General features: G+C 58.0%; 596 protein-coding genes, 3 tRNA genes, 1 other RNA gene and 1 riboswitch (1 of these 601 running past the window's edge). Of the genes, 292 read left to right on the plus strand and 308 right to left on the minus strand.

Annotated features, from left to right (window positions below):
* The 3 genes in view from TG4357_RS05380 to TG4357_RS05390 are tightly spaced (at most 50 nt apart) and all read right to left on the minus strand, a layout consistent with a single transcriptional unit that may run on beyond the window.
* Positions 1 to 981: the 5' portion of a DUF1036 domain-containing protein gene (locus TG4357_RS05380; protein WP_058261844.1), read on the minus strand. 39 nt of this gene lie to the left of the window's left edge; the window shows 981 of its 1,020 coding nt (coding positions 1–981); the start codon lies at positions 979 to 981; its stop codon lies off the left edge, out of view.
* Between the two features lie 50 nt (positions 982 to 1,031).
* Positions 1,032 to 1,937 carry a DMT family transporter gene (locus tag TG4357_RS05385; protein ID WP_058261845.1) on the minus strand — a complete coding sequence of 302 codons (906 nt, stop codon included), beginning with the start codon at positions 1,935 to 1,937 and terminating at the stop codon, positions 1,032 to 1,034.
* A 48-nt stretch (positions 1,938 to 1,985) separates the two neighbouring features.
* Complete coding sequence (locus tag TG4357_RS05390) at positions 1,986 to 2,579, minus strand: LysE/ArgO family amino acid transporter (protein ID WP_058261846.1); 594 nt, start codon at positions 2,577 to 2,579, stop codon at positions 1,986 to 1,988.
* Positions 2,580 to 2,667: 88 nt separating this feature from the next.
* Between TG4357_RS05390 and TG4357_RS05395 the strand changes: the two genes are divergently transcribed.
* Positions 2,668 to 3,531, plus strand: a complete 864-nt coding sequence (locus TG4357_RS05395; protein ID WP_058261847.1) for a LysR family transcriptional regulator ArgP — start codon at positions 2,668 to 2,670, stop codon at positions 3,529 to 3,531.
* A 583-nt stretch (positions 3,532 to 4,114) separates the two neighbouring features.
* Here the strand turns inward: TG4357_RS05395 and TG4357_RS05400 are convergent.
* The 7 genes from TG4357_RS05400 to mgtE all read right to left on the minus strand — a co-directional run bounded on the left by TG4357_RS05400 (position 4,115) and on the right by mgtE (position 12,874).
* Entirely contained in the window at positions 4,115 to 4,855 is a 741-nt protein-coding gene (locus TG4357_RS05400; RefSeq protein ID WP_058261848.1) for a YebC/PmpR family DNA-binding transcriptional regulator, read from the minus strand.
* Between the two features lie 91 nt (positions 4,856 to 4,946).
* Positions 4,947 to 6,725: an SLC13 family permease gene (locus TG4357_RS05405; RefSeq protein ID WP_058261849.1), complete on the minus strand. Its 1,779-nt coding sequence runs from the start codon at positions 6,723 to 6,725 to the stop codon at positions 4,947 to 4,949.
* A gap of 104 nt (positions 6,726 to 6,829) precedes the next feature.
* The gene (locus tag TG4357_RS05410) at positions 6,830 to 7,642 is read right to left on the minus strand and encodes a TIGR00282 family metallophosphoesterase (RefSeq protein WP_058261850.1); all 813 of its coding nucleotides are present in this window, start codon (positions 7,640 to 7,642) and stop codon (positions 6,830 to 6,832) included.
* A gap of 564 nt (positions 7,643 to 8,206) precedes the next feature.
* The gene (locus tag TG4357_RS05415) at positions 8,207 to 9,529 is read right to left on the minus strand and encodes an aspartate aminotransferase family protein (protein WP_058261851.1); all 1,323 of its coding nucleotides are present in this window, start codon (positions 9,527 to 9,529) and stop codon (positions 8,207 to 8,209) included.
* A 133-nt stretch (positions 9,530 to 9,662) separates the two neighbouring features.
* Entirely contained in the window at positions 9,663 to 10,550 is an 888-nt protein-coding gene (locus TG4357_RS05420; protein ID WP_058261852.1) for a MurR/RpiR family transcriptional regulator, read from the minus strand.
* Between the two features lie 339 nt (positions 10,551 to 10,889).
* Positions 10,890 to 11,447 carry a 5-formyltetrahydrofolate cyclo-ligase gene (locus TG4357_RS05425; protein WP_058261853.1) on the minus strand — a complete coding sequence of 186 codons (558 nt, stop codon included), beginning with the start codon at positions 11,445 to 11,447 and terminating at the stop codon, positions 10,890 to 10,892.
* Positions 11,448 to 11,476: 29 nt separating this feature from the next.
* Positions 11,477 to 12,874 carry a magnesium transporter gene (gene mgtE, locus TG4357_RS05430; protein WP_058261854.1) on the minus strand — a complete coding sequence of 466 codons (1,398 nt, stop codon included), beginning with the start codon at positions 12,872 to 12,874 and terminating at the stop codon, positions 11,477 to 11,479.
* Between the two features lie 119 nt (positions 12,875 to 12,993).
* Here mgtE and guaD point away from each other — a divergent pair, with 119 nt between their 5' ends.
* Positions 12,994 to 14,310: a guanine deaminase gene (gene guaD / locus TG4357_RS05435; RefSeq protein WP_058261855.1), complete on the plus strand. Its 1,317-nt coding sequence runs from the start codon at positions 12,994 to 12,996 to the stop codon at positions 14,308 to 14,310.
* Here guaD and TG4357_RS05440 read toward each other — a convergent pair.
* The 4 genes from TG4357_RS05440 to TG4357_RS05455 form a co-directional block, all read right to left on the minus strand.
* The gene (locus TG4357_RS05440; protein ID WP_058261856.1) at positions 14,274 to 14,741 is read right to left on the minus strand and encodes a CAP domain-containing protein; all 468 of its coding nucleotides are present in this window, start codon (positions 14,739 to 14,741) and stop codon (positions 14,274 to 14,276) included. The two genes, guaD and TG4357_RS05440, sit on opposite strands and share 37 nt — an antisense overlap.
* A gap of 15 nt (positions 14,742 to 14,756) precedes the next feature.
* Positions 14,757 to 16,091 (minus strand): 8-oxoguanine deaminase, encoded by a 1,335-nt coding sequence (locus TG4357_RS05445; protein WP_058261857.1) that lies wholly within the window; start codon positions 16,089 to 16,091, stop codon positions 14,757 to 14,759.
* A gap of 109 nt (positions 16,092 to 16,200) precedes the next feature.
* A complete protein-coding gene (gene hisN, locus TG4357_RS05450) occupies positions 16,201 to 17,007 on the minus strand; it encodes a histidinol-phosphatase (RefSeq protein WP_058261858.1) in 807 nt (268 codons plus the stop codon).
* A 53-nt stretch (positions 17,008 to 17,060) separates the two neighbouring features.
* On the minus strand, positions 17,061 to 17,432 hold the full coding sequence (locus tag TG4357_RS05455; RefSeq protein ID WP_058261859.1) for a helix-turn-helix domain-containing protein: 372 nt from the start codon (positions 17,430 to 17,432) through the stop codon (positions 17,061 to 17,063).
* 268 nt (positions 17,433 to 17,700) lie between these two features.
* Here TG4357_RS05455 and TG4357_RS05460 point away from each other — a divergent pair, with 268 nt between their 5' ends.
* Positions 17,701 to 18,660, plus strand: a complete 960-nt coding sequence (locus tag TG4357_RS05460) for an NADPH:quinone oxidoreductase family protein (RefSeq protein ID WP_058261860.1) — start codon at positions 17,701 to 17,703, stop codon at positions 18,658 to 18,660.
* Here TG4357_RS05460 and TG4357_RS05465 read toward each other — a convergent pair.
* Positions 18,650 to 19,522, minus strand: a complete 873-nt coding sequence (locus TG4357_RS05465; RefSeq protein WP_058261861.1) for a LysR family transcriptional regulator — start codon at positions 19,520 to 19,522, stop codon at positions 18,650 to 18,652. The genes TG4357_RS05460 and TG4357_RS05465 overlap by 11 nt on opposite strands.
* 123 nt (positions 19,523 to 19,645) lie before the next feature.
* Here TG4357_RS05465 and TG4357_RS05470 point away from each other — a divergent pair, with 123 nt between their 5' ends.
* From TG4357_RS05470 to TG4357_RS05480, 3 genes are all read left to right on the plus strand, one after another.
* Positions 19,646 to 19,867 (plus strand): DUF1127 domain-containing protein, encoded by a 222-nt coding sequence (locus tag TG4357_RS05470; RefSeq protein ID WP_074647009.1) that lies wholly within the window; start codon positions 19,646 to 19,648, stop codon positions 19,865 to 19,867.
* Positions 19,868 to 19,981: 114 nt separating this feature from the next.
* The gene (locus tag TG4357_RS05475; protein WP_058261862.1) at positions 19,982 to 20,719 is read left to right on the plus strand and encodes a Bax inhibitor-1/YccA family protein; all 738 of its coding nucleotides are present in this window, start codon (positions 19,982 to 19,984) and stop codon (positions 20,717 to 20,719) included.
* Between the two features lie 173 nt (positions 20,720 to 20,892).
* Positions 20,893 to 21,327 carry a hypothetical protein gene (locus TG4357_RS05480; RefSeq protein ID WP_058261863.1) on the plus strand — a complete coding sequence of 145 codons (435 nt, stop codon included), beginning with the start codon at positions 20,893 to 20,895 and terminating at the stop codon, positions 21,325 to 21,327.
* Between the two features lie 41 nt (positions 21,328 to 21,368).
* Here TG4357_RS05480 and TG4357_RS05485 read toward each other — a convergent pair whose 3' ends face one another.
* The 8 genes from TG4357_RS05485 to TG4357_RS05515 form a co-directional block, all read right to left on the minus strand.
* Positions 21,369 to 22,055, minus strand: a complete 687-nt coding sequence (locus TG4357_RS05485; RefSeq protein ID WP_058261864.1) for a VIT1/CCC1 transporter family protein — start codon at positions 22,053 to 22,055, stop codon at positions 21,369 to 21,371.
* 178 nt (positions 22,056 to 22,233) lie between these two features.
* Complete coding sequence (rpmG, locus tag TG4357_RS05490; RefSeq protein WP_058261865.1) at positions 22,234 to 22,401, minus strand: 50S ribosomal protein L33; 168 nt, start codon at positions 22,399 to 22,401, stop codon at positions 22,234 to 22,236.
* Between the two features lie 199 nt (positions 22,402 to 22,600).
* An RNA gene (gene rnpB, locus TG4357_RS08350) (RNase P RNA component class A) lies at positions 22,601 to 23,002 on the minus strand.
* Positions 23,003 to 23,013: 11 nt separating this feature from the next.
* Positions 23,014 to 23,703 carry an N-acetylmuramoyl-L-alanine amidase gene (locus TG4357_RS05495; protein WP_367889516.1) on the minus strand — a complete coding sequence of 230 codons (690 nt, stop codon included), beginning with the start codon at positions 23,701 to 23,703 and terminating at the stop codon, positions 23,014 to 23,016.
* A complete protein-coding gene (locus TG4357_RS05500; protein WP_058262391.1) occupies positions 23,696 to 24,430 on the minus strand; it encodes a hypothetical protein in 735 nt (244 codons plus the stop codon). Before TG4357_RS05500 ends, TG4357_RS05495 begins: the two co-directional genes overlap by 8 nt.
* A 35-nt stretch (positions 24,431 to 24,465) precedes the next feature.
* Positions 24,466 to 25,953: an Asp-tRNA(Asn)/Glu-tRNA(Gln) amidotransferase subunit GatA gene (gene gatA, locus TG4357_RS05505; protein ID WP_058261866.1), complete on the minus strand. Its 1,488-nt coding sequence runs from the start codon at positions 25,951 to 25,953 to the stop codon at positions 24,466 to 24,468.
* Positions 25,953 to 26,240, minus strand: a complete 288-nt coding sequence (gene gatC, locus TG4357_RS05510; RefSeq protein WP_058261867.1) for an Asp-tRNA(Asn)/Glu-tRNA(Gln) amidotransferase subunit GatC — start codon at positions 26,238 to 26,240, stop codon at positions 25,953 to 25,955. Before gatC ends, gatA begins: the two co-directional genes overlap by 1 nt.
* A 33-nt stretch (positions 26,241 to 26,273) precedes the next feature.
* Positions 26,274 to 26,930, minus strand: a complete 657-nt coding sequence (locus TG4357_RS05515) for a ceramidase domain-containing protein (protein WP_058261868.1) — start codon at positions 26,928 to 26,930, stop codon at positions 26,274 to 26,276.
* Between the two features lie 241 nt (positions 26,931 to 27,171).
* On the opposite strand from TG4357_RS05515, the gene TG4357_RS05520 reads away from it, so the two are divergent.
* Positions 27,172 to 28,077 carry a hypothetical protein gene (locus tag TG4357_RS05520; protein WP_058261869.1) on the plus strand — a complete coding sequence of 302 codons (906 nt, stop codon included), beginning with the start codon at positions 27,172 to 27,174 and terminating at the stop codon, positions 28,075 to 28,077.
* Between the two features lie 84 nt (positions 28,078 to 28,161).
* Here TG4357_RS05520 and TG4357_RS05525 read toward each other — a convergent pair whose 3' ends face one another.
* The 3 genes from TG4357_RS05525 to TG4357_RS05535 are packed head-to-tail and all read right to left on the minus strand — an operon-like array spanning position 28,162 to position 31,932.
* Complete coding sequence (locus TG4357_RS05525; RefSeq protein ID WP_058261870.1) at positions 28,162 to 29,142, minus strand: SUMF1/EgtB/PvdO family nonheme iron enzyme; 981 nt, start codon at positions 29,140 to 29,142, stop codon at positions 28,162 to 28,164.
* A complete protein-coding gene (locus TG4357_RS05530) occupies positions 29,139 to 30,887 on the minus strand; it encodes a hypothetical protein (RefSeq protein WP_058261871.1) in 1,749 nt (582 codons plus the stop codon). The genes TG4357_RS05525 and TG4357_RS05530 overlap by 4 nt, the downstream gene beginning before the upstream one ends.
* A gap of 1 nt (position 30,888) precedes the next feature.
* Positions 30,889 to 31,932, minus strand: a complete 1,044-nt coding sequence (locus TG4357_RS05535; RefSeq protein ID WP_058261872.1) for an NAD-dependent epimerase/dehydratase family protein — start codon at positions 31,930 to 31,932, stop codon at positions 30,889 to 30,891.
* A 208-nt stretch (positions 31,933 to 32,140) separates the two neighbouring features.
* On the opposite strand from TG4357_RS05535, the gene TG4357_RS05540 reads away from it, so the two are divergent.
* The gene (locus TG4357_RS05540; protein WP_058261873.1) at positions 32,141 to 33,508 is read left to right on the plus strand and encodes a UbiA family prenyltransferase; all 1,368 of its coding nucleotides are present in this window, start codon (positions 32,141 to 32,143) and stop codon (positions 33,506 to 33,508) included.
* A gap of 6 nt (positions 33,509 to 33,514) precedes the next feature.
* Here the strand turns inward: TG4357_RS05540 and TG4357_RS05545 are convergent, their stop codons facing one another.
* Positions 33,515 to 33,919: a GtrA family protein gene (locus tag TG4357_RS05545; protein ID WP_306345477.1), complete on the minus strand. Its 405-nt coding sequence runs from the start codon at positions 33,917 to 33,919 to the stop codon at positions 33,515 to 33,517.
* Between the two features lie 139 nt (positions 33,920 to 34,058).
* Between TG4357_RS05545 and TG4357_RS05550 the strand changes: the two genes are divergently transcribed.
* Complete coding sequence (locus TG4357_RS05550) at positions 34,059 to 34,751, plus strand: metal-dependent hydrolase (protein WP_058261875.1); 693 nt, start codon at positions 34,059 to 34,061, stop codon at positions 34,749 to 34,751.
* 9 nt (positions 34,752 to 34,760) lie between these two features.
* On the opposite strand, the gene TG4357_RS05555 is transcribed toward TG4357_RS05550, so the two are convergent.
* A complete protein-coding gene (locus TG4357_RS05555) occupies positions 34,761 to 35,210 on the minus strand; it encodes a nucleoside deaminase (RefSeq protein ID WP_058261876.1) in 450 nt (149 codons plus the stop codon).
* 85 nt (positions 35,211 to 35,295) lie between these two features.
* Between TG4357_RS05555 and TG4357_RS05560 the strand changes: the two genes are divergently transcribed.
* The 8 genes from TG4357_RS05560 (at position 35,296) to TG4357_RS05595 (ending at position 42,683) form a co-directional block, all read left to right on the plus strand.
* Positions 35,296 to 36,321 carry a pseudouridine synthase gene (locus TG4357_RS05560; protein ID WP_058261877.1) on the plus strand — a complete coding sequence of 342 codons (1,026 nt, stop codon included), beginning with the start codon at positions 35,296 to 35,298 and terminating at the stop codon, positions 36,319 to 36,321.
* Between the two features lie 252 nt (positions 36,322 to 36,573).
* A complete protein-coding gene (locus TG4357_RS05565; RefSeq protein WP_058261878.1) occupies positions 36,574 to 37,455 on the plus strand; it encodes a 5-bromo-4-chloroindolyl phosphate hydrolysis family protein in 882 nt (293 codons plus the stop codon).
* 33 nt (positions 37,456 to 37,488) lie between these two features.
* The gene (locus TG4357_RS05570; RefSeq protein WP_058261879.1) at positions 37,489 to 38,688 is read left to right on the plus strand and encodes a toxic anion resistance protein; all 1,200 of its coding nucleotides are present in this window, start codon (positions 37,489 to 37,491) and stop codon (positions 38,686 to 38,688) included.
* 7 nt (positions 38,689 to 38,695) lie between these two features.
* Positions 38,696 to 39,652 carry a DUF2927 domain-containing protein gene (locus TG4357_RS05575; RefSeq protein WP_058261880.1) on the plus strand — a complete coding sequence of 319 codons (957 nt, stop codon included), beginning with the start codon at positions 38,696 to 38,698 and terminating at the stop codon, positions 39,650 to 39,652.
* Between the two features lie 75 nt (positions 39,653 to 39,727).
* Positions 39,728 to 40,858 (plus strand): SPFH domain-containing protein, encoded by a 1,131-nt coding sequence (locus TG4357_RS05580; RefSeq protein WP_058261881.1) that lies wholly within the window; start codon positions 39,728 to 39,730, stop codon positions 40,856 to 40,858.
* A 185-nt stretch (positions 40,859 to 41,043) separates the two neighbouring features.
* On the plus strand, positions 41,044 to 41,514 hold the full coding sequence (locus TG4357_RS05585) for a DUF1178 family protein (RefSeq protein WP_058261882.1): 471 nt from the start codon (positions 41,044 to 41,046) through the stop codon (positions 41,512 to 41,514).
* 21 nt (positions 41,515 to 41,535) lie between these two features.
* A complete protein-coding gene (locus tag TG4357_RS05590; RefSeq protein WP_058261883.1) occupies positions 41,536 to 42,180 on the plus strand; it encodes an SDR family NAD(P)-dependent oxidoreductase in 645 nt (214 codons plus the stop codon).
* Positions 42,177 to 42,683: a P-loop nucleotide/nucleoside kinase family protein gene (locus TG4357_RS05595; RefSeq protein WP_199484627.1), complete on the plus strand. Its 507-nt coding sequence runs from the start codon at positions 42,177 to 42,179 to the stop codon at positions 42,681 to 42,683. Before TG4357_RS05590 ends, TG4357_RS05595 begins: the two co-directional genes overlap by 4 nt.
* A 63-nt stretch (positions 42,684 to 42,746) precedes the next feature.
* Here TG4357_RS05595 and TG4357_RS05600 read toward each other — a convergent pair whose 3' ends face one another.
* Positions 42,747 to 43,283, minus strand: coding sequence for a flavodoxin domain-containing protein (locus tag TG4357_RS05600; RefSeq protein ID WP_058261884.1), 537 nt, complete (start codon positions 43,281 to 43,283; stop codon positions 42,747 to 42,749).
* 274 nt (positions 43,284 to 43,557) lie between these two features.
* Here TG4357_RS05600 and TG4357_RS05605 point away from each other — a divergent pair, with 274 nt between their 5' ends.
* Positions 43,558 to 44,796 carry an aspartate kinase gene (locus TG4357_RS05605; protein WP_058261885.1) on the plus strand — a complete coding sequence of 413 codons (1,239 nt, stop codon included), beginning with the start codon at positions 43,558 to 43,560 and terminating at the stop codon, positions 44,794 to 44,796.
* 68 nt (positions 44,797 to 44,864) lie between these two features.
* Positions 44,865 to 47,108, plus strand: a complete 2,244-nt coding sequence (gene ptsP, locus TG4357_RS05610; protein WP_058261886.1) for a phosphoenolpyruvate--protein phosphotransferase — start codon at positions 44,865 to 44,867, stop codon at positions 47,106 to 47,108.
* A gap of 4 nt (positions 47,109 to 47,112) precedes the next feature.
* Here ptsP and TG4357_RS05615 read toward each other — a convergent pair whose 3' ends face one another.
* The 3 genes from TG4357_RS05615 to TG4357_RS05625 all read right to left on the minus strand — a co-directional run bounded on the left by TG4357_RS05615 (position 47,113) and on the right by TG4357_RS05625 (position 49,661).
* Complete coding sequence (locus TG4357_RS05615; protein WP_058261887.1) at positions 47,113 to 48,273, minus strand: cytochrome P450; 1,161 nt, start codon at positions 48,271 to 48,273, stop codon at positions 47,113 to 47,115.
* A gap of 79 nt (positions 48,274 to 48,352) precedes the next feature.
* A complete protein-coding gene (locus tag TG4357_RS05620) occupies positions 48,353 to 49,120 on the minus strand; it encodes an EcsC family protein (RefSeq protein WP_058261888.1) in 768 nt (255 codons plus the stop codon).
* A gap of 52 nt (positions 49,121 to 49,172) precedes the next feature.
* Positions 49,173 to 49,661: a GNAT family N-acetyltransferase gene (locus tag TG4357_RS05625; protein WP_058261889.1), complete on the minus strand. Its 489-nt coding sequence runs from the start codon at positions 49,659 to 49,661 to the stop codon at positions 49,173 to 49,175.
* 114 nt (positions 49,662 to 49,775) lie between these two features.
* Here TG4357_RS05625 and TG4357_RS05630 point away from each other — a divergent pair, with 114 nt between their 5' ends.
* Positions 49,776 to 50,387 (plus strand): flavin reductase family protein, encoded by a 612-nt coding sequence (locus TG4357_RS05630; RefSeq protein ID WP_058261890.1) that lies wholly within the window; start codon positions 49,776 to 49,778, stop codon positions 50,385 to 50,387.
* A gap of 65 nt (positions 50,388 to 50,452) precedes the next feature.
* Positions 50,453 to 51,322 (plus strand): S-methyl-5'-thioadenosine phosphorylase, encoded by an 870-nt coding sequence (locus tag TG4357_RS05635; RefSeq protein WP_058261891.1) that lies wholly within the window; start codon positions 50,453 to 50,455, stop codon positions 51,320 to 51,322.
* Between the two features lie 21 nt (positions 51,323 to 51,343).
* On the opposite strand, the gene TG4357_RS19665 is transcribed toward TG4357_RS05635, so the two are convergent.
* Positions 51,344 to 51,514 carry a hypothetical protein gene (locus tag TG4357_RS19665; protein WP_168370970.1) on the minus strand — a complete coding sequence of 57 codons (171 nt, stop codon included), beginning with the start codon at positions 51,512 to 51,514 and terminating at the stop codon, positions 51,344 to 51,346.
* A 333-nt stretch (positions 51,515 to 51,847) separates the two neighbouring features.
* On the opposite strand from TG4357_RS19665, the gene TG4357_RS05640 reads away from it, so the two are divergent.
* The 7 genes from TG4357_RS05640 (at position 51,848) to TG4357_RS05670 (ending at position 58,781) form a co-directional block, all read left to right on the plus strand.
* On the plus strand, positions 51,848 to 52,390 hold the full coding sequence (locus tag TG4357_RS05640) for an adenine phosphoribosyltransferase (RefSeq protein WP_058261892.1): 543 nt from the start codon (positions 51,848 to 51,850) through the stop codon (positions 52,388 to 52,390).
* A gap of 105 nt (positions 52,391 to 52,495) precedes the next feature.
* Positions 52,496 to 53,194, plus strand: a complete 699-nt coding sequence (locus TG4357_RS05645) for an SURF1 family protein (RefSeq protein ID WP_058261893.1) — start codon at positions 52,496 to 52,498, stop codon at positions 53,192 to 53,194.
* A complete protein-coding gene (gene thrC / locus TG4357_RS05650; protein WP_058261894.1) occupies positions 53,191 to 54,579 on the plus strand; it encodes a threonine synthase in 1,389 nt (462 codons plus the stop codon). The genes TG4357_RS05645 and thrC overlap by 4 nt, the downstream gene beginning before the upstream one ends.
* Positions 54,576 to 55,838, plus strand: coding sequence for a M16 family metallopeptidase (locus tag TG4357_RS05655; protein WP_058261895.1), 1,263 nt, complete (start codon positions 54,576 to 54,578; stop codon positions 55,836 to 55,838). The genes thrC and TG4357_RS05655 overlap by 4 nt, the downstream gene beginning before the upstream one ends.
* The gene (locus TG4357_RS05660; protein WP_058262393.1) at positions 55,838 to 56,422 is read left to right on the plus strand and encodes a GNAT family N-acetyltransferase; all 585 of its coding nucleotides are present in this window, start codon (positions 55,838 to 55,840) and stop codon (positions 56,420 to 56,422) included. The genes TG4357_RS05655 and TG4357_RS05660 overlap by 1 nt, the downstream gene beginning before the upstream one ends.
* Before the next feature lie 88 nt (positions 56,423 to 56,510).
* Positions 56,511 to 57,326, plus strand: a complete 816-nt coding sequence (locus TG4357_RS05665; RefSeq protein WP_058261896.1) for an MBL fold metallo-hydrolase — start codon at positions 56,511 to 56,513, stop codon at positions 57,324 to 57,326.
* A 39-nt stretch (positions 57,327 to 57,365) separates the two neighbouring features.
* Positions 57,366 to 58,781, plus strand: coding sequence for an FAD-binding oxidoreductase (locus TG4357_RS05670; RefSeq protein WP_058261897.1), 1,416 nt, complete (start codon positions 57,366 to 57,368; stop codon positions 58,779 to 58,781).
* 99 nt (positions 58,782 to 58,880) lie between these two features.
* Here the strand turns inward: TG4357_RS05670 and TG4357_RS05675 are convergent, their stop codons facing one another.
* From TG4357_RS05675 to coxB, 5 genes are all read right to left on the minus strand, one after another.
* A complete protein-coding gene (locus tag TG4357_RS05675) occupies positions 58,881 to 59,681 on the minus strand; it encodes a cytochrome c oxidase subunit 3 (protein WP_058261898.1) in 801 nt (266 codons plus the stop codon).
* Between the two features lie 25 nt (positions 59,682 to 59,706).
* Positions 59,707 to 60,282 carry a cytochrome c oxidase assembly protein gene (locus TG4357_RS05680; protein ID WP_058261899.1) on the minus strand — a complete coding sequence of 192 codons (576 nt, stop codon included), beginning with the start codon at positions 60,280 to 60,282 and terminating at the stop codon, positions 59,707 to 59,709.
* 3 nt (positions 60,283 to 60,285) lie between these two features.
* Positions 60,286 to 60,459 carry a cytochrome c oxidase system small membrane protein gene (locus tag TG4357_RS19670; protein ID WP_168370971.1) on the minus strand — a complete coding sequence of 58 codons (174 nt, stop codon included), beginning with the start codon at positions 60,457 to 60,459 and terminating at the stop codon, positions 60,286 to 60,288.
* Position 60,460: 1 nt separating this feature from the next.
* Positions 60,461 to 61,399: a heme o synthase gene (gene cyoE / locus TG4357_RS05685; RefSeq protein WP_058261900.1), complete on the minus strand. Its 939-nt coding sequence runs from the start codon at positions 61,397 to 61,399 to the stop codon at positions 60,461 to 60,463.
* An 87-nt stretch (positions 61,400 to 61,486) separates the two neighbouring features.
* A complete protein-coding gene (gene coxB, locus TG4357_RS05690; RefSeq protein ID WP_058261901.1) occupies positions 61,487 to 62,335 on the minus strand; it encodes a cytochrome c oxidase subunit II in 849 nt (282 codons plus the stop codon).
* 194 nt (positions 62,336 to 62,529) lie between these two features.
* On the opposite strand from coxB, the gene tldD reads away from it, so the two are divergent.
* Both tldD and dprA read left to right on the plus strand, forming a co-directional pair.
* A complete protein-coding gene (gene tldD / locus TG4357_RS05695; protein ID WP_058261902.1) occupies positions 62,530 to 63,951 on the plus strand; it encodes a metalloprotease TldD in 1,422 nt (473 codons plus the stop codon).
* 94 nt (positions 63,952 to 64,045) lie between these two features.
* A complete protein-coding gene (dprA, locus tag TG4357_RS05700; RefSeq protein WP_058261903.1) occupies positions 64,046 to 65,203 on the plus strand; it encodes a DNA-processing protein DprA in 1,158 nt (385 codons plus the stop codon).
* Between the two features lie 16 nt (positions 65,204 to 65,219).
* Here the strand turns inward: dprA and TG4357_RS05705 are convergent, their stop codons facing one another.
* On the minus strand, positions 65,220 to 65,675 hold the full coding sequence (locus tag TG4357_RS05705) for a hypothetical protein (protein ID WP_058261904.1): 456 nt from the start codon (positions 65,673 to 65,675) through the stop codon (positions 65,220 to 65,222).
* A 151-nt stretch (positions 65,676 to 65,826) separates the two neighbouring features.
* On the opposite strand from TG4357_RS05705, the gene topA reads away from it, so the two are divergent.
* The 3 genes from topA (at position 65,827) to TG4357_RS05720 (ending at position 69,946) form a co-directional block, all read left to right on the plus strand.
* The gene (gene topA, locus TG4357_RS05710) at positions 65,827 to 68,436 is read left to right on the plus strand and encodes a type I DNA topoisomerase (RefSeq protein WP_058261905.1); all 2,610 of its coding nucleotides are present in this window, start codon (positions 65,827 to 65,829) and stop codon (positions 68,434 to 68,436) included.
* 182 nt (positions 68,437 to 68,618) lie between these two features.
* Positions 68,619 to 69,323, plus strand: coding sequence for a CoA transferase subunit A (locus tag TG4357_RS05715; RefSeq protein ID WP_058261906.1), 705 nt, complete (start codon positions 68,619 to 68,621; stop codon positions 69,321 to 69,323).
* Positions 69,323 to 69,946 (plus strand): 3-oxoacid CoA-transferase subunit B, encoded by a 624-nt coding sequence (locus TG4357_RS05720; RefSeq protein ID WP_058261907.1) that lies wholly within the window; start codon positions 69,323 to 69,325, stop codon positions 69,944 to 69,946. The genes TG4357_RS05715 and TG4357_RS05720 overlap by 1 nt, the downstream gene beginning before the upstream one ends.
* Positions 69,947 to 69,977: 31 nt before the next feature.
* Here TG4357_RS05720 and TG4357_RS05725 read toward each other — a convergent pair whose 3' ends face one another.
* Entirely contained in the window at positions 69,978 to 70,793 is an 816-nt protein-coding gene (locus TG4357_RS05725) for a lytic transglycosylase domain-containing protein (protein ID WP_058261908.1), read from the minus strand.
* Between the two features lie 346 nt (positions 70,794 to 71,139).
* On the opposite strand from TG4357_RS05725, the gene TG4357_RS05730 reads away from it, so the two are divergent.
* From TG4357_RS05730 to TG4357_RS05800, 15 genes are all read left to right on the plus strand, one after another.
* Entirely contained in the window at positions 71,140 to 71,334 is a 195-nt protein-coding gene (locus tag TG4357_RS05730; protein ID WP_058261909.1) for a Flp family type IVb pilin, read from the plus strand.
* 242 nt (positions 71,335 to 71,576) lie between these two features.
* Complete coding sequence (locus TG4357_RS05735; RefSeq protein WP_058261910.1) at positions 71,577 to 71,774, plus strand: Flp family type IVb pilin; 198 nt, start codon at positions 71,577 to 71,579, stop codon at positions 71,772 to 71,774.
* A gap of 237 nt (positions 71,775 to 72,011) precedes the next feature.
* On the plus strand, positions 72,012 to 72,212 hold the full coding sequence (locus TG4357_RS05740; protein ID WP_058262394.1) for a Flp family type IVb pilin: 201 nt from the start codon (positions 72,012 to 72,014) through the stop codon (positions 72,210 to 72,212).
* Between the two features lie 171 nt (positions 72,213 to 72,383).
* A complete protein-coding gene (locus tag TG4357_RS05745) occupies positions 72,384 to 72,590 on the plus strand; it encodes a hypothetical protein (RefSeq protein WP_058261911.1) in 207 nt (68 codons plus the stop codon).
* Positions 72,591 to 72,705: 115 nt separating this feature from the next.
* A complete protein-coding gene (gene cpaB, locus TG4357_RS05750; RefSeq protein ID WP_058261912.1) occupies positions 72,706 to 73,572 on the plus strand; it encodes a Flp pilus assembly protein CpaB in 867 nt (288 codons plus the stop codon).
* Positions 73,573 to 73,792: 220 nt separating this feature from the next.
* A complete protein-coding gene (locus TG4357_RS05755) occupies positions 73,793 to 75,208 on the plus strand; it encodes a type II and III secretion system protein family protein (protein WP_175473941.1) in 1,416 nt (471 codons plus the stop codon).
* A gap of 4 nt (positions 75,209 to 75,212) precedes the next feature.
* Positions 75,213 to 75,881, plus strand: a complete 669-nt coding sequence (locus TG4357_RS05760; protein ID WP_058261914.1) for an OmpA family protein — start codon at positions 75,213 to 75,215, stop codon at positions 75,879 to 75,881.
* A 215-nt stretch (positions 75,882 to 76,096) separates the two neighbouring features.
* Positions 76,097 to 77,374, plus strand: a complete 1,278-nt coding sequence (locus tag TG4357_RS05765) for a CpaE/TadZ family protein (protein ID WP_058261915.1) — start codon at positions 76,097 to 76,099, stop codon at positions 77,372 to 77,374.
* A 22-nt stretch (positions 77,375 to 77,396) separates the two neighbouring features.
* Positions 77,397 to 78,848, plus strand: a complete 1,452-nt coding sequence (locus tag TG4357_RS05770; protein ID WP_058261916.1) for a TadA family conjugal transfer-associated ATPase — start codon at positions 77,397 to 77,399, stop codon at positions 78,846 to 78,848.
* Positions 78,849 to 78,853: 5 nt separating this feature from the next.
* Positions 78,854 to 79,822: a type II secretion system F family protein gene (locus TG4357_RS05775; RefSeq protein ID WP_058261917.1), complete on the plus strand. Its 969-nt coding sequence runs from the start codon at positions 78,854 to 78,856 to the stop codon at positions 79,820 to 79,822.
* An 11-nt stretch (positions 79,823 to 79,833) separates the two neighbouring features.
* The gene (locus TG4357_RS05780) at positions 79,834 to 80,790 is read left to right on the plus strand and encodes a type II secretion system F family protein (protein ID WP_058261918.1); all 957 of its coding nucleotides are present in this window, start codon (positions 79,834 to 79,836) and stop codon (positions 80,788 to 80,790) included.
* Between the two features lie 11 nt (positions 80,791 to 80,801).
* Positions 80,802 to 81,362 carry a tetratricopeptide repeat protein gene (locus TG4357_RS05785; protein ID WP_058261919.1) on the plus strand — a complete coding sequence of 187 codons (561 nt, stop codon included), beginning with the start codon at positions 80,802 to 80,804 and terminating at the stop codon, positions 81,360 to 81,362.
* A gap of 30 nt (positions 81,363 to 81,392) precedes the next feature.
* Positions 81,393 to 82,241 (plus strand): tetratricopeptide repeat protein, encoded by an 849-nt coding sequence (locus TG4357_RS05790; RefSeq protein WP_058261920.1) that lies wholly within the window; start codon positions 81,393 to 81,395, stop codon positions 82,239 to 82,241.
* A gap of 7 nt (positions 82,242 to 82,248) precedes the next feature.
* Complete coding sequence (locus TG4357_RS05795) at positions 82,249 to 82,773, plus strand: prepilin peptidase (protein WP_233487433.1); 525 nt, start codon at positions 82,249 to 82,251, stop codon at positions 82,771 to 82,773.
* A gap of 183 nt (positions 82,774 to 82,956) precedes the next feature.
* Positions 82,957 to 84,273 (plus strand): DUF8689 domain-containing protein, encoded by a 1,317-nt coding sequence (locus TG4357_RS05800; RefSeq protein WP_058261921.1) that lies wholly within the window; start codon positions 82,957 to 82,959, stop codon positions 84,271 to 84,273.
* A gap of 50 nt (positions 84,274 to 84,323) precedes the next feature.
* Here the strand turns inward: TG4357_RS05800 and TG4357_RS05805 are convergent, their stop codons facing one another.
* On the minus strand, positions 84,324 to 84,818 hold the full coding sequence (locus tag TG4357_RS05805) for a DUF4405 domain-containing protein (RefSeq protein WP_058261922.1): 495 nt from the start codon (positions 84,816 to 84,818) through the stop codon (positions 84,324 to 84,326).
* 331 nt (positions 84,819 to 85,149) lie between these two features.
* Between TG4357_RS05805 and pdeM the strand changes: the two genes are divergently transcribed.
* Positions 85,150 to 85,815, plus strand: coding sequence for a ligase-associated DNA damage response endonuclease PdeM (pdeM, locus tag TG4357_RS05810; protein ID WP_058261923.1), 666 nt, complete (start codon positions 85,150 to 85,152; stop codon positions 85,813 to 85,815).
* A gap of 1 nt (position 85,816) precedes the next feature.
* Here the strand turns inward: pdeM and TG4357_RS05815 are convergent, their stop codons facing one another.
* Complete coding sequence (locus tag TG4357_RS05815) at positions 85,817 to 86,659, minus strand: LytTR family DNA-binding domain-containing protein (protein ID WP_058261924.1); 843 nt, start codon at positions 86,657 to 86,659, stop codon at positions 85,817 to 85,819.
* A 136-nt stretch (positions 86,660 to 86,795) separates the two neighbouring features.
* Between TG4357_RS05815 and TG4357_RS05820 the strand changes: the two genes are divergently transcribed.
* Positions 86,796 to 87,209, plus strand: coding sequence for a PaaI family thioesterase (locus TG4357_RS05820; protein ID WP_425329308.1), 414 nt, complete (start codon positions 86,796 to 86,798; stop codon positions 87,207 to 87,209).
* A 4-nt stretch (positions 87,210 to 87,213) separates the two neighbouring features.
* Here the strand turns inward: TG4357_RS05820 and folD are convergent, their stop codons facing one another.
* The 3 genes from folD to TG4357_RS05835 form a co-directional block, all read right to left on the minus strand.
* On the minus strand, positions 87,214 to 88,116 hold the full coding sequence (gene folD, locus TG4357_RS05825) for a bifunctional methylenetetrahydrofolate dehydrogenase/methenyltetrahydrofolate cyclohydrolase FolD (RefSeq protein WP_058261926.1): 903 nt from the start codon (positions 88,114 to 88,116) through the stop codon (positions 87,214 to 87,216).
* A 188-nt stretch (positions 88,117 to 88,304) separates the two neighbouring features.
* Positions 88,305 to 89,981, minus strand: a complete 1,677-nt coding sequence (locus TG4357_RS05830; protein WP_058261927.1) for a formate--tetrahydrofolate ligase — start codon at positions 89,979 to 89,981, stop codon at positions 88,305 to 88,307.
* A 143-nt stretch (positions 89,982 to 90,124) separates the two neighbouring features.
* Positions 90,125 to 90,721, minus strand: coding sequence for an MOSC domain-containing protein (locus TG4357_RS05835; protein WP_058261928.1), 597 nt, complete (start codon positions 90,719 to 90,721; stop codon positions 90,125 to 90,127).
* 1 nt (position 90,722) lies between these two features.
* Between TG4357_RS05835 and TG4357_RS19450 the strand changes: the two genes are divergently transcribed.
* Entirely contained in the window at positions 90,723 to 91,031 is a 309-nt protein-coding gene (locus TG4357_RS19450; RefSeq protein ID WP_139193666.1) for a hypothetical protein, read from the plus strand.
* Positions 91,032 to 91,036: 5 nt separating this feature from the next.
* On the opposite strand, the gene ftsH is transcribed toward TG4357_RS19450, so the two are convergent.
* The 14 genes from ftsH to ruvC all read right to left on the minus strand — a co-directional run bounded on the left by ftsH (position 91,037) and on the right by ruvC (position 103,653).
* Entirely contained in the window at positions 91,037 to 92,953 is a 1,917-nt protein-coding gene (gene ftsH, locus TG4357_RS05845; RefSeq protein WP_058261930.1) for an ATP-dependent zinc metalloprotease FtsH, read from the minus strand.
* 80 nt (positions 92,954 to 93,033) lie between these two features.
* Positions 93,034 to 94,281: a tRNA lysidine(34) synthetase TilS gene (gene tilS / locus TG4357_RS05850; protein WP_082644099.1), complete on the minus strand. Its 1,248-nt coding sequence runs from the start codon at positions 94,279 to 94,281 to the stop codon at positions 93,034 to 93,036.
* The gene (locus TG4357_RS05855; protein WP_058261931.1) at positions 94,278 to 95,105 is read right to left on the minus strand and encodes a tetratricopeptide repeat protein; all 828 of its coding nucleotides are present in this window, start codon (positions 95,103 to 95,105) and stop codon (positions 94,278 to 94,280) included. The genes tilS and TG4357_RS05855 overlap by 4 nt, the downstream gene beginning before the upstream one ends.
* A 16-nt stretch (positions 95,106 to 95,121) precedes the next feature.
* On the minus strand, positions 95,122 to 95,628 hold the full coding sequence (gene pal, locus TG4357_RS05860) for a peptidoglycan-associated lipoprotein Pal (protein ID WP_058261932.1): 507 nt from the start codon (positions 95,626 to 95,628) through the stop codon (positions 95,122 to 95,124).
* A gap of 124 nt (positions 95,629 to 95,752) precedes the next feature.
* Positions 95,753 to 97,075, minus strand: coding sequence for a Tol-Pal system beta propeller repeat protein TolB (tolB, locus tag TG4357_RS05865; RefSeq protein WP_058261933.1), 1,323 nt, complete (start codon positions 97,073 to 97,075; stop codon positions 95,753 to 95,755).
* Positions 97,072 to 98,181 (minus strand): cell envelope integrity protein TolA, encoded by a 1,110-nt coding sequence (gene tolA / locus TG4357_RS05870; RefSeq protein ID WP_058261934.1) that lies wholly within the window; start codon positions 98,179 to 98,181, stop codon positions 97,072 to 97,074. The genes tolB and tolA overlap by 4 nt, the downstream gene beginning before the upstream one ends.
* A gap of 7 nt (positions 98,182 to 98,188) precedes the next feature.
* Complete coding sequence (tolR, locus tag TG4357_RS05875) at positions 98,189 to 98,674, minus strand: protein TolR (protein ID WP_058261935.1); 486 nt, start codon at positions 98,672 to 98,674, stop codon at positions 98,189 to 98,191.
* Positions 98,675 to 98,677: 3 nt separating this feature from the next.
* Positions 98,678 to 99,373 carry a protein TolQ gene (tolQ, locus tag TG4357_RS05880; protein ID WP_058261936.1) on the minus strand — a complete coding sequence of 232 codons (696 nt, stop codon included), beginning with the start codon at positions 99,371 to 99,373 and terminating at the stop codon, positions 98,678 to 98,680.
* Positions 99,374 to 99,617: 244 nt separating this feature from the next.
* Entirely contained in the window at positions 99,618 to 100,007 is a 390-nt protein-coding gene (gene ybgC, locus TG4357_RS05885; protein WP_058261937.1) for a tol-pal system-associated acyl-CoA thioesterase, read from the minus strand.
* A 69-nt stretch (positions 100,008 to 100,076) separates the two neighbouring features.
* The gene (gene thpR, locus TG4357_RS05890) at positions 100,077 to 100,643 is read right to left on the minus strand and encodes an RNA 2',3'-cyclic phosphodiesterase (RefSeq protein WP_058261938.1); all 567 of its coding nucleotides are present in this window, start codon (positions 100,641 to 100,643) and stop codon (positions 100,077 to 100,079) included.
* Positions 100,640 to 101,272 carry a hypothetical protein gene (locus TG4357_RS05895; protein WP_058261939.1) on the minus strand — a complete coding sequence of 211 codons (633 nt, stop codon included), beginning with the start codon at positions 101,270 to 101,272 and terminating at the stop codon, positions 100,640 to 100,642. The genes thpR and TG4357_RS05895 overlap by 4 nt, the downstream gene beginning before the upstream one ends.
* Before the next feature lie 132 nt (positions 101,273 to 101,404).
* A complete protein-coding gene (gene ruvB, locus TG4357_RS05900) occupies positions 101,405 to 102,430 on the minus strand; it encodes a Holliday junction branch migration DNA helicase RuvB (RefSeq protein ID WP_058261940.1) in 1,026 nt (341 codons plus the stop codon).
* A 33-nt stretch (positions 102,431 to 102,463) separates the two neighbouring features.
* Positions 102,464 to 103,153, minus strand: a complete 690-nt coding sequence (gene ruvA / locus TG4357_RS05905) for a Holliday junction branch migration protein RuvA (RefSeq protein ID WP_058261941.1) — start codon at positions 103,151 to 103,153, stop codon at positions 102,464 to 102,466.
* Entirely contained in the window at positions 103,150 to 103,653 is a 504-nt protein-coding gene (gene ruvC, locus TG4357_RS05910; protein ID WP_058261942.1) for a crossover junction endodeoxyribonuclease RuvC, read from the minus strand. The genes ruvA and ruvC overlap by 4 nt, the downstream gene beginning before the upstream one ends.
* A gap of 319 nt (positions 103,654 to 103,972) precedes the next feature.
* Here ruvC and TG4357_RS05915 point away from each other — a divergent pair, with 319 nt between their 5' ends.
* Entirely contained in the window at positions 103,973 to 104,203 is a 231-nt protein-coding gene (locus tag TG4357_RS05915) for a DUF1127 domain-containing protein (RefSeq protein ID WP_058261943.1), read from the plus strand.
* A 77-nt stretch (positions 104,204 to 104,280) separates the two neighbouring features.
* Here the strand turns inward: TG4357_RS05915 and TG4357_RS05920 are convergent, their stop codons facing one another.
* The 4 genes from TG4357_RS05920 to TG4357_RS05935 all read right to left on the minus strand — a co-directional run bounded on the left by TG4357_RS05920 (position 104,281) and on the right by TG4357_RS05935 (position 108,257).
* Positions 104,281 to 104,625: a hypothetical protein gene (locus tag TG4357_RS05920; RefSeq protein ID WP_058261944.1), complete on the minus strand. Its 345-nt coding sequence runs from the start codon at positions 104,623 to 104,625 to the stop codon at positions 104,281 to 104,283.
* Between the two features lie 113 nt (positions 104,626 to 104,738).
* Entirely contained in the window at positions 104,739 to 105,605 is an 867-nt protein-coding gene (locus TG4357_RS05925) for a 50S ribosomal protein L11 methyltransferase (protein WP_058261945.1), read from the minus strand.
* Positions 105,606 to 105,662: 57 nt separating this feature from the next.
* Positions 105,663 to 107,018, minus strand: a complete 1,356-nt coding sequence (locus TG4357_RS05930) for an MATE family efflux transporter (protein ID WP_082644078.1) — start codon at positions 107,016 to 107,018, stop codon at positions 105,663 to 105,665.
* Between the two features lie 3 nt (positions 107,019 to 107,021).
* Positions 107,022 to 108,257 (minus strand): MFS transporter, encoded by a 1,236-nt coding sequence (locus TG4357_RS05935; RefSeq protein WP_058262397.1) that lies wholly within the window; start codon positions 108,255 to 108,257, stop codon positions 107,022 to 107,024.
* A 218-nt stretch (positions 108,258 to 108,475) separates the two neighbouring features.
* Here TG4357_RS05935 and TG4357_RS05940 point away from each other — a divergent pair, with 218 nt between their 5' ends.
* Entirely contained in the window at positions 108,476 to 109,003 is a 528-nt protein-coding gene (locus TG4357_RS05940; protein WP_058261946.1) for an NADPH-dependent FMN reductase, read from the plus strand.
* 170 nt (positions 109,004 to 109,173) lie between these two features.
* Complete coding sequence (locus TG4357_RS05945; protein ID WP_058262398.1) at positions 109,174 to 110,085, plus strand: inositol monophosphatase family protein; 912 nt, start codon at positions 109,174 to 109,176, stop codon at positions 110,083 to 110,085.
* Positions 110,086 to 110,234: 149 nt separating this feature from the next.
* Here TG4357_RS05945 and gcvP read toward each other — a convergent pair whose 3' ends face one another.
* From gcvP to TG4357_RS05965, 4 genes are all read right to left on the minus strand, one after another.
* Entirely contained in the window at positions 110,235 to 113,081 is a 2,847-nt protein-coding gene (gene gcvP, locus TG4357_RS05950) for an aminomethyl-transferring glycine dehydrogenase (RefSeq protein WP_058261947.1), read from the minus strand.
* Positions 113,082 to 113,188: 107 nt separating this feature from the next.
* Positions 113,189 to 113,548, minus strand: a complete 360-nt coding sequence (gene gcvH, locus TG4357_RS05955; RefSeq protein WP_058261948.1) for a glycine cleavage system protein GcvH — start codon at positions 113,546 to 113,548, stop codon at positions 113,189 to 113,191.
* 31 nt (positions 113,549 to 113,579) lie between these two features.
* Positions 113,580 to 114,704 (minus strand): glycine cleavage system aminomethyltransferase GcvT, encoded by a 1,125-nt coding sequence (gcvT, locus tag TG4357_RS05960; RefSeq protein WP_058261949.1) that lies wholly within the window; start codon positions 114,702 to 114,704, stop codon positions 113,580 to 113,582.
* Between the two features lie 160 nt (positions 114,705 to 114,864).
* A riboswitch (glycine riboswitch) is annotated at positions 114,865 to 114,952 on the minus strand.
* An 81-nt stretch (positions 114,953 to 115,033) separates the two neighbouring features.
* Positions 115,034 to 115,492 carry an RrF2 family transcriptional regulator gene (locus TG4357_RS05965; protein WP_058261950.1) on the minus strand — a complete coding sequence of 153 codons (459 nt, stop codon included), beginning with the start codon at positions 115,490 to 115,492 and terminating at the stop codon, positions 115,034 to 115,036.
* A gap of 128 nt (positions 115,493 to 115,620) precedes the next feature.
* Between TG4357_RS05965 and TG4357_RS05970 the strand changes: the two genes are divergently transcribed.
* Both TG4357_RS05970 and TG4357_RS05975 read left to right on the plus strand, forming a co-directional pair.
* Complete coding sequence (locus TG4357_RS05970; RefSeq protein ID WP_233487434.1) at positions 115,621 to 116,193, plus strand: gamma-glutamylcyclotransferase family protein; 573 nt, start codon at positions 115,621 to 115,623, stop codon at positions 116,191 to 116,193.
* A 275-nt stretch (positions 116,194 to 116,468) separates the two neighbouring features.
* A complete protein-coding gene (locus TG4357_RS05975) occupies positions 116,469 to 116,915 on the plus strand; it encodes a CBS domain-containing protein (RefSeq protein ID WP_074647039.1) in 447 nt (148 codons plus the stop codon).
* A 166-nt stretch (positions 116,916 to 117,081) separates the two neighbouring features.
* On the opposite strand, the gene gltX is transcribed toward TG4357_RS05975, so the two are convergent.
* Positions 117,082 to 118,404 (minus strand): glutamate--tRNA ligase, encoded by a 1,323-nt coding sequence (gene gltX, locus TG4357_RS05980; RefSeq protein WP_058261953.1) that lies wholly within the window; start codon positions 118,402 to 118,404, stop codon positions 117,082 to 117,084.
* Between the two features lie 170 nt (positions 118,405 to 118,574).
* Here gltX and TG4357_RS05985 point away from each other — a divergent pair, with 170 nt between their 5' ends.
* Positions 118,575 to 119,498 carry an MBL fold metallo-hydrolase gene (locus tag TG4357_RS05985; protein WP_058261954.1) on the plus strand — a complete coding sequence of 308 codons (924 nt, stop codon included), beginning with the start codon at positions 118,575 to 118,577 and terminating at the stop codon, positions 119,496 to 119,498.
* A 278-nt stretch (positions 119,499 to 119,776) separates the two neighbouring features.
* Positions 119,777 to 120,739 (plus strand): 1-phosphofructokinase family hexose kinase, encoded by a 963-nt coding sequence (locus tag TG4357_RS05990; protein WP_058261955.1) that lies wholly within the window; start codon positions 119,777 to 119,779, stop codon positions 120,737 to 120,739.
* Positions 120,740 to 120,874: 135 nt separating this feature from the next.
* On the opposite strand, the gene TG4357_RS05995 is transcribed toward TG4357_RS05990, so the two are convergent.
* On the minus strand, positions 120,875 to 122,539 hold the full coding sequence (locus TG4357_RS05995; RefSeq protein ID WP_058261956.1) for an NAD+ synthase: 1,665 nt from the start codon (positions 122,537 to 122,539) through the stop codon (positions 120,875 to 120,877).
* A 155-nt stretch (positions 122,540 to 122,694) separates the two neighbouring features.
* Between TG4357_RS05995 and TG4357_RS06000 the strand changes: the two genes are divergently transcribed.
* A complete protein-coding gene (locus TG4357_RS06000; RefSeq protein WP_058261957.1) occupies positions 122,695 to 124,155 on the plus strand; it encodes an MORN repeat-containing protein in 1,461 nt (486 codons plus the stop codon).
* On the opposite strand, the gene TG4357_RS06005 is transcribed toward TG4357_RS06000, so the two are convergent.
* The gene (locus tag TG4357_RS06005) at positions 124,152 to 125,612 is read right to left on the minus strand and encodes a hypothetical protein (protein ID WP_058261958.1); all 1,461 of its coding nucleotides are present in this window, start codon (positions 125,610 to 125,612) and stop codon (positions 124,152 to 124,154) included. The two genes, TG4357_RS06000 and TG4357_RS06005, sit on opposite strands and share 4 nt — an antisense overlap.
* A gap of 138 nt (positions 125,613 to 125,750) precedes the next feature.
* Positions 125,751 to 126,782 carry an AraC family transcriptional regulator gene (locus TG4357_RS06010; protein ID WP_158509054.1) on the minus strand — a complete coding sequence of 344 codons (1,032 nt, stop codon included), beginning with the start codon at positions 126,780 to 126,782 and terminating at the stop codon, positions 125,751 to 125,753.
* A 145-nt stretch (positions 126,783 to 126,927) separates the two neighbouring features.
* Between TG4357_RS06010 and TG4357_RS06015 the strand changes: the two genes are divergently transcribed.
* Positions 126,928 to 127,386 (plus strand): (2Fe-2S)-binding protein, encoded by a 459-nt coding sequence (locus TG4357_RS06015; RefSeq protein WP_058262399.1) that lies wholly within the window; start codon positions 126,928 to 126,930, stop codon positions 127,384 to 127,386.
* A gap of 2 nt (positions 127,387 to 127,388) precedes the next feature.
* On the plus strand, positions 127,389 to 129,629 hold the full coding sequence (locus tag TG4357_RS06020) for a xanthine dehydrogenase family protein molybdopterin-binding subunit (protein WP_058261960.1): 2,241 nt from the start codon (positions 127,389 to 127,391) through the stop codon (positions 129,627 to 129,629).
* 38 nt (positions 129,630 to 129,667) lie between these two features.
* Here TG4357_RS06020 and TG4357_RS06025 read toward each other — a convergent pair whose 3' ends face one another.
* The gene (locus TG4357_RS06025; protein ID WP_058261961.1) at positions 129,668 to 130,360 is read right to left on the minus strand and encodes a helix-turn-helix transcriptional regulator; all 693 of its coding nucleotides are present in this window, start codon (positions 130,358 to 130,360) and stop codon (positions 129,668 to 129,670) included.
* Between the two features lie 90 nt (positions 130,361 to 130,450).
* On the opposite strand from TG4357_RS06025, the gene TG4357_RS06030 reads away from it, so the two are divergent.
* A complete protein-coding gene (locus TG4357_RS06030; protein WP_058261962.1) occupies positions 130,451 to 132,058 on the plus strand; it encodes an FAD-dependent monooxygenase in 1,608 nt (535 codons plus the stop codon).
* Positions 132,055 to 132,231: a DUF2783 domain-containing protein gene (locus TG4357_RS19270; protein ID WP_139193665.1), complete on the plus strand. Its 177-nt coding sequence runs from the start codon at positions 132,055 to 132,057 to the stop codon at positions 132,229 to 132,231. Before TG4357_RS06030 ends, TG4357_RS19270 begins: the two co-directional genes overlap by 4 nt.
* Before the next feature lie 68 nt (positions 132,232 to 132,299).
* Here TG4357_RS19270 and TG4357_RS06035 read toward each other — a convergent pair whose 3' ends face one another.
* The 3 genes from TG4357_RS06035 to TG4357_RS06045 all read right to left on the minus strand — a co-directional run bounded on the left by TG4357_RS06035 (position 132,300) and on the right by TG4357_RS06045 (position 135,783).
* Complete coding sequence (locus tag TG4357_RS06035) at positions 132,300 to 133,670, minus strand: aminotransferase class III-fold pyridoxal phosphate-dependent enzyme (RefSeq protein ID WP_058261963.1); 1,371 nt, start codon at positions 133,668 to 133,670, stop codon at positions 132,300 to 132,302.
* A gap of 25 nt (positions 133,671 to 133,695) precedes the next feature.
* Positions 133,696 to 135,171 (minus strand): NAD-dependent succinate-semialdehyde dehydrogenase, encoded by a 1,476-nt coding sequence (locus TG4357_RS06040; RefSeq protein WP_058261964.1) that lies wholly within the window; start codon positions 135,169 to 135,171, stop codon positions 133,696 to 133,698.
* Positions 135,172 to 135,312: 141 nt separating this feature from the next.
* Positions 135,313 to 135,783 (minus strand): Lrp/AsnC family transcriptional regulator, encoded by a 471-nt coding sequence (locus tag TG4357_RS06045; RefSeq protein WP_233487435.1) that lies wholly within the window; start codon positions 135,781 to 135,783, stop codon positions 135,313 to 135,315.
* 182 nt (positions 135,784 to 135,965) lie between these two features.
* Between TG4357_RS06045 and TG4357_RS06050 the strand changes: the two genes are divergently transcribed.
* The 9 genes from TG4357_RS06050 to TG4357_RS06090 all read left to right on the plus strand — a co-directional run bounded on the left by TG4357_RS06050 (position 135,966) and on the right by TG4357_RS06090 (position 144,419).
* Entirely contained in the window at positions 135,966 to 136,457 is a 492-nt protein-coding gene (locus tag TG4357_RS06050) for a hypothetical protein (protein ID WP_058261965.1), read from the plus strand.
* 298 nt (positions 136,458 to 136,755) lie between these two features.
* Positions 136,756 to 137,142, plus strand: coding sequence for a cupin domain-containing protein (locus TG4357_RS06055; RefSeq protein WP_058261966.1), 387 nt, complete (start codon positions 136,756 to 136,758; stop codon positions 137,140 to 137,142).
* 49 nt (positions 137,143 to 137,191) lie between these two features.
* A complete protein-coding gene (locus TG4357_RS06060; RefSeq protein WP_074647038.1) occupies positions 137,192 to 137,836 on the plus strand; it encodes a TetR/AcrR family transcriptional regulator in 645 nt (214 codons plus the stop codon).
* A gap of 161 nt (positions 137,837 to 137,997) precedes the next feature.
* Complete coding sequence (locus TG4357_RS06065) at positions 137,998 to 138,708, plus strand: alpha/beta fold hydrolase (RefSeq protein ID WP_058262402.1); 711 nt, start codon at positions 137,998 to 138,000, stop codon at positions 138,706 to 138,708.
* Between the two features lie 206 nt (positions 138,709 to 138,914).
* On the plus strand, positions 138,915 to 140,177 hold the full coding sequence (locus TG4357_RS06070; protein ID WP_058261967.1) for a SulP family inorganic anion transporter: 1,263 nt from the start codon (positions 138,915 to 138,917) through the stop codon (positions 140,175 to 140,177).
* 170 nt (positions 140,178 to 140,347) lie between these two features.
* Positions 140,348 to 141,553 (plus strand): TCR/Tet family MFS transporter, encoded by a 1,206-nt coding sequence (locus TG4357_RS06075; protein ID WP_058261968.1) that lies wholly within the window; start codon positions 140,348 to 140,350, stop codon positions 141,551 to 141,553.
* A 101-nt stretch (positions 141,554 to 141,654) separates the two neighbouring features.
* The gene (locus TG4357_RS06080; protein ID WP_058261969.1) at positions 141,655 to 142,746 is read left to right on the plus strand and encodes a Zn-dependent alcohol dehydrogenase; all 1,092 of its coding nucleotides are present in this window, start codon (positions 141,655 to 141,657) and stop codon (positions 142,744 to 142,746) included.
* Between the two features lie 33 nt (positions 142,747 to 142,779).
* A complete protein-coding gene (locus TG4357_RS06085; RefSeq protein ID WP_058261970.1) occupies positions 142,780 to 144,012 on the plus strand; it encodes a mandelate racemase/muconate lactonizing enzyme family protein in 1,233 nt (410 codons plus the stop codon).
* Positions 144,013 to 144,107: 95 nt separating this feature from the next.
* Positions 144,108 to 144,419 carry an ArsR/SmtB family transcription factor gene (locus TG4357_RS06090; protein ID WP_058261971.1) on the plus strand — a complete coding sequence of 104 codons (312 nt, stop codon included), beginning with the start codon at positions 144,108 to 144,110 and terminating at the stop codon, positions 144,417 to 144,419.
* Between the two features lie 57 nt (positions 144,420 to 144,476).
* On the opposite strand, the gene TG4357_RS06095 is transcribed toward TG4357_RS06090, so the two are convergent.
* Complete coding sequence (locus TG4357_RS06095; RefSeq protein ID WP_139193664.1) at positions 144,477 to 145,391, minus strand: LysR family transcriptional regulator; 915 nt, start codon at positions 145,389 to 145,391, stop codon at positions 144,477 to 144,479.
* Between the two features lie 108 nt (positions 145,392 to 145,499).
* On the opposite strand from TG4357_RS06095, the gene TG4357_RS06100 reads away from it, so the two are divergent.
* From TG4357_RS06100 to modC, 5 genes are all read left to right on the plus strand, one after another.
* The gene (locus TG4357_RS06100; RefSeq protein WP_058261973.1) at positions 145,500 to 146,690 is read left to right on the plus strand and encodes a cytochrome P450; all 1,191 of its coding nucleotides are present in this window, start codon (positions 145,500 to 145,502) and stop codon (positions 146,688 to 146,690) included.
* Between the two features lie 92 nt (positions 146,691 to 146,782).
* Positions 146,783 to 147,820, plus strand: a complete 1,038-nt coding sequence (locus TG4357_RS06105) for a TRAP transporter substrate-binding protein (RefSeq protein WP_058261974.1) — start codon at positions 146,783 to 146,785, stop codon at positions 147,818 to 147,820.
* 115 nt (positions 147,821 to 147,935) lie between these two features.
* Positions 147,936 to 148,700, plus strand: coding sequence for a molybdate ABC transporter substrate-binding protein (modA, locus tag TG4357_RS06110; protein ID WP_058261975.1), 765 nt, complete (start codon positions 147,936 to 147,938; stop codon positions 148,698 to 148,700).
* 10 nt (positions 148,701 to 148,710) lie between these two features.
* Positions 148,711 to 149,406, plus strand: coding sequence for a molybdate ABC transporter permease subunit (modB, locus tag TG4357_RS06115; protein WP_058261976.1), 696 nt, complete (start codon positions 148,711 to 148,713; stop codon positions 149,404 to 149,406).
* Positions 149,403 to 150,524 (plus strand): molybdenum ABC transporter ATP-binding protein, encoded by a 1,122-nt coding sequence (gene modC / locus TG4357_RS06120; protein WP_058261977.1) that lies wholly within the window; start codon positions 149,403 to 149,405, stop codon positions 150,522 to 150,524. Before modB ends, modC begins: the two co-directional genes overlap by 4 nt.
* Here modC and TG4357_RS06125 read toward each other — a convergent pair.
* Positions 150,491 to 150,967 carry a DUF3237 domain-containing protein gene (locus TG4357_RS06125; RefSeq protein ID WP_233487436.1) on the minus strand — a complete coding sequence of 159 codons (477 nt, stop codon included), beginning with the start codon at positions 150,965 to 150,967 and terminating at the stop codon, positions 150,491 to 150,493. The genes modC and TG4357_RS06125 overlap by 34 nt on opposite strands.
* A 118-nt stretch (positions 150,968 to 151,085) precedes the next feature.
* Here TG4357_RS06125 and TG4357_RS06130 point away from each other — a divergent pair, with 118 nt between their 5' ends.
* Both TG4357_RS06130 and TG4357_RS06135 read left to right on the plus strand, forming a co-directional pair.
* Positions 151,086 to 152,837 carry a feruloyl-CoA synthase gene (locus tag TG4357_RS06130; protein WP_058261979.1) on the plus strand — a complete coding sequence of 584 codons (1,752 nt, stop codon included), beginning with the start codon at positions 151,086 to 151,088 and terminating at the stop codon, positions 152,835 to 152,837.
* Positions 152,838 to 152,947: 110 nt separating this feature from the next.
* Positions 152,948 to 153,766, plus strand: coding sequence for a helix-turn-helix transcriptional regulator (locus tag TG4357_RS06135; protein WP_074647036.1), 819 nt, complete (start codon positions 152,948 to 152,950; stop codon positions 153,764 to 153,766).
* A 109-nt stretch (positions 153,767 to 153,875) separates the two neighbouring features.
* Here the strand turns inward: TG4357_RS06135 and TG4357_RS06140 are convergent, their stop codons facing one another.
* The gene (locus tag TG4357_RS06140) at positions 153,876 to 154,655 is read right to left on the minus strand and encodes an SDR family oxidoreductase (protein ID WP_058261981.1); all 780 of its coding nucleotides are present in this window, start codon (positions 154,653 to 154,655) and stop codon (positions 153,876 to 153,878) included.
* 187 nt (positions 154,656 to 154,842) lie between these two features.
* On the opposite strand from TG4357_RS06140, the gene TG4357_RS06145 reads away from it, so the two are divergent.
* Together TG4357_RS06145 and aroQ are read left to right on the plus strand one after the other, a co-directional pair.
* Positions 154,843 to 155,865: an MBL fold metallo-hydrolase gene (locus TG4357_RS06145; protein WP_058261982.1), complete on the plus strand. Its 1,023-nt coding sequence runs from the start codon at positions 154,843 to 154,845 to the stop codon at positions 155,863 to 155,865.
* Between the two features lie 69 nt (positions 155,866 to 155,934).
* Positions 155,935 to 156,375, plus strand: a complete 441-nt coding sequence (gene aroQ / locus TG4357_RS06150) for a type II 3-dehydroquinate dehydratase (protein ID WP_058261983.1) — start codon at positions 155,935 to 155,937, stop codon at positions 156,373 to 156,375.
* A 49-nt stretch (positions 156,376 to 156,424) separates the two neighbouring features.
* On the opposite strand, the gene pobA is transcribed toward aroQ, so the two are convergent.
* The gene (pobA, locus tag TG4357_RS06155; protein WP_058261984.1) at positions 156,425 to 157,594 is read right to left on the minus strand and encodes a 4-hydroxybenzoate 3-monooxygenase; all 1,170 of its coding nucleotides are present in this window, start codon (positions 157,592 to 157,594) and stop codon (positions 156,425 to 156,427) included.
* A gap of 112 nt (positions 157,595 to 157,706) precedes the next feature.
* Here pobA and TG4357_RS06160 point away from each other — a divergent pair, with 112 nt between their 5' ends.
* Positions 157,707 to 158,582: a helix-turn-helix domain-containing protein gene (locus TG4357_RS06160; protein ID WP_058261985.1), complete on the plus strand. Its 876-nt coding sequence runs from the start codon at positions 157,707 to 157,709 to the stop codon at positions 158,580 to 158,582.
* 2 nt (positions 158,583 to 158,584) lie between these two features.
* On the opposite strand, the gene TG4357_RS06165 is transcribed toward TG4357_RS06160, so the two are convergent.
* Positions 158,585 to 159,535, minus strand: a complete 951-nt coding sequence (locus TG4357_RS06165; protein WP_058261986.1) for a LysR family transcriptional regulator — start codon at positions 159,533 to 159,535, stop codon at positions 158,585 to 158,587.
* Between the two features lie 100 nt (positions 159,536 to 159,635).
* Between TG4357_RS06165 and TG4357_RS06170 the strand changes: the two genes are divergently transcribed.
* Genes TG4357_RS06170 through TG4357_RS06215 form a run of 10 tightly spaced genes read left to right on the plus strand, consistent with a single transcriptional unit; the run spans position 159,636 to position 169,731 of the window.
* The gene (locus TG4357_RS06170) at positions 159,636 to 160,640 is read left to right on the plus strand and encodes a class 1 fructose-bisphosphatase (RefSeq protein WP_058261987.1); all 1,005 of its coding nucleotides are present in this window, start codon (positions 159,636 to 159,638) and stop codon (positions 160,638 to 160,640) included.
* An 11-nt stretch (positions 160,641 to 160,651) separates the two neighbouring features.
* The gene (locus tag TG4357_RS06175) at positions 160,652 to 161,524 is read left to right on the plus strand and encodes a phosphoribulokinase (protein WP_058261988.1); all 873 of its coding nucleotides are present in this window, start codon (positions 160,652 to 160,654) and stop codon (positions 161,522 to 161,524) included.
* 11 nt (positions 161,525 to 161,535) lie between these two features.
* Positions 161,536 to 163,518, plus strand: a complete 1,983-nt coding sequence (tkt, locus tag TG4357_RS06180) for a transketolase (RefSeq protein ID WP_058261989.1) — start codon at positions 161,536 to 161,538, stop codon at positions 163,516 to 163,518.
* A 20-nt stretch (positions 163,519 to 163,538) separates the two neighbouring features.
* Complete coding sequence (gene gap, locus TG4357_RS06185; RefSeq protein WP_058261990.1) at positions 163,539 to 164,543, plus strand: type I glyceraldehyde-3-phosphate dehydrogenase; 1,005 nt, start codon at positions 163,539 to 163,541, stop codon at positions 164,541 to 164,543.
* A 22-nt stretch (positions 164,544 to 164,565) separates the two neighbouring features.
* Positions 164,566 to 165,648: a class II fructose-bisphosphate aldolase gene (fba, locus tag TG4357_RS06190; RefSeq protein WP_058261991.1), complete on the plus strand. Its 1,083-nt coding sequence runs from the start codon at positions 164,566 to 164,568 to the stop codon at positions 165,646 to 165,648.
* Positions 165,649 to 165,664: 16 nt separating this feature from the next.
* Positions 165,665 to 167,053, plus strand: coding sequence for a ribulose-bisphosphate carboxylase (locus TG4357_RS06195; RefSeq protein ID WP_058261992.1), 1,389 nt, complete (start codon positions 165,665 to 165,667; stop codon positions 167,051 to 167,053).
* Between the two features lie 58 nt (positions 167,054 to 167,111).
* Positions 167,112 to 167,807: a ribulose-phosphate 3-epimerase gene (rpe, locus tag TG4357_RS06200; RefSeq protein ID WP_058261993.1), complete on the plus strand. Its 696-nt coding sequence runs from the start codon at positions 167,112 to 167,114 to the stop codon at positions 167,805 to 167,807.
* 21 nt (positions 167,808 to 167,828) lie between these two features.
* Positions 167,829 to 168,383: a thioredoxin family protein gene (locus TG4357_RS06205; protein ID WP_058261994.1), complete on the plus strand. Its 555-nt coding sequence runs from the start codon at positions 167,829 to 167,831 to the stop codon at positions 168,381 to 168,383.
* Positions 168,383 to 169,039 (plus strand): phosphoglycolate phosphatase, encoded by a 657-nt coding sequence (gene gph / locus TG4357_RS06210; RefSeq protein ID WP_058261995.1) that lies wholly within the window; start codon positions 168,383 to 168,385, stop codon positions 169,037 to 169,039. Before TG4357_RS06205 ends, gph begins: the two co-directional genes overlap by 1 nt.
* Entirely contained in the window at positions 169,036 to 169,731 is a 696-nt protein-coding gene (locus TG4357_RS06215; protein ID WP_058261996.1) for an HAD-IA family hydrolase, read from the plus strand. The genes gph and TG4357_RS06215 overlap by 4 nt, the downstream gene beginning before the upstream one ends.
* 71 nt (positions 169,732 to 169,802) lie before the next feature.
* Here the strand turns inward: TG4357_RS06215 and TG4357_RS06220 are convergent, their stop codons facing one another.
* Positions 169,803 to 171,143 (minus strand): aspartate aminotransferase family protein, encoded by a 1,341-nt coding sequence (locus TG4357_RS06220; protein ID WP_058261997.1) that lies wholly within the window; start codon positions 171,141 to 171,143, stop codon positions 169,803 to 169,805.
* A gap of 269 nt (positions 171,144 to 171,412) precedes the next feature.
* Between TG4357_RS06220 and TG4357_RS06225 the strand changes: the two genes are divergently transcribed.
* A complete protein-coding gene (locus tag TG4357_RS06225) occupies positions 171,413 to 173,026 on the plus strand; it encodes a GMC family oxidoreductase (RefSeq protein ID WP_058261998.1) in 1,614 nt (537 codons plus the stop codon).
* 100 nt (positions 173,027 to 173,126) lie between these two features.
* On the opposite strand, the gene TG4357_RS06230 is transcribed toward TG4357_RS06225, so the two are convergent.
* The 6 genes from TG4357_RS06230 to TG4357_RS06255 form a co-directional block, all read right to left on the minus strand.
* A complete protein-coding gene (locus tag TG4357_RS06230) occupies positions 173,127 to 173,423 on the minus strand; it encodes a 50S ribosomal protein L23 (RefSeq protein WP_058261999.1) in 297 nt (98 codons plus the stop codon).
* On the minus strand, positions 173,420 to 174,037 hold the full coding sequence (gene rplD, locus TG4357_RS06235) for a 50S ribosomal protein L4 (protein ID WP_058262000.1): 618 nt from the start codon (positions 174,035 to 174,037) through the stop codon (positions 173,420 to 173,422). Before rplD ends, TG4357_RS06230 begins: the two co-directional genes overlap by 4 nt.
* Complete coding sequence (gene rplC, locus TG4357_RS06240) at positions 174,034 to 174,759, minus strand: 50S ribosomal protein L3 (RefSeq protein WP_058262001.1); 726 nt, start codon at positions 174,757 to 174,759, stop codon at positions 174,034 to 174,036. Before rplC ends, rplD begins: the two co-directional genes overlap by 4 nt.
* A 17-nt stretch (positions 174,760 to 174,776) precedes the next feature.
* Complete coding sequence (rpsJ, locus tag TG4357_RS06245; RefSeq protein WP_058262002.1) at positions 174,777 to 175,091, minus strand: 30S ribosomal protein S10; 315 nt, start codon at positions 175,089 to 175,091, stop codon at positions 174,777 to 174,779.
* Between the two features lie 334 nt (positions 175,092 to 175,425).
* The gene (gene tuf, locus TG4357_RS06250) at positions 175,426 to 176,601 is read right to left on the minus strand and encodes an elongation factor Tu (RefSeq protein WP_058262003.1); all 1,176 of its coding nucleotides are present in this window, start codon (positions 176,599 to 176,601) and stop codon (positions 175,426 to 175,428) included.
* Between the two features lie 147 nt (positions 176,602 to 176,748).
* Positions 176,749 to 177,306, minus strand: coding sequence for a hypothetical protein (locus TG4357_RS06255; RefSeq protein WP_139193700.1), 558 nt, complete (start codon positions 177,304 to 177,306; stop codon positions 176,749 to 176,751).
* 122 nt (positions 177,307 to 177,428) lie between these two features.
* Here TG4357_RS06255 and TG4357_RS06260 point away from each other — a divergent pair, with 122 nt between their 5' ends.
* The gene (locus TG4357_RS06260) at positions 177,429 to 178,796 is read left to right on the plus strand and encodes a cytochrome P450 (protein WP_058262004.1); all 1,368 of its coding nucleotides are present in this window, start codon (positions 177,429 to 177,431) and stop codon (positions 178,794 to 178,796) included.
* Between the two features lie 202 nt (positions 178,797 to 178,998).
* Here the strand turns inward: TG4357_RS06260 and TG4357_RS06265 are convergent, their stop codons facing one another.
* From TG4357_RS06265 to TG4357_RS06275, 4 genes are all read right to left on the minus strand, one after another.
* Complete coding sequence (locus tag TG4357_RS06265) at positions 178,999 to 179,718, minus strand: sulfotransferase family protein (RefSeq protein ID WP_074647245.1); 720 nt, start codon at positions 179,716 to 179,718, stop codon at positions 178,999 to 179,001.
* Positions 179,719 to 179,869: 151 nt separating this feature from the next.
* Positions 179,870 to 180,838, minus strand: coding sequence for a glycosyltransferase family 2 protein (locus tag TG4357_RS06270; RefSeq protein WP_058262006.1), 969 nt, complete (start codon positions 180,836 to 180,838; stop codon positions 179,870 to 179,872).
* Positions 180,839 to 180,892: 54 nt separating this feature from the next.
* Complete coding sequence (locus tag TG4357_RS19455; RefSeq protein ID WP_158509056.1) at positions 180,893 to 181,042, minus strand: hypothetical protein; 150 nt, start codon at positions 181,040 to 181,042, stop codon at positions 180,893 to 180,895.
* Positions 181,043 to 181,202: 160 nt separating this feature from the next.
* On the minus strand, positions 181,203 to 183,545 hold the full coding sequence (locus TG4357_RS06275; RefSeq protein WP_058262007.1) for a DNA topoisomerase IV subunit A: 2,343 nt from the start codon (positions 183,543 to 183,545) through the stop codon (positions 181,203 to 181,205).
* Between the two features lie 191 nt (positions 183,546 to 183,736).
* On the opposite strand from TG4357_RS06275, the gene TG4357_RS06280 reads away from it, so the two are divergent.
* The 4 genes from TG4357_RS06280 (at position 183,737) to TG4357_RS06295 (ending at position 186,049) form a co-directional block, all read left to right on the plus strand.
* On the plus strand, positions 183,737 to 184,279 hold the full coding sequence (locus TG4357_RS06280) for an SH3 domain-containing protein (RefSeq protein ID WP_058262008.1): 543 nt from the start codon (positions 183,737 to 183,739) through the stop codon (positions 184,277 to 184,279).
* A 74-nt stretch (positions 184,280 to 184,353) separates the two neighbouring features.
* Positions 184,354 to 185,184, plus strand: a complete 831-nt coding sequence (locus TG4357_RS06285; protein WP_058262009.1) for an SDR family NAD(P)-dependent oxidoreductase — start codon at positions 184,354 to 184,356, stop codon at positions 185,182 to 185,184.
* Positions 185,185 to 185,268: 84 nt separating this feature from the next.
* Positions 185,269 to 185,472: a twin transmembrane helix small protein gene (locus TG4357_RS06290; protein ID WP_058262010.1), complete on the plus strand. Its 204-nt coding sequence runs from the start codon at positions 185,269 to 185,271 to the stop codon at positions 185,470 to 185,472.
* A 4-nt stretch (positions 185,473 to 185,476) separates the two neighbouring features.
* Positions 185,477 to 186,049, plus strand: coding sequence for a cob(I)yrinic acid a,c-diamide adenosyltransferase (locus TG4357_RS06295; RefSeq protein ID WP_058262011.1), 573 nt, complete (start codon positions 185,477 to 185,479; stop codon positions 186,047 to 186,049).
* 6 nt (positions 186,050 to 186,055) lie between these two features.
* Here the strand turns inward: TG4357_RS06295 and TG4357_RS06300 are convergent, their stop codons facing one another.
* On the minus strand, positions 186,056 to 186,565 hold the full coding sequence (locus TG4357_RS06300) for a GyrI-like domain-containing protein (protein ID WP_058262012.1): 510 nt from the start codon (positions 186,563 to 186,565) through the stop codon (positions 186,056 to 186,058).
* A 221-nt stretch (positions 186,566 to 186,786) separates the two neighbouring features.
* Here TG4357_RS06300 and TG4357_RS06305 point away from each other — a divergent pair, with 221 nt between their 5' ends.
* Both TG4357_RS06305 and TG4357_RS06310 read left to right on the plus strand, forming a co-directional pair.
* The gene (locus tag TG4357_RS06305) at positions 186,787 to 187,545 is read left to right on the plus strand and encodes an electron transfer flavoprotein subunit beta/FixA family protein (RefSeq protein WP_058262013.1); all 759 of its coding nucleotides are present in this window, start codon (positions 186,787 to 186,789) and stop codon (positions 187,543 to 187,545) included.
* Complete coding sequence (locus tag TG4357_RS06310) at positions 187,545 to 188,471, plus strand: electron transfer flavoprotein subunit alpha/FixB family protein (RefSeq protein WP_058262014.1); 927 nt, start codon at positions 187,545 to 187,547, stop codon at positions 188,469 to 188,471. Before TG4357_RS06305 ends, TG4357_RS06310 begins: the two co-directional genes overlap by 1 nt.
* Before the next feature lie 82 nt (positions 188,472 to 188,553).
* On the opposite strand, the gene TG4357_RS06315 is transcribed toward TG4357_RS06310, so the two are convergent.
* The 3 genes from TG4357_RS06315 to TG4357_RS06325 all read right to left on the minus strand — a co-directional run bounded on the left by TG4357_RS06315 (position 188,554) and on the right by TG4357_RS06325 (position 191,356).
* Positions 188,554 to 189,159: a DNA-3-methyladenine glycosylase I gene (locus TG4357_RS06315; protein ID WP_058262015.1), complete on the minus strand. Its 606-nt coding sequence runs from the start codon at positions 189,157 to 189,159 to the stop codon at positions 188,554 to 188,556.
* Positions 189,160 to 189,389: 230 nt separating this feature from the next.
* Positions 189,390 to 191,030, minus strand: coding sequence for a chaperonin GroEL (gene groL / locus TG4357_RS06320; RefSeq protein ID WP_058262016.1), 1,641 nt, complete (start codon positions 191,028 to 191,030; stop codon positions 189,390 to 189,392).
* 38 nt (positions 191,031 to 191,068) lie between these two features.
* Positions 191,069 to 191,356, minus strand: a complete 288-nt coding sequence (locus TG4357_RS06325) for a co-chaperone GroES (RefSeq protein ID WP_058262017.1) — start codon at positions 191,354 to 191,356, stop codon at positions 191,069 to 191,071.
* 300 nt (positions 191,357 to 191,656) lie between these two features.
* On the opposite strand from TG4357_RS06325, the gene TG4357_RS06330 reads away from it, so the two are divergent.
* On the plus strand, positions 191,657 to 192,046 hold the full coding sequence (locus TG4357_RS06330) for a hypothetical protein (RefSeq protein WP_058262018.1): 390 nt from the start codon (positions 191,657 to 191,659) through the stop codon (positions 192,044 to 192,046).
* Here TG4357_RS06330 and TG4357_RS06335 read toward each other — a convergent pair.
* Entirely contained in the window at positions 192,043 to 192,717 is a 675-nt protein-coding gene (locus TG4357_RS06335; protein WP_058262019.1) for a DUF2161 domain-containing phosphodiesterase, read from the minus strand. The two genes, TG4357_RS06330 and TG4357_RS06335, sit on opposite strands and share 4 nt — an antisense overlap.
* A gap of 118 nt (positions 192,718 to 192,835) precedes the next feature.
* On the opposite strand from TG4357_RS06335, the gene TG4357_RS06340 reads away from it, so the two are divergent.
* The 7 genes from TG4357_RS06340 to TG4357_RS06370 all read left to right on the plus strand — a co-directional run bounded on the left by TG4357_RS06340 (position 192,836) and on the right by TG4357_RS06370 (position 199,033).
* Positions 192,836 to 193,846 (plus strand): TraB/GumN family protein, encoded by a 1,011-nt coding sequence (locus TG4357_RS06340; RefSeq protein ID WP_058262020.1) that lies wholly within the window; start codon positions 192,836 to 192,838, stop codon positions 193,844 to 193,846.
* A 66-nt stretch (positions 193,847 to 193,912) separates the two neighbouring features.
* Positions 193,913 to 194,833: a manganese-dependent inorganic pyrophosphatase gene (locus tag TG4357_RS06345; RefSeq protein WP_058262021.1), complete on the plus strand. Its 921-nt coding sequence runs from the start codon at positions 193,913 to 193,915 to the stop codon at positions 194,831 to 194,833.
* A 263-nt stretch (positions 194,834 to 195,096) separates the two neighbouring features.
* Positions 195,097 to 195,972 carry a TIGR01459 family HAD-type hydrolase gene (locus tag TG4357_RS06350; protein ID WP_058262022.1) on the plus strand — a complete coding sequence of 292 codons (876 nt, stop codon included), beginning with the start codon at positions 195,097 to 195,099 and terminating at the stop codon, positions 195,970 to 195,972.
* A 101-nt stretch (positions 195,973 to 196,073) separates the two neighbouring features.
* Entirely contained in the window at positions 196,074 to 196,517 is a 444-nt protein-coding gene (locus TG4357_RS06355; protein WP_058262023.1) for a MaoC family dehydratase, read from the plus strand.
* Positions 196,518 to 196,596: 79 nt separating this feature from the next.
* Complete coding sequence (locus tag TG4357_RS06360; RefSeq protein ID WP_058262024.1) at positions 196,597 to 197,535, plus strand: bifunctional riboflavin kinase/FAD synthetase; 939 nt, start codon at positions 196,597 to 196,599, stop codon at positions 197,533 to 197,535.
* A complete protein-coding gene (locus TG4357_RS06365; protein WP_058262025.1) occupies positions 197,532 to 197,990 on the plus strand; it encodes a YcgN family cysteine cluster protein in 459 nt (152 codons plus the stop codon). The genes TG4357_RS06360 and TG4357_RS06365 overlap by 4 nt, the downstream gene beginning before the upstream one ends.
* Positions 197,990 to 199,033: a threonine aldolase family protein gene (locus TG4357_RS06370; protein ID WP_058262026.1), complete on the plus strand. Its 1,044-nt coding sequence runs from the start codon at positions 197,990 to 197,992 to the stop codon at positions 199,031 to 199,033. Before TG4357_RS06365 ends, TG4357_RS06370 begins: the two co-directional genes overlap by 1 nt.
* Positions 199,034 to 199,035: 2 nt before the next feature.
* On the opposite strand, the gene TG4357_RS06375 is transcribed toward TG4357_RS06370, so the two are convergent.
* Together TG4357_RS06375 and TG4357_RS06380 are read right to left on the minus strand one after the other, a co-directional pair.
* Positions 199,036 to 199,848: an alpha/beta fold hydrolase gene (locus TG4357_RS06375; RefSeq protein WP_058262027.1), complete on the minus strand. Its 813-nt coding sequence runs from the start codon at positions 199,846 to 199,848 to the stop codon at positions 199,036 to 199,038.
* A 3-nt stretch (positions 199,849 to 199,851) separates the two neighbouring features.
* Entirely contained in the window at positions 199,852 to 200,451 is a 600-nt protein-coding gene (locus TG4357_RS06380; RefSeq protein WP_058262028.1) for a 2-hydroxychromene-2-carboxylate isomerase, read from the minus strand.
* Positions 200,452 to 200,555: 104 nt separating this feature from the next.
* Here TG4357_RS06380 and TG4357_RS06385 point away from each other — a divergent pair, with 104 nt between their 5' ends.
* Positions 200,556 to 201,572: a ribose-phosphate pyrophosphokinase gene (locus tag TG4357_RS06385; RefSeq protein WP_058262029.1), complete on the plus strand. Its 1,017-nt coding sequence runs from the start codon at positions 200,556 to 200,558 to the stop codon at positions 201,570 to 201,572.
* A gap of 45 nt (positions 201,573 to 201,617) precedes the next feature.
* Here TG4357_RS06385 and TG4357_RS06390 read toward each other — a convergent pair whose 3' ends face one another.
* The 7 genes from TG4357_RS06390 to TG4357_RS06420 all read right to left on the minus strand — a co-directional run bounded on the left by TG4357_RS06390 (position 201,618) and on the right by TG4357_RS06420 (position 208,076).
* On the minus strand, positions 201,618 to 201,968 hold the full coding sequence (locus TG4357_RS06390; protein WP_058262030.1) for an H-type lectin domain-containing protein: 351 nt from the start codon (positions 201,966 to 201,968) through the stop codon (positions 201,618 to 201,620).
* Between the two features lie 96 nt (positions 201,969 to 202,064).
* Positions 202,065 to 202,502 (minus strand): F0F1 ATP synthase subunit epsilon, encoded by a 438-nt coding sequence (locus tag TG4357_RS06395; protein WP_058262031.1) that lies wholly within the window; start codon positions 202,500 to 202,502, stop codon positions 202,065 to 202,067.
* 11 nt (positions 202,503 to 202,513) lie between these two features.
* A complete protein-coding gene (gene atpD / locus TG4357_RS06400) occupies positions 202,514 to 203,938 on the minus strand; it encodes a F0F1 ATP synthase subunit beta (RefSeq protein WP_058262032.1) in 1,425 nt (474 codons plus the stop codon).
* Positions 203,939 to 203,956: 18 nt separating this feature from the next.
* Positions 203,957 to 204,832: a F0F1 ATP synthase subunit gamma gene (locus TG4357_RS06405; protein WP_058262033.1), complete on the minus strand. Its 876-nt coding sequence runs from the start codon at positions 204,830 to 204,832 to the stop codon at positions 203,957 to 203,959.
* Between the two features lie 15 nt (positions 204,833 to 204,847).
* Complete coding sequence (gene atpA / locus TG4357_RS06410; protein ID WP_058262034.1) at positions 204,848 to 206,386, minus strand: F0F1 ATP synthase subunit alpha; 1,539 nt, start codon at positions 206,384 to 206,386, stop codon at positions 204,848 to 204,850.
* The gene (locus tag TG4357_RS06415) at positions 206,387 to 206,947 is read right to left on the minus strand and encodes a F0F1 ATP synthase subunit delta (protein WP_058262035.1); all 561 of its coding nucleotides are present in this window, start codon (positions 206,945 to 206,947) and stop codon (positions 206,387 to 206,389) included.
* A 382-nt stretch (positions 206,948 to 207,329) separates the two neighbouring features.
* Entirely contained in the window at positions 207,330 to 208,076 is a 747-nt protein-coding gene (locus TG4357_RS06420; RefSeq protein WP_058262036.1) for a methyltransferase domain-containing protein, read from the minus strand.
* A gap of 61 nt (positions 208,077 to 208,137) precedes the next feature.
* Between TG4357_RS06420 and gloB the strand changes: the two genes are divergently transcribed.
* The 3 genes from gloB to TG4357_RS06435 all read left to right on the plus strand — a co-directional run bounded on the left by gloB (position 208,138) and on the right by TG4357_RS06435 (position 212,361).
* Entirely contained in the window at positions 208,138 to 208,905 is a 768-nt protein-coding gene (gene gloB, locus TG4357_RS06425) for a hydroxyacylglutathione hydrolase (RefSeq protein WP_058262037.1), read from the plus strand.
* A gap of 172 nt (positions 208,906 to 209,077) precedes the next feature.
* A complete protein-coding gene (gene clpA, locus TG4357_RS06430) occupies positions 209,078 to 211,408 on the plus strand; it encodes an ATP-dependent Clp protease ATP-binding subunit ClpA (protein WP_058262038.1) in 2,331 nt (776 codons plus the stop codon).
* Entirely contained in the window at positions 211,408 to 212,361 is a 954-nt protein-coding gene (locus tag TG4357_RS06435; protein ID WP_058262039.1) for a M23 family metallopeptidase, read from the plus strand. The genes clpA and TG4357_RS06435 overlap by 1 nt, the downstream gene beginning before the upstream one ends.
* 25 nt (positions 212,362 to 212,386) lie before the next feature.
* Here the strand turns inward: TG4357_RS06435 and TG4357_RS06440 are convergent, their stop codons facing one another.
* The 3 genes from TG4357_RS06440 to TG4357_RS06450 all read right to left on the minus strand — a co-directional run bounded on the left by TG4357_RS06440 (position 212,387) and on the right by TG4357_RS06450 (position 216,043).
* Positions 212,387 to 214,231, minus strand: a complete 1,845-nt coding sequence (locus TG4357_RS06440) for a peptidoglycan -binding protein (protein ID WP_058262040.1) — start codon at positions 214,229 to 214,231, stop codon at positions 212,387 to 212,389.
* A 2-nt stretch (positions 214,232 to 214,233) separates the two neighbouring features.
* Positions 214,234 to 215,445: a hypothetical protein gene (locus TG4357_RS06445; RefSeq protein ID WP_058262041.1), complete on the minus strand. Its 1,212-nt coding sequence runs from the start codon at positions 215,443 to 215,445 to the stop codon at positions 214,234 to 214,236.
* 67 nt (positions 215,446 to 215,512) lie between these two features.
* Positions 215,513 to 216,043, minus strand: a complete 531-nt coding sequence (locus TG4357_RS06450) for a gamma-glutamylcyclotransferase (RefSeq protein WP_058262042.1) — start codon at positions 216,041 to 216,043, stop codon at positions 215,513 to 215,515.
* A gap of 66 nt (positions 216,044 to 216,109) precedes the next feature.
* On the opposite strand from TG4357_RS06450, the gene TG4357_RS06455 reads away from it, so the two are divergent.
* Positions 216,110 to 217,111: a DUF2125 domain-containing protein gene (locus TG4357_RS06455; protein ID WP_233487437.1), complete on the plus strand. Its 1,002-nt coding sequence runs from the start codon at positions 216,110 to 216,112 to the stop codon at positions 217,109 to 217,111.
* Here the strand turns inward: TG4357_RS06455 and TG4357_RS06460 are convergent, their stop codons facing one another.
* From TG4357_RS06460 to TG4357_RS06490, 7 genes are all read right to left on the minus strand, one after another.
* Positions 217,112 to 217,897, minus strand: coding sequence for an extensin-like domain-containing protein (locus TG4357_RS06460; RefSeq protein ID WP_058262044.1), 786 nt, complete (start codon positions 217,895 to 217,897; stop codon positions 217,112 to 217,114).
* The gene (locus TG4357_RS06465) at positions 217,894 to 218,811 is read right to left on the minus strand and encodes a prephenate/arogenate dehydrogenase family protein (RefSeq protein WP_058262045.1); all 918 of its coding nucleotides are present in this window, start codon (positions 218,809 to 218,811) and stop codon (positions 217,894 to 217,896) included. Before TG4357_RS06465 ends, TG4357_RS06460 begins: the two co-directional genes overlap by 4 nt.
* On the minus strand, positions 218,808 to 219,893 hold the full coding sequence (hisC, locus tag TG4357_RS06470; protein ID WP_058262046.1) for a histidinol-phosphate transaminase: 1,086 nt from the start codon (positions 219,891 to 219,893) through the stop codon (positions 218,808 to 218,810). Before hisC ends, TG4357_RS06465 begins: the two co-directional genes overlap by 4 nt.
* A 202-nt stretch (positions 219,894 to 220,095) precedes the next feature.
* Entirely contained in the window at positions 220,096 to 220,716 is a 621-nt protein-coding gene (rpsD, locus tag TG4357_RS06475; RefSeq protein WP_058262047.1) for a 30S ribosomal protein S4, read from the minus strand.
* A gap of 215 nt (positions 220,717 to 220,931) precedes the next feature.
* Positions 220,932 to 221,996, minus strand: a complete 1,065-nt coding sequence (locus tag TG4357_RS06480; protein ID WP_058262048.1) for a Hint domain-containing protein — start codon at positions 221,994 to 221,996, stop codon at positions 220,932 to 220,934.
* Positions 221,997 to 222,138: 142 nt separating this feature from the next.
* Positions 222,139 to 223,053 carry a lipid A-modifier LpxR family protein gene (locus tag TG4357_RS06485; RefSeq protein ID WP_058262049.1) on the minus strand — a complete coding sequence of 305 codons (915 nt, stop codon included), beginning with the start codon at positions 223,051 to 223,053 and terminating at the stop codon, positions 222,139 to 222,141.
* A 185-nt stretch (positions 223,054 to 223,238) separates the two neighbouring features.
* Entirely contained in the window at positions 223,239 to 223,667 is a 429-nt protein-coding gene (locus TG4357_RS06490) for an Lrp/AsnC family transcriptional regulator (protein ID WP_058262050.1), read from the minus strand.
* A gap of 138 nt (positions 223,668 to 223,805) precedes the next feature.
* Here TG4357_RS06490 and rocF point away from each other — a divergent pair, with 138 nt between their 5' ends.
* Together rocF and ocd are read left to right on the plus strand one after the other, a co-directional pair.
* Complete coding sequence (gene rocF, locus TG4357_RS06495) at positions 223,806 to 224,735, plus strand: arginase (protein WP_058262051.1); 930 nt, start codon at positions 223,806 to 223,808, stop codon at positions 224,733 to 224,735.
* Positions 224,732 to 225,775, plus strand: coding sequence for an ornithine cyclodeaminase (gene ocd, locus TG4357_RS06500; RefSeq protein ID WP_058262052.1), 1,044 nt, complete (start codon positions 224,732 to 224,734; stop codon positions 225,773 to 225,775). Before rocF ends, ocd begins: the two co-directional genes overlap by 4 nt.
* On the opposite strand, the gene TG4357_RS06505 is transcribed toward ocd, so the two are convergent.
* Positions 225,759 to 226,421 (minus strand): glycosyltransferase family 29 protein, encoded by a 663-nt coding sequence (locus tag TG4357_RS06505; RefSeq protein ID WP_058262053.1) that lies wholly within the window; start codon positions 226,419 to 226,421, stop codon positions 225,759 to 225,761. The two genes, ocd and TG4357_RS06505, sit on opposite strands and share 17 nt — an antisense overlap.
* A 127-nt stretch (positions 226,422 to 226,548) precedes the next feature.
* Entirely contained in the window at positions 226,549 to 229,956 is a 3,408-nt protein-coding gene (locus TG4357_RS06510; RefSeq protein WP_058262054.1) for an indolepyruvate ferredoxin oxidoreductase family protein, read from the minus strand.
* Positions 229,957 to 230,082: 126 nt separating this feature from the next.
* Between TG4357_RS06510 and TG4357_RS06515 the strand changes: the two genes are divergently transcribed.
* The gene (locus tag TG4357_RS06515) at positions 230,083 to 230,547 is read left to right on the plus strand and encodes an Lrp/AsnC family transcriptional regulator (protein ID WP_058262055.1); all 465 of its coding nucleotides are present in this window, start codon (positions 230,083 to 230,085) and stop codon (positions 230,545 to 230,547) included.
* 16 nt (positions 230,548 to 230,563) lie between these two features.
* Here the strand turns inward: TG4357_RS06515 and TG4357_RS19460 are convergent, their stop codons facing one another.
* The 3 genes from TG4357_RS19460 to amaB are packed head-to-tail and all read right to left on the minus strand — an operon-like array spanning position 230,564 to position 233,545.
* The gene (locus TG4357_RS19460; protein WP_158509057.1) at positions 230,564 to 230,719 is read right to left on the minus strand and encodes a hypothetical protein; all 156 of its coding nucleotides are present in this window, start codon (positions 230,717 to 230,719) and stop codon (positions 230,564 to 230,566) included.
* A gap of 47 nt (positions 230,720 to 230,766) precedes the next feature.
* Positions 230,767 to 232,053 carry an NAD(P)/FAD-dependent oxidoreductase gene (locus tag TG4357_RS06520; RefSeq protein WP_306345481.1) on the minus strand — a complete coding sequence of 429 codons (1,287 nt, stop codon included), beginning with the start codon at positions 232,051 to 232,053 and terminating at the stop codon, positions 230,767 to 230,769.
* Complete coding sequence (amaB, locus tag TG4357_RS06525) at positions 232,043 to 233,545, minus strand: L-piperidine-6-carboxylate dehydrogenase (RefSeq protein ID WP_058262056.1); 1,503 nt, start codon at positions 233,543 to 233,545, stop codon at positions 232,043 to 232,045. The genes TG4357_RS06520 and amaB overlap by 11 nt, the downstream gene beginning before the upstream one ends.
* Positions 233,546 to 233,864: 319 nt before the next feature.
* Here amaB and TG4357_RS06530 point away from each other — a divergent pair, with 319 nt between their 5' ends.
* Positions 233,865 to 234,746: a LysR family transcriptional regulator gene (locus tag TG4357_RS06530; RefSeq protein WP_058262057.1), complete on the plus strand. Its 882-nt coding sequence runs from the start codon at positions 233,865 to 233,867 to the stop codon at positions 234,744 to 234,746.
* 20 nt (positions 234,747 to 234,766) lie between these two features.
* On the opposite strand, the gene TG4357_RS06535 is transcribed toward TG4357_RS06530, so the two are convergent.
* From TG4357_RS06535 to cydD, 7 genes are all read right to left on the minus strand, one after another.
* On the minus strand, positions 234,767 to 235,123 hold the full coding sequence (locus TG4357_RS06535; RefSeq protein WP_058262058.1) for a DUF5368 domain-containing protein: 357 nt from the start codon (positions 235,121 to 235,123) through the stop codon (positions 234,767 to 234,769).
* A 13-nt stretch (positions 235,124 to 235,136) separates the two neighbouring features.
* A complete protein-coding gene (locus TG4357_RS06540; protein WP_058262059.1) occupies positions 235,137 to 236,456 on the minus strand; it encodes an FAD-dependent oxidoreductase in 1,320 nt (439 codons plus the stop codon).
* 242 nt (positions 236,457 to 236,698) lie between these two features.
* Positions 236,699 to 236,836: a cytochrome bd-I oxidase subunit CydX gene (gene cydX / locus TG4357_RS06545; protein WP_058262060.1), complete on the minus strand. Its 138-nt coding sequence runs from the start codon at positions 236,834 to 236,836 to the stop codon at positions 236,699 to 236,701.
* A gap of 11 nt (positions 236,837 to 236,847) precedes the next feature.
* A complete protein-coding gene (cydB, locus tag TG4357_RS06550) occupies positions 236,848 to 238,011 on the minus strand; it encodes a cytochrome d ubiquinol oxidase subunit II (protein WP_058262061.1) in 1,164 nt (387 codons plus the stop codon).
* Between the two features lie 5 nt (positions 238,012 to 238,016).
* On the minus strand, positions 238,017 to 239,624 hold the full coding sequence (locus TG4357_RS06555) for a cytochrome ubiquinol oxidase subunit I (protein WP_058262062.1): 1,608 nt from the start codon (positions 239,622 to 239,624) through the stop codon (positions 238,017 to 238,019).
* A 130-nt stretch (positions 239,625 to 239,754) separates the two neighbouring features.
* On the minus strand, positions 239,755 to 241,404 hold the full coding sequence (gene cydC / locus TG4357_RS06560) for a thiol reductant ABC exporter subunit CydC (RefSeq protein ID WP_233487438.1): 1,650 nt from the start codon (positions 241,402 to 241,404) through the stop codon (positions 239,755 to 239,757).
* Between the two features lie 8 nt (positions 241,405 to 241,412).
* On the minus strand, positions 241,413 to 243,065 hold the full coding sequence (cydD, locus tag TG4357_RS06565; protein WP_058262064.1) for a thiol reductant ABC exporter subunit CydD: 1,653 nt from the start codon (positions 243,063 to 243,065) through the stop codon (positions 241,413 to 241,415).
* 122 nt (positions 243,066 to 243,187) lie between these two features.
* On the opposite strand from cydD, the gene TG4357_RS06570 reads away from it, so the two are divergent.
* Complete coding sequence (locus TG4357_RS06570; protein WP_058262065.1) at positions 243,188 to 243,685, plus strand: RrF2 family transcriptional regulator; 498 nt, start codon at positions 243,188 to 243,190, stop codon at positions 243,683 to 243,685.
* A gap of 33 nt (positions 243,686 to 243,718) precedes the next feature.
* Here TG4357_RS06570 and TG4357_RS06575 read toward each other — a convergent pair whose 3' ends face one another.
* Entirely contained in the window at positions 243,719 to 244,402 is a 684-nt protein-coding gene (locus TG4357_RS06575; RefSeq protein WP_058262066.1) for a 3-oxoacid CoA-transferase subunit B, read from the minus strand.
* Entirely contained in the window at positions 244,399 to 245,106 is a 708-nt protein-coding gene (locus tag TG4357_RS06580; RefSeq protein WP_058262067.1) for a 3-oxoacid CoA-transferase subunit A, read from the minus strand. Before TG4357_RS06580 ends, TG4357_RS06575 begins: the two co-directional genes overlap by 4 nt.
* Positions 245,107 to 245,236: 130 nt before the next feature.
* Between TG4357_RS06580 and TG4357_RS06585 the strand changes: the two genes are divergently transcribed.
* On the plus strand, positions 245,237 to 245,992 hold the full coding sequence (locus tag TG4357_RS06585; protein WP_058262405.1) for an IclR family transcriptional regulator domain-containing protein: 756 nt from the start codon (positions 245,237 to 245,239) through the stop codon (positions 245,990 to 245,992).
* Positions 245,993 to 246,002: 10 nt separating this feature from the next.
* Here TG4357_RS06585 and TG4357_RS06590 read toward each other — a convergent pair whose 3' ends face one another.
* The 8 genes from TG4357_RS06590 to TG4357_RS06625 all read right to left on the minus strand — a co-directional run bounded on the left by TG4357_RS06590 (position 246,003) and on the right by TG4357_RS06625 (position 254,581).
* Positions 246,003 to 247,358 carry an aspartate aminotransferase family protein gene (locus TG4357_RS06590; RefSeq protein WP_058262406.1) on the minus strand — a complete coding sequence of 452 codons (1,356 nt, stop codon included), beginning with the start codon at positions 247,356 to 247,358 and terminating at the stop codon, positions 246,003 to 246,005.
* Positions 247,359 to 247,370: 12 nt separating this feature from the next.
* A complete protein-coding gene (locus TG4357_RS06595) occupies positions 247,371 to 248,171 on the minus strand; it encodes an IclR family transcriptional regulator (protein ID WP_058262068.1) in 801 nt (266 codons plus the stop codon).
* A 9-nt stretch (positions 248,172 to 248,180) separates the two neighbouring features.
* Positions 248,181 to 248,900: a type 1 glutamine amidotransferase gene (locus TG4357_RS06600; protein WP_058262407.1), complete on the minus strand. Its 720-nt coding sequence runs from the start codon at positions 248,898 to 248,900 to the stop codon at positions 248,181 to 248,183.
* Position 248,901: 1 nt separating this feature from the next.
* Positions 248,902 to 250,194, minus strand: coding sequence for a type I glutamate--ammonia ligase (locus TG4357_RS06605; RefSeq protein WP_058262069.1), 1,293 nt, complete (start codon positions 250,192 to 250,194; stop codon positions 248,902 to 248,904).
* Between the two features lie 7 nt (positions 250,195 to 250,201).
* Entirely contained in the window at positions 250,202 to 251,458 is a 1,257-nt protein-coding gene (locus TG4357_RS06610) for a cytochrome P450 (RefSeq protein ID WP_058262070.1), read from the minus strand.
* Positions 251,439 to 253,043 (minus strand): tripartite tricarboxylate transporter permease, encoded by a 1,605-nt coding sequence (locus TG4357_RS06615; RefSeq protein ID WP_058262071.1) that lies wholly within the window; start codon positions 253,041 to 253,043, stop codon positions 251,439 to 251,441. The genes TG4357_RS06610 and TG4357_RS06615 overlap by 20 nt, the downstream gene beginning before the upstream one ends.
* Entirely contained in the window at positions 253,043 to 253,576 is a 534-nt protein-coding gene (locus tag TG4357_RS06620) for a tripartite tricarboxylate transporter TctB family protein (protein WP_058262072.1), read from the minus strand. Before TG4357_RS06620 ends, TG4357_RS06615 begins: the two co-directional genes overlap by 1 nt.
* Before the next feature lie 69 nt (positions 253,577 to 253,645).
* Entirely contained in the window at positions 253,646 to 254,581 is a 936-nt protein-coding gene (locus TG4357_RS06625) for a tripartite tricarboxylate transporter substrate-binding protein (RefSeq protein ID WP_058262073.1), read from the minus strand.
* 180 nt (positions 254,582 to 254,761) lie between these two features.
* Between TG4357_RS06625 and TG4357_RS06630 the strand changes: the two genes are divergently transcribed.
* The 6 genes from TG4357_RS06630 (at position 254,762) to TG4357_RS06655 (ending at position 263,449) form a co-directional block, all read left to right on the plus strand.
* A complete protein-coding gene (locus TG4357_RS06630; RefSeq protein ID WP_058262074.1) occupies positions 254,762 to 256,246 on the plus strand; it encodes an aldehyde dehydrogenase in 1,485 nt (494 codons plus the stop codon).
* A gap of 27 nt (positions 256,247 to 256,273) precedes the next feature.
* Entirely contained in the window at positions 256,274 to 257,494 is a 1,221-nt protein-coding gene (locus tag TG4357_RS06635; protein ID WP_058262075.1) for a Tm-1-like ATP-binding domain-containing protein, read from the plus strand.
* 93 nt (positions 257,495 to 257,587) lie between these two features.
* Entirely contained in the window at positions 257,588 to 258,640 is a 1,053-nt protein-coding gene (locus tag TG4357_RS06640; RefSeq protein ID WP_058262076.1) for an efflux RND transporter periplasmic adaptor subunit, read from the plus strand.
* Positions 258,637 to 259,704: an efflux RND transporter periplasmic adaptor subunit gene (locus tag TG4357_RS06645; protein WP_058262077.1), complete on the plus strand. Its 1,068-nt coding sequence runs from the start codon at positions 258,637 to 258,639 to the stop codon at positions 259,702 to 259,704. Before TG4357_RS06640 ends, TG4357_RS06645 begins: the two co-directional genes overlap by 4 nt.
* Positions 259,701 to 262,748 carry an efflux RND transporter permease subunit gene (locus TG4357_RS06650; protein WP_058262078.1) on the plus strand — a complete coding sequence of 1,016 codons (3,048 nt, stop codon included), beginning with the start codon at positions 259,701 to 259,703 and terminating at the stop codon, positions 262,746 to 262,748. Before TG4357_RS06645 ends, TG4357_RS06650 begins: the two co-directional genes overlap by 4 nt.
* Positions 262,745 to 263,449, plus strand: coding sequence for a TetR/AcrR family transcriptional regulator (locus tag TG4357_RS06655; RefSeq protein WP_058262079.1), 705 nt, complete (start codon positions 262,745 to 262,747; stop codon positions 263,447 to 263,449). The genes TG4357_RS06650 and TG4357_RS06655 overlap by 4 nt, the downstream gene beginning before the upstream one ends.
* Before the next feature lie 22 nt (positions 263,450 to 263,471).
* Here TG4357_RS06655 and TG4357_RS06660 read toward each other — a convergent pair whose 3' ends face one another.
* The 9 genes from TG4357_RS06660 to TG4357_RS19970 all read right to left on the minus strand — a co-directional run bounded on the left by TG4357_RS06660 (position 263,472) and on the right by TG4357_RS19970 (position 279,317).
* Positions 263,472 to 266,915 carry an AAA family ATPase gene (locus TG4357_RS06660; protein WP_058262080.1) on the minus strand — a complete coding sequence of 1,148 codons (3,444 nt, stop codon included), beginning with the start codon at positions 266,913 to 266,915 and terminating at the stop codon, positions 263,472 to 263,474.
* A 3-nt stretch (positions 266,916 to 266,918) separates the two neighbouring features.
* Complete coding sequence (locus TG4357_RS06665) at positions 266,919 to 268,163, minus strand: metallophosphoesterase family protein (protein ID WP_058262081.1); 1,245 nt, start codon at positions 268,161 to 268,163, stop codon at positions 266,919 to 266,921.
* 280 nt (positions 268,164 to 268,443) lie between these two features.
* Positions 268,444 to 268,977: a DUF2478 domain-containing protein gene (locus TG4357_RS06670; RefSeq protein WP_058262082.1), complete on the minus strand. Its 534-nt coding sequence runs from the start codon at positions 268,975 to 268,977 to the stop codon at positions 268,444 to 268,446.
* A gap of 131 nt (positions 268,978 to 269,108) precedes the next feature.
* Positions 269,109 to 269,924, minus strand: coding sequence for a peptidylprolyl isomerase (locus TG4357_RS06675; protein WP_058262083.1), 816 nt, complete (start codon positions 269,922 to 269,924; stop codon positions 269,109 to 269,111).
* A gap of 5 nt (positions 269,925 to 269,929) precedes the next feature.
* Positions 269,930 to 270,616 (minus strand): respiratory nitrate reductase subunit gamma, encoded by a 687-nt coding sequence (gene narI / locus TG4357_RS06680; RefSeq protein ID WP_082644083.1) that lies wholly within the window; start codon positions 270,614 to 270,616, stop codon positions 269,930 to 269,932.
* 11 nt (positions 270,617 to 270,627) lie between these two features.
* On the minus strand, positions 270,628 to 271,332 hold the full coding sequence (narJ, locus tag TG4357_RS06685; protein ID WP_058262085.1) for a nitrate reductase molybdenum cofactor assembly chaperone: 705 nt from the start codon (positions 271,330 to 271,332) through the stop codon (positions 270,628 to 270,630).
* A 1-nt stretch (position 271,333) separates the two neighbouring features.
* Positions 271,334 to 272,857 (minus strand): nitrate reductase subunit beta, encoded by a 1,524-nt coding sequence (gene narH / locus TG4357_RS06690; RefSeq protein WP_058262086.1) that lies wholly within the window; start codon positions 272,855 to 272,857, stop codon positions 271,334 to 271,336.
* The gene (locus tag TG4357_RS06695; protein ID WP_058262087.1) at positions 272,854 to 276,582 is read right to left on the minus strand and encodes a nitrate reductase subunit alpha; all 3,729 of its coding nucleotides are present in this window, start codon (positions 276,580 to 276,582) and stop codon (positions 272,854 to 272,856) included. Before TG4357_RS06695 ends, narH begins: the two co-directional genes overlap by 4 nt.
* Positions 276,583 to 276,641: 59 nt before the next feature.
* The gene (locus tag TG4357_RS19970; RefSeq protein ID WP_058262088.1) at positions 276,642 to 279,317 is read right to left on the minus strand and encodes a nitrate/nitrite transporter; all 2,676 of its coding nucleotides are present in this window, start codon (positions 279,315 to 279,317) and stop codon (positions 276,642 to 276,644) included.
* A 258-nt stretch (positions 279,318 to 279,575) separates the two neighbouring features.
* On the opposite strand from TG4357_RS19970, the gene TG4357_RS06705 reads away from it, so the two are divergent.
* On the plus strand, positions 279,576 to 280,274 hold the full coding sequence (locus TG4357_RS06705) for a cyclic nucleotide-binding domain-containing protein (protein ID WP_058262089.1): 699 nt from the start codon (positions 279,576 to 279,578) through the stop codon (positions 280,272 to 280,274).
* 15 nt (positions 280,275 to 280,289) lie between these two features.
* Here the strand turns inward: TG4357_RS06705 and TG4357_RS06710 are convergent, their stop codons facing one another.
* Positions 280,290 to 281,063, minus strand: coding sequence for a helix-turn-helix domain-containing protein (locus TG4357_RS06710; RefSeq protein WP_058262090.1), 774 nt, complete (start codon positions 281,061 to 281,063; stop codon positions 280,290 to 280,292).
* 359 nt (positions 281,064 to 281,422) lie between these two features.
* Here TG4357_RS06710 and TG4357_RS06715 point away from each other — a divergent pair, with 359 nt between their 5' ends.
* The 5 genes from TG4357_RS06715 (at position 281,423) to TG4357_RS06735 (ending at position 287,367) form a co-directional block, all read left to right on the plus strand.
* A complete protein-coding gene (locus TG4357_RS06715; RefSeq protein ID WP_058262091.1) occupies positions 281,423 to 283,114 on the plus strand; it encodes an amidohydrolase in 1,692 nt (563 codons plus the stop codon).
* A 16-nt stretch (positions 283,115 to 283,130) separates the two neighbouring features.
* Positions 283,131 to 284,273 (plus strand): ABC transporter ATP-binding protein, encoded by a 1,143-nt coding sequence (locus TG4357_RS06720; protein WP_058262092.1) that lies wholly within the window; start codon positions 283,131 to 283,133, stop codon positions 284,271 to 284,273.
* Positions 284,274 to 284,283: 10 nt separating this feature from the next.
* Complete coding sequence (locus tag TG4357_RS06725) at positions 284,284 to 285,186, plus strand: ABC transporter permease (protein WP_058262093.1); 903 nt, start codon at positions 284,284 to 284,286, stop codon at positions 285,184 to 285,186.
* Positions 285,183 to 285,995 carry an ABC transporter permease gene (locus TG4357_RS06730; RefSeq protein WP_058262094.1) on the plus strand — a complete coding sequence of 271 codons (813 nt, stop codon included), beginning with the start codon at positions 285,183 to 285,185 and terminating at the stop codon, positions 285,993 to 285,995. The genes TG4357_RS06725 and TG4357_RS06730 overlap by 4 nt, the downstream gene beginning before the upstream one ends.
* A 280-nt stretch (positions 285,996 to 286,275) precedes the next feature.
* Positions 286,276 to 287,367 carry an extracellular solute-binding protein gene (locus tag TG4357_RS06735; RefSeq protein ID WP_058262095.1) on the plus strand — a complete coding sequence of 364 codons (1,092 nt, stop codon included), beginning with the start codon at positions 286,276 to 286,278 and terminating at the stop codon, positions 287,365 to 287,367.
* A 147-nt stretch (positions 287,368 to 287,514) separates the two neighbouring features.
* Here TG4357_RS06735 and TG4357_RS06740 read toward each other — a convergent pair.
* Positions 287,515 to 287,591, minus strand: a tRNA-Arg gene (locus TG4357_RS06740).
* A 94-nt stretch (positions 287,592 to 287,685) separates the two neighbouring features.
* Here TG4357_RS06740 and TG4357_RS06745 point away from each other — a divergent pair.
* Entirely contained in the window at positions 287,686 to 288,711 is a 1,026-nt protein-coding gene (locus tag TG4357_RS06745) for a LacI family DNA-binding transcriptional regulator (RefSeq protein WP_058262096.1), read from the plus strand.
* Here TG4357_RS06745 and TG4357_RS06750 read toward each other — a convergent pair whose 3' ends face one another.
* Positions 288,712 to 289,386: a winged helix-turn-helix domain-containing protein gene (locus tag TG4357_RS06750; protein ID WP_058262097.1), complete on the minus strand. Its 675-nt coding sequence runs from the start codon at positions 289,384 to 289,386 to the stop codon at positions 288,712 to 288,714.
* 1 nt (position 289,387) lies between these two features.
* Positions 289,388 to 289,681: a hypothetical protein gene (locus TG4357_RS06755; RefSeq protein WP_058262408.1), complete on the minus strand. Its 294-nt coding sequence runs from the start codon at positions 289,679 to 289,681 to the stop codon at positions 289,388 to 289,390.
* Between the two features lie 183 nt (positions 289,682 to 289,864).
* On the opposite strand from TG4357_RS06755, the gene TG4357_RS06760 reads away from it, so the two are divergent.
* From TG4357_RS06760 to TG4357_RS06770, 3 genes are all read left to right on the plus strand, one after another.
* Positions 289,865 to 290,359, plus strand: coding sequence for a hypothetical protein (locus TG4357_RS06760; protein WP_058262098.1), 495 nt, complete (start codon positions 289,865 to 289,867; stop codon positions 290,357 to 290,359).
* 69 nt (positions 290,360 to 290,428) lie between these two features.
* Positions 290,429 to 291,046 (plus strand): ribonuclease HII, encoded by a 618-nt coding sequence (gene rnhB, locus TG4357_RS06765; RefSeq protein ID WP_058262099.1) that lies wholly within the window; start codon positions 290,429 to 290,431, stop codon positions 291,044 to 291,046.
* A 105-nt stretch (positions 291,047 to 291,151) separates the two neighbouring features.
* A complete protein-coding gene (locus TG4357_RS06770) occupies positions 291,152 to 292,255 on the plus strand; it encodes a site-specific DNA-methyltransferase (protein WP_074646753.1) in 1,104 nt (367 codons plus the stop codon).
* Between the two features lie 186 nt (positions 292,256 to 292,441).
* Here TG4357_RS06770 and TG4357_RS06775 read toward each other — a convergent pair whose 3' ends face one another.
* Complete coding sequence (locus TG4357_RS06775) at positions 292,442 to 293,578, minus strand: alkane 1-monooxygenase (protein WP_058262100.1); 1,137 nt, start codon at positions 293,576 to 293,578, stop codon at positions 292,442 to 292,444.
* A 39-nt stretch (positions 293,579 to 293,617) separates the two neighbouring features.
* Complete coding sequence (gene mutY, locus TG4357_RS06780; protein WP_074646752.1) at positions 293,618 to 294,694, minus strand: A/G-specific adenine glycosylase; 1,077 nt, start codon at positions 294,692 to 294,694, stop codon at positions 293,618 to 293,620.
* An 81-nt stretch (positions 294,695 to 294,775) separates the two neighbouring features.
* Here mutY and TG4357_RS06785 point away from each other — a divergent pair, with 81 nt between their 5' ends.
* The 3 genes from TG4357_RS06785 to TG4357_RS06795 are packed head-to-tail and all read left to right on the plus strand — an operon-like array spanning position 294,776 to position 297,083.
* Positions 294,776 to 295,288 (plus strand): DUF721 domain-containing protein, encoded by a 513-nt coding sequence (locus TG4357_RS06785; protein WP_058262102.1) that lies wholly within the window; start codon positions 294,776 to 294,778, stop codon positions 295,286 to 295,288.
* A 14-nt stretch (positions 295,289 to 295,302) separates the two neighbouring features.
* Positions 295,303 to 295,959 carry a DsbA family protein gene (locus TG4357_RS06790; protein WP_058262103.1) on the plus strand — a complete coding sequence of 219 codons (657 nt, stop codon included), beginning with the start codon at positions 295,303 to 295,305 and terminating at the stop codon, positions 295,957 to 295,959.
* Positions 295,959 to 297,083, plus strand: a complete 1,125-nt coding sequence (locus TG4357_RS06795) for a CaiB/BaiF CoA transferase family protein (protein WP_058262104.1) — start codon at positions 295,959 to 295,961, stop codon at positions 297,081 to 297,083. The genes TG4357_RS06790 and TG4357_RS06795 overlap by 1 nt, the downstream gene beginning before the upstream one ends.
* Before the next feature lie 72 nt (positions 297,084 to 297,155).
* On the opposite strand, the gene TG4357_RS06800 is transcribed toward TG4357_RS06795, so the two are convergent.
* Positions 297,156 to 297,809, minus strand: coding sequence for a YggS family pyridoxal phosphate-dependent enzyme (locus TG4357_RS06800; protein ID WP_058262105.1), 654 nt, complete (start codon positions 297,807 to 297,809; stop codon positions 297,156 to 297,158).
* Between the two features lie 141 nt (positions 297,810 to 297,950).
* On the opposite strand from TG4357_RS06800, the gene TG4357_RS06805 reads away from it, so the two are divergent.
* The gene (locus TG4357_RS06805; RefSeq protein ID WP_058262106.1) at positions 297,951 to 299,711 is read left to right on the plus strand and encodes a tetratricopeptide repeat-containing sulfotransferase family protein; all 1,761 of its coding nucleotides are present in this window, start codon (positions 297,951 to 297,953) and stop codon (positions 299,709 to 299,711) included.
* A 157-nt stretch (positions 299,712 to 299,868) separates the two neighbouring features.
* On the opposite strand, the gene TG4357_RS06810 is transcribed toward TG4357_RS06805, so the two are convergent.
* Complete coding sequence (locus TG4357_RS06810) at positions 299,869 to 300,741, minus strand: porin (protein ID WP_058262107.1); 873 nt, start codon at positions 300,739 to 300,741, stop codon at positions 299,869 to 299,871.
* Positions 300,742 to 301,031: 290 nt separating this feature from the next.
* On the opposite strand from TG4357_RS06810, the gene TG4357_RS06815 reads away from it, so the two are divergent.
* Positions 301,032 to 301,550 carry a DUF3576 domain-containing protein gene (locus tag TG4357_RS06815; protein WP_058262108.1) on the plus strand — a complete coding sequence of 173 codons (519 nt, stop codon included), beginning with the start codon at positions 301,032 to 301,034 and terminating at the stop codon, positions 301,548 to 301,550.
* Between the two features lie 91 nt (positions 301,551 to 301,641).
* Here the strand turns inward: TG4357_RS06815 and TG4357_RS06820 are convergent, their stop codons facing one another.
* Positions 301,642 to 302,901: a glycosyltransferase family 4 protein gene (locus TG4357_RS06820; RefSeq protein ID WP_058262109.1), complete on the minus strand. Its 1,260-nt coding sequence runs from the start codon at positions 302,899 to 302,901 to the stop codon at positions 301,642 to 301,644.
* 146 nt (positions 302,902 to 303,047) lie between these two features.
* On the opposite strand from TG4357_RS06820, the gene leuS reads away from it, so the two are divergent.
* The 4 genes from leuS (at position 303,048) to TG4357_RS06840 (ending at position 307,766) form a co-directional block, all read left to right on the plus strand.
* The gene (gene leuS / locus TG4357_RS06825; protein ID WP_058262410.1) at positions 303,048 to 305,603 is read left to right on the plus strand and encodes a leucine--tRNA ligase; all 2,556 of its coding nucleotides are present in this window, start codon (positions 303,048 to 303,050) and stop codon (positions 305,601 to 305,603) included.
* Positions 305,590 to 306,084, plus strand: a complete 495-nt coding sequence (gene lptE / locus TG4357_RS06830; protein ID WP_058262110.1) for an LPS assembly lipoprotein LptE — start codon at positions 305,590 to 305,592, stop codon at positions 306,082 to 306,084. The genes leuS and lptE overlap by 14 nt, the downstream gene beginning before the upstream one ends.
* Positions 306,081 to 307,106, plus strand: coding sequence for a DNA polymerase III subunit delta (holA, locus tag TG4357_RS06835; protein WP_058262111.1), 1,026 nt, complete (start codon positions 306,081 to 306,083; stop codon positions 307,104 to 307,106). Before lptE ends, holA begins: the two co-directional genes overlap by 4 nt.
* 72 nt (positions 307,107 to 307,178) lie before the next feature.
* Positions 307,179 to 307,766 (plus strand): glutathione S-transferase family protein, encoded by a 588-nt coding sequence (locus TG4357_RS06840; protein ID WP_058262112.1) that lies wholly within the window; start codon positions 307,179 to 307,181, stop codon positions 307,764 to 307,766.
* 51 nt (positions 307,767 to 307,817) lie between these two features.
* Here the strand turns inward: TG4357_RS06840 and TG4357_RS06845 are convergent, their stop codons facing one another.
* Complete coding sequence (locus TG4357_RS06845) at positions 307,818 to 308,690, minus strand: MurR/RpiR family transcriptional regulator (protein WP_058262113.1); 873 nt, start codon at positions 308,688 to 308,690, stop codon at positions 307,818 to 307,820.
* A gap of 130 nt (positions 308,691 to 308,820) precedes the next feature.
* Here TG4357_RS06845 and TG4357_RS06850 point away from each other — a divergent pair, with 130 nt between their 5' ends.
* The 8 genes from TG4357_RS06850 (at position 308,821) to TG4357_RS06885 (ending at position 318,349) form a co-directional block, all read left to right on the plus strand.
* The gene (locus TG4357_RS06850) at positions 308,821 to 309,609 is read left to right on the plus strand and encodes an N-formylglutamate amidohydrolase (RefSeq protein WP_058262114.1); all 789 of its coding nucleotides are present in this window, start codon (positions 308,821 to 308,823) and stop codon (positions 309,607 to 309,609) included.
* Complete coding sequence (locus tag TG4357_RS06855) at positions 309,597 to 310,193, plus strand: TRAP transporter small permease subunit (protein ID WP_058262115.1); 597 nt, start codon at positions 309,597 to 309,599, stop codon at positions 310,191 to 310,193. The genes TG4357_RS06850 and TG4357_RS06855 overlap by 13 nt, the downstream gene beginning before the upstream one ends.
* Before the next feature lie 3 nt (positions 310,194 to 310,196).
* The gene (locus TG4357_RS06860) at positions 310,197 to 311,519 is read left to right on the plus strand and encodes a TRAP transporter large permease (protein ID WP_058262116.1); all 1,323 of its coding nucleotides are present in this window, start codon (positions 310,197 to 310,199) and stop codon (positions 311,517 to 311,519) included.
* 73 nt (positions 311,520 to 311,592) lie between these two features.
* Positions 311,593 to 312,624, plus strand: coding sequence for a TRAP transporter substrate-binding protein (locus tag TG4357_RS06865; protein WP_058262117.1), 1,032 nt, complete (start codon positions 311,593 to 311,595; stop codon positions 312,622 to 312,624).
* A gap of 83 nt (positions 312,625 to 312,707) precedes the next feature.
* Entirely contained in the window at positions 312,708 to 314,072 is a 1,365-nt protein-coding gene (locus tag TG4357_RS06870; RefSeq protein WP_058262118.1) for a glutamine synthetase family protein, read from the plus strand.
* Between the two features lie 97 nt (positions 314,073 to 314,169).
* Positions 314,170 to 315,552, plus strand: a complete 1,383-nt coding sequence (locus TG4357_RS06875; RefSeq protein WP_058262119.1) for an aldehyde dehydrogenase family protein — start codon at positions 314,170 to 314,172, stop codon at positions 315,550 to 315,552.
* A complete protein-coding gene (locus TG4357_RS06880) occupies positions 315,549 to 316,694 on the plus strand; it encodes an iron-containing alcohol dehydrogenase (protein WP_058262120.1) in 1,146 nt (381 codons plus the stop codon). The genes TG4357_RS06875 and TG4357_RS06880 overlap by 4 nt, the downstream gene beginning before the upstream one ends.
* Positions 316,695 to 317,659: 965 nt before the next feature.
* Entirely contained in the window at positions 317,660 to 318,349 is a 690-nt protein-coding gene (locus TG4357_RS06885) for a sugar transferase (RefSeq protein ID WP_058262411.1), read from the plus strand.
* A gap of 4 nt (positions 318,350 to 318,353) precedes the next feature.
* Here the strand turns inward: TG4357_RS06885 and TG4357_RS06890 are convergent, their stop codons facing one another.
* Entirely contained in the window at positions 318,354 to 319,544 is a 1,191-nt protein-coding gene (locus tag TG4357_RS06890; protein ID WP_058262121.1) for a glycosyltransferase family 4 protein, read from the minus strand.
* A gap of 200 nt (positions 319,545 to 319,744) precedes the next feature.
* On the opposite strand from TG4357_RS06890, the gene TG4357_RS06895 reads away from it, so the two are divergent.
* Genes TG4357_RS06895 through TG4357_RS06905 form a run of 3 tightly spaced genes read left to right on the plus strand, consistent with a single transcriptional unit; the run spans position 319,745 to position 325,280 of the window.
* Complete coding sequence (locus TG4357_RS06895; RefSeq protein ID WP_058262122.1) at positions 319,745 to 321,139, plus strand: O-antigen ligase family protein; 1,395 nt, start codon at positions 319,745 to 319,747, stop codon at positions 321,137 to 321,139.
* A gap of 2 nt (positions 321,140 to 321,141) precedes the next feature.
* Positions 321,142 to 322,482: a glycosyltransferase family 4 protein gene (locus TG4357_RS06900; protein ID WP_058262123.1), complete on the plus strand. Its 1,341-nt coding sequence runs from the start codon at positions 321,142 to 321,144 to the stop codon at positions 322,480 to 322,482.
* Positions 322,479 to 325,280: a calcium-binding protein gene (locus TG4357_RS06905; protein ID WP_058262124.1), complete on the plus strand. Its 2,802-nt coding sequence runs from the start codon at positions 322,479 to 322,481 to the stop codon at positions 325,278 to 325,280. The genes TG4357_RS06900 and TG4357_RS06905 overlap by 4 nt, the downstream gene beginning before the upstream one ends.
* 12 nt (positions 325,281 to 325,292) lie before the next feature.
* Here the strand turns inward: TG4357_RS06905 and epsE are convergent, their stop codons facing one another.
* Positions 325,293 to 326,489: an exopolysaccharide biosynthesis GT4 family glycosyltransferase EpsE gene (gene epsE, locus TG4357_RS06910; RefSeq protein ID WP_058262412.1), complete on the minus strand. Its 1,197-nt coding sequence runs from the start codon at positions 326,487 to 326,489 to the stop codon at positions 325,293 to 325,295.
* A gap of 197 nt (positions 326,490 to 326,686) precedes the next feature.
* Here epsE and TG4357_RS06915 point away from each other — a divergent pair, with 197 nt between their 5' ends.
* The 7 genes from TG4357_RS06915 to TG4357_RS06945 all read left to right on the plus strand — a co-directional run bounded on the left by TG4357_RS06915 (position 326,687) and on the right by TG4357_RS06945 (position 343,433).
* A complete protein-coding gene (locus TG4357_RS06915) occupies positions 326,687 to 327,511 on the plus strand; it encodes a glycosyltransferase family 2 protein (protein WP_058262125.1) in 825 nt (274 codons plus the stop codon).
* A 67-nt stretch (positions 327,512 to 327,578) separates the two neighbouring features.
* On the plus strand, positions 327,579 to 328,898 hold the full coding sequence (locus TG4357_RS06920) for an oligosaccharide flippase family protein (protein ID WP_438695873.1): 1,320 nt from the start codon (positions 327,579 to 327,581) through the stop codon (positions 328,896 to 328,898).
* A 137-nt stretch (positions 328,899 to 329,035) separates the two neighbouring features.
* A complete protein-coding gene (locus tag TG4357_RS06925; RefSeq protein ID WP_058262127.1) occupies positions 329,036 to 335,428 on the plus strand; it encodes a type I polyketide synthase in 6,393 nt (2,130 codons plus the stop codon).
* Between the two features lie 4 nt (positions 335,429 to 335,432).
* Positions 335,433 to 336,464: a glycosyltransferase family 2 protein gene (locus TG4357_RS06930; protein WP_058262128.1), complete on the plus strand. Its 1,032-nt coding sequence runs from the start codon at positions 335,433 to 335,435 to the stop codon at positions 336,462 to 336,464.
* Between the two features lie 4 nt (positions 336,465 to 336,468).
* Complete coding sequence (locus tag TG4357_RS06935; RefSeq protein ID WP_058262129.1) at positions 336,469 to 341,055, plus strand: MupA/Atu3671 family FMN-dependent luciferase-like monooxygenase; 4,587 nt, start codon at positions 336,469 to 336,471, stop codon at positions 341,053 to 341,055.
* Positions 341,052 to 341,720: a 4'-phosphopantetheinyl transferase family protein gene (locus TG4357_RS06940; protein WP_058262130.1), complete on the plus strand. Its 669-nt coding sequence runs from the start codon at positions 341,052 to 341,054 to the stop codon at positions 341,718 to 341,720. Before TG4357_RS06935 ends, TG4357_RS06940 begins: the two co-directional genes overlap by 4 nt.
* 426 nt (positions 341,721 to 342,146) lie before the next feature.
* The gene (locus TG4357_RS06945; protein WP_074646751.1) at positions 342,147 to 343,433 is read left to right on the plus strand and encodes a GumC family protein; all 1,287 of its coding nucleotides are present in this window, start codon (positions 342,147 to 342,149) and stop codon (positions 343,431 to 343,433) included.
* A 95-nt stretch (positions 343,434 to 343,528) separates the two neighbouring features.
* Here the strand turns inward: TG4357_RS06945 and TG4357_RS06950 are convergent, their stop codons facing one another.
* The 4 genes from TG4357_RS06950 to pncA form a co-directional block, all read right to left on the minus strand.
* Positions 343,529 to 344,200, minus strand: coding sequence for an NnrU family protein (locus TG4357_RS06950; protein ID WP_058262132.1), 672 nt, complete (start codon positions 344,198 to 344,200; stop codon positions 343,529 to 343,531).
* A 3-nt stretch (positions 344,201 to 344,203) separates the two neighbouring features.
* On the minus strand, positions 344,204 to 345,496 hold the full coding sequence (gene pncB, locus TG4357_RS06955) for a nicotinate phosphoribosyltransferase (protein ID WP_058262133.1): 1,293 nt from the start codon (positions 345,494 to 345,496) through the stop codon (positions 344,204 to 344,206).
* A 94-nt stretch (positions 345,497 to 345,590) separates the two neighbouring features.
* Complete coding sequence (locus TG4357_RS06960; RefSeq protein WP_058262134.1) at positions 345,591 to 345,923, minus strand: TfoX/Sxy family protein; 333 nt, start codon at positions 345,921 to 345,923, stop codon at positions 345,591 to 345,593.
* Positions 345,923 to 346,519: a bifunctional nicotinamidase/pyrazinamidase gene (gene pncA / locus TG4357_RS06965; protein ID WP_058262135.1), complete on the minus strand. Its 597-nt coding sequence runs from the start codon at positions 346,517 to 346,519 to the stop codon at positions 345,923 to 345,925. Before pncA ends, TG4357_RS06960 begins: the two co-directional genes overlap by 1 nt.
* A 132-nt stretch (positions 346,520 to 346,651) precedes the next feature.
* Here pncA and TG4357_RS06970 point away from each other — a divergent pair, with 132 nt between their 5' ends.
* Complete coding sequence (locus TG4357_RS06970) at positions 346,652 to 347,887, plus strand: Hsp70 family protein (protein ID WP_058262136.1); 1,236 nt, start codon at positions 346,652 to 346,654, stop codon at positions 347,885 to 347,887.
* Positions 347,888 to 347,917: 30 nt separating this feature from the next.
* Complete coding sequence (gene trhO, locus TG4357_RS06975; RefSeq protein WP_058262137.1) at positions 347,918 to 348,832, plus strand: oxygen-dependent tRNA uridine(34) hydroxylase TrhO; 915 nt, start codon at positions 347,918 to 347,920, stop codon at positions 348,830 to 348,832.
* Positions 348,833 to 348,917: 85 nt separating this feature from the next.
* Here the strand turns inward: trhO and TG4357_RS06980 are convergent, their stop codons facing one another.
* The 7 genes from TG4357_RS06980 to TG4357_RS07010 all read right to left on the minus strand — a co-directional run bounded on the left by TG4357_RS06980 (position 348,918) and on the right by TG4357_RS07010 (position 355,337).
* On the minus strand, positions 348,918 to 350,129 hold the full coding sequence (locus tag TG4357_RS06980) for an MFS transporter (protein ID WP_058262138.1): 1,212 nt from the start codon (positions 350,127 to 350,129) through the stop codon (positions 348,918 to 348,920).
* A gap of 101 nt (positions 350,130 to 350,230) precedes the next feature.
* On the minus strand, positions 350,231 to 350,650 hold the full coding sequence (gene arfB / locus TG4357_RS06985; protein WP_058262139.1) for an alternative ribosome rescue aminoacyl-tRNA hydrolase ArfB: 420 nt from the start codon (positions 350,648 to 350,650) through the stop codon (positions 350,231 to 350,233).
* A 250-nt stretch (positions 350,651 to 350,900) separates the two neighbouring features.
* Positions 350,901 to 351,524, minus strand: a complete 624-nt coding sequence (locus tag TG4357_RS06990; protein WP_058262140.1) for a queuosine precursor transporter — start codon at positions 351,522 to 351,524, stop codon at positions 350,901 to 350,903.
* A 65-nt stretch (positions 351,525 to 351,589) separates the two neighbouring features.
* Positions 351,590 to 352,504 (minus strand): esterase-like activity of phytase family protein, encoded by a 915-nt coding sequence (locus tag TG4357_RS06995; protein WP_074646750.1) that lies wholly within the window; start codon positions 352,502 to 352,504, stop codon positions 351,590 to 351,592.
* A complete protein-coding gene (gene mepA, locus TG4357_RS07000) occupies positions 352,477 to 353,415 on the minus strand; it encodes a penicillin-insensitive murein endopeptidase (protein WP_082644086.1) in 939 nt (312 codons plus the stop codon). Before mepA ends, TG4357_RS06995 begins: the two co-directional genes overlap by 28 nt.
* Entirely contained in the window at positions 353,391 to 354,734 is a 1,344-nt protein-coding gene (locus TG4357_RS07005) for an MFS transporter (protein WP_058262141.1), read from the minus strand. Before TG4357_RS07005 ends, mepA begins: the two co-directional genes overlap by 25 nt.
* A 66-nt stretch (positions 354,735 to 354,800) precedes the next feature.
* A complete protein-coding gene (locus TG4357_RS07010; RefSeq protein ID WP_058262142.1) occupies positions 354,801 to 355,337 on the minus strand; it encodes an acyl-CoA thioesterase in 537 nt (178 codons plus the stop codon).
* Positions 355,338 to 355,467: 130 nt separating this feature from the next.
* On the opposite strand from TG4357_RS07010, the gene TG4357_RS07015 reads away from it, so the two are divergent.
* From TG4357_RS07015 to yaaA, 3 genes are all read left to right on the plus strand, one after another.
* Positions 355,468 to 355,752, plus strand: coding sequence for a YggT family protein (locus tag TG4357_RS07015; protein WP_058262143.1), 285 nt, complete (start codon positions 355,468 to 355,470; stop codon positions 355,750 to 355,752).
* Between the two features lie 137 nt (positions 355,753 to 355,889).
* Positions 355,890 to 357,929, plus strand: a complete 2,040-nt coding sequence (gene recQ / locus TG4357_RS07020; protein WP_058262144.1) for a DNA helicase RecQ — start codon at positions 355,890 to 355,892, stop codon at positions 357,927 to 357,929.
* A gap of 33 nt (positions 357,930 to 357,962) precedes the next feature.
* The gene (gene yaaA / locus TG4357_RS07025) at positions 357,963 to 358,739 is read left to right on the plus strand and encodes a peroxide stress protein YaaA (RefSeq protein WP_058262145.1); all 777 of its coding nucleotides are present in this window, start codon (positions 357,963 to 357,965) and stop codon (positions 358,737 to 358,739) included.
* On the opposite strand, the gene TG4357_RS07030 is transcribed toward yaaA, so the two are convergent.
* The gene (locus TG4357_RS07030; protein ID WP_058262146.1) at positions 358,721 to 360,925 is read right to left on the minus strand and encodes a response regulator; all 2,205 of its coding nucleotides are present in this window, start codon (positions 360,923 to 360,925) and stop codon (positions 358,721 to 358,723) included. The genes yaaA and TG4357_RS07030 overlap by 19 nt on opposite strands.
* Before the next feature lie 156 nt (positions 360,926 to 361,081).
* Here TG4357_RS07030 and TG4357_RS07035 point away from each other — a divergent pair, with 156 nt between their 5' ends.
* Entirely contained in the window at positions 361,082 to 366,517 is a 5,436-nt protein-coding gene (locus tag TG4357_RS07035) for an alpha-2-macroglobulin family protein (protein ID WP_058262147.1), read from the plus strand.
* Positions 366,514 to 368,550, plus strand: coding sequence for a penicillin-binding protein 1C (gene pbpC / locus TG4357_RS07040; protein ID WP_058262148.1), 2,037 nt, complete (start codon positions 366,514 to 366,516; stop codon positions 368,548 to 368,550). Before TG4357_RS07035 ends, pbpC begins: the two co-directional genes overlap by 4 nt.
* Positions 368,551 to 368,630: 80 nt before the next feature.
* Here the strand turns inward: pbpC and TG4357_RS07045 are convergent, their stop codons facing one another.
* Both TG4357_RS07045 and TG4357_RS07050 read right to left on the minus strand, forming a co-directional pair.
* Positions 368,631 to 369,806, minus strand: coding sequence for an acetyl-CoA C-acyltransferase family protein (locus TG4357_RS07045; protein WP_058262149.1), 1,176 nt, complete (start codon positions 369,804 to 369,806; stop codon positions 368,631 to 368,633).
* Between the two features lie 96 nt (positions 369,807 to 369,902).
* Positions 369,903 to 370,631 (minus strand): metallophosphoesterase family protein, encoded by a 729-nt coding sequence (locus tag TG4357_RS07050; protein ID WP_058262150.1) that lies wholly within the window; start codon positions 370,629 to 370,631, stop codon positions 369,903 to 369,905.
* A gap of 402 nt (positions 370,632 to 371,033) precedes the next feature.
* Between TG4357_RS07050 and TG4357_RS07055 the strand changes: the two genes are divergently transcribed.
* Positions 371,034 to 371,408: a hypothetical protein gene (locus tag TG4357_RS07055; RefSeq protein ID WP_058262151.1), complete on the plus strand. Its 375-nt coding sequence runs from the start codon at positions 371,034 to 371,036 to the stop codon at positions 371,406 to 371,408.
* Between the two features lie 59 nt (positions 371,409 to 371,467).
* Here TG4357_RS07055 and serA read toward each other — a convergent pair whose 3' ends face one another.
* Both serA and TG4357_RS07065 read right to left on the minus strand, forming a co-directional pair.
* On the minus strand, positions 371,468 to 373,063 hold the full coding sequence (serA, locus tag TG4357_RS07060; RefSeq protein ID WP_058262152.1) for a phosphoglycerate dehydrogenase: 1,596 nt from the start codon (positions 373,061 to 373,063) through the stop codon (positions 371,468 to 371,470).
* A 103-nt stretch (positions 373,064 to 373,166) separates the two neighbouring features.
* On the minus strand, positions 373,167 to 374,312 hold the full coding sequence (locus TG4357_RS07065; protein ID WP_058262153.1) for a phosphoserine transaminase: 1,146 nt from the start codon (positions 374,310 to 374,312) through the stop codon (positions 373,167 to 373,169).
* A 157-nt stretch (positions 374,313 to 374,469) separates the two neighbouring features.
* On the opposite strand from TG4357_RS07065, the gene serB reads away from it, so the two are divergent.
* Together serB and TG4357_RS07075 are read left to right on the plus strand one after the other, a co-directional pair.
* Positions 374,470 to 375,348 carry a phosphoserine phosphatase SerB gene (gene serB / locus TG4357_RS07070; RefSeq protein ID WP_058262154.1) on the plus strand — a complete coding sequence of 293 codons (879 nt, stop codon included), beginning with the start codon at positions 374,470 to 374,472 and terminating at the stop codon, positions 375,346 to 375,348.
* Positions 375,349 to 375,603: 255 nt separating this feature from the next.
* The gene (locus TG4357_RS07075) at positions 375,604 to 375,918 is read left to right on the plus strand and encodes a YciI family protein (RefSeq protein WP_058262155.1); all 315 of its coding nucleotides are present in this window, start codon (positions 375,604 to 375,606) and stop codon (positions 375,916 to 375,918) included.
* A 190-nt stretch (positions 375,919 to 376,108) separates the two neighbouring features.
* On the opposite strand, the gene TG4357_RS07080 is transcribed toward TG4357_RS07075, so the two are convergent.
* Positions 376,109 to 377,398 (minus strand): lytic murein transglycosylase, encoded by a 1,290-nt coding sequence (locus tag TG4357_RS07080; RefSeq protein ID WP_058262156.1) that lies wholly within the window; start codon positions 377,396 to 377,398, stop codon positions 376,109 to 376,111.
* Positions 377,399 to 377,526: 128 nt separating this feature from the next.
* On the opposite strand from TG4357_RS07080, the gene TG4357_RS07085 reads away from it, so the two are divergent.
* Positions 377,527 to 377,946 carry a DUF1801 domain-containing protein gene (locus tag TG4357_RS07085; protein WP_058262157.1) on the plus strand — a complete coding sequence of 140 codons (420 nt, stop codon included), beginning with the start codon at positions 377,527 to 377,529 and terminating at the stop codon, positions 377,944 to 377,946.
* Here the strand turns inward: TG4357_RS07085 and rnr are convergent.
* Both rnr and TG4357_RS07095 read right to left on the minus strand, forming a co-directional pair.
* Entirely contained in the window at positions 377,927 to 380,182 is a 2,256-nt protein-coding gene (rnr, locus tag TG4357_RS07090) for a ribonuclease R (RefSeq protein WP_058262158.1), read from the minus strand. The two genes, TG4357_RS07085 and rnr, sit on opposite strands and share 20 nt — an antisense overlap.
* A gap of 134 nt (positions 380,183 to 380,316) precedes the next feature.
* Positions 380,317 to 380,976: a TetR/AcrR family transcriptional regulator gene (locus TG4357_RS07095; protein WP_058262159.1), complete on the minus strand. Its 660-nt coding sequence runs from the start codon at positions 380,974 to 380,976 to the stop codon at positions 380,317 to 380,319.
* Between the two features lie 132 nt (positions 380,977 to 381,108).
* Here TG4357_RS07095 and TG4357_RS07100 point away from each other — a divergent pair, with 132 nt between their 5' ends.
* Genes TG4357_RS07100 through TG4357_RS07120 form a run of 5 tightly spaced genes read left to right on the plus strand, consistent with a single transcriptional unit; the run spans position 381,109 to position 385,747 of the window.
* On the plus strand, positions 381,109 to 382,167 hold the full coding sequence (locus TG4357_RS07100) for a C4-dicarboxylate TRAP transporter substrate-binding protein (RefSeq protein ID WP_058262160.1): 1,059 nt from the start codon (positions 381,109 to 381,111) through the stop codon (positions 382,165 to 382,167).
* Positions 382,164 to 382,700 carry a TRAP transporter small permease subunit gene (locus tag TG4357_RS07105; protein WP_058262161.1) on the plus strand — a complete coding sequence of 179 codons (537 nt, stop codon included), beginning with the start codon at positions 382,164 to 382,166 and terminating at the stop codon, positions 382,698 to 382,700. Before TG4357_RS07100 ends, TG4357_RS07105 begins: the two co-directional genes overlap by 4 nt.
* On the plus strand, positions 382,700 to 384,001 hold the full coding sequence (locus TG4357_RS07110) for a TRAP transporter large permease (RefSeq protein WP_058262162.1): 1,302 nt from the start codon (positions 382,700 to 382,702) through the stop codon (positions 383,999 to 384,001). Before TG4357_RS07105 ends, TG4357_RS07110 begins: the two co-directional genes overlap by 1 nt.
* A gap of 25 nt (positions 384,002 to 384,026) precedes the next feature.
* Positions 384,027 to 384,812, plus strand: a complete 786-nt coding sequence (locus TG4357_RS07115) for a cyclase family protein (RefSeq protein WP_058262163.1) — start codon at positions 384,027 to 384,029, stop codon at positions 384,810 to 384,812.
* Positions 384,809 to 385,747 carry a fumarylacetoacetate hydrolase family protein gene (locus TG4357_RS07120; protein WP_058262164.1) on the plus strand — a complete coding sequence of 313 codons (939 nt, stop codon included), beginning with the start codon at positions 384,809 to 384,811 and terminating at the stop codon, positions 385,745 to 385,747. The genes TG4357_RS07115 and TG4357_RS07120 overlap by 4 nt, the downstream gene beginning before the upstream one ends.
* A 46-nt stretch (positions 385,748 to 385,793) precedes the next feature.
* Here TG4357_RS07120 and TG4357_RS07125 read toward each other — a convergent pair whose 3' ends face one another.
* The 3 genes from TG4357_RS07125 to dapE are packed head-to-tail and all read right to left on the minus strand — an operon-like array spanning position 385,794 to position 387,969.
* On the minus strand, positions 385,794 to 386,390 hold the full coding sequence (locus TG4357_RS07125; protein WP_058262415.1) for a TIGR04282 family arsenosugar biosynthesis glycosyltransferase: 597 nt from the start codon (positions 386,388 to 386,390) through the stop codon (positions 385,794 to 385,796).
* Positions 386,390 to 386,812, minus strand: a complete 423-nt coding sequence (locus TG4357_RS07130; protein ID WP_058262165.1) for a GNAT family N-acetyltransferase — start codon at positions 386,810 to 386,812, stop codon at positions 386,390 to 386,392. The genes TG4357_RS07125 and TG4357_RS07130 overlap by 1 nt, the downstream gene beginning before the upstream one ends.
* A complete protein-coding gene (gene dapE, locus TG4357_RS07135) occupies positions 386,809 to 387,969 on the minus strand; it encodes a succinyl-diaminopimelate desuccinylase (RefSeq protein ID WP_058262166.1) in 1,161 nt (386 codons plus the stop codon). The genes TG4357_RS07130 and dapE overlap by 4 nt, the downstream gene beginning before the upstream one ends.
* Before the next feature lie 298 nt (positions 387,970 to 388,267).
* Between dapE and TG4357_RS07140 the strand changes: the two genes are divergently transcribed.
* Both TG4357_RS07140 and TG4357_RS07145 read left to right on the plus strand, forming a co-directional pair.
* Entirely contained in the window at positions 388,268 to 389,890 is a 1,623-nt protein-coding gene (locus TG4357_RS07140) for a Hint domain-containing protein (protein WP_058262416.1), read from the plus strand.
* Positions 389,891 to 390,988: a Hint domain-containing protein gene (locus TG4357_RS07145; protein ID WP_058262167.1), complete on the plus strand. Its 1,098-nt coding sequence runs from the start codon at positions 389,891 to 389,893 to the stop codon at positions 390,986 to 390,988.
* A gap of 24 nt (positions 390,989 to 391,012) precedes the next feature.
* On the opposite strand, the gene TG4357_RS07150 is transcribed toward TG4357_RS07145, so the two are convergent.
* Entirely contained in the window at positions 391,013 to 391,354 is a 342-nt protein-coding gene (locus TG4357_RS07150) for a DUF8846 family protein (protein ID WP_058262168.1), read from the minus strand.
* A gap of 228 nt (positions 391,355 to 391,582) precedes the next feature.
* Here TG4357_RS07150 and TG4357_RS07155 point away from each other — a divergent pair, with 228 nt between their 5' ends.
* Positions 391,583 to 392,377: an alpha/beta fold hydrolase gene (locus TG4357_RS07155; protein ID WP_058262169.1), complete on the plus strand. Its 795-nt coding sequence runs from the start codon at positions 391,583 to 391,585 to the stop codon at positions 392,375 to 392,377.
* A 98-nt stretch (positions 392,378 to 392,475) separates the two neighbouring features.
* On the opposite strand, the gene dapD is transcribed toward TG4357_RS07155, so the two are convergent.
* The 3 genes from dapD to TG4357_RS07170 all read right to left on the minus strand — a co-directional run bounded on the left by dapD (position 392,476) and on the right by TG4357_RS07170 (position 394,803).
* On the minus strand, positions 392,476 to 393,303 hold the full coding sequence (dapD, locus tag TG4357_RS07160) for a 2,3,4,5-tetrahydropyridine-2,6-dicarboxylate N-succinyltransferase (protein ID WP_058262170.1): 828 nt from the start codon (positions 393,301 to 393,303) through the stop codon (positions 392,476 to 392,478).
* 180 nt (positions 393,304 to 393,483) lie between these two features.
* Positions 393,484 to 394,065, minus strand: a complete 582-nt coding sequence (locus tag TG4357_RS07165; RefSeq protein WP_058262171.1) for a biotin transporter BioY — start codon at positions 394,063 to 394,065, stop codon at positions 393,484 to 393,486.
* A 114-nt stretch (positions 394,066 to 394,179) separates the two neighbouring features.
* Positions 394,180 to 394,803, minus strand: a complete 624-nt coding sequence (locus TG4357_RS07170) for a GntR family transcriptional regulator (RefSeq protein ID WP_058262172.1) — start codon at positions 394,801 to 394,803, stop codon at positions 394,180 to 394,182.
* A gap of 141 nt (positions 394,804 to 394,944) precedes the next feature.
* Here TG4357_RS07170 and TG4357_RS07175 point away from each other — a divergent pair, with 141 nt between their 5' ends.
* Positions 394,945 to 395,790, plus strand: coding sequence for an LOG family protein (locus TG4357_RS07175; protein ID WP_058262173.1), 846 nt, complete (start codon positions 394,945 to 394,947; stop codon positions 395,788 to 395,790).
* Positions 395,791 to 395,835: 45 nt separating this feature from the next.
* Here TG4357_RS07175 and TG4357_RS07180 read toward each other — a convergent pair whose 3' ends face one another.
* The 3 genes from TG4357_RS07180 to TG4357_RS07190 all read right to left on the minus strand — a co-directional run bounded on the left by TG4357_RS07180 (position 395,836) and on the right by TG4357_RS07190 (position 398,063).
* Positions 395,836 to 396,051: a hypothetical protein gene (locus TG4357_RS07180; protein WP_233487441.1), complete on the minus strand. Its 216-nt coding sequence runs from the start codon at positions 396,049 to 396,051 to the stop codon at positions 395,836 to 395,838.
* A 167-nt stretch (positions 396,052 to 396,218) separates the two neighbouring features.
* Complete coding sequence (rlmN, locus tag TG4357_RS07185; RefSeq protein WP_058262174.1) at positions 396,219 to 397,412, minus strand: dual-specificity RNA methyltransferase RlmN; 1,194 nt, start codon at positions 397,410 to 397,412, stop codon at positions 396,219 to 396,221.
* A gap of 123 nt (positions 397,413 to 397,535) precedes the next feature.
* Positions 397,536 to 398,063 (minus strand): invasion associated locus B family protein, encoded by a 528-nt coding sequence (locus tag TG4357_RS07190; protein WP_139193576.1) that lies wholly within the window; start codon positions 398,061 to 398,063, stop codon positions 397,536 to 397,538.
* Positions 398,064 to 398,239: 176 nt separating this feature from the next.
* Between TG4357_RS07190 and TG4357_RS07195 the strand changes: the two genes are divergently transcribed.
* Positions 398,240 to 399,241 (plus strand): asparaginase, encoded by a 1,002-nt coding sequence (locus TG4357_RS07195; protein WP_058262175.1) that lies wholly within the window; start codon positions 398,240 to 398,242, stop codon positions 399,239 to 399,241.
* Between the two features lie 107 nt (positions 399,242 to 399,348).
* Here TG4357_RS07195 and TG4357_RS07200 read toward each other — a convergent pair whose 3' ends face one another.
* From TG4357_RS07200 to TG4357_RS07230, 7 genes are all read right to left on the minus strand, one after another.
* Entirely contained in the window at positions 399,349 to 399,831 is a 483-nt protein-coding gene (locus TG4357_RS07200) for an RNA pyrophosphohydrolase (RefSeq protein ID WP_058262176.1), read from the minus strand.
* Between the two features lie 146 nt (positions 399,832 to 399,977).
* Positions 399,978 to 401,315, minus strand: coding sequence for a S41 family peptidase (locus tag TG4357_RS07205; RefSeq protein WP_058262177.1), 1,338 nt, complete (start codon positions 401,313 to 401,315; stop codon positions 399,978 to 399,980).
* 3 nt (positions 401,316 to 401,318) lie between these two features.
* The gene (locus tag TG4357_RS07210; protein WP_058262178.1) at positions 401,319 to 402,452 is read right to left on the minus strand and encodes a murein hydrolase activator EnvC family protein; all 1,134 of its coding nucleotides are present in this window, start codon (positions 402,450 to 402,452) and stop codon (positions 401,319 to 401,321) included.
* Complete coding sequence (gpmI, locus tag TG4357_RS07215) at positions 402,449 to 403,966, minus strand: 2,3-bisphosphoglycerate-independent phosphoglycerate mutase (protein ID WP_058262179.1); 1,518 nt, start codon at positions 403,964 to 403,966, stop codon at positions 402,449 to 402,451. The genes TG4357_RS07210 and gpmI overlap by 4 nt, the downstream gene beginning before the upstream one ends.
* A gap of 59 nt (positions 403,967 to 404,025) precedes the next feature.
* Positions 404,026 to 404,496 carry a 23S rRNA (pseudouridine(1915)-N(3))-methyltransferase RlmH gene (rlmH, locus tag TG4357_RS07220; RefSeq protein ID WP_058262180.1) on the minus strand — a complete coding sequence of 157 codons (471 nt, stop codon included), beginning with the start codon at positions 404,494 to 404,496 and terminating at the stop codon, positions 404,026 to 404,028.
* Positions 404,496 to 404,861 (minus strand): ribosome silencing factor, encoded by a 366-nt coding sequence (gene rsfS / locus TG4357_RS07225; RefSeq protein ID WP_058262181.1) that lies wholly within the window; start codon positions 404,859 to 404,861, stop codon positions 404,496 to 404,498. Before rsfS ends, rlmH begins: the two co-directional genes overlap by 1 nt.
* Positions 404,862 to 405,188: 327 nt before the next feature.
* Positions 405,189 to 406,526, minus strand: a complete 1,338-nt coding sequence (locus TG4357_RS07230; protein WP_058262182.1) for a mechanosensitive ion channel family protein — start codon at positions 406,524 to 406,526, stop codon at positions 405,189 to 405,191.
* A gap of 221 nt (positions 406,527 to 406,747) precedes the next feature.
* Here TG4357_RS07230 and leuC point away from each other — a divergent pair, with 221 nt between their 5' ends.
* The 4 genes from leuC to TG4357_RS07250 all read left to right on the plus strand — a co-directional run bounded on the left by leuC (position 406,748) and on the right by TG4357_RS07250 (position 411,065).
* Positions 406,748 to 408,154 carry a 3-isopropylmalate dehydratase large subunit gene (leuC, locus tag TG4357_RS07235; RefSeq protein WP_058262183.1) on the plus strand — a complete coding sequence of 469 codons (1,407 nt, stop codon included), beginning with the start codon at positions 406,748 to 406,750 and terminating at the stop codon, positions 408,152 to 408,154.
* Between the two features lie 82 nt (positions 408,155 to 408,236).
* The gene (leuD, locus tag TG4357_RS07240) at positions 408,237 to 408,842 is read left to right on the plus strand and encodes a 3-isopropylmalate dehydratase small subunit (RefSeq protein ID WP_058262184.1); all 606 of its coding nucleotides are present in this window, start codon (positions 408,237 to 408,239) and stop codon (positions 408,840 to 408,842) included.
* 412 nt (positions 408,843 to 409,254) lie between these two features.
* Positions 409,255 to 410,040, plus strand: a complete 786-nt coding sequence (locus TG4357_RS07245) for a hypothetical protein (protein ID WP_233487442.1) — start codon at positions 409,255 to 409,257, stop codon at positions 410,038 to 410,040.
* Between the two features lie 11 nt (positions 410,041 to 410,051).
* Positions 410,052 to 411,065, plus strand: coding sequence for an endonuclease/exonuclease/phosphatase family protein (locus TG4357_RS07250; protein ID WP_058262186.1), 1,014 nt, complete (start codon positions 410,052 to 410,054; stop codon positions 411,063 to 411,065).
* 25 nt (positions 411,066 to 411,090) lie between these two features.
* Here the strand turns inward: TG4357_RS07250 and TG4357_RS07255 are convergent, their stop codons facing one another.
* Positions 411,091 to 411,990 carry a Rossmann-fold NAD(P)-binding domain-containing protein gene (locus TG4357_RS07255; protein WP_058262187.1) on the minus strand — a complete coding sequence of 300 codons (900 nt, stop codon included), beginning with the start codon at positions 411,988 to 411,990 and terminating at the stop codon, positions 411,091 to 411,093.
* 94 nt (positions 411,991 to 412,084) lie between these two features.
* Here TG4357_RS07255 and TG4357_RS07260 point away from each other — a divergent pair, with 94 nt between their 5' ends.
* Positions 412,085 to 412,978 (plus strand): LysR family transcriptional regulator, encoded by an 894-nt coding sequence (locus TG4357_RS07260; RefSeq protein ID WP_058262188.1) that lies wholly within the window; start codon positions 412,085 to 412,087, stop codon positions 412,976 to 412,978.
* Positions 412,979 to 413,035: 57 nt separating this feature from the next.
* Positions 413,036 to 414,142 (plus strand): 3-isopropylmalate dehydrogenase, encoded by a 1,107-nt coding sequence (gene leuB / locus TG4357_RS07265; protein ID WP_058262189.1) that lies wholly within the window; start codon positions 413,036 to 413,038, stop codon positions 414,140 to 414,142.
* 195 nt (positions 414,143 to 414,337) lie between these two features.
* Here leuB and TG4357_RS07270 read toward each other — a convergent pair whose 3' ends face one another.
* Positions 414,338 to 416,485 carry a hybrid sensor histidine kinase/response regulator gene (locus TG4357_RS07270; protein ID WP_058262190.1) on the minus strand — a complete coding sequence of 716 codons (2,148 nt, stop codon included), beginning with the start codon at positions 416,483 to 416,485 and terminating at the stop codon, positions 414,338 to 414,340.
* 114 nt (positions 416,486 to 416,599) lie between these two features.
* On the minus strand, positions 416,600 to 418,675 hold the full coding sequence (locus TG4357_RS07275; RefSeq protein WP_158509058.1) for an ATP-binding protein: 2,076 nt from the start codon (positions 418,673 to 418,675) through the stop codon (positions 416,600 to 416,602).
* Positions 418,676 to 419,068: 393 nt separating this feature from the next.
* Between TG4357_RS07275 and TG4357_RS07280 the strand changes: the two genes are divergently transcribed.
* The 6 genes from TG4357_RS07280 (at position 419,069) to TG4357_RS07305 (ending at position 426,007) form a co-directional block, all read left to right on the plus strand.
* Positions 419,069 to 419,145 (plus strand) — tRNA-Pro (locus tag TG4357_RS07280).
* Between the two features lie 410 nt (positions 419,146 to 419,555).
* Complete coding sequence (locus TG4357_RS07285; protein ID WP_233487443.1) at positions 419,556 to 420,977, plus strand: ABC transporter substrate-binding protein; 1,422 nt, start codon at positions 419,556 to 419,558, stop codon at positions 420,975 to 420,977.
* Positions 420,978 to 421,030: 53 nt separating this feature from the next.
* Complete coding sequence (locus TG4357_RS07290) at positions 421,031 to 421,948, plus strand: ABC transporter permease (protein WP_058262193.1); 918 nt, start codon at positions 421,031 to 421,033, stop codon at positions 421,946 to 421,948.
* The gene (locus TG4357_RS07295) at positions 421,945 to 422,880 is read left to right on the plus strand and encodes an ABC transporter permease (protein WP_058262194.1); all 936 of its coding nucleotides are present in this window, start codon (positions 421,945 to 421,947) and stop codon (positions 422,878 to 422,880) included. The genes TG4357_RS07290 and TG4357_RS07295 overlap by 4 nt, the downstream gene beginning before the upstream one ends.
* Positions 422,877 to 424,694, plus strand: a complete 1,818-nt coding sequence (locus TG4357_RS07300; protein WP_058262195.1) for an ABC transporter ATP-binding protein — start codon at positions 422,877 to 422,879, stop codon at positions 424,692 to 424,694. The genes TG4357_RS07295 and TG4357_RS07300 overlap by 4 nt, the downstream gene beginning before the upstream one ends.
* Positions 424,691 to 426,007, plus strand: coding sequence for a lyase family protein (locus TG4357_RS07305; RefSeq protein ID WP_058262196.1), 1,317 nt, complete (start codon positions 424,691 to 424,693; stop codon positions 426,005 to 426,007). The genes TG4357_RS07300 and TG4357_RS07305 overlap by 4 nt, the downstream gene beginning before the upstream one ends.
* Here TG4357_RS07305 and TG4357_RS07310 read toward each other — a convergent pair.
* The 4 genes from TG4357_RS07310 to TG4357_RS07325 form a co-directional block, all read right to left on the minus strand.
* Positions 426,004 to 426,933: a LysR family transcriptional regulator gene (locus tag TG4357_RS07310; RefSeq protein ID WP_074646747.1), complete on the minus strand. Its 930-nt coding sequence runs from the start codon at positions 426,931 to 426,933 to the stop codon at positions 426,004 to 426,006. The genes TG4357_RS07305 and TG4357_RS07310 overlap by 4 nt on opposite strands.
* Before the next feature lie 527 nt (positions 426,934 to 427,460).
* Positions 427,461 to 428,609: an alkane 1-monooxygenase gene (locus TG4357_RS07315; protein ID WP_058262198.1), complete on the minus strand. Its 1,149-nt coding sequence runs from the start codon at positions 428,607 to 428,609 to the stop codon at positions 427,461 to 427,463.
* Positions 428,610 to 428,658: 49 nt separating this feature from the next.
* On the minus strand, positions 428,659 to 429,729 hold the full coding sequence (locus tag TG4357_RS07320; RefSeq protein ID WP_058262199.1) for a hypothetical protein: 1,071 nt from the start codon (positions 429,727 to 429,729) through the stop codon (positions 428,659 to 428,661).
* Positions 429,729 to 430,121: a hypothetical protein gene (locus tag TG4357_RS07325; RefSeq protein ID WP_233487444.1), complete on the minus strand. Its 393-nt coding sequence runs from the start codon at positions 430,119 to 430,121 to the stop codon at positions 429,729 to 429,731. Before TG4357_RS07325 ends, TG4357_RS07320 begins: the two co-directional genes overlap by 1 nt.
* A gap of 445 nt (positions 430,122 to 430,566) precedes the next feature.
* Here TG4357_RS07325 and TG4357_RS07335 point away from each other — a divergent pair, with 445 nt between their 5' ends.
* From TG4357_RS07335 to TG4357_RS20020, 4 genes are all read left to right on the plus strand, one after another.
* Positions 430,567 to 431,523 (plus strand): LysR substrate-binding domain-containing protein, encoded by a 957-nt coding sequence (locus tag TG4357_RS07335; RefSeq protein ID WP_058262202.1) that lies wholly within the window; start codon positions 430,567 to 430,569, stop codon positions 431,521 to 431,523.
* A gap of 117 nt (positions 431,524 to 431,640) precedes the next feature.
* Positions 431,641 to 432,951, plus strand: a complete 1,311-nt coding sequence (locus TG4357_RS07340) for a spinster family MFS transporter (RefSeq protein WP_058262203.1) — start codon at positions 431,641 to 431,643, stop codon at positions 432,949 to 432,951.
* Positions 432,952 to 433,298: 347 nt separating this feature from the next.
* Positions 433,299 to 433,517, plus strand: coding sequence for a DUF6500 family protein (locus TG4357_RS07345; protein WP_058262204.1), 219 nt, complete (start codon positions 433,299 to 433,301; stop codon positions 433,515 to 433,517).
* Positions 433,514 to 433,669 (plus strand): integrase core domain-containing protein, encoded by a 156-nt coding sequence (locus TG4357_RS20020; protein ID WP_082644088.1) that lies wholly within the window; start codon positions 433,514 to 433,516, stop codon positions 433,667 to 433,669. Before TG4357_RS07345 ends, TG4357_RS20020 begins: the two co-directional genes overlap by 4 nt.
* A gap of 65 nt (positions 433,670 to 433,734) precedes the next feature.
* Here the strand turns inward: TG4357_RS20020 and TG4357_RS07350 are convergent, their stop codons facing one another.
* From TG4357_RS07350 to TG4357_RS07380, 7 genes are read right to left on the minus strand one after another with little or no spacing between them, the layout of a single operon-like run.
* A complete protein-coding gene (locus tag TG4357_RS07350; RefSeq protein WP_058262205.1) occupies positions 433,735 to 434,001 on the minus strand; it encodes an amphi-Trp domain-containing protein in 267 nt (88 codons plus the stop codon).
* Complete coding sequence (locus tag TG4357_RS07355; RefSeq protein ID WP_233487445.1) at positions 433,998 to 435,356, minus strand: metallophosphoesterase; 1,359 nt, start codon at positions 435,354 to 435,356, stop codon at positions 433,998 to 434,000. The genes TG4357_RS07350 and TG4357_RS07355 overlap by 4 nt, the downstream gene beginning before the upstream one ends.
* An 11-nt stretch (positions 435,357 to 435,367) precedes the next feature.
* Positions 435,368 to 436,066, minus strand: coding sequence for a histidine phosphatase family protein (locus tag TG4357_RS07360; RefSeq protein WP_058262206.1), 699 nt, complete (start codon positions 436,064 to 436,066; stop codon positions 435,368 to 435,370).
* The gene (locus tag TG4357_RS07365) at positions 436,063 to 437,157 is read right to left on the minus strand and encodes an HprK-related kinase B (protein WP_058262207.1); all 1,095 of its coding nucleotides are present in this window, start codon (positions 437,155 to 437,157) and stop codon (positions 436,063 to 436,065) included. The genes TG4357_RS07360 and TG4357_RS07365 overlap by 4 nt, the downstream gene beginning before the upstream one ends.
* The gene (locus tag TG4357_RS07370) at positions 437,154 to 438,035 is read right to left on the minus strand and encodes a GAK system ATP-grasp enzyme (RefSeq protein WP_058262208.1); all 882 of its coding nucleotides are present in this window, start codon (positions 438,033 to 438,035) and stop codon (positions 437,154 to 437,156) included. The genes TG4357_RS07365 and TG4357_RS07370 overlap by 4 nt, the downstream gene beginning before the upstream one ends.
* Positions 438,028 to 439,665 (minus strand): aminoglycoside phosphotransferase family protein, encoded by a 1,638-nt coding sequence (locus tag TG4357_RS07375; protein WP_058262209.1) that lies wholly within the window; start codon positions 439,663 to 439,665, stop codon positions 438,028 to 438,030. Before TG4357_RS07375 ends, TG4357_RS07370 begins: the two co-directional genes overlap by 8 nt.
* A complete protein-coding gene (locus tag TG4357_RS07380) occupies positions 439,658 to 440,119 on the minus strand; it encodes an NUDIX domain-containing protein (RefSeq protein WP_058262210.1) in 462 nt (153 codons plus the stop codon). Before TG4357_RS07380 ends, TG4357_RS07375 begins: the two co-directional genes overlap by 8 nt.
* Before the next feature lie 63 nt (positions 440,120 to 440,182).
* On the opposite strand from TG4357_RS07380, the gene TG4357_RS07385 reads away from it, so the two are divergent.
* Entirely contained in the window at positions 440,183 to 441,370 is a 1,188-nt protein-coding gene (locus TG4357_RS07385) for a GAK system CofD-like protein (RefSeq protein ID WP_058262211.1), read from the plus strand.
* Positions 441,371 to 441,627: 257 nt separating this feature from the next.
* Here the strand turns inward: TG4357_RS07385 and TG4357_RS07390 are convergent, their stop codons facing one another.
* The 6 genes from TG4357_RS07390 to TG4357_RS07415 all read right to left on the minus strand — a co-directional run bounded on the left by TG4357_RS07390 (position 441,628) and on the right by TG4357_RS07415 (position 449,125).
* Positions 441,628 to 442,596 (minus strand): CpsD/CapB family tyrosine-protein kinase, encoded by a 969-nt coding sequence (locus TG4357_RS07390; RefSeq protein WP_058262212.1) that lies wholly within the window; start codon positions 442,594 to 442,596, stop codon positions 441,628 to 441,630.
* A 111-nt stretch (positions 442,597 to 442,707) separates the two neighbouring features.
* On the minus strand, positions 442,708 to 444,801 hold the full coding sequence (locus TG4357_RS07395; protein ID WP_058262213.1) for an NAD-dependent epimerase/dehydratase family protein: 2,094 nt from the start codon (positions 444,799 to 444,801) through the stop codon (positions 442,708 to 442,710).
* An 8-nt stretch (positions 444,802 to 444,809) separates the two neighbouring features.
* The gene (locus TG4357_RS07400) at positions 444,810 to 445,784 is read right to left on the minus strand and encodes a glycosyltransferase family 2 protein (protein ID WP_058262214.1); all 975 of its coding nucleotides are present in this window, start codon (positions 445,782 to 445,784) and stop codon (positions 444,810 to 444,812) included.
* Positions 445,781 to 447,034, minus strand: a complete 1,254-nt coding sequence (locus tag TG4357_RS07405) for a glycosyltransferase family 4 protein (protein WP_058262215.1) — start codon at positions 447,032 to 447,034, stop codon at positions 445,781 to 445,783. Before TG4357_RS07405 ends, TG4357_RS07400 begins: the two co-directional genes overlap by 4 nt.
* Complete coding sequence (locus tag TG4357_RS07410) at positions 447,027 to 447,992, minus strand: NAD-dependent epimerase/dehydratase family protein (RefSeq protein WP_058262216.1); 966 nt, start codon at positions 447,990 to 447,992, stop codon at positions 447,027 to 447,029. The genes TG4357_RS07405 and TG4357_RS07410 overlap by 8 nt, the downstream gene beginning before the upstream one ends.
* Positions 447,980 to 449,125, minus strand: a complete 1,146-nt coding sequence (locus TG4357_RS07415) for a Gfo/Idh/MocA family protein (RefSeq protein WP_058262217.1) — start codon at positions 449,123 to 449,125, stop codon at positions 447,980 to 447,982. The genes TG4357_RS07410 and TG4357_RS07415 overlap by 13 nt, the downstream gene beginning before the upstream one ends.
* A gap of 170 nt (positions 449,126 to 449,295) precedes the next feature.
* On the opposite strand from TG4357_RS07415, the gene TG4357_RS07420 reads away from it, so the two are divergent.
* Positions 449,296 to 450,051: a WecB/TagA/CpsF family glycosyltransferase gene (locus TG4357_RS07420; RefSeq protein WP_058262218.1), complete on the plus strand. Its 756-nt coding sequence runs from the start codon at positions 449,296 to 449,298 to the stop codon at positions 450,049 to 450,051.
* On the opposite strand, the gene TG4357_RS07425 is transcribed toward TG4357_RS07420, so the two are convergent.
* Genes TG4357_RS07425 through TG4357_RS07435 form a run of 3 tightly spaced genes read right to left on the minus strand, consistent with a single transcriptional unit; the run spans position 450,046 to position 454,359 of the window.
* Positions 450,046 to 450,819, minus strand: coding sequence for an SDR family oxidoreductase (locus TG4357_RS07425; protein WP_058262219.1), 774 nt, complete (start codon positions 450,817 to 450,819; stop codon positions 450,046 to 450,048). The two genes, TG4357_RS07420 and TG4357_RS07425, sit on opposite strands and share 6 nt — an antisense overlap.
* Positions 450,806 to 452,386 carry a GMC oxidoreductase gene (locus TG4357_RS07430; protein WP_058262220.1) on the minus strand — a complete coding sequence of 527 codons (1,581 nt, stop codon included), beginning with the start codon at positions 452,384 to 452,386 and terminating at the stop codon, positions 450,806 to 450,808. The genes TG4357_RS07425 and TG4357_RS07430 overlap by 14 nt, the downstream gene beginning before the upstream one ends.
* Positions 452,383 to 454,359, minus strand: coding sequence for an acyltransferase family protein (locus TG4357_RS07435; RefSeq protein WP_058262221.1), 1,977 nt, complete (start codon positions 454,357 to 454,359; stop codon positions 452,383 to 452,385). Before TG4357_RS07435 ends, TG4357_RS07430 begins: the two co-directional genes overlap by 4 nt.
* 257 nt (positions 454,360 to 454,616) lie before the next feature.
* Here TG4357_RS07435 and phnC point away from each other — a divergent pair, with 257 nt between their 5' ends.
* The 5 genes from phnC (at position 454,617) to TG4357_RS07460 (ending at position 459,376) form a co-directional block, all read left to right on the plus strand.
* A complete protein-coding gene (gene phnC / locus TG4357_RS07440; RefSeq protein WP_058262222.1) occupies positions 454,617 to 455,420 on the plus strand; it encodes a phosphonate ABC transporter ATP-binding protein in 804 nt (267 codons plus the stop codon).
* Positions 455,421 to 455,478: 58 nt separating this feature from the next.
* On the plus strand, positions 455,479 to 456,378 hold the full coding sequence (gene phnD, locus TG4357_RS07445; protein WP_058262223.1) for a phosphonate ABC transporter substrate-binding protein: 900 nt from the start codon (positions 455,479 to 455,481) through the stop codon (positions 456,376 to 456,378).
* An 84-nt stretch (positions 456,379 to 456,462) separates the two neighbouring features.
* Positions 456,463 to 457,338 carry a phosphonate ABC transporter, permease protein PhnE gene (gene phnE, locus TG4357_RS07450; RefSeq protein ID WP_058262224.1) on the plus strand — a complete coding sequence of 292 codons (876 nt, stop codon included), beginning with the start codon at positions 456,463 to 456,465 and terminating at the stop codon, positions 457,336 to 457,338.
* 2 nt (positions 457,339 to 457,340) lie between these two features.
* On the plus strand, positions 457,341 to 458,678 hold the full coding sequence (gene phnE, locus TG4357_RS07455) for a phosphonate ABC transporter, permease protein PhnE (RefSeq protein WP_082644089.1): 1,338 nt from the start codon (positions 457,341 to 457,343) through the stop codon (positions 458,676 to 458,678).
* A gap of 83 nt (positions 458,679 to 458,761) precedes the next feature.
* Positions 458,762 to 459,376, plus strand: a complete 615-nt coding sequence (locus tag TG4357_RS07460) for an LbetaH domain-containing protein (RefSeq protein WP_058262225.1) — start codon at positions 458,762 to 458,764, stop codon at positions 459,374 to 459,376.
* Between the two features lie 227 nt (positions 459,377 to 459,603).
* Here TG4357_RS07460 and TG4357_RS07465 read toward each other — a convergent pair whose 3' ends face one another.
* Entirely contained in the window at positions 459,604 to 460,785 is a 1,182-nt protein-coding gene (locus TG4357_RS07465) for an alpha-D-ribose 1-methylphosphonate 5-triphosphate diphosphatase (protein WP_058262226.1), read from the minus strand.
* A 78-nt stretch (positions 460,786 to 460,863) separates the two neighbouring features.
* Positions 460,864 to 461,571 (minus strand): phosphonate metabolism transcriptional regulator PhnF, encoded by a 708-nt coding sequence (gene phnF, locus TG4357_RS07470; protein ID WP_058262227.1) that lies wholly within the window; start codon positions 461,569 to 461,571, stop codon positions 460,864 to 460,866.
* A 104-nt stretch (positions 461,572 to 461,675) separates the two neighbouring features.
* On the opposite strand from phnF, the gene phnG reads away from it, so the two are divergent.
* From phnG to phnN, 7 genes are read left to right on the plus strand one after another with little or no spacing between them, the layout of a single operon-like run.
* A complete protein-coding gene (gene phnG / locus TG4357_RS07475; RefSeq protein ID WP_058262228.1) occupies positions 461,676 to 462,119 on the plus strand; it encodes a phosphonate C-P lyase system protein PhnG in 444 nt (147 codons plus the stop codon).
* A complete protein-coding gene (gene phnH / locus TG4357_RS07480) occupies positions 462,119 to 462,688 on the plus strand; it encodes a phosphonate C-P lyase system protein PhnH (protein ID WP_058262229.1) in 570 nt (189 codons plus the stop codon). The genes phnG and phnH overlap by 1 nt, the downstream gene beginning before the upstream one ends.
* On the plus strand, positions 462,688 to 463,776 hold the full coding sequence (locus tag TG4357_RS07485; protein ID WP_058262230.1) for a carbon-phosphorus lyase complex subunit: 1,089 nt from the start codon (positions 462,688 to 462,690) through the stop codon (positions 463,774 to 463,776). The genes phnH and TG4357_RS07485 overlap by 1 nt, the downstream gene beginning before the upstream one ends.
* Complete coding sequence (locus TG4357_RS07490; RefSeq protein WP_058262231.1) at positions 463,773 to 464,645, plus strand: alpha-D-ribose 1-methylphosphonate 5-phosphate C-P-lyase PhnJ; 873 nt, start codon at positions 463,773 to 463,775, stop codon at positions 464,643 to 464,645. The genes TG4357_RS07485 and TG4357_RS07490 overlap by 4 nt, the downstream gene beginning before the upstream one ends.
* Positions 464,642 to 465,412 carry a phosphonate C-P lyase system protein PhnK gene (gene phnK, locus TG4357_RS07495; protein ID WP_058262232.1) on the plus strand — a complete coding sequence of 257 codons (771 nt, stop codon included), beginning with the start codon at positions 464,642 to 464,644 and terminating at the stop codon, positions 465,410 to 465,412. Before TG4357_RS07490 ends, phnK begins: the two co-directional genes overlap by 4 nt.
* Before the next feature lie 59 nt (positions 465,413 to 465,471).
* Positions 465,472 to 466,155 carry a phosphonate C-P lyase system protein PhnL gene (gene phnL / locus TG4357_RS07500; RefSeq protein ID WP_058262233.1) on the plus strand — a complete coding sequence of 228 codons (684 nt, stop codon included), beginning with the start codon at positions 465,472 to 465,474 and terminating at the stop codon, positions 466,153 to 466,155.
* Positions 466,152 to 466,697: a phosphonate metabolism protein/1,5-bisphosphokinase (PRPP-forming) PhnN gene (gene phnN, locus TG4357_RS07505; RefSeq protein WP_074646745.1), complete on the plus strand. Its 546-nt coding sequence runs from the start codon at positions 466,152 to 466,154 to the stop codon at positions 466,695 to 466,697. The genes phnL and phnN overlap by 4 nt, the downstream gene beginning before the upstream one ends.
* Here the strand turns inward: phnN and TG4357_RS07510 are convergent.
* Positions 466,679 to 467,362 (minus strand): DUF1045 domain-containing protein, encoded by a 684-nt coding sequence (locus TG4357_RS07510; RefSeq protein ID WP_058262235.1) that lies wholly within the window; start codon positions 467,360 to 467,362, stop codon positions 466,679 to 466,681. The genes phnN and TG4357_RS07510 overlap by 19 nt on opposite strands.
* 56 nt (positions 467,363 to 467,418) lie before the next feature.
* Between TG4357_RS07510 and TG4357_RS07515 the strand changes: the two genes are divergently transcribed.
* The gene (locus tag TG4357_RS07515) at positions 467,419 to 468,561 is read left to right on the plus strand and encodes an alpha-D-ribose 1-methylphosphonate 5-triphosphate diphosphatase (RefSeq protein WP_058262236.1); all 1,143 of its coding nucleotides are present in this window, start codon (positions 467,419 to 467,421) and stop codon (positions 468,559 to 468,561) included.
* Between the two features lie 75 nt (positions 468,562 to 468,636).
* Positions 468,637 to 469,500: a phosphotransferase family protein gene (locus TG4357_RS07520; RefSeq protein WP_082644090.1), complete on the plus strand. Its 864-nt coding sequence runs from the start codon at positions 468,637 to 468,639 to the stop codon at positions 469,498 to 469,500.
* 79 nt (positions 469,501 to 469,579) lie between these two features.
* Here the strand turns inward: TG4357_RS07520 and ubiB are convergent, their stop codons facing one another.
* Positions 469,580 to 471,112 (minus strand): 2-polyprenylphenol 6-hydroxylase, encoded by a 1,533-nt coding sequence (gene ubiB, locus TG4357_RS07525; protein ID WP_058262237.1) that lies wholly within the window; start codon positions 471,110 to 471,112, stop codon positions 469,580 to 469,582.
* 1 nt (position 471,113) lies between these two features.
* A complete protein-coding gene (gene ubiE, locus TG4357_RS07530; RefSeq protein WP_058262238.1) occupies positions 471,114 to 471,866 on the minus strand; it encodes a bifunctional demethylmenaquinone methyltransferase/2-methoxy-6-polyprenyl-1,4-benzoquinol methylase UbiE in 753 nt (250 codons plus the stop codon).
* 84 nt (positions 471,867 to 471,950) lie between these two features.
* Here ubiE and mutM point away from each other — a divergent pair, with 84 nt between their 5' ends.
* The 12 genes from mutM (at position 471,951) to TG4357_RS07590 (ending at position 487,255) form a co-directional block, all read left to right on the plus strand.
* Complete coding sequence (mutM, locus tag TG4357_RS07535) at positions 471,951 to 472,802, plus strand: bifunctional DNA-formamidopyrimidine glycosylase/DNA-(apurinic or apyrimidinic site) lyase (RefSeq protein ID WP_058262239.1); 852 nt, start codon at positions 471,951 to 471,953, stop codon at positions 472,800 to 472,802.
* Positions 472,803 to 472,866: 64 nt separating this feature from the next.
* Positions 472,867 to 473,643, plus strand: coding sequence for an enoyl-CoA hydratase (locus tag TG4357_RS07540; RefSeq protein WP_058262240.1), 777 nt, complete (start codon positions 472,867 to 472,869; stop codon positions 473,641 to 473,643).
* Between the two features lie 193 nt (positions 473,644 to 473,836).
* On the plus strand, positions 473,837 to 474,100 hold the full coding sequence (rpsT, locus tag TG4357_RS07545) for a 30S ribosomal protein S20 (RefSeq protein WP_058262241.1): 264 nt from the start codon (positions 473,837 to 473,839) through the stop codon (positions 474,098 to 474,100).
* A 589-nt stretch (positions 474,101 to 474,689) separates the two neighbouring features.
* A complete protein-coding gene (gene dnaA, locus TG4357_RS07550) occupies positions 474,690 to 476,075 on the plus strand; it encodes a chromosomal replication initiator protein DnaA (RefSeq protein WP_058262422.1) in 1,386 nt (461 codons plus the stop codon).
* A gap of 165 nt (positions 476,076 to 476,240) precedes the next feature.
* Positions 476,241 to 477,359 (plus strand): DNA polymerase III subunit beta, encoded by a 1,119-nt coding sequence (dnaN, locus tag TG4357_RS07555; protein ID WP_058262242.1) that lies wholly within the window; start codon positions 476,241 to 476,243, stop codon positions 477,357 to 477,359.
* 62 nt (positions 477,360 to 477,421) lie between these two features.
* Complete coding sequence (gene recF / locus TG4357_RS07560) at positions 477,422 to 478,531, plus strand: DNA replication/repair protein RecF (RefSeq protein WP_058262243.1); 1,110 nt, start codon at positions 477,422 to 477,424, stop codon at positions 478,529 to 478,531.
* Between the two features lie 73 nt (positions 478,532 to 478,604).
* Entirely contained in the window at positions 478,605 to 480,161 is a 1,557-nt protein-coding gene (locus tag TG4357_RS07565; RefSeq protein WP_058262244.1) for a class I adenylate-forming enzyme family protein, read from the plus strand.
* 72 nt (positions 480,162 to 480,233) lie between these two features.
* Entirely contained in the window at positions 480,234 to 481,103 is an 870-nt protein-coding gene (locus TG4357_RS07570) for an NAD-dependent epimerase/dehydratase family protein (RefSeq protein WP_058262245.1), read from the plus strand.
* Entirely contained in the window at positions 481,100 to 481,711 is a 612-nt protein-coding gene (locus TG4357_RS07575; RefSeq protein ID WP_058262246.1) for a sugar transferase, read from the plus strand. Before TG4357_RS07570 ends, TG4357_RS07575 begins: the two co-directional genes overlap by 4 nt.
* Before the next feature lie 178 nt (positions 481,712 to 481,889).
* Entirely contained in the window at positions 481,890 to 483,773 is a 1,884-nt protein-coding gene (locus TG4357_RS07580; protein WP_058262247.1) for a nucleoside-diphosphate sugar epimerase/dehydratase, read from the plus strand.
* A 108-nt stretch (positions 483,774 to 483,881) separates the two neighbouring features.
* On the plus strand, positions 483,882 to 486,299 hold the full coding sequence (gyrB, locus tag TG4357_RS07585) for a DNA topoisomerase (ATP-hydrolyzing) subunit B (RefSeq protein WP_058262248.1): 2,418 nt from the start codon (positions 483,882 to 483,884) through the stop codon (positions 486,297 to 486,299).
* A 611-nt stretch (positions 486,300 to 486,910) separates the two neighbouring features.
* On the plus strand, positions 486,911 to 487,255 hold the full coding sequence (locus tag TG4357_RS07590) for a RidA family protein (protein WP_175473920.1): 345 nt from the start codon (positions 486,911 to 486,913) through the stop codon (positions 487,253 to 487,255).
* A gap of 152 nt (positions 487,256 to 487,407) precedes the next feature.
* Here the strand turns inward: TG4357_RS07590 and TG4357_RS07595 are convergent, their stop codons facing one another.
* From TG4357_RS07595 to TG4357_RS07610, 4 genes are all read right to left on the minus strand, one after another.
* Complete coding sequence (locus TG4357_RS07595) at positions 487,408 to 487,902, minus strand: TSUP family transporter (protein WP_233487446.1); 495 nt, start codon at positions 487,900 to 487,902, stop codon at positions 487,408 to 487,410.
* A gap of 438 nt (positions 487,903 to 488,340) precedes the next feature.
* Positions 488,341 to 488,853 carry an Lrp/AsnC family transcriptional regulator gene (locus TG4357_RS07600; protein WP_082644092.1) on the minus strand — a complete coding sequence of 171 codons (513 nt, stop codon included), beginning with the start codon at positions 488,851 to 488,853 and terminating at the stop codon, positions 488,341 to 488,343.
* Positions 488,850 to 489,710, minus strand: coding sequence for a VOC family protein (locus tag TG4357_RS07605; protein ID WP_058262249.1), 861 nt, complete (start codon positions 489,708 to 489,710; stop codon positions 488,850 to 488,852). The genes TG4357_RS07600 and TG4357_RS07605 overlap by 4 nt, the downstream gene beginning before the upstream one ends.
* A gap of 27 nt (positions 489,711 to 489,737) precedes the next feature.
* Positions 489,738 to 490,448 carry an SDR family oxidoreductase gene (locus TG4357_RS07610; protein WP_058262250.1) on the minus strand — a complete coding sequence of 237 codons (711 nt, stop codon included), beginning with the start codon at positions 490,446 to 490,448 and terminating at the stop codon, positions 489,738 to 489,740.
* Positions 490,449 to 490,640: 192 nt separating this feature from the next.
* On the opposite strand from TG4357_RS07610, the gene TG4357_RS07615 reads away from it, so the two are divergent.
* From TG4357_RS07615 to TG4357_RS07650, 8 genes are all read left to right on the plus strand, one after another.
* Entirely contained in the window at positions 490,641 to 492,236 is a 1,596-nt protein-coding gene (locus TG4357_RS07615) for an ABC transporter substrate-binding protein (RefSeq protein WP_199484629.1), read from the plus strand.
* 80 nt (positions 492,237 to 492,316) lie between these two features.
* The gene (locus tag TG4357_RS07620; protein ID WP_058262251.1) at positions 492,317 to 493,306 is read left to right on the plus strand and encodes an ABC transporter permease; all 990 of its coding nucleotides are present in this window, start codon (positions 492,317 to 492,319) and stop codon (positions 493,304 to 493,306) included.
* Positions 493,303 to 494,178, plus strand: a complete 876-nt coding sequence (locus TG4357_RS07625; RefSeq protein WP_058262252.1) for an ABC transporter permease — start codon at positions 493,303 to 493,305, stop codon at positions 494,176 to 494,178. The genes TG4357_RS07620 and TG4357_RS07625 overlap by 4 nt, the downstream gene beginning before the upstream one ends.
* Positions 494,175 to 495,821: an ABC transporter ATP-binding protein gene (locus tag TG4357_RS07630; protein WP_058262253.1), complete on the plus strand. Its 1,647-nt coding sequence runs from the start codon at positions 494,175 to 494,177 to the stop codon at positions 495,819 to 495,821. Before TG4357_RS07625 ends, TG4357_RS07630 begins: the two co-directional genes overlap by 4 nt.
* A gap of 10 nt (positions 495,822 to 495,831) precedes the next feature.
* The gene (locus TG4357_RS07635) at positions 495,832 to 497,460 is read left to right on the plus strand and encodes an aminotransferase class V-fold PLP-dependent enzyme (protein WP_058262254.1); all 1,629 of its coding nucleotides are present in this window, start codon (positions 495,832 to 495,834) and stop codon (positions 497,458 to 497,460) included.
* Between the two features lies 1 nt (position 497,461).
* On the plus strand, positions 497,462 to 498,760 hold the full coding sequence (locus tag TG4357_RS07640; RefSeq protein WP_058262255.1) for an NAD(P)/FAD-dependent oxidoreductase: 1,299 nt from the start codon (positions 497,462 to 497,464) through the stop codon (positions 498,758 to 498,760).
* Positions 498,757 to 499,251 carry an L-2-amino-thiazoline-4-carboxylic acid hydrolase gene (locus TG4357_RS07645; protein WP_233487447.1) on the plus strand — a complete coding sequence of 165 codons (495 nt, stop codon included), beginning with the start codon at positions 498,757 to 498,759 and terminating at the stop codon, positions 499,249 to 499,251. The genes TG4357_RS07640 and TG4357_RS07645 overlap by 4 nt, the downstream gene beginning before the upstream one ends.
* 4 nt (positions 499,252 to 499,255) lie before the next feature.
* Positions 499,256 to 500,425 (plus strand): M20 aminoacylase family protein, encoded by a 1,170-nt coding sequence (locus tag TG4357_RS07650; protein WP_058262256.1) that lies wholly within the window; start codon positions 499,256 to 499,258, stop codon positions 500,423 to 500,425.
* Positions 500,426 to 500,530: 105 nt separating this feature from the next.
* Here TG4357_RS07650 and TG4357_RS07655 read toward each other — a convergent pair whose 3' ends face one another.
* The 3 genes from TG4357_RS07655 to TG4357_RS07665 are packed head-to-tail and all read right to left on the minus strand — an operon-like array spanning position 500,531 to position 504,418.
* Positions 500,531 to 502,375 carry a hypothetical protein gene (locus TG4357_RS07655; protein ID WP_058262257.1) on the minus strand — a complete coding sequence of 615 codons (1,845 nt, stop codon included), beginning with the start codon at positions 502,373 to 502,375 and terminating at the stop codon, positions 500,531 to 500,533.
* A 13-nt stretch (positions 502,376 to 502,388) separates the two neighbouring features.
* Positions 502,389 to 503,969, minus strand: a complete 1,581-nt coding sequence (locus TG4357_RS07660) for an NAD(P)/FAD-dependent oxidoreductase (protein ID WP_058262258.1) — start codon at positions 503,967 to 503,969, stop codon at positions 502,389 to 502,391.
* A gap of 14 nt (positions 503,970 to 503,983) precedes the next feature.
* On the minus strand, positions 503,984 to 504,418 hold the full coding sequence (locus TG4357_RS07665) for a GtrA family protein (protein WP_058262259.1): 435 nt from the start codon (positions 504,416 to 504,418) through the stop codon (positions 503,984 to 503,986).
* A 296-nt stretch (positions 504,419 to 504,714) separates the two neighbouring features.
* Here TG4357_RS07665 and TG4357_RS07670 point away from each other — a divergent pair, with 296 nt between their 5' ends.
* On the plus strand, positions 504,715 to 505,269 hold the full coding sequence (locus TG4357_RS07670; protein ID WP_058262260.1) for a carboxymuconolactone decarboxylase family protein: 555 nt from the start codon (positions 504,715 to 504,717) through the stop codon (positions 505,267 to 505,269).
* Here the strand turns inward: TG4357_RS07670 and TG4357_RS07675 are convergent, their stop codons facing one another.
* Positions 505,270 to 505,812: a VOC family protein gene (locus TG4357_RS07675; protein WP_058262261.1), complete on the minus strand. Its 543-nt coding sequence runs from the start codon at positions 505,810 to 505,812 to the stop codon at positions 505,270 to 505,272.
* Between the two features lie 595 nt (positions 505,813 to 506,407).
* Positions 506,408 to 506,734 (minus strand): hypothetical protein, encoded by a 327-nt coding sequence (locus TG4357_RS07680; RefSeq protein WP_139193573.1) that lies wholly within the window; start codon positions 506,732 to 506,734, stop codon positions 506,408 to 506,410.
* 458 nt (positions 506,735 to 507,192) lie between these two features.
* On the opposite strand from TG4357_RS07680, the gene TG4357_RS07685 reads away from it, so the two are divergent.
* Positions 507,193 to 507,843 carry a hypothetical protein gene (locus TG4357_RS07685; protein ID WP_058262263.1) on the plus strand — a complete coding sequence of 217 codons (651 nt, stop codon included), beginning with the start codon at positions 507,193 to 507,195 and terminating at the stop codon, positions 507,841 to 507,843.
* Between the two features lie 1,261 nt (positions 507,844 to 509,104).
* Here TG4357_RS07685 and TG4357_RS07695 read toward each other — a convergent pair.
* Positions 509,105 to 509,527 (minus strand): GlcG/HbpS family heme-binding protein, encoded by a 423-nt coding sequence (locus TG4357_RS07695; protein WP_058262265.1) that lies wholly within the window; start codon positions 509,525 to 509,527, stop codon positions 509,105 to 509,107.
* A 2-nt stretch (positions 509,528 to 509,529) separates the two neighbouring features.
* Complete coding sequence (locus TG4357_RS07700) at positions 509,530 to 511,686, minus strand: malate synthase G (protein WP_058262427.1); 2,157 nt, start codon at positions 511,684 to 511,686, stop codon at positions 509,530 to 509,532.
* 117 nt (positions 511,687 to 511,803) lie between these two features.
* On the opposite strand from TG4357_RS07700, the gene TG4357_RS07705 reads away from it, so the two are divergent.
* The 9 genes from TG4357_RS07705 to TG4357_RS07745 all read left to right on the plus strand — a co-directional run bounded on the left by TG4357_RS07705 (position 511,804) and on the right by TG4357_RS07745 (position 518,929).
* Complete coding sequence (locus tag TG4357_RS07705; RefSeq protein ID WP_058262266.1) at positions 511,804 to 512,586, plus strand: IclR family transcriptional regulator; 783 nt, start codon at positions 511,804 to 511,806, stop codon at positions 512,584 to 512,586.
* A gap of 63 nt (positions 512,587 to 512,649) precedes the next feature.
* On the plus strand, positions 512,650 to 513,459 hold the full coding sequence (locus TG4357_RS07710) for an enoyl-CoA hydratase/isomerase family protein (protein WP_074646762.1): 810 nt from the start codon (positions 512,650 to 512,652) through the stop codon (positions 513,457 to 513,459).
* Between the two features lie 236 nt (positions 513,460 to 513,695).
* A complete protein-coding gene (locus tag TG4357_RS07715; RefSeq protein ID WP_058262268.1) occupies positions 513,696 to 514,310 on the plus strand; it encodes a response regulator transcription factor in 615 nt (204 codons plus the stop codon).
* A 791-nt stretch (positions 514,311 to 515,101) separates the two neighbouring features.
* A complete protein-coding gene (locus tag TG4357_RS07720) occupies positions 515,102 to 515,713 on the plus strand; it encodes a ribonuclease D (RefSeq protein ID WP_058262269.1) in 612 nt (203 codons plus the stop codon).
* Between the two features lie 28 nt (positions 515,714 to 515,741).
* The gene (locus TG4357_RS07725) at positions 515,742 to 516,341 is read left to right on the plus strand and encodes an LptA/OstA family protein (RefSeq protein ID WP_058262270.1); all 600 of its coding nucleotides are present in this window, start codon (positions 515,742 to 515,744) and stop codon (positions 516,339 to 516,341) included.
* Positions 516,342 to 516,357: 16 nt separating this feature from the next.
* Entirely contained in the window at positions 516,358 to 516,840 is a 483-nt protein-coding gene (gene lptA, locus TG4357_RS07730) for a lipopolysaccharide transport periplasmic protein LptA (protein ID WP_058262271.1), read from the plus strand.
* A 4-nt stretch (positions 516,841 to 516,844) separates the two neighbouring features.
* On the plus strand, positions 516,845 to 517,603 hold the full coding sequence (gene lptB, locus TG4357_RS07735; protein WP_058262272.1) for an LPS export ABC transporter ATP-binding protein: 759 nt from the start codon (positions 516,845 to 516,847) through the stop codon (positions 517,601 to 517,603).
* A gap of 249 nt (positions 517,604 to 517,852) precedes the next feature.
* Positions 517,853 to 518,419 carry a ribosome hibernation-promoting factor, HPF/YfiA family gene (hpf, locus tag TG4357_RS07740; protein WP_058262273.1) on the plus strand — a complete coding sequence of 189 codons (567 nt, stop codon included), beginning with the start codon at positions 517,853 to 517,855 and terminating at the stop codon, positions 518,417 to 518,419.
* Between the two features lie 45 nt (positions 518,420 to 518,464).
* The gene (locus TG4357_RS07745; protein WP_058262274.1) at positions 518,465 to 518,929 is read left to right on the plus strand and encodes a PTS sugar transporter subunit IIA; all 465 of its coding nucleotides are present in this window, start codon (positions 518,465 to 518,467) and stop codon (positions 518,927 to 518,929) included.
* Here TG4357_RS07745 and TG4357_RS07750 read toward each other — a convergent pair whose 3' ends face one another.
* The 7 genes from TG4357_RS07750 to cysQ all read right to left on the minus strand — a co-directional run bounded on the left by TG4357_RS07750 (position 518,930) and on the right by cysQ (position 527,577).
* Positions 518,930 to 520,354: a hypothetical protein gene (locus TG4357_RS07750; RefSeq protein WP_058262275.1), complete on the minus strand. Its 1,425-nt coding sequence runs from the start codon at positions 520,352 to 520,354 to the stop codon at positions 518,930 to 518,932.
* Between the two features lie 6 nt (positions 520,355 to 520,360).
* Positions 520,361 to 522,061 carry a DUF5927 domain-containing protein gene (locus TG4357_RS07755; protein WP_058262276.1) on the minus strand — a complete coding sequence of 567 codons (1,701 nt, stop codon included), beginning with the start codon at positions 522,059 to 522,061 and terminating at the stop codon, positions 520,361 to 520,363.
* Between the two features lie 10 nt (positions 522,062 to 522,071).
* Complete coding sequence (locus TG4357_RS07760) at positions 522,072 to 523,082, minus strand: glycosyltransferase family 2 protein (protein WP_058262277.1); 1,011 nt, start codon at positions 523,080 to 523,082, stop codon at positions 522,072 to 522,074.
* A 42-nt stretch (positions 523,083 to 523,124) separates the two neighbouring features.
* Positions 523,125 to 524,363, minus strand: a complete 1,239-nt coding sequence (locus TG4357_RS07765; protein WP_058262278.1) for a glycosyltransferase family 4 protein — start codon at positions 524,361 to 524,363, stop codon at positions 523,125 to 523,127.
* A 100-nt stretch (positions 524,364 to 524,463) separates the two neighbouring features.
* Complete coding sequence (gene galU, locus TG4357_RS07770; protein WP_058262279.1) at positions 524,464 to 525,354, minus strand: UTP--glucose-1-phosphate uridylyltransferase GalU; 891 nt, start codon at positions 525,352 to 525,354, stop codon at positions 524,464 to 524,466.
* A 140-nt stretch (positions 525,355 to 525,494) separates the two neighbouring features.
* Positions 525,495 to 526,736, minus strand: coding sequence for a glycosyltransferase family 2 protein (locus TG4357_RS07775; RefSeq protein WP_058262280.1), 1,242 nt, complete (start codon positions 526,734 to 526,736; stop codon positions 525,495 to 525,497).
* 43 nt (positions 526,737 to 526,779) lie between these two features.
* Positions 526,780 to 527,577, minus strand: coding sequence for a 3'(2'),5'-bisphosphate nucleotidase CysQ (gene cysQ / locus TG4357_RS07780; protein WP_058262281.1), 798 nt, complete (start codon positions 527,575 to 527,577; stop codon positions 526,780 to 526,782).
* A gap of 136 nt (positions 527,578 to 527,713) precedes the next feature.
* Here cysQ and TG4357_RS07785 point away from each other — a divergent pair, with 136 nt between their 5' ends.
* Positions 527,714 to 528,535 (plus strand): ABC transporter permease, encoded by an 822-nt coding sequence (locus tag TG4357_RS07785; RefSeq protein ID WP_058262282.1) that lies wholly within the window; start codon positions 527,714 to 527,716, stop codon positions 528,533 to 528,535.
* Positions 528,536 to 528,602: 67 nt separating this feature from the next.
* On the opposite strand, the gene TG4357_RS07790 is transcribed toward TG4357_RS07785, so the two are convergent.
* Positions 528,603 to 529,196, minus strand: coding sequence for an alpha-ketoglutarate-dependent dioxygenase AlkB family protein (locus TG4357_RS07790; RefSeq protein WP_233487448.1), 594 nt, complete (start codon positions 529,194 to 529,196; stop codon positions 528,603 to 528,605).
* A 231-nt stretch (positions 529,197 to 529,427) separates the two neighbouring features.
* On the opposite strand from TG4357_RS07790, the gene dnaK reads away from it, so the two are divergent.
* The 3 genes from dnaK (at position 529,428) to radC (ending at position 533,526) form a co-directional block, all read left to right on the plus strand.
* Positions 529,428 to 531,356, plus strand: coding sequence for a molecular chaperone DnaK (gene dnaK, locus TG4357_RS07795; RefSeq protein WP_058262283.1), 1,929 nt, complete (start codon positions 529,428 to 529,430; stop codon positions 531,354 to 531,356).
* 74 nt (positions 531,357 to 531,430) lie between these two features.
* Positions 531,431 to 532,582, plus strand: coding sequence for a molecular chaperone DnaJ (gene dnaJ, locus TG4357_RS07800; RefSeq protein ID WP_058262284.1), 1,152 nt, complete (start codon positions 531,431 to 531,433; stop codon positions 532,580 to 532,582).
* 182 nt (positions 532,583 to 532,764) lie between these two features.
* Positions 532,765 to 533,526: a RadC family protein gene (gene radC, locus TG4357_RS07805; RefSeq protein WP_058262285.1), complete on the plus strand. Its 762-nt coding sequence runs from the start codon at positions 532,765 to 532,767 to the stop codon at positions 533,524 to 533,526.
* 33 nt (positions 533,527 to 533,559) lie between these two features.
* On the opposite strand, the gene TG4357_RS07810 is transcribed toward radC, so the two are convergent.
* The 3 genes from TG4357_RS07810 to secA all read right to left on the minus strand — a co-directional run bounded on the left by TG4357_RS07810 (position 533,560) and on the right by secA (position 538,916).
* A complete protein-coding gene (locus tag TG4357_RS07810) occupies positions 533,560 to 535,119 on the minus strand; it encodes a phosphate ABC transporter substrate-binding/OmpA family protein (protein ID WP_058262286.1) in 1,560 nt (519 codons plus the stop codon).
* A 22-nt stretch (positions 535,120 to 535,141) separates the two neighbouring features.
* Positions 535,142 to 536,107: a hypothetical protein gene (locus tag TG4357_RS07815; RefSeq protein ID WP_074646740.1), complete on the minus strand. Its 966-nt coding sequence runs from the start codon at positions 536,105 to 536,107 to the stop codon at positions 535,142 to 535,144.
* Between the two features lie 103 nt (positions 536,108 to 536,210).
* Positions 536,211 to 538,916 carry a preprotein translocase subunit SecA gene (gene secA, locus TG4357_RS07820; RefSeq protein WP_058262429.1) on the minus strand — a complete coding sequence of 902 codons (2,706 nt, stop codon included), beginning with the start codon at positions 538,914 to 538,916 and terminating at the stop codon, positions 536,211 to 536,213.
* 177 nt (positions 538,917 to 539,093) lie between these two features.
* Between secA and TG4357_RS07825 the strand changes: the two genes are divergently transcribed.
* From TG4357_RS07825 to TG4357_RS19675, 4 genes are all read left to right on the plus strand, one after another.
* A complete protein-coding gene (locus tag TG4357_RS07825) occupies positions 539,094 to 539,945 on the plus strand; it encodes a peptidylprolyl isomerase (RefSeq protein WP_058262288.1) in 852 nt (283 codons plus the stop codon).
* 3 nt (positions 539,946 to 539,948) lie between these two features.
* On the plus strand, positions 539,949 to 541,193 hold the full coding sequence (gene argJ / locus TG4357_RS07830; RefSeq protein WP_058262289.1) for a bifunctional glutamate N-acetyltransferase/amino-acid acetyltransferase ArgJ: 1,245 nt from the start codon (positions 539,949 to 539,951) through the stop codon (positions 541,191 to 541,193).
* Positions 541,194 to 541,200: 7 nt separating this feature from the next.
* Positions 541,201 to 541,599 carry an 8-oxo-dGTP diphosphatase MutT gene (gene mutT, locus TG4357_RS07835; protein ID WP_058262290.1) on the plus strand — a complete coding sequence of 133 codons (399 nt, stop codon included), beginning with the start codon at positions 541,201 to 541,203 and terminating at the stop codon, positions 541,597 to 541,599.
* 187 nt (positions 541,600 to 541,786) lie between these two features.
* On the plus strand, positions 541,787 to 541,924 hold the full coding sequence (locus tag TG4357_RS19675) for a hypothetical protein (protein ID WP_168370974.1): 138 nt from the start codon (positions 541,787 to 541,789) through the stop codon (positions 541,922 to 541,924).
* Between the two features lie 80 nt (positions 541,925 to 542,004).
* Here TG4357_RS19675 and infB read toward each other — a convergent pair whose 3' ends face one another.
* The 5 genes from infB to pip all read right to left on the minus strand — a co-directional run bounded on the left by infB (position 542,005) and on the right by pip (position 548,600).
* On the minus strand, positions 542,005 to 544,494 hold the full coding sequence (infB, locus tag TG4357_RS07840) for a translation initiation factor IF-2 (protein ID WP_058262430.1): 2,490 nt from the start codon (positions 544,492 to 544,494) through the stop codon (positions 542,005 to 542,007).
* 10 nt (positions 544,495 to 544,504) lie between these two features.
* A complete protein-coding gene (locus TG4357_RS07845) occupies positions 544,505 to 545,125 on the minus strand; it encodes an RNA-binding protein (protein WP_058262291.1) in 621 nt (206 codons plus the stop codon).
* A gap of 22 nt (positions 545,126 to 545,147) precedes the next feature.
* The gene (nusA, locus tag TG4357_RS07850) at positions 545,148 to 546,767 is read right to left on the minus strand and encodes a transcription termination factor NusA (RefSeq protein ID WP_058262292.1); all 1,620 of its coding nucleotides are present in this window, start codon (positions 546,765 to 546,767) and stop codon (positions 545,148 to 545,150) included.
* Between the two features lie 4 nt (positions 546,768 to 546,771).
* Positions 546,772 to 547,362, minus strand: a complete 591-nt coding sequence (rimP, locus tag TG4357_RS07855; protein ID WP_058262293.1) for a ribosome maturation factor RimP — start codon at positions 547,360 to 547,362, stop codon at positions 546,772 to 546,774.
* A gap of 254 nt (positions 547,363 to 547,616) precedes the next feature.
* Positions 547,617 to 548,600: a prolyl aminopeptidase gene (gene pip, locus TG4357_RS07860; protein ID WP_058262294.1), complete on the minus strand. Its 984-nt coding sequence runs from the start codon at positions 548,598 to 548,600 to the stop codon at positions 547,617 to 547,619.
* A 49-nt stretch (positions 548,601 to 548,649) separates the two neighbouring features.
* Between pip and ubiG the strand changes: the two genes are divergently transcribed.
* Complete coding sequence (gene ubiG / locus TG4357_RS07865; protein WP_058262295.1) at positions 548,650 to 549,396, plus strand: bifunctional 2-polyprenyl-6-hydroxyphenol methylase/3-demethylubiquinol 3-O-methyltransferase UbiG; 747 nt, start codon at positions 548,650 to 548,652, stop codon at positions 549,394 to 549,396.
* Positions 549,397 to 549,421: 25 nt separating this feature from the next.
* Here the strand turns inward: ubiG and TG4357_RS07870 are convergent, their stop codons facing one another.
* Genes TG4357_RS07870 through TG4357_RS07885 form a run of 4 tightly spaced genes read right to left on the minus strand, consistent with a single transcriptional unit; the run spans position 549,422 to position 551,724 of the window.
* The gene (locus TG4357_RS07870) at positions 549,422 to 549,862 is read right to left on the minus strand and encodes a MarR family winged helix-turn-helix transcriptional regulator (RefSeq protein WP_058262296.1); all 441 of its coding nucleotides are present in this window, start codon (positions 549,860 to 549,862) and stop codon (positions 549,422 to 549,424) included.
* Complete coding sequence (locus tag TG4357_RS07875) at positions 549,859 to 550,692, minus strand: carbon-nitrogen hydrolase family protein (RefSeq protein WP_058262297.1); 834 nt, start codon at positions 550,690 to 550,692, stop codon at positions 549,859 to 549,861. The genes TG4357_RS07870 and TG4357_RS07875 overlap by 4 nt, the downstream gene beginning before the upstream one ends.
* Positions 550,693 to 550,694: 2 nt before the next feature.
* Positions 550,695 to 550,952 (minus strand): glutaredoxin 3, encoded by a 258-nt coding sequence (gene grxC, locus TG4357_RS07880; RefSeq protein ID WP_058262298.1) that lies wholly within the window; start codon positions 550,950 to 550,952, stop codon positions 550,695 to 550,697.
* A gap of 40 nt (positions 550,953 to 550,992) precedes the next feature.
* Positions 550,993 to 551,724, minus strand: a complete 732-nt coding sequence (locus TG4357_RS07885; RefSeq protein ID WP_058262299.1) for a ComF family protein — start codon at positions 551,722 to 551,724, stop codon at positions 550,993 to 550,995.
* A gap of 14 nt (positions 551,725 to 551,738) precedes the next feature.
* Here TG4357_RS07885 and TG4357_RS07890 point away from each other — a divergent pair, with 14 nt between their 5' ends.
* Together TG4357_RS07890 and hemH are read left to right on the plus strand one after the other, a co-directional pair.
* A complete protein-coding gene (locus TG4357_RS07890) occupies positions 551,739 to 552,554 on the plus strand; it encodes a methyltransferase domain-containing protein (protein ID WP_058262300.1) in 816 nt (271 codons plus the stop codon).
* Positions 552,555 to 552,736: 182 nt separating this feature from the next.
* The gene (gene hemH, locus TG4357_RS07895; protein ID WP_058262301.1) at positions 552,737 to 553,801 is read left to right on the plus strand and encodes a ferrochelatase; all 1,065 of its coding nucleotides are present in this window, start codon (positions 552,737 to 552,739) and stop codon (positions 553,799 to 553,801) included.
* 86 nt (positions 553,802 to 553,887) lie between these two features.
* Here hemH and TG4357_RS07900 read toward each other — a convergent pair whose 3' ends face one another.
* Positions 553,888 to 554,070, minus strand: coding sequence for a hypothetical protein (locus tag TG4357_RS07900; RefSeq protein WP_058262302.1), 183 nt, complete (start codon positions 554,068 to 554,070; stop codon positions 553,888 to 553,890).
* 141 nt (positions 554,071 to 554,211) lie between these two features.
* The gene (locus TG4357_RS07905; protein WP_058262303.1) at positions 554,212 to 554,814 is read right to left on the minus strand and encodes a L,D-transpeptidase; all 603 of its coding nucleotides are present in this window, start codon (positions 554,812 to 554,814) and stop codon (positions 554,212 to 554,214) included.
* 168 nt (positions 554,815 to 554,982) lie between these two features.
* On the opposite strand from TG4357_RS07905, the gene dalA reads away from it, so the two are divergent.
* Positions 554,983 to 555,498, plus strand: coding sequence for a divisome-associated lipoprotein DalA (dalA, locus tag TG4357_RS07910; protein WP_058262304.1), 516 nt, complete (start codon positions 554,983 to 554,985; stop codon positions 555,496 to 555,498).
* Between the two features lie 123 nt (positions 555,499 to 555,621).
* On the opposite strand, the gene TG4357_RS07915 is transcribed toward dalA, so the two are convergent.
* From TG4357_RS07915 to hslO, 6 genes are all read right to left on the minus strand, one after another.
* The gene (locus tag TG4357_RS07915; protein WP_058262305.1) at positions 555,622 to 556,116 is read right to left on the minus strand and encodes a L,D-transpeptidase family protein; all 495 of its coding nucleotides are present in this window, start codon (positions 556,114 to 556,116) and stop codon (positions 555,622 to 555,624) included.
* 74 nt (positions 556,117 to 556,190) lie between these two features.
* Entirely contained in the window at positions 556,191 to 557,414 is a 1,224-nt protein-coding gene (locus TG4357_RS07920; protein ID WP_058262306.1) for a class I SAM-dependent RNA methyltransferase, read from the minus strand.
* A gap of 37 nt (positions 557,415 to 557,451) precedes the next feature.
* Positions 557,452 to 559,305 carry an ABC transporter ATP-binding protein gene (locus tag TG4357_RS07925; protein ID WP_058262307.1) on the minus strand — a complete coding sequence of 618 codons (1,854 nt, stop codon included), beginning with the start codon at positions 559,303 to 559,305 and terminating at the stop codon, positions 557,452 to 557,454.
* Between the two features lie 64 nt (positions 559,306 to 559,369).
* Positions 559,370 to 560,515: a CCA tRNA nucleotidyltransferase gene (locus TG4357_RS07930; protein ID WP_058262308.1), complete on the minus strand. Its 1,146-nt coding sequence runs from the start codon at positions 560,513 to 560,515 to the stop codon at positions 559,370 to 559,372.
* Positions 560,512 to 561,111, minus strand: coding sequence for a CoA pyrophosphatase (locus TG4357_RS07935; protein WP_058262309.1), 600 nt, complete (start codon positions 561,109 to 561,111; stop codon positions 560,512 to 560,514). The genes TG4357_RS07930 and TG4357_RS07935 overlap by 4 nt, the downstream gene beginning before the upstream one ends.
* The gene (gene hslO / locus TG4357_RS07940) at positions 561,101 to 562,096 is read right to left on the minus strand and encodes an Hsp33 family molecular chaperone HslO (protein ID WP_058262310.1); all 996 of its coding nucleotides are present in this window, start codon (positions 562,094 to 562,096) and stop codon (positions 561,101 to 561,103) included. The genes TG4357_RS07935 and hslO overlap by 11 nt, the downstream gene beginning before the upstream one ends.
* Before the next feature lie 76 nt (positions 562,097 to 562,172).
* Between hslO and TG4357_RS07945 the strand changes: the two genes are divergently transcribed.
* The gene (locus TG4357_RS07945; protein ID WP_058262311.1) at positions 562,173 to 562,604 is read left to right on the plus strand and encodes an NUDIX hydrolase; all 432 of its coding nucleotides are present in this window, start codon (positions 562,173 to 562,175) and stop codon (positions 562,602 to 562,604) included.
* Here the strand turns inward: TG4357_RS07945 and TG4357_RS07950 are convergent.
* Positions 562,580 to 563,812 carry a fused response regulator/phosphatase gene (locus tag TG4357_RS07950; RefSeq protein WP_058262312.1) on the minus strand — a complete coding sequence of 411 codons (1,233 nt, stop codon included), beginning with the start codon at positions 563,810 to 563,812 and terminating at the stop codon, positions 562,580 to 562,582. The two genes, TG4357_RS07945 and TG4357_RS07950, sit on opposite strands and share 25 nt — an antisense overlap.
* 200 nt (positions 563,813 to 564,012) lie before the next feature.
* On the opposite strand from TG4357_RS07950, the gene TG4357_RS07955 reads away from it, so the two are divergent.
* Positions 564,013 to 564,345, plus strand: a complete 333-nt coding sequence (locus tag TG4357_RS07955; RefSeq protein ID WP_058262313.1) for an Hpt domain-containing protein — start codon at positions 564,013 to 564,015, stop codon at positions 564,343 to 564,345.
* Positions 564,346 to 564,366: 21 nt separating this feature from the next.
* On the opposite strand, the gene ilvA is transcribed toward TG4357_RS07955, so the two are convergent.
* The gene (gene ilvA / locus TG4357_RS07960) at positions 564,367 to 565,614 is read right to left on the minus strand and encodes a threonine ammonia-lyase IlvA (protein ID WP_058262314.1); all 1,248 of its coding nucleotides are present in this window, start codon (positions 565,612 to 565,614) and stop codon (positions 564,367 to 564,369) included.
* Positions 565,615 to 565,788: 174 nt separating this feature from the next.
* On the opposite strand from ilvA, the gene TG4357_RS07965 reads away from it, so the two are divergent.
* Together TG4357_RS07965 and TG4357_RS07970 are read left to right on the plus strand one after the other, a co-directional pair.
* Positions 565,789 to 567,015 carry an argininosuccinate synthase gene (locus TG4357_RS07965; protein ID WP_058262315.1) on the plus strand — a complete coding sequence of 409 codons (1,227 nt, stop codon included), beginning with the start codon at positions 565,789 to 565,791 and terminating at the stop codon, positions 567,013 to 567,015.
* A gap of 71 nt (positions 567,016 to 567,086) precedes the next feature.
* Positions 567,087 to 567,374: an SCP2 sterol-binding domain-containing protein gene (locus TG4357_RS07970; protein WP_058262316.1), complete on the plus strand. Its 288-nt coding sequence runs from the start codon at positions 567,087 to 567,089 to the stop codon at positions 567,372 to 567,374.
* Positions 567,375 to 567,461: 87 nt separating this feature from the next.
* On the opposite strand, the gene TG4357_RS07975 is transcribed toward TG4357_RS07970, so the two are convergent.
* Entirely contained in the window at positions 567,462 to 568,175 is a 714-nt protein-coding gene (locus tag TG4357_RS07975; RefSeq protein ID WP_058262317.1) for a sulfotransferase-like domain-containing protein, read from the minus strand.
* A gap of 156 nt (positions 568,176 to 568,331) precedes the next feature.
* On the opposite strand from TG4357_RS07975, the gene msrA reads away from it, so the two are divergent.
* The gene (msrA, locus tag TG4357_RS07980; protein ID WP_058262318.1) at positions 568,332 to 568,994 is read left to right on the plus strand and encodes a peptide-methionine (S)-S-oxide reductase MsrA; all 663 of its coding nucleotides are present in this window, start codon (positions 568,332 to 568,334) and stop codon (positions 568,992 to 568,994) included.
* Here msrA and TG4357_RS07985 read toward each other — a convergent pair.
* On the minus strand, positions 568,991 to 569,866 hold the full coding sequence (locus TG4357_RS07985; protein WP_058262319.1) for a ribokinase: 876 nt from the start codon (positions 569,864 to 569,866) through the stop codon (positions 568,991 to 568,993). The two genes, msrA and TG4357_RS07985, sit on opposite strands and share 4 nt — an antisense overlap.
* A gap of 14 nt (positions 569,867 to 569,880) precedes the next feature.
* Positions 569,881 to 572,139, minus strand: coding sequence for an NADP-dependent malic enzyme (locus TG4357_RS07990; protein ID WP_058262320.1), 2,259 nt, complete (start codon positions 572,137 to 572,139; stop codon positions 569,881 to 569,883).
* 153 nt (positions 572,140 to 572,292) lie between these two features.
* Between TG4357_RS07990 and mutS the strand changes: the two genes are divergently transcribed.
* On the plus strand, positions 572,293 to 574,914 hold the full coding sequence (gene mutS, locus TG4357_RS07995) for a DNA mismatch repair protein MutS (RefSeq protein WP_058262321.1): 2,622 nt from the start codon (positions 572,293 to 572,295) through the stop codon (positions 574,912 to 574,914).
* Here mutS and TG4357_RS08000 read toward each other — a convergent pair whose 3' ends face one another.
* Genes TG4357_RS08000 through hrcA form a run of 3 tightly spaced genes read right to left on the minus strand, consistent with a single transcriptional unit; the run spans position 574,915 to position 577,650 of the window.
* Entirely contained in the window at positions 574,915 to 575,961 is a 1,047-nt protein-coding gene (locus TG4357_RS08000) for a TPM domain-containing protein (protein ID WP_058262322.1), read from the minus strand.
* 53 nt (positions 575,962 to 576,014) lie between these two features.
* Positions 576,015 to 576,569: a nucleotide exchange factor GrpE gene (locus TG4357_RS08005; RefSeq protein ID WP_058262323.1), complete on the minus strand. Its 555-nt coding sequence runs from the start codon at positions 576,567 to 576,569 to the stop codon at positions 576,015 to 576,017.
* A 16-nt stretch (positions 576,570 to 576,585) separates the two neighbouring features.
* Positions 576,586 to 577,650 (minus strand): heat-inducible transcriptional repressor HrcA, encoded by a 1,065-nt coding sequence (gene hrcA / locus TG4357_RS08010; RefSeq protein ID WP_058262324.1) that lies wholly within the window; start codon positions 577,648 to 577,650, stop codon positions 576,586 to 576,588.
* Positions 577,651 to 577,761: 111 nt separating this feature from the next.
* On the opposite strand from hrcA, the gene rph reads away from it, so the two are divergent.
* Genes rph through TG4357_RS08030 form a run of 4 tightly spaced genes read left to right on the plus strand, consistent with a single transcriptional unit; the run spans position 577,762 to position 580,585 of the window.
* On the plus strand, positions 577,762 to 578,478 hold the full coding sequence (gene rph / locus TG4357_RS08015; protein ID WP_058262325.1) for a ribonuclease PH: 717 nt from the start codon (positions 577,762 to 577,764) through the stop codon (positions 578,476 to 578,478).
* The gene (gene rdgB, locus TG4357_RS08020) at positions 578,471 to 579,079 is read left to right on the plus strand and encodes an RdgB/HAM1 family non-canonical purine NTP pyrophosphatase (protein WP_058262326.1); all 609 of its coding nucleotides are present in this window, start codon (positions 578,471 to 578,473) and stop codon (positions 579,077 to 579,079) included. The genes rph and rdgB overlap by 8 nt, the downstream gene beginning before the upstream one ends.
* On the plus strand, positions 579,072 to 580,232 hold the full coding sequence (gene hemW, locus TG4357_RS08025; RefSeq protein WP_058262327.1) for a radical SAM family heme chaperone HemW: 1,161 nt from the start codon (positions 579,072 to 579,074) through the stop codon (positions 580,230 to 580,232). Before rdgB ends, hemW begins: the two co-directional genes overlap by 8 nt.
* Complete coding sequence (locus tag TG4357_RS08030; RefSeq protein WP_058262328.1) at positions 580,232 to 580,585, plus strand: YbaN family protein; 354 nt, start codon at positions 580,232 to 580,234, stop codon at positions 580,583 to 580,585. The genes hemW and TG4357_RS08030 overlap by 1 nt, the downstream gene beginning before the upstream one ends.
* Here TG4357_RS08030 and TG4357_RS08035 read toward each other — a convergent pair.
* The 6 genes from TG4357_RS08035 to rho are packed head-to-tail and all read right to left on the minus strand — an operon-like array spanning position 580,575 to position 587,372.
* Positions 580,575 to 581,486, minus strand: coding sequence for a ParB/RepB/Spo0J family partition protein (locus TG4357_RS08035; protein WP_058262329.1), 912 nt, complete (start codon positions 581,484 to 581,486; stop codon positions 580,575 to 580,577). The genes TG4357_RS08030 and TG4357_RS08035 overlap by 11 nt on opposite strands.
* Before the next feature lie 15 nt (positions 581,487 to 581,501).
* Positions 581,502 to 582,314 carry a ParA family protein gene (locus tag TG4357_RS08040; RefSeq protein ID WP_058262330.1) on the minus strand — a complete coding sequence of 271 codons (813 nt, stop codon included), beginning with the start codon at positions 582,312 to 582,314 and terminating at the stop codon, positions 581,502 to 581,504.
* Complete coding sequence (gene rsmG, locus TG4357_RS08045; RefSeq protein WP_306345482.1) at positions 582,307 to 582,915, minus strand: 16S rRNA (guanine(527)-N(7))-methyltransferase RsmG; 609 nt, start codon at positions 582,913 to 582,915, stop codon at positions 582,307 to 582,309. The genes TG4357_RS08040 and rsmG overlap by 8 nt, the downstream gene beginning before the upstream one ends.
* Positions 582,912 to 584,789: a tRNA uridine-5-carboxymethylaminomethyl(34) synthesis enzyme MnmG gene (gene mnmG / locus TG4357_RS08050; RefSeq protein ID WP_058262331.1), complete on the minus strand. Its 1,878-nt coding sequence runs from the start codon at positions 584,787 to 584,789 to the stop codon at positions 582,912 to 582,914. Before mnmG ends, rsmG begins: the two co-directional genes overlap by 4 nt.
* Before the next feature lie 3 nt (positions 584,790 to 584,792).
* Positions 584,793 to 586,079: a tRNA uridine-5-carboxymethylaminomethyl(34) synthesis GTPase MnmE gene (gene mnmE / locus TG4357_RS08055; protein WP_058262332.1), complete on the minus strand. Its 1,287-nt coding sequence runs from the start codon at positions 586,077 to 586,079 to the stop codon at positions 584,793 to 584,795.
* A gap of 21 nt (positions 586,080 to 586,100) precedes the next feature.
* Positions 586,101 to 587,372 carry a transcription termination factor Rho gene (gene rho, locus TG4357_RS08060; RefSeq protein ID WP_058262432.1) on the minus strand — a complete coding sequence of 424 codons (1,272 nt, stop codon included), beginning with the start codon at positions 587,370 to 587,372 and terminating at the stop codon, positions 586,101 to 586,103.
* A 553-nt stretch (positions 587,373 to 587,925) separates the two neighbouring features.
* Between rho and TG4357_RS08065 the strand changes: the two genes are divergently transcribed.
* From TG4357_RS08065 to dnaQ, 4 genes are read left to right on the plus strand one after another with little or no spacing between them, the layout of a single operon-like run.
* Positions 587,926 to 588,525, plus strand: coding sequence for a Maf family protein (locus tag TG4357_RS08065; RefSeq protein WP_058262333.1), 600 nt, complete (start codon positions 587,926 to 587,928; stop codon positions 588,523 to 588,525).
* Positions 588,522 to 589,355, plus strand: coding sequence for a shikimate dehydrogenase (locus TG4357_RS08070; RefSeq protein WP_058262334.1), 834 nt, complete (start codon positions 588,522 to 588,524; stop codon positions 589,353 to 589,355). Before TG4357_RS08065 ends, TG4357_RS08070 begins: the two co-directional genes overlap by 4 nt.
* Entirely contained in the window at positions 589,352 to 589,945 is a 594-nt protein-coding gene (gene coaE, locus TG4357_RS08075) for a dephospho-CoA kinase (protein ID WP_175473918.1), read from the plus strand. Before TG4357_RS08070 ends, coaE begins: the two co-directional genes overlap by 4 nt.
* A complete protein-coding gene (dnaQ, locus tag TG4357_RS08080) occupies positions 589,938 to 590,672 on the plus strand; it encodes a DNA polymerase III subunit epsilon (RefSeq protein ID WP_058262335.1) in 735 nt (244 codons plus the stop codon). The genes coaE and dnaQ overlap by 8 nt, the downstream gene beginning before the upstream one ends.
* Position 590,673: 1 nt before the next feature.
* Here dnaQ and secB read toward each other — a convergent pair whose 3' ends face one another.
* Together secB and TG4357_RS08090 are read right to left on the minus strand one after the other, a co-directional pair.
* Positions 590,674 to 591,162 (minus strand): protein-export chaperone SecB, encoded by a 489-nt coding sequence (secB, locus tag TG4357_RS08085; RefSeq protein ID WP_058262336.1) that lies wholly within the window; start codon positions 591,160 to 591,162, stop codon positions 590,674 to 590,676.
* Between the two features lie 56 nt (positions 591,163 to 591,218).
* Complete coding sequence (locus TG4357_RS08090; RefSeq protein WP_058262337.1) at positions 591,219 to 591,692, minus strand: FxsA family protein; 474 nt, start codon at positions 591,690 to 591,692, stop codon at positions 591,219 to 591,221.
* Between the two features lie 105 nt (positions 591,693 to 591,797).
* On the opposite strand from TG4357_RS08090, the gene TG4357_RS08095 reads away from it, so the two are divergent.
* Genes TG4357_RS08095 through TG4357_RS08105 form a run of 3 tightly spaced genes read left to right on the plus strand, consistent with a single transcriptional unit; the run spans position 591,798 to position 594,060 of the window.
* Complete coding sequence (locus TG4357_RS08095) at positions 591,798 to 592,451, plus strand: Tim44/TimA family putative adaptor protein (protein ID WP_058262338.1); 654 nt, start codon at positions 591,798 to 591,800, stop codon at positions 592,449 to 592,451.
* Complete coding sequence (gene mltA, locus TG4357_RS08100) at positions 592,448 to 593,485, plus strand: murein transglycosylase A (protein ID WP_058262339.1); 1,038 nt, start codon at positions 592,448 to 592,450, stop codon at positions 593,483 to 593,485. The genes TG4357_RS08095 and mltA overlap by 4 nt, the downstream gene beginning before the upstream one ends.
* Positions 593,482 to 594,060, plus strand: coding sequence for a Smr/MutS family protein (locus tag TG4357_RS08105; RefSeq protein ID WP_058262340.1), 579 nt, complete (start codon positions 593,482 to 593,484; stop codon positions 594,058 to 594,060). The genes mltA and TG4357_RS08105 overlap by 4 nt, the downstream gene beginning before the upstream one ends.
* On the opposite strand, the gene TG4357_RS08110 is transcribed toward TG4357_RS08105, so the two are convergent.
* The 4 genes from TG4357_RS08110 to hslV all read right to left on the minus strand — a co-directional run bounded on the left by TG4357_RS08110 (position 594,057) and on the right by hslV (position 598,167).
* Positions 594,057 to 595,157, minus strand: coding sequence for an alpha/beta hydrolase (locus TG4357_RS08110; RefSeq protein WP_074646737.1), 1,101 nt, complete (start codon positions 595,155 to 595,157; stop codon positions 594,057 to 594,059). The two genes, TG4357_RS08105 and TG4357_RS08110, sit on opposite strands and share 4 nt — an antisense overlap.
* A 71-nt stretch (positions 595,158 to 595,228) precedes the next feature.
* Positions 595,229 to 596,536: an ATP-dependent protease ATPase subunit HslU gene (gene hslU, locus TG4357_RS08115; RefSeq protein WP_058262342.1), complete on the minus strand. Its 1,308-nt coding sequence runs from the start codon at positions 596,534 to 596,536 to the stop codon at positions 595,229 to 595,231.
* A gap of 12 nt (positions 596,537 to 596,548) precedes the next feature.
* Positions 596,549 to 597,613, minus strand: a complete 1,065-nt coding sequence (locus TG4357_RS08120) for a hypothetical protein (RefSeq protein ID WP_058262343.1) — start codon at positions 597,611 to 597,613, stop codon at positions 596,549 to 596,551.
* Positions 597,610 to 598,167, minus strand: a complete 558-nt coding sequence (hslV, locus tag TG4357_RS08125) for an ATP-dependent protease subunit HslV (protein WP_058262344.1) — start codon at positions 598,165 to 598,167, stop codon at positions 597,610 to 597,612. Before hslV ends, TG4357_RS08120 begins: the two co-directional genes overlap by 4 nt.
* A gap of 97 nt (positions 598,168 to 598,264) precedes the next feature.
* Here hslV and TG4357_RS08130 point away from each other — a divergent pair, with 97 nt between their 5' ends.
* Entirely contained in the window at positions 598,265 to 599,182 is a 918-nt protein-coding gene (locus TG4357_RS08130) for a hypothetical protein (protein ID WP_058262345.1), read from the plus strand.
* An 86-nt stretch (positions 599,183 to 599,268) separates the two neighbouring features.
* On the opposite strand, the gene trxA is transcribed toward TG4357_RS08130, so the two are convergent.
* The 8 genes from trxA to regB form a co-directional block, all read right to left on the minus strand.
* Positions 599,269 to 599,589, minus strand: a complete 321-nt coding sequence (trxA, locus tag TG4357_RS08135) for a thioredoxin (protein ID WP_058262346.1) — start codon at positions 599,587 to 599,589, stop codon at positions 599,269 to 599,271.
* Between the two features lie 56 nt (positions 599,590 to 599,645).
* Entirely contained in the window at positions 599,646 to 603,026 is a 3,381-nt protein-coding gene (gene addA / locus TG4357_RS08140; RefSeq protein WP_058262347.1) for a double-strand break repair helicase AddA, read from the minus strand.
* The gene (gene addB / locus TG4357_RS08145; protein WP_058262348.1) at positions 603,023 to 605,959 is read right to left on the minus strand and encodes a double-strand break repair protein AddB; all 2,937 of its coding nucleotides are present in this window, start codon (positions 605,957 to 605,959) and stop codon (positions 603,023 to 603,025) included. The genes addA and addB overlap by 4 nt, the downstream gene beginning before the upstream one ends.
* On the minus strand, positions 605,952 to 606,644 hold the full coding sequence (locus TG4357_RS08150) for a nucleotidyltransferase family protein (RefSeq protein WP_058262349.1): 693 nt from the start codon (positions 606,642 to 606,644) through the stop codon (positions 605,952 to 605,954). Before TG4357_RS08150 ends, addB begins: the two co-directional genes overlap by 8 nt.
* Positions 606,620 to 607,627 (minus strand): aminoglycoside phosphotransferase family protein, encoded by a 1,008-nt coding sequence (locus tag TG4357_RS08155; RefSeq protein ID WP_058262350.1) that lies wholly within the window; start codon positions 607,625 to 607,627, stop codon positions 606,620 to 606,622. The genes TG4357_RS08150 and TG4357_RS08155 overlap by 25 nt, the downstream gene beginning before the upstream one ends.
* Positions 607,624 to 608,094 carry a tRNA (adenosine(37)-N6)-threonylcarbamoyltransferase complex ATPase subunit type 1 TsaE gene (gene tsaE / locus TG4357_RS08160; RefSeq protein WP_058262351.1) on the minus strand — a complete coding sequence of 157 codons (471 nt, stop codon included), beginning with the start codon at positions 608,092 to 608,094 and terminating at the stop codon, positions 607,624 to 607,626. The genes TG4357_RS08155 and tsaE overlap by 4 nt, the downstream gene beginning before the upstream one ends.
* Positions 608,095 to 608,134: 40 nt before the next feature.
* Entirely contained in the window at positions 608,135 to 609,676 is a 1,542-nt protein-coding gene (locus TG4357_RS08165) for a PAS-domain containing protein (RefSeq protein WP_058262352.1), read from the minus strand.
* A 67-nt stretch (positions 609,677 to 609,743) separates the two neighbouring features.
* Complete coding sequence (regB, locus tag TG4357_RS08170; protein ID WP_058262353.1) at positions 609,744 to 611,138, minus strand: sensor histidine kinase RegB; 1,395 nt, start codon at positions 611,136 to 611,138, stop codon at positions 609,744 to 609,746.
* Positions 611,139 to 611,229: 91 nt separating this feature from the next.
* On the opposite strand from regB, the gene TG4357_RS08175 reads away from it, so the two are divergent.
* From TG4357_RS08175 to TG4357_RS08185, 3 genes are all read left to right on the plus strand, one after another.
* Positions 611,230 to 611,862 (plus strand): SCO family protein, encoded by a 633-nt coding sequence (locus TG4357_RS08175; RefSeq protein ID WP_058262354.1) that lies wholly within the window; start codon positions 611,230 to 611,232, stop codon positions 611,860 to 611,862.
* A 77-nt stretch (positions 611,863 to 611,939) separates the two neighbouring features.
* Positions 611,940 to 612,491, plus strand: coding sequence for an ActR/PrrA/RegA family redox response regulator transcription factor (locus TG4357_RS08180; protein ID WP_058262355.1), 552 nt, complete (start codon positions 611,940 to 611,942; stop codon positions 612,489 to 612,491).
* 461 nt (positions 612,492 to 612,952) lie between these two features.
* The gene (locus TG4357_RS08185; RefSeq protein WP_058262356.1) at positions 612,953 to 614,470 is read left to right on the plus strand and encodes a calcium-binding protein; all 1,518 of its coding nucleotides are present in this window, start codon (positions 612,953 to 612,955) and stop codon (positions 614,468 to 614,470) included.
* Between the two features lie 167 nt (positions 614,471 to 614,637).
* Here TG4357_RS08185 and TG4357_RS08190 read toward each other — a convergent pair whose 3' ends face one another.
* Positions 614,638 to 615,234 carry an HD domain-containing protein gene (locus tag TG4357_RS08190; protein WP_058262357.1) on the minus strand — a complete coding sequence of 199 codons (597 nt, stop codon included), beginning with the start codon at positions 615,232 to 615,234 and terminating at the stop codon, positions 614,638 to 614,640.
* 184 nt (positions 615,235 to 615,418) lie between these two features.
* On the opposite strand from TG4357_RS08190, the gene ahcY reads away from it, so the two are divergent.
* Positions 615,419 to 616,813, plus strand: a complete 1,395-nt coding sequence (ahcY, locus tag TG4357_RS08195; RefSeq protein ID WP_058262358.1) for an adenosylhomocysteinase — start codon at positions 615,419 to 615,421, stop codon at positions 616,811 to 616,813.
* Positions 616,814 to 617,059: 246 nt separating this feature from the next.
* On the plus strand, positions 617,060 to 617,401 hold the full coding sequence (locus tag TG4357_RS08200) for a DUF2853 family protein (RefSeq protein WP_058262359.1): 342 nt from the start codon (positions 617,060 to 617,062) through the stop codon (positions 617,399 to 617,401).
* Between the two features lie 47 nt (positions 617,402 to 617,448).
* Here TG4357_RS08200 and TG4357_RS08205 read toward each other — a convergent pair whose 3' ends face one another.
* Positions 617,449 to 619,278 (minus strand): nucleoside-diphosphate sugar epimerase/dehydratase, encoded by a 1,830-nt coding sequence (locus TG4357_RS08205; protein WP_233487451.1) that lies wholly within the window; start codon positions 619,276 to 619,278, stop codon positions 617,449 to 617,451.
* A gap of 399 nt (positions 619,279 to 619,677) precedes the next feature.
* On the opposite strand from TG4357_RS08205, the gene glmM reads away from it, so the two are divergent.
* Positions 619,678 to 621,018: a phosphoglucosamine mutase gene (gene glmM / locus TG4357_RS08210; RefSeq protein ID WP_058262361.1), complete on the plus strand. Its 1,341-nt coding sequence runs from the start codon at positions 619,678 to 619,680 to the stop codon at positions 621,016 to 621,018.
* 24 nt (positions 621,019 to 621,042) lie between these two features.
* Here the strand turns inward: glmM and TG4357_RS08215 are convergent, their stop codons facing one another.
* From TG4357_RS08215 to tsaD, 5 genes are all read right to left on the minus strand, one after another.
* Positions 621,043 to 621,438 carry a DUF1761 domain-containing protein gene (locus TG4357_RS08215; RefSeq protein ID WP_058262362.1) on the minus strand — a complete coding sequence of 132 codons (396 nt, stop codon included), beginning with the start codon at positions 621,436 to 621,438 and terminating at the stop codon, positions 621,043 to 621,045.
* 61 nt (positions 621,439 to 621,499) lie between these two features.
* Positions 621,500 to 621,919, minus strand: a complete 420-nt coding sequence (locus TG4357_RS08220) for an EVE domain-containing protein (protein WP_058262363.1) — start codon at positions 621,917 to 621,919, stop codon at positions 621,500 to 621,502.
* Positions 621,919 to 622,188: a YciI family protein gene (locus TG4357_RS08225; RefSeq protein ID WP_058262364.1), complete on the minus strand. Its 270-nt coding sequence runs from the start codon at positions 622,186 to 622,188 to the stop codon at positions 621,919 to 621,921. Before TG4357_RS08225 ends, TG4357_RS08220 begins: the two co-directional genes overlap by 1 nt.
* Positions 622,189 to 623,151, minus strand: a complete 963-nt coding sequence (locus tag TG4357_RS08230) for an NAD(P)H-dependent glycerol-3-phosphate dehydrogenase (protein ID WP_058262365.1) — start codon at positions 623,149 to 623,151, stop codon at positions 622,189 to 622,191.
* Positions 623,148 to 624,245, minus strand: a complete 1,098-nt coding sequence (tsaD, locus tag TG4357_RS08235; RefSeq protein WP_058262366.1) for a tRNA (adenosine(37)-N6)-threonylcarbamoyltransferase complex transferase subunit TsaD — start codon at positions 624,243 to 624,245, stop codon at positions 623,148 to 623,150. The genes TG4357_RS08230 and tsaD overlap by 4 nt, the downstream gene beginning before the upstream one ends.
* A gap of 75 nt (positions 624,246 to 624,320) precedes the next feature.
* Here tsaD and TG4357_RS08240 point away from each other — a divergent pair, with 75 nt between their 5' ends.
* The 6 genes from TG4357_RS08240 to TG4357_RS08265 all read left to right on the plus strand — a co-directional run bounded on the left by TG4357_RS08240 (position 624,321) and on the right by TG4357_RS08265 (position 631,222).
* A complete protein-coding gene (locus TG4357_RS08240; RefSeq protein ID WP_074646759.1) occupies positions 624,321 to 625,037 on the plus strand; it encodes a uroporphyrinogen-III synthase in 717 nt (238 codons plus the stop codon).
* Positions 625,038 to 625,091: 54 nt separating this feature from the next.
* Entirely contained in the window at positions 625,092 to 626,366 is a 1,275-nt protein-coding gene (locus TG4357_RS08245; RefSeq protein WP_139193572.1) for a COG4223 family protein, read from the plus strand.
* A gap of 14 nt (positions 626,367 to 626,380) precedes the next feature.
* A complete protein-coding gene (locus TG4357_RS08250; protein WP_058262369.1) occupies positions 626,381 to 627,889 on the plus strand; it encodes a heme biosynthesis protein HemY in 1,509 nt (502 codons plus the stop codon).
* A 44-nt stretch (positions 627,890 to 627,933) separates the two neighbouring features.
* A tRNA-Thr gene (locus TG4357_RS08255) sits at positions 627,934 to 628,009 on the plus strand.
* Positions 628,010 to 628,298: 289 nt separating this feature from the next.
* Positions 628,299 to 629,231, plus strand: a complete 933-nt coding sequence (locus TG4357_RS08260) for a 3-hydroxyacyl-CoA dehydrogenase NAD-binding domain-containing protein (RefSeq protein ID WP_058262370.1) — start codon at positions 628,299 to 628,301, stop codon at positions 629,229 to 629,231.
* Positions 629,232 to 629,437: 206 nt separating this feature from the next.
* Positions 629,438 to 631,222 (plus strand): SLC13 family permease, encoded by a 1,785-nt coding sequence (locus TG4357_RS08265; RefSeq protein ID WP_438695874.1) that lies wholly within the window; start codon positions 629,438 to 629,440, stop codon positions 631,220 to 631,222.
* A gap of 86 nt (positions 631,223 to 631,308) precedes the next feature.
* Here the strand turns inward: TG4357_RS08265 and TG4357_RS08270 are convergent, their stop codons facing one another.
* Genes TG4357_RS08270 through TG4357_RS08295 form a run of 6 tightly spaced genes read right to left on the minus strand, consistent with a single transcriptional unit; the run spans position 631,309 to position 637,119 of the window.
* A complete protein-coding gene (locus tag TG4357_RS08270; protein WP_058262371.1) occupies positions 631,309 to 631,755 on the minus strand; it encodes a phosphatase domain-containing protein in 447 nt (148 codons plus the stop codon).
* A complete protein-coding gene (locus TG4357_RS08275; protein WP_058262372.1) occupies positions 631,752 to 632,315 on the minus strand; it encodes a histidine phosphatase family protein in 564 nt (187 codons plus the stop codon). The genes TG4357_RS08270 and TG4357_RS08275 overlap by 4 nt, the downstream gene beginning before the upstream one ends.
* On the minus strand, positions 632,303 to 633,388 hold the full coding sequence (locus tag TG4357_RS08280; protein WP_175473917.1) for an MBL fold metallo-hydrolase: 1,086 nt from the start codon (positions 633,386 to 633,388) through the stop codon (positions 632,303 to 632,305). The genes TG4357_RS08275 and TG4357_RS08280 overlap by 13 nt, the downstream gene beginning before the upstream one ends.
* On the minus strand, positions 633,381 to 634,457 hold the full coding sequence (locus tag TG4357_RS08285) for an ABC transporter ATP-binding protein (RefSeq protein ID WP_058262373.1): 1,077 nt from the start codon (positions 634,455 to 634,457) through the stop codon (positions 633,381 to 633,383). The genes TG4357_RS08280 and TG4357_RS08285 overlap by 8 nt, the downstream gene beginning before the upstream one ends.
* Positions 634,445 to 636,151 (minus strand): ABC transporter permease, encoded by a 1,707-nt coding sequence (locus TG4357_RS08290; RefSeq protein ID WP_058262374.1) that lies wholly within the window; start codon positions 636,149 to 636,151, stop codon positions 634,445 to 634,447. The genes TG4357_RS08285 and TG4357_RS08290 overlap by 13 nt, the downstream gene beginning before the upstream one ends.
* Positions 636,148 to 637,119, minus strand: a complete 972-nt coding sequence (locus TG4357_RS08295) for an ABC transporter substrate-binding protein (protein ID WP_058262375.1) — start codon at positions 637,117 to 637,119, stop codon at positions 636,148 to 636,150. The genes TG4357_RS08290 and TG4357_RS08295 overlap by 4 nt, the downstream gene beginning before the upstream one ends.
* A 190-nt stretch (positions 637,120 to 637,309) precedes the next feature.
* On the opposite strand from TG4357_RS08295, the gene TG4357_RS08300 reads away from it, so the two are divergent.
* Positions 637,310 to 638,077 (plus strand): DeoR/GlpR family DNA-binding transcription regulator, encoded by a 768-nt coding sequence (locus tag TG4357_RS08300; RefSeq protein WP_058262376.1) that lies wholly within the window; start codon positions 637,310 to 637,312, stop codon positions 638,075 to 638,077.
* Positions 638,078 to 638,172: 95 nt separating this feature from the next.
* Here the strand turns inward: TG4357_RS08300 and TG4357_RS19040 are convergent, their stop codons facing one another.
* The 6 genes from TG4357_RS19040 to TG4357_RS08330 all read right to left on the minus strand — a co-directional run bounded on the left by TG4357_RS19040 (position 638,173) and on the right by TG4357_RS08330 (position 645,179).
* Positions 638,173 to 640,023 (minus strand): ABC transporter ATP-binding protein, encoded by a 1,851-nt coding sequence (locus TG4357_RS19040; protein WP_074646735.1) that lies wholly within the window; start codon positions 640,021 to 640,023, stop codon positions 638,173 to 638,175.
* 3 nt (positions 640,024 to 640,026) lie between these two features.
* Positions 640,027 to 640,899, minus strand: a complete 873-nt coding sequence (locus TG4357_RS19280; RefSeq protein ID WP_058262377.1) for a metallophosphoesterase family protein — start codon at positions 640,897 to 640,899, stop codon at positions 640,027 to 640,029.
* Between the two features lie 65 nt (positions 640,900 to 640,964).
* A complete protein-coding gene (locus TG4357_RS08315; protein ID WP_058262378.1) occupies positions 640,965 to 642,518 on the minus strand; it encodes an ABC transporter substrate-binding protein in 1,554 nt (517 codons plus the stop codon).
* A 75-nt stretch (positions 642,519 to 642,593) separates the two neighbouring features.
* The gene (locus TG4357_RS08320; protein WP_058262379.1) at positions 642,594 to 643,481 is read right to left on the minus strand and encodes an ABC transporter permease; all 888 of its coding nucleotides are present in this window, start codon (positions 643,479 to 643,481) and stop codon (positions 642,594 to 642,596) included.
* Between the two features lie 4 nt (positions 643,482 to 643,485).
* A complete protein-coding gene (locus TG4357_RS08325; protein ID WP_058262380.1) occupies positions 643,486 to 644,415 on the minus strand; it encodes an ABC transporter permease in 930 nt (309 codons plus the stop codon).
* Positions 644,409 to 645,179 (minus strand): HAD-IIA family hydrolase, encoded by a 771-nt coding sequence (locus tag TG4357_RS08330; protein ID WP_058262436.1) that lies wholly within the window; start codon positions 645,177 to 645,179, stop codon positions 644,409 to 644,411. The genes TG4357_RS08325 and TG4357_RS08330 overlap by 7 nt, the downstream gene beginning before the upstream one ends.
* Before the next feature lie 140 nt (positions 645,180 to 645,319).
* On the opposite strand from TG4357_RS08330, the gene TG4357_RS08335 reads away from it, so the two are divergent.
* From TG4357_RS08335 to TG4357_RS08345, 3 genes are all read left to right on the plus strand, one after another.
* Entirely contained in the window at positions 645,320 to 646,246 is a 927-nt protein-coding gene (locus TG4357_RS08335) for a LysR family transcriptional regulator (protein ID WP_217621230.1), read from the plus strand.
* Between the two features lie 212 nt (positions 646,247 to 646,458).
* Complete coding sequence (argE, locus tag TG4357_RS08340; protein ID WP_074646757.1) at positions 646,459 to 647,619, plus strand: acetylornithine deacetylase; 1,161 nt, start codon at positions 646,459 to 646,461, stop codon at positions 647,617 to 647,619.
* A 212-nt stretch (positions 647,620 to 647,831) separates the two neighbouring features.
* A partial coding sequence (locus TG4357_RS08345; protein WP_144433920.1) for a DUF7933 domain-containing protein occupies positions 647,832 to 653,888 on the plus strand: 6,057 nt, incomplete at its 3' end.

A 653,888-nucleotide genomic window follows, 5' to 3' on the forward strand; every position in this document is an offset into this window, starting at 1 on the left:
ATAAATCAGCTCAAGCCGTGTCGTCGTTGCGGTCGCGATACCATAACACAGCGGTTCGCGGTCTTCGGGGTTGGTTTCGATCAATACCGGGCCGCGGCCCTGCGGGGCGGCATCGCAGCCATCGGCAATCTGCAAAAACAGGTTGCTGAGGAAACTGCCGCCGTGGAATTCCCACATTTCCGAGCCGTGGATTTCAATCTTGTAGGCGGGATCATCGGTCGACACCCATTCGCCCTGCATCGCCGCCCGTAGATTGGCGAAAGGATCGCCCCCCGGAGCGATGGTGACGCTGTCCACCATCACTTCCATCGAGATGTCGCCAAATGACACGATTTCGCCCGAGACATGGAACGCCGCGCCCACGGGTTGATTGTACAGCCGATCCAGCAAATGCCGCGGAGTAGGCCCACCGTAGTAAGCGTAATATTTCCAGCCATTGCCGTGAAAGGCGCAATATTCGGACCCATCATCAACGGTGCAGCCCTGAAAGATCAGCAGATCGGAAAACGTTTCGACATAGGTTCCGCGCCCGTCACCGCTCGGCAATGGGTCTGTTTTTTTTTCGGGGGCCGGCGGCGCGGGTTCATCGACCAGGGTCAGCTTGTACTGCGTCGCGCTTTCGCCGGTGTCGACCTGACGAAAATCGCTGCGGTCAAAACCGCGCGCGGCGCAGTTTTCGTCGCCTTCGATGTTGAACACCTGCGGCGAAGTGCAGAACCAATAATCTTCGCCGTCAAAGGGCACGTCCGCAGCCGTAGCACGGTAATAGTAATAGCGTTGTTCCAGATCGCCGCTGACCACGGTTCCGCAACTGCCGTCGTCGATGTTCCACCATCCGCTTGACACCCATGTGTCGCCGGATTGGTACCCGACCGCAAGGCTGCGGCTGCGCCCGGTTTCGTTGCAGATTTCCAGCCCGGCCTGCGCCGCCCCCGCAACGCCCAGGCCGATTGCAACGGCACTTATCAACACATAGGTCACTGTCTACTCCTTATCCGGTGCCGCAGCATGGCCTGTTTCCAACGGTCGCGTCAAACCTTGGTTGCCAGCGCTGTCGGCGTCACCATCCGCCGCTTCAGCACCGCTTCGCGCCAAGTGATGAATGTGACCGACCCGACGATCACCAGACCCCCGACGATCACCCAGATATCGACGCCTTCGTCAAACACGAAATACCCCAGCAACACCGCCCAGAGAAGTTGCAGGAAGGAAACCGGCTGGGTCACCGCCACGGGGGCCGCCGCAAAGGCCAGCGTCATCGTGTAATGCCCCGCCGTGGCCGCGCTGGCGACGCAAAACAGGATCAAAAGTGCCTCGGCGTCCGGCGTGACCCAGTTCATGATCGCCAGAGGTGCCAGCCCGATCGACACGAAAATCGACAACATCGCCACGACGATGGCCGCGTTCACTTCTTCGGCAAGGATTTTCGCCAACAGGTAGGATGCGCCGAAGACAAGCGCCGTGAACAGCATCGCCAGATGCCCCAAGCCGACTTCGCGGAATCCCGGACGCAGAATGATAAGACCGCCGATGAGCGCCGCGATGATCGCAAGGATCCGCCGTACGGCCAGTCTTTCACCCAGAAACAGCGCCGCCCCCAACGTCACATAGATCGGCGACATGAAATTCATCGCTGTCACGTCTGCGATCGGGATCCGCGCCATCGCAAAGAACCACAGCGCCACCCCCACGGAATGCGCAAAGCCGCGCGCGGCGAACAATTTCCATTGCCGTCCGGTCAGCCCCGATTTCAACAAGGGCCGCAGCAGCGGAATAAAGAAGACAAGCCCCATGACATAGCGCAGGAAGGCGGCTTCGGGGGCCGGGACGCGCGGGCCCAGATGCTTGACCAAGGCGGTCACGCCAACGAACAGGATCCCGGTTACCAGCATCCAGAAGACGCCAACCACCGGTCGCGTGGTTTTTTCTGTACTCATGACAGCATAAGTTCACGATCCCGCAGACCGCTGCAAGCACAGAACAGCCTAAAAAATCAGCGACGCGGCGATTCCCCACATGATTGTGCCCACGATCAGGTCCAAAACCTGCCAGGAGCGCGGTTTTGCGAATAGCGGCGCCAGAAGTCGCGCGCCGTAGCCCAGGCTGAAAAAGAATGCCAAGCTTGCCCCCATAGCGCCAAGGGCAAACCCCAAGCGGTCGTCATATTGCGACGACACCGATCCCAGCAACACCACGGTATCGAGATAGACATGCGGATTGGCCCAAGTGAACAGCAAGCAGGTGACAATCGCCGCCCATAACGACGGCCGGTCCGCTTCGCCGCTTTGCAGCGCCCCCGAACCGGTCCAAGCGGCGGCAAAGGCCTTGATCCCGTACAGGATCAGGAATGCCGCCCCGCCCCAGCGCATCAGCGGTTCAAACCACGGCCATGCACGGGTCAACCCGCCGACCCCCGCGACACCGGCGGCGATCAGGATCGCGTCGCTCAACGCACAGATCAGAACGATCGGCAGAACATGCAGCCGCAACAGCCCCTGCCGCAGCACGAAGGCATTCTGCGCCCCGATGGCAACGATCAGCGACAGGCCCAGCCCGAAACCGGCGATCCACGCATCCATATCCGTTCCTTTCCTTTTTCGGGTTTTGACTAGCGTCGGAATTGAGGATATTCAAATTAAAGAATTACCACTTACATAAGAATTGCTAATGCTGGACTACGATCAGTTGGAAACCTTGGCGGCGGTGCTGCGCAGCGGCAGTTTCGAAGCCGCGGCGGCGCAATTGCATGTGACTCAATCGGCGGTGTCGCAACGCATTCGCCAATTGGAAGAACGGATCGGGTCGCCTTTGGTGTTGCGGGGGCACCCCTGTACCGGAACCGAAACCGGTTTGCGGCTGGCCCGGCATGCCGAAGAAGTGGCTTTGCTGGAAAGTCAGGTCACCGATGCCATACCGCGCCCCGCCGCCCGGATGCGGATTGCCATCAATGCCGACAGTCTGGCAACTTGGGTGTTGCCGGCGCTGGCGGAACATCCGTCGCAATATTTCGATCTGGTGGTGGATGATCAGGATCATTCCGCCGAATGGTTGAAACGGGGGGATGTCAGTGCCGCAGTCACTTCGGTGGCGCAGGCGCCCAAAGGATGCGACAGCGTCAGCCTTGGGCAGTTCCGCTATATCGCCACGGCCAGCCCGGATTTCATCGCCCGCTATTTATCCACAGGGGTGACAGCCGCCAATCTGATGCAGGCACCCATGCTGGTTTTCAACAGTAAAGACAACCTGCAACATACTTGGTTAAAAAGATATTTCAAAGTTATCCACAGACCTAAATCGCATCTAATCCCATCCACGCAAGGGTTTGTGGACGCCGCAGTCTTGGGGATGGGTTGGGGATTAAATCCCGAGGTTCTGGTACGCGATCATCTGCGTTCGGGAGCGTTGCGCCCGCTGCTGCCGGAGGCCGAGCATGATATTCCGCTTTATTGGCAGACCAGTCGGTTAATGGCGCGCGCCTTGGCCCCAGTTACCGCGTCAATCCGTCAGGCAGCCAAGCTAGCCCTGTTTTAGAGGATATATTCAACATATTGTTTTAATTACTGCATTTCACACAATCCACAGAGTTATCCACAGGCAATCTTAAACGTTTTCCACAGACGACCTGCCACTGAAAACAATACACAAAGTTATCCACAGGGCGTTCCGGCGCGTTGATCTATCCACAAACGATCCACAATTTGAAGCAGCCGCCATATCAGCCGGTCCCGGTCTGCCTTGGTCCGAATTTGCCTCACCGGGACGATCTGGGGGTGAATTCTGACCGGCTGCATATGCCCCGAATGATCAGCAAGACCCGTGCGATTTGCCGGCCCTATCTATCCCGGACTGTACGCTGCGATGTGGATAAACGGCCATAACCAGCGCCTGATTGGCCTGAAATCCGCCCCTACCCCCCCTGAAAAGCCGCTTTAGTCAAATCAGACCGCCACAGCGTCATATTGTCGTAATTCGACAATTAATGAAGGCATTTTCGGAAATTCATCACCTCAATAATTGCAAAAAGACAATCAATTCACAGAGCGAACCCGTCCTGTCACCATGCGGAAACGAAAACGGCACCCCTATGGGCGCCGAAATCGAGCTGAGAGGGGCCTCAGAGCTGTTCCATCACCTCGTCAGAGGCTTCGAAATTGGTCGTCACCCGCTGAACGTCATCATCGTCTTCCAGCGCATCGACCAGCTTCATCAGCTTCTGCATCCCTTCAAGGTCCAGTTCGGTGGTGGTGGTTGGCCGCCAGACCAGTTTGGTCGACTCCGATTCACCCAATTCTGCTTCCAGCGCCGTCGACACGTCGTTCAGATCGGTATCGGCACACCAAACGACATGGCCGTCCTCCGAGCTTTCTACGTCTTCTGCACCGGCTTCGATTGCCGCCATCATGACGGTGTCGGCATCGCCAACTTCCGCCGGATAGGTCACTTCGCCCTTGCGTTCGAACATGAACCCCACCGACCCGGTTTCACCAAGGTTGCCGCCGTTCTTGGTGAAGGTGGACCGCACGTTCGATGCTGTGCGGTTACGGTTGTCGGTCATCGCTTCGACGATCACCGCCACGCCGTTGGTGCCATAGCCTTCGTAACGGATTTCTTCGTATTCGTCGCCATCGCCAACCTGCGATTTCTTGATCGCGCGGTCGATCACGTCCTTGGGTACCGAATTCGACTTTGCTTCTTTCACCGCTAGGCGCAAGCGCGGGTTCTTGTCGGGATCGGGGTCGCCCATTTTCGCGGCGACGGTGATTTCTTTCGACAATTTGGAAAACAGCTTGGACCGCGCGGCGTCCTGACGCCCTTTGCGGTGCTGAATATTTGCCCATTTAGAATGGCCGGCCATGATGCCTCCGATCGATTTCTCTTGGTTTGGAGTTCTATAAGTCACCCGGGCGGGGGGCTGCAAGCCTCAGCCGCCCCTAAAATCAGGCGGATCAGAGTGGCCAGAGCAACGGAATCAGCGCCGAGGCCAAAATCCCCATGCTCAGATTGAGCGGAATGCCCACCCGCATGAAATCGGTAAACTTGTACCCGCCGGGCCCGTAGACCAACATATTGGTCTGATACCCGATCGGGGTGGCAAAGCTGCATGATGCCGCCACCATCACGGCCACCACCAAGGGCCGCGGATCGATCCCCATCGCATCGGCCAACCCGATGGCAATCGGCGTCACCACGACCGCAACGGCGTTGTTTGATACCATTTCGGTCAACACCGAAGTCAGCAGGTAAATCACCCAAATCACCACAAACGCGGGCATTCCCGCCAATAACGGCGCAATGGCATTGGCGATCAACGCCACCGCCCCGGTATGATCCAGCGCCGCCCCAATCGCCAGCATGGCAAAGATCAGCGCCAATAACCGCCCGTCGACAAAGGAAAACGCTTCGTCGGAATCGATGCAGCGCGTGACCAGAACCACCCCCACCGCGATCATCGACAACAGCAGGATCGGGGCCACGCCAAACCCGGCAAGCACCACAACCGCCAGCAGCGACACCACCGCCAGCGGTGCGTGACCGCGGCGGAACGCGCGCGCCGAGGGTTGGGTCACATCGACCATATCCATGTCGCGCGCCAACCGGTGAATATCTTCTGGGGCCCCTTCCAGCAGCAGCGTATCACCAACCCGGACCACCAGTTCATCCAACTGCAAGCCGATGTTCTGATTGCGACGATGCACCGCCAACGGATAAACCCCGTACCGGCGGCGCAACCGCATCGATCCCATCGACCGCCCGACCATTTTACACCCCGGGGTGATCAGAACCTCGACGGTCGATGTTTCCACCGCGCCGACCTGATCGAGCCGTTTGAGGCTTTTGTCGCGCTGCAGGCTCAGCAGTTCGGTCATTCGGGTGCGCAACACGACCCGGTCGCCGACCTGCAACGTGACATCCTGCAAATTGCGCCGCAGCGAATGATCGCCACGGATCACATCGATCAGCCGGACGCCTTCGCGCTTGAACAACTGAACGCTCAGCACTTCGCGTCCGATCAGGTTGGATTCGGGCGGGATCACTGCTTCGGTGAAAAACTTCATCTTCGACCGGTCGGTCAACATCGACGCCATCGAGGTCCGCTCGGGCAGCAATTTGCGCCCGAACAGCAACAGGTAAATCATCCCCCAGGCGACCAGAACCAAGGCCAGCGGCGTCACTTCGAATATGCTGAACCCTTCCAGCCCCTGCGCCCGCGCGACCCCGTCGACTAGCAGGTTGGTCGAGGTGCCGATCAGCGTCAGGGTGCCGCCGATAATTGCGGCATAGCTTAATGGAATCAGCAACTTGGACGCGGCCACCCCCATGGTTCGCGCCAATTGCACGAAGACCGGAATCATCACCACGACAACCGGCGTGTTATTCATGATGGCAGATCCCACCACCGCCACTGCCAGCAACATCGCCAGCGCCAGTTTCGGGCTTTTCTGTGCCTGCCGGTCGGCCGCGGCGGTGATCGCATCCAGCGCCCCGGTCCGCACCAACGCGCCCATCACGATGAACATCGCCGCAATGGTCCAAGGTGCCGGGTTCGACAATACCATCAGCGCGGCATCATAGGGCAATAGCCCCAGCGCCAGCAGCACTGCCACCCCGGCAATCGCCACCACTTCGGTCGGCAGGACTTCCTTGGTGAACAGCACGAACATTCCCAGCACCACGCAAAGCGCAACGACGGCCTGGCCGGTTTGGGATAATTCAATCAGCAGCATTCAATCCGCGCGCCTCGGTCATAAACTGGTTCAGTTTTGCCCAGCAAGCGGACGGCAACAAGAGGGATTATCGTCTGGGTGCCGGAACGCCGCAGCGGATCGTGTCAAAGCCCTGCCTGTTGCAACCGTCCACCCTGCCGGATCATCCGGATATCGATGGCTTTGCCGGTGCGGTCATCGGTTTCCACGAAGACGCCGGACAGGGTTGCTTCTTCCAGCGCCGGGGTGAACCGCGATTTCGCCATGCCGGTAACAAAGCGGCGCATCGGTTCAGTTTTTTCCATGCCAATCACGCTGTTGTAATCGCCGCACATGCCCGCATCGGTCAGAAAACCGGTCCCTTTTGGCAAAATCTGGGCATCGCCGGTGGGCACATGGGTATGGGTGCCAACGACAAGGCTGGCGCGGCCATCGCAGAAATGCCCCATGCCCATCTTTTCGCTGGTCGCTTCGCAATGGACATCAACCAGCGCCGCCTGCACCGCGCCGCCCAGAACATGCTGGCGCAGCACCGTATCGATGGCGGAAAACGGATCGTCAAAGGCCCGTTTCATGAACACGTTGCCCAGAACCTGCGTCACCAGGATCTTGCGGCCGCGCCGGTCGCTGAACACCCGGTGGCCACGCCCCGGTGCCCCTTTGGCAAAATTCAACGGCCGCAGGATGCGCGGTTCGGTTTCGATGAATTGCAGCATCTCTTTTTGGTCAAAGGAATGATCGCCCAGCGTCACGCAATCGGCCCCGGCTTCCAGCAGAAGCTTGGCATGCGCGGCACTCAATCCCGCGCCACTGCTGGCGTTTTCGCCATTGACCACAACGAAATCCAACCGCCAGTCGTCGCGCAGACGCGGCAGGTTTTCACTCACGGCGCGCCGGCCCGCGCGCCCCATCACATCGCCTAGAAACAATATTCTCATACCGCTTGCTAGGCTTCCCGGTACGAAGGTTCAAGAGAGAGGCTGCGCGACCTCCTTTCATTGTTACCAAAATACTCCTGCCGGAGGCCAGGTTTTCCGCCTCTGCGGATGCGCAATAACCCTCCCGCGGTTGCTAAAAATGTTTTAATCTCAATGGAATATAGCCCGCCTCACCCGCGCAAGGTTTCGGGATGGTTCGCAGTGGTTTGCCGATACGATTGCAGATATTTTTTCACGCTTTCAAACAGGCCGGCAACGGCCGGGGTGAAAAGCCTGCCCATAGGGAAGTCTGCGGTTGGTGAAGGACCACGGTTCGTCAAACGACCCGATCCACCAGATGCCGGGATTGAATACCGCACCCGTTTTATCCGCAGCCGCAACGGCTCAAAGCAGACGAATCGGGTATCAGCCCCCAGACAAAGGCTCCGGTGCGCTGGAACCGTCAGCGCACCGGGCGATCCTTGCTTGCATGTTGCAACGCAGATCGCGGCTGTCTTGAACGACAAATCCAACCCGACAAACCGTTTCATGCCTCGATCCGGCAATCAGGTTTGGCAAGGCAGATCAGCCCAGAACTTTCGTCACACTGATTGCGACCTTCTCGCTCAGTTCTCCGATATGATCGTCCGTCATGATAAACGGCGGTGCCAACAGGATGTGATCGCCCTTCTGGCCATCGATCGTCCCCGACATCGGATAGCAGATCAGCCCGGCTTCCATCGCGGCTTTCTTGAGCTTCGCAGCGATCTTCTGGCTGGGATCGAACGGTGCCTTAGTTTCGCGGTTCTCGACAAGTTCGATGCCGCGAAACAGACCGCGACCGCGAATATCGCCGACATGGGGATGTTGTCCAAGCAGGCTGCGCAAGGCGTCGTCAAGTTTTTCCCCAAGGGAAGTCACACCCGCGACCAAGCCCCGATCCAGCAGCGCACGCACCACGGCCAATCCCGCCGCAGTCGCCACCGGATGACCGATATAGGTATGACCGTGTTGGAAAAACCCCGATCCACTTGCAATCGCATCATAGATCGCCCCGGAACACAGCATCGCTCCGATCGGTTGATATCCCGCGCCCAGCCCCTTGGCGATACACAGGATATCCGGTGCGACCCCATCGGCTTCGCAAGCATAGAGATACCCGGTCCGGCCCATGCCGCACATGACTTCGTCCAAAATCAGCAACACGCCATAGCGATCACAGATTTCGCGGATGCGCTTGAAATACCCTTCGACTGCGGGCACCGCCCCAAGCGTTGCCCCGACCACGGGTTCAGCGACGAAGGCCATCACGGTATCGGGGCCAAGGCGCAGAATCTCATCTTCCAGTTCCTGCGCGGCACGCTGGCCGTATTCATGGGCGGTTTCTTTTTCTGCCTTGAAACGGTACTCATAGCAGGGGGCGATATGGCTGACATCCAGAAGAAGCGGCCCAAATTGCGCCCGGCGCCATTCGTTGCCGCCGGTGGCCAGTGCCCCCAGCGTGTTGCCGTGATAGCTTTGCCGCCGGGCGATGATCCGGCTTCGCTCTGGCTGGTCGATTTCGACGTAATACTGCCGCGCCAGCTTGAGCGCGGCTTCCACCGCTTCGGACCCACCGGAGACGAAATAAACCCGCGACAAGTCGCCCGGCGCATGCTGGATCAAAAGCTCTGCCAACGCTTCCGCCGGTTCAGACGTGAAGAAACTGGTATGGGCAAAGGCCAGCCGGTCAAGCTGATCTTTGATCGCTGCCGTAACCCCGGCATCCCCATGTCCAAGGCATGAAACCGCAGCCCCACCCGATCCGTCGAAATACCGCTTTCCTTCGGAATCGATCAGGTAGCAACCCTCGCCGCGCACGGCGACAGGAGGGGAGATGCGCGTGTCGCGCGGAAATACGTTACTCATACTCGAGCTCTTTCTTTCAGTTTTGGAGCGTTGTTAAGGAAAGGCGCACTCGGGGTGCGTCAAGGTTGGCCGCAGCCATGATGGCAAGTGTCAAGTTCATTCCGATGGGTCCAGTCGCGTTGATTTTCAGTGTCTATTTTTTTCGTTCTGGGGCCGGCTCCCAATACGCGCCAAGCTGACGCAAACTGTCTTCGCGCCGCTGCATCGTTTCGATTGCTTCATTTCCCTCGGCGGCGGTGATCAACACCATCAGCGCGGTGCCGATCGAATGGGCTGCTATTGTCGATTGAAACGGCGCAGGGCTTTCGTTGCGTGCGATAAAAACATGGTCGGCACACAGGGCCAGCGGCGAAACGGCGCTGTCGGTAATGGACAGAACACACGCCCCGCGATCGGCCGCCTGCGTGGTCAGCGCCACGCTTTCCTGGCTGTAGGGTTCATATCCGACAACGATCAGCGCGTCGTCAGGTCCAATCTCGTCAAGGCTGTTGAAGATGCCTGCGCCGTGATCGGCGACCATGACCCCGTTGTCGCGGATCATGCGGTAGGAATAATACATCAAGTAGGCGACGGGATAGCAACTGCGGCGCCCCAGGAAAAACAGCTTCCGTGCGGCGCGCATCGCCCCGACGGCCGAATCCAGCTGATCGACGTCGATCTTGTCCCAGCTGCGGCGCAGATTGCGTTCATCCTCTTCCAGAAGATCCTGGGTGATGCGGCTGGTCTGGTCCTGTTGACCATAGGTGGCAAGGTTGCGCACGCGGGTGGTCAGCGGCCCTTCGACCCGTTCGCGCAGTTCGGCCTGAAGTTCGTCGCGCAGGCTATTCCAATCGTCATAGCCCAATTTGCGGGCCAGACGCAGCATGGTGGGCGGGGTGACACCGCAGGCCGTTGCAAGCGTTCGCATCGACGATAGGGCGATGTCATCGCTGTTGGCGATCAGATATCGCAACACGCCCTGCATCTTGGGACTGAGGTCCGGAAGCGCTGCCTGCGCCCGACGTTCCAGATCATTCCGCATCAGCAACTCACCTCAAATATTCCATTTGATCCATGCGTAAGGAATTATGTAACATTCATTACATTTTTGAGCAAGTGTTTTCCCAAACGCTAAGCGGTGCCGTGGGAACGCCAGGGGATGCGCGACTGACGGTCCTGAAAGGAAACCTCAGGAACGCAAAATTATCCAATAATATCCGTATAGTTATATGCCTGCGCACCGAAACCAATGCCTGCCCGCTTTCGTACAGCGGGCCGGTCCAGCCACAACGCGGGCACAGCACAGACATGGTTTATTGTCGGCCTGCCGACAGGCAAAGCACGCCAATACGCATGGCGTTTTACGGTATTGGCAGGGCGATCAGATGGACAGAATGCCCCGTTCGGTCACGATCATGTCGAGCGGCTGATCGGTCGGTTCCAGCGGCAGCGCCTCGGTTTCTTGCGCGGCATAGGCAAAGCCAATGGCCAGAACCGGGCCGCTGGCGCGCAAAACTTCTAACGTGCGGTCATAAAACCCGCCGCCATACCCAAGCCGATTGCCCTGCCGGTCAAAGGCGACCAAGGGCACGATCACGATTTCGGGCGTAATGAAATCCTCGACCATCGGGACCTGCGCCCCGAACGGGCCGTCTTTCAACGCGCAATCCGGTTCCCAGCGGGAAAATTTCAACGGTTGGCCTGCTGCTTGAATAACCGGCACCGCCACCGGGCCATATGCGGCGGCTTCGGCCATGGCGGCAAGCGGGCTGATTTCGCTGCGGATCGGCATATAGCCCGACACCGGCACGCCGCGATGGCCGGCGAGGATTTCCGACAGGAAGGACGCGCGCCCGCCCGAACCTGCTTCATGCGCGGCTGCGCGACGGACTAATGCAGCTTCGCGTGCTGCGGTTTTGAATGCGGCAAGATCAGTCATATCAGCTCCTTCAAACACGGCAGGATCGGTCACATCAACACCGAAGCCGCCAGCCCGAGAAAGGCGAAAAATCCGACCACATCGGTCACCGTGGTCACAAACGGTCCCGAGGCAAGCGCCGGATCGATACCGGCGCGGTCCAGCGCCATCGGGATCACGATGCCGCCCAGCGCCGCAGCGATCTGGGTAAACAGCATCGCCAGACCGATCACCAGCGCCAGCATCGGCACCCCGAACCAAAGCGCCACAACCAAGGCCATCGTACCGCCGAAGATCAGCCCGTTCAGCGCCCCGACCGACACTTCACGCAGCACAACGCGCATCGCGTTTTGCGCGGTAAGGTCACGGGTGGCCAGCGCCCGCACCGCCACCGTCATGGTCTGGGTGCCCGCATTGCCCCCCATCGAGGCCACGATCGGCATCAGCACCGCCAGCGCCACCATCTGATTGATGGTTTCGGCAAACATGTCGATCACCAAAGAGGCGAGGATCGCCGTCAAAAGGTTCACGAACAGCCACAGCGCCCGGCCCTTGGCGGCCTCAAAGATGGTATCTGTCAGGCTGGCTTCGTCGCCAACACCGGCAAGACGCAGAATGTCTTCTTCGTGTTCTTCATCCAGAACCGCCATCGCGTCGTCGATGGTGATGACCCCGACCAGCCGGTTGTCTTCATCGACCACGGGGGCGGAAATCAGGTGATACTGGTTGAACGCATAGGCAACGTCGGCTTCGTCTTGCAACACCGGAATGACCTGAAACACGTCTTCCACGATTTCGGTCAACGGTACATTGCGGCGCGAACTCATCAGTTTGCCCAGCGTCACATTGCCAACCGGGTGGATGCGTGGATCGACCAGAACCACGTGATAGAATTGTTCCGGCAGTTCTTCGGCCTTGCGCAGAAAATCGATGGCTTCGCCCACTGTCCAGTGATCCGGCGCGACCACCACTTCGCGCTGCATCAGGCGCCCGGCAGAGGTTTCGGGATAGGCAAGCGCCTGTTCGACCGCGACACGATCGGAATCTTCCAGCGCGTCGAGGATCGCTTCTTGCTGCGGTTCATCAAGGTCTTCGACCAGATCGACCACATCGTCCGAATCCAGTTCCCGCACCGCTTCGGCCAAGACTTCGGGCGACAGGACCCTGATGATTTCTTCGCGCAGACCCTCTTCGAGTTCCGACAGGATGTCACCGTCGAATTCGCGGTCGTACAGCCGTACCAGCCGACGGCGGTCATACGGATTGAGCTGTTCCAAAAGGTCGGCGATGTCGGCCGCGTGCAGCGGTTCCATCAATTCGATCAGCTTGGCCTGATCGTTGGCGTCCACCGAATAGAGAATCGCGGCGATATCGCGGCGGCTGATGCTATAATCGCCCTCGGTCGCGCTGTCGGGTTGCGCTTCGCTGTGATCGAATTCGTCGCTCATGCCGCCCCTTTCGCCTGCTTTTTCTTCTCTTAGCCGAAGCAGCTTCAAGGAAACAGGTGCAGACTGGGAATTTACCGATGTTTTCGCCAAGAATACCATGACCGAGAAAGGAAGGTGCAATCGTGCAGAAAATTTTGCTGATCGGACAGGTTCTGAGCTTTGACGGCACGCCGTTCGAGACCGGCATCGACGCGGCGCGGTATGAACGGCGGGGCGGGGTTTTGATCCGCGACGGCAAGATTGCCGCCACCGGACCAGCCGAGGCCATGCGCCAAGATCACCCAGAGGCCGATATCGTCGATCACGGCGACAAGCTGATTCTGGCCGGGTTCGTCGATGCCCATGCGCATTATCCGCAGACCGGCATCATCGCCAGCTGGGGCAAGCGGCTGATCGATTGGCTCAACAGCTATACCTTCCCCGAAGAAACCCGGTTTTTCGATCCCGCCTATGCGGCGGAAATCTCGGAACGCTATCTTGACCTGACATTGGCGCATGGCACCACCACGGTGGTCAGCTATTGCACCATTCACCCGACCAGCGTCGAGGCGTTTTTCACCGCCGCGCAGGCACGTGGGCAACGGGTGGTGGCGGGCAAGACCTGCATGGACCGCGATACCGCCCCCGACGGGCTGCGCGACAGCGCGCAATCGGCCTATGACGACAGCAAGGCGCTCTTGGAAAAATGGCACGGGGTGGACCGGCTGAGCTATGCGATCACGCCGCGATTTTCCCCCACATCGACGCCGGAGCAGCTCAACGCGCTTGGTGCTTTATGGGGCGAACATCCCGATTGCCTGATGCAGACGCATCTGTCCGAACAGGTCGATGAAATCGCTTGGGTGAAATCGCTTTATCCGCAGGCGCGGGATTATCTGGACACTTACGAAGCGCACGGATTATTGCGCCCCGGCGGGCTTTACGGTCATGCGATCCATCTGGAAGATCGCGAAAAGGATCGGTTGAAGGAGGTCGATGCATCGCTGATCCATTGCCCGACCTCGAACACCTTCATCGGGTCGGGCCTGTTCGATATGGGCGGGTTGATGGCGGCGGGGCACCGGATCGGGCTGGCCACAGATACCGGTGGCGGGTCCAGCTTTTCCATGCTGCGCACGATGGCAGCGGCGTATGAAATCGGCCAGATCCGGCATAATCCGATCCACCCGGCGCAATTGCTGTGGCTGGCCACCGCCGGATCGGCGCGCGCCCTGCGGATGGAGGATAAAATCGGCAATATCGCCCAGGGGATGGAGGCCGATCTGGTGGTTCTGGATCTGGAATCGACCCCCGATATCGCGCAGCGCGCGGCGCGGGCCAACGATATCTGGGAAGCGGTTTTTCCCACCATCATGATGGGCGATGACCGGGCGATTGCGGCGACCTATATCGGCGGGCGTCAGTCGCAGGGACCGGCCAGCGTCAGCACCCAGTAATCCTTGGCTTTACCGATGCCGAAACGGGAATAGCGCCGGTTCAGCATGTTCTTGCGGTGCGGCGGCGATTCCATCCAGGCCGAGATAACCTTGGCGATTGTTTGTTGCCCAAGCGCAATATTTTCCGCCATCGCGGCGCGGCAATACCCGGTCGCCTTGATCCGGTCGGAAAAGCTGCGGCCATCCTGACTGCGATGGTTGAAATAGCCGCGGTTCGCCATGTCTTGGGCGTGGCCGTTCGCGGCTTTGTTCAGCTTGCTATCCGCGTGCAACGGCGGCAGCCCGCGCCGGGCGCGTTCAGCATTCAGCAACGCGACCGCAGATTGCGCGGTACCGGCCCGCGCCTGCCCGCCCTGCCCGGTCAGCATTGCAGGCGCGCCGATGGCCATGCAGGCCGCCAGCGCGACCACGATGATCGTTTTTTTACGCACCTTGCACCCCTTAGGTTACCCCATCAGTTTTGATACTAACCGCTGCTGCGTTGCGATCAATACATCCAAAGGGAGGGTCAGCAGATTACCGCCGCGCACCACTTGGCGCGATTCGACGAACAGGTCGCGGACCTTCATCGGCCCGGCCAGCAACAGCGCCGCCGGGTCCCAGCTACCGGCGCTTTCGATGCTGTTGATATCCCAGATCGCGATATCGGCGCGCTTGCCAACCGCGATCTGACCGCAATCGGGTCGGTTTAGGACCTCTGCCCCGCCGCGGGTGGCAATTTCCAGCGCCTCGCGGGCGCTCATCGCGTCGGCGCCGTTTGCGACCCGCTGCAACAGCATCGACTGGCGGGCTTCGGCGATCAGGTTGCCGCTGTCATTGCTGGCCGATCCGTCAACGCCCAGTGCCACCTTTACGCCAGCATCGCGCATGGCACGCACCGGTGCGATGCCCGACCCGAGCCGACAATTGGAACAAGGGCAATGCGCCACCCCGGTCCGGCTGCGGGCGAACAGATCGATTTCCTGCCGGTCGAGTTTCACGCAATGGGCATGCCAGACGTCATCACCGGTCCACCCCAGATCTTCGGCATATTGCCCCGGCCGACAGCCGAATTTTTCCAGCGAATAGGAAATGTCTTCGTCGTTTTCGGCCAGGTGGGTGTGCAGCATTACGCCCTTGTCGCGGGCCAGCAGCGCCGCGTCGCGCATCAATTCGCGGCTGACCGAAAACGGTGAACAGGGGGCGACACCGACGCGGCACATCGACCCTTCGGTCGCGTCATGGAACCGGTCGATGACCCGGATGCTGTCATTCAAGATGTCTTCTTCGCGTTCGACCAGTGAATCGGGCGGCAAGCCGCCATCGCTTTCGCCAATGCTCATCGCGCCACGGGTTGGATGGAAGCGCAGCCCGATTTCCGCCGCCGCCTCGATCGTGTCGTCCAACCGTGCGCCGTTGGGATAAAGGTAAAGGTGATCCGAACTGAGCGAACAGCCCGACAGGGCCAGTTCCGCCAACCCGATCTGCGCCGAAATCCGCATTTCTTCGGGGCCGAACCGGGACCAGATCGGATATAGTGTCTGCAGCCAGCCAAACAGCAGCGCGTCCTGCCCGCCCGGCACCGCGCGGGTCAGCGTCTGGTAGAGGTGATGATGGGTATTCACCAATCCCGGCGTCACCACGCAACCCTTGGCCAGCACGACCTCGCCGCGGTCCGGCAGGGTGTGGCCGATTGCGGCGATCACCCCGTTTTTCAGATGAATATCCGCGCCATGCAATTCGCGCCGCCCGTCATCCATGGTCAGAATGGTATCGGCGTTTTTGATGGTAAATTCGGTCATGTCAGTCCCCACACACGTGTCCGCCCCTTTCGGTTCCCGTGTGTGGAAATGCGCGACAGAAAGGGGCGAAGGACTCGCGCAGCCGCCCTAAATTGCCAGATCAAGGAAATTATTCAAGCGGCACGCGCGACAGAATTTCCAGCGCTTCGGCATGTTGCTGTTTCGAGGCGGCGGCAACCACCCGGCCGCCATTATGGGCCGGACCGCCCTGCCAATCGGTGACGATTCCACCGGCGGCTTCGATCACCGCGATCGGGGCCTGAATATCGTAATTCGACAGACCCGCTTCGATCACCAGATCGATCTGTCCAGCGGCGACCAGCGCATAAGCGTAGCAATCCATACCATAACGGGTCAGCTTGGCCTGTGCCGCAACCTGTTGAAATCCTGCCATTTCATCAGGGTTTCCCACTTCGGGGAAGGTGGTAAACACGATGGAATCGGACAGCGGCCGGTCGGATCGGGTGGCCAGATCGGCCCCCCCCCGTGGCCCGGTCATCCGGGCGTGGCCAAACCCGCCTTCGAATCGTTCGCCGATATAGGGCTGATCGATAAGGCCATAGATCGGGCCGGTCGAATCAGACACCGCGATCAGCACCCCCCAGGTCGGGGTGCCGCTGAGAAAGGCGCGGGTGCCGTCAATCGGATCAATCACCCAGGTCAATCCGCTGCTGCCAGGGGTCGCGCCGAATTCTTCGCCCACGATGGCATCATCGGGGCGGCGGCCGGCCAGAACCGCACGGATTGCCTGTTCGGCGGCGCGGTCGGCTGCGGTAACAGGATCGAATCCCGCCGCAGCCTTGTTGTCCGCAGTCAAGCCGGGCGACCGGAAAAACGGCAAAATCACCGCCCGCGCGGCATCGGCCAACGCATGAGCAGTGTCGATTACATTTTGAGCATCCAGTTGTTCAGCCATAAGGTCCCCGCCGCGCTGTCTGGGCGCATGGGTACCTCAGGGTCTGATCAAGCTCAAGCCACGTCGGACAGGCAGCGGGCCAGTTCGAACAGGCGTTTTCTCTGATGTTCGGGGATCGCGTAATAGCTGCGCACCAAATCCAATGCTTCCTTGTCCCCGATCAGGTCAGAGGGAAATATATTGGCGGTGTCACCGTCCCCCCCATCCTCTTCAAGACCGGCGAAGAAAAAGCCAACCGCGACATCCAATGCTTCGGCAATATCCCAAAGACGCGATGCGCTGACCCGGTTGGTGCCTGTTTCGTATTTCTGAATTTGCTGAAATTTGATTCCGACCTGTTCGGCCAATTGCTGTTGCGTCATCCCCACCAACCAGCGGCGGTGTCGAATACGTTTACCAACATGCACATCCACAGGGTGTGCCATTGAGCGACTCCTTCATACCATTCCAAGGCACCAAACTCGCCCTCACCCCGGATTGCATCCGGTGTTTCCCCAAGGGTTGTATGGTTCGTTACATATTCAAATAGTACTGAGTTTCATATCTCAATCAAGAATAAACACATCTATTAAGAGAAGTTTTCGGTTGAAAACACAATCTTAAGGATTCGCCCCCTAGCGCGGACAGAATCCAGCAAGACCCTATTTGACTTAGCCTTTTTCGCTTCGCATAACGCAGGCGACGGAGGATAACATGAAAGCCTATTCTATTTCCGAAAACGGAGCGCAGCCAGAAGTTTGCGATCTACCCGATCCGGTTCCCGTAAAAGGCGAAGCTTTGGTAAGAATCAGGGCGTGCGGTCTTAACTTTGCCGACCTGCTTATGATCAAAGGAAAATACCAGGAAACGCCGCAGGCCCCTTTCATCCTTGGGCTGGAAATGGCCGGGGTGGTTGAAGAGCTTGGTCCCGACACCGACGGCCCCGCACCGGGCACCCGGGTAGCGGTCTATAGCGGTCAGGGCGGATTGGCGGAATTGGGTTGCTTCCCGGCCAGCCGGCTGGTGGAAATTCCCGATCGCATGAGCTTCGAAGATGCGGCCGCCTTTCAAATCGCCTATGGCACCAGCCATGTCGCGCTTGACCATCGCGCACAGATGCGCCCCGGCGAAACGCTGTTGGTTCTGGGGGCGGCTGGCGGGGTCGGATTGACCGCGGTGGAAATCGGTAAACTGATGGGGGCCACGGTCATTGCCTGCGCCCGTGGTGCGGACAAGTTGCAAGCGGCCAAGACCGCCGGGGCCGACCACCTGATCGATGCCAAAACCCAAGATATCCGGCAAGAGGTCAAGGCACTTGGCGGCGCCGATGTGGTATATGATCCGGTCGGGGGCGAACAATGGCAAGCGGCGTTCCGCGCCTGCAACCCCGAAGCGCGGCTGATCCCGATCGGTTTCGCCAGTGGCGAGGTGCCGCAAATCCCGGCCAATCACCTGCTGGTCAAGAACCTGACTGTGCTGGGGCTGTATTGGGGCGGTTATCTGAAATTCCGCCCCGATGTGCTGACCGACAGCATGAAAACCCTGTTGGGTTGGTACGATCAGGGGCGGTTGAAACCCCATGTCAGCCATGTTTTACCGCTAGAGCGCGCCGCCGAGGGGCTGGAATTACTGCGGTCGCGGGCCTCGACCGGCAAGGTGGTGATCACGCCCTGACTGGTTCGACCTGTCGCAGAGGCTGGTATCCGGCCCGGATCATGTCCGCCAGCCGCGCGACCGGTTCGCTCAGCCGTTTTCCGGCCGTGTACATGTTGATCAGATAGACCCCGAGATCGGGCAGATCGGTGTTGTCCAGTTCGCTGAGCTGCGGCGGCGCGGTGCCTTCCAGCATTGTACAAACCGCCAGATCGGCGCTGACCGTCGCCTCGATCGTGCGATCGCTGTCGGTATCAACAACCGACGTCCAGGGCACGTTGGCATCGTCCAAGGTTGAAATCAGATCGGACCTGAAAGCACAGACGCGCCCTTGGGCGATGCGCAGTGGCCGCTGTTTCCATACCTGCGCCCCAGGGGCCCCGACCCAGCGCAACGGGATTTCGTTCAGCGTTTCACCATCCCGGTCCAACTTGCCTTCGGTGGTCAAGATCACGTCCAGTTCGCCGCGGTCAAACATTTCCTTCAGCTTGTTGGTATGGCTGGCGTTCAACTGCACCCGCATCCGTGGCATTTCCGCGGCGAACCGCTGCAACACCCGCGGAATCACCGGATAAACGATGTCATGCGGCACCCCGAGATGGATTTCACCGGCATAATCCTTGTGGGTCAGCCGCGCAAAGGCTTCGTCATTCAGATCGACCATCCTGCGCGCATAGCTAAGCAACTGTTCCCCCGCCGCCGTCAGGCTGACACCGCGCCCGGACCGTTCCAGCAGCGCCAGACCCAGCAAATCCTCAAGCCGCTTCAACTGCATTGAAACCGCCGATTGCGTCAAATTGAGGAAGCCCGCCGCGCGAGTCACCCCGCCCAATTCAGCGACCGCAACGAAAGAGCGCAGCGTCGTGATATCCAGATTTCGCATTCATCACACCTTTTGATGTGTTCATTCATAAACATTCGTTTTCCAAATGAACCATACTTCCCCATATGCATCAATAGAAATGATGAAACCCCCTCAATTAATCACAAATGGGAAGGCTACAAAATGTCGATGATGATCAATACCCAAGCAAACCGCCGCCCCGCCAATGGCCGGACCGCATCCTTTTTCACCCGCCTGATGCAGGCCAATGCCCTGATGCGTCAGCGCCACGCGCTGCGGATGCTTGACCAAGCCGCGCTCGACGATATGGGGCTGAGCCGGGCACAGGCCGATGCCGAAGCGCGCCGCCCGATCTGGGACGCGCCCAACGCCTGGCTCAAATAAACGTAAAAAAGCGCGAATCCGCAGCACCGGAAACTTGAAAACGGTCGCAAGGTCACCGATATTCACTATAAGCCCCTCGAATGGGGCAAAACAGTTTACCAATCGGAGGCTTTAATGGCTGAATTCGACACGATCCGGAACGCTGCGGGCACCCGCACGGCCCAGATTGACGCGGGCCTGCGCGCCCATATGAACAAGGTCTATGGCACCATGTCCATCGGCCTGTTGCTGACCTTCGCGGTCGCATGGGCGGTGGGCACGTCGCCCGAATTGCTGGGCATGCTGCGCGATCCGATGACGCTGCGCCCCAATATTCTGGGCTATATCGTCATGTTCGCGCCGCTGATCATGGTCTTTGCCTTCAGCGCGGCGCTGAACCGCCTGTCCGCAGCCGGTGCGCAGACCTTCTTTTATGTCTTCGCGGCGGTGATGGGGCTTAGCCTGAGCTGGATCTTCGTGGCCTTCACCGGCTTCTCGATCGCGCAAGTCTTCCTTGTCACCTCGATTTCCTTCGCGGGCTTGTCGCTTTGGGGCTACACCACGAAGAAGGACATTTCGGGCTGGGGATCGTTCCTGATCATGGGGCTGATCGGTATCATCGTCGCCTCGATCATCAACATTTTCCTTGGGTCGCCGGCGATCAACTTCGCGATTTCCATCATCGGTGTGCTGATCTTTGCCGGTCTGACCGCCTATGACACCCAGAAGATCAAGTCGACCTACCTTCAGCACGCCCATAGCGGCGACAGCGAATGGCTGGGCAAGGCGGCGATCATGGGCGCGTTGAGCCTGTATCTGGACTTCATCAACCTGTTCATGATGCTGCTGCAACTGCTGGGCAACCGCGAATAAGCACCATCGAAGATTAGAATAACGGGCCGCCCTTCGGGGCGGCCTTTTTGTTGCGTGGGGCGTGTTGACTGCTGCGCCCGATGTCATTCGCAAGAAGTTGCACAAGCCCAAAAACAGGTTTCCCTTGCCGCCTAAAATGCAGCATAATTCGCGCGACAGATAGGGAATGACCGATGCAAACCAGCCGCTATGCCTTTGCCGCCGTTTTCAGCGCCGCCGCGACGACCGCTTCAGCCCAACCCGATGCATGGCACCTACTGAACCAGATCGGGATCGAAGAGATCATCACCGACACCAGCTATGAGGTCCGCAAGACCTATCCAGCCGGGTTGGAACAGGGATCGCGGAATTTCGAAATCACCGGCTATGCTGCCCCGATGATCCCGGGCGAAACAGTCCGCGACTTGATCATGGTGTCGGATATGGGGCTATGCCCGCTTTGCGGCGGCTCTGACCATGGTGCCAATCTGCAAATCACCCTGGCCGATCCGATCGCAATGACCGATGACTCTGTGCGCATCACGGTGCGCGGCACCCTGAACCGGATCGACGACCCGGAAACCTGGCAGGCGGTCATTCTGCAAGACGCGCAGATCGTGGCGCGGTAACATCGTAACAGCGGGCCGTGTCGTCGGCCCGTTTCTGCCGCTCAGGTCGCCACGCCGAACAGCAGCCCGACCACGAAGGTCACGGCCATTGCCAGACCGCCCCAGAACAGCACCCTGACAACGCCCGGCCCCTTGGGGGCCCCGCCCAGCCAAGCCCCCAGAGCGCCCAGCAGCGCCAGCGCCAGCATGGTGATCGCGGCAATCACCGGCATACCGATCCCATTGGGCGTGATCACCGCCCCGGCCAAGGGCAGGACACCGCCCAGCGCAAAGGCCAGCGCCGACGCGATGGCCGCTTCCAGCGGGTCGGCACCAGTCATTTCGGTCAGCCCCAGTTCTTCTCGGGCATGGGCATCAAGCGCATCATGTTCGGTCATTTCACGCGCCACCTGCAGCGCCAGACCCGACGACACGCCGCGCGCCCGCAACCCCTCTGACAATTCGTAGAGTTCATATTCCGGGTCTTCTTCCAACGCGATAAGTTCACGCGCCAGATCGGCGGCTTCGGTATCTGATTGCGCCGACACCGACACATATTCCCCCGCCGCCATCGAAAACGCCCCAGCGGTCAGGCCGGCCAGCCCGGTCAGCAACACGCCGGACCGGTCCATCCCTGCGGCCAAGACCCCGACCAGCAGGCTGGCGGTCGAAACGATCCCGTCATTGGCGCCCAGAATAGAGGCACGCAGCCAACTGCTGCGATTGATGTAATGGCCTTCTTTCGGCATCGTCTTCTCCTGCTTCGGCAATGGGATATGCGATTGCAGGGGGCTTGTTGAGGGGAAACTTGAACAATCGTGCTGCGACTTAAAGCGCGGTGCGGTCAAGACCGGGCCACGCACAAAAGAAAAACGCCGCGCGGCTCGGGGCTGCGCGGCGTTCTCAATCGTCAGGTCAGGGAAGATCTTATTTGATCTTGCCTTCCTTGTATTCGACATGCTTGCGCACAACCGGGTCGTATTTACGTACAACCATCTTTTCGGTCATGGTACGGGCGTTCTTCTTGGTCACATAGAAGTGGCCCGTGTCTGCGGTCGAGTTCAGACGGATTTTGATCGTCGTTGGCTTCGCCATTTGTTTATCTCCAGTCTCATTCGAAACGGGTCAGTCGGGCCGCCCGTGGAATCCTTGAAGCCCGCCTTGTAAGGCTTCCGTGCCCCGAGTCAACCGCTATTTGACGTTCCTGGCACGGCGGGCCGAATTCCCCTCGGGTGATGGCAATCCCCCCTGCCCCAAACCCGCTCCGATCATCGTATCACGGCAACGGTATGAAATGCGCGGAGGGCCTGTAAGCCGGATTCTGTCATAGGCGGGTTGCCCCGCCCGAGATGACCATTCCTCTGAACGAACCGTTACCGATCCGCCTATAGCTGCCAACCCGGGCCTCTGGGTCAAGGCAGACCCTGCGGTGATATCCGGCGAACCGGATCATGCCCGCGCGAGGCCCCTATTCGGCATTGCTCCGGGTGGGGCTTGCCGTGCCGGTCCTGTTACCAGTCCCGCGGTGGGCTCTTACCCCACCGTTTCACCCTTACCCCTGCGGACAGGGGCGGTTTGTTTTCTGTGGCGCTTTCCCTGGGGTTGCCCCCGCCGGGCGTTACCCGGCACCCTTACCTTGTGGAGTCCGGACTTTCCTCCCGGGCCTTGCGGCCCAAGCGGCCATCCGTCCCTCCGCGCTCGTGTGATCTAGGCGGTCGGGGTGGATTGGTCAACGGGGAAGCGTGCCGCGAGGTCTGCAATCAAGCCCCGGTCGGTTTCGTCCAGCGGTCCGGTGACACCGGGCCGGAACCGAAGGCGAAAGGCATCCAAGACGGCTTCGGGGCTGAACCGGTCAATGCCATAGCCGAACCGCGCGGCATCGGTGAAGAAATCCCCCGGCTCCGCAGCTTCGGGCCAGATCGACAATCCCTGCCGCGCCAGACGCTGCCAGTCGAAACGCGCACCGGGATCGTATTTGCGATCCGGGGCCATGTCGGAATGGCCGATCACCCGTTCGGGCGGAATAGGCCAGCGCGCCATGATCCGACGCAGCAGTGCCTCCAGCGCCGCCATCTGCGGTTGGGAAAACGGATGCGTGCCCAGATTGGCCAATTCGATCCCGATCGAACGGGAATTGATGTCGCCAACAGCGCCCCATTGCCCGGCCCCCGCATGCCAGGCACGCATATCTTCTTCGACCAGTTGCCAGATTTGGCCGCGTTCACAGATCAGGTAATGCGCCGAAACCTCGGCCAGCGGGTCGCACAGCCGATCCAGCGCCGCCTCGGCGCTGGTCATCGCGGTATAATGCAAAACGATCAGATCGGGGCGCGCGCCATCGCGGCGGGGCCCGAAATTCGGCGAAGGATGCGGGATCGGGTCCGGCCTGTCAGCCACCGCTGACCTTGCGGAACGGGGCCGGATTCCACGAACAGGCATAACCATCCCCATCGGGATCAACACCCAAACGGTCCTTCTGCGGCCCGCCCTTTTGCAGGAATGCAGCCTGCGCCTGATCGGGTGACATGTATTTGGCGCAATTGCGCTTTGCCCGGCCTTCGCTGGCGGCAAAGCGCGAATACATCTGCTGTCCCACCGGGTTCGTGGTCGACAATGCATAATTGACGATATTGGGTCCGGTATTTCCGGGGCGCGTCGGCAGGTCGGTCGGCTGAACGACTTCATATTGCGCCCGGTTCTGTTCGATCTTCTGCGCATCGCTTTCGATGGAGCGCAGGGTCGAAACATCCTCGAAATCGTTTTCCGTGGAAATGCCGCTTGGTCCCAAAGCAACCTGCGGCGCCGGGTTCAACGGGGTCGCATCGATCGGCTGTTCGCCCGAATTCAACGCCGCCGCAGTTGCCGCGGCCAACCGTTCGGCTTCGGTTTCTTCGGTTCCATACGACGTCGCGCTGTTGGTGCTTGTATAGCCGAGTTGTTCTTCGGACACTGCCATCGGGGCTGCCAGCGGTTGCCCTTGACCGGCCAGCGCGACATCGCGCGCGGCCTGCTTTTGCCGTTGATCGGCATAGCTGTCGAAACCGACGCCCGGATTGCTGTCGGGAATCGACGCATCGCAAGCCGCCAGCCCGAGAACTGCCAAAGAACAAAGGATAAACCGCATCGTGAAATCCTGCCCGTTTCTGTTTGCCCGAAGGCTTACCACCATTTACCCGGTTTTGCCACAAAACCAGCGGCCTTTTCCAAGGCATAGGCGGTATTCAGCAAATCGCCTTCTTCCCACGGGCGGCCGATCAGTTGCAGCCCCAGCGGTAGCCCCTGCGCATCCAGCCCGGTGGGAACGCTGATACCCGGCAGACCGGCCAGGTTCACCGTCACGGTAAAGACGTCGTTAAGATACATCTTGACCGGATCGGCATCGGTCATTTCGCCCAGACCAAAAGCCGCCGATGGCGTCGCCGGGGTCAGGATCGCGTCGATCCCGGCAGCAAACACATCGTCGAAATCTTTCTTGATCAACGTACGCACCCGGCGGGCGCGGTTGTAATAGGCGTCATAGAACCCCGCCGACAGCACATAAGTGCCGATCATCACCCGGCGCTGGACCTCGGCGCCGAAGCCTTCGGCGCGGGTTTTTTCATACATTTCGGTAATGCCGTCGCCCGCCTCCAGTTTGGCGCGATGGCCATAGCGCACCCCGTCATAGCGGGCCAGGTTGCTTGATGCTTCGGCGGGGGCGATCACGTAATAGGCAGGCAGCGCGTATTTGGTATGCGGCAGCGAAATATCGACGATCTCGGCGCCGGCATCCTTCAACATGGCGCGGCCATCTTCCCACAGCTTGTCGATCTCGGCGGGAATGCCATCCATATGGTATTCTTTTGGAATACCGATCTTCTTGCCCTTGATGTCGCCGGTCAGCATCGATTCGAAATCCGGCACCGGAATATCGGCAGAGGTGGAATCCTTGGCATCATGCCCGCACATGGTTTCCAGCATGATCGCGGCATCGCGCACTGTCTTGGTCATCGGCCCGGCCTGATCCAGTGACGAGGCAAAGGCAACGACCCCCCAGCGAGAACAGCGGCCATAGGTCGGCTTGATCCCGACGGTGCCGGTGAAGGCGGCCGGTTGGCGGATCGATCCGCCGGTATCGGTGCCGGTCGCCGCCAGACACAGATCGGCCGCAACAGCCGACGCCGATCCACCCGAAGATCCGCCCGGGGTCAGCGCGGTGTCGTCATCGCCGCGCCGCCACGGGTTCACCGCATTGCCATAGCACGAGGTTTCGTTCGACGACCCCATGGCGAATTCATCCATGTTCAGCTTGCCCAGCATCACCGACCCGGCATTGAACAGATTGCCGCTCACGGTCGATTCGTATTCCGGCGTGAAGCCTTCGAGGATGCGGCTGGCGGCCTGACTGGGCACGCCCTTGGTGCAAAACAGATCCTTGATGCCGACCGGCAGGCCGCACATCGAAGGCGCATTACCTTGCGCCAGCCGCGCATCGGCGGCCTTGGCCTGTTGCAGCGCGATCTCGGGGGTCTTGTGTACGAAAGCGTTCAGCGCATCGGCCTTGTCGATGGCAGCAAGGCAAGCTTCGGTCAGCTCGACGCTGGTGACATCCTTGGCGCGCAGCTTGTCGCGGGCTTCGGCGAGGGAGAGTTTGTTCAGATCGGTCATTATTCCACCACCTTCGGAACCGCGAAAAACCCTTCGCGTGCATCCGGCGCATTGGCCAGTATCTTGTCTTGCATGCCGCCATCGGTCACGACGTCTTCGCGCCGTTTCAGACGCATCGGCGTGACCGAGGTCATCGGCTCCACCCCGTCGACATCGACTTCGTTGAGCTGTTCGATGAAGCCCAGGATGGTGTTGAATTCATTGGCCAGCGCCGGCAGCGCATCTTCCTCGACCTTGATCCGGGCAAGCTTGGCCACCTTGGCGGCGGTTTGGGTGTCGATCGACATCTGCAGATCTCCGTTTTCCAGTTGCAACAGCGTTTAGCGCCGTGACGATCCGTCCGCAAGCATATGGCGGCGATAGACTTCGATCATCCAGCCCAGCATCGCGGCATTGAGCAGATGCCAGACGAAATGCGTCCCCATCGGCCAGACCGTGCAAAGCGGCGCGTCGAGGCTGCGAAAGAGGATCGAAAGGGTCAGAAGCGCCACCCCGATACCCAAGCCCTTTGCCGTGGCGGGCGCACGGTGGCGCAGCAGCACCGCGTGGGCCGCGATCAACAGCGGCACCGGCGCATATCCGGCCGAAGATCCCAGCCCCGGCAGCAGTTGGAACAGCGGGACCGTGAGGGCGGCATAGGGAAAGAACAGCAGCGTCGCACCAAAGGACCATCCCGGCGACATGCACCAGAAATCCCGGTGGGCGGCAAAGACATAGATCAGTACGAAAGACAGAATCGGTGCGGTATCGGCCAACCCGGCCCAGACCTGCGCATGGGTGTGAAACAGCCATGACCCGATCCCGATCAGCGCCAGATTGGCGCTCAGCAGCCGCGCCAAGCCCAGCCCCGCCATGCGCGGCCAAAGCACCAAGGCCACCAGCACAAACCCCAGATTGGTCAGCGCATTGACCGGCTCGGACCAGTAATTCGCCCCGGTGCGTTCACAATAGCCATCCACCGCTAGCAGCCAATCCATCGTCCAGCCCCATCATCTTGCTGAAAATTACGCATGTCACAGCGGTGCCGAAAACTCCCCGTCCTGACAAGGGCGCGCCCTTGCAAAATCTGAACCAATCCGGGTTTCAAACCGGGCCGAACCGGGCCCGGTTCGGCGTGAATCTGCAGATTTCCTCAGGTTTCGGCAGGTTCTCGCGCATGGTGTTGCCGGCAACTTGATCCGGGGTCGGGAACCTGAAACCTATGCTGAGATTTTTATAATGGCAGGCGAGTGGCAGGATATGGCAGGCAACGGTTTTGTTGCGCGCAGCACGGGCGCGCTGGTTTCTTTTGCGATCTTTTTCATGGGCGCGACGGTCGCGCAGGCGGCAGTAACCTGCCCACAACCCCTCACCGCAGACATCCCGCAACGCGCCTCGCGCGCGCCCTCGGGCAGCGAAGTCATGTCGCAACTGCAAAAGGTCAGCGGCACCAAGCGCGATCACGAAGTGCTGGGGCAGGTTCTGGCTGGCAATATTCCCTCCTTCCTGCGGCAGCTGAAACCGGTTGAAATCACCGGCACCCGCAAAAATGGCGAAGAGGTCCGCGTCACCCTTTGCGTGATGCCGGAATATCTGGCCGTGGGCGATGACCGCGATTTCGTCCGGGTGCCGATGGGGCTGGCCGCCGCAGCACAGATCGCCAATGAAACCGGCTTCCTGTTGCCGACCACCAAGATGGTCGATGCGATTTACCATCAGGCCCGCGTTCATCTGGCGCCGCGGCCGATGAAACCCACCTCGCAAATGGAATCCACCGCCTATCTGCTGGAACATAATCACACGCTGGACACCCAGCGCGCACAGGAAAGCCGCGACATGGCGCAGCTGACCGCCGGTCAGAAAAAAGACATCGTGCTGACCAACCGGCTGCGGCAGAAACCGGGCCGGGTGGCGATTTATGGCTGGCACCGTCCCAACGGCAAACCGATCCAGCCGCTGAGCACCGTTCACGGCGCGGCCTATGCCGATTACAGCCATGGCGTCCGGCTGATCAGCCGCACCGCCTTCGTCAACGGCAAGGCGGAAGACCTGACCAAGCTGATACAGGACCGCGAACTGTCTTATATCGTCAGCAGCGAAGGCCCGATTTCCGATCCCCAGAACCTGCTGGCGCGGCAGTACTGAACCGCACTTTTTCGGGCAGAAAACAAAAACGCCAAGGGCTCAAAGGCCCTTGGCGTTTTGCGTTTCAGGGCCGCAGATCGTGGTTCAATCGATGGTTTTGCAGCAGCGGAAGCCAAGGTGATAATTTTCGTGGCTGGACGGGCTCATCACCCGCGTCCCATGCCAATACGGCGCACGCCAGCGGCACCAATCGGGATGGGCGCGGTATTTGTCCCAGATGAACCAGCTGCCTTTCATTTCGGTGACGCCCAGCTTGGTGCTGCCGGTGCTGGCCATCTGATCCGGTGCCATCGGCAGGTTCATATGTTCGGCCGCATTGCCATGCAGGTCATAGACCCCCAGCCCGCTGGTGCATTTGGAAAACGCGCCGGTCGGATAGGTGTTCGATCCGCAGCTATTATATCCGCCGCCACCGCAGGAAGCGCTTTTTTCGCTGTTCTGGGCACAGACCCCGCGTTGAAAGGCGGGGCCGTAAGCCCAGCTGGCGCTGGCGGCGTATTTGGAATTGTGGATGCTGCGCATCGCCGCGACGGAACCGGCCCCAAACGGATAATCGGGCGGTTCCAGCGCCCCGGCGCAGGCCCCTTCCCATTCATGCGCATCACAGATCCGCTTGCCGACGGCGGCGCACACCTCGGCGGCTTCCTTGGCCTTGGTCCAGACCACCGGATAGGTACAGGGAATGTTGGGGAATTCGAACATGTCGATACAGGCCTTGGCATCTTCGGGCCGTTCGCGGCGCGGATCGTAAAGCGGTGCCATATATCTGTCGCCGCAAATCCGGGTGTTGCGGGCGCTGTTATACTGGTTCACCCCGCCGGGAATGCGGGCACGGCAATCCTCGGGTGTCATCGGGTGCCGGGTGATCGCCGGATTGCCCTGCCCCATGAAACCCGACGTCGCAAAGATCTGTTTCACCCGCTGCAATTCGGCATCGCTGAGCCGGTGTTCGGATTTCAACTGTTTGAACAAAACCTCGTTGGCCTCTTGCAGGGCACCGGCCCGAGCGGGCGCGGTCAGGCTCAGCAAGGCGGCGAGGATCGCAAAGACAAACCGGGCAGTCATGGCTTGGGTTCCTTCCGGGTCAGGTAAAACAGGTCGCGGTTATCGGCAAACCCGATGAAGCGGGGGATGATGGTGCCGCCACGGGCCTTCTTTTCGATCAGCGACATGCCGGGCACCAGATGTTCGACATGCCGTTTGCCACCCTGCGCCACGTAAAGCGCCAGATAGGTATGTTCGAGCGCGTTCATATCCAGCAGCATGGCGTAATTGCAGCCATAGGCCTGAAACGTGCGCGCCATGGCCGATGGCGTGGCGGTCGAAAAATAGCCGTAAATCAGGTACCGGTGGCCATTTGCCTGCGCCATGCAGGCCCCGGCGCGCAAAGTCCGCAAATCGGCATCGGCCGATCCTGACCAGTTGCCCGGCCCCCATTGGGTCACCCGGTCGCCCGGCACCGGCTGGCCGGTGGCGGGATCGGTCACCACCAAGGGCACACCGTTTTGCCGGGCAAAGGTGATCTTGGGCAGCAGCGCATTATCGCTTTCCTGCCAGGTCTTCATCACGATGGTGCCATCGGTCAGCCGGTACAGCGTCGACAGGTCGGGCTGCAATTTGCTCAGCACCACGCCCTTTTCGATAAATCCGTAATGATGGCCCAGATGGGTACCCGCGTAATCACCGTATTTGAACGCACCATGCTGGCGTTTGAAGCCGCCGGTGAAGGTGGCCACCGCGCGGCTGGCGATGACCGGGTTGACCATGCCCAGCGTGACCAGCGGTTGCGCGGTGCTGATCCCATCCGGCCCGGGCAGGCCGCGCGGACGGACCGAAGAGGGGGGCCGCGAAGACCAACCCAGCGCCGGGTGATCTGTGCCCACCGCATAGCCGATGTCATAAAGCCCAAGATCGAAAGCAACCATATAGCCGGTGGCGCGGGATTCGACCCCGTCCAGCCGGTTGGCGCCGGGGGTGGCAAAAACACCGTCGCTGATCGCGCGCGGCTGAAACGCGCTGGCGAACACCCCTTCCAACCCGTCCACCGGATACCATTGCCCGATGGTCATCCGGCCCGGTTGCGCCCCCTTGAGACCGAAATCAAGCAAGGTGGAAATCACAGTCTGGTCTTCCGGGGCGCCGTTGCCCTGCATCGGGTTAGGGCCGGCATCGACGCCGCCCACCCCGCCGGTGCCCAGCGCATCGCTGGTTTCCAGCTGTGAATCCTTGTAAAAATTGTCACGCACGAAGCGCACGATGGTTTCGCCGCCCCAAACATTGTCGCGCAGAAAATCGGTCGCGGTTTCGATACTGGTCCGCGCCCCCGTCACCCGATTGCGCAAGAACAGCCCCCCGTCACAGATCGGCGCATAGGCCGTTCCGCTTTTGCGCGCGTCGGTCAGCGCCGCCGCACCGTCGGCCCACGGGGTGCAGATCGTTTCGCCCTTGGCGGTGGTGAGGAGAAGCGCCGGGGCAGTGCCCAAGCGCAAGGCAACGCTTTGGCTGTCGGGATCGGGGTTTTCGAGGTGAAATTCGATTGGCTTGCCGTCGGGACCATCGCGCAATTGCAACAGATACCACGCCCCGACCCCGGGATTGAGCGATATCAGCGTGACATGCTGGCCGGTTTCAGCATCCGTTGCCGCCACCGTGTCGCGGAACATCTGCAAATCGATCACGGATTTTGCCGCCACCGCGTCATAGGCTTCGCGTTGCCGGGTCAGCGTATCGGCATCCTGCGCCGCCGCTGCCCCGGCCAAGGCCGCTGCCGCCAATCCCATTGCGATCCGGTTCACCCTCACGCGCACCATCTCAGATCACCCAGCGCAGCATCGCCAGCGCGCCCTTTTTCCATGGCACCCGGTGGGTCACACCGGTTTGCGCCGAAATGCGGTCACGGTTGGACAGATACCATTCGTAATTTCGGATCAATGCTTCTTCATTGGAATGTTCAGGCCGGTATCCCAGCCTGTCCTTGGCCTTGTCGATGCTGACGAAACTGTCCTTGCCGGCGGTTTCGTAAATCCATTTGTACAGCGGCGACAGGTGCAGCGCCTCAAGCGCGCGCAACGTCCAGATCGCGGGGGCGGCGGGAAATCCGATGATACGCTTGCCGAATCCGGCCCGGTCCAGCACCGCCTGAAAGCTTTGCCGCAGGCTGCCGAAGCGTTCCGCGCCAATGTTGAACACATCATTGACCACCGCAGCGTCACCATGGGCACACAGGTAAACCGCCTGATTGAGGTCATCGACATCGAGAAGCTGATACAGGTTATCCCCCGATCCCAGCACCGGGAAACTGTGGCCGTCGGCTGCGAATTCATACAGCAGTTCGAACGCGCCAAGCCGTTCCGGCCCGACAAAGCTTTTGGGCCGCAGCACCGAAACGGTCAGCCCCTTGTCGCGGGCTTCGATGCAGACATGTTCCGCCTGGACCTTGGATTCGCCATAGGGGCCGACCCCGATCATGGCATCGTTTTCGGTCAGCGGATGATGGTCGGGAATACCGTAAACGGCGGTCGAGGAAATATGGATGAACCGGTCGATACCGCGGTCCCGCGCGGCGTCCAGCATGGTTCTTGTGCCGTCGACATTGGTGGAATGGATTTCCTCCGGTTCGGCCAGCGGCAAGGCGGCGGCGCAATGCACCACCACATCAATGCCGTCAAAGGCCGCATCGTGCAGGGACCGGTCGCGGACATCGCCGCGCAACTCCGATATCCGGTCTGCTTCGGGATAGCTGAAAGGCGCGATATCATAGCTGCGCACCTCGTGGCCCCGGTCCAGCAGGTAGCGTACCAGATTGATCCCCATGAAACCGGCACCGCCGGTCACAAGAAAGCGTTTCTTTTCCATACTATGCCTCTTCCGGCCAACGGTCGCCAGCGCCGCCGATCCTATTCGCGTGTTCATTGCATTCCAAGTTGGAACAAAGCCGCCCGGTCGAACATGATCTGCATCAAGGGATACCAGAACCCCGGTTGGTATTCCTTGGGACCGAGGATAACATCAACCAAACTCAGGCCCCCCGGCCCAATATCACAGCTTAACAGGCGCACCCCGAATGGAAATGACCCCTGCTTCCCCGCATCCGCAAAAGGTGCCGCTGATCGTGCATCTGGAAGGGGCCCTGTTGCGGACCGATCTTGGCTATGAAAGCTTCTGGGCCGCTTTGGGCCATGATGTGCCGGGAACGCTGCGGCATCTGGCGGCGGGCGGTGGGGTGCGGTCATTGGCCGGGATCGCCGCCCCGGCGGCTGACTATCTGCCTTTGCACGAAGATATCGTCGATCACGCCCGCGCGGCGGTCGCAGAAGGCCGCGAAGTGCATCTGGTAGCGAGCGCGGATCAGGCGCTGGTCGATGCCGTGGCGGCGCGGCTGGCCCTGCCGGGGCCGCATTTTGGGACCGAACCCGACCGTGACCTGAACGGCGCGGCGTTGGCCGCTTTCCTGTCCTCCCGGTTCGGGACGGGCGGGTTCGATTATATCGGTGGGCCCGATGAAGGCCCTGAAATCCCGGATCAGGCGCGACAACAGCAACCCGTCGATGTCGTCGAAGATGGCTGGACCTGGGCCGCTTTGCTGCGCGAATTGCGGCCACATCAATGGATCAAGAACATCCTGCTGTTCGTGCCATTGCTGGCGGCGCATCGATTTGAAGCGATGCCATTCGCGCAGGCGACGCTGGCTTTTGCGGGGTTCAGCTTGGGTGCGTCCGCGATCTATATCCTGAATGATCTTCTCGATCTGGACGGCGACCGCCACCACCCCGAAAAGCGCAACCGCCCAATCGCATCTGGGGCGTTGCCGATCCCAGTGGCGACCCGCGCCAGCGCGGCTTTGGTGCTGATATCGCTGAGCTTGGCGCTGCTGGTCAGCCCGGCGGTGGCGGCGTTGACCGCGCTATATATGACCGGCAGCCTGAGCTATTCCTTATGGCTGAAAAAATGGCGCTGGCTGGATGTCATCACCTTGGCCTGCCTGTTCCTGCTGCGGCTGCTGACCGGGGCCGTTGCGGTTCAGGTCGCGGTGCCATTGCCATTGCTGGCCTCTGCCTTCGCGGTTTTTTTCGTGCTGGCCTGCGTCAAGCGGATCACCGCGCTGAGCCGCCTGCATATCGATGGCCATTTGCCCCGGCGCGGCTATCGGCCCTCCGATCTGCGTTGGCTTGAATGGGCGTCTTACGTCGTAATTCCGGTGTCGGCAGGGCTATTTCTGTCCTATGTTTTCGGCCCCGAGGCAGCGCTGCTTTACAACTATCAGTCGCTGTTGGCGGTTGTGGCCGTGCCGATGGTGGTCTGGCTGTTTCGCGTGGTCCGACTCAGCCTGCACGGGCTGGAAGATTTCGACCCGCTGCGCTTCGTGCTGCACGACCGTATCGGCATGTCGATCATTCTGGCCGCGCTTATCCTGGTGATGTTGTCCGCCTGACCCGGATCAGCGCGGTCCGGGGACGTTGGAAAACACGAACCTGCGGTCGAGATTGTATTTCACCAGATACCCGATGCTCAGGCCCATCACCGCACCGGTTTCGCGCATTGCGTCGGTTTTCCACACCAACCAGAACGCGGTTTCGCTGCCCCAGAACAGCAATGTCGTGCCGATCCCGGTGAAGGTATACAGCAGGAACTTGCGCCCCTCTTCACCGGCGGGCCGCGCCGCATCGTAGAAAATCCACCGCTTGTCGAGCAGGTATTTGGCGATCAATCCCGATCCCGTCCCCGCGATCATCGCCGGGAAAAACCATGCCGCGTTGATCCAGAACACCCCGCGCTGCGCCGCCAGATTGATCAGCGTCGCCACAATGGCGAAGCCGGCATAACGGATAACAAGCGTCGACATGTTCACGGTCGCGTCCCCCTTGGCATGTCATGAAAGCTGACCGCAGGCTTTGCAAGGGTGAATTCGACACCGCATTGCGCAGGTTGTCAGTCGCGCGGCCCGTGTTAGGTTGACGCCAAACCGATACAGGAGGTGAGATATGAAACTGACATGGTTGGGCCATTCCGGATTCCGCATGGAAATCGCCGATCAGGTGCTGCTGGTCGATCCCTGGCTCAGCGGCAATCCGATGTTTCCCGAAACCAGCCGCGCCGACGCCATTCGCGGCGCGACGGCGATTCTGGTAAGCCACGGCCATGGCGACCATTCCGCCGACGCCTTGGCGATTTCCAGGGAATTGGATATTCCCGTCGTCGGTATCTATGATTTGATGAGCTTCTGGGAAACCAGCGAAGATGCCAAGGTGATCGGCTTCAACAAGGGCGGCACGATCCGTCTGGGCGAGGTCGCGGTCACCATGGTGAATGCGTCTCATTCTTCATCGATTGGCGGCGAAAACGGGCCGGTCTATGCCGGAACCGAATCGGGTTTCATGATCGCCGGGGGTGGCCATGTGATTTATTTCACCGGCGATACCGACGTGATGGCGGATATGAAGATCTTCAACGATCTGCACGCGCCTGATATCGGCATCCTCTGCGCAGGCGGTCATTTCACCATGGATATGAAACGCGCGGCCTATGCGGCGAAAACCTTCTTTGATTTCAAGACGGTGATCCCGTGCCATTACCGCACTTTCCCGATTTTGGAACAATCGGCAGCGGTGCTGGCCGATGCTTTGCCCGGCGTCGACGTTGTGGAACCGCAGGTGATGGACCCAATCACGCTTTGAATGGTCGCCCTACCGGCGCGCAGCAAAGAAATCCTTCAACAGCGCCTCGGATGCCTGCGCGTCGATCCCGTCATAGACTTCGGGCACATGATGGCATTGGCTGTGGCTGAAGATGCGCGGGCCATGCGCCACGCCGCCGCTTTTGGGGTCTGCCGCGCCGTAATACAGCCGTGCGATCCGCGCCGCTGAAAGCGCGGTGGCGCACATCGGGCAAGGTTCCAGCGTCACGTAAAGATCATGCCCCGGCAAGCGTTCGCTGCCTGCGGCGGCGCAACCGGCGCGGATCACCAGAATTTCGGCATGGGCGGTGGGATCGTTCAATTCGCGCGTGCGATTGCCCGCCCGTGCCACCACCGTCCCGTCAGGCGAAACCAGCACCGCGCCGACCGGCACTTCGCCACGACCGGCCGCGGCGCGCGCCTCGTCCAGCGCGATATCCATGAAACTGCGAAAAACCATACCCTTCCTTGCCCCGCGATCGGTGCTTTCGCAATGGCGAATTTTGCGCTAAGCCTCGGCCTTCGCATTCCGAAAAGGTTCGCCCATGTCCGACACGCCCCCCGCAGGAGAACGCATCGCCAAGGTCATCGCCCGCGCCGGGGTGGCCAGCCGGCGCGAAGCCGAGAAGCTGATCGCGGACGGTCGGGTAACGGTGAATGGCAAACAGATCGACAGCCCGGCGCTGAACGTCACCCCAAAGGACAAGGTGGAGGTGAACGGCAAACCGCTTGATGCACCGGAACCGGCGCGCCTTTGGCTGTATCACAAACCGACCGGGTTGGTGACCAGCCACAAGGACGAACAGGGCCGGTCGACGATTTATGACAAACTGCCCGAAGACCTGCCCCGGGTGATGAGCGTCGGACGGCTTGACCTGAATTCCGAAGGTCTGCTGCTGCTGACCAATGACGGGGAACTCAAGCGCAAGCTGGAACTGCCCTCGACCGGCTGGCTGCGCAAATACCGGGTCCGGGTCAAGGGCAACGTGCGGGACGAAATCTTGGAACCGCTGCGTAAGGGGCTCAATGTCGAAGGCGAAAGATTCCAGCCGATGATCGTCAGTTTCGACCGGCAGCAAGGTGCCAATGCCTGGCTGACCGTGGGACTGCGCGAAGGCAAGAACCGCGAAATCCGCCGCGCGATGGAAGCCGTCGGGTTGGTGGTGAACCGGCTGATCCGGGTGTCTTACGGGCCGTTCCAGCTTGGTCAACTGAAACAGGGTGCGGTCGAAGAATTGCGCCGCAAGGTGCTGCGCGATCAATTGGGTCTGGACCCGGCGGAACCGGAACAGCCGCAACACCCCCAGCAACCGCGCGGGCGTGGCCCGCAAATCAAGCGCGGTGGAGCCGAAAAACGAACCGATAGCGGCAAGCCCGGCACAAGCAAAAAGCCCGGCCTGCGTGGTCGGCCCGGTGCGGGCGGCAAACCCGGCGCGGGCGGCAAACCCCGTGCGGGGGACTGGCCCGATGCAGGTGGCCGCCCCGGCGCGGAGCGCGGCAAAAAGCCGGGCCAGCGCAAACCAAACGCCTCAAAGGGCAGGAAACCCGGCGGCGGGTCGCCGAAACGCTAAACCAACGGTCCGGTGCGGACCAAAACCACCGGGCCCGCGCCGGGGCAGATTATTCGCCTGCCCTAGCGTCATCCCGGCGTGACATCTTTGCTGCAATCTTCCCCCTAGCAAATGCGCCCCGCCCCGCTTACCCTTTGCATGACCTGTTCTTTTTTACGCGAGGCGCTGCATGTCTGGCACCGGATTACAAAAACTGGCTTTTATTCTGCTTGTGTTCCTGACGCTCTACGTGACCATCGCAGGTGGCATGTGATGGCCCAACGGTATGGCGGCAAATTCAGCCCCGATGGGAAAAGCACCGATTCCACCACCGCGCCGGGGGCCTATCGCGACGCAAAACGCACCCGCGCCGGGGGCCGGGTCAACCTGCTGTTCCTCACCCCGCTGCCGCTGATCTGGAAAGCCTTCACCTCGGACCCGGTGACGATGGCGCAATATCTGGGCGCGCTTGGCCTGATGATTCTGGCCGCATGGCTGACCCGCGAAGGCCTGTTGGCGCAAGAAAGCTATGAGGCGCGCAAAATCGCCCGGCGTCCGGCCTTGCCGCGCAAAATGATCGGATCGGTCCTGACCGGGCTGGGGTTGGGTTTGGCCGGATTCACCGGCTTCGGTTTGGTCGAGGCGGGCATTTTCGCCGTTCTCGGCACCGTGCTGCATGGCTTGGCCTTTGGGCTGGACCCGCTGACCGACAAGGGCATGGAAGGCATCGATACCTTTCAAACCGACCGGGTGGCGCGTGCCGTGGAAGAAGCCGAAAAACATCTGGCCGCTATGACCGACGCGATGAAACGCGCCGGCGACCGCGATGCGGCGGCCCGGCTGGACCGGTTTCAGACCGCCGCCCGCGATCTGTTCCGCACCGTCGAGGAAGATCCCCGCGATCTGACCGCAGCGCGCAAATTCATGTCGGTCTATTTAATGGGCGCACGCGACGCGACGGTCAAATTCGCCGATATCTACGGCCGGTCGCGCGATGCGCAGGCCAAGACGGATTACATGGCATTGCTTGACGATCTTGAGCAAAACTTCGCCGCCCGCACAGAAAAAATGTTGCTGGATGACCGCAGCGATCTGAATATCGAGATCGAAGTCTTGCGGGACCGGCTGAAACGAGAAGGCATTCGAGCGGAGTAGCCGCTAAATGCATTGGTATCGAAGGGGAAACCTATGTCTCAAACCATTCAGCAGAAAGCCGCAGCCGATCTGGCTATGGTGGAAGAAGTCACTGCCGTTATCCTGCCGGAACCGGTAAAGGCCGAAGCGGTCGTCGCTTTGGACGCAGCAGACGCGCCGTTGGGGGCGGAAATCCGGTCCCGGATGGACGAATTGGATATGTCGGATACCAATTCCATCGTGTCGTTCGGTTCGGGCGCACAGGCCGAATTGCAGGAAATCAGCCAAGCGATGCTAAGCGATGTGCGCAACAAGGATGTCGGCCCCGCCGGTGACAGCCTGCGCGACATCGTCACCACGATTCGCGGGTTTTCGATCAGCGAACTGGATGTACGGCGCAAGCGCAGCTTTTGGGAAAAGCTGCTGGGCCGGGCCGCACCTTTCGCCAAATTCACCGCCCGCTTTGAAACCGTGCAGGGCCAGATCGATCAGATCACCGACAACCTGCTGAAACACGAACATATCCTGCTCAAAGATATCAAATCGCTGGATATGCTGTATGAAAAGACCTTGGCTTTTTACGACGAACTGGCGCTGTATATCGCAGCAGGCGAAGCCAAGCTGAAAGACCTCGATGAAACTGCGATCCCGGCCAAGGAAGCCGAGGTTCAGGCCGCCCCCGAAAACGATCAGGTGATGGCAGCACAGGAACTGCGCGACATGCGCGCGGCGCGCGACGATCTGGAACGCCGGGTGCATGATCTGAAACTGACCCGTCAGGTCACCATGCAATCGCTGCCCTCGATCCGGTTGGTGCAGGAAAACGACAAATCGCTGGTCACCAAGATCAATTCGACCTTGGTGAACACCGTGCCGCTGTGGGAAACTCAACTGGCCCAGGCGCTGACCATTCAGCGCAGCTCCGAAGCCGCCGCCGCAGTGCGCGAAGCCAATGACCTGACCAATGAATTGCTGACCTCTAACGCGGCCAATCTGCGCGAAAGCAACAAGATGATCCGCGAAGAAATGGAACGCGGCGTGTTTGACATCGAAGCGGTGAAGCAGGCCAATGCCGATCTGGTCGCCACCATCAATGAAAGCCTGGCGATTGCGGACGAAGGCAAGGCGCGCCGCGCCGCCGCAGAGGACGAGTTGAAGAAAATGGAAGCAGAATTGCGCGACACGCTGGCATCGGCTAAGGCCCGCAAAACCGGGTTGGGCGACACTGCGGGCACTGCCGTGCCGTCAAGTTAAGATCGGAATGCCATTGCGACGCAAAATCGGACTGACCCTTGCCGGTGGCTTGTGCCTGCTGGCCGCCGCCTGCACCCCTTTGGGGGGGCCGCGGTCAAGCCTGCCGCCACAGGCCCGCCCGGCGGGTCTGGCCCGGCCCGATCCTGCGGATGCTTCGGGCCGCAGCCGCGAATTGGCGGCCTATTTCAGCAAGGTGCAGGCCGATCTTCTGGCGCAGGGGCTGCTGCGAACCGATGGTGGCGGACCGGACACGCCGTTTACCGCCACCGATCTGGCCCGCAATTTCGAAACCATCGCGTTTTACGACGAATACGAACGCGGCGCCGGGCTGCGCAATGCTCATAGCGGGCCGGGTTTTCTGCGCCGCTGGAGCATCCCTGTCCGGTTTGGTGTCGAATTCGGGGCCTCGGTGCCGCAGGCACAGCGTGTTTCCGACCGGTCCAATGTTCAGGTCTATGCCGCCCGGTTGTCCCGGGTCACCGGTCATCCGGTATCGGTGATGGGCAGCAAGGCCAATTTCCACGTGTTATTCATGGGCGAAGACGACCGCGCCCAGATGCTGACCCGGGTGCAACAGATCGTGCCCAATATCAATCCTGCCTCGATGCAGATTCTGCGCGATATCCCGCGTTCGATCCATTGTCTGGTGATCGCGTTTTCGGCCACCGGAAATGACAGCGATTACCGTCAGGCAATCGCGCTGGTACGGGCCGAACATCCCGATCTGCTGCGCAAATCCTGCATTCACGAAGAACTGGCGCAGGGGCTGGGCCTGGCCAATGACAGTCCCCATGCGCGGCCGTCGATTTTCAACGATGACGACGAATTCGCGTTGCTGACCACGCATGACGAAATGCTGCTGAAAATACTCTACGATCCGCGCCTGCGCCCCGGCATGACGCTGCGCCAGGCCCGGCCGATCATCCGCCAGATCGCAGAGGACCTGACCGGCGGCAGAAGCTGAACAAACAGGCCCACAGGGTCTAGAAACGATTTTGCAGGCGGCTATAGTCGCCCTGCGCGCATGAAGGAGGTTTCCATGGGCATTTTCGATTTTCTCACCGGCGAATTCATCGATGTCATTCACTGGGTCGACGATACCCGCGACACGATGGTGTGGCGGTTTGCACGCGAAGGGCACGAAATCAAATACGGTGCCAAGCTGACCGTGCGCGAAGGTCAGGCGGCGGTATTCGTCCACGAAGGCCAGTTGGCCGATGTGTTCACCCCCGGCCTTTACATGCTGGAAACCAACAACATGCCGATCCTGACGACGTTGCAGCATTGGGATCACGGGTTCCAGTCGCCGTTCAAGTCGGAAATCTATTTCGTCAACACCACCCGGTTCAACGACCTGAAATGGGGCACCAAGAACCCGATCATCTGCCGTGACCCGGAATTCGGCCCGGTGCGGATTCGCGCCTTTGGCACCTATTCGGCGCGGGTCACCGACCCGGCCCGGTTCCTGACCGAAATCGTTGGCACCGATGGTGAATTCACCATGGATGAAATCAGCTATCAGATCCGCAACATCATCGTGCAGGAATTTTCCCGCGTGGTGGCGTCCTCGGGCATTCCGGTGCTGGACATGGCCGCCAATACCGCCGATCTGGGCAAGCTGATCGCGGCGGAAATCAGCGGCACGTTGGCCGAATACGGCCTGACGATGCCCGAACTTTATATCGAAAATATCAGCCTGCCACCGGCGGTTGAAGACGCGCTGGACAAGCGGACCTCGATGGGGTTGGCGGGCGATCTGGGCAAATTCACCCAATATTCCGCTGCCGAAGCCATGACTGCTGCGGCGCAAAACCCCGGTTCCAACATGGGTGCCGGGCTGGGCATGGGAATGGGCATGGCGATGGCACAGCAGATGGCGGGCCAGGGCCCTTGGGGACCACGCCCACAAACCGCAGCACCGCAACCTGCCCCGCAAGCCATTATCGCCCCACCGCCGCCGCCGGTCGAACATGTCTGGCATATCGCCGAAAATGGCGAAACCAAGGGGCCGTTTTCCAAGGCATCGATGGGTCGGATGGCCAGCGCGGGCGATCTCACCCGCGACAGCTATGTCTGGACCGCCGGGCAGGACGGCTGGAAAAAAGCCGCTGACGTGATCGAGTTGGCGCAGCTTTTCACCATCTTGCCGCCGCCGCCACCCGGCGCGTAAAACCGCGCCCGTCGGGTGACCAAAGACCGGCCCTATTGCCGGTTTCCCGGGGCAGTTGGCACGGGATATGAACCGCTGTTGCGGGTGGGCGATGTCACGCAGCCCGCAACAGCGAACCGGAACCGGGATTGAACTGACACGACTTCCTGCTATTTAATACAGTGCCGGAGGCATGGAAAAACTTCATGATTCAATATTCATTGAAATGCGCACAAGAACACCGGTTCGACAGCTGGTTCCAATCGGCCGAAGCCTTTGACAAGCTTAAATCTGCCGGGATGATCACTTGTGCCGTCTGCGGCTCGAGCGATGTGGAAAAAGCCATCATGGCCCCACGCGTCCGCCCCAGCCGCAATAGCCCAAGCGCCCAGCCTGATGCCCCTTCCGCCCCCGCGCCCGACGCCACCCCTGGTCCCAGCCTCAGCGCACCAGCCAGCCCGGCCGAACAAGCGCTTGCCGAAATGAAGCGCAAGATCGAACAGAATTCCGAATATGTCGGCAACAAGTTCGTCCGCGAAGCCCGCGCCATGCATAGCGGCGACGCGCCGGAACGGGCGATCTATGGCGAAGCGCGGGTCGACGAAGCCAAACAGCTGATCGATGACGGGGTGCCGGTGATCCCGTTGAATTTCGTTCCCGGTCGCAAAACAAACTGACCCCAGCCAAGAGGTGCTAAAATGCATATTGTAATCACCGGTGCCAACCGGGGAATCGGGAACAGCCTGTATCGCGGCTATCAAGATCGCGGCGACGATGTGACCGGCACCGCGCGGTCCGGCGACGGCTTCGTGCCGCTTGACGTGACCCAGCCGGATCAATTCGCCCCTCTGGCAAAGGCGCTGGATGGCAAACCGGTGGATTTGCTGATCTGCAATGCCGGGGTTTATCTGGACAAGGGCCAATCACTGGCCGATGGCTATCCGCCGGACATGTGGGCCAAAAGCTTTGCCACGAATGTCACCGGCGTGTTTCTGACGGTCCAGTCCCTGCTGCCCAATCTTCAGGCCAGCAATAGTGCCAAGATCGCGATCATTTCGTCGCAGATGGCGTCGCAGACCCGCGCACCGGGGGGCAGCTATATCTACCGTGCCTCCAAAGCGGCGGCACTGAACCTTGGCCGCAACTTGGCCGTGGATCTGAAAGGGTTCGATATTGCCGTGGGCATCTATCATCCGGGTTGGGTGCAGACCGATATGGGCGGGCAATCGGCCGATATCACGGTCGATCAGGCCGCAGGCGGCCTGATGGCACGGTTTGATGAACTGGGCCCCGACAGCAGCGGGTGTTTTCGCACTTGGGATGGTCAGGACCACGCGTTTTGAACCCAAGCCTGATCACCTTCGCGGGGCTTCCCGGTACCGGCAAAAGCACCATCGCCCGGCATCTGGCCCCGCGCCTGCCTGCGGTGTGGCTGAGGATCGACGTGATCGAACAATGTCTGCGCGAAACCCAACCCGAACGTGATGACCTGGGCGCGGATGGCTATAAAATCGCCGCCGCCGTCGCCGAAAGCAACTTGGTCGCCGGCCACTACGTGATCGCCGACAGCGTCAATCCTGTTGCGCTGACCCGCGACATCTGGAGCGCCATCGCAGCTGCCGCCGAAGTGCCGCAACTGCGTGTGGAAGTCGTCTGTTCGGATGATGACAAACACCGCCACCGGGTGCAGAACCGCCGCCCCGATATCACCGGGTTGGACCTCCCCGATTGGCAAGGCGTGCTGAGCCGTGAATATCATCCCTGGGCCGAGGCCGATTTGCGGATCGACACCGCGCAATTGTCGCCCGACCAAGCGGTAGAGGCGATTGTCGCAGCGCTGGAATAATGTCCCGGCGCAAAGCGGCCACAGGCGGACAGAATTCAGCCCAAAGAACAGGTCTCGCTGGTCCTATTGATCGGCTGCGGCCAACCAATCATCGACCAGCGCCGCAAGTGCAGGCCAGTCGGTGTATTCCTTATCGGCGTCCAGATCGGCCCCCGGGTCCTTGGCGGCAAGAATACGGCGCATGATGTAGCGCCGGAATACGTCATATTGCGACGGTTTATAGGCTCCTGCGATCTGTTCGACCCGGCCCGGATGCCATCCTGTCGCCGCACAGAAATCGGCTTCGATGTGATCCAGATCCCGCCATTCCTCGGCGTCATGCCCCGCAGCGGCAAGCGACACAGACAGAAACAGCGTCGGCAGGGTGCGCAGGTTTTCGGCCTCTTGGGACAGGAAATCCACCAACGCCCGCGGATAATGCCCGGCATGGATCGGCGCGGCGATGATCATCCGGTCGAAGCGGCTGAAATCCGTACCAACCGCGTCGGATACCGGCAACAGTTCGACCGACTGTCCGGAATCGGCGATACGATCCATGATCGTGCGCGCGATCTTGCGTGTCTGCCCTTCGCTGGACGCATAGACGATCAGTAGTTTCATGGCCTTCCCCCTGATATTGCATCACGTTTCTGCGACTGATGGGACCGTACGAATCGGCATCGACGCTCTCCGCCTGCCCGGCCCCTGATATGCGTTAAAACAGCCACACCGTCCTTGATGCCGGTCAATGTAGACAGAAAACGACTGGCGGAATTGTTCCTTCATTTCGCAATCAAATCGCAGCCCCCGGTCTCCCCTGCCCTGCGCTAATTCCCTTGCCCTCGACCCGGCCTTTCACTAAACCCGCCCCGATTATAGGGACCAAGGACCGACCATGCCCGTTCTCGTGATGAAATTCGGCGGCACCTCCGTCGCCACGCTCGACCGGATCAAACGCGCCGCCAAACGGGTGGGGCTGGAAGTGGCCAAGGGCTATGACGTGATCGTCATCGTTTCGGCCATGTCCGGAAAAACCAACGAACTGGTCGGCTGGGTCAACGAAACCTCGCCGCTTTACGATGCGCGCGAATACGATGCGGTGGTCAGTTCCGGCGAAAACGTCACCGCCGGACTGATGGCGCTGACCTTGCAGGAAATGGGCGTGCCTGCGCGCAGCTGGCAGGGCTGGCAGGTGCCGGTGAAAACCACTGCGGCCCATGCCAATGCCCGGATCGAAGACATCCCGCCGGAAAACATTTCCAGCAAATTTGCCGAAGGCATGAAGGTTGCCGTTGTCGCCGGATTTCAGGGTATCAGCCCCGAAGGCCGGATCACCACGTTGGGCCGGGGCGGATCGGACACCACCGCCGTGGCCTTTGCCGCCGCGTTCGATGCGGACCGCTGTGACATCTACACCGATGTGGATGGCGTTTATACCACCGACCCGCGGATCAGTCAGAAGGCCCGCAAACTGCATAAGATTTCCTTTGAAGAAATGCTCGAACTGGCTTCGCTTGGTGCGAAGGTCCTGCAAACCCGTTCGGTCGAATTGGCAATGCGCTACAAGGTCAAACTGCGCGTGCTCAGTTCGTTCGAAGAACCGTCAGACGAAGCAGGGACGCTTGTCTGCGACGAGGAAGACACTATGGAAAACCGCCCAGTATCCGGAATCGCCTATTCGCGTGACGAAGCCAAGATGACCCTCATCTCGGTCGCTGACCGTCCCGGCATCGCCGCCGCAATTTTCGGACCATTGTCCGAAGCGGGGGTGAACGTGGATATGATCATTCAGAACATTTCCGAAGAAGGTCGTACCGACATGACCTTTTCGTGCCCGATCGATCAGGTGCTTCGGGCGCAAAAGGCGCTCAACGGTGCCAAGGAAAAAGGCGATATCAATTTCCACGATTTGATCGCCGATACCGATGTCTGCAAGGTCTCGGCGGTCGGAATCGGGATGCGGTCGCAATCCGGCGTTGCCGCCAAAATGTTCAAGACACTCTCGGATGAGGGCATCAACATAAAGGTGATTGCAACTTCCGAGATAAAAATTTCCGTCCTGATTGATCGGAAATACTTGGAACTTGCCGTCCAGTCGCTGCATGATGCGTTTGAACTGGAAAAAACGGCCTGAAACGATACGCTTGCCCGATGGGCCAGTGTTCTTTGCGAACGGCCGATACCAAAACGGGTTAATCGTGCATGACCGACGGGACCGAAAGCGAAAGCCGCAAACTGCTGCGCCGGCTGCGTAATGCGATGGCCGGCGACAGCGCCGGTCAGGCGCGGCTGGATGAAATCACCCATCTGATCGCCGATTCCATGGGCACCGAAGTGTGTTCGGTCTACCTGTTCCGCGATTCTGAAACGCTGGAACTTTGCGCCACCGAAGGTCTGAAACCCGAAGCCGTCCACCAAACCCGGATGCGCATGGGCGAAGGTCTGGTCGGTCGGGTCGCCAAAGCCGGGGCCGTGGTCAACGCCGCCGATGCGCCGTCGGCCAAGGGGTTCCGCTATATGCCGGAAACCGGCGAAGAACTCTATTCCTCCTTCCTTGGCGTGCCGATCCAGCGGCTGGGCGAAAAACTGGGCGTGTTGGTGGTGCAGTCGAAACAGGCGCGCGAATTTTCCGCCGACGAAGTCTATGCACTGGAAGTCGTCGCCATGGTTCTGGCCGAAATGACCGAACTGGGCGCCTTCACCGGCGAAGGGGCCGCCCTTTCGGCACGCCACCAGCAGCCGGTTCTGATCCGGGGCACCTCGGGACAGGAAGGTGCTGCCGAAGGTCATGTCTGGCTGCACGAACCGCGCGTGGTGGTGACCAACCCGATCGCCGAAGATCCGCATAAGGAACTCACCCGCCTGCACGAAGCGGTGGATACACTACGAATCAGCGTCGATCAGATGCTGGCCGGGGCATCCGGCGGAGATGCCGAACAGGTTCAGGTGCTTGAAGCCTACCGCATGTTCGCCAATTCCAAGGGCTGGATGCTGCGGATGCAAGAAGACATCAGCCGCGGGCTGTCTGCCGAAGCGGCGGTGGAAAAAGAACAATCAACCGCACGGGCGCGGTTAAGTCAGGTCAACGATGCCTATCTGCGCGACCGGCTGCACGATCTGGACGACCTGTCGAACCGGCTGTTGCGCATCCTGACCGGGCAAGGTTCCGATACCGGTGCGGAATTGCCACCCGATCCGATTCTGATCGCCCGCAATATCGGCCCGGCTGAACTGCTGGATTATGGCCGATCGCTGAAGGGGATCGTGCTGGAAGAAGGGTCGGTCGGATCGCATGCGGCCATCGTGGCGCGGGCGCTGGCAATTCCGTTGGTGATTCATGCCGGACGGATCATCACCGAGGCGCTCAATGGCAACCATATCATGGTCGATGGCGATCAGGGCGTCGTGCATCTGCGCCCCGATGATACCGTCGTCGCCGCGTTTCGCGATAAAATCGCGATGCAGGCCAAGGCACAGGAACGCTACGCCTCGATCCGGGAAAAACCCGCCACCACCAAATGCGGCAAAACGATCTCTTTGTTGATGAATGCCGGGTTGATGGCCGATCTGCCTTCCTTGCAGGATTCCGGTGCCGAAGGCGTCGGGCTGTTTCGCACCGAACTGCAATTCCTGGTGCGCAACAAGATGCCGAAACGGTCGGAACTGTCGGCGATCTATTCGCGGGTGCTGGACGCCGCCCAAGACAAGCGGGTGGTGTTTCGCACGCTCGATATCGGGTCGGACAAGGTGCTGCCCTATATGAAGCCGAATGACGAACCCAACCCGGCGCTTGGCTGGCGTGCCATCCGGGTTGGTCTGGACAAGCCGGGTGTGCTGAGAATGCAGTTGCAGGCGTTGCTGCGGGCCTCCAAGGGTCGTCCGATGTCGATCATGTTCCCCTTTGTCGCGCAATATGAAGAATTCAAAGCCGCGAAATGGGAAATGGAAAAGGCGCTGGAACGCGAACGCATTCTTGGTCATTCGGTCCCCGAACATCTTGAAGTCGGGGCGATGCTGGAAACGCCCTCACTGGCCTTTGCACCGGATCAATTCTATCAAGACGTCGATTTCCTGTCGATTGGCGGCAATGACCTGAAACAGTTCTTTTTTGCCGCCGACCGCGAAAATGAACGGGTGCGCCGACGCTACGATACCCTGAATGTCAGTTTCTTGACATTCCTCGAAGGCATCGTGAAACGCTGCGCCGCGTCGAACACCGCGCTCAGCTTTTGCGGTGAAGATGCCGGTCGCCCGGTCGAAGCGGCCTGTCTGGCGGCAATGGGGATACGCAGCTTGTCGATGCGCCCGGCTTCTATCGGTCCGGTCAAGAACATCCTGCGCGGCATCGATCTGGACGGGCTGCGCCAGGTGATCGAAACTGCCAGCCTGAACGGCGATCAGTCGGTACGCCCGGCAGTGATGGATTATCTGCGTAAACAGTCCTGATCGATTACCGCAACCGAACCGGCACCGATAGCGGCCCGCGGAAAGCCCAGCCGCCAAACGGTGCGTCGCCCACCAGCGCAATATCCGTGAAGCGCTCGAACAGCATCGGCAAAGCAACTTCGGCAATCAAACAGCGTGATGCCCAGGCCCCGGCACAGAAATGCGGCCCGGCACCAAAGGAAATCGCCGGGGCGATATCCTGCGATGGGTCGAAAATATCGGGGCGGGCAAACACGGTTTCATCGCGGTTTCCCGACCCGAACATGAAAAACAGCCGATCCTCGGCCTTCAGCGCGATCCCGTTCAGGTCATGATCCCGCGCAATGCGGCGCGGCGACATGCCGATCGGGCTGATCCAGCGGGCGTATTCTTCGAACACCTGCAACCAACTGATATCCCCCGCCCGCGCGGCCCGCAACCATTGCGGATGGGTCAACAGCGCCCAAGCGGCCCCGGCGATGGCGTCGCGTGGTTCGTTCTGACCACCCGAAATCGCCAGTTTCACATTGGCGCGCATCTGCGCCTCGTCCAGTCCCGCCTGCGTCTGAACCGCGATCAGGGATAGATCGGGATCGGAGCGCAGCGCCCCCATCCGTTCGCTGATATGGCGGTCGATCGAGGCGGTGCAATCGTCGCAATGGGCCGTTACCGCCGGGTCGCCCGCGTAATTGGAACAGCCATCGATCATGCCTTGGCTGACCCGGTCCATTTCGCGCCAATCCATATTGGTCAGCCCGGTGATCGATTTCAGCGCCTCGGCGCTGACCTCCATCGCGAAATCCTTGACCAGATCGGCCCGATCCTGCCCCGCCAGACGATCCAACGCCCGCGCGGTGGCCGCTTCGAATTGGGCTTTCCAGACATTTTTCACCGTCTTCGGCGATACGGTGGGGAAAATCGCGCGGCGTTCGTGCATGTGATCGTCGCCATCCTTGCGCATCATGTTCTGCCCCATCAGCACGGTCATCAGACCCTGCGGCTGATCCGACGAAAACACATCGACGTTTTTTTCATTCACAAAGATGTCGTCGCGCCGGGTGATCAGCGTGGCCCCCAACTGTGGCACGAAACAAACCGGCGTTTGCGCCCGCATCCGCGCCAGATCCGGATAGGGGTCGGCCCAGAACGTGGCGGGATCGATATCGTAAACTGGTGCATTAGACATACGGCTTCCTCCCAGCCGAAAGAGTGGAACAGGCGTTCGGCAAGGTCCAGCGTTTTGGCCCGCAATCGCCTTTGCAGCGCTAGCTTTCGGAAACGCGCGGGGTCACCCGCTGCCGCAGTTGATCCACCAGTTGATCCTGCGCCGTGTCGGCTTCGATTGCCAAACGGCGCAGCCGGAAATGCACATGCGCCATGTCCTGATAATAGCTGGTATAGGCGTAATTCGTTGCCGCCCCCGCCATTGCCCCGAGAACCGGCACCGCCTGCGCTGCCAGTTTCTGCCCCAGAACATTGGCCAGACGCGGTGCGATCTTGGCGATCAAGGCTTGCAAGCTGGCACCGCGCAACGTCATCCGCGACGTCAGAAACGCCAGATCGGCCCCATCATCATGATCCAGCGGCCCGGCCGAGGCAAACACCCGGATACAATCGAATTGCACGTTTTCCGCCGCCGGATCGAACCCCTGCTCTGCTGCCACGCCCTGGATCGACCGCAGCAGGATGGTGGTGGTGACCGGCAATTCGGCCATTGCCGAGGGCAGACCGCCAAACCCGCCCGCCGCGCCCATCGCGGTTGTCACGGTCGTGTTCAACCACCCCGGCTGATCTCCGATCACCCCGCGCGAACGATGCGCCGCCTTCATCGCCAGACCCAGCGCGGTTTCGGTCGCCCCGTCGAGATTGCCGCGAATGCTTTCGGGCAGCCGGTCCAGCAATTGATCGGCCTGACCGCCGATCATGTTCAGCACCTGAATACCCAAGCCCCCGGCCTTGCGATAGCGCAGGGCCAATTGGTCCAATTCCGCCTCTAAATCAACGATTTCTGTCGCAGCGTTTTCGATCAGCATGATTGAACCTTTTGTTCAGCCTAGCCTAAAAATGGCTATTCCGGCTGAGGTTTCAAGCGTCAATGCGGGTAACGTCACCACTCACGCCGTCCCATGCCCCCTCAGACACCGCATAGCCCAATACCCGGTCGGGGTTGGTCGGCGGCGGCATGATCACATTGTTCAGCCTGCTGAACCCGAACCGGGTGTAATAAGGCGCATCGCCCACCAGCATCACCCGGTCCCGACCTTCGGCCCGACCGCGTTCCAGCCCCGACTGGATCAGCAAACCGCCCAATCCTTCGCCCTGCCGTGTCGGATGCACCGCCACCGGTCCCAGCAACAGGGCGGGCTGTCCGCCCACCCGCACCGGCCAGAACCGGATCGCCCCCGCCAATATCCCATCCGCGTCGCGCGCAACCAGCGACATCGACCTGACCGGATCGACGCCATCGCGCAGACGATAGGACGACAACGCGGTTCGGCCGGGGGCAAAGCACAGGTCGTAAAGCGCCTCGACTTCCCACCAATCATCTGCTGTTTCAGGGTTCAGCGTATACAAAGCCGCCTCGATATTGCCTATTGGGATTTGACTTTCGGGTGGAAACGCCACTAGCACGGCGCTAGGCCTGACACAAACCACAAAGGGCAGTCGCAGACAGGAGGCGAAGGGCAGTTGTTTTACGAACCCAAAGACGGACATGGATTGCCGCACAATCCCTTCAACGCCATCGTCACGCCGCGACCGATCGGCTGGATTTCCAGCCGCAGCGCGGACGGCCATGACAATCTGGCGCCCTATTCCTTTTTCAACGCGATTGCCTATGTGCCGCCGCAGGTGATGTTCTGTTCGACCGGCACCAAGCCGGATCAGGATGGCACCAAGGACAGCGTCGCCAATATCCGCGAAACCGGCGTGTTCGCGGTGAATGTGGTGTCTTACGCCCTGCGCGATGCGATGAATGCCAGTTCCGCTTCGTTGGCCGCTGTGGATGATGAATTCGCCCATGCCGGGCTAACCAAGGCCGACTGCAACACCATCCCGTGTTCTTATGTGGTCGACGCCCCGGCGGTGCTGGAATGCAAATTGCGCCAGATTATTGAACTGGACGGCGAAGCCAACCGGATGGTGATCGGCGAAGTGACCGGCATACATATGCGCGACGATTGCCTGAAAGACGGTGTTTTCGACGTCACCACGTTTCAGCCGCTGGCGCGGTTGGGGTATCGGGATTATTCCGTCGTCAAAGACCTGTTTGCCCTGTCGCGCCCCGACGACAACGGCTGAGATGACTTGTCCCCGCGCTGTGGGTGCGTAATCTGGCACCGCCACAACAGGAGAAGTCAGGAACCATGAACACTTATATCGGCGTCATCGGCGGATCAGGTATCTATGATATCGAAGGATTGGAAAACGCCGAATGGGTCAGCGTGTCCGGCCCTTGGGGGGCCCCGTCGGATCAGATCCTGACCGGCAACCTTGACGGCGTGAACATGGCGTTCCTGCCCCGCCACGGCCGCGGCCATGTCCATTCGCCTTCCACCGTGCCCTACCGCGCCAATATCGACGCACTGAAACGGCTGGGCGTGACGGACGTGATCAGCGTGTCGGCCTGTGGGTCGTTTCGCGAAGACAGGGCGCCGGGCGATTTCGTGATCGTGGATCAATTCATCGACCGCACCTTCGCGCGCGACAAAAGCTTCTTCGGCGCGGGATGCGTCGCCCATGTCAGCGTCGCCCACCCGACCTGCCCGCGCCTGTCCGACGCCTGTTATACCGCCGCCAAGGACGCCGGGATCACCGTGCATAAGGGCGGCACCTATCTGGCGATGGAGGGACCGCAGTTTTCGTCGCTGGCGGAATCGAAGCTGTACCGGGAAAACTGGGGCTGTGACGTGATCGGCATGACCAACATGCCCGAAGCGAAATTGGCCCGCGAAGCCGAACTTTGCTATGCCTCTGTTGCAATGATCACCGATTACGACAGCTGGCACCCGCATCATGGCGAAGTCGATATTTCCGACATCATCGCCACCCTGACCGGCAATGCCGACAAGGGCCGGGATCTGGTCAAACGGCTGCCGGTGCTGCTGGGTACGGATCGTGCCCCTTGCCCGCACGGCTGCGATCGGGCGCTCGATTACGCCATCCTGACCGCGCCAGACGCGCGCGACCCGGCGATGGTCGCGAAACTGGATGCGGTGGCGGGTCGGGTGTTGTAACCGGCCCCTGATCCGGGCGTCTTATTCGCGATGTTCGCTCATGAAGTGCCGGATAAACCGGCGGATTTCACGCGCGGCGCTGGTATCCATCTCCTTGCACAATTCGACAAAGTCGTCCCGTTCGTCCTTATCCAGACGCAAAACCAACTGACTGTCTTTCTTGCTGGATTTCTTTGCATCTTTCTTCGGCACGCGTGATCCTCGTTCGTGCTTGAAATTTTCGCATATACACTGTATATACATAATACAGCAACTCGCTGCACAAATACTAATTGCGGCATTACAGGCGAAAAGGAAAGATAAAATGAACCTTCTTTCAGCAAAAAGCATGCTTGTGCGCGACCGCATGGATTGGCGCAAACCGCATGTCCCTTGGTTGTCGAACAAATTCTACCGGTTTTTCTCGAATGACCGCTGAATAGGCATCGCCGCCGCCCTTCGGGGCGGCGTTTATCTATCTGGCCCTTGAAACCCTGATCCAGCCTTGCGAAACCTGCAGGGAAATCCGTTTCAAGGAAGAACGCCATGGGTCAGGCCCCCAAAACCGTCAAAGATTACATTCGCACCATCGTTGATTTCCCGCATGAAGGGATCATGTTCCGCGATGTCACCACGCTTTTCGCCGATCCGCGCGGGTTCCGCATGTGCGTCGACCAATTGCTGCATCCCTATACCGGACAGCGCATCGACAAGGTGGTCGGGTTGGAAGCGCGCGGTTTCATCCTTGGCGGCGCGGTGGCGCATCAGCTGGGCACCGGTTTTGTGCCGATCCGCAAGAAAGGCAAGCTGCCCCACACCACGATCAGCCAAGAATACCAGTTGGAATATGGCGAAGCGATCGTTGAAATCCACGATGACGCGATCGAGCCGGGGGAAACCATCCTTCTGGTCGATGACCTGCTGGCCACCGGTGGCACCGCCGAGGCCGGGATCAAGCTGATCGAACGGCTGGGTGGTCAGATCGTCGGCTGCGCCTTTGTTGTCGATCTGCCCGAACTGGGGGGGCGCGACCGGCTGCAGGGGCTGGGCTTCGACATTCATGCGCTATGCGCGTTCGACGGGCTGTAATGCCTCCATGGTCTTTCCGGTTGAAAAACCGGCCACAACAGGCAAGAAAGCAAAGCGCGTCATAGTCATGCGCCCTTTGTCTTCGTCGATGACCAGAAAGAACCGATGCGCCGATTGATATTCCCTTTGTTCTTTGGATTGCTTGGGGCTGCCGTGCTGATCGCATTGGGCAGTTGGCAGGTCCAGCGGCTGCATTGGAAACAGGGTGTTCTGGCCGAAATCGAAGCCCGTATTCACGCCGATCCGGTCGCCCTGCCCGCCGACCCCGATCCGGTCCGGGACCGGTTCCTGCCGGTCACGGTCACCGGCACGATAACCCCGCCGACGCTACGGGTGCTGGTCAGCCAGAAAACCGTCGGGGCCGGCTATCGGCTGATCGACGCGCTGGAAACCGCACAAGGCCGCCGCATCCTGGTGGATCGCGGCTTTGTTGGGCTGGAAATCGACCCCTCCGCCCCCCCTGCTGGCGTTGTCACCGTCACCGGCAATCTGCACTGGCCCGATGAACGCGACGGCTTCACCCCGGAAAATGACCGCGCCGCGAATATCTGGTTCGCCCGCGACCTCGGGATCATGGCGCAAGACCTGAACACCGAACCGGTTCTGCTGATCGCGCGCAACACGTCGTTCGACGATGCACCGGTATCGCCGCTGCCGGTCGGCACCGACGGCATCCCTAACGATCATTTCGAATATGCCGTTACATGGTATGGGCTAGCCGCCGTTTGGTTGGCGATGCTTGGCCTGTTCCTGTGGCGCATCTATAAATCTACACGCAACCCGCACGAAGGGACCAAGCCGTGAAATATATCTCGACCCGTGGCAAAGCGCCCGTTCTGAATTTCGAACAAGCCATGATGACCGGGCTGGCCCGCGATGGCGGGCTGTACCTGCCCGAAACCATCCCGACGCTCAGCCCCGATGACATCGCGGCACTGGCCGGGCTGAGCTATGAAGAAACCGCGTTTCGCATCATGAAGCCCTTCATCGGGGACTGTTTCACCGATGACGAATTCCGCGACATCATCGCCAAGGCCTATGCCGGGTTCGGCCATGCCGCGCGCGCGCCTCTGGTGCAGCTGGACAGCAACCATTTCCTGCTGGAACTGTTCCACGGTCCCACCCTTGCGTTCAAGGATTTCGCGATGCAGCTGATCGGTCAGCTGTTTCAGGCGTCGCTGAAACGGTCGGGCGGGCATGTGACCATCGCGGGCGCCACCAGCGGCGACACCGGATCGGCGGCGATCGAAGCCTTCAAGGGGCTGGAAGCGGTCGACGTTTTCATCCTGTTCCCGCATGGCCGGGTGTCCGAAGTCCAGCGGCGGCAAATGACCACCCCCGCCGAAAGCAACGTGCATGCTTTGGCGATGGATGGGCATTTCGACGATTGTCAGGCCCGCGTGAAGGACATGTTCAACGATTTCGACTTCCGCGACGGGGTGCATCTGGCCGGGGTCAATTCGATCAACTTCGCCCGGGTTCTGGCGCAGGTGGTGTATTACTTCAGCTCCGCCGTCAGCCTTGGCGCGCCGCAACGCAAGGTCAGCTTCACCGTCCCCACCGGCAATTTCGGCGACATCTTCGCGGGCTATATCGCCAAGCGGATGGGCCTGCCGATCGACCGGCTGGTGGTCGCCACCAACCAGAACGACATCCTGCATCGCTGCCTGAGCAGCGGCGACTACCGCCCCGATGGGGTGGTGCCCTCGATCAGCCCGTCGATGGACATTCAGGTCAGTTCGAATTTCGAACGCGCACTGTTTTACGCCTATGATCAAGACGGCGCAGCGGTGGCGCAACTGATGGAAGAACTCAGCGCGGGCGGCTTCACCGTCAGCCAAGGCGCGTTGCAGGCGCTACGCGAAGTCTTCGACAGCGGCCATTGTTCCGAAGCCGAAACCAGCGCCACCATCCGCACGTTGTTCGACACCACCGGCGAATTGCTGTGTCCGCATTCGGCCGTCGGCGTCAAGGTGGCCAATGAACTGCGCGACGCGGATGTGCCGATGATCACCCTGGCCACCGCGCACCCGGCCAAATTCCCCGCAGCGGTCGAAGCCGCAAGCGGTCAACACCCGGACTTGCCGACCCGCATGGCCGACCTGTATGACCGTTCGGAACGGGTCAGCCGGATCGCCAATGATCTGGGTGCCATCGAGGATTTGATCAAGGATCGCATTGCCAAGTGACAGTAGAGCTTCATACCCTTTCCAACGGGTTCCGGATCGTTTCCGAAAACATGCCCGGCCTGCAATCGGCCTCTATCGGCATCTGGGTGCTGGCCGGCGGTCGGCATGAACGGCTGGAACAGAATGGCATCGCGCATTTTCTGGAACATATGGCCTTCAAGGGCACCAAGACCCGAACCGCGCTACAGATTGCCGAAACCATCGAAGATGTCGGCGGCTACATGAACGCCTATACGTCGCGCGAAGTAACGGCCTATTACGCCCGCGTATTGCAGGCCGATGTGCCGCTGGCGCTGGATGTGCTGGCCGATATCGTGCTGAACCCGATCTTCGAACACCGCGAAATCGAAATCGAACGCGGCGTGATCTTGCAGGAAATCGGTCAGGCGCTCGATACGCCGGACGATGTGATCTTCGACTGGCTGCAGGAACAGGCCTATCCCGGTCAGGCGCTGGGCCGCACCATTCTGGGCCCGGCGGAAAAGGTCAGCAGCTTTACCCGCGAAGATCTGGCCCGCTTCGTGGCCGAACAATACGGCCCCGGTCAGATGATCCTGTCGGCAGCCGGTGCCGTCGATCACGACGCGCTGGTGCGTGAGGCCGAAAAACTGTTCGGTCACCTGTCGCCGCTGATCACCACAACCCATGACAGCGCCAGCTTCCAGGGCGGTGAATTCCGCAAGGTCAAACCATTGGAACAGGCGCATTTCGCGCTGGCCTTCGAAAGCCCCGATTACGGCAGCGATCAAATCCATGCTGCACAGGTTTACGCCAATGCGCTGGGTGGCGGCATGTCGAGCCGCCTGTTCCAGGAAATCCGTGAAAAACGCGGGCTTTGCTACAGTATTTTCGCCCAGGCGGGGGCCTATGTCGATACCGGCATGATGACCATCTATGCTGGTACTTCTGCCGATCAGCTGGATGAATTGGCAACCGTCACGCTGGACGAAATGAAACGCGCCGCCGAAGACATGACCGAAGAAGAAATTGCCCGCGCCCGGGTGCAGATGAAGGCCGGTCTTCTGATGGGGCTGGAAAGCCCGTCGAACCGCGCCGAACGGCTGGCCCGGATGGTGCAGATCTGGGGCCGGGTGCCAGATGTCGAAGAAGTCGTCGCCAAGATCGACAATGTCAGCCTGAAAGACGTCAGCGCCTTTGCCGAAACCATGGCGGTCAGCGCGCCCGCCGCTTTGGCGCTTTACGGCCCGGTCGAACACGCGCCCTCATTGGCGACGCTGCAACAAAGGCGTGCAGCATGATGCTGAGGCCCAAACGACAGGTCCGGATCGAAACCGAACGCCTGACGTTGCGGCCGCCGATACATGCCGATTTTCGGCCCTGGACCGGTTTGCGCCGTAGCAGCCGGGCCTTTCTGAAACCCTGGGAACCGTCCTGGGCGAACGATCACCTGGGCCGCAAAGCCTTTGCCAACCGGGTCTATTGGGCCAATCGCGCGGTCAAGAACGACACCGCGTTGCCGTTGTTCATGTTCCGCCGCGACGGTGAAGAATTGGTCGGTGCAATCACGTTGGACCATATCCGCCGCGGCCCGGCCCAGTCGGGCACGCTGGGCTATTGGGTTGGTGAAGCGCATGCCCGGCAGGGCTATATGCGCGAAGCGATCGACGCGCTGGTCTATCACGCCTTTCACCGCATGGATCTGAGCCGGATCGAAGCGGCCTGCCTGCCAGAAAACAAACCGTCGCGCGATCTGCTGGAAAAATGCGGTTTCAAATACGAAGGCGTGGCGCAAAGCTATCTGGAAATCGACGGGCGCTGGCGCACCCATGTTCTGTATGCCTGTATCCGGCTGGACCGGCGCGGACGAACCGAACCGATCTGATCGCGGCAACGGCCGCGTTTGAACAATCCGGCCGTGACAAATATCAAAACCGTTCTATCTTTCCTCCCCAGGAAAGAGGACCGCGCCCGTGATCAGACTCAGCATCGCTCTTGTCGCCCTGTTGCTGGCCCATGCCGCCCCGGCCCAGACCCGCAAACCCAGCCATTGCATCGCCATCGCCGATGCGGCGCCGGGCCTGTCTTATCTGCACAAGGCGTCGTTCCGCGACCCGTTGCCCGACTATACCGTCAGGATCAGCTACCTCGCCCATGCGTCCTTCCTGATCCAATCGCCCGGCGGGATCGGAGCCGTGACCGATTACACCGGCTTCATCGGCAATGTCGATTACATCCCCGATGCGGTTACCATGAACCATGCCCACGATACCCATTGGACCGCCGCCCCTGACCCGGCCATCGCGCATGTGCTGCGCGGCTGGGGTGCGGAACATGGCAAAGGCATCGATCATCATCTCGACCTTGGCGACATGATGATCCGCAACGTGTCCACCGATATCCGGTCCTTTGGCGGGATCGAAGCCAAGGGCAATTCGATCTTCGTGTTCGAAGTGGCGGGGCTGTGTATCGGCCATCTGGGCCATCTGCATCACGAACCGGATGCGGCGCAATACGCCGCGCTTGGGCGGCTCGACGTGGTGATGGCCCCGGTTGATGGCGGCATGACGCTGGACCTTCCAACGATGATCAGGGTGTTGCAACGGCTGAAATCTTCGGTGGTGATCCCGATGCACTGGTTCGGCGACGGCACGCTGTCGGCGTTCCTGCGTGGCATCGGCAGTGATTTTGCCATTCAGCAGGTCGAAGACAACACGCTGACCCTGTCGCTGCGGACCCTGCCGCGCAACCCGACCGTGATGGTGTTACAACCGCGCTACCTGCGCTGAGGGCTGGACGGGACGGCCGATCCTGCTAATCCTGTGGTCATGAACCTGAACCCAGTCACCCCCGCCTTCCTTGAAACGCTGCAAAGCGTCCTGCCCGACCGTTGCCTGCGCCCTGCCGATCCGCGTTATCTGGAAGAACCGCGCGGCCGCTGGAAGGGACAGGCCGGGGCGATCGTGGCCCCGGACAGCACGGAACAGGTCGCGGCCGTGCTTAAGGCTGCGAACGCGGCCCGGGTGCCGGTTGTGCCCTATGGCGGCGGTACCGGGCTTGTCGGCGGTCAGATCATGGCGGACGGCCCTGCGCCGCTGCTGCTGTCGCTGGAACGGATGACCAAGATCCGCGCGCTTTACCCCGAAGAAAACGTCATGGTCGCAGACGCCGGGGCGATCTTGCAGGATATCCACGAGGCGGCATTGGCCGCCGACCGGCTGTTTCCGATGTCGATCGCGGCCAAGGGTTCGGCGCGGATCGGGGGGTGTCTGGCCACCAATGCCGGCGGCGTCAACGTGCTGCGCTATGGCAATACCCGCGATCTGGCCCTCGGGTTGGAAGCGGTGCTGCCCGATGGCCGGATCTGGAACGGGCTGACCCGGCTGCGCAAGGACAATACCGGCTACGACCTGCGCGACCTGCTGATCGGGTCCGAAGGCACGCTTGGCGTGATCACCGCCGCCGCGCTGAAACTGGCGCCACGGCCCGCCGGTGAAGGCACCGCGCTGATCGTGGTCGACAGCCCGGCCGCCGCGCTGACGCTGCTGTCGCTGGCCCGCGATCACATGGGCGAAGGCGTGTCCGCATTCGAACTGATCCACGGCACCGGGTTGGAATTCCTGGCCGAAAAGCTGCCGCAACTGCGACAACCCTTTGCCGAAGCCCCCGAATGGATGGTGCTGATCGATGTCGGGCTGGCGCGCGGCATCGATCCGGCCACGGCGCTGGAAAACCTGTTCGTCGCCGGGCTGGAGGCGGGTCTGGTCTCCGACGGGCTGATCGCGCAATCGCAGCAGCAGCGGCAGGATTTCTGGGAAATCCGCGAACAGATCCCCGAAGCCAACCGCCTAGTCGGGTCGATCAGTTCGCATGACATTTCCCTGCCGCTCAGCACAATCGCCGATTTCATCACCAAAGGCGGCGACATCCTGCGCCGGATGGGGGATTTTCGGATCAACTGTTTCGGCCATCTGGGCGACGGCAACCTGCATTACAACGTCTTCCCCGCCAAGGGCCGGCAGAAATCCGACTACCTTGATCAACGCGACGCGGTGCAGCGCGCGGTGCATGATCTGGTCGATGAATTCGACGGATCGTTCAGCGCCGAACATGGCGTTGGTCGGTTGAAAGTGGCGGATCTGGAACGCTATGGCGATCCGGTCAAGCTACAGATGATGCGGTCGATCAAAACCGCGTTCGATCCCAATGGCATCCTCAATCCGGGCGCGGTTCTGCGCGCCTGACGCTTTCATCTAGGCAAAAATACTCCGGGCCCGTCTTTGCCGAAAATGAAAAAACCCGCGCCGAAGCGCGGGTTTCAAAACTTTCGAAGATCCTGACGGTCAGCCGCCCCAGATGTAAACGGCGGCGAACAGGAACAGCCACACGACGTCAACAAAGTGCCAATACCAAGCGGCAGCTTCGAACCCGACATGGGCCTCGGGGGTGAAATCCCCTTTTATTGCGCGCAGTAAACAGATCGCTAGGAAAATGGTTCCGACCACCACGTGGAAACCGTGGAACCCGGTCGCCATGAAGAAGTTGGCGCCATAAATATTGCCCGAGAACCCAAAGGCCGCGTGGCTGTATTCATATATCTGGAAAACGGTGAACAACGCGCCCAGCAGAACCGCGATCAGCAGACCGTTGATCATGTCCTTGCGGTTGTTTTCATGCGCGATCGCGTGGTGCGCCCAAGTGGCCGCAGCCCCCGAACACAGCAGGATCAGCGTGTTGATCAGCGGCAGATGCCACGGATCGAAAGTTTCGATCCCGACCGGCGGCCAAACACCGTCAACAGCGGGCGATTGCGGCCCCATCGGGTACATGGCGTGCTTGAAGAAGCTCCAGAACCACGCTGCGAAGAACATGACTTCGGACATGATGAACAGCATGAAGCCATAGCGCAGGCCGATCTTCACCACCGGGGTGTGATCGCCGGTATTGCCTTCTTTGACAACTTCCGACCACCAGGCAAACATCACGTAAAGAACACCGGCGAACCCGGCCAGAAGCATCCAAGGGCCATGATCGTGGAAGTACAGCACTGCTCCGAAAAGCATTACGAACCCGGCCACTGCACCCATCAGGGGATACAGAGAGGGGGGCAAAATATGATAGTCGTGGTTTTTCTCGTGCGCCATTGCGTTTCCCTCGTTGGAAGGTTTTTTAGTTTAGGTTGCTGTCACTACCCGTGGAAAGCGAAGCTTGCTTCTCAGGCAGATCGATTTCGTAGAAGGTATAGGACAAGGTGATCTGGTGAACGAATTTCGCTTCGCGATCGTTCACGATTTCCGGGTCGACAAAGAAACTGACCGGCATATTGACCCGTTCGCCGGGTTGCAGCACCTGCTCGGTGAAGCAAAAGCAGTCGATCTTGTCGAAATATCCGCCCGCCGAATAGGGCGCGACGTTATAAGACGCCTGCCCCGCTACGGCGTGGTCGGTCGGGTTATAGGCCTCGAAGAAGGCCAGACCGGTTTCGCCGATGCGCAGCGTCATTTCCCGCTGCACCGGTTTGAATTCCCACGGCATGTCGCGATCTTTTGAAGCATCGAACCGTATCGTGATGGTCTGATCCAGAATCGTGTCCGATCCGGCATCGGCGACATTGGTGGTGCCGCCAAAACCGGTGACCCGGCAGAACCAGTTGTAAAACGGCACCGATGCCCAAGCCAACGCCCCCATGGTCAGGACCACACCGACCAGCATCACCACGGTTTTGCTTTTTTTATCCATCGCCATGGCTCAGTTTTTCCCCTGCTGTTGTTGCAGGAAAGCCGGTTCCAGACCGCCACGGGTGACCTTGACCACGGTCAGACCGAAAACGATGGCAACGAAGCCCACCAGGACCAGACCAACGCCCAGATTGCGGCCAATCCGGCGCTTGTGCAGCTCGTGTTCGACTTTTTCGAACCCCATTCTACCAGCCTCCCAGCCCATAAGGTTTCAGTGTCGCTTCGACCAGAATCGCCCCGAAATGCAGAAACAGATAGATCAGCGACAATCCGAAAAAGCTTTTTTCCGAACGGTATTTATCCGCGCTGGCCGCGTCTTCGTCACGGCGCCAGATCTTCACCGCGCCAAACAGGAACAGCGCGTTCAACACCACCGAAACGGTCATATAGATCGGACCCCCGATCGAGGTCAGCCCGGCACCGATCGCCAGCGGTGCCAGCAAGATGGTATAGACAAGGATATGCTTGCGCGTGGACCGGCGACCATGGGTCACGGTCAACATCGGCACACCCGCCTTTTCGTAATCCGAATTCATGAACAGCGCCAAGGCCCAGAAATGCGGCGGCGTCCACATGAAGACCAGCAGGAACATCAACACCGATTCAAGGCTGACACCACCAGTGGCAACCGCCCAGCCGATCATCGGCGGGAACGCCCCGGCAGCGCCGCCAATCACGATGTTCTGCGGCGTCCAGCGTTTCAACCACATGGTATAAACCACCGCGTAGAAGAAGATGGTAAAGGCCAAAAGCCCCGCCGCCACAAAATTCGTCGCCAGACCCAGCATGATCACCGCAAAGGCCGACAGGGTGATGCCGATGGCCAGCGCGTCTTGCGGCGCGACCTTGCCCGACGGGATCGGTCGCGACGCGGTGCGTTTCATCACCTCGTCGATATCGGCATCCCACCACATGTTCAGCGCGCCCGAAGCCCCGCCGCCCACGGCGATGAACAACACGGCGCAAAAGGCGATGAACGGATGCACGTCGACCGGTGCGGCCAACAGCCCGACAAGCGCGGTAAACACCACAAGCGACATCACCCGCGGTTTCAGCAGGGCGAAATAATCGCCGAAACCCGCTTCGCCGGTCTGGGTCTGTGTATTCAGGCTTGCGTCGCTCATCTTGTGCCTTCCAAAACCGCACGGACCCGCGCGGCGCTTCGGTGGGAAAGGGTGGCCGCCCCTGAAACGGGGCGATCAGCCGCTGACTTAGTTGGCCGAGGCCAGCTTGACGCCCGGCAAGGTGGACATGTCGCCGGCATATTCGTCGACCGCGCCTGTCAGCCATTCATCATAGGCTTCCTGCGACACCACCTTGACGGTGATCGGCATATAGGCGTGATCCTTGCCGCACAGTTCCGAACACTGGCCGAAATAGATGCCTTCGCGTTCTGCCTTGAACCACAACTGGGCGATCCGACCCGGAACAGCATCCTGTTTCACACCAAAGGCCGGGATGGTCCAAGAATGGATCACGTCGGCACCGGTCACGTCCATGACGACGACCTTGTTGATCGGCACCACGACCTGCGTGTCGGTGGCCAGCAGATATTCATCGTCGGCATAACCGTACTCGGCCAAATCTTCGCGTTCCAGCTTGAAGCTTTCGAAGCCGAATTCGTGGTCGGTATATTCATAGCCCCAATACCACTGGTATCCGGTGACCTTGATGTGAATGTCGCCTTGGGGAATTTCCTGCTGCTTGAACAGAACCGGCAGCGAAAACGCGCCGATGACCACCAGAATCAAGATCGGCACGATGGTCCAGGCGATTTCCACTGGCGAATTATGGGTGAACGTCGCCGGGGTCGGATTTGATTTGCGGTTGAACCGCACGACCACGACAAGGATCAGCCCGATCACGAACAGGCAGATGGCGGTGGTGATGTACAAAAGCAAACCGTCCAGCGACTGCAGGTCGCGGGCCAGTTCTGTGGCAGCCGGCTGAAAGCCCAGCGCGCCGGAAACGGGTTTGCCGACGGTTTCGACATCCTGGGCAAGGGCCGGTGCCGCGATGGCGGTTGCTGCTGCGGCCGTGAGGCTAGAGATAAGTCGCATATGTCACCCTGATCGGTTGCGGTGTATTCTTCGGTTTTCTGCGGGGTCCCGACCTTTTGAGGTGGAATCCCATTGTTTTGTCGTCGCTAGAAATCATATTCTGTCATACAGAACAACAATTCCGATTGCGGCAAACGGACGCTTTTTTGATTTAGATCAAATCCGGGCTGCTGGAAAGACAGGAAAAAACAAACATGAGCGATATGCCTTTTCGCCCCTTCGAGCAGACGCTGGATCAAAATCATGCCCTTGGCCTGCTGCGCGACGCGACCGCCGGCGCCGAAGATGGCGAACTTTTTCTGGAACGCCGCCGGGCCGAAGCACTGGTTTTCGACGATGGCCGGGTGCGCAATGCGTCTTACGATGCGTCAGAAGGGTTCGGGTTGCGGGCGGTCAAGGGCGAAGTGACCGGCTATGCCCATTCCACCGAAATTTCCCAAGCCGCGCTGAAACGGGCCAGCGCCACCGCGCGACTGGCGGTGGGGGATGGCGGCGGCGTTCTGGCCGACCCGCCGCAAGCCACCAACAGGCGGCTTTATACCGATGATGACCCGATCGCCGGGGCGTCGTTTCCGGTCAAGATCGAAACCTTGCGGGAAATCGATGCCTTTTCGCGCGAGCTTGATTCGCGGGTCGTGCAGGTATCGGCCACCATCGCGGCCTCGCTGCAGGAAATCGAAATCCTGCGCCCCGACGGCACCCATCTGCGCGATGTGCGACCGATGACCCGGGTCAATGTCAGCGTCATCGTGGAACAGGATGGCCGCCGCGAAACCGGCACCGCCGGTGGCGGCGGGCGCGTCGGGTTGACCGGGCTTCTGGATCCCGCCGATTGGCAGGCCAAGGCGCGCGAAGCGTTGCGAATCGCCTTGGTTAACCTTGATGCAGAACCGGCCCCGGCCGGGGTTATGGATGTGGTGTTGGGGCCGGGCTGGCCCGGTATCTTGCTGCACGAAGCCATCGGGCACGGGCTGGAAGGCGATTTCAACCGCAAGGGATCAAGCGCCTTTGCCGGGCTGATGGGGCAGCAGGTCGCCGCCAAGGGGGTGACGGTTCTGGATGACGGCACCATCCCCGACCGGCGCGGATCGATCAGTTTTGACGACGAAGGCACCCCATCGGGGAAAAACGTGCTGATCGAAGACGGTATCTTGGTCGGCTACATGCAGGACCGGCAAAACGCCCGACTGATGGGGGTGAAACCCACCGGCAACGGACGGCGTGAATCCTATGCCCATGCACCGATGCCACGGATGACCAACACCTATATGATGGGCGGCGACGCGCGGCCCGAAGATATCGTCGCGGAGCTGAAGGACGGCATTTACGCGGTCGGGTTCGGCGGCGGTCAGGTTGACATCACCAACGGCAAATTCGTGTTTTCCTGCACCGAAGCGTATCGGGTTCAGAACGGCAAGGTCGGCGCGCCGGTACGGGGTGCGACCCTGATCGGTGACGGCGCCAATGCGCTGAAACGGATCCGGGCGCTTGGCAATGACATGGCGCTGGACCCCGGTATGGGCAATTGCGGCAAGGCCGGGCAATGGGTGCCGGTCGGCGTGGGCCAGCCCACAGTGATGATCGGCGGTCTGACCGTCGGCGGTTCAGCGGCCTGACGCCAAAGGCACGCCGTCGCGAATCCACAGAACGCTTTACCGCACATTAACCACCCGTGCGGTAAAGCTGGGTCCGTAACATGGCGGACCCAGCATGACCGACCCCAAAATGACGGCCCCTTCCCCCGAACCGATACGCCCCCCGCAAACGGATGAGGACCGGCTAAGCTGGATCAGGCTGTTGCGGTCGCCCCGGGTCGGGGTATCGACCTTCTATCGGCTGATGGGGGAACACGTATCGGCCCGCGCCGCGTTGCAGGCGCTGCCCGAGGTGGCCCGGGCCGCCGGTGTCGACACGTATACCCCCTGCCCCGATTCCGTGGCGCAGGCGGAATTGCAGGCGGCCCGCCATTGCGGTGCCAGCATGATCTGCATCGGCTCTCCCGATTATCCCGCCGCATTGGCCGAAATCCCGGATGCACCGCCGTTTTTCTGGGTGATCGGGCGGCAGGATGTGCTGTTGCAGCCGATGATCGCTTTGGTGGGGGCGCGCAATGCGTCGTCTCTGGGCACCCGCATGGCGCGCGGATTGGCCAAGGATCTGGCCGCGCAGGGGTATATCATCGTATCGGGCATGGCCCGCGGCGTCGATGCCGCCGCGCATCACGCCAGCCTGCAAACCGGCACCGTGGCGGTGATGGCGGGCGGCGCGGATGTGCTTTACCCGTCCGAAAACACCACCCTGGGGCAGGACATTGCGAAAACCGGGGCGCGGATTTCCGAACGCGCTTTCGGGCTCAACCCGCGACCGCGCGATTTTCCCCGCCGCAACCGGATCATTTCCGGGCTGGCCCAAGCGGTGGTGATTGTCGAAGCTGCAGCGAAATCGGGCAGCCTGATCACCGCCCGCAATGCGCTCGATCAGGGCCGCGACGTGCTGGCCGTGCCCGGCCATCCGTTCGATGCCCGCACCGGTGGCTGCAACATGCTGATCCGGGACGGGGCGCGGCTGATCCGCAATGCCGAGGACGTGATCGAAGCCTTGCCGCCCCGTTCTGCCCCGGCCAAACAGGCCCCGGCAGATCAGGTTGACTTGCCATTGGCCGAGCCCGATCGGCGCAAACCCGATCTGAAAAAGGTGGCGGACTTGCACCGGCAAATCCTGAACCGCCTTAGCCCGTCGCCATTGGCCGAGGATCAGTTGATCCGTGACCTGCACGCGCCGCCGCAAACCATCATGCCAGTACTGACCGATCTGGAACTCGAAGGCCGGATCAAACGACACCCCGGCGGCTTGCTGGCGCTGTCGTGATCAGGCTGGCTCCGCCTCAACCGCCACAATATTCCGGTATCACGTCACGCCAGGTGTCACAGAATGGCCACCCGGCCCACCAGGCATCGGTTCCGCCGATGGAAAACTCCACCACCACCCACATGTTTCCCGACTTGACGAAAATGGCTTCCATATGGACCCCGTCAGTGTCGTCCGGATAATAATCGCCACGCTGCGCCATCGGGGTCGTCGCCGGGTCGATCGCACCGCCGCCGGGACGCTGCGGCATCACCATGGCAAAGGCCACATCGCCCGACACGCGTAATTCATCCACGACGAATTGCACCGGCTTACCCAACTGCCACCAGGCATGTGGCCGCAGCGCGTCCATCAGGTCCTGGCGCAGGGCGGTGCCGCGCTGTGGTTCATACCAATCGCCCGCCGTCGCCGCCGATCCCCCGGTCAGGCCCAGCGCCAGAACCACGGCCAGAATGGTGTTTGATACCTTCATCGACTATCCTTTCACGCGTGCCGTGTCGTGGCGCGGCAAATTCCCCACGAAAGGGTGCCGTTTATGTGGCGGATTGACAATCCCCACCTGCTGCGCCCATTTTGCGCCGCCTATAGTGCCCGCCGTATTTTTCGAAAGGTTGTCCTTACCAATGCCCGTTGTCGTCGTAGAATCCCCAGCCAAAGCCAAAACCATCAACAAGTATCTGGGGTCCGATTACACGGTTCTGGCATCTTACGGGCATGTCCGCGATCTACCGCCCAAGGATGGGTCGGTCGACACCGAACATGAATTCGACATGACATGGGAAATCGGGGCCGATTCCCGCAAACATGTCAAAGCAATCGCGGACGCCTTGAAAGACGACAACGAACTGATCCTCGCGACCGACCCCGACCGCGAAGGTGAAGCCATCAGCTGGCATCTGGAAGAAGCGCTGCGCAAACGCCGCGCCATCAAGAAGGACACGCCGGTATCGCGCGTGGTGTTCAATGCGATCACCAAATCCGCCGTTACCGAAGCAATGCAAAACCCGCGTCAGGTCGATAACGATCTGGTCCATGCCTATCTGGCACGCCGGGCGCTGGATTATCTGGTCGGCTTCAACCTCAGCCCGGTCTTGTGGCGCAAACTGCCCGGCGCGCGGTCTGCCGGTCGGGTGCAATCGGTCTGCCTGCGGCTGATCGTTGAACGCGAAATGGAAATCGAAGCGTTCAATGCCCGCGAATACTGGTCGGTCAAGGCGATTCTGGCCACCCCAAGGGGTCAGGAATACGAAGCCCGCCTGACCGTTCTGGCCGGTGACAAGCTCGACAAATACAGCATCGAAAACGAAACTCAGGCTGAATTGGCAGTTCAGGCGATCAACAGCCGCGACCTGACCGTTCAATCGGTCGAAGCCAAACCCGGCAGCCGCAACCCGTCGGCCCCGTTCATGACTTCGACCCTGCAACAAGAAGCCAGCCGCAAATTCGGCATGGGTGCGCGGCAATGCATGAATGCCGCTCAACGGCTCTACGAAGCCGGGTACATCACCTATATGCGGACCGATGGTATCGACATGGCGCCCGAAGCGGTCACCGCCGCGCGCGCCGAAATCGAAACCCGCTATGGCAAGGACTACGTGCCCTCCAGCCCGCGCATTTATAAGAACAAGGCCAAGAACGCCCAGGAAGCGCATGAATGTATCCGCCCGACGGACATGTCGCGCGATCCCGGCCAGTTGGCCAAGCTGGAAACCGATCAACGCCGGCTTTACGATCTGGTGTGGAAACGCACGATTTCGTGCCAGATGGAAGCCGCGCGGCTGGAACGCACCACCGTCGATATCGGCAGCAATGACGGCCAGATCGTGATGCGCGCCACCGGTCAGGTGGTTCTGTTTGACGGCTTCTTGCGGGTCTATGAAGAAGGCCGCGACGATGTGGTTGTGGACGAAGACGACAATCGCCTGCCGCAGATTTCCCAGGGCGAAAAGGCCGACAAGCGCACGATCAGCCCGGAACAGCATTTCACCCAGCCGCCGCCGCGCTATACCGAAGCGACCTTGGTCAAGAAGATGGAAGAACTGGGCATCGGCCGGCCGTCGACCTATGCCAGCGTGATCACCACGATTCAGGACCGCGAATATGTCCGCAAGGATAAAAACCGTCTGTTCCCCGAAGACAAAGGCCGAATCGTCACGATCTTCTTGCTGAATTTCTTCCGCAAATATGTCGGCTATGATTTCACCGCCCAGTTGGAAGAACAGCTTGACGACGTGTCGGCAGGCGAACGCGATTACAAGGATGTTCTGGCGCGGTTCTGGCGCGATTTTTCCGCCGCGATTTCCGAAACGTCCGAATTGCGGATCACCGAAGTTCTGGATGTGCTGGACGACGCGCTGGCCCCACAACTGTACCCGCCGCGCGAAGACGGCACCGACCCGCGCATCTGCCCGAAATGCGGCGAAGGCAAGCTGCACCTGAAAACCTCGCGCACCGGCGGCTTTGTCGGCTGCGGCAATTATCCCGAATGCACCTATACCCGGCCCATCGCGGGCGAAGGCGCAGATGGCGACGAACGGCTTCTGGGCATGGATGGCGAAGACGAAATCCACCTCAAAGCAGGCCGATTCGGCCCCTATGTGCAACGCGGCGAACCGACCCCGGAAAACAAGAAGCCGCCGCGCGCCTCCTTGCCCAAAGGGTGGTCCAAGGATGATATGGATCTGGAAAAGGCGCTGACCCTGCTCAGCCTGCCGCGCGAAATCGGGATGCATCCCGAAGGCGGGGAAATCAAATCCAATTTCGGACGCTTCGGCCCCTATATCATGCACCAACTGCCGGATGACGCCAAACCGGTCTATGCCAATCTCAAAGACCCGAATGACGTGTTCGAAATCGGCATGAACCGGGCGGTCGAACTGTTGGCTGAAAAGCGCGCCAACGGTCCGGGACGCGGTCGCGGCGCGGCGGTAAAACCGCTCAAGGAACTGGGCGAACATCCCGATGGTGGTGCGATCAACGTGATGGAGGGCCGTTACGGGCCTTACGTCAAATGGGAAAAGGTGAACGCCACCCTGCCCAAGGATGTCGACCCCAAGGATGTGACGCTGGAAACGGCAGTCGAACTGGTCAACGAAAAGGCCGCCAAGAAAAAACCGGCCAAGAAGGCGGCGGCCAAAAAGGCCCCAGCCAAGAAAGCCGCCACCAAAAAGACCACGGCGAAGAAACCGGCGGCCAAGAAAACCGCAGCCAAGAAAGAAGACCCCTCGGGCTAGTCACCGCATCAAGCCGCCGCACCGAATGCGCGGCGGGCGTATTACTACGTATTGGCTCTGCCCACATGGTTTCGCTACAAGCGGACAGCGCGTTCGCGGCGGGCTGTTGCGCGGGGGGTCTTCATTGACAGCCGCCTTTGCCCGCTGCACTCATGGCGTGAAGATCTTTGAGGGAGACATCGATGAAAAAAGTCTACGCAAACGCTGCCGAGGCGCTGGACGGGCTGCTGTTCGACGGCATGCAGATCGCCGCTGGCGGTTTCGGCCTCTGCGGCATTCCCGAGTTGCTGATCGCGGCGATCCGCGACGCCGGGACCAAGGATCTGACCGTCGCGTCCAACAATGCCGGTGTCGATGACTTCGGTCTGGGCGTTTTGCTGCAAAGCAAGCAGGTCAAGAAGATGATGTCGTCCTATGTGGGCGAAAACGCCGAATTCATGCGTCAGTACCTGTCGGGTGAACTTGAACTGGAATTCAACCCGCAAGGCACCCTGGCCGAACGGATGCGCGCCGGTGGCGCGGGCATTCCCGGTTTCTACACCAAGACCGGCGTCGGCACCGTGATTGCCGAGGGCAAGGAACACAAGGATTTCAACGGCGAAACCTATATCCTTGAGGAAGGCATCTTTGCCGATCTGGCGATCGTCAAAGCATGGAAGGCCGACTCCACCGGCAACCTGATTTTCCGCAAGACCGCCCGCAACTTCAACCCGCCGGCGGCAATGTGCGGCAAGGTCTGCGTCGTCGAGGTCGAAGAAATCGTCGAACCCGGTGATCTGGACCCCGATAAAATCCACCTGCCCGGCGTCTATGTCCACCGCATCATCAAGGGCGAACACGAAAAGCGCATCGAACAGCGAACTGTTCGGAAACGGGAGGAAGCATAATGCCCTGGGATCGCAATCAAATGGCCGAACGGGCCGCGCAGGAACTCGAAGACGGCATGTATGTGAACCTCGGCATCGGCATCCCGACGCTGGTGGCGAATTATGTCGGCGACAAGGACATCACCCTGCAATCGGAAAACGGCATGCTGGGCATGGGTCCGTTTCCCTTCGAGGGCGAAGAAGATCCCGACCTGATCAATGCGGGCAAACAGACCATCACCGAACTGCGCCGCACGTCCTATTTCGACAGCGCCACCAGCTTCGGCATGATCCGGGGCGGTAAAATCGCCGCGGCGATTCTCGGCGCGATGGAAGTCAGCGAAAAAGGCGATCTGGCCAACTGGATGATCCCCGGCAAGTTGGTCAAGGGCATGGGCGGCGCGATGGATCTGGTTGCGGGCGTTGGCCGTGTGGTGGTGGTCATGGACCACACCAACAAACATGGCGACAGCAAGGTTCTGAAGGAATGCACCCTGCCGCTGACCGGCAAGGGCGTCGTGGATCGGATCATCACCAATTTCGGCGTTCTGGACGTGACCCATAAGGGCCTGCACATCGTCGAACTGGCCCCCGGCGTCAGCCGCGAAGACATGATAGCGGCGACCGAAGCGACCATCGTTTGACGAAATTGCGCCCGGCTTCACCGCCGGGCGTTCAATTCGCCGTCACAAAGACACAGCCGTCTGAAATCAGCAGCGGCGGCGTTTTACACAATCCACGCGCCACCGAATAAGCGGCCAGAACCTTGGGCACGTAATCGCGGGTTTCGGCATAGGGCGGCACCCCGCCATGATCGCGCACCGCGCCTTCGCCGGCATTATAGGCCGCCAGCGCAAGAATCGGATCGCCGTCGAATTCGCCCAGCAACCAATCCAAGTACGCCACGCCCCCGCGGATGTTTTCCCCCGCATTCAGGCTGTCATCGACCCCGAATCGTTCCGCTGTCGCCGGGATCAACTGCATCAGCCCTTCCGCCCCGGCGCTGCTGATCGCATCCGCCCGACCGGCGGATTCCACCGAAATCACCGCCAGAACCAAGGCTGGCGACACCTTGGTGCCGATCGTGTTGAGCAACATCGCCGCCCCTTGGGCACGAACGATGGGCAACATGTCGTTCAACCGCGGCGCCGTCACCGCCTGCCCTTTGGGTGGTTTACCCAGCGCTGCCAGCGCCGTTTCCAACCGGTCGGCATTGCCTTGTGCGGCATCGGGCGACACGGTTTCCCAGAACCAACCAAACCGACCCGCGACCGGTTTGGCTTCAACCGGCACATTGGCGACGACCGGCTTTTTCAACGCGGCCTGCTGTTCAGCCGGATCGATCTGCACCGTGATCCGTTTCTGCCCCGGCTTGGGCGGTGAGATGCGTTTGAAGGTAAAGTCGGGAAACGGCGCCGGGGCTTCTGCCCGCACCGATACGCTTGCCAGCATCACACTGACCGTCAACGATATAAGGACGCCGGGTTTCATGGCTGCCCTGCTCTGCCTCATTATTATTGCCTGACAGTATCGCAGAAAACCAAGGCGTGAGCCAGATTTCTTGGCAAAAGCGCCCCAATCGCCCTTTTTTTTGCCATATTCTTGTGAATTCGAGGGAAGAAGCACAGGTAAAATCAATATTTTTACATTTATTTTCAATGATTTATATCTATTAGATTAAAATTATCAAATTGCTTACTTTAAATTGTATTTTCGCCAAATTGCCGCCCCATTCAAAGGTCTAAATACAGTCATACCACGACGGGGACAGGCAGTGAGAGAGCCGACACGTTACCGCCGCGGGCAACCTGAGACATACATTCACTGGAGAGAAACCATGATCAACTTCATCAAGAACTTCCGCAAAGACGAAGACGGCGCCGTAACTGTTGACTGGGTCGTGCTGACCGCAGCCGTTGTTGGCCTGGGCATCGCAGCCGTGACCACCGTTTCGGGTGGCATCGACACCGCAGCCACCACGCTGACAACCGACCTGGGCACCAGCATGACTTCGGCGGCTGGCGTCAACTAATTCCGGCCTGACTTCGGTCAGACCAAAGGGCCGCGCCTGATATCAGGCGCGGCCCTTTTTTTCATTCTGCGGAACCGTCCCGAAAGAACCGTGAAAACGTCGTTAACAAATCCTTTTCACGCCCAATTCTCGCCCCATTCAAAGGTCTAAATACAGTCATACCACGACGGGGACAGGCAGTGAGAGAGCCGACACGGTCCCGCTGCGGACAACCTGAGACACATATTCACTGGAGAGAAACCATGATCAACTTCATCAAGAACTTCCGCAAAGACGAAGACGGCGCTGTAACGGTTGACTGGGTCGTGCTGACCGCAGCAGTTGTTGGCCTGGGCATCGCAGCCGTGACCACCGTGCGCGGCGGCATCGACACCGCAGCCACCACGCTGACAACCGACCTGGGCGCCAGCATGACTTCGGCGGCGGCTGTCGGCGACTAATTGCGGCCTGACTTCGGTCAGACCACAGGTCGCGCCTGATATCTGGCGCGGCCAACCCTGAAATGCGCAAGCGACCGGGTTTCATGAAAGGATCAGGAAATGGTCCTGAACAAAACCTTTTCGCGCCGCAATCCTGCCCCATTCCGACGCCCTAATGCTGCCTACACCGCGACAGCACACGGCAAAAACAAGGTGGAATCGCCACCGTCGGGGCCGGAAACGTCGCTTTTCAGGAGAATGACCATGATCACCTTCATCAAGAAATTCCGCCAGGACGAAGACGGCGCCGTCACGGTTGACTGGGTCGTGTTGACCGCCGCCGTTGTTGGCCTGGGCATTGCCGCCGTTGCCACCGTTTCCAATGGCATCGACACCGCGAGCAATACGCTGGTCAACGATCTGACCACGGACATGAGCACCGCAACGTCGACCAACTAGCCCGGCCCGGCCGGGTCCCATCGCAGACCGCACCCTTATCGGTTCGGCGCTGTGTGATCATCAGGGCCGCGTTACCCACAGTTCGCAATATGCGGCTGAAAAAATCAGGCGCCTCCCCCTGTGATTGTCTGAGTGTTTCGTTTTTCAAACGAGTTTTTGGGGGATTCGCCCATGTTGCATCAGATCAAATCCAAAATTCATCGCTATTCGATGAAGGAATGCGGCGCAGTGACCATCGAATGGGTTGTCCTGACCGCCGCCATTGTGGGCATCGCCATTGCCGCCACCATTCCGGTTTTTTCCGGCACCGAAAGTGTCGCGGAAACGGCAAGCAGTTCGATGCAAACCGCGATGACAGAAGCAGGTGCAACCAACTGAATACCCGGTTGTTGACGCCCCGGCTCCATCATTTCGCCGTAATTACCGACTATTTTAAGGTCATCGAAAATTTACGTCCGATCCAGATCGGTCGACAAAAGAGAAAGGATAAGCCATGCGTGCAATATTCGGATTGGTCCTGATCGTCGGGCTGGGTCTTGCTGGTTTCGCCGTCTATATGGCGAATAATTACATTTCGGGTTTCGAAGCCGAGCTGGCCCGCGCCAAAAGCGCCCAGACCAGCACTGTTGAACTTGTGGAAGTCGCGGTTGCCAACCGGGCCCTCGCCTATGGCGAAACGCTGACTCCCAAGGATGCGCGGCTGGTGAAATTCCCGGTTCAGGCGCTGCCCGAAGGTGTGTTTTCCACCGCGGCGGACCTGTTTCCCAACCCTGAAAACCCGCAACAACGCCGCGTCGTGCTGCGCCAGATCGAAAAGAACGAAGCCATCCTTGCGGTCAAGATCACCAAACCGGGCGAAGAGGCCGGCCTGACATCACGGTTGGATCGCGGCATGCGGGCCTTTGCCATTGAAGTGGATGTCGCCAGCGGCGTGTCCGGTTTCCTGCGTCCGGGCGATCGTGTCGATGTTTATTGGACCGGCGAAAGCCGCACCGGTGGCCCCAATGACCGGCGCGAATTCACCAAGCTGATCGAAAGCTCGGTCAGCCTGATTGCGGTCGACCAGAGTTCCACCAACGAAACCGCGACCGCCTCCATCGCCCGCACCGTGACGGTCGCGGCGACACCGAACCAGGTCGCCGCACTGGCGCAGGCGCAATCGACCGGGAGGCTATCGCTTTCGCTGGTCGGTGCCGAAGATGACACCATCGCCGCCGCGATCGAAGTGGATCAACGCGATCTGCTGGGCATCATCGAAGAAGCCCCGGTCGAACGGATCGAAGTGAAAGAACAGGTCTGCACCATCCGAACCCGTCGTGGTGCCGAAGTGGTCGAAATTCCGATCCCCTGCACCAACTAAGCGCAATCACGGCCATAAATATGGGGCGGTCGCATCTGCGGCTGCCCCGTTGCATTTCAGCCGCAGCCAGACCCGAAATCCCTCCAAACCGGATGAAAATCGGACGTGAACCTATTGATTCTTGCAAAAATTCAGAAATTCGCGCAGTCTGCCCGATATAAACGGGCATCAGACCCGGCATTGAGGCGTGATCGAAAAGGCAGGTCACATGAAAAACCGAATGATATTCAAGGCCGCGCTTGTTGGTCTGACAGTCGCTTTGGGCACCACTCAGGTGCCGCAGACGGCCATGGCCCAGAACCTGCGCGTGGTTAAAAACGGCGCATCTTCCAGTCTGAAGGTGCCGATGAGCCGTGCCGTGGTGGTGGAAAGCGAATCCCCCTTCGCCGAACTGTCGATCGCCAATCCAGCGATTGCCGATATTTCGTCATTGTCGGACCGGTCGATCTATGTGCTGGGCAAATCGCCGGGCACCACCACCCTGACATTGCTTGATGCGCAGGGCAGTCTGATTGCCAATGTCGATGTGGTTGTCGCCGCCGATGTGACCGAATTCAAGGAACGGCTGCGCCAGATCCTGCCAGGTGAAAAAATCGAGGTGCGCACCGCCAATGACGGTATCGTGCTGTCGGGCACCGTGTCCTCTGCCGCGAAACTGGCAAGCGCGCTCAGCCTGGCCGAACGCTATGCGCCCGAACGGGTGTCCAACCTGATGAAAGTGGGCGGTGTTCAGCAGGTCATGCTGAAAGTCCGCTTTGCAGAAATGCAGCGTAACGTGTCCAAATCGCTTAGTTCGTCGCTGTCGCTGAACGGCAATAGCGGTGGGTTGACCATGAACGGCGGGTCGAACACCACCAACACGTCGGGCGGTGTTGCCACCGCACTTGGCGGCAACATCCCGTCGGTGAACGAAAATAACGGTGCCATGCTGTTCGGCTTCGGCGTTGGATCTGTCGAAGTCGGGGTTTTACTAGAAGCCCTTGAAAGCAAGGGCGTTGTCCGGACGCTGGCCGAACCGAACCTGACCGCCTTGTCGGGTCAGGAAGCCAAGTTTCTGGCCGGTGGCGAATACCCGGTCCCGGTCAGTCAGGATAACGGCGCAATTACGGTCGATTTCAAACCCTTCGGTGTGGAACTGAATTTCGTGCCCCGCGTGGTCGATGGCGACCTGATTAATCTGGAACTGAAGGCGGCGGTGTCCGCGCTCGATTCCTCGAACGGCTATTCCACCGATGCCTTCACCATCGACGCTTTCCGCCGCCGCGAAACCTCGACCACTGTGGAAATGCGCGACGGTGAAAGCTTTGCCATTGCCGGATTGCTGCAGGACGATTTCGTCGACCTGAACAGTCAGGTTCCTTGGCTGGGCGACATCCCGATCCTTGGCGCGTTGTTCCGCAGCGCCGAATACCAGCGGTCACAGTCCGAATTGGTGATCATCGTGACCGCCCATCTGGTGACCCCGACCCGGGGCGAAGCCTTGGCGCTGCCGACCGACCGGATCAAACCGCCGTCGGAAAAGGACCTGTTCCTCTTTGGCCGGGTGTCACGCGACGGATCGCGCAAACTGAAAGGCGCGGCTGGCGAAGTCGCCCGTCAGGATTTCAGCGGCTCTTACGGCTATGTGATGGAGTGATCGAATGAAGACCGCTTTTCTCAAGATCGCTTTGCTGGGCAGCGTCGCCTTGATCGCCGGATGCGAAAACACCGACGGGTATTCCACCTTCACCGGCGAAGCAGGTGCCTTGGTGGCAGGTGGCGATTTCGGCAATGCCACCCTGAACAATAGTCAAATTCAGTCGGGTGAAAAAACCTTTGTCAGCAATCTGGCCCACCGGTTTGCCGAAGAAGTGCCCACAACCATCAATTTCGAATTCAATTCGGCCCGGATCGATGCGCAATCCGCTGCGGTTCTACGGCAACAGGCTGATTGGATTCGCCAATTCCCCGAAGTCCGGTTCAAGGTTTACGGCCATACCGACGCGGTTGGCAGTGCCAGCTATAACTATGGCTTGGGCAAACGTCGCGCCAATGCGGTGGTGCGGGTTCTGTCGCAATACGGCATCAGCCGGTCGCGGTTGGAAGCGGTGGTATCGCAGGGCGAAACCCAGCCGTTGATCATGACCGAAAACCGCGAACGTCAAAACCGGCGCACTGTGACCGAAGTCACCGGCTTTGTCCGCCGTCATCCCACGGTCATGGATGGCCGATATGCGCAAATCATCTATCGCGATTATGTCGAAAGCGCCGTTGTCCCCACCACGCTGACCGGAATCGAAAACAGCGTGACCGCCGGTAGCACGGAATAAGAACAATGCGGCGATCCGGGCGAGGATCGTCCGGAAATACCGCACAATTTCGATAGTTTGGCCCTAATCTCGCCCAGATTCCCCGCGATCTTAACCTCATACGGAGTAGTGCGTCTGGCATCAGCCAGATGCGGCGCTCGCGGGATGAGGTAACGGGGCACGTAAAAACCCGACCTTGCATTGCCCGCAGCGTTCGAGCTGAAGGACAAGAGGCAATGACGAGTAGCGACAATCCAACGGCAGAAGCCAGCCCGATCCTGGCCTGCACGATAAGTCGGGACGTTCAGAACTTCGATTTGTTGATCGAAGACATGGAAGCGGTGATGGGCGAAGCCTGGGGTGACCTGGGATTTGCCGATGCGCTTGCCTTTTTTCAGCAACCAGATGCCAGTTCCCTGGAATTCGTCGCCATTGCCATCGACCGCAATGACGAAGACAATCTGGTCCTGCTCGGCGATATCATTTCGTCGGCCAAGCGGCTGGGCATCAAGATCATCCTGATCGCCGAAGAAGTCACCCCAGCGGCGCTGCATCAATTGCTGCGTCAGGGGGCCGATGAATTCGTCCCCTACCCGCTGCCGGAAAACGAATTGCAGGCCGCAATCGAACGGTTGCGCGCCCCCGCTCCGATGCCCGAAACACCCGATGGCGCCGCAGAGGACGCGGATGAAAGCGATACCGAATCCATTTCCCGCACCCTGAAATCGGCGCATGATCGCGAAGGCGTGGTCATCGCCGTCCATGCCTTGGCTGGCGGCACCGGGGCAACGACCCTGGTGACAAATCTGGGATGGGAACTGATCGCCGGCGTCAAGAAAAAGGAAACGCCGCCACGGGTTTGCATCATTGATCTGGATCTGCAATTTGGTTCGGTTTCGACCTATCTCGACCTGCCCCGCCGTGATGCGGTTTATGAATTGCTGTCCGACACCGAAGCCTTGGATGACGATTTGTTCACCCAGGCCTTGATGTCCTACAAAGACAAGCTTCACGTGCTGACCGCGCCCAAGGAAATGCTTCCGCTGGATCTGGTCGGATCAGAAGACATTCTGCGAATCATCACCATCGCGCGGCGTCATTTCGACTATGTCCTCATCGATGTGCCCAGAACTCTGGTGCAGTGGTCCGAAACCGTGCTGAACGCCGCACATGTCTATTTCGCCATGCTGGAACTGGACATGCGCTCGGCGCAGAACGCCTTGCGGCTCAAGCGGGCGTTGCAATCCGAAGACCTGCCGTTTGAAAAACTGCGCTTCGTGTTGAACCGGGCCCCGAAATTTACCGATCTAAGCGGCAAATCACGGGTCAAGCGGATGGCGGACAGTCTTGATATTTCGATCGACCTGCAAATGCCCGATGGCGGCAAACAGGTGACACAGGCCGGGGATCACGGCACGCCCTTGGCCGAAAGCGCAGCCAAGAATCCGTTGCGCAAGGAAATCGCCAAACTGGCCGCTTCGCTTCACGAACTCGGCCAGTCAGAGGCGGATTAATTTAAATTAGGGGGACCACGCGATGTTTTCACGATACAAAAAAAACGACAGCGGCAAAGCCGCCGCACAGACCACTGCAAAAGTAGTGGAACTGCCCAAGGCAACGGAACCCCGTCTCGCCGCCGCGAAACCTGTCAGCATCCGCAAACCGGCCCAGAAGGCCGCAGCGCAATCGGTCCCGCAGGACAAGGAACGCAAACGCAAGGAACGGTTGTCGGAAATCAAGCTGGAACTGCACCGCGCCTTGCTGGACAATCTCAACCTGTCCGCGCTGGAAACGGCCACCGAAACCGATCTGCGGTCTGAAATCAGCTCGATCTCTGCCGAAGTTCTGGAAGAAAAAGGCATCGTTCTGAACCGCGAAGACCGGACCCAGCTGTTTCAGGAACTTTATGATGAAGTCACCGGGTTAGGCCCGCTGGAAACCCTGCTGAAAGACGACAGCGTCAACGATATTCTGGTCAACGGGCCTAAGCGGATCTTCGTGGAACGCGATGGCAAGCTGGAACTGAGCGACATTACCTTCAAAGATGAAAAGCACCTGTTGCGGATCATCGATAAAATCGTGTCGGCGGTGGGACGTCGGGTCGACGAATCGAATCCTTATGTCGATGCCCGCCTGGCCGACGGGTCGCGGTTCAACGCGATGGTTGGCCCGATCGCGGTCGACGGGTCGCTGGTGTCGATCCGGAAATTCAAAAAAGACAAGCTGGGCATTGACGAACTGGTTGGGTTCGGCGCCTTTTCCGAAGAAATGGCCGCCTATCTTCAGGCTGCCGTCGCCACCCGGTTGAACATCATCGTGTCGGGCGGGACCGGGTCGGGGAAAACCACCACGTTGAATGCCCTGTCTGGTTTCATCGACAATTCCGAACGTATCCTGACCATCGAAGACACCGCCGAATTGCAACTGCAACAGGTTCATGTCGGCCGAATGGAAAGCCGCCCGCCCAATGTCGAAGGCAAAGGCGAAGTCAGCCCGCGCGACTGTCTGAAAAACGCGCTGCGGATGCGGCCGGATCGGATCATCGTCGGCGAAACCCGTGGCGAAGAAGTGATCGACATGCTGCAGGCGATGAATACCGGCCATGACGGGTCGATGACCACGATCCACGCCAACAATCCGCGCGATGGGCTCAGCCGATTGGAAAACATGATCGCCATGTCCGGCGTTGAAATGCCGCTCAAGGCGGTGCGCAGTCAGATTTCCTCGGCGGTAAACCTGATCGTTCAGGCGTCGCGGCTTCAGGACGGCAGCCGCCGGATGACCTCGATCACCGAAATCACCGGCATGGAAGGCGATGTGATCTCGATGCAGGAAGTGTTCCGCTTTCAACGCGTCGGCCTGACCCCGGAAAACAAGATCATCGGTCACTTCACCGCGACCGGTGTGCGCAGCCACTATTCGGAACGGTTCCGTTTGTGGGGCTACGACCTGCCCGCCGAAATTTTTGAACCTGTCGCTGCGGAGTAACGCTGATGTCGATTCCCATTCAACCGCTTATCTACGGTCTGATCTTTGTCGGTGTTCTGGTCATCGTCGAAGGGATCTATTTGACCGTTTTCGGACGCTCGATCAGCCTCAACAGCCGGGTCAACCGCCGGCTCGACATGCTGGAAAAGGGCGGCAACCGCACCGAGGTGATGGAAAAACTCCGCAAGGAGATGGGCCAGCATATGCAATGGCGCACCATCCCGGTCTATTCGGTTCTGGCCGCCAAGGCACAAAAGGCGGCGATTGCCTTTTCCCCCCCCCAACTGCTGATGATCATGGCCGGACTGTCGGCGATGGCCTTCGTGGGGCTGACCGTAGGCACCCAGACCGGCTTGCCGATCCGCGCCGGGGCGTCGGTGGCAATGGGGGTCGGCGGCGTGTTCATATGGATTTCCAGCAAGGCCAAGAAGCGCCTGTCGATGATCGAAGAACAACTGCCCGATGCCATCGAATTGATGGTGCGGTCGTTGCGGGTCGGCCATCCGTTCAGTTCCGCCATTCAGATCGTCGCCCGCGAAGTGGCCGATCCGCTGGCCACCGAATTCGGTATGATCGCGGACGAAGCCCAATATGGCCGCGATGTCGGCGAGGCGCTCAAAGACATGGCCGAACGGTTGGAAATGCAGGATCTGCGCTTTCTCGCCGTGGCGGTGACGATTCAGCAGCAATCGGGCGGTAACCTGGCCGAAATTCTGGCTGGTCTGGCCAAGGTGATCCGTGCCCGGTTCCGCCTGTTCCGCCGGGTCAAAGCGATCACCGCCGAAGCGCAATGGTCGGGCAAATTCCTGTCGGGCTTCCCGCTCATGGCGTTGGTCGGCATCAACCTGACCGATCCGCATTATTACGATGACGTTCTGGATCACCCGATGTTCATCCCCGCCTGTGTTGGGGTGGGCGTGTTCCTGGTGGCGAACATGTTCGTGATGCGGATGCTGGTGAACATCAAGGTCTGAGGAGAACTGCTATGGATATCGTCACTTCAATTTTCGGCGCATCTGCCAGCGGGGCCGGACCATTGCTGTTGGCAGGGTTTCTGGGCATCGCCCTGATCCTGATCACGCTGCCATTCCTGTTCAAATCGCGCGAAGATCCTCTCGACAAGTTGAAAAAGGATGCCCACCGGGATGATCCCATTCGCGGCAGGCCGCTGCGCACCGCCAAAAGCGGTCAGAAGCTGGAAAAATATTCCACCTTTCTGGAACCGCAGGATGAAGAAGAATATTCCAACATCCGGATGAAACTGACCCAGGCCGGATACCAGTCGAAAGAGGCCGTGCTGATCTATCACTTCAGCCAATTCGCGCTGGGGATCGGGCTGCTGGTCGTGGGTGTGGTATATTACCTGCTGTTCAAATCTGGCGGCGAAACCGATCCGACCAAGATGATGATGTATATTCTTGGCCCCGGTATCGCTGGCTACATGGCACCGAAATACTGGGTCACGCGCCGGCAACAGGCGCGCAAGGACGAAATCACCGACGGGTTTCCCGATGCGCTCGACATGATGCTGGTCTGCGTCGAAGCGGGGCAATCGATGGATCAGTCGATCATCCGCGTCGCCGGGGAAATCCGCGCCTCCTATCCGGCGCTGGCCGATGAATTCGCGATCGTGTCGCAGCAGGTCAAGGCGGGCAAAGATAAAGCCAACGTTCTGGCCGATATGGCCGAACGCTGTGGCGTGCAGGATGTGTCCAGCTTCGTGACCGTGATGGTGCAATCGCAGACCTTCGGCACCTCGATCGCCGAAGCGCTCAGGGTATATGCCGGGGAAATGCGTGACAAACGCGTCATGCGGGCGGAAGAGAAAGCAAATAAGTTGCCTACCAAGATGACCCTTGCCACAATGATGCTGACCGTGCCGCCGTTGTTGATCATTCTGGTCGCGCCGTCGGTGATCGGGATCACGGCCTTGGGTAAATGAGCAGATAACACATGAAACGCATTCGCACCGGGCTTGGACTGGTTGCACTCATCGCTCTGGCCGCCTGTTCAACAGGCGGCCTTGGCGCGTCTGACGAAGTCTATGCGCCGGGCATCGCGCCGCGCGGGCAGGCGATTGACGGGCTGGTTGTCGGTCAACGCCTGATGCAGGCGGGGGAATACGAATTGGCGCTCGATGCCTATTCCCGCGCCGCGCTGGACCACGGCATGACCGTCGATGTGCTGTCCGGGATCGGCACCGCCAATCTGGGGCTGGGCCGTCTGGGTCAATCCGAACGCCAGTTGCGGCAGGCGGTTGCGACCGATCAGGCCATCCCGGAAGTCTGGAACAATCTGGGCGTTGTGCTGATGGAGCGGGGCAAACTGGCCGAGGCGACACAGGTCTTCAAAAAGGCCTATGCGCTCGACAATGGCGAAAGTGACTCAATTCGCGATAATTTGCGCTTGGCACTCGCAAAATTCGAAAATCCAGATTATGATGACGTGTTAGAACAAGAATATAAATTGGTACAGCGCGGCAGCGGCAGCTATGTCCTGCGCCGGATACCATGACATGGCAAGAGCAGTACAAGGACGCAAAACATGCGCCATCCCCTTCTTGTGACTCTGGGTCTGACGGCCGCGTTGGGCCTGTCCGCCTGCGAAGAGATCCGTGGTAAAAATCAGGTCGACCGCGCGATGAGCGCGGTAAACGCGGTGGACGAAAACAATCTCAGCGACATCATGCTGACGGTGGCGGATGCCGATGAAGCGGTGAATTACTTCAAACGTGCCGCCGCCGACAATCCCGACCGGATGGATCTGCAACGCGGGTTGGCAAAATCGCTAGTCCGGGCCGGGCGCGCAACCGAAGCCGTGCCAGTCTGGCGCAAGGTCACAAAATCGACCGAGGCGACCAATGACGACCGCGTCGATCTGGCCGATGCGTTGATCCGCACCGGCCAATGGGACGATGCCGATGCCGCGCTGGATGCGATCCCACCGACCTTTGAATCCTTCAAACGCTACCGGCTCGAAGCTATGGTCGCCGACAGCAACAAGGAATGGAAAAAGGCCGACAGTTTCTATGAAACCGCCATCGGCCTGACCACCCGCCCCGCCAGTGTGCTGAACAACTGGGGCTATTCCAAACTGACCCGGGGCGATTATTCCGAAGCCGAACGCTTGTTTGGCGAAGCGGTCCGCAACGACCCGGCGCTGTTTACTGCCAAGAACAACATCGTTCTGGCCCGCGGTGCACAGCGCAATTATTCCCTGCCGGTGATCCCGATGGATCAGGTCGAACGCGCCCAGCTATTGCATACACTGGGTCTGAGCGCTGTAAAACAAGGCGATGTCGAAACCGCCAAAGGTCTGTTGCGCGAAGCGATCGACACCCATCCGCAACATTTCGAAGCCGCAGTGCGCAGCCTGCGGGCGCTGGAAAGCTGACGCCCCGGTGTCCGTGATTTCCACCATCGCCCCGACCCTGCAGCTACCGCAATCGGTGGCGCTGTGGCTGTTTGTGGTCAGCCTGCCCGCCTGCCTGTGGTCGGCCTGGAGCGACCTGCGGATCATGAAAATCCCCAACAAGGCGGTGATGTTGCTCACCATTGCCTTTGTGGTGGCCGCGCCTTTTCTGATGTCGCTACAACAGGTCGGATGGCAATTGCTGCAACTGGTCATCCTGTTGCTGATCGGCATGGTGATGAACGGTGCCGGACTGATCGGCGCGGGGGATGCGAAGTTCACCGCCGCCGCAGCGCCTTATATCATGCTGGGCGATTGGAAACTGGTGGTGATGTTGTTCGCCACGGTGACGCTGGCTTCCGTCGCTACCCACCGTCTGGCCGGTCTGACCCCGCTGCGCAACCTGGCCCCCGACTGGGAAAGCTGGACTCGCAAGGGCGATTTCCCGATGGGCCTGCCCTTGGGCTTCACCCTGTCGCTCTACCTGCTGATCGGGGCGGTTTACGGCGGCTGACGGCCTGTGCTGCCGCGCCCCTGCCCCGTTGACTCCCGTCTTCCGCCCCCCGGACCCAGCCGATTTATATCAAATCGACCCGATCCCGCGCGGTTTTCTCCCTTTTTTTGCCCTACTCTGCTGCCACTGTCAGGATTGACGCCGTTCACTGGCAACGCATCGATGACAAGAGCAGGACATGATATGAACATGCAGGTTTCCCCCAACGCCGGCGTTACCCCGCCACCGCCGCCCAGCAGCCTTGAGGATATCCGCCTTCCGATCCCGATGATGCGCGATATCCTGTTGAAAACCATGTTCCGCAAAAGCGTCAGCACCGTCGCCGATGCCGCTGCCGCGCTGTGTCTGCCGCGCATGGTGACGCAGGAACTGATCGATATTGCGCGCGGCCAGAAACTGCTCGAAGCGACCGGCACCCTGAATGCCAATTCCGGCAATGAAATGGGCTATCAACTGACCGATGCGGGCAAGGCGCGGGCGTTGGATGCGCTGGCGCAGTCGGAATATTACGGCGCGATGCCGGTGCCGCTGGATGTCTACCGCCAACAGATCAAGCGCCAGTCGATCCGCGACATTCAAATCACCCGGCAACAACTGGTTCAGGCGATGGGTCATCTGGTCTTGCCCTCTGACCTGTTGTCGAACCTTGGTCCCGCCGTCAGCTCGGGCCGTTCGATCCTGATGTACGGCCCGCCGGGCAATGGTAAATCCTCGATCTCGAACGGCATCCGCGATGCGATGGGCGATAAGATCTATGTCCCCCGCGCGATCGAATATTCCGGCCAGGTGATCACCGTCTACGACCCGATCGTACATTCCAAGGCCGAAGCGATCGAAGACGACCCGCATTCCCTGCGCCGCAAGAAAGGCTTCGACAGCCGCTATGTCCGCTGCGACCGCCCCACCGTGATCACCGGCGGCGAACTGACGCTCGATATGTTGGATTTGAAATACAACCCCACCGCCCGCACCTATCAGGCGCCTTTGCAGCTTAAAGCGACGGGCGGCATTTTCATCGTCGACGACCTTGGCCGCCAATCCGAACCGCCGCAATCGCTGGTCAACCGCTGGATCGTGCCGCTGGAAGAAAACAAAGACATCCTCGCCCTGCAATCGGGCGAAAAATTCGAAGTGCCGTTCGACACGCTGGTGATCTTTTCGACCAACTTCCACCCCAATGAGATTTTCGACCAGGCCGCGCTGCGGCGGATTTTCTACAAGATCAAGATCGACGGGCCGTGCCAGGAAGATTACCTGAAAATCTTTGCCCTCGTGGCCAAGAAGAAGGGCATGCCGCTAGACGAAGACTCCTTGGTGCATTTGTTGCAGAATAAATATCCGACCATCGACAGCATCTATGCCAATTATCAGCCGGTGTTCCTGATCGATCAGATGATTTCAATCTGCGATTTCGAAGGCATCCCCTATCAGATGTCCCCCGACCTGATCGACCGGGCCTGGGCCAACATGTTCGTGCGCGACGAAGTGATCGTGAAGTGACGCCTTAACACCCTGGTTTCGCGTCACTTCCGAACGGTCACGCCGGTTTATTACGCCGGGTCAGCGGCGAAAATGACTTGCAGGATTTCTGCCTGCTTGCCTCGGTCGCCGCCGGAAAGTGCACCAATGGTCTGGCCCGGTGCGGCTTGAATCCCTGCCGCGTTCAACCGCATCAGCCCGGATTCGGCCGTTTCGCCGGTCAATGCGATCACCTTTTCGACCGGCGCACGCCCCATCCCCTGCATCACCGCCGCCACCGGGCTGGCGTTTCCGCCGCCACCAAGAGGAAGAAACGATGCCGCCAGAAGCAGGGCACCTGCTCCGATGATCGCCATCGCCTTGGGCCGTTTGAAATAGGTCTTGAACGCCCGGAAGTTGACTGCCAGATGCAATCCCACCCCCGCCAACAAAGCCCAACTCAACCACTCATGTGCCACCTTGTTAAGCCCGGTATCGAGATGGAAAAACATCAATACGCCGGTCACGCCGGAAATCGTGAAGGCCCCGATGGTCAAAGGTGTCGCAAAGTTACGAAGGGATGCCATGTCAAAACTCCTGATTTGAACGTCATGACTGGTACGCAACACCCATTGCGATCTGTTGCATCCCGCGCGAATATCGGACTTGCGCCTCGGTCATGGACTTCGGCTGCCCTCGTCCCCTCGTATTCCCGAACCGGCAGGCTTAAATAACGGTTATGACATCTTTTTCAGCCCCGCTTGCCCATTGGATCGGTATCAATCGCGCGCGACGTCAGCGAAAAACTGCTGGCAACAGCAACAGCCAGATAGAAGGCTTAATCGGCTCTGGCCAATCCGTTAATTTCAGGCACGATAGCGCTTGCTGGAAACTCTATGAAATGCGAATGAACATAGCATGAACACGTATTCGCTCACCTTGTCAGGCGTCAAACTGGAAGCGATGAAATCGGGTGCGCTATACTGGCCCGACCAACGCTTGCTTTGCGTCTCGGATTTGCATCTGGGCAAATCCGAACGGATCACCCGTTTGGGCGGTGCGATGCTACGCCCCTATGACACCCGCGAAACGCTGGCACAGCTGGAACGCGACCTGCTGGCGACGGCGGCGAATTCGGTGATCTGCATTGGCGCCAGCTTCGACGACAGCGCGTCTTCACGCGGGATCAGCGAATCGGATGTGATGTGGATCACCCGGATGCAGGCGGGTCGCCGCTGGGTCTGGCTTCAGGGCAACCACGATCCCGGCCCTCTGGCCATCGGCGGCACCCATATGGCCGAATTGCCGCTGCCGCCGCTTAGTTTCCGCCATCTTGCCCGGATCGGGGCCAGCGGCGAAATATCGGGGCATTACCACCCCAAGGCGCGGGCGATGGCGCAGGACCAATCGGTCAACCGCCCCAGTTTCCTGATCGACAGCGACCGGATCATCATGCCAGCCTATGGTGCCTTTTCCGGCGGGCTGCAAAGCAGCCACGAAGTATTGACCGGGCTGATGCGCCCCGAAGCGATGGCGATCCTGACCGGACCGACCCTGTTGCCGATACCGATGCCACGCGACTAGATCAGCCGACCGCGATCACCCCCGCCGCGATCAGTTGCGGGCGGAAACTGCGGCTGACCGGCACTTCGGTGCCATTGGTCAGTACCAGGAACAGCTTGCCATCCTTGTTCACATCACTGCGAATGGCTTCGCGGGCGACCCAATGCGATCTATGGGTGTTGAACCCTTCGACCCCGTTCATTTCGGCCACGGCATCGGAAAACCGCATCCGCAAACTATAAAGCGCGGTCTGGGTTTCAACATCAACGAAGTGATCCCGGGCGCTCAGATGCAAGATCGGGGCGCGGATATCATCGGGCAGGCGTTCCAACAGGCGGCAATCCGACGTTGCGGAATTTTGCTGTGGCGGTTCGTCCGTGATCACGTCGCCATCGCCGTCTTTGCCTTCGAAATGCAGGCTGCCGGTTTCTTCTGCTGCAAAATGTGAAAGTTGACTGTTCCGATGCACTCTGCGGAATGCATTCACCATGGTCGCAACAAGGAACACGAACAGGATCATCTGCCAAGCCGGCGGAATGGTCCCTGTCAGGTCGAACGACAGGATAACGGTCAGACCATAGGCAATGGGCGAGAACACCAACGTGAAGCCGAACACATTGAGCGTATCAAACAGAAAACTGTTGTCGTCGCGGACGAAATGGCTAACCCCCACCCGCACCAGATAGGCCACGAAGACCGAACTGCCGCATATCACGAACCAATAGGCCACCCGCGCCCACCATCCGAACACCGAATAGGTTCCAAAGGGTCCCATGATTGCCGCCCCGATGGCCATCAACGACCAGATCGCAACAGGCGGATAGGAAAATGTGTGCCGAAAAGCACGAAAAACAAGAGTATTCATTTGGACACCTGAAACGGGCTAAGAACGCAAAACAATGACTTTCCAGTGGTTTACTGCAATAAACGTCGGCAAGACAACTCCATGTCTTTAGGACGACAGGCAAACCATAGCTTTTAAACATTTCGGGGGGATGGAAATGACGGTCACCGGTAAAATACAGGCAAGTTTCGACGCCCAATCCATGATGAAAACACTCGGCGCCAAGCTTGTTTCGGTGGCAGATGGCCAATGCGAAATCACCGCTCCGCTGCTGCCCGGATCGCTGCAACAGCAGGGGTTTGGCCATGCTGCGCTGACCTTCGCCATCGGCGATACCGCCGCCGGATATGCCGCCTTGTCGGTGATCCCCGAAGACTGCGAAGTGCTGACCTCGGAAATCAAGATCAACTTATTGTCACCGGCCAAAGGCGACCTGCTGATCGCGCGCGGCAAGGTGGTGAAACCGGGACGACGGCTGATCGTGGTGACATCCGATGTCTTCGCCCGCGACGGCGATCAGGAAAAGCTGATCGCGCTGATGCAGGGCACTATGGTGCCGGTGACGATCTGACCGCTCAGGCGGTCAACCCTTCGGGTTCGGCCAACCCATGCGCACGGCTGCACGCGGTGACGGTATTGGCCAGCAGGCAGGCGATGGTCATCGGCCCGACGCCACCGGGCACCGGGGTGATCGCGCCGGCAACTTCGGCGCAGCTGTCAAAATCGCAATCCCCGACCAGCCGGGTTTTGCCTTCGCCCTTTTCCGGTGCATCGATCCGGTTGATGCCCACGTCGATCACGGTTGCGCCGGGTTTGATCCAATCACCGGTCACCATTTGCGGCCGCCCCACGGCGGCAACCACGATATCGGCGCGGCGGCTGACCGCCAGAATATCCTTGGTGCGGCTATGGGCGATGGTCACGGTGCAACTGTCACCCAGCAAAAGCTGCGCCATCGGCTTGCCGACGATATTGGACCGGCCAATCACCACCGCGTTCAGCCCCGACAGCGATCCGAGATGGTCGCGCAGCATCATCAGGCAGCCCAGCGGCGTGCAGGGCACCATCGCCTTTTGCCCGGTAGCCAACAGCCCGACATTGGAAATGTGGAACCCGTCCACATCCTTGGCCGGATCGATGGCATTGATCACCAAAGCTTCGTTCAGATGGCCGGGCAGCGGCAGTTGCACCAAAATGCCATGCACCTCGGGATCGGTATTCAACTGATCGATCAGCGCCAACAGGTCGGCCTCGGACGTGTCGGCTTCCAGCTTGTGTTCATAGGAATTCATTCCCACTTCGACGGTCATCTTGCCCTTGGACCGGACATAGACCTGACTGGCCGGATCTTCACCAACCAGAACAACAGCCAGACCGGGGATGATCCCGTGATCGGCCTTCAACCGCGCCACATGGCCCGCCACCTTGCCCCGTACCGTGGCCGCAAAGGCCTTGCCGTCGATTATCGTCGCCACCATAAGACCGACCTTTCCTGATCCGATACCGGGCAGCGCCGCCCGATCGTTGATTGCGTTTCGGTTGCTGCCCGTGCTCTAGCGCCGGAACGCGGCAAGCACCAGTCCGGCACCGGCAAAAACCGCCCCAAGCGGCGCAGCGCAGGTTTCCGATGCGATCCGGACCGCACCGCAACGGAAACCCGGCACGATCAGAACAGGCCTTCGATTTGACCCGCGTCGTTCAGCATGATCGCCTCGGCGCTGGGGACCCGCGGCAGGCCCGGCATGGTCATGATTTCGCCGCAGATCACCACGACGAAGCCAGCCCCCGCACTCAGACGGACCTCGCGCACCGGCACCGAATGGCCGGTCGGCGCACCGCGCAGGTTGGGATCGGTGGAAAAGCTGTATTGCGTCTTGGCCATGCAGATCGGCAAATGGCCATATCCCGCCTGTTCCCAAGCGTGCAGCTGGTCGCGGATCTTCTGATCGGCCAGCACTTCATCGGCGCGGTAGATCCGCTTGGCGATGGTTTCGACCTTTTCAAACAGCGGCATGTCATCGGGATAAAGCGGTGCAAACTGGCTCAGCCCGCTATCGGCCAATTCAGCCACCCGCGTCGCCAATTCTTCGGTGCCCGCACTGCCCTTTTCCCAATGCTGGCACAGGATCGCTTCGCTACCCTGACTGTCGACGTAATCCTTGACCGCTTGGATCTCGGCCTCGGTATCGGTGACGAAATGGTTGATCGCCACCACCACCGGTACGCCGAAGCTTTTCACATTGGCGATATGTTGGCCCAGATTGGGGCAGCCCAATTCGACCGCCTCAACATTTTCCGCCCCCAAATCGGCCTTGGCAACGCCGCCGTTCATCTTCATCGCCCGCACCGTGGCAACGATCACCACCGCGTCAGGCGCTATCCCGGCCTTGCGGCACTTGATATTCATGAATTTTTCGGCCCCCAGATCGGCTCCGAACCCGGCTTCGGTCACCACGTAATCGGCCAGTTTCAGCGCCGTGGTGGTGGCGATCACCGAATTACAGCCATGGGCGATATTGGCGAACGGCCCGCCATGCACGAAGGCGGGGTTGTTTTCCAGCGTCTGCACCAGATTGGGCTGCATCGCGTCCTTCAAAAGCACGGTCATCGCGCCATCGGCCTTGATGTCGCGGGCATAAATCGGGCTGCGGTCGCGCCGGTAGGCGACAATGATATCGCCCAGTCGTTTTTGCAAATCCTTCAGATCAACGGCCAGGCACAGGATCGCCATGACTTCAGACGCCACGGTAATGTCAAAACCACCCTGACGCGGGAACCCGTTGCTTACGCCGCCAAGACCAACCACGACTTCGCGCAATGCGCGGTCGTTCATGTCCATCACCCGGCGCCAGACGATCCGGCGTTCGTCGATTTCCAGATCGTTGCCCCAATAGATATGGTTGTCGATCATCGCGCTCAGCAGGTTATGGGCGCTGGTGATGGCGTGAAAATCACCGGTAAAATGCAGGTTCATTTCTTCCATCGGCACCACTTGGGCATAGCCGCCGCCCGCCGCGCCGCCCTTCATCCCGAAACACGGACCGAGGCTGGCTTCGCGGATACAGATCGCGGCGGACTTGCCGATCCGGTTCAACCCGTCGCCCAACCCCACGGTGGTGGTGGTCTTGCCCTCGCCTGCAGGTGTCGGGTTGATCGCGGTCACCAGGATCAGCTTGCCATTGTCACGGTCTTTCAGGCCGTTGATAAACGGTTGGCTGATCTTGGCCTTGTCATGACCATAAGGCAGCAAATGTTCCGTACCGATGCCCAGCTTGGCCCCGATGTCCTGAATCGGTTTCTTGTTGGCTTCGCGGGCAATCTCGATATCGGATTTATAGCTCATCACACCCTCCCCGGGCTTGCTGTTCGCATGTCTCTCTTTCGCCTTAGCGCATGCAGCCTCCGGGAAGGAACCGCAAATCCGACCGATCCACGGTCTGAAACGTCGCAGCGAAATCTATTTGCCTTCAATCGGCTCTCAACGCCTTATCCACGCGCCTTGTCCAGATGCGTCCAAGTGGGCTGATCAGGGATGTGCAGGGTCAGGATATCGCCCAGTTGCACCGCCCCTTCGCGTTCCACCCAAGCGGTGACGCCGCGCTTGCCCGCAGCCGCCTGCTTGAACCGCTTGCCCGCCTCTGGCAGGTCTTCGCAAATCACCGGCGCGGGCAAATGGCAGGGCCGGTTTTCCATATCGATCACCAAGCTCGCCCCGGACGGGGCCTGCAACCGCGATGACGGCGGCACATGGGTGAAATCTGGAATGCCTTCGATCACCATCGACGCCCCGACCCAACGGGGATCGAAATCATCCGCACCGATCGTTTCTGCAATCTTGGCCAATTCTTCCGCCGACAGCACCGACAATTGCCGCACATTGCGGATTTGGGTGCCGCGCGGATATTGCGCAATCACCCGGCTGCAAGACCGCCGGGTCACACCGCCATGGGCTTCGCCCGCGATCCCGGCCCAAGTCAGATCGGCCCGTTTCAACGGTTCGGCGCGCAGGCTGTGATCCCGGTCGGGCACATAGCCAAGCCAAGTGATACGAGCAGTGAAATTTGTCGGCTTCAGGGCAGGCATGATGCGCGGGTCTCCGTGGCTTTATGCGGCCACCATGGCGCAACCGGGCGGTTGCCTCAATGGCTTTCGTGTGGCCGCGATCATCCTCTCCTGCCGCTGCCGGTCCCGCGACGTTTCGCGCTGCGACAATGGCGATCAACTGACGGTGCGCAGCACGAAAAGCAACCGCCGGACCGCGAACAGCACGCTGCCATCCGGGCACAGCGCCTGCTGTTATACCGGGGTCAACGCGTTCAGGATCGGTCGCGCAAAGACGGATTTCATGAAGCAATACAAAGAAAAACCCCGCCCAATGGGCGGGGTTTGTTGATCAGATCAAACCGAAGGTTCCGGTTCCATCCCGCCGTCGCCTTTCGGCTTCGACTTGGGCTTGGTCTTGGGAATGGCGGTGACCGATGGGGCGTTGCCTTCATCCGGGGTGTCGTCATCCGATCCGGCATGCGGCGGTTCGCCCTTCATCACCCGTTTGATTTCTTCCCCGGTCAGGGTTTCGTATTCCAGCAACCCTTGTGCCAGACGTTCCCATTCGTCTTTCTTTTCGGTCAGGATACGCAGGGCTTCTTCGTAACCGTCCTGAATGAAGCGTTTCACTTCTTCCTCGACCAATTCCTTGGTATGGGCCGAAACCGAGAACCCGGCGGTGTTACCCGAATAGCCTTCATGCGCTTCGGAATAGTCGATATTGCCGACCTTGTCCGACATGCCCCAGCGCAGCACCATCGCGCGCGCCAGACCCGACGCTTGCTGAATATCGCCAGCCGGACCGTTCGACACTTCGTCTTCACCGTATTTCAGGATCTCGGCTGCCTTACCGGCCATGGTCATCGCCAGCTTCTGTTCGCATTCCGACTTGTGCCAGTTCAGCCGGTCGATTTCCGGCAGCGAAACCACCATGCCCAAGGCACCACCGCGCGGGATGATCGTCGCCTTGTAAACCGGATCGCATTTCGGCAACGTCAGCCCGACAACCGCATGACCGGCTTCGTGATAGGCGGTCTTTTCCTTCTGATCGGGCGTCAGCACCATCGACCGGCGCTCTGCCCCCATCATCACCTTGTCCTTGGCGTTTTCGAAATCTTCCATGGTGACGAAGCGGCGCCCGATCCGGGCGGCCATCAAAGCCGCCTCGTTGACCAGGTTCATCAGGTCCGCACCGGAAAACCCTGGGGTGCCGCGGGCAATGATACGCAGGTCCACGTCCGGCCCCAGCGGGGTTTTGCGGGCATGTACGTTGAGGATCTTTTCGCGACCCTTGATATCGGGATTCGGCACCGTCACCTGACGGTCGAACCGGCCCGGACGCAGCAGCGCAGGGTCCAGAACGTCCTTCCGGTTGGTGGCGGCGATGATGATGACGCCTTCATTGGCCTCGAACCCATCCATTTCCACCAACAATTGGTTCAATGTCTGTTCGCGTTCGTCATTGCCACCGCCATAGCCGGCACCACGGGCCCGGCCCACGGCATCGATTTCATCGATGAAAACGATGCAAGGCGCGTTTTTCTTAGCCTGTTCGAACATGTCACGCACACGGGATGCACCGACACCGACAAACATTTCCACGAAATCGGACCCCGAAATGGTAAAGAACGGCACCCCGGCTTCGCCTGCAATCGCGCGCGCCAGCAGCGTCTTACCGGTACCCGGAGGACCGACCAGCAGCGCCCCTTTGGGGATCTTGCCGCCCAGCCGGGAAAATTTCTGCGGGTTGCGCAGGAATTCAACGATTTCTTCCAGTTCTTCCTTAGCTTCGTCGATACCGGCAACATCGTCAAAGGTGACGCGGCCCTGCTTTTCGGTCAGCAACTTGGCCTTGGATTTACCAAAGCCCATCGCGCCGCCTTTGCCACCGCCCTGCATCCGGTTCATGAAATAGATCCAGACACCGATCAGCAACAGGAATGGCAGCAGGCTCAGGATAAAGGTTTGGAACCCAGACTGTTCCTGGCTTTCGGCTGCAACCGGGATATTTTCCGCGATCAGCATCTGGGTAACTTCCGCGTCATCCGGCTTGATCGTCACATAGTCACGGCCATCGGTGCTGCGGAAACGGATCTTTTCGCCGTCCAGCGTAACCTTGCTGACTTTCTCATCTTCAACCGATTGTACGAAATCGGAATAGCTGATGGTTTGGCTTTGCAGCGTACTGCCCGACCCACTGAACAGATTGAACAGCGCCAGGATCAGCAGAAACAAAACGACCCAGAAGGCGATATTTTTCGCGTTGCCCAAGGAAAATCTCCCAAAATCTCGGATGCTCCTGCAAGTATCACAGGAGGTATCACACTTAAATAGAGATCATGCGCGTATCTTCAATGAGATAAAAGAGGGATAGCGAAATCGTCGCGCTCTGGGCCAAGCTTTGCTTGCCACCCATTCGGCAACCCTGCCAAGGGGGCAGCAATCAATCTGCCGTCACGCCAAACCGCAGGGTCCGCCATGACCGCAGCGGCCGGCCGGCCACTGGCCCGCCAGTCGGAACACTGCGTCAATCCTTCTTCGCCCAAGGCGGCAATCCGGCAGCCATCGCTGTCCGGCCCGGTCAAAATCCACCTGCCATCCCAAGCCGCGCCCGGCGTCGCAGTCAGGCCCTTGATCGCGTCATATTCCCGAAACAGATGCAACCCGCCCTTGCGCGGCATCATCCGGCAGCCCTGCACCGTCGCCCCCTTGCCGTCGCGGATCGCGGCAAGGAAATGCGCAACCTCGGCCCGGCGCGGCGGATACCCGGCCCCGTTCAGCCAGGCCAACGCCTGCACCACGATCCGACGCGCCAATTCCGCCGGCAGGTCCAGAAACGTATCACGCGTCACGATCAAATCGCCCGCAACCCGGTTCACGTTGTCGGATACAAACCGGTGCGCGGCCCAATTCAGCGCCGCGCGGGCCTCGGTCAGGTTTTCCGCCACCTGCGCCATGCGGTCGGCATTCAGCCCGAAATCCGCCAGCATCGGCAAAATCTGGCGCGCTTTGACACGGTCGAATTTAGTGTCTTCATTAGAGGGGTCTTCAATCCAGTCCTGCCCCCGGTCGCGCAGGAAGCGGCGCAGATCGTCGCGCCGCGCCTGCAACAGTGGCCGCACGAACACGGCATCTTGCTGCACGAACCGGTCCGCCATCGCCGCCAACCCGTCCACCCCGGCCCCGCGCGCCATCCGCAGCAACAGGGTTTCGGCCTGATCGTCGCGTGTATGGGCCACCAGAACAGCGCTCAGATCCTGCCGCCGGGCCCAGTCGGCCAACAGCCGATAGCGGGCCTGCCGCGCTTGATCCTGAAGGTTGCCGCGCCCGTCCCATCCGGTCCAGCGCAACAGCGCGTGCCGCAGACCCAACCGCGCCGCCACGGCAGCGACGAACCGGGCTTCTTCGGCGGCTTCGGGGCGCAATCCGTGATCGACCGTTGCGGCGAAGACCGGCCTGCCCGTCGCCTTGGCCCAATCGGCCATCAGCACCATCAAGGCCATCGAATCACCGCCCCCCGACACCGCAACCCCCAATGGGCCATCGGGCAAGGTGACAAGCGTATCGCGCAGGCTTGCCGTGAAATCGGCTTTGGTCACGAACACCCAAGCCGGGCGCGTTCGGCCTCGGCTTCGCTCACCGCCGCAGAGCCGGGGAACCGAACACCAACTTCGCTCAACGTCACGCAGGCTTCGGATTGCTGCCCCAACTGGCCCAAGGCGCGGCCCAGCTTGAACAGGGCATTCGGTGCCTGCGGTCCTTCCGGCGCGGCGCTGAAGGCTTCCAGATAGGCGCGGGCCGATCCGGTTTTTTCCCCCAGGTTATCCATCGCATCGCCACGCGCGATCTGAACTTTCGCGGTCAGCGGGCTACCCGGATAGGCGTCGATGAATTGATCGAGAATCTTTATCGCCTCGGTGCTGTTGCCATCGGCCAGCGCGGCTTCGGCCCGATCAAAATCGGTCGCTTCGCCCACGGCCAATTCCGGTGTATTCGGCTCGCCCTGACGCACCACTGCTGCAGGCGCATTGCCCGCCGACCCGCCCAGTGTGGTGGTTTCGCCCAGCTTGCCGATATCGCAGTTGGTTTCCAATTCGCACAGGCGGAATTCCAGATCACCAACCCGGTTGCCGCCATCGGTGGCAACCCGGTTGATCCGGTATTCCAGTTCCTCGGTCTTCGAAGTCAGCTGCTGCATCTGCGCCTCGATCGCGTCCAGCCGCGCCAAGGCCGATCCGCCACCCCCCGCTCCCGTCGGTGCGCCGGTGGTGCTGAGTTCCCGCTTGAGCTGCTGAATATCGACGTAAAGCACTGACAATTCCTGCCGGATATCGGCCAAGGTCTGACCACGATCCTGCGCCCAACCGACCGGGGCCAATGGCATCATCAACGCAACACAAGCAACAACAGACACAAACCGCATCTAAATCTCCGTTAACTTAGCTCGACATCCCGGCCGAAATGACCGTCACCGCACGCCGGTTCTTGGCATAGCAGGATTCGACCGAACAAATCTCGATCGGGCGTTCCTTGCCATAGCTGACCACTTTAAGACGGCTGGGCGACACCCCGCGCGATACCAGATATTCCTGCACCGTGTTGGCACGACGTGCGCCAAGCGCAAGGTTATATTCGCGCGTGCCCTGTTCGTCGGCATGGCCTTCGATGATCGCGGAAAAATCCCCGTTCGTCGACAACCACTCCGCCTGCCCGTCCAGCGTCAGCTTGGCCGCGTCGCTCAGCGTCGATTGATCGACCGCGAAAAAGATCCGGTCGCCCACCGCTTGCTGGAAATACAGCGGTGACGTCGGATCGTCGACCGACCCGGCCACCCCGGCGGCACCGCCGCCATTCAGATAAACATCATCGCCGAACCGGTCCGGATTGGAACAGGCCGCCACAGCCAGGACCGAAGTGAGTATCAATGCCCGTACCACGAATTTCATTGCTTTTGCCCCGCTCGATTTCGTGTTTCTTTTGCATTCCTTAGCATATTGTCCGCTTGCTGGAAACGCATTGCCGGTTTTCCCGACCCCAATGGCGACTTTGCGCAACTGGGGTCGTCTTTGTTCAATTCTGCAACGGCGACCAGGCCGGATCAGACGCCCCGCCCAGCGTTTTCACCCGCTTCAGGTTGCGCCCGCTGATATCCACCGAATACAGGCTCGCCTGCCCGCCCGCGCCTTGGGTTTCGCGGGTGAACATGATCACCCGGCCATTGGGGGACCATGTCGGCCCTTCGTCAAGAAACGAAGCCGTGAGCAGACGTTCCTCGGACCCGTCGGTGCGCATCACGCCGATATGGAACCGGCCCTTGCTTTGCTTGGTAAAGGCGATCAGGTCGCCGCGCGGCGACCAGACCGGGGTGCCATAGCGGCCCTGCCCGAAACTGATCCGGCGCGGTTCGCCCCCCGTCGCCGACATGATATACATCTGCGGGGTGCCGCTGCGGTCGCTTTCGAACACGATCTGCGATCCGTCCGGGCTGAAGCTGGGCGCGGTTTCAATCGAAGCGGCGCTGGTCAGCCGCTGGGCGCTGCCGGTGCTGACATCCATCCGATAAATATCGGTGTTGCCGCCTTGGGTGACCGAATAAACCACGGTTTGCCCATCCGGCCCAAACCGCGGCGCAAAACTCATCGTGCCGGTTTGATCTTCCAGCACCCGGCGCCGGACGCTGGCCACATCCAGCAGGTAAATCCGCGGGAACCCGGTTTCATAGCTGGTATACAGGATACGGTCGCCGGTGGGCGAAAACCGCGGCGCCAGAACAATCGACCGGCTGTCGGTCAGATATTGCACATTGGCACCGTCGTAATCCATGATCGCCAGCCGCTTCTTGCGGTCATTCTTGGGACCGGTTTCGTTGACATAGACAACCCGGCTGTCGAAATAGCCGCCTTCTCCGGTGATCCGGCTATACACCGCATCGGCCACCTTATGCGCCATCCGCCGCCACCCGTCCTGTGTGCCGGCGAATTGCAACCCGCCGCCCAGTTCCTGACCGGCGAACACGTCATACAGGCGGAACTTGACCACCAGCCGACCGTTCGATTCCAGATTGACCGCCCCGGTGATCAAGGCCTGCGCATTGATCGCTTTCCAGTCCGCGAATTGCACCGGGCTGGAAAAGCTGGAAATCTGGCTGATGAAGGCGCTGTCGGGGATTTGCCGGAACAACCCGGTTCCGGCCAGATCGTCGGCCACCACCTGCGCCAAATCCTGTGCCAACTGCCGCGCGGCGCTGTTTTCGGGTACAAAATCGGGCGCGGCAAAGGGCAACGGTTCGATCACCCCTTCGGTGATTTCGATCCGAAGCGGCGCAGCCTGGGCCGTTATCGGCACGCTGAGCGCCACAACCGCCAACAGGAGGGTCAGAAACTGTTTCATCATTTGATCCTCATTTTCTCCGGATTGAAGGTCATTTCGATCTCGCGCCACTGGTCGTATTTTTCTGATGGCAGTTCGAAACCATTGGCGCCACAGCGGATGATCGCCCGGCGGACAGCCTGAAATGCCTGATTGGCCGATCCCGACGTGCCACCACTGGCGCTGACCATGCGGATGGTTTCGGTCTCCGGCGACCCGTCCGGTTTCATTTTCACCGATACAATTACGACCGTCTTCAACGCATCCGTCGAAAGCGCGCCGGTATTCCAGCATTTTTGCACCGCGACCCGCAGCGCGTCCTTTTCGCCCGAAGTCAGCGGCGGCCCCGAAGGGGTGGCCGGTTTCGGGGACTCGGCCTCGCCTGCGGCCATCGCTTCTGCCAACGCGCCGCGCACCGCATCCTGGGTGCCGGTCGTACTCTCCGCTTCGGGCTGCGCCACCCGTTGAACCGGGCGGGCACGCGGCCGCGCTGAACTGCTCGGGGCGTGGCTGGCACCTTGCTCGGCCTCGGTCACGATCTCGGTAGCGGCTTCTTCCTCGACGGTGCGGTCCTGCTGGTCCTGCTGGGTGTCCGCCGTGCTGTCATCAACCGCTTGGTCTTGCGCGATATCATCGGTTCGGTCTTCCGGGTCCGGTGCGGCCACCGGTTCCGGCGCGACCCGCGGCACTGGCCGCGGTTTCGGGGCCGGGCTGGTGTCCGGCGCGGCACTGACCGGGGCGTCGGTTGGCGGCAGCAGAACCGGGGCGACGTCTTCGATCTCGGTCGGCGGATCCGGCGGCAGCAAAGCGGCCACATCCGGCGCGGTTTCGGGCTCCGGCGGCGGCGCTGTCTGCTCCGGTTCGGCGCTCACCGGGGCGGGGTCCGGGCTTTCGGCCTGCGGTGCGGCCGGTTCAACCGCATCCGGCTCCGGCGGCGTCAGTGCCGCCAGATCCGTTTCCAGACTCGGGCCCGTCGTCGGCACCATCATCGCCTCGAATTCCGCATTGGAAATCACCGACACTTCGGTCACATCGAACGGTTCCGGCGCGGGCTGAAACACCCCGCCGATCAGCGCCCAGCCGATCAGGCCGAAATGCGCAATGCCCGAAATATACTGGCCGGTATTCATGCCCGCCTCAGTTCTCTGCCCCGTCCGACGTCCCGTTCAACGCAGGCCCGCCGGTATCGGTCACCAAACCGATATTGCTGAAACCCGCGCGGTTCAGCGCGCCCATGACCTGCACCACTTCTTCATACGCCACCGCCCCGTCGGCGCGCAGGAACACCCGGTCGCCCTGACGTTCGGCCGCGATCGCACGCAGCCGGTTGATCAACTCGCCGCGCGGCACCTCGGTTTTCTGGATCATCACGACGCCTTGCGCGGTGATCGTCACGGCCAGCGGTTCTTCCTGTTCGCCGGGCAACGCATTGGCCGCCGTTTTCGGCAATTCGACCGGCACGCCCACCGTCATCAGCGGGGCCGCGACCATGAAGATGATCAACAAGACCAGCATGACATCGACAAACGGCGTCACGTTGATTTCCGACATCGGCTTGGCACCACCGCGACGGTGCCGCCGCCGGCGGCCGCCACCTGATTTCTGCATCACGCCCGCGCCCATGACCTAAAGGTCCAACTGGCGGCTGAGGATGGTGGAAAATTCGTCGGCAAACGCTTCGTATCCGGCGATGATCCGGTCGGCATCGGCGGACAGTTTGTTATAAAAAACCACCGCCGGGATCGCCGCCAGCAGGCCCAGCCCGGTGGCCAGCAACGCCTCGGCGATGCCCGGGGCCACCACCGCCAGGTTGGTATTCTGCTGTTCCGCGATATTGATAAAGGCGTGCATAATGCCCCAGACGGTGCCGAACAGCCCGACAAATGGCGCGGTCGATCCGACCGTCGCCAGAATGGGCAACCCGTTTTGCAACCCTTCGGCCTCTTTGGCAATCGCCACGTCCATGCTGCGGTCGATCCGCGCCTGCGCCCCGGCGATCAGCCCGCCATCGTCGCGATGCGACCTCCGCCATTCGATCATGCCAGCGGCGAATATCTTTTCCGAATGCCCCTTGGGATCGGCCCCGATCTGTTCGAACAACGCGTCCAGCGGTTCGCCGGACCAGAAATTCCGGTCGAACCGGGCCGCTTCACGGCGGGCCTTCCGATAGGTGATCAGTTTCTGAATGATGGTTGACCAAGACCAGAAAGAGGCCACGATCAGCAGGATCATCACCAGTTTCACGGTCAGCGTGGCGCGCGCGAATAATGCCCACAAGGAGAAATCGATCTCCTGCACCAGGGCGAGAGTTTCTGTTTCCATATGCCTGCTCTGCTCTTGTTGGCCCCATTTTATCGGGCCTTTATTACCCGCAAAGCTAGCCGATCCTTAAGGGGAAACCAACAGAATTGGCGTCATATCGCCAAGAATTGAGCGGAATATCGCAGGCGGGCACGTGAATCGCGTTCCCAAGCCGGATGTTTCGACCCCGGCGGTCGGTTTGGGGGCCACAATGCGCAGCAAGCACCGCGTTTTTCAGCATCGGCGCGGGCCGGGCTCCTGTGGACTAATGCACCATCTGACGAACCGTTGCGGGCATCCGGCTCGGATGGCCGGTTTCGGTCATCACCACAACGGTCACGATGGCATGGAACAAAACATCCTCGTCCCGCTTGACCCGCTGTTCCAGAATCCAGCGCACCCCGGTCAACTGCACCGTCTCGGTTTCCACCACCAACAGATCGTCCAGTTTCGCCGAAGCCAGATAATCCGCCTCGATCCGGCGCACCACGAAAACCAACCCGTCCTGATCCTTCATTGCGCGCTGATCGATGCCCAATTCGCGCACCCATTCGCTGCGCGCGCGCTCGATATAGCGCAGGTAATTGGCATAATAGACGATCCCCGCCATGTCGGTGTCTTCATAATAGACGCGAATGGTCAATTCGTGGGTCATTTTGGGCGGGTCTCCGGGGTTGTTTCGACGCACCCTAACAGCCCGACCCCGCCGCGCAAGTCATTGCGCTCACCCTGCGACAATCAGCGGATAGGTCGCCAGCGCCTCGTAAACCGGTCCGCCTTCGCGCAGATGCGATTGATAGAGCGAAAACGAAATCGCTTCGCCACCGTCCAGCGCATGATCGCCCCGCGCGGCCATATAGGCGGCGATCCGGTCCCGCGCTTCTGGCGACATCGCGCCGGCAAACCGCATCAGCGTCACATGCGGCTTGAACCGCCGGCGCGGCAAATCGATCCCGGCCATCCGCGCCGCCTGCGCCACCTTTTCCTGCAACGCGGTCAGTTCCGGCACCTTTTCGACCCGCGCGGCCACCAGATTGGACCGCCGGCCACCAAACAGGTCCAACCCCTTCACCGTCAACCGCACCGGCACCATCCGAATGGCCGACAACATATCATGCAACGCATCGACGACCGGCGCCGACTGGCCATCCAGAAACGCCAACGTGACATGCATGTTTTCTTCGGGCACTTCGCGCCCGACGCCCAGACCGTCCTGCACCTCCATCAACGCCTCGCGCAACGCCTCCGGCAGGTCCAGCGCCACGAATAGCCGCAGATCGCCACGGCTCATGACGCGGTGGTTTGCGCCTGAATCCGCGCAAACAGCCGCAGCGCGTGGCTGGCATCCTGCGCCACCGCTGGCAATACCGGATCATAGGCCGCCCGCACCACCCCGGCGATATCGGGGCGCAACACGGTGACACCTCCCGCCACCGCCAAGGGCGACGCTGTCGCAAACGCCCGCTCTGACCATTGCAGCATCACCATCACCACCTGTGACAGTGCCAAGGTTTCGGCGGGCATCTCGCTCAATTGTTCATCCATCCGAACAAACGCAAACGCCGCCTGAATCGCGCCCTGATCGTCAAACCGGAACGCCCGGTACTGGTTCGCCCCCGCCGCGTTCAGCCGCGCCACCAGCGCCGCCAGATCGGGGATCAGCTTGTCCAGATCGGGAACCTCCAACAATTCGTCCCAATCGCGGAAGAAAAAGAACATCATGTTCGACCCAAGCTCGGGATCGGTTTCGGCCATATCATGACCGGCCAGCGCCGCCACCGCCTCAATCGCGCCCTTGACGATTTTCAGCGTCGCGTCATCGACGCCAAAAACGATCGGCGCGACCGGGCGGCCCCAGCGTGCAAAAGCGTATTGCCCGTCGGCGCGGGTGAACAGGGTTTCGATCTCTTGCGGTGTCATACAGGTTCCTTCAGGTATTTGCCCCATTTTCCCTCAAACCCGGCACCAAGGTCCACCCCCTGCGGATCGCTCCGCCCTGCCTTTCACTGTTCTCAAAATACGCGAATCCCGGCGCTGACAACCCAAACCGTCTTAGTCGAACAACGCGCTCTGTCCCGGTTGCTGCGGCGCATTCAATCCCAGATGCCGCCACGCTTTCGCCGCCAGCATCCGCCCCCTTGGGGTGCGCTGGATCAATCCTTGCTGCAACAGGAACGGCTCGATCACCTCTTCCAGCGCATCGCGGCTTTCGCTCAACGCCGCCGACAGCGTTTCAATCCCCACCGGCCCCCCGGCGTAATTTTCCGCGATCAGGCTCAGATAGCGCCGGTCGGCCCCGTCCAACCCCAGATGATCCACCCCCAGCCGGGTCAGCGCGTGATCGGCAATCTGCTGCGTCACCCGGCCATCGCCCTCGACCACGGCGAAATCGACCACCCGGCGCAACAGCCGCCCGGCGATCCGCGGCGTGCCGCGCGCCCGCCGGGCGATTTCAAGCGCCCCATCGGGCGACGCTGGCGCACCCAACAATCGGGCATTGCGGGTGACGATCTCGTTCAGTTCCTCGACGGTGTAGAATTGCAACCGGGTCGGGATTCCGAACCGGTCTCGCAACGGCGTGGTCAACAGGCCCAGCCGCGTGGTCGCCCCGACCAGCGTGAAGGGTTGCAATTCGATCCGCACGGTACGCGCGGCGGGACCTTCGCCGATTACCAGATCCAGTTCGTAATCTTCCAGCGCCGGATACAGCACTTCCTCGACCGCCGGGTTCAGCCGGTGAATTTCGTCGATGAACAACACGTCGCGCTCTTCCAGATTGGTCAGGATCGCGGCCAGATCGCCCGCCTTGGCCAGTACCGGACCCGAGGTCATGCGGAAATTCACCCCCAGTTCGCGCGCCATGATCTGCGCCAGCGTGGTCTTGCCCAATCCGGGGGGACCGTGAAACAGGGTGTGATCCATCGCTTCGCCGCGCTGGCGTGCCGATTGGATGAACACTTTCAGATTGGCGCGCGCTTCGGCCTGACCGATGAAATCGTCCAAGACCTGCGGCCGCAACGCGCGGTCGTTATCCTCGGCCAACCGTTCGGGGCGCAGGGTGCTGTCGGGTTCGGTCATGTACGGTCACCACGGGCAAGTTGCTGCATCCCCCTACCCTTTCGGTGCCAGTAGCTTCAAGGCCGCGCGGATCAGGTCAGACGTATCCGCTTCGGGGGCATCCTGTGCCGCCTGCGCCACCGCCCCGGCCGCTTCCGACGGGGCATAGCCCAGATTGCCCAGCGCCGACAGCGCCTCCGATTGCGCCACCGCGCTGGTCTGCGGCTTGGGCTGTGGCGCGGCGACCGGGGCGGGGCGCGACGCGGCGATTTCCTCGATCACCTCATCGGTCGACGGGGTCGCCTGCAATGTCGCCCCCAGCGACCCGGCCATCGCCATCACCGCCGGGGCCTTGTCCTTCAATTCGATGATCACCCGCTGCGCGGTCTTCGGCCCAACGCCCTTGGCCGCCTTGATCGCTGCCATATCGCCCAGCGCGATCGCCCGGCTGACGCCATCGGCCCCCAGCGCCCCCAGAATTGCCAGCGATGCCTTGGCGCCGATCCCCTGCACGCTCATCAACAACCGGTGCCATTCCTTTTCCACCAGCGTTGGAAACCCGAACAACTGCATCAGGTCTTCACGCACCAGAAGATCGGTATAAAGCGCCACCGCCTCGCCCGGTCCTGGCAAAGCGGCCAGAGTCCGGTCCGAACAATACACGATATAGCCCACCCCGCGCACATCGATCAGAACATGATCTTCGCCGCGATAATCAATCCGCCCGGACACCTTGCCAATCATGCCCGCACCCTTCTTTCCTGCATCATCGCCCCCGGAGCGCGGATGTAATGTGCGTGACAGATCGCAATCGCCAAGGCGTCGGCGGCGTCCGGACCGGCGATTTCTGCCCCCGGCAGCTGCATCTTGACCATATGTTCGACCTGTTGCTTGGCGGCATGGCCGACGCCGACCACGGTTTTCTTGACCTTGTTGGGGGCATATTCGCCCACACTCAGCCCCGCCTGCGCAGGCACCAGCAACGCAATCCCGCGCGCCTGGCCCAGTTTCAGCGTCCCAACCGCATCCTTGTTGACAAAAGTCTGCTCCACCGCGGCGGTATCGGGGCTGAATTGCCCGACCACATCGCTCAACTGCCGGTAAAGCGACAGCAATCGCATGGCAAGATCGGCCCCTTCGGAATGGCAAACGCCGTTTGCCACATGGCTGAGTCGACTGCCTTCGGCATCGATCACGCCCCATCCGAGATTGCGCAAGCCGGGATCAATCCCCAAAACCCGCATCCCTGCCCCCTGCTCTGTTGCTTTTTTGATGCACTAGCACGAAACAGGAACAAACGCCAAGAAGAAAGCGTCGGGATCACAAAATGTGCACTTTTCGGGCAACTTTTGGAAAACGGGTCGGATTCCGGCATCGCAAGGTCTGGAAACGACACCGCCCAGCCGCCGAAATGTCTTATTTTTATATGTCAAACCCATGACAAACCGCCATGCATAAAGCGCATAGGAACTATGCAACATCACCCCGTTGCGCGGTTAAATTGGGCACTCTAAATGCCGTTTAAGATAATCGAACGTAACCCAATTAATCGAGGAACCTGATATGGCTGTCTATGACAACACATCTACCCAGTATCAGGCTGGCGCTTTGGCCAGCCATATTTCGCGCGGCGGTCTGCTTTTCGCGAACACTTTGTTTGCGGTACGCGATGCGATCGCATCGTGGAACAACGCCCGCGTGACCCGGATCGAACTGTCCAAACTGACGGACCGTGAACTGGATGATATCGGCCTGTGCCGTGGCGACATCGATCAGGTTGCCAAGAAATTCTGATCCGGCAACTTCGCCAACGTAAAAGACCGCGCTGAACCCAGCGCGGTCTTTTTGATTTCGACGGCAGTTTGCAGACGTTATTTCAAATACGGCCGCAGCCTGATCGCCAGGAATTCGGACACCGGATCCGCTGCCATCACGACGGCCCCGGCCTGTTCGGCCAGCCCCCCGCGTTGCAGGCTTTCCACCCGGTCCTGATAAATTCCAAACCCCAGATGCGCCATCAGTATCGCCTTGAAGCCAACGAAGCCCAGAACAAGCAATAGAATGCCGCGCAAAGGCAAGGATCGGCGCATGCGCCGTGGCTTGGTGACAATCAAACCGTCGCGCCCCACCACCGTGACGTAACCGCGCTTCATGCGCGCACGCTTGCGGTCGATCCGGCTCAGCCGTTTGTCGAACTCTCTGAATGTATCGGCCATAGCAGCCTCCACTGGTTGAGCCCCCACTCAACAATGATAATTAAGTATTGCTGAAATGTGGCGGAAATGGGGCAAATGCCTCAATTTAGGCTAAAACCGCCCCTAATGCGCCGTTATTTGCCCAAGGTCAGGGTGGTCCATTCACCAATCTCTTCGCGATGAACAAGATTGATGCCGGATCGTGCATAAACCTCGATCACATCATCAGCCTGTTCGTTCAGAATCCCCGAAAGAATCGCATAACCACCGGTTTGCAAATTCGATGCCATGTCGGGGGCCAGATCGATCAACGGCGCTTTGAGGATATTGGCAAAGACCAGGTCGAAAGGTGCCGCAGCCGTCAGGTCGGGATTGTCGAACCCGGCGGCGACCACGCATTTGACCCGGCCATCCAGCCCGTTCACCGTGACATTGGCGTTGGCCACGTCCACCGCAACCGGATCGATATCCCCGGCCAGCACGGGATTGGGCCAAATCCGCGCCGCGCCCATCGCCAAAACGGCGGTGCCACAGCCGATATCCGCCACGTTTTTCCCGGTGAACCCATCCCGGTCCAGCCGATCCAGCGCCCGCAGGCAGCCTTGGGTGGTGCCATGATGGCCAGTACCAAAGGCCATCGCGGCCTCGATCAACAGCGGTTCGCACCCGTCGGGCACCTTGTCGGCGTCATGGCTGCCATAGACAAAGAACCGCCCGGCTTCGACCGGGGCCAGTTCGCGTTTGACCTTGGCCACCCAATCGGTTTCCGGCAATTCGGAAATCACGAACGGTTTCGCCCCGAATGCCGCCGCCAGAACCGCCAATCCGGCCTGATCGGGCGCTTCGATGAAATAGCCGCCGACTTCCCACAACCCCGATCCGTCTTCGATCTCGAACACGCCGATCCCGGTCGGTTCCGGGTTCAGCCGCTCCATCGCGTCGCCCAGCGCTTCGGCGGGCTCTTTTCCGGGCAAGGTGGTGAGGGCGGTAAAGGTGGTCATGGCTGAACTCCGGCATCTATCTGCTGGCTCAGCGCCTAAGCGCGCGGCGGTCCGGGGTCAAGTCTTTGCGCGTTTCGGCGCTTCGATCCCGCGCCCGGCCCGGACATAGCGCCAGCCAACAAAGGCGGCGGCGATGCCGACAACGCTATTGGCCACGGCCTGTGCCATTACCACGCCGCTAGACCCCCAGAGGATCCCCATCCCCAGCGCCAGCGGCGCCATCAAAAGCCCGTCACGGATCCAGTTGCTGACCGTGGCCCAGATCGGGCGGCCCAGATTGTTGAACGCGGCATTCGACACGAACAGCGCCCCGGTGAACACGAATGACCCCGCAGCGTAATGCGAAAACACCTGCACGATATGCGCGCCTTCCGGGCTCAACCCGAAACCGGCCGCGATCTGATCGGCAAAGAAGGCCATCAACGCCCATGTCACCCCGGTATAAAGGGCGCAGAATTTCAACGCGTCGACATAGGCCCCGGCGACCCGGTCGCGCAATCCGGCCCCGGCATTCTGTCCGATGATGCCGCCAATCGCGCCAGACAGCGCAAAGATACCGCCAAACCCCAGAATGGTCAGCCGCGACACGACGCCAAACCCCGCCACCGCGCTGTCGCCATGTTCCGCCATCGCCCGGATCAACACCCAGTTTCCGAACGGCGTCGACAATTGCGTCGCCACCGCGGGCAGCGCAATTGCCAGATAGGGTTTGAGGAAAGCCACCATGTCCCACTGCCGCGGCTTGGCCAGCATCCTATGCGTGACCCCCAGCCAATACAGCCCGATCAGCGCCATCATGCCGCGCGACAGGACGATCACCAATGCCGCCCCTTCGACCCCCATATCCAGCCCCAGGATCAACAGCGGATCAAGAAACACCGCCACCGCCCCGCCGGTGACCGTCACCAGCATCGACCGCCACGCATCACCCGCCGCCCGCAACACCGCCGACGCGCACATCCCCGCCGCGATCAACGGCAACGACGGCAGCGAAATCGCAAGGAAGCTGACCGCCACTTCCAGCGTTTCCCCTTCGGCTCCGGTCCAGATCAGGATCTCGCGGCGAAAGAAGAAAACCAAAACCGCGATCAACGCCTGAATCGCGGTGGCATAAATCAACACGACCGACGCAATCCGCCGCGCCCGCGCCCCTTTGCCCATCCCCAGCGACCGGCTGACCAAGGCCACCCCGCCGATCATCATCCCGATTGCCACCGACACGACGAAGAACTGGATCGTCGACGCGAACCCGACAGCCGAAATCAGGATTTCATCGCCCAGGCGACTGACCCAGAACAGGGTCAGGAAATCGACCAGGAACATGAAGCTCAGCCCCATCGCGCCGGTCATCGTCATCACCACCACGTGCCGCATCGTCGACCCGGTGGTAAATTTCGCAATCGGATGTGCCATGTCTTATTCTGCCGGGGCCGGAAGGAACCGGCTGAACAAGGTTTCGTTGCCCGGTTCGGGATGACGCGGGATCATCAGCGACAGCGCAAGCGACGTCGCCGCCATCCCGGCGGCCAGGAAAAACACCGCCCCCGGCGATACCAGCCACAGATAGCCCAGTAGCGCCGGCAGAAACACGGCCGCGATATGGTTGATGGTAAAGGCCACCGCGGCAGTGGGGGCGATATCGCCGGGATCGGCGATTTTCTGGAAATAGGTCTTCAACGCCAGGGCCAAGGCAAAGAACATGTGATCGACCACATACAGGAAAGAGGCCAACATCACCCCCCAGCCGAACCAATAGATCCCGCCATAGGCCAGGAACACCGCCACCAGCCCGCTATATTCGAAGATCAGCGCCCGGCGTTCGCCGAACCGCGCCACGATCTTGCCGAACACCGGGGCCAACCCCATGTTCAGCACCAGATTGATCAGGTAGAGGCTGGTCACTTCATGCACGTCGAACCCGAACCGTTCGACCATCATGAACCCCGCGAAAACGGTGAAAATCTGCCGCCGCGCACCGGCCATGAACTGCAACGCGTAATACAGCCAATAGCGCCGCCGCAGCACGAATTTCTTCACCTGCGGATTGGGCGCTTCGAATTGCGGATAGGCCAGCAGGCAGAAAATCGCGACCACCGCCGTGAACCCGCCCGACAGCATGTAAACGATGTTATAAGTCAGACCCAGAGCGTCCCAACTCAGCACGATCAACACATAGGCCACCAATGTGGCCGCCGATCCGGTCGCCAGCAGCCAGCCCAGCGTTTGCGGCGCGCGATCCTTCGGCAGCCATTGCAATTGCAACGACTGGTTGACCGTTTCGTAATAATGAAACCCGATCGAACTCAGCATGGTGATGGTCAGGATACCGCCCAATGACGGGAACCACGCGGTCATCGCCGTCGCCACCCCCAGCAGGATCAGCGCCACCACACCCAGCACCTGTTCGCGGATCACCATGATCAACGCGATCACCCCGATCGCAAAAAAACCCGGAATTTCCCGCACCGTATGCAGCCAACCGATATCGGAACCGTCGAACTGCGCCACTTCGATGACGAAATTGTTCAGCAAGGCCGACCATGTGGCAAACGCCACCGGCATTGCCATCGCCATCAAAAACAGCAGGCTGATCGGGCGGCGCCAGAACGGCAAATCGTGCGCCTGTGCCAACGGTATCGGGTTTCTGAACATGTTCATGATCCATGCTATAGCGCCGCCTCCGACCCAAAGCGAGATCGAAAGCGCGGTCCGACTGTGCAGCAACGCTCAGACATCCCTGCGCAAAGGCGCTGTCATGCGCACCCTATCCAACCCTGCCGCACCGTAAAAGCCCAAACACCCAGCCAACGAAACCACGGTCGACGCCCGTCGGCGTTGCCCTCGCCTTTGGCCATCGCTAACCATAAGGCATGAACTTTCTCGCGATATCCGGCAGCGCTCGATCTGCATCCACCAACACCGCCTTGTTGCGGGCGCTTTCGGCGGTCGCGCCGCCCGGTCACACCGTCACCGTTTTCAATGGTCTTGCCGACTTGCCGGTCTTTTCTCCGGATTTTGAATCCGCCCCCTTGCCGCAGCCGGTGCAACATTTTGTCAACCTGATCGGCAACAGCGACGGGATCATTATCGCAAGCCCCGAATATGTCCGGGCCATTCCCGGCGGATTGAAAAACGCCATCGACTGGCTGGTGTCCCGTGATGAAATCATCACCAAACCCATTGCTCTTGCCCATGCATCGCATCGCGGCGACGACATGCTTGGCCAGCTTCGTCTGGTGCTGTCCACGGTCAGCACAGGCTTTACCGAAGACATCTTCCTGCGCTGTGATCTGATGAAGCAATCGCCACAGGATATTGCGCGCCATTTTGAAACCAAGGCGGTGCGCAATAGCGCCGAAACCTTCCTGACAGATTTCACCGCATTCTGCCGCCCCTAAACCCATCCTTCCGCTTTGGCCGGAAATCGGGAATACTGTCTGTGCAAGATCAGGAGTTTGGCAACTTCTGGTTCACAGCCCTGCAATAGGCCGCACCCCTGACCGCTTGCGATTCGGGGGGGCAGATGGCACCCATGCTGCAACAGCAACATCAGCCCGGAACCGATACAATGACCAATCTGAATTCGCTTCCCCTGCCCGTCACCTCTCTTAGCCAGGCCCAGCAGAAAAGCCTGGTCAATATCGTCCGCCGCGCCGCCAAGACCGAAATCCTGCCACGGTTTCGCAATCTCAGCGCCGGACAGATCAGCACCAAATCAGGACCGCACGACCTTGTGACCGAAGCCGATACCGAAGCGGAAAAGATGATCGCGCGCGGGATTTTGCGGATGTTCCCCAATGCGATGGTGATCGGCGAAGAAGCCGCGCACGCCCATCCGCATTTGCGTGACGACGCGGCAAAGGCCGAACTGGCCTTCATCATCGACCCGGTCGACGGGACCTGGAATTTCGCCCACGGCTTGCCGGTCTTCGGCGTGATCCTTGCCGCCACCCGCTTTGGCCGTCCGATTTTCGGGATGCTCTATGACGCGCTGATGGATGACTGGATCACCGCCGACAGCGAAACCGGTGCCACCATGTTCGGTGCAATCGGGCCGCATCGGCGGATGCGCACCGCCAAGGGCGGCGCCTTGGGCGACCTGTCGGGCTATCTGCATTTTTATCTGATGGACAAGGACGTACAGCCGAAACTGGCCGAAACACTGCCCGATTTCGGCCGCACCGGTGCGTTGCGCTGTTCGTGCCACGAATACCGGATGCTGGCCCAGGGCAGCGTCGATTTCTGCCTGTCGGGGGTGCTGAACCCGTGGGATCACGCGGCGGGCGTGCTGATCTGCGAACGCGCCGGCGGGCATGTGCGGATGCTGGACGGGCGCGCCTATGACATCTCGATCACCGACGGCTACCTGCTGGCCGCCGCCAACGAAGAGGTGTGGACCACGGTGGCCGACCGTCTGAGTTTCCTGAAAGACAGCCCAAGCGAACTCGACACACCCGCGCAGCCCCTCCCAACGCCGTAGGCCGGGCTTCAGCCCGGCAATCCGACATCCGCCGTACCATGCCGGGCTGAAACCCGGCCTATGGCATGTCGATATGGCCGTTTCCCGAAAATTCGGACCCCACCGCCACCTGTCCAACAAAAAGCCCCGCCAAAGCGGGGCTTTTCCGTTTACTCTGCCGCCTCGGCATAGTCTTCCATCGGCGGGCAGGTACAGACCAGATGACGGTCGCCATAGGCGTTGTCGACCCGGTTCACCGGTGGCCAGTATTTGTCGACCCGGAACGCCCCGGCCGGATAACAGCCCTGTTCGCGGCTATAGGGCCGGTCCCAGTCCCCGACCAGATCCTCGACCGTGTGAGGCGCGTTTTTCAGCGGGTTGTTTTCGGCATCGATGCGGCCGTCTTCGACAGCGCGGATTTCATCGCGGATCGACATCATCGCATCGCAGAACCGGTCCAGTTCCGCCTTGGTTTCCGATTCCGTCGGTTCGATCATCAACGTCCCGGCCACCGGCCAGCTCATCGTCGGCGCATGGAACCCGTTATCCATCAGCCGCTTGGCGATATCATCCACCGTGATCCCGGCGCTATCGGCATAAGGGCGGGTGTCCAGAATACATTCATGCGCCACCCGGCCGGTCGGCCCTTTGTACAGCACGTCAAAGGCCCCTTCCAACCGCTTGGCAATGTAATTGGCCGACAGGATCGCCACCCGGGTCGCCTGGGTCAATCCGTCGCCGCCCATCATCAAACAATAGGCCCAACTGATCGCCAGAATAGACGCCGACCCGAACGGCGCCCCCGCAACCGGCCCCTGTTCGCCGCCGGTCTGGGGATGGCCCGGCAGATGCGGCACCAGATGCGATTTCACCCCGATCGGCCCCACGCCGGGACCGCCACCGCCATGCGGGATGGCAAAGGTCTTGTGCAGGTTCAAATGGCTGACATCGCCGCCCAGATCACCGGGCCGCGACAGACCCACCATCGCGTTCATATTGGCCCCGTCGATATAGACCTGACCGCCATGTTCATGGGTGATATCGCAGACTTCCTTCACGGTTTCCTCGAACACCCCATGGGTCGACGGATAGGTGATCATGCAGCCGGCCAGATCATCACGATGCAGCGCCGCCTTTTCCAGGAAATCGTTCAGATCGATATCGCCGTTTTCCTTCGATTTGACCGGCACAACCTTCCAGCCGACCATATGGGCGCTGGCCGGGTTGGTGCCGTGGGCACTGGTCGGGATCAGGCAGACATTGCGGTGCCCCTGCCCATTGGCCCGGTGATAGGCGGAAATCGTCAGCAACCCGGCATATTCACCCTGCGCCCCCGAATTGGGCTGCATCGAAAACGCGTCATAGCCGGTGATATCGCACAGTTTGGAACTCAGATCGCCGATCATTTCGTGATAGCCCGCAGCTTGATCGGCAGGCACGAAAGGATGAATGTCGCTGAATTCGGGCCAACTGATCGGGTCCATTTCGGCCGCCGCGTTCAGCTTCATCGTGCACGATCCCAGCGGGATCATCGCCCGGTCCAGCGCCAGATCGCGGTCGGCCAAGCGTCGCATATAGCGCATCATCTCGGTTTCCGCCCGGTTCATGTGGAAAATCTTGTGTTGCAGGATTTCCGTTTCTCGCAACGCATGATCGGGCAACCGCCAATCGCCCGCCCGGTCATCGGCCCGCTCGATGCCAAAGGCCCGCCAAACCGCTTCGATGGTTTCCGGCACCACCGCTTCATCCAATGAAATCCCGACCCGGGTCTTGCCCACCGGGCGCAGGTTCACGCCTTCATCAACAGCCGATTTCAACACCGCCTGCTGCAATGGCCCGACCTCGACCGTGATGGTGTCAAAGAAATTTTCCGGCTCGATCTTGAAACCGGCCTCTTCCAGCCCCTGCACCAAACGCACCGCCTTGCGGTGGATGCGCTGCGCGATGGCCTGCAACCCTTTGGGCCCATGAAACACCGCATACATCGATGCCATCACCGCCAACAACGCCTGCGCGGTACAGACATTCGACGTCGCCTTTTCGCGGCGGATATGCTGTTCGCGGGTCTGCAACGCCAACCGGTAAGCGCGGTTGCCACGCGCATCGACCGACACGCCGACGATCCGGCCCGGCATCGCCCGCTTGAACCCGTCGCGGCAGGCCATATAGGCCGCGTGCGGCCCACCATAGCCCAAGGGCACGCCGAAGCGCTGGGTCGATCCGACTGCGATATCGGCGCCCATCGCGCCCGGTTCCTTCAACAAGACCAAGGCCATCGGATCGGCAATGACGATCCCCACCGCCTTGGCCGCGTGCAGCGCGGTCATCTGGTCGGTGAAATCGCGCACATGGCCATAGGTGCCGGGATACTGGAACACCGCACCGAACACCTTGTCGGCCTCCATCGCCTCGGGGGCTCCGACGATCACCTCGATCCCCAACGGCGCGGCGCGGGTCTGCATCACCGCGATGTTCTGCGGGTGGCAGTTTTCATCGACGAAAAACGCCTTGGCCTTCGATTTCGCCACCCGTTGCGCCATGGTCATCGCTTCGGCCGCCGCTGTCGCCTCGTCCAGCAGCGACGCGTTGGCCACCTCCAGTCCGGTCAGATCGCTGACCATGGTCTGATAATTCAACAACGCTTCCAGCCGGCCTTGCGAAATTTCCGGCTGATACGGCGTATAGGCGGTGTACCAAGCGGGATTTTCCAGGATGTTGCGCTGGATCGCCGGCGGCGTCACCGTGCCGTGATAGCCCATGCCGATCAGGCTGTTGAGAACCTTGTTCTTGCCCGCCACTTCGCGCATCCGCCGCAGCATCTGGCGTTCCGACAACGCCCGCCCGAATCCCAGCGGCACTTCGGCCCGGATCGCCCGGGGAACGGTCTGATCGATCAACGCGTCAAGATCGCGTACACCGACCACCTGCAACATCGCCGCCATTTCCTCTGGCGACGGGCCGATATGACGGCGGTTGGCAAAATCGTAAGGCAAATAATCGGTTGGCTCGAACGGCATCCCGGTGCTCCTCGTTTCGGCGCGTTTGCATTTCATCTTGGCGGCAAATACCCCCGCCGGGGGCTGGGTCTGCGCACCCCTCCACGGGGGGCGCAGACTGATCACGCTTAATCGACCAGCGCGTTATAGGCGTCTTCGTCCAGATAATCGTTGATCACCGAAACATCATCGACCTTCAGCTTGAAAAACCACGCCTCGCCCAGCGGGTCTTCGTTCACCTTGCCCGGTTCGTCGACGATCGCATCGTTGACCTCGACGATCTCGCCATCGATCGGGGCGGCGATATCGCTGGCCGCCTTGACGCTTTCGATCACCACGATTTCATCACCCTTGGCGACCATCGTGCCCACCTCGGGCAGTTCCACGAACACCACATCGCCCAGCGACGTGCTGGCATGTTCGGTGATGCCGACGACGATCAGATCGTCCTCGACCCGCAGCCATTCATGATCTTCGGTATATTTCATAGGCCGGTTCCTTTTCCCTGTAAGCCTGATCTTATCTTTTGAAACGCGCCGGTACGAAGGGCAGCGCCACCACCTCGACAGGCAGCCGCTTGCCGCGCACCTCGCCATAGATAACCGTACCGGGGGCCGCGAATGCAATGGGAACATAGCCCATCGCGACCGGTCCCTCGACCGTCGGGCCAAAACCGCCCGACGTGATGCAGCCGATCGGCGTTTCGCGGTCTGCTTCGGCAAAAAGCGAAACCCCTTCGCGCATCGGTGCCCGGCCTTGCGGTTTCAGCCCGACGCGGGCGCGCTCGGCACCGTTATGCAATTCCGACAAGATCCGGTCGGCCCCTGGAAAACCGCCTTCGCGGGCGCCGTCCGACCGGCGGATTTTCTGGATCGCCCAGGTCAACCCCGCCTCGACCGGGCTGGTGCCAGTGTCGATGTCATGGCCATACAGGCACAGCCCGGCTTCCAGCCGCAGGCTGTCGCGCGCGCCCAGCCCGATCGGCAGCACCCGATCATCGGCCAGCAGCTTGCGCGCCAGCGCCTCGGCGGCGTCGACCGGCACCGAAATTTCAAACCCGTCTTCACCGGTATAGCCCGACCGCGAAATCCACGCTTCGGCACCGCCCAGATCGACCGTGGCCACATCCATGAATTTCATCTCTGCCACGGCGGGGTTCAGCGCCGCCAAAACCGCTTCGGCCTCGGGGCCCTGCAACGCCAGCAACGCGCGATCCTCGATCACCTGCAACGTCACATTAGCGGGCAGATGCGCGCGCAGATGGGCGATATCGGCTTCCTTGCAGGCGGCATTGACCACCATGAAAATGTGATCGCCGCGATTGGCAAACATCAGATCGTCCAGAATGCCGCCCTGTTCATTGGTGAAAAAGCCATAGCGCTGGCGGCTTTCGCCCAATCCCGCCGCATTGACCGGCACCAGCGATTCCAGCGCCAGCGCCGCGGCTTCATAATCACTGCCACGCAAAATCACCTGTCCCATATGGCTGACATCGAACAGCCCGGCATGGCTACGGCAATGCAGGTGTTCTTTCATCACCCCGGCGGGGTATTGCACCGGCATGTCATAACCCGCGAACGGCACCATCTTGCCGCCCAGTTCGCGGTGCAACCCGTCCAATGGCAGGGATTTCAAATCGCTCATAGCCGCTCCGATCCTTGGTTAACCGGTGTGGCAATACAAACCCCGTCCGGCATCAATCCGACGCGGCCATCAGGCCACGTTCTTCGATGCCCCCTCTGTCCCTTTGCCTGAGATCGCTATCCCTTCGGCGGACGCATCTCTGCGCCTCTCTCCAGAGTGTTTCACCCGATCGGTCCCTTGGGCCTGAGAGTTTCCGGGGGCGGTTGCTCCTTCGGCACCGGCTAAGCCGGTTCTCCCGATCGATAACTCGTGATTAGCCGAGTCGCCTTCATTCGGCAAGAGGTCGTTTATCGCCCCCTTCGCCAGACATCTTAGAGATGAAAAACGACCTACGTGTCACTCTTTTGACCGCAGGAAAAGGACTTCATGATGTGCAATAGCGGCAGATTGTCGCAGACAAGCGCATCCAACGTAATTGCGTCAAGATGCCGGTAAAACGCCTCCGCCGCATCGACCAACGCGAGTTTCAGGCGACAGGCTTCAACCAAAGGGCATGTATTGTCGGCATCGGCAAAGCATTCGGCCAGCGGCACCGGCCCCTCCAGAACCCGGAACACTTCACCGATCCAGATGTCTTTGGCGTCGCGCGCTAGGGTGATACCGCCATTGCGGCCGCGTTGCGTATGCAGATATCCAAGCTGCCCCATCTGATTGATGACCTGTGCCAGATGGTTTTCCGACGCATTGCAGCGTTCAGCGATTTCCGATTTGGTCACCAACCTTTCGGAATGGGCCGCACAGTACATCAAGATTCTGATCGCGATATTGGTCCGCTTGGTAACACGCAAAGCTTGGCTCCCCCCAACAATGTCTGCATAATTATGATCATATCATGTTCGATAGGCTTGGATATTGATAAATCGCCAAAGGGTTTAATTGCATTTTGGATATATGTTTCTTCGGATACGGTTCTCTGGTGAACCGTCAAACACATGACTATGGCGAAGCACACCCTGCGCGGGTATTTGGATGGCGTCGCACCTGGCGTCATACGGCGTTGCGCCCGGTCGCGTTTCTGACTGCGGTTCCCGATCCGGTCACCCGGATCGACGGTTTGATTGCTGCGGTGCCGAACGGGGACTGGCGGGCGCTGGATGCACGCGAACACGCCTATGACCGGGTCGATCTGACCGATCTCGAAGATCACCCGCTGCCGTTCACCCCCAAGGTGGCGATCTATTCCATTCCTGCCGGCAAACATGGGGCCCCCACGATGGCGCATCCCATTTTGCTCAGCTATCTCGACGTGGTGGTTCAGGGGTATCATCAGGAATTCGGCACCGAAGGCGTGACCCGGTTTTTTCAGACCACCGATGGCTGGGACGCCCCGATCCTGGACGACCGCACACAACCGCTTTATCCGCGGCATCAAACGCTGGCGCGGTCGGAAACCCGGTTGGTCGACCGGATGCTCGACGATGTCGGTGCCCGGCTGGTGCCGCTGACCCGATCCCAGTCCGAAGCGATTCACAAACCCAACGGCAGCTGAAAAGCCACCTTGGGGTTGACCCAATGGCCCTGTTTTCACGACCAAATGACACGATTAAGCCATGTTCTTGCCCTTCAAAAGGCGACATTCCCCGCCTTTTGCCACCCCGCCCCATACCTATTGTCAGGTCAATCCCACCGCCCCGGTACCGTTATAGTATCTGAGACATCAGCCTTTGGCCTGAACGCCAAGATGCTCGCTAAACGAAACGAAGCGAAAGGGACGACCCGATGCCTGACCTGGCAAAACTGGAACGTGCCCTGAGTGGGGGAAGCATGAACAAACCTAAAACAATGGCACAAATCATCCGCAAACGCCGATTCCATTTTGTATCGCCCGACGAAACGGCGCGCAAAGCCTGCAAGGTGATGAATAACCGCAAATTGGGGGCCGTTCCCGTCGTCGATGCGGACAACAATCTGCTGGGCATGATCAGCGAACGCGATATCGTGCGCCGCTGCATCGGTGAACGCCGCCGCACCGCGCTTACCCCGATCAGCGAAGTGATGACGCAAAACCCGGTTTTTGGCGACCCCGACGATACTGTGATCATCGCCATGGCCAAGATGATGCAGAACCATATCCGCCATCTTCCAATTGTGAAAGACGGCAAGGTGCTGGGCTGCATTTCGATCCGCGAAGTGATCAATGAACTCAGCTATATGGCGATGAAAAACCTAGGGATGGTCGAAACCGGGTTGAAAGAACTGGAAACCGCCTAAGCACCGCCTTCCCTCCCGCCGATTTTCGAGTTCGGTTTTGGTGTGGCGATGTGTGGCCCTAGCCCCCGTTACGGTCGCGCTTTCGCAGTTCGCCAGCGCCGAAGAAAGGAAAGCCCCGTATCCTCCCAGGGATGCGGGGCTTCTCCCTGTGACGCGGTCCCCCGGTTCAGCCGCGGGCGCGCACCACTTGCAATAACGGCATCACGCTGGCCATGTCCGGGCCGTGACCCTGCCCGGTCAGCGCCTTGCGCAGCGGCATGAACAACCCCTTGCCCTTGCGCCCGGTCGCGGCCTTGACCTGCGCCGTCCACTTGCCCCAGGTGTCACCATCAAACGGTCCCTCGGGCAGCAGCGTCATCGCCTGGGCGATAAAGTCGCGGTCCTCGTCCTCGATCACCGGTTCGGCCCCGTCACGGAACAACGCCCACCAGCTTTGCAAATCGGCGCGGACGGTGATGTTGTCCTTGCACACCGCCCAAAACGCTTCGGCCAAATCGGCCGGCACGCCCAGCGCCGCGATTTCGTCTTTCATCGCCGCGAACGGCAGCGATTGCAGATGATGCGCGGTCAGCGGGAACAGATCCTTTTCGTCGAACTTGGTCGGGGCCGCGCCGAACCGTTTAATATCAAACCCCGCGATCAATTCCTCCATCGAGCTGCGCAATTCGATCGGGTCGGACGATCCCAGCCGCGCCATCATGCTCAGCAGCGCCATCGGCTCCACCCCCTGTGCGCGCAGGTCCTTGATCGACAAAGCCCCCAACCGTTTCGACAGCGCTTCACCCTGCGGCCCGGTCAACAAAGAATGATGCGCGAATTCCGGCACCGTGCCGCCCAGCGCCCGGATGATCTGAATCTGGGTGCCGGTATTGGTCACGTGATCCGATCCGCGCACCACGTGGGTCACGCCCATTTCGGTGTCATCGACCACCGACGCGATGGTGTACAGAACCTGACCATCGGCCCGGATCAGCACCGGGTCCGACACGCTGGCCGCGTCGATGGAAATATCGCCCAGGATACCATCCTTCCATTCGATCCGTTCATGATCCAGCCGGAACCGCCAATAGCCACCCCGTTCGGCCCGCAACGCATCTTTTTCCGCCTCTGACAGTTCCAGCGCGGCACGGTCATAGACCGGCGGTTTGCCCATGTTCAGCTGTTTCTTGCGCTTCAGGTCCAACTCGACCGGACTTTCGAAACATTCATAGAACCGGCCCATGTCACGCAACCGATCCGCCGCTTCGGCATAGCGGTCCAACCGCGCCGATTGCTGTTCGATCCGGTCCCAGGTGATGCCCAGCCATTCCAGATCCCGCTGAATCTGGTCGATATATTCCTGCTTCGACCGCTCGGCATCGGTATCGTCGATCCGCAGGATGAAGGTGCCGCCGGATTTGCGGGCAATCAGGTAATTCATCAGCGCGGTGCGCAGGTTTCCGACATGGATAAAGCCGGTCGGCGACGGGGCGAAACGGGTCGTGGTCATGCATGATCTCCTGTTGCCGGACCCCATGTCACAGCTCCAGGGATTTGTCCAGAATGTGCCCGCGACACAGCGCCAAACGCCGACCGGTCACATAATCGTGAAAATCGCGCTCCACGGCATAATTCACGCTATAGTTCCAAGCAACAACAACACCCAACGGGAGTCTCCAAATGACCACATCACGCCTGACCCGCCGCGCCATGTTGGCCGGAACCGCCTCGCTGCCGCTTGCCGCCACTTTGGCAAACCCTTTGAATGCCGCCGCCGCCATGCTGGGGGCCGCGCCATCCCGGTTCAACCGCTTCACCCTCGGCGGGTTCGAAGTCACCACCCTGCTCGCCGGCACCCGCACCGTGCCCGACCCGCAAAAAACTTTCGGTATGAATGTCAGCGCACAGGAATTTGCAGACGTTTCCGCCGCCAACATGATTCCGGCCGACAAGACGCAATTCTTCTTCACCCCGACCGTGGTCAATACCGGGACTGAACTGATCCTGTTCGACACCGGGCTGAACCCGGCCGGCATCACCGAAGCATTGAACGCAGCGGGCTACAGCCCGGATCAGATCGACAAGGTGGTGATCACCCATATGCATGGCGACCATATCGGCGGGCTGCGGGGCGATACCGGCGATACGTTCGCCAATGCCAGCTATGTCACCGGCACGATGGAATTCGACGCTTGGGCCAAGATGGAAAACGAAGGGTTCGAAGCCAAGGTGCGACCGCTGGCCGACCGGATGACCATGCTCGACGATGGCGGCAGCGTTGCAAGCGGCATCACCGCGATGGCGGCTTTCGGCCATACCCCGGGGCACATGGCCTACCGTCTGGAAAGCGACGGCAAACAGCTGCTGCTGGCGGTCGATTTCGCCAACCACTATGTCTGGTCGCTGGCCTATCCCGATTGGGAGGTCCGCTTTGACAGCGACAAGGCGATGGCGGCAATCACCCGGCGCAAAATCCTCTCCATGCTCGCCGCCGACAAGATCCCCTTCGTCGGCTATCACATGCCGTTCCCGGGGCTTGGCTATGTCGAACCGCGCGCAGACGGCTACAAATACGTCGCAGCAAGTTATCAACACATGCTCTAGGCTGTGGACAAGATTGTGGGCGGCCCATCTGCCGCCCACAAAACAATGCGGCCCAAACGATCCACAACGACGCGCGCCGGATTGGCCGAACCGGGGATCGCCAACAAAACATCCACAGCCACTTTCGCATGTTTCCCATTGAAAATAAATTATTTTATTCCCTTTTCCACACCCGCCCCTCGCGCCAAAGACATCCTTAGCGGCACGATGATACAATCACGACTTGGCAGCCCGGGGTCCCCGGTGCCATGTTGCGCAGGATGGCAAAGGGGCAACGGATGCGGGACATTCTGACAATCACGCTGAATCCGGCGGTGGATATGTCCACCACGACAGACCGGGTCAGCGCCGGCCCCAAACTGCGTTGCGACGCCCCCCGGACCGATCCCGGTGGCGGCGGCATCAACGTGTCACGGGCGGTGCTGACGCTGGGCGGGCACAGCCGGGCGCTGGTGGCGTTGGGCGGACCGCGCGGTGAAACCCTGCTCAGCCTGCTGCATGATGAAGGCATCGCGGTGCTGCCTTTCGCCGCCCCCGGCGACACCAGGCTCAGCCTTGCGGTGACCGACAGGACCACCAAGGAACAATACCGCTTCGTGCTGCCGGGACCGGCCTGGGGCAAAAAACGGCTGAACGGCCTGTTGCAACTGGCCGCCAGAACGACCCCGGCCGATGGCTATGTCGTGCTCAGCGGCAGCCAACCGCCCGGCGCGATCGACCACTTCCCCGCATTGCTGGCCGAAGCGCTGACACCGCGCAACGCACATCTGATCGCCGATATCTCCGGTCCCGCGCTGCAAACCCTGTGCGATGGCACCGGCCCGCCAGTGGCGGCGCTGCGCATGGACCGGGACGAATCCGAACGGATCGCCGGGCAGCCGCTGCCGACCGTCGCAGACAGCGCCGCCTTCGCCCAATCGCTGCTGCGACGCGGCGTGGCTGATCTGGTGGTTGCCGGTCGTGGTGCCGACGGCTCGGTTCTGGCCATGACCGGGGACAGCTTTCACGCCGCCCCTCCCCCGGTTCCGGTGGTCAGCAAAATCGGCGCCGGCGACAGTTTCGTCGGGGCCTTCACGCTGGCGCTGGCCCGTGGCCTTTCCCCGCAAGAGGCGCTGCGCCACGGCACCGCAGCGGCCTCTGCGGCGGTCATGACCGAAGCCACCGAACTGTGCCGCCGCGCCGATGCGGACCGCCTGCTCGGCCAATGCGCGTTGCACCGCCTGCCGGACGGGTCCGGCTGATCCCCGTCCCTGCCCTTCTTCTGTTGGCTAAATATCCCGGGGGTGGCGCGCCCTGCGCGCCGGGGGCAGCGCCCCCAACCGCTTCGCCGCAAGGCGAAGCTGATCACGTGCGCCCGGAACGGGCGCGCCTTCAGGTCACGCCCCGGTCGGATCGCGCCAGCGGTTGACGACCGGATAGCGCCGGTCCATCCAGAAAGCACGCGGGCTCAGCCGGGTGCCCGGCGCGGACTGGAACCGCTTGTATTCGCTGATATAAAGCAAATGTTCCACATGTTTAACCACAGCCCGGTCATAGCCCGCACGCACGCAATCCTCGACCGATGCTTCGGCATCGACCAGCAACATCAGGATCGCATCCAACACCTCATAGGGCGGCAGGCTGTCTTCGTCCTTCTGATCGGGGCGCAATTCGGCGCTCGGCGGTTTGTCGATGATCGACACCGGGATCACCGGGCCCGCCGGCCCCTTCATCCAATCGCGGTGATTGTCATTGCGCCAGCGGCAGGTGGCAAAGACCCGGGTCTTGTACATGTCCTTGATCGGGTTATAGCCGCCGTTCATGTCGCCATAGATGGTGGCATAGCCGACCGCGACCTCGGATTTATTGCCGGTGGTCAACAACATCTCGCCGAACTTGTTCGACAGCGCCATCAACAACAACCCGCGCAGCCGCGACTGGATGTTTTCCTCGGTGACATCCGCGTCCCGACCGGCAAACAGCGGTGCCAAAGTGTTGCTGATCGCGTCGCGGCCTTCGGAAATCGGCACGAAATCATAGTGACAGCCCAGATTTTCTGCCATCGCCTTGGCATCGTCCAGCGATCCTTGCGACGTATATTCCGACGGCAACATCACGCAGCGCACGTTTTGTGGTCCCAAAGCATCGGCAGCGATGGTGGCCACGATGGCGCTGTCGATCCCGCCCGACAGGCCCAGCAACACCTTGCCGAACCCGGTCTTGCGACAATAATCGCGCAAGGTTTCCACCATGGCGCGGTAATCTTGTTCCATATCGTCGGGGATATGGGCCCGGGCACCGGGCTCGATCCGCCACCCGGCTTCGCCCCGGATCAGATCGACATGGGAAATGCCTTCGTCGAACAACGGCATCTGCAACGCCAGTTCGCCACCCGGATTCAACGCGAAAGTGCCGCCATCGAAGACCAGATCGTCCTGGCCACCGGCCAGATTGAGGTAAATCAACGGCAACCCGGTTTCGACCACCCGCGCCACCATCAGGTTCTGCCGCAGTTCCAGCTTGCCCCGAAAATAGGGCGACCCATTCGGCACCAGCAGGAATTCCGCCCCGGTTTCGGCCAGGGTTTCGGCCACGTCTTCATGCCAGGCATCTTCGCAGATCGGGCTGCCGATGCGCACCCCAGCCACCGAATACGGCCCGGCCAGCGGCCCGCTATCATACAGACGCACCTCGTCGAACACGGTTTCATTGGGCAGGTGGTGTTTCAACACCCGGTGAACCACCGCGCCACCGCTGAGAATGAAATAGGCGTTATACAGCTTGCCGTCGTCCACCCAAGGCCCGCCGATGCCAATCGCAGGCCCGTCGGCACAGGCCGTGGCCAGCGCGTCGATCTCGGCGATGGCGGCCCGGTGAAAGGCTGGTTTCATCACCAGGTCCTGGGTGTTGTAGCCGGTGATAAACATTTCAGGAAACGCCACCATGTCGGCGCCCGCCGCCCGCGCCTGTTCCCAGGTCGCACGCGCTTGGGCGGCATTGCCGGACAAATCCCCGACCGTCGGATTGAGCTGCGCTACTGTCAGGCGAAATTTATCTGCCAATGTTTTGTTCCCTCATGGCCTGCCCTTCCGATTTATCAGATCAGCAGGCGAGGGAAAGCCGATTTGCGCCAAAACACATTGTCACCCCTCGGGCTGTCCTCTAGTTTCCCCCTTGTTTCAGCATGGAACCGCAACAGCAGCGTCGGGAATACCACATGACGAAAAAGCAGATCGTTTTTGCACTCCTTCTTGGCACCGCAACACTGGTGGCGGGCATCGGACAGGCGCAGGACAGTCAGGTCCTGACCAAGCAATATGACGATGGCGGCGTCTACGAAGGCACGTTCCGCAACGGGCTGCAACATGGCGAAGGCACTTACCGGCTGCCCAATGGCTATGAATATACCGGCGATTGGGTCGATGGCGAAATCAAGGGCAAGGGCGTCGCGCGATTCCCCAACGGATCGGTCTATGAAGGCGCATTCGAAAAGGGCAAACCCCAGGGATTCGGCACTATCGTCTTCACCGATGGCGGCACCTATGAAGGCGACTGGCTGGCGGGCAAAATCACCGGTCAGGGCATCGCCATCTATGCCAATGGCGTGCGCTACGAAGGCGGGTTCTTCAACGCGATGCACCATGGTCGCGGGGTGATGCAATCGCCCGGCGGCTATATCTATGAAGGCGACTGGATCAACGGCGTCAAGGAAGGTCTGGGCAAGATCACATATCCCGATGGCGCCATCTACGAAGGTCAGGTTCAACGCGGTGCTCGCGAAGGTCAGGGCACGCTGACGATGCCGGACGGGCTGATCTATACCGGGCTGTGGAAAGACGGTCAGATCAACGGCAAGGGCAAGCTGACCCAACCCAATGGCGATGTCTACGAAGGTACGCTGGCCGGGGGCCGCCGCGAAGGCGGCGGTCGGGTAACCTATGCCAATGGCGACACCTATATCGGTGATTTCAAGGCCGACAAACGGCACGGCCACGGCGTGTTCACCGGTGCCGACGGCTACCGCTATGACGGCAACTGGACCGCCGGTCAGATCGAAGGCCAAGGCACCGTCACTTATCCCGACGGATCGGTCTATACCGGTCAATTCCGCGATGGGCTGGCCGATGGCGTCGGCAAGATCACCTATCCCGACGGCGCCACCTACGAAGGCGACTGGGCCGCCGGGGTGATCGAAGGTCAGGGCAAGGCCAGCTATCCCAACGGTGTCACCTATGAAGGCGGCTTCGTGAACGCCCGCAATCAGGGCTTCGGCATGATGACCTATGCCGATGGCTATCGCTACGAAGGCGACTGGCAAAACGGCCAACGCCACGGCACCGGCACCGCGACCTATCCCGATGGCACCATCTACGAGGGCGGTTTCGCCGACGGTCAGCGCGATGGCCGCGGCGCACTGACCATGTCCAACGGGTTCCGCTATGACGGCGAATGGAAAGCCGGGGAAATTTCGGGCCGTGGCATCGCCACCTATTCCAACGGCGATGTCTACGAAGGCACCTTCCTGAACGGCAAACGCCAAGGCACCGGCACCATGCGCTATGCCACCGGACAGGAAGCCACCGGCGATTGGCAAAACGGTGCGCTGTCGGCAGCCCCCCCGGCCGCGACCGACACCGACCCCGCAACCGACCCCGAAACGCCTGCCGCCTCGGACTAGGCCCGCGCCCGTCGGATCAACTGCACCACGGCCAGCACCACCACCAGCCCCAGCAGCCAGACCACCCGGGTCTGATAGCGGTCATCGACCCCCGACAAAGTGCCGGTCACCCCGGCATTCAGAACCAGACCCAACAAGATCACGATCATCAGCCCCAGCCCGCCCTGCGCATCGCGCGGATAGCGCGCGATCAACACCAGAAGCAGCGCACAGGCCAGCAGCGCAAGCCCGGTACTGACCTGATAGACCGGGCTTAACCGGGCCGGCTCGAACGCCAATCCTGGCCCGATGCTCAGCAACGGCGCGGGATCGATCAGCGGGGCCGCGATGAACCCGCCCGGATACAGATCGCCGATTTCATCCACCCGCCAGCGGAAAAACTGCCGCACCGCATTCGACAGCCCGTGACCGATCACCGCCACCGGGTCGGCACGCAACACCGCAAGGGTAAACCGCATCTGTTCCCCCGACAGCCGCGCCCGCATTTCCGGGCTGGCGGTTTCATAAACGCCCTGTTGCGGATCGTCCGACCACAGCAGAACATTGCTGTACCATGTGCCCCGGCCCGCGCGCAGTTCGTCCCCCGGCATCCGGTCCAGATAGGCGCAGATCGCAAACGCCTCCGTGGCGCAATTTTCCGTCAGATACTCGAACCCCGGCCCATCCGCGACCAATCGCGCGGTCAGGAAGGGCGGCCGCATCGGGGCCGCGCCGTAGTGGTTTTTAACCATCGCGCTGAACCCGGCCTGCCCGGCGACGCAGATCGCGATAGCCGCCAGCACGGTGGCGATGCCGCGCCTTGGCAGCCGCCCGAAACAGCGCCACGCAACCAGCGCCGACAGCACCAGCAAAACCGCCGCGACCAAGACATGGCTGACATGAAACAACAGCGTCCCGGTCAGCATCACCGCCCAGAACGCCCATTGCCCGCGCCCCATGCGATCGTCGAACAGCATCAGGTTGGCCAGCGCCAAAATTGCCACCCCCGCCGCCAGATCCGGCATCAGGTAATCGGTGTAAAGCGCCAGCGGCGTCAGCAGCGCCAACCCCGCCGCAATGACCGGCCCGAAATCGCTGCGCCCCAACACATTGCGGCAGGTCAGCCCGATCACGCCAAGCACCAACGCCGCCTGTATCAGCACCGGACCGGCCCCATCAGCCAACACCACCCCAATCAGAAGGAACCCGCCAAACCACGGTGATCGGGCCGAAGACACCGACCCGTCACCGCTTGGGTCTTCGGCTATTTCGCCTGTTGTCGCGTCGGGATTTGCGGCCACCGGCATCATGCTGGCCTCGACCAGCGTCGTTTCGATCCCCAACGCCATCTGCAGCCCGGTCGCCGCCCCTTTCAGATAAGGCACGGTATCGGGGAAAACGATCGGCCCGTGAAAAGCAAGCAGCGGCCAAAGCATGAGAATATAAGCCAAAAACCAAAGCAAGCCAGATCGCAGCATCGGCGCGGTCCTTCAAAATGGGCAGGGGCGCAGTGTCGGCCACGCCCTGTAATTCAAATAAAATTGACCCTATTGAGCGAAATTTTTCCTGTCAACGCGGCCGCTGACGGCCCCGCCCCAAACGGCTGCAAATGGCTGTTATTGCATCACTTGCCCGCGCGCCTGCATCGGCGTCATGCCGGTCCAGCCTTGAAACGCCCGGTAAAATGAATTCGGGTCGCGATAGGCCAGCAGGAAAGAAATCTCCTCGACGCTCAGATCCCCTTGCGACAGATAACGCAGCGACAATTCCGACCGGGTCGCATCCAGCACCGACTGGAATGTTTCGCCCTCGGCTTTCAGATATCGTTGCAGGCTGCGTTTGCTGATATTGAGCCGGGCACAGACCGCATCGGCGGACGCATTGCCGCTGGGCAGCAGGTCCAGCAGCGTCGCCCGCACCCGGTTGGCGACCGACGATTCCTCTTGCTGTTCGGCCAATTGCCGGTGCAGGTCGATTTCCAGCATTGCCCAGAAATCGTCGTTCTGCGACAATAGCGGGCGTTCGGCATCTTCGGCGCTCAACACCATCCTGGCAGCATCACCAAGTTGCGCATCCACCCCGAAAAACGCGTTATATGCCTGATCCGACCCAGCTATTTGCGGCATGTGAATGGCGACCGGCACGATATGTTCGGCGGTAAAACGGCGGGCGCATTCCAGAAAATAAACCAATTCGAACGCCGCTACGACCGGCGGCATTACCACCTCCGGGTCGGCCGATGCGATGGTGATCTCGACCTGTCCGCCGCTGCGCCGCACCTGCAACCGAACCGGCGCCACCAAGGGTTTGAACAGCGATAACCGGGTCAGGCCAATTTCGATATTCGGGCTGCATGAAAACGCCAGTATCGCTGCCACATAAGGCGCTTGGGCGAATTGCCGCCCCAGGTTCAACGCCACGTCGTCGTGCTTGGCCTCGTCGAACCCGGCCTGCCAAAGCGCATAGAATTCCCGCGCCGTCACCCCCTTGCCTTCATGGTCAAGAAAATCCGGTGCCAACCCGACCCGCCGCAACAGCCGGGTTTCATCCAGCTTCAGCATGGTGCAGAACTGTCGCATATGCTTGGCGATCGGATAGCGTTTGTTCTGGCGCATCTTCGGGCTGACCTTTCTTCCGACTTCGGGCAAGATTACCCATCTTGCCCGCGCCGATACCATATCACGCCACGGGCTTGTCGCAGTCGGTTATAACAATGGCGCGATATGCGAGTTTTACAATCCATTTGCTGCGCTATCTTGGCAGTAAGGATATATTGCGCCGGGAGGAATGCAGATGAAACTGGTCGTGAACGGAACCGCGCACGAAATCGATGTCGAAACGGACATGCCGCTGCTTTGGGTGCTGCGCGATGAACTCGGGCTGACCGGCACCAAATATGGCTGCGGCGTCGCCGCTTGCGGGGCTTGCACCGTCCATATCGACGGGGTCGCGGTGCGCTCCTGTCAAACCCCGGTGGGCGATGTCGACGGGCCCGTCACCACCATCGAAGGTCTGGGCAATCCCGCCGCGCTGCACGCGGTGCAGGCGGCGTGGGACGAACATCAGGTGGCGCAATGCGGCTATTGCCAGTCGGGCCAGATCATGCAGGCCGCCGACCTGTTGGCGAATACCCCCAATCCGACCGACAGCGATATTGATGACGCGATGTCGGGCAACCTGTGCCGCTGCGGCACCTATCCGCGCATCCGCGCCGCGGTGAAAACCGCCGCCGCCAAATTGCAGGAGGCATAATCATGAGCCGCGCAGGAAAAATTGCCCGCCGCACCTTTCTGATCGGGTCCACCGCCATCGTCGGCGGCGTCGCTTTCGGCGTTTACCGGGTCAAAACCCCCTATGCCAATCCGTTGCAGGACGCTCTTGCCGATGGCGCCGCCAGCTTCAACCCTTGGGTGATGATCGACGCTGACAAGATCACCCTGATCGGTCCCCATGCCGACAAGGGCCAAGGCGTGGCGTCTTCGCAAGCCGCCTTGATCGCGGAAGAAATGGATCTCGATTTCGGCCAGTTTGAAATCAGCTTCGGCACCCCCGACAAGGCCTACTGGAATACCGCCATGGCCGGCGAAGGCGTGCCCTTCATGTCCACCAATGAAAGCTTCACCGCCGAAACCATGCGGGACGTGATGTCGGGCGGGATCAAGCTGCTGGGGATGCAACTGACCGGCGGTTCCAGCACCATCCCCGACAGTTTCGACAAGCTGCGCCGCGCCGGGGCAATGGCGCGCGAAACGCTGAAACTGGCAGCCGCCCAGAAATCCGGCGTGCCCGTGGCACAGTTGAAAACAGCGCAGGGCGCGGTGCAACTGCCCGATGGAACGGACCTGAAATATACCGAACTGGCCGCCATCGCTGCCACGCTGGACCCGGTGCGCGATGCCCACCTGCGCGATCCCGGCCAATGGCGGCTGATCGGCAAACCGATGCACCGGCTCGACATGACCGCCAAGGTCACCGGCACCCAAACCTATGGCATCGATCTGAAGATCGACGGCATGGTCCATGCAGCCGTAAAAATGAACCCGCGTCAGGGCGGCGCGCTTGCGGGCTATGACGCTGCGGCGGCGCAATCCATGCGCGGGGTGCAAAAAGTCCTGCCGATCACCGGCGGTGTCGCGGTGATCGCCGACAACACATGGCGCGCCTTTCAGGCGGCGCAGGCGATCGAATTCGACTGGGGTCCGGCCCCCTATCCCGCCGAACAGGACGATCACTGGACCGAAATCGGCAATTCCTTTACCAAGGATCGTCTCGACAAGACTTGGCGCGATGACGGCGATGTTGAAACCGAACTGGCCAAGGGCAGCGTCGTTGCCGCCGAATACCGGTCGCCCTACGTGGCGCATCAACCGCTGGAACCGCTCAATGCGGTTGTCAAAGTGACCGATGACGCGGTCGATGTCTGGTCCGGCAATCAGATTCCGCGCCAATTGCAACAGATCGTGGCCAAGATCACCGGCCACAAAGCCGCTCAAGTCCGGTTCCACAATCAATTCATCGGCGGCAGTTTCGGTCACCGGCTGGAATTCGAATTCATCAAGCAAGCCACCGAAATCGCCAATCAGATGCGCGGCACGCCGGTCAAACTGACCTATAGCCGGGAAGAAGATTTCGCCCATGACTTCCCCCGCCATATCGCCATGGCGCGCGGCACCGGCACGGTGGCGGATGGCAAAGTGGTGGCAATGGATCTGGATATCGCCTCACCTTCGGTGATGTCGTCGCAAATGGGCCGCGCCGGCCTGCCTGTGCCGGGACCGGATATGCAGATCGTGGCGGGCGCGTGGAACAATCCCTATGCGCTGGCGCATCTGCGGGTGCGTGGCTACCGGGTGCCGGAATTGGCGCCGGTGTCGTCGTGGCGGTCGGTCGGGGCCGCAGGGGCCGGGTTCTTCTTTGACAGTTTCCTTGACGAACTGATCCACCGCGCCGGGGCCGACCCGATGGAAGAACGCATTCGGCTGATGGGGCACGACCTGTCGCGCAGGGTGCTGGAAACGGTGGCCGAAATGTCATCCTGGGGTGGCGAACTGGCCGCCAACAAAGGCCGCGGCGTCGCCTTTGTCGAAAGCTTCGGCGTGCCCACCGCCGAAGTGGTCGAGGTGACAAATACCGAAAACGGCATTCGCATCGACAAGGTCTGGGTCGCCGCCGAAGTCGGTCGGGTGGTCGATCCGGTCAATTTCGAAAATCTGGTGCAGGGCGGCGTGATTTTCGGCCTTGGTCACGCGATGAACAGTCAGATCACCTATGCTGACGGCATGGCCGAACAATCCAACTACTGGGATGCCGAAGCCATGCGGATGGCACAATGCCCCGAAATCTTTGTCAAAGGCTTGGAAAACGGCCCGCATGTACGCGGTATCGGCGAACCCCCGGTTCCACCCGCCGCCCCGGCGCTGGCCAATGCGATCTTCGCCGCCACCGGCCAGCGGTTGCGCGCCTTGCCGTTCAATCAGGGCATTGATTTCGTCTGATCGCGCTTGGGGCAAGCCCGGCCTTGCCCCGGCTTGCCCTACTTGCCGCAGATCGCGAACAATCCCGCCCGTGACGTGATGCCCAGCTTGCCATAGGCGCGTTTGCGATAGGTCACCACGGTCGACGCCGCGACCCCCAGATCGGCGGCGATCAGATCGGCCTTGCGCCCCGACAAGATGCCCAGACAGACCGCGCGTTCCCGGTCGCTCAGCACCGCCAGCGGTTCCGGTGTGTCGCTTTGCGCCGCGCGTTCGAAATGCATCAGCGCCAACCGCCCGGCCAGCCGGGCCAGATCGGGCGCGCATTCGGTCCCGTCACCGGTGTGATACAGGCTGACAAACAGCCGCAGCCGGTCGCCCACCGCCACCATCGTGGTCTTGGCCGCCAATCCCGGCGCATCAAAGAATACCCGCCGGTATTCCGCGCCCATCCGCTGCGCGAAGTCCTCCAGCCGGTACAGCGTGACCGTCCCCGCCGCCGCCTGCCGCAGCGCGGGCAACAGCGGGTCTTGCAAAAACCAACCGTCCAGATAGGTCGCGGCCAATTTCCCCGCCAAGGCCCCATGGCTGAAATGGCGCGACAACAGGCACCGCGCCCGGTCGCCCTCGATGGCGAAAACCATGATCTGATCGACGCCAAGCGTTTCCACGAAATCGGCAAACGCAGGCGCGAAACCGTCGCGTCCCAGCGCGGCAAGGCAGGTGTCGATATGCTGGGCAAGCGCGGTCATGCCTCCGTCATAGCATGTCCTCCCACAAAGAGGACAGACAGCCCCACCTGCGGTTTTGTAAACCACCGCACAGACCACAGGAGAACCCAGATGAGACCCGCCGGACGCGCCGAAACGGATTCGCTTTACTTCGACTACCCGCATTTCGACCCACCCGCTGCGCGGGATCGCTTGACCGACCCGACCCCGGTCGCCATCGTCGGCGCCGGTCCGGTCGGCATGACCGCCGCGCTGGCACTGGCGCGCCAAGGCATCGCCTCGGTCGTGTTCGACGCCAAGGACAGCTTCAACGATGGCAGCCGCGCGATCTGCGTCGCACGCCAATCCTATCACATTCTCGACCGGCTTGGCGCGGTTGCCCCGTTTCTTGAAAAATCGCTGGGCTGGACCACCGGGCGCAGCTTCTACCGTGGCCATCAGATCCTCGAATTCGACATGCCCGACAGCCCGCGCGAAAAATACCGCCCGATGTACAACATCGAACAGCAATATATCGAACAATACCTGTGGGATGCCATCGCGCGCGACCCGCTGATCGATACCCGTTGGCAAAGCGAAGTCACCGGCGTCACAGACACCGAAAACGGCGTGCGGCTAACCGTGCGCGACCCAAAAGGCAGCTATGACATCACCGCCGCTTGGCTGCTGGCCGCCGATGGGGCCCGCAGCACCGTCCGCACCCTGCGCGGGCTGCGCCTGAAGGGCGACAATTTCGAAGGCCGCTATGTCATCGCCGACGTGCAGATGGATCACGACTATCCCACCATCCGCCGCGCCCTGTTCGATCCCGATTGCAGGCGGGGCGGCACCATCCTTGTCCATAAACAGCCCGACAATATCTGGCGGATCGATTATCAACTGCGCGACGGCGAAGACGAAACCGACGCGGTCCGCGAAGAAAACGTGCGCGGATCGGTGGCGGCGGTTCTCGATGAACTCGGCTATACCGGCGATTGGGATCTGGAATGGTGGAGCATCTATTCCGCCAACACGCTGGCTTTGGACGATTACCGCGACGGGCGGATTTTCTTCATCGGCGACAGCGCCCATATCGTGCCGATCTTCGGGGTGCGCGGGCTTAATAACGGCATTGCCGATGCCGACAATATCGCGTGGAAACTGGCCCGTGTGATTCAGGGACAGGCCGGACCGGCGCTGCTGGACAGCTACACACCCGAACGGCGCGGTGCCACGCTTGACGTGTTTGCCAACGCGTCGAAATCGGCGCGGTTCATGACCCCGCCGACCAAGGGTTGGGCGCTGATGCGCGATGCCGCGCTGAACCTCGCGCTGGATCATCCCTTTGCCGGGGAACTGGCCAACCCGCGCCAGATGACCCCCTACAGCTATGCCGACAGCCCGATCGTGTCGCCCGACGATCCGGATTTCGACGGTGGCCCGGTGCCCGGCGCACCGCTGCCCGAAGCCCGCGTCGGTGACGGCTTCCTGTCCGACCGGCTTGGACCCGGCTTCAGCCTGATCGCTTTCGATCCCGATCTCAACGCCGGTCTGGCCGATCTCGACCTGACCCAAGTGCTGCTGCCCCCCGGATCGCAAGCCGCCGAAACGCTGGCCGCCACCGCGACAAGCGCCTATCTGGTGCGGCCCGATGGCCATATCGCCGCCCGCTGGGCCGATGCCACTCCCGCCGCAATCCGCCACGCCTTCGCCCTTTCGACCGCAGGAGAAACCACATGACCCCCGTTGATGTCGAAACCGTCTACGAAGCGCTTGCCGAACAGCTTGACGCGGTCGGGGATAAAACCGACCTGTTCCTCGCCAAGCTGGCGCTGCTTTTGGCGCATGATATCGGCGACGCCGCCCGCGTCTGCACCCGGATTGCCGAAGCGGCCCAAAACCTCGACGCCTGACAGCCCCGCCTGCCCGGCATCGCGGCCCTTGACGGGCTGTCCCCCCGCGAGGGACAGCCCCAGCGCGGCTAGCCCAGAACCTCGGCCACCGCCTCTTTCAGCTTGCCCGCGATTTCATCGGCTTCTTCCCGGCTCAGGCAGAATGGCGGCGCGAATCCAAGGATATCGCCCTCGGGCATGGCGCGCGAAATGATCTTGCGGTTCAGCAGTGCCGCGTTGATCTTGGCCCCCACGGTTTGGGCGGGATCGAAATAGACCCGGTCGGTGCGGTCTTCGACGAATTCGACCGCGCACAGCAACCCTTCGCCGCGCACCTCGCCGACATTGGGGTGATCGCCGACCGCATCCATCAACGCCTGTTTGAAATAGGCCCCGGTGTCGGCCGCGTTCTGCACCAGCTTCAGATCGTCCAGCAGTTTCAGGTTGGCAACCCCCGCCGCCGCCCCGATCGGATGCGCCGAATAGGTCCAACCGTGCCCGATCGCGCCGTTTTCGTCGGTGCCCTGTTCCAGTATTTTCCAAACCTTGTCCGACAGGATCGACCCCGACAGCGGCGCATAGGCCGAAGTCAGCCCCTTGGCGATGGTGATGATGTCGGGCCTGATGCCGCAATGGTCCGACCCGAACATCGACCCCAAGCGACCAAATCCGGTCACCACCTCGTCGGCGATCAGCAAAATATCATGACGGTCCAGAACCGCCTGAATCGCCGTCCAATACCCTTCGGGCGGCGGCACCAACCCGCCAGTGCCCAGCGCCGGTTCACCGATAAACGCGGCGATGGTGTCGGCACCTTCGCGCGCGATCAGTGCCTCCAATTCGGCCACGCAATGGGCAACGAACTGTTCCTCGGTCTGATCAAGGTTGTCACGGCGGAAATAATACGGCGCTTCGGTATGCACCACTTGGGACAGAGGCAGGTCGAATTTGCGATGAAACAGCCCCAGACCGGTCAACGACCCGGTCATCAATCCCGATCCGTGATAGCCGCGCCAGCGCGAAATGATTTTCTTCTTCTCGGGACGGCCCAGGATATTGTTGTAGTACCAGACCAGCTTGATGTTGGTCTCATTGGCATCCGACCCGCTCAACCCGTAATACACCTTGGACATGTTATCCGGTGCCCGGTCGAGGATCATCTTGGCCAGCGTGATCGACGCCTCGGTGCCATGCCCGACATAGGCGTGGTAATAGGCCAATTCCTTGGCTTGCGCGGCAATCGCCTCGGCGATTTCGGGGCGGCCATAACCGACATTGACGCAATACAGCCCGGCAAAGGCATCCAGCAACCGATTGCCGTCGCGGTCCTCGATATGGCAACCCGACCCGCCGGTGATGATCCGCTGCGGCAGGTTCCCGCGGGCGAATTCCGCCAGATGGGTCGAGGGATGAAAGAAGTTTTCGCGGTCCCAGGCGTCCAGTTGATCGTTTTTCAGCATCTTCTTGTCCTTGTCCTTTATCTTCTCACGCCCAGTCGCGGCAGACGTATTTGATCTCCATGAATTCCTCCATTCCGCGCCGCGCCCCTTCGCGGCCCAGACCGGATTGCTTGGTACCGCCGAACGGGATCGGCGCACCGGTGACCTTGGTGCGGTTCACCGCCACCATGCCGTATTGCAGCGCCCGGCTGATCCGGTAGATCCGGCGCGGGTCGTGGCTGTGCAGATAAGCGATCAGCCCGTATTCGGTGTCATTGGCACGCGCCACCACCTCGTCTTCGCTGTCAAACGGCAGGATCGCCGCGACCGGGCCAAAGGTTTCTTCGCGCAGGACCAACGCGTCGTCAGGCACGTCGATCAACACCGTCGGTTGATAAAACAGCGGTCCGGCGGCGTGTATGTCACCGCCACAGCGCAGCGTCGCCCCCTTGGCCAGCGCATCCGCCACATGTTCCTGTTGTTTGGCGATGGCGTTTTCGTTCATCAACGGTCCGATATCGGGATCGTCGATGCCCGCGCCGACCGTCAGCGCCTGCGCCGCCGCCGTGAACCGGGTGCAGAATTCGTCATAGATCGGCCGTTCGACGAAAATCCGGTTCGCCCCCAGACAATCCTGCCCCGAGGTGGCGAACTTGGCCTTGATCGCCTCGGCCACGGCATGATCCAGATCAACCCCCTTGAACACGATGACCGGCGCGTGCCCGCCCAGTTCCAACACCAGCTTCTTCACCGTGTCGGCCGAATTGCGATATAGCAGCCGCCCCACCTCGGTCGATCCGGTGAACGACAACGCCCGCACCCGATGGTCAGCCGTCCACGGCGGCACCACCGTCGGCGCAGACCCGGTCACCACGTTGAACACGCCGGGCGGAACCCCCGCCCGTTCGGCCAGTTCGGCCAAGGCCAGCGCCGAAAACGGCGTTTCGCCCGACGGATGTGCGACCACGCTGCACCCGGCGGCCAGCGCCGCCGCCGCCTTGCGGGTCAGCATCGCCATCGGGAAATTCCACGGCGTGATCAACGCCACCACCCCGACCGGTTCCAGCCACAGCTCGACCTCGGCACTGTGCAGATGACTGGTCACGCCTTCGATATTCGGGCGCTTGGATTCCTCGGCATAGAATTCGACGAAGGACGCGCCATAATCGATTTCACCACGCGCTTCGGACAAAGGCTTGCCCTGTTCGGCCACCATGATCCGCGCCAGGTCTTCCTTATGCGCGACGATCAAGTCGAACCAGCGGCGCAGGATGTCGGACCGTTCCTGCGGCAACATCCCGGACCAGCCCGCAAACGCCGCCTGCGCCGCATCGACCGCCCCGGTGCTTTCCCCCGCAGAAAGTGCGGCGACCTCGCCGATCAGCGCGCCATTGGCCGGGTCGGTCACGCGCAGCACCGCGCCATCCGCCGCGCTGGTCCATTTGCCGCCAACATAGGAAAACGACCGCACAAGCTTGCCATCGTCCACCGCGATTCCGGTCTGCGCTCTATCTTGGATCATTGGCTTACCTCGGTTGAAACAGGGTTTCACAGTCAACCCGAGGGTAAGAGGAACAACGCAGAAAATGTATTTTTTCTGAATGGCCTGATCAGGAAAAACCGCAAGGTTTCCCGGCTTTGGCAGAAGAATTATCTGCGCCGCTCACGGCAATGGATCGGGCGCGTTCTTCACCGTCTTGGTGACGATATATCCGAAATACCGTTCGATCCCGATATCGCGGTCCAAAAAATCGTCCATCAGCCGCTGATAGGCATCCACATCCGACACCACGACCCGCATGATGTAATCAATGCCGCCGCCGGTGGCCCAACAGGCCTGCACCTGCGGCGCGTCCTGAATGGCGGTTTCGAACAGCCGAAAATCGTCGGATTTGTGGCCCATCAAGGTGATTTCGACCAACACCTCCGTCACCGGCGCGATGGCGCGAATATCGACCATCGCGCGATAGCCGGTGATCAGCCCGGCATCTTCCAGTTTCTTCAACCGTTCCCAGCACGGGCTGGGCGACAGGTTCACCCGCTCTGCCAGCTTGGTCTTGGTGATCCGGCCATTGATCTGCAATTCGCGCAGGATCGCGATGTCATAGCGATCGATTTTCATGGCTTTCGACATGGCTCCCCCGGGTTTGCGCAACGGTTCTTGTGCTGGCCTATCCGGTTTGCCGGGGATTTTGAAACAAAACCTTCCGTGTCCGCCTCTGACGGTCCATTCGAATTTTTCTACACCCCGCACCGCAAACATGGCAAAACCGGGGGACAGTCAGTCGCGCGGCACGAAAACGGACCCGAGGGATCATGGAATACTTAGGAACTGAAATCTTCGACTGGATTTCATTGCTGGTCAACGCCACCGGCGCCGGGGCCACGGCGATTTTGGCCTGGCTTGTTTATCATTGGACCAAAAATTCGGAACGAAACGAAGTCACCCGAACGATTCAGAATGATTGGCGCGATTACAATCTGGCCGTGCTGGCGGATCAGGATTTGCAGGATCTTGAAGCAAGCAACCATATCTTCGACGGGCTGACGCCTCCCGAAGTCAAGAAAATGTGCATCTATTTCATCAAGATCAACGTGCCCTATAACATGTGGATCGCCAGTAAGAACAAATTGCTGACCCAGACCGATGTCGACCGCGAAATCGAAAATCAGTCCAAGCTGCTGTTTTCAGACCGGGCGTTCATCCGAAAACACGTGTTCCCGCGCGGGTATGATTCCGATTTCAGCGACCTGTTCAATGCCCGCTGGGCGCAGATGGAAATCGCCGATAAACCCGGCGCGGCTTGATTGCCTGAGCGCAGGATCGCTGAAGAGCTGGCGCAGGGGCACTTGTGGATTGCGACAACAGACTGACATCGCATGACAGCGTCTTGGGAGCGTCGAACCGATCCGCACGGAAACTTGCGCCTCAACATGAAACCAGCCGGGATGCGCAAGAAGCGGGTGTTGCGGTTTCAAGACCGCCAACCATAGTGGAGCGGCCCTGCATCCTGGGGGCGCAATACAGTATCATTGACAAATTCGGCACAGAGCGTACCCTTAATTAGACCGATTGGTCTAATTACTTAAAAAGGGAGGTGCTGTCATGCGCATTGCCAAGGAAAAAGTTGATATCAAGATGCAAATTCCAGGGGCCGTGATCCGTCAACACAAGAATTTCGGGGACGCGACCGGGCTCGGAAAGATCAGCGGCGAATACTTCACCCTGTCTGCGGGGGTAGACACCACGCCACTGTTTCAGGGGTTAGAAGGCAATCTCTGCCAATCGCCGCATTGGGGCTATGTGTTGCAAGGGCAACTGACAACGACCGATGCGGCGGGGGTTCAGGAAACGGTCAGTACCAATGATCTTTTCTACTGGCCTCCCGGCCATAACGTGAAGGTGGACGCAGATGCTGAAATCGTCATGTTCAGCCCACAACACGAGCATAGCAATGTGATCAATCATATGATTGAAATGACCAAGGGCTAGACCGCCTTCGGCATTCAGCCCAGCGACTGCACAACCACAGAAGTGCTCTATGAACGACAAAGCAACACAGGGCACAACGAAAGTTGCGCCAATCCATTCAACCAAACAAAGGTTGATCGACGCTGGGCTTCGGATGCTTCTCAAGCATGGCTATAACGATCTGGGAATTCAGGCTCTGCTGACAGAGACGCGGATTCCAAAAGGATCGTTCTACCATCACTTCAAAGGTAAAGAAGACTTCGCCCTGAAGGTTGTCGACAGCTACATGACGCAGGTTCACGCCGGCCTCGATGCCTGCCTCACCAACCCCGACCGCCCGCCGCTGATGCGGGTCCGGGATTTCTTCGAAAAGACACAGGTCTCCTATCGCGAAGAAGGCTACATGGGATGCCTGCTCGGCGGGCTTGGTCAGGAATTGTCCGGGGTCAGCGAAGTATTTCGGGACAAGATCGCAAAATGTTTCGCCGCGATTGCCAAACGCGTGGCCGGATGCCTTGAAGAAGCGCGAAAACGCCATGACATCCCCGAGGACAGCAATGTGCAGGAAATGGCCGACCTGCTGGTGGATTGCTGGGAAGGGGCCGCTCTGCGCAGCCGCCTTCAGCGAAATCCAACCTCTCTCGACGCGATGCTCGACTTCTACTTTCATGCCGTGTCCTCCGGCCAGCGGCAAAACACCGTGCAAGCGCGATAGCACGGATTGCCCGTCAGGGCCGCCGCACGATCTTCTCCGCCGCTTGCGCCGGGCTGGGGGGATTTGTATCAATACGCGGTACATATTGCACAAATGTCCTTGAACTTCTGTACGCCTGCCCCGCCCCCTACCCGGCGGGTCGGGGGATGAAAGGCGATGAAATGGCGGATTTTCTTTTGGTCCACGGAGCCGGGCACGGGGCGTGGTGTTGGCGCGATGTGATCCCCGAACTGGCGGCTCTGGGTCATCGGGCGCGGGCCATTGACCTGCCGGGGCATGGCGAAGATAACACGCCATATCAACAGGTTACGCTCGATCTCTATGCGGATGCCATTGTTGCGGCGCTGGATCGTCCGATGATCGTGGTCGGCCATTCGATGGGCGGCTACCCGATCACCCTTGCCGCCGACCGTAACCCTTTGAATTTTCTCCAATTAATCTATCTGTGCGCCTATGTTCCACAGCCCGGCCTGTCGCTGGCGGACATGCGCAAGCAGGCCCCCTCGCAACCGCTTCTGCCCGCGATCCGGCGCACCCAAGACCGCCAAGGCTGGACCGTCGATCCCACGAGAATCCGCGATCTGTTCTATCACGATTGCCCCGCCGAAACAGTCGGATATGCCGGGTCAAAACTGTGCATTCAAGCCACGCAACCAACTTCGGTCTCGGTGGAAACCGGGGATAATTATGCAAACATACCAAAGCATTACATCATCTGCACCGATGACCGGACGATCCCTCCGGAGTATCAAAGGGAAATGACAAGGCACTGGCCGCGCCCGGATGTGTCGACCCTGGACAGTGGTCATTCGCCATTCTTTGCCGACCCTGCCGGGTTGGCAAAACGGCTCGATCAGATTGCCCAAGGCTAACCGATGCCGCCGCAAATTTCCCTTGTCAGCGCAAACATCGCTCATTGCCCTTGTCCTGCCGACGCTTTGATGGCAGGACAAGGGTCAAGCCTTACATCTCAGAATGCCTCCGGACCGCGCATTACGCTGTCCGCCCGCACCCTGTCAGCTTCAAAAATATCATGTAAAACGAATGCCTTATGCATTCCTGAGAAAGACGTCAAACGATGAAACCCAAGATCCTCACGACGCTGCAAACCTATAATCGGCAGTTGTTTTTGGCGGATGCATTGGCCGGGGTAACGGTTGCAATGGTCGCGCTGCCGCTCAGCCTCGCCATCGCGATTGCCTCGGGTGCGGATCCGGCCAAGGGTTTGGTCACGGCGATTGTTGCGGGTCTGATCATCTCTGCGCTCGGCGGCAGCCGCGTTCAGATCGGCGGCCCAACCGGCGCCTTCATCGTTGTCGTGTTCGGGGTGATCGTCGAACATGGCTATGACGGGCTTGTCCTGGCCACCTTCATGGCGGGCCTTATTTTGTTGATCGCAGGTGCCCTACATGCCGGTCGGTTGATACAATTGATCCCAGAACCCGTCATCAACGGTTTCACCATCGGGATCGCGATCATCATCGCCACCAGCCAGCTCAAGGACCTGTTTGGATTGACCGCCGAACAGGTCCCGGCAGAGTTTTTCGCAAAGCTGGAAACCCTTTGGGACGTGCGCGACACGGCTTCGCCCGCCGCCCTCGCCATCGGTGTGGCCAGTATGGGTCTGATTGTTGCTCTGCGCCGTATTTTTCCGCGCTTTCCGGGACTTATCGTGGCAATCGCAGCGACATCCGCAGCGGTTGCGGTGATGGGTTTGCCAGTTGATACGATCCATTCGCGTTTCGGCGACCTGCCGCGCACGCTGCCGATGCCCGCCTTGCCCGATGTCAGCATGGATCGGATCGTCGAACTGCTTCCGTCCGCTCTGGTGATTGCCTTTCTTGCCGGGGTTGAATCATTGCTGTCAGCAATGGTGGCAGACCGAATGGTTGCTGGGCATCATCGCCCGAATGCCGAATTGATCGCGCAGGGTGCGGCCAATCTCGGTTCAGCCGTATTCGGTGGATTACCGGCCACCGGAGCGATTGCGCGGACCGCGACAAATGTCGGAGCGGGCGGCAAAACGCCGGTTGCGGGGATCGTTCATGCGCTTACAATATTGCTGGTGATGCTGGTTGCGGCACCGCTGGCGGGTTACATGGCCATGCCCGCGCTTGCCGGTCTGTTGATTTTGACGGCGTGGAACATGAGCGAGGTCCACCGCTGGAAAGGCTATCTCAAAGAGCGCCGTTCGGATCAGTTTCTTTTGATCCTGACCCTTGTTCTAACAGTCGTTGCAGACCTAGCGGTAGCGATCAGCGTCGGGGTCGCGGTCGGACTGGCGATCCGCCTGAGCCGCAGGGATACCCCTCCGTCAGACTGGAGCGAACCCAAACGGTAGGCGCATCGCCGATCCAGAAACCTTCATCAGTCTGAAATTAAATCATTATTTCAGGACATCCCCCGACGTCCTTTGGCAATATCCCCCGCCTGTGCTTTTTTCTTTTCAGCCTGATCGGTGCCGCCTATCTTTGTCTCGGCCCACCAGCCAGATTTCCAGCAGGCGCATTCATGTCGATCAGACTTCCCGTTCTCTTCATCCTCACCACCATCGCGATTGATGCCATCGGGATCGGTTTGATCATGCCGGTGATGCCCGGCCTGATCCGTGAAGTCTGGGGCGGAGACCTGTCACAGGCAGCGATTTGGGGGGGCATCCTGGCGACATCGTTCGCAGTGATGCAATTCCTGTTCGGTCCGCTGCTGGGTCGGGTATCGGACAGCTTCGGGCGCCGTCCGGTATTGTTGGTTTCGTTGATTGTCATGGCAGCCGATTATCTGTTGATGGCGCTGGCCGGAACGATCTGGCTTCTGTTGGTGGGCCGGATTGTCGGCGGTATCACCGCCGCCACCCATTCCACCGCGATGGCCTTTATGGCCGATATTTCCGCCCCCGAAGACAAGGCCCGACGCTTTGGCATGGTCGGCGCGGCTTTCGGGGCGGGATTCGTGCTGGGCCCGGTTCTGGGCGGCCTGTTGGCCGAATACGGCACACGGGCACCGTTCTACCTTGCCGCCGTGTTGGCACTTGGCAATGCGGTGTTCGGCGCTTTGATCCTGCCTGAAACGGTCACCGACAAAACCCGCCGCGTTTTCCACTGGACCGGGTCCAATCCGTTTTCGGCCTTACAGAACCTCGCCCGGTTACCATCGATCCAACCGCTTGTTACTGTGTATTTCTTTTACCAGTTGGCCAATATGGTTTATCCAGCGATCTGGGCCTATTTCACCATTGAACGGTTCGGATGGTCACCGGGAATGATCGGCATTTCACTGATGGCCTATGGCACCGGATTAGCTGTTGTGCAGGGCGCGTTGGTGGCCCCGACAATCCGGATACTGGGCAACCAACGCACGGTGATCCTGGGCCTGGTGATCGAGTTGGCGACTTTGATCGTCCTCACGGCCATCACATCGGGGTTCTGGACGCTGATCCTGATCCCGGTTATTTCGCTGGGGGCTGTGGGTTTGCCGGCGTTACAGGCAATCATTGCGCGCAGCGCTTCGGATGATTCCCAAGGCGAATTGCAGGGTGTTTTGGCCAGCATCACCTCGGTGGCGATGATCATCGGGCCGGTTGTCATGACCCAGATATTTGCGGCGTTCACAACACCCGGGGGGCGCATCTATCTGCCCGGCGCGCCCTTTCTTCTGGCTGCCAGCCTGATGCTGTCAGCACTTTTGCTCTTTGTGCGCTATCCCCGACAGGAAAATTAACGTAGCGTCGCCTTATCTTTCGCATGGTAAAATTAAGTTTCGCACTTGCGGAAAAAACCAACCTTGAGGCACGTTCCTGCACGAGGAAAAGGGGGAATCTCATGTCCAAAGTCAAAGCTGCCGTCTGTCACGAATTCGGAGCACCGATGCAGATCGAAGAGGTCGAGCTACGAGCGCCTGAAACCGGTGAAGTTGAGGTAACGATCGACGCGGTCGCCATTTGCCATTCCGATATATCTTATTGGGAAGGCGGATTCGGTGGCAGCCTGCCCGCAGTCTATGGCCATGAAGGCGCCGGACGGGTGACTGCTGTCGGCAATGCGGTACAGGGGTTCGAAGTCGGCGACAATGTCGCGGTTACCTTGATCCGCGCCTGCGGCCATTGCAACAGCTGCGGCGGAGGCAAGCCGACGATTTGCGAAACGCCCTATGACGGCACCAAGGGACCATTGACCACAACCGATGGCGCACCGGTCTTTCAGGCGCTGGCGACCGGTGCCTTTGCCGAAAAAGTCGTGGTGGATCAGAGCCAGATCGTGAAAATCCCGGCCGATATGGCAAAGGATGTCGCTTCGCTGCTGTCCTGCGGTGTCATCACCGGAGTTGGGGCGGCGGTCAACGCAGCCGCTATCCGGCCCGGTCAAGATGTCGTGGTGATCGGCGCAGGCGGTGTTGGTCTGAATGCCATTCAGGGTGCGAGGATCGCGGGTGCGCGGCGGATCGTAGCCGTCGACATGAACGCGGACAAGCTGGAAGCTGCCAAGGAATTCGGCGCCACTGATGGCGTGCTGGCAAGCGAAGGCAAACCTTGGAACGCGGTCAAGAAACTGTTGGGTCGTGGCGCCGATGTGGTGCTGGTCACCGTCGGGGTTGCTGCCGTCTATGACATGGCTCCGCGCTATATCGGCAATGGCGGCAAGGTGATCATGGTCGGTATGCCGCATTTCGACCAGACGGCAAAATATTCGCCCCTGATCATGGCTGATATCGGTCAAGGGATCATTGGTTCGAAAATGGGCGACGTGGTAATCAAGCGCGACATCCCGTGGATGGTTGACCTGTACCAGCAGGGTCGGCTGAAGCTGGACGAGCTGATTTCCGGTCGTTGGAGCCTTGAACAGATCAACGAAGCGATCGCCGACACCAAAACCGGGGCCGCACGGCGCAACGTGATCATTTTCGATCACGGCTGATCCGGTCTATGGTGCCCCAAAGGGAGGGCCCCCATGCACCTAAGCGATCTTGATATAATCGTGACCGCCCCGCCCGAACCGGGCTGGGGCGGTCGCTATTGGATATTGGTCAAGCTGACCACGTCGAACGGGATCACCGGCTGGGGCGAATGCTATGCCAGTTCGGTCGGACCCGAAGCGATGAAGGCTGTGATCACGGACGTCTTCGAACGCCACATGGCGGGCGAAAATCCCGAAAATATCGAACTGATGTTCCGCCGCGCCTATTCGGCGGGGTTCACGCAGCGCCCGGATCTGACCGTCATGGGGGCGTTTTCGGGGCTGGAAATCGCCTGTTGGGATATCTTGGGCAAGGCGCGGGACCGGCCGGTCTGGGCACTACTGGGGGGACGGGCAAACGAAAGGCTGCGCGCCTATTCCTATCTCTATCCGCTGTCGGATCATGATCTGCCCGGGTTCTGGAATTCGCCAGACCAAGCCGCCGAAAGCGCCATTGATCTGATCGAACGCGGGTATACGGCGGTTAAATTCGATCCCGCCGGCCCCTACACGATCCGCGGCGGTCACATGCCGGCACTGCGCGACATTGCCCGTTCGGTCGAATTTTGCGGGGCGATCCGCGCGGCGGTGGGCGACCACGCGGACCTCTTATTCGGCACCCATGGACAGTTTTCCACCGCCGGGGCAATCCGTTTGGCAAAGGCATTGGAACCTTTTGACCCGCTATGGTTCGAAGAACCGGTGCCGCCCGACAACGTGACACAGATGGCGCAGGTCGCAGCGGCGACTTCGATTCCGGTGGCGACGGGGGAACGGCTATGTACCAAATCAGAATTTGCGCCGGTGTTGCGTCACGGCGCGGCGCGGATCTTACAACCGGCACTTGGTCGGGTCGGTGGCATCTGGGAAGCCAAAAAGATCGCTGCGATGGCCGAGGTTTACAACGCGCAAGTGGCACCGCATCTTTATGCTGGGCCGGTGGAATGGGCGGCCAATATCCATTTCGCGGCGTCGATCCCCAACCTGTTAATGATCGAAACCATCGAAACCCCATTTCACAACGTCTTGATCGGCGGTGCGATCCGGGTTGAGAACGGCTTCGTCACACCGCCCGCCACCCCCGGACTGGGTATCGAGATCGACGAAGCGCTGGCGCGCGCGAACGCCTATTCCGGCAGCAATCTGCACCTAGAAATGCAACAAACCCCTTGCGATTATCAACAAGACAACCAATTTGAAGGAGGAGCCCCGACAACACACCGCTGATCTCGCACTTCGTGAAAAGACGTGCTAAGAAAGGCGGAACATCGAGGAATGATCGAGACGTGAACACGCAGACACCCCCCGCCCCGCCTTCGGAAATGGCCCGCAGCGCCGAAGCGGCTGCCGCCTATCTTAAAACCCTGGCCCATGAAGGTCGGTTAATGATCCTGTGCCATCTGGGATCGGGCGAAAAGTCGGTGGGCGAATTGGAAAGCCTGCTGGAAATCCGTCAGGCGGCCGTCAGCCAGATGCTGGCCCGACTGCGCGAAGAAGGTCTGGTGACGACCCGGCGGGAAGGCAAGACGATTTACTATTCGCTTGCGGATGAAAACACCTATGAGGTGATCAGCCTGCTGTACCGGCTGTTTTGTGGCCCGGCTGATGCCCCCGATGGCAAAATCAGCTGTTGAAGGATGACACCAAGGAGTCGGATCGATGACCGACGACATGGGTTTGTGCCGCTGTCGTTATGGCCGGTCCTGATTCAGTTCGTCCGCGATTTCCCCTAAAATTTTCCGCACCCATTTGTGCATTGCCGAATGATGCGTGCGTGAGGTCCAATAGAGATCAATATCGAAGGGCGCGGGAAACGGGCATTGCCCGAACACCACCTGATCACCATAAGCGCGCGCCGTGCGCAGAGGCACAGTCGCGATAAGATCGGTGCCGATCAGGATATCCGGCAGATTGGCCGGGCTTGGCACTTCCATGATCGAATTCAATACCATCCCGGCCGCAGCGACCTCGACCAGATACCGCGATTGCCAATTGCCGCCATAAGTCACCACCACATGCGGCGCGGCGGCGAATTCGTCCGCCGTCAGCGCCTTGCCCGCCAGCGGATTGTCCAGTGCCATAACGCTGACATAGTGATCCCCTGTCAGGCGCCGCCCGTAAAACCCGCCTTCGGTGATCTGCACCGGTCCGATCAGAAGATCGCTTTCGCCGCGCGCCAACTGTTCCTTGCCCTGCACGGTCGAAGAGATGATATCGAGCTTCAGTCCAGGCGCGTGCTCCCTGAGCCGCCGTACCAGCGGCGGCACCATTGTCACTCTTTCGTAGAAATTGCACGACAGCGTGATCGTCGCCCGGGCATTGGCCGGATCAAAATGGCGCGGTTCGGTCAGGGCGGCGAATTCATCCACCATCCGCCCCGCTGCCGCGACGATTTCCTGGCATCGATCGGTCGCGACGATGCCCGATCCCTGACGCACGAAAAGCGGATCGTTGAACACTTTCCGCAGTCGGTCGATTGCATAGCTGACCGTGGATTGGTTCACTCCCAACGCCTCGGCCGCACGGGTAAAGGACCCATGCGCATGCACCAAACGCAGCACTTTCAGCGCTGCAAAATCCACGGTCATCGGATCAGGCGGTGTCACTTAAATCTCCATCGAATTTATCGATGGAGTATATCAATTTCATCTGATTGTCGAATAGTGCTTCGTCGCCTAGGGTCGCTCTACCGTTGACGTTCTGGGGAGGGAACGATGACCGCCACACTCGACAATCTCGCGCCGATAGACGAATCGATCACGATTCAGCAGCTCACGCTGGATCCCTATCCGATTTACGAGCGGCTGCGCGCCCATGCGCCGGTTTTGCGGGTAAAATCGGTGGGCCGCACCCTGCTGACCAAGGCCGAAGACACCAAGTACGTCAAGGATAACCCAGTCCTGTTCAGTTCGAATGACCCCGCAACCCCGATGGAACGCGCCTTCCGCGCCCATACGCTGATGCGCAAGGACGGCGAAGAACATGCTCGCGAACGCGGCGCGATGGCCCCATCCTTCAGCGCCAAGAACATCACCCAATGCTGGACCCCGATCTACACCGAAATCGCCGAACAGTTCGTCAGCGCCCTGCCGCGCGGCGAAACGGTGGATTTGTTCCCGGTGCTGGCCGGTCCTTATGCGGCGCGCACGCTGACCCGTTTGTTGGGTATCCCTGAAGCCAGCGATGACGACATGCAACGCTGGAGTCAGATCCTAATCGATGGGGCTGGTAATTTCGGCTGGGCGGACGAATTGTTCGCACAATGCGACACGGCCAATGACGAAATGGATGCACTGTTCGCGCAGGCTGTGGAAAAACATGTCAAGGAACCGAACCAATCGGCCCTTTCGGTGATGGTGAATGCCGACGACCCGATCCCGATGTCGCAGATCTATTCCAATGTAAAAATCGCCATCGGTGGCGGTATCAACGAACCGCGCGATGCGCTGCTGACCATCATTTACGGGCTGCTGAGCAATCCCGATCAGTTCGAAGCCTGCAAGACGGATGGGCTGTGGCTGCAAGCCTTCGAAGAAGGTGTGCGCTGGGTCGCGCCGATCCAGGTCTCGTCACGGCTGGTGACTGAAGATACCGAAATCCGTGGCTGCCACATTCCCAAAGGCGACACCGTCATGACCATTCAGGCCTCGGCCAATCACGACGAAGACCTTTATGAGGATGGGCACCTGTACAACATCTTCCGGCCCAAGCAGCAACATCAGGCGTTCGGAAACGGACCACATTTCTGTCAGGGCACCCATGTGGCGCGGCGGATGATTGCCAATATCATGCTGCCGATGCTGTTCGACCGTTTCCCGAACATGACCCTGCCCGATCCGTCCAAGGTCGATTTTTACGGGTTTGGGTTCCGCGGCCCGCGCCATTTGCCAGTGACGTTGAACTAGGCCGACACCGATCAGCGCATTGTTCCTGCATGGCGATGCCGCATTTATTTTCTAACGTGCCGGACGAACCGGCAACATTTTTGGGAGGAAAAATGGAAAAACGTACTCTGCTGAAAACAGCAACCGCTGCGGCGCTGGCCTTGGGCCTGACGTCGGCAGCGGCATTCGCGCAGGACGTCACCTTGACCCTGCATCAGTTTCTGCCGCCGCCCGCGACGGTGCCGAAACACATTTTGAAACCTTGGGCCCAACGCGTTGAAGACCGTACCGGCGGCAAGCTGAAGATCGAACATTACGACGCGATGTCGCTGGGTGGGCGCCCACCGGATCTGATGGATCAGGCGATTGACGGCGTCGCCGATATCATCATGACCGTGGTCGGTTATACCCCCGGACGGTTCCCGCGCACCGAAGTGTTCGAACTGCCTTTCATGATGACCGATCCGGTCGCCACCGCGATGGCGTTTCAGGATATGGTCGAAACCGACCTGCAGGAAAATGAATACAGCGAGGTCAAAGTGCTGGGGGCTTGGGTGCATGGTCCAGGTGTGATCCACACCAAGGACGGCATGTCCAAGCTGGAAGACCTCGCAGGGAAAAAACTGCGCGGTCCGACCCGGGTGATCAACGACCTGTTGGCGGAACTGGGTGCGACCCCGGTCGGGATGCCGCTGCCCGCAATTCCCGAAGCGCTGTCCAAGGGCGTGATCGACGGAACCGTGATCCCGTGGGAAGTGACACCGGCCATCAAGTTGGCGGAACTGGTTCACAATCATTCTGAATTTTCTGGTGACGAAGCGCTGTATACAGCAACCATCGTGATGGTGATGAACCGCGACAAGTATGACAGCCTGCCCGAAGATATTCGGGCTGCCATTGACGCGGAATCGGGCATGGCCTTGTCCAAATTCGCCGCCGAAGTCATGTTTGATTATGACAAGCCGGGCCGCGACATCGCAGAAAGCACGGGCAATACAATCGTCCAGCTGGACGCAGCCGAAGTCGCCCGTTTCAAGCAAAAGGCCCAACCAGTGATCGCCCGTTGGGTTGCCGATCTTGAAGGCAAGGGCATAGATGGAAACGCCCTGATCAAACAGGCCAAAGATCTGATCAAGAAACACGGCGGCTAAGCCCGTCTTCGATTTGATCGAACCGGAACAGCCGCCCTCTGAGGCGGCTGTTCTTATTGCCGCAGCGGTATGATTTCGCTTGCAACTACCTGCGCTATGGTGATTTTTTCTCAGCATGACCAGAAAACTTTCTCTCGCCTTTGCCCTATTCTTGTTTTTTCTGTTTCCTCTGGCCGCCTCGGCCGGGCAGGTCACGGTTTTTGCCGCCGCCAGCATGAAAACAGCGCTGGAAGACGTTGCCGCAGACTGGCAACGACAGAGCGGACACAAGGCTACCCTGTCTTTCGCAGGAAGTTCAGCGCTGGCGCGCCAGATCGAAGCAGGGGCACCCGCCGATCTGTACCTGTCGGCCAACAGCGGTTGGATGGACCGACTAGAAGAACAAGGCTTGCTGCGCTCGGGCAGTCGTAGCGACCTGCTGGGCAATCAGTTGGTGCTTGTCGGTCCGGCCGGAACAGCCCCGCAGCCGCTGGATTCCACTTTGATCGACGCGCTGGAAGGTGGTCATCTGGCGATGGCATTGGTCGAAGCGGTCCCCGCCGGCATCTATGGCAAAGCGGCGCTGGAGTATCTGGGACTGTGGACCGATATCGCGCCGCATGTGGCGCAGGCCGACAACGTGCGCGCCGCACTGGCGCTGGTCGCGATCGGCGAAGCGCCGCTGGGCATCGTCTATGCCACAGATGCACAGGCTGAACCACGCGTTGACGTGGTGGCGGAATTCCCCGCCCCAAGCCACCCGCCGATCACCTACCCGGTTGCGATCCTTACCGATAGCAAAGCAGATACGGTACAAGCCTTCCTAGATTACCTCAAAGGGCCGGTTGCCAAGAAGATTTTCCTGCGCCACGGTTTCACGGAACCGCCGCAGCATAAGTGACCCGCCACAGATGGATTTTCTGAGCCCCGAGGAATGGACCGCCGTCGCGCTGTCGCTACGGGTTGCGATCTGGGCCACGCTGGTGGCGCTGCCCTTGGCGATCTGGGTCGCTTTCCTGCTGGCGCGGCGGGACTTCTGGGGCAAGCAATTGCTGAACGGCATCGTTCATCTACCCTTGATCCTGCCGCCAGTCGTTACCGGTTATCTCTTGTTGCTGACCTTTGGTCGCCGTGCGCCGGTTGGGGCGTGGCTTGCCGATACGCTAGGATTGGTTTTTGCGTTCCGCTGGACCGGTGCGGCGCTGGCAGCGGGGATCATGGGCTTCCCGTTGATGGTGCGGGCGATACGGTTGGCATTGGAAACGGTCGATCCGAAACTGGAACAGGCCGCAGCCACTTTGGGCGCGCCGCGCATCTGGGTGTTCTTGACGGTCACTTTGCCGCTGATCCTGCCGGGGATCATTGCCGGGGCAATACTGGGATTTGCCAAGGCGATGGGGGAATTCGGGGCCACCATCACCTTCGTGTCGAATATCCCCGGCCAGACCCAGACCCTGCCTTCGGCGATCTATGCCTTCTTGCAAGTGCCGGGTGGTGAAGCCTCTGCGCTGCGGTTGGTCGCGGTGTCGGTCGTGATCGCGATGGCGGCGCTGATCGGGTCCGAAACTCTGGCCCGCAGAGCAACGAAACGGGTAATGGGTGCATGAACCTGTCGGTTTCCATACAACACCGTTTCGCAGGCTTCACTCTTGACGCCAGTTTCGAAACGCCCAATGGCGTCACGGCGCTGTTCGGAAGTTCCGGGTCGGGCAAGACCACGCTGGTCAATGCCATTGCTGGCCTGTTGCGCCCCGATCAGGCCCGGGTTCAAATCGGCGACAGACTGCTGTGCGACAGCGACCAAGGGCTTTGCTTGCCGCCGCATAAACGCCGCATCGGGTATGTGTTCCAAGAGGGCCGCTTGTTCCCGCATCTGACGGTCCGGCAGAACCTGCGCTATGGCAGCTGGGTTTCGGGGCGGCAGCGGGATCAGGCCGGGGAAACCCGGGTGGTCGATATGCTGGGCATTGGCGATCTGCTCGACCGTCGCCCCGGCGCATTGTCGGGTGGGGAAAAGCAACGCGTGGCGATTGGTCGGGCCTTGCTGTCGCAACCGCTGCTTTTACTGATGGATGAACCGCTGGCCGCGCTGGACGAAGCGCGCAAGGCGGAAATCCTGCCTTATCTGGAACGGTTGCGGGACGAAACCGATATCCCGATCCTCTATGTCAGCCATTCAGTGGCCGAGGTTGCCCGTCTGGCCACTACCGTTGTCCTGCTGGGCAAAGGCAAGATGCTGAAATGCGGGCCGACCGCTCAGGTGATGTCGGATCCTGCGCTGGCTCCGGCCATCGGGTTGCGTGAAGCCGGGTCGGTTCTAACCGCCACGGTTACAGCGCATCACGCCGATGGTTTGACCGAATTGGCGGCGGCGGGCGGTCAGGTCTTTCTGCCCCGGATCGGTGTCCCAGCGGGCGGGACCGTACGACTGCGTATCCACGCCAATGACGTGATGCTTTCGCTTGGCCGGCCGGGACGGATTTCAGCGCTGAACGTGCTACCGGGCAAAGTTACTTCGATCCGCAGCGGCGGCGGTCCCGGCGCGATGGTGCAGTTGAAAGCGGGCCACGATCAGATCCTTGCCCGCGTCACCAAACGGTCCGCAACCCTGCTGGGACTGGAACCCGGGTCCGAGGTTTTCGCCATTATCAAATCGGTCTCGGTCGCTCAGGCCGACATAGGTGCCCGGAATCAATCGATGGCAAAGAGCGACACCACGACCTGACCATCTTTGCGGGCCCCGGTGCCGACAAACAGGGTTCGGTTGACCCAAGCATAGCGCGGATCGCCGCTTTCCAGCCGGGCATGGGTGCGCATGTAATAAGCGTTCGGTGCGACCTCTTCGCCGCGAGCGATGGCAGCGATAACGTCTTGGGGTCCGTGACGATAGCCGTAATTCCGAATTTCGATTATCGCCCCATCATTGGTTTCGATCGCGTAGCGGGTGTCGAGTTCGGCCACACCATTTGACCAGATCGTTTGCCAGTCGGCCCCGAGATTGAGGATTTTGCCCGTCACGTCCGGGCCTTCAACCCACCCCCCGATAATCGGAATGATCCGTCTTTGACCCGCCTGCCCGGCCCCCATTTCCCGGATCGGGTCGAGATCCACAAAAAGGTCGCAGACATGCCGCAGCTCCGGCTGGGCCATAGTCGGTTGAGCGTTCATTTGAATAGTCCTCCTTGTCAAACGGCTTGCCCGCTTTCACGATTATAGTTATATCCTATATCAATTATGAGGCATGGCGAGTCTGTGGTTCCGCCATTTTCTTTGGGAGGAGAGAAATATGGCAGCAGCAGAGTTTTGGACACCCGAATTCCATGTGGAAAAACGCGATGACGGCACCATCGTGATGGAACATATCGGCCACGCCGAACGGTTGGCCGACACCATTCCGGCGCGACTGAAATACTGGGCCGAAGTCACCCCGGACGCGACCTATCTGGCGCAACGCATCGCGGGTGGCGATTGGCAACGATTAAGCTATGGCGAAGTCTTTGACCGGGTACGGGCATTGGGGGCGGCGTTCCTGGAAATGGGATTGTCGCAGCAGCGGCCGGTGCTGATCCTGTCGGAAAATTCGCTTGATCACGCGCTGGTGGCACTGTCGGCACAATATGTCGGTGTACCTAGCGCCGCCGTTTCCACCGCGTTTTCGCTGGTGTCGGAAACCCATGACAAGCTGACCGGGGCGGCCGAGCTGTTGCAGCCAGGGCTGATCTTCACCTCTGACGGGGCGCGATATGCCAAGGCAATCGACGCCGTCCGCAAACCCGACACCGAAATCGCCGCGACGGTTCCCAGCGGCAGTATGCAGGACATCGCCTCGTTGGCGGGCGATCCCGCCCGAGCCGATGCAGCCTTCACGAAACTGAGCGGTGACATGGTGGCAAAGTACCTGTTCACCTCAGGATCGACCGGCAGCCCCAAGGCAGTGATCAACACCCATGACATGATCGCCCGAAATCAGGACATGGTCGCCGATTGTTTCCGCTTCCTGCGCGCCCATCCCCCCGTTGTGGTCGATTGGGCCCCGTGGAGCCATACCGCCAGCGGCAACAAGGTCTTCAACATGGTGCTGTGCAATGGGGGCAGTTACTATATCGACGAAGGCAAACCGACCCCGAACCTGATCGGGGAAACCCTGCGCAACCTGCACGAAATATCGCCGACTTGGTATTTCAACGTACCTGCCGGGTATGAAATGCTGCTGGAAGAATTCCGCAAGGACCGGGCCTTGGCCGAAAGGTTTTTCGGCAAGCTGGATCTGATGATGTATGCGGGTGCCGGCATGGCCCAGCATATTTGGGATGGGCTGTTGGCAATGGCGCGCGATGTGGCCGGACATGATGTTTTGTTGACCACTGCTCTGGGCGCGACAGAAACCGGTCCCTTCGCGTTGATGTGCACCGAACAACAAGAATCGCCTGGCAATATCGGTGTGCCCGCGCGCGGAATTTCGCTGAAGCTGGTGCCGAACGAAGACAAGCTGGAAGCCCGGCTGAAAAGCCCTTCGATCACCGCAGGGTATTACAAGGACGTAAAAACCACCGCCGAACATTTCGACGAAGAGGGGTTTTACATGCTGGGTGATGCGCTGCGCCCGACCGATCCCGATGACCTGACCAAGGGATTTTTCTTTGACGGGCGGATCGCAGAGAATTTCAAGCTGGCAACCGGGACTTGGGTTGCGGTCGGTGCGTTGCGCACCAAACTGGTCGATCACTTCGAAGGTCTGATCCGCGATGCGGTGATCGTGGGTGAAAACCGCGAAGAGCTGGGCGCGTTGCTATTTCCCGCCGACGGGGTGACGGCGGCCGATCTGTTTCGTTTGCAGGAAAAACTGGATCGTTTCGCTGCTGCCGCTACCGGCAGCTCCAACCGGGTGCGCCGGGCCGTTGTACTGACCAAACCGCCGAGCCTCGACAAGGGTGAAGCCACCGACAAGGGGTCGATCAATCAACGTGCGGTGTTGCGTGAACGGCCCGCCGCGGTGTTTCAGCTTTACGACGGCCCGCACGGGGTCAGTTTCCATTGACGGTGGGTTAAGTAACGTTGCGCCATTTTCCCCGGACCGGCGGAAACCATCGGTCCGGTGAATTGACACCCCCTCCCCCCCGCGCCACGCTTGGGGCAGGAGGAGTGCGAATGATCACCCATCGAAGGACGGGCCAGATGGCCATTGGGCGCGACCGGTTCTTCTATTCCGGTCTGTTGGGAAATTCGGGCAAACCCCGCAGACTGGGCGGCGTCACGATCTATGTCGCGCCAGAAGGCGAACTGGATATCGGGTTTGGCAAATCTGGCCGGTCAGAACGTCGGCAAATCGTGGCACTGGCCCCCTATGAAACCCATCGATTGATATCGCCCTGCGGTGGCATCCTGAATCTCGGATTTGAACCCGAAAGCTTGCGCCCCCAGGATCAAGCCCGGTTGATCGCACATTGCAATGATACCAAAAGCGGCCCGCAACTGGCCCAACGTATCCGCGAAGCTGAAGCGCTACTGTCGGCAAGCGGCAAAGGGGCCGGGTTCACCAGCACGTCTTTCGATCTGCTGTTTCTGGGCGAGACGCTGGCGGAACGCGCGAAAGACCACCGGATCGAAAAGGCACTGAAAACGATCTGCATCGAGATTGAGGATAACGCACTGAGCGCCGACGATCTGGCGGCCGAGGCGGGGTTATCGACGTCCCGTTTCCTGCATCTGTTCAAGGAAAACACCGGCATCGCATTCCGGTCTCTGCGGATGTGGAAACGGGCCAGACGGTTTCTCGACCACGCCAATGGCAACGAAAGCCTGACCGAGGTGGCGTTGGAACTTGGGTATCCCGACAGCAGCCATTTCAGCCATTCGATCCGGCGAACCTATGGGTTGAAACCACGCTCGATCCGGTTGGGAGCGCGCGATCTGAGGGTCTTTGCCGGGGCCGGATATACACTTGGCCCCGACCGGGTGATGCCTTAGCGACCGGACGCGAATGCCGAATGCCGATCGCGGGGCCGATGCCCATACAGTTTGAGACGCCGAAGGATCGCTACAAGCCCGATGGGCGCCGTATTCCAAGGCGTCCCCCTTAGCCTTGCATCATCCTTTGCAACTTTGCCATACCGCCAATCCAGCGATCATAATCGGCCAGCTTTCTGTCCATGTATTCACGCACTTGTTCATGTGGCAGGATCAGGAATTGTTCCGCTTCCAAACCGGCCAGCGCCGACTTCGCCACCGCTGCGGACGTCAACACACCATCGAGCATTTGCGGCCCGCTGCTGATGCCTTTCAGCATGTCGGTATCGACACCTTGCGGGCACAAGATGCTGACCCGGATACCGTCATCACGATGAGTGATGGCCAAATTTTCGGCAAAACCGACCGCCGCGTGTTTGGTGGTGGAATAGACCGCGCTGCCAACCTGACTGAGCAATCCCGCCGCCGATACGGTGTTCAGAAAGGTACCACCCCCACGCGCTTTCATCAGCGGGACCAAAATCCGCGCAGCACGGATATGGGCCATGACATTGACCTCCCACGCCTTCTGCCAGACCTCATCAGCGGCACCGCCGGCATTGCTGAAATCCAGATCGAACCCGGTGGCGATCCCGGCATTGGAACAAAACAGATCGATCGGCCCTTCTTCGGCTTCGACATCAGCGATCAGCTTTGCCATCGCATCGCCATCGGCCACGTCCAGTTGCAAACCGCGCCCGCCAATTTCTGCGGCCACCGCCTTGGCGCCGGCCCCGTCCAGATCGGTCACGACCACATTCGCCCCGGCATTGGCCAGCGCTTCGCACAGCGCCCGGCCGATCCCGTTTGCGCCGCCCGTCACAACCGCCAAAGATCCCTTGATTTGCATGGTCTTGCCTCCTGCTTGTTCCACTTGGCGGAATTGTCTCCTGCAAAGCCGAGGGGCACAAGCCGCAGAACGACTGACGGAACGTCATTTCCAATCAGCCGCTATACGCAAGTCACCCCATAGACTTGCATTATCCTGTCCATCGACCCTATTCCTGCGGGCCGATCAATAAGAAACCGGAGTCCCCTTGTCCCTGCAATTCCCCTTTCCTGCTCTCCCGGCCGCCGGTGAAACGCTTGAAGTCGCGCCCGGCATCCTGTGGGCCCGGCTGAGCCTGCCGTTCCGGTTGAACCATGTGAATATCTATTTCATCGAAGACGATGACGGCTGGGCGATCGTCGACACCGGCATTTCCAACCCCGAAAGTCGCGCCGAATGGCAGGCTTTGATTGATGGCCCGATGGCGGGACGGAAATTCACCCGACTGATCGTCACCCATCACCATCCCGATCATATCGGCAATGCGGGGTGGCTGTGTGAAAAGCTGGACATCCCGATGGCAACCAGCGCCGGGTCTTTCCTGTCCTTTCTCACCCTTTCCAACCCCTCCGCCAAATCAGATTCCGACCCCTACACCCAGTTCTATGCCCGGCACGGCATGCCCTCTGAAGGTGCAAAGCTGGTCAGCACGCTGGGCCATGGTTATCTGCGGATGGTTTCGACCCCGCCGGACAGCTATTTGCGGCTGCATCAAGGAATGGATTTGCGGATCGGCGGACGCAATTTTCAGGTTCTGACCGGCGACGGTCACAGCTTGGAACAAGTGATGTTGTATTCGCCATCGGACAACCTGTTTCTGGCCGCCGATCAGGTGATCGAACGGATCAGCCCCAATATTTCCGTCTTTGCCAGCGAACCCGCCGCCGACCCCTTGGGATTGTACCTGACTTCGCTGGGACAAATCTGCGACACCGTGCCCGAAGACGTATTGGTCCTGTCGGGCCATCACCGCCCGTTTTACGGACTTCATCAGCGTCGCGCCGAACTGGCCGGGCACCATGCCGAACGCTGTGAAGTCATCGCCGAAGCCTGCGGGGCAACTCCTCAAAGCGTCAATGACTTGGTATCCGTCATGTTCAAGGGCAAGCTTGATGCGCATGAAGTCAGCTTTGCCTTCAGCGAAGCGCTGGCGCATGCGAATTACATGGCGGCAAAAGGCGATCTGAACTGGATCGAAGAAGGACACGGGCTGAAACTGATCCGCGCCTGAACCGGCAGGCTTTGCTTGCATTGGCGGGGGCCGGGTGCGAAAAACGCCTATCCATAGGCGGACAAGTGCATGACCAAGACGATCTATATCCTCAACGGCCCCAATCTGAACCTGCTGGGCAAGCGAGAGCCCGAGATTTACGGCGATATCACGCTGGACGATGTCGCGGCGGATTGCACCCATCTGGCGGCCGAACTGGGGCTGGAAATCCAGTTGATGCAATCAAACCACGAAGGGCAAATCGTCGACTGGGTTCATCAGGCGCGCGATCAGGCTGCGGGGATCATCATCAATCCGGCCGCCTATACCCATACATCTGTAGCGATCCTTGATGCGCTCAATACGTTCGAAGGTCCGGTGCTGGAGGTGCATATTTCCAACGTGCACAAGCGCGAAAGCTTCCGCCACCATTCCTATGTATCGCTCCGCGCTGACGGGGTGATCGCGGGCTTCGGCGTCGAAGGATATCAATTGGCGCTGCGCCGGATGGCATCGCTGCTGGCAGACTAGCCGGGCAAGGCTGCAACAGAGACAGTCAGCCCCTGTTGCAGCGTTTTGATCAGAACGGCAGACCGACGTAGTTTTCCGCCATCACCTTCTGAGCGCTTTCATTGCTTTCCAAGAATTCCAGCTCGGCGCGCTGCATCTTGCGGTCAAAGTCGCTCTGCTCGGGATAAAGGTGCAGCATGTTCGACATCCACCAGCTGAACCGTTCCGCCTTCCAGATCCGGGCCAGTGCCTTTTCGGAATAGCTGTCCAACCCTTCGGTATCGCCATCGATGTAGAATTGCGCCATCCCGTGATAAAGGTAAAAGATATCCGATGCGGCGGTGTTCAGCCCCTTGGCCCCGGTCGGCGGCACGATATGGGCCGCATCGCCGCAAAGGAACAGTTTGCCCCAGCGCATCGGTTCGGTCACGAAGGACCGCAGTGGCGCGATGGATTTTTCAATCGATGGGCCGGTGATCAGCTTTTCCGCCGTTTCTTCGGGGATCCGCCGCTTCAGTTCTTCCCAGAAGGCGTCATCGCTCCAATTCTCGGGACTATGGTCCAGCGGGCACTGGATATAATAGCGGCTGAGATTTTCGTTCCGCATCGAACACAGCGCGAAGCCGCGCGTAGAATTGGAATAGATCAGTTCATCATGCACCGGCGGCGTTTCCGACAAAACGCCCAGCCAGCCGAAGGGATAAACCTTTTCATATTCCTTGCGCACGGTTTCGGGGATTGTCTTGCGCGACACGCCGTGGAACCCGTCACAGCCCACCACATAATCACAATCGATCCGCTGTCCATTGCCGTCTACATTGAATTCAACATAGGGCGCGGCACCGTCCGCATCCTGAATAGATACATCATCGACATTATAGATGATCTTGCCGTTTTCTGCCTCGCGGGCCGCGTACAGATCGCGGGTCAGTTCGGTCTGACCATAGACCATGACCGTTGCATTGGCCCGTGCCGCGAAATCGACGCGGAACTGGTGATTGTCATAGGCAATGACGGTGCCGTCATGGATATAACCTTCGCGGTCCATCCGTTCGCCAACACCCGCTTCACGCATCAGCTCGACAAAGCCATGCTCCAACACACCGGCACGGATACGGCCCAGAACATAATCCTTGGTCTTGCGTTCCAACACGACGGATTCAATGCCTTTGCGGTGCAATAGCTGAGACAGCAACAGACCCGACGGACCCGCACCGATGATACATACCTGTGTACGCATAGTTCCTCTCCCACTTAAAAAGTCCCGCAAGTGATATCAGGTCACGCTTTATTCGGAATGGCGCTTTGCCGCAAAGACTGGTACTAATCGAACATTCACCGAAAGGCCTAACATGACCCGGATACCCGCCTATGCGCTTTATGGCGAACAGCAGCTATTGCCGGACCTGCTACATTGCGAACGCATTCTGGACCGGGCCGGGCCGAATGGCTGGACCATTTCCGCGCACCGGCATCCGCATGTGCATCAGCTGTTTTTGATCCGCTGCGGATCGACCATTCTGGACGCCGACGGTGACCGGCGCGAACTGGATGCGCCGGTGGTGATCAATATGCCGCGCTGGACCGTTCACAGTTTTTCCTTTTCGAAAGGCACTGATGGCTATGTCCTGACAGTGCCTAACGCCGAACTGCCGGGCCTTTTCGGTCAAGCAAACGACCTGGCAGAAAGGTTGGAACATTGGGGAGTCCTACCGGCGAATGATGCAATCTGTGCCATGTTCGACAACCTGCATTACGAACATGGCACTGACGATCCGGGGCGTTCGCTGATGTTGAAAGCCTTGGCGAAACAGATCATGGTGCGGGTCGCACGATTGCTTCCCGGGGCGGAACGCGGCGATATTCCGGCACGATACAGTCAGATCATGGCAGGTTTCGAACGGCTGGTGCAGAAACATTTTCGCGACCGTTGGCGGGTCAGCGATTACGCCGATGCCCTGGCGGTCAGCGCAACCCACCTGACCCGAGTGGTTCGCGATCTGACCGGGGCATCAGCGCAGGCCTATGTCGACGCGACGATATTCCGCGAAGCCTGTCGGCAACTGGCCTATACCCGCATCGACATCCGCCAGATCGGTTTCGGTCTGGGATTTGATGATCCGGCCTATTTTTCCCGCATGTTCCGCAGGCGGGTCGGGATGAGCCCGTCGGATTACCGCAGCAAAGTCAATATCGGTGCCCCCGCAGTATTGGGGTCTGACGACTGAATCTAGTGGTCCGAAACCATCTCGGATACCTCTTCAGACCGGATCATGTCAACCGCGTGGTTGCGGATTTCATTCCAAACGGTTTGCATCGCCCCTGTCAGCCGCAAATCCGAACGGTGCAGAACGAACCAATGCCGCATGATCGGCAATCCCCCGGCCCGGATCAGCGCCAGACGACCGGCGCGCAATTCGTCGATGACCGTATGCGCGGACAGCAACGCCACGCCCAACCCGGCGATCACCGACTGCTTGATGGTTTCGTTACTGCCCATTTCGGTAAAGTCATACACCTTGCCCTGACCCAGCCGATCAAGGAACCGCATCGCAAGAATCCGAGTACCGGAGCCTTCTTCGCGCATTATGAAATGCTGGCCTAGGATATCTGCCTTGGACACCTTGCCGGCACCAACCAGCGGATGATCCGGCTTCGCGATCAGAACATGTGGGTGAGGCCCCAGCGGTTCGGCCGTCACGTCGGGCTGACGTGGCGGACGGCCCATCACCGCGATGTCGATGCGTTCGGCCTCCAGCCCTTCGATGATCTCGTTGCGATTGCCGACAATCAGCCGAATCTCGATTTCCGAGTGCATAGCCTTCAACCGGGCGACGATACCGGGGGCGAAATACTTGCCGGTACTGACCACGCCAAGCGCCACTCGCCCTGCGGCGCCACGTCGCACGGCTTCAATATCCTCGGCGGCGCGGCTGAGCGAACCCCAGGCTTTTTCGAAGGCATCGATCAAAATCCGACCTTCCTGTGTAGCGTGAAATTGCCCGGAAACATCCCGGTCCAGAAGCGGCGTTCCAAAATTTTCTTCTAGTATTTTCAATTGGCTATGCACAGCCGGCGAGGACAACGACAGGCTGTCAGCCGCAGCTGCAATTGTGCCATATTCGGCCACAGAAACCAATGCCCGCAGCTGCTTGAAAGTCAGAGCCTTGAGATTTGACATTCAAATTTTCCTAACACAAATTCAAAAAGATTAAATTTTCTTATCCGCAAACATCGCCAACAACAATCCCATCCACTGCTAAAGGAGGGAGGCCTTGGCGATGAGCAAGACATCTTACATCGAAACGGAACATGTGCCCGTGACCCTGCGTCCGATGATCGAAGCGCTGTGCCGGGTCGGATCAAAGCTGAGCCTGCGGATCGCGCGAGGTCCGCTGGAGGAACGTCTTGGGGCCAATCTGGGATCGAATAGCGATGGCGACACCCAGAAAGCGCTGGACGTGATCGCCGACCAAGCCTTTGCCGATGCGCTGCGTGGCACCGGGGTACGACATTACGCATCCGAAGAACGCGAAACGATCGAGGTTCTCGACCCCGACGGAGAGTTCGCCCTTGCGATTGATCCACTAGACGGGTCGTCGAATATCGACGTGAACGTGTCGATTGGCACGATCTTTTCGATCTACCCTGCCGGAGACACCGCCGAGAACAGTTTCCTGCGACCAAGCGATGAACAAATTGCGGCTGGATACCTGATCTATGGGCCACAAACCACGCTGATGATCACCTTTGGCCAAGGCGTGCTTCAATTTGTGCGCGACCCGTTGGACGGGGAATTCAAGTTGGTAGTTGAAACCCTGACCATCCCCGAAGGTGCCCGTGAATTCGCCATCAACGCATCGAATTATCGGCATTGGTCGAAACCGATCCGGGCCTATATCGACGATTGCCTGGCCGGCGTCGAAGGACCGCGCGACAAGAATTTCAATATGCGTTGGGTTGCGTCCCTGGTGGCGGAAACCCATCGTATTCTGACCCGGGGCGGTATCTTTTTGTATCCCTCCGATGACCGCCCCGGGTACGAACAAGGTCGTTTACGCATGGTCTATGAATGCGCTCCCATCGCGATGCTGGTGGAACAGGCGGGCGGCCAAGCAACTTCGGGCTGCGACCGTTTACTGGGCCAGCAGGCCGAAACGCTACACGCCCGCACACCGCTGATTTTCGGGTCAGCAGACAAGGTCAGCCGGGTCTGCGCCTATCATGATCTGCCCGAACACGAAGTGTCCGCCCTGTTTGGCAATCGCGGCTTGTTCCGCGCCTGAGGAATCCCACAATGTCAAAGAAACATCCCATCATTTCGGTGACCGGGTCATCCGGCGCCGGTACCACGACCGTCAAAAGCACCTTTGATCAGATTTTCCGACGCGAAGGTGTCAACGCCGTATCCATCGAAGGTGACGCATTTCACCGATACGACCGCGCCTCAATGAAGGCGGAGCTGGAACGCCGCTACGGCGAGGGCGATGCCACCTTCAGTCATTTTTCCTATGACGCCAATGAATTGACCAAGCTGGAAGACGTGTTTCGCATCTATGGCCAGACCGGCAAAGGCGAAACCCGCCATTATGTCCATGACGAAGACGAAGCCGAACGCTGGGGATCAGCCCCCGGCACTTTCACCAACTGGGCCGCGTTCGAGGATCAATCCGACCTGCTGTTTTATGAAGGGCTGCACGGTGCGGTGGTCAATGACGATGTTAATCTGGCGCAGCATGCTGACCTGAAAATCGGTGTGGTCCCGGTAATCAATCTTGAATGGACCCAGAAGATCCACCGCGACAAGGACAAGCGCGGCTATACCACCGAAGCGGTCACCGACACCATCCTGCGCCGGATGCATGCCTATGTGCATTGTATCTGCCCCCAATTCGTCGAAACGGATGTGAATTTCCAACGTGTGCCGGTGGTCGACACGTCGAACCCGTTCTGTGCCCGCTGGATTCCCACTGCCGACGAAAGCCTGGTGGTGATCCGCTTCAAGAACCCGCGCGGCATCGATTTCCCCTACCTGACCTCGATGATCCAAGGCAGCTGGATGAGCCGCGCCAATTCCATCGTCATTCCCGGCGGCAAGATGGATCTGGCGATGCAACTGATCTTCACCCCGATGATCGAACGGCTGGTCCGTGAATCGAAGCGCGCCTGAGGAGGACCGAGATGAATTTGCAAAGCGACGTATCCGTATCCGAACAGGTCATGGCCAACGCCATCCGTGTGCTGGCGATGGATGCCGTGCAGGCCGCCAATTCCGGCCATCCCGGCGCTCCGATGGGGTTGGCCGATGTCGCCACCGTTCTGTTCAACCGTTTCATGCGGGTTGATCCGGCCAAAGACAAATGGCCTGACCGTGACCGTTTCGTGATGAGCGCCGGGCATGGATCGATGCTGGTCTACGCGATCAATCATCTGCTGGGCTATGACGACATGGACATGGATCAGTTGCGCAACTTCCGCCAGATGGGATACCGCACCGCCGGGCATCCCGAATACGGTCATGCCAAGGGGATTGAAACCACCACCGGCCCGCTGGGTCAGGGGATCGCCACCGCGGTCGGCATGGCCTTGGCCGAACGGATGCAAAATGCCCGTTTCGGCGACGATCTGGTCGACCACTACACTTACGTGATCGCCGGTGACGGCTGCCTGATGGAAGGCATCAGCCACGAAGCGATCGATTTCGCCGGGCACATGAATCTGGGTCGGCTGATCCTGTTCTGGGACGACAACAAGATCACCATCGACGGCTCGACCGAGCTGTCCACTTCGATGGATCAGCAGGCGCGATTCAAAGCGGCGGGCTGGCATGTGCAATCGGTCGACGGCCATCACCATGACGCCATCGCAACCGCCATTGAGGCAGCCCGCACCAATGACAAACCGTCACTGATCGCCTGCCGCACGGTGATCGGCAAAGGCGCCCCCAACAAGGGTGGTAGCCATAAGGTGCACGGCGCACCGTTGGGTGAGGAAGAAATCAAAGCCACTCGCGAAGTGCTGAATTGGCCGCATCCGGCCTTTGAAATCCCGGCAGAAGTGAAATCGGCTTGGGAAGCTATCGCCGAGAAGGGTGCACGGCTGCGCAAGAGCTGGGAGGATCGGCTGGAGGCATCCCCTGCTAGGGACGACTTCGCCAAATCCAACGCCGCGCCGGACAGCGCCGCGGTGGACTCGGCAATGAACGCCTACAAGGCCCGTCTATCAGCAGACCGACCCAAGGTCGCCACCCGAAAGGCCAGCGAAATGGCGCTGGAGGTGGTCAATGCCACCCTGCCCAACATGATCGGCGGATCGGCCGACCTGACCGGGTCGAACAACACCCGCACCAGCGCCATGCGCCCCGTCAGCAGGGATGATTACAGCGGCGACTACATCCATTACGGCATCCGCGAACACGGCATGGCGGCGGCGATGAACGGTATCGCGCTGCATGGCGGCTTCGTGCCCTATGGCGGCACCTTCCTGGTCTTTGCCGATTACTGCCGCCCGGCGATCCGCCTGTCGGCGCTGATGGGGGTGCCGGTCACTTATGTGATGACGCACGATTCGATTGGGTTGGGTGAAGATGGCCCGACCCATCAGCCGGTCGAAACCATCGCGTCGTTGCGCGCCATACCCAATCTGTGCGTGATCCGCCCTGCCGATGCGGTGGAAGCCGCTGAGGCCTGGCAGATCGCTGTTGTGTCGGGGCGGACTCCGACGGTTCTGTGCCTGTCGCGGCAGGGCCTGCCGACCCTGCGAACCGCCCATACGGATGCGAATATGACCGCGCGGGGTGCCTATGTTCTTCGCGAAATGCCGCAACGCGACGTGACCCTGATCGCCACCGGGTCCGAAGTCGAACTGGCGCTGAGCGCCGCCGATATATTAGCCCAAAAGGGCGTGCAGGCTGCGGTGGTATCCGCCCCCAGTTTCGAGCTGTTCAACCAGCAGGATGCTGCTTATCGCGCCCAAGTGCTTGGTGATGCCCCGCGCGTCGGGATCGAAGCCGCCGTGCGCCAAAGCTGGGGTCAGATACTGCGCCCCGAAGACGGGTTCGTGGGCATGGTAGGTTTCGGCGCGTCCGCCCCTGCCCCAACGCTGTTTGAACATTTCGGCATCACGCCGCAAGCCGCCGCCGATACGGCGCTGGCGCTTCTGTGACCGCAAGAGACGAGGACGATATGACTGTCAAAGTAGCCATCAACGGGTTCGGCCGCATCGGAAGATGCACCTTTTCCCACATCGCCACCAGCGGCCGCAACGATATCGAAGTCGTCGCGATCAACGCCACCGGCCCGATTGAAGCCACCGCGCATCTGTTGCGCTACGATTCGGTGCATGGCCGGTTCCCCGGCGACATCCGGATCGAGGGCGACAGCATCGATGTCGGCCACGGTCCGATCAAGGTGTTTTCCACCTATGATCCTTCGGAGCTGGACTGGACGGATGTCGATGTAGTGCTGGAATGCACAGGCAAATTCAATTCCAAGGACCAAGCCCGCGTTCATCAGCAACAAGGGGCCAAATCGGTGTTGATTTCGGCCCCTGCCAAGGGGGTCGACCGGACCGTGGTCTTTGGCGTCAATCACCGCGATCTGCTGCCCAGCGACACGGTAATATCGAACGGGTCCTGCACCACCAATTGTCTGGCCCCGATGGCCAAGATTTTGAACGATGCTATCGGGATTGAGGCGGGCATCATGACCACGGTGCATTCCTATACCGGCGATCAACCGACGTTGGACCGGCGCCATTCCGACCTGTATCGTGCCCGCGCCGCCGCGCTCAGCCTGATCCCCACTTCGACCGGGGCCGCCAAAGCGATCGGCGAGGTGCTGCCGGAACTGAAGGGCAAGCTCGACGGGTCCGCGATCCGGGTGCCGACCCCCAATGTCAGCGCGGTCGACCTGACCTTCCGCCCCGGCAAATTGGTGCACGCCGAGGATATTAACGCGATCATGGCCGAGGCTGCGGCAAACGGAATGCGCGGCATCGTCAGTTATGAAACTGAACCCAAGGTTTCGATCGACTACAATCACGAAACCCATTCCTGCAACTTTGCCAGCGATCAGACCAAGGTCATCGGCGGCCGGTTGGTCCGGGTTCTGGCCTGGTACGACAACGAATGGGGTTTTTCCTGCCGCATGGCCGATAACGCCGCCCACCTGGGCCGGATCATGGCCTGAATCCATCTGAAGGAGCGAAGCAATGGCATTCATCACACTGAGGCAACTTCTGGATCACGCTGCCGAAAATAGTTACGGCGTCCCCGCCTTCAACATCAACAACATGGAACAGGGGCTTGCCATTATGCAGGCGGCGGCCAAGGCCGACGCGCCGGTGATCTTGCAGGCCAGCCGCGGAGCGCGGACCTATGCCGGCGATATCATGCTGCGCCACATGGTGACCGCGCTGGTTGAAATGTTTCCAGATATCCCGGTCTGTTTGCATCAGGATCACGGCAACAACGAAGCCACCTGCCTCAGCGCGATCCGGCATGGGTTCACATCGGTGATGATGGACGGCTCGCTCGAGGCGGACATGAAGACGCCGGCCTCCTACGACTACAATGTCGACATCACCAAACGGGTCAGCGACGCCGCCCATTGGGTCGGTGCCAGCGTAGAGGGCGAGCTGGGGGTTCTGGGCAGCTTGGAAACCGGCGAAGCCGGCGAAGAAGATGGATCGGGCGCGGTCGGCAAGCTGAGCCAGGATCAGCTCTTGACCGATCCCGATCAGGCGGTCGATTTCGTGCTGAAAACCGAATGCGACGCTCTGGCCATCGCCTGTGGCACCAGCCACGGCGCTTACAAGTTCAGCCGCAAACCCACCGGCGACATCCTATCGATGGCCACCATCGCCGCGATCCATGACAAGCTGCCCTACACCCATCTGGTGATGCATGGATCAAGCTCGGTGCCGCAAGAATTGCAAGACATCATCAACGCCCATGGCGGCGAGATGCCGCAAACCTATGGCGTCCCTGTAGAAGAGATCGAAAAGGGCATCCGCATGGGCGTGCGCAAGGTCAATATCGACACCGATTGCCGGATGGCGATGACCGGCCAGTTCCGCAAGATCGTGCAGGAAAAACCGACCGAATTCGATCCGCGCAAATTTCTGGTCCCGGCGATGGACGCGCTGGAAGACCTGTGCCGCGACCGGTTCGAACGCTTCGGCACCGCCGGGCATGCGGCTGCGATCAAACCTATTGCGTTGGATGACATGGCCCGACGTTACGCCGATGGCAGCCTGTCGCCCCAAACCACCCGCTCGCAAGCGGCCGCTTAACCGAGGAGAAGTCTAAATGGATCAATCAAACCGATATGCCCGTCTCGACCTGACCGAAGCCGACCTGATCGCAGGGGGGCGCCATGTGCTGGTCGCCTATCACATGAAACCGAAAGCCGGGTTTGGCGGCTATCTGGAAACCGCCGCGCATTTCGCCGCCGAAAGCTCGACCGGGACCAATGTGGACGTATCTACCACCGACGATTTCACCCGCGGCGTCGATGCCTTGGTCTATGAAATCGATCCGGACAAGGAGTTGATGAAGATCGCTTATCCAGTGGACCTGTTCGACCGCAACATCACCGATGGCCGCGCGATGATCTGTTCCTTTCTGACGCTGGCGATCGGCAATAATCAGGGCATGGGCGACGTGGAATATGCCAAGATGCACGATTTTTATGTGCCGCCCGCCTATCTGCGTCTGTTCGACGGCCCGTCGACCACCATCGCCGACATGTGGCGGGTGTTGGGCCGGCCACATGTAGATGGCGGTTTCGTCGTCGGCACCATCATCAAGCCCAAGCTGGGCCTGCGGCCGCAGCCCTTTGCCGATGCCTGCTATGATTTCTGGCTCGGCGGCGATTTCATCAAGAACGATGAACCCCAAGGCAACCAGATCTTTGCGCCGATGAAGGAAACCATCACGCTGGTCGCCGACGCGATGAAACGGGCACAGGATGTGACCGGTCGAGCCAAGCTATTTTCGGCCAATATCACTGCCGATGATCCGTTCGAAATGATCGCACGGGCGGAATTCATCCTGGAAACCTTCGGCGATAACGCCGATCACGTGGCCTTCTTGGTCGATGGCTACGTCACCGGACCGGCAGCGATCACCACCGCGCGCCGCCAGTTCCCGCGCCAGTATCTGCATTACCACCGCGCCGGCCACGGCGCCGTGACCTCGCCGCAAGCCAAGCGCGGCTACACCGCCTTCGTGCTGTCCAAAATGGCCCGGATGCAGGGCGCGAGCGGCATTCATGTCGGCACTATGGGCTTCGGCAAGATGGAGGGTGAGAACAACGACCGCGCCATCGCCTACATGATCACCGAAGACAGCGCCGACGGGCCTTATTACCATCAGGACTGGCACGGCATGGCACCGACCACGCCAATCATTTCGGGTGGGATGAACGCGCTGCGGATGCCCGGGTTCTTCGAAAACCTTGGCCATTCCAATCTGGTGATGACTGCCGGTGGCGGGGCGTTCGGTCATATCGATGGGGCGGCGTCCGGCGCAATTTCGCTGCGCCAGGCTGAACAATGCTGGAAAGAAGGCGCTGATCCGCTGGAATTTGCGAAGGATCACAAAGAATTCGCCCGCGCCTTCGAAAGCTTCCCCAAGGATGCCGACAAACTCTATCCCAACTGGCGTGGAGCACTGCGGATCAATTCCGCCGCCTGATCCGGTTGGGGCGACACCGCCGCCCCAACCGAACATCCCCCCGCAAGGAGAGACAAACATGAGTTTTGACCGTTCCCTCAAGATCGCGCCGTCGATCCTGTCCGCCGATTTCGCCAATTTCGGCCAAGAGATCGAAGCGATCGAGGCGCAAGGCTGTGACTGGGTGCATGTCGATGTGATGGACGGGCATTTCGTGCCCAACCTGACCTTCGGCCCGCCGCTGTGCAAAGCGATCCGCAAACATATCGACACGGTGATGGACGTGCATCTGATGATTGCGCCGGTCGATCCCTATATCGACGCCTTCGCCGAGGCCGGGGCCGATATCCTGACCGCGCATCTGGAATCCGGGCCCCATATCCACCGCACGCTTCAGGCGATCCGCGGCGCGGGCTGCAAGGCGGGGCTGGCACTGAACCCGGGCACCGGGGTGGAAGACATCGATTACCTTCTGGACATGGTCGATCTGGTCTGCGTGATGACGGTGAACCCCGGTTTCGGCGGGCAGAAGTTCATTCATAGCCAGATCGACAAGGTGAAAAAGCTGCGCGCGATGATTGGTGACCGCCCCGTCCATATCGAAATCGACGGCGGCGTGACGCCTCAAACCGCGCCCTTGTTGGTAGAAGCCGGGGCCGATGTCCTGGTCGCCGGGTCGGCGGTGTTCAAGGGCGGATCGGTGGACAATCCCGCGCCTTACGGCGACAATATGCGGGCGATCCGCGCGGCGACGGAAACCCTGCGCGCCGCCTAATTTGCCCGAAAGGACTCAAACATGGCTGTGACGCCCCCAGTCTGCGACTTTGGCTGGCCCGCTCCTGATTTTTCCCTGCCCGCGACCGACGGAAAGACCTATACACTTTCAGATATCAAGGGCCCCAACGGCACACTGATCATCTTCATGTGCAACCATTGCCCCTATGTGCTGGCCGTGCTGGACCGCATCCTGCGCGACGCGCGCGGGTTGCAGGCGCTTGGCATCGGGGTGGCGGCGATTTCGGCCAACGATGCCGAAGCCTATCCCGCCGACAGTTTCGAAAACATGATCAGGATGGCACAGGCACGTGGGTTTCCATTCCCTTATCTCTATGATGAAAGTCAGGCCGTCGCGCATGCCTATCAAGCCTGCTGCACTCCGGATTTCTTCGGGTTTAATGCTGATCTGGGGCTGCAATATCGCGGACGACTGGATGCGTCGCGCAAATCGACCGGCCCTACCGACTTGCGCCGAGACCTTTATGAAGCGATGAAACAGGTGGTAGAAACCGGCAAGGGGCCTGCCGGACAAATCCCATCAATCGGGTGTTCAATCAAATGGAAGGCCGCATAATGGCAAGGATTGTTTTCGACCTCGATGGTACACTGATCGATAGCGCACCGGATATCCGCAGCATCGCCAACACGATCCTGTTCGAAAGCGGGTTAGAGCCGATTACGCTCGAAGAAACCATCAGCTTCATCGGCAATGGCGCATCGGTCTTCGTTGAAAAGATGCGCGCCGCGCGCGGGGTACCTGAAGACGACCATGCTCGACTGTTGCAAGCGTTTCAGGACCGCTATGACAGCTATTTCGAACTCACCGCGCCGTTCCCTAATGTGCGTGAAGCACTGGCGCATCTGCGCGTTGCCGGGCACCGGCTGGGTCTGTGCACCAACAAACCGATGCATGCAACGCGGGCGGTACTGTCGCACCTGGCGCTGAGCGACCCATGGGATGTGGTCTATGGCGGCGACAGCTTGGACCGGCGCAAACCGGACCCGGCCCCGTTGCTGGCGGCTTTTGCCGAAATGGGAAATGGCCCTTGCCTCTATATCGGCGACAGCGAAGTTGATGCGGAAACCGCAGAACGGGCCGAAGTGCCGTTTCTGCTCTACACCGAAGGGTATCGTAAGACGCCGGTGGATCAATTGACCCATCGGGCGGTTTTTTCTGATTTCGCCGAACTTCCTGAGCTCGTTCAATCTCAATTGGCCGTACAGGCATGACCCTGCGTGCGCTGATCTTCGATGTCGACGGCACGCTTGCCGAAACCGAAGATCTGCACCGGCAGGCGTTCAACGATACATTCGCCTCTGAAGGGTTGACCTGGAACTGGAACCGCGACACCTACCGGGACTTACTGAAGACCACCGGCGGCAAGGAACGGATGCGGGCCCATGCCGACAAGCACAACATCGCTTTTACGGCAGAAGACGCCGCGCAATTGCACGCGATCAAGACCCGGCGCTATGCAGACTTGGTGGACCGGGGCGGGTTGATCCTGCGCCCGGGGATCGCGATGCTGATCATCAAGGCGCAGGCTGTGGGACTGAAACTGGCCGTCGCCACCACCACCAGCCCGCAGAATGTGGACCGGCTGTGCCAAAGCTGCTGGGGCCAGCCGGCAAATCAGATTTTCGACGTTATTGCCGCCGGCGATGAGGTACCACGCAAGAAACCAGCGCCGGACGTCTATCAACTGGCGTTAAACCGGCTGGATCTGTCCGCAGACCAGGCCATAGCGTTCGAAGATACCGCCAACGGGGTGCAATCTGCCCACGCCGCAGGTATTCGCGTCGTGGTCACCCCGTCGATCTATAGCACTGGCGAAGATTTCACCGGCGCCGACTGGATCTTGCCGACGCTTTTACCGGCAAACTGGACGGCTGATTTGGCGAGACTGCTGCCCGCGGCCTGACCCTTCGCTTTCACCGTTCTTAAAATACTCAAAAACGGCGCGACCATTGCTGCGGGCGCGCCGTTCAGTATTCAGAATGACAGGCTTGCAATTGCCTCATCGACAATATCGAACATCTGGTTCACCTGATCTTCGGTGATGATCAGCGGCGGGCAGAACGCCACGCTGTCGCCTAGCGGCCGCAGGATCAGCCCGCGCTCCATACAGGCATTGACCAGCGCCGGCCCGGCCTTCCCCGTCGCATCCCCCTGTGGATGTAGTTCCAGCGCCCCGATCAATCCGATGCCGCGCATTTCTTTTGCCAGATCGTGAGCCGCCAGCCGGTTCAGCCGATCCAGAAACAGCGGTGACATCCGGGCGGCGTTGCCGACCAGATCGTTTTCTTCGATGATTTTCAGGTTTTCCAGCGAAACCGCCGCGCCAACCGGATGGCCGGACCCAGTGAAGCCGTGACCGAACGTACCGATCCGGGCGGTTTCGTCGGCAATCGGTTGATAGGTACGATCATTCATCATCAAAGCCGAGAACGGGATATAAGACGAACTGAGCTGCTTCGACAGCACCATGATGTCGGGTTCGATCCCCATCGTCTGACTGCCGAACATCTGGCCGGTACGACCGAAACCGCAGATCACCTCGTCAGCGATCAGCAGAATATCGTATTTCTTCAGAACGTCCTGAATTGCCTTCCAATACCCTTCGGGGGGAACGATCACGCCCCCCGCACCCATCACCGGTTCGCCGATGAAACCGGCAATGGTGTCGGGGCCTTCAGCCTGAATCAACTCATCGAGTTCGCGGGCCAGACGGGCGACGAAATCGGCCTCGGATTCTCCGTCTTGTGCAAAGGCCGAATAATGCGGGCAGCCGGCATGCATCACCTGCGGGATCGGTAGATCGAAGGACATGTGGTTATAGGGCAGACCGGTCAGGCTTCCGGACGCGACGGTGATACCGTGATAGCCCTTGATCCGGCTGATTATTTTCTTCTTTTCCGGCTTACCCAGTGCGTTCGACCGGTACCACAACAGCTTGACCATGGTATCGTTGGCTTCGGATCCCGAATTGGTGAAATAGACCTTCGACATCGCTACCGGTGCCATCTGGATCAGCTTCTCGGCCAGTTCCGCCGACGGGGTATGAGAGCGTTGCGCGAAGGTATGATAATAAGGCAGTTTGCGCATTTGATCATTGGCGACCTTGGCCAGACGGTCTTCTCCGAACCCTACCGCGACCGACCACAGACCGGACATGCCTTCGATATAACGCTTGCCGGAATTGTCGGTGACATAGATGCCATCGCCTTCTTCGATGATCAGTGGACCTTCCGCTTCCAACACACGGGCGTTGGTATAGCTGTGCATGTGATACGCGGCATCGCGCGCCTCGATCGAGTTGGGTTGTACGGTCATCCTGTTTCCTTCCTGACTGCAATGCCGGCGGGCCTGTCACAGACAGGCCGGCGCTGACGCATTGACCAGAGTTTCACGAAACCAAAAGGACGCGACAAGCCAAATTGCGTCTTTTTGATCAAATTTTGCGACCTCCCTCTATCGGCACCGGTTCCTGCCTGCGCCGGATGCCGTCACGGCAGGAATGACGGAACTGGACAGGACAAGCGGGGTTTGCTGAACTGGGCCGGAAAAAGACCGGCACGGGACCGCCGGACGGGGGGATTGGAATGGAATTCGATTATGTGATCGTCGGCGGCGGATCGGCAGGCAGCGTGTTGGCGGCGCGGCTGAGCGAAGACCCGGCAGTTTCGGTCTGTCTTCTGGAAGCGGGTGGAGACGGCAAAAGCATCCTGATCCGAGCGCCCGGAGCGGCGGTGGCGATGGTGCCCGGTTGGGGCAAGATCAACAACTGGGCCTTCAAGACGGTGCCGCAAGTAGGGTTGAACGGGCGGCGCGGATACCAACCGCGTGGCCGCGCCTTGGGGGGATCATCTTCGATCAACGCCATGCTGTATGTGCGTGGGCAAGCGTCGGATTACGACGGCTGGGCCGATCTGGGATGTGATGGCTGGTCATGGGACGAAGTTCTGCCCTATTTCAAACGCGCCGAAAACAATCAGCGCGGCGCGGATGTGTTGCATGGCGGAGATGGCCCGCTACAGGTATCCGATCAAACCGAACCACGCCCGTTATCGCAGGCCTTTGTCACTGCGGCAGGCGAGATGCAGCATCGGCTCCGGCAGGATTTCAAAAGAGGCGACAACGAAGGGGCCGGGCTGTATCAGGTGACCCAGTTTCACGACGCGGCCAAGCGCGGTGAACGCTGTTCGGCGGCGGCGGGTTATCTGCATCCGGTGCAGCGCCGGGAAAACCTGTCCGTGCTGACCCATGCCCGCGCCACCCGGATCTTGGTTGACGGCAAGCGCGTCACCGGCGTGGCCTGCCGCGTCAAACGAAAGGATCTGACCTTCAAGGCGCGGCGTGAGGTCATCCTGTGCGGCGGCGCGTTCAATTCGCCACACCTGCTGCAACTGTCCGGCATCGGACGACCCGAAGACATTCAACCGCACGGGATCGAAATGGTGCATGACCTGCCCGGCGTCGGGCAGAACCTGCAAGATCATCTGGATTTTACCCTGAACTACAAAACCCGCGACACTGACAATTACGGTATCGGGCTGGCCGGGACGGTGAACCTGACCCGGCACATCCTGCGCTGGCGCAAATCCGGTAGCGGCATGTTTGCCACCCCTTTTGCTGAAGCTGGTGCATTTCTGAAAACCGATCCGGCGTTCGATCGGCCCGATATCCAACTGCATTTCGTTATCGCAATCGTTGACAACCATGCCCGCAAAATCCACTTGGGCTATGGCTATTCCTGCCATGTCTGTGCCTTGCGCCCCTATTCCCGTGGCCGGGTGTTTCTGACCGATGGTAATCCCTTAGGCGATCCGGGCATTGATCCACGCTTTCTGTCCGATCCACGCGATCTGAAAACAATGATCGATGGCGCCAGAATGACTCAAGCAATCATGCAGGCCCCGGCGCTGGCCGGGTATGACGGACGGGAAATCTATGGCGTCCAAAGCGCGATGTCGGATGTTGAATGGGAAGCCCAGATTCGGGCACGGGCCGATACGATCTATCACCCTGTCGGCAGCTGCAAAATGGGCATGGACGATATGGCAGTGGTTGACCCACAGCTGCGTGTCCGAGGCATGGAGGGGCTACGCGTTGTCGATGCGTCAGTCATGCCGACACTGATCGGTGGCAACACCAATGCCCCCACGATCATGATCGCCGAGAAAGCCGCCGACATGATCCGCGCAGAACCCGGGTGACGCGCGTCGCGGGCAGTGCCCCGACAATTATTTACGCCTTAACAAACGAAAAAGGCCCTCGCTTACGCGAGGGCCCTTCTATTGTTCGAAAGGCAACCCGTCAGAGACCGGTGCTTACGTCAATGGTGTTACCCTCTTCGAGAGTGACATAGGCCTTCTTGACGTCCTTGCGCTTGCCCAGGGTGCCCCGGAAACGCTTGGCTTTGCCTTTGGTGATGGTCGTGTTGACCGCCTTCACCTTGACCCCGAACAGAGACTCGACCGCCTCTTTGATTTGGGGTTTGTTGGATCCGATCGCGACCTCAAACACGACAGCACCGTTTTCAGAAGCCATGGTGGCTTTTTCGGTGATGACCGGCTTGCGGATCACGTCATAGAGTTCTGCTTTGGTGGTCATTTCAGACGTGCCTCCAGAGCTTCGACAGCCGCTTTGGTGAGCACCAAGGTGTCACGCTTGAGGATGTCATAGACGTTTGCGCCCATCGACGGCAGGATATCCAGACCTTCGATATTGCGGGCAGCTTGGGCGAAACCTTCATTGACGGTAGCACCGTCGATGATCAGCGCACGCTTCCAGCCGAGGTTCTTAACCTGCTTGGCCAGAGCCGAAGTCTTACCTTCTGCATCCGCGTTTTCGATCACGACCAGTTCACCGGCTTTCGCTTTGGCGGACAGCGCGTGCTTCAGTCCCAGTTTACGGAACTTCTTGGTCAGTTCATGACCGTGGCTGCGCGGGGTCGGGCCCTTGTAGATACCACCTTTACGGAAGATCGGCGCGTTGCGGTCACCGTGGCGTGCGCCGCCGGTGCCCTTCTGGCGATAAATCTTCTTGGTCGAATAGCTGGTTTCCGAGCGGGTCTTCACCTTGTGGGTGCCAGCTTGGGCGTTGTTACGCTGCCAGCGGACCACACGGTGCAGGATGTCGGTGCGGGGTTCCAGACCGAACAGATCTTCGGACAGTTCCACCGAACCGGCTTTGCCGCCGTCCAGGTTGATCACATCAAGTTTCATTCTTCACCCCCTTCGGCAGGAGCTTCCACGGCCGGAGCCTCGGTCGCAGCCGATTTCAGAGCCGCCGGGAACGGAACGTTCTCGGGCAGTTTCTTCTTCACGGCGTCTTTGATGGTGACCCAGCCGCCTTTGGAGCCGGGAACCGCACCTTTGACCATGATCAGACCACGGTCGGCATCGGTTTTCACGACTTCCAAGTTCTGGGTGGTAACACGGGCAGCCCCCATGTGACCGGCCATCTTCTTGCCTTTGAACACCTTGCCCGGGTCCTGACACTGACCGGTCGAACCGTGCGAACGGTGGCTGATCGAAACACCGTGCGTGGCGCGCAGACCGCCAAAGTTGTGGCGTTTCATAGCACCGGCAAAGCCTTTACCGATCGAAGTGCCTGCAACGTCGACTTTCTGACCGGCAACATAATGCTCGGCCGAAATTTCGGCACCGACTTCGATCAGGTTGTCTTCGCTGACACGAAATTCAGCCAGCTTCCGCTTGGGCTCAACCTTGGCCGCAGCAAACACGCCGCGCATGGCTTGGCTGGTCCGCTTGGCTTTGGCCGAACCGGCACCCAGCTGAACAGCAGTATAGCCGTGCTGATCCGCAGTCCGCTGCGAAACAACCTGCAGGTTTTCCAGTTGAAGAACGGTCACAGGGATCTGTTTACCGTCTTCCATGAACAGGCGGGTCATGCCCACCTTCTTAGCGATAACACCAGAGCGCATCTATATACCCTCCGATCTTAAGACTGCAGCTTGATCTCGACGTCCACACCAGCGGCCAGGTCGAGCTTCATCAGCGCGTCCACGGTCTGGGGGGTCGGATCAACGATATCGAGCATACGCTTATGCGTACGGATCTCGAACTGGTCACGGGATTTCTTGTCGATGTGAGGGCCACGCAGAACGGTGAACTTCTCAATCTTGTTCGGCAGGGGAATCGGGCCACGGACTTGAGCGCCGGTGCGCTTTGCCGTGTTGACGATTTCCTGAGTGCTGGCGTCCAGAACCCGGTAATCGAATGCCTTCAGCCGAATACGAATATTTTGGCTTTGCATTTTATCAGCCTTTTTATCAGGCGTTGGAGTTGAGAGGAGGACATGCGCTCATCGCTTACCCTCATCGAACCCAAAAGGCGGGAATCATCCCGCCCTGTTGTCGCAAAAGCGACCTCGCGCCAAATACATCGGGAAACCCAGTGTGGCAAGGGCTAATAAGCTGATTCTGGACGGGTTCGAAAAACTGCCGCGCCAAGCCGGACGCCATCCACCGGAAAAGCCGCGTAGTCCTCCCCCGGATCATGGAAAATTACGCGGCGCAACCACGCCCGCCCGCAAATGACAAAGGGCCACCCAATGGGCGGCCCTTTGCGAATTCTTCCAAGCGAAACGCTTAGGCGATGATCTTCGACACAACACCGGAACCGACCGTACGGCCGCCTTCACGGATGGCGAAACGCAGACCGTCTTCCATCGCGATCGGGGCGATCAGCTCGACGCCGAATTTCAGGTTGTCGCCCGGCATTACCATTTCGGTGCCTTCCGGCAGCGTCACGGTCCCGGTCACGTCGGTGGTCCGGAAATAGAACTGCGGACGGTAATTCGCGAAGAACGGGGTGTGACGGCCGCCTTCGTCCTTGGTCAGGATATAGACCTCGGCTTCGAATTTGGTATGCGGGTTCACCGATCCGGGCTTGCACAGAACCTGACCACGCTCAACCGCTTCACGGTCGATACCGCGCAGCAGCGCGCCGATATTGTCGCCCGCTTCACCGCGATCCAGCAGCTTGCGGAACATTTCAACACCGGTACAGGTGGTGGTCTGAGTGTCTTTGATCCCAACGATTTCGATGGTGTCGCCGACATTGATCACGCCGCGTTCGACACGACCGGTCACAACGGTCCCACGACCCGAGATCGAGAACACGTCTTCGATCGGCATCAGGAACGGCTGATCGATGGCACGCTCGGGCTCGGGGATATAAGCGTCAACAGCCGCCATCAGTTCGCGGATCTTGTTTTCGCCGATTTCCGGGTCGCGGCCTTCCAGCGCGGCCAGGGCCGACCCTGCGATGATCGGAATATCGTCACCCGGGTAGTCGTATTCGTTCAGCAGCTCGCGGACTTCCATTTCCACCAGTTCCAGCAGTTCCTCGTCATCGACCTGGTCGACCTTGTTGAGGAAAACCACCAGCGCCGGGATGCCGACCTGACGGCCCAGCAGGATGTGTTCACGGGTCTGAGGCATCGGGCCGTCAGCCGCGTTCACCACCAGAATGCCGCCATCCATCTGCGCCGCGCCGGTGATCATGTTTTTCACATAGTCGGCGTGGCCGGGGCAATCCACGTGGGCGTAGTGACGGTTTTCCGTCTCGTATTCCACATGCGCGGTCGAGATGGTGATGCCGCGTGCTTTTTCTTCCGGCGCACCATCGATCTGGTCGTAATCCTTGAATTCGCCGAAATACTTGGTGATTGCTGCGGTCAGCGTCGTTTTGCCGTGGTCAACATGGCCGATCGTGCCGATGTTGACGTGCGGTTTGTTACGCTCAAACTTTTCCTTTGCCATCTTTAAAGGCGCCTCGTGGTTTGGGGGCCCCTGCGGCCCGGGTTGATCATCGCGGGCCGTTTATTGGGTTTGGAAAGGAAAATCAAGCGCTGCGTTGCGGTCCCGACCGCTTGCGACGCCCTGTTTTCCAAAGGATTTCACCGCGTTTCAGTCGGCGGTTGCGGTTTCGGGGCGAAACCAACCCGCTTCGGCTTGCATTTTCACCAGGTAATTCTGAATCACCTTGGCCGCGTTACGGCTCAGGTTGCGCATCTGGATTTCCTTCGACTGGGTCAGCCCCGACCCCAGAAGAGTTTCCCCCGACAGCGATTCCAGAATGGTCAATTGCTCCGGTTTTTCCGTCAGCTTGACCCCCTTGGCGTCGTCCCAGACGGTCAGATTGATGATCAACACCGATTTCGGCGACGCCACGATCGGCACCCCCGGCTGGGCCAGAACATAGCCTTCGACCGAGGTGCCGAAATGATACAGCCGTGCCCCGTCATAGCGTCCGAACCGTTCGTCGATGGCCGCGCCCAGCACCGTTTTCCATTCATCTTCGCTGGCGCTGCGCGACAGCGGTCCCTTCACCACCTTGGGGGCCACGACGATATTGTGCCCCAATGAAAAATCGCCCAGATCAACCTTCTCTTTGTCCAGGTCATTGGCGTTGGTGCAGGCGACGACGGCCAACAGCGCGATCAGAGCGGCGAAACGGGACAGCATCGGCAATTCCTTCCAAGGGGCGTTACCGCGCAATAGACCAGCCCGGCCCGCCACGCAATCCACGCGCCGGCAATTGCCGCAGGACTGTTGCCCGCTATATGATCCCTGCAGGAGGTTCCGCCATGTATCCGACCTTGCCGACCCCGGTGCCGATCCCGGTTCATGTGCCGCTGGTGCGTCAGCCCATGGGCATATTGCAAAGCCTCAACGCGGCGCGGCAGAACGTGCTGTCGATCATCCCGCAAATCGCCACCACCCAACCGATGGTCAGCGGCAAGACCGGCAAACGCTGGCATATGGTGATGGACCCCGACGCGATCCGGCGCATTCTGCTCGACCGGCTGGAGGATTATCCCAAATCGCTGGTGACCAAGAACCTGCTGCGCCCGGCGATCGGCGAATCCCTGTTCGTGGCCGAAGGCGCCCATTGGCGCTGGCAACGGCGCGCCGCAGCGCCGGTGTTTTCCCATCGCAACGTGACCAACCTTGGCCCGGTGATGACCGCCAGCGCAGAACGCGCCGCCGAACGGGTGGCGCAAAGCGGCAACCGCGCGATCGACATGGCCGATGAAATGGTCCGCGCCACTTTCGACGTGATCGGTGACGTCACCTTTTCCGACAGTGGCGGCTTTGACCGCGCGGCGGTGCATCGCGCCATCGACGCCTATATCGACGCCGCCGGGCGGGTGTCCCTGTTCGACATCTTTGGCCTGCCCGACTGGATCCCGCGCCCGGCGCGATTGATGTCGGGCGGGATCCTGAAGGAAATGAAATCCATCGCCGACGCGTCAATCGAGGCCCGCCGCCGCGACGGCCATGCCGGCACCCCCGATCTGCTTGATCTGCTGTTGCAAGGCGAAGACCCCGAAACCCACCGCAAGATGAATACCAGCGAATTGCGCGACAATCTGCTGACCTTCATCGTGGCCGGGCATGAAACCACCGCCCTGACCCTGGGCTGGGCGCTGTATCTGGTGGCGTTCGATCCACAGGTGCAGGACCGCGCCCGCGCCGAGGCCCGCACGGTGCTGGGCAGCCGCGCCGCGCGCGCCGAAGACGTGGCGCAGTTGCCCTTCATAAGGATGATCATCGACGAAGCCTTGCGGCTGTATCCGCCCGCCGGGTTGATTTCGCGCACCGCGCTGAAACCCGACCGGCTGGGCGGGCGCGATATCCGCCCCGGCGACACCGTGATCCTACCGATCTATGCGCTGCATCGCAGCCGCCTCTACTGGGACGACCCCGATGCGTTCCGCCCCGACCGGTTCGCCGACCGCAAGGCGATCGCGCGCTATACCTACCTGCCCTTCGGCGATGGCCCGCGGGTCTGCATCGGCGCCAGTTTCGCATTGCACGAAGCGGTGATCATTCTGGCCACCCTGCTGGCCCGGTTCCGATTTACCCCGGTGCCGGGGCGCGATCCGAAACCGGTGATGATCATCACGCTGCGGCCGCAAGGCGGGGTCTGGTTGCAGGCGGAACCGGTCTGAGGGGGCGCTGCCCCCGCCGCGCTTCGCGCGGCCCCCCGGGATATTTGCGAACAGAAGAAGGCAAAATGCTCGATCGCTGTCTCGACCCGATGAAATCCTCGTGGGGTTCTACAGGCCACCGATCGCCACAGGACTGCCACAGGTCCACAGACCGGCATCAGGACGGGGGGGCGCATGCATCTTCGTGATTTCAGGCAGCAGACTACAATATATCCGGGGCCCAGCCATAGCCGAACGCCTCGAAATCGCCTGCGTAGATCTGTTGAACGAGATCGATTTCCGCGCGGCTATAATGCTGACGGACCTTATCCGCAGCCGAGGTCCGGTGCGGCGCAACCAGTTGACCCGCGTATTGCGCGAAACCCAGCCGTTCGGCGACAAGCTGGACATGCGTGTCCAGAAACTCGAACCTGCCGATGAAAGAATATTTCATGGCATGGGGATTGAGCAGGAAATTCTGCGGGGCCCAATGAGGATTGCACTCTGCTTCCGTTTGGTCGCGCACGGCCAGAAGGAAGTCGCGGAATGTGACGTGGCTATCAGGCGAAAAACCCAATTGAGGCAGAAAGCGGGGGCGGGCGATTTCATTTTGAACGAACTTGTCGAGATAGCAAGAAAGCGCGCGGGAATATGGATTGCGTACGAAGCAGAAACGGAATGTGCCGGGATCGTCGAACAGTTTGTTGAATGCTGCTGGATCGGTATACATTGGTTTGAGCGGCGACAATTCTCGATCATGAACATCGTCCGAAAGACGAGACAGATCACCGTCGACCTCGGCAATCTGTAGCATCCGCTTGATGGACGAACAGGCGACCTTGGGCGTTTCCACATACACGTATGAATACCGTGACGAGAAGTTCACCAGATAATTAGCAGGACCATCTGCCACTTTCAGAAGAGATCTGAGAGGATTTTCCATTAAGTTCTTCACTTTCTTGAAGCACTGCGCCTGCATCTGCGACTGGCCGAGCGCAGGTTAAGTCAAGGTTTCTGGATTAGGCGGCACCGTTTTCGAACCTGAAGCCATGAGACGGATCAGCACCGATATGTCCTGCAATTCATCCCCCGGTTCAACTCGATCCTGTTAGGGCTTCGACATCTTCCCAAGACCTCGCGGTCAGCAGCAGCGACCGCAAACTATCGGTATCAAGCTCCCGAAGCGTGGAATTGTATTCCAGATAGGCGATCTTAAGAAGCAGCAAATAACGCAAATACTGCGTCTGGTCCGCCTCGGACATGTCCGAAGCGAGGACCGCTTCGGTATGAAAATGCAGCGTCTTGCCGATTTTCTCGATAAATTCGTACTGATAGCGGCCAAACAGGCCCTCATCGCTCAAGAAAGCCCAAAGCACGTCGTAAACCCGAAAATAGTCGATGATGTGCTTTGCGCCGAAGGTATTGGTGATCGAGGTCTCGCGTATCATGTAGTTATACAGCGGGTCTGGAATGCTCCTGATGCGCTGAGCGAAGTGCAACACGCGTGGTGTCGTCGCCAGGTCCTCGAAGTAAAGATGATTTGGGAAGGTGATATTGTTGTCCGTGAACAGACGGGTCCGCCAAAGCTTGTTCCAGAAAGCCGAAGGCAACAAATCCAGAATGTTGACTTGGCCGTGCTCATTGTAAAATGTTTGCTCCGGTTTCTCGGTTTTTTTCATGAGCGAACCGTCTTCATTCACCAACGCAAAGCCGCAGGACACGATATCTACCGTTTGCCCGTCGGTTGCATCCCACAAGCGTTCAAGCATGGAGGGATCGATATAATCGTCGCTGTCGACACTGGCCAGATAGGGCGCGCGGGCCTCCGAAATCCCGGTGTTTCTCGCCCCTCCCAGACCCAGATTGCGGTCATGGCGGATCAGCCGGATGCGCTTATCCTCGGCGGCAAGCCGTTCAATGATCGCGGCGCTGTTGTCCGGGGAACAATCGTCGATGCACAGGATTTCGATGTCTTCAAAAGTCTGTTCCATCACCGAACGGACACATTTTTCAATGTAGCGTTCCGTTCCGTAAACCGGGATGATCACCGAAATCTTGGGCATTGGTTTCCTATTCAACTAAACGCGGCCGGGCTGTGCGCCGGGGACAGCCGCGATCTACATGGCATCCAATTCATCCGGCACATCAATACCGGCCCGCGTCAGGAATGCAACGAGATCGGCCAAATTATCCTCGGGTCTTAACGGCGCAGCTTTCCCCCGGCCAAGCGGCGGCAATGGGCCGGAAAACACCACGATATCGAGCATGGGTCACTCAGGGGGGGATACCCTTCTCGATGGCCGCTCTGCGGGTGGCGGGGAAACAGGGGCTTCACAGTGCAATATCGCCGCCGGATCAACATCCGGACCACAGGCCGGACCCCAGGCAAACAGGCGCGCACCGAAGGCGCGCCCGTTTCAACAGGGCTTACTTGAACTTGTAACTGCGCGGGAACCCATAGGGCGCTTTCTTGCCCGCGCCCGCACGTTTGCCCAACCAATCGCTCAGATCCGGTTCATGGCGGGTCTTGCCACCGCCCATTTCCCAACTCAGACCGGTCTCCCAGTCGAACGTGGTGATATCCGACAATCCGCCATCCAGTTCCAGCGTGCCCTGACGCCCGCGCGCCATATTGTATTTCTGCAACCGCACGCCCTTGCCACGGGTCATTTCCGGCAATTCTGCCACCGGGAAGACCAGCAATTTACCGTTCTTGCTGACGATCGCCACATGGTCGCCAATGATCGGCCGCACGATTTCGGCCTTCACGTCATCCTTGACGTTCAGCACCTGCTTGCCGGTCCGGGTCTGGGCCAGAACCTCGTCTTCGGTAACCATGAACCCGTTGCCTTCCGTGGACGCGACCAGCAATTTCTGCCCCGGCTTGTGGATGAACAGATCGATGATTTCCGATTCGTTGGGCAGATCGACCATCAACCGCAACGGTTCGCCCATGCCGCGCCCACCGGGCAGGTTCGATGCCTGCATGGTGTAGAAACGGCCATTCGATGCAAACACCAGAAGCCTGTCGGTGGTTTCCGCGTGGAAGATGAACCGCGGCCCGTCGCCATCCTTGAATTTCAACTCGCGGGTCAGATCGATATGGCCGGTCATCGCCCGGATCCATCCCATCTGCGAACACACCACGGTGATCGGTTCGCGGTCGATCATCGCTTCCAGCGGCACCTCTTCGACCACGCCGGCTTCGGCGAATTGTGACCGCCGCGCCCCGCCGGGATACCCCCGGCCGAACTGCTTACGGGTCTCTTTCAATTCTTCGCTGATGCGGCCCCATTGCAAATCTTCGCTATCCAGCAGGCCCAGCAGACCTTCGCGTTCTTCCAGCAATGCGTCGCGTTCGCGGTTCAGTTCGATTTCTTCCAACCGCCGCAACGACCGCAACCGCATGTTCAGGATCGCTTCGGCCTGCACATCGGTCAATTCGCCTTCACCCGTCGCGGGCAGCGGCGAAATATAATCCGCCTCGGACATCGACCGGGTACGTTTCAGCCCCCAGTTTTCCGCCATCAACGCCTCTTTCGGGGCGTCGTCATAACGGATGATGTCGATCACCCGGTCGAGGTTGAGAAAGGCAATGATCAGCCCTTCCAACACTTCCAGACGGTGATCGATCTTGTCCAGCCGATGCTTGGACCGGCGTTGCAACACCTCGCGCCGGTGATCTAGGAAGGCGCGCAGCACGTCCTTCAGCGAACAGACCTTCGGCGTGACCCCGTCGATCAGCACGTTCATGTTCAGCGAAAACCGGATTTCCAGATCCGAACTGCGGAACATCATGTTCATCAGAACATGCGGATCGACGTTTTTCGACCGCGGTTCCAGAATCAGCCGGATATCATCGGCGCTTTCGTCGCGCACATCGGCCAGAATCGGAATCTTCTTGGTCTGGATCAGCTCGGCGATCTTTTCGATCAGCTTGGATTTCTGCACCTGATAGGGGATTTCGGTGACCACCACCTGCCAGGTGCCGCGACCCAGATCCTCGACCTCCCATTTGCAGCGCAGCCGGAACGCCCCGCGCCCGGTTCGGTACGCTTGCGCGATGCTGTCGCGCGGCTCCACGATCACGCCGCCAGTGGGGAAATCGGGCCCCGGCACGTAATTCAGCAAGGTTTCGTCGCGCGCATCTGGCACCTTGATCAGATGCAGGCAGGCACCGATCAGTTCCTCAATATTATGCGGCGGGATATTGGTCGCCATGCCGACCGCGATCCCCGACGATCCATTCGCCAACAGGTTCGGGAACGCTGCCGGCAACACCACCGGTTCGCTCAGCGTGCCGTCATAGTTTTCGCGAAAATCAACGGCGTCTTCGTTCAACCCGTCCAGCAACGCCTCGGCGGCGGCGGTCATCCGCGCTTCGGTGTACCGGCTGGCCGCCGGGTTATCGCCGTCGATATTGCCGAAATTGCCCTGCCCGTCGACCAACGGATAGCGGACGTTGAAATCCTGCGCCAACCGCGCCATCGCGTCGTAAATCGCGGCATCACCATGCGGGTGGTAATTGCCCATCACGTCGCCGGAAATCTTCGCCGATTTGCGGAATCCCCCGTTGGAGGCAAGCCGCAATTCGCGCATCGCATACAGAATGCGCCGATGCACCGGCTTCAGCCCGTCACGCGCATCGGGCAACGCCCGGTGCATGATCGTGCTCAGCGCATAGGTCAGATAGCGTTCACCAATGGCCCGGCGCAGCGGCTCGGACACTTCTTTGGGGTTCATGTTGGGGTCGTCGATCAGATCGCTCATATATGCTGTGTACCTTCGACCTAAGGGCGCGACAAGACCGCGTCGGCGCGATTTTCAACCTGCCACGGCGCGGGACGCGGTCGGGGTATCCGGCGGGGAATGGAATACCCGCATTCCCCCTGCCTGCCCCGCGCGTGTAATATAGGAAGGTATTGAAAAGAATTTTTTATAACCATTACAGGGGCCATAGGATGCAGCATTTTATCGTTCTGACCTTCGTTCTACTTGCTTTGGCATTCTATCAGGCCAGCGGCGGCGCCGACTTCAACCCGAAGGCGGACCGCCTTGTCCGGCTCGCCCAGGCCGAAGCCTCCTCGGCCCGCGCCGCCAGCGAAAGGCGAATCGTCCGCCCCGCCCCGCCTGCCGCCCCGATACCGGACCCGGTGATCGCCCCTGCCCCCGAACCGGCCAGCTTCACCGCCCCGGCCGTGCCGCTGATCCGGGCGGCTCCGGTGGCTGAAAACCCGACCGTGATCGCTGCCGCGCCGCTTCTTCCGGTGCAAGTGATCCAGGCCGAACCGGTCCCCGATTTCCGCGCGGTCAGACCCGCCCGGGTCAACCTGCGCATGGGGCCGGGCAAACAGTACAATGTCCTCCTCAAACTGACCCGCGGCACCGAAGTCCGCGTGCTGCAAGACCCCGGCGAAGGCTGGGTCAAGCTGCGGGTGACCGATACCGGCCGGATTGGCTGGATGGCCGGATCGCTGCTGACCGCCAAAGCCGCCGACGGCTGACCGGTTTATCCGGCTCCGCGATTGCGGTGCAGCGATTTTTTGCGTAATCGGACATAACCCAGTCGGAGGCGCGCGTGCAGAAAACAATCCTGATCACCGGATGTTCCTCGGGCATCGGATACGCCGCCGCGCATGGGCTAAAAGCCCAGGGCTGGCGGGTCTTCGCCTCCTGCCGCCAACAAGCCGATTGCGACCGTCTGGCCACCGAAGGGCTGGAAACCGTGCAGCTGGATTACGCCGACGAAGCCAGCATCGAAACCGCGCTGGCGCAGGTTTTGCAAGCCACCGGCGGCACATTGGACGCGCTTTACAACAACGGCGCCTTCGCCTGCCCGGGTGCCGCCGAAGACCTGCCGCGCGGTGCCTTGCGCGAAATATTCGAAGTCAACCTCTTTGGCATCCACGACCTGACCCGCCGGGTGATCCCGGTGATGCGGGCACAGGGCCATGGCCATATCATCAACTGTTCCTCGATCCTCGGGCTGGTGGTGGCCCCGTGGCGCGCCGCCTACAGTTCGACAAAATTCGCGCTCGAAGCGCTGACCGATACGCTCAGGATCGAAATGCGCGACACCAATATCAAGGTGGTGCTGCTGGAACCGGGGCCGGTCACGTCGCATATCCGCAAAAACGCGATCCCGCATTTCGAAAAATGGATCGACTGGGAAAACAGCCCGCGCGCCGATCAATACCGCGACAGCCTGATCAAGCGGCTTTATGACAGCCGCGCTAAAAAAGACCTGTTCGAATTGCCGCCCGAAGCCGTGACCGCCAAACTGACCCGCATCCTCAACAGCAACAACCCGCGGCCGCGCTACTATGTGACCACCGCCACCCATATCATGGGGGCGCTGCGCCGGGTGCTGCCGTCCCGCGCCCTCGATTGGCTGCTGGCCCGGGGCTGACACTGCCGCGACCAAATAGAGTCTTCGCTTTTTCCCGCCGGACCATTACATCTTGGCACAGCCAAACCCAAAGGAGCCGCCCGAATGAGAGACGATCCACTGTTCTACGTCGTCGCCGCCGCCTGCCTTGGTGTGCTCGTGATCCTGATGATCGGCATCGGCGGTTTCGCCAAGGGCGGCGATTTCAACCGCAAACACGCCAACAAGGTCATGCGCCTGCGGATCGCCGCGCAATTCGTCGCAGTGATGTTGATCCTGCTGTTCGTCTGGCTGCGGCGCGGAGGATAAAACCATGGTCGTTCTGAACAAGATTTACACCCGGACCGGCGACAAGGGCGATACCGCGCTCGGCAATGGCGTGCGGGTGCCGAAACATTCCCCCCGGGTCGCCGCCTATGGCACCGTGGATGAACTGAACGCCACGCTGGGGATGGCGCGGCTGCATGCCAGCGGCGAAACCGATGATGCGCTCAGTCGGATTCAAAACGACCTGTTCGATCTCGGTGCCGATCTGTGCCGCCCGGAAATGGACAAGGACGCCGATGCCGACTACCCGCCGCTGCGGATCGTCGACACCCAGGTCGACCGGCTCGAATCCGAAATCGACGTGATGAACAAAAACCTTGAACCGCTGCGCAGCTTCATCCTGCCGGGCGGATCACCGCTGTCGGCGCATCTGCACCTGTGCCGCACCGTCGCGCGCCGCGCCGAACGGCTGTCGGTGGACTTGGCCGGCACAGAAGACGTCAACGCGGCTGCGGTCAAATATCTCAACCGGCTGTCGGACTGGTTCTTCGTCGCGGCCCGTCTGGCCAACGATCACGGTCGCGCCGATGTGCTTTGGGTGCCCGGCGCCAATCGCTGATCCGGGTCATCGGCGGGGTTTACCTGGCCCCGCCAGCGGCAGCCAGATCTCGAACCTCGGGATTTCCCGGCTGCCGAACGGATAGGATGGATAGCATTCAAGCACCGGCCGGCTGTCCAGCCGAAAACCGCTTTGTGGCAACCAGTCAAGCATCACCGAATCAAACGCTTCGGTCACCTCGATATAGGACCCGGTAAACCGGAACAGCCCATAGCGCCCCCGTTGCAACAGCGTCGAACTGAGCGACGGAGCACTGGTATTGCTATCCTCTGACGCAACCCCGGCAAGATAAGTATACGGCTCGTGATAGGAAAACGGCTGATCAGGGCAAAGCGGCTTGTAAACGCCAAAGGTCGTCGCCCGGATCCCGTTCTTCACCAACCCGGTTTCGGAATGCAGCAGCCACCAAAGTTTCGGAATCGCATCACGCGTTTCCAAACTAAACTCCCCCCCGAAACCGACAATAGTCTGTTCCGGCAGGTCGACGATTTCGGGCGCTGTAATTAAAAAGACCATTTTTGCTCCGTCGCCCCGACTATGCTGTTTTCGTTCAATTTTCCCAGCCCCTTTTGAAAAAAATTCCCTTCATGGCGTTAGATGCTCTAAAAACGCGACGTCGGTTGTCGCTAACGTGTCGATTTTTCCCTGTTTCACAGGCGCGCAAGAATATAACAAAGGGCCGATAGCATTCGGGGGAATCGTTACTCACCCCCCACACCCAGAGGGAGACCACGCCAATGAAGGTACTCGTGCCTGTCAAACGTGTGATCGACTATAACGTGAAAGTCCGTGTCAAAGCGGATGGCAGCGGTGTCGATCTTGCCAATGTCAAAATGTCGATGAACCCGTTCGACGAAATTGCCGTCGAAGAAGCGATCCGCCTGAAAGAGGCCGGCAAGGCGGAAGAAGTCATCGTCGTTTCGATCGGTGTCAAACAGGCGCAGGAAACCCTGCGCACGGCGCTGGCGATGGGGGCGGATCGCGCGATTCTGGTCGTCGCCGCCGATGACGTGCATCAAGACATCGAACCGCTGGCGGTTGCCAAGATCCTCAAAGGGGTGATCGACGCAGAAGCCCCCGGTCTGGTCATCGCCGGCAAACAGGCGATCGACAATGACATGAACGCCACCGGCCAGATGCTGTCGGCGCTCATGGGCTGGTCGCAGGCAACCTTCGCGTCCGAGCTGGACATCGATGGCGACGCCGCCGTGGTCACCCGCGAAGTCGATGGCGGGTTGCAGACCATCAAGGTCAAGCTGCCCGCGATCGTCACCGCCGACCTGCGCCTCAATGAGCCGCGCTATGCGTCGCTGCCCAACATCATGAAAGCCAAGAAAAAGCCGCTGGAAGAAAAAGCCGCCGCCGATTACGGCGTCGATGTTTCCCCGCGTCTGGAAATCGTCAAGACCACCGAACCGGCGGCACGTCAGGCCGGCGAAATGGTCGGATCGGTTGATGATCTTGTCGCGAAACTGAAAGAAAAGGGGCTGGTGTAATGGCTGTTTTGCTGCTTGCTGAAGTCACCGACGGCGCGCTGGCGCTGGATGCAACCGCCAAGGCCGTGACGGCGGCTGCGGCGCTGGGCGATGTGACCGCGCTTTGCGTCGGGTCCTCGGCCGCCGAGGCCGGGGCCGAGGCCGCCAAGATCGACGGCGTTGCCCGCGTTCTGGTCGCCGAAGACGCGTCTTTGGGCCACCGTCTGGCCGAACCCACCGCGGCGCTGATCGTGTCGCTGGCCGGGGATTACAGCCACATCGTGGCCCCCGCGACCACCGACGCCAAGAACATCATGCCGCGCGTCGCGGCGCTGTTGGACGTGATGGTGCTGTCGGATGTGTCCGGCGTTGTCGATGGCGACACGTTTGAACGCCCGGTCTATGCCGGCAACGCGATCCAGACGGTGAAATCGAAGGACGCGCAGAAGGTCATCACCTTCCGCACCTCGACCTTCGACGCGGCCGGGACCGGCGGTTCTGCCGCGGTTGAAACCCTGTCGGTCGGGGCCTCCGAAGGTCTGTCCGAATGGGTCGAAGACAAGGTCGCGGCCTCTGATCGCCCGGAACTGACCTCGGCCAAGATCGTGGTCTCGGGCGGTCGCGGTGTCGGGTCGGAAGACGATTTCAAGATCATCGAAGCGCTGGCCGACAAGCTCGGCGCCGCTGTCGGGGCGTCGCGCGCCGCGGTCGATTCGGGTTTTGCCCCGAACGATTGGCAGGTCGGGCAGACCGGCAAGGTGGTGGCCCCGGATCTTTATATCGCGGTCGGCATTTCCGGCGCGATCCAGCATCTTGCCGGGATGAAGGATTCCAAGGTGATCGTGGCGATCAACAAGGACGAAGAAGCGCCGATCTTTCAGGTTGCCGATTTCGGCCTCGTGGCCGACCTGTTCCAGGCGGTGCCGGAACTGACCGGGAAGCTCTGAGGCGATCTGTAGCGTTTGGCGCTGCAAATCGCACATATCGCATCAAAAAAATGCATGAAGGCCCGCCCCCGGCGGGCCTTTTTCATGGCTTGTCAAAATCGGCACGGGCCCGGTTGGCCTTGTCGCGCATCGCGCAGCCAAGCGCATGGTCATTGATCAATCCCATCGCCTGCATGAAGGCGTAAACCGTTGTCGGACCTACAAATTTCCAGCCCCGTTTTTTCAATTCCTTTGACAAGGCGACAGACGCGGGCGAGGTCGATTGCGTTTGCGGTTCGGGCAGGTCTGCCGGGTCAGGTTCATATCCCCAAACGAACGCCGCGATCGACCCCTCCCCCGCCACCATCTCCTTCGCTCGCCGCGCATTGTTGATCACCGCTTCGATCTTACCCCGGTGCCGCACAATCCCCGCATCCGCCAACAACCGCGCCACATCGCGCTCATCGAATTCCGCTACCTTGTTGAAATTAAACCCGGAAAATGCATTTCGAAAATTTTCTCGCTTGGCCAGAATCGTGCGCCAACTCAGCCCAGACTGGAAGCTTTCCAGACATAATTTTTCAAACAAACGGATATCGTCGGCCACCGGATAGCCCCATTCGTTGTCGTGGTAGGGCAGGAATTCCGCCACATCCCCGCACCATTTGCAGCGCGGCTTGCCATCCGCTCCTTGAATCAGTTCGGTCATGTCACGTCCCCCTTGAGTGTAGCCTAAACAGCAGCAGCGCCGCGCTCAACTCGCAAGCCGAGCAGTTGTGCAGATTGTCGACCCTATGTTGAAAAATATACGTATTTTCAAACAGATAGGTTTTATTTGCAACGGGCGCCGCACGCTCTGAACGACCATCCCGTCCCCGCCGAATCGAAAAGGGGCCGCCCAAAGGCGACCCCTAAATCTTCCAACGTGGAAGGCGTGACTTACATCATGCCGCCCATGCCGCCCATGTCGGGCATGCCAGCAGGGGCGCCGCCATCTTTGGCAGGCTTGTCGGCTACCATCGCTTCGGTGGTGATCAGCAGACCCGCAATCGAAGCCGCATCTTCCAGAGCAGTCCGTGCCACTTTGGCCGGATCGATCACACCGAAAGCGAACATATCGCCATATTCTTCGGTCTGAGCGTTGAACCCGAAGCTGGTGTCGTCCGATTCGCGGACCTTACCGGCCACAACCGCACCATCGACACCGGCATTTTCGGCGATCTGACGCAGCGGCGCTTCGAGAGCCTTACGCACGATCGAGATACCGGCGTTTTGATCGGTATTGGCACCAACCAAACCTTCGAGGGATTTACCAGCCTGAACTAGGGCAACACCGCCACCCACGATCACACCTTCCTGAACGGCTGCGCGGGTTGCGTTCAGAGCATCGTCAACACGATCTTTACGCTCTTTCACTTCAACCTCGGTCATGCCACCAACCTTGATAACGGCAACACCACCGGCCAGCTTGGCCACACGTTCCTGCAGTTTTTCACGGTCGTAATCCGAAGTGGTTTCTTCGATCTGAGTACGGATCTGCGAAACACGGGCTTGGATTTCGGCTTTTTCACCTGCACCGTCGACGATAGTGGTTTCGTCCTTGGTGATCGTGATCTTCTTGGCAGTGCCCAGCATGTCCATGGTCACCGACTCGAGCTTCATGCCCAGATCTTCGCTGATGACTTGACCACCGGTCAGGATCGCGATGTCCTGCAGCATGGCTTTGCGGCGGTCGCCGAAGCCCGGTGCTTTGACGGCTGCGATTTTCAGGCCGCCGCGCAGTTTGTTGACAACCAGAGTCGCCAGCGCTTCGCCTTCAACATCTTCTGCAATGATCAGCAGCGGTTTTTGCGACTGGATCACAGATTCCAGCAGCGGCACCATCGGCTGCAACGACGAAAGTTTCTTTTCGTGCAGCAGAATCATGCAGTCTTCCAGATCCGCGATCATCTTGTCAGGGTTAGTGACAAAATAGGGCGACAGGTACCCACGGTCGAACTGCATACCTTCGACGACAACGGTTTCCGTTTCCAGACCCTTGTTTTCTTCGACGGTGATGACGCCTTCGTTGCCAACCTTCTGCATCGCGTCCGCAATTTGACGACCGATTTCGGTTTCGCCGTTGGCCGAGATGGTGCCAACCTGAGCAACTTCAGACGAATCTTTGACTTCGCGCGCCATTGCGCGGATCGCTTCAACGACTTTGGCAGTGGCCAGATCGATGCCGCGCTTCAGATCCATCGGGTTCAGACCGGCAGCAACCTGCTTGAGGCCTTCTTTGACAATGGCTTGGGCCAGAACGGTGGCGGTGGTGGTACCGTCGCCAGCTTCGTCATTGGTGCGGCTGGCGACTTCTTTCACCATCTGCGCGCCCATGTTTTCGAACTTGTCTTCCAGTTCGATTTCTTTGGCGACCGACACACCATCCTTGGTGATACGGGGGGCGCCGAAGCTTTTGTCCAGAACCACGTTGCGGCCTTTGGGCCCCAGGGTTACTTTGACAGCATCGGCGAGAATGTTGACGCCTTTCAGCATTTTATTGCGGGCATCGGTGTCGAATTTGACGTCCTTAGCAGACATATTGTTTGCTCCTGTTTCTTAAAACTGTGACGCGACGATCAGGCAATAATGCCCATGATGTCGGATTCTTTCATGATCAGCAGCTCTTCACCTTCCAGGGTGATTTCGGTGCCGGACCATTTACCGAACAGGATTTTGTCGCCCTCTTTGACGTCCATGGCGATCCGTTCGCCATCGTCGTCCTTGGCACCAGCGCCAACGGCTACAACCAGGCCTTCTGCCGGTTTTTCCTTGGCGCTTTCGGGGATGATAAGCCCACCTGAGGTTTTCTCGTCGCCTTCAACGCGGCGAACCAGCACGCGGTCATGAAGCGGAGTAAATGCCATTTCTGAGTCTCCTTGGCTCAGGGTTTGTCCCGGGCTCCCTTCTCAATGAAGCAGAGCCGTTAGCACTCACCCTTGTCGAGTGCTAACGGCGCATAGTTAGGAAGAAGAAGAAGCTGAGTCAACTGCTGGCGCCATTAAAAAACCACCACGCCAAACTCAACAAGCAACAAGTTGGCGATCGCCGCAGGGCCGCGCATTACGGAGCACCACTGGCCAGACGTTTAACTCTTTGTTAACCTTTATTAACAAACGCGCCATCGCCAAGGTCGTGATTTACCGGGTTCAAAGGAATGTCATTTGATGGGTGAGCTGGGTTATGCCGCCATATTCTGCTTATTGATCGCCAACGGACAAACCGAGGCAGAGCACGGTTTCTCGGCAGGGTACGACCTGCATAAAATCCGCATCGATTGCGAAACCGAGGACAGTGTCATTGAAGTGGGGCTGGACAAGCGAAGCTCGCTCGACAGCATCCAGCAAGCCCTGTTCGCGGCTTATCTGACCGGGAAAAAACCCGTTGTGATGATTGTGGACACGGACGGCAGGACAGGCGCCTACGAAACCCGGATCGAAGCGGCCGCAAAAATGGCAGGTGTAGAGTTTCTGTCATACCATGCGCAATTCCTTGTCCGCTGGCAAATGACAAGTTGGCTTCGAAGCTACTTACACTCCAAAGGACCGGACAGTTAACGGATCTGGCGTCGCGTGTTCACGATACCTGCCTCACTCAATTGATATATGCCTTTGTCCACCCTTTCGAACCAACCATAGTGATTATCCGCCATGACCCGCGTGGCCCGTTTCACACCGGTCGCCTGCGCCACCATCGCGCCTTTCGACGCGCCGTGTTCGGCCAGGTGGGCGGCACAACGCAGCGCTTCTTGCCGATAGGACGTCACCAATCCGCTGCGCACCGCCCCGCCCTTGTTCGGGTCGCCCTCTCGCCGCTCGAATTCAGCCATCAGGGTGGTCTGCCGTTTCTTCACCTTGCGCGGCTGAAACGGTGCAGGGTCGTGATGGATCTGGACTTCGCCGGTGTCGAAGCCGACCGTGATCACCCCCAGACCCAGCCGCTTGCACAGCCCCAGATTGCCCTTGAACGCCCGATAGCCGTTCCGCCCCTTCCAACGTGGCACCGCGACATAGACCTGATCGGTGATTTTCTGTCGCGCCACAGCCTGCTGTAACAAGGTCAGCGAAAACCCGGTCTTCAACTCGATGATAACCGGCGCTTCACCGTCCCGAACAGCCACCACATCCGCCGCACCGATTTCTGCTTTAACCTCGTAACCGAGGGTTTCAAAAAAGGCTTTGACTGGGCGGTAAAGATCAGTTTCGCGGGGATTGGTCTGAGCTTTCAAGAACCGGTCTCCGATACATCAAAGGTCTGCGTTGTTTATTGGGAAAATCCCTAATCGAGATTAGCCTTGTGACAGTATATCTGTTTGCTAACCTCCCGGAAATTCAAGGAGTGCTCAAGTGTTTCGGTATTTATTGGTGTTGTCTCTTATTCTGTTTGCCCAGCCACTACTGGCCGCGTGCAAAGGAAAATCCGGGTTTTGGTCGCTGCCGGACGAACAACAACGCCAACTGCAGGATAGGGCAAGCCGCGCGCCTTTTTCCGAAGGAATTTTGTGGCAGGTCGAAAAGGACGGCATCACATCCTATCTTGTCGGTACGATGCATCTGTTTGATCCGCGTCATGAAACGATATTACGACGGCTGGAACCTCTGCTGAACCAGACCGTCCAGATCTTTTTGGAAACGACTTCCGATCAAGAAACAGCTTTCCAAAAACGATTGAGCACCGATCCGAAGCTTATTCTGTTGACCGAAGGACCAAGCCTGATCGACCTGTTGGGGCAGGAAAGTTGGGACAAACTGTTGCCAGCCATCAAAGCGCGCGGCCTGCCTGGTTTTATCGCTGCGAAATACCAACCTTGGTTTCTCGGTTTGACCCTGTCGATCCCGGCCTGCGCGATACAGGACTTGAAACTAAAGAAGACGGGGCTTGATCGACTTGTCGAAACGGCGGCCCAGACCCGTGGCACTCTCATCCGTTCGCTCGACGACATGGATGCGTTAATCCGGCTGTTTGCCGAAGATCCGATTGCCAAGCAGGTTGAGGGCCTGAAATGGAGCCTGCAATTCGATTTGACGGCTGCGATGTCGGGCGGCAGCGACCTGACCGATCACTATTTTCGCGAAGAAATTCAATTGGGCTGGGATTTCTTGGTTGATAAAACCGTACGCCAGTATGGCGAACGCCCCGAAGACCGGGAAAAGATCACCACTTTGCTAAATGAAATGATGGAAAAGCTGGTCGAAGGTCGCAACCGGACATGGTTTGAAATCCTGTCTGTGGAGCTTGCCCGAACCCCCACCTTCGTCGCCGTCGGCGCATTGCATCTGCCTGGAGAAAACGGTGTGCTGGCGCTGTTACAACGCGATGGGTTTGAAATCACACGCCTGCCCTTGTCGGACGGGTGACAATCGTTGAAACCCCTTCTATAACGCGCCCAAATTCGACCATTTCCGTGCATGAAGGATTCCATTATGACCATCCAGGTTTTCGGCCACAAATCCCCTGACACAGACTCGACCGGTTCGCCCATCATCTGGGCCTGGTATCTGAACGAAGTCAAAGGCGTTGCCGCTGCCCCGAAATTGCTGGGCGAACCCAACACCGAAGCCGATTTCGTGCTGAAGCGTTGGAAACTGGACAAGCCCGAAATCATCAAAGGCGTTGAAGCAGGTGCGCCAGTGGTCATCGTCGACACCAACAACCCCGCAGAATTGCCCGACTCGATTAACGACGCCGACGTGCTGGCGATCATCGACCACCACAAGCTGGTCGGTGGGCTGGAAACCAAGGGCCCGATTGATATCACCATTCGCCCGCTGGCCTGCACCGCCACCATCATGATCGACCTGATGGGCGATGATGCCGCCAAGATGCCCGACGCAATCAAAGGCGCGGCGCTGAGCTGCATCCTATCGGACACGCTGGAATTCCGGTCACCCACAACCACCGATCACGACCGGGAAGTGGTTGAAAAACTGGCCACCGATCTGGGCATCGATATCACCGCCTATGCCGCTGAAATGTTCGAAGCCAAATCAGACGTGTCTGCGTTTTCAGATGCCGAACTGCTGCGGATGGATTCGAAAGAATACAATGTGGACGGCAAGGAATTCCGCGTTTCGGTTCTGGAAACCACGGCACCCAAAATCGTACTGGACCGCAAAGACAGCCTGATGGCTTCGATGGTCGAGGTCGCCAAGGAAGACGGCGCCGATCAGGTGCTGCTGTTCGTCATCGACATTCTGAACGAAGAAGCCACGCTTCTGGTGCCCAACGATCTGGTCAAATCCGTGGCCGAGAAAAGCTTTGGCGCGACCGTGACCGGCGACACCGTGGTTCTGCCCGGCGTCATGAGCCGGAAAAAACAGATCATCCCGAACCTCAAGGTTTGATCCGCAAGCCGGATTCGTTGCTGGCTTGAACAATACCGGCCGTCGCGGTACGCGGCGGCCGGTATTGTTTTCAAAGGTGTTGCAATCCGGCCAACAGGGCCACCACCAAATCACATACTGCGGCACCGACTGAGTGAATAAAATCTCGCACACACGGTCACAACAGCATATGTCCCGGCGCTTTCCATTTGTTGCTGCAACCGGTTTGAGACGTGATATGCAGGCATCGTCCGATCATTCCTTTGACCGCTGAAAGCTCCCGCATGACCCAAATCATTTCTGCCCTGTCCGACATTTCCGACCGTTACGAGGCGCTGTTCGTCGATCTGTGGGGCTGTGTTCATAATGGCGTCACCGCCTATCCCGAAGCGGTCGCCGCGTTACAATCATACCGCCAAAAGGGTGGCATCGTCGTGCTGGTCACCAATTCGCCGAAACCCCGCGCCGGTGTAGCCGAACAGCTGAATATCTTCGGCGTCCCCGAAGATGCCTATGACAGTATCGCCAGCAGCGGAGACAGCGCCCGGTCGGCGATGTTTCAGGGCGCGGTCGGACAAAAGGTCTATTTCATGGGCGAATGGCAACGGGATGAAGGGTTTTTCGAACCCCTGCAAATCCTTGAAAACCCGATCGACATCGCTCGGGTGCCGCTGACAGAAGCCGAAGGTATCGTCTGTTGCGGCCCTAACGATCCGATGGCCGACCCGGACGTCAACCGCGCCGATTTCCTCTATGCCAAAACCAAGGGGTTGAAGCTGCTTTGCGCCAATCCCGATATCATAGTCGACCGCGGTGACATCCGCGAATGGTGCGCCGGGGCGTTGGCGCGACTGTATAGCGATATGGGGGGTGAAAGCCTTTATTTCGGAAAACCGCATCCACCGATTTATGACCTTGCGCGCCGCCGGTTGGCCGCGCTGAACCCGAATATTCCTGACAGTGCCATTCTGGCCATCGGCGATGGACCCCATACCGACATTCAAGGGGCTATGGGTGAAGATATCGATTCCCTGTTCATTTCCGGCGGGCTGGCGCGCGAAGATACGAAAACGTCGCATCAACCCGACAAAGAAGCGCTAGAAACCTATCTGCAAAGGGAAAACACCAATCCCACCTATACGATCGGCCAACTCCGCTAGATTAAAAAGCACTTGATTTTCTGCGCCTGCAAAGTAATAAAGTTGCAGAAATTCCGCTTGAGGCGGAGAAATATTGCTCACCCGAATAAACGGAGGGTCGAATGTTGGACAATCTGCCACGCGGTACGATCTGTATCGAAGACATCGAAATGGGGATGACGCGTCACCTGCGCAAAGTTGTCACCGATGAAGATATCGAGATGTTCGCCAAGGTATCGACCGACCACAATCCGGTACATCTGGATGACGATTACGCTCGGGATACGATCTTCAGTGGCCGCATCGCTCATGGCATGCTGACCGCAGGGCTGATTTCTGCCGTTATCGGCGAACAGTTGCCCGGCCATGGCACCATCTATATGGGCCAGACGTTGAAATTTCTTGCCCCGGTGCGTCCGGGCGATACCGTCACTGCCGAAGTCGAGGTCGTCGATATCGACCATTCCAAGCGTCGGGTGAAACTGGATTGCCGTTGTCTGGTAGACGGCAAGAAGGTGCTGATGGGTGAAGCCACCGTTTTGGCCCCGTCGCGCAAATTCGACTGACCATCAGCATCAGCAGATGCCGGCATTGCCCGATGTAAGAAGGCTTGCACCTGCCTGTCTGCGGGGCTAACCCTTCGCCATGCGTATCATCCGGGATTACACCTATGTCACCGATGCCGATCGCGGCGCAGCCGCTGCGATCGGGAATTTTGACGGCGTCCATCTGGGCCATCAATCGGTGATCGACATTACCCGCCACGAAGCCGACCAGATCGGCGCGCCGCTGGGCATTATGACGTTCGAACCGCATCCGCGCCAATTCTTCGCCCCCAAAGCCCCAGCCTTCCGATTGATGAGCCGGGAAGCGCGCGCGCACCGGCTGGAAAAGCTGGGCATCGAACGGCTGTATGAACTGAATTTCAACGCGGCATTGTCATCGCTGCCCCCCGAAGATTTCGCCTCTGCCGTGATCTGTAACGGTCTGGGCCTGAAACATGTGGTGGTTGGCGCAGATTTCTGTTTCGGCAAAGGCCGCGCCGGCAGCGTAGAAGACCTGAAACGCTTTGGTTCCCAAATGGGATTTGGCGTCACCATCGCGGAACTGCTGAAAGGAAACGGTATCGAAGTGTCGTCGACCGCGATCCGCAACGCGCTGAGCGAAGGCCGCCCACGCGACGCTGCCGCCATGCTGGGCCATTGGCACCGGATCGAAGGCCACGTGATCGGCGGTGATCAGCGCGGCCGGGAATTGGGATTTCCAACCGCGAACATGTCGATCGATGGTTTGCACCCGCCAAAGTTCGGTGTCTATGCGGTACTGGTCGATGTACTGGCCGGACCACACAAAGGCAGCTATCGCGGCGCGGCCTCGATGGGTGTGCGACCGATGTTCGGAGAAAACAAACCGAACTTGGAAACCTATCTATTCGATTTCAAAGGCGACCTCTATGGCACGCCGCTGTCAATCGGTCTGGTCGACTATCTGCGACCTGAGGAAAAATTCGACAGTCTCGACGCGCTGATCAATCAGATGAACGCGGATTGCGACCGCGCACGCACAATTCTGGGTGCATTATGAGCGCCCCCAAGTTGCGCAAACGGTTCTGGGAAACCGTGCCGCTGGAAAAGATGTCCCACGAAGAATGGGAAGCCTTGTGCGATGGCTGCGGCAAATGCTGTCTGAACAAACTGGAAGACGAAGAAACCGGTGATGTCGCGCTGACCAATGTCGCCTGCCGGTTGCTGGATGACAGCACATGTCGATGCGCCCAATACCCGATCCGCCATCAATTCGTGCCCGAGTGCATTGTTCTGAAACCGCAGAACATGGAACACAACCTGTATTGGATGCCGGAAACCTGTGCCTATAAACTGCTGTGGAACGGTGAGAAACTGCACAAATGGCACCCGCTGATCAGCGGCGACCCCGACAGCGTGCATCTGGCCGGAATTTCCATGCGGGGCCGTACAGTGCCAGAATTCGAAGTGTCCGAAGAAGATTGGGAAGACTATATCATAGAGGAGCCGAGCTAATGTTTTTTGCTTCTGACAATGGTGGACCGGCCCATCCGCAGATCTTGCAAGCAGTGATGCAGGCCAATGACGGTTATCGGTCCGGATACGGAGCGGATGCCGAAATGGATCGAGTACGCGATCAGATCCGCGATCTGTTCGAAGCACCCGATGCGGCAGTTTATCTGGTCCCCACCGGCACCGTGGCCAATGTGCTGACGCTGGCAACCCTGTGCCAGCCGTGGCAGTCGATTTTCTGCTCGCCCGTCGCCCATATCGAAGAAGACGAATGCAATGCACCCGAATTCTACACCGGCGGAGCCAAGCTGGCTCTAGTCGGAGAGGGCGACAAGATGACACCCGAAGCATTGCGCAGTGCGATCTTGGCAAAGGGCGGCAGCGTACACAATGCGCAGCGCGGACCGGTGTCGATCACGCAAGTGACCGAACTGGGCCGGATCTATTCCGTAGACGAAATCGAAGCGTTGTGCAGCGTTGCCAAGGAATTCGATCTGCCGGTACATCTAGATGGCGCGCGTTTTGCCAACGCTCTGGTGCAGCTGAATTGCTCTCCGGCCGAAATGACCTGGAAAGCGGGCGTTGACGCGGTCAGCTTCGGTGGCACGAAAAACGGCTGCATGGGTGTCGAAGCGGTGATCTTCTTTGATCCGAAACATGCCTGGGAATTCGAACTGCGGCGCAAACGGGCTGGGCATCTGTTTTCCAAACACCGCTATCTGTCGGCGCAGATGCTGGGCTATCTTCAGGACGGTCTGTGGTTGCAAACCGCACGGCAGGCAAATGAAAACTGTGCCCGGCTGACCACCGGAATGCGGGCACTGACTGGGGTGGATTTTATTGCCGAACCGCAGGCCAACATGATTTTCGCCAAGATGCCGCGGGCGCTGCACCAGCGCCTGTTCGATGCCGGGGCTTATTATTACATCTTGTCAGGTACGTTGGAAGGCAACGACCCTGAAGAGCCATTGCTGGGCCGGTTTGTCTGTGACTGGTCGATCGGGGCCGATGGTGTCGATCAGTTCCTCGCTGCCGCCCAAGACTGATTTCAGTCGGGCAAGGTTTTCAAAAAGGTGCGGATAAGCGTTGCAACCTGTTTAGGATGGGTAAGCGGGGCCATGTGGCCCGCACCTGGGACAACCGCGAGCTGACTGCCCCGGATTCGTCGTTTCAAACCGGCAGCGACCAACCTGATGTATTCAGGCGTGTTCGCGCCTTCGATCAGCAAGGTTGGGACATCAAGCGCCTCGATGGCACCGCTTGCCAGCAATCCTACCGAATCCTCGACCACCTCGGGCGTTGTTTGTTCAACCACTTTGATCTTTTCTGCCATGTCGGCGCGTTGCGACTCGGGCAGGCTGGCCCAAGGTCGACCACCCCCCCATAGATCGGAAAAGGATTTGGCAGCCGTCATCAAATCACCAGCTTTGAGCGCGAGGTCGTAATCCTTCAATTCTGCGTCATGTCGTTGACGGCTGGAAGGATCGTCGGTGAAAGCCACCGCCAGAAACACCGGTTCTATCAGCACCAGAGACCGGACCAGATCGGGCCGTTCCGTTGCCAGACGCAGCGCAACCGTTGTTCCGAAAGAATGGCCGATCAGATCCGTCGGACCGTCGAGAAGATCCACCGCCATATCCACCGTGGTCCTTTGCAGCGGACCACGGTAGTCCCATTTGCCGCTTTTGCCATGACCGGGGATATCGAACGCGGTCATATGCAACAGGTCTTCCAACTGCGCCGCCATCCCCTTCCACGCCCCGGAATGGCCCAAGGTACAATGAAGCAGCAAAGCTTCGCGCGGGCCCGATCCGAATTCAGTCCAATAGGTCGGAAAACCGCCCTTCACTCCTTCAGGCATGGCTCAAAGATCACCCGCCAGATGCGCGTCCAGATCGTCGAGACGGTCCTGACCCCAGAATTTCTGACCGCTATCGACGATGAAAAAGGGCGACCCGAACACGCCGTCGGCCACTGCCTGTTCCAGATTGGACGCATAGGTTTCCGCCCCGGCCAACAAACCTCGGTCCGCCAATGCGGGATCAAAACCTGCGCGTTGCAGGCAGTCCTTGATCACTGCATCCTCTGCGATGTTCTTTTCTTCGGCCCAGCAGGCAGCGTGAAGCGCATCAACCAACGCGGCTAGATCGCCACCCCCAGCATTTTGGGCAGCAATGATCGCATAAGACGACGGTGCGGCATTTGTCGGCCAATGGGCCGGTTTCATGTTCAGCTTTATTCCCAGCTTACGCGCTTGGCGCGGCAACTCCTGCGCCCGATAATCAACCCTAGAAGGGTGCCGTTCAGGCACCGGAACGCCTCCGGTACGGGTGAAGCCTGAAATGATATCGAAGGGTTTGTAAGTGATGCTGACTGCATGGCGCTTTGCGATCTCGTCCAACCGATCGCCCACAAGATAGGCATAGGGTGAAAGAGTCGAAAAATAGTAATCAATATGCGCCATCCACGTTACTCCCCTACTGCATAGCTTTGCCTGACCGTAGTGAGATGCTAAGCGGTGTCAACAACACGAATCAGTCAACTCGACCAATCTGGGGAACTGTCGGCATGTCCACACTCAACGAACCGAAACTGATTTCTGGGAATGCCAACTTGCCCTTGGCACAGTCTATCGCCCGGCGCATGTCGATCCACCGGGGACGGAAGATAAACCTGTGCGACGCCCGGATCGAACGCTTCAACGATCAGGAAATCTTCGTCGAAGTCTATGAAAATGTCCGCAATGAAGACATGTTCATCATTCAACCGACCTCCTGCCCGGCCAACGACAACCTGATGGAACTCTTGATCATGGCCGACGCGCTGCGCCGATCATCGGCCGCGCGGATCACTGCGGTGATCCCCTATTTCGGTTATGCCCGTCAGGACCGCCGAACCAAGGCGCGCACCCCGATCACGGCCAAACTGGTTGCTAACATGCTGGTCGAAGCGGGGATCGAACGGGTTCTGACGCTGGATCTTCACGCGACGCAGATTCAGGGCTTTTTCGATATTCCGGTCGACAACCTCTATGCCTCACCGATTTTTGCGCTGGATGTTCAGACCCAGTTTGCCGGATCGCTGGACGACGTGATGGTTGTCTCCCCCGATGTCGGCGGTGTGGCCCGCGCCCGCGAATTGGCCAAACGGATCAATGCGCCGCTGTCGATCGTCGACAAACGCCGCGAAAAGCCCGGCGAAGTTGCCGAAATGACGGTGATCGGCAATGTCGAGGGTAAGAAATGTATCATTGTTGACGACATGTGCGACACGGCCGGCACGCTGTGCAAAGGGGCCGAAATCCTGATGGAACATGGCGCAAGCGAAGTACACGCCTATATTTCCCATGGGGTATTGTCGGGACCCGCAGTCGAACGGATCACTAACTCAGTGATGAAATCGCTGGTGATCACGGATTCGATCCAACCAACGCCGGAAGTGCTGGCGACACCGAATATCCGCATTCTGCCGACAGCACCGATGTTTGCACAGGCAATCCTGAACACCTGGAACGGCACCAGTGTATCGTCTCTGTTTGAAACCAACACATTGGAACCGATCTATGAAGGTCAGTTCAAAGTGTGACTTTCGAAACATTGAAAAGATGAGGGTGCCTGATGGCACCCTTTTTTATGGGATATCCCATTCATCATCGTCGCGCAGTTCGCCGATCGCCATCCACGATACACGGATGCGCGCGATCCGGGTGTTGTCCCAAGTGTTGAAAACGATATCGAAATCTTTTTCCGTGATTTCCTGAGCGTAGACATCGCTGCGGATGTTGGTGGAATAATCCACGTCCCATAGCGATACAGAACAGGTCACCGCCGGGGCAGATTTGAACGGTTCGCTGAAGGTTACCTTCTGTCGACGTTCGCGATTTCCCGCACCGGTCCACATTTCGCCGCCATCTTCGAAATCAGTAAACAGGACGACATCGCCCTGATCGATCCCTGTCAAATTCGATCTTATTTTCTTCATGACAGATAATTGCGCCGTGAACTCTGTCAGGGTCAACCGTCAAATGAAAAAGGCCCCAAACTGGGGCCTTTTCTTGTCTCTACAACGATCCCAAACTCAGAGATTTGCTTGGTTCACATCCAGGCCGATATGGGTGCCCATCGCGACCATATCCGACAACAGCTTGGCAGCATCGTCGACCGGACCCGGTTCGTTTTTGAACACTTCTTTCGCCTTGTTCAGCGCATCGGCAGCGGCCTGAACCATGCTGTCGATGTCTTGCTGCGTGACGTCGGCCCGCGGGATGGCGCGTTCAGCCAGGACCGAGATCGAAGCGGCGCTGATTTCAGCAAACCCGCCGGTCACAACATATTCCGCTTCACCTTCCGGGCCGTTGACCCGCAACACGCCGGGGCGCAGGGTGGTGATGGTCGGAGCATGGCCAGCCATCGCCGTCATGTCGCCATCCGCACCCGGGATCTGGACCTGCTCGACCGCGAACGACGCAACGCGCCGTTCGGGGCTAACCAGATCGAATTGCACTGTCTCAGCCATTCAGGGCCTCCTTAGGCTGCTTCAGCAGCCATTTTCTCGGCTTTTGCGATCACTTCATCGATGCCACCAACCATGTAGAAGGCTGCTTCGGGCAGGTGGTCGTATTCACCGGCCACAACGGCTTTGAACGATGAGATCGTGTCTTCCAGCGGCACCTGGACACCGTCCGAACCGGTGAACACTTTCGCCACGTCGAAAGGCTGCGACAAGAAGCGTTCGATCTTACGAGCACGGGCCACAGCCAGTTTGTCGTCTTCGCTCAGTTCGTCCATGCCGAGGATGGCGATGATGTCCTGCAGCGATTTGTAACGCTGAAGCACCTGCTGAACGTCGGTTGCGACTTTGTAGTGTTCTTCACCAATGATCAGCGGATCCAGCAGGCGCGAAGTCGACCCCAGCGGGTCAACCGCCGGATAAATGCCTTTTTCCGAAATCGAACGATCCAGAACGGTCGTTGCATCGAGGTGAGCAAACGAAGTTGCCGGTGCAGGGTCGGTCAAGTCATCCGCAGGCACATACACGGCCTGAACCGACGTGATCGAACCGTTCTTGGTCGACGAGATGCGTTCCTGCATTGCGCCCATGTCGGTTGCCAGCGTCGGCTGATAACCCACGGCCGAAGGAATACGGCCCAGAAGTGCCGACACCTCGGAACCCGCTTGGGTAAAGCGGAAGATGTTATCCACGAAGAACAGAACGTCCGAACCGGTGTCATCACGGAACTGTTCCGCCAGGGTCAGACCCGACAAAGCGATCCGCATACGCGCACCCGGAGGTTCGTTCATCTGACCGTAGACCAGCGCAATTTTCGAGTCGACCAAGTTATCGGGAACGATAACGCCGGATTCGATCATTTCGTGATACAGGTCGTTACCTTCACGGGTCCGTTCGCCAACACCCGCGAACACGGACACGCCCGAGTGCACTTTTGCGATGTTGTTGATCAGTTCCATGATCAGAACGGTTTTACCAACGCCAGCACCACCGAAGAGGCCGATTTTACCGCCTTTGGTGTAAGGGGCCAGTAGGTCGATCACCTTGATGCCTGTCACCAGAATTTCGGTTTCGGTCGACTGTTCTGCAAATGTCGGCGCTTCGCCGTGGATGGCGCGGCGTTCAGTTGCTTCAACCGGACCTTTTTCGTCAACCGGATCGCCGGTCACGTTCATGATCCGACCCAAAGTTGCGGTCCCGACCGGCACCGAAATCGGGCCTTTGGTATCGATCACGGCCTGACCGCGAACCAGACCTTCGGTCGCGTCCATCGCGATGGTACGAACGGTCCCTTCGCCCAAGTGCTGAGCCACTTCCAGAATCAGGGTCTTGCCATTGTTTTCAGTGGTCAATGCGTTCAGGATCGGCGGCAGCTCGTCCCCAAATTGCACGTCCACAACAGCGCCGATCACCTGAGTGATTTTGCCTTCTGCGTTTGCCATTGTTTCGTCTCCGTTCTCTTAGAGCGCCTCAGCGCCCGAGATAATTTCGATAAGCTCGTTGGTGATCACGGCCTGACGCGAGCGGTTATACTCGATCGTCAGTTTGTCGATCATCTCGCCCGCGTTCCGGGTTGCGTTGTCCATAGCGGACATCCGCGCACCTTGTTCAGACGCACCGTTTTCCAGCAGGGCCGCGAAGATCTGCGTTGCCACACCGCGCGGCAGCAGATCAGCCAGAATGGCCTCTTCGTCGGGTTCATAATCATACAGGGTGGTTTCCCCTGCGTCTTCCTCGGCCTCGAACGAGGCCGGAATGACTTGCTGAACGGTCGGGATTTGAGAAATCACCGACTGGAAACGGCTATAGAAAATCGTCGCCACATCAAATTCACCGGCGTCGAAGCGATTGAGAAGATCGCGTGCGATGTCTTGTGCATTGACGTACCCGACCGATTTCACCTCGGCCAGATCAACGTGGCCGATAAACAGATCGCCCAAGTCTCGTTTCAGCTGTTCACGACCTTTTTTGCCAACAGTCAAAATCTTGACCGTCTTGCCTTGGGCAACCAGTTCCTGAGCTTTGCTGCGGGCCGTCTTCACGATCGAGCTGTTAAAGCCACCGCACAGACCGCGTTCGGAGGTCATGACCACCAACAGCTGCACCTGATCCGATCCGGTTCCCGACAGCAGCTTAGGGGCGCTGTCGGAAGATCCAACCGAGGCGGCCAGTCCGGCCATGACGGCATTGAACCGTTCGGTATACGGACGCGAAGCTTCTGCAGCATCCTGCGCGCGGCGAAGCTTCGCCGCGGCAACCATCTGCATGGCCTTGGTGATCTTACGAGTGTTTTTCACACTCCCGATCCGGTTTTTTAGGTCCTTGAGATTCGGCATTGCCTTATCTCCCCCTTATGCGAAGTCAGCGGCGAAATCGTCCAGCGCAGCCTTGATTTTGTCTGCCAGCTCGCCTTTGACCTTCCGGTCATTGTTGGTGATATCTGCCAACAAATCGGCGTTCTTGCCGCGCAGATGCGCCAGCATGCCAGCTTCGAACCGACCGACATCCTTAACGTCGATTTTATCCAGGTAACCGTTGGTGCCTGCGTAAATAACGCAAACGATTTCGGCACTGGTCAGCGGCGAATATTGTGGCTGCTTCATCAGTTCGGTCAGGCGTGCGCCACGATTCAGAAGCTGCTGGGTTGCGGTATCAAGGTCGGACCCGAACTGTGCAAACGCGGCCATTTCGCGGTACTGAGCCAGCGACAGTTTCACCGGACCAGCAACCGAAGACATTGCTTTGGTTTGAGCCGACGATCCAACACGCGACACCGAAAGACCGGTGTTCACAGCAGGGCGGATACCCTGGTAGAACAGTTCGGTTTCCAAGAAGATCTGACCGTCGGTGATCGAAATCACGTTGGTCGGAATAAACGCGGACACGTCGCCGCCTTGGGTTTCGATGATCGGCAACGCGGTCAGGGACCCCGAACCGTAATCTTCGTTCAGCTTTGCCGAACGTTCCAGCAGGCGCGAATGAAGATAGAAAACGTCACCCGGATAAGCTTCACGCCCCGGCGGACGACGCAGCAGCAGCGACATCTGGCGATAGGACACAGCCTGTTTCGACAAGTCATCATAGATGATCAGAGCGTGGCGACCGTTGTCCCGGAAATGTTCGGCCATGGCAGTTGCCGAATAGGGGGCCAAGAACTGCATCGGCGCCGGATCGGACGCGGTAGCAGCCACAACGATCGTGTACTCGATCGCGCCACTTTCTTCGAGCTTCTTCACCAACTGCGCAACGGTCGAACGCTTCTGACCGATTGCAACATAGATGCAGTACAGTTTCTTCGACTCATCATCACCAGCGGCTTCGTTATACGATTTCTGGTTCAAGATGGTGTCGAGAGCGATCGCGGTTTTACCGGTCTGACGGTCGCCAATGATCAATTCGCGTTGGCCACGGCCTACGGGGATCATCGCGTCCACAGATTTCAGGCCGGTCGCCATCGGTTCATGCACGGATTTACGCGGGATAATGCCCGGCGCTTTCACGTCAGCGACAAGGCGCTTGGATGCGTTCAGATCACCTTTGCCATCAATCGGGTTGCCCAGACCATCAACAACGCGGCCCAGAAGTTCGTCACCGGCAGGCACGTCAACGATGGAGTTGGTGCGCTTGACAGTATCGCCTTCCTTGATGTCGCGGTCAGTACCGAAGATCACGACGCCGACATTGTCGCTTTCCAGGTTCAGAGCCATCCCGCGGACACCGCCGGGGAATTCGACCATTTCACCAGCCTGAACATTGTCGAGGCCATAGACGCGGGCAATACCGTCACCGACGGAGAGCACGCGACCAACCTCGGCAACTTCGGCGTCCTGACCGAAGTTTTTGATCTGGTCTTTCAGGATCGCAGAAATCTCTGCAGCTTGGATACCCATTTATCCGACCTCTTTCATTGCATTCTGGAGGGAGCTGAGCTTGGAGCGGATCGAGGTATCGATCATCTTCGAGCCCACTTTAACAACAAGACCGCCGATGAGGCTTTCATCAACGGTCGCATTCAGTTTGACTTCTTTCCCGACGCTGGCGGTCAGGGTTTTGGCCAGCTTATCCGACTGAGCCTTGGTCAACGCTTTGGCGCTGGTAACATCGGCGGTCACTTCACCCTTGTCTTCGGCAATCAGCGCTGCCAGCTGCTGCAACAGCTGCGGCAGAACGAACAGACGACGCTTCTGCGCCATCAGTGCCAGACCGTCCTTCATCACAGGACGCAGGCCCATCTTGTCCGCCACGGCGGTGATGGCCTTTTGTTGATCTTCGCGCGATACCAGCGGCGAGCTGATCAGCCCACGCAAATCGTCGCTTTCCGCCAAAGCGGCGGAAAGATCGGCTACATTAGGTTCGATTTTCGCGAGAGTCTTATTCTCTTTCGCGATCTCGAAGATGGCGGTGGCATAGCGTGCAGCAATGCCTGAGGAGATCGAAGCTGGTTCGGACACGTCCACCCTTCCGACTATTCTGGCCCCGTCTCGGGCCGCTTGGACCCGCCCCGAAGGCGTTTGGATCATTGACCTGCGTCAACGCATCAAAATCGGCGTGGGTGTAGCAGAGCAATCCTCACCTAGCAACCTGCTATAGATTCTTCGTATACAAAAGAATACCACTTATTTTCAAATAGTTAATCTGGGTGCGACCGTTTGCACATCAATTCGGGTGTAAAAAAAGCACTCCTTTTCCACAGCTTTTTCGATTCCCTACCTGCAATGGTGGCAAATCCACCACAAAGCGTTAACGCTATCGGTCATAGCAAGCGCAAGAGTCGGGTCGAACCGGAGTGAACACACGACCTTATCTCCATCCGTTTCAACTGTCTGAAACGATCTAAACCGGCTTCGGTTTCTTTGCCGGCGTGGGCGACAGGATCGACAGCGGCTTGCGCACCGCTTCGCGCAGGCCCGGCCCGCTGGGGGCTTGGACGCGTTTTGACACCTCAACCATGATCACCCCGCCAGACACCACCATCGACAGGGAATGCCCCATCTGTTCCAACATCGCGCCGGTCTTGCGCCAGAACCGACGTTGCGACGGGGGTTGATACAGCGTGGTTTCGTTGCGTTCCGGCATGAAGTGATGCCGCTTCAACTGATTTTCCAACTGGCTTAACGTGTAGGGTCGGCCATATCCGAACGGTGTGCGATCGCTGCGCGACCACAGTCCGGCACGATTGGGGACGATAAACAAGGCTTTGCCCCCCGGCCCGAGCACCCGAAAACATTCGTCGAGCAACGCAGAGGGCTGTTCGCTGGTTTCCAATCCGTGCATCAACACCAGTCTATCGACATGGCCCGTTTCAATCGGCCAGGACACTTCTTCGCACAACACCGACAGGTTTGGCATCCCTGCGGGCCAGGGCATTACCCCTTGCGGGCCAGGCATCAATGCGGTCACCCGCCGGGCATCCTTCAGATAGGGGCGCAACAACGGCACCGCGAAACCGAACCCGACCACGGTCTGCCCATGCGCTTCGGGCCACATCTTCTTGACCTCGTCGCGCACGGTTTTCTGCGCCGCGCGCCCCAAAGTGCTGCGGTAGTAGAAATTGCGCAGGTCTTGAACATCAAGATGCATTGCAGCCGGTTCCCTGATCCGCCACTGTGGGCCTAGAATAACAATCAGTTGAGGAAATGCCATGCCCCTTGAGCTTGTCACCGTCCCCTGTCTTAAGGATAATTACGCTTATCTGGTGCATGACGCGGAAACTGGTGAAACCGCGCTGATCGATGCGCCCGAAGCGGGGGCTATCGCCGCCGTACTGGAAGACAAGGGCTGGACGCTCAGTCATGTGCTGCTGACACATCATCACTGGGACCATATCGATGGGCTGACCGACCTGCTGAAAGATCATCCCGCAAAAGTGATTGGCGCGAAAATCGACGCCCATCGGTTGCCACCACTGGATCGTGCGGTGGTCGAAGGGGACACGCTGATTATCGGCAGCGAAGCGATACAGGTGATCGATGTGTCCGGGCACACGATTGGCCATATCGCGTTCTATTTCCCCGAAAGCAAGTTGGCGTTTACCGCTGACAGCCTGATGGCGCTGGGATGCGGGCGGTTGTTCGAAGGCACCCCGGACCAAATGTTCGACAGCCTGTCGAAACTTGCGACGTTGCCAGCGGACACAATGATCTGTTCCGGTCATGAATACACCCAATCGAACGGGAAATTCGCGCTGACCATTGATCCTGACAATCCTGCGCTTATCTCTCGTATGAGGCAGGTCCAAACGGCACGTGAACAGGGTGAAGCGACCGTTCCCAGCATGTTATCGGAAGAGCTGGCAACAAACCCGTTCCTGCGCTGCAATGATCCCGGCATAAAGGCGTCAGTTGGCATGATCGATGCACAGCCTTCAGCAGTCTTCGCCGAGATCAGAAAGCGTAAGGATAATTTCTGAACACGCGCCCAGCGGATCGGCAAATGTAAGAATTATAAGGTGTCACAGGTAGAAAAGACTTGAAGCCGACAGGATATCGACCAAACTTTAATGTTAACAGGCCATGGTCGACCGGACGTTGTAGTAAACAAGCTTCGGATTTTTCGACCCAATTATTGGAAGGAGCACTGCCGTGCCTTCATTCTCGAATACGCTGGAACAGGCGATCCACGCAGCGCTGGCTTTGGCCAATGCCCGCAAACACGAATTTGCAACGCTGGAACATCTTCTACTCGCTCTGATCGACGAACCCGACGCGTTGCGCGTGCTCAAGGCCTGTTCGGTGGACACCGAAGAACTGCGTGGCACCCTGATCGAATTTGTCGACGACGACCTGTCCAATCTGGTTACCGAAATCGATGGATCCGAAGCGGTCCCCACCGCTGCCTTCCAGCGGGTGATTCAGCGTGCCGCGATTCACGTCCAAAGCTCTGGCCGGACAGAAGTGACCGGAGCCAATGTTCTGGTGGCGATTTTCGCCGAACGCGAATCGAACGCCGCCTATTTCCTGCAAGAACAGGATATGACCCGGTATGACGCGGTGAATTTCATCGCCCATGGCGTGGCCAAGGACCCGTCTTATGGCGAAACCCGCCCGGTCGAAGGATCGGAACCGATGGAAGAAGACATCAACCACGGGACCGCCTCTGAAACCATCGATCCCAAGGAATCCGCGCTTGGCAAATATTGCGTCAATCTGAATGTCAAATCGCAAAAAGGCGACATCGACCCGTTGATCGGCCGCACCCACGAGGTGGAACGCTGTATTCAGGTTCTGTGCCGCCGTCGCAAGAACAACCCGCTGCTGGTTGGTGATCCGGGCGTTGGTAAGACCGCCATCGCCGAAGGGTTGGCGCGCAAGATCGTGGCCGGCGAAACACCCGAGGTTCTGGCCAATACCACCATCTATTCGCTCGACATGGGCGCGCTTCTGGCTGGCACCCGCTATCGCGGTGATTTCGAGGAACGGCTGAAAGCGGTGATGACCGAATTGGAAGAACATCCCGACGCGGTGCTTTTCATCGACGAAATTCACACCGTGATCGGCGCCGGGGCAACGTCGGGCGGCGCGATGGATGCGTCGAACTTGCTGAAGCCCGCGTTGCAGGGCGGCAAGCTGCGCTGCATGGGGTCGACCACTTACAAGGAATTCCGCCAGCATTTCGAAAAAGACCGCGCCCTGTCGCGCCGGTTCCAAAAAATCGATGTGAACGAACCTTCGGTCGAAGATACGGTAAAAATCCTCAAGGGTCTGAAACCTTATTTTGAAGACCATCACGGCATCAAGTTCACCAATGACGCCATCAAGGCGGCGGTGGATTTATCGGCCCGCTATATCAACGACCGCAAACTGCCCGACAAGGCGATTGATGTGATCGACGAAGCCGGGGCGGCACAGCATCTGGTCATCGAATCCAAGCGTCGGAAAACCATTGGCGTCAAGGAAATCGAATCCGTAGTCGCCAAGATCGCCCGCATCCCGCCGAAAAATGTGTCCAAGGATGATGCAGAGGTTCTCAAGGATCTGGAAAAGTCGTTGAAACGCGTCGTTTTTGGTCAGGACACCGCCATCGAAGCGCTGTCTTCGGCCATCAAGCTGGCGCGTGCAGGCCTGCGCGAACCCGAAAAACCGATCGGCAACTACCTGTTCGCGGGGCCGACCGGTGTCGGCAAAACCGAAGTCGCCAAACAGTTGGCCGATACGCTGGGTGTGGAACTGCTGCGCTTCGACATGTCCGAATATATGGAAAAACACGCGGTGTCCCGCCTGATCGGTGCGCCTCCGGGTTATGTCGGCTTTGATCAGGGCGGCATGTTGACCGATGGCATCGATCAGCACCCGCATTGCGTGCTGTTGCTTGACGAGATGGAAAAGGCGCATCCGGATGTCTACAACATCCTGTTGCAGGTGATGGATCACGGCAAACTGACCGATCACAACGGTCGCACGGTGGATTTTCGTAACGTGGTGCTGATCATGACCTCGAACGCGGGTGCCGCCGAACAGGCCAAGGCCGCCATCGGGTTTGGCCGCGACCGCCGGACCGGAGAAGACACCGCCGCGATCGAACGCACCTTCACGCCGGAATTCCGCAATCGTCTGGACGCGGTGATCAGCTTTGCACCGCTGCCCAAGGATGTGATCCTGCAGATCGTTGAAAAGTTTGTGTTGCAGCTTGAGGCCCAGTTGCTGGACCGCAATGTGCATATCGAACTGACCCGGCCTGCCGCCGAATGGCTGGCCGACAAAGGGTACGACGACAAGATGGGGGCCCGACCATTGGGCCGGGTAATTCAAGAATACATCAAGAAGCCGCTGGCCGAAGAGTTGCTCTTTGGTAAGCTGGCCAAGGGGGGCCTGGTCAAGGTCGGCGTGAAAAACGGCGAAATCGATCTGCGTATCGAAGGCCCTGAACGGCAGCGCATTTCCGGTGACAAACCACCCTTGTTGACCGCAGACTGATGAAGCTCTTCGGATTTTTTCTGGGGTTCGCCCTCGCAGCGCAATCCGCTGCGGGGGCGCCGCTTTTTCAATGGCCGGTCGACTGCACCCTTGGCGACAGCTGCTATATCGAAGACTACGTTGATCATGACCCGGCAGCGCACAACATCCGTGACTTTTCCTGCGGCATCAACACACGCGATGCCCACAAGGGCACCGATATCGCACTGCTGAGTTTCGATGAAATTGACGCTGGCATCACCGTTCGCGCCGCCGCTTTTGGTCGGGTCGAACGGATTCGCGACAGCATGGCTGATGACCGATTGATGCGCGGCGTCACCAAGGAAAACGCCTGTGGCAACGCGGTGCTGATGACCCATGGTGATGGCTGGCAAACGTTGTATTGCCACATGAAGCTGAGCTCGGTGTTGGTCAAGCCCGGCGACGTGCTGCAACCCGGTGACGCATTGGGTCAGATCGGCCTGTCGGGGCAGACCAACCATCCGCACCTGCATTTCCAGGTCATCAAAGATGGCAAGATCGTCGATCCGTTTGATGCCGCCACGACGGAAAGCTGCGCCGATCCGGTTGAATCCCTGTGGGACGATCCGGTGGAGTATTATCGCACCGGTCTGGTGACCGCAGGTTTCGCCAACAAGATCCCCTCGATCCAAGAAGTCCAAAGCGGCGCGGTCCGGCTACAATCCAGCGCGGCCGATGACCCGCTGGTCGTCTATTCGCTGTCCGGTGATGCCCAAGCCGGTGATCTGTTGACGATCTGGGCCAACGGTCCGCAGGGCGAAGTGTTCCGAAAGCAAATACCGATGGAAAACCCGCAACGCGCCGTGATGCGCGCGGTGGGCCGCAAAGCCCCTGCCGGTGGATGGCCGCAAGGTGCCTATGTGGGCGAAGCGCAGTTGACCCGCAACGGCACGATCATCGCGCATCGCTTTGCCCATGTGACGGTGGAATGATATCAGCCACCGCGTCAGTACTCGCCTACCTCTCGGTGAGTTTCAATTCGATCCGTCGATTCTGCGCCCGTGCCTCGGGCGTGTCATCGGGATTGACCGGCTGATATTGGCCGAAACCATTAGCGCTTAACCGGTTTGGCGGAATACCAAGGTTTTGCACCATGAACCGCACCACCGACAACGCCCGTGCCTGGCTCAGCTCCCAGTTGTCGGCAAATTCGGCCCCGACCGCGATCGGACGATCATCGGTATGACCATCGACCCGAATGATCCAGTCGATTTCCTTGGGGATATCACCGGCAATTTCGCGCAGGATCGACGCGACATTGGCGATTTCGCCCGCGCCTTCCGGGGAAAGATCCGCGCTGCCCGATGCGAACAGCACCTCTGACGAAAATACGAAACGGTCGCCGACGATCCGAACCCCTTCGCGTTCGCTCAGCAATTCACGCATCCGGCCAAAAAATTCGCTGCGATACTGTTCCAAGTCCTTCTTTTCAGCCGTGAGTTGCTGCCTTTCTTGTTCCAGTCGAAGCCTTTCTGCCTCTTCCAGCAGCCGTCTTTTCCGTTCTTCGGCCGCCGCGCGGGCCAGAGCAGCGTTAAGATCCGAACCTAGATTTTCAATCCGCACATTCGAGGCAGAATCGCGTTCCTTGTAGTCGTCCAGCAAGGCTTGCAGGCTGGACAATTGTGTCCGCATTGCCGCAAGCTGCTGATTCAACAGCGCCTGCTGGCGTTGTGCTTCGGTGGATTGGGCCTTTGCCTGCGACAGCATTTTATTCGCGGCCTCAGCCAGAACCGCCTGCCGCTCTGCTTCGCTCAGACTGTCGCGCGAAGCCTGCTCAGCAGCCAGCTTTGCCGCCAGCGCACGAGCCAGTTCTTGCTGTAATGCGGTTTCATCTTGCTGCATCGCCGCGCGGGTATTGGCGGCTTCCTGTTCGGCGGCTGCCCGGGCCTGACGCGCCAATTCGGCTTGTTCTTCCGCCGTCAGCTTGGCGGCCAGCGCTTCGGTCAGTTTGGCAGTCAAGTCTATACGCGCCGCGTCTGCCGCCGCCAGCAATGTCAGGGTCTCTTCGGCTTTGCGCCGCTGTTCATCGAGCGACAAGGTTATCGCGGTCAGTTCCGCATCGGCATTTTTCAACTTCTCGCGCAAGGCTTCTGCCGCAGCGGCTTCGGTCAGTCGCGCTGTTTCCTCTTCGCTCAGTTCATTTTGCAGCGTTTCGACCCGCGCACTTAACGTCGCATTTGCCGTTTCCACATCTTTGTTCTGAGCCTGAAGGTCAGCAATCAGCGCCGCCAGAGCTTCGCGTTTTGCCGCCGCCAGCCGGGCGGCTTCGGCCCCGGCATCGATCTCGTTGCGAGCCTGCGCCAAAGCCAAGTTCAGCGCTTCGCGTTCATCGATAAGATCGGCCTGTTCCTGTTGCAGCGCCGCGATACTGCCGCGCGCTTCTTCGCGCTGTGCCAACAATGCCGTAACCCGCGCTTCGAAATCGGTGATTTTCAGATTGGCATCTGCCAATGCGGCAGCCTGATTGTCCCGTTCCACGGTCAGGGACGCGATCAAAGCTTCACGCGTCTCCGCTTGCTGACGGGCCGCAGACAGGGTCGCGTCCAATTCACCCACCCGTTCGGTCAATTGCGCACTGCGCCGTTTTTCCAATCCCAACGCGTCAGCCAATGCGGCGATTTCAACCGACAGGGAATCAAGTTCGCTTTCCTGTCCACTGATCGTTTCGCGCAGCACGAATTGCACCACCATGAAGATGGTCAGCACGAACATCAGCACCAGCAGAAGACCGGTCATCGCATCCACGAAACCGGGCCAGATCGAGCTTTGAAAGCGTTGTCCGGTGCGGCGCGAAAGGGCCATGATCAGCCCTCCTTATCCTTGGTCCGAGCGCTGCGCATTTGAGGGTGATCGGCTTCGGCGATGCGATTCTGTGCCACCAACCGGGTCAAAGACGCGATATCCATGCGCAGTTCAGCCATGGTTTCCTGACGTCCGGCGCTGATTTCTTCCAGAATGCGCAGCAACTGCACATCCATTGACCGCAACCGCATCCGGCTTTCCGCATCCAGCCCTTCGCCGCTTCCGCCTTCGCTCATAATCTCGATCAGCCGCTCCTGACCGTCGGCGACACGTTCCAACGCATCATGAACCGGGCGATTTCCGGCCAGACGGTCGGTCAACCGTTCAATCGATCCAGCCAGACTGCCCAGTTTGGCGTCGACTTCGGCCCGACCTGCTTCGGTATGAACGAACAACTGCCGCATCTGATCCATCTGTTCCAGCATATGATCAAGAATTTGCGCGGCGGCAGAAAATTCGCCGCTCCCATCCCCCTCACCGGACGAAAAGGCCACCCGAGTGATCGTCGACAACCATTCCTCAAGTTCCCGGTAAAACCGGTTCTGACCATGACCGGCCAAGAGTTCCAACAACCCAACCACCAAGGACCCGGCCAGACCCAGCAAGGACGATCCGAACGCCACCCCCATACCAGAAAGCTGAGCATCAAGCCCGCTCATCAAGCGGCCGAACGTATCCACACCGCTTTCACCTTCGGCCGGCGCCAGACTGCGGATCGTATCGACCAGCGCGGGCACCGTGGTCGCAAGACCGTAAAACGTCCCCAACAGTCCCAAAAAGATCAACAGGTTGACGATATATCGCGTGATTTCGCGCGCTTCGTCGATCCGTGTCGCCACCGAATCCAGAATTGATCTGGTCGAGGATGAACTGATCTGCATCTGGGAATTGCGACTGCGCAACAACGTGGCCAGCGGCGCAAGCAGGCTTGGCGCGTGGCGGTCTTCTTGCCGGGTTCCGTTCGAAGCGAAGTCTTCGATCCAGCGCACTGAACTAAACAATTGCGCCATCTGCCAGAAACAGGCGATCACGCCGAGCGCGAAAACGAACAGGATGAACCCGTTCAGGTAAGGGTTGGCTTCGAAAACCGGCAAAATCCGTGGCAGGGCGAGAACGACAACAAAGCCGCTCAACGCCAAGACCAGAAGCATCAGCAAAATCTGGCGGACGGGTGGTGAAAATTGCGGCTCGGCCTCGCGGTCCGTCTGTACCATTCGGACAGATCCCGACACTGTTTTAATTACCAGAACCTTATGCTGAAAAGGCTATCAAGCCAAGGTCTTATGCGCGAATTTCCCGAACACGATCCGACAACCAGTCCAAATCTGGATCACGGATTCCCAGTTGGTGCAAATGCGCGGCGGTATTGTACAGATATTCAGCATTCGGACCGCGCCCGCCATGGGCATGGGCAATCACGTGCGCCTGTTGTTCCAACGCCATTCCGCCGCAATATTGACCATGCACCGGATCGACCACATAGGTCACCGCTTCGACACGGCGACCATCGTTCAGATCCACTTGCAACCTTCGTTCCAGATAAGCAGAACTGACCAATTCGCGTTCGCGCAAGTCTTCCAGGACGCGGCTTTCTTCGTCAGGGTGAACCGCCAGCGCCAAGCCGTTGCATTGCAACGCTTCGACTGCGTCTAGCGCCAATACCAGACCGGGTTTTTCTTCGCTGCCGCGATGATGGATCGACCACATGCAGAAACTGCGATGATACCCCGGCAAACGGGCCAGCACGCTTTCAACCGGGTTGAAACCCGGATTCCAAAGGAGTGATCCATAACCGAATACCCACATTGTCATGCCGCTGGTCCTTTCAATCTGCCCCCTGTAAACACCACAGCGAACGATAGGAAAAGGGGCCTGCGCGTGAAACGGTTGTTGATTGTCATCCTGATCGCTGCCGGGCTTTGGTCCGGCTACTGGTTTGTCGGGGCACAAAGAGTCAAATCGGGCTTTGCCGACTGGTTCGAAGCGCGTCGGGGCGAAGCATGGGCAGCGGAATATTCCGCCCTGAGCGTGCAGGGTTTTCCCAACCGGTTCGACACCACCTTCACCGATCTGGAATTGGCCGACCCGGCCACCGGCTGGGCTTGGCAAGTGCCGTTTTTCCAGATCCTCGCACTGAGCTATCAACCGAACCATGTGATCGCGATCTGGCCAGATCAGCAATTGGTTGCTACGCCGACCGATAAATACGACATCAGTAGCGCCAAGATGCAGGCCAGCGTCGTTACCGGCAAAAATTCCAACCAGGCGCTGGATCGCGCCAATCTGGTTGCCGATAGTCTGCAAATCACCCGACGCGACCACGACGCCACCACGATGACCGCGCTTCATCTCGCAGTACGGCGCGACGAAGTTCAGACCGGCCTTTACCGCTTTGCCCTGACGGCCGACGATCTTGCCCCGTCTTCGGCGTTTCGCAAGTTGGTGGATCGCAGCGACCGGCTGCCGCGCACCCTGTCGGCATTCAGCGCCGATATGCAGGTCAGCTTCGACCGGCCATGGGATCTAAGCGCGGTCGAGAACAGTCGCCCGCAACCCCGTCGCATTGATGTTACGCTGGCCGAGGCGAAGTGGGGGGATCTGGAACTGGCGCTGGCAGGCGAATTGGAAATCGACGATCGGGGTCGCCCCAAGGGGCGGTTGACCGTGAAAGCGCGCAACTGGCGTGAAATACTGCAAATAGCAGTGTCATCCGAAACGATATCACAAGGCTTTGCCGATCAGTTGGAAAGCGGCCTTGCCATGATTTCCGGGCTGGCAGGCAATCCCAAAACGCTGGATATCCCGTTGGATTTCCGCCGCGATCTGGTGTTTTTGGGTCCGCTTCCAATCGGCCCGGCACCGCTGCTTAGGCTTCGCTGATCAGCGGCAATAAGATCCGCTGCGATACCGCGCGGTATCGAAATGGAAATGGTTTTTGTGAAAGCGGTCGCTTTCGGGGCCAAGAACTGTGCCAAAGGTTCCGCAGGCGCTTTTGTGCATTTTGCGCAGTATCTTACCGTCTTTACGCTTTTTCCAACCGTCCAGAACGGTAATTTCATCGCCATTCTTCAACACGAAACCGCCGATATCGACGGCGTGGCCCTTGCCATGTTCCGAAATTCTGGCACCCTTTTGATTGTTGCGGGTACGGCAAGAATAGCTGGCAAAGATACGAATCTTTTCCACGCCACCGCCGCGCCGCTTGATGGCGGGTTTCATTCCCTTTTCGACCCACGTCTTCAACGTCTTGGCCGTGGTGCAATCCACCGTCACCGGCTGACTGAGAGCGACATCGGAAACCGAAGTTACCCGAACCGCATCTTGCACACCGCAGCCGGTAATCCGGCCCGGCACATAGCCCACGGGTTCGCCAACCAGATCGGGATCATTACAAACGGTCCCCCGACGTCGATCTTTGCGCGACTGGATTGCTTGGTTGAATCCGGAATCCGACCGCGTTCTGGGACGGAGCCCACGCAGCACCCCGTTGCGATCCGGGGTTTCAACCTGATTCCGCACCCCCAAGACACGAGGGGTGACATCCTGAATGATAGACCGCGCCAGACCGTCCTCCCGGGCAACCGGGCGCAAAGACGTCCCCGGTGCGTTGGCATCGGCTGTGTGTGCCATTGCCAATCCGATCAGAACCGCGAGTATCTTTTTCATTCGTGTACTTTGACCCGTCCGAAATCCGGGGCTTCGGTATCCTGCCCCGCTTCGATAATACCACGGCGGATCGCGCGGGTCCTAGTGAAATAGTCGAACAATTCGTCCCCGTCGCCGATACGGATCGCCCGCTGCAATGCAAAAAGTTCTTCGGTAAAGCGACCGAGGATTTCCAGCGTTGCGTCCTTGTTGGTCATGAACACATCGCGCCACATGGTCGGATCAGAGGCCGCGATCCGGGTGAAATCGCGAAACCCGGCCGCAGAATACTTGATCACTTCCTGATCGGAAACCCGGCTGAGATCGTCGGCCACGCCGACCATGGTATACGCAATCAGGTGGGGGATATGACTGACCACGGCACAGACCAGATCGTGATGTTCGACCTCCATCCGTTCGCAATTGGCCCCCAACGCATGCCAGAAGTGTTCCAGCTTTTGCGTTGCGTCTTCTGGCGCACCATCGGGCACAATCAGGCACCAGCGGTTGTCAAACAGCGTGGCGAACCCCGATTCAGGCCCCGAATGTTCGGTACCGGCCATCGGGTGGGCCCCGACGAAATCCACCTTTTCGGGCAGGTGCGGGCGCACCGCTTCGATCACCGATTTCTTCACCGACCCGACATCGCTGACGGTAGCCCCGGATTTCAGATACGGGGCAATTTCTTCGGCCACCGCCCCCATCGCGCCGACCGGAACACAAAGCACCACCAAGTCGGCGTCCTGAACCGCCTCGATGGCGCTGTCGCAGACCCGGTCGCACAGCCCGATCCTGCGCGCGGTATCGCGGGTTTCCTGTGACCGGGCAAAGCCCGTCACTTCGCCCGCCGCCCCCGCGCGCTTCATTGCCCAGAACATCGAACTGGCGATCAGCCCCAAACCGATCAGCGCAACCCGATCATAGACCTGGGTCATGTCTCCCCCCTTTTGAACTGACCAATCGCATGCGCCACGCGGCGGCAGGACGATTCATCGCCAATGGTGATACGCAGGCAATTCGGCAAACCGTAGCCGGCAACTTTGCGCACGATCAGCCCTTGGGTTTTCAGATAGGCATCGCAGGCATCGGCTTCGTCTTGATCGGCGAACCGCGCCAGAATGAAATTGGTGTGCGACGGATCGGACGCGACACCAAGGTCTTCCAGTGCCGTCGCCAACCAGCGACGCAAACGTTCGTTGTCCGATCGGCATTTTTCGGTAAAACTCGTATCGCGCAGCGCCGCTTCGGCTGCTGCCAATTGTACGGTGGACAGGTTGAACGGCTGCCGTACCCGGTTTAGCACATCGATAATAGTACGCGGCGCATAGCCCCAACCGATCCGAAGCCCGCCAAGCCCGTAAATTTTGGAAAAAGTGCGGGTCATGATCACGTTTTCGCTGCGTTCCACCAGCGACACACCACCGTCATATCCGGCTTCGAATTCCGCATAAGCCCCGTCGAGCACCAGCAAAGCCCCCGCAGGCAGGCCCTTGGCCAGCTGGGCGCAGGCGTCCAGATCGATCATCGTCCCGGTCGGGTTGGCCGGGTTGGCGATGAACACAATCCGGGTCTTGTCGGTGCAGGCCGCCAAGATCGCGTCGATATCCACTACCCGGTTCTGTTCCGCCACCTTCACTGGGGTCGCGCCACAGGCATGGGCCAGGATCGGATACATGGAAAACCCATGTTCGGTATAGATCACCTCATCCCCAGGACCGGCATAGGACTGGGCAATGAATTGCAGCACCTCATCCGATCCAACACCGCAAATGACATTGTCCGGATCGACATCGTGGATTTCACCGATGGCAGCGCGCAGTTGGGCATGATCGGTCGAGGGATAGCGATGCAATTCATAAGACGCACGGCGGGCAGCCGAAGACGCCTCGGGGCTTGGCCCGTACGGATTTTCGTTCGAGCTGAGCTTCACAACATCGGACACGCCTTCGACATGGGCGGCGCCGCCAACATATAGGTCGATTTCCATGATGCCGGGCTGCGGCTTGATCTTGGTCATGTTCCTGACTCCTTCGGCCTTCCATAGCAAAGCCGCTCCGGGCAGGGAAAGATCGAACTGACGCAGAACGTCTGCCCATCTCGGAGCAGTTGCCAATGTGCCATGCCCGCCCTCTTTTCCTGCGAACAAACAAAGAAAAACCCGTCGCACGAAGCTTCGTGCGACGGGTTTTCCGAAATTTGGATATTCCGGTGAAGAACCCTTAGTTCTTCGCGTAGAATTCGACCACCAGATTCGGTTCCATCATCACCGGGTAGGGAACATCGCCCAAGCCCGGGGTGCGCACGAAAGTAGCAACCATTTTGGAATGATCGGCGTCGATGTAATCGGGCACATCGCGCTCGGACAGTTGAACCGCTTCCAACAGAACGGCCAATTGCTTCGACTTTTCACGCACCTCGACCACGTCGCCTTCTTTGACGCGATAGGACGGGATGTTCACCGGCTGACCGTTGACCAGAACGTGACCATGGTTGACGAACTGACGGGCGGCGAAAACAGTCGGCACGAACTTGGCGCGGTAAACAACGGCGTCCAAGCGACGTTCCAGCAGGCCGATCAGGTTTTCACCGGTATCGCCTTTGACACGCTCGGCTTCACCGTAGATGCGGCGGAATTGCTTTTCGGTCAGATCGCCGTAATAGCCCTTCAGCTTCTGCTTGGCGCGCAGCTGGGTACCGAAGTCGGACAGTTTGCCCTTGCGGCGCTGACCGTGCTGGCCGGGGCCGTATTCGCGACGATTGACGGGGGATTTCGGACGACCCCAGATGTTTTCACCCATCCGGCGGTCAATTTTGTACTTGGCAGACGTGCGTTTGGTCACGGCTGATCTCCTTCTTAAGGGCGTCGCCCCGATGGGCGACTATGAAGGGCGTTGTCCTCTTGGCCTTTGGGCCATGACAGGCATCCCCTTGCAGGGGCCACCAACACCAATGAAGTCGCGCTTATACAAGGGTTCGTGGGGGAGTCAAGTAAAGCAATCAAGGATATCAATCCAACGGGCCCAGCAGCGCAAAGTGCGTTACTCTGGGCCGCGCCCTACGCCGCTTCGTACATCAATATCGCCGCTTCCGACTGGCTGAGGTTGCGCCGCGCATAACCGCCATAGGCATGCGGATCCATTTCCAACTCTGGATATCGCGACAGCAGTCGCATCCGGTCGGTGTCCTCCAATGTCGACAGCGCCGCATTGGATGGGTGGAAGCTTTCTGTTTCCACCCCATTGGCCCAAAGCACCTGATGACTGCCCAACAGCAGATGGATATAGGTCACTTCGCGCAGCTGCGTGTCGATCTTGATCAGGTCGCCGTCGATCAGATCTTCGGCCGAGACCAGCACCTCGGGTGTATTAAACAAGGCGCGGGCGACATCGCCGCGCACCAACATGCGGTGGCTTGGCGACACCAGCAATTCTTCGTCCGGCCGCTGCACCCCCAATGCGCCCGCGCGGATACGGATTGGACGCAGCTTCGGCATCGCGAACAGCCGCGCGCCGGTCATGCGACGGCTGCCGATCCAAAGGATTTCCTCGGCCCCGTTATCCTTGGTCTGAACCCGGTCGCCTTCGCGCAGATCCTCGACCCGTTTCGGGCCCTTCGGGGTTTCGATCCGGGTGCCGGGGGTAAAACAGATCACCCCACCGCTGCCGGAACTCATGTGATTGGCTTGCATCGCATCCAGCGTGTGATGCACCACCCACAGATCGCGGTTCGACGGTGGTATCTGCCCCATGAACATCAGTAAGGGCTGGGCACCATCGCCCACTTCAATAATCGTCAGAGTAAACGTGCGCGACCCGTCGGTGACAACGATATTGCTGTCCATCAACGGCTCATCGACCGCGACCGTATCAAGATCGGTCGTGTTCTGTTTTGCTGCCCCCACCAGACGGCGCACCATGCGCGCTGCCCTACGGCGGAGATTGGCTTCTCCGTCCGCCTGATCCAAACGTAGCAGTTCTGTCGGCCCGTCCACCCTCACCGCGTCACCATGCCAAGACCAAGAGGTCCCAACACTAAGCGCATGCACCGGGGCGGCTTCTATGCCGTCTACTTTTGTTTGTGACCAGGAAATGACGAACGTGCCGCTAAAGCCCGTTCCCATGCCTGATACCTGCCTTCAAACTTTTTTTATTGCTAAAATGTTAACAGAGCCGACGGACACTGCAAAGCCCCGACGTGCCTCTTGAGACGCAAAATGTGCAAAATGATCACACTTCGCAGATATTTACCGCGTATCCCTAAAGTCAAAAATTCAGATTAAGGCGCACCGAGCCGATAAATTGACCTTCGCCTTGGCCTTCAAATTCCTCGCCCAGCCAGGTCAACCCGTAAAAACCGCTGCTGTTTTCGCCCTGCCAATGCACCCCGGCACGCAGACGCTGACGGCTGTCGGTCAAGGTATATCCGCGGCTGGCAGGCAGATAAGTGGACTCCGTCACCTTGGCGATATCGCCACCAATGACGAAAGTGTATCCGGGGTCGGATTTTTGCATGGTGCGGTAACGTTGGCCGCTGACCGGATCGCGCACCAACACTTCGGCCCGACCGATCTGGCCAATAGTGATATCGGCTCCGGCGCGCAGCATCGTTTCAACCCCGACCCGGGTTTCCAGAAACGGCCGCAGCGTGGCGACCTGCCCCAGAGCATAATCGCGACCCAATTCCATTACGAATGTAGGATGCACCCCATTGCCGATCTGTCCGGCCAATGTCGCAGTCGAAGCAGTTTCCACTCCCAAAGCGTCATGCAGCGCGCCCTGAAAATCGTCCAGCCCGGTCATTGGACCAGTCAGAACCATATCCATTCCCATCGCGATTTCGGTTTCCTGCCGCTGATAATGGGTGTGCAATCCAAAAGACAAGCTTCCCGCATAGGGGCGATCGCCCGCTGCTGGGGAAACCAGATTGTCGGGACCGATGATTTCGCCATTGATGCGAAATTCCAGCAATTCGCCGAATTTTTCAGGCAAATCTCCGTCCCAGCTGTAGCCATAGATACGGCTGGAAGCGACCGATCCGCTATGCCAACGGTCCTGAGTATCACCAATGAAATCATTCGTGACCAAACGGCCATACCCTAACCGGGTCCGGTCACCGGCAAAAGCCTGAGATGTCAGAAAAAGCAACCCGAGGGCGGCAGCGGTAAAGAAACGGATCATACGATCACCTTAATCTAGCGCCCCCCAGCGTCCTGTCTTGGTAAACGACAGGCGGGGCGAATTCTAGTGCAGCGAAGCCACAATCGAATGATTTCGCAGCTTCTTCTGGAAATGCTGCAAGGACCGTGCCCGGTGCCGTTAACCGGTATGTACTGGATGAACACCGTTTGTCATATCTGGGCAGGCTATTCGATCACGCTGCTCAGAAGCAGGCTGGTTTCGCTGTTGAGCACGCCTTTGACTTCGCGAATTTCGCGCAAAATCCGGTCGAATTGCTGCAGGCTTTCGGCGCGGACTTCAACCACCAGATCCCAAGCCCCATTGGTGGAATGGATCGATGATACTTCCGGGATCGCCCGCAGGGTGCGGATCACCGCGCGCGACATGCTGCCCTGCAGTTCGATCGTGGTGATGGCGCGCACCTGATCTTGCTGGTCGGCATCGGTTTCGATGGTGAATTTCCGGATCCGCCCGTCGGACACCAAAGCATCGATGCGGGTTTTCACCGTGGTTCGCGACACCCCGGCAATATGCGCCAATTCGGTAATCGAAGCGCGCGCATTTTCGCGCAACGCGGCAATCAACCGGCGGTCAGTGGTGGTGAGTTCGGGCATCTGGTCCTCGCAAACTTATCGTTTTGAAAGTTATGCTTTCTATTTGATAAAATGAATAGTCAAATTGATCAATTTATTGCCTGAAACAAGTCAACAAAGTCAGCAAACTTGCGGAAACTGTCAATTACAGGATCTTCAATGACCCACTGTTGCCACCTGATAGGCGCCCCAGTTCAAACCGGCGCATCGCAACCCGGATGCCTGATGGGCCCGGCAGCATTTCGTACCGCTGGCCTGCCTGAAACCCTGCGCCAACTGGGCTGGGACGTGGTCGACCGGGGCAATGTTACCCTGCCCGAAACCGCCGCTATCGACCATGCCAATGGCGCGGTGCATAATCTGGCCGAAATGGTCGGCTGGACCCGGGTTTTGTCACAGGCGGCCTATGACGTGATGACCGCCAGCGACATGCCGATTTTCATGGGTGGCGATCATTCGATGGCGGCGGGCACTGTCAGTGGCGTTTCGCGCTATGCCGCCGAGCAGAATCGCCCGCTTTTCGTGCTTTGGCTGGACGCCCATCCCGATCTGCATACGCTCGACAGCACCGGCAGTGGCAACCTGCATGGCACCCCGGTTGCCTATTTCACCGGTCAATCTGGATTTGACATGTTCCCCCCATTGGCCGCACCGGTCGATCCGGGCAATATCTGCATGATGGGAATTCGATCGGTCGATCCGGCCGAACATGCCCGGATCAAAGAACTCGGCATCACCGTGCATGATATGCGCACCCTTGACGAACGCGGCGTGGCGGCACCGCTGTCCGAATTTCTGGCCCGGGTGGCCGCAGCCAACGGCCTGTTACACGTCAGTCTGGATGTCGATTTCCTCGACCCTGCCATCGCGCCTGCCGTGGGTACCACCGTGCCCGGCGGTGCCACCTTCCGCGAAGCGCATCTGATCATGGAAATGCTGCATGACAGCGGTTTGGTCGGATCGCTCGATTTGGTGGAACTGAATCCTTTCCTCGATGAACGCGGCCGCACGGCGCTGCTGATGACCGATCTGACGGCCAGCCTGTTCGGTCGGCGCGTTCTGGACCGTATGACCCGGAGTTTCGCATGACCCAACCATCGCAAAAGGCACTTGTCCCCTTCGTTTCCGTCGCCAACATGATGGCGCTGGTCAATGCCACCGGCATCGAACCGATGTTGCGCGATCTGGCGGGCTATATCGAGGCCGATTTCAAACGCTGGCCTGAATTTGACAAAACCCCTCGGGTGGCGTCGCATTCTTCCGATGGGGTGATCGAACTGATGCCGACGGCGGATGCCGACAATTACGGCTTCAAATACGTCAACGGCCATCCGAAGAACATGAAAGAGGGCTATCAGACCGTCACCGCCTTTGGCGTTTTGTCGAGCGTGGCCAATGGTTATCCGATCCTATTGACCGAAATGACGGTGCTGACCGCTTTGCGCACCGCCGCAACCTCGGCTCTCGTTGGTAAATACCTCGCCCCCAAAGGGGCGCGGGTGATGGCGATGATCGGCAATGGCGCGCAATGCGAATTTCAGGCGATGGCGTTCAAGGCGATCTGTGGCATCGACACCGTGCGACTGTACGATGTCGACTCCAAGGCCACCGAAAAGGCCGTGCGCAATCTGACGGATAGCGGGCTGACGGTCATAGCCTGCAAGTCTGGCGAAGACGCCATCGAAGGTGCGCAGATCATCACCACCTGCACCGCAGACAAACAGTATGCCACCATCCTGACCGATAACATGATCGGAACGGGGGTGCATATCAACGCCATCGGCGGCGACTGTCCGGGCAAAACTGAACTGCACCGCGATATCCTGCTGCGGTCGGACATTTTCGTGGAATATCCGCCCCAGACCCGGATTGAAGGCGAAATTCAGCAACTAGACCCCGACCACCCGGTCACCGAGCTGTGGCAGGTGATGCGCGGCGAAGCACAAGGCCGCAGCGATCCGCGCCAGATCACGCTGTTCGACAGTGTCGGTTTTGCGATCGAGGATTTCAGCGCCCTGCGATTTGTCCATAACAGGATACAGAACACCGCGTTTTTCGATCAGCTGGACATGCTGGCCGACCCGGATGACCCGCGCGATCTGTTCGGGATGGTCAGGCGCGCGGCTTGATGATCTTCAGCCGCTTGTCTGCCTGCGCCATTTCCATGATCAGGCCGCGTTCAGCGTCGAAATCATGCGGGACGTCCTTTGCCGCGCGGTGACCCGACAGCGACAGGCTACTGAAAAAATCAAACCCGTGCATCCGGATCTGCGTGAACGGCAGGGCGCACAGCGTCGCCGCCGCGATCATGCCCGTGGATGGGCGCGCATCCAGAACCACGATCAAGTCGGCCGAGATCGAAACCGGTGTCAGCACGAAGCCGGGGCATTTGGCCAATCCGTAATCCAACCGCTTGCGTTTACTGCTGGCCCAGAACACACGGGCAGGATCAAGATCGCGTAGCACCTCACGCGGCAACCGGACCGAAGTAAACAACCAATCGGTCCGAGCCCCGTGGCTGATCGTCACCCGCCCCGGGGCGGTGTTCAACCGCACCACGATGTCGGCGGCGTCGATCTGTGCGCCCTGTTCGGTATTGGCCAGTGAGCGGGCATTACCAACCAGTGCCACGGTTTTCCCCTTAGCCTCATCGGCCAGAGCATCGAACGGTAAGGAAAAAGCCGCCAAAACGGCTTCATCGCCGGTTCTTTTAGCCAGTTGAAAACGCATCCAACCGGGGGTCGGTGTGATGATATCAGTCAGATTTTTGGACATGGGATCGTGGAACGCCTGTCGGTGGCCGAACGGATTTCGGGGCAAAGTCCACAGACTTTGCCCGATCTGGTCCCCGAGGGAAAGCCACCATCAACAAAAGCGGCGCTCTCTTTCTACCTTCTGACGCTCAGAACAGTCCGATCTGCGCCACTTTGCGCTGCACCTCTTGCGCGGATTGTTCGCGCACCGGACCATAGCCCCGGATATCCATCGGCGCGGCCAGAACCTCGTTCAGCCGATGCCGCGTATCTTCGGAATAGACCCCGGGTGTGCGGTCCAGAACCGTTTCGAACCAGTTCAGCAAATCGCGATCCAACCGCCGGTCATGACTGCGCCCGAAAGGATCGAATGCGGTGCCGCGCAGACGTTTCATTCGGGCCAGCGTTTTCAAGGCGGGCTTCAACCACGGGCCAAACTGGCGTTTCACCGGACGCCCCCGCGCGTCCTGGGCACTGGGCAGCAAGGGTGGCGCAAAGTGATAGGCGACTTTGTAATCACCTTCGAATTCCCGATCCAGTTGCGCATCGAAGTCCGGCAAGGTCATAAGGCGGGCCACTTCGTATTCATCCTTAAAGGCCATCAACTTGAACAGTGATCGCGCCGCCTGCTCTACCAGATCATCCGGCAAATGTGCGCGCAGCGCCTCGATCCGCGCCGTGTACCGCGCCGCATATCCGGCATCCTGATAGTCGCGCAGGAAATCGGCACGCCGCGCGATTAGCGCCGCTAAGCCCTCTGCAACCTCTTCGTCCTGCTGCATCAACTGCGTCAGCAATGCCGGTTGCGCGGCGTAGATCCGCCCCAGATCAAAGGCCATCGCATTCTTTTCCACCGCAACACCGTTCAGCAATATTGCTTGTTTCATGGCCAATTCCGACACCGGCACCAAGCCCTGCTGCCAAGCTGCCCCCAACAGGATGATATTGGCGAAAACACTGTCTCCCATCAGCTGTTCCGACATCTGGTTGGCATCCATCGCCAAGACGTTTTCCGATCCAACCGTCGCACGCAGCAACGCGTCGCGCTCATCGACCTTCAACTGCGCATCGCGGTGCAACACCAAGTCGCCAGTGGGCATTTCCGCCAGATTAAGAACCGCGCGGGTGCCGTGGCGATAATGCACCGATGCCTTGGGTGAAGATGCCACCACAGCATCGCAGCCGATCAGCGCATCGGCCGATCCTTCTTCGATCCGCACCTGATGGATCGTGTCCGGTGTCGCCCCAAGACGGACATAGCCGATCACGGTGCCGAATTTCTGAGCAAAGCCCGTGAAATCCAGAACGCTTGCACCTTTGCCTTCGATATGCGCGGCCATGGTGATCAATGCGCCGACCGTCACCACCCCGGTGCCGCCAACCCCCGCAACCAACAGATCGAAGGGCGTACCGAGGTCAGGCAAAGTCGGCTGCGGCAAATCCCGCAAATGATCGGCAATATTCAGATCGACAGGTTTGCGCTTGCGCCTTTCAGCCCCTTCGAGAGTGACGAAGCTGGGACAGAACCCGTTCAGACAGGAAAAATCCTTGTTACAGCTCGACAGGTTGATTTTACGTTTGCGGCCAAATTCGGTTTCCTTCGGTTCCACGCTCAGGCAGTTGCTTTCAACCGAACAATCGCCGCAGCCTTCGCAAACCAGATCGTTGATGAAGGCAAAGCGTTTTGGGTCCGCCATCGTGCCGCGCTTGCGGCGGCGGCGCTTTTCGGTGGCGCAAGTCTGTTCATAGATCAGGACACTCGTGCCTTTGATGTCGCGCAGTTCGCGTTGCAAACGGTCCATGTCTTCGCGTGGATGGAAGGTGGTGCCGGGTGGAAAATCGGCATGGTCGAACTTGCCGATATCGTCCGAAGCCAGCGCGATCCGTTCAACCCCTTCGGCACGGCAGGTCTGGGCAATGCCCTGTACCGAAACCGGACCATCGACCGGCTGCCCGCCGGTCATTGCGACCGCATCGTTATACAGGATCTTGTAAGTGATATTGGTTCCCGCCGCGACCGCCTGCCGGATCGCCAGAGAACCGGAATGATACCATGTGCCTTCACCGAGGTTCTGGAAGATATGCCCATTGCCAGTGAATTTCGACGCCGCCACCCAAGGCACACCTTCACCGCCCATCTGGGCATATCCGACCGTGTTGCGATCCATCCAACTGGCCATCACATGACACCCGATACCAGAGGCGGCGATGCTGCCTTCGGGCACCTTGGTTGATGTATTATGCGGGCAGCCAGAACAGAAATAAGGTGTGCGCACCGCGCCCGGCACCTGCAACAGCGGCGGCTTGACCTCGGTCAGTGCGCGGGCCCTTTCGACGAATCCTTCTTCCGGGAAAAACCGGTCCAACCGTTCGGCGACGATCCCGACCAGTTTCAGCGGGCTCAATTCGCCGGTCCAGGGGATCAGCGGGTCGCCCGCCGCGCGGTGTTTACCCACCATCTTTTCCGGCTTGTCACCGGGCCAGTCATAGAAATATTCCTTGAACTGACTTTCGATGATGCCGCGCTTTTCCTCGACGACCAGAACTTCTTTCTTGCCGCGTACAAAAGCCAAGGCATCGCGCCGCGCCAGTGGCCAGACCATGCCGACCTTGTAAATATCGATACCCAACACGCGGCATTTGTCTTCGTCTATGTCCAGCAACCGCAGCGCCTCCATCAGGTCGAGATGCGCCTTGCCCGCCGTCACGATCCCGAATTTCGCATCTGGGATGTCATAGATATGCCGGTCGATCGGATTGGCTTCGACAAAGGCTTCGACCGCTGCCAACTTATGGGCCAGCCGGGTTTCGATTTCCGGGCTGGGCAAATCTGCGGTGCGCACATGCAATCCACCCGGCGGGGCGGTAAATTCGGGCTGCACGAAGGCGCGGTCGGGCTGCAATTCGACCGACTGCCCGCTTTCCACGGTTTCGGAAATCGCCTTGAACCCGACCCAAGTGCCGGAAAACCGCGACAGAGCATAGCCGTATTCGCCGAAGGCCAGGTATTCCGCGACCGAGGCCGGGGCCAATGTCGGCATGAACCACGCCATGAAGGCGACATCGGATTGATGCGGCATCGAAGACGATACGCAGCCGTGATCATCACCCGCCACGACCAACACACCACCCTTGGGCGCCGACCCATAGGCATTGCCGTGCTTCAACGCGTCGCCGGACCGGTCCACACCCGGCCCTTTGCCATACCACATGGAAAAAACGCCATCGACATCACAGGAAGGATTAAGCGATGCCTGTTGCGCCCCCAGAACCGCGGTGGCACCCAGATCTTCGTTCACTGCGGGCAGGAATTCGATCCGATCCTGTTTCAGCTTGTCCCGGCTTCGCCACATTTCCAGATCCAGCCCACCCAACGGCGATCCGCGATAGCCGGACACAAACCCGGCTGTGTCGTGCCCCGCATCGCGGTCCCGTCGCGCCTGGTCGAACAGCACCCGGACCAATGCCTGTGTGCCGGTCAGGAACACCCGCCCGGTATCGCGGTCATAGCGGTCGGACAGCTGATAGGTGTCGAATTTATGGATCGATTGGGTCATGGCAGGAACCTCCTGCCGGGAAATTATCCGACTCAACATGAAAATTTCGGCCAAAATACTGGTTCTATTCAAGCAACTTTGGTAAATATTTTCAATTATCAGCCATTTTCGAATGAAACACCCAACATGACAGACGACACCGATCAAAAGATTCTGCAGCTGTTGAAACAGGACAGTCGCATTTCCAATGCCGATCTGGCCGAACAGGTGGGATTATCCAGCTCGTCTTGCTGGCGACGGGTCCGGGCGCTGGAAGACAGCGGCGCGATCCGCAATTACAGCGTGGTGCTGGATGATGAAAAGATCGGCCTGGGTTTTCAGGTTCTGGTGCACGTTCAGTTGACACGCCATGATCCCGAACAATTGCAGGACTTCATCAGCGCCGTTGGCCGCAAGCAAGAAGTGCGCGATTGTTATGCAACAACCGGACAATCTGATTATCACCTGTTCGTCTGTTGCAGCGATCTGAATGCCTATAACCGGTTTTTGGAAAATTTCCTGTTCCGCCTGCCCGCCGTCGCCAGCGCCCAAAGCAATGTGGTCCTCAGGGCGGTGAAGCATCAGGACAAGGTGGTGAAACCCAAGCGTTAGCATCGTCAGTCGTCCGTTAGTCCAGGATGCCGATGTGATTGATCAAGCGCTCGCCGAACACCAAGGCAGTTTTGACTGGGTTTTCATTCAGGATTGGGCGCACGCTTTCGCTCTTTGATCCAAGATGCAGCAGCACAAACGGTGCCAGATCAGGCGTCGAGATCGGCCGCATCGTTGTAAGCTCCGACCTGACCCCGGCAGAGTTTGTGCTGACAGGTGTTATCGCCCGCCAAAACGTGCCTGAACAGCATGCGCCATAGTCGCGCCAAATTCGTAATAGGCCCCCTTGGCTGCAGTCAGGTTTTCCCTGTGCCGCGCCACCACCGGTGCCGGAAACAGATCGGGCGCGTCGTGCAGGATCGCTTGCGCCGCCAACGTGCCAAACACGGTGCCCGGCGCAATGCCGCGCCCGGAATACCCAAAGATCGAATAGGCCGAAGGGCCAAGCGAAAGCACCTTCATGATATGATCCCCAGTCATCGCGATACGTCCGCTCCAACTCTGTTCGAAGGGCAAATCTGCCAATTCCGGATAAAGCCTGCGCAGTTTGCGACGGGCCCATTGGGCATGGATGCCCCCGCTCGGGCCGTTGCTGTCCCCCATCCCGCCAACGATCAACCGACCTGCCGCATCGCGTCGGAGCGAAAACATCACCAACGCGGTATCCCAGCACCCTTCTTGCCCAGGCAGCACATGAGCAAGCACATCCTGCGGCAAGGGTGCCGTTGCGAATTGGCTAAAATTAACCGGTGCGCAGCGCGGCGTTTTCATTCCCGTGCCCGCTGCCGGATAGGCGTTGGTTGCCACCAACAACCCTGCGGCCCGAATCGTCCGACCCCGCGCAGTAACGACCCAAGCTTCACCTTCGCGCACCACGCTTTGCGCCGGGCTGCCTTCGTACAAGCGCGCACCGGCGGCTTGCGCAGCGCGCGCCAACCCGTGACAATAGGCCAAAGGCTGCACCGTGCCCGCGACGGGGTGAAACAATGCCCCGTGAAAGGCCGCAGACCCGATGCGTTTGCGGGTTTCCTCGGCATCCAGAAGCTCCACATCCATGCCAAACGCGCTTGCCTGCCGATACCGATCCCGCAGGTCATGCATCCCGCGTGGGGCATGAGCCAGATGCAGCGTGCCCTTGTGCGTCGCTTCGCAGGATATACCTTCACGTGCGATGATGTCGAACACCCGACCCGGCGCTTCCGCTAGCGCCGTGATCAGCCGCCGCCCGGCGCTGTCCCCCATCTGGGCCACGATTGTTTCGGGCGGCAACCACAGTCCGGCATTCACCAGCCCCACATTGCGGCCCGATCCGCCAAACCCAATGGTTTGTGCCTCAAGCAACACTACCGACGCGCCCAGGCGCGCGGCTTCCAACGCTGCCGCGCATCCGGTAAATCCGCCTCCGACAATGACCAGATCAGCGCTGATGTCTTCATTCAGAATATCAGCCTCGATCCGGTGGGTCAGGCTGGCCCCCCAAAGCCCGCTTTCTGTTTCAGATATCAAATTTGATTCCTTGTGCCAGCGGCAGTTCGCGCGAATAGTTGATCGTATTGGTTTGTCGACGCATATAGCCTTTCCACGCATCTGACCCACTTTCACGACCACCGCCAGTGTCTTTTTCACCGCCGAACGCGCCGCCGATTTCGGCCCCTGACGGGCCGATATTGACGTTGGCGATACCGCAATCGGACCCCGCTGCGGACAGGAATTCTTCGGTTTCACGCAGATCGGTTGAAAAAATGCAGGACGAAAGACCCTGCGGCACCGCGTTTTGCATCCCGATCGCTTCTGCCAGATCCCGGTATTTCACCACATAAAGGATCGGCGCAAAGGTTTCGTGGTGCATGATCGCGGTCTGCGCGGGCATTTCGACAATGGCAGGATGAACATAAGCCGCATCGCCATGGGTTTCGGTCAGTGCCTTGGCCCCACCATGAACCACTCCGCCCTCGGCTTTGGCTTTATCAAGCGATGTCGTCATCGCCGCGCTTGCGTCCTGATCGATCAGCGGACCGACCAATGTGCCCGCGGCCAATGGATCGCCAATCGGCAACCCCTCATAGGCTTTGATCAGACGCGGGATAAGCGCGTCATAGATATCTTCATGTACGATCAACCGACGCAGCGAGGTGCAACGCTGACCGGCGGTGCCCACGGCCGAAAACACAATCGCGCACAATGCCATTTCCAGATCGGCCGACGGCGCGACGATCATCGCATTGTTGCCCCCCAATTCCAGAATGGTGCGGCCAAGGCGTTTGGACATATCCGCCGCGACGGCGCGCCCCATCGGCACAGACCCCGTCGCTGAAATGATCGCGACCTTGGGATTTGCGGTCAGCGTTTCGCCCAGATCACGTTCCCCGATCAGAACCTGTGTCAGACCATCGGGCGCATCACCGCCGAATGCTTTGCTCACCCGGTCGCAAATCCTTTGCACCGCCAGTGCGGTCAGCGGTGTTTTTTCCGAAGGTTTCCAGATCACCGGATCGCCGCAAACCAAGGCCAGAGCCGCGTTCCAACACCAAGGCGCGACCGGAAAGTTAAACGCGGTGATCACGCCGCAAACCCCCATCGGGTGCCAGGTTTCGCGCATCGCATGGCCGGGCCGTTCCGACGCGATGGTCAGGCCATAAAGCTGCCGAGACAGACCGACGGCGAAATCGCAGATGTCGATCATCTCCTGCACTTCGCCCAGACCTTCTTGCAGGATCTTGCCGCATTCCAGCGTCACAAGCGCGCCCAACGCGTCCTTTTCGCGGCGCAGCTCTTCCCCCAGCAGGCGGACAAATTCACCCCGGCGCGGCGCAGGCACTTTGCGCCAAGCCAGAAAAGCATCATGCGCCTTGGTGATCGCGGCGTTTGCTTCGGCGCGATTATGGGGTTTCAGACGCGCGATTTCAGACCCGTCAACCGGGGTAAAAACAGCAAGCGGCCCGTCGGCGAGGTCAGCTTCAGTCAAGCCGGATGCGGCAATAATATCTGCATGAGTCATGATATTTCCTTACATTACGAAAGCGCGCTGATCTGTTCGCCCCATGGACAAAAGCCACGGGTGGTTTTTCTGGTGCTGTTTGAAAGAAGACTTGTCCGTAAGCCCGCGCCAAACAACAAGGAGTAGCGCCATCGTGGCACCCAAGGTCGCGTTGAAAAGTATCCGAAATTTCCGCCTCAGAAATGAGATGAGATTTGCTAGATTCTAACGCAACATTCATAGGATGCCACCGTGCCACAATTTCATCAACCGTCAGGCTAGCCCTTCAATTGACCTTTGAGAAACGATAAAATCTTCCAAACACTGGAGAATAACTCACATGATTGCGCCACGCCGCTTCCTGCCTTCAATCAATTCTCTATTAGCCCTGGAAGCGGTTGATCGTCTTGGCACCGCCACTGCCGCCGCGCAGGAACTGGCGCTGACCCATTCAGCGGTCAGTCGGCAATTAAAAGTGCTGGAAGAACAAATCGGTGTGTCGATGTTTGTCCGCGACGGCAAAGTCCTGCGACTGACGCCCGCAGGTGAAGCCTATGCTTATTCGGTCCGCAATCTGCTGCAGAATCTCGCGCGGGCCAGCCTGAAACTCAAAGCAACAGGCGGGCGCCGCAGTCTCAATATCGCGATTCTTCCAGCTTTTGGCATGCATTGGCTAACCCCAAGGCTACGCGCGTTTACAAAGCTGTATCCCGACATCCAGATCAATCAAAGCACCCGGTTGACCCAGCTGGATTTCGAACGGGAAAATTTCGATGCCGCGCTACATTTCGGAACTGAAGACTGGATCGGAGTGAATTACCTGCCCCTGGCCAGTGAACGGGTAATTGCGGTCTGCGCACCCGATTTCACAGACCACCTGCCTTTGCCACCCGAACGCCTACGGGATCTGCCGTTGCTGCATCTCGACAGTCGGCCAGGTGCATGGGAAGCGTGGTTCGCCAGCCACGGGTTTGAAGCGGATCAATTACGCGGCATGTTGTTTGATCAGTTCACCACTCTGGCCGAAGCCGCCGCGTTGGGATTTGGCGTGGCACTTCTGCCCGAATTCCTGGCCAGAACCGAACTGTCCCGCGGACGGCTGGTCCCGGCCAGTTCGGGCTATATCGATGTCGAGGGCACCTATTATCTGGTCTGGCCCAAATCCAGTGACACCAGCGATGCCCTGACAAAGCTGATTGATTGGATACAACAATCGCTTTGAAGGGTCGCTGACGCGGATACTCAGCTTTCTTCAGTGTTCGGTCGGAACAAGGACTGAGCGGTATAAACCAGCACCGCAAACCCGACCGCGCCAGCCACAGCAATCCCAAGCAGGACGATCACATCAACCGGCCCGCCAATATTACCAAGTTTGGAATGGGTCATGAAAAGCACGAACCACACCGCCGCAATCGCCCCAATGGGCATCGACAACTGCGCCAGAAGGAATTTACCCCAACTGACATTACGGTCCCGGATCAGCACATAGAGATAGGCCAACGTGATCACCGCCGCGACGATGACCATGGCCCAGAATAGGCCGCGCCCGAAGATTTCTTCGAATACGGCAAGCATTGTATTGACTGTCAGGTCTTTCATTTGGATTCCCTCCTCAGGCGCGACCGCGCAACATGGCGTTATAGGTGGCTTTCAGCGCGACTTCCTTCATCAGCCAACTGATCCACAATTCTTCGAGCGGGGCGATAATGCCGGGGAAAGATGGTGTCAGATTGTTGTTGTAATCGAATTCGATCAGCATTGCGCGACCAACCCGGGTGATCATCGGGCAAGAGGTATAGCCGTTATAGGTTTCGGTCGGCGCAGTGCCCGCGATGGCCGAAACAATACCATCCTCCACGACGGGGACCTGCCATTTCACGCTGGCTGCGGTTTTACCCTTGGGCACGCCCGCCACATCGCCCAATGCCCAGATCGTGTCATAGCGCAGATGCTGCAACGTGGCCTTGTCGCATTCAACCCAACCCTGATCGGTCCACTTGTCGGCCCAGGACAGGCCCGATTGGCGGATGACGTCAGGCGCGCGCTGCGGCGGGATGACGTGGATATAGTCGTAGTCCCGTTCAACATCGCCGTCGGGCGTTGCGAAAGTCGCGGTTTTCTTGCCCGGTTCCATGGCCTTCAACACATGGCTGTAGTCGGGCGTTATCCCGCGATCCCCGAACAGCATCCGGACCTTTTCGGAAACGATCGGCACCCCGAATAGGCTTTGGTTATTGGACATGTAGTGAATGTCCATTTTGGATCGTGTGCCCGCGCTGCGCCCGATATCTTCAAGCAGAAAGGCATGTTTGAGCGGCGCACCAGCGCATTTCATTTCCGTCGCGGGACGGGTGAACAAACCTACACCGCCGGTTTCGGTAAAGGCCTGTGCAGCTTGCCAAGTGGCCGCAGCATATTGCGGCCCGGCATAAAGCGCACCGATCCCGTTCGTGCCGACCAGATCCAGCGAAAATCCTTCGATCGCGTCATGATCCAACGTCAGACCGGGGGCCAGCACCAAGAAATCATACCCAAGGGTTTGACCGCCCGACGTCGAAACCGTGCGGGCTTCGGCATCGATGGCCGCTGCCGCTTCCTGGATCAACGTCACACCCTCGGGCAACCAATCGGTCGTGTTGGAAAGAACGTAATCCGCAGGTTTCAAACCCGCCGCGACCAATGTCAGCCCGGGTTGATAAAGATGCTCTTTGCGCGGGTCGATTAGCGTGATTTCGGCACCGTTCAGGCGCTTGACCAAACGGTTGGCCAAGGCGGTGCCGCCGGCACCTGCCCCTATGATGACGATACGGGCCTTTGTGGCAACCTGCGCCTGCGCGGATTGCGCTGATGCCGTCGCGGCAAGCGCCGCACCGCCGGCCGCGAGGGTCAGAAAGCTCCGCCGCGTCGCGGTTTTGGCTAAAATATGTTTCATGGTTTTTCCTCTCCCACAAAATGAATGCCGGATTTGAACGCACGATCGCAGAATCGGTCGCACAACTTGCAGGGTTTGATCTCAGAATTGCGCCTCAGCTTGGCGCTATCGCCCGGTATCGCCGCAAATCCGAATACTGCGGTCGCGACGTATTAAATCGATCGGCCCCCGATGAGCCGCCCTGTGTGGGCGATAATCGGGAGCCGTCGGAACAGGGGGCGGGACGCTGCCCCCCCGTTGTCTCAGTGTTCGTGCTCACCCACCGGGCAATCCCCTTCGTCTGCGAAACAGGCATCCGCGCGAAGTTCCAGCCACATGGCGTTCAACACGGCGAAAAGGGCGGCCAATGACAGGCCAAGCATCCAGGCAAAATACCACATTTCTTGTCTCCTCAGTAAACCGTATCGTTGTTTTCAGTGACGTCCGCCTCGGTAACCTTACCCCAGAGAACTTTGTAAACCCACGAGGTGTAAGCCAAGATCAGAGGCATGAAGATCAGCGTGACGACCAGCATGATGAACAGTGTCTGGTGTGAGCTCGACGCGTCCCAGACGGTCAGCGAACTATTCGGGTCCACGGTCGAAGGCAGAATGAACGGGAACATTGTCAACCCGACCGAAGCGATGATCCCGGTAATGCCCAGCTTGGACCACAACAAGGTTGACACCTCGCGCCCCGCTTGCAATCCGCGAACCGCCATGGCCGTTCCGACAAACCCCATCACTGGGGCAATCGTGATCCAAGGACGATCAGCATAGCTGGACAACCAGCTTCCGCCGCGCGAAACTTCGCTATAAAGCGGGTTGGACGGTCCGTTCACGGCGACTTCGCTCACAATGGCAAAACCATCGATACCCAGAGCCAACCAAACCCCAGCCAAAGCATAGCCAGCCATCGCGACCAGCCCGGCCTTGATCCCGATACTACGCGCACGCGCCACTACCGGGCCTTCGGTTTTAAGGTTCAACCAAGCTGCACCATGCATCAACAACATCGACAGCGATACCAGCCCAGCCAACAGGGCGAAGGGGTGCAACAGACCGAAAAACTTGCTGGCGAAATTGCCGTCATACATCGGCATCAGGTCTTCGGTCAGATGGAACGGTACACCCAACAACACATTGCCCACAGCCACGCCGAACAACAGCGCCGGAACCGCGCCACTGGTAAAAAGTGCCCAGTCCCATGCAGTGCGCCAACCCGCCCCGTCCCGCTTGGACCGGTAAGTGAAGGCCACCGGGCGGACGATAAGGGCCGCCAAGATAACGAACATCGCTAGATAGAAGCCCGAAAAGCTGACCGCGTAAAGCGGCGGCCAAGCGGCGAAGATGGCCCCACCGCCCAAGATGAACCAGACTTGGTTACCTTCCCAGACCGGTCCGATCGTGTTCAGGACGACGCGACGCTCTACATCGGTTCGGCCCACGAAGGGAAGCAGTGCCCCCACCCCCATATCGAAACCATCGGTCAGGGCGAAGCCGATCAGAAGCACGCCTAACAGGCCCCACCAGATCACGCGCAATATGTCGAAGTCGATCAATTCATACAGGATCATGTCATTTACTCCGCAGGCGTTTTGATTTCGGAAGAGGTAGAATTTTGCAGCCGCGCTTCATGTCGCTGTTGCCATTGGTCTGTCTCGGCGACGTCCTGATACGGACCTTTGCGGATGTATTTCACCATCAGCCCCATCTCGATCACGAACAGGACCGAATAGAAAGTGACGAAGCCCGCCAGCGTGATCACCAGATCGGCAATCGACAGGTGCGAGGCGGAAAGAGCCGTCGGCAACACCCCGTCCACGGTCCAGGGTTGCCGGCCAAACTCTGCCACGAACCAACCCAATTCGGCTGCGATCCACGGCGTGGGAATAATTGCCACCGCCGCATAAAGCGACCAGCGCGGAAACTGCATCTGATAAAAAGAGGCGCGGATAAAGAAGAAGATCATCACCCCGATAAACGAGAAGCCAAGCGCAACCATCAGACGGAATGCCCAGAAAAGCGACGCAACGCCGGGAATGGTATCATCCGCAGCCTGTGCGATCTGGTCATCGGTCGCGTCACGCGGGTCATCGACATAAGGCTTGAGCAGCATGGCAAAGCCCAAGTTTTCAGAATGCGCTTCGAAACGGTCGCGCACCTCTTGCGATACGTTTTCCCGGTCTGCCCGGATGGTCATCAACGCGTCATAAGCAATCAAACCATCCTTGATCTTGACCTCGGCCTCCGCGACCAGATCGTTGATCCCGGGAATTTCCTTGGTCAAACTACGAGTCCCGATCAACCCCATGGCCCACGGGATTTCAATGGCGTAATGGGTTTCGCGTGCTTCCTTATCCGGAAAACCGATCGCAGTGAACGGGGCCGGCGCGTCGTGGGTTTCCCACATCGCTTCAATCGCGGCCAACTTCATTTTCTGAGTGTGGCTCGCCGAATAACCGGATTCATCGCCCAACACGACTACTGACATCGCCGACGCCAACCCGAAGGCAGACGCGACCGCGATCGAACGGCGTGCCAGGTCCTTGTGGCGGCCCTGAAGCAGGTAAAGCGCGGCAACACCCAGAACAAAGATGCTTGCCGTGACATAACCTGCTGACACGGTATGCACGAATTTCGCCTGCGCGACCTCGTTGAAAACCACTTCGAAGAAAGAGGTCATTTCCATCCGCATCGTATCAGGGTTGAATTCGGCTCCGACCGGGTTCTGCATCCAGCCGTTGGCGATCAGAATCCACAGCGCGGAAAAATTCGACCCGATGGCAACCAGCCAGGTCACCACCATATGCTGCACCCTTGTCAGCTTGTCCCACCCGAAGAAAAACAACCCTACGAAGGTCGCTTCGAGGAAGAAGGCCATAAGCCCTTCAATAGCCAGAGGCGCACCGAAGATGTCGCCGACGTAATGGCTGTAATAACTCCAGTTCATGCCGAACTGGAATTCCATCGTGATGCCAGTCGCAACACCGAGAACAAAATTGATCCCGAACAACGTGCCCCAAAACTTGGTCATCTGCCGCCAGATTGGGCGGCCCGTCATGACATAGACTGTTTCCATGATCGCGACGAGCACCGAAAGACCAAGCGTCAGCGGCACGAAGAGAAAGTGATACATCGCCGTCATCGCAAACTGGAGGCGCGATAATTCAACTAGTCCGATCTCCATGGGAGAGCTCCTTGATATGCAATTTAATCCGCATCTTTGATGCAAATTATAGCTTCTTATAATCACAAATCCAGATACGTATTTGATCTGAATCAAAACTTATATTTTTAGTGCACATTAAACGCGCACCTCATTCTATGAGGCGTTCGACGGCCACGACACGATCTGCTGCCGCAATCTCTACCGATCGGTGCGCAGCTAATAGAAACGCGGTTTGCGGCAAAGCCTTGCGCAAACCCGCCATGACTGAAGCCGCAGTCGCAGTATCCAATCCTTCCGTCGGTTCGTCCAGCAACAAAATGGATGGCTTTCTCAACACCGCACGGGCCAGCGACAACCGTCGCGATTCGCCGCCCGACAACCCATCACCGCGAAACCCCAACCGCGCCTCCAACCCACCTTTTTGTTGGACAACCTGATCCAGTGACACAGCGTTTAGCGCCTGCCATAGCATGGCGTCGGTTGCCAGAGGTGCCGCCAAACGCAGGTTTTCCGCGACAGTTCCGGCAATCAGCGCATGACGTTGCGGCACCAGCGTAACCCTTTCTTGCAACGTATCATCGCTCTGACCGTCGATCGACACGCCGCCCAACGTCACCGCCCCGGAAGACGGTGAAAGGCACCCCGCCGCCATCAGCAATATCGTGCTTTTGCCGCTGCCGCTGGCCCCGGTCAAAGCCACCGTTTCGCCCGGGGCGACAGAAAAGCTTAGTGTCGTGAAAACCGGCTGCTGACCTAGGCCCCGACGATACTGCACCCGATCGAACCGCAACTCGGCTGATCCTCCCAACATCGGCATAGGATTGGCGGCAAGTGGTGAATCCTCTGCAATCGATGGCGCAACCCGCCTGGCCGCCTGTATCATGCGGCCTGTTTCTGTCAGGGCGCGCTGCACCGGTGCAACCGCTTCAGCCAAGGCAAGCGCCACAAAAACACCAATCGCGGCTTGGGCCGGAGAAATGGCTTGGCCATGCGCAAGCGTCAACCCAAGCCCAAGCGTTGCCGCTGTCACCGCCGACCCAACCAGGTCGAGCGAAAACCCCGCGCGACGTTCGACCCGGTCAAGCCGGTTTCGCGCCGTCCGATGCCGGTCCTGCGCAATGCCAACATGGTCACGGGTTTTGCTGAGCTGACCGTAAACGGTCAGATCTTCGCGCGCTGCAATCAAATCGATCAGGCGGGTCCGCAAAGCCTGCATCGCGGCTTCGGCCAGACGGGCAGGTTTGTCGGCATAGCGCAGCCCAACGAAAAATACCGCAAGCGGCCCGAACACATACCCCAACACCACCACGGCTGCGATTCCCGGGCTGACCAGAACCCATAGCGCCAATCCCGCCAGAAGGATCGCGCTCATCCCCGCAAGGCCGGGTAAAACCAATCGCAGGGCCAGCCCGTCCAGCGCGTCGATATCCGCCATAACACGATTGAGAAACGTGTTTGCCCGCAGACGTTCAATTGACCGGAAGGGCAATTGCAAGGTTCCTTGCAGCAGCCGGATACGCAGTCCTGACAGCGCCCGCAGCGTTGCATCGTGGCTGGCCAGCCGTTCGCCATAACGGGTCACCGTCCGGCCCAGAGCAAGCAAGCGCACCATGGCCGAGGGACGAAACACGTCAAAAACCGCCCCTGCCCCTGCCAGCCCGGCCGCTGCCGCCGCTGTAATGAACCATCCCGACAGCCCCAACAGCGCAGCACCCATCAGCAACACCAGCACGGACAAGAAAAGTCCGCGCAGGAACGAACGCCTCTCGGCACGCCACATCAACAGCGCTATGTTCATCAACGGCTTCATGGGTCTACCCTTTCCCGATCCGGGGCAATTTCGACCACGTGATCCATCCGTTCGATCAGGCGTGGATCATGAGTGGCCACAATCAACGTACCGCCCTCGGCGGCGTAATCCATCAGACCTGTGATCACCTTTTCGGCCGTGTCCGCATCAAGATCGGCGGTCGGTTCATCTGCCAACAGAACATCCGGCGCCGACTGCAGCGCCCGCGCCAATGTAACCCGCCGGGCTTCGCCACCGGATAGTCCCGCACCGCGATCCCCCAGCAGGGTCAGATCCCCTTTGGGCAACGCCGCGATGACGCCGTTGATACGCGCTCGCATCAGCGTCCCGTCCGTCACCGGTTGCCCGAAACCGATATTGTAGCGCAGCGACTGGCTGAGGAAATGGGGGGCCTGCGGCATCCAGCCCAGCCGCGCGCGCCATCCATCCGCGTTGGCATCGCTCAGCACTTCATCCCCGATCAGAACTTGCCCCTGTTCGGGCCGTGCCAACCCCGCCAGAAGGCGCAAAAGCGATGTCTTGCCAGCACCACTTTTCCCGATGAGCGCGGTGCGCGTCCCCGCCTTTATATCAATATCCGGGTAAATCAGGCGCTGATTTGCCTGACGCAACACCACCCCGCGCAACCCGATCGCAACGGGTCCGGCCCAAGTCGTTGCCGCACCACCATCCCCGATCAATTGCGGACGAGCATCATTGCGCCATGTCTGCATTTCATCCAGCACAGCCTCACCGGCCGCCTTGTCATGCCAAGCGGCGGCCAAATCACGCAACGGCTGAAAATAGTCCGGGGCCAGCAGCAACAGGAATATACCGGCAAACGGATCAAGCCCCTGTCCCCACGTGCCCCAGCCAATTTGCCCCAGCAGCGAAAACCCGACCCAAACTGCGATCATCGCCACACCCAGAGCCGAAAAAAGCTCCAATACTGTTGAAGATAAAAAGGCAATACGCAGCACCGCCATGGTGCGTTCGCGCAACGATTCAGATGCGTGTTCGAAACTTTGCACCACCGGTCCACCGGCACCGATCAAACGCAAATCGTAAAGCGCAGCCAGCCGGTCGACCAATAAATCGCTCAACGCACCAATTTCGACCATCTGACGTTCACTGGCATCCTTTGCCGCCCAGCCGACCAGCGCCATGAAAAGAGGGATCAGCGGGCCCGCCATCAGCAAAACCACCGCACAGGCCCAACTGTACCAAAGCGTGATCAACAAGATGACCACCGGCAACACGGACACCCGCATCCGCGCCGGACGATAGCGCATCAGGTAGGGTCGCAATGCCTCCAGCTTTTCGCCTGCCAGCGCGGCAAGAGCTCCAGGGCCGCCGATGACCGAAGCCCCCGTCGCTGTCGCTTCGCGTTCAACCAATTCACTGCGCAATCGGGTTAGGGTAAATTCGGCGTCTTCTGAAAGTTTGCGCTGCGAAAGCGCAAGAAGGCCCGCGCGCAAAATCGCCAAAACGAAGAAAGCGGCGGCGACCAGAAAAGGAGACGCCTCGCGCCCTTGCAATAGTCCCGCAAGTGCATTGGCGATCAAGGCCGCCTGCAACGGCCAGATCAGCGCCGCCGCCAGCGAAAGCACCGATCCCAGAGACCGCAGCGGGGCCTCGAAATCTTCATCTGCTGAAACGGATTGCGCCATATCGTCCAGTATCCTGTATTTTGCACACGTATTTATCGGGTCATAGGTAATTCCGACTTGATCTACATCAACGAAAACTTGCATTTGTGATACAATATTAAGTGAGACTGGAGGGGGCTGAAATGCGACTGACAACGAGAACAAATCTAGCGGCAAGAGTTTTGATGTTCTGCGCAACTAACCCGGACCGGACGGTACGAACATCCGATATCGCCGAATATTGCAACAGTTCGCCCAACCATGTGGCCCATGTGGTGCAACAATTACAGTCCAAAAACTTCATCGAAACACTGCGCGGCAGATCTGGGGGCTTGCGCTTGGCTAGGTCGCCAAAATCAATTTCAATCGGGGCTGTGTTTCGCCTGTTCGAAACCGGTATCCCTTTCGCGGAATGCTTCGATCAAACAACGAACACCTGCCCGTTGACCAAAAGCTGTAGGCTGCGCGGCTTCATCCAGCGGGCGCTGGATGCCTTTTATCATGAACTCGACATGGTCACACTTGATGATCTGGTGCGCGGCAATTGCGGATTGCAGGAACTGCTGGCGATGAGTGAACGGCTGACGGCGGATTGTAAAACCGGTGCAAACCCCGATCGCCCCCTTGCCAGTTCCGCCTGACCGCCGGCTATGGCAAGCAATGCGCCAGCCTGATTAAAGTGCAGGCGCGATAAGATCCGCGACGGGGCCTTCGTGATACAATTGCGCACCGGTGACGGCCTGCAAATCCTGCACCGAAATTTCGGGCAGTTTTTCCCGCAGCACAAAACGACCCGCGTCGATATCCACCACCGCCAACGAGGTATAGACTCGCGTCACGCAGCCCACACCGGTCAGCGGCAGGCTGCAGCGCTCGACCAGCTTGGGCGCACCCTTTCTGGTGACATGATCGGTCAACACCGCAACCCGCTTGGCCCCATGGACCAGATCCATCGCCCCGCCCACTGCCGGAATACCATCCTTGCCGGTCGACCAATTCGCCAGATCCCCGGACTGTGCGACCTCATAGGCCCCGAGAATCGCCACATCCAGATGCCTTCCACGGACCATGGCAAAGCTGTCGGCATGGTGAAAAATTGCCGATCCGGGACGGATCGTAACCGCCTTCTTGCCTGCGTTGATGCAATCCCAGTCTTCTTCGCCTGCGGCCGGAGCAGGGCCGAAATCCAACAAACCGTTTTCGCTGTGGAATATCGCCTGTCGTCCCTCGGGCTGAAACTGCGCCACCATTTCGGGGAAGCCGATACCAAGATTGACATAAGCGCCATCGGTGATGTCCTGTGCCGCCCGCCAAGCGATTTGCGCGTTGGACAGTTTGATCCGTGCAATATTGGTCATGGGTAAACGGCCTCCGCCCGGTTGAGCACTTCTTCCTGCTGCGGCGTGGCCACTTCGACCACATGATCCACAAAAATCCCCGGCGTGATCACCTGTTCGGGGTCGATGCCGCCCAGATCGACGATTTCGGTCACCTGTGCGATGGTGGTCTTGGAGGCCATGGCCATGATCGGGTTGAAATTTCGCGCTGTCATCCGATAGGTCAGGTTGCCGTGCGGATCGGCGGCTTCCGCCTTGATCAGCGCGAAATCGGCCTTGAGCCAGCGTTCCTGCACATACATCCGCCCGTCGAATTCCGCGACCGGTTTGCCTTTGGCCAGATCGGTGCCATAGCTGGTCGGTGTATAGAAGGCGGGGATACCTGCCCCTCCCGCGCGAATACGCTCGGCCAAAGTCCCCTGCGGCACCAGTTCCAACAGGATCGTACCGGCGCGATACCGTTCGGTGAAAACTTCGGAACTGGGTCCGCGCGGGAAAGAACAGATCAGTTTGTCCACCTGCCCCTGTTCGATCAGCGCGGCAAGGCCAACATGGCCATTGCCGGCATTGTTATTCACCACCGTCAAGCCCTTGGCCCCGTGATCAATCAACGCATGGATCAGTTCGATTGGTGCGCCCGATCCGCCAAAACCGCCGATCATCACCGTGGCGCCGTCCGGAATACCCGACACGGCTTCAGTGACCGATGCCAATCTCTTGTCCATGACATACCCTCCATATTCACCGCACAGGCAGCGCGGTTCTTATCCCATCGGTAAACGAGAAAGGCAAAGCTGGGCCAGATACTTTGTGCGCATCTTGACCTTTGTTCGGTTTGTGCAAACAACTGTGCGCATGGTGAACAAAACCGATACCATCGCTTCTTTCGCAAAGGGGCTGCGTGTGCTGGAAAGTTTCGGAGCCGAACGGTCGCGATTGTCGGTGGCAGACGTCGCTGCGGCGACCGGCCTGGACCGGGCGACGGCGCGGCGCTGCCTGCTGACGCTGCACGCCGAAGGCTATGCGGATTATGATGGCAAATTCTTTACCCTGACACCGCGCACACTGCGGCTGGGAATGGGGGCGCTGGCGGCTTTGCCGTTGCCGCAGGTGGTGCAACCCTGGCTCGACCAATTAACCGAACAGATCGGGCAATCCTGTTCGGTTTCGATACTGGACGGGATGGAAATCGTCTATCTTGCCCGCGCGGCGCAGCGGCGGGTGATGTCCATAGGGCTGATGCCGGGATCGCGGTTGCCCGCGCATTGCACATCGATGGGGCGGGTGTTGCTGGCCGCGTTGGCTGAACCACAGGCGCGGGCCGTGATCGAAGAATCCGATCTTAGCCCGCGCACCGCGTTCAGCCTGACCGATCCGGACGAAATCATGGCCCGCATTACACTGGTGCGGCAGCAGGGGTATGCCCTGATCGATCAAGAAGTCGAAACCGGCCTGCGATCAATCGCGGTGCCGGTGCTGAACGCCCAAGGCGCGGTGGTGGCAGCGCTGAACACGGGCATGGCTGCCACTACGGACAGCGCCGACATGCTGGTGCGCGATTACCTGCCCGCCCTGCAAAAGGTGCAGGCCGGGCTGCGGCGGGTGTTGTGATGGCGCGGCTTTACGAAACCGCCGCGACGCCTTGATCCAAGGCGTTCAGGATCGTGTTCACATGTGCTTCGGACAGGATCAGCGGCGGCGACAGGATCACGTTGTTGCCCGAAATCCGTACCATTGCACCTGCCTCATAGGTTACGTTGTGCAGCGTACCGATGGATTTTTTGTCAATCGGCGCTTTCGTGTCGCGGTCCGCCACCAGTTCCAGCGCGCACATCAACCCATGACCGCCACGAACATCGCCGATCAATTCGTATTTCTCGCCCAGCCGCAGCAAACCGTCGTAAAGCTGTTTGCCCCGAGCGGCGGCGTTATCCTTGACCTGCAGGCGTTCGGTTTCCTTCAGGCAGGCAATCGCGGCGGCAGCCCCAACCGGATGACCGGAATAGGTATAGCCCGACCCGATGGCCGCCTTGCCGGTGCTGTCTTTTTCAAACACTTCAGCCACCGCATCCGAAACCATCACCGCGCCAAAGGGAAAATATCCGTTGGTGATCGCCTTGGCGGTACACATCAGATCCGGCTGCACCCCCCAATGACGCGACCCGGTCCAATCCCCAGTGCGGCCAAAGGCGGTGATCACTTCGTCCGCGATCAACAGGATCCCGTGTTTCGAACAAATTTCGCGCACGCCGGGCATGAAGCTTTCATGCGGCGGGATCACCCCGCCAGCGCCCAGCACCGGTTCCATGATGAAGGCCGCAATGGTGCTCGCCCCCTGAAAGGCGATTTCATCTTCCAGCGCCGAAAGGCAAAGCTGCGCCAGTCGCTCCGGGTCGGTTTCGTTGAACGGGTTCCGATAGGTATAGGGTGCCGGGATATGATAGCAGCCGGGCATAAGCGGTTCATACTGGGTGCGGAAATTGGCGTTACCGTTGACGCTGGCGCCCAAAGTATGCGTGCCGTGATAGCCTTTCTTGAGCGAAAGATATTTCACCCGCCCCGCTTCGCCGCGCACCTTGTGGTATTGCCGCGCCAGACGCAGCGCGATTTCAACGGAATCCGACCCGCCCGAGGTAAAGAAAGCACGGCTAAGCCCTTCGGGTTCAAAGAAGTCCTTCAGCATCTGGCTTAGTTCGATCACCGCGTCGTTCGAAGTGCCGCGGAAGATCGAATAGTAAGGCAGCTTGTCGAGCTGCGCCGCAATAGCCTGTTTCACCGGGGTGCAGGAATATCCCAGATTGACGTTCCACAGACCGCCGACCGCGTCCACCGTGCGTTTGCCGTCCAGGTCGGTGATTTCAACCCCTTCGCCTTCGACGATGATGTCGGGCGGATTGGCGATGCTGTCGCCGGGATGCGCCATCGGGTGCCACAGATTACGGGCGTTATGTTCTTTGAGGAAATTTGCGTCTTTCATATCGGTCACCTTCTATTCGATATGCGTCGGCTTAAAAATTTGCCGGTGGGCATTGGGGAAGTCCGGGTATTGCCCGCCCAGAGAGCGGGTGGCCGCACGTGCGGCCTCGGTTAGCTTGGGCGTGATCCCCCGCATACGGTCGGAACTGGCGCGAACCAACGGCACCGCGACGGCAATTGCCCCGATCACCTGTCCGTTTTCGCCAAACAGCGGCGCGGCCTGCGACGCGACCTCCTGATCGAAGGTGCTGTCAAGCTGGCTGTAACCGGTCCCGCGCACCTCGCTCATCATGCTCTGCAGAATGGTCGGATCGGTGATGGTTTTGCTGGTCAGCGCCTCAAGCGGCTGGCTCAAGAGCTGGTCGCGCAGCGTTTCCGGTGCGAAGGTTAGCACGGCAAGCCCGCTGGACGTGGCGTGCAAAGGCAATGTTTCGGATTCATCGAAATGCACTTGGGTTCCATGCAACCGTGGATCGGCATGAAAAACCGGCGACAACATTTCCTTCTGCAACAGGGATGCATGGGCCAGTTCCCCGACCGTTTCGGCCAGTTCAACCACGATGGGGCGCAGCAGAGAACGCACCGGAAAAGCCGCTTCGCGTACTGCCGACAGCCGCAACAGTGCCGGTCCCAACCGATAAGCGCGGCTCGATGGGTCCTGTTCGAGGAAACCGTTTTCTTCCAGTTCGCTCAGGTGACGGTGTACCGTGGCTTTGTCCCGACCACAGAGCCGCACAAATTCGCCCAGACCGATCTCGGACCGGGTTGAGGAAAACTGGTTCAAAAGCTCCAATGCCTTGGTGATGGTTCCCATGTCTATCCCCTACTCTGCCCGATGCGCCGACGCATAGTCGAAGAAGCGGGCGAGTTCATCGGCAAAAAGGCCGCGATCAGCGGGTTGCGCCAAAGAGGCACGCGCCGAGATGGTAACGGCCTGCCCAACCTCATCGGCATATTCTTCGACCAGGTCAGTGATGAACCCATGGGTCATTTCCGGGTGGTGCTGTACGGTAAAAACCGTTCCGTTCAGTTCAAAACCCGCAACGAGACAGCCTTGCCCTTCGAACAGCACCCGCGCACCTTGGGGCACATCGCCCACCTGTTCACTATGCGAACCGTAAAGCGAAAACCACGGTTCCGGCCCGGACCAAGGGGCCTGCGCCACCCGGCGCAGATCCAGCCGACCATGCGCCCAGCCAAGCGGGTTTGGAATGATCGAAGCGCCCAGCGCCTTGGCAATCATCTGATGCCCGAAACAGGCCCCGAACAATGGTTGCCGGGCAGCGATCATTTCGCGGATAAGATCTTCCAGCTGCAGCATCCACGGCAAACCGGCCAGTACCGAGGCGGGGCTGCCGGTGATCATGACCCCGTCAAACGAAGCGATATCAGAAGGAAATTCATCACGGCAAACCCAGTACGGCACCGTGATCCAGTCCGGCCGCGCCTCTGCAATCAGAGCCGCGAATTTTTCGCCATCATCGGGATGGGCGCGGGCAAAGGCGCTGTCGTCGGTATTGGTGATCAGTGTGGCAATCCGCATGTCAAACAAACCACACATAGAAATCCAACAGCGCGTCGGGTTCCAAATCGCGGGTCTTGCGGAATTCGCGCTCTTTCATGAAGGCATGATTTTCAACCAATTTCGGTCCCACCGCCTGCACCAAAGCGGTGTCGGCCTGCAGATCGCGCACCGCGCCACGCAAGTTGTCGGCCACACCCTGGCGCGCATCGGTCTTGTCGAACCCATCGCCGGTTTCGATCGGTGGCAAGGGCAGCTTGCCTTCGTAACCCAGCCGCGCGGCCTGCAACACGGCGGCGGTGGCCGTATACGGGTTGGCGCTGGCATCGGCCATCCGATGTTCAAGCCGCGCCTTGACCCCGCCTTCGCAGGATACCCGGGTGGTCACCGCCCGATGGTCGCCGCCCCAGTTCTGCCAATAACCGGACAATGATCCGGGTTGCAGTCGCAAATAGGACGTGGCGGTCGGTGCGATCAGACCCGCCAATCCCTTGTGATGATGGACCAGCCCGCCAAGACAGCCGCGGGCGAGATCGTTCAGATGATCCGGTCCGCCCAAGGGACCACTGGCCAGCGCATTCTGGCCGTTGCCATCGGTGAAGGAAAAATTGATATGCATCCCCGACCCACCCATTTCGGAGATCGGTTTCGGCATAAAGGTCAGGATCATACCGTGATCAAGTGCGATTTCGCGCGCCATCAGGCGGAATAACACGATATCGTCCACCGCCTTCAGCGCATCATCGAAAGACAGCGTATATTCGAATTGCGGGCTGTCAAATTCCGCCGTGATCATGTCGAGCCGGAAGCCCAGCTCTTCGGCCTTGCGCCAGATCAGGTCGTTGACCCGCATTGGATCGGAAAACGGCCCGGTCCCATAGACCACGCCGCCGGGAGCGTCATAGGGTCTGAGCCTGCCGCTTTCGTCGCCTTGCAGCGCATAGGCTTCGAGTTCGATACCGACTTTGGGGGTAAGTCCATGCACCTGCCAATCCGCAATGGCTCGTTTCAACGCCCCGCGCGGACAAAGCGGCAACGGTGCGCCGTCAGTGTCATACAGATCGCCCAGAACAACTTTGGTCGCAGGTTCCCAGCTATCGCGGATATCGGCGGCCTGCCAACGCAATTCCATATCCGGCATCCCGTCACGTACCATCGCATGCGGGGCATCCAGCAACAGGTCGCGGTCATAGTGCACGCCAAAGGTGGCACGGGCAAAGCGCGAAGCATCGTCGCCGATCTTGGACCCGGGCAGGTATTTGCCACGCGGGATGGAAAGATGGTCGATGAAAAGGGCACGAAGACGATCTGACATAAAGGCCTCAGTTCAGGGTGACGCGAACGGGAAGGTGTTTGATCCCGTTGACGAAATTTGAGCGGACAAAGGATTCAGGGCCGGTGGGTTCGATGGATTTGATGCGCTTGAGCAGCTCCTGGAACAGCACCCGCACTTCCAGCCGCGCCAGATGCATTCCCAGACACACATGCGGCCCGCCCTGTCCCCATGCCAGTTGACGGTTGGGTTTGCGCGACAGCGTCAGACGATAGGGATCTTCGAACATATCTTCGTCGCGGTTGGCCGAAACGAACCAGTACAACACCTTGTCGCCTTCCTTGATCTGCTTGCCATGCACCTCGACATCGCGCATCGCGGTACGGCGGAAATAGGTCGCAGGCGACGCCCAGCGCACAATTTCGTCCGGGCCGGTGCCCCAAACATCACCCGATTGCAGTTCTTCCAGCAACCCCGGCTGCCGCGCCAGCGCCTGAATGCCCGCCGCGATAGAATAGCGGGTGGTGTCGTTGCCCGCCGCCACCAGCAGGCAGAAGAAATTGCGAAACTCGGTTTCGGAAATGGTTTCGCCGTTTTCATCCGGTTGCATGATCAGGTGCAAAATACCGCTGGTGTCGCCACTGGCGTTCTTCTTTGCCATCAGGTCATGGGCGTATTCATACAGTTCGGCCCCGGCGGGCGAATTGAAAGGCATCAACCGATAAGCATCGGTTTCCAGCTTGTCGGCCACATGGTCGGTGAAATCCGGGTCGGTATTCGCCATCAGCGCATCACCCTTGTCGACCAGCCATGGCAGGTCTTCGTCCGGGGTTCCAAGGATCTGCCCAAGCATCCGCATCGGCAGTTCGCGAGCAATTTCACGGGTGGCGCAGAATTCGCCCTTTTCCAGAGCAGCGTCGAGGATCGGATCGCAAAGATCGCGAATTTGATCTTCGAACCCGGCCACCACCTGCGGCGAAAACGCCTTGGCCACTTTCATGCGGACCTTGCGATGCTCTTGCCCGTCGGTTTCCTGAAAGGTACGCCGAGCCATGTATTCTTCATAGCTCTGGTCTTCCATTCGGATGCCCCTCGCCGAAGAAAAAGTGTCAACGTCGCGGATCATCTTCACGATATCCTCGTGCCGTGTGATCGACCAATAGCCTTTACCCTGATCGAATTCGGACCAATGGCACGGGTCTTCTTGGCGCAACCGCGCGAAGGTGTTGTATGGTGCGCCACCGGCAAAGGCGTCATGCGAACCGAGATCGGCAAAACCGTCGTCTTTAGGAACCCAAATGGTCATAGCTACGCTTCCGTCTTTGTTTCTTGGTACGGGTTTCGAAATGCCGCGTTTTCCGCCCGGCGATGCGCTTGGTGAAATGGACCGAAGCCTTCTTGGCGTTGCTGCGGCGATCCACCGGTGTCCATTCGCGCCAGACCCGCCAGAGGGTCGAACCAAGGACAACCACGATCACGCAGAACAACAGCAAGGCGATTGGCCGGTCGATGAAATCCAGCGGCGTCTTCACCCGATTCATCGACGCCCGCAGTTTGACCTCCATGATACCGCCCAACACCATGCCGAGGACGATCGGCACGATGGGCAGGTTCAACCGTTTCAAAACGAAGCCGATGAGGCCGAACACCGCCGCCACTCCGCAATCCACAGCCGAATTGCGGATCGAATAGACGCCGACGAAGCTCAACAACAAAATACACATGCCAAGGAAACGGTTGGGGATCTTGGTGAGGTAGACAAGCCAGCCAGTCGAGACCAACAAGAACCCCACTACCAGCACATTCAGAATCAACAGGGCGAGGTAAAGCGCGACCACGAAATCCATCTGGAACTGAAACAGTCCCGGCCCCGGCACAACGTTATGAACGTAAAACACCGACAGCATCATCGCGGTCAGCGCTTCGCCCGGAATGCCCAGCGCCAAAAGCGGGATCATCGCTGCGGCAGGCACCGCGTTATTGGCCGTTTCCGAAGCGATCAACCCTTCGGATGACCCGCGCCCAAAGGCCTGTGGCGTTTTCGACAACTTGCGCGCCGACGTGTAAGACATGAACTGCGCCGTGAATTCGCCTACCCCCGGGATCATCCCCATGAGAACACCGAAACCGGCAGAAACCGCAGCCACCCGCGGATGGCGGGCAAGTTCCCGGAAGCCCTGGAAAAGTGACCCGCGAGACTTGGCGATATGCACCTTTTCGTCGTCCATGGTCAGCAGGACAAAAGCCTGGCTCAGCGCGAACAGCCCCAGAACCACCACGATCAGGTCGACGCCGCTGGCCAGCCAGCTTTGTTCAAAGGTAAAGCGGCGTGAATATTTCACCGGTTCCAACCCGACGGTGCTGAGGAAGATACCAAATCCGGTCAGCGCCGCCGCGATCAGCATCTGGCCACGATGCGCGACGATGACAAGAATCACACCAAGAAGCGCCGCAAGGAAGATTTCACGCGACCCGAACATCGGTGCCACCTTGGCCAAAACCGGCGACAACAGGATCAAGCAGACAACCGAAAAAACACCCCCGAAAAAACTGGACGAATAGGCCAGCGACAGAGCCCGCCGCGCTTCGCCCCGCAAGGTCATCGGATAGCCGTCATAAGTGGTCAGCGCATTGACCGCCGTGCCGGGCGTATTGATCAAGATTGCCGGGATCGCGCCGCCATACATGGAGGATCCATAGATCCCCAACAGCACGGTCAGCCCAACAATCGGGTCCATCGAAAAGGTGGCAGGCAACAGGATGGCGATGGCGACCGCCGGACCAACACCGGGGATGGCACCGATTGCTACCCCACCGATGGATCCCGCGATCAGCGCAAGGGCCACATCCCAACGGGCCAGCACTTCCATGGCTGCAAAAAGAATCTCCATCACAGATACAGGATTGCGAAGTTGCGCAATCCCCCGGGAAGAATTTCATAAAGCGCCGCGCCGGGAATCTTTACCCCCAGCAGCCCCTTGAACAGTATGACGGTCACCACCGCGAACAGTGCGGCCAGTCCCAGATAGGTCTTCGACTGATAGCCCAACCGCCATGTCAGCGCACAAGCCAGCACCAGACTCATCGGCAGGAAACCAAGCCACGGCACTGCCACGACATAAACCATGAACCAAAGCGCATATTCCAACGGTTCGACCCAACGGCGAAGTTCCGCCCTGTCAAGTTTGGAAAACCCGCGACGGCGCATGCGCAACAGGTGCAAGGCAAAGCAGATCACCATCACGACGATCGCCACCGCAGGCCAGAAACGCGGTTGCGCGGCGAAGGATTTGGAATTTTCCAGCCAAAGCGTTTGCCCCGGCAGGTTGATCAGCAGCAGCAGCGACAGCAGAAGCGCCGCCACAACGAATCCAAGCTGCCCGGCACTGCGGGTTCTGATCTGAGTGTCGATCTCGTCGGCCATGATACCGTCTTTGTGCTGATTTCGGGAAAAGCAAAAAAGGAGGGACCGCGCGGCCCCTCCTCCGAAGGGTTACTCGAGCGCAGCGCCAACGGTCGCCAGCGTGGCCTTGTCGGCCTCGATCACGGCAGCGCTTTCTTCAGCATTCTGCCAATAGACCAATGCGCCGGTTTCTGCCGCGACCTTCTGTGCGCGTTCGCTTTTCATCGTTTTTTCTGCAACGGTCGCGATCTTGGCACGCACGTCAGCAGGCGTGTCCTTGGTCACGAACAACCCGTTCCACAAAGCAATATTCAGCGTCGGGTCCACCTCACCGATGGTCGGCGTGTCGGGGATCTTGGCAATAGGTTCACCGGTAATCGCGACCAGCACCTTAACCTGATCAAGGCAGGGCAGGATGAGCTGAAGCGTGGTGTTGATCACATCGGCATCACCGGACGCCAATGTGTTGCAGTCCAGCGCATCAAAGGCCGCGTCCGCCGCCCATTCGAAATCCATATTCGCGGCCAGCGCCTTGGTCACCTGCGTCGGGGTCAACACGTCACCGAAATGCCCCAGCACCACATCATTGTCTTTGGCATAGGCGGCCAGCTCTTCCATGCTGGAATAGGGCGCATTACCCGACGTCGCGATGACGAAGGGATAGGTCAGGAAGATGCCGATCGGGTCGAACTTTTCCGGGGCCAGTTCGGGAATCCCGATTTCATGGCCGATCAGCGCCACTGCGGGTACAAAAGACCCGATCGTGTAGCCATCCGCAGGCGCAGTTGCCACATCGATGGCACCGGGGAACGGGCCGCCGCCGCCACCGGGTTTGTTTACCACGGCGGCGGCAATGCCATATTCGTTCTGGAAATCTTCAGCGATCATGCGGGTCAGCACATCTTCCAGATCACCCGGCGGCCATGGAACGATGAAGCTGACGGGTTTTTCAGGGTATTCGGCCAAGGCGGGGCCGGCAAGGCCAAGCGTCAGGGCGGCGATTGTGGCGGTCAGTACGGATTTCATTTCGGACTCCCTGTTAATCGGTTCATTATTTGAACCTGCGGTATTCTTTTTAGCTTTGCTGTGGAGGCGCGACCTGTCAACGATTAATTTGTTAAGGAAGCACCGTTGACAGAAGATTTCCGCCACTGCACAATTTGTGACACTTTAGGTTCATATAGTGAACCGTTTAGGAGGTTTTCAGTGGACATATCCCAAATAGAAACGCTGCGACGCCTGCCGGTTGCCCCGGCCCGCCACGTGATCGACGGGGCGCTGCACGATGCCTCGGATGGGCAGGTGATGCAGGTGGTTTCACCCATCAATGGGCAGTCCCTGACCACCCTGCCACGCGGCACCGACGCCGATGCGCAGGCAGCGATCACCTCCGCCCGTTGCGCCTTTGACGATGGCCGTTGGTCCGAACGCAGCCCCGCCGAACGCAAGAAAGTGCTGCTGAAATGGGCCGACCTGATCGAAGCGCAAGCGCTTGAACTCGCGGTGCTTGGTGTGCGTGAAAACGGCACCGAAATCGCTATGGCGCTGAAGGCCGAACCGCTGTCGGCCGTTGCCACGATCCGCTATTATGCCGAAGCAATAGACAAGCTCTATGGCGAAATCGCCCCCACCGCGCCCGGCACTTTGGGTTTGGTGCACCGCGAACCGGCCGGCGTCGTCGGCGCCATCGTGCCGTGGAATTTCCCACTGATGATCGGCGCTTGGAAACTCGGCCCCGCCTTGGCGGCGGGCTGTTCAGTGGTTCTGAAACCGGCTGAAACTGCATCGCTGACATTGCTGCGCATCGCCGAACTGGCGCTTGACGCGGGATTGCCGCCGGGGGTTTTGAATGTCGTCACTGGTGAAGGCGGGACCGTGGGCGCTGCGATCGCTGAATCTATGGACGTTGACGTTCTGGTCTTTACCGGCTCGGGTGCCACCGGGCGGCGATTACTGGAGGCTTCGGCGCGGTCCAATCTCAAACGGGTCTATCTTGAATTGGGAGGCAAATCGCCCAACGTGGTCTTTGCCGACGCGCCGAACCTCGATGAAGCCGTGAAGGTCACCGCCAATGGCATTTTCCGCAATTCCGGCCAAGTCTGTATCGCAGGCACCCGGCTGTTGGTCGAACGCTCGATTCACGATGTCTTTGTCGAAAAGCTCAAGACCTTTAGCGAAGCCATGACCGTCGGCGATCCGCTCGACCCGGCCACGACCGCAGGGGCGGTGAATTCGCAACGGCAGTTGCAACAAAACCTGGAATTCGTCGCAGAAGCCCGCGCCGCCGGGCGCAAAATTGTCACCGGTGGCACGCAAATCTTGCAAGATACGGGCGGTTACTACATGGCCCCCACCATCGTCACCGGTGTGCAACCGACTGACCGGCTGGCCCAGCACGAGGTCTTCGGGCCGGTTCTGGCGGTGCAGCCATTTGATTCCGAAGACGAAGCCGTCACGCTTGCCAATGGCACCGATTACGGTCTTGCTGCTGCCGTCTGGACGTCGAACCTGTCACGGGCGCACCGCATGGTGCGGCGGATTCGGGCCGGGATCGTTCATGTGAACACCTATGGCGGATCGGATTTGACGGTGCCGCTGGGCGGGGTTGGGCAATCGGGCAACGGGCATGACAAATCGCTGCATGCTTTCGACAAATACCTCGATCTGAAAACCGCTTGGTTCAAACTCTGAAAAATCAGCACAAGAGAGGCAACTCCCATGAGCGACCGCACCATTCTGGTTGTCGGCACCTACGATACCAAGGACGACGAACTGACCTATATCGCCGATGTAATCCGGGGTCAGGGCGGCGGCGTTTTGACCATGGATGTCAGCGTATTGGGGGACCCAAGTACGCCAACGGAGCTGTCCAAACATGACGTGGCCGCCGAGGGCGGGCATACGATTCAACAGGCGATCGATGGCGGCGACGAAAACCTTGCCATGCAGATCATGGCCAAGGGTGCTGCGGAATTGACGCTGCGGCTCTACCGCGAAGGACGTTTCGACGGCGTTCTGGTGTTGGGCGGCACGATGGGCACCGATCTGGCGCTGGATGTCTGTGCCGCGCTGCCCATCGGGGTTCCGAAATATATCGTCTCGACGGTTTCTTTTTCGCCGCTGATCCCGCCCGAACGTCTGCCTGCCGATATCCAGATGATCCTTTGGGCCGGTGGCCTGTTCGGGCTCAATTCGGTTTGCAAGGCGTCGCTGAGTCAGGCGGCGGGCGCGGTTCTGGGCGCTGCCCGTGCGGTGGAAAAGCCCCGTAGCGACCGTCCGCTTATCGGCATGACATCCTTTGGCAAGACCGTGTTGCGCTATATGGTGGCGTTGAAACCAGCCCTTGAAGAACGCGGTTATGAAGTCGCCGTGTTCCACGCCACCGGCATGGGCGGACGGGCCTTTGAAAGCCTCGCCGCCAAAGGGGCCTTTGCCGCCGTGATGGATTTCGCGCCACAGGAAGTGGGCAATCACCTGATGGGGTCATTGATCAGCGCGGGAGCCGACCGGATGACCAATGCGGGACGCGCCGGCATCCCCCAGATCATCGCGCCGGGATGTTATGACCTTGTTGATTTTGTCGGATGGCAAGACGTCCCCACGAAATTGGCAGGCCAAGAGGTGCATGCCCATAACCGCCTGCTGTCTTCCGTTGTGATGACCGCCGATCAGCGCCGCGAAATGGCCCGGACCATGTGTGAAAAACTGGCGCTTGCCACCGCGCCTTGCATTTTGATCCTGCCGATGCTGGGCTGTAACGAATGGGACCGTGCGGGTGGCCCGCTCAGCGATCCCGAAGGGCTGACCGCTTTCATTGATGAGATAAAGACGAACTGCCCCGCGAATGTGCAGCTCATCACTCTGGACGCCCATATCAACGATCCAGCCTTTGCGGACATGGCTTTGACGGTCTTTGACGATCTTTGCCTCGCGAATTAGCGCTTTCGCCCTCGTTCCAGCGACGCCCACTATTTATTGACACTTTTGTCATTTTGACATAATCGCCACTTCGAACTAGCCAGCGAGAGCTTCATGATTCGGAATTCATTTCTTACGGCCATTGCCGTTGCAGTCTTGCCCGTCGCTGCGATGGCAGAAACCGCGCTGCCGGTCGAAATCGTAACAGTACACGCCGCCCCCAACCTCATCGACCACCGGTTTGTCGGCAGGATCGAGGCCGCCAATTCCTTTCCCGGGGCATTTCGTGCAAGCGGGCGCATCACCGAGATCACGGTCGAAACCGGTGATCATGTTCCTGCAGGATCAGTCATCGCACGGCTGGACGCAACACAGGCCACAGCAGCGGTTGCAGGCGCACAAGCCGGGCTCGCTGCGGCAGAGGCTTCTTTGCGCCAGGCCGAGCAAGCGCGCGACCGGGCGCGCAACCTGCTCGACCGGGGGGCAGGAACACAATCGCAGCTCGATGCGGCCGAACAGGCGTTTCTTACCGCCCAGGCCGGTCACAATCAGGCGGCGGCCCGGCTTGAAACGACGATGCAGGCGCTCGAAGATACTATCATCCGCACAAACAACGATCTGATCGTGCTCGACAAGCTTGCCCAATCCGGCGAAATCGTCGGTCCCGGGCAGGAAGTTCTGACGCTTGCCACCGATGGTCGCCTCGAAGCCCTGTTCCTGTCTCCCGACATGGCAGGTCTGGAAGCGATGCGCGGGGTGAAGATCGAACTTCAACACGGGGACGGGCCACCGGTTGAAACCGAAATCACGGAAATATCTCCTGTTTTGACCTCCAGCGGAACTGTTGAAGTCCGAGCCGAAATTCCGCCCGATACCGCCGCTGATTGGACTATAGGAAATACGGTCAAAGGGCATGTCAACGCCGAAACCACACCCGTCCATACCGTACCTTGGACCGCGCTTTCCGCCACCCGCAACGGCCCGGCGGTCTGGACTGTGACCCCCGAAACAATGGCTGTGCATCTGAACCTGATCGTGATCGAAAGCTATGATGACGCTGGCATCGCGGTTTCCGAGGGGTTGTCTGATGGTATGCTTGTAGTCGGGGCCGGGTCGCAGGCGCTGTATGAGGGAAAAATCGTTACCCAGGCAGGAGAAAATCAATGAAACCAGTCATTGTAGCGATGGCCTTTGTCCTGCTTCCCTTGACCGCTCTTGCCGAAGACGCGCCGGCACCGGCAGCAGCATTACCGCGCCCTGTGATATCCGAAATTGTGACGGCCGATCCAGCCCGCGCCCGCAGTTTCCCCGGCGTCCTCGTCGGTGAGAATGTTGCGACTTTGGGTTTCCTAACTGGCGGTCGGATCGCTTCTGTTCCGGTCGCGGCAGGCGACCTCGTCACGAAGGGGGCGACTTTGGCCACGCTTGACGAAGTTACGCTGGAACAGGATCTGGCAACCGCGCGCGCCGCGCTGGACGCCGCCGAAGCCCGGGCAACACTGGCCCAACAACAATTCGAGCGCGTCCAAACCCTGAGCGAGCGCGGCGTGGCAAGCAATGCCGTGCTGGACGATGCGCGCGCCAACCGCGATGCCATGGTCGCAGGGGCAGAAAACACAAGGGCCAGCCTGACCCGGGCAGAAGACGCCGCGCAATACGGCACGTTGACAGCACCGCGTGACGGCATCGTGCTTTCGGTGATGGTCGAACCCGGTGCAACGGTGTCGGCAGGATCTTCGGTCGTTAAACTGGCCGACCCGAAAGGTCGGGAAGCCGTCATCGACGTGCCAGATGCCTTTGCGGCCCTGCTTCCACCCAATGCAGCTTTCAACTTGCGCCGCCATTCAAATGACACCGCAACCACCACGGCCCGATTGTCGGTCACAGAACCCATGACCGACACCAGCCTTGGCACCCGGAGATTGCGCCTCACCCTCGACGATCCGCCCGAGGATTACCGCATCGGCAGCCTGATCGAGGCATCCTATGCCGAAATCGGTGCGCCACTGATGACGCTGCCCCGCGTCGCCATTACCGAAGGCCAAAACGGTCCTGGCGTCTGGCGCGTCGAAGCCCCTGAACGCCGCGTGCATCTGCTCAGCGTCACACTCGGCGCCGAAATCGGCGACCGGGTCATTATCCGCGAAGGCATAGCTGTGGGGGATGAAATCGTTACCCGCGGAGTGCACATCCTGACCGAAAACCAGAACGTGGGGGCGCCTCTGCAATGAAAAGCTTCAACCTTTCAGACTGGGCGCTGAAACACCGCTCGTTCACTTGGTTCCTGATGATCGTATCAATGATTGCAGGGGCCTTCAGCTATGCTTCTATGGGGCGGGAAGAAGACCCCTCTTTCACGATTCCCACTATGGTCGTGGCAGCATCCATGCCAGGGGCCACCGCAGAAGAAATGTTGACCCAGGTCACCGACCGGATCGAACAGAAACTTCAGGAACTCGACGGGCTCGATATCACACGGTCGGTCACCTATCCCGGTCAGACGGTGGTTTATGTCGATCTTGGCGACAGTGTAGCGGGCGAAGAAATTGATGCCCGGTGGTTGCGCGTACGAAATTTGATGTCGGATATCCGCGGGGATTTCCCGCAGGAATTCCAGGGCTTTGCATTCAATGACGATTTCGGTGATGTGTACGGGAATGTCTATGCTTTCACCGCTGACGGTTTTTCTCCCGACGAGGTCAAAACCTATGCTGAACATGTCCGCGATCAAGTTCAGGCTCTGGATGCGGCCGGCAAGGTTGATCTGATCGGCACCCGTGATCGGGTCGTCCATATCGAGTTTTCGACCACGCGCCTTGCCGCATTTGGACTTGATGGACAAAGCGTATTGCAAGCAATCGCCGCACAGAACCAGATCGTGCCGTCTGGATCGATCCAGACCGAAAGGGAACGCATTTTGATCCGCGTCAGCGGCCAGTTCGACGATGTCGACGCTCTGGCCAATGCGCCGCTCAGAATTGGTAGCGTCTTCTTCACGCTGGCGGATGTTGCCAACGTGACTGCGGGCTATGCCGATCCTCCGTCATCGTTGGTGCGGTACAATGGCGAAGAAGCGATCGGGTTGATCGTCGGCATGCGCGAGGGCGAGAACATTCTGACCTTCGGGGAAGATCTGGACAGGCTGATGGAGCGACTGGAAACAGAACTGCCGATCGGCATCGAAATACACAAGATCGCCGATCAGCCCCATGTCGTGGAAGAAAGTGTCAGCCATTTCCTCAAGGCGCTGGCCGAGGCGGTGGTGATCGTGCTCGCGGTCAGTTTTGTTTCCCTTGGTGTGCGGGCGGGTTTTATCGTGTCCCTGACGATCCCGCTGGTGCTGGCGCTGACTTTTGTGGTTCTCGATGCGATGGGGATCACACTGCAGCGAATCTCGCTCGGGGCGCTGATCATCGCGCTCGGGCTGCTTGTTGACGATGCGATGATCACCATCGAAACGATGATCTCGCGGCTTGAACTGGGAGACACCCGCAGAAAAGCGGCGTCGCATGCTTGGACCTCGATTGCCTGGCCGATGCTCAGTGGTACGCTGATCACGGCGGCAGGGTTCATCCCGATCGGGCTGAACGGATCTGCGGCGGGTGAATACACGATTTCGCTGTTCTATGTCATCGGTATATCGCTGCTGATCAGTTGGTTCGTCGCGGTGATGTTCGCGCCCGTCCTCGGCGCGACTTTCCTGCCAAAGGACTGGAAGCACCACGATCCATCCCCCGGACCGTTGCGCCGCGTGTATCACCGGATACTGCGTTTTGCGATGCGCCTGCGCTATCTCACGATCATGCTCACCATCGGTGTTTTCGCTGTCTCTGTGGTCGGGCTTGGCAAAGTCGAACAACAGTTCTTTCCGATTTCGGATCGCCCCGAAATCGTTGTCGACGTTTCGCTGCGCCAAAATGTCAGCTTCTTTGCGACCGATGCCGAAATGGCAAAGTTCGATAACTGGCTTGGCGAGCAGGAAGGCGTCGAATTCTGGACAACCTATATCGGCGACGGGGCGCCACGCTTCGTGCTGACCCTGCAAGGCCCGACTGCCGGGCCGCATGTCGGCCAAGTGGTGATCATGACCACCGGGTCGGAAGCCCGCGACAGGCTGGCTAAGGCGATTGCAGACTATTCCGATCAACGGATCGGCGTCGAATTTTTCGCCAAATTCATCGAACTTGGGCCGCCGGTTGGCAAACCGGTGCAATATCGCATCACCGGCCCCGATACCGACATCCTGCGCGACAGCGGGCGGGATTTGGCAGCGGTTCTGGCCGGGGACGCGCGTCTGCACGCCGTCAGTCTTGACTGGAACGAACCGGTGCGCGTCGTGCGGGTGAATCTTGATCAGGCCCGATTGCGTCAGCTTGGACTGACCCAATCGGACGTGGCAGGTGTCCTCGCCAGTCTGTTCGAGGGGAGCCAAGTCACCCAGTTGCGCAAAGACCGCGATTTGATCGACGTGCTGATGCGCGGCGAAGCTAAGGACCGGACGTCTCTGGCAGCGTTGCAGAACCTGCAATTCGCCAGTGCCCAAGGTGTGCCGATCCCGTTATCGTCGATTGCAACGCTGGAGTGGGTGACAGAACAACCCATCCTTTATCAACGCAACCGCGAACCGGTGATCACGGTCAGCGCCGCGATCCTGACCAAAGATCAGCCTGCCACCATTGTCACAGCGCTGGAAGACGACATTGCTGCATTTCAAGCCAGCCTGCCGCGCGGATACAACGTAGCCGTCGGCGGCACCGTTGCCGAAAGCGCCGACAGTCAGGCACCGATCCTTGCCGCCGTGCCGATCATGGTGTTCATCATTCTGCTGCTGACCATGATGCAGGTGCAAAGCTTCCGCACCATGTTCGTGGTGATGGCAGTGGCACCGCTGGGGTTGATTGGCGTGGTTCCATCGCTGTTGATTTCGGGTGCACCGCTTGGCTTTGTCGCGTTCCTCGGCGTTCTCGCGCTGATCGGCATCCTGATCCGAAATTCGATCATCCTTGCCCAAGCCATTGACGATTTGATCGCCGAAGGCAAAAGCCGCTGGGACGCGGTATTTCTCGCTTCGGATCAACGGGCACGCCCGATCCTGCTGACTGCGGCCGCCGCTTCGCTGGCGCTGATCCCGATTTCGCGGCAGGTGTTCTGGGGGCCGATGGCCTATGCAATGATGGGTGGTATTATCGCTGGAACGTTGATCACTCTCATCTTCGCCCCGGCGCTTTATGTGGCTGTTTACAGGGTCCGGCCAACGGACAAGGACGCTTCATGACCGCCACCGGACCTTGTAACCATCGCACCCGCGTCGGCCAGCAACGCCGCGAACGGACCCGCAGCCGCTTGATCCAAGCCGCCACGCTGGTCTTTGCCGAACGCGGCCCCGAGGCGGCACAGATCGACCACATCATCCAGCAAGCCGGCGTTTCGCGTGGCACGTTCTATAACTATTTCCAATCGACCGACGAATTGTTGATCGAAGCAAAAAACGCGCTTGCCGAGGAAATGGTCATCATGGTCAGCGAAGCCTCCGACCCATCGGCGCCGCATGCCCAACGCCTGGCCGCAGGTCTCAAGGCATTTATCGATCTGGTTCAGGCCCATCCGTTACTGCTGGAATTCATCACCCGCCTTGGCGTGCGCAACTTCGATGACGGGGGCATCATCGTTCCGGCACCATCCGATGACGGGCTGTCGGGTGCCATCAACAAAGACGTGGCTTCAGCGTTATCTTCGCGCATGGCCAGCGATATTCTTCAGGCCTCCACACTCACGACTTTGCTGCGATTGGTGGCGGGCGAACAAATCGACATTCCAGCCTTCGTTTCAACGATGCTGCGCATGCTAGGACATCCGACAGTCGAAGCCGCACAGATCGCCAATTGTCCCTACACGCCGGTTGAGGTGCCCGCTGATAGCCTGATCACCCGAAGCGAAACAGCACGCCGATCCGGAAGGGCATCACAGCCTTCCTAGCCGGCCTGCAACCTTACGCTTTCTAAGCTGGAAGTTCATGAATATTTACTGCGGGGCAGGCCGATCTGGCGATATCGCAGACATGGGCATGATGGGTCAGATAAATAACCTGTCCGACTTCACTCATCTTGGCTAGCAACCCGAACGCTTCGGCGGCACGGTCATCGTCAAAGCTTTCCATGATGTCGTCGGCGACAAATGGCACTGGTCCATTGTTGCGAACAAATTCGTGATATCCCGCGATCCTCAGGGCGAGGTAAAGCTGCGCGCGCGTACCGTCGGACAACTGATCGGCCTGTTTGGAACCACCTTCTGCGGCCAGCGCCACAAGAATTTCACGCGCCCCGTCCGGTTGCGCGGCAAGACCAGAATAGCGCCCGCCTGACATGGTTCGGAAAGCTTCGGAAGCGCGATCCAGCATACCGCTGCGATGGGTATCGCGGTATTGTCTGAGCGCGGCATCGACGGCGAGCAAACCAAGCCGTTTTTGCAGATGGTGCCGCGCCCCGTCTTCCATTTCCAAAAGCAAGGTCTGGCGCTGTTCCTCAAGCCGGGCGACTGCAGCATCACCGCCAACACGATCAAGATCATCTTCGGCCTTGCGAAAGCTGGTATGCGCCTCCTCCTGATTTGATCGCAGGGTTTTCAGATCGGTTCGCAGGCTTTCCGCGTGCGCTTCCAACTCAGCCTCGCTTATCCCTTCCAAACGTTTCAGCGCCTCTTGAATCGTACTGGCCTGCAGTCGGCCGCACAGATCTTCTGCACATTCGTCGCGGGTTTGCCGCAGTTTTTCCCGCTCCCCAGCCCGCGACAACGCTTCGCGCGCCTGCTGCCAAGTCGCCACGCTGAAGAAGTCCGTGAATGCAGCCGTTCTGGTGCGGTGTAGCTTTGCCTCTTGTTCGATTTCTGAATGGGTCTGCCGTGCTGAGGCCAACCGCTTTTGCAGATCCGCACACCGACCCTGGCTTGTCTCGGCACTGTGCAGTCGCTGGGTGATGTGACCCCATGCTTCATGCGGCGGGATGTCGGTCGTCATGCCCAAACGGTCTTTCAATGCGTTGACCGCGTCTCCGAACTGCCCACTATTGGATTTCATTGACGCGATACGGCGGTTCAAATCGGACACGCGGTCGAAATGGCGGCGCAACTGATCCAATTCGTCAAGGATCGCACGCATTTCGGCCACCGTGGCCGGAGCCTCCACCATCCAGGTATCCGCACAGGCTGCGGTCCATTCGGATTGCCATTTGGTCTTGAGTTTGGCGGCATCGGCCAACGCGGTTTCACGCCGCCCCAGTTCCTGCTGGGCGGTTGCATCTGCTTCGCTCAAAGCCTGAAGTTGCGCCGCGCGGTCCAGCAACGACTGTGCGGTTTCAACGATCAAGGCCAAGTCGGTATTTTCATCCGTGGTCCGTCCTGCCTGCGACATGGCTGACACAAGCCCGGACCGCGCGCGATCCAACACGTCTTCACAATATGACACCCGACGCCGCGCTTCATTGCATTTGCGCAAGGCCCCGCAGGCGTCGTCGGCCCGTTTCAGCCAAGTCAGAAATGACCCACTCGTCATATCGGCGGACAGCAATGGCGACACGCCCGACACGATACCGGCAAAGGTTGCCACCAATCCATCATGCAATGCGGCGGCTTCCTTCACCCGGGTTTTAGCCGCATCCACCAACTGCCATGCGCCGGCCAGTGCCTGTTCTGCCTCCAAGACGAATTTCGCCTGTGTCTGTTGATCCGCGACAGAGGCCGCGACCTGATCATCAAGTCGCATCGCCCCCTCGAAACGATCTGCGGTATCGCTGTTCAAATTGGCGCGGTGATGGACCCATTCCGCTTCGCGCTGGGCCCGGACCTTTGCCGCGTCTTCCAAGGTGACAACGGAGGTCGCACTCGTCTGTTGCAGCCGCGCTTCGCGTTGCGCGGCATCTTGTTCGAGCCGTTGCAGCGTTTCGCGTTCCCGCTCTACCTTGCGGTTAGCGTCCTCCACGTCTGCCGCCAGACGCTCAACGCCGGCTCTGTCAGGCAGGGCAAAGTTTGCAACCGCGGTTTCATCTCCAACCCAAGGGGCCAGCGCGGCAAGCCTTTCCTGCCAATCGGCCTCAGCCTCTGCCAGCAGTGCCTGCGCCCGGGCAAGCGATCCAACCGGGTCATCGCGGCGGATACTTTGAACCAGCCCGCCAAGCCCGCCCAAATCGGCCGTGCTGCCACCAGCGTTCTTCAGACGTAGCGCGGTCCGATCTGCTTCGGTTCGGGTGCGGTCCAGTTCTTCGGTTGCAGCGGCGTAACTGGCTGCAATGCCTGAATGCTGTTCGACCAAGCCGCGAAGACGGCCCAACACCGCGACTTCTGGCAACACGGTGGCCGGATCGGCATCGGGTTGCCCCAAACGGGCAAGGCAATCACGTATAGCTTGGCTTTCACCATCCCGTTCTTTCAGCCGCTTGGGCAAATCCTCCTGTGCTGTATCATAGGCGGATTTCAGGTTCCCGACCGCACCTATGCGATCGTGGACTTCAAGTATTTCCGTGTCCTGCGGAATTTTTCCCAGTTCGTCTTCGAGATCTGCAACGGATTTTTTCGTGGTTTCCAGTTTTGTTGCCAACACCGTTTCTTCACGGTCCAGACCCGGCAATTCGGCAAGCCAACCTTCAGGCGGGACGGGCAAATCGCCAATTTCAGCGATTTTCACCTCAATCCGTTCCAGCCGCGAAACAAGCGGTATTGCACCGCCCAACCGTTCGGTTTCATTGAGCGCGGTTTGCGCGGCCTCGGCCTCGTTTCGGGCGTTTTGCCATGTGGTCCGCGCCGCGTCCCGGTCCTTGGCAAGTCGGGCATAATCCGATGCGGCCGTATCCAAGGATTTCATCTGTTCTCCAAGCCTGTCGAATTCGGCCCTGAGGTCGCGCAACCGCCCTTTGCGACCTGTTGCGTTCAAAAATTCCATTGATTCATCGCGTAGCGTGTCGATCTGCGTGGCAAGGTCGGTCAATCCGGCGCTGGCCTGAAACAGCAGCTCTCCTAGATCTCCTTCGCTGGCAAGGATGCTTTCCCCACCTTCGTCCAGCGTGTTCCGGTTGAGCGAAAACATGGCCGCATAGGACTTCCGGTCAAGCCCGCGCAGGCCACTAGTCAACAATGCTTCGCCGATCGGGCCCCCTTGCGCGTCAAGCAGGGAATGGTCGCGCTTCTTGACCCGGATCACGTTTTGCGGTCGACCGTCGATTTCGAGCGCCGCACCAAGCTGCATTGATGTGTACGGATGCAGGAATCCCATCGGGCTGCGCACCGAAATCTGAAACAACAGATCCAGCCAGCCCGACAGAAAGGTCGATTTCCCGGCCTCGTTGGCCCCATAGATCACGTGCAGATCGGGGCCGCCGTCAACTGTTGCACCAAAGGGCAGGCTCAGGTCGGTGAATTTACCGTACCGCGTCAGGTCAAAACAGTTCAGGCGCATCGTTCAACCCTCCGAGTCTTCTAGCCGCGCCAATACGTCCATCGCGCCGCGTTGCATCGTATCATTCAACGTAGTGATGACCTGCTCTTCGTTGTCGCCAATAATCCCGCGCAGTTCACGCGGCAGATGCTTAAGTATCAGGTCCAACTCGGCCTTTACACGGGGATCGTCAGCACGAAGCGGCCCTTCGGTTACAAGTGCTGCCATTTCTCCGACCGCACCGCCCGGTTTGCTACCCTCCCCCGGTTGCAGCGCAATTTCGACCTTATCGATCCAGAGCGACCCGATTTGTTCGGCCACGACCTGCGCCTCGGCACCGAGCAAATCCGCATCTCTGTGTGCCCGCCAAGCCATTTGTGATTTTCCCTCCAGCACCGGGCGAACGATCAGGTGCTCGCCTTCATTGTCCTGACGGGCCGTTTTCAACGCTTGCTTCAGGGCCTCCACAACTTCGCCCCAGTCGGCAGCCATGTTGCAATCAACCGTGATCCGCTCGAACTGGGCGGTGGCCAGATGCCTTTCTTGCAGGCTGACTGCGCCATCGTCATTCACCGAAACCAATGTCACCGATTTTGGTCCTGCTTCTCCAATGTCTCTGCCTTGGGGAATGCCGGGCATCACGACGGTCGTTGCTCCCGGATGAACCGCGCGTTTGTGGATATGTCCCAACGCCCAGTAATCGAAGCCCATCTGCTGCAGTTCAGCCAATGCACAGGGGGCATATGGGTCATGTCCCGACGTGCCGGCCAGACTGGTGTGCAGAAGACCAATATTGAAAGCCCCCGGCACCGGCGGGTGAAATTGGTCCAACAGGCTGTCAGGGGCATGTGGCTGCCGAAACGAAATGCCATGCACGGCAACAGCGTGGCCGTTCCAACTGACCTCTACCACCTCGGCACGATCTGAAAACACCCTGACCGCGTCTGGCAAAACCAGTTCACGGGTGATTTTCGAAGCGGCATCATGATTACCGCGGATCACGAAGGCCAGAATACCCGCCGCGGTCAGTCGCTCCAATTCTTGTGCCAGAAACCGGGCGGTTTTCATCGATGTCTGACCACCGTCATAAAGATCCCCGGCAATCACAAGCGCCTGAACCTGTTCGGCAAGGCACAGATCGACAATACGCGACAGTGTTGTTCTGGTGGCATTGCCGACTATTTCGGCCAGTTCCGCGTCACGCAGCGCCAAAGACTTCAATGGTGAATCAAGATGAATGTCGGCTGTATGAACAAACTTGAATGCCACGGTCCCGCCTCGGAAAAAATGATCTGCTGGCAGAGCGTGGGACTATGAGAACGGTTTGGTCAAGTCGAAAGCTGCATAAAATCAGCCGCATAGCTGTGAAACCATCTGTCACAGCCACCCGCAGAACGCCCCATCTCTGCACCCGTTTTCAAGCAAACACGTGGCTGCATGGGTGGTTCAGCGGTTAAGGATCAGAATTTCCGGCGCATCGCTGTTTAATTCGATCACCGCCATTGTCCGGCAGGTTTAGTGGGAAACGAACTTCAGTCTGCGGGGCACATTATCCCGACAAATTGGCCATCTGCACTGCGGGTCCGCAAGCCATTTCCATCCATGATTTCAACGCGGCCTCTTCCGGCGGCACCACGACGGCTTCACCACCGACAAAATTCATAAAGGCCTCTGCATTTAACTGATTGAGGCCAACCAAAACCGGGATGTCGCACGACAAGGCTTCGGCAATAACGGATCGGAAACCACGGCCTTCGGCTTCGTGTTTTCCGAACTTGTTGACGATCAGGCAATCGGCTCCTTCAAGAAGCGATGCTTCGACCAGACCAACTGCCGTTTCCAATGCGTTCGGGTCCAGCCGACAGCCCTTTGCTGCGTGGCCCAGTTGTTGTGAAATGCGGATAATCGGGCCTTCGGGCAGGACTTTCACATCCATATCGCACGGGCCTTCATTTTCTCTGCCCGTATTGATCTGTACAGTCCCACAGGGTCGACGACCCTGTTTCAACATTGTTTGAGCAAGCTGATAAAGCAGCAGGTCAGTATCACCGCGCCCCGGCGCCATCGTATAAGCAATATTCATGTCACTGACATCCTTGGATTACGAAGGAGGGTTGGCAAGTGCCGAAAACTCTATAGGCAAGCCCTGTCCGACGCTTCTATTTCTAGGGTCGCCAACGATATTGCCCTGCTGCACGTTCGATAGATCCGGTTTCAAGATGGTCTCCGTTCATCGATTGCTTGCAACTCTGCCCCTGATATTTCGGCAGAAGCCACAAGCTGGTCTACGAATGCACGGGCCTTGCAGGCCCAATCGGCTTTTTCCATTGCCTCGGCGATTTTCCCTGCTACGGCATCGAAGGGCAGAACCGCCCCTTGGGCCACCGCATCAAGGCGTATCAGGTGCCAGCCGTGCCGGGTCAGCACGGGTTGCGCCGTGATTTCACCTTCGGCAAGTGTCCCTAAGGCGGCTTCGAATTCCGGCACTGAATCGCCGGGGCTGAGTTGACCAAGCGCACCACCGGATGCTTTCGACCCACAGTCACTGTACCGCTCAGCCAACTGCGCGAAACCTTTGGGATTGGCTAAGGCTTGTGCCACTAAATCCTGTGCCCGTGTAAAAGCAACGGCTTTGTTTTCTGCGTTCGTCGGATCGCAGGTAATCAGGATATGCGACACTTCCCAGAGCGGGGGGGTGCGGAACCGTGACGGGTCGCGGGACCATTCCGCGCGAACCGCAGTTTTGCTGGGGCGATCGACGACAACCACAATGTCCAGCAGCTCACGGATCAAGGCCTCTTCTTCAGTTTCGAACCGACCCGGACCAATTTCGACCGGATCGGGTGTCAGGCCCCGATGTCGCGCCTCTTGCAACAGCAGAATCCTTACGGCCATGGCATTCGCCGCCTTGCGCCAAGCCAGACCGGGCTTGCCTTTTGGGGCGGTGTGGTTCTGCGCCTCGGCAGCGATAGCCGTGCTTGGGACCGTTTCGCCATTTACGATCAAATCGGGGAAAAGCGCTGCATGCATGCCGGTCACTCCGCCGTTTTACGCCGCGAGCGCACCACCTGATACCCCGGACGCCAGAGATACCGAACTGGGGCCGAAATCATGTGGACCAATCGCGTGAAGGGGAAAACAAGGATGATCGTCAGGCCAAGGATCAGGTGAAGCTTGAATATAATAGACACATCCGAGACATAGCTTGCCGCCGCACCGTCAAAGGTAAAAACTCCTTGCGCCCAAGACATGAACTTGACCATCTCATGACCATCCAGATGCCCCAATGAGACAAAGATCGTCCCGATCCCCAGCACCAGTTGCATAAGCAGCATGGCAAGAATTGCGATATCCCAGAAACTTGACGTTTTCCGAATACGCGGGTCGGTCCAGCGACGATGAAACAGCATCGCTCCCCCCGTCAGGGCTATGACGCCGGCAATACCGCCAGCGACAACCGCCAGAATTTGCTTGGCCCCGTGACTGACGCCGATGGCATCAAACACCCAGATCGGCGTCAGCAACCCGACAAAATGGCCCAAGAAGATCACCAGAACCCCGATATGGAACAGAACCGATCCGATCACCAACTGTTTGCGCCGCAACAGTTGGGATGACGAAGATTTCCAGGTGAAGGGATCGCGTTCATAACGCGCAATGGTTCCCATGATCCCGACACCAAGCGCGATATAGGGGTAAATTCCGAAAAAGAAGTTGTTCATGTGATCCTCCATTACTCAGCCGCAGTGCCAGAGGCGCGGTTGACAGGGTCGTCCATACGGGAAAGCATGTCGCGCACCTGCGGACAGCCGGCATTGGGATCGGGGCCAAAGCGGACTTCGCTTTCTTCCCAAACCTCATCAAGCGCTTCGAGATCGTTGGGATCGACATCCGGTTGATCCAACAGTTCTGCCACGGCCTTTTTATCGGCCGTTACCCCGGCCAGTTGCAAAAGGGCGGCGAACACGGCGGCATATTCGCTTTCCCGCCGGACCAGCCGGGCATCGAGAGCTTCGAAAATATGCGCCGCGTCCGCCAAGGTTTCCTGTGCTTCTGCGAAGGGACGCGTCGACAGGAATTCTAACAAGACCGGCAAATGGTCTGGCAATTCCGAGGTTGCGGGTTCGAACCCGCCCGCACGGTAGGTTTCCACCAGAGACACCATTGCACCGCCGCGGTCGCGGCTTTCACCATGGACGTGTTCGAACAGGTTGAGCGACAGCGTTCGCGAACGATCGAAGAGCATGACATAATGCTCTTCGAGGTCATAAATATCACCGCTACGCAGCGCCTCGACCAAAGGTCGAAGCGTCCGGCGCGCAGCTGCGGTGAGCCTGGTATCAGAGGCCAGAACCCCACCGATTTCCGGCATTGCAGACTGCAAATCCCGCGTTGGGTAGCTTAAAATCAGCGACAGCGCTTTCAATGTGCGGTCCATATCAGCGCACCTCCTCGGGCATTTTCAGGGGTTTCTTGGAGCCGCCAAAGAGCGAACCTTTGGACATGCCGGTCGAACAACCGTTGCTGTCGGTAAAGCCGCAGCCTCCGCGCAGATCATAGGCTTCTTCAACCTGTTCACGGTGGGTTGTCGGGATCACGAAACGGTCTTCGTAATCCGCCAGCGCCATGATTTTATACATGTCCTCAATCATGGCCCCATTCAGACCGACGCGTTCGGCGATGCCTTCATCAATAACCCCCTCAACGGTTTTCGACCGCATATAGGCGCGCATCGCCAGCATTCGTTCCAATGCGGTGGCCACCGGCGCTTCATCCCCGGCGGTCAACATATTCGCAAGGTACCGCAATGGAATGCGTAGATTTCGAACATCCGGCATTGCACCGTTCATACCGATTGCACCCGCTTCGGCGGCATTCTGGATCGGACTGAGCGGCGGGATATACCAAACCATTGGCAAGGTCCGGTATTCAGGATGCAATGGAAAGGCGACTTTCCAATCCATCGCCATTTTCCAGATCGGGCTTTCCTTCGCGGCTTTGATCCAATCTTCTGGTACACCATCCCGGCGCGCCGCTTCGATTACGGACGGGTCGTTCGGGTCAAGGAAGACACCCAGTTGCGCATCATAAAGATCTGTTGTTTCCGCCACATTGGCAGCTTCTTCAATCTTGTCGGCGTCATAAAGCATGACCCCCAGATAGCGGATGCGCCCCACGCAGGTTTCCGAACAGACAGTCGGGTTGCCCGATTCAATGCGCGGATAGCAAAGCGTGCATTTCTCAGACTTGCCGGTCGACCAGTTGTAATAAACCTTCTTGTAGGGACAACCGGACACGCACATGCGCCAGCCACGGCATTTTTCCTGATCGATCAGAACGATGCCGTCTTCTTCACGCTTGTAGATCGCACCCGAAGGGCAGGACGCGGCACAGGCTGGATTCAGGCAATGTTCGCATAACCGGGGGAGATACATCATGAAGGTGTTTTCGTATTCCCCGTATATTTCCTTTTGAATGCCTTCGAAATTGTAATCCGCCGACCGTTTCGAAAATTCCCCACCGAGGATTTCATCCCAGTTCGGCCCCTTTTCGATCTTCTCCATCCGCTCGCCGGTAATTTTGGAACGTGGGCGCGCAGTTGGAAATGCCTCCACTTCTGGGGCAGATTTCAGATGGTCATAGTCGAAATCAAACGGCTCATAATAGTCGTCGATTTCGGGCAGGTCGGGATTGGCAAAGATATTCGCCAATATTCGCCATTTGCCGCCTTGCTTGGGCTGAAGCTTGCCGGATTTGGTGCGCTGCCAGCCGCCATTCCAACGGGCCTGATTTTCCCAGTCTGTCGGATAACCGGTTCCGGGCTTGGTTTCGACATTATTGAACCACGCATATTCAACGCCATCGCGGCTGGTCCAAACGTTTTTGCAGGTGACGGAACAGGTGTGACATCCGATGCATTTATCGAGATTCAGCACCATGCCGATTTGTGCGCGTACCTTCATTCTGCGGCCTCCTTGCTGGTCGTTTCCCGGTCGAGCCAGTCAACCTTCTTCATTTTGCGAACGACGACGAATTCGTCCCGGTTCGATCCCACCGTGCCGTAATAGTTGAAACCGTAGGATTGCTGGGCATAGGCACCGATCATATGGGTCGGTTTCAGCACCGTGCGGGTGACCGAATTGTGAATACCCCCGCGCAAACCGGTTTTTTCCGAACCGGGTGTGTTCACGATTTTTTCCTGCGCATGATACATGAAGGTCGTGCCTTCCTTGATCCGCTGCGAAACCACCGCCCGCGCGGTCAGTGCGCCGTTGGTGTTATAAAGTTCAATCCAGTCGTTATCTTCGATCCCGGCCGTTTTCGCATCGGTCTCGGACAGCCAGACCACCGGACCGCCCCGGTTCAGCGTCAGCATCAACAAGTTGTCCGTATAGGTCGAGTGGATGCCCCATTTCTGGTGCGGAGTGATGAAGTTCAACACCAGGCTGTCGCCCGCATCCTGCACGTCCCTGGTGATGGTCTTCAGGTCCACCGGCGGGCGGTAAGACATGAAACCTTCGCCAAAGGCCAGCATCCACAGATGATCCTGATAAAGCTGCTGCCGTCCGGTGAGCGTCCGCCACGGGATCAGTTCATGCACATTGGTGTAACCGGCGTTGTAACTGACCTTTTCGCTTTCGATTCCCGACCATGTCGGAGACGAAATGATCTTGCGCGGCTGGGCCGCAATATCCCGGAAGCGGATCTTGTTGTGATGTTCGCCTTCTGCCAGATGCGCATGTTCGCGCCCGGTGGCTTTTTCTAGCGCTTGCCAGGCTTTGACTGCCACTTCACCATTGGTTTCTGGTGCCAGCATCAAGATCACTTCCGCCGCATCAATGGCCGTCTCGATGATCGGCCGCCCTACGGCGGGCCCATCCAGCCGAGTGCCATTGAGCGCCTTTAGATTGGCGATCTCGTCTTCTGTATTCCAGTTAATGCCTTTGCCGCCGTTCCCAAGCGTGTCGAGCAACGGTCCCAGCGCAGTGAAGCGGTCATAAAGCGCGGGATAGTCCCGTTCGACCACAACATAGGCCGGAGCAGTTTTTCCCGGGATCAGGTCGCACTCGCCCTTTTTCCAGTCCTTAACCTGATCCTGTGCAATTTCGGCCGGGGTGTCATGAAGGATCGGCAATGCGACCACGTCGGTTTCTTGGCCCAGAATTTCCGGTGCCAATTCCGAAAATTTCTTGGCTATGGATTTGAAGATTTCCCAATCGGATTTCGATTCATAGGCCGGATCAACCGCCGCCTGAAGCGGGTGGATGAACGGGTGCATATCCGAAGTGTTCAGATCATCCTTTTCGTACCAGCTGGCCGTGGGCAAAACGATATCGGAATAAACCGCAGTGGTGGACATGCGGAAATCTATGGTCACCAACAGATCGAGTTTACCGCGCGGGGCGTCTTGGTGCCATGTCGCCTCTTTCGGAAGCTGCCCCCCTTCTTCACCCAGATCCTTGCCCAACACACCATGATCGGTGCCCAGGAGGTGTTTTAGGAAATACTCATGCCCTTTGCCGGACGAACCCAACAGGTTCGAACGCCAGACAAACAGGTTACGCGGCCAATTTTCCGGCGCATCCGGGTCTTCACAGGACATTTCCAAATCACCGGATTTCAGGTTTTCGGCAATATAGGCAGGGATTTCCTTGCCGGCGGCCTTGGCCGCTTTGGCCACCTCCAACGGGTTGGTTTTCAACTGAGGAGCGGAAGGCAGCCACCCCATCCGTTCGGCCCGGATATTATAGTCGATCAGGCTGGCATCCCAGTCACCGTCGGGCGCTGTTGGCGACAGGATTTCATCCGCTTTCAGGGTTTCATAGCGCCATTGATCGGTATGGGCATACCAAGCGGAAGTCGCATTCATGTGCCGCGGCGGGCGTCCCCAATCGAGCGCGAAGGCCAAAGGTTGCCAACCGGTCTGTGGTCGCAGCTTTTCCTGTCCAACATAATGCGCCCAGCCACCGCCGGATTGACCGACGCAGCCGCACATCACCAGCATGTTGATAACGCCGCGATAATTCATATCCATGTGGAACCAGTGGTTCATCGCGGCACCGATGATGATCATCGATTTACCTTGGGTCTTGACCGCATTGTCCGCAAATTCACGGGCAACATGGATGATCTTGTCGGCTGGAACGCCTGTGATCTTTTCAGCCCAAGCCGGTGTCCCCGGCATGTCATTGGCATAATCGTTGGTCACCCAGTCGCCACCCAGACCCCGATCAAGGCCATAATTGGCGCAAAACAGGTCAAAAACAGTGGCAACAGTGATATCGCCATTTGCCGTCTTGACCGTCTTGACCGGGACATTGCGGGTCAGGATTTCGGGGTGATCGGCATCGGTGACGAATTGGCCGACTGCCGCGCCACCGAAATAGGGGAAATCGACACCCACGACATCGTCGCGATCTTCTTTCATGATCAGCGTCATCTTCAGTCGGGTGTCTGCCGCGTTCGCCTTTTCTTCAAGATTCCATTCGCCGTCTTCACCCCAGCGATAACCGATGGTGCCGTTTGGCGCGACCAAGCTGTTTGACAGATCGTCATAGGCGACGGTTTTCCATTCGGGATTGTTGTCTTCGCCCAGCTTGCCGTCCAGATCGTCGGCCCGCAAAAAGCGGCCGGGAATCAGACGCCCGTCTTTTTCTTCCAACTTCACCAGCATCGGGAAATCGGAATATTTACGGGTGTAATCTTCGAAATACTCGGTCTGATGATCAAGGTGGAATTCGCGCAGAATGACATGACCGAACGCCATCGCCAGCGCCGCGTCGGTCCCCTGCTTTGCGTTTAACCAAACATCACCAAACTTTGCCGCTTCTGAATAATCTGGGCAGATGACGGCCGATTTGGTCCCTTTGTAGCGCGCTTCGGTATAGAAATGTGCATCCGGCGTCCGAGTCTGAGGTACGTTCGACCCCCAAAGCAGCAGGTAACCGGCATTGTACCAATCCGCCGATTCCGGCACGTCGGTTTGTTCGCCCCAAGTCATTGGCGAAGCCGGTGGCAGGTCGCAATACCAATCATAAAACGACATGCAGACCCCGCCCAGCAGGCTGAGATAGCGCGAACCCGCCGCGTAAGAAATCATTGACATCGCGGGGATCGGCGAAAAACCGAAGACACGATCCGGGCCATAGGTCTTGGCGGTATAGGCGTTGGCGGCGGCGGTGATTTCGGTCGCCTCGTCCCAAGAGGCGCGTACGAAACCGCCCTTGCCGCGGGTTTCGACATAAGAGGCGCGCAGCACCGGGTCGTTCTGAATCGCGGTCCAGGCCTCGATCGGGCTTTTGGATTCGCGCATCTTGCGCCAGACCTTCATCAACCGCCCGCGCACCAACGGGTTTTTCACCCGATTGGCGGAATAGAGGTACCAGCTGTAAGACGCCCCCCGCGCACAGCCGCGTGGTTCATGGTTCGGCAGATCCGGACGGGTACGCGGATAATCTGTTTGCTGGGTTTCCCATGTGACAATTCCGGATTTGACATAGATTTTCCACGAACAAGAACCGGTGCAATTCACCCCATGCGTCGAACGGACGATCTTGTCATGCCGCCAACGGTTTCTGTAGGTATCTTCCCAGTCGCGGTTCTCACGCGTGACCTGGCCATGACCATTCGAAAAGGTCTCAATTTCCTTGGATTGAAGGAAGTTCAGTCTATCGAGCAAGTGGCTCATGTTATTTCTCCTATAGCTGGCCGCGTTCGGACAAACCCGAACGCGGTGGCATCAATTGTTCAGCACGGGACCGGGGCTGATTTGCGGCTGTAGAACGTCCAGGTGACCGCCACGCAGGCGACGTAGAAGATCAAGAAAGCCCAAAGAGCACCGTTCGGGGCGCCGGTCATGCTGATCGATGTTCCATAAGCCTTGGGGATGAAGAACGCGCCATAAGCGGCGATCGCCGAGGTAAAGGCGATGATCGCGGCGCTTTCCCGTTCCGCCGTCTTCAGGGTTGCGCCTTCGTCCAGTTGCGGCATCAACCGCGGTATTTCCTGGCGCATGATCGAAGGGATCATCTGGAAGGTCGAGGCATTGCCGACCCCGGTCAGCAAAAACAGCGCCATGAAGCAGGCAAAGAAACCCCAGAAATTGCCCCCGCTCGCCTCGGACGGCAGGAATTGCAGAACACCCCAGACCGCCACGATCATCCCGAGGAAGGTCCAGAAAGTGACGCGCCCGCCGCCGAACTTGTCCGACACCCATCCGGTCCCGGCCCGGCTAAGCGCCCCGACCAGCGGACCGAGGAAGGCGAATGACAGCGCGTTGACCTCGGGAAACTGGGTTTTCATCAATAGCGGGAAGCCAGCCGAGTAGCCAATGAAGCTGCCGAATGTCCCGGTATAGAGAAACGCCATGATCCAGTTGTGCCGACGCGCAAGGATCGTCAGTTGATCGCCCAGCGATGCCTTGGCCGCGGCGATGTCGTTCATCCCGAACCACGCGAGGAGGGTCGACAACACGATGAACGGAGCCCAGATGAACCCGGCATTCTGCAACCACAAACGCGATCCGTCTGCCAGCGTCTGCGCTTCGCCTCCGACCGAACCAAACACACCGGTGACGATGACGATCGGCACAAGGAACTGCATGACCGAAACCCCGAGATTACCCAGCCCCGCATTCAGCGCCAGCGCGTTGCCTTTGGTTTTCTTCGGGAAGAAATAGGCGATGTTGGCCATGGACGAAGCGAAGTTGCCCCCACCAAAACCGCACAAAAGGGCCAGAACCAAAAACCAGCTGTAGCTGGTGTTGGGGTTCTGTACCGCGAACCCGATTCCCAATGCGGGCACCAGCAGCGATGCGGTCGACAACGTCGTCCACAACCGGCCGCCGAAGATCGGGACCATGAAGCTGTAAAAGATGCGCAGCGTCGCGCCCGAAAGCCCCGGCAGAGAAGCCAGCCAGAACAATTGGGCGGTAGAATAGTCGAACCCGATGACAGGCAGCTTCGCCACCACGACCGACCACACCATCCAGACCGCGAATGCCAGCAGCAGCGCAGGGATCGAAATCCACAGGTTGCGCGAAGCGACTATCTGGCCCTGATCGTCCCAAAACTCCGTGTCTTCGGGGTGCCATTCAGCCAGCGTAGTGCCGGGTTTCGGATGCGGTTCTTGCGGCAGGTCGGACAGTTGCGTTTCTAGGGCCAGCGCCGGGTGACGGGCGCGCTCCATCCGGCGGATTGCAACATGCATCCACACGGTCGAGACGCCGACAAGCAGGAACAACAGCATGAACGGGGCGGTCCAGATACCGGTCTGGTCCAGCAAGATGCCGAAGGCGATTGGCAAGATGAACCCGCCCAGACCGCCAATCATCCCGACCAGACCGCCGATCGACCCGACATGGTGCGGGTAATAGACCGGAATATGCTTGAACACTGCTGCCTTGCCCAGGCTCATAGCAAAGCCAAGGACCACCGTCAGCGCCACAAAGACCCCGGCAGACAGGCCAAATTTAAACGTAATCGGACCGTCGATGCCCATGACCGTATAGGCAGTCTGCGGATAGCTCATGATAAAAAGCAGCACCAGCGACACGATGAAGGTAAAATACATCACCCATCGTGCGCCCATCTTGTCTGACATCCAGCCGCCCAGCGCCCGAAAGACCGAGCCCGGCAGCGAATACAACCCCGCAAATACGCCTGCGGTGGTCAGTTCCAACCCATAGGCACCGACATAGTAGCGAGGCAGGAAGCTGGCCAGCGCGACAAACCCACCGAAAACAAAGAAATAATAAGTGGCAAACCGCCAAACCTGAACGTTTTTCAGGGGTTCAAGCTGGTCCTTGATCGACACATGGCCACGCCCCGTACGTTTACGCTCTGCATGTTCGGGATCGGTCTTTGCCAGCAGGAAAAACAGTACCGCCGTGACCGCCAGAACGATCGCATAAACCCGCGCCGTACCTTCCCAGCCAAGCGCGACAACAAGGAATGGCGCCCCGAAATTGGTCACCGCCGCGCCCACGTTCCCGGCTCCGAAAATTCCCAAGGCCGTACCTTGGCGTTCTTGTTCGAACCAGCGTGAAGTATAGGCCACCCCGACGATAAAAGAGCCACCAGCAAGACCAAGGCCAAGCGCGGCAAGCAGGAAGACTTCATAGGTTTGAACGCTGGTCAACAACCACACAGCCACCGCAGTGATCAGCATCTGGAGTGGGAACATGATCCGGCCACCAAATTGTTCAGTCCAGAACCCAAGGAAAATCCGGCTTATTGACCCGGTCAGGATTGGCGTCGCGACCAGCAGACCAAACTGCGTGTCGCTCAGTCCAAGATCCTGTTTGATCTTGACCCCGATAATCGAAAAAATCGTCCATACGGCAAAGCAAACTGTGAAAGCAAAAGTGCTAAGACCCAATGCCCGGTATTGGTCCGTGCGTGAGACGCCTTCGAGCGTGTGCATATCTGTCCCTCCAATCTTCTGGCATTGCGAAACGGACCGCGATGCTCTTGAGGACTGGGATGAAGCTGAGAGGGAAAATCAGACTTGATCCAGATCACATTCTCAAAATAACCTTGTAATATAAATGGCTTGCACAATTTTTTTGTGTCTGGATCGGTTGGAAATCAAGGCTCCGCACAAGGCTTTGCAATTTGATTATTGACAAAGATCAACCAAATACATGACGTTATTCAAACCTGTAGAACTGGTATTTGAGACATGTCCGAAACGCTTTATCCTGAAGTCAGGACGCTGCATCTTTTTTCGAAAATGGCGGATGAGCATTTCGAGTCTCTGATGCGGGGCGCATATGTGCAGAATTTCCCACCTCAGATCGAACTTATCACCGAAGGCGATCCAAGCGATTTTCTGCATATTATCGTGGCGGGTTCCGTTGAGTTGTTTTCGACCTGGAACCGGCGTGAAACGGCAATGGCGACGATACGCCCGATATCGACCTTTATCCTTGCTGCATCGATCAAGGATGCACCTTATCTGATGTCTGCCCGCACCCTGGAAAAAAGCCGCATCGTGCTTATTCCAAGCCAGGATGTGCGGTCGGTTTTCGACGAAGATGCGGATTTTGCCCGTGCCATGGTCACCGAACTGGCCCAATGCTATCGCAGCGTCGTCAAGTCCACGAAAGATCTAAAGCTCCGAACATCGCTTGAGCAATTGGCGAATTACATTCTGCGACAACAGACATGTGCCGGCGGCGGGGCGAAGTTTGAACTACCGATCGAGAAACGACGGGTGGCCTCGTTGCTTGGCATGACACCGGAAAATCTGAGCCGCGCATTCAAAGGGCTGCAACCCTATGGGGTGTACGTCAATGGCAATCAGGTCACGATCAAGAATCAAAACGACCTGATCGGGTTTGCCAAGCCCAATCCACTGATCGATGATTTCAATACTTAACCATGTAAAGTACGGTTACAGATCTGCGGACAGCACATAATCCGCCTCTGGGGGCAGGGTGATTTCGTCGGCACGATAGTAGCCACATGCCGATAGCGCCTGACGCAGATCGGGACGCTCCCCCAAAAACAGCCAAACGATGGGAAATGATTTTATCCCCGAGGTGCCCTCTGGCTCTGATCCGGTGGCGACGCCATTTAACATCGGGGCATTGCTGGAATCCCCGACGTTAAGCACGTTGAACCACGTCGAACGGCGAAACTTGACCTCTTGCATGAGGCAATACAGCTTGCCCATGTGGACAAACCCGGTGCCTTCAGACACCAGCCGCGACGGCAAAGACAAGGCAGGGCGCGGAAAGCGTTCCACCATCTTGAAGATGATACCGCCAGTGGCCTGTTGCATCCTAACCAGCGCCCGGTAATAGATGCCGGTCTCCGGATCAGGCCGGAACAACATGTGGTAATAGCCCATCGAAATATTCACCGGCCCTTCGCCTGCATAGATCCGGTTCTGGATTTCTCGAAAGGGGTCCACCGTTTCGTGTAACTGCGGAGGACGCAGGCGGACCAGTTCCCGAAAACTGGTATGGGACATCATGATTTCGTATTCTTCTACGCCGAAATAATCGCAAATCCGCCGCAAGGTGTTCAGCGTCGGTTCGGCATCGCCGTTCAAATAGCGATGAAACTGCGTGCGATTGATCTTGGCCGCTTTGCAGATTGCCGAGATGGATTTTCCGTACCCGGCCAAAAGCCGCAGATTCGCGGAAAGATCAGTGCGCTTCATGTCATTCCTCCGGGCGTATTTCACAGCGTTAGCCGACGCAAAGCATGCCACGGTTTGCCCCAATGAGACATTCATAAAACGCGAATCTGTCGCTAATTGTCCAGAGAATAGGTGCAGTCACGACACTTTTGGCGTCAATGGATTATTGCCGCAATGGGGTTGCGGTGTAATGCTCAATTTCAAGAACAGACCACCAGGGTTGCAAGACTCCTCTTGGCCGCAACAGAAGACATCGGGGTTTACCCGGGCACGTTGCTGTTGAGGACGTCTTTAGGGAACAATCTATCGCCTTTGATTGTCGGCATCGATTTTGCCGGCCCTAAAGCTGTGGGGTTTGCGCCCAGTAAACGGAAAGCAAGATGACGAAACATGCCGATCTGATAATCAAGAATGCCACAGTCTACAGCGGTACCCAAGATGCCCCCAACGCCAGTTGGGTCGCGTTGAGGGGTTGCGATATCATGGCGATTGGCACCGGGCCAGTCGATCATATGGTCGGGCAAACCACGCGGGTTGTGGATGCGCAGGATCAAACTGTGTTGCCCGGTCTTAATGATGCCCATTTGCATTTGTTCGCAGGCGGTTTGGGTCTGACCGAACTGTCTCTGCGTGGGGTTCGGGGGCGCAGCGGCTTGCAGGCGGCGATTGACAGCCATCGCGCCGCCAATCCAGAGCTTGTCTTTCTGGCAGCACATTCATGTGCATATGAAATCCTTGAGACGGGCGAACAGCTAGAACGCACGGTGCTGGATGAACTGTGCCCTGATCTGCCGGTGCTGATAATGTCCGAAGATTTCCACACCAGTTGGTGCAACAGCAAGGCCATCGCGCTGGCCGGGATTGAGCGCGGCGCAGAGCTGCCCCATGGGTCAAGCGTGAAGGTCGATGAGGCCGGAGAAGCGACCGGCGTGTTGCTGGAATTAAATGCGATTGAATTGGTCCGAGGCAAGAACCCACGAAGCGCACGCCACGCAGAAGCCAGCCAGCGACCGCTGGAGGTTGGCCAATATACCAAAGAAGAACGCCAGACCGACAAAGAAGTCTTGTGGGCCGCTCTGATCCATTGTGCAGAACAAGGTCTGACGGCAGTGCAGAACATGGATGGCAGTCTGTATCAGCTGGAATTGCTGGCAGAGCTGGATCAGGACCGTGGCCTGCCGGTGCGGGTGCGTATGCCATTCCAGATATCCAAGGGGATGAGGAAAGAGGACCTGGCCCATGCCGTGCACTGGCGTCGCCGATTCAACAGCGAAATGCTGCGTTGCGATTTCATCAAGATTTTCGCCGATGGGGTGATCGAATCCGGCACTGCAAATTTGCTGGCCGAGTATTGCAACATACCGGGCCAAAGCGGGCATCCGATCTATGAGGATCAAGAACTGAATTCACTGATTCAAGAGGCCGACAGACTAGGTTTTCAGATCGCAGTACATTGCGTCGGCGATGGGGCGGTGCATCAGGTACTGAACGCCTTTGACGGGGCGCAAAAGGCCAATGGTTGGCGCGAAGCGCGGCACCGGATTGAACATATCGAGATGATTGATGCCGCAGACATCGCGCGTTTTCCGAAGCTTGGTGTGGTCGCGTCGATGCAACCGACCCACGTTCCCGAGGCGGGTGAAGGCTATCTTGAATTTCTCGGTCCGTCTCGCGGCGATCTGGCATTTCCTATGCGCCAGCTGTGCGCCGTGAATGCGGCCTATGTTCTGTCTACCGATTGGCCGGTTGCGCCTTTGTCACCCCTAATCACCTTGGAAGCCGCGATGACGCGGACAGAGTGGCCAGGTGCCGGTATTGACCACCGACTGGGCTGGGCCGAAGCATTGGCCGGGATCACATATAACGCCGCATGGGTGGCGTTCGAAGAAACCCTTCGCGGTCGAATTGCCCCTGGCCTGCGGGGGGATCTGACCATTGTGTCAGGAAATCCGGCAGACCTGTTCAAGGGTGAAACGTCCGAAGTGTTGCTGGCCATCTGCAATGGGCGCGTCACGTATGACAGCTTTGGCGGCGACGCACAGCTGCGCGCTGTCCAGAACGAACAGACATAGATCACGAGACAAGACAATGGCTCTGCTGAACGATACATCTACCCAGTTTTCCCCGTGGACCGACCGGTCGGCAACGCCGCTGATCCGTTTTGACGGAGTGACCAAACGGTTCGGGGATTTCACAGCAATCGACAATCTGAACCTTGATATCTACCCGCAGGAATTCTTTGCACTGCTCGGCCCATCGGGTTGTGGCAAGACGACCATGATGCGTATGCTGGCCGGATTTGAAACCGCCACAGAAGGTGAAATCTGGCTCAATGGGGCGCAAATTGGCGATGTGCCGCCAAACAAACGCCCCGTTAACATGATGTTTCAAAGCTATGCTTTGTTCCCTCATCTCAAAGTCTGGGACAACATCGCTTTTGGTCTGCGCCGTCAGGGCCTGCCAAAAAATCAGATCGGTCCTCGGGTCGAAGAGATGCTGCGCCTCACCCGGCTAGAAAAATTCGCCAGCCGCCGTCCCGATCAAATTTCCGGGGGACAGCGCCAAAGGGTGGCCCTTGCCCGGGCGTTGGCCAAAGCTCCGAAGCTCCTGCTGCTGGACGAACCGCTGGCGGCTTTGGATAAAAAACTGAGACAAGATACCCAGTTCGAACTGATGGATATCCAGGAACGCACTGGGACCACTTTTGTGATCGTGACCCATGACCAAGAAGAGGCGATGACCGTTGCCAGCCGCATTGCTGTGATGGATCACGGCAAATTGGTTCAAGTAGACACGCCGGACCGGATCTATGAAGCGCCCTTATCCACCTATGTTGCGGATTTCATCGGTGATGTGAACCTAGTCGAGGGCACCGTCACCGCAATCGACGGAGAATCCTGCACCGTGGCATTTGCCGAAGGTCAGCCAGCGCTGAACGTCATATCCGAAACAAGGGTAGAAATGGGCCAACGTGTCTTTTTGGCGCTTCGACCGGAAAAAGTTTGCGTGGGCGCAACAGCAGAAAAGAACACCCAAAATGCACTGACTGGTACGGTGACCGACATTGCCTATACCGGCAATGTGTCAACCTTTCACGTCACATTGGCGTCTGGGCATGTGATCAAGGCGCAGGCCTCCAATGGGCGCCGCCTGTCGCGGCGCACGATCAACTGGAATGACCGCATCGTCCTGAGCTGGACGGATACGGCCGGCGTTCTGTTAAAGAAATGAGGGGGATGTTGTGAACAAGCGTCGAGCCATCCTGATTTTCATCCCCTTCGCGTGGTTGCTGATTTTCTTTGCCGTGCCGCTGTTCATGGCGTTCAAAATTTCTTTGTCCCATTCTGTTACCGCGATACCTCCCTATGCTCCGACTTTTGGCCTGTCAGAGGGTTGGGCCGGGTTTAAGGATGCGCTTTCCCGGCTGACGCTGGATAACTACCGGTTCCTGATCTCGGACAGCCTGTATCTAAAGGCCTACCTGTCCAGCGTGGGCGTGGCGCTGAAAGCCACGATTTTGACGCTGCTGGTGGGATATCCCATGGCCTATGGCATGGCCCGTGCCACACCACAGACCCGGATGGTGTTGTTGTTTTTAGTGATCTTGCCGTTCTGGACCTCCTTTCTTGTGCGCATCTATTCGTGGATCGGGATCTTGTCGAATGAAGGCATGCTAAACCAACTGTTTATGTTCTTGGGACTGACAGACGGGCCGATCAAGATGCTGAACACACCGTTCGCGATCTATATCGGCATCATCTATGCCTATCTGCCATTCATGGTGCTGCCGCTCTATGCGACGTTGGAAAAGATGGATCTATCGCTGAATGAGGCGGCGATGGATTTGGGATGCTCACGGCCCAAAGCATTTTGGTTGGTCACTGTGCCGCTCTCGCTGCCGGGGATCGTGGCAGGGTGCTTTTTGGTATTTATCCCGGCGATCGGAGAATTCGTGATCCCGACACTGCTGGGCGGTTCATCCAAGTTGATGATCGGCAAGGTCTTGTTCGAAGAGTTCTTTTCAAACCGTGATTGGCCTTTGGCTGCGGCTGTGGCGGTCGTGTTGCTGCTGTTGCTGGTGGTGCCAATCGTGTTGTTCCAACGGAGCCAGGAATTTGAACAAAACAAGGAGCTGCAACGATGAACACGCAGATGTCTTGGGTCAATAAGCTTTCTGTCACCCTGGGGTTCATGTTCTTGTATGTTCCGATGGTGATCGTCGTCATCTACAGCTTCAACAAGTCCAAGCTGGTCACGATCTGGGGAGGTTGGTCGATCAAATGGTACGGCGAACTGGCCCGCAACGAAGCGTTCCTTAGCTCCGCGATCATCTCATTCAAGATTGCATTGGTTGTGGCGACACTGGCGGTGATCCTTGGCGCTATGGCCGCTTTTGTATTGGTCCGCGCCGGGCGATTTTGGGGCCGAACCCTGTTTTCAGCGCTGATCTATGCGCCGCTGGTAATGCCGCCGGTAATCACGGGTCTGTCGATGTTGCTGCTGTTCATCGGGGTCAACTTGGATCGCGGTATGAATACGATCATTATCGCGCAAACCACACTTGCAATCAGCTTTGTCGCTGTGGTGATCGCGTCGCGCCTGCTGTCGTATGATCAAGCCTTGGACGAAGCAGCGCTGGATCTGGGGGCCACCCATTTCGAAACCTTCCGCTTGGTGACGTTGCCGATCATTGCACCTGCGGTGATTTCGGGCTGGCTGTTGGCGTTTTCCATGTCGCTGGACGATTTGGTCATCGCCTCGTTCACCTCTGGGCCGAATGCCACAACGCTGCCGCTGCGCCTATATTCGACGGTTCGTTCTGGCGTGTCGCCGCAAATTAACGCGCTATCGACCATCGTGATCGCCATTGTCAGCCTCGGCATGCTGTCAGCTTGGCTGATCACCGTTCGATCGCATCGGCGAATGCAAGCCAACGAAGGGATAGCTGATTAATGACGCGACGCTTCCCTGTTCACGCTTTTGTGGAAAACGTTTCTCGCCTGTCCGGCGCGGCTTCGGTGCCAATTTGGACCGGAGCAAGGTCACAACCACAAAACGAGGATAGTTCTTTGAAGCTCAAGGCAGGTCTCTCGACTGCATGCCGTTCTTGTGGCTTGGCCGGTACCGCCAAAGCAAATGCGGAATAGCTGGCCTGTGACGAAATACCGTTCGAATTCTCGTTGAACATCCACACGATGTTTAGCGGCTGATTGCAACAAAGGAGACCAAAGAAATGACCACTTCAATATTCAAAATGACTCTTGCCGCATCAGTGTGCCTGATGGCAACCGGCGCTGCGGCTGAGGGTGAGTTGAAACTGTTTGCATGGCAGGACTTGTTCTCGCCCGAACTCATCGCAGAATTCGAAGACAAGACCGGCTACAAGGTAACCTATGACAGCTACGACAGCGACGAGACACTGGAAACACGGCTGCTGACGGGTGACACGGGCTATGACGTAATCGTGCCCTCGGCCACGCCGTTTCTAGCGCGCCAAATCAAGGCGGGTGCGGTCGAAAAGATCGACAAAACGCTTGTCCCCAACTTTGATAATCAGGATCAGAACCTGCTGAGATTGATGGCGCGGGCAGACCCCGGTTTGGAATACGCCGTGATCGGCGGCTGGGGCACCACTGGCATGGGGTTGAACGTTACCAAAGTGCGGGAGTTGCTGCCTGATGCCCCGCTTGACAGCTATGATCTGATCTTTAAGCCTGAATATGCCAGCAAGCTGTCAGAATGCGGGGTGTCCTTAGTCGATTCTGCCACGGATGTGGTCCCGATTGCGTTGAACTATCTGGGGCTAGACCCGGAATCACAGGATCCTGCCGATCTGAACAAGGCGATGGAACTGCTGGACGGAATTCGCCCTTATGTGGAATTCGACAAGGGCCGGATGATGACCGATACTGCTCAGGGCAACATTTGCGCCTCTATCGCTTGGTCCGGTGATATCGTCGTGGCTGGACTGCGTGCCGCCGAAGCAGGTCAAACCGACGAGATCCGCTATGTTATGCCCAAGGAAGGCACCATGGCTTGGTTCACGGCAATTGCCATCCCGCGCAATGCACCCAACCCCGACGCCGCCAATGCTTTCTTGGACTTTACACTGGAACCGTCAGTGGCCGCGCGGATGACCCTGAACCTTGGATATGCCAACGGTGTTCCGGCCTCTCGTGATATGCTGCCGCCGGAAATGGCGGCAAGCGAGGTTGTGTTCCCGTCCGAAGATGTTCTCAGGACGCTGTTCGTCGCGGGGGCCGTCGAAGACACCCTGACCCGTCAGCGCAACCGCGCTTGGACCAAATTCCGCTCCGGTGAATAATTGAAGCGGCCCCGGGTTTCCTCGCCCGCTCGGGGTCGCAAAATGCGGGTGCAATCCTTAGTCATGGAAAGAAATGGCAACCGCTAGAACCGCGAAACCACCTTGTCCATCAAGGGCATACTTTGTTTTTCTGGCTCGAGAGTGAATTGGTGACCCCGGCAGGATTCGAACCTGCAACCTGCCCCTTAGGAGGGGGCTGCTCTATCCAGTTGAGCCACGGGGCCGCGCCCGATTGTCTTAGCCCGGCGGGATGGCTTGAACAAGTCCCGTGGTTCACGCTACCATTTACAAACCCTCGATAATTTCAGGACACCGGATTTGAGCCGCACTAACACCCGCCCGTTAACCCTGCGCGATGTTTCCGAAGCATCGGGCGTTTCGGAAATGACCGTCAGTCGGGTGTTGCGCAATCGCAGCGATGTGTCCGAAGCAACACGGGCAAAGGTTCTGAAAGCCGCGAAACAACTGGGGTATGTGCCCAACAAGATCGCCGGTGCGCTGGCCAGTCAGCGGGTCAATCTGATCGCCGTGATTATCCCGTCGCTGTCCAACATGGTGTTCCCGGAAGTGATGACCGGGATCAGCAAGGTTCTGGAAGAAACCGACTTGCAGCCGGTTGTCGGCGTGACCGATTACCTTCCCGAAAAGGAAGAAAAGGTGCTTTACGAAATGCTGTCCTGGCGCCCCTCGGGGGTGATCATCGCCGGGTTGGAACATTCCGACGCTTCGCGCGCCATGTTGCGGGCAGCAGGGATTCCAGTGGTCGAAATCATGGATGTCGATGGCGATCCGGTCGACGCTACGGTCGGTATTTCACATCGTCGTGCCGGTAAGGAAATGGGCCAGGCGATTCTCAAAGCCGGGTATAAGCGCATTGGCTTCATGGGCACCAAGATGCCGCTGGACCATCGCGCCCGCAAACGGTTCGAAGGCCTGACCCAGGCTTTGGCCAAGGGTGGGATCGAAGTGGCGGATCAGGAATTCTATTCCGGTGGATCGGCCTTGGCCAAGGGACGGGAAATGACGGCCGCCATGATGGAACGGACACCGGACCTGGATTTCCTATATTACTCCAACGACATGATCGGCGCTGGCGGGCTGCTTTATCTGATTGAAAAGGGGTATGACATCCCGACACAGATCGGGTTGGCCGGGTTCAATGGGGTCGAACTTTTGCAAGGTCTGCCGATGCAACTGGCAACCATGGACGCCTGCCGGCAGGAAATCGGCCGCAAGGCTGCGGAAATCGTCGTGGCGCGCACGGAAAACCCCGATATCGACATTGCTGATCGGATCGAATTAACGCCAACCATCAGCTACGGCGATACGCTGTCCAAAGCGTGATCAAATCATCCTGATCACATCTTTATCAACCGCCAGCATATAGCCCTTGCGGGCGATATTCTTGACCAGAAGCTCGCTAACCATCTGATTGCCCAGCGTATCCCGCAACCGCTTGATCCGGGTGGCACCTGCGGCTTCTTCGCAATTTTCACTGCTGCGGCCTGACACCATTGCTTCGATTTCGGCCCCCGACAACACGTCTTCGTCCATCCGCGCTTCGGCTAGGACCGACAGGGTTTCCATCGCCGCTGCAGTCAGCTTGAAACCCATGTTGTTCAGATAAACGGTATTTTCATCCCGGCTGATCAGCAGTGACGACACCTGAATCCCGGCCTGTTCGATCTGCATCATGCGCCGGTTCAAAGCCACCAGCATGACCAGAAACACCAATGCCGCGATCACCATCGCCGTAGCAAAAATCAACAACACGAATATCACCATCCGGTAACTGGTCAGTGTATCGGCAAAGGCCGTGCCCGATTGGGCCAGAATTTCAAGCAACTTGATTTCGGCCGCCGAGGTCAGATCGTCATTTTCGATGAACAATCGCTCCACCCGCGCATTGAATGCATTCGCATCGGGCAGGGTGAAATACAGCACCATTGCAGCCGCCAACAAAATTCCAACGATGATCGCTATCCCTAGGACGACGAACCGCGATCCAGACCGGCGCAAATCAGAAGCGGAGGAAATAGACACCGGCACTGCCCCTCCTTTCTTCCAAACCTTCAGGCCCGAACACCGACAGGATATTCAGCAAAATCCAGCCCTCCGCCGTCAGTCGGGATTTCAATTCGGATGTCGCACTGGATTTGCTGCAGGTTCCGGTAATCTGCGCCACACCATAGTGCAGGCGCAGCGGCGCATCCTGTTTGGCCTTGTAGTCGGCGTAACATTCCGTCTGCGCCAAGACCGGTGATCCCAGCGCGATGGTCAGTGCGATCAGTGATGTAACGACTATGTTTTTCATGCCGGTCACAATGCGCATGACCACGCCGTTATTCAATAACCAAGCAGGTTTACGCGCGGTGTTATCCGATAACAGGCTGGCGCTATTGCCTGTCAGCCGGAATCGACCGGATCGTGGAATTGCAAGGTTCGCGGCCCCCTTGGCCCCGGATCGGACCGAAACCCACATATCCAAGGAAACCCCATGTCCCGTAAATTCATTGCCACCATCCTGACGGCTTCGCTGGCGCTCACTTCGTTCACCGCCGTACCGGCGCGCGCCAGTGACCGCGATTTGGTGCAGTTTCTGGCCGGTGCCACCGCGCTTATCATCATCGGCTCGGCGCTGAGCGATTCGAATCGCCATACCACGGCAACCCAGCAACAGCCGCGCAATCAGGACCGTTACCGCCAGCAAGAAAATCGTCGCCATGAAGAAGATCGCCGTCGTCACGATGATTGGCGGTCGCCCGATCGCGGTCGCCGCGTCGCTGCCCTGCCCGGGGGCTGCTTGATCCAAGCGAATACCCAATATGGGCGCCAACGCGTGTTCGGCGCCCGCTGCCTAGAAGTGCATTATAGTCAAGCCAACCGTTTGCCAGATACGTGCCGCACACGAATCTCGGATCGCGATGGCCGTCGTCCCGGTTATCTGGCCAGTTGCCTGGCGCAGCGCGGCTTTCGTGTGAGACAGAACTGACGATCACGATCCGCCCCCCGTGACAAACCGGCTTGCAAAACCCCACGGATCGGGCTTTCTGCATTGGGTATGAGCAAACCGGATTACACATTCGAACACTCGGCGCACGCGCAAGGCTACTTGCGCGTCGCTGGCGTTGACGAGGTCGGGCGCGGCCCTTTAGCCGGACCGGTGACTGCCGCAGCGGTGGTGCTGAACCCTGATCATATTCCTGAGGGGCTGAATGATTCCAAGAAGTTGACGGCAAAAAAGCGGCAGGCCCTGCTGGAACAGCTACTGAAACATGCCGATGTCTCGGTCGCCCATGTCAGCGTTGAAGAAATCGACCAGCACAACATTTTGCGCGCCAGTCACATCGCGATGGATCGCGCCCTGAACGGGTTGATCATCCGGCCCGATTTCGCCCTGATCGACGGCAATATGATCCCGCGCGGGCTGAACATTCCGGCCCAGCCCATCATCAAGGGCGATGCGCTTTCACTGTCGATTGCAGCGGCTTCAATTGCGGCGAAAATAAGGCGCGACAAGGTGATGTGGGATTTGGCGCAACAGTTCCCCGGTTATGGATGGGAAACAAATGCCGGATATCCAACCAAAGCGCATCGTGAAGCATTGCGAAATCTGGGAGTGACCCCACATCATAGGCGTTCTTTCAAACCAGTACACAATATCTTGTATCAAGAGTAAATCGTAACCTACTGATTCAATAAAGAAATTGACCCGGAATCCGGTTTGACTCATCTTTGTCCCTAACCACAGAGCGCAAAAATGCGCCGGGTATTGAGGCAGAGAATGACAACGATGAACAAGAATAAGGGCGCGTCAGCGCTCCCTCTCAACACGATTCTGGCTGGAGACTGCATCGAAATGATGAACAGTCTGCCGGAAAATTCGATCGACCTGATCTTCGCAGACCCCCCTTACAACCTTCAGCTCAAAGGTGATTTGCACCGGCCTGACAACTCCAAGGTGGATGCCGTTGATGATCACTGGGATCAGTTTTCGTCCTTCGCCGTCTATGATCGGTTCACCCGCGATTGGCTTGCCGCCGCGCGCCGGGTGCTGAAGCCCAATGGCGCGCTTTGGGTGATCGGATCTTATCACAATGTGTTTCGCATGGGAGCCGAGTTACAGAACCAAGGTTTCTGGATTCTAAATGACGTGATCTGGCGCAAATCGAACCCGATGCCCAATTTCCGCGGCAAACGGTTCACCAACGCGCATGAAACCATGATCTGGGCCAGCAAATCAGAAGGTGGGAAATACACTTTCAACTATGAGGCACTGAAGGCGCTGAATGAAGGTATCCAGATGCGTTCAGACTGGGTGCTACCAATCTGCAATGGCGGTGAACGGTTGAAAGACGACAATGGCGAAAAGGCCCATCCAACCCAGAAACCAGAATCGCTGTTGCATCGGGTTCTGGTCGGCACCACAAATCCGGGCGATGTCGTGCTGGACCCGTTTTTCGGCACCGGCACCACCGGCGCTGTGGCCAAGATGCTGGGCCGCGATTTCATCGGTATCGAACGTGAAGAAGCCTATCGCAAGGTTGCTGAAAAACGTCTTGCCGCGACGCGTCGGTTCGACCGCGATGCGCTACAGGTCTCGATCAGCAAACGCGCCCAACCGCGTATTCCCTTCGGTCAATTGGTCGAACGCGGCATGCTGCGCCCGGGTGAAACCCTGGTCAATCCACGCGGCAAGACCGCCAAGGTGCGCGCCGATGGCACATTGATCGCAGGCGACACCCGTGGCTCGATCCATCAGGTCGGTGCCGCGCTGGAAGGCGCACCCAGCTGCAACGGATGGACTTACTGGAGCATCAAGCGCGAAGGCAAGGATGTGCCGATTGACCTGCTACGTCAACAGATCCGTTCGGAAATGGATCACTGAACCACATCCCAAACAATCAGTTACCGCCGGCACCCGTGGCCTGACACGGGGTGCCTTCCTGCCCCGCCCTCTCGGCGGGGCTTTTTTATCGGCGATTGGGGGCGCTTCCCCCGGAGTATTTCTGGAAAGCTGAAAGCCGGTTCTTCTTGGAAAAAACAGCCACACCGCAGGCAGGTTCGAGATTTTTCAGAGTCGCGGCAACGGTAAAGTTCCGTTTTTGTAAGGCGTCCAATCCTCGATCTCGGGATAGAATTTGCGCCGCCAGTCCCGCACCCGCGGGTTCATCCGCCGCCGCCATAGCGGCGGGATCATTGCCACCAGCGCCATCAGCGGATAGCCATAAGGCAGCTGCGGCGCCTCTGCCGCGTCGTAATTTTGCAGCAAAGGAAACCGGCGATCGGGTTTGTAATGGTGATCGGAATGGCGCTGCAGATTGATCAACAGCCAGTTCGTTGCCTTATGCGCCGCATTCCAACTGTGATGCGGTTTGACATGTTCGTATTTACCCCCGCCCAGATGTTTCCGCGTCAGCCCGTAATGTTCCACATAATTGGTTAGCTCCAACTGCCAAACCGCGCTGAGGGCCTGAACCGCGAACAAGAACAACCCTTCCCAGCCGCCCACGACAACCGCCAGAACAACAGCGGCAAGTTGAAGTGCACCATACCGCCAGAACGGGTTCGATCCGTGCAACACCGGTAGTTTGCGGCGCTCCAGCATCGCCCGTTCCGCCGCCCAGGCCGATTTCGGACAGTCCCGTAGCACCCGGACAAAATAGCGGTGAAACCCTTCGTTATAACGCGCCGTTACCGCATCGCGGGGCGTTCCGACATGGCGGTGATGCACCAGCAGATGTTCCGAGCGGAAATGCGAATAGAGAACTGTTGCCAGCAACAAATCACCCAGCCAGCGTTCCAGCCTGTTTTTCTGATGCATCAATTCATGGCTGTAAACGATCCCGACAGTCCCCGAAATCACCCCGACCCCGAAAAACAGAACCAGCTTTTCGACCAGCCCCAGATGATCCGCCCGGGTGGCATAGAAAATCATCCCGTAGACTGTGGTGAACTGGATCGGAAACCAGATCATCGTGATCAACCGATACCAGACCAAATCGGCATCCGGTGTGTTCGGGTCGGCGTTTTCTTGATTGAGTCCCAAGATCGCGTCAAGCAGCGTGAACAACCACCATGCCCAAAGCGGCAGCAGGATGGTCCAGCCGCCGCCCATTCCGGCACTGAACATCGCGACAGGTATCAGGCTCAACGACAACCAGAATGGCGCGGCATTGCGGAAAGCGCGCAGTTTTGTTGCGGGGATCATGCGGACACTCCATTCCCAGTCAAATGCAGGTTACGCGCGTCAGCTTTCATATTCGAACGAAGCGCGGGCAAGGTCAAATGCCTTTCGCATCACCGTGGGCAAATCCGACGGGCGGAACCGGTCATGGGGTATGAAAGCCCCCACATCCGGCTGCGCCTCGGGAGGAATTACCGCCACCCTTACTGCAAGCCGCAGATGGAAATGGGTAAAGGTATGACGCGCTTCGGCGCCCAGATCACGCCAATCGGCGGCAACCGGAGGGCTTTCTTGTGGCGGGATTTCAGCCCATTCCGATCCGGGCCATCCCAACATGCCGCCCAACAAGCCCTTGTCGGGGCGACGTTGCAACAAGAACGCCCCATCGGTGCGCCGCCCGACATAAGCAATGCCCAACCGGATTGGCTTGGGCTTCTTCGGCAGTTTCTTCGGCAACTGCTGCGCTGTCCCTTCAGAACGTGCAGCGCAGGGCGCGCGCCAAGGGCAGATGCCGCAAGCGGGCGATTTCGGGGTGCAGATCGTGGCCCCCAGATCCATCACCGCCTGCGCGTAGTCGCCAGGTCGCTGGCGTGGTGTCAGACGGCGGGCAAATTCGATCAATTCGGGCTTGGCAGTGGGCAGCGGTAGATGCAGATCATGAAGCCGCGCCATGACACGTTCGACATTGCCGTCGACCACGGTTTCCGGCAAGTCATATGCAATCGCGGCGATCGCAGCGGCAGTATAAGGTCCGATCCCCGGCAAACCCAGCAGGCCATCGCGCGTGGTGGGAAATTGCCCACCATGATCAGCCACCACCACACGAGCGCATTTCAGCAAATTTCGGGCCCGGGCATAATATCCCAACCCCGCCCAAGCCGCCATCACGTCTTCGTCCGCTGCCGCCGCCAGTGCGGTCACCGTGGGCCAGCGCATTGTGAAACGGTGGAAATAATCCTTCACGGCGGCAACCGTGGTCTGCTGCAACATGACCTCGGAAAGCCAGATCCGGTAAGGGTCGGGTGTGTCACCGGCACGGCGCGCCTGCGGACCAACGCGCCAAGGCATAATCCGTGCGTTTGCATCATACCAGGCCAACAGATCCTCTGCGTTTACCGCGCCTATTCCTTCGTCACGCAAACTTTATGCCCCGTTATGTTCTATTCGCTGGCGTCCTGCACCCGCCCTACTAAAATAGGGTCAGGATCAAGGATGCAAGTCATGGCCGTAAGACGCAGCACGACAAAAGGGTTCGCGCGCACCGCTTCGCTTCTGCAACAGCAGATCAAACATGCGGGGGCGACGCGTGGCTTTGCCGTGACTCGGTTGCTGACCCATTGGCCGGAAATCGCCGGTTCTGATCTGGCCGCAATCGCCCGCCCGGTCGAGGTGAAATATGGCCGTCAGGGCTTTGGTGCGACTTTAACAATCCTGACCACCGGCGCGCAGGCCCCGATGGTCGAGATGCAAAAAGAACAACTGCGTGAGCGGGTAAACAGCGTCTACGGCTATAATGCCATTTCGCGCGTCCGCATCACCCAAACCGCCCCGGTCGGATTTGCCGAGGGTCAGGCCGATTTTCGCTATGCTCAATCTGCCAGTCCCACCCCGGTCCCGCCCGATCCCGCCATTCGGCAGCAAGCCAGTGAGATCGCCCAAGGGGCAGAAGACGCAGCTTTGCGCACAGCCCTTGAAGCGCTGGCGCAGAACGTTCTATCCAAGACAAAACGTTAAGAAAGGTGTTCGATATGAACCGCAGATACGCCCTGGGCCTGATTGGGGCCGCCGCCGTTACCGCCGGCGCGCTGTCACTTGTCCCCCGTTCGTCCGGTCTGGCCGATTTTGGGGCTGCTTATGCCGCCGGAGAAGATGTGGACACATCGAGCATTCAGGAAATGGTGCTGGGGGCAGAAGACGCACCGGTGACGCTCATCGAATACGCGTCCTTCACCTGCCCGCATTGTGCCACCTTCAACAATGGCCCGCTAAAGAAGGTGAAAGCTGAATATATCGAAACCGGCAAGGTCAAGTTGATTTACCGCGATGTCTATTTCGACCGTCCCGGCCTGTGGGCGGCAATGATTGCGCGTTGCGATCCGAACCGGTTCTTCGGCATCTCTGACCTGCTCTATACCGGGCAGCACGACTGGATCGGTGATGGCAACCTGAAAACCATCGAACAGAACCTGCGCAAGATCGGTCTGGTGGCAGGATTGACCAAGGATCAACTGGACAACTGCCTGAGCGATGGGACCAAAGCGCAATCCCTTTATACATGGTTCCAGAAAAATGCCGAAACCGATGACATCTCTGGTACGCCGACCCTGATCATCAATGGTGAAAAGCACTCCAATATGACATACGAGGATTTGAAAGAGATCCTTGATCAAAAATTGGAGATGTAATGTCCGCACCTCTTGCGGGGCTCAAAGTTGTCGAGCTCGCCCGAATTCTGGCCGGCCCTTGGGCCGGTCAAACCCTGTCTGACCTTGGCGCCGATGTCATCAAGGTCGAAAGCCCCGACGGCGACGACACACGGCAATGGGGCCCGCCGTTCATCGAACGCGATGACGACAAGACCGCCTCTTATTTCCATTCCTGCAACCGTGGCAAGCAATCGATCACGGCCGATTTCCGTAGCGAAGAAGGTCAGGCGCAGGTGCGCGAATTGGTCAAGGATGCAGACATCCTGATCGAAAATTTCAAACTCGGCGGGCTGGCGAAATATGGGCTTGATTACCAAAGTCTGAAACAGGTCAATCCAAGGCTGATTTATTGTTCGATCACCGGGTTCGGACAGGATGGCCCTTACGCCCATCGTGCCGGCTATGATTACATCATCCAAGGTATGTCCGGGCTGATGTCGATCACCGGCGACCCGGACGGTCAGCCACAACGCGCGGGTGTGGCGGTTACGGATATCTTTACCGGTGTCTATTCTGTCGCTGGCATTCTGGCAGCGCTGTATCAACGCGAACGCACAGGCTTGGGGCAACATATCGATATGGCGCTTCTTGATGTCGCGGTCGCCGTCACCGCCAATCAGGGGATGAATTACCTCAGCACCGGCACGCCGCCGGGCCGAACCGGCAATTACCACCCGAACCTGACTCCATATCAGGTGTTCGACTGTTCTGACGGCTATATCATCATCGCCACCGGCAACGACGCACAGTATCAGCGTTTGTGCAGGCTGTTGGGGTTGAATTGGATGGCCGAAGCGCCGGAATTCCTGAAAAACGCCGATCGGGTGTCCAATCGTCCGAAAATGATCGATCTGCTGATGGCCGAAACCCGAAAACGCAGCAAGGCCGAGCTGTTATCAGGTTGTGAAGAGCATGGCATTCCAGCCGGTCCGATCAATGACATGACCGAAGTCTTTGCCGACCCGCAGGTGCAGGCGCGCGGCATGCAGATCGAACTTGATGGCATCCCCGGCATCCGGTCACCGTTCCGGTTTTCCAACGCCGAACTGAAGCTCGACCGGCCATCGCCAAAGCTGGGGCAAGGGAACGAAGACGGGAAATAGTTGCGTATGCGGCCTGAATTTCACCGCGAAATTCAGGCGCAAGCGTTTACGGTAACACTGTGGAAACGGCCGCTACCCGTAATCGCGTTCGCCGAAAATCGCAGAACCTACCCGCACATGGGTAGCGCCAAATGCGATAGCGCGTTCAAAATCGCTGCTCATCCCCATCGACAACCCGGACAGCCCGTTGCGTTCCGCGATCTTGCCCAGCAGCGCGAAATGCAGCGACGGTTCCTCATCTGCGGGCGGAATGCACATCAAACCGTGTACCGGCAGATCCATTTCGCGGCATTCCGATATGAAACCATCCGCCTCGACCGGCAGAATTCCAGCCTTTTGCGGTTCTTCTCCGGTATTGACCTGAATGAACAGATCCGGGCATTGGCCTAATTCCTGTGCCAAGCGGGCCAATGTCTTGGCCAGCTTTGGCCGGTCCAGCGAATGGATCGCTTCGAACAATCCCATCGCCTGACGCGCCTTGTTGGTTTGTAATGGCCCGATCAGATGCACTTCGACATTATCGAACCGCGCCCGGAAATCCGGCCATTTTCCCGCTGCTTCCTGCACCTTGTTTTCACCGAACAGCCGCTGGCCTTGTTCCAGCACCGTCTCGACCCGGTCATTGGGCTGCACCTTGGAGACCGCGATCAGTTTGACGCTGCCCGGCGCACGGCCTGCCTGGTTTTCCGCCTTTGCGACTCTTTCCTGGATTTCAATCAGTGACATATCGGCCCCTTGTTTCCCCCCGATAAAAACACCACTCGGACGGAAAAGAAAAGCGCCTTTGGCCTTTTCCAGAACCGGATTGAACGCGCTACGACACCTCTTTATATGGAAAGGGCATCTGCAGACAAAGAGGGTTCAGCGATGAGCATGGCGGCAAAGCAATTGGCGGACAAAGCCACGGCCCATCTGAATTCCGGTCGTCCCAAATCCGCCTTCAAGACTGCCAGGACCGGGATGAAACAATTCCCCAAGGAAACCTTCTTTGCCAATGTCTGTGGCATCGCCCTGGCCCAGCAAAACAACCAGCGTGAATCTATCCCCTATTTTCGCAAGGCGCTGCAACTTTACCCGACAAATATCGACGCCCAGAACAATCTGGTGCAGGCGCTTGTTTCCATCGGCCAGGCCGACAAGGCGCTGGCACTGATCGATAAATACATGTCGACCCGCAAGGATCACGATAATCTTCTGTATTTCAAAGCGATGGCGGAATCTCATTCGGGCGATCACACGGCGGCGGAATCGACGTTAAACAGCCTGCTTGCCGAGTATCCAAAGGTGGCGCGGGCGCATAATCTGTTGGGTGCGGTCCTGTTTTCGCTAGGGCGCGAAGATCAAGCGCTAACCGCATATGAAAAAGCTCTGGAAATCGATCCCAATTCGCCCGACACGCTGACCAACATGGCGCTGATTCAGGCCCGGGCCAATGAAATGGGGAAGGCGCTGGGCTATGTGGAAAAAGCGCTGACAATCAACCCCAAGCATTACCTGTCGCTGCAACGCTATGGCAATCTTCTGAACGAAAGCGGACAGACGGAAAAGGCGATTGAGACCTTCCATAAATTGCTACAGATAGAACCGCAATCACATGACGCGCTGCTGGAACTGGCCACGTTAAGTCCGGCCGCCGAGCAACCGGCGTTGCAACCCATAATCGATGCGGCCCTGCGCAAAGTGCCCAAAAACACGCTTGAACATGCCTTTATCAGCCTTGCCAAGGCAAAATCTGCGCTGAAGCTTGGCAATCACGCCGAAGCGGACAAATGGTTCGCGATCGGGAATGCCGAGTTTGCCGCCAAGGTTCCGTTCGATCAGGACCGAACCCGCACTGAATTAGAAGCTATTTGTGGGCATTTCCCGGCTGACCACTCAGCCCGGGTTGCAAACGAAGCGTTGTCACCGGCCCCGATTTTTGTTCTGGGATTACCGCGCTCCGGCACGACGCTGACCGAGCAGGTGATTTCTTCCCACCCGACGGTATATGGTGCCGGTGAACTGCCCGGTATTGAAAGGGGCAGCCGCCTGTTTCTGGACAAGAACACACCGTGGGATCTGCCGGCGGCACAGGAACTGGCGCATTTTTACCGGTCGTTTCTTCCGGAAATGCCCGCAGAAACAACGGCCTTCGTGGATAAGATGCCCGGAAATTACAAGCGGATCGGCTTTATCCTTTCCGCGCTCCCCAATGCCAAGATCGTCCACCTGATCCGCGATCCTCGGGAAGTCGCGCTGTCCATGTGGCATACGGTATTTTCGAATCCTGGTCAGGCTTACACCTTCGATCAGAAAACGATGGCGCAGGAACTGAACGATTACCGGCGCTATATGAACCACTGGAAATCGGTTTTCCCGGATCGCATTCTGGATCTTCGCTATCAGGACCTGGTATCCGATATCGAACAGGTCAGCAAAATTCTTGCGGATCACTGCGGGCTTGATTGGGTGCCGGACATGGCTCACCCGGAACGCAATGCCGGTGCCGTACGAACAGCAAGCGCCAACCAGGTCCGGCAACCGGTTCACCGTAAATCCTTGGCCAAGTGGAAACAGCACGAACAGGCCCTTACAGAGTTGATCACCAATCTCGATCCCGATCTGTGGCCCGAACTCGGCGAAGGCTGACATCCACCTTTTTTATAATTTCTGGAACCCGGACTGTGAGGCGCAGTTGCAACCGCGTCAAGCGGCGTGGCTTACTGCATTCTTTTCACAGCCAGACAAAAGAAAAGAGGCAGGCCGCAATGGCCTGCCTCTCTATAGGGTCGTTCGACTTCTAGGATTAGAAGTTGAACTTAACACCCAGATCGGCGCGGGTGGTGCCGTGAGTGTCGACAACACCGCCAACAATCGAAACACCGCCGCCGAGGCTGTGGCTTACGCCGATGCCGTATGCGGATTCGTCAACCTGAGCTTCATCCATCGCTGCATAAGCGGAGATGGTGGTTGCTGCGCCAACTGCGAACGAAGCCGACAGAGTTGCCGAAGTGTTGCTGTTGTTGTCTTGTGCAACTGCCAGACCCAGACCAACGTTGCCAACTTTACCGCCGGCGGTCAGAACCCACTCAGCATAGGTTGCTGCGTCGGAATCCTGGAAACCAGCCGCAACGGTCCAGCCGTTCATGCTGTAGGAAACAGCCAGTTCGGTACGGTCGATGGTCGAGTCGCCATACGACAGGTGTGCACCGAATGCGCCTGCAGAGTAGATGATTTCTGCGCCGTTGTTGCCGTTACCAGTCGAATCGTAGGTAACCGAATTGAAGTTGGTCACAACGTTCGAGTAACCCAGACCGGACAGGCCGAGCGAACCAGCGTAAATGCCGGGCATCGAGTCAAGTGCGCCCAGGATGTTGCCAGCAGCAACAGTCAGGCCGCCAGTGGTCACGTAGAAACGCGGTGCGTTCAGACCAGCAACGCCAGCTGCGGTGCCTGCATCGTCAGCCTGCATACGAACGCGTGCGCCGAACGTAACGCCACCGTCCGATTCGGTCGTTGCGTCGATGTTCATGCGGAAGCGCGATTCCAGACGGGTTTCCGGAGTTGCACCATCGATGTACAGAATGCCAAAACGGCCGTAGCCGCCGAACGAAACGTCTGCTGCAGCAACACCGGCGGTTGCGATCAGAGCAGTCGAAGCGAAGAGAACTTTTTTCATAGTTTTTCCCTCGGTTATTTTTAATCAAGCGCCCCAAAACGGGGAATCCGTTTGGGTATGCAGTTTCTCTCGCTCTTTTCGGGGTATCTTTGCAAGCGATGCGACCGGTTCCATCGCAAACCGGCCAAAGATGGTGCAGCTTTGCCACAGTCTTTTGGCCAGCCCATGAAACGTATCGGTTTCCCACCTGGATAGAGCACCAGTCCGACATACAGCACAGCCCACTAAACCCTTGCCCCCTTTCCCCCCCTTCGTTAGGACAGTTGCGAAGAAATGGACGGGGCAACGTCATGTCGATCACGCGTATTTCCAAGGTATGTATTGTCTTGCTGGCACTGACCGCAGTTGCCGCATGTGGCGGGCGCGGCCAGCCCCGCGCACCTGGTCAGCCTTTGATCGCAGGCGATGCCGAAGGATATATGGATCGCGAAGATGTCGGGAACCCGATCGAACGAAGCGACAAGAAAAATTCGATCTGGGACATTTTCAAAAAGAAAAACACGGACCTTCAGGTTTCGGTAAACCGTTATATCTGGAATGCATCGCTGGAAGTTCTGAATTTCCTTCCGGTGGAATCGGTCGATCCGTTCACCGGTGTAATCGTGATGGGTTATGGCACCCCTCCGGGCGGTGGACGGGCGTATCGCGCAACCGTCTATGTCAAAGATCCCGCGCTTGAGGCACGGTCGCTGATTGTTGCATTGCAAACGCGCGGTGGTCGTCCAGTTGGTGCCGATACCCAGCGCGCTGTCGAAGATGCGATTCTGGCCCGTGCGCGTCAGTTGCGCATTAAAGACGGCAACTTCTGATCCGATCCAGCAATACGCGATGTCAAAGGCACCGGTTTCCGGTGTCTTTTTCGTCGGCGGCCGACATTCCTGTCGTCGCGGATTTCAAATCCTAATCACCGACCGCGCCCGCGGTCATATTTGCCAACCTGTCGATCCATTGCATCTGTCGCGGCAAACAAACCGACTGCAAATCGTAATTTTCGACCACATGCCGCCGTGCTGCCTGTCCCAGCGTTGTGCGCATTTCGGCATCTTCCGCCAGCAGGCAAACTTCATCGACCAATGCTTCGCCATCGAAAAAATCGACCAGACGGCCATTTTCCCCGTGCCGGATCGCTTCTTTCAACGGGGCTGTGTTGCTGGCCACGATCGCGGCCTCGGCGCTCATCGCTTCGAACAGGGACCAACTGAGAACAAAAGGATAGGTCAGATAGACATGCACCCGGCTAACCTGCAACAGCGCGATAAATTTATCGTAGGGAATCCGGCCCAGGAAATGGACCCGTTCCCAATTCTGCGTCGGGATACGGCCCCGTACTTCGTCGATGAAAATCTGTTTCCAGCTCTGTCCTTTCGGGGGGCGAGCGCCATAACTGACCTCGTCTCCGCCGACGATCAGAACCTTGGCGTTTGGCCGTTCCTTTAAAAGTCGCGGCAGTGCGCGCATGAAAACGTGATAGCCACGATAGGGTTCCAGATTGCGGTTGACGAAGGTGATCACCTCGTCGTTCCGCGTCACGGTGGACCCGTCTGGCAACTGCAACAATGCCTCCGAATTCGGCACGACATGGCCCGTATCGATCCCATCATGGATCACACTGATCTTGTCGCGGAATTCCGGCGGAAACGTGCCGGCCTGAAATTCAGTCGGGCTGATACCAAGATCACCGATCTTGTAATGCATTTGATTGTTGAGATTCTTCAGCCGGATTCGTAACTTTTCGGTTTCTGACGCCTTGGTCTGGAATTCGGCATCGAACCCCACATGGTCGGACCCGGACAAATGATAAAGTTCATAATAAAGTCCGATACGTGCGGCGGGCCAGACATCGCGCAGGAACATGGTTTCGCCCCAACCGGGATGGCCGACGATGATATCGGGGCTGAATCCCTGATCCCGTAGGGCACAGGCGGCGTGGAAACAGGCTTCGGCCCGGATCACCTTGGTGTCGAAATCCAGCACCCAAGGATGAATGCCGGCCCCTTGTTTGCGCTTGATCCCATAAGGCAGAAGCCGCACCCCTTTCCAGGTCTGCGGTTCTTTCACCCGCAAGGTCAGGGCGACACATTGATGCCCCGCAGCGGCCAGAGCCGGTGCAAGATGTTTGTACTGGCCGGGAAAATTTTGATGAATGAAAAGGATTTTCATGTGGATGCCTGTTTGCTTTGCCCCTTTATAGCGCGCTAGTCCGCGCTGCAAAGACCGGCATTTTTACCTTTACCCACTGGACCGCAAGAAAAAGCCCGCATATCACCGCTTGCGACGATGCGATGCTCAAAGCCAAGGAATCCGATATGACCCGCTATTCTGCCGCCGACATCGAAGGTAAGTGGCAAGAGGCCTGGGAAAAGGCTGAAATCTTCAAAGCCGTGCGCAGCGCGGACAAGCCGAAATATTACGTGCTGGAAATGTTCCCCTACCCGTCGGGGCGCATCCATATCGGGCATGTGCGCAATTACACGATGGGCGACGTGATCGCGCGCTACAAGATTTCGACCGGCCATAACGTGCTGCACCCGATGGGATTCGACGCTTTCGGGATGCCGGCGGAAAACGCGGCGATGGCCAGCGGCGGCCACCCCAAGGATTGGACCTATAAGAATATCGACGACATGGTCGCGCAGATGAAGCCGCTGGGTTTCGGGCTTGACTGGTCGCGCATGTTCGCCACCTGCGATCCGGAATATTACGGTCAGCAGCAATCGATGTTCATCGACTTCATCGAAAAAGGGCTGGTTTACCGCAAGAACGCGGTGGTGAACTGGGACCCGGTCGACATGACCGTTCTGGCCAACGAACAGGTAATCGACGGCAAGGGTTGGCGATCCGGTGCCGAGGTGGAACGCCGCGAGTTGACGCAATGGTTTTTCAAGATCTCGGATTTTTCCGAAGAACTGCTTGATGCGCTGGACGGTTTGAATGATTGGCCCGCCAAGGTGAAGCTGATGCAGGCCAACTGGATCGGCAAGTCGCGCGGGCTGCAATTCGCCTTTTCGCTGATCGACGGACCGCATGGCGCGGACCGGGTCGAGGTTTACACCACCCGCCCCGACACTTTGATGGGCGCGTCCTTCGTCGGCATTTCCCCCGATCACCCGCTGGCCAAGACGCTGGAGCGCGACCGCGAAGACGTCGCCGCCTTCTGCGCCGAAGCGCGCAAGGGCGGGACCACCGAGGAAGCGCTGGAAAAAGCCGAAAAGCTGGGCTTCGACACCGGGTTGCGGGTGCGCCATCCGTTTGACGACGCTTGGGAACTGCCGGTCTATATCGCCAATTTCATCCTGATGGATTACGGCACCGGCGCGGTGTTCGGCTGCCCTGCACATGACGAACGCGATTTCGACTTTGCCACCAAATACGGGTTGCCGATCATCCCGACTTTTGAACCGGTCGAGGGGGATTACCCGGAAAAAACCGCCTTCGTGCCGCTGAAAAGCGAAAAGGTGCGTTACGTGAAAGGCTTCGCTGGCACTGAAGTTCAGACCGGAGAAGACGCCATCAACGCCGCCGTCGATTTCTGCGAATCCAAAGGCGTCGGTCAGGGTGTGACCAAATTCCGCCTGCGCGACTGGGGTCTGTCGCGGCAACGCTACTGGGGTTGCCCGATCCCGGTGGTGCATTGTGATACCTGTGGCGTGGTGCCAGAAAAGAAAGAAAACCTACCAGTCAAATTGCCCGACGATGTCAGCCTTGATATCCCCGGAAATCCACTGGACCGGCACCCGACCTGGCGCGATTGCACCTGCCCGAGATGCGGACAACCGGCACAGCGCGAAACCGATACGATGGATACATTCGTGGACAGTTCGTGGTATTTCGCCCGCTTCACCGCACCGCACGCCGAAACCCCGACCGACCTGGCCGAGGCCGAATACTGGATGAATGTCGACCAGTATATCGGCGGCATCGAACACGCGATCCTGCACCTGCTCTATTCGCGGTTCTTCGCGCGGGCGATGCATATCTGCGGTCATTTGCCGGAAAAATCGAAGGAACCGTTCAACGCGTTGTTTACCCAAGGCATGGTGACCCACGCGATTTACCAGACCAAGGATGCAAATGGGCGGCCAGTTTATCACTATCCCGAAGCGGTCGAACTTCGCGACGGCAAAGGGTATCTGGAAGATGCCACTGAAGTGGAAATCATCCCTTCGGCCAAGATGTCGAAATCTAAAAACAACGTGGTCGACCCGGTTCAGATCATCGAACAATACGGTGCCGATACCGCGCGTTGGTTCGTGCTGTCCGACAGCCCGCCGGAACGGGATGTGGAATGGACCGCAAGCGGTGCCGAAGCCGCCAGCAAACACTTGGCCCGCGTGTACCGCATCTGCGCCGAAATCGCGGCCAGCAATGACGCGGATAACGCCAAGGAAGACGAAACCTTGCTGCGCGCGATGCACAAGGCCATCCACGAAGTGACCGGCGGTATCGACAGTTTCGGCTTCAACACTTCGATCGCCAAACTTTATGGTTTCACCAACACGCTGGCGAAATCGAAAGCCGGCAAGACCGCCAAGACCGAAGCCGCCAAAACTCTGGCGCAGCTGATGTCACCGATGACCCCTCACCTGGCCGAAGAATGCTGGCAGATCCTCGGCGGCGAAGACCTGATCGCGCGGGCCGCATGGCCGGTGCCAGACGAGAAAATGATGGTCGACGAAACCGTTACCATGCCGATTCAAATAAACGGCAAACGCCGCGCGGAAATCAGCGTGGCCAAGGATATGCCGAAGGAAGAGGTTGAAAAACTGGTTCTGGAACACGAAGCTGTGCTCAAGGCTCTCGACGGGGGCCAGCCGAAGAAGCTGATCGTGGTGCCGGGACGGATCGTGAATGTGGTTGTCTGACCGAAGAAATTTCTTGTCGATCATGGCCGCCGTAGCCCTTGCAGGCTGCGGCTTCGCCCCGGTTTACGGTACCGGCGGGCCGGGCAATGCGTTGCTGAACAGCATTGCCGTTGCGGCCCCGAAAACGCGTGACGAACAAATCCTTGTTCGGGAAATCGAAACCCGTCTGGGGCGGTCGAATGACAGCCGCTATACACTAAGCTACACGCTAACTGTGCAAGAAGAGCGAATGGCGGTTTCCGCAACCAACATCACCACGCGGTTCAATCTTGTGGGGAATGCCGATTTCATCCTGACCGACACGGCATCAGAGCTGGTGATGACCCAAGGCAGCGTCAATCAGTTCACCGGCTATTCCGCCACCGGCACCACCGTGGCGACGCTGACCGCAGAACGCGATGCGCATGAAAGGTTGGCAAAAATTCTGGCCGACCAGATCGTCACCCGCCTGATTGCCGCCTCGCCCGGCCTGAGCCAATGAAACTGACCGGCCGCGATGCGAACCGGTATTTTACCAAGCCCGATCCAGCCCGGACCGGGCTGCTGATCTATAGCGCCGACGCGATGCGGGTCGCGCTGAAACGGCAAGAGGTCATAGAGGCACTTCTGGGGCCCAACGGCGAAGAGGAAATGCGGCTGAGCCGTATTCCCAGCGCCGAATTGCGCAAAGACCCGGCGATGTTGCTGGATGCCATCAAGGCCATCAGTTTTTTCCCCGGCCCGCGCGTGGCTTTTGTCGAAGACGCCACCGATACAATTGCCCCTGCCGTGGCCAACGCGTTGCAGGACTGGACCGCAGGCGACGCGCAAGTTGTCGTCACCGCAGGGCAGCTCAAGGCGACATCCAAGCTGCGCAAACTGTTTGAAAATCATTCCAACGCCTATGCAGTAGGGCTTTATGACGATCCCCCGTCGCGCGAAGAGATCGAGGCGGAACTGGCCCGGTCCGGACTGACCCGGATTGATCCGCAGGCAATGACCGATCTGACCACCCTCTCACGCGAATTGTCGCCCGGCGATTTCCGTCAAACGCTGGAAAAGCTGGCGCTTTACAAGTTGAACGATGGCGACCCGGCGAATTCCGCCGATGTCGCTGCCTGCGCGCCTGCAACCTCCGAAGCCGCGCTTGACGATATCCTTAATATCGTGGCCGAAGCCCGGTCGGGCGAAATTGGACCAATCCTGAACAAGCTGAAGGCACAAGGGGTCAACGCCGTCAGCCTGTGTATCAGTACCACCCGCCATTTCCGCACGCTTTACGCCGCGGCTGCCGATCCGGGTGGTGCGGCGAATGGCGTGGCGCGAATGCGTCCACCGATCTATGGCCCGCGCCGCGACCGGATGATCCGGCAGGCCCAGAACTGGGGTCCGGCCAAGCTGGAAACTGCGCTGACGATCTTGACCGACACCGACCTTAAGCTGCGGTCTGCCGGGCAACGCGCCCCCGCCATGGCACTGGTCGAACGGATGTTGATCCGGTTGGCGATGCTGGCGGCCAAATAATCGTTACGAAGCGTTCTGCTGGAAGTGTGTCTGATTTTACAGTCTGTTGAACCCGAATCGGGAGGAAATGAAATGTACGAAGTGATCGGTCATCCGACCAGCCGCGCCTTTCGGGTGCTGTGGTTGCTGGAGGAACTAGGACAACCTTATACCAACATCCCCGCCAAGCCGCATTCGCCCGAAGCGTTGGATTGCAACCCGTCGGGCAAGGTTCCGGCGCTGCGTGTTGATGGTCAAGTCATCACTGATTCGACTGCGATCATGACCTATCTGGCCGATAAGCACGGACAGATGACTTTCCCTGCTGGAACGCTTGAACGGGCCCGGCAGGATGCCGTGACGCATCAGATCATCGATGAAATCGACGGCGTGCTGTGGATGGCAACCCGGCACAAATTCATTCATCCCGAAAACCGTCGGGTCCCAGAGGTGGTCGACAGCCTGAAATGGGAATACGAGCGCAATATTGGTCATATGGCGGACCGGTTCGAAGGCCCGTTTGTGATGGGGGAAACCATGACCATCGCCGATATCATTCTGACCAATTGCCTGAACTGGGCTTTTGGCGCCAAATTCCCCGCCGCACCGGAAAAACTTACCGCCTATGCCAAGGTGATGCGGTCACGCGATGCTTATCAGCGGGCGTCCGGCAAAGGCTGATCCAATCCTTGATCCGGGTTTCGATGTCGGCATCGAAACCCGGCCTGACATTCAGGTGAATTTTCGGAAAAACCGGGTGCGGTCGAACATATCTTCCAGATCTTCCATTCGCTGACGCGAACTGTCCCAAGTATGTTCCTGCACTTCAGCGATCACCGCCTCCAATATCAACATCAGCGTTACCGTGCTGTCCCAGGCGGACGGCACCGCGATCCGGCCGCAAAAGGTGCAATCGGAAAATTCATGCACCGGTGATCGCCATTGATCGGTGAACAGGATAATCCGCGCGCCCTTTTCCCGCGCCATTTCCGCCAGCCGCAAAGTCGCGTTTTCATAGCGCCGCACATCGAAAATCACCACCACATCGCCGGGCTGAATATCCAGCAGGTAATGCACCCAGGCGTTCGACATCGATTGAATATGTGTCACATCGGGACGCAGCACCTGCATATGCATAAAGAAATAGTCGGCCAGCGACCGGGTGATCCGACCCCCCACGACCAGCACCGAATGATCCAGTTCCGCAAGCATCGCGCAGGCACGGTCAAACATGTCGGGATCAAGCTGGGTCAGGGTTTGCCGGATATTGCCCATCACCGCATCGGTAAAGCGATTCAGGATATGCGCATCAGGCGCCTTTTCCACCCAAGTGTCGCGCTTGGTAATGGGATCGGAAATCCTTGCCTCAAGTTCGCGCCGCAAGGCGGATTGAAAATCCGGGAAGCCGGTGAAGCCGAGCTTTTGCACCATGCGAACGACCGTCGGAGTAGAAACGGCTGCCGCCTTTGCGACCTGCGTTATCGACCCAAGACCTGAAACCGGGTAGCTTGTCAGCAACGAATCCGCCAATTGCCGTTCGGCGCGGGTCAGATCGTCAAAGGATGATTGCAAGCGTTCCGCAATCGTTTCTGGTTCATCGTTCAAAATCTATCCCCGGTTTTTGCCCATGATATCGACAGGACGCTCATCCGTGAAGAAATTTTTTCAGAAACCCAATTGACAGGTCGACACAACATGAAGAATTGTTTTCAAAACGAATAGGACGTTGGGATTCATGAACGGCGCGGCACTCACTATCCAAAACGAAGCGGTCAACGTCCTGATCCCGGAAGGGGCCGGGCCGGTCGTTGTCGTGTGCGAACATGCCTGCAATGCCATTCCCGAAGATTTCGCAGGATTGGGCGTGGTTGAATCTGTGCGCCGCAGCCATGTCGCATGGGATCCGGGCGCCTTGCCGGTGGCGCAGTCGCTTGCGGCCAAGCTCAATGCGGCGCTGATCCACGGCGCGGCATCGCGGCTGCTGTTTGATTGCAACCGACCCTCGGACGCCCTCGATGCGATCCCCGAGAAAAGTGAAATCTACGACATCCCCGGAAATCAGGCACTCAGCGATGCCCAGCGCGCAGAGCGCGTAACCCGCTTTCATGACCCGTTCCGCGATGCCTTGGTGGGGCTGTTGGATCGTCACATCCCGCAGGTGCTGATCACCATCCACAGCTTCACACCGGTCTATTTCGACCGGATGCGCGACGTCGAAATCGGCGTTTTACACGACACGGACAGCCGCTTTGCAGATGTCATGATCAATAAAGCGAAAGGCCACACGCAGATGGATGTTCGGCGCAACGATCCTTATGGCCCCGAACATGGCGTGACTCATACCCTGAAAACCCACGCGATACCGCGCGGCATACTGAACGTGATGTTGGAAATCCGCAACGATCTGATCCCCGATCCCGAAAGCCAACAGGCCATGGCGGGAATGCTGGCGCTTTGGATGGCCGACACCATGGCCGATTTTGGCATCACTTCCCCACAAAGCGAGACCCCATGCCAAGACTGATCACCGGATATATTCGCTGGGTGGATGCGATCAATTACCGGCTGGGCCGGATCGTGATGTATGGCATTTTCATAATGGTCGGCATTCTGCTGTGGTCGTCGATTTCCAAGACGTTCCTGCTGCCGTCTCTTTGGACGCTGGAAATGGCGCAATTCGCCATGGTTTCCTACTACATTCTGGGCGGTCCCTATTCGATCCAACTGGGATCGAATGTACGGATGGACCTGTTTTATCATGGCTGGTCGCATCGCAAGAAGGCGTGGTTCGATGCCTTCACGGTGATGGTTCTGGTGTTCTACCTCGGCATCTTGCTTTATGGCGCGTTCAATTCGCTGACCTATTCCTTGGGTCATTTCACCGGTCATCCATTCCAGTTTGCCATCGACCTGGTCACCGCCTTTTTCACCGGCGGACCAGCCGGGGCACAAGAGGTGATGGGTTACATCGAACGCAGCCCCACCGCATGGCGGCCGGTGCTGTGGCCGATCAAGCTGATCATGGTTCTGGGTATATTCCTGATCCTGCTGCAGGCGATTTCGGAATTTTTCAAAGACATCGCCCGCATTCGCGGACAGGAGATTTGACGCATGTCCTATGAGATGATCGCCATCTTCATGTTCGCCACCATGATGCTGATGCTGTTTACCGGTCAGCGCGTGTTCGGGGCCATTGGCGGCGTGGCCGCGTTGGCAGCGATCCTGCTTTGGGGGCCGGGCGGGGCAGATATTCCGTTTTCTTCCGCCATGAAGCTGATGAAATGGTATCCGCTTCTGACGCTGCCGATGTTCATTTTCATGGGCTATGTGTTGTCGGAAAGTAAAATCGCCGATGACCTGTACAAGATGTTCCATATCTGGATGGGGCCGGTTTCAGGCGGGTTGGCGATTGGGACCATCGGGTTGATGGTGCTGGTTTCGGCGATGAACGGTCTTAGCGTCGCAGGCATGGCAATCGGCGCGACCATCGCTTTGCCTGAATTGCTTCGGCGCGGGTATGACAAGAAAATGGTGACAGGTGTCATTCAGGCCGGATCGAGCCTTGGCATTCTGGTACCGCCATCAGTCGTGTTGGTGCTGTATGCCATGATCGCGCGGCAACCGGTGGGCCAACTGTGGCTGGCGGGGGTCATCCCCGGTCTGTTGATGGCGACCATGTTCATCATCTACATCTATGTCCGCTGCAAGATGAACCCCGATTTGGGTCCCGTCCTGCCGCCCGAAGAACGCGATGTATCCTTTTCCGAAAAAATGCGCCTTCTACGCGCGGGCGTCCTGCCTTTGGTGATCTTTGCGGCGATGATGGTGCCCTTCGTCAATGGTTGGACCAGCCTGGTGGAAAGCTCCGCCATCGGCGCGATGACCGCCTTTATGGCTGCCGTTCTGAAACGACGGATGACCAAGGAAGTGTTCGAAGTCTCAGTGCGTCAGACGCTGGCAATTTCGTGCATGTTCATGTGGATTATTCTGGCCGCTCTGGGATTTGGCGCGGTCTTTGACGGACTGGGCGCGGTGAACGCGATCAAGGATTTGTTCACCGAAAGGCTGGATCTCAGCCCTTGGATGATCCTGATCATGATGCAGCTCAGCTTCATCGTCATGGGCACGTTTCTGGACGATACCGCGATGCTGGTCATTGTCGCACCACTTTATGTGCCACTGGTCAACGCGCTGGGGTTCGATCTGATCTGGTATGGGGTGCTTTATACGATCACCACCCAGATCGCCTATATGACACCGCCCTTCGGATATAACCTGTTCCTGATGCGGGCGATGGCGCCGCCGGAAATCACACTCAAGGATATTTACGGGTCCATCCTGCCGTTCGTGTTGGTGATGATCGCGGCGCTGATCCTGATCATGGCCTTCCCGCAGATCGCGCTATGGCTGCCCGAATATGTCTACGCAAACTGACAGAACTCCGATGAATGGAGCGTCCAATAACAAAGGCAAAGCCTGTCGAACCTGAACCAATAGGAGAGAGAAAATGACCACCAGACGTAAGTTTCTTGCCGGGGCCGCAGCAGCAGCCCCCGCCGCGCTGGCAACCCCTGCCCTCGCGCAATCGACCATCAAATGGCGGATGCAGACCTATGCCGGTGCCGCGTTGGCCGAACATGTTGTGAAACCCGCCATCGATACTTTCAACAAAATCGCTGGCGACCGGATGCAGATCGAACTGTTCTATGCAGATCAGTTGGTCCCCACAGGCGAATTGTTCCAAGCGATGCAACGCGGCACTATTGACGCGGTTCAGTCGGATGACGATTCGATGGCTTCGCCCACCGAAGTGACCGTTTTTGGCGGCTATTTCCCGTTTGCCTCACGCTACAGCCTCGACGTTCCGGTTCTGTTCAACCAATATGGATTGAATGAAATCTGGGGCGAAGAATACGCCAAGGTCGGCGTCAAACATATCAGCGCCGGGTCTTGGGATCCCTGCCATTTCGCCACCAAAGACCCGATCAACAGCTTGGCCGATCTTAAGGGTAAGAGGATTTTTACCTTCCCTACCGCAGGCCGGTTCCTGAGCCAATTCGGCGTGGTGCCCGTCACCCTGCCTTGGGAAGATATCGAAGTTGCGGTGCAGACCGGCGAACTGGATGGGATCGCATGGTCGGGCATCACCGAAGACTACACCGTGGGTTGGGCCGATGTGACCAACTATTTCCTGACCAACAACATCTCGGGTGCCTGGATTGGCCATTTCTTTGCCAATATGGGCCGGTATGAAGAACTGCCGGAAGACCTTAAACTGCTACTGGCCACTTGCATGGAACAGTCGCATTATTATCGTCAATGGTGGTACTGGGGCGGCGAAGCCAATCTGCGCGTCGATGGCACCAAAATGCAGCTGACTTCGATCCCCGACGCAGAATGGGCCCAAGTCGAATCTGCGGCACACACCTTCTGGGATGAAATCGCGTCTGAATCCGAAACCAAAGCGAAAGTTGTCGAGATCTTCAAGAAGTACAATGCGGATATGGAAAAAGCGGGCCGTCCTTACCGCTACGGCTAAGGATATCCATTTCCCAATAAATTACGTGGCCCCGGTTTCGCCGGGGCTGCGGCACGATTGTGACAAGGCAGAGGAGCCATGACATGCCAGGGCTGATGACATTCGAGGATCTGAAAAACGCGGTGGAAAATGACACCATCGACACTGTTCTGGCCTGCACCATCGACATGCAGGGCCGCCTTATGGGCAAGCGATTCGTCGGCCATCATTTCATTCAGGACGCTTGGGAAGAAACCCATTGCTGCAATTACCTGCTGGCAACCGATCTGGAAATGGCGACCCCAGAAGGCTTTGCGGCAACCAGTTGGACGGCCGGTTATGGTGATTACATCATGAAACCCGACCTGAACACGATCCGGCCAATGCCGTGGCTGGAAGGCACCGCAATGGTGCTGTGCGATCTGCTGGATCACCATACCCATGCAGAAGTCGAACACGCCCCGCGCACCATTTTAAAAAAACAGATCGCCCGGGCCGAGGCGATGGGTCTGACACCCTATACCGCAACCGAACTGGAATTTTTCCTGTTTGAGAAGAGTTTCAAAGAGATCGCCAAGTCGGATTTCCGTGACCTGACGCCGATCTCGGACTACAATGAAGACTACAATATTTTCCAGACGACCAAGGAAGAAGCGATCATGCGCCCGTTGCGCAATCACCTTTATGCCGCTGGAGTCCCGGTGGAAAACACCAAGGGTGAAGCCGAAGCCGGTCAGGAAGAACTGAACATCAAGTACGGCCCCGCGATGGCAACCGCCGATCACCATGCGATTGCCAAACACGCGACCAAGGAAATCGCTTGGCAGCAAGGTCATGCGGCCAGTTTCCTGCCGAAATGGCATGCCGACCGGGTCGGATCATCCAGCCACGTACATCAATCGATGTGGAAGGATGGAACAAATGCGTTCTTCGATCCCAAGGCCGAACACGGCATGTCCGACCTGATGCGCAACTATGTCGCCGGTCAGATCAAATACGCGCCCGACATCACCTTTTTCCTGGCACCTTATATAAACAGCTACAAACGGTTCCAGAAAGGCAGCTTTGCCCCCACCAAATCCGTCTGGTCGGTAGACAACCGCACCGCCGGATTCCGCCTGTGCGGCGAAGGCAGCAAAGCGGTGCGGATCGAATGCCGCATTGGTGGGTCTGACCTGAACCCCTATCTGGCAATGGCAGCTTTACTGGCCGCTGGATTGGCCGGGATCGAGGAAGGGTTGGAACTTGCCCCGCCGATCACCGGCGATGTCTATGAAACCACCAAAGTGGCCGAGGTACCGCATTCGCTGCGTGACGCCACCGAGACTTTGCGCAATTCCAAACTGCTGCGCAGCGCGATGGGGGATTGGGTGGTCGACCATTATACCCGCGCGGCAGAGGTCGAACAGGAAAGTTTTGACAATGCCGTGACAGATTATGAATTGCGGCGGGGGTTCGAGCGCGCCTGACCGCCTTCCCCGTGGCTGTCGCAAAGCGCCTCCGGCGGGGATGTTTTGACCAAGATGAAACGGGAAGTTCTTTCCCTTCGAACCTGGAGTATTTGGCATGGGCCAGAAACTGACATGTATATCGCCGATTGACGGATCGGTGGTGGCCGAGCGCGAAGCGCTAAGCCTTGAAGCCGCCAAGGAGGTGTTCGCAAGGGCGGCTGCCGCACAAAAAGCCTGGGCGGCGCGCCCGTTGGATGAACGGATCGCGCTGGTGCTGCAAGGCGTGGAAAACGTCGGCGCCCTGAATGATGAAATCGTCCCGGAACTGGCACGCCAGATGGGCAGGCCGATCCGCTATGGCGGCGAATTCGGTGGTTTCAAGGAACGCGCCGATTATATGGCCCAGATCGCCCGCGACGCGCTGGCCCCGATTGCGCTGGAAGACAGTGCCGCGTTCAAGCGCTACATCGCACGCGAAGCCCACGGGGTCGTGTTGGTCGTTGCACCTTGGAACTATCCGTTCATGACCGCGATCAACACCGTCGCGCCCGCGCTGATCGCTGGCAACACCGTACTGTTGAAACACGCGACCCAGACTTTGCTTGTCGGGGAACGGATGGCGCAGGCGTTCCATGCGGCGGGCATCCCCGAGGAGGTGTTCCAGAACGTGTTCCTGAGCCATGACGTGACCAGCGACCTGATCACGGCGAAAAGCTTCGGTTTTGTCAATTTTACCGGATCAGTCGGCGGCGGTCGGACGATTGAACAGGCCGCGGCAGGCACCTTCACCGGGGTCGGGCTGGAACTGGGCGGCAAGGATCCGGGCTATGTCATGGAAGACGCCGATCTGGACGCTGCGGTCGAAACCTTGATCGATGCGGCGATGTTCAATTCCGGACAGTGCTGTTGTGGCATCGAACGCATCTATGTGGCGGAAAGCCTGTTCGACGCGTTCGTGGAAAAAGCGGTGAAGATCGTCGAAGGCTACAAGCTGGGCAATCCGATGGACCCCGAAACCACTTTGGGCCCGATGGCGCAGGCGCGCTTTGCCGAAAACGTACGGGCGCAGGTGGCTGAAGCGGTTGCGGCAGGAGCAAAACCGCTGATCGATCCGGGCCTGTTCCCGCAAGATGGCGGTGCCTATCTGATGCCGCAGATATTGATCGATGTGACCCATGATATGCGGGTGATGCGCGAAGAAAGCTTTGGTCCGGTCGTCGGCATCATGAAGGTCAAGAACGATGCCGAAGCTATCGCATTGATGAACGATAGCGATTATGGGCTTACCGCATCGCTTTGGACTGCGGATGTCGACCGCGCCGAAGCGATCGGGGCGCAGATCGAAACCGGTACCGTTTTCATGAACCGTGCCGATTATCTGGATCCGGGCCTGTGCTGGACCGGATGCAAGGACACCGGTCGTGGCGGCGGCCTGTCGGTCATCGGCTATCACAACCTGACCCGCCCGAAATCCTATCATCTGAGGAAACAGCAATGACGCTGACTGCAAACTGGTCCTATCCCACCGCCATCCGCTTTGGGGCGGGGCGTATCAAGGAACTGCCCGAAGCCTGTGCGGCTGCCGGGATCACAAAACCACTGCTGGTGACCGACAAGGGGCTGGCACCACTGCCGATCACCGCCGCGACTTTGGATATCATGGAAGCGGCGGGGCTGGGACGGGGAATGTTTTCCGAAGTGGACCCCAACCCGACCGAAGTGAATCTGGAAGCGGGTCTGAAAGTATACCGCGACGGCGGCCATGACGGGGTCATTGCCTTTGGCGGTGGTTCGGGTCTGGATCTGGGCAAGATGGTGGCTTTCATGGCCGGTCAGACTCGGCCGATTTGGGATTTCGAAGACATTGGCGATTGGTGGACCCGCGCTGATGCCGACATCATCGCGCCGATCATCGCAGTGCCTACGACCGCCGGAACCGGTTCGGAAGTTGGCCGGGCCAGTGTCCTGACCAATTCTGAAACCCATGCCAAGAAAATCATCTTCCACCCCAAAGTTCTGCCAACGGTGGTGATATCCGACCCGGAACTGACCATAGGCATGCCGCCAGCGATTACTGCGGGCACCGGTATGGATGCCTTCGCCCATTGCCTGGAAGCCTATTGCAGTCCGCATTTCCATCCGATGTCGCAAGGTATTGCGCTGGAAGGTCTGCGCTTGGTCAAAGAATACCTGCCCCGGGCCTACAAGGATGGCACAGACATCGAAGCCCGCGGTCAGATGATGGCCGCAGCCGCAATGGGTGCGGTAGCGTTTCAAAAGGGTTTGGGTGCGATCCATGCGCTGAGCCACCCGATCGGGGCGATGCACAACACCCATCACGGCACCACCAACGCTGTCGTCATGCAACCTGTGCTGCGTTTCAACCGGGCCGCCATTGAAAAGCGGATAGAACGAGCTGCGGCCTATTTGGGGATCGAAGGTGGCTTCGATGGCTTTTATGCGCTTGTCGGTGATCTGAACGCCTCTCTGGGCATTCCGGCGAACCTGACCGAGCTGGGAGTGACCAACCCGAATATGGCGGCACTGGTCCAAGGGGCTCTTGCCGACCCTTCCACCGGGGGCAATCCGATAGAGATGACCGCCGAAAACACCAAGGCGTTGTTCGAGGCCTGTTTCTAATATCGAAAGGCGGGGTAAGCCCCGCCTTTTACTAACCCCACGCAGGGCAATCTGGCCGCTGGCAGTTCAGCAGATGCGAATCCGGACAGATTCGAATGAAGTTCGGCCTCAAAATCTACCCTTTTGGGTGTTTTTCGAATCACCTTTTGAGCATTTCTGCCCGCTATTTCGGACAATCCTCCTGAACTGATGCGACTGTTTCCCAACAAGCATCTGCTTTAAGTTGTATTCTCTGAAAATACGGCGCAAATTTGAAACTTACCCCCCTAGCCTAACCGGCTAGTCCCTACGCCGATCCGACTAGACCGGGGTTAAAAGCGGACCTTGGATTTTGACATTGCCCGTCAATTTTCTGCCTGATGTGGGAAACTTCGAAGCACCAAAGCAGGGTAAAAAGGGCAAGTATTGTCTACCTCCCTAAGTCAACACGACTTCTCACACCAGATTGTTTTCCATTTGTTGACAGTCAGCCCGTGAGAACTGTCAATATTTGGTCGAAGCCGATTTCACGATACGCTTTCTTACGGGGTGGAAATCCGATGAATTCGACCCTTTTGACCGGATTTGATAACCATAAAAATCCACAAAACAGTCCAAAACTCCTACTACCAGTACATTCCGACTAGCATCCCGCGCTAGTTGCAAACTCCCTGATCTCATTGACTGAATTGGATTTTATCGGCATAAACAACCGTACTGATTGGTTCAAATACGGGGAAAATTTTCGATTAACTCCGCTCAAAATCGAATGATCGAGGGCCTATATAGGCGTTAGGTGAAAATTGGATTTGAACCGTTAAACCACAGCTGCCGGGCAGGACCTGCCTAACTGCCCGCAGTCAAGACATACAAATTTGAAACACCAACCGGCGCCGCATATGCGGCGCAGGAAAGCGGACCTGCGTGCCCCCTGAATGCGCGATGGTTTGCGCCCGACGCTCCGAAAACCCTGGGGAGGGTGAATGATGAACGTGCATGTGAATGCGGCTCTGCAAGCTGCAAAAGTAGATATTCTATCGGCCAACACGGCATTCCGTAATCAGCCGGTCGGCGTCTACCGTTCTGCAGGTAAGCGCGTGCTTGATCTGGCGTTGGTGTTGCTGATGGCCCCCACGGTTCTTCTGGTGGTTGTGGTTTTGTCCGCGATCATCGCGCTGGACGGACGATCACCCTTTTACAGTCAAAATCGCGTTGGTCGAAACGGTCGTGTGTACCGGATGTGGAAGCTGCGCAGCATGATCCCCGATGCAGAAGCGGCCCTTAAGCACCACCTTCGGGAAAACCCCGAAGCGCGCCAAGAATGGGATGCGAACCAGAAACTGCGCAACGACCCCCGGATTACGCGTTTCGGTCAGCTGATCCGCCGGACATCTTTGGATGAACTGCCGCAGCTTTGGAACGTGGTGAAAGGCGATATGTCGCTCGTCGGCCCACGTCCGATGATGTGCGAACAGCGGGTTCTTTATCCAGGCACCGAATATTACGACATGCTGCCCGGCATCACCGGTTACTGGCAAACGTCGGTGCGTAACGAAAGCAGCTTCCGCGACCGTGCTCAGTTCGACGCGGCTTATCACCGCGATCTGTCGATGGGCACCGATATCAAGGTTCTGCTGGCAACCGTTTCGGTGGTGATGTCAGCCACCGGCCACTAATCGGCTACGGTGCCTTTCGGTTTGCGACCGCCGCTTCGATCAAAGCGGCGGTACGATCCGCCCAGGCATTCCAATTCAAACGCTCTTCGTATTCACGCCGGGTCGATTGCCTGAGCGCGTCATAGCGTTCGGGCCTAGCCAGAAAATTCTGTACGATATCGGCATAGGCTTCAGGCCCGACATCGGTTGGCAGAGCAAAACCGTTGATCCCATCATAGACCGGCACCCCCCCCACATCGTTGCAAAGCGACGGCACCCCATATGCAGAGGCTTCGCAAAAGGCAAAGCCATAGGATTCAAAGGACGGCATCATCATAAAATGTGCCTGCCGATATTGGTCCTGAAACATCTTCATCTCGTCCGGCTTTGCCTTGTTCAGGGATGGATAAACGCGCAGCGCCTCCCCCAACCCGGTTTCGGGCGGGGTGCACCCCACGACGGTCAGACGAGCATCCACACCCCGGCGTCGCAACAACTGAACCGCTTCGGCTGCAATCGGGCCGCCCTTTGCAAACCAATCTCGCCCCACCAACAGAATTCTGATCGGATCGCCTGCCGTCAGCAACGGCGCGTTGGTCAGGATCCCTGGATCGGGAATATTGGCTCCCCAAGGGACGATTTGACTGCGGCCCGGTGCCAATTCAAACCATTGTTCGGCATCGTTCTTAACCCAGTTCGACGGCCAAAGCAGCAAATCCGTGGATTGGAACACAGCTGTTTCCGCCTTCAAGATCAGGTGGTCGAATTTGCGCGACAGGTTGAAAAAGCTGTCAAAGACCTGACCAATTTCGGAATGTTTATATACCGATGGTGTGGCGTCCGAAGTGAACACCGTGGTGATCGGATACGGTGGCTTCAGACCGTAAAGCGAATGAAAACTGTAAGCGCAGAACAGAACGTCGAATTGTTGCCGCCCCAATTCTTTTCGCACAGATCGGGCAATGATCTGCGAAAACAGCAGATGCAGCCGCCACTTGGCGCGCAGAATAAGCGGTTCCGGCATCGCCAGAACCAATTGCCGGATGGGTTCGGCCCATCCCCATCCCTGCGGCAAGATGTGGATATCGTCGAACCGCGTGCTCAGCGCATCGAACAGCCGCGCATTTCCTCCGGAATAAAGATTCCGGTCACGCGGGTCTGCATCGCAGAGATATGCGATCCTAAGCGGGCTTTTCGGGGGAGTAATATCTGCCAAGGTCGATATCTTTGCCGATCCATAATCTGCCTAGTTTGGATTGAACGACCGCCCGAGCAGAAAAATTCGAAAAACTTTCTTCAAACCTGCCGGACCGCCATCATTCTGCCCTAAGGTGACTATAAACAGATCACGTAAACTATGTGAAAGAAACTGGGTCAGAATGTGACTTCGACCCAAAAAGGACAAACAGGCGCTGAATGCCGAACGCGTTTGCATTTCTAATTCTGGGGCTATGGCCCCTTGTCTCTGTCGGGCTGTTTCGCGCGTTGCCCGCTGGTCGCGCCCTGCTGGCCAGCCTGATTGTGGCGTATCTCTTCTTGCCACCGCCACCGGCCGCATTCGATTTCCCTCTGATTCCACCGATGACCAAGGAAACCTTGCCCAGCCTGTCAGTCCTTCTGATCTGTCTGATTATGTATCGTGGCAAATTTCGGCTTTTGCCTGACAGCAAATTGGCAACCGCTGCGGTGGCCGCCTTTGTCTGTGTGCCGGTCCTGACCACGTTCAGCAATCTAGATCCGGTTTTCTATGGCCGCGTCGGCCTGCCGGGCATGGGGGTCAAGGATGCGGTGTCATTGGTGCTGCAACAATTCATCTTGATCACCCCGATGCTGCTGGCCCGGGCATTTCTGGCGGATGATCGAAATCTGAAAGAACTGTTGATCGCTTTGAGCATTGCCGGGCTGGTCTATTCCCTGCCAATGCTGGTCGAAGTCCGGTTGAGCCCGCAACTGAATATTTGGATATACGGTTACTTTCAGCACAATTTCGAGCAGATGGTGCGTTATGGCGGGTTCCGGCCCATCGTGTTTCTGTACCACGGCTTGTGGGTGGCCTTTTTTGCCATGACGTCTTTGGTATCGATGACAATCCTTTTTCGGTCCGAAACCGGCCCGAAAAAGGTGATGCTGATCTTCGCAATGATCTATATGGCAACGGTTCTGATCCTGTGTAAATCTGCGGGTTCAATCCTCTATGCGATGCTGCTACTGCCCCTGCTGCTGGTGGTTCCGACGGCGCTGCAACTTCGTATCGCGGTTTTGCTGGCTGTGCTGGCGATTGCTTATCCAACGCTCAAAGCCGCCGATCTGATACCCGAAGCCACAATTCTGCAACAGGCTTCTCGGATCGATGCCGAACGCGCCGGTTCGCTGCAGTTCCGCCTTGAAAACGAAAACATTCTGCTGGATCGGGCACTGGAACGGCCCATATTCGGCTGGGGAAGCTGGGGCCGCAATCATATTCTGGATCCGGTGACCGGCCGCATCATGACCGTGACGGATGGCTTGTGGGTCATAACCCTTGGCGTTTATGGCTGGGTTGGCTTTTTTGCCCAATTCCTGTTGATGACGTCACCGATTTTGCTGCTTTGGACAAAGTACCGAAACGACCGCACGGCACTCATCCCCCCCTATGTCGCGGGGATGTGCCTGCTTCTGGCTGTCAATATTCTGGACCTGATGCCAAATGCGACGCTGACACCGATTACATGGCTGATGGCGGGGGCGTTGCTGGGCTATGCGGAAAAGGAAACAGTGGCCGCCGATGTTCCGCAAAGAAAACCGAAAATGAAATTACGAAGCATAATGTAGCCATGCCGGCCAAGACCTCCACCGCCTCCCGCCCCTTACGCGTTCTGATCATCGCCGAGGCCGCCAATCCCGAATGGGTCAGCGTGCCGCTGGTGGGCTGGTCGCTGGCCGGTGCCATCGGTCGCAAGGCCGAAATCCATATCGTCACCCAGATCCGCAATCGTGATGCGTTTTTGCGGGCGGGGCTGATGGAAGGACGCGATTTTACCGCCATTGATTCCGAAGCCATCGCCCGCCCGCTTTGGGCCTTGGGCAAACTGTTGCGCATGGGCGAAGGCAAGGGTTGGACCGCTTTGCAACTGATCAATGCGCTGTCTTACCCTTATTTCGAATACCTGATCTGGAAACGGTTCGGCCCGATGTTGCGGAAGGGGCAATATGACGTGGTGCATCGCGTCACCCCGCTCAGCCCGACGATATCCAGCCCGATTGCGCGCAAATGTGCCCGGATCGGGGTGCCTTTCGTGGTTGGACCGCTGAATGGGGGGGTGCCTTGGCCAAAGGGATTTGATGCCGAACGGCGACGCGAACGGGAATGGCTGTCCTATCTGCGCGCGGCTTACAAATTGATGCCCGGACGACGCGGCATGTTGCGCCATGCGGCGGCCATAATTGTGGGGTCGCATCACACCCGTTCGGAAATTCCCGCCCGGTTTCAGGACAAAACCGTCTATATTCCGGAAAACGCCATCGACCCAGACCGTTTCAACGCCCGCGCCGCTGCACCGGACGGCGTATTGCGGGCCTGTTTCATCGGACGGTTGGTTCCCTACAAGGGGCCAGACATGTTGCTGGAAGCGGCTTTGCCACTGCTGCAGAAGGGCCTGTTGCAGCTGGACTTGATCGGTGATGGGCCGCAAATGGAAAGCCTGAAACGCTTTGCCGCCGATCACGAGATCGAAAATGCTGTTACCTTCCATGGCTGGCTTGATCATGGCGATGTGCAGAACGTCGCGGCCCAATCGCAGCTTTTGGCTTTCCCTTCGGTGCGGGAATTTGGCGGCGGCGTTGTGTTGGAGGCAATGGCGCTAGGGCTTGTACCGTTGATCGTCGATTACGCCGGGCCCAGCGAATTGGTGACGCCCGGAACTGGGTTCAAGGTTCCAATCGGTTCACGCGATCAGATCGTCGCGGGATTTCACACCCGTTTGACCGAATTGGCCAGCCATCCCGAAGAATTGACCCACATTGGTGTAAATGCCCGCAACAGGGTCGATGAATTCTTTACCTGGGACAGAAAAGCCGATCAGGTCTTGGCAGTCTATGACTGGGTTCTAGGTCATCATTCAGATAAACCAAACCCATTTGCCGCCACCGCACATCCCCGAAAGGATACCGGATGAGATTTGCCGCCCTGTTCAGCCTGTTGCTTTTGCTTGTTCCGCAGGTTTCGCGGGCGCAAGACAATGATGGAACCAAGGCGTTTTTCTTCGCCAATTCTCTGGTTCAGCATCTCAGCGACAGCCCGGAAACCTCGGTCCCGCATTGGCTGCATGAAATCGCGCGTGCCCGCGACAAACGCTTCGCCGCTGATGGCGCTTGGGGGTTTTTGATGCAGTTCAGCGCCAATCTGCCCCCCGACCCGCAATGGTCGTTCAAATCCTTGCCCAATGCGTGGAATTCCGAACGCCAAAACTTTGCTCAGGCGGGGTTCGACGCGGTTGTCATTACGCCTGCGAACTTCATTCAATACCAACCGCCCACCGCCAAATTCGACGGCGACAATCCCCGCAGGGAAAGCCCCCTGACTGCAACGTTGAAAGTGGTCGATTGGGCCGCCGGGCAAACCCCACAAGCCCGGTTTTTCATCTACGAAGGCTGGACAGAAATGGCTGGCAAAGTACCCGCTTTTCCGCCCGATGCCGATGGGCTGAAAACCTATCTGCAAGCCAACACAGGCAATTACCACGGCTGGTTTCAGGACTATGCGAACGCCGTGCAGCAAGCCCGCCCAAATCTCGACCTGACTTTAATCCCGGTTGCCTCGACCCTGTCCGGTCTGTTATCCGACACCGCATTGTCCGGGTTGCAGGCGCTGGACCTGTACAGCGATGATGCCCCGCATGGCACGCCAACGCTTTATCTGCTGGCCGCCCTGATCACCTACGGCCCACTGTTTCAGGATCACTTGCCTACCGAAATCGCATTGCCCGACAGCATTCATCCGCTTGTGCGGCAGCATTACGGTGAAATCGCGTCTTATCTGACGACGGTGCAAACCGGGTCGGTACGACCACATTCCGCCCCCACCCGCGAGCCCGATCGCCCGGCGGTTCCGGCCTTGGCGATGGGTCTGAACGGGATTTCCGACTGGTCCACCCAATACCCGTTCATTGACGTGATGAAATCGGCCCGCCCATGGATCGGCCACCGCAAGGGCGAATGGGGCGGCTGGGATGCTACGCGGCTGCAGGCGGAAGGGTATCTTGATGCAAACGGCTGGCCGCTGCGAATACCCGACGATGTGGAACGGATGGAAAGTTTCATCCTGACCGAAGTACCGGATCAGGCGCTTGGGTTTCGCGGTCGCTACCGGTTGACCTATCAGGGCAAAGGCAAGCTTCAGATTCTTGGCCTGGTCAAAGATGTGACCAATAAACCCGGCGAAATCTGGTTTACGTTCGCCCCGGGCGATGGATTGGTGGCGCTGTCGCTGACCCGGATCGATCCCGACGATCCGATCCGCAACATTCAGGTCATGCACGAAAACCACATTCCGTTTTACGAAATGGGCGCCGTGTTCAATCCCGACTGGCTGACTCTGATCGCGGATTTGCGTGCGGTGCGGTTCATGGATTGGATGAATACCAATAATTCATTGATCCAAAGCTGGGACGACCGCCCGCTTCTGACTGATTACACCTTTGTTCGCCGTGGCGTGCCTTTGGAACTGATGCTGCGGCTGGCAAATGAAATCGGGGCCGACCCTTGGTTCAACATGCCGCATCTGGCCGATGACGATTATGTCACGCGGTTCGCCGAAACCGTCAAAGCGGGCCTGCGACCGGGATTAAAAGCCTATGTCGAATTTTCCAACGAGTTGTGGAATTTCGGCTTCGAACAAACGCAGTGGGCGTTGGCAGGGGCCGCCCAGCGCTGGCCCGGCAAGAAGGACAAGGATGCCTGGCTGCAATTCGCCGGACTGCGCGCGGCACAGGTCGCCGACATCTGGACCGATGTTTTCGGTTCTGAAACCAATACCCGGCTGGTCAGGGTCATCGCCACCCATACCGGTTGGCCGGGGTTGGAAGAAGGCCTGTTGCAGGCCCCGCTTTGGCAGAAGGAAGACCGCGCCAATCAGCCGCCGGTGACACGTTTCGATGCCTATGCCGTGACCGGTTATTTCGGCTTTGAAATGGGCGGCGACGATTTCGCGCCACGCATCAAGGATTGGCTGAGTATCAGCGAAAGCGAGGCGGTCAAGCAGACCTATAAGGCGCTGAAAGCCGGTTCGGTTAAGGAACTGATTGACGACCTGTTTCCCTATCACGCCAAGATTGCCCGCGAAAACGATATGGATCTGGTAATGTACGAAGGCGGCACCCATGTTGTCGGCCATGGCACCTGGCTGAATGACGAAGCGCTGACTGCGTTTTACCAGCGCTTCAATTATTCGCAGGAAATGGCGGCGATCTATGGTGATGTTCTCGATGGTTGGCAACGGGCGGGCGGCACGTTGTTCAACGCCTTTGTCGATGTTTCCAATGCGTCGCAATGGGGCAGTTGGGGCGCCAAGCGGTATCTGGAAGATGAAAATCCCCGTTGGGCGACTTTGATGACCTATAACGCCCAATTGCCCACGGATTGGGATCCGCGCCCGGCCGCCGCATTTCAAAACGGCACCTCGCTTGGCGGCGGCCCCGATCAAGATCTTCTGGAAGGCACGCCCTTGCGCGATGTTCTTGTGGGTCGGGACGGCGACGATTGGCTGGTCAGCCTTGGCGGTGCCGATGCGCTGCATGGCGGCGGCGGCACCGACACTGCCGTTCTGCCAGGTGCGCCGGGCGAGTATCGCTTCACATGGATGGGACCGTTTCTGATGGCCGATGGCCCCGATGGAGAGGTCCAGATGATGTCAGTCGAACGGCTGGAATTTGACAGCGACCCGGGGCAGCTTTACGCGGTCACGCCGCGCGGCTAAGCCGTGACCGCCCTAATTCCGCGTTGCTTCCTGGATCAAGGTATCGGCCCCCCGACCCGCACCGAACCGATCGACCACGGTCCACCGACCCGCCGCAGAAAGACCAAGGCACTTTTGCGGATCCGCAGCCAACGCGGCGATCGTGTCGGCCAAGGTTTCGGGCGCTTTCGGCTGCACCAGAATGCCATCCTGCCCATCGGTGATCAGCTCACGCACACCACCCGCATCGGTGCCGATCACCGGCACTTCACAGCTCATCGCCTCCATATAGGCCACGCCCAAAGGTTCGCTCCAGCTGGCCAGCACAAATAGATGAGCCTCGAACAGTTTGGCGCACACGGTTTCTTCCGGCACAGCCCCCAACAGCATGACATGATCCTGCAATCCGAGGTCCTGAATTTTTTCCGCCAGAACTGTATGAAACCCACCACCGCCCGCATCATCCTCTCCGGCGATTTCCAGCCGCACATCCATGCCGCGATCCAGAAGCAAACGCACCGCTTGCAAAGCATCGACATGCCCTTTCACCAGATGCAGCCGCGCACAGGTGAACAGACGCAGCGTTTCGCCCGGTTGCGGCGGCTGGTACGGCGTCGTTCGGTGCAGCCGGTCAGTATCTACGCCCATTGGCTGAATGACGACCCGATCTGGCAATGCGTCGCCCAGTTTGGGCCGAATATCCTGCACCAAGGCATCGGTAATCACCGTGGCAAATTTCGCGCTGCGCCATTTGAACCGCTGACCGGGACCATAGTCTTCCAGCGGACCATGTAGGCTGATGCTGTAACTGACCCCGTAAAGCCGTTGCGCCAAAGCCGCGATCATCGCCGCGCGACCACAGGAATGGACATGCACATGGGAAATTCCCTGCACCCGACAGTGCTGCGCCAACTTGCGAGCAGCGGGCAGGGAAATAAGAACGTCACGCCAGAAATCCTTGCCGGCCCCTTCGCGCAGCAATTCGCGCAACGGCAGGCGCGGCAGGCCGGCCAACAAGGATGAAATCGATGCGCTGGCCAGATATTCGGTCCGTTCCATCGCGGATTGTGACCAAGCATGTGATACCAGTCCCGGCGGCGGTGGCCGGGTGGAAAACAGACAGACGTCTACCCCTGCCTCTTCGATCTTTTGAATTTCGCGCCAGAAAAAGATATGGGTCTGCCCCGGAAACTGCGGCACAAGATATCCGAGCTTGGTAATTTTCGGCACGACGGCCCCTTTCTGCGTCACAACTGACTGGAAACGCTTGAGCCAAACAAATCCAACGTCATGACAAATTTAAACCACAAACGGATGATGAACATCTATTGCGCTGGCACATCGACCGGTGCTGTTGCAATATTGAATCTAAATCGTCGGCATTAGGGGTGCCGGTGACACCGGAAAAGAGCGTTTCATACACCCTGATGATATCTGTAATTATTCCCGCCAATAACGAAGGCCCGATGATCGGAGCCTGCCTGTCTGCGCTTCTGGCATCGGACCTGCCCCAAGGCGCAATGGAAATCCTTGTTGTCGCCAATGGCTGTAGCGATGATACCGCCACCCGGGCACGGGGATCTGAAACTCAAGCGGCCGCCAAGGGATGGCCCCTGACCGTGATCGAATTGCCCGAAGGTGGCAAGCTGGGCGCGCTGAATGCGGGCGATGCGGCGGCCAAGGGCGATTGCCGTGCCTATCTGGACGCCGATGTCGTGGTCAGTCCCGAGCTGATGCAGCAATTGATGCAGGCGCTTGCAACCGACACGCCGCGCTATGCCAGCGGCCGCGTGAACATCCCAAAGCCGGTACGCTGGGCCAGCCGCGCCTATCGTGCCTTTTACCTGACCGTGCCCTTCATGACCGAAGGCGTGCCGGGCTGCGGGTTGTTTGCGGTGAACGCCGCAGGCCGCGCCAGATGGGGGGTGTTTCCCGATATCATTTCCGACGACACCTTTGTCCGGCTCAGCTTTGCACCCGGCGAACGGATCGGCGTTGATGCCCCATATGACTGGCCGCTTGTCGAAGGGTTCGGAAACCTTGTCCGGGTGCGGCGACGGCAGGATATCGGGGTGGCAGAAATCGTGTCCCGCTATCCGGATCTGCTGAAAAACGATGACAAAAGGTCTTATGGTGCAGGTCGGCTTGTCGTGAATATCCTACGCCACCCGCAGGGTTTTTTCCTCTATGCCTTGGTTGCACTGATGGTTAAATTCGGCAAAAATAGTTCCAGCTGGAGCCGTGGAAGATGACCGCGCCCTGCCTGAGGTTTCAAGGTTTATGATTAACACTTTCCGCCGTTTCAGCTTGGGAAGCAGCTTGACCGAACGCGCATTACGCAGCTCGGCGATCACCTCGTTGGGATTTGTCGTTTACCAGGGCCTGCGGTTGATATCGAACCTGGTTCTGACCCGAATCCTGTTTCCCGAAGCATTCGGCCTGATGGCGCTGGTTTCGGTTGTGATGATGGGGCTGGCGATGTTTTCCGATGTCGGTGTTAGCCCATCGATCATGCAATCCGCCCGTGGCGATGAAGAAGATTTCCTGAATACGGCATGGACGATTCAGATTATCCGGGGCGTCAATCTGTGGATCGTGACCTGCCTTCTGGCCTATCCGGTATCGGTTTTCTATCAGGAATCGCAACTGCTTTACCTGTTGCCTGTGGCTGGGCTGACACTGCTGATCAACGGTTTCAACCCGACCAAATTGGAAACCGCCAACCGCCATATGCGGGCCGGACGGGTCACGCTGATCGACATCGGTGTGCAGGTGGTCGGGTTGGTGGTGGCCGTAATCGCCGCATGGATCACCGGATCGGTCTGGGCGCTGGTGCTCAGCGGTCTGGTCAGCGCGATCGCTCAGGTCGTTTTCCTGGCTTATTTCCTGCCCGGGGTGCCCAATCGGCTGCGCTGGGAAAAATCGGCCGCAAACGAATTGATCCATTTCGGGAAATGGATATTTCTCAGCACGATATGTGGCTTCTTCATCGGACAAAGCGATAAGCTGGTGATCGGTAAATACCTGTCTTTGGATGAATTCGGCGTCTACAATATCGGTTTTTTTCTGGCCTCTTTTCCGCTGCTGCTGGGCGGTATGGTCACCCGCAAAGTGTTGATACCGATTTACCGGGAAAATCCACCAAAGGAGTCGGTCGAAAACTTCCTGCGGCTGCGTAAAATGCGTTTTTATGCCACCGGGTTCCTGATGGTGATGGTGACGACGGTAGCGCTTTTGGGCGTCTGGCTGGTCGATCTGCTGTATGACGCCCGCTATCTGCGCGCGGGGGCGGTGGTGGTGGTGCTGGCTTGTGTTCAGCTGCCGCAAATCATCGTCCTGACATATGATCAGGCGGCGCTTGCGGCTGGGGATTCGAAGCGGTTTTTCGTTCTGGCGGCGGCACGCGGCGTTCTGATCTTTGCTGGTTTGCTGATCGGGCTGGAACTGGCCGGGCTGTTGGGCGCACTCCTGGGATTGGGTCTTGCGTATATCAGTGCCTATCCGGTCGTGGTGTGGTTATCGCGTCACCAAGGGGCGTGGGATCCATTGCATGACGCCATATTCGCGCTGATCAGTGCGCTGGTGATATCCCTTATCTTGTGGCTGCATTGGGATGATATTCTGAAACTGGCACAGTGAATTGTTGCCGTTTCACACATTTTAATCGCCAACTTTATTGAAAATAAGGCTAAAAAGGCGATGCAACGCCTCAAAACAACCCCAATTTGCCCGTATCATTATCATAAGCGCTTAGTGAATCGAATGAGTTTGTTTTAATGCCGGAAACAATAGAAACCGCCCCAACACCCACTGCCGATATCGCAATCGTGGGCATGGCGGCGCATCTTCCGGGTGCGCCGACAATTGCGGATTATTGGGCCAATCTGCGCGACGGTATTGAATCGATCCGCCACCTTTCCAAGGAAGAACTGCTGGCAGCGGGTGAAGCCCCGCATATGCTGGAACGCGACGATTACGTACCCGCCGCCGCCGTTCTGGACGGGTTCAAGGATTTTGATGCAGAGTTTTTCGGCTTTTCCCCGAAAGAGGCCGCAATCCTAGACCCGCAGCACCGGCACTTTCTGGAAACTGCGTGGGAAGCCTTGGAAAATGCCGGTCATCCACCAGAAAATTTCCAAGACCCGGTCGGCGTTTTCGGCGGCAGTGGCATGGGCAGCTATTTCTATTTCAACATCTGTTCGAACCGTGATCTGGTCGATAGCACCGGCATGTTCCTGCTCCGCCATACTGGCAATGACAAGGATTTCATGGTCACACGCCTGTCTCATGTGCTGGACCTGAAGGGCCCGTCGGTCAATGTGCAGACCGCGTGTTCCACGTCTCTGGTCGCGACCCATTACGCCTGCCAGTCGCTGCTGAATGGCGAATGCGACATGGCGCTGGCGGGCGGTGTGACCATCGAGCTGCCCCATGCACGCGGGTACTTGTACAAAGAGGGTGAAATCCTGTCACCCGATGGTCATTGCCACGCCTTCGATCACCGGGCACAGGGCACCGTGTTCGGATCGGGCGCAGGGGTTGTCGTGTTGCGCCGGCTGGAAGACGCCATCGCGGACGGCGATCACATCTGGGCTGTAATCAAGGGATCTGCGGTCAACAACGACGGTGCCGCCAAAGCCGGTTATCTGGCGCCATCGGTCGACGGGCAGGCGGCGGCGATTGCAGATGCGCAGGCGCTGTCGGATGTCAGCGCCGACACCATCGATTACATCGAATGCCACGGCACCGGCACCTATCTGGGCGACCCGATCGAAGTTGCGGCGCTGACCCAGGCGTTTCAGGAAACCACCGATGAAACGGGCTTTTGCCGGATCGGATCGGTGAAGACCAATATCGGCCATCTGGACACGGCGGCGGGTGTCGCCAGCCTGATCAAGGCAAGCCTTGCGTTGCACAACCGTCAGATGCCGCCCAGCCTTGGCTATGAAAAACCCAACCCGGCGATCGATTTTGACCATTCGCCGTTCCGGGTGAATGATACTTTGACCGATTGGGTATCCCATAAAGGCCCGCGCCGCGCCGGGGTCAATTCGTTGGGCGTCGGGGGCACCAATGCGCATGTGGTGCTGGAAGAAGCACCCGAACGCGCCTTGTCGGAGGAAAGCGATTGGCCGTTCCAGATCCTGACCGTTTCAGGCCGCAACAAATCCGCGCTGGAAGCCAATAGCGCCAATCTGGCCGCGCATCTGCGCGCCCACCCGGAACAGCCGCTGGCGGATGTGGCCTGGACATTGAAAGAAGGCCGTCGTGCCTTTGAACGGCGCCGCGTTGTTGTGGCCGAAACCCATGAAGACGCCGCTGATTTGCTGCACGCAAACGACCCGCGCCGGGTTTTCACCCACACCGTGGTGGGTGATCGACCCGAAGTGGTGTTCATGTTCCCCGGCGGTGGTGCACAATATGCGGGCATGGCGCGCGATCTTTATGAAACCGAACCCGTTTTCGCCGAATGGATGGATCGCGGCCTTGCGGTTCTGCAAGGCAAGATCGATTACGACATCCGCGCCTTGTGGTTGCCCGAAAGTGGCGACGAAGCCACCGCGAATGAGACGCTTAAAAAACCTTCGATCCAACTGCCGCTGATCATGATCGTGGAATATGCACTGGCCCAGCTTTGGATCAGTTGGGGGGTGAAACCCGTTGCCTTGACCGGCCATTCCATGGGGGAAAACACTGCGGCCTGTCTAGCCGGTGTCATGAGTTTCGAAGATTGCATCGGGTTAGTACACCTGCGCGGCACCTTGTTTGATACCGTCCCCGCCGGCGGTATGCTCAGCGTGTCGCTGCCTGCCGCAGAGCTACAGCCGCTTCTGGCCGACGATCTGAACCTTGCCGCCGTCAATGCACCGGGGCTCAGTGTTGCATCGGGGCCGCAAGCGGCTTTGGACCGGCTTGAAACCGAACTGAAAGCGCACGATATCGACTGCCAGCGTATCGCGATCAACATCGCCGCGCATTCGCGGATGCTGGACCCGATACTTGACCGGTTCCGCGCCTATCTTAACTCCATTTCGCTGCACCCGCCACAAATCCCGTTCACTTCGAACCGGACCGGACAATTCATCACACCGGATCAGGCAACCGACCCCGATTATTGGGTCGGACACCTGCGCAACACGGTACTGTTCGCCGACTGCATTGGAACGCTGGCCCAATCCGGCGAAAGGGTTTTCATCGAGGTTGGGCCAGGCAAGGCGCTGGCTTCATTGACCGGTCAGCATCCCGATGTGACCCCAAACCAAGTGATCGGATCACTGCGACATCCGCAGGACGGCATCGCAGACGACACCTATTTCGCCGCAATGCTGGGCCGGACATGGGCCGTTGGGGTCGATTTCGACTGGCATCAAGTCTGGGGGGAAGCGCGACGCAACCGCGTGGTACTGCCCTCCTATGCTTTCCAGCGTCAGGAATATTTCATCGAACCCGCAGCGGCGGGCAAGGCACCTGCCGACGAATGGCTGATGCGGCGGGATGACATGGACAATTGGGCCTACCGGCCGGTGTGGAAAGCCCGCTATGCCGATTGCGCGGCGGACGTGACCGGCGACCTGTCCGATGCCGCCAAGGAAACTTGGCTGATCTTTGAAGACGAAACCGGCATGGGCGCGGATATTTCCAAACGCCTGCGTATGGCAGGACACCAGGTCATTTCGGTCCGTCCGGGTGATGCGTTTGCCAAGACAGAATTCGGCTACGTGCTGGCCCCTGAACACGGACGCGTAGGATACGATCAACTGCTGCAGGATCTTTCGACGCATGGCCATTTACCCAGCCGCATCTTGCATCTTTGGCTTCTGACCGAAGACGAAAAGTTCCGCCCCGGCAGCAGTTTTTTCCATCGCAATCAGGAATATGGTTTCTATTCCCTGCTGTTCCTGGCGCAGGCAATCAGCGAACAGAATGCGCCCACACCGCTGCATATTACGGTAGTGACATCGGACGCGGCCCAGGTGCGTAATGAAACCTTGCGCTATCCCGACAAGGCCACGGTGATGGGGCCAGCCCGGGTCATCCCGCGCGAATTCCCCGGGATCACCTGTTCAGTGCTGGATGTGGAACGCATCGAGCACGGTAAAAAACGTGGCAACGGCCCGATTTTCGACAATCTGCTGGAAGAGGCCCTTGCGACCCCTGCGAACACGGTCGCCGCGATCCGCAGTGATAAAAGGTTCGAACTGGATTTCGCTGATATCCCGTTTGCACCGCCGGGTGACATCGCCCTCCGGCAGGGTGGCACCTATCTGATTACCGGTGGCTTCGGTGGTATCGGCGTAACCTTGGCCGAAGCCCTGATCGAACGTGCGCAGGCCAATATTATTCTGCTCGCCCGCACCCCGCTGCCCGATCACGCGGATTGGGCCGATATCTTGAACAAAACCGCCCCCGGTGACCCGGTCGCGCGGCGCATCCGCGCTGTGCAGCAGTTGGAACAGGCAGGGGGACAGGTTTTGGTTCTTCCCGCCGATGTCAGCAATGTCGAAGACATGCAGGACGCGGTACAGATCGCGCGTGACCGTTTCGGGGAAATTAACGGCGTCATTCATGCCGCAGGTGTGATCGCCGATGCGCCTATCGTGGGCAAATCGCTGTCGGATATCGAAGACGTTTTCACCCCGAAGATTCACGGCACCCAGGTACTGGATACCCTGTTTCCCGATGGCACACTCGACTGGATGGTGCTGTTTTCTTCCAGTTCGACCGCGACCACCCCTGCGGGGCAGGTCGATTATGTTGCCGCCAATGAATTCCTCAACGCCTTTGCCAAATCCCGTTCCGGCGGGCAGACACGGGTGATGGCAATCGATTGGGGCATCTGGGCCGATACCGGCATGGCCGCCGATGCAATGGCCGCGCGCACCGGTGCTGCCAACAAGGTGAAACCGGAACCCGCAGGCAAAGCCCTGCTTGATCTGAAAAGCTTTGACGCAGATGGTGCGCGGCTGTTCACCAGCACATTTTCTGCCAGCGACCGCTGGGTGTTTGATGAACACCGCACAGCACAAAACGATATCTTGCTGCCCGGAACCGGCTATCTGGAACTGATCCACGAAGCGTTGCGGTCTCAAGGGGAATCCGGCCCTTATGAAATCAAAGATCTGTTTTTCCTGTCGCCGATGCAACTTGATGGCCATGGCGATCGCCAGATGCGCCTGCGCCTGCCGCGCAGCGACCAAGGGTATGATATCGAAATCCAAAGCGCCGATCGGAGTACAAATCGGTTCGAAGTAAATGCACAAGGGTCGATCGCGCTGCTGCCCTTGGCCCAGCCGGACAAGATTGACCTTGCCGGTATCGCCGCACGGTGCGGCGCAGTGGAAATGGCACCAGAGGGCGGATCACTGCCCACGCCACAAGAACATCATTTGAATTTTGGTCCGCGCTGGCGCGTTTTGAACACCGCGTCCTTTGGAAAAGACGAAGGGATTGCGCGGCTGATCCTGCCGCCGGAATTCCGCGAAGACCTGAACGACTATGCGTTGCATCCCGGGTTGTTGGATATCGCCACCGGCTGGGCAATGCAGCTGATCACGGGCTATCGGCCCAGCCATTTATGGGTGCCGGCATCCTATCACCGGCTGCGCATTTTTGCACCACTTCAAGGTGACCTGTTCAGTTGGGTCCGCAATACCGGGAAAAATTCCGACGAAGGTCCAATGGCGACCTTTGACATTACCATCGCCGCGCCAGACGGTACCGTCCTGCTGCAAATCGAGGGCTTTTCGATCCGCAAGCTGGAAGGCGATACCGCCTTCGCCCGGACCGAGGCGCAGTTGGCTGAGATCGACCACCGTCCACTTTCGCCTGCCGAAGAACGGTTGCAGCACAACCTGTCCCAAGGCATCCGCCGCGAAGATGGCGCAGAGGCGTTTTTCCGTGCGCTTGCCAGCGGCCAATCGCAGATCGTGGTATCCTCGCTTGATCTGCACAAGCTGATCGAACAGGCCAGCGATACCGTGAAGGCCGACAGCAGCGAACAGAAATTCCAGCGCCCCGAGCTGGATCAGGACTATGCCGCCCCGGAAACCGATGTGGAAAAGCGCCTAGCGGGATTTTTCCAGGAATTATTGGGTGTTGATCAGGTTGGTGTCGATGACAGTTTCTTCGATTTGGGTGGTCATTCGCTAATCGCGGTGCGGCTGTTCGCCAAGATCAAGAAAAGCTTTGGCACCGATTTCGCGATCTCCGTGCTGTTCGAAGCCCCGACAATCCGTAAGATTGCGGCGATGCTTCCAATTCAAGGCGACGCAGCGACCGAGGACCAGGTCGTCGCCACCGTTCCCGAACGCCGTTTCACTCATGTGGTGTCGATGCATCAGGGCGAGGGCGGGGCGCATACGCCGTTCTTTCTTGTCGCCGGGATGTTTGGAAATGTTTTGAACCTGCGTCATCTGGCACATATTCTGGGCAATGACCGGCCCTTCTTTGGGTTGCAAGCGCGCGGTCTGTATGGCGATGCCGATCCGCATCACTCGATTCAAGACGCAGCGCGCGACTACATCGCCGAGATGCGTCAGGTACAACCGCATGGGCCTTACATGATCGGCGGGTTTTCCGGCGGAGGAATCACCGCTTATGAAATCGCGCAGCAACTGACTGGTGCCGATGAAGATGTGTCGATGCTGATCATGCTCGATACGCCATTGCCGGTGCGCCGACCGTTGTCGAAACGCGACCGGGCGATGATCCAATGGCTGCAACTGAAGGAAAAAGGCCCGCTGTACCCGCTGCAATGGGCCTCGAACCGGGTCCGTTGGGAAATTGCCAAGCGGCGTGGTCAAGGTGGCACCGATCAAGGACCGGCAAAATTCCACAACGCCGAAATCGAGTCGGCCTTCCTGCAAGCGGTCGGCGATTATCACCTGAAACCGTGGAATGGTCCGCTACAGCTTTACCGCCCGCCGCTACAGGGCAAATGGCAGGTGGCCCCGGACCGGATGGTAAATTCGGAACGCGCTTATGTGCTGCCTGACAATGACTGGACACAGTGGGCCCCTCAGGTGCAGGTGTTCGAGGTACCAGGCAATCACGACTCCATGGTACTGGAACCCAATGTCCGGGTTCTTGCGGCCCGTATTAAGGCCGGTTTCAAGGCAACAGAGGCCCGCCAAAATCACGGTTGTGCCCCCGGCAAGGCGGCGGAATGAAGCAATGAGTGACCCGCGCCTTTTGACCGTGATCCTGAACTTCCGCACCCCCGATATGACCCTGCAGGCGGTGGCGGCGGCGTTACGCGCAATGGATGGAATCGAAGGTGAAATCGTGGTCGTCGATAACGATTCCGGTGATGGGTCTTTCGAGAACCTTCACAATCAGTCGGTTTCGAATGGCTGGACTAAGGATGGGCGGGTCCGGGTTTTGCAATCGGGTCGCAATGGCGGCTTCGGCGCGGGCAATAATTACGGCATTCAGACCGGGTTCAGAGATGGCAGCCGCCCCGACTATGTCTATGTGCTGAATTCCGATGCCTTCCCCGCACCTGACGCGATACAACGGCTTCTCGACTATCTGCAAACACATCCTGAAACCGGTTTCGCGGGCAGCTACATCCACGGACCAGACGGCGACCCGCATCTGACCACCTTCCGCTTCCCCTCGATCGCCAGCGAATTCGAAGCGGCAATCCGGTTTGGACCCGTCAGCCGGATACTGGCGAAAAAACGGGTTCCCATCGAAATACCCGACAGCACCCAACCGGTCGACTGGTTGGCCGGAGCCAGCCTGATGATGCGGCGCGACGTGCTGGACCAAATCGGGCTTTTTGACGAAACCTTTTTCCTCTATTTCGAAGAAACCGATCTGTGTCTGCGCGCCCGGCGTGCCGGGTATCAGACCGTTTTCGTGCGCGACAGCGACGTCGCCCATATCGGGTCGGTCAGCACAGGAATGAAGCAGTGGCAGCAAGTCCCGGGATACTGGTTTGATTCACGACTGCACTATTTCACCAAGAACCACGGCGCATTCTATGCTGCGCTGGCGACGTTGGCGCATTTGACCGGCGGCATCCTGCACCGGCTGCGACAAGGCTTGCAGGGCCGCGCCCCTACCGATCCACCTCATTTTCTGCGAACCTTGCTGCGCCATGACCTGACCGCAATGTTCAAACCCCGCCGCCACGCTGCGGTGCCCCGCCTGACCGATCCAATATCCCGGTCGGACGGTTCAGTAATCGTATCGGAGTAAACCCATGTCGACCTTTTCCAGCGTTCTGATTGGCAATGAATCCCTAGTGATCCAATGCGGGGAAATTCTGCGCGGCAAAGGCCACACAATTGTCGCCGTGGTCACCCGCAACCAAGATGTTGCGAATTGGGCGACGGATGCCGGGCTGCGGGTCGAAGCGCCTGGCAAAGACCTTGGTGTTCGGCTGAACGGCGCGCCTTTTGATTGGCTGCTGAGCATCGCCAATCTCGATATCATCCCGGGTGACGTCCTGGCCCTGCCCGCCAAAGGCGCGGTGAATTTCCATGACGGCCCCCTGCCCGCCTATGCTGGTTTGAACGCGCCGGTCTGGGCACTGGCCGCAGGTGAAACACGGCATGGCATAACCTGGCATATGATCGAAGGCGGTATCGACGAAGGCGATATTCTGGTTCAGCGCGAATTCGAGATTGCCGCCGCGGACACCGCATTGACCCTAAACACCCGCTGTTTTGAAGCCGCAATCGACAGCTTCCCCGAACTGGCCGACATCTTGGCCAATGCTGCGCCAGACCGACACAAACAGGATCTGTCGCAACGCAGCTATTTCGGCCTGTCCCACCGTCCGGAGGCAGCGGGACGACTGGATTTCAACAAACCGGCAATCGAACTCGATGCGCTGATTCGGGCGCTGGATCATGGCGACTATTGGAACCCGTTGGCCTGCGCCAAGCTGGAACTGGCTGGGAAAATCGCGCTGGTTGCCAAATCTTCCATGTCAGATGGAAATGGCGCACCGGGCGAAGTGTTGCGGATCGAAAAGGACGGTCTGACCGTCGCCACAGGCGACGGGGCGCTGCGGTTGAGCGGCTTTCGCACCATAGATGGATCCGACCTCGACCCAGCGATGCTGGTCGACATAGGGCATGTGCTGCCCAGCCCGGATGCGGTTTTATCAGAACGGCTCGACACCGCCCTACAGGCGGCAATCAAAGCCGAACCGGTGTATCGCGGGATTTTTGACAGCTTCGCCCCCGCCCAACTGGCCCTAACAGCGACCAAGTCCGAAGGCGTTCTGGAACAACCCGTTGCGGTCGATGCAGATGCGGCCATGACCGCGCTGGCGCTGATCGCCGGGCGACTGGCGGAAACAAATCACGTCGATCTGGCACTCGCACGGTCCTCCGACGCGCCGCACGGCTATCTGATGTCCTGGGCCCCGGTCCGGCTGGACGCGCAAGGCGATGTCGAAACCGTCGCTGACAGCTTCCTCACCTCACTGGACAAGGCCCGGAAATTCGGTCCTGCACCAGCCGATATTCTCGCCCGGCTGGCGGGTCATCCACGCATTGCAACTCCGCAGATCGGGCTGAGCGACGATTCGGCGTTGATCCCCGGCACCGCGATCACCCTTGCCACCCAAGGCGGGGTCAGATTGCTGGGTGATGCGGCACAGGTCACACCCGCCTATCTGAACCTGATGGCCAAGCGGATCGAAAAAATCGCTGCCGGGACCGCGCCGCAGACCCCGCTGAAAACGCTCGACATCCTACCAGACAGCGAACGCGACATGATCCTGTACGATTGGAACGCGACGAAGACAAACTATGATCCCGACCTCTGTATTCACCAGATGTTCGAACGTCAGGTTGCCAAAACCCCGGATGCCGAAGCTCTGGTCGTCGATGGTGAAAGTCTCAGCTACGCAGAGCTGAATACGCGTGCAAACCAAGTGGCCCACAGGTTGCGCCAAATGGGTGTGAAGCCCGGCACATTGGTGGGTCTTTATACCCAACGTTCACCTTTCCTGATGATCGGGGCTTTGGGTATTCTTAAGGCCGGTGGTGCTTATGTGCCTCTCGATCCGGCTTATCCAGTCGACCGTATCGCGCTTTATATCGAAGACAGTGCCTGCCCGGTGATCGTAACGCAGAATACCATGGCCGCAGATTTACCCAAGCATGAGGCGCAAGTTCTGACCTTGGATGCCGATCCGCATGTTCTATCGGCCCCGACCGACAATATCGACAGCGGCGTTCAGGGCACCGACATGGCATATATGATTTACACCTCCGGATCGACCGGGCGACCCAAGGGGGTGATGGTCGAACATCGCAATGTGTCGAACTTTTTCACCGGCATGGACGATCGGATCGATCATGAAAACGGGGGCGTATGGTTGGCCGTGACCAGCCTGAGTTTCGACATTTCCGTACTGGAACTGTTCTATACTCTGGCCCGCGGTTTCAAACTGGTCCTTTCCAGCGATGAAAACCGCGCACTGGTATCGAACGGGCGCATGCCGATGACCGGCAAGGGCATGGAATTCAGCCTCTATTACTGGGGCAACGACGATGGCGTCGGGCGGGATAAATACGAAGTCCTGTTCGAAGGGGCAAAATTCGCCGATGAAAACGGGTTCTGCGCCGTCTGGACGCCGGAACGCCATTTTCATGCCTTCGGCGGCCCCTACCCGAACCCCTCGGTCACCGGGGCTGCGGTTGCTGCACTGACCAAGAACCTCGCGGTACGCGCAGGCAGCTGTGTCGCCCCTTTGCACCATCCCGCAAGGATCGCAGAAGAATGGGCGGTGATCGACAACCTGACCAATGGGCGCACCGGGATCGGTATCGCGTCGGGCTGGCAGCCGCATGATTTCGTACTGCGCCCGGAAAACAGCCCGCCCAACAACAAAAAGGCGATGCTGGAAACCATCGACACCCTGCGCCGCCTTTGGGTCGGGGAAGAGGTTGAATTTCCAATGGGGAATGGCGACATGCATGCCGTCGTGACCCAGCCGCGCCCGGTGTCGAAGAAACTGAATGTCTGGGTGACCACCGCCGGCAACCCCGAAACCTGGAAAGAAGCGGGCCGGATCGGTGCCAACGTGCTGACTCACCTTCTGGGCCAAAGTGTTGCTGAAGTCGGCGACAAGATCAAACTCTACCACGAAGCGCTGCGCGAAGCGGGGCACGACCCCAAGGATTTCACCGTCACGCTGATGCTGCACACCTATGTGGCCGATGACCGCGAACATGCCCGTGAAATCGCCCGTGGCCCGATGAAGGACTATTTGAATTCCGCCGCCGGGCTGATCAAGCAATTCGCGTGGGCATTCCCGGCCTTCAAACGACCCGAAGGGGTAAATAGCCCGTTCGAGCTGGATCTGGGGACGCTGGATGCGGAAGAACTGGACGCGATTCTAGAATTTGCTTTCCAGCGCTATTTCGAAGATTCGGGCTTGTTCGGTACGATAGAAGATTGTCTTGATCGGGTCGAACAATTGAAACGGATCGGCGTTGATGAAATCGCCTGCTTGATCGATTATGGCATTGAAAAGCAAAAGGTTCTCAACGGGCTGACCTATCTGGCCGAGGTGCTGAAGCGGGCGAATACCGAAGTTGAACTGGACGCTGACGACTTTTCCATCGCGGCCCAGATCGTGCGCCACGGCGTGACCCATATGCAATGCACCCCGTCGATGGCGCGGATGATTTCGATGAACGACGAAGCCCGCGCTGCGCTAAACCGGGTGCAGCATTTGATGATCGGCGGCGAAGCCTTGCCCGGGGCCTTGGTTGAAGAATTTGCCGAAATTACCGATGCCAGCATCGAAAACATGTATGGACCGACCGAAACAACGATCTGGTCGACCACCGAAACCGCCACTGCGGCCCATAACGTCGTCAATATCGGCACACCGATTGCCAATACTCAGGTTTACGTTTTGGATGATGAAATGCAGCCGGTGCCGGTCGGGGTTCCGGGCGAACTCTACATCGGTGGCGATGGCGTGACCCGCGGCTATTGGCAACGTGAAGATCTAACAGCGGAACGATTCGTTGCCGATCCCTTCGTGAAACCCGAATACACCGCCCCCGGCGGGCCGCGCATGTATCGCACCGGCGATCTGGTCCGCTGGCGCGCTGATGGCAAGCTGGATTTCATGGGCCGGGCCGATCATCAGGTCAAGCTGCGCGGCTATCGAATCGAATTGGGTGAAATCGAAGCGGCAATGACCGATCATTCGCATGTCACCCAAGCGGTTGTGATCGCACGCGAAGATACGCCGGGCGCCACCCGGTTGGTCGGCTATATGACCGTTGACGGTCATGTCGAAGAAAGCGCGTTGCGCAAACGCCTGTCTGCGGTTCTGCCCGAATTCATGGTGCCGGCTGTATTCGCCACGCTGGATGTGTTCCCGCTGACCCCGAACAAGAAGGTCGACCGCAACGCGCTTCCCGCCCCCGAAACCCGGCAGGTCACAACGCAAAGTGCCGCCTTTGTCGCACCGGAAAATTCGGTGGAAAAAGAAATCGCCGATATCTGGGCACGCATTTTGGGCCTGCAAACCATCGGATCGCGCGACAATTTCTTTGAACTTGGTGGGCATTCCTTGTTGGCTGTTCAGGCCCATCGGGAAATTCGCAAAAACTTGGGTGCGGCCAAGCTCAGCATCACGGATATCTTCAGGTTCCCGGTTCTTTCCGCCCTGTCGGATCGTGTGTCCGAAACATTGGGCAAAGCACAACCTGCAACAACCGAAGCGCCAGTCGACAACTCGGCGCGCAACGATGCCATGTCCCGGCGCAAACAAATGCGCGCGCGTCGTATGACGCGCAGCCCTGAATGAATAGCGACTTAATTCGGCAGAACCTGGTTCAGGTTTTCGGCAGCAAGATCGGGATCGGCCAAGCCGATCCCAAATCACAAGATCACCGGTTGATGCCGGCAGAACAGGCCGCCGTCGCAAATGCTGTCCCCAAACGGGTCGGTGAATTCGCTGCCGGCCGGGCCGCCGCTCGCGCCGCTTTGTGCGAACTGGGCCTGCCGAACGTCGCCATTCCTACGGCCCCCGACCGATCACCGATCTGGCCCGAAGGATTTTCCGGATCTATTTCTCATACCGATACCGCTTGTTTGGCAGTTGTCACCAAAGCTCAAACATACCGGGCAATCGGCTTGGATATCGAACCTTACGAACCGCTGCCCACTGAAATCTGGGATATCGTTCTGACCGATGCAGAATTTGATATGGTCAAGCTGTTACCCAAGAATTTAGCCGGCATCCGGGCCAAGAAGATTTTTTGCATCAAGGAAGCAGCTTATAAGGCGCAATATCCCATCAGCAAAATTCTATTCGATTTTCACACCCTGCATGTGCGCCTTCAGGAAAACAATTTCGTTGCAGAATTCCGTCGGACCGTGCCGCCATTTCAAATTGGCGACACCGTCCAGGGCGGGGTTTTCAAACAGGATGGTCACATCATCTCAGCCGCTTTCGTTCCCAATCCCTGACCCCGGCATCGACCCGGTTCAGGCGATGCGAATCACATCACTTGTTTAACCATGGGCGGCCCACAGATGTGCAAACATCTCATTCTGGCCATTTTTGCCCAACTTTCGTCATCTCGATTGTCCGGGAGAAGCGTCGCGGTATGGCAGGCGAATGATGCCAACAAGCCAACAATTCCTGTTGAAGATGACGATTGGTGAACCTGCTGGGAAAATACCCAAAAACTGAAACAAAAGTTCACTTATCTATCTGTAATTACGGCAAAAATGTGGCGCAAAAGGCCATTTTCGAAATAGATTGTTTCCGTAAAAATTGGTCAAAATATTGGTAAATTTTAGCCCTAACTGCTAGATTAAGACACAATCAAGGCATGGCCTCGACCCCGGTTGACGTCACTCTCTTCAACGTTTCCAGTGAGCGGTTTCGCAATGAACACATTTCTCTCTCTCTCCGGTCTGCAGCGCGTACTCAAACGCCGCTTGCTGCTGATCCTGGCTGTGTTCATCTGCGGGACGCTTCTGGCGTTGATGGTGGCGATCACCCGCCCTTCGGTATACGAAGCAACCGCCTTGATCCAAATCGAAGCACCGAAAATTACCACCAACCTGGCCAGCGGCGGCACCGTCACCACCAGCAACAACAGATTGAAGCTGATCAAGCAAAAATTGATGTCGCGCGATAGCGTGTTGGCGATTGTGGACAAGTTCGACCTGTTTTCTGACGACCCAACGGTATCGGAATCGACCAAGGTGGGCTTGCTCAGGGATTCAGTTCTGCTGAGTGATTTGGTTGATCCAACTCAGGCTTGGCGACCTGATGTTCAACCGTCCGGCCTGTCGATCACAGTGCGCATGTCGGACGCGCAGCAAGCTGCTGATATCGCAAATGAATTTCTGTCGCAGGTTCTGGTAGAAGGCAAGAAGCGCAGCGAAAGCCGCGCCACCCAGACGCTGACCTTTTTTGAAGCCGAAGAAGAACATGTCGGTGCAGAAATCGAAACCCTGTCCCTGGAATTTGCCCGTTTCAAAGAACAGAACGCCGCGTCCCTGCCGACCAATATCGCCGCTCAGCGCGAACGCTTGGCCCAATTGAAAGAATCGCAACTGGAAATCGAAACCCGTTTTGTCGGGTTGGAAACTGACACCGCCCGGTTGCGTACTGAAGAACGGCAACGCCAGTCGGAGGTTCTGACACAACAGCTTTCACTGGTCGAAAGCCGTATCGCCGAAATCGAAAAGGCACTTTCTGACGCCCCCGAAGTGGAACGACTCTACAACGTGATGGATCGCGAATTGGCACAGCTGCAAAGCCGCTATGAAGCGACGACCCAACGCCGTACCGAAGCGGCAATGGCGCAGCAATTGGAACGCCAAGATCAGGTCGAAAGATTCGAAGTTTTGGAAACCGCCTTGGTCCCTGAATTCGCCGTGTCTTCTGGCAAGACCAAGCTGGTGATGGCCGGTGCCATAGCATCGATGATGGCCGGAATCGGGATTGCCGTCATGTTTGAACTGCTCAGCCCAGTGCTACGCACCAGCGAACATGTCCAACGGGAACTGTCTGTTCGGCCTGTCGTGATCATTCCGACCCTGAAGAAACCCCGCAGCGGCTTTCGCCAACGGCTGGGGTTGATCGTTGCGACAGTCCTGTCCGTCGCCATTTTTCCCCTGACTGTGAAAGATCGGATTGTCGATCTGATTTCCAGCGCGACCTGAAGCCGGGATCTGAACTAAGCGACGGATCGACGCGGTCGATTTCCGCAGCTATGCCCTGACTTCAGGACCCAGTGTTTTAGGGCCCTTTCCGCGCTTCAGCCCAGATAGGGCGAAACGCCGAACAGCAGCGGATGCAGGTGTAACAGGGCAGCATAGGCAAGAACGCCAAAGAACAACCGAATGGATAAGCCCCGCAACGAAGCTGGAGAATGCAAGAACGGGCCAGAGGAAAGTTCTTGCCGCAACCGCACCCAATCAGACCCCATAACGCGTTGTTTGCGGCGATCGATCAATTTCATACCCAGAACAGCAAAGCTCGCGAACGTCCCAAACAGGATGACATGTGCCAAATCACCATTTGGCACCAGATGGGCCAAAGCCCAGATTGCCAACGCCATCAGGATCGGGTGACGGGTCCAGCGGATCAGGCCGGGGCGGTCGGTGGAAAACCAATCATTCCGCGCTCCGCCAAAGGAAAACGGGTTTGGCCGGGCGATGGTCAGCGCCAAAAGGACGCAGACGATACACATCGCGATCAACGGCACATGATTTTGCCATGGTGCCCAGCCCCACAACATCACAACCGGCGCACGGCCTGCGGCCATCAGAAGCCAGTAAAGCACCGCCAGAGACAGCACTGAATAAACGGTGGTAAAGCCCCAGTCACCAATCGCCGCAACGATCCGGGTTTTGACTTCAGGTCGGGTTGGCAGGTTATGCGACAGGAAAAAGACCGCGAAGACTGCGATGAATTCCAGCCAACCCAAGGATCACACCTCGACCTTCATGGCTTTTTGCGGACCGACATCAAAAACCCGCTTATAGCGCGCGATTTCATCCGCCGGACCCATTGCTTTATTCGGATTATCCGACAGCTTGACCGTGGGTCGATCATTGGCTGAAACCGCCTTGCAAACCAACGAAAATGGCGCCAACGCATCGCCGGGGGTCAGCCCGCGGAAATCATTGGTCAACAATGTGCCCCAGCCGAAAGATGGCCGCACCCGCCCGGCGAATTGGCCGTGCAATTCTGCAATTTTATCTACGTCGAGCCCGTCGGAAAAAATCACCAATTTCCGCGTCGGATCTTCGCCGCGCGACCGCCACCAGTCGATAGCGGTTTCCGCCCCTTTGGCCGGATCGCCGCTGTCGATGCGGATACCGGTCCAGCCGGCCAGCCAGTCCGGCGCGTGTTGCAGGAACCCTTCGGTTCCATATGTATCGGGCAGGATGATGCGCAAATTGCCGTCATGTTCTTCCTGCCAGTCGGCCAGAACTTGATAGGGGGACTGCGCCAATTCCCCGTCATTTTCGGCCAGCGCAGCATAGACCATCGGCAATTCATGCGCATTGGTGCCGATTGCCTCCAGATCGCGGTCCTTGGCGATCAGACAATTCGAAGTCCCTACGAATTTTTCGCCCAACCCTTCGGTCATCGCTTGGACGCACCAATCTTGCCACAGGAAAGAATGCCGCCGTCTGGTGCCGAAATCGGCGATGCGCAACCCGTCAATTTTGCGCAGCTTCTTGACCTTTTCCCACAACTTGGTCATGGCGCGGGCATAAAGCACCTGCAATTCGAATTTCTTCATTTCGTCCAGAACGGCGCGCCCGCGCAGTTCCATCAGCACCGCCAGCGCCGGAATTTCCCACATCATGACCTCGGGCCAATTGCCCTCGAAGGTCAACTCGTATTGGCCGTCACGCTTTTCCAGATGGTAATCAGGCAAGCGCAGATTTTCGAACCATTCCATGAAATCGGGACGGAACATCTGGCGCTTGCCATAAAATGTATTCCCGCGCAGCCAAGTGCTTTCGCCGCGGGTCAGCGACAGCGATCGGATATGATCGAGCTGTTCGCGCAATTCACCTTCGTCGATCAATTCGGCAAGACGGATATCCTTGGTCCGGTTGATCAGGCTGAACGTCACCTGAGTGTCGCGTTTGTTGCGAAACACCGATTGGCACATCAGCAGCTTGTAGAAATCCGTATCGATCAGGGACCGGACGATCGGGTCGATCTTCCATTTATGGTTCCAGACACGGGTGGCGATATCGACCATAACGGGGCTCCTCACTCAACCGGGTTCGGTTTACGGGACGGTGGCGGGGGTTTGCAAGCACCCGTCAGCGATACGATGGACATGAAATCAAAGCCTACAACCCTTGCAGCCGCTTTGGAACTTTCTTCGGGTCGGGCAAAGCGTCATAGGTTACCTTGACCAAAGCAAGCAGAGTTTCGGGATTCTCCAGCATCTCTTCATCGATCAGGAAATGCGGTTTTGCGCCCGGATAAGGCGGGGCTTTTTCAAGACCGAAATCGCGGGTGTCATCGGTGATCTTGAGATAGAGCCGGTCATCGCAGACCAATCCAATCAGTCTGATCCCGCAATAAAGCCCGAATTCGCCAAACATCGGCAAGGCCCGGATCGGCCCGGCATCGGACAACAAATCGGTCAGATGGTCGATGGTGGATTGCGAAGTGGCCATCAGTATATCCTTACCCCGGCGGACCGCATGCCCTTGACCGCCGCTGCCAGTGATCCGTCCAAATCAATGGCGCGGCACAAATCCATCCGCACAGCAACCGTGAACCCCAGTTCGGCGGCATCCACGGCAGAAAAATTTACGCAGTAATCGGTCGCCAACCCGACAAGTGTCAAAGCAGTGATTTCACGGCTCCGCAGGTAACCAGCCAACCCGGTCGGTGTTTCATGATCGTTTTCAAAGAACGCCGAATAACTGTCTATGGTGCGGCGAAATCCCTTGCGAATGATCAGGTCGGCCCGGTCGGTATTGAGATCAGCATGAAACGCGGCGCCCCTGCTACCCTGTATACAGTGGTCAGGCCACAATACCTGTGGCCCATAGGGCATGTCGACCACGCTGAACGGGTCCTGCGCCCGATGCTGTGAGGCAAAAGAAGAATGGTCGGTCGGATGCCAGTCCTGCGTCAGGATCACCGTATCGAAATCGCCTATCAATGTGTTGATACCGGCCACGATTTCATCTCCACCCGCAACCGCCAATGCGCCGCCGGGGCAGAAATCGTTTTGAACATCGATAACGATCAGGGCTTCGGGCATGCTGGTGTCTCCTTCATCCAAGGGGTAGGTACGAGGGCCGCCGGCGTCAAGCAATGTGGCCTTGGTGATTGTAAGCGCCCGCAGTTTTCCCTATTCAGGCGCTCTTTTCTGCAACAAACCGCGAGTGCTGACATGGCTGTTCTGGCGATCGACTTTGGAACCTCGAACACGGCAGCCGGGGTTTGCGTGAATCGCGCGCCTTATCTGATCCCGCTGGAACCGGGTGAAACCACCTTGCCAACCGCGGTTTTTCTGGATTTTGCCACCCGCAAGACGCTTTACGGACGTCAGGCCGCGCGGGCGATGATGGAAGGCCACGAAGGCCGGTTCATGCGGTCGCTGAAATCCGTTTTGGGAACGCCGTTGGCGCGGGAAAAGCGGCAGTTCATGAATGAAAAGCTGACACTGATCGAAGTGATTGCGCGGTTTTTGCAGGAAATCCGCAGCCGCGCCGAAGCGGTGACATATCAAAGCTATGACCAGGCGTTATCCGGTCGCCCGGTGCGGTTTCATTCCAGTTCCGATACGCGCGATGCGCAGGCATTGCTTGACCTGACCGAGGCGTATCATCTGGCCGGCTTCAAGGATGTGGCTTTTCTGCCCGAACCCGAGGCGGCGGCGTTGGCCGTTGGGGGTGAAGGACGCAACCTGATCGTCGATATCGGCGGCGGTACATCGGATTTCACGCTTTGTGACCGGCAGGGCGGCGAAACCACGATCATCGCCAGTCAGGGGGTTCGGATCGGCGGCACGGATTTCGACAAGGCGATCAGCCTAGCCCATGCGATGCCGTTGTTCGGCTATGGCGCGCAAATCGGCAATGAAATGGGGACCGGACATCACACCTCACCCCGGGCGTTATATCAGGATCTGGCAAGCTGGGAAAAGATCACCTTTGTCTATGGCCCGGCGCTGTTGCGGGATGTGCGAAAATGGGAACGATTGGCCCATCAGCCCGACCTTTTTGCCCGGCTGGGCGACGTGCTGGAAATGCATCTGGGTCATGATGTGGCCTATGCGGTCGAAGCCGGCAAGATCGCTGCAAATGGTCCCGATGACGGCTTAATCCGGTTGGATACGGTAGAGCGTGGTTTGGCCGTGCCATTGCCCTGTGACGCAATGCAGGCTGAATTGTCAGGCTACGCCGATGAAATCGCCACATTTGCGGTGCAGACCGTGATTGAAGCGGGCTGTGAGCTGAGTTCAGTAGACCGGATCGTCTATGTCGGCGGGTCCAGCCTGATGGCGGTGATCCGTGATCGGGTTGAACAGCAGTTCCCCACCGCCGAACAAGAAACGTCTGAAGTATTCACCGCGGTTGTCGATGGGTTGGCCTTGGCGTCCGAAACGGCGTTCGAAAGCTTGTAAACAAAGGGCAGAGCGCGTAGATCGACGCCCATGTATATCGTTTGTGCGCTCTATCACTTCACCCGATTCCCAGACCCGGCGGCATTGAAACCCGTCTTGCTGAAGCTTGCCCTGTCGCAGGGCGTGACCGGATCTTTGTTGTTGGCGCAAGAAGGCATCAACGGCACCATCGCGGGATCTCGGCAGGGGATTGATGCGGTCCTGGCCCATATCCGCACCCTGCCCGGCTGTTCCGATCTGGACAGCAAGGAAAGCATGGCGTCGGAACCGCCCTTCCCTCGCATGAAGGTCAAGCTGAAGCGGGAAATCGTCACCATGGGTCAGCCCGATGTCGATCCAAGGGCGCGGGTCGGTCATTATGTCGAACCGCAAGATTGGAACGACCTGATCCGCAGTCCCGACGTTGCGGTGATTGACACCCGCAACGATTACGAAGTGGCAATCGGTACATTCAAAGGTGCGGTCGATCCGCAAACCGAAAGCTTCCGCGATTTTCCGGCCTGGTGGGAAACCAACAAGCATCGTTTTCACAACAAGCGGATCGCGATGTTCTGTACCGGCGGCATCCGTTGTGAGAAATCGACAAACTTTCTGCTCGGGCAAGGGGTAGAGGATGTCTATCACCTAAGAGGTGGCATTCTGAAATATCTCGAAGAAGTGCCCAAGGACGAGAGCAGCTGGGAAGGCGAATGTTTCGTCTTCGATAGCCGGGTTTCTGTTGGACACGGGTTGAAAGAAGGACCGCATCTGCTGTGCCATGCCTGTCGGCAACCAATCCTGCCACAGGACCAGCGGCGACCGGACTATGAACATGGCGTGTCCTGCTATCACTGCATCAACGAGACGACAGAAGAAGATAAGGCACGGTTCCGCGAACGGCAGAAACAGATCGAATTGGCGCGGCAACGGGGACAAGCCCATATGGGTGGATCGCGCGGTGCCTGAACAGGTTGGGGGCGCGGCCCCCATCGTTGAAAATCCAGCAGATTTTCAACGATTTCCACAGGATATTTAGAAACAGAAGAAGCGGTCAGGCTGGCAAGCCAGATGGCGGTCGGGTGCGCAGCAAGATGGTCAGCACAATGGCCAAATTCAGCAGGTTCCAGGCGATACCGTTCCAGAATGCCATCTGGTAACTGCCCGTGATGTCGTAGATCCAGCCCGACATCCAGCCCCCCAGCGCCATGCCGATGATGGTGGTCATCAGAACGAATCCGACGCGGCTGCCAGCTTCTTTCGCGGGCATGTATTCGCGCACGATGACCGCATAGGACGGCACGATACCGCCTTGCGACAGTCCGAAGATGGTGGAAACGACATAAAGCGATACCAGCCCATCGAAAGGCAGGTAGAGGAACAGCGCCAGCATTTGCAGGGTCGATCCGATGATCAAGGTTTTCAGCCCGCCCAGCCGATCGCTGACAAGACCCGACAACAGCCGCGACGCAACGCCGCCCAGTAGCATCAGCGACAGCATTTCAGCCCCGACCGCAGGGCCATAGCCAAGATCGACGCAAAAGGAAACGATATGGACCTGCGGCATCGACATGGCGACGCAACAGCCGATCCCGGCAAGCCCCAGCATGGCCACCAGCGTACTGTGGCTGAAACCGCTGGACCCGGCCCGTGCATTCGATTCCGCATCAGAGCGAGCAGTGGCTTCTAACGGAACACGGCGACGCAGCAACTGCGACAACCCGGTGATCGAAACCAAACAGATTGCTGCCAGCAGCAGATACACCCCGCGCCAACCATGCGCGGCCTGAAAATCCGACAACATGACCGGCCAGAAAGCCCCCGAAAGGTAATTTGCACTGGCCGCAATCGCCACCGCAATGCCACGCCGTTTCAGGAACCAAAGCGACACATCAGCGATCAGCGGGCCGAAACTGCAGGCGGTGCCCAGACCGATCAACAGGTGCAGAGCCGAAAGCATCAGGATCGTCGGGCTAAGCGCGGCCAGTACAAACCCTGCGCCGATCAGAACCGCAGCCCCCGACAGCGCCCAGGTAATGCCGATCCGGTCCACGACAGTACCGATCAGGAAATTCCCCAGCGCGAAGCCCACCATGGTCAGGATATAGGGGTAAGAGGCTTCAGCCCGGTCCAATCCGAATTCTGACTGAATCGCCGGCATGACGACGATCACCACCCACATACCGACATTACCGATCAGCCCGATCAGCAGCGAAATGGCCAATCGGATCCAGGAATATCGGCTGTCTAGACTGTCGGCTCCCATCCCGCGACTATTGCCCGGAAATCGATCTGCCGGGAAGACCGTAGTATTGCCGTATAGGGAAGCGATAACGCCATCAGAAAACCGGTCGGTTTTCCGGTTGGTCAGTCGTCCGAAACCCGGCCACGCCGCGCCTTGATCTCGCCGCGTTGTTTCTTGGCCTCGATCCGGCGGCGTTGGCTACCCTTAGTGGGTTTTGTAGGTATCCGGCGTTTGGGGCGTTCCAGCGCTTTGCGGATCAAATCGGCCAGTCGGGCACGGGCCAGTTCGCGATTGCGGACCTGGCTGCGGGTTTCATCGCATTGAATCACGATGGCACCTTCCTTGGTCCAGCGCCGCCCGGCAAGTCGCTGCAATCGCGCCTTGACCGCGCCCGGCAGGTTCGGGCTTCGGTCGGCTTCGAACCGCAATTCGACCGCGCTGCTGACTTTATTAACATTTTGACCGCCCGGCCCGGAGGCCCGGACAAACTGTTCGGTCAGTTCCCAGTCGTCGATAGTGATCGTGTCGGAGATCTTCAGCATGTTGGTACTCTAACGCGCCGGGGAAAAAGAGTAAGGGCCGCCCTGCTCGGAGCGACCCTAAAGAGAAAAGGAGGTGGGCCGGTTAGGCGCTCACCAATCCGGGAAATTTACAACCAAGGGCTGCCTCAGACGCTTGCCCCCCGAACTGTTCCGACACCTCTCTCCGCTATCCCATTAGACACTAGAGCACCTCCTTTCTAAGTTTCGATAGGAGAATCGTGCCACAGATTTTTTCAATGTCAAAACAAAATCATGTAGAAGGGGCTGTTAGTTTCCCCACGATCATGCGGAAAGGCACAAGTGCTAAAAGAGCAAGCATCAACTTGACCGTCCAGTCGGCAACGCCCAAAGACACCCACAGCGGCACGATCGGGCCGACGCCCAGAAGCGGCAGCGTTTCCCCCGCCCAGGACACGTCATTGCCCGGTTCGATGAAACCGAGGCTGGCCGAAAATGCCACGCTGAAGAAAATCGCGGTATCAAGCGACGATCCCACCAGCGTCGAAGCCAGCGGCGCGCGCCACCATTTGCCACCCCGCAGCCGGTTGAAAACCGCCACGTCGGTCAACTGGGCGACGAGGAAGGCCAGACCCGAACCAATGGCGATACGCAGCGTCACCAGCGGGCCGAAGTCGCCGAGGATCTGAGTACCGATCAGCGAACAGATGACGCCAGTGATGAACCCCGCGATCACGACTTTGCGGGCCGGACCCGAACCATAGACGCGATTCATCACGTCGGTCACTAAGAAGGCGAATGGATACGTAAACGCCCCCCAGGTCAGCCATTGGCCGAACAGGAACTGGACGAGGATATTGGAGGCCAACACGATGGCGGCCATGGCGATGATGCCAGGAAGATGTGTGCGGTTCATGTTTTTATTCCGTTTTTACATGGTAGCGGCGACATGGTTCCGCTTCGCGCGGGAACGGGCGGCGTTTAATGGGTAGCGAAGGTTTTGGCAAGCGGCTCAGACAAGATATATTCGACGATCTCGGTGCGCTGGAAAAATTTGAAATTGTCGTCCGACACCATGGTCAGGCGGATCTGGCCGGAGGAGTCGCGCCAGACCGACAGCCCCTCGAGATTATCATGCTGACCCAGCGGTGAACTGAACAGGACCTCGCCTTCAGGAACAAAATGGGTCAGATCGAAACGCCGCACCTGGCTGCGGAACCCGATACCACCGAAATTGCGTTCCAGCAGGTAAAATTGACCGTCCGGGCCGAAATCGGCCCCGACGGGATTAAACCCACCTGATGGGGTGATATGGTGAATGATCTGCCACTGATCGTCGGCGTATCGATATAGTGGCAGTCCGATTTGTACGTCCAGTGGGGTTTCCGGCACGACATACAGCCGGTTTTGCGGATCGATCGCCAACGCTTCCAACGACGCATTTCCGGACATCTTTTTGAAATCAGGATGCGGATTCAATCGCGTGGCCGGACCGGTCCAGTCCTCATAGGACCAAACGTTCGCGTTTGCCTCGAAGCTGACGAAAAGCCGACCGTCGGATCGCAGGGCGAGTCCTTCGGAATCTCGCAGCCAGCCTTTCAACCGGGTACCGTCGGGTTTGAGCAGATCGTTCGACCCGGTCAGGTGGACGCCGATCAACTTGTCCTGTTCACGCAGCAAACGACCGTGCAACAACCTGGTGCGATCGGTGACGGCAACAAACCCCACCCCTTCGGGGTCAAGTTCCAACGCCGAAATGCCGCCAAATCCGTCGATCGGTTCTGACCATGTCAGCGACGTCAGATAGCGCGCCTTACCAGTCGGTCGGGCGCTGCCGGCAACGGTCAGACTGATCGCGGCAAGCGCGGCTATTGCGATTGCAAGACGGAAATACATTGGTTCGGCAGATCACGCATCGTCAGTTCACGGCGCGGTTTCGGTTTCGGTGCATTTGGATCGGCTGGCTTCGGATGCAGGATGTCATCGACCCAGTCTTCTGCGGCCTTGCATCCGTCGCCGGATGGCGGCGGCGCCTGATTGACGCAATTGCGTGCACCCTTGGGACAATTCAGCCGGACATGGAAATGGTAATGATGGCCCCACCACGGTCGAATTTTACTCAGCCAACTGCGGTCGCCCTTTTCATCCTTGCACATTTGCACCTTGGCACCGGGAAAGACGAAAATTCGTGCAACACGCGGGTCTTGCGCGGCAGCTTTCAGAATTTCGTGATGCTGACGGGTCCAGCTATCGTTGACATAAGCCCCATTGGCGCGGCGCATCGAAATTGAAGAAATGTTTTCGCGTTCTGCGGCCGTCAGGGTCAACTGTTGTGCTGGTCGCATCCAGATATCGATATCCATCCCGATTTGATGGCTGCGATGTCCGGTCAGCATCGGGCCACCGCGCGGTTGGCTCATGTCGCCGATATAAAGCCCGTTCCACCCCGGTTGCTGCGCCGCTTTTGCCGACAGATCCTTGATGAAGGACACCGTTTCCGGATAGCCCCAGTTGCGATTGCGACTTAACCGCATCGCCTGCCAAGTCGGGCCGGTTTCGGGCAATTGAACACCCCCGGCCAGACACCCCTTGGCATAGCTGCCATGAGGTTGGGCGCCCTGCGCCGAACCGTGGTCGTGGTCGCCGAAAAGCTGTTTGGCGGGGACCCCGACCATTGCCTTGGGGATCGCCTGCTGGGTCGAAACGGCAGGACGCACACTGCTGGTCTTACGGCTTTCGGGACGATCGGAACCGCAGCCCGCCACGGTTAGCGACAGCGCGATCAGAGCGAGGAGTCGTTTTGCCATGCTTGCGGGTCTCCTTCTGGTTTAACCCAGCGTAACAAGATCAGCCCGATAAGGAAAAGCCCGATCAGCGGAGAAACGCCCAACTGCTGGCTTTGCGTGACTGCGGTCGTCACCCCGATCAGCATCGGAGCTAAAAACGAAGTTGCCTTGCCCGTCAGTGCATACAGCCCAAAACTTTCGGCCATCTTGCGCGGGTTGGCTTGGCGCACCATCATGGTACGGCTGGCAGATTGTATCACTCCGCCTGCGGCACCAATCAGCGCTCCCAGCAGGTAAAAGATAATATCGGGCAATTTCGAGTCCGCCTCGACCGGGATGCCATAAACGCTGTCGCGGGACACGAACACGATGGAAATCGCGACGAAGGTCAGCACCAGAATGCAGATCGTGATCACTGGTTTTGGGCCGAACCGTTCATCCGCATGACCCCCGAGCCAGGCAAAGATCGCCCCGGCGATAATGGCGATGATACCGAAGATGCCGGTATCGACCACGCTCCAGCCCAAGACGCCTGCAGCGTAGATGCCGCCAAAGACATACATGCCGTTGAGCGCATCGCGGTAGAACATCGAAGATGCCAGATAAGCGAACAGAGACGGGGTTCTGGGCAGGCGGGAAATCGTGCCTTTCACTTCCCTCAGCGCCGTGGCGATGGCCCCTTTGGGCGTGCCCACGGGTTTCGGATCGCGCACCCACAGGAAAAATGGGATCATGAAGACCGCGTACCAGATCGCGGTCAGCGGCCCGACGAAACGGGTGCCTTCACGCGCTTCGGGATCAAGCCCCAACGCCGGCGACATACCGATGAATGTCTTGCCGGTTGCGGCGCTTTCGGCAAAGAAGGCCAGTATGACGACAAGAGCGACCAATCCGCCAAGATAGCCAAAGGCCCAGCCATTGCCGGAAATACGACCGATTTCTTCTTTGGTACCCAGATCGGGCAGCATCGAATTGGTGAAAATGGTGGCAAATTCCATCCCGATCATACCGATGGCAAAAAGGATCAGGGTCAGGGTCAAATTGAAACTGTCAGGTGCCGCTGTCCACAGGCCTGCGGCCCCAATCACGTACATGCCGGAAAATAGCCAGATCCAACGCAACCGATTGCCCGACGTATCGGCCATCGCCCCCAGGATCGGCGCCAGTAACGCAATCACGATCCCTGCAGACCCGATGCCGAACCCCCATGCGGCCTGCGCCGCGGTGCCGTCACCCATCAGCTCTTTCACATACGGTGCGAAAATAAATGTGATCAGCAGCGTGTTATACGGCTGGCTGGCCCAATCAAAAAAGAACCAACCCCAGATGCGCTTGCGCATGTCCGACCCCAATCATTTCGTCCCTTAATCCATATCTTATGGCAGGCGGATTGTAACGCTGGCAAGTCAATCCTGTTGAGGCGGCCAAGGCCGCGAATTTTCGGCATCAATCCATTTCAGCACCCATTCGGGCAGTTGCAGGTTGTCGTCATCGGCACCAAAGGCCTGTCGAACGCGATCAGTATGAACAATGCCGTTCGCATCGGTGATCGCGGCGCGATAAACAACATGGTTGGCGCAGTCGCCATTTTTCTTCCACATCGACTGTTCGATGTAGAAAAACCTGTCATCCCAGCCCAAGGCACGGGACCGCATTTCGAACGTATCGAACATGCGGATGCGGCGGCGATAGCGGACGCAGGTTCCGGCCATGGTCATGCCCCAGCCTTCGCGTTTGAGCGTCTCCAACAATCCCGTGCGCTTGGCCAGTAACAGCCGACCCAAATCGAACAAGGTCAGGGTGCGCCCGTTATTGAGTTCCATGAACGGGTCGATATCCCATGGCAGGCACATATGGTGCGATACATGGGTGCCGGTGGTGGGCAATGCCGGTGCATTTCGGAAAATGACGAATTCCTTGACCAGTCGGACCAGCGGAAACATTTCGGGCTCCTTCAAAGCTGCTTCTGTCTGTCGCTGCACTGCGGCAAGGTCAATAGAAACCGCGCGTCAATACTTGCGTCTTCCCGGCGCGCCCCTTACCTGTGGGAAGACGTAAAAAGAGGTGCCGTTAATGATATCGTTGATCCAGATTCTGCTGCTTGTGCTGAATGTCGTTTGGTTCTTTGTGATCGCCCATGTGATCATGAGCTGGCTGATCAGTTTTCAGGTTCTGAACCTGCATCAGCAATTCGTGGCACAGGTCTGGTATGGGCTGAACCGTTTGCTGGAACCGCTGTATACGCCGATCCGTAAAATCCTGCCCCCGATGGGAGGGATCGACTTGGCCCCGCTGGCGGTGCTTTTGGCGATCATTGCGATCCGTATCGTGATCAGCAATAATTTCGGCATCTACTAAACGTTTGGACGCAGATTCGCGATTACGTTCAGTTACAGCCCCACCGGTAATGCGATCTTGGCCTTCAAGGCTTGTCCACCGATTCTTAGTGTGTGAAACTGTCTGGTAAGAGCAGATAGACAATCTTACAGGGTTCCATGCCAAGCGCTGCCACGCTTCTGAGCGATGTATTCGGCTATGACGCCTTCCGCCCCGGGCAGGAGGAGGTTGTCGAGGCCGTGGCGCAAGGCCGCAACGTGTTGGCGATCATGCCAACGGGTGGCGGCAAATCCCTTTGCTTTCAGTTGCCCGCACTGATGCGCGACGGGGTGACAGTGGTCATATCCCCGCTGATCGCCCTGATGCGCGATCAGGTGCGCGGATTGCGCGAAGCCGGGGTCGAAGCCGGGGCGCTGACCAGCGGCAACACTCCCGAAGAAACCGATGCGGTCTGGCAGGCGCTGGAAGAAAAGCGGCTCAAGCTGCTTTATATTGCACCCGAAAGGTTGGGCACGGGATCCGCCCTGAACATGTTGCGGCGGATCGGGGTTAGCCTGATCGCGGTGGACGAAGCCCATTGCGTCAGTCAATGGGGGCATGATTTCCGTCCTGATTACCTGCGAATTGGGGAATTGCGGCAGGCGCTGAACGTACCGTTGGCGGCATTCACCGCGACCGCCGATGCCGAAACTCAGGTCGAAATCGTGGAACGTCTGTTTGATGGACAGGCACCGGATACATTCCTGCGCGGATTTGACCGGCCAAATATCCATCTTGCCTTTGCCGCCAAGAACAACCCGCGCAGCCAGATCCTTAGCTTCGCGGCGGCCCGAAAGGGACAATCGGGCATTGTGTATTGCGGCACTCGGGCCAAAACCGAAACTCTTGCCAAGGCGCTGCGCGACGCCGGGCATTCCGCCTGCCATTATCATGGCGGGATGCAGGCCGATGACCGCCGCATCACCGAACAAAGGTTCCAGCAGGAAGACGGGCTGATCGTGGTTGCCACCGTTGCCTTTGGCATGGGGGTGGACAAACCCGATATCCGTTGGGTCGCCCATGCAGACCTGCCGAAATCAATCGAAGCCTATTATCAGGAAATCGGCCGTGCCGGACGCGATGGTGCCCCGGCCGAAACACTGACCCTGTTTGGTGCCGACGACATCCGCTTGCGCCGGTCGCAGATCGATGAAGGGTTGGCACCACCAGAACGCCGGATGGCCGATCACACCCGGCTGAACGCTTTGTTGGGTCTGGCCGAGGCGCAAACTTGCCGCCGACAGACCCTGTTGCGCTATTTCGGCGAAACCGATGTGACATGCGGCAAATGCGATCTCTGCGATACACCGCCTGAGGTGTTCGACGGCACCCAGCCGGTGCGTATGGCGCTGTCGGCAATATTACGCACCGGGGAATGGTTCGGGGCGGGCCATCTGATCGAAATCCTGTTGGGCACCGAAAACGACCGCATCCGGTCCAAGGGGCATGATAGCCTGCCCACATTCGGGGTCGGCAAGGATTACAGCCGGCAACAATGGCAGGCAATTTTCCGGCAGATGATGGGCCATGACCTGATCCGCCCCGATCCCGAACGTCACGGTGCTTTGAGGATGACCGAAGCGGCAAGGCCGATTTTACGCGGTGAAGACCAGATCACGTTGCGCAAAGACAGCATCACTAAGGCGCAGCGCCGTCCGGCGGTCAAGGCATTGGTCAGCGACGAAGACGCGCCGCTCTTGTCGGCGCTCAAGGCCAAACGCCGGGCACTGGCCGAAGCCGCGCGGGTACCGGCCTATATCATCTTCAACGACCGGACATTGATCGAAATGGCGGAAACCCGGCCCGGGACGCTGGATGAAATGGCACGGATCGGCGGTGTCGGGGCGAAGAAGCTGGAACATTATGGCGCGGATTTTCTGAGCGTCATCACCGGCGCGGTAGAGGATATGCATCCCAGCCGCCGCAAACTGGCTGGCCGCGATGCTGGCGCGATTTATGACCGATTGTTGCAGGTTCAAACTGATCTTGCGCGCGGCGATGACGGGTCGGAAAAGCCGCTCAGCTGCTCAGCTTCGCTATTGGCCAAGGTGGCGCAGATGCGCCCCGACAGCGAAAACGCGCTCGCGCGGCTTTTGGGAGACAAGCGGGCCGACCGTTTTGCCGCCGCCTTTCTGGACGTTCTGCGTGAAGCAAGTTAGAAGCGTTCTAAACAAAGCGTTTGAGGGTCTACCATGCTTATCGTCGTTTCACCGGCCAAGAAAATCGACACCACCCCGGTTGAAGGCATCACTCCGACCGACCCGCAATTCGCGGACCGGGCAAGGGAGCTGGCCAAGGTCGCGCGCAATCTGAGCGTTGACCAGTTGATGAAGCTGATGAACATTAGCGAAAACCTGGCCAAGCTGAACGCCGACCGGTTTCGCGATTTCGGGGACATGGATCGCAAACCCGCCGCTTTGGCCTTTGCCGGGGACACCTATGTCGGGTTGGAAGCCGCCACGCTGGACGCGGATGAAATGGCTTGGGCGCAGGATCATTTCCGTATCCTGTCCGGGCTTTATGGATTGCTGCGGCCGCTGGACCGGATCGAACCTTACCGGCTGGAAATGGGCAGCCGTTTGAAGAATTCGCGCGGAAAGAACCTTTATGACTATTGGGGTGGCGATATTTCCGAAGCATTGAATGCGCAGGCCGCCGAGACCGGCACCGACACCCTGATCAATTGCGCCAGTCAGGAATATTTCGGCGCGGTCGACCAGTCGGCGCTGAAATTGCGGGTGATCACCCCGGTTTTCATGGAAGAAAAAGCCGGCGAACCGAAAATTGTCAGCTTCTACGCCAAACGTGCCCGTGGCGCGATGGCCCGCTTCATCATTCAACGCCGTTTGACCGACCCCGAAGGCATCCGCGAATTCGACACCGGTGGATACCATTTCGATCCCGATCTGAGCGAAGGTGATCGCTGGGTGTTTCTGCGCGCGGCTTCAGCTCAGGCCGACGCGGCCTGATCAACGGTTTCCGCTGCCAGCGGGCGGGCAGTGTCAGGTCTGTAAAGCATCAACTTATCCAGAATGTCGGCCTTGCGCAGCGGCTTGGACAGATACCCGTCCAGATCAGCATCCCAAATGGCATTGTCATTTTCTTCAAGCGCATAGGCCGTCATGGCGATAATCGGGATACGGCGATCGGAGTTTTTTTCGATCTCGCGGATTTTCCTGACCGCTTCGGTCCCGTCCATTTCCGGCATTGAAATATCCGTGAAAACCAGATCGGGCTGAAATTCCTGATAGCTGCGAATGGCGTCAACTCCATTGGCGACAAAGCACAGCTCGATATCCTGATCGCTCATCATCTTTTCGAACACCAACCGGTTGGTTTTATTGTCCTCTGCCGCCAATACCTTCATCCGGGGCAAGTCGGAGCGTGACGCCGGGGATTGGGCGGGGATTTCATGGTGGTTTGCAGCGGGTTCCGCACCCAGAAATTGCAAATGTTTGAACAGATCCCGCCGGGGTGTCGGTTTTTGTAGGATGGATTGCACCGCGTCGCGTCCTTTGTCCATCTGCGCAAAGCTGGAACTGGAGCTGAACAGCAAGATCGGCGTGTCAAACCCGGCTTTTCGGATTTCATGCGCCAATTCGATTCCATCCATTTCCGGCATGTTGTGATCGGTCAAAACGGCGTCAAAGCTGTCATCCAGCATCTTCAGCGCCTCGGCCCCGCCGGCGCAACTGACGGTCTCAATACCCAATGCTTCCAGCTGTTTTTCAAGAATGGATCGGTTCACCTTAAGATCGTCCACAATCAACGCACGATTCATAACCCCGGTCAGAACCGGAGTGACCATTTGTTCGGTTTCGGTGACAGGCAGAGTGATGCGAAAACCGAAACTGGACCCATGCCCCAATTCAGAATCGACCCAGATGTCGCCACCCATCAATTCTATCAACCGTTTGGTGATCGTTAGTCCCAACCCGGTGCCTTCAAATCTGCGGTTGCGTTCATCTTCGACCTGATTGAATTCACCAAAAACATAATCGAGTTTCTCGGATGCGATACCGATCCCGGTGTCTTCGACGGTGACATGGATATTGGTATTGGGGCTGCCCCCTTGCTGAACCCCGACAACCCGCACCAGAACGTGCCCTTGTAAGGTGAATTTGATCGCATTTCCCAACAGATTGGTCAGCACTTGCCGGATGCGACCCTGATCACCGGTGAACATTGTAGGCAGAAACAGGTCGTAATCGACCAACAGGTCGATCGCCTTTCCCCGCGCTGTGGGTTGCAGCAACATAATCACTTCGTGGATGGTTCGTTCCAGATCAAACGGATGCGGATAAAGAGTCAGTTTTTCCGCATCCATTTTGGAATAGTCGAGCAAATCGTTAATGATGATCAGCAATGATTCACCCGAATTCTTGATCGTATCAACATACAGCCGCTGTTCAGATGTCAGATCGGTATCGGTCAGCAGATCGGCCATACCGACCACCCCATTCATCGGGGTGCGGATTTCGTGGCTCATATTGGCCAAGAACACCGATTTGGCACGATTGGCGGCCTCGGCTTTTTCGCGCGCAACTTTCAGGTCTTTTTCCCGCTGCACCGTCTCGGTGATGTTCAGGACTATTCTGACAACGTCGCCTTCGGGACCGCGTTTATCAAGTATCTGGACATAGTGACCATTGGTGAACCGCATCACCGTGTCGCCGGATTCGGGCGACCGCCAGCGTTTTGTCATTTTGGCGCGCCAGTCTTCCGGGCTGAGCCCTTCGGTATCGACAAGCCCCTTATCGGTCAGAATTTTCAAATGCTGCTCATGGGCGATGCCCGGTGGAATTTCGCGGTTCTTGCCAAACGCCACCCGATAAGCCCGATTCGCCATGAGCAGATTTTCATCGCGATCGAAAAAGGCAAAACCGTTCGGAATCGTTTCGATGGTTTGCCACAGCCGGCGTTCAGCGATCGCAGCTTTCTCATGGGCTTCACCCAATTCGGATTTCATCTTTTGATGTTCGACCATGGTGTTTTCCACCTCGGCGAGCGCCTGAATGATCGTTTCGGAATAGCTGCGCTGATCTCGCTGTATTTTGAGCTTCGTAGCGTCGAGATCGGCTTGAATTTTCTTCAGTTTTTCTTCTGCGGCCAAACGGGCGCGGCGTTCTTCGGCCAGTTTGTTGGCAAGGCCCATTCGTAATCCCCGATTCTCGGCTTTCATCAGGTCCAGCATCGGGTGTGACGGTGAATAATCGTTTAAAATGAAATCAGCTTGGACCGGTTGAGAACCTTGCCGAATCCTTGGCCCCCATGTCACCATCGCGGCAATTGATTTTTAAGGAGCAGTTTGATGCACCGTGTTCTTTATGCGCTTCTTGCCATTGCCTGTCTGGTCACAACCGCATTTGCCGCAGATGAAGTCCCAAATCGCCGCTTGGTTCTGACCCGCGATGTCGATTTCTACGGCTCAGACCTGCAAGCGTTTTTTGATACCGATTACGACGCCTGCGAACGGCTTTGCTTGTCAGACCCGAATTGCAAGGCATTCACCTTCAATCAACGCTCCAACGCCTGTTTCCCGAAATCCGACATTTCCGACCGGCAACCTTATGAAGGCGCATGGTCAGGGGAAATCTTCGACACCCCCGTTCGATTGATCGAAGCCGCCACCGCCCGCGCCACAGCCGCGCCGTTTCTGGGTCAGAATGATATCCAAACCGCACGCAACCAGGCACAGAAAATCGGTTGGACCCATCCGTCGGGGCAATACGCTCTCGATGCGCTGTTGAGTGCGGCGCAAGACCGACGTCAACAGAAGGATTGGCTGAACGCGATGCGCTGGATGGGCGGGGCGGTTTCGCACAGCGATCAGGCCGACCAATGGCTGGAATATGCCCGCCTATCCTTGCTTGCCGCCGCGGACAGCAAAGACAACAAGACGAAATACCAACGCCGCGCCCTGTCGGCAGCGATCAATGCTTATCTTCGGGCCGATAGCCCCGCGCTGGCTGCAAACAGCTTGCAGATGCTGGCCGAAACCTTCGACGCCAACAATCGGGGCCGCGACATGATACCGGCGCTGCGTCTTGCGCTGGAAAACCAACCGAATTGGGATGAATTGAACATCGCACTGGACAATGCGATTGGCAGATACGGTTTTCGTATCACCGAACATGCGGTTGAAAGCGACAGCGCTGCACCCCGCATCTGTGCTGAATTTTCCGAAACCCTGATCAAGACCGGGCTGGATTACACCCCTTTCGTCAAACTGCCCGCCGCCGATATGGCGGTGATGGCCAGCGGCAACCGGCTGTGCGTTGATGGCGTAGATCACGGTCAACGCTACAGCGTGACTTTCCGCGAAGGCCTGCCGGCAGCCAGCGGCGAAACGATGGCGAAGGATGTGACAATCACCCAATACGTACGCGACAGGACTCCAAGCGTGCGCTTTTCCGGCCGCGCTTATGTGCTGCCGAAATCGCCCGATGCGGCGCTGCCTGTGGAAACGGTGAATATCGACACTTTGGATATGGTGTTGCGTCAGGTCAGCGACCGCAACATGCTGCGCGCCTTTCAGGGCAGCTATTTCGGGCGTCCGTTGAATTACTGGGAATTGCAGGATTTCAGCGACAATATTGCAGAAACGGTTTGGCAAGGCAAAGGCGAGGTTCACAATGAACTGAACCGGGACATGACCACCCGTCTTCCGATGGGCGATATCATCGCCGATCTGCCCGCAGGCATCTATGCGCTGTCGGCGCAGGTACCGGGGGCCGATCCCTATGAAGACCCGCTGGCAACGCAATGGTTCGTTCTGTCCGATCTAGGCGTTACCACGCTTGGCGGCGTGGATGGGTTGCATGTTTTCGTGCGTGGTCTGGGAGATGCTGCGCCGATTGCCGGGGCCAAGGCAACGCTGATTTCGCAATCGAACCGGGTATTGGGTGAAGTGGAAACCGATATGCAGGGACATGCCCTGTTTGCGCCGGGATTGACCCGGGGGGTGGGGGCGGTTGCCCCGGCCTTGGTCACCGTGGCGCAAGGGGACACCGACTTGACCTTCCTGTCGCTGAAGGACCCGGCCTTTGACCTGTCCGACCGCGGCGTGGAAGGGCGAGAACCCAGCCCGCCAATCGATGTTTTCCTGACCACTGATCGCGGTGCTTATCGCGCCGGTGAAACCATCCATGCAACGGTACTCGCCCGCGATGGCATAGCTGCGGCAATTCCGGGCCTGCCGGTCACCGCGATTTTGACCCGTCCCGACGGGGTGGAATATACCCGCCATCTTTCTGCTGAAGACAACGCTGGCGGTCATGTCTTTGCCTTCGATCTGGGCCAGACCGTGCCGCGCGGATCCTGGCGTCTGGATATCAAGGCCGATGTGGATCAATCTGCATTGGCAAGCCAAACCGTTCTGGTCGAAGATTTCCTGCCCGAACGGATCGATTTCGCCCTGTCCCTGCCCGACTACGACCTGCATCCCGGCGACAGCCCGCCACTCAGGATCGAAGCGAAATACCTGTTCGGAGCCCCCGCAGGCGCGCTGCCGGTCGATGGATCCGTGACCCTGACAGAAGCGAAAGAGTTGAAAGACTATCCCGGCTACCATTTTGGCCGACAAGACGAAGGCATCATTCGGCAGACCGAATTTTTTGGTGGCGGTGATACCGATGCGCAGGGCGTTGCGGTGCTGCCGGTCTCTTTGCCCGCGATGGAAACCGCAGACCGTCCGCTTGAAGCGCATATTCAGGTCAGCCTGTCCGAAGGATCGGGCCGTCCGGTCGAACGCCGCCTGACCCGCGCCCTTGCTCCGGCCAAGCCGATCATCGGCATCAAGCAGATGTTCGACGGTGTGGTGCCCGAAGGCAGCGAAGCACAGCTACAAGTGATTGCGCTGGGTCCGGACCTGAAACAGATCGATATGCCGGTGCGCTGGACCCTGAACCGCGTCAGCCATCGTTATCAGTGGTATCAGCAATGGGGAAGCTGGAACTGGGAACCGATCATCACCCGCAAACCCATCGCCAGCGGTGAAGCCCGGCTAAGCGATATCCCACTCGTGCTGAGTGCGCCGGTCGATTGGGGCAATTACGAACTGGTAGTGGAACGTCAGGGCGGCGAGTATGTCTCGGCATCGAGCAGCTTCTATGCCGGATGGTACGCGCCTGCCGATACCAGCACCACGCCCGATACGTTGGAATTGTCTTTGGATAAGCCGAATTACCGCAGCGGCGACACCGCGCAATTGCGGCTGGTGCCGCGCTATGCCGGACAGGCCTTGGTCACGGTGATGTCGAACCGTGTGATTGCAATGAAAGCGGTAGAAGTCCAGGAAGGTGAAAATCTGATCCCGCTTGAGGTGACTGACGATTGGGGGGCCGGGGCCTATGTCTCCGCGACCGTGATCCGCCCGATGGATATCGCTGCGGGCCATAATCCGGCACGGTCTTTGGGGCTGAGCTATGCCAAGCTCGATCCGGGCATGAAGCAATTGGATCTGCAGTTGGTTGCCCCGACCGAAGCCGATCCGCGTGGCACCTTGACCGCCGCGATCGAAGTGGCCGGCGGTGCCCCCGGCGAAACCGCCTATGTCACTGTGTCGGCGGTCGATGTGGGCATCCTGAACCTGACCGGATTTCAAAGCCCCGATCCGTCTGATCACTATTTCGGTCAGCGGCGTCTGGGCGTTGAAATCCGCGATCTTTACGGTCGATTGATCGACGGTATGAACGGGGCATTGGGGCAGGTGCGCTCCGGTGGCGATGCCGCCAGCAGCGCCCGGTTCCAATCACCACCACCGACCGAAGAACTGGTCGCCTATTTCACCGGACCTGTACAGGTTGGTCCCGATGGAAAGGCCGAGGTTAGTTTTGATCTGCCCGCTTTCAATGGCACTGTGCGGCTGATGGCCGTGGCGTGGTCGCAGACCGCTGTCGGTCAGGCCGAAGCGAATGTTTTGGTGCGCGATCCGGTGGTGGTCACCGCCAGCCTGCCGCGTTTCCTGTCGCCGGGCGATCACAGCAGGTTGCTGTTGGAAATCGTCCACGCCACCGGTCCGGCAGGTCGGATGGGATTGGATGTCACGGCAGATGGCGTTGCGCTGAATACCAGCGAAATACCATCCAGTGTCACCCTGACCGACAAGGGCAAGGCGGTGCTGAGCCTGCCGGTGACGGCGGGCGAAGTCGGCGATCATAGCATCCGCGTGGCCCTGACCACGCCGGATGGCAAGCAATTGGTCAAGGATCTAACGCTGGGTGTGCGCAACAACGATCCGGCCGTGTCGAAAACGCAGCGATTTGCGCTGGACGCTGGCAAGACCTTTACGCTGGACGACAATGTCTTTGCCGGGTTGCGGCCGGGGACCGGATCGGCGGTGGTTTCGGCCGGGCCTCTGGCCAAGCTTGACGCGCCAGCGCTTTTGGCCGCGCTTGACCGCTACCCCTATGGCTGCACCGAACAGGTGACCAGTCAGGCGATGCCACTTCTCTATCTCGGTCAGCTTAACGAAGCGCTGGGACTTGGCGGGCGCGACCGGATACAACGCCGGGTCGATCAGGCGGTGGAAAAAATTCTGACGCGGCAGGCCAGCAATGGCGGGTTCGGGTTGTGGCGTGCGGAATCGGGGGATTTCTGGCTCGATGCCTATGTGTCCGATTTCCTCAGCCGGGCGCAGACCGAAGGGTATGACATGCCCGATCTGGCGTTCCGCATGGCAATGGACAACCTGCGCAACCGGGTCAACTATGCCCCCGATTTCGACACGGGCGGCAGCGATCTGGCCTATGCGCTGATGGTGCTGGCGCGCGAAGGTGCGGCCTCGATGGGGGATCTGCGTTATTATGCGGATGTGAAAGGCGATGCCTTCTCGACACCGCTGGCAGCGGCACAGCTTGGGGCGGCTTTGGCCTCTTACGGCGATCAGACACGGGCCGATGCGATGTTCACCCGGGCGGCCCAGATGATGACCAAGCGCAGAGGCGAAGACGCCGCGGTCTGGCGGGTCGATTACGGCAGCAATCTGCGCGATGCAGCGGGGCTTCTGTCTTTGGCGACAGAAGCAGGCAGCGCCGCCGTGGACCGCGATGCGCTGATAAGCCGGATCGGGTCAGCGGGTCGGTCGATGTCGACCCAAGAAGCCGCATGGTCGCTGCTGGCAGCCAAAGCTTTGGTTCAAGACCCGTCAATGTCCGGGCTGGAACTGAACGGTAAGCCGGTCCAAGGTCCATTCGCACGGCTGATTGCGGATCAGATCGGCGCGCAGCCGATGGCAATCCGCAATGTATCCGGCGCGGCAACGCCGATCACCCTGACCACCACCGGCGTGCCGGAAGGCGAGGTCGAAGCCGCTGGCTATGGGTACCGGATTGACCGGTTTTATTACAACATGGAAGGTCAGCAAATCATGCCTGATCAGGTCGCAACCGGTTCCCGGCTGGTGACGGTTGTCAAAGTGACGGCATTCGAAGATGGCGGCGCGCGGCTGATGGTAAACGATCCACTGCCCGCAGGGTTCGAGATCGACAATCCCAACCTGTTGCGTCAGGGCGATATCAGGGCGCTAGATTGGCTTGACCCGGCTTGGGCCGAATACAGCGAATTCCGCGCGGATCGCTTCTTGGCTGCGGTCGACCTGCGCAAGGGCGGCAATTTCGAACTGGCCTATATCGTGCGTGCGATTTCACCGGGCGAATTCCATCACCCGGCGGCGACGGTCGAAGACATGTACCGGCCGCAATACCGCGCCAATACAGCGTCTGGACGGGTGCGGATCGCGGAATGAAACGGATTTGGCCCGTGTTTCTGGTGGTGGCCCTGCTGGCCGGGGCCGGTCTACGCGATGGGGTCGATCACTGGGTTGCGCGGACCGTATTGCCGCCGCTGATCGTGGACAGTTCGGTCGAGCTGCGGGATCGCAAGGGTGAATTGCTGCGCGCCTATACGGTGGCCGATGGTTTGTGGCGCCTGCCGGTGTCGCGGACGGATGTGGATGCGCGCTATATCGACATGTTGCTGGCATATGAGGACAAACGGTTCTGGCAGCATGGCGGCGTCGATCTGCGCGCACTAACACGGTCGGCGCTACAGGCATTGTGGCATGGCCGGATCGTTTCGGGGGGGTCGACCCTGTCGATGCAGGTGGCGCGTTTGCTGGAAAATGGCGGCACCGGGGCTTGGGCTGGCAAGCTGCGGCAGATGCGGGTGGCGCTGGCGCTGGAACGCCGGGCTGGCAAGGCGGCGATCCTTGACCTTTATCTTCAACTGGCTCCGTTTGGCGGCAATATCGAAGGGGTGCGCGCAGCGTCCCTCAGCTATTTCGGCAAGGAACCCGCACGTCTGAACCCGGCGCAGGCGGCCTTGTTGGTCGCCCTGCCGCAATCGCCCGAAACCCGGCGCCCGGACCGCCATCCACAAGCGGCTTTGGCGGCGCGGCAACGGGTGATGCAGCGGGCGTTGCAGAACGGTGTGTTGAAACCAGAGGACATCACTGCCGCAGCTTATGATCCGGTGCCGCATCAACGTCGTAGTTTTCCGGCGCTGGCCCCACATGCGGCGGATCATGCCCGGGCCCGGATGCCAGATCGTCAAAGGCTGACCCTGACGCTGGACGCCGGGTTGCAGGCCCGGCTGGAAGACTTGGCAGATCTATCATTGCGCGGCAAATCCGAGCGGTTGTCGATCGCGATTCTGGTCGCCGATCATCGCAGCGGCGAAATTCTGGCATCGGTGGGATCGCGGCGCTATGCGCCGGGGCGCGGACAGGGGTTCATCGACATGACCCAGGCGCTCAGATCACCGGGATCGACATTAAAACCGCTGGTCTATGGGCTGGGATTCGACCAGGGGCTGATCCATCCCGACACGTTGATAAATGACCGTCCGGTCGCGTTCGGGGCCTATGCGCCGCAGAATTTCGATGGTCATTTTCGCGGTGAAATCAAAGTATCGCGAGCGTTGCAGAAATCGCTGAATATCCCCGTTGTGCTGCTGACCGAAGAAATCGGTCCGGGCCGGTTGATGGCGGCGCTGCGCCGGTCCGGCGCGGAACCGGTGATCCCGGGCGGCAAGCCCGGCTTGGCAGTAGCGTTGGGCGGGATCGGGATCACGTTGCATGATCTGGTGCAGCTTTATGCGGGGTTGGCCAATAGCGGCAAAGCGGTGCAGTTGCACATCGAAACGCAGGAAACTGAGAACAGCGCAAGGATCGTCAGCCGCTCCGCGGCATGGCAGGTCGGTCATATCTTGTCGGGGCTTGTTCCGCCTGACGGTGCGCCACGCAATCATCTGGCCTATAAGACAGGCACCTCATATGGTCATCGCGATGCCTGGGCGGTCGGGTATGATGGCGGGCATGTGATCGGGGTCTGGATCGGACGGCCGGAGGGAACGCCGGTGCCTGGTGCCTTTGGCGGCGATCTGGCCGCGCCGGTCTTATTCGAGGCGTTTCAGCGATTGAAGCCCATGCTCGATCCGCTCCCGCCGCCGCCGCCCGAAACGCTGATCCTTGGCACGGCAGATCTGCCGCAACCACTGCAGCGGTTTCGTGGCCGACATGCGGTATTCGCGGATGCCCCGGACGCGCCGAAACTGGCCTTTCCACCCGATGGTGCGCGATTGGCGTTGGACGGGGCAGGATTGACGATCAAGCTGCGCGATGGCGCCCCGCCGTTTACCGTTCTGGCGGATGGTGCTGCGGTCCTGACCGGGCAATATGGCCGACAGATCAATATAGGCCCCGTTGGCAACGGGTTCGTAAATCTGGCGGTGATTGATGCCAAAGGCCGGTCTGACCAAGTGCAATTGCAGATCGAATGATCCCAGCGGGGAAGAGGCGCGCTGCCCCTCTTCCCCGCCAGTTTTTTTTCAAACAGAAGAAGCTGTGATCAGATTTGAGATCACAGACGTTCGATGGCCAGCGCGATACCCTGACCACCGCCAATACACATGGTAATCAACGCTTTGGACCCACCGATACGGTCGAGTTCGTAAAGAGCTTTGATGGTGAGAAGCGCACCTGTCGCGCCAAGTGGATGGCCAAGTGCGATGGCGCCGCCATTGGGGTTCACCTTGGCCGGATCGAAGCCGAGCGCGTTGCCGACCGCGAGAGCCTGAGCAGCGAAGGCTTCGTTTGATTCGATCACGTCGAAATCACTGACTGACAGCCCGGTTTTCGCCATCAGGTTTTCCACGGCCTGAATTGGGCCGATGCCCATCACTTCGGGGCGAACGCCGGCATGCCCGTAGCCGAGGAGACGCGCCTTGGGTTTCAAACCTGCTTTTTCGGCGGCTTCGGCCCGGGCCAGAACCAAGGCGGCAGCACCATCATTGAGACCCGATGCGTTGCCCGCCGTCACTGCGCCATCCTTGCGGAAGGCCGGACGCAGGCCAGCCAACCCTTCGAGCGTAGAGGCTTTGGGGTGTTCATCAATGTCGAAATTCACCATGTCGCGCTTATGCTTTATCTCGACCGGAACAATTTGCGATTTGAAATGCCCCGCTTCGATCGCCGCTGCCGCGCGGTTCTGGCTTTCCATCGCGAAGGCATCCATGTCTTGGCGGCTGACCTGGTGTTCGTCGGCGACGTTTTCGGCGGTGACGCCCATATGGCCGGTGCCGAACGGGCAATTCAATGTCCCCAGCATCATGTCGACCGACTGGATGTCACCCATTTTTTGACCCCAGCGTTGCGAAGGCACAATATAAGGTGCGCGGGACATGTTTTCAGCGCCACCCGCGACGGCGAAATCGGCATCGCCCAGCATCAGGCTTTGGGCCGCCGATACGATCGCCTGTGCGCCGGAACCGCACAGCCGGTTCACGTTCATCGCCGGGGCACTGTCGGGAATGCCGGCTTCGATCGCCGCGACGCGACTGAGATACATGTCGCGCGGTTCGGTGTTGATCACATGGCCAAACACGACGTGACCAATCTGCGCCGCGTCGACACCCGAACGCGCCAAGGCTTCCTTGGTCGCGATCGCAGCTAGCTGGGTCGGCGGCACGCCCGCCAGCGATCCGCCGAAAGTGCCGATGGCAGTGCGCGCACCGTCCAGGATTACGATATCGGTCATTGTATTTCTCCCACTGAATGTTGTGGCAAAGCTAACGGATCATTGCAGCGATGACAGCGGAAACGTTCCGTCAAGTTGCGAGTTTGGTAGTTCTACCTATGACCCCAGTTTTTCGCGGCCAAACGGCGTCAGGGTCCAGGCCTTGCGCCCTTCGAATACCGCGGCAGTGATCGGTTGGCCATAACCGGCGCCACTGTCGAGATTGATCCGGTTGCCGTGATGTTCGGCGGTTGGCCGATGGGTATGACCATGCACCACCAGCCAAGGGTGCGGATCGGTGTAGTCAAGGAATTCGTTGCGTATCCAGATCAGATCCTGCGGGTCTTGCCGGTCGAGAGGGAGTTCAGGGCGGATGCCGGCATGAACGAACAGATAGTCACCCATTTCGCGGCTGAACGGGAGGGATTTCAAGAACTCCAGATGCCGATGCGGGACGCGTTCCAAACTGTCTTTCCACAAAATCTCCGGCGAGCGCTGTAAATCCTCCACCCCGTAAGAGCCCAATGTAGCGAGACCGCCAACCCGTTCGTTTGGCCAGCTCATGCCGGGACGCATGCGGTGGTGTTCCACGGTTCCGCTTTCTAGGAAGTTCCTGAACATCTCGTCGTGATTGCCGCGCAGCACGGCCCAATTCCGACCCGCTTCGATACCTGCCATCAGGCGATCGATCACGCTGCGGCTGTCAGGTCCGCGGTCAACCAGATCCCCAAGAAAGACGACCTGCGCATCCTCGCCACCATCCTTTTCGATCAGGTCGATGGCCCAATCCAGCTGATCCAGATACCCGTGGATATCGCCAACCGCATAAATCGGAGTGTCTTGCATGTCTTGTCCTCAGTGCTCGGCTTTTTTACGGAGGCTATCTTGGTTTTCATCTCTCTGAAAGGGCGCGCGGGGAATGGCGGGGTATACAATTGCTCAGCGCTCGGATTGAGCAACGAAGTGGTGCTGGAACGGTTCAACTGGGAATCGGGCCGGTATTTGCCCCCGGCGAGTACGGAAAAGCCAATTTGAGACTGGGTGATCAATCGGCGATGATGATAACATTTAGTTTACCGGGTGATTTTCTAAAGCTGACTTTAGGGAAAAGCCGAGAACATATTCAGCCTGCCCGGGAATTTCGGTGGGACCGAAAGTACAGGTAAACGTTACAAATTTGAATTTACCGGCCTGCCGCTGACGACGGAAATTTAACGAAGCAATAATTTCAGCAAGGAGAAAACGCGTATGAAAGGTGTATCGGTATATTTCATGATTCTGGCAGTTCTGTCAGTGATCGTCGGTATGGCATGGGGCATTCAGATGTCGGCATCGCACAATCATACTTTATCGCCAGCCCATGCCCATTTGAACTTGATCGGCTGGGTGTCCATGTCGATCTTTGCCTTTTACTACCACCTGATTCCAGAGGCGCAGGACGGGATACTGCCCAAGCTGCATCTGGCATCTTCGGTTTTGGGGTTGGTGGCCATCGTTCCAGGTATCGTCATGGCGCTGCGCCTGCGCGGTGAAACACTGGCCATCATCGGGTCAATTTTGACCTTGGTGTCGATGCTGCTGTTCTTGGTGGTTGTTTTAAAATCCGTACGCGCCAGAGCATGAACGTAAAAGGGCACCGCAAGATAGCATGCGGTGCCCTGTGGATTTGATCCGGACGAAGATCAGGCGACGTCGAAGGACAGCGGCTTGATCTGTTTGAACAGACCGGTCGCGGCCAGTTCATCCAGAACTTTCTGATCCACTTCACCGTCGACATATAGCAGGGCGATGGCTTCGCCACCCGCCTGTGCCCGGCCCAAGGTGAAGTTGGCGATGTTCACACCATTATCGCCCAGCACCCGGCCCAGCGTGCCGATAATGCCCGGCACGTCTTCGTTAGTGGTATAGAGCATGTGGCTCCCGACTTCGGCGTCGATATTGATGCCCTTGATCTGAATGAATCGCGGCTTGCCATCGCTGAACACGGTGCCCGCGATGGAGCGTTCGCGTTCCGGGGTGACTATAGTGACCTTAATGTAACCGTCAAATGCACCCGATTTGTCCTGATTGGTGGTCGAAATCTGAATGCCGCGTTCCTTGGCGACGACCGGAGCCGATACCATGTTCACGTCCGGGTTCACCTTTTTCATGATGCCCGCCACCACGGCGCAATTCAGCGCCGGCAGGTTCATGTCCGACACCACGCCGTCATAAAGGATGTTGATCGCCTTGATCGGCTCATCGGTCAGTTGACCGATATAGCTGCCCAGATGCCCGGCCAGAGCAACCCAGGGGCCCATGACCTTGGCTTCTTCAGCGGTCATCGACGGCATGTTCAGCGCATTTTCAACCGCGCCGTCCAGCAGGTAATTTGCCATCTGTTCGGCCACCTGAAGCGCCACGTTTTCCTGTGCTTCAGTCGTTGCCGCGCCCAGATGCGGCGTGCAGACCACGTTGGGCAAGTTGAACAGCGGGTTTTCCTTTGCCGGTTCTTCCGAGAACACATCGAAGGCGGCACCGGCGACATGGCCCGACTTCAACATTTCGGCCAGCGCAACTTCGTCGACCAGACCACCGCGGGCACAGTTGATGACACGCACGCCTTTCTTGGTCTTGGCCAGATTTTCCCGGCTCAGGATGTTGCGGGTGGTGTCTGTCAACGGCACGTGCAGGGTGATGAAATCGGCGCGTTCCAGCAACTCGTCCAATTCAACCTTTTCGACCTGCATCTTCTCGGCCTTTTCCTGGCTCAAGAAGGGGTCATACGCGATGACTTTCATTTTCAATCCGCGGGCGCGGTCGCAAACGATACCACCGATATTGCCGGCGCCGATCACACCCAGCGTCTTGTTGGTCAGCTCAACGCCCATGAATTTCGACTTTTCCCACTTGCCGGCATGGGTTGAAGCGCTGGCTTCAGGCAGCTGGCGGGCAGCGGCGAACATCATCGCGATGGCGTGTTCGGCGGTGGTAATCATGTTGCCAAACGGCGTGTTCATCACGATCACACCTTTTTTGCTCGCCGCTTCCTTGTCGACGTTGTCGGTGCCGATACCGGCGCGGCCGATCACTTTCAGCTTGTCGGCCTTTTCGAGGATGGCCGGGGTCACCTTGGTGGCCGAACGGATGGCAAGGCCATCATACTGACCGATGATTTCGGCCAGCTTGTCCTTGTCCTTGCCCACGTCGGGCAGGAAATCCACATCAATGCCGCGATCACGGAAGATCTGAACGGCGGTTTCGCTGAGTTTGTCGGAGACGAGTACTTTGGGAGCCATGTCATTGGTCCTTTTCAAAGAATGTAAGGGGGTGTTTGGCGGGCTGACGCCCGCCCTACCAATTCTGTTGCAAGCCGGGTTCACCCCGGCACATGGCGCGTGATCAAGCCTGAGCTTCGATCTCGGTCTGGAAGGCCCATTCAAGCCAGGGCAGCATCGCCTCGATATCCGAAGCTTCAACCGTGCCACCGCACCAGATGCGCAGACCTGCCGGAGCATCGCGATAGGCACCGATATCCAGCGCCGCGCCTTCGGCTTCCATCCGCTTGGCCACGGCCTTGGCGAAGGCTGCGCCGTCCTTGATCCGGTCGTCGGTGAACTTCAGGCAGACGGAGGTGTTCGACACGGTGGCCGGGTCATGGGCCAGGAAATCGATCCAGTCGTGCATTTCGACGAAATCGGCGATCGCCTTGGTGTTGGCGTTGGCGCGGCCGATCAGGCCCTGCAGCCCGCCGACTTCGCGGGCCCAGTCCAGCGCGACCAGGTAATCCTCGACCGCCAGCATCGAGGGCGTGTTGATGGTTTCGCCGCGGAAGATGCCTTCGATCAGCTTGCCGCCCTTGGTCAGGCGGAAGATCTTCGGCAGCGGCCATGCGGGGATATAGCTTTCCAGCCGTTCGACGGCGCGCGGGCTGAGGATCAGCATGCCGTGGGCCGCTTCGCCGCCCAGAACCTTCTGCCAGGAGAAGGTGGTCACGTCGAGCTTGTCCCAGGGCAGGTCCATCGCGAAAGCGGCCGAGGTGGCGTCGCAGATGGTCAGGCCGGCGCGGTCATCGGCGATCCAGTCGCCGTTCGGCACGCGCACGCCCGAGGTGGTGCCGTTCCAGGTGAACACGACATCGTTGTTGCAATCGACCGACGCCAGGTCGACGATTTCGCCGTATTCGGCGGTTTTCACTTCAGCGTCGAGTTTCAGCTGTTTCACCACGTCGGTGACCCAGCCCGAGCCGAAGCTTTCCCAGGCCAGCATCTCGACCTTGCGTTCGCCCAGAAGCGACCACAGGGCCATCTCGACCGCGCCGGTATCCGAGGCGGGAACGATGCCGATCTTGTAATCTGCGGGGATGCCCAGGATTTCGCGCGTGCCTTCGATGGCCGCTTTCAGCTTGTCCTTGCCCACGGCGGCGCGGTGCGACCGGCCCAGTGCGGCGTCGGCAAGCTTGTCCAGGGTGAATGTGGGGATCTTGGCGCAGGGGCCAGAGGAAAAACGCGGGTTTGCCGGCCGCGTTGCCGGTTGTTCAATAGCCATGAATGCTATCCTTCCAGATAAGCGCCTCTCGTTGGGGAGAGGTGTCCCGCCATCGCAAATAGTCGGCTTCATCCGCTTTCACAATGGTCAAAATGCCGCTATAGCGCCGCCTGACAGTCGAATTGCGACGCAAACAGCTACGATCGGAAACTTTCCCATGCATGTCGTAACCATTTTGAGCAATCCCAATGAACCGCATCTGGAAGCGTCGCTGCTTGATTCGCTGCGCAATGCCTGGGGCGGTGACGATGTGGTTTGGCTGGCGCCAAGTCAGGCTGCAGAATTTGAAATTCCACAGCTGCCTGACAACCGCTGGGATGTCTGGGGAGACGTGCAGCGCATGGGGCTGGACATGGTGGTGCAGCCAGTAGAGGGCCGGCAGAAGAAAATGCTGCTGGCCGATATGGACAGCACGATGATCCAACAGGAATGTATCGACGAATTGGCGGACGAGGCCGGGGTGGGAGAACGGGTGGCCTCGATCACCGCGCGGGCAATGAATGGCGAACTGGATTTCGAAGGGGCGCTGCTGGAACGGGTCGGGCTGCTGAAGGGTTTACAGGAAAGCGTGATCGACAAGGTTCTGGCGGACCGCATCACCCTGATGCCCGGCGGGCGCGAATTGATTGCCACGATGAAGGCAGCGGGTGGCTATGCCGCATTGGTTTCAGGTGGGTTCACGGCCTTCACCCGGCAAGTCGCCAAAGATCTGGGTTTCGATGAAAACCACGCCAATATCCTGCTGGTCGAGGACGGCGTCCTAACCGGCGACGTGGCCCGCCCGATCCTTGGCCGCGAAGCCAAGGTCGCGGCACTGGAACGGATTTCCAAGCATTTGCAGATCGAAGAATCAGACGTCATCGCGGTGGGCGACGGGGCTAATGATCTGGGCATGCTGGGGCGCGCTGGCACCGGTGTGGCGCTGCATGCCAAACCCACGGTAGCGGCGCAATGCGACGTGCGAATAAACTTTGGCGATCTGACCTCGCTGTTGTATATTCAAGGGTATGCCAAACACGAATTTGCCACCAGCTAGCAGTTGGCAATTGCGTCAAACGGCGCGTCTTTGAAATGTGGGGTCGCAAGCGGTCCGATCTACACCTTTTCCGCGTCTATTGATGAAACCCAACTGACTGTCATTGAGCAACGGATAAGGCGGGGCGAATTGCCCACCGGGACCCGGAATCACTTCTCGTCGTGACTCAGATTCCTGACCTGATCCAGTCTGGACCAACGGACGGCGCAAGCTGAGAGCGACACTATCTTCGAATGCCGATCAAGGAGGAATACAATGCCCAAATATATGTTCATATATCACGGCGGCGGCCGCCCCGAGACACCTGAAGAAGGTGAAAAGGTCATGAAAGCCTGGACCGATTGGATGGCCGGGATTGGGGCTGATCTGATCGATGGTGGAAATCCGGCAGGAATGTCGAAAACCGTTACCGTCGGCGGTGTCGACGACAATGGCGGATCGAACCCGGTGTCCGGCTATACGCTGATCAATGCCCCAGACATGAATGCCGCGGTTGCCATTGCGAAGCGTTGCCCGATACTGGACGCCGGCGAGGGGACCGTGGAAGTCGCCGAAGCGATGGAGATGTAAACCTGCTGCCCTACCCATCGGATAAACGGCTAGGGCTGTGCTGTTAGTATTTTCAGAACGGTGACATCAGGCCAGTAGATACTGCCATCGACCACGAAAGTGGCGGCGGCAATTGCATCTTATCGCCGGTGGGGAATTTCCCCCCGCCCTGAGAACGCGACAACAGAGTCACGCGGCGGGTTTTTGACAATCAGTTCCGCTTTAATTTTTTCAAAATGCTCAGCGATGCATAGCCATCAGGTTCCATCCCGATGGTGCGTTGATAGCCGCGCACCGCTTGGATCGTCAGTGGTCCGATCTTGCCATCGACGCCCTTGGTGTCAAAGCCCCGCCTGGTTAAAAGCTTCTGCATCTCCTTGCGTTCTGCAAAGGTCAGTGCCCGGTCACCGCGCGGCCAGTTTGATTGGATCTTCGGACCGCCTTTCAGCCGATCGCTGAGATGGCCGACACCGATCACATAGGCATCAGCGGTGTTGTAGCGTTCGATTACCGAAAAATTCTTGAAGATCAGGAAAGCCGCACCCTGCGCCCCCGCCGGCAGCAACACCGATGCCGCCCCGAAATCGCGCACCGGACGACCCTTCATGTCCGTCACGCCAAGCCGCGCCCAGTCCGATGGCATCTTCTGAATCTTGCGGTTCGCCAGTGCATAGTTGAAACCGCGCGGCAATTTCACTTCAACCCCCCAGGGTTGGCCTTTGGTCCAGCCGAACCGGGCCAGATACGCGGCCGTCGAGGCCAAGGCATCGGATGGATTATCCGACCAGATATCGCGCTTGCCGTCACCGGTGAAATCAACCGCATAGGCCAGATAGGATGACGGAATGAATTGGGTATGCCCCATTGCCCCGGCCCAACTGCCGGTCATATTTTTCGGGCTGGTATCACCTGATTGCAGAATTTTCAGCGCATCGATCAGCTGCTTTTCGAAAAACCGTCCGCGTCGACCGTCAAAGGCCAACGTAGCCAGTGCTTCAATCACGTTGATCGATCCGCGAAAACTGCCATAGGCGCTTTCCAATCCCCAGACGGCGGCGACGACTTCCTTATCGACGCCATATTTCGATTCGATCGCGCGCAGGGTGCGATCATGCTGACGCAGTGCCTTCTTGCCGTTCTGCACCCGTGTATCCGAAGCGGCGCTATCGAGATAGTCCCACAGCGTCTTGGTGAATTCCGATTGGTTACGGTCTTTCTGGATCACGTCGGCGTTATAGCGAACGCCGCGAAACGCCTGATCCAAGGTCCGGTTGCTGATCCCGGCGGCGCGGCCACGTTTGCGAAAGTCTTGTAGCCAGCGCTGAAAGCCCATGTTCTTGCTGGAAATCTGCGCCGCATCTCCGGCGATGGAAACCGCCTTTTCGGCAGGGACGCCAGACCGCAACTGCGGTCGCAGTGATTGATCCACCGGCGCCGCCATCGCCGTGTGAGACAGAATCATCAAACCCGCCACAGCGGTCAGAAATTTGCACATTTTCATTGCCCGAGCCCCGTTCTTTTACTGAACTTGATTGTGATGGTAGCCTGCAATTGCCGCATACGGAAGACGCCACCAGCAACCGAGCAAAATTTGGCAAAACCATGCTGAGAGAATGAAAGGACGGATATATGCCCGATTTTTCCGACGCCGCGGTGAAGGCGGCATTTGGGGCCTTCGCGCCAGAAGCACGGCGCGGGCTGATAGGGTTACGCCAATTGATCTTTGAAACGGCTGCGGACCTGCCCGAGGTGGGGACCGTGGAAGAAACGCTGCGCTGGGGTCAGCCCGCCTATCTGACCCCAGTCAGAAAATCGGGATCGACCTTGCGTTTGGGCGTGCCGAAATCGGGTGGTTTCGCGCTATATGCCCATTGCCAGACCACGATCATTTCCGCTTTCGCTGCGGCGTTCCCGGGGCAAGACCGGATCGAAGGCAATCGGGCGGTGCTGTTCGAGGATGCCAGCCAGATCGATCCCGACCGCCATACATTGCTGATCCGGCACGCGCTGACCTATCATCTCAGGCCAGTCAGCGGCGGGTCCGCTTGACCTTGCGTTTGACCCGGTCAGCCTTGCGCTTGGCATTGACCGCACGGCGCTTGGCTGGCTTGCCACGGCCATAGGACGGCCCTCGTGTCACCGCTTCACCATCCAAGCTGATCAGTTCCAGTGCGATACCGCCGGTGACCGGGGTGGCTTCAGTCAATTTTACCGTCACCCGTTGGCCCAGCGACAGGGTCAGGCCGGTATCGGACCCCATCAAGGTGCCTCTGTCGCGGTCGAAATGGAAATATTCATTGCCCAGAGACCGGATCGGTATCAACCCGTCCGCGCCGGTTTCGTCCAACCGGATGAACGCCCCGAATTTGGCGATACCGCTGATCCGGCCGGTGAATTCATTGCCGACCCGTTCCGACAGGAAGGCCGCCAGATACCGGTCGTTGGTGTCACGCTCCGCCATCATGGACCGGCGTTCGGTTTCGCTGATATGGGTGGCGGTCTGGTCCAGGACTTCCGCGTCGGCAGGGGTCAAACCGTCTTTGCCCCATTTATGCGCCGAAATCAGCGCCCGATGCACGATCAGGTCGGAATACCGCCGGATCGGCGATGTGAAATGCGCATATGCCTGCAAAGACAAGCCGAAATGGCCGAAATTGTCGGGGCTGTAATAGGCTTGTGTCATCGCCCGGAGCGTCGACATGTTGATCAGTTCGTCGTAATCGGTACCTTCCGCAGCGGCAAGAAGTTGGTTCAGGTGCCGGGTTTGCAACACCTGACCCTTGGCGAGGACCAGACCAGAAGCTTGGGCTGTTTCACGCAATGCATCCAGTTTTTCGGGGCTCGGTTCTTCGTGGACCCGGAACAACAGCGGCGATTTCCGACTGATCAGCGTTTCGGCGGCAGCAACATTGGCGAGGATCATGAATTCCTCGATCAGCTTGTGCGCATCGAGCCGGTCACGGAAATTGACGCTCAGCACCTTGCCTGCATCGCTCAGGATCACTTTGCGTTCCGGCAGGTCAAGATCCAGCGGCTGGCGACGGTTGCGGGCTTTGACCAGCAACGCATAGGCTTCGAACAGCGGATCGATCACGTCCTCCATCAAGGGGGCGCATTTGTCGTTCGGATTGCCGTCGCGGGCTTCTTGTACTTCCTGATAGTTCAGCGACGCGACCGACCGCATCAGCCCACGCACGAAGCGGTGGCCGATCTTATTCCCGGTGGCGTCGATCTGCATCCTTACCGCGATACAGGCACGCGGCACGCCTTCGTGCAGCGAACACAGATCACCCGACAACCGGTCGGGCAGCATCGGCACCACACGGTCAGGGAAATAGCTGGAATTGCCGCGCTTGCGCGCTTCGCGGTCCAAAGCGCCGCCGGAGGGTACGTAATGCGCCACATCAGCAATGGCGACCCAGATGATGTAACCGCCTTTGTTTTTAGGGTCGTCATCTTCATGCGCCCAACAGGCATCGTCATGATCGCGGGCATCGGCAGGGTCGATGGTGACCAGCGGCATGTCGCGCATATCTTCGCGTTCCGCCAGACCCGCCGGTTTCATCTTGTCGGCCTCAGCGATGACCTCGTCGGGGAAATCATCCGGGATGCCGTGTTGGTGAATCGCGATCAGAGACACCGCTTTGGGCGCTGAAGGGTCACCCAGCCGGGTCACGATCCGCGCCCGAGGCAGACCCATCCGGCCCTTGGGGCCGCTTTGTTCGGCTTCGACCAATTCGCCATCCTGTGCGCCACCGGTGGCACCGGTAGGGACCTGCCATTCCTTGCCGTCGCCTTTGTCGATCGGCAAGATGCGACCACCTTCAGCGGTTTTCTTGAACACGCCCAAGACCTTGTGCGGGTTGGTCCCGATCCGCCGGATCAGGCGTGCTTCGTAATGGTGGGCATCACCTTTCACTTCGGTCAATCTGCCAAGGATGCGGTCGCCTTCGCCCAAAGCGGGGTCCGAAGCGCGCGGAATCACCAGAATAACCGGTTCCTTGCCGTCCCCCTGCCATTCCATCGGTCGGGCAAAAAGATCACCATCGCCATCTGCCCCAGTGATCTGCAACACGCTGACCGGGGGCAATTTGTCCGGATCACGATAGGTCTTTTTGCGCTTTTGCAGATGGCCCTCGTCTTCAAGCTCTTTCAGGATGCGCTTGAGATCGATCCTCACAGCCCCTTTGATGCCAAAAGCCTTGGCGATATCGCGTTTCGAGGTGAGGGTCGGGTTGTCCGAAATCCATTGCAGGATTTCGTCCTTGTTTGGCAGCTTGCTCATGTCTCCTGCGTAGCACGCGATAACGGTGGCGTCACGTGGGAACCGCGCAGATTTCAGCGTATGCAAAGACCGTGTGTGGTCTGGGAAAGCAAAGGAAATCAGGATGGAAACTCCTGCCGCCCGGCAGAGCCATTTTATTCGATTGCCCGGGCCAGCCCGCCGCTACAGAAAGCCAAAAGCACGTTACGATATTCAAGTGGGGTCGCAGGACCGGGTTTGCCAGACAGAGCCTCGGCCCGGACGCTGCTTGCGACAATCGACAGCATGGATGACACCGTCAGGGTCAGAACGGTGGCCAGCACATGACGGTCTGCATTCGGTTTCAGTTCGATCATCGCATCCAGAAATTCGCGCGCAACCGGATCATAAAGTTCCCGCACTGCGGGATAGTAGCGATCATCCGACGCCAAACGGGCGACCAGTTGCGCATAGGCGCGCCATTGCGGATCACCGCGCGACGCGATGGTCAGATAGGGTGTGATATAGGCGTCGACCAGATCATCCAGCGTGTATCTTCCTGTCGTGCGCAACGCCTGTAGCGCTTCGCGCCGCAACTTGTTCAGGGCGTCGACTCGCCGGGCCAGAACGGTAAGGAAAAGGTCTTCCTTACTGCCGCCGTGGAATCCGACGACGCCAAGGGTAACACCGGATTCTGCGGCGATCTGGCGAATGGAAACCGCATCGAATCCAGTGGCCGCAAAGCAGCGTTCTGCAGCATCAAGCACTTTGACTCGTGTCACTTCCCCGCGGGCGACGCGCCCGTCCGAATGTGGTTTGTCTGCTTTTTGCGCCATGTCTGATCCGTGCCTTTCGCCGCTCAATCACAGGTTTTGACGAAGCCGTTGACTTTTTATACGTACGTACAGATAGTTTTCATAAGTTCAAGAATGCCGGAGAGGAGAGACCGGCACAACCGGGAGGAAATAATGAAACTGACGCAATTGTTGGCCAGTGCTGTTCTGGCTGTCACCCTATCCCCTATGGCCCATGCAGATACCGTGGATGTGACCACTGTGGCGGGGCACCCGCCGGTATTCCTGTGGGTAAAAACGATAACGGACACCTTTATTCCAGCGGTGAATCAAGCGCTTGAAGGATCAGGGACCGATATCGACTGGACTGAAGCCTATGGCGGTACTTTGGCCAAGGTTGGCGGCGAAGTGGAAACGCTGGAAGACGGGTTGGCGCAGGTCGGCATCGTTGCCTCGCTGTTTGAACCGTCGCTGCTGAGCCTTCAGAACGTGACCTATGTCAGCCCGTTCGGGACGCCGGATGTTGATCTTGTGCTGACGTCAGTCGATGAAATGCATGATGAAATTCCGGCGATGCGCAAACTATGGGAAGATCTGGACCTAGAATATCTGGGCGGTGGTTTCGCGCTGGAGGATTATCTTTTGATGACGTCTTTCCCGGTTGCCTCGATCGCGGATCTTGAAGGGCGCAAGATCAACGCGCCGGGTGCTGCGGTGAACTGGCTCAAAGGCACGGGCGCGGTTGGCGTGGCGGGCAATTTGACAACTTATTACAATGATATCAAGACCGGCGTCGCCGAAGGGGTTGTCGTCTTCCCCACCGCTGCGGCTGCCGCGAAATTGTACGAAGTGGCCCCCTATGTGACCCGCGTCCATTTTGGGGCGCAGTATGCCGGTGGGATCGTTGCCAAGAAAAGCTGGTTCGATGACCAGTCAAGCGAGGTGCAGAACGCCCTTCGTGCCGGTGCTTCGGCCTATGCTGCGGCCTATGCCACGGGCTTGAACGGCCGTGTGAACGGTGCGTTTGCCGCGATGGAACAGGGCGGTGCGACAATCACCGCACTGAGCGATGAAGCCCGCCTTGCTTGGGCCAACGCCTTGCCGAACCTTGCGCAGGAATGGGCGGTCAGCCTCAATGCCAAGGGCCTACCAGCCTCAGAGGTGATCGAAAACTATCACAGGCGCTTGAAAGAGGCCGGCACCGATCTGCCACGCAACTGGGCGGCGGAATGACACAGCAGGCCGACATCGCGGACCTGACCCGATTGGGGAAAGCTGCGGTTTCACTGATGAGAGTTGCCAACGTCGTGGCAACTCTCTGGATCTTCGGTCTGATGGTGCTGATCGTTACAGATATTCTGGGGCGCGAACTGTTCGGTCATCCGATCGCGGGCGTGCCGGAAATGGTCAAATATTCGATTGTTGGAATTGTGTTCTTACAGATCGCCCATACCCATCGCGCCGGTCAGATGATCCGTTCAGACGGGATTTTGGGCATGATCCGCAAAGTCCGCCCCCGACTTGCCGCTGCGATGGATCTGGCCGCCCAGATCTGCGGCGCTGGGTTTGCCGCCACGCTAGGCTGGGCGGTCTGGCCGAAAGCGGTGCGCGCCTATGAACGTGGCGAATTGGAAGGAATTTCTGGCCATTTCACCATGCCGGTCTGGCCCTTTTTGGGATTGATCGTTCTGGGGTCTGCGCTTTTGTCGGTCTCTTTCCTCATGTCCGCTGCGGCGGCGCTTCAACAGGCACGAAAGTCATCCTGATGGAACCGATTACCGTGGGATACCTGTCGCTAATCGCCATTGCGATTGCGATCTATGCGGGGCTGCATGTGGCCATCGCGCTGGCGGGGGTTTCGCTGTTCAGCGTTTGGGCGATTACTGGCAAGCTAAAGCTGGCGACAAGTTTTGTGGCACAAGCGGCAACCGACAGCATCGCCGATTACACCTTTGGCGTGGTGCCTTTGTTCGTGCTGATGGGATTGGCGGTGTCAGAAAGTGGCCTTGGGCGGGATACCTTTGCCATCATCGCGCGCGGATTGCAGCGATGGCGGGCGGGACTGAGCGTGGCAACGGTGTTGTCGAATGCGGTGTTCGCTGCCATCACAGGCGTTTCCATCGCGTCCGCCGCCGTTTTTTCCAAGGTCGCCGTCCCCGAAATGGTGCGGGCTGGCACAGCACGCAGCATCGCGGTGGGTGTCGTCGCGGGGTCGTCTGTTCTAGGCATGTTGATCCCGCCATCTTTGCTTTTGATCCTGTTCGCCATTTTGACGGATTCATCGGTTGGGGATCTGTTTATCGGCGGCATCGGGCCCGGCCTGTTGCTGGCATTTGCTTATATCGCTTATCTCAGCATCCTTGGGTATTCACGCCCCGATCTGTTCAATATGCCAAGCGCATTCGAAAGCAGCGATCATGTTCCGACCCGCGCCATGCTGCCAATCCTTGGGTTGGCGGCGACGGTTCTGGCAGGCATCTATCTTGGATTTTTCACCCCAACCGAGGCGGGTGCCGTAGGTGCCGCCGCCGCGCTGATCATCGGGGTCGCGATGCGCCGCATTGGTCGCCGAGAAGGTTGGCAAATCGCCGTCCAAACCGGTCATATCACAGCCGCCGTCAGTTTCCTGATCATCGGTGCTTCGATCTATAGCCGGATGTTGGCCTTTTCGGGACTGCCCACCGCGATCACGCAGGCAGCGGTTGACACTGGCATCGGACCGACCGCGTTTCTGTTAGTGTTCGCAGCGATCCTGATCGTGCTTGGGACCGTGCTGGATTCTTCATCTATCATGCTGGTGACAGTCCCCTTGGCGTTTCCGATCACGCAGGAAATGGGCATCGATATCGTTCATTTCGGCCTGATCACGGTTCTGGCTGTCGAAGTCGGTCTGTTGACGCCACCCTTAGGTCTTTCGGTCTTTGTCGTGCATGCAACCCTGCGCGACACCGGCATAACATTGGGCGAGGTTTTTCGCGGCGCGATACCCTTTGCCCTGATCATGGCAGCATCGCTTGTTGCCTTGATTTTTTTCCCGCAAATCGCAACCGGCCTTCTAGGCCGCTGATCGCAGACACGAAAAGGATACGCCCGTGCAACTGATTGACCTTTCTCGCCCGTTGGAAAACACCGAATATGCTGATCCGCCCGGGCTGGGACCACAGATTACCTATTTCAGCCATGACCAGACGGCGGATCAGATCCTGCAATTCTTCCCCGGTGTCACCCGTGATCAACTGCCCGGCGGCGAAGGCTGGGCGGTGGAAAAGGTCGCGCTGTCGACCCATAACGGCACCCATCTGGATGCGCCCTACCACTACCATTCGACGATGGACGGCGGCAAACGCGCCATTACCATAGACGAAGTACCGCTGGATTGGTGTATCGGGCGCGGGGTCAAGCTTGATTTCCGCCATTTCCCTGATGGCCATGTGGTCACGGCCGAAGAAATGGCGGCGGAATTCACGCGGATCGGGCATGATCTGCGACCCGGCGACATCGTTCTGGTCAATACCGCGGCAGCGGCCAAATACGGCACCCCGGATTATGTGCCTGCCGGTTGCGGGATTGGGCGTGCGGCAACAAATTGGCTTACGCAGCGGGGTATGCGTGTTTGCGGCACCGATGCATGGAGCTGGGACGCGCCTTTTACCCATACCGCGCAAAAAGTGGCTGAAACCGGCGATGCGTCCTTGATCTGGGAAGGGCACCGCGCCGGAATGGACCGCGCCTATTGCCATATGGAAAAGCTGGCGAACCTTGATCAGCTGCCCGATAGCGGCTTCGAGGTTCAATGCTTTCCGGTCAAGATCAAGGGCGCGTCTGCCGGGTGGTGCCGTCCTGTGGCGATGTTGAGAAACGAAAGGGAACAGGAATGAAACTCGCAACCTTTGATGCGGGCGCGGGTCCGCGCCTTGGAGCGTTGACCGCGACGGGGGACGCGCTGATAGATCTTACCGCAACCGGTCGGGCCGATCTTGCGTCAATGCAGGCCCTGATCGACGCGGACGAAGCCGGACTTACCGCTGCACGCGCGGCCTTGGACGCAGGCCCCGCTATTCCATTGCAGGACATCAAACTGCTGGCCCCCCTGCCCTGCCCGCCACAGATCCGCGACGCCTCGACCGCGCCGCGCCACATCATGAATGCCCCGGTTGGGATGCGCCGCCTCGGTGCCCTGTTACAGGATCAGCCTGATCCGGGTCCGGAAGAAGGGTCCATTCCCGACATTTACCGCGCACAGCCAATCTTTTACATCACCAACCGTTTTTCCGTTGCTGGACATGGGGCGGTTATCCATTGGCCGCGCTATTCCCGCTATATGGATTACGAACTTGAGGTCGCGGTGGTGATCGGCAAGGGCGGTCGCGACATCCCGGCAACTTCGGCCATGGATCACGTCTTCGGCTTTACCATCTTCAATGACTTTTCAGCCCGTGACACCCAACTGCGCGAAATGCAGGGGATGCTTGGCCCGGCCAAGGGTAAAAGCTTTGACGCTGGCAATGTCTTTGGTCCGTGGATCGTCACCCGCGACGAAATTGCGGATTACCGCGATCTGCGTTGCACCGCCCATATCAACGGGCGGTTGGCGACCGACAGCCGGTTGGGCGAAATGCTGCACGGGTTCGAAGACATGATCGCCTTCATATCAGACAGCGAAACGCTGCATCCCGGCGAAATCATTGGTGGCGGAACCGTCGATGACGGCTGCGGTTTGGAACGGTGCGAGTTTTTGAGCGACGGGGATGAAGTTGCCCTGACGGTCGAAGGGATTGGCACCTTAGTCAACAAGGTGGTGGCCACGAGCTAGTTTGACAATCCAGTGTCGCAGGCATCACCTGAAGGCCCTTGTGGTTTCAGGACAGGTGCTGCCTGCGCGCAATCGGCAAATCCGCTGCGCGGTCCACGTCCGCCAATTCATCGATCAGTGCGATGCGCCGACCCGGCAAGGTGGCGATACTGTCCGACAAGGCTTGTTCAGTCGACCAGCGGACATTTTGCAACAGGGTTGCGGGCGGCGGTGCGACCCGTTTCAGCCCGACCAGCCAATAGCCGCCATCGGGTGCCGGACCGAAAACCGCATCATGCGATCCCAGCGCAGCAAAAGCCCGGGCAACATGCGCTTTTTCGATACCGGGAATGTCGGCGCCAACAATGCAGGCCGGGCCGGGTGGCAGGCTTCGGAATATCCGTGCCATACGGTCGCCCAGATCGCCAGGCCCTTGCGGTATCCGGTCTAGATGGCCGGGCCAGATACGCGATGCCTGTCCTTCGTGATCCGGTGCGACCGCCAAGGTGATATGCCAGCGCGGATCTTGTAGCCGCCGCAGCAGTGCCGCAGTCTGATGCCGGAACCACCACGCGGCCGAGGTCATACCGATATCGCGCCCCAGCCGGGTTTTCACCCGTCCCGGGTTCGGTTCCTTGACCATCACGACCAGTTGGCGGCGGATCACAGCGGGCGTTCCATGTCCCGATGCGGAATGCCTGCATCGTCATAAACCGGTCCGCAAACCGCAAAACCCAGTTTCTTATAAAATCCGATTGCATATTCCTGCGCGCCAAGCCGGGCGGTGGTCAGCGTCGCATTCCGGGATAAGTGATCGATGCCAGCCTGCACCAAAGCCGCGCCCAGCCCGGTGCCGCGCTGCGATTTTACCACGCAAACGCGCCCGATCTTGCCCACTGTCCCGTCGGTCAAAAGGCGCGCCGTGCCAACCGGAACACCTTCAATGCTGGCCAATAGATGAACCGCTTCCTGGTCCAGATCGTCCCATTCATCCGCTTCAGCAATACCTTGTTCGTCGATGAAAACGGCGCGGCGCAGGGCGTGGCAGGCTGCAATGTCCTTGGTCTGGGCGATCGTCCAGTTCATTTGAAATAATCGGACAGAATTCGGGTGTAGATCGACTTCAATTGATAGATCTGGGTGACGGGTACCCGCTCATCTACCTGATGCATGGTCTTGCCCACCAACCCGAATTCAACCACCGGGCAGTGATCCTTGACAAAACGCGCATCCGACGTGCCGCCCGAGGTCGACAGCACAGGTTTGATCCCGGTTTCGGCTTCGACCGAGGCGGCGACCAGATCGGATAAAGGCCCCGGCGGCGTCAGGAAGCTTTCACCCGAAACCTTGATTTCCATATCGACTTCTATGCCGGTTTCCTGCGTGATCCTGTTCGCTTCTTGTTGCAGCCAATCGGTCAGGCTGTCGCCCGAATGGGTATCATTGAACCGGATATTGACCGTCGCGGCACAACGCGACGGGATCACGTTGGTGGCTGGGTTGCCGGTATCCATCGTCACCACTGCCAGCGTCGAAGGATCGAAATGATCGGTGCCTTCGTCCAGAACATGGCTGGACAGCCGGTCCATCAACCGCGCCATCGCGTGCAGTGGGTTGTTGGCCCGGTGCGGATAGGCGGAATGGCCTTGAATGCCGGTGAAGCTGTACCAGACGGTCATCGACCCACGCCGCCCGATTTTCATCATCTCGCCCATTTGGTCGGGACACGTAGGTTCACCGACCAGACAAACCGACATCCGTTCGCCCTGATCGTCCATCCAATCCAGCAACGCGGTGGTGCCATCCAGCGCATCGCCTTCCTCGTCACCGGTAATGGTCAGCACGACCGCACCATCGGGCGGCGTTTCGCTGATGAAATCTACCGCAGCGGCGGCAAAGGCAGCGACGCCCGATTTCATATCGGTCGCACCGCGCCCCCAGATCATGCCGTCCTTTTCTTCTGCGCTGAATGGGCCGACGGTCCAGGCGGCTTCGTCCCCCACCGGCACCACATCGGTATGACCGTTGAAGCCAAAGGTGCGTGCATGCGCTTTTGCGCCCCAGCGGGCATAGAGGTTGGCGATTCCGTTTCGGTCCACCCTGGTACAAGCGAAACCGGCACTTTCCAGCAACGCTTGCAGCAGCCGTAATGCGCCCCCTTCTTCGGGCGTCACGGAGGGGCACCGGATCAGGTCGGCAGTCAGTTTTGCGGGGTCGACAGGCGACGGATAATTCTGGCTCATGGCGTACTCCCTTGCTTGGGCAAAGGGGGTAGCGTGAATTCAGGAGAACCGCAATCATCCGCCACGCCGATGTTACCCGATTGCATCTTTTGACTTGGCAGTGAAAGGGCTCGGTAAACAAACACTTAACAACGTTTGGAAATTGCGCTTATATGGGCGCAATAATGACCCGAGGCAGGGCGCAAGACCGACGAGGCCGAAACGGCCCGATTGAGCAGATCAAGACCAAGACAGGGATCGAACGGATATGTTCGGTCTGCTCATGATGTGCGCTGCCCGAAAAGAGATGGGGCAGAGCATGCCAATAGCGCAAGAATTACCAATCGATACCGGTGCATCAGCCAATGAAATGGCTGCGGAAATCTTTGGCGAAGGCGTCACTGTCGTCAGCGCCAGCTATTCCGGCGACAATCGGTCTTCTGGCATCTATTCCAATGGCGATAGTGTTTCGGCGGCATCCACTCCGGGGGATACCGGAGTGATCCTGTCGACTGGTCACGCATCCGATTACACCAACAGCGGCAGCAGTGGTGGCTGGGGTGGTTGGGGCGGCTGGGGCGGGAGTTCCAGCAATACCAACCAATCCAGCAACACTTCGACAAATACATCCGGCATCAATAACAATTCCGATTTCAACGCTGCTGCGGGCACCACCACCTATGACGCGTCGTTCCTGGAAATCGACTTCATCCCCGACGGCGACACGATGACGATCCAGTTCGTGTTTTCGTCCGAAGAATACCCCGAATATGTCGACAGCCTGTATCAGGATTTCATCGGTGTCTGGGTCAATGACGAATTTGTCGAACTGGGGCTCGGCGACGGCGATATCGATCCCAACAATATCAACAGCGGCAATAATGAAAGCCTGTTCATTTCCAACCTGAACGACGAATACAATACGGAAATGGACGGTTTCACCGCCACGATGACGCTGAACATGTCGGTAAATGCGGGCGCGGTCAATTCGATCCGGATCGGGATCGCGGATGTTACGGATTCGAATTATGATTCCAACCTGCTGATCGGGGGGGGCAGCCTTCAGACGACTTTGATTGCTCAGGATGACAAGATTGAGGTGGCACCCGGCGGGACTCGAACCGTCGATGTTATGGCGAATGATGGTGGTCCAGCGAGCAGCACACTGACCCTGACCCATATCAATGGCCAAGAAGTGTCTGCGGGTTCGGTGGTCACTCTTTCTACCGGGCAGGTGCTTGAGGTGAATGCCGATGGGACCATTACTGTTACCGCCGACAGCGACGAAGAAAGCACGATTTTCTCCTACACCGTGGAGTCGGACACCGGAATTTCCGACACGGCGTTTGCGACCATCAACCAGGCCCCCTGCTTTGTAGCGGGCACCAAAATCCGCACTCCCAATGGCGCGGTTCCTGTGGATCAGTTGATGCCGGGCGATCTTGTCCTGACCAAGGATAACGGTGCCCAGCCGGTCGCCTGGATCGGATCGCGTGAAGTCGAAGCCACGGGCGATTACGCGCCGGTGCGGATCGCCCGCAATACATTCGGGAACCACCGCGAAATCTGGGTGTCGCCACTTCACCGCATTTTGGTGCGCGACAGCCTGGCCGAGCTTCTGTTCGGAACGCGCGAAGTACTGATCGCCGCCAAGGAATTGATCAATGACCGTTCGGTTCAGCAAATCGAGGGTGGCAGCGTAACTTATGTCCACCTGATGTTCGACCAACACCAAATCATTTGGTCCGAAGGGTTGGAAACCGAAAGCTTCCTGCCGGGGCCACAGATGAATAGCAGTTTCGAACGTGAAACCATGGCCGAAATTTGCCAGTTATTTCCCGAACTCGATCCGGAAACCGGCGATGGTTACGGCCCGGCAGCGCGGCGCACGCTGCGCGGTTACGAAGCCCGGCTGATTACCCCAGCATCCGAGGTCGCCTGAATGGCCTGGATCGCAGTGTCAGATCGGAACCGACAGACCTTTGACCTCTCGGGGATAGAACAGGGTCGGGCGCAAAGCCTGACGCAACAGGATCTGACCCCGAACAGCCTGCTGGCGCGCGGCAGCATCCTGTTTGAAACCAAGCTGCCCGGCGACGGACGGCCACGCCGATTGATCGGCTATCACCGCGATCACCCTTGGGTCAGCAGCCTGTCGGTTCAGGAAATGCCGTCGGGTGGGATCGTTCTGGTGGTGACACAAGGCAAGGACGTGTTTCATACCGTGCTTGAACATGGCGCTGTAGCGCAGGCAGAAGAATTGCGGGTGACCTATTCTTGGGATGCTCCGGCGCGCTGGGGCCGGTTGTCGGTAGAGAGGATCGCCTCGGGGCTGGTCTTTGTGAAGGAATTACGCAATCCTAAGCCCTTGTTGCTGTCGGATCTGCGGATCATGACGCTGGACCCGCTGCAACGGCAGATGGATCGTGGTGTCAGCTTTTTTGCCGTGTCGACCGATATCGAACCGGTTGGGCCGATGCCGGGACTGACCAGCGCAGTGCCGGTATTAACGGCGCAAGGGTATCAGGCCGCCGGACATATCCGGCGCGGCGATCTGATCCGGTCTCCCGGATATGGCAGCGTTCCGGTTCTGGCGGTGGTCAAACGAACTGTCCCGGCGCGTGGATCGTTCAGCCCGGTGCGGCTGCGCGCGCCCTATTTTGGATTGCAGCAGGATATTATCGTCGGAGCCAAACAGCGGTTGAGGATCGGCGGGTCAGCCGTCGAATACCTGTTCGGCAAACAAAACGTGCTGGTGCCGGCCGGGCATCTGATCAACGGAATTTCGGCGATCCGGTACGATCAGTCGGAAGTCGTGACCTATTGTCAGGTTCTGATGCCGGGCAACGAACCGCTTCTGGCCGCTGGTGCGCCATTGGAGACGCTCTATCTCGGACGGATGCGGCGTAAACAGACTTTGTGCAGTGCTGGGCTTCTGGCCGAATATGACCGGTCGCGTTTGCCTGAGCACGCTGCCCCGGCCTTTCCGGTGCTGGATCATTTCGAAGCCAATACCTTGGCCGAATTGCGCGCGGCTTAGCGACGATCTGCCTGTCTTTGGTCTTCAGTTGTCTTCGAAAAATGGCGTCATCTGCGCCACTATCACGGAATTTTCCACCAGCGCCCGGTTCATCAATTCGCGTTCTTCGCCATTGATGTCATGGCCTTGCTCCAGCCGTTCATCCAACGTGCCATAGCCAGTCACATCAAGCGGTGCCACATCGGCCTGTTTCAGAATGGCGACGGTTTCGCGCACCGCCTCGGCTTCGTCCACACCGCTGGAATACACCATCAGCGCCGCACCGGTTGCCCCATCGGGCAGCCCGTCACCATCTTTGCGCCCAACCTGCACCAGCAAGGTGTAAACTTGCTGTCTTGAGGGCTTCTTTTGCTTCTTTTCGCTCATGCTCCGGCAATACGCTGCTGTTTGGGCGCGATCAAGTCCAGTTGGTAAAATCCGACATCGGCAATCCGAGCGAGATCGCAATTGATTTTATGAATATAATTGTGCTCATCGGTCAGAGATGTTGGCCCGTATGCTGAAGATGCGGTCATTCCCCTATCGGGATGCTGACGTATTAAAATCCAACGCTATGTGATACGCTGCAATGAAGGGCTGAACGGGAGGACCGTTATGTTCAGGCAGGATAAACCGGATTTCATTGAGACCGGTCAGGGTCCAAAGGTTATCCTTTTCCATTCAAGTGCCTCTGGTGCAAGACAATGGCGCAGTTTGATGGATACGCTTGCGGATAGGTACCACTTGATAGCTATCAATCTGTTTGGTTACGGAAAAACAGCGCCTTGGAACAAAGATCGCCCGCAAACCTTGGAAGATCAAGCCGAATTGATCGCCCCGTTTCTAGCTAAAGGTGACGAAAGAGTTTCCATCGTCGGTCACTCCTTTGGCGGCAGCGTTGCGATGAAAGCTGCAGCATTGTTTAAAAAACAAGTTGGCAGCCTTGTATTGATTGAACCAATCCCTTTCTATTTGCTTAAGAAACACGCACGATCCGAAGCTTATCAAGAGGCTCTCGACCTAAGGGAAGCGGTCCGGGTAAATGGACGGGCCGGATCATGGGATGCCGCTGCCAAAGTGTTTGCAAATTATTGGACGGGAGCAGGTAGCTGGGAAGCGATGACTGACGACAGGAAATCCAGGTTTTCTGAGTCCTTGCAACCGAATTTCCACGAATGGGATGCAGTGATGAACGAAACGACATCCTTATCCGATTGGCGCGACAGCCTGCCGAATGAAACGACTGTTATCTCTGCGGCGGACACGGTTCGATCTATCCGTGAAATTTGTGGGCTGATGAAAGAAAACGTTCCCAGTTGGACCTATGAAAAAATAGAGCGCGGTGGACACATGGCGGTGCTCACCAAGTCTGCTTTGATCAACCCTTTAGTAGAAAAAGCACTCGCATAGCCTATAGCTATGGACGCAGAACGGACATTCCCTTTGCGGAGACCTAAAAAAGGACGGCCTTTGCCGTCCTTTTTCTCAACACAAGTGTTTGTACGTGATCAGTCGCGCAACAGATCATTGATCCCGGTTTTCGACCGGGTCTTCGCGTCCACCCGTTTCACGATCACGGCGCAATAAAGGCTGATGCCGTTTTTCGACGGCATCGATCCCGATACAACCACCGAATAGGGCGGTACTTCGCCATACATGACTTCGCCGGTTTCGCGGTCGACGATCTTGGTCGACTGGCCGATATACACGCCCATGCCCAAGACGGACCCTTCGCGGATGATGCAGCCTTCGACGACTTCCGACCGGGCACCGATGAAACAATTGTCTTCGATGATGGTCGGGCCGGCCTGCATCGGTTCCAACACGCCGCCAATGCCAACGCCACCGGACAAATGCACACCCTTGCCGATCTGAGCGCAGCTGCCGACGGTGGCCCAAGTATCAACCATGGTACCTTCATCTACGTAAGCGCCCAAGTTCACGAATGACGGCATCAGAACGACGCCCGGCGCGATGAAGGCCGATTTGCGCACGACGCAGTTCGGCACCGCGCGGAATCCCGCGGTTTTCCAATGGCTTTCGTCCCAGCCTTTGAACTTGCTGTCGACCTTGTCCCACCAGCCGGACCCTTGCGGGCCGCCGGATTGAATTTCCATATCCTTCAGGCGAAACCCCAGCAGCACGGCCTTCTTGGCCCACTGGTTAACGTGCCAATCGCCATTCTCCTGACGTTCAGCAACCCGCAAAGAACCGCTGTCCAACGCATTCAGGGTGGCTTCGATCGCATCGCGGCTTTCGCCGGAGGTGGCAGGGGTGATGGTGTCGCGGGCGTCCCAGGCGGCTTCGATGGCCTGTTCCAGTTGAGCGTTCGACATGACTCGCGGTCTCCTTCGGGAATTCGGTTTGGATGTCTTTGGCCGATTTATGGGCGCGGCTCAAGGTACAATACGCCGCGCCCGGACTGTGCGGGGGCGCGTACAACCGTGTCAAATAGAAGGAGGCACCGAAGCGCCCCCTCGTCTTTGTCGTTCTATCCGACCTTTTGCCGGACCCGATCAGACATTCAGATCGGTCCCGCGAAGCTTGGCCATCAGCGCCTTGGGCGCACCAAGGAACAAAATGGCGGCCAGAATGGTTTTCACCAAATCCCCGGCGATGAACGGGGTAAAGCCATAGGCAAGAAGTTTGTCGCCCGGAACCAATTGTGCCAGCCATCCCAGACCCAAAGCGTAAAGCGCGACAAGGCCCAGACCCATTGCAGGCAGGATTGCCAGCTTCGGCAAACGGTCAGCAGCAAAGCCCACGATAATGGTCATAGCCAAGAACCCGGCCAAATAGCCACCAGTTCCCCCCAGCATATAGACCAGGCCGATCCCCTTTTCCGGGGTACCCGCAAAAACCGGCAAGCCAGCAGCACCGACGGCCAGATAGGTTAGCATGGTCAAGGTGCCCATCCGCAAACCATAGCTTGCCGCAAGCAACATGATCGCGGCCACTTGCAGCGTCATCGGAACCGGCCAGAAAGGCACCTGAATCTTCGCGCTGGCGGTCAGCAGTGCAACACCGGCCAGAACACGCAGTACCTGCCCAGTCAGTTTCAACCCGACGACGGATTGGCTTTCATGCGTGGGGTTCATGTCTTGTCCTTTTTATAGATAATTTAACTTCTCAACTCGACATATCATCATGTTCATAGATAATTTTGCAAGACCTAATTTGATCGTCGAAATTTTAGCACTGAAATCAGATGATTAACGCTTGGTGATCCGGTCAGCGCGACGCAGATGGCGGCGGAGTAAATCGCAGGCAGCTTCGACTTCACGTCGCCGCATAAGCATCAGAATCGCCGCGTGATCCTTATCTTCATGCTGCTGCCAGCCACTTTTCCAGCTTGACAGAAGGTGTCGGGCGCTGGCGATATGCAGATCGTCGATTGACGCCATCAGTCGCGGCATGTCGCACGGGGCCAGAATGGCGCGGTGAAAGGCCCGGTTGCGGGCCTCCCAACTGGGCAGATCCTCGGCAACATCGCAGGCCCTACGCGCCGCATCTGCATTGGAAAAATCTTCGCTGGTCATGTGAAAACAAGCGTGCCGCAGGGCCAGTTCTTCCAAAACTAAGCGCATTTCGGTGATTTCACGTATCTCAGCCGTGTCCAACGCTGAAACCCGCATACCGCGCCGGGGCAGACTGACCGCCAGACCATGCGCCTGTAGTTTCAGCAGTGCTTCGCGCACCGGCACATGGCTGGCATCGAAATCGCGCGCAATATGATCCTGACGCAGCTTTTCACCCGGGATCAGTTCCCCCCTGATGATGCGCTGCGACAGATTTTCATAAATGCGATCTGCTGTGGTGGTGGAAGTTTCAGCCATAAATTATCTATAATTTTTCCTACACAAGTTCACAACCTGAATCTAACCCAAGTATCCGGATAGACCGGGCATTGCCGTCGCTGGCGTCAGCCTCCTTTTCGGATTAGGACTGATACAAAGACCAAGTGAGGATTTCGATTTATGAACGATGACCGCCGCAGCCCGTTCCGTGATGCCCATGCGGATGTCACAACAGCCCACGACGTGCCCGATACGAAGCAAACGCGGGCTCCGTCCTACAAACTGGCTTTCAACGATGATGCGTTCTTGTGCCGGGATGAATTGCGCCCGGTGCGGTTGCAACTGGAATTGCTGAAACCACAAATGCTGATGGATGAATACGGTGTAAAAAGCACGGTCGTTCTGTTCGGCGGGGCACGCATTCCCAGCCCGGAAAACAAACACAAGGCACAGACCGAAACCTTGGCGGATCTCAGCAAGTATTATGACGAAGCTCGGAAATTTTCCCGTCTGATGACGCTGAAGGGTCTGGAAACCGATGGCCACGAATTCATCATCTGCACCGGCGGCGGACCCGGCGTGATGGAGGCGGGCAATCAAGGTGCGTCCGAAGCGGGCGGGATTTCAATCGGGTTGAATATCGTATTGCCGCACGAACAGGCGCCGAACGAATATGTGACACCGGACCTATGTTTCAACTTCCACTATTTCGCCATTCGAAAAATGCATTTCCTGATGCGCGCCAAAGCGGTCTGCATCTTTCCCGGCGGGTTTGGAACGCTGGACGAAATGTTCGAAAGCCTGACATTGATTCAGACCGGCCGCATGGAACGGGTGCCGTTTTTGTTGTTCGGCGAAAGCTTCTGGCGCCGCATCATCAACTGGGAAGCGCTGAAAGAGGCGGGCACGATTTCACCCGACGATCTGGACCTGTTCCGCTTTGTCGAAACCGCAGAACAGGCGGTCGAGGCGATTTCAACCTGGGAATATGCCGGAACCAAGCGCGAATTCATACCGGGGCGCTAGGCGCACCGGGTTTCTGGCTTGGCTGCAGCGCACCCAAATCGCGCGTTAGTGCAGCAGTTCGACCGGGATTTCACAAATTTCTTCCTGCGACCCGAACTTGGCCAATACATCGCCGTGGTCGGTGTTTTTGACGGCATAGCCATAGCCGACCAAGCGGTGTTTCCATTCGCGCACAGAAACCGATTTTTCACGTTCCGAGCGCAGCAAAGCCAGCACATCGTCATTTCCGGCGGCGGGGGAAGTCATTTCGTTGATAAACATGGCAGAACCTCCTGCTAAATTAATTCCTGCAGGATTGATGCCAGTCGACTAAGGCCGAAACAGAACGGGAAAAGGGTAATTGTATGAAAATTTTACACAATCACCTTTTAATCGGACAATTGTTGCGATGCCGAATATCCAGACCCTAGTCCGCAAGGGCCAGACGTTCAGGACTGATCGGCAAGGCCTGCTTCGGCTGCGATCTGGGCGCGGGATTTGCGTGCCCGTTCGGTGGCAGATTTCAGCTGGCCACAGGCGGCCATGATATCTTCGCCGCGCGGTGTACGGATCGGGCTGGCATACCCCGCCTTATAAATAACGTCGGCGAATTTTTCGATCCGCTGCCAATCGCTGCGCTGATAGGGAGATCCGGGCCATTCGTTGAACGGAATAAGGTTGATCTTGGCCGGAATGCCCTGAATCAAACGGACCAATCGACGGGCGTCTTCGTCGCTGTCATTCACGCCTTTCAGCATCACATATTCAAAGGTGATGCGTTCGCTGTTCGACAGCTTGGGATAGGCCCGCAATGTGTCCAGAAGGGTTTCGATATTCCAGCGTTTGTTGATCGGTACCAGTTTGTCGCGCACCTCGTCCGTGGTGGCGTGGAACGACACCGCCAAAAGACAACCGATTTCTTCGGCGCATTTGGCAATCTCGGGAACCACGCCCGATGTCGACAGGGTAATGCGGCGGCGCGACAGGGAAATACCTTCACCATCCATTGCGATTTTCATCGCATCGCGGACATTATCGAAATTATAAAGCGGCTCGCCCATGCCCATCAGTACGACGTTTGACAACAGGCGCGGACCCGCATCACCGGTGCCAACCCCCGGCTGCGGCCATTCATCCAGATCGTCGCGCGCCATCATGATCTGACCGACGATTTCACCCGCCGTCAGGTTGCGTACCAATTTCTGTGTGCCGGTATGACAGAAAGAGCAGGTCAGGGTGCAACCAACCTGGGAGCTGACGCATAGCGTACCGCGATCGGTTTCAGGAATATAAACCACTTCGACCTCGTGCCCGCCTGCAATGCGGACAAGATATTTCCGGGTCCCGTCGGCGCTAACCTGTTTTGACACAAGTTCGGGAATTTCGATAACGAAGTGATCCGCCAGTTGGGCGCGGTAGGCCTTGGCCAGATTGGTCATCTCGGAAAAATCCCGCACGCCCCATTGATAGATCCATTGCCAGATCTGGTTCACCCGCATCTTGGCCTGTTTTTCCGGTGTACCGATGGCGATCAGCGCCTCGCGCAGCTTGTCGCGGGTCAAGCCGACAATGTTGACCGGTCCCTCGGGCATTTTCCGGGGGATCGTCATTACATCCTGGGTGATCGGTGCGTCAGCCGCCATTTTCACAGTCCTATTGAGGGTGAATGCGTTTCATATAGGATTCGCTGCACAATGCCAAAAGATATGTTTGACACGAAAAAGCGGCCCCTCAAGGGCCGCCATGTCCGGTTCTGCGATCACGCGTTACTTGCAGCGTTTATCCGCATCTTCCACTGCGGCGGTGAACCCCAGCAATGAAAACGTATCCTTGGTGAGGGTTCCGCGCGCGGACCGGGCGGACAGGACCGCCGACTGGCCACGTTTCATTGCGGTGATGATCTTGGAATCGTCGGCAGGGGTTGCCGGCCAAGCCCATTCGCCTTCGGTGAACAGTTCGAAACTGCTGTCATCAATCGTCAGGTTGACGTTCGATCCCGGTGCGAAAGGATAACCACCGGTAAAGGTGATCTGACCGCTGACCCCCGCCCCAGGACGGAAGAACGCCATCAACAATATGTCGCTGCGCCGCACGGCCACCACGCGTCCATCCTTGGTGTTGACCGTTTCCTTGGGCGACGACACCGCCCAGCACTCATGCGGATTGCTTTCTTCGAAGACGCTCCAGTCGGTTTTGGCAGCAACCTGATTGTCGCTCGTTTGCTGCGCCCATGCACCCGTGGCCGCCAGTACCAAGATGGTCCCGGCCATGCCGCGAAGAAAACGTGAAAACATCCGATTCAGCCTCCAGCTGTCTTTGCCTCAATCTCTGCTTGCCTTTCGCCCGCCTTGCAACGACGTTTTGTGCGAAATGCGCAATTTGTGCTCAACAATGATACATTAGCCCAAAAGCCGCCAGCAACGAAAGGGCCATTGGCGGAAAATCGCACAGAGTTGAAGTGAGGCAAAGAATGACAAACCCAATCCCGATGGCAGAAATCTGGCGCGGCGAGTTTCTCGAAAACGTCCACCTGGGTCATGCGGTGATCTGCGACGACACCGGCCAGATCGTGGAAGCCTGGGGCGATCCGGAAGCGGTGGTCCTGCCGCGGTCGTCGTCGAAGATGATCCAGGCGCTGCCGCTGGTGGAAAGCGGGGCTGCGGATAAGGCCGGACTGACCGAAGAACATCTAGCGTTGGCTTGCGCGTCGCATAATGCGGCGGCGATCCATATCGATCGGGTGCAGGCATGGCTGGATCATATCGGCTGCACTGACGATGATTTCCGTTGCGGTCCGCAGCAGCCGCGCGATACCGAGATTCGCAACCAATTGATCCGCGCGGGGGAAGCGCCGTGTCAGATTCACAATAATTGTTCAGGCAAACATACCGGGTTTCTGACCCTGGCCCGGCATCTGGGCGCAGGCCCGGAATATGTCGATATCGACCATCCGGTGCAGCAGGCCATCCTGGAGGCGTTCGAAGACGTCGCCGACGAAACCAGTGCCGGGTTTGCGATTGACGGCTGTTCGGCCCCGAACCACGCATCCAGCCTGCACGGCATGGCGCGCGCCATGGCATTTTTTGCCGCCGCCGATGCTGGACAAGGTCAGCGGGCGGCAGCCGCACAGCGATTGCGTCAGGCGATGGTGTCCTATCCCGAACTGGTGGCCGGAGAAGGTCGGGCCTGCACCGAATTGATGCGCGCGACGCAGGGCCGTGTAGCGCTGAAAACCGGGGCGGAGGCGTTTTTCATCGCCATTGTACCGGAACGCAAACTGGGAATCGCGTTGAAGATCGTCGATGGCACCACGCGCGGGGCGGAATGCGCCATCACGGCGATCCTGGTCAAGCTTGGGTTGCTTGATCCGAAACATCCGGCGACTTTGAAACGGATGAATGCGCCGATCCGGAACTGGCGCGGGATCGAAACCGGGTCTATTCGCCCCGCCGCCGGGTTCTGCGAATCCTGAAAGCGGCGGCGCGTATGCGTGGCACCCGTTGCAATGTCGGGTCCACGCCGCAGGCCGTGCGTTACGTATCTGCGCCTTCGGAGAGAGTATTCAGGCCAAGATGAAAGTCAAATCCGCGCGCGGAAGGCCTTCAGGACCTCGGTATAGACTTCGCGTTTGAACGGTACGATATTGTCGACCAGTTCGTCGGGAGACAGCCAGCGCCAGCGGGAAAATTCCGGGTGTTCGGTGGCAATATCTACATCCGCGTCGCGGCCCTGAAACCGGGTAAGGAACCATTTCTGCTGCTGCCCGCGATATCGGCCCTTCCAGATTTTCGGCACCAGATCATGCGGCAGATCATAAGTCAGCCAGTTTTCGGTTTCCGCTTCGACCTTAACCAAATCGGCAGTAACGCCGGTTTCTTCCCAAAGTTCGCGCAGCGCCGCGTCGCGTGGGGTTTCGCCCTTGTCGATGCCACCTTGGGGCATCTGCCAAGCTGCCGATGGTGTATCGATTCTCTGGCCAACGAAAACTTGGCCATCACGATTGGCCAGCATGACGCCGACACAGTGACGATAGGGCAATTGAGCGATGTCTTCGGGGGTCATTACAGAAGCCTTGATACTTGCATTTTCGGCGCGATATTACCCTGCTTCGTAGCACTGGGAAAGGCCGCCGCCGGGAAATAAAAACGCCCCCGCAAGGGATTTGCGGAGGCGGTTCGCAGTCGCAGTCGCAGTAAACGCACCGGCGATCAGTTCTGATCAGCGATGGCAGACAGGCCCTTGAGCAAATCAATCGCATAGGCGAGTTGGTAATCTTCTTCCCGCAATTTGGCGGCTTCATCAGCCTTGGCGCGTTCGTCCTCGATTTGCTTGATCTCGTCTTCGCTCAGACTGTCATTGCTGAGGCTGCCACGAAGATCGGCTTCGGACCGGGTGCGGCGGGCCGCGCTTTGGTCTTCGGCTTCGGCATCGGGGGTCCGGCGCGGTTGTGCCACCACGATATCGGGGGACACACCCAGATTCTGGATCGACCGGCCTGACGGGGTGTAATAGCGCGCCGTGGTCAGCCGCATCGCACCGTCACCGCGCAGCGGCATTACGGTCTGCACCGACCCCTTGCCGAAACTTTTGGTGCCGACAACGATAGCACGGTGATGATCCTTGAGCGCACCGGCCACGATTTCCGAAGCCGAAGCGGAGCCACCATTGATCAGCACCACCATCGGTTTGCCCATCGCCAGATCGCCGGGGGCGGCGTTATAACGGTCGCCATCGGCCGGGTTGCGGCCACGGGTCGACACGATTTCACCGCTGTCGAGGAAAGCATCAGAAACCTGAATTGCCTGAGTCAGCAACCCGCCGGGATTGTTGCGCAGGTCCAGCACGATGCCGTTGACCTTATCCATGCCACCAAGATCTTCGACCGCCTTTTTCAGCTCTTCTTCGACGCCGGGATAGGTCTGGTCATTGAAGGTGGTAACGCGCAGCACAACGGTGTTGCCTTCGGTCCGGGTTCGTACCGGGCGCAGCTTGATCGTGTCACGGATGATAGAGATGTCGAACGGTTCCGCAGTGCCGTCGCGCACTACGGTGATGATGATTTCGCTGCCCACCGGACCACGCATCAGGTCGACTGCATCGTCAAGGCCCAGCCCCAACAGGCTTTCGCCATCGACATGGGTGATGAAATCGCCAGATTCGACCCCGGCTTCGTCGGCCGGGGTACCGTCGATCGGCGAAACCACTTTGACGAAGCCGTCTTCCTGAGTGACCTCGATGCCAAGGCCGCCGAACTGACCGCGGGTTTGCACCCGCATATCGGCGGCGTCATCGGGCGACAGGTAGCTGGAATGCGGATCAAGCGAGGTCAACATGCCGTTGATCGCCGCTTCGATCAGTTTTTCTTCGTCCACCTCTTCGACATATTGGACACGAATGCGTTCGAAAATATCGCCGAACAGGTCGAGCTGTTCATAGACATTCGTCTGTTTCGCCGCTTCCTGCGCCAGGAGCGGACCGGCCACCTGCGTGGTGGCAATGATCCCGGCCAGCGTGCCGCCAAGGGCGGCCATGACGAATTTCTTCATCGCTCAGTTATCCTTCCCGGTTACGAACCACGTCGCCGGATCAACCGGCGCGTTATCTTCTCTGATCTCTATATAGAGCGTTTCTGTCGCCTCGGCACCAGCCCCCTTTCCGGCCTGTGCCAGAATTGCGCCGATTTCGGCATCTTCGCCACCCATCAGGCCGATCGGGCTGCCTGCGGGCAAGACCTGACCGGTTATTCCATAGACCACATCCAGCCCGGCGAAAATGAACAGAAGCCCGGCTTGGGGTTCAAGGATCATCACATTGCCGTAATCAAGCAGTGGGCCCTGATAGCGGATGGTGGCGGCGCTCGGGGTGCTGACCAAGGCGCGCGGGCGGGTCGCCAGAATCAGGCCGGGGCGGGTGATGCCGGTGGCGTCTGCTTCGCCTGCGCGACGCAGAACCACGCTTTGGACGGGCAAGGGTAGCACACCTTTGCGGTGGGCAATGTCGGGCAGGCTGCCGGGGGATTCGTTGTCGGCGATATCTGTCAGGCCGCTGGCGAAACCGGTCAGCGTTTCGGTCGACGCGATCAGGATCGCGGTCTTGACCGGATCTTCGGTAAAGCGGCGCGGCAGATCGGTGCGGTCGGCCACCGCCTGACTAAGCCGGGTGCGGGCCTGTTGCACCCCATCGAGCCCCTTTTCAAGCGTGGCGACGGCGTTTTGCTGCAAGCTGCGAAGGGTCGAAACCTCATCCAGCTGGGTCCGCAACCGTGCGGCCTGTTCGTTCAGTGCCGGGGTCACATCGGCCAGCAGCATACCGGATCGGGCCGTGCCGGTGGGGCCGTCAGGATGCAGCACCAGAACCGGCGCAGGCGTCGCCGATATCGATTGCAGAACCCCCAGCAATTGGGCGATTTCGGTTTCGCGGGCCTGCAACACTTGCGCTAACTCCGCTTCGCGCAACGTCACCCGGCGCAACCCTTCGCGCATTGCTTCCAGCCCGTCTTCGTAGGCGCGCAGCGTTTCCGACAGGGCCTTGACCCGATTGCGGGCGCTGTCGGCGCGGTCCAGTTCCATCGCGGCTGTCTCGAGCCGTTTTGCCGCCGCTTCGGCCAGCGCAGCCGGATCGGGATCGGCGCAAGCAGGCAAAGCAATGCCAATACATAAAGCGATCAGCGCGGCACGGATCATTCCAGCAAGCTTTTCCCGGTCATTTCCGGCGGCTGCGGCAGGCCCATTAGCTGCAGCAAGGTCGGGGCCAGATCGGACAATCGACCCTGGCGCAGTTTCGCGCCTTCGGGTCCACCGACCAGAACCACCGGAACCGGATTGATCGTATGCGCGGTATGTGGCCCGCCGGTTTTGGGATCGATCATCATTTCGCAATTGCCGTGATCCGCAGTGACGATCATAGCGCCGCCAGCTTTTCCCAAGGCGTCGATCACCTGACCCAATCCTTGATCCACCGCTTCGCAGGCCTTGATCCCGGCTTTCAGATCGCCGGTATGCCCGACCATGTCGGGATTGGCGTAATTGGTCACGATCAGGTCATAGCCGTCTTTAATCGCCCCGACGAAATGTTCGGTGACCTCGGCGGCGGACATTTCCGGCTGCAAATCGTAAGTGGCCACCTTGGGCGATTGCGCCATGTAGCGATCTTCGCCAATTTCCGGGTCTTCCTTGCCGCCATTGAGGAAGAAGGTCACATGGGGGTATTTTTCGGTTTCGGCCAGACGGAATTGCCGTTTGCCCTGCTTGGCAACCCAAGCCCCCAGCGTGTTGACGATGTCGCGCGACGGAAACACGGTTCCCATATAAGCATTATGGCGTTCAGAATATTCCACCATGCCCAACAAGGCGGCCCAGCCGGGGCGCGGGCCGGTGTCGAAATCGCTGAAATCCGGTTCGCCAATCGCGCGCAGGATTTCGCGCGCCCGGTCGGCGCGGAAATTCAAGCAAAAGAAGCCGTCACCGTCCTTGGCGCCCTGATAGTCTCCGATCACCGTGGCGGTGATGAATTCATCGCTTTCCTCGCGCTGATAAGCGGTGTCGACAGCAGCATGGGCGCTGGTGGAATGGCCGCCTTTGCCATTGATCATTGCGGCATAGGCTTCGGATACCCGTTCCCAACGATTGTCGCGGTCCATCGCGAAATAACGCCCGATCACGGTGCCGATCTTTGCCCGGTCTGGCAGTGCCGCTTCCAGATCCTCGAAATAGGTGAAGGCCGACTTCGGGGCCACGTCACGGCCATCGGTGATGGCATGCAGCACAACCGGCACACCACCATCGGTGATCGCCTTGATCGCGGCAATGATGTGGGTCAGATGACCATGCACGCCGCCATCGGAGACCAACCCCATCAGATGCGCGGTGCCGCCCGAGGCTTTGAGCTTGGCAATGAAAGCCTGCAATGCCTCGCTGGAAAAGAAACTGCCATCTTCGATCGCAAGGTCGATCTGGCCCAGATCCATTGCCACCACACGACCAGCGCCGATATTGGTATGGCCGACTTCGGAATTGCCCATCTGGCCGCTGGGCAGGCCGACATCGGGACCGTGGGTGATCAGCTGATTATGCGGGCAATCCGACATGATTCGGTCGAAAACCGGGGTATTGGCCAGCGCCGGGGCATTGCCCTTGGTTTCGGTGCGCAGCCCCCAACCATCGAGAATGCACAAAACAACGGGTTTGGGATGTGTCATGGGCTGCCCTTCATCAAGTTACCCGCTATCTAAGGGTCCTGCCCGCAAGGGGCAAGCATTCAGACCCGATGGTAAGGGCTTCCGGCGAGAATCGAGGCCGCGCGATACAGTTGTTCGCACAGCATCGCCCGCGCCAACATATGCGGCCAAACCATTTTGCCGAAAGACAGGGAAAAATCCGCGTTGGCGCGCAAGGCCGGGTCGATCCCGTCCGCGCCACCGATGACAAAGGCCAGATCGCCGCGCCCGGCGTCGCGCCAGCCCGCCAGTTTGTCGGCGAAATCGGGTGAACTGAGCAGCTTGCCCCGTTCGTCCATCGTGCAGATCACCGCGCCCTGCGGCAAAGCACGTTCCAGCAGCGCGGCTTCGGCAGCCATGCCGCCGCCTTTTTTGTCTTCGACTTCGTGAATGGTCAAAGGTCCCAAGCCCAAGCCGCGACCACTACGATCGAATCGGGTGAGGTAATCGTCGATCAATGCGCGTTCGGGGCCGGAACGCATCCGTCCCACCGCGCAGATATGAACCCGCATCAGGCCTGGGTGGGCGATGCCCCAGCGGGCTGCCACATTTTTTCGATCTGATAGAAGTCGCGCACTTCGGGCCGAAAGATATGCACGATCACATCGGCGGCGTCGATCAATACCCAATCGCCGGTATCCTTGCCTTCGACCCGGCTGACGCGGTTGAAGTCGTGTTTCAACCGTTCCACAAGTTTTTCCGCCATCGCCGCGACTTGGCGGCTGGACCGGCCGGAACACACGACCATGTAATCGCCGATCGACGATTTACCGCGCAGATCAATCTGCACGATGTCTTCGGCTTTGTCATCGTCGAGAGAGCTTAGGATACGGGCAAGCAGGTCTTCGCTTGTCACATCTGCAGGGGCGCCGGTCACGGCTGCCCCCAGTTCAGCGGCTTTTGCCGCATCATGGCTAAGAGACAGGACATCGTCCTCCTTATTTCATGCGCCGTAAAAGCCCCGGCGCCGGACATATTCAGGATACCATTGGATATGTGAAATCTCAATATCCTGTTCAAGGGGTTGCATTCGATCGCCGCTTCGGTCCCGAATCGTTGTCGGATAGTTCGGCTGTTGGCCTAAGATTGACGCTTTGACTGGAGGGATTTGAAATCGGATGCAACCGTATTCATCTTGCCCGAAATACTTCAGGGGTTTGGGGGCAGCGCCCCCATCGCGCCCAAAGCAGGCACCGCGCAAAAATTATTCCGGCTTGGTCTGCACTTGCGATCCAGGCAGCAGCGTAACTTCGCGCTGCGGGAACGGGATAGAAATACCATTTTCCTGAAACGCATCCCAAAGCGCCAGAAACACGTTGCCGCGAATATTGGTCAGCCCGCCGGTCGGGTCTCTGATCCAGAACCGCAGCACGTAATCCACCGAACTGTCGCCGAAGCCGACAATATGGCAAACTGGTGGTTTGAAGCTCAGCACCCGGTCGACGCTCAGGGCGGCTTCGATCGCGATGGTGCGCACCTGATGCGGATCATCGCCATAAGCAGTACCAAATTCGATATCAAGCCGCACGTAATCGTTGGAATGCGACCAGTTCACCACCTGGCCGGTGATCAGGTCTTCGTTCGGGATCAGAAATTCCTTGCCGTCCCGGGTGACGACACTGACATAGCGCGCGCCCAGCGCTTCGATCCAGCCAAAGGTCGATCCCAGCGAAATCACGTCACCGGGCTTGATCGATTTGTCCATCAAAATGATGATGCCGGAAACCAGGTTGGACACGACTTTCTGCAACCCGAAACCAAGCCCCACACCGATCGCACCGGACAGAAAGGCCAAGCCAGTCAGGTCGAAGCCGACCGCCTGCAAACCGATGAAAACCGCAGCACCATACAGCAGAACCTGAAGGAATTTCACCATCAGTACCTGCATCGAGGGGCTGATTTCCTTGTTGCTTCGGATTCTGTCGGTACTGGTGCGCGACAGGAACCGGGCCAGCGTGAACAATATCGTCAAGGACGCAACGGCCTGCAGCAATAGCCACAGCGATAAATGGGTGTCGCCCAGATTGATTCCGGCGCTGTCCAGCAGCAGGCGGGTGTCTTCGGTCAGGTTGAGGATCGACAGCGTGACCCAGATCCAGCCACAATAGCGCACCACCTGACGCAGAAAGGTGTTGCTGATCACCCGGGTCAGAATAGCGATAATCAACCAGGCGAGGGCAAGTTGCGCCAGAATGCCCAGCATATAAGACCGGCTGGGCCAGGTGACTTCGCGCATGATCCAAACCGTCGGCCAGATCAGCGCGACGAAAATGACCAACCGCAGCCGTCGCCGCAAAATCACCAGCAGCCGCAGCCGTGAATTTGGCCAATGCGTCTTGCTGCGCATCCAATCGTGCATGCGTGGATTAAGGAAGCGATTGAGCAGATACGCGGCGATCACCAGCCCGATCGCGATCGCGATCTGGTAGCCGCTCCAGGGGCGCAGCAGTCCGATGAAAAACCGTTCGACATCCGACCAGAGACCGAGCACCAGCTCTTCTGTGCTTTGCGACGGGGCGGTTCCGGCCAGTTTTTCATCCATGCCAAAACGATTACACGGGCTGTCTGATCCGGCAAGGCCCTTGTCAGACTCGGGGAGAGACTGTATCTGCCCTTGCATGACACGGATTTTCGACATGGATGATCGCGCGCGCCTGCCCTGGAGGTTTTTTGGCGCCACGCTTACTGTTCTGGCCCGCCTATAAGGCGCGCCCATCCCTGTCACTGCCCATCATTTCCGAAGACAATCCACGGGAGAGGACCATGACCGCCCCGAAGACACTCTATGATAAAATCTGGGACGCCCATGTCGCAGATGAAGCCGAAGACGGCACCTGCTTGCTGTATATCGATCGCCACCTGGTCCATGAAGTGACCAGCCCGCAGGCTTTCGAAGGTCTGCGCCTGACGCATCGCAATGTACATGCGCCGGACAAGACCATTGCTGTGCCGGATCACAACGTGCCGACCACGCTGGACCGCGCGAAGGGTATCGAAAACGAAGAAAGCCGCATTCAGGTTGATGCGCTGGACAAGAACGCCAAGGATTTTGGCATTCATTACTATCCGGTATCCGATGTCCGTCAGGGTATCGTGCATATCGTCGGTCCGGAACAGGGCTGGACCTTGCCGGGCATGACCGTAGTTTGCGGCGACAGCCATACTGCGACTCATGGCGCGTTCGGGTCGTTGGCGCATGGTATCGGCACCTCGGAAGTGGAACATGTTCTGGCCACCCAGACACTGATCCAGAAGAAGTCGAAAAACATGAAGGTGGAAATCACCGGCAAGCTGAAGCCGGGCGTGACCGCCAAGGACATCACCCTGGCCGTGATCGGCAAAACCGGCACAGCTGGCGGCACTGGTTATGTCATCGAATATTGTGGCGAAGCGATCCGCGATCTGTCGATGGAAGGCCGCATGACCGTCTGCAACATGGCAATCGAAGGCGGCGCTCGCGCCGGTCTGATCGCACCGGATGAAACCACGTTCGAATATGTCAAAGGTCGCCCGCACGCGCCGAAAGGGGCAGCTTGGGAACAGGCGTTGGCCTATTGGAAAACGCTTTACACAGATGACGACGCGCATTTCGACAAAGTCGTGACGCTGAAGGCTGAAGAGATCGAACCGGTCGTCACCTGGGGCACCAGCCCCGAAGACGTGCTGCCGATTTCTGGCGTGGTTCCAAGCCCGGAAGATTTCGAAGGCGGCAAGATAGAGGCGGCCAAGCGCGCGCTCGACTATATGGGTCTGACCCCGGGTCAGAAACTGACCGATATCTCAATCGACACGGTGTTTATCGGATCCTGCACCAATGGCCGGATCGAAGATCTGCGCGCCGTGGCCGATGTGGTCAAGGGCAAGAAGATCAAGGACGGCATCCGTGCGATGATCGTTCCCGGGTCCGGTCTGGTCCGAGCGCAGGCAGAAGAAGAAGGTCTGGCCGATATCTTCGAAGAGGCCGGTTTCGAATGGCGTCTCGCGGGCTGTTCGATGTGTCTTGCGATGAACCCGGACCAGTTGTCAGAGGGCGAGCGTTGCGCTTCGACTTCGAACCGGAACTTCGAAGGCCGTCAGGGCTATAAGGGCCGCACCCATCTGGTCAGCCCAGCCATGGCCGCCGCTGCCGCGCTGACCGGTCATCTGACCGATGTGCGCGAGTTGATGTGAAACGGTGTGCCGGGCTGAAGTCCGGCCTACCACGGATGTAGGGCGGGCTTCAGTCCGCCACCCGTTCCAAGGAGAACAACCGATGGAAAAGTTTGAAAAACTCCAAGGTATCGCAGCGCCTATGCCGCTGGTGAATATCGACACTGACATGATCATTCCCAAAGTGTTCCTGAAAACGATCAAGCGATCCGGTCTGGGCGTGAATCTGTTTGACGAAATGCGCTATGATCGCGACGGCAACGAAATCCCCGATTTCGTGCTGAACAAACCGCAATATCGTGACACCCAGATTCTGGTCGCGGGTGACAATTTCGGCTGTGGGTCGTCGCGCGAACACGCGCCTTGGGCGATTGCCGATTTCGGCATCAAATGCGTGATTTCGACCAGCTTTGCCGACATCTTCTTCAGCAACTGTTTCAAGAACGGCATCCTGCCGATCGTGCTGCCGAAGGAACAAGTCGATATCTTGATGCAGGATGCCGAAAAAGGGTCCAATGCGCGGATGACTGTCGATCTGGAAGCACAGGAAATCACTACCTCGGATGGCGAAGTTTTTCCGTTCGAAGTGGATTCGTTCAAGAAGCATTGCCTGCTCAATGGTCTGGATGATATCGGCCTGACGATGGAAAAGGCGGATGCGATCAAGTCTTTTGAAGACAAGATGGCGATGGATCGCCCCTGGGTCTGATCCCGGTTCGAACCCAATGAATAGCCGCCCCGGCTTGGGGCGGCTTTTTCGTTTTGGCTGCTGAGTTTCCGGCTAGCATTCGATGGAAATACGGCGAAAGAGCCAATTTCGCCCATTGCGATCCATTTCGGATCTGCCACCAAATATGGGGGCGGCAGCGAATTATGGCGGTCCGGATGATGCAATCCGGCACCACTTTGCCCTGTAAGTGAGTGAGATTGCAGCGATTTCAACGCACTGTGCTTGAGGCACAGCGGCAAACAAGGCAAGATTGGGGCGAGAATGAGGCAGTCCGCCCAACGTGGCGGCATCAAGTTGGAAACAGGGTGCGGCAAAGAATTGCATCCGGCCAAGTTGAAGGGATCGGGTTGTGATTGAACGTGTGACAGGCGCGGCTAGCCGTGCATTCTTCATGGCGTTACTTATCGCTATGCCGTCCATGTTTTTTCCAGACACGACGGGCGATGCGACCGCTTTGGTGGTGTTGTTGGCCCTGCTTGCGGCCGTGATGACGTTTTTCGAATATTATACCGAATACCCTTCCGTGTTGGAATTTCGCGATGCCGCTCCGTTCAACCGGATACGGTTTGGAACGATCTTGACGGTGATCCTGGTGCTAAGCCTGATCCTGCATGCCCCGGGCCAATCTTCGGACATGGCCCAGATCGTGACGGCGCTGGCGCGAATCGGGGGTGATCTGGCCGATTTTCCCTATTCACCGGTGCGTTTAGCGCTGTTGACGCTGCCAGTGGACATGCCGGCGTCTGTGGTCGAAAATGTGCGTATGGCCGCCGCAGTGGCGTATGTGATTTCCGGGTTGGCGGTGCTGATTTTCTTTGCGCTGGTACATCTCAGCAATTGGCCGATGGGCAATGGCGCATTCAATGTTTGGGTCAATCTGCCGATGTTCGACCCGACCAAGGGCGATGTTTTGACCCGGCTGAACCGGGATGCCCGGATTAACGTAATGTTAGGCTTCATTCTGCCATTCTTGCTCCCGGCGGTGATCAAGGGCACGTCGGGATGGATTGATCCCAAGGCCCTGATGGGACCGCAGACAATGATCTGGTCGATGACGATATGGGCCTGTTTGCCTGCAACCTTGATGATGCGCGGCATCGCGTTGGGACGGATCGCCGGGATGATCGGCGAAAAGCGCCGCCGCGCCTATGCCGAGGCCAAGGTGCATACCGTCTGATCACGATCCTGATGGGGTGGCTTGTCGCCGCGTCCGCGCAGGCCGACACCATACGCATTGCCAGTTTCAACACCGAACTTGCCCGCAAAGGCCCGGGCCTTTTACTGCGCGATATCGGCAAGAACGATCCTCAGGTGACCGCAGTGCAACGGGTGATTGTCCGAGCCGGGGGCGATATCGTGGTCTTGCAGGGGATTGATTACGATTTTAATGGGCTTGCGATTTCGGCGCTTAGGGACGGGATTGCCGATCTGGGGCAGGAATACCCACATACCTTCGCGCTCAGACCCAATAGCGGCTGGCAAACCGGAATTGATCTGGATGGAGATGGCCGCATCGGCGGGCCGCGCGATGCGCAGGGCTATGGATTATTTTCCGGTCAGGGTGGCATGGCGGTACTGTCACGCTTTCCCATCCTGACCGACGAAGTTGTCGATCTGTCTGGATTGCTTTGGGCGCAGCAGGAATGGGCCGAAGGACCACGCGCACCGGGTGTTTTGAGACCGCAAGCCGCAAGCGTGCAACGGCTCAGTTCGGTCGGGCATTGGGCGGTGCCGGTGTTGCTGCCCGGCGGCGGACGGATCACCCTTCTGGTATTTCACGCCTCACCACCGGTTTTTGACGGGCCAGAGGATCGCAACGGATACCGCAATGCCGATGAATTACGGCTGTGGCTGGCCTATCTGGATGGCACCGTGCCAGGGGCACGAACTGGGCCGTTCGTTATCGCCGGCGATGCCAACGCCGATATGGCGCGCGGCGAAGGGCGCAAACCGGCGCTGCGGGCGTTGTTGAACGATCCGCGACTGCGCGATCCTGTGCCTGTCTCGGGGTCGGGGCATGCAGATACGGTCATCTGGAAACAGACCGGCCCGATGCGTGTGGATTACATTCTGCCCGCTGCCGATCTGCCGGTTCTGGCGGCCGGAGTTGTGTCGCCCGGACCAGAAGATTCGTTCGCACCGGTGGTGGATCAGGCCAGCCGTCACCGGCTGGTCTGGGTCGATCTGGTCTTGGACCAATGAAACGCACCGCGCGGTGGGGTGTTTTTCAGATGGTGGAATGTGTCAGCTTCATCACGCCGTCGGGCAAGAGCGGCGCGATTGCCTTTGACAGCGCCTGTTCGACCGGTGTGTGTTCAAAACCCGGCAGTTGTTGGTTGAAAACGGACCCGTCCAGACGATGCGGCAGGTTCCACAGATACCGCATTTCAAACACCCCTTTCAGCATCGGTATGAAGGGGCGGACAAAGGCCATCGGCCACCAGGCCATTTTCTTCAGCCTGATTTGCCGGCCGGTGAGTTTTGAAATCTCTGCCACGATATCTTCGATGCTGAGCGTATAGCCAGGGAACGGGATGTCAGCGAAGCGGTCCAGTTCGTCGCGTTTTTCCGCCAAGGCCACAGCCGCCCGCACCAGATCGGGAAGATAGCCCCAGGCGTGAGGAATGTCGCTGCGGCCGGGCGAGGTGAAAGTACCTTTCGCTAAATTCTTGGCCATGATTCCGTCGAACCAGTTGCCCGACGCTTCGGTATCGAGAAAGTCGCCCGAACGCAGCAGAATGGTCCGCACCCCTTCGCGGCGATAGGCGTCTTCCATTTCGATCCGGATCCGGCCCAGAGTGTTTTGCGCCAGATGCGGCGTGTCGCGGCCCCAGAGAAACGGCGCGTCCGGCCCGAACACATAAACGTTGCCGGGAATGATCACCGTGGCGTCGTTCGCCAATGCCGCCTTGCGCACAGCGGCGTGCAGCGCGGGCACCTGTTTGCCCCAATCCTGATAGGGCGGGTTCCAGGCGGCGACGATAACATCGGCCCCCTTGGCTGCCTGTTCCAGCCGGTCTCGGCTGCGGTCAAATTTACGCACATTCCATCCGGCGGCGGCGAAGGCGCGCGCGGCATTGACACCGAAACGTCCATTGGCACCTAAAATCAATACTGTCTGTTCCATTTTTCGATCCTTTTTACTTCTCTGTAGAAAGGAATAATCCGTTCGCGTTTGAATGGATATTGCCAGCAAATGAAGATTATGTATTCATTCGTGCATGGCAGATCTGGATCAAACTGATTGGGCTTTGGTGCGCAGCTTTCTGGCGGTGGCGGAATTGGGATCGCTGTCGGCGGCGGCGCGGCAATTAGGTGTCAGCCAGCCAACATTGGGTCGTCAAATCCGGCAGATTGAAACCGATCTGGGCGCAGGACTGTTCACACGTCAACCGCGCGGTTTTGACCTAACCGAAGCGGGACAGTCAATTCTGCCTGCGGCCAAGCGGATGCAGGAGGCGATGAATGATATTGCCCTGACCGTCGCAGGGCACGACACCACCACAACCGGCACCGTCCGGATCACCGCCAGCGAGGTGGTGGCGTTGCACTATATGCCCGGGATCATGGCGAACATTCGCGCCGCTTTGCCGGGGGTGTGTATTGATCTGGTCGCCAGTGATCGTAGCGACAACCTGCTGTTTCGCGAAGCCGATATTGCCGTACGCATGTACCGGCCCGAACAGTTGGAAATCGTCACCCGCAAACTAGGCGAGATCAGGTTGGGGGTCTGCGCCGCGCGATCCTATCTGGATCGGTGCGGTCGGCCGCAAACGGCGCAGGAAATGATGGATCACGCGCTGGTCGGCTATGACCAAAGCGAACTGATCCTGCGCGGTATGCGCGCGATGGGCTGGCCGGCGACGCGGGATTGGTTTGCCACCCGCAGCGACGATCAGAATGTGTATTGGGAACTGATCCGTGCGGGGTGCGGTGTGGGGTTTGGGCAGCAAAGAATGATCGCCGTCGACCCCGAAGTCGAGTTACTGGATATCGGAGTGGAAATCCCGCCGTTGCCGGTCTGGCTGGCAGCACCGCAGGCAGTGCGTCACACGCCGCGGATCGCTGCGGTCTGGGACCAGTTGTCCGAAGGTCTGGCACCCTTCATTTCTTGACCCTCGGAGCCTCAAGGGATAGGCGTTTTCCAGAATTGTAATCCGAGGACCTGAGACATGACCAACCCTTCGCTTCTTATTCTGCCCGGTGACGGGATCGGCCCCGAAGTTATGGCCGAAGTGCGCAAGATCATCGACTGGTATGGCACGAAACGTGACATGGTTTTCGATGTCAGCGAAGGCTTGGTTGGTGGCTGCAGCTATGACGCGCATGGCACCCCCCTGACCGACGAAACCATGGAAAAAGCGCAAGAAGTCGATGCGGTTCTGTTGGGCGCCGTGGGCGGCCCGAAATACGACGATCTGGATTTCAGCGTGAAGCCGGAACGCGGGTTGTTGCGGCTGCGCAAGGAAATGGATCTCTATGCCAATCTGCGTCCGGCGCAGTGTTTCGACGCTTTGGCCGACTTTTCGTCGCTGAAAAAAGACGTGGTGGCCGGTCTGGACATCATGATCGTGCGCGAACTGACCTCTGGCATCTATTTCGGCGAACCGCGCGGCATCTTCGAAGAAGGCAACGAACGGGTGGGGATCAACACCCAACGCTATACCGAAAGCGAAATCGAACGCGTTGCACGCTCGGCCTTCGAACTGGCGCGCAAGCGCGGCAACAAGGTCTGTTCGATGGAAAAGGCCAACGTGATGGAATCGGGTATCCTGTGGCGCGCCGTGGTGTCGGAAGTGCATGAAAAGGAATACCCGGATGTGGAACTCAGCCACATGTACGCTGATGCGGGCGCGATGCAGTTGTGCCGTTGGCCCAAACAGTTCGACGTGATCGTCACCGACAACCTGTTCGGTGACCTGTTGTCGGATGCGGCGGCGATGCTGACCGGCAGCCTTGGCATGCTGCCCTCGGCCAGCCTTGGCGCACCGATGGCCAATGGCCGCCCCAAGGCGCTGTATGAGCCGGTACATGGTTCGGCCCCCGATATTGCCGGTCAGGGCAAGGCCAACCCGATCGCCTGTGTCCTCAGCTTTGCAATGGCGCTGCGCTATTCCTTCGACAAAGGCGATGAGGCCGACCGTCTGGAAGCGGCGGTGGAAAAGGTGCTGGCCGATGGCGTGCGCACGGCAGACCTGTTGGGTGAAGAAGGCGTAACGCCAGTTTCGACCAGCGAAATGGGCGATGCCATCGTCGCGGCGCTGAACGCTAGCCTATAAGTTCGGACTTGAAGAACAACAAAACGGCCCGCTTCGTCAGTGGGCCGTTTTTATTGGCATGTCACTTTTACGGGTCAACAAAAACCGTCGTAAATCATAACCGCAGCCCTTCGGCCGTTGATCTGAACACGTGCCTTCGCCCATTTCGGCGATACCACCGATCAATGACAACGAACGATCCAGCATCGAACCGTGTCAATTGGACCCGAGCATTTTTGGGTTTTTCATCTGTATCAGAATTTTGGATTTGAGCGCGTTAAGTTCGATCGGTTTGGCAAGATAGTCATCCATCCCTGCTGCAAGACATTTTTCGGCCTCACCTTCCAGCGCATTTGCGGTGATCGCGATAATCGGCACAGGCTGCGCGTTCCTATTCGTCTCCTCCGCACGAATTGCAGCGACCATTTCAAAACCGTCCATGCGCGGCATATGACAATCTGTCAGGATCAGGCCAAAACCCCCGTTTTTCCATTTCGCCAACCCTTCCATCCCGTCGGAGGAAAGTTCATGCGGATAGCCCAGAATTTCGAGCTGTTTGCTGAGAACCGCCTTATTGATTTCATTGTCTTCGACCACCAGTACGCTGCAGTCTTCGGGCCGCAGATCGGACTGGACATTTTTTACGTCTGACTCAGCGATATTGAACCTTCGCGGTTCTTTGCCGCTCAGAATTGCCAGCGCGGAATAGAATTCGCTTGTCATCATCGGATAGACTTGAATCCGATAAGTGTTTTGTGAAATCAGTCCCAACCTGTCGGACCTCACCGGACTGCAATGGATAAAACGGAGTTCGGGAGAAAGCTCTTCGAACCTTTTTTGATACCGGGTGCGCCTTTCAGCGTCCATCGGAGGGAAAATAAGGACCGACCGATCTGCGAGTGCGGGAATTTGCTTTTCAGCCTGATCCATATCGTCAATGAATCGGTTAACAATTCTGCCGGAGCCCAATGTTTGCGCCAGACCTTCGCGAAAAATTTCGTCCTCGACACCGTAGCAAACAACCTGCAACCCGGTCAGGTCAGGAAGGCGACTGGGACCATCAGCAGGTTCCAGCGGCAGGCTGACAATAACCTTGGTGCCTTCACCTTCCTGGCTTTCGACCCTGATACTACCCCCCATCAATTGGGTCAGGTTCTTGGAAATGACCAAGCCCAATCCGGTCCCGTCAACGCGACGATGGCTGGATTGTTCGCCCTGCATGAAAGGTTCAAACAATTTTGCCCGTACCTCGTCGTTCATCCCGACCCCGTTATCCTTGATCTTGATGACAAGCTGTTTGTCCCGGTCATTGTGTGAATACAGAATGACCATGCCCTTTTGGCCGCTCAAGTCTTTGGCCGAGTATTTTATGGCATTGCTCAACAGATTCAGCAGAATCTGGCGCAATCGTCCTGAATCCGCCCAAATCCATTCCGGAAGTGTATGATCGATCAGTAAGCGAAGTTCGCCTCCCTTCGCCGCTGCCATAGGTTGCAGCGTTTGAGAGACACCTTCGAGGAGAGGGCGCAATTCAACTTTGGATCGTTCAACATTCAGCTTCCCGGCCTCGATCTGGCTGGCATCGAGGATGTCGTCGAGAATCCGCAACAGCGCGAAGGCGGAATTTCGGATTGTCATAACCGATCGATCTTGCTGCGGAGTCAGGTCCATCGTTTCCAGCACTTCGATCATACCAATGATACCATTCATCGGAGTGCGGATTTCATGGCTCATATTGGCCAAGAATTCGCCTTTGGACTGTGCAGCGCTTTTGGCTTGCCGCAGCGCCGAGTTTGCCTGTTTTTGGGTACGGTTGTTGAGGAAGGAAAAATAAAACATCTGGATCAGCAGCAAGTAGGCAACGGTAATGTTGATACCCCATTGAACCGCGCCCACCTGTTCCGCGCTCAGGGCGTCATTGGGCATGCCCTTTTCAATACCCAGCACATCAAGGCTCAACGCGAGAAAGGCGACCGACGTTTGCAACAGCACGATGGTAAAAAGCGTTCGCGGTTCCTCGGACCAGGAAAACATAAGGAACGGGAAGCTGATAAGCAGGAAAAACAAGGGCTCGATCTCGATGCCATTGCCGAATCCTAATGCGATCGCCGGATAGGTCACAGTAAAGGCGAGGTTCCAATAAACCCGGGCCAGATAGTCCCATCGTATCCAATGCAAAATGCCGATCGGCAGACAGGCTGCACCGGCCAACAGCACCGCATTGACGTATGCCCCTTTGCCAATCCAAGTGAAATATCCAAGCCACAGGGTCAGCAAAACCAGCGCCTGAAGCAAGGCGAATTTGCTGAGCCTGACTCTTTGATCCAGATCCGACACGATCAAAGACTTTTTTGTCTGCTGCAACGTTCCACTACCCAAAATCCAATGACTGCTTGGTCGAATGTATATAAAACGACGGAGTTACGAACTAATTTAGCGGGCCGCCCGGTCAAGGCCTGCATGAGCAGATATGCCCAGCTAACGGGTTTTCTGAGAAACTCGGGACAGTTTTTCAGACAATGATTTCAATTCTATTGGTTTCGACAGATAAGCATCCATCCCGGCGTTGAGGCATTTTTCTGCTTCGCCTTCCAAGGCGTTCGCAGTAATCGCGATGATCGGAATATGGCCGGAATTACGAGCCTGTTCGGCTTTGCGGATTTCTTGGGTCAACTGGAAGCCATCCATCAACGGCATCTGGCAATCCGTCAAAATGGCATCAAACCGTTTGTTTTGCCACATTTCCAAACCTTCACGGCCATTTGAAGCGATTTCATGAGGATAGCCCAGAAGGTCCAACTGATGCGACAAGACGATCTGATTAACGGAATTGTCTTCGACCACGAGAATTTTGAAGTCCTTGCCAAGCTCCGGCACCGATCTGGCCTGTTTACCCACCCCCCGCGCCACAGACGTGTTGCCAAAGGATGTGGCCGCTACGCTATCTGCATCACCCCCCCCAAGCACGGAGATGGCCCGCAGCAGTTCGCTTGTCATCATCGGGTAGATCTGGATCAGATAGGTGCTTGGGTCCACCAGTCCGAACCGCGACGAGCGCGAAGACGAAAACTGTACGAATTTCGCCTGCGGAAGGGCCGCAGTTACAGCGGATTTCAGCCGGTGAAACAGCGCGTTGTTGGTGGCAGGCAGCAGAACGATGGGATGGTCTGAAAAGCTGTTGCCTATTTGGTCGAGTTCGTCCGTCGTCTTGCAGCTTGCAAAACGGGCCCCGGAGGTCGAAATCAGTCGTTTCATACCAGAGGAAGCGACGTCATCCAGAATATCGAAATACAGGACATCCAGACCGCTGAGATCCGGTTTCCGGCTAGGCCCGTCTGCCGGTTCCATCGGTAGATTTACCGTCACCACTGTGCCATCGCCCGGGGTACTTTTTACGATGATGTTGCCCCCCATCAGATCGATCAGACTGCGGGTAATCACCAAACCCAGCCCGGTACCGCCGACCAGCCGGCTGGAGGATGCATCCCCCTGAACAAAGGGGGAAAACAGTTTTTCCTGCACCTCTTTGGTTATCCCGATGCCGTTGTCTGTAAAGACGAAACGGAGGGTGTTCTTTCCCTGTTTTTCGGCCAGAAGTTTCACTTCGCCCTGATGTTTGGTCAGCGCCTTGGCGGAATATTTCACCCCATTGCTAAGCAGGTTGAGCAGAACCTGCCGCAGCCGCCCCGAATCCGACAAAATCCATTCCGGCAGATTGGGATCGATCAGCAGACGAATTCGCACGTCCATTTCATCGGCAGAGGTTTGCAGCGTTTGGGCCACGGATTCGATCAGCGGGTGCAGTTCGACCCGGTTTTTTTCAAGATCAAGCTGGCCTGCATCGACCTTGCTTGCATCAAGAATGTCATTGATGATCCTGAGCAGGGAAAAGGCCGAATTCCGGATCGTTCCGACCACCCGGTTTTGCTGATCATCTAGATCGGTGGTTTCAAGCACCTCGATCATCCCCACCAGCCCGTTCATCGGGGTGCGGATTTCGTGACTCATATTGGCCAGAAAGTCACCCTTCGCCTGAGATGCCGCATCCGATTTCGCCAATGCGGCATCAGCCGCATCGGTGGCCTTGGCCGCCGCCCATTCGGAATAGCCGAGTTCAAGCATCACCAGAATCGAGACGGTGATTTTCAGGCCCAGCGATATGAGCTCAGGCGAAGAGGACGGACGGCTTGGAGAGGTGAACAATACCGCGCGTATACCAACCAGACTGAACATGTGCGCGGCAATAGCCATGCACATTATGGTCGCGATGAAAACCACCAGCGTTTTGCGTTCTTCTTTCCAGGAAAAAAACAGAAAAGGCAGACTCAGCAATCCAATATACAGAAGATCAACGTTGCTTGAGCCACTGAAATACAACGTTGCAACGGCAACGATGACGATGTGAGACGCAAGATGGAAGACGCGCGCCGGATAATGCCATTTCGCCCGAAACAAGATCAATGCGATCATCTGATTGATCATCATGATCAGGATCACTGACAATCTTCCGAAATCCTGAACATACAGGAAATACATCGACCAAGGGATCGTCATGACGAGCCAGATGATAACCGTAAACCGGCTGATGCTGACCCGGCGATCAAGATTTTGTTTGGATCCTCGAGACATCAAAAATTGGGCCAATCAGGTTATTTTCAGGTTTGATAGTTGCAACCTTACAATCGATAATCGCGTGGAAAGCAGGCAGAACCAAGCGGTTTCTTTACCCGTCATCAGGGCCGCTGCAAGGGCAATCTACCATTTTCGGGGCGGTCGGAGACGGTTTTAGATGGTAGGAATTGCGAATCCATCGGCCCAACTTCCGCGTAGGCTTTTCCATTATGGGGCGCTTGACAAGACCCGTTGAATTGACGATAGAGCGACCACTTCAAGATTGCCGACAACAAGCTTTCCCGAGTTTGTAAATCGAATGCCGACAATCTCGATCGGAGTGTAGCTCAGCCTGGTAGAGCACTGTCTTCGGGAGGCAGGGGCCGGAGGTTCGAATCCTCTCACTCCGACCAATGAAACAAGGCGCCTTCGGGCGCCTTTGTTGTTTGTAAGACAGTGATCCTAGGTTCATTGAACCTGAGTGCTAGTCGAACTCCAGTGCGTTGGCAGCTTTGCGAAGGTGCTCCGGACTATTGCGCGCATAAATGGACGCCGTGATCTGCGTAGGCAAGGGAATTGGGGCGTAATCCGCGTTAACACGGGAACTGAAGCAGCGCATATTGCCTGCAAAAATTGCAACTGAATTGTAAATATTTGCAATATACGCAAGTAAATTTCGCAGTTACCCTTCTCTATAGAAATAAGGGAGGAAACTATGAAATCTTGCAGGTGGCGCATTTTATGCGCTGCAAGTGCTGTTGCACTTGCCACTTCGTTTAGTCCAGCCATTGCGGGCCCTGATGACGATACTCTACGGGCAGCGATGTCTGAGGAAATTCTTAATCTTGATTACAATTACACGACCAAGCGCGAGTATATTATTCTAGCGCAACTTACGGATGCAACGCTGTTTGAGCTTGATCCCGAAACACAACAAATGAACCCATCTATTGCCACAGGGTATGACTGGGTTGATGAAACAACGCTGGACATCACTTTGCGTGATGATGTGAAATTCCACGACGGGTCCATGCTTACAGCCGAAGATGTTGCTTATACCTATAACTGGATCGGCAGCACGCTAAGCGAAAGCAACGCGACTGGCGTTGTGGATCGCTGGCTTGAGACCGCCGAAGTGACATCGCCAACCACTGTACGATTTCATCTGAAATCCGTTTATCCTTTGGTTTTGCGCGATATGTCCAATCGGATCATGCTGCGTAAATCGGGCACTTATGACGGCAGCGGCGAAATCGATCGCGATGCAATGGCCAGCAATTTGATCAGCACTGGCCCATACAAAGTTGCAAGTTTTGAACCTGGGACCAAGTTGGTTCTGGAACGGTTTGAGGACTTCTTTGGCGATAAACCTGCAATTGGCAAAATTGTCGTGCGCAACATTCCCGATATCGGCACACAGCAGGCGGAATTGATGTCTGGTGGTCTCGATTGGATGTTCAAGGTGCCTCTTGATCTTGCGGAAAGCCTTGGCGCAACACCAATGGCGCAACATAGTTCTGGCGCTGATTTGCGTGTCGGTTTTCTTGTATTGGATGCCGCCGGCTACACAAATCCCGATGGGCCGTTGACCAACGTTTTGGTGCGCCGCGCGATCAATCACGCATTGAATACCAAAGAGATGGCAGAATATCTGATCGGGGGGTCGGCGGAAGCTATCCATACCGCGTGTCATCCTGCACAATTCGGCTGTGATCAAAGTGCTGCGGCCTATGAGTATGACCCTGCAAAGGCGAAAGAACTGCTTGCTGAAGCTGGATACCCTGATGGGTTTCCATTGGAAATCTGGGCGTACCGTGACAAAGCCGCATCTGAAGCGATTGCAGCCGATCTGACGGCCGTCGGGATTGAGGTTGATCTGCGTTATGTGAAACTCGGCAGTCTCAATCAGGCGCGTGCTGCGCGTGAGATACCAGCATACTTTGGCACTTGGGGCTCTGGCGGCACGTCGGATACTGCAGCCATCGCTCGCATTCACTTTTCAGATGAGTCAGACCGAAACATGTCTGGCGACGATGCATTGGCCGAGTTGGTTTTGTCTGCTGAACAGACGGCTGATCAAGAAAAGCGCAAGGAAATTTATTCCGAAGCTATTGGTAAAATCGCCAACGAAGCCTATTGGGCACCGCTCTTTTCGTATTCTGCCAACTATCTGTTGTCACCTGAATTGGAATTCCCGCTCGACCCTGATGGGTTGCCGCGCCTGCAAAATTCCAGCTGGAAATAATGTGACTTCTGCGAGGGCCGCAATTGGCCCTCGCACCGATAAGGATACTTTACATGTTGCGATATATCGCGCTGCGTGCCCTGCTTGCATTGCTGGTCGCCTTCACAGTCTCTTTGGCTGCATTCCTATTGCTCAACGTCGCGGCCGACCCGGCACAAGCCATCGCGGGTGAGGACGCAACTCAAGATGTTATCGACGCCATCCGCGCCCGCTACGGATTGGATCGCCCCCTTGCTGTGCGGTACTTCGACTGGCTTGGCGGTGTGTTGCACGGTGATTTCGGCGAAAGCTATTACTGGCATCAACCCGTGGCCTCGCTTGTTTGGGACCGTGCCGACGAGACAATTACATTGGCACTTTCTGCGCTGACCGTCACAATTCTAATCGCCCTTCCACTTGGTGCCCTGGCTGCGTTGAACCCGAATAGCTGGATCGATCGTTTTGCTCTTGGTGTTGCTGTGTCTGCACAAGCTGTGCCTAACTTCTGGCTTGGTCTTATTATGATCATCGTTTTCGGTGTTACCTTTCCGATTTTCCCTGTGTCTGGTGATGACACGTGGCGGCATTTCGTATTGCCAGCCTTCGTGCTCGGCGCGTCCTCTGTACCGGCTGTCATGCGACTGACCCGTACAGGATTGATCGAAGTTATGAGTGCAGACTATGTGCGCACCGCACGATCAAAAGGCTTTCGCGGGGGTGCATTGCTACGCCGACACGCCATGCGCAACGCATTGTTGCCCGTTATTTCGGTGCTGGCTGTGCAGTTGGGCCAAAAGTTCGGCGGCTCAGTTATTACGGAATCAATCTTTGCCATCAACGGTCTTGGACGCTTGGCGCTCGAGTCGATCCTTGGCGCTGATATCCCAACTGTGCAAATGCTGATCTTTGTCTTCGCCATCGTTTTTGTCACCATGAACCTGATCGCTGACATTCTGAATGCGGCGCTAGACCCAAGGATCCGCATCGGATGACCAATACAAACATTTCAAATGCTGTACTGAACGATGCTGATCCGCAGTGCGATGATGCCGAGCTAGGCATGCAAACCCCAGGTCAGATTTTTCGAAATCGTGTGTTGAACCACCGCGGGTTCCTAATCGGCTCTGGTATTATTGCGGCGTTGGTTCTGATCGCAATTTTTGCTCCGCTCATCGCGCCTCATGATCCGTATGTGCAATCCCTCTCTTCACGCATGTTGCCACCTGTATGGTCGGAGGGTGGAAGCTGGGACCATATCTTAGGGTCTGATCAAAACGGTCGCGATTACTTAAGTCGGTTGATCTATGGCACACGTGTATCGATCACAATCGGCCTCGGGGCAGCGACAGTGGGGCTGTTTATCGGCGTGACCCTTGGCGTAATTGCTGGTTATTTCGGAGGCTGGGTGGATCATGCGATTTCATTCTTGCTAACGGCGCAACTTGCATTGCCAGGCCTCCTTTTGGCCATGGCGCTGGTGTTCATTATCGGGCCATCAATCTGGGTGGTGATTGGCATCGTTGGTGTATTGCACTGGACCTACTATTTGGTGGTGACACGTGCAGCAACACAGCGCATTCGATCGCAAGATTTCATCGCGGCAGCGCAAGCCTCAGGCGCGACATCACGTCAAATCATTTGGCATGAAATTCTGCCAAACTTGCTGAGCTCAATTATCGTGATTTTCACATTCGAACTGGGCATTGCGATCCTTGCAGAAAGCTCACTTTCCTTCTTGGGTGTCGGTATTCAGCCGCCCACACCGTCGTGGGGCCTGATGATTGCCGAAGGAAAACAAGCCATGTTCTACCGTCCTTGGTTGGTTGTGCTTCCCGGTATCTGTCTCTTTTTCCTCGTGATCGGCGCCAACCTTATGGGCGATGGATTGCGCGATATTACATCACCGGAGGGCCGTAACGGATGAGTATTATTCTAGATATTCAAAGCCTTAATATCTCTCTGAGCCTTCCTACGGGCACACTTCATGCGGTGCGCGATGTGTCATTTACCATCGCGCGCGGCGAAAGTCTGGGCATTGTCGGTGAAAGCGGATCGGGTAAATCGCTAACTGCCCTTGCTATTATGCGTCTACTGCCACGCGGGGCAAATGTAACGGCAACGCAGTTGATGTTTGATGATCACGACTTGCCGATCTTGTCTGATGAAGCCTTTGCCAAGACCATTCCCGGCGTACGGATCGGCATGATTTTCCAAGAACCGATGACGTCGCTCAATCCAGTCTACACCATAGGGCGACAGATGACCGAAGCGGCTGTGGCAAAAGGCATGCTATCTGCTGCCGCCGCACGTAAAAAGGCCATCGACTTGCTGGATCGTGTTGGAATTCCCGATCCCGAAGCGCGGCTTGATCAATTTCCGCATCAAATGTCGGGGGGACAGCGTCAGCGTGTTATGATCGCCATGACACTCATGCTGGACCCTGATCTGTTGATCGCGGACGAACCCACCACAGCACTTGATGTTACGGTCCAAGCGCAAATTTTGGATTTGCTGGACGACTTGCGCCGTGAACGCCAGATGGGGATGATTTTAATCTCGCATGATCTGGCGGTGGTGGCTGAGCGCAGTGATAAGGTTGCTGTGATGTATGGCGGCGAAGTGATTGAACAAGGCTCCTCGAACGAAGTACTGCGCGCGCCTGCACATCCCTACACACAGTCTTTATTGCAGGCGATTCCGCATCTCGGCGGTTCGCCCGGACGGTTGGGATCGATCCCTGGCACAGTGCCATCGCTTATGCGCCCGCCCACCGGGTGCATCTTTGCGCCGCGTTGCAGTCATAGCCGCCCCGAGTGTTTCACAGCACGCCCACCAAAGCGTGCCCACGGTGGCGATCACTTGGCGACCTGTGTGCTGGAACAACCGCCAACCTTGCACAACCATGTCGAAGCTTTGCTTGGGTCTGGTGCGAAAGACGGCGCTGAAGATGTGCTGGTGGCGCAGAATGTCACACAGGTTTTTTACTCCCGCAAAGGGCTTTTTGGCCCCAAACGCGAGATACGTGCCTTGGACAACGTGTCCTTGTCGTTGAAACGCGGGGAAACATTGGCGGTGATCGGCGAAAGCGGATCGGGTAAATCCACGCTTGCACGCATTCTATTGGGGCTTTCTGTTCCAACGAAAGGCACTGTCAGCATGTTAGGCAAGGAAATTTCGACCCTCTCAGGGACAGAGCGCGCGTCTTTTGTGCAACCTGTGTTTCAAGACCCTTATTCATCGTTGAACCCGCGTAGGCGCTTGTCCGAAATTATTGCGCGTCCATTAGAATTGCGTGGTGAAGGTGATCATGCCTCGCGAACTAAAGCGATTGAAGCATCAATGGAACTGGTGCGTTTACCCAAACGTTTGCTGCATACCTATCCGTCGCAACTCTCAGGTGGGCAGCGGCAGCGTGTTGCCATTGCCCGCGCTCTTGTGACCCGTCCAGAGGCACTCATTTGTGATGAGCCGACTTCGGCGCTCGATGTTTCGGTTCAAGCACAAATCTTGAACCTGTTGGATGATCTACGCGCAGAAATGGGCCTGACCTGTTTGCTGATCACCCATGACATGGCCGTCGTTCATCAAGTCGCGGATCGCGTGGTGGTTATGTACCAAGGTCGCATCGTCGAAGAGGGGCCTGCCCGCGAAGTGCTGGCGAATCCCCAAGACGACTACACCAAACGCTTGCTTGCTGCGGCTCCTCGCTTCGAACCTGAACTGGAAGATGCCGAATGACACTGACACCCAGCACTCTTTTTGCCCGCGAGACCATTTGGCAATCGTGGCTTGATATCGAGGCCACCTTGGCCGAAGTACAAGCGGACATGGGGATGATCCCCGATTGGGCTGCTCAGGATATTCGTAACGCGGCATCTTTGGATGTTTTGGGTGCGGATGCTCTGCGGGCTGATATTGCGATCACGCATGCACCAGTTTTGTCGATGTCGCGATTGTTGGCGCAAGAGGCAGGGGACGCTGGGGCGTATGTGCATTGGGGGGCAACCACCCAAAACGTCATGCAAACGGCGCGCATCTTGTTGGTCCGTGAAGCAGATGCTGCAATTCGTGCGGCTTTGGATTTGGCGTTGTCTCGCCTTGCGGATATGGCCGAAACCTATGCGCACACCTTGATGACGGGGCGGACCAATCGTCAGCATGCATTGCCCATCACCTTTGGTTTTAAAGTGGCGGGCTGGATCGAAGAGTTGTCTCGTTCGCTTGATCGGCTAGAAGGTGGCGCGCGCCGTTTGTTTGTGCTGCCCTTTGGCGGCGCTGTCGGCGCGATGCATGCTTATGGCGGCCAAGGCAAAGACTTAAACGACCGTTTGGCTACCCGTTTGGGCCTGTCTCCGATGATCGTTGCTGGGCGTGCGGTGAACGATATCTTTGCCGATTATGCGGTGCAACTTTCGCTTTTAGCGATGAGCATTGAACGGATCGCAGGCGAGATCTATTTGCTGATGACCGAAGAAATCGGTGAAGTGTCTGAACGGCTCGACACGGGCACGATGGGGTCGTCGACCATGCCACATAAAATCAACCCGAAATACGTTGTCGGCGTTCTGTCCTCTGCCATGGAGCTACGTTGTCTTGCTGGGACCGCATTGGAAACTGGGCGCTCTAGTCACGAAGGCGACGCAGTACCCAATCAACTTGTCAGCAATTTGTTGGATCGCGCCGTACCTCTTGCTTGGACGCTCTCCGAAAGCTTTGCAGCACTGCTTGGGCGGACACAGGTGGATGCCTCGCGCATGGCGGCAAATGCACACTTGTCCGGCGGTGCAATTACGACCGAGAAACTGATGATGATGCTTGCGCCCAATACAGGGCGGGCGGAGGCCCATGATCTGATCCACCATGCGTTAGAGCATCACGCGGGTCCTGAGGTTACTGTCGCTGACGCCATGCTTGCCGATAAAGCTATCACAGCCCATCTGAGTGAAGGCCAAATTCTAACCGCGCTAGACCCTGCAGGTTATATTGGGGACAGCGCTCGCATTGCATGTGAAGCCGCAGCTTTGGCGAGAGGCCTCATCAAGGCGGATTAGATCAAATATATCAGATCGCGTACGGTGTGTTCCGCGTCGCGGCGTGCTTCGATATGCGCACACATGCCATCCAAAATGACCTCGGACAATTCTGCCCGTGGCCCTTTGGCGTGAACGCTTGCGTAAGTCAGCCATTCATCCGTGCCAATTGGGCGCATCGCGAGGCCATTCATCGCGGCTGGAGACATCATCACGGGATCAATCAAGGTCAGGCCAAGGCCTTGGCGCACCATCTCTACCGTCACCAATGTTGACCCTGTTTCAAAGGCGATCTCAGGTCTTAGGCCAGCTTTCCCCATCACTTCGTCAAGTCGCGAGCGCCAGCGTTGTCCTGTCGCAAGTGTCACCATTGGCACGCCGTCCAACATACGGGGATTGATTTCAGCCTCGTTTGCCAATGGGTGATCGATTGGCATAAGCAAGCATAGCCGTGACCGTAAAAGCGGCATGACATCAAGCGGAATGATTTCGTTTTCAAGCGGCAGGGAAATCAGTCCGATATTGTAACCACGCACCGCCACCTTGCTTTCGATCTCAAATCGGCTCTCAACGTGAACCGTACAATGAAGATCGACACCTTGGTTGCGCAATTTCGCGATGGTGGGCACGAGCAGCCCATTGGCCAGCGGTGCTGCAGTTACAACAGACACCCATGTGCGGGTCCGGGTGCGAATATCGCGGGCAATTTCTGGAATTTCATCGATGCCATCGAGAGTATTTGAGATTTGCTGATAAAACTGAACGCCCTCGTCGGACAACTCCAGATTTCGTTTGTCACGAGAAAACAGAGTAAGTGAAATCTGCGCTTCCAACTGGGTTATCAACCGGCTGGCGGCTGAGGGTGATAAATTTAACCGATTAGCCGCCTGAGAGAGGGAACCTGTCGCAACAATGGAACGAAACAGACGTAGACTTTTGATGTTCAAAGTGGCCCCCTTTCTTGTGTTTTGTGCAACTAACTAAGCAATCAGTTAGTTTTGATCAAGTCAGGTGTTGTCTCGGCTAATATCCATCGCCTGCTTTTGTTGCTGATCGCGCATGTCTATTATCGCTTAATCCATACTTCGCTCAGTCCTGTGACTGAGTATCCAGTTCGAGATTCCACAACCAACTTTAGCGAACAAGCCGCGCCCGAAAAGACAGCGGCGTTTTTTGGGGTGGATTTGTCAACTTTGGGTAAACCCTGAAGACCATAATCGGTGCTATTTTACCCCATTTCAGCGTAGGGAGTTTTCCGACTATCTTAGTCATGTAAACCAGCGGCAACCTTTTGCAAATTCAACCGCTCCACTTTGACCGGGATTCGGCGAGGCGCGGCGGTCGCGCCATTCCTCGCCGCCGGCCTGATTCACGATCCTCTTATGCCTACCGTGGCTCACAGATACGCCGCAGCAACTGCACCCTGCGCAACCCGGCGGCCTGGCGAACCGCCATGCCAAACAGGCGGAAAGCTTCACCTATCGCCTACACCTTGAGTAAATCTTGATGGGTTGCGAGGTATGGCATTGACCCTACTCATGTCATGTTCAACCGCCTGCAACAGAAGGGGGTTCATGACGCGAAACCAGACGGGTGGAACCAACATCATGCAGAACAAGCCGGGAATGCCCGCTGGCAATTCGGGTGTGTTCTCAAGATGCGCAAGGTTCTGAAACGGACGTTGCGCATTGGCATGGTGATCGGCGTGACGTTGCAGATTGAAGAACAACAGATTTGAAAAAAGAAAACTTGAGCTCCAGGAATGCTCTGGCTTACAGGGCTCTCGCTTGCCATCAACCACGCGTCGCAACAGCCCATAATGCGCGGTGTAGTTTGCCATCGATATGGAAAACCACGCAACAAAGCAGTGCAGCGCGTAAAACCCAAGAACGCTGACACCAAATAGCGAAACCAAGATCAAGACAATGATCAGCGTAGCCCCCCAGCTTTTAAGCAACCTGTTCTGAACGCACAACCAGTTGTGACCACGGCGCTTTAGGCGCGAATTCTCGGTTTTGATCGCTCCGATCAGGACGCCCGGAATTTCGCGCAGTGCAAAGCGATAGATGCTTTCATTGTAACGAGAACTGGCCGGGTCTTGGGGGGTCGCGACGTTCTTGTGGTGCCCGATATTGTGTTCAATTCTGAAATGGCCGTAGGCAATCAGCGCAAGCGCAAATTCGGCCATAAGCTGATCGCGCTTGGCCAATGCGTGCCCTAACTCATGCGCGACAAGCACGATCAGCGAATGAACAAACCCAATGCCAATCGTAAAGGTCACCCATTGAACCGGTGTGAATTGGCCACTTGTCGCGATTGCACAGGCCGCCAACAGCCCCAGCGCGTAAGATGGCACGATCAGATGCAACAAACGCCGATAGAAAGGGTCATTTTCCAGATCCAGCAAGACCTCGATCGATATGTTTCTTGTGTCCCTTCCGATGAAATGGTCAACCACCGGCGAGACCCCGAACAATAACACCAACGGCGTCACGGCCACCGCCCAGACCGGCGCCCCCATCCATTGCAGCCCATACAGGAACGGGGCCAGTCCCGGTGCCATGAACCCCAACACCCAAAGAGCGCGACGCGGGTCAAAAGGGAAGGTTGAGAAGGTATTCAATGCACAACTCCGGGCATGGTGAATGAAGTGAGATCGGACGACGACTGAGTTATCGGCTTGGATTGAGAACAGGCGCAGGTCTAAGGATGATCAGGATTGCCAGACCTACGATACCCACCGACAGGAACGGTGCGTAGACACCTCCGATCAGAAACCCGAGCGTGTAGCACGGAGCCAGAAACCCACAGGCAACCAAAGCGCGGCGATTGATGCCCCCGAAGACAAGGAACACCGGAAACACGGCACCGATTAAAAACAGGAATGACCGGTAAATCAGATCCCCAAATGCAACGGTAAACTCTGGGGCAACGAAGGCGACGGCGACATGCAACGCGTAGATCAGGAATATGAACCCGCCCAAAGGCAACCTGAGCCTGGCTTCAGCCCAAAGGCTGCCTTTTAGTTCGCGCAGATGCGCAGCCGTCGTAAAAGCCGTTTGAAGGACAAGCAGGCCCACCAAAATGGCCAACGCCGCCCCCCCCTGCCCTACAAGAAGGCCCGAAAGGATGGGCGTCGCAAAGAACATACCAGCCATCAAGACCGCAAATAGTCCACCGATTCCTATCACAAAACTCAACCGCGGATAGGGGCTGTTTGCATAGGCGCGATGAAACGTCAGGTCAAAATAGGGTGCCAGCAAAAACCCAAACGCAAGCGGCAGAACGGAATGGATAAACCCGTCGGAAACCAGAGGCGGCGGCAAAATTTGGGCGGGATATTCAATTGCAATCGCAAAAAGAACCAACGTGGCCGCAAACACAACGATCGACATACCGATAAGATGCCGCCGTACCGCATAAAATGCGCAGGTCAAGACAACAAATCCGATGAGCGGTAAGGACGAGCCGATCAAGGTCGAGATCCAAGTGATAAAAGCAAAATGATACACGACAACAACGCCGGAGAACGCCTGCGCCAAAGATGCGAACCGACCTAAAAACCGCGCTCGTTTCTGATGATCCATCACAAACCCAAACAGAGTTGCACCGGTGACATTGAGGACAACGAAAACCGCAAACGCGATCTGTCCGAACTCAGCTTCGAGCAAAACGGGGAAAAACCCGCCAATGCACCAAAACCAAGAACAGGCGAGGAAAAACGCAGATGACAGAACGCGCATCAATCATCCCTCTGCACGGGCCAGACATGAAACCGCACTTCGCCACGGCCGATACGTCGACCCGTCTCTCCCGGGTGTTTGCCGCACGCATAAACATTGACCTTCAGGTCTGTATTAAAGGGCTTAAGTGCGTCAATTGCATGATCCAGGTTCTCGCTGATCGGCTCTACCTTGAAATGCAGGCCGTTGGTCGACGGCAGCATGAAACGATAGGTCGCGTTCCGGCACACCATACGGTGTCGACCATTTGTCCGCATAAACAGATAAGACCCCGCTGCCAGTTCCAAATTCGCCAAAAGTGCCGCGCCGCCAACGGTGCCATAGGCATTTCGGTTGATCCTTCGGTGCGGCACTTCAACAAAAAAATCTTCTGTCGAGTAGTTGATCTTCATACCCATCCGCCAAACCAGTGGCAGGAACAAATACGATAGGACCGATCTGAGAAATGGCGAGCGGATCGTCGCCCGGTTGAGGGCACACTCCAATTCCGGGCTGGCCCACTTAAATCCTCTGGCAGGCGCGCGATATCTTCTTTTCTGATGAATTTCCGACACGTCCAATACAATGCACCCCTGTTCTGTGAATACCCAGAGTAGATACGATGGTAGATTTCACAGCGTTTTTGATAATGCGAGAAGCCAGAATTGTGATTTGTTGCTTGCAGCCTGAACCGTTTCGCAGGCGAAAACCATTTTGGCTAGGTCCCGAGACTGCACTGGCTGATCGCAAATTATTACAAAATCCTCGTTTTCCGTTTCCGCAATGCCCTGTTTGATATAAGTGATTTTAGGCATCTAGAAGCCTGCAAACACCAATATCCTGATATTGAAAGTTGAAATGACGAACCGGGATTTGATCAAATCAACGCTGAGCACAGCCATCAGAAAGCTGGAACTGAAACATCTGCTTGCATTCGAGGCGATCTATTCCACGCGCAACATTTCGCGCGCGGGGCAGGCGTTGGGCTTTGCTCAACCGACGATGTCGAACCTTCTGGCGCGCCTTAGGGCGGTGTTTGATGACCCTCTGTTTTTGCGCCAACCACGCGGTGTTCTGCCAAGCGCGCGCGCTGATGAATTGATTGAACCGATCCGCCGGGCGTTGCATGAGATCGAAAGCATTACCGCCCTGCCCACCGTGTTCGATCCGTCAAATGACACGCGGGAATTCCGGCTGCATATGCTTGATATTTTTGAAACGACCCTAATGCCGCATCTTGTTCGCAAAGTGCAGCCCTACACAGGGATCAGCTTTCGATTGCTGTTGGCGCCCAAAGTACCGATCGCGGATGCGTTAGAAAGCGGCGATGCGGATCTTGCCATCGGGCTTCCTCCAGCGAATGTGCCCGATCTGAGATGGGAAGAATTGATGGCGATGGATCTGGTTGTGATTGCCCGCAAAGATCATCCGGAAATCAAGGGAGCCATCACCAAAGAGCAGCTTCAGAAGCTTGGCCATGTTTCAATTGACATGGCACCAGGCGCATTGGCGAATACGCATTTGTTTCGGTTGGCAACGCGAACAGAACGACGCGATGTTGTGCGTGTTTCCCGCCCCTCTGCCATCATCGAAATTGTCGCGAAAACGGATCTGATCGGCTATGCTAATCGCTTGCATGTCGAGGCGTCGCCGCTCCGGGATCAGATACAGGTTCTGCCCAGCCCTACACCAGCCAGCAACCAGCAATTCCAAATGACCTGGCATCATCGCAACGAAGCTGACCCGGGGCTGAACTGGCTAAAGGATCAGGTGCGCGCAACTTTGTCGGAGGTTCAGGCAGATTTGGGTCTTTGATCAAACAGCCCAGCAAAGCCAGCCCCCTGTCAATGATGGGTTGTTCGATCTGGCTTGGAAACCCGCCTTGATGGGCCGTCCGTGCAGTGGCGACCTGATAAGTTCGGAAAAGCGTAGATGTCCAAGAGTCTGAACTCATCCAGCTTCAGCCGACAGCTGTTGGTTCTTTTGACAGGGGGCTTTGTTCTGGATCATCTGGATCGGCACATTTTGTCGATCACGCTCAACCAGATTGGCCTGGAGTTTCAGCTGAATGATTTACAACTCGGAACCCTTTCGGGTGTTGCTTTTGCGGTTGTCTATGTGGTTCTGGGATTCCCGCTCGCCCGTATGACCGTGCCGGGACGGCGCAAAACCATCATTGTCGGGACCCTGACAATCTGGAGCATGATGACCGCGCTGATGGCCGTGGCCGGTAGCTATGCACAACTGCTGATGGCGCGCATTGGCGTCGGTGTGGGCGAGGCAGGTTATACGCCAGCGGCGCACTCAATGATCATCGACAGTTTTCCCGAAAAGAAGCGGGCCTCCGCCTTGGCGGCGTTTTCAGCAGGCAGTAATATCGGCGTTTTCTTTGCCTTCATTCTGGGTGGCATCGTTGCTGCGAAATTTGGCTGGCGCGCGGCATTCCTGGTCGCCGGTGTGCCGGGCATATTGCTGGCGCTGGTGATGGTCTTTCGGCTTTACGAACCAAAAACAGCAGCAGAACCGCAGGAGACCACATCAGCGCCACCGCCAACTTACCGCGGTATCGCACGGCGATTGTTGCGCGACCGCGTGACTCGCCATGTTTTGATAGGCAGCCTTTTGGCGGCAATGGTCAGTTATGGGGCCCTTGCCTGGGTGCCGATGTTCCTTGCGCGTTCACACAATTTGGGCATCACGCAAATCGGTATTTTTCTAGCGCTTGTCATTGGGATCGGCGGCGGGTTGACGACTTGGTTTGCCGGTGTTCTATCCGATAGGCTCGCGGCAAAGGGGGCATCCCGCCGGATGACCTTTGTAGCGGCTACAATCCTTGTCGCCAAACCCCTTGCAATCACTGCTTACCTGACCGATTCAGCGGCGTTGACCCTGACTATGTTCGTCTTGCCCGCGATGGCAGGCGGGATCTATCTTGGCCCTGCTTTTGCACATATTTATCACCAAGTTCCCCCTGACGAAAAACCCATGACCACCGCAATCATGATGTTCACATTGAATCTTATCGGCCTTGGTCTTGGACCCTTTTTAGTTGGCTTGATGAGCGAAACATTAAGCACGCAGGCGTTTGAGAGCATAGCGCCCCGGGATACCCTGAAATACGCGCTTGCTGCGTTGCAATTTTTCGGTCTTTGGGGCGCGTATCATTTTTGGCGCGCAGCGGCTTTGATGCGACAGACCCAGAAAATCGCTCAGTCAAGGCAAAGCGTCGAGACTCAAACGTGACCAGCGCAATATGCCGGTGTTTTCGGAAACTTTACAAATGGCCAAAGCTGACATTGTCACTTTAACGTCTGCAGCCCAGCGAGAGCCCACATCCGTTAACGCAGGCAAAACCAGCTTCCCGTCCCGCACCACCGCGTTTACCGTCGCACCCTCCACCAACGTCTCGGCCACGATCCGGGCTTTCTGTACCGATCAGGTTGATGTGGTGGCGCTGGCATCAAGAAAGGCTCGCCGCGCTGCGCAAGGCAGCTTCGAGCCCAGACCTACCAAGCACATCGCATTGCGGCACTCAACCGTTCGCACTATGTTCTCCGGTGTGCAGCTCCAACAGGAAGGTCCAACTCAATATGAGATCCACTCTAAGAGCCAAGGCAATTGCGGTCTGCAATGAAAAAGTTGCCAAGAAGGGTGAGACTGTAGGCCTTTCATTCTATGCATTTTTCGCCAACAAGAATGATGATCCAGAGTTGCTTATGGAAGCGGCTGAATGGTGGATCAAAATACATGAGCTTGATCACTTTGAGAAGGCCGTGAAAATCCGCGATATGATTAGCTCGGGCGTTTGAGAAACGGTGGTTTCGTCAGCACCGCTGGAACCCGCCAAACGCTGCAAGAGTGGCAGGAGGATTACAACTGGCGCAGGCCACATTCAGCTTTGGGGAACCTGACGCCGATCGAATTTTTACAGAGAAGGGTCATGAACAAGATGGCCGCTTAAGGTCAAAGATTTAACCCCAAGGACGCTGCACAAGCTTGAGGGGACTTGGAGCTCAGGTCAGGGGCTTATTTGACCTGCGGTGCAGCTTTGTTTTCGACCGCTGTATCCTCGGTCCAGGATATCCGCAGATCGACCCGGCAAGCGCCATCCAGTCGGTCCGCCTTGATCCGCAGGGTCATCAGCCCTTCGATGGGCAAGCTCAGTTCATTGTCGTCGTCGCTCAGGGTGATCTCACCAGCCGCGATACCCTTGGTCAGGGCGTTCAACAGCGCCTTGACAGTCTTGCGGTCCTGTAGCGATTCGTGGCGGAATTTGCCGTCAGGGAGGTTCATTTGGGACGCCTTCCGACGGCGCTGTGTTCGGGGTGGAAATGCTTCGCCTGCGGGAAATCGGCACTTAATCCGATGATATCGCCGCTGGGATAGATCAGCGTTGCCCCCATGCCAATGCCCGACAAACCTTCCAACCGGCGCGAGGCACGGTCGAGCGTCACGTCGGCTTCCAGATGCAGCAATCCGCGCTTGGCCAGCAGCCGCTGACCCTGATGGTTGTTCACATGTCCCTGCACGACCATCTTGATCCCTTTCCCATGAAGACAGCGTACCCCACCTTCGGTCAGGTGCTTGTCGGTTTCACGATACTTGGTGCGGACAAGATTGGCCACTGGGCCGAAGTAGAAGGCAAAAGGGTCCAGCCGGGCCTCGTGGCGAAACCGGGCATTGACCGCGTCGGGGCCGCCTGCGGCCAGCAGGGTACACATCGCATCGTCCAGACCGGCATGCACAAACAGCAACGACCCGCTGCGCTGGATCACCTCCATCCGGTCATAGAACCATGCATAAGCCCCGTCCCCTGCGAGGAACAGTTTCCGGCACATCAGCGCAGAGGCATAGACCATGCGCATCGTCATCCCGGCCTTGGCGACTTCGGCATCGAATTGGCCGCGCTTGGCCTGCAGGCGGCGCAATTCCTTGTCGATCGCGCCGGCGGACATATGTGCGGAGGCAAGATTCGGGAAGGACCGCGCCCATTTTTTCGTCGGGAATATCCTAGCCCGGCAGGCCGCTTCGTCAGGCAGATCGCGCATCAACGCGGCGGTCGGGAATCGATCCCAGACTTCGCGCAACAAGGGCACGGTTTTACGCCCCATCCGCACGAAAAGATGTTCGGTCAGCGGGCTGCGCGGCCCGGTCAGCGCCTGCACCGCCAACATGAATCGCAGATCGTGATTGCCCGCCAGCAAATGCACATCCGCGCTGCTGACAAACAGCGCGGCCAGCGCGTCGAGCATGTCGAGATTGCTTGGCCCCTTGTCGAGGCAATCACCCCCGACCACGATCCGCGCCTGTCGCCCGAACCGGGTTAGTTCGAAATCCGCCGGGTGCGGGCCGGTGCGCTGAATGGTTCCAGCCGCAGCCAAAGAGCGCAGGAACCCTTCGGCATCGGCATGGGGATCAGACAGGAATACGATCGGGCGCCCCGGCCATTGCCAGCCGCCGTGCGCAGCGGCAGTTTTCAGGCTTTGCTGCACATCGCGCAGACTGTCATGGGTGCCGCCGCCGGAATGCCGTTCGGCCAGCGGCCAGGCCGCACAGTGCCTTGGCAGTGCCGAAAAATCACAAAACGCATCGTGAACGGGCGGCAACAGCGCGGCAGTATACTGCCGCATCATATCTTGGTCAGCCAAGGGTGAGGTCCTCAGTCCAGCGCAGTTTCCTGTCTGCGGCGGGGCTTCCATGCGCCACCGCATTGGACCCATGTATCATTGCCTCTGTAACACAAAAGTAACGGCCGGGCGTGATACATGCTGAATCCGGCGATTTCTGCAAGGGTCAGCACGCCCAGATCATGCGCCGCGTGCCGGAAAGCGGCGCCGTGACCGAAAACCAACGTCAACAGGGGCAGTTCCGCACTGGCCGGTTGCGCCACCAAATCGCGCAGCCATGCCGCAACCCGCGCACCGGCCATTCCAAGCGATTCCGCCCCGTGCAGCGGCAACCGGTAGTCCCTGTCTGCCTTCCAACCTGGTGGCGGGGTGTCGAACCGGGGATCGGCACGCAGCACCTCCTCGATTTCACCGATCGTCAGGTTGGCCGCGCTGCCAAGGGCACGTTCCGACAGATCCGGCGTTTGCCCGATCGTCAGGTCATGGCCTGCGGCTGTCAAGGTTTCAGCGACGGTCTGCGCGGTCTGCCACGCGCGCAATTGCAGCGATGAATGGGCCACCGGATCAAGCCGCCAGCCGTTTTCATCCAGCAATCGGGCGATCCCGTCGCCGCAGGTGCGAGCCTGCGCAATCCCTGTTTCGGTCAATGGGTAAGGTTGCAGGGCGCTTGGCGTATCATGGCGCTGATCATAGGCGCCGTGCCGTATCAGGGCAACGATACGCCCGCTCATCCGTCCGGTCCCAGCAACCGCTTGCCCACAGTGAAAAGCGCGTCGAAATCAATCCGACCGGATACTTCACTGACCCGGACCCCCTGCAAAGCGGCTAGATATGGTGCCGGATCGAGCGGTGCGCGGTCGGTCAGGAAATGTCCCGAAGCATCTTCATAGAACGGTCCTGGGCTTTTCATGATCGCGGCAAGCAGGTCGGGCCTGTCGTCCAAGCTCACTTCTGTCACGGTGGTCGGGGTGGTTTCGTCGCGCTGCCAGTTCAGAACCCAGAAATCGGTCAGGGGCACATCCAGCCGCACCCGACCGGGGCCATATATGTCCGGTATAATGAGGTCGTATTTTTCTTCCAGATTCCACAGCTCCCCGGCTGGCATGGCGGTCAGTTCGGCCAGACGATCGGCCGACAGTATCGGGCGCAGTCGCGGATTGTGCAGAATGGTGCCCGGATTGATCCGGGGATGCTTGGGGATACCGAGCGCTAGCGGAACCGGGTTGCCCGACCGCACCATTAGGCGGTCATTGGACACGAAGGCGGTGCCGGGAATATCCATCATTCGCAGAATCGAGGTCGACTTCCCCCCCCCCGACAACCCGGCAATGGCCAACGTCACGTCTGGCGTCGTAACGGCTGCCGCGTGACAGATCTGCCAGCCATCGCGCAGGCAGGTGTTCAGGATCTGCGTATTGATGAAATTGATCATCTGGCTGGGATTGTCGCGCACCGGGCCGAAAGCCACCAACGCCGCGCGCGATTGCAGGAAGGTCACGCCGGTCCGCCGCTTGTAGATCAACCGCCCATCCGCAAGGTCGTGAACGGCGTCCTTGCGCCCGATTTTGCCCGGATCACGCGCCCAGTCGATCCAATCGGGGGCCGGATCGAGCGACTGCCCGTCCAGAATATCGATTTCGATATCCGCTGGCCCGTCCCCGGTTAGGATTTCGGCGAAATACTGTGCCAATTCGGTCCGCAACGGGGTGCTGCACTTGACCCGCAGGCGCAATGCGCCGACGGCGATCAGTAGCGGCGGCGTGCCCCGCAGAGCCGACCGGTCGAGCCGGTTCAAGACATCAGAAACGGTGTGCAATGTCATGCCGCGACCTCTTTGAGGACATGTTGAGCCAACAACGCCGCCGCATCCAGACCGCACCCGTCGCGCGCGCCGCGAAAGCCGCCGAAGGCAGAGACTTCGAAAACGATCGGGCCATCTGCGGTCATCGCCACGTCCACGGTGGTGAAGCTTAGCCCGAAAGGAGCCTGCGCCCGGCGCGCCAGATCGATCAGATCAGGGGCCGGAGCATAGGCCGCGTATTTGCCACCGCTGTGAATGGTGGTGTTCCAAGTCTCGGAGGCCGAGACCCGCGCATAGGTGCACAGATAGTCACCGTTGAGAAACACCATTCCCAGATCCTGTCCCGACAGATCCAGTTTTTCCTGAATATACATCACTGGGTTTTCGGCAGCGAATTCGCGGATTTGCTCGGCCGCACCTGCCCCCCGGTCGATCACGCACATGCCGCGTGCCTTGGTCGAATAGAGCGGCTTGAATACCGCGCTGCCAAAGGTTTCGACCGCCGCTTCGGCTTGGGACAGGTCTTCGGTCACGCGGGTGCGCGGCATCGGAATATCGGCCAGCCGCAGCGACACGGTGCAGGCCAACCGGTCGATCAGCCGCAGGATCGCTTCGGGGTTTGAAAAGACCCGCACACCGCGGGCTTCGGCGATGCGCAACAGTTCCAGCCGGTCCAGCACATGCGGGCTATATATTTCACTGATCTTCTTGACGATGAGCGCATCATAGCTGCACAGGTCTTCGCCGTCATGCATCAGCGACCCGGTATCGAGATCCAATACCACCCGGCCCATGTCGATCACCCGGCGAATCCCGGTATGCGCTTCGACCGCGTCGGCCAAGGTCTCGGTCGACCATTTCCCCGGAATCCCGATAACCCCGATCTTTGGTTCAGCCACGAAAAAGCTCCTTAATCGGCAGTTTCAGCCGGTTTTCCTTGCCCGGCGGACAGGCGATGGCGGTTTCCAGCAGGAACCGAGCGCGCACGAACATCCGCCGGGCGTGTGATTTGTCAAAAACGAACCGGGTCGAGGTGGCAAAACTGCGCGCCAACCCCAAGGCCAGACGATATTCGAACGTCTTGTCGCCTTGTGACCGGGCGAATTTGGTGGCCATATCATGCACGTTGGCCGCCACCTGCGCCACCCGGCGTCGGGTTTGCGCATCATGCGCCTGAAGCCGGTAGTTAGACACCATGAACACCGCCACGTCCTGCACGTAATCCATGAAACGCGACCGATGAAGGTCGATGAAATGAATTTTCATTTCGGGCGCATCGAAGATCACGTTATCGAGGTTGAAATCACCGTGAATATGAACCGAAAAAGGCGCGGACAAATCGGTTTCGCGTTCAGCGGCACGGCCCACCAGCGTTTCGAACCCGTCCAGATCAAGATCGCCAATCCGCGACGCGCCCGTTTCGAAACCGGGATGAACCCGGAAGACATCGGGCAGCCGTTTGCGCAGCTGTTTCATCGATGCCATCTCGGCCGGTTCGTCAGTCCGGGTGCGTTTCCAGATGTCGCGCAGCGTCTTGGCCAACACGGTCTGTGCCTGTTCCAAAAGGGCATCGCTTTCGCCCAGCAGCAGCTGCTCAAAGGTCTGTCCGTGCAGATATTCGATCAACAGCGCGGCTGATTGACCGCTTTTTTCATAGGACAGGATCTTGGGGGCCAGCCCCGGATAGATCGAATCCCAGCGTTTTACACCGGCGCGTTCTTCGCGCATCTTGCCCAGTTCCCCGTCCTTGAACACCGCATCAAATGCCATCCCCGTGGCATCCTTGGACCGAACGCCCGAAATCGTGCTGCCTGACCGGGTTTCTGCCAGCGGTTCCAATTCCAGATCACCGGTGGTGCCATCTGTATCAGACAGGATATTGCGGAGTGAAAAATAGCGCTCGAAATGAACCGATTGCCCGATGCTTGCGGATAAGATCGCTTCACTTGTCGATTGCAGCGCTTCGCCCATCCGGTGGATTTCATTGGCCGCAAGCAGGCTGTTCGCCAGATCCTCCGTGTGTTTGGATTTGCGCATGTCATGAGTATATGTATCGAACAACTGGTCATAAAGCGCGTCCAGATCGCTTTTGGTCTGACCGATCTTGATCGCCATATCACTGTCGCGCGTATTGATCGCGGGCAAGATCGCCTTGATCCGCTTGCGCACCCGCCGGATAACCCGTGGATAGGTTTCGGGGCGCAGCAGGGCCTTTTGATTGACCTTTTCTGCATGTTCCAGACTGCGCCGCGCCATGCGCGCGATCAAGTCGAGGTTGCGTGCCACCAGCGCCGCGTTATGCAACTGAACCCGCATTTCCCGCGTGGTATTCTTTGCCGAAAGACCGCGCAGCGCCGCGCTTTGCACCCGCGACCACAGGTTATAGGAATACCCCGCCCGAAGGACGACCTTCTGCGCCTTGTCCGGATCAGGATCATCAAAATAGGCTTCAAGATTGGACAGTTGCCCGTCCAGTTCGGCACAAAGGAAGTGCAGGTTCTCGGCGACGCCGCGCGACAGGTTAGCCATCGTACACCCCTAGGTAAACAGGGGCGGCAGCGTTTTCCAGCACCGGCCCATAAGCGGGGTGCAGCCGCTTTGCGGCTTCACGCAGGGGGACCCATGCGGTTGCGATCTGCGCCGGATCTGGGTGCGAACCAAGCCGAGGGACATAATCCTCGGGCACGGTGCAGGCGAAGAAAATATCGATCTGGTGACGGCGGCCTTCGGTTTTTCTGCGGAAAACTTCGGCCACGTGCAGCAGGCGACCGACCTTGACGATCGCCCCGATCTCCTCGGCGCATTCGCGGATCACGCATTGGACCAATGTTTCACCCGGTTCCTGCTTGCCTCCTGGCAAAGTCAGGTAATCATCGCGCCCCGGTTTGGATTTCACCTGCACAAGCAACTCCTCGTTCCGAACGATCACTGCCCGCCCGCAGGGACGTAGTTGTGCAAGAAATCCATTCGATGTCTTGTCCATGGGTGGTAAGGAGCCTTTGAGACAGAATTGTATCAGGCGGGCGATTTTTCAGGAGGCCCAAGGATGTCAGACCTTCAGATCACCCGCAACGTGGTATTTCCTGATACATTGCGCGTAGCGCGGGCCCGAAGCCTGCCCAATCTCGGGCCCCGGATACTGTTTTTTTCGGGTGGCAGCGCGTTGAACGAAATCGCGCGGGCGCTCAAGCTCTACACCCATAATTCGATCCATCTCATCACCACATTTGACAGCGGCGGCAGTTCGCAGGTTTTGCGAGAAGCCTTACAAATGCCCGCAGTGGGCGATCTTCGCAGCCGCCTGATGGCGCTGGCGGACGAATCCATTCTGGGTCAGCCCGATATCTTCCGCCTGTTTTCCTATCGGTTTCCTAAAACCGCGACATCGGCAGACCTGTCAGCGGAATATGACGACCTGATGGAGGGTCGTCACAGACTGATGAAAGCAATTTCACAACCGATGCGCAGCCTGATCCTGACGCAGATCAAGGTCTTCGAAGCCGAGCGCCCGGCGGATTTCGATTTCGCCGGGGCCAGCGTTGGCAACCTGATCCTGGCCGGCGGGTACCTGGCCAATGACCGTGCCTTGGAACCTGTCTTGTTCCTGATGTCCAAGATGGTGGCTGTACAGGGGACCGTGCGGGCGATTGTAGACCGGAATCTCGATATCGGGGCCAAGTTGAGCGACGGTACCAATGTTGCGACCCAACGGCTGATGACCGGAAAGGAAGTCGCACGGATCAAAGCTCCGATCCGCGACCTGTACCTGTCAGAGGAAGGTGCACGATTGTCGCGCGACGAAGTTTCCCTGCCCAAGCGCAACCGCAAACTAATCGGGCATGCCGACTTGATCTGCTACTCTCCCGGCAGTCTGTATACCAGCGTGATCGCGAACCTGCTGCCGAAATACACCGGCCGGTCGGTCGCCCGGCGTCAGGTGCCCAAGGTCTATCTGCCCAGCCTTGGCACCGATCCAGAATGCCCCGGCATGACCTTGACCGATCAAGTGGCGGCCATTCTTGCCACCTTGCGGGCGGATGCAGGGGCGGAATGTCCGGTGGCGGACCTGATGTCTGTCGTGCTGTGCGATACTGACAGTTTCGACAACGACGAAGCCGCCAGACTCGAAACACGCTTCGGTATACCCCTGATCCCCTTGCCGTTGAAGCAGGACGCCGACCCACTGCGCTACGATCCGGACAGGGTTTGCGAAGCCCTGTTGTCGCTGTCATGATCCTTCGACCCGGCACGATGACGGCACAAACGGTTTGCTGCTCTGCGACGGCATGATGACACGATCAGGCGATAACAAGGCGCGTGGAGGTGCAGAGTTGTAGGACAAAGTTTTCCGGCCCGGAACTCGATTGGGTTGCTTACCCAGTGCCGCGATTGAATCCTGTAGGATTGCGACGCTGTGATGGCGAATTTGTTTCATGGTGCGTTTTTACAACCCAAAGAAGGGTCACACCATCAAATCGTGGAAACAAACCCCTAGTAGCCATATTCATTGCCGGTGGCGTCTTCGGCTTTGTTCAGCACAACACCCAAAAGCGGGCAATCATCCCCCAAGCGCCGCATCACTTCTTGTACTTGTGCGCCGGTGGTGACAGTGCCGTCAATCACCACGAGAACACCATCGAAATTGTCGCGAAACGCGATTACGTCGTCATGCGCCAAGGCGGGGGGCAAATCGAACAGGATCACATTCGGTTGCAAAGCCTGTTCCATTTCTTCCAGGCAAGCACGGGTTTCAGGTTCCTGAAGCAATTCCGAAGAATAAGGTTCCACCCGATCATTCATCGCGATCGCCAGATTATCGCCGATGTTCAGCTCGTTTTCGCCGAAGCGGTGGAAATGATCGGTTAGAGGGACCTTGCCGCGCAGATAGTCACTCATGCTGCCAACATCCTGTTCCCCCAGCGTCTTGGCGATACTGGGGTTGCGCATATCCAGATCCAACAAAACCGTGCGGCAGTTTTCATACCGCGACAGCGCAATCGCAAGATTGATCGACACAAAGGTTTTACCGCAATCCCGGGTCGGCGACGTAATCGCAACACGTTTCCATCCATGTTCGCTCAGGGCTTGGAACAACCGCGCACGCAACACGTCGAAAGCGGCATGCGACGGGTTCTGACGACGGGCAGTAATGATCAGATTGCGATCCATTTGCACCGGGTTGACCGAAATGCGCGACAGCAATGGCCAAAAAGTCGGCGCCATTTCCGGTTCAGGTTCCGGTTCGGGCTGTTCGGCAGTGGCCGCTTCTGACAACGGTTCCGATGTATCGTAATCCTGCTGCGTTACTTCATCCGGATCAAACCAAAGGAAGGCTTCGCGCAGCGCCTTTTCTTCTGCTTCAATATCGGCCTCAGACAGGTTCTTTGGTCCCAGAAATCCAGGCGATTTCGGGGGCTGCTGCCGTGTCTTCCGGCGATATCTTTTGTTCTGCTCTACCATCTCGACTTTCCCCGGACTTTCGGGACGCTCTTTTTGGCAATTCGGTGAATCGCGCTCATGCTTGGCCTTAAAAAAGCCGACAAACTGGGCAAAATTAAGCCTATCGCATGGCTAAAGCCCGAATAGGTTGGCTTGAACGATACCGCGCTCTGCAAACCGATCCGGGTTCGTTTCCGGCTGCCATCCCAGCAAATCCTTGGGATAGCGGTTGTCGAACGGTGAAAAATGCGCCCGTGATTTCCAATCGTTCAACGAAGGTCGAACCACGTCTTTCCGGCGCAACACCTTGGTTTTCAGAACGTATTTCACCGCATCCGCCATCCAGAACACGGCCAGGTTGCCAGACCGCACCTTGATCCTTGCGCCAAGCGTTGCCTGTATCGCGTTGAAATAGCCGCGCGCCGAATAAATCGGATCCCCGATCAGGTTGAAGGATTTCCCGATCGCTTCGTCCTTTTCCATCATCCGGATCAGCCCGTCAGACACATCATCGGCCAGAACGAAAGGCAGGATATGTTTACCATCACCCCAGATCCGCACCGCGCCAGCCCCGTGCCAGCGACCGATGCCCCAATGCTGCAACGGGCCACCTTCGCCGATCACGATCCCCGGACGGGCAATGACCAAGGGCAAACCGCGGTCTTCATGCATCTGCGTCAACCGCGTTTCGCATTCAGCTTTGGACCGCGCATATAGATTGCGGTCCGACATATCGCCGAAATCGGTATCATCAGTGATTGTCTCCGACGGGTCCGACATGTCGAAAGACGCAATCGTACCGGTATAGATCAGCCGTTTCACACCAGCCTCCAACGCTGCTTCGGCTACCCGCACAGCAACCCCGACATCGTTTTCCAACGCGGCATCCCATGTCTTGTCCATCGACTTGGCCAGATTGAAAACCGCGTCGATGCCCTGCATCGCTTGACGAAGCCCGGCAGCGTCCTTCAACGACACTGCAACGGTTTCAACGTGATCGGCGATATCATCGAATGGCCCTTGTCTGCCCCGGCTCAACACCCGCACGTCATAGCCCCGCGCAACCAACATCCGGGTCAAGTTGCGACCGATGAATCCGGTGCCGCCAATCACCATGACGGTGGGTTTCGGGGTGCCCGAGACGGGGATGGCTTCGACCGGGTCGGGCATCATGGCCAGCGTATCGTCGATGGCTTGCATCACCTGTAACGCAGCGCGGCCAGTATAACGGGGGGCTTCGGGTTGTTCGGCGCGTAATGCGCCGTAAACGGCATCTATTGCGCCCCGGAAACTTAGCCCGTAAGGCGACTTCTGGTTCAGGGAAACCACCTGCCGCACAGCGTTCACAACCCCTTCGCGTAGATGTTGCCCGGCCATGTTCAATTGTTTCAGCAACGGGTTCAGGACCAAATCGGCAGCGTTGTCTTGCGCGATCACCAACGTGTCGGCGGCGTAATCCATCCGCGCCACGCCCGACGACCCGCGCAGGGTCAGTGACCGTTCGTCATGGGTTTCCACCAGCGACAGGTTGATCGACACATCGACATCCCCCGCCTTGGCGATCACCCGCCAGGATTGATGCCGCACCGCACCACCGGGCAAAGTGATCGGTTGGCCCAATTCCAGATGCGACACCTGCAACGGCCCGAACAAATCGACCGCAAAAGCGAACGGATGCGGGCCAAGTTCCAAAAGCAGGTTCTTGGCTTGGCGCAGCAGCCAAATGCCATAGGGTCCCGACCGAAGCGGAGCGAGCGGAAAACACCAATTGATCTCGACCGCCGAAACGCGCCCGATTTTTCCCGCTTCTTTCGCCGCTTTCAGCCGGTGATAGGCGGGAATACTCAGAAAGTTATGCCCAGCGGCAAACCGCACACCGTTTTGATCTGCGGCTTCGACCATTTCCTGCGTGTCCACGGCCGAAAGAGCGACCGGTTTTTCCACCAGACAATGCAACCCGGCTTTGAAACAGGTCAGCGCGATACCTTTATGAAAATCTGGTGGCGTCAGGATATGCACTGCATCACAAACCTTAGCCGCGATCATATCGTCAACTGATCCGAAAGCCTGCACACCATAGCCGTTGGCCATATCCTGCGCCGTTGTCAGCGAAACATCGCAGATACAAGCCAGTTCTGCATCTTTCGCCGCGCGGATCGCATCGGCGTGCCAACTGGCAATGTAACCGGCACCGATAATGCCTACTCGGATCGGGGGATTGGTCACGAATGTCCTCACTTATACTCAATGATGCGCATGGCGCTGCCGCGAATTTTCCGCAGGTGATAGCGGGCCATGCCGATCAGATTAGGAAACTTGGATATACTCAGGTAAACCGACTGGTGCAGCGCCATGGAACTGTTCAGCCCTTCGCGTTGCAATCCGCGCACGGTTCGAAGATAGGACAAGGCATAGATCGCCAGCACCGCGATCAAAACAAGCGGTATGGTGAAGGCCAGAGACAACAGCGCAACTAGTGGCAAAACGCCACCATAAAGAACGACCCGCCGCCGTTCCTTGACGAAATAGTCGGGATGCAGATCACCGACTTGGGCAAATCCATGACCGCTGCGCACTGCGCGCTGCCACCATTGCGAAAACCGGGTCATCGCCGCATCGTGCCGGGTCATCGACAATGGCAGCCGGGTCAGCCGGAAACCGGCCTTGCGTACGCGGGTACAAAATTCATCGTCTTCGGCGGCGATAACCGTTGGATTGAACCCATCCAGCGCGTCGAACATGTTGCTGCGGACCATCATATCGCCACCACAAGCCCGGATTTCTCCGGCTGGGCGATGCCATTCAAAATCTGCCAAAGCATTGTAAATGCTAGAACTGGGATAGATTTCTGACCGCCAACCGGTGACGACACCCAAATCCGGTCGATCCTTGAATTCGGTCAGGGCCGACTCGATCCAACCCGGTTCGACACCGCAATCCCCATCGACGAATTGAACAAAATCGGGCAATCCACCCGGTTTTAACACCTCGAACCCGGCGTTGCGCGCCCGCGCGGCGGTGAAGGGCACCGTAGTATCCAGTTCGACAACCTCAATCCCCAGATCGCGCGCCGCTTGCACCGACCCGTCCGACGACCCGCTGTCGACATACACGATGCGGTCCAACTGATCCTTCAATGTGGTCAGGCAACGGATCAGCCGATCCCCTTCGTTGCGGCCAATCGCAACCGCAGCAACCGTCACGGTCATTCCTGCCCCTCCGGTCGTTTTCGTTGCGGCGGAGTGCCATTCAGATAGCCACGGATCAATTTCCCCAACCATGCCGCTTCGTTGGTGATGTTGAAATCCGTTTTCACCTTCGCCCGGCCAGTTTGACCCATTGCATTCGCCTTGCCCGAATCGGACAGTATTTGCGAAATGGCCCGTTGCAACGCCGGTGCATCGCCCGGCGGCACCAGAATGCCGCTTTTCCCCTGTTCGACCAGTTCGGGAATACCGGCGATTTGGGTAGTCACCACCGGCAATCCCGCCGCCATCGCCTCCATCAGAACGACGGGCACACCTTCGGCAAAGCTGGGCAGGATCAGCGCATCGATTTGTTGCAGCATCCCGGCCACTTCGGATTGTGATTTATAGCCAAGAAATTCGACCCTATCGGCAAGCCCGGCCTTGACCGCCTCTGCCTCCAGTGCTGCCCGTTCGGGCCCGTCGCCAATCAAAGTCAGACGCAGATCGGGATGGTGTTCTAACGCACCGGTCATGGCTTCGAACAAAACCGGTAACCCCTTCACCGCAGCCAGTCGCCCGACGAAAAGAAGGTGATTGCCTGCGCGGTCGCCCTGCCCCGCATAGCGTTCGGGATCGACTCCGCAATGCACGATATGCATCCGGTCCCAATGTCCCCGATCGGCAAAGCTCATCCCCTGCGACCGGCAAAAATCGCTGATGCAGGCGGTGAAGCTGGCCCGCGCGATCTTTTCATCCAGACGCCAGCGTATGGGTTCAAAGAAAATATCCGGCCCGTGCAGCGTAAAACTGTAGGGAATGCCGCTGATTTCATGACACAGCATCGCCACGGTGCAGCTGGCCTTGGCAATGTGGTTGTGCAGATGCTGCACACCCTTGTCCTGCAAATGCGCTGCCAGAACCACGGCTTCGGCGAAATAGAAAAGTTGATACAGCGTGGCTTTCAACCCGCCCGGCGATGTTTTCAACGCCAGACGCAACGCCCGGAAATAAGCCGCAGGTCGGCGCAACGCCCGCAGATGCGCCCGCAAGCTGACCATCGGTTTGGCGGCGGCGTTGATCACATAGAAGGTGTTTGCCGCTTCTTCGCGCTGTTCCGGCCCGACCAGATGTTCCACACTCGTGCGCCGGATCGACGTGGTTTCGACCGTGAACCCCTGCTTGCGCAACTCGGCCACTTCGCGCTGAATGAAAGTATCGGTGGCGCGGGGGTATTCCCCGGTCAGATAGGCAATATGTGTCGGTTCAGTCATGACCGTCCTCCATTGCCTTTTGCATCAACATTTCAAAGTCGGCTTCGGGCTGCCACCCCATGTCCTGCAAGCGCTGATTGCTGTAACGTAGCGGCATCATCCGCGCCCGCAATACCGGCAGGCGCAAAAGCCCCGGTCGACCGTTCCATCGCCCGAGATACCGCGCTGTAGCTTCTAGCATACGCCAAGGTATGGTTGCGGACAGTTTGGGCCAGCCACCGCGTTTCAACACCGATACAAAGCGGTTCCGGTCCGGCAAATCGCTGTCTACCACATTCACCACAGACGACACGCCTTGCGCCGCCTGTTCGGCCGCCAAAACCAACGCTTGCGCGGCATGGCCCACATGGCAAAGCGGGATTTCACCACTGTTCCCGATCCGCAGCAAAACCGGCCCCAGTCCAACGCCAATATGTGCATTCCAGACCCGCCCGGGTCCATAAATCGCGCCGATCCGCAGGATTTGCAGCGGCAACCCGGCATCCGCCGCGACGGTGGCGCAAAGCATTTCTTGCGCGATCTTTGCCCGGCAATAGGCATCGCGTTGATCCGCCCTGTCATCAAGCGGGCTATTTTCATCAATCACATCGTTTTCTTGCACCAGAACACCGGAATAGACCGATAAGGAACTGGCCAAGACCAATGCGGGCGGAGTGTGTGCCGACAGGCAGGCCGTCAGCAGCGCCTTGGTTGCGCCCACAGTATCATGTTGTTGCGCGGTATCGTCGCCGTCCATCGACGCCGCCAGATGCAAGACAACGTCCACGTTTTTCGGAAAAGCCGTCAAGGAATTCAAATCAGTGGTGATGAATTCAACGGAATTTGGCCAATCTTGCAAAACCGCTGTTCGGTCCCGGATAACGGCAATCACCTCGTGACCGGCCGCTGTGGCCCGGGCGACCGTTTGCCGGCCCAGATATCCGGACGCCCCGGTGATCAAAAGCTTCAACGTGCCCATTGCATTGGCTCCATCGGGTCGCAACGGGTGGTCATGACCTGCGCGCCGGCTTGATCGCCCGCATTCTGGATCGCCAACGTCACCTCGTTCAGGTGCAGCGCGAAATCCGCCGACAACCGGCAGGGACGGTTTTCAGCAATCGCGCCCAGCATCTCGACCGGGCCCAGCGCGAAATTCATCGAAGCCGCCCCCCAACGGCCCACCATCGGGTGGCTTGGCCCGTGCAGTGACACGCGTTTGCCCAGCGGGCTGTCAATCAGGCGTCGCCGGATACGGAATCGTTTGTGAAACTTCACCGGCGCCCCGTTGGCCCAAGCCTTTTTCACCTGCAACACGCCTTTGTCACCGATCACCCGGATCCGGTGGTCATGCGGGGCTACGATGGAGCAGGTCAACCGCACCATCGGGCCAGTTTCGAAAAACAACGTGGCAACAGAAAAATCCGGTGCCGTGTCGGTGATGCCTTTCTTGTCCGGAATCGTCTGACCCGAAGCGGCGACAACCCGGCGCACGGTCCCGAACATAGCGATCAGCCAGCCAAGGTAATAGCCAGCATGTTCCAAGGTACAGCCGACCCGGAATTCATCTTCATACGGCCAGGGCGCGCCGCTTTCGCTGATCCAGGATTCGACCGGGGCCTGCGGAATAAACCCATCATCCAGTTCGGCATAGATCAGGCGCGGTGTCCCGGCGACCCCGTTACGCACAGCATGGGCCAACGTCTGCGCCGCTTGTCCCAACACGCTGCAAGGGGCCGAAGCCAGAAGCAGCCCCTTTTCAGACGCCAGTTGGTGCAAATCGCGCGCCTGATCCATCCGCATCGCCAGCGGCTTTTCCGAATAGGTATGAAACCCGGCCTGCAAACAGGCACGGTTCACTTCGAAATGCGCATCGGGATTGGTCAGGTTCAACACGACGCCATCGCGCGGCAATGCTGCGAACAAATCTTCCAGAACGGCAAAGCGCGTCACCCCCCAATGGGCACTGAATGCCCCTGCCCGTTCAACATCTATGTCGAAAGCACCGACAACCTGCACATGCGGCACGCTTTGCAGCGACCGCATATAGAGATCCGCGACAAAGCCGCAGCCAATCAGCGCCACCGCCGGGCCTTGTATTTTCTTACTGCTCATCCTGCACGTCTGCCTGTCATCTTGCGGCCTTTCTGATCATAGGATCGTGTCAACAGTTTGTCCCGCTTATAGCGCTGACGGGGAAATGCTGTCTGTGCAAAACCGCAATTGCCTGCTAGCCAGTTCAATAAGCCATTCGGGCAATTCCAGTTATTTTTTAGGAAATCGGCATGAAATTCTGGGTTGGAGCCTATGAAATCGACATCAACATCGCCAACCGGGCAGCGTTGGAAGATGCGGTCAAGGATCGGTTCAAAGACCAAAAGGGATTTGCCCTTGCCACGCTCAACATGGATCATTTGGACAAACTGCGCCACGACAGCGCTTTTCGTGCCGCCTATGGCGCGCAGGATCTGGTGGTGGCGGATGGCAATCCGATCGTCTGGATGTCGAAACTGGCGGGCCGTCCGGTTGATCTGATGCCCGGCTCCGATCTGGTTATCCCGCTGGCGCAACTGTGTGCAGCCTGCGATGTGCCGATGGCGTTGGTGGGCAGCACGCAGGACAGTCTGGAACGAGCAGCCAATGTGTTGCGCCAACAAACGCCCGGGCTTCGGATCGTTGCCTCTATCGCGCCGGCCTTCGGGTTCGATCCTGAAGGAGAACAGGCGCGGGATATCCTGCAACAGATTGCGGCATCCGGGGCGCGGTTCTGTTTTCTGGCCCTTGGTGCCCCCAAACAGGAACGATTTGCCGCGCTTGGGCGTGAATTGACCCCCGAAATCGGATTTGCATCGGTCGGGGCCGGTTTGGATTTTCTGGCCGGATCGCAGACCCGTGCGCCATTGTGGGTGCGAAAACTGGCGCTAGAATGGTTGTGGCGCTTGCTGTCCAGCCCAAGCCGTTTGGCCGGGCGCTATGCCCGAAGTTTCACCATCCTGCCGGGGCATGTGCTGCGTTCGCTGTTTCGCAAACAGACCTTATAGATGCCGCACTGGCCCGGCCCGGCGCAACAGCAACGCATCCTTGATCCGCCCCTTCAATCCACGGGACGGCGGAATTTCATGATCCCGTTCGAACACCGTGCCGTTTAACGACCGATCATGCCAGAGTGCCATTTCGACCCCCCAAACTGCGGATTGAGCGGGGTCCAGACCGTCGGGGATACCGATCTTTGTGGCCAGCATGCCCGGCATCCAATCATTGATGACGATATCGGGAAACCGGTCTCCCAGATCAGCCAGCGCCGCACGGGTGTAAATTCGCGCTGCCCCCTTGGAAACGGTATAGGCCGCGCTGGCCGGAAGGGGGAACATATCCGCAAATGTCGATACATTTACAATCCGACCGAAACCGGTCTGAACCATGCCTCTCAACGCCGCTTGGGTGCAGGCTACGACACCGCCCAGATTGATCCCGACCGTCGCCATGAAGCTTTCAGCGGTTTCATCCAGCAAGTCACAGCGGGGATAGACTGCGGCATTGTTGATCAACAGCACCGGATCACCCAGATCATTAGCCAGCTTCAAAAATGCTGCATCGACGGCTTCATAATCGGACACATCGACGTGCAACGGGTGAAACGCGGGTCCGGCCAATTCGGCGGTTTGTTTCAGCCCGTCTTCGCCGCGCCCGACCCCTGCGACGGTCACACCGCGCCGGGTCAGTTCGACGCTCAACGCCCGACCCAGACCCGCCCCGGCCCCGGTAACCACGGCAACGCCTTGCTGCAATCTGGGATCATTCCGCGGCATCGGTTTTCCTTTCGAATTGGTCGGCAATCTGATCGGCCACCCGCAGCGCGTTGGCCGCTATGGTCAGGCTGGGATTGACCCCCATCGAGGTCGGGAAGATCGACGCATCAGCGACGTAAAGATTTTCCAGCTCATGCGCCCGGCAATCGGGATCAAGCACACTGGTTTCTGGGTCAGCCCCAAATCGCAACGTCCCGCAGGGATGGCCGAAATTCAACTCGGGCTGAAATCCCAAAAACATGCGCCGATGGCCTGTGAATGCCTGCCGGATCAAGCGGCGGAATTTCCGCCGCCGAGTCAGCAGTTCCTTGGAAATCGTATAGTCAAAGCGGATCGCATCGGGATCATGCGGGTCCAGTAGAACCCGGTTTTCGGCATAGGGCAGATCTTCCATCAACCCGACGAAAACCTGTGCATTGCCAAACAGCTTGGCCGCGATCAGCGCCGGAATACGCGTCAGTTCCTTCAGCAGCCGGAACCGGTGCAGGGAAGACTTCTCGATCAGCTGCTTGAGATAGTGGACGATTTCCCCGTAAGACACCTCGATTCCCATTGCCTGAACCATGCCCAGCCGCGTCCCATCGACATGGTACAGATCCCGAAACCCCAGCGATTTGCTGGGTCCGTCGGCGGCAACGGATTTACCCGGCCAGACCGCGATCATTTCGTTAAGATGAAACATCAGATTGCACCCAACCATGCCATTGCGATTGGCCAACCCACCCGGTTGCGATGCCAGCAGCAACCGCGGCGACCCAAAAGCACCCGCCGCCAGAATGACGATCCCGGCCGAAAGCGTCACCACGTCGCCGTCCCGTTCCGCGACAACGCCGGTAATGCGGCCGTTTTTGGCTTTCAGGCGCCGTACCGCACAACGATCCAGCAGCGCCGCACGCCCGGTTTCCAGCGCCGGTTCCACCCCGGCCGAGCGGCCATCCATTTTGCAGGTCTTCGGGCATTTGAAGCCAAGGCACGATTTGCAGCCTTTGATCCGGCGTAGCGCAGCATGCAGTTGGTAGGGATGCAACCCTCGCGCGCTCAAACGCTGTTTCATCGCTTGATCAGACTGCGACATCGGGGCCGGATCACGCAATGCGGTGCTGGCAAAGGCAGCCAGCGGATCGGGGTCACCACCGACGCTGAACAGGTCTTCGGCCTGATCGAAATAGGGGCGCATCTGCGCATGCGTCACCGGCCAGCCTTGGATCGGGTGCGGTTTGTCCGCGCTGTCGTCCAAATCATGCGGTTCGGGCCGTTCCAATGTCGCGGCATAAAACACCGAAGATCCACCGACACCGCCACCAATCGGGCCAAAGAATTGGCTGTCACGGCCATTGATCCGCGCCTGCATCGGCGTAGGCCAGAACCCTCGGATCTGCCGCGCGACCGGGTCGAACATATCGGAGTTCAGTGCGGCTTCTTCGGTCCGGTATCCGGCTGGCCCCTGTTCCACGAACAACACCCGCAGCCCGCGTTCGGCCAACCGCCGTCCTGCCATTCCGCCACCGATTCCGGTGCCGATGATGATCGCGTCCCAAGTTTCGCCAAGGGCGTCGTTCAGGTTCATTCCGCCGCTCCATTGAAAACCGATGCAAACACCGGCGCGACTCGCGCCGCACCTGTGTTCGTCAGGTGGTTATTGTCGAAATAGACCACTTCTTCCCCGGCCCAGATCGAACACCGCAAAGCGTTGCACAAATAGGGTCGCGGATCGAGAAGCGTCGCGTTTTCAGCCCCGGCAATTTCGGCAATCATCACGTCCGAACGCGCCTGTCGTGCATCGACCTCGCTCAACGGTACCGAAAAAACTTCGCTCAACCCGTCAGATCGTCCATGCGCCAAACGGCGCGCAGTAATCCGGGAATCGTAAAACGGAATTTCCGGGATTTGCCGAAGGATATGAACCTTTGCATAGGTCCCGACCTCGTCAACCGTCCGAGACAGCAGGTCGCGCAGCCTGTCCGCTTGTGACCCGGTTTCGGGCAGCAGGATGATCTTGTTTTCAGCATCAACGCCCACGCCGGTGCCGTCAACGTAATAGCTCCAGCGGCCGATCAGAACGATATCGCGCAGGCCCATATCTGGCAATGCGGCACGAATACTTGCGTTCGCTGTGGTGCAAGCCAAATCCTGTACCGGGGTGGCGGAATTTTCCCGCTTTTCCACGCCGAAGACCGGCGGGCAGCCAGCATGCCAGATGATCAGACCGGGAACCTGACGCTGGTCGGCCATGGCACCGATCCCATCCATCAGCGCCCGGAGATGGCTATCCCCCCAGAACAGAACCTGCGGATCGCCCGCCGGTCCGATGGCGCAGGTTTCAACCCCAGCAAGGGGACCAGACTCAGCCACGTTACAGCGGCTCCAATCCTGTAGAAAATCGGCCGACGCATCGATATGGCTGCGAATGTCGGCAGGGAACCGGCCCGGAAATCCATCCGCTTTGAACGCCGCGCCACCAATGCCCAACGTGACCAGAGATAGCAAACCAACCCCCATTATCGTGGTGGGAAACCCTAACCGTGCGGCATGACGCGTGGGCCGTTCGACGAACCGCCATGACACCACCGCCAGCAGCAGCGACAAAGCCATCCATGCCGCCGACTCTGCCGGTCCGGCATAGGTTTCGCGGACATATTTGGACAACACCGCAACCGGCCAGTGCCAAAGGTAGAGCGAATAGGAAATCAACCCGACAAACACCACCGGCCCGGATCGTAGCAGACGGTTGACCACATTGTCATCTTGCCCGTTCAACAGGATCAGCACAGTGCCCAAGGTAGGGATCAGCGCCCAAGCCCCGGGAAACCCCGGCCCGGATTGAACGAAGACCACCGCATAGACAAGCAACGCCATCCCGGCAAAAGACAACAAAGGATGCAGCGCCCAATCGCTGCGCGTCTTATACCCCCAGATCGCCAGCAATACTCCGGCCAGCAATTCCCACGCCCGAAACGGAAACAGGAAAAACGTGGCAGTGGGATTGGTCGGGGTGAATGATACGCAGGCCAGAAGCGACAGAACAAAGACGCCTTGCAATATGGGCGACAACCAGCGCCGTCGACCAATCAGCAGGATCAGCAGCGGCAAGAACAGGTAAAACTGTTCTTCGACTGCCAAAGACCATGTGTGCAACATCGGTTTTTCTTCGGCAGCGGCGTCGAAATATCCCGCCTCGCGATAAAACTGCACATTGGATAAATACACCGTCGCCGCGATCAGACTTTTACCAAATTCACGATATTCAAACGGCAGTAACACTTGCCAAGCCACGGCAGACACCACCAACGCCATGGTGAAAAACGCCGGTGCCAAGCGTTTGAACCGGCGCAGATAGAACCGGCGCAGCGACACGCGGCCGGTTTGATCCAGTTCCGACCACAGCAAACCGCCGATCAGAAAGCCGGAAATGACAAAGAAAATGTCGACCCCGACAAACCCGCCGCCGATGCCTGCGACATCAAAATGGTAAAACACCACCGACAGCACGGCAATCGCGCGCAACCCGTCGATTTCTGGCCTGTATCCGTTTGAAACCATTCGCTGTTACTTTAGTCCTCGACACACCGCACGGCGTTGACTGATTTTAATTCACCGCGATCACAATCCGACGCACAGTCTACAGACAATTACGTCAGAAATCCGATGACATTCGGAAATTAACAAGAGTTTTCCTAATCTTCGTTGTATTTCTTTGCACCAGTCCTCGGCCGGCGCCGTCACAAAAGATTAATAAAATCGTCAAATTTCCGAAGTGCATCCGACCTATGTCGGGCCCTACAGGAATGGGGCGATACATGCTGAAAATCGAAAATCTGACCAAGGCCTTCGGGGCGGTGAATGCGGTGGACAATGTAACCATCGAAGTAGACCGTCCGATGATGATCGGTGTAATCGGCGCTTCGGGGGCTGGGAAATCCACCCTGCTGCGAATGCTGAACCGGTTGGAAACCGCCACCAGCGGAACAATCACCGTAGAAGGTCAGGAAATCACCGGCCTGAAAAGCGCCGACAAGCGACGCTGGCAGCGCGATTGCGCGATGATTTTCCAACAATTCAATCTGGTGCCCAGAATGGATGTGGTTTCGAACGTGCTGCATGGCACATTGAATCAGCGGTCGACGCTGGCGACCATGTTCAATCTTTACCCCACTGCCGATATTCACCGCGCCATCGACATCCTGGACCGGCTCGGCATTGCCGCCCATGCAGCCAAACGCGCCGAGGCGCTTTCGGGTGGCCAGCAGCAGCGCGTCGCGATTGCCCGGGCTGTGATGCAAGATCCGAAAATCGTTCTGGCCGACGAACCGATTGCGTCGCTCGACCCGATGAACGCCCAGATCGTGATGGACGATCTGCGCCGCATTCATGACGAAGACGGTCGCATGGTCATCGCCAACCTGCACACGCTCGATACCGCGCGGCGCTATTGCGACCGGGTGATCGGCATGCGCCAGGGCCGCGTCGTATTCGACGGCAGCCCCGAACAACTGACCACTGGTGTCGCGCGTGACATCTATGGTGCCGATGCCAGCTTCAGCGAAGCCGCGACAAGCACCAGCATCGACGCTTTGGAACAAAAAATACCGCAACGCGCCTGAACCCTCACCATCGCCCGCAGCGGTGAAGCCGCGGGTTTCATCAAACCGGAGAGAAACGATGAAAAAACTGATTGCAGCCGTATTGGCAACCACCGCCCTAACCGCCCCGGCCATGGCCGAAGACTTCAAAGAATTCCGCATCGGCATTTTGGGCGGCGAAAACGCCCAAGACCGTATGACCTCGAACGAGTGCTATCGCGCCAAAGCCGAAGAGCTGCTGGGCGTTCCAGTCAAACTGTTCACCCCGGCCGACTATGACGGCGTGATCCAGGGCCTGCTGGGCGGCACCATCGACATGGCATGGCTGGGCGCCTCTGGCTATGCCAAGACCTATCTGACCAACCCCGACGCGGTTGAACCGATCATGGTCAAAACCAACGTGGACGGCTCTTATGGCTATCACTCGATCGGTTTTGCCCGCAAGGACAGCGGCATCACTTCGCTGGGAGACATGAAAGGCAAGCTGTTCGGTTTCGGCGATCCGAACTCGACCTCGGGCTACCTGATCCCGTCGATCGAAATCCCCGAAACCACCGGTGCGACGATGGCATCGGGGGATTACTTTGGCGAAGTGAAGTTCACCGGCGGCCATGAACAGACCATCGTTGCCGTGAACAATGGCGACGTCGATGCTGGCGTGACCTGGGCCGATGGCATGGGCAACTGGGAAGACGGCTACAACTCTGGCGCCCTGCGCAAAGCCGTGGATGCCGGCCTGATCGACATGAACGATCTGGTCGAAATCTGGAAATCCAAGCCGATCCCCGAAGGCCCCGTCGTGCTGCGCAAATCGCTGCCCGAGCGTGTCAAGATCGATATCACGACCCTGACCGCGTCGCTGCCCTACATGGATCCTGATTGCGCCTATAACTTCATGGCAGGCGAAGCCCTGGGCTTCCAGCCGATTGCACATGAGGACTATCTGTCGATTATCGAAGCCCGCAAATCCAAGATGTAAGCTTGTGCTTTATCTTTGGCCGGTCCTGTGAAGGGCCGGCCATTTTTCTTAGTTAACCCAGACACTTTTTCAGGAGCAAGCCCAATGACGGAAAAAGCTCTCGGTCCCGACATAGAGAACCCGAGGCTGCGCGAGGTACGCGAAGCCTATGCGGCGATGACCCGTACCAAACAGATGTACGGCGGGATTGTTATGGTCGTCTTCGTGGCCCTGATGGCTTCGGGCTTCATGCTGGCCGATAGCCGCAATGCGGGTGGTTTCTGGGATGGAATCCTGAATATCTTCATCTTCCCCGGCGAGGTGTTGTCAGAAGCCGCCGGAAAAGCGACGCTGCTGCCCGGGCTGATGGTGAAGTTCTTTCCTTCGTTGATTGAAACGATCAACATCGCCGCGGCGTCAACACTCGTCGGGGCACTGCTGGCAATCGTTCTATCGCTGCTGTCAACCCGCGGGCTGGCCCGGTTCCCGCGGCTGATCCCGGTGTTTCGCCGGATGATGGATATTTCGCGCGCAGTTCCTGAAATCGTTATCGCATTGGTTCTGATCTTCATTCTGGGGTCCGGCCCCGTGCCTGCAATGATCGCCATCGCGTTCCACACCTCTGGAGCATTGGGCAAGCTGTTCTCCGAGGTAAATGAAAATGCGTCGATGAAACCGATCGAAGGATTGCAATCCGTTGGCGCGAACTGGACCCAACGCATGCTTCTGGGCGTGATCCCGCAGGTGGCACCGAACTGGTTGAGTTATGCATTGCTGCGGTTCGAGATCAATATCCGCGCTTCGGCCATCCTCGGTTTTGTCGGGGCAGGTGGCATCGGCTACGACCTCAAGAACGCCTTCAGTTGGGGGCTGGGCCGTTATGACGAAGTGGCCGCAATCTTCATCCTTCTATTCCTGACCATTGTGTTTTTCGACCAACTGTCGAGCCACTATCGCAACAAACTTGTCGGAAAGACCTGATCATGACCGCGATTGCAGATATCCCCGCACAGTCTGACTGGAAGGACACGGCCACCGCGCGGATCACCCGCAAGCGGTTGATCGCATTTTCGGCGCCTCTCGTGATCCTGACCTATTTCGTTTACCTGTTCTTCGCCTTCGATATCTCTGGGCTGGCCGGGCGTGCGCGCATGGACAATGCTGCGGTGCTCGTTGCCGATAGTTACAGCTACAAGACGCACGTCACTCACGACAACCGCCGTGGTGATCTGAGCATCGCCATAGAAGGTGAAAACAAAGGCACCTATCCCGACGGCATGACCCCGGACTTCGTGACCTTGACGGGTGAAAGCACCGCGCGGATTGCCTTGACCGCCGGGGAAAGCGCCAAGATCGACGGAGCGACGTTACGGTATAGCGTACCGGGCTATGGCACGGTCACTGTGACGGTCGAGGGTCGCAAAATTTCGCTTGTGACCCCCGATGATACAGTGCCGGACTGGATCAGTTCCAGTTCTTCGCGCGTAACCATCACCGGCAAAGGTGGTCGCGCCAGCGTCACCCGTGCCCGCACCGAGGTATTCCGCTACTCCTACGGGTGGGAACTGTTCTGGTTCACGCTCGACAGCCCGTTCTATGGCAAGTCGCCGGTCGAATTGCTGGGGTTGGCCCTGTCCGGCGACCGCGTGGTCGCGGACAAGAGCAACTTTGCCGCCATGGTTGACGGTGTCTGGAACAATGCCATGTGGCGGCACAAGGATGTTTTATGGGCGATCTTTGAAACCATATTGATGGCGTTTCTCGGAACCATGGGCGCGGCCATCATTGCCTTGCCGCTGGCGTTCCTGGCGGCGCGAAACTTTTCCCCGTTTATCGCCGTGCGGTTCGGGTTCCGTCGACTGTTCGATTTCGTGCGTGGGGTGGATGGGCTAATCTGGACGATCATCCTGTCACGTGCGTTCGGCCCCGGCCCACTGACGGGTGCGCTGGCTATTTTGCTTACCGACACCGGCAGCTTCGGCAAAATGTTTTCCGAAGCCCTGGAAAATGTCGACGACAAGCAGATCGAGGGTATTCAATCCACCGGCGCCAAGCCGCTGCAACGCTACCGCTTCGGCGTGATCCCGCAGATCACCCCGGTGCTGCTGAGCCAAGTGCTGTACTATCTGGAATCCAACACCCGCTCGGCCACCATCATCGGCGCGATCACCGGCGGCGGTATCGGTTTGCTGCTGACCCAGGCGATTATCACCCAGAAAGATTGGGAAGAAGTGTCTTATTACATCGTGCTGATCATCTTGATGGTGATGCTGATGGACTGGATTTCGGGCATGTTGCGGCGCAAGCTGATCAAGGGATGACCGGACCCAACTTGCGTGGGCGGCCACTGTGGGACGCCTGCGGCGAGCGAGTATTTTTTTCGGAACGATGAAAGGATGAGCGCATGATGAAACTGCGCGCGGACGCCCCCGTGATCCATGAAGATGTGAGCCTGACCGAGGTCACTTTTGGGCGCTATTGCGAAATCGGCAAGGGAAGCCGAATCGGCCACAGTGATATCGGCGATTATTCCTATTGCGACCGCTATGCCGACATTGCCAATGCGGAAATCGGCAAGTTCGCCAATATCGCCAGCTTCGTGCGGATCGGGGCGACCGATCACCCGATGGAGCGCGCCAGCCTGCACCATTTCCTGTATCGCAGCGCCGATTATTGGGACGATGCCGGGCATGACGAAGACTTCTTTGTCCATCGCCACAGCCGCCAGGCAGTGATTGGCCATGACACATGGATCGGGCATAACGCACAGGTGAAACCCGACGTAACCATAGGCCACGGTGCCATCGTTGCTTCGGGTGCAGTGGTGACCCGCGATGTAGCCCCTTACATGGTTGTCGCCGGCATCCCGGCCCAACCGATTCGGGACCGCTTTCCCGCCGCAATAGCGGACCGGTTGATGGCGCTGGCATGGTGGGATTGGTCACATGAAACCCTGCGCGCCGCGTTGATGGATTTCCGCCAGTTGAGCATCGAAGCGTTTTTGGAAAAATACGAATAATCCCTGCGGTTTCATTCCCTTAAAAAAATGCGGCCCCCAAAGGGACCGCAATTGGTACTGAAAACGAAATCGGGGGAAATGGACCTTGTGGCCGGGCCACGTTTGAAATTCCAAATTCCAGCGCAACAAGACATTTGGGGACGTCATATCCGGTTGCACGCTACGCCGTTACTTTGAACGCGAAACCTGACACTGGAATGAAGGCTGGGTAACAAACACGTGAAAATTCATTCCGCCGCCATCGAAAGCGCACCGGGTTGTGTCAGGAACCGATGCGCAGCTTCCCCGGCCAAAAAGGCCAAGCGCCCGTTGCTGATCGTCGCCTCGATCGCCCGGGTCTGTTTGTGGATCACCACCAGATCGGCCCGCTTGCCGTAATCGATCACGCCCCGGTCAGCCAGGCGCAGAATCTGCGCCGGGCGTTCGGAAATCAGGGCCCAAGCCTGTGGCAGCGACAAGGTCCCCATATCGGTCAAGCGAAACGCCGCCTGCGACAGTGCGGGATAGAAATAGTCAGACACCAAGGCATCGCAAAGACCTTCGCGCACCAGCTGAACCGCCGGAATATTGCCCGACTGCGATCCGCCACGCACAACGTTGGGTGCCCCCATCAGCACCGGGTCACCCATCGCCGCTGCGGCGGCTGCCGGGCCGCGTTTGGTAGGAAATTCACAGATTCTTGCGCCGATCATGGCATAATGTTCGCGCGCTTCGGCGGAACCGTCATCATGCGATCCATAGCTTACGCCCAGAGTATCGAAAGCTTCTGCCAGACGGCACAGGTGGCGCGGCACCTCATGGTGACGGGCAGCGACCCGATGCACGATATCCATATGTTCCTTGGATGTACGGCCATTACGCGCGGCCCAATGTGCAATCAATCCCGGATTGTTTTGTGCGGATTCGACCGCTTCGTCCAGATGATTGTTGAACACCACATAATCGACACCATGCCGACGCACCGCACCCAGCAAGCGGTCTTCGTCTTCGATCATATGGGTTTCATAGCGCAACTGAAGCCGAAGGTCGGTCAAGGCGTGGGGCCGGAATTGATCCAGTGCCCGCATCACGTCTTCGGCGAAATCCGGGCCGCGCATGCCGCCTTCCCAGGACCAGCATTGGGCCAGCCAGGCGGTTGTCACACCATTGGCCGCAGCTTCGCGGTCAGTCGCGCGCAACCCGGTTTCAATCGGAAAAGGTGCGCTGGGACGTGGTGCAATATGACGTTCGAACGCGTCACCATGAAGATCGATAATTCCCGGCAGGATATAGTAGCCCGACAGGTCGACCGCTGGCTGTGGACCCTTGGAAATCCGCCCTTGATCGATCACCACGGACCGGTCCTGCATCTGGCCGTCGCGCAGCACGGTTGCACCGGTCAGGCGCAAAGGGGGTAAGATCCGACACATGGTTCTGCTCTGGCTGTAACAATGTTTCTGGGTTTCTAAGGCCGATCTGTATCGGGCGTATGACAAACCGACATATTTCTAGCCTTCTACGACCAAGGTAATGCGATCCCCGACAAACCAAGTATGACCATATTCCACCGGACAGCCATCCGGATCGACATTGATCCCCACGGTGCGCAGAATCGGCGCCCCTTCGGCAACATTGAGATGGAGCGCCTGCGTCGCAGTCGCCAATTTGGCAGTCAGTCGAGTCGAAGCACGGGTGTAGTCCTTGACCCCTGCTGCGGCCAAAGCCCGTGTCACCGATTTCATATGATCAAGGTCGCCCAGAAGACCAGGAAACCGTTCGGCGGAAAACACCGAACGGAATATGGCAATGGCAATGTTATCGGCCAGTGACAGACCTTCATAGACATGCACCGGAGTACCCGCAGCGATCTGCAACGCACCGGCCTCTTCCTTGTCGCAGGGCCGGGTTTGCAGGGTCAGAATGCGCTTGGCTGGCATCCGCCCGGCGGCCTCAAGGTTTTGGTGAAACCGGACCCGTTTACCGATGGGGTAATCGGTGGGTTCGGCCAACACGAACACACCTGCGCCGCGTCTGGCATGGGTTAACCCCTGTTCCTGCATATCCTGCAACGCGCGGCGCACCGTGTGGCGGTTCACCCCGAACCGGGAAGCCAGTTCAGCCTCGGTCGGAAGCTTATCGCCAGGCCGGTAATGCCCCGCCGCTATTTCCGCAGTCAATGCGTTGGCGATGGATCGCCAAACAGATGTCTTCGCCATTCTGTCACCAATGTTTCACAATTTTGAGTCTTCAAATTCGAGCGGTCCGAGCATATGATTTGTCTAGTTGTATAGAACAATAGACAAATCGACAAGGTGTCTAGATGCACAAGATAGAAGAAAGAAAAGGCTGGATCGGACTGCTGGCCAAAGCGCCCGCAGATCGATTGACAGCCTTGTGGGACAAGGTGACCGACAGGCCCGGTTTCACCTTTCTGCGCGCGCCGGAAATCGGTGGCGCAATGGTGCGGGGACGCATGGGGGGCACCGGGGGTGCCTTTAACTTGGGCGAAATGACGGTAACCCGCTGTTCGGTCCAGATCGATAGCGGCGAGGTCGGCCATGCCTATGTGCAGGGCCGCGACAAAGCCAAGGCGGAAGCCGCGGCGTTGATCGACGCGCTGATGCAGACCAAGGCAGCCGATGGTATCCGCGAAGCGGTTCTGGTGCCGCTGGAATTGGAAATGACATCCTCCAAGGTCGCCCGCGCCGCCAAGGCCGCCGCGACCAAGGTCGATTTTTTCACCATGGTACGGGGGGAAGACTGATGCAGAGTACAGCATTGACCGGTGGTTTCGCCAAAGCACCGCAGGATGCCGCCCGCGCCTTTCGCGCGGTGATGAATGTGATGGCTCGTCCGGGGCTGATCGAAACACTGACCGGTGCGAAACCACCCGCGCCACTGTCTGACGCCGCCGGAACGTTGGCGTTGACCTTGCTTGATGGCTCCACCCCGGTTCACCTGGCCGGGGCGCTGGACTGCAAAGATGTGCGCGACTGGATCACCTTCCATACCGGCGCACCCTTCACCGGGCGCGAACATTGCGCCTTTGCCTTCGGTCTATGGAGTGATCTGCTGCCATTGGCCGGCTATCCGATCGGCAACCCCGAATACCCTGATCGTGGCGCGACTCTGGTGGTTGAAATGCCTGCGCTAACCGCCTCTGGCGTCACGCTCAGCGGTCCGGGGATCAAGGATGCCGCGGCGCTGAACCTTCCCGACCGGGCGGCGTTCCGGGCCAACGCAATGCAATTTCCGCTGGGGCTGGATTTCTTCTTTACCAGCGAGAACCGTATCGCGGCCCTGCCGCGCAGCACGAAAGTGGAGGCAGCCTGATGTATGTTGCAGTTAAAGGCGGCGAAAAGGCGATTGATGCGGCCCATGCATGGCTGGCAGAGGAACGGCGCGGTGATGTCACCGTGCCGGAATTGTCGGTTGCGCAGATCCGCGAACAGATGGCGCTGGCCGTCAACCGGGTGATGGCCGAAGGATCGCTTTACGATCCCGATCTGGCGGCGCTGGCGATCAAGCAGGCGCGCGGCGACCTGATCGAGGCGATTTTCCTGATCCGTGCCTATCGTACTACCCTGCCGCGTTTCGGCTACAGCAATCCGGTAGATACCGAAAAAATGGCCTGCGACCGGAGGATCAGCGCCACCTTCAAGGACGCGCCGGGAGGTCAGGTGCTGGGCCCGACATTTGATTACACCCACCGTTTGCTGGATTTCAAATTGGCCGCCGATGGCGAGGTTCCCGAGGCCCCGACGCGCGAAACGCAAACCGGCCCGGTGCCCCATATCACTGATTTCCTGAATCAGGAGGGGCTGATCCAGACCGAACCGACAAGCGATGAAGCACCGCGCGACCTGACCCGCGAACCGCTGGAACTGCCCGCCGACCGGGCGCTGCGGCTGCAATCGCTGACCCGCGGCGACGAAGGCTTCATCCTTGGCATGGCCTATTCGACGCAGCGCGGTTACGCCCGCAACCACGCCTTTGTCGGCGAATTGCGCATCGGCACCTGCGCCGTGGAAATGGACATCCCCGAACTGGGCTTCGCGGTCGAGATCGGTGAAATCGAATTGACTGAATGCGAAACCGTGAACCAATTCGCCGGATCGAAAACCGAACCGCCGCAATTCACCCGTGGTTATGGCCTGGTCTTTGGTCAAACCGAACGCAAGGCGATTTCCATGGCCCTGGTCGACCGCGCGCTGCGCTGGCAGGAAATGGGCGAAGACAATCTGGGGGCTGCGGCGCAGGACGCGGAATTCGTGCTGTACCATGCCGACAATATTCAGGCGACCGGGTTCCTGGAACATATCAAACTGCCCCATTACGTCGATTTCCAATCGGAATTGGAACTGGTGCGCAAAATGCGGGCCGACGCACAGGCCCAGACAATGCCGGAGGCCGCGGAATGACCCAAGACTACAACTTCGCCTATCTGGATGAACAGACCAAGCGGATGATCCGCCGCGCCATCCTCAAGGGGCTGGCGGTGCCAGGTTATCAAGTGCCTTTCGCCTCGCGCGAAATGCCGATGCCTTACGGCTGGGGCACCGGCGGGGTGCAGGTCAGCGCATCGATATTGACCCCCGAAGACACCATGAAGGTGATCGATCAGGGCGCTGACGACACCACCAACGCGGTATCGATCCGCAAGTTCTTTGAAAAGACCGCAGGCGTGGCCACCAGTGAGGAAACATCGAAAGCAGATGTAATCCAGACCCGCCACCGGATTCCCGAACAGGATCTGCGTGAGGATCAGATCCTCGTCTATCAAGTGCCAATCCCAGAACCGCTGCGGTTCCTGGAACCGCGTGAAACTGAAACCCGCAAGATGCATGCTTTGGAGGAATACGGGCTGATGCATGTAAAACTGTACGAAGATATTTCCAAGAACGGCGCGATTTCGACCTCCTACGCCTATCCGGTCAAGGTCGAGGGGCGTTACGTGATGGACCCCTCGCCGATCCCGAAATTCGACAATCCCAAGCTGGAAATGGCCGCCGTGCAGCTGTTCGGTGCAGGTCGTGAGCAGCGGATCTATGCGCTGCCGCCCTATACACGGGTCGTCAGTCTTGATTTCGAAGATTATCCGTTCGAGCCCAGCAAGGCCGATCATGCCTGCGATCTTTGCGGGTCGGACACGTCTTATCTGGACGAGGTGATCATGGACGATGCGGGCGGGCGGATGTTCGTCTGTTCCGACACCGATTTCTGTCGGTCGCGCCGTGCTGCGGGCCATGTCGGCGCGCAGGGCGTCCCGTTTGAGGAGGATGCGGCATGACCCCGCTGTTTCAGGTCAAGGATCTGTCGAAATTCTATGGCAACCGGATCGGGTGCAAGGACGTGTCCTTCGATCTTTACCCCGGCGAAGTGATGGGTATTGTCGGTGAATCCGGGTCGGGCAAATCGACCCTGCTGAACTGTCTGGCCGGACATTTGCCCCCGGATCGCGGTGAGGTCCTGTTCGACACCCGTACCGACGGGATGCGCGACACGATACAGATGAGCGAACCGGAACGCCGCATGCTGGGGCGGACCGATTGGGCCTTCGTGCATCAGCACGCCCGCGACGGGTTGCGCATGGGAGTTTCTGCGGGTGGCAATGTCGGTGAACGGCTGATGGCCGTCGGGGCGCGCCATTATGGCGATATTCGCGAACAGGCGATCGATTGGCTGGGCCGGGTCGAAATCAACGCCGACCGCGTAGATGACAGGCCAAGTGCCTTTTCCGGTGGCATGCAGCAGCGGCTGCAAATCGCCCGCAATCTGGTGACCGGCCCGCGCCTGGTGTTCATGGATGAACCCACCGGCGGCTTGGATGTGTCAGTGCAGGCGCGGCTGCTGGACCTGCTGCGCGGATTGGTGCGTGAAATGGGGCTGAGCGCCATTATCGTCACCCATGACCTGGCCGTGGTGCGGCTGTTGGCGGACCGGCTAATGGTGATGAAGGACGGACACGCGGTGGAAACCGGCCTGACCGATCAGGTGCTGGACGATCCGCAACATGGCTATACGCAGTTGCTGGTCAGTTCGGTGCTGCAAGTTTGAAAGAGTGGGGCTCTGCCCCACACCCCGAAGTATTTCGGGAACAATGAAAGTCTGAAGAAATGATTGAGATCAGCGGTGTTTCGAAAAGCTTCGTGCTGCATAATCAGGGATCAGCGGTAATCCCGGTGATGAAAGACGCGGACTTGCACGTGGAACCCGGCGAATGTGTTGCGCTGGTGGGGGCATCGGGGGCGGGGAAATCCACCCTGATGCGGATGATCTATGGCAACTATCTTGCCAATGCCGGGCGGATTGTCGTCGGCGGTGTTGATGTTGCCCGCGCCGAACCGCGAGATGTGCTGGCGCTGCGGCGCGAGGTGTTGGGCTATGTCAGCCAGTTCCTGCGGGTGGTGCCACGGGTACCGACATTGGATGTGGTAGCCGAACCTTTGCTGAACTTGGGTGTTGATCGCGCAGAGGCCCGCGGCCGGGCCGAAGATCTACTGGGCCGGTTGAACATCCCAGAACGGCTATGGGCGCTGTCGCCGACGACGTTTTCGGGCGGCGAGCAGCAGCGGGTAAATATCGCCCGCGGTTTTGCCCATACCTTTCCGGCATTATTGCTGGATGAACCTACTGCAAGCCTGGATGTCAAAAATCGCGACGTGGTACTGAACCTGATCAAAGAGGCTAAGGCACGCGGTGCGGCGATTGTCGGGATTTTCCACGATGAAGCCGCGCGCGACCACGTTTGCGACCGCGAAGTCGATGTCACCGGCTTCACCCCGAAGGCCGCCGCGTGAAACCGGGACGGTTCATAGCCATTGTCGGCCCTTCGGGGGTCGGCAAGGACACGGTGATGGAAGCAATCTGTGCCCGCAATTGTGATATCCTGAGGGTACGCAGGGTGATCACTCGCAACGCAGACGCGGGCGGCGAAGATGCCGAAGCGGTCACGCCAGAGGTATTCGAGGCCCGGGTCCAGCGCGGCGATTTCGCGCTGCATTGGCAGGCTCATGGGCTGCGCTATGGCATTCCGGCTTCGGTCGACGCGGCCCTCAAGGCCGGACGCGATGTGCTGGCCAATCTGTCCCGCGCGGTTCTGCCGGAATTGGCGACGCGGTTCGACCGGCCCGTGATCGTATTGTTAACGGCGACGCCGCAAGTTTTGGCAGCGCGCCTGTCAACGCGTGGACGCGAGTCGGCCGAGGAGCAAGTCAACCGCCTGAAACGCGCCGATTTCAAACTGGCCGAGGGGCTGAATCCGATCGTGATCCGCAATGATGGCACATTGGACAGCACCGTCGACGCCTTTACCGCGGCACTTCAGCCGGAAAGGGCGTAGCGATGGATCAGATGGAACATCCCGGCCTGATCCTCGCCCACCAGACAGAGGTCGTTGATGATAAAAGGTGTGGGCAAAAGCGGGGTGACAATCGGGGCCAGACGATCACGAACGGTTTCGGCCTCGGTCTTGATCAACCGCCCGGTGAGCGTGATGTGGAAGCGGAATTCCTCCATCACGTAAGGATAGCCCCATTGCGTCAGCAGCGCCTCTTGCCGATCAGACAGATTGGCTTTGCGGCGACGGATCAGGTCTGCGTCGGTTGGGGCGGCGCGGAAATCGTCCAACCCGCGCACCAAGGTCGCGGCCAAAGCGCCGAGCGGCGTGGTATCGCCGGTCACGGTCAACGCCAAAAAGCCGCCCAGCCGGGTCAGGGCCAGTCCTTCCAGCCGCACAGGGGGCTGCGCTGCGCAGAGCGTTTGCGCCGCTGCAGACAACGCTTTGAAATCCGTACCTTCAGCCAACCGGAACGGCGGTTTCACCGTCGCGTGCAACCCGTATTTGCGAGGTGTCGCGGTCAGGGCCGCGATATCCAGACCATCGATCTGCGGATGGGTGCCGGGCCGCCCGGCCGTCAGATCCCAACCCAGCCAAGCCGCGCCGAAATCAGCCAAGGCTCCGGCTTCGGGCGCGTAATAAATGGCGAAACGTTTGAAGTCGGTCATCTGATGGCCTTTGATATTTTCTGCAGGGCGGCATGACGCCAAAAGGTAACAGGACAATGACAAAACAGCTTATCCTTGCGAACGCAAATGTGGTTCTGGAAAACGAGGTCATCCGTGGCGCGGTCACCGTGACTGATGGTGTGATTACCGCCATCGATCCGGGCATGTCGGTCCCGTCAGGGGCCGAGGATTTGGAAGGTGATCTGTTGTGCCCAGGATTGATCGAATTGCATACTGACAATCTGGAACGTCACATTCAGCCGCGCCCCAAGGTGGACTGGCCCCATGCGGCCGCCATCGTGGCCCATGATGCGGAACTGGCCGGGGTCGGGATTACCACCGTGTTCGACGCGATGCGGGTCGGGTCGATTCCAACCGGAAAGGGGCGTTACCTGAAATATGCGCGGTCCTTGTCGAAAGAACTGTGGGGGCTGCGCGAAGCCGGGGCGCTGCGGATCAGCCATTACCTGCATTTGCGGGCCGAGGTCTGTTCGGAAACGTTGGAAGAGGAAATGGCAGAATTCGGCCCCGAGGATCGCGTCGGTATCGTCAGCCTGATGGACCATACGCCGGGTCAGCGCCAATTCCGCGATATCAGCAAGTTGAAGGCCTATGTCATGGGCAAGAACAACATGACCGAGGATGATTTCGCCGATCACGTTTCAAATCTGAAGGACATGCGTGACCGTAACGGTGCGCGCCACGAATCAGTGGCCGTATCCGAGGCCAATCGCTATGGCGCGGTTTTGGCCAGCCATGACGACACCACCCCCGACCACGTGACGGTATCGGCCCGTCATGGCATCCGGTTGGCCGAATTCCCCACCACCGTCGAAGCGGCGCGGGCCTGTCATGACCATGGCATCGCGGTAATGATGGGGGCGCCGAACCTGATCCGGGGCGGATCGCATTCCGGCAATGTCGCGGCCGGGGAATTGGCCGAACTGGACCTGCTGGATATCGTTTCATCGGATTACGTGCCTGCGGCGCTGCTGTCATCGGCGCTGTTGCTGGGCGATATGTGGGGCAACACGGCGCGCGGCATCGCCACGGTGACCAAGGCACCGGCAGAGGCCTCTGGCCTGACCGACCGGGGTCGGATCGCCACGGGTGAACGCGCAGATATGATACGGGTTGCCCGGATTGCCGGTGCACCGGTCGTGCGGTCGACATGGGTGCAGGGCAATCGCGTGGCTTGACGATCCTTGGTTGCCGTTGCGGGGCAAAGCGTCTAGCGTCCGCCGGATTTTTGCGGAAAACGGAACCTGGACACCATGCAAAGCCCGCCGGAGGAACTGGTCGCGCTGCTGACGCAAAGATCAGCCGTGCCGGCACCGGCAGGGTGGACCCCGCTGACCGGTGGGAAAACCAACCGGTCTTGGCATGTGCAACTGGATGGTGTGTCTTGGGTGGTAAAGCTTTATGCGGGTGAAACCGGCAATCCGTTGTTTCCGAATTCAGCCCGGCACGAAGCGGCACTGTTGCGGCTTTTGGCCCCTACAGGATTAGCGCCGCAACTGATCGACATGGTATCGACCGCGCGCGGTACTGGTTTGATCTATACTTACCAGAACGGAATGCCATGGCGCGAGGACCCGGCTTTGGTCGCGCGCGCGCTATCGTTGCTGCATCGGCAAGACCCGACGAATTTGGCAGCCGGGTTGCGGCCGTTGGAGGGCGGTTCGGATCGTCTGATCACGCAGACCGAAACGATCATCGCCCGTTTGCCGGAGACCGCGCAACACCGCCTGCGCACTTTGCAGCCGAAAGGATCGGTTCCTGCGGCGGATCGCGCGGTTTTGCTTCATGGTGATCTGGTGCCGGGAAACGTGATCGTCGACCGATCACACGTGACCCTGATCGATTGGCAATGCCCGGCAATCGGTGATCCGGTGGAAGATCTAGCCGTTTTCTTATCGCCCGCAATGCAGCAGATTTATCGCGGCAGGCCGCTTTCGGCGTCGGAAAAGTCCGCCTTTATCGCGGGCTATGACCGGTCAAACTTACGAAAACGTATTGACCTAATGGCGCCTTGGTATCACTGGCGCATGGCAGCTTATTGCGCCTGGAAATCCGCGCAGGGCCAGCGGGAATATGAACGCGCCGGGGCATTGGAAATTGCTGCGCTGACGGCTTAGGCTGAAACACCGTTCAGTCTAAGGATTTACTTGAAGAATGACCGGTCCAAATCAGGTAGTCTGGTTTCTGACTGGCGTTTCAGCCAAACATCACCACCAAGACCGTTCCAGCCACGCCAAGCCCTGCCCCGGTCAGCCCCCAAACGACCCGTCCCACCCAACCGTTTCCGGCAGGTTCCACGAGCTCTTGAGCCTGACGGACCAGAATCGATTCGACCAGCCCCGGCAACCGCGGACCGAACCGGCCCAGTACTGCGGCGGTTTTTGCCAGATCGCCCAGTACAGCCTTCGGCCCGATGCTTTGCTTTATGTAGTCTTCGACCACCGGTTTGGCGACTTCCCAGATATTGATCTGCGGATGCAACGACCGCGCAACGCCTTCGACCACGACCATGGTCCGTTGCAGCAAAATCAGTTCGGTTCGGGTTTCCATGCCAAACCGGTCGGTTACTTCGAACAGGTAGTTCAGCAACCGCCCCATTGATATATGGCTGGCATCCATACCGAAAATCGGTTCACCCACCGCACGCAAAGCACGGGCGAATTCATCGACATCCATTGAAGCGGGGACATAGCCAGCTTCGAAATGCACTTCGGCCACGCGTTTGTAATCGCGCCTGATGAACCCGAACAAAATCTCGGCGTAAACCCGACGAGTATATTCGTCGATATAGCCCATGATGCCGAAATCATAGGCGATGATATCGCCATTGGCAGCGACCTTCAGATTGCCCTGATGCATATCGGCATGGAAAAACCCGTCGCGCAACGCGTGATTGAGGAACAGTTGCAGCACCCGTTCACCCAGTTCCCGGCGGTCATGGCCCGCAGCATCCAGCGCTGCATTGTTCCCCAAAGGCGCACCATCGGCCCACCCCATGGTCATGACCCGACGCCCCGACAGGCCCCATTTGATCTGAGGCAGTTGGAAGCCGACGTCATTCACCGTGTTCGCGGCGAATTCCGAGGCCGAGGCACTTTCCAGCCTCAAATCCAATTCGCCCTTAACCACCCCTTCGAAATGTTCGATCACATCGCGCGGACGTAACCGGCGCGACGCGGGGGACAGGATTTCAATCACGTCGGCGGCAAAATAGAACGCGTCGATATCCCGGCGAAAGGCCCGTTCGATGCCGGGGCGAAGTACCTTGACCGCCGCCAATTCACCGGTATCGCGCAACCGTACCCGATGCACTTGTGCGATGGATGCCGCCGCGACCGGTTCACTGAATTCCGAAAACAGTTCGTCGACCGGCAAGCCCAGCTCAGCCTCGATGCTCGCCTTGGCCACTGCGACCGAAAACGGTGGCAGCTGGTCCTGCAAGACCCGCAGATGCAGCGCCATGTCTTCACCGACCACATCCGGGCGGGTCGAAAGTATTTGACCGAACTTGATATAGGCGGGGCCCAGCGCAGTCAGCGCCCGCGTCACGGGCGGCATCGTTGGGTCGCCCTTGTAGCCCAAGAATCGGAACGGCCAAGCCAGAACCCGTGCAGCAATACGGATGCTGCGCGGTGCCTCCATCCCATCAAGGATTTCGCGCATCGCGCCGCTGCGCTCAAACGTCGCCCCGGTGCGGATCAGCCGCCAGATGTTGTGTGGTCCGCGCATATCAGATTTTCCATCCCGAATGCAGGCAGGCGATACCCATGGTCAGATTGCGGTATTTCGCATTCTCGAACCCGGCCTGCCGCACCATGTTCAGGAACGTGTCCTGATCGGGAAATTTGCGGATCGATTCCACCAGATACTGATAAGAATCGCGATCATTGGCGATCACCTGACCCAGTCTTGGGATGATATTGAAGGAATAGAGGTCATACACCTTCTGCATCATGTCATTCGGAATCTGGCTGAATTCCAGAACCATCAGACGACCACCCGGTTTCAACACCCGGCAGGCCTCGTTCAGCGCCTCCTGCGGACGGGTCACGTTCCGAATCCCGAAGCTGATCGTGTAAACGTCGAAGGTGTTGTCCGCGAAAGGCAGGTTCATCGCGTCGCCCGTTACCCAATCCAAGCTGCTGGCCATCGCCGCCGCTTCGGCCCGTTTGCGGCCTTCGATCAGCATCGGTTCGGTCAGATCCAGCACAGTGGCATGGGCGTGCCCGGCGCGTATCAGATAACGGAAGGAAATATCGCCGGTACCCCCGGCCACATCCAGAAGCTTGGTATTCGGACGCGGTGCCAGCCAATCCATCATCGCGTCTTTCCAGATGCGGTGGATGCCCATACTCATCGCGTCGTTCATCACGTCGTATTTCGACGCGACGGACCCGAACACCCCCTGTACGCGCCCGGCCTTTTCAGACTCGGGTACGGTTTCAAATCCGAAATGGGTGGTTTTTTGATCTGTCTCGGTCATGGGTCTTGCCAGTCCGTTGTTCTAGACCTTCTTATAGGGCGCTGGCCATGCGCTGCAATGCGCTGTTCTGTCAAAGGAAGACTTATGCCTGAACTCCCCGAAGTTGAAACCGTTCGCCGCGGCCTAGTCCCGTCCATGGAAGGCGCCGTGATTGCGCGCGCGCAGGTGAACCGCCCCGATCTGCGTTGGCCTTTCCCGGACCGGATGGCGGAACGGTTACAGGGCCGCCGCGTTCTGTCCCTCAGGCGGCGGTCGAAATACATCCTCGCCGATCTTGATTCGGGGGAAACGCTGTTGATTCATCTGGGGATGAGCGGCCGAATGCTGGTGTCGGGCGATCCGCTGGGACAGTTCGCGCATGTTCACCCCGCGCCGGAAAAGCATGATCATGTGGTGTTCAACATGGATAACGGCGCGCGCATCACCTTCAACGATCCGCGCCGGTTTGGCGCGATGGACCTGCTGGAAACCGCGACGGCAGAGAATCACAAGCTGCTGTCGGTACTGGGACCCGAACCCTTGGGTAACGAATTTTCCGAATCCTACCTGGTGGCAGCGCTGAAGGGCAAAAACACACCGATCAAATCAGCGCTGCTGGACCAGGGAATCATTGCCGGTCTTGGCAACATCTATGTCTGTGAAACGCTGTACCGGGCGGGGATACATCCCAAACGCAAGGCGGGGCAGATCGCTGACGCAAGGGCAGCCGCATTAGTCGCGATCATCCGCGACGTTCTGAAAGAAGCCATCGAAGCAGGCGGGTCCAGCCTGAAGGATTTCCGTCGGGCGGATGGGGAGTTAGGTTATTTTCAACACCGTTTCGATGTCTATGACCGCGAAGGCCAGCCCTGTCATGGCGATGGCTGCAAAACGGCGATTCGGCGCATCGTTCAATCGGGTCGGTCGACTTTTTACTGCCCGACCTGTCAAAGATAACTTGATCCGGACGCCCGGATTGGCCATCAATCGGCACTGACCGGAACAATGGAAAGCTGAATTCATGGCCTATGAGACGATCATCGTCGAAGTAGAAGACCACATCGCACTGGTAAAACTGAACCGTCCAGATGCGATGAATGCACTGAACGGCCAGTTACTGACGGAACTGGCCGACGCAATGAAAGCGGCGCAAGCGAACGACAAGGTGCGCTGTATCGTTCTGACTGGTTCGGAAAAGGCATTTGCCGCCGGGGCAGATATCAAGATGATGAGCGACAAAACCTATACAGAGGTTTTGACCGAAGATCTTTTCGGCCCGGAAATCGACGAAGTCAAACGTGTGCGCAAACCAATCATCGCGGCTGTTGCAGGCTATGCTTTGGGCGGCGGTTGCGAATTGGCGATGCTGTGCGACTTCATCATTGCGGCCGACAACGCGAAGTTCGGCCAGCCCGAAGTCAATCTGGGCGTCATGGCTGGTATCGGCGGCACCCAGCGACTGACGCGAGCCATTGGCAAGGCCAAGGCAATGGATATGAACCTGACCGGACGCTTCATGGATGCCGAAGAGGCCGAACGCTCGGGTCTGGTCAGCCGGATCGTGCCTGCCAAGAAGTTGATGGAAGAAGCTATGGGCGCGGCCGCCAAGATCGCAGAGAAATCGATGATTTCTGTCATGCTGATCAAGGAAGCTGTAGATAAAAGCTTCGAAGTGCCGCTTTCCGAAGGTCTGCTGATCGAACGCCGGATGTTCCATTCGCTGTTCGCGACCGAGGACCAGAAAGAAGGCATGGCCGCCTTCATCGACAAGCGCACACCGCAGTTCCGCGACAAATAGAAGGAACAAGGCAAAGCAAAACGAAACGGGCCGGTTTTCCGCCCGTTTTCAGTTGCAATTCCGCGAATCTTGGCTAGAAGGGCGCGATACATGCGCGTGAAGCCCGCCTAGGCAAGAATCGTTCCCGACAGAATGACTGTCCGGTGGGGCCGCGTTATACATATGCAACCCCGAACCTAAGGGAAGATCTAAAATGGCAAATTCGCCCCAGTCCAAGAAACGCGCCCGTCAGAACGAAGCACGTTTTGCAGTCAACAAAGCCCGTCGTTCGCGCATCCGTACTTTCCTGCGCAAAGTTGAAGAAGCAATCGAATCGGGCGACAAAGACGTCGCAGCAGCAGCCCTGCGGGCCGCTCAGCCCGAACTGATGCGCGGCGTCACCAAAGGCGTCTTCCACAAGAACACAGCGTCGCGCAAAATGTCGCGCCTGTCTGCCCGCGTCAAAGCACTGGGCTGATCTTAGGCCAAGGCAAAGGCCGCTCAAGACAATCAAATTATGTACACAGGGCGTCACAGTTGTGGCGCCCTGTTGCAATTCAAGGCTGTACGACGGGCACATGTGTTGCACAAAAATTCTGCCCGAGAGATTCTTTTTCGGATTCTCCGAGTCAAGGCCGAAGAACAGTTGCTCAGGTCACAAGCGACTTGCTAGCTTCTGGTTAGCGATTCACTTCGCCTTGGGGGGACAGGCTCGCCGGAACGTTTTCGCTACACAACGTATCGGCATTATCGAAGGTCCAGTACGGATGCATTCTTGTAGTGAATGTATGCCGCACGGGTTCTGTGGGTATTTACCCACGCCAGTCCAACAAGTTTTATGCGCCTGATCGCGCAACCTTCGGCAGGGCTTCTGTTGCAGAAGCGCCACGTCAAGGTGATATCGATTCGGGGTAGGGTTCGGTCCGGTTCAGGACGGCACAACTGTTGCATGGCTTTGCAACGGTAAGGAATGTTTTGTGCCGCCAATACAGATGAATAATCGCGCGGCAAATGTGCAAATGCCGCATATAAAATGTTAAGGTCGATGACAGGCTGGAATGGGGAACATGACGCAAGAACAGTGGGGCAAGCTTCAACAAAATCTTCTCACTACGGTGGGCAAGAATAACTATGCGACTTGGATCGAGCCGCTGGAATTTTTGGAAATCGCCGAAGATGTCGCCGTCTTCGAGGTGCCGACTTCGTTTCTGGGAAATTACGTTTCGCAGAATTTCGGTGATCTGATATTACATCAACTCAGTGAAGTTGTTGAAAACGTGCGCCGTATCAACTTCCGTGTCGCAGCCAACTCTTCTCAGCGCCCGACCCGGAAAGCCGAAATCGTAGACATGCCGAAAGAAGTGCAAAAAGACGCCCCTGCCGTAGTCCCGCAGGCCGCGCGGGAAGACCTTGTTCCTGGTGCCCCGCTTGATGCGCGCTTTACCTTTGACACATTCGTTGTCGGCAAACCGAACGAATTGGCCCATGCTGCTGCACGGCGCGTCGCCGAAGGCGGTCCCGTGACCTTCAACCCTTTATTCCTGTATGGCGGCGTCGGATTGGGCAAAACCCACCTGATGCACGCCATTGCATGGGAATTGCAAACCCAGCGCCCCGACCTGAACGTAGTCTACCTCTCAGCGGAACAATTCATGTATCGCTTTGTTCAGGCGTTGCGTGACCGCAAGATGATGGATTTCAAACAACTGTTCCGGTCGGTTGATGTGTTGATGGTCGACGATGTGCAATTCATCGCCGGCAAGGACAGCACCCAAGAAGAATTTTTCCACACCTTTAACGCGCTGGTCGATCAGAACAAACAGATCATCATTTCGGCTGACCGTGCACCGGGTGAAATCAAGGATCTGGAAGACCGGATCAAGTCGCGCCTGCAATGCGGTCTGGTGGTCGACCTGCATCCTACGGACTACGAATTGCGTCTGGGAATTTTGCAATCTAAGGTTGAATTGCACAAAATGCAATATCCCGGCTTGGAACTGGCTCCGGGGGTTTTGGAATTCCTCGCCCATCGGATCAGCACCAATGTCCGTGTTTTGGAAGGGGCGCTGACCCGGCTGTTCGCTTTTGCATCACTGGTTGGTCGGCCGATCACAATGGATCTGACCCAGGATTGTCTTGCCGACGTCTTGCGCGCCAGTGAACGCAAGATCACGGTCGAAGAAATTCAGCGCAAAGTGTCGGAACATTATAATATCCGTCTGTCCGACATGATCGGTCCGAAACGGGTGCGGTCCTATGCGCGTCCGCGTCAAGTCGCGATGTATCTGTGCAAACAGCTGACCAGCCGGTCGCTGCCTGAAATCGGGCGTCGTTTCGGTGGCCGCGACCACACCACCGTCATGCACGGGGTCAAGCGGATCGAAGAACTGCGCGTACAGGACGGACAGATCGCTGAAGACTTGGAAATGCTGCGCCGGGCGCTCGAAGCGTAACCAGAAACGCACACATCTGTACCGCACCGGTCCCGGTGCGGTCGTCATGCTCTTGACGGCCTTCCCAATCCAGAAGACAAACCAATAAAAGGCTTGAGCCGGTTGGGGATTACGCTACCTTGCACCCCCCGGGCTATGGGTCGGTACAGGGATAGGAGCGATGGAATGAAATTCAGCATCGAACGCGGGGCGCTTCTTAAAGCCGTTTCGCAGGCGCAGTCGGTCGTCGAACGGCGTAACACGATCCCGATCCTTGCCAATGTTCTGATCGAAGCCGAAGGTGACACCGTTTCGTTCCGGGCCACCGATCTGGATATCGAAGTCGTCGACAAGGCCCCGGCCCAAGTCGAAAAGGCCGGCGCCACCACGGTTTCCGCCGTCACCTTGCATGAAATCGTCCGCAAACTGCCCGATGGCGCGCTGGTTACGCTCAGCGATGATGGCGTCGCCGGTCGCCTAACCGTCGAAGCGGGCCGATCGAATTTCAACCTGGCAACTCTGCCGCGGGAAGATTTCCCGGTCATGGCAAGTTCCGAGTACCAATCCAATTTCAGCGCCCCGGCACCGGTTTTGCGCCGCCTGTTCGATAAATCGAAATTCGCCATTTCGACCGAAGAAACCCGTTACTATCTGAACGGTGTTTATCTGCACGTATCCGATTCAGATGGCGGCAAGGTTCTACGCGCTGTCGCAACCGATGGTCACCGACTGGCCCGGATCGATGCCGATCTGCCTTCGGGGGCCGAAGACATGCCGGGCGTGATCGTACCGCGCAAGACCGTGGGTGAATTGCGCAAGTTGCTAGATGATGACGAGATGAAAATCGCGGTATCGGTCAGCGAAACCAAAATCCGCTTCGCCACCCCGAACATTACCCTGACCTCCAAGGTGATCGATGGCACCTTCCCCGATTACAGCCGAGTGATCCCGGTCGGTAATACCCGCAAGATGGAAGTCGATGCCGGTGATTTCGCCGCTGCGGTCGATCGGGTTGCAACAGTGTCTTCGGAACGCTCCCGCGCGGTCAAGATGGCGCTGGACCAGGACAAACTGGTCCTGTCGGTCAACGCCCCCGATAGTGGTGCCGCCGAAGAAGAGCTGGCCGTGGCCTATAATGATGAACGGTTGGAAATCGGATTTAACGCGAAGTATCTACTTGAAATCGCAAGCCAGGTTGACCGCGAAAATGCCGTTTTCTTGTTCAATTCGGCCGGTGATCCGACCCTGATGCGCGAAGGCAATGACGCTTCGGCAGTTTATGTGGTCATGCCCATGCGCGTCTGAGGTGCTGCGGAGTTTTCCACAAATTCCGGGACGGGTTCTGAATCAGAAACCGTTGCTGCCTCATGGCTGATCTTGCGCTCAAGCACCTGACTTTGTCACATTTTCGATCCCATAAAACGGGCCGGATCGATTGTGACAAGCGTCCGGTCGCTATCTATGGGCGCAATGGGTCGGGCAAAACCAATATCCTTGAGGCGGTTTCGCTGTTTTCCCCCGGTCGCGGCTTGCGTCGTGCTTCGGCCGAAGACATGATGCGACGCCCCGAAACGCTGGGCTGGAAAGTCACCGGCCTGTTGCAAGCAGGACCGCGCCTACACGAGATCGAAATATGGTCTGAAAACGGGGCCGCGCGACAGTTGCGCATTGACGGAAAATCCGCGGCGCAACTCGAGTTGGCGCGGTTGTCGCGGGTGCTGTGGCTGATTCCGTCAATGGACCGGCTTTGGATTGAAGGCGCCGAAGGACGACGGCGATTTCTGGACCGGATGACCCTGTCTTTCTTTCCCGAACATGCCGATGCAACGCTGGCCTATGAAAAAGCGATGCGCGAACGCAACCGGTTGCTCAAGGATCAAGTCCGCGATCCCCATTGGTATGGTGCGCTTGAGGCGCAGATGGCGGTGAATGGCGCGAAGATTCACGCCCATCGCCGCGCCACGTTGGAATTTCTGGAACAAGCGCAGGCACAGACCGAAACCGCCTTCCCCACCGCGACGCTGGAACTGATGCAAAGCGAAGGCGCGATGCCAGACACCGAAACCGATCTGCGCGATGCGCTAACGGAAAGTCGGTTCCGCGACCTGGCTGCCGGACGCAGCCTTGTTGGACCGCACCGAACCGATCTTTATGGTGTCTTTGCGGCCAAGGGTGTGCCTGCCAAAGACTGTTCCACCGGCGAACAGAAGGCGCTGCTGGTATCGCTGATCCTAGCCAATGCGCGGGCGTTGTCAGACTTGATCGGCATGCCGCCGATCCTGCTGCTGGACGAAATCGCGGCCCATCTCGATGCCGGGCGCTTGGCTGCGCTTTATGACGAAATCATAGGCTTTGGCGCACAAGCCTGGATGACAGGCACCGGGCCCGAACTGTTCGACGCTTTAGGCGACCGCGCGCAATACTTAGAAATTCAGGAAACAGGCGGTGTATCCGAGATCGTTATGAAATCATCATAAAACCGCAAAGCAGAACTTGATTCCGCATCTCGAACAATGAATAGTGCGCTCAACCACGCGAAGGAGGACGCGCATGGGCCTAATCACCCCCCCAAATCCGGAAACCATGCCGGAACTGAACGTAATCGATGGCATCCGCGCACGGGCCAAGGAAACCCCGGAGAAAGAAGCGATCGTCTGCGGCGATATCCGCCAAAGCTGGGCCGAATTCGATCAACGCAGCAATCGCTGCGCCAATGCACTGATCGAACTGGGCATCGACAAAGGCGACCGCGTTGCGATCCTGTCGCCGAATTCCGCACCCTATGCCGAGATCTTCATCGGCACGCTCAAGGCCGGAGCCTGCATCGTGCCGCTTTCGACCATGGCCTCGAGCGAGGCGCTGGAAAAAATGGTCGTCGATAGCGGGTCCAAAGTTCTGTTTCTTGCGGATCACTATCGTGATTTGGTGGCACCATTTCTTGAAAACCTGAATGCTCGTCTTGTGGCGCTGGATTTCGACGCTGCCGGATTTACCGGTTACGAAGATTTGTTAGCGCGGCAGCCAGAAACCGATCCAGTGATCGCTGTCGATTGGGACGACCCGTTCAACATCATCTATTCCTCTGGAACCACCGGCACCCCAAAGGGTATTTTGCATAGTAACTGGATGCGGGCGGTACAGATGGAACGCGCGGAACCCAGCGGCTATTGCGACAATGCCCGCACCTTGTTGTCGACGCCGCTTTATTCCAACACAACGATCGTATCATTTTTACCGACCCTGTTCGGCGGATCGACCGTGCACCTGATGGGAAAATTCGACGCCCGTCGGTATCTGGAAATCGCCGAGGAGGAACAAATCACCCATACGATGCTGGTGCCAGTTCAGTACAAACGCATCATGGATATTCCCGAATTTGACGACTTTGACCTGACATCCATGCGCGTGAAGTTTTCCACCTCTGCGCCGCTTCGGGCCGATGTGAAGGCGGATGTTCTGGCCCGATTCCCCGGCAAACTGATCGAATATTACGGTCTGACCGAAGGTGGCGGCGTTACCATTCTTGTCGCCGATGAAACGCCGGACAAGTTGCACACGGTTGGGGCTCCTGGGCCAGGAACCGAAATCAAGCTGATCGATGTAGATGGAAACGAAGTTCCGAAAGGTCAAGTCGGTGAAATCTGTGGCCGCAGCCCGGCAATGATGGCGGGTTATTTCGGGCGCGACGACTTGACCAACGATTACATCTGGCACGACGGCGACGGGCGCTTGTTCTTCCGCACGGGCGATATGGGCCATTTTGACGAAGACGGGTTCCTGATCCTATCAGATCGCAAGAAGGACATGATCATTTCCGGCGGATTGAACATTTACGCCAACGATCTGGAACTGATCCTGCTGCGCGACCCGACTGTGATCGATGCCGCGGTGATCGGTGTTCCGTCTGAACAATGGGGGGAAACGCCTTTGGGGTTGGTGGTGCGTAAACCGGGATCTGACAAAACGGTCGAAGACATTCTGACCGACGCCAACGCGCTACTGGGTAAAAGCCACCGACTGTCGGGGATAGAGTTGCGCGATACGCTGCCTCGGTCTTCGATCGGCAAGATCCTGAAACGGGAATTGCGCACGCCTTATTGGCAGTGATCGGGCCTGTTCACATCCCGGCGTGGGTGATACCAAGACCGTAAGAAAATTGCGGCAAAGGTATCACCGCCGGTGACAGGGCAACGCACGAAAACACTTCTGGTTCTGGGGGCGTCCGGCAAGGTCGGGCGCCTTTTGCACGCCATCTGGTCAGCACATCCGCCTTCCGGGTTGCGGGTGTTGTATCAATTTCGCAATGCGACATCGGATGATGCGGACTGTGTTCAATTTTCCCTTGGTGATCCTGTCGGGCGGATCGGTCCTGTCGACGCGGTGCTGTCCCTTTGGGGGGTGACTTCGGGTGACAACAACACGTTGGCTATGAACAGTGAATTGGCAAACGAGGCGATGCGGATTGCCCGCGCTACCGGTGCCGACCGTGTGCTGCACAGTTCGTCCATCGCCGTCTATGCGCCATCGGACAGGCCATTGAACGAAACTGATCCGGTCGCCGCGCCGAATGCTTACGGTGTGGCCAAATCCGCGATGGAAAATGCCGTGCGTTCCGTGACCGGACCGCGCAGTTGTGCCTTGCGCATAGGGTCTGTGGCAGGGGCGGAAAGCTTGGCGACATCGGTCGATGCTTACCTGGCAGCCTCAGCAAAAGCGCCGCTGAGCCTGCACCGCTTTCGTTCGGGTCACGGACCTGCGCGCAGCTATATCGCGCCATCCGATTTGGCGCAGGTGGTCGAGGCGCTGACCTTGTGCCCCATCGGTGACTTGCCCGGCATTTTGAATGTCGGATCTGCCAAGCCGGTCACCATGGATGCATTGCTGACTGCGGCTGATATTCCCTTTGACTGGCAACCGGCTCCGATCGGAGCCCGCGAATATGCCGTACTGAACACCGACCGGCTGCACGATCTGGTGCCGCTGCCAAAAGCCGACAGCGATCCCGCTCGGATCACCCGCGACTGGCTGAAATGGAGGGCGCTTTCATGACATGGTCAAAACGCCTGTTCGACCTCGCCGCGGCCTTGTTTCTGACGGTCCTGCTATTTCCCCTGATCGTCATCCTGACGCTTGTCATTTTGATCCGCGAAGGTCGCCCGGTGCTTTATATTTCTGAGCGGATGAAGACAGCAGACGACCCCTTCCAGCTGTGGAAATATCGGACGATGACCGTGGCAGAGCAGGACAGCGGCGTTTCGGGCGGCGACAAGGCAGCGAGGATAACTCCGACCGGGGCGTTTCTGCGCCGCTACCGGCTAGATGAAATCCCGCAATTGTGGAATATTCTGCGTGGCGACATTTCCTTCGTCGGGCCAAGACCACCGCTGCGCCGTTACGTCGAAATGTTCCCCGACCTGTACCGGAAGGTATTGCATTCGCGCCCCGGCATCACCGGTTTGGCGACCATCCTGTTTCACCGCCACGAAGAAAACATTCTGGCCGATTGCCAAACCCCGAAAGAAACCGAATCCGCCTATGTCAGACGCTGCGTACCGCGAAAAGCCGCGCTGGATCTGATTTATCAATCCCGCCGCAACCTGTGCCTTGATATTGCGTTGATGATTAAAACAGTTTTCCGAAAATTCCCGTTGAAGTAGGTAAAAAAGGCGATTTTCCGCCAAAAAACATCTGGATAGCTGTTTCTACTCTTGCACAATAATGGGGCAAAAAATAAAGTCACAGCAGATTGATAGGCAATCGACGCAGCGTATTTTTTTTGCCCGGTTTTTTCCAGCCGCCTCGCTTCAAATACCCCGGCCACGTTGGAGGCTGACAATGACAATTTATAATTTTGCCATCAATCTTAAAGATCAGCAAAAGCATCTAATTTTTCTGTTCATTGACATGATGTTGGTGCCAATTTCCTTGGTCCTCGCCATGATGTTGAGCCCGGCATCCGGTCCAGGCGAACAAATTGCGCTGAAGTTGCCGGTACTGGTGGGCATTCTAACTCTGCTGGGTCCGGGGATTGCGCAAATTCTGGGTCTGCCGCGAATCCGCCTCAACGCCTTCGAATCAGGTGGCATCCACCGCACGGCTATTCTGGCCGGTATTCTGGCGATGGCCGGGTTGGCGATGAATATCGTGTTGGATACGCCGCTTCCTGCCGCGACGCTGGCAATTTTTGCAATGGTTTACCTCATTATCGTTGTGTCCACCCGCATGCTGCTGCGCGAAATCGTCCGATCGATTTATCGACGGGGCAGAAAGCCGACCCGCGTCATCGTCTATGGAGCAGGCCAGACCGGTCAGCAGTTAGCCGCTGCGCTGCGAACCGATGATCAGGTCGAATTGGTCGCCTTTGTCGACGACAATCCTCGGCTGCAAAGCTTGACGCTGACAGGGGTTCCGGTTCACGCGCCCAGCCGCATGAAGGAACTGATCGCCCGGAAAGAAGTCAACCGCGTGGTTCTGGCCATGCCCACCGCGGCCCCTTCGGTTCAGGCACGCATTGCACTCCGGCTGCGCAGCATGGGTTGCGAAGTCCATTCGCTGCCATCTTTTGCCGAACTCATCACCGACCGCGATATTTCAAAGCGCAGCACACCGGTATCCATTAGCGATTTGCTGGGACGTAATGGGCTGGATGGCGAATTGCCCGCAGTCGCCCATACCTATCAGGCTCAAAGCATTTTGGTCACCGGTGCAGGTGGATCGATCGGGTCCGAACTGTGCCGACAACTGGTTGCCTGCGAACCGGCTAACCTGATCCTGCTCGATCACAGCGAATTGGCGCTGTATTTGATCGAAAAAGAACTTAATGAACTCGCTCCAAATGTGCGGGTGACGGCGATACTGGGATCTGTCTGTGATCCAATTCTGCTGAGAAAGATCTTTAGCGAATTTTCAACAGACATCGTTCTGCACGCCGCCGCCTATAAACATGTGCCCATGGTGGAAAAGAACGTGATCGCCGGGCTTAGAAACAACGTTATCGGCACCCGAATCATCGCCGAAGCGGCAGGACATGCCGAAGTCGCCCGGTTCATTCTGGTCTCCTCGGACAAGGCGGTGCGACCAACCAACATAATGGGTGCGTCCAAGCGGCTGGCCGAACTGGTGGTTCAAGATTTGGCGACGCGGTCGAGCAAAACGCTGTATTCGATGGTCCGCTTCGGCAACGTTCTGGGGTCATCTGGGTCTGTCATCCCGCTGTTTGAGGAACAAATCGCGCGGGGGGGGCCAGTGACGCTGACTCATAACGATGTCGCCCGTTACTTCATGACCATTTCCGAAGCCGCGCGATTGGTATTGTTGGCCGGTCCCTTCGCCCGGGGCGGAGATTTGTTCGTGCTGGACATGGGCGATCTGGTACCGATCCGCAAACTAGCGCGGCAAATGATCGAAGGGGCGGGGTTCACCGTACTGGACGATGAAAATCCAGATGGAGACATCGAAATCAAGGTCACCGGTTTGCGTCCCGGTGAAAAGCTGATCGAAGAATTGCTGATCAGCCCCGACATGTTGACCACGCCACACCCAAAGATTCTGCGTGCGCAGGAAGGGTTCCTGTCGGAAATCGAAATGGCCACCGCCCTGAAGGATCTGCGCAACGCCGTGGACACCAGCGATGTCGAAGCGGCCCGTGCCGTCGTGACCCGGTGGGTCGAAAAACATTCAACGATGATGTCCGAACCGGCCAACATCACCGAAGCCTGAAAAAGCAGTGGCAAACCGCTTTTCCGCGCCGCGCTAAATCATGTGTGGGACGTGACATTCCCCGTAGGGTTTCGTATATGTTCCTGACAATAATTGAGGAAGGGCGGAATGTCCGAGACCGAGCAAAATTCGCAAGAATACGGCGCAGATTCTATTAAAGTTCTCAGGGGCTTGGAGGCGGTTCGCAAACGTCCTGGCATGTATATCGGCGATACCGATGACGGCTCTGGGCTGCATCATATGGTCTATGAGGTCGTCGACAACGGCATCGACGAAGCACTGGCAGGTCACGCGGATTCCGTGCGGGTGAAAATTCACGCCGACAACAGTGTTTCAGTGCGCGACAACGGGCGCGGTATTCCGGTCGATATCCACGAAGAAGAAGGCGTGTCAGCAGCCGAGGTCATCATGACCCAGTTGCATGCAGGTGGTAAATTCGACAGCAATTCTTACAAGGTGTCGGGTGGTTTGCACGGCGTCGGCGTGTCGGTGGTGAACGCGCTGTCCGTGTGGTTGGAATTGCGCATCTGGCGCAATGGCAAAGAACATTATGCCAAATTCGAACATGGCGACTGTACCGAACATCTGCGCGTGGTTGGTGACGCAAATGGTGAAAAAGGCACCGAAGTTCGCTTTCTTGCCTCTACTGATACATTTTCGAACCTCGAGTACTCCTTCGAAACACTGGAAAAACGGTTGCGAGAACTGGCTTTCTTGAATTCAGGCGTCCGCATCATTCTGGAAGACGAACGCCCTGCCGAACCGCTGAAAACGGAACTCTATTACGACGGCGGCGTGAAAGAATTCGTCAAATATCTTGATCGTTCAAAACAGTCGCTGATGGCCGAACCGATCTATGTCATCGGTGAACGCGACGATATCGTGGTTGAAATGTCGATGTGGTGGAATGACAGTTATCACGAAACCGTGCTGCCCTTTACCAACAACATTCCCCAGCGCGATGGTGGAACGCACCTTGCCGGCTTCCGTGGGGCCTTGACCCGGACTCTGGGTAAATACGCCCAGGACAGCGGCATTGCGAAAAAGGAAAAGATTAACTTCACCGGTGATGACGCCCGCGAAGGGCTGACATGTGTCTTGTCGGTCAAAGTGCCCGATCCCAAGTTCAGTTCCCAAACCAAAGACAAACTAGTTAGTTCCGAAGTACGCCCAGCCGTCGAAAACCTGATGAATGAAAAGCTTTCCGAGTGGTTGGAAGAAAACCCGAACGAAGCCAAGGTCATCGTCAGCAAGATCGTCGAAGCCGCGCTGGCCCGTGAAGCCGCCCGCAAGGCCCGCGACCTGACCCGCCGCAAAAATCCGATGGACATGAACTTTCTCAGCTCCAAGCTCAAGGATTGTTCCGACAAGGATCCGGTCAATACCGAAATTTTCCTGGTCGAGGGTGACAGCGCTGGTGGGTCCGCCCAAACCGGACGTGATCGCAAGACACAGGCGATTCTGCCGCTCAAAGGTAAGATCCTGAACGTCGAACGCGCCCGGTTTGACCGAATGCTCGGCAGTCAGGAAATCGGCAACATGGTGATGGCGCTGGGCACCGGGATTGGGCGCGACGAATTCAATATCGCGAAATTGCGCTACCACAAGATCGTCATCATGACCGATGCTGACGTCGACGGGGCCCATATCCGTACTTTGCTTCTGACCTTCTTTTACCGTCAGATGCCCGAACTGATAGAGGGCGGCTATCTCTATATCGCGCAGCCACCGCTATATAAGGTCAGCCGTGGCAAATCCGAGGTTTATCTCAAGGATCAGGCCGAAATGGACGAATATCTGATCGAACAGGGCATTCAGGACACCGTTCTGAAGCTTGGATCGGGTATGGAAATGGCCGGGGCCGACCTGAAACGTGTGGTCGAAGAGGCCCGCAGTCTGAAACGCCTGCTCGATGCCTTCCCGACACATTACCCGCGTCATATTTTGGAACAGGCCGCCATCGCCGGGGCCTTCGTGCCCGGCGCGGTCGATGCCGACCTGCAAGGCGTCGCTGATAAAGTGGCCAAGCGGCTGGATCATATCGCGCTTGAATATGAACGTGGCTGGCAGGGTCGGATCACCCAGGATCACGGTATTCGCCTCGCCCGCATCCTGCGTGGGGTGGAAGAGGTCCGCACGCTTGATGGCCCGATGCTGCGTTCGGGCGAAGCCCGCAAAACCGGCAGCTTCACCAAATCCTTGCAGGAAGTTTACGATCTACCGGCAACGCTGACGCGCAAGGATCGCAGCATTTTGATCCACGGGCCTTTGGGTTTGCTTTCGGCGATCCTGAGCGAAGGTGAAAAAGGTCTGTCGCTTCAGCGCTACAAGGGTCTGGGCGAAATGAACCCCGATCAGTTGTGGGAAACCACGCTCGATCCCGAAGCCCGCACTCTGTTGCAGGTTCGGGTCGAAGACATGACCGAAGCTGATGATCTGTTCACCAAGCTGATGGGTGACGTGGTTGAACCACGACGCGAATTCATCCAGAAAAACGCGCTGAGCGTTGAGAACCTCGATTTCTGATCCGGTGTGGGGACGCATAGAATTCCACGGCGCGCATAATTTTGCGCGCCCTCATTGACTGGACACACGGATATGTCCAAGAATTTCCAAAGCTCTTTGCGGGGTCGGCGCACCACCCCATCGAACTTGGAGACTCGCAACGACATGAGGCACAGCGGTTCTTCAATTCGGTGATCACCACCCAACGGTTGGCCGCTCTCCATCCAAGAAAGACGTTGGATAGCGCCCTGCGGATTCGATTGGTTGCCAAACAGCAGCCAGCACCCGTAGCCCAAAGGTTAGCTCCCCGGCTTATCCCCCCACCTGTTTCACAGCGCACCTCAAGCTAGCTATACTGTGAGGGTAGACGACAAGCGGATCTTCAAAGCCGAAGTTTCTTGACGGTCCGGGTGATGCCCTTTTCCTTCGCGATCATCTGGAATAGATGAAACAGGTTCCAGTTCAGGTCTGGTTGTTAAATGGTGCCCATAAAGTAGGAATCGGCTGCAATTCAGTCATTTGCCGCATTGCGTCACCCCTATTTCCGGCATTCTTTCTGCCTTTGCATCCAACCTGTGCGAAACGAACAGCCTCTGAAAACGTGGCAAATTATTAATCAGAAAGCGAGAAACATGAGCATCACCCGTCTGCACCCCGGCCCGCGCATGAGTCAGGCCGTCATTCACAACAACACCGTCTATCTTGCCGGGCAGGTCGGCACAGCTGGTGCCGATGTCACCACCCAGACCAAGGATTGCCTGAAAGCTGTCGACGCGCGTCTGGCAGAGGCCGGCAGCGACAAGTCCAAGCTTTTACAGGTGATCATCTGGCTGGCTGACATGTCTGACTTTGCCGAAATGAATGCGGTCTACGATGACTGGATTGACCCGGCAAACCCGGCAGCACGCGCTTGCGGCGAAGCCAAACTGGCAACGCCCGAGTACAAGGTCGAATTCATCGTCACGGCCGCGATCTGATCGCCGCCTCAGCCGGGGCCAAACCTGACACGTGCCCCGGCTACTTGCGCCAGCAAAATCGAAACCGCGACACCGGAACATGATCCGGCAAAAGATGTGAAAGGTTTCTTGGCAACCCTGTGTCCATTTTCGCAAAAGTCGGAGAATGGTGGTTAGATATACGCACTAACCCCCCGAATACCGGATGCCACTGCCGTCAACGCCAAAAGCGCTATAGCGGCTTTGCGATAGCCGCTTTCTCCGAGCCTTGAGAAGACCTGCCCGCCAGCCCAAGTGCCAACCAAAAGTGCGGGCAGCGCGGTGACCGCAAGCAGCGCAATGTCCCGGTCCAACTGATCAGCAACAATGAGCCCGGGTAGCGCCATCAGCGACGTGATGAAGAAAAACACCATAAGCGAAGCGCGCGTGATTACCGCCGCCTGGGAGCGCCCAAGAAAATAAGCGATCGCGGGCGGTCCGGGCATGGCTGCCAGGCCGGAAAACACCCCCGACAACAGGCCGGCGGCTATCGCGGGATTCCGTCCTGGCGGCAATTCGATTTTTGCCAGCAAAGCGGTCAACCCGGCAATCACCACCAGCGCCAAAACGATCCGCATCGCGTCTGGTGATAGTTGCGTCAGCCCCCAGATCCCGACCGGAGTTCCCAAGATTGCCCCAAGCGAAAGCAGCGAACAGCATTGCGATCCAGCAACGCGCGCATCGACACCACATCACGCAGTCCGACAAGGCATTGCAGCATAATGGCAAGCGAAACGGCACTGGCCGGGGGCATGATAATGCTCATTGCCGGCACAGCGGCCAGAGCAAAACCAAATCCCGTCATTCCCCTCAGAACTGCCGCAGCAAAAACCGCCGCACTTACGGTCAACGCTAGCGTCATGCTTCAAACGACTTTACAATTGTTTCATTGATGTCCAACATTCGCCTCAAATAACGCTGCTTTGCCACGCAGTGGTATTTAAATCTGCCGCGATAGTCGTCATCCTGACTGCCGCAACAAGTCCGAAACGGCTGTCCTGTGCACAGACGATGACGGGGCGATACTTAACTTGTCGCTGGACCACCACGATTTCCCTTCGCCCCCCTCAGAGATAGGTTGTCGGGATCGCGGTGGTAAACTTCAGTTCTTCCATCGAGATCATCGAGTTCACCTGGCTGAATTCCAAACGCCGGATCATTTGTTTGTAAACTGCGTCATAGGAATCCATATCCGGCACCACGACCTTCAGGATGTAATCGACCGTGCCGGTCAGGCGATAAGCTTCGACCACTTCGGGGATTTCGTCGATCAATTCGCGAAACCGATGCAGCCATTCAATCTCATGGCGCGACGTGCTGATCCCGATAAAGACGGTCAGGGGAACATTGGCTCGGGTTTGATCGACCAAGACCACACGCTTCTTGATCACCCCTGCCTCTTCCATCCGTTTGATCCGCCGCCAACAGGGGTTGGTCGACAGACCCACAGCTTCGGAAATCGCTTGAATCGGAGTGTCGCTGTCATGTTGCAGAATTTCGAGAATCCGCTGATCGGTTTCATCGAAAGTCATGGTTGCGATCGGTTTGGAACCGGTTTTTCGAGGACGTGGTTCCGTCATGCGAGAACAAACTCCATAAGAACACCTGCTGCAAATTCTGGTCCCACGGTAAGACCATCAGATGTTTCGGAAAAAGCCACATTCGAATTCACAAGGCAATCCTTTGCCGCCTCAAGATCGCGCGTCTTTATCCGCAACACGGTAAAAGCGCCATTCGCGGTGGCGGAAAGATCAATCCCCGGATAACGCTTGGCCATTGTTGACGGGTCGCACAGGATCAGCGGAGCCGAATTCAGTCCGGTGTGGACCGTGAAACAATCATCCTCTTGTGTCACATGGCCCTCGGCCCAAAGCCGGGCAAAGCCATTGGCGTCTTTCTCAGGGCGATCCGAAATGGCCAGAATCGCATCGATTCCACAGGCCGTGTTGCGATGCTCCAACAATTCAGGAATCCACACCGTCTCGCGGGTTTTGTGCTGACACATGAACACCATTCCAAGTGGCATGTCTGCCGGGGTAAAGGAGACGGTTGAGAAGGCCGCGACTCCCTCCGACCCATCCGGCAAGGGCACCGGACGGGAAAAGTCGCCAAGCCCCTGCGTCGCCAAGCCCAGTTCAGACAAGGCGTCGGCCGCAGCTTCGGCATTCTCGATCCGGCAGGCTATGGCATGGAGCCCCTGCCCCATTGTGGCCAAGGTTTCCCGCCGCGCTGCGTTGAGATCGGTCGGCGCCAGAATACCCAGAAGTTCGAAATAATCTGTCGGGAACATGATGGTATAATTGGCCGATCCTTTGGCAGCAGAATGGGTACCACGTGGGGATAAGGTAAAACCAAGCGCATCGTATTGTGCGGCGGCACTGTCGAGATCGTCGACGAGAGCAAAGCAATGGTCGATGCCTTTGACGGGATGGGGCATGAATGAAGTCTCCTGTAGAAAGAAAGATCAGCGACGCACAGGCGCCAGAACGATTTCGGGTAGCGAAATACCCGACTGCATCTGCGCGACGAACAACGCGGTTTTCGCCATATCCTCGGGCTGAATCATCGTGGCCAACGTTGCGGCATCGAATCCCGGGCGCTGCGCCAACAAGGGCGTAGCGACTTCTGCGGGGCAAAGTGCCGTCGAACGAATGCCGTTTTTGCCCTCTTCGTCATTGAGGCTCAGTGACATATCAGAAAGCGCGTGCTTGGAAGCCCCATAGACAACACCGCTGACCGGGGAATGGAATCGGCCTGCCCAACTTGAAGTATGGATCATCACCCCGTCCTGTTGCGCCCGCATGATCGGCAGACAGGCTGCGATTACATTGAGCGCACCGGTGATATTGACGTCGATCACCTGATCCCAGCTTTTCCAATCGAGATCGGCCCAGGTGCGGTTCGGGATGTTGAGCCCAGCGTTGTTGCACAGCACCGAAAGATCTCCGCCCCAAGAGGCAATTTCTTGTGCGGCTCCGGCCATGCCTTCGCGGTCGGTCACATCACCACGTTTTACATAGACGTTTTCAGGGATCGGCAGCGTGGCTGCCACAGATTCGAGCGCATCTTGGTTTCGAGCCGTCAGCGCGACGCGATAACCCGCTTCGGCAAAAGATTTCGCCATCGCCGCGCCGATTCCCGACCCAGCGCCTGTGATCCATGCAGTTTTTGACATGTGTTTCCCACTATTTCGATATTTTGAAGATCATGTTACCAATTTTTAATCATAGTGCAGTGTATTTTTCCAAATTAAAAGTATAATTTGGTTTTACATGTTGACTGACATCGCGAGACGCGGTTCACGTAAACCGGCAACAGCACCAAAAGGCCCAACGAGGCCAACCAACCGACAGGGAGAACCTGAAAAATGACTTTGCAGATTAAAAAAGCGGGACTAGCGCTCGCCATGACCGGGGCTCTGAGCTCTGTGGCCTTCACGGCCACGGCACAAGAAGAAGTCCAAAAGGGCGGCACTGCAGTCGTTCATATGATTTCTGAACAGCGCATCCTGAACCCCGGGCTACGCGCCTCTACCGGGGTGTACAACATCACCGGTAAAATCATGGAACCGCTGATCGACAAAAGCTATGAAGGTTACGAGCCTGTGCTTGCGACCGAATGGTCCGGCTCCGAAGACGGTCTGACCATCACTCTCAAGCTGCGCGAAGGCGTGAACTGGCATGATGGTGAACCCTTCACCTGTGATGACGTCGCCTTTTCTGCCATCGAGCTTTGGAAAAATCTGCTGAACTATTCCTCAGCGCTGCAGGCCAATCTTGAAAGCGTCGATTGCCCTGACCCGCACACCGCCGTGTTCAATTACTCAAAACCGATGCCGTTGCCGCTTTTCGTCGCCGCCATGCCCGATCTGGGCCACCCGGTACCGAAACACCTTTATGAAGGCACGGAGATCCTCAAGAACAAGTATAACACCGCCCCCGTGGGCACGGGCCCGTTCAAGTTCGTCGAATATGAGCGCGGTCAATATGTGTTGGCCGAAAAGAACGAGGATTACTGGCGCGAAGGATTCCCCTATCTAGACCGCATTGTTTGGCGGTTCATCAAAGATAAATCCGCTGCTGCTGCCGCGCTTGAGGCTGGCGAGGTGCACGAATCCGGGTTCATCGGAGTGTCTATGGCTGACGTCGAACGTCTGGGCAAAGACGACCGGTTTGACGTGGGCACACAAGGTTACGAAAACAACGTGGCCCATTCCACCGTCGAATTCAATCACCGCAACCCGATCCTCGCGGATGTGAAGGTGCGCCAAGCGATGTATCACGGGCTTGATATTGAGTACGCGATCAAAACCATCATGCATGGCTATGCAAAGGCAGGTCGCGGTCCTGTTCCGACTGCGGGTGGTCTCAATTACACAGACGATGTTCCGACTTATGCCTATGACACGGAATTGGCCAAGAAATTGCTCGACGACGCAGGTTATCCGGTCAAAGACGATGGCTACCGGTTCCATTTGAAGCACCGTCCGGCTCCTTGGGGTGAATACACCCAGCTTTGGGCCGAATATTACGCTCAGGCGATGAAAGAGATCGGTATCAATGTCGAAATCCTAACCAACGACGCGCCGGGTTTCCTCAACGGTGTTTATCGCGACCATGATTTCGACACCGCCAATGGCTGGCACCAGTTCCGTTCTGACCCGGCCGTGTCCACCATGGTCTGGTTGCGCTCCGGTCAGCCGGAAGGCACCCCTTGGACCAACCAGTTTGGTTGGAAAAGCGACGAAATCGATCAAATGATCGACGCCGCCGCCTCTGAGCTCGATGTCGAAAAACGTTCCGAGATGTATCACGAAATCCAAGCCCGCTCGATGGAAGAACTGCCCGTGTTCTTTGCCATTGAGCACCCGTTCATCTCTGTGACATCGACCAAGCTCCACAACCACCACAACACCCCCCGGTGGAATTCGTCGAGCTGGTACGATCTCTGGATCGAACAGTAAAACTTGCCGGGACGGGCGCATCAAACGCGCCCGTCCTCCCCTGACTAACTCCTTCGACTGGTCCTAAGGATCCCAAGATAATGACACTGCACATGCCCCCGGTCTTGACCTATGCCCTGCGCCGCCTTGTTCAGGCGGTGCCCGTGGTCATCCTGATCATGATCGGCACGTTTCTTTTGCTCAAACTCGCTCCCGGTGACACGGTTGATGCGCTTGTGGGCGACATGGGCGGCGCTGATGCCGCCTTTATCGAGCGACTGCGGATCGAATACGGGCTCGATCAACCCGTTTGGGTCCAGCTTTGGCGCTATATGGTCAAACTCGCCTCTTTCGATTTCGGTTGGTCTTTCGTCTATGAACAACCCGTTTCAACCGTCCTCATGGAACGGCTTGGTACGACGCTGATGCTGATGGCGACTTCCTTGAGTATCGCCTTTGTCGCGGGCATCGGGCTGGGTGCAATCGCCGCACGCCGCGCCTATTCCACGACTGACAATCTGATCTCGGTTTTGGGCCTGGTCTTTTACGCCACCCCGTCCTTCTTCCTCTCGCTGATGCTGATGCTGCTCTTCTCCGTCAAACTCGGCTGGTTGCCGGTAGGCGGGATCACAACCATCGCCGCCTTCTATTCCGGCTGGGATCATGTCTGGGACGTGGTGCGCCACCTGATCATGCCGACCGCTGCACTGTCGCTAATCTATCTGGCCTTTTACCTGCGGCTGATGCGGGCCTCCGTGATGGAGGTCGCCGATCTCGATTACGTCCGCACCGCGCGTGCGAAAGGCGCAAAAGAAACCCGTCTCATGGTGCATCACATCATGCGCAACGCGCTTTTGCCGGTGGTCACGCTTTTGGGCTTACAGTTCTCTACCGTTCTGGGCGGCTCCATCGTAGTCGAAACCATCTTCACCCTGCCGGGACTGGGGCAGCTTGCTTACCAGTCCGTCGTGCAACGCGACATGAACACGCTGATGGGGATCATTTTCCTCTGCTCCATCATCGTCATCGTCGTGAATTTTCTCACTGACCTGCTTTATGCACGTCTCGACAGCAGGATCGAACTCGCATGACTCTCGCTGATACTGATATCGCCCCACCCGAACCCCCGCGCTATGTCATGTTCTGGCGCCGTTACCGCCGGAACCGCGCGGCTGTTCTGGGACTGTTCCTCTTTGCCATCGTCATCATCATGGCGCTCACCGCCGGAATCATCGACCCCGGCGATCCTCTCCGGCGTGCGGGCGAACCGCTCACCCCGCCCTTCGTCAACTGGGATACGCCTTTGGGCACGGATCAGTTGGGTCGGGATGTGCTTTCCGGTGTTTTCTACGGCGCGCGGATTTCGCTTCTGATCGGGGTGGCGGCGACGCTTGTCGCAATTCTCATCGGGGTCGTCATAGGAGCGCTTTCGGGCTATTTCGGCGGCTGGGTCGATGACGTCCTGATGCGCTTCACCGAAGCCTTCCAGACCATCCCGAACTTTGTTCTTCTGCTGACGCTTGTCGCCATCATGGGATCCAAGATCGAATGGATCACCATCGCCATCGGTATCGTCAGCTGGACCGCCCCTGCCCGCATGGTACGCGCTGAATTCATGTCTCTCAGAGGTCGTGAATTCGTCGATGCCGCACGCAATCTGGGCGTTTCGAACAGCGCAATCATCTTTCGCGAAATCTTGCCCAACGCTTTGCCACCGATCGTTGTCTACGCCTCGGTCATCATGGCGCTCTCGATCCTGATGGAAAGCGCTCTGGCCTTTCTTTCTCTGGGCGATCCCAACTACGCAAGTTGGGGCAACATGATCGGTCAAGGCCGCGCCGTTCTGCGCTCTGCTCCCTACTGCGCCGTGATCCCCGGCATCGCGATCATCCTCACCGTCCTGTCCTTTTCGCTGCTCGGCGAAGGTCTCAACGATGCGCTCAATCCGAGGCAGAAGAAATGACGAAGAAAAATCCACCTGTTCTCGCACTCCGCAAACTGGAAATTTCTCTGCCTAAGGGGGCGGATCGCCCCTATGCCCTCGAAGGACTGGACCTGACCATAGAATCCGGTGAAATCGTCTGTCTCGTGGGCGAAAGCGGGTCTGGTAAATCGCTTTGCGCGGGGGCCATCATGGGGCTCTTGCCCGAACCACATGTGCGGGTCACGGGCGGCGCGATCCGCTTCATGGGGGAAGAGCTTCGGGGCAAAACAGATGCGGAAATGCGCAAACTGCGCGGCGCCGATATTTCGATGATCTTCCAAGAGCCGATGACCGCGCTCAACCCGCAAAAGACCGTCGGCTGGCAGATCGACGAAATGCTGCGCCTTCACACGAAGATGAATAAATCCGAACGCAAGGCCCGTGCAATCGAGATGCTCGAACGGGTCCACATCCCCGAACCGCCATCGGCCTATAATGCCTATCCGCATCAGATTTCAGGGGGACAGCGTCAACGGGTGATGATTGCCATGGCCTTGACCCTGTCGCCCAAATTGATCATCGCAGATGAACCCACCACCGCGCTGGATGTGACCACGCAATTGCAAATCCTCAAACTCATCCGCGAATTGCAGAAGGATGAAGGCGCGGGCGTTCTTTTCATCACTCACGACTTTGGCGTTGTGGCTGAAATCGCGGACAAGGTCGCTGTGCTCTGCCGTGGTGAACTGGTTGAAAGCGGTACGACCGACGCGGTTCTCAACCATCCACAACACCCTTACACTCGGGCGCTGATCAGTGCCGTTCCCGCGCTCACGCCGCCGCCCGTGAAACCAGTGATCAATGGGCCTGTAGTACTCAAAGGCACGGGACTGAAAAAAACCTTTGCCGCGCGTGGTGGGCTGTTGTCAGGCAAACGTACCGCCGTGACTGCGGTCAAGGATCTGACCTTTCAACTGCATCAAGGCGAAACCCTGGGTGTCGTGGGCGAAAGCGGGTCGGGGAAAACGACCGTTTCGCGGATCGTCACCCGGCTTTTGGAATGCGACCAAGGATCGGTGGAATTGGATGGCAAGGATTTGCTCGCTTGCTCTCCGCGGGAACTGCGCGCGATGCGTAAACATATCCAGATGGTGTTCCAGGACCCGATGGCGTCACTCAATCCGCGCAAACGCGTGGTCGATCTGATCGCCCAAGGCCCCATCGTGCACGGAACCAACCCGGCACAGGCCCGCGATGCGGCAAAGAAGCTACTGGAACTGGTAGAACTGTCGCCCGCCGCCGCAAACAGATTCCCGCACGAATTTTCCGGCGGCCAGCGACAGCGCATCGGCATCGCCCGCGCCTTGGCAATGGAACCCAAGGTGATCGTAGCCGACGAACCGGTTTCCGCGCTCGACGTGTCGGTTCAAGCGCAAGTGTTGAAATTGCTGGCCGACCTTCGCGATCGGCTGAACCTGTCGCTACTGTTCGTCACCCATGACCTCCGTGTTGCAGCACAGCTTTGTGACCGCATCATCGTCATGCAAAAAGGCGAAATCGTCGAATCTGGCCTGACCGCAGAGGTCTTTGCCAACCCGCAACACCCCTACACGCAGAATCTGCTTTCTTCCATCCCCGGCCGCGATTGGACCCCTCCGTCGCTGCAGGCGGATGTCGCCTAAGGACTAACCCATGTCATTGGAATTTCGAGACATTCGCAACTCTATCATCGGTGAGGGTTGCGCCATACCGGGGCCTTTCGGACCACGCGCCCTGCTCTATGCCGATTACGTCGCTTCGGGTCGTGCGCTTGCATTCATCGAGGATGCGATCCGCACCCATGTCCTGCCCTATTATGGTAATACGCATACCGAAACCTCCTATACCGGACGCCGCACCACGCAATTGCGCGAAATGGCGCGCAAGGCCGTGCGCGACGCCGTCAACGCGGATGAAAACCACGCGGTGATCTTTACCGGATCGGGTGCCACCGGTGCGGTAGACAAGCTTGTGCGGGCATTCGCGATGAAAGGGTTGGGTGAGGGCGCGGTGGTCTTTGTCGGGCCTTACGAGCATCATTCCAATGATTTGCCTTGGCGTGAAAGTGGGGCCACACTGGTGCGTGTCCCCTTGAATACGGCGGGCAGCATTTGTCTCGAAACCTTGGAACGGGAACTGCAGGCGCATTCTGACGCTTCGCTCAAGCTCGGGGCGTTTTCGGCGGCGTCAAATGTGACCGGCGTGCGCACCGACCTGAGCGCCGTCTCCCGGCTGCTGCATGATCATGGGGCATTTTGCATCGTGGATTTCGCCGCCGCCGCGCCCTATATGCCCATTCAGCTGTCCGAAACACATCCCGGTGCCGGGGACCGCATCGACGCGGCGATGATTTCGCCCCATAAATTCGCCGGTGGTCCCAGCGCTTCGGGCCTCTTGATCGCCGACCGCAGCTTCTTGGACACCGAACGCCCGACTTTAACCGGGGGCGGCACCGTCAGCTATGTCACTGCCGAAGGTCACAGTTATGTAACTGATCCGGAACACCGCGAAGAAGGCGGGACTCCTGCCATCGTCGACAACATCCGCACCGGCATGGTGATGCAGTTGAAACGCGATATGGATGAATCCCGGATCGAGGTGCGCGAAGCCACGCTTACGCGGCGGATGGAGGAAGCGCTGCGCGCGATTCCCGGAGTCGAACTTCTGGGTCCGCGCAACGTGCCGCGACTGGGGATTTTTTCCTTCAACATTCGCGTCGGAGAGAAGCTGTTGCATCACAGCTACGTCGTCGCTTTGCTCAACGACCTGTTCGGGATTCAGGCCAGAGGTGGTTGTTCTTGCGCTGGGCCCTATGGCCATGCGCTCTTGGACATCGACACAGTGACCAGTGGCCAACATGAACAGGCAGTCCATCAGGGCAACAGCGTTTTCCGCCCTGGTTGGGTGCGTTTGGGTGTCAATTGGTTCTTCGAAGACGAAGATATCGATCGTATGGTCGCCGCGATCCAGTTCATCGCGGACCATGGGATGGAGATGCTACCGCATTACCGGCTTGATGCCGCCGCAGGCAACTGGAATGCCACCACTGTTTTTGACGACCCCCTGCCCGCCACCCTGTCCGAGCTTTGGACCGGGGCGTCCCGATTTGAAACAGTTACCCCCGATTTCCAAACCTGCTTGTCAGAGGCCGGGGTTCTTGCCCATGCCGCCAAAGACCTGCCCACGCCAGAGACCGTAGTTTTCACTTCGAACGAAGACGCGCTGCGCTGGTTCTGGTTGCCGCATGAGGCAGTACAGATGACGCAACAAGGAGCGCTTTGAAATGCCCGTCGATTTTCCAAATTCGCTTTGGGCCAACACTGCGCCCGAACGGACCCCGTCCGCACCGCTTTCTGGCACCGAAGAGACCGATGTCGCGGTAATCGGGGCAGGTTTCACCGGGTTGTCCGCCGCAATCGAGGTGCGTCGTCGCGGCCACGCCGTAACCTTGCTTGAAGGCAAGGCGGCGGGCTGGGGTGCCTCGGGGCGCAACAACGGACAGGTCATCCCAATCCTGACCTCCGCCGAACCCGACACCTGGGTTTCACGCTATGGCGACGCGGGCAAACGCATGGTTCACCTCATCGGCAACTCGGGTGATGTGCTGTTTGATCTCGTGCGCGAATTCGACATGCAAGCCGAAGCCGAACAAACCGGTTGGTTCCAACCTGTGCATTCTCCGGGGCGGATCAAACTGGCGCAAAAACGCGTCGAAGCCTGGCAACGTTTCGGCTTTCCAGCAGAGTTAAAAACACCAGAGGAATGCGCCACGATTCTCGGCACCGATTTTTGGCATGGTGGCATGCTCAATCCCACGGGCGGACATATCAACCCTCTGGCTCTGGCACGAGAAATGGCGCGTATAGCGGAACATCTGGGCGCGGTGATCCACGAAGAAAGCCCGGCGATGTCGTTCGAACGCATCGGCCATGAATGGGTCATCACAACCCCCAAGGGCAAGCTAAAAGCCCGCGCGCTGATCCTTGCAAGCAACGCCTATACCGGTGAATTGGCCCCGCGTCTTGCGCCACGCATCGCGCGCTCTGTCGTGCCTGTTCTGAGCTGGCAGATGGCGACGGAACCAGTGGGTGACAATCTGAGCCAGAAAATTCTGCCAGGCCGCCAGGCGGTTTCGGACACACGCGGCGATCTGCGGTTTTTCCGCTATGACGCGCGCAACCGCTTGATCACCGGAGGTGCGGTGATCGGGTCTTTCGATGTCGCCAACCGCGTGCGCAAAAAGGCCGCGCAACGTCTGGGCGAAGCTTTCCCCGATCTGGGTGTGCCAGAGATGACCCATGTCTGGTCGGGCTATATTGGTATGAACTGGGACCGGTTCCCCCGGGTACACAAGCTTGGCCCCGACGCGTGGGCCTGGATCGGGTGTAACGGCCGCGGCGTGGCGCTTGGCACGTCTTTGGGCCGCGAACTCGCCCGTGCCGTGACAGGTCAGCCGGAGGACGAACTGGCCTTGCCGGTGACGGACCCAACCCCCTTTCCAATGCACGGGATCGTCCGCCGCGTGGCCCCCACCTATCTGGCCTGGCTCAAACGCCAAGACCACAAGGAGATCAACTTATGACAGACACAAAACCCATGGATTTGAACGACATCCCGATTTTGATGCACCGCAAGATCGAAGCGATGATCCTCAAGCATGTGCTTGACGTGATTACGGAACGGTCAGGCCGCGACGAAGCCGAGGCCGTGATCGGTGCGGCTTGTTCGAAATCCGCAATCGAGCAAGGCCAGATGCTGGCCGAAGAGTTGGGCCACGCCCCGGACCTGACCGATTTCGCCGCGATCCAACCCAATTGGACCCGCGAGGATGCGCTGCGCATCGAAACGGTAGAAATGTCCGAAGAAAAGATGGACTTCAACGTCGTCAAATGCCGCTACGCCGAGATGTATAAGGACATGGGGCTGGGCGATATCGGGCACCTTCTGTCCTGTAACCGCGATGGGGATTTCTGCATCGGCTACAACCCCGACATTGAAATGACCCGAACCCAGACAATCATGAAAGGCGCGAGTCACTGCGACTTTCGCTACCGTATGAAAAAGGAGGCCTGAAAAGATGGCTGTTGAAAACTGGGTCGCCAAAGAGGTCGCAGATCTCACGGAGTTTCGCCGCGATCTGCATATGAACCCGGAACTGCTTTATGATGTCGAACGCACGGCACAAAAGGTGGCTGAGGCGCTGCGCGCGGCGGGTGTTGATGAGGTTTATGAAGGCATCGGGCGCACCGGCGTCGTCGGTGTGATCAAAGGCCAAAGTAATACATCGGGCCGCAGCATCGGGCTTCGTTCCGACATGGATGCTTTGCCGATCGAAGAAGAAACCGGCAAAGCCTACGCCTCCAAAATTCCCGGCAAAATGCACGCCTGTGGCCATGATGGACACACCACGATGCTTTTGGGTGCAGCGCGACATATGGCGGAAAGCCGGGCATTCGACGGGACGGTGATCGTGATTTTCCAACCCGCCGAAGAAGGTGGCGCAGGAGCACGTGCGATGATCGAGGATGGGCTGTTCACCCGCTGGCCCTGCAACGAGGTCTATGGGATGCACAACCGCCCCAATCTTCCACTTGGACAATTCACCATCAATTCCGGTCCGATCATGGGCTCCGTCGACGAGGTGAAGATCACCATCACCGGACGCGGCGGACATGCGGCACGGCCTGAACAGACCCTCGATCCCCTTCCGATTGCAGGCGCGTTGTTGCAAGCGGTGCAGACCATCACCTCGCGCAACATGGACCCAATCGATTCAGCGGTGATTTCCCTCTGCACGATTCAGGCCGGCAATGCGTTTAACGTCATCCCGCAGGACGTTGTAATGACCGGCACAGTCCGGACGCTGCGTGAAGAAGTGCGCGACATGGTCGAAGAGCGCCTTGGCACCATGGTCGGGAACATCGCGGCAGCTTTCGGTGCCGTCGGCACGCTCGATTATATCCGCCACTATCCGGTGACGGTGAACCACGACCGCGAAACGGAACTTGCGGCGAAGGCCGCACAAGAGGTTGCGGGTATTGAAAATGTACATCTCGACATGCCGCAAACATTGGGCGGTGAGGATTTTTCTTTCATGCTCAATGAAGTACCTGGTGCGATGATCAATGTCGGCAACGGACCGTCCGCATCGCTGCATCACCCGAAATACGATTTCAACGATGACGTGATCGCGTGGGGCAGTTCTTACTGGACCACTTTGGTGCGCCAGCGGCTGCCACTTGGTTAGGCGTCCGATGCGCCACCCGTCCAAGCCTCAATCGGGGGGCTTGGACGGGCAGCAATGGGATCAAGCGATTGCTATTGGCCCGGCCAAGTGGCGGGGCTGCCCCCGTCAGTCGCTTTCCAGAAACGACCTCAATTCAGCGCTCTGCACGCGCAGCAATCGGACCGGGCCAGCGCCAAGATCGACCGGTTGCAACCAACGCGGAACCTGCCCTTTCGCCAACCGCGATCCGATACTGTCCGCATTTCGGTAGACTTCATCCTCGCAGACCAGAACATAGTCGGCCCGCGTCTGCTCGAGCCGCTGCGCCATATCCGCATCCGACCCCATGAAGGCCTGAGTACCGTTCCAATACCCTTCGGGCGCGCGGTGATACGGAGCCGCGAAAATGGAATGCCCGGTATAAAGAAGAATCTTGGTGCCCATGTTCAGCGGTGCTAAAATGCCAGCTGGATCGATACCGTTTAAACCGGACAGAACATCCCGGTGGCTGCAATTCAGATCGACATGAGAAATCTTTCTTTCCACCGATGGTGGTAGCCCCGCCAAATTCAGCATCGAATTGAAGACCGGACTTTGCGCAAAGAACTGGGGATATAGCGTCAGAAATGCCACCCCCATCAAAACCACCGGCTTCGACCATCGCAACACTTTCCAATCGCTGGTCACCGCCCAGAACATGGCGACACCGAATGCCATCGGCATAACCGCCACCCCCCAAATCACCGCCCGGGCCTGATAAAACGATCCCGCCAGCCCCATCAACACAAACACCAACAGCACCACGGCAGCGGATCGTTGCCCGGTAGGGCTGCGGAAAACAAGCCAAGCCAGCAACAGGGCCACCAACGCCTGTGGCAACACCAGCGCGGTTGCGATTTTCGGATCGCGAAGGAACAGGTTTACCGCCGTCAAGGATTCGGTGATGTTATTCAGGATCAGGTCGCGCAAGTCAGGCGGCAGCATGGAAAACGGGCCTTCACGGCAGGCACTCAGGAACGGCCAAAGCGCAATCATTGTCCCTGCCCCCATGACCGCCACCAAAATCATACGACCGGTTTTCGTCTGCACGGAGTCGCGGCTGAGATATGTGATAATAGCAAAGGCCATGGCCGCCGATGTAATCATCAATATCGGCCGCGACAGCTGATCACATCGCGAAACAGCCCAAGCCGCCGGATCAGTCTGAATCAAAAACAGCAACGGTGCCGCGCCGCCCAGCGCAATGCCGTATCCCATCAACCGGTCGGTGCTACCGGGGTGATCCAACACATGTTGCACCGTCAATACGATCCCGGCCACGGCCAGAACGACGATCGCTTCCAACCCCACTGCCAACGACAGTGCGGCGGCCAAGCCGGCAGTGACGCCCCGCCTGACCCCCGGTCCCGGTAGGATTATCGATGAAATCACCACCAACATACAGATCACCTGCACGTTATGATGATCGACCCGGCCCAGAGGAAACAGGCTATTGCCGAATGTCGGCGTCACCGCGGCGGCAATCAATGCGAAACTGGCCGCGGCATAGCCGAACACTTTCGATGTCACTCGCCCCACGATCACCAGGTAAAGGATGAACAACAGCACCGGCCAAATCGCGGCAGTCAAGGCCATCGCCATGTCATCGCCCACAAATAGCGAAAAGAACTTCTGTAACCCCGCCAGTGGCAGATCGATCAACCGTGACCAATGCAATGACAAACCTTCTGGCGGCATCGCGCGATGCTGTACCGTATCGTACCAACCCTGCCCGTTCAGGAAGTCGCGCACCGATACCAGACGCATTTCATCGTCATTGTCAGGCAATTTCAGGCCGGTAAGGAGATCGCCGAGACGCTGTGATTGCAAATTCAGATACAGCAGCAAACTGACCGCAAACGCCACGAAATATCCCGCGCGCCTGCCGAAAAACATCTTTTCGCCCGATTGCATCGCCGCATCCACCACCACGATTCCCCCTGCCCTATTTGCTTTCGTGGTATTCTTCTTCGGTGTTGATATCCCACAACTCGTTGCGCACATCCCGGCCTTCGACAATACCGTCGACGGCAATCATCGCTGTCAACATCGAATGATCCTGATTGTTGTAGCGATGCATACCATTGCGCCCGACACAGAACAGGTTTTCAAACTGGCGAGTATAGGTTTCGATTTCCTTGAACCGGCCATAGGTGCCGAAATAAGCCGGGTAAGCCTTTTGGGTGCGCACCACCACCGCATCCAGCACATCGGCCGGATCGGCCACACCAAGTTTTTCCAGTTCCGACGCACCGAATTGTTTCAGCGCCGCATCATCCATGGTCCAGAATTCATCGCCTTCATTGACGAAATATTCCAAACCCACCCAAATCGTATCGGGATCGGCGACCAGATAGGGACTCCAATTGTTGAAGATCTGCAACCGCCCGACCTTCACATCGTTGTCCTGAATGTAGATCCAGTTATCCGGTACCTTTTCGGCCAGCGTGCTTGCATCGGTACCGCAGCCCAGTTTAAGCCGCTTCAGCAACAGGCCTACGGTCATGAAATCGCGGTAGCTCAGTCCATCAGACACTTCGCGCACCGCCGCCGGTGCCGGTGGGGTCCAGCCCCCGATCAGTTCTGTAATTGGCATCGACGAAAACAGGTAATCGGCTTTCACCTCCCGAATGTCCCCGTCAGGGCCCACCACGGTCGCGCTGTCAATCTGGCTGCCATCATGGGAAATACCGGTGACGAAATTCTGGTAATGAATCTCGCCGCCTTTTTCCACGACTTCACGCGCCACCACTTCCCATAACTGACCCGGCCCGTGCTTGGGGTAAAGAAACCGCTCTATCAGGCTGGTTTCGGTATCCTTCTGCGCCAACGACCCGGTCTGCGGTTTCAGTTTGCGCAGCATGTTCTTGATCAGCCCGGTAATCGACACCCCCTTGATCCGCTGCGCACCCCAATCGGCAGGTATGTCTTCACAGGGAACCCCCCAGACCTTTTCGGTGTAGTCGCGGAAGAATGTCGCATAAAGTTCCTGCCCGAAACGGTTGACGATGAAATCACGCAGATTGACCTCGGGTTTGATCGGGTTCAGTCGCGCCTTGCCATAGCTAGCCACGATCCTAAGCGTCCGCAGGGCCCCCAGATTGGCAAAGGTTTGTGCGCTGAACTTCAGCGGGTAATCATACATCTTGCGATCATAAAGGATACGCGACACGCGGTTGCGTACCAGCATAACCTCGTCGACCTGATCGGGATCGGGGCCCGGTCCCGCCGCAACTTCGCGCTGGCGGTTGTGATAGGTGATGGTCAATCCTTCTTCACCGTCCTTCAGTGCCTGCAGCGGCATGACATTGGTCCACCATTCCATCACCCGATCGGATTTGGAAAAAAATCGGTGGCCGCCGATATCGATCCGGTTGCCCTTGTAATTCACCGTCTTGGAAATGCCGCCGACCTGACTGTCAGCTTCAAAAAGGATCGGCTTGATATCGGTACGGGTGACAAGCTCGTAGGCGGCGGTCAATCCGGCAGGTCCGGCGCCAACGATTACTGCTATTTTCTGGGGCATTCTTGGTCCCTGTGTCAAAGAAGATAGTTATCAGGATTGGCAGGCCGGAAACTGACATGCCGATGCGCAAAAAAGGAATAGAAGGCGGTGAAACCCACCGCCATGATATGAGCCGCAGTTTCGGGTGCGACGGGCAGGCCCCATTGGCCGGCCACAACCCAGCGCAATCCGGTCAAAAACAGATGTGCCAACAACGTGGTCAGACCCAGACCGACGACAGAGACCAGAAAGAAATCCCGGACCTCCTCCTTTGGATGGCGACCGGAGGGATCGTAGGTATAGGCGCGGTTTAACACGAAACTCACCGCCATTCCCATCACGAAGGCCAAGGCGACAGATCCCGCATATTCCAACGGGCCGTTGAACCCCATCACACCATAGAGAAAATATCCTGTCGTCAGGTTCACGACAGCGGCCAAACCGGAGCAAATCAAAAACTTGATAAACATTCAAACCTTTCCGTTGCCAGTACGAGTACCTGCCTTAGAACAGGTCGATTGAGGGTCCGACCGGGTTTAGTAACGAATAACGACATAAAACGGCCAAATCCAAGAAAACATTACGAATCGCCAATTGGGAAAACAACGATTATGCGCCTGCAACCTGCACCAGACCCCGCCAACAGGCCATGCAAAGCCCATAACCGAAGCATTCAGCCGATCAACCGAGTACAATTTCCGCTGTTCCCTCCATATCCATCATGCCATCTAGGAAACATATGACGCCTAGCACCAAGGACAGGACAATGACAGATCCGCTTCGCTTCCCTCCGATCCCCGATGGGGCTTGGCCCGATCAGATCGCCGATCTGCGCGATGGATTCGCCGGCAAGCTCAATGTCTATCGCACCATGGCACATGATCCCGAACTGTTGAAAGCCTGGGCACCGCTGCGCCAACATGTGGTGATCGACAACGCGCTCGGGCCGCAATTGAGTGAGGTGACAATCCTGCGCACCGGGCATAATCTCGAATCGTCCTACGAATGGAATCAGCATGTGCATCGCGCCCGCGCCTGCGGCATGTCGGATGCCCAGATCGGGTCGATCCGCGGGCCCCTTGCGGCCATGGACGCTGATGATGCCACCATCGCCCGCGCCGTAGACGAATTGTTCGGGGTAAAACGGCTGTCCCCAGACACCCAAAAGGCCCTGATCGCGCTGGTCGGCGAAAAGGGCCTTTTCGATGTGATCGCCACGGTGGGGTTCTATTCCACCCTCGGCTATATCCTGAACAGCTGCGGCACACCTCTGGACGACGACATCTCGGCCGATCTGGCTGACAAACCGTTCACCGGCTGATCACAGCCCGGTCAATTCCTTCTTGTGCATCCAATCGGCATGTTTGGGAGCTTTTTTGGTGCGCGACCATTCTTCCAGCATGTCCCATTTCACCGCGTTCAGCTTTTCCAGCATCGCGTCTTCTTCCGGGTCCGGACAGGCCAGCTCGACCCGGTGCCCGTTCGGATCGAAGAAATAGATCGAATGAAAGATCGAATGGTCGGTCACGCCCAAAACCTCGACACCTTTCGCCTCAAGATGCTCCTTGAATTCGATCAGCGTGTCGCGGTCCTTCACCTTGAAGGCGATATGCTGCACCCAGACCGGCGTGTTGGGATCGCGCCCCATGTCAGGCTTGGTCGGCAATTCGAAAAACGCCAACACGTTGCCATCCCCGGCATCGATGAAAACATGCATATAGGGATCGGGTTCATGGGTGGACGGAACATGATCCTCGGCGATCGCCAGGATGAAGTCCATATTCAACATGTCGCGGTACCATTCTACCGTCTCCTTAGCATCCTTGCAGCGATAGGCGACGTGGTGAATCTTCTCGATTTTCATGGCTCAGGCCCTCCTTTTAAGAAGGGCCTAGTGGTTACATTTGTAACCAACAAGCCTTTTCTAGAGAAGCCGAAGCTTCTTCTGTTCAGAAATATCCGGCCTTATGTATCAAGCGCACCAAGAAGCCGGAATCCATAACTGCCAGTTTTCGCTATCCTGTCACCATGCAGGACAAGTCGATAGATGAAGCACTAGTGGCGTTGATAAAACAGATCATTCGAGGCAACATGGACGGGCTGGAACACGTTGAGGCGCTACGAGTGGGGCGTGGGGTGGGCCCGCCGCGCGTGATGCCTGCCAAACGCTGGGTGTCACTGCCCTCTAGAAGGATTTCAGTGGTTCCATCCGCATCAAAAACTGTAAACTTCAACATCGAGAGCAGCACAAGGTACCTATCTAGTAATTTAGCAGCCCATCCTCCGATACAACTTTCAAAGGCTTTGCCTACATGCGACCATTTTGCGCCCTGATTCACCATCTCCGAGCAATCCAATAGTTTCCGCACCGAAAAATCTCAATTCGCCACACAGAAACGCAACCAACCGTATAATACTTTCTTTCCGAAAACTGCCCAGACAACAGGCCCAAATTATCTTCAAATTCCACCAAACGACATGAACTTAGCCGCCAGATAATGCGCCAAGGCAAGTGACAAAATCAAGAAAAGTCCGTGAGTGATAGCTTTCGGAAACCAAGCCCAAATCCGAAAAATGTAAAACAATCCTGCAAAGGCCCCAACTGAAAAACCACCAATTGTCGTAAAAACAACCATAACCTCCCAGTTGAGAAGCCAATCTCTAGTCAACCAAACAATATGCTCCTTTTGCATCCGATATGAGTATAACAACGGCACGGCAGTCGAGATTACAAAGCCTGCAAAATATATCCACATATTGGCTGGTTGCCTAGAATCATCATTCATCTTACGGGTCTTACCTCATAATAATCATTAACCCGACCAAGACTGTTCCCCATGAAAAATGGGATAACATCATGGAACGTGTGTCCAAGCACTGATCCAGGGAAAGACCTATAGTCCGCTGAACCGGCAGAAGGTGGATTGAGCATCAAATTTCCATATCCATCATATATACACTGTGTGGAATGCCCTCCAGGCGTTGTGACCTTAAACCATCAGATACTCTATCCAGCTTGATCGCCTATTGTTCATGAAATTGTTCAAGTATCTTCGGCCTCTCAAATAGGCACTGGCATCAGACAATTTGTTAAAAAATGATAATCGAAACAAGAGCATGCGACGGTTCCATCACAGAGTGCGAGCAACTTCCACGAGGGTACGGTCTGATATGAAGTTCCTCTGCCGGCGTCCTTGACGGACCAAATTATTAGCGCATAGTTGAATTTAGGGTTTCGATTTTCGTGCCTGACGGTCCGATACGAGATGATTTCGCCTATACCAACTTCGGCTTGTTTGACTTTTTTCGGCGCGATTACCGCGTTCATTTCATTTTCGGAGTTCCCATGTTCCTTTCCCGCTATCGCAATACCGCCTTGGCTCTGGCATTGTCGCTCATGCCAACATTTTCCGTTGCACAAGACGCCTTTGGCACCCTAACAGCCCGCCTCGACGGCGTTGAACGGACTTGGTTTCTGACAGCTTTGGAGGAGGAGAGCCAAAGCTTTGGAATGACAGTTACCGCCGCGAGTATGAAGAGTTTCAGCCTTTGGGGACAGCCGACGGCCGAAACCGTCGCTGAGGTCAAAGACAGCTTGCTGCTCGGCTTTGATGTTATGACTGTTGGCGGTAGCAAGATCCCATTGAATGTCTCCCTGACCTATCTCGCCGACGGTTGGAAATCTGGCTGGCTGGCGAATGAGGAGGACCAGATCGTTTTTTCTCTGACAACGCTTGAGGAGGTGGGGGGTGGTCTTTTCGTTGAGGGAAGTTTCACGGCCGCCGCGCATTACAGCGACACTTTGGTGAGCGGCCAGGTCGATCCGTCGCAAACAATGCAGATCGAGGGAAGCTTCAGCGCAACCTTGCCGAAGGCCTTATTAAAAGATCAATGAGGGGTTGAACATCCGGTTGCGTCAGGATCGCGCCATAGACACCTTTGCAATCGAAAAGCAAGTGAGGCATTGTTCAAGGCTTTTTCATTAACCTGTTGTTTCACGTCAACTTTGTTGACGACATCACCCACCCATGCAGAGCCGAATGTCGCCTGCAACTACGGTTCACCGCAAGCTTGGGACGAGATCAGCCTTATGTATGTCGGCCCATGGAAAATCTCTCATCATGCGGGGTATGTGATAGCAGGCCCAATGACGATGCCGTTTCCCGCGAGTGGAGACCTTGAAACGATACAGATTGAAATGTCGCCAAGTGGTGGACTTGTCGGCACACACCCGGACGCGCAGCAGCAGCCCATTATGTTTGAATGGGCAGACGATCTACCTTGAAGCTTTGAAGCTGATGCAAGTCAAGATGGCGTTCCTGCCCCCATCCTGTCGTCATCCGACGTCGAGATGTTGATGGGATGCGGCATCGAGAAACTTGCCCGTCTGATCGGGCGGACGCAGGCCACAATCGACGGCACGATGATGGACATGACAGTGCGGTTGATAGTCGTCTCTCCGGACCAAATATATGGCATTTTTCACACGTCAGCTGCCGCGAACGGGATCCCTGTCAAAAGCTGGCGTACAGTGACCCTAACGCGCTGATATGGTGCAAAGGATACGGTAGATGGGCGGCGAGAAACAGACAGTAATCGGCGTGTTGTGGCGCCAAAAAATCTGGGTATTCCCGCTGCTCATCGCGGCGGGCATCGCGCTTGGGATGTTCAAGATTTCATCCTATCAAAAGGCGGTGGAGTTTTCCGCAGATGGCGTCAAGGTGATCGGTGAAGTTACTAACTTGCACGAGGGCCGGTACGGAAAACGAAATACATACGACGTTTCTTACATTTTCGTGACCGAAACCGATCCTTACACCCATGGACAGCAAGAGGTTAGCCAAGAGCTTTTCGACACCTTGACGGAAGGGGGGCCGATTGACGTTTGGTATCTGCCGACGGCTCCCAAACAGAACGTGGTCGAGGTAGGCAAGCTTACATGTTTGTTCTGGCTGACACTGTTTTGCGCATCGGGCTTGATCTTAACGGGTTTTTTTGGGTGGGTGGTTGGCGATCAAACATGCGCGCGCAACAGTCCAAGCAATTGGGGGCAGCGATACCTAACCCATACATGGCTTCCCTATTTGCTTCGCCTGAAGGCGAAGCAAATCATGCGCGCCCAAAAAGGGCGCACATATCGATATCAAGCCCCAAAATCAGAGCGTAGCGAGAACCGCATCGACCCCGGCCTGGGCCACCTCGGTATCTTGCGCCGGAGTGCCGGAACTGACGCCGATACCGCCGACACAATCGCCATTCACGAAGACCGGCAAACCGCCGCCGACCACCATCAGACGACCACCGATGGCCGATGCGATGCCATAAGCCGGCGCACCCGGCTGGCTGGCCGCGCCATATTCATGGGTCGCCTTCTTCGCGCCTGAAGCGGTGAAGCTCTTGTCGATCGCGATGATGGATGAGGTCACCTTGCCGCCATCCATCCGCTCGAAGGCGATCAGGTTGCCGCCCTCGTCGGTGATCGCGATGCACATCGGCACCCCAATTTCGTCTGCCTTGGCGCGGGCACCCTCGATCATTACGCGCGCATCAGCGCAATCCAGTCTGGTCACGGTAATCATGTTCAAGCTCCTTGTTGCGCTTTGGCTTCACGGCGACGAGCATGCAGCACCGGTTCGGTATATCCCGACGGTTGCACTGCCCCCTTGAAGATCAAGTCGCAGGCCGCAGCGAAGGCCACGCCGTCAAACCCCGGCGCCATCGGCGTGTAAGCCACATCGCCCGCGTTCTGACGGTCCACTTCCAACGCCATACGTTTCAGGCTTTCCATCACCTGATCCTCGGTCACCAGACCGTGCATCAGCCAGTTGGCCAGATACTGCGATGAAATCCGCAGCGTCGCGCGGTCTTCCATCAGCCCTACATCGTTGATGTCGGGCACTTTGGAACATCCCACGCCCTGATCGATCCAGCGCACCACGTAACCCAGGATACCCTGACAATTGTTGTCCACGTCGCGGCGCACTTCATCTTCGGTCAGGTTGCGTCCTGCCAGCAACGGTGGCGTCAGCAACGCCTCGCGGCTGGCCATTTCACGGCCCTTCAATTCGTCCTGACGGGCAAACACGTCGACCATGTGGTAATGGGTGGCGTGCAGCGTCGCCGCAGTGGGCGACGGCACCCATGCGGTGTTGGCGCCGGCCATCGGGTGGCCGATCTTGGCGTCCAGCATTTCGGCCATCGCATCGGGTTTTGCCCACATGCCCTTGCCGATCTGGCCCTTGCCCTGCATCCCGGTGGCTAGACCGGTATCGACATTGCCGTCCTCATAGGCCGACAGCCAACCGGCATCTTTCATCTCGCCCTTCGGAATGAACGGTCCGGCTTTCATGCTGGTATGGATCTCGTCGCCGGTCCGATCAAGGAAACCGGTATTGATGAAGACCAGACGGTCTTTCACCGCGCGAATACATTCCTTGAGGTTAGCCGAGGTGCGGCGCTCCTCGTCCATCACGCCCAGTTTGACGGTATTGACCGGTAGGCCAAGAATGTCCTCGACCCGTCCATACATGGTGTTGGCAAACGCCACTTCTTCCGGTCCGTGCATTTTTGGCTTCACCACATAAACCGATCCGGTACGCGAATTGCGAGGGCCTTCGGTCTTTTTCAGGTCATGCATGGCACAGGCCACGGTGATCAGCGCGTCCAACATGCCTTCGGGGGTTTCTTCGCCATCCATCAGCACCGCGTCGGTGGTCATCAGGTGACCCACGTTGCGCACCAGCATCAGCGCCCGGCCCTGCAGGGTCAGCGTCGACCCGTTCGGCGCGGTCAGCACCTTGTCATCGGCCAGACGGCGAGTCATCGGCTTGCCGCCCTTTTCGAATACCTCGGTCAGATCGCCCTTCATCAGGCCCAGCCACTTGGCGTAAATGTCCGTCTTGTCCGCGGCATCGACCGCCGCAACGCTGTCTTCGCAATCCTGAATCGCGGTCAGCGCACTTTCCAGCACTACGTCGCGCAGGCCGGCCGGATGGGTGGCCCCCACCGGGTGTGAAGGGTCGATCAGCAACTCGATATGCAGACCGTTGTGGCGCAGCATGTAAGAGGCCTTATCGCCGTTCTCGGTATAGCCCACAAAACCGGCCGGATCGGCAAAGGGCACGTCGCGCGCGCCGATCAGCGCCAGCAATTCGTCACCTTCACGCTGATACGCGGTCACGTCCTTGTGCGATGCGCCGACCAGCGGTACCGCCTTGTCGAGGAAATCCGCAGCCCAAGCCTCCGCCTGCGCGCCGCGCTTGGGGTCATAGCCAGACCCTTCAGCGGCACCCGGCAACGCATCGGTGCCATAAAGAGCGTCGTACAACGATCCCCAACGGGCATTGGCCGCATTCAACGCAAACCGCGCATTCATCACCGGCACCACCAATTGCGGCCCGGCAATACGGGCGATTTCGTCATCGGCCTCTGCGGTGGTGATTTCAAAATCCTCGCCCTGCGGCACCAGATAGCCGATATCGCGCAGGAAAGCCTGATAGGCATTGTTATCCCATGTTTGCCCCTTGCGGGCCGACAGCCAGTCGTCGATCTGCTTTTGCAGGGTTTCGCGCAGGTCTAACAAGCGGCGGTTTTCCGGCGCAAGATCGGCCAGCATCTTTGCGTAGCCAGACCAGACCGCATCGGCCTCCAGCCCAAGATCGGGCAGGATCTGCGTTTCAACCAGTTCGGCCAGTTCATTGGCTACATTCAGCCCGGCACGGGTCACGTAATCAGTCATCGCGACTCTCCTTTCATGATTGGTGGCAGAATAGGAAAGCAGCGACATGACGTCTCTCCTCTTGTCAAAGTTTTCCATATTGTGGAATATTGGGCTTCAAAAATGGAAAGGCCGTCCATGGCGGAAAAGCAAACAGGTGGCGTGCAATCGGTGCATCGGGCGCTTGACCTGCTGGAACGGGTCGCGCAAGTCAGCGATGGCGCGCGGCTGTCCGATCTGGCGAAAGAGGCTGGTTTGGCCGTGTCCACCACCCATCGGTTACTGACCACGCTGGAACAGCGCGGTTTCGTGCAATCGGATGCTGCAAGCAGCCGCTGGCATGTCGGTCAACGCGCCTTTGCCGTCGGGTCGGCCTATACCAAACAACGTAGCTTCGTCGCCCCAGCCCTTCCCTTTCTGCGGCGTCTACGCGATCTTACCCGGGAAACCGCCAATTTGGGCGTCATCGACGATGGCGAGGTGATAACCCTGTCGCAAGTGGAAAGCCGCGAAATCATGCGTGCGATTTCGCCCCCCGGTGGCCGGGTGCCGGTGATGTGTTCCGGCATGGGCAAGGCGATCCTCGCCACTTGGGAAAATACGGCCATTGACCGGATCATTGACCGGCACGGGCTGCGCGCGATGACGTCGCACAGCCTGACCAAGCGCGACGCGGTGCATGATGAAATCGCCCGGATTCGCGATCGAGGATTTGCGCTGGATGACGAAGAATTCGTGCTTGGCCTGCGCTGTGTCGCCGCCGTCGTCTGGGGCCCACAGGGCGAAGCGGCCTGTGCCATTTCAGTCTCCGGGCTGGCGGCACGGTTAACGCCGGAAAAAGTGGCGGAAACCGGCGCGGTGGTGAAGCGGCTTGCCGATGAACTGACCGAGGTTCTGGGCGGTTGCGCACCCACCCACTGAACGGTCTTGTACCGGGTCCCTGCACCATGCGACCAATGCCTGGAAATGAAAGAGGATACTATGATGACCCTGCCAACCCCGCCTTCAGAGCCCAGCACCGACGACGGATTATGCGTGCCAGTTTCGCTGGGATCAACACGGCTGATCTGGCTGAACCAGCCGAAGCGGCGCAACGCGCTGTCGCCGGACCTGCGCGGGGCGCTGAAGGATCTGCTACAACAGGCGATGCAGGACGACACGGTGCGGGCCATCGTGATCTGTGGCGTGCAGGGCAATTTCAGCGCCGGCGGCGACCTGTCCACGATGAAGGGCATCAGTTCGGTCGCCGGGCGCGAACGGATGAACGATGCCGCCGACCTGATGCGGGTCATGGTTCAGGGACCCAAACCCATCGTCGCCGCAGTCGAAGGCTGGTGCGTCGGCGCGGGCATGTCACTGGCCGCGGCCTGCGATATCGTAGTGGCGGCACCGGGTGCGAAGTTTTCCCTGCCCTTCGGCAAGCTGGGGCTGATCCCCGATCTGGGATCGCTGCACACCCTGACAGCCCGGATCGGGATGGGTCGAACCAAATGGCTGGCTTTCACCCGCCGCACCATCGACGCGCAAATCGCAATGACTTGGGGTGCGGTAGAAGACATCGCCGAAGAAGGCGCGACGCTTGCCCATGCCTTGGCGTTGGCTGAAGAAATCGCTGCGGGCGCCCCGCTGACCATCAGCTATACCAAACAACTACTGGCCCGGCTGCCAATGGGGTTCGACGAATATCTGGCCGCCGAACGTGATACTCAGGCGATACTCTATACATCCGAAGATTTCGACGAAGGTATCGATTCCTTTTTCGAAAAACGACCGGCGGTATTTCACGGCAAGTGATCCGCCACAGCGCGAAATCGTTTGGGGAACACTCCTAAAAGGTGTTTCCCTTTCGCGTACGAAGCTAACCAAAGGGCTATCCCGCTATCACTTTGGGGGCACCAACACGAACTTATAACACTGTTTTTCAACAATATTTTAAGGTCGCAACGCTTTCTCAAACATCCTGAAAGCCGTATACTGAAACGGTAATCAGTTGAGTTCCGGTAATTAGGAAAGGCGGGAAATACACGCCCATGCGCATTCTCTTGGCCGACGATCATATTTTACTACTCGAAATGCTGGCGACCTTTCTGTCGCATGATGACACACTGAAAATAGACAAGGCCGGTAATTTGCCCGCAGCAATGCAGATCGTTACAAATGGTCCGCATTTCGATCTGGTGGTGCTTGATTACCTGATGCCCGGCATGAATGGACTGACCGGATTGCGTCAAGTTCTGGCTGCCCCGAACGTCGCCCATGTAGCGTTGATGTCGGGACAGATCCCGCGGTCTGACGCGATCGAAGCAATCAGGATAGGCGCGTCGGGCATTATCGCCAAATCGTCTACACCGGATTACTTCGCCCATACTCTCAAATATCTGGCCATGGGCGGTAAACATCTGCCCGACGATTTGCTGAATGCTGACGATTCCGAACCCGACAATCCATTTTTCGAAAATCTGTCCAAGCGCGAAACAGAAATCCTGAAGGAACTGGCGACAGGCAAGACGAACAAGAATATCGCAAATGAACTTGGTATTCAGGAAACCACGGTGAAACAGTTCGTTACCCTGATCAACAAGAAGCTGAATGTGCAAAACCGTACTCAGGCGGCATTGCTGGCCCGCGACTACGGATTGGTCTGACCCGCTGGAACCTCATCGCAACGCCCGGTGCCCGCGCATCGGGTTCTTGCCGTTTTTCATATGATTTAGGCGAACAAATCTGAATTTCTTAACCTATCACATCGAGCCTCAGATCGGACCCTGATCCAGTTCCTGCCTGTGCTGTTCGTCCGCTCCCTCTATGGCATCCAGGTCAATTCTTGTCGGCAGGTTTGGTAATCTCCGACGCGACAACTGTACCAATAAAGAACGACGACCCCGGTGGTGGGCACCGGGGTCGCAGGTCATCATGGAGAGAGAGAAGGATCTGGTTAAAAAAAGGAGCGCGAGGGAGGGGGGGACATCGAAAACAACGGTTGACTGCCTAGACGTGTTTTCTACTCGCGCTCCTTATACTCATTACGACTTGTTACGCTTGATCTAGAACCATGGAACTCATTACCAGTACCTTGGTATCGTTTTTACCCTGATTAGCTGTCAGCGCGGTATCCGGGTAATGGTATGGGCATACATACTTTCGAGAGACTAAATACCCCGTTAGTACGACCATGACAGAATTTATTCTTGTAATTCAATTGGTTAAAAAATTGCAAATTTCCCGCATACAGACGAAAAATCCGAAAAAATGTCAAAATATCGCCAGATCGTTGGTATTGGTCGCCCGAAAGGCGGGAATCCGCAGCCCGATTAACCAGCCCTGCTTGGCAAACCCTGGCGAAATGCCCTAGAACCCGTTGCAAACAGGGCCAACGCGGCCTTGACCCGGATATACTTTGTTACATCTGCCCGACCCGGGCACAAAAGGAATAGCCATGGCGAACCATCTTTACCTCAATGATCTACCGGACGGGCTGGACCTGGGCCCTATTGTTGCCATTGATTGCGAAACGATGGGACTGAACCCACATCGTGACCGGCTTTGCGTGGTACAAATGTCCGGCGGCGACGGGAATGCGCATATCGTGCAAATCGAAAAAGGCCAGACCGAGGCACCGAACCTGTGCCGGATGCTGACGAACCCGGATGTGCTGAAGCTGTTTCATTTCGGCCGTTTCGATATCGCGGCGCTTTACAATGCTTTCGGCGCACTAACGGCGCCGGTTTACTGCACCAAGATCGCATCGAAACTGGTCCGCACCTATACCGACCGGCACGGGTTGAAAAACCTGTTGCAGGACCTGCTGTCCACGGACGTATCAAAACAACAACAGATGAGCGATTGGGGCGCCCCGAAGCTGACCAAAGCTCAGCTCGAATATGCCGCTTCGGACGTGCTTTATCTGCATAAACTGAAAACGGAACTGGACCGTATGTTGAAACGCGAAGGTCGCCTTGAATTGGCGCAATCGTGTTTCGACTTCCTGCCCACGCGTGCCAAGCTGGATTTGACCGGCTGGCCCGAAATTGACATTTTCGCTCACTGATTTTCGGGCGAACATCTGGCGGACACAAATGGCAACGCGCGACGGTTTTTATTCAAGGCTGGTGGCTTGGCTGAAAATACTGCTGCCGTTGGCGGCACTGGCGCTGTTGTCGACGCTGTTCTTATTATCGCGCAGCAGCGATCACAGCGGTACATTGCCGTTTTCCCAGATCGGTCTGCAAGAACGTGCGCGCGAAGAAATCATCGCCGCCCCGCGCTTTTCCGGGGCCACCGCCCGGGGCGATCTGATTTCCTTTATCGCCGAAACCGCACGACCCGATCCGGATTTCGACAACGTAGCCCATGCTAGCAATCTGAATGCCAAACTTGATCTGACCAGCGGAACACATATTTCGTTCCAGTCAGCCAATGCACGGCTGGACAGCCAAAACGAAGAAGCCGAACTTATGGGTGGCGTAGTGATCACCAGTTCCACCGGCTATGCGCTGCACAGTGACAACCTGAAAACCAAGATGAGCGAGATCGGTGCGGAAACCGACGGTCCGGTTTACGGTGAAGGACCCGCCGGGACAGTCGAGGCAGGAAAAATGCTGCTGACAACCGACCCGGACAGCAATGACATCCAATTGCTTTTCACAAACGGTGTAAAGCTGGTATATCAACCGTAGGAATAGGATACTGACTTTGCGATTTTCACGACTGACGGCTTTGGCCCTGTTCATTTCCTTGACGGCTCCGCTGGCGGCAGCCGAAGATGTCGCCTTCGGCAAGGCGCGACAGGATTCGCAACAGCCGGTCGAAGTCAGTGCAGACAACTTGGCAGTCAGCCAAAAAGACGGAACCGCGACATTCAGCGGCAATGTGATGATCACCCAAGGCGACATGATCCTCAATGCGCCCAATGTTTTGGTGGTTTATAAAGAAGATAATAAGAAAATTTCCAAGCTCGAAGCATCGGGCGGCGTTACTTTGGTCAGCGGCCCGGATGCCGCCGAAGCGCAAAGTGCTGAATACGATATCGATGCTGGCACGGTTCTGTTGCTGGGCTCCGTATTGCTGAGCCAAGGGTCTAACGTGATGTCGGGCGACCGGATCACCATCAATCTTGATGCGGGAACGGCCCAAGTTGGCGGCCGGGTAAAAACCACGCTTCAACCCAAGGAATAACCGGATGGCTGCTCCTAATTTGACCGTCACTGACGGCAGTTCCGGTCTGGAAATACAAAACCTTCGCAAAAGCTACAAAACCCGGACCGTGATTCGTGATTTCAGCATGAAACTGAACCGCGGCGAGGTTGTGGCGTTGCTGGGCCCCAACGGTTGTGGCAAGTCGACGACTTTCTATTCGGTGTGCGGACTGGTCTATCCTGAAGGTGGTCATGTGCTGATCGACGGGCGCGATGTGACCAACCTGCCGATGTATCGGCGCGCCAAGCTCGGCATCGGATATCTGCCGCAGGAAATGTCGATCTTTCGCGGCCTGAGCGTCGAAGACAATATTTCGGCTGTTCTTGATATCGCCGAAAAGGACCGCCACAAACGGCGTGAACGGCTGGAAGAACTGTTGTCGGAATTTTCCATCGAACATCTGCGCCGCGCACCCGCATTGGCACTGTCGGGCGGCGAACGGCGGCGGGTGGAAATCGCACGCTGCCTGGCGGCCAATCCAAAATATTTGTTGCTGGATGAACCCTTTGCCGGCGTCGATCCGATCAGTGTCGGTGATATTCGCCATCTGGTCGCAGATTTGAAAAAGCGCGGTATTGGCGTGCTGATCACCGACCACAATGTCCGCGAAACATTGGAAATCGTCGATCGAGCCTATATCCTGCATGATGGTCGGGTTTTGATGTCAGGCACACCTGCCGAAGTGGTAGAAAACGAAAATGTCCGCCGGGTTTATCTTGGCGATAGTTTCAGAATTTCCTGAAATTTGCCGCGATCAGAACCCAAGCTGTGAAAAATTCTTTCTTCCGTCGATTGACATCTGCCCACCGACTCGCCTCAAATACTTTTATGACATTCATGGATCTTGCACCGCTGATGTTTGTGGTCTTGTTGCCAAGGCCCGGTCGTGAACTGACCCATGTGATGTCCCAATCAAGCATTCGGGAATAAAAACAACCGGTCGCATAAGGCAGCCGGCATAACGCCCGATTTGTCACGTAAAGGAGACAAGATGCGCTATCAAATCAGTGGAAAACAGATTGATATCGGCGAAGCGCTGCAGGTTCACGTCAAAGACGGGCTGAATACGGCCGTCAAGAAATACGCGGAACGACCGACCGACGCGAATGTCGTCTTCTCGAAATCGGCCAACGAATTCGTATGCGAAGCCACTGTGCATCTTTCGACCGGCCTGACCGCGCAGGCCAAGGCCCATGATCACGAAATCTACGCCGCTTTTGAAAAATGCTGCGACAAGATGGAAAAGCAATTGCGCCGCTACAAGCGCCGCCTGAAAGACCATCACAATGCCCGAAGCGAGCCGGTTGAACAATTCGGCGCGGCATCGTATATCCTCGCGCCTGAAGGTGAGGATGCGGAATCGGAGCGTGAAACGCTGCAACCGGTCATCGTCGCAGAGATGGAAACCAAGATCCAATCGCTGTCGGTCGGAGAGGCTGTCATGCAGATGGAATTAGCTGGCGTACCGGTTCTTGTTTTTCGAAACGAAGGAAAAGAAGGGCTGAATGTCGTATATCGCCGCGATGACGGCAATATTGGCTGGATCGACCCTCAGTAATAACGGCGGGGCAGTGTTTTCCGCCATCGGAGCAACGAAAGCTTTATGGAAATTTCCGGTATACTCAAGCCGGAGGCTGTCAAGGTTGTTGCCTCGGCCTCCAGTAAGAAACGTTTGTTGCACGATCTGGGCGATCTGGCCGCAACTGCCTATGGGGTGAACCCTGCGGCAGCGGTCGAAGCCCTGTTGGAACGCGAAACCCTGGGACCAACGGGCGTGGGCCACGGTGTGGCCCTGCCCCATGCGCGCCTGAATGACCTGGACCGGGTCGTAGGTGCCTTCATCCTGATGGAAAAACCGATCGATTTCGAAGCCGTCGACCGGCAACCTGTCGATATCGTCTTTGCGCTGTTCGCCCCCGAAGAAGCCGGTGTCGAACACTTGAAAGCGCTGGCGCTGGTATCACGGACGTTGCGTGAAAACGCGCTGCGTACCAAGCTGCGCGCAAACAATGATCCCAGCACGCTTTACACCCTCCTGACCGCCGCCCAAGGGGCACAGGCAGCGTGATCAGCGCCAGGCGCCAAAACCGAAGCTTACATAGTCTTTGTTGTATATGCCGTTAACCAGAGATTCGATCTCGTCGTCGTAGATCGCGTCCAGCGGCACTGGAACTGGGTCGTTCACGATGGCCGGCACCGGCGCATCTGATCGCCCGGCACGCGAAGCGATGAAGGGCAGCATGATGTCCAATTCATCCTCGCGCAGAATGAAATCAGGTGGCGTTAAATCTGCGAAGCCCTGAAGAACCTGAACTTGGCTGGCCCAAGAGGCATCGACCCGCACACCTGTCTGTCCCGCCAGATTGGCCTTCAGGAAATCCAGAAAACCGATGAAACAGGTCCGGTGGATTTCTGCGTCATATCTATCATCGACTTCGTCGGGCAGCGGTAAATTAAAATTCTTGGCGATCGTCTTTCGAATTTTGCTGAAACTTCCGGGCCCGGTGGACAGGATTTTTTCACAAAACGCCGCGTGTGCCCGCGCCACCGGATGGCGCAGCACGGTAAAACTGCGGAAACCGGTATTGTCCTTCTTCCAATCGCGCAGAGATTTTTGACTGAACCGGGATTTCAGATCGTTTTCGCTAACTGAATCGAGCGCTGCCAACCAATTAAAAACGCTGGTTTCGGGCCCTGACCGGATCGGCAAATAAAGCAACCGGGTTTTCGCTGCGGCGACATAGCTGGGCACAACCGCATTGCGACGAGGTTCGAAATTCGGTGTCCGGGTCAGGTTGAACTGATCCAGATGCGCCAGCGCCTTTTCCATCTCGGCGAAATTTTCCACTTTTTCGGAAATCGGCTCAGGGTTCTGTTTCTTTAACTTGCCATCAAGAGATTCAAGCTGGTCAGTCTGCCCCAGCCACCGCGCCAGACCGTTCATCACGTCCAGATCCTGCAGATCTTCATAGGCGACGTAAAACGCCGTCTGCCCGGTCTTTTGCAATTCGTTCAGCAACAGCACTTGAAACGCCTGCAAATCAGCCAGATGGTTTTCAAAGTCGTCCCGATCAAAATGTGCCTTGCTATCCTTGCGCTTCTTCACATTGGTCAGTTTCCACTGTCCCGTCGCCTGCGCGATTTTCCAGCTGACATAACTGTCCACCGGATTGCGGGTCAGAACAATCTTGGCGCAGCGCGGATCAGCCAGACACAGGTCCAGAACCCGCGGATCGTGATCATGAAAATAACGGAACCCACCCAGACCGTCGCTGTGCTGTTTGATCGTGCCGATCAACCGCGCCGGATCTTTTTCCCGCATCTCTTGGCTGATGCCCAAAATCTCGGTCGAATTCGGATACCCGATGAAATGCGGATTGAAGGCCTCGCCATGGCAGACCAACTTGGGGAAGGCGTTCAGATTCGCCTCTAAAAAATTCGATCCCGTCCGCATTTCCGCGAACACGATGAAATAGTCAAACCTGTCATTCATGGAATATCATCGCACCAAATAGGGTTTTCGTTTCGGGCGCTTGCCATTGCTCAGGTCCCTCTCGACGGCGAAATCGCCCATCAGATAGGGATGCATGCCCTGGTTTTTCAGATTTTGCAGGAATTGACCGAACCCGGTCAAATCCGCCATTTTCGGCGCCTCCGACAAGCGTCGCATCGACCTGTTGCCAATCTCGTCGATGATCGTTTGCAACGGCTCCATCGGGTTTTCGATGAATTCCGCCATCGTCCAGATCCGGATGCGCGCCTTGGAATAGGGCGACCGCAGCACATTCAGATGCTCCGCCTCGATCTTTTGTAACAGCGCGGCTTCTTTCCGCAAATCAGCGAAATTTCTATTCGATTTGAACAACGGCACTGCCCATGCACCGCTGATCACCGAAACCTGCGCATTTGGATCCTTTGCAAACAACCAGTCGATATCCTGCACGTCATTGGGTCCGAACTGAAAACATTGCCTTTCACCGCGCGCATTCCAGATCAAGCTGGTCAGAAACGCCTGTGAATTATAATCGCGGTGCAGCGCACTATCGGACAGGGCACCATTCATGACCGTCTGCCCATCGGCATATTCGACCCGGTCCTTGGCGAACAGATGCCCATGCACCCGGGCGCTGGTCGCCTTGGCCAGCCAGCGGTCGAAATCTTCGAACAGATCGGAAAAGCCTTCGAAAACCGAATACTGGCCCGACGTCACCCCGTTTTCCCACCCTTCATGCGGGAACCTGCTTTGCATATAAAGCCCGGGCCGGCCACGGGTCCGACGCTCCACCGCTTTGGCAAAAATCCGGTCGATCTTTCCAGGATTGGGTTCAGCCCCTTTCATCGTGCCCGCCGGATCGGTCAGGAATGCCTCGTATAACCGATTGGCATGCGGCCAGATCTTGCGCGCAACAAAACAATCGGACCGGCGCAAAAGCTGTAAGTGATCGTCATAAAAGATATGCGGTTTGCCTTGGAAGTCGAATTTCGACAAGGTTAGAGACCGGCTTTCGATATTGCTGGAATAGAGCCGCGACAGCGATTGGAAATAGCTTTCATCGGGAATCCAGACCCGTTTGAAGAAGCGATCATAAAGTTCGCGGTCCGGGTCTTGCAGGATCGCCGACAGGGTCTGCCGGGTCAGGCACCACCATTGGCTGCCCATATGCGGCACGATGCCGTTGGGCATTTTCCGCTTCAATCCAAACCGGCGCTGAATGTTTACCCAGTTGTCAAACAGCATCCGCTGCTGTTTCCACGCAAATGGGAAACTGAGAGTAAACCGTTCCGCATCCAATCCGCCCACGGTCCACGGCACGTCTGCCGTGGTGGCACTTTCGATAAAATCGGTCCGTGGCCGATCGGCCAGATAATCGATCAGTTCCTTCACCGGGCGCAGCGGCAGGCACGATCCCGAAGACAGATAGACATGGCGCACGTCGGGAAATTCGGCCAGCATCAGTTCGGAGGCGCTTTGCGACGCGGCCACGATCCCCCAAGTGCCCCATTCGCAGCGGTGACGGCTGCTGAACCGCACGTCAGGCAGGTCGGACAACGCCTTACGGAAGGTGGTGTAGGTGCGACGATCGACATTGCGGTCCACATGGATCACCACTGGGCAACCGGCCGCGGCCCAGTGCCGTGCGACCTGTTCGGCCCGGCCCAGCGCGGTATGCACCAGCATGATGATCCCAACCGTTCCCATGCGCGTCCCCTTACGCCCAGTTGCCCTTGGACATCAGCCCAAGGATTTCAAGCTGCCGCCAGTTGATATATTTTTCGGACCACTTGCACCAAAGATCCGGGTTGTCATTCAAGGTGCCGGCATAGGCGACATATTCCACGCTGGCCGAATAGTGCTGCTTGCGCTGCAATTCTTCTTCGGCCTTTATGTGGAACGTGTCCAGAAATTTGGTGTGCAGAAGTGCGCCGCTGGCCTTTTCACCGCCCCATTCATCGTAAACCAAGTTCAAACCGCGCGGCAAAAGCATGTGGGTGGAACTGGTATAGACGTATTTCTTGTCCCATTTGACCAACGGAACCTTGTTCAGTGCCGGGGCCTTTTCCGGAGCATCCGCAAAAAACACCCGCGACCGCGGCCCGCCTTGAATCCACAGATTGCCGAATTTCCAGTTCCGTTCGATGGTATAATTACCGGAATCGAACCAGTTAGCGATTTCCAACGGGTCCTGACCAGCGCGATAGGGCTGCTGATCGATCCGGCCCTTGGGATACATGTCCATCAACATCGCGCTGAAGGATTTGATCGATGATGCATCCAACCAATCGGTCAGCGCCCTGAGCGGTCGTGTATCGCAGAATGGATAGACCAGAAATTCATCCGGATCGACGACCAACGTCCAATGTCCGTGACCATATTTCCGCTGCAACCAATTCAGCCAATCGACCCCGAAACGCGACCGTTTATAGCTGTTCCTTGTGTGCCACACCGAAACGTCCGGTTGATCCGACAGATAGGAAACCGACCCGTCGTTGCTGTCATTATCCACGATTAGGAAGTGGTTCACCCCCATGTCACGGTAATACTGCAGGAAATAGGGCAACCTGATCTGTTCATTGCGCTGGGTAGAAAACAGCAGGATGTCGCCCGGTTTGATCTGATCGGTTCGATTGACGACGGGCTTCAGTTCGCGCCGTTTACGCAAGGCACGGATCAGAAAGCGTTTCCGCTTCACCCTCAGACGATATGCCTGCCAAACACCCACTCTTTTCCCCTACCCATCGACCAGAGAGCAGTTTCAACGGTTCTACAGCGCCAGCTTGAACACTTTGTTGAAATGCGCCTCCCAAGAAGGAAGCACAAATCGTGCCATTTGGGAATGGCTTGCCCGTTTGTCTGCCTGCCAGCAAGTTGCCAGCATTGTTATATTTCTTTGCCAAGCGTATCGATCATTCACATCTGCGTAAACGGCATTCTCGCCCAACAATTCATGGCAGACGGGCAAATCGGCGCACAGCACCGGCGCCCCCAGCGCCAACGCCTCCAGTGGGGGCAGGCCATAGCCTTCGGCATGGCTGGGAAACAGCAATCCGGCCGAGCGTTGCAACAGCCTCGCCACTTGTCCGTCATTCAGGCCCTGAAGTTCGAAAACCGGGCCGCCCCTCCCGGCCCAGTCATCCAGACGGGCGAACACAGATTCATTGTTCCAGCCGCGATTGCCACAGATCAGCAATTGCGGCGGTTGCACATCCTCTGACATCTCGTCCCAGATATCCAACATCAAAGCATGGTTCTTGCGCGGTTCAATCGTGCCAAGCATCACGAAATAGGGGCGATTCTTTTCGAAACCTTCCGGCATCTGCATCGATTTCGGCGCCGCAATATCCACTCCCAATGGCAGCACAGCACAGTCCGGCACGGCCCCATTCGGCGCCATATGTCGTTCCACATCCACCTGCGTTTGGTGCGAATTACACAGGATCAAATCGGCATTGCGCCGCACCCGCTCCAGCATTCTTTCAAACGGATCTACAGAACCAAGTCTCTGATATTGCGGAAAATCCAGAGGGATCGTATCGTGAATCATAACCGCCACCCGCGCCTTTAGCAGCCGTTTCAGCGCATGCAGAACCCGGTCCGTCAGGTTTGAATGCCCGACGTTGAAATAGGCGACACCCGCAGGCAGTTGCCGCATCAGCATTCGGCCCAAACGCTGCGGCAAGCAGCGTTTCACGCTTAACCGGCGCAAATCGGCCTGCGCCTGTTTTTGATCAAGGCCAAGTCGGCGCGAAGCTTGCGACAACATATCAGGCGGTCCCCATGGAATTTCCCCGGCAACCCGTGCCCGGAACCCTTCCATTCCCTGCCGGTCCAGCAGGGCATAGCCCAGAGAGGTTCGCGCCAACCCGTAAAGCGGCACGTCGTCCTGCAACAGATGATCGAGATAGGCAGCTTCGACCCGATCAATACCGGTCGCAACCCTGCCCGCCCGGCGCAAAAGCCGGGTAATATCCAATACCCGTACCGGGGGGTCAGTCACGCTCATTCTTGACCCGAACCGATCCCGGCAACAAGCCCGGTGCAATCTCTGGGCCGACGTGCACGCTCGGACCGAGGCACCTCACGATATTTTCTCCTAGCAGCCGTTATTGAGCTGCCTTGTCGACGGCGATCACTTCTTGCAGATAGGCCATCAGTTCGTCTTTCAGATCATCGCGCGACAGTCCGAAGCTGACCGTTGCCTGCAAGAAACCCGCCTTCGATCCGCAATCGAAACGCTGGCCCCGGAACCGGAATCCATAAACGCCGTCGCCTTCGATTTCTTTGGCGATCGCATCGGTTAGCTGAATTTCACCACCTGTTCCTGTTTCCTTTTTATTAAGTGTTTTTAGCACATTAGGAGACAGTATATAGCGCCCAATTACCGCTAGATTCGATGGCGCTTCTCCGGGGGCGGGTTTTTCCACCATGTTGTTGACCGACACGACCGATCCCATGTCTTCTTTGACATCCAGCACACCATAGGCCGACGCCTTTTCCGGCGGAACTTCCATCGCAGCGACCATCGATCCGCCGGTTTCAGCATAGGCTTCGATCATTTGCTGCAGACAAGGCTTTTCAGCGGCAATAACATCGTCAGGCAGAATAACAGCGAAGGGTTCGTTGTGAATCAACCGGCGTGCGCACCATACTGCATGCCCCAAGCCAAGCGCCTTGTGCTGCCGCACATAGGCGATTTCACCCGAATCCATGTTGGTTTCTTTCAAGGCTTCCAACAATTCGGTCTTGCCCTTCTTACGCAGCTCGGACTCAAGCTGATGGGAATGATCGAAATAGTCTTCCAACGCGGATTTGCCACGCGAAGTGACGAAAATGAATTCCTTGATTCCAGCAGCCCGCGCTTCATCAATCGCATATTGGATCAACGGGCGATCCACCAATGTCATGATTTCCTTGGGAACCGATTTCGTGGCCGGCAAGAAACGCGTACCAAGACCCGCCACAGGAAAAATCGCCTTTGTTACTTTAGTTCGCATTTCAAATCCTTGATTTCGTCGGCATCAAAATGACTAATACAGCCAAACCTTTAACGGCATTTTATCCCCGCAGTTAAAAGGAGGACAACAGTCGCGTTGTCACATTATACGAATTATTGGTCAAATGGGTGATGCAATTGCTAGTATTTTGTACAATCCCATCTAATTTCGGCGGTGCGCCGGGTTTCCGCCTGCACCCGCGTCCTGAAAAGGTCAAGCCGGAACAGCTTCTGCCCCCGGTCGCTGCGACCAAACAAGCCACCACGCTGTAGCCAGAAGCCGGGTTTGCAATATTGTACAGAATGGAACAGCCCGGTGTGTGAAAAGATGAAAACAGACACGGTTTTCCCCTGTTCGGCCAAGTGGGCGGCCTGCTTGCAAAGTTCGCTTTTTTGCCAAATGCGCCCGGCCAGTTCGATATGATCGCCATTGGCACTGCTTTCAAAGCGCAAAAAAGCGGGCGTCGTGCAGTGCAATGGCTGCAACTGCGGCAACACCATCTCAGCCGCTTCTGTCAGACCCTGTTCCAGCCGCTTGAGCGCCCAGCGCACTTCGCTAGGTTCCAGCAATCCATCGCGCATCTGAATAAGTAATCGTTCGCGCTGCTCCTGTCGAACTGCCGCGATCCTGGTCACATGCAATGCTTCGGGGCAATGAAGACGCAGAAAAATCATGCTGCTGGCACCGATATCGTAAAGATCGGTCACCGACCGATTGCGCCGCCGCCGAGTACTGGGAGCATAAGCATGATGCACCTGCGCCAAAGGCACGATTACGGTTTTATAACCAGCAACGGCCAGACGCATGTTCAGATCGGTTTCGTCCAGATAAAATCGATAGGCAGGATCGAAGCCGCCCTGTTCCAGCAAAACCTGCCGTCGCACCGCCATATTGGTGCCTTCGGTCTTGACCGCCTGATCCGGCGGGGGTGACAACACGGTATTGCATGTTTCGTTCAGCTGCAGCGGTATCGCCATACCGGTGCAGTCTATGCTGCGGGCCTTCCACTGAAAACTAATCCCGTTGCGGCCGCGAACAAACCCGCCGGCAATGCTGACCTCGGGATCATGAAACGCGGCGGCCAGATGGAGCAACCACAGCGGCTCGGCCACCGCATCGTCATCGATGAAGGCAACAATATCCCCGGCAGCGGCTTCGATCCCCCTGTTGCGAGCAATCGATATGTTGGCAATGTCAAAGGGCACCACCCGAACCCGCCCGGTCAACCCCATTCCATGAATGGCGGCTTCTCCGGACGGATCGGTTACCACAATGATTTCGTAGTTCGGATAGATCAGCCGCGACAGGCTGGTCAGGCAGTATTCCAGAGCCTCCGGCCGGTGCCGGCTGACCACCACAACGCTGACCGAAGGCGCCGTCATCCGTGACGCCTCCGGCAAGGGATGTGAGCATCACTCCGGATCATCAGGCCTCTTTCAGCTCGACGCTGGGCGAATAAGCAATGAAGAACGGGTTGGCATACCCGTCCTTACCATAGATCAGCGGGCTGTGATCGTCGAACCGCACCACCATGCCGCCGGCCCCGTGCAAAACCGCATGACCGGCTGCCGTATCCCACTCCATCGTCCGTCCAACGCGGGGGTAAAGATCGGCCTCACCGGTGGCAACCAGACAGAATTTCAACGACGACCCGGCGCTTTTGGAATCGGCAACCTTATATTTGTTGATGTAATCGTCGGTGGCCTGATCACGGTGTGATTTCGATGCGACCACCAGCAAGGCATCATTATCGGCCTGCGATACCTTGATCGGCAGGGTTTCCCCGATCACGTCCTTGCTCAATGCGCCGGTTTCTTCCACGGACTGACCATTTGCCAAAGTAAAGAACATCCGATTCTTGGCCGGAGCATAAACAACCCCCCGGGTCGGCACACCGTTTTCGACATAGGCGATATTGACGGTGAAATCGCCGCGCCGGTGGACAAATTCCTTGGTCCCATCCAGCGGATCAACAATCAAAAAAGTGTCGGCTTTCATCGAATGTGATGCCGCCTGTTCCTCGGTCACCAACACCACGTCGGGAAACGCCGTGCGCAACCCCTCTGATATCAATGCATCGGCCGCTTCATCCGCTTCGGTGACCGGGCTATCATCGGACTTCAACTTCACCTCGAATTCATCCGAGTTGTAAATTTCCATGATCTTGTCACCCGCGACAAGCGACAGCCTGCGCATCACTTGGGTCAGTTTTTCGTAATCCAAAAGCGAACTCCTTGCGCCGGATTGGCCTTTTCGGCCATTCATTGAAAAAAAATATCGCATCCCTTATGATGGGGAGCTAAGCAAACGGCAAGAATTGGTCGTAATAATAACCGCAACATGCGGGAGCAGTGCCGATATGTTCTACAAACCACGGAAAGAATCCGGGATCTCTGCGGCTTTCACGATCGCCGAGCTGATCTATCATTCGATCGCGCGCAAGATCCGTAAAACGCACAGCCATGCGGTGATGTCTATCGTGGTGAATCTGCTGCAGATGGTCATCTTCGTGCTGGCTTTCTACATCATGTTTTCGCTGCTGGGTTTACGTTCGGCCGCGGTACGCGGCGATTTCCTGCTTTACCTCATGTCGGGGATTTTCCTTTACATGACGCATAGCAAAACCTTGGGAGCGGTGGTTGGGTCGGAAGGACCGACATCGCCAATGATGCTGCACGCCCCAATGAACACAATCATCGCGATCCTGTCTTCAGCCCTCAGTGCGCTTTATATTCAGGTGCTGTCGCTATCGCTGATCTTGTTCGTCTACTATGTCGGCTTCAAACATTTCGTGATCGAAGATCCCGCCGGGGCGTTCGGGATGCTGTTGCTGGCCTGGTTTGCCGGGTTGGCGATCGGCATGGTGCTTTTGGCGCTCAAGCCATGGTTCCCCACGGCGGTCAACATGATCACGCTCGTCTATCAACGCGCCAACATGATCGCTTCGGGCAAGATGTTCCTAGCCAATTCGCTACCGACCTTCATGCTGAACATGTTCGACTGGAACCCGCTGTTTCACTGTATCGATCAGGCGCGCGGCTTCACCTTCATCAATTATGTTCCGCGCAACAGTTCCATCACCTATCCGCTGATCATCAGCCTGAGTTTTCTGATGATCGGATTGATGGGGGAATTCTACGCCCGCAAAAATACCTCTATCAGCCTCAGCGCCCGCCGCTGATCCTATTCGGTTCGGGGGTTTGGGGCTGGTCATCGATCACCCGTGCACAACGAAGGAAACAACGCCTTCAGTCCACGACCCGGCAGGTCACGTTGATCCGTCCACCCTTCGCTAGCAAGGACGAAGATCCGAAACGGATGCGGTCAATACCGTGATAGGTCAGCCGCGCCGGACCGCCCATCACCACTACGCCGCCCGAACGCAGCCAGATTGATTCGGTTTTTCCACCGCGGGTCTGGTTGCCGATCCGAAACAGCCCTTCGTCACCCAGCGACACCGACAGCACCGGCCAAGAAAAATCGGCCTCGTCGCGGTCCTGATGCATCCCCATGCGGGCCCCTTCGCCGTAAAAGTTGATCAGGCAACAATCGGGATCACGATCCATGCCGATCAGATCGCGCCACAGACCAAGCACGGTTTCGGGAATCGCCGGCCATGCCCCGCCGTCGGGATGCTGCGGGGCATAGCGATACCCTTGGCGGTCCGAAATCCAACCAACCCGGCCCGCCGATGTCATCCTGACCGACATCGGTTTGCCATAGGGGGTTTGTGGTGAAAACATCGGTGCCTGTCGGATCACATGCCGCAGATCCTGCAGAATCGCCTGCTGCGCTGTAAGGTAGAGTCTTTCGGGATAGATTTGAAATCCTCGTATCGTCATGCAACCGGTCATCACTGCTGCCTTTCCCGTCAGAACGCCTTGGCTGTCAAATTTTTCCCGCAGAATTGCAATTGCCACGGGCCCACAGTGCTTGCAGGGCTGTTTCAGCCTCCCTATATACGCCGAGAAGCGCGGTGATGCATCGCACATCGCACAACCGGATCGGGGCAGGATGCCATAACGGGTCCCCGCCTCGTGTCATCGCCTTGAATTGTAAAGGGATCGAAAAACATGTCGAAAGTCATCGGTATTGACCTTGGAACGACCAACAGCTGCGTTTCCATCATGGACGGGTCGCAGCCCAAAGTAATTGAAAACTCCGAAGGCGCACGCACCACGCCGTCCATTGTCGCCTTCACCGACGATGAGCGTCTGGTCGGACAGGCCGCAAAGCGTCAGGCCGTTACCAACGCCTCCAACACCATCTTCGGTGTCAAGCGCCTGATCGGTCGCCGTTTCGACGACGAACATTTGGCCAAGGACAAGAAAAACCTGCCTTTCGCCGTTGTCGATGGCGGCAATGGTGACGCTTGGGTCGAAGCCAAGTCTGAAAAATACAGCCCGTCGCAAATCTCGGCTTTCATCTTGGGCAAGATGAAAGAAACCGCAGAAAGTTATCTCGGCGAAGAGGTCACCCAAGCGGTGATCACGGTTCCTGCCTATTTCAACGACGCCCAGCGTCAGGCCACCAAGGACGCCGGCAAGATCGCCGGGCTGGAAGTGTTGCGGATCATCAACGAACCGACCGCCGCCGCGCTGGCCTATGGTCTGGACAAAAAAGAAACCCACACCATCGCAGTCTATGACCTTGGCGGCGGGACCTTCGACGTGACCATTCTGGAAATCGATGATGGCCTGTTCGAAGTGAAATCGACCAATGGCGACACCTTCTTGGGTGGCGAAGATTTCGACATGCGGATCGTTTCTTACTTGGCCAGCGAGTTCAAGAAAGAACACGGCGTCGACCTGACCAAGGACAAGATGGCGCTGCAGCGCCTGAAAGAAGCCGCTGAAAAAGCCAAGATCGAACTCTCGAGCTCGCAGCAGACCGAAATCAACCAGCCCTTCATCTCGATGGACCCGAATGGCGGCCAACCGCTGCACATGGTGATGAAGCTGACCCGCGCCAAGCTGGAAAGTTTGGTATCGGACCTGATCAAGGCGTCGATCAAACCGTGCCAGGCAGCTTTGAAAGATGCGGGCCTGACCACCAGCGATATCGACGAAGTGGTTCTGGTCGGTGGTATGACCCGGATGCCGCGCGTGGTCGAAGAAGTCACCAAGTTCTTCGGCAAGGAACCGCATAAGGGTGTGAACCCCGATGAGGTTGTGGCCATGGGTGCTGCCATTCAAGCCGGCGTGTTGCAGGGCGACGTCAAAGACGTTGTGCTGCTCGACGTGACCCCGCTTTCTTTGGGCATCGAAACCCTCGGCGGCGTCTTTACCCGCCTGATCGACCGCAACACCACGATCCCGACCAAGAAAAGCCAGGTCTTCTCAACCGCCGAAGATCACCAGTCGGCCGTGACGATCCGGGTATTCCAAGGGGAACGGGAAATGGCTGCCGACAACAAGATGTTGGGGCAGTTCAATCTCGAAGATATCCCGCCCGCACCGCGCGGTTTGCCACAGATTGAAGTGACCTTCGACATTGACGCCAACGGCATCGTGTCGGTTTCGGCCAAGGATAAAGGTACCGGCAAAGAACAGAACATCACGATCCAGGCTTCGGGCGGTTTGTCCGACGACGAGATCGACCAGATGGTCAAGGATGCCGAAACCAACGCCGAAGCGGACAAGGATCGCAAGGAAATGGTCGAGGCTCGCAACCAGGCCGAAAGCCTGATCCATTCGACCGAAAAGTCGATGGAAGAGCATGCCGACAAGGTCGATCCGACCACGGTCGAAGCCATCGAACTTGCCATTGCGGCGCTGAAAGATGACCTCGAGAAAGATGACATCACGGCAGACAAGATCAAGTCGGGCATCCAGAATGTCACCGAATCCGCCATGAAGCTGGGCGAAGCCATCTACAAGGCCAGCCAAGATGAAGGCGAAGACGCTCCGGCGGATGTGGACAGTGATGCCTCCGGTGGCGCGGCCGACGATGATATCGTCGATGCCGACTTTGAAGATCTCGACGACGACAAGCGCGCGTAAGCGTTTTCCAGGAACTTCTTGGGGCCGGTCCGTGCCGGGCCGGCCCTTAGCGTTCCCGATTAAGGGGAGACCCAATGGCTAAACGTGATTATTATGACGTGCTTGGCGTGGCCAAGGGGGCCTCTGCCGACGAAATTAAGAAAGCCTATCGCAAGAAGGCCAAGGAACTGCATCCCGATAGCAATTCCGACAATCCCGAGGCCGAGGACCAGTTCAAAGAAGCAAACGAAGCCTATGAATGCCTGAAAGATGCCGAAAAGAAAGCTGCCTATGACCGGTTTGGTCATGCCGCTTTCGAAGGCGGTATGGGCGGTGGACGCCCCGGCGGCGGGTTCCATGGTGGTGGTCAGGGCGATTTCGCCAGCGCGTTCTCGGACGTGTTCGACGATCTCTTTGGCGACATGATGGGCGGTCGTGGCGGCGGAGGACGCGGGCGCGCAGCGCGCGGCGCTGACCTGCGCTACAACCTTCGGGTGACACTGGAAGAAGCCTATTCCGGGCTGCAGAAAACCATCAAGGTACCAACCTCGGTGCCCTGCGATGCCTGCGAAGGATCAGGGGCCGAAGGCGGAGCCGAGCCACAAACCTGCCCGACCTGTTCCGGCATGGGCAAGGTGCGGGCGCAGCAGGGCTTCTTCACCGTCGAACGCACCTGTCCGACCTGTTCCGGCATGGGCCAGATCATTCAGAACCCATGTAAGTCCTGCGGCGGACAAGGCCGGGTTCACAAGGAACGATCACTGTCTGTAAACATCCCGGCAGGCGTCGAAACCGGCACTCGGATTCGATTGGCGGGCGAAGGCGAAGCCGGTATGCGTGGTGGTCCTGCGGGCGATCTCTACATCTTCATCGAAGTGAAGAAACACGAGATTTTTGAACGCGAAGACACCAACCTGTATTGCCGCGTGCCGGTGGCGATGGCTGTGGCCGCCATGGGCGGTGATATCGAGGTGCCCACCATCGACGGCGGCCGGTCCCGGGTAAAAATCCCCGCAGGCAGTCAATCGGGTCGCCAGATGCGTTTGCGCGGCAAAGGCATGCCCGCCCTGCGCGGAGGCAATCCCGGCGATATGTTCATCGAACTGGCGGTGGAAACCCCGGTCAATCTTACGTCCAAACAGAAGGAACTTCTGAAAGAATTCGAAGCGCTTTCGGAAAATAACAACCCCGAAAGTTCCAGCTTCTTTTCTTCGGTGAAAAATTTCTGGGATTCTATGAAAGGCTGAACACGCCACATGCCGCAGCATCAAAGGGGGCCCATTGTGGCCCCCTTTTTCATGACTTCTTCTGTTTGAAAAATATCCCAAGGTGAATACTTTGAAAATCTTCATGACTTTCAATCTAGAGGAGCGGGCCCCGCCCTGTTGCACTTAATTCTTCGCTAACCAATCTGGGGCACTCTGCCCCTATGTCGGACCAACCTGCCTTCTCTGAAAAATCTTTGCCGCTTTTTTCAGCGGACGATACCCCGATCATGCCATCTTCTTCACCGCAGCAGCCTTCTTATATCGCCGATCACCGCCAGCGGCTACGCGACAGGTTCCTCCAGGGCGGTGCGACCGCGATACCCGATTACGAAATGCTGGAACTGGTTCTGTTTCGCGCCATCCCGCGCCGAGATGTCAAACCGCTTGCCTGGCGGTTGCTGGACACGTTCGGTGATTTCAACCGCGTTGTATCCGCCCCAATCCCCCGCTTGTTGGAGGTCAAGGGCATCGGCCCCGCCGTCATCACCGAATTGAAAATCATCGAAGCTGCGGCGCACCGCCTATCCCGTGCCCGGGTGTTGCAAAGACATGTGGTCAGCAGCTGGGACGATCTTCTGAATTACTGCCACGTAACCATGGCGCATCGCGATACCGAACAATTCCGGGTGCTGTATCTGGACCGCAAAAACGTGATGATCGCGGACGAGGAACAGGCGCGCGGGACCGTCGATCACGTGCCGGTCTATCCGCGCGAAGTGGTCAAGCGTGCCCTAGAACATAATGCCAGCGCATTGATCCTGGTACATAACCATCCCTCTGGCGATCCCACGCCTTCCGAGGCGGATATCGTCATGACGAAACAAATCGAAGCTGCGGCACAGGCGCTTGGCCTGACCCTGCATGACCACCTGATCATCGGAAAATCACGCGAACTCAGCTTCCACGCCGAAGGATTGCTGTAGCACGCGGTCCAGACGGACAAGCAAACACATGTTTCAGCGCAGCCAAACCTCGACCCGGCGATTGGCTTTGCGGCCCCAGGCGCTGTCGTCGCAGGCCATCGGCATGGCTTCGCCAAAAGCCTCGGCCTGCAAATCCATTTGTTCGAAATTTGCCGTCTCAGCCGCCTTTTTCACTGCGGTCAGAACCGCTTTGGCCCGCCGCAATGAAATCGCTAGATTGCTGACGGCGCTCCCATCGCCATCACTGAACCCCACGAACAACAATTGGCGCGTATCAAATGCCCCGGTTTCCAATGCAAGGGCCAATTGTTCCACGTTCGATCTCGAATGCGCATCAAGCCGCGCAGACCCGGTTTCGAACCTGAAAGACAGACTTAGCCTAGTCTTGTCAGACAGCAGCTCGACCATGCGCTTCAGTTCGTCCAGGCCAATTTCTTCCCCTGAACGGGCGATCGCATTGGCGAAACGGGCACCTTGATCATCGATCGCGATCTCTTCCGGGATCTGATCGGTGAATCCGGCGCGGCGGATCACAATCTGAGCCGCGTTCGACCGAGTGAATGTCAGGAAATCCCGCGCCAGTTTCGGCAGGCGCCGCGCCGGTAGATACAAAAACATCGGTGCGGTCAGCGGATAATCTTCGGTCTTGATCGTCTTGCGATTGGCATACATGGCGAAACCGCAATTGCCGCTCAGCGCAATCGGTTTGGCATTCCCGGTCCCCGTCACGCTGGTCAGGCCGATCCCGAACGGATCGCGTTCCACTGCCCGGACCAGCTCTGGATCACTGTCATATCGCAGTGCCAGATCTGACACCACCTTTCCCACCGGACGAAGCAGGCGGTCATCGGCAGCCTGCCACAGACCGGAATGCTGGTTTCGCAGATGCAGGGTAACCGGCGCATCAGGCCCACCCAGGGCGGCCCAATTGGAAATTTCACCGCTCAATATCTTGGACAGATCCGAGGCGCTGATCCGGGTCAGCGGATTCCCCGGTGCGACAACCGGCACAAGCGCATCCAAGGCCAGAACCCGGCTGCGACCCTTCACCGTCATGTCCCCTAATCCGGCCTCTCGCGACAGCGCCGCCTCGTCCGGGCGCAATTCGCGCAAAGTCATCGCGATATCAGCCTCATTGGCCAAAAGATCGGCAAAGCCTTCATCGCTATTGGTCAGGCGCAGGGTGAACAAACCCATGGTCTTACCGCTTTTCTGGTCCGTCAGGATAAACCGTGTATGGGATGCATCGACGATTTCCCGCTCCGACTGCAAGCCGGATTTACGGGCAAAGACTTCGATTAGCGCGGGCAACAGAACGCGCCCCATTGATCCCGCACCGGAAAATTGCAATTCGGCCACGTAATCGGTCAGGCTTGGGCAGGCCGGCCCATCGCAGTTCACCCCCGACCCGTCGACCGTCAGTTCGCCGTAGATGGTATCGACCCGGTAATATTCACCGTCGAAGCCCAACAATGTACCGGAAATTTCCACCGAACCATCGCGCGACATCAAAGTGACATCCTGTGCCAATGCAATCGGTGGCAGCGCAAAAAGAAAAAGCGCGGCGAGGATCGCCGCACGCGCTATTGTCATGGCTTTGTCCCCGAAATGACGTCTAGTTCGCCGCGATATTCAGGTCTTGCAACAGGTTTTTCAACACCAGAAAGCCCCCTTGCGCATCGCATTGCGGCATGGAAAGCACAAGTTCGCGCACTTGCAGTGGCGACCCATCGCTATTGAGCTGCAACGACTCGGCACCGATTTCGCGGTCGCAATTATCCGCCGTCACTTCGACATCGACGCTAAAGGCGATATCGCCATCGCGCGCCGCATGCCCCGAGGGGAAAGTATAAATTTCAGCGCGGTAATCGTCCGGCCCTTGCCGGTTTCCCAATTCAGTCAAGAAGCCGCCCTGCCCCGCTAACGCCTGATCCGCATTTCCAGGGGCATCGGCCCAGATATGTCCCTCTTGACCAAACTCAGCACCATATTCCATTGCGTGGATATGCAGGCCTTCCGCGCCGCGCCATTGCAGAACGGCGCGTTCGAAATCGGCCAGATCAGGAACGGTGGTATGCGCGACGGCACCGTCACCGTTGCCGAAATCGGCAATGAAAACGGCAATCTGCGACAGGGCGGGCACCTGAACTGTCAAACCGCCCTGATCGTCAGTGACGTCGCTGAACATCATCCCGTTGTGGTGAATGGAAACACGCTGATCCGGCAGGCAGGCAACCAGTTCCAGTTCGACCATGGCGGCAGGCATCGGCGTGACGGTCATAACCGGATCGCAAACCGTGGCGGGCACACCCAGAACCGGAATATCAACAATCGGTTCGACATCCAGTTGCGGCGTGGCGGCCGCGTGTCGGATCGGTTCGGGCCGGTCAGGGAAAATCGCAGGGGCTTCTTCTTCGGTGGGCGGCGCCACAGTCAGCGTAATATCATCCAACGCTAGCCGCTGCGGTTCAATCACGGCGGTCTGGCGCTGTGAGTTCGATCCATTTTGCATGACATAACCGATCGCCAAAGCGGCGGTCACGGATGCAACACCCATTACAATGCGATTCAAATTAGCCATTTTGTGCCTCCGGAACGGATTTGATTAGCCGTGATCAAACCTTAAAAAAGAGGCAGCGATGTGGCATGGGCGCGGTGTCTTTCTGACCCGCACCCATCTTTTATCAGGCCAAACGACCGTGACAGTGTTTGAATTTTTTACCCGATCCGCAGGGGCAAAGTTCGTTTCTGCCCGGGTTACCCCAAGTCGAAGGATCGTTTTCGTCGAACCCTTTCGCAGCGTCAACCGCCGGTTCTGCATCCTGCTCCGCGGGTACGGTGGCTTCCGGTGCTTGCATCGCGGCCTGTTGCGCGGCCATCTGCTGCATCATCTGTTGCTGTTCTTCTTCGGTCATCGGGCGAATCTGACCCAATTTCAGCGTCACGTCTTCGCGCAGACCATCCAGCATCGATTCGAACAGTTGGAAGCTTTCGGTTTTGTATTCGTTCAGCGGATCACGCTGGGCATAACCGCGGAACCCCACGACTGAGCGCAGATGTTCCAGCGTCAGAAGGTGTTCGCGCCATTTGGCATCAATGGTCTGCAGCAGGATCTGCTTTTCGATCTGGCGCATGGTATCGGCCCCGAAGGCTTCGGCCTTAGCGGCCATCGATTTGTCTGCTTCTTCTTCCAGACGTTCAGCGATCACATCGCCATCGACACCTTCTTCTTCGGCCCATTTGATGACCGGTATATCCATGTTCAGCTTTTCAAGAACCGCAGCGTACAACCCTTCGGTGTTCCACTGATCGGCATAGGATTTCGGCGGGATATAGGTGTCGACCAGATCATCGATGACCTGATCGCGCATGTCCTTGGCGATTTCGGACAGGTCTTCGGCCTCCATGATTTCACGGCGCTGGCTGAAAATCACCTTGCGCTGTTCATTCATCACATCGTCGAATTTGAGCAACTGTTTGCGGATGTCAAAATTGCGTCCTTCGACCTTGGCCTGAGCACGTTCTAACGATTTGTTCACCCAAGGGTGAATGATCGCTTCGCCTTCTTTCATACCGAGAGACGACAGAACCTTTTCCAACCGTTCCGACCCGAAAATTCGCATCAGGTCGTCTTCCAAAGACAAGAAGAACGAAGATCGGCCCGGATCGCCCTGACGGCCCGACCGACCGCGCAACTGGTTATCGATGCGGCGGCTTTCGTGCCGTTCGGTGGCCAGAACGAAAAGCCCGCCCGCCTCTTTCACCGCCTGTTCGTCAGCTTCGTGTTCCTTTTCGATCCGTTCACGGATCGCCTGATGGTCTGCTTCGGAATTGCCCTCGATGGCTTCCATGATCTTGAATTCGACATTGCCGCCCAGCTTGATATCGGTGCCGCGGCCGGCCATGTTGGTAGCAATAGTCACCGCGCCCAGCTTGCCTGCGTCAGCGACAATCTGCGCCTCTTTTTCATGCTGGCGGGCGTTCAGAACACTGTGCGGTACACCGGCTTCGGTCAACAACTGGCTGAGGAATTCCGATTTCTCGATCGAAGTGGTTCCGACCAGAACCGGCTGCTGCTTGGCATGCGCTTCCTCAATGGTGCGCACGATGGCGTCGAACTTTTCCTTGGCGGTGCGATAGACTTGGTCGTCTTCATCCAGACGGGCAATCGGTCTGTTGGTTGGCACTTCGACCACGCCCAGCCCGTAGATTTCCATGAATTCCTCGGCTTCGGTCGCTGCAGTGCCGGTCATCCCCGCCAGTTTGTCGTAGAGCCGGAAATAGTTTTGGAAAGTCACCTGCGCCAAGGTCACATTTTCGGCCTGAATCGAGCAGCCTTCCTTGGCTTCGATCGCCTGATGCAAACCGTCAGACAAGCGGCGCCCGGCCATCATCCGGCCGGTGAATTCATCGATCAGCACCACATCGCCGTCACGGACGATATAATCCTTGTCCCGGGTAAACAGTTTGTGCGCCCGCAATCCCTGATTGACATGATGCACCAGAGTCGTGCTTTCGGGATCGTACAGGCTTTGTCCTTCGGGCAACAAACCGGCCTTCAGCAACGTGGCTTCAAGGAATTCGTTGCCTTCGTCGGTATAGGTCACGTTCCGGGTTTTTTCATCGAGCGCAAAATGTTCCTCGGACAGTTCCGGGATCAGCTTGTCGATGGCAATATAGAGATCCGAACGGTCTTGCGCCGGACCCGAAATGATCAGCGGCGTCCGCGCTTCGTCAATCAGGATCGAATCGACTTCGTCAACGATGGCATAGTGATGATAGCGCTGGTTCATGTCGGACAATTCCGACTTCATGTTGTCGCGCAAATAGTCGAAGCCAAGTTCATTGTTCGTGGCATAGGTTACGTCGCACGCATAGGCCGATTTCTTTTCGTCTTCGGGCTGCTGCGGATAAACCACACCGGTGGTTAGACCCAGTGCGCTGTAAACATTGCTCATCCATTCGGCGTCGCGCTTGGCCAGGTAATCGTTGACCGTGACGATATGCACGCCCTTACCGGACAGGGCATTCAGATACGCCGGGAACGTCGCCACCAGCGTCTTGCCTTCTCCGGTTTTCATTTCCGAAATATTTCCCTGATGCAGGAAAATCCCGCCCATCAGCTGAGTATCGAAGGCCCGCAGCCCCAACGCCCGCTTGGCCGCTTCACGGCAGTTGGCAAAAGCTTCGGGCAGGATCGCATCGACGCTTTCGCCGTCCGCTACCCGCTTCTTCAGCTCCGTGGTTTTTTCAATCAGCCCCTCATCGGAAAGTTTTTCGAATTCCGGTTCCAGCGCGTTGATTTTTTCCACCAACGGACGCGTCGCCTTGATTTTGCGGTCATTCGGCGTGCCGAAGACCTTTTTGGCGAGTGTTCCGAAACCCAACATATTCATTCCGATCCGGTCGTTGACAATATCGTGCGAGGCATTTGCTTGCTGCCCCCGAATGCACCGAATAAAACAGGTGCGAAGTCCAGCACTCCAAAGGCCTCAAGGCGATGTAAGGGGAGGCTGGTGCAGTGTCAACGTTACGCGCCCAGAGTGCGCCCTTAAAGGACCCAGCTCATGTCAAAACGCCTCACTTTCCTGTCAGCTGCTGCCCTATCGATCAGCATGGCGCTGCCGGTAATGGCACAGGACATTCCCAAAGCAGAAGATGTGGTTGCCACAGTGAACGGGGCCGAAATCACTCTGGGTCACGTTTTGCAAATCCGTCAGGGGCTGCCGCCGCAATATCAACAACTGCCGCCCGAACAGTTGTTGCCCGGAATTCTGAATCAGGTGATTCAGCAAACCTTGCTGGAGCAAAGTCTTGACGGAAAATTGCCGAAATCAGCGCAATACGAATTAGACAATCAACGCCGCGCCGCAATGGCCAATGCCGCTATTGATGATGTGCTAAAATCTGCAGTAACCGATGAAGCGCTGCAGGCAGAATATGACGCCAGCTATGCCGATTTTGAGGCTACCCCTGAATATAGCGCCGCCCATATCCTAGTCGAAACCGAAGACGCAGCACAGAAACTCGCTGAAGAAGCCCGCGATGGTGCCGATTTCGCAGAGCTGGCCAAAACCCATTCTACCGGCCCGTCCGCCCCCAATGGCGGTTCTTTGGGTTGGTTCGGCCCCGGTATGATGGTGCCACCGTTCGAAGACGCCGTTGTCGCGATGGAAGCTGGCGAAGTTTCCGATCCGGTCGAGACCCAGTTTGGTTGGCACGTCATCAAGCTGATCGAAACACGAAATGCCCCGAAACCCAGCTTTGACGAAGTCCGTCCGCAACTGGAAGGCAACCTTCAGGAAAAGACCATCACTGCGCTGTTGGAAGACCTGACCGCCAAGGCGAGCATCGACCGGACCGCCGCGGATGCTCTTGATCCCGGGGTTTTGTCCGATCCCAGCATCCTTGAGGAATGATCGATGGCTGGTAAACTCCCTGTTTCTCCGCTTGCACCGGAAAAATTCCCCACGCTTCCCGTGATTGACGGCGTGCGTTTCGCCGCGCTGGAGGCCGGGGTGCGTTATTCAGGCCGGGCGGATGTCATGTTGGCCGAGCTGTGCGAAGGCACCGCAGTCGCTGGTGTCTTCACCCGCTCTTCCACCCGCTCGGCAGCGGTGCTTGATTGCCAGGAAAAGATAACCGAGGATCTGGGCGGTAGAGCCGCGATCTTAGTGAATTCAGGCAATTCTAACGCTTTCACCGGCCACTCCGGCTTCGATTCAGTGGCAAAGATCACCGCCGCAGTGGCCGAGACAATGAGCATCGATGCCAAGCGCGTTTTCACCGCGTCCACTGGCGTGATCGGCGAACCGATCAAATGGGAAAGGATCACCGCTAAAATTGGTGATCTGAATGCGGCCCTCGAAGCCGGCGCCATGGAAAACGCTGCCCGCGCGATCATGACCACCGACACCTTCCCTAAAGGTGCCACGAAAACCGCCACGCTTGACGGGGTCGAGGTGAAAATCGCAGGCTTTGCCAAGGGCTCCGGTATGATCGCCCCCGATATGGCGACCATGCTTTGCTACATTTTCACCGATGCCGCGATGTCTCGCGAAGTGCTGCAGCAATGCCTCTGGCTAGACAATGCCTCGACCTTCAACTGCGTAACGGTGGACGGGGACACCTCGACCTCAGACACGGTTCTGGTCGCCGCCACCGGTAAGGCCGATATGGAGCCGATCACTGATTTCGCCGATCCGCGTGTACGGATTTTCCGTGATGCGTTGCATGCGGTGATGAAGGATCTAGCGATCCAGATCGCACGCGACGGCGAAGGCGCGACCAAGCTGATCGAGGTGCAAGTCACCGGCGCAAATGCCAATGGTCCCGCCCATCGCGTTGCCATGGCCATCGCCAATTCCCCGCTTGTGAAAACCGCCGTGGCCGGTGAAGACCCGAACTGGGGCCGTATCGTCATGGCCGTCGGCAAGGCGGGCGAGCGCGCAGAACGCGACCGGCTAACCATTTGGTTCGGAGATATTCTCGTGGCTGAAAATGGCTGGGTCGCCCCGTCCTACACAGAAGAAGCCGGTGCCGCCTACATGAAGCGGGACGAGATTGTCATTCGTGTCGATCTTGGCCTCGACAATGGCACAGCCACGGTTTGGTCCTGCGACCTGACTCACGGCTATATCTCTATCAACGCTGATTACCGGTCTTGAGATGGTGATGAAAACCGTTCTGGTATCTGCTGTTGCCCTGATTGACGCTGACGGCCGCGTGCTTCTTGCACAGCGGCCGTCAGATAAATCCATGGCCGGTCTGTGGGAATTTCCCGGCGGCAAGATTGAACCGGGCGAAACCCCCGAACACGCGCTGATCCGCGAATTGCAGGAAGAATTGGGGATTGATACCTGGGCCAGTTGCCTTGCCCCGCTGACCTTTGCCAGCCACAGCTATGACAGCTTCCACTTGCTGATGCCGCTTTTTGCTTGTCGTAAATGGGATGGGATACCGCACCCGAAAGAAGGGCAAAGCCTGAAATGGGTACACGCCCGTGATTTATGCGATTATCCGATGCCTCCGGCCGATATTCCGCTGATTCCCATCCTTCGCGATTGGCTCTGATCGGCATCTTCGGCTATCTGCCCAATACATACGCAAAGCACAACAGTTTCCCTGAAAGCCCCTACTTTTGGACATATGAGCCTTCTCATTGGTATAGATTTAGGGACAATTCGTCATTTTTTCGTAGGTTTCCCGTCAAAAAATTTGTAAATTATACACATGTCAATCTTTTGGGGAGGATTAGACAATGCTTCGTACGATCGTGATTGGAAATTATGTTTCGGTTCAGGGAACCTTCGTGCGGGGGTTGCCGGATGGGAAAATTCTTGTCCGGGTCGGTGACAGGGAATTCGCAGGTCACCCGGTGTCGCAAAAGGCCGCCTGAAGCGCAAAATCTACTGGAATAGAGAAAGGGGAGAGCTGTTGCTCTCCCCTTTCTTGTGTTTCGAAATCGATCCCGACGGATCAATCAAGATTGCGTTCTACTTCTTCGCGCTCGAAAATCTCGATCACATCGCCGGGGCGGATGTCGTCGTAGTTTTCGAATGCCATACCGCATTCCTGACCGGACTGGACTTCTTTGACTTCGTCCTTGAAGCGTTTCAGCGTCTTCAAGTTGCCTTCGTGGATCACCACGTCGTCGCGCAGCAAGCGAACGCCTGCCGACCGACGCGCAACGCCTTCGGTGACCAGACAACCGGCAACCTTGCCAACGCCGGAAACCTTGAACACTTCCTTGATCTGGGCATAGCCAATGAAATGTTCGCGGATTTCCGCGGACAACAGACCAGAGGCTGCCGCCTTCACATCGTCCACCAGGTCATAGATGACCGAATAGTAGCGGATTTCCACGCCCTTCTGGTTGGCCGAATTCCGTGCCGACGCATTGGCCCGCACGTTGAAGCCCATGATCGGAGCGCCCGACGCTTCGGCCAGTCCGACATCGGTTTCGGTGATCGCACCGACGCCGTAGTGCAGCACCCGCACACGGACTTCTTCGTTGCCGATCTTTTCCATCGCCTGAACGATAGCTTCGGCAGACCCCTGCACGTCGGCTTTGACCAGAATGGGCAGTTCCTTGACGCTTTCGTCTTCCTTGGCTTTCTGCATCAACTGATCAAGCGTGGTTGCAGCACCAGCAGCAGCACGTTTGTCTTTGGCGGCGCTTTCGCGATATTCCGCGATTTCACGCGCCTGAGCTTCGGTTGACACCACGTTCAAAACGTCGCCGGCTTCCGGCGTGCCATTCAGGCCAAGAACCTCGACTGGCACCGACGGACCTGCTTCGCTCACCCGCTCGCCCTTGTCATCGACAAGCGCCCGGACACGGCCCCATTGTTCGCCCACGACAAAGATGTCGCCCTGTTTCAGAGTCCCTTTTTGCACCAGAACGGTGGCAACCGGACCACGGCCGATATCCAGCTGAGCCTCGATTACCGCGCCTTCTGCGGCACGGTCGGGATTGGCGTGCAATTCGAGGATTTCAGCCTGCAAAGCGATCGATTCCAGAAGTTCGTCCAACCCCTGACCGGTGACGGCGGACACTTCCACATCCTGAACCTCGCCCGACATTGCTTCGACGATCACTTCGTGCTGCAGCAATTCAGCCCGTACCTTGTTCGGATCGGCAGCAGGTTTGTCGCACTTGTTGATCGCCACGATCATCGGCACCTTGGCGGCCTTGGCGTGGTTGATCGCTTCGATCGTCTGCGGCATGACCGAATCATCTGCAGCCACAACCAGAACCACGATATCCGTGACCTGCGCACCGCGCGACCGCATCGAGGTAAAGGCAGCGTGACCCGGAGTATCGAGGAAGGTCAGAGTTGACCCGCTTTCGGTTTCCACCTGATAGGCACCGATATGCTGGGTAATGCCGCCCGCTTCGCCGGAAACAACCTTGGCATTCCGGATTGCATCCAGAAGCGAGGTTTTGCCGTGGTCGACATGGCCCATGATGGTAATGACCGGAGGACGCGGCTTCAGATCGCCTTCGTCTTCTTCCACATGCTGAATCACGTCTTCAACATCGGAATCCGATACCCGCTGAATGCGGTGACCAAATTCTTCAACGATCAATTCGGCGGTATCGGCATCAATGGGTTGGTTCTGAGTAACCATCATCCCCATCTTCATCAGCGACTTGACCACATCAGCGACGCGTTCCGCCATTCGGTTGGCCAATTCCGATACCACGATGGTTTCGGGCACACGAACGTCGCGGACAACCTTTTCGCGTTCAACCGGAGCGCCCATAGCCTTCTGCCGGGCGCGTTCCTGTTTCCGCTTCATCGCGGCCAGCGATTTCGTCCGTCCACCTTCACGCCCCGAAAGCGCCTGATTGACCGTCAGCTTGCCCGACCGACGACCGTCATCACGGGCTTTGCTACGCGTACGATCTTCTTCGCGTTCTTTCTTGCGGTTCGGCGCAGCACCGGCAGGGGCCGCTTTTTGCGTCCGCGCGGGGCCTTTTTCTTCGGCAGGTGGTGCAGCAGCAGCCGCAGCAGCGCGCTTGGCTGCGTCTTCAGCTTCTTGCTTCTTACGGGCTTCTTCTTCGGCACGGGCTTTCAGCGCCTGTTCGCGTTCACGCTCTTCCCGTTCCTTCGCTTCGGCTTCTTCGCGACGGCGCATGCGTTCTTCTTCGCGCGCCTTTTCTTCGGCGACGCGCGTTGCAGCTTCTTCCACTTCGCGTGCTTTCGCAGCCTGCAACGCCTTCATCCGGCGTTCCATTTCCGCATCCGAAATTCCTGCCGGACGTCTGGACGGATCACCCGCGGTCTGACCCGATTTGCCCGCGCCGGACTTTGCTGCGCCGGGTTTCGGCACCACAACGCGCTTGCGCTTGGTTTCCACCACGACGTTTTTGGTCCGCCCGTGGCTGAAGCTCTGCTTCACATTCCCCGAACGGGGCCCGCCACGTACACCCAAAGTCTTTTTACCGTCGTTGTCGCTCATCTGGCTCTCTTCATCCTTTCCGGCGGTCATCGTCGCCGCCCAGGGCTCGCATACCCTTAAGTCTTGCGGCTTCCTCTACTACACGCTGGGTCAAACCACCAGCGCCTAGCGCCACATGTATTACAGTTTGTCGCCCAAAGGACTGGCCCAGCTCATCCGCCGTTAGCCATCCAATAAACGACCCGCCATCAGGCGTGTGCAGTTTCGACTTGCCCCGACCCGACCCATCGCTGGCCTGAATCAGAACCTCGGCATAGTCCTTGACCAGCCAATCTTTGACCTTTTCGAACCCGGCAACAGCTTCGCCGCCTTTTCGCGCCAGGCTGATCAGATCAACCACCCGCCGCACAAGCGCCTGTTCCACCAGATCCGATAAATCGTCAGGAACCGTCACCTGCTGTTTGGCGGCACGGGCGAACAGCCCCTTTTTCACCGCTTTATCCAGCGCAGCACGATCCGCCGACACCCAAATACCGCGCGCCGGCAGCTTTTCCATAAGATCCGGCACGATCTGACCATCTGGCCCCACCACAAAACGGATCAGCCCAAATTTTGGCTGAACCTCGCCGGTGGCGATGCACTTGCGTTCGGAACCGTCTTCCCGGTTCTTATTGCGTCCGCCGCGCGTCATCCGGTTACCCCGAGGCCTGCGATCAGGCCTCGGCCTCCTCGGCGTTTTCTTCGCCTGCGGCCGCATCCTCTTCTGCCGCCAGCTCGGCAGGGTCAACCCAGCCCAGCGCGATGCGGGCGGTCATGATCATGCTCTGCGCTTCTTCCAATGACATGTCGAAAGGTTCCAACAATCCATCGTCCTTGACCCGTTCGCCATTTTCGGTGGTCCAGCCACCCGCCAGCTCCCAATCGGCACAAGTTGCGAAGTCTTCAAGCGTTTTCACGCCGTCTTCGGCCAAGGCCTGAATCATTTGGGGTGTCAGACCTTCAAAGTCAAACAGGCTGTCTTCGGCACCCAATTCACGGGCCTTTTCGATGGCTGCTTTCGCCTGTGCTTCCAAGAAGTCACGCGCACGGGCCTGCAGTTCCTGGGCGGTATCTTCGTCAACACCGTCGATCACCAGAAGTTCGTCGAGTTCAACATATGCAACTTCTTCAAGGTTGGTGAACCCTTCGGCGACCAGCAGCTGAGCAAAGAACTCATCGACGTCCAGAGTGTTGACGAAAAGCTGGGTACGTTCTTCGAATTCTTTCTGACGGCGTGCCGATTCGTCCGATTCGGTCATGATGTCGATGTCCAGACCGGTCAATTGGCTGGCCAAACGCACGTTTTGACCACGGCGACCAATGGCGAGCGAAAGCTGCTCATCCGGCACCACAACCTCGATGCGTTCGGCTTCTTCATCCAGAACAACCTTGCTGACTTCGGCAGGCTGCAGCGCGTTCACTAGGAAGGTCGGCACATCTTCGTTCCACGGGATGATGTCGATCTTTTCACCCTGCAATTCGTTCACAACGGCCTGAACCCGGCTGCCGCGCATACCGACACAGGCACCAACGGGATCAATCGAGTTATCATAGGACACCACGGCGATCTTGGCGCGCGATCCGGGATCACGGGCGACGGCCTTGATTTCGATGATACCGTCATAAATTTCCGGCACTTCCATCTTGAACAGTTCGGCCATGAATTCCGGCGCGGTGCGCGACAGGAAAATCTGCGGCCCACGGGTTTCACGGCGGACATCCTTGATGAAGCAACGCACCCGGTCATTCGGGCGATAGCTTTCGCGGCCGATCTTTTCATTGCGGCGCAGGATACCTTCGCCACGGCCCACATCGACGATCACGTTGCCGTATTCTTCACGCTTGACCACACCGTTGATGATGGTGCCCTTGCGATCCTGGAATTCTTCGTATTGGCGATCGCGCTCTGCTTCGCGGACTTTTTGCAAAATCACCTGCTTGGCCGATTGCGCCGCGATCCGGCCCAGTTCAACTGGGGGCACTTCTTCTACAAGGGTATCGCCCACTTGCGGATTTTCCATGTACTGCCGCGCCTGTTCGACGGTCAGTTCGGACTGGTAATTTTCCAGATCCTCGTCTTCGACCACGGTGCGCACACGGGTAAAGGTCGCCCGGCCGGTTTTGCGATCAATCGCCACCCGAATGTCCATTTCCGCGCCGTAACGCGACTTGGCTGCACGGGCGAGCGATTCTTCCATCGCTTCAACAACCAACGACGGGTCGATCATCTTTTCGCGGGCCACGGCCTCGGCGGTTTGCAACAGCTCCAGCTGATTTGCAGAAGTGATTGCCATGTCTTTAGTCCTCCTGAGAACCGGGTTCTTCGGTTTCAATCTCGTCAAATGAGTCTTCATTCAAGGTGCCGGCAGCTTTGCGCTGCTTGAGCATCTCTTTAATCAGGTCTTCGGTCAGAACCAGCTTGGCATCAGATAGCCAATCAAAGTTCAACCCAACGGTCACTTCAGCGCCGTCCTGATCCAGATTGATCAGAACCTCATCGCCCTCAACACCCGCCAGCATGCCTTTGAAACGACGTCGACCGTCGATCATTTCTGTCGTCTCGATCTTGACCTCGTAGCCTTCGAAGGTTTCGAAATCCTTCAGCCGGGTCAGCGGGCGGTCGATGCCGGGGCTGGACACTTCGAGGATATATTGATCCAGGATCGGATCCTCGACATCCAGAACCGCCGATACGGCGGTGGAAATTTTAGCGCATTCATCGACTTCGATCCCGCCTTCGGGACGTTCGGCCATGATCTGCAACGTATGCGTCTTACCACCCATCAGACGCACGCGCACCAATTCGAACCCCATGTCTTCGATCACGGGGGTAATGATTTCGGCCAGACGGCGGTCCATCGCGGCTTTGGCTATCAGGTCGTTGGTCATATCTTCCAAACACAAAAAAACGGGCGCGCGGCCCGTCGATCTTTCCCGGTGGAGCGTCAGAGGACCGACACGCCGCTGTTGAGGGGCATATACGCCGCTTTGTCAGGTAGATCAAGCCCCGGTACCGTAGCTTGATCGATTCACCCGACAACATACGCCACCCCCCGATTTTAAAACTTGTTCATCCGAGCCTTCAGGCCTGCTCCAGCAAATCCAGGCAACGCGGAATCTTCAAAGCTGCAGACGGCTGTTTCTCAGTTCAACCCGCCCTCTTCGGCGATCTGGTCCATCACCCGGACCAGTTCGGCGCTGATGCCTGGCTCTGACAGCGCGTGACCGGCGTTGCGAATCATCTTCAGATCAGCATTGGGCCAACGCTTGGCCAGCGACCAGGCTGATGTTGGCGGGCAGATCATGTCGTAGCGCCCCTGCACAATCACACCGGGGATATGGGTGATTTTTCCCATATCTTGCAAAATTTGTTCGTCCCGTTCCAAAAAGGCCGAATTGGAAAAATAGTGATTTTCCAGTCGCGCAAAAGCCCGGGCATATTCACCGGGACTGTCGCCGCCATGCCCCGTGGAATAAACTGACGCCAATGCATTTTCCCATTGCGCCCAAGCTTTGGCATATTTGGTTTCGGTCGGCAGATGACCGGAAAACAGCCGCTTGTGATAGGCGGCAATCATGTCATCTTGTTCTTCACTGGGGATCAAATCGGCGAAACGCGCCCAAGTTTCCGGCCAGAATTTACCAGCGCCGCCGCCATAGAACCAATCCAGCTCGGCCTGAGTGGCCAAGAACACGCCGCGCAGGATCAAACCCTTGATCACATCTGGATGGCTTTGGGCATAGATCAATGCCAATGTTGCCCCCCAACTGCCGCCGAAAACATACCATTCTTCGATACCCAGTTCCCGCCGGATCGTTTCAACATCCCGGACCAGATGCCATGTTGTGTTGTTTTCAATGCTTGCATGCGGCGTGGACCGGCCACAGCCACGCTGATCGAACAGCACCACCCGAAAAACACGTGGATCGAAATAGCGCCGCATCGCCGGGCTGCTGCCACCCCCAGGGCCACCATGAAAAACCACCACTGGCACCCCGTCTGGATTGCCAGATTGTTCCAGATAAACCTTGTGACCATCGCCCACGTCTAGCATACGCTGATCGAACGGGTCGATCGGCGGGTGCAGATAATGAACTGCGCTTTTTTGGCCCGAGAATTTGTCCATGATCGTCCTATATAGTGGCATAGACTTAGAAGACCATATGGAGAGCAGAATGCAAACCGCTCAAACCACAGTTGATCCGTCCGAAGTCGCAAAATTCGAAGCGATGGCTGCCGAATGGTGGGATCCCAAGGGCAAGTTCAAGCCACTGCATATGCTTAACCCGTGCCGACTGGACTATATCACAGGGCAGATCGCCGGGGAATTCGGCCGTGACCTGTCACAGGACCGGCCTTTCGCGGGGTTACGGTTGCTCGATATCGGTTGTGGCGGCGGATTGCTGGCCGAACCGATGGCGCGATTGGGTGCGACCGTGGTCGGTGCCGATGCGGCGGCGGGCAATATTCCGGTGGCGCAGGTACATGCCGAACAATCCGGACTCGACATTGATTATCGCAACGTCACGGCCGAAGAGCTGGCTGCGGCGGGTGAACAGTTCGACGTTGTGCTGAACATGGAAGTGGTTGAACATGTGGCCGATCCGCTGACCTATCTGACTGCCTGTCGGCAGTTACTGAAACCCGGCGGATTGATGATCTGTTCCACCCTTAACCGCAATCCCAAAAGCTTTGCCGTGGCAATCGTGGGCGCCGAATTCGTCATGCGCTGGCTGCCCAAGGGCACGCATGACTGGGCGAAATTCATCACACCGGATGAACTTTACGATCTGATCCGCAATGCCGGGCTGAATCCGGTAGATCGCAAGGGGATGGTGTTCAACCCGATCAGCTGGCAATGGTCGATTTCGGACCGGGACCTGAGCGTGAACTACGTCACTGCCAGCATCAAACCGGGCTGACATGTTTCGGTTCGGGTGGTGGCCTTCAGCCATCCTCCAACTTGACCCGCAATTCCCGCAAGATCGGCAAGGCGGCGCGTACTTTTTCATCGCCCAATTCGCCAACGAGTTCGGAAATCATCGGTGAAATCGCCGCCAGAGCCGCATCGCGTGCCTGTTTCCCGGCCGGGCTGATCGCCACCATCTTGCGCCGCGCATCGTCCCAGTCGGGGCGGATATGAACATATCCGGCCCATTCCAGTTTTGACAACGTATTGGTCATTGCCCCACGCGTCACATGGAAACTTTTAGCCAATTGCGCGGGTGTGCGTTCATCCCCCACCCGCGCCAGATGGTTCAGCACCGAAAAATGCGAAATCTCCATCCCCTTGGGCAACACCTTGGACAGCCGGTTGCGCACCAGCTGATCAGCAGTCAACAATTCGCTGAACAACGCGATGGCAAGGGAATAGGTTTCGTCACTCAAGGGCCGTCAAACTTTCGGTCATGGGTCAGCGATGGAACTTTTCGCCGGGCATCAATGACCGCCTTGGTATCAAGATCAACGAATGTCACGCAAGGCTCTGTTCCGGCGTCCACAATGACTTCACCCCAGGGCGCCACAACCAACGAGTGGCCGTAAGTGCGGCGCGGTTGACCATTTAAAGTATCATGAGTGCCGGTCTGCGCCGGTGCCAAAACATAACACCCGGTTTCAATCGCCCGCGCCCGCAATAGCGTATGCCAATGCGCCGCGCCGGTTACCTGCGAAAAAGCGGCAGGCGCCGTCAGGATTGCCGCCCCCGCTTTGGCCAAGGCCCGATGCAGATAAGGAAAGCGAACGTCATAACAAACCGTCATGCCAACCGTGCCAAACGGCGTCGCCACACAGACCGCGCGATTACCGGGTCGATACCCGTCCGATTCGCGATACGTCTCGGTTTCAGACACTTGCACATCGAACATGTGTATCTTGTCGTACCAACCCGCGATATTCCCACCCGGATTAATCAGAAAAGACCGGTTGGCAAACCGCCCATCTAGATCATCCGTTTTCAGCGCCAATGATCCGATCAGGATCCAGATCCCGAACTCTTTGGCGTCCGCGCGCAGCGCCGCCAATGTCGGATCATCATGTTGATGCTTTAACACCTTTTGTTGCTGGGACCGGCTGGAAGACAGGCAATTGGTCACCTCGGGCGTCAGCACGAAATCCGCGCCACCTTCTACTGCCTCACGCAAAAAACCGCGGGTAACAGGTAGGTTCGTTTCGGGATCGTCCGAAGCGTTCAGCTGTAGAAGTGCGGCGCGGGTCATGCTCAGCCTGCCAAAAGTGGATCAAGCTGGCCTGTCCGCTCCAGATCGTACAATTCATCACACCCACCGATATGACGTTCATCGATGAAAATTTGCGGCACCGTACGGCTGCCACCGGCGCGTTCGATCATCTTCGGTTTCAGCGCTGGATTGGTCAGCACGTTGTATTCCGTGAATTCGACGCCCTTTTCTTTCAGCAATCGTTTGGCCGCGTGGCAAAAACCGCAAAGCGGCGAGGAATAGATTTCAATGGTTGGCATGTGGGTCTTTCCTGAAACTGACGGATGATTTGTCCCTCATTTAGGCAGCCTTGGCAACGCGCGCCAGCAACAACACGGAAACTTGCGCTGCACCTGCCGCCAAACAAGCATCGGTCGAGGCAGATAAAGTGGCACCGGTGGTCATGACATCATCAATCAGCAAAACATGCCGACCCGGAATCAAGTGCGCCCGGCGGGGGTGTCCGCGAAACGCCGATTGCATGATAGCAAAGCGCTGCTCCAACCCCTGCCCCTTGGTCGATCTGGTCGATCTGCACCGCTGCAGAAGGTCAGGACAATACTCCAGCCCCGTCAGTTGCGCGAATCGTTCGGCCAGCAAGGCCGACTGATTGAACCGCCGCCGCATCAGGCGAAGCCAATGCAACGGCACCGGCGCGATCAACATATCGGGCGTCAGGATCGGACCCGCCACAATTTGCATCCATCGCGAAGCAGGCCGAGCGATGTCATACCTGTCCCCATGTTTCAGCGCCAACACCAACTTGCGGCCATTGTCCTGATATAGCAGTGCAGCCCGGCCCCGTGACCAGGGCCGTGGCAACCGCAAACATTCATCACACAGATCCAGCCCAATCCCCGCTTCGCCCGGCAAGGGCGCTCCGCAAGCTTCACAGCATAGCCCGCCGATGAATGGTGTATCGCGCCAACACGTTCCGCACAGTCCGTATTCGCTTTCAACGATATCCCCACAATTCAAACACCGGGGCGGATATATAACCCGCAAGACGGTTTGAAACTTCGTCCAAGCCATTCTATCTACACCCCATGACCGATGCGCACCGCCTGACTGATCGCACAGCCCTTCTGCGTAACCGCGCCCGCGCCATGCGCGACCCTGCGCTGTTCCTGCACGAAACTGCACTGGAAGAACTCCAGCATCGGTTGGCGATGGTTAACAGAACCTTTAAGAAACCGGCCATCGTCACTGGATTTCCCGACTTTTGGGCCAATGCCCTGCCCGAGGCCACGATAGTGCCGGATGAAGATGTTCTGACGCTAGGCGAACAGGCGCATGATCTGGTGATCCACGCCATGTCCTTGCAGTGGGCAAACGATCCGGTTGGCCAGATCATCCAATGCCGCCGAGCGCTTAAACCCGATGGTTTTTTCCTGGCTGCGCTTCTTGCTGGTCAGACCCTGTTTCAATTGCGCGCCGCCCTTGCAGAAGCCGAAGTTGAAAAAACCGGCGGCTTGTCTCCCCGAATTTTACCGATGGCGGAAATCCGTGACCTGGGCGGATTGCTGCAGCGGGCCGGATTGGCCCTGCCCGTGGCGGACAATTTGGCGCTCAATGTCAGCTATCAAACCCCATTCCACCTTATGCGCGACCTGCGCGCGATGGGTGAATCCAACGCGCTTGCCGGTCGGGCGCGCCATGCAACCCGACCTTCGATCCTGGCCCGTGCAGCCGAGATTTATCAAGCCCATCACAGCGCCGAATCCGGTCGTATCCCGGCAACTTTCGAACTTGTTTTCCTGACCGGTTGGGCACCTGACGACAGCCAACCAAAACCATTGCGTCCCGGAAGCGCCACCGCCCGCCTTGCCGATGCGCTGGGCACGAAGGAAGGCCAATTCTGAACAGTTTCATCTTGTTCAAAATACTCTGGGGTGAATTGCCCAAGGGGCAAGTGGGGCAAAACCCCCAATTCCTGCCTGCGGGAATTGGCCCCATTCCAGCCTCGAATACAGCCGTTCACATTGACCTAGGCGTTCAACCGTTTATGTCGGTTGCCTAGGCTTAGTCAAAAAAGGGACACCTGATGCCGGACGCCTCGAACACCGCCCTACGCCCAGCGCACGCCCCAAGCGATCATCCCATGGTCCCGACCGAAAAAGTCGGGGTTCTGCTTGCCAATCTGGGCACACCGGACAGCACTGATTATTGGTCGATGCGTCGATATCTTGGCGAATTCCTGTCCGATAAAAGGGTGATCGATTATCCGTCCTGGAAATGGCAACCATTGCTACAACTGATCATCCTGACCAAACGGCCTTTCACGTCGGGCGCGGCCTATCGCTCGATCTGGAACGAAGAAAAGAACGAAAGCCCGCTTCTGACCATAACCAAGGAACAGGCCACGGCATTGGCCGAACTTTTGCGCGAACGCTATGGTGATCATGTCATGGTAGATTTCTGTATGCGATACGGCAATCCTTCGACCGAATCAAAAGTTAGCGAAATGGTTCAGGCGGGCTGTACCAAAATCCTGTTTTTCCCACTTTACCCACAATACGCCGGTGCCACGACCGCAACCGCCAACGATCAATTTTTCCGCGCTTTGATGAAAGAAACCTATCAGCCCGCCGTCCGTACCATGCCGGACTACTTTGACCATCCAAGCTATATCGAAGCCTTGGCGCAGTCAGTCGAAAAAGCTTATGCGGCAGCAGAAGACAAGCCGGAATTACTGGTCGTGTCCTACCATGGGATGCCGAAACGCTATCTGATGCAAGGCGATCCCTATCATTGCAAATGTCAGAAAACCACACGGCTGCTCAAGGAACGGCTTGGTTGGGATGACACCCGGATCACAACCACTTTCCAATCTGTTTTTGGCCCCGAAGAATGGCTGCGCCCTTACACTGTGAAAGAAGTCGCGCGTCTTGCTTCGGAAGAAGGCAAAAAGAATATTGCGGTGATCGCACCCGCTTTTGCCGCTGATTGCATCGAAACTTTGGAAGAAATCAACGAAGAAATCCGGGAAAGTTTTGAAGATGCGGGGGGCGAAAAGTTCACCTACATCCCCTGCTTGAACGCCGATCCCCTGCATATGCAAGCATTGGCGGAACTAGTCCAGGAAAACCTAAAGGGCTGGCTGGACTGACCTGAAACAGGAGAAGACCGTACAGCGGAAAAAGAAAAAGGCGGTGGAACACCACCGCCTTTTTCATTCAAGATGTGCCAGACTGATCAGTCAGCAGCAACAGCAGCAATCACAGCCAGCAGAACCAGCGGAAGCAGAACGCCGCCAGTCGAAGAGCTGGAAGCTTCTTCAACGATCACTGCGGGTTCGATGATCGGCTCTGCCATGTTGCCGGCAAATGCAGTCGAAGCGGTGGCGGCCAGAGTGGCGGCCAGAACGAGTTTTTTCATAATATCCTCCAGATATTTGCTTAGCACCGATGAGAAGGCACTAAGCCCCCAAGACTTACTTCATGATAATGTCTAACCAGCTAATCGAGTCAAATGCAAACTCAACTTAGCGCGCTTCTACCGTAATTGGCCCCGGTATCGTCAAATTAGCAACACTTGTGTGCCAACTTTCGTCAGCCCGAACAATTCGGCAATATGTTCATTATACAAACCGATGCAGCCATTTGACGAACGACGACCAATTTTTCTCGTGTCGTGGGTGCCGTGGATTCGGTAATACGTCCAACTCAGGTACAGCGCGTGTGTTCCCAGTGGGTTCTCCGGCCCTGCCGGAATGAAGTCAGGCCATTCCGGGTTACGCTTTTTCATCGACGGCGTCGGTCGCCACTCAGGGCCGACAACCTTGCGCACCACGCTGGTACGACCGCGACGGGTCAATTCTTCGGTCAGTGGCACACTGGACGGGTAAAGTTTGTATGTCTCCCCATCCTCAGACCAAAAATGCAGAGCCCGGGAATCGACGTCCACCAAGACCGCGCCATTTCTCAGCGAGCTAAAATAGGGGTGCCAATCCAGCGCGCGGAAACTGGAAATATTATGCCGAACGGTTGGCGAAACGTCCTCTTCCACCTCAACGGACCCCGCACCGTCCACATTTTGAGCAAGGGCTGGACTGCCAATTACGGCTGCGGTCGCAGCCATAAAACGTCGTCGATTCATCTTGTTCACAGTATATTCCGTCATCGAAAGGTTCCTTTCGCAGTTACTTCCGCGATTTCGCGCTATATTATGGCGCGAATGCCTCAGTCGCAAATCAAACGCTTGTTATTCGGCCAACTCACACCGATGTGGGTTTGAATCGCAACGCCTTGCGCGTTAGGTCTATCCCAGACTCATTCGAATGGTGAAGAAATGTTGCGACTTATTGGTCTTGTTCTAATTTCTGTGCTGACGCTTTCAGCGTGTACTGACATGGCATCGGACACAGGCTTTGGTGGCCGTTCCTCGCCAAAGCTTTATCGTATCCGAGTCAGCGATGCCTCTGCGATCCAGTACCGGATGCTTGATTCGATCAATGCTCTGCGCAAATCCGCCGGGGCAAGACCTGTGGAACTGAACGCAAAGTTAAACGCCGCAGCAGCAACACATTCACGCGATATGTCGGTGCAGAACCGGCCCTGGCATTTCGGGTCTGATGGCTCGTCACCTTTGGACCGGGTCAAACGTGTCGGGTTTGAGGGTCAATTCCGCGGCGAAAACATTTCGGAAACCTATGAAACTGAACTCGTCACGCTGGGCGCTTGGATGGATCAAACAGATACACGCCGGGTGATTCTGGATCCAACCGTGACGGATGTAGGATTTTCCTGGTATCAAGAATCCAATGGCAAAATCTGGTGGACGCTGGTTTTAGGAAGTCAGTCCTGACAATTACCACTGGCCGTTTGGGGCGCGACGAATTTAACTTTACCTTCGCGCCCTAACCACAATCGCGTCGATAGACACGGCGCGCACATTTTCAGAAATCTTCGCCGGAATGCCGTGCAGATTTCACGGATAGATCGAAATCGGCGTACCGTCGCGAACCATCGCATAGATTTCTTCGATTTCTCGATTAGTTACGGCGATACAGCCTGCTGTCCAGTCGCGTTCTTTCTTGTCGAAATTCTGCGGACGGCCGTGAATGAAAATATCGCCCCCGGGATTGTCACCCGCTTCCACTGCGATCTGACGATCGGAATCGTTCGGATAGGAAATCCCCAATGACAGGTAATATTGGCTGTTGGGGTTTCTACGGTTGATCCTGTAATGGCCCTCTGGGGTTCTGCCATCGCCTCGGCGGATCTTGTCCCCGTCCGGCGCGAAACCCAATCCAATTTGATAACTTTTCAGCGTCCTGTTCTTGGATACAAGGTGCATCATCCGCTTTTGTTTCTGCACGACGACACCGGTGACTTCCTCACCTTTATAGGTTTTGAACTTGGTGCTGCAGGCCGCAAGGCCAAACAATACCACAGCCATCATCAACAGCTTGATAACCCGCATTTTTTACTGCCTCGTTCTCTTTTTTAGCCATTTATACCCCAAAACGGTCTAAAAGAGTAGCTTATATTGATCTTCTACACATTTTGCCGCGTTAGGAACGCGACGAGTTCAACATGTGCAGACCACCGGAATTGATCGACGACCTGAATCCAATGCAAAATATATGAAGCGTCAGTTAATATGCGAACATCGCGCGCGAATGTGACCGGGTTGCAGGACACGAAAGCGATCCGGGCCACGTCGGATTGCGCCAATTCCCGAACCTGCGCTTCGGCACCGGCGCGGGGCGGATCGATCACCACGGCACCGAAAGGTTTCAACTCGTCCGGCATCAGCGGGCGACGAAACAAATCGCGCGCTTCATGGCTGACCGTCTTCAATCCCGTTGCGCGCCGCCATCCCAGATCCAGCGCGGCAACCATCGCTGCGTCACCTTCGACCGCATGGACTTCGGCCCGTTCCGCCAACGGCAACGCGAATGTCCCGCAGCCAGAAAACAGATCAGCCACCTTCGCCGCATCGCCTACGATTTCCTGCACAGTGGCCAGCAACGTGGCTTCGCCATCTGGTGTCGCTTGTAAAAAAGCCCCCGGCGGCGGTGCAACCAGCGCCTTGCCAAAGCGTTGCAGGGGCGGTTCACGCTGACCGATCACTTCGTCGTCCCAAGACAACCGCGCCAGCTTGTGCGTCTCTGTTTCGGCTGAAAGCGCCAATCTCAACGGTTCATCCAACGGCTTACCGTTCCTGACCGCAATATCCAGCCCGGTTTCCGACAGGGTCGCCAGAACGTTCAATTCGCCTTTTCGGCTGCCGCCGATCATCGCCAGTTTTTCCGCCACCGGAATGGCCACCAACAAGCCGGGATGCAGCAGTTTGCAATCGGGAATCTGGATGATCACATCCGATCCCTTGGCGTGAAACCCGGCCATCGCCCCCTTTTTGGTACGGCGCACAGACAGGCTAGCCCTGCGGCGTGTCTGGGGAGGGGATGTCACGATGGGTCTGAATTCTGCGTTCAGCCCCTGCGCCGTCAGCGCCTGCCGCACCACATCGACCTTCCAGTCGGCGACAAACGCATCCGAGGCATGTTGCAACTGGCAGCCGCCACAGCTTTTGTAATGTCGACAGGGGGCGGCAACGCGATCGGATGACGGTGTCACGATCCGCAAATCGCGCAACCGATCCCCATCAAGCGTGCCGCTGACAATTTCGCCCGGCAAGGTCATCGGTGCAAAGACCGGCCCGTCCGCAATACCATCGCCCCGATGGCCAAGTCTTGTAATCGTGAATTCATCCATGCAGCCAAATACCCCGTCCATCTCCGTGCCGGAAGCCCTATTTAGCAGCCACGCCAGAGGTATCGTGCACATCCGAACCGATAAACCCGCCCGATTGCCTGTCCCAATAGCGGGCATAAAGCCCCGATTTGGCCAGCAATTCGGAATGCGTTCCCTGTTCGACAATACGACCCTGATCCAGCACGATAATGCGATCCATCTGCGAAATAGTGGACAGGCGGTGGGCGATGGCCAGCACGGTTTTGCCTTCCATCACCCGTTCCAGTGCGGTTTGAATCGCGGCTTCGACTTCGCTGTCCAAAGCGCTGGTCGCCTCGTCCAGAACCAGAATCGGCGCGTCTTTCAGAATCGCCCGGGCCAGCGCAATGCGCTGCCGTTGTCCCCCCGACAACTTCACCCCGCGTTCACCGAGATACGCTTCGTATCCGTCCCGCCCGGCGTGGTCGCGGAGGTTTTGAATAAACTCATGCGCTTCGGCTTTTTGCGCCGCTGCGATCATCTCGGCCTCTGTGGCATCGGGTCGACCGTACAGGATATTGTCCCGGGCCGAACGATTGAACATCGCGGTTTCCTGCGTCACCATTCCGATCTGCTGCCGCAGGCTTTCCTGTGTCACCTCGCGAAGATCCTGTCCGTCGATTTCCAGATGACCATCTTCGGGATCATAGAGACGCAAAAGAAGTGCCACCAATGTCGATTTCCCCGCGCCCGAGGCCCCGACGATCCCCAGTTTTTCGCCGGGATGAATCACTAGGTCGATATCACTGACCCCACCGATTTCCCGGCCATAGGCGAAACTGACATGGTTCAATTCGATTTCGCCCTTGCTGATCTGCAATTGCGATGCATTGTCCGCGTTTTCCAACCGTACCCGAGGCGTCAGGGTTTTCATCCCATCCTCGACCTCACCCATGCTGGCATAGATTCCCATCAGCGAAAAACTGAACCATCCGGTCATCTGCGACAGCCTAAGCGAAACCGTCCCCGCCGCCACGATTTCCCCTGTCGTTGCCTGACCTTGTGACCAAAACCACAAGGTCGTTCCGATCAGAATGATCGGCAGCAACCCGGCCACGAACATCAGCGACAACCGAAACCCGGTCGCAAGCCAGCCAAATTGCAATGCCTTGTCACGAAATACATCCATCGCGCCCAGCGCCGCGCGGTCTTCGTGATCCGCCAACGCGAACAATTTCACCGTCTTGATATTGGTGATCGTATCGACCACTTGCCCGGATACGGCCGCCCGCGCCCCAGCCCGTGATCCAGCGCGTTTACGTACCCGGGGCAAAAACCAACGGATCAATACTATATAGAGACTAAACCAGACCAAAAAGGCCAAAGCGACCCGGAAATCGATGGTCAATAGCAACGCCACCGATCCTACGACCGAAGCCATGGCAAAGGCCACCACATGGATCGATTCCAACGTCACCTGTGCCAGCGCATTCGCCGCCTGCATCTGTTTTTGCGCGATGCGCCCGGCAAAATCATTGTCGAAAAATTCCACCGACTGGCCCAGCGTCCAGCGATGCAGTCGCGACAACACCAAGGGCGAAATGTTGGGTCCCAGGATCACCCCATTGGCCAGCGCCGACAGGCCAAAAATAACTGGACGGATTAAGATGAAAAACACGACGCTAAACCCAATTAGAGCCATGTTAGAGCCTAAAAAGTAGCTGTCCGGCGAACCGCCAACCGCGCTGTCGATCACGCGACCCAGCAGATAGGCCGTACCCGCATCGAAGGCACCGGAGGCGCAGGACAACAGCGTCGCCAGCCCCACCGCGCCCCAAGCATCGGCCAGCGCCCAACGGATGAAGGCCGCGAGTTTCTGCGGCGGGGGCCGATCGGATGGCCGGAACGGATCAATCAAACGGAAAGAAGTCATGGTAAACAATCTAACGAACTTACCTGCTATCAAATAGCCCGCATTTACATCGGGCAAGGGAATATCAGGCCAATAATTGCGCTTTGGTTAGGGTGAAGCCGGATGCGATCCATTTCGTTTCCAGCTGTTTCAACCGTGCGCCCAACGCCGGACCTTGAAGGTCCGGCATCAAATCGTCAGCTTTGACCGGAAATTTCTGATCTGCTGCCGAATTCGCTGCCGCGACATCACTTTCTGCCAGATGCTGTTCCAACATCGCCGCGCGCAACGCCAAGATGCTGACCGCCATTTCGGCGCCATGGCGATACCCTAACACGCCGGCCGCTTCACCACTCCCAATGCCATCACGCAGTACCGCCAGCCGCCTTTTTTCGTCATTCGACAGACGTAACCCGTGACCATCGCCGCCCAGACAAGCCAGCCGCCGCATTGAGTCGGGGGCCAGGTGAAAATGTTGTTCGATCGATATCAGCAATCCCAGCGCACGATCATCACCACCTTCAAGCACCCGCGCCAAAGTCCCCGTCATTCGCATCGACGCGACAGAATGCGCCGGTTCGGGGGCAGCCAGCAATTTACGCATCTCCGCCCCGATCCGTTCGCGCGATAGCGACCCTATCCCATCAAGATTTGCTGCGATCGCCGCTAAGGCTTCGGGATCTGGGCCGCCGAACGGATCTCCATACCAAGCGTGAAAACGGAAAAACCGCAAAATGCGCAGGTAGTCTTCGCGGATGCGCAGATCGGGATCTTCAATGAACCGGACCCGTCGGTTGGATAGGTCGTCGATCCCCATGCCTAGTGGATCGAGTATTTCCCCCTTCGGATCGGCGTAAAGCGCGTTCATGGTGAAATCACGCCGCTTGGCATCGTCGATCATATGGGCGGAAAAGGCCACGACGGCGCGGCGACCATCGGTTTCCACATCATGGCGAAACGTGGTGATTTCGTGAGGTATGTGACCCGAAACCACCGTGATCGTACCGTGGTCTAACCCCGTAGGGATTGCTTTCAATCCCGCTTCGCGGCTCAGATCGATCACCTTTTGCGGAATCGCATCGGTGGCAATATCCAGATCGCTGACCGGAGTGCGCAGCAACGCGTTGCGCACACAACCGCCAACGAAATACGCCTGATACCCTGCGTCGGTCAGGACGCGACAAACCGCCTGTGTTTCAGGCTGGGTGATCCACGCGTCTGAAATCTTCATTCCGCCATCCCATCTGCCAGTCCGCGAAGTATGCGCGCAGTTGCCCCCCAAATATAATATGGGCCGAATGGCACGGTGAAATAGTGCCTTTGTTGCCCGCGCCAGCGGCGTGATTGGATCAGGAAATTCGCCGGATTGCTGAGATGTGTCAGCGGCACTTCGAACACCTCCTCGACCTCACCGGGTTCGGGATGGGGGGAAAAATCCGAATGCACCCGCGCCAGAACCGGTGTGACATGAAAACTGGTTACGGTCTCATGCGCCGGAAGCTGCCCCAGAACCTGCACCATGTCGGGCAACAACCCGACCTCTTCATGTGCTTCGCGCAATGCAGCGGCAACGACGTCGGCGTCGCTCTCTTCCTGCTTGCCTCCTGGGAAAGCAATCTGTCCCGGATGGTGTTTCAGATGCGATGCCCGCTTGGTCAGGATTACCCTGAAATCACCCTGTCGCTCTACGAAACCTACCAAAACCCCTGCGGCGCGTAATTTACGCCCTTTGGGCGGTACGAATTCGGGGTTGAGGTCAAAATCCGACGACGCGGCGCTGGGACGACCCAGCGCGCGCACCACCGGGTCGAGCGGATCAATCATCATCCGGTGCCTTTGTCGCTTCGAATCCGACCGTCGCCGGGTCAAGGTCGTAATGCGCGCCGCAGAATTGACAATCGGCGGTGACGCGACCGTCATCGGTCGTCATCGTAGCGATGTCTTTGGCCGAATAGATCGACAAGGTCTGACGCACCCGGTCTTCGGAACAAGTGCAGCCAAAGCGCACCGGCTGCGCATCAAAAACCCGCGGCTGTTCTTCGTGAAACAACCGAACCAGCAAGTCAGTCACCGACACTTGCGGGCCGATCAGTTCCATATCATCGACCGAATCAAGCAGGATATTGACCCGGTTCCAGTTTTCTTCTGTTTCGCCATCGATCAGATCCCGAGCATGCAGCAAACCAGCCTCACCCGTGGCTTCGGACCCTTTGGCAAAAGGTGATGCCTTTGGCATATGTTGGATCATCACCCCACCGGCACGCCAATGTTCACCAATCCCCGGTTCGGTCGATTTGCCGAAACTCAATTCGAACCGGGTGGGTAATTGTTCCGACTGGGCGAAATAGGCTTCGGCGCAATCCGCCAGCGACGTGCCCGCCAAAGGTGTCAGCCCCTGATACGGCACCATGCCGGTACCTTGGTCAATCATTATGGCAAAATAGCCTTCACCGACCTGATCGAACGGCGCGGCATCGGTAAGTCGCTTTTCGTCATAGCTGGCATAGGCCCGGATCCGCGCCGGTTCACCTTCTTCGGTAGGGCCGTAATAGTCGGTTGCAATCATCCGCACCGGACCCTTCGTTTGAACCTGAAGCGACAGCTTCCATCGCAGCTTTATCGTCTGTCCGATCAATGCGGTCAGCAATGCCATTTCGGCCACCAACGCTTCGACCACGGGCGGGTAATCATGCTGTTTCAGAATATTGCCCAACACGCCGTCAAGCCGCGCCACGCGGCCGCGAATATCCGAATTGTCCAGCTGGAACGGCAATACAGTATCGTCCCAAGCGATTTTCGATCCAAGAGTCATGGGGTTTCCTTATGCGCCTAGCCTTGGCATACAGCGACTATATAGGCGCGGCAAGACACACTCCAAGGACTCAAGGATGATCAGACGCTTCGGAAGCCCACCCGAATCCGGGCGGGTTTACACCCTGCGACACGGCGCCTATGCGATCCTGCCATTGGGTGATCAGGTTCTGCTGACGCATCAGTCACAACCCTATCCGGAATTTCAATTACCGGGCGGCGGTATTGAACCGGGCGAATCGCCCTTGCATGCTTTGCACCGCGAAGTGATCGAAGAAACCGGTTGGACGATTGCCGCGCCTCGGCGGCTTGGCGCGTTTCGCCGGTTCACCTTCATGCCGGACTACGACATTTGGGCCGAAAAGCTGTGCACCATCTATGTCGCCCGACCCATCCGCCGGCTGCACGACCCAACAGAACCGGGTCACAGCGCGATCTGGATGCCTTTCGCTTTGGCTGTCGATGCGCTCGGAAATCCCGGGGATCAACATTTTCTGGCGCAATTCTGACCACCGCGATAGTCAAGCAAAACAGCAGAAACATCATCATCGAACTGGTCGGATCCGGTAAATTCCGACAGGCGCTGTACCAACGCATCCAAAAACTGCGGCCCCTCAAATTCGCGGACCGCACTCAGATTTCTGTGCAGCTCGTGCGCTTCCAGCATGTTGCCCTTGGAATCCGTGCATTCTGTGATGCCATCAGATTGAATGATCAAACGGTCGCCCGGATTCAGTGTCAACTCACACTGTTCAAATCTGGCATCTTCCAACAGGCCAACGGGCATCCCGCCAACGCCGATTTCGCTACAACGCCCATCGGCACGCAGAACGATCGGATAGGGATGCCCCGCTTGGGCCAGGCTGACCTTGCCGGTTTCAAGATCCAGTTCAGCCAGCAACATGGTGAAGTAATGTTCGGTTTCCATTTCAGTCAAAACCATTCGGTTCAGTTTGGTAATCACCTCGGTCGGCGGCAGCGGCACGAAATTACCATTTTCATCTTTTGTCAGGGCGACGTTCTGTTCCGGCACTGTCGATGAAAGATGTCCGGCCAATCGTGCCGTCAACAAAGCCGAACTGATCCCGTGGCCGGACACATCGATGGCATAGACACCCATTTTGGCATCGTTGATCGGAAAAAAGCCAACCAGATCACCGCCAACATGGCTGCTGGACCGCAACAATAATGACACCGTCGCTGTCCCAAAATCTCGGGTTTTTTCGCGCATCAAGGATTGCTGCAGCTTCTTCGCCTCGATCAGATCGCGTTCTATATCGTCGTAAAGACACTGCAGTTTCTTCAGGGTCTGGCTGATCAGCGCATTTTTTTCGGTCAGTTCACGTTCCATTTGCAAGACGCGGTCACCCGCATTCAATCTGGCCCGCAATTCCGAAGCATTCACCGGCTTGGTCAGAAAATCGTCGGCCCCGCAATCCAACCCCTTTGCAACCGCTTCCTTTTCGCTTTTCGAAGTCAGAAGGATGAAATAGCCATAGCTTTGGCGCGGCAGCTTGCGGAAGGCCTGACAGAAATCCAGCCCGTCCATGCCTGGCATCATCCAATCGCTCAGCACCATGTCGGGCATTTCTTCAGAGCATTTCTCCAACGCTTCTTCGGCAGATTCTGCCTCAACCGTCTGATATCCCCAACGCTGCAAAGATGCGGTCAAAATTCGCCTTTGCAATTTGCTGTCATCAACGATGAGAACCCGCATTTGTCGAAGATCGACCGCCGCAGAATCAGCTGTTTGGGGCGCTAGGGACAAAGGCAACTCCTGTAGATCAAGCCTCTGCAAGGAAGTACCGGCTACGGTTTAACAAGCTGTAAAATATTTAGTCTGCGGATCTTTATTCAACATTGGTCAGGCTTTTTTAAGACCCGGGCCGGAAGATGGGCAAATGATAGGAGGGTGCGATGATTGATTGGAAAAGAGTCGCTGAATTGCGCGATGAAATCGGCACCGATGATTTTGACGAAGTGGTGGAATTGTTTCTGGACGAAGTCCATGGCGTGATCGAAAATCTCCGCCATAATCCCAACCCGGACGACTTGGAATCCGACCTGCATTTCCTGAAAGGCAGCGCGTTGAATCTGGGTTTCAGCGATTTTTCCGAAAAATGCCATTCGGCAGAACGTCATGTTGCCAACGAACAGCGTGATTTAGTGGAAATGCAGGCGCTTCTGATCTGCTTTGATCAATCGCTGACAGAATTCCTGGATGAATTACCCCGAAAATTCGCCGCTTAGGGCGTGATATTTGTCGCAGTCTCAGATCAGGAATTCGGCCAAAACTTCGTCATCGGTGATATCCTGATAGGTGAATCCAACTTCGTCCAGACGTGCATATAGCGCTTCGAAATTTTCCGGATTTTTGGTTTCTATTCCCAACAAAACCGACCCAAAGTTGCGCGCTGATTTCTTCAGGTATTCGAACCGTGCGATATCGTCATCCGGTCCCAGGACATTCAGAAACTCTTTCAATGCACCGGGGCGCTGCGGCAGTCGCAGCAAGAAATATTTTTTCAAGCCGGCATACCGCTGTGCCCGTTCCTTGACTTCGGGCAAGCGTTCGAAATCGAAATTTCCGCCCGAAGTGACGCAGACCACCGTTTTACCGGCGATCTCGCTGCGCAGATCGGTCAATGAATCGACCGACAGCGCCCCGGCCGGTTCCAGAACGATACCTTCGACATTCAGCATTTCCAAAATCGTGGTACAGATTCGGTCTTCGGGCGCATCCAGCACGTGGTCGGGGTTGGTATGCGCCAGGATTTCGAAAGGATAGGCACCGATTTGTGCCACCGCGGCGCCATCGACGAAGCTGTCGACCTTGTGCAATTTGACCGGATGTTTTTCCCGCAGCGCCGCTTTCAGGCTTTTCCCTCCCGCCGGTTCGACATAGCGGATTTCGGTTTGTGGCGACACTTCGTCCAGATACCGGGTGACCCCGGCCGACAGCCCGCCGCCGCCCACCGGCAACACAACCAGATCCGGCGCACGGCCCAACTGTGTGGTCATTTCAACGGCGACGCTCGCCTGCCCTTCGATCACGTCCAGATCGTCAAACGGCGACAGGAAACAGCCGCCGGCTTCGGTGCAATAGGCCTGCGCCGCCTCCAGCGTGTCATCGAAATAGTCTCCGATCAGGCGGATTTCGATATTGTCGCCGCCAAAAACTCGGGTCTTGTCGATCTTCTGTTGCGGTGTGGTGACCGGCATGAAAATCACCCCTTTCACCCCAAAATGACGGCTGACAAAAGCCACGCCTTGAGCATGGTTTCCGGCACTGGCGCAAACAAAGACATCGCGCGACGGATCGGCCGCCAAAACCTTGCCCATCGCATTCAAAGCGCCGCGGATCTTGTAGCTGCGCACCGGGCTCAGGTCTTCGCGTTTGAGCCATATATCGGCACCATATTTCGCCGACAGATGATCGTTGCGTTGCAAGGGCGTCGCCGGAAACAGTGCCCGCATCTGTTGTTCAGCCACCCGGGCTTTTTTCAAAAAATCGCTCATGCGTTCCTGAGTGTCGCATAAGTCAGTCCAAGGCAATACCGTGCACCGAAGTAGACAGAAGTATACTGTACCGGTTTGCGAAACCGGCAGTTGGGTCCGAAACAGTGCGCCACCTTGCCCTTGACAGCAAAACCCGGTATCGCGCTTTGAAAAATTGACAGATCAGGAGCTCCCATGTCCGCGCCCAAGAAAGTCGTCCTGGCCTATTCCGGTGGCCTCGATACCTCGATCATCCTGAAATGGCTGCAGACCGAATATGGCTGCGAAGTCGTCACCTTCACCGCCGACCTTGGTCAGGGTGAAGAACTGGACCCGGCCCGCAAGAAGGCCGAGCTTCTGGGGATCAAACCCGAAAACATCTATATCGAGGATGTCCGCGAAGAATTCGTGCGCGATTTCGTCTTCCCGATGTTCCGCGCCAATGCCGTTTACGAAGGGCAATACCTGCTGGGCACCTCGATCGCGCGACCGCTGATTTCCAAGCGTCTGGTTGAGATTGCCGAAGAAACCGGTGCCGATGCGGTCGCTCATGGTGCCACAGGCAAGGGCAACGACCAGGTGCGTTTCGAGCTGGCAGCCTATGCGCTGAACCCCGATATCAAGGTGATCGCGCCATGGCGCGAATGGGACCTGTCCTCGCGCACCAAGCTTCTGGACTTCGCTGAACAGAACCAGATCCCGATCGCCAAGGACAAACGCGGCGAAGCGCCGTTTTCGGTCGACGCCAACCTGCTGCACACCTCGTCCGAGGGCAAGGTTCTGGAAGATCCCGCCGAAATGGCGCCCGATTACGTCTATCAGCGCACCGTGAACCCCGAAGATGCACCGAACGAGCCCGAATTCATCGAAGTGACCTTCGAGCAGGGCGACGCCGTGGCGATCAACGGCGTGGCGATGTCGCCCGCAACAATCTTGACCCAGCTGAACGAATATGGCCGCAAGCACGGCATCGGCCGTCTGGATTTCGTGGAAAACCGTTTCGTCGGCATGAAGTCGCGCGGCATCTACGAAACCCCGGGCGGCACCATCCTGCTGGAAGCCCATCGTGGTATCGAACAGATCACGCTAGACAGCGGTGCCGGTCACCTGAAGGATTCGATCATGCCGCGCTATGCGGAACTGATCTATAACGGTTTCTGGTACAGCCCTGAACGTGAAATGCTTCAGGCCCTGATCGACAAGTCGCAGGAGCACGTCACCGGCACCGTAAAGCTGAAGCTTTACAAAGGGTCGGCCTTCACCGTTGCCCGTTGGTCGGATCATTCGCTTTATTCCGAAGCGCATGTGACCTTCGAAGAAGATGCCGGTGCCTATAATCAGGAAGACGCTGCAGGATTCATCCAGCTCAATGCGCTGCGCTTGAAACTGCTGGCCGCACGGAATCGTCGGTTGAAAGGCTGACGCCAAGTCACAATTGTCACAGCCAAAACGCCCTCCTATCCAAGGGGGGCGTTTTTCATTTGGAGCACACCATGACGCTCGCCGAAATTGCTGAGAATATCCGAGGTAGCGTTGCCTCCAGTTCGTTCACTGACAGTTTGAAGTTCGACTGCGGCGACGATGGCGTTCTGGTCATCGCGAACAATCAAGTCAGCCTTGAGGATCAACGCACCGACTGCACGCTGAAACTGTCGGTCAAAAACCTGGCGAAACTCGTTTCGGGTAATCTGAACCCAATGACGGCCGTGATGATGGGTAAACTGAAAGTATCAGGCGATCCGGGCGTCGCCATGAAACTCGCCAGTTTGCTCAAGGGATAAGACAGAATTTTTCTGCCATTTCTGCTAACGGCCGTTTGGGCTTTAGCAGAAACTGAATTATGGTCGGTTAGACATTTACCAACAGGCCTATATCTTCAACGCCGCCAACCTCTCGTAATGCGGCAATGCCTGTTCCAGCAATTCCGCTGCCTTCTCCGTCAGATCCGGCAAATCCCCCTCGGCAGGCGCAAACCCGGTCGACGCATGTACCGCCCCATACCAATGCGCCGCCCAAACCCCGTCCGCAGAACTGCCACCTTCGGGCCAGTGCAACATCGCCGGATCGAAATCCAGCCCGACCGCCGCACAAAGCTTGCGCAACATGGTTTCGGGATCGCGACGGATATCGGCACTATCGATCACCAGCGGGTTCTGACCCAGCGACCGGGTGTAATCGTACAGTTCACTTTGTTGGGTAAAGCCAATATCGTCTAGGCCAAACCCGTCCCATTTCGCCGCGAAACTGGCGATCACCCGCGCCGGGTGGCGGATCAGGAACACGTTGGCGACCTGCGCCATCCAATCGCGCGAAATGCCGGGGATCATGTGCTGGGTCATGTGTTTTTGATAGAAATGAGGCTTATCGGCTGGGATAGGGCCTAGTAGAGTCTTGGCTATTTCATCAGGATCTTGCGATTGTGACGCCAGAATCTGATCCCGCATCGGATGTTTCAGGCCGGTCAGGCGCAGGTAGGCGGCGTTAAACGGTTCATCAACAACGGCGAAATCGCTGCGGGCACCAAAGGAATACATCATCGCCGTCGACAGGTTTCTGGGCCCTGACCACATTGCAATACGCATGACACTGCTCCTTTTTGATTCAGGCTAGAAATAATCGTCCGAATTGAAAAGACCGGAGAATTGCGGTCACGCCTGCTCAAGCTTGCGTGAATTTCCGTTGCAGGTGCTAGGCACGGTCGACCCGCAAAGGCAAACTGAACGCCGGAGGGTCAAACCATGCTGACATTCAACGATCTGAAACCGATAGTGCTGTCCATCGCAATCCTCATTGGCTGGCTGGCGCATTGCGATCGCGCCAACGCCGGACAATCTCAGGTGCTGACACTGGCCGGCGGATGTTTTTGGTGTGTCGAGGCCGATTTCGAAAGCGTCAAAGGCGTTCAAAGCGCGGTATCGGGCTACACTGGCGGGTCGGTTAAAAATCCCACCTACAAACAGGTCAGCCATGGCGGAACCGGCCATTTTGAGGCGGTACAGATCAGATTCGACCCCGATATGGTTTCCCGTGAAACCTTGCTTGATCTCTTTTTCCGCTCGGTCGATCCCACCGATGCAGGTGGACAATTCTGTGATCGTGGTGACAGCTATCGCACCGCGATTTTCGTTTCTGATCCGGCGGAAAAAGCACAAGCTGAGGCCGCCAAGATACGCGCCGAGGCCGCGTTGGGCCAGAAAATCGTCACCCCGATACTTGCCGAAGCAAGGTTTTACCCGGCAGAAGGGTATCATCAGGATTACTACAAAAGTGAAAAAACCGTTTTGACCCGGTTCGGCCCGATCAAGCAATGGAAAGCATATAAACGGTATCGCGATTCCTGTGGTCGGGACATCCGAGTGCAGCAATTATGGGGCGATGCGGCGGCTTTCGCCGGGGGCTAACCCCAATCCAAAACCTCTTTTAAATCTGGAATGACATCGGCCGTGCCCTGCCGCGTCACCATCAGAGCCGCTGCCTTGATCGCCAGACCGATTGCCTCATCTGTCGACATTCCCCGATCGATTCCCGCCAGGAAATAGCCGGTGAAGGTATCCCCTGCCCCGGTGGTATCAACCGGATCGACCAGAATGGCGTCGAACCCGATGGCATCCCACCCGTTGGCGCGATCATATAACGTGCAGCCTTCGGCGCCCTTGGTCACGATCACCGTATCGACGCCCATCTTGGGCCCCGGCAACAGCCCGGTTTCGTCGACCAGTTGCGCCATTTCGATCTGATTCAAGACCAAAATGTCGAGATAGGGAAGCACGGCCTTGACCGCTTCGGCTGAAAACGGGGCAGCGGCATAGGCAACCTTCAACCCCAATTTCGACCCTGTTTCAGCGGCAAAGGCCTGTCCATTGGTTTCGTTCTGCATAAGCAGAAGATCCCCAGAAGATGATTCGGTAAGCGCCAGACCGATCGCATCCTGCGCCAATTCCCTGTTCGCTCCCGGATAGACAATGATGGCGTTTTCACCCGCCGCATCCAACGAAATCACCGCATGTCCCGTCGGCGCGTCAAGTTTGGCGATGGGTCTTGTGTCGACGCCGTATTCGGTCAAACGGTCAATTGCCCACTGCCCGTCCGGGCCGACCGCGCCGATATGGCTGACATGGGCACCGGACCGGGCGGCGGCAACAGACATGTTTGCGCCCTTGCCACCCAATCCCCGTTCCATCGCATCTGCCAGAATGGTTTCTCCGGGCGCCGGCAGATGCGGCACCCGGTAAAAGTAATCGGCGTTGATCGACCCGAGGTTCCAGATGGTCATTCGGGCAACCTCATTCAGTCACCGACCTTACACGCGGCCAAAATGGCCATATTCAACACATCGCTGGCAGTCGACCCCGTCGAACAGATCTGAATCGACTTATCGACACCTGAAAGGATCGGACCCACAACTGTCGCGCCGGCCATTTCCTGCATCAGCTTGACCGAGATAGACGCCGAATGCCGCGCCGGAACCACCAGGATATTGGCTGGCCCGGTCAGGCGTTGAAACGGGTAGGCTTCGGCAGCCTTTGCGTTCAATGCCACATCAACGGTCATTTCGCCTTCGAATTCGAAATCCACGCCGCGTTTTTCCAAAACGGCCGGGGCCAGATGCATTTTTTCAGCCCGTTCAGACACCGGATAACCGAAGGTCGAAAAGCTGACAAAGGCCACCCGTGGTTCCAATCCCAGATGGCGCGCCACATCGGCAGACCGTTCCGCGATGGTCGCCAGATCTTCTTCATTCGGCCATTCATGCACCAAAGTATCCGAAATCAGAACGATTTTGCCCTTGTTTAACAGCGCCGTCACCCCAACCGCACCGTGATGCGCATCGGCGTCGAAAACATGGTTGATCAGTTCCAGAACATGCGCCGATTTCCGCGTCGCCCCGGTAATCAAGCCATCGCCATGACCATGCGACAGCATCAGCGCGGAAAACACATGTCGATCACGGGCGGCCAACCGATGAATATCGTGCCGGTCATACCCTTTGCGTTGCAGCCGCTTATAAAGAAAATCTTTGTAAGTTTCGAGATGCCGGGTGTTGGCAGCATTCACCACTTCCAGTTCGCGTACCGCATCGGCCATACCGGCCGCTTCCAGCTTGGTTTTCACATCGGCTTCGCGGCCCACAACCAAAGCCTTGCCCAAACCGGACCGCTGATATTGTACCGCAGCCCGCAGCACGCGGGGGTCGTCGCCTTCGGCAAAGATCATCCGGGCCTGTGCCTTGCGGGCACGGGCATGAATGCCGCGCATCACGTTGGCGGTCGGGTCCATCCGTGATTTCAAAGACACCTCATAGGCATCCATATCGATGATCGGCCGCCGTGCCACGCCGGTATCCATGCCCGCCTTGGCCACTGCTGGCGGAATGGTATGGATCAGGCGCGGATCGAACGGGGTCGGAATGATGTAATCGCGGCCAAAAGTCAGCGCCTTGCCATAGGCCATAGCGACCTCGTCTGGTACGTCTTCGCGCGCCAGTTTCGCCAACGCTTCAGCACAAGCGATTTTCATTTCGTCATTGATCGCGCGAGCGTGGATATCCAATGCCCCGCGGAACAGGTAGGGGAATCCCAGAACGTTGTTCACTTGATTGGGATAATCCGATCGACCCGTCGCCACGATCGCATCGGCGCGGACGGCGTGGGCTTCTTCCGGGGTGATTTCGGGATCGGGATTCGCCATGGCGAAGATCACCGGGTTGTCCCCCATCGATTCCACCATTTCCGGCGTTACCGCCCCCTTTGCCGACACCCCAAGGAACACGTCTGCCCCTTTCATCGCATCTTCCAGCGTGCGCAGTTCGGTTTTCACCGCATGGGCAGATTTCCATTGGTTCATACCTTCGGTACGGCCCTGATAAATCACGCCCTTGGTATCGCAGACGATACAATTCTCGTGCCGTGCCCCCATCCGCTTCAGCAATTCGACACAGGCAATCCCGGCCGCACCAGCACCGTTTAGAACAACCTTCACGTCTTCGATCTTCTTGCCCGAGATATGCAGCGCATTGATCATGCCCGCCGCACAAATCACCGCTGTTCCGTGCTGATCATCATGGAAGACCGGAATATCCATTTCTTCCTTGAGCTTTTGTTCAATGATGAAACATTCAGGTGCCTTGATATCCTCAAGGTTGATGCCGCCGAACGTCGGCCCCATCAACCGGACCGCCTTGATGATTTCATCGGGATCTTCAGTATCAAGTTCAATATCGATGGAATTCACGTCGGCGAAACGCTTGAACAACACCGCCTTGCCTTCCATCACCGGTTTCGATCCCAACGCGCCCAGATTGCCCAGACCCAAAACGGCGGTGCCGTTCGAAATCACCGCCACCAGATTGCCCTTGTTGGTATAATCATAAGCCAATTCCGGGTTTTCCGCGATTGCTTCACAGGGCACCGCGACACCGGGCGAATAGGCCAGTGACAGATCCCGCTGAGTCGTCATCGGTACGGTCGCGGTGATTTCGAATTTCCCGGGCGTTGGTTCCAAATGGAAGGCCAGCGCCTCTTCCGGGGTGTATTTCTGCTTGGTCATCTGTCAGGGCCTGAAATTAATACGGTCGGAACCTCTTACAGCGCTGCGGCCCGCGTCTCAACCAAAACACGTTTTCGCCTTTCGTCGCAGGGCCGGGATTTGTAAAGTTCGTCGAAACAACACCGGGGGAAAATCGTGTCAGCAGTAACGCCCATGATGGCGCAGTATCTGGAAATCAAGGATGCGCATAAGGATGCGTTGCTGTTTTACCGGATGGGCGATTTCTATGAAATGTTCTTTGACGATGCTGTCGCAGCATCCGAAGCGTTGGACATCGCGCTGACCAAACGGGGCAAACATGCGGGTGAAGATATCCCGATGTGCGGCGTTCCGGTGCATTCCGCCGAAGGCTACTTGTTGACCCTGATCCGCAAAGGGTTTCGCGTCGGTGTCTGTGAACAGATGGAAGATCCGGCAGAAGCGAAAAAGCGCGGATCGAAATCCGTCGTGCGGCGCGAAGTGGTACGGTTGGTCACCCCCGGCACCCTGACCGAAGAATCCCTGCTGGAAGCACGCCGGCACAATTTCCTTTGCGCTTATGCCCTGGTCCGGGACGAAGCGGCCTTGGCGTGGGTTGATATTTCCACCGGTGAATTTCACGCGATGTTGGTACCTCCGGTTCGGCTGGGTCCGGAATTGGCGCGATTGATGCCGTCGGAAGTCGTCGTATCCGAGACACAAGAGCATGATCTGGCCGAAATTGTCTCTGAATCCGGGGCCGCCCTTACCCCGTTATCGCGTTCGGCGTTCGACAGCGCCAGCGCCGAAAAACGGCTTTGTGCATTGTTCGAAGTTTCCTCTCTCGATGCCTTTGGTCAGTTTTCCCGCGCCGAAGTTTCGGCAATGGGGGCCGTGGTCGAATATCTGGAAATCACCCAGAAGGGCAAACTGCCTTTGTTGCGCAAACCACAGCGTGAAGCGCAGGCACGGGTGATGCAGATCGATGCCGCCACCCGGCGCAATCTGGAACTGACCCGCGCGATGACCGGCACCCGCGCCGGATCTTTGTTGGCCGCCATCGACCACACCGTGACCGCTGCGGGAGCTCGGCTGCTGGAACGCCGACTTTCTAGCCCTTCGCGGATCTTGTCGGCGATCCATGAGCGGCTGGATGCCGTTGATTTTGCGGTGAAACAGGGTCGAATCTGCAGCTCGCTTCGTGACGATCTGCGCAAAGTCCCCGATCTGGATCGGGCTTTGTCCCGCTTGGGTCTGGATCGCGGCGGACCACGCGACCTGACCGCGATTAGAAACGGTTTGGAACAGGCCGGACAAATCTCTGACCGGTTGGCGGCGCTTGACCTGCCACCGCTGTTGACGCAATCGGCAAAGGCGCTTGTCGGACATGATGAATTGCTCGACCTTCTGGATCAGGCCTTGGTGGCCGAACCGCCACTGCTGGCCCGCGATGGCGGATTCATCGCGCCGGGATATGATGACGAACTCGACGAAATGCGTCAGTTGCGCGACGAAGGCCGCGGCGTAATCGCCAAAATGCAGGCCCAATACAGTCAGGAAACAGGAATTTCCGCGCTTAAAATCAAACACAATAACGTGCTGGGGTATTTCGTCGAAGTGACTGCCACCCATGCCGATAAAATGCTGTCGGAACCTCTGTCCGATACGTTCAAGCACCGGCAAACCACAGCCAATCAGGTTCGGTTTACCACGATTCCGTTATCAGAAATGGAAACCAAGATCCTGAATGCTGGCGGCCGCGCATTGGAAATTGAAAAACGGCTGTTTGAATCCCTGCGTCACGCCATCCTGAGCCGAGCCGATCAGATCGGGGCGGCATCCCACGCTTTGGCGGAAATTGATCTGTCGACGTCACTTGCCGATTTAGCCCGGGCCGAAGATTGGATTCGGCCCAATGTCGATGATAGTCGCCGATTGCATATCGAAGCAGGTCGCCATCCTGTGGTGGAACAGGCTCTGAAAAAGCAAGGCGGCGCACCCTTTATTGCCAATGATTGTGAACTGGCCGATGGAAGCGACGGCGCTGATATCTGGCTTCTGACAGGTCCGAACATGGCGGGTAAATCAACCTTCTTGCGTCAGAATGCGTTGATCGCGCTGCTGGCGCAGATGGGCAGTTATGTTCCGGCGAAAAAAGCTGAAATCGGGCTCGTCAGCCAATTGTTCAGCCGCGTCGGTGCGTCTGACGATCTGGCTCGGGGTCGGTCGACCTTCATGGTGGAAATGGTCGAAACCGCCGCGATCCTGAATCAGTCGGATGACCGGGCGCTGGTGATCCTTGATGAAATTGGTCGCGGTACCGCCACTTATGACGGGCTGTCGATTGCCTGGGCGACACTGGAACATCTTCATGACGTGAACAAATGCAGGGCGCTGTTTGCGACCCATTACCATGAAATGACCAATCTGGCGGGCAAATTGCCCGGCGTTGAGAACGCCACCGTCGCAGTGAAGGAATTCGAGGGAGATGTGATTTTCCTGCACGAAGTCCGAAAAGGCGCTGCCGACCGTTCCTATGGCGTGCAGGTTGCGAAACTGGCAGGTCTGCCCGATGCGGTGGTAGCCCGCGCCCGGGTGGTGTTGGATGCCTTGGAAAAAGGCGAACGCGAAGGTGGAAAAAAACAGGCCGTGATCGACGATCTGCCACTTTTCGCGGCTGCCCCTGCCCCCACCCCCGCACCCGAAATCGGGCCGAACCCGCTGGAACAGAGGCTAGAAAGCATCATTCCGGATGAACTCAGTCCGCGTGAAGCGCTCAATCTGATCTATGAATTGAAAGCGTTGAAATCAGGCTGATCACCAACTTCCGCTGGCACCGCCGCCGCTGGATGATCCACCGCTAAAGGAACCGCCTGACGAACTGCTGGATGAAGTTTTGCGCGGGATCGTCTTGACCACGTGCCATCGGTCGTCGCAATTGAGGCAATGATAATCGATCCTTTTTCGGCCCGTCGAAGATGTGGTTGCCGCCTCTAAGATTTCCGTTTCACCTTCGACGGTGCGATATCCGCAGGACCGGCAGGCACTATAAGGACTGAACCACGCCTTATAGGCTTCTACCGTCACATGATCGCATTTAGGACATTCCCAGACATCGTAATCGACGCTTTTCAACTCCTCCTCGGTGATCTGGCCCTTTTGCAGATGCTTGTCGTCCCATCCTTCATCCATCCGGACCATTCGCGTATCGTCATTCGGGCAAAACCTTGGCTTATTACGCTGCCAGCGCCGGTAAACCTGCAGCGGAAGCGCCAACAAAGGGGCCAGGATTGCAAAAATCCATCCGCCCAACCAATCAAGCAGACTTTTACCGCGATTTATCGCTTTTTGGGCTAGGTTAGCGTCGAATTCTCCGGGAAAACTTCCGGTCAGATCATAGATCACCGCGTCCACGCCGGATTCGATCCCGGTGACATAGTCGTCTCGTTTGAAACGTGGCAGGATCGCTTCGTCGATTATTTCTTGCATCGGGGCGTCTTTGGCGGTGCCATAGCCGGACCCAACCTCGATCCGCATTTTCCGATCAAAGCGAGACACCAACATCATCACGCCATCGTTTCGCTCCGCGTCGCCAACGGCCCAAAAATTGAACAGCCCGGTGGCAAAGGGTTCGATTTCACCGACATAGCCGTAATCGGACATCACCCCGATGGTGACCACGGTAAATTCAATACCGCGCTTTTCGCGCAATTCTTTCAATTTTTCGCGAAGGTGCGCTTCGTTTTCTTCCGGCAACAAGTCGGCAAAATCATTGACATAGATTTCAGAATAATCCGGATAGGTCTGTGCTTGCGCCGAAACCTTAGTCAATCCAATGAACAAAGCCAAAACAATGTGTTTCAAAGAAAAAGCTCCTGAAAATTCAGGAGCTTTCTAACATCATTTCCGGCGTCTGTTTAGCCGGGATTCGACGACACGCCCACCTGCGCTGGACGCAGCAGACGATCATACAACATGAACCCATCGGTCGAGACCTGAATGATTTCACCCGTCACGGTATTCGGGACCGGCGCTTCGAACATCGCTTCATGCATATTCGGATCGAATTTGTCACCGATTTCCGGCGAAATCAGTTCGATTCCATGCTTTTTGAACACGTTGAGCAATTCACGCAAGGTCAGTTCAATCCCTTCGATCATCGCACCCATCTGGTCGCGCTGTTCGTCGGTCACCGATTCCATCGCACGCTTCAGATTGTCGAAAACCGGCAGCATGTCACGCGCCAGTTTTGTTCCGCCATATTGTTCGGCTTCACGGCGCTGCTTGTCGGCGCGTTTGCGGGAATTTTCCGCATCGGCCAAGGCACGCATGAATTTATCCCGGTAATCGTCGCGTTCTGCTCGCAGCGTATCGACTTCTACCGCTTCATCCGAAATCTCAGTTTCTTCCTCTGCAAAAGCCTCGGCCTCGGCGGCCTCAATATCGTCGAGAAATTCGTTTTCCTTAGGCATGTGCCACCTTCCAACTTTAGCCGCGGTCAGAAATCATCCGCCCAACCAGCTGCGCCGTATAGTCCACAATCGGCACGATCCGCCCATAGTTTAGACGAGTGGGCCCAATGACCCCGACCGCACCGACAATCTTACGATCAGCGTTCATATATGGAGACACCACCAAAGAGGAACCCGAAAGTGAAAAAAGTTTGTTCTCTGAGCCAATAAAAATGCGGACACCTTCGCCCGTTTCGGTCAAATCAAGGAAATCAGCGATGTCTCGTTTCCGTTCCAAGTCGTCAAACAAGTTACGAATACGTTCCAGATCTTCATCGCCAGCTTCGCTTTGCAGCAGATTCGACCGCCCGCGCACGATCAATCGTTCATGTCTTTCGCCGTCTCCACCCCACAATGCCAACCCGCTTTCCACCAAGTCACGCGCCAGAACATCGATTTCCTGACGTCTGACATCAATCTGCTGCCGGATTGTATCGCTCAATTCGCTTAGTGTTTTGCCTTCAACCAACGCATTCACGAAATTGGCCGCTTCGCGCATCGAAGATGGGGTTTGACCCGCAGGAGGTGTAAAAAGACGGTTTTCGACATGGCCATCGGCAAAGACCAAAACCACCAATGCCCGATCCGCCCCAAGAGAAACGAATTCAACATGTTTGATCGGAGCTTCGTGTTTTGGTGCTAAAACTAGGGACGCGCCCTGAGTCACGCCTGAAAGCGCGGTACTGACGCGATTCAGGATACCCGACACATCGCCGGAATTGGACCCTACAGTCTGGTCCAGCATCTGACGGTCGTTTTGATCCAGATCCCGGACTTCCAACAACCCGTCTACAAACATGCGCAACCCGATCTGGGTCGGTACCCGGCCAGCAGATACGTGCGGGCTATCCAACAAGCCCATGAATTCCAGATCCTGCATCACATTGCGAATTGTGGCGGCACTGACCTTTTCGCTCATTTCACGGGTCAAGCTGCGCGATCCAACCGGGTCGCCACTGGACAGATAACTTTCGACGACGCGGCGAAACACTTCGCGCGACCGGTCGTTCATCTCAGTCAGAATATTTCCGCGATCTGTCATATCCGTCACCCCATCGGGGTCATTAAAGAGGTTGCACCGCAAAGGTCAATCGGACTTGCCTTTGCCGCGCCCGGCCCTGTATCCCCGCAGTAAATCAAGAAGGAATAAGTCATGCGGCCATCTGGAAGAGATTTAAGTGAAATGCGCGCGGTTTCAATCGAAACCGGCGTGACCAAACATGCTGAAGGGTCGTGCATGATCCGTATCGGCGACACCCATGTCCTGTGTACCGCCACAATCGAAGATCGGGTTCCGCCCTTTATTCGCGGCTCCGGTCTGGGTTGGGTCACAGCAGAATACGGCATGCTACCGCGCTCCACCACTTCGCGTATGCGTCGTGAAGCGTCAGCAGGAAAACAGGGTGGAAGAACTGTTGAAATTCAGCGTCTTATTGGTCGTTCTCTGCGCGCTGGCGTGGATCGTGTCGCGCTTGGCGAACGCCAGATTACCGTCGATTGTGATGTGATTCAAGCCGATGGCGGAACACGCTGTGCGTCAATCACCGGCGGTTGGGTTGCGCTTCGTCTGGCTGTGGACAAGCTGATGAAAACCGGCGACGTCATCTCTGATCCACTGGTCCAACCCGTTTCTGCGGTCAGTTGCGGCATTTACGCCGGTCAACCAGTTCTGGATCTGGATTATCCCGAAGACAGCGAAGCCGGCGTTGATGGTAATTTCATCATGCTGGGCAATAAGCAGCTGATCGAAGTTCAAATGTCGGCCGAAGGCGCGACCTATTCCCGCGATCAGATGAATCAACTACTGGATCTGGCTGAAAAAGGTGTGGAAGAACTCGTCGCCGCACAACGGGCAGCCGTCGATGCGTAAATTCGACGGCGACCAGCTGGTTCTGGCCAGCCATAACAAGGGCAAGCTGCGTGAAATCGCAGCTTTGCTAGCCCCGTTCGGTATCCGTGTTTCTTCGGCCGCCGATCACGGGCTGATCGAGCCCGAGGAAACCGAAGACAGTTTTGCCGGAAACGCTAGGATCAAGGCGCATTTCGCAGCTCGGGAAACCGGCCTGCCGGCCCTGTCCGATGACACAGGTATCACCGTCAACGCACTTGACGGCGCGCCCGGGGTTTACACTGCCGATTGGGCAGAAACGCCGAACGGCCGCGATTTTCCGATGGCGATGGAAAAGACCTGGAATCTGCTGGAAGAAAAAAACGCTCCCTACCCGCGCAAAGCGGCATTCAATTGCACCCTGTGCCTAGCCTGGCCTGACGGCCATGACGAAGTCTTCGAAGGCACGGTCGAAGGTCAGGTCACATGGCCGATGCGCGGCGATACCGGCTTTGGGTATGACCCCATGTTCATTCCCGACGGGTACGACATCACCTTTGGCGAAATGGACCCGGCAAAAAAACAGGACATAAGCCATCGCGCTGATGCGTTTAGGAAGCTTGTGAAAAACTGTTTTGAATGAAGATTGGCAACAAGGGGGCTTCGGGCTCTATCTGCATTGGCCGTTTTGTCAGGCCAAATGCCCCTATTGCGATTTCAACAGCCATGTGGCGCAAAATATTGATCAATCCCGCTGGCTGAAAGCATATCTTTCCGAACTTGACCGCTATGCCGAAGAAATCCCCAACCGGGTTCTGAATTCGGTTTTCTTTGGCGGTGGCACGCCCAGCCTGATGGATCCCGATCTGGTTGCCAGGATTTTGGAACGAATCCGACAGATTTGGCCACAAGCAAATGATTTGGAAGTCACCTTAGAAGCCAATCCTGGATCCGTTGAATCCGGCCGGTTTCAGGCCTACGCTCAAGCTGGTGTCAACCGGGTGTCGATGGGTATTCAGGCCCTAAACAACCATGATTTGCGCCGATTAGGCCGTATTCACACCGTAGAAGAAGCCCGCACCGCTTTCGATGTTGCCCGAACCCATTTCGACCGGGTCAGTTTCGATTTGATCTATGCCAGGCAGGATCAAACGCTGAACAATTGGCGCAAAGAACTCGCTGAAGCCCTTTCCATGGCCGCTGACCACCTGTCTCTATATCAATTGACCATCGAACAAGGCACCGCTTTTGGCGATCGTTACAATCGCGGGTTGCTGCGTGGATTGCCCGAAGATGATATCGCCGCAGATATGTATGAGCTTACTCAGGATCTGTGCGGAACTGCGGGTTTATTGGCCTATGAAGTCTCCAATCATGCCAAACCCGGCTCTGAATCACGTCACAACCTGATTTATTGGCGCTATGGTGATTATATTGGAATTGGTCCCGGTGCCCACGGTCGGATCACTTTAAACGGCCAACGCTATGCCACCGAAACCGAACTGGCCCCCGGCAAATGGCTGCACGCAGTCGAATCTGGCATCCGCGCAGAATCACGCGCACCCTTGGCCGGATTGGATCAGGCCGGTGAATACCTGATGATGGGGCTTCGCATTGCAGATGGAATCAATGCCGACCGATACACCGCTTTGGCAGGTCAGCCCTTGAATGCAGAAAAGCTGCGCTATTTGATCGATATCGATATGATCGAAATCACGGGACAAAATGTCAGCGTGACAGATGCGGGCAGAATGGTACTGAATGCGGTTATCAAAGAACTGTTGGTAGACAACTGATGCGGGTTATCTGGGCCATTTTGGGATTAATCAGTGTCGGATTAGGTCTGATCGGTGTGATATTGCCGCTTATCCCGACGGTTCCATTCATGCTTTTGGCCGCGTTCTTCTTTGCCCGATCCAGCGAACGGTTGCACGCTTGGTTGGTTGAACATCCTACCTTTGGTCCCTCGATCGTGGATTGGCAGGAACGTGGCGCAATCAGTGCCAAAGCCAAACGAATTGCCACCCTGTCTATTGTCGCTGTTTTCCTGCTCGCTTTGATCATGGGGTTGCGCCCCATGATCCTGATCGTTCAAGCGATCACCCTCTGCCTCGTTATGATATTCATTTGGTCCCGGCCTAATTCGTGACAGATAACTTGCGGCACAACTCGTCAAGTTGATCAAAATCTTTATAAGAAATCAATAACTTACCACTTTCCTTACCGGATTCGTGGTCAATCGACACCTTCATGCTCAGGGCCGCGGACAGATCGTCCTCTAACGCACGGGTATCTGCATCCTTTTCGATCGGCTTCGGAGCTTTTTCCGTCTTACCGGTCTCATTGAAGATATTATTGACCGGCTTCTTGGCCAATTTTTCCGTTTCGCGCACCGACAGGCCGGAATGGATCACCTTTTTCGCCAAAGTCAGTGGATCATCTGACGTGATAAGCGCCCGTGCATGACCCGCAGTCAGCTTGCCTTCACGAAGAAATTCCTGAACCTCTTCCGGCAACTGAAGCAACCGCACCAAGTTCGCAATATAGCTCCGGCTTTTACCCAAGACCTCAGACAGCTTTTCCTGAGTATGGCCAAATTTTTCCATCAACTGTTTATAGCCGACGGCTTCTTCCACAGCGTTCAGATCGGCACGCTGAATGTTTTCGATAATCGCGACTTCCAAAACTTCGGTATCGTCAAAATCGCGCACGATAACAGGAACTGTGTGTTGCATCGCCATTTGTGCCGCACGCCAACGGCGTTCACCTGCGACAATTTCAAATGACCCCGGTTCGTCGCTCCTTTCCCGCACGATCAACGGTTGAATAATGCCTTTTTCTTTGATCGATGCAGCCAATTCTTCCAGCTGATCCTGGGTAAAACTACGGCGTGGCTGATCCGGGTTCGGCTTTACCTTTTCGATCGGCACCATCATATCGGCACGATGAATGCTCTCACCTGCTTCGGTAGGTGTGGGATTCCGGTTCACATCGGCCATCAGGGCCGACAGGCCGCGGCCCAGACCGCGGGATTTGGGTCGATCGCTCATATCGCCTCCCTTTTCTTATTGCGCCGCAATGCGGACGTTCTTGGATAACAATTCTTTAGCCAGTTGCAGATAGGCCACCGCGCCTTTGGATGTCGGATCATATTCCAGCACCGGAACCGCATACGATGGCGCTTCACTCACCCGGACATTGCGGGGAATGACCGTACTGAACACCAGATCCCCCAGATTATCGCGCGCATCCGCCTCGACCTGCTGTGATAAGTTGTTGCGGGCGTCATACATGGTCAACACAACACCTTCTATTCGAAGATCAGGATTTGCACTTTGTCTTACTTCCCGAATCGTCAACATGAGCTGCGACAACCCTTCCAGCGCAAAAAATTCTGATTGCAATGGAACCAGCACAGAATGCGCCGCGACCATCGCATTGACCGTCAATAGGTTAAGAGATGGCGGGCAATCGATCAGGATGAAATCAAATTCATAGCTATCCATCGCATACTGGCGCAGCGCGTCATACAAAAGGAAGGACCGCTTTTCGTTCGACATCAATTCCATATCGGCCGAACTAAGGTCGACCGTTGCCGGTATGATGCTAAGCCGGTCAGTATTCGTCTGCTGAATCACGTTGCCCAGTTCAATATCTTCCAGCAACAATTCATAGGTGGTGAATTCCCGGTCCTCGGTTTCAATTCCCAACCCTGTTGACGCATTCCCCTGCGGGTCCAGATCAACCACCAATACTTTCTGACCAGAAGCCGCCAATGCCGCACCAAGGTTGATCGTGGTGGTCGTTTTACCCACCCCCCCCTTTTGATTGGCGACAGCGATGATTTTCGGCCCCGGAAGGCGGGTGGGATCAGACATGTTCGATATCCTCGATTCTCAGAATGACTGCACCAGCATCGGTTTCACTTTTAAAACGCTGGCACGAGAATCGCCATGTTTGACACGCGTCTTTCAGTTCTTTTTCCCAATTGACGCCTTTTGGAAACAGCGCAACACCATTTTTGGCTAAATGATGATCCGCAAAATTCAAAAGCGTCGTCAAGTCGGCCAAGGCCCGAGCAGAAACCACATCAGCCTGCAAAGACGATATATTTTCAATTCGTTCATTTATGGTCAAAGCGTTGATCCCGGTTTCCCGTATCACTGTACGCAAAAACGCCACTTTTCTGGTGTCGCTTTCAACCAAGGTAACCTGCATCTCTGATCCATGCTCTGCGGCGAGGATGGCAATTACTATTCCTGGAAACCCGCCACCACTACCCAGATCGACCCAGTTTCTTGCCCCTTTCGGCGCATATTGAAACATCTGTGCTGAATCGATGATGTGCCGGTTCCACAGGTTTTCCAGTGTGGACCGTGCGACCAAATTGATGCTGGAATTCCATTTTTCCAACAACCCGGCATAGCGTTCAATGCGATCCATTGTTTCACGTGAAACATCGATGCCGATTTGTCTCACGCGGATTTTTCCTTTTTTGTCCTTCGCAGCTTAGCCAGCAGCAGGGTCAGCGCCGCCGGTGTCATACCATCTATTCTTGCTGCCTGTGCCAGATTTTCTGGACGCGACCGACCGAGTTTCAGCTTTAGTTCATTCGACAGACCTTCGATCAAGTCATAGGAGAAATCAGTCGGAATAACCTGCTTTTCATCCCGCTTTACTGCGTCGACATCCCGCTGTTGTCGTTCGATATAATTGGAATAAAGGGCATCCTTTTCCAATTGGCTACGCGTTTCCAAATCGACATCGACCAAATCAGATTCCAGATCAATCAGTTGGTCAAAATCGACATCCGGAAATGACAGTATCTGAAACAGGCTCCGCCGTGCGCCGTCTTGGTTGACGGAAAAACCACTTTCCTGCAATTGCCGCGGCGTAAAACTTGCCTGTAGCAATCGAGATTTCCCTGCCTCCAGCCGTTCCATTTTTTGTTCGAAAGAAACTTTACGTTCTTCACTGACACAGCCGATCTCAACCCCCTTCCCGGTCAATCGCTGATCGGCGTTATCGGCCCGCAACGACAAACGGAATTCTGCCCGAGAGGTAAACATGCGGTAAGGTTCGCTAACCCCGCGTGTGATCAAATCGTCAATCATCACACCAATATAGCTATCGGATCGGCTGAACAGTACAGGATCACGCCCCAACGCTTCGGCGGCCGCATTTAGACCTGCTGTCAAACCCTGCGCGGCGGCTTCTTCATATCCTGTTGTGCCGTTAATTTGTCCGGCCAGAAACAGGCCAGGTACCGTCTTTACCGCTAACCGCGAATCCAGCGCCCTTGGATCAATGTAGTCGTATTCAATGGCATATCCTGGTTGCAGGATCACCGTATCTTCAAGACCCACAATAGAATGAACATAATCTCTTTGCACATCTTCAGGTAACGAAGTGGAAATCCCGTTTGGATAAACCGTGTGATCGTCGACGCCCTCCGGTTCCAAGAACACCTGATGCGAGCTCTTGTCAGAAAATCGCACGATCTTATCCTCGATCGACGGACAATAGCGCGGACCTACCCCTTCAATATGTCCGCCATACATCGCAGATCGTTGCAGGTTTTCACGGATGATATCGTGCGTTCGTTCATTGGTATGCGTGATACCACAAGATATTTGCCGCGCCACAGGTCCTTTTGAAAGAAAGGAAAACATCACCGGGTCATCATCACCCGGCTGCATATCTAAGAGATCCCATTTGATCGTCCGGCCGTCCAAACGCGGTGGTGTACCAGTTTTTAACCGGCCCAAAGGCAAGTCAAAGGAATCAATTCTCTCGGCCAGTTTGACCGACGGCTTATCCCCCATCCGGCCTCCCGGGCGGCGCTCGTCGCCGATATGGATTACCCCCCGCAGGAAAGTCCCAGTGGTCAAGACAACTTGCTTTGTTGTCAATTTAGACCCATCAGCCAGAACCACACCCGAGACACGTTCGCCATCCATAATGAAATCGGTGGCTTCACCCTCGATGATCTGTAAATTGCGTTGCGCTTTGATCTCGGCCAACATCGCCTGACGATAAAGCTTCCTATCAGATTGACAACGCGGCCCCTGCACAGCCGGCCCTTTGCGTCTGTTAAGCAGCCGGAATTGAATACCCGACACATCCGCAACCCGTCCCATGACGCCATCCAATGCGTCGACTTCGCGTACCAAATGGCCTTTACCCAAGCCACCAATCGCAGGATTGCAGGACATCACACCGATCCCATCCTTGCGTAACGTAATCAGAACAGTGCGCGCACCCATTCGAGCCGCCGCATGAGCAGCATCAGAACCAGCATGTCCGCCGCCGATAACGATTACATCGAAGTCGAATTGTTTCACGTGAAACACTCCTCACTTCCCAAGGCAAAAGCTGGAAAAAATTTCATCCAGCAGGTTTTCAACATCTACCCGACCAATCAAAGCATCCAAAGCCCGGATCGCAGTGCGCATTTCTTCGGCAGCGATATCAGACATTTCTCCGCCCATCGCGACCAAATTCATCGCTTCCTGCAAAGCCTCAACTGCTTTCTGCATGGAAAGCCGATGGCGTTCACGGGTTGCAATACCGATACTTGAGGTCCGGTGTGACAAGCATTCGGTGATCTGATTTATCAGATTCGCAACCCCTTCACCACTGGTCCCGGACACAGCGCCGGATTTATCCTGCAACAAATCAGCTTTGGCTTTCAGAATTATATCGTCGGGCAACGGGGCGAAATCCGGGGCCTGATCCCCTTCGATCAGAAATACCCGCAAATCAGCCAGGGCAGCACGTTCCCGCGCTCGCGCGATGCCAATCTCTTCGACTTTATCCTGAGTGTCGCGCAGCCCTGCCGTATCCAGAAGGGTCACCGGTAATCCGCCCAAATCCATTCGAACTTCTATCACGTCGCGCGTTGTACCGGCATATTCGGACGTAATCGCAGCATCCCGCCCCGCAAGCGCATTCAGCAACGTCGACTTTCCGACATTTGGGGCCCCAACGATGGCAACCTCGAATCCCGTACGAACACGTTCGGCAGCGGATACGCCAGCAATTTCCGCATTCACGGATATCATGACCCGGTCCAATAATTCATTTACTTCCGGCGACACGTCGACCGGAATATCTTCATCGGCAAAATCAATCGTCGCTTCCAACAACGAAGCGGCGCGGATTAGATCACGGCGCCATTCTTCGGCCCGATTACCCAAATCACCAGACAAAACGCGCAGTGCCTGACGCCGCTGTGCTTCGGTTTCCGCCTCGATCAGATCGGCAAGCCCTTCAACCTGGGCCAGATCCAGACGACCGTTTTCCAAAGCACGCCGGGTGAATTCCCCCGGTTCGGCGTGGCGCAACCCATCAAACTGGCCCAGTTCCCGCAATACCGCCGCAACAACAGCCGTTGATCCGTGCAGTTGGAATTCAACAACCGTTTCGCCGGTGAAGCTGGATTTATCTGGAAAGCACAGGATCAGAGCCTCGTCCAGCCGCACCCCCTGCCCGTCCCTGAGCAGTCGTAGTCCAGCCTTGCGTGGTTCCGGTAAGGTACCGGCCAGATGTTCCCCTGCAGAGAAAGCCAACGGGCCGGACACGCGGATCACCGCGACCCCGGCCTTACCATGAGCCGTGGCAAGGGCGAAAATCGTGTCCATTTGTTGAATCCTGTAGCGGCGTTAGCCGTTCATTGAATCAAAGAAATCTTCGTTGCTCTTGGTCTGTTTCAGCTTCGAAATCAGGAATTCGATCGCATCTGTGGTTCCCATCGGATTCAGGATACGACGCAGAACAAAGGTTTTCTGCAGGTTCCTGGAATCGACCAGCAATTCTTCTTTCCGGGTACCGGATTTCAGAATGTCCATCGCCGGGAAAACGCGTTTATCCGCGACTTTCCGATCCAGAACAATTTCGCTGTTCCCCGTGCCTTTGAATTCCTCAAAGATTACTTCGTCCATCCGGCTTCCTGTATCGACCAGAGCGGTGGCGATAATGGTCAGCGACCCGCCTTCTTCGATATTCCGTGCGGCACCAAAGAACCGCTTTGGCCGTTGCAACGCGTTCGCATCCACACCACCGGTCAGAACCTTACCAGAAGACGGCACAACAGTGTTGAAAGCCCTACCAAGTCTTGTGATAGAATCGAGAAGAATAACAACATCTCGTTTATGTTCCACCAAACGCTTGGCTTTTTCGATCACCATTTCCGACACTGCAACGTGCCTCGTTGCCGGTTCGTCGAAGGTCGAAGAAATGACTTCGCCCTTAACCGACCGCTGCATATCGGTAACTTCTTCGGGCCGTTCATCGATCAGAAGCACGATCAGATAACATTCCGGGTGATTGGTTTCGATCGAATGGGCAATGTTCTGCAACAAAACCGTCTTACCGGTCCGGGGTGGGGCCACGATCAACGAACGCTGACCTTTGCCGATCGGCGCTACTAGGTCAATGATACGGGCTGAACGATCCTTGATAGTGGGATCTTCGATTTCCATTTTCAGCCGCTCATCGGGGTAAAGCGGGGTCAGGTTATCAAAGGCAATCTTGTGCCGCGCCTTTTCGGGTTCTTCGAAATTGATCGCTTCGACCGAGGTCAGAGCGAAATATCGTTCGTTTTCCTCGGGGGCTTTGATTACGCCTTCGACGGTATCTCCGGTCCGCAGGGAATATTTGCGGATCATATCGGGGGATACATAGATATCGTCCGGCCCGGCCAGATAATTTGCTTCGGGTGACCGAAGGAAGCCAAAACCATCCTGAAGGACTTCCAGCACGCCGTCACCGCCGATTTCCCACCCTTCATCTGCCATTTCCCTAAGGATTTGGAACATCATGTCGCCCTTACGCATAGTCGATGCGTTTTCGATCTCGAGCTCCTCTGCCATGGACAGTAGGTCTTTGGGGCTTTTCGCCTTGAGATCGGATAGGTTCAGGCGTTCTTGGGTCATGGAAAAATCCCGCATCAACCCGCGAAGGGGTTGCTGTATCTTACAGTGATGGAAAACAGATCCCCCGGACGGGGGCTTGTACGAGGATATAAGGCGCTGCTTATTCTGAGTCAATTCCGATCATGGCACAGAACATGCAACCTGCGAGGTCAGTAATCTTAATAAATAAAAGAAAGATTTAAGGTTTGATGACGTATTAGGCTAGCTGATTTCTGTGGATTACACAGTTATCCAAAGGTTTTTGAACCGTTAACTGGCCTTGTAGAAAACTCTATGGACATCTTCGATATTATTTCTGAATATTTTTTAAAATAATACATGATGTCATATATTTAGATGATATCTAAGCGGGCTTTGAAACAGGGGATAATTTCTGGATTTCTGTGGTACAGTTCAGCTTAAGCACATCTTTGGACTTATCCTTACCCAGAACGGAAAACAGCGGGACAGGCTGGGGTCGAACCGGTGAGTTTGTCACGGCTTGCAAAATTTGGCCGAAGCATCCAGAACTCATCACCAAGACATTCCCTTCTTTCCCCACGGGTTTATCCACATGGCTGATGATCTGATCCTCGCTTCCGGGTCCGAGATACGACAGAATCTGCTCAGGAACGCGAACGTTCCGTTCCGAATCGAAAAACCCCGAATCGACGAAGAGATGGTTAAAGCATCGCTTCTGGCCGAAGATGCCAAGCCGCGTGACATCGCCGATACGTTGGCGGAAATGAAGGCGCTCAAGATCAGCGAAAAATTTCCGGACGCTTTGGTCATTGGCTGTGATCAAGTTCTGGATTTCAACGGTCTGAGTCTTTCTAAACCGTCTTCGAAACAAGACGCGTGCACTCAGTTGCAACAGTTGCGTGGCGAACGTCATATGCTGCTATCCGCTGCCGTAATTTGCCAGGCGGGCAAACCGATTTGGCGTCATATCGGTCAAGTCAGATTGCGGATGCGTGATTTTTCGGATGACTTCCTGGATGGGTATCTGGATCGCAATTGGCCGGAAATCGGATATTGCGTGGGTGGTTATAAGTTGGAAGAGGAAGGCGTAAGGTTGTTTTCCCGTGTCGACGGCGATTACTTTACGGTCTTAGGGCTGCCCCTACTGGAACTCCTATCCTATCTGACCTTACGAGGAGAGCTGCAACAATGACTGCCGAGCAAATCCCCCTGGCCGGCGTGATCGGTTCGCCGATCGCCCATTCCAAATCACCGCTGTTGCATGGTCATTGGCTGAAAACCCTTGGGATCAAAGGGCATTACATTCCGATGGATGTGGCGCCAGAAAATCTTGAATCTGTTCTACGCGCCTTACCTTTGGCCGGGTTTGTCGGCACCAACATAACCGTACCGCACAAGGTCGCAGCGATGGATATCGCCGATCTGGTGACCGACCGCGCAACGCTGATCGGGGCAGCGAACACGCTTATTTTCCGCAAAGACGGTAAAATCCATGCTGACAACACGGATGGCTATGGTTTCATCGAAAATCTGCGTCAGAACGCGCCGAATTGGGATCCCAAGGCCGGTCCTGCGGCGGTATTGGGTGCAGGTGGGGCGGCAAGGGCCGTTGTGGCCTCGCTTTTAGATGCTGGCGTGCCACAAATCCTGCTGACAAACCGTACCCGGTTGCGGGCCGAAAACCTGCAACGCGATTTCGGTGCCAAGATCAAGGTGGTTGATTGGATCCAAGCCGGTAACATCATCGAAGAAGCGGCGACGGTGGTGAATACCACAGCCCTCGGCATGATGGGTAAACCAGAATTGCGGGTGCCGCTGGACGGGTTGCAAAAAGGCGCGTTGGTGACTGATCTGGTCTATAACCCTTTGCAAACGCGGTTGCTGCGCGAAGCTTCGGACATGGGCTGTGTCACGGTGGACGGATTGGGCATGTTGATTCATCAGGCGATCCCCGGTTTTGAACGCTGGTTCGGGTCCCGCCCCGTGGTCGATGCTGAAATTCGCGCGGTTTTGCTGCGATGATCTTCAAACTCGGCCTGACCGGATCCATCGGCATGGGCAAATCAACCACTGCCCGGATGTTTGCCGAAGCCGGGTGCGCCGTCTGGGATGCTGATGCCGCTGTGCATCGGTTGTATTCCAAGGGCGGCAAGGCAGTTGCGGCGTTTCAACGGGTCTTCCCCGAAGCGGTCATCGATGGCGCGGTGTCGCGCGACGTGTTGAAAGAGATCATTGGCCGCGATCCCGGTGCTTTGAAGCAGATTGAAACAATCGTGCATCCGCTTGTCGGTGAAGACAGGGCCGAATTCATCGCCTCTGCGCAATCCGACATTTTGGTCTTTGACATCCCGATCCTGTTCGAAACCGGTGGCAATGCCGCGATGGATGCGGTCGCAACAGTCTCTGTTTCTCCTGAAGAACAGCAAAAACGCGTGATGGAACGCGGCACTATGACTGCGGAACAATTTGAAACCATCCTCGCCAAACAGATGCCAGATGCGGATAAACGCGCCCGCGCCGACTATGTGATCGTGACCGATACGCTTGATCATGCGCGCGAACAGGTTCACGCGGTGATCCGTGATATTCAGGAGAAGCTGAAAGATGCGTGAAATCGTTCTGGATACGGAAACAACCGGCTTTGATCCTGGGCAGGGCGACCGGATCGTCGAAATCGGGTGTCTTGAACTTTATAATCACATGCCAACAGGCGAAACTTACCACGTCTATATCAATCCAGAACGGTTCATGCCGGACGAAGCGTTTGGCGTGCATGGTATTGGCGCCGACCTGCTGCAACCTCCACAGGAACCGAAACCGGGGCAGGTCACACTGCGCGACAAACCGCTGTTTAAGGATGTCGGACGGGGATTTTTGGATTTTATCGGCGATGCCAAGCTGATTATCCATAACGCCGCTTTTGACGTCAAATTTCTGAATGCCGAATTGAAATGGATGGGATTGTCGCAAATTGCCTGGGAACGCGCGGTCGATACCCTGGCAATAGCGCGCAAAAAATTTCCCGGCTCGCCCGCGTCGCTTGATGCACTGTGCCGACGCTTCGGGATCGACAACGCATCGCGGACGTTGCACGGGGCTTTGCTCGACTCCGAAATTCTGGCTGAGGTCTATCTGGAACTGATCGGCGGCCGTCAGCCCGATTTCGGACTGAATGCGGCGTCTTCCACTGCTTCCAGCAGGGGCCAGCAAGACGATTGGCGGCCCTTCCCGCGCCCCGCGCCCTTGCCGCCTCGGATCACGGAAAAAGAAACCGCCGCCCATGCTGCCTTTGTCGAGGCGATGGGCGACGGTGCGCTTTGGAAAAAAGTGTCAGAGTGACTTAGTTCGTCGCAGCGGGTTGACCTTCTTCGGCCTTACGACGGGCAATCTCGTTGCGATACAGCTGCATGAAGTCAATGTTTTCCAAGTTCAACGGCGGGAAACCACCATCGCGGGTCACATCGCTGACAATACGGCGCAGGAAGGGGAACAGCATGCGCGGGCATTCGATCAGCAAGAACGGATGCATCTGGTCTTCGGGAACGCCTTCGATGTTGAAAACACCGGCATAATCGATTTCCAGCAGGAACAGTTTGGTATCGGCATCCTTGGCCGACGAATCAACCGTCAGCTTAATGGCGACTTCATACTGATTTTCTTGCGTCCGCTTCTTGGCGTCCAGATTGACCATCACTTTGACATCCGGTTGCACTTCGCCCGACGCACCTTTCTGCGCCAGAATATTTTCGAACGACATGTCACGAATGAACTGATTGAGCACGTTCATACGGAAGGTGGGGGCTTGCGGATCGCTGCCGTTTTCAGCCATTTCTTGCTCCTAAAAAATATACTTGTAGCAGTGCTTAGCAGGAAGGGAACCGCGCCTCAATGCTTGGTCCAGCCCGAAGGCTGATGGGTTGGCCGTTTTGCCGGATCGACTTCGAAAAATTCGCCGTCGATCACATCTTCTTGAGGCGGGAAATCCGGTTGTCCACCCATGGAGAAGCTTTGCACTTTGACCCGCCTACGCAGATAGCGAAAGACTCCCGAACGGATCGCCGGAACCAGCAATGCAAATCCCAAAGCATCAGTAAAAAACCCCGGCGTCAGCAGAAGAACACCGGAAATTAGCACCATTGCGCCATGTGCCAAAGGCTCTGTCGGGTCATCAAGCTGTGAAAACGACCGTTGCAGATTTCCGATCGCCATACGCCCCTGAACCCGCATCAGATAGGTACCCAAGACCGCCGTCAGAACCACGATTCCCAAGGTTGGCCATGTCCCGATTGCACCGCCAACCTGAATAAACAGCGCGATTTCGATGATCGGAACGGCAATGAAAGCGAATAGAAGCCACATTTTGGCAGTCTCCTGTAGTGTTCATGCAGTGGACTTGGCCGCCTGCCTCACCTACATAAGAACCTAACGGGCGAGTTTAAACGTCCATGCGTTCGAGAGGATAGAATGAATTCGCCGATTTTACAGCTTCTGGTCCTGGCCGGCATCGCAATATTTTTGATTTTGCGTTTGAAAAATGTTTTGGGAACCCGTGAAGGATTTGAACAAAAGCCGGCTCAAACGATGCCGGAAACATCCTCCCGCCGTCGGGAATTTGAAGTGATCGAAGGTGGCCCCGATCTCGACATCACCGACAATGTCGCAGAAGGCAGCGCCGCGGCGGATGCTTTGGCCCAGATGAAGCGCGTTGAGCCAAGCTTCAATGTGACGGAATTCTTGGGCGGTGCGCGTGGCGCCTATGAAATGATCCTGATGGGGTTCGAACGTGGCGATTTGGCCGATATCAAACCGTTCCTGAGCGATGAAGTGTATCAAAGCTTTGCCCAGGTGGTCGAAGACCGCGACGCTCAGGGTTTGCAGATCGAAGCCGAATTCGTGGGTATCCGGGAAATGGCGCTTCATGATGCCGAATTCGAAAACAATCTGGCTGAAATTTCGGTGAAATTCGTAGGCGAGCTGACGTCGGTCGTGCGCGACAGCGCTGGCGAAATCATTGAAGGCAAACCGAACGAGATCAAGCGTCAGAAAGATGTCTGGACCTTTGCACGCAAAATGGGAAGCGACGACCCGAACTGGCAATTGGTCGCAACGGGAGAATGATCCGGCGGCTGGCAGCCGCTGTTTTGGCCGGGGTGCTGATGACGGGGGCTGCACAGTCTGACGATCTGACTTATCAGATTCTCGATTTCGAGGTTCTTGATGGTTGGAAAGACGATGATCACGCTACGGCGTTGAGTGTGTTTCTGAATACTTGTACCGATCTGAATGGGCCGGATTGGCAATCACTTTGTGCAGTGGCGCAAAATATTGAAAATCCCAGGGCCTTTTTCGAACTATTTTTCCGCCCGGTGTTGATCAAAAACGGCTCCAAGGCGCTGTTCACCGGCTATTTCGAACCTGAACTCGACGGGTCCCAGGTGCGTACCGACCGTTTCCGCTACCCGCTTTACCGGATGCCGTCCGAAGCGAAGGCCGGTTCCGCTTGGTTGTCGCGGCGCGACATCGAAAACAGCGGCGTGATGGAAGGCCGTGGGCTGGAAATTGCCTGGGTCGACGATCCGGTGGAATTGTTTTTCTTGCAAATCCAGGGGTCGGGCCGCATCCGTCTGCCCAACGGTCATCATTTGCGGGTCGGTTATGGCGGGTCAAACGGTCATGACTATCGATCCGTCGGGGTAGAAATGATCCGCCGCGGCATTTATCAGCAGCATCAGGTCTCAGCGCAGGTGATCAAATCCTGGGTCCGACGCAATCTCGAAGACGGACTGGAATTGCTGCGCCATAATCCCTCATATGTGTTTTTCCGCTTGGTCGATAAAGTGTCACCCGAAGATGGACCATTGGGCGCGATGAACCGATCGGTCACGGGTGGACGCAGCATTGCCGTCGATCCCGTTTACACACCCTTGGGCGCACCGGTCTGGGTGGAAAAAGATGGTGAAAACCCGTTGCGGCGCCTGATGGTCGCCCAAGATACCGGGTCGGCGATCAAGGGGCCGCAACGGGCCGATATTTTCTTTGGCACCGGTGATGCGGCAGGCCGCGCGGCCGGACGGTTGCGCGATCCGGGGCGGATGTTGGTGTTGTTGCCGATTCAGCGCGCCTACGCATTGCTGCCGGAGAACGAACAATGACGCGGCGGCGGCTGAGGCCCGAAGAAATCGAACTTTGGAAAAAAGTAGCCGAAACCGCCGACCGGATGCATTCCGATCCGGCCCGACCCGAACCAAAGCCCAAACCGAAACCAAAGAAATCTGCCCATAGGCGCCTGCCGGATTTTCAAATTGGAACCCGGTCGGCCCCGTCATTGGCCCAGACAGATCTGTCGCCGACGATTTCGGAACAACTGGACAAAACGCCGCTGCGCATGGATCGTAACACCTTTGGCAAGATGAGGCGCGGCAAGATGCTGCCTGAAGGCCGGATCGACCTGCACGGCATGACGATGGACAAGGCGCACCCGGCGTTGAACGGGTTCATCATGCGATCCCATGCCCAAGGTAAACGGCTGGTGTTGGTGATCACCGGCAAGGGTAAACATCGTGATGAAGGCGGGCCGATCCCGGTCCGTTTTGGTGTTCTGAAGCATAATGTGCCGCAATGGCTGTCGATGCCGCCGCTATCGACTGTGGTGTTGCAAGTGACCGAAGCCCATCAAAGCCACGGCGGTGGCGGGGCTTACTACGTTTATCTGCGGCGCAATCGTTAGTTCAGCAATAACAGCGGCGACAGAATAAGCTGGGTCGCGTTCTTGGCGGTGATCACCGTGCCGGGCAACAATCCAGACCGGCCTGCTTGATCGCGGCCAAAGGCATCGTTCAAGGCATCGCTTTTGCTCAGAAGGGCGATCAACAAGGGGGATGTTCCAAGCGTGAAATGCCGAGTGCCGCCCATTTTGGCGAATTCGGACACATCCACCAACGTGACGGGATAATCGGCCAGTTCTTGTGGATCTGTCAGGCTGCCTAAACGTTTGCGGCTGCCATTCAGGCGCACCGAAAGCTGCAGTGCCCGGTCGCGGGACGATACGAAGATCGCAAAGGGTTCCGGCAAGGCCGCAAATCGGTTTGCCTGCATCTTGAACAGATCGATGTCCAGATCCGGCGATATCAGGACGGCTCCACCCAAAGCCCGTCTCGACCAGCCCGGTGTGGCGATTTCGATCTGCCGCAGCGTTTCCATCATCAACATGGTGCCCAGAGAATGCCCGACCAGAATAATCCGGCCCGGTTGCGCCGCGCGAACCTGACGCAGCAGCGTTTCCAGCCCGTCACGTGAATAAAGCAGGCTATCGCGATCATAGGGATAGGCCAGCGGGTTTGCGGCGCTGGGCCAGGAATAGTGAACGATGACTCCGGGCAGTTCGAAATCATGTTTCATCTGCACGGTTCGATACACGCCATCTGCAAAGCTGTTGTTATAGCCATGCACATAAACCAGAACATCACGGTCAGCCTTGGGCTGTTGCGCCAAGGCATGTCGCAACGCACCGGTAAATTCTTGACTACCGTTAAATTCCCGTTTGCTGACAAGCGCGAAATGTTCTTCTGGATCGACCCGATGCAGGTTCAATTTGATCTCACCGGCCTTGTGCTTTGGCGGCACTGAAACATCGACAGTCAGGTAATCCAATTCTTCGCTGCGTTCATCGCTGAACCAACCCTGTTCAGTCCGCCCTCGATTGGTGGCGACGAATGAGGTATAGACCACCCCCGTGTCCCGGGCTTCGGGGGATAGCAAAACCGCCTCGCGGTCGCCACAGGCGGAGAGGAGGACCAGGCAGAGGATCAGGGCTGTTCTTAACACGCGCGGCTCCGGCTAAAGGGACAGGCACAGAGCTATCGGTTTTCAAGACAGCGCACCAGTCCGATCAGCCGTTACAGAACGTAGCGGCTAAGATCGGTGGATTTTACGAGTTCGCCCAGATTGTCATCGACAAATTCCGCGTTCACCATCACGGATTGCCCCGGCTGATCCGGTGCGGTGAAGGACAGTTCCTCAAACACGCGCTCCATCACCGTATAAAGCCGCCGCGCACCGATATTTTCCACCGATTGGTTCACGTCCGCCGCGATCTTGGCCAAGGCCGCGATACCGTCATCGGTAAAGGTTACGGTGACTTCTTCGGTTGCCATCAGCGCGGTATATTGCCGGGTCAGCGCATTGTCGGTTTCAGTCAGGATGCGTACGAAATCTTCTTCGGTCAGGGCGCGCAATTCGACCCGGATCGGCAACCGGCCTTGCAATTCGGGCAGCAAATCCGATGGCTTGGCGATATGGAAGGCGCCCGAAGCAATAAACAGGATATGATCGGTTTTTACCGGCCCGTGCTTGGTTGAAACGGTGGTGCCCTCGATCAGCGGCAGCAGGTCGCGCTGCACACCTTCGCGGGATACGTCACCACCGCGTGCGTCGGACCGGGCACACACCTTGTCGATTTCATCCAGGAAAACGATGCCGTTTTCTTCAACCGCTTCCAACGCGGTCTTGGTCACGGTTTCATCATCCAGCAACTTGTCTGCTTCTTCCCCGATCAGCAACTCATAGCTTTCGGCGACGGTCATCCGGCGGCGTACGGTACGGCCTGAAAAGGCTTTGCCAAACAGATCGCCCAAATTCATCATGCCCATCTGGTTGCCGGGTTGGCCGGGAATGTCCAGCATCGGCATCGGGCTGGATTGATCCGCGACTTCCAATTCGATGACAGTATCGTCCAATTCGCCCGATTTCAGTTTCTTGCGGAACATTTCGCGGGTGCCCTCGCGGGCGTCTTCACCAGCAATCGCGCTGATCACGCGTTCTTCAGCGGCGTGATGCGCCTTGGCTTTGACATCCTCACGCATGATGTCGCGGGTCATCGAAATCGCGCTGTCTACCAAATCGCGGATGATCTGTTCGACATCGCGGCCGACATAGCCAACTTCGGTAAATTTCGTCGCCTCGACCTTGATGAACGGTGCCTTGGCCAGTTTGGCCAAACGGCGGCTGATTTCGGTTTTCCCCACGCCGGTCGGCCCGATCATCAGGATGTTTTTCGGATAGACTTCATCGCGCAGATCATCGCTCAACTGTTTGCGTCGCCAACGATTGCGCAGCGCCACGGCAACGGCGCGTTTGGCGTCATTTTGACCGATGATGAAACGATCAAGTTCCGAAACGATTTCGCGGGGGGTAAGATTGGTCATATTAATCCCGTATCAATGAGAAGGCGGCAGCCGGTGCAGCGGCAACAGCCCGGACAAGGGTGAAAGCAGCGTGGCGCGTATGCGCGCCCAGAAAGCGCCAAGAAGTACAAGGAACAGGCCCAGAATGAGGATGGTAATCGCCGCGCCACCGCCGTCGAATACCGTGCCTGCCAGCGTGACGATATAGCCGATAGCGGCAATCAGGAACGACCGGCGATCAATCACGATCGCCACCAACGCAAACAGAACCAACACGGCAAGAAGGCTGATGTAAGCCCCGGAAGATCCGTTTTTAAGCAGGCTGAGCGCAAGGGTGTTGACCAAAGCGGGGGCTGCGACGACATGCAGCCAGAACCCCTGTGCCGATCGGCGGGTGACACGGTGCGGGTCGCTCATGTCGAACACCATCGCCACGGTAAAAACCACCAACCCGACCAACAAGGTGATCCAGGCAAAAGGCCCGCTGTTCGACAACAAAAAGAAATCCGATAGGTCCGCCGGTGTTCCCGCCTGATTGGCCCCCAGCATCAGCGCAAGCGCGAAAATGCCCAGCGCGATCAAAGCCATGGCAAAGGGCACACGAAAGCGAAGCCAGTAAAGCGTGATGGCGATGGTGGTCAGCGCCAGCGGTAGCGGCAGACTGGATAAATCTTTCTGCGCGACCATGAAGGGTTGGGAAAACCACGCGGTCAGGCCGGCACCGGCATTGGCCGCAAACAAAACCGACAGGGCAATCGCCGGGGCGACCATGCGGCGACGGCGAATGAAATATTCCGACAGAACCCAGATCACCACAGCGGCTATCACCGCCGCGCCCGACACTTCGGTTTGAATATTCACGATCTGTCCGGTCAGCGATATTCCGGTCACAGCCGCCCAGCCCGAGGCCAGAATCAACAAACCCACGACGATGAAAATTTCATTGAAGCCGCGGAACAGTTCGAACGGTTCGTCCCCCGGTGACAGATCTTCGCGCGCCCCTCGACGGCTATCGGCCATGGCTGCCAAAGATGCCGCCTGTGCCTCGGACAGAAGGCCAGACCCAACAGCCGCGCGCAGATCGTCGTCGGAAATCATTTGCGGATCGTCTCCACCGTCAGATTACCATTGGTATAAACGCAGATATCAGCGGCGATCGCCATTGCCTTGCGGGCTACTTCCTCGGCACTCAGGTCGGTGTCCATCATTCCACGTGCAGCGGCCAAGGCGTAATTGCCGCCCGACCCGATTGCGGTGACGTCATGTTCGGGTTCCAACACGTCACCCGCGCCGGTGATCACGAAAATTTCCGCCCCGTCAGAAACGATCAGCATTGCTTCGAGTTTCTGTAGATATTTGTCGGTGCGCCAATCCTTTGCCAACTCCACGCTGGCGCGCGCCAACTGACCCGGGGTTGCTTCCAGTTTGGCTTCCAACCGTTCCAGCAGGGTGAAGGCATCCGCCGTCGACCCGGCAAATCCAGCGACCACGTCATAGCCACCGGGGGACAATCTGCGCACCTTGCGCGCGGTACCCTTGATCACGGTCTGCCCCAGAGACACCTGCCCGTCGCCCGCGATCACCACTTCGCCATCTTTCTTGACGCCGATGATGGTCGTGCCGTGCCATCCGGGGAATTTATCCTCTGTCATCGAACTCTCCTGTCATTGCCTGCATATATGTAAGTTGAAAAGCTAAGGCACAAGGGTAGTGCTTGCCCACGGTGATTACGATGGGTAGCTTCCCGCCATGAGCAGCGAAAAACACCTCGATTTTTATCTTGAACCCGACCTTCTGCGCAGCGCCCAAGCCGGGCAGCACAATTTTATTGGTAAGATTGTCGAAGTGGCTGAACAGGCCGGGTTCACCACGGGGTTCCATGGTAATTCCTTGCAAGATCGCAGCGCAATCCGCGACCGTCCCGGTTTTTCGATGCTTCACATGGACGAACCCGAAGGACCGCGCTCCCTGACCTTTCGCCGGGTTTACCATTACCCGTTCTGGCAAATCGAACCAACGACCAAGCGTTGGGATTGGCGGGTGGCACAGAAACGGTTCAATGCGAAAAAGGTTGATCCGAAAGAGGCGCATCGGTTCTATACCTTCTGGCGCAAACGTCTGTTTGTGAAAGCTGCGGAAAATCCGACACAGGAAGGATTTGTCTATGTGCCGCTGCAGGGGCGATTGACTGAACGTCGGTCGTTTCAAACCTGTTCACCGCTTGAAATGCTGGTTTCGACGTTGCAACACGATCCGTCCCGCCGGATCATCGCCACCTTGCACCCGAACGAATCCTATTCGGCTTCGGAAATGTCCAAACTGAACACGCTTACGACGCGTTTCCCGCGGTTGACGGTGCAAAAGGCAGATATGGTCGATATGCTTGGGCGCTGCGATTACGTGGTGACGCAAAATTCCAGCGCCGCCTTTAATGGCTATTTCTTTGGCAAACCTTGCGTTTTGTTCGCCCGGGTCGATTTTCACCATATCGCTGCAGATGTGTATACCGAAGGGCTGGATCGGGCCTTTGCAACGGTACAGGGCGAATTGCCTGATTTTGAACGCTATGTCTGGTGGTTCTGGCAGGAGATGTCGATCAATGCCGGTCGGCCCGAGGCCAAGAACAAGATCCGGCAGGCGCTGCGCCGAAATGGGTGGGCGTTGTAAGGCGCGTTGCCCGCCGCGCTGCCTTTCAACAAAAAAACCCTGGCGCAAGCACCAGGGTTTTTCGTCAATTCAGGATCTGTACCCGATCAGATCGAATCTTTGATCCAGCTTTGCAGCGCAGCTTTGGGGGCGGCACCAGCGCGGTTCGACACGACCTGACCATCCTTGAAGATGAACAGCGCCGGGATACCGCGCACACCCATGGCGGCGGCGGCGTTCGGGTTGCTGTCGACATCAACCTTGGCAATCTTGACTTGGCCTTCCATTTCGGCAGCCAGTTCTTCCAAAGCCGGGCCGATCTGCTTGCAGGGGCCGCACCATTCAGCCCAGAAATCCACCACAACGGGGATGTCGGAATTTTTAACTTCGGCGTCGAAGGTATCGTCGGTGACGGCTACGGTGGCCATTTGTTTTCTCCTGATAAATTGGGTTGCTGCAAACGTAGGTTTGGAACTACATATCGTCAAGTCGGGCAGGTGGACTCAAGGGATTGTGTCGTCAATGCCGCAGGTAGCGTCATCAGCCGTGCCGTACGGGTCCACAGGATTGCCGTCTGGACTTGATGATAGGGATAAATCTGAACCAAAGCATGGGCATAGGCCCCCATTTGCCGCAACAAGCCCAGTGGGCAGTCTTCGGGTTTTTCCGGCACGACGGCGTTGGTTTTGAAATCCACTGCCAGAATTGATTTTTTCGTGATGATCAATCTGTCGATTGTGCCGTGAATGCGCCGGTTGTTCAGGGCGGCAATCGTGGCGCTGACTGGAACTTCGGCCAATGCTTCGGCGCTGAACAACGGCAGCAGGTCCGGTTCGGTCAGTACCCTGACCACTTCAGCCAGCAAGGCTGGGATTTCGCCGCTTGCCGCCGCATCTGTGCCCCGTCCCAGCAATTTTTCGGCCAGACCTGGCCAATCGCTTTGAGGAACGTCGGGCATATGTTCCAGCAGCAGGTGAATTTGACGTCCACGCAATTTGGCGGCGTCTTCGTCCAGATTGTCTTCACCGGGCAATGCCTTGGCGCCGCCCAAGTCTGACGGGCTAAGGGTTTTCGGTATTATCCGTGGTACCGGGGCGGGCGCTTGGGCCCATCCGGGCAAATTGACCGTTTCGGATTTTTCGGGCTCGGGCACCGGCGCGGCCTCTCCGCTCCAATCGCCATGGCAGAGCCGCAGACCATCGCCAAACGCGAACGACTGTGCTTTGGCCCCCAACCGTTCCATCGCGGTGCCGATCTTTTCATACCAGCTTTGCCCGTCCTTCCCCAGATCACCAGCCGCCGCCACGATCAGCCATTTTTCGGCCCTCGTCATGGCAACGTAAAGCAGTCGGTCACGTTCCGCTTCTTCCGCGCTCAACCGTTTGTCGCGCGCGGCCTGCATGCGTTCGGGCATCTGGCCACTGACCGTGCGCCACATCACTTGGCCGTCGTCAGTCAGCACGTCATCGCGCAACTGCACGGTCCGCTTGGCGGTATCGGGCAGAATCACGATGGGCGCCTCCAGCCCCTTGGCGCCATGCACGGTCATCACCCTGATGCGATTCCCGGCGCTGTCCATCTGCCGCTTTATTTCCAGATCGTCGGTTTCCATCCATTGCAGGAACCCGATCAGGCTGGGAATCGCGCTGCGTTCAAAGGCCAGGGCCTGGGACAGAAACGCGTTGATCCCATCTTCGGCCTCTGCCCCCAACCGCGCCAGCAATTTGCGCCGGCCATCATGCCGGGTCAGAATGCGTTCGATCAGGTCATATGGGCGCATGTAGTCGGCACGGCTGCGCAGATCGTCCAGAACCGACATGACTTCGGGGATTTCCTCTCGCCTCTGCCGCAATGCCTGCCACAGATACTTTTCGCTACGCCGATGGGAAAAATCGAAAAGCTTCTGTTCGTTCCAGCCGAACAGCGGAGATTTCAAGGCAACCGCCAGTGAATAGTTATCTTCTGGCGTGGCGAGGAAATTCATCAACGCGGCCAGATCGCGCACCGCCAGTTCTGCCCCGACCTTCAGACGGTCGGCCCCTGCGATGGCCAGCCCCTGTTCCTTGCAAGCACGGATAATTTCAGCAAAGAGATCCGATCGACGCTGCACCAGAATAAGGAAGTCACCTTCGCTGACCGGGCGCATCTGATAATCGCCGCTATGTCCGATTTCCGCCGGAACAGTTTCTTTTTCGTCGATCATCCTTCGGATCTGACGCGCAATCCGTTCGGCCAGAAGGACCGAATGATGTTTCATCCCCAGCCGGTCCACCGGGCTGTCCCAATCGTCGTCTTCATCCTCGTCGGTTTTTTCTACCACCGGCCACAGATCGACCCGCCCCGGCATCCGGTCCTTGAAGGCCCGGTGTTCCGATCCGGTATGGAAACCCGAAGCTTCGCGGCCGCGAAACACCTCGTCGACCAGCGCCAGAATTGCCTGGGACGAACGGAAGCTGAATTGCAGTTCCATTTCGTTCAGTGGCCGTTCGGTCGTGGCAAGACGCTGGGCGAATTCGGCCTGCATCCGGTCGAATTCGCGCGGATCGGCGCCTTGGAAGGAATAGATCGACTGTTTCTTGTCGCCGACAACGAAAATCGTGCGCTCCACCTCGGATCGTGCCCCGGCGCCAGAGGTGAACTCCTGCGCCAACAGCTCTATCACCTTCCACTGTGCCGGGCTGGTATCCTGCGCTTCGTCGACCAGAATATGGTCGATACCGCCATCAAGCCGGTAAAGCACCCAGGCCGCGACTGCCGGGTTGGTCAGCAAATCACGCGCTTTCAGGATCAGGTCGTCGAAATCGAGCCACCCCATCTTCTGTTTGCGCGCTTCGTAGGCGGGCAGAAAGACACGGGCGAAATCCTGCAAGGCATGTGTTTTATGCGCCGCCGCCAGCGCCAGCCTTTTGGCCCGCGCATCTTCGACCCGGCGCATGAAGTCTTCAAGCCGGGGCAGAAGCGGACCCATCCCGGTTTGGGTTTTCTTGGTCGGAAAAGACCCTATCTTGGCCCCAAACGGGGATTTTGCACTTTCTCCGAACAGGAAAATGGATTCCAAAACCGGAAGGGCATTCAGGTCGAAGCGGGAAAGCAACCGCAGCTTATCCGCCGCCTTGACGTCATTCGCGCTCCCACCTTGCAGATGTGTAAGGACCCCTTGCAGCAGATCATCCTCATCGCCCAGAAATACCGTTGACCGTAATGTTTCTTCGTCGAAACCGGGATCAAGATCGAAAAGCGCCCGGCATTCATCCGGCCCCAAAGGGGTCTGTAACAAGACCCGTTGCTGTACAACCGAGGCAGTCAGGCTGTCGAAATCTTCGCCGGTGAAATGATGCGCTACGCGCCGGACCACCGCCGCATCCGGCCCATCAGCCAGATCCTGCACGATCTCAGCCCGCAAAAGCGATGCTGCGCGTTCTTCCATTTCGGCAAATTGCGGGCTGACCCGGGCTTCCAGTGGGAAACGCCGCAACAGAGAGGAGCAGAAGGAATGGATGGTCTGGATTTTCAGGCCGCCGGGCGTTTCGATGGCGCGGGCGAACAAGGTGCGAGCATTGCGCAGATCTTCGTCAGTGACAGGCCCGGCCACGCCCAGCGCAACCAACTGATCACGCAGCAGACCTGCATCCAGCATCGCCCATTCCCCCAACCGTTTGAACAGCCGGTTCTGCATCTCGCTGGCGGCGGCCTTGGTATAGGTCAGGCACAGGATGTGTTGCGGTTGCACCTTTTCCAACAGCAATCGCGCGACCCGGTCGGTCAAAACCCGCGTCTTGCCCGACCCGGCATTGGCCGATAGCCATGTCGAATGTTTCGGTCGTGCCGCCTGAACCTGTTTTTCGGTGGCTTCGTCACGGGTCATGTCAGATCCTCTGCTTGCGGGTCGGTGGTGACATCCCATTCGCCAAAGCGCGACAACTGATCATAGTCGGACGGGTCGGTATCCTTGAACAGGGCTCGCCGGGCGGTATATCCCTGCTCGGGTTGAAAATAGCTTTGGATCAGCGTTTCGAATTTGTCCCAGACCTGCTCGACCGGTTCTTCGTCCAGTGGTGCAGGGACTTCTTTCGGGGTCGATCCCAATCCGATGAATACCGCCTCGGCGACGTCCGCAGGGCCAATACCGGCAAAACCGCCGCGGGTGATCATCGCCGCTTCCAGCAACAGTTGTTTGTCGAAAATCCTTTGCTGCTTGGTGCTTGGTGGTGCCCCGGTTTTATAATCATAGACATGGGCGCGGCCTTGATCGTCCATGTCGATCCGATCAGCCTTGGCCGAAAGGGTGAATTCGACGGCGTCAAGGCGGACCTCGCCCTGTTCTTCGAAATACTTTGGCTCAGCGCGCAGCTGACGTTGTTTTTCGGTGCTTACGAACCAATCCGCAATGCGCACGATTCGTGCCGCCCAAAGGGCTCGGATTTCCGGCCAGGGCACGTTTTCAGCCAGTATTGTCTCAGCAATTTCATTCAGCCGCTGCGCCGTCAGTGCCCGGTCATCGGCGCGGACCTCGTGAATGAATTGTTCCAAAACGGAATGGGTGACGATCCCGCGCAGCAACGCATCGGGTGCGCGCATCAAAGGATCAAGCGGTCGCAACCGCAGCACATGGCGGGCATAGATCGCATAAGGGTCACGGATCAGCCGTTTGATTTCGGTGACCGACAATCGGTTCGGTCGCGCCATCACCGGCGGGCGCGGCGACGGGCGCGGCGCGGGGGCAGTTTGGCCCGGTTCTTCCAGTTGTCGCGCCATTGCCAGCCACGCGTCGCCGCGGTGACGACTGTCGCTCAGCGCCTTGTCCCCGCCCTGTTCCGGCAATCCGTTCAGAAGGTTGGTCATCCGGTTCAACCACCGCGACGGCACTGTTTCGGCATCATCCGATCGGATTGATCGGGTCAACCAGACCTGCGGTGCTCCGATCGCCTGCTGGAAATCATGCGCTGACAGCCCGATCCGCCGTTCCGGCAGCAACAACCCGGCGTCATGGCGCATTCTACGATTGAGCCAAGGATCAGGGGTCGGCATTTCCGGCCAACTGGCTTCGTTCAAGCCCCCCAGAATAACCAAGTCTGCCCCCTGAACCCGGGCTTCAAGCGTCCCCCAGATCAGGATCTTGGTATGTGGTTCATCGGGATTGCGCACTTCTGTCTGCGACAAGATTGCCCCGAACAGATCGGCATAATCGACGGATGACAGGATACCGCCATGTTCGGCCTCGTCCCGCAGCGTGTCCACCACGGACCGCGCCGCGATGCCGGCTTCCTTGTCCCAAAGCGTGTTGTTTCCGGTTGGGGCGCAGCCAGTGGCAATGATTTCGGACAGCTCGATATGGCGATCCACCTGATCGATCAGCGCCTTTGGCCCGGCCCCGTCCGTGTCAATGAAGGCCCCGATCAACCAATCCATCCACGATGCAGTGAACGGATCTTCGTGCAGGCTGGCCCAGATCCGCATTTGATCGGGATCTGGGAACGGCATGCCTTTGCGGCGGATATGCAATTCCAATTCGCGGGTCAGACGCAGATGTGCGCCGCGTTCGCCGCCCATATGGGTCAGCGGGTGCATCAACAGCGTCAGAAGTGATTCCGAAGTCAATTTGCGGTGAAACAGAGCCGAAACATGTCGCAGGAACCGCCCCGGTGCAGAAAGCTGCAACGGCGTTCCGGCGGAATCATCAGGCACGATACCCCATCGGTCCAGCGCCGAAGTGACCTGTCGCGTCAGCATCCGGTCGGGTGTGATCAGCGCCGATGTGATGCCTTCATCTGCGGCCTTGCGCAGACGCAGCGCGATGGCCAGCGCTTCGTCGCGCTGCGATGGCGCTTCGATCAGGGTCAGATCGGCACAGGCCCGATCCAGCCCGGTCAGTTCCGGGCCTTCCGCCAGCCAGCGGTCAGTGACCGGCGCCGGGCGCAGCGCCAAAGACACCAGCCGGTTACGCGCCGAACAAGGGGCGGGTGTGTCGGTCCAAGGTTGAACATCTTGCGGCCCGATGCCCAATTCATCCATCAGTTTTCGGAACCGGTATTGCGGATGATCTTCGGCGCTCAAGGCATCGCTCAAATCATCCCAAGCCGAAATCGGCATCTCGAAATCATACCCCGGCAGCACGAGCGCCCCTTGCGGCAATTTCGCCACCGCTTTCATCAGCGCCATCGTGGTGCCGCGCGATCCGGTCGATCCGGCGACGATCAACGGCTGTTGTGGCGGCTGTTCCTGCCATTCGTCGGTCAGCGCATTGACGATCATGCGTTGCCGGGTTTGTGCATCGGGGGTTTCCCCGCTGTCGCTGAAATAGTGCTGCACGATTTCCAGAAAACCAAGCGCACGTTTCCAGTGTCCTGATTCGTCGCTGACATCGAGGGTCTGCAATACATCTGGCTCGACCCCTTCGCCCTGCATTTCATCCATCAGATCGGCCAGACTGTCGGCCAGATCGTACAGCGATGCGCGGGGGGCCAGATCGGGTTGCTGGTCGAGAAGGCGCGACACCAACTGTGCGACTTCCAACCGGCGACGCAGCGGTGACACTGCAGCGGGGATATCGGCAAAGACACGGCCCTGCCCCGGGTCGGTCACCAACCCGATCTGCGGCAGAAGCCGCGCCGGACCGGTATCGAACAGATCACGAATCCGCCGCGCCATCCGTCTCGTGTTAACCATTAGCGTGGCTCTGGCAAGGTTCTGTGGCGGCGTATCTTCGTGACGTCGCAACATTCCCTCGACCAGCAGTTTCGGAAAATCCGTCCCCGGGGGCAGGCCAAAAACGCGGGGTTTTTCAGACCGATCAAACATCCCGATACCCCATCATCCTTTCAGCCAGCGCGATCCCTTCAGGACGGCCGACATCGCACCATTGACCGGGATAGCCGATCCCGAACAACCGACCTTCCGGCAACAACTGATCCCACAGCAGATTGAGAGAAAAAGCATCCTGTTCGATGCTGTGCAGCCGGTCTGGTTTCACGATTTGTGCCCCGCCAAAGATTGCCCCGGGTCCGCGGCGCAACCGGCCCTGATCATCGCTGAGGAAATCTCCGGTACCGCTATGCCCCAATGCCCGGTCGCGCGGAATGCAGATCAACAGCGCGTCCATCAGATCCGGGTCCCAGGCTTCGGCCAGTATCTGCAACGGGTTTGGCCCGGCCCATATCGCATCCGTGTTCAGCGTCATCACCGGACCGGGCCCCAGCAACGGCAACGCCGCGCGTAGCCCGCCTCCGGTTTCCAGAATGTCAGGGGATTCTTCGGAAAACCCGATATCGCGCCCGGCCAGATGGGTGCGCAGCATATCGGGCTTGTAATGCAGGTTGGCGACCACCTTTTTTGCACCATAGTCATCGACCAGATCCAGTGCGTGATCGATCAATGGACGATCCGCGACTTCGATCAACGGTTTGGGCCGGTCCGCCGTCAGCGTCCCCATGCGGGTTCCGAACCCGGCGGCAAACAACATCACAGGGTGCGGGCAGTCGCGCATTTTTGTTTCAGGTCCTGCAAATAGTCGGAAGTTGGTTTTGGAAGCGCATTCAACACGATTGGCTTGACCGGCACCAGCGCCGGATGATCCAGATCGCGCAGCAACAGGGCCCAGACCCGCGGGATCAGGTCGACATAATGGGCCTTACCGTCTCGCAGACAAAGCCGGGCAAAGACACCCAAGATGCGCAGATTGCGCTGCGCCCCCAGCACCGCATATGCGGTTTGGAAGGCAACTGGATCAAGCTGGTTATCCACGACATATCGCCGGATCATTGCGGTTTCTATTTCTGGCGGCACATCCCGGCGGGCATCTTGTAGAAGCGACACCAGATCATAAGCCCGGTGCCCGGCCATCGCATCCTGAAAATCCAGCAACCCGACCCGTGCAGTGCCATCGCGATCCGGCAGCCAAAGCAGGTTTTCGGCGTGATAATCACGCTGGATCAGAACAGAATGATCCGCCGCGTAGTGTTCAAGAACAGGCTCAAAGCTGGCGCGAAACACTTGTTCCGATGGATCGTTGCCGCCTTTGTACCAGGTCCATGCCAAGGCGGCCAAATCGGTCATCACCTCAGGCGAATACCGGGCGAGGTTTTGCGGCGGCCCCGCGCTATGCAGTCGGGTCAAAACATCGGTGGCAGCCTGATACAGGGGGGCTTCAAGTTCGGGGTGATCGGGAATGGCCCGTGCGAACAGGCCGTCGCCCAGATCTTCGAGGATCAGAAACCCGTTTTCGGCATCCTCGGCCCAGACCTGCGGCGCACTAAGGCCCAGGTCGGTCAGGTAATGCGCGATGGCAACGAAGGGGCGGATATCTTCGCCCTTTTCCGGCGGCGCATCCATCAACACGGCGGTTTCGCCATCGCGGTGCAGCCGTTCATACCGGCGGTTCGAAGCGTCCCCGGCAAGCGGGCTGCGTAGGGCCCCGGCCCAATCAGAGCCAGCGATGAAATCTTCGGCCAGTTTTGTCCGTTCGATCACGCTGCGATCCCTTCCAGTTTGCTGTCCCACTTGTCGTCGCTCCAGTCGAAGGCGACGCGACGGGTTTCTTCGCCCGTGACCTCGAACGACAGGCTTAGTGCATTTGCCGGGGTCAGTTCGCCCAGCCGGTCCGGCCATTCGACAAGGCAGATCGCGCTTTCAAAAGCATCTTCCAATCCCAGCTCGACCGCTTCATCCGGGTTGCTTAGCCGGTACAGATCGCTGTGCCAAATCTCGGCCGTTTTGCCGTCATAGACCTGCACCAGAGTAAAGGTTGGCGATGGCACATCCTCGGGTTCGGTCAGCAATGATTGGATCAGGGCGCGGGCGAAATGAGTTTTCCCGGCCCCGATCCCGCCCTGTAGCAGGATCACGTCGCCGGGGTGCAAGCGTGCAGCAACTGCCCGCGCCAGCGCAGCGGTTTTGTCCGGTGTTTTCAGGTCTATGATGCTGGGGTGGATGGCCATGCCCGGAGATTACCCGTAAGCGCCGCCGCTGCAAGTCGGTTCAGGCGCTGTCGACCAATTTCGATTGCATTCCGGCCTGTTGACCAAAATCAAACTGAACCATCGTAGCGCCGCCCCCGATCCGTTGTGCCCTTGTGGTTAGATAGGTACCGTCTTTCAGGCGGATCAAAACCTTCTGATCGCAATTCGGCGAGGCGTTGGTGACCAATTGCGCGATTTCGTCCCAGCGTGGTGAAGGCAGGCTCGCGGCTTTCCATAGTCGCACCGATTCCGTGATCGATGGTTCAGTAAGCCCATGGTCCGGTTCGGTTTTCCAAATTTCGCAATACATGTCATTACAGAAATACATAGACCCACCAGAAGAAAAAACAGCAACCGCCAGATCCAAATGGTCCAACACGGATTGGTTCAATTCCAGATCGGCGCGAAAACGGCGGGTCAGTGACATTTCGGCGCTGATATCTTCGAACAAAAAGGCCATCGCACCGTCCGGATGTGGTCTGCCGCTTACCCGATAGGTCAACCCCGAAGGCATATGCCATGTTTCCAGATAGTTGCCATCGCTGGTGGCATCGATCAAGTCGTCCATTTCTTCCAGCCATGAATTGTAGTTCTTCGGTTCCGGCATGGTCTGATTGTCGCGCAACCGGTTAAAAAAAGTGTGCAGGCTTGGCCGATTGGACAGAAAATCCACTGACAAATGGGTCAAATCCGTCAAAGCTGGATTGAACAGCGCCAATTCACGTTTGCGATCAAATATAGCCAGACCGATCGACAGTTGCGCAAAGGTCTTGGTCAAAGTCTGCACGAAATTGCGCTGCGCGACCTCTGCTTGTACCACAGCGTTGATATCGGTGGCATAATGCATGGTAAACTTGCCTGTCAAAACCGATGTCACGTCATACCATAATTGTTCAGACCCTTCCTTGAGCGTGACTGACATCCGTTTACGTGAAGACGGCGGTGGTTTGCTTCCGGTCAAGTCGAACAGTGGTTCAAGACCCTCCGCGTTCGCCCCCAGACAGGCCCGTACCAGCATTTCATAAGCGGAATTTGCCCATCTGATCTGACCTTGGGCATCGGATTGCCAGATCGGATAGGGCGACCCCTGAACCGCGCTGTTGAGTGTATCAATCTGGGTTTCCCAGATCCGGCGCTGATGGAGATCAGCTGCCGATCGAGTTTGATCGGGCGTTTTATCAATAAGGCTGACACGGGTCAGGCCATGAATATCCTCGATCAGGACAGTAGATTTTTCTCGAACGTCGTCTGATTCCAACGTGATCGGATTGCCGGATAGGTTGGGTGGCGGCGCGACGGGAAAATCAGGAAAGCGCGGGCTAAGCAGCTTTGCCAGTTGATACCAATCGGCACGATCGCCTTCGGCCATGTCCAACAGGTATTCACCACTGTCACAGGCATTCAGCAGGTCAGACCCGCTGTAAAGAAATCTGGTATCATTCTTGGTGGCGATATCCGAAACGGGGGGCTCCGCGTCGGGTTTCATAACGAAACGAAAAGTAACTGCGGCACCAATCAGCGAAATAGCGAAAATACCGAAAACACCCTGTAATTCGAGCATGGTACACCTGTTGAAAAGCATCCACAGGTTGCGTAGAATTGGTTAATAATCACTTAAGATGAAATCTTCATATTTCCAAAGGCCGATTTTCACCAGAAGGAATGGCATTTTCGTTACTTTGCGCATCGATTTTCCAGCGCGACCAGACGGCTTCGACGATTGCCCCACATCTATCGGAATGAACGCCGGATGACCGGTGTGGGTCGCGTCCATTGGCGAAACTCAACTCTGCCCCCGACCGTTCCAGCAGAGTCTTTGCTATGAAAAGACCAAGCCCCATACCTTCGTATTCCGGTCGTTTCGTTGTGCCTTCTCCACCGCGCCGGCGGCGCATGAACGGGTCGCCGATCCGTCCGATCAAGTGGGGCGGATAGCCCGCGCCGTCATCCATGATGCGGACGCGGATTTGGTTTTCGTTCCAGCCGGCTTCGACCCAGACATTTTCTGCGGCAAAATCGACCCCGTTCTGGATCAGATTGCGCATCCCGTGGATGATCTCAGGTCGACGCAGAATCGAAGGCTGCGATTGCGCATCCAGCCCGTCCGCTATTTCGAAATGCAGCGCCTTGCCACGTTCCAGATGCGGATCCGCCGCTTCGCGCAGTACTGCCATCAGAGGTGCCTGACGCAAGTGCAGATCATCCTTACCGGCCTGCCCCATCGACCGCATGATATCACGGCAGCGATCAGCCTGTTCCCGGATCAACCGGGCGTCTTCTTGCAGTTCGGGCCGATCTTCCAGATCTTCGATCAATTCGGCGCTGGTTAGCTTGATCGTCGCCAGAGGGGTGCCCAACTCATGCGCAGCAGCCGCCACCACCCCGCCGATATCAGTCAGTTTTTGTTCTCTGGACAGCGCCATATAGGTCGCCTGCAACGCATCGGACATCGCGTGCATTTCAACCGTGACCCGGCGCGAATAGGCGCCCAGAAACACCACCGCGATCACTGTGGCGATCCAGTTGCCGAAAACAAAAATATCAGGGACCCGCAAAAGAAATCCCTGTTGAGTTCTGAGAGGAAGATGGAATTCTGCCAACAGCGTTACCGCCAGAATCGCAGTTATACCCAAAAACACAGTCGAGCGCAGCGACAGCGTTGAAGCCGATACCGTGACCGGCCCGAGGATCAGGATCGAAAATGGATTATGCAACCCACCGGTAAGGTACAAAAGCAGCGATAGCTGAAGCAGATCGAAAAATACCATCAACAGGTTTTCTGTTTCCGTCAGCCGTTTGTTTTCAGGAAAAATGAACATTGCGATCAGGTTGCCGAGTACCGAAACGGAAATGACCGACAGACAAAGGCTGATTTCCAATTGCAGGTCGAAAAAAATCTGTGCAACGAAAATCGCCGTCAACTGTCCTGCAATGGCCGCCCATCTGAGTAAGGTAATCGTGCGCAGCTTGATCCAGTTGCCGCGCTCGCTTCCCTTGAGTACTTTGAATGTCGTTTCTGCCATGTGCGACTTCGTCCCGTTGAATTTCTGTGCTTAGTGTTAAATATGCAGGAAAGACCAAACAATACACCGTTCCCGGACCAAGGATACCATCATGAACCGTACATTTGTCGCGTCGATTTCGGCTGTTGCCGTCGCTGCCCTGTTGGGGGCAACTTGGTATGTGACATCCGGCTCGGGTCCGGATGATAAATATGCCGATTGCCGTATCGGCGCAGTTGCTGGGGGAACCAAGATTGGCGGGCCGTTCACTCTTGTCGACGAAACCGGCAAGACGGTTACCGACAAAGACGTGATCGACAAACCCACCTTGCTCTATTTCGGTTATACTTTCTGTCCGGATGTTTGCCCGCTGGACAATGCGCGCAATGCCGAAACGATCGAAATACTGGAAAACCGGGGCAAGATCGTGAAGCCGGTATTCATTTCCATCGACCCCGACCGTGACACGCCGGAATTGTTGGCCGATTTTACCGGTTACCTGCACCCGCGCATGATCGGGCTGACCGGCACTCCGGAACAGGTGAAAGCCGCCAGCCAAGCCTATCGTACCTTTTATCAGAAACAGGAACCCGAAGCGGGAGACGAAGATTATTACCTGATCGATCATTCAACCTTCACCTATCTTGTGTTTCCTGACGACGGCTTTGTGGAATTCTTTCGCCGCGATCTGGAACCGGAACAAATGGCTGACAAGGTTCAGTGTTTTCTCGATGCGCATGGTTAGGCCGGGATAGTTTGACGCTGGCCATCCCGCGCTATAATACCAATCAAACCGTGGTCGCGCGACGTTGGAGGATCCACATGGCTGAGCTTTCTCACGAAATCGGCGAAGACAAATCGCTCTTGATCGTCGATGACGATGAACCGTTTCTGAAACGGTTGGCGAAAGCCATGGAAAAACGCGGGTTCGAAGTGGAAACCGCCGGTTCCGTCGCTGCCGGCAAAGCTATCGCCACCGCTCGCCCGCCGGCCTATGCTGTCTGCGATTTGCGTTTGGAAGACGGCAATGGGCTGGACGTGGTCGAAGTGCTGCGGGAAAAACGCCCGGACAGCCGGATCGTGGTGCTGACCGGCTATGGTGCCATCGCCACCGCTGTTGCGGCGGTCAAGATCGGGGCGACCGATTACCTTTCGAAACCCGCAGATGCCACCGACATAACCAATGCGCTGCTTGCCGCCGACGATGAAATGCCACCGCCGCCGGAAAACCCCATGAGCGCGGATCGCGTGCGCTGGGAGCATATTCAGCGGGTGTACGAACTTTGTGATCGCAATGTCAGCGAAACCGCCCGGCGTCTGAACATGCACCGCCGGACGTTGCAGCGCATCCTGGCCAAGCGCAGCCCGCGCTGAACACCTCTGAAACATTTGCGCCATCCGTGAATGTTTCCCCAAGTCTGGGCCGACGCACATATGGGCCTCGAAAATCGGGTTTCGCGTCATTGCTGACGACAAAATAAGATATTGGGCCAAGCGCAGGCTTTATTGCCTTCATGATTGGGAAATATTCATTTCCGACCCAAACGTCACAGATGATCTACCGAATCTTACCGTTAGATCTGACCGATGCCTTCGGATCGTAGATTGGGTTTGCCGCAAACCTGACGGCTTGGGCCGATTCACGGCTGCCCAATCTCTGCACTGCCAACAAGCTGATAATGTTCGCAGAATGGTCTGAGAACGACCTTAAACTTTAGTTTATCCCGGGTTCATCCACCCTGGGTTCAATGGGATGACAGCAAAAGACATGGTTCGTTAACCTGAGTTCCGGTCACATCGGTTCGGAAAACAGACAGTTAAAAAGGATCACCAAAATGTCCCACGGCGACAACGAACACTTCATTTTCACCTTTGGCGCAAACAATGAGATCATCGCTGTTTCCGAAGTCGATTCTGAGGGCCACGAACAGAACAATCAGATAGAGGCCAACGAAACTTACGAATTGCTTGGTGATGGTCACGTGGTCAGAACCGAAGCCGAAGACGGAGGGAGTTCAACCACGACCTATGAACAGGACCCGGTTACCAATCTGTGGTTTGAAATCAGCGCATCCGACACAGAAAGCGAAGAAGACGGGACCGACAACAGCGGCTATGGCGTGGGTCAAGGCGACCGATATATCTTTACGTTCGACGCTGCAGGTACAACCGTCACCGGTCTGAGCGAAGTGCATGATAATGGCTATGTCGAACCCGAATGGATTTCGCCGAACGAAACTTACCAGGTTTCTGGTGATTACGTTGTCGAATTCGAAACCGAACATAACCTCCAGGAATGGACGATCTACCAACTCGAAGCCGGGACCGGTCAATATGTCGGTGTGGCCGAAGGCTATGGCGCCCTGGACATGACCACGCTGGCCGACACGGTGACCGCCGCTGCGACCAGCACCGAATATCAGCGCGAGGACAACGACGACTATTACGAAGATTCCGGTGACGATGATTCTTTCCATGGTGAGGATGGCGACGACGGCGACGATTACTATCACGGCGGCGAAGGACATGACGGCGTCACCTATATCGGTACCACCAACACCCATGTCGATCTGCATCTGAACGAAGCACAGAACACCGGTCACGGCTATGACCATTTCGACGGGATCGAAGACATCGAAGCAGGTGAAGGCGATGACCACCTGGAAGGCAACGAACAGCGAAACCATCTTAACGGCAATAGCGGTGATGATCATCTGGCGGGCTGGGAAGAGGACGATTCGCTGGAAGGGGGCGACGGCCATGACACGCTGGATGGCGGTGATGGCAATGATTCGCTGAACGGTGGGAGTTCCGAAAACGACTTGGCCGACCACATCTATGGCGGTTTGGGCAATGACAGCATCGACGGCGGACATGGCAACGACGCGTTGCACGGTGGTGAAGACGACGACGGGATTGTTGGCGGGTTCGGGTCGGACACTATGGCCGGCAACCAAGGCCATGACCACCTAGACGGGCAGGCGCTTTCGGATTTGATGTTCGGCGGCGAAGGTGACGACTATCTGAATGGTGGTTTCGGGTTCGACCGGATGAACGGTGGTACCGGGGCCGACCAGTATTTCCATCTTGGTGTCGAAGATCACGGATCAGATTGGATTCAGGACTATAATGCTGCTGAAGGCGATGTGCTGCTTTTTGGCAATGCGCAGGCCACAGCCGACCAGTTTCAGGTTAATTTCATCGAAACGCCATTTGCCGGTCAGGTGGATGTCGAGGAAGCTTTCGTCATATATCGTCCAACCGGGCAAGTTATGTGGGCTCTGATCGACGGTGCTGAACAGGATCAGATAAATGTGGTTATCGGTGGGGAAACCTTCGACCTGCTGGCCTGATCCTGCATGGGCAGCCTTCGGGCTGCCCTTATCATCGACTGCAATTGGCTGGCGTAGACACGCCGATAGTAGACAGCCCTTATGCCAACGCCGCGCCACCTTGGGGAAACAGTCATGGGTGGTGTGGTCGGCTACGCAGTAACGGGTGTCAAAATGACAGTGCCATCTCAGCAGTCCTGCAGCAACGCTGCGACCCGGTCAGTGTAATCATTGCGCGCCTCGACCGGGGGACGCAGGCGTATCGCCAGGCCCTCGATCACATTCGAGTCGGGTTTGCCGAATAACTTGTTTGCCTCGGCCATGGTGAAACCGGCGATCTGGACCGCTTCCATCCAGGCGCTGATGCGGTCTGCCTTCTTGATCTGTTTCTTCACTACTGCGGGGATCGCTGCGGGCAGGCCAAAGCGGATATGAATCGCCGCGGTCAACCGTTTGTCCAGAACTTCATATTCGGGACCGATCGCCGCCTTGACCGGTGAAATCATATCGCCGATGACATATTCCGGTGCATCATGCAGCAGCGCGGCCAGTTGCCATTTGACCGGTGCTTGCGGGGTCATGCGGGTATAAAGCTGTTCCACCAGCAGCGAATGTTCGGCTACGGAATAGGCAAAGTCCCCCTGGGTTTGACCGTTCCAGCGCGCCACAAAGGCCAGTCCGTGCGCGATGTCTGCGATCTCGATATCCATCGGGGTCGGATCCAGCAGATCCAGCCGACGACCAGACAACATGCGTTGCCATGCGCGGGGTTGTTTTGCGGCCATATATACACCTCGTGATCTTCCGGGCTTGAGTAACGGGTGAACTTGATTCACGCAACGCGACAGCCTTTTACCTCAAGAAGGTGTAGAGGGGTGATCCAGAAGGCGTAGAAAACCAATCGCACATTGTGTGAAAAGGGGTCGAATGTTATCTGCCTTGCAAACATGATTGCAAGGAGCCGTCCAGATGGCAAACAACTATATTGTAAAAGACATCAATCAGGCAGAGTTCGGCCGCAAAGAGCTGGACATCGCTGAAACCGAAATGCCGGGCCTGATGGCCCTGCGTGAAGAATACGGCGACAGCAAGCCACTGAAAGGCGCGCGGATCGCTGGATCGCTGCACATGACAATTCAGACCGCGGTTCTGATCGAAACGCTGGTGGCGCTGGGCGCCGACGTGCGCTGGGCATCATGCAACATCTTTTCGACCCAGGACCACGCTGCTGCCGCGATTGCTGCGACGGGTACGCCGGTGTTTGCCATCAAGGGCGAAACACTGGAAGAATACTGGGATTACGCCGACCGCATTTTCATGTTTGATGAAGGTGGCTGCAACATGATCCTCGACGATGGCGGCGATGCGACGATGTATATTCTCGTCGGGGCACGGGTCGAAGAAGGTGAAACCGATCTGATCGAAACCCCGACCTCGGAAGAAGAAGTCGCCTTCTTCGCTCAGATCAAGAAACGCATGAAGGAAAGCCCGGGCTGGTTCGTCAAGCAGCGTCACATGATCCAAGGCGTGTCCGAAGAAACCACCACCGGCGTACACCGCTTGTATCAACTGATGGAAAAAGGCCACCTGCCCTTCCCTGCCATCAACGTGAACGATTCTGTCACCAAGTCGAAATTCGACAATAAATATGGCTGCAAGGAATCGCTGGTCGACGGCATCCGCCGCGCCACCGACACCATGATGGCCGGCAAGGTTGCCTTGGTCTGCGGCTACGGCGATGTCGGCAAAGGGTCCGCCGCATCGCTGCGCGGTGCCGGTGCCCGGGTGAAAGTGACCGAAGTCGATCCGATTTGCGCCCTTCAGGCCGCGATGGACGGGTTCGAGGTGGTCACGCTGGAAGACGCGGTATCGAGCGCCGATATCTTCATCACCACCACCGGCAACAAGGACATCATCCGCATCGAACACATGCGGGCGATGAAAGACATGGCGATCGTCGGTAATATTGGCCATTTCGACAATGAAATTCAGGTCGCAGCCCTGAAGAACCACAAATGGACCAATATCAAGGACCAGGTGGACATGATCGAAATGCCATCCGGCGCACGGATCATCCTGCTGTCCGAAGGCCGTTTGCTCAATCTGGGCAATGCCACCGGCCATCCGTCCTTCGTGATGTCGGCCAGCTTCACCAATCAGGTTCTGGCACAGATCGAATTGTTCACCCGCGGCGACGAGTATCAAAACGAGGTCTATATCCTGCCCAAGCATCTGGATGAAAAAGTCGCCCGCCTGCATCTGGACCGGATCGGCGTCAAACTGAGCAAACTGAGCCAAGAGCAGGCCGAATATATCGGGGTCAGCCCCGAAGGCCCGTTCAAGCCGGAACACTACCGGTATTGAGCTGATAACCAGTCCTGAGAGTTGATAAAAACCCCGCCATATCTTGGCGGGGTTTTTATCTATCAGGTGGGTCTACGCTGCTTTCGCAAGACCGGTCAGCGCGAAATCCTACGCCACAGGTCTGCCGATGGGGAAATTCGCTCAAATTTTCCCTTTGTGCATGATGGCAACACGTCTACCCTGCGAACGCATCTGTATGGGACAGAAATTGCCTTATTGCTAAGCCGGAACGGCGGGAGTGAATTTATGGGAAAGCGGGACGACCTGATCGTGCAATATGCCGACGATCTGAAAAATAAATGTGGAATGGATCCGGATATGGATCTGCTGACCAAGGTGACCATCGGATGTGGCCCGGCGATCTATAACGCCGATGCGTCGACCGTGGCGGCGACGCAGGAATCTGAGCTCGAAACGGTCAAGACCAACTTCTTGATCAAGAAGCTTGGATTGGAAGACGGCCCTGACTTGATGGCGGCGATCAATTCGGTGATCGAAACTTATGGCCGTTCCGAGCGTAACAAATACCGCGCTGTGGTCTATTACATGCTGACCAAACATTTCAAAAAAGAAGCCATTTACGGCTGATCCGGATGAATTCGGAACATCGCCCCGGTCGGTATCCGGGGCGGTTTTCAATCGCGCCCTGATCCTGCGGCAAGGCTGATTTCGCCGCGCCCTTCAATCCATCTGTCCAGCAGGGCAAGGCCGGCGGCGATGTCGTGATCTTCGATCACGCGTGTCAGATCCTTTATCACCTGCGCCATTTCGATTTCCGAAAGCCGCCCTTCCTGCGCCCGCATGATCTTGGGGTGCGGTGTGGTAATCATATCGCGACTGATCAGCAGTTCTTCATGCAGTTTCTCACCCGGGCGTAGCCCGGTATAGGTGATGGCAATATCGCCGTCGGGATTGGCATCGGATTTCACGCTCAACCCGGCGCCTTCGATCATATGCCGGGCCATTTCGTCTATTTTCACCGGTTCCCCCATATCGAGCACCAGTACATCGCCACCCTTGGCGATGGACCCGGCCAACAGAACCAGCCGCACCGCTTCGGGGATGGTCATGAAATAGCGTGTCACATCGGGATGGGTGACCGTAACGGGCCCCCCGTGCGCGATCTGATCCTGAAACAGAGGCACGACAGAGCCTGAAGAATTTACCACATTGCCGAAACGCACCATCGAAAACAGCGTGTGTTGCGATCGTGACGCGAAATCCTGCACGATCAGTTCGGCCATCCGCTTGGTGCAGCCCATCACGCTGGTCGGGCGTACCGCCTTGTCCGAAGATACCAGCGTGAACCGCCCCACCCCGGCGCGGCGCGCCTCGTCCGCCAGCACCCGGGTGGCCATCACGTTGTTGCACAATCCCTCGACGATATTCGCTTCTACCATCGGCACATGTTTATAAGCGGCTGCATGCAGCACCACGTCAATCTTGTAATATTCCAACACGTGGCGCAGCAAAGGCCGGTGGAAAACCGACCCCAAAACCGGCGTGATCTGGATCGAACTTTGTAACCCAGTCAGTTCCTTGTCGATTTCATACAGCGCAAATTCGCTGTGATCCAGCAACACCAAAGCCGCCGGTTTGCAGGTCAGCAACTGGCGGCAGATTTCCGATCCGATCGACCCGCCTGCCCCGGTGACCAGAATGCGCTGACCTTGATAGGTGTCGCTGACACCCGGCAGTTCTTTTTCCAGCCGATTACGGTTCATCAACCCATGCAATTGCCGGTGTGACAGGTTGCGCGTCGATCCACCGTTTTCCAACAATTCGGCAAAGGAAGGCAGCGCTTGTACCTCGCAGCCCAGATCGCGAACCTTGCGTTCGATCCGCACCAATTCCGGCTGACTGACCGACGGCATTGCCAGAACGACCCGGTCAATCGCCTGTGTTGCGATCAGGTCGGGCAGTTGCACCGGGGAATAGACCATCAGCCCGTAGATGGTCAGGCTTTGCACGGTGGGATTGTCGTCAACGAAACAAACCGGTTCCACCGTTTCGTCGGTGGCAAGTGCAGCCGCCAGTTGCTGGCCGGTGCGCCCCGCACCATAGATCAATATCCGCTGCCGTTTGCGACCATACCGATAGGCCCGCGTCACCACATCCAGCAGAATTTGCCGGGTTGCCACGCTCAGAATTAGAAAACTCATCGCGAAAATCACGTTCCCCAGCGGGGTCAGTGGTGTCGCTGGTACCATCTGCATGACTGCGCCGAAGATTGCCATCGACCCAGCAATGGCAGCGCTTTGGGCTACGCTGCGCATCTGAAAGGCGATCAGCCGCACCCGGTGCAACCCGATCATTGCTGTCATGGCGATCCCTGTCGCGGCCATGATCAGCATGTAAGGTGCGATGGCGAACAGAAGCGGCAGGTTGGGCCATTGTGCCCGTGCAATCAGATGGGACCCGGCAAATGTGATACAGATCAGGATCGCATCCAACGTCAGCATCATAAACGATTTTCGGGTCCGGGGCAGGCGGTTCAACTGAGTGAACATGCGATTCAGAACGGCTGTCTTAAGGTTTTTTAACAAGTTCCGGTATTCCCGTTCCGATCCCTATCCATCAGGGAATCTTTGCCTGCGCTCGACACTATGTTGCAACCTGAAGGCGTTGGCAAATCGTGGTTGGTATTAGGAGTTCTGCAATACCGCAAACATGAAGCGTGCGTAAAACCTAGCCAACTTGCTTGCTAATTGGTCACTAAAAAAATGTGACCAAGCTGTAATATCTTGGGCAACAGCCCGCCGATGCGGTTGCCGTTAAGCGATCAGGTTGCAGAACGGATGCTGGACACAACCGGCTGTGACGCCTAGGAAAGCACTAATCTTGATTTAAGGGTTTGGGATGCGATGACACGTTCTCTTTTTGGTACAGACGGTGTGCGCGGGCGGACCAACAGTTTTCCGATGACGGCTGAATTGGCAATGAAGCTGGGTGCGGCAGCAGGACGCTATTTCCGTCGTGACAAGCAGGAACACCGTGTGGTGATAGGTAAGGATACCCGCCTGTCGGGGTATATGCTGGAAAATGCGCTGACCGCCGGGTTCACCTCGACCGGTATGAATGTTCTGTTGTTGGGACCGATGCCGACCCCGGCAATCGGTTATCTGACCCATTCGATGCGTGCGGATGTCGGCGTGATGATTTCGGCCAGCCACAACCCGGCCTATGATAATGGCATCAAATTTTTCGGGCCCAACGGTTTCAAACTGTCAGACGAAGCCGAAATCGAAATCGAGCGTATCCTGAACGACGGTGTGACCCTTGCAGCGCCGGAAAATATCGGTCGCGCCAAACGGATCGACGATGCGCTTGGCCGCTACGTGGAATACGCCAAGACAACCTTCCCGAACAAGCTGCGTCTGGATGGTCTGCGGGTGGTGCTGGATTGCGCCAATGGGGCCGCATACAAGGCGGCACCGGCGGTTTTGTGGGAACTGGGTGCTGAAGTGGTGCCCGTCGGTGTCAACCCGAACGGTCGCAACATCAACGATGGCTGCGGATCGACCGACACTGCGTTGGCAGCAGCCAAGGTTCGCGAAACCCGTGCCAATCTGGGTATCTGTCTGGATGGCGACGCGGACCGGGTCATTATTCTGGATGAAAATGGTATCCCTGCCGATGGCGATCAGATCATGGCGTTGATTGCGTCGATCTGGAAACGCGACGGGGCTTTGGCGGGCGACACTCTGGTGGCGACCGTTATGTCGAATCTGGGGTTGGAAAAGTACCTGTCGGGGCAGGGGATCGCGCTGGAACGCACTGCGGTCGGTGATCGCTACGTGGTCGAAAAGATGCGAGACAAGGGATTCAATCTGGGCGGTGAACAGTCGGGCCATATCGTGATGACCGATTACGCCACGACAGGCGATGGTTTGATCGCGGCGCTTCAGTTTCTGCGCGCGATGGTCGAAAGCGGCAAGAAAGCAAGCGACCTGGCCCGGGTTTTCGAACCTGTTCCGCAGATTCTGCGTAATGTCCGCTTTTCGGAAGGCCAAACGCCGCTGGATTCGGATTGTGTGCAGCAGGCCATCGCTGATGGCGAAAAAAGCCTCAATGGCGATGGCCGGTTGCTGATCCGCAAATCCGGCACCGAACCTTTGATCCGGGTAATGGGCGAAGCCACCGATCAGGCGCTGTTGGACGAGGTGATTACCTCGATCTGTTCTGCCGTTGAAACAGCCTGCTAGGGCAGAACAGAGCCTTTTTCGGGCTTAGAACAGCGTCAGAATCACACCCATTATGGTACAGCCGATGGTGGCGTAACCGCCATCAATAAGGCTTAGCAATCGCGGACGACCGGCAAAGGTGTAATTGGTGACGACCCACGGCGTGACCAAGAACAACCCGATCCCCAGACCGGCCACCACACCTTTGGCCGGACTGTCGATTCCGGCCAGCGAAAAGATGTGGCGCATCATGCCCGCAACGATCACCGCACAGACGAAGGAAACGATATAAGGCATCGGATTCGACCGGTTCTTGGGTTGACCATTTTCGCCCAGCTCCACACCCGACGCCGCCATCCAAGCCTTGGCGTTCACCATGTACCAGATCGCGCCAAAGGCATAGCTGGCAAGCGCGGCCACAAAAACGTTCAGAAATTCCATAAATCCCTCTCCTGTTCGCAGGTTTTCGCGTCGGAAAGGTGCCTTATCCGTTCTGACAAAGCTACTGCGATATACCGGCCATATCGCAGATGACGGCCCATTCCTGGGCCGTCACGGGTTGCACCGAAAGACGGGAATTTTTCACCAAAACCATATCGGACAGGCGTTCATCGGTTTTGATCTGATCCAGCGTCACCGCGTTTTTTACCGGGCAGACCGCTTTTATATCCACGCATTCCCAACGCGGGTCATCGATGCTACTGTCGGGATGCGCCTCGGCGCAAATCTCGACAATGCCGACAACCGCCTTTTCTTTCTGCGAATGATAGAAAAAGCCGCGATCACCCAGTTTCATTTCGCGCATGAAATTACGCGCCTGATAATTGCGCACGCCATCCCATTCCTCGCCTGTTTCGCCCTTGGCCATCTGATCATCCCAGCCCCAGGTAGAAGGTTCGGATTTGAACAGCCAAAAGCGCATCAGCCGATAACCTTTTTCCATTCGATCAGTTCGACCGTATCGAACAACCCGGCATTGGCATAGGGATCTTTGGCGGCCCAATCTTCGGCGGCGGCCATATCTTCGACGTCCAGAATGACCAAAGATCCGGCCATTTCGCCCCCAACGATCAGCGGGCCAGCCTGAATCACCACACCGGTTGCGTCGATATAGGCCAGATGATCGGCTCGGTTGGCCTTGCGAATTTCCAACGCACCGTCTTTGTCACGGGCGATAAGGGCTACAAGCATTTATTCCTCCTTCAAGGGTCGGGACAGTAACATTTCCATTGCTTGGCTTAATTGCAGCCGGCCATCCAGCAGCGCGACAACCGCTTCGGTGATCGGCATGTCGATCAACATGACCCGCGCCCGGTCCAATACGGCGCGGGCAGTGGCGGCACCTTCGACGGTGATGGTGGGATCAAAGGTTTCCCGTCGTCCCAATGCCAGACCGAAACGATAATTGCGGGACTGTTCCGAAGTGCAGGTCAAAGCCAAATCGCCAAACCCGGAAAGCCCTGCCAAGGTCTCGGGGCGTGCCCCAAGCGCCAGCGCCATACGCTGCATTTCGGCATAACCGCGCGTCATCAGTGCCGCCCGAGCGCTTTCGCCCAGCTTTGCGCCCATGACAGCGCCCGACGCGATCGCAATCACGTTCTTTACCGCGCCACCCAATTCGGCACCTGTGGTGTCGACGGTGCGGTAGATTCGCAGATTATGCGTGGATAGGCTCTGTTGTAGCCGCCGACTGGTCGGGCGATCGCGGCAGGCCAGCGTCAAGGCCGTGGGCAGACCGCGGGCAATATCAATGGCGAAGCTGGGGCCGGTCAGGATCGCCGGCAATGCCGAAGGAATCACTTCCTCGATGACACCGACCGGGCCCAGCCCGGTGGATAGCTCAACCCCTTTGCAACAGGCCACCAAAGGCCGGCCGCCAAGTGCCAGCTTGTGCAGCACCAGCATGTCGCGCAGCCGCTGCATCGGTGTGGCCAGCAGAATCGGGATTTCCGCAGCAACAGACTCTAATTCGGTAATAACACGCAAGGTGTCGGGAAATTCCACACCGGGCAAGCGTCGGGCGTTTTCGCGCGTCTGCTCCATTTCCGCGGCATGGTTTGGGTCGCGCGCCCAAAGCTGCACTGGCTGACCGGTTGCGGCCAGCGAAATCGCCAACGCTGTACCGAACGCCCCAGATCCTGCAACCGCAATCATGCCTTGGCTCCTTTTTTTCCCGATCCAAGCAGAGCGGGGGCCTGTTTGTCCAGCGGCCAGCGCGGCCGGGCGACCAAAGTCATGTCATCAAAGTGCCCCAACCGGAACCTTTCCAGCCCGGCATAGGCGATCATCGCCGCGTTGTCGGTACACAGTGCCAGCGGCGGCGCGGTAAATTGAACGCCGTTTTCGGCTGAAACAGTCTCTAACCCTTCGCGGATGGACTTGTTCGCAGCAACACCCCCGGCCACAGCTACGGTGGGGTGTGTCGGGTTTTCGGACAGATAGAGGGTCAGCGCGCGTCGGGTCTTTTCCATCAGTACATCGCGCACGGCGGCTTGAAACCCGGCGGCCAGATCAGCGCGATCTTGCTGGCTCAGCCCACTTTTTTCCGCGACGACTTGATCGCGGGCACGCAGCAGCGCGGTTTTCAGCCCCGAAAAGGACATGTCGCAACCTTCCCGGTCCAGCATGGGCCGGGGGAAACGGAATCGTTTGGGATCGCCTGTCAGCGCCTCGGCTTCGACCGATGGCCCGCCCGGTTGCGGCAGGCCCAGCAGCCGCGCGGTTTTGTCAAACGCTTCGCCCGGGGCATCGTCGATGGTGCCGCCCAACCGGGTAAAATCATCGGGGCCCTTTACCAGCAGAAATTGGCAATGCCCGCCCGACACCAACAGCATCAGATAGGGGAAGGCGATCTGATCTGTCAGCCGCGGGGTCAGCGCATGACCAGCCAAATGGTTCACCCCGATCAACGGCTTGCCAGATCCGGCCGCCAATCCCTTGGCGCACATCACCCCCGACAACACCCCGCCGATCAGCCCGGGACCCGCCGTCACCGCGATACCATCGATATCGGCCAAAGTCAGATTCGCCTGTGTCAGAGCCTGTTTCACGCAGATATCGATCTTTTCCGCATGGGCACGGGCGGCGATTTCGGGAACCACACCGCCGAATGCCGCATGCAACTCTGTCTGGCCGAACACGACAGAGGACAGGATTTCCGGTGCCTGACCGTCCTTTTGCCGTACGACCGCCGCCGCAGTATCGTCGCAGCTGCTTTCCAATCCCAGAATGGTGAGGGTTCGACCCATGATCCTGCCCGTTGCATGAATGCTTCCCCGCAGGTAACACCGCTGACAGGTGCAAACAATCCCGGTGCGCGTGAAATGGCGACACTCCTGCTGACCCGACCTTTGGCGTCTTCGCAGCGTTTCGCGGCGCAGCTTCGGGAACGGCTGGGCGATCTGCCGGTTGTGATTTCGCCGGTGTTGCGGATCGACCCGATTTCGCCGGGTCCCGACTTGATCGATGCTCAGACGTTGATTTTCACGTCGCAAAACGCCTTGGGTGCCGTTCCGGCGGGGCAGGGACGGCGATGCTACGTCGTAGGGCCGGCAACCGCGGTGGCGGCGCGGGCCAAAGGGTTCGAAGTCATTGCGGAGGAACGCGATGCCGAAACTTTGTTTCAGCGGATTTTGGCCGATGCGCCCCAAGAGCCATTGTTGCATTTGCGCGGACGTCATGCGCGCGGGCATCTGGCCGACCGGTTGACGGCAGCAGGCATCGCAACACGAGCGCGGGTCGTTTACGAACAATTGGAAACAGCGCTGAGCGAAGATGCGAAAACCCTGCTTGCGGGCGATCAGGCCGTGATTGTGCCTCTTTTTTCGCCGCGCAGCGCAAAACTTTTCTCTGCACAGCATGTGGGGAACGCCCCGTTATTGATCGCAGCGCTAAGTGAAGCGGTGGTTGCGGCGCTGGGCGAATTGCCGGTTTTCCAGGTTGATCATGCTCTGTCGCCCGATTCCGGGGCGATGATCGATACGATAGAGGGACTGATAGACGCAGGGAGGGCGCTTGAGGCTTCACATGCCGGTAAGTAAGCTTAAGTCATAATTCAGTTTCGAGAATATCAGAGATTCGAAAGGTAGTTGCAGGTGTCCGATCCAAAGAAATCCCCGGAGAATTCCGAAGATCACCCGGCAACGATAGAAGATGCCGTCGTTGTTGAAACCTCAGAGGATCCAGAAATCTCTGTTTCTTCAGAGGACACGCCGCAGGACTCTGCCACGGATGAAGGTACAGTGGGGACCGAAGAAACCGACACGCCTGATACCGACGAAGATGAAACACTTGAAACATCTGACTCAACGGATGCCCAAGACCCAGACGTGCCCGAAACCGCAGACGACCCGGTTGCGGATGAAATCGTTGAAAATGCGATTGCCGATGCTGCGCCGGAACCGGTTGTGGTGCGCAAGGGTGGCTTCTGGCCCGCGCTTCTGGGTGGCGTGATTGCCGCCGGGATCGGGGCAGGCGGGGCGCTCTACTTGTTTCCCGAAGGCATTTCGGGAAGCGACGCCGTCACCCAGTTGCAAACCCAAACCGAATCCAGCCTCGCGACGCAGGCCAAGCGGGTCGATGATTTGGCTGCGCAGGTCGACGCGATCAAAGTGCCGCCCGATCTAAGCGCCGAATTGACGAAGGTTTCTCAATCCGTGTCGGAAACCACCGCACAGTTGCAACAACTTGCCACCCAGATTTCAGGCTACGAAGACCGTCTGACCAATCTGGAAAAACGCCCCATCACCGAATTCGCGTCGAAAGAGGCGGTCGATGCCTATGAACGCGAATTGCAAGCATTGCAGGCCGCGATGGCAAAACAGCGCGGCGAGATCGAGGATATGCTGGCCGCTGCCGAAGCCAAGGAAGCATCAGCAGCGCAAAGCGCCCGCACCACGGCGCTGCGCGGCGCGGTGGCGCAGCTTCAGGTCGCGCTGGATACGGGCGGATCCTTTTCTGAAACGTTGAACGAATTGGAACAGGCCGGTGTCGTGGTGCCTGACATCCTGACTCGTCTGGCCGATGGCGCACCCAGCCTGATCACATTACAGGACAGTTTCCCACAAGCCGCCCGCGCCGCGCTTAAAGCGTCGCGCGAAACGGAAACCAGGGGGGGGGCGGTGAAGTTCCTGCGCGATCAGCTGGGGGTTCGATCCCTTGCACCACGCGAAGGTGGGGATGCCGACGCGATCCTTTCGCGCGCCGAAGCCGCATTGAAAGCCGGTCATTTGGCGGATGCCATGGCCGAACTGCAGGCCTTGCCAGAACAAGGCCGGGTCGAACTAACCGATTGGATGGCGCAGGCCACCGCCCGCGCCGATGCATTGGCAGCCGCCGCCGCGTTGCGTCAGCAAGTCATGAGTAATTGAGGGGATAACGATTTATGCTTTGGTCTCTTATCAAGATTGTCGTTTTCGTTGTCCTGGTCGCCGCGGCGGCCCTCGGTGCCGGTTATCTGCTGGAAATGGATGGCGGCGTCAGAATTGCCTTTGGCGGAATAGAATTCAGCCTGACCCCGCTCAGCGCCGTGATCGCCTTTCTGGTGCTTTTGTTGTCGCTGTGGTTGTTGTTGAAGCTGGCTGCGCTGGCCGTGGCGGTTCTGAAATTCCTCAACGGGGACGAAACTGCATTGTCGCGCTATTTCGACCGCAACAGGGAACGCAAAGGCTATCAGGCCCTGACCGAAGGTATGATGGCGCTGGCCTCGGGCGAACCGCGTGTGGCGATGCACAAGGCGGCGCGCGCCGAACGCTATCTTGCCCAGCCGAGCCTGACCAATCTGCTGACAGCGCAGGCGGCGGAAATGGCGGGCGACAGCAAAAAGGCGCAAGAAGTCTACAAGCGACTGTTGCAGGATGACAAAACCCGCTTTGTCGGCGTGCGTGGAATCATGAAGCAGAAGCTGTCCGAAGGCGATACCGACACCGCGCGCAAACTGGCCGAAAAGGCCATCGCGTTGAAGCCCAAGCATGAGGAAACCCAAGACACGCTGTTGCAATTGCAGGCTCAAGCCCGTGATTGGTCGGGCGCACGCGGCACGCTGAACCTGAAACTGAAAAATGGGTCACTGCCACGCGACGTTCATAAACGCCGCGATGCCGTGCTGGCCCTGTCCGAGGCGAAAACCATCCTGACCGAAGGCAGCAGCCTCGAAGCGATGGAAGAGGCGATCGAGGCCAACCGCCTGTCACCGGATCTGGTGCCGGCGGCGGCTTTGGCGGCGCGCGGGCTGATTGAAAAGCAACAGTTGCGCAAGGCGGCAAAAATTCTGAAGAAAGCTTGGGCGGTCCATCCGCATCCCGATCTGGCCGTCGCTTTCGCCGCGATCCACCCGGATGAAACCGCCACCGAACGGCTGAAACGATTCCAGCCGTTGTTGCATCTGGTGCCGGATCACCGTGAAACCAAGCTGCTGGAAGCCGAGTTGCAGATCGCGGTCGAAGATTTCCCCGCCGCACGCCGTGCGCTGGGCGATCTGGTCGAACATGATCCCGATTCCCGTGCGCTGACCATCATGGCCGCGGTGGCGCGGGGAGAAGGGGCGTCCGACACGGTGGTCAAGGGGTGGCTGGCTCGGGCCCTGAATGCACCACGCGGGCCGCAATGGGTTTGCGACAAGTGCCACAATATCCACCATGAATGGGTGCCGGTTTGCGAAAACTGCGGCGCGTTTGACACGCTGGCTTGGAAATCACCACCCGAATCCGAAGTGGCGTCGGCGACAAGCATGGCCATGCTGCCACTGATCGTCGGGTCGCTGGAGGATAAAAGCGGCGACACTGCGCCGGAACAGGCCGATCTGGTCGAAGATGCCGAAATCCTGGACCCGGTCGGCGATGACGACACCCCAGCCGAGGGGGCCGACCATCCCGGGGAAGACGCCGAAAAATAGACCTTTTCCAAATTCAGGCGGGGTGCTATAGCCCCGCCTACCAGGCCGCTGTAGCTCAGCTGGTAGAGCACGTCATTCGTAATGATGGGGTCGGGGGTTCGAGTCCCTTCAGCGGCACCACTTTCCCAAGCAGTATAACAAAAGAGATCCGAACTCCCTGTTTTACCTGATTTTTGATGGTAGAGGGCAGTAGGATCTGGTCCGTTTTAGCTGACAGTAGGCCCCTTGATATTCCCAAGCGATGGGCGGATTCGAAACCTGAACTGCTGGTGTGCCTGGCAAAGTTGTGCTGGCCAAGGGTGGTTTTGACACGTCTCTTTTATTCAAGATGTCAATCCGTCGGGCATTTGTCTTGCTTCGTGTTTGGTCATGACGACACACTGTGATCGCAAATGAAAAGAGGGTCGCAATGAACGAGACGGAAAAGGCACCACAGATCGCTATTCTGGGCACGGGACTGATCGGGGTGGCCTGGGCGGCGTTGTTTCAGCATCACGGTGCCGATGTGCGTGTCTGGGATCCTGTGCCAGACGCGTGTGCCGCAACGGTTGCGCGTATGGCGGCACCATTGTCTCAACTCGCCGAAGTCGCCCCCGATGCCGGTCCGCGCGGCAGGCTGACCCTGTGCGAAACCCTAGCCGAAGCGATTATTGGCGCAGATCTGATTCAAGAAAACGCACCCGAGTCGATTTCAATAAAACACGCACTTTTCGCCGATGTCGAACCCTTGATGGCGCCGCATGCGGTGCTGGCGTCATCGACGTCGGCTCTGACCTGGTCCGATCTTGGTCCCGGTCTGAAAGATCCGGCGTGTCTGATCACCGCGCATCCGTTCAACCCTCCGCATCTGGTGCCGCTGGTTGAAATCTATGGCACCGATCCGGCGCGGATCGCACGGGCCGAGGCGATCTATCGCGCCGCTGACCGGGTGCCGGTACGATTGAAAAAAGACGCCACTGGCCATATCGCCAACCGGCTTGCTTCGGCGCTTTGGCGCGAGGCGGTGTTCATGGTTCAGGACGGTATCGCGGATGTCGAAGCGATTGATGCCGCTCTCGTAAACGGGCCGGGTCTGCGCTGGTCGGTGCTTGGGGCGCATATGGCTTATCATCTGGGCGGTGGAACCGGTGGCATGGCAGGATATCTGGATCATCTGGGACCAAGCCAGGAACGGCGCTGGGCGGATCTGGGTGTCCCGTCCCTGACCCAGGAAGTTCAAGCCGAACTGGTCGCGGGTGTTACGCGCGAAGCCGCCGGGCGCGGCATTGCCGATTTGGAAGCGACCCGCGACAAAGCGCTGATCGCGGCGCTGCATGCCCGCAAGGACGCGCCGCCGGTCTGACATTCCCGCCGCCCCCGATCGCGGGCATTCGGTTTTTCGCTTGGCTGGACGCCTCCGGCCTTGAATATCGGGTTTTATCCGCGTCGTAGTGGCCGCTATGGTGTGACGAACCACCGGCGCGTTGGATCTGGCCGATGAGCACATAAATAAAGAGGTTACAGGATGATCTGTTCATCACCATTTCACGCATGTTCGGAACGTTTCCTATGATGCCCATGATTGACGATAGGACGCTGCTTTTCATCCTGTTCGTGGTGATCTTCGTGATGCTTGTCTGGGGCCGGGTCCGGTACGATCTGGTGGCCTTTTCAGCCTTGATTGGCGCCGCAGCGCTGGGCCTTGTGCCGTCAGACGAGGTGTTTTCAGGCTTCGGTCATTCGGCGGTTGCGATCATCGCGTTGGTTTTGATCGTCAGCCGGGGCTTGTCATCTTCGGGTGCGGTCGAACTTATCGCCGCCCGGATCATCAAACCCGACCGCCCATTGCCGTTGCATATCGCGTTGATCGCAAGCGTTGGGGCGCTGCTTTCGGCGATCATCAACAATGTCGCGGCGCTTGCGCTTCTCATGCCGCTGGATGTTGAAGCCGCCAACAAGGCCAAGCGTGCCGCTGGTCAAAGTCTGATGCCGCTGTCTTTCGCCACGATACTTGGCGGCATGGTCACATTGATCGGAACCCCGCCCAACATTGTCATATCAGAGTACCGGCAGGACGTGATGGGGCAATCGTTCTCGATGTTCGATTTCACCCCGGTCGGGCTTGTCGTCGCGATCGCAGGGATCGTCTTCGTTTCGCTTGTCGGCTGGCGGCTTCTGCCGTCCCGAACCTCGGTTGCGGAGGTCGAGCAGGAAATCCGCAATGGCCGTTATGTGGCCGAACTCAAAGTTGGCGAACTGCCAGAAGAGCAAGAAACCAAAGTTCACCAACTTTATGCGTCGGCCGATGACGCGGATGTCCACATTGTTGGTTTGATAAGTCACGGCAAACGACGGCCAGGACTGGCAAGCCGCGAAACGCTGCGTAGCGGTGATTTCCTTGTCGTGGAAGGAGAACCCAAAGCCATCGAGGCGTTCATGGGCAAGGCGGCCCTGAAATTCGCCGGATCGGAAAAGCACGAAGGTGGTGTCACGGCACCGGGCTTGACCCTGCAAGAAGCGATCGTGCCCGATGGCGCCCGCATCAACGGTCGTACCGCGCGAAGCCTGAACCTTCTGCATCGCCATTCGGTGACGCTGCTGGGGGTTTCGCGCGAAGGAAAACGGTTTCGGGACCGTGTCCGGCTTCTGACCATTCGTGCGGGTGATGTGCTTTTGCTGCTCGGAACGCCTGAACGCGTGGCGGCCAGCATCGACTGGCTGGGCGTGCTTCCGATTGAAGGCCGCAGGACCGAAGTGATTCAACGTTCAAAGGCGGGTCTTTCGATTGGCATCTTCGTTGCTGCGGTCGCGCTTGCCGTGGCGGGTGTGATACCTCTCGCCGTGGCGCTTTCGGGGGCAGTTATCGCCTTTCTGGCGCTTGGGCTTGTGAGTGCGCGCGAAGTGTATACGTCGATCGAATGGAAAGTCATCGTTTTGCTGGCAAGCCTGATCCCGCTTGCCGAAGCCTTTGAAAGAACCGGTGGCGCCCAAGTTGTTGCTAATCAGATTCTCATCCTGACCGCTGGCAGTGCGCCTTGGGTAACGCTGGCCGTTTTGATGGCGGTGACGATGACAATGTCGGATTTCCTCAATAACGTCGCAACGACATTGATCGCGGCACCCATTTCGCTTTCGATTGCCAACGCGCTGGATGCAAACCCCGACACGTTTCTGATGGCTGTCGCGGTGGCCGCGTCCTGCGCGTTCCTGACCCCCATCGGGCACAAGAACAACACCATCATCCTTGGCCCTGGCGGATATCGTTTTTCCGACTACTGGCGTATGGGATTGCCGCTTGAAATCCTTGTCATCGCGGTATCTGTTCCGGCGTTACTTTATTTCTGGCCGATCTGAGAACGCCAATAGACCTTAAATCAAAAGGGCCGCGCGACCGGCGGCCCCGAACCGGCATGCCGTCCGATCAGACCAGCCAAAAAACGTCAGAAATCACCGGGGGCGCATTGCAGACAGGTTAGTCCCGCTTCACGCCAGAAGGCCACAACCGAACTGCGGTCATCGACCACCAGCCAAGGGCGGTAGCCATCGGCGTGGATACGATCAAGAGCAGAGCGTTTCACCTCGGGATCGCTGGCATGATCTTCGTCGTGGCGACGCAAATAAAGCGCATCATGCGGGATACCAGAAGTCGCAAGCCATGCAGCGGTATGATCGCGCCACCCTTCCGGGCGCCCGGAACACAACACGATCGCTTCGCCTTGGGCGTTCAACCGGGTCAGAAGCCGCACCACGGGTTCGATCACCGGGGCGGTGGCCATTGCGTCATGGAAGGCATCCCATTGCTTGGTTGCTCCATGGACCAGATGCCCCAATTGCGGCGCGTCGAATTCGGCCAATGTTCCGTCAATATCGAAGATTACGCAGTTCATCTGTTGTCTTTCTTTTGCAGCACGGCTTCGCGCCACCCATTCGGGGCGGGCATGAAAAGATAGGGAGTGGTATTCGCGGGCGACGGGCCATGCTGTGATCCGCCGGTAAGCTGACGCACAGCGCGCACCACCCCGGAATGGGCCACCAGAACCGGAAATGTCCCCTGTGCGCGATCTTGGGCACTGCGCAAGGCGGTGGCGACGCGGGCGATCATGTCCTGCCAGGCTTCGCCCCCCTCCGGCGTTTCTTCTCGCGGTGGGGCTTCGGATACTGGTCGCCCTTCGAACCGCCCCCAATCGCGTTCGCGCAGCTTGTCGACAAGGATCGGGTCATGACCGGGAAAGCCGAGTGCAGCCGTTTCGCGCGCACGCTGTTGCGGACTGGTGAAAAGGGTGATCGTTTCGGGCCAAGCCCATTCGGCAAGCGCGCGCGCCGCAGCCCGACCCGTTTCGGTCAGCTGGGCTTCGATACGGCCGGCGATTACGCCATCGCGGTTGGCATCGGTCTGACCATGGCGGATTAGGATGAAGGGTTGAGCGGAGACGATCACAGCAGGCATCTTTCGTTCAGCACCAGCGCCGCGTTGAATCGCGGTTCAAGCAAATAGTCTTCTGGTTGGTTGCAAAAAAGTGGTGCGAACCGGCGCGCATTCAATCGCCGAACCATGCCGATCTGATCGGACAGCGGCGGATGGACGTTCCAACGTAGAAATCTGCCCCCCTGCGTGGCAATCGCGCGGGCATGGGCGGTCATATGGCCGGTGAACAGAACCACCGATTCCTGTCCCAACCGACCGCTGTCGCGCCAATCTTGCACCAATTGCCACGCCATGCCGCCATCGGCATTGGGCGTATCACAGATCAGAAACCGCGCTGCCGGGTCGAAACCGCGCTGCAGCACTGGCGTCAAGGCATCTGCGCATTTGTTCAGGCTGCCGCTGGAAATGGCACGGGAAATGGCAAGCCGACAACTGTCATCAAAGGACAGTTCGCCGTGCTGCATGAGGTGCAACGCCAACTCGCCCGCCCGCCCGGAGGGGGGAACGGGGAAAAGAATCTGTTGCTGACACAATTCTTCGAGCGTCCGATCCAGTGTCATCAACCGTTCTGCCTGCGGCACATCATCGAGATGATACGAAGCGTCGATCAAGGACGTGGCGGCAACGGGTGGAGGATCGAAAGCGAACCAGTTGCTTTCTTCGGACCAGTCACCGGAAAAAAACAAACCCTCCCCAAGCGCGAAATGGAACCAGACACCGCCAAGCGCATGGCCGTTACGTCCGGTGGTGACGGTGACACCGTCAATCTTGGTCTGACCGGTTTCCGGCAACGGGTTGAAATCCGCGCCGGGCGGCAACGAACGGGCGGTCTGGGCGGTGCAATGAATCGGCAATCCCGCCGCCACCGCATGGGCCGCGCCACCGATATGGTCGATATGGTCATGGCTGATGAACACCCGCTCCGCGCCATCAAGCCAATGCGGTTCAAACGGCGATGTCGCTTCGGGGCCAAAGCCCACATCCAACACCCAAAGGGCGCGACCGGTCCACAGTCGGATGCAGGCGGGCCCTTTTTCACCTAGGCCTGACAGGACTTCGACCCAAGGGGCGGTTTCAACAGGATTGTCACGCATGGGTCAGCGCACCCGCCATCAGGCTTTCCGCTTCGGGATCGTGAAAGGCCCACGGGTCGCGGATGGTCAAACCAACCGTTTCCCCGACCGCGGCGCGCTGTGGCGCGAAGGCCACCAGCGCTTCGCCCTCGGCGTCCAGAACAAGCCGGAAGCGACCGCCCAGATAGGTGCAGCTGATCACCTGCGCACGCAAAGGGGCGGTTTCCGACAAAGTGATTGCTTCGGGACGGATGCTGACATGACTGGGGGCGCTGGTGGAACTGCGGCACCAGATATCCTGCCCCAGAACCGACAACAGAACCCGGCCTGCCTCGGAATGGCCTGTCCGCCGGGTCGCGACCACCGCGCCATCACCGACAAACCCGGCCACAAAGCAATCGGCCGGTTCGCGGTACAAAACTTCGGGGGCGGCGAATTGCCTGATCCGCCCGGATTCCATCACCGCGACCCGATCCGCCAGCGCCAAGGCTTCGCTTTGGTCATGGGTCACGTAAAGCATGGTCGCGCCGGTGCGCCGGTGAAACATCGAAAACACATCATGCATTGACGCGCGTAGTGCCAGATCGAGATTGGCAAGCGGTTCGTCAAGCAGCACCGCGCGCGGTTCGAATACCAGACAGCGGGCCAGTGCAACGCGCTGACGCTGACCACCGGACAATTGCGACGGCATCCGGTCAGCGAAATCGCGCAGCCCGGTCAGGTCAAGTGCCTCGGCGACTCGCGCCTTGCGTTCTGCCTGCGGAATGCGGCGAACTTCCAACGGATAGGACACGTTGCCAGCGACGGTTTTATGTGGCCAAAGCGCGTAGGATTGAAACACGATGCCGATTTCGCGCGCTTCGGGCGGCACGAAACGGCCTTCACCCGCGACAATATCACCGCCGATCCGGATCTCTCCTTCGTCGGGCTGTTCGAATCCGGCGGTCAGGCGCAACAACGTGGTCTTGCCACATCCTGAAGGCCCAAGCAGCGCCACGAACTCGCCGGACCCGATCGCGGCATTGATCCCGTCCAGCGCGGGCGCCCCGTCGAAACGCTTGGTGAGGTTGGAGAATGTCAGCTCTGCCATGGGATGACTCCTTTCGGGAAACGTTTTGCCCCGGCCTGAACCAGCCCCATGAGCAGGATGATAAGAACAACGATCGACATGGCCAAAGCCGACGCCATGACCGTTTCGCCGCTGTCTTCGAGGTTGTAGATGACCACGCCCAGCGTTTCGGTGCCCGAAGACCACAAGAGCGCCGAAACTGTCAGTTCGTTCACCGCAGTCAGGAAAACAAGGATTGCACCAGCGGCGGCGCTTGGCGCGGCAAGCGGCAGCACGATATCGCACAACCGGCGGCCCAGCCCGGCCCCGACACTGGCCGCAGCTTCTTCCATTGCCGGATCAAGCTGGGCAATGCTGGCTTGGATCGGGCGCAGCATCACCACGAAAAACCGGGCCAGATACGCCATCAGAATGATCCAGATGGTGCCGTAAAGCGTCAGATCAGTGAACGGCAGGTTCAGGAACGTCAGGATGCAGGCGATCGACAGGACAACTCCCGGCAACGCGTAGGGCAGGTCGATCAGCGCGTCGAGAATTCGGCTCAACCGGTTCGACCGACGTTCCATCAACCATGCCAGCGGCAGGCTGATCGCCATCAGGATCGCAGCCGCCAGCACCGCCAAAAACAACGAATTGCCATAGGCGCGGCGGGTAACAGGTTGCACGACAAGAACGTCAATCCACGCCTTGATCGTGGCGCTGTCAATCGTCAGCGGCACCCCATAGGCCGGGATCAGAGAGGTTGCCAAAAGCGCGAACAAAGGCAATGCAAGGATCACGAATATGAAGGACCAAAGGGTGATTTCCACCGGCAACCGCGCCCGGCCCAGCGCCAGCGCCAATGGCGTGCCGGATAGGCCGACAAGGCCGAAACCCTGACGCGACAGCATGTACCGGCTGAGCAGAACACCGGTGATTGCCACAACGCCGATCAGCAGCGCCAGCACCGCCACTTCGGGCAGAACAGAAGGGCCCATACCGACCAGCCGTTGATAGATCAGCGTCGGCAGGGTGGAATAACGGGCGGGAATGCCAAGCATCGCCGGGATGCCGAAATTGCCCAACGCGGTGACAAAGGCCATTGCGCCGCCCGCGATCAGCGATGGCATCGAAAGCGGCAGCACGACCTGTGCCCAGACCCGCAAGGTCCCAGCGCCGGACATCCGCGCGGCTTCGACCAGATCGGCGGGGATCATGCGCAACCCCGCGCGCAGGGTCAGGAAAACGAGCGAGGCGTGTTGAATGCCCAGCAGAATAATGATCCCGGTGGCCGAATGCAGCGGTTGCGGGCTTCCGAGTGGCGGCGCGATCCCGAGCATTTTCAACAGCACCGAAGACGGTCCGGTCATCTGCATCCAGGCCAACGCGGTAATCTGCGGCGGGATCATCATCGGAATCATCAGGCAGAAGACCAAAGCGCCCTTGCCACGTATGTCGGTCAGCGCCACCAGAAAGGCGAAAGTCGCGCCGATCAGCACCGACAAAACGGTACCGCCACCCGCCGTTACCAGCGAATGCATCAACGCTGTGCGGGTGCTGTCGCGGGTCAGAACGGTGGTCAGGTGGTCGGTCGTGAACCCGTCACCAAACCCGAACCCTTCCAGCAACAGCCGCAGAACTGGGCCGAGAGCCATCAGGCCAACCGGAAGCAAAATAAGAGGCAACAGCCGATCCAAAGACCGGCTGTTGCCATTATCAAGAGCTATCATGCTCATTGGATGTCAAACACCTTGGCAAAGCGTGCCTTGTTGGTATCGGTATCGGCCAGCGCCTTGGCGGGATCGAAAGCCATCAGTGTGATTTCGTCGCGCGACGGGAACCCTTCGGGGCTGGCAACGCCGTTGCGCGCCGGGATGTATCCCATGTCCACAACCAGTTCCTGACCGGCTTCGCTCAACAAGAAATCGACGAATTTTTCAGCCGCTTTCATGTGCTTGGTGCCAGCCATGATGGCGACCGGTTCGGTGACATAGGACACACCTTCTTCAGGGAAGACGAATTCCACCGGCGACCCTTTGGCCTTGGCGCGAATGGCCAAGAAATCGACCAGAACGCCGTAAGGTTTTTCACCGGCTGCAACGGCTTTGAAAGTGCCGCCATTGCCGCCTTCAGCGCGGGTATTGTTTGCGGCCAGCCCTTCGTAATAGCCCCAGCCCAGACCTTCGGTGCCGGTCACGGTTGCCAGGTGGATCAGCGCGGCACCGGAATAAAGCGGCGACGGCATCGCGACGAGGTCGGCCATTTCCGGCTTCGCCAGGTCGGCCCAGGATGTCGGGACCATATCGGCACCGGTGTTGTAGACGATGCCGGTGGTGATCAGCTTGGTCGAATGGTAAAACCCTTCGGCGCTATAAAGCGAAGCGTCATAGGCCGCGTCTTCGGGCGATGTGTAGGCGGCCAGTTGACCGGCCTGCGCCAGACCTTCAAGCGTCACCATGTCAGCGATCAGCAAAACGTCGGCCTGCGGTGCACCGGCTTCGATTTCTGCCGCCACGCGGGCCATCATCTTGGTGGTGCCGTCACGAACCCATTCGACATCGATATCAGGGTTGGCCGCCATGAAGGCGTCAACGGTTTGCTGGGCATCTGCGTTCGGTTGCGACGTATAAAGCGTCAGCGTTTCAGCGGCAGCCATCGAAGGCAGCGTAAGCGCAATAGCGGCGGCCAGAAGGGAACGGGACATCGGTTTCTCCATGCAGGATTGATTTTCGTACGAAAGCAAATCCAAACGATTCTACTCTCTCGACCGCTTCCTACTATCTTCTCGTGACGCTTTAGTGACAGTTCAAGAAGTACTTATTTTATGGATATTTATTGCGATGGGATGACAAGAAATGTAGCATTTCAGTGAATCAGTAAGGCTTCGAACGAAAATGGAAAAAAGTGACAGCGCCCGACGCCGCGACCATATCGTCAATTTACTTTCCAGCTACGGCGAACTGTCGGCAACAGCACTGTCTGAAATGTTGGATGTCACTGTGCAAACCCTGCGGGCGGATCTGCGCGCATTGGACGAAGCCCGCATCGTGCGCCGTCGCCATGGTGGTGCGACGCTGACCTCGGCCAGCGAAAACATCAGCTATCAACCGCGGCTTGCCGTTTCGCGCGACGAAAAGAACCGGATCGGTGCCGCCGTTGCCGCGTTAATCCCGAACGGGGCCACCGTCGCGCTGGGCACCGGCACCACGGTCGAAGCCGTCGCGCGGGCCTTGACCGGGCATGAAGGGCTGACGGTGGCGACCAACAATATCCACGTGGTTCTGGCGCTGCGAACAGCCGAGCGGATCACCGTTTTGCTGGCCGGCGGCGAGGTGCGGTTGCGCGATCTCGACTTTATCGGCGCCGAGAGCTTGGAATTCTTTGCCGGTCTCAAATTCGATCATGCCATCTTTTCAGTTGGTGGCGTGTCCGAAAACGGCGATCTGCTTGATTTCAATCTCGATGAAATCCGCGCCCGGCAAGCGATTACCGCCTGTGCCGGCACCCGTACTCTTGTCGTCGATCACGCCAAGATCGGGCGTCAGGCACCGCATAGCTGGGGTCGGTTGCAGGAATTGGAACGGGTGGTCTGTGGCGGCATCTTCCCGTCCGCCCTGAAGCAGGCGGCGCGACAGAGGAATTGCGAAATTATAGAAACGTAACGCCCGCTCCCAGCAACAAAAAAGTAGCTTTTGGGCGACGTTGCCGATCTGGCCAGGGTTCTGCGGCCGGACAGTACGCAAACGACTTGGCGATGTCAGACTCGGTCAAGCTGTCCTTTACGGTTAACCGCAGGGGCCGCGTTGCCATTCCCAACATCGGCTTTCAACGGGGGCAATTTTCCATACAACAGGGCGCTGGCCGGGTCATGGGCGGCTACGAAATGACCGTTCGCGACCTCCACCATTTCAGCGCGCGCCGGTGCCTGACCTGGGGGCATTAGAAGTTTGGGCGGAGTCAGGGCTGTCAGCTTTGGCCGGGGATCATGGCGCCGGGACGGGTCCGGCACCGGAACCGCAGACAGCAGTCGCTGCGTGTAAGGGTGCTGTGGGTTGTGCAACACCGCTTCGGTGGGGCCGGTTTCGACGATCTGACCGGCCCACATCACGGCCACCCGGTGACTGACCCTTTCGACCACTGCAATGTCATGTGAAATGAACAGAAAGGAAACCCCGTCTTCGGCCTGAAGCTGCGCCATCAGGTCGGTGACTTGACGGGCGACCGATACGTCCAGCGCCGAAACCGCTTCGTCTGCGACGATCAGCGCGGGGCGCACCGACAGGGCGCGAGCGATGCAAAGACGCTGGCGTTGTCCGCCTGAAAACTGATGCGGATAGCGGTCGGCGGATTGTGGTTCTAACCCGACTTTCTGCAACAGGTCCGCAGCCAGCGTCCGGCGTTCACGGCGCGATAGTTTTTGGTGAATTTGGGCTGGTTCGGTGATCAGGTCGCGCACCGTCAGGCGTGGGTTCAAGCTGGCGAATGGATCTTGAAACACCATCTGCGCGCGTTGACGCAGCGGCCGCATGTCGGCGGCGTCCAACCGGGTGATTTCCCGTCCCGTTAGGTAAACGCGACCCTCGCTTGGCTCAACAAGCCGCAGGACTGCGCGCGCCAGCGTGGATTTCCCGCAACCGGATTCACCCACCAGCCCCAGCGTTTCACCCGGCGCGACCGACAGCGAAACGCCACCCACCGCGTGGTAGTCCAATGCCCGACTTGGTAACAGACCGCGCCGGATCGGAAACCGCACGGCCATATTTTCGACCCGAAGCACCGGATCGGCCGGACGTCGCAATAGCTTTGGTGCGCCGCTGCCCAATTTCGGCGTCGCGACCATCAGGTGTTGAGTATAGGCCGCGCGGGGACGGGCAAACAGGTCTTCGACCGGACCTTCTTCGGCTTTTTCACCTTGCTTCAGAACCACGACCCGGTCGGCGATTTTGGCCACAACGCCCATGTCATGGGTGATGAACAGCACGGCCATACCGATTTCATCCTGCAACTGCTGGATCAGGGACAGGATTTCGGCCTGCGTGGTAACGTCAAGCGCCGTTGTCGGTTCGTCCGCGATCAACAGATCGGGCCGGCAGGCTAACGCCATCGCGATCATCACCCGCTGCCGCAACCCGCCCGACAATTCATGCGGGAACTGGTCCAACCGGCGGTCAGGTTCGGGGATTTTAACCCGCTCGAACGCATCGCGCGCCGCCAGACGCGCCGCACTGGCATCAAGCCGTTGATGTAGCCGCAGCACTTCGGCCACCTGATCGCCCAAGGTCATCACCGGGTTGAGCGCGGTCATCGGTTCTTGGAAGATCATCGAAACTCGGTTGCCGCGCACCTGCTGCATCTGTCGGTCGGTCAGTGTCGAAAGTTCCAGCGCGGGGGTACCATGCAGGGTGATGGTGCCGCCGGTGATGGCTCCGCCTTCGCGCTCGATCAGGCGCAACAGGGCCAGCGCAGTGGCGGATTTTCCTGACCCGGATTCACCAACCAGCGCCACCGTTTCCCCCTTCGCTATATCGAAGGACAGGCCCTTTACGGCTTCATGTGATCCGAAGTTCAGGCGTAAATCGTCGACGCTCAGAAGGGGGGAACGGGGCATGGCTTAGCTTTCGGTTTTGGCGTTACGAGCACGCCGTTCGGGATGGTCGCGGAAATCCGGCATGACCGGGGTCCAGCGCCGGGCGGAGGGGGTGATTTCGGCGCGGTAGGGATCATCGCCCACCACGTCCCAGCGAACGGTGTCGCTCAGTTCGATCACGCCCATCGCACCGGCAGGGGCGCCTTCGGTGGTGAAGCTTTCGGTCAGCGATTGCTGGGTCAGGTGCGGGATGCCGTCTACGGTGGTGACGGTGTTCCAATGCACGTGACCGGACAGGCAGACCACCGGCACCTTGGACTGTGCCAGCGCGGCGCGGGCGCGATCCGCCATCGGGTAGGTGGAATGACCGGGGTTGTTCTGGAAATAGTAGTTGCCGATCTGGGAATGGCCCGACACCGGCACGTGGCTAACCACCAGAAGCGGTCGGTCGGCGGCCTGAACGGTGCGCGACAGCCAAAGAAGGTCGGCTTCGCGCAGCACGAAACCGTTGTGTTCGGGCGTGCGCAGGATGCGGGTATCGGCACGCCACAGCGCGATGCGCCAATCGCCGATATCGTGGGTTTCGTGGCCCAGCGACTGGCCGAGGATTTCCTCGTTCTCTGCGATGCGCAGGTAATCGCGGTCGTGGTTGCCGTTCAGGTGCCAGATCGGTTTTTCCACGGCGCGGAAGGCCTCGGCCACCTCGGCCTCCAACCGCAGGTCGGTGTCGTGGTCGACATCCGAAATCCGGTCGCCCAGATCGAGCACGTGATCGACTTCGGCGTCGCGGACGTAATGGGCGAATTCCTCCATCAATCCCATCGCGGTATCGCCGCGCTTGGTGGCAGAAGGGGTTCCGTGGTGGATATCGGCAACAATGGCAAGACGAACGGACATAGCGGGGACTTTCCTGAATTGGGGGGAGGGGCCCGCCGCCGCGTGGGCGGCGGGCCGTTTTATGATCAGTTCAAAGCGAAGGAGATCGACCCGGCACGGAAGTCGAGCACGTAGGGAATGTGACCCGGTTTCGGTTCCCAGCTTACATCCTTGCGCATTGCCCAGCTTTCAAACGGACGATAGAGCGGCAGCACCGGCGGGTCCTGCTTGATGCGCTCCATCAGTTCGCCGTAGGCGACCTTGCGCGCTTCTACGTCCTTGGAAAAGCGGAAGCGTTCCCAGATTTCGGCATAGTCTGCGTCGGTGTTAAAGCGACCTTCACCTTCAGAAGGTCCGTTCGGCGCCCACATTACCCCAAAAGATCCGAACGGATCGGCGAAATACATCGGGTTCGACCAGTTGCGGGTCATCATCTCGGGCGATCGGCCCGACCATTTTTCAGCGACGTTAACCTTGCCATTGATGCCGACTGCCCCCCACATCTCGGTGATGGCCTGCGCGGCCAGCATCCCGTTGGTGTAATAGGTCGGATGGGTGTCGAAGGTGATTTCGGACCCGTCATAGCCTGCTTCCTTCAACAGTTCTTTGGCTTTTTCGGGATTGTATTCGAAGGTCTTCAGTTCGGGCATGTAGAGATCGCCGTATTCCTTCAACGTATGGGTCGAAGGAACGACCGCCTTGCCCAGCCACAACGCTTCGTTCAGCGTGTCGCGGTCAATCGCCAGGCTCAGCGCCTGACGGATGCGCGGATCCTGCAGCTTGGGGTGGTTCACGTTCATGATCATGACGTGGAACAGCGGCGTTGCGGTGCCGACAGTGCGCAGGTTCTTGTCGGCTTCGATCAGCGCCAACTGGTCGGGCGCGATATTGGTGATGATGTTGGCCTCACCGGTCTTCAGCGCGGTCAGCCGCGATGCGGTTTCCGGGATGTGCTGCACCGTGGCCTTGGCCAGCGGCGCTTTTTCACCCCAGAAATCATCGAAGCGTTCATAAACCACCCGTTCGCCCGGCACGAATTCGGAGATTCGATAGGGGCCGGTGCCGACAGGGGCCAGCGAAAAGGCTTCGAAATCGTCATGTTCGGCAACCTTGGGATCACCGGTCAGGGCCTTGGTGTAATCTTCGGGGATGATCATGACTTGCTGCAGGTTCAGCAGGGTTTCCCACAGCGGTTCTTCTTTTTCGACGCTGATGCGGACGGTCAGGTCGTCAATTTTTTCCGCTTTGACGAAGTTTTCCAGCCGGTCGCGCGACCGCACCACGTAGGGCGGGAAATCGGCCTGGTACATGCGGTTGAGCGAAAACACGACATCATCGGCATTCATGTCTTCGCCGTTGTGGAAAGTCACGCCATCGCGCAACTTCAGTTCCATGGTTTTGGAGTCGATCAGTTTCCATTCGGTGGCCAGCGCCGGCTGCCAGTCGGTCTCCAGCGTGTCGTGGTTTTTGCCGATCAGGGTGTCGAAGCTGTTGTAATAAAATTGCGATCCGACATTGGAATGGTCACGGCCAGGGTCGAGATAGCTCGACACGTTGGCGGCACCGATGGTGATCTCTTGGGCAAAAGCGCCCGAGGCGAACCCGGCAGCGAAAGCAGTGGAAAGCAGCAGTCTGAGCATAGTCTTGTCTCCGTTAGGATTGGTTAGACGGTTGAAGAAAGCGGGCGATTCTGCCTCTGTTTTTGGTTGTTCGTGTCATCGGGCGCGCAGCCGCACATCGGCGCCATCACGCAGCCAGTCACCAAGGATCTGTACGGCAAAGGTGATCAGCAGGATCATCATCGCGGGCGCGGCCACGATCCACGGCGCGGTCGGCATGTAATCGCGCCCGATACCCACCATCGACCCCAGTGTCGCGGTGGGCGGCTGTACCCCAAGGCCAAGGAAGGACAGCGTGCTTTCCAGCAGCACGATGTTCGACAGCGCCAGCGTGAACTGCACGACAAGTGGTGAAATGATGTTGGGCAACAGATGCCAGCGCGCGATGCGAAAAGGGCCTGCACCGGCGGCGCGGGCGGCCTCGATGAAGGGCATGTTCATCAGCCGCCGCACTTCGCCGCGAACGATACGGGCATATTGTTCCCACCCGGCCAGCCCAAGCACCAGCACGATCACTTCGATCGAGCTGCCAAGGATGGCCAGCAGGAACAGCGCGACCAATGTGAAGGGCACCGCGATCTGGGTATCGACCGCAGCCATGATCGTGGCCTCGGTCCGGCCGCCGACGATCCCGGCCAACAATCCCAACGTCCCCCCGATCAGCAAACCCAAGGTTGCCCCCAGCCCGGCCAGCATCAGTGTCAGTCGCAAACCGTAGAGACTGCGCGAAAACACATCCCGACCCAATTCGTCGGTGCCCAGCCAATACCCGGCCTTGGCCCGTTCGAAACCTAGCGGCGGGCGCAGCCGTGAAATCAGGCTTTGGGAATTCGGGTCGAACGGGGCGATCAGCGGTGCCAGCACGGCCAGCAGGATCAGGCTCAGCCCGATCACGATCGCTGCCTTCTGGATACTATTGGCACTGCGCCAGAGTTGCAGGGCAACAGCCGGAGCAGAGGTGGCAGGAACAGCAAGATAGGTCATCGGATCAGCCTTTCACGTTGTGGCGCAGGCGCGGATCGGCCCAGGCATAGGCAAGGTCGACGGCGGCGTTGATCACGATCACGGCCAGCGCGACGGTCAGCACGCCGAACTGAAGCACCGGGTAGTCGCGGCGCAGCGCTGAAGTGACCAGAAGGTCGCCGATCCCGGGCCAGGCGAAAATCGCTTCGATCACGACCGACCCGGATGCCGCCAACCCGGCCACCTGCAACCCGATCACCGATAGGATCGTGATGCCCGCGTTGCGCAGCCCGTGTTTGAAGATCACCATGTTTTCAGGCAGGCCTTTGGCGCGGGCGGTGCGCATGAAATCCTGTCCCAGCACATCCAGCATGGCGTTGCGGGTAAAGCGGGTCAGCGCCGCGATCAGCACCCCGGCCAGTGCGACAGTGGGCATGATGAAATGCAAAGCCGTTCCATTGCCCACCACCGGCAGCCAGTTCAGCCAGTAAGAAAAGGCAAGAACCATCAAGATGGCGATCACGAAATTCGGCACTGCATACCCAAGGAATGCCACCACCATCACCGCGCTGCCGATCCAGCTTTTGCGCCATATAGCCGCCACGATGCCCAGCGGGATCGACACCAGCAGGGTCAGGGTGACAGCGCAAAGCAGTAGTTGCGTTGACGGCCAGATGCGTTCCAGCACCATGTCAGCTACAGGGCGTCTTTCGATGAAGGACAGGCCGAATTGACCGTCGGTAAAGGATCGCAGGAAAGCGAAGTATTGCGTCAGGACCGGCCGGTCGAGTTCGTAATACTGGATCAGCAGATCGCGATCCTCGGTGGTCATACCTTCGCCGATCACGAAATCTACTGCGTTTCCCGACAACCGGGTTGCAAAGAACACGATGGTGACGATCACCAAGAAAGTCACACCCATTCGGAACAGGGTGCGCAGAGCATAGGTCAGCATGAGAGGGCTCCGGTTTTGAAGGCTGGGGCAGGGGTTTCACCCGGACGAACGAGCCTTACGAAGTCGACGCCTGCGGCGGTGGCGGCGACACCATCCGTTTCTTCAGTGTCGCCGATGAATACGGCTTCATCCGGGGTGACGCAGGCACGGCGCAGCGCTTCGCGTGGCAAGTCGGGGGCGGGTTTGCCGACACTGCTCATGCGGGCCTGTGGGATCATCGATTTGATCGCCGCCCAGATCGCACCGGTTTCCGGCTGTGGTGTGCCATCAGCGCCGGGGTGGCTGGTGTCAGGATTCGTCAGGGAAATCGGCACTCCGGCATGGACGAGTTCGGCAATACGGGCCATGTCGGCAAAACTCAGCGCGGTGTCGCGCCCTAAAACAACCGACTGGGGTTGGTCACGGTCGGGCCGCAATCCTAGCTCCCGTGCCAACGCCTGCAAAGGTGGATTGACATAGAGCGCCACGCGCGTGCCGGGCCGGTCAGCAGCCAAGGCACGCAATGTGAGTTCGCCTGCCAACAGGATACGTTCGGCCGGCAGCGCCAGCCCCAGCTTTGCCAGCCGCGCCGACAGGGTTTGCGCCGTGTCCGCAGAATTGTTGGAAACGATCCACAGCCGGTCTGCGCAACGGGTGAACAGTTCGGGCACATCGGGCAGCACCGTTTCGCCGGACAAAAGGCACCCGTCCAGATCCGCCAGAATAGCGGCCCGGTCGGGCCAGCAACCATCGATGAATTGTCGCAATCGGATTGGCTTTGGCATGCCATCACCCTTCTGTTCGGGAAATCCCCGTCTGTGCGCCCGCAGCGCCGTCATCTTTTTCTGCGCAGCTGGCATGGGGCCCGCTGTCAGGAACAGGGAATGGCCGCAAACTGTAACATCGCCGTTACGATTGAAGGTGTATGTTGCGGATCATGAAGGTATCGGTTTCAGAAACGGCCACTGGCCTGTCACTTTCCCGTTTGCGCGCCCTTACGGCGGTCGCTGAGGAAGGATCGTATTCCGCTGCGGCCCGCCGAATCGGCATTTCGCATACCGCAGTCGCGCAACAGATCCGCGATCTGGAGCGTGCCTATGACATTCACCTGTTCGACCGCCTGCGCGGGGTGTTGAATCCGACCCCCGCCTGTCTGGAACTGTGTGATATCGCCACCCGCATGCAGCAGGCACAACGCGACGCGGAACATGTGTTGGCGCGTCGTGGGCCATCTGGCAAACACCGCCTGAGGGTCGGTTTGGGTAATTCGATGCCGGGCATCGCCATTGTCGGCAGAATACTGAATCTGCACCCGACCTTGACGGTGTCGGTCGAAAGCGGATCGCATCAAGATATCATGGCCGCAGTGTCCCGGCGCGAAGTCGATGTGGCCGTGTTGCCCAACCTGCCCGTCGATTCGCGGTTCCGGCGCTTCCCGGTCTTGTCGCAGGAAGTGGTGGCGATCGTGGCACCTGACAGCCCGCTGTCAACGCACAAAGACGTCACGCTGGAACATCTTGCAACGCGCCCGCTGGTGTTCCGATCTTCGGGATCGTCCACCCAGAAGGTTGTAGATCGCGGTTTCCGCCAAGCCGGATTTACCCCCGAACCGCGCTTGACGGCAGATACCAGGGATGCCGTTTATGAAGCGGTCGCTCTGGGCATTGGGGTTGGATTCATGTGGCGCTACGGCACCTACCGGTCGGATACCGTGCGTCGGATCAGGGTTCCTGAATTCCGCTCGACCGTGGACGAGGTGGTGTTCGCGCTAGCCGATGAACGCAATGCGCTGACTGATTTGTTCTTCAATGTCGCCCGGCAGTTCCGGCCTGAAACGACGATGAAGACCTGAAACTTCGATGATGCTTCAGTTCGGAATGACCTTTCGACTCTCGTAAGTCCGGCGCTGCTAAACTTGGCCAGGCCGAAGCCTGACCGGCAGGATCGAAAGACGCAGATAAAACGCGCTTGACCAAGCTCCCCAAGACAGCTTTCACTGCTGGAACGACCCGGTGATTGTCCGGGTCATTTTCTTTCCGCTTGCCCGAACGAGGATCCTTGGTTTTGCCCCAACCCCTTGAAAAGACACTTGCCATTCTCGACGACCTGTTGCGCTTTGACATCCTACCGGGGCGGTCCAATCTGGATATCATCGGATATATTCATAATTATCTGAGCCAGTACGGGATTGAGGCCGAATTCGGTTTTGACACGTCTGGCCTGCGGGCCAACCTGTTCGCCACAATCGGCCCGAAAGTGGATGGCGGGGTTGCCTTGTCGGGCCACACCGATGTGGTGCCGGTCGAAGGTCAGGATTGGACCCGGCCAGCCTTTGAACTGACCCGGGAAAACGGCCGCGTTTATGGCCGCGGGGCGGTCGACATGAAGGGGTTTTTGGCCTGCGCATTGGCCATGGTGCCGCATTTCGCCCAAGCGCCACTCAAACGTCCGATCCATCTGGCCTTTTCCTATGACGAAGAACCCGGTTCCATCGGGGCGCCCGATCTGGCGCGACAGATCGTTGCGTCGGGGATGAAACCGACGGCAATCATCGTTGGCGAACCAACCGAAATGAAAGTGATCGCGGGTCACAAGGGCGGCTTTGAACGCACCACAAGGTTCACCGGCGTTGCCGGTCATTCTTCGGACCCGTCCCGTGGTGTTAGCGCGATTCATTACGCGGCCCGCTTCATCGGCTTTCTGGAACGGCTGGGCGCGGATTGCGCCGCGAACCCGCTGCCCGACAGTCCGTTTCACCCCCCCTTTCACACCATCAACGTGGGCACGATCAGCGGTGGTGCCGGGCGCAGTATCATCGCCGAGGATTGTCAGCTCGATTGGGAATTGCGGGTCACGCCGCCTGATGACGGTGCGGCGGAAATGCTGCGTATCGAAACCTTCCTCAACGGGCTTCAGGATGAAATGCGCGGCCTGTTTCCACAGGCTTCGGTCCGCACCGAAACGGTTTCGAATTATCCGGGCCTCAGGGCCGACCCATCCTCGACCGCGCTGGATCTGGTGCGGCAGATCAGCGGTGAAAATGATTTTACCACCGCGCCATTCGGGACCGATGCAGGATGTTTTGACCGCGAAGGTCTTCCCAGCGTCGTCTTCGGCCCCGGCAGCATCAATCAGGCGCATATCCCGGACGAATATATCGAGATATCCCAGATCGAAGCCTGCCTGAATTTCTTGCAAAAACTCGGCGCGCGGCAAAGCCATTAACCCGACCGGAAGTGTCTCGAGAGTTTAGCGAACCACGAGAATTCGGGGCCCAATTGCGTTGCCAAACAGATGCCCAGATCACAAAAAATTTCAAATATTTGAACGCAATAGTTGTTCGAACGCCAAATTTGTGCTGAGTATCAACTATAAAGTCAAAAAAATCAGTTTTCCGATTTATAGTTTGTGTGTTCGATGTCGTAGGGGACAGAAGAATGAATAATGCGTCTGCAATTGCGGGCCGGTTGGCCAAATTTGTGTTTTTTCTGGCGATCACAGCATGCGTGATCATAGGCCAATCCGGCTCCGTCAGGGCGGGGCCCGCACCGGATTTGACGCTGGCTTTATCCTACACGCCATCGACAATCGCCCAAGGTGGCACCACGGTGGCCACCTACACGATTTCCAATACGACGACGTCATCGACGGCGGACGACATTGCGTTTACCGATACGTTGACAGCTGGGCTTGAAATCGCGGCTTCCCCTGACGCGGTCACTACGTGTTCCGGTCGTACGGTTCCCCCAACACTGACCGCGCCCGGCGGCGGCGGCACGATCAGTTTTTCCGGTGGCAGCCTAGCAGCAGGGGCCAATTGCACAATCACGGTCAACATCAAGGGCGTAACGGCTGGTTCCCATACCAATTTCACTGACACCCTGACATCCAGTCTCGGCCCTGCAAATATGGCAAATGCGACTCTGACCGTAGACGCCGCCCGACCGCTGTTCAGCAAAACGATTTCCCCCACATCGGTCAGCCTGAACGGCACCAGCACGATGACCTATACCATCGACAATACACCGTATGGCGGGGTCATTACGGGTGTAGGGTTCTCGGAAACGCTTCCGACTGGCGTGCAGATCGCTTCGCCATCCAATTTGGCGACGACCTGTACGAATGGAATACTCACTGCCGCAGCAGGGTCCAGTTCGATCAGCCTTTCGGGGGCGTATTTCACGTCCGCGACATCCTGCACCATCACCGTCGATGTTCAGGGCACAATCTCAGGTGACTATACGCTTACCTCAGGGGAACTCAACTCCAGCCTTGGAAGTCTTGGGGTCGCGTCGGCCAGCCTGACCGTGGAAACGCCTTCGACGTCCGCGCCGACTCTGACCAAGACGTTTTCGGGCGATCCGGTGGCCCCGGGTGGGACCGTCACGCTGGGTTTCAATCTTTACAATCCGAACAACGATTTCGCCGCGACCAATATCGCCTTTACCGATGATCTCAATGCGATGCTGACAGGCGCAACGTTGGTCAGTAATGTCACAGATCCCTGCGGGTCGGGATCAAGCATCAGCGGCGCAGGGACCGGAACGATCAGTTTTACCAGCGGATCGCTGGCTTCGCGCGCCAACTGTAGTTTCAACGTCACGGTTCGAATCCCTTCGACAGCGACCGGGGACACTTATACAAACACGACTTCGACCGTTTCAGCGACCGTGAACGGGTCGACAGTTACTTCGGCCAGCGGTGCTTCTGATACGTTGCAGGTCACCGATCAAGCTCCTTTGGACCTGGCGATGTCCTGGGCATCGGTCGATGCGGGCGATCCGACTACGGTGACTTTCACCGTGACCAATCCCAACGCCAGCCAGACGGCGACCGGTATCGCCTTTTCGTTGACTAAGGCTGCGCCGTTTCCGAATGCTCCAATTGCGACTTTGCCGCCATCAACCAACACTTGCGGCGGAACGATGGCGACAAATAGCTATAGCTATAGTACCACGACAATTGTCACATCATATGATTATTCGGGCGGAACGCTGGCGGGTGGCAGTTCCTGCATCATCGCTTTTGATATCGAAGTGCCAAGCGGGACCAGTTCGGGTATCTATCCGCAGGAAACCGGCGCTATCACTGCCACTATTAACACCGCAAGCACATCTGGCGACGCGGCTTCGGCCAATCTGTCGGTCAGTGTAAGCACTTCGCCCTTGTCGATATCCAAATCCTTCGACCAAAGCTCTGCCGGGGCCGGTGATTCGGTCGGGATGACGTTAAGCCTGTCCAACAACAGCGAAACGTCCAACGCGACCAACATTTCCTTTACCGACGATCTCGATACCTTCCACAGCGGTGCCACGCTGGCTTCGGTGGAAAGCAATGGCTGTAGCGGAACGGTGAGCGGCGTGGGTACGGGATCCCTCGGCTATTCCGGCGGATCGGTTTCAACCGGGGCAAGCTGCGACATCAAAGTCAGCGTTACTCTGGGGACTGCAACCGGGGGCCAGACCAATACCACTTCGGATCTCACCGCATCACTTGGCGGCGGCAGCGCGACGGTGCAAAATAACAGCGCCGCCAGTGCCAGCATCACGGTGAATACGTCATCGCCCTTGACTGCGTCGTTGGAAATCATCGACGATCCGGTCGTTGCGGGTGGTACTGTGACCGCGCGCTATACCATTTCCAACCCGACCTCTGGATCTGCCGCCACAGGTATCACTTTCACCCAAAGCTTCTCCAGCGCGCTGTCAAGTCTGGCCGCGACTACACCATTGCCGGCCAATCCCTGCGGGTCGGGGTCTGCGCTGTCCGGAACGACGACCCTGTTCATGTCGGGTGGCAATATTGTTCCCGACGACAACTGTACTTTTGACGTTATTTTGACCGTACCGGGGGGGGCGTCGAATGGGAGTTATACACTATCGAGCAGCGGTATTTCCTTCACGTCCGACGGCACCTCAAAATCGATTGATCCGATCAGCGATAGCTTGATTGTCGGCGTGACTAACGAAGGGTCTAACGCCTTACAGCTGAGCAAATCCTTCGACAGCAGTTACGTTCAAGCCGGGGGCAGCGTCGGGCTTACCCTGACATTGGAAAACGTCGGTACGGAAGATGCCACGGCTGTCGCCTTTACCGACAACCTGACCAGTTTCCTCAGCGGCACCAATTTCGTCAATGTGACTTCGAACACCTGTGGTGGCACCCTGACCGGCGAAATCGGTACATTGCTGAGCCTGTCCAATGTCGCGCTGACTGCAGGAAGCAGTTGTACTCTCAAGATTCCGGTCGCTTTCAGTGCTGGCGTGGCTCTTGGCACCTATACCAACACCACGTCGGCTGTCTCTGGCACTACGGCGTCGGGCGCGGTGGGCGGTCCGGCCGATACTGCCAGTATCGAAGTCCGCTCGGCCTCGGTACCGACCTTCACGAAATCGATTTCGCCCTCGACGGCGAACGCCAACAGTACGGTGACTTTCCGCTATTCTATTTTCAATCCTACTGGGGGCGTCGCCCGCTCCGGTCTGGCGTTTACCGACAACGTGACGACTGCAATTCCCGGCGCAACGGCAACCGTGCTGCCGGGCGCCGGTGCCTGCGGCACCGGATCAACGGTCACCGGATCGGGTCTGATCGCCTTGTCGGGCGGAAATCTGGCAGCAGGCGCAAGCTGTATTTTCGACGTAACGGTAACGGTCCCCACCCCGGCAGCGGCGACTTATACCAGCACCACCAGCACCTTGAGCGACAACGGTATTATTCTGGCTGCGGGCGCGTCTGACACGTTGACGGTTAATCCGTTGCCGCCGAGCTTCAGTAAGGTTTTCGCGCCTGACAGTATGGTTCAGGGCGATACCTCGACCCTGACTTTCACCATCAACGCAACCAGCAGCACGGCTTTGGTGCCGGGTCTGAGCTTTACCGATAATCTGCCGTCCGGAGTTGTGCTGGCGTCGACGCCAAATGGCTCGTCCACCTGTACCGGCGGCACGCTGACGGCGGCTTCGGGCGCGGGAACGATTTCCTATAGTGGCGGTACGGTTCCGGCCGGAAGCACATGTACGGTTTCGGTCGATGTGACCTCTGTTTCAATTGGCGCTTACGTGAACACCTCGGGTGCCTTGTCCAGCGATTTTGGATCTGGTGGTACCGCCAGCGACACGCTGTCCGTCACCACCGCGCCGACCCCGGGTTTCACAGCAGCATTTTCCCCTAGCGCCATTGCCGAAGGCGCAACCTCGACGCTGACCTTCACCATCAACAATACCGGGGCCCTGATCCCGGCGACGGCGCTGGCTTTCAGCGACAACCTGCCCGCCAGCATCACGGTGGCCACGGTGCCGAACGCATCGACCACCTGTACCGGCGGCACGCTGACGGCGGCTTCTGGCGCGGGAACGCTTTCCTATAGCGGCGGGTCGGTTTCAGCAGGCAGTAGCTGTACGATTTCTGTCGACGTTCTGGCGGTGTCCGGCGTGAACGCGGCGAATACCACGGGCGATCTGACCTCGTCGATCGGCGATAGCGGCGCAGCCAGTGCGACTCTGTCGATCACGGCGGCCCCGACCCCGGGTTTCACAGCGGCGTTTTCGCCCAGCGCGATTGACCAAGGTGCAACTTCGACACTGACCTTCACCATCGACAATACTGGGGCTTTGGTTCCGGCGACGGCGCTGGCTTTCAGCGACAACCTACCCGCCAGCATCACGGTGGCCACGGTGCCGAATGCCACGACCACCTGTACCGGCGGCACGCTGACGGCGGCTTCTGGCGCGGGAACGCTTTCCTATAGCGGCGGGTCGGTTTCAGCAGGCAGTAGCTGTACGATTTCTGTCGACGTTCTGGCGGTGTCCGGCGTGAACGCGGCGAATACCACGGGCGATCTGAGCTCGTCGATCGGCGATAGCGGCGCAGCCAGTGCGACTCTGTCGATCACGGCGGCCCCGACCCCGGGTTTCACAGCGGCGTTTTCGCCCAGCGCGATTGACCAAGGTGCAACTTCGACACTGACCTTCACCATCGACAATACTGGGGCTTTGGTTCCGGCGACGGCGCTTGCCTTTATCGACAACCTGCCTTCCAGCATCACCGTGGCCACGGAACCGAATGCCACGACGACTTGTACCGGCGGCACGCTGACGGCGGCCGCTGGCGCGGGAACGCTGTCCTATAGCGGCGGGTCGGTTTCAGCAGGCAGTAGCTGTACGATCTCGGTTGATGTTCTGTCCGTGTCTGGTGCCGGCGCCGCCAATTCATCAAACGATTTGACTTCGTCGCTCGGTAATAGCGGCACCGCCGATGCGATGCTGACGGTCACTGCGGCCCCGGTTTTGAGCGTTAGCAAATCCTTCACGCCCAGCACGATCACCCAAGGCAATGTATCTACGTTGACCATCAGTATTGAAAATACATCCTTGGTGGCCGCGTCCAATATCGACCTCAGCGATGCCTTCCCCTCGGGTATGGAAGTCGCCGATCCCGCGTCAATCACGGAAAGCTGTAACGGCACCATCGGCGCGACTGCCGGGAACACTACCATCAGCTATGATGACGGTTCATTGCTAGCCGGGTCAAGCTGTTCGATCAGCGTCAATGTCACCTCTACGACCCTTGGGTCAGCGGTGAACACCACCAGTGAAATCACATCGTCGTTGGGTAGCAGTGGTACAGCCAGCGCAACGCTGACCGTCAACGCACCACCCGCCCCCGGGTTCACCAAGAACTTCAGTCCGAATCGCCTGTTCCAAGGCGACACGTCGACCCTGAGCTTCACCATCGACAACACGTCGTCGTTTATCGAAGCAACCAATTTGGCTTTTGTCGACACCTTCCCGTCCGGGATGACAATCGCAGCGACGCCGAATCTTTCCACGACCTGTACCGGGGCCACGATTACCGCAACGGCAGGCAGCGATCGGATCGAGATGGCGACCGGGACCGTCGCGGCAGATAGCAGTTGTAGCGTACAGGTCGATGTCGTTGCGATGACAGCCGGATCCGCCGAAAACGTGTCGGACGACCTGACGTCGTCGCTGGGCAACAGTGGCACCGCATCAGCGACACTGAATGTTGTCACCCCTGGCGCGCCCGGCTTTGCCAAGGCGTTTGCACCCGACAGCATCGTGCAGGGCAACGTTACAACGCTGACCTTCACCATCGACAACAGCGCGGCGTTGGTTTCGGCCACGGCGCTCGAGTTCAGCGACAGCTTCCCGGCGGGTATGACCGTGGCGTCCACGCCGAACGCGACCAGCACCTGTTCGGGTGGCACGCTGACGGCAACAGCCAGCACGGATAGCGTCAGCTTCACCGGTGGAACCGTTGCCGCGGGATCGAGCTGCGATGTGAGCGTCGATGTGACTTCGGCCACCGTGGGGGATGCCGATAACGTGTCGGACGACCTGACGTCGTCTTTGGGCAACAGCGGCACCGCCGCCGCGACGCTGAGCGTGACAGCAGCGGGCGCGCCCGACCTCGCCAAGACTTTTGCCACCGACAGCATCGTGCAGGGCAACGTTACAACGCTGACCTTCACC

Origin of the sequence: Thalassovita gelatinovora (assembly GCF_001458355.1) — a bacterium.
Taxonomy (GTDB): Bacteria; Pseudomonadota; Alphaproteobacteria; order Rhodobacterales; family Rhodobacteraceae; genus Thalassobius; species Thalassobius gelatinovorus.

Excerpts from the sequence above, each read along its gene's own strand:
- TG4357_RS05385 (WP_058261845.1), bottom strand. The coding sequence starts at position 1,937 with ATGAGTACAGAAAAAACCACGCGACCGGTGGTTGGCGTCTTCTGGATG.
- TG4357_RS05390 (WP_058261846.1), bottom strand. The coding sequence starts at position 2,579 with ATGGATGCGTGGATCGCCGGTTTCGGGCTGGGCCTGTCGCTGATCGTT.
- TG4357_RS05395 (WP_058261847.1), top strand. The coding sequence starts at position 2,668 with ATGCTGGACTACGATCAGTTGGAAACCTTGGCGGCGGTGCTGCGCAGC.
- TG4357_RS05400 (WP_058261848.1), bottom strand. The coding sequence starts at position 4,855 with ATGGCCGGCCATTCTAAATGGGCAAATATTCAGCACCGCAAAGGGCGT.
- TG4357_RS05405 (WP_058261849.1), bottom strand. The coding sequence starts at position 6,725 with ATGCTGCTGATTGAATTATCCCAAACCGGCCAGGCCGTCGTTGCGCTT.
- TG4357_RS05410 (WP_058261850.1), bottom strand. The coding sequence starts at position 7,642 with ATGAGAATATTGTTTCTAGGCGATGTGATGGGGCGCGCGGGCCGGCGC.
- TG4357_RS05415 (WP_058261851.1), bottom strand. The coding sequence starts at position 9,529 with ATGAGTAACGTATTTCCGCGCGACACGCGCATCTCCCCTCCTGTCGCC.
- TG4357_RS05420 (WP_058261852.1), bottom strand. The coding sequence starts at position 10,550 with ATGCGGAATGATCTGGAACGTCGGGCGCAGGCAGCGCTTCCGGACCTC.
- TG4357_RS05425 (WP_058261853.1), bottom strand. The coding sequence starts at position 11,447 with ATGACTGATCTTGCCGCATTCAAAACCGCAGCACGCGAAGCTGCATTA.
- mgtE (WP_058261854.1), bottom strand. The coding sequence starts at position 12,874 with ATGAGCGACGAATTCGATCACAGCGAAGCGCAACCCGACAGCGCGACC.
- TG4357_RS05445 (WP_058261857.1), bottom strand. The coding sequence starts at position 16,091 with ATGACCGAATTTACCATCAAAAACGCCGATACCATTCTGACCATGGAT.
- hisN (WP_058261858.1), bottom strand. The coding sequence starts at position 17,007 with ATGGCTGAACAACTGGATGCTCAAAATGTAATCGACACTGCTCATGCG.
- TG4357_RS05455 (WP_058261859.1), bottom strand. The coding sequence starts at position 17,432 with ATGGCACACCCTGTGGATGTGCATGTTGGTAAACGTATTCGACACCGC.
- TG4357_RS05460 (WP_058261860.1), top strand. The coding sequence starts at position 17,701 with ATGAAAGCCTATTCTATTTCCGAAAACGGAGCGCAGCCAGAAGTTTGC.
- TG4357_RS05465 (WP_058261861.1), bottom strand. The coding sequence starts at position 19,522 with ATGCGAAATCTGGATATCACGACGCTGCGCTCTTTCGTTGCGGTCGCT.
- TG4357_RS05470 (WP_074647009.1), top strand. The coding sequence starts at position 19,646 with ATGTCGATGATGATCAATACCCAAGCAAACCGCCGCCCCGCCAATGGC.
- TG4357_RS05475 (WP_058261862.1), top strand. The coding sequence starts at position 19,982 with ATGGCTGAATTCGACACGATCCGGAACGCTGCGGGCACCCGCACGGCC.
- TG4357_RS05480 (WP_058261863.1), top strand. The coding sequence starts at position 20,893 with ATGCAAACCAGCCGCTATGCCTTTGCCGCCGTTTTCAGCGCCGCCGCG.
- TG4357_RS05485 (WP_058261864.1), bottom strand. The coding sequence starts at position 22,055 with ATGCCGAAAGAAGGCCATTACATCAATCGCAGCAGTTGGCTGCGTGCC.
- rpmG (WP_058261865.1), bottom strand. The coding sequence starts at position 22,401 with ATGGCGAAGCCAACGACGATCAAAATCCGTCTGAACTCGACCGCAGAC.
- TG4357_RS05500 (WP_058262391.1), bottom strand. The coding sequence starts at position 24,430 with ATGCGGTTTATCCTTTGTTCTTTGGCAGTTCTCGGGCTGGCGGCTTGC.
- gatA (WP_058261866.1), bottom strand. The coding sequence starts at position 25,953 with ATGACCGATCTGAACAAACTCTCCCTCGCCGAAGCCCGCGACAAGCTG.
- gatC (WP_058261867.1), bottom strand. The coding sequence starts at position 26,240 with ATGTCGATCGACACCCAAACCGCCGCCAAGGTGGCCAAGCTTGCCCGG.
- TG4357_RS05515 (WP_058261868.1), bottom strand. The coding sequence starts at position 26,930 with ATGGATTGGCTGCTAGCGGTGGATGGCTATTGTGAACGCACCGGGGCG.
- TG4357_RS05520 (WP_058261869.1), top strand. The coding sequence starts at position 27,172 with ATGGCAGGCGAGTGGCAGGATATGGCAGGCAACGGTTTTGTTGCGCGC.
- TG4357_RS05525 (WP_058261870.1), bottom strand. The coding sequence starts at position 29,142 with ATGACTGCCCGGTTTGTCTTTGCGATCCTCGCCGCCTTGCTGAGCCTG.
- TG4357_RS05530 (WP_058261871.1), bottom strand. The coding sequence starts at position 30,887 with ATGGTGCGCGTGAGGGTGAACCGGATCGCAATGGGATTGGCGGCAGCG.
- TG4357_RS05535 (WP_058261872.1), bottom strand. The coding sequence starts at position 31,932 with ATGGAAAAGAAACGCTTTCTTGTGACCGGCGGTGCCGGTTTCATGGGG.
- TG4357_RS05540 (WP_058261873.1), top strand. The coding sequence starts at position 32,141 with ATGGAAATGACCCCTGCTTCCCCGCATCCGCAAAAGGTGCCGCTGATC.
- TG4357_RS05545 (WP_306345477.1), bottom strand. The coding sequence starts at position 33,919 with ATGTCGACGCTTGTTATCCGTTATGCCGGCTTCGCCATTGTGGCGACG.
- TG4357_RS05550 (WP_058261875.1), top strand. The coding sequence starts at position 34,059 with ATGAAACTGACATGGTTGGGCCATTCCGGATTCCGCATGGAAATCGCC.
- TG4357_RS05555 (WP_058261876.1), bottom strand. The coding sequence starts at position 35,210 with ATGGTTTTTCGCAGTTTCATGGATATCGCGCTGGACGAGGCGCGCGCC.
- TG4357_RS05560 (WP_058261877.1), top strand. The coding sequence starts at position 35,296 with ATGTCCGACACGCCCCCCGCAGGAGAACGCATCGCCAAGGTCATCGCC.
- TG4357_RS05565 (WP_058261878.1), top strand. The coding sequence starts at position 36,574 with ATGGCCCAACGGTATGGCGGCAAATTCAGCCCCGATGGGAAAAGCACC.
- TG4357_RS05570 (WP_058261879.1), top strand. The coding sequence starts at position 37,489 with ATGTCTCAAACCATTCAGCAGAAAGCCGCAGCCGATCTGGCTATGGTG.
- TG4357_RS05575 (WP_058261880.1), top strand. The coding sequence starts at position 38,696 with ATGCCATTGCGACGCAAAATCGGACTGACCCTTGCCGGTGGCTTGTGC.
- TG4357_RS05580 (WP_058261881.1), top strand. The coding sequence starts at position 39,728 with ATGGGCATTTTCGATTTTCTCACCGGCGAATTCATCGATGTCATTCAC.
- TG4357_RS05585 (WP_058261882.1), top strand. The coding sequence starts at position 41,044 with ATGATTCAATATTCATTGAAATGCGCACAAGAACACCGGTTCGACAGC.
- TG4357_RS05590 (WP_058261883.1), top strand. The coding sequence starts at position 41,536 with ATGCATATTGTAATCACCGGTGCCAACCGGGGAATCGGGAACAGCCTG.
- TG4357_RS05600 (WP_058261884.1), bottom strand. The coding sequence starts at position 43,283 with ATGAAACTACTGATCGTCTATGCGTCCAGCGAAGGGCAGACACGCAAG.
- TG4357_RS05605 (WP_058261885.1), top strand. The coding sequence starts at position 43,558 with ATGCCCGTTCTCGTGATGAAATTCGGCGGCACCTCCGTCGCCACGCTC.
- ptsP (WP_058261886.1), top strand. The coding sequence starts at position 44,865 with ATGACCGACGGGACCGAAAGCGAAAGCCGCAAACTGCTGCGCCGGCTG.
- TG4357_RS05615 (WP_058261887.1), bottom strand. The coding sequence starts at position 48,273 with ATGTCTAATGCACCAGTTTACGATATCGATCCCGCCACGTTCTGGGCC.
- TG4357_RS05620 (WP_058261888.1), bottom strand. The coding sequence starts at position 49,120 with ATGCTGATCGAAAACGCTGCGACAGAAATCGTTGATTTAGAGGCGGAA.
- TG4357_RS05635 (WP_058261891.1), top strand. The coding sequence starts at position 50,453 with ATGAACACTTATATCGGCGTCATCGGCGGATCAGGTATCTATGATATC.
- TG4357_RS05640 (WP_058261892.1), top strand. The coding sequence starts at position 51,848 with ATGGGTCAGGCCCCCAAAACCGTCAAAGATTACATTCGCACCATCGTT.
- TG4357_RS05645 (WP_058261893.1), top strand. The coding sequence starts at position 52,496 with ATGCGCCGATTGATATTCCCTTTGTTCTTTGGATTGCTTGGGGCTGCC.
- TG4357_RS05660 (WP_058262393.1), top strand. The coding sequence starts at position 55,838 with ATGCTGAGGCCCAAACGACAGGTCCGGATCGAAACCGAACGCCTGACG.
- TG4357_RS05670 (WP_058261897.1), top strand. The coding sequence starts at position 57,366 with ATGAACCTGAACCCAGTCACCCCCGCCTTCCTTGAAACGCTGCAAAGC.
- TG4357_RS05675 (WP_058261898.1), bottom strand. The coding sequence starts at position 59,681 with ATGGCGCACGAGAAAAACCACGACTATCATATTTTGCCCCCCTCTCTG.
- TG4357_RS05680 (WP_058261899.1), bottom strand. The coding sequence starts at position 60,282 with ATGGCGATGGATAAAAAAAGCAAAACCGTGGTGATGCTGGTCGGTGTG.
- TG4357_RS19670 (WP_168370971.1), bottom strand. The coding sequence starts at position 60,459 with ATGGGGTTCGAAAAAGTCGAACACGAGCTGCACAAGCGCCGGATTGGC.
- cyoE (WP_058261900.1), bottom strand. The coding sequence starts at position 61,399 with ATGAGCGACGCAAGCCTGAATACACAGACCCAGACCGGCGAAGCGGGT.
- coxB (WP_058261901.1), bottom strand. The coding sequence starts at position 62,335 with ATGCGACTTATCTCTAGCCTCACGGCCGCAGCAGCAACCGCCATCGCG.
- tldD (WP_058261902.1), top strand. The coding sequence starts at position 62,530 with ATGAGCGATATGCCTTTTCGCCCCTTCGAGCAGACGCTGGATCAAAAT.
- dprA (WP_058261903.1), top strand. The coding sequence starts at position 64,046 with ATGACCGACCCCAAAATGACGGCCCCTTCCCCCGAACCGATACGCCCC.
- TG4357_RS05705 (WP_058261904.1), bottom strand. The coding sequence starts at position 65,675 with ATGAAGGTATCAAACACCATTCTGGCCGTGGTTCTGGCGCTGGGCCTG.
- topA (WP_058261905.1), top strand. The coding sequence starts at position 65,827 with ATGCCCGTTGTCGTCGTAGAATCCCCAGCCAAAGCCAAAACCATCAAC.
- TG4357_RS05715 (WP_058261906.1), top strand. The coding sequence starts at position 68,619 with ATGAAAAAAGTCTACGCAAACGCTGCCGAGGCGCTGGACGGGCTGCTG.
- TG4357_RS05720 (WP_058261907.1), top strand. The coding sequence starts at position 69,323 with ATGCCCTGGGATCGCAATCAAATGGCCGAACGGGCCGCGCAGGAACTC.
- TG4357_RS05725 (WP_058261908.1), bottom strand. The coding sequence starts at position 70,793 with ATGAAACCCGGCGTCCTTATATCGTTGACGGTCAGTGTGATGCTGGCA.
- TG4357_RS05730 (WP_058261909.1), top strand. The coding sequence starts at position 71,140 with ATGATCAACTTCATCAAGAACTTCCGCAAAGACGAAGACGGCGCCGTA.
- TG4357_RS05735 (WP_058261910.1), top strand. The coding sequence starts at position 71,577 with ATGATCAACTTCATCAAGAACTTCCGCAAAGACGAAGACGGCGCTGTA.
- TG4357_RS05740 (WP_058262394.1), top strand. The coding sequence starts at position 72,012 with ATGACCATGATCACCTTCATCAAGAAATTCCGCCAGGACGAAGACGGC.
- TG4357_RS05745 (WP_058261911.1), top strand. The coding sequence starts at position 72,384 with ATGTTGCATCAGATCAAATCCAAAATTCATCGCTATTCGATGAAGGAA.
- cpaB (WP_058261912.1), top strand. The coding sequence starts at position 72,706 with ATGCGTGCAATATTCGGATTGGTCCTGATCGTCGGGCTGGGTCTTGCT.
- TG4357_RS05755 (WP_175473941.1), top strand. The coding sequence starts at position 73,793 with ATGATATTCAAGGCCGCGCTTGTTGGTCTGACAGTCGCTTTGGGCACC.
- TG4357_RS05760 (WP_058261914.1), top strand. The coding sequence starts at position 75,213 with ATGAAGACCGCTTTTCTCAAGATCGCTTTGCTGGGCAGCGTCGCCTTG.
- TG4357_RS05765 (WP_058261915.1), top strand. The coding sequence starts at position 76,097 with ATGACGAGTAGCGACAATCCAACGGCAGAAGCCAGCCCGATCCTGGCC.
- TG4357_RS05770 (WP_058261916.1), top strand. The coding sequence starts at position 77,397 with ATGTTTTCACGATACAAAAAAAACGACAGCGGCAAAGCCGCCGCACAG.
- TG4357_RS05775 (WP_058261917.1), top strand. The coding sequence starts at position 78,854 with ATGTCGATTCCCATTCAACCGCTTATCTACGGTCTGATCTTTGTCGGT.
- TG4357_RS05780 (WP_058261918.1), top strand. The coding sequence starts at position 79,834 with ATGGATATCGTCACTTCAATTTTCGGCGCATCTGCCAGCGGGGCCGGA.
- TG4357_RS05785 (WP_058261919.1), top strand. The coding sequence starts at position 80,802 with ATGAAACGCATTCGCACCGGGCTTGGACTGGTTGCACTCATCGCTCTG.
- TG4357_RS05790 (WP_058261920.1), top strand. The coding sequence starts at position 81,393 with ATGCGCCATCCCCTTCTTGTGACTCTGGGTCTGACGGCCGCGTTGGGC.
- TG4357_RS05800 (WP_058261921.1), top strand. The coding sequence starts at position 82,957 with ATGAACATGCAGGTTTCCCCCAACGCCGGCGTTACCCCGCCACCGCCG.
- TG4357_RS05805 (WP_058261922.1), bottom strand. The coding sequence starts at position 84,818 with ATGGCATCCCTTCGTAACTTTGCGACACCTTTGACCATCGGGGCCTTC.
- pdeM (WP_058261923.1), top strand. The coding sequence starts at position 85,150 with ATGAACACGTATTCGCTCACCTTGTCAGGCGTCAAACTGGAAGCGATG.
- TG4357_RS05815 (WP_058261924.1), bottom strand. The coding sequence starts at position 86,659 with ATGAATACTCTTGTTTTTCGTGCTTTTCGGCACACATTTTCCTATCCG.
- TG4357_RS05820 (WP_425329308.1), top strand. The coding sequence starts at position 86,796 with ATGACGGTCACCGGTAAAATACAGGCAAGTTTCGACGCCCAATCCATG.
- folD (WP_058261926.1), bottom strand. The coding sequence starts at position 88,116 with ATGGTGGCGACGATAATCGACGGCAAGGCCTTTGCGGCCACGGTACGG.
- TG4357_RS05830 (WP_058261927.1), bottom strand. The coding sequence starts at position 89,981 with ATGAGCTATAAATCCGATATCGAGATTGCCCGCGAAGCCAACAAGAAA.
- TG4357_RS05835 (WP_058261928.1), bottom strand. The coding sequence starts at position 90,721 with ATGCCTGCCCTGAAGCCGACAAATTTCACTGCTCGTATCACTTGGCTT.
- TG4357_RS19450 (WP_139193666.1), top strand. The coding sequence starts at position 90,723 with ATGCGCGGGTCTCCGTGGCTTTATGCGGCCACCATGGCGCAACCGGGC.
- TG4357_RS05855 (WP_058261931.1), bottom strand. The coding sequence starts at position 95,105 with ATGCGGTTTGTGTCTGTTGTTGCTTGTGTTGCGTTGATGATGCCATTG.
- pal (WP_058261932.1), bottom strand. The coding sequence starts at position 95,628 with ATGAAATTCGTGGTACGGGCATTGATACTCACTTCGGTCCTGGCTGTG.
- tolB (WP_058261933.1), bottom strand. The coding sequence starts at position 97,075 with ATGATGAAACAGTTTCTGACCCTCCTGTTGGCGGTTGTGGCGCTCAGC.
- tolA (WP_058261934.1), bottom strand. The coding sequence starts at position 98,181 with ATGAATACCGGCCAGTATATTTCGGGCATTGCGCATTTCGGCCTGATC.
- tolR (WP_058261935.1), bottom strand. The coding sequence starts at position 98,674 with ATGGGCGCGGGCGTGATGCAGAAATCAGGTGGCGGCCGCCGGCGGCGG.
- tolQ (WP_058261936.1), bottom strand. The coding sequence starts at position 99,373 with ATGGAAACAGAAACTCTCGCCCTGGTGCAGGAGATCGATTTCTCCTTG.
- ybgC (WP_058261937.1), bottom strand. The coding sequence starts at position 100,007 with ATGACCCACGAATTGACCATTCGCGTCTATTATGAAGACACCGACATG.
- thpR (WP_058261938.1), bottom strand. The coding sequence starts at position 100,643 with ATGAGCCGTGGCGATCTGCGGCTATTCGTGGCGCTGGACCTGCCGGAG.
- TG4357_RS05895 (WP_058261939.1), bottom strand. The coding sequence starts at position 101,272 with ATGACACCGCAAGAGATCGAAACCCTGTTCACCCGCGCCGACGGGCAA.
- ruvB (WP_058261940.1), bottom strand. The coding sequence starts at position 102,430 with ATGACCGAACCCGACAGCACCCTGCGCCCCGAACGGTTGGCCGAGGAT.
- ruvA (WP_058261941.1), bottom strand. The coding sequence starts at position 103,153 with ATGATTGGCAAGGTGTCCGGGCGGATTGATTATCGCGGCGAAGATCAT.
- ruvC (WP_058261942.1), bottom strand. The coding sequence starts at position 103,653 with ATGCGGGTTTTGGGGATTGATCCCGGCTTGCGCAATCTCGGATGGGGC.
- TG4357_RS05915 (WP_058261943.1), top strand. The coding sequence starts at position 103,973 with ATGGCTGTCTATGACAACACATCTACCCAGTATCAGGCTGGCGCTTTG.
- TG4357_RS05920 (WP_058261944.1), bottom strand. The coding sequence starts at position 104,625 with ATGGCCGATACATTCAGAGAGTTCGACAAACGGCTGAGCCGGATCGAC.
- TG4357_RS05925 (WP_058261945.1), bottom strand. The coding sequence starts at position 105,605 with ATGACCACCTTTACCGCCCTCACCACCTTGCCCGGAAAAGAGCCCGCC.
- TG4357_RS05930 (WP_082644078.1), bottom strand. The coding sequence starts at position 107,018 with ATGGCACATCCGATTGCGAAATTTACCACCGGGTCGACGATGCGGCAC.
- TG4357_RS05935 (WP_058262397.1), bottom strand. The coding sequence starts at position 108,257 with ATGTTCAGAAACCCGATACCGTTGGCACAGGCGCACGATTTGCCGTTC.
- TG4357_RS05940 (WP_058261946.1), top strand. The coding sequence starts at position 108,476 with ATGAACTTTCTCGCGATATCCGGCAGCGCTCGATCTGCATCCACCAAC.
- TG4357_RS05945 (WP_058262398.1), top strand. The coding sequence starts at position 109,174 with ATGACCAATCTGAATTCGCTTCCCCTGCCCGTCACCTCTCTTAGCCAG.
- gcvP (WP_058261947.1), bottom strand. The coding sequence starts at position 113,081 with ATGCCGTTCGAGCCAACCGATTATTTGCCTTACGATTTTGCCAACCGC.
- gcvH (WP_058261948.1), bottom strand. The coding sequence starts at position 113,548 with ATGAAATATACCGAAGATCATGAATGGCTGCGGGTCGAGGACGATCTG.
- gcvT (WP_058261949.1), bottom strand. The coding sequence starts at position 114,704 with ATGAGCGATTTGAAATCCCTGCCATTGGACGGGTTGCACCGCGAACTG.
- TG4357_RS05975 (WP_074647039.1), top strand. The coding sequence starts at position 116,469 with ATGAACAAACCTAAAACAATGGCACAAATCATCCGCAAACGCCGATTC.
- gltX (WP_058261953.1), bottom strand. The coding sequence starts at position 118,404 with ATGACCACGACCCGTTTCGCCCCGTCGCCGACCGGCTTTATCCATGTC.
- TG4357_RS05985 (WP_058261954.1), top strand. The coding sequence starts at position 118,575 with ATGACCACATCACGCCTGACCCGCCGCGCCATGTTGGCCGGAACCGCC.
- TG4357_RS05990 (WP_058261955.1), top strand. The coding sequence starts at position 119,777 with ATGCGGGACATTCTGACAATCACGCTGAATCCGGCGGTGGATATGTCC.
- TG4357_RS06000 (WP_058261957.1), top strand. The coding sequence starts at position 122,695 with ATGACGAAAAAGCAGATCGTTTTTGCACTCCTTCTTGGCACCGCAACA.
- TG4357_RS06005 (WP_058261958.1), bottom strand. The coding sequence starts at position 125,612 with ATGCTGCGATCTGGCTTGCTTTGGTTTTTGGCTTATATTCTCATGCTT.
- TG4357_RS06015 (WP_058262399.1), top strand. The coding sequence starts at position 126,928 with ATGAAACTGGTCGTGAACGGAACCGCGCACGAAATCGATGTCGAAACG.
- TG4357_RS06020 (WP_058261960.1), top strand. The coding sequence starts at position 127,389 with ATGAGCCGCGCAGGAAAAATTGCCCGCCGCACCTTTCTGATCGGGTCC.
- TG4357_RS06025 (WP_058261961.1), bottom strand. The coding sequence starts at position 130,360 with ATGACCGCGCTTGCCCAGCATATCGACACCTGCCTTGCCGCGCTGGGA.
- TG4357_RS06030 (WP_058261962.1), top strand. The coding sequence starts at position 130,451 with ATGAGACCCGCCGGACGCGCCGAAACGGATTCGCTTTACTTCGACTAC.
- TG4357_RS19270 (WP_139193665.1), top strand. The coding sequence starts at position 132,055 with ATGACCCCCGTTGATGTCGAAACCGTCTACGAAGCGCTTGCCGAACAG.
- TG4357_RS06035 (WP_058261963.1), bottom strand. The coding sequence starts at position 133,670 with ATGCTGAAAAACGATCAACTGGACGCCTGGGACCGCGAAAACTTCTTT.
- TG4357_RS06040 (WP_058261964.1), bottom strand. The coding sequence starts at position 135,171 with ATGATCCAAGATAGAGCGCAGACCGGAATCGCGGTGGACGATGGCAAG.
- TG4357_RS06045 (WP_233487435.1), bottom strand. The coding sequence starts at position 135,783 with ATGTCGAAAGCCATGAAAATCGATCGCTATGACATCGCGATCCTGCGC.
- TG4357_RS06050 (WP_058261965.1), top strand. The coding sequence starts at position 135,966 with ATGGAATACTTAGGAACTGAAATCTTCGACTGGATTTCATTGCTGGTC.
- TG4357_RS06055 (WP_058261966.1), top strand. The coding sequence starts at position 136,756 with ATGCGCATTGCCAAGGAAAAAGTTGATATCAAGATGCAAATTCCAGGG.
- TG4357_RS06060 (WP_074647038.1), top strand. The coding sequence starts at position 137,192 with ATGAACGACAAAGCAACACAGGGCACAACGAAAGTTGCGCCAATCCAT.
- TG4357_RS06065 (WP_058262402.1), top strand. The coding sequence starts at position 137,998 with ATGGCGGATTTTCTTTTGGTCCACGGAGCCGGGCACGGGGCGTGGTGT.
- TG4357_RS06070 (WP_058261967.1), top strand. The coding sequence starts at position 138,915 with ATGAAACCCAAGATCCTCACGACGCTGCAAACCTATAATCGGCAGTTG.
- TG4357_RS06075 (WP_058261968.1), top strand. The coding sequence starts at position 140,348 with ATGTCGATCAGACTTCCCGTTCTCTTCATCCTCACCACCATCGCGATT.
- TG4357_RS06080 (WP_058261969.1), top strand. The coding sequence starts at position 141,655 with ATGTCCAAAGTCAAAGCTGCCGTCTGTCACGAATTCGGAGCACCGATG.
- TG4357_RS06085 (WP_058261970.1), top strand. The coding sequence starts at position 142,780 with ATGCACCTAAGCGATCTTGATATAATCGTGACCGCCCCGCCCGAACCG.
- TG4357_RS06090 (WP_058261971.1), top strand. The coding sequence starts at position 144,108 with ATGGCCCGCAGCGCCGAAGCGGCTGCCGCCTATCTTAAAACCCTGGCC.
- TG4357_RS06100 (WP_058261973.1), top strand. The coding sequence starts at position 145,500 with ATGACCGCCACACTCGACAATCTCGCGCCGATAGACGAATCGATCACG.
- TG4357_RS06105 (WP_058261974.1), top strand. The coding sequence starts at position 146,783 with ATGGAAAAACGTACTCTGCTGAAAACAGCAACCGCTGCGGCGCTGGCC.
- modA (WP_058261975.1), top strand. The coding sequence starts at position 147,936 with ATGACCAGAAAACTTTCTCTCGCCTTTGCCCTATTCTTGTTTTTTCTG.
- modB (WP_058261976.1), top strand. The coding sequence starts at position 148,711 with ATGGATTTTCTGAGCCCCGAGGAATGGACCGCCGTCGCGCTGTCGCTA.
- modC (WP_058261977.1), top strand. The coding sequence starts at position 149,403 with ATGAACCTGTCGGTTTCCATACAACACCGTTTCGCAGGCTTCACTCTT.
- TG4357_RS06125 (WP_233487436.1), bottom strand. The coding sequence starts at position 150,967 with ATGAACGCTCAACCGACTATGGCCCAGCCGGAGCTGCGGCATGTCTGC.
- TG4357_RS06130 (WP_058261979.1), top strand. The coding sequence starts at position 151,086 with ATGGCAGCAGCAGAGTTTTGGACACCCGAATTCCATGTGGAAAAACGC.
- TG4357_RS06135 (WP_074647036.1), top strand. The coding sequence starts at position 152,948 with ATGATCACCCATCGAAGGACGGGCCAGATGGCCATTGGGCGCGACCGG.
- TG4357_RS06140 (WP_058261981.1), bottom strand. The coding sequence starts at position 154,655 with ATGCAAATCAAGGGATCTTTGGCGGTTGTGACGGGCGGCGCAAACGGG.
- aroQ (WP_058261983.1), top strand. The coding sequence starts at position 155,935 with ATGACCAAGACGATCTATATCCTCAACGGCCCCAATCTGAACCTGCTG.
- pobA (WP_058261984.1), bottom strand. The coding sequence starts at position 157,594 with ATGCGTACACAGGTATGTATCATCGGTGCGGGTCCGTCGGGTCTGTTG.
- TG4357_RS06160 (WP_058261985.1), top strand. The coding sequence starts at position 157,707 with ATGACCCGGATACCCGCCTATGCGCTTTATGGCGAACAGCAGCTATTG.
- TG4357_RS06165 (WP_058261986.1), bottom strand. The coding sequence starts at position 159,535 with ATGTCAAATCTCAAGGCTCTGACTTTCAAGCAGCTGCGGGCATTGGTT.
- TG4357_RS06170 (WP_058261987.1), top strand. The coding sequence starts at position 159,636 with ATGAGCAAGACATCTTACATCGAAACGGAACATGTGCCCGTGACCCTG.
- TG4357_RS06175 (WP_058261988.1), top strand. The coding sequence starts at position 160,652 with ATGTCAAAGAAACATCCCATCATTTCGGTGACCGGGTCATCCGGCGCC.
- tkt (WP_058261989.1), top strand. The coding sequence starts at position 161,536 with ATGAATTTGCAAAGCGACGTATCCGTATCCGAACAGGTCATGGCCAAC.
- gap (WP_058261990.1), top strand. The coding sequence starts at position 163,539 with ATGACTGTCAAAGTAGCCATCAACGGGTTCGGCCGCATCGGAAGATGC.
- fba (WP_058261991.1), top strand. The coding sequence starts at position 164,566 with ATGGCATTCATCACACTGAGGCAACTTCTGGATCACGCTGCCGAAAAT.
- TG4357_RS06195 (WP_058261992.1), top strand. The coding sequence starts at position 165,665 with ATGGATCAATCAAACCGATATGCCCGTCTCGACCTGACCGAAGCCGAC.
- rpe (WP_058261993.1), top strand. The coding sequence starts at position 167,112 with ATGAGTTTTGACCGTTCCCTCAAGATCGCGCCGTCGATCCTGTCCGCC.
- TG4357_RS06205 (WP_058261994.1), top strand. The coding sequence starts at position 167,829 with ATGGCTGTGACGCCCCCAGTCTGCGACTTTGGCTGGCCCGCTCCTGAT.
- gph (WP_058261995.1), top strand. The coding sequence starts at position 168,383 with ATGGCAAGGATTGTTTTCGACCTCGATGGTACACTGATCGATAGCGCA.
- TG4357_RS06215 (WP_058261996.1), top strand. The coding sequence starts at position 169,036 with ATGACCCTGCGTGCGCTGATCTTCGATGTCGACGGCACGCTTGCCGAA.
- TG4357_RS06220 (WP_058261997.1), bottom strand. The coding sequence starts at position 171,143 with ATGACCGTACAACCCAACTCGATCGAGGCGCGCGATGCCGCGTATCAC.
- TG4357_RS06225 (WP_058261998.1), top strand. The coding sequence starts at position 171,413 with ATGGAATTCGATTATGTGATCGTCGGCGGCGGATCGGCAGGCAGCGTG.
- TG4357_RS06230 (WP_058261999.1), bottom strand. The coding sequence starts at position 173,423 with ATGACCACCAAAGCAGAACTCTATGACGTGATCCGCAAGCCGGTCATC.
- rplD (WP_058262000.1), bottom strand. The coding sequence starts at position 174,037 with ATGAAACTTGATGTGATCAACCTGGACGGCGGCAAAGCCGGTTCGGTG.
- rplC (WP_058262001.1), bottom strand. The coding sequence starts at position 174,759 with ATGCGCTCTGGTGTTATCGCTAAGAAGGTGGGCATGACCCGCCTGTTC.
- rpsJ (WP_058262002.1), bottom strand. The coding sequence starts at position 175,091 with ATGCAAAGCCAAAATATTCGTATTCGGCTGAAGGCATTCGATTACCGG.
- tuf (WP_058262003.1), bottom strand. The coding sequence starts at position 176,601 with ATGGCAAAGGAAAAGTTTGAGCGTAACAAACCGCACGTCAACATCGGC.
- TG4357_RS06255 (WP_139193700.1), bottom strand. The coding sequence starts at position 177,306 with ATGCTGTCCCGTTTCGCCGCTCTGATCGCGCTGTTGGCCGTCGTCGCC.
- TG4357_RS06260 (WP_058262004.1), top strand. The coding sequence starts at position 177,429 with ATGTATCCGACCTTGCCGACCCCGGTGCCGATCCCGGTTCATGTGCCG.
- TG4357_RS06265 (WP_074647245.1), bottom strand. The coding sequence starts at position 179,718 with ATGGAAAATCCTCTCAGATCTCTTCTGAAAGTGGCAGATGGTCCTGCT.
- TG4357_RS06270 (WP_058262006.1), bottom strand. The coding sequence starts at position 180,838 with ATGCCCAAGATTTCGGTGATCATCCCGGTTTACGGAACGGAACGCTAC.
- TG4357_RS19455 (WP_158509056.1), bottom strand. The coding sequence starts at position 181,042 with ATGCTCGATATCGTGGTGTTTTCCGGCCCATTGCCGCCGCTTGGCCGG.
- TG4357_RS06275 (WP_058262007.1), bottom strand. The coding sequence starts at position 183,545 with ATGAGCGATCTGATCGACGACCCCAACATGAACCCCAAAGAAGTGTCC.
- TG4357_RS06280 (WP_058262008.1), top strand. The coding sequence starts at position 183,737 with ATGCAGCATTTTATCGTTCTGACCTTCGTTCTACTTGCTTTGGCATTC.
- TG4357_RS06290 (WP_058262010.1), top strand. The coding sequence starts at position 185,269 with ATGAGAGACGATCCACTGTTCTACGTCGTCGCCGCCGCCTGCCTTGGT.
- TG4357_RS06295 (WP_058262011.1), top strand. The coding sequence starts at position 185,477 with ATGGTCGTTCTGAACAAGATTTACACCCGGACCGGCGACAAGGGCGAT.
- TG4357_RS06300 (WP_058262012.1), bottom strand. The coding sequence starts at position 186,565 with ATGGTCTTTTTAATTACAGCGCCCGAAATCGTCGACCTGCCGGAACAG.
- TG4357_RS06305 (WP_058262013.1), top strand. The coding sequence starts at position 186,787 with ATGAAGGTACTCGTGCCTGTCAAACGTGTGATCGACTATAACGTGAAA.
- TG4357_RS06310 (WP_058262014.1), top strand. The coding sequence starts at position 187,545 with ATGGCTGTTTTGCTGCTTGCTGAAGTCACCGACGGCGCGCTGGCGCTG.
- TG4357_RS06315 (WP_058262015.1), bottom strand. The coding sequence starts at position 189,159 with ATGACCGAACTGATTCAAGGAGCGGATGGCAAGCCGCGCTGCAAATGG.
- groL (WP_058262016.1), bottom strand. The coding sequence starts at position 191,030 with ATGTCTGCTAAGGACGTCAAATTCGACACCGATGCCCGCAATAAAATG.
- TG4357_RS06325 (WP_058262017.1), bottom strand. The coding sequence starts at position 191,356 with ATGGCATTTACTCCGCTTCATGACCGCGTGCTGGTTCGCCGCGTTGAA.
- TG4357_RS06330 (WP_058262018.1), top strand. The coding sequence starts at position 191,657 with ATGGGTGAGCTGGGTTATGCCGCCATATTCTGCTTATTGATCGCCAAC.
- TG4357_RS06345 (WP_058262021.1), top strand. The coding sequence starts at position 193,913 with ATGACCATCCAGGTTTTCGGCCACAAATCCCCTGACACAGACTCGACC.
- TG4357_RS06350 (WP_058262022.1), top strand. The coding sequence starts at position 195,097 with ATGACCCAAATCATTTCTGCCCTGTCCGACATTTCCGACCGTTACGAG.
- TG4357_RS06355 (WP_058262023.1), top strand. The coding sequence starts at position 196,074 with ATGTTGGACAATCTGCCACGCGGTACGATCTGTATCGAAGACATCGAA.
- TG4357_RS06360 (WP_058262024.1), top strand. The coding sequence starts at position 196,597 with ATGCGTATCATCCGGGATTACACCTATGTCACCGATGCCGATCGCGGC.
- TG4357_RS06365 (WP_058262025.1), top strand. The coding sequence starts at position 197,532 with ATGAGCGCCCCCAAGTTGCGCAAACGGTTCTGGGAAACCGTGCCGCTG.
- TG4357_RS06370 (WP_058262026.1), top strand. The coding sequence starts at position 197,990 with ATGTTTTTTGCTTCTGACAATGGTGGACCGGCCCATCCGCAGATCTTG.
- TG4357_RS06375 (WP_058262027.1), bottom strand. The coding sequence starts at position 199,848 with ATGCCTGAAGGAGTGAAGGGCGGTTTTCCGACCTATTGGACTGAATTC.
- TG4357_RS06380 (WP_058262028.1), bottom strand. The coding sequence starts at position 200,451 with ATGGCGCATATTGATTACTATTTTTCGACTCTTTCACCCTATGCCTAT.
- TG4357_RS06385 (WP_058262029.1), top strand. The coding sequence starts at position 200,556 with ATGTCCACACTCAACGAACCGAAACTGATTTCTGGGAATGCCAACTTG.
- TG4357_RS06390 (WP_058262030.1), bottom strand. The coding sequence starts at position 201,968 with ATGAAGAAAATAAGATCGAATTTGACAGGGATCGATCAGGGCGATGTC.
- TG4357_RS06395 (WP_058262031.1), bottom strand. The coding sequence starts at position 202,502 with ATGGCTGAGACAGTGCAATTCGATCTGGTTAGCCCCGAACGGCGCGTT.
- atpD (WP_058262032.1), bottom strand. The coding sequence starts at position 203,938 with ATGGCAAACGCAGAAGGCAAAATCACTCAGGTGATCGGCGCTGTTGTG.
- TG4357_RS06405 (WP_058262033.1), bottom strand. The coding sequence starts at position 204,832 with ATGCCGAATCTCAAGGACCTAAAAAACCGGATCGGGAGTGTGAAAAAC.
- atpA (WP_058262034.1), bottom strand. The coding sequence starts at position 206,386 with ATGGGTATCCAAGCTGCAGAGATTTCTGCGATCCTGAAAGACCAGATC.
- TG4357_RS06420 (WP_058262036.1), bottom strand. The coding sequence starts at position 208,076 with ATGCATCTTGATGTTCAAGACCTGCGCAATTTCTACTACCGCAGCACT.
- gloB (WP_058262037.1), top strand. The coding sequence starts at position 208,138 with ATGCCCCTTGAGCTTGTCACCGTCCCCTGTCTTAAGGATAATTACGCT.
- TG4357_RS06435 (WP_058262039.1), top strand. The coding sequence starts at position 211,408 with ATGAAGCTCTTCGGATTTTTTCTGGGGTTCGCCCTCGCAGCGCAATCC.
- TG4357_RS06440 (WP_058262040.1), bottom strand. The coding sequence starts at position 214,231 with ATGGCCCTTTCGCGCCGCACCGGACAACGCTTTCAAAGCTCGATCTGG.
- TG4357_RS06445 (WP_058262041.1), bottom strand. The coding sequence starts at position 215,445 with ATGGTACAGACGGACCGCGAGGCCGAGCCGCAATTTTCACCACCCGTC.
- TG4357_RS06450 (WP_058262042.1), bottom strand. The coding sequence starts at position 216,043 with ATGACAATGTGGGTATTCGGTTATGGATCACTCCTTTGGAATCCGGGT.
- TG4357_RS06460 (WP_058262044.1), bottom strand. The coding sequence starts at position 217,897 with ATGAAAAAGATACTCGCGGTTCTGATCGGATTGGCAATGGCACACACA.
- TG4357_RS06465 (WP_058262045.1), bottom strand. The coding sequence starts at position 218,811 with ATGACCCAGGTCTATGATCGGGTTGCGCTGATCGGTTTGGGGCTGATC.
- hisC (WP_058262046.1), bottom strand. The coding sequence starts at position 219,893 with ATGACCAAGATCAAGCCGCAGCCCGGCATCATGGAAATCGACCTATAT.
- TG4357_RS06480 (WP_058262048.1), bottom strand. The coding sequence starts at position 221,996 with ATGGGAACGGGCTTTAGCGGCACGTTCGTCATTTCCTGGTCACAAACA.
- TG4357_RS06485 (WP_058262049.1), bottom strand. The coding sequence starts at position 223,053 with ATGATCCGTTTCTTTACCGCTGCCGCCCTCGGGTTGCTTTTTCTGACA.
- TG4357_RS06490 (WP_058262050.1), bottom strand. The coding sequence starts at position 223,667 with ATGCCCGAACTCACCACCACTGACCGCCGGTTGATTGCCGCGTTGCGC.
- rocF (WP_058262051.1), top strand. The coding sequence starts at position 223,806 with ATGACCCACTGTTGCCACCTGATAGGCGCCCCAGTTCAAACCGGCGCA.
- ocd (WP_058262052.1), top strand. The coding sequence starts at position 224,732 with ATGACCCAACCATCGCAAAAGGCACTTGTCCCCTTCGTTTCCGTCGCC.
- TG4357_RS06505 (WP_058262053.1), bottom strand. The coding sequence starts at position 226,421 with ATGTCCAAAAATCTGACTGATATCATCACACCGACCCCCGGTTGGATG.
- TG4357_RS06510 (WP_058262054.1), bottom strand. The coding sequence starts at position 229,956 with ATGACCCAATCGATCCATAAATTCGACACCTATCAGCTGTCCGACCGC.
- TG4357_RS06515 (WP_058262055.1), top strand. The coding sequence starts at position 230,083 with ATGACAGACGACACCGATCAAAAGATTCTGCAGCTGTTGAAACAGGAC.
- TG4357_RS19460 (WP_158509057.1), bottom strand. The coding sequence starts at position 230,719 with ATGCGGCCGATCTCGACGCCTGATCTGGCACCGTTTGTGCTGCTGCAT.
- amaB (WP_058262056.1), bottom strand. The coding sequence starts at position 233,545 with ATGACTCATGCAGATATTATTGCCGCATCCGGCTTGACTGAAGCTGAC.
- TG4357_RS06530 (WP_058262057.1), top strand. The coding sequence starts at position 233,865 with ATGATTGCGCCACGCCGCTTCCTGCCTTCAATCAATTCTCTATTAGCC.
- TG4357_RS06535 (WP_058262058.1), bottom strand. The coding sequence starts at position 235,123 with ATGAAAGACCTGACAGTCAATACAATGCTTGCCGTATTCGAAGAAATC.
- TG4357_RS06540 (WP_058262059.1), bottom strand. The coding sequence starts at position 236,456 with ATGAAACATATTTTAGCCAAAACCGCGACGCGGCGGAGCTTTCTGACC.
- cydX (WP_058262060.1), bottom strand. The coding sequence starts at position 236,836 with ATGTGGTATTTTGCCTGGATGCTTGGCCTGTCATTGGCCGCCCTTTTC.
- cydB (WP_058262061.1), bottom strand. The coding sequence starts at position 238,011 with ATGATCCTGTATGAATTGATCGACTTCGACATATTGCGCGTGATCTGG.
- TG4357_RS06555 (WP_058262062.1), bottom strand. The coding sequence starts at position 239,624 with ATGGAGATCGGACTAGTTGAATTATCGCGCCTCCAGTTTGCGATGACG.
- cydC (WP_233487438.1), bottom strand. The coding sequence starts at position 241,404 with ATGAACATAGCGCTGTTGATGTGGCGTGCCGAGAGGCGTTCGTTCCTG.
- cydD (WP_058262064.1), bottom strand. The coding sequence starts at position 243,065 with ATGGCGCAATCCGTTTCAGCAGATGAAGATTTCGAGGCCCCGCTGCGG.
- TG4357_RS06570 (WP_058262065.1), top strand. The coding sequence starts at position 243,188 with ATGCGACTGACAACGAGAACAAATCTAGCGGCAAGAGTTTTGATGTTC.
- TG4357_RS06575 (WP_058262066.1), bottom strand. The coding sequence starts at position 244,402 with ATGACCAATATTGCACGGATCAAACTGTCCAACGCGCAAATCGCTTGG.
- TG4357_RS06580 (WP_058262067.1), bottom strand. The coding sequence starts at position 245,106 with ATGGACAAGAGATTGGCATCGGTCACTGAAGCCGTGTCGGGTATTCCG.
- TG4357_RS06585 (WP_058262405.1), top strand. The coding sequence starts at position 245,237 with ATGGTGAACAAAACCGATACCATCGCTTCTTTCGCAAAGGGGCTGCGT.
- TG4357_RS06590 (WP_058262406.1), bottom strand. The coding sequence starts at position 247,358 with ATGAAAGACGCAAATTTCCTCAAAGAACATAACGCCCGTAATCTGTGG.
- TG4357_RS06595 (WP_058262068.1), bottom strand. The coding sequence starts at position 248,171 with ATGGGAACCATCACCAAGGCATTGGAGCTTTTGAACCAGTTTTCCTCA.
- TG4357_RS06600 (WP_058262407.1), bottom strand. The coding sequence starts at position 248,900 with ATGCGGATTGCCACACTGATCACCAATACCGACGACAGCGCCTTTGCC.
- TG4357_RS06605 (WP_058262069.1), bottom strand. The coding sequence starts at position 250,194 with ATGTCAGATCGTCTTCGTGCCCTTTTCATCGACCATCTTTCCATCCCG.
- TG4357_RS06610 (WP_058262070.1), bottom strand. The coding sequence starts at position 251,458 with ATGACCATTTGGGTTCCTAAAGACGACGGTTTTGCCGATCTCGGTTCG.
- TG4357_RS06615 (WP_058262071.1), bottom strand. The coding sequence starts at position 253,043 with ATGGAGATTCTTTTTGCAGCCATGGAAGTGCTGGCCCGTTGGGATGTG.
- TG4357_RS06620 (WP_058262072.1), bottom strand. The coding sequence starts at position 253,576 with ATGGCCGACGAGATCGACACTCAGATCAGAACCCGCAGTGCCGGGCAG.
- TG4357_RS06625 (WP_058262073.1), bottom strand. The coding sequence starts at position 254,581 with ATGAAATCCGTACTGACCGCCACAATCGCCGCCCTGACGCTTGGCCTT.
- TG4357_RS06635 (WP_058262075.1), top strand. The coding sequence starts at position 256,274 with ATGAGCGACCGCACCATTCTGGTTGTCGGCACCTACGATACCAAGGAC.
- TG4357_RS06640 (WP_058262076.1), top strand. The coding sequence starts at position 257,588 with ATGATTCGGAATTCATTTCTTACGGCCATTGCCGTTGCAGTCTTGCCC.
- TG4357_RS06645 (WP_058262077.1), top strand. The coding sequence starts at position 258,637 with ATGAAACCAGTCATTGTAGCGATGGCCTTTGTCCTGCTTCCCTTGACC.
- TG4357_RS06650 (WP_058262078.1), top strand. The coding sequence starts at position 259,701 with ATGAAAAGCTTCAACCTTTCAGACTGGGCGCTGAAACACCGCTCGTTC.
- TG4357_RS06655 (WP_058262079.1), top strand. The coding sequence starts at position 262,745 with ATGACCGCCACCGGACCTTGTAACCATCGCACCCGCGTCGGCCAGCAA.
- TG4357_RS06660 (WP_058262080.1), bottom strand. The coding sequence starts at position 266,915 with ATGCGCCTGAACTGTTTTGACCTGACGCGGTACGGTAAATTCACCGAC.
- TG4357_RS06670 (WP_058262082.1), bottom strand. The coding sequence starts at position 268,977 with ATGAATATTGCTTATACGATGGCGCCGGGGCGCGGTGATACTGACCTG.
- TG4357_RS06675 (WP_058262083.1), bottom strand. The coding sequence starts at position 269,924 with ATGCATGCAGCGCTTTTCCCCGATTTGATCGTAAATGGCGAAACGGTC.
- narI (WP_082644083.1), bottom strand. The coding sequence starts at position 270,616 with ATGAACAACTTCTTTTTCGGAATTTACCCCTATATCGCGCTTGGTGTC.
- narJ (WP_058262085.1), bottom strand. The coding sequence starts at position 271,332 with ATGGACCGCACATTGAAAGCGCTGTCGCTGATTTTAAGCTACCCAACG.
- narH (WP_058262086.1), bottom strand. The coding sequence starts at position 272,857 with ATGAAGGTACGCGCACAAATCGGCATGGTGCTGAATCTCGATAAATGC.
- TG4357_RS06695 (WP_058262087.1), bottom strand. The coding sequence starts at position 276,582 with ATGAGCCACTTGCTCGATAGACTGAACTTCCTTCAATCCAAGGAAATT.
- TG4357_RS19970 (WP_058262088.1), bottom strand. The coding sequence starts at position 279,317 with ATGCACACGCTCGAAGGCGTCTCACGCACGGACCAATACCGGGCATTG.
- TG4357_RS06705 (WP_058262089.1), top strand. The coding sequence starts at position 279,576 with ATGTCCGAAACGCTTTATCCTGAAGTCAGGACGCTGCATCTTTTTTCG.
- TG4357_RS06710 (WP_058262090.1), bottom strand. The coding sequence starts at position 281,063 with ATGAAGCGCACTGATCTTTCCGCGAATCTGCGGCTTTTGGCCGGGTAC.
- TG4357_RS06715 (WP_058262091.1), top strand. The coding sequence starts at position 281,423 with ATGACGAAACATGCCGATCTGATAATCAAGAATGCCACAGTCTACAGC.
- TG4357_RS06720 (WP_058262092.1), top strand. The coding sequence starts at position 283,131 with ATGGCTCTGCTGAACGATACATCTACCCAGTTTTCCCCGTGGACCGAC.
- TG4357_RS06730 (WP_058262094.1), top strand. The coding sequence starts at position 285,183 with ATGAACACGCAGATGTCTTGGGTCAATAAGCTTTCTGTCACCCTGGGG.
- TG4357_RS06735 (WP_058262095.1), top strand. The coding sequence starts at position 286,276 with ATGACCACTTCAATATTCAAAATGACTCTTGCCGCATCAGTGTGCCTG.
- TG4357_RS06755 (WP_058262408.1), bottom strand. The coding sequence starts at position 289,681 with ATGAAAAACATAGTCGTTACATCACTGATCGCACTGACCATCGCGCTG.
- TG4357_RS06760 (WP_058262098.1), top strand. The coding sequence starts at position 289,865 with ATGTCCCGTAAATTCATTGCCACCATCCTGACGGCTTCGCTGGCGCTC.
- rnhB (WP_058262099.1), top strand. The coding sequence starts at position 290,429 with ATGAGCAAACCGGATTACACATTCGAACACTCGGCGCACGCGCAAGGC.
- TG4357_RS06770 (WP_074646753.1), top strand. The coding sequence starts at position 291,152 with ATGACAACGATGAACAAGAATAAGGGCGCGTCAGCGCTCCCTCTCAAC.
- TG4357_RS06775 (WP_058262100.1), bottom strand. The coding sequence starts at position 293,578 with ATGATCCCCGCAACAAAACTGCGCGCTTTCCGCAATGCCGCGCCATTC.
- TG4357_RS06785 (WP_058262102.1), top strand. The coding sequence starts at position 294,776 with ATGGCCGTAAGACGCAGCACGACAAAAGGGTTCGCGCGCACCGCTTCG.
- TG4357_RS06790 (WP_058262103.1), top strand. The coding sequence starts at position 295,303 with ATGAACCGCAGATACGCCCTGGGCCTGATTGGGGCCGCCGCCGTTACC.
- TG4357_RS06795 (WP_058262104.1), top strand. The coding sequence starts at position 295,959 with ATGTCCGCACCTCTTGCGGGGCTCAAAGTTGTCGAGCTCGCCCGAATT.
- TG4357_RS06800 (WP_058262105.1), bottom strand. The coding sequence starts at position 297,809 with ATGTCACTGATTGAAATCCAGGAAAGAGTCGCAAAGGCGGAAAACCAG.
- TG4357_RS06805 (WP_058262106.1), top strand. The coding sequence starts at position 297,951 with ATGAGCATGGCGGCAAAGCAATTGGCGGACAAAGCCACGGCCCATCTG.
- TG4357_RS06810 (WP_058262107.1), bottom strand. The coding sequence starts at position 300,741 with ATGAAAAAAGTTCTCTTCGCTTCGACTGCTCTGATCGCAACCGCCGGT.
- TG4357_RS06815 (WP_058262108.1), top strand. The coding sequence starts at position 301,032 with ATGTCGATCACGCGTATTTCCAAGGTATGTATTGTCTTGCTGGCACTG.
- TG4357_RS06820 (WP_058262109.1), bottom strand. The coding sequence starts at position 302,901 with ATGAAAATCCTTTTCATTCATCAAAATTTTCCCGGCCAGTACAAACAT.
- leuS (WP_058262410.1), top strand. The coding sequence starts at position 303,048 with ATGACCCGCTATTCTGCCGCCGACATCGAAGGTAAGTGGCAAGAGGCC.
- lptE (WP_058262110.1), top strand. The coding sequence starts at position 305,590 with ATGTGGTTGTCTGACCGAAGAAATTTCTTGTCGATCATGGCCGCCGTA.
- holA (WP_058262111.1), top strand. The coding sequence starts at position 306,081 with ATGAAACTGACCGGCCGCGATGCGAACCGGTATTTTACCAAGCCCGAT.
- TG4357_RS06840 (WP_058262112.1), top strand. The coding sequence starts at position 307,179 with ATGTACGAAGTGATCGGTCATCCGACCAGCCGCGCCTTTCGGGTGCTG.
- TG4357_RS06850 (WP_058262114.1), top strand. The coding sequence starts at position 308,821 with ATGAACGGCGCGGCACTCACTATCCAAAACGAAGCGGTCAACGTCCTG.
- TG4357_RS06855 (WP_058262115.1), top strand. The coding sequence starts at position 309,597 with ATGCCAAGACTGATCACCGGATATATTCGCTGGGTGGATGCGATCAAT.
- TG4357_RS06860 (WP_058262116.1), top strand. The coding sequence starts at position 310,197 with ATGTCCTATGAGATGATCGCCATCTTCATGTTCGCCACCATGATGCTG.
- TG4357_RS06865 (WP_058262117.1), top strand. The coding sequence starts at position 311,593 with ATGACCACCAGACGTAAGTTTCTTGCCGGGGCCGCAGCAGCAGCCCCC.
- TG4357_RS06870 (WP_058262118.1), top strand. The coding sequence starts at position 312,708 with ATGCCAGGGCTGATGACATTCGAGGATCTGAAAAACGCGGTGGAAAAT.
- TG4357_RS06875 (WP_058262119.1), top strand. The coding sequence starts at position 314,170 with ATGGGCCAGAAACTGACATGTATATCGCCGATTGACGGATCGGTGGTG.
- TG4357_RS06880 (WP_058262120.1), top strand. The coding sequence starts at position 315,549 with ATGACGCTGACTGCAAACTGGTCCTATCCCACCGCCATCCGCTTTGGG.
- TG4357_RS06885 (WP_058262411.1), top strand. The coding sequence starts at position 317,660 with ATGAACGTGCATGTGAATGCGGCTCTGCAAGCTGCAAAAGTAGATATT.
- TG4357_RS06895 (WP_058262122.1), top strand. The coding sequence starts at position 319,745 with ATGCCGAACGCGTTTGCATTTCTAATTCTGGGGCTATGGCCCCTTGTC.
- TG4357_RS06900 (WP_058262123.1), top strand. The coding sequence starts at position 321,142 with ATGCCGGCCAAGACCTCCACCGCCTCCCGCCCCTTACGCGTTCTGATC.
- TG4357_RS06905 (WP_058262124.1), top strand. The coding sequence starts at position 322,479 with ATGAGATTTGCCGCCCTGTTCAGCCTGTTGCTTTTGCTTGTTCCGCAG.
- TG4357_RS06915 (WP_058262125.1), top strand. The coding sequence starts at position 326,687 with ATGATATCTGTAATTATTCCCGCCAATAACGAAGGCCCGATGATCGGA.
- TG4357_RS06925 (WP_058262127.1), top strand. The coding sequence starts at position 329,036 with ATGCCGGAAACAATAGAAACCGCCCCAACACCCACTGCCGATATCGCA.
- TG4357_RS06930 (WP_058262128.1), top strand. The coding sequence starts at position 335,433 with ATGAGTGACCCGCGCCTTTTGACCGTGATCCTGAACTTCCGCACCCCC.
- TG4357_RS06935 (WP_058262129.1), top strand. The coding sequence starts at position 336,469 with ATGTCGACCTTTTCCAGCGTTCTGATTGGCAATGAATCCCTAGTGATC.
- TG4357_RS06940 (WP_058262130.1), top strand. The coding sequence starts at position 341,052 with ATGAATAGCGACTTAATTCGGCAGAACCTGGTTCAGGTTTTCGGCAGC.
- TG4357_RS06945 (WP_074646751.1), top strand. The coding sequence starts at position 342,147 with ATGAACACATTTCTCTCTCTCTCCGGTCTGCAGCGCGTACTCAAACGC.
- pncB (WP_058262133.1), bottom strand. The coding sequence starts at position 345,496 with ATGGTCGATATCGCCACCCGTGTCTGGAACCATAAATGGAAGATCGAC.
- TG4357_RS06960 (WP_058262134.1), bottom strand. The coding sequence starts at position 345,923 with ATGGCCACTTCGCAATCCACCATCGACCATCTGACCGATTTGTTGTCC.
- pncA (WP_058262135.1), bottom strand. The coding sequence starts at position 346,519 with ATGCCCGAAGCCCTGATCGTTATCGATGTTCAAAACGATTTCTGCCCC.
- TG4357_RS06970 (WP_058262136.1), top strand. The coding sequence starts at position 346,652 with ATGGCTGTTCTGGCGATCGACTTTGGAACCTCGAACACGGCAGCCGGG.
- trhO (WP_058262137.1), top strand. The coding sequence starts at position 347,918 with ATGTATATCGTTTGTGCGCTCTATCACTTCACCCGATTCCCAGACCCG.
- TG4357_RS06980 (WP_058262138.1), bottom strand. The coding sequence starts at position 350,129 with ATGGGAGCCGACAGTCTAGACAGCCGATATTCCTGGATCCGATTGGCC.
- arfB (WP_058262139.1), bottom strand. The coding sequence starts at position 350,650 with ATGCTGAAGATCTCCGACACGATCACTATCGACGACTGGGAACTGACC.
- TG4357_RS06990 (WP_058262140.1), bottom strand. The coding sequence starts at position 351,524 with ATGAACCGCACACATCTTCCTGGCATCATCGCCATGGCCGCCATCGTG.
- TG4357_RS06995 (WP_074646750.1), bottom strand. The coding sequence starts at position 352,504 with ATGTATTTCCGTCTTGCAATCGCAATAGCCGCGCTTGCCGCGATCAGT.
- mepA (WP_082644086.1), bottom strand. The coding sequence starts at position 353,415 with ATGGCAAAACGACTCCTCGCTCTGATCGCGCTGTCGCTAACCGTGGCG.
- TG4357_RS07005 (WP_058262141.1), bottom strand. The coding sequence starts at position 354,734 with ATGCGCAAGCGCATCTGGGGTTGGTTCTTTTTTGATTGGGCCAGCCAG.
- TG4357_RS07010 (WP_058262142.1), bottom strand. The coding sequence starts at position 355,337 with ATGTTTCCGCTGGTCCGACTGGTCAAGGAATTCGTCATTTTCCGAAAT.
- TG4357_RS07015 (WP_058262143.1), top strand. The coding sequence starts at position 355,468 with ATGATATCGTTGATCCAGATTCTGCTGCTTGTGCTGAATGTCGTTTGG.
- recQ (WP_058262144.1), top strand. The coding sequence starts at position 355,890 with ATGCCAAGCGCTGCCACGCTTCTGAGCGATGTATTCGGCTATGACGCC.
- yaaA (WP_058262145.1), top strand. The coding sequence starts at position 357,963 with ATGCTTATCGTCGTTTCACCGGCCAAGAAAATCGACACCACCCCGGTT.
- TG4357_RS07030 (WP_058262146.1), bottom strand. The coding sequence starts at position 360,925 with ATGGGCCTTGCCAACAAACTGGCCGAAGAACGCCGCGCCCGTTTGGCC.
- TG4357_RS07035 (WP_058262147.1), top strand. The coding sequence starts at position 361,082 with ATGCACCGTGTTCTTTATGCGCTTCTTGCCATTGCCTGTCTGGTCACA.
- pbpC (WP_058262148.1), top strand. The coding sequence starts at position 366,514 with ATGAAACGGATTTGGCCCGTGTTTCTGGTGGTGGCCCTGCTGGCCGGG.
- TG4357_RS07045 (WP_058262149.1), bottom strand. The coding sequence starts at position 369,806 with ATGACCGATATCGTAATCCTGGACGGTGCGCGCACTGCCATCGGCACT.
- TG4357_RS07050 (WP_058262150.1), bottom strand. The coding sequence starts at position 370,631 with ATGCAAGACACTCCGATTTATGCGGTTGGCGATATCCACGGGTATCTG.
- TG4357_RS07055 (WP_058262151.1), top strand. The coding sequence starts at position 371,034 with ATGAAAGGTGTATCGGTATATTTCATGATTCTGGCAGTTCTGTCAGTG.
- serA (WP_058262152.1), bottom strand. The coding sequence starts at position 373,063 with ATGGCTCCCAAAGTACTCGTCTCCGACAAACTCAGCGAAACCGCCGTT.
- TG4357_RS07065 (WP_058262153.1), bottom strand. The coding sequence starts at position 374,312 with ATGGCTATTGAACAACCGGCAACGCGGCCGGCAAACCCGCGTTTTTCC.
- serB (WP_058262154.1), top strand. The coding sequence starts at position 374,470 with ATGCATGTCGTAACCATTTTGAGCAATCCCAATGAACCGCATCTGGAA.
- TG4357_RS07075 (WP_058262155.1), top strand. The coding sequence starts at position 375,604 with ATGCCCAAATATATGTTCATATATCACGGCGGCGGCCGCCCCGAGACA.
- TG4357_RS07080 (WP_058262156.1), bottom strand. The coding sequence starts at position 377,398 with ATGAAAATGTGCAAATTTCTGACCGCTGTGGCGGGTTTGATGATTCTG.
- TG4357_RS07085 (WP_058262157.1), top strand. The coding sequence starts at position 377,527 with ATGCCCGATTTTTCCGACGCCGCGGTGAAGGCGGCATTTGGGGCCTTC.
- rnr (WP_058262158.1), bottom strand. The coding sequence starts at position 380,182 with ATGAGCAAGCTGCCAAACAAGGACGAAATCCTGCAATGGATTTCGGAC.
- TG4357_RS07095 (WP_058262159.1), bottom strand. The coding sequence starts at position 380,976 with ATGGCGCAAAAAGCAGACAAACCACATTCGGACGGGCGCGTCGCCCGC.
- TG4357_RS07100 (WP_058262160.1), top strand. The coding sequence starts at position 381,109 with ATGAAACTGACGCAATTGTTGGCCAGTGCTGTTCTGGCTGTCACCCTA.
- TG4357_RS07105 (WP_058262161.1), top strand. The coding sequence starts at position 382,164 with ATGACACAGCAGGCCGACATCGCGGACCTGACCCGATTGGGGAAAGCT.
- TG4357_RS07110 (WP_058262162.1), top strand. The coding sequence starts at position 382,700 with ATGGAACCGATTACCGTGGGATACCTGTCGCTAATCGCCATTGCGATT.
- TG4357_RS07120 (WP_058262164.1), top strand. The coding sequence starts at position 384,809 with ATGAAACTCGCAACCTTTGATGCGGGCGCGGGTCCGCGCCTTGGAGCG.
- TG4357_RS07130 (WP_058262165.1), bottom strand. The coding sequence starts at position 386,812 with ATGAACTGGACGATCGCCCAGACCAAGGACATTGCAGCCTGCCACGCC.
- dapE (WP_058262166.1), bottom strand. The coding sequence starts at position 387,969 with ATGAGCCAGAATTATCCGTCGCCTGTCGACCCCGCAAAACTGACTGCC.
- TG4357_RS07140 (WP_058262416.1), top strand. The coding sequence starts at position 388,268 with ATGCCAATAGCGCAAGAATTACCAATCGATACCGGTGCATCAGCCAAT.
- TG4357_RS07145 (WP_058262167.1), top strand. The coding sequence starts at position 389,891 with ATGGCCTGGATCGCAGTGTCAGATCGGAACCGACAGACCTTTGACCTC.
- TG4357_RS07150 (WP_058262168.1), bottom strand. The coding sequence starts at position 391,354 with ATGAGCGAAAAGAAGCAAAAGAAGCCCTCAAGACAGCAAGTTTACACC.
- TG4357_RS07155 (WP_058262169.1), top strand. The coding sequence starts at position 391,583 with ATGTTCAGGCAGGATAAACCGGATTTCATTGAGACCGGTCAGGGTCCA.
- dapD (WP_058262170.1), bottom strand. The coding sequence starts at position 393,303 with ATGTCGAACGCTCAACTGGAACAGGCCATCGAAGCCGCCTGGGACGCC.
- TG4357_RS07165 (WP_058262171.1), bottom strand. The coding sequence starts at position 394,065 with ATGAACCCCACGCATGAAAGCCAATCCGTCGTCGGGTTGAAACTGACT.
- TG4357_RS07170 (WP_058262172.1), bottom strand. The coding sequence starts at position 394,803 with ATGGCTGAAACTTCCACCACCACAGCAGATCGCATTTATGAAAATCTG.
- TG4357_RS07175 (WP_058262173.1), top strand. The coding sequence starts at position 394,945 with ATGAACGATGACCGCCGCAGCCCGTTCCGTGATGCCCATGCGGATGTC.
- TG4357_RS07180 (WP_233487441.1), bottom strand. The coding sequence starts at position 396,051 with ATGTTTATCAACGAAATGACTTCCCCCGCCGCCGGAAATGACGATGTG.
- rlmN (WP_058262174.1), bottom strand. The coding sequence starts at position 397,412 with ATGGCGGCTGACGCACCGATCACCCAGGATGTAATGACGATCCCCCGG.
- TG4357_RS07190 (WP_139193576.1), bottom strand. The coding sequence starts at position 398,063 with ATGTTTTCACGTTTTCTTCGCGGCATGGCCGGGACCATCTTGGTACTG.
- TG4357_RS07195 (WP_058262175.1), top strand. The coding sequence starts at position 398,240 with ATGACAAACCCAATCCCGATGGCAGAAATCTGGCGCGGCGAGTTTCTC.
- TG4357_RS07200 (WP_058262176.1), bottom strand. The coding sequence starts at position 399,831 with ATGACCCCCGAAGACATCGCTCAATTGCCCTATCGTCACTGTGTCGGC.
- TG4357_RS07205 (WP_058262177.1), bottom strand. The coding sequence starts at position 401,315 with ATGAAGAAATTCGTCATGGCCGCCCTTGGCGGCACGCTGGCCGGGATC.
- TG4357_RS07210 (WP_058262178.1), bottom strand. The coding sequence starts at position 402,452 with ATGATCCGTGCCGCGCTGATCGCTTTATGTATTGGCATTGCTTTGCCT.
- gpmI (WP_058262179.1), bottom strand. The coding sequence starts at position 403,966 with ATGACACATCCCAAACCCGTTGTTTTGTGCATTCTCGATGGTTGGGGG.
- rlmH (WP_058262180.1), bottom strand. The coding sequence starts at position 404,496 with ATGCGGGTTCATATCTGCGCGGTGGGACGGATGCGTTCCGGCCCCGAA.
- TG4357_RS07230 (WP_058262182.1), bottom strand. The coding sequence starts at position 406,526 with ATGGATGAAAAACTGGCCGGAACCGCCCCGTCGCAAAGCACAGAAGAG.
- leuC (WP_058262183.1), top strand. The coding sequence starts at position 406,748 with ATGACCGCCCCGAAGACACTCTATGATAAAATCTGGGACGCCCATGTC.
- leuD (WP_058262184.1), top strand. The coding sequence starts at position 408,237 with ATGGAAAAGTTTGAAAAACTCCAAGGTATCGCAGCGCCTATGCCGCTG.
- TG4357_RS07245 (WP_233487442.1), top strand. The coding sequence starts at position 409,255 with ATGGCGTTACTTATCGCTATGCCGTCCATGTTTTTTCCAGACACGACG.
- TG4357_RS07250 (WP_058262186.1), top strand. The coding sequence starts at position 410,052 with ATGGGGTGGCTTGTCGCCGCGTCCGCGCAGGCCGACACCATACGCATT.
- TG4357_RS07255 (WP_058262187.1), bottom strand. The coding sequence starts at position 411,990 with ATGGAACAGACAGTATTGATTTTAGGTGCCAATGGACGTTTCGGTGTC.
- TG4357_RS07260 (WP_058262188.1), top strand. The coding sequence starts at position 412,085 with ATGGCAGATCTGGATCAAACTGATTGGGCTTTGGTGCGCAGCTTTCTG.
- leuB (WP_058262189.1), top strand. The coding sequence starts at position 413,036 with ATGACCAACCCTTCGCTTCTTATTCTGCCCGGTGACGGGATCGGCCCC.
- TG4357_RS07275 (WP_158509058.1), bottom strand. The coding sequence starts at position 418,675 with ATGACGATCCCTTGGTCGATGTATTTCCTGTATGTTCAGGATTTCGGA.
- TG4357_RS07285 (WP_233487443.1), top strand. The coding sequence starts at position 419,556 with ATGTCTGAGGAAATTCTTAATCTTGATTACAATTACACGACCAAGCGC.
- TG4357_RS07290 (WP_058262193.1), top strand. The coding sequence starts at position 421,031 with ATGTTGCGATATATCGCGCTGCGTGCCCTGCTTGCATTGCTGGTCGCC.
- TG4357_RS07295 (WP_058262194.1), top strand. The coding sequence starts at position 421,945 with ATGACCAATACAAACATTTCAAATGCTGTACTGAACGATGCTGATCCG.
- TG4357_RS07300 (WP_058262195.1), top strand. The coding sequence starts at position 422,877 with ATGAGTATTATTCTAGATATTCAAAGCCTTAATATCTCTCTGAGCCTT.
- TG4357_RS07305 (WP_058262196.1), top strand. The coding sequence starts at position 424,691 with ATGACACTGACACCCAGCACTCTTTTTGCCCGCGAGACCATTTGGCAA.
- TG4357_RS07320 (WP_058262199.1), bottom strand. The coding sequence starts at position 429,729 with ATGCGCGTTCTGTCATCTGCGTTTTTCCTCGCCTGTTCTTGGTTTTGG.
- TG4357_RS07325 (WP_233487444.1), bottom strand. The coding sequence starts at position 430,121 with ATGAAGATCAACTACTCGACAGAAGATTTTTTTGTTGAAGTGCCGCAC.
- TG4357_RS07335 (WP_058262202.1), top strand. The coding sequence starts at position 430,567 with ATGACGAACCGGGATTTGATCAAATCAACGCTGAGCACAGCCATCAGA.
- TG4357_RS07340 (WP_058262203.1), top strand. The coding sequence starts at position 431,641 with ATGTCCAAGAGTCTGAACTCATCCAGCTTCAGCCGACAGCTGTTGGTT.
- TG4357_RS07345 (WP_058262204.1), top strand. The coding sequence starts at position 433,299 with ATGAGATCCACTCTAAGAGCCAAGGCAATTGCGGTCTGCAATGAAAAA.
- TG4357_RS07350 (WP_058262205.1), bottom strand. The coding sequence starts at position 434,001 with ATGAACCTCCCTGACGGCAAATTCCGCCACGAATCGCTACAGGACCGC.
- TG4357_RS07360 (WP_058262206.1), bottom strand. The coding sequence starts at position 436,066 with ATGAGCGGGCGTATCGTTGCCCTGATACGGCACGGCGCCTATGATCAG.
- TG4357_RS07365 (WP_058262207.1), bottom strand. The coding sequence starts at position 437,157 with ATGACATTGCACACCGTTTCTGATGTCTTGAACCGGCTCGACCGGTCG.
- TG4357_RS07375 (WP_058262209.1), bottom strand. The coding sequence starts at position 439,665 with ATGGCTAACCTGTCGCGCGGCGTCGCCGAGAACCTGCACTTCCTTTGT.
- TG4357_RS07380 (WP_058262210.1), bottom strand. The coding sequence starts at position 440,119 with ATGGACAAGACATCGAATGGATTTCTTGCACAACTACGTCCCTGCGGG.
- TG4357_RS07385 (WP_058262211.1), top strand. The coding sequence starts at position 440,183 with ATGTCAGACCTTCAGATCACCCGCAACGTGGTATTTCCTGATACATTG.
- TG4357_RS07390 (WP_058262212.1), bottom strand. The coding sequence starts at position 442,596 with ATGGTAGAGCAGAACAAAAGATATCGCCGGAAGACACGGCAGCAGCCC.
- TG4357_RS07400 (WP_058262214.1), bottom strand. The coding sequence starts at position 445,784 with ATGACCGTGACGGTTGCTGCGGTTGCGATTGGCCGCAACGAAGGGGAT.
- TG4357_RS07405 (WP_058262215.1), bottom strand. The coding sequence starts at position 447,034 with ATGACTGAACCGACACATATTGCCTATCTGACCGGGGAATACCCCCGC.
- TG4357_RS07410 (WP_058262216.1), bottom strand. The coding sequence starts at position 447,992 with ATGGGCACGTTGAAGCTTTTGATCACCGGGGCGTCCGGATATCTGGGC.
- TG4357_RS07415 (WP_058262217.1), bottom strand. The coding sequence starts at position 449,125 with ATGAGCAGTAAGAAAATACAAGGCCCGGCGGTGGCGCTGATTGGCTGC.
- TG4357_RS07420 (WP_058262218.1), top strand. The coding sequence starts at position 449,296 with ATGAAATTCTGGGTTGGAGCCTATGAAATCGACATCAACATCGCCAAC.
- TG4357_RS07425 (WP_058262219.1), bottom strand. The coding sequence starts at position 450,819 with ATGCCGCGGAATGATCCCAGATTGCAGCAAGGCGTTGCCGTGGTTACC.
- TG4357_RS07430 (WP_058262220.1), bottom strand. The coding sequence starts at position 452,386 with ATGAACCTGAACGACGCCCTTGGCGAAACTTGGGACGCGATCATCATC.
- TG4357_RS07435 (WP_058262221.1), bottom strand. The coding sequence starts at position 454,359 with ATGGTTTCAAACGGATACAGGCCAGAAATCGACGGGTTGCGCGCGATT.
- phnC (WP_058262222.1), top strand. The coding sequence starts at position 454,617 with ATGCTGAAAATCGAAAATCTGACCAAGGCCTTCGGGGCGGTGAATGCG.
- phnD (WP_058262223.1), top strand. The coding sequence starts at position 455,479 with ATGAAAAAACTGATTGCAGCCGTATTGGCAACCACCGCCCTAACCGCC.
- phnE (WP_058262224.1), top strand. The coding sequence starts at position 456,463 with ATGACGGAAAAAGCTCTCGGTCCCGACATAGAGAACCCGAGGCTGCGC.
- phnE (WP_082644089.1), top strand. The coding sequence starts at position 457,341 with ATGACCGCGATTGCAGATATCCCCGCACAGTCTGACTGGAAGGACACG.
- TG4357_RS07460 (WP_058262225.1), top strand. The coding sequence starts at position 458,762 with ATGATGAAACTGCGCGCGGACGCCCCCGTGATCCATGAAGATGTGAGC.
- TG4357_RS07465 (WP_058262226.1), bottom strand. The coding sequence starts at position 460,785 with ATGTGTCGGATCTTACCCCCTTTGCGCCTGACCGGTGCAACCGTGCTG.
- phnF (WP_058262227.1), bottom strand. The coding sequence starts at position 461,571 with ATGGCGAAGACATCTGTTTGGCGATCCATCGCCAACGCATTGACTGCG.
- phnG (WP_058262228.1), top strand. The coding sequence starts at position 461,676 with ATGCACAAGATAGAAGAAAGAAAAGGCTGGATCGGACTGCTGGCCAAA.
- phnH (WP_058262229.1), top strand. The coding sequence starts at position 462,119 with ATGCAGAGTACAGCATTGACCGGTGGTTTCGCCAAAGCACCGCAGGAT.
- TG4357_RS07485 (WP_058262230.1), top strand. The coding sequence starts at position 462,688 with ATGTATGTTGCAGTTAAAGGCGGCGAAAAGGCGATTGATGCGGCCCAT.
- TG4357_RS07490 (WP_058262231.1), top strand. The coding sequence starts at position 463,773 with ATGACCCAAGACTACAACTTCGCCTATCTGGATGAACAGACCAAGCGG.
- phnK (WP_058262232.1), top strand. The coding sequence starts at position 464,642 with ATGACCCCGCTGTTTCAGGTCAAGGATCTGTCGAAATTCTATGGCAAC.
- phnL (WP_058262233.1), top strand. The coding sequence starts at position 465,472 with ATGATTGAGATCAGCGGTGTTTCGAAAAGCTTCGTGCTGCATAATCAG.
- TG4357_RS07510 (WP_058262235.1), bottom strand. The coding sequence starts at position 467,362 with ATGACCGACTTCAAACGTTTCGCCATTTATTACGCGCCCGAAGCCGGA.
- TG4357_RS07515 (WP_058262236.1), top strand. The coding sequence starts at position 467,419 with ATGACAAAACAGCTTATCCTTGCGAACGCAAATGTGGTTCTGGAAAAC.
- TG4357_RS07520 (WP_082644090.1), top strand. The coding sequence starts at position 468,637 with ATGCAAAGCCCGCCGGAGGAACTGGTCGCGCTGCTGACGCAAAGATCA.
- ubiB (WP_058262237.1), bottom strand. The coding sequence starts at position 471,112 with ATGCGCGGACCACACAACATCTGGCGGCTGATCCGCACCGGGGCGACG.
- ubiE (WP_058262238.1), bottom strand. The coding sequence starts at position 471,866 with ATGACCGAGACAGATCAAAAAACCACCCATTTCGGATTTGAAACCGTA.
- mutM (WP_058262239.1), top strand. The coding sequence starts at position 471,951 with ATGCCTGAACTCCCCGAAGTTGAAACCGTTCGCCGCGGCCTAGTCCCG.
- TG4357_RS07540 (WP_058262240.1), top strand. The coding sequence starts at position 472,867 with ATGGCCTATGAGACGATCATCGTCGAAGTAGAAGACCACATCGCACTG.
- rpsT (WP_058262241.1), top strand. The coding sequence starts at position 473,837 with ATGGCAAATTCGCCCCAGTCCAAGAAACGCGCCCGTCAGAACGAAGCA.
- dnaA (WP_058262422.1), top strand. The coding sequence starts at position 474,690 with ATGACGCAAGAACAGTGGGGCAAGCTTCAACAAAATCTTCTCACTACG.
- dnaN (WP_058262242.1), top strand. The coding sequence starts at position 476,241 with ATGAAATTCAGCATCGAACGCGGGGCGCTTCTTAAAGCCGTTTCGCAG.
- recF (WP_058262243.1), top strand. The coding sequence starts at position 477,422 with ATGGCTGATCTTGCGCTCAAGCACCTGACTTTGTCACATTTTCGATCC.
- TG4357_RS07565 (WP_058262244.1), top strand. The coding sequence starts at position 478,605 with ATGGGCCTAATCACCCCCCCAAATCCGGAAACCATGCCGGAACTGAAC.
- TG4357_RS07575 (WP_058262246.1), top strand. The coding sequence starts at position 481,100 with ATGACATGGTCAAAACGCCTGTTCGACCTCGCCGCGGCCTTGTTTCTG.
- TG4357_RS07580 (WP_058262247.1), top strand. The coding sequence starts at position 481,890 with ATGACAATTTATAATTTTGCCATCAATCTTAAAGATCAGCAAAAGCAT.
- gyrB (WP_058262248.1), top strand. The coding sequence starts at position 483,882 with ATGTCCGAGACCGAGCAAAATTCGCAAGAATACGGCGCAGATTCTATT.
- TG4357_RS07590 (WP_175473920.1), top strand. The coding sequence starts at position 486,911 with ATGAGCATCACCCGTCTGCACCCCGGCCCGCGCATGAGTCAGGCCGTC.
- TG4357_RS07600 (WP_082644092.1), bottom strand. The coding sequence starts at position 488,853 with ATGACGGAACCACGTCCTCGAAAAACCGGTTCCAAACCGATCGCAACC.
- TG4357_RS07605 (WP_058262249.1), bottom strand. The coding sequence starts at position 489,710 with ATGCCCCATCCCGTCAAAGGCATCGACCATTGCTTTGCTCTCGTCGAC.
- TG4357_RS07610 (WP_058262250.1), bottom strand. The coding sequence starts at position 490,448 with ATGTCAAAAACTGCATGGATCACAGGCGCTGGGTCGGGAATCGGCGCG.
- TG4357_RS07615 (WP_199484629.1), top strand. The coding sequence starts at position 490,641 with ATGACTTTGCAGATTAAAAAAGCGGGACTAGCGCTCGCCATGACCGGG.
- TG4357_RS07620 (WP_058262251.1), top strand. The coding sequence starts at position 492,317 with ATGACACTGCACATGCCCCCGGTCTTGACCTATGCCCTGCGCCGCCTT.
- TG4357_RS07625 (WP_058262252.1), top strand. The coding sequence starts at position 493,303 with ATGACTCTCGCTGATACTGATATCGCCCCACCCGAACCCCCGCGCTAT.
- TG4357_RS07630 (WP_058262253.1), top strand. The coding sequence starts at position 494,175 with ATGACGAAGAAAAATCCACCTGTTCTCGCACTCCGCAAACTGGAAATT.
- TG4357_RS07635 (WP_058262254.1), top strand. The coding sequence starts at position 495,832 with ATGTCATTGGAATTTCGAGACATTCGCAACTCTATCATCGGTGAGGGT.
- TG4357_RS07640 (WP_058262255.1), top strand. The coding sequence starts at position 497,462 with ATGCCCGTCGATTTTCCAAATTCGCTTTGGGCCAACACTGCGCCCGAA.
- TG4357_RS07645 (WP_233487447.1), top strand. The coding sequence starts at position 498,757 with ATGACAGACACAAAACCCATGGATTTGAACGACATCCCGATTTTGATG.
- TG4357_RS07650 (WP_058262256.1), top strand. The coding sequence starts at position 499,256 with ATGGCTGTTGAAAACTGGGTCGCCAAAGAGGTCGCAGATCTCACGGAG.
- TG4357_RS07660 (WP_058262258.1), bottom strand. The coding sequence starts at position 503,969 with ATGCCCCAGAAAATAGCAGTAATCGTTGGCGCCGGACCTGCCGGATTG.
- TG4357_RS07665 (WP_058262259.1), bottom strand. The coding sequence starts at position 504,418 with ATGTTTATCAAGTTTTTGATTTGCTCCGGTTTGGCCGCTGTCGTGAAC.
- TG4357_RS07670 (WP_058262260.1), top strand. The coding sequence starts at position 504,715 with ATGACAGATCCGCTTCGCTTCCCTCCGATCCCCGATGGGGCTTGGCCC.
- TG4357_RS07675 (WP_058262261.1), bottom strand. The coding sequence starts at position 505,812 with ATGAAAATCGAGAAGATTCACCACGTCGCCTATCGCTGCAAGGATGCT.
- TG4357_RS07680 (WP_139193573.1), bottom strand. The coding sequence starts at position 506,734 with ATGAATGATGATTCTAGGCAACCAGCCAATATGTGGATATATTTTGCA.
- TG4357_RS07695 (WP_058262265.1), bottom strand. The coding sequence starts at position 509,527 with ATGATTACCGTGACCAGACTGGATTGCGCTGATGCGCGCGTAATGATC.
- TG4357_RS07700 (WP_058262427.1), bottom strand. The coding sequence starts at position 511,686 with ATGACTGATTACGTGACCCGTGCCGGGCTGAATGTAGCCAATGAACTG.
- TG4357_RS07705 (WP_058262266.1), top strand. The coding sequence starts at position 511,804 with ATGGCGGAAAAGCAAACAGGTGGCGTGCAATCGGTGCATCGGGCGCTT.
- TG4357_RS07710 (WP_074646762.1), top strand. The coding sequence starts at position 512,650 with ATGACCCTGCCAACCCCGCCTTCAGAGCCCAGCACCGACGACGGATTA.
- TG4357_RS07715 (WP_058262268.1), top strand. The coding sequence starts at position 513,696 with ATGCGCATTCTCTTGGCCGACGATCATATTTTACTACTCGAAATGCTG.
- TG4357_RS07720 (WP_058262269.1), top strand. The coding sequence starts at position 515,102 with ATGGCGAACCATCTTTACCTCAATGATCTACCGGACGGGCTGGACCTG.
- TG4357_RS07725 (WP_058262270.1), top strand. The coding sequence starts at position 515,742 with ATGGCAACGCGCGACGGTTTTTATTCAAGGCTGGTGGCTTGGCTGAAA.
- lptB (WP_058262272.1), top strand. The coding sequence starts at position 516,845 with ATGGCTGCTCCTAATTTGACCGTCACTGACGGCAGTTCCGGTCTGGAA.
- hpf (WP_058262273.1), top strand. The coding sequence starts at position 517,853 with ATGCGCTATCAAATCAGTGGAAAACAGATTGATATCGGCGAAGCGCTG.
- TG4357_RS07745 (WP_058262274.1), top strand. The coding sequence starts at position 518,465 with ATGGAAATTTCCGGTATACTCAAGCCGGAGGCTGTCAAGGTTGTTGCC.
- TG4357_RS07750 (WP_058262275.1), bottom strand. The coding sequence starts at position 520,354 with ATGAATGACAGGTTTGACTATTTCATCGTGTTCGCGGAAATGCGGACG.
- TG4357_RS07755 (WP_058262276.1), bottom strand. The coding sequence starts at position 522,061 with ATGGGAACGGTTGGGATCATCATGCTGGTGCATACCGCGCTGGGCCGG.
- TG4357_RS07765 (WP_058262278.1), bottom strand. The coding sequence starts at position 524,363 with ATGAGCGTGACTGACCCCCCGGTACGGGTATTGGATATTACCCGGCTT.
- galU (WP_058262279.1), bottom strand. The coding sequence starts at position 525,354 with ATGCGAACTAAAGTAACAAAGGCGATTTTTCCTGTGGCGGGTCTTGGT.
- TG4357_RS07775 (WP_058262280.1), bottom strand. The coding sequence starts at position 526,736 with ATGACGGCGCCTTCGGTCAGCGTTGTGGTGGTCAGCCGGCACCGGCCG.
- TG4357_RS07785 (WP_058262282.1), top strand. The coding sequence starts at position 527,714 with ATGTTCTACAAACCACGGAAAGAATCCGGGATCTCTGCGGCTTTCACG.
- TG4357_RS07790 (WP_233487448.1), bottom strand. The coding sequence starts at position 529,196 with ATGACGATACGAGGATTTCAAATCTATCCCGAAAGACTCTACCTTACA.
- dnaK (WP_058262283.1), top strand. The coding sequence starts at position 529,428 with ATGTCGAAAGTCATCGGTATTGACCTTGGAACGACCAACAGCTGCGTT.
- dnaJ (WP_058262284.1), top strand. The coding sequence starts at position 531,431 with ATGGCTAAACGTGATTATTATGACGTGCTTGGCGTGGCCAAGGGGGCC.
- radC (WP_058262285.1), top strand. The coding sequence starts at position 532,765 with ATGTCGGACCAACCTGCCTTCTCTGAAAAATCTTTGCCGCTTTTTTCA.
- TG4357_RS07810 (WP_058262286.1), bottom strand. The coding sequence starts at position 535,119 with ATGACAATAGCGCGTGCGGCGATCCTCGCCGCGCTTTTTCTTTTTGCG.
- TG4357_RS07815 (WP_074646740.1), bottom strand. The coding sequence starts at position 536,107 with ATGGCTAATTTGAATCGCATTGTAATGGGTGTTGCATCCGTGACCGCC.
- secA (WP_058262429.1), bottom strand. The coding sequence starts at position 538,916 with ATGTTGGGTTTCGGAACACTCGCCAAAAAGGTCTTCGGCACGCCGAAT.
- TG4357_RS07825 (WP_058262288.1), top strand. The coding sequence starts at position 539,094 with ATGTCAAAACGCCTCACTTTCCTGTCAGCTGCTGCCCTATCGATCAGC.
- argJ (WP_058262289.1), top strand. The coding sequence starts at position 539,949 with ATGGCTGGTAAACTCCCTGTTTCTCCGCTTGCACCGGAAAAATTCCCC.
- mutT (WP_058262290.1), top strand. The coding sequence starts at position 541,201 with ATGAAAACCGTTCTGGTATCTGCTGTTGCCCTGATTGACGCTGACGGC.
- TG4357_RS19675 (WP_168370974.1), top strand. The coding sequence starts at position 541,787 with ATGCTTCGTACGATCGTGATTGGAAATTATGTTTCGGTTCAGGGAACC.
- infB (WP_058262430.1), bottom strand. The coding sequence starts at position 544,494 with ATGAGCGACAACGACGGTAAAAAGACTTTGGGTGTACGTGGCGGGCCC.
- TG4357_RS07845 (WP_058262291.1), bottom strand. The coding sequence starts at position 545,125 with ATGACGCGCGGCGGACGCAATAAGAACCGGGAAGACGGTTCCGAACGC.
- nusA (WP_058262292.1), bottom strand. The coding sequence starts at position 546,767 with ATGGCAATCACTTCTGCAAATCAGCTGGAGCTGTTGCAAACCGCCGAG.
- rimP (WP_058262293.1), bottom strand. The coding sequence starts at position 547,362 with ATGACCAACGACCTGATAGCCAAAGCCGCGATGGACCGCCGTCTGGCC.
- pip (WP_058262294.1), bottom strand. The coding sequence starts at position 548,600 with ATGGACAAATTCTCGGGCCAAAAAAGCGCAGTTCATTATCTGCACCCG.
- ubiG (WP_058262295.1), top strand. The coding sequence starts at position 548,650 with ATGCAAACCGCTCAAACCACAGTTGATCCGTCCGAAGTCGCAAAATTC.
- TG4357_RS07875 (WP_058262297.1), bottom strand. The coding sequence starts at position 550,692 with ATGACCCGCGCCGCACTTCTACAGCTGAACGCTTCGGACGATCCCGAA.
- grxC (WP_058262298.1), bottom strand. The coding sequence starts at position 550,952 with ATGCCAACCATTGAAATCTATTCCTCGCCGCTTTGCGGTTTTTGCCAC.
- TG4357_RS07885 (WP_058262299.1), bottom strand. The coding sequence starts at position 551,724 with ATGGCTTGGACGAAGTTTCAAACCGTCTTGCGGGTTATATATCCGCCC.
- TG4357_RS07890 (WP_058262300.1), top strand. The coding sequence starts at position 551,739 with ATGACCGATGCGCACCGCCTGACTGATCGCACAGCCCTTCTGCGTAAC.
- hemH (WP_058262301.1), top strand. The coding sequence starts at position 552,737 with ATGCCGGACGCCTCGAACACCGCCCTACGCCCAGCGCACGCCCCAAGC.
- TG4357_RS07900 (WP_058262302.1), bottom strand. The coding sequence starts at position 554,070 with ATGAAAAAACTCGTTCTGGCCGCCACTCTGGCCGCCACCGCTTCGACT.
- TG4357_RS07905 (WP_058262303.1), bottom strand. The coding sequence starts at position 554,814 with ATGACGGAATATACTGTGAACAAGATGAATCGACGACGTTTTATGGCT.
- dalA (WP_058262304.1), top strand. The coding sequence starts at position 554,983 with ATGTTGCGACTTATTGGTCTTGTTCTAATTTCTGTGCTGACGCTTTCA.
- TG4357_RS07915 (WP_058262305.1), bottom strand. The coding sequence starts at position 556,116 with ATGCGGGTTATCAAGCTGTTGATGATGGCTGTGGTATTGTTTGGCCTT.
- TG4357_RS07920 (WP_058262306.1), bottom strand. The coding sequence starts at position 557,414 with ATGGATGAATTCACGATTACAAGACTTGGCCATCGGGGCGATGGTATT.
- TG4357_RS07925 (WP_058262307.1), bottom strand. The coding sequence starts at position 559,305 with ATGACTTCTTTCCGTTTGATTGATCCGTTCCGGCCATCCGATCGGCCC.
- TG4357_RS07930 (WP_058262308.1), bottom strand. The coding sequence starts at position 560,515 with ATGAAGATTTCAGACGCGTGGATCACCCAGCCTGAAACACAGGCGGTT.
- TG4357_RS07935 (WP_058262309.1), bottom strand. The coding sequence starts at position 561,111 with ATGATGATTGATCCGCTCGACCCGGTGGTGCGCGCGCTGGGTCGTCCC.
- hslO (WP_058262310.1), bottom strand. The coding sequence starts at position 562,096 with ATGACTCTTGGATCGAAAATCGCTTGGGACGATACTGTATTGCCGTTC.
- TG4357_RS07945 (WP_058262311.1), top strand. The coding sequence starts at position 562,173 with ATGATCAGACGCTTCGGAAGCCCACCCGAATCCGGGCGGGTTTACACC.
- TG4357_RS07950 (WP_058262312.1), bottom strand. The coding sequence starts at position 563,812 with ATGCGGGTTCTCATCGTTGATGACAGCAAATTGCAAAGGCGAATTTTG.
- TG4357_RS07955 (WP_058262313.1), top strand. The coding sequence starts at position 564,013 with ATGATTGATTGGAAAAGAGTCGCTGAATTGCGCGATGAAATCGGCACC.
- ilvA (WP_058262314.1), bottom strand. The coding sequence starts at position 565,614 with ATGAGCGATTTTTTGAAAAAAGCCCGGGTGGCTGAACAACAGATGCGG.
- TG4357_RS07965 (WP_058262315.1), top strand. The coding sequence starts at position 565,789 with ATGTCCGCGCCCAAGAAAGTCGTCCTGGCCTATTCCGGTGGCCTCGAT.
- TG4357_RS07970 (WP_058262316.1), top strand. The coding sequence starts at position 567,087 with ATGACGCTCGCCGAAATTGCTGAGAATATCCGAGGTAGCGTTGCCTCC.
- TG4357_RS07975 (WP_058262317.1), bottom strand. The coding sequence starts at position 568,175 with ATGCGTATTGCAATGTGGTCAGGGCCCAGAAACCTGTCGACGGCGATG.
- msrA (WP_058262318.1), top strand. The coding sequence starts at position 568,332 with ATGCTGACATTCAACGATCTGAAACCGATAGTGCTGTCCATCGCAATC.
- TG4357_RS07985 (WP_058262319.1), bottom strand. The coding sequence starts at position 569,866 with ATGACCATCTGGAACCTCGGGTCGATCAACGCCGATTACTTTTACCGG.
- TG4357_RS07990 (WP_058262320.1), bottom strand. The coding sequence starts at position 572,139 with ATGACCAAGCAGAAATACACCCCGGAAGAGGCGCTGGCCTTCCATTTG.
- mutS (WP_058262321.1), top strand. The coding sequence starts at position 572,293 with ATGATGGCGCAGTATCTGGAAATCAAGGATGCGCATAAGGATGCGTTG.
- TG4357_RS08005 (WP_058262323.1), bottom strand. The coding sequence starts at position 576,569 with ATGCCTAAGGAAAACGAATTTCTCGACGATATTGAGGCCGCCGAGGCC.
- hrcA (WP_058262324.1), bottom strand. The coding sequence starts at position 577,650 with ATGACAGATCGCGGAAATATTCTGACTGAGATGAACGACCGGTCGCGC.
- rph (WP_058262325.1), top strand. The coding sequence starts at position 577,762 with ATGCGGCCATCTGGAAGAGATTTAAGTGAAATGCGCGCGGTTTCAATC.
- rdgB (WP_058262326.1), top strand. The coding sequence starts at position 578,471 with ATGCGTAAATTCGACGGCGACCAGCTGGTTCTGGCCAGCCATAACAAG.
- TG4357_RS08030 (WP_058262328.1), top strand. The coding sequence starts at position 580,232 with ATGCGGGTTATCTGGGCCATTTTGGGATTAATCAGTGTCGGATTAGGT.
- TG4357_RS08035 (WP_058262329.1), bottom strand. The coding sequence starts at position 581,486 with ATGAGCGATCGACCCAAATCCCGCGGTCTGGGCCGCGGCCTGTCGGCC.
- TG4357_RS08040 (WP_058262330.1), bottom strand. The coding sequence starts at position 582,314 with ATGTCTGATCCCACCCGCCTTCCGGGGCCGAAAATCATCGCTGTCGCC.
- mnmE (WP_058262332.1), bottom strand. The coding sequence starts at position 586,079 with ATGGACACGATTTTCGCCCTTGCCACGGCTCATGGTAAGGCCGGGGTC.
- rho (WP_058262432.1), bottom strand. The coding sequence starts at position 587,372 with ATGACCCAAGAACGCCTGAACCTATCCGATCTCAAGGCGAAAAGCCCC.
- TG4357_RS08065 (WP_058262333.1), top strand. The coding sequence starts at position 587,926 with ATGGCTGATGATCTGATCCTCGCTTCCGGGTCCGAGATACGACAGAAT.
- TG4357_RS08070 (WP_058262334.1), top strand. The coding sequence starts at position 588,522 with ATGACTGCCGAGCAAATCCCCCTGGCCGGCGTGATCGGTTCGCCGATC.
- coaE (WP_175473918.1), top strand. The coding sequence starts at position 589,352 with ATGATCTTCAAACTCGGCCTGACCGGATCCATCGGCATGGGCAAATCA.
- dnaQ (WP_058262335.1), top strand. The coding sequence starts at position 589,938 with ATGCGTGAAATCGTTCTGGATACGGAAACAACCGGCTTTGATCCTGGG.
- secB (WP_058262336.1), bottom strand. The coding sequence starts at position 591,162 with ATGGCTGAAAACGGCAGCGATCCGCAAGCCCCCACCTTCCGTATGAAC.
- TG4357_RS08090 (WP_058262337.1), bottom strand. The coding sequence starts at position 591,692 with ATGTGGCTTCTATTCGCTTTCATTGCCGTTCCGATCATCGAAATCGCG.
- TG4357_RS08095 (WP_058262338.1), top strand. The coding sequence starts at position 591,798 with ATGAATTCGCCGATTTTACAGCTTCTGGTCCTGGCCGGCATCGCAATA.
- mltA (WP_058262339.1), top strand. The coding sequence starts at position 592,448 with ATGATCCGGCGGCTGGCAGCCGCTGTTTTGGCCGGGGTGCTGATGACG.
- TG4357_RS08105 (WP_058262340.1), top strand. The coding sequence starts at position 593,482 with ATGACGCGGCGGCGGCTGAGGCCCGAAGAAATCGAACTTTGGAAAAAA.
- hslU (WP_058262342.1), bottom strand. The coding sequence starts at position 596,536 with ATGACCAATCTTACCCCCCGCGAAATCGTTTCGGAACTTGATCGTTTC.
- TG4357_RS08120 (WP_058262343.1), bottom strand. The coding sequence starts at position 597,613 with ATGATTTCCGACGACGATCTGCGCGCGGCTGTTGGGTCTGGCCTTCTG.
- hslV (WP_058262344.1), bottom strand. The coding sequence starts at position 598,167 with ATGACAGAGGATAAATTCCCCGGATGGCACGGCACGACCATCATCGGC.
- TG4357_RS08130 (WP_058262345.1), top strand. The coding sequence starts at position 598,265 with ATGAGCAGCGAAAAACACCTCGATTTTTATCTTGAACCCGACCTTCTG.
- trxA (WP_058262346.1), bottom strand. The coding sequence starts at position 599,589 with ATGGCCACCGTAGCCGTCACCGACGATACCTTCGACGCCGAAGTTAAA.
- addA (WP_058262347.1), bottom strand. The coding sequence starts at position 603,026 with ATGACCCGTGACGAAGCCACCGAAAAACAGGTTCAGGCGGCACGACCG.
- addB (WP_058262348.1), bottom strand. The coding sequence starts at position 605,959 with ATGTTTGATCGGTCTGAAAAACCCCGCGTTTTTGGCCTGCCCCCGGGG.
- TG4357_RS08150 (WP_058262349.1), bottom strand. The coding sequence starts at position 606,644 with ATGCGCGACTGCCCGCACCCTGTGATGTTGTTTGCCGCCGGGTTCGGA.
- tsaE (WP_058262351.1), bottom strand. The coding sequence starts at position 608,094 with ATGGCCATCCACCCCAGCATCATAGACCTGAAAACACCGGACAAAACC.
- TG4357_RS08165 (WP_058262352.1), bottom strand. The coding sequence starts at position 609,676 with ATGCTCGAATTACAGGGTGTTTTCGGTATTTTCGCTATTTCGCTGATT.
- regB (WP_058262353.1), bottom strand. The coding sequence starts at position 611,138 with ATGGCAGAAACGACATTCAAAGTACTCAAGGGAAGCGAGCGCGGCAAC.
- TG4357_RS08175 (WP_058262354.1), top strand. The coding sequence starts at position 611,230 with ATGAACCGTACATTTGTCGCGTCGATTTCGGCTGTTGCCGTCGCTGCC.
- TG4357_RS08180 (WP_058262355.1), top strand. The coding sequence starts at position 611,940 with ATGGCTGAGCTTTCTCACGAAATCGGCGAAGACAAATCGCTCTTGATC.
- TG4357_RS08185 (WP_058262356.1), top strand. The coding sequence starts at position 612,953 with ATGTCCCACGGCGACAACGAACACTTCATTTTCACCTTTGGCGCAAAC.
- TG4357_RS08190 (WP_058262357.1), bottom strand. The coding sequence starts at position 615,234 with ATGGCCGCAAAACAACCCCGCGCATGGCAACGCATGTTGTCTGGTCGT.
- ahcY (WP_058262358.1), top strand. The coding sequence starts at position 615,419 with ATGGCAAACAACTATATTGTAAAAGACATCAATCAGGCAGAGTTCGGC.
- TG4357_RS08200 (WP_058262359.1), top strand. The coding sequence starts at position 617,060 with ATGGGAAAGCGGGACGACCTGATCGTGCAATATGCCGACGATCTGAAA.
- TG4357_RS08205 (WP_233487451.1), bottom strand. The coding sequence starts at position 619,278 with ATGATGCTGACGTTGGATGCGATCCTGATCTGTATCACATTTGCCGGG.
- glmM (WP_058262361.1), top strand. The coding sequence starts at position 619,678 with ATGACACGTTCTCTTTTTGGTACAGACGGTGTGCGCGGGCGGACCAAC.
- TG4357_RS08215 (WP_058262362.1), bottom strand. The coding sequence starts at position 621,438 with ATGGAATTTCTGAACGTTTTTGTGGCCGCGCTTGCCAGCTATGCCTTT.
- TG4357_RS08220 (WP_058262363.1), bottom strand. The coding sequence starts at position 621,919 with ATGCGCTTTTGGCTGTTCAAATCCGAACCTTCTACCTGGGGCTGGGAT.
- TG4357_RS08225 (WP_058262364.1), bottom strand. The coding sequence starts at position 622,188 with ATGCTTGTAGCCCTTATCGCCCGTGACAAAGACGGTGCGTTGGAAATT.
- TG4357_RS08230 (WP_058262365.1), bottom strand. The coding sequence starts at position 623,151 with ATGATTGCGGTTGCAGGATCTGGGGCGTTCGGTACAGCGTTGGCGATT.
- tsaD (WP_058262366.1), bottom strand. The coding sequence starts at position 624,245 with ATGGGTCGAACCCTCACCATTCTGGGATTGGAAAGCAGCTGCGACGAT.
- TG4357_RS08240 (WP_074646759.1), top strand. The coding sequence starts at position 624,321 with ATGGCGACACTCCTGCTGACCCGACCTTTGGCGTCTTCGCAGCGTTTC.
- TG4357_RS08250 (WP_058262369.1), top strand. The coding sequence starts at position 626,381 with ATGCTTTGGTCTCTTATCAAGATTGTCGTTTTCGTTGTCCTGGTCGCC.
- TG4357_RS08260 (WP_058262370.1), top strand. The coding sequence starts at position 628,299 with ATGAACGAGACGGAAAAGGCACCACAGATCGCTATTCTGGGCACGGGA.
- TG4357_RS08265 (WP_438695874.1), top strand. The coding sequence starts at position 629,438 with ATGATGCCCATGATTGACGATAGGACGCTGCTTTTCATCCTGTTCGTG.
- TG4357_RS08270 (WP_058262371.1), bottom strand. The coding sequence starts at position 631,755 with ATGAACTGCGTAATCTTCGATATTGACGGAACATTGGCCGAATTCGAC.
- TG4357_RS08275 (WP_058262372.1), bottom strand. The coding sequence starts at position 632,315 with ATGCCTGCTGTGATCGTCTCCGCTCAACCCTTCATCCTAATCCGCCAT.
- TG4357_RS08280 (WP_175473917.1), bottom strand. The coding sequence starts at position 633,388 with ATGCGTGACAATCCTGTTGAAACCGCCCCTTGGGTCGAAGTCCTGTCA.
- TG4357_RS08285 (WP_058262373.1), bottom strand. The coding sequence starts at position 634,457 with ATGGCAGAGCTGACATTCTCCAACCTCACCAAGCGTTTCGACGGGGCG.
- TG4357_RS08290 (WP_058262374.1), bottom strand. The coding sequence starts at position 636,151 with ATGAGCATGATAGCTCTTGATAATGGCAACAGCCGGTCTTTGGATCGG.
- TG4357_RS08295 (WP_058262375.1), bottom strand. The coding sequence starts at position 637,119 with ATGTCCCGTTCCCTTCTGGCCGCCGCTATTGCGCTTACGCTGCCTTCG.
- TG4357_RS08300 (WP_058262376.1), top strand. The coding sequence starts at position 637,310 with ATGGAAAAAAGTGACAGCGCCCGACGCCGCGACCATATCGTCAATTTA.
- TG4357_RS19040 (WP_074646735.1), bottom strand. The coding sequence starts at position 640,023 with ATGCCCCGTTCCCCCCTTCTGAGCGTCGACGATTTACGCCTGAACTTC.
- TG4357_RS19280 (WP_058262377.1), bottom strand. The coding sequence starts at position 640,899 with ATGTCCGTTCGTCTTGCCATTGTTGCCGATATCCACCACGGAACCCCT.
- TG4357_RS08315 (WP_058262378.1), bottom strand. The coding sequence starts at position 642,518 with ATGCTCAGACTGCTGCTTTCCACTGCTTTCGCTGCCGGGTTCGCCTCG.
- TG4357_RS08320 (WP_058262379.1), bottom strand. The coding sequence starts at position 643,481 with ATGACCTATCTTGCTGTTCCTGCCACCTCTGCTCCGGCTGTTGCCCTG.
- TG4357_RS08325 (WP_058262380.1), bottom strand. The coding sequence starts at position 644,415 with ATGCTGACCTATGCTCTGCGCACCCTGTTCCGAATGGGTGTGACTTTC.
- TG4357_RS08330 (WP_058262436.1), bottom strand. The coding sequence starts at position 645,179 with ATGCCAAAGCCAATCCGATTGCGACAATTCATCGATGGTTGCTGGCCC.
- TG4357_RS08335 (WP_217621230.1), top strand. The coding sequence starts at position 645,320 with ATGTTGCGGATCATGAAGGTATCGGTTTCAGAAACGGCCACTGGCCTG.